The organism is Rhizobium sp. NXC24, assembly GCF_002944315.1.
GTDB lineage: Bacteria > Pseudomonadota > Alphaproteobacteria > Rhizobiales > Rhizobiaceae > Rhizobium.
Genome location: NZ_CP024311.1, coordinates 2,477,423 through 3,386,577, shown reverse-complemented (window position 1 = coordinate 3,386,577; position 909,155 = coordinate 2,477,423). Strand labels below are relative to the sequence as shown.

General features: G+C 59.7%; 873 protein-coding genes, 5 tRNA genes, 2 other RNA genes, 2 pseudogenes and 1 riboswitch (2 of these 883 running past the window's edge). Of the genes and pseudogenes, 469 read left to right on the top strand and 413 right to left on the bottom strand.

Features of this window, described 5'->3' with window-relative positions:
- From NXC24_RS16660 to NXC24_RS16640, 5 genes are all read right to left on the bottom strand, one after another.
- Positions 1 to 16, bottom strand: partial view of an alkaline phosphatase family protein gene (locus NXC24_RS16660; protein WP_104824307.1) — the start only. 1,610 nt of this gene lie to the left of the window's left edge; only the first 16 of its 1,626 coding nucleotides appear in the window; it begins with the start codon at positions 14 to 16; its stop codon lies beyond the left edge, outside the window.
- 447 nt (positions 17 to 463) lie between these two features.
- On the bottom strand, positions 464 to 1,279 hold the full coding sequence (cysE, locus tag NXC24_RS16655) for a serine O-acetyltransferase (protein WP_104824306.1): 816 nt from the start codon (positions 1,277 to 1,279) through the stop codon (positions 464 to 466).
- A 16-nt stretch (positions 1,280 to 1,295) separates the two neighbouring features.
- Entirely contained in the window at positions 1,296 to 2,285 is a 990-nt protein-coding gene (locus NXC24_RS16650; RefSeq protein ID WP_104824305.1) for a WD40 repeat domain-containing protein, read from the bottom strand.
- Positions 2,285 to 3,379 (bottom strand): GTP-binding protein, encoded by a 1,095-nt coding sequence (locus NXC24_RS16645; RefSeq protein ID WP_104824304.1) that lies wholly within the window; start codon positions 3,377 to 3,379, stop codon positions 2,285 to 2,287. Before NXC24_RS16645 ends, NXC24_RS16650 begins: the two co-directional genes overlap by 1 nt.
- A gap of 190 nt (positions 3,380 to 3,569) precedes the next feature.
- Positions 3,570 to 4,361: a creatininase family protein gene (locus NXC24_RS16640; protein WP_104824303.1), complete on the bottom strand. Its 792-nt coding sequence runs from the start codon at positions 4,359 to 4,361 to the stop codon at positions 3,570 to 3,572.
- Between the two features lie 86 nt (positions 4,362 to 4,447).
- Between NXC24_RS16640 and NXC24_RS16635 the strand changes: the two genes are divergently transcribed.
- From NXC24_RS16635 to NXC24_RS16625, 3 genes are all read left to right on the top strand, one after another.
- A complete protein-coding gene (locus NXC24_RS16635) occupies positions 4,448 to 4,960 on the top strand; it encodes a MarR family winged helix-turn-helix transcriptional regulator (RefSeq protein WP_104824302.1) in 513 nt (170 codons plus the stop codon).
- Positions 4,961 to 5,080: 120 nt separating this feature from the next.
- Positions 5,081 to 6,103, top strand: coding sequence for a LacI family DNA-binding transcriptional regulator (locus NXC24_RS16630; protein WP_104824301.1), 1,023 nt, complete (start codon positions 5,081 to 5,083; stop codon positions 6,101 to 6,103).
- 32 nt (positions 6,104 to 6,135) lie between these two features.
- Positions 6,136 to 7,104: a 2-hydroxyacid dehydrogenase gene (locus tag NXC24_RS16625; protein ID WP_104824300.1), complete on the top strand. Its 969-nt coding sequence runs from the start codon at positions 6,136 to 6,138 to the stop codon at positions 7,102 to 7,104.
- Here NXC24_RS16625 and NXC24_RS16620 read toward each other — a convergent pair whose 3' ends face one another.
- Positions 7,105 to 7,893, bottom strand: a complete 789-nt coding sequence (locus tag NXC24_RS16620; protein ID WP_104824299.1) for a gamma-glutamyl-gamma-aminobutyrate hydrolase family protein — start codon at positions 7,891 to 7,893, stop codon at positions 7,105 to 7,107. It abuts the gene before it with no gap.
- Between the two features lie 286 nt (positions 7,894 to 8,179).
- On the opposite strand from NXC24_RS16620, the gene NXC24_RS16615 reads away from it, so the two are divergent.
- From NXC24_RS16615 to NXC24_RS16585, 7 genes are all read left to right on the top strand, one after another.
- The gene (locus tag NXC24_RS16615; protein WP_104824298.1) at positions 8,180 to 9,286 is read left to right on the top strand and encodes a TRAP transporter substrate-binding protein; all 1,107 of its coding nucleotides are present in this window, start codon (positions 8,180 to 8,182) and stop codon (positions 9,284 to 9,286) included.
- A gap of 230 nt (positions 9,287 to 9,516) precedes the next feature.
- Entirely contained in the window at positions 9,517 to 11,820 is a 2,304-nt protein-coding gene (locus NXC24_RS16610) for an EAL domain-containing protein (RefSeq protein ID WP_104824297.1), read from the top strand.
- A 351-nt stretch (positions 11,821 to 12,171) separates the two neighbouring features.
- Complete coding sequence (locus tag NXC24_RS16605) at positions 12,172 to 12,927, top strand: hypothetical protein (RefSeq protein ID WP_104824296.1); 756 nt, start codon at positions 12,172 to 12,174, stop codon at positions 12,925 to 12,927.
- Positions 12,928 to 13,109: 182 nt separating this feature from the next.
- Complete coding sequence (locus tag NXC24_RS16600) at positions 13,110 to 13,334, top strand: aa3-type cytochrome c oxidase subunit IV (RefSeq protein ID WP_104824295.1); 225 nt, start codon at positions 13,110 to 13,112, stop codon at positions 13,332 to 13,334.
- A gap of 126 nt (positions 13,335 to 13,460) precedes the next feature.
- Positions 13,461 to 14,624, top strand: coding sequence for a Re/Si-specific NAD(P)(+) transhydrogenase subunit alpha (locus NXC24_RS16595; RefSeq protein WP_104824294.1), 1,164 nt, complete (start codon positions 13,461 to 13,463; stop codon positions 14,622 to 14,624).
- Positions 14,625 to 15,023: an NAD(P) transhydrogenase subunit alpha gene (locus NXC24_RS16590; protein WP_104824293.1), complete on the top strand. Its 399-nt coding sequence runs from the start codon at positions 14,625 to 14,627 to the stop codon at positions 15,021 to 15,023.
- Positions 15,024 to 15,033: 10 nt separating this feature from the next.
- Positions 15,034 to 16,428, top strand: a complete 1,395-nt coding sequence (locus NXC24_RS16585; RefSeq protein WP_104825211.1) for an NAD(P)(+) transhydrogenase (Re/Si-specific) subunit beta — start codon at positions 15,034 to 15,036, stop codon at positions 16,426 to 16,428.
- Between the two features lie 94 nt (positions 16,429 to 16,522).
- Here the strand turns inward: NXC24_RS16585 and NXC24_RS16580 are convergent, their stop codons facing one another.
- The 6 genes from NXC24_RS16580 to rpsU all read right to left on the bottom strand — a co-directional run bounded on the left by NXC24_RS16580 (position 16,523) and on the right by rpsU (position 21,450).
- Positions 16,523 to 17,005 (bottom strand): DUF992 domain-containing protein, encoded by a 483-nt coding sequence (locus NXC24_RS16580; RefSeq protein WP_104824292.1) that lies wholly within the window; start codon positions 17,003 to 17,005, stop codon positions 16,523 to 16,525.
- Positions 17,006 to 17,086: 81 nt separating this feature from the next.
- On the bottom strand, positions 17,087 to 18,751 hold the full coding sequence (locus tag NXC24_RS16575; RefSeq protein ID WP_104825210.1) for a sensor histidine kinase: 1,665 nt from the start codon (positions 18,749 to 18,751) through the stop codon (positions 17,087 to 17,089).
- A gap of 7 nt (positions 18,752 to 18,758) precedes the next feature.
- The gene (locus NXC24_RS35125) at positions 18,759 to 18,989 is read right to left on the bottom strand and encodes a hypothetical protein (protein WP_158704493.1); all 231 of its coding nucleotides are present in this window, start codon (positions 18,987 to 18,989) and stop codon (positions 18,759 to 18,761) included.
- 3 nt (positions 18,990 to 18,992) lie between these two features.
- Positions 18,993 to 20,072, bottom strand: coding sequence for an FAD-binding oxidoreductase (locus NXC24_RS16570; protein ID WP_104824291.1), 1,080 nt, complete (start codon positions 20,070 to 20,072; stop codon positions 18,993 to 18,995).
- Positions 20,073 to 20,224: 152 nt separating this feature from the next.
- A complete protein-coding gene (locus NXC24_RS16565; RefSeq protein WP_104824290.1) occupies positions 20,225 to 21,100 on the bottom strand; it encodes a tetratricopeptide repeat protein in 876 nt (291 codons plus the stop codon).
- Positions 21,101 to 21,237: 137 nt separating this feature from the next.
- The gene (gene rpsU / locus NXC24_RS16560) at positions 21,238 to 21,450 is read right to left on the bottom strand and encodes a 30S ribosomal protein S21 (RefSeq protein ID WP_003585885.1); all 213 of its coding nucleotides are present in this window, start codon (positions 21,448 to 21,450) and stop codon (positions 21,238 to 21,240) included.
- Between the two features lie 295 nt (positions 21,451 to 21,745).
- Between rpsU and NXC24_RS16555 the strand changes: the two genes are divergently transcribed.
- The 6 genes from NXC24_RS16555 to NXC24_RS16530 all read left to right on the top strand — a co-directional run bounded on the left by NXC24_RS16555 (position 21,746) and on the right by NXC24_RS16530 (position 27,909).
- Positions 21,746 to 22,024 carry a hypothetical protein gene (locus NXC24_RS16555; RefSeq protein ID WP_245463894.1) on the top strand — a complete coding sequence of 93 codons (279 nt, stop codon included), beginning with the start codon at positions 21,746 to 21,748 and terminating at the stop codon, positions 22,022 to 22,024.
- Positions 22,025 to 22,279: 255 nt separating this feature from the next.
- A complete protein-coding gene (locus NXC24_RS16550) occupies positions 22,280 to 23,533 on the top strand; it encodes a sarcosine oxidase subunit beta family protein (RefSeq protein ID WP_104824289.1) in 1,254 nt (417 codons plus the stop codon).
- Positions 23,534 to 23,637: 104 nt separating this feature from the next.
- Positions 23,638 to 23,952, top strand: a complete 315-nt coding sequence (locus NXC24_RS16545; protein WP_245463992.1) for a hypothetical protein — start codon at positions 23,638 to 23,640, stop codon at positions 23,950 to 23,952.
- A gap of 15 nt (positions 23,953 to 23,967) precedes the next feature.
- Positions 23,968 to 24,360, top strand: a complete 393-nt coding sequence (locus NXC24_RS16540; RefSeq protein ID WP_104824288.1) for a sarcosine oxidase subunit delta — start codon at positions 23,968 to 23,970, stop codon at positions 24,358 to 24,360.
- Positions 24,357 to 27,353, top strand: a complete 2,997-nt coding sequence (locus NXC24_RS16535; protein WP_104824287.1) for a sarcosine oxidase subunit alpha — start codon at positions 24,357 to 24,359, stop codon at positions 27,351 to 27,353. Before NXC24_RS16540 ends, NXC24_RS16535 begins: the two co-directional genes overlap by 4 nt.
- The gene (locus tag NXC24_RS16530; protein WP_104824286.1) at positions 27,346 to 27,909 is read left to right on the top strand and encodes a sarcosine oxidase subunit gamma; all 564 of its coding nucleotides are present in this window, start codon (positions 27,346 to 27,348) and stop codon (positions 27,907 to 27,909) included. Before NXC24_RS16535 ends, NXC24_RS16530 begins: the two co-directional genes overlap by 8 nt.
- A 109-nt stretch (positions 27,910 to 28,018) precedes the next feature.
- Here NXC24_RS16530 and NXC24_RS16525 read toward each other — a convergent pair whose 3' ends face one another.
- The 13 genes from NXC24_RS16525 to NXC24_RS16465 all read right to left on the bottom strand — a co-directional run bounded on the left by NXC24_RS16525 (position 28,019) and on the right by NXC24_RS16465 (position 51,106).
- Positions 28,019 to 28,507: a MaoC family dehydratase gene (locus tag NXC24_RS16525; protein ID WP_104824285.1), complete on the bottom strand. Its 489-nt coding sequence runs from the start codon at positions 28,505 to 28,507 to the stop codon at positions 28,019 to 28,021.
- 68 nt (positions 28,508 to 28,575) lie between these two features.
- Positions 28,576 to 30,549 carry a glycogen debranching protein GlgX gene (glgX, locus tag NXC24_RS16520; protein ID WP_104824284.1) on the bottom strand — a complete coding sequence of 658 codons (1,974 nt, stop codon included), beginning with the start codon at positions 30,547 to 30,549 and terminating at the stop codon, positions 28,576 to 28,578.
- Between the two features lie 213 nt (positions 30,550 to 30,762).
- The gene (locus NXC24_RS16515) at positions 30,763 to 32,391 is read right to left on the bottom strand and encodes an alpha-D-glucose phosphate-specific phosphoglucomutase (RefSeq protein WP_104824283.1); all 1,629 of its coding nucleotides are present in this window, start codon (positions 32,389 to 32,391) and stop codon (positions 30,763 to 30,765) included.
- A 4-nt stretch (positions 32,392 to 32,395) separates the two neighbouring features.
- Positions 32,396 to 33,838, bottom strand: a complete 1,443-nt coding sequence (gene glgA, locus NXC24_RS16510) for a glycogen synthase GlgA (protein WP_104824282.1) — start codon at positions 33,836 to 33,838, stop codon at positions 32,396 to 32,398.
- A gap of 3 nt (positions 33,839 to 33,841) precedes the next feature.
- The gene (gene glgC, locus NXC24_RS16505) at positions 33,842 to 35,104 is read right to left on the bottom strand and encodes a glucose-1-phosphate adenylyltransferase (protein ID WP_104824281.1); all 1,263 of its coding nucleotides are present in this window, start codon (positions 35,102 to 35,104) and stop codon (positions 33,842 to 33,844) included.
- Positions 35,105 to 35,130: 26 nt separating this feature from the next.
- Positions 35,131 to 37,338 carry a 1,4-alpha-glucan branching protein GlgB gene (gene glgB / locus NXC24_RS16500; RefSeq protein ID WP_104824280.1) on the bottom strand — a complete coding sequence of 736 codons (2,208 nt, stop codon included), beginning with the start codon at positions 37,336 to 37,338 and terminating at the stop codon, positions 35,131 to 35,133.
- The gene (locus NXC24_RS16495) at positions 37,335 to 39,797 is read right to left on the bottom strand and encodes a glycogen/starch/alpha-glucan phosphorylase (protein WP_104824279.1); all 2,463 of its coding nucleotides are present in this window, start codon (positions 39,795 to 39,797) and stop codon (positions 37,335 to 37,337) included. Before NXC24_RS16495 ends, glgB begins: the two co-directional genes overlap by 4 nt.
- Positions 39,798 to 40,094: 297 nt before the next feature.
- A complete protein-coding gene (locus NXC24_RS16490) occupies positions 40,095 to 41,339 on the bottom strand; it encodes a pilus assembly protein TadG-related protein (RefSeq protein ID WP_104824278.1) in 1,245 nt (414 codons plus the stop codon).
- 129 nt (positions 41,340 to 41,468) lie between these two features.
- Complete coding sequence (locus tag NXC24_RS16485; RefSeq protein ID WP_104824277.1) at positions 41,469 to 42,350, bottom strand: transglutaminase family protein; 882 nt, start codon at positions 42,348 to 42,350, stop codon at positions 41,469 to 41,471.
- A gap of 4 nt (positions 42,351 to 42,354) precedes the next feature.
- Positions 42,355 to 44,772 (bottom strand): circularly permuted type 2 ATP-grasp protein, encoded by a 2,418-nt coding sequence (locus tag NXC24_RS16480; protein ID WP_104825207.1) that lies wholly within the window; start codon positions 44,770 to 44,772, stop codon positions 42,355 to 42,357.
- Positions 44,773 to 44,788: 16 nt separating this feature from the next.
- Entirely contained in the window at positions 44,789 to 48,109 is a 3,321-nt protein-coding gene (locus NXC24_RS16475; protein ID WP_104824276.1) for a transglutaminase family protein, read from the bottom strand.
- A 180-nt stretch (positions 48,110 to 48,289) separates the two neighbouring features.
- A complete protein-coding gene (locus tag NXC24_RS16470) occupies positions 48,290 to 49,717 on the bottom strand; it encodes a mannose-1-phosphate guanylyltransferase/mannose-6-phosphate isomerase (protein WP_104824275.1) in 1,428 nt (475 codons plus the stop codon).
- A 291-nt stretch (positions 49,718 to 50,008) separates the two neighbouring features.
- Positions 50,009 to 51,106, bottom strand: a complete 1,098-nt coding sequence (locus NXC24_RS16465) for a DUF475 domain-containing protein (protein WP_104824274.1) — start codon at positions 51,104 to 51,106, stop codon at positions 50,009 to 50,011.
- A gap of 426 nt (positions 51,107 to 51,532) precedes the next feature.
- On the opposite strand from NXC24_RS16465, the gene NXC24_RS16460 reads away from it, so the two are divergent.
- Positions 51,533 to 51,778, top strand: coding sequence for a hypothetical protein (locus NXC24_RS16460; protein ID WP_104824273.1), 246 nt, complete (start codon positions 51,533 to 51,535; stop codon positions 51,776 to 51,778).
- Positions 51,779 to 51,838: 60 nt separating this feature from the next.
- Here the strand turns inward: NXC24_RS16460 and NXC24_RS16455 are convergent, their stop codons facing one another.
- Positions 51,839 to 52,309: a hypothetical protein gene (locus NXC24_RS16455; protein ID WP_104824272.1), complete on the bottom strand. Its 471-nt coding sequence runs from the start codon at positions 52,307 to 52,309 to the stop codon at positions 51,839 to 51,841.
- A gap of 91 nt (positions 52,310 to 52,400) precedes the next feature.
- Positions 52,401 to 52,631 (bottom strand): hypothetical protein, encoded by a 231-nt coding sequence (locus tag NXC24_RS16450; RefSeq protein ID WP_104824271.1) that lies wholly within the window; start codon positions 52,629 to 52,631, stop codon positions 52,401 to 52,403.
- A 217-nt stretch (positions 52,632 to 52,848) separates the two neighbouring features.
- On the opposite strand from NXC24_RS16450, the gene NXC24_RS35715 reads away from it, so the two are divergent.
- The gene (locus NXC24_RS35715) at positions 52,849 to 53,157 is read left to right on the top strand and encodes a hypothetical protein (protein ID WP_104825206.1); all 309 of its coding nucleotides are present in this window, start codon (positions 52,849 to 52,851) and stop codon (positions 53,155 to 53,157) included.
- A gap of 96 nt (positions 53,158 to 53,253) precedes the next feature.
- Here NXC24_RS35715 and NXC24_RS16440 read toward each other — a convergent pair whose 3' ends face one another.
- The 4 genes from NXC24_RS16440 to cpdR1 all read right to left on the bottom strand — a co-directional run bounded on the left by NXC24_RS16440 (position 53,254) and on the right by cpdR1 (position 54,433).
- Entirely contained in the window at positions 53,254 to 53,469 is a 216-nt protein-coding gene (locus NXC24_RS16440; RefSeq protein ID WP_104824270.1) for a hypothetical protein, read from the bottom strand.
- A 34-nt stretch (positions 53,470 to 53,503) separates the two neighbouring features.
- Positions 53,504 to 53,719, bottom strand: coding sequence for a hypothetical protein (locus NXC24_RS16435; RefSeq protein WP_104824269.1), 216 nt, complete (start codon positions 53,717 to 53,719; stop codon positions 53,504 to 53,506).
- Positions 53,720 to 53,911: 192 nt separating this feature from the next.
- Positions 53,912 to 53,986, bottom strand: a tRNA-Val gene (locus tag NXC24_RS16430).
- An 84-nt stretch (positions 53,987 to 54,070) separates the two neighbouring features.
- The gene (gene cpdR1, locus NXC24_RS16425) at positions 54,071 to 54,433 is read right to left on the bottom strand and encodes a response regulator CpdR1 (RefSeq protein ID WP_004117561.1); all 363 of its coding nucleotides are present in this window, start codon (positions 54,431 to 54,433) and stop codon (positions 54,071 to 54,073) included.
- A 288-nt stretch (positions 54,434 to 54,721) separates the two neighbouring features.
- Between cpdR1 and NXC24_RS16420 the strand changes: the two genes are divergently transcribed.
- Positions 54,722 to 55,606: an N-formylglutamate amidohydrolase gene (locus NXC24_RS16420; RefSeq protein WP_104825205.1), complete on the top strand. Its 885-nt coding sequence runs from the start codon at positions 54,722 to 54,724 to the stop codon at positions 55,604 to 55,606.
- Between the two features lie 551 nt (positions 55,607 to 56,157).
- Positions 56,158 to 56,931, top strand: coding sequence for a histidinol-phosphatase (gene hisN, locus NXC24_RS16415; protein ID WP_104824268.1), 774 nt, complete (start codon positions 56,158 to 56,160; stop codon positions 56,929 to 56,931).
- Positions 56,932 to 56,960: 29 nt separating this feature from the next.
- Here hisN and NXC24_RS16410 read toward each other — a convergent pair whose 3' ends face one another.
- Complete coding sequence (locus NXC24_RS16410) at positions 56,961 to 57,935, bottom strand: alpha/beta hydrolase (RefSeq protein ID WP_104825204.1); 975 nt, start codon at positions 57,933 to 57,935, stop codon at positions 56,961 to 56,963.
- Between the two features lie 192 nt (positions 57,936 to 58,127).
- Between NXC24_RS16410 and NXC24_RS16405 the strand changes: the two genes are divergently transcribed.
- The gene (locus NXC24_RS16405) at positions 58,128 to 58,862 is read left to right on the top strand and encodes an SDR family oxidoreductase (RefSeq protein ID WP_104824267.1); all 735 of its coding nucleotides are present in this window, start codon (positions 58,128 to 58,130) and stop codon (positions 58,860 to 58,862) included.
- Here NXC24_RS16405 and NXC24_RS16400 read toward each other — a convergent pair.
- The 3 genes and pseudogenes from NXC24_RS16400 to NXC24_RS16390 form a co-directional block, all read right to left on the bottom strand.
- Positions 58,813 to 59,735 (bottom strand): annotated as a pseudogene (locus tag NXC24_RS16400) (LysR family transcriptional regulator). The gene NXC24_RS16405 and the pseudogene NXC24_RS16400 sit on opposite strands and share 50 nt — an antisense overlap.
- Before the next feature lie 147 nt (positions 59,736 to 59,882).
- Complete coding sequence (locus tag NXC24_RS16395; protein ID WP_104824266.1) at positions 59,883 to 60,950, bottom strand: cyclic nucleotide-gated ion channel; 1,068 nt, start codon at positions 60,948 to 60,950, stop codon at positions 59,883 to 59,885.
- 130 nt (positions 60,951 to 61,080) lie between these two features.
- Positions 61,081 to 61,560 carry an Lrp/AsnC family transcriptional regulator gene (locus NXC24_RS16390; RefSeq protein ID WP_104824265.1) on the bottom strand — a complete coding sequence of 160 codons (480 nt, stop codon included), beginning with the start codon at positions 61,558 to 61,560 and terminating at the stop codon, positions 61,081 to 61,083.
- A 131-nt stretch (positions 61,561 to 61,691) separates the two neighbouring features.
- Between NXC24_RS16390 and NXC24_RS16385 the strand changes: the two genes are divergently transcribed.
- Positions 61,692 to 62,108 (top strand): DUF2000 domain-containing protein, encoded by a 417-nt coding sequence (locus NXC24_RS16385; RefSeq protein WP_104824264.1) that lies wholly within the window; start codon positions 61,692 to 61,694, stop codon positions 62,106 to 62,108.
- 353 nt (positions 62,109 to 62,461) lie between these two features.
- Positions 62,462 to 62,926, top strand: a complete 465-nt coding sequence (locus NXC24_RS16380; RefSeq protein WP_104824263.1) for an Hsp20 family protein — start codon at positions 62,462 to 62,464, stop codon at positions 62,924 to 62,926.
- A gap of 107 nt (positions 62,927 to 63,033) precedes the next feature.
- Here NXC24_RS16380 and NXC24_RS16375 read toward each other — a convergent pair whose 3' ends face one another.
- The gene (locus tag NXC24_RS16375) at positions 63,034 to 64,056 is read right to left on the bottom strand and encodes a bile acid:sodium symporter family protein (protein ID WP_104824262.1); all 1,023 of its coding nucleotides are present in this window, start codon (positions 64,054 to 64,056) and stop codon (positions 63,034 to 63,036) included.
- 105 nt (positions 64,057 to 64,161) lie between these two features.
- Between NXC24_RS16375 and NXC24_RS16370 the strand changes: the two genes are divergently transcribed.
- Complete coding sequence (locus tag NXC24_RS16370) at positions 64,162 to 65,019, top strand: LysR family transcriptional regulator (protein WP_104824261.1); 858 nt, start codon at positions 64,162 to 64,164, stop codon at positions 65,017 to 65,019.
- A gap of 141 nt (positions 65,020 to 65,160) precedes the next feature.
- Here the strand turns inward: NXC24_RS16370 and NXC24_RS36180 are convergent, their stop codons facing one another.
- A complete protein-coding gene (locus NXC24_RS36180) occupies positions 65,161 to 65,283 on the bottom strand; it encodes a hypothetical protein (RefSeq protein ID WP_260303136.1) in 123 nt (40 codons plus the stop codon).
- Positions 65,284 to 65,432: 149 nt separating this feature from the next.
- Entirely contained in the window at positions 65,433 to 66,479 is a 1,047-nt protein-coding gene (locus NXC24_RS16365) for a low specificity L-threonine aldolase (protein ID WP_104824260.1), read from the bottom strand.
- Positions 66,480 to 67,047: 568 nt separating this feature from the next.
- Between NXC24_RS16365 and gltB the strand changes: the two genes are divergently transcribed.
- The gene (gene gltB, locus NXC24_RS16360; RefSeq protein WP_104824259.1) at positions 67,048 to 71,787 is read left to right on the top strand and encodes a glutamate synthase large subunit; all 4,740 of its coding nucleotides are present in this window, start codon (positions 67,048 to 67,050) and stop codon (positions 71,785 to 71,787) included.
- A 162-nt stretch (positions 71,788 to 71,949) separates the two neighbouring features.
- A complete protein-coding gene (locus tag NXC24_RS16355; RefSeq protein WP_104824258.1) occupies positions 71,950 to 73,404 on the top strand; it encodes a glutamate synthase subunit beta in 1,455 nt (484 codons plus the stop codon).
- A gap of 66 nt (positions 73,405 to 73,470) precedes the next feature.
- Here the strand turns inward: NXC24_RS16355 and NXC24_RS16350 are convergent, their stop codons facing one another.
- From NXC24_RS16350 to NXC24_RS16335, 4 genes are all read right to left on the bottom strand, one after another.
- Complete coding sequence (locus NXC24_RS16350) at positions 73,471 to 74,220, bottom strand: aminoacyl--tRNA ligase-related protein (RefSeq protein ID WP_104824257.1); 750 nt, start codon at positions 74,218 to 74,220, stop codon at positions 73,471 to 73,473.
- A 247-nt stretch (positions 74,221 to 74,467) separates the two neighbouring features.
- Positions 74,468 to 75,553 carry a serine hydrolase gene (locus NXC24_RS16345; RefSeq protein WP_104824256.1) on the bottom strand — a complete coding sequence of 362 codons (1,086 nt, stop codon included), beginning with the start codon at positions 75,551 to 75,553 and terminating at the stop codon, positions 74,468 to 74,470.
- 35 nt (positions 75,554 to 75,588) lie between these two features.
- Positions 75,589 to 76,731: a DUF459 domain-containing protein gene (locus NXC24_RS16340; protein ID WP_245463991.1), complete on the bottom strand. Its 1,143-nt coding sequence runs from the start codon at positions 76,729 to 76,731 to the stop codon at positions 75,589 to 75,591.
- A 132-nt stretch (positions 76,732 to 76,863) separates the two neighbouring features.
- The gene (locus tag NXC24_RS16335) at positions 76,864 to 78,087 is read right to left on the bottom strand and encodes a lytic murein transglycosylase (protein WP_104824254.1); all 1,224 of its coding nucleotides are present in this window, start codon (positions 78,085 to 78,087) and stop codon (positions 76,864 to 76,866) included.
- A gap of 206 nt (positions 78,088 to 78,293) precedes the next feature.
- Here NXC24_RS16335 and galU point away from each other — a divergent pair, with 206 nt between their 5' ends.
- Complete coding sequence (gene galU / locus NXC24_RS16330) at positions 78,294 to 79,181, top strand: UTP--glucose-1-phosphate uridylyltransferase GalU (RefSeq protein ID WP_104824253.1); 888 nt, start codon at positions 78,294 to 78,296, stop codon at positions 79,179 to 79,181.
- 57 nt (positions 79,182 to 79,238) lie between these two features.
- Here the strand turns inward: galU and NXC24_RS16325 are convergent, their stop codons facing one another.
- Positions 79,239 to 80,768 carry an outer membrane beta-barrel protein gene (locus tag NXC24_RS16325; protein ID WP_104824252.1) on the bottom strand — a complete coding sequence of 510 codons (1,530 nt, stop codon included), beginning with the start codon at positions 80,766 to 80,768 and terminating at the stop codon, positions 79,239 to 79,241.
- Positions 80,769 to 80,964: 196 nt separating this feature from the next.
- Between NXC24_RS16325 and NXC24_RS16320 the strand changes: the two genes are divergently transcribed.
- Positions 80,965 to 81,960: a KpsF/GutQ family sugar-phosphate isomerase gene (locus NXC24_RS16320; RefSeq protein ID WP_104824251.1), complete on the top strand. Its 996-nt coding sequence runs from the start codon at positions 80,965 to 80,967 to the stop codon at positions 81,958 to 81,960.
- Here NXC24_RS16320 and NXC24_RS16315 read toward each other — a convergent pair whose 3' ends face one another.
- Together NXC24_RS16315 and NXC24_RS16310 are read right to left on the bottom strand one after the other, a co-directional pair.
- A complete protein-coding gene (locus NXC24_RS16315; protein WP_104824250.1) occupies positions 81,961 to 82,419 on the bottom strand; it encodes an NfeD family protein in 459 nt (152 codons plus the stop codon).
- A gap of 1 nt (position 82,420) precedes the next feature.
- Positions 82,421 to 83,437, bottom strand: a complete 1,017-nt coding sequence (locus tag NXC24_RS16310) for an SPFH domain-containing protein (RefSeq protein ID WP_104824249.1) — start codon at positions 83,435 to 83,437, stop codon at positions 82,421 to 82,423.
- Between the two features lie 363 nt (positions 83,438 to 83,800).
- Between NXC24_RS16310 and NXC24_RS16305 the strand changes: the two genes are divergently transcribed.
- Positions 83,801 to 84,709 (top strand): S1C family serine protease, encoded by a 909-nt coding sequence (locus NXC24_RS16305; protein ID WP_104824248.1) that lies wholly within the window; start codon positions 83,801 to 83,803, stop codon positions 84,707 to 84,709.
- A 60-nt stretch (positions 84,710 to 84,769) separates the two neighbouring features.
- On the opposite strand, the gene hemH is transcribed toward NXC24_RS16305, so the two are convergent.
- The 11 genes from hemH to NXC24_RS16250 form a co-directional block, all read right to left on the bottom strand.
- The gene (hemH, locus tag NXC24_RS16300) at positions 84,770 to 85,795 is read right to left on the bottom strand and encodes a ferrochelatase (RefSeq protein ID WP_104824247.1); all 1,026 of its coding nucleotides are present in this window, start codon (positions 85,793 to 85,795) and stop codon (positions 84,770 to 84,772) included.
- A 98-nt stretch (positions 85,796 to 85,893) separates the two neighbouring features.
- A complete protein-coding gene (locus NXC24_RS16295) occupies positions 85,894 to 88,113 on the bottom strand; it encodes a 5'-nucleotidase C-terminal domain-containing protein (protein ID WP_104824246.1) in 2,220 nt (739 codons plus the stop codon).
- 149 nt (positions 88,114 to 88,262) lie between these two features.
- Positions 88,263 to 88,583, bottom strand: coding sequence for a hypothetical protein (locus tag NXC24_RS16290; RefSeq protein ID WP_104824245.1), 321 nt, complete (start codon positions 88,581 to 88,583; stop codon positions 88,263 to 88,265).
- Positions 88,584 to 88,617: 34 nt separating this feature from the next.
- The gene (omp10, locus tag NXC24_RS16285; protein ID WP_104824244.1) at positions 88,618 to 88,992 is read right to left on the bottom strand and encodes an outer membrane lipoprotein Omp10; all 375 of its coding nucleotides are present in this window, start codon (positions 88,990 to 88,992) and stop codon (positions 88,618 to 88,620) included.
- 182 nt (positions 88,993 to 89,174) lie between these two features.
- The gene (locus tag NXC24_RS16280; protein WP_104824243.1) at positions 89,175 to 90,626 is read right to left on the bottom strand and encodes a homospermidine synthase; all 1,452 of its coding nucleotides are present in this window, start codon (positions 90,624 to 90,626) and stop codon (positions 89,175 to 89,177) included.
- Between the two features lie 136 nt (positions 90,627 to 90,762).
- Complete coding sequence (locus tag NXC24_RS16275) at positions 90,763 to 91,668, bottom strand: DUF3445 domain-containing protein (protein ID WP_104824242.1); 906 nt, start codon at positions 91,666 to 91,668, stop codon at positions 90,763 to 90,765.
- 9 nt (positions 91,669 to 91,677) lie between these two features.
- Complete coding sequence (locus tag NXC24_RS16270; RefSeq protein WP_104825203.1) at positions 91,678 to 92,046, bottom strand: DUF4440 domain-containing protein; 369 nt, start codon at positions 92,044 to 92,046, stop codon at positions 91,678 to 91,680.
- A gap of 41 nt (positions 92,047 to 92,087) precedes the next feature.
- The gene (locus NXC24_RS16265) at positions 92,088 to 92,372 is read right to left on the bottom strand and encodes a YciI family protein (protein ID WP_104824241.1); all 285 of its coding nucleotides are present in this window, start codon (positions 92,370 to 92,372) and stop codon (positions 92,088 to 92,090) included.
- Between the two features lie 4 nt (positions 92,373 to 92,376).
- On the bottom strand, positions 92,377 to 93,018 hold the full coding sequence (locus NXC24_RS16260; RefSeq protein WP_104824240.1) for an aminotransferase class IV family protein: 642 nt from the start codon (positions 93,016 to 93,018) through the stop codon (positions 92,377 to 92,379).
- Positions 93,003 to 94,163, bottom strand: a complete 1,161-nt coding sequence (locus NXC24_RS16255; protein ID WP_104825202.1) for an aminodeoxychorismate synthase component I — start codon at positions 94,161 to 94,163, stop codon at positions 93,003 to 93,005. The genes NXC24_RS16260 and NXC24_RS16255 overlap by 16 nt, the downstream gene beginning before the upstream one ends.
- Before the next feature lie 23 nt (positions 94,164 to 94,186).
- Positions 94,187 to 96,043: a M3 family oligoendopeptidase gene (locus tag NXC24_RS16250; protein ID WP_104824239.1), complete on the bottom strand. Its 1,857-nt coding sequence runs from the start codon at positions 96,041 to 96,043 to the stop codon at positions 94,187 to 94,189.
- Positions 96,044 to 96,265: 222 nt separating this feature from the next.
- Between NXC24_RS16250 and NXC24_RS16245 the strand changes: the two genes are divergently transcribed.
- The 6 genes from NXC24_RS16245 (at position 96,266) to NXC24_RS16215 (ending at position 103,432) form a co-directional block, all read left to right on the top strand.
- A complete protein-coding gene (locus NXC24_RS16245; RefSeq protein WP_104824238.1) occupies positions 96,266 to 97,849 on the top strand; it encodes a sigma-54 dependent transcriptional regulator in 1,584 nt (527 codons plus the stop codon).
- Positions 97,850 to 98,023: 174 nt separating this feature from the next.
- Positions 98,024 to 99,994 (top strand): DUF882 domain-containing protein, encoded by a 1,971-nt coding sequence (locus NXC24_RS16240; protein ID WP_104824237.1) that lies wholly within the window; start codon positions 98,024 to 98,026, stop codon positions 99,992 to 99,994.
- 305 nt (positions 99,995 to 100,299) lie between these two features.
- Positions 100,300 to 101,232, top strand: coding sequence for a LysR family transcriptional regulator (locus NXC24_RS16230; RefSeq protein WP_104824235.1), 933 nt, complete (start codon positions 100,300 to 100,302; stop codon positions 101,230 to 101,232).
- A 142-nt stretch (positions 101,233 to 101,374) separates the two neighbouring features.
- Complete coding sequence (locus NXC24_RS16225; RefSeq protein ID WP_104824234.1) at positions 101,375 to 102,088, top strand: SDR family oxidoreductase; 714 nt, start codon at positions 101,375 to 101,377, stop codon at positions 102,086 to 102,088.
- Positions 102,089 to 102,144: 56 nt separating this feature from the next.
- Positions 102,145 to 102,387 (top strand): 4-oxalocrotonate tautomerase family protein, encoded by a 243-nt coding sequence (locus tag NXC24_RS16220; RefSeq protein ID WP_104824233.1) that lies wholly within the window; start codon positions 102,145 to 102,147, stop codon positions 102,385 to 102,387.
- 370 nt (positions 102,388 to 102,757) lie between these two features.
- Positions 102,758 to 103,432 carry a type 1 glutamine amidotransferase domain-containing protein gene (locus NXC24_RS16215; RefSeq protein ID WP_104824232.1) on the top strand — a complete coding sequence of 225 codons (675 nt, stop codon included), beginning with the start codon at positions 102,758 to 102,760 and terminating at the stop codon, positions 103,430 to 103,432.
- Between the two features lie 95 nt (positions 103,433 to 103,527).
- Here NXC24_RS16215 and NXC24_RS16210 read toward each other — a convergent pair whose 3' ends face one another.
- From NXC24_RS16210 to NXC24_RS16170, 9 genes are all read right to left on the bottom strand, one after another.
- Positions 103,528 to 105,822 carry a cellulose synthase gene (locus NXC24_RS16210; protein WP_104824231.1) on the bottom strand — a complete coding sequence of 765 codons (2,295 nt, stop codon included), beginning with the start codon at positions 105,820 to 105,822 and terminating at the stop codon, positions 103,528 to 103,530.
- Complete coding sequence (locus NXC24_RS16205) at positions 105,819 to 106,868, bottom strand: glycosyl hydrolase family 8 (protein ID WP_104824230.1); 1,050 nt, start codon at positions 106,866 to 106,868, stop codon at positions 105,819 to 105,821. The genes NXC24_RS16210 and NXC24_RS16205 overlap by 4 nt, the downstream gene beginning before the upstream one ends.
- Positions 106,865 to 109,330: a cellulose biosynthesis cyclic di-GMP-binding regulatory protein BcsB gene (locus NXC24_RS16200; protein WP_199773486.1), complete on the bottom strand. Its 2,466-nt coding sequence runs from the start codon at positions 109,328 to 109,330 to the stop codon at positions 106,865 to 106,867. The genes NXC24_RS16205 and NXC24_RS16200 overlap by 4 nt, the downstream gene beginning before the upstream one ends.
- A complete protein-coding gene (gene bcsA / locus NXC24_RS16195; RefSeq protein ID WP_104824229.1) occupies positions 109,330 to 111,519 on the bottom strand; it encodes a UDP-forming cellulose synthase catalytic subunit in 2,190 nt (729 codons plus the stop codon). Before bcsA ends, NXC24_RS16200 begins: the two co-directional genes overlap by 1 nt.
- 52 nt (positions 111,520 to 111,571) lie before the next feature.
- Positions 111,572 to 112,561, bottom strand: coding sequence for a cellulose biosynthesis protein BcsN (gene bcsN / locus NXC24_RS16190; RefSeq protein ID WP_104824228.1), 990 nt, complete (start codon positions 112,559 to 112,561; stop codon positions 111,572 to 111,574).
- Positions 112,562 to 112,841: 280 nt separating this feature from the next.
- Positions 112,842 to 113,426 carry a hypothetical protein gene (locus NXC24_RS16185; protein ID WP_104824227.1) on the bottom strand — a complete coding sequence of 195 codons (585 nt, stop codon included), beginning with the start codon at positions 113,424 to 113,426 and terminating at the stop codon, positions 112,842 to 112,844.
- Between the two features lie 161 nt (positions 113,427 to 113,587).
- Positions 113,588 to 113,848, bottom strand: a complete 261-nt coding sequence (locus NXC24_RS16180; RefSeq protein ID WP_104824226.1) for a DUF2312 domain-containing protein — start codon at positions 113,846 to 113,848, stop codon at positions 113,588 to 113,590.
- A 99-nt stretch (positions 113,849 to 113,947) separates the two neighbouring features.
- Complete coding sequence (locus tag NXC24_RS16175; protein ID WP_104824225.1) at positions 113,948 to 114,253, bottom strand: DUF1244 domain-containing protein; 306 nt, start codon at positions 114,251 to 114,253, stop codon at positions 113,948 to 113,950.
- Between the two features lie 63 nt (positions 114,254 to 114,316).
- Positions 114,317 to 115,114, bottom strand: coding sequence for an N-formylglutamate amidohydrolase (locus tag NXC24_RS16170; protein WP_104824224.1), 798 nt, complete (start codon positions 115,112 to 115,114; stop codon positions 114,317 to 114,319).
- A 206-nt stretch (positions 115,115 to 115,320) separates the two neighbouring features.
- Between NXC24_RS16170 and NXC24_RS16165 the strand changes: the two genes are divergently transcribed.
- The 5 genes from NXC24_RS16165 (at position 115,321) to NXC24_RS16145 (ending at position 120,352) form a co-directional block, all read left to right on the top strand.
- Positions 115,321 to 115,809, top strand: a complete 489-nt coding sequence (locus NXC24_RS16165) for a DUF1036 domain-containing protein (protein ID WP_028752900.1) — start codon at positions 115,321 to 115,323, stop codon at positions 115,807 to 115,809.
- Positions 115,809 to 117,248, top strand: a complete 1,440-nt coding sequence (pyk, locus tag NXC24_RS16160) for a pyruvate kinase (protein ID WP_104824223.1) — start codon at positions 115,809 to 115,811, stop codon at positions 117,246 to 117,248. The genes NXC24_RS16165 and pyk overlap by 1 nt, the downstream gene beginning before the upstream one ends.
- Before the next feature lie 339 nt (positions 117,249 to 117,587).
- Positions 117,588 to 118,982, top strand: coding sequence for a selenium-binding family protein (locus NXC24_RS16155; RefSeq protein ID WP_104824222.1), 1,395 nt, complete (start codon positions 117,588 to 117,590; stop codon positions 118,980 to 118,982).
- 27 nt (positions 118,983 to 119,009) lie between these two features.
- A complete protein-coding gene (locus NXC24_RS16150) occupies positions 119,010 to 119,639 on the top strand; it encodes a hypothetical protein (protein WP_104824221.1) in 630 nt (209 codons plus the stop codon).
- 77 nt (positions 119,640 to 119,716) lie between these two features.
- A complete protein-coding gene (locus NXC24_RS16145) occupies positions 119,717 to 120,352 on the top strand; it encodes a LysE family translocator (RefSeq protein ID WP_104825200.1) in 636 nt (211 codons plus the stop codon).
- Between the two features lie 3 nt (positions 120,353 to 120,355).
- Here NXC24_RS16145 and NXC24_RS16140 read toward each other — a convergent pair whose 3' ends face one another.
- From NXC24_RS16140 to NXC24_RS16125, 4 genes are all read right to left on the bottom strand, one after another.
- Entirely contained in the window at positions 120,356 to 121,327 is a 972-nt protein-coding gene (locus NXC24_RS16140) for a threonine/serine dehydratase (RefSeq protein ID WP_104824220.1), read from the bottom strand.
- An 89-nt stretch (positions 121,328 to 121,416) separates the two neighbouring features.
- Entirely contained in the window at positions 121,417 to 121,989 is a 573-nt protein-coding gene (locus tag NXC24_RS16135; RefSeq protein WP_104824219.1) for a DUF4865 family protein, read from the bottom strand.
- A gap of 2 nt (positions 121,990 to 121,991) precedes the next feature.
- Positions 121,992 to 122,387, bottom strand: a complete 396-nt coding sequence (locus NXC24_RS16130) for a cupin domain-containing protein (RefSeq protein ID WP_104824218.1) — start codon at positions 122,385 to 122,387, stop codon at positions 121,992 to 121,994.
- A gap of 5 nt (positions 122,388 to 122,392) precedes the next feature.
- Positions 122,393 to 122,782: a tautomerase family protein gene (locus NXC24_RS16125; protein ID WP_104824217.1), complete on the bottom strand. Its 390-nt coding sequence runs from the start codon at positions 122,780 to 122,782 to the stop codon at positions 122,393 to 122,395.
- Between the two features lie 110 nt (positions 122,783 to 122,892).
- On the opposite strand from NXC24_RS16125, the gene NXC24_RS16120 reads away from it, so the two are divergent.
- A complete protein-coding gene (locus NXC24_RS16120) occupies positions 122,893 to 123,834 on the top strand; it encodes a LysR substrate-binding domain-containing protein (RefSeq protein ID WP_104824216.1) in 942 nt (313 codons plus the stop codon).
- Here the strand turns inward: NXC24_RS16120 and NXC24_RS16115 are convergent.
- The 6 genes from NXC24_RS16115 to NXC24_RS16090 form a co-directional block, all read right to left on the bottom strand.
- Positions 123,813 to 124,862, bottom strand: a complete 1,050-nt coding sequence (locus tag NXC24_RS16115; protein WP_104824215.1) for an alpha/beta hydrolase — start codon at positions 124,860 to 124,862, stop codon at positions 123,813 to 123,815. The genes NXC24_RS16120 and NXC24_RS16115 overlap by 22 nt on opposite strands.
- A 137-nt stretch (positions 124,863 to 124,999) precedes the next feature.
- The gene (locus NXC24_RS16110) at positions 125,000 to 125,629 is read right to left on the bottom strand and encodes a hypothetical protein (RefSeq protein WP_104824214.1); all 630 of its coding nucleotides are present in this window, start codon (positions 125,627 to 125,629) and stop codon (positions 125,000 to 125,002) included.
- 98 nt (positions 125,630 to 125,727) lie between these two features.
- Positions 125,728 to 125,853 carry a type B 50S ribosomal protein L36 gene (gene ykgO, locus NXC24_RS16105; RefSeq protein ID WP_003582204.1) on the bottom strand — a complete coding sequence of 42 codons (126 nt, stop codon included), beginning with the start codon at positions 125,851 to 125,853 and terminating at the stop codon, positions 125,728 to 125,730.
- 153 nt (positions 125,854 to 126,006) lie between these two features.
- A complete protein-coding gene (locus NXC24_RS16100) occupies positions 126,007 to 127,065 on the bottom strand; it encodes a 5-(carboxyamino)imidazole ribonucleotide synthase (RefSeq protein ID WP_104824213.1) in 1,059 nt (352 codons plus the stop codon).
- Positions 127,062 to 127,556: a 5-(carboxyamino)imidazole ribonucleotide mutase gene (gene purE, locus NXC24_RS16095; protein ID WP_028752912.1), complete on the bottom strand. Its 495-nt coding sequence runs from the start codon at positions 127,554 to 127,556 to the stop codon at positions 127,062 to 127,064. Before purE ends, NXC24_RS16100 begins: the two co-directional genes overlap by 4 nt.
- An 18-nt stretch (positions 127,557 to 127,574) precedes the next feature.
- Positions 127,575 to 127,778 (bottom strand): DUF465 domain-containing protein, encoded by a 204-nt coding sequence (locus NXC24_RS16090; protein WP_028752913.1) that lies wholly within the window; start codon positions 127,776 to 127,778, stop codon positions 127,575 to 127,577.
- A gap of 229 nt (positions 127,779 to 128,007) precedes the next feature.
- Between NXC24_RS16090 and NXC24_RS16085 the strand changes: the two genes are divergently transcribed.
- Entirely contained in the window at positions 128,008 to 128,181 is a 174-nt protein-coding gene (locus tag NXC24_RS16085) for a DUF465 domain-containing protein (RefSeq protein ID WP_081670329.1), read from the top strand.
- Positions 128,182 to 128,390: 209 nt separating this feature from the next.
- Here the strand turns inward: NXC24_RS16085 and NXC24_RS16080 are convergent, their stop codons facing one another.
- Positions 128,391 to 128,651, bottom strand: coding sequence for a metalloregulator ArsR/SmtB family transcription factor (locus NXC24_RS16080; protein ID WP_104824212.1), 261 nt, complete (start codon positions 128,649 to 128,651; stop codon positions 128,391 to 128,393).
- Positions 128,652 to 128,726: 75 nt separating this feature from the next.
- Positions 128,727 to 129,251, bottom strand: coding sequence for a tetratricopeptide repeat protein (locus NXC24_RS16075; protein WP_158704492.1), 525 nt, complete (start codon positions 129,249 to 129,251; stop codon positions 128,727 to 128,729).
- Between the two features lie 211 nt (positions 129,252 to 129,462).
- Here NXC24_RS16075 and NXC24_RS16070 point away from each other — a divergent pair, with 211 nt between their 5' ends.
- Both NXC24_RS16070 and NXC24_RS16065 read left to right on the top strand, forming a co-directional pair.
- On the top strand, positions 129,463 to 130,116 hold the full coding sequence (locus NXC24_RS16070; RefSeq protein ID WP_104824210.1) for a thiamine phosphate synthase: 654 nt from the start codon (positions 129,463 to 129,465) through the stop codon (positions 130,114 to 130,116).
- Between the two features lie 9 nt (positions 130,117 to 130,125).
- Entirely contained in the window at positions 130,126 to 131,367 is a 1,242-nt protein-coding gene (locus NXC24_RS16065; RefSeq protein ID WP_104824209.1) for a tetratricopeptide repeat protein, read from the top strand.
- 59 nt (positions 131,368 to 131,426) lie between these two features.
- Here the strand turns inward: NXC24_RS16065 and NXC24_RS16060 are convergent, their stop codons facing one another.
- Positions 131,427 to 133,118, bottom strand: coding sequence for a chemotaxis protein (locus NXC24_RS16060; protein WP_104825199.1), 1,692 nt, complete (start codon positions 133,116 to 133,118; stop codon positions 131,427 to 131,429).
- 403 nt (positions 133,119 to 133,521) lie between these two features.
- Between NXC24_RS16060 and NXC24_RS16055 the strand changes: the two genes are divergently transcribed.
- From NXC24_RS16055 to NXC24_RS16000, 12 genes are all read left to right on the top strand, one after another.
- A complete protein-coding gene (locus NXC24_RS16055) occupies positions 133,522 to 133,845 on the top strand; it encodes an STAS domain-containing protein (protein ID WP_104825198.1) in 324 nt (107 codons plus the stop codon).
- Entirely contained in the window at positions 133,842 to 134,210 is a 369-nt protein-coding gene (locus tag NXC24_RS16050; protein ID WP_104824208.1) for a response regulator, read from the top strand. The genes NXC24_RS16055 and NXC24_RS16050 overlap by 4 nt, the downstream gene beginning before the upstream one ends.
- A complete protein-coding gene (locus tag NXC24_RS16045) occupies positions 134,207 to 136,243 on the top strand; it encodes a chemotaxis protein CheA (RefSeq protein WP_104824207.1) in 2,037 nt (678 codons plus the stop codon). Before NXC24_RS16050 ends, NXC24_RS16045 begins: the two co-directional genes overlap by 4 nt.
- Positions 136,240 to 136,755, top strand: a complete 516-nt coding sequence (locus NXC24_RS16040) for a chemotaxis protein CheW (RefSeq protein WP_245463893.1) — start codon at positions 136,240 to 136,242, stop codon at positions 136,753 to 136,755. Before NXC24_RS16045 ends, NXC24_RS16040 begins: the two co-directional genes overlap by 4 nt.
- A gap of 37 nt (positions 136,756 to 136,792) precedes the next feature.
- Complete coding sequence (locus NXC24_RS16035; protein ID WP_104824206.1) at positions 136,793 to 138,493, top strand: methyl-accepting chemotaxis protein; 1,701 nt, start codon at positions 136,793 to 136,795, stop codon at positions 138,491 to 138,493.
- A gap of 219 nt (positions 138,494 to 138,712) precedes the next feature.
- Complete coding sequence (locus tag NXC24_RS16030; RefSeq protein WP_104824205.1) at positions 138,713 to 140,626, top strand: methyl-accepting chemotaxis protein; 1,914 nt, start codon at positions 138,713 to 138,715, stop codon at positions 140,624 to 140,626.
- Positions 140,623 to 141,120: a chemotaxis protein CheW gene (locus tag NXC24_RS16025; protein WP_199773485.1), complete on the top strand. Its 498-nt coding sequence runs from the start codon at positions 140,623 to 140,625 to the stop codon at positions 141,118 to 141,120. Before NXC24_RS16030 ends, NXC24_RS16025 begins: the two co-directional genes overlap by 4 nt.
- Positions 141,121 to 141,142: 22 nt before the next feature.
- A complete protein-coding gene (locus tag NXC24_RS16020) occupies positions 141,143 to 142,000 on the top strand; it encodes a CheR family methyltransferase (protein ID WP_104824204.1) in 858 nt (285 codons plus the stop codon).
- A 10-nt stretch (positions 142,001 to 142,010) separates the two neighbouring features.
- Complete coding sequence (locus NXC24_RS16015) at positions 142,011 to 143,102, top strand: chemotaxis response regulator protein-glutamate methylesterase (protein ID WP_104824203.1); 1,092 nt, start codon at positions 142,011 to 142,013, stop codon at positions 143,100 to 143,102.
- Between the two features lie 205 nt (positions 143,103 to 143,307).
- A complete protein-coding gene (locus NXC24_RS16010; protein ID WP_104824202.1) occupies positions 143,308 to 144,108 on the top strand; it encodes an inositol monophosphatase family protein in 801 nt (266 codons plus the stop codon).
- A 134-nt stretch (positions 144,109 to 144,242) separates the two neighbouring features.
- The gene (locus tag NXC24_RS16005; RefSeq protein ID WP_104824201.1) at positions 144,243 to 145,292 is read left to right on the top strand and encodes a flagellar motor protein MotA; all 1,050 of its coding nucleotides are present in this window, start codon (positions 144,243 to 144,245) and stop codon (positions 145,290 to 145,292) included.
- A 3-nt stretch (positions 145,293 to 145,295) separates the two neighbouring features.
- Positions 145,296 to 146,327, top strand: coding sequence for a peptidoglycan -binding protein (locus NXC24_RS16000; protein ID WP_104824200.1), 1,032 nt, complete (start codon positions 145,296 to 145,298; stop codon positions 146,325 to 146,327).
- A 3-nt stretch (positions 146,328 to 146,330) separates the two neighbouring features.
- Here the strand turns inward: NXC24_RS16000 and NXC24_RS15995 are convergent, their stop codons facing one another.
- From NXC24_RS15995 to NXC24_RS15980, 4 genes are all read right to left on the bottom strand, one after another.
- Positions 146,331 to 147,578, bottom strand: coding sequence for a DUF6596 domain-containing protein (locus NXC24_RS15995; protein ID WP_104825196.1), 1,248 nt, complete (start codon positions 147,576 to 147,578; stop codon positions 146,331 to 146,333).
- Between the two features lie 7 nt (positions 147,579 to 147,585).
- Entirely contained in the window at positions 147,586 to 147,924 is a 339-nt protein-coding gene (locus NXC24_RS15990; RefSeq protein WP_104824199.1) for a YciI family protein, read from the bottom strand.
- A gap of 251 nt (positions 147,925 to 148,175) precedes the next feature.
- On the bottom strand, positions 148,176 to 148,358 hold the full coding sequence (locus tag NXC24_RS15985) for a YegP family protein (RefSeq protein WP_104824198.1): 183 nt from the start codon (positions 148,356 to 148,358) through the stop codon (positions 148,176 to 148,178).
- A gap of 102 nt (positions 148,359 to 148,460) precedes the next feature.
- Positions 148,461 to 150,263 (bottom strand): ABC transporter transmembrane domain-containing protein, encoded by a 1,803-nt coding sequence (locus NXC24_RS15980; protein ID WP_104824197.1) that lies wholly within the window; start codon positions 150,261 to 150,263, stop codon positions 148,461 to 148,463.
- A 193-nt stretch (positions 150,264 to 150,456) separates the two neighbouring features.
- Here NXC24_RS15980 and rpmE point away from each other — a divergent pair, with 193 nt between their 5' ends.
- Positions 150,457 to 150,678, top strand: coding sequence for a 50S ribosomal protein L31 (gene rpmE, locus NXC24_RS15975; protein ID WP_104824196.1), 222 nt, complete (start codon positions 150,457 to 150,459; stop codon positions 150,676 to 150,678).
- 187 nt (positions 150,679 to 150,865) lie between these two features.
- Here rpmE and NXC24_RS15970 read toward each other — a convergent pair whose 3' ends face one another.
- From NXC24_RS15970 to NXC24_RS15960, 3 genes are all read right to left on the bottom strand, one after another.
- Positions 150,866 to 151,381, bottom strand: coding sequence for a DUF1465 family protein (locus NXC24_RS15970; RefSeq protein ID WP_104824195.1), 516 nt, complete (start codon positions 151,379 to 151,381; stop codon positions 150,866 to 150,868).
- A 366-nt stretch (positions 151,382 to 151,747) separates the two neighbouring features.
- Positions 151,748 to 151,939 carry a DUF1192 domain-containing protein gene (locus NXC24_RS15965; protein ID WP_104824194.1) on the bottom strand — a complete coding sequence of 64 codons (192 nt, stop codon included), beginning with the start codon at positions 151,937 to 151,939 and terminating at the stop codon, positions 151,748 to 151,750.
- Positions 151,940 to 151,966: 27 nt separating this feature from the next.
- Entirely contained in the window at positions 151,967 to 153,256 is a 1,290-nt protein-coding gene (locus tag NXC24_RS15960; RefSeq protein ID WP_104824193.1) for an MFS transporter, read from the bottom strand.
- A 224-nt stretch (positions 153,257 to 153,480) separates the two neighbouring features.
- Between NXC24_RS15960 and NXC24_RS35490 the strand changes: the two genes are divergently transcribed.
- Positions 153,481 to 153,642, top strand: coding sequence for a hypothetical protein (locus tag NXC24_RS35490; RefSeq protein WP_199773484.1), 162 nt, complete (start codon positions 153,481 to 153,483; stop codon positions 153,640 to 153,642).
- A gap of 48 nt (positions 153,643 to 153,690) precedes the next feature.
- Here the strand turns inward: NXC24_RS35490 and NXC24_RS15950 are convergent, their stop codons facing one another.
- The gene (locus NXC24_RS15950; RefSeq protein ID WP_104824191.1) at positions 153,691 to 154,611 is read right to left on the bottom strand and encodes a PhzF family phenazine biosynthesis protein; all 921 of its coding nucleotides are present in this window, start codon (positions 154,609 to 154,611) and stop codon (positions 153,691 to 153,693) included.
- Positions 154,612 to 154,870: 259 nt separating this feature from the next.
- Between NXC24_RS15950 and NXC24_RS15945 the strand changes: the two genes are divergently transcribed.
- Positions 154,871 to 155,503: a CatB-related O-acetyltransferase gene (locus NXC24_RS15945; protein ID WP_104824190.1), complete on the top strand. Its 633-nt coding sequence runs from the start codon at positions 154,871 to 154,873 to the stop codon at positions 155,501 to 155,503.
- Positions 155,504 to 155,593: 90 nt separating this feature from the next.
- On the opposite strand, the gene NXC24_RS15940 is transcribed toward NXC24_RS15945, so the two are convergent.
- From NXC24_RS15940 to tkt, 6 genes are all read right to left on the bottom strand, one after another.
- Entirely contained in the window at positions 155,594 to 156,616 is a 1,023-nt protein-coding gene (locus NXC24_RS15940; protein ID WP_104824189.1) for a class I fructose-bisphosphate aldolase, read from the bottom strand.
- A 206-nt stretch (positions 156,617 to 156,822) separates the two neighbouring features.
- Complete coding sequence (locus NXC24_RS15935) at positions 156,823 to 158,025, bottom strand: phosphoglycerate kinase (protein WP_104824188.1); 1,203 nt, start codon at positions 158,023 to 158,025, stop codon at positions 156,823 to 156,825.
- A gap of 72 nt (positions 158,026 to 158,097) precedes the next feature.
- Entirely contained in the window at positions 158,098 to 159,948 is a 1,851-nt protein-coding gene (locus tag NXC24_RS15930; RefSeq protein ID WP_104824187.1) for a potassium/proton antiporter, read from the bottom strand.
- A 330-nt stretch (positions 159,949 to 160,278) separates the two neighbouring features.
- Complete coding sequence (locus tag NXC24_RS15925) at positions 160,279 to 160,863, bottom strand: putative glycolipid-binding domain-containing protein (protein WP_104824186.1); 585 nt, start codon at positions 160,861 to 160,863, stop codon at positions 160,279 to 160,281.
- Positions 160,864 to 160,865: 2 nt separating this feature from the next.
- A complete protein-coding gene (gap, locus tag NXC24_RS15920; RefSeq protein ID WP_104824185.1) occupies positions 160,866 to 161,876 on the bottom strand; it encodes a type I glyceraldehyde-3-phosphate dehydrogenase in 1,011 nt (336 codons plus the stop codon).
- Positions 161,877 to 161,936: 60 nt separating this feature from the next.
- Entirely contained in the window at positions 161,937 to 163,919 is a 1,983-nt protein-coding gene (gene tkt / locus NXC24_RS15915) for a transketolase (RefSeq protein ID WP_104824184.1), read from the bottom strand.
- Between the two features lie 402 nt (positions 163,920 to 164,321).
- Between tkt and NXC24_RS15910 the strand changes: the two genes are divergently transcribed.
- The 4 genes from NXC24_RS15910 (at position 164,322) to NXC24_RS15895 (ending at position 167,122) form a co-directional block, all read left to right on the top strand.
- Positions 164,322 to 164,597 carry a DUF4164 domain-containing protein gene (locus tag NXC24_RS15910; RefSeq protein WP_104825195.1) on the top strand — a complete coding sequence of 92 codons (276 nt, stop codon included), beginning with the start codon at positions 164,322 to 164,324 and terminating at the stop codon, positions 164,595 to 164,597.
- A gap of 49 nt (positions 164,598 to 164,646) precedes the next feature.
- Positions 164,647 to 165,024: a cell division protein ZapA gene (locus tag NXC24_RS15905; protein ID WP_104824183.1), complete on the top strand. Its 378-nt coding sequence runs from the start codon at positions 164,647 to 164,649 to the stop codon at positions 165,022 to 165,024.
- Positions 165,025 to 165,098: 74 nt separating this feature from the next.
- Positions 165,099 to 165,257: non-coding RNA, 6S RNA (gene ssrS, locus NXC24_RS15900), on the top strand.
- An 89-nt stretch (positions 165,258 to 165,346) separates the two neighbouring features.
- The gene (locus NXC24_RS15895) at positions 165,347 to 167,122 is read left to right on the top strand and encodes a site-specific integrase (protein ID WP_104824182.1); all 1,776 of its coding nucleotides are present in this window, start codon (positions 165,347 to 165,349) and stop codon (positions 167,120 to 167,122) included.
- A 62-nt stretch (positions 167,123 to 167,184) separates the two neighbouring features.
- On the opposite strand, the gene NXC24_RS15890 is transcribed toward NXC24_RS15895, so the two are convergent.
- Positions 167,185 to 168,171 (bottom strand): DUF2971 domain-containing protein, encoded by a 987-nt coding sequence (locus tag NXC24_RS15890; RefSeq protein ID WP_104824181.1) that lies wholly within the window; start codon positions 168,169 to 168,171, stop codon positions 167,185 to 167,187.
- A gap of 354 nt (positions 168,172 to 168,525) precedes the next feature.
- Positions 168,526 to 169,122: a hypothetical protein gene (locus tag NXC24_RS15880; RefSeq protein ID WP_158704491.1), complete on the bottom strand. Its 597-nt coding sequence runs from the start codon at positions 169,120 to 169,122 to the stop codon at positions 168,526 to 168,528.
- Positions 169,123 to 169,980: 858 nt separating this feature from the next.
- Between NXC24_RS15880 and NXC24_RS15875 the strand changes: the two genes are divergently transcribed.
- Entirely contained in the window at positions 169,981 to 170,613 is a 633-nt protein-coding gene (locus NXC24_RS15875) for a hypothetical protein (protein WP_104824178.1), read from the top strand.
- Positions 170,614 to 170,629: 16 nt separating this feature from the next.
- Here the strand turns inward: NXC24_RS15875 and NXC24_RS15870 are convergent, their stop codons facing one another.
- From NXC24_RS15870 to NXC24_RS15855, 5 genes are all read right to left on the bottom strand, one after another.
- Positions 170,630 to 172,165: a hypothetical protein gene (locus NXC24_RS15870; RefSeq protein ID WP_104824177.1), complete on the bottom strand. Its 1,536-nt coding sequence runs from the start codon at positions 172,163 to 172,165 to the stop codon at positions 170,630 to 170,632.
- A gap of 1,390 nt (positions 172,166 to 173,555) precedes the next feature.
- On the bottom strand, positions 173,556 to 174,434 hold the full coding sequence (locus NXC24_RS15865) for a hypothetical protein (protein WP_104824176.1): 879 nt from the start codon (positions 174,432 to 174,434) through the stop codon (positions 173,556 to 173,558).
- Positions 174,435 to 174,543: 109 nt separating this feature from the next.
- The gene (locus NXC24_RS15860) at positions 174,544 to 175,173 is read right to left on the bottom strand and encodes a recombinase family protein (RefSeq protein WP_104824175.1); all 630 of its coding nucleotides are present in this window, start codon (positions 175,171 to 175,173) and stop codon (positions 174,544 to 174,546) included.
- 186 nt (positions 175,174 to 175,359) lie between these two features.
- Positions 175,360 to 175,698, bottom strand: a complete 339-nt coding sequence (locus tag NXC24_RS35120) for a hypothetical protein (protein WP_158704490.1) — start codon at positions 175,696 to 175,698, stop codon at positions 175,360 to 175,362.
- Between the two features lie 170 nt (positions 175,699 to 175,868).
- A complete protein-coding gene (locus tag NXC24_RS15855; RefSeq protein ID WP_104824174.1) occupies positions 175,869 to 176,609 on the bottom strand; it encodes a hypothetical protein in 741 nt (246 codons plus the stop codon).
- 200 nt (positions 176,610 to 176,809) lie between these two features.
- Here NXC24_RS15855 and NXC24_RS15850 point away from each other — a divergent pair, with 200 nt between their 5' ends.
- Complete coding sequence (locus NXC24_RS15850) at positions 176,810 to 177,820, top strand: hypothetical protein (protein WP_104824173.1); 1,011 nt, start codon at positions 176,810 to 176,812, stop codon at positions 177,818 to 177,820.
- A 118-nt stretch (positions 177,821 to 177,938) separates the two neighbouring features.
- Here the strand turns inward: NXC24_RS15850 and NXC24_RS15845 are convergent, their stop codons facing one another.
- Together NXC24_RS15845 and NXC24_RS15840 are read right to left on the bottom strand one after the other, a co-directional pair.
- A complete protein-coding gene (locus tag NXC24_RS15845) occupies positions 177,939 to 178,802 on the bottom strand; it encodes a hypothetical protein (RefSeq protein ID WP_104824172.1) in 864 nt (287 codons plus the stop codon).
- 755 nt (positions 178,803 to 179,557) lie between these two features.
- Positions 179,558 to 179,938, bottom strand: coding sequence for a TM2 domain-containing protein (locus NXC24_RS15840; protein ID WP_245463892.1), 381 nt, complete (start codon positions 179,936 to 179,938; stop codon positions 179,558 to 179,560).
- Positions 179,939 to 179,993: 55 nt separating this feature from the next.
- Here NXC24_RS15840 and NXC24_RS15835 point away from each other — a divergent pair, with 55 nt between their 5' ends.
- A complete protein-coding gene (locus tag NXC24_RS15835; RefSeq protein ID WP_104825194.1) occupies positions 179,994 to 180,242 on the top strand; it encodes a helix-turn-helix transcriptional regulator in 249 nt (82 codons plus the stop codon).
- A 265-nt stretch (positions 180,243 to 180,507) separates the two neighbouring features.
- Positions 180,508 to 180,762: a hypothetical protein gene (locus tag NXC24_RS15830; RefSeq protein WP_104824170.1), complete on the top strand. Its 255-nt coding sequence runs from the start codon at positions 180,508 to 180,510 to the stop codon at positions 180,760 to 180,762.
- Between the two features lie 429 nt (positions 180,763 to 181,191).
- Here NXC24_RS15830 and NXC24_RS15825 read toward each other — a convergent pair whose 3' ends face one another.
- Positions 181,192 to 182,991, bottom strand: coding sequence for a chloride channel protein (locus NXC24_RS15825; protein WP_104824169.1), 1,800 nt, complete (start codon positions 182,989 to 182,991; stop codon positions 181,192 to 181,194).
- 112 nt (positions 182,992 to 183,103) lie between these two features.
- On the opposite strand from NXC24_RS15825, the gene NXC24_RS15820 reads away from it, so the two are divergent.
- The gene (locus NXC24_RS15820) at positions 183,104 to 183,547 is read left to right on the top strand and encodes a helix-turn-helix domain-containing protein (protein ID WP_104824168.1); all 444 of its coding nucleotides are present in this window, start codon (positions 183,104 to 183,106) and stop codon (positions 183,545 to 183,547) included.
- 41 nt (positions 183,548 to 183,588) lie between these two features.
- Here the strand turns inward: NXC24_RS15820 and NXC24_RS15815 are convergent, their stop codons facing one another.
- On the bottom strand, positions 183,589 to 184,305 hold the full coding sequence (locus NXC24_RS15815; protein ID WP_104824167.1) for an SDR family oxidoreductase: 717 nt from the start codon (positions 184,303 to 184,305) through the stop codon (positions 183,589 to 183,591).
- Between the two features lie 40 nt (positions 184,306 to 184,345).
- A complete protein-coding gene (locus NXC24_RS15810; protein WP_104825193.1) occupies positions 184,346 to 185,164 on the bottom strand; it encodes an SDR family NAD(P)-dependent oxidoreductase in 819 nt (272 codons plus the stop codon).
- Positions 185,165 to 185,265: 101 nt separating this feature from the next.
- Here NXC24_RS15810 and NXC24_RS15805 point away from each other — a divergent pair, with 101 nt between their 5' ends.
- Positions 185,266 to 186,123 carry a helix-turn-helix transcriptional regulator gene (locus NXC24_RS15805; RefSeq protein ID WP_104824166.1) on the top strand — a complete coding sequence of 286 codons (858 nt, stop codon included), beginning with the start codon at positions 185,266 to 185,268 and terminating at the stop codon, positions 186,121 to 186,123.
- Between the two features lie 27 nt (positions 186,124 to 186,150).
- On the opposite strand, the gene NXC24_RS15800 is transcribed toward NXC24_RS15805, so the two are convergent.
- Positions 186,151 to 186,474, bottom strand: a complete 324-nt coding sequence (locus NXC24_RS15800; protein ID WP_104824165.1) for a helix-turn-helix domain-containing protein — start codon at positions 186,472 to 186,474, stop codon at positions 186,151 to 186,153.
- 73 nt (positions 186,475 to 186,547) lie between these two features.
- Here NXC24_RS15800 and NXC24_RS15795 point away from each other — a divergent pair, with 73 nt between their 5' ends.
- The 8 genes from NXC24_RS15795 to NXC24_RS15760 all read left to right on the top strand — a co-directional run bounded on the left by NXC24_RS15795 (position 186,548) and on the right by NXC24_RS15760 (position 195,798).
- A complete protein-coding gene (locus NXC24_RS15795; protein ID WP_104824164.1) occupies positions 186,548 to 187,030 on the top strand; it encodes an SRPBCC domain-containing protein in 483 nt (160 codons plus the stop codon).
- 455 nt (positions 187,031 to 187,485) lie between these two features.
- A complete protein-coding gene (gene mprF, locus NXC24_RS15790) occupies positions 187,486 to 190,095 on the top strand; it encodes a bifunctional lysylphosphatidylglycerol flippase/synthetase MprF (RefSeq protein WP_104824163.1) in 2,610 nt (869 codons plus the stop codon).
- Positions 190,096 to 190,130: 35 nt separating this feature from the next.
- Positions 190,131 to 191,489, top strand: a complete 1,359-nt coding sequence (locus NXC24_RS15785; RefSeq protein ID WP_245463891.1) for an AcvB/VirJ family lysyl-phosphatidylglycerol hydrolase — start codon at positions 190,131 to 190,133, stop codon at positions 191,487 to 191,489.
- Positions 191,490 to 191,711: 222 nt separating this feature from the next.
- A complete protein-coding gene (locus NXC24_RS15780) occupies positions 191,712 to 192,389 on the top strand; it encodes an HAD-IA family hydrolase (RefSeq protein ID WP_245463890.1) in 678 nt (225 codons plus the stop codon).
- 105 nt (positions 192,390 to 192,494) lie between these two features.
- The gene (locus tag NXC24_RS15775) at positions 192,495 to 193,082 is read left to right on the top strand and encodes a 5-formyltetrahydrofolate cyclo-ligase (protein ID WP_104824161.1); all 588 of its coding nucleotides are present in this window, start codon (positions 192,495 to 192,497) and stop codon (positions 193,080 to 193,082) included.
- 3 nt (positions 193,083 to 193,085) lie between these two features.
- Positions 193,086 to 193,910, top strand: coding sequence for a YmdB family metallophosphoesterase (locus NXC24_RS15770; protein WP_104824160.1), 825 nt, complete (start codon positions 193,086 to 193,088; stop codon positions 193,908 to 193,910).
- A gap of 125 nt (positions 193,911 to 194,035) precedes the next feature.
- Positions 194,036 to 194,878 carry an MBL fold metallo-hydrolase gene (locus NXC24_RS15765; protein ID WP_104824159.1) on the top strand — a complete coding sequence of 281 codons (843 nt, stop codon included), beginning with the start codon at positions 194,036 to 194,038 and terminating at the stop codon, positions 194,876 to 194,878.
- Positions 194,879 to 195,051: 173 nt separating this feature from the next.
- Positions 195,052 to 195,798, top strand: coding sequence for a YebC/PmpR family DNA-binding transcriptional regulator (locus NXC24_RS15760; RefSeq protein WP_104824158.1), 747 nt, complete (start codon positions 195,052 to 195,054; stop codon positions 195,796 to 195,798).
- Positions 195,799 to 195,865: 67 nt separating this feature from the next.
- Here NXC24_RS15760 and NXC24_RS15755 read toward each other — a convergent pair whose 3' ends face one another.
- Positions 195,866 to 196,864, bottom strand: a complete 999-nt coding sequence (locus NXC24_RS15755) for an LLM class flavin-dependent oxidoreductase (protein WP_104824157.1) — start codon at positions 196,862 to 196,864, stop codon at positions 195,866 to 195,868.
- 194 nt (positions 196,865 to 197,058) lie between these two features.
- Between NXC24_RS15755 and ruvC the strand changes: the two genes are divergently transcribed.
- From ruvC to NXC24_RS15725, 6 genes are all read left to right on the top strand, one after another.
- The gene (gene ruvC, locus NXC24_RS15750) at positions 197,059 to 197,571 is read left to right on the top strand and encodes a crossover junction endodeoxyribonuclease RuvC (protein WP_028754576.1); all 513 of its coding nucleotides are present in this window, start codon (positions 197,059 to 197,061) and stop codon (positions 197,569 to 197,571) included.
- Positions 197,572 to 197,648: 77 nt separating this feature from the next.
- On the top strand, positions 197,649 to 198,263 hold the full coding sequence (gene ruvA, locus NXC24_RS15745) for a Holliday junction branch migration protein RuvA (protein WP_104824156.1): 615 nt from the start codon (positions 197,649 to 197,651) through the stop codon (positions 198,261 to 198,263).
- A 161-nt stretch (positions 198,264 to 198,424) separates the two neighbouring features.
- Positions 198,425 to 199,468 carry a Holliday junction branch migration DNA helicase RuvB gene (gene ruvB, locus NXC24_RS15740; RefSeq protein WP_028754570.1) on the top strand — a complete coding sequence of 348 codons (1,044 nt, stop codon included), beginning with the start codon at positions 198,425 to 198,427 and terminating at the stop codon, positions 199,466 to 199,468.
- Positions 199,465 to 200,367, top strand: a complete 903-nt coding sequence (locus NXC24_RS15735) for a metallophosphoesterase (RefSeq protein ID WP_104824155.1) — start codon at positions 199,465 to 199,467, stop codon at positions 200,365 to 200,367. The genes ruvB and NXC24_RS15735 overlap by 4 nt, the downstream gene beginning before the upstream one ends.
- 4 nt (positions 200,368 to 200,371) lie before the next feature.
- Positions 200,372 to 200,881 (top strand): NUDIX hydrolase, encoded by a 510-nt coding sequence (locus tag NXC24_RS15730; RefSeq protein WP_104824154.1) that lies wholly within the window; start codon positions 200,372 to 200,374, stop codon positions 200,879 to 200,881.
- Positions 200,882 to 200,896: 15 nt separating this feature from the next.
- Entirely contained in the window at positions 200,897 to 201,460 is a 564-nt protein-coding gene (locus NXC24_RS15725; RefSeq protein WP_104824153.1) for a DinB family protein, read from the top strand.
- On the opposite strand, the gene NXC24_RS15720 is transcribed toward NXC24_RS15725, so the two are convergent.
- Genes NXC24_RS15720 through NXC24_RS15710 form a run of 3 tightly spaced genes read right to left on the bottom strand, consistent with a single transcriptional unit; the run spans position 201,429 to position 204,435 of the window.
- Positions 201,429 to 202,355 (bottom strand): NAD(P)-dependent oxidoreductase, encoded by a 927-nt coding sequence (locus NXC24_RS15720; RefSeq protein WP_104824152.1) that lies wholly within the window; start codon positions 202,353 to 202,355, stop codon positions 201,429 to 201,431. The genes NXC24_RS15725 and NXC24_RS15720 overlap by 32 nt on opposite strands.
- Entirely contained in the window at positions 202,352 to 203,215 is an 864-nt protein-coding gene (locus tag NXC24_RS15715) for a glycosyltransferase (protein WP_245463990.1), read from the bottom strand. Before NXC24_RS15715 ends, NXC24_RS15720 begins: the two co-directional genes overlap by 4 nt.
- Entirely contained in the window at positions 203,215 to 204,435 is a 1,221-nt protein-coding gene (locus NXC24_RS15710; protein WP_104824150.1) for an NAD-dependent epimerase/dehydratase family protein, read from the bottom strand. Before NXC24_RS15710 ends, NXC24_RS15715 begins: the two co-directional genes overlap by 1 nt.
- Before the next feature lie 137 nt (positions 204,436 to 204,572).
- Here NXC24_RS15710 and ybgC point away from each other — a divergent pair, with 137 nt between their 5' ends.
- The 12 genes from ybgC to glmM all read left to right on the top strand — a co-directional run bounded on the left by ybgC (position 204,573) and on the right by glmM (position 217,319).
- Positions 204,573 to 205,028: a tol-pal system-associated acyl-CoA thioesterase gene (ybgC, locus tag NXC24_RS15705; protein ID WP_104824149.1), complete on the top strand. Its 456-nt coding sequence runs from the start codon at positions 204,573 to 204,575 to the stop codon at positions 205,026 to 205,028.
- A gap of 424 nt (positions 205,029 to 205,452) precedes the next feature.
- Entirely contained in the window at positions 205,453 to 206,175 is a 723-nt protein-coding gene (gene tolQ, locus NXC24_RS15700; protein WP_104824148.1) for a protein TolQ, read from the top strand.
- A gap of 27 nt (positions 206,176 to 206,202) precedes the next feature.
- Positions 206,203 to 206,661, top strand: coding sequence for a protein TolR (tolR, locus tag NXC24_RS15695; RefSeq protein WP_028754561.1), 459 nt, complete (start codon positions 206,203 to 206,205; stop codon positions 206,659 to 206,661).
- Between the two features lie 9 nt (positions 206,662 to 206,670).
- Positions 206,671 to 207,990, top strand: a complete 1,320-nt coding sequence (locus tag NXC24_RS15690) for a hypothetical protein (RefSeq protein WP_104824147.1) — start codon at positions 206,671 to 206,673, stop codon at positions 207,988 to 207,990.
- Positions 207,990 to 208,406 carry a hypothetical protein gene (locus NXC24_RS15685; protein ID WP_104824146.1) on the top strand — a complete coding sequence of 139 codons (417 nt, stop codon included), beginning with the start codon at positions 207,990 to 207,992 and terminating at the stop codon, positions 208,404 to 208,406. The genes NXC24_RS15690 and NXC24_RS15685 overlap by 1 nt, the downstream gene beginning before the upstream one ends.
- Before the next feature lie 20 nt (positions 208,407 to 208,426).
- On the top strand, positions 208,427 to 209,731 hold the full coding sequence (tolB, locus tag NXC24_RS15680; protein ID WP_104824145.1) for a Tol-Pal system beta propeller repeat protein TolB: 1,305 nt from the start codon (positions 208,427 to 208,429) through the stop codon (positions 209,729 to 209,731).
- A 270-nt stretch (positions 209,732 to 210,001) separates the two neighbouring features.
- The gene (gene pal / locus NXC24_RS15675) at positions 210,002 to 210,535 is read left to right on the top strand and encodes a peptidoglycan-associated lipoprotein Pal (protein WP_104824144.1); all 534 of its coding nucleotides are present in this window, start codon (positions 210,002 to 210,004) and stop codon (positions 210,533 to 210,535) included.
- A gap of 160 nt (positions 210,536 to 210,695) precedes the next feature.
- Positions 210,696 to 211,739 (top strand): tol-pal system protein YbgF, encoded by a 1,044-nt coding sequence (gene ybgF / locus NXC24_RS15670; protein ID WP_104824143.1) that lies wholly within the window; start codon positions 210,696 to 210,698, stop codon positions 211,737 to 211,739.
- 5 nt (positions 211,740 to 211,744) lie between these two features.
- On the top strand, positions 211,745 to 213,067 hold the full coding sequence (gene tilS, locus NXC24_RS15665; protein WP_104824142.1) for a tRNA lysidine(34) synthetase TilS: 1,323 nt from the start codon (positions 211,745 to 211,747) through the stop codon (positions 213,065 to 213,067).
- Positions 213,068 to 213,191: 124 nt separating this feature from the next.
- Complete coding sequence (ftsH, locus tag NXC24_RS15660) at positions 213,192 to 215,135, top strand: ATP-dependent zinc metalloprotease FtsH (protein WP_104824141.1); 1,944 nt, start codon at positions 213,192 to 213,194, stop codon at positions 215,133 to 215,135.
- Positions 215,136 to 215,438: 303 nt separating this feature from the next.
- The gene (locus NXC24_RS35710; RefSeq protein ID WP_104824140.1) at positions 215,439 to 215,663 is read left to right on the top strand and encodes a GDCCVxC domain-containing (seleno)protein; all 225 of its coding nucleotides are present in this window, start codon (positions 215,439 to 215,441) and stop codon (positions 215,661 to 215,663) included.
- A 303-nt stretch (positions 215,664 to 215,966) separates the two neighbouring features.
- Entirely contained in the window at positions 215,967 to 217,319 is a 1,353-nt protein-coding gene (glmM, locus tag NXC24_RS15650; RefSeq protein WP_104824139.1) for a phosphoglucosamine mutase, read from the top strand.
- Between the two features lie 84 nt (positions 217,320 to 217,403).
- Here glmM and NXC24_RS15645 read toward each other — a convergent pair whose 3' ends face one another.
- On the bottom strand, positions 217,404 to 217,958 hold the full coding sequence (locus tag NXC24_RS15645) for an SH3 domain-containing protein (protein ID WP_104824138.1): 555 nt from the start codon (positions 217,956 to 217,958) through the stop codon (positions 217,404 to 217,406).
- A 104-nt stretch (positions 217,959 to 218,062) separates the two neighbouring features.
- Positions 218,063 to 218,527, bottom strand: a complete 465-nt coding sequence (locus NXC24_RS15640; RefSeq protein WP_104824137.1) for a cupin domain-containing protein — start codon at positions 218,525 to 218,527, stop codon at positions 218,063 to 218,065.
- Positions 218,528 to 218,983: 456 nt separating this feature from the next.
- On the opposite strand from NXC24_RS15640, the gene NXC24_RS15635 reads away from it, so the two are divergent.
- On the top strand, positions 218,984 to 219,838 hold the full coding sequence (locus NXC24_RS15635) for an outer membrane protein (RefSeq protein WP_104824136.1): 855 nt from the start codon (positions 218,984 to 218,986) through the stop codon (positions 219,836 to 219,838).
- Between the two features lie 249 nt (positions 219,839 to 220,087).
- Positions 220,088 to 220,918 (top strand): outer membrane protein, encoded by an 831-nt coding sequence (locus NXC24_RS15630; RefSeq protein ID WP_104824135.1) that lies wholly within the window; start codon positions 220,088 to 220,090, stop codon positions 220,916 to 220,918.
- Between the two features lie 9 nt (positions 220,919 to 220,927).
- Here the strand turns inward: NXC24_RS15630 and NXC24_RS15625 are convergent, their stop codons facing one another.
- On the bottom strand, positions 220,928 to 221,722 hold the full coding sequence (locus NXC24_RS15625; RefSeq protein WP_245463889.1) for a glycosyltransferase family 25 protein: 795 nt from the start codon (positions 221,720 to 221,722) through the stop codon (positions 220,928 to 220,930).
- 260 nt (positions 221,723 to 221,982) lie between these two features.
- Between NXC24_RS15625 and NXC24_RS15620 the strand changes: the two genes are divergently transcribed.
- The 8 genes from NXC24_RS15620 to NXC24_RS15585 all read left to right on the top strand — a co-directional run bounded on the left by NXC24_RS15620 (position 221,983) and on the right by NXC24_RS15585 (position 229,298).
- On the top strand, positions 221,983 to 223,161 hold the full coding sequence (locus NXC24_RS15620; RefSeq protein WP_104824133.1) for a phosphoserine transaminase: 1,179 nt from the start codon (positions 221,983 to 221,985) through the stop codon (positions 223,159 to 223,161).
- A gap of 84 nt (positions 223,162 to 223,245) precedes the next feature.
- Entirely contained in the window at positions 223,246 to 224,841 is a 1,596-nt protein-coding gene (gene serA / locus NXC24_RS15615) for a phosphoglycerate dehydrogenase (RefSeq protein WP_104824132.1), read from the top strand.
- 137 nt (positions 224,842 to 224,978) lie between these two features.
- Positions 224,979 to 225,671, top strand: coding sequence for a lysophospholipid acyltransferase family protein (locus NXC24_RS15610; protein WP_104824131.1), 693 nt, complete (start codon positions 224,979 to 224,981; stop codon positions 225,669 to 225,671).
- The gene (locus NXC24_RS15605; protein ID WP_104824130.1) at positions 225,668 to 226,618 is read left to right on the top strand and encodes a phosphatidate cytidylyltransferase; all 951 of its coding nucleotides are present in this window, start codon (positions 225,668 to 225,670) and stop codon (positions 226,616 to 226,618) included. The genes NXC24_RS15610 and NXC24_RS15605 overlap by 4 nt, the downstream gene beginning before the upstream one ends.
- Positions 226,615 to 227,001, top strand: coding sequence for a hypothetical protein (locus tag NXC24_RS15600; RefSeq protein WP_104825191.1), 387 nt, complete (start codon positions 226,615 to 226,617; stop codon positions 226,999 to 227,001). The genes NXC24_RS15605 and NXC24_RS15600 overlap by 4 nt, the downstream gene beginning before the upstream one ends.
- Before the next feature lie 4 nt (positions 227,002 to 227,005).
- Entirely contained in the window at positions 227,006 to 227,656 is a 651-nt protein-coding gene (locus tag NXC24_RS15595; protein WP_104824129.1) for a CDP-alcohol phosphatidyltransferase family protein, read from the top strand.
- Between the two features lie 200 nt (positions 227,657 to 227,856).
- Positions 227,857 to 229,056 (top strand): tRNA 2-thiouridine(34) synthase MnmA, encoded by a 1,200-nt coding sequence (gene mnmA, locus NXC24_RS15590; RefSeq protein ID WP_104825190.1) that lies wholly within the window; start codon positions 227,857 to 227,859, stop codon positions 229,054 to 229,056.
- A 165-nt stretch (positions 229,057 to 229,221) separates the two neighbouring features.
- Positions 229,222 to 229,298, top strand: a tRNA-Met gene (locus NXC24_RS15585).
- A gap of 1,274 nt (positions 229,299 to 230,572) precedes the next feature.
- Here NXC24_RS15585 and NXC24_RS15570 read toward each other — a convergent pair.
- The 7 genes from NXC24_RS15570 to NXC24_RS15540 form a co-directional block, all read right to left on the bottom strand.
- Complete coding sequence (locus tag NXC24_RS15570) at positions 230,573 to 230,803, bottom strand: hypothetical protein (RefSeq protein WP_158704489.1); 231 nt, start codon at positions 230,801 to 230,803, stop codon at positions 230,573 to 230,575.
- Positions 230,804 to 231,633: 830 nt separating this feature from the next.
- Complete coding sequence (locus NXC24_RS15565) at positions 231,634 to 232,884, bottom strand: hypothetical protein (protein WP_104824125.1); 1,251 nt, start codon at positions 232,882 to 232,884, stop codon at positions 231,634 to 231,636.
- A 39-nt stretch (positions 232,885 to 232,923) separates the two neighbouring features.
- Positions 232,924 to 234,972, bottom strand: coding sequence for a hypothetical protein (locus tag NXC24_RS15560; RefSeq protein WP_104824124.1), 2,049 nt, complete (start codon positions 234,970 to 234,972; stop codon positions 232,924 to 232,926).
- 335 nt (positions 234,973 to 235,307) lie between these two features.
- A complete protein-coding gene (locus tag NXC24_RS15555; RefSeq protein WP_245463888.1) occupies positions 235,308 to 240,881 on the bottom strand; it encodes a hypothetical protein in 5,574 nt (1,857 codons plus the stop codon).
- A gap of 547 nt (positions 240,882 to 241,428) precedes the next feature.
- Entirely contained in the window at positions 241,429 to 241,671 is a 243-nt protein-coding gene (locus NXC24_RS15550) for a DUF982 domain-containing protein (protein WP_104824123.1), read from the bottom strand.
- A 114-nt stretch (positions 241,672 to 241,785) separates the two neighbouring features.
- Positions 241,786 to 242,046, bottom strand: coding sequence for a DUF982 domain-containing protein (locus tag NXC24_RS15545; protein WP_104824122.1), 261 nt, complete (start codon positions 242,044 to 242,046; stop codon positions 241,786 to 241,788).
- A gap of 141 nt (positions 242,047 to 242,187) precedes the next feature.
- Positions 242,188 to 242,856 carry a TetR/AcrR family transcriptional regulator gene (locus NXC24_RS15540; protein ID WP_104825188.1) on the bottom strand — a complete coding sequence of 223 codons (669 nt, stop codon included), beginning with the start codon at positions 242,854 to 242,856 and terminating at the stop codon, positions 242,188 to 242,190.
- 321 nt (positions 242,857 to 243,177) lie between these two features.
- On the opposite strand from NXC24_RS15540, the gene NXC24_RS15535 reads away from it, so the two are divergent.
- The 3 genes from NXC24_RS15535 to NXC24_RS15525 all read left to right on the top strand — a co-directional run bounded on the left by NXC24_RS15535 (position 243,178) and on the right by NXC24_RS15525 (position 246,296).
- A complete protein-coding gene (locus NXC24_RS15535) occupies positions 243,178 to 244,380 on the top strand; it encodes a multidrug effflux MFS transporter (protein ID WP_104824121.1) in 1,203 nt (400 codons plus the stop codon).
- 132 nt (positions 244,381 to 244,512) lie between these two features.
- A complete protein-coding gene (locus tag NXC24_RS15530; protein WP_104824120.1) occupies positions 244,513 to 245,208 on the top strand; it encodes a DNA-3-methyladenine glycosylase I in 696 nt (231 codons plus the stop codon).
- 56 nt (positions 245,209 to 245,264) lie between these two features.
- Positions 245,265 to 246,296 carry a hydroxyacid dehydrogenase gene (locus NXC24_RS15525; RefSeq protein WP_104824119.1) on the top strand — a complete coding sequence of 344 codons (1,032 nt, stop codon included), beginning with the start codon at positions 245,265 to 245,267 and terminating at the stop codon, positions 246,294 to 246,296.
- A 155-nt stretch (positions 246,297 to 246,451) separates the two neighbouring features.
- Here NXC24_RS15525 and NXC24_RS15520 read toward each other — a convergent pair whose 3' ends face one another.
- From NXC24_RS15520 to NXC24_RS15505, 4 genes are all read right to left on the bottom strand, one after another.
- Positions 246,452 to 247,108 (bottom strand): methionine ABC transporter permease, encoded by a 657-nt coding sequence (locus tag NXC24_RS15520; RefSeq protein WP_104824118.1) that lies wholly within the window; start codon positions 247,106 to 247,108, stop codon positions 246,452 to 246,454.
- Positions 247,098 to 248,183 (bottom strand): methionine ABC transporter ATP-binding protein, encoded by a 1,086-nt coding sequence (locus NXC24_RS15515; protein ID WP_104824117.1) that lies wholly within the window; start codon positions 248,181 to 248,183, stop codon positions 247,098 to 247,100. The genes NXC24_RS15520 and NXC24_RS15515 overlap by 11 nt, the downstream gene beginning before the upstream one ends.
- 121 nt (positions 248,184 to 248,304) lie before the next feature.
- Positions 248,305 to 249,150 carry a MetQ/NlpA family lipoprotein gene (locus NXC24_RS15510; RefSeq protein WP_104824116.1) on the bottom strand — a complete coding sequence of 282 codons (846 nt, stop codon included), beginning with the start codon at positions 249,148 to 249,150 and terminating at the stop codon, positions 248,305 to 248,307.
- A gap of 213 nt (positions 249,151 to 249,363) precedes the next feature.
- Positions 249,364 to 249,855 (bottom strand): cupin domain-containing protein, encoded by a 492-nt coding sequence (locus NXC24_RS15505; protein WP_104824115.1) that lies wholly within the window; start codon positions 249,853 to 249,855, stop codon positions 249,364 to 249,366.
- Between the two features lie 343 nt (positions 249,856 to 250,198).
- On the opposite strand from NXC24_RS15505, the gene NXC24_RS15500 reads away from it, so the two are divergent.
- On the top strand, positions 250,199 to 250,591 hold the full coding sequence (locus NXC24_RS15500; RefSeq protein ID WP_104824114.1) for a hypothetical protein: 393 nt from the start codon (positions 250,199 to 250,201) through the stop codon (positions 250,589 to 250,591).
- 63 nt (positions 250,592 to 250,654) lie between these two features.
- On the opposite strand, the gene NXC24_RS15495 is transcribed toward NXC24_RS15500, so the two are convergent.
- The gene (locus NXC24_RS15495) at positions 250,655 to 251,068 is read right to left on the bottom strand and encodes a carboxymuconolactone decarboxylase family protein (protein ID WP_104824113.1); all 414 of its coding nucleotides are present in this window, start codon (positions 251,066 to 251,068) and stop codon (positions 250,655 to 250,657) included.
- Between the two features lie 242 nt (positions 251,069 to 251,310).
- On the opposite strand from NXC24_RS15495, the gene NXC24_RS15490 reads away from it, so the two are divergent.
- Positions 251,311 to 252,471, top strand: a complete 1,161-nt coding sequence (locus NXC24_RS15490; RefSeq protein WP_104824112.1) for a CaiB/BaiF CoA-transferase family protein — start codon at positions 251,311 to 251,313, stop codon at positions 252,469 to 252,471.
- A 42-nt stretch (positions 252,472 to 252,513) separates the two neighbouring features.
- Complete coding sequence (locus NXC24_RS15485; protein WP_104824111.1) at positions 252,514 to 253,791, top strand: L-fuconate dehydratase; 1,278 nt, start codon at positions 252,514 to 252,516, stop codon at positions 253,789 to 253,791.
- Positions 253,792 to 253,830: 39 nt separating this feature from the next.
- On the opposite strand, the gene NXC24_RS15480 is transcribed toward NXC24_RS15485, so the two are convergent.
- Together NXC24_RS15480 and NXC24_RS15475 are read right to left on the bottom strand one after the other, a co-directional pair.
- A complete protein-coding gene (locus NXC24_RS15480) occupies positions 253,831 to 255,384 on the bottom strand; it encodes a VOC family protein (RefSeq protein WP_104824110.1) in 1,554 nt (517 codons plus the stop codon).
- Between the two features lie 143 nt (positions 255,385 to 255,527).
- On the bottom strand, positions 255,528 to 255,755 hold the full coding sequence (locus tag NXC24_RS15475; RefSeq protein WP_199773483.1) for a hypothetical protein: 228 nt from the start codon (positions 255,753 to 255,755) through the stop codon (positions 255,528 to 255,530).
- 506 nt (positions 255,756 to 256,261) lie between these two features.
- Here NXC24_RS15475 and NXC24_RS15470 point away from each other — a divergent pair.
- On the top strand, positions 256,262 to 256,471 hold the full coding sequence (locus NXC24_RS15470) for a cold-shock protein (protein ID WP_104824108.1): 210 nt from the start codon (positions 256,262 to 256,264) through the stop codon (positions 256,469 to 256,471).
- 126 nt (positions 256,472 to 256,597) lie between these two features.
- Here NXC24_RS15470 and NXC24_RS15465 read toward each other — a convergent pair whose 3' ends face one another.
- Entirely contained in the window at positions 256,598 to 258,052 is a 1,455-nt protein-coding gene (locus NXC24_RS15465; RefSeq protein WP_104824107.1) for an MFS transporter, read from the bottom strand.
- Positions 258,053 to 258,538: 486 nt separating this feature from the next.
- Between NXC24_RS15465 and NXC24_RS15460 the strand changes: the two genes are divergently transcribed.
- Positions 258,539 to 259,408 carry an NmrA family NAD(P)-binding protein gene (locus NXC24_RS15460; RefSeq protein ID WP_104824106.1) on the top strand — a complete coding sequence of 290 codons (870 nt, stop codon included), beginning with the start codon at positions 258,539 to 258,541 and terminating at the stop codon, positions 259,406 to 259,408.
- Positions 259,409 to 259,411: 3 nt separating this feature from the next.
- Here NXC24_RS15460 and ggt read toward each other — a convergent pair whose 3' ends face one another.
- Together ggt and NXC24_RS15445 are read right to left on the bottom strand one after the other, a co-directional pair.
- Positions 259,412 to 261,157, bottom strand: a complete 1,746-nt coding sequence (gene ggt, locus NXC24_RS15455; RefSeq protein WP_104824105.1) for a gamma-glutamyltransferase — start codon at positions 261,155 to 261,157, stop codon at positions 259,412 to 259,414.
- A gap of 540 nt (positions 261,158 to 261,697) precedes the next feature.
- A complete protein-coding gene (locus NXC24_RS15445) occupies positions 261,698 to 262,963 on the bottom strand; it encodes a glycerate kinase (protein ID WP_104824104.1) in 1,266 nt (421 codons plus the stop codon).
- A 153-nt stretch (positions 262,964 to 263,116) separates the two neighbouring features.
- Between NXC24_RS15445 and NXC24_RS15440 the strand changes: the two genes are divergently transcribed.
- Positions 263,117 to 263,545, top strand: a complete 429-nt coding sequence (locus NXC24_RS15440; protein WP_104824103.1) for an OsmC family protein — start codon at positions 263,117 to 263,119, stop codon at positions 263,543 to 263,545.
- 22 nt (positions 263,546 to 263,567) lie between these two features.
- Here NXC24_RS15440 and NXC24_RS15435 read toward each other — a convergent pair whose 3' ends face one another.
- The 3 genes from NXC24_RS15435 to NXC24_RS15425 all read right to left on the bottom strand — a co-directional run bounded on the left by NXC24_RS15435 (position 263,568) and on the right by NXC24_RS15425 (position 266,505).
- Positions 263,568 to 264,110, bottom strand: coding sequence for a hypothetical protein (locus tag NXC24_RS15435; protein WP_104824102.1), 543 nt, complete (start codon positions 264,108 to 264,110; stop codon positions 263,568 to 263,570).
- A 13-nt stretch (positions 264,111 to 264,123) separates the two neighbouring features.
- On the bottom strand, positions 264,124 to 265,461 hold the full coding sequence (locus NXC24_RS15430) for an LLM class flavin-dependent oxidoreductase (RefSeq protein ID WP_104825186.1): 1,338 nt from the start codon (positions 265,459 to 265,461) through the stop codon (positions 264,124 to 264,126).
- Between the two features lie 132 nt (positions 265,462 to 265,593).
- Positions 265,594 to 266,505: a LysR family transcriptional regulator gene (locus NXC24_RS15425; protein WP_104824101.1), complete on the bottom strand. Its 912-nt coding sequence runs from the start codon at positions 266,503 to 266,505 to the stop codon at positions 265,594 to 265,596.
- Between the two features lie 124 nt (positions 266,506 to 266,629).
- On the opposite strand from NXC24_RS15425, the gene NXC24_RS15420 reads away from it, so the two are divergent.
- The 3 genes from NXC24_RS15420 (at position 266,630) to NXC24_RS15410 (ending at position 269,688) form a co-directional block, all read left to right on the top strand.
- Positions 266,630 to 267,370 carry an SDR family oxidoreductase gene (locus NXC24_RS15420; protein WP_104824100.1) on the top strand — a complete coding sequence of 247 codons (741 nt, stop codon included), beginning with the start codon at positions 266,630 to 266,632 and terminating at the stop codon, positions 267,368 to 267,370.
- A 44-nt stretch (positions 267,371 to 267,414) separates the two neighbouring features.
- Positions 267,415 to 268,317: an SDR family oxidoreductase gene (locus NXC24_RS15415; RefSeq protein ID WP_104824099.1), complete on the top strand. Its 903-nt coding sequence runs from the start codon at positions 267,415 to 267,417 to the stop codon at positions 268,315 to 268,317.
- Positions 268,318 to 268,476: 159 nt separating this feature from the next.
- The gene (locus NXC24_RS15410; protein ID WP_104824098.1) at positions 268,477 to 269,688 is read left to right on the top strand and encodes an adenylate/guanylate cyclase domain-containing protein; all 1,212 of its coding nucleotides are present in this window, start codon (positions 268,477 to 268,479) and stop codon (positions 269,686 to 269,688) included.
- Between the two features lie 6 nt (positions 269,689 to 269,694).
- On the opposite strand, the gene NXC24_RS15405 is transcribed toward NXC24_RS15410, so the two are convergent.
- The 8 genes from NXC24_RS15405 to NXC24_RS15370 are packed head-to-tail and all read right to left on the bottom strand — an operon-like array spanning position 269,695 to position 278,832.
- Complete coding sequence (locus NXC24_RS15405; protein ID WP_104824097.1) at positions 269,695 to 271,662, bottom strand: 3-hydroxyacyl-CoA dehydrogenase NAD-binding domain-containing protein; 1,968 nt, start codon at positions 271,660 to 271,662, stop codon at positions 269,695 to 269,697.
- Positions 271,663 to 271,674: 12 nt separating this feature from the next.
- Positions 271,675 to 272,070, bottom strand: coding sequence for a RidA family protein (locus NXC24_RS15400; RefSeq protein WP_104824096.1), 396 nt, complete (start codon positions 272,068 to 272,070; stop codon positions 271,675 to 271,677).
- Positions 272,048 to 272,479: a thioesterase family protein gene (locus tag NXC24_RS15395; RefSeq protein WP_104824095.1), complete on the bottom strand. Its 432-nt coding sequence runs from the start codon at positions 272,477 to 272,479 to the stop codon at positions 272,048 to 272,050. Before NXC24_RS15395 ends, NXC24_RS15400 begins: the two co-directional genes overlap by 23 nt.
- Before the next feature lie 8 nt (positions 272,480 to 272,487).
- The gene (locus NXC24_RS15390) at positions 272,488 to 273,669 is read right to left on the bottom strand and encodes an acyl-CoA dehydrogenase (protein WP_104825185.1); all 1,182 of its coding nucleotides are present in this window, start codon (positions 273,667 to 273,669) and stop codon (positions 272,488 to 272,490) included.
- A 14-nt stretch (positions 273,670 to 273,683) separates the two neighbouring features.
- Positions 273,684 to 274,865 (bottom strand): acyl-CoA dehydrogenase family protein, encoded by a 1,182-nt coding sequence (locus NXC24_RS15385; RefSeq protein WP_104824094.1) that lies wholly within the window; start codon positions 274,863 to 274,865, stop codon positions 273,684 to 273,686.
- A 4-nt stretch (positions 274,866 to 274,869) separates the two neighbouring features.
- On the bottom strand, positions 274,870 to 275,721 hold the full coding sequence (locus NXC24_RS15380; protein ID WP_104824093.1) for an enoyl-CoA hydratase family protein: 852 nt from the start codon (positions 275,719 to 275,721) through the stop codon (positions 274,870 to 274,872).
- Positions 275,718 to 276,506 (bottom strand): SDR family NAD(P)-dependent oxidoreductase, encoded by a 789-nt coding sequence (locus NXC24_RS15375; protein ID WP_104824092.1) that lies wholly within the window; start codon positions 276,504 to 276,506, stop codon positions 275,718 to 275,720. Before NXC24_RS15375 ends, NXC24_RS15380 begins: the two co-directional genes overlap by 4 nt.
- A 7-nt stretch (positions 276,507 to 276,513) precedes the next feature.
- Positions 276,514 to 278,832, bottom strand: coding sequence for a bifunctional salicylyl-CoA 5-hydroxylase/oxidoreductase (locus tag NXC24_RS15370; protein ID WP_104824091.1), 2,319 nt, complete (start codon positions 278,830 to 278,832; stop codon positions 276,514 to 276,516).
- A gap of 301 nt (positions 278,833 to 279,133) precedes the next feature.
- Here NXC24_RS15370 and NXC24_RS15365 point away from each other — a divergent pair, with 301 nt between their 5' ends.
- The gene (locus NXC24_RS15365; protein WP_104824090.1) at positions 279,134 to 280,744 is read left to right on the top strand and encodes an AMP-binding protein; all 1,611 of its coding nucleotides are present in this window, start codon (positions 279,134 to 279,136) and stop codon (positions 280,742 to 280,744) included.
- A 5-nt stretch (positions 280,745 to 280,749) separates the two neighbouring features.
- On the opposite strand, the gene NXC24_RS15360 is transcribed toward NXC24_RS15365, so the two are convergent.
- The 5 genes from NXC24_RS15360 to NXC24_RS15340 all read right to left on the bottom strand — a co-directional run bounded on the left by NXC24_RS15360 (position 280,750) and on the right by NXC24_RS15340 (position 286,118).
- On the bottom strand, positions 280,750 to 281,598 hold the full coding sequence (locus NXC24_RS15360; RefSeq protein ID WP_104824089.1) for an ATP-binding cassette domain-containing protein: 849 nt from the start codon (positions 281,596 to 281,598) through the stop codon (positions 280,750 to 280,752).
- Positions 281,595 to 282,467, bottom strand: a complete 873-nt coding sequence (locus NXC24_RS15355; RefSeq protein WP_104824088.1) for an ABC transporter ATP-binding protein — start codon at positions 282,465 to 282,467, stop codon at positions 281,595 to 281,597. Before NXC24_RS15355 ends, NXC24_RS15360 begins: the two co-directional genes overlap by 4 nt.
- Entirely contained in the window at positions 282,464 to 283,354 is an 891-nt protein-coding gene (locus tag NXC24_RS15350; RefSeq protein WP_104824087.1) for an ABC transporter permease, read from the bottom strand. The genes NXC24_RS15355 and NXC24_RS15350 overlap by 4 nt, the downstream gene beginning before the upstream one ends.
- Complete coding sequence (locus NXC24_RS15345) at positions 283,347 to 284,354, bottom strand: ABC transporter permease (RefSeq protein ID WP_104824086.1); 1,008 nt, start codon at positions 284,352 to 284,354, stop codon at positions 283,347 to 283,349. The genes NXC24_RS15350 and NXC24_RS15345 overlap by 8 nt, the downstream gene beginning before the upstream one ends.
- A 228-nt stretch (positions 284,355 to 284,582) precedes the next feature.
- A complete protein-coding gene (locus tag NXC24_RS15340; protein WP_104824085.1) occupies positions 284,583 to 286,118 on the bottom strand; it encodes an ABC transporter substrate-binding protein in 1,536 nt (511 codons plus the stop codon).
- Between the two features lie 378 nt (positions 286,119 to 286,496).
- Between NXC24_RS15340 and NXC24_RS15335 the strand changes: the two genes are divergently transcribed.
- The gene (locus tag NXC24_RS15335; protein WP_104824084.1) at positions 286,497 to 288,650 is read left to right on the top strand and encodes an indolepyruvate ferredoxin oxidoreductase subunit alpha; all 2,154 of its coding nucleotides are present in this window, start codon (positions 286,497 to 286,499) and stop codon (positions 288,648 to 288,650) included.
- 9 nt (positions 288,651 to 288,659) lie between these two features.
- Positions 288,660 to 290,219: an indolepyruvate oxidoreductase subunit beta family protein gene (locus tag NXC24_RS15330; RefSeq protein WP_104824083.1), complete on the top strand. Its 1,560-nt coding sequence runs from the start codon at positions 288,660 to 288,662 to the stop codon at positions 290,217 to 290,219.
- A 188-nt stretch (positions 290,220 to 290,407) separates the two neighbouring features.
- Here NXC24_RS15330 and NXC24_RS15325 read toward each other — a convergent pair whose 3' ends face one another.
- The 3 genes from NXC24_RS15325 to NXC24_RS15315 form a co-directional block, all read right to left on the bottom strand.
- Positions 290,408 to 290,914, bottom strand: coding sequence for a MarR family transcriptional regulator (locus tag NXC24_RS15325; RefSeq protein ID WP_104824082.1), 507 nt, complete (start codon positions 290,912 to 290,914; stop codon positions 290,408 to 290,410).
- Positions 290,915 to 290,941: 27 nt separating this feature from the next.
- Positions 290,942 to 292,531, bottom strand: coding sequence for an NAD(P)/FAD-dependent oxidoreductase (locus NXC24_RS15320; RefSeq protein ID WP_104824081.1), 1,590 nt, complete (start codon positions 292,529 to 292,531; stop codon positions 290,942 to 290,944).
- Between the two features lie 74 nt (positions 292,532 to 292,605).
- On the bottom strand, positions 292,606 to 293,388 hold the full coding sequence (locus NXC24_RS15315; protein WP_104824080.1) for a cyclase family protein: 783 nt from the start codon (positions 293,386 to 293,388) through the stop codon (positions 292,606 to 292,608).
- Positions 293,389 to 293,791: 403 nt separating this feature from the next.
- Here NXC24_RS15315 and NXC24_RS15310 point away from each other — a divergent pair, with 403 nt between their 5' ends.
- Together NXC24_RS15310 and NXC24_RS15305 are read left to right on the top strand one after the other, a co-directional pair.
- Positions 293,792 to 295,360, top strand: coding sequence for an NAD(P)/FAD-dependent oxidoreductase (locus tag NXC24_RS15310; protein ID WP_104824079.1), 1,569 nt, complete (start codon positions 293,792 to 293,794; stop codon positions 295,358 to 295,360).
- Between the two features lie 98 nt (positions 295,361 to 295,458).
- Positions 295,459 to 295,974 (top strand): MarR family transcriptional regulator, encoded by a 516-nt coding sequence (locus NXC24_RS15305; protein ID WP_104824078.1) that lies wholly within the window; start codon positions 295,459 to 295,461, stop codon positions 295,972 to 295,974.
- A 113-nt stretch (positions 295,975 to 296,087) separates the two neighbouring features.
- On the opposite strand, the gene NXC24_RS15300 is transcribed toward NXC24_RS15305, so the two are convergent.
- From NXC24_RS15300 to NXC24_RS35115, 7 genes are all read right to left on the bottom strand, one after another.
- Positions 296,088 to 296,762, bottom strand: coding sequence for an amino acid ABC transporter permease (locus NXC24_RS15300; RefSeq protein ID WP_104824077.1), 675 nt, complete (start codon positions 296,760 to 296,762; stop codon positions 296,088 to 296,090).
- 94 nt (positions 296,763 to 296,856) lie between these two features.
- Positions 296,857 to 297,654 carry an ABC transporter substrate-binding protein gene (locus NXC24_RS15295; RefSeq protein ID WP_104824076.1) on the bottom strand — a complete coding sequence of 266 codons (798 nt, stop codon included), beginning with the start codon at positions 297,652 to 297,654 and terminating at the stop codon, positions 296,857 to 296,859.
- 79 nt (positions 297,655 to 297,733) lie between these two features.
- The gene (locus tag NXC24_RS15290) at positions 297,734 to 298,942 is read right to left on the bottom strand and encodes a pyridoxal phosphate-dependent aminotransferase (protein ID WP_245463887.1); all 1,209 of its coding nucleotides are present in this window, start codon (positions 298,940 to 298,942) and stop codon (positions 297,734 to 297,736) included.
- A gap of 210 nt (positions 298,943 to 299,152) precedes the next feature.
- Positions 299,153 to 299,629 carry a DoxX family protein gene (locus NXC24_RS15285; protein WP_104824074.1) on the bottom strand — a complete coding sequence of 159 codons (477 nt, stop codon included), beginning with the start codon at positions 299,627 to 299,629 and terminating at the stop codon, positions 299,153 to 299,155.
- A gap of 63 nt (positions 299,630 to 299,692) precedes the next feature.
- Complete coding sequence (locus NXC24_RS15280; protein ID WP_104824073.1) at positions 299,693 to 300,154, bottom strand: tetratricopeptide repeat protein; 462 nt, start codon at positions 300,152 to 300,154, stop codon at positions 299,693 to 299,695.
- 19 nt (positions 300,155 to 300,173) lie between these two features.
- Positions 300,174 to 301,151, bottom strand: a complete 978-nt coding sequence (locus NXC24_RS15275; protein ID WP_104824072.1) for an MBL fold metallo-hydrolase — start codon at positions 301,149 to 301,151, stop codon at positions 300,174 to 300,176.
- Between the two features lie 51 nt (positions 301,152 to 301,202).
- A complete protein-coding gene (locus NXC24_RS35115; RefSeq protein ID WP_158704488.1) occupies positions 301,203 to 301,505 on the bottom strand; it encodes a hypothetical protein in 303 nt (100 codons plus the stop codon).
- A gap of 60 nt (positions 301,506 to 301,565) precedes the next feature.
- On the opposite strand from NXC24_RS35115, the gene NXC24_RS15270 reads away from it, so the two are divergent.
- Positions 301,566 to 302,261 carry a sigma-70 family RNA polymerase sigma factor gene (locus NXC24_RS15270; RefSeq protein ID WP_104825184.1) on the top strand — a complete coding sequence of 232 codons (696 nt, stop codon included), beginning with the start codon at positions 301,566 to 301,568 and terminating at the stop codon, positions 302,259 to 302,261.
- Positions 302,261 to 303,061 carry an anti-sigma factor gene (locus NXC24_RS15265; RefSeq protein ID WP_104825183.1) on the top strand — a complete coding sequence of 267 codons (801 nt, stop codon included), beginning with the start codon at positions 302,261 to 302,263 and terminating at the stop codon, positions 303,059 to 303,061. Before NXC24_RS15270 ends, NXC24_RS15265 begins: the two co-directional genes overlap by 1 nt.
- Before the next feature lie 14 nt (positions 303,062 to 303,075).
- Here NXC24_RS15265 and NXC24_RS15260 read toward each other — a convergent pair whose 3' ends face one another.
- The 4 genes from NXC24_RS15260 to NXC24_RS15245 all read right to left on the bottom strand — a co-directional run bounded on the left by NXC24_RS15260 (position 303,076) and on the right by NXC24_RS15245 (position 307,093).
- The gene (locus NXC24_RS15260) at positions 303,076 to 303,846 is read right to left on the bottom strand and encodes an aldolase/citrate lyase family protein (RefSeq protein ID WP_104824071.1); all 771 of its coding nucleotides are present in this window, start codon (positions 303,844 to 303,846) and stop codon (positions 303,076 to 303,078) included.
- A 67-nt stretch (positions 303,847 to 303,913) separates the two neighbouring features.
- Positions 303,914 to 305,194: a cysteine desulfurase-like protein gene (locus tag NXC24_RS15255; RefSeq protein WP_104824070.1), complete on the bottom strand. Its 1,281-nt coding sequence runs from the start codon at positions 305,192 to 305,194 to the stop codon at positions 303,914 to 303,916.
- Between the two features lie 101 nt (positions 305,195 to 305,295).
- Positions 305,296 to 306,024: a GntR family transcriptional regulator gene (locus NXC24_RS15250; RefSeq protein ID WP_104824069.1), complete on the bottom strand. Its 729-nt coding sequence runs from the start codon at positions 306,022 to 306,024 to the stop codon at positions 305,296 to 305,298.
- Positions 306,025 to 306,121: 97 nt separating this feature from the next.
- The gene (locus NXC24_RS15245; protein WP_104824068.1) at positions 306,122 to 307,093 is read right to left on the bottom strand and encodes a DMT family transporter; all 972 of its coding nucleotides are present in this window, start codon (positions 307,091 to 307,093) and stop codon (positions 306,122 to 306,124) included.
- A 123-nt stretch (positions 307,094 to 307,216) separates the two neighbouring features.
- On the opposite strand from NXC24_RS15245, the gene NXC24_RS15240 reads away from it, so the two are divergent.
- Positions 307,217 to 307,978: a helix-turn-helix transcriptional regulator gene (locus NXC24_RS15240; RefSeq protein ID WP_104824067.1), complete on the top strand. Its 762-nt coding sequence runs from the start codon at positions 307,217 to 307,219 to the stop codon at positions 307,976 to 307,978.
- Positions 307,979 to 307,983: 5 nt separating this feature from the next.
- Here the strand turns inward: NXC24_RS15240 and NXC24_RS15235 are convergent, their stop codons facing one another.
- A complete protein-coding gene (locus tag NXC24_RS15235; RefSeq protein ID WP_104824066.1) occupies positions 307,984 to 308,868 on the bottom strand; it encodes a sigma-70 family RNA polymerase sigma factor in 885 nt (294 codons plus the stop codon).
- 139 nt (positions 308,869 to 309,007) lie between these two features.
- On the opposite strand from NXC24_RS15235, the gene NXC24_RS15230 reads away from it, so the two are divergent.
- Positions 309,008 to 309,466 (top strand): carboxymuconolactone decarboxylase family protein, encoded by a 459-nt coding sequence (locus NXC24_RS15230; RefSeq protein ID WP_104824065.1) that lies wholly within the window; start codon positions 309,008 to 309,010, stop codon positions 309,464 to 309,466.
- Between the two features lie 40 nt (positions 309,467 to 309,506).
- Here NXC24_RS15230 and NXC24_RS15225 read toward each other — a convergent pair whose 3' ends face one another.
- A complete protein-coding gene (locus tag NXC24_RS15225; protein ID WP_104824064.1) occupies positions 309,507 to 310,418 on the bottom strand; it encodes a LysR family transcriptional regulator in 912 nt (303 codons plus the stop codon).
- A 231-nt stretch (positions 310,419 to 310,649) separates the two neighbouring features.
- Between NXC24_RS15225 and NXC24_RS15220 the strand changes: the two genes are divergently transcribed.
- From NXC24_RS15220 to NXC24_RS15195, 6 genes are all read left to right on the top strand, one after another.
- A complete protein-coding gene (locus tag NXC24_RS15220) occupies positions 310,650 to 311,462 on the top strand; it encodes an alpha/beta hydrolase (protein ID WP_104824063.1) in 813 nt (270 codons plus the stop codon).
- 79 nt (positions 311,463 to 311,541) lie between these two features.
- Positions 311,542 to 312,732: an efflux RND transporter periplasmic adaptor subunit gene (locus NXC24_RS15215; protein WP_104824062.1), complete on the top strand. Its 1,191-nt coding sequence runs from the start codon at positions 311,542 to 311,544 to the stop codon at positions 312,730 to 312,732.
- 126 nt (positions 312,733 to 312,858) lie between these two features.
- Positions 312,859 to 316,056: an efflux RND transporter permease subunit gene (locus NXC24_RS15210; RefSeq protein ID WP_104824061.1), complete on the top strand. Its 3,198-nt coding sequence runs from the start codon at positions 312,859 to 312,861 to the stop codon at positions 316,054 to 316,056.
- Between the two features lie 207 nt (positions 316,057 to 316,263).
- Positions 316,264 to 317,148 carry an NAD(P)-dependent oxidoreductase gene (locus NXC24_RS15205; protein WP_104824060.1) on the top strand — a complete coding sequence of 295 codons (885 nt, stop codon included), beginning with the start codon at positions 316,264 to 316,266 and terminating at the stop codon, positions 317,146 to 317,148.
- A 7-nt stretch (positions 317,149 to 317,155) separates the two neighbouring features.
- The gene (locus tag NXC24_RS15200) at positions 317,156 to 318,940 is read left to right on the top strand and encodes an IlvD/Edd family dehydratase (RefSeq protein WP_104825182.1); all 1,785 of its coding nucleotides are present in this window, start codon (positions 317,156 to 317,158) and stop codon (positions 318,938 to 318,940) included.
- 139 nt (positions 318,941 to 319,079) lie between these two features.
- Positions 319,080 to 320,918, top strand: a complete 1,839-nt coding sequence (locus tag NXC24_RS15195; RefSeq protein WP_104824059.1) for a GGDEF domain-containing phosphodiesterase — start codon at positions 319,080 to 319,082, stop codon at positions 320,916 to 320,918.
- Here NXC24_RS15195 and NXC24_RS15190 read toward each other — a convergent pair.
- Positions 320,881 to 321,903 (bottom strand): YeiH family protein, encoded by a 1,023-nt coding sequence (locus NXC24_RS15190; protein WP_104824058.1) that lies wholly within the window; start codon positions 321,901 to 321,903, stop codon positions 320,881 to 320,883. The genes NXC24_RS15195 and NXC24_RS15190 overlap by 38 nt on opposite strands.
- 116 nt (positions 321,904 to 322,019) lie before the next feature.
- Here NXC24_RS15190 and NXC24_RS15185 point away from each other — a divergent pair, with 116 nt between their 5' ends.
- The gene (locus tag NXC24_RS15185; protein WP_104824057.1) at positions 322,020 to 322,901 is read left to right on the top strand and encodes a LysR substrate-binding domain-containing protein; all 882 of its coding nucleotides are present in this window, start codon (positions 322,020 to 322,022) and stop codon (positions 322,899 to 322,901) included.
- A 63-nt stretch (positions 322,902 to 322,964) separates the two neighbouring features.
- Here NXC24_RS15185 and NXC24_RS15180 read toward each other — a convergent pair whose 3' ends face one another.
- Positions 322,965 to 323,774: a DeoR/GlpR family DNA-binding transcription regulator gene (locus tag NXC24_RS15180; protein ID WP_104824056.1), complete on the bottom strand. Its 810-nt coding sequence runs from the start codon at positions 323,772 to 323,774 to the stop codon at positions 322,965 to 322,967.
- Between the two features lie 333 nt (positions 323,775 to 324,107).
- Between NXC24_RS15180 and NXC24_RS15175 the strand changes: the two genes are divergently transcribed.
- The 4 genes from NXC24_RS15175 to ung all read left to right on the top strand — a co-directional run bounded on the left by NXC24_RS15175 (position 324,108) and on the right by ung (position 328,963).
- Positions 324,108 to 324,986, top strand: a complete 879-nt coding sequence (locus tag NXC24_RS15175) for a choline kinase family protein (RefSeq protein ID WP_104824055.1) — start codon at positions 324,108 to 324,110, stop codon at positions 324,984 to 324,986.
- A 9-nt stretch (positions 324,987 to 324,995) separates the two neighbouring features.
- Positions 324,996 to 327,443 (top strand): FAD-dependent oxidoreductase, encoded by a 2,448-nt coding sequence (locus NXC24_RS15170; RefSeq protein WP_104824054.1) that lies wholly within the window; start codon positions 324,996 to 324,998, stop codon positions 327,441 to 327,443.
- A gap of 15 nt (positions 327,444 to 327,458) precedes the next feature.
- Positions 327,459 to 328,172, top strand: coding sequence for a septation protein IspZ (locus NXC24_RS15165; protein ID WP_348632694.1), 714 nt, complete (start codon positions 327,459 to 327,461; stop codon positions 328,170 to 328,172).
- Between the two features lie 89 nt (positions 328,173 to 328,261).
- Entirely contained in the window at positions 328,262 to 328,963 is a 702-nt protein-coding gene (gene ung / locus NXC24_RS15160) for a uracil-DNA glycosylase (protein ID WP_104824052.1), read from the top strand.
- Here the strand turns inward: ung and NXC24_RS15155 are convergent.
- Together NXC24_RS15155 and NXC24_RS15150 are read right to left on the bottom strand one after the other, a co-directional pair.
- Positions 328,957 to 329,367 (bottom strand): type II toxin-antitoxin system VapC family toxin, encoded by a 411-nt coding sequence (locus NXC24_RS15155; RefSeq protein ID WP_104824051.1) that lies wholly within the window; start codon positions 329,365 to 329,367, stop codon positions 328,957 to 328,959. The two genes, ung and NXC24_RS15155, sit on opposite strands and share 7 nt — an antisense overlap.
- Positions 329,367 to 329,621: a type II toxin-antitoxin system Phd/YefM family antitoxin gene (locus tag NXC24_RS15150; RefSeq protein ID WP_104824050.1), complete on the bottom strand. Its 255-nt coding sequence runs from the start codon at positions 329,619 to 329,621 to the stop codon at positions 329,367 to 329,369. Before NXC24_RS15150 ends, NXC24_RS15155 begins: the two co-directional genes overlap by 1 nt.
- 232 nt (positions 329,622 to 329,853) lie before the next feature.
- On the opposite strand from NXC24_RS15150, the gene NXC24_RS15145 reads away from it, so the two are divergent.
- Together NXC24_RS15145 and NXC24_RS15140 are read left to right on the top strand one after the other, a co-directional pair.
- Positions 329,854 to 330,786 carry a VOC family protein gene (locus NXC24_RS15145; RefSeq protein ID WP_104824049.1) on the top strand — a complete coding sequence of 311 codons (933 nt, stop codon included), beginning with the start codon at positions 329,854 to 329,856 and terminating at the stop codon, positions 330,784 to 330,786.
- Positions 330,787 to 330,799: 13 nt separating this feature from the next.
- Positions 330,800 to 331,417, top strand: a complete 618-nt coding sequence (locus NXC24_RS15140; protein WP_104824048.1) for an alpha/beta hydrolase — start codon at positions 330,800 to 330,802, stop codon at positions 331,415 to 331,417.
- A 31-nt stretch (positions 331,418 to 331,448) separates the two neighbouring features.
- On the opposite strand, the gene NXC24_RS15135 is transcribed toward NXC24_RS15140, so the two are convergent.
- A complete protein-coding gene (locus NXC24_RS15135) occupies positions 331,449 to 331,886 on the bottom strand; it encodes a hypothetical protein (RefSeq protein WP_104824047.1) in 438 nt (145 codons plus the stop codon).
- Between the two features lie 199 nt (positions 331,887 to 332,085).
- Between NXC24_RS15135 and NXC24_RS15130 the strand changes: the two genes are divergently transcribed.
- Together NXC24_RS15130 and NXC24_RS15125 are read left to right on the top strand one after the other, a co-directional pair.
- The gene (locus NXC24_RS15130) at positions 332,086 to 332,982 is read left to right on the top strand and encodes a DMT family transporter (protein WP_104824046.1); all 897 of its coding nucleotides are present in this window, start codon (positions 332,086 to 332,088) and stop codon (positions 332,980 to 332,982) included.
- A 112-nt stretch (positions 332,983 to 333,094) separates the two neighbouring features.
- Entirely contained in the window at positions 333,095 to 333,484 is a 390-nt protein-coding gene (locus NXC24_RS15125; RefSeq protein ID WP_104825181.1) for a Rid family hydrolase, read from the top strand.
- Positions 333,485 to 333,527: 43 nt separating this feature from the next.
- Here the strand turns inward: NXC24_RS15125 and NXC24_RS15120 are convergent, their stop codons facing one another.
- The 6 genes from NXC24_RS15120 to NXC24_RS15095 all read right to left on the bottom strand — a co-directional run bounded on the left by NXC24_RS15120 (position 333,528) and on the right by NXC24_RS15095 (position 339,640).
- Positions 333,528 to 334,109 carry an NAD(P)H-dependent oxidoreductase gene (locus tag NXC24_RS15120; protein WP_104824045.1) on the bottom strand — a complete coding sequence of 194 codons (582 nt, stop codon included), beginning with the start codon at positions 334,107 to 334,109 and terminating at the stop codon, positions 333,528 to 333,530.
- Positions 334,106 to 335,515 carry an FAD-binding oxidoreductase gene (locus tag NXC24_RS15115; RefSeq protein WP_104824044.1) on the bottom strand — a complete coding sequence of 470 codons (1,410 nt, stop codon included), beginning with the start codon at positions 335,513 to 335,515 and terminating at the stop codon, positions 334,106 to 334,108. The genes NXC24_RS15120 and NXC24_RS15115 overlap by 4 nt, the downstream gene beginning before the upstream one ends.
- Before the next feature lies 1 nt (position 335,516).
- A complete protein-coding gene (locus tag NXC24_RS15110) occupies positions 335,517 to 336,830 on the bottom strand; it encodes a cytosine deaminase (RefSeq protein WP_104824043.1) in 1,314 nt (437 codons plus the stop codon).
- Positions 336,830 to 337,696: an ABC transporter permease gene (locus NXC24_RS15105; protein ID WP_104824042.1), complete on the bottom strand. Its 867-nt coding sequence runs from the start codon at positions 337,694 to 337,696 to the stop codon at positions 336,830 to 336,832. The genes NXC24_RS15110 and NXC24_RS15105 overlap by 1 nt, the downstream gene beginning before the upstream one ends.
- The gene (locus NXC24_RS15100; protein ID WP_104824041.1) at positions 337,696 to 338,520 is read right to left on the bottom strand and encodes an ABC transporter ATP-binding protein; all 825 of its coding nucleotides are present in this window, start codon (positions 338,518 to 338,520) and stop codon (positions 337,696 to 337,698) included. Before NXC24_RS15100 ends, NXC24_RS15105 begins: the two co-directional genes overlap by 1 nt.
- 103 nt (positions 338,521 to 338,623) lie before the next feature.
- Entirely contained in the window at positions 338,624 to 339,640 is a 1,017-nt protein-coding gene (locus tag NXC24_RS15095; protein WP_104824040.1) for an ABC transporter substrate-binding protein, read from the bottom strand.
- A 184-nt stretch (positions 339,641 to 339,824) separates the two neighbouring features.
- Here NXC24_RS15095 and NXC24_RS15090 point away from each other — a divergent pair, with 184 nt between their 5' ends.
- A complete protein-coding gene (locus NXC24_RS15090; protein WP_104824039.1) occupies positions 339,825 to 340,793 on the top strand; it encodes a LysR substrate-binding domain-containing protein in 969 nt (322 codons plus the stop codon).
- Here NXC24_RS15090 and NXC24_RS15085 read toward each other — a convergent pair.
- A complete protein-coding gene (locus tag NXC24_RS15085; protein ID WP_104824038.1) occupies positions 340,781 to 341,578 on the bottom strand; it encodes a creatininase family protein in 798 nt (265 codons plus the stop codon). The genes NXC24_RS15090 and NXC24_RS15085 overlap by 13 nt on opposite strands.
- Positions 341,579 to 341,897: 319 nt before the next feature.
- Between NXC24_RS15085 and NXC24_RS15080 the strand changes: the two genes are divergently transcribed.
- Complete coding sequence (locus tag NXC24_RS15080; RefSeq protein ID WP_104824037.1) at positions 341,898 to 342,428, top strand: flavin reductase; 531 nt, start codon at positions 341,898 to 341,900, stop codon at positions 342,426 to 342,428.
- Here the strand turns inward: NXC24_RS15080 and NXC24_RS15075 are convergent.
- From NXC24_RS15075 to NXC24_RS15065, 3 genes are read right to left on the bottom strand one after another with little or no spacing between them, the layout of a single operon-like run.
- Complete coding sequence (locus tag NXC24_RS15075) at positions 342,391 to 343,203, bottom strand: alpha/beta hydrolase (protein WP_104824036.1); 813 nt, start codon at positions 343,201 to 343,203, stop codon at positions 342,391 to 342,393. The genes NXC24_RS15080 and NXC24_RS15075 overlap by 38 nt on opposite strands.
- Positions 343,204 to 343,231: 28 nt before the next feature.
- Positions 343,232 to 343,531 (bottom strand): AzlD family protein, encoded by a 300-nt coding sequence (locus tag NXC24_RS15070; protein ID WP_104824035.1) that lies wholly within the window; start codon positions 343,529 to 343,531, stop codon positions 343,232 to 343,234.
- A complete protein-coding gene (locus NXC24_RS15065; RefSeq protein WP_104824034.1) occupies positions 343,524 to 344,369 on the bottom strand; it encodes an AzlC family ABC transporter permease in 846 nt (281 codons plus the stop codon). Before NXC24_RS15065 ends, NXC24_RS15070 begins: the two co-directional genes overlap by 8 nt.
- Positions 344,370 to 344,409: 40 nt before the next feature.
- On the opposite strand from NXC24_RS15065, the gene NXC24_RS15060 reads away from it, so the two are divergent.
- A complete protein-coding gene (locus tag NXC24_RS15060; RefSeq protein WP_104824033.1) occupies positions 344,410 to 344,868 on the top strand; it encodes an Lrp/AsnC family transcriptional regulator in 459 nt (152 codons plus the stop codon).
- 48 nt (positions 344,869 to 344,916) lie between these two features.
- Here the strand turns inward: NXC24_RS15060 and NXC24_RS15055 are convergent, their stop codons facing one another.
- Both NXC24_RS15055 and NXC24_RS15050 read right to left on the bottom strand, forming a co-directional pair.
- Positions 344,917 to 345,921 carry an NAD-dependent epimerase gene (locus NXC24_RS15055; protein ID WP_104824032.1) on the bottom strand — a complete coding sequence of 335 codons (1,005 nt, stop codon included), beginning with the start codon at positions 345,919 to 345,921 and terminating at the stop codon, positions 344,917 to 344,919.
- Positions 345,922 to 345,992: 71 nt separating this feature from the next.
- Positions 345,993 to 347,315: a UDP-glucose/GDP-mannose dehydrogenase family protein gene (locus NXC24_RS15050; protein WP_104824031.1), complete on the bottom strand. Its 1,323-nt coding sequence runs from the start codon at positions 347,313 to 347,315 to the stop codon at positions 345,993 to 345,995.
- A gap of 245 nt (positions 347,316 to 347,560) precedes the next feature.
- Here NXC24_RS15050 and NXC24_RS15045 point away from each other — a divergent pair, with 245 nt between their 5' ends.
- The 4 genes from NXC24_RS15045 to NXC24_RS15030 all read left to right on the top strand — a co-directional run bounded on the left by NXC24_RS15045 (position 347,561) and on the right by NXC24_RS15030 (position 353,765).
- Positions 347,561 to 348,859 carry an amidohydrolase family protein gene (locus NXC24_RS15045; RefSeq protein WP_104824030.1) on the top strand — a complete coding sequence of 433 codons (1,299 nt, stop codon included), beginning with the start codon at positions 347,561 to 347,563 and terminating at the stop codon, positions 348,857 to 348,859.
- A gap of 115 nt (positions 348,860 to 348,974) precedes the next feature.
- A complete protein-coding gene (locus tag NXC24_RS15040; RefSeq protein ID WP_104824029.1) occupies positions 348,975 to 349,814 on the top strand; it encodes a GNAT family N-acetyltransferase in 840 nt (279 codons plus the stop codon).
- 230 nt (positions 349,815 to 350,044) lie between these two features.
- A complete protein-coding gene (locus NXC24_RS15035) occupies positions 350,045 to 351,340 on the top strand; it encodes an adenylosuccinate synthase (protein ID WP_104824028.1) in 1,296 nt (431 codons plus the stop codon).
- Positions 351,341 to 351,401: 61 nt separating this feature from the next.
- Positions 351,402 to 353,765 carry a hypothetical protein gene (locus NXC24_RS15030; protein ID WP_104824027.1) on the top strand — a complete coding sequence of 788 codons (2,364 nt, stop codon included), beginning with the start codon at positions 351,402 to 351,404 and terminating at the stop codon, positions 353,763 to 353,765.
- Between the two features lie 89 nt (positions 353,766 to 353,854).
- On the opposite strand, the gene rpoH is transcribed toward NXC24_RS15030, so the two are convergent.
- Positions 353,855 to 354,763: an RNA polymerase sigma factor RpoH gene (gene rpoH, locus NXC24_RS15025; RefSeq protein WP_104824026.1), complete on the bottom strand. Its 909-nt coding sequence runs from the start codon at positions 354,761 to 354,763 to the stop codon at positions 353,855 to 353,857.
- Positions 354,764 to 355,256: 493 nt separating this feature from the next.
- Between rpoH and NXC24_RS15020 the strand changes: the two genes are divergently transcribed.
- The 4 genes from NXC24_RS15020 to NXC24_RS15005 all read left to right on the top strand — a co-directional run bounded on the left by NXC24_RS15020 (position 355,257) and on the right by NXC24_RS15005 (position 357,889).
- Positions 355,257 to 356,138 (top strand): NmrA family NAD(P)-binding protein, encoded by an 882-nt coding sequence (locus NXC24_RS15020; RefSeq protein ID WP_104824025.1) that lies wholly within the window; start codon positions 355,257 to 355,259, stop codon positions 356,136 to 356,138.
- A 30-nt stretch (positions 356,139 to 356,168) separates the two neighbouring features.
- Entirely contained in the window at positions 356,169 to 356,543 is a 375-nt protein-coding gene (locus tag NXC24_RS15015) for a hypothetical protein (RefSeq protein WP_104824024.1), read from the top strand.
- Between the two features lie 71 nt (positions 356,544 to 356,614).
- Complete coding sequence (locus NXC24_RS15010) at positions 356,615 to 357,331, top strand: SDR family oxidoreductase (RefSeq protein ID WP_104824023.1); 717 nt, start codon at positions 356,615 to 356,617, stop codon at positions 357,329 to 357,331.
- A gap of 96 nt (positions 357,332 to 357,427) precedes the next feature.
- A complete protein-coding gene (locus tag NXC24_RS15005; RefSeq protein WP_104824022.1) occupies positions 357,428 to 357,889 on the top strand; it encodes a MarR family transcriptional regulator in 462 nt (153 codons plus the stop codon).
- A 76-nt stretch (positions 357,890 to 357,965) separates the two neighbouring features.
- Here the strand turns inward: NXC24_RS15005 and NXC24_RS15000 are convergent, their stop codons facing one another.
- Entirely contained in the window at positions 357,966 to 358,991 is a 1,026-nt protein-coding gene (locus tag NXC24_RS15000) for an RluA family pseudouridine synthase (RefSeq protein WP_104824021.1), read from the bottom strand.
- Between the two features lie 48 nt (positions 358,992 to 359,039).
- On the opposite strand from NXC24_RS15000, the gene NXC24_RS14995 reads away from it, so the two are divergent.
- Together NXC24_RS14995 and NXC24_RS14990 are read left to right on the top strand one after the other, a co-directional pair.
- Positions 359,040 to 359,417, top strand: coding sequence for a hypothetical protein (locus NXC24_RS14995; protein ID WP_104824020.1), 378 nt, complete (start codon positions 359,040 to 359,042; stop codon positions 359,415 to 359,417).
- A gap of 10 nt (positions 359,418 to 359,427) precedes the next feature.
- The gene (locus NXC24_RS14990) at positions 359,428 to 360,258 is read left to right on the top strand and encodes an RNA methyltransferase (protein WP_104824019.1); all 831 of its coding nucleotides are present in this window, start codon (positions 359,428 to 359,430) and stop codon (positions 360,256 to 360,258) included.
- A gap of 24 nt (positions 360,259 to 360,282) precedes the next feature.
- On the opposite strand, the gene NXC24_RS14985 is transcribed toward NXC24_RS14990, so the two are convergent.
- Positions 360,283 to 361,476, bottom strand: coding sequence for a hypothetical protein (locus tag NXC24_RS14985; protein ID WP_104824018.1), 1,194 nt, complete (start codon positions 361,474 to 361,476; stop codon positions 360,283 to 360,285).
- Positions 361,477 to 361,668: 192 nt separating this feature from the next.
- On the bottom strand, positions 361,669 to 362,280 hold the full coding sequence (locus tag NXC24_RS14980; RefSeq protein ID WP_245463885.1) for an EipA family protein: 612 nt from the start codon (positions 362,278 to 362,280) through the stop codon (positions 361,669 to 361,671).
- A 307-nt stretch (positions 362,281 to 362,587) separates the two neighbouring features.
- Between NXC24_RS14980 and NXC24_RS14975 the strand changes: the two genes are divergently transcribed.
- Both NXC24_RS14975 and NXC24_RS14970 read left to right on the top strand, forming a co-directional pair.
- A complete protein-coding gene (locus NXC24_RS14975; RefSeq protein ID WP_104824016.1) occupies positions 362,588 to 363,235 on the top strand; it encodes a histidine phosphotransferase family protein in 648 nt (215 codons plus the stop codon).
- 208 nt (positions 363,236 to 363,443) lie between these two features.
- Positions 363,444 to 363,806 carry a response regulator gene (locus tag NXC24_RS14970; RefSeq protein ID WP_104824015.1) on the top strand — a complete coding sequence of 121 codons (363 nt, stop codon included), beginning with the start codon at positions 363,444 to 363,446 and terminating at the stop codon, positions 363,804 to 363,806.
- Between the two features lie 139 nt (positions 363,807 to 363,945).
- Here the strand turns inward: NXC24_RS14970 and ctrA are convergent, their stop codons facing one another.
- Complete coding sequence (gene ctrA, locus NXC24_RS14965; protein WP_069611718.1) at positions 363,946 to 364,647, bottom strand: cell cycle two-component system response regulator CtrA; 702 nt, start codon at positions 364,645 to 364,647, stop codon at positions 363,946 to 363,948.
- A gap of 441 nt (positions 364,648 to 365,088) precedes the next feature.
- On the opposite strand from ctrA, the gene NXC24_RS14960 reads away from it, so the two are divergent.
- A complete protein-coding gene (locus tag NXC24_RS14960; protein ID WP_104824014.1) occupies positions 365,089 to 365,445 on the top strand; it encodes a flagellar export protein FliJ in 357 nt (118 codons plus the stop codon).
- A 175-nt stretch (positions 365,446 to 365,620) separates the two neighbouring features.
- On the opposite strand, the gene NXC24_RS14955 is transcribed toward NXC24_RS14960, so the two are convergent.
- Positions 365,621 to 365,902, bottom strand: a complete 282-nt coding sequence (locus tag NXC24_RS14955; protein ID WP_104824013.1) for a GNAT family N-acetyltransferase — start codon at positions 365,900 to 365,902, stop codon at positions 365,621 to 365,623.
- Positions 365,903 to 366,105: 203 nt separating this feature from the next.
- Between NXC24_RS14955 and NXC24_RS14950 the strand changes: the two genes are divergently transcribed.
- The gene (locus NXC24_RS14950; RefSeq protein WP_104824012.1) at positions 366,106 to 366,567 is read left to right on the top strand and encodes a paraquat-inducible protein A; all 462 of its coding nucleotides are present in this window, start codon (positions 366,106 to 366,108) and stop codon (positions 366,565 to 366,567) included.
- 34 nt (positions 366,568 to 366,601) lie between these two features.
- Here NXC24_RS14950 and NXC24_RS14945 read toward each other — a convergent pair whose 3' ends face one another.
- Together NXC24_RS14945 and cysQ are read right to left on the bottom strand one after the other, a co-directional pair.
- A complete protein-coding gene (locus NXC24_RS14945; protein WP_004107124.1) occupies positions 366,602 to 366,877 on the bottom strand; it encodes a DUF1153 domain-containing protein in 276 nt (91 codons plus the stop codon).
- A gap of 229 nt (positions 366,878 to 367,106) precedes the next feature.
- Entirely contained in the window at positions 367,107 to 367,901 is a 795-nt protein-coding gene (gene cysQ, locus NXC24_RS14940) for a 3'(2'),5'-bisphosphate nucleotidase CysQ (protein WP_104824011.1), read from the bottom strand.
- A gap of 325 nt (positions 367,902 to 368,226) precedes the next feature.
- On the opposite strand from cysQ, the gene NXC24_RS14935 reads away from it, so the two are divergent.
- The 22 genes from NXC24_RS14935 (at position 368,227) to ureG (ending at position 390,581) form a co-directional block, all read left to right on the top strand.
- Positions 368,227 to 369,477 (top strand): sarcosine oxidase subunit beta family protein, encoded by a 1,251-nt coding sequence (locus NXC24_RS14935; RefSeq protein WP_104824010.1) that lies wholly within the window; start codon positions 368,227 to 368,229, stop codon positions 369,475 to 369,477.
- A gap of 13 nt (positions 369,478 to 369,490) precedes the next feature.
- Positions 369,491 to 369,769 carry a sarcosine oxidase subunit delta gene (locus NXC24_RS14930; RefSeq protein ID WP_104824009.1) on the top strand — a complete coding sequence of 93 codons (279 nt, stop codon included), beginning with the start codon at positions 369,491 to 369,493 and terminating at the stop codon, positions 369,767 to 369,769.
- Positions 369,766 to 372,723, top strand: coding sequence for a sarcosine oxidase subunit alpha family protein (locus NXC24_RS14925; protein ID WP_104824008.1), 2,958 nt, complete (start codon positions 369,766 to 369,768; stop codon positions 372,721 to 372,723). The genes NXC24_RS14930 and NXC24_RS14925 overlap by 4 nt, the downstream gene beginning before the upstream one ends.
- 7 nt (positions 372,724 to 372,730) lie before the next feature.
- Positions 372,731 to 373,285, top strand: coding sequence for a sarcosine oxidase subunit gamma family protein (locus NXC24_RS14920; RefSeq protein ID WP_104824007.1), 555 nt, complete (start codon positions 372,731 to 372,733; stop codon positions 373,283 to 373,285).
- 210 nt (positions 373,286 to 373,495) lie between these two features.
- The gene (locus NXC24_RS14915) at positions 373,496 to 375,922 is read left to right on the top strand and encodes an FAD-dependent oxidoreductase (RefSeq protein WP_104824006.1); all 2,427 of its coding nucleotides are present in this window, start codon (positions 373,496 to 373,498) and stop codon (positions 375,920 to 375,922) included.
- 305 nt (positions 375,923 to 376,227) lie between these two features.
- Entirely contained in the window at positions 376,228 to 377,130 is a 903-nt protein-coding gene (locus NXC24_RS14910; protein WP_104824005.1) for a branched-chain amino acid ABC transporter permease, read from the top strand.
- A gap of 4 nt (positions 377,131 to 377,134) precedes the next feature.
- Positions 377,135 to 378,526, top strand: coding sequence for a high-affinity branched-chain amino acid ABC transporter permease LivM (gene livM / locus NXC24_RS14905; RefSeq protein ID WP_104824004.1), 1,392 nt, complete (start codon positions 377,135 to 377,137; stop codon positions 378,524 to 378,526).
- Positions 378,526 to 379,401 (top strand): ABC transporter ATP-binding protein, encoded by an 876-nt coding sequence (locus NXC24_RS14900; protein WP_104824003.1) that lies wholly within the window; start codon positions 378,526 to 378,528, stop codon positions 379,399 to 379,401. The genes livM and NXC24_RS14900 overlap by 1 nt, the downstream gene beginning before the upstream one ends.
- Positions 379,398 to 380,126, top strand: a complete 729-nt coding sequence (locus NXC24_RS14895; RefSeq protein WP_028751911.1) for an ABC transporter ATP-binding protein — start codon at positions 379,398 to 379,400, stop codon at positions 380,124 to 380,126. The genes NXC24_RS14900 and NXC24_RS14895 overlap by 4 nt, the downstream gene beginning before the upstream one ends.
- A gap of 24 nt (positions 380,127 to 380,150) precedes the next feature.
- Complete coding sequence (locus tag NXC24_RS14890; protein WP_104824002.1) at positions 380,151 to 380,504, top strand: DUF6867 family protein; 354 nt, start codon at positions 380,151 to 380,153, stop codon at positions 380,502 to 380,504.
- Between the two features lie 183 nt (positions 380,505 to 380,687).
- Positions 380,688 to 381,809 (top strand): branched-chain amino acid ABC transporter substrate-binding protein, encoded by a 1,122-nt coding sequence (locus NXC24_RS14885; RefSeq protein WP_104824001.1) that lies wholly within the window; start codon positions 380,688 to 380,690, stop codon positions 381,807 to 381,809.
- A 151-nt stretch (positions 381,810 to 381,960) separates the two neighbouring features.
- Complete coding sequence (locus NXC24_RS14880; RefSeq protein WP_104824000.1) at positions 381,961 to 382,932, top strand: D-glycerate dehydrogenase; 972 nt, start codon at positions 381,961 to 381,963, stop codon at positions 382,930 to 382,932.
- A gap of 199 nt (positions 382,933 to 383,131) precedes the next feature.
- Complete coding sequence (locus tag NXC24_RS14875) at positions 383,132 to 383,953, top strand: urease accessory protein UreD (RefSeq protein WP_104823999.1); 822 nt, start codon at positions 383,132 to 383,134, stop codon at positions 383,951 to 383,953.
- Between the two features lie 31 nt (positions 383,954 to 383,984).
- Complete coding sequence (locus NXC24_RS14870) at positions 383,985 to 384,287, top strand: urease subunit gamma (protein ID WP_104823998.1); 303 nt, start codon at positions 383,985 to 383,987, stop codon at positions 384,285 to 384,287.
- A 20-nt stretch (positions 384,288 to 384,307) separates the two neighbouring features.
- Positions 384,308 to 384,613, top strand: a complete 306-nt coding sequence (locus NXC24_RS14865) for an urease subunit beta (protein ID WP_104823997.1) — start codon at positions 384,308 to 384,310, stop codon at positions 384,611 to 384,613.
- A 20-nt stretch (positions 384,614 to 384,633) separates the two neighbouring features.
- Positions 384,634 to 385,071 carry a lysozyme inhibitor LprI family protein gene (locus NXC24_RS14860; protein ID WP_104823996.1) on the top strand — a complete coding sequence of 146 codons (438 nt, stop codon included), beginning with the start codon at positions 384,634 to 384,636 and terminating at the stop codon, positions 385,069 to 385,071.
- Positions 385,072 to 385,088: 17 nt separating this feature from the next.
- Positions 385,089 to 385,712 (top strand): Urease operon accessory protein, encoded by a 624-nt coding sequence (locus NXC24_RS14855; RefSeq protein WP_104825180.1) that lies wholly within the window; start codon positions 385,089 to 385,091, stop codon positions 385,710 to 385,712.
- A 3-nt stretch (positions 385,713 to 385,715) separates the two neighbouring features.
- A complete protein-coding gene (ureC, locus tag NXC24_RS14850) occupies positions 385,716 to 387,428 on the top strand; it encodes an urease subunit alpha (RefSeq protein ID WP_104823995.1) in 1,713 nt (570 codons plus the stop codon).
- A gap of 278 nt (positions 387,429 to 387,706) precedes the next feature.
- Positions 387,707 to 388,567, top strand: a complete 861-nt coding sequence (locus NXC24_RS14845; protein WP_104823994.1) for a GGDEF domain-containing protein — start codon at positions 387,707 to 387,709, stop codon at positions 388,565 to 388,567.
- Between the two features lie 79 nt (positions 388,568 to 388,646).
- A complete protein-coding gene (ureE, locus tag NXC24_RS14840; RefSeq protein WP_104823993.1) occupies positions 388,647 to 389,171 on the top strand; it encodes an urease accessory protein UreE in 525 nt (174 codons plus the stop codon).
- 5 nt (positions 389,172 to 389,176) lie between these two features.
- Positions 389,177 to 389,863 (top strand): urease accessory protein UreF, encoded by a 687-nt coding sequence (locus NXC24_RS14835; RefSeq protein WP_104825179.1) that lies wholly within the window; start codon positions 389,177 to 389,179, stop codon positions 389,861 to 389,863.
- 106 nt (positions 389,864 to 389,969) lie between these two features.
- A complete protein-coding gene (gene ureG / locus NXC24_RS14830) occupies positions 389,970 to 390,581 on the top strand; it encodes an urease accessory protein UreG (RefSeq protein WP_104823992.1) in 612 nt (203 codons plus the stop codon).
- Positions 390,582 to 390,620: 39 nt separating this feature from the next.
- On the opposite strand, the gene NXC24_RS14825 is transcribed toward ureG, so the two are convergent.
- The 7 genes from NXC24_RS14825 to NXC24_RS14795 all read right to left on the bottom strand — a co-directional run bounded on the left by NXC24_RS14825 (position 390,621) and on the right by NXC24_RS14795 (position 399,734).
- Positions 390,621 to 393,947, bottom strand: a complete 3,327-nt coding sequence (locus tag NXC24_RS14825; RefSeq protein WP_104823991.1) for an efflux RND transporter permease subunit — start codon at positions 393,945 to 393,947, stop codon at positions 390,621 to 390,623.
- Between the two features lie 14 nt (positions 393,948 to 393,961).
- Entirely contained in the window at positions 393,962 to 395,113 is a 1,152-nt protein-coding gene (locus NXC24_RS14820) for an efflux RND transporter periplasmic adaptor subunit (RefSeq protein WP_245463884.1), read from the bottom strand.
- Between the two features lie 439 nt (positions 395,114 to 395,552).
- Positions 395,553 to 396,521, bottom strand: coding sequence for an ABC transporter substrate-binding protein (locus NXC24_RS14815; RefSeq protein WP_104823989.1), 969 nt, complete (start codon positions 396,519 to 396,521; stop codon positions 395,553 to 395,555).
- 56 nt (positions 396,522 to 396,577) lie between these two features.
- The gene (locus NXC24_RS14810; RefSeq protein ID WP_104823988.1) at positions 396,578 to 397,711 is read right to left on the bottom strand and encodes an ABC transporter permease; all 1,134 of its coding nucleotides are present in this window, start codon (positions 397,709 to 397,711) and stop codon (positions 396,578 to 396,580) included.
- Positions 397,708 to 398,595 carry an ABC transporter permease gene (locus NXC24_RS14805; protein ID WP_104823987.1) on the bottom strand — a complete coding sequence of 296 codons (888 nt, stop codon included), beginning with the start codon at positions 398,593 to 398,595 and terminating at the stop codon, positions 397,708 to 397,710. The genes NXC24_RS14810 and NXC24_RS14805 overlap by 4 nt, the downstream gene beginning before the upstream one ends.
- Positions 398,596 to 398,597: 2 nt before the next feature.
- Positions 398,598 to 398,933, bottom strand: a complete 336-nt coding sequence (locus NXC24_RS14800) for a hypothetical protein (RefSeq protein WP_104823986.1) — start codon at positions 398,931 to 398,933, stop codon at positions 398,598 to 398,600.
- 9 nt (positions 398,934 to 398,942) lie between these two features.
- Positions 398,943 to 399,734, bottom strand: coding sequence for an ABC transporter ATP-binding protein (locus NXC24_RS14795; RefSeq protein ID WP_104823985.1), 792 nt, complete (start codon positions 399,732 to 399,734; stop codon positions 398,943 to 398,945).
- Between the two features lie 124 nt (positions 399,735 to 399,858).
- On the opposite strand from NXC24_RS14795, the gene NXC24_RS14790 reads away from it, so the two are divergent.
- A complete protein-coding gene (locus NXC24_RS14790) occupies positions 399,859 to 400,272 on the top strand; it encodes a cupin domain-containing protein (RefSeq protein ID WP_104823984.1) in 414 nt (137 codons plus the stop codon).
- Between the two features lie 30 nt (positions 400,273 to 400,302).
- On the opposite strand, the gene hydA is transcribed toward NXC24_RS14790, so the two are convergent.
- Positions 400,303 to 401,757, bottom strand: a complete 1,455-nt coding sequence (gene hydA, locus NXC24_RS14785) for a dihydropyrimidinase (protein ID WP_104823983.1) — start codon at positions 401,755 to 401,757, stop codon at positions 400,303 to 400,305.
- Positions 401,758 to 401,806: 49 nt separating this feature from the next.
- Positions 401,807 to 403,060, bottom strand: coding sequence for a Zn-dependent hydrolase (locus NXC24_RS14780; protein WP_104823982.1), 1,254 nt, complete (start codon positions 403,058 to 403,060; stop codon positions 401,807 to 401,809).
- Between the two features lie 299 nt (positions 403,061 to 403,359).
- Between NXC24_RS14780 and NXC24_RS14775 the strand changes: the two genes are divergently transcribed.
- Positions 403,360 to 404,004, top strand: coding sequence for a TetR family transcriptional regulator C-terminal domain-containing protein (locus NXC24_RS14775; RefSeq protein WP_104823981.1), 645 nt, complete (start codon positions 403,360 to 403,362; stop codon positions 404,002 to 404,004).
- Positions 404,005 to 404,098: 94 nt separating this feature from the next.
- Here NXC24_RS14775 and NXC24_RS35705 read toward each other — a convergent pair whose 3' ends face one another.
- From NXC24_RS35705 to NXC24_RS14750, 5 genes are all read right to left on the bottom strand, one after another.
- A complete protein-coding gene (locus NXC24_RS35705; protein ID WP_245276515.1) occupies positions 404,099 to 404,185 on the bottom strand; it encodes an SEC-C metal-binding domain-containing protein in 87 nt (28 codons plus the stop codon).
- Between the two features lie 308 nt (positions 404,186 to 404,493).
- The gene (gene preA, locus NXC24_RS14765; RefSeq protein WP_104823980.1) at positions 404,494 to 405,807 is read right to left on the bottom strand and encodes an NAD-dependent dihydropyrimidine dehydrogenase subunit PreA; all 1,314 of its coding nucleotides are present in this window, start codon (positions 405,805 to 405,807) and stop codon (positions 404,494 to 404,496) included.
- Positions 405,808 to 405,820: 13 nt separating this feature from the next.
- Positions 405,821 to 407,179, bottom strand: a complete 1,359-nt coding sequence (locus NXC24_RS14760) for an NAD(P)-dependent oxidoreductase (RefSeq protein WP_104823979.1) — start codon at positions 407,177 to 407,179, stop codon at positions 405,821 to 405,823.
- A gap of 496 nt (positions 407,180 to 407,675) precedes the next feature.
- Positions 407,676 to 408,659 (bottom strand): PAS domain-containing sensor histidine kinase, encoded by a 984-nt coding sequence (locus NXC24_RS14755; RefSeq protein ID WP_199773581.1) that lies wholly within the window; start codon positions 408,657 to 408,659, stop codon positions 407,676 to 407,678.
- Between the two features lie 195 nt (positions 408,660 to 408,854).
- A complete protein-coding gene (locus NXC24_RS14750; protein ID WP_104823977.1) occupies positions 408,855 to 409,649 on the bottom strand; it encodes a response regulator in 795 nt (264 codons plus the stop codon).
- Positions 409,650 to 409,905: 256 nt separating this feature from the next.
- Here NXC24_RS14750 and NXC24_RS14745 point away from each other — a divergent pair, with 256 nt between their 5' ends.
- Both NXC24_RS14745 and NXC24_RS14740 read left to right on the top strand, forming a co-directional pair.
- The gene (locus NXC24_RS14745) at positions 409,906 to 410,112 is read left to right on the top strand and encodes a NepR family anti-sigma factor (protein WP_028751877.1); all 207 of its coding nucleotides are present in this window, start codon (positions 409,906 to 409,908) and stop codon (positions 410,110 to 410,112) included.
- 12 nt (positions 410,113 to 410,124) lie between these two features.
- Complete coding sequence (locus tag NXC24_RS14740) at positions 410,125 to 410,676, top strand: RNA polymerase sigma factor (RefSeq protein ID WP_104823976.1); 552 nt, start codon at positions 410,125 to 410,127, stop codon at positions 410,674 to 410,676.
- Between the two features lie 120 nt (positions 410,677 to 410,796).
- On the opposite strand, the gene NXC24_RS14735 is transcribed toward NXC24_RS14740, so the two are convergent.
- The 7 genes from NXC24_RS14735 to hemP all read right to left on the bottom strand — a co-directional run bounded on the left by NXC24_RS14735 (position 410,797) and on the right by hemP (position 415,842).
- Entirely contained in the window at positions 410,797 to 411,201 is a 405-nt protein-coding gene (locus NXC24_RS14735; protein ID WP_104823975.1) for a hypothetical protein, read from the bottom strand.
- A gap of 9 nt (positions 411,202 to 411,210) precedes the next feature.
- Positions 411,211 to 411,558, bottom strand: a complete 348-nt coding sequence (locus NXC24_RS14730) for a DUF883 family protein (RefSeq protein ID WP_104823974.1) — start codon at positions 411,556 to 411,558, stop codon at positions 411,211 to 411,213.
- Positions 411,559 to 411,735: 177 nt separating this feature from the next.
- Positions 411,736 to 412,527, bottom strand: a complete 792-nt coding sequence (locus NXC24_RS14725; RefSeq protein WP_104823973.1) for a heme ABC transporter ATP-binding protein — start codon at positions 412,525 to 412,527, stop codon at positions 411,736 to 411,738.
- Between the two features lie 7 nt (positions 412,528 to 412,534).
- Entirely contained in the window at positions 412,535 to 413,629 is a 1,095-nt protein-coding gene (locus NXC24_RS14720) for an iron ABC transporter permease (protein ID WP_104825178.1), read from the bottom strand.
- Between the two features lie 19 nt (positions 413,630 to 413,648).
- A complete protein-coding gene (locus NXC24_RS14715) occupies positions 413,649 to 414,581 on the bottom strand; it encodes a hemin ABC transporter substrate-binding protein (protein ID WP_104823972.1) in 933 nt (310 codons plus the stop codon).
- Positions 414,582 to 414,591: 10 nt separating this feature from the next.
- On the bottom strand, positions 414,592 to 415,659 hold the full coding sequence (locus tag NXC24_RS14710; RefSeq protein WP_104823971.1) for a ChuX/HutX family heme-like substrate-binding protein: 1,068 nt from the start codon (positions 415,657 to 415,659) through the stop codon (positions 414,592 to 414,594).
- 9 nt (positions 415,660 to 415,668) lie between these two features.
- Positions 415,669 to 415,842, bottom strand: coding sequence for a hemin uptake protein HemP (hemP, locus tag NXC24_RS14705; RefSeq protein WP_104823970.1), 174 nt, complete (start codon positions 415,840 to 415,842; stop codon positions 415,669 to 415,671).
- Between the two features lie 194 nt (positions 415,843 to 416,036).
- Between hemP and NXC24_RS14700 the strand changes: the two genes are divergently transcribed.
- From NXC24_RS14700 to NXC24_RS14680, 5 genes are all read left to right on the top strand, one after another.
- Positions 416,037 to 416,483, top strand: coding sequence for a hypothetical protein (locus NXC24_RS14700; RefSeq protein WP_104825177.1), 447 nt, complete (start codon positions 416,037 to 416,039; stop codon positions 416,481 to 416,483).
- Between the two features lie 4 nt (positions 416,484 to 416,487).
- On the top strand, positions 416,488 to 417,762 hold the full coding sequence (locus NXC24_RS14695; RefSeq protein WP_104823969.1) for a TonB family protein: 1,275 nt from the start codon (positions 416,488 to 416,490) through the stop codon (positions 417,760 to 417,762).
- Between the two features lie 122 nt (positions 417,763 to 417,884).
- The gene (locus NXC24_RS14690; protein WP_104823968.1) at positions 417,885 to 418,283 is read left to right on the top strand and encodes a DUF2325 domain-containing protein; all 399 of its coding nucleotides are present in this window, start codon (positions 417,885 to 417,887) and stop codon (positions 418,281 to 418,283) included.
- Positions 418,280 to 418,558 carry a hypothetical protein gene (locus tag NXC24_RS14685; protein ID WP_104823967.1) on the top strand — a complete coding sequence of 93 codons (279 nt, stop codon included), beginning with the start codon at positions 418,280 to 418,282 and terminating at the stop codon, positions 418,556 to 418,558. Before NXC24_RS14690 ends, NXC24_RS14685 begins: the two co-directional genes overlap by 4 nt.
- An 18-nt stretch (positions 418,559 to 418,576) precedes the next feature.
- Positions 418,577 to 418,891 carry an antibiotic biosynthesis monooxygenase gene (locus NXC24_RS14680; RefSeq protein WP_104823966.1) on the top strand — a complete coding sequence of 105 codons (315 nt, stop codon included), beginning with the start codon at positions 418,577 to 418,579 and terminating at the stop codon, positions 418,889 to 418,891.
- Positions 418,892 to 418,934: 43 nt separating this feature from the next.
- Here the strand turns inward: NXC24_RS14680 and NXC24_RS14675 are convergent, their stop codons facing one another.
- The 3 genes from NXC24_RS14675 to NXC24_RS14665 form a co-directional block, all read right to left on the bottom strand.
- Entirely contained in the window at positions 418,935 to 419,312 is a 378-nt protein-coding gene (locus NXC24_RS14675) for a DUF423 domain-containing protein (RefSeq protein ID WP_104823965.1), read from the bottom strand.
- A gap of 8 nt (positions 419,313 to 419,320) precedes the next feature.
- Positions 419,321 to 419,710, bottom strand: coding sequence for a group II truncated hemoglobin (locus NXC24_RS14670; RefSeq protein ID WP_104823964.1), 390 nt, complete (start codon positions 419,708 to 419,710; stop codon positions 419,321 to 419,323).
- 139 nt (positions 419,711 to 419,849) lie between these two features.
- Positions 419,850 to 420,893: a substrate-binding domain-containing protein gene (locus NXC24_RS14665; protein WP_104823963.1), complete on the bottom strand. Its 1,044-nt coding sequence runs from the start codon at positions 420,891 to 420,893 to the stop codon at positions 419,850 to 419,852.
- 135 nt (positions 420,894 to 421,028) lie between these two features.
- Between NXC24_RS14665 and NXC24_RS14660 the strand changes: the two genes are divergently transcribed.
- The 15 genes from NXC24_RS14660 (at position 421,029) to NXC24_RS14590 (ending at position 436,338) form a co-directional block, all read left to right on the top strand.
- Positions 421,029 to 422,072 (top strand): Gfo/Idh/MocA family oxidoreductase, encoded by a 1,044-nt coding sequence (locus NXC24_RS14660; RefSeq protein ID WP_104823962.1) that lies wholly within the window; start codon positions 421,029 to 421,031, stop codon positions 422,070 to 422,072.
- A 4-nt stretch (positions 422,073 to 422,076) separates the two neighbouring features.
- Entirely contained in the window at positions 422,077 to 422,970 is an 894-nt protein-coding gene (locus tag NXC24_RS14655; RefSeq protein ID WP_104823961.1) for a sugar phosphate isomerase/epimerase, read from the top strand.
- Between the two features lie 246 nt (positions 422,971 to 423,216).
- Complete coding sequence (locus NXC24_RS14650) at positions 423,217 to 424,485, top strand: extracellular solute-binding protein (RefSeq protein ID WP_104823960.1); 1,269 nt, start codon at positions 423,217 to 423,219, stop codon at positions 424,483 to 424,485.
- A gap of 72 nt (positions 424,486 to 424,557) precedes the next feature.
- Positions 424,558 to 425,460: a sugar ABC transporter permease gene (locus NXC24_RS14645; RefSeq protein ID WP_104823959.1), complete on the top strand. Its 903-nt coding sequence runs from the start codon at positions 424,558 to 424,560 to the stop codon at positions 425,458 to 425,460.
- Position 425,461: 1 nt separating this feature from the next.
- Positions 425,462 to 426,346 carry a carbohydrate ABC transporter permease gene (locus tag NXC24_RS14640; RefSeq protein WP_104823958.1) on the top strand — a complete coding sequence of 295 codons (885 nt, stop codon included), beginning with the start codon at positions 425,462 to 425,464 and terminating at the stop codon, positions 426,344 to 426,346.
- Between the two features lie 53 nt (positions 426,347 to 426,399).
- Positions 426,400 to 427,500 (top strand): sn-glycerol-3-phosphate ABC transporter ATP-binding protein UgpC, encoded by a 1,101-nt coding sequence (ugpC, locus tag NXC24_RS14635; protein WP_104823957.1) that lies wholly within the window; start codon positions 426,400 to 426,402, stop codon positions 427,498 to 427,500.
- Positions 427,501 to 427,582: 82 nt separating this feature from the next.
- Positions 427,583 to 428,146 carry a TetR/AcrR family transcriptional regulator gene (locus NXC24_RS14630; protein WP_104825176.1) on the top strand — a complete coding sequence of 188 codons (564 nt, stop codon included), beginning with the start codon at positions 427,583 to 427,585 and terminating at the stop codon, positions 428,144 to 428,146.
- A gap of 19 nt (positions 428,147 to 428,165) precedes the next feature.
- A complete protein-coding gene (locus tag NXC24_RS14625; protein WP_104823956.1) occupies positions 428,166 to 428,507 on the top strand; it encodes an SMR family transporter in 342 nt (113 codons plus the stop codon).
- A 204-nt stretch (positions 428,508 to 428,711) separates the two neighbouring features.
- On the top strand, positions 428,712 to 429,497 hold the full coding sequence (locus NXC24_RS14620) for a ThuA domain-containing protein (protein WP_104823955.1): 786 nt from the start codon (positions 428,712 to 428,714) through the stop codon (positions 429,495 to 429,497).
- 8 nt (positions 429,498 to 429,505) lie between these two features.
- Positions 429,506 to 430,549 carry a Gfo/Idh/MocA family oxidoreductase gene (locus tag NXC24_RS14615; RefSeq protein ID WP_104823954.1) on the top strand — a complete coding sequence of 348 codons (1,044 nt, stop codon included), beginning with the start codon at positions 429,506 to 429,508 and terminating at the stop codon, positions 430,547 to 430,549.
- A gap of 297 nt (positions 430,550 to 430,846) precedes the next feature.
- Positions 430,847 to 431,947, top strand: coding sequence for a helix-turn-helix transcriptional regulator (locus NXC24_RS14610; protein ID WP_104823953.1), 1,101 nt, complete (start codon positions 430,847 to 430,849; stop codon positions 431,945 to 431,947).
- A 260-nt stretch (positions 431,948 to 432,207) separates the two neighbouring features.
- On the top strand, positions 432,208 to 433,032 hold the full coding sequence (locus tag NXC24_RS14605; RefSeq protein ID WP_104823952.1) for a class I SAM-dependent methyltransferase: 825 nt from the start codon (positions 432,208 to 432,210) through the stop codon (positions 433,030 to 433,032).
- A gap of 257 nt (positions 433,033 to 433,289) precedes the next feature.
- The gene (locus NXC24_RS14600) at positions 433,290 to 434,693 is read left to right on the top strand and encodes a voltage-gated chloride channel family protein (RefSeq protein WP_245463883.1); all 1,404 of its coding nucleotides are present in this window, start codon (positions 433,290 to 433,292) and stop codon (positions 434,691 to 434,693) included.
- Positions 434,694 to 434,736: 43 nt separating this feature from the next.
- Positions 434,737 to 435,126, top strand: coding sequence for a fluoride efflux transporter CrcB (gene crcB / locus NXC24_RS14595; RefSeq protein WP_104823951.1), 390 nt, complete (start codon positions 434,737 to 434,739; stop codon positions 435,124 to 435,126).
- Between the two features lie 366 nt (positions 435,127 to 435,492).
- Complete coding sequence (locus tag NXC24_RS14590; RefSeq protein WP_104823950.1) at positions 435,493 to 436,338, top strand: aspartyl/asparaginyl beta-hydroxylase domain-containing protein; 846 nt, start codon at positions 435,493 to 435,495, stop codon at positions 436,336 to 436,338.
- Between the two features lie 87 nt (positions 436,339 to 436,425).
- Here NXC24_RS14590 and NXC24_RS14585 read toward each other — a convergent pair whose 3' ends face one another.
- The 4 genes from NXC24_RS14585 to NXC24_RS14570 form a co-directional block, all read right to left on the bottom strand.
- Positions 436,426 to 439,749: a thiamine pyrophosphate-dependent enzyme gene (locus tag NXC24_RS14585; protein WP_104823949.1), complete on the bottom strand. Its 3,324-nt coding sequence runs from the start codon at positions 439,747 to 439,749 to the stop codon at positions 436,426 to 436,428.
- Between the two features lie 226 nt (positions 439,750 to 439,975).
- Positions 439,976 to 440,980, bottom strand: coding sequence for a sterol desaturase family protein (locus tag NXC24_RS14580; RefSeq protein ID WP_104823948.1), 1,005 nt, complete (start codon positions 440,978 to 440,980; stop codon positions 439,976 to 439,978).
- Between the two features lie 213 nt (positions 440,981 to 441,193).
- Positions 441,194 to 441,859: a GNAT family protein gene (locus NXC24_RS14575; RefSeq protein WP_104823947.1), complete on the bottom strand. Its 666-nt coding sequence runs from the start codon at positions 441,857 to 441,859 to the stop codon at positions 441,194 to 441,196.
- Between the two features lie 34 nt (positions 441,860 to 441,893).
- Entirely contained in the window at positions 441,894 to 442,577 is a 684-nt protein-coding gene (locus NXC24_RS14570) for a pyridoxamine 5'-phosphate oxidase family protein (RefSeq protein WP_104823946.1), read from the bottom strand.
- Between the two features lie 95 nt (positions 442,578 to 442,672).
- Between NXC24_RS14570 and NXC24_RS14565 the strand changes: the two genes are divergently transcribed.
- A complete protein-coding gene (locus NXC24_RS14565; RefSeq protein ID WP_104823945.1) occupies positions 442,673 to 444,088 on the top strand; it encodes a PLP-dependent aminotransferase family protein in 1,416 nt (471 codons plus the stop codon).
- A gap of 1 nt (position 444,089) precedes the next feature.
- On the opposite strand, the gene NXC24_RS14560 is transcribed toward NXC24_RS14565, so the two are convergent.
- Positions 444,090 to 444,953, bottom strand: a complete 864-nt coding sequence (locus tag NXC24_RS14560) for an AraC family transcriptional regulator (RefSeq protein WP_104823944.1) — start codon at positions 444,951 to 444,953, stop codon at positions 444,090 to 444,092.
- 132 nt (positions 444,954 to 445,085) lie between these two features.
- Between NXC24_RS14560 and NXC24_RS14555 the strand changes: the two genes are divergently transcribed.
- A complete protein-coding gene (locus NXC24_RS14555) occupies positions 445,086 to 446,021 on the top strand; it encodes a phytanoyl-CoA dioxygenase family protein (RefSeq protein ID WP_104823943.1) in 936 nt (311 codons plus the stop codon).
- 65 nt (positions 446,022 to 446,086) lie between these two features.
- Here NXC24_RS14555 and NXC24_RS14550 read toward each other — a convergent pair whose 3' ends face one another.
- From NXC24_RS14550 to NXC24_RS14540, 3 genes are all read right to left on the bottom strand, one after another.
- Positions 446,087 to 446,668 (bottom strand): histidine phosphatase family protein, encoded by a 582-nt coding sequence (locus NXC24_RS14550; protein WP_104823942.1) that lies wholly within the window; start codon positions 446,666 to 446,668, stop codon positions 446,087 to 446,089.
- 99 nt (positions 446,669 to 446,767) lie between these two features.
- Positions 446,768 to 446,974 carry a hypothetical protein gene (locus tag NXC24_RS14545; RefSeq protein WP_104823941.1) on the bottom strand — a complete coding sequence of 69 codons (207 nt, stop codon included), beginning with the start codon at positions 446,972 to 446,974 and terminating at the stop codon, positions 446,768 to 446,770.
- A complete protein-coding gene (locus NXC24_RS14540) occupies positions 446,971 to 447,726 on the bottom strand; it encodes a COG4280 domain-containing protein (protein ID WP_104823940.1) in 756 nt (251 codons plus the stop codon). Before NXC24_RS14540 ends, NXC24_RS14545 begins: the two co-directional genes overlap by 4 nt.
- Before the next feature lie 202 nt (positions 447,727 to 447,928).
- On the opposite strand from NXC24_RS14540, the gene msrB reads away from it, so the two are divergent.
- Positions 447,929 to 448,417 carry a peptide-methionine (R)-S-oxide reductase MsrB gene (gene msrB / locus NXC24_RS14535; protein ID WP_104823939.1) on the top strand — a complete coding sequence of 163 codons (489 nt, stop codon included), beginning with the start codon at positions 447,929 to 447,931 and terminating at the stop codon, positions 448,415 to 448,417.
- 38 nt (positions 448,418 to 448,455) lie between these two features.
- Here the strand turns inward: msrB and NXC24_RS14530 are convergent, their stop codons facing one another.
- A complete protein-coding gene (locus NXC24_RS14530) occupies positions 448,456 to 449,499 on the bottom strand; it encodes an LLM class flavin-dependent oxidoreductase (RefSeq protein ID WP_104823938.1) in 1,044 nt (347 codons plus the stop codon).
- Positions 449,500 to 449,702: 203 nt separating this feature from the next.
- Between NXC24_RS14530 and NXC24_RS14525 the strand changes: the two genes are divergently transcribed.
- A complete protein-coding gene (locus tag NXC24_RS14525; protein WP_104823937.1) occupies positions 449,703 to 450,080 on the top strand; it encodes a cupin domain-containing protein in 378 nt (125 codons plus the stop codon).
- A 66-nt stretch (positions 450,081 to 450,146) separates the two neighbouring features.
- Here NXC24_RS14525 and NXC24_RS14520 read toward each other — a convergent pair whose 3' ends face one another.
- The gene (locus NXC24_RS14520; protein ID WP_104823936.1) at positions 450,147 to 451,811 is read right to left on the bottom strand and encodes a phosphoethanolamine--lipid A transferase; all 1,665 of its coding nucleotides are present in this window, start codon (positions 451,809 to 451,811) and stop codon (positions 450,147 to 450,149) included.
- A 255-nt stretch (positions 451,812 to 452,066) separates the two neighbouring features.
- Between NXC24_RS14520 and NXC24_RS14515 the strand changes: the two genes are divergently transcribed.
- Entirely contained in the window at positions 452,067 to 452,477 is a 411-nt protein-coding gene (locus NXC24_RS14515) for a response regulator (protein ID WP_104823935.1), read from the top strand.
- A 17-nt stretch (positions 452,478 to 452,494) separates the two neighbouring features.
- Here the strand turns inward: NXC24_RS14515 and NXC24_RS14510 are convergent, their stop codons facing one another.
- The 3 genes from NXC24_RS14510 to NXC24_RS14500 all read right to left on the bottom strand — a co-directional run bounded on the left by NXC24_RS14510 (position 452,495) and on the right by NXC24_RS14500 (position 454,486).
- A complete protein-coding gene (locus NXC24_RS14510) occupies positions 452,495 to 453,259 on the bottom strand; it encodes a phosphatase PAP2 family protein (RefSeq protein WP_104823934.1) in 765 nt (254 codons plus the stop codon).
- Between the two features lie 189 nt (positions 453,260 to 453,448).
- The gene (locus NXC24_RS14505; protein ID WP_104823933.1) at positions 453,449 to 453,937 is read right to left on the bottom strand and encodes a cupin domain-containing protein; all 489 of its coding nucleotides are present in this window, start codon (positions 453,935 to 453,937) and stop codon (positions 453,449 to 453,451) included.
- A 171-nt stretch (positions 453,938 to 454,108) separates the two neighbouring features.
- Positions 454,109 to 454,486 (bottom strand): VOC family protein, encoded by a 378-nt coding sequence (locus NXC24_RS14500; protein ID WP_104823932.1) that lies wholly within the window; start codon positions 454,484 to 454,486, stop codon positions 454,109 to 454,111.
- A 297-nt stretch (positions 454,487 to 454,783) separates the two neighbouring features.
- On the opposite strand from NXC24_RS14500, the gene NXC24_RS14495 reads away from it, so the two are divergent.
- Positions 454,784 to 455,179: a YciI family protein gene (locus NXC24_RS14495; protein ID WP_104823931.1), complete on the top strand. Its 396-nt coding sequence runs from the start codon at positions 454,784 to 454,786 to the stop codon at positions 455,177 to 455,179.
- 31 nt (positions 455,180 to 455,210) lie between these two features.
- The gene (locus NXC24_RS14490) at positions 455,211 to 456,482 is read left to right on the top strand and encodes an RNA polymerase sigma factor (protein WP_104823930.1); all 1,272 of its coding nucleotides are present in this window, start codon (positions 455,211 to 455,213) and stop codon (positions 456,480 to 456,482) included.
- A 109-nt stretch (positions 456,483 to 456,591) separates the two neighbouring features.
- Here NXC24_RS14490 and NXC24_RS14485 read toward each other — a convergent pair whose 3' ends face one another.
- Positions 456,592 to 457,992 (bottom strand): MFS transporter, encoded by a 1,401-nt coding sequence (locus NXC24_RS14485; RefSeq protein WP_104823929.1) that lies wholly within the window; start codon positions 457,990 to 457,992, stop codon positions 456,592 to 456,594.
- Between the two features lie 121 nt (positions 457,993 to 458,113).
- Between NXC24_RS14485 and NXC24_RS14480 the strand changes: the two genes are divergently transcribed.
- The 7 genes from NXC24_RS14480 (at position 458,114) to NXC24_RS14450 (ending at position 465,549) form a co-directional block, all read left to right on the top strand.
- Positions 458,114 to 459,109: a LysR family transcriptional regulator gene (locus NXC24_RS14480; protein WP_104823928.1), complete on the top strand. Its 996-nt coding sequence runs from the start codon at positions 458,114 to 458,116 to the stop codon at positions 459,107 to 459,109.
- Positions 459,110 to 459,128: 19 nt separating this feature from the next.
- Positions 459,129 to 459,647: a GNAT family N-acetyltransferase gene (locus NXC24_RS14475; RefSeq protein WP_104823927.1), complete on the top strand. Its 519-nt coding sequence runs from the start codon at positions 459,129 to 459,131 to the stop codon at positions 459,645 to 459,647.
- A gap of 128 nt (positions 459,648 to 459,775) precedes the next feature.
- Entirely contained in the window at positions 459,776 to 460,885 is a 1,110-nt protein-coding gene (locus NXC24_RS14470; RefSeq protein WP_104823926.1) for a hypothetical protein, read from the top strand.
- 396 nt (positions 460,886 to 461,281) lie between these two features.
- On the top strand, positions 461,282 to 461,854 hold the full coding sequence (locus NXC24_RS14465; protein ID WP_104823925.1) for a PE-PGRS family protein: 573 nt from the start codon (positions 461,282 to 461,284) through the stop codon (positions 461,852 to 461,854).
- 124 nt (positions 461,855 to 461,978) lie between these two features.
- Positions 461,979 to 463,718: a type I secretion system permease/ATPase gene (locus tag NXC24_RS14460; protein WP_104823924.1), complete on the top strand. Its 1,740-nt coding sequence runs from the start codon at positions 461,979 to 461,981 to the stop codon at positions 463,716 to 463,718.
- Positions 463,715 to 465,157, top strand: a complete 1,443-nt coding sequence (locus NXC24_RS14455) for an HlyD family type I secretion periplasmic adaptor subunit (RefSeq protein ID WP_104823923.1) — start codon at positions 463,715 to 463,717, stop codon at positions 465,155 to 465,157. Before NXC24_RS14460 ends, NXC24_RS14455 begins: the two co-directional genes overlap by 4 nt.
- Before the next feature lie 113 nt (positions 465,158 to 465,270).
- On the top strand, positions 465,271 to 465,549 hold the full coding sequence (locus NXC24_RS14450; protein WP_028751823.1) for a transposase: 279 nt from the start codon (positions 465,271 to 465,273) through the stop codon (positions 465,547 to 465,549).
- Between the two features lies 1 nt (position 465,550).
- Here the strand turns inward: NXC24_RS14450 and NXC24_RS14445 are convergent, their stop codons facing one another.
- From NXC24_RS14445 to NXC24_RS35485, 12 genes are all read right to left on the bottom strand, one after another.
- Positions 465,551 to 466,270: a response regulator transcription factor gene (locus NXC24_RS14445; protein WP_104823921.1), complete on the bottom strand. Its 720-nt coding sequence runs from the start codon at positions 466,268 to 466,270 to the stop codon at positions 465,551 to 465,553.
- Positions 466,271 to 466,896: 626 nt separating this feature from the next.
- Complete coding sequence (locus NXC24_RS14440) at positions 466,897 to 468,093, bottom strand: acetate/propionate family kinase (protein WP_104823920.1); 1,197 nt, start codon at positions 468,091 to 468,093, stop codon at positions 466,897 to 466,899.
- A 184-nt stretch (positions 468,094 to 468,277) separates the two neighbouring features.
- Positions 468,278 to 468,403 (bottom strand): cytochrome bd-I oxidase subunit CydX, encoded by a 126-nt coding sequence (cydX, locus tag NXC24_RS14435; RefSeq protein WP_104823919.1) that lies wholly within the window; start codon positions 468,401 to 468,403, stop codon positions 468,278 to 468,280.
- Positions 468,404 to 468,424: 21 nt separating this feature from the next.
- On the bottom strand, positions 468,425 to 469,579 hold the full coding sequence (gene cydB, locus NXC24_RS14430) for a cytochrome d ubiquinol oxidase subunit II (RefSeq protein ID WP_104823918.1): 1,155 nt from the start codon (positions 469,577 to 469,579) through the stop codon (positions 468,425 to 468,427).
- 5 nt (positions 469,580 to 469,584) lie between these two features.
- Positions 469,585 to 471,186: a cytochrome ubiquinol oxidase subunit I gene (locus NXC24_RS14425; RefSeq protein WP_104823917.1), complete on the bottom strand. Its 1,602-nt coding sequence runs from the start codon at positions 471,184 to 471,186 to the stop codon at positions 469,585 to 469,587.
- A gap of 80 nt (positions 471,187 to 471,266) precedes the next feature.
- The gene (cydC, locus tag NXC24_RS14420; RefSeq protein WP_104823916.1) at positions 471,267 to 472,958 is read right to left on the bottom strand and encodes a thiol reductant ABC exporter subunit CydC; all 1,692 of its coding nucleotides are present in this window, start codon (positions 472,956 to 472,958) and stop codon (positions 471,267 to 471,269) included.
- Entirely contained in the window at positions 472,955 to 474,709 is a 1,755-nt protein-coding gene (gene cydD, locus NXC24_RS14415) for a thiol reductant ABC exporter subunit CydD (RefSeq protein ID WP_104825175.1), read from the bottom strand. The genes cydC and cydD overlap by 4 nt, the downstream gene beginning before the upstream one ends.
- A 3-nt stretch (positions 474,710 to 474,712) precedes the next feature.
- Entirely contained in the window at positions 474,713 to 475,288 is a 576-nt protein-coding gene (locus tag NXC24_RS14410) for a GbsR/MarR family transcriptional regulator (protein ID WP_104823915.1), read from the bottom strand.
- Positions 475,289 to 475,683: 395 nt separating this feature from the next.
- Positions 475,684 to 476,205 (bottom strand): arsenate reductase ArsC, encoded by a 522-nt coding sequence (locus NXC24_RS14405; protein ID WP_104823914.1) that lies wholly within the window; start codon positions 476,203 to 476,205, stop codon positions 475,684 to 475,686.
- A gap of 178 nt (positions 476,206 to 476,383) precedes the next feature.
- Positions 476,384 to 476,797 carry a DoxX family protein gene (locus tag NXC24_RS14400; RefSeq protein ID WP_104823913.1) on the bottom strand — a complete coding sequence of 138 codons (414 nt, stop codon included), beginning with the start codon at positions 476,795 to 476,797 and terminating at the stop codon, positions 476,384 to 476,386.
- Positions 476,798 to 476,974: 177 nt separating this feature from the next.
- Positions 476,975 to 477,769 (bottom strand): polysaccharide deacetylase family protein, encoded by a 795-nt coding sequence (locus NXC24_RS14395; protein ID WP_245463882.1) that lies wholly within the window; start codon positions 477,767 to 477,769, stop codon positions 476,975 to 476,977.
- 147 nt (positions 477,770 to 477,916) lie between these two features.
- Positions 477,917 to 478,078, bottom strand: coding sequence for a hypothetical protein (locus NXC24_RS35485; RefSeq protein WP_199773482.1), 162 nt, complete (start codon positions 478,076 to 478,078; stop codon positions 477,917 to 477,919).
- A 249-nt stretch (positions 478,079 to 478,327) separates the two neighbouring features.
- Between NXC24_RS35485 and NXC24_RS14390 the strand changes: the two genes are divergently transcribed.
- Positions 478,328 to 479,143 (top strand): DUF2971 domain-containing protein, encoded by an 816-nt coding sequence (locus tag NXC24_RS14390; protein ID WP_158704487.1) that lies wholly within the window; start codon positions 478,328 to 478,330, stop codon positions 479,141 to 479,143.
- Between the two features lie 52 nt (positions 479,144 to 479,195).
- On the opposite strand, the gene NXC24_RS14385 is transcribed toward NXC24_RS14390, so the two are convergent.
- Positions 479,196 to 479,462 carry a hypothetical protein gene (locus NXC24_RS14385; protein WP_104823911.1) on the bottom strand — a complete coding sequence of 89 codons (267 nt, stop codon included), beginning with the start codon at positions 479,460 to 479,462 and terminating at the stop codon, positions 479,196 to 479,198.
- Positions 479,463 to 480,398: 936 nt separating this feature from the next.
- Between NXC24_RS14385 and NXC24_RS14380 the strand changes: the two genes are divergently transcribed.
- On the top strand, positions 480,399 to 481,664 hold the full coding sequence (locus NXC24_RS14380; protein ID WP_104823910.1) for a site-specific integrase: 1,266 nt from the start codon (positions 480,399 to 480,401) through the stop codon (positions 481,662 to 481,664).
- On the opposite strand, the gene NXC24_RS14375 is transcribed toward NXC24_RS14380, so the two are convergent.
- The gene (locus NXC24_RS14375; RefSeq protein WP_104823909.1) at positions 481,661 to 482,128 is read right to left on the bottom strand and encodes an Arc family DNA-binding protein; all 468 of its coding nucleotides are present in this window, start codon (positions 482,126 to 482,128) and stop codon (positions 481,661 to 481,663) included. The genes NXC24_RS14380 and NXC24_RS14375 overlap by 4 nt on opposite strands.
- Before the next feature lie 122 nt (positions 482,129 to 482,250).
- Between NXC24_RS14375 and NXC24_RS14370 the strand changes: the two genes are divergently transcribed.
- The 4 genes from NXC24_RS14370 to NXC24_RS35700 all read left to right on the top strand — a co-directional run bounded on the left by NXC24_RS14370 (position 482,251) and on the right by NXC24_RS35700 (position 484,172).
- Positions 482,251 to 482,484 carry a hypothetical protein gene (locus tag NXC24_RS14370; RefSeq protein WP_104823908.1) on the top strand — a complete coding sequence of 78 codons (234 nt, stop codon included), beginning with the start codon at positions 482,251 to 482,253 and terminating at the stop codon, positions 482,482 to 482,484.
- A gap of 190 nt (positions 482,485 to 482,674) precedes the next feature.
- Positions 482,675 to 483,058 carry a single-stranded DNA-binding protein gene (locus NXC24_RS14365; RefSeq protein ID WP_158704486.1) on the top strand — a complete coding sequence of 128 codons (384 nt, stop codon included), beginning with the start codon at positions 482,675 to 482,677 and terminating at the stop codon, positions 483,056 to 483,058.
- An 8-nt stretch (positions 483,059 to 483,066) separates the two neighbouring features.
- On the top strand, positions 483,067 to 483,906 hold the full coding sequence (locus NXC24_RS14360; protein WP_104823906.1) for a hypothetical protein: 840 nt from the start codon (positions 483,067 to 483,069) through the stop codon (positions 483,904 to 483,906).
- Positions 483,903 to 484,172 (top strand): DUF6074 family protein, encoded by a 270-nt coding sequence (locus NXC24_RS35700; protein ID WP_104823905.1) that lies wholly within the window; start codon positions 483,903 to 483,905, stop codon positions 484,170 to 484,172. The genes NXC24_RS14360 and NXC24_RS35700 overlap by 4 nt, the downstream gene beginning before the upstream one ends.
- Positions 484,173 to 484,174: 2 nt before the next feature.
- On the opposite strand, the gene NXC24_RS14350 is transcribed toward NXC24_RS35700, so the two are convergent.
- The gene (locus tag NXC24_RS14350) at positions 484,175 to 484,429 is read right to left on the bottom strand and encodes a DUF982 domain-containing protein (RefSeq protein WP_104823904.1); all 255 of its coding nucleotides are present in this window, start codon (positions 484,427 to 484,429) and stop codon (positions 484,175 to 484,177) included.
- A 127-nt stretch (positions 484,430 to 484,556) separates the two neighbouring features.
- On the opposite strand from NXC24_RS14350, the gene NXC24_RS14345 reads away from it, so the two are divergent.
- On the top strand, positions 484,557 to 484,985 hold the full coding sequence (locus NXC24_RS14345) for a hypothetical protein (RefSeq protein ID WP_158704485.1): 429 nt from the start codon (positions 484,557 to 484,559) through the stop codon (positions 484,983 to 484,985).
- A gap of 5 nt (positions 484,986 to 484,990) precedes the next feature.
- Here the strand turns inward: NXC24_RS14345 and NXC24_RS14340 are convergent, their stop codons facing one another.
- Entirely contained in the window at positions 484,991 to 485,713 is a 723-nt protein-coding gene (locus NXC24_RS14340) for a hypothetical protein (protein WP_158704484.1), read from the bottom strand.
- A gap of 74 nt (positions 485,714 to 485,787) precedes the next feature.
- Between NXC24_RS14340 and NXC24_RS14335 the strand changes: the two genes are divergently transcribed.
- From NXC24_RS14335 to NXC24_RS14325, 3 genes are all read left to right on the top strand, one after another.
- Positions 485,788 to 486,240 (top strand): hypothetical protein, encoded by a 453-nt coding sequence (locus NXC24_RS14335; protein WP_104823901.1) that lies wholly within the window; start codon positions 485,788 to 485,790, stop codon positions 486,238 to 486,240.
- Positions 486,237 to 486,857 carry a DUF6362 family protein gene (locus NXC24_RS14330; RefSeq protein WP_104823900.1) on the top strand — a complete coding sequence of 207 codons (621 nt, stop codon included), beginning with the start codon at positions 486,237 to 486,239 and terminating at the stop codon, positions 486,855 to 486,857. Before NXC24_RS14335 ends, NXC24_RS14330 begins: the two co-directional genes overlap by 4 nt.
- A gap of 330 nt (positions 486,858 to 487,187) precedes the next feature.
- Positions 487,188 to 487,263: transfer RNA gene (locus NXC24_RS14325), tRNA-Thr, on the top strand.
- A 152-nt stretch (positions 487,264 to 487,415) separates the two neighbouring features.
- Here NXC24_RS14325 and NXC24_RS14320 read toward each other — a convergent pair.
- The 3 genes from NXC24_RS14320 to NXC24_RS14310 all read right to left on the bottom strand — a co-directional run bounded on the left by NXC24_RS14320 (position 487,416) and on the right by NXC24_RS14310 (position 489,024).
- A complete protein-coding gene (locus tag NXC24_RS14320) occupies positions 487,416 to 487,640 on the bottom strand; it encodes a hypothetical protein (protein ID WP_104823899.1) in 225 nt (74 codons plus the stop codon).
- A 379-nt stretch (positions 487,641 to 488,019) separates the two neighbouring features.
- Positions 488,020 to 488,697 (bottom strand): hypothetical protein, encoded by a 678-nt coding sequence (locus NXC24_RS14315; protein WP_158704483.1) that lies wholly within the window; start codon positions 488,695 to 488,697, stop codon positions 488,020 to 488,022.
- A gap of 111 nt (positions 488,698 to 488,808) precedes the next feature.
- Positions 488,809 to 489,024 carry a hypothetical protein gene (locus NXC24_RS14310; RefSeq protein WP_104823897.1) on the bottom strand — a complete coding sequence of 72 codons (216 nt, stop codon included), beginning with the start codon at positions 489,022 to 489,024 and terminating at the stop codon, positions 488,809 to 488,811.
- Positions 489,025 to 489,148: 124 nt separating this feature from the next.
- On the opposite strand from NXC24_RS14310, the gene NXC24_RS14305 reads away from it, so the two are divergent.
- The 19 genes from NXC24_RS14305 to NXC24_RS14215 all read left to right on the top strand — a co-directional run bounded on the left by NXC24_RS14305 (position 489,149) and on the right by NXC24_RS14215 (position 508,001).
- The gene (locus NXC24_RS14305) at positions 489,149 to 489,622 is read left to right on the top strand and encodes a terminase small subunit protein (protein WP_199773481.1); all 474 of its coding nucleotides are present in this window, start codon (positions 489,149 to 489,151) and stop codon (positions 489,620 to 489,622) included.
- On the top strand, positions 489,603 to 491,060 hold the full coding sequence (locus NXC24_RS14300) for a terminase family protein (protein WP_104823896.1): 1,458 nt from the start codon (positions 489,603 to 489,605) through the stop codon (positions 491,058 to 491,060). Before NXC24_RS14305 ends, NXC24_RS14300 begins: the two co-directional genes overlap by 20 nt.
- On the top strand, positions 491,060 to 493,168 hold the full coding sequence (locus NXC24_RS14295) for a hypothetical protein (protein WP_104823895.1): 2,109 nt from the start codon (positions 491,060 to 491,062) through the stop codon (positions 493,166 to 493,168). The genes NXC24_RS14300 and NXC24_RS14295 overlap by 1 nt, the downstream gene beginning before the upstream one ends.
- A complete protein-coding gene (locus tag NXC24_RS14290; protein ID WP_104823894.1) occupies positions 493,165 to 493,476 on the top strand; it encodes a hypothetical protein in 312 nt (103 codons plus the stop codon). Before NXC24_RS14295 ends, NXC24_RS14290 begins: the two co-directional genes overlap by 4 nt.
- A 35-nt stretch (positions 493,477 to 493,511) precedes the next feature.
- The gene (locus tag NXC24_RS14285) at positions 493,512 to 494,591 is read left to right on the top strand and encodes a hypothetical protein (RefSeq protein WP_104823893.1); all 1,080 of its coding nucleotides are present in this window, start codon (positions 493,512 to 493,514) and stop codon (positions 494,589 to 494,591) included.
- Between the two features lie 17 nt (positions 494,592 to 494,608).
- Positions 494,609 to 495,583, top strand: coding sequence for a phage major capsid protein (locus tag NXC24_RS14280; protein WP_104823892.1), 975 nt, complete (start codon positions 494,609 to 494,611; stop codon positions 495,581 to 495,583).
- 24 nt (positions 495,584 to 495,607) lie between these two features.
- Positions 495,608 to 496,396, top strand: coding sequence for a hypothetical protein (locus tag NXC24_RS14275; protein WP_104823891.1), 789 nt, complete (start codon positions 495,608 to 495,610; stop codon positions 496,394 to 496,396).
- 1 nt (position 496,397) lies between these two features.
- Complete coding sequence (locus NXC24_RS35480; RefSeq protein WP_199773480.1) at positions 496,398 to 496,556, top strand: hypothetical protein; 159 nt, start codon at positions 496,398 to 496,400, stop codon at positions 496,554 to 496,556.
- A gap of 57 nt (positions 496,557 to 496,613) precedes the next feature.
- Positions 496,614 to 497,204 carry a hypothetical protein gene (locus NXC24_RS14270; protein WP_104823890.1) on the top strand — a complete coding sequence of 197 codons (591 nt, stop codon included), beginning with the start codon at positions 496,614 to 496,616 and terminating at the stop codon, positions 497,202 to 497,204.
- Positions 497,205 to 497,219: 15 nt separating this feature from the next.
- Positions 497,220 to 497,987, top strand: coding sequence for a hypothetical protein (locus NXC24_RS14265; protein WP_245463881.1), 768 nt, complete (start codon positions 497,220 to 497,222; stop codon positions 497,985 to 497,987).
- Positions 497,984 to 498,628, top strand: a complete 645-nt coding sequence (locus tag NXC24_RS14260) for a hypothetical protein (RefSeq protein WP_104823889.1) — start codon at positions 497,984 to 497,986, stop codon at positions 498,626 to 498,628. The genes NXC24_RS14265 and NXC24_RS14260 overlap by 4 nt, the downstream gene beginning before the upstream one ends.
- A 17-nt stretch (positions 498,629 to 498,645) precedes the next feature.
- Positions 498,646 to 498,948, top strand: a complete 303-nt coding sequence (locus tag NXC24_RS14255) for a hypothetical protein (RefSeq protein WP_104823888.1) — start codon at positions 498,646 to 498,648, stop codon at positions 498,946 to 498,948.
- Positions 498,949 to 498,955: 7 nt separating this feature from the next.
- Complete coding sequence (locus NXC24_RS14250; protein WP_104823887.1) at positions 498,956 to 500,518, top strand: hypothetical protein; 1,563 nt, start codon at positions 498,956 to 498,958, stop codon at positions 500,516 to 500,518.
- On the top strand, positions 500,515 to 500,913 hold the full coding sequence (locus tag NXC24_RS14245) for a GNAT family protein (RefSeq protein ID WP_104823886.1): 399 nt from the start codon (positions 500,515 to 500,517) through the stop codon (positions 500,911 to 500,913). Before NXC24_RS14250 ends, NXC24_RS14245 begins: the two co-directional genes overlap by 4 nt.
- A complete protein-coding gene (locus NXC24_RS14240) occupies positions 500,897 to 501,910 on the top strand; it encodes a hypothetical protein (protein ID WP_104823885.1) in 1,014 nt (337 codons plus the stop codon). The genes NXC24_RS14245 and NXC24_RS14240 overlap by 17 nt, the downstream gene beginning before the upstream one ends.
- 16 nt (positions 501,911 to 501,926) lie before the next feature.
- Positions 501,927 to 504,290: a hypothetical protein gene (locus NXC24_RS35110; RefSeq protein WP_158704482.1), complete on the top strand. Its 2,364-nt coding sequence runs from the start codon at positions 501,927 to 501,929 to the stop codon at positions 504,288 to 504,290.
- Complete coding sequence (locus NXC24_RS14230; RefSeq protein ID WP_104823884.1) at positions 504,290 to 506,275, top strand: hypothetical protein; 1,986 nt, start codon at positions 504,290 to 504,292, stop codon at positions 506,273 to 506,275. The genes NXC24_RS35110 and NXC24_RS14230 overlap by 1 nt, the downstream gene beginning before the upstream one ends.
- A 584-nt stretch (positions 506,276 to 506,859) precedes the next feature.
- Positions 506,860 to 507,687, top strand: a complete 828-nt coding sequence (locus NXC24_RS14220) for a hypothetical protein (RefSeq protein ID WP_158704481.1) — start codon at positions 506,860 to 506,862, stop codon at positions 507,685 to 507,687.
- The gene (locus NXC24_RS14215; protein WP_245463878.1) at positions 507,684 to 508,001 is read left to right on the top strand and encodes a hypothetical protein; all 318 of its coding nucleotides are present in this window, start codon (positions 507,684 to 507,686) and stop codon (positions 507,999 to 508,001) included. Before NXC24_RS14220 ends, NXC24_RS14215 begins: the two co-directional genes overlap by 4 nt.
- Before the next feature lie 8 nt (positions 508,002 to 508,009).
- Here NXC24_RS14215 and NXC24_RS14210 read toward each other — a convergent pair whose 3' ends face one another.
- Positions 508,010 to 508,699, bottom strand: coding sequence for a hypothetical protein (locus tag NXC24_RS14210; RefSeq protein WP_104823881.1), 690 nt, complete (start codon positions 508,697 to 508,699; stop codon positions 508,010 to 508,012).
- A 169-nt stretch (positions 508,700 to 508,868) separates the two neighbouring features.
- Here NXC24_RS14210 and NXC24_RS14205 point away from each other — a divergent pair, with 169 nt between their 5' ends.
- The 4 genes from NXC24_RS14205 to NXC24_RS14190 all read left to right on the top strand — a co-directional run bounded on the left by NXC24_RS14205 (position 508,869) and on the right by NXC24_RS14190 (position 510,681).
- Positions 508,869 to 509,519 carry a glycoside hydrolase family 19 protein gene (locus NXC24_RS14205; protein WP_104823880.1) on the top strand — a complete coding sequence of 217 codons (651 nt, stop codon included), beginning with the start codon at positions 508,869 to 508,871 and terminating at the stop codon, positions 509,517 to 509,519.
- 29 nt (positions 509,520 to 509,548) lie between these two features.
- The gene (locus NXC24_RS14200) at positions 509,549 to 509,884 is read left to right on the top strand and encodes a cell wall anchor protein (RefSeq protein ID WP_104823879.1); all 336 of its coding nucleotides are present in this window, start codon (positions 509,549 to 509,551) and stop codon (positions 509,882 to 509,884) included.
- Between the two features lie 12 nt (positions 509,885 to 509,896).
- A complete protein-coding gene (locus tag NXC24_RS14195) occupies positions 509,897 to 510,148 on the top strand; it encodes a hypothetical protein (RefSeq protein ID WP_104823878.1) in 252 nt (83 codons plus the stop codon).
- 137 nt (positions 510,149 to 510,285) lie between these two features.
- On the top strand, positions 510,286 to 510,681 hold the full coding sequence (locus NXC24_RS14190) for a hypothetical protein (protein WP_245463877.1): 396 nt from the start codon (positions 510,286 to 510,288) through the stop codon (positions 510,679 to 510,681).
- 207 nt (positions 510,682 to 510,888) lie between these two features.
- On the opposite strand, the gene NXC24_RS14185 is transcribed toward NXC24_RS14190, so the two are convergent.
- The 3 genes from NXC24_RS14185 to NXC24_RS14170 form a co-directional block, all read right to left on the bottom strand.
- On the bottom strand, positions 510,889 to 511,731 hold the full coding sequence (locus NXC24_RS14185; protein ID WP_158704480.1) for a hypothetical protein: 843 nt from the start codon (positions 511,729 to 511,731) through the stop codon (positions 510,889 to 510,891).
- Positions 511,732 to 512,046: 315 nt separating this feature from the next.
- The gene (locus tag NXC24_RS14175) at positions 512,047 to 512,319 is read right to left on the bottom strand and encodes a hypothetical protein (RefSeq protein ID WP_245463875.1); all 273 of its coding nucleotides are present in this window, start codon (positions 512,317 to 512,319) and stop codon (positions 512,047 to 512,049) included.
- A gap of 313 nt (positions 512,320 to 512,632) precedes the next feature.
- Positions 512,633 to 512,866 (bottom strand): helix-turn-helix transcriptional regulator, encoded by a 234-nt coding sequence (locus NXC24_RS14170; RefSeq protein WP_104823875.1) that lies wholly within the window; start codon positions 512,864 to 512,866, stop codon positions 512,633 to 512,635.
- 120 nt (positions 512,867 to 512,986) lie between these two features.
- On the opposite strand from NXC24_RS14170, the gene NXC24_RS14165 reads away from it, so the two are divergent.
- The 4 genes from NXC24_RS14165 (at position 512,987) to NXC24_RS14150 (ending at position 515,194) form a co-directional block, all read left to right on the top strand.
- Positions 512,987 to 513,346 (top strand): hypothetical protein, encoded by a 360-nt coding sequence (locus NXC24_RS14165; protein ID WP_104823874.1) that lies wholly within the window; start codon positions 512,987 to 512,989, stop codon positions 513,344 to 513,346.
- Complete coding sequence (locus NXC24_RS14160) at positions 513,336 to 514,205, top strand: hypothetical protein (protein WP_104823873.1); 870 nt, start codon at positions 513,336 to 513,338, stop codon at positions 514,203 to 514,205. Before NXC24_RS14165 ends, NXC24_RS14160 begins: the two co-directional genes overlap by 11 nt.
- Positions 514,202 to 514,576, top strand: a complete 375-nt coding sequence (locus tag NXC24_RS14155; RefSeq protein WP_104823872.1) for a S24/S26 family peptidase — start codon at positions 514,202 to 514,204, stop codon at positions 514,574 to 514,576. Before NXC24_RS14160 ends, NXC24_RS14155 begins: the two co-directional genes overlap by 4 nt.
- 102 nt (positions 514,577 to 514,678) lie before the next feature.
- Entirely contained in the window at positions 514,679 to 515,194 is a 516-nt protein-coding gene (locus NXC24_RS14150; protein ID WP_104823871.1) for a hypothetical protein, read from the top strand.
- A gap of 104 nt (positions 515,195 to 515,298) precedes the next feature.
- Here NXC24_RS14150 and NXC24_RS14145 read toward each other — a convergent pair.
- From NXC24_RS14145 to xylF, 4 genes are all read right to left on the bottom strand, one after another.
- Positions 515,299 to 515,375, bottom strand: a tRNA-Arg gene (locus tag NXC24_RS14145).
- A 166-nt stretch (positions 515,376 to 515,541) separates the two neighbouring features.
- Entirely contained in the window at positions 515,542 to 516,324 is a 783-nt protein-coding gene (locus NXC24_RS14140) for an ATP-binding cassette domain-containing protein (RefSeq protein WP_104823870.1), read from the bottom strand.
- Between the two features lie 15 nt (positions 516,325 to 516,339).
- On the bottom strand, positions 516,340 to 517,668 hold the full coding sequence (locus NXC24_RS14135) for a sugar ABC transporter permease (protein ID WP_104823869.1): 1,329 nt from the start codon (positions 517,666 to 517,668) through the stop codon (positions 516,340 to 516,342).
- Between the two features lie 292 nt (positions 517,669 to 517,960).
- Positions 517,961 to 519,001 (bottom strand): D-xylose ABC transporter substrate-binding protein, encoded by a 1,041-nt coding sequence (xylF, locus tag NXC24_RS14130; RefSeq protein ID WP_104823868.1) that lies wholly within the window; start codon positions 518,999 to 519,001, stop codon positions 517,961 to 517,963.
- Between the two features lie 221 nt (positions 519,002 to 519,222).
- On the opposite strand from xylF, the gene NXC24_RS14125 reads away from it, so the two are divergent.
- The 3 genes from NXC24_RS14125 to NXC24_RS14115 are packed head-to-tail and all read left to right on the top strand — an operon-like array spanning position 519,223 to position 523,647.
- Positions 519,223 to 520,464 (top strand): ROK family transcriptional regulator, encoded by a 1,242-nt coding sequence (locus NXC24_RS14125; RefSeq protein ID WP_104823867.1) that lies wholly within the window; start codon positions 519,223 to 519,225, stop codon positions 520,462 to 520,464.
- A gap of 10 nt (positions 520,465 to 520,474) precedes the next feature.
- Positions 520,475 to 521,899 carry a di-heme oxidoredictase family protein gene (locus NXC24_RS14120; protein WP_104823866.1) on the top strand — a complete coding sequence of 475 codons (1,425 nt, stop codon included), beginning with the start codon at positions 520,475 to 520,477 and terminating at the stop codon, positions 521,897 to 521,899.
- On the top strand, positions 521,896 to 523,647 hold the full coding sequence (locus NXC24_RS14115) for a CRTAC1 family protein (protein WP_104823865.1): 1,752 nt from the start codon (positions 521,896 to 521,898) through the stop codon (positions 523,645 to 523,647). The genes NXC24_RS14120 and NXC24_RS14115 overlap by 4 nt, the downstream gene beginning before the upstream one ends.
- An 83-nt stretch (positions 523,648 to 523,730) precedes the next feature.
- Here NXC24_RS14115 and NXC24_RS14110 read toward each other — a convergent pair whose 3' ends face one another.
- The 4 genes from NXC24_RS14110 to iolG all read right to left on the bottom strand — a co-directional run bounded on the left by NXC24_RS14110 (position 523,731) and on the right by iolG (position 526,283).
- The gene (locus tag NXC24_RS14110; protein ID WP_104823864.1) at positions 523,731 to 524,354 is read right to left on the bottom strand and encodes an ATP-dependent Clp protease proteolytic subunit; all 624 of its coding nucleotides are present in this window, start codon (positions 524,352 to 524,354) and stop codon (positions 523,731 to 523,733) included.
- 44 nt (positions 524,355 to 524,398) lie between these two features.
- Positions 524,399 to 524,758: an SRPBCC domain-containing protein gene (locus tag NXC24_RS14105; protein ID WP_104823863.1), complete on the bottom strand. Its 360-nt coding sequence runs from the start codon at positions 524,756 to 524,758 to the stop codon at positions 524,399 to 524,401.
- Positions 524,755 to 525,069 carry a metalloregulator ArsR/SmtB family transcription factor gene (locus NXC24_RS14100; protein ID WP_104823862.1) on the bottom strand — a complete coding sequence of 105 codons (315 nt, stop codon included), beginning with the start codon at positions 525,067 to 525,069 and terminating at the stop codon, positions 524,755 to 524,757. The genes NXC24_RS14105 and NXC24_RS14100 overlap by 4 nt, the downstream gene beginning before the upstream one ends.
- Before the next feature lie 221 nt (positions 525,070 to 525,290).
- Positions 525,291 to 526,283, bottom strand: coding sequence for an inositol 2-dehydrogenase (iolG, locus tag NXC24_RS14095; protein ID WP_104823861.1), 993 nt, complete (start codon positions 526,281 to 526,283; stop codon positions 525,291 to 525,293).
- Positions 526,284 to 526,528: 245 nt separating this feature from the next.
- Here iolG and NXC24_RS14090 point away from each other — a divergent pair, with 245 nt between their 5' ends.
- Positions 526,529 to 526,789, top strand: coding sequence for a hypothetical protein (locus tag NXC24_RS14090; RefSeq protein WP_104823860.1), 261 nt, complete (start codon positions 526,529 to 526,531; stop codon positions 526,787 to 526,789).
- Here NXC24_RS14090 and NXC24_RS14085 read toward each other — a convergent pair whose 3' ends face one another.
- Positions 526,790 to 527,260, bottom strand: coding sequence for a hypothetical protein (locus tag NXC24_RS14085; protein ID WP_104823859.1), 471 nt, complete (start codon positions 527,258 to 527,260; stop codon positions 526,790 to 526,792).
- A gap of 108 nt (positions 527,261 to 527,368) precedes the next feature.
- Positions 527,369 to 528,376 (bottom strand): LysR family transcriptional regulator, encoded by a 1,008-nt coding sequence (locus tag NXC24_RS14080; protein WP_104825171.1) that lies wholly within the window; start codon positions 528,374 to 528,376, stop codon positions 527,369 to 527,371.
- Between the two features lie 272 nt (positions 528,377 to 528,648).
- Between NXC24_RS14080 and chvE the strand changes: the two genes are divergently transcribed.
- The 7 genes from chvE to NXC24_RS14045 all read left to right on the top strand — a co-directional run bounded on the left by chvE (position 528,649) and on the right by NXC24_RS14045 (position 537,625).
- Positions 528,649 to 529,713, top strand: a complete 1,065-nt coding sequence (chvE, locus tag NXC24_RS14075; RefSeq protein WP_028751801.1) for a multiple monosaccharide ABC transporter substrate-binding protein — start codon at positions 528,649 to 528,651, stop codon at positions 529,711 to 529,713.
- Between the two features lie 105 nt (positions 529,714 to 529,818).
- Positions 529,819 to 531,354, top strand: coding sequence for a multiple monosaccharide ABC transporter ATP-binding protein (gene mmsA, locus NXC24_RS14070; protein WP_104823858.1), 1,536 nt, complete (start codon positions 529,819 to 529,821; stop codon positions 531,352 to 531,354).
- Positions 531,354 to 532,565 (top strand): multiple monosaccharide ABC transporter permease, encoded by a 1,212-nt coding sequence (gene mmsB / locus NXC24_RS14065; RefSeq protein ID WP_104823857.1) that lies wholly within the window; start codon positions 531,354 to 531,356, stop codon positions 532,563 to 532,565. The genes mmsA and mmsB overlap by 1 nt, the downstream gene beginning before the upstream one ends.
- Before the next feature lie 120 nt (positions 532,566 to 532,685).
- On the top strand, positions 532,686 to 533,684 hold the full coding sequence (araD1, locus tag NXC24_RS14060; RefSeq protein WP_104825170.1) for an AraD1 family protein: 999 nt from the start codon (positions 532,686 to 532,688) through the stop codon (positions 533,682 to 533,684).
- 66 nt (positions 533,685 to 533,750) lie between these two features.
- Complete coding sequence (locus tag NXC24_RS14055; RefSeq protein ID WP_104823856.1) at positions 533,751 to 535,184, top strand: aldehyde dehydrogenase family protein; 1,434 nt, start codon at positions 533,751 to 533,753, stop codon at positions 535,182 to 535,184.
- Between the two features lie 63 nt (positions 535,185 to 535,247).
- Positions 535,248 to 536,993 (top strand): L-arabinonate dehydratase, encoded by a 1,746-nt coding sequence (gene araD, locus NXC24_RS14050; protein WP_104823855.1) that lies wholly within the window; start codon positions 535,248 to 535,250, stop codon positions 536,991 to 536,993.
- 158 nt (positions 536,994 to 537,151) lie between these two features.
- Positions 537,152 to 537,625, top strand: a complete 474-nt coding sequence (locus NXC24_RS14045; RefSeq protein WP_104823854.1) for a cupin domain-containing protein — start codon at positions 537,152 to 537,154, stop codon at positions 537,623 to 537,625.
- Between the two features lie 98 nt (positions 537,626 to 537,723).
- On the opposite strand, the gene NXC24_RS14040 is transcribed toward NXC24_RS14045, so the two are convergent.
- Genes NXC24_RS14040 through NXC24_RS14030 form a run of 3 tightly spaced genes read right to left on the bottom strand, consistent with a single transcriptional unit; the run spans position 537,724 to position 540,919 of the window.
- Entirely contained in the window at positions 537,724 to 538,548 is an 825-nt protein-coding gene (locus tag NXC24_RS14040; protein ID WP_104823853.1) for a transglutaminase family protein, read from the bottom strand.
- Positions 538,549 to 538,560: 12 nt separating this feature from the next.
- Complete coding sequence (locus NXC24_RS14035; protein ID WP_104823852.1) at positions 538,561 to 539,502, bottom strand: alpha-E domain-containing protein; 942 nt, start codon at positions 539,500 to 539,502, stop codon at positions 538,561 to 538,563.
- A gap of 7 nt (positions 539,503 to 539,509) precedes the next feature.
- Positions 539,510 to 540,919 carry a circularly permuted type 2 ATP-grasp protein gene (locus NXC24_RS14030; protein WP_104823851.1) on the bottom strand — a complete coding sequence of 470 codons (1,410 nt, stop codon included), beginning with the start codon at positions 540,917 to 540,919 and terminating at the stop codon, positions 539,510 to 539,512.
- 393 nt (positions 540,920 to 541,312) lie between these two features.
- On the opposite strand from NXC24_RS14030, the gene NXC24_RS14025 reads away from it, so the two are divergent.
- A complete protein-coding gene (locus tag NXC24_RS14025; protein ID WP_104823850.1) occupies positions 541,313 to 542,206 on the top strand; it encodes a DMT family transporter in 894 nt (297 codons plus the stop codon).
- Positions 542,207 to 542,253: 47 nt separating this feature from the next.
- On the opposite strand, the gene NXC24_RS14020 is transcribed toward NXC24_RS14025, so the two are convergent.
- Complete coding sequence (locus NXC24_RS14020) at positions 542,254 to 542,631, bottom strand: nuclear transport factor 2 family protein (protein WP_104823849.1); 378 nt, start codon at positions 542,629 to 542,631, stop codon at positions 542,254 to 542,256.
- 126 nt (positions 542,632 to 542,757) lie between these two features.
- On the opposite strand from NXC24_RS14020, the gene NXC24_RS14015 reads away from it, so the two are divergent.
- A complete protein-coding gene (locus NXC24_RS14015) occupies positions 542,758 to 543,219 on the top strand; it encodes a MarR family winged helix-turn-helix transcriptional regulator (protein WP_104823848.1) in 462 nt (153 codons plus the stop codon).
- Positions 543,220 to 543,434: 215 nt separating this feature from the next.
- On the opposite strand, the gene NXC24_RS14010 is transcribed toward NXC24_RS14015, so the two are convergent.
- The 3 genes from NXC24_RS14010 to NXC24_RS14000 form a co-directional block, all read right to left on the bottom strand.
- Positions 543,435 to 545,138: a DEAD/DEAH box helicase gene (locus tag NXC24_RS14010; RefSeq protein WP_199773479.1), complete on the bottom strand. Its 1,704-nt coding sequence runs from the start codon at positions 545,136 to 545,138 to the stop codon at positions 543,435 to 543,437.
- Between the two features lie 299 nt (positions 545,139 to 545,437).
- The gene (locus tag NXC24_RS14005) at positions 545,438 to 545,746 is read right to left on the bottom strand and encodes a hypothetical protein (RefSeq protein ID WP_104823847.1); all 309 of its coding nucleotides are present in this window, start codon (positions 545,744 to 545,746) and stop codon (positions 545,438 to 545,440) included.
- A 146-nt stretch (positions 545,747 to 545,892) separates the two neighbouring features.
- Positions 545,893 to 547,473 carry a trimethylamine methyltransferase family protein gene (locus NXC24_RS14000; protein ID WP_104823846.1) on the bottom strand — a complete coding sequence of 527 codons (1,581 nt, stop codon included), beginning with the start codon at positions 547,471 to 547,473 and terminating at the stop codon, positions 545,893 to 545,895.
- A gap of 214 nt (positions 547,474 to 547,687) precedes the next feature.
- On the opposite strand from NXC24_RS14000, the gene NXC24_RS13995 reads away from it, so the two are divergent.
- Entirely contained in the window at positions 547,688 to 550,942 is a 3,255-nt protein-coding gene (locus tag NXC24_RS13995) for a response regulator (protein WP_104823845.1), read from the top strand.
- Here the strand turns inward: NXC24_RS13995 and mnmD are convergent.
- Positions 550,939 to 551,673, bottom strand: a complete 735-nt coding sequence (mnmD, locus tag NXC24_RS13990; RefSeq protein ID WP_104823844.1) for a tRNA (5-methylaminomethyl-2-thiouridine)(34)-methyltransferase MnmD — start codon at positions 551,671 to 551,673, stop codon at positions 550,939 to 550,941. The genes NXC24_RS13995 and mnmD overlap by 4 nt on opposite strands.
- On the opposite strand from mnmD, the gene NXC24_RS13985 reads away from it, so the two are divergent.
- From NXC24_RS13985 to NXC24_RS13950, 8 genes are all read left to right on the top strand, one after another.
- A complete protein-coding gene (locus NXC24_RS13985; protein WP_104823843.1) occupies positions 551,672 to 552,856 on the top strand; it encodes an FAD-binding oxidoreductase in 1,185 nt (394 codons plus the stop codon). The genes mnmD and NXC24_RS13985 overlap by 2 nt on opposite strands.
- Before the next feature lie 106 nt (positions 552,857 to 552,962).
- Positions 552,963 to 553,670 (top strand): DUF1045 domain-containing protein, encoded by a 708-nt coding sequence (locus NXC24_RS13980; protein WP_104823842.1) that lies wholly within the window; start codon positions 552,963 to 552,965, stop codon positions 553,668 to 553,670.
- A 93-nt stretch (positions 553,671 to 553,763) separates the two neighbouring features.
- Positions 553,764 to 554,690, top strand: a complete 927-nt coding sequence (gene puuE / locus NXC24_RS13975) for an allantoinase PuuE (protein ID WP_104823841.1) — start codon at positions 553,764 to 553,766, stop codon at positions 554,688 to 554,690.
- Position 554,691: 1 nt separating this feature from the next.
- Positions 554,692 to 555,189, top strand: a complete 498-nt coding sequence (gene uraD, locus NXC24_RS13970) for a 2-oxo-4-hydroxy-4-carboxy-5-ureidoimidazoline decarboxylase (protein ID WP_104823840.1) — start codon at positions 554,692 to 554,694, stop codon at positions 555,187 to 555,189.
- A 38-nt stretch (positions 555,190 to 555,227) separates the two neighbouring features.
- Positions 555,228 to 555,590 (top strand): HepT-like ribonuclease domain-containing protein, encoded by a 363-nt coding sequence (locus NXC24_RS13965; RefSeq protein WP_104823839.1) that lies wholly within the window; start codon positions 555,228 to 555,230, stop codon positions 555,588 to 555,590.
- A 7-nt stretch (positions 555,591 to 555,597) separates the two neighbouring features.
- Complete coding sequence (locus tag NXC24_RS13960; protein WP_104823838.1) at positions 555,598 to 556,098, top strand: ureidoglycolate lyase; 501 nt, start codon at positions 555,598 to 555,600, stop codon at positions 556,096 to 556,098.
- The gene (gene uraH, locus NXC24_RS13955) at positions 556,095 to 556,451 is read left to right on the top strand and encodes a hydroxyisourate hydrolase (protein WP_104823837.1); all 357 of its coding nucleotides are present in this window, start codon (positions 556,095 to 556,097) and stop codon (positions 556,449 to 556,451) included. Before NXC24_RS13960 ends, uraH begins: the two co-directional genes overlap by 4 nt.
- A 3-nt stretch (positions 556,452 to 556,454) precedes the next feature.
- The gene (locus NXC24_RS13950) at positions 556,455 to 557,195 is read left to right on the top strand and encodes a metallophosphoesterase family protein (RefSeq protein ID WP_104823836.1); all 741 of its coding nucleotides are present in this window, start codon (positions 556,455 to 556,457) and stop codon (positions 557,193 to 557,195) included.
- On the opposite strand, the gene NXC24_RS13945 is transcribed toward NXC24_RS13950, so the two are convergent.
- From NXC24_RS13945 to NXC24_RS13935, 3 genes are read right to left on the bottom strand one after another with little or no spacing between them, the layout of a single operon-like run.
- The gene (locus tag NXC24_RS13945; RefSeq protein WP_104823835.1) at positions 557,192 to 558,331 is read right to left on the bottom strand and encodes an alpha-hydroxy acid oxidase; all 1,140 of its coding nucleotides are present in this window, start codon (positions 558,329 to 558,331) and stop codon (positions 557,192 to 557,194) included. The two genes, NXC24_RS13950 and NXC24_RS13945, sit on opposite strands and share 4 nt — an antisense overlap.
- Before the next feature lie 47 nt (positions 558,332 to 558,378).
- Entirely contained in the window at positions 558,379 to 559,686 is a 1,308-nt protein-coding gene (guaD, locus tag NXC24_RS13940) for a guanine deaminase (RefSeq protein WP_104823834.1), read from the bottom strand.
- Entirely contained in the window at positions 559,683 to 560,921 is a 1,239-nt protein-coding gene (locus NXC24_RS13935) for a urate hydroxylase PuuD (protein WP_104823833.1), read from the bottom strand. Before NXC24_RS13935 ends, guaD begins: the two co-directional genes overlap by 4 nt.
- Before the next feature lie 239 nt (positions 560,922 to 561,160).
- Here NXC24_RS13935 and NXC24_RS13930 point away from each other — a divergent pair, with 239 nt between their 5' ends.
- Positions 561,161 to 561,493: a hypothetical protein gene (locus NXC24_RS13930; RefSeq protein WP_104825168.1), complete on the top strand. Its 333-nt coding sequence runs from the start codon at positions 561,161 to 561,163 to the stop codon at positions 561,491 to 561,493.
- Positions 561,494 to 561,500: 7 nt separating this feature from the next.
- Here NXC24_RS13930 and NXC24_RS13925 read toward each other — a convergent pair whose 3' ends face one another.
- Complete coding sequence (locus tag NXC24_RS13925; protein ID WP_104823832.1) at positions 561,501 to 562,418, bottom strand: LysR substrate-binding domain-containing protein; 918 nt, start codon at positions 562,416 to 562,418, stop codon at positions 561,501 to 561,503.
- 81 nt (positions 562,419 to 562,499) lie between these two features.
- Between NXC24_RS13925 and NXC24_RS13920 the strand changes: the two genes are divergently transcribed.
- The gene (locus tag NXC24_RS13920) at positions 562,500 to 562,700 is read left to right on the top strand and encodes a hypothetical protein (RefSeq protein WP_104823831.1); all 201 of its coding nucleotides are present in this window, start codon (positions 562,500 to 562,502) and stop codon (positions 562,698 to 562,700) included.
- Here NXC24_RS13920 and xdhC read toward each other — a convergent pair.
- From xdhC to NXC24_RS13900, 4 genes are all read right to left on the bottom strand, one after another.
- Positions 562,676 to 563,521, bottom strand: coding sequence for a xanthine dehydrogenase accessory protein XdhC (gene xdhC / locus NXC24_RS13915; RefSeq protein ID WP_104823830.1), 846 nt, complete (start codon positions 563,519 to 563,521; stop codon positions 562,676 to 562,678). The two genes, NXC24_RS13920 and xdhC, sit on opposite strands and share 25 nt — an antisense overlap.
- Positions 563,522 to 563,523: 2 nt before the next feature.
- Positions 563,524 to 565,860: a xanthine dehydrogenase molybdopterin binding subunit gene (xdhB, locus tag NXC24_RS13910; protein ID WP_104823829.1), complete on the bottom strand. Its 2,337-nt coding sequence runs from the start codon at positions 565,858 to 565,860 to the stop codon at positions 563,524 to 563,526.
- Between the two features lie 2 nt (positions 565,861 to 565,862).
- On the bottom strand, positions 565,863 to 567,332 hold the full coding sequence (gene xdhA, locus NXC24_RS13905; RefSeq protein ID WP_104823828.1) for a xanthine dehydrogenase small subunit: 1,470 nt from the start codon (positions 567,330 to 567,332) through the stop codon (positions 565,863 to 565,865).
- Between the two features lie 70 nt (positions 567,333 to 567,402).
- Positions 567,403 to 568,179: a 3-hydroxybutyrate dehydrogenase gene (locus NXC24_RS13900; RefSeq protein WP_104823827.1), complete on the bottom strand. Its 777-nt coding sequence runs from the start codon at positions 568,177 to 568,179 to the stop codon at positions 567,403 to 567,405.
- A gap of 236 nt (positions 568,180 to 568,415) precedes the next feature.
- Here NXC24_RS13900 and glpK point away from each other — a divergent pair, with 236 nt between their 5' ends.
- From glpK to map, 10 genes are all read left to right on the top strand, one after another.
- Positions 568,416 to 569,912, top strand: a complete 1,497-nt coding sequence (gene glpK / locus NXC24_RS13895; protein WP_104823826.1) for a glycerol kinase GlpK — start codon at positions 568,416 to 568,418, stop codon at positions 569,910 to 569,912.
- A 180-nt stretch (positions 569,913 to 570,092) separates the two neighbouring features.
- Positions 570,093 to 570,902: a membrane-anchored protein gene (locus tag NXC24_RS13890; RefSeq protein WP_104823825.1), complete on the top strand. Its 810-nt coding sequence runs from the start codon at positions 570,093 to 570,095 to the stop codon at positions 570,900 to 570,902.
- Positions 570,903 to 570,944: 42 nt separating this feature from the next.
- Complete coding sequence (locus NXC24_RS13885; RefSeq protein ID WP_104823824.1) at positions 570,945 to 571,352, top strand: OsmC family protein; 408 nt, start codon at positions 570,945 to 570,947, stop codon at positions 571,350 to 571,352.
- 51 nt (positions 571,353 to 571,403) lie between these two features.
- Positions 571,404 to 572,351 (top strand): LD-carboxypeptidase, encoded by a 948-nt coding sequence (locus tag NXC24_RS13880; protein ID WP_104823823.1) that lies wholly within the window; start codon positions 571,404 to 571,406, stop codon positions 572,349 to 572,351.
- A gap of 78 nt (positions 572,352 to 572,429) precedes the next feature.
- Entirely contained in the window at positions 572,430 to 572,804 is a 375-nt protein-coding gene (locus NXC24_RS13875; RefSeq protein WP_104823822.1) for a YciI family protein, read from the top strand.
- Positions 572,801 to 574,057, top strand: coding sequence for an RNA polymerase sigma factor (locus tag NXC24_RS13870; RefSeq protein ID WP_104823821.1), 1,257 nt, complete (start codon positions 572,801 to 572,803; stop codon positions 574,055 to 574,057). The genes NXC24_RS13875 and NXC24_RS13870 overlap by 4 nt, the downstream gene beginning before the upstream one ends.
- A gap of 157 nt (positions 574,058 to 574,214) precedes the next feature.
- On the top strand, positions 574,215 to 574,628 hold the full coding sequence (locus tag NXC24_RS13865) for a DoxX family protein (RefSeq protein WP_104823820.1): 414 nt from the start codon (positions 574,215 to 574,217) through the stop codon (positions 574,626 to 574,628).
- A gap of 62 nt (positions 574,629 to 574,690) precedes the next feature.
- Positions 574,691 to 575,203, top strand: coding sequence for a GNAT family protein (locus NXC24_RS13860; RefSeq protein WP_104823819.1), 513 nt, complete (start codon positions 574,691 to 574,693; stop codon positions 575,201 to 575,203).
- A gap of 175 nt (positions 575,204 to 575,378) precedes the next feature.
- Entirely contained in the window at positions 575,379 to 576,440 is a 1,062-nt protein-coding gene (locus NXC24_RS13855; RefSeq protein ID WP_104823818.1) for an LLM class flavin-dependent oxidoreductase, read from the top strand.
- A 40-nt stretch (positions 576,441 to 576,480) separates the two neighbouring features.
- Positions 576,481 to 577,233, top strand: a complete 753-nt coding sequence (gene map, locus NXC24_RS13850) for a type I methionyl aminopeptidase (RefSeq protein WP_104823817.1) — start codon at positions 576,481 to 576,483, stop codon at positions 577,231 to 577,233.
- 11 nt (positions 577,234 to 577,244) lie between these two features.
- Here map and NXC24_RS13845 read toward each other — a convergent pair whose 3' ends face one another.
- Positions 577,245 to 577,817 (bottom strand): PadR family transcriptional regulator, encoded by a 573-nt coding sequence (locus tag NXC24_RS13845; protein ID WP_104823816.1) that lies wholly within the window; start codon positions 577,815 to 577,817, stop codon positions 577,245 to 577,247.
- A gap of 420 nt (positions 577,818 to 578,237) precedes the next feature.
- Here NXC24_RS13845 and sbmA point away from each other — a divergent pair, with 420 nt between their 5' ends.
- Positions 578,238 to 579,503 (top strand): peptide antibiotic transporter SbmA, encoded by a 1,266-nt coding sequence (sbmA, locus tag NXC24_RS13840; RefSeq protein ID WP_104823815.1) that lies wholly within the window; start codon positions 578,238 to 578,240, stop codon positions 579,501 to 579,503.
- A gap of 188 nt (positions 579,504 to 579,691) precedes the next feature.
- Here the strand turns inward: sbmA and NXC24_RS13835 are convergent, their stop codons facing one another.
- A complete protein-coding gene (locus NXC24_RS13835; protein ID WP_104825167.1) occupies positions 579,692 to 580,672 on the bottom strand; it encodes a polysaccharide deacetylase in 981 nt (326 codons plus the stop codon).
- A 204-nt stretch (positions 580,673 to 580,876) separates the two neighbouring features.
- On the opposite strand from NXC24_RS13835, the gene NXC24_RS13830 reads away from it, so the two are divergent.
- The 3 genes from NXC24_RS13830 (at position 580,877) to der (ending at position 583,685) form a co-directional block, all read left to right on the top strand.
- Positions 580,877 to 581,458, top strand: a complete 582-nt coding sequence (locus NXC24_RS13830) for an NnrU family protein (protein WP_104823814.1) — start codon at positions 580,877 to 580,879, stop codon at positions 581,456 to 581,458.
- Between the two features lie 100 nt (positions 581,459 to 581,558).
- Positions 581,559 to 582,242, top strand: coding sequence for a tetratricopeptide repeat protein (locus tag NXC24_RS13825; protein WP_104823813.1), 684 nt, complete (start codon positions 581,559 to 581,561; stop codon positions 582,240 to 582,242).
- A gap of 15 nt (positions 582,243 to 582,257) precedes the next feature.
- On the top strand, positions 582,258 to 583,685 hold the full coding sequence (der, locus tag NXC24_RS13820; RefSeq protein ID WP_104823812.1) for a ribosome biogenesis GTPase Der: 1,428 nt from the start codon (positions 582,258 to 582,260) through the stop codon (positions 583,683 to 583,685).
- Between the two features lie 12 nt (positions 583,686 to 583,697).
- Here the strand turns inward: der and NXC24_RS13815 are convergent, their stop codons facing one another.
- The 8 genes from NXC24_RS13815 to NXC24_RS13780 form a co-directional block, all read right to left on the bottom strand.
- Positions 583,698 to 584,138, bottom strand: coding sequence for a MarR family transcriptional regulator (locus NXC24_RS13815; RefSeq protein WP_104823811.1), 441 nt, complete (start codon positions 584,136 to 584,138; stop codon positions 583,698 to 583,700).
- A 474-nt stretch (positions 584,139 to 584,612) separates the two neighbouring features.
- Positions 584,613 to 585,719: a glycosyltransferase family 1 protein gene (locus NXC24_RS13810; RefSeq protein WP_104823810.1), complete on the bottom strand. Its 1,107-nt coding sequence runs from the start codon at positions 585,717 to 585,719 to the stop codon at positions 584,613 to 584,615.
- A gap of 123 nt (positions 585,720 to 585,842) precedes the next feature.
- Positions 585,843 to 586,760 (bottom strand): sugar kinase, encoded by a 918-nt coding sequence (locus NXC24_RS13805; protein ID WP_104823809.1) that lies wholly within the window; start codon positions 586,758 to 586,760, stop codon positions 585,843 to 585,845.
- Between the two features lie 93 nt (positions 586,761 to 586,853).
- Positions 586,854 to 587,840, bottom strand: coding sequence for an oligopeptide/dipeptide ABC transporter ATP-binding protein (locus NXC24_RS13800; RefSeq protein ID WP_104823808.1), 987 nt, complete (start codon positions 587,838 to 587,840; stop codon positions 586,854 to 586,856).
- Positions 587,833 to 588,828 carry an ABC transporter ATP-binding protein gene (locus tag NXC24_RS13795; protein ID WP_104823807.1) on the bottom strand — a complete coding sequence of 332 codons (996 nt, stop codon included), beginning with the start codon at positions 588,826 to 588,828 and terminating at the stop codon, positions 587,833 to 587,835. The genes NXC24_RS13800 and NXC24_RS13795 overlap by 8 nt, the downstream gene beginning before the upstream one ends.
- A 1-nt stretch (position 588,829) precedes the next feature.
- Positions 588,830 to 589,747: an ABC transporter permease subunit gene (locus tag NXC24_RS13790; protein ID WP_104823806.1), complete on the bottom strand. Its 918-nt coding sequence runs from the start codon at positions 589,745 to 589,747 to the stop codon at positions 588,830 to 588,832.
- Positions 589,744 to 590,667, bottom strand: coding sequence for an ABC transporter permease subunit (locus tag NXC24_RS13785; RefSeq protein WP_104823805.1), 924 nt, complete (start codon positions 590,665 to 590,667; stop codon positions 589,744 to 589,746). The genes NXC24_RS13790 and NXC24_RS13785 overlap by 4 nt, the downstream gene beginning before the upstream one ends.
- 50 nt (positions 590,668 to 590,717) lie before the next feature.
- Complete coding sequence (locus NXC24_RS13780) at positions 590,718 to 592,298, bottom strand: peptide ABC transporter substrate-binding protein (RefSeq protein WP_104823804.1); 1,581 nt, start codon at positions 592,296 to 592,298, stop codon at positions 590,718 to 590,720.
- Between the two features lie 293 nt (positions 592,299 to 592,591).
- Here NXC24_RS13780 and NXC24_RS13775 point away from each other — a divergent pair, with 293 nt between their 5' ends.
- Positions 592,592 to 594,238 carry an alpha-glucosidase family protein gene (locus NXC24_RS13775; RefSeq protein ID WP_104823803.1) on the top strand — a complete coding sequence of 549 codons (1,647 nt, stop codon included), beginning with the start codon at positions 592,592 to 592,594 and terminating at the stop codon, positions 594,236 to 594,238.
- Here NXC24_RS13775 and ade read toward each other — a convergent pair whose 3' ends face one another.
- The 7 genes from ade to NXC24_RS13740 all read right to left on the bottom strand — a co-directional run bounded on the left by ade (position 594,239) and on the right by NXC24_RS13740 (position 601,953).
- Positions 594,239 to 595,936, bottom strand: coding sequence for an adenine deaminase (gene ade, locus NXC24_RS13770; RefSeq protein WP_104825166.1), 1,698 nt, complete (start codon positions 595,934 to 595,936; stop codon positions 594,239 to 594,241).
- A gap of 93 nt (positions 595,937 to 596,029) precedes the next feature.
- A complete protein-coding gene (locus NXC24_RS13765) occupies positions 596,030 to 597,358 on the bottom strand; it encodes an aspartate aminotransferase family protein (RefSeq protein WP_104823802.1) in 1,329 nt (442 codons plus the stop codon).
- 339 nt (positions 597,359 to 597,697) lie between these two features.
- The gene (locus NXC24_RS13760) at positions 597,698 to 598,015 is read right to left on the bottom strand and encodes a metalloregulator ArsR/SmtB family transcription factor (RefSeq protein ID WP_028751732.1); all 318 of its coding nucleotides are present in this window, start codon (positions 598,013 to 598,015) and stop codon (positions 597,698 to 597,700) included.
- A gap of 118 nt (positions 598,016 to 598,133) precedes the next feature.
- Positions 598,134 to 598,883: a pyridoxamine 5'-phosphate oxidase family protein gene (locus NXC24_RS13755; protein WP_104823801.1), complete on the bottom strand. Its 750-nt coding sequence runs from the start codon at positions 598,881 to 598,883 to the stop codon at positions 598,134 to 598,136.
- A 40-nt stretch (positions 598,884 to 598,923) separates the two neighbouring features.
- Positions 598,924 to 599,973 (bottom strand): choline ABC transporter ATP-binding protein, encoded by a 1,050-nt coding sequence (choV, locus tag NXC24_RS13750; RefSeq protein ID WP_104823800.1) that lies wholly within the window; start codon positions 599,971 to 599,973, stop codon positions 598,924 to 598,926.
- Entirely contained in the window at positions 599,970 to 600,830 is an 861-nt protein-coding gene (gene choW / locus NXC24_RS13745) for a choline ABC transporter permease subunit (RefSeq protein WP_245463873.1), read from the bottom strand. Before choW ends, choV begins: the two co-directional genes overlap by 4 nt.
- Before the next feature lie 166 nt (positions 600,831 to 600,996).
- Positions 600,997 to 601,953 carry a choline ABC transporter substrate-binding protein gene (locus tag NXC24_RS13740; protein WP_104823799.1) on the bottom strand — a complete coding sequence of 319 codons (957 nt, stop codon included), beginning with the start codon at positions 601,951 to 601,953 and terminating at the stop codon, positions 600,997 to 600,999.
- Positions 601,954 to 602,187: 234 nt separating this feature from the next.
- Between NXC24_RS13740 and NXC24_RS13735 the strand changes: the two genes are divergently transcribed.
- From NXC24_RS13735 to NXC24_RS13720, 4 genes are all read left to right on the top strand, one after another.
- Positions 602,188 to 602,769: a thymidine kinase gene (locus NXC24_RS13735; RefSeq protein WP_104823798.1), complete on the top strand. Its 582-nt coding sequence runs from the start codon at positions 602,188 to 602,190 to the stop codon at positions 602,767 to 602,769.
- Between the two features lie 97 nt (positions 602,770 to 602,866).
- A complete protein-coding gene (locus NXC24_RS13730) occupies positions 602,867 to 603,253 on the top strand; it encodes a cytochrome c family protein (protein WP_104825164.1) in 387 nt (128 codons plus the stop codon).
- An 82-nt stretch (positions 603,254 to 603,335) separates the two neighbouring features.
- A complete protein-coding gene (locus tag NXC24_RS13725; RefSeq protein ID WP_104823797.1) occupies positions 603,336 to 604,358 on the top strand; it encodes a hypothetical protein in 1,023 nt (340 codons plus the stop codon).
- A gap of 187 nt (positions 604,359 to 604,545) precedes the next feature.
- The gene (locus NXC24_RS13720) at positions 604,546 to 605,685 is read left to right on the top strand and encodes a DUF2333 family protein (RefSeq protein ID WP_104823796.1); all 1,140 of its coding nucleotides are present in this window, start codon (positions 604,546 to 604,548) and stop codon (positions 605,683 to 605,685) included.
- A gap of 37 nt (positions 605,686 to 605,722) precedes the next feature.
- On the opposite strand, the gene NXC24_RS13715 is transcribed toward NXC24_RS13720, so the two are convergent.
- On the bottom strand, positions 605,723 to 606,454 hold the full coding sequence (locus NXC24_RS13715; protein WP_104825163.1) for a LuxR C-terminal-related transcriptional regulator: 732 nt from the start codon (positions 606,452 to 606,454) through the stop codon (positions 605,723 to 605,725).
- Positions 606,455 to 606,885: 431 nt separating this feature from the next.
- On the opposite strand from NXC24_RS13715, the gene NXC24_RS13710 reads away from it, so the two are divergent.
- Positions 606,886 to 607,761: a hypothetical protein gene (locus tag NXC24_RS13710; protein WP_245463871.1), complete on the top strand. Its 876-nt coding sequence runs from the start codon at positions 606,886 to 606,888 to the stop codon at positions 607,759 to 607,761.
- Between the two features lie 15 nt (positions 607,762 to 607,776).
- Here the strand turns inward: NXC24_RS13710 and NXC24_RS13705 are convergent, their stop codons facing one another.
- Positions 607,777 to 608,286: a TIGR00645 family protein gene (locus tag NXC24_RS13705; protein ID WP_104823794.1), complete on the bottom strand. Its 510-nt coding sequence runs from the start codon at positions 608,284 to 608,286 to the stop codon at positions 607,777 to 607,779.
- A 176-nt stretch (positions 608,287 to 608,462) separates the two neighbouring features.
- On the opposite strand from NXC24_RS13705, the gene NXC24_RS13700 reads away from it, so the two are divergent.
- Positions 608,463 to 610,142: a formate--tetrahydrofolate ligase gene (locus NXC24_RS13700; protein WP_104823793.1), complete on the top strand. Its 1,680-nt coding sequence runs from the start codon at positions 608,463 to 608,465 to the stop codon at positions 610,140 to 610,142.
- Between the two features lie 56 nt (positions 610,143 to 610,198).
- Here the strand turns inward: NXC24_RS13700 and NXC24_RS13695 are convergent, their stop codons facing one another.
- Complete coding sequence (locus NXC24_RS13695) at positions 610,199 to 611,035, bottom strand: extensin family protein (RefSeq protein WP_104823792.1); 837 nt, start codon at positions 611,033 to 611,035, stop codon at positions 610,199 to 610,201.
- A gap of 279 nt (positions 611,036 to 611,314) precedes the next feature.
- Between NXC24_RS13695 and NXC24_RS13690 the strand changes: the two genes are divergently transcribed.
- The gene (locus NXC24_RS13690; RefSeq protein ID WP_104823791.1) at positions 611,315 to 613,537 is read left to right on the top strand and encodes a TonB-dependent hemoglobin/transferrin/lactoferrin family receptor; all 2,223 of its coding nucleotides are present in this window, start codon (positions 611,315 to 611,317) and stop codon (positions 613,535 to 613,537) included.
- Between the two features lie 95 nt (positions 613,538 to 613,632).
- Here NXC24_RS13690 and NXC24_RS13685 read toward each other — a convergent pair whose 3' ends face one another.
- A complete protein-coding gene (locus NXC24_RS13685) occupies positions 613,633 to 614,460 on the bottom strand; it encodes a helix-turn-helix transcriptional regulator (protein WP_104823790.1) in 828 nt (275 codons plus the stop codon).
- Between the two features lie 98 nt (positions 614,461 to 614,558).
- Between NXC24_RS13685 and NXC24_RS13680 the strand changes: the two genes are divergently transcribed.
- The 4 genes from NXC24_RS13680 to NXC24_RS13665 all read left to right on the top strand — a co-directional run bounded on the left by NXC24_RS13680 (position 614,559) and on the right by NXC24_RS13665 (position 620,628).
- Positions 614,559 to 615,455, top strand: coding sequence for an SDR family oxidoreductase (locus NXC24_RS13680; protein ID WP_104823789.1), 897 nt, complete (start codon positions 614,559 to 614,561; stop codon positions 615,453 to 615,455).
- Positions 615,456 to 615,829: 374 nt separating this feature from the next.
- Positions 615,830 to 617,353, top strand: a complete 1,524-nt coding sequence (locus tag NXC24_RS13675) for an ABC-F family ATP-binding cassette domain-containing protein (protein ID WP_104823788.1) — start codon at positions 615,830 to 615,832, stop codon at positions 617,351 to 617,353.
- Positions 617,354 to 617,605: 252 nt separating this feature from the next.
- A complete protein-coding gene (locus NXC24_RS13670; protein ID WP_104823787.1) occupies positions 617,606 to 619,795 on the top strand; it encodes an anthranilate synthase in 2,190 nt (729 codons plus the stop codon).
- Between the two features lie 128 nt (positions 619,796 to 619,923).
- Positions 619,924 to 620,628, top strand: a complete 705-nt coding sequence (locus NXC24_RS13665; RefSeq protein WP_311319432.1) for a TIGR02117 family protein — start codon at positions 619,924 to 619,926, stop codon at positions 620,626 to 620,628.
- A 6-nt stretch (positions 620,629 to 620,634) separates the two neighbouring features.
- Here the strand turns inward: NXC24_RS13665 and bluB are convergent, their stop codons facing one another.
- Positions 620,635 to 621,393 carry a 5,6-dimethylbenzimidazole synthase gene (bluB, locus tag NXC24_RS13660; RefSeq protein WP_245463869.1) on the bottom strand — a complete coding sequence of 253 codons (759 nt, stop codon included), beginning with the start codon at positions 621,391 to 621,393 and terminating at the stop codon, positions 620,635 to 620,637.
- 362 nt (positions 621,394 to 621,755) lie between these two features.
- Here bluB and NXC24_RS13655 point away from each other — a divergent pair, with 362 nt between their 5' ends.
- Positions 621,756 to 622,670 (top strand): cation diffusion facilitator family transporter, encoded by a 915-nt coding sequence (locus NXC24_RS13655; protein ID WP_104823785.1) that lies wholly within the window; start codon positions 621,756 to 621,758, stop codon positions 622,668 to 622,670.
- A gap of 1 nt (position 622,671) precedes the next feature.
- Positions 622,672 to 623,136, top strand: a complete 465-nt coding sequence (queF, locus tag NXC24_RS13650; protein WP_104823784.1) for a preQ(1) synthase — start codon at positions 622,672 to 622,674, stop codon at positions 623,134 to 623,136.
- 58 nt (positions 623,137 to 623,194) lie between these two features.
- Here the strand turns inward: queF and NXC24_RS13645 are convergent, their stop codons facing one another.
- Positions 623,195 to 623,977: a DUF2076 domain-containing protein gene (locus NXC24_RS13645; protein WP_104825161.1), complete on the bottom strand. Its 783-nt coding sequence runs from the start codon at positions 623,975 to 623,977 to the stop codon at positions 623,195 to 623,197.
- Between the two features lie 231 nt (positions 623,978 to 624,208).
- On the opposite strand from NXC24_RS13645, the gene NXC24_RS13640 reads away from it, so the two are divergent.
- Complete coding sequence (locus NXC24_RS13640) at positions 624,209 to 624,796, top strand: ATP-dependent Clp protease proteolytic subunit (protein ID WP_104823783.1); 588 nt, start codon at positions 624,209 to 624,211, stop codon at positions 624,794 to 624,796.
- A gap of 72 nt (positions 624,797 to 624,868) precedes the next feature.
- Here the strand turns inward: NXC24_RS13640 and NXC24_RS13635 are convergent, their stop codons facing one another.
- Positions 624,869 to 625,252 carry a YciI family protein gene (locus NXC24_RS13635; protein WP_104823782.1) on the bottom strand — a complete coding sequence of 128 codons (384 nt, stop codon included), beginning with the start codon at positions 625,250 to 625,252 and terminating at the stop codon, positions 624,869 to 624,871.
- A gap of 306 nt (positions 625,253 to 625,558) precedes the next feature.
- On the opposite strand from NXC24_RS13635, the gene NXC24_RS13625 reads away from it, so the two are divergent.
- The 4 genes from NXC24_RS13625 to NXC24_RS13610 all read left to right on the top strand — a co-directional run bounded on the left by NXC24_RS13625 (position 625,559) and on the right by NXC24_RS13610 (position 630,315).
- Complete coding sequence (locus NXC24_RS13625; protein ID WP_104823780.1) at positions 625,559 to 626,743, top strand: benzoate/H(+) symporter BenE family transporter; 1,185 nt, start codon at positions 625,559 to 625,561, stop codon at positions 626,741 to 626,743.
- A 329-nt stretch (positions 626,744 to 627,072) separates the two neighbouring features.
- Positions 627,073 to 628,785: a 2-isopropylmalate synthase gene (gene leuA / locus NXC24_RS13620; protein WP_104823779.1), complete on the top strand. Its 1,713-nt coding sequence runs from the start codon at positions 627,073 to 627,075 to the stop codon at positions 628,783 to 628,785.
- Positions 628,786 to 629,089: 304 nt separating this feature from the next.
- Entirely contained in the window at positions 629,090 to 629,806 is a 717-nt protein-coding gene (locus NXC24_RS13615) for a nitroreductase (protein WP_104823778.1), read from the top strand.
- 104 nt (positions 629,807 to 629,910) lie between these two features.
- Positions 629,911 to 630,315 (top strand): cupin domain-containing protein, encoded by a 405-nt coding sequence (locus NXC24_RS13610; protein ID WP_199773578.1) that lies wholly within the window; start codon positions 629,911 to 629,913, stop codon positions 630,313 to 630,315.
- A 143-nt stretch (positions 630,316 to 630,458) separates the two neighbouring features.
- Here the strand turns inward: NXC24_RS13610 and NXC24_RS13605 are convergent, their stop codons facing one another.
- On the bottom strand, positions 630,459 to 632,291 hold the full coding sequence (locus tag NXC24_RS13605; protein WP_104823777.1) for an ABC transporter ATP-binding protein: 1,833 nt from the start codon (positions 632,289 to 632,291) through the stop codon (positions 630,459 to 630,461).
- 309 nt (positions 632,292 to 632,600) lie between these two features.
- On the opposite strand from NXC24_RS13605, the gene NXC24_RS13600 reads away from it, so the two are divergent.
- The gene (locus NXC24_RS13600) at positions 632,601 to 633,005 is read left to right on the top strand and encodes a hypothetical protein (protein WP_104823776.1); all 405 of its coding nucleotides are present in this window, start codon (positions 632,601 to 632,603) and stop codon (positions 633,003 to 633,005) included.
- Positions 633,006 to 633,056: 51 nt separating this feature from the next.
- On the opposite strand, the gene NXC24_RS13595 is transcribed toward NXC24_RS13600, so the two are convergent.
- From NXC24_RS13595 to NXC24_RS13575, 5 genes are all read right to left on the bottom strand, one after another.
- Positions 633,057 to 633,260 (bottom strand): hypothetical protein, encoded by a 204-nt coding sequence (locus NXC24_RS13595; protein WP_104823775.1) that lies wholly within the window; start codon positions 633,258 to 633,260, stop codon positions 633,057 to 633,059.
- Between the two features lie 107 nt (positions 633,261 to 633,367).
- Positions 633,368 to 634,186 carry an anti-sigma factor gene (locus tag NXC24_RS13590; RefSeq protein ID WP_104823774.1) on the bottom strand — a complete coding sequence of 273 codons (819 nt, stop codon included), beginning with the start codon at positions 634,184 to 634,186 and terminating at the stop codon, positions 633,368 to 633,370.
- A gap of 20 nt (positions 634,187 to 634,206) precedes the next feature.
- The gene (locus NXC24_RS13585) at positions 634,207 to 634,722 is read right to left on the bottom strand and encodes an RNA polymerase sigma factor (RefSeq protein WP_104823773.1); all 516 of its coding nucleotides are present in this window, start codon (positions 634,720 to 634,722) and stop codon (positions 634,207 to 634,209) included.
- A gap of 209 nt (positions 634,723 to 634,931) precedes the next feature.
- Complete coding sequence (locus NXC24_RS13580; protein WP_245463987.1) at positions 634,932 to 635,480, bottom strand: hypothetical protein; 549 nt, start codon at positions 635,478 to 635,480, stop codon at positions 634,932 to 634,934.
- A 115-nt stretch (positions 635,481 to 635,595) separates the two neighbouring features.
- Positions 635,596 to 636,513, bottom strand: coding sequence for a metallophosphoesterase (locus NXC24_RS13575; protein WP_245463868.1), 918 nt, complete (start codon positions 636,511 to 636,513; stop codon positions 635,596 to 635,598).
- Between the two features lie 68 nt (positions 636,514 to 636,581).
- Here NXC24_RS13575 and NXC24_RS13570 point away from each other — a divergent pair, with 68 nt between their 5' ends.
- Positions 636,582 to 637,073 carry an NUDIX domain-containing protein gene (locus NXC24_RS13570; RefSeq protein ID WP_104823771.1) on the top strand — a complete coding sequence of 164 codons (492 nt, stop codon included), beginning with the start codon at positions 636,582 to 636,584 and terminating at the stop codon, positions 637,071 to 637,073.
- Positions 637,074 to 637,080: 7 nt separating this feature from the next.
- Here NXC24_RS13570 and NXC24_RS13565 read toward each other — a convergent pair whose 3' ends face one another.
- Positions 637,081 to 638,070: a glutathione S-transferase family protein gene (locus NXC24_RS13565; protein ID WP_104823770.1), complete on the bottom strand. Its 990-nt coding sequence runs from the start codon at positions 638,068 to 638,070 to the stop codon at positions 637,081 to 637,083.
- A 330-nt stretch (positions 638,071 to 638,400) separates the two neighbouring features.
- Between NXC24_RS13565 and NXC24_RS13560 the strand changes: the two genes are divergently transcribed.
- Entirely contained in the window at positions 638,401 to 638,973 is a 573-nt protein-coding gene (locus NXC24_RS13560) for an N-acetyltransferase (protein WP_104825158.1), read from the top strand.
- 36 nt (positions 638,974 to 639,009) lie between these two features.
- Here the strand turns inward: NXC24_RS13560 and NXC24_RS13555 are convergent, their stop codons facing one another.
- From NXC24_RS13555 to NXC24_RS13535, 5 genes are read right to left on the bottom strand one after another with little or no spacing between them, the layout of a single operon-like run.
- Positions 639,010 to 639,435 (bottom strand): GNAT family N-acetyltransferase, encoded by a 426-nt coding sequence (locus NXC24_RS13555; RefSeq protein ID WP_104823769.1) that lies wholly within the window; start codon positions 639,433 to 639,435, stop codon positions 639,010 to 639,012.
- A gap of 6 nt (positions 639,436 to 639,441) precedes the next feature.
- The gene (locus NXC24_RS13550) at positions 639,442 to 641,514 is read right to left on the bottom strand and encodes a hypothetical protein (protein WP_104823768.1); all 2,073 of its coding nucleotides are present in this window, start codon (positions 641,512 to 641,514) and stop codon (positions 639,442 to 639,444) included.
- Between the two features lies 1 nt (position 641,515).
- Positions 641,516 to 644,341 carry a DUF4159 domain-containing protein gene (locus tag NXC24_RS13545; RefSeq protein WP_104823767.1) on the bottom strand — a complete coding sequence of 942 codons (2,826 nt, stop codon included), beginning with the start codon at positions 644,339 to 644,341 and terminating at the stop codon, positions 641,516 to 641,518.
- Positions 644,338 to 645,258 carry a DUF58 domain-containing protein gene (locus NXC24_RS13540; RefSeq protein ID WP_104823766.1) on the bottom strand — a complete coding sequence of 307 codons (921 nt, stop codon included), beginning with the start codon at positions 645,256 to 645,258 and terminating at the stop codon, positions 644,338 to 644,340. Before NXC24_RS13540 ends, NXC24_RS13545 begins: the two co-directional genes overlap by 4 nt.
- Before the next feature lie 26 nt (positions 645,259 to 645,284).
- Complete coding sequence (locus NXC24_RS13535; protein ID WP_104823765.1) at positions 645,285 to 646,298, bottom strand: MoxR family ATPase; 1,014 nt, start codon at positions 646,296 to 646,298, stop codon at positions 645,285 to 645,287.
- A gap of 168 nt (positions 646,299 to 646,466) precedes the next feature.
- Here NXC24_RS13535 and NXC24_RS13530 point away from each other — a divergent pair, with 168 nt between their 5' ends.
- The 3 genes from NXC24_RS13530 to NXC24_RS13520 are packed head-to-tail and all read left to right on the top strand — an operon-like array spanning position 646,467 to position 648,975.
- Positions 646,467 to 647,090, top strand: a complete 624-nt coding sequence (locus NXC24_RS13530) for a DUF1285 domain-containing protein (protein ID WP_104823764.1) — start codon at positions 646,467 to 646,469, stop codon at positions 647,088 to 647,090.
- The gene (locus tag NXC24_RS13525) at positions 647,087 to 647,722 is read left to right on the top strand and encodes a CoA pyrophosphatase (protein ID WP_104823763.1); all 636 of its coding nucleotides are present in this window, start codon (positions 647,087 to 647,089) and stop codon (positions 647,720 to 647,722) included. The genes NXC24_RS13530 and NXC24_RS13525 overlap by 4 nt, the downstream gene beginning before the upstream one ends.
- Complete coding sequence (locus NXC24_RS13520; protein WP_104823762.1) at positions 647,719 to 648,975, top strand: CCA tRNA nucleotidyltransferase; 1,257 nt, start codon at positions 647,719 to 647,721, stop codon at positions 648,973 to 648,975. Before NXC24_RS13525 ends, NXC24_RS13520 begins: the two co-directional genes overlap by 4 nt.
- Before the next feature lie 10 nt (positions 648,976 to 648,985).
- Here the strand turns inward: NXC24_RS13520 and NXC24_RS13515 are convergent, their stop codons facing one another.
- The 3 genes from NXC24_RS13515 to hemF form a co-directional block, all read right to left on the bottom strand.
- Entirely contained in the window at positions 648,986 to 649,171 is a 186-nt protein-coding gene (locus NXC24_RS13515) for a DUF1059 domain-containing protein (RefSeq protein ID WP_104825157.1), read from the bottom strand.
- 136 nt (positions 649,172 to 649,307) lie between these two features.
- Positions 649,308 to 649,586 carry a hypothetical protein gene (locus NXC24_RS13510; RefSeq protein WP_104823761.1) on the bottom strand — a complete coding sequence of 93 codons (279 nt, stop codon included), beginning with the start codon at positions 649,584 to 649,586 and terminating at the stop codon, positions 649,308 to 649,310.
- An 89-nt stretch (positions 649,587 to 649,675) separates the two neighbouring features.
- Complete coding sequence (gene hemF / locus NXC24_RS13505) at positions 649,676 to 650,587, bottom strand: oxygen-dependent coproporphyrinogen oxidase (protein ID WP_104823760.1); 912 nt, start codon at positions 650,585 to 650,587, stop codon at positions 649,676 to 649,678.
- Positions 650,588 to 650,758: 171 nt separating this feature from the next.
- Here hemF and NXC24_RS13500 point away from each other — a divergent pair, with 171 nt between their 5' ends.
- Complete coding sequence (locus tag NXC24_RS13500) at positions 650,759 to 651,016, top strand: hypothetical protein (protein WP_104823759.1); 258 nt, start codon at positions 650,759 to 650,761, stop codon at positions 651,014 to 651,016.
- 2 nt (positions 651,017 to 651,018) lie between these two features.
- On the opposite strand, the gene NXC24_RS13495 is transcribed toward NXC24_RS13500, so the two are convergent.
- From NXC24_RS13495 to NXC24_RS13480, 4 genes are all read right to left on the bottom strand, one after another.
- Positions 651,019 to 651,429 (bottom strand): VOC family protein, encoded by a 411-nt coding sequence (locus tag NXC24_RS13495; RefSeq protein WP_104823758.1) that lies wholly within the window; start codon positions 651,427 to 651,429, stop codon positions 651,019 to 651,021.
- Between the two features lie 158 nt (positions 651,430 to 651,587).
- Positions 651,588 to 653,231: a Na/Pi cotransporter family protein gene (locus tag NXC24_RS13490; protein WP_104823757.1), complete on the bottom strand. Its 1,644-nt coding sequence runs from the start codon at positions 653,229 to 653,231 to the stop codon at positions 651,588 to 651,590.
- Between the two features lie 211 nt (positions 653,232 to 653,442).
- Positions 653,443 to 654,609 (bottom strand): hypothetical protein, encoded by a 1,167-nt coding sequence (locus NXC24_RS13485; RefSeq protein ID WP_104823756.1) that lies wholly within the window; start codon positions 654,607 to 654,609, stop codon positions 653,443 to 653,445.
- Between the two features lie 116 nt (positions 654,610 to 654,725).
- A complete protein-coding gene (locus tag NXC24_RS13480) occupies positions 654,726 to 655,187 on the bottom strand; it encodes a tRNA (cytidine(34)-2'-O)-methyltransferase (protein WP_104823755.1) in 462 nt (153 codons plus the stop codon).
- Between the two features lie 397 nt (positions 655,188 to 655,584).
- Here NXC24_RS13480 and NXC24_RS13475 point away from each other — a divergent pair, with 397 nt between their 5' ends.
- Together NXC24_RS13475 and NXC24_RS13470 are read left to right on the top strand one after the other, a co-directional pair.
- Positions 655,585 to 657,438: an ABC transporter ATP-binding protein gene (locus NXC24_RS13475; RefSeq protein ID WP_104823754.1), complete on the top strand. Its 1,854-nt coding sequence runs from the start codon at positions 655,585 to 655,587 to the stop codon at positions 657,436 to 657,438.
- Between the two features lie 453 nt (positions 657,439 to 657,891).
- Entirely contained in the window at positions 657,892 to 659,754 is a 1,863-nt protein-coding gene (locus NXC24_RS13470) for an ABC transporter ATP-binding protein (RefSeq protein ID WP_104823753.1), read from the top strand.
- Between the two features lie 55 nt (positions 659,755 to 659,809).
- Here the strand turns inward: NXC24_RS13470 and NXC24_RS13465 are convergent, their stop codons facing one another.
- The gene (locus tag NXC24_RS13465) at positions 659,810 to 660,757 is read right to left on the bottom strand and encodes an endonuclease/exonuclease/phosphatase family protein (protein WP_104825156.1); all 948 of its coding nucleotides are present in this window, start codon (positions 660,755 to 660,757) and stop codon (positions 659,810 to 659,812) included.
- Between the two features lie 469 nt (positions 660,758 to 661,226).
- Between NXC24_RS13465 and petA the strand changes: the two genes are divergently transcribed.
- The 4 genes from petA to NXC24_RS13445 all read left to right on the top strand — a co-directional run bounded on the left by petA (position 661,227) and on the right by NXC24_RS13445 (position 664,648).
- Positions 661,227 to 661,805: a ubiquinol-cytochrome c reductase iron-sulfur subunit gene (petA, locus tag NXC24_RS13460; protein WP_104823752.1), complete on the top strand. Its 579-nt coding sequence runs from the start codon at positions 661,227 to 661,229 to the stop codon at positions 661,803 to 661,805.
- A 14-nt stretch (positions 661,806 to 661,819) separates the two neighbouring features.
- A complete protein-coding gene (locus tag NXC24_RS13455; protein ID WP_104823751.1) occupies positions 661,820 to 663,094 on the top strand; it encodes a cytochrome b N-terminal domain-containing protein in 1,275 nt (424 codons plus the stop codon).
- A gap of 25 nt (positions 663,095 to 663,119) precedes the next feature.
- The gene (locus NXC24_RS13450; RefSeq protein ID WP_104823750.1) at positions 663,120 to 663,986 is read left to right on the top strand and encodes a cytochrome c1; all 867 of its coding nucleotides are present in this window, start codon (positions 663,120 to 663,122) and stop codon (positions 663,984 to 663,986) included.
- Positions 663,987 to 664,105: 119 nt separating this feature from the next.
- Positions 664,106 to 664,648, top strand: coding sequence for an adenine phosphoribosyltransferase (locus NXC24_RS13445; protein ID WP_104823749.1), 543 nt, complete (start codon positions 664,106 to 664,108; stop codon positions 664,646 to 664,648).
- A 40-nt stretch (positions 664,649 to 664,688) separates the two neighbouring features.
- On the opposite strand, the gene NXC24_RS13440 is transcribed toward NXC24_RS13445, so the two are convergent.
- Positions 664,689 to 665,156, bottom strand: a complete 468-nt coding sequence (locus NXC24_RS13440) for a MaoC family dehydratase (protein ID WP_104823748.1) — start codon at positions 665,154 to 665,156, stop codon at positions 664,689 to 664,691.
- Complete coding sequence (locus tag NXC24_RS13435) at positions 665,153 to 665,617, bottom strand: MaoC family dehydratase (protein WP_104825155.1); 465 nt, start codon at positions 665,615 to 665,617, stop codon at positions 665,153 to 665,155. Before NXC24_RS13435 ends, NXC24_RS13440 begins: the two co-directional genes overlap by 4 nt.
- A 179-nt stretch (positions 665,618 to 665,796) precedes the next feature.
- On the opposite strand from NXC24_RS13435, the gene NXC24_RS13430 reads away from it, so the two are divergent.
- Positions 665,797 to 666,918, top strand: a complete 1,122-nt coding sequence (locus tag NXC24_RS13430; protein WP_104823747.1) for a hypothetical protein — start codon at positions 665,797 to 665,799, stop codon at positions 666,916 to 666,918.
- A gap of 21 nt (positions 666,919 to 666,939) precedes the next feature.
- Here NXC24_RS13430 and ychF read toward each other — a convergent pair whose 3' ends face one another.
- The gene (gene ychF / locus NXC24_RS13425) at positions 666,940 to 668,043 is read right to left on the bottom strand and encodes a redox-regulated ATPase YchF (RefSeq protein WP_104823746.1); all 1,104 of its coding nucleotides are present in this window, start codon (positions 668,041 to 668,043) and stop codon (positions 666,940 to 666,942) included.
- Between the two features lie 292 nt (positions 668,044 to 668,335).
- On the opposite strand from ychF, the gene clpS reads away from it, so the two are divergent.
- Positions 668,336 to 668,647, top strand: a complete 312-nt coding sequence (clpS, locus tag NXC24_RS13420) for an ATP-dependent Clp protease adapter ClpS (protein ID WP_104823745.1) — start codon at positions 668,336 to 668,338, stop codon at positions 668,645 to 668,647.
- A 17-nt stretch (positions 668,648 to 668,664) separates the two neighbouring features.
- Here the strand turns inward: clpS and NXC24_RS13415 are convergent, their stop codons facing one another.
- From NXC24_RS13415 to NXC24_RS13395, 5 genes are all read right to left on the bottom strand, one after another.
- Entirely contained in the window at positions 668,665 to 669,144 is a 480-nt protein-coding gene (locus NXC24_RS13415; RefSeq protein WP_104823744.1) for a GNAT family N-acetyltransferase, read from the bottom strand.
- 1 nt (position 669,145) lies between these two features.
- Positions 669,146 to 669,862: an aminoacyl-tRNA hydrolase gene (gene pth, locus NXC24_RS13410; RefSeq protein WP_104823743.1), complete on the bottom strand. Its 717-nt coding sequence runs from the start codon at positions 669,860 to 669,862 to the stop codon at positions 669,146 to 669,148.
- Between the two features lie 75 nt (positions 669,863 to 669,937).
- Positions 669,938 to 670,669 carry an ABC transporter substrate-binding protein gene (locus tag NXC24_RS13405; protein WP_104823742.1) on the bottom strand — a complete coding sequence of 244 codons (732 nt, stop codon included), beginning with the start codon at positions 670,667 to 670,669 and terminating at the stop codon, positions 669,938 to 669,940.
- A gap of 15 nt (positions 670,670 to 670,684) precedes the next feature.
- Positions 670,685 to 673,051, bottom strand: coding sequence for an EAL domain-containing protein (locus NXC24_RS13400; protein ID WP_104823741.1), 2,367 nt, complete (start codon positions 673,049 to 673,051; stop codon positions 670,685 to 670,687).
- 246 nt (positions 673,052 to 673,297) lie between these two features.
- Positions 673,298 to 673,915, bottom strand: a complete 618-nt coding sequence (locus tag NXC24_RS13395; protein WP_104823740.1) for a 50S ribosomal protein L25/general stress protein Ctc — start codon at positions 673,913 to 673,915, stop codon at positions 673,298 to 673,300.
- Positions 673,916 to 674,210: 295 nt separating this feature from the next.
- Here NXC24_RS13395 and NXC24_RS13390 point away from each other — a divergent pair, with 295 nt between their 5' ends.
- From NXC24_RS13390 to NXC24_RS13380, 3 genes are all read left to right on the top strand, one after another.
- The gene (locus tag NXC24_RS13390; RefSeq protein WP_104823739.1) at positions 674,211 to 675,653 is read left to right on the top strand and encodes a hypothetical protein; all 1,443 of its coding nucleotides are present in this window, start codon (positions 674,211 to 674,213) and stop codon (positions 675,651 to 675,653) included.
- 113 nt (positions 675,654 to 675,766) lie between these two features.
- Positions 675,767 to 677,221, top strand: coding sequence for a hypothetical protein (locus NXC24_RS13385; protein ID WP_104823738.1), 1,455 nt, complete (start codon positions 675,767 to 675,769; stop codon positions 677,219 to 677,221).
- A 25-nt stretch (positions 677,222 to 677,246) separates the two neighbouring features.
- The gene (locus NXC24_RS13380) at positions 677,247 to 678,482 is read left to right on the top strand and encodes an MFS transporter (RefSeq protein ID WP_104823737.1); all 1,236 of its coding nucleotides are present in this window, start codon (positions 677,247 to 677,249) and stop codon (positions 678,480 to 678,482) included.
- A gap of 120 nt (positions 678,483 to 678,602) precedes the next feature.
- On the opposite strand, the gene NXC24_RS13375 is transcribed toward NXC24_RS13380, so the two are convergent.
- The 6 genes from NXC24_RS13375 to lgt form a co-directional block, all read right to left on the bottom strand.
- Positions 678,603 to 679,535, bottom strand: a complete 933-nt coding sequence (locus NXC24_RS13375) for a ribose-phosphate pyrophosphokinase (protein WP_104823736.1) — start codon at positions 679,533 to 679,535, stop codon at positions 678,603 to 678,605.
- A 105-nt stretch (positions 679,536 to 679,640) separates the two neighbouring features.
- Positions 679,641 to 680,537 (bottom strand): hypothetical protein, encoded by an 897-nt coding sequence (locus NXC24_RS13370; protein WP_104823735.1) that lies wholly within the window; start codon positions 680,535 to 680,537, stop codon positions 679,641 to 679,643.
- 55 nt (positions 680,538 to 680,592) lie between these two features.
- A complete protein-coding gene (locus tag NXC24_RS13365; RefSeq protein ID WP_104823734.1) occupies positions 680,593 to 681,744 on the bottom strand; it encodes a Xaa-Pro peptidase family protein in 1,152 nt (383 codons plus the stop codon).
- A gap of 1 nt (position 681,745) precedes the next feature.
- Positions 681,746 to 682,528 carry a peptidoglycan editing factor PgeF gene (gene pgeF / locus NXC24_RS13360; protein ID WP_199773478.1) on the bottom strand — a complete coding sequence of 261 codons (783 nt, stop codon included), beginning with the start codon at positions 682,526 to 682,528 and terminating at the stop codon, positions 681,746 to 681,748.
- A 126-nt stretch (positions 682,529 to 682,654) separates the two neighbouring features.
- Positions 682,655 to 683,752, bottom strand: coding sequence for a class I SAM-dependent methyltransferase (locus NXC24_RS13355; protein WP_104825154.1), 1,098 nt, complete (start codon positions 683,750 to 683,752; stop codon positions 682,655 to 682,657).
- A gap of 78 nt (positions 683,753 to 683,830) precedes the next feature.
- Complete coding sequence (lgt, locus tag NXC24_RS13350) at positions 683,831 to 684,718, bottom strand: prolipoprotein diacylglyceryl transferase (RefSeq protein WP_104823732.1); 888 nt, start codon at positions 684,716 to 684,718, stop codon at positions 683,831 to 683,833.
- Positions 684,719 to 684,982: 264 nt separating this feature from the next.
- Between lgt and NXC24_RS13345 the strand changes: the two genes are divergently transcribed.
- The 4 genes from NXC24_RS13345 (at position 684,983) to NXC24_RS13330 (ending at position 687,337) form a co-directional block, all read left to right on the top strand.
- Positions 684,983 to 685,243 (top strand): accessory factor UbiK family protein, encoded by a 261-nt coding sequence (locus NXC24_RS13345; protein ID WP_104825153.1) that lies wholly within the window; start codon positions 684,983 to 684,985, stop codon positions 685,241 to 685,243.
- 391 nt (positions 685,244 to 685,634) lie between these two features.
- The gene (locus NXC24_RS13340; RefSeq protein WP_104823731.1) at positions 685,635 to 686,135 is read left to right on the top strand and encodes a YbjN domain-containing protein; all 501 of its coding nucleotides are present in this window, start codon (positions 685,635 to 685,637) and stop codon (positions 686,133 to 686,135) included.
- Between the two features lies 1 nt (position 686,136).
- Positions 686,137 to 686,976 (top strand): pyrroline-5-carboxylate reductase, encoded by an 840-nt coding sequence (proC, locus tag NXC24_RS13335; protein ID WP_104823730.1) that lies wholly within the window; start codon positions 686,137 to 686,139, stop codon positions 686,974 to 686,976.
- Positions 686,977 to 686,995: 19 nt separating this feature from the next.
- The gene (locus tag NXC24_RS13330) at positions 686,996 to 687,337 is read left to right on the top strand and encodes a tRNA-binding protein (protein WP_028751650.1); all 342 of its coding nucleotides are present in this window, start codon (positions 686,996 to 686,998) and stop codon (positions 687,335 to 687,337) included.
- A gap of 32 nt (positions 687,338 to 687,369) precedes the next feature.
- Here the strand turns inward: NXC24_RS13330 and NXC24_RS13325 are convergent, their stop codons facing one another.
- The 4 genes from NXC24_RS13325 to NXC24_RS13310 all read right to left on the bottom strand — a co-directional run bounded on the left by NXC24_RS13325 (position 687,370) and on the right by NXC24_RS13310 (position 690,645).
- Positions 687,370 to 687,951: a DUF1349 domain-containing protein gene (locus NXC24_RS13325; RefSeq protein ID WP_104823729.1), complete on the bottom strand. Its 582-nt coding sequence runs from the start codon at positions 687,949 to 687,951 to the stop codon at positions 687,370 to 687,372.
- Positions 687,952 to 687,972: 21 nt separating this feature from the next.
- Positions 687,973 to 689,352, bottom strand: a complete 1,380-nt coding sequence (locus NXC24_RS13320) for an ATP-binding protein (protein WP_104823728.1) — start codon at positions 689,350 to 689,352, stop codon at positions 687,973 to 687,975.
- Positions 689,353 to 689,377: 25 nt separating this feature from the next.
- Entirely contained in the window at positions 689,378 to 690,079 is a 702-nt protein-coding gene (locus NXC24_RS13315; RefSeq protein WP_104823727.1) for a response regulator, read from the bottom strand.
- Between the two features lie 89 nt (positions 690,080 to 690,168).
- The gene (locus tag NXC24_RS13310; RefSeq protein ID WP_104823726.1) at positions 690,169 to 690,645 is read right to left on the bottom strand and encodes a MarR family transcriptional regulator; all 477 of its coding nucleotides are present in this window, start codon (positions 690,643 to 690,645) and stop codon (positions 690,169 to 690,171) included.
- 257 nt (positions 690,646 to 690,902) lie between these two features.
- Between NXC24_RS13310 and NXC24_RS13305 the strand changes: the two genes are divergently transcribed.
- A complete protein-coding gene (locus tag NXC24_RS13305) occupies positions 690,903 to 691,793 on the top strand; it encodes a branched-chain amino acid aminotransferase (RefSeq protein WP_104823725.1) in 891 nt (296 codons plus the stop codon).
- A gap of 71 nt (positions 691,794 to 691,864) precedes the next feature.
- On the opposite strand, the gene NXC24_RS13300 is transcribed toward NXC24_RS13305, so the two are convergent.
- Both NXC24_RS13300 and NXC24_RS13295 read right to left on the bottom strand, forming a co-directional pair.
- Positions 691,865 to 692,125 carry a hypothetical protein gene (locus tag NXC24_RS13300; RefSeq protein ID WP_104823724.1) on the bottom strand — a complete coding sequence of 87 codons (261 nt, stop codon included), beginning with the start codon at positions 692,123 to 692,125 and terminating at the stop codon, positions 691,865 to 691,867.
- Between the two features lie 245 nt (positions 692,126 to 692,370).
- Positions 692,371 to 692,988, bottom strand: coding sequence for a DUF1236 domain-containing protein (locus NXC24_RS13295; protein ID WP_104823723.1), 618 nt, complete (start codon positions 692,986 to 692,988; stop codon positions 692,371 to 692,373).
- A 174-nt stretch (positions 692,989 to 693,162) separates the two neighbouring features.
- Between NXC24_RS13295 and NXC24_RS13290 the strand changes: the two genes are divergently transcribed.
- Positions 693,163 to 693,801, top strand: coding sequence for an MBL fold metallo-hydrolase (locus NXC24_RS13290; protein ID WP_104825152.1), 639 nt, complete (start codon positions 693,163 to 693,165; stop codon positions 693,799 to 693,801).
- A gap of 63 nt (positions 693,802 to 693,864) precedes the next feature.
- Here the strand turns inward: NXC24_RS13290 and NXC24_RS13285 are convergent, their stop codons facing one another.
- The 6 genes from NXC24_RS13285 to NXC24_RS13260 all read right to left on the bottom strand — a co-directional run bounded on the left by NXC24_RS13285 (position 693,865) and on the right by NXC24_RS13260 (position 700,439).
- Complete coding sequence (locus NXC24_RS13285; protein ID WP_104823722.1) at positions 693,865 to 694,296, bottom strand: BA14K family protein; 432 nt, start codon at positions 694,294 to 694,296, stop codon at positions 693,865 to 693,867.
- Between the two features lie 146 nt (positions 694,297 to 694,442).
- The gene (locus NXC24_RS13280) at positions 694,443 to 694,658 is read right to left on the bottom strand and encodes a cold-shock protein (RefSeq protein ID WP_004116423.1); all 216 of its coding nucleotides are present in this window, start codon (positions 694,656 to 694,658) and stop codon (positions 694,443 to 694,445) included.
- A 499-nt stretch (positions 694,659 to 695,157) separates the two neighbouring features.
- Entirely contained in the window at positions 695,158 to 696,048 is an 891-nt protein-coding gene (locus tag NXC24_RS13275; protein ID WP_104823721.1) for a DMT family transporter, read from the bottom strand.
- Between the two features lie 94 nt (positions 696,049 to 696,142).
- Positions 696,143 to 697,234, bottom strand: coding sequence for a PQQ-dependent sugar dehydrogenase (locus tag NXC24_RS13270; protein ID WP_104825151.1), 1,092 nt, complete (start codon positions 697,232 to 697,234; stop codon positions 696,143 to 696,145).
- A 123-nt stretch (positions 697,235 to 697,357) separates the two neighbouring features.
- Entirely contained in the window at positions 697,358 to 698,032 is a 675-nt protein-coding gene (locus NXC24_RS13265) for a class GN sortase (protein ID WP_104823720.1), read from the bottom strand.
- A 4-nt stretch (positions 698,033 to 698,036) separates the two neighbouring features.
- Positions 698,037 to 700,439 (bottom strand): marine proteobacterial sortase target protein, encoded by a 2,403-nt coding sequence (locus NXC24_RS13260; protein ID WP_104823719.1) that lies wholly within the window; start codon positions 700,437 to 700,439, stop codon positions 698,037 to 698,039.
- Positions 700,440 to 700,896: 457 nt separating this feature from the next.
- On the opposite strand from NXC24_RS13260, the gene NXC24_RS13255 reads away from it, so the two are divergent.
- Positions 700,897 to 702,099 carry a pyridoxal phosphate-dependent aminotransferase gene (locus NXC24_RS13255; RefSeq protein ID WP_104823718.1) on the top strand — a complete coding sequence of 401 codons (1,203 nt, stop codon included), beginning with the start codon at positions 700,897 to 700,899 and terminating at the stop codon, positions 702,097 to 702,099.
- A 140-nt stretch (positions 702,100 to 702,239) separates the two neighbouring features.
- Here the strand turns inward: NXC24_RS13255 and NXC24_RS13250 are convergent, their stop codons facing one another.
- Positions 702,240 to 703,337, bottom strand: a complete 1,098-nt coding sequence (locus tag NXC24_RS13250; RefSeq protein WP_104823717.1) for a calcium:proton antiporter — start codon at positions 703,335 to 703,337, stop codon at positions 702,240 to 702,242.
- A gap of 231 nt (positions 703,338 to 703,568) precedes the next feature.
- Here NXC24_RS13250 and NXC24_RS13245 point away from each other — a divergent pair, with 231 nt between their 5' ends.
- The gene (locus NXC24_RS13245) at positions 703,569 to 703,850 is read left to right on the top strand and encodes a DUF2188 domain-containing protein (protein WP_104823716.1); all 282 of its coding nucleotides are present in this window, start codon (positions 703,569 to 703,571) and stop codon (positions 703,848 to 703,850) included.
- 71 nt (positions 703,851 to 703,921) lie between these two features.
- Here NXC24_RS13245 and NXC24_RS13240 read toward each other — a convergent pair whose 3' ends face one another.
- Complete coding sequence (locus NXC24_RS13240) at positions 703,922 to 704,833, bottom strand: LysR family transcriptional regulator (protein WP_104823715.1); 912 nt, start codon at positions 704,831 to 704,833, stop codon at positions 703,922 to 703,924.
- A 91-nt stretch (positions 704,834 to 704,924) separates the two neighbouring features.
- Here NXC24_RS13240 and NXC24_RS13235 point away from each other — a divergent pair, with 91 nt between their 5' ends.
- Entirely contained in the window at positions 704,925 to 705,899 is a 975-nt protein-coding gene (locus NXC24_RS13235) for an NAD-dependent epimerase/dehydratase family protein (protein ID WP_104823714.1), read from the top strand.
- Between the two features lie 9 nt (positions 705,900 to 705,908).
- On the opposite strand, the gene NXC24_RS13230 is transcribed toward NXC24_RS13235, so the two are convergent.
- The 6 genes from NXC24_RS13230 to trxB all read right to left on the bottom strand — a co-directional run bounded on the left by NXC24_RS13230 (position 705,909) and on the right by trxB (position 711,868).
- On the bottom strand, positions 705,909 to 706,709 hold the full coding sequence (locus NXC24_RS13230) for an aminoglycoside phosphotransferase family protein (protein WP_104823713.1): 801 nt from the start codon (positions 706,707 to 706,709) through the stop codon (positions 705,909 to 705,911).
- Positions 706,710 to 706,789: 80 nt separating this feature from the next.
- Entirely contained in the window at positions 706,790 to 707,902 is a 1,113-nt protein-coding gene (locus NXC24_RS13225) for an alkene reductase (RefSeq protein ID WP_104823712.1), read from the bottom strand.
- A gap of 46 nt (positions 707,903 to 707,948) precedes the next feature.
- Positions 707,949 to 709,115 carry an MFS transporter gene (locus NXC24_RS13220; RefSeq protein WP_104823711.1) on the bottom strand — a complete coding sequence of 389 codons (1,167 nt, stop codon included), beginning with the start codon at positions 709,113 to 709,115 and terminating at the stop codon, positions 707,949 to 707,951.
- 1 nt (position 709,116) lies between these two features.
- Positions 709,117 to 709,410 (bottom strand): metalloregulator ArsR/SmtB family transcription factor, encoded by a 294-nt coding sequence (locus tag NXC24_RS13215; RefSeq protein WP_104823710.1) that lies wholly within the window; start codon positions 709,408 to 709,410, stop codon positions 709,117 to 709,119.
- Between the two features lie 563 nt (positions 709,411 to 709,973).
- Positions 709,974 to 710,870 (bottom strand): LysR family transcriptional regulator VtlR, encoded by an 897-nt coding sequence (locus NXC24_RS13210; RefSeq protein WP_104823709.1) that lies wholly within the window; start codon positions 710,868 to 710,870, stop codon positions 709,974 to 709,976.
- Positions 710,871 to 710,893: 23 nt separating this feature from the next.
- Complete coding sequence (trxB, locus tag NXC24_RS13205) at positions 710,894 to 711,868, bottom strand: thioredoxin-disulfide reductase (protein WP_104823708.1); 975 nt, start codon at positions 711,866 to 711,868, stop codon at positions 710,894 to 710,896.
- A gap of 241 nt (positions 711,869 to 712,109) precedes the next feature.
- Between trxB and NXC24_RS13200 the strand changes: the two genes are divergently transcribed.
- From NXC24_RS13200 to NXC24_RS13190, 3 genes are read left to right on the top strand one after another with little or no spacing between them, the layout of a single operon-like run.
- Positions 712,110 to 712,577: an Lrp/AsnC family transcriptional regulator gene (locus tag NXC24_RS13200; protein ID WP_104823707.1), complete on the top strand. Its 468-nt coding sequence runs from the start codon at positions 712,110 to 712,112 to the stop codon at positions 712,575 to 712,577.
- Positions 712,578 to 712,580: 3 nt separating this feature from the next.
- Entirely contained in the window at positions 712,581 to 713,489 is a 909-nt protein-coding gene (locus NXC24_RS13195) for a glycosyl transferase (protein ID WP_104823706.1), read from the top strand.
- A gap of 18 nt (positions 713,490 to 713,507) precedes the next feature.
- The gene (locus NXC24_RS13190) at positions 713,508 to 714,422 is read left to right on the top strand and encodes a glycosyltransferase family 92 protein (protein WP_104823705.1); all 915 of its coding nucleotides are present in this window, start codon (positions 713,508 to 713,510) and stop codon (positions 714,420 to 714,422) included.
- Between the two features lie 9 nt (positions 714,423 to 714,431).
- Here the strand turns inward: NXC24_RS13190 and NXC24_RS13185 are convergent, their stop codons facing one another.
- From NXC24_RS13185 to NXC24_RS13165, 5 genes are all read right to left on the bottom strand, one after another.
- Positions 714,432 to 715,511: a glycosyltransferase family 4 protein gene (locus tag NXC24_RS13185; RefSeq protein ID WP_104823704.1), complete on the bottom strand. Its 1,080-nt coding sequence runs from the start codon at positions 715,509 to 715,511 to the stop codon at positions 714,432 to 714,434.
- A gap of 6 nt (positions 715,512 to 715,517) precedes the next feature.
- Complete coding sequence (greA, locus tag NXC24_RS13180; RefSeq protein ID WP_028751624.1) at positions 715,518 to 715,994, bottom strand: transcription elongation factor GreA; 477 nt, start codon at positions 715,992 to 715,994, stop codon at positions 715,518 to 715,520.
- Positions 715,995 to 716,411: 417 nt separating this feature from the next.
- A complete protein-coding gene (gene carB, locus NXC24_RS13175) occupies positions 716,412 to 719,897 on the bottom strand; it encodes a carbamoyl-phosphate synthase large subunit (RefSeq protein WP_104823703.1) in 3,486 nt (1,161 codons plus the stop codon).
- Positions 719,898 to 720,132: 235 nt separating this feature from the next.
- Positions 720,133 to 721,302 carry a glutathionylspermidine synthase family protein gene (locus NXC24_RS13170; protein ID WP_104823702.1) on the bottom strand — a complete coding sequence of 390 codons (1,170 nt, stop codon included), beginning with the start codon at positions 721,300 to 721,302 and terminating at the stop codon, positions 720,133 to 720,135.
- Positions 721,303 to 721,314: 12 nt separating this feature from the next.
- Positions 721,315 to 721,905, bottom strand: coding sequence for a DUF1190 domain-containing protein (locus NXC24_RS13165; RefSeq protein WP_158704479.1), 591 nt, complete (start codon positions 721,903 to 721,905; stop codon positions 721,315 to 721,317).
- 346 nt (positions 721,906 to 722,251) lie between these two features.
- Between NXC24_RS13165 and NXC24_RS13160 the strand changes: the two genes are divergently transcribed.
- Entirely contained in the window at positions 722,252 to 723,172 is a 921-nt protein-coding gene (locus tag NXC24_RS13160) for a neutral zinc metallopeptidase (protein WP_104823700.1), read from the top strand.
- A 40-nt stretch (positions 723,173 to 723,212) separates the two neighbouring features.
- On the opposite strand, the gene NXC24_RS13155 is transcribed toward NXC24_RS13160, so the two are convergent.
- Positions 723,213 to 724,205 (bottom strand): aldo/keto reductase, encoded by a 993-nt coding sequence (locus NXC24_RS13155; RefSeq protein WP_104823699.1) that lies wholly within the window; start codon positions 724,203 to 724,205, stop codon positions 723,213 to 723,215.
- 115 nt (positions 724,206 to 724,320) lie between these two features.
- On the opposite strand from NXC24_RS13155, the gene NXC24_RS13150 reads away from it, so the two are divergent.
- The 4 genes from NXC24_RS13150 to NXC24_RS13135 all read left to right on the top strand — a co-directional run bounded on the left by NXC24_RS13150 (position 724,321) and on the right by NXC24_RS13135 (position 728,865).
- Entirely contained in the window at positions 724,321 to 725,232 is a 912-nt protein-coding gene (locus NXC24_RS13150) for a LysR family transcriptional regulator (RefSeq protein ID WP_104823698.1), read from the top strand.
- Between the two features lie 164 nt (positions 725,233 to 725,396).
- Positions 725,397 to 726,653, top strand: coding sequence for a TCR/Tet family MFS transporter (locus NXC24_RS13145; protein WP_104823697.1), 1,257 nt, complete (start codon positions 725,397 to 725,399; stop codon positions 726,651 to 726,653).
- Positions 726,654 to 726,798: 145 nt separating this feature from the next.
- Positions 726,799 to 728,196, top strand: a complete 1,398-nt coding sequence (locus NXC24_RS13140) for an MATE family efflux transporter (RefSeq protein WP_104823696.1) — start codon at positions 726,799 to 726,801, stop codon at positions 728,194 to 728,196.
- Between the two features lie 96 nt (positions 728,197 to 728,292).
- A complete protein-coding gene (locus NXC24_RS13135) occupies positions 728,293 to 728,865 on the top strand; it encodes an EVE domain-containing protein (RefSeq protein ID WP_104823695.1) in 573 nt (190 codons plus the stop codon).
- Between the two features lie 102 nt (positions 728,866 to 728,967).
- On the opposite strand, the gene carA is transcribed toward NXC24_RS13135, so the two are convergent.
- Positions 728,968 to 730,176 (bottom strand): glutamine-hydrolyzing carbamoyl-phosphate synthase small subunit, encoded by a 1,209-nt coding sequence (gene carA, locus NXC24_RS13130; protein ID WP_104825150.1) that lies wholly within the window; start codon positions 730,174 to 730,176, stop codon positions 728,968 to 728,970.
- 55 nt (positions 730,177 to 730,231) lie between these two features.
- Between carA and NXC24_RS13125 the strand changes: the two genes are divergently transcribed.
- Positions 730,232 to 730,420: a hypothetical protein gene (locus NXC24_RS13125; protein ID WP_104823694.1), complete on the top strand. Its 189-nt coding sequence runs from the start codon at positions 730,232 to 730,234 to the stop codon at positions 730,418 to 730,420.
- 62 nt (positions 730,421 to 730,482) lie between these two features.
- On the top strand, positions 730,483 to 730,935 hold the full coding sequence (locus NXC24_RS13120) for a GatB/YqeY domain-containing protein (RefSeq protein ID WP_104823693.1): 453 nt from the start codon (positions 730,483 to 730,485) through the stop codon (positions 730,933 to 730,935).
- Here the strand turns inward: NXC24_RS13120 and NXC24_RS13115 are convergent.
- Positions 730,916 to 731,818, bottom strand: a complete 903-nt coding sequence (locus NXC24_RS13115; RefSeq protein WP_245463863.1) for a hypothetical protein — start codon at positions 731,816 to 731,818, stop codon at positions 730,916 to 730,918. The two genes, NXC24_RS13120 and NXC24_RS13115, sit on opposite strands and share 20 nt — an antisense overlap.
- Positions 731,819 to 732,165: 347 nt before the next feature.
- A complete protein-coding gene (locus NXC24_RS13110; RefSeq protein WP_104823692.1) occupies positions 732,166 to 732,408 on the bottom strand; it encodes a hypothetical protein in 243 nt (80 codons plus the stop codon).
- 570 nt (positions 732,409 to 732,978) lie between these two features.
- Here NXC24_RS13110 and dnaG point away from each other — a divergent pair.
- Both dnaG and recQ read left to right on the top strand, forming a co-directional pair.
- A complete protein-coding gene (gene dnaG / locus NXC24_RS13105; RefSeq protein WP_104823691.1) occupies positions 732,979 to 734,970 on the top strand; it encodes a DNA primase in 1,992 nt (663 codons plus the stop codon).
- Between the two features lie 7 nt (positions 734,971 to 734,977).
- Complete coding sequence (gene recQ, locus NXC24_RS13100) at positions 734,978 to 736,858, top strand: DNA helicase RecQ (protein WP_104823690.1); 1,881 nt, start codon at positions 734,978 to 734,980, stop codon at positions 736,856 to 736,858.
- 20 nt (positions 736,859 to 736,878) lie between these two features.
- On the opposite strand, the gene NXC24_RS13095 is transcribed toward recQ, so the two are convergent.
- On the bottom strand, positions 736,879 to 737,649 hold the full coding sequence (locus NXC24_RS13095; RefSeq protein ID WP_104823689.1) for an SDR family oxidoreductase: 771 nt from the start codon (positions 737,647 to 737,649) through the stop codon (positions 736,879 to 736,881).
- Between the two features lie 222 nt (positions 737,650 to 737,871).
- On the opposite strand from NXC24_RS13095, the gene NXC24_RS13090 reads away from it, so the two are divergent.
- The 11 genes from NXC24_RS13090 (at position 737,872) to NXC24_RS13035 (ending at position 751,319) form a co-directional block, all read left to right on the top strand.
- Positions 737,872 to 739,059 (top strand): glycine C-acetyltransferase, encoded by a 1,188-nt coding sequence (locus NXC24_RS13090; RefSeq protein ID WP_104823688.1) that lies wholly within the window; start codon positions 737,872 to 737,874, stop codon positions 739,057 to 739,059.
- A 21-nt stretch (positions 739,060 to 739,080) separates the two neighbouring features.
- Complete coding sequence (tdh, locus tag NXC24_RS13085) at positions 739,081 to 740,118, top strand: L-threonine 3-dehydrogenase (protein WP_104823687.1); 1,038 nt, start codon at positions 739,081 to 739,083, stop codon at positions 740,116 to 740,118.
- A gap of 446 nt (positions 740,119 to 740,564) precedes the next feature.
- Positions 740,565 to 742,628, top strand: a complete 2,064-nt coding sequence (rpoD, locus tag NXC24_RS13080) for an RNA polymerase sigma factor RpoD (protein WP_104823686.1) — start codon at positions 740,565 to 740,567, stop codon at positions 742,626 to 742,628.
- 338 nt (positions 742,629 to 742,966) lie between these two features.
- The gene (locus tag NXC24_RS13075) at positions 742,967 to 744,604 is read left to right on the top strand and encodes a DUF930 domain-containing protein (RefSeq protein WP_104823685.1); all 1,638 of its coding nucleotides are present in this window, start codon (positions 742,967 to 742,969) and stop codon (positions 744,602 to 744,604) included.
- Positions 744,605 to 744,737: 133 nt separating this feature from the next.
- Positions 744,738 to 745,721, top strand: coding sequence for a DMT family transporter (locus NXC24_RS13070; protein ID WP_104823684.1), 984 nt, complete (start codon positions 744,738 to 744,740; stop codon positions 745,719 to 745,721).
- A 256-nt stretch (positions 745,722 to 745,977) separates the two neighbouring features.
- The gene (locus NXC24_RS13065; protein WP_104823683.1) at positions 745,978 to 746,271 is read left to right on the top strand and encodes a GYD domain-containing protein; all 294 of its coding nucleotides are present in this window, start codon (positions 745,978 to 745,980) and stop codon (positions 746,269 to 746,271) included.
- A 167-nt stretch (positions 746,272 to 746,438) separates the two neighbouring features.
- Complete coding sequence (locus NXC24_RS13060; protein WP_104823682.1) at positions 746,439 to 747,095, top strand: glutathione S-transferase family protein; 657 nt, start codon at positions 746,439 to 746,441, stop codon at positions 747,093 to 747,095.
- A complete protein-coding gene (locus NXC24_RS13055) occupies positions 747,092 to 747,901 on the top strand; it encodes an AraC family transcriptional regulator (protein WP_104823681.1) in 810 nt (269 codons plus the stop codon). Before NXC24_RS13060 ends, NXC24_RS13055 begins: the two co-directional genes overlap by 4 nt.
- Before the next feature lie 84 nt (positions 747,902 to 747,985).
- Positions 747,986 to 748,678, top strand: coding sequence for a phenylalanine--tRNA ligase beta subunit-related protein (locus NXC24_RS13050; protein ID WP_104823680.1), 693 nt, complete (start codon positions 747,986 to 747,988; stop codon positions 748,676 to 748,678).
- Positions 748,679 to 748,825: 147 nt separating this feature from the next.
- On the top strand, positions 748,826 to 750,055 hold the full coding sequence (locus NXC24_RS13045) for an MFS transporter (RefSeq protein ID WP_104823679.1): 1,230 nt from the start codon (positions 748,826 to 748,828) through the stop codon (positions 750,053 to 750,055).
- A 337-nt stretch (positions 750,056 to 750,392) separates the two neighbouring features.
- Entirely contained in the window at positions 750,393 to 751,319 is a 927-nt protein-coding gene (locus NXC24_RS13035; protein ID WP_104823677.1) for a LysR substrate-binding domain-containing protein, read from the top strand.
- A 12-nt stretch (positions 751,320 to 751,331) separates the two neighbouring features.
- Here NXC24_RS13035 and NXC24_RS13030 read toward each other — a convergent pair whose 3' ends face one another.
- Positions 751,332 to 751,724 carry a GNAT family N-acetyltransferase gene (locus tag NXC24_RS13030; RefSeq protein ID WP_104825148.1) on the bottom strand — a complete coding sequence of 131 codons (393 nt, stop codon included), beginning with the start codon at positions 751,722 to 751,724 and terminating at the stop codon, positions 751,332 to 751,334.
- A gap of 180 nt (positions 751,725 to 751,904) precedes the next feature.
- On the opposite strand from NXC24_RS13030, the gene NXC24_RS13025 reads away from it, so the two are divergent.
- From NXC24_RS13025 to NXC24_RS13010, 4 genes and pseudogenes are all read left to right on the top strand, one after another.
- Positions 751,905 to 752,258 carry a DUF1428 family protein gene (locus NXC24_RS13025; protein WP_104823676.1) on the top strand — a complete coding sequence of 118 codons (354 nt, stop codon included), beginning with the start codon at positions 751,905 to 751,907 and terminating at the stop codon, positions 752,256 to 752,258.
- A gap of 87 nt (positions 752,259 to 752,345) precedes the next feature.
- Positions 752,346 to 752,783, top strand: a complete 438-nt coding sequence (locus NXC24_RS13020; protein ID WP_104825147.1) for a secondary thiamine-phosphate synthase enzyme YjbQ — start codon at positions 752,346 to 752,348, stop codon at positions 752,781 to 752,783.
- A gap of 165 nt (positions 752,784 to 752,948) precedes the next feature.
- Positions 752,949 to 753,253 (top strand): annotated as a pseudogene (locus NXC24_RS13015) (hypothetical protein).
- 264 nt (positions 753,254 to 753,517) lie between these two features.
- Positions 753,518 to 753,856, top strand: a complete 339-nt coding sequence (locus tag NXC24_RS13010; protein WP_104823675.1) for a hypothetical protein — start codon at positions 753,518 to 753,520, stop codon at positions 753,854 to 753,856.
- 126 nt (positions 753,857 to 753,982) lie between these two features.
- Here the strand turns inward: NXC24_RS13010 and NXC24_RS13005 are convergent, their stop codons facing one another.
- The gene (locus tag NXC24_RS13005; RefSeq protein ID WP_104823674.1) at positions 753,983 to 754,723 is read right to left on the bottom strand and encodes an SIMPL domain-containing protein; all 741 of its coding nucleotides are present in this window, start codon (positions 754,721 to 754,723) and stop codon (positions 753,983 to 753,985) included.
- Between the two features lie 165 nt (positions 754,724 to 754,888).
- On the opposite strand from NXC24_RS13005, the gene NXC24_RS13000 reads away from it, so the two are divergent.
- Positions 754,889 to 754,964: transfer RNA gene (locus NXC24_RS13000), tRNA-Ile, on the top strand.
- A 1,232-nt stretch (positions 754,965 to 756,196) separates the two neighbouring features.
- On the opposite strand, the gene NXC24_RS12985 is transcribed toward NXC24_RS13000, so the two are convergent.
- The 3 genes from NXC24_RS12985 to NXC24_RS12975 form a co-directional block, all read right to left on the bottom strand.
- Positions 756,197 to 757,102 (bottom strand): MBL fold metallo-hydrolase, encoded by a 906-nt coding sequence (locus NXC24_RS12985; RefSeq protein WP_104823671.1) that lies wholly within the window; start codon positions 757,100 to 757,102, stop codon positions 756,197 to 756,199.
- Positions 757,103 to 757,230: 128 nt separating this feature from the next.
- The gene (locus tag NXC24_RS12980; protein ID WP_104823670.1) at positions 757,231 to 757,839 is read right to left on the bottom strand and encodes an NAD(P)-dependent oxidoreductase; all 609 of its coding nucleotides are present in this window, start codon (positions 757,837 to 757,839) and stop codon (positions 757,231 to 757,233) included.
- 26 nt (positions 757,840 to 757,865) lie between these two features.
- Positions 757,866 to 758,534 (bottom strand): DsbA family protein, encoded by a 669-nt coding sequence (locus tag NXC24_RS12975; protein ID WP_104823669.1) that lies wholly within the window; start codon positions 758,532 to 758,534, stop codon positions 757,866 to 757,868.
- Between NXC24_RS12975 and NXC24_RS12970 the strand changes: the two genes are divergently transcribed.
- From NXC24_RS12970 to NXC24_RS12940, 5 genes are all read left to right on the top strand, one after another.
- Entirely contained in the window at positions 758,521 to 759,537 is a 1,017-nt protein-coding gene (locus tag NXC24_RS12970; RefSeq protein ID WP_245463861.1) for a LysR family transcriptional regulator, read from the top strand. The two genes, NXC24_RS12975 and NXC24_RS12970, sit on opposite strands and share 14 nt — an antisense overlap.
- 851 nt (positions 759,538 to 760,388) lie before the next feature.
- Positions 760,389 to 761,996 carry an alpha/beta hydrolase gene (locus tag NXC24_RS35690; RefSeq protein WP_245463859.1) on the top strand — a complete coding sequence of 536 codons (1,608 nt, stop codon included), beginning with the start codon at positions 760,389 to 760,391 and terminating at the stop codon, positions 761,994 to 761,996.
- A gap of 178 nt (positions 761,997 to 762,174) precedes the next feature.
- Positions 762,175 to 763,014 (top strand): alpha/beta hydrolase, encoded by an 840-nt coding sequence (locus tag NXC24_RS12950; protein WP_104823665.1) that lies wholly within the window; start codon positions 762,175 to 762,177, stop codon positions 763,012 to 763,014.
- A gap of 84 nt (positions 763,015 to 763,098) precedes the next feature.
- Positions 763,099 to 763,497 (top strand): hypothetical protein, encoded by a 399-nt coding sequence (locus NXC24_RS12945; protein ID WP_104823664.1) that lies wholly within the window; start codon positions 763,099 to 763,101, stop codon positions 763,495 to 763,497.
- Positions 763,498 to 763,709: 212 nt separating this feature from the next.
- Positions 763,710 to 764,180, top strand: a complete 471-nt coding sequence (locus NXC24_RS12940; RefSeq protein ID WP_104823663.1) for an MEKHLA domain-containing protein — start codon at positions 763,710 to 763,712, stop codon at positions 764,178 to 764,180.
- 18 nt (positions 764,181 to 764,198) lie between these two features.
- On the opposite strand, the gene NXC24_RS12935 is transcribed toward NXC24_RS12940, so the two are convergent.
- The 3 genes from NXC24_RS12935 to NXC24_RS12925 form a co-directional block, all read right to left on the bottom strand.
- Positions 764,199 to 764,612, bottom strand: a complete 414-nt coding sequence (locus NXC24_RS12935; protein WP_245463857.1) for a hypothetical protein — start codon at positions 764,610 to 764,612, stop codon at positions 764,199 to 764,201.
- A gap of 2 nt (positions 764,613 to 764,614) precedes the next feature.
- On the bottom strand, positions 764,615 to 764,947 hold the full coding sequence (locus tag NXC24_RS12930) for a hypothetical protein (protein WP_245463856.1): 333 nt from the start codon (positions 764,945 to 764,947) through the stop codon (positions 764,615 to 764,617).
- A gap of 290 nt (positions 764,948 to 765,237) precedes the next feature.
- The gene (locus tag NXC24_RS12925) at positions 765,238 to 766,029 is read right to left on the bottom strand and encodes a LexA family transcriptional regulator (RefSeq protein ID WP_104823660.1); all 792 of its coding nucleotides are present in this window, start codon (positions 766,027 to 766,029) and stop codon (positions 765,238 to 765,240) included.
- A gap of 159 nt (positions 766,030 to 766,188) precedes the next feature.
- Here NXC24_RS12925 and NXC24_RS36245 point away from each other — a divergent pair, with 159 nt between their 5' ends.
- The 5 genes from NXC24_RS36245 (at position 766,189) to NXC24_RS12900 (ending at position 768,134) form a co-directional block, all read left to right on the top strand.
- Positions 766,189 to 766,395 carry a hypothetical protein gene (locus NXC24_RS36245; protein ID WP_104823659.1) on the top strand — a complete coding sequence of 69 codons (207 nt, stop codon included), beginning with the start codon at positions 766,189 to 766,191 and terminating at the stop codon, positions 766,393 to 766,395.
- Complete coding sequence (locus NXC24_RS12915) at positions 766,392 to 766,640, top strand: hypothetical protein (RefSeq protein ID WP_104823658.1); 249 nt, start codon at positions 766,392 to 766,394, stop codon at positions 766,638 to 766,640. The genes NXC24_RS36245 and NXC24_RS12915 overlap by 4 nt, the downstream gene beginning before the upstream one ends.
- Positions 766,641 to 766,728: 88 nt before the next feature.
- Positions 766,729 to 767,019 (top strand): hypothetical protein, encoded by a 291-nt coding sequence (locus NXC24_RS12910; RefSeq protein ID WP_104823657.1) that lies wholly within the window; start codon positions 766,729 to 766,731, stop codon positions 767,017 to 767,019.
- A gap of 52 nt (positions 767,020 to 767,071) precedes the next feature.
- Positions 767,072 to 767,494: a hypothetical protein gene (locus tag NXC24_RS12905; RefSeq protein WP_245463854.1), complete on the top strand. Its 423-nt coding sequence runs from the start codon at positions 767,072 to 767,074 to the stop codon at positions 767,492 to 767,494.
- Positions 767,469 to 768,134: a DUF6362 family protein gene (locus tag NXC24_RS12900; RefSeq protein WP_104823656.1), complete on the top strand. Its 666-nt coding sequence runs from the start codon at positions 767,469 to 767,471 to the stop codon at positions 768,132 to 768,134. Before NXC24_RS12905 ends, NXC24_RS12900 begins: the two co-directional genes overlap by 26 nt.
- A 54-nt stretch (positions 768,135 to 768,188) precedes the next feature.
- Here NXC24_RS12900 and NXC24_RS12895 read toward each other — a convergent pair whose 3' ends face one another.
- A complete protein-coding gene (locus tag NXC24_RS12895) occupies positions 768,189 to 768,878 on the bottom strand; it encodes a 50S ribosomal protein L11 methyltransferase (RefSeq protein ID WP_245463986.1) in 690 nt (229 codons plus the stop codon).
- Positions 768,879 to 769,028: 150 nt separating this feature from the next.
- Positions 769,029 to 769,229: a hypothetical protein gene (locus tag NXC24_RS35105; protein WP_158704478.1), complete on the bottom strand. Its 201-nt coding sequence runs from the start codon at positions 769,227 to 769,229 to the stop codon at positions 769,029 to 769,031.
- On the opposite strand from NXC24_RS35105, the gene NXC24_RS12890 reads away from it, so the two are divergent.
- The 13 genes from NXC24_RS12890 to NXC24_RS12825 all read left to right on the top strand — a co-directional run bounded on the left by NXC24_RS12890 (position 769,228) and on the right by NXC24_RS12825 (position 778,471).
- Positions 769,228 to 769,575, top strand: a complete 348-nt coding sequence (locus tag NXC24_RS12890) for a hypothetical protein (RefSeq protein WP_104823654.1) — start codon at positions 769,228 to 769,230, stop codon at positions 769,573 to 769,575. The two genes, NXC24_RS35105 and NXC24_RS12890, sit on opposite strands and share 2 nt — an antisense overlap.
- Positions 769,532 to 771,016 (top strand): phage terminase large subunit, encoded by a 1,485-nt coding sequence (gene terL, locus NXC24_RS12885; RefSeq protein WP_199773477.1) that lies wholly within the window; start codon positions 769,532 to 769,534, stop codon positions 771,014 to 771,016. The genes NXC24_RS12890 and terL overlap by 44 nt, the downstream gene beginning before the upstream one ends.
- Positions 771,017 to 771,066: 50 nt before the next feature.
- A complete protein-coding gene (locus NXC24_RS12880; RefSeq protein WP_104823653.1) occupies positions 771,067 to 772,434 on the top strand; it encodes a phage portal protein in 1,368 nt (455 codons plus the stop codon).
- A gap of 94 nt (positions 772,435 to 772,528) precedes the next feature.
- A complete protein-coding gene (locus tag NXC24_RS12875) occupies positions 772,529 to 773,644 on the top strand; it encodes a DUF2213 domain-containing protein (RefSeq protein ID WP_104823652.1) in 1,116 nt (371 codons plus the stop codon).
- A gap of 27 nt (positions 773,645 to 773,671) precedes the next feature.
- Complete coding sequence (locus NXC24_RS12870; RefSeq protein WP_104823651.1) at positions 773,672 to 774,142, top strand: DUF2190 family protein; 471 nt, start codon at positions 773,672 to 773,674, stop codon at positions 774,140 to 774,142.
- Positions 774,143 to 774,145: 3 nt separating this feature from the next.
- Positions 774,146 to 775,114, top strand: a complete 969-nt coding sequence (locus NXC24_RS12865; RefSeq protein ID WP_104823650.1) for a DUF2184 domain-containing protein — start codon at positions 774,146 to 774,148, stop codon at positions 775,112 to 775,114.
- A gap of 71 nt (positions 775,115 to 775,185) precedes the next feature.
- Entirely contained in the window at positions 775,186 to 775,683 is a 498-nt protein-coding gene (locus NXC24_RS12860; protein WP_104823649.1) for a DnaT-like ssDNA-binding protein, read from the top strand.
- The gene (locus tag NXC24_RS12855) at positions 775,683 to 776,039 is read left to right on the top strand and encodes a hypothetical protein (protein ID WP_104823648.1); all 357 of its coding nucleotides are present in this window, start codon (positions 775,683 to 775,685) and stop codon (positions 776,037 to 776,039) included. The genes NXC24_RS12860 and NXC24_RS12855 overlap by 1 nt, the downstream gene beginning before the upstream one ends.
- Before the next feature lie 248 nt (positions 776,040 to 776,287).
- On the top strand, positions 776,288 to 776,698 hold the full coding sequence (locus tag NXC24_RS12845) for a hypothetical protein (RefSeq protein WP_104823646.1): 411 nt from the start codon (positions 776,288 to 776,290) through the stop codon (positions 776,696 to 776,698).
- Positions 776,699 to 776,736: 38 nt separating this feature from the next.
- Complete coding sequence (locus NXC24_RS12840) at positions 776,737 to 777,168, top strand: phage tail terminator-like protein (protein ID WP_104823645.1); 432 nt, start codon at positions 776,737 to 776,739, stop codon at positions 777,166 to 777,168.
- A 3-nt stretch (positions 777,169 to 777,171) separates the two neighbouring features.
- Entirely contained in the window at positions 777,172 to 777,657 is a 486-nt protein-coding gene (locus NXC24_RS12835) for a hypothetical protein (protein WP_104823644.1), read from the top strand.
- A gap of 83 nt (positions 777,658 to 777,740) precedes the next feature.
- The gene (locus tag NXC24_RS12830) at positions 777,741 to 778,142 is read left to right on the top strand and encodes a hypothetical protein (protein ID WP_104823643.1); all 402 of its coding nucleotides are present in this window, start codon (positions 777,741 to 777,743) and stop codon (positions 778,140 to 778,142) included.
- Positions 778,143 to 778,165: 23 nt separating this feature from the next.
- The gene (locus NXC24_RS12825) at positions 778,166 to 778,471 is read left to right on the top strand and encodes a hypothetical protein (protein WP_104823642.1); all 306 of its coding nucleotides are present in this window, start codon (positions 778,166 to 778,168) and stop codon (positions 778,469 to 778,471) included.
- Between the two features lie 19 nt (positions 778,472 to 778,490).
- On the opposite strand, the gene NXC24_RS12820 is transcribed toward NXC24_RS12825, so the two are convergent.
- Positions 778,491 to 779,297 (bottom strand): hypothetical protein, encoded by an 807-nt coding sequence (locus NXC24_RS12820; protein ID WP_104823641.1) that lies wholly within the window; start codon positions 779,295 to 779,297, stop codon positions 778,491 to 778,493.
- A 154-nt stretch (positions 779,298 to 779,451) separates the two neighbouring features.
- Positions 779,452 to 779,868 (bottom strand): hypothetical protein, encoded by a 417-nt coding sequence (locus NXC24_RS12815; protein ID WP_158704477.1) that lies wholly within the window; start codon positions 779,866 to 779,868, stop codon positions 779,452 to 779,454.
- Between the two features lie 84 nt (positions 779,869 to 779,952).
- Between NXC24_RS12815 and NXC24_RS12810 the strand changes: the two genes are divergently transcribed.
- Positions 779,953 to 780,156: a hypothetical protein gene (locus tag NXC24_RS12810; protein WP_158704476.1), complete on the top strand. Its 204-nt coding sequence runs from the start codon at positions 779,953 to 779,955 to the stop codon at positions 780,154 to 780,156.
- Here NXC24_RS12810 and NXC24_RS12805 read toward each other — a convergent pair.
- Positions 780,153 to 780,830 carry a transposase gene (locus NXC24_RS12805; protein ID WP_104823638.1) on the bottom strand — a complete coding sequence of 226 codons (678 nt, stop codon included), beginning with the start codon at positions 780,828 to 780,830 and terminating at the stop codon, positions 780,153 to 780,155. The two genes, NXC24_RS12810 and NXC24_RS12805, sit on opposite strands and share 4 nt — an antisense overlap.
- Before the next feature lie 83 nt (positions 780,831 to 780,913).
- Positions 780,914 to 781,204, bottom strand: a complete 291-nt coding sequence (locus tag NXC24_RS12800; protein WP_104823637.1) for a hypothetical protein — start codon at positions 781,202 to 781,204, stop codon at positions 780,914 to 780,916.
- A gap of 23 nt (positions 781,205 to 781,227) precedes the next feature.
- Between NXC24_RS12800 and NXC24_RS12795 the strand changes: the two genes are divergently transcribed.
- From NXC24_RS12795 to NXC24_RS12725, 15 genes are all read left to right on the top strand, one after another.
- Positions 781,228 to 783,615, top strand: coding sequence for a phage tail length tape measure family protein (locus NXC24_RS12795; protein WP_104823636.1), 2,388 nt, complete (start codon positions 781,228 to 781,230; stop codon positions 783,613 to 783,615).
- On the top strand, positions 783,615 to 784,259 hold the full coding sequence (locus tag NXC24_RS12790; RefSeq protein ID WP_104823635.1) for a hypothetical protein: 645 nt from the start codon (positions 783,615 to 783,617) through the stop codon (positions 784,257 to 784,259). Before NXC24_RS12795 ends, NXC24_RS12790 begins: the two co-directional genes overlap by 1 nt.
- 3 nt (positions 784,260 to 784,262) lie before the next feature.
- Positions 784,263 to 784,886, top strand: a complete 624-nt coding sequence (locus tag NXC24_RS12785) for a hypothetical protein (protein WP_104823634.1) — start codon at positions 784,263 to 784,265, stop codon at positions 784,884 to 784,886.
- Entirely contained in the window at positions 784,883 to 785,308 is a 426-nt protein-coding gene (locus NXC24_RS12780) for a hypothetical protein (RefSeq protein WP_104823633.1), read from the top strand. Before NXC24_RS12785 ends, NXC24_RS12780 begins: the two co-directional genes overlap by 4 nt.
- Before the next feature lie 106 nt (positions 785,309 to 785,414).
- Entirely contained in the window at positions 785,415 to 791,438 is a 6,024-nt protein-coding gene (locus tag NXC24_RS12775; protein ID WP_104823632.1) for a phage tail protein, read from the top strand.
- A 4-nt stretch (positions 791,439 to 791,442) separates the two neighbouring features.
- Positions 791,443 to 791,874: a hypothetical protein gene (locus tag NXC24_RS12770; RefSeq protein WP_158704475.1), complete on the top strand. Its 432-nt coding sequence runs from the start codon at positions 791,443 to 791,445 to the stop codon at positions 791,872 to 791,874.
- A complete protein-coding gene (locus NXC24_RS12765; protein ID WP_104823630.1) occupies positions 791,864 to 792,283 on the top strand; it encodes a hypothetical protein in 420 nt (139 codons plus the stop codon). Before NXC24_RS12770 ends, NXC24_RS12765 begins: the two co-directional genes overlap by 11 nt.
- An 18-nt stretch (positions 792,284 to 792,301) precedes the next feature.
- A complete protein-coding gene (locus NXC24_RS12760; protein ID WP_104823629.1) occupies positions 792,302 to 792,955 on the top strand; it encodes a DUF4376 domain-containing protein in 654 nt (217 codons plus the stop codon).
- Positions 792,956 to 792,967: 12 nt separating this feature from the next.
- Complete coding sequence (locus tag NXC24_RS12755) at positions 792,968 to 793,183, top strand: hypothetical protein (RefSeq protein WP_104823628.1); 216 nt, start codon at positions 792,968 to 792,970, stop codon at positions 793,181 to 793,183.
- Between the two features lie 156 nt (positions 793,184 to 793,339).
- Positions 793,340 to 793,972, top strand: a complete 633-nt coding sequence (locus NXC24_RS12750) for a hypothetical protein (RefSeq protein ID WP_104823627.1) — start codon at positions 793,340 to 793,342, stop codon at positions 793,970 to 793,972.
- Positions 793,973 to 794,034: 62 nt separating this feature from the next.
- The gene (locus NXC24_RS12745) at positions 794,035 to 794,352 is read left to right on the top strand and encodes a cell wall anchor protein (protein ID WP_104823626.1); all 318 of its coding nucleotides are present in this window, start codon (positions 794,035 to 794,037) and stop codon (positions 794,350 to 794,352) included.
- Positions 794,353 to 794,377: 25 nt separating this feature from the next.
- Positions 794,378 to 794,629 (top strand): hypothetical protein, encoded by a 252-nt coding sequence (locus NXC24_RS12740; protein WP_104823625.1) that lies wholly within the window; start codon positions 794,378 to 794,380, stop codon positions 794,627 to 794,629.
- Positions 794,630 to 794,697: 68 nt separating this feature from the next.
- The gene (locus tag NXC24_RS12735; RefSeq protein ID WP_104823624.1) at positions 794,698 to 795,027 is read left to right on the top strand and encodes a hypothetical protein; all 330 of its coding nucleotides are present in this window, start codon (positions 794,698 to 794,700) and stop codon (positions 795,025 to 795,027) included.
- 305 nt (positions 795,028 to 795,332) lie between these two features.
- On the top strand, positions 795,333 to 796,421 hold the full coding sequence (locus NXC24_RS12730; protein ID WP_104823623.1) for a nitronate monooxygenase: 1,089 nt from the start codon (positions 795,333 to 795,335) through the stop codon (positions 796,419 to 796,421).
- A gap of 76 nt (positions 796,422 to 796,497) precedes the next feature.
- Positions 796,498 to 797,358, top strand: coding sequence for a TIM barrel protein (locus NXC24_RS12725; RefSeq protein WP_104823622.1), 861 nt, complete (start codon positions 796,498 to 796,500; stop codon positions 797,356 to 797,358).
- A gap of 141 nt (positions 797,359 to 797,499) precedes the next feature.
- On the opposite strand, the gene NXC24_RS12720 is transcribed toward NXC24_RS12725, so the two are convergent.
- The 3 genes from NXC24_RS12720 to NXC24_RS12710 form a co-directional block, all read right to left on the bottom strand.
- Complete coding sequence (locus NXC24_RS12720) at positions 797,500 to 797,706, bottom strand: hypothetical protein (RefSeq protein ID WP_104823621.1); 207 nt, start codon at positions 797,704 to 797,706, stop codon at positions 797,500 to 797,502.
- Positions 797,707 to 798,008: 302 nt separating this feature from the next.
- Positions 798,009 to 798,305, bottom strand: a complete 297-nt coding sequence (locus NXC24_RS12715; RefSeq protein WP_104823620.1) for a hypothetical protein — start codon at positions 798,303 to 798,305, stop codon at positions 798,009 to 798,011.
- Between the two features lie 134 nt (positions 798,306 to 798,439).
- Positions 798,440 to 799,357 carry a polysaccharide lyase gene (locus NXC24_RS12710; protein ID WP_245463985.1) on the bottom strand — a complete coding sequence of 306 codons (918 nt, stop codon included), beginning with the start codon at positions 799,355 to 799,357 and terminating at the stop codon, positions 798,440 to 798,442.
- Between the two features lie 274 nt (positions 799,358 to 799,631).
- On the opposite strand from NXC24_RS12710, the gene NXC24_RS12705 reads away from it, so the two are divergent.
- Entirely contained in the window at positions 799,632 to 800,120 is a 489-nt protein-coding gene (locus tag NXC24_RS12705) for a heme-degrading domain-containing protein (RefSeq protein WP_104823618.1), read from the top strand.
- 43 nt (positions 800,121 to 800,163) lie between these two features.
- On the opposite strand, the gene NXC24_RS12700 is transcribed toward NXC24_RS12705, so the two are convergent.
- The gene (locus NXC24_RS12700; RefSeq protein ID WP_104823617.1) at positions 800,164 to 801,420 is read right to left on the bottom strand and encodes an AGE family epimerase/isomerase; all 1,257 of its coding nucleotides are present in this window, start codon (positions 801,418 to 801,420) and stop codon (positions 800,164 to 800,166) included.
- A gap of 267 nt (positions 801,421 to 801,687) precedes the next feature.
- On the opposite strand from NXC24_RS12700, the gene metH reads away from it, so the two are divergent.
- A complete protein-coding gene (metH, locus tag NXC24_RS12695; protein ID WP_104823616.1) occupies positions 801,688 to 805,464 on the top strand; it encodes a methionine synthase in 3,777 nt (1,258 codons plus the stop codon).
- Between the two features lie 55 nt (positions 805,465 to 805,519).
- Here the strand turns inward: metH and NXC24_RS12690 are convergent, their stop codons facing one another.
- From NXC24_RS12690 to NXC24_RS35100, 3 genes are read right to left on the bottom strand one after another with little or no spacing between them, the layout of a single operon-like run.
- Complete coding sequence (locus NXC24_RS12690) at positions 805,520 to 806,284, bottom strand: GntR family transcriptional regulator (RefSeq protein ID WP_104823615.1); 765 nt, start codon at positions 806,282 to 806,284, stop codon at positions 805,520 to 805,522.
- Positions 806,281 to 807,165: a BadF/BadG/BcrA/BcrD ATPase family protein gene (locus NXC24_RS12685; protein ID WP_104823614.1), complete on the bottom strand. Its 885-nt coding sequence runs from the start codon at positions 807,163 to 807,165 to the stop codon at positions 806,281 to 806,283. Before NXC24_RS12685 ends, NXC24_RS12690 begins: the two co-directional genes overlap by 4 nt.
- Positions 807,166 to 807,201: 36 nt before the next feature.
- On the bottom strand, positions 807,202 to 807,492 hold the full coding sequence (locus NXC24_RS35100; protein WP_158704474.1) for a hypothetical protein: 291 nt from the start codon (positions 807,490 to 807,492) through the stop codon (positions 807,202 to 807,204).
- Positions 807,493 to 807,715: 223 nt separating this feature from the next.
- Between NXC24_RS35100 and NXC24_RS12680 the strand changes: the two genes are divergently transcribed.
- The 7 genes from NXC24_RS12680 to phnF all read left to right on the top strand — a co-directional run bounded on the left by NXC24_RS12680 (position 807,716) and on the right by phnF (position 814,745).
- Positions 807,716 to 808,975: an ABC transporter substrate-binding protein gene (locus NXC24_RS12680; protein ID WP_104823613.1), complete on the top strand. Its 1,260-nt coding sequence runs from the start codon at positions 807,716 to 807,718 to the stop codon at positions 808,973 to 808,975.
- A 305-nt stretch (positions 808,976 to 809,280) separates the two neighbouring features.
- Positions 809,281 to 810,234, top strand: a complete 954-nt coding sequence (locus NXC24_RS12675; protein ID WP_104823612.1) for a sugar ABC transporter permease — start codon at positions 809,281 to 809,283, stop codon at positions 810,232 to 810,234.
- 12 nt (positions 810,235 to 810,246) lie between these two features.
- Positions 810,247 to 811,086 carry a carbohydrate ABC transporter permease gene (locus tag NXC24_RS12670; protein ID WP_104823611.1) on the top strand — a complete coding sequence of 280 codons (840 nt, stop codon included), beginning with the start codon at positions 810,247 to 810,249 and terminating at the stop codon, positions 811,084 to 811,086.
- Positions 811,083 to 812,147, top strand: a complete 1,065-nt coding sequence (locus NXC24_RS12665; RefSeq protein ID WP_104823610.1) for a Gfo/Idh/MocA family oxidoreductase — start codon at positions 811,083 to 811,085, stop codon at positions 812,145 to 812,147. Before NXC24_RS12670 ends, NXC24_RS12665 begins: the two co-directional genes overlap by 4 nt.
- Before the next feature lie 13 nt (positions 812,148 to 812,160).
- Positions 812,161 to 813,165 carry an ABC transporter ATP-binding protein gene (locus NXC24_RS12660; RefSeq protein WP_104823609.1) on the top strand — a complete coding sequence of 335 codons (1,005 nt, stop codon included), beginning with the start codon at positions 812,161 to 812,163 and terminating at the stop codon, positions 813,163 to 813,165.
- A 163-nt stretch (positions 813,166 to 813,328) separates the two neighbouring features.
- Positions 813,329 to 814,015 (top strand): methyltransferase domain-containing protein, encoded by a 687-nt coding sequence (locus tag NXC24_RS12655; RefSeq protein ID WP_104823608.1) that lies wholly within the window; start codon positions 813,329 to 813,331, stop codon positions 814,013 to 814,015.
- A 1-nt stretch (position 814,016) separates the two neighbouring features.
- Positions 814,017 to 814,745, top strand: a complete 729-nt coding sequence (gene phnF / locus NXC24_RS12650; protein ID WP_104823607.1) for a phosphonate metabolism transcriptional regulator PhnF — start codon at positions 814,017 to 814,019, stop codon at positions 814,743 to 814,745.
- A 5-nt stretch (positions 814,746 to 814,750) separates the two neighbouring features.
- Here phnF and NXC24_RS12645 read toward each other — a convergent pair whose 3' ends face one another.
- The 7 genes from NXC24_RS12645 to NXC24_RS12615 form a co-directional block, all read right to left on the bottom strand.
- A complete protein-coding gene (locus tag NXC24_RS12645) occupies positions 814,751 to 815,101 on the bottom strand; it encodes a VOC family protein (protein WP_104825143.1) in 351 nt (116 codons plus the stop codon).
- Positions 815,102 to 815,158: 57 nt separating this feature from the next.
- Positions 815,159 to 815,635: a 6,7-dimethyl-8-ribityllumazine synthase gene (locus NXC24_RS12640; protein WP_104823606.1), complete on the bottom strand. Its 477-nt coding sequence runs from the start codon at positions 815,633 to 815,635 to the stop codon at positions 815,159 to 815,161.
- 90 nt (positions 815,636 to 815,725) lie between these two features.
- A riboswitch (FMN riboswitch) is annotated at positions 815,726 to 815,873 on the bottom strand.
- Positions 815,874 to 815,963: 90 nt separating this feature from the next.
- On the bottom strand, positions 815,964 to 817,025 hold the full coding sequence (locus NXC24_RS12635; RefSeq protein ID WP_104823605.1) for an ABC transporter ATP-binding protein: 1,062 nt from the start codon (positions 817,023 to 817,025) through the stop codon (positions 815,964 to 815,966).
- A gap of 11 nt (positions 817,026 to 817,036) precedes the next feature.
- Positions 817,037 to 817,825 carry an ABC transporter permease gene (locus tag NXC24_RS12630; RefSeq protein ID WP_104823604.1) on the bottom strand — a complete coding sequence of 263 codons (789 nt, stop codon included), beginning with the start codon at positions 817,823 to 817,825 and terminating at the stop codon, positions 817,037 to 817,039.
- A complete protein-coding gene (locus tag NXC24_RS12625) occupies positions 817,822 to 818,715 on the bottom strand; it encodes an ABC transporter permease subunit (protein WP_104823603.1) in 894 nt (297 codons plus the stop codon). Before NXC24_RS12625 ends, NXC24_RS12630 begins: the two co-directional genes overlap by 4 nt.
- A gap of 71 nt (positions 818,716 to 818,786) precedes the next feature.
- Complete coding sequence (locus NXC24_RS12620) at positions 818,787 to 819,890, bottom strand: ABC transporter substrate-binding protein (RefSeq protein ID WP_104823602.1); 1,104 nt, start codon at positions 819,888 to 819,890, stop codon at positions 818,787 to 818,789.
- 184 nt (positions 819,891 to 820,074) lie between these two features.
- Positions 820,075 to 820,947, bottom strand: a complete 873-nt coding sequence (locus tag NXC24_RS12615) for a MurR/RpiR family transcriptional regulator (RefSeq protein ID WP_104823601.1) — start codon at positions 820,945 to 820,947, stop codon at positions 820,075 to 820,077.
- Positions 820,948 to 821,126: 179 nt separating this feature from the next.
- Between NXC24_RS12615 and NXC24_RS12610 the strand changes: the two genes are divergently transcribed.
- The 6 genes from NXC24_RS12610 to NXC24_RS12585 all read left to right on the top strand — a co-directional run bounded on the left by NXC24_RS12610 (position 821,127) and on the right by NXC24_RS12585 (position 828,800).
- Complete coding sequence (locus NXC24_RS12610) at positions 821,127 to 821,894, top strand: N-formylglutamate amidohydrolase (protein WP_104823600.1); 768 nt, start codon at positions 821,127 to 821,129, stop codon at positions 821,892 to 821,894.
- 130 nt (positions 821,895 to 822,024) lie between these two features.
- Entirely contained in the window at positions 822,025 to 823,596 is a 1,572-nt protein-coding gene (locus tag NXC24_RS12605) for an amino acid permease (RefSeq protein WP_104823599.1), read from the top strand.
- A gap of 149 nt (positions 823,597 to 823,745) precedes the next feature.
- Positions 823,746 to 825,116, top strand: a complete 1,371-nt coding sequence (locus tag NXC24_RS12600; RefSeq protein ID WP_104823598.1) for a glutamine synthetase family protein — start codon at positions 823,746 to 823,748, stop codon at positions 825,114 to 825,116.
- A 161-nt stretch (positions 825,117 to 825,277) separates the two neighbouring features.
- Positions 825,278 to 826,663 carry an aldehyde dehydrogenase family protein gene (locus NXC24_RS12595; RefSeq protein WP_104823597.1) on the top strand — a complete coding sequence of 462 codons (1,386 nt, stop codon included), beginning with the start codon at positions 825,278 to 825,280 and terminating at the stop codon, positions 826,661 to 826,663.
- Positions 826,660 to 827,808 carry an iron-containing alcohol dehydrogenase gene (locus NXC24_RS12590; protein ID WP_104823596.1) on the top strand — a complete coding sequence of 383 codons (1,149 nt, stop codon included), beginning with the start codon at positions 826,660 to 826,662 and terminating at the stop codon, positions 827,806 to 827,808. The genes NXC24_RS12595 and NXC24_RS12590 overlap by 4 nt, the downstream gene beginning before the upstream one ends.
- Positions 827,809 to 828,086: 278 nt before the next feature.
- Positions 828,087 to 828,800 carry a ParA family protein gene (locus NXC24_RS12585; RefSeq protein WP_104823595.1) on the top strand — a complete coding sequence of 238 codons (714 nt, stop codon included), beginning with the start codon at positions 828,087 to 828,089 and terminating at the stop codon, positions 828,798 to 828,800.
- Between the two features lie 67 nt (positions 828,801 to 828,867).
- Here NXC24_RS12585 and NXC24_RS12580 read toward each other — a convergent pair whose 3' ends face one another.
- Complete coding sequence (locus tag NXC24_RS12580; protein ID WP_245463852.1) at positions 828,868 to 830,319, bottom strand: L,D-transpeptidase; 1,452 nt, start codon at positions 830,317 to 830,319, stop codon at positions 828,868 to 828,870.
- 223 nt (positions 830,320 to 830,542) lie between these two features.
- Here NXC24_RS12580 and NXC24_RS12575 point away from each other — a divergent pair, with 223 nt between their 5' ends.
- From NXC24_RS12575 to NXC24_RS12565, 3 genes are all read left to right on the top strand, one after another.
- Positions 830,543 to 831,382: a DUF4432 family protein gene (locus tag NXC24_RS12575; RefSeq protein WP_104823593.1), complete on the top strand. Its 840-nt coding sequence runs from the start codon at positions 830,543 to 830,545 to the stop codon at positions 831,380 to 831,382.
- 73 nt (positions 831,383 to 831,455) lie between these two features.
- Positions 831,456 to 831,794: a TIGR01244 family sulfur transferase gene (locus tag NXC24_RS12570; RefSeq protein WP_028752425.1), complete on the top strand. Its 339-nt coding sequence runs from the start codon at positions 831,456 to 831,458 to the stop codon at positions 831,792 to 831,794.
- A 93-nt stretch (positions 831,795 to 831,887) separates the two neighbouring features.
- Entirely contained in the window at positions 831,888 to 832,232 is a 345-nt protein-coding gene (locus NXC24_RS12565; protein WP_104823592.1) for a RidA family protein, read from the top strand.
- Between the two features lie 42 nt (positions 832,233 to 832,274).
- On the opposite strand, the gene NXC24_RS12560 is transcribed toward NXC24_RS12565, so the two are convergent.
- From NXC24_RS12560 to NXC24_RS12550, 3 genes are all read right to left on the bottom strand, one after another.
- Positions 832,275 to 833,933 carry a thiamine pyrophosphate-binding protein gene (locus NXC24_RS12560; protein ID WP_104823591.1) on the bottom strand — a complete coding sequence of 553 codons (1,659 nt, stop codon included), beginning with the start codon at positions 833,931 to 833,933 and terminating at the stop codon, positions 832,275 to 832,277.
- Positions 833,930 to 835,132, bottom strand: a complete 1,203-nt coding sequence (locus NXC24_RS12555) for a CaiB/BaiF CoA-transferase family protein (protein ID WP_104823590.1) — start codon at positions 835,130 to 835,132, stop codon at positions 833,930 to 833,932. Before NXC24_RS12555 ends, NXC24_RS12560 begins: the two co-directional genes overlap by 4 nt.
- Before the next feature lie 161 nt (positions 835,133 to 835,293).
- Positions 835,294 to 836,226: an alpha/beta hydrolase gene (locus NXC24_RS12550; RefSeq protein WP_104825142.1), complete on the bottom strand. Its 933-nt coding sequence runs from the start codon at positions 836,224 to 836,226 to the stop codon at positions 835,294 to 835,296.
- Positions 836,227 to 836,396: 170 nt separating this feature from the next.
- Here NXC24_RS12550 and NXC24_RS12545 point away from each other — a divergent pair, with 170 nt between their 5' ends.
- The 5 genes from NXC24_RS12545 (at position 836,397) to NXC24_RS12525 (ending at position 842,408) form a co-directional block, all read left to right on the top strand.
- The gene (locus tag NXC24_RS12545; RefSeq protein ID WP_104823589.1) at positions 836,397 to 837,146 is read left to right on the top strand and encodes a ribonuclease; all 750 of its coding nucleotides are present in this window, start codon (positions 836,397 to 836,399) and stop codon (positions 837,144 to 837,146) included.
- 124 nt (positions 837,147 to 837,270) lie between these two features.
- Entirely contained in the window at positions 837,271 to 838,920 is a 1,650-nt protein-coding gene (ettA, locus tag NXC24_RS12540) for an energy-dependent translational throttle protein EttA (protein WP_104823588.1), read from the top strand.
- A 193-nt stretch (positions 838,921 to 839,113) separates the two neighbouring features.
- The gene (locus NXC24_RS12535; protein WP_104823587.1) at positions 839,114 to 840,139 is read left to right on the top strand and encodes a metalloregulator ArsR/SmtB family transcription factor; all 1,026 of its coding nucleotides are present in this window, start codon (positions 839,114 to 839,116) and stop codon (positions 840,137 to 840,139) included.
- A 1-nt stretch (position 840,140) separates the two neighbouring features.
- Positions 840,141 to 841,043 (top strand): methylenetetrahydrofolate reductase [NAD(P)H], encoded by a 903-nt coding sequence (gene metF / locus NXC24_RS12530; RefSeq protein WP_104823586.1) that lies wholly within the window; start codon positions 840,141 to 840,143, stop codon positions 841,041 to 841,043.
- 474 nt (positions 841,044 to 841,517) lie between these two features.
- Positions 841,518 to 842,408 (top strand): hypothetical protein, encoded by an 891-nt coding sequence (locus NXC24_RS12525; protein ID WP_158704473.1) that lies wholly within the window; start codon positions 841,518 to 841,520, stop codon positions 842,406 to 842,408.
- On the opposite strand, the gene NXC24_RS12520 is transcribed toward NXC24_RS12525, so the two are convergent.
- The 5 genes from NXC24_RS12520 to NXC24_RS12500 form a co-directional block, all read right to left on the bottom strand.
- Entirely contained in the window at positions 842,403 to 843,329 is a 927-nt protein-coding gene (locus tag NXC24_RS12520) for a DMT family transporter (protein WP_104825141.1), read from the bottom strand. The two genes, NXC24_RS12525 and NXC24_RS12520, sit on opposite strands and share 6 nt — an antisense overlap.
- 165 nt (positions 843,330 to 843,494) lie before the next feature.
- Positions 843,495 to 844,739 carry a lytic murein transglycosylase gene (locus NXC24_RS12515; protein WP_104823584.1) on the bottom strand — a complete coding sequence of 415 codons (1,245 nt, stop codon included), beginning with the start codon at positions 844,737 to 844,739 and terminating at the stop codon, positions 843,495 to 843,497.
- 79 nt (positions 844,740 to 844,818) lie between these two features.
- Positions 844,819 to 845,610, bottom strand: coding sequence for a GH25 family lysozyme (locus NXC24_RS12510; protein WP_104823583.1), 792 nt, complete (start codon positions 845,608 to 845,610; stop codon positions 844,819 to 844,821).
- Between the two features lie 219 nt (positions 845,611 to 845,829).
- Complete coding sequence (locus tag NXC24_RS12505) at positions 845,830 to 846,450, bottom strand: class I SAM-dependent methyltransferase (RefSeq protein ID WP_199773577.1); 621 nt, start codon at positions 846,448 to 846,450, stop codon at positions 845,830 to 845,832.
- A 50-nt stretch (positions 846,451 to 846,500) separates the two neighbouring features.
- Positions 846,501 to 847,748: a DUF3419 family protein gene (locus tag NXC24_RS12500; RefSeq protein ID WP_104823581.1), complete on the bottom strand. Its 1,248-nt coding sequence runs from the start codon at positions 847,746 to 847,748 to the stop codon at positions 846,501 to 846,503.
- Between the two features lie 191 nt (positions 847,749 to 847,939).
- On the opposite strand from NXC24_RS12500, the gene NXC24_RS12495 reads away from it, so the two are divergent.
- Entirely contained in the window at positions 847,940 to 849,352 is a 1,413-nt protein-coding gene (locus tag NXC24_RS12495; protein ID WP_104823580.1) for a serine hydrolase, read from the top strand.
- Between the two features lie 10 nt (positions 849,353 to 849,362).
- On the opposite strand, the gene NXC24_RS12490 is transcribed toward NXC24_RS12495, so the two are convergent.
- The 3 genes from NXC24_RS12490 to NXC24_RS12480 all read right to left on the bottom strand — a co-directional run bounded on the left by NXC24_RS12490 (position 849,363) and on the right by NXC24_RS12480 (position 852,541).
- Positions 849,363 to 850,520: a transglycosylase SLT domain-containing protein gene (locus NXC24_RS12490; RefSeq protein WP_104823579.1), complete on the bottom strand. Its 1,158-nt coding sequence runs from the start codon at positions 850,518 to 850,520 to the stop codon at positions 849,363 to 849,365.
- A 114-nt stretch (positions 850,521 to 850,634) separates the two neighbouring features.
- Positions 850,635 to 851,270, bottom strand: coding sequence for a LysE family translocator (locus tag NXC24_RS12485; protein ID WP_104823578.1), 636 nt, complete (start codon positions 851,268 to 851,270; stop codon positions 850,635 to 850,637).
- A gap of 59 nt (positions 851,271 to 851,329) precedes the next feature.
- Complete coding sequence (locus tag NXC24_RS12480) at positions 851,330 to 852,541, bottom strand: pyrophosphate--fructose-6-phosphate 1-phosphotransferase (protein WP_104823577.1); 1,212 nt, start codon at positions 852,539 to 852,541, stop codon at positions 851,330 to 851,332.
- Positions 852,542 to 852,825: 284 nt separating this feature from the next.
- Here NXC24_RS12480 and NXC24_RS12475 point away from each other — a divergent pair, with 284 nt between their 5' ends.
- The 17 genes from NXC24_RS12475 (at position 852,826) to murB (ending at position 871,451) form a co-directional block, all read left to right on the top strand.
- Positions 852,826 to 853,536, top strand: a complete 711-nt coding sequence (locus NXC24_RS12475) for a DnaJ family molecular chaperone (protein WP_104823576.1) — start codon at positions 852,826 to 852,828, stop codon at positions 853,534 to 853,536.
- Positions 853,533 to 854,294 carry an N-acetylmuramoyl-L-alanine amidase gene (locus NXC24_RS12470; RefSeq protein ID WP_104823575.1) on the top strand — a complete coding sequence of 254 codons (762 nt, stop codon included), beginning with the start codon at positions 853,533 to 853,535 and terminating at the stop codon, positions 854,292 to 854,294. The genes NXC24_RS12475 and NXC24_RS12470 overlap by 4 nt, the downstream gene beginning before the upstream one ends.
- 266 nt (positions 854,295 to 854,560) lie before the next feature.
- Positions 854,561 to 855,118, top strand: coding sequence for a transglycosylase SLT domain-containing protein (locus NXC24_RS12465; protein ID WP_104823574.1), 558 nt, complete (start codon positions 854,561 to 854,563; stop codon positions 855,116 to 855,118).
- An 82-nt stretch (positions 855,119 to 855,200) separates the two neighbouring features.
- The gene (locus tag NXC24_RS12460; RefSeq protein WP_104823573.1) at positions 855,201 to 856,394 is read left to right on the top strand and encodes an FAD-binding oxidoreductase; all 1,194 of its coding nucleotides are present in this window, start codon (positions 855,201 to 855,203) and stop codon (positions 856,392 to 856,394) included.
- Positions 856,395 to 856,461: 67 nt separating this feature from the next.
- An RNA gene (gene rnpB / locus NXC24_RS12455) (RNase P RNA component class A) lies at positions 856,462 to 856,861 on the top strand.
- 431 nt (positions 856,862 to 857,292) lie between these two features.
- The gene (gene mraZ / locus NXC24_RS12450; protein ID WP_104823572.1) at positions 857,293 to 857,733 is read left to right on the top strand and encodes a division/cell wall cluster transcriptional repressor MraZ; all 441 of its coding nucleotides are present in this window, start codon (positions 857,293 to 857,295) and stop codon (positions 857,731 to 857,733) included.
- Between the two features lie 14 nt (positions 857,734 to 857,747).
- On the top strand, positions 857,748 to 858,773 hold the full coding sequence (rsmH, locus tag NXC24_RS12445) for a 16S rRNA (cytosine(1402)-N(4))-methyltransferase RsmH (RefSeq protein WP_104823571.1): 1,026 nt from the start codon (positions 857,748 to 857,750) through the stop codon (positions 858,771 to 858,773).
- Between the two features lies 1 nt (position 858,774).
- On the top strand, positions 858,775 to 859,320 hold the full coding sequence (locus tag NXC24_RS12440; RefSeq protein ID WP_104823570.1) for a hypothetical protein: 546 nt from the start codon (positions 858,775 to 858,777) through the stop codon (positions 859,318 to 859,320).
- Positions 859,320 to 861,071 carry a penicillin-binding protein 2 gene (locus NXC24_RS12435; RefSeq protein WP_104823569.1) on the top strand — a complete coding sequence of 584 codons (1,752 nt, stop codon included), beginning with the start codon at positions 859,320 to 859,322 and terminating at the stop codon, positions 861,069 to 861,071. The genes NXC24_RS12440 and NXC24_RS12435 overlap by 1 nt, the downstream gene beginning before the upstream one ends.
- 64 nt (positions 861,072 to 861,135) lie before the next feature.
- Positions 861,136 to 862,599 (top strand): UDP-N-acetylmuramoyl-L-alanyl-D-glutamate--2,6-diaminopimelate ligase, encoded by a 1,464-nt coding sequence (locus tag NXC24_RS12430; protein WP_104823568.1) that lies wholly within the window; start codon positions 861,136 to 861,138, stop codon positions 862,597 to 862,599.
- Positions 862,596 to 864,056, top strand: coding sequence for a UDP-N-acetylmuramoylalanyl-D-glutamyl-2,6-diaminopimelate--D-alanyl-D-alanine ligase (locus NXC24_RS12425; protein ID WP_104823567.1), 1,461 nt, complete (start codon positions 862,596 to 862,598; stop codon positions 864,054 to 864,056). The genes NXC24_RS12430 and NXC24_RS12425 overlap by 4 nt, the downstream gene beginning before the upstream one ends.
- A gap of 11 nt (positions 864,057 to 864,067) precedes the next feature.
- A complete protein-coding gene (gene mraY, locus NXC24_RS12420) occupies positions 864,068 to 865,189 on the top strand; it encodes a phospho-N-acetylmuramoyl-pentapeptide-transferase (RefSeq protein ID WP_104823566.1) in 1,122 nt (373 codons plus the stop codon).
- A 7-nt stretch (positions 865,190 to 865,196) separates the two neighbouring features.
- Complete coding sequence (gene murD, locus NXC24_RS12415) at positions 865,197 to 866,609, top strand: UDP-N-acetylmuramoyl-L-alanine--D-glutamate ligase (RefSeq protein ID WP_104823565.1); 1,413 nt, start codon at positions 865,197 to 865,199, stop codon at positions 866,607 to 866,609.
- Between the two features lies 1 nt (position 866,610).
- On the top strand, positions 866,611 to 867,765 hold the full coding sequence (gene ftsW / locus NXC24_RS12410) for a putative lipid II flippase FtsW (RefSeq protein ID WP_104823564.1): 1,155 nt from the start codon (positions 866,611 to 866,613) through the stop codon (positions 867,763 to 867,765).
- A gap of 178 nt (positions 867,766 to 867,943) precedes the next feature.
- A complete protein-coding gene (murG, locus tag NXC24_RS12405; protein ID WP_104823563.1) occupies positions 867,944 to 869,068 on the top strand; it encodes an undecaprenyldiphospho-muramoylpentapeptide beta-N-acetylglucosaminyltransferase in 1,125 nt (374 codons plus the stop codon).
- Positions 869,065 to 870,480 carry a UDP-N-acetylmuramate--L-alanine ligase gene (murC, locus tag NXC24_RS12400; protein WP_104823562.1) on the top strand — a complete coding sequence of 472 codons (1,416 nt, stop codon included), beginning with the start codon at positions 869,065 to 869,067 and terminating at the stop codon, positions 870,478 to 870,480. The genes murG and murC overlap by 4 nt, the downstream gene beginning before the upstream one ends.
- Positions 870,477 to 871,451: a UDP-N-acetylmuramate dehydrogenase gene (gene murB, locus NXC24_RS12395; RefSeq protein WP_104823561.1), complete on the top strand. Its 975-nt coding sequence runs from the start codon at positions 870,477 to 870,479 to the stop codon at positions 871,449 to 871,451. Before murC ends, murB begins: the two co-directional genes overlap by 4 nt.
- A gap of 89 nt (positions 871,452 to 871,540) precedes the next feature.
- Here the strand turns inward: murB and NXC24_RS12390 are convergent, their stop codons facing one another.
- Positions 871,541 to 872,866, bottom strand: coding sequence for an MFS transporter (locus tag NXC24_RS12390; protein WP_104823560.1), 1,326 nt, complete (start codon positions 872,864 to 872,866; stop codon positions 871,541 to 871,543).
- A 247-nt stretch (positions 872,867 to 873,113) separates the two neighbouring features.
- On the opposite strand from NXC24_RS12390, the gene aqpZ reads away from it, so the two are divergent.
- The 8 genes from aqpZ (at position 873,114) to recN (ending at position 883,270) form a co-directional block, all read left to right on the top strand.
- Entirely contained in the window at positions 873,114 to 873,800 is a 687-nt protein-coding gene (gene aqpZ, locus NXC24_RS12385; protein WP_104823559.1) for an aquaporin Z, read from the top strand.
- 298 nt (positions 873,801 to 874,098) lie between these two features.
- Entirely contained in the window at positions 874,099 to 875,025 is a 927-nt protein-coding gene (locus tag NXC24_RS12380) for a D-alanine--D-alanine ligase (RefSeq protein WP_104823558.1), read from the top strand.
- An 11-nt stretch (positions 875,026 to 875,036) separates the two neighbouring features.
- Positions 875,037 to 875,945, top strand: coding sequence for a cell division protein FtsQ/DivIB (locus tag NXC24_RS12375; protein WP_199773576.1), 909 nt, complete (start codon positions 875,037 to 875,039; stop codon positions 875,943 to 875,945).
- Positions 875,942 to 877,273: a cell division protein FtsA gene (ftsA, locus tag NXC24_RS12370; RefSeq protein ID WP_104823556.1), complete on the top strand. Its 1,332-nt coding sequence runs from the start codon at positions 875,942 to 875,944 to the stop codon at positions 877,271 to 877,273. Before NXC24_RS12375 ends, ftsA begins: the two co-directional genes overlap by 4 nt.
- A gap of 110 nt (positions 877,274 to 877,383) precedes the next feature.
- Positions 877,384 to 879,138 (top strand): cell division protein FtsZ, encoded by a 1,755-nt coding sequence (gene ftsZ / locus NXC24_RS12365; RefSeq protein WP_104823555.1) that lies wholly within the window; start codon positions 877,384 to 877,386, stop codon positions 879,136 to 879,138.
- Positions 879,139 to 879,467: 329 nt separating this feature from the next.
- Positions 879,468 to 880,424, top strand: a complete 957-nt coding sequence (gene lpxC, locus NXC24_RS12360; RefSeq protein ID WP_104823554.1) for a UDP-3-O-acyl-N-acetylglucosamine deacetylase — start codon at positions 879,468 to 879,470, stop codon at positions 880,422 to 880,424.
- A gap of 290 nt (positions 880,425 to 880,714) precedes the next feature.
- Positions 880,715 to 881,584, top strand: coding sequence for an outer membrane protein assembly factor BamD (locus tag NXC24_RS12355; RefSeq protein WP_199773476.1), 870 nt, complete (start codon positions 880,715 to 880,717; stop codon positions 881,582 to 881,584).
- Positions 881,585 to 881,596: 12 nt separating this feature from the next.
- On the top strand, positions 881,597 to 883,270 hold the full coding sequence (gene recN, locus NXC24_RS12350) for a DNA repair protein RecN (protein ID WP_104823552.1): 1,674 nt from the start codon (positions 881,597 to 881,599) through the stop codon (positions 883,268 to 883,270).
- A 105-nt stretch (positions 883,271 to 883,375) separates the two neighbouring features.
- On the opposite strand, the gene NXC24_RS12345 is transcribed toward recN, so the two are convergent.
- Positions 883,376 to 884,143, bottom strand: coding sequence for a CDP-diacylglycerol diphosphatase (locus NXC24_RS12345; RefSeq protein ID WP_245463850.1), 768 nt, complete (start codon positions 884,141 to 884,143; stop codon positions 883,376 to 883,378).
- Between the two features lie 362 nt (positions 884,144 to 884,505).
- Here NXC24_RS12345 and ligA point away from each other — a divergent pair, with 362 nt between their 5' ends.
- On the top strand, positions 884,506 to 886,659 hold the full coding sequence (ligA, locus tag NXC24_RS12340; protein ID WP_104823551.1) for an NAD-dependent DNA ligase LigA: 2,154 nt from the start codon (positions 884,506 to 884,508) through the stop codon (positions 886,657 to 886,659).
- Between the two features lie 39 nt (positions 886,660 to 886,698).
- On the opposite strand, the gene NXC24_RS12335 is transcribed toward ligA, so the two are convergent.
- Positions 886,699 to 887,235: a GNAT family N-acetyltransferase gene (locus NXC24_RS12335; protein WP_104823550.1), complete on the bottom strand. Its 537-nt coding sequence runs from the start codon at positions 887,233 to 887,235 to the stop codon at positions 886,699 to 886,701.
- A gap of 387 nt (positions 887,236 to 887,622) precedes the next feature.
- On the opposite strand from NXC24_RS12335, the gene NXC24_RS12330 reads away from it, so the two are divergent.
- From NXC24_RS12330 to NXC24_RS12310, 5 genes are all read left to right on the top strand, one after another.
- Positions 887,623 to 888,834, top strand: coding sequence for a glycosyltransferase family 4 protein (locus NXC24_RS12330; RefSeq protein WP_104823549.1), 1,212 nt, complete (start codon positions 887,623 to 887,625; stop codon positions 888,832 to 888,834).
- A 15-nt stretch (positions 888,835 to 888,849) separates the two neighbouring features.
- Entirely contained in the window at positions 888,850 to 889,839 is a 990-nt protein-coding gene (locus NXC24_RS12325) for an NAD-dependent epimerase/dehydratase family protein (RefSeq protein WP_104823548.1), read from the top strand.
- Between the two features lie 120 nt (positions 889,840 to 889,959).
- The gene (locus NXC24_RS12320) at positions 889,960 to 890,283 is read left to right on the top strand and encodes a metalloregulator ArsR/SmtB family transcription factor (protein WP_104823547.1); all 324 of its coding nucleotides are present in this window, start codon (positions 889,960 to 889,962) and stop codon (positions 890,281 to 890,283) included.
- A 52-nt stretch (positions 890,284 to 890,335) separates the two neighbouring features.
- Entirely contained in the window at positions 890,336 to 890,779 is a 444-nt protein-coding gene (locus NXC24_RS12315) for an SRPBCC family protein (RefSeq protein WP_104823546.1), read from the top strand.
- 107 nt (positions 890,780 to 890,886) lie between these two features.
- On the top strand, positions 890,887 to 891,378 hold the full coding sequence (locus NXC24_RS12310; protein WP_104823545.1) for a CreA family protein: 492 nt from the start codon (positions 890,887 to 890,889) through the stop codon (positions 891,376 to 891,378).
- Between the two features lie 435 nt (positions 891,379 to 891,813).
- Here the strand turns inward: NXC24_RS12310 and NXC24_RS12305 are convergent, their stop codons facing one another.
- A complete protein-coding gene (locus tag NXC24_RS12305) occupies positions 891,814 to 892,278 on the bottom strand; it encodes a chemotaxis protein CheW (RefSeq protein WP_104823544.1) in 465 nt (154 codons plus the stop codon).
- A 423-nt stretch (positions 892,279 to 892,701) separates the two neighbouring features.
- Here NXC24_RS12305 and NXC24_RS12300 point away from each other — a divergent pair, with 423 nt between their 5' ends.
- From NXC24_RS12300 to NXC24_RS12290, 3 genes are read left to right on the top strand one after another with little or no spacing between them, the layout of a single operon-like run.
- Positions 892,702 to 893,304: an SCO family protein gene (locus NXC24_RS12300; RefSeq protein WP_104823543.1), complete on the top strand. Its 603-nt coding sequence runs from the start codon at positions 892,702 to 892,704 to the stop codon at positions 893,302 to 893,304.
- Positions 893,305 to 893,312: 8 nt separating this feature from the next.
- Positions 893,313 to 894,461 (top strand): FAD-dependent monooxygenase, encoded by a 1,149-nt coding sequence (locus NXC24_RS12295; RefSeq protein ID WP_104823542.1) that lies wholly within the window; start codon positions 893,313 to 893,315, stop codon positions 894,459 to 894,461.
- A 20-nt stretch (positions 894,462 to 894,481) separates the two neighbouring features.
- Positions 894,482 to 895,360 carry a 50S ribosomal protein L11 methyltransferase gene (locus tag NXC24_RS12290; RefSeq protein ID WP_104823541.1) on the top strand — a complete coding sequence of 293 codons (879 nt, stop codon included), beginning with the start codon at positions 894,482 to 894,484 and terminating at the stop codon, positions 895,358 to 895,360.
- A 233-nt stretch (positions 895,361 to 895,593) separates the two neighbouring features.
- Here NXC24_RS12290 and NXC24_RS35475 read toward each other — a convergent pair whose 3' ends face one another.
- Complete coding sequence (locus tag NXC24_RS35475) at positions 895,594 to 895,734, bottom strand: hypothetical protein (RefSeq protein WP_181316075.1); 141 nt, start codon at positions 895,732 to 895,734, stop codon at positions 895,594 to 895,596.
- A gap of 341 nt (positions 895,735 to 896,075) precedes the next feature.
- On the opposite strand from NXC24_RS35475, the gene NXC24_RS12285 reads away from it, so the two are divergent.
- Positions 896,076 to 897,911, top strand: a complete 1,836-nt coding sequence (locus tag NXC24_RS12285; protein WP_104823540.1) for an aminopeptidase P family protein — start codon at positions 896,076 to 896,078, stop codon at positions 897,909 to 897,911.
- Between the two features lie 53 nt (positions 897,912 to 897,964).
- On the opposite strand, the gene NXC24_RS12280 is transcribed toward NXC24_RS12285, so the two are convergent.
- Positions 897,965 to 898,276, bottom strand: coding sequence for an AzlD family protein (locus tag NXC24_RS12280; protein WP_104823539.1), 312 nt, complete (start codon positions 898,274 to 898,276; stop codon positions 897,965 to 897,967).
- 2 nt (positions 898,277 to 898,278) lie between these two features.
- Positions 898,279 to 899,001, bottom strand: coding sequence for an AzlC family ABC transporter permease (locus NXC24_RS12275; protein ID WP_104823538.1), 723 nt, complete (start codon positions 898,999 to 899,001; stop codon positions 898,279 to 898,281).
- A gap of 140 nt (positions 899,002 to 899,141) precedes the next feature.
- On the opposite strand from NXC24_RS12275, the gene NXC24_RS12270 reads away from it, so the two are divergent.
- Positions 899,142 to 899,411 carry a DUF2164 domain-containing protein gene (locus NXC24_RS12270; protein ID WP_104823537.1) on the top strand — a complete coding sequence of 90 codons (270 nt, stop codon included), beginning with the start codon at positions 899,142 to 899,144 and terminating at the stop codon, positions 899,409 to 899,411.
- 58 nt (positions 899,412 to 899,469) lie between these two features.
- On the opposite strand, the gene panB is transcribed toward NXC24_RS12270, so the two are convergent.
- A complete protein-coding gene (gene panB, locus NXC24_RS12265) occupies positions 899,470 to 900,291 on the bottom strand; it encodes a 3-methyl-2-oxobutanoate hydroxymethyltransferase (protein WP_104823536.1) in 822 nt (273 codons plus the stop codon).
- A gap of 1 nt (position 900,292) precedes the next feature.
- Positions 900,293 to 901,168, bottom strand: a complete 876-nt coding sequence (panC, locus tag NXC24_RS12260) for a pantoate--beta-alanine ligase (RefSeq protein ID WP_104823535.1) — start codon at positions 901,166 to 901,168, stop codon at positions 900,293 to 900,295.
- A gap of 219 nt (positions 901,169 to 901,387) precedes the next feature.
- Between panC and NXC24_RS12255 the strand changes: the two genes are divergently transcribed.
- Both NXC24_RS12255 and NXC24_RS12250 read left to right on the top strand, forming a co-directional pair.
- Positions 901,388 to 901,930, top strand: a complete 543-nt coding sequence (locus NXC24_RS12255) for a hypothetical protein (RefSeq protein ID WP_158704472.1) — start codon at positions 901,388 to 901,390, stop codon at positions 901,928 to 901,930.
- A 174-nt stretch (positions 901,931 to 902,104) separates the two neighbouring features.
- Entirely contained in the window at positions 902,105 to 903,502 is a 1,398-nt protein-coding gene (locus NXC24_RS12250) for a hypothetical protein (RefSeq protein WP_104825139.1), read from the top strand.
- Between the two features lie 104 nt (positions 903,503 to 903,606).
- Here NXC24_RS12250 and NXC24_RS12245 read toward each other — a convergent pair whose 3' ends face one another.
- A complete protein-coding gene (locus tag NXC24_RS12245) occupies positions 903,607 to 904,692 on the bottom strand; it encodes a glycosyltransferase family 1 protein (protein WP_104823533.1) in 1,086 nt (361 codons plus the stop codon).
- A gap of 81 nt (positions 904,693 to 904,773) precedes the next feature.
- Positions 904,774 to 905,397: a bifunctional nicotinamidase/pyrazinamidase gene (gene pncA, locus NXC24_RS12240; protein WP_104823532.1), complete on the bottom strand. Its 624-nt coding sequence runs from the start codon at positions 905,395 to 905,397 to the stop codon at positions 904,774 to 904,776.
- 409 nt (positions 905,398 to 905,806) lie between these two features.
- Here pncA and NXC24_RS12235 point away from each other — a divergent pair, with 409 nt between their 5' ends.
- Complete coding sequence (locus NXC24_RS12235) at positions 905,807 to 906,676, top strand: amino acid ABC transporter substrate-binding protein (RefSeq protein ID WP_104823531.1); 870 nt, start codon at positions 905,807 to 905,809, stop codon at positions 906,674 to 906,676.
- 66 nt (positions 906,677 to 906,742) lie between these two features.
- Here NXC24_RS12235 and NXC24_RS12230 read toward each other — a convergent pair whose 3' ends face one another.
- Positions 906,743 to 909,155, bottom strand: partial view of a UvrD-helicase domain-containing protein gene (locus NXC24_RS12230; RefSeq protein WP_104825138.1) — the 3' portion only. 50 nt of this gene lie beyond the right edge of the window; 2,413 of the gene's 2,463 nt are visible here — the last part of the coding sequence; the start codon falls outside the window, past its right edge; its stop codon occupies positions 906,743 to 906,745.

Here is a 909,155-nt window from a genome sequence, read left to right as displayed (position 1 = left end):
GCGAAAGACAGATCATTGCCATATCCTCTCGAGTGGGGGCTTTGCCCCGACGCTTAAGGTGCGCCGCGCCGAGGCGGAAGGAACCATGCCGGGCTAGCAAGCGCATATGACAGTTCCGTGAAGGGGGCGGCGGGAGAGGGAGGCGTTGCCCATGAAGGACGTAACTAAAGGGTTGTTTTTGCTGACATGAAAAAGGAGGTCGCGGACAGGTGTTGCGGATGCCCGTATCCTGCTACCTTATGTCACGGCTGACATTGATGCGATCCACCCGCCCCCGCCCTTCGAGGGTCGCTTCGCTCCCGCCTCAGGGTGAGGGCTGATCTTTTGGCTCCGGCCGCAACGGGCTATCGTTCGGTCTCTACTTTACTGTGACGACGAGCCCACTCCGCCTCATCCTGAGGCGCGTAGCCCGTCGGGCGCAGCCTCGAAGGACGAGGCGGCCACTGACGTTCAGGGACTAAAGCTAGATATTCTGATCCATCGTCTCGGCCGGTATCTCATCGGCGCGATGGATGCGAACGACGGTCGCGGGAACGCCGGCGACGGTGCAGTGGGCCGGTACCGGCTTTACCACGACGCTACCGGCCGCGACCTTGCTGAAGGCGCCGACTTCGATGTTGCCGAGGATCTTTGCGCCGGCGCCGATCATCACGCCATGGCGGATTTTCGGGTGCCGGTCGCCGGTTTCCTTGCCGGTGCCGCCGAGCGTGACGTTCTGCAGGATCGAGACTTCATCCTCGATAACGGCAGTCTCGCCGATGACAATGCCGGAGCCGTGATCGAGCATGATGGACGAGCCGATCCTCGCCGCCGGATGAATATCCGGGCCGAAGACGAGCGAGGCCAGGTTGGAAAGCCAACTGGCGATTTCCGGCCGGCCCTCCGTCCAGAGGGCGTGGGCGATGCGGTGGGTCTGAAGGGCGTGGAAGCCCTTGAGATTCAGGAGCGCATGCAGATAGGTCGTACAGGCGGGATCGCGGGTGCGGACCGCGACGAGATCGGCCTCCGTCGCCTGGAGGATTGCGGCATGCCGCGTCAGCACATCATGAAACAGGGCGAAAAGAGCGTCGGTTTCGATGCCGGCGACGGAAAGCCGGGCGACCAGGACATTGGCGAGGCTTTCGGCATCCGACTGCGTCGCGATGATCTGCGCTGCGAGCAGCGGGCGCAAGGTCGGCTCGCGGCCGGCGAGGTCGGCCGCTTCATGGCGGATTACGTCCCAGACGCTGCCGGCTGCGGCAGGGGAATGTCCGGCGATTGCCGTTCCTGTCTGGGACATAACCATATCTTTCTGATCAAGCGGAAACGTCAACCACGCCGCAATCGCCGGTTTCGGAGGCAAAGGCGAGCAGCTTGCCGGATTTGCTCCAGCTCATCGAGGTGATCGCACCTTTGCCTGGACGGCGCAAGAGCGCTTCCTTGGAGTCGCCAATGCGCACCGCCAGGATCATGCCATCAATGAAGCCGATCGCCAGGATGTCTTCCACCGGATGAAACTTGACCGAGGTCGCCATGATGTTGCCGCGTGTGCCGAGTTCCAGCGGCGCTTTGCCCATCGGGCCATCCTTGCCCTGAAACGGCCAGACGATCGCCGCCGGTGCGCCGGAGGAGGCAAGCCACTTGCCTTTGTTGGACCAGGAGAGCGATTTCACCTTGGCGGGATAGCCGGTCATGCGCATGTGCCTGGCCTCGGCGCCGGGCTTCGTATCCATCTTCCAGCCGTGCAAGGCGTTTTCCTGCATGGTGGTGACGACAAACTGACCGTCGGGCGAGAAGGTGACCCCGGTATGGGCGCCCTTCCATTCGAGATTGATCGGCTGCCCTGCCATCCCGACCCAATGCAGCGACACGCCGTTATAGCGCGCGACCGCGATGCGCAGGCCCTTCGGCGCGAAGGCGATGCCTTCGACGGTGCGCTCCTCGGCAAATTCCTTGATCGAGCCGTCTGCCAGCCGCACGAAGCTGCTTTTCCCGTAGGCATAAGCAACCGCGCCCTGCGGGCCGGCGGCGAGCTGGGTGATCCATTTGCGCGGCGCCTCGGCAAGCACGGTAACGCCGCCGTCAGCGGCAATCCGGAGAACCTTCCCGTCCTCGCCGCCGGAAATCAAGCTGTCGTTGTAGGGATCGCGAACGCAGGTGAGCATGCCCTGATGGGCTTCGGTCACCTTCTCGCCGCCTTCCAGCCGATGAATCGCGCCGGCAGCACTGGCGAAGAAGGGGGTATCACCTAAAAATTCGACGGCCAGAACGTGGCCGTCGATATCAAGCGGAGCAACAGTCGGCATCAGGCGGCCGCCTCGCAGGCCTTGAAGCTCTTTTCCAGCTTTTCGCGGTCGAGTTCGCGGCCGATAAAGACCAAGCGGCTCTCATGCTTTTCGCCGTCTTTCCAGGGGCGCTGGTGATCGCCCTCGATGATCATGTGGACGCCCTGGACGACGTAGCGCTCAGCGTCGCCCTTGAAGGCAATGATGCCCTTGAGGCGCAGAATGTTCGGGCCGTCGGTCTGCGTGACCTTCTGGATCCACGGGAAGAAGCGCTCCGGATTCATCTCGCCGCCACGCAGCGAGACCGACTGCACCGTTACGTCATGAATGGCCGACAGGCTATGGTGATGGTGGTCGTGATCATGATCATGGTGGTGATGGTCGTGATCATGATCATGATTATGGTCATGATGGTGGTGATCGCAATCCGGGCCGCAGACATGATCTTCATGGCCGTGCTCGAGGAAATGCGGATCGTTTTCCAAGGCGCGCTCGAGGTTGAAAGCACCCTGGTTCAGAACGCGGGCGAGATCGACGCCGGAGCGGGTGGTCTTGTAGACGCGGGCGGCAGGATTGATGGCGCGGACGATATCTTCGATCTGAGCCAGCTCTTCCGCAGAGACGAGATCGGACTTGTTGATGACGACGACGTCGGCGAAGGCGATCTGGTCTTCGGCTTCGCGGCTGTCCTTCAGTCGCAGCGGCAGGTGCTTGGCATCGACGAGCGCGACGACGGCGTCGAGTTCGGTCTTGGCGCGGACATCGTCATCCATGAAGAAGGTCTGCGCGACGGGAACCGGATCGGCGAGGCCGGTGGTCTCGACGATAATGCCGTCGAAGCGGCCCGGACGGCGCATCAGACCTTCGACGACGCGGATGAGGTCGCCGCGCACCGTGCAGCAAACGCAGCCATTGTTCATCTCATAGATTTCCTCGTCCGATTCGACGATCAGATCGTTGTCGATGCCGATCTCGCCGAACTCATTGACGATGACTGCGTATTTCTTGCCGTGGTTTTCGGAGAGGATACGGTTCAGCAGCGTCGTCTTGCCGGCGCCGAGGTAGCCGGTGAGAACGGTGACGGGAATGGGCTTCTGCGTGGCTGTTTCGGTCATGGGAGCCTCGAAATATCGGAGTTTTCTCCGGAGAGCGGAAAATGATCGGCTTCCATATAAGGAGTTGGCGGCGTCAGTTCAAAGGCTTTTGTATGTTATAAGATCACATCAGGTTTGGAGTGGCGGGTTCGATGTCGGTCTGAGAGAAATCGTTTCCGACGAAGAGGAGAGGGCAGCCACAAGTGATCGGCTATCTCAACGCCTCCACATCAAACTCATCGACATCCCGCAAAAGCTCCACCAATCCCTGCACCGCATGGCCGATCAGCCGCTCACCCTTCTCCGCAGTCGCAGCACTGGCGTTGCCGGCTACGCCCTCTTTGCTCAGATCAGACATCCTCCAGCCGAAGGCGTGCTGGCCATAGGCTCGCAGGTGCTTGAAGCGCCTGATGAAATCGGATTGCTGCGAAGGGAAATCGGCAGCCTTGGTCATGTCGACCCTCTCCGGGTTGAGTGCCAGCATTGCCGATGTTTCGATATCGCCACCGTGGATATCGATGGCCTTGTTCTCCGGCGCGATCAGCCCTTCAGGTACGCCAAAGCGTGTCCAACTGGTCGCGACGGCCAGCATGTCGAAGCGAACGCGTGCTTCCGTCGCGACGATGGTCATCAAGGGCGAGTTGCCGCCGTGAGCGTTCAGCATGACGAATTTGCGGATGCCGAGATGGTGCATGTTTTCGGCGATATCAAGCCATCGATTGACAGCGTCGTCGAAGGCGAGTGTTTTGGTACCGGCGATATCCATATGCTCGATGGAATAGCCGACCGGCTCGACGGGCAGGAAAGTGACGGGCAAATCAGATGGTAGGGCAGTCTTCAGGCGGGCGACGATGCCCTCCGCAATCAAGGTGTCGGTCTCGAAAGGCAGATGGGGCCCGTGTTGTTCATGGGCGCCAAGCGGCAGGACGACGATCCAATTTGCCCGTTCTGTTGGCGTCAGCGTCCTATCATTGTCATCGAAACGCGGCATAGGCTGTGCCATCTGCGGATGTGCCTCTTGTTTATGTCAATAACCTGCGCAATGTCATACCGTGATGCTGCAGCGGCGGAAAGATCAACGGAATCACGATGGGTAAGAAGAACAAGGACGGAAAAAAAGGTAAGTCGGGTAAGAAGAAGGATCACGGCGACTACACGCTTGCCGATTTGTCGCCGGCATTGACGCAGGCGGCGCGGTCGATGCGCACGGTTCTGACCCGCAACCTGACTGCAAGTGGCCTTTACGCGGGCCAGGATGGCGTCATCCTCGCGCTGGCGGAGAGCGATGGCCTGCCGGCGGGGACGCTGGCGCAGAAGCTCGGCGTCAAGGCGCCGACCATGACCCGCACGATCGGGCGCATGGAGGCGCAGGGCTTCGTCGAGCGGCGGCCCGATGCCGCGGACGCCCGGTTGACAAAGGTCTATCTCACCGAGATCGGGCGCAACAGCGTCACCGAAATTACAAGTTCGGCCGCGGCTTGCGACGAACTCGCCACTCGCGGTTTTTCGGAGAAGGATGTCCGTTCGCTCGTGCGTCTGTTGAAGGCGATCGACGGCAATCTTCAGGCCGGCGACCATGACGAAGATGATGGGGAATTCTGAGCTCCCTTGAGGATTCAAGTTGCACGGCGCGATTTAAGCTTTTAATTAAAGTTTTTAAATTCCGGATTCGTGAGGCGCCGGGATCATATATTTGGCTGCGTTTCACGAGGAGGGGAGCGCATGGCGCAAAAGATAAAGCTTTCGACCATTGCGGAAACGCTGGGTATTTCAACGGCGACCGTATCCCTTGCCTTACGCGACAGTCCGCTGGTGGCGGTGAATACGCGCGAGAAGATCAAGGACCAGGCGCGCACGCTCGGCTATATCTACAACCGCCGTGCGGCGAGCCTCAGGACATCGCGTTCCGGAATTATCGGCGTCGTCGTGCATGACATCATGAATCCGTTCTACGGCGAGATTCTGAAGGCGATCGAAAGCGAGCTCGACCGCAGCCGTCATACATTCATTCTCTCCAACCACTATGATTCGGTCGAGAAGCAGCGGACCTTCCTCGAAACCCTGCTGCAGCTCGGCGGCGACGGCATCATCATGTCGCCGGCAATCGGCACGCCGCCGGAGGATTTCGATCTGGCGGAGGAAAACGGCATGCCGGCCATCCTCGTCGCCCGTTCGATGGAGGGGCTGGACCTGCCGACCTTTCGCGGTGACGACAGCTATGGCATTTCGCTCGCGACGAACCATCTGATCAGCCTCGGTCACCGCACCATCGCGATGATCGGCGGCACGGACCAGACCTCAACCGGCCGTGATCGTTACCAGGGCTATGTGAACGCTCTGCGCAAGGCGGGCATCGAGGTCGATCCCAATCTGCGCATTCCCGGCGCTCGTTCCAAGCAGGGCGGTTTCGAGGCGGCGGTACATCTCCTGTCACTGCCGCAGAAGCCGACGGCCGCCGTCTGCTGGAACGATCTGGTGGCGATCGGTTTGATGAACGGCATTTCCCGCGCCGGCCTTGTGCCGGGCAAGGATATTTCTGTGACCGGCTATGACGATCTGGAAGAGGCGGCGATCGCGACTCCGGCGCTGACGACGGTGTGGAACGGTCAGGCCGAGGTCGGAAGGCTTGCGGCGCGCGCGCTTTTGGATAGGCTTGCCGGCAGCCATGAGCCGGATGGAATTCATCTCATCAAGCCGGAAATGCGCATCCGTCAGTCGACATCTCCCTATCAGGCGCGCCAATAGCGTCGAACCCGCATCTTCAAGAGGAAAGATCATTGTCCGATAATCGCATTGCCGTCCTCGTTCCGGGGAAGATACACCCGCGTGTTCTCGAAACGCTCAAAGGCCGCTTCGATATCATTGCGCTGGACTCCGGCGAGAGCCCGAAGGTCGATGCTGAGACGGCGGCGCGTGTGCGTGGCGTGGCGGTGTCCGGCGGTTTCAATGCCGTCTGGATGGATGCCTTCCCCAATATCGAAGTCATCGCCAATCTCGGTGTTGGCTATGACGGCGTCGATGTCGGGCATGCGGCCTCGAAAGGCATCGTGGTTACGAACACGCCCGATGTGCTGAACGATGAGGTGGCCGATACGGCCATCGCGCTGTTGCTGAATACGATACGACAATTTCCAAATGCGGAAACCTGGCTGCGCGAGGGACGCTGGGTGAAGGAAGGAGCCTTTCCGCTCTCGCCTTTCTCCCTGAAGGGACGTCGCGTCGGCATCTACGGCCTCGGCCGCATCGGCCTGGAGATTGCCAGACGGCTGGAGCCGTTCAAGGTGAAGATCGGCTATCACACGCGCTCGCCGCGCGACTCGTTGCCTTACGATTACTATCCGACCCTGAAGGAGATGGCACAATCGGTGGACACGTTGATTTCCATCGTTCCGAAGACGCCGGAGACGCATAAGGTGATCAATGCTGAGGTACTATCGGCACTTGGGCCGCAGGGCGTGTTCATCAATGTTGGACGCGGCTGGTCGGTGGATGACGACGCGCTGATCGCCGCCCTTCGGAACGGCACGCTTGGTGCTGCCGGCCTCGATGTTTTCTACGACGAGCCGAACGTTCCCTCAGCTTACCTCTCTCTGCCGAATGTCTCGCTGCTGCCGCATGTAGCATCTGCCTCGGTGCCGACGCGCAACGCCATGGCCGATCTCGTGGCGGACAATATCATCGCGTGGTTCGGCAACGGCAACCCGTTGACGCCGGTGCCGGAAACACCAGTAAAATCAAAAGCTTGATCAAACGGCCTGCTGGTGGCGAGGGGTTGCCAAAGGCTGCTCCTTGCTCGCCGCATAATCGCGCACCGCATCGCCGAAGGCGGCAAACAGCTTGCGCGAAGGCGAATCCGTTTCCGCCCAATATTCCGGGTGCCACTGCACGCCGACGGCGAAAGCCTTGGCGTCGATGACCGAGACGGCTTCGATCGTGCCGTCTTCGGCGATCGCTTCCACTTGCAGCCGCGGCGCCGTTTCGGCGATTGCCTGGCGGTGCAGCGAGTTGACCCGCACTTCGCCTGGGCCGATGACGCGGGCGATGCAGGAGCCTTCCTTGACGAACACGCTCTGGCGGATCGAATACATCGTGTCGCGATCGACATTCGGCGGTTTGCGGTGATCCCATATGCCCGGCTGTTCCTGGATTTCGCTGGCGAGCGTGCCGCCCAATGCGACGTTCAGCTCCTGAATGCCGCGACAGATGGCGAGCATTGGGATGGCACGATCGATGGCGCGGCGAATGAGCGGCAGCGACGTCGCGTCGCGGGCCGGATCGAAGGGGCCGTCGCTTTCGAGCGCTTCCTTGCCGTAGAGCGAGGGATGTACGTTGCTGGCGGAACCGGAGACGAGCAGGCCGTCGACGCGATCGAGAATGGCGTCGATATCGTTGCCGTCTTCCAGCGCGGGGACGATCAGTGCCGTCAGGCCGGCGGCATTGACGGCTGCCCGGATATATTGCTGCTGCACCGCATGCCAGGTCACACCATCGAATTCGCGGAGATCGGCAGGAATGGCGATGATCGGTCTGGGCATGCAAGGCTCCGGAGAATTGCGAGACAATCGGGGATCGGTTGGGACCCCGGAACGAATATGGTGTCGATGCCGAGGCCCGTCAAATCTAAGCGAAGAGCGGGACTTCGGCAACGCGGAATGGTTGCGGGCGAGCTTTGTCTCTATTCGTCATAACGATGTACAGGAATCGCCATAATGCAGTGCAAAAGCAACCTTGAAAGACAATGCATGGCGTGGTTAGCTCCAGCGCTTGCGCCATGAGCGGGAGAGCATGTTTCCCGCAATGCCATATATACGGGAGGTTTCGATGGATCGCCGTTCGTTCATCAGGCGGGCCGGAGCGGTTGGCGCGGGCGTGGCCGCCTCGGCGCTCGCCAGTCCCGCTCTGGCTCAGGACTATCCGAAGATCAACTGGAAGATGACTTCCTCCTTTCCCAAGAGCCTGGATACGATCTATGGCGGTGCAGAAGACATCGCGACGCATGTTTCGGACGCGACGGGCGGTAATTTCGTCATCCAGACCTTTGAAGCCGGTGAGATCGTGCCAGGCGCGCAGGCGGTCGACGCGGTGAGCGCCGGCACCGTCGATGCGGCTCACACCTGTTCCTATTATTTCTGGAACAAGGACCCGACTTATGCCATCGGCACAGCTCTGCCTTTCGGCCTCAATGCCCGGCTTACCAATGCCTGGTTCTACCAGGGCAATGGCAACAAGCTGATGAACGAGTTTTATGCCACGCAGGGCATGTTCGGTCTGCCGGCGGGCAATACCGGCGCGCAGATGGGCGGCTGGTTCCGCAAGGAAATCAATACGCTGGACGATCTCAAGGGCTTGAAGATGCGCATTGCCGGCCTCGCCGGAAAGATCATCGAAAAGATCGGCATCGTGCCGCAACAGGATATTCCCATCAATGACGTCTACGCTGCGCTCGACAAAGGTACGATCGACGCCGTGGAGTGGGTCGGCCCTTATGACGATCTGAAACTCGGTTTCGAGAAGATCGCCAAATATTATTACTATCCCGGATGGTGGGAGGGCGGTGCCGTCGTGCACGCCTTCTTCAATTTGGAAAAATGGAACGCGCTGCCGAAGACCTATCAGACGATCCTCGCGGACGCCTGCGCTTTCGCCAACACCAATATGCTGGCGAAATATGATCTGAAAAATCCGCAGGCGCTGAAGGAGATCGTGCACCAGGGCGTAACGCTGCGCCCGTTCAGCCAGGAAATTCTCGAGGCCTGTTTCCAAGCGGCTACCGTAATTTATGCCGATCTCTCGAAATCCAACAATTATTTCAAGCGGATCTACGACGATCAAGTTGCTTACAAGAAGGACTCCTATCTCTGGATGCAACTTTCCGAATACACCTTCGATACTTTCATGATGATCCAGCAGCGGGCAGGTAAACTCTGAGCGATCGCCCCTCTATTTTCATTAGTTTATGTTTTAGTAATTGATGATTTAATAAGTATAGCCTGAGTAGAATCAGTTTTAACTGATTGCACGAATACGATGCAAAATATCACTCAAAATTAGTGTAAGTGACCGAGATGATTAGAAAATCCGTCCAGATACCCCCTATTTGGGCAATCAAATTTTAAAAAGTTTCAACTAGAGTGCCTGCCGCATCAGGGGAACTCTGAATGAAGCCTCAAAGCCCGGACACCGTGCCGACAGATGTTTATCTGTCGTTCGTAAGTTCGCTTTTCGGAAACCGTAAAACGTTGTTTACGGGTGTGTTTGTTCACATCCTGACATATGTCATCGTGTTTCTGAGCACGGACGCCGGCATCTATCTCGGTCTCTGTCTCGCTTTCGCCGCCGTTTTCGCTTTCCGCATGTATTCCTTCTGGCAGTTCGACGCTGCCGATAAACATGCCTTTTCGCGCGCCGATATTGCTCATTGGGAAACGCGCTACGTGCTTGGCGCCGCAGGGACAGCGGCTATCCTCGGCATCGGCAGCGGCTATGCGATCCTGATCGTCCAGGATCCGTTGGCGGAGTTCATCTGCATCGCCGTGACCATGGCCTCGATGGTGTCGATCGTCGGCCGCAACTATGGTTCGCAGAAAGCGATCGACCTCCAGACCATGGCCTGCTGCCTGCCGATTATCGTCGCCTGCCTGATGTCGGAACAGCTTTACAAGTCCATCGTCTCCATCATGCTCGTGCCCTTCGGGTTGACGACGCGCTCGATGGCCAATGGCGTGCGCGAATTTCTCTACAAGAACGTCATCGCGTCACGCGAAATATCGTTGATTGCCGACCGGTTCGATACGGCGCTCAACAATATGACGCACGGCCTGTTCATGCTGGATGCCGACAATCGGATCCTGGTGGTGAACCGCAAAGCCTGCGAGCTGTTGAACCTGGCGCATCAGGAGCAGCTCAGGGATTGCGAGTTCGATGTCGTGCTGCGCTACGGTGCCCGCCATGCCTTCATCGACGGTTCGCTGCCCGGCCTGATCCAGCGGCAGATGGCGCAGCTCGTCAGCGGCTCGCTATCGCGCACCCTCATTCAGTTCAATGAGGATCTGTTTCTGGAATTTTCGGCAAGCCGTCGTGCCGATGGCATTGTCATTCTGATTTTCGAGGATGTGACGCCACGCATTCGCGCCGAGCGCAAGATCCTGCATATGGTGCGCTTCGATCCGCTGACGGGTCTGCCGAACCGCGAATATTTCGTCCAGATGGTCAAGGAAAAGCTCGCCGCTCGCGCCCAGGAAGGCCAAATTGGCCTTCTGGTTCTCGATGTGGACGACTTCAAGCACGTCAACGATACTAAGGGGCATTTCATCGGCGATCGGCTGCTGGTCGCCATAGCAGCGCGACTGAAGGAGAGGGCGGGAGACATGGCGCTTTGTGCGCGCCTCGTCGGGGATCAATTCGTCTTGTTTTTTCCGAACGAGGATGGCGAGCCGGATTTGGATAGCCGCGTGCATGCGCTGCACGCCGCCATGTCGGGCATCTACGAGGTGGACCGCAATAGTTTCCGCGTTTCCTTCAGCGGCGGCTATGTGACCATGTCGAGCCGCGAGTTCCGTCCGGAGGAATGGCAGATCAAGGCTGATCTGGCGCTGTTCGAAACCAAGTCGCGGATGAAGGGCGGATGCTCCGCCTTCGAGCAGGAAATGGATGCCCGTTACGTCGAGCGGCAGAAACTGAAAGAGGATCTGCGCGAGGCAATCGAAGGCGGTAAGCTGCATGCCGTCTATCAGCCGATGTTTACGCCGGATGGCAGCCGCATCGATTGCTGCGAGGCGCTGTCGCGCTGGGTGCATCCGGAAAAGGGCTCGATCCCGCCCAACGTCTTCGTGCAGATCGCCGAGGAAATGGGCATCGTGACCGGCATCACCCGCTTCGTGCTCAATCAGGCCTGCCGGGACTGTGCCAACTGGCCGGAGCCGATCTCGGTCTCGGTCAATCTCTCGGCGCAGGATCTGCGCAGCAACGATATCGTCACCATGGTCATGGAAGCGCTCGATGCATCGGGGCTGGACCCATCGCGGCTGCATCTGGAAGTAACCGAAAGCTGCCTGATGGACGAAATCGCGATCACGCGATCCGTTCTCACCGATCTGCGCGCCAGAGGCATCACCATCGCCATCGATGATTTCGGCACCGGCTTCTCCAGCCTCAGCTATCTCGACACGCTGCCTGTGGATATCGTCAAAATCGACCGCTCCTTCGTGCGCGACATCACCACGGACAGCCGCCGTTTCAAGCTCCTGTGCGGTATCGCCGATCTTTCCCGGGCTCTCAGCCTGGAAATCGTCATCGAGGGCGTGGAGACGCCGGAACAACTATCGCTCATTGAACAATATGATTTGGCCGACATCGTCCAGGGCTATGTCTTTTCGGTTCCCGTGCCGCGGGATAGCGTCATTGAGATGGTGGACAATCTCGGTCGCCACCAGCCGGCCATCCGGCAGGATAATGTGGCTTAGACCTCGCCGGGGAGGTCGGTTACAAAGCGTCCTTTACGACTGCCTCGGACACCAAGCCGGACTCAAGCCGCTCAGTGCAAGCCCCTTCATTTTCGATGGCAGACAGGCATTTCCGCCGCCGATACTTCCTAGCCTGCCGTTACGTTAGGTTCTTCCCAGCAAAGCCGGTAGCGCGGTCAGTTTATCCCCAATAATCTGTAGATGAGAATTTGTTAATATTCGAATCTATACCGGTATTTTTAATCAAAAATTAACCTTAACGAAAAGATAATTAATAAAAATTAAAACGATTATTGATCAATTTTTCTATTAATACCAATAATGGTCCGTTAACGTTTTGGAATAACGACCATGTCTTATATAAGTACTTTGAAAAATAGCTTCGCCGGCAAGCTAATGGAGGTGCTTGATCATATCGAATATCGCCGGATCGAGAGCAGCGAGGACATGGAGGATGTCGCTCGGTTGCGTTACAAGGCCTATAAAGCGCGTGCGGTTTTGCCGGTTGCGGCCCAGACCATGATCGACGATATCGATTTCGACGAGCAGGCCTATATTTTCGGCGTCTATTATTACGAAGAGCTGGTGAGTACGGTGCGGGTGCACCATGTCACGCCGGACCATCGTGTCTGCCAGTCAACAGGCATTTTTCCCGATGAAATCCATGCCTTTCTCGATGCCGGCATGACGCTGATCGATCCGGCGCGCTTCGCCATCGATCCCGATTTCGAACTTGAAATGCCGGCGCTGCCTTATTTGACGCTGAGACCGGCAATTGTCGGCGCTGTCTATTTCGATACCGACCGAGTCATGCAGCATATCCGCCCGGCGCATGCCGCCTTCTACAAACGTGTCTTTTATGCAGATACGATCGTGCCGCCGCGCATGACGGAGACCTATGGTTTCGAACTGACGCTGCTGGCTTCGCGGTCGAAGGAGATTCGCGGCAAGTTGATGCAGCGATACCCCTTTTTCGATTCGGAACCCTATGAGCGGCGGATGATGTTCTCGCGCGGCGCTGACGGCGGCACGCATCCGCTGACCATTCTGCCGACGGCGCGAATGGCTGCTGGCGGCCGCGCTGCTGGTCGGCAGCAGTTCAGCTAAGCCTTCTCAAGCCGCTGCGGCGTTCTCGTGCATTGCATTTTTCGTCGCTTTGTGTAACCCCTCGATTGAGGAAATTTGGCCGCGGTGTCTCTTCGGGATCTACCGCGGCTTTCGAGGCTGAACTCCAGCCGACACGCGATTTGCAAAGCCGGTCGGGGAGTGCATAGAGGGGAGATTTTTGCATGGCCGAACATCAAGCCGGACCGGTCGAAACCGGTGCTCCTATGGACTACAAAGAGCACGACAAGACCTATCACGGGTTCCTTTTCGTCGCCAGGGCCGGATCGGCGATCATCGCCGCGTTGATGATAGCGATGGCGGCTGGCTTCTTCGGTCATGCCGGCTTCCTTGGCGGTCTGCTTATTTTCTTCGTTCTTTCAATCGTTGGCACCATGCTCGTGCGCTGATATTTCAAGCGCGCTAATCGATGCAGGGCCGTCCGGCCCGCGCCTTCCATGGAATCTCAGCCCTGGGTCTGCAGGCTATGCGCTGCTGTATCCAGTGGCGCTGTCGTTTGACGTGAGGTGGTGTCGTTGGGCAATCTGGTTTTTGTCGCCAAGGAGACCGTGGCGGATGAGACGCGTGTCGCAGCGTCCATCGAAACGGTGAAGAAAATGAAAAGCCTTGGCTTTGACATTGTGGTCGAAGCCGGCGCCGGTGCTCTGTCGCGCATCCCGGATGATGAATATGAAGCCATCGGCGCGCGTATCGGCTCCGCTCGGGATGCTGCGCGCGCCGATGTCATTCTCAAAGTGCGCCGGCCGACGAGCGAAGAGATTGCCGGTTACAAGAGCGGCGCGATCGTTATCGCCATCATGGATCCCTATGGCAATGAAGCAGCGCTCGCTGACATGGCGCGGGCCGGGCTCACAAGCTTCTCCATGGAGCTGATGCCGCGCATCACCCGTGCGCAGTCGATGGACGTGCTGTCATCGCAAGCCAATCTTGCCGGCTATCAGGCCGTGATCGAGGCAGCCGCGGTCTATGACCGGGCCTTGCCAATGATGATGACGGCGGCCGGCACCGTGCCGGCGGCGAAGGTCTTCGTCATGGGTGCCGGCGTCGCAGGCCTGCAGGCGATCGCGACAGCGAGGCGATTGGGCGCGCAGGTGTCGGCAACGGATGTTCGTCCTGCGGCCAAGGAACAGGTCGCCTCGCTCGGCGCGAGATTCGTGGCCGTCGAGGACGAAGAGTTCAAGGCGGCGGAAACCGCCGGCGGCTATGCCAAGGAGATGTCCAAGGACTATCAGGTCAAGCAGGCGGCGTTGGTTGCCGAACATATCTCCAAGCAGGATATCGTCATCACCACGGCGTTGATCCCCGGCCGTCCGGCGCCGCGGCTTGTCAGCCGCGAAATGCTGAAGGCCATGCGCCCCGGTGCGGTCGCCGTCGACCTCGCCGTCGAACGCGGCGGCAATATCGAGGGTGTCGAATTCGGGACCGTGGCGGATGTCGAGGGCGTCAAGGTGATCGGATATCCCAATCTGGCCGGCCGCATCCCGGCAAGTGCCTCCGCGCTCTATGCCAAGAACCTCGTCACCTTCCTGGAAACGATGGTCGACAAGAATAGCAAGAACCTCGGGCTCAACCGGGCCGATGAGCTGATCAAGGCGACGATGCTGACCGATGGCGGCGAGGTCGTGCATCCGAATTTCGTCGACCCGGATCAGCCGACGGTCAACAAGGGAGATCTGTAGATGGCCAGCCAAGCGATGGATCAGGCGCTCCAGAAATTGAACGACGCCGTTGCCGCTGTGACGACCGCTGCCGCGCAGGCTCCGGAATCCGTCAGCGCCATCTCCGGCGGCGCGATTGATCCCTTCGTGTTCCAACTGGCGATCTTCGTATTGGCGATCTTCGTCGGTTATTACGTGGTGTGGTCGGTGACTCCCGCCCTGCATACGCCGCTGATGGCCGTAACGAACGCGATTTCCTCGGTCATCGTCGTCGGTGCGCTTCTGGCGGTCGGCATTTCCGCCAGCGGGCTTGCCACCGGTTTCGGCTTCGTGGCGCTGGTGCTCGTCTCGGTCAATATCGTCGGCGGCTTCCTTGTCACCCAGCGCATGCTGGCGATGTACAAGAAGAAAGACAAGTGAGGGCGGCATGCTGAGCAATATCGCGGCCTTCCTCTATCTCGTCTCCGGCGTGCTGTTCATCCTGGCGCTGCGCGGCCTGTCGCATCCGGCCACCAGCCGCCGCGGTAATCTCTACGGCATGGTCGGCATGGGCATCGCCATCGCCACGACGCTGGTTCTCGCCACACCCTCCTTCGGCGGCTTCGTGCTGATCGTTCTCGGCCTTGCCATCGGCGGCGGGGCAGGGGCCTATATCGCCCGCGTCATTCCGATGACGTCGATGCCGCAACTCGTTGCCGGTTTCCATTCGCTGGTCGGTCTGGCCGCTGTGCTCGTCGCCGCCGCGGCACTCTATACGCCGTCGTCCTTTGGCATAGGCGAAATCGGGCATATCCATACGGAAGCGCGCATCGAAATGGCGATCGGCGTCGCTATCGGTGCGCTGACCTTCACCGGCTCGATCATCGCCTTCCTGAAGCTCGACGGCCGCATGTCCGGCAAGCCGATCCTGTTGCCCAACCGGCATATCATCAACGCCGTGCTGCTGGCGCTTATCCTGTTTTTCATCTTCGGCCTGGCGGTCAGCGAAAGCCACTTCAATTTCTGGGCGATCGTCGCCCTGGCTCTGGCGCTCGGCGTGTTGCTGATCGTGCCGATCGGCGGCGCCGACATGCCCGTCGTCGTATCGATGCTGAACTCCTATTCCGGCTGGGCGGCGGCCGGCATCGGTTTCACGCTCGGCAATCTGGCGCTGATCATCACCGGTGCTCTGGTCGGCTCCTCGGGTGCCATCCTCAGCTATATCATGTGCAAGGGCATGAACCGTTCCTTCATCTCCGTCATCCTCGGAGGATTCGGCGGCGAAACGGCGTCCAGCGGCGCCGACAATAGTGACAAGACGGTGAAGCTCGGCTCGGCTGAGGATGCCGCCTACCTGATGGCCAACGCCTCGAAGGTCATCATCGTGCCGGGCTATGGCATGGCGGTTGCGCAGGCCCAACATGCGCTGCGCGAAATGGCCGACAAGCTGAAGGCGAACGGCGTCGACGTGAAATACGCCATTCATCCCGTCGCCGGCCGCATGCCGGGACACATGAATGTGCTGCTTGCCGAGGCCAATGTTCCTTATGACGAGGTCTTTGAGCTGGAAGATATCAATTCGGAATTTGCCCAGGCCGATGTCGCCTATGTCATCGGCGCCAACGACGTCACCAATCCGGCTGCACGTGACGACAAGACGTCGCCGATCTACGGCATGCCGATCCTTGACGTCGACAAGGCTAAGACCTGCCTCTTCGTCAAACGTTCTCTTGGTTCCGGCTATGCTGGTATCGACAACACGCTGTTCTACAAGGACGGCACGATGATGCTGCTCGGGGACGCCAAAAAGGTCACCGAGGAGATCGTCAAGGCGATGAACGAGTGAGCTTCCATCTTCCCGGTGGGAAGATTTCAGGATCTGAGAGACTTGAAGGTCCGGCATAGGGGCGATTTGCGAGAATCGCCCCAACTTGTCTTTCTCAAATCGAAGCGGGTGCCAGCGTCATTTTCTCGACGCCAATGGCGACGTTGACGCCTTCCTGGGCCTGGACGTTGAGAGGTTGCAGCATGAAAGCCCGGTTGGTGCCGCCAGCGATGACCTTGGCGCCGCCTCCGGCTGCAACGCTGGCATCGGCGCCGACGCCGTAATATTCGCCGGCCAGCGCGATATCGCTGAATGGTGTGCCGGTTTTAGCAAGCACAACCCAGACCATGACGCTGCGGCCGGTAATGCCGAGATCGACGCCATATTTCTGGATCATGCCGGCGTAACGTGCAGGCGCCCCGCCGCCGCTCGGCTCAAAAATGCACATCAGGTTCTTCTGCGACATGATGATCATGCCCGTCGACCCCTTCGACGTGCAGGTGAGCCTGCCGAGAGTAGCGTAGTCGGCGGACGTTGCGGGCGCAGCCCATACAGCAAAGGACAGTGCTGCGGATGCCAGGAGAATGTGTTTCAGCATGGTCTTTCTCCTCTGGATTGACCAATGATGAAATTGGAACGGCTCCTGCGGTGGAATGTTCCGGGCGGAGTCGGGGGCCAGCTAGTTTCGTTCGCGCTCACGCTCCATGGTGCTGCGCACAGCATTCAGCACCCAAACGAGGCCTGTCGGACGGAAGTCGATCTCGACTGTGCCGCTGAAGGCGGCGGCGGCATGCGCCTTGGTGACGGTTGTGCCAAAGCCCGTAATGGTCGGCGCTTTGACGATCGGGCCGCCGCTTTCCGTCCAGATGAGCCTGATCATCTGCCCGATCTCGCCGTCGGCGCTCGTCCATTCGATGGTGATCTTCCCTTCGGGAGCGGACAGAGCGCCGTATTTCACCGAATTCGTCGCCAGCTCGTGCAGAATCAAGCCGAGATTCTGCACCGCCTCCGGCTTGAGCAGGAAATCCCTGCCCTTGATATCGAGTTGTTGCGGTCCTTGCAGGAAGGTGGCCAGATGAATGTCGATCACCCGCCGCAGCGACACGCCGGACCATTGTTCGCTGGTCAGGACTTCGATCGAGCGCGCCAGGCCTTCCAGCCGGTCGGCGACCGCGCGCTGAAAGGTGTCGACGCTGTCGGTCTGCCGGGCGAGCTGACGGGTCATTGCCTGGGCAAGCGCGAGCAGGTTCTTGGTGCGATGAACGAGCTCATGCATGACGAAATGCAGCCTGTCCTCCGTTTCGCTGCGATCGAAGGATGCGTTGGAAAGCGCCATGGCCATCTGATTGGCCTCGATCACACTGGTCTCGATCGGCGAAACAATCTCGCCCCGGCCCATGCGGTCCGCCATGTCGGCGATGCTCTGGATGGTAGTGCGCACCTGTCGGGCCAGCGCATAAACCGCAATCACCGCGATCAGCAACAGGGTGACGCCACCATAGATCAGGAAGCGCCAGGTGCTCATCAGCGAAGCCTGCGCGGATGCGATAGGCCCCCAGACCACGGCTTTCCACGACCAGCCCGGAATTTGCGCATAGCCGAGCAGCGAGTGTGGCAGGACCTTCTCATCCTGATAGACGCCGCTCGAGGCAATCAGTTTCGGCAGGATATCCTTGTTGAACGCGTCGCCAGGGGAATGATTGGCAGGGCCGCTGGCGGCAACGATATGGCCGGAGCTGTCGATGACCGCAGCCGACCAGCCGGGCGCAAGGGCATCGGTCGTCACGAGCTTGGCGAGTTCATCGGCATCCTGCGTCATGGCAAGGGCCGCACCGGCCGGCGAATGATCGAGCGGCAGGGTGACATTATAGACCCAGCGGTGGATGACTGATCCGATAAAGACGTCCGAAGCCTCGATGCGGCCCGAATTGAGTGCCGATTGCAAGGCGGCCAGATTGCCAGTCTTGCCGAGCGGCTTGCTCAGCGGCCAGCGCGTGTTCAGCCGCATCTGACCGTCCTTGTCCAAAAGCAGGACGAAAAGCGAATCGGTGCGCAGCACCGTCTCTGTCCGGTCGAAGAAGGTGGCGATGTCGTTGCGCTCCAGTTCCGGCGAGGAGGAAAGCAGTCGCAGGGTCGTCGCCATGTCCTGCAGTTGCCGGTCGATGGTGCGCGCCAATGCCTGGGCGTCTTGAACCGTATCGCGCTTCAGCACATCGCGTTCGTTGCTTTCGAGCTGAACCAGCAGCAATGCCACGAAAGCCAGAATCGGCAAAGCGATCGCCAATGCTATGGCGATCAGATAGGCCCCAATCGAAGCCTTTGGGAAACGCGGCGGCTTTCTCATGACGCGATCAACCGATCGGACCACCATTAAAATAAAAAGCGTCTACCAAAGCGGGAATATCGGTCTTGATCACCATGTCGAGCGCCCCCATGCTTTTACCCGAGCAGCATGCTCTCGAAAGGGCCATGTTAGGGCCCGGTAAATTGCGTTGCAACATATGAAAAGTCATCGCAGTTAAATCGTAAGTGATACCAGACACTTTGGACGCGAGTGGCATAGGCTTAAAGTTGAGATCCATGAGTCAGTCACTTGTCGGCGCGAATCGCGACAGGCGAAATGGCGCGAGCTGAGGATCGGGATCGCCACTGAGGATCTCTGCTGCCGCAACCGATCCGACGAGCGGCGCCAGCGTCACACCGGAATGCAACACGGCAAGATAGAGGCCCGGAGCTGCATCGACACCGCCGATGATCGGGAAACCGTCTTTCGGGGTCGGACGATAGCCAACCGTATAAAAATCGAGTTCGAGCTCGTCGCCGCCACGCAGCATGGTTTTGACCTTGGCGAAGAGTTCGTCAGCCGCCTGCTGCGGTTTCTCGCCCGGATCGGTACCGCCGAAATCGGTGCCGGCAATGATCCTGCCTTCCATCGTCTGGCGCATGTGCAGCTCCGGCGCCATGACGAGGCCGTTCAGCAGCCGGGGAGCAGGGCGGGAATGAACGATGAGGCCCGGCGGCGTTTCGATCGGCACATCGATGCCGACGGACGCAGCAAGTGCTGCGGTGCCGGCACCGGCGGCGAGAACCACATGATCGGCAAGCAGCACTCCATCCGCCGTTTCAACGCCCGTGATCCTGCCGTTCTCCCGCAGGAGCCGTCTGGCTTCCATGCCATAGGACAGCGTTGCGCCATGACGGGCGGCATCTTCCAACAGCAAATTGGCGGCGGCAACCGGCTCGACAGCGCCTTCTTCGGCGACATGCAGCGCAAAAGTGGGCGGATCGGCGAGGTGAGGTTCGAGGGCGGCGCTTGTTTCGCGATCGACCTGCCGCAGGCCGTAGCCCCAGCCGCCCTGCCGCGCGGCATAGGCCTCCAATTCGGCTTCCGGCAGATCCCAGCAGAGCCCGCCGCACCAGGAAAGCGGCAGGTCGGGAAGGTCAGCCGCCAGCCGCGACCATTCCGCCATCGAGCGGCGACGGAAATGGAAGTAGAATTCGGGATTGCCCCAGCTCGCGTTGATCCAGGCGAAAGAGCTGGGCGTCGCCTCGCCTCCGGGCTTTGCCGCGATCACGGTCACGCGTGCACCCTTGCGCGCCAAATGCCAGGCGATGGAGGCGCCGATAATGCCGGCGCCGATGACGATGATTTCTTGAGAAGGCATGCCGCGTCTCTTATCCGAATGTGGGGTCGGGGGGAGACTATGCGTTCAACAGCGCAAAGAAAAGCCGCCGGGCGGATGATCGCACGGCGGCCCACTGTTGTTCTCAGGCACTTGTGGCAAGAAAAGCGCCATGCGCTTTTCTTGCAACTATTTTAGGCGCCTGCCCCGACGCGTGCCAGGCCGTCCTTGGCCGGCTGGTAGGACGGGTCGAGGTTGACGGCGTGCTGGTAGGAACGGCGGGCTTTGGCCTTATCGCCACGGCGCTCATAAACGAAAGCCTGGTTGGCCCAGGATTCGGCGACCTTATTGTTGAGGTCGATCGCGTGGTTGAAATCGGCAAACGCGTTGTCGTCGTCGTTCTGCGCGAGATAGGAGATGCCGCGGCTGTTATAGGGCTCGGGCGAATTCGGCGACAGCGAGATCGCCTTGGAGAAGTCGTCGATCGCCTTATCCTGCTGATTACGCTTCTGGTAGATCACACCACGGCCGTTATAGGCGCGGCCATCCGTCGTGCCGAGGCTGATCGCCTTGGAATAATCGTTGAAAGCGTCGTTGTCGCGGCCGGACTGACGATAGAGGTTGCCGCGGCCGATATAGGCGACGTCATAATTGGAGTTGATCTGCAGCGCGGCGTTATAGTCGGCGACCGCTTCCGGCAGCTTGCCCATGTTGCGATAGATGAGCGCGCGATTGGCGTAGGCCTGATAGAACTTCGGATTGAGCTGGATCGCCTGGTTGAAGTCTGCAAGGGCGCGGCTGAATTCGCCGCCGCGGCCATAGGCCGTGCCGCGGACGTTATAGCCTTCCGGATCCTGCGGATTGGCATTGATGACCGAGGTCAGCGAGGCAATGTTTTCCGAAGAACCCTGCGCCTTGTCGATGCGGATCACCGTATCGGTGGAGGCGGTCTGGCAGCCGGAAAGGCCGATTGCAGTGAGAAGAGCCAAAGCGGGTACGGCAGCAGCGCGCTTCGAAACAAAAAAAGACAGTTTCGAAGTGCGGAACTGTTTGGACGTCGTGATTGCCATTATCGGGTTCGCTTTCCCCATGCGTTATATCAGGCTGTTTTGATAAATTCCGTTTGCCCGGAGAATAAATCAAAAAGGCGGCGGCGAACGACTCGCCCCCGCCAGACATGCATCTGAAAACGTCGAAAAAACGACGATTAGCGTGCGACCAGACCTTCGCGCTGTGCGCGCTTGCGTGCCAGCTTGCGAACGCGACGAACAGCTTCAGCCTTCTCGCGAGCACGCTTCTGCGACGGCTTTTCGTAATAGTCGCGCATCTTCATTTCGCGGAAAATGCCTTCGCGCTGCATCTTCTTCTTGAGAGCGCGGAGAGCCTGATCGACATTGTTATCGCGGACAAGTACCTGCACGAGAATCACGTTCCTTTGGTTTGGTTGATGCCAGCGGCGACTGCAGCACCAGGAGGCAAAACAATAACGTTCGCGCGGCCGCAGCCTTGCGATTGGTAAGGCGAGATAGCAGATCGGTTTGTCAAAGTCTAGCCAGATCGTGAGTTTGCAGAGGAAAAAGCGCTTTGTCGAGCCTGAAGTGAGCCCGCGATGTCGCCTCGGGCGTGCTTATGTGAGATTTGAGGCCCTGGTCATTTCCACCCGCTGCCGAACCGCCTGGTTTCGGTGGTTATCCGGCGTTAAGGGGAATCGCTTTATGAAATCGTTCGATCTCGCTGTCGCCGTCAGGTCATATGGTGCGTCTATCCTGGCCGCCACCCTTCTTGTCGCAACGCTGGTGCCTGCCGCCGCCGGCGAGGTGCGACTCGGCAAAAATGTCCACATAGGCGGCCATGACTTTTCCAACCAGACCTTCGACAGCAAACATCGGGCAAGAATCTATCTTTACGACCGCAAACCACAGAAGGAAGGATGCGCGTGGCGCAGCGACGGCCATGGTGGTCGAGTGAAGATCTGTCATCTTCAGCGCAAGTAGGAAGGGTGAACTATGTGCGATCAGACCATGTCGCACAGTGTTCATTGTCCGAGCGGCTTAGTGTATGCCTCAATGGCAGTCAGTCAGATATGTCGATCCTGGCCGTTCACAAGGTCGGGCCTTGCTGTAGCATTCTTTTTAACCGTGTCGAAAGCCGGTCGTGATTGCGTCGCAAAAGAGCCGTTGTGTCGGTTTTTGATCTGCGATTTGTATGGCCCATCGAAAGGGCTTGATCCCTGAAGGAGTTGAGGGCGAATGCGTAAATACTCTGTCTTTGCCGTGGCACGGGAAGCAATGCGGGCTCACAAGGGCTGGGAGGCCCAGTGGAGTTCGCCGGAGCCGCGCAAGGAGTATGACGTCATCATCATCGGCGCTGGCGGCCATGGCTTGGGCGCCGCCTATTATCTCGCCAAGGAACACGGCATCACCAATGTCGCCGTGATTGAGAAGGGCTGGCTCGGCGGCGGCAATACCGGCCGCAATACGACCATCATCCGCTCGAACTATCTCTATGAAGAGAGCATGCATATCTACGAGCATTCGATGAAGCTCTGGGAGGGGCTTTCTCAGGATCTCAATTACAATGTCATGTACTCGCCGCGCGGCGTGATGATGCTGTCGCACAATATTCACGATCAGCAGTCCTTCAAGCGGCATATCCATGCCAATAGGCTCTATGGCATCGACAATGAATGGCTGACGCCGGAGCAGGCCAAGGCTTACTGTCCGCCGCTCGATATTTCGAAGACGGCGCGCTACCCGATCAATGGCGCTGCGCTCCAGCGCCGCGGCGGCACGGCCCGTCACGATGCCGTGGCCTGGGGCTTTGCCCGCGCGGCTTCGGATCGCGGCGTGCACATCATCCAGAATTGCGAAGTGACCGGTATCCAGCGCGGGCCGGACGGTCGCGTGGCCGGCGTCGACACCACCAAGGGCTTCATCGGCGCCAAGAAGATCGGCGTTTCGGCGGCAGGTCACACGACCGTCGTCATGCAGATGGCCGGCGTGCGCGTGCCGCTGCAGTCGAGCCCGTTGCAGGCGCTGGTTTCCGAGCCGTTGAAGCCGATCTTCCCCTGCGTCGTCATGTCGAACACGGTGCATGCCTATATTTCGCAATCCGACAAGGGCGAACTCGTCATCGGCGCGGGTACGGACCAGTACAATTCCTATAGCCAGACCGGTGGCCTGCAGATCATCACCCATACGCTGGATGCGATCTGTGAACTCTTCCCGATGTTCCGCCGCGTGAAGATGATGCGCTCCTGGGGCGGCATCGTCGACAACACGCCGGATCGTTCGGCGATCCAGTCGAAGACGCCGGTGCCGGGCCTCTATGTCAATTGCGGCTGGGGCACGGGCGGTTTCAAGGCGACGCCGGGTTCGGCCAATCTGTTTGCGCATCTCATCGCCCGCGACGAGCCGCATCGGTTCAATGCCGGCCTGACGCTGGATCGCTTCCGCACTGGCCGCTTGATCGACGAGGCGGCTGCCGCCGCCGTGGCGCATTGATGCTGACGGCGGTCGGGATCGTTCTTGCGGCAAGGTTTTCGTTGTCGGCAGGAACGATCGTGACCGAAGTCAGTGATCTCTTTCCGGGGGTCGAGGATGTTCGCATGCAGGTGATCCATAAGGCGAAGGCCGAGGCCGAATGGCCCTTCGTGGCCGAAAGCGGCGTGCTTGCCTGCGTCAAGGTGTTGAAAAAGCCGGCGGTCTATTTTGTGCCGGAGCAGACGCCTGAGGCGACAAGGGCTTTTGCCATCGACACGGATCTGCTGGGAATGAGCTTGGTCAATCTGGGAATGACCAATGTGCTGAAACCCTACGGATCGCTGGAGGCGCTCGTGAAGCGCATAACACCTTTCGTCACAATGGGACGCCAGCTCTGCGCACAGCCTCCCGGCACAAGCCTTACGGGCTCCGAGCTTTAACATAGGTAGAAAACGATGCTGCTGATTTACTGCCCCTATTGCGAGGAAGAGCGTTCGGAACTGGAATTCCGCAACGCGGGCGACGCGCATATCGTGAGGCCGGAAAATATCGCCGGAATTTCCGATGAGGAATTCGAGGAATATTTCTTCCTGCGTGACAATCCGAAGGGCCTGATCTTCGAGCGCTGGCGGCATATGCATGGCTGCGGCCGCTTCTTCAACGCTGCGCGCGATACGGTGAGCGACCGCTTCTACCGGACCTACAAGGCCGGCGAGCCGAAGCCGGATATTTCGACGCTGCTGCCCGCGGCCCCCGAGCCGGTCCATGAGCCGGTGGCGCAAGACAACAACGTGCAAGAACAACGTGCACAAGAACAAGCACACCAAGAAGAGGGATTTGCGAAATGAGCGGCGCCAATCGTATTGCAGGCAAGGGCCGCCTGACGCCGGCCAGAACCGCCCGCTTCACCTTTGATGGCAAGAGTTATACGGCACTCGAAGGCGACACCGTCGCCTCGGCGCTGCTTGCCAACGGTATTCATCTCGTCGGCCGCTCGTTCAAATATCATCGCCCGCGCGGCATCCTGTCGGCCGGCGCGGAAGAGCCCAACGCGTTGCTCGACATCTCCCGCGATTCGGCCCGCCGCCAGCCCAATGTGCGCGCCAGCGTGCAGGAGGTCTTCGATGGCATGAAGGCGGAGTCGCAGAATCGTTGGCCGTCTCTCGCCTTCGATGTCGGCGGCGTCAACAATCTCATGTCGCCCTTCTTCGCCGCCGGCTTCTACTACAAGACCTTCATGTGGCCGAAGGCGGCCTGGAAGAATATTTACGAACCCTTCATTCGCCGCGCCGCCGGTCTCGGCGTCGCGCCGACTGAGGAGGATCCGGATCACTATGCCAGCCGTTATGCCCATTGCGACGTGCTGGTGGTCGGCGCCGGCATTGCCGGTCTTTCCGCCGCACTGGCGGCCGCAGAAACCGGCGCCAAGGTCATTCTCTGCGACGAACAGGCGGAAGCGGGCGGCTCGCTGCGTTTCGATGCCAGCGTCAAGATCGACGGTGTTGAGGGCTATGTCTGGGCACAGGATGTCGTCGCCAAGCTCAAGTCGATGGACAATGTGGAAGTGCTGACCCGCACGACGGCTTTCGGCTATTACAACCACAATTTCATCGGCCTTGCCGAACGCGTCACCGATCATCTCGCAAAGCCGGGCCGTCATCTGCCGCGCGAGCGTCTGTGGCAGGTCCGCGCCAAGCGCGTCATCATGGCGACGGGCGCGATCGAGCGGCATATGGTGTTCCCGAACAACGACCGCCCGGGCATCATGCTGGCATCCGCGGCGCGCACTTATCTCAACCATTACGGTGTTGCCGTCGGCGCCAAGGTTGGCGTTTATACGGCGCATGACTCGGCTTACGAGGCTGCCTTCGACCTGAAGCGCGCCGGCGTCTCCGTCGCGGCGATCATCGACAGCCGCGCACGGCCCGGCGAGGCCGTGCTTGCCGAGGCGAAGCGGCTCGGGATTGAGGTGCTGAGCGACTATGCCGTCATCGATACCGCCGGCAAGCTGCGCATTTCCTCCATGACCGTGGCGCGCAATGGCAGCCGCGGTGCCCGCAAGATTGCTATCGATGCGCTGCTGGTTTCGGCCGGCTGGACGCCTTCTGTGCATCTATTCTCGCAGTCGCGCGGCAAGCTGAAATTCGATGCCGAGAAGCAGCGCTTCCTGCCGGGCACCTATGTGCAGGATTGTCTCTCCGTCGGTGCCTGCAACGGCACGGACGGGCTGCAGGCGGCGATTGAGGAATCGCTTGCCGCCGGTGAATTGATGGCGCGAGCTGCGGGCGCAGGTGGCGCGGGCGGCAAGATCCTGCTGCAGGCCGAACAGGCCTTCGAATGGACGGGCGGCATGATCGGCGCAGCCGAGGGTGCCGGGCCTAATACCAATGCCAAGGCTTTCGTCGACTTCCAGCACGATGTCTGCGCGAAGGATATCCGCCTCGCCGTGCGCGAAGGCATGCATTCGATCGAGCATATCAAGCGGTTCACCACCAACGGCATGGCGTCCGACCAGGGCAAGCTCTCCAATATGCATGGCCTGGCGATCGCCGCGGAAATGCTTGGCAAGGATATTCCGAAGGTCGGTCTTACCACCTTCCGCGCGCCCTATACGCCGGTGACCTATGGCACGCTGATCAGCCATTCGCGCGGGTCGCTCTTCGATCCCGCGCGCAAGACGCCGATGCATGCCTGGGAAGAGGCGCATGGCGCCATCTTCGAAGATGTCGGCAACTGGAAGCGCGCCTGGTTCTATCCGCGACCCGGCGAGACGATGCATCAGGCTGTCAACCGCGAATGCCAAACGGCACGCGAAGTGGCTGGTGTGTTCGACGCCTCGACGCTCGGCAAGATCGAAGTGGTCGGGCCGGATGCGGCGCAGTTCCTGAACCTGCTCTACACCAACGCCTGGGACACGCTGAAGCCCGGTCGCTGCCGTTACGGCATCATGACCCGCGAGGACGGCTTTGTTTATGACGACGGCGTCGTCGGGCGCTTGGCCGAAGATCGCTTCCATGTGACGACCACAACCGGCGGTGCGCCGCGCGTGCTGCACCACATGGAAGATTATCTGCAAACCGAATTCCCGCATCTGAAGGTTTGGCTGACGTCGACTACGGAACAGTGGGCCGTCATCGCCGTGCAAGGGCCGAAGGCGCGCGAGATCATCGAGCCGCTCGTCGAGGGGCAGGATCTGTCCAATGAAGCCTTCCCGCATATGAGCGTGGCCGAGTGCAAGGTCTGCGGTGTACCGGCGCGGCTGTTCCGCGTCTCCTTCACCGGTGAGGCGGGCTACGAAATCAACGTGCCGGCGGACTACGGGCAGTCGGTTTTGGAAGCCGTCTGGGCGCGGGCCGAGCCGTTGGGCGCTTGCGCGTACGGCACCGAGACCATGCACGTTCTTCGCGCCGAGAAGGGCTATATCATCGTCGGCCAGGATACCGACGGTACGGTGACGCCCGATGACGCCGGACTTTCCTGGGCCGTGTCCAAGAAGAAGACCGATTTCGTCGGTATTCGTGGCCTGAAGCGGCCGGACCTTGTCAAGGAAGGGCGCAAGCAGCTCGTCGGTCTCGTCACCCGCGACCCGAAGGTGGTGCTGGAAGAAGGCGCGCAGATCGTCGCCGATCCGAATGAGCCGAAGCCGATGACCATGCTCGGCCATGTCACCTCTTCCTATTGGTCCGAAAATCTCGGCCGCTCGATTGCCTTCGCACTTGTTGCCGGTGGCCGCGAGCGCATGGGCAAGACGCTCTATGTGCCGATGCCGGACAAGACGATTGCCGTCGAGGTGACGGATCTGGTGTTCTTTGACAAGGAAGGAGGCCGGATCAATGGCTGATCTCGCTGTTCGCAAATTGCCGCTCGCCGGCCGCCACGGTGGCTCGGCCACTGTTCGCCTGACACCCGCAGCACCTGCAAGCCGCATTGCGCTGCGGGCACCGGCCGACTCTCTTGGCGGTCTTTCGCAGGCGCTCGGCCTGCAACTGCCTACCCGGCCGAAGACATCTGCCAGTGCAAATGGGCGTCATGCTCTGTGGATCGGCCCGGACGAATGGCTCGTTATCGACGAGAATGGCGCCGAGCTGGTCGGCATTGCCGCTTCCGCCGGCGTTGTGCATTCGGCCGCCGATGTCTCCCATCGAAACACGGCGATCATCGCTTCCGGCCCCGGCGCGGAAGCGACTCTCGCCGGCGGTTGCCCGCAGGACCTGTCGCTGCAGGCTTTTCCTGTCGGGGCCTGCTCGCGCACGCTGTTGGGTAAGGTGGAAGTCGTGCTGCTGCGCCTCGATGACGAGACATTCCGCGTCGAAGTCTGGCGCTCCTTTTCCGAGTATGCTTTCGGACTGTTGGCCGAGGCGGCTGAGGATGCGCAAAATACGTTTTCTCCTCGCTGACACGGCGCCTAATAGGGGAGGGGCGGGAAGCAGTTCTTTGCTGTAACGCCCCTTCATCCCGCGCGATGCGCGACCTTCTCGCCGCTGAGGCGAAGGTGGAAAAGCGGCCCTAAGCCCCTTCCGGCCGATCCTTTGGATCGAACTGCGATATAGTCGTCCATGTTGCGGTCAGCGCCGGCTTACGCTCGTTTTCGATTTCCACGGTCACATCATAAGTGAGCATCAGCATACTTGCACCGCGCAGCCGAGTTTCGGCGAGCTTGAAGTGGCCGCGCACGCGCGCCCCGCATTTGACCGGCGACATGAAGCGGATCTGCTCGAAGCCGTAGTTGATGCCCATCGTCTGCTCGCGGATCTTCGGCAGGCCGCTGTAGTTCATCGCCGAAAGCAGCGACAGCGTCAGGAAGCCGTGTGCGATGGTGCCGCCATAGGGCGTTTCCGCTTTGGCGCGCTCGGGATCGACATGGATGAACTGATGGTCGAGCGTCGCGTCGGCGAAAGTGTCGATTATCGTCTGGTCGACCGTGATCCAGTCGGAAATGCCGATCTCGGTTCCTACCAGCTTCATGATCTCAACAAGCGAAATATCGCCGGGCATTCCATCCTCGTCAGGTTTTGCTGCTTTCTGCGATCTTTCTGGCGATTAAAACCGGAAAGTCAACGGGCTCAGTTTTCGAGGAGGAAGCTGACCGAGCGCGCCGGCACGATGGTCTCGCCTTGAACCGGCGTTGCTCCCTCAGGCTTCAGCAGCGACCAGCCGGCCCCGCTCGAGGCCGGCAGCTTGACGTGTTGTTCCTCGTTCGCGCGGTTCAGCAACACGGCGAGACGGGTCTTCTTGCCACTATCACGATCCTCAGTCCCGATCGCCATGCCGAGCACGCGGGCAACCGGCGTCTCCCAATCAGGCACCGTCATGGCCGTGCCGTTGGCGGAGAACCAGAGGACATCGCCTTTGCCGTTGAAAAATTCCATCTCGCTGAAGGCTGTAAATCGACGGCGGAGACTGGCGAGCCAGGCGGTATGGCCAATCAACTCCTCGTCTGGCGTCGTCCAGTCCATCCAGGTGATATCGTTGTCCTGGCAATAGGCATTGTTGTTGCCCCGCTGGGTGCGCCCACATTCGTCGCCGGCGGTCAGGATGATCGTGCCGCGTGTGGCGAAAAGCGTAGAGAGCAGGGCTTCGATGTCGGTGCGGCGTTTGCGAAGGATCACTGGATCATCCGTCTTGCCCTCGACGCCATTGTTCCAGGAGAAATTTTCGTTATGGCCATCGCGATTGTTCTCGCCGTTCGCCTCATTGTGCTTGTGCGCATAGGAGACGATGTCCATGAGCGTGAAGCCATCATGGGCGGCGAGGAAGTTGACGCTGCGGGTCTGGGTGCGGCCGTCGCGGCCGAAGAAGGAAGACGAGCCGGCGAGGATGGTGGCGATGTCCCCGATCTTGTTGTCGTCGCCGCGCCAGAAGCAACGCAGATCGTCACGGGCGCGATCGTTCCATTCGAGAAAGGGAGCCGGAAAATTGCCGAGCTGGTAGCCACCGGGACCGATGTCCCAGGGTTCGGCAATCATGATCCGGTCCTGAAGCACGTCATCGGCGAAGAGGGACCGCAGCGTCAGGCTTTCGGGATCGAAGCCCTTGGCGGTACGGCCGAGGACGGTGGCAAGGTCGAAACGGAAGCCGTCGACGCCAGCGTGGAGCACGAAATGGCGCAGGCTGTCGATGATGAGCTGGCGCGTCGCCGGCTGATCGCAGGCCACCGTATTGCCGGTGCCGGTGTCGTTGATCAGCACACCGGGCTGGTTCGGGTCATGGTGGAAATAGGTGGGATTGTCGAGGCCACGCAATGACAGCGTCGAGCCTTGGCGATCGCTCTCGCCGGTGTGATTGAAAACGAGATCAAGGATGACAGCGATGCCCTCGGCGTGCAGTGCCGCCACCGTCCCGCGCAATTCCACGACGCCACCGGGTACGATACGGGGGTCGAGCGCCATGAAGGCGACGGGATTATAGCCCCAGCCATTGCCGAGGCCGAGCGGCGGCAGATGCCGTTCATCGATCCATGCGGTGATCGGCATCAACTCGACGGCATCGACATGCAGTCGCTTGAGATGGGCGATAACCGCGGGATGGGCGAGGGCGGCCAGCGTGCCGCGCTTCTCCGCCGGCACGCCCGGATGCAGCATGGTGAAAGGCTTGACGGCGATTTCGTAGATCAGGCCGCCCGGCTTGAACAACGGCTTGGCCGGCTTGACCACTATATCGCGGGAGACGATCGCCCTCGGTATCAGATCCTGCGTATCCTCGCCGAACGTGCCGAGGCGAGGATCGTAGCGGAAGGGCCGGTCGATTTCCTTGGCATAGGGATCGACAAGCAGCTTCGACGGATCGAACCACAGACCCTGGTTCGGGTCGTATGTACCATGGGCGCGGAAACCGTAGCGCGTGCCTTCCTTGATGCCATCGACTGCCAGACGATGCTCCTCGCCTTCGCGCTTCATCGGCAGACGCGCAATCTCTTCTCCGCCCTCGGCATCGAACAGGCAAAGCTCGATCTTCTCGGCATGTTTGGACGCGACGGCAAATTCGACACCCGAGTTGGTGAGGATCGCGCCAAGGCTGCGGATTGTCGGCTCGGACATGTCTTCGCGGGCTTTCCGGATGGCTAGAGGTGGTCCTCTCTCCCCGCATGCGGGAGAAGGCTAGGGTGAGGGGGGCGGAGCGTCCGGCAAACTGCGCAGTCGCGGTGAATTTTGAGAAGGCCCCTCATCCGACCAGTCGCCGCTTCACTACGTTCGGCGGCGTCTGGCCACCTTCTCCCCGCAATGCGGGGAGAAGGGCTTAGATCGTAGGGATCAGGTAATCACCGTCGGTGCATCGCGGCCGGTGCGGCCCTTGATATCGGCGATATCCTGAGCGGCGGCGATGAGGTCGGCAAGCGCTTCCTGCGTCTCGATGTTGTGGCGAGTCGGATCGGGCTCGTAGCGCTCGATGTAGACGCGCAGCGTCGCACCCGTCGTGCCGGTGCCCGAAAGGCGGAAGACGACGCGGGAGCCGCCCTCGAACAGGATGCGGATGCCCTGGTGCTGGCTGACCGACTTGTCGATCGGATCGTGATAGGCAAAGTCGTCGGCGGCGGAAACGGTGAGATCGCCAAACTGCGTGCCCGGCAGGGTCGGCAGCTTTTCGCGCAAGGCGTCGATCAGGCCATTGGCGGCATCGGTATCGACGCCTTCGTAGTCATGCCGCGAATAATAGTTGCGGCCATAGGTCGCCCAATGCTGGGTGACGATATCGATGACGCTTTCGCCGCGCACCGCAAGAATGTTGAGCCAGAGCAGCACGGCCCAGAGGCCGTCCTTTTCGCGGACATGGTTGGAACCGGTGCCGGAGCTTTCCTCGCCGCAGATCGTCGCCATGCCGGCGTCAAGCAGATTGCCGAAGAATTTCCAGCCGGTCGGGGTCTCGTAGATACCGATGCCGCGCTTTTCCGCGACGCGGTCGGCGGCGCCGCTTGTCGGCATGGAGCGGGCGATACCGGCGATGCCATGCGAATAGCCTGGCGCCAGATTGGCATTGGCGGCGAGGATCGCGAGGCTGTCCGACGGCGTGACATAGATGCCCTTGCCGATAATCAGGTTGCGGTCGCCGTCGCCGTCGGATGCCGCGCCGAAATCGGGCGCATCATCGCCCATCATCTCGTCATAGAGCTCTTTGCAATAGACGAGATTCGGATCGGGGTGATGGCCGCCGAAATCCGGCAGCGGCAGGAAATTGCGGACCGAGCCGCCCGGTGCGCCGAGGCGGATTTCGAAGATTTCCTTGGCATAGGGGCCGGTCACCGCGCTCATTGCGTCGAAGCAGAGGCGGAAGCCGAGGCTGATGAGGTTGCGGATGGCGCCGAAATCGAACAGCTCTTCCATCAAAGCAGCATAGTCTTCGACCGGGTCGATGACCGAGACGATCATCCCGCCAACGTCTTCACGGCCGATGCGGTCGAGATTGATGTCGGCGAAATCGGCGATCTTATAGCTTTCGATGATCTTGGTGCGCTCATAGATCGCATCGGTGATCTTTTCCGGCGCCGGGCCGCCATTGCCAATATTGTACTTGATGCCGAAATCCTCGGTCGGGCCGCCGGGATTGTGGCTCGCCGACAGCACGATGCCGCCGAACGCCTTGTATTTGCGGATGATGTTTGAGGCGGCGGGCGTGGAGAGAATGCCGCCCTTGCCGACCATCACCTTGCCGAAGCCATTGGCGGCGGCCATCTTGATGGCCTTCTGGATGACTTCGCGATTGTAGTAGCGGCCGTCGCCGCCGATGACCAGGCATTTGCCCTGGTAGCCTTCCAGCGAATCGAAAATCGACTGGATGAAGTTCTCAGCGTAATTCGGCTGCTGGAATACGGGAACTTTCTTCCGGAGGCCTGACGTGCCAGGCTTCTGATCCGCATAGGGTTTGGTGGGAATGGTTTTAATCATCTGATTAAGCGCCTCTCGAGACAAGGCTGGAGTAGAGGGCTGCATAGCGTTCTGCGCTCTTGCCCCAGGATACGTCGGATTTCATGCCCTGCTTTTGCATCTGCGTCCAGACCTTTCGATCCTGGAAAAGGTGCATGGCGCGGCGTACGGCTTGCAGCAGCCCATCGGCAGTGATGGGCGAAAACTGAATGCCGGTCGCGACTTTTGCCTGCAGCGCGGCGTGGTTGGCATCTATGATGGTGTCGTTGAGGCCACCCGTACGCGCAACGATCGGCAGGCAGCCATAGCGTAAGCCATAAAGCTGCGTGAGGCCACAGGGTTCGAAGCGGGACGGAATGATGATGGCGTCGCAGCCGGCCTGCATCAGATGCGACATCGGTTCATTATAGCCGGCGGAAACGCCGACGCGGCCGCGATGACGGCCGGCGGCGGCGAAAAGTGCGCCTTCGAGGGCGGCATCGCCGGCGCCGAGGATGGCGAGCTTGCCGCCCATCCGGACGATATCGCTGGAAATGCGGGCAAGCAGATCCATGCCCTTCTGCCAGGTCAGACGGCTGACGACGCAGAAAATCGGGCCGTCATCATCGTCCAGACCAAAATGCTCGACCACGAGCTTGCGGTTCGCGGCGCGGTCTTTCAGCGTCGTGGCGCCATAGGTCTGCGCGATCATCGGATCGGTTTCCGGGTTCCAGATACCGTCGTCGATGCCATTCACAATTCCGTGCAGGCTATTTGCCCGGCTGGCGATGACGCCTTCCAGGCCCATGCCGAATTCCGGCGTCAGGATTTCCTCCGCATAGGAAGGGCTGACGGTGGTCAGTGCAAGAGCGGTCTGAAGGCCGCCCTTCAGGAAGCCGACGTCGCCGTAATACTCGACACCTTCGATCGAAAAGGCATGCGCAGGCAGGCGCAGGCCGGGGAAGATGTCGGCGCCGAACTGGCCTTGAAAGGCGATGTTGTGGACGGTGAGGACGCTCGGCAGTTCCGGTGTCGGATAGTAACGCATGTAGACGGGCACCATGGCCGACTGCCAGTCATGGACATGCACCAAGTCCGGCCGCCAGCCGGGCAGCAGACCGGCGGCGATTTCCGCGCCGGCGAGCGACAGGGCAGCGAAACGCTGCCAGTTGTCGGGATAATCCTTGCCGGCAGCGTCGACATAGGGGCCGCCGGTGCGGTTATAGTAGGCCGGTGCGTCGAGGACGAGGAGGGAAATTCCGTCATGCTCGGCTTCGAAGACCGTCGCTTTTTCACCGAGCAGGTCGGAAAACTCGAGACGGGCCACCGGATTGCGAATGGCCTTCATAACGGCGGGATAGCCCGGGATCAGGGTCTTCGTTTCGACGCCGTAGGGCTTGAGAGCGATAGGCAGGGCGCCGGCCACATCGGCCAGGCCCCCTGTCTTGATCAAAGGGAAGACTTCGGACGAAACCGAAAGAACTTTCATATGTCAGATATCCAGCTTGTCGATCATCGTCTGGGTGATCAGGCAGATACCACTTTCCGTGCGGCGGAAGCGTTTGCCGTCCAGTTCCGGATCTTCGCCGACCACCAGGCCTTCCGGAATGGTGACGCCATGGTCGATGACGACATTCTTTAGCTGGGCGCGACGGCCGATCTTGACGCTCGGCAGCACGACGGCCCCTTCCAGCTTGGAATAGGAGTTGGCGCGCACGCCGGTAAACAGCAGGCTGTTCGACAGGCTTGCGCCGGAGATGATGCAGTCGCCGGCAACGACGGAGGAGACGGCCGAACCGCGGCGGTCCTCGTCGTCATGGACGAACTTGGCCGGCGGGGTGATTTCGGCATAGGTCCAGATCGGCCAGGACTTGTCGTAGATGTCGAGTTCCGGCACCACGGCGGTGAGGTCGATATTGGCCTGCCAGTAGGCGTCGACCGTACCGACATCGCGCCAATAGGCTTCGCGCTCGAAATCGGAGCGCACGCAGGACTGCGTGAAGCGATGGGCGACGGCTTTGCCGTTCTTGACGATGTAGGGGATGATATCCTTGCCGAAGTCGCGGCTGGAATTCGGATCGGCAGCATCGCGGCGCAGGCACTCGATCAGGAACTTCGTGTGGAAGACGTAGATGCCCATCGACGCCAGCGCGAAATCGGGATTGCCGGGAATGCCCGGCGGGTCCGCCGGCTTCTCGACGAAGTCGATGATCCGGTCCTTCTCGTCGACATGCATGACGCCGAAGCCGACGGCATCCATGCGCGGCACTTCGAGGCAGCCGATGGTGACATCGGCGCCGGAATCGACGTGCTGCTGCAGCATCCACTCATAGTCCATCTTGTAAATATGGTCGCCGGCGAGGATGACCATGTATTCCGGACCATAGGGCTCGATGATGTCGATGTTCTGATAGACAGCGTCGGCCGTGCCTTCGTACCACTGCGTTTCGGAAACGCGCTGGCTGGCCGGCAGGATGTCGAAGCTTTCGTTACGCTCTGGACGCAGGAAGTTCCAGCCGCGCTGCAGGTGGCGAATAAGGGAGTGCGCCTTGTATTGGGTGGCGACGCCGATGCGGCGGATACCGGAGTTCAGCGCGTTGGATAGCGCGAAATCAATGATACGAGCCTTGCCGCCGAAGTAGACGGCAGGTTTGGCACGGCGGTCGGTTAGCTCTTTCAGGCGGCTGCCCCGGCCACCGGCAAGAACGTAGGCCATGGCGTCGCGGGCCAGTGGCTGGATACGTTTTTCTACCATTTCAGTCCTCCCTGTCTGTGATGATTTCAAGATTCCGGTTCAAGCATGATCGTCGCCAGGGGAGGTAGCGTTATCGTCGCTTGTATGCCTCCGCCCGCACTGACGGCCTGCACGCGCCCGCCATTGCCCTTGCCGCTGCCGCCGTAAATATCGGCATCGGTGTTCAATATTTCGCGCCACCGCCCCTCAGCCGGCAGGCGCAAAGTGTAATTCTCGCGGTAGACCGGCGTGAAATTGGTGATGACCGCGACCGGCTTTTCGCCCGGCGCCTTGCGCAGCCAGGCAAAGACCGAATTCTCAAAGTCATCGACGATCAACCACTCGAAACCTTCGCCCTCGCAGTCCCGGGCATGCAGTGCTGCTTTGCTGCGATAGGTGAAGTTGAGATCACGCACCAGGCGTCGCATGCCTTCATGCATGCGGTACTGCAGAAGATTCCAATCCAGCGCACGGGCTTCGCTCCACTCGCTCCATTGCGCGAATTCCTGGCCCATGAACAACAGCTTCTTGCCCGGATAGCCCCACATGAAAGCGTAATAGGCGCGCAGGTTGGCAAATTTCTGCCAGTCGTCGCCTGCCATCTTGGCAATCAGCGACCCCTTTCCGTGTACCACTTCGTCATGGGAGAGCGGCAGAACGAAATTTTCCGAGAAAGCATAGATCAGGCCGAAGGTCAGTTCGTTGTGGTGATATCTGCGATGCACGGGCTCGCGGGCGAGATAGCTCAGCGTGTCGTGCATGAAGCCCATATTCCACTTGAAGCCGAAGCCGAGGCCGCCTTCGTGGACCGGCTGCGAGACTTTCGGCCAGGAGGTCGATTCCTCCGCGATGGTCATCACGCCCGGGTGCGAACCATAAAGCCTGGTGTTCATCGATTGCAGGAAGCGAACCGCTTCCAGGTTCTCGTTGCCGCCATATTCGTTGGGGATCCATTCGCCGTGCTTGCGGGAATAGTCGAGGTAGAGCATCGAGGCGACGGCATCGACGCGCACGCCGTCGAGATGAAATTTCTCGGCCCAATAGAGCGCGTTGTTCTGCAGGTAGGCGAGAACTTCGGTGCGACCGAAATTGTAGATCGCCGTGTTCCAGTCGGGATGGAAGCCCTTGCGCGGATCTTCATGCTCGTAGAGCGCGGTACCGTCGAACCAGCCGAGGCCGTGTTCGTCGGTCGGGAAGTGCGCCGGCACCCAATCGAGGATGACGCCGATGCCGACCTTGTGGCAGCCGTTGACAAAGCGCGCCAGGCCTTCCGGTTCGCCAAAGCGGGCCGTCGGCGCATAGAGGCCGGTGGTCTGATAGCCCCAGGACGGATCGTAAGGATGTTCGGTGATCGGCAGGAATTCGATATGGGTGAAGCCCATGTCGACGCAATAGGGAATGAGGCGCGAGGCAAGCTCGTCCCAGGAGAGCATGGAACCATCGTCGCGGCGCTGCCACGAGGCGGCATGCACCTCGTAGATCGAGATCGGCTGGCGGCGCTTATCGACACTGGCCCAATGTTCGAGATGGGCCTCGTCTTCCCAGACCTGCGTCATTTCGGTGGCGGTGACCGAAGCGGTCTTCGGCCGGAGTTCGCTGCGACGGGCGAAGGGATCGGCCTTCAACGGCAGGAGCACGCCGTCATGGCCGCGGATTTCGAACTTGTAGGCGACGCCGGCTGGAACGTCCGGCGCGAAGATTTCCCAGATGCCGGAGTCCGAGCGAAAGCGCATGACATGCCGGCGGCCGTCCCAATTGTTGAAGTCGCCGACCACCGAAACGCGCTGCGCATTCGGCGCCCAGACGGCGAAGTGAAAGCCCTGTACGCCTTCGTGCTTCAAGAGGTGAGCGCCCATCTTGTCGAACAGGCGCAGATGGGTACCTTCCCGGACGAAATAATCGTCCATCGGACCGAGGACCGGGCCGAAGCTGTAAGGATCGGTCACCGCCCATTCGGAATCGCCGCGCCGGGCGCGATAGCGCACCGGCTGCTGCTTGGTGACCGTGATATTACCGGAAAAGAACCCGGCTGGATCGAGACGATCCAGCTCGCCGATGACGGAGCCGTCCAACGCCGTGGCGGTGACGGCTTCTGCGCCGAGAATGAAGCAACGGGCGATGAACCCATTATCCGTCCGATGTACGCCGAGGACGGCGAATGGATCGGAATGTGTGCCTGCGAGAATTGCAGCAATCTCGTCTGCCGAAATGTCCCTCAAGGCGGTGCCGTCAGCGGGTCTTTTCGGCTTTTTCATCCGGCTCTCCAGATTTCCTTGGCGTATTGGCGGATCGTGCGATCGGAGGAGAACCAGCCCATCCGAGCGGTGTTGTTGATCGTCTTCGCGTACCACTCGGAGGGATTGGCCCAGAGGGTGTCGACCTGGCGCTGAGCGGCGGCGTAGGCGTCGAAATCGGCCGCGACCATGAACCAGTCATGGGCGTAGATGCCGTCGATCAGGCCGGCATAACGGCTGCGGTCGTCCGGGGAGAAGACACCAGACGCGATGGCCGAAAGGGCCTGCGCCAATTCGCGCGAACGTTCGATGACGGCGCGGGGATCGTGGCCGTCGCTGCGCAGATTGGCGACCTCGTCGGCTTTCAGGCCGAAGATCACGATATTGTCCTCACCGACATTGTCGCGCATTTCGACATTGGCGCCGTCCAGCGTGCCGATGGTCAGGGCGCCGTTGAGGCCGAACTTCATATTGCCGGTGCCGGATGCCTCCATGCCGGCGGTCGAAATCTGCTCGGAAAGGTCCGCAGCAGGAACCATAACCTCGGCGAGCGAAACGTTGTAGTTCGGCACGAAGACGACCTTCAGCAGGCCACGCACCGAAGGGTCGTGGTTGATGACGCGGGCGACATCGTTGATCAGCTTGATGATCAGCTTGGCGTTGTGATAGCTCGGCGCTGCCTTGCCGGCGAACAGCTTTACGCGCGGCTGCCAGTCCAGTTCCGGATGCGAGCGGATCTGATCATAAAGCGCGATGGCTTCGATGATGTTCAGAAGCTGGCGCTTGTATTCATGGATGCGCTTGATCTGGATGTCGAACATCGCATTGGGATCGAGCTTGATACCCATGCGGCTGGCGACGAGATTGGAAAGCTGCACCTTGTTGGCCCGTTTGACGGCGGCGAACTTCTCCTGGAAGGCGCTGTCGCGGGCGAATTGGTCGAGCGGCTTCAGCTTTTCCGCATCGTCGAGGAACGCGTCGCCGATGGTTTCGCGCACGAGGTTGGTCAGGCCCGGATTGCATTGCATCAGCCAGCGGCGTGGCGTGATGCCGTTGGTCTTGTTGTTGATGCGATCCGGGTAAAGCTTGTGGAGATCAGAGAAGACCGTGACCTTCATCAGATCTGTGTGAAGCGCCGAGACGCCATTGATCGAGTGCGAGCCGACGAAAGCGAGATTGCCCATGCGCAGGCGGCGGTCGCCATTTTCATCGATCAGCGAGATCGAGCGGATTTCTGCGTCGCTGAAATTGCGTGCCTTGCGGGCTTCGACCAGGATCTTGGCATTGATCGCATAGACGATCTGCATGTGGCGGGGCAGCAGCCGTTCGAACAGCGGCACCGGCCAGCTTTCCAGCGCTTCCGGAAGAAGCGTGTGGTTGGTGTAGCCGAAGGTGTTGCGGGTGATATCCCAGGCGGCGTCGAACTCCATGCCGTGAACATCGACCAGAAGGCGCATCATTTCGGCGACGGAAACGGCCGGATGGGTGTCGTTCAGTTGGATCGCGACCTTGTCGGCGAGGTTGGTGAGATCGTCATACTGCTGCAGATGGCGGCGCAGGATGTCCTGCAGCGAGGCCGACGAGAAGAAGAATTCCTGGCGCAGACGCAGTTCCTGGCCGGCAGGCGTCGCGTCGGCTGGGTAGAGAACGCGGGTCAGGCTTTCCGCCTTGTTGCTTTCACGCAGCGCGCCGATATGGTCGCCGGCATTGAAGGCGTCGAGCAGGATCGGGTCGATCGGCTGTGCCGACCAGAGGCGCAGCGTGTTGACGCGCTTGGCGCGCCAGCCGACGACGGGCGTATCGAAGGCGGCGGCGATGACGCGTTCGGCCGGCTTCCAGACATAGCGCGGCTGGTCGTCATGGCCGCTGACGAATTCGACGGCGCCGCCGAAACCGATTTCATAGGCGCTTTCCTGACGCTCGAATTCCCATGGATTGCCGTGGGCAAGCCAGGTTTCCGGCAGTTCCACCTGCCAGCCGTCGGCCATCTGCTGGCGGAACAGGCCGTGGACATAACGAATGCCGTAGCCATAGGCCGGCACATCGACGGTCGCCATCGATTCCATGAAGCAGGCGGCGAGACGGCCAAGGCCGCCGTTGCCAAGCGCCGCGTCGGGTTCGAGGCCGGCGATGACGCGGATGTCGACGCCGAGCGAGGAGAGCGCATTGGTGATCTCCTCCATCAGGCCGAGGTTCGACACAGCGTCGCGCATCAGGCGGCCGATGAGGAATTCGAGGGATAGATAGTAGACGCGCTTGGCACCGGTCTCGTACACCTTGCGGGTCGATTCCATCCATTTGTCGATGACACGGTCGCGAATGACAAGGATCGTCGCCGTCAACCAATCGTGCGGCTTGGCCACTTTTGCATCCTTGCCGATGCGATAGGTCAGGCGCTCGATGATTTCTTCCGCAAGGATTTCGGGGTGGGAACTGCGCGGAGCAGGAACGGGGAGATTGGCCTTGGTCAAGTTATTCATACTATCAAGTCTCGCCATTTGTGATTTATATTCAGGGCGTTACGCCTGATAAATCAAATTGCCATCGCCTTTACCTAGCAGTTTATGCACCGATGTAAAGCCGTTGCAACAAGTGAATTCGGCAGATGCGAAAATACCGGGCAAATGCTCTCAAAGCGCTAAAAAGACTTGATTCCGATTGTTTTTCCGGCTCTTATCGCCGGATTAGCTAACGCGCGAAAGCCGCCCCGGATTATTCTGGAGCGGCTTTCGTTTTTACGATCTATTCATAGTTTCCGGTGCGTCGCGCTCCGGTTGTTATTTGGTCAGGAGCGTCATTTTCTTTGACGCCTGCGTTGCAATCGACGAAAAGGCGCTGAACAGGTCTGCTGCATTCTGCGGCGTGAAGTAGTCGGAGGCCGACGTTGCGCAGTACTTCAGCAGAGCCTGGCCGTTTGCGGGCGCCATGAAGGCGATCGTGTAGACATGGATGCCGGCAGTGCGTGCCGCATCGCACTGGATCTTGGTGTTTGCGTCGGCGCTTGCCACGTTGTTGTCGCCGTCGGTCATGAAGACGATATACGTACTCGGGTTCGTTGAGCCGTTCTTGTTCTTGTGCTGCAACTGTTCGTTCGTGAGCCCCGGCGTCGTGGATGCCATCGTGAGGGCGGTCACTGCAGCCGTGAATGCAGGCGCCGAGTTTGTCGTGCCGCTTGCTGTCAGGTTGTTGACGTAGCTGGTGACGCCGCTGGTGCCCCAGGCGAGCGCCGTCGGCGTCTGGGCGCTGGAATTGTAGGAGTCGGCGCCAGTGCGAACATACATGCTGTTGGGGTCGGCCGTGTTCAATTGTGCCGCCAAGTTCGCGGTAGCGATCTTCAGCGATTGAAGCTTGGTGTAATAATTGGTTTGCGTACCCGTGCAGGTACTATTGACGGTCTTGCCTTTCGAGTTGGTCGTCGTGCAGGCATATGTGTACGTCGTCGTCGGCTGCTCGGTGTTGACCGTGTCCGTTGGTTCGTCCATCGAGCCAGAACGGTCGAGAACGAAATACATGGACAGCGGATTCTTTTGCGTGGATGTATTGTTGCCACTGACCGACGTGCTCGATGCGCCGACATTCATCGTGGTGAGGCCTAGCATGCGGGTCATGCCGTTCACCGGCATCGCATAGGACGCGTTCACAACGACGGAATAGCTGGCATTGCCTGACGAATCGGTCGTTTTCGTCACCGTTGCGGTCGTGCCGGCCCTGAGTGCGCTGGTGGCACTCGCATCGCCGGCAAGATAATTCGACATCTGCCCGGTCACGAAGTCAGCGGCCAGTTGCTGGGCGTTGGATGTCGTCGCACTGCCATTGGCAAGTGCCGTTGCCGTGGCAAGGGCCGCCGCATCGGTCGCTTCCTGCAGTTGGCTGTCCGTTACAGCCATATTGGAAACATCGACCGCAACGCCAGCCGCGGCCGCGAGGACGGGAATGGCTAGCGCGGTCAATATGCCGAAATTGCCGGCGCGATCGCGCAAAAGATTTTGAATGCCACGGAATTTGCTCGAACAAGTGATCATCACGTCCGCCCAAAAAGTATATGCCCCAGAACCGCGACTATCGGCGAAAACTCTAAGGACGGCGTTGAGATGATCATTCGACTTTTAGCAAATGACGCGAATATTTCCGATTTAGGGTTGTATTCGAAACTACTGCTTTAATGGAATGACGTCGACGGCCTGCACCGTCTTCTGGGTTCCATAGCTCTTCAGCACACCGATAACAGGGGCGACGTCGGAATAGTCGCGGCCGTAGGCGACGACGATATGGTCGGTTCCGGCCGGGATATTGTTGGTCGGATCGAGCTCGATCCAGCCTGCCGTTTCGCCGCACCAGATGCGCACCCAGGCATGCATGGCATCGGCGCCTTCCAGCCGCTCCTTGCCGGGCGGCGGGATGGTGCGCAGGAAGCCGCTGACATAGCCGGCCGGAATGCCGAGGCTACGCAACGCGATGATCATGACATGCGCGAAATCCTGGCAGACGCCGCGTTTCAGGCGGAATGCCTCTTTCGGCGCGGTGTCGACCGTCGTCGCCTTGGGGTCGTAGAGGAAATCCTTGTGGATCTGGGCGCAGACGGCGTGGGCGATCTGCATCACCGTCAGATTGGTCGTCGCCCATTGCCGGGCATAGTCGGCGATCTCCGTCGTCTCCGGCAGACGCGGGCTTGTGCCGATGAAATGATGCGGCGAGGATGGCTCGATCGACCAGCAGTCGCTGATTTCATCCGGCAGTTTGGCAAGTACGGGCGAGAAGTCGGCGGAGACCGGCTGGCTCTCGACCTGCACCCGCGCCTGCATGCGGATGTCGAGCTTTTCATGGGGGTTGCGCACCAGGATCGAAGTCGCTGGATGCTGGAAAAAATCGGTGAAGTTCGACTGCTCGTCCGGATGGGGCGTGACTTTCAGCGAGCCGGCAATCAAGCGCTGGCGGTTGGCGAGCGACAGCGGTAGCACGCGCACGATATGACGCGCGCCGCTGGCCGGCACGTCGTAGATATAGCCCATGTGCAGCGAGAGGTCGTAAAGCATCACATCATCCGAGATAGGTCTGGGCCAGGAGATCGGAGAGATGCTCCAGCTCCCGTTCCAGCTTTTTGTAGACCTCGTCGTTCATGGCCTCCGGCGTCATAACGGCCAGGCCCGAATGCAGCCGCATGGCTTCGCGGTAGAAGGGCGACATCTGGCCGTTGACGAAGGCGTTCGGCAATTGCTCCACTTCCCGATGGATTTCGTTCATCTGGAAGAGAATCGAGCGCGGGTTAAGTGGATCGAGCGCCAGCAGATCGGTCACCGTCAACCGAGCGGTATTGACGTTGTAGCGGCGGCGATGGGTCATCACGCTGTCGCCGATTTCGAGCAGCATGTCGAGCGCGCCGTCGGGCGCCTCCGGGCCGGACATGTAGCCGAGCAGGCGCGTCATATGCAGTCCGCGCTCGATATAGCGGCCGAGCGACAGGAAGCGCCAGCCGGTGAAACGATACATGTTTTCATGCACGAGACCGGCAAAGCCCGCGAGCTTGCGCAGGAGGATCGTCATCGCGTGACTGGCGTCGTCGCCGGATTTGACCTTTTCCTTGAAGCGGCGGGCGGTCTTGGCGAGATCGTTCAGCGCCAGCCAGCCGTCCGGCGAGAAGCGGTCGCGGATGTTGCTGGCGGAATAGACGGCGCTGTCGATATTGCGCAGCAGGCTTTCCGGCACGGCTTCCTTGGTATCGATATCGACGGCGGCGAGATAGGCGCTGACAGCGGCAAGCAGCGGCTGAGTGGGGTCGGCGGCTTCGGCAAAGCGGCCGTGCCAGGCGCGCAGGATGCGCAAGGCCCCTTCGGCGCGTTCGATATAACGGCCGAGCCAGAAGAGGTTGTCAGCGGCGCGGCTCGGCAGGCTGCCGGGCATGTTGCGGGTGAAGGTCTCTTCGGCCGGCAGCAGCGTGTGGCGCTCAACCGGTTTGTCGGAAACGATCCAGACATCGGCGGCCGAGCCGCCGGACTGCATGGCGATGGCGGCAACATCGTCGCCGCTGCCGATACGGGCAAAGCCGCCCGGCATGATCTGCCAGCCGTTTTCGGTGCGGGCGGCAAAGACGCGCAGGCTCATCGGCCGCGGTAGCAGTTTGCCGTTTACCCAGGCAGGAGTCGTCGAGAGGGTGACGACCTCCTGGCCAACCAGCTTGTGGCCGTCCGTCCGCAGCCAGTCGGTAATCGATTCCTTGGCGGTGGTGCGCAGCGTCGAGCCTAGCACTGACTGGCCATTGTCGTCGAAGAAGGGCATGCAGGAATAGGCCGGGCCGATCACCATTTTTTCGATATGCGCGGCGACATGTTCGCGCTCGGTCTTTTGTCCGCACCACCAGGTAGCGATCGACGGCAGCTTCAGGTCCTCGCCACGCAGATGCCGGCAGATGGTGGGCATGAAGGCGAGCAGGGCGCGGGTTTCCAGAATGCCCGAACCGAGCGCGTTGACGATGGTGACGGTTTGCGCCCTCAGCGCCTCGACCATGCCAGGCGTGCCGATATGGGATTGCTGATTGAGCTCCAGCGGGTCGGCATAGGATGCATCGAGGCGGCGCCACAGCACGCTGATCGGCCTCAAGCCCGCGACGGTACGCACCATCAGTTGATCGTTGACGACGGTAATGTCCTCGCCTTCGAGCAGCATGAAGCCGAGGTAGCGAGCAATATAGGCGTGTTCGTAGTAGGTCTCGTTGGCGGGCCCCGGCGTCAAGACGGCAATGCGGTCGGTCGTGCCGCGCTTTGCACCCTGCAACGCGTCGCGGAAGGCGCCGAAGAAGGATGCGAGACGATGCACTTTTGTCTCTGCATAGATATCGGAGAAAGCGCGCGTGGTGGCGACGCGGGTCTCCAGCGCGAAACCGGCACCCGACGGAGCCTGGGCACGATCGGCCAGCACCCACCAATTGCCGTCCGGACCACGGCCGATCTCGAAGGCCAGGAAGTGGAGATAGTGCCCGTTCGCGGGTTTGACACCGGCGAGCGGCCGCAGGAATTCCGGGTTGGCGGCGATCAGCGCCGGCGGCAGCAAGCCTTCGTTGACCAGCCGGTTATCGCCATAGATATCGGCGATGACCTCCTCCAGCAGATCGGCGCGTTGCTGCAGGCCGGCCGACAGCGTCTGCCATTCGCGCTCGTCGATCAGAACGGGAATGTGCGAAATCGGCCAGTTGCGTTCGCTGACGCCGGCTGCTCCATAGGCGCGGTAGAAAACGCCAGCGTCGCGCAGATAGCGGTCGGCACGGGCGAAACGTTCCAGGAGTTCCCTTTCCGGCATGCGCGCGAGCGCGGCCAGCAGATTTTGCCAGACCGGCCGTACCGCTCCGGTATTGTCGACCATTTCGTCGGCGACGCCGGGCATGGCGGAATAGGCAAACGCCGGATCGTTGCCGATGCCAGCCCTTACCTCGTCCCGCCGTTCCGTCGCTGGTTTCTTCCCCACCATGCGTATGCCCGTTTCAAACTCCTATCGGCCGCCTCAGATCGAGCGTCAGCGGAAATTCTCCCGACACTGATTCTGTGCGCAGATTATAACCGCCCGCCGTATGTCCCCAAGGTTCGAATCGCGCCAAACGCCGCGCTTCGGCCTCATTGCCATTGACAGGGAAGGTGTCATAGTTCCGGCCGCCGGGATGGGCAACATGATAGATACAGCCGCCGATCGAACGCTTCGACCATGTATCATAAATGTCGAAGGTCAGAGGTGTATCGATCGGCAGAACCGGGTGCAGGCCCGAGGCCGGATGCCAGGCCTTATAACGGACGCCGGCGATGGAAACGCCCGAGGCGCCCGTGGGCGTCAGCGGCACGGCGCGGCCGTTGCAGGCGACGACATAACGCGAGGGATTGTTGGTTTCGAACCGCACCTGCAGCCGCTCCACCGACGAATCGACATAACGGACGGTGCCGCCGATCGCGCCTTCCTCACCCATGACATGCCAGGGCTCCAAGGCCTGGCGCAGTTCCAGCTTGCTGCCTTCGTATTCGACTTCGCCGCAGAAGGGGAAACGGAATTCGAGCTGCGCCTGGAACCATTCGGGACGAAGGTCGAAGCCGTTTTCCCGAAGATCCGTCAGCACATCGAGGAAATCCTGCCAGATATGATGCGGCAGCATGAAGCGGTCGTGCAGCGCGGTGCCCCAGCGGACGAACTTGCCGTCGATCGGATTGCGCCAGAAACGGGCGATGAGGGCGCGGACCAGCAATTGCTGGGCAAGGCTCATGCGGGCGTTCGGCGGCATTTCGAAGCCACGGAGTTCCACCAGGCCAAGGCGGCCGGTCGGTCCATCCGGGGAAAACAGCTTGTCGATGCAGATTTCCGAGCGGTGCGTGTTGCCGCTGACGTCGGTCAGAAGGTTGCGGAACAGGCGGTCGACGAGCCAGGGCAGCGGCGGGATGCCGCGACCGGGTGCCGGCACCTGCGCCAGCGCGATCTCCAGTTCGTAGAGGCTGTCGTGACGTGCCTCGTCGATGCGCGGCGCCTGGCTGGTTGGGCCGATGAACAGGCCGGAGAAGAGATAGGAGAGCGAGGGGTGGCGCTGCCAATGCAGCACCAGGCTCTTCAAAAGGTCCGGCCGGCGCAGGAACGGGCTGTCGTTCGGATTGGCGCCGCCGACGACGACGTGGTTGCCGCCGCCGGTGCCGGTGTGGCGGCCGTCGATCATGAATTTGTCGGTGCCGAGGCGCGTTTGCCGGGCCTCTTCATAGACCGCGGTGGTGATATCGACACATTCCTGCCAGCTCGAAGCCGGATGAATGTTGACTTCGATCACGCCGGGATCGGGAGCGACGCGGATCACGTTGATGCGCTCGTCCTGGGGTGGCGGATAGCCTTCGATGTGAACAGGCAGGTTCAGGGCCGCGGCCGCGCGTTCGGCGGAGGCGACGAGGTCGAGGTAATCCTCCACGCTGACCGTCGGCGGCATGAAGATGCAGAGGCGCCCGTCGCGCGGCTCGACCGAGATCGCGGTGCGGACATAGCCGCCGATCTCGTCGATCGATTGCGGCATGGTCGGCTGCTGGCCGGCAAAGGGCTGGAAATGGGCGGCTTGCAGCGGCCGGCCCTTGTCCTGACCGTAATCCGGCAGTGCCTCGCGCGGGATCGTCGGGTCCATCGGGTTGATGTAGGGATATTGCGATGCCGGTATCCAGTCGAGCGAATTCAGCGGCAGGCGATAGCCGACCGGGCTGTCGCCGGGCATGAGGAAGATGCGGCCGCGGCGGGTGCGCCATTTCTCACTGACCCAGCGACGACCGCTGGCGCGCGCATTCCAGGCCTGTACCGGCAGAATATAGCCCGTCGGTCGCGTCAGCCCGCGCTCGAAGACGCGGGCCATGCGTGAGCGTTCCTCCGGATCCTTCAGCTTCGAGTTGGACGGGTCGACATTGTCGGGCAGGTTCGCTTCCTTGACCAGCCATTCGGCCGGGTCTTCGAAAGCCGGCGCCACGTAGTCGGGCTCGATATCGAGCTCGCCGGCGATCGCCGTCAGGAGGCGACCGGCATCGTCCTCGGTAACGCTGTAGTTGCGGCCCTCGTTGGCGATCAGGTCGGGGTTCGACCAGATCGGCAGGCCGTCGCGCCGCCAGTAGAGCGAGAAGGTCCAGCGCGGCAGGCTTTCGCCAGGATACCATTTGCCCTGGCCGTAATGCAGAAAGCCATTCGGTGCGAAGTGTTCGCGCAGGCGTCGGATCAGATTATCGGCCTTTTCGCGCTTGGTCGGGCCGACCGCGGCTGTGTTCCATTCATCGGACTGGAAGTCGTCGATCGAGACGAAGGTCGGCTCGCCGCCCATGGTCAGGCGCACGTCGTCTTGCCTGAGGATGGTGTCGACCTTTTCGCCGAGCGCGTTCAGAGCTTCCCAGCTTTCATCGGAGAAGGGCTTGGTGATGCGCGGATGCTCGGCAACGCGGGCAACCGTCATGTCGAAATCGAATTCGGTCTTGGCCTCACCGAAATAACCGCCGGAGATCGGTGCCGCGTTGCGGTAATGCGGTGTGGCGGCGAGCGGAATATGGCTCTCGCCGGTCAGCAGGCCTGAGGTCGGGTCGAGACCCACCCAGCCGGCGCCGGGAAGATAGACCTCCGCCCAGGCATGCAGGTCGGTAAAGTCGTGTTCCGTACCCGAGGGCCCATCGAGCGCCTTCAGATCCGGCGTGAGCTGAATGAGATAGCCGGAAACGAAGCGTGCGGCGAGGCCGAGATGGCGGAGAATCTGGACGAGCAGCCAGCTCGTATCGCGACAGGAGCCCTTTGCCTTTTCCAGCGTCTCTTCCGGCGTTTGTACGCCGGTTTCCAGGCGGATGACGTAGCCGATTTCATGCTGCAGCCGCGCATTGAGGCCGACGATCATGTCGACGGTGCGCTGTTCGGAGCGGTCGAGGGTTGAAAGGAAAGCGGCAAGGCGCGGCCCCGGCTCCTCCGGCTTCATGTAGATCGACAGATCTTCGCTGATAGTCTCGGGATAGTCGAAAGGCCACTTAGTCGCTTCCTCTTCGACGAAGAAGTCGAAGGGATTGTAGACCGTCATATCGGCAACGAGATCGACCTCGATCTTCAACTCGGTCACCGGATCGGGAAAGACGAAGCGGGCGAGATAATTGCCGTAGGGGTCCTGCTGCAAATTCACGAAATGATTTGATGGCGTCACCTTCAGCGAATGACTGAGGACGCGTGTCTTGGAATGCGGAGCGGGTTTCAGGCGAATGATTTGAGGGCCGAGGCGGACCGGGTTGTCGTATTTATAATGGGTGAGATGATAAATGCTTGCTTTGATCGCCATATTTTCTCTTTGCCTAGCTCGCAACGTTGTGCGGCATTTGCTGTTCCCACCGGCAGTGTGTGCAATGCAGCGGAAGAATGCAAGGCGTCTCGGCAGTCAATCAGGGCCGTTCCATAGGGTGTCAAAAATAAAAGCGGCGGGCTTTCGCCCACCGCTTTGAAATCGATGCCGTCGAAAACCTCAGCTTCTGCCGAATTCATCGACCAGGCGGATGATGTCGTCTTCGCCGAGATAGGAGCCCGTCTGAACTTCGATCAATTCCAGCAGGATCTTGCCGGGGTTGGAAAGGCGGTGCACTTCGCCGAGCGGGATATAGACCGACTCGTTTTCGCGCAGCATCTGCACGTGCTCGCCGACCGTCACCTCCGCCGTGCCCTTGACGACGATCCAGTGTTCCGAACGGTGATGATGTTTCTGCAGCGACAGCTTCTTGCCGGGCAGAACGAAGATGCGCTTCACCTGGAAACGTTCGCCGTTCAGCACCGAGGTATAACCGCCCCAGGGGCGATAGGACGTCGGATGGGTCTCGGTGAGCTTGGCCGTCGTCTTCTGGCTGGCGAGCAGCTTCACCAGCTTGCCGACTTCCTGGCTGTCCTTGAGATGGCCGACATAGACGGCGTCTTCGCTGGCGATGACGGCGACGTCTTCCATCCCCTGCACGGCGAGATGGACACCATGCGTCATGACGAGCGAATTCTTGGTGTTGATCAGCGTCGTGTCGCCGGCAGCCACGTTGCCGTTATCGTCGCGCTTGCCGGTCTTCCAGACCGAATCCCAGCTTCCGAGATCCGACCAGGTGAAGGGCGAGGGAACGACGGCGGCATTCTCCGTCTTTTCCATCAGTGCATAGTCAATGGAAATATCGGGGCTTTTGACGAAGGCTTCTGCGTCGAGGCGGGTGAAATCGAGGTCGCGCGTCGACTTGGCAATAGCCTTGGCGGCGGCCTTTTCGACTTCCGGTGCGTATTCGTGCATCTCGGCGAGAAGCTGGCCGGCGGAGAACATGAACATGCCGGAATTCCAGTAGAACCCGCCGCTGGCGACCATCGCCTCCGCCTTTTCCAGGGCAGGCTTTTCGACGAAACGCTTGACGGCATGCGCACCGGTCGAAAGCTCCTTGCCGCTCTCGATATAGCCGTAGCCGGTCGCCGGCTCGGTCGGTGTAATGCCGAAGGTCACGAGCTTGCCTTCCAGCGCCGTATCGCGGGCAGTTCGAACGCAATCGAAATAGGTGCCGTTGGCGTCGATCTCGTAATCGGAGCCGAGGACGTGCATCGTGGCGTCCTGGCCGAAAAGTTCGCTGACGAGCGTGGCGGCGGCGGCAACGGCGGCAGCCGTGTTGCGGGCAACCGGCTCCAGCAGGACGGCAGCCAGCTTCAGCCCGAGTTCACGCGCCTGTTCGGCAACGAGGAAGCGAAATTCTTCGTTGGTGAGGACGATCGGGGCTTCGTAAAGTTCGGGATCGGAGACGCGCGTCAACGTGCTCTGAAAGAGCGTCTTGTCGCCGATGAACTGGATGAACTGCTTTGGCGCAGAGGCACGCGACAGCGGCCATAACCGTGTTCCCTTGCCGCCGGCCATGATCACTGGGACGATTTTGGCTGCCATATCTGCCTCTCTCCTACACACTTTACTGAAGAACGCTTCGCGGACATCTGCAATATATGCGATCGCCACCTGCGTCCCTTGAACAATTGGCTTTCGCCATTGCGATATTTTTCAGGAAAACACCAGCGCGAATTTACCATCAACTCCGAACATTCCCCGATCTTAGTGAGGAAATTCTAACAATCAAAGTTATGCTTCGGTTGAGAGACCAGATACGTGTTGTGGGATTTTCCGCCGAAAGATGTAGGCGTTGCCGCGATTTCTATGCGGCAACGCCAGGGAATCATCTTGTCAGGCCTTGGCTCTGTCGCGGGGCTCTTCATCGGCCGGATCATGCGTGGTGCCGTTGCGCTTGTTGTAGCGGATCGACGACCAGAGCGAGACGCCGATCAAAGCCGCGCCGCCAAGGCCAGTGACGACCTCGGGAATATGCATAAGCGTTTGCACATACATGATCACCGAGAGAATCAGGATGGCGTAGAAGGCGCCATGCTCGAGGTAACGATAGTGGGCGAGCGTACCCTTTTCTACAAGCATGACCGTCATCGAGCGAACATACATGGCGCCGATACCGAGGCCGATAGCGATGATGAAGAGGTTTTGGGTGAGTGCGAAAGCGCCGATGACACCGTCGAATGAGAAGCTGGCGTCGAGGATTTCCAGATAGAGGAATGCTCCGAAGCCACCCCTGGCGGCAGCGCTCATCGTCTTTTGCGAGGCATCCAGAAAGCCACTGAGGACCTCGACCAGAAGGAAGGTCAGGAGACCGTAGACGGAGGCATAGAGGAATGTGGTCGCATCCTCGCCACCGAGCAGGGAGGAAAAGACTAGGACGAGGATCAGCACGAAGGCGATTTCGATGCCCTTGATGGTGGCGAAATGCGCCATCGCCTTCTCGACAAAGGCGATCCAGTGCACATCCTTCTCGCGATCGAAGAAATAGGTGAGGCCGACCATCATCAGGAAGGTGCCGCCGAAAGCGGCGATGGGCAGATGCGCGTCATGCATGATCGCGGCATATTGCTCCGGTTCGGCAGCCGCGAGCTTCAGCGCCTCCCAGGGATTGATATGGGCGGCGATGGCGACGATCGCCAGCGGAAAGACGATTCGCATGCCGAAAACGGCGATGACGATGCCCCAGGTCAAAAAGCGGTGCTGCCAGACCGGCGTCATCTCTTTCAGCTTGTTGGCATTGACGATGGCGTTGTCGAACGAGAGCGATATCTCCAGCACGGCCAGCACCAGGCAGATGAAAAAGGCCGTTGCCAGGCCGCCGAAGGTGCCGGTCATGTTCCAGCCGAGCACTCCGCCCAGGATGAGACCTGCGATGGTGACGATGAAGGCCCAGCCGAAATAGCCGAGCATGGATTTGGAGGAAGAGGACGTCATGGGCGTACCTCCTCAAAAGCGGAAAAAATGTATCCGGACGCGAGGCATAGTCGCATGCCAGAGACGGCATGCCTGCGAGGCATGGTCAGTGTATTCATGAAAAGAAATCCGCCGGCTCATCTGCAGGCGGTACCGACATCGCGAGAGCGCCGTTAAAACTCTCGCCAGAGGGGCCCGGCACCAAAGTTCAATCCGCAGCCGATGTCAGAAGGCGCGGAGATACCACCATTAGTTAGTGAAATTGCGGTTCCCGTCAAGAGGCGCGGCGGATCGACGCTGCCGCATTCCCCAGGATAGAAATTTCCGGAACCAAACGGGAAAGAGGAGCGTTTGGGCTTGAGGCGGGCAGGGCGATGTCCGTTGCAGGACTGATCCCAGAAGCGGATTGATTGTCGGATAGAGAGCAGCGGACAAGGAGGACCTCTCATGAGCCCCCATCCTATTCATCATAGACCGAAAGAAGCAAAGCCGGAGCCGAGCCGGCAGAAACGGACGCGTTCGAACGTCCTTCGTCAGGCGCAGGTATTGCCGCCGCACAATGTCGATTTGACGCTGCAACCTGCAACGCATGAAGATGTTCATGTGCCGGCCCATGTCAGCGGCGCTGACCTGTCGCGGGAGGCACCTGGCGACGCCAATCACGGCGGGAAACACAAAGGCCGCTCAAAATAAAAGCTGGAAGCCGGATATTTTTTGAGGCTCCGGGTCTCATGGCCCGGGGCGCGGCTTTGCTTATTTGCCGTGCGGCGGTTTGCCGTTCGACAGGAAGCTGGCGGCAAAGCTCAGCTCGGTCGATTTCGCCGAACATTCGATGGCGACGGGTTTGCCCGAATACGGATTGGCGAAGGTGCAGGTGCCCTTGGCGCCGACCTGGCCGGTCATCTTGTTGCCGGCGCCCGTGGAGATGACTTCGATCGGCAATTGCGCGGTTCCCTTCGTCGCGCCGGGCTTGATACCGCGGCCGTTGCCCTGGAAGCCAAGCATCTTGCCGCCGGATGAAAAGATGAACGTCACCGAGCCATCCGGCCCCGTGACGCTGGCGATCTCACCCTTGCAGCCTTTCGAGGCATCGAGCTTGCCCACGACGAGCTTGGAACAGGTGCCGCTGACCACCACCGCGCCGGGCGCCGGAAAATTTTGTGCGGCGGCGTCAGCCGCAACGGTCATCACTGTCAGTCCAATAGCAAGGCCTGCGAATCGCATGAATGGGTCCTTTCGAAGCCCTCGCAGTTTGCCGATCGAAATGTGGCAGTCAATCCCGAAGCACTAATGTGCCGACGTAGGAAGGCGCCGGTCACTCCGGCACGAGCGTGCCGATCAGTTGCAGCAGTGCATTCTGCCGGTTGCCGCCGCCGGCCAGGAATTCATAGAGCGTCATCTTCTTTTCGCTGCCACCGTCGACGAGATAGTCGGACTGGCGGATGACGAAGACCTCGCCGCTGTCGGTGTCCCGGGCGAGGTGGAACAGATATTCGTCGCCGTTGGGCTTGTGGTTTTTATAGAACTGCTTCTTCACGATCGCCATTCTCGTCCTCCCGTACGATCAATGCTTTGGCGTGACAGTAGTGTGACAGCGCGACCGGAAGTCAAGCGATTTGCGGGTGAAACTTCTGCTTGCCTGCCCGACGGTGACGCGTTCAAGCGCCGAACATCAGCATGTGATTGGATATCAACGAAAAGACGATTATCCTCAACCCTCGCGATCGAGAATTCGATGCGCCATGAGCGAGAGGTCAAAGCAAATGAGAATGATGTTAGCGTTAGGGGCCATGTTAAGCCTCGCTTGCGTCTCTGCAGGCGAAGCACCCTCGAACTACCAGTCATACCAGGGCATTCGCGCCGATAGCGATCCCGTGCTTCTAGCGCGATATGACAGGGCTCTGCACTATTGTGAACCCGAAGCCTACTCCTGGTATCGGGGCTCCCCCGATCCCAACAGCAGCATGTACATCCTGGCATTGAGAAGTTGCTTGTATCGGCACAGCTTTATAGACCGCGGCGCCTACGCCTATCCGAACACGGCGGTATTCCAGCATTTCCTGGATCGCTAAACGGTCAAGACTTTTTCGCACGCGGAAGCGCCTTTCCCTCACCGGGAGGGCGCTTTTTTCATAGAGGCGTCTTTGCTTCTCGCGCTGCGATCGACCTCAGGCGCCCAAAATCGCATTAATCTCAGCGATCAGCGTCGCGTAAGTTTCGATATGCCGCTGGTATTCCGCCCTGATCTCGTCGGTTATTTCCTTCAGCGGCCCGTCACCTTCCTGACGGAAATGGCGTATGTCCTTATCCTCCAGCGAGCGAAGCTGCTCTTCATGCTCCTCGATTTTGCGCTCATAGTTGTTTCGAAGCTTGGTGAGATCCATTGCATCCTCCATAAGTCATGCTGATGCAGCTAAATCAATCGTGTCCGCGCCCGCGGTACTTCGTCGGAATGCCTGCCGTCTCATGGCATTGCGCCAGGGTTTCAAGCCATGCTGCCAAGCCTTCGGGCACTTCAGCGTTTCCAGCCTCCATCGCTTCCACCCAAGACAAGTCGCATTGCAGAGCGCTCGCCAGGTTGAGCGGCGTCCAGCGGATATGCAGAAGGCATTCGGTGAACCGGGCTGGGGTCATAGCAGACATCCATTCTATTCTGTTCAGAGGGTGACACGACCAATCAGCAAGTCAAGCGCTCTCCAAGGTCAAGCATAGCAGCGGAATGCGCGCTTCTGGTGGCAGAACTCTGAACGCTATTGAGGTGCGATGTACCTTGGGGCCTTTATGCGAAAAGGGCTCAGCGATTTCTCGCTAAGCCCTTGAAAAGGATGGTGGGCGTGACAAGGATCGAACTTGTGACCCCTACGATGTCAACGTAGTGCTCTCCCGCTGAGCTACACGCCCATCCGATGGCGGCGCATAGATCACAAAACCTTGGTAGCCGTCAATAGGCTTTTTTTCGGTTTTGTGACGTTGCCGCCGGAAGCCTTAGGCGGCAAGGAGTTTGTTGACTTCGTCGACCAGCTCGCGCAGGTGGAAAGGCTTGGAAAGTACCTTGGCATCCTTCGGCGCTTTCGAATCGGGGTTCAGCGCGACAGCGGCGAAGCCGGTGATGAACATCACCTTCAGATCCGGATCGAGCTCGGTGGCGCGGCGCGCCAGTTCGATGCCATCCATCTCCGGCATGACAATGTCGGTAAGCAGCAGCGAAAAGGGCTCCTCGCGCAGCCGGTCGTAGGCGCTTGCTCCATTGTCAAAGGACAAGACCTTGTAGCCGGCCTTTTCCAGCGCCTTCACAAGGAACCGACGCATGTCGTTGTCATCTTCGGCAAGGAGTATCTTCTGGGTCATCATCTGTTCGCTAATCAACTTCTGTCTTGTTGGACTTGTCCAGCGTCCAACTTAGTCGTTGGCCGTAAACAAGCGGTGAATGGTCGGGTCAGGACAAAGCCATTCGCGTTCGTCCGTTGCAGCATAATCGCCTCCCAAGACCGCTTCGCTGTCTTAAGGATCGTGCTTTCGGGCATTTCCGTAGCGGCCCTTTGTATAAGGCCATTTTGCTTAAGTTAGTATGGACTTGCGGGCGAGCAACTGGCAACATGGATGCTGCGACAAGTTGTTGACATGGTAAAGACGTTGATGTCCGCAGAAATGCGTAATTTCGAGATTTTTGAGGTATCGGAGCCCGTCTCTCAGACAATTCCCTTTGTCTACAGCTCGCCCCATAGCGGCCGCATCTATCCACCGGATTTTATCGCCCAGTCCCGCCTGCAGGGCATCGCCATTCGCCGCTCGGAAGATCATTATGTCGATGAGCTGTTTTCGGCGGCAAGCGCTCTCGGCGCGCCGCTGCTGCTCGCCAATTTCCCGCGCGCCTATATAGATGTCAACCGCGAGCCCTATGAGCTCGACCCGCGTATGTTCGACGGCGTGTTGCCGCCCTATGCCAACATCAATTCGCTGCGAGTCGCCGGCGGTCTCGGCACCATTCCGCGCATCGTTGCCGAAAACATGGAAATCTACGCCCGCCGGGTGCCGGTCGAGGATGCGCTGAGGCGCATCGATACGATCTACAAGCCTTACCATGCGACGCTGCGCCGGTTGATTGCCCGCACCCATGTCAAATTCGGCTTCGGCGTTCTGGTCGACTGCCATTCCATGCCGGGCAATATCCGCATCGCCGGCAGCAATGTGCGACCCGATTTCATCCTTGGCGACCGCTACGGAACGAGCGCCTCGGCGGACCTGTCGCGCGCCGCCATGCAGATTCTCGACGAGCTCGGCTTTAACGCCGTGCGCAACAAGCCCTATGCCGGCGGCTTCATCACCGAGCATTATGGCCGCCCCTCCCGTGGACTTCATGCCCTGCAGATCGAGGTTAACCGCTCACTCTACGTCGATGAAACGACGCTGGAGAAACGGTCGGATTTTGGTGCCGTCGCCGCAGCCATCACCCTGTTCATGAAGCGCATGGCCGAGCATGTGGAATCCTACGCAGGCGATCCGGCGCTGGCGGCGGAGTAGGGGGTATCTCGCCCCTTGCGGGCGAGAAAGCAAAATCAGCATTTAGCTTTAGCTAAGTGCTGATTTTGCAAGAGAGGGGGTAGGTCAGGGCGCGCTTAGTCTCTGAATAGAGTCAGCAAGAAACGGACCCCCGCTCTGGCAATTTCAATGGCTTAGAAATTGCGCTAGGCTGTTGAATATGCAGCGCGTCCGGTATCGCAATTCCTAAACCAATGAAATTGCTTTCTCGCCCGCCAAGGCTGAGATCGAGCGCATCTGCCGCGCCATTCCCATGAAACAAATAGGCCGGACAAAAAAGAACCGCGCTTGTGGCGCGGCTAAGTCTAGGGAGGAAACACCCAAGGAGGGTATTTACAGTCAGAAGACTGTAAGGGGATATTGCTGTTGCATTGCACAAATGTCAAGCAGATTATTGCGGTGCAAAATATTTAGGCAATCGCTGGATTTCTGCCTGATCTCCGGGCAATCCGCCTCTCGCAACGGCATTTGGTTTGCTTCGCCGCGTTTATGCGCTATGACTTCGCCCGTCCCGTCATTTATCCGGATCGACCATGCTTCCTGATCGTGCCTTCTTCTATCGTCTGGCCGAGGCGGCCAAGGCTGAGACCCTGCCGCGCTTTCGCGCCGGCGTCGACGTGGTTAACAAGGAGGCTCAGGGGTTCGACCCGGTAACCGAGGGCGACCGCGCCGCCGAAGTGGCGATTCGCACCTTGATCGAGGCGGAGTTTCCCGACCACGGCATCCTGGGCGAAGAGCACGGCGATGTCGGTCTGGATAGGGAACATGTCTGGGTGATCGATCCGATCGATGGTACCCGGGCCTTCATTTCCGGTGTGCCTGTCTGGGGGACGCTGATCGGCCTGCAGAAAAACGGACGCGCCGTCATGGGCATGATCGACCAGCCGTTTACGGGCGAGCGCTATTTCGCCGACGGCAACGGCTCGACCTATTCCGGCCCGGAAGGCGAAAGGCGGCTGCTGGTTCGTGATTGCGGCAGCCTGTCGAATGCCATTCTCTTCACCACTTCGCCGCATCTTTTCGTCGGCAAGGAGTTGGCAAAATATCGCGAGATTGAGAGCCAGGTGCGCCTGTTCCGCTACGGCACGGATTGCTATGCCTATGCGCTGCTCGCCGCCGGTCACGTCGATCTCGTCATCGAAAATTCGCTGAAGCCCTACGATGTCGGCGGCATTATCCCCGTCATCGAGCAGGCGGGCGGCATCATCACCACCTGGGACGGCGGTCGGCCGGAAAAGGGCGGCACGATCATCGCCGCCGGCAGCCGCGCGGTCTATGATCAGGCAATGGCGATCCTGTCGCGCTAGCTATACGTTTTCGGGTTCGCGATCCCGCTCTAAATCCCCACTCCCGCCATATCCGTATTCGCCTCGGCATCGCTGCCGGGGATGAAGGCGTTGATGGCGGCGAGGGCGGCGTTGCGATAGACGTCCCGCTCCTGAAGAATCTCGTGTTTGGCGCCGTGAATAGGCACGAGCTGCGCTGCGCGGAAATAGCGCGACAATCGTTCCTGGTCGGCATAGGGCACGACGCCGTCGCGGGTCGGCGCGATCAACACGGTCGGAATGGTGATGGAAAAGAGATGTTCGGGCGTGTTGACGCGATCGATCGCGCGGAATGCTTCCAGCAGCCAGCGCGCCGTCGGCGGTCCCAAGGTGAGCTGCGGGTAGGCCGTTGCGATGGCGATATTGCGCCGATAACGCAGCTCGTCCGTCGTCAACGGATTTTCCGGAAACGGCTTTTCCTTGATAGTTTTGCTGAACTGCATCCGGCCAAGACCAAGAGCGCAGACTATGCCGGAGAGAGAGCGGATGAGGCCGGGCGAGACGCCGTGGCCGGTGAGGCCAACGAAGGGCGCCGACAGCACCATGCGCTCGATCCGGGTCGCAAGCCGCGGCGCCGCCGACAATGCGATCAGTCCACCGGTCGAGTGCGCCAGCAGGAAGAACGGCAGGCGCGTATCCGGCAGCACGATCTTGTCGAGAAAGGCGGTCAGGTCACGCTCATAGTCCGAGAAGCGTCTGACATGTCCGCGCAGCGGGTCCTTCAACAGCCGCTCGGAGCCGCCTTGGCCGCGCAGATCGAAGGTTGCGACCCAGAGACCCTTTTTGGTCAAGTCGCGGATCGTTTCGAAATATTTCTCGATGAACTCGTTGCGACCCTGCATCAGCACCACGGTGCCCTTGGCGACCGGCTGCTCGCAGCGGAAGACGACGTAGCGCAGCTTTCGCCCGTCAAATGACTCGAAGAACCCCTCGGTGCGGTTTTCCGGCACCGGATTGTCTGGAGTGGAATAGAGGATCGAATCCATGACGATGTCGCGCCCCGCTGAAGGGATGTCCTCCTCAAGGGGATAACGCAGGTGTAGGGAATTGCAACTGCTTTGTTGGCGGCGGTATGCCTCCATCTGCGTCTCCGATAGCACTATCGTTTTTCTCCGTTTCCCCTCCTTGCGCGTCTCTGCGAGTTCTCGGCCGTGGTCATCCGTATGGGAATGAAAGACATGGCAATTGCTGAAATCGTGAATTCAAGAATTCTTATTGTTGGCGGCAGCTCTGGAATGGGCTTGGCGCTGGCGAAACGCTCGCTCGCCGTCGGTGCCGAGGTCATCATCGTTGGGCGGAACGCGGACAAACTGAAGCGCACCGGCGCGGAATTCCAAAATCCGGCACTTTCCACGATCGCGACCGATATCACGCAGGAAGGCCAGGTTGCCGATCTATTCGAGCGGGTCGGTCGGCTCGACCATATCGTGAGCACAGCCGCCGATATCGAAGGTGCTTATGAGCTGCTGCCCTCGCTGGATCTCAAAGCTGCGCAAAAGGTTGTGGAAAGCAAATTCTACGGACCGCTATTGCTGGCGAAATATGGCGCGCCAGCACTCTCTCCAACTGGCTCCATCACCTTCACATCCGGTATCGCGGCCTATCGTCCAGCGGCGCGAGGGTCGGTTGTTGCCGCCGTCAATGCGGGCTTGGAAGGGCTGGTCCGGGCGCTCGCGGTCGAGTTGGCGCCAATCCGTGTGAATGCCGTTTCGCCCGGCTGGGTCGACACACCGATCTGGACGCTCGTTGCCGGCGACAAGAAGGACGAGACGCTGAACGCCATGGCAAAACGGCTGCCGGTTGGGCGCGTAGGACAACCGGAAGATATCGCCGACGCCATCAGTTTCCTGATGGGCAATGCTTTCACAACGGGAACGATACTGCATGTCGAGGGCGGGCACCGGTTGGTTTAGCGGGTACGAAACCGTTGCTTTCGGCTGCCAGCAACAATTTCAAGGCTGGGGGCTGAACACGCCTGCGCCGCCAAATCATCACAAGCGACGCTGTCCGGGTTGGGCCGGGCCAGGGCAGCTCGTTGATTTCGCCGCGATCGAGGGCGTCGGCGACCGCAAGCCGCGGAACCAGGCTCATCCCTGTACCGGCTGCCACGAGCCGGGCAATTGTACCGATGCTGCCGACTTCGGCGGCGAGTTTCGGTGCCGCTATCCCAGCCTCGTCGAAGACCTTGTCGAACAGGTGTCGATAGATGCAACCGGCCTCGGTTGCGACGAAGCTCGTAGAAGCAAGCGCAGCCAAATCGCCTCCTTTCGATAAGGATTCCTGCCCAGGAGGCGCGATAAGAACCAATGGCTCCGCCGATATCATCCGCTTCGCCAGGCGTTGTCAAAACAGAAGGCGACATCGATCTCGCCGTCTTCGACCTTCCGCAATAGATCGCCGCTGCCTGCAACTTTCAGCCGCAGATTGACATCAGGATGATTGCTTTGAAAAGCCGCCAGCCATTGCGGAAGCCTCACGGAAGCAATCGTCTCCAGTGCGCCGATCGTCACCGTTCCCGCGGTGCGCCCCGAGGCTGCCTCGACGGCCGCACGCGCCTCGTCCGCCATCATCAGAATTTCTTCGGCATAGGGTCTCAGTGCTTCGCCCGCTGCCGTGAGTTCCAAGCCCGATCTCAACCGAATAAAGAGCTTAGTGCCCAGTTCGGTTTCGAGCGACTGGATTTGATCGCTCACGCTCGATTGCGCGAGATTCACCTCCTCGGCCGCACGAGTGAAATTCCGATTTCGGGCAACCGCCAGGAATGTCTTGAGTAGTCTCGGATGCATTGAGCCGTGCCGAAGTGGGATCAGAACAAGCGTCACCAAATGAGGAGGCAGCGCCGAGGCGACGCAACGATATCGATTTTGTCACCGCCAACAGATTACGAAACGGTCGTATAGAAGGTCAACGGGGCCGAGCCATCGGCGTCGCCCTCAAGTCTTCGGTGTCGTACCGCGGCGCTCGAGTGCTGTTTTGCGAATGATGTCGGCGATCTCCGGGCTGCTGCTGGACAGCATCTGGAAGTCGGCGGAATAGAGCGAGAGGAGCGAGACCTCGGTGACGGCGCTGACGGTTGCCGAGCGGGGTTCGCCGCTGATCAGCGCCATCTCGCCGAAGAAGCTGCCGGAGCCGAGCTCCACCGGATGTGGTGTCGCGACGCTGACGCGGCCTTCGACGATGAAAAACATCTGATCGCCCGTGTCGCCCTTGCGGCAGATTGCGGTGCCCGCCGGTACGACGCGCGGCCTCAGCGCCCGTACGATCTCGATCAGTGCGGCAGAACCAAGTTTTTGGAACAGCGGCACGGCCGCAACCAACTGCCAATTGCGCACGAAGTCCTGGCGGCGGACCTCTTCGTAGAAGCCGGTGGCGAGGATGCCGGCCCAAAGGGCAAAGATGCCGATGCCGCTCATCATAACCAGTCCGGCGAGAACGCGGCCGGCGAAGCTTTGCGGAATCTCGTCGCCGTAGCCGGTGGTCGATAAGGTCACTACCGCCCACCACATCGCCAGGGGTATGCTGCCGAACTTGTCGGGCTGGACATCGCGCTCGATGACATAGGCTGCGAGTGCCGCGCCGAATAGAACAATGCCGAAGATCGAAGTGACGCCGATCAGGTTGGGCGCCTCTTTAGTGAGGACCCTGCCCAATAGTCGGAAGAAGTTCGAGCCGCGCAGGGGTTTCAGCAGCCAGATGGCACAATAGAGGCTTTGGTCGCGGCCGCCGACGAACAGGAACGCAGCCATGGGGATGAGAACGGCGAGCACATCGACGACTATTTCCGGCCCCTTGTCGCGAACTTTTTTTGTCCGACGGACGATCAGCGTTTCGATCAATTGCAGGACATAGGCAGCCCAGATGCCGGCAAGCAGGACTTCCAGAATGAGCCTAGTCTGTCCGGTCATGTCCGGCATGGTGAGCGCAGCAACGGTCACGAGACCGATTGCAGCAAGCAGCGCGCTCAGCGGCTCAGAAATCTTCGAGAAAGGGAGTGCCGACATTCAACAACCTCCCCGACCGGCCTGCCACTCACCTAAGCATAGGATGCCTTCGGCCCAAACGTAAAGGGCTGTCGAGGCATGCGCAGCAGCCAAGTGTTGACCAGTGAACGAGCAAATTCGTCTTGGGCCGTTATCGCTGCCCGACACCCAGCGGAAACCCCTTGAAAGGCTTGATTTCCTTGAGCACGAACGTCGTCTGCATTTCCTTGATACGGGGCAATCGGCGAACGGCCGCCATCGCGAAATCCGCGTAGCTGTCGAGGTCCGCTGCAACGACCTGCAGCAGGAAATCCGAGTCTCCGGCGATGCTGTAGCATGCTACGACTTCGCTCAGCTTTAGCAGGTCGCGCGAGAATTCCTCGGCTTCGGCCTCGCTGTGGCTATCGATCTTCACCCTGATAAAAGCCAGGACGCCGAGGCCGATCTGGCGCCTGTCGAGGCTTGCCGTATAGCCCTGGATGACCCCTGTTTCTTCCAATTGACGCACACGCCGCCAGCATGGGGAGGTGGAGAGTCCGACTTCGGACGAAAGTGCCTGATTGGTCAGGCGTCCGTCCTTTTGGAGTGCTTCGAGGATTCTCAGGTCGATCGGTTCAAGTGCGGAGGGCATATGTCGCCTTATTATGGGTCGATATGGGTAGAGTCTGCCATATATAGCCAAGTATTGGCAATAAAAGGTAAGAATCTCCGCGACGCCCAGGATATTCTTTTGGGAACATCGACACCAGCAACAGGTTTCCCATGCTTCCCGATATCCGCCTCGCCATCGTCATCAATCCGGATCTGCCGCTCGGGCTGATCGCCAATACCGCCAGCGCTATTGCGATCGGGCTGGGCGCGCGATTTCCTACGCTTGCGGCGCAGCAATTGATCGACAGCGAAGGGCGGGCCATCGACATCAGTTCGAACATGCCGGTTCCGATGCTGCAGGCGGATGCCGATACCATCCGGTCGCTGCTGCTGAAGGCATTGCCGCCGCAGGGCGAACGGGCGGTCGTCGCCTTTCCGGCATTTGCACGCTCTCTGCACGATTACAGGGAGTATGAGGCAATGTTTCCCGACCGAGACCTCCAAATGGAAGCGATTGACGGTCTGGGGATAGCGGGTCCGTCGAAATGGGTGAAATCGCTGACGGGCTCGCTGAAGCTGTTGCGCTGACGGAAGGAAAGAAAAGGGCCGGCTTGCGGAGATAGAGAGATCCGCGTCGCCGGCCTAGCAAGGACTGAAGAAGAAGGGACGATACACTTCAGTCATCGGACAGTGAATGTATCCGATGGTTCCATTGGTAGGCCCGCCAGCCTGAACGGGTGCCGAACCGGCCGTTCATCTGTGGTTCACGCGGCGTTATGTCTGAAATTCGGGAGATGTCTTCAGGGGTCTTGAACTCCCGAAAAGCGATCACCATCTCCACTCTGCGGGTGCCAAAAGGGCTCGCATAACCGTCCCGAGACCGCCCAGAGCGGGGTCATGGGGCACAACCGAATCGCAATCGTCGCTCACAGGAGGACACCATGCGTCACGTAGATTTCTCTCCCCTTTATCGTTCCACCGTCGGTTTCGACCGTCTCTTCACCATGCTTGACAGCCTTGCGCAGCCGGATCAGGCCCAGACCTATCCGCCCTACAACATCGAGCGTACCGGTGAGAACACCTATCGCATCACCATGGCCGTTGCCGGTTTCGATGAAAAGGAACTGAGCATCGAGGCTCATGCCCATGTTCTCCAGGTCAAGGGTGAAAAGAGCGAGGAGCCGGCTGAGGCCAGCGAATATCTCTATCGCGGTATCGCCAAGCGCGCCTTCGAGCGCCGCTTCCAGCTCGCCGATCATGTCGAGGTCCAGGCGGCTTCGCTGAAGAATGGTCTGCTGCACATCGATCTGTTGCGCAACATTCCGGAAGCCATGAAGCCCCGCCGTATCTCCATCGCCGCCGAGCCGGTCGAGACCCCGAAGGCAATCGAGGCCCGTATCAACTAACGGCCTTCAATCAATAGACCAAAGACCGATCCTCCCAAGGTCACAAAAGCAAGGCGGCGCTCCGTTGGGGCGCCGCCTTTTGTATTCGATCGTGGCTGGAATGGTCCTCACGCGGCGTTCGGGGCTCCGTTCGCCTTGGAGGCCACGCCCGCCTTGGCCGCTTCCCGCCTCTTGGCGGCATCCGCATATTTTTGGGCGATGACGGCGCAGGCCATCAACTGGATTTGGTGAAACAGCATCAGTGGCAGGACAATGGCGCCGATGCCCTGGCCGGCGAAGATGACGTTGGCCATCGGAACGCCGCTCGCAAGCGATTTTTTCGAACCGCAGAAGGTGATGGTGATCTCGTCGGCGCGGGAGAAGCCGAGCGCGCGACTGCCGAACATGGTGATGCAGAGCACCAGCGCCAGAAGCACGATGTTGGCGACGATGACCGTGGCGATATCGACGAGCGAGAAGGCATGCCACAGGCCCTCGACGACGGCCTCGCTGAAGGCCGAATAGACGACCATCAGGATCGAGCCACGGTCAACCGGCATCAGGATCGTCTTCTTCGAGCGTATCCAATTGCCGATCCACGGCTGCAGGACCTGGCCGGCGATGAAGGGCGCGAGCAGTTGCAGCATGATCTGCTCCAGCACGTCCCAGGAGAATCCACCGCCATGGCCGCCAACAGAGAAGAGCACGCCGACGAGCAGGGGCGTCAGGAACATGCCGAAAATATTGGAGGCCGACGCGGCGCAGATCGCGGCCGGCACATTGCCGCCGGCAATCGAGGTGAAGGCGATCGAGGACTGCACCGTTGAGGGCAGCACGCTGAGGAACAGGATGCCGGTGTAAAGCGCTTGCGGCAGAAGGGCCGGTACCAGCACGCCCATGGCGAGAGCCAGGAGCGGGAAAATGCCGAAGGTGGTCAGCAGGATGACCAGGTGCAGCCGCCAATGCAGCAGACCGGCAATGACCACATCCCGCGACAGGCGCGCGCCGTGCAGGAAGAACAGCAGGCCGATGGCAAAATTGGTGGCGGTGCCGAAGTAGCTGGCGCTGGTCCCTTGCACGGGGAAGAAGGATGCCGTCAACACGGTGAGCACGAGGAGGATGGTGAAAGTGTCTGGAAGAAAGCGGCGCATGATGCCAACCCCGATTTGCAATTCCGTAAGATTAGTTCTAGCACATAGACCTATCGTGATCCGCGATGCAAGGAATAACAGTTATCGTGATTCAGGATGAGTGTCATGCTTGATCTCACGCAATTGCGCAGCTTCGTTGCCGTCGAGCAGATGGGCAGCTTCACGCTCGCGGCCGAGCGGCTTGGCCTCGGCCAGCCCACGGTCAGCCAGCATATCCAGCGGCTGGAAACTACGCTTGGCCGCAAGCTTCTGGCCCGCGACACGCATCGAGTGGTGTTGACGGGCGACGGCGAGGCGCTGCTCGGCCATGCCCGGCAGATGCTGTCGATCGAGGGGGAGGTGCAGCAGCTCTTTGCCGGCAACAGTCTGCGCGGCACCCTGCGGCTCGGTGTCTCCGAGGATTTCGTCACCAGCCAGTTGCCGGATGTGCTGGAAGAATTCGTTCGCTCGCATCCTTCCGTCGATCTCGAATTGACGGTCGCGCTCAGCGGCACGCTCTATGAAATGCAGGACAATGGCGACCTCGACCTCGTTCTTGCCAAGCGCCGCCTCGGCGACGCCAGGGGGAGGCTCGTCTATCGTGAGCCGCTGGTCTGGCTGGCGCGCGATCCGGAGCGCATTCGCAAGCTCGCGGCGCCTTTACCGCTGATCGCCTTTCCCGCCCCAAGCGTTACCCGGGCCGTAGCGCTTGAGGCGCTGCGCCGTCAACAGGTGCCCTGGCGCATCGTCTGTACCTGCGGCAGCCTCAGCGGCCTGACGGCGGCGGCGCGTGCCGGCATGGGCGTCCTCGTTCAGCCCCGCAGCATGGCGCCAACAGGACTGTCGGAAATTGCGCCCGGTTGGCTGCCGATGCTGGAGGACGTCGAATTCGTGTTGGTGCCACGCAAGGGAGCGGATCAGTTGCTGGTCAGCGCCTTGTCGGAGGATATTCTGGCGAAGGTGAGAGGGCTGAGATCCATCTGACGTATCAGAGCGGCGATGCCATCCATAAAAAATATTTAGAATCATATGGATAATATTCTGAACTTCGCTGAAGTTCCTTCGCCGGCTTCCGACACGCCTTCCGCGTGTCCTACCTTTTTGATTCACCTATTCAGGTTCATGTCAGTTTTCGTTGGTACCCTTGAAGCCAACTAAACGAGCTGAGTCGAGGAAAATCAGCCCGATGAAATATGGTGCGATGTTTATTTGCGGGCTGGTCGCCTGCGTGATGGCGATGACGGTCATAACCCGCCATATGCCAGGCCAATCGGGCCAAGACGTTTCACATTCCGCACTGTTCATGCACCCAAGTGAGAATTTAACCTCCAAATGAGGTGCTGAGCGCCGCGTGCGTCCCAATGGGACAGCTACGGCGCTCCTTTTTTACCCGAAAATCAGGCGAGGCAAGCCAGGAAGCCGGCGACATCGTCATCTGTCGTGGCGAAGCTGGTGACGAGGCGGATCAGTGTCTCGTTCGCGTTTACCAGCTCGGGGCGCGATTCCGGGATCGGCCATTCGTAGAACTTTGCACCCCTGTCCTCGGCGGTCTTGGCGGCCGATTTCGAAATGATCGCAAAGACTTCGTTCGAGGCGGTCGGCCAGGCGAGGCGTGCGGTGGCGACCTGCTCGATGCCAGCGCGCAGGCGATCGGCCATACGGTTGGAATGGCGGGCAAGGTCGAGCCAGAGGCCATCTTCGAAATAGCCGTCGAACTGGGCGGCGATGAAACGCGACTTGGAGAAAAGCTGGGCGGCGCGTTTGCGGATGAAGTGCATCTCCTTCGCCTGCTCCGGATTGAAGAAGACGATCGCCTCCGCGCACCAGCAGCCGTTTTTGGTGCCGCCGAAGGAAAGGATGTCGACGCCGCGCTTCCAGGTCATTTCCGCCGGGCTGACGCCGAGCGCGACCAGCGCATTGGCGAAGCGGGCGCCATCCATGTGCAGTGGCAGGCTGTTTGCCTTGCAGACGGAGGCGATGGCGTCGATTTCAGCGAGTGAATAGACCGTGCCGATCTCCGTTGCCTGGGTGATGGTCACTGCCGCGGCGCGGCCATGATGGAGGTCATCCTGCGGAAAGCGGGCGACCTTGGTGACGAGCGCCTTCACGTCGATTTTACCGGCCGCACCATCGACCGTCGCCAGCCGCGCCCCGCTGAAGAAATCCGGCGCCCCGCATTCGTCCTCGGCGACATGTGCTTCTGGATGGCAGAAGCTGACGCCGCCCGGCTTCTGGACGCTGGCGAGCGACAGCGAATTGGCGGCCGTGCCGGTTGCGACGAAGAAGACGGCGACCTCACGCTCGAAGATCTCGGCGAACTTAGCTTCAATCTTCTGGTCGAGATCGCTGGTGCCGTAGGCTGCGGCGAAACCGCCGGATTCGGCAAGGAGGCGTTCGGCGATCTTGGCATGGGCGCCGGCCCAATTATCGGAAGCAAAAAACATGGATATGCACCAACTGAATCAACGGGATTACGGGAGGGTTAGCTGAGGTCCGACGGACATTAATCCAATGCCGCAGGGGATCAAGAGTGCCATGCTGAAGGACACATCACAGAAATTGATCTACGCAATCAACAAACAAAATGATGCGGTGCGGTGAAACTTTCTTGCTCGAATTTTGAAGCATCGGCAATCTTCCGTCGCGGGTTAACGTTATTTTGCCGTTTTGCTCTTGCGAAGCCGATCACTTTCTGGCATAGAGCTGATGAATTAGGACAGGGTTGCTGTCCTATTTTGGCCGCCAAGGCCGAAGATGCGCTAGAGGGTCCTGACGATATCGGGATTTCGAGCTATAGTTACCGCGAGCATGTCCTATCGAGCCGTGAGGCGATCAGGCGGAGCGGCGGTGGAATAAGCAAGGCGCGGAACGCTGACGACGGGCTCCACCAAGGAGTCATGGTCTGCGGCCCGATCTTCACAATGCAACAGCGCTGTCGCGCGTCGGACCCGATAACGGGGCGGCGCGGGACGAAGGATCGCCCGCGATGCGGGCCTTACCGGAGGGAAAACGATGACGAACAGGACGCCGTCCATGACTTTTGACCATATCGCAGCAGCAGAGGCTGCCGCCACGGTCAATACGTCGAAACGTGCCGATCGTTTGGCCTCGGGAGGCCTCCCGCCGAAGCAGGGCCTCTATGATCCGCGCAATGAACATGATGCCTGCGGCGTTGGTTTTGTCGCGCATATGAAGGGCCAGAAGTCGCACCAGATCGTGCGCGACGGCCTGTTCATTCTGGAAAACCTGACGCATCGCGGCGCTGTCGGCGCCGATCCGCTGATGGGCGATGGCGCCGGCATTCTCGTGCAGATTCCGGACCGCTTCTTCCGCGAGGAAATGGCCTTGCAGGGCGTTACCCTGCCGAAGGCCGGCGAATATGGCGTCGGCCATTTCTTCCTGCCGCGCGACGAGGCGCTGATCGAGCATTTCAAGACCGCCATCAAGCAGGTCGTCGCCGAAGAGGGCCAGGTTCTGCTCGGCTTCCGCGATGTGCCGGTCGACAACTCCTCGCTCTCGAAGGCGCCTGACATCGCCGCTACAGAGCCGCATCATGTGCAGGTCTTCATCGGCGCCGGCCGCGATGCCGGCACGCATGAGGAATTCGAGCGCCGCCTGTTCACTCTGCGCAAGGTGATCTCCAACCGCATCTATGCGGAATATGAGGGCGAAGAGAGCAATTTCTACCCGGTCTCGCTGTCGAGCTCGACCGTGGTCTACAAGGGCATGTTCCTCGCCTATCAGGTCGGCGCCTATTACAAGGATCTAGCCGATCCGCGTTTCGAATCGGCCGTCGCTCTCGTGCACCAGCGCTTTTCCACCAACACCTTCCCGTCGTGGAAGCTGGCGCACCCCTATCGCATGGTCGCCCATAACGGAGAAATCAACACGCTGCGCGGCAACGTCAACTGGATGGCGGCGCGCCAGGCTTCGGTCTCTTCGCCGCTCTTCGGCGACGACATCTCCAAGCTCTGGCCGATTTCCTACGAAGGACAGTCGGACACCGCCTGCTTCGACAACGCGCTCGAATTCCTCGTGCGCGGTGGTTATTCCATGGCGCATGCCGTGATGATGCTGATCCCGGAAGCCTGGGCCGGCAACCAGTTGATGGCGGCGGAACGCAAGGCGTTCTACGAATATCATGCCGCCCTGATGGAGCCGTGGGATGGTCCGGCCGCTGTCGCCTTCACCGATGGCAAGCAGATCGGCGCGACGCTCGACCGCAACGGCCTGCGTCCGGCCCGCTATCTCGTCACCAACGACGATCGCGTCATCATGGCGTCCGAAGCCGGCGTTTTGCCGGTTGAGGAAGAAAAGATCATTCAGAAGTGGCGCCTGCAGCCGGGCAAGATGCTGCTCATCGATATGGAAAAGGGCCGGATCATCTCCGACGACGAGGTGAAGTCGGAGCTTGCGACCAAGCATCCCTATCGGAGCTGGCTCAACCGCACGCAGTTGATCCTCGAAGACTTGAAGCCGGTGGAGCCGCGGGCGCTGCGCCGCGACGTGTCGCTGCTCGATCGCCAGCAGGCTTTCGGCTACACGCTGGAAGACACCAAGATCCTGATGTCGCCGATGGCGACGACGGGGCAGGAGGCGATTGGCTCCATGGGCACGGACACGCCGATCTCGGCCATGTCCGACAAGCCGAAGCTGCTCTATACCTATTTCAAGCAGAACTTCGCGCAGGTCACCAACCCGCCGATCGACCCGATCCGCGAAGAGCTGGTGATGAGCCTCGTTTCCTTCATCGGTCCGCGCCCGAACCTGCTCGACCATACCGGCATGGCCAATGCCAAGCGGCTGGAAGTGCGTCAGCCGATCCTGACCAATGGCGATCTGGAAAAGATCCGCTCGATCGGTCATACGGAAGACCGTTTCGACACCAAGACGCTGGACTTCACCTATGATGTCGAGCGCGGTGCCGAAGGCATGCCGGAAATGCTGGACCGTCTCTGCGAGCGTGCGGAAGCGGCCGTTCGCGGCGGCTACAACATCATCGTGCTGTCCGACCGCCAGATCGGGCCGGACCGCATCGCGATCCCGGCGCTGCTGGCGACGGCGGCCGTTCACCATCACCTAATCCGCAAGGGGCTGCGCACGTCGGTCGGTATCGTCGTTGAAACCGGCGAGCCGCGCGAAGTGCACCATTTCTGCCTGCTCGCCGGCTATGGCGCCGAGGCAATCAACCCCTATCTCGCCTTCGACACGCTGCTCGACATGCATCAGCGCGGTGACTTCCCGAAGGAAGTCGATGCGAGCGAAGTCGTCTATCGCTATATCAAGGCGGTCGGCAAAGGCATCCTCAAGGTCATGTCGAAGATGGGCATTTCGACCTATCAGTCCTATTGCGGCGCGCAGATCTTCGATGCGATCGGCCTGCAGCAGGAACTGGTCGACAAGTACTTCTTCGGCACGGCGACGATGATCGAAGGCATCGGCCTCGAAACCATTGCCGAGGAAACCGTTGCCCGTCACAAGTCGGCTTTTGGCCGTGATCCGATCCTGGCAAGCACGCTCGATATCGGCGGCGAATATGCCTACCGTATGCGCGGTGAAAGCCATGCCTGGACGCCGGATGCTGTCGCCGCCCTTCAGCATGCCGTGCGCGGTAATGCTGCGGACCGCTATCGCGAGTTCTCGGAGATGGTCAACCAGTCGGCGCTCCGGATGAACACCATCCGCGGTCTCTTCAAGATCAAGGGTGCGGAAACACTCGGCCGCAAGCCGATCTCGGTCGACGAGGTCGAGCCCGCCGTCGATATCGTCAAGCGCTTCTCGACAGGCGCCATGTCCTTCGGCTCGATCAGCCGTGAGGCGCATACGACGCTGGCGATCGCCATGAACCGCATCGGCGGCAAGTCGAACACCGGCGAAGGCGGAGAAGAATCCGACCGCTACATGCCGCTCTTCGACGGTTCGCCGAACCCGGAACGCTCCGCCATCAAGCAGATCGCCTCCGGCCGCTTCGGTGTGACCACCGAATATCTGGTCAATGCCGACGTGCTGCAGATCAAGGTGGCGCAGGGTGCCAAGCCCGGCGAAGGCGGCCAGTTGCCCGGCCATAAGGTCGACGCCACCGTCGCCAAGACCCGCCATTCGACGCCGGGTGTGGGCCTGATCTCGCCGCCGCCGCACCATGATATCTACTCGATCGAAGATCTGGCGCAGCTCATCTTCGACCTGAAGAACGTCAACCCGACGTCTGATGTGTCGGTCAAGCTCGTCTCGGAAGTCGGTGTCGGCACCGTCGCCGCCGGCGTTGCCAAGGCGCGCGCCGATCACATCACCGTTGCCGGCTTCGACGGTGGTACGGGCGCTTCGCCGCTCACCTCGCTGAAGCATGCGGGTTCGCCCTGGGAAATCGGCCTTGCTGAGACACAGCAGACGCTGGTGCTGAACGGGTTGCGCTCACGCGTCGCCCTGCAGGTGGATGGCGGTCTGAAGACCGGCCGCGACGTCATCGTCGGCGCGCTGCTCGGCGCAGACGAATTCGGTTTCGCCACCGCGCCGTTGATTGCGGCCGGCTGCATCATGATGCGCAAGTGCCACCTCAACACCTGTCCAGTCGGCGTTGCGACGCAGGACCCGGTTCTGCGCAAGCGCTTCAAGGGCACGCCGGAGCATGTCATCAACTACTTCTTCTTCGTTGCGGAGGAAGTGCGCGAAATTCTCGCCTCGCTTGGCGCTACCAAGCTGGACGACATCATCGGCGCTTCGGAACTGCTGGAGAAGGATGATATGCTCGCCCATTGGAAGGCCAAGGGGCTCGACTTCAGCCGCATCTTCCACAAGGTCGATGCGCCGAAGGAAGACACCTATTGGACGACCGTGCAGAAGCACCCGATCGTCGACATTCTCGACCGCAAGCTGATCGAGAAGGCAGAGCCGGCGCTTGCCAGCAAGACGCCGGTCGCCTTCGAAGTCGACATCAAGAACGTCGACCGTTCGGCCGGTGCGATGCTGTCGGGCGCCGTCGCCAAGCGCTATGGTCACCGCGGCCTGAAGGATGACACGATCAACGTCACGCTGAGAGGCACGGCCGGCCAGTCCTTCGGCGCGTTCCTGGCGCGCGGCGTCACCTTCAACCTCATCGGTGACGGTAACGACTACGTCGGCAAGGGTCTTTCGGGTGGCCGCATCATCATCCGTCCGCCGGAAAACTCGCAGATCTCAGCCGAACATTCGATCATCGTCGGCAACACCGTGCTTTACGGCGCGACCGAAGGCGAATGCTACTTCCGTGGCGTCGCCGGTGAGCGTTTTGCGGTGCGCAACTCCGGCGCCATCACCGTCGTCGAAGGCGTGGGTGACCATGGCTGCGAATATATGACCGGCGGTGTCGTCGTCGTGCTCGGCGAAACCGGCCGCAACTTCGCAGCCGGTATGTCGGGCGGCGTCGCTTATGTGCTCGACGAGAAGGGCGATTTCGCCCGTCGCTGCAACATGGCGATGGTCGAGCTGGAACCGGTTCCGGAAGAGGATGAATTGCTGGAGAAGCTGCATCATCACGGCGGCGACCTCATGCACAAGGGACGCGTCGACGTCTCCGGTGACATGACCCGCCACGACGAAGAGCGCCTCTACCAGTTGATTTCGAACCATTTCCACTACACCGGCTCGACGCGGGCAAAGGAAATCCTCGATCACTGGGCCGACTACCGCCCGAAATTCCGCAAGGTCATGCCGGTTGAATACCGTCGTGCGCTGGAAGAGATGGAGCGTAGCCGGATGGGTGTGGCGGCGGAGTGATCCGCTGCACCTCCTCTTCCTTCGAGGATTTCGCGTCCAGTTGCGATCGCAACTGTCGAAAAGCGGAATCGGTTTTGAATTACAGTGCCGGACAAGGCAGCGGGATTTGCCTTCAGGCACGGGAGCCATCGGCTCCTCTATTTAGCGTGAGGAAACGAAAGCATGGGCAAGGTAACAGGCTTCTTGGAAATCGACCGACAGGTTGGCAAGTATCAGCCGGCGTCGGACCGCATCCGGCATTTCCGCGAATTCACGATCCCCATGTCGGACCAGGAAGTGCAGAAACAGGCAGCACGCTGCATGGACTGTGGCATTCCCTATTGCCACGGCCCGACCGGCTGCCCGGTCCACAACCAGATTCCGGATTGGAACGACCTCGTTTACAACAACAATTGGGAAGAGGCGATCCGCAACCTGCATTCGACCAACAACTTCCCGGAATTCACCGGTCGCGTCTGCCCCGCACCTTGCGAGGAAGCCTGCACGCTGAACCTCGAGGATGCCCCGGTCGCGATCAAGACGGTCGAGCAGGCCATTGCCGACAAGGCCTATGAACTCGGCTTCATCCGTCCGGAACCGGCAACCGTCCATACGGGCAAGAAGGTCGCCGTCATCGGCTCCGGCCCCGCCGGCATGGCGGCGGCTCAGCAGCTTGGCCGCGCGGGTCACGAAGTCCATGTTTACGAGCGCGAAACGAAGCCCGGTGGGCTGCTGCGCTACGGCATTCCGGACTTCAAGATGGAGAAGAACTTCATCGACCGCCGCGTCGAACAGATGAAGGGCGAAGGCGTGACCTTCCATTGCGGCGTCAATGTCGGGGTCGACGTCAATGTCGAGCAGCTTCTGGCTGACTATGATGCGGTTCTTTATTGCGGCGGCTCGGAAACCCCGCGCGAAGCCGGCATTCCTGGCACGACGCTAGCAGGCGTCCATGACGCCATGCCCTATCTCGTGCAGCAGAACCGCCGCATCGGCCGCGAAAACATCGACAGCATCGGCTGGCCGTCCGACCCGATCCTTGCCGGCGGCAAGCATATCGTGGTCGTCGGTGGCGGCGATACTGCGTCCGACTGCGTCGGCACCGCGTTCCGCCAGGGTGCCGTCAAGGTGACCCAGCTCGATATCCGCCCGCAGCCGCCGGAAAAGGAAGACAAGCTCGCCGTCTGGCCCTTCTGGGCGACGAAGATGCGTACCTCCTCCTCGCAGGCCGAGGGCGCCGTGCGCGAATTCCAGGTGGCAACGCTGGAATTCATCGGCGAAGACGGCGTACTGACCGGCGTGAAGTGCTGCGAAGTGGATGAGCGCCGCAAGCCGATTGCCGGCACGGAGTTCGTCATCCGCGCCGATCTCGCCTTCATCGCCATCGGCTTCCGCGGTCCGTTCACCGACAGCGTGCTGAAGGAGCTCGACGGCAAGCTGACGCTCAACACCGACAAGCGCGGCTCGACTAATGTCGTCGCCGACGACAAGGACTATAAGACCTCGGTCGACAAGCTCTGGACCGCCGGCGACGTCCGCCGCGGCCAGTCCCTGGTCGTCTGGGCCATCCGCGAAGGCCGCCAGGCCGCCCGCGCGATCGACGAAGCCCTGATGGGCTCGACGGTGCTGCCGCGGTAAACTTCGCCGCCACCTTCATGCAGGTTATCGGAGGGCCGGGTTCGTGATGAGCCCGGCCCTTTCTCTTTATCTGTTTGCTGCGATGTTCCAGTTATAGATGCAGCGATCGAGACCGATCGCGATTTCCAGCACTGCGACGTCGTGGTCCATTGCCGGCCGTTTCTTGGACTGACTGCGATAGCGTTGAGGAAAGTCCGTGCGTTTCGAGATCGAGCAGATCTCCATCCATTTGTCGCCGTTATCGACCTCAATATCCATGGTGACCTCAGAATAGGCCGGAAGGCGATCGGATGGCACGATCCTTGTCGGCAGATGGATCACCGAGGCGATCATTCGGCGGACCGGTTCCAGGGCGGCGGCGTGGTAGTCATTGCCGCTGTCGGCGGTGAAGGCGCATTGGAATTCAAGCTGCCAGAATTCCTTGAGACGAACATGCTTGGTCGATTGGTCCTGTTCCCGGCGATAGGATTTTCCAGCCTGCCAAATACACAATGGCAGCCGCGTTCTGGAATGATTTCCGAGAAGATGCTGCATATAGGCATAGGTTGATGGCGTCGTTTCGGGCCGCAGCACAAGTTCGGCTTCCGTCTTTGATAGCCGCTCCTGTACCCATATGTCCGAATTGGAATAGGCATCCGAGACGAGGCTTCGAGGCATCAAGACCGGAGCTTCGACCCTTCGGATATCCCAGGCGGGGTTTGCGGATCGTAGAACGCTGCCGACTTCATCGGAAAAGAACCGGATGAGATCGTCGCGGAGCCGGATATCCCGCTCTTCCCAATGAACGAGCGAATTGACGTGATAGATATTGAGCACGTGCCTTTCTCCATGGGCAACGTTGATGTCTTGAGGTGAGGGCTTTACGTCCAGCAGCCGCCGGACACGCCAATCGCTCCGGCTGTCACGACTGGACGCGGAGACCTCGGCCGGAGAAAGCGCGCAAAACCACAGCCTGCAGGCAGGTGCGGTTGCGATCGATATGATCTGCGCTGTTCAAGCTCATGCAGTGCTTGTATTGGCGGGTTGCGGCGTTGTCAAACAACCGATTGCCCTGCGTGGACAGCTATCCGCGTAGCGCCGCCGGAAGCACAAATCGCCTAAGCACCGTATCACCGACGGCCGGCTGGAGCGTGGGATTATGGTATAATCCTGCCAACACGACGGCCGTTATGTTCAAGCTGGGAATGACATAGAGTCTTTGTCCACCCCAACCAACGGCGGCGGTCCAGCTAATCTCCTGCCGATCGATCAGCGATCGTCCCAGCCACCATTGGAACCCGTAGAAATACAAGCCTTCACCCTGGACCTGCGGTGACGTAACCTGATCGATCCAGGCTGGTGAAAGGATCCTGGCGTTGTTCCAGGCGCCTTTATTCAACACCAATTGACCGATCTTGGCCACGTCGCGGGGCCGCATGCGCAAGCCGGACGCGACATTGGGCGTTCCGTCCCAGTAGCGAATCCATTCCACCTCTTCGATGCCAAGGGGCTCGAAGAGATATTCCTTCGCAAGCTGATCCGGCCGCCGACTCGATGCCCTATGCAGAATGGCGCCGAGCAGAGCGGTCAAGCCACCATTATAGGTATAGACAGCGCCGGCCGGCCTGGCGACGTTCTGTTCCAGAACGTAGCGGTGAGGGTCAGCAGCCTCCATCATGCGGCGCTCGCTGTTGGCTGGATCGCTGTAGGGCAACTCCTCGCTCCAGGCTAAGCCGGCGGACATGGTGAGCAGATGGCGGAGCGTTATCCTATCTTTTTCCGGCGTGCGGAGATCGGCATGATCAGGAAAAAAGGAGAAAACCGGCGTATCGAGGTCGTCGATCCAGCCGTTTTCGATGGCGATGCCGACGAGCAGAGAGGTGATGCTTTTGGTGATAGAGCGAAGATCGTGTTTGAGGCCTGCATGGAAGGCCACGCGGCCTAGCGGAGTCCCCCATGTCCTGTCCTCGCCGGTGAAATATCGCTCGTAGACCAGTTTGCCATGGCGGGCGATCAAGATGGCATGGGCATTTGCCTCTGTCCACGCTTCGAAATGCGGACCGATCCCTCGCAATCTGTCCGCATCGAAGCCGTGCTCCTCAGGGATTGATGATATCCATCCATCCGCTGATACTTCCGGTAGACCAAGGTCTGCGTGCGATTCCAGCATGCGATTGCCCTTGTTTTGTTAGTAGCCGGTGGTGGTTACGGTGCAGTCGTAGCCGCCGGCAGTCGGTAGTCGTCGACGCGTCCGGTCGGCGCCGGGGCCATCTGGCCTTTCTCGACCAGGAGGTCGCGAGGAGATTGGGTGACGGAATTGTGGGCGGGAGCGCCGCCGAGAAGCTGTGCGCCGCCGTCGAGATTGGGGTCGGAAAGGCTTACCGGCTGTGTGCGGGTGATCATTTCCATCTCCGTCGGCGGCAGGTTGACTTGTTCGGCCGGCAGTTGATTGCCGGTGTCCAGGCGGATGATATCCGGGCTCGCCTGGTCACCGAGCAGCCGGCGCGTCGGTTTTTCGACGTAAAAGGCGACCTTGCGTTTTCCCGCTGCCGTGAGATTGACACCGTCGGAGGTTCGGAGCCGCACCTGCTGGCCGTTGATATCCGAGCCAGTGACGATGAACTCGCCGTTCTCGTCGGTGAAGCCGTCCCAGATATCGATGAATTCGCCGCCGACGCTTTCGACCTTGCTTTGGTAGAGTTGGTTGAGCTTCACCGCATCGGCCGTCATCTGGTCGGAGCCGAAGGGTGGCAGGCCGACCCAGAGGAGGGGGATATGGTGGTTCGTCACCAGCCTGCCGAACTGCTGCACGCGCTCCTCATAGGCAAGGTACCAGGGGTCGGTGCCGAATTTTTCGTTGAGCCCGTCACCCGTCATCTGCTGGCGATCGTTGGCGCCGATCATGACGACGACCATGGCGGGTTTCAATTGATCCAGCATGGCCGGCAACTGTTGCGGCCAGTTGTAATAGTCCTGGCGCACCAGGCCGGAGGCGACAGTGCTGCGTGTCTGTACGACGACGCCGGGCGAGGTGGAAAAGGCATCTTCCAGCCCATCGCCCAGGCCGCCCGCCAGAAAATCGCCGACGACGAGGATCGTCTTGGCATCCGGCAGTTTCTGGATCTCCGGCGGCGGCTCCGGCTGAGCCACCACTACCTGGCGCGGCGGTGGAGCGATCCGTTTGCGCGGCGGCCGAATCGTGCGTCTCGGCGGAGGTTGATAGGGAATATCGGGCTCCGAACGGCCGAACAACATTTCAAGCAATGTCCTGCGCGGCCGCTCCTGCGCCTCGGCTGCCGTCAGCAGACAGGCAAACGCCAAAAGGCCTGCAAGAAGTGCCGTGAACATCGTTCTTGCAGCAGTCATGGTCGCGCGGGCAGGTCGGTTTTTCATCGGGCTCTTTTCCGCTCGCGGCGCCATGGTTGCATGAAGGCGGTGCCGCCGTCCAGCCAATCCAAGGCTCATCTCGACCGCGGCGACCTATTTGCGCAGGGCGTTCAACAGGTTCATCGACGGCTCGCCGTCGGCGCTCATGCCGAAACGCTGCTGAACGGCGGTAATGGCGGCCTTGGAGCCGGAGCCAAAATTGCCGTCGACGACGCCGTCGTAATAGCCGAGCTCCTTCAGGCGGGTTTGCAGCTCGAATTTCTGCTTTACATCCAGCGTGCCGCTCGGGCGCGGCCAGGATTGCTGCACGCCGCCATAGCCGGCGATCTGATCGGCCAGCAGGCCAACGGCGAGCGCGTAGCTGTCGGAGGCATTGTAACGCTTGATGGTGAAGAAGTTGCCGGCCATCAGGAAACCGGGGCCGTCAGCTCCGCCCGGCATCTTCAGTTGCGCGCGGTCGGATGTCAGGCGGAAGCTCTTGCCGTTCGGGCGTACGAAGCCCATGGCAGCCCATTGTGCGATCGTGTGGGTCTTGCCGACCTGCGCTGCGCCGCCCGGCGGTACGGTCACTTCGTAGCCCCAGGTGCGGCTGGTGCTCCAGCCGTTCTTTGCCAGCAGATTGGCGGTCGTTGCCAGCGCGTCGGGAATGGAGTTCCAGATATCGGCATGGCCGTTGCCGTCAGCGTCGACCGCATAGAGCAGGTAGCTGGTCGGGATGAACTGCGTGTGGCCCATGGCGCCGGCCCAGGAGCCGTTCAGCTCGTCGCGCGGCACATCGCCGCTCTGCAGGATCTTCAGTGCCGCGATCAATTGCTTTTTGGCGTAGCCGGCGCGCTTCGGATCGGCATAGGCAAGCGTCGCCAGAGCGCGCGGCACGTAATGCAGCTTCTCGTCCTTGGCGAGCACGGCACCGTAATTTGATTCCATCGACCAGATGGCGAGGATAATATTGCGATCCACGCCGAAATGCTGTTCAAGGGAACGGAGTGTGGAACCGTATTTGGCCGCCATCTTCCGGCCAACATCGACGGTATAGGGATTGACGCGGGAATCCAGATAATCCCAGATCTGGGATTTGAATTCCGGTTGATACTGCGCTTTTTCGAGGACCGTGGGGTCGGGGTCCGTTACGCCGGCAAATGCTTTGCGATAGGTTGACTGCGTGATGCCGCTTTTGGCTGCGGTATCGTAGAAGCCCGCGATCCATTTCTGGAACCCGGGGTCCGCATTGGCGTTAATGGGAGTTAGTCCCGCAAAGGCACCGAACGCGAGCGCCAGAGCGAGACCACGAAGGGAGTGTTTGCGGTTTGGGGTCATCAACAGCCGTGTCCATCAATACTTGGATTTCGGTGCGGCGATGCCGGTGGCATTCGCCCAAGCGTGACACTACAGGAACGAAGTCAACAAATTCTTTACCATGGAAGCCAGGGTCAGTCATCATTTGCAAAACAGTAGCAAATTTATACTACTGACCCTTCGATTAGCTTTGGCGCAAAAGCGACGTAATTCCCCAGGAGGTATGCGTGGGACAGCATAAAAAGGTGCGTAAGGCAGTATTTCCGGTCGCCGGACTAGGGACGCGGTTCTTGCCGGCGACCAAGGCGGTGCCGAAGGAGATGCTGACCGTCGTCGACAAGCCGGTGATTCAGTACGTCGTCGACGAGGCGATGGAAGCGGGCATCGAGCATTTCGTGTTCGTGACCGGCCGCAGCAAGCATGTCATCGAGGACTATTTCGACATTCAGTTCGAACTCGAGCACACGCTGCGCCAGCGCAACAAGAATGCCGAACTGTCGCTGCTGAACGGCCTGCTGCCGAAGGCCGGCACGGCGAGCTTCACGCGCCAGCAGGAGCCGCTTGGCCTTGGCCATGCCGTCTGGTGCGCCCGCGAGATCGTCGGCGACGAACCGTTCGCGCTGCTTTTGCCCGACATGGTCATGCGTGCCGAAAAGGGCTGCATGAAGGGTATGATCGAGCTTTATGAGCATAGCGGCGGCAACGTCATCGCCGTCGAGGAATGCGCTCCGGATCAGACGCATAAATACGGCATCGTCGGCGTCGGCGAGACGATCGGCAGCGGCTTCCGCATCACCGAAATGGTGGAGAAGCCGGCCAAGGGCACGGCTCCGTCGAACTTCTTCATCAACGGCCGCTACATCCTGCAGCCGGAGATTTTCCATATCCTGGAACGCCAGGAGCGCGGTGCGGGCAATGAGATCCAGTTGACCGACGGCATGCTGAAGCTTGCGCAAGAGCAGGATTTCGCCGGCTATCACTTCCAGGGCCAGACTTTCGACTGTGGCGCCAAGGATGGCTTCATCCTCGCCAACGTCGCCTTCGCGCTCGCCCGCGCGGACATCCGCCCGACCATCGAGGATGGGTTCAAGGCGCTGGTCGACGCGCTGAAATAGTAGAAAGATCAAAGCACCCTCTCCCCGCTCATGCGGGGCGAGGGAGTGACCGGGGCTTTACTTCTTCACCGTCAAGCCCACGCCCGCCTGGAGCTGCCGCGTATCGTCGCCCGTCTTTCGTGACGTGAGCTGATAGCCGACGTTACTGGTCAGATCGAGATAGCGATTGATGCCCCAGGTCAGGCCGAGGGCCGCATCATATTCGGTTTCGTCGGAGATGGTGCTGCCGGACGGATAGTCGCGCCAGATCGTGCCGCCGGTCAGCTTGGCCGTGAGATCGTCGCGTAGTTCCTGGCTCAATGTGCTCGTCAACTGATAGGCGGTGTAGCCGCTTTCGCCCGCCGTCGTGGAGGGTTGGACCGTTGTCGAAAGGCCGATGCTGACGTCGGTGCCGCGCTGGGGCGACCAGGCGAGATTGCCGTCGACAGTCGGCGAATCGATCGAAGCCAGGCGCGAATCATCGAATTCCGTATGCTGGTAGCCGAAACCGAGCTCGCCTTTCATCTTGTCGCCAAGATCGAGCTCGATACCCGCCTTGCCGCCATAGCTTTGGTTCGAGCGGGCGTAGCCGTTGCTGTCGTGGGACTGGTCGTAGAAGGTGCGGCCGAGATCGGCCTCCAGGAAGGGAATGAGGACAGGCGACAATTCGTAGCCGATGCGCCCGCGCCAGGTGCCGGCCGTCTGATTGCGGTCGCTAAGCGTCACCTGTGTTCCGTCCGACAGGGTGGCATCGGAATAGATTGTGCGGGTTAGCGCCACGGCCGTCGTGCCGCGTAGCAGGCCGAAATCGCGCTCCAGCGATGTACCGGCGTTGAATTGATTGACGGCCGACTGCTTCGAGGCGCCGGCGATGGCGTTCGGGTCGCTCGTATCTTCGCGGAAGAACTGATAGCCGGCGGTGATATGCGCCGTGGTATCGGTGGGAAGATCAAGGCGCAGATCGGCGTTGATATTGACATTCGGCTGTTCGGCGCCGCTGCCGCTCAGGTTTTTCTGCCAGACGCCCTCACCGGTGACGATCAGCGCATGGCGGTCCCAATCCGATGTCAGGGTGCTGCGCAGATCGGTCTGCAGGAAGCTCCGATCGTCATTGGTCGAGCCGGTGCGGTTGCGCTCGAAGTTGATGGACTGGTTGACGGAAGGCCGCAGAGTGAAGGTGCCGAGCGGTATGCCTTGCACATCCTCGCGATCCGGATGCTGCCGCGCTTTCAGATCATCGACACTGGTCTCGCGCAGATTGACGCGGCGCAGATCGTCATCCAGCGTCGAGCCCGTCGTGGTCGGATCGATGCCAAGTCGCAGGGCTGAACTGGACGACGTGTCCGAATCCGTCGTCGTCTGTTTCGCGGCTTTGGTCGTCTTGGATTTGGAGGATGTCGTGCCCGTCGTGTCCGAACCGGGAAGATCGAAACTATCTGTGTCGGTCGATGTTGCCGTCAGATTGGTGCTGGAACTCTGGCTCGCGTCGAGCGATTGCGCCTGAACCGGCATCGGCATGGCGAATGCAGCCCAGCCCAGCAGAGCGGATGCAGCGCATGCCGTCAGCCGGAGGGAGCCACCACCCGCCTTGTTCTTGCCGATGTCCATTTGATCTATGTCTGGCCTTACTGGAAATGCTTTAAATCGTTACCCAAGCGTAAAGGCCCATGGTTAACGCTTCCTTGCCAGCCGACTACAAGGAGTCATGGTGACGGAACTGGCTTTGGTGGCGCGACGGCCGATCTCCGCTGCACAAAATCGATCTCCGGTGGACAGATTTGCAGAAAAGCGTTAGGCCTCCGTCATGAATAAGAGAGCTGTAAGACTCATCGAGAACGGTGCGATCGAATCCGCGATGCGGACGATCGAGACCGAGAGACGGGGCATGGAGGCGCTGGAACGCGCCCTGACCAATGGTCTGGCCGAGCCCTTCAGCCGCGCGGTCGAGATCATCGGCGATATCACCGGCCGCGTCATCATCACCGGTGTCGGCAAGAGCGGTCATATCGGCAACAAGCTTGCCGCCAGCCTGGCCTCCACCGGAACTCCGGCCTTTTTCGTGCATCCGGTCGAGGCCAATCACGGCGATCTCGGCATGATCACGCAGGACGACGTCATCATCGCGATGTCCTGGAGCGGCGAAAGTGCGGAGTTGCGCGGCATCATCAGCTATTCCCGCCGCTTCTCGATCCCGATGATCGCCATTACATCGGGCGAGACCTCTACGCTGGCGCGCGAATCGGATGTCGTTCTATTGCTGCCTAAGGAACAGGAAGCCTGCCCGCACGGGCTGGCGCCCACCACATCGACGCTGCTGCAGCTCGCGATCGGCGATGCGCTCACCGTGGCTCTGCTGGAGGCGCGCGGCTTCACCGCCGAGGATTTCCGCACCTTCCATCCGGGTGGCAAGCTGGGCGCCAGCCTCTCGCATGTCGCCGATATCATGCACAAGGGCGATCGCGTACCCTTGGTCAAGCTTGGCACGGGCATGCGCGAAGCGGTCATGACGCTAGCGCAAATGCGCTTTGGTTGCGTCGGCGTCGTCGATGATGACGGTTGCCTTTGCGGCATTGTGACCGATGGCGACATTGCCCGCAATCTCGGCAACAACCTTGCGGAGATGCGCGTGGACGAGGTGATGACGCGCAATCCGAAGACGGTGAAGGAAACGACGCTGGCGACCGGCGCAATGGCCGTACTCAATCGTCACAACATCTCGGCGCTGATCGTCGTCGACGATGCCCGGCGGCCTGTCGGCATCGTCCACTTCCACGATCTGCTGCGGATCGGCGTCGCCTGATCAGACGGGTTCGACCGTGAGGTCGCGGCCGCTGCTGGCAACGACCTTGACGCGGGTGCCGACTGGCAGATCCGGTCCGTTGACCGTCCAATAGGTATCGTTCAGGCGAATGCGCCCCCGGCCTTCGGTGATCGGTTGGTCGAGCGTCGCCGTGCGTCCGACCAAGCTGGCGCTGCGCTGGTTGAGGAACGGCTCGTCGGTGGCCTGGCTGTTGTTATAGAGATAGTGGCGGCCGATGAGGGTGACGATCACGGCCGTCGCGGCGAAGACAAGTCCCTGCAGTTGCCAGACCCAGAAGGCGCTATCCCAGAAAAGCAGCGACAAAGCGCCGACGATGATGCCGGCCAAGCCGATCCATACCAGGAAGAAGCCCGGCAGGATCAGTTCGGCCGCGAGCAGAATCAGACCTACCAGCCACCAGCTCCAGGGGCCGAGTTCGACGACGAGATTGTCGAACATTTCAGCTCTCCTTTGATGTCAGCGGATTGATCGTCGGCGTGGTGCGTGCAGGGCCTGTCCGGGGACGAGGAGGTTGTGGCGCGCCGCTGCCATCGCCATTGTCGCCGAAGACTTCGCGGGCGATAGCGCCGATGCCGCCGAGCGAGCCTATGATGGAGCTGGCCTCCATCGGCATGAGCACGATCTTCGAATTGCCGGCAGAGCCGATTGCGCTCAGGGCTTCGGTGTATTTCTGCGCAATGAAGTAGTTGATCGCCTGGACATTGCCCTCGGCAATCGCTTCGGACACCACGCGCGTCGCCTTGGCTTCGGCCTCGGCCAGGCGCTCTCGGGCCTCGGCATTGCGGAATGCAGCCTCCCGCTGGCCTTCGGCCTGTAGGACAGCCGCCTGCTTGGCTCCTTCGGCGCGCAGGATCTGCGCATTGCGCAAGCCTTCCGCTTCGAGAACCTGTGCACGCTTTTCACGCTCGGCCTTCATCTGCCGCGCCATGGCATCGACAAGATCCTTCGGCGGCTGGATGTCCTTGATTTCCACGCGCGTCACCTTGATGCCCCAGGGCTCGGCTGCTTCGTCGACCACGCGTAGCAGCCGCTCGTTGATGGCGTCGCGGTTCGACAGCAATTCATCGAGGTCCATCGAGCCCATGACGGAGCGGATGTTGGTTTTGGTGAGATTGAGGATCGCGGTTTCGAGATTGGTAATCTGATAGGCGGCCTGCGCCGCATTCAGCACCTGGAAGAAGGCGACCGCATCTGCTGAGATGCTGGCGTTGTCCTTGGTGATGACCTCCTGCGTCGGCACGGCGAGGACCTGTTCCATCACGTTCATGCGTGCGCCGACCGTTTCGATGAAGGGCACGATCAGATTGAGCCCCGGCTCCAGCGTGCGCATATAGCGGCCGAAGCGCTGGACCGTGTAGCGATATCCCTGCGGCACCGTCTTGATACCCGCAAACAGCACCAGGATGACCAAAACAACCAAGGCAACCGCAAAGATGCTGAACCCACCGATTACCATAAAATCCTCCATGGACGCCCCACACGATGCAGGGTTTGCGTCACTTCAAAGCACTGCCGCGATCTCTGCGTATTCGGGCGAACAAGCGACGCAGCAGGTCAATCAGATGTGGTGGGTTAGCATGTTCTCGGCAAGGGCGGAATGGGCGGTGCCATCCGACTCCTTGCCCTATTTCACGTACGAAAGGGCGGGGGGAAATCTCGTTGTTTGCGGCTGGAACAGACGGTTCCGTCACCCTCCCAATTTCACTCAGGCCTTGCACCTGACCGCACATGTTCATACCTTAAGGGGAGGAAAAGTATCCGGTTTCTGCCGCCGCGCGACCCTCCGAGCCGCGGCATGGCACATCACCAGGGTGAGACGATGAATATCGACAGGACTTTGCGGTCAATCGTGGCCGTGCACGCTTCAATTCCGGACGATGCCTTTACGGCTGGGGCGCTGGGAACCCGGCGGGAAGGCAGCGGTGTGGTCATCAGGGATAACGGACTGGTTCTCACGATCGGCTATCTCATCACCGAGGCCGAGGAGGTTTGGCTTACGACCAATGAAGGCCGCGTGGTGCCCGCCCATGCGCTTGCCTATGATCAGGAGACCGGTTTCGGTCTGGTCCAGGCACTCGGGTCGCTTGGTGTCCCCGCTTTGGAATTCGGCAACGTGGCCAAGGCCGCGATCGGCGATCCCGTGGTGATTGCCGATGGGGTCGGTCAATTCGTCCGGGCAAGCATCGTGGCCAAGCAGGAATTCGCCGGCTATTGGGAATATCTGCTGGAGGAGGCGATCTTCGTCGCGCCCGCCCATCCTTCATGGGGAGGTGCCGCGCTTCTCGACGCGCACGGCAAGCTATTGGGCATCGGCTCGCTTCACCTGCAGATGGCCTCACAAAATAATGAGGCTGCCGATATCAATATGGTCGTGCCGATCGATTTGTTGCCGCCCATTCTTGATGATCTGCTCAACCGCGGTCAGGTCAATAAGCCGCCGAGACCTTGGCTCGGGGCTTTCTCCGCCGAAAGCAATGGGGAGGTTGTGGTCATGAGCGTGGCAGAAGGAGGTCCGGCCGCCCAGGCGGGCCTGCGCCGCGGCGACGTCATCTCCGAGATCCGGGACGGCGAAGTGGACAGCCTCGCCGATTTTTACCGCAAGGTCTGGGAAAGCGGCCCCGCCGGCGCAGAAATCCCCATGAGGATATTGCGCAACGGCCGCGAAGCATGGCTACGCGTCAAGTCGGCCGACCGCAGCAGCTTTCTGAGGAAGCCGCAGTTGCAATGAGGCAGGGCGATCGTGGCGGCGGCTGGAACAGCATCCGACGCCACGGGCGCATGGCAGGCATCAAATCCAGCCAAGCAACTCCCGCCTGACCACTTTTTCCAGCACCCGCATGCCGTCTTCGCCGTCGTTCAGGCAGGGAATATGCGTGAACTTCTCGCCGCCATTGTGGTGGAAGGATTCGGCAGCCTGTTCGGCGATTTCTTCGAGCGTTTCCAAGCAATCCGAGACGAAACCGGGGTTGAGGACGGCGATGCGTTTGGTGCCCTCCCTGGCAAGGTGCTCCACCGTCTTGTCAGTGTAGGGTTGCAGCCATTCCTCCGGTCCGAAGCGGGACTGGAAGGTGAGCATGAATTGGTCTTCGGAGAGCCCAAGCTTTTCGCGCAGCAACCGGCTGGTCTCGACGCATTGCCGATAATAGGGATCGCCTTTCTCGGAATAGGAAAGCGGAATGCCGTGGAAGGAGGCCAGGATCTTCTCCGGTTGCCAGTCGAGCGTGGCGAGGTGCCGGGTGACGGAGTTGGCGAGCGCCTCGATATAGGTGGGATCGGCATGATAATCCGGCACGGTGCGCAGTGCCGGCTGCCAGCGCATGGCCATCAGCTTTTCGAAAGCCTTGTCATTGACGGTGGCAGTGGTCGCAGCCGCATATTGCGGATAGAGCGGAAACAGCAAGATACGGTCGCAACCCTGATCCTTCAGCACCTGGATGCGCTCGCCGATCGACGGCTTGCCGTAGCGCATCGCCCAATCGACGATAACGTCCGGTAAGTCCATCAGCCGCGCCGCCATCAAATCCGATTGGTTGCGGGTATAGGTGCGCAGGAAACTTTCGTTCTTTTCCTTGTTCCAGATCGTCTCATACGCCTTGCCGACCTTGCCGGGGCGGGTGTTGAGGACGATGCCGAACAGGATCGGATACCACTTCCATGGCGACCACTCGATGACGCGCTTGTCCGTCAGGAATTCGCGCAGATAGCGCCGCATCGACGTGTAGTCGGTGCCGTCGGGTGTGCCGAGATTGACGAGAAGGACGCCGATCTTGCCGGATTTTTGCTGCGATTGGCCAGTCGGGGCTTCTGCGATCATCAATTGTGGTCCTCTCAACGAAACGGAGCACCTCACATAGGAACAAAAACCGGCCCGGGAAAGCCCGGACCGGCTGACTTTTACGAGACAAATCGTCCTTACTTGGCCGGAATCTTCAATTCACGGCCGATGGTAAGGTGGCGCGCTCTGAGATTGCGGTTGGCGGCCACGAGTTTGCGCCATTCGCCGGCATCGCCGTAGTAGGTCTTCGCGAGATCCCAGAGTGTGTCGCCGGCGGCGATGACATGGGTGGTCGGCGTTTTCGGAGGCTCGCTTGCCTGGGGTGCCGGTGCGGGAGTCTCCGGCGTTGATGTGGCAGGCGTGGTGGTCTCGGGCGCTGTGGTCGTCGCCGGAGCGGTGGTAGCTGGGGCTGTTGTTGCGGGAGCGGTCGTCGTTGGAGGCGTCGCGGCGGGGGCCGTGGTCTCAGGTGTTGACGTGGCAGGTGTGGTGGTGCTGGGTGTCGACGCAGCGGGCGCGGTCGTGGTTGCCGGAGCGGTAGTAGCTGGGGCTGCTGTTTCCGGAGTGGTGGTCGTAGCCGGAGGCGTCGCGGCGGGTGCTGCCGTCTGAGATGTTGACGTCGAAGCAGCGGGAGCCGTCGTGGAGGGGGCTGCGCTGGTTTCGGCCGCAGCCGGGACGGGCTTCTGATCCGATGATGCTGCCTGTTGCGTCTCCGCCGGCTTGCCTGCCTCCGGTTGGGCAACGGTTGCGGTGCCGCCGAGCTGTGCGATGCGGCCATCGGTGTAGGGCTTGTAGGGATTATGCGACGCCAGATAATCGGCGACCACTGCTTCGAGGTCGGGGCCGAAGTCATAGGCGTTCTTGCCGTTCTGCGCGAAGACGACGTAACCGTCTCCGCCGGCGCGCATGTAATTATTGCTGACGACGCCATAGGTCTTGTTGGGATCGAGCGGCACGAACTCCGTGCCTTCCTGCACAACGACGGAGACGACGCGGCTGCCGGGCGGCTTTGATTTATCGAAGGTATATTTGAGGCCAGCGACCTGCGGGAAGCGGCCGGCGCCATCGTCGATCTGGCTGAGGCCGTTTTCCAATGCCGTCTTCACATCAGCGCCCGTCAACTGGAAAGTGGCGATGGTGTTTTGGAACGGCAGCACGGTCAGCACGTCACCCATGGTGACGTCACCGGCGCCGATCGAGGCGCGCAGGCCGCCGCCGTTCTGGATGGCGATGGCGATGTTCTGATTTTTTGTGCGGTCCAGCATAGCGTCGGCGACGAGATCGCCCATGGAGCATTCCTGAACGCGGCAAATCTCACGTGCGCCTTCGATCGGGGCCTGCGTGGCGCCAATGACCTTATGGCGCAGTTCCTCGATCGGCTTGGCCATCTCCTGGACACGGGCGGCAATGGCGGGGTCCTGTTTGATCGAAGAATCGAGCAGGATCGGATCGCCCTTGGCTTCCTTGACGACGCCGTTGTCATCGAAGGTGATGACGATATCGCCGAGATATTTGCTGTAGGAGGCGGCCTGAACGACCGGGACTTTATAACCTGCAGGGTTGTCGACCATGGTCGGATAGGGGCCAGCGGCTTTCGGGTCCGTATTCGACAGCAGCGTGTGCGAATGACCGCCGACGACGACATCCACGCCGGCGATTCTGGCGATCTGGGCGACGTCGCGCGGATAGCCGACATGGGTAAGCGCGATGATCTTGTTGACGCCCTGCGACTTCAGCGCGTCCACTTCGGCACTGATGGCGGCCGCATCGTCGGTGATCTTGACGTGTGGGCCGGGGGAGGAGAGCTCCGGCGTCTCGGTCGTGACCGCGCCGACGATGCCGATCTTCTGGCCGCCAATATCGAGCACGATCGATTTCTTGATGCGGTCGCCGATTTTCGATTCGCCGTCGATGACCAGATTGGCGGTGACCACGGGGAATTGCGCCTTGTCGAGGAAGGCTGCGAGCGGGCCTTCGCCGTCATCGAATTCATGGTTGCCGACGGTCATGGCGTCGATCTTCATATCGTTGAGGAATTCGACCTCGGCAGCTCCCTTGTAGGTCGTGTAGAAAAGCGAACCCTGAAAATTGTCGCCGGCATCGAGCAGCAGGACATTTTGGCCGGCAAGTGCGGCGCGACGCTGGTCGATCGCGGTCTTCAGCCGCGCTGCGCCGCCGAAGCATTCATTCTTGCTTTCTTCGGCGGCAGAGCAGGTGGCGTCGAACTTGTTGATCGGTTCCACGCGCGAATGGAAATCGTTGAAGTGCAGAATGTTGAGCTGGTAATCCGCGAAAGCGGTGCTGGCGCTGAGCGCCAAGGCCGCAACGGCCAAAAGACCCATACCCAAGGGCTTCGTCATCTCTCTCTCCTGTTACTCACCATATCCGGCCCGCCATGTCCCGTAGCGGTACCCCCGGGCCGAATCTTTCCATCCCGGCGAAAAGAGCGCAAGCAAAAGCTGTTGGCTTTATTAGGATTTTGCAAATCAACGGAAAAGAAGCCGCTGTATCAGGCGCAAGCCTCAATGGAGGCATCGCCATAGGATTCCCGCAGGGCGGCGAGGACATTCCAGCCGATGGCAAGGGTGAGAAGCAGGCAGCAAAGTGCCGCGATGCGATGAAAGCGCCGGCTGCCATCGCGGTAAAGCAGGATCGTGCCGGCGCCATAGATCAGTAAAGCAGGCAGGGCGATGATGAAGACGCTTATCGGTCCGTCACAATCGAGCGCCGCGATGCCTTGTGCCTTATAGCTGTTGGCAGGCAAAGCCGCCGCCAGGATAGCGACCGGCAATGCGGCGACCAAAACGAGATAGAGCACCAATCTGCGCATGGCGATCTATCCGTCCGCGGCGCCCGTTTCAGCCCTATCGGCGATTGAGGGAAAACTGTTTCCCGGCATCGGACGTGCAATTGAGCTGGGCGGGGCTGATCATGGCGCAGTTGATCTTGGACTGAGTCTTTCGCACCAGCGAGGTCATGTTGATCTCGATCAGGCTGGGAGAAACGCTGGTATAGGTGCCGGAGGCCAGAACCGAATTGCTGTCGGTGGTGTGGGTCGTGAATGTGCCGGCCTGGAAGGTCGAAATGAGGCCGTTTGCATCGCTCCAGTTGCCTTCTACCCCTGTCTGCGGCTGGACGCTGGCGCGCATGGCCGGCGGAGGCCTCGATCCGCCGAAATCGACGCAGGCGGACAAGGCTGCTGCGGCGGCGAGAAGGGCAATGCTGGTTCTGATCTTCATAAATGTCTCCCGCGATTGAAGGCGGACTAATGTCATGTTGGTTGCGGGAAACCATGCCGTGGCCATCTGTTGAAAGCAAGGCTTCAGAACCCGTCAGGTCGATTTATCCGGCGAGCGTAACAAAAATGCCCGCACGACCAGTGCGGGCATTTGAATTTCTGACTGTTCGGATGATCCGTCGATCAGCGAACCAGGATGTTCTTGAACTGCCAAGGATCCTTGGTGTCGATGTCTTCAGGGAACAGGCCCGGACGGCCGTCAAGCGGAGTCCAGTCGGTGTAGTGGCCTTCAACCGGACCGAGATACGGCAACTGCACTTCGAGGCAGCGCTTGTAGTCGATCTCGTCAGCTTCGACGATGCCGGCGGTCGGATTTTCCAGGGCCCAGACCATGCCGGCGAGCACGGCGGAGGTTACCTGCAGGCCGGTTGCATTCTGGTAAGGAGCGATGCGGCGGGTCTCTTCGAGCGACAGACGCGAACCGTACCAATAGGCGTTCTTGTCGTGGCCATAGAGCAGCACGCCGAGTTCGTCGATGCCGTCCTCAAGCTCGTCCTCGTCCAGAACGTGATGGACCGGCTGCGCCGTGCCGCCGTTGCCGAACATTTCGTGCAGCGACAGCACGGCGTCGTTGGCCGGATGATAGGCGTAGTGGCAGGTTGGGCGGAAGGTGACGTCGCCATCCTTGTCGCGGACCGTGAAGAAATCGGCGATCGAGATTGACTCATTGTGCGTGACGAGGAAGCCGTATTGCGGGCCGGGGGTCGGGCACCAGGTACGAACGCGGGTGTTGGCGCCCGGCTGCTCGAGATAGATGGCGGCCTGGCAGCCCTTCTTGTGCTTCTTGGCGTTCTTCGGCATCCACGCTTCATGGGTGCCCCAGCCGAGTTCAGCCGGCTGCATGCCTTCGGAGATGAAGCCTTCGACGGACCAGGTGTTCCAGAATACGTTCAGCGGCTTCGGATGCTTGGTGCGCTGAGTGTCACGCTCGGCGATGTGGATGCCCTTGACGCCGACCTTCTTCATCAGCTTTGCCCAGCCTTCGCGGTCATGCTGATCCGGCTCGTCGAACTTGATGCCGATATCGTTGGCGAGATTGACGAGCGCCTGCTTGACGAACCAGGAAACCATGCCCGGGTTTGCGCCGCAGGTGGAAACAGCCGTCGCACCACCGGGGTTCTTTGCCTTTTCTTTGCGCACGGTTTCACGCAGCGCGTAGTTGGTGCGGTCGGCGTTTTTCATGTTCTTGTCGAAATAGAAGCCGAGCCAGGGCTCGACGACGGTATCGACATAGAGCACGTCGAGCTTGCGGCACAGCTTGATCAGGTCGAGCGAAGAGGTGTCGACCGAGAGGTTGACGCAGAAGCCCTGGCCGCCGCCTTCCGTCAGGAGGGGCTTCAAGAGGTCCTTGTAATTGTCCTTGGTGACATATTCCTCGATATAGCGGACGCCATGCTTTTCCAGGATCGCCTTGTGGTCGGCGTCCAATTGCGGGTCGATGACGACCATCCGGCTTTTGTCGAATTTGAAATGGCGTTCGATCAGGGGCAAGGTGCCGCGGCCGATGGAGCCAAAGCCGATCATTACGATCGGACCGGTAATTTCGGCATATACCGGATAGTTCTGTTCCGTCATTCTTGTCTCCTTCGAAGGGCAGGACGCCGTTCGGCCTGTGAAATTCAATCAATATGTGCGCGAAAATGCGAGGTGAACGGCTCTAACCATAAATTGATGTCACAATAAAGAGCCGTCCCGGCTTATCGGGCAAATGTCAAGCCGGTGAAGCAACGTCCGCAAGCGCTCGCAATTGTCTCGCCAGCTCGCTTTTCTGGTGCGTGAGGCCCTTATAGGCCGTCTGCTGCTCATCCAAAGCATCCAATTGCGCGGCAAAACTCAATGCCAGTTCCGAAGCTTTGGGATGGTTCGCGATCGCGGCGATCGGGTCGACATAAACGCGGATGGTAAAGAGGATATCGCCCGATACCGGCAGCTTGCGCAGCGTCTGGCGCTCGACGCGGGCGAAGCGGGTCTCAAGCGTGGGAGGCGTGGCGGCCGGCGGACGGCTATGCTTCGACGTCCGGAGAGACAGCTCCTTCGTCGTGCTCACCGACCAGTTCATCCGCTCGACAGGCTGCGCCACCTGCAGATTGTCGAAGATGCGGTTGATGAGGACAGCATTGCGGGTGCCCTCGCCAAAGCCGGGCACGTCTCCATGAATCGCCTGCATCGGCCGGCCGAATTTTTCCTGAAGCGACCAGGAGGAGGGGAAGGCGACATGGCCGGCGACGAGATGCCAGCCATTCTCCTTGCGCCGCATGATGACGAGATCGTCGGCAACGAGCGAACCGGCCTTCAGGAGCGGCGGCAGGCCGGGATCGGCAAGATCGATCGAGTGACCGGCGGCGGAGATGGTATCGCCGTCGCGGCGATAGATTGCCGGATGCTGTTCGCAAAGATAGGTCGTCAGGAGGTCAAGACATTCCCGCTGCGCATGTTTCGAACCGGCTTCGGAAACGAAAACATCATTGCGGCGGTCGTAAAGAAGCCTTTGCTTTTCATCGAGATAGCGCCCGAGATCGGCGTCCGGCTCGATCCATCGTGCCGGATCGAGCGGCATCAGGCCGATCGTGAAGGGTTTTGTGGAGCCGTCATAGGGTGTGTAGGTCAACAAGGTCATGGATGGAGCTTACTGCGTCAGCGTTCCCTGATGGAAGAGCATTCGCCAGCGCTCCTTCGCCTCCAGCCGCCAGATCGAGCTGCGAAGCGTTCTGACCTCACGACCATCCGGATAACGGCGAGCCGCACGATAGGTCGCCAGCGCGAGCGTACCGGAGAGCATCTTCAATTCGAAGTCGGTCAGCGTTTGCCAAATACCGTCGGGCTCACCCTCGACAAGCCGATCGACGATGTCGTGGAACGTATAGAGAGCGCCCGAACTGCCGATCTCGCGAAACTCGGCAGACAACAGGTCCGCCAACGCCTGTTTCGATGTGCGCATCGCCGGATCGAAAAGCCGTTCTTCCAATTCTTTCAGATGTCGACTGAAATCATCCATCGCGGCGACGGACAGCATGGGCGAACCCTTCCCGTTTCAAATCAGACCTTCAGGGCCTCCAATCCTTCCCTGACGGTCGTTAGGGCGATTTCCGCGACGTCATAGGCGGCAACGCCGTGGATGGTGAAGGGATCGGTTGCGACATAGGCTTCCAGTTCGGCGCGATCGCCGCGGGCAAAGATGATACCGCCAGTGCGCGGCACCTTGCGGCCGGACGCGAGAAACCAGCCCTTCGCATAGCCTTCCTTCACCCAGGCCATATGCGGCTCCATGTGCTTGTCGGCTTCGTCATTGCCCTTGAGATAGGTCAGCGAGAGGATGAACATTGCGTCAATTCCATATGAGTTGTGCGCGGATCAGCCCGCGCAGGGAGTTCCCGACATAAAGCGCACCTTTTTCCAGATCGTCCAGCCTTATCCGACCGACTCGGGCTTTGCGCTGGCAGATGAGTTCGGTGCGCAACACGCCGGCGAGCAGGCCGGAAGAGATCGGCGGCGTTCGCAACGGTCCGGAACCCTCGTCGAGGAAGATCGAGGTAATGGTGCCCTCGCAGACCTCGTCCTTTTCATTGAGCAACAGCACTTCGTCCGCCTCTGCCGACGAATATTCGGCGCGGGCAGCCTCATAGACGGACCGAAGGGTGGTTTTGATGCGCAGCAGCTTGTCGGCAGAATCAAGACGGGTTTTGGCAATGCGGACGCGCCAGACGGTATCGGGAGCAAGGGGCGTGAAGGCGGCAGTCGTAACGTCCGTCTGCCCGGTGCGATCGAATGTCAGGCGCACCCGCAATGGAGCGTTCGCATCCGCAACGGCAGCATCGAGTTTCGCCAGCGCATCCTTCGGCGCGGGAAAACCCAATCGGCGGGCGGACCGTTGCAGTCGGGCAAGATGGAGGCGCAGGCGCACGAAGCCCGTCTGCGGCTCGTAGCGCAACGTCTCGATCAGCGAAAAATCCTCTAGCGCTTGATCCATCGATCCCCCACGGCGAAGCGCGCCTTCAACAGGCATTCTTCATATTCCGCCTCCGCCGTCGAATCGAAAACGATGCCGCCGCCGACATTGAAGACGGCACGGCCGTCATCGAACAGCGTGATGGTGCGGATCGCCACGGAAAAGCGCATGGCGCCGGATGGTGAAATCATGCCGATCGCCCCGCAATAGGCGTCGCGCGGGCCATCTTCGAGTTCGTGCAGAATTTCCATCGCCCGCATTTTCGGCGCGCCGGTGATCGAGCCGCAGGGGAAGAGCGCTGCGAAGATATCGCGAATGGTCATGTTAGGGAGTAGCTTCGCCTGCACATGGCTGACCATCTGATGCACAGTCGGATAGGTCTCGATCTCGAAGAGTTTCGGCACGTCGAGCGTGCCGACTTCGGTGATGCGTGAGATGTCGTTGCGCAGGAGGTCGACGATCATGCGGTTCTCGGCCTGCGTCTTCTCGTCGGCCAGCATGGCGTCGATGATCTCGGCATCCTCGACGGCGTCGGCGCCGCGCTTGGCTGTGCCCTTCATCGGATGCGTCTCGATCCAGCCGTCGTCGTCGGTCCGGAAGAAGAGTTCGGGCGAGCGCGACAGGATGATCGGGCCGCCGAGATCGACCAGCGCGCCATATTTTACCGGCTGAAGCTCGATCAGCGACCAGAAGGCGGCGCGGGCGTCGCCATTCCAACGGGCCGTGATGGGCATGGTCAGGTTTGCCTGGTAGCAATCGCCCCGGCGCAAATGCCAATGCAGCCGGTCGAATCTCTCTTTATATATAGGGAAGTCCCACCCGGCTGTGGCGTCGGTCAGAAACGCCTCGTTTTCAAGGCGTTGCAACGGCTGGGCGAGGGCATGGCCATCCGCCGCCGGAGCGTCGAAAACGCCGAAAGAGAGCAGCGGCGTCTCGCGGTTTTCTTCAGCGAAAGGCGCAAGCTTTTCCTCGAAGAGGTGACCGGCCTCATAGGCCATATAGCCCGCCAGCCACTTTCCCCCGGCCCTTGCCTTTTGCACCCGATCAAGGGCGTTGAAGAATTCCGCACGTGTTCGAGCTGTGATGATCTCCGCCGGTTCGGCGAAGAGCATCACCTGTCCTGTGCTGTCGTCCCGGAAGAGGACGTAGGGTTGCGTATCGGCCACGTGCGATTCTTTATCAGTGTGCATCAAGCACTCTTATCAAGCGCCTCCAGCTCATCGATGAGCCCTTCGATCATCGACAGTCCCTTGCTCCAGAACGACGGATCGGTGGCGTCGAGGCCGAAGGGTTTCAGGAGTTCGGAATGATGCTTGGTGCCGCCGGCCTTCAGCAGCTCGAAATATTTCGCCTGGAAGCCCTCTTCGGCATTCTGATAGACGGCATAGAGCGAATTCACCAGGCAGTCCCCGAAGGCATAGGCATAGACGTAGAAAGGCGAGTGGATGAAGTGGGGGATATAGGCCCAATAGGTCTCGTAGCCCTCTGAGATCTTGATCGCCGGCCCGAGGCTTTCCGACTGGACGGAGAGCCACAGCTCGCCGATATCGTCTGAAGTCAGCTCGCCGTTCTTGCGCGCGGTGTGAACCTTACGTTCGAATTCGTAGAAGGCGATCTGGCGGACGACCGTATTGATCATGTCCTCGACTTTCTGCGCGAGCATCGCCTTGCGCTCGCGCTTGTCGGTGGTCTTGTCGAGCAAGGCGCGGAAGGTCAACATTTCGCCGAAGACTGAGGCGGTTTCGGCCAAGGTCAGCGGCGTCTGGCACATCAGCGCGCCTTGGCCGCCGGCAAGCACCTGATGCACGCCATGGCCGAGCTCGTGCGCCAGCGTCATGACATCGCGCGGCTTGCCCATATAGTTGACGAGCACATAGGGATGTGCGGAAGGAACGGTCGGATGCGCGAAGGCGCCCGGCGCCTTGCCGGGACGCACCGGCGCATCGATCCATTCCTCATCGAAGAAACGCTTGGCGATATCAGCCATTTCCGGTGCGAAATCGCCATAGGCGGAGAGAACGGTCTGCTTCGCCTCGGTCCAGGGGATCAGCGCGTTGGAGGTCTCGGGCAGCGGCGCGTTGCGGTCCCAGAAATTCATCTGTTCCATGCCGAGCCACTTCGCCTTCATCTGATAATAGCGATGCGACAGGCGAGGATAGGCGTCGCGCACGGCGGCGGCCAATGCATCGACCACCTCGCGCTCGACGCGGTTGGCCAGATGTCGGCTGTCGGCGATATCCTCGAAACCGCGCCAGCGGTCGGCGATGTCCTTATCCTTGGCAAGCGTATTGGTGATCAGCGTGAAGACGCGCAAATTGGCCTTGAAGGTCTCGGCGAGCGCCATTGCCGCCTTGCGGCGCAGCTCGGGGTCTTTCTCCTGAAGCATGTTCAACGTGACTTCCAGCGGCAGCTTCTCGCCGTCCACCTCGAAGCGCAACTCCGCCATGGTCTCGTCGAACAGGCGATTGAAGGCGGCGGCGCTGGTCATGGATTTTTCCAGGAATAGCTGCTCCAGCTTGTCCTCGAGCTGGTAGGGCTTGTCCTTGCGCAGGTCGACGATCCAGGGACGGTAATGGCCGGCGGCTGGGTCGTTTGCCATGCAGGCGTCCATCACGGCATCGTCGATGCGATTGAGTTCCAGCGGAAAGAACAGCAGATGGGCGGAATAGTCGGTCAGCCGCGCCTGCACGTCGCCGTAGAGCTTGCCGTTGGCCGGATCGCTGGTGTTGGAGAAATAGGTAAGGCCGGCGAAGGAGCCGAGGCGGCCCATGATATCGTCCAGGGCTTCATAGTCCTTCAGCGCTGCACCGATGCCGGCGTCACCGGTCTTGGTGGCAGCGTCCGCAAGTTTGCCTTTCCACTTTTCCTCAAACGCGATCGCCGCCTTTCCGGCCTTTTCCATATCACTGACAAAGGCGGTGGAGGTGGCGGACGGATAGAGGTCGCTGAGCTTCCAGGCGGGCAGATCGCCGAGGGCGGGATTGGTTGCGGCGGCCGCCGGGCCGGTGGAAAAATTAAAGGATGAATGGAGCGAGGTCGGGCTCATGGGCGGTATTTCCTCTGCTTTTCTTTGCGGAACAGTCCGGTCTCTCCGTGTCTATTCGGCTGAAAAGGCCGCGGCAAGGGCGATTTCCTCGAGATCGGACAACCGAATTCATAGGCACCGTTACATTCGTCATAATGATTAAAATACGATGCTTTGGCAAAACTTCGTGTTCAAGCCTTTCTGCGAAGGTCCTCATCAGGTTTCGCATGAAGTGAGGCACCAATGACCGTATTTAATAGCGCCAAGGGGGGCGCGCAGATTCTCGTTGTTGAGGATGATCCGATTCAACGCCGTCTGCTGAAAAACGCTATCGAGCGGCACGGACACGTTGCTCATCTGGCGGAGAATGGCCGTTTTGGCCTTGAGATACTGAAGCGCAACAGCGATCAGATCAATGTGATCGTACTCGATCTCATGATGCCGGAGATGAACGGCATCGAGTTTCTGAGCGCACTGCGCGATATGGGCACCGAGGTGCCCGTCATCGTGCAGACCGGGCAGGGCGGTATCGAGACCGTGGTGCAGGCCATGCGGGCCGGCGCCTTCGATTTCGTCGTCAAACCGGTATCGCCGGAGCGGATAGCGGCTTCGATCGCCAATGCGCTGAAGCTCGATCAACGCGAGGCCAGGGCTCGCGCCGGACGCAGGTCGCGCACCAGCGCGATCAGTTTCGACGACATCGTTTCTGCAAGTCCGGCGATGATGCGGGTGATCGATCTTGCCCAGCGAGCAGCGCAATCGAACATCCCCGTGGTGCTCGAGGGCGAATCCGGCGTCGGCAAGGAGCTGGTGGCGCGTGCCATCCAGGCCGCCAGCGACCGCGCTGGCAAGCCCTTCGTGACGGTCAACTGCGGTGCCATTCCGCACAACCTCGTGGAGAGCATTCTCTTCGGCCATGAGAAGGGCGCCTTCACGGGCGCTGCCGAGCGGCATGTCGGCAAGTTTATGGAGGCGGACGGCGGCACGCTGTTCCTCGACGAAGTCGGCGATCTGCCGCTGGAGGTGCAGGTCAAGCTCCTGCGCGCTGTACAGCAAGGGGAGATCGAGACGGTCGGCGCCCGCGTTGCGCAGAAGGTCAATGTCCGGCTGATCTCGGCCACCAACAAGGACCTGATCGAGGAGGTGAAGGCCGGCCGGTTCCGTGAAGACCTCTACTATCGCCTCAACGTTTTCCCAATCACCATGCCGGCGCTGCGTCGTCGCAAGGAAGATATTCCGTATCTTGCTCGTGCCTTTGCCGACCGATTTGCGCTCGAACAGAAACTCGGCCATTCGCTTTCGATCAGTCCGGGCGCCTTGGCGTTGCTGACGGCCTATGACTGGCCGGGCAATATTCGCCAGCTCGAAAACGCGATCTTCCGCGCTGTCGTGCTGTCCGAGGGTTCGGAATTGGTCGAAGCCGATTTTCCGCAGATTGCGGCACAGTTGCCCGGCTATTTCACTGCCGAGCATCCGACCTTAGTTGTGGATAATTCCGAGGCTTTCAGCATCGGCGTGGAGACCGGCGAGAGGTTTGAGCGCGGGATGCGTGTCAGTTCCTCGGATGCGGTTACAACCCCGCCGCTATCGGTCGTCGAAACACCGTCTGTTTCGGCGGCAGACAATGTCATCGTCAGTACGGACCCATCCGGTGACGTCAGAAAGCTCGCAGATGTTGAGGAAGAGCTCATTCGATTCGCTCTCAAATTCTATCGAGGACAAATGAGTCAAGTGGCAAGGAAGCTCGGAATCGGGCGGTCGACTCTCTATCGCAAGTTGAAGGACTATGGAATAGACCCGGATGACCCGCAGAAACATGCGGCCTGAGCGTATATTAACGTTTAGGCAAGCATATTTTGTTACCTGTCGTAAAGCACTTGTTAGTGCATCGTTCACCATGTATGAAGAGGGCGACCATGTGTGGCATTTTTGCCATCGTGTCACCGCAATTGACAGCCATTTGGAACACGATGCGACATTGTCTGTCGGACGGGGATCGAATTGCCGAATCTGATTGGAAATACCAAGCTTAATAGCTTGAGCAGGCTCTTTGCGTGCTCTGAGATATTTCGTAAGGTGGCCAAGGTCGTAGCCGTTGGTCTTCTTGCGATGGCTGTTTCCACTCCGGTTTTCGTTGGAACCCCCTCCCAGGCAGGCGGCGAAACCCGCAGCCTCAAGATCTATTACGTCCATACAGGCGAAAAGGCTGTTATCACCTACAAGCGCAATGGAAAATTCGATCCGGACGGTTTGGAGAAACTGAACCGCATCCTGCGCGACTGGCGTAAAAACCAGCCGACCAAGATGAACCCGCGCTTGTTCGACCTGATCTGGGAAGTCTACCGCGAAAGCGGTTCGCATGAATTCATCTATGTCGTCTGCGGCTTCCGCTCGCCGGGAACCAACGAGATGCTGCGCACGCGTTCGGCCCATACGGGCGTCGCGAAGAAGAGCCAGCATATGCTCGGCAACGCGATGGATTTCTATATTCCGGACGTCAAGCTCACCAAGCTGCGCGAGATCGGCATGAAGCTGCAGGTCGGCGGCGTCGGCTATTATCCGACATCCGGCTCGCCCTTCGTTCACATGGACGTCGGCGGCGTGCGCGCCTGGCCGCGCATGGATCGCCAGGATCTCGTCCGTCTCTTCCCCGATGGCAAGACGATGCATATTCCGGCCGACGGTCGGCCGTTGCCGGGCTATCAGGAAGCGGTTGCCGACTATAAGCGCCGCATGTCTTCCGACGATATCCAGATCGCCAGTGCTTCGTCTCCGCGTCGTGGCTTCTTCGCCAGACTGTTTGGCGGCGGTGCCGACGAGGAAGAGGACAATGCGGATGAAGGCGCACCGGCAACGGCAGCGCCGACCACGGTCGTTGCCAAGAAGGGCCAATCCGCTCCTGCGGCGACGGATGACGGCGGCGATGACAGCCAGCCCGAAACCCAGGTTGCAAGCATAAACGCGCCCGTTCCGCAGGTTCGGCCAGCCTTCGGCAATCAGCCGGCGGGCAGCGAAGTGGCTTCGGCTCTGATGTCGCCGCCGCATAACGCCGCTCAGGATGCGCTTGCCGCAGCCATGCCGGATGCGAACGACCAGCAGCAATATGCGGATCTTCGCACCTATCACGTTCCGGTTCCGTCGCTACTTGACCGTCGTTCGCCCGGTGATGCCGAGCTAGCTTCGGCAGAGTCAGACCAGACCGCGGGCGTGCCGGTTCCGGTTGAGCGTCCGGAAATCGCCGAAAACCTGCTTGCTTCCGCCGATGCCGATCCGGACGCGATCGATGATGCGGCCGATGAAGGCACGCTCTCGCCGTCGATCGTGGCAGCTCTCGAACAGCATCGCGTCGATCAAGCGGATGTAAATGCTGGCGTTCCGGTTAATGCTGATGTTCCGGTCAATGTGGCCGCCAACAATGCCGCATCCAAGGATGAGATGCCGGTGAAGACTGCTGCGGATACCGCGGCGCCGGCCAATGCCGTTGGCGACAGTGACGCCGTCCGGGCGATCGCTGCGGTCTCGCCGCAGAAGCGGCCGGGACAGCAGATGCCGATGCAGGTCGCGGCACTTGCGCCGACCACCAATGAGATCAAGGTCAGCAGTGGCCGCTTCAATGATAGCTTCGAACCGGCGCTGTCGCAGGAGCGTCCGATTGCTGCCGGTATCGCGACCAAGGGCGGCCGGCCGAATAGGCAGGATGCCGCAGTGGCCGATGCCGGCCGTGCGACCGTGACCACCGAGCCGAAGCTGACCGAGAAGATGATTTCGCAGTGGGCGATCGCCAATGCCCGTGTCGAAATCGTCAACCGCCCGGTCAAGGCACCGCGCTTCGTCAGCCCGACGCTGCGCGCGCAGCCGACCGCCGTCTATACCGAAGGCTTCAAGGTGCAGACGGCATCGATCGATCCGGAACGCTTCAGCGGTTCGGCCGTGAACTTCCTCCAGGTAAAGAAGTTCAATTCGGTCGAATAGCCTCACCTCCGCCGATCCAAAAGAAGAGCGCCGAAGCGGTCGGTTCCGCTTCGATGGAACCGGCCGCTGATCTTCTCTGGGTTTGAATGGGACCAAACGCCGTTCTGAGTTTGGCCGAAAACACTTTTTCCATCGAACACCCGCGCCATCATCAGCTCGACCCAGGCACGGGCGATGCGGGTCGGTACGATGGCGTCGCCGATACTTTGGATTGCTTTCGGGCGCTCCGGAAGGTGCATATTTACGCCAGGCGAAAATCCGACGAAAAGTGTCCGTCACGAACCACAATTCCGCGGAGCCTTAGAATGGATCGGATCGACGCAATGAGGGTCTTCGTCACGGCGATCGACGAGGGCAGCCTTGCCGGCGCGGCGCGCAAGCTGAAACGATCGCCGACCGCGATCAGTAGGGCCCTGAGTTCGCTGGAGGCCCATGTCGGCGTCGAGCTGCTCCATCGGACAACTCGCACGCTCAAGCTGAGCGAGGCCGGTCAACGCTATGTGGCCGCATGCCGGCGGGTACTCGTCGAGCTGGAGGAAGCCGACATGGTGGCGGGAGGCGAGCGTTCGTCACCGCGCGGCACTCTGACCATCTCGGCGCCGCCAATCCTTGGCGAAGAGGTGCTGAGGCCGATTCTGGATGATTTCCTCGAGCTTCACCCCAGCGTCTCCGTTCGGTTTCTGATGCTGGATCGCTTCGTCAATCTTGTCGACGAGGGCGTCGATCTTGCGCTCCGCATCGGCAATTTGACGGATTCGTCTCATATCTCGACCCGCATCGGCGGCGATGTGAGGCGCGTCGTCGTCGCATCTCCACGCTATCTTGCCGGCAATCCGGATATCGTCGAGCCGTCCGATCTCGCTAAACATCAGATCGTGGCCTTCAGCAATTTCGGCCTCGATTCCTGGAGCTTCACGCCGGCGAAAGGATCGCCAGTTCCGCGGACGGTTCATTTCACGCCTCGGTATATCGTCAACAGCGTTCGCGCCGCGGCGGCATCGGCGGTAGCCGGCATTGGATTGACGCGGCTTTATTCCTATCACGTCGCAGAATATGTCCGGGACGGCCGGCTCAAGATTGTGCTCCCCGACGCCGAGCATCCCGCGCTTCCGGTCCATTTGCTCGCGCCACCGGGCCGCATGTCCGTGCCAAAGGTTCGCGCCTTTGTCGATCACGCCGTCCCTCGTCTGCGCGTCGAGCTCAATCGCATAGCGACGGAAGCAGGCTCTTTGCCTTGATTGTGCCGATATACGGAGGAGTGTCTGTCAAAGGTCGGCAATTCTCCCGAATGACGGATGCATCTAAATCAATAGCACCGACGCCGACGGCGTTGGGCGGCCCGAAACCCCGGCCGCTGCACTTGAAAAGGATGCACACATCATGAGCAGTCAACAGAAGGTCGCCATCATCACCGGAGCCTCGCAAGGGATCGGCGAGGGGCTCGTTCGAGCCTACCGTGATCGCAACTATCGTGTCGTCGCAACCTCCCGGTCGATCAAGGCCAACTCTGACGCAGGTGTACATACCGTGGCTGGCGATATCGCCGACCCGGAAACCGCGGAACGGGTAGTTCGCGAAGCACTTGAGCACTTCGGCCGCATCGATACGCTGGTCAACAACGCCGGCGTCTTCCTTGCCAAGCCGTTCATCGAGTTCACTCAGCAGGACTTCGATCATAACATGAGCGTGAACGTCGCCGGCTTCTTTCACATCACGCAGCGCGTTGCTGCGGAGATGCTGAAGCAACGCTCGGGCCATATCGTCAACATCACCACGAGCATAGTCAATCAGCCGATCGCCGGCGTGCCGGCAGCGCTCGCCTCCTTGACCAAGGGCGGCCTCAACTCGGTCACTCAGGAACTGGCGATAGAATTCGCGAAAACCGGCGTCCGCGTGAACGCGGTATCGCCAGGGATCATCAAAACGCCGATGCATGCGCCGGAAACGCACGAGGCGCTTTCGAGTCTTCATCCCGTCGGCCGGATGGGCGAGATCCGCGATATCGTCGATGCGGTTCTCTATCTTGAGACGGCGAATTTTGTAACCGGTGAAATCCTCCACGTCGATGGCGGCCAAAACGCTGGCCGCTGGTGAAATTGCAGCGCCAAGGCAATTAAGTCCTCGAATCCAAATCTTGAAAGGAAACAGTCATGCCGATCGTTACCGTACAGGTTACTCGTGAGGGAACGAACCCCGACCGGAATTCGGTCACCGCGGAAGAGAAAGCCGCCATCATTGCCGGTGTCAGCCAAGTGTTGCTTGATGTGCTGAACAAACCTCTGGAATCCACCTATGTGGTGATCGAGGAGGTGGATCTGGACAATTGGGGCTGGGGCGGCCTTCCGACGGTCCAATATCGAAAGCAGCGCGCCGCAGCGGCGGCAAAAGCCTGAGCTTCAGGCTTGCATCGTTGACGGCGGATGGTTGATGGCAACAACGGCTGAGATGACGGGCGACGCTCTCTGTGTCGCCCGTCTCAATGTCTCTTGAGCGCAAGAATCTGAATTTTCAGGAAGCACGGAAGCGCTTTGCTTGGTAAAGTGCAGGTGCTTGTCGGGCAAGGCGGTAGAAACCCGTGCCTGGCGGTGACATCAGAATCCGGCCGAGATCGACGCTCGTGGCCGTCCTTTCGCAGTTGGCCGTCTTGATGATTCTACAGTTCCGGCGGCTGTCGACATATCGAACCGATGCATATTACGCATGCTTTCGCACGCCGGCGGAATGCTGGGGTGTCCGGTAAAATCCAATTCAGGAGTAATGCCGATGAGCAAGATTTTGATTGTGCTGACCTCCCATGATCAGCTTGGCAATACGGGAAGAAAGACCGGCTTCTGGCTGGAAGAGTTTGCGGCCCCTTATTACGTCTTCAAGGACGCCGGGGCTGAGATCACGGTCGCATCCCCCAAGGGTGGACAGCCGCCGATCGATCCCAAAAGCGACGAGCCTGAAAATCAAACTCCAGCGATGACACGCTTTAAGTCCGATAAGGACGCGCAAGCCGTGCTGGCCAATACCGTAAAGCTCGCGACCGTCAACGCTGCCGACTTCGATACCGTTTTTTATCCCGGCGGTCACGGTCCCATGTGGGATCTGGCGGAAGACAGGAAATCCATTTCCCTGATCGAGGATTTTTACAATTCGGGCAAGCCGGTTGCCGCCGTCTGCCACGCACCCGGAGTCCTCCATCACGTACAATATCAGGGGCAGCCTCTGGTCAAGGGCAAGCGCGTCACGGGGTTTGCGAACAGCGAAGAGGAGGCAGTCCATCTTACCTCCGTTGTTCCTTTCCTCGTGGAGGATGAACTGAAGCGCCTTGGCGGCAGGTATGAGAAGGTCGCCGACTGGCAGAGCTTTGCCATCACCGATGGCAGGCTGGTAACCGGTCAGAATCCGGCATCATCAACGGCTGCCGCTCAAGCGCTGTTGAAGCTGCTTTGACCGCAGACTGAACCGACGAGGCAAACAGGAGGGGTTCAGCTTTCCACGGAAATGCTGAACCCCTCTATCGTTTGGCCAAACTTGTGCTGCCAAAATCAGTCTCCGGGCTTCGCATGCGTGGCGAGCCTCAGATCGTTAAGCCCGCGATTTCCGTCCTTGTTGCCGGTCGCAGCCACGGCGGTGAATATGCGCTCGGCATCGTCGTACATTTTGAGATTGAGATAGCAGTAGCCGCGCAGAACCATGAGATCGACGCGTTCCTGCTGCAGTTGCGCGCGTTGATCGAGATAGATCAGGGTTTCCTGATAGCGTTTGCCGGAAAATGCCGTAAGCGCGCGATCGGCGAGGATGGCAACCTGCAATTCGGCAGCACGCTGGCGGCTGAGAGGAGCCTTGGCTGCAGCAACAGCCGCATTGTTGGCGAGCCCCACGCGCAGATAGGCGAGGCTTTGCCCATAGGCCGCGTCTTCGCGCGCCTTGCCGGCGGGGCTATTCAACGCGACCTCGAAGGCTTCGATCGCCTCCATCGGGCGGTTGAGGTCCATGAGGCACCAGCCGCGGTTCAAAGCATCCGCCGGATCGAGGCGCTGGGCATTGATCGTCGCGGAGCAACCTCGCAGTCCGCGGGCGCCGCGGCGAACCGTCGTGACTTGTGTCTCAGGCCCGCTATATACCACGCGCGCTGTCGTGCGCTGGCGTGTGTTGACATTGGTTTCGGACGGCGCAGGGGTTGCGAGCGGCTGTGCGTTGGTTGGAGCAGCCCCCATTTGCGGCGTGGTTTGATTTGGTGAAGGCAGCGGTGCATAGCCTATGGGCGCTTGAGGCGTGACCTCGCCGAGCCTGGCGATGCGCTCCGAACGGCCCGCCCATAGCCGTTGAATTTCAGCGACACCCTGCCGGTCATTCAACTGATTGCGGGTGATGGCCAGGCCATAGGCGGACGGCTCATCGTCGGGTTTCCAGCGCAATGCGGTCTCGAACCAGCGTATCGCGGTTTGCGGTTGGTTCAGTGAACGCGCATACCAGCCGAATTCCTGTGCAGTCGGCACGTATTTTTGCTCGATGACTTCGGCGGCCATGCGGCTCAGCACGTCTTCGCTGAGATTGGCTGGCGGTTGCAGCGCCATCAGATTGGCTGTGGCCGCGAGATAGGTTGCTGTCGCATCCTTGGACTCGTTCCGCCATCTGTACATGACGTCTTCGGCTTCCTGCGGCTTATGATCGTCGATCAGGATCAAGGCCAATCCCTGCGATGCCGAAGCGGAATCATCCTTTGCGCGGGCCATGCGAAACCATTTTTCCGCTTCGCCATTGTTTTGGTGGCGCAGATGATACCAACCGAGCAGCAGGGCGTCGGACGCGAGACCCTGGGTCTCAGCCGCACGTTCCACTTGAGAAATATAGTCCGGCGCCACGGACAGTTTCGGATCATCATTGCCCTCGGCGACGAAGCGCCGCGCAAGGTCCGTGCGGATGCTGTCAAATTCCCGCCCGCCATTGCCGTCGGGTTTCTCCAGAGCAAGAAGATCCTGCATGGGCTGATAGGGCTGCAGTGCCGACGCCTTTTGAACGGTTGCGAGCCTCTCCTGAGGATTGACGCAATTCTTCAGGATGTAGACGTAAGCGTCCTGGCCGCGGGTAGACCTGTTGGTCTTGATGAAAGCCTCTGCGACACGCCATAAAATGTCGATGTCACTGCAAGTAAGCAGGCTTGGCGTGTTGGCGCCGATGTCGACCACGGTTGCATATTGTTTGAGATCGGAGGCGTTGACCAGACGCGCCCGCGCTTCGGCAACATCCAGACGTTCCAGCAAGTCGGCGGGCGGTTGCCAGCCGGTTTCCGCCGCCTGGCGATCCGCGATGGCCTTGCGCAGCTCGGCATAGCGCCCTTCGGAATAGAGCTGCCACATGGCTTCGAGCTGCTTGTCGCTGTTTTGCGGGATGGCCAGCGGATCGGCTGGCGGCACCCAATCCGGATAAAGCGCCTGAAGTCGGGAAATTTCTGCCTGAAGCCTCGCCTTGTCGCCGTGGCTTGCGAAATAGCGAAGTGCGCTTTCGTCGACTTTGGGCGGCGGTGTGGCTGATTGAGGCGTCGCTTGCGCAACGGCGTCCGGTGTGTCGGATGCCGCTTGGACAGGGGGCGAAGTATCGGACAGAACTGCGGAAGGTGCTGTCGCCTGGATACGATCGGAGACGGTTTTCATATCCAGCGGCGGGGAGTTGAAGGCCATATCGACCGGCTTGATGCTTCCGGTCTGGGAAACTTGGCTGTCCTGACGATTTTGCGCGGCCAGCCCCAATCCCTCTTCGAGGTTCCCACGGCCTTTCGTCGCGATGACCAATCCCGCCACCACGACTGCCGCCGAAACCGTAAGTAGGGAGGATTTCATAAACACTCCGGATGTTTCTCCTCAACGAAAGCCAGACCCAACAATTGAAGGGTCGACGGATAGTAGAGTGACGGCACGAATTGCCGAACCGAAGCGGGCAACTTCGCCCCGCTTGTTACACACGCCACAACATCGTTAACAATTCGATAACCGGGGTCCGTAAGTGGCTGTTTTGGCTTGCCAGTTTCCAGATCGATCGTGGCTGGTTCATCGCCTTCGACCGTCATGCCCGCCTGCAGCCGCGTCAACAGCGCCTTGTCGGAAATCCCCGCCCGCACAAGGTAAAGCGGGATGCGAATCGCATTGTAACCGAATTCGGCGTCGAAACCGTCAGCGGGTTTCGGCTTGGCGCGCAGGCTCACCCAGTCGGCCGGCAATTTTCGCGGTCCCAACTGTATCGACTGCAGCAGGGACAGGCCGTCGTCCGCAAGCTTTTGCCATTCGTCCGATGGTGCCAGCAAAGCCATGACGGGAATGGCCTCATAAACCCAGTAGGAGGGATTGACGACCGGCCCGTCATCGCGTTCCGAGGCCGCATAGCCTTTGATGCCCGGGAGAAGCAGTGTTCGTCCGCCTGCGTGGACCACGGCATGCGATAGAAGCGCCTGCGCTATCGTCGCTGCCGCCTCCAGATAGTCCTTCTTGTTCCATGCCGATCCCGCCAGCGCCAGGGCGTAAGCAATCAGTATGTCGCCGTCGGAGGCATTGTTCGTGTCCGTGACGTGTGGAGTGACGGCCGGGTCCCATTTCCAGGCGGCGAGACCATCGTCGCGCAGCAGCAGCTCGGTTCGCGTGAAATACCATATTTGCTCGAAATCGGCGGGACTGTTCGAAAGATAGGCAAGCAACAAGCCGTAGCCTTGTCCCTCGCTGTGGCTGATATTGTCGTTTCCGTTGTCGACGATGCGGCCGCTTGCATCGAGGAATTTCGCCTTGTAGGCGGCCCATGCCTGGGGATCGATTGCAGCGCGTTGCGCCGCAAGTGGCTGGCACATCGTCAAAAGAGCGACGCCGCCGGCAACGACCATGGTTTGCCAGCGCCTCATCCGCGCCTGCCGATCTTTGCGAGGATTCCGGACGTCGCGACGCCGAGCAGCAAGAAGAGGATGATAAGCAGGAATGCGTAGGACAGAATATTGGTCGAAAGCCAGTTCGCGGCAATCAGGCGGTAGTTGGTAAACGACCAGGGCTGAGTCATGACGAAGTCGAAGCGGCTGACGGGTACCGTGTCGACCTTTCCGGTCTTGCTGGAATAAACGGTGATATGACCGGCAATCTGCGGCCAATCGGCCTGGGATGTCATGGCTTCGACTCCGGCTCTCAAGTCCTTTGCCGAAGGCGCGGTGACGATCGTCCAAGAGGATTCGCCCGTGGCGCTCGCTCCCTGCGCAATCATGAAGCTGTTGAGATTCGAGGGCGTGAAGACACGCTCGGCACTGGGAATGAATTGTAGTGAACTGAGCGAGATATCAAAATTGCGGCGCATCCAATCCTGAAACAGCGAAATTTGGCGCTGCAATGCGCCGCCGCCGATTCTGGAGCGCCATTCGTCGAATGTGACAGTCGTTTCCGATTGGCCATTTTGCCCGGCTGTGGGGGGACGCCAGGATGCTTGGCTGGCCGTCGCGATATTCATCTGCGACAACGTCGTCGTCGGCATCTGCGAAATCGAGCCGACGAAGATCGCATCGCGGTTTCCAACGCCGCTCGGCGAGGCGATAAGATCCACATCGATTGGATGTCCTGCAACAACCGCCATTTGTCCCAGCAATGTTGCCGTTGCGGATACGGTGTCGGGATCGGCACGGTCGATGAAGAGGGCGACCGGCGCGAGACCACGATTGTAAGGATAGCTCGTGCCTGCCAGTGCTGCCAGATTCGGACGCTGGGCGACCCTGGCGAAATCCGGCATATGAAATTGGCTTGTATCGAACAGTGCGAAACGTGGCGTCGTGTTGGAGGTCGTGCCGGGCGCGCAGGCTTGGTCCTCGTTGGTCAGCAACATCGCTTCCAGCGTCACCGTATTGAGACCAGGTTTGAAATGGCGCATCGTCACGCGAATGGGCAGATGCCTGAAAATGCCGCCGCCTGTCGCAGTAATCGGCTTCGTCGTCGCGATGCTTCCATTGACATAAACGTCGACATGGCTTCCCGGCAGAACGTTCTTCGCATAGGCGGCGTCAAGAAGGATGGTCGCTTCGCCATAAGCATTGGCATAGAAGTCCGACGGGATTGCCACATTGAAGCTGGTGTGGAAGCGGCGGCCCGAAAATTCCGTCGTGTCGATGCCCAATTGCGAGAATGAGAGGCTCGTGTCCGAAAACAGGAATGGTGCATCCGGCGCGGTCCAGCGCTGGGTGACCAAGATATCCCTGCGGACGGTCGGATCTCTGTCGGTCGGCGAGACGATGGTATCGATGGCGCCGGAAACCGCCTGCCAGGACGGCCCGCTGACGAGAAGGATCGTCGAGCCCGTGCGCGGATCCTTGACGAAAGTTGCCAGTGCGGCGGTCTGTGCTGCCGCCGGTGCCGAAAACAAAGGCTGCAGCTCGGCGGGCGTCCCAACGAGCACCGTCATCTTTCCGGGACCGGGCGGAGGTAGCGTGTCCGTGCTGAAAGAGAAAGTCTCATTTGGCATTCCGCTCAGCAGCGAAAGGCCCTGGGCCAGCCGCATCAGCGGTTTTGTAGTGCCCGGTTGCGCCAGAGCCGGCACGACGAGGTTGAATTCGGTTTTGCCGGCACCATCGACACCGATTGCGCGGATTGCATCCGTGCTCGACAGTCTTTGTGCATCCTGTTCGCTAAAGCTTAGATAGGTCTTTGCCGGATCGATATCGGACCAAAGCTCGTAGGTTGATTGGATGTTGCAATCGGTGCGATGACGTTGTGTCGCTTCAAAGGTCACCAGATTGGCGCCCGGCTGCAGCAGACCGCGCGGGATGTCGAAACTTATCGAGGAGGCGCTATCCGGCGAGCCGATCTGCTGCTGGCCGATAGGGCGATTGTTGAGAAAGATGGTCAGTTGCGAAGCCTCGGGGGCAACGACGACCGCATTCTGATAGGCGAAATTGAACTTGGCCGGAGCGGCGGCCTGTTCGGGAGTGAGGAAAATCGACCACGATTTCCGATCATATTCGCCTTGCAGTCGGAAGTCTGTGAACGGCACGACATACCGCCGGAAATCAGCGGCCGCCGGCGTTGCTGCCGCCTGCTTCACCACCGGAACATTTTGCGCCGGTAGGACAGGCGCGACCTGTGGCGTGCTTGTTTTGGGTGCGGTCGCCTGCGGAGCCGCTACTTGCGGAACTGCCGCTTGCGGAGTGACCACCTTTGGACTCGTCACCTGCGGGGTGGTCGTTTGCGGTGCAGTGACCCGCGGCATCAATGTTTCCGGCATGATCGGCTTCGCACCCTTCGGCCGTTCACCGGACATGTCGAAAGGCGCCGTCTGAGCATGGGCGATCGTGGCGCCAAGCAGGAAAATCAGCGCTGAAAGGACGCTCTTCATCAATTGCTCGCCTTTACCCCTTGCTGCTCCGCCTCGCTTTCGGATCGCATGCTGCGGAAAAGATAAAGTAAACCGCGGCTTGTCTGATAAAGCGACAGACCCACAAACCATATGGTTCCGCGAATGATACCGGGATTGCGGCGGCGGGCCTGCTGGAACTGCGTCCATTGATCGGAGTTTGCAAACACCAGATCCGCGATCAGACGATGGTCCAGGGCACCTTTCGGAACATATTGGCAGCCGATTGTCGTTATCTCACCGGTTCGCTGGACGTTGCGGACGACAACCGGCAGCGTTTCCATCTCCGCGCCGCTATATGGCTGAAAGCGGAGGACCCCTTCCGCACCCACGACGATCGGATCAAGCTCCTTGTTGAAGACATTCAATCGCGCGCCGTGGACGGAAACGTCCTCGATCGAGGCGGAATTCCACCGGCCGTTGACGCCGAATTCGCTGCGACGATTGACCCTGACGCGGCGCGAGGACGACCGCTCGCCACGCTCTGAAACAACGCCAAGCGCACAACCGGACAGGACCAGGTTGATCATATTCCATCCGCCGACGACGAGCGTCACATCCGCTTTATAGGGTTCGGCATAGATGCGGTATATCGTTACCGCGACTGCGAGGATCTGCACAGCGAAAATCACGAAGAAGGGGCGGCTGATTTCGGAAAGACGGCTGGTAGAAATCGACTCATCCTTGGCCGTGACCTTGAACGTCGGTTTTCGCGGATTGAGCATGACCGAGATGACGGCGGGCAGCAAATGCACCGTCTGGACATATTCATAGAGCTCCGAAATCCACGGCCAGCGGAAGGAGCCGTAGAGATAGTTCTGCATCATGAGGTTCACGAGCATGTAGGCAAGCGTGTAGGCGAGGAATTCGCCGCCGGACGCCGTGAAGATCTCGAGATCGAAGAAAAGATAAAAGAGCGGCGCGAACAGGAAAATGGTGCGAGGAAAGGGAAAGAGCCAGAAAAGCGTGGACGACATGTAGCAAAGCCGTTGCGGCAACGAGAGGCCTCGCTTCAGCAGCGGGAAGCGGAAGCGCAGGATTTGCATCATGCCCTGAGCCCAGCGGCTGCGCTGGCCGATGAAGCTTGCAAACGTCGCGGGCTGCAGACCGGCAATCAGCGGCTTGTCGACATAGATGCTGTTCCAGCCGCTGCCATGAAGGGCCAATGCCGTTTCGCAGTCCTCGGTGATGCTGATGCCGCTGAAGCCCTTTTGCGATTCCAGTGCGGTGCGGCTCAATACAGCCGCCGAACCGCAGAAAAAGGCGGCATTCCACTTGTCCAGACCGCGCTGAATGATGCCGTAGAACATCTCGTTCTCACTCGGCATGTTGTCAAAAGTCTTAAGATTGCGCTCCAGCGGATCGGGATTGATGAAGAAATGCGGCGTTTGGACGAGAAAGAGCTTCGGATCGTCTTCGAAATAACCGACGGTTTCGAGCAAGAAATCGCGGGCCGGCGCATGGTCGGCATCGAAGACGGCGATCAGGTCGCCGCTCGAATGCTTCAAGCCGTTGTTGAGGTTGCCGGCCTTGGCGTGCTCATTGCGGTCGCGCGTCAGATATTCGACATCGAGATCGTCGCAAAGCTGCTTGAGTTCGTTGTGACGCGCAATTGCCGTCTGCGATTCCAAAAGTTTGGTGGAATTGCGCTTCTGTAAAGTGCCGCCGTCGTCGAGCAGCCAAACCTTGAGTTTGTCGGCCGGATAATCCATCGCCTTGGCGGAGGCGAGTGTGTTGGCGAGAAGCTTTGTGTCCTCATTGTAGGACGGAACGAAAACGTCGACGGATGGAAATTGCTGTACCTTCGATGCGCGGGCGGTGCGTGGAGGCAGGGGCGTCGCAACGATGAAAAGGCTGAGCATCAGCATGGCGACGTTGTACATTTCTGCAAGATAGAGCAGCAGGCCAGGGATGAAATTTTCCGGCTGATTGACGGGTGGCAGGGTGTTGGTCGTGCGCCAATAGACATAGCGCAGCACGATCGACGTACCGAAAGCGAGCGCAATCAGCCGCCAGGTTCCCTGAGCCTTGAGGATCTTGATGATCGCCATGATGGCAACGACAGCGGTGCTCGCGATGAGCTGAGTCTGCAGGTTGACCGGCAATGTGATCAGGACGATCCCGCATAGCGAAACCACCATCCACATCAAGATGCTTCGCGCTGTTTGCATCGATGTCCCTTCAATGGCGCTGAGCCGCACGCGTGTCGGCGCTCTAGGTTGTTTATCTCCGGCAGGCCGCGGTCGCGGCCGCGTCGCCGATACAGTCTGGGGATGGTACGATTGTACCGTTGGTTCCCATCGTTCTGGGCTGAACCTGTGCCGGTATCTGCGCCGGCGCGGTCGTGACGCCTGTCTGGGGCATGCTGCCTTGCGGATCGGGCAATGGTACGCGAGGACCGACTGCTTGAGGCGGAGCCACAGTGACGGCTTGCGGCTGGACCGTGACCTGGCGACGGACGACGGCGGGACGAACGGCAACAGGGCGGGCTTCATAGCCGCTGGTGATCGCACCGTTTCGGTAGCCGCCCGCATCCGGGTAAATCGGATCGCCAGGATGGCCGAGCAAAGCATCGGCTCCTCGCGGGGCACCATAGGGGTTCAAGGTCTCGCCTTCGAAGCCGCCGGCGATCGTGTAGCCGTAAACGGTGCTTAGGAGCTGCCGCTCGTTTGCCTGCGCATCGCAGAGCCGGAGCCTGACCTGAACCATGCTGAAATTACGCTGCTCCACCGGCGGGGAATGACCGGCACGGATTTGCTGCCAGGCATAAATGCAGGTATCGCCCGCCCGGCTCTGGCCAGAAGCATAACCGAAGGGGCCGTAGCTGTTCTGCACGAAGTTTGCGGAGCGAGCGAGGCGAACGCCGGGTATCGTCGCAGCCATCTCGCGCGAGATCGCGCCTTCGCTGATCATTTGATAAGGCGTGCTGCCAAGTCCCGGGTTCGAGCCGGACGCGCCGAGAAACTGCACTTTGAGAAAGTTCTGACCGGCAACCGACGATGTCGTGGAGAGCGATATCGTTTGCTCTACATCGTCTTTATGCTTGCGCTCGACCACGCTGACGATGGCAGGGCCGCCGGGCGGCGGGAATGCCAAAGCTTTTTCATTAGGCACGGTTTCCGCATCAGCCGATTGCCGCACTCCGCCCGTTGTCGTGCAACTGGTCGCTACAACGGCCAATGTTACGAGGGCTATTATTCTGACTAAGTGCATCTTTGATCGCGGCAATCATTTGTCGTTATATTCACGGGCAAATTACGCGATGAATTTTGAAATCAAGCCCCTGAGTTCAATATTTAGGTTAAGCGCAATTATGGTTAATTATCAATTAACAATGAAAGGATTGGTCAAATCTTAGGGCGGAAACGACGGTTTTCCGTTATTTCGGCGCGCTCGCCGCACTGCTGCATAAGATGATCGAGGCCACATCGCTTTCGCGGTCGCGACCGAGCAACCGTCGTCGTGAGGATTGTCCTGGCACTTGGCCGTAATATCATCGCAGAGGGTCCACCACGACCCTCAACGCTGACTCGCTCTTCCGATATGCTCCCAGCGAGGCAGCCCCGACGTTGGCAATGAAGTCTTCGCCACCGTCCACGATCGACGCCATGATCGTCCTGCGTGGCTCAACGACGACTTCGGAAACGTCGTAGTCGGAGTCATCAGAGGGCTCGGCGTACGAAACCTTGCTAGGAGACGCGACCAGGGGATCACGGGTTTCGCATTCGGGGAGGCACGATTCAAAAGTGCGTGTCGCATCGTACCGTTTCGAAGTTGCTTTCGTCGCAACTTCGGAGGACGTCCTGATGATGGTGGGGATCGGAAGGTTTGCCGGCGTTGACGCTACCGTTGCCGTGGAGACGTCCGATTGCGTCTGCTGCGGAAGTGATGCGAGGAGATCGTCCTTTGCAGGCCGGCTGTTTTGCGTGTCGGCAGCGAAGACGGTTGCTACTTGCGGCAAAGGGCGGGACGCTTCTATGTCTCCCCCGCCGATCCACCAGGACACACCCAATCCTGCACCGGCGAAGGCCAGATACAGAATCTTACTCTCGATGAACCTCGAAATTGATACAGCCATCTCTCGAACTCTTTCTCACCGTTGAAACCGGTCTGAGAAGAACCCCAAATCAGGGCGCAATTTTCGCCCAATGATGACGGGAAAGCGGCTGATTGTTCAAAAATATTTCGGCGGAAGCAGCGGAATGAACGCGCTCCTCGCGCTTCCATTCCGCCGAAAGCTTATTCCATTCCGAGCGCGGCCATGTAGGTCTGAAGGATGGATTCTTCCTCGAGGCGCTCATTGGCGTCCTTTTTGCGCAGGCGGATGATCGTCTTCATCGCCTTCGTGTCGTAGCCCCGGCCTTTCGCTTCCCCGAACACGTCCTTGATGTCGTCGGCGATCGTCTGCTTTTCTTCTTCCAGTCGCTCGATGCGCTCGATGAACTGGCGGAGTTCCGCCGCCGCTACGTTGATATCGCCGGTCGTGGCCACTTCTTCCATGTGTCATATCCTCTCTTGCTGCCTTGAGGCCTGAATTCGATGGGCCGTTGACCTGCCGTGAATGGAGCGCGAGGTCAAGCCGTCTCGATGAACGTCGCCCTATTCCTTCGGCCTGTTCTGCTCAAAAGCGGCTTTTTGCACAGCGGAAGCCTCCGTCTGGTGCAGATTTTTCCAGTCCTCGTAAGGCATGCCGTAGACCATTTCGCGCGATTCGTCCTTGGTCACCGGCAGGCCCGCTTCCTCTGCCGCCTCGCGATACCAGTTGGACAGGCAGTTGCGGCAGAAACCGGCAAGATTCATCAGGTCGATGTTCTGCACGTCGCTCCGCTCGCGCAGATGCGCGACAAGGCGACGGAAGGCGGCTGCCTCCAGTTCGGTCTGCTGTTCCTTGGTGAGCTCAGTCATCTCTGTTTCCTCACGTCATTTTTCCGGCACGATTTCGTCCGAGGCCGCTTTGCTTGTTTGGCGTCAAGCCTCGTCATACGGGCCGGTACGCGACGGATAGCGCTTATATTCGTGTAGCGCCGGGTCGTCGTTCATCGCCGCAAAGATCGGCGCCAGCCGCGCGGCCCACTCGCTGATGCCCGCCTCATCACCGATCAAATCCTGGCGGACTTCGAGCAGCGCGTGTGCGATGCCCTTGGCCATGCAGTGGCGGTACATGGTGTCGTTCCTCAGCGCCCCGTCATAGGGTTCGTTGTCGCCTATAACGAGATTGGTGTCGGCGCTGAGCTTTGCAAGAAGCGGCAGCACGGCGCGATCGTCGCTGTCCCAGAGCACGCTTGCATGCCAAGGGCGAGGGACGCCCTTCCAGGCCGGTGTGAAGGAATGCAGCGACAGCACCAGCGGCGCCTTGCCCGTCGCGTCGGCGACCGATGTGATCGTCTCATCCACGGCGCGGTGATAGGGGCGGTGGAAGGCCTCGATGCGGTAGTTCCACTCTTCCTCGGTGATCGGATGATTGCCTGGGATGATCGCCCCGTCGGAGATTTTCATGATCAGGGTCGGGTCGTCTTCGCCGCGGTTCGGGTCGATCAGCAGGCGGGAAAAGCCGCCCAGCACGGCGGGCACGCCGAGCCGCGCCGAAAGTTGGCGGCAAAGCCCCTCGATGCCGATGTCATAGGCGATATGCCGCGAAAAGGCAGTTTCGGGCAGGCCTAGCCGGCCATAGCGTTCGGGGAGGTGCCGCATCGCATGATCGCCGAGGATGACCATGCCTTTGTCACGATTGCCGGTTATGATTTCGAAAGATTTGAAGTCATTCATGTGGATTGTCGATTATCGCATTTTTCAGCCCGTTGTTTGATTGCATGCGCGGGCAGAAGGTGCAAGGCTCGGCCTCTTGATCGGGCGAGAGCGAGGCCGCAGGGCACTGCTACCATCCCGTGAAGAAAATATAATCGATTAGAGTTGCGTTGACATTCGTGGGATGGCAGCGCAAGAAGACGCAACAACGAATAACCGGGAGCCCATTGGAAGCCGTGTCCAGCCAAGTCGCGCCAAGTTTCGTTACGCGGTCAGGGCCGCTTGCCCGATTCGCATTTTTCATCCTTGCCGCCGCCGCGCCATTTTTCTTCATGCCAAATGCAGCCCATGCCGATTTCCGCGTCTGCAACGGTACGCAGAATCTCGTGGGTGTGGCGATCGGCTATCGTGCGAAGGAAGGCTGGGTGACCGAGGGATGGTGGCAGGTTCCGGCCACCACCTGCGCGACTTTGATCGAAGGGCCGCTTCAATCCCGCTATTATTACCTCTACGCAGAAGATGCAGCTCGCGGCGGCCGCTGGACGGGCGATATCGAAATGTGCGTGGCGGAAAATGAATTCAAAATCCCAGGCGTGAAGGATTGCTACGCGCGCGGTTACCAGAAAATGGGATTCAAGGAATACGACACGGGGCGTCAGGCGAGTTGGATGGTTCAGCTCTCCGATACCCCGGGCAGCCAAGAAAGCCAGAATTGATGAAACGCAACCGAAAAGTCAAAATCCTAGCGACGCTCGGCCCAGCTTCCTCCGAAGAGGAGATGATTCAGAAGCTGCATGAGGCCGGTGCCGACCTCTTCCGCATCAACATGAGCCATGCCAGCCATGACCTGATGCGCACGCTCATCCAGCGTATCCGCGCCGTCGAGGCCCGCTGTGGCCGTCCGATCGGCATTCTCGCCGACTTGCAGGGTCCCAAGCTGCGTGTCGGTAAGTTTGCCCAGGGCAAGGTCGATCTCAAGCCCGGCCAGACCTTCACGCTCGACAACAACGATACGCCCGGCGACAATACCCGCGTGTTCCTGCCGCATCCGGAAATCCTGGAGTCGGTTCAGCCCGGTCACCGGCTGTTGATCGACGACGGCAAGCTCGCGCTTCGCGCTGAAAAGTGCGACGGCAAGAGCATTGTCACGACCGTCATTTCCGGTACGAAGATTTCCGACCGCAAAGGCGTCAGCCTGCCGGATACGCTGCTTGGCGTCGGCGCGCTGACCGACAAGGATCGCACCGACCTTGACGCCGTTCTCGCCACCAACGAAGTCGACTGGGTTGCGCTCTCCTTCATCCAGCGTCCGGAAGACCTGTCCGAAGTCCGCAAGATTTCGCGCGGCCGCGTCGGCCTGATGTCGAAGATCGAGAAGCCGCAAGCTGTCGAGCGCATCGAGGAAATCATCGAGCTTTCCGACGCGCTCATGGTCGCCCGCGGCGATCTTGGTGTCGAAATGCCACTCGAAGCGGTTCCCGGCATCCAGAAGCAATTGATCCGCGCCTGCCGCCGTTCCGGTAAGCCGGTGGTCGTCGCCACGCAGATGCTGGAATCGATGATCTCGGCGCCGGTTCCGACCCGTGCCGAAGTCTCCGACGTCGCCACCGCCGTCTTCGAAGGCGCTGACGCCGTCATGCTGTCGGCCGAATCCGCTTCGGGCGACTATCCGGTCGAGGCCGTATCGACAATGGCTTCGATCGCCAGCACCATCGAGCGCGAGCCGCACTATCCGGGCATTATCTACGCTCAGCGCGCGCAGCCGGAAGCAACTGGCGCCGACGCTATCTCGCTCGCTGCCCGTCAGATCGCCGAGACGCTGAAGCTTGCCGCCATCGTCTGCTACACCTCGTCGGGCACGACCGGTCTGCGCGCTTCGCGCGAGCGCCCGCAGGTTCCGATCCTGGCGCTGTCGCCGATCATCCAGACGGCTCGCCGTCTGTCGGTGGTTTGGGGTATGCACTGTGTCGTCACGCATGACGCCACGGACCTCGACGATATGGTCAACAATGCCTGCCGCATCGTCGCCGAGGAAGGCTTCGGCAAGCCCGGCGACCGCATCATCATCTCCGCCGGCGTGCCGCTCGGCACTCCCGGTGCGACCAACATGCTCCGCATCGCCTATATAGGCTCTGACGGCCAATCAGGCGTCTGATTGCCGGTATTTACAAGTATCGAAGCCCGCTGCCTGAGAAGGCGGCGGGCTTTTGCGTTATGGGAAAGGCCAGGGCCTTCGCGCCAACCTTCATCTTGAAAAGATAACCGGTCGCTGTGGTGAGAATGGCGGCGAAAAAGGCTGCCCAAACCCGCCTTTATCTGAGATAATCGCGCGGGGAGGATTGCCTCTGCTGCATGTTCAGCGGAGAGGACAGTCGCAAATCAGTATCCCATTGAAGCATTTGATCCTGCCCCGTCCGCAGCGATGAGCCTGCTGTCGGCAAGCATCTAGCGAACATCTTCACTGTTCAGCAATCGCGAGCCAGGAGCACTTCACATGGTAACGTGGAAACCCGATCCGAGCTTTTATCCGTCACCGCGCATGGCCATGAAGGCGGCGCCGGAGACGCTTGCCTATGTCGTTGCCTTCGATCCGACGCGAGCGGTTCCCGACGAGCTCGCGGTCGTCGATGTCGATCCCAATTCAGCCTCTTACGGTCAGATCGTCACCTCCGTCGCGATGCCCAATGTCGGTGACGAGTTGCATCATTTCGGCTGGAATGCCTGCTCGTCCTGCCTTTGCCCGAATGCGCCGCATCCGCATGCGGAGCGCCGTTATCTGGTCGTGCCGGGATTGAGGTCTTCGCGCATCCACATCATCGATACCAAGCCCGATGGCCGCAAACCATCGATCGTCAAGGTCATCGAGCCCGGCGAAGTCGCCGAGCGCGCCGGATATTCCCGGCCCCACACCATTCACTGCGGACCGGAAGGGATCTATGTCGCCGCTCTTGGCAATGCCGAGGGGAAGGGACCGGGCGGGGTGTTCCTCATGGATCACGAGACCTTCGAGGTGCGCGGCCAATGGGAAATGGATCGCGGACCGCAGCAGCTTTCCTATGATGTCTGGTGGCACCTTGGTCACGATACGCTCGTCACCAGCGAGTGGGGTACGCCGGATACATTCGAAAATGGCCTGATTCCGGAAGTCCTGCTCGGCGCAAAATATGGCCGCCGTCTGCATTTCTGGGATCTGCACAAGCGCAAGCATCTGCAGACGATCGATTTCGGAGACAAGTATCAGCTCGTATTCGAACTCAGACCCGCGCATGACCCGACCAAGGCCTATGGTTTCGTCAACTGCGTTCTCAGTCTTGAGGACCTCTCCTCCTCGATATGGGTCTGGCATCGCGACGGCGAGAAGTGGGCGGTGACGAAGGTGATCGACATTCCAGCGGAGCCTGCCGATCCGGAGCAGTTACCGCCGATGCTCAAGGGTTTCGGTGCCGTGCCGCCGCTCGTTACCGACATCGATCTTTCGATGGATGACAGATTTCTCTACGTCTCCTGCTGGGGGACCGGCGATCTGCATCAGTATGATGTCTCCGATCCCTTCAAGCCGAAGCTGACGGGGAAGGTCAGGATCGGCGGCATCGTTTCGCGCGCGTCGCACCCGAAAGCGAAGAATGGCGCGCTGAATGGCGGCCCGCAAATGGTCGAGATCAGCCGCGATGGTCGCCGCGTCTATTTCACCAACTCGCTCTATGGCGCGATCGACGAGCAGTTCTATCCCGATGGCCTTTCCGGCTGGATGGTAAAGCTCGACGCGGGCGCGGACGGCGGCATTGCCTTCGACGAGAAATTCTTCGTCGAGTGGCCGAAATCGCATCGTCCGCACCAGGTCCGCTTGCAGGGTGGGGATTGCTCGTCGGATTCCTATTGCTATCCGTGAGCATAGGTCAGCCGGACGAGGCGCCCCATGAACGAACTCTGGCCCTGGATGCTGCTGGCGGGATTGGGCGCCTTTCATGGCCTCAACCCCGCGATGGGATGGTTGTTTGCCGTGGCGCTTGGCGTTCATCGGCAGAGTTCCGCAGCCGTGGTCAAGGCGGTGCCCGCCATTGCCCTTGGCCACGCCGTATCCATCGCGCTTGTTGCCGGAGCGGTGGTCGCTGTCGGTCTTTTTGTGGATCAGGGCGCCGTACGCACGGTCACGGGGCTGGGTCTCATCGCATGGGCTATCTGGCATCACTTTTATGGATACCGGCACCGCGTTCGCATCGGCATGCGTACTGGGCTTACGGGCCTCGTGCTCTGGTCGTTTTTGATGGCGACGGCCCACGGCGCCGGGCTCATGCTCCTGCCGGCCTTGATGCCGCTCTGCCTTGCGGGGTCACCATTGCATGACATCGGCGGGGATGCGTCCGCGGCGATGACGATTGCGGCCGTCGGTGTCCACACCCTTGCGATGTTAGTGGTCACAAGCCTCGTTGCCCTCGCGGTCTATCGCTGGGTCGGGCTCGAAATATTGCGCAGCGCCTGGATCAATGTGGATCTCGTATGGACGCTGGTTCTGCTTGGCACCGGTACTGTGCTGTTGGTCGTCTAGAGGTTGTGGAGATCCATCCCCATGCTTGCAAAGCGCAGCGGTGCATGCAAGTTTCCGACAGTCATGGGGAGGAAATCATGCACACTGCCACGCTGCTTGCCTTTGCCACTGTCTCCTTCATCGGCATCGCGACGCCGGGGCCGACCGTGCTCCTGGCATTGACCAACGGCTCGCGCTACGGCGTGCGCCGCGCCCTGGCGGGCATGGTCGGCGCCGTGCTGTCGGATTTCGTGCTGATCGGCGCGGTTGCCATCGGGCTCGGCGCGTTGCTGGCCGCCTCGGAATTCTGGTTTTCAGTGCTGAAATGGGCGGGTGCTGCCTATCTTGCCTTTCTCGGCATCATGATGCTGCGCTCCAAGGGAACGATCGACGGCATGCTCAAGGCCAGTGCCGGGCAGGCGAAAGGGACGATGCTGTCCATTGGAATGAAGAGCTTCATGGTCGCGGTGACCAATCCCAAGGGTTATCTGTTCTTCTCGGCCTTTTTGCCGCAGTTCATCGATCCTGCCGCACCGCAAATGCCGCAATATGCCATCCTCGCGGTGCTTTTCGCTTCGCTCGATTTCGCGATCATGTTCGGATACGCCGCTTTCGGCTCGCAAGCCGTGCGTTTCCTCAAGACGGAAGGTACGAAATGGCTGGAACGCGCCTGCGGTGGCGCGCTCCTCGCCTTGGCCGGCTCGCTGGCGCTTTATCGTCGCGCGACGAATTGACGGTTAGTGGCGGCGCAGCGCCGTTTCGAAGACATCGGTATCGACATTGCCGCCGGAGGTGACCGCAATGACCGTGTCGCCGTCGATCTCATTGCCATGGAAAAGGGCGGCCGCCAGCGCAACGGCGCCACCAGGCTCGACCACGATCTTGAGGCGCGTGAAGGCGAGTGCCATGGCGTCCAGCGCTTCCTCGTCGGTCACGACAAGGCCGGGGCCGCAGAGGCGCTTCAGGATCGGAAAAGTAATATTGCCAGGCTGTGGAGTGATGATGGCGTCGCAGATCGAGCCCTGCAGAGCGGCGTTGCGTTCGATTTTGCCGGAGGCAAGAGAGCGGGTGGTGTCGTCAAAGTCCTTGGGTTCGCAGGGGCGGGCCTTGAAGCCGGGCGCGCGGGCTTCCAGTGCCAGTGCAATGCCCGAGGTGAGGCCACCACCGCCGCAGGGGGCGAGCACAGTCGCGGCATCGATGCCCTCTTCGGCTGCCTGTTCGGCGATTTCCAGCCCTGTCGTTCCCTGGCCGGCGATCACCAGCGGCTCGTCGAAGGGCTTGATCAGGGTGAGGCCGCGCTCCTTGGAGAGCCGCGCACCGATCTCGTCGCGATCCTCCTTGATGCGATCGTAGAGTACGACCTCGGCGCCCAAGGCGCGGGTATTGGCGATCTTCAGCTTCGGTGCGTCCGTCGGCATGACGATGACGGCAGGGATGCCATGCAGTTGCGCGGCAAGCGCCACACCTTGGGCGTGATTGCCGGAGGAGAAGGCGATGACGCCCTTGGCACGTAGGGAGCGTTCCAGCCCGGAAACCGCCGACCAGCCGCCACGAAACTTGAAGGAACCGGTATGCTGCAGGCATTCCGCTTTCACGAACAGCCGCCGCCCGGCGATCTCATCCAGGAATGGGGAGGAGAGAAGGGGAGTGCGTCGCGCGCGACCGTCGAGGCGATCGCGAGCGGCTTCAATCATTGCAATATCGACCATGGAGGGAACACTCTTCTGCTGCGGAAAGGCCGTTCATCAATAAGACGCCGTGGTTCTCTTTAAAACAACGACTTTGTCCCGGTGACACTTCAACCGGCATCCGACAAAGAAAGGTGGCCGACATCGTAGATCTGGACACCAGGCCTCAAAACGTCTTTTGGCAGATCGGCAAGCAGACGGAAACGCACCTGCGTCCAACCGGTCGGCTCGAAGGCGGCGACGGAAGCAAGCGCTTCGCCGCGCGCGACCTCGCCAGCGGCTGCATCGCTTTCGCGCTGACGAATCTCGGCAAGCGGTGCGTAGGGCTCCATCTGAACGATCTCGCGGATGGCGAACCGGGCGTCGCGAATATCTGGCGAAATTGCAGTGTGCCAGACGACCCAGGTCTTCACCTGCGGCCAGCCGAAACTTTCCGTCACCCCGGCAAAACCAGGACCGCAGATGAAATTGCTCAAGCCCTCATCCTTTTCCCAGACATAGAAGGGCGAATAGAGGTTCTCGCGACTTCCTGTCCTGGCATCGCTTTTCCGGGCCGTGAGATAGGCCTTGAACTTCAGACCGGGAAAATTGTCGAGCATAGGCCCCTTGTCGTGGATGCGGCGATCGATAATCGCCATGTCATAGTCGGCAGGCAGGGTGAAGCTGTATTGCATGGCAATCATAGTCAATCCTCCAGCCAGGTCACGGCGGCGCCGTTCTGTGCGGCCTGAATGCTGATATAGGCGAAGGTGCTGTCCAGCGTTGCGCCATGTCTGTGACGCTCGCCGGGTGCGAAGGTGATGCAGTCGCCGGCGCGCAGTTCCTCAGTCGGTTCGTCGTTACGTTGGGCAAGGCCGACACCCGACAGGACGTAGAGAATCTGGCCATGTGGATGGGTGTGCCAACGGGTCATGATGCCGGGTTCCAGCGTGCAGCGCATGGCAGTGAGCCCACCATCCTTGTTGTTTTCGACCAACATTTCGACCCAGAAGGGCGCATTGGCGATGCCCTCTGGCGAATGCTGCGTGGCGGTTCCGGCGCGATGGATCGGAAATGGCTGTCGAATGCTTGTCTGGTTCATCGTCGTCAGGCCTGTTCGATCATCTGCGCGATGCCGTCTGCGAAGGACCAGTCCTCGCGCGTCGTCGTGATGATGTTGATCATGATATCTTCGGGCCGAATGCCCGGCGCATCCGCAAGCAGGGTGACGAGGCGGCGATAGAAGGCCTTCTTGACTTCGGTCGAGCGCGGTTTGCCGATGGTGATCTGGAAGAAAACGTAATTGTCCGAGCGCGGGCCGCCGAGATAGGTGCGGTCGAAGATCAGCTCGTTCGGCTCCAACTGATGGATTTCCTGAAAGCGATCCGTGGGCGGCACATCGAACGTTTCGACCATGGCGCGGTGGAAATTATCCGAGAGCGTCTGCAGATATTCCGGCGACTTGCCGCGGAGAAGGGAAATGCGGGTGAACGGCATGGGAAGCTCCTGTCATCTGTCCACTTGACGGGGCCACAATGCCACGGGATAATCATTCGGAAAATCAGATAATATTGGATCGATAGTCCCAAAAATGTGAATAGTTGATCATGCGGAAAGTTATCTTCGATCTCGACGTTCTGCGCAGCTTCGTGACAGGCATGGAACTTGGCAGCTTCGCCAAGGCGGCGGATCGGCTCGGGCGTTCGACGTCTGCGATCAGCGCGCAGCTCAAGAAACTGGAGGAACAGGCGGGCACGCCGATCTTCCGCAAGGCTGGGCGCGGGCTGGCGCTGACGGAAGCCGGCGAAACCATGCTCGCCTATGCGCGGCGGTTGCTGGATCTCAACGACGAGGCGGCGACTGCGCTTCAAGGCGCGGATCTGGAGGGATGGGTGCGGCTCGGCCTGCAGGAGGACTTCGGCGAGACACTCTTGCCGGAGGTGCTCGGCCGCTTTGCGCGCGCGCATCCGAAGGTGCGGATCGAGGCGCGTGTGGTGCGCAATGCCGAGCTGGTCGAGCGCGTGACCTCCGGCAAGCTCGATCTGGCCCTTGCCTGGAGCGACGGGTTTCGCACTGCCCATACCGATCGGATCGCGGAGGTTCCGATGTGCTGGGTCGGGCCGGCGCATGGTGCCACCCATTGGCGTGCCGATAGCGGCGAACCGCTGCCGCTCGCGTCATTGGAAGCTCCCTGCCTGCTGCGGTCGATCGCGACCAAGGTGCTGGACCATGCAGGCATCGGCTGGCGCATTTCCTTCGTCAGCCCCAGCCTTGGCGGGCTCTGGGCTGCAACGGCCGCTGGGTTGGGCCTGACGGTGCGTACGCCGTTGGGTTTGCCGGACAAAGTGCGGCTTATGGCGCCAGGCGAAGCCGGTCTCCCGCCGCTGCCGAAGCTCGATCTGGTCCTGCATCGCGCCGAAGCGGAAGCGAACCCGGCGACGGAGCGGCTGGCGTCGATCATGCTGCAAGCCGTGCGGCAAACGGTGGACGCGACGCCACAGGGGCGGGTGTTTGTCGATGCGCCGGACTACGAACTCGTGACCGCCTGAGCGGCGGCGGCTTCGCTCGGCAGCACGGTCTTCAGGCGGGCGAGGCGGGCTTCCGCCTCCTGAGCGAAAGCCTGGAGATCGCGTGACTGGCCGGCGAGGTGCTCCATCGCGGCGATGGCCACGTCGGTCGCGAGATAGTCCGGCTTGTGGCCGAGATGGCGGATGGTGATGAGCTCGGCGCCCGCAATGTCGCGCGCAAGGCCTCGCGAATGCAGCTCTTCCATGACGATATCGTCACTATCGCCGGTGATGATGACGGTCGGCGCCGTGATCTCGCGGTAGCGTGGTGCTTGGGCGGAAACATAGGCGAGGAGATTGGCAACGTCGGCTGCGTTGTTGCGAAAGGCCCTTGGCCGCAACACCAGCTCCGGCGCGGTCTTCGCTATGTAATCGGCAGGCCGCTGATTGGGGCGGAAGACGCCGAGCGTACCGCTTTCGACACGGTGCAGGCCGAGCGGGATCACCAGCAGATGGGCAAAGAGCCAGCCGAAGACGGGAAAGGCGGCAAGCGTATAATACCAGTCGATTCCGCCCGGCCACGGGTGGGTCGCCGGTGCTAGGAAGAGCAGGCCAGCCGTCTTGTCGGGATGGCGCATGCCGAAGGCGGCGGCGATGGCGCCGCCGAAGGAATGGCCGACGATGATGGCGTTTTCGATGCCGCGTTTCTCCATCAATCTGGCGATCGCGTCGGCCTGGCCGGAGGGCAGGGCATTTTCCGGGCCGCCGCGCTCGGAATAGCCATGGCCGGGCCGATCAACGAAGAGCATTTCCGCCCGACCCGCGAGCGGGCCGGCAAAGGCCTCGAATTGGTCGCGCAGATTGCCGCTGGCGCCATGGATGAAGACCAGCGGTGGCAGATCGGCCGTGGCCGGGCGCGGCAAGTGCAGGGCGTTCATGCGGAATTCGCCGATATCGGTCAGCTCGCCGATATTGGGATAGGCCTGCTCGATCGCGCGTGTCTTATACGCCGAGAAACCGGCTGCGGCGGCAAGAAGCAGGACAAGAGCACAAAATAGAACATCGATCATTGCAGTATGAAGTAGAGAATTGGACCACCAGCCTATCCGACGTTCATGACCTCTCGTCCGCCGTAGGCCTGCCCGTTGTTGTAAAACCCCAGACCATGCCGCTTACAGGTGGAATCACCAGCAAGCAGACAGATGCTCTAGGTGCGGCTGCCGGCGATTTTTTCAGAGAGGGTATTAAACTGGTCCTGGGCGGCGCGATTCGCTGGATAGATCTCAAGGAAGCGCTCCCAGGCCTTCAACGTCAGCTCGTCATTGCCGGTTTCGCTTAGGATCGCGGCCATGCCGGCAAGCGCGCCGAAGTGGCGCGGCTCTATCCGCAGCACCTGATTGATGTCTTCCATTGATTTGCGATAGTCGCCGATGGCGTAATTCAGCGTCGCGCGGCGATTCCAGCCCTCGACATAGTCCGGCTTCAGCGAGATCACCTGGTCAAGGAAATCCATGGCAGCGGCATTGCGCTTTTCCTGGATGGCCTTATCGGCCCACTGCATCAGGAGATTGATGGTGGCGCTGCCGGAATCGCTCCATTCCATGCGAATCTGGTCGGCGATGAGGCTCGCCTGGTCGGGATTGCGCTGGCGCTTCAACGCCGTGAAGAGATTATCGATCTGCTGCTTCGACGACAGGCTGCCGGACGCGGCGTTCGGATCTTTTTTCTCAACGATATTAGAATCATCCGCCATAGCGACATGCGGTGCGGCGGCGGTCAGAGCGAGGAGAATCGGCAAGGCCAGATATGACAAAGCAAAAATGCGCATGGCGGGCATAGTAGCCCGCCAATGTCGAAGATCAAAATAATTTTGATGTGATCATCTCAAGCGACCGCGAACGGTCCGCCTGGCCCAGGGCCAGGCGCCACGCACAATCAGCCCTGACGAGCCTTGTAGCGCGGGTTCAGCTTGTTGATGATGTAAATGCGGCCCTTGCGGCGGACCAGACGGTTGTCACGGTGACGCGCCTTGAGCGACTTGAGCGAATTCTTGATCTTCATTTTTCTGATCCGCGATGTTTGAGGGGGAATGTCACATTCGCCCGGTATCTTTAACAATCAAAAGCGCGCTCGGGGCGCGCTCTTTAGGGTGGGCAGCAAATACCCTGTCGCCTGGGCCCTGTCAACCATGTCAGGGGTTTTTTCCCAGGGCTGTTAGCGGCGAAGCTGCGTGACGTGGCCCATCTTGCGGCCGGGACGCGACTCCGTCTTGCCGTAGAGATGCACCAGCACGTCATCCTGGCTCAGCCAATCGGGAACCGAAAGGATATCGTCGCCGATCAGATTCTGCATCACGCAGTCGGAATGACGCGCCGGATTGCCGAGGGGCAGGCCGGCGACGGCGCGGATATGCTGCTCGAATTGCGAGACGACGCAGGCAGCTTCCGTCCAGTGGCCGGAATTGTGCACGCGCGGGGCCATTTCGTTGGCAATCAAGCTACCGTCGGCAAGCGCGAAGAACTCGATGCCGATGACGCCGACATAGCCGAGCGCGGTCAAAATCTTCTCCGCCGCCACGCGTGCCGCCCCCGCCGTCTCCGCGGAGATGCTGGCGGGAAGGGTGGAGGTGTGGAGAATGCCGTTGCGATGGATATTTTCCGCCGGATCGTAGCAGGCGACGCTGCCGTCCAGGCCGCGGGCGGCAATGATGGAAATCTCCCGCTCGAACGCCACGAAGCTTTCGAGAATCAGCGGCACGCTACCGAGCGCGGCATAGCCGCCTTCGGCGCTGTCGGCGGACGAGCGATAGACGCGCTGCCCCTTTCCGTCGTAGCCGAGACGGCGAGTCTTGAGCACGCCCTGGCCGCCGAAGTCGGCAAGCGCCGTTTCGAGATCGGCCTGGCTGTCGACGGCATGGAAGCGGGCGGTCGGAATGCCGCAATCGTTGATGAAGCGCTTTTCGGTCAGCCTGTCCTGCGCCATCTCCAGCGCCTTCGGCGGCGGGTAGACGGCAATATCCTTGGCAAGCCTTTCGGCGGCGGCGACCGGCACGTTTTCGAATTCATAGGTGACGACGTCGCAGCGCTTCGCCAGTTCGGCAAGCGCAATGGGATCGTCATAGGCGGCCACGATCTGGTCGTCCGCCACCTGCACGGCCGGGCAATCGGCTTGCGGCTCCAGGATGATCGTGCGGAAGTTCAAACGAGCCGCCGCCATGGCCAGCATGCGGCCGAGCTGGCCGCCGCCGATGATGCCGATCGTTTTCTCGGTCATAGGTCGTCCATCGGATACTCAGCAACGGCAGCGCTCTGCCGGGCGCGCCATTCGTCCAGCCGCTCGGCGATATCCTCGTCGCCAAGCGCCAGGACGGCGGCGGCGAGAAGGGCGGCATTGATCGCGCCGGCCTTGCCGATCGCCAATGTGCCGACGGGAATGCCTGCAGGCATCTGCACGATGGAAAGAAGACTGTCCTGGCCGGACAAGGCGCGGGACTGCACCGGTACACCAAAGACCGGCAGCGGCGTCATCGAGGCGGCCATGCCCGGAAGATGGGCGGCGCCACCGGCACCCGCGATGATGACTTTAAAGCCCTCGTCGCGTGCGCCCTTGGCGAAGCTCACCAGCCGGTCCGGCGTGCGATGTGCGGAGATGATGCGCGCGTCATAGGTGATTTCCAGCGCTTCCAACGTGTCAGCGGCGTTCTTCATGGTTTCCCAGTCGGACTGGCTACCCATGATGATGGCGACGGGCGGTCTTTCTGTCATCATCGTCGCGTCTGCTCCTCAGGCGATAATGTCGGGAATGATCTGGTCTTCCAGCTTGGTGAGCTTGTCCTTGATGACGAGCTTCTTCTTTTTCATGCGCTGGATGCGGAGCGCGTCGCAGCCCGTCTGGATCATGGCGTCGATTGCGGCGTCGTAATCCTCATGTTCCTGACGCAACCGCGCCACGATCAGCCTGATTTCCGCCTGTTCCTGATCGGCCATTCCTATTTCCCCAATGCCCTGCGGACTCGTGCTCGTTCCGCTTCGTGAATTCCGCAAGCTCCTATCACCAAATGACGGTAACGGGAAGTTATCCTTCATCACGAATTTGCCGCTCATAAGCCACGTTTTGGCCTTCGACAAGGGTCCAATATTATGGCACAGTAGTAGGGTTGACACCTAGAGCTTTGGCGATGGATGGCCAAGGTTCGTAAGAGGAAGGAAGGGTCATATGACTGTTCAAGCTCATCTTGAATCGCTCGAAAAGAAACATGTCGCTCTCGAGGAGGAGCTACATTCTGCACTGACATCTCCCTCTATCAATGATACCGAAATAGCCGACATCAAGCGCAGAAAGCTGCGCCTCAAAGACGAAATCCAACGTCTGCGATCGTCAGTTCACTGACACAACGTCTTCCTGAGGACAGAAAGCCGCCGATCGTGGCAAGGAAGACAGGCGGGCCAAGAGGCCCTGAAACAATTCCTTTGTAATAGACGGTGACTACTCCAGTCGATATGGATGCGCCAACTTCAAAACGTGAGGAGTGGGAGTTGGCGCAACTTTCCTGACAAAGATCGGGAAATTGCTGCAGAGCGCGCGCAAGAGAGCCAGTCTCAGGCCCAGAACTGATCCAGCCACAAATTGAGCTTATCGAAACCGCGGCTGTTGACCGCGTAGATGCGTTTCGTGCCTTCGGTGGTGACGGAAACGAGATTGCTGTCGAGCAACGCCTTGAGATGCTGCGATACGGCAGGGCGGCTGATCGGCAGGCCCTGCGCCAGTTCGTTGACCGTTTTCGGTGCGCGGCGGAGCTCCTCCAGCAGGTGGCGCCGGTTCGGATCCGCGATGGCTGCGAAGGGGTCCATGATCGACATGGCGAGAAGCTACGTCAAACGCCAAAGAGCGGCAAGTCAATTGTGCGCCGCATGATGAATCATGTTGGTCGCGCCCTACTTTTGCTGTTGCGGAAGCAAAAGATTGGAAAAGTCGGGCATGTTCTCGTCGGATTTCTTCTTCCAGTAGGCCGCCTGCTGTGGGTCCTTGGGGACTCCTTGGCCCTGTTCGTACAGCATACTCAGCCAAAATGCGGAGAAAGGTTCGCCCTGTTCCGCGGCTTTGCGAAATAATTCGGCCGCCTTGGAATAATCCTGATGTACGCCGCGGCCTGCGAGATACATCTCTCCCAATGCGAATTGTCCCTTAGCAATGCCCTGTTCGGCTAGCTTTTGAAACCAGAAGGCTGCCTGAGTGTCGTCCTGCTTAACGCCTCGTCCGTAAGCGTAGAGAGTGCCGACCATGCCTTGAGCCGCCACGTCCCCTTTCAGCGCTCTTTCATGATAAAGCTTGAAGGCGGTGGCATAATCCGACTTCTGATAGGCTATGAAGGCTTCATCTGGATCGGCCAGGGCGACCGTGCGAACCGCGCAAAGCGCTAAGCTCAATATTAATGCGAATATTATGCGCACTAGTTTCATATGATTTATCATGAATCCCAACCAGTCGGCGATCAGTCCCCTAGCTTTATTTTGGTACTGCGGCAAATATCAACTTGAGTCTTCAGTTGTCGGGCGGGCAATGCGCAGATCAGCGTCTGTTTCCCCTTGTCAGCAAGTTCTAACGGATTTACTCACAAGCATCGAATGGGTGCGCCATCCCTGATAAATGAACGCAAATATGGAAGCTTGCATGACCGTGCCCGAAGATCGCTGCCGCCTTGTTCTCATCGTTCCCGATATCGCCGATATAGAGGAGCAGGCGAAGGCGGTGGCTGACGCGTTGCGAGGCGGGGATGTGGCGTCGGTCATCATTCCGCAATATGGGCTCGACGACAGCACCTTTCAGAAGCATGCGGAAAAGCTGGTGCCGATGGTGCAGGCGGCGGGTGCTGCGGCGTTGATTGCCGGAGATAGCCGTGTCGCGGGCCGCGCCAAGGCCGACGGGCTGCACATTACCGGCAATCTTGCCGAATTCACCGAGGCGGTCGAGAAATTCGTGCCGAAGCTGATCGTCGGCGGTGGCAGCGCCACGGACAGGCACAATGCGCTGGAGATCGGCGAACTGCGTCCCGACTATATCTTCTTCGGCAAGCTCGACGGCGACATCAAGCCGGAGGCGCATCCGAAAAACGTCGCACTCGGCGAATGGTGGGCCTCGATGATCGAGATTCCCTGCATCGTCATGGGTGGCACCGATCCAAAATCGGCGCTGGAGGTGGCTTTGTCGGGCGCCGAATTCGTGGCGCTGCGCACGGCCGTTTTTGCCGACCCTTCGGCGGCGCCGTCCATCATTGCGGAAGTGAATGCGCTTCTCGACGAAAAAGCGCCACGGTTTGAAGATTGATAGCAATCCATGTCGCTCACGCCTCGATTCCGTCACCGTTTCTTTGTTGCTGCGCTCGCCGTTGGGCTGACGGCATTGCCGCCGCTGGCGGTGGCCCAATCGAACAACAGCGATACGTCGCTGCCGGGCATTACGACACAGCCGGAAAAGGGCAGCCGGCCCACCGATAGCGGCCAATCCGACGATGCCGCTCAGTCGGATGAGACTGCGGCGCCGGACGATAGCGCGCCGGCACAAAATGATAGCGTGGTGACGCGGCCATTGAATGCCACCGTCGGCACTTTCAAGACGGAGAAGGTCGGGCCCGGTGCCGAGCCGAAAGCCGACGATGCCATCAAGCCTTCCCAGGGTGTCGGCGTTTTTGATCGCATGGGCGCGAAGCTGCCCGACCTGCCACCGGAAAAGCCCTTTACCGGCAAGGTCGACGAAGCCTATGGCGCCTTCCAGCGCGGCTATTACCTGACCGCGTTCCAGAAAGCCTTGCCGCGGGCACAGCTCGGTGATCCCGCGGCGCAGACCCTGCTTGCCGAACTGATGTCGCAGGGCCTGGGCGTCAAGCGCGACACCAAGGATGCTGCCTTCTGGTATGGCAAGGCAGCCGAGGGCGGCGATGCGACGTCGATGTTCAAATACGCGTTGCTCCTGATGGAGGGGCGCGACGTGCCGCGCGACGAGAAGAAGGCGGACGAATGGATGAAGAAGGCGGCCGATGCCGGCCAGGCATCCGCCGAATTCAACTGGGGGCAGAGCCTGACGGCGGACAATCCAGGCATCAAGGGCCTGCAGATGGCTCTCCCATATTATGAAAAGGCGGCGCAGCAGGGCATTGCCGATGCGCAATATGCCGTCTCTCAGCTCTATCTCAATCTGCCCGACCTGCCGCAGGAGAAGAAGGAGCAGGCCCGTGAATGGCTGTCGCGCGCCGCCAATGCGGGCTTCGACACCGCCCAGCTCGACATGGGCATTTGGCTGATCAACGGGATCGGCGGCAAGCAGGATTTGGAGAACGGTTTCAACTGGATGAAGGTCGCCGCCTATCGCGGCAATGTCGTTGCGCAAAACAAGCTGGCGCATCTCTATATTAACGCGCTCGGCACGAAGCAGGACCCGGTCGCTGCGGCTACCTGGTATGTCATCTCGCGTCGCGCCGGCCTGAAAGATCCGGAGCTCGAGGATTTTTACCAGGGCATCGAGGATTATCAGCAGAAGGCTGCGATCGACGCCGCGAACAAATTTCGCAGGTCGCAGTAATGCTTAAAGCGCGCAGCGTTTATTTGAACGTATGGCGCTCTACGTGAAAGCCAATCCCGCTAGAACAAAGCATCCGCGAAAAGATCTTCGTCGTCTGATTTGACCGGCGCTGCCGCAATCGGTGCCGCTCTAACGTCCATGGCGATGATATCGCGATGGACGTTGCGTTCCTGCGCCATCGTGTAGGTCTTAAAGATGCGGGCGCTGAGCGGCGCGATGATTTCTTCCAAATCGCTGGCATCGGCCATATCGCTGCCGGCCATGTCTTCGAGCGTATCGGCACAATTTGCCAAGGTTTCGCCGAGGTCGCGCTGGAAGTCGAGCTTGCCGATAGACAGCATAATCTTGTTTGCCACTTCACGGCCATGCGCCGAGAGGGTTTCCAACTCGCCATCCATGATGTTGGCGGCGGCGCGGATGGTGTCGACGGCCGAGATCAGCCTCTCGTCCAATCGATAGTCTGAGGCCTCCTGGCCCGAGGCGACGTGGCCGGCTGCTGTTTCGAGAGATGCGAGGCCGGAGACGATCGCGTCAGCGGATTCATCGAGCTTTGCCGCAAAGATACGTAGTTCGGCGGTGACGACGTTGATCGAACGACCTTCTTCGCCCATGCGGCTGCAGCGCAGATTGGTGTTGAGCGCCATGTAGTGGATGTCGGTCTTGACGGCGCGGATGGTCTCGATGCGGTGCAACAGGTTCGAGGCCGTGCCGAGCGTCGACTGGCTGATGCCGTCGGCCTGAATGCGGGCTGTTTCGACCTGTTTGACGATCGTGTGGGCGGCGGAGACGCTCTGTTCCAGTGCGCGCAGCACATTGCCGTCGCCGCTTCTGCCGTCGGGCTTCATGGCGTCGCGCAGCTTCAGGATTTCCTGCGTGTCATGGCTGAAGCTGGCGATCGTCTTGACGACGCTACCGGACTCCCGCTGGAAGTCCGTGACCATGTCGCGCATTTGTGCCGCCGTCAGGTGATGAATGACATTTTCGAGCCGCTGGCGGGCATCGGTATCGAGCTTGCTGCCCTCGCCGCTTGCGAGAAATTCTTCCAGAAAAGCAAAGGCGCTTTGTATGTGCTCGATGCGCTGGCGGGTAATGTCGCCGATTTGCAGAGCCGAAAGGGTGGTCGCGACCTTGCTTTGCACGCCGCGGGCGATAGCGCCAACTTCAGCGGCGATCACAGCGAGTTCTTTACGGTGAGCAGCGATGGTGCGGGCATCCTTTTCCAGTGCTGCCACCACTTGCGGAACGTTGCGGTCATAGGCCTTCGCGGTGGTGGCGCCAAAGCCCATGGCGACCTTCAACTCGCGTTCGAGGGCGCCGAGCTGCTGGGCGAAGGTGTTGACTTCATCGGTGCCGGAGTGAATGCGCTCCAGAATTTCCTCGGCAAAACCGGCAAATTCGGCAATGCCCGCACCGGTGATCTTCACCGTGACGGCGAAGGTACGCAGGTAACGCATGGTCTCCTGCATATCGGTGACATGGGCATGCAGCTTGGTGCCGGCCTCAGCCAGAACGGCGAAATTCTGCTGACGCCTGACCTCAAGTCCGGGCAGGTCGGACAGGCCGCTCACCGTCTGCAACAGATCGGTGGTGGTGTCGCTGGCGCCATCGCTGTCGAGCGCCTTGGTCAACCTGTCGAGGGATGACAGGAGTTGGTTCAGAACCTCCATGACAGACAGGAGAACAGCGCCGCCGTCGAGAAAGCGTTTCTCAACCTCGCTGCGCGCCGCTTCCAGGGTGCGGCTGACATCCATGGCCTGCGGGAATCCCCGTTGGCGATCGATGCGGCGTGCCAGCGCTGTTGCGTATGTCATGTCTGTCCCTTTACTTGGAAAAAGGCCTGTTTGACTCAACTCTTAAATGTGGGATGGAAAATTCCGGTAAATTCTCCGGACTCGTGGGCGTTGCATGCCAGACTTTCCCCGGCAGCGTTAATATTCACTCACCGGAAAGTGCGTGTTTTGATCTATTCGATTTAACCGCCTGAATCCCAATCATATTTTCATCGTAAAATTTGAGTGGTCATTTATGCCAGGTGAGAATTCACATCCCCTGAAACGACGAATTATACAACCTGTGTTTACTCCCTCTTAAGGCTGACATGAGATTCAATAGTTATTGCTCAAGTATTCGTTTGGTAGCGGGGCCAGATTTGAAATGGATGATAAATATTCCGAATCTATTTCCCTGCCGAATATCCTAAGCATCAGGAACATTTCCGAAATTTATCAAAGTATGACTTTGAAGCTTCGGGACGGCAAAATGCTTGTCCTCGAAGTCGCCGACGATGCGGAAGCCGATTTGAGCTTCGTGCAATTGGTCGAGTCGGCAAGGATGGAGGCGAAGGCCTCCGACAAAACACTTCGTCTTTCTTCGCCGGCTAGCGGTTCTGTTTTGAAAGTCTTGCAGAGGGGCGGGTTCGTCGACGCCTTTACGGCGGAGGATGCGCAATTCTGGCTCCATAAAGAGGTACATTCATGAGTGCGAAGATTTTGACTGTCGATGATTCCGCCAGCATCCGTCTGACGACCAAGGTGACGCTGACCAATGCCGGTTACGAGGTCACCGAGGCGGAGAATGGTGCCGAAGGCCTGGATAAGGCCAAGGCCGGGCACTTCGATCTCATCGTGACCGATCTCAACATGCCCGTCATGGACGGACTGACCATGATCGAGGAGCTGCGCAAGCTGCCGGCTCACATGGGCGTTCCGATCATCTTCCTGACGACGGAATCCGATGCTGATCTCAAGGCGCGCGCCAAGGCCGCCGGCGCCACCGGCTGGCTGACCAAGCCTTTCGATCCGGAAAATCTCGTCAAAATCACCAAGAAAGTGCTGGGCAGATGAACTCGCTCGATCCAATTGCTGTCTTCCGTACCGAGGCTGCAGAATGCCTGGAGCAGATCGAGGCAGGCCTTTTGGATCTCACGCATCAGCTCGATGACAAGGCTTTGATCGATGCCGTGTTCCGGGGCCTTCATACACTGAAGGGTTCGGGCTCCATGTTCGGCTTCGATGCGCTCGCCGGCTTCACCCATCATTGCGAAACCGCCTTCGACCGCGTCCGTAAGGGCCAGGCGCCGGCAACGGCCGAGCTCGTCGCCGCCGTTCTCGACGCGCAGGACCATATGCGCGCCCTCGTCGACGATCCCAACGGCAATCACGAAGCCACCAGCCAACGTCTTCTGGCGCAATTGCATGCAGCAGTCGGCGGCGCCGGCGATGCTGCAAAGCCGGTTCAGGCCGTCGCCGTGACTGCGCCTGTTGTGACGGACAAGCGAAAGACCTGGCGCATTCGTTTCAGCCTGCCACAGAACGCGATGATCAACGGCACCAATCCGCTAGGGTTGCTGGATGAGCTGCGCGATCTCGGCGAATGCCGCATCCTCGCCAACACCTCGGCCATTCCGCCGCTGAGCGCGCTGGTGCCTACGGAATTGCATCTTTCCTGGGATGTCACTGTTACGACCGAGCAGCCGCGGTCGGCCATCGACGATGTTTTCATCTTCGTCATGGACGACATGCAGCTTGATGTCGAGGAAATCGATGGCCATGCAGTTGCTGCAACGCCGGATGAGCCCGCCGTTTCGGCTGCCCCGCAGGCGGTCGTTGCTCCTGCCGCGCCGGCCGCTGCCGAAATTGTCCCGGTCAAACGGGAAGTGGCGGCACCTGCGGCGCCGGTTGCCGACCAGCGACAGGCAAAGGCTGCCGAAAGCGTTCGCGTTCCGGCTTTGCGTCTCGATGAACTTATGGACCGTGTCGGCGAACTGGTCATCGCACAATCGCGCCTAAGCCAGTTGGCCAGTGCCAGCGCCGATATCGGGCTGAGATCGGTATCGGAAGAGATTGAGCGCTTGTCCGGCGAGTTGCGCGATACGATGATGGTGCTGCGCATGGTGCCGGTCGCAAGCCTCTTCAACCGTTTCCGCCGCCTGGTGCATGATCTGGCGCGAGAGACTGGCAAGGTCATCGAGCTCGTCACCGAAGGCGAGACGACGGAGGTCGACAAGACCGTAATCGAGCGGCTTGCCGACCCGCTGGTGCATCTGGTGCGCAATTCCATCGATCATGGCCTTGAGCCGCCGGAAGAGCGTCTTGCTGCCGGTAAGGCCGAAGCTGGAACTATTATATTGTCGGCCCGGCAATCGGGCGGCGAGGTTATCATCTCGATCAAGGACGACGGCCGTGGCATCAATCGTGGGCGCGTTCGCGCCAAGGCGGAATCGTCCGGGTTGATCCAGCCGGGTCAGCAGCTCAGCGATGCCGAGCTCCTGCAGCTCATCTTCGCGCCCGGATTTTCGACGGCGGCGCAGATCACCAATCTTTCCGGCCGCGGCGTCGGCATGGATGTGGTGAAGCAGACGGTGGAAACGCTACGCGGCACCATCGATATCGTCAGCCTGCCGGGGCAGGGGTCCGATGTATCGTTGCGCATTCCGCTGACGCTCGCCATCATCGACGGTCTGCTCGTGCGCGTCGGCGCCGGGCGCTACGTCATTCCGCTGTCGGCGGTTGAGGAATGCCTGGAATTGTCGCTGGAAGAGGACCTGCGCTCGCGTGGCCGCAGTTTCATTTCGCTGCGCGACAGCCTGGTGCCTTTCCTGCGGTTGCGGGACGTATTCCGCACCGGCACCAAGCCGGATGTGCATCAGAAGGTCGTCGTTATCTCGACCGGGACTGAGCGGGTTGGCCTGGTGGTCGATCAGATCATCGGCGACCACCAGACGGTGATCAAATCTATGTCGAAGCTGCACAATGACGTCGCGCATTTCTCCGGGGCTACGATCCTTGGTGACGGCAGCGTCGCCCTCATTCTCGATGTCGTGCATCTGGTCGCGGCCGGCCAGCAACAGGAGGCGCATCTGCGTGCAGCGGGATGAGCGGAAAAGCCAGGAAATCCGACAATCTCTGGAATGGCACTCATTGGAATGAAAACGGCGAGGTCGAAGTTCTGACCTTCGATCTTGCCGGTGAAACCTTCGCCCTCGAGGCGGTCATGGTTCAGGAAATCCTGGACATTCTGCCGGAAACCGCCGTTCCCGGCAGCCAGCCCTTCGTGGGCAGCGTCATCAACTTTCGCGGCAAGGTGATCCCCCTTGCCGATCTCCGTCTCGCTTTCGGCATGGAAGCGGCGGAAGCGACTATCGATAGCCGTATCATCGTTATCGAACTTGACCTGCAGGATGAACCCACGCTCGTGGGTCTGCGGACCGACAAGGTGAATGAAGTCACCACACTTGCAAAAGCTTCCAGTGAAGCACCGCCTAGCGTGGGGATGCGTTGGCGTCCCGACTACATCAACTGCCTGGTCAAGCGCGGAGGGGAATTCATCATTCTCCCCAATCTGCAGGCGATTTTTTCCGCCCGGCGAAACAAGGCGCTTTCCGCCTGAACATTGCCGCGGCCGAATTTTCGAGGGAAGCAAGACTATGCGTCTAACGATAAAAGCCAAGCTGGTGGGGGCGTTCGCCTTCATCATCCTCATGCTGATAGGCACGGCCGGCTACGGCCTCATGAGCCTTAGCGCTTTCAACGACACCATCAGCAACGTGCTCGAAGGCCCCGTGGAGCGACTGGAGTTGACACAGCAGGTCAACATCTCCCAGCTCCAGGTCATCCGTCAGCAGAAGAACCTTCTTGCGGCCCACAGCGACGATGAAGCCAAGGCTGCGCTCGCTACCGGCGACGTGGCACGCAAGCAGCTTGCCGACACTTTGGCGGCCGTGGACAAGGTCGCTACCGAAGAAAGCCGCGCTCATTGGGACTCCGTCGAAGCCATCGCAGCGAAGTTCATCCAGGCCGACGACCAGATTCGGCAACTGCTGAAGGCAGGCGACAAGGAAGGCGCAAGCAACATCTCCGTTACCGATGCCCGCCGGGCCGCCAACGAGATCGACAAGGCTCTCGAAGCTCTGCTCGCCACCGAGAAGCAGAAAATGAAGGAAGCGGACGACGGCGCCGATGTGCAATATGCCGGCACCCGCCTGACGATGCTCGTTGCCGCAGGTGTAGCGCTGCTGATTGCAGCCGTGACCGCGTTTTGGATCGCAAACACGATCAGCAAGGGTCTCGCCCGCGCCAATACCGTCGTTCGAGAAGTTGCCGAGGGCGATCTGACCAAGACGGCGGAAATCACCAATCACGACGAAATCGGCGCATTGCTCGGCAACGTCAATGTCATGATCGAACGTCTGCGCGGCGTGGTTGCCGATGCGCTGGGTGCGGCGGACAACGTCTCCTCGGGCAGCCAGCAGCTTTCGGCAAGCTCGGAGCAGGTGTCTCAAGGCGCAACCGAGCAGGCGGCCTCGGCCGAAGAGGCCTCAGCTTCGATGGAGCAGATGGCGGCCAACATCAAGCAGAACGCCGACAATGCCGCCCAAACGGAAAAGATTGCCCGTCAGTCGGCCAGGGATGCGGAAGCAAGCGGCGATGCCGTCACTCGCGCCGTCAGCGCCATGCGGACGATCGCCGAGAAGATCGGCATCGTGCAGGAGATCGCCCGCCAGACCGATCTGCTCGCTTTGAACGCGGCCGTCGAAGCGGCTCGTGCCGGCGAACATGGCAAGGGCTTTGCGGTTGTCGCCTCGGAAGTGCGCAAGCTTGCCGAACGCAGCCAATCGGCTGCTGCCGAGATCAGCTCGATGTCGAGCGATACCGTCAAGGCTGCCGCGGAAGCCGGCGAGATGCTCGGCCGTCTGGTGCCGGATATCCGCAAGACCGCCGAACTCGTCTCCGAGATCAGCGCCGCCTGCCGCGAGCAGGACATCGGTGCCGCCCAGATCAACGAAGCGATCCAGCAGCTCGACAAGGTGACGCAGCAGAATGCCGGTGCCTCGGAAGAGATGTCGGCCACTTCGGAAGAGCTGGCAGCGCAGGCTGAAGAGCTGCAGGCCTCTATTGCCTTCTTCAAGGTCGATACGGCAGGCAGCAAAGTCACGGCCAGGAAGTTGCCCACCAAGGTCGGTCACAAGGCTGCCGCTGCGCCGGCTGCCAACCGCCGTGCCACGTCTGCCGCGGTAAATTCCGTGCAGACCGTCGCTGCCCAGCAGGCCCGGGCCAAGGGTTTTGCCCTCGATCTTTCCATGGGCGGCCCGGATGCCGGCGACGCGGATTTCCGCGAAAGCGCCTGAGCGCTTCCCGATGACTCCCGCCAGGACCGTCATGGTCCCGGCGTTCTGATATCCCCAACGTGTGTATGCGTTGGCGTCGTGGTTCTTGAGATGTCCGGTGACGGGGAGGTGAATGGATCGCTTTCCCCGGTTCGACGGCTCTCTTTATCGGTACGACGCTGTCAAACGGTGACGCCGTTCCGCAATACTCATTTGCCTCTTTATCTCTGGGGATAGGACATGCGCTTTTCCATCAAACTGAAATTAGGCCTCGCCTTCGGCACCATGACGCTGCTTTTGATTGGCATAGCGGTCTACGGCAGCATCAGTCTCGGTCACCTCAACGACGCCAGCAACGAGATGACCGAGGGACCGGTCAAACGGTTGCAACTGGCGCTCGACGCCAACATTGCCGCAGTTGAAGCCGTTCGTGCGCAGAAAGATGCGCTCATATCCAGCGGTGAGGCGGAAACCGCCTTTTATAAGGAGTCCAGCACTCATCTGGACACCATGTTCTCACAAGCCCAGGAGGGTCTCGCTGCCTCGGCGGCGGAAGGCAAGCCGCTTTGGGAGAAATTGATATCGCTTGGCCAGACCTTCCGCCAGCGTTCCACCGACTTGCAGGCCCTCGAGGCCAAGGGCGATCACGCCGGCGCCGAGGCGCTTTCGGACGGCGAGCTGAGCGACCTGAACAATCAGATGACCGACGTGATCAACAAGCTGGTCGACATCCAGAAAAAGGAGTTGGCGGCCACGGACGCGGGCGGCGACCTTCTCTATGAAGACACGCTGATGATCCTGGCGATCGCCTCCGCCGTCGCGTTGATCATTGCATTAAGCGCCGCCTTCTGGATTACGCTCGGGATCAATCGCGGCCTGACCAAGGTGTCCAACATCGCCAAGGCGGTGGCGCTCGGCGACCTTGATCAGAAGGTCGAAGTCAAGACGAATGATGAGATCAAGGATCTGATCGATACCGTCAATGTCATGACATCGAACTTGCGCATCACCGCAGGCGTGGCGGACCGCATCGCCATGGGCGATCTTTCCGTTGCCGTGAAGCCGCTCTCCGACAAGGACGTTCTCGGTCTGGCAATGCAGAGCATGGTCGCCAACCTGCGCACCACCTCCGATATTGCCACGCAGATTTCCGACGGAGACCTGACGGTGACGCCGAAACCGCTTTCCGACAAGGATGTGCTCGGCCTGGCGCTGGAGCAGATGGTTGAACGTCTGCGCGGCGTGGTTGCCGATGCGCTGGGTGCGGCTGACAACGTCTCCTCGGGCAGCCAGCAGCTTTCGGCAAGCTCGGAGCAGGTGTCGCAGGGTGCTACCGAGCAGGCGGCTTCGGCTGAAGAGGCTTCGGCTTCGATGGAGCAGATGGCGGCCAACATCAAGCAGAACGCCGACAATGCCGCCCAAACGGAAAAGATTGCCCGCCAGTCGGCCAGGGATGCGGAAGCAAGCGGCGATGCCGTCACTCGCGCCGTCAGCGCCATGCGCACGATCGCCGAAAAGATCGGCATCGTGCAGGAGATCGCCCGCCAGACTGATCTGCTCGCTTTGAACGCGGCCGTCGAAGCGGCTCGTGCCGGCGAACATGGCAAGGGCTTTGCGGTCGTTGCCTCGGAAGTGCGAAAGCTTGCCGAACGCAGCCAATCGGCTGCTGCCGAGATCAGCTCGATGTCGAGCGATACCGTCAAGGCTGCCGCCGAGGCTGGCGAGATGCTCGGCCGTCTGGTGCCGGATATCCGCAAGACCGCCGAACTCGTCTCCGAGATCAGCGCCGCCTGCCGCGAGCAGGACATCGGTGCCGCCCAGATCAATGAAGCGATCCAGCAGCTCGACAAGGTCACGCAGCAGAATGCCGGTGCCTCGGAAGAAATGTCGGCCACTTCGGAAGAACTGGCCGCCCAGGCTGAAGAGCTGCAAGCTTCGATCGCCTTCTTCAAGGTCGATACATCGGCCAATCGCCAGCGCAGTGTTGTTGCGGCCAAGACGACCGACCGGGCTCCGGCTGCGGTCGCTCGTCAGGCGAAAGCGCCGAAACCCGCCTCCGTTCAGGCGCAGCAAGCGCGTCTCAAGGGCTTTGCCCTCGATCTCTCCATGGGCGGCCCGGATGATGCCGACGCCGAATTCAAGGAAAGTGCATGACCATGGCTTCACCTGCTCTGGAAGCGCAATTCGTCACCTTCAGCCTCGGCGAGGAAGTCTTCGCCGTAGCGGTCGAAGTGGTCCGCGAAATCCTCGATTATGCCGAGGCTTTCAAGATCCCCAACGGACCGGATTACCTGCTCGGCCTGCGCGATGTGCGTGGGCAGGGTGTGCCGACCATCGATCTCCGGCTGAAGCTCGGTCTTACCAAGACCGTTCCGACCCCGCATACCCGTGTGCTGGTGCTGGATATTCCGATGGAGGCCAAGGTGCTGACGCTCGGCCTGGTCGCCGACCGCGTCTTCGAGGTGACGCCCTTTCGGCATGGCCAGATCGAAGCGGCCCCCGATATCGGCGTACGCTGGCGTTCCGACTACATCGCCGGCGTCGTGCGCCGGGAGAATGGTTTCGTCGTCATCGTCGATCTCGCCCGCTTGCTGTCGCGGGAAGACACCGTCGCGCTCGATCCGCATCGCGCCGGCCATGCCGCATAAGAATTCGTAAGGGGGTGGGTGAATGGGAACGGTTGCCGTTCAGGAGAGCCAAATCATCGGTGACCGCATCAGCACGCGGAATTTCGAGAAGCTGGCGCGTTTCATCTATGACTACAGCGGCATCAAGATGCCGTCGACGAAACTGACGATGCTGGAGGGGCGGCTGCGGCGGCGCCTGCGCGCCACCAACATCACGTCGTTCGACGATTATTGCGATTTCTTGTTCAACCATGGCGGCTTGGAACAGGAGACTGTCTATCTCATCGATGCAGTGACGACCAACAAGACCGATTTCTTCCGCGAGGCCAAACATTTCGAGTTCATGCAGACTGTGGCCTTGCCGGCGCTGATGCGCGCCGGCCATCGCCGCCTGCGCGCGTGGAGTGCTGCCTGCTCGACAGGGGCGGAGCCCTATTCGATGGCGATGGTGATGGAGGAATTTTCCGAAAGCGAAGGTCGCATCGACTATGCAATCCTGGCGACCGATCTCAGCACCGACGTGCTGCAATCGGCCAGGAGCGGCATCTACGCGGACGACATGGTGTTGCCGGTTCCGGCGGAACTGAAGCGCAAATATGTGATGACCGCCAAAGTGCCGGGTAGGCGGGAGGTGCGCATCACGCCGCGTTTGCGTTCGAAGATCGGCTTCGGCCGGTTGAACCTCATGGATGAGAAATACCAGGTGGGGGATGCCATGCACATCATCTTCTGCCGTAATGTTCTCATCTATTTCGACAAGCAGACGCAGGCCGGCGTCCTTTCGCGTCTCTGCGATTGTCTCGTGCCCGGCGGCTATATGTTCATCGGCCATTCGGAATCGATCACCGGCTTTGACCTGCCGCTGAAACAGGTTTCCAACACGGCCTTCCAGCGAATTTAGGCAGGCCTTCATGCCAAAGAAAATCCGCGTCCTGATCATCGATGACTCCGCCAGCGTACGCCAAACGCTGGCGGCGCTTTTGTCTGAGGACCCCGAGATCGAGGTGATGGGGGTGGCGAACGATCCCTTCATGGCCGCCCGCCGGATCCAGGAGGAGGTGCCAGATGTCATTACGCTGGATGTCGAGATGCCGCGCATGGATGGCATCACCTTCCTGCGCAAGTTGATGTCGCAGCGGCCGATCCCGGTCGTCATGTGCTCCTCGCTGACGGAGGCGGGTTCGGAAACTTTGCTGCAGGCCCTGGAAGCGGGCGCGGTGGATATCATCCTGAAACCGCGGATTGGCGCTGCCGATTATCTGGCCGACGAGGCGATGCGCATCCGCGAGGTGGTCAAGAGCGCTTCGCATGCCAGGATGCCGAATGTCCGCCGCGCTGAGGCGCGTTCGGCATCCGCTTCGGGACCGACGAAGAAGCTGACGGCCGACGCCATGCTGCCGCCGCCGACCGGCCGCGCCATGGCGAAGACGACCGAGATGGTCGTCTGTGTCGGCGCTTCGACAGGCGGCACCGAGGCATTGCGGCAAATGTTGGAGGCGCTGCCCGCCAATGCGCCGGGCATGGTCATCGTGCAGCACATGCCGGAGAGGTTTACCGCCGCCTTCGCCAAGCGGCTGAACAGCCTCTGCGAAGTGGAAGTGAAGGAAGCGGCCGATGGCGATCCGGTTCTGCGCGGCCATGTGCTGATCGCCCCCGGCGACAACCACATGATGCTGGAGCGGCAGGGTGCGCGTTATCATGTGGCTATCAAGACCGGACCGCTGGTCTCGCGCCACCGTCCGTCAGTCGATGTCCTCTTCCGCTCGGCGGCGCGGGCGGCCGGATCGAATGCCATGGGCATCATCATGACCGGCATGGGCGACGACGGTGCGCGCGGCATGTTCGAGATGAAACAGGCAGGCGCCTATACCGTTGCCCAGGACGAGGCGACCTCCGTCGTTTTCGGCATGCCGAAGGAGGCGATCGCCCGCGGCGGTGTCGACCGAGTCGTGCCGCTCGAGCAGATCGCCCGCGAGATCCTGATGGCGCAGCAGAAATTCTAGGCTGGATAATCGTCGATTTGATCGGCGCGGACTATGTCGCGAAGTCGGCTCGACGAGAAAACCAGGCCTTCCGCCTCGCTGTACTTGAAATTCCCCCGATTTTGTGGTCTTGAGGCCGCCAATCTTTATTGCGCTGCCGATCCCGCTCCGCCGGGGCCTGCTTTCGGGTCCGGTTAGTGCCTTCTATTTTACCCAAGGAAGCCCGATGGCCCGTTCTGCTCTTCTCAATGTCATGGTTCAGGCCGCCCTCAAGGCAGGCAAGTCGCTCAGCCGCGATTTCGGTGAAGTGCAGAACCTGCAGGTTTCGGTGAAGGGACCGGGCGATTTCGTCAGCCAGGCAGATCTCAAGGCGCAGAAGATCATCCATGACGAGCTGCTGAAGGCGCGGCCGACCTATGGCTTCCTCGGCGAGGAAAGCGAAGAGATCAAGGGCACGGACGGCGCGCATCGCTGGATCGTCGATCCGCTCGACGGCACGACCAATTTCCTGCACGGCATTCCGATGTTCTCCATCTCGATCGCGCTGGAGCGCAATGGCGAGATCGTCGCCGGCGTTGTCTTCAATCCGGCGACGGACGAGCTTTACACCGCCGAGCGCGGCGGTGGCGCCTTCCTCAACGATCGCCGCCTGCGCGTCGCCTCGCGTCGCGTGCTGTCGGACAGCGTCATTGGCTGCGGCGTTCCGCATCTCGGCCGTGGCAATCACGGCAAGTTCCTAGTCGAGCTGCGCCATGTGATGGGCGAAGTCGCCGGCATCCGCCGTCTCGGTTCGGCAGCACTCGATCTCGCCTATGTCGCAGCCGGCCGTTTCGACGGCTTCTGGGAATTGGGCCTGTCGCCCTGGGACATGGCGGCCGGTATCCTGCTGGTGCGCGAAGCCGGCGGTTTCGTCTTGGATTACGACGGCGGCACCGATATGCTCGGTACCGGCACGATCATCTGCGGCAACGAGCATATTCAAAAGGCGCTGGCCGAGGTCGTCAAGCGGCCTATCCCGACAAAATAAAGCTGATCTTTCAGCAACTGCCCTTCAGCAAAACAGCCTGTTGCCAATGGCTTGTTTTGTGTTTTCCGTCTCTTCAATTCGGCACAATGTTGCTCTAGTCTCCGCGGGCGGAGTATGCGGAGGCAAAGCGTGCGATGGAAAATGTGAATCTGGGGGATCTGGGGTCGACCGACAATGTGTCGGGCAGCTATACCTACAAGCTCTCCAGCCCGATGGCCTTCTTTTGGACGATGATCCTTTTCCTGGTCATCGTCGGTTTTATTGTGGCGATCCTGTTTCGCCAGGCTCAAGTCGCCTTCCTGCATAATCCCGGTCTCAACGGATTGATCCTTGGCGTGCTGGCCGTCGGCATTCTGCTGGTCTTCAATCATGTCCTGATGCTGAGGCCCGAAGTTCGCTGGTTCAATCATTTCCGCGCCGTCGGCAATGCTGCCGACAAGGTCGGCCGCAATCCGCGGCTTCTGGCGCCCATGCGGGCGCTCATCGGCAACCGTCGCGGCATGCAGTTGTCGACGGCGACGCTGCGCTCAATCCTTGATTCCATCGCCACCCGTCTCGATGAATCGCGCGACACTTCGCGCTATCTTATCGGTCTGCTCGTCTTCCTCGGCCTGCTCGGCACCTTCTGGGGTCTGATCGGCACGATCGGCTCGATCAACGATGTCATCCAGAGCCTCGATGTCGGCTCCGGCGACACCGGCGATATCCTTGGCGCCCTCAAGACCGGCCTTTCCGGCCCGCTGGTCGGCATGGGCACGGCGTTCTCGTCCTCGCTGCTCGGCCTTTCCGGCTCGCTTATCCTCGGTTTTCTCGACCTTCAGGCCGGCCGCGCGCAGAACCGCTTCTACACCGAACTGGAAAACTGGCTTTCCTCGGTTACCGATGTCGGCTCGGACATCTCTCCCGTGATCGAAGGCGCCAATGGCGCATCCTCCGAGGATGTGCGGGTGCTTTCGGAATACCTGCGCAAGATCGCGGAAGAAGGCGGCGGTGGCCAACGCTCGGTGACGGCGATGGCGAACCTTGCTGAGGGCATCCAGGGCCTGGTGAAAAACATGCGCAACGAGCAGCAGATGTTGCGCGACTGGATCGAGGCACAGCAGGAAGAAGCGAAATCGATGCGACGCACGCTCGACCGTCTCGCCGACCGGATCAGCCATACCGAAAAGACCGGGAGCAAGTAAATCATGGCGCTCGCGCGAAACAGTCGCCACAAGAGAACGGTCGACTATTGGCCGGGATTCGTCGATGCGCTCTCCACGCTGCTGATGGCGATCATGTTCCTGCTGACGGTGTTCGTCGTTGGCCAGTTCATTCTAAGTCGCGAGATTTCCGGCCGCGACGAGGTGCTGAATCGCCTCAATAGCCAGATTAACGAATTGACGCAGGCATTGGCGCTCGAAAAGAGCGGCAAGCAGGATCTCGAGGATTCCATCGCCAATCTGCAGGCGTCGCTTTCGGTGGCAGAGGGCGACCGCTCGCGTCTGCAGGCGCTGCTGGATGCCGGTTCCGGCAATAGCCAGGCCGCGCAGCAGAGGGTCGGCACGCTGACGCAGCAGCTTGACGACCAGAAGCAGGCGAGCGCCCGCGCTCTCAGCCAGGTCGATCTTCTCAACCAGCAGATTGCCGCGCTGCGCAGCCAAATTGCCGCTGTCGAGGCGGCCTTGCAGGCGTCGGAGGAGAAGGATCAGACATCGCAGGTGAAGATCGCCGATCTCGGCCGGCGGCTGAATGTGGCGCTGGCGCAGCGCGTGCAGGAGCTCAACCGTTATCGTTCCGACTTCTTTGGGCGCTTGCGCGAAATTCTCTCCGACCGCGACAATATTCGCATCGTTGGCGACCGCTTCGTCTTCCAGTCGGAAGTGCTGTTCCCTTCCGGTGCGGCTGATCTCAACCCGGACGGCCAGGCGGAGATGGCCAAGCTTGCGGCCGCGCTGATCGATCTTTCCAAGGAAATTCCGCCCGAGATCAACTGGGTGCTGCGCGTCGATGGGCATACGGACAATGTGCCGCTCTCCGGCAGCGGCCGCTATCCCGACAACTGGGCGCTGTCGTCGGCGCGCGCCATCGCTGTCGTCAAGTTCCTGATTGCCCATGGCGTTCCTGCGGACCGGCTCGTCGCCGCCGGCTTCGGCGAATTCCAGCCGATCGCTCCCGGCGATACGCCGGAAGCCCGCGCCACCAATCGCCGTATCGAGCTGAAGCTGACGGAGAAATAGTCGTCAATTCCTCTCGACCAGAATGGTATCGAGGCTTGCCTGCAGGAATTCTCGGACGGCAGAGCTGTGGCTCAGCCCAATCGCCGTGCGATAGGCCGTAACCGCGCTCTCCGTTTCTCCGGCTTCCGCAAGCAGATGGGCACGGACGGCCCAATAGGGCTGGTAGCTCAGGATATCGCTCTCAACCAACTGGTTCAGCTTCTGCAATCCCGCCATAGCCCCCTGCGCCCGGCCGATCACGGCGGCTTGACTCACGCGGGCGCCGACGGTCGGTTTCATCAGCACGAGTGCGTCATAGAGCTTTGCGAGCGCCGTCCAGTCGGTGACACCGGAGCGACGGCGTTCGGAATGGATGGACTGGATTGCCGCCTGGCATTGGAATGGGCCGAAGCGATCGAAAGTTCCCGCCTGCCACAGCAGGCTGTCGGCTTCGGCCATCATGATGGCGTTCCAGCGTGCGGTGTCCTGTTCGCCGAGCGGTACATAGCAGCCATCCGCATCCCGGCGGGCGGCACGGCGGGCTTCGCAGTAAAGCATCAGAGACAATAATCCGATCGCCTCCGGCTCCTGCGGTAGGGTGGCAAGCAGGGCGCGGCCGAGCCAGATGGCTTCGTCTGCCAGAGCATGCAGCTTGCCGTCTTCGCCATCGAGCCCGTCCCAGCCGAGGCCGGAGGCAGCATAGATCGCCGAGAGCACGCCCGTCAGCCGCTCCGGCAGCACGGAACGATCGGGCACGCTGAATGGAATATGCGCTTCGCGGATCTTGGTCTTGGCCCGAACTAGCCGCTGGCTCATCGTTTCCGGCGAGACGATGAAAGCCTGCGCTATGGTTCTGGCATCGATGCCGAGAACCGTCTGTAGCATCAGCGGTGTATGCACGGACCGGTCGATCGCCGGATGGGTGCAGGTAAACAGCAGCTTCAGCCGCTCGTCGGGGAAGGTGGGGCCATCCGCATTCATGCGCTCCTCCGCTTCCTCGAAAGCCAGAGTGATCGTATCGCGGGCGGCGGCCTTGACGTTTGCATGTCTTGCGGCGCCATAAAGATTGCGCCGCGCCGCGACCAATAGCCAGGCCTCGGGATTTTCGGGAATGCCGCGCGCCGGCCAAGCGCGCAATGCGGCTGCGAGAGCCTCGGACAGCGCATCCTCCGCCGCCGGCACATCGCCCGAGCGCGCCGCCAGGAAAGCGATCAACTTGCCGTAGGATTGGCGCGCCACCCGTTCCGTGGCGCGTCCAACGTCATGGTCCATGGCCATGTCACATTTGCAGACGCGGCCGCACTTCGACGGATCCCTTCTGGGAGATTGGCACGCGCACGGCCCATTCCAGGGCTGCGTCGAGGTTCGGCACATCGATCAGATAGAAACCGCCGAGCTGTTCCTTGCCTTCCGGGAAAGGACCGTCCTGCACATCATGGTCTTCGCCGCGGCGGCGGATGACCGTTGCGGTTTCCGGCTCGGTCAGCCCGGCACCGCCGGTCATGATGCCGGCCTGGACAAGCGCCTGGGTATAGGCGATCCAGCCGTTCTTATAGGCGGGATCCTCGCGCCGCTTAAAATCCTCGGCCGATTCACGGATGATCAAAGCATATTGCATGGGGAAACTCCTGCTCGCTGTGTTGGCGGTAAGCCGGACTGGACGCTGCATCTAAAGAGCAAATGCCAAGATGTGCAACGCCGCCGGCGAAACGGCTTCATGCCCGTTCCGATACTATGAGACGCGAGCGAGGCTGATTTCGACAGGCCGAGCAGATTTTTTCGAAATTTTTTGATGGGCAAACGAAAACGGCCGGCGCGCCCGAAGGCAGCCGGCCGTAGAGGCTGTATAGCAGCGCTCGACGCGAAGTCTTAGGCGGCGGTCTGGTCGTCGATAGCGGCGGCGCCGACATGGGACTTGATCGATTCAATAGCGTGGAGGGCCGAAGCCTTCGCCTTATAGCCTTCGGAGGCAAACATGGTTTCGCCGTTCGAGGCCTTGAAGCGGAAGCGGAATTCGCCAGCCTTGTCCTTGTAGACTTCAAATTTATACATGGTTCCCGTCTCCTAGAATCGCGTCAGCGCGAGATAACGGGAAAAATCTAGCGCAACTTTAAAGCTATTTCCACCTGTTGTATTCGGCTTGCCCGATCCCCGTTATTTGACTGCGAGCATGCGGTCGTCGATGCCGGCGTCGAATTGCAGCCGCGCCAGCTTGGCGTAGATGCCGCCGTGATGGATCAGGCTTTGGTGCGTGCCTTCTTCGACGATGCGGCCTTGATCGAGCACAAGGATGCGGTCGGCCTTCAGAACCGTCGCCAGGCGATGCGCGATGACGAGGGTGGTGCGCGTTTCCATCAGGCCATCGAGGGCCCTTTGCACCAGCGTCTCGCTCTCCGCATCGAGCGCCGATGTCGCTTCGTCGAGCAGCAGGATCGGCGCATTCTTCAGGATGGCGCGGGCAATGGCGATGCGCTGGCGCTGTCCGCCGGAAAGGGTAATGCCGCGCTCGCCTACCTGTGTGTCGTAACCCTTGTCCAGGCGCGAGATGAATTCATCCGCCTGGGCGGCGATCGCGGCGGCGCGGACCTCGTCGCGCAAGGCTTCGGGGCGGCCGAAGGCAATATTGTCGTGAATCGAGGCGGCGAAAATGGTCGTGTCCTGCGGCACGATGGCGATGCGGTCGCGCAGGGCGTCGGGCAAAACGCGACGAGCGTCAATGCCGTCGATGGCGATGCTACCCTGCTGCGGATCGTAGAAGCGCAGCAACAGCGAGAAGACCGTGCTCTTGCCGGCACCGGAAGGACCGACGATCGCCACCGTTTCGCCCGGCTGAACGGAAAGCGACAGGCCATGCAGCGCTGATTTGCCCGGTCGGGACGGATAGGAGAAATGCACGTCGGAGAATTCCACCCGACCCTGCGGCGGCTGGGGAAGGGGCAATGGATTGGAGGGGGCGGCGATCGGCGAGACTTCGGCGAGAAGTTCGCCCAGGCGATCGGCTGCGCCTGCGGCCTGCGATAGCTCGCCCCAGACTTCCGACAGCGAGCCGAGCGACGTGCCGGCAATGACGGAGTAAAGGAGGAACTGACCGAGCGTACCCGCCGACATCGTTCCGGCGAGAACATTTTGCGCACCGACCCAAAGCACGGCGACGATGCTGCCAAAGACCATGGTGATGGCAAATCCGGTCAGCAGCGAGCGGGATTTGATCGCGGCGCGCGCCGCCTGATAGGCATCCTCGACCGCGGCGCCATAACGCTGCGCTGCCGCCGCCTCGCCGTTAAAGGCCTGGATGGTGCGGCTGGCGGCGATGGTCTCGTTGGCATAGGCGGATGCATCGGCAAGCGTATCCTGCGCGGCGCGCGAGCGCTTGCGCACGGAGCGGCCGAAGCTGACAAGCGGCAGCACGATGATCGGGATGGCAATCAGCACGATGCTCGACAGCTTCGGGCTGGTGATGATCATCATGCCCACGGCGCCAAGACAGAGAATGAGATTGCGCAGCGCCACCGAAGCCGTTGCGCCGACGGCGGACTTGATCTGCGTCGTGTCGGCCGTCAGCCGCGAGACGATCTCGCCGGATTGATTGACATCGAAGAAGGAGGGCGACAGCCGCGTCACATGATCGAAGACCTCGCGGCGCATATCCGAGACGATGCGCTCGCCGATGGTGATGACAAAATAATAGCGCAACGCGCTTGCGATCGCGAGAATGACGGCCATCGCCATGATCGCGGCGAAATAGCTGTCGATGAGACCGCGATCGGACTGATCGAAGCCATGGTCGATCATGCGCCGGACGGCTAGCGGCAGGGCGAGAGAGGTGACGGCAGCAACGACCAAGGCGATCAGCGCCCCCAGCACCATGCCGCGATAGCGCCTGAGATAGGGTGCCAGCCGTCCAAGCGGCCGAATGGATTTGCGCTTTTTGTCGTCTGCCTGGCCCGTCTCTGACAAGTCGTCTCCAATCCCCATATCAGCAAGGGACTTCGCTCTTTCGCCCCTTGTTATCCTTGCCGCCTTCATGTATAGGCACGCCATCTTAATTGGAAGCCGTGGCCTCAATCGGACTGCGGCTTCATTTATTCAATCGGTTCGGTTGCCGCAATGGCTTGCGACAAATGGACCCTGGCATGACAGGAAGATTGTTATGAAGGCCAACATCCATCCCGACTACCACACCATCAAGGTGGTCATGACCGACGGCACCGAATACGAAACCCGCTCGACCTGGGGTTCGGAAGGCGCTGTCATGAACCTCGAAATCGACAGCAAGTCTCATCCGGCTTGGACGGGCGGCAACCAGCAGCTCATGGACCGCGGCGGCCGCGTTTCCAAGTTCAACAAGCGTTTCGGCGGTCTCGGCATCTAATCGCTTCGCGATCTGGTGTTTTGAAAAGAGCCCGGCTTTGCTGGGCTTTTTTGTTGTCTTGATGCGATGCTCTTCGTAGAGCGGTCGCTTCTCAGGCTCATCGCCGCTATCATCTCAGACCGAACAAAATAAAACCGGCCGTGCGAAACACGGCCGGTTTTATTCGTCAGCTATAAGCTATCGAAACTCAGTTCGTCCCAAAAGCCGTCTGCAGCAGGGTGAGCTGCGCTTTGACGCTGTTCTGGTTGTCCGGAACGATCGGAGCTTCCGTCGGGCGATAGATTTCGCGGTCGAGCAGGGCGACGCGGTTCTGAAGGCGCAGCGAGCGCTCGACGAGATCGCGGAAGGATTCCGGAAGGTCGTTCCAGCCCGGAGCATTGCGGTCGACGTTGAAGCCGTCGAGGCGAACCTTGTTTTTTTCGGCCAGCACCTGATCGCGCGACATTTCGCCGTTGTTGACGGCGCGCTGCAGCAGCAGCCACGAGGCCATCTGCATCAGGCGGGTGGTCAGCCGCATGGATTCGGCGGCGTAGAGCACGGAGGCCATGCGCGGCAGAACCTTGGAGGCTGCCCGACCCTGGCCGTCGAGATAAGCGGCGGTTTCTTCGACCAGCGACATGCCTTCCGAATACAGCGTCCTGAACTGCGCCGACGAAGCTGCGTGGCCAGCAAAGCTGATCGTGTTCAAACCAAGTTCCGACATCGAAGAAATCCCTGCTAACGCAACACTTTTGTTCAGGAAAAGCCGGTGAAGTTCAGAAGAACTCTCGGCGTCCGTTCTTATGACTTCAAGATGGTGGTTTTAACTGAAATTCGCAAGGCGATTCTTAAGAAAGGGTTAATCTCCACAGTTTCCTCGGGAGCGCCGTGTCAAGGCGAAAAAGAAGAGCCGCAAACGCGGCTCTCAAGGTAAAACAGGGAGAAAAATCAGACCAATTCGCCAAGTGGAGGAACTGTCTGAGTCCAGAGCAAATCTGGATGGTCATAGTAATATGTCGTAAAGCTTAATATTCCGTTGAGCATGCCTCTATCTGTACTTCAATCACACAGGTTTGCGCCGATGGCAGGCTTACGAGCGGAACAGGTTTTCGGCCGCCTGACGGCCGGATGCCTTAGTGGCAATCTCCGCTTCCAGCCGGGCGATCTCCGCCTGCATCAGCGCGACGCGTGCCTTGAGCTCGTCGACGGAAAGCAGCGACAAATCGCTGCCGATTTCATGGGCGGACGGCTTTTTCGGGCGGTCATCATCGAAGATGCTCATTCTGTTTCCTCCTCGTCACTCCCCGGCTCATGTGCCGTAATTTACCGTCATATCGTCCTTTTTCGAAGCCTCACTTTTCGAAGCCTCGCTGCGCGCCAACGACATGCTTTCCGGCGTGATCATCTGCGCATTCGCCGAAGGCATGTTGGTGTAGGCGTCGCGATCGCTCGCGGGCTTGGCGGCGCGCATGCGGCTGCGGAAGATCGCGTAGCTGGTGATCAGCACATGCGCGACCGCGGTGACGAAGAACAGTGCGTAGGGACCGATGGAGGACATGACCGGGCCACTCAGCGTCGGGCCGATGATCGTGCCGATGCCGTAGAGCAGCAGCAGGCCGCCGGAGACTTTGACAAAATCCTCGGGCGCGGCGAAGTCGTTAGCATGAGCGACGGTGATCGGATAGAGCGTGTTGGCGACGGCGCCATAGATGACCACCATGCCGATCAGGAAATAAGGACCGGCTGGCTGCAGCAGGAAGAGCAGCAGCCCGTCGATGGCGGCGACAGCGGCCATGCCGGCCAGCACGTAGCGGCGGTCGATGCGGTCGGAAAGGCGCCCGGCCGGAAACTGCATCACGGCACCAGCGAAGATGGTCGAGCTCATCATCAGCGCGATATTGCTGTCCGAGAGACCGGCATTGGCGCCGAAGACGGCGCCGAGCGTGCCATAGGCACCATTGGCAATGCCGACCAAGAGGATGCCGATGGAGGCGACCGGCGAGTTGCGGTAGAGCGCCTTCAAATCCAGGCTGACGGCCTTCAGCGGCTGCGGCGAGGCAGCGGTCGAGAGCGTCGTCGGCAGCATGGCGATGCAATAGCAGATGCCGCAGCACATGAAGAGGATCGGCGTGTGGATATCTGCAAAGGGGATCATCATCTGGCCGGCAACGGCGCCGATCAAGGTAATGCCGATGTAAAGCGAGAAGATCGCGCCACGGCTTTCATTGGTGGCACGTTCATTGAGCCAGCTTTCGATGATCATCGAGGTGCCGGCGGTGCAGAAACCGGTGACGGCCCGCAGCAGCACCCACCAGGTCGCGTCGACGATGATGCCGGTCAGCAGCGCGATGATGGCGATGACGGAGATGAAGCCGGAAAAGGCGCGGACATGACCGATGCGCCGAACGAGTTTCGGCGCGGTCAGACAGCCGAGCACGAAGCCTGTCGCCCAGGTCGTGCCGAGCAGACCGAGCGTCGTGGTGGCGTAGCCCTCGGCCGTGCCACGCACCGGTAGAAGCAGGCTGTGCAGGCCATTGCCGGTGAATAGGAAGAGCGTACCGAAAAGCAGGGCAAGAACGGGTAAAATATTTCTCTTCATGTTCCTACTTTCATGCGGCTCCACTTAGAGAACCGATAAGGCAGAACCAAGCCCTGCCAGTTTTCACTATTGATTGTGCCCCGGATTGCCGCTATCGGCGTTAAGAAACAGTCTGTTGGCGCGGAAAAATGTCCGTCCTATGACGATTAGAGCATGATCATGAAAACTGCGCAGTGGTTTTTGATGAGGCTATGCTCACTCTTGCGCAAACGGGGAAAAATACCGTGACAAAAGTGATCGCGGTGCTGCTGTTGCTTGCCATGGCGGTGCAAATCATCAAGCCGCTCGGGCTGCCCGGCCTCAAACGGCGTGCCGATTTCTGGAAGATCGCCGTGATAGCCTTTGCAGCCTGGACGATCGCCTTGGTCATCAACGAGACGTTTTAAGGCATTGCAGGCCGGGATTGAGGCCTTCGGAGGATCGTGCGGGGCGCCTTAAAGCAGGATTTCGCCGCGCATGACATGGACGCTGCTACCCGACAGCAAGACTTCGTTTACCGTGCCGGAAGATTTCCGGACTTCGACACCGATGACGCTGCGTCTTCCCATTTCCACGCCCTGCTCGATGGTGATTTTCACCTCCGCATCCTGTGCCGGCAACAGGGAGGTCAGGTAGGCGCCGAGTGCAGCGGAGGCGCTGCCGGTCGCCGGGTCTTCCGTCACGTTGTCCATGGGCGCAAACATGCGCGCGCGGATATGCCACGGGTTTTCGGCCGAGCGCACGTAGAGAAAGAGCGAGAAGCCGGTCTTGTCCAGCTTGTGCCGGGCAGCCGCTTCGACAAAGATCGCCGCATTCGGCCACGCTTTTCCAAGCGTTTCCAGGCTGTCCAGTTCTGCGAAGGCGAAAGGCAGGCCAACGGAGGCGAAGGTCGGGGCGTGCGTTATCGTGCGGATCGATTGCGGACCGACCTGCACGCAGCGGGCAATCAGTTCGGGGGCAATCGTGTCGCCGACCGTCAGCTTTCCCGGCGCACGGATGCTGGCGCCTGTGATGTTACCGCCCTTGCGCAACAGCGTCACCTCAACCAGCCCGGCATCCTCTTCGAAGATCAGCCTGTCGCCCGCGGGCTTTCCGAAGATTTCCTGTTGTTGTCCGAGAACGAAAGCGGTGCCGACATTGGGATGGCCGGCAAAGGGGATTTCGGCCGTTGGCGTGAAGATGCGGACGCGCGCGGTATGATCCGGGTTCTCCGGTGGCAGCACGAAGGTCGTTTCCGAATAGCCGAACTCGGCTGCGATCTTCTGCATGGCGTCGCTGCTCAGGCCGCCGCGGGCATCGGGAATGACGGCCAGCGGATTGCCGACGAAACGTTCCAATGTGAAGACGTCGACAGTGACATAAGCGACGGTGTTCATGGCGGCTCCCAGAGTATTGATCGAACTGCGAGGATTTAGCCGCGGCTCGGGCGAGCCTGAAAGCGGGAACTTGTGCCGGTGACAAGTTCTTCGCCGTGGAGCGGGCCTCAGCCATCATTTACATTATTCATGAAGGCTTTCGAGCGGCGTGATGGATTCCATCGATATGCGGGATTAGCTTCGTCTGTATAAAATCACATAGCTAGGATGAAGCGGGATCTACTTCTGCGAAGTTACCGGCAATTTGAAAAGGTTTTCCATGCCTCTTCTTGACCCTAATGCAGTCCATCCAATTACTTTGCCTGATGGCACCCTCTATCGCGATACTGTCTACCTGAAGAACGTAATTGACCATCCGCGCATGGAAATCGGCGAGTTCAGCTATTATACCCATTCCGGAAGGCCGGAAGATACTGCCCAGATACTGGCGCCCTATCTCGGTGGTAGCGTTCGTGAGCGCCTAGTGATCGGCAAGTTTGTCCAAATTGCTCGGGGAAGCTACTTCATCACCAGTTCGGCTAATCATCCGATGACTGGCTTCACCACCTATCCATTTCGCATCTTTAAGCCTGAGACCTTCGGCTACACCGACCTGCCGGTGAAGGATACCATCGTCGGTCACGATGTCTGGATTGGTCATAACGCGGCCATCATGCCGGGCGTGCAGATTGGGGCGGGCGCGATCGTCGGCGCTGCTTCGGTCGTCGCAAGTCATGTACCGCCTTATGCAGTTGTTGGCGGGAATCCGGCAACTATCATTCGGATGCGCTATCCGAGTGAGGTCATCAACGAACTTCTTGATATAGCCTGGTGGGATTGGCCGATAGACAAAATCGAAGCCAACTTAGCGTCTCTCAGTAGCGGTGATCTCGCTGCCCTCAAAACAGCTTGAGCGTGCTGCAAACTCATCTACCGCACAAAAGCAAAAAGCCCCGACCGCATCGCGATCGGGGCTTTCATCCATTCGAAGCGTCACCTTAGATCAGGCGGCCTTTTCGCTGTCCTTGGTCCAGCTACCCTTGGCGGCGAGGTAGTTCATCTCGGCGCGGTGGGCGAAGGCGCGCTGGCCGGCGGCGACGTTTTCCGCCTTGCCGCCCCATGCCTTCAGCGCGGCGTCCTGCAGGGCGCGGCCGTAGGAGAAGGTAACGTGCCAAGGCAGGTCATAGCCGTTGATGGCGGAGAGATGCGCGGTTGCTTCTTCCGGCGTCTGGCCGCCGGAGAGGAAGGCGATGCCGGGGACGGCGGAGGGAACGGTTTCCTTCAGCACCTTGACGGTGCGTTCGGCGACTTGCTCGACCGATGCCTTGCGCGCCTTCTTGCCGTCGATGACCATGCTCGGCTTGAGGATCATGCCTTCGAGGTTGATGCGGGCTTCTGCGAGCTCCTGGAAAACGATCTGCAGCGTCCAGCGGGTGACTTCCTCGCTGCGGGCGAGATCGTGGGTGCCGGGTTCGCCGTCCATCAAGACTTCCGGCTCGACGATCGGCACGATCTTTGCCTGCTGGCAAAGCGCGGCGTAGCGGGCGAGCGCATGGGCATTGGCCTTGATCGAGCCATGGGTCGGCAGCGTATCGGAAACGGCGATCACGCCACGCCACTTGGCGAAGCGGGCGCCGGCGTCATAATATTTCGCCAGGCGGTCAGCGAGGCCGTCCAGGCCTTCGGTGATGGTTTCGCCCGGGAAGCCGGCCATCGGCTTGGCGCCGGTATCGACCTTGATGCCGGGAATGCTGTCGGCAGCGCGGATGATGTCGACGAAAGGCGTGCCGTCGGCGGCCTTCTGAAAGAGAGTTTCCTCATAGAGGATGACCCCGGAGACGTACTTCTTCATCGCCTCTTCCGAGCGGAAGAGCATTTCGCGATAATCGCGGCGGCTCTCTTCGGTGGAAGCGAGAGCGATCGTGTCGAGACGTTTCTTGATCGTGGCGGTGGATTCGTCAGCCGCCAGCAGGCCCTTGCCACCGGCTACCATCTTTACGGCAATGTCTTCAAGTCGTTCGCTCATTTTCGTTCTCCAAGTCGATTTCAGTCAGCGACGGGGTCATATAGGTCGGCGATAACAGAAGTGTATAAAGAGGGAAATGGGCAGCTAAATTATTGAAACGATTGAAATGATTTCAACCGTTTGAAAGTTCGGACTATCATTTTAGCATCCTGTGGAAAGCTGCGAAAGTCCGGGTCGCAGCTCTCCTTTTTGTGTGAGATGCCGGTCTATTTTTCAGTATGGAGAACGGCGACGCCCGGCAGGACCTTGCCTTCCATCCATTCGAGGAAAGCGCCGCCTGCCGTCGAGACATAGGTGAAATCATCGGCGACGCCGGCATGGTTCAACGCGGAGACGGTATCGCCGCCGCCGGCAACCGAGGTCAGTTTGCCGGCTTTGGTGCATTCAGCGGCATATTTGGCAGCAGCCACGGTGGCGGCGTCGAAAGGCGTGATTTCGAAAGCGCCGAGGGGGCCGTTCCAGACCAGCGTCGTTGCGCGTCCGATCCAGGCCTTGACCGCTTCGACCGATTTCGGGCCGACATCGAGGACCATGGCATCGGCCGGAATGGCTTCGATCGAAACAACTTCATTGTCCGCGCCAGCCTTGAATTCGCGGGCGACAACGCCGTCTTCCGGCAGCACGATGGCGCAGCCCGACGTCGCGGCTTCGATCATGATCTGCTTGGCGGTGTCGGCCAGATCATGCTCGCACAGCGATTTGCCGACATTGGTGCCGCGGGCGGCGAGGAAGGTGTTGGCCATGCCGCCGCCGATCACCAGCGCATCGACCTTCTTCACCAGGTTCATCAGCAGGTCGATCTTGGTCGAGACCTTGGCGCCGCCGACGATGGCAACAACCGGGCGGGCCGGGTTGCCAAGACCTTTTTCCAGCGCTTCCAGCTCGGCCTGCATGGTGCGGCCGGCATAGGCGGGGAGGTGATTGGCAAGGCCCTCGGTCGAGGAATGGGCGCGGTGGGCGGCGGAGAAGGCGTCGTTGACGTAGATATCGCCGTTGGCTGCCAGCGCCTGAGTAAAGGCGGCGTCGTTTTTCTCTTCTTCCTTATGGAAGCGAGTGTTTTCGAGCAGCAGAATATCGCCGTTGTTCATCTTGGCGATGGCGTCGGCTGCCGGTGCGCCGACGCAATCGGAGGCGAAGAGGACGGCGTGATCGAGCACTTCTTCGATCGCGGGAATGATCAAGGAAAGCGACAGATCCGGCGACGGCCCATCCTTCGGGCGGCCGAAGTGGGCAAGCAGGATGACCTTGGCACCCTTCTTGGACAATTCCAGAATCGTCGGCGCCACGCGCTCGATACGGGTCGCGTCGGTGACTTTGCCGTCCTTGACCGGCACATTGAGGTCGACGCGCACGAGCACGCGCTTGCCGGTGATATCGGTGAGATTGTCGAGGGTTTTGAAGGCTGCCATAGGGAGGATCCAATGTTGTTGGTGCCGCGAAGTGCGCCGACCATACTACGGATGATGCGAGACGCAAGGCGGTCAGGCGTCGTTTTTGCCGGTATTTGAATCGGTTGAAACGACCTCTTCGGCGTGCTCGCGACGCTTGCGCAGGAAGCCGCGAATACCGTTCAAAATGTCGTGGAGATTGATGAAAATCGGCAGGATCGCCGGTGGTTCCAACGCTTCCAGCGACATGCCGACCGACTGGATATGGTCGTTTTCGTCGAGATCGCGGACGATCAGGATGATCTCGCCGAGACGGACGCGATCGGCATAATCGGCCTTGCCGCCGAGGCGCTGGCGCATCAGCTCGGCGATCGTCAGGCCTTTTTCCGCATCGCTGAGAAGCCCTGGACCATAGGCGGCGTCGAGATCGGCGGCGGGACGCAGCGGCGAGATCGAAAAGGCGCCGAAGAAATCCGCATCATCCGGATCGACCGGCGCGCGGCTGGCAAACAGGCGGTCGAGAAGGCGTGAATAGCTGGGCGAAATGAAGAGATAGACGAGATCGTGTTCGCGCAGGCGCCCAGCATATTGGTAGCGCATCGACTTGCCGTCCCTGACGACGAGCGATGGCATCGCCCAGCGCGGGATGCGTTCGCCGCGCAGAACCGGGCTATCCTTGACGACGCGATAGGAGAGCAGCTCGTGATTGACTGTGCCCGGCAGATCGACCTCGACTTTGTCGACGGCGCCCATGCGCGGCGGCACGATGAGGCTGAGCCGACGCGCCATCGGCTTGATCGTCCAGCCCTGAACGAGCAACGACACCAGCACGACGATGAAGGCGACATTGAAATAGGTCTGGCTGCTCGGGAGATTGCCAAGGATCGGCATGATGGCGAGCAGGATGGAGACGGCACCGCGCAGGCCCACCCAGGCGACGAAACCCGTTTCGCGCTGCGTGTAGTCGAAAGGCAACAGACAGAGCCAGACGGCAATTGGCCGGGCGATGAAGATCAGGAACAGCGCCAACGCCACGGCGGGGATGGCGATCGCCGGAAATTGCGACGGCGTGGCGAGTAGCCCGAGGACGAGGAACATGATGATTTGCGCCAGCCACGTCATGCCGTCCTGAAAGCGTTTGATGCTGGCCGAGGCGGGCATCTTGCGATTTCCGGCGTAAATGCCTGCCACATAGACGGCGAGAAAGCCGCTGCCACCGACAGCGCCGGTAAAGGAGAAGACGAGCAGGGCGAGCGCCAGCACGAAGATCGGCGTCAGGCCGCGATCGGTCTCCAGATGGCTGACGATCAGCACGATCATCATGCCGCCGAGCAGGCCGAGAATGACGCCCAGGCCCATCTGCTGGATGAAGGTGGCGAGCATAACAAGGTTGAAACCGTGATAGCCGTCGCCGCTCGCAAGCAGCTCGACCAGCGCCAGCGTCAGGAAAATCGCCATCGGATCATTGGTGCCGGATTCGACTTCCAGCGTCGAGCGCACCTTGTCGCGGATGTTGATGCCGCCGATGCGCAGCAGGAAGAAGACAGCAGCCGCATCCGTCGACGCGACGATCGAGCCGAGGAGCAGGCCTTGCAGCCAGGTAAAGCCAAGGAGCCAGGTGGCGGCGAGGCCGAACAGTGCCGCTGTCACGAGAACGCCGATGGACGCAATGGTCAGGGCCGGGGCGGCGGCCAGTTTGAAGGCCTGGATCGGCGTGCCATAGCCGGAATCGAAGAGGATGACGGCGAGGGCGAGCGAGCCGAGGATATAGGCAAGATAGTTATTGCTGAATTCGATGCCGAGCCCGTCCGTGCCGGCCATCAGCCCGATCATCAGAAAAAGCAGCAGCAGCGGTGCGCCGAAACGAAAGGCAAGCAGACTCGAGAAGGCCGCCATCAGAATGAGGACCGTGCACACCAATACGACGACGTAAAATGCCTCCACGCCCTTCTTCCCCTTTCCCGCGCGCTCTTGCCCCGGCCGCAGCCGGGATCCTTCGCAATTCTCCCGCCACTCACTATGCTGCCGCATGCTTAAAATTAGTACATACAAATATTCTTCGGAGAAGGCGCTGGTTCGATGCCCGCTCCGACGATAGCGACTTCATGCTGTGATGCGTTTCGCCAGAACAGCGAAACGGCCCCGGAACGCTTTGGGAGAATTCCTGTCAAAAATTTATTTGTAAATCTGGACCATAGCAGGGCAGGGAGAGGAAAGATTTGAGGCGAATGGGAGGAATAATGCGGACCGCAGGCTGTTGTCCGCGCGGCCGTATTAAACATCCACACGCTTGAAATAGATTGGATAGTCGATCACCAGCCCATCCTCGTCGACGGGCAGGTCTACGGTAAAGGTCCTGTCTTCGGCAGCATAGCGATAGAGTTTCTGCGGCGTGATGCAAGTGTAGCGCTGGCCGTCGCGCAGCGGCACGAAGCTGTCGAATGGAATATAGAGCATGGAAAGCTTTGCCGTTCCAGCGTCCGGCGTCAGCTCAAGCCGGCGGATCGGCAGGCTGTTTGTGAAAGGCGAGCCGGAGAGATCGATATCGATGCAGCCGTCGAATTGCGGCAAGGCAATGCCGTCTTCGGCGCGCCAATGTCCTTTGCCGTCGGAAAGCAAGGCAAGGCGCCGGCCATCGGTGGTATCGATCGAAAAGGAGAGAACGGTCCAGTCGGCTGCGCAATTGATGCGGTAGAAGACGCCGTAGGGCGAGCCGTCGCGGCTGCCGATGATGGTGCCACAGGCGCGAATGGCTGCGCCCGTGGCGGTGTCGATGGGAGCGATCGTCAGATGCTCCAGCCCGTCTCCTTCCAGCGGACGCCAGCGAACTGTCGTCGGAAGGAGAGGGCGGAAGGCCATGATCAGATCAGCTTGGCAAATGCAACGGCCGTATCGGACATGCGGCTGGAGAAGCCCCATTCGTTGTCGTACCAGGACAGGACGCGCACGAAGTTGCCTTCCATGACCTTGGTCTGGTCGGTCGCGAAGATCGACGAGTGGCTGTCATGGTTGAAGTCACGGGAAACCAGCGGCTCGTCGGTGTAGCCGAGGATGCCCTTCAGCTTGCCGTTCGATGCAGCCTTGATGGCTTCGTTGATTTCGCCGACCGTCGTTGCCTTCTTGGACACGAACTTGAAGTCGACAACCGAGACGTTCGGGGTCGGAACGCGGATCGACGTGCCGTCGAGCTTGCCCTTCAGGTGCGGCAGAACGAGACCAACAGCCTTTGCGGCGCCCGTCGAGGTCGGGATCATGGACAGGGCTGCGGCACGGGCGCGGTACAGGTCCTTGTGCATGGTGTCGAGCGTCGGCTGGTCACCGGTGTAGGAGTGGATGGTCGTCATGAAGCCGTGGTCGATGCCGACGGCGTCGTCGAGAACCTTCACGACCGGCACCAGGCAGTTCGTGGTGCAGGAAGCGTTGGAGATGACCATGTGCTCCTTGGTGAGCTGGTCGTGGTTGACGCCGAAAACGACGGTCAGGTCGGCACCGTCGGCAGGAGCCGAAACGATAACGCGCTTGGCACCGGCCGTCAGGTGAGCGGCGGCCTTGTCGCGGGCAGTGAAGATGCCCGTGCATTCCATGGCGATGTCGACGCCAAGGTCCTTGTGCGGCAGCGTTGCCGGATCCTTGATCGCCGTGACCTTGATCGGTTTGCCGCCGCCAACGATGATCGTGTCGCCTTCGACCTTCACTTCGGCAGGGAACTTGCCGTGGATGGAATCGTAACGCAGCAGGTGGGCATTGGTCTCGACCGGGCCGAGGTCGTTGATAGCAACAACTTCGATGTCGGTGCGGCCGGATTCGACGATCGCGCGCAGAACGTTACGGCCGATGCGGCCGAAACCGTTGATGGCAACTTTTACAGTCATGTGTTCACTCCCGTTCACTCAGGGTATTTCTATTGAAATGGAGAGCGCCTTTCGACGCCCTCAGGAAAGCTTTGCCTCAGCGGCAGCGACAACCGCCTCGGCGGTAATGCCGAAATGCTTATAAACGTCCTTGTAAGGTGCGGAAGCACCAAAGCTCTTCATGCCGATGAAGGCGCCTTCCGGACCGATGAATGCGTCCCAGCCTTCGCGAACGGCGGCTTCGACGGCGATCTTGACCGGCGAATTGCCGAGCACTTCCGTGCGGTAGGCTTCCGGCTGCTCGAAGAAGAGCTCCGTGCAGGGTACGGAAACGACGCGGGTGGAAATACCCTTGCCTTCCAGCGCCGCGCGGGCGGCGACGGCGATTTCGACTTCGGAACCCGAAGCGAAGATCGTCACCTTGGCGTCGGCATTGCCGGCGAGCGTGTAGGCGCCCTGCTCGCAGAGGTTCTTCTCGCTGTATTCGGTACGTGCAGCGAGCAGGTTCTGGCGGGTCAGCGCGAGGCCGGACGGACGATTGTGCGTCTTGACCGCGATCTGCCAGCATTCCGCCGTTTCGGTGGCATCAGCCGGACGGAACAACAGGAAATTTGGAATGGCCCGCAGGCCGGCGATCTGTTCGACCGGCTGGTGCGTCGGGCCGTCTTCGCCGACGCCGATCGAGTCATGCGTCAGAACGTGGATGGCGCGGATGCCCATCAGCGCAGCGAGACGGAGCGGCGGACGGCAATAGTCCGAGAAGATCAGGAAGCCGCCGGAATAGGGGATCAGGCCGCCATGCAGCGAAATGCCGTTCATGGCAGAGGCCATGCCGTGCTCGCGGATGCCCCAGTGGACGTACCGGCCGGAGAAATCGGTCGGGGTGATCGACTTCATCTGGCTGGTCTTGGTGTTGTTCGACGGCGTCAGGTCCGCGGAACCGCCCAGTGTTTCCGGCAGGAAGCCATTGATGACTTCGAGCGCATCTTCCGATGCCTTGCGGGTTGCGAGCGTCGGCTTGGTTTCAGCGAGCTTCTTCTTGTATTCGCTGATGGCGGCATCGAAGCCAGCCGGCAGCTCGCCGGCAAAGCGGCGATTGAATTCGGCCTTCTTGCCGGCTTCCGCAACAGCGACGCGGCCTTCCCAGGCTTCGCGGGTGCTGACGGAGCGCTCGCCGGCGGCGCGCCATTCGGTAAGAATGTCGTCCGGAATGACGAAAGCTTCGTAGGGCCAGTTCAACGCAACGCGCGTCGCTGCAATTTCCTCGGCGCCGAGCGGCGAGCCGTGAACCTTGTGGGTGCCCTGCTTGTTCGGAGCGCCGAAGCCGATAATCGTCTTGCAGGCGATCAGCGTCGGGCGGTCGGATTGGTGCGCGGCTTCGATGGCAGCGCCGATGGCGGCCTGGTCGTGGCCGTCTACTTCGATCGTGTTCCAGTGAACGGCCTTGAAGCGGGCAACCTGGTCGGTCGAATCCGACAGCGAAACGGCGCCGTCGATGGTGATCGAGTTGTTGTCCCAGAAGAGGATGAGCTTGTTCAGCTTCAGGTGGCCGGCCAGCGCGATCGCTTCATGGCTGATGCCTTCCATGAGGCAGCCGTCGCCGCACATGACATAGGTATAGTGATCCATCAGCTCGGCGCCGAATTCTTCACGCAGCTTGCGTTCGGCGATCGCCATGCCGACCGAATTGGCAATACCCTGGCCGAGCGGGCCGGTGGTGGTTTCGATGCCGGTGGCGTGACCATATTCCGGATGGCCGGCAGTCTTGGAGCCGAGCTGACGGAATTGCTTGAGGTCCTCGACCCCCATGTCAGGGTAGCCGGTCAAGTACAGCAGCGAATAGAGCAGCATGGAGCCATGGCCAGCCGAGAGCACGAAGCGGTCACGGTTCGGCCAATGCGGATGCTTCGGGTCGAAGCGTAGATATTTGCCAAAGAGAACGGTGGCGACATCCGCCATCCCCATCGGCAAACCGGGGTGACCGGAATTGGCCTTCTCGACAGCATCCATGGCAAGGAAACGGATCGCATTCGCCATCCGGTCGTGTTGTTCGCGAGAGATCATGGTTTTTCCGCAGGGTTCCGGGTTCGGGGGATGGCCACACGCTTGGGAGGCTGGGCCACCGGTTGAAAGGCGGCCGAAACGGAGGAGTACCTTACAAACTCCGTTTTCACTGCTGCCTCAGGCGGCTGAGACATAGCAGTTGGGGCGAGCAAGTCAATAAATCCGCGGGGCGATCAGGGGGTGGTGCGGCAATTTTTCGACATTTGCCCGCCGACTTATACAAAAGACGACAAGGGTAAGACAAAGGCCGCTTAAGCCATAAAGGCGGCCTTCATCCACAGATTAGGTCCCCTGCCGTATGGCGGCCTTTATTGACGTTCAGTTGCCGAGTTGAATATTGTTGGGAAATCAGTCGAGTGGCCGGATATTTTGATTCGGGCCTTGCGCGGGGAATCGAAAGGCATGACGCCCTCAGGCAAAACGGTGGATGTGGCGCTCGCTCAGTTGCGCCAGGCGCTTTCGACTTTGGAGAGCGCCGTCGATGTGCGGTTCGAACGTGAACGCGCGCAAAGCGATGTCGAAGGCGAGGTTCGCCGGGTGCATGCGGATCGTTCGCGGCTCGCCCAGGAACTCGACCAGGCGGAGTTCCGAGCGAACCGGCTTGAAGAGGTCAATCGCGAAGTGTCGCGCCGGCTTGTGACGGCGATGGAAACCATAAGAGCCGTGCTCGACCGCTGATCCCTCGGGACGCAGCCGTCGCGATCAGCGGCAATGATCGGAAAGTCTCATGGCGCAGGTAACGGTAACGATCGATGGCAAGGCCTATCGCATGGCCTGCGAAGAGGGGCAGGAAGAGCATCTGACGGATCTCGCCACCCGCTTCGACCGCTATGTCATGCATCTGAAGAGCCAGTTCGGCGAAATCGGCGATCTGCGCGTCACCGTCATGGCCGGCATCATGATCATGGACGAGGTGGCGGAGCTGACACGTCGCGTTTCGGGGCTGGAGGCCGAGCTCGAAAACTTGCGCAACAACCGTGACACCGTGCTTGCGGCCAATGCCCGCAGCGAAGAGACGCTCGCAACCGTCATCGACGAAGTGACGACGCGCATTCGCGGCATCACCGAGAAGCTGACGGTTCGCCCAGGCGCCGAGCCGAACTGAGGCGTTCTTTTATTTCTCGGGACTGCACCGTAGCACCCTCTGGTGCAAGGCGAGAATTCTCTTTATATAGGACTTGCGGTCTGCGCTTCCCGACAGGAACCACAATCCCTGGGGCCATACTCGATCCAAAGGGAGCTGTCCCTGACCAGGCTCGTGGGCCTGGACACACGGCGCCCACCTACGTTTGTAGGCGCCCAGGATCGTAAACATCCATCGGTCGTCGTGGATCGCTCTTATATCTCATTGATTTTCAACATTTTTGGCTCTCGACTGAAACTTTGACACCGACTTTGACACCGGTGTGAAAATCGAGTTGCCGACTATGGCTGACCGCTATCGACTCTATCGTCATCCCAACGGTATCTACTATCACCGGGTCAAAGTTCCTGCCGAGATACGATCTTTCTATGGCAAGCAAATCGAGCAACGATCACTGAGAACGCGCGACTTGCGGACGGCACTTCGGCTGCTGTCTGCTGTGATCGTTGAGGTGGACCACGCGTTCGCCCTGATAAGGGCTAAGCATTTCAATCAACTGGTTGATGCGACTTCCGGATGGCGACGAAATCCAACGATCCCTGTTAGTTCAGAAATGATGCTACGGGCGCGCGACGAGTTCCGCTGTCTTCTTCAATCGAAGGAAGACGATGAAAGGGCGCTCGCGCTGAGAGCGTTTGGTTCAGGGGGCGCTCAACGAGAGGAAATCATCGACACTCTCTTTGTCGAGCATCGGCAGCGACTTGAGCATCGCCTCGCATCTGTTGAGCGCGCTTATGCCGTTCGCGACCTATCGCGCTGGCAACGAGCGTACGATCATTTCGATCTTGCAGATGCCGATCCGACTGCTGCGATAGGTATGTTGTATGATTGCGAGCGGACCATGATCACCGCTTGGCTACGAGAGTTCAGTGGCCCTTGTTCAGGCATGTCGCTGCGCCAATCCTCATCAGACGTGCGAAGTTCGAAAGCTCCTGAGGCGACGGCGAGGGAAACAGAGCTGCCATTGCTCTCAGTGATCGCAGTCGAATGCTTTGAATCGCTTGCGAAATCCAAGGGATGGAGCGCGAAAACTCAGTCGGCACGCGCGAACCAGATTAAGCAGGTCATTGCTATCTGTGGTGACAAGCCACTCAATCAATACGTTCAGTCAGACATCAGGTTGCTAAAGTCTACGTTATTTGAGCTGCCTCCTCAGGCCCATGGTCGGTCCGAGTTAAAGGGGCTCTCCAAATTAGAGATTGCTGCTCGTGCAAAAATAGACGGCTCGTCCAAAGGTCTATCGGTCGAAAGCGTTCGGCAGGTGATGACGGCGATGAACTTAGTGTTTGGGTGGGCTCGCGCTGAATTCGACATAAATCTGAAGAACATTGTTCAGCCGATGATACCAAAACTCGGGAGCGCCGGCGACCGGCGCGATAAAAGGCACGGCTTCAGCATCCTCGAATTACAGAAGCTCTTTCACAGCCCGGTCTTCACTGGGGTAAAGAGCGCGCGGGAGTGGTTCGTGAAGGGGGATGTGCCCATGCAAGCCACAGGGCGCTTCTGGGTACCTCTTCTATCGTTGTATGCAGGGACGAGGTTGATGGAAGCCGTACAACTGTTTCGCGAGGACGTTCGGTTAGAGGGTGGGATTTGGTTTCTGGATGTTAATGCTGACGACACGGACGGCAGCTTTGTCGGGAAGACGCTCAAGACGATGTTTGCCGCTCGTAAAATCCCGGTCCATGCGAAATTGATTGAACTCGGATTTGTTAAATTTGTTCAGTCTGTGCAGCCCGGACAACGGTTATTTCCCGATATCGGGATCGGACCTGCCAACCAGCGTCACCGCCATGCCTCGAAGTTGTTCAACAAACTGCTCTCAAAGGCGGGGATCAAGGCAGAAAAGAAGGTTTGGCATTCTCTGCGGCATTCATTCGAGCAAGCCTGTCGCGATAGCCGAGTGGATAGTGCCGTTATGGACCAAATTCAGGGCCATTCACAGGGTATCCGCGAGGTCTACGGAAGCTCGTATGGGTTGCCGGTTTTGAACGAAGGCATTCAATCCATCGCCTACAAAGGCTTAGACCTCACTCATGTTCGAGGGTTTCCTTCCTGACCTTAAAGAGGGACTCCAATTGCGATAAACCGTTAGGTCACCACCGTGATATGGCTGCGACATTATAAACGTAATGGCACGTCGGATATTTCAACTTTAGTCGCGGCGTTTGGAACGTTCTGATCTTCCAAAAGGGCAACAAATTCGCGCTTGAGCTGCACAGACATTGTGCCGGGGCCGATCAAAAGCCTTTGGAAGAGTTCAGGCAGCGTGGCTCCATAGAAACCTTCATCTGGTACATCAATCAGAGGGATTTTATAGATGCGCTGCGGGGCCTGCGAGATGATAACCCGGTCTGGCACGAGCCTTTGGGACTTTTGAAACGTAGGTTGATATACAATTCGCCATTCACGCTCTTCGTGAAAGCTGGGATGTTTCGTGCAGATGATAGCATATCGGTAGGCTGCAAATAGATTTGCAAGTATATGCTCGCGTCCGAGCCGTTCCAGGAATTCAAAGTTAACAATGATGTTCTTTACGACTTGCTCGTATTGCTCAAGAAATTGTGCGGGGGATAGATAGGCAACCGGGCTGGTGTAGGCGCCAAGTGCGTCTGATGGACGAAGAAAAGGACCGCTATTTAACACGAATGCAACCGGGTTTGCGCCTGCACCGTAGGCGCGCCACATGGAAAGTCTGCCCATCTGCTCTTCGTTTGGCAACTGCTCCGTCAAACAAGTGATGTAGGTCTCCTGTTCAAAGTGCGGCATCCACGAGTTGATTAACCCGATAAGATGCTCAGTAAACCCTGGAAATTTTCCGTCTAGTACCCTCGCCAATTCGTGTGCTGAATCGCTCGTCAGAGCATTAGCAAGACAAGCCTTTCCGTGCTGTATCTCGGAGCTGTCGTTCATCCACGTGACATTCCTCATCCATACAGACCCGTTCCGGATCATGGATTCGGCGGCTGCACTGCTGCAATAATGGACAAATGAATGCCGTGTAGTCAGCGCCTCAATAGTTTTGTTGAAGGCATACGGATAAAATATCTGGAAGTTACGAATATCTTCCGCCGTAAACGATAGCTCTTCTGTCAAGGATTGAAGCATCAAATATCTCAATTGCCGCGCTTTGTCGTGGCAATTTAGCCGAGCGGTTCGAAAAGTACGAGAGGCTTACAGATTTGTGCACAAGCCTCGATGCAGCGCCACCATCCGGTCGCCCTGCCTCGTCTGTGTAGTCCACTTCGGGCACACCCTGATTTGCGCGCTGAGCCCGCTCTCCTTCTTTGTTCCTTTTGGGCTTCTGGCGTGGAAAGCCCAGGCGATTGCCGACTACTTCACCAAAGGCAAGGGTGTCGCCCCCTCCACAGTGGCGAGTCCCGGGACTTCCACGTCAAATAAAAACAGGGGCTTAATCGCGGTCAAATTGACCATTTCACGGGATATGATCGTGATAGCGACTTAAATGTCCTGATCCCGTATTGTGAAGAAAGGAATCGAGACATCGTTCATGTTGGGAACACCGGAGATGGAGATGCCCGTTCCGGGCATCGGAGATAGCATTTCAGCTCCAAAATGGCGGGTGACTATCGCCCTCATCACGTATGCTAGGAAGTCGAGAAGGTTCTCTGCTACCGGCACGACCTCATCCATCAGCTTCCCAAACGCCAATTCTGGATTGCGCTCGCCCATGACTTCGAGGATGTGGGACGAGATGACCAAATCCGACAAGTAGTAGTAGCCATTGGTCACCGCGTGGGAGACATACCACGCCCAATCCTCGTCGTCCGGAACCTCACTGAAAGCTTTTTCGAGCGCTGCAAGATCAGGATAGTGATAAACGACACTGTTTCTGAGCCGATGTAGCACATTGTTGTTCCCAAAATGACGCTTCAACAGCCGATGGGCTTCCTTTCCATCAGCTTCAACATCACCATTAATCTCCAAAAGTAGTCTCTGGATATTTGGTCGTCTGATCATCTCCCAAGTCTCAGCCATGGAGGCGAGCATAAACCGCAAAATCATTTGAGTTTGCGCAGCGCTGAGGATGTTTTCCACTTCGTGCTTCGACTCGAAATTCATTGAGAATATGAGCAAACGGCGGAGCACTGTGATCTGATTAATTGCGTAACTCGCTAGCAAGAGGAGTGCGCGCTCCTCGGGGGCACTGCTTCCAATTGGGATTTCGAGATATGAAGTCGAAAGATTTCGATCTTGGAATCGCGTTCCATCGATTCACGTCCACCTACTGAGCCACTTTTGTTTCTAGCTTATTTGAGAAGGAATAACTATCCGGGCTTCATCAGCAAGCGACTTCGTATTTGGCAACATTGGCATGTAGCGTGGCAAGCTCGGCAATGGTGGAATGGTGATAAACCAGAATACCCCGTTCACGATCAGGAGAAGCATGACAAGCCCGATTAGGATGTATGGGTGGATTTGGGCTTCATCGATCAATTGACCCCGATTCGTTTTGAAATCGGTCGATTTTCGAGTGGAAAGCCAGATGGTCCACGATGAATTTTACACAAGGTTCCTGCCAACTATTTGATTTCATTAGAGGCCCTGTGAATGGCGGGCGCACCCACTTGTAACGACAACCATTCGTGCTCACACTGCGAAGCAGAAGCAGACACCAAATTCTTTTTTTCTTTTGGTGAAAGGTGCCTGCTGTGGAAAACCCCCCGGAATTCAAGTTTAAGCTCTTCGGCTTGTTTGAGCTATCAGGCACCGGCACGCTTGGCATTGTCGTTGCCGCGATTATAGCCGTGCTCATGACCGGGATGTTCCTCCTTCATGTCGGATGATGTCGGAAACGCTTCCGATCCGAAAAATTCTCCAAGTGTCTGCTTTTAGAATCTGCGACAAACCTTCTGGTTCGGGTAGAGTGCCGACATCTTTTACATCGGAGGATGTATGCACACGACGACGAAGCCACGCCCAAGAAGCCAGTTGATCAGCCCGAACTACACTGCACAGAATTGGCAAGACCTGAATCTTGATCCGGACAACGCCGATGAAGCGCAGTGGCAGAAAGCGGGCGAGATTATAAAAGACCGGATTGAAGGACGATTTTTGAAACCGGCTGATGCGCTGATAGAGGCAGAAGCAGACAAAACTCAGGGCACATTCGGCTTTGCAATTCTCGCCTTGGATTTCCTTGTAATAGAGACAGTTCAAGGGTTCCGGGAGGGCAGGATCAACCATACCGGACAGAGCGAAACCCTTTTCAAAAACTTTCTCAAGGAATGGTCCCTATTCAAAGAGAGCGTCTCGGTTGAGGCTGAGCAAGAAGACAAAGCTCGAAAGCTCTATTTAAGCGGGCGATGCGCCCTTCATCACAGCGGTAGCACTGACTTCCTGAAGGTCGGCATTTCAGGCACGGCGCTGGAATTTTCCGCAGATGGTCTAATCCGGATCAATAGGACCCTGTTTCATCAGAGCCTATCGCAAGAGTTCACGAGCTTCATAGAGGCTATCGAAACCCCAGGCGATCCGATCTTGCGGCGCAACGTCAAGACCAAGATGAACGAGATTTGTCAGAAATGAGCGTTCGGCTCCGCTGTTACAGCGTCGTTTCGACAGCGGCTTCGGCTTTCCTCGCTGCTCTACTCTTGCGCTTCCGTTCAGTAGCTTCGACGCGCTTCTGATCTTCGCTCTTCTCAACACGCGGACGACCCCGCTTAGGCTGCTCGCCAAAGTCAATCGGAAGCGGAGTGGATGCGGCACATCCAAGCATCTCTTGAACGGCTTCCGCCGCACCTTCGTCAGGAAGCACGAGAACAACTTTCAGGAGCTTGCCGTTTTCGTCTGGCTTGCCAATGTTCTCCTTGTCCCTGATCATTGTGCGCCCCATGAACTGATAAACCATCTGATAGCATAGCGCGTCTTTCGCCTGTTTCTGCGTGATCCCGTAGAAGGCGTAAAGCCGCTCATTGGTATCCGGATCGTAGTTGATGGCGGCAAGGAAGACAGCCATATTACAGTGCTGGAAACTGTTCCAACCAAACGGGTTGGTGATGACACGTTGACCGCCTTTCTCACCATCCAACAACCACCTGAAGTCCTTGTCGTTTGAACGCTTGTTCGAACAGTGAATGTGTTCGCGTCCTGGGAACATCTCATCCAAACAAAGGGCAACCATGTCCAAAAACTGTTGCGTGCCGGTTTCCTCATCACCTTTGCCAAGCCGCGTTAAAAACGTCTTGGACAGGTTCTTGACCGGGGCATGATAGAGTTCAACGTGGTCGGCAACATGCTTCATATCCTGATAGCGCAGCCCCGTTTGAATCTCTTTGTTCGTCTGAAATTCAACGTCCTTCGACCACATCAGCGACAACAAGGTTTTGTCGAAATTCGCGCTGATCATCAGAACATCTTTGTACGCATCAACGATGGACGGCAGCATGAAAATAGTGAATTGAAGCCAGACACGACTTTCCCCAATCACCTTGCCGGTCTTGTCGCGCTTCAGGAACGCGTTGCCAGACGAAGCCTTGTCAAAGCTGTCCTGATCGATGACGACGCGGTATTGATCGTTGTGGATGTATGCCGCTAGCTTCTTCGCATGCTCGCCATAACCCTTGAAACGTCGTTCAGTGTCATAGGGGTCTTTTAGAGCGTTGTTCATCGGAGTGGACGGAACCACCTCATACATGGGCGCCGCTTTTGGTTGGGTGTCTGTCGCCTCAATGACGTACAGTTCACGAACGTCTTCCGGACTCTCGAATTCAATCCGGATCGTATCGAGAGGCGAAAAAGCTTCATCAATAGCAAGTAGCCGATTTGACGTGTTCGCCCGGGCGTTCAGGGCAATCATGTTGTTTGGGATCAGGACGCCTTCATAGCCTTCGTCGCAGTAGCGAACGTACGCTTCGGTAGAACTGCGAAAACCCGCATCTTGCGAGATGACAAGCGAAGAGATTCCGAGTTTGCTTAGTTCCTCGTGATGCTCATTGCTCAATCCGTTGGTAGGAGTGGCAAAGGTTGCCGGAACTGGATTGCCGCCGTTTTCGGCGATTAGCTTAGCGTACCATTCTCGCGTTCTGTAGGATTTGCCCGAACCGATATGACCATCTACTTTCTGAATGATTTTCTTCATCAAATTTTCCTCAAATTAACATGCGCAATGAAAAAAGGTCTCTGTGCGTCGGGCGAGGAACACAGAGACCTTTAGAGATTCGTTTGCACTTGTCTTGAGGATGTGATGCCGAAGCCTTTCGAATGACCTATTGAAACTAAGTCATTCGCCCGACTTCGATCTCAACAATAGTATCTAGTAATCTTCTCCCTTAATATCGTGTCTTTTGATGCAAAACTTTCGTGTTATTAGCACTGAATACGCTGAATTTTGCGTTCCTCATGAGGCGACAATAAAACTGATAAAGGACACGGTTTCGCATCACATTGGATAAGGCTTAAATTTTCGGGAATTGTCGCATTATAGCGAATATATACGTATATATCAAGTAAGATTCTGAACTATTATTCAAAATCAAAACGAATTACAGTGTATATGTCACGTTTGCGGCACTCAATCGTAGCAGTGTCACACTTAATTCCTTAAAACAGATTCTCTCTTCTTATAGGATTAAAATGTGACATGAATCTAAGGGATATGAATCAATAAAGGAATCTAAAAACACTAGCCGCTGGATGACCACGAGCGTAGCGAGTGGGCAATCCAGCTCACGAGCGAAGCGAAGTGAGCTTCTTAAATCCATTGCAATCAGTAAGGTTTCATTTCCAAATGGATTTCCTACCAATTGTCATTCCGACCGATAGAAGACCCTATAGATTCCTTTATCGATTCATTATCAGATGGATTTACTTCCAATGGCTATTGTTGGCATGGACACTCGCTTCGCTCGCGTGTTCGCTTCGCTCACGTAACTGGCAAGACAAAGTTTTTTTTCGATCAACCTTTGCCATCATTGTTCGCCTGATGAACCCTGTTGGAAAACTGACTTTACCCTGTGGCTATCCTGCCAACACCTGTAGTTCATTAGCTTCAACTGTATCCAACTGGTTTCGACTGAATTCAATCTGTGTTCCGCTGGTGTATCTCTGCTGACATCTGGAAAGGCAAATGACGTAATCAACCTATACCGTGGGGTTTCGATCCGACATCGGTAGGGCGACTATGACCTTATGGAGTGCCGCAAACGTGACATGGTGAAGTGCCGCGACAAGACAGCAGTGTTACATTGTAACATCAGAACTGAGTAAGAGCATACGTATAATCATATTGGCGAGACTTCTTGCGGGGACCATGTTTTGCGCCCCGCGCCACCAGCCTCCCGGGATTTCTCGCCCAAATCGGTCAGGGATGAGCAAATGTTTGCTTGAATAGACAAATGCAAAGAAGCTCGGAGTCGCACGATTCCGGGCTTTGATGAAAATAACAATTTAGGCTGTCAGGCGGCTTCTTTGATCCGCTTGGCGAAGGAAGGCGGCGCGTGTTACCCCGATCTAACAAGCCGGGGTTTCGTTTACTCCGCAGCATCTTTTTTGGCGGGTGCACCCTTCGGAGACTTCGCTAAAGCTTCCTCGTTTAGCACGATCTGCAATCGTATCGGAGTTTTCGGGTCTCGTTCCTCGACTGGGATTTCAGCAATCTGCAAGGCCTTGCTCATGCCCTTTTGTTCAACAGCGTGTGCCACTATATCTTCACCCAACGTCAGCATGTTTTCTCGTGTAGCTAAAATATCGCTGAGTATGTCGGAAGGTGTTGGATTCTTGCTTCCATCTCGATACCAAGATGGTGCCACAACACGACCGCCCTTCAACTTGAAGTTCTCGATAATCAGTGTTCCGTTCTTACCACCTGGATGCTCCACCGCATTCCTTTTTTTGACGAGTTCGGCAATCCAGTCATGGTCATCAGAGAACATTTTCGTGATGGAATGATCTTTTCCGAATTCTGCGGTAGCCCATTTCACGATTTGGCTATTGCCCGCACCCGTCTTGTCCCAAAAGATACTAGCTTCAATGGGCAGGTTTGCGCCGAACAGAAGGTTGAGCGGTTTCACCAAATCTCGAAGGTACTGCTTTGCTGCGAGCAAGAAGCTCTCCGCATTCACCTGAAGGTCGATGATAAAAGGAACGCTGGTATTTCCCTTGCGCAGTTCCAAGAGGAACGCATTAAGGGTGCGCTCGCGTTCATCAAATATGCGGTCGGCTAAGTCGTAGCAATGCAGCAGACGAGTTTGCAGGCCCATATAGACCTCCATAATGGCTTCCCTCGTCTCTTTCTCGATATGAACCGCGTTCAGTAGTTCAAAGGTTTGCAGCGTCAGTCGTGCGACAACCGGATGAGACGCCCCGTGGTTTGAGACTTGCTGAAATACAAACGTCGGCTTCTTGACCATCACTCACACCAATTATTATAGAACAACTGCTCGCTGTACTGGTCTAACACCTTGTCCGTCAGGTAAAAGTGCTCGTGGATGTTGATGTTTCCCGCAACCACGACAGCCGTCAAGCGGCTTCTGTAGCGCGTTCCTTCAGTCGCTTGGCGATCTTCGCCACTGTTGCCCGGGAAGCCTTGGTCACGTCCTGAATTTGGGTGTAGGACTTGCCTTCCTTTAGCATGGCTTCAATGCCCTTATTGCGCTTCACGTCTTCTTGTTTGCCTTTATAGCGACCTTCAGCCTTGGCGCGTGCCTGTCCTTGTGCCTGTCGCCGGCGACGGTCTTCGTAGTCCTTGCGGGCGACGGCAGCGAGCATGTCAAGAAGCATTCCGTTGATGGCTTTGAACATGCGCCCGGTGAATTCGTCTGTTGGGCTGGCAAGCATCCACGATGTAGGAAGATCGCGCGCTACAATCCGGACCTGCTTTGTCTCAATTTCGGCAAGAAGCTTTTGCCAATCGGCTTCGGTAAGACGAGACAGGCGGTCAACCTGTTCAATCAGCAGGATTTCGCCCGGACGGCTGTCGCGAAGCAGGCGGAACAGTTCCGGACGCTGCAACTTCGCCCCGCTTTCGTTCTCGATATACGTCGCCGCAATGGTCAAGCCGCGTTCGGCAGCAAAATCTTCAAGCTCCTGTAGCGCCCGTGTTGCGTCCTGTTCGTCGGTTGATGCTCTGAGATACATCCTTGCCAGCATGGAAACTCTTTCGGTTTACTTCAGATTGGTTTACTTGAGATTTTATGTAAACCATCCTTACTGAACCGTCAAGGCTGCTGGAAATCCGGGCGATGTTGATCCATGCCGATTGGTTTAGCGGAGGCACACCAAAATTGAACCGCAATCAGACGACCAATCATTGCAGCCCACACGCGATGCAGCTCATCAATGCAATCTGTCGATTTCTCGCCGCCTATCGTCAATAGCTTTTGCCATGGCTTCCTCGCGCCCACACTCATGCTTCTCTTGATAGAAGCGGATAAGACCTTGCCGTCGATCTTCGGTCATAATTGCATAGACATTACGAAAGCTTCTTTCCGTCGCGCTGATCGTTGACGGTGGTTCGTGCGACAGATGGCGGCGAAATATCCTTGATAGAGCGAAATAACATCCAAAGCCGACGGCTAATGACGATGCAAGCACCGCGAGCATCAAGCCCCAATTGAATGCGGTCGGGTTAGCCGTCACTATGGTGATGATCGATCCGTTTTCATTCGCCTGCACTGAGGACTCCCAAGGTCGCCACACGGAATATGTCACGGCAGGGAGCGTAGCGCACTCAGGGTTGATCTGGATGGTAAACACTCAATTCATGCCGGGGCACACTCAAGCTGCAAAAGGGCGATACGACGCGGATTATACTTTTCGAGGCGTGGAGGGAATCTAATTGGGCACTACACGACGCACAATCGAAACGACGAATTACAGAAGTTATTGGCTGCTCCGGCGTAGGGAGCGTAGCGAGAAATTCGATGGTGCAAAACTGATGCCAGTCCATTCACGTTTTGCTGTTTCTCCTGCGAAAGACACGCCCTACTTATTGCCGTGAACCAATAGCTGTCTTCTTCGTCTATCGTGCAACGTGGGTCCTTCACATAGAATGTTGCATCGATAGCCTTCACCTGATCATCGCCAGCGTCGAGCGCTCCCATCTTTCGTCCGATGAAATATTCGACGGCAGCAGTTCCCTGTCTGATTTCGGTGTTGTCAGAGATAATCAAGACGCGCGCTTGCCCTTCCTGTGGAACAAATTGTGCGTATTCTTCAAACTTCTTTTGGCTTTTCCGCATTGTTTTCATGACTTGATTCATCATAAAATCAGTCATCTTTTGGGAGGCGTCTTTCGAGTCGGGCAGTTGGTTTATTATCGCTTTGAAATTCAATCTTCCGACGCCCCAAAACGGCGCCCCTTGCTGCGCGGCGATTTCTTGTAGTTTCTTATAAAATTGGGATTGATCAATCGCGTTGCGAGATTTGCGCTCGATGGCAATCTTACCATTGAGGATCAAATGGTCGGGCGCCTTATGTTGCCTGCCCTTGCCAATGCTGTTGTTTTGATCCGGTATCGATTGGTCTGGAAATAGGTCTTCAATCGCCATACGGACTACGTCGTCAACTGTGATTGCATCAACCATCAATTTGCCTCCAAACCCAATAGTCCCAGGGCATATCCGCTTCGCTGCACTCGGCTATCCCTACGATATTGTAGGGACAAGCTGGATATGGGCGTCGGAGCCGACAGCCGTAAGCTTATTCTCTACGTTTGCGCGAAATGATTCAGCAACATCTGATCACCTATGATTGAGACTTACCTCGACTTTAGGATTTGAACAGAATGATTTTGACGAACGAAGCCGGATTGCCACTCAACGCAAAGATTGAGATTAACGACCTAGGAATAGTCCTTCATAGCCGCAGTCTGGACAACGCCGATGTTGATTTCGAAATTTATCGAGACAGCAACCGCGTCCAAGATGAACCTCTTCCTGAGCGCCGACTTTCTTTTGATAAACAGGCGCCAATTGCAAGGCGGTTCGATCTCATTGTGCAAGCGATGAATGAGGGGAGCTCTAGCCACGGAGCGTGGCGGCGTCTGCTTATCACGACACCGGGGATAGACCCACAAAGCCTGCTCTCCATTGTCGGAGCCAAAGAGGCTAAACCCGGTGCATCCCGCTTGCCATCTACCGAGCTGCGCAAGGTTCACCGTGAACACATTGAGCGTGCTGTAGAGTTCCTATTGAACGGAGGCGACGCGCCCAATTTCTCCCCCTCCCGTGACTATGACGCGATGACTGCCGATGGCAAACCCCTTGTGCCAAAGAAAGTCTTCGGTCTCGCCCTTCAGGAGGCGCTTGGCATCGAAGTGTTTCCGGCGCATTTCAGCTCTGGATGGGGGCAAGTCAGTTTCGATTTATTAGAAGAAGCTGGTTTATGGATAGTACCGAAAGTTGCTGACGCTGTCCGAAGACCAAAAGCAAAACCGTCGAAAACGCAGGCAGAACTCAAGCGCTTTATACCGACAGAGGAAGAGAAAGCGTGGATCGAGGGTAATCCTAAGATCGTATCGCATCTTGTCCGCGAACGACAGCCGGGTTTGGCGAAGCAGAAACGCGAGGAGTTCCTGTCGAAGCATGGGCGGCTTTTCTGTGAAGACTGCCGGCTCGATCCAGTGGAACGATATGGAAAAGATGCGGGAACCGCCTGCATAGAAGTTCATCATCATCGCACGCATGTTGCGGAGATGCAGCCGGGGCATGTATCTGTCACGGATGACTTAAAATGCCTTTGCGCTAATTGCCACCGTGTCTTGCATCGAAAGCTTACGTTGGGGCTTTCTGCATAGGGGAACTCGCAATATAGTCCAGCCTCGCTTCCGACGAGGCATTGACTTCCGGAGAGGCGATTCGATTTCAGGCTGAAACACAGCGTAGCAGCTTTTCACTTGGCATCAGGACCATGTCTTATGGGTGAAGCGGTGAGGGCAACCTTACGAAGATACCGTCTCTCACAGGATCGTACGACCACTTGGAGGCTCGTCTTTCAAAGTCTTCGTCACGCTCTTCGAGGCTGCTACCTCGCCTCTTCGGAGCCAACCACAGGTCCAAAGGACGGCGTGCCCATCGGAATTGCAGGTCATCAAGCTTCAATACGTAGTCGAGCTTGTTTGACTGCGAATCGCGGAACCACGCAGCAAGTGTTTTAGGTAGAGAAGTGCACATCACCTGCGCTGCTGTTATATTCTCAAGTACATCACGCGCGCTTAATTCTTGCCGCATCACGGAATATCCAAGATCAGCAAAGTCTTTGAACGGCGCGGAAATGTCGATAGCTGCTGCATCTTTCGCTTCCGCTTCTGTGAGATAGAGTTCTACTAATTCGTAGCGGCGCATCAGGTCGGAGCCTGAATTTAATAAAGCACGGGCATCTGCTAGAATTTCGGGTCGGTTTGGGTCGGGAAACTCCATCGGTCCGGAAAGAAGGATAGCCCAAGGATTGTTATCGCGCGGTGGCCCCGGGTGGCTCATGTCGAAGTCAGTTTTGTAAATGAAGTTGGCGTTTGCGAAGAAATGCGAATTGATGGATTCAACGTTGTCGCAAGCAATTCGCAATGCCGTTAGAAGTCCTGCGACCTCGGTGTTGCGATTAGCCGCTTTAAGTGATCGTTCAGAGATTTCAGCCTGCTTTATCGACTGCTGGTAGCTTCCGTAGGACACGCATGTTGCAACTACCGCAGCGGCGGCGCTCGTTACAGTTGTGAATGGAATGACCCACTCTGCAAATGACTTGCTTTTACCATTGCGAGCTTTTCTTGAGCGCCTAATCATGTCTACCCGTCAGATCGATACGGCTCCATAGCTAACCGATTCTCACCAGTAAGACGCGTAAGAAAATAATCGCGGACCTTCGCGTCAGGTTTTCTTGCCGATCTCATCCTTGATCGTGTCTATCTGAAGGGTGCGCAGATTATCGTCAATGATGCCGTCGCCTTTGAGACATTCGATCCCAATGATGACTTTGACAATTTCATCAAGCTCATTGATGCTGCGTGAGCACGCCCAGACTGGCTATTCTTCGTCTCGCCAAGCGTGGGTAACAAGTGCACCGACAACGCAAGCAAAAATCAATGTCAATGCGTACACGAGATACTTCGGGTCAATCCCAAACCAATTATAGATGAACAAAAAGAGGCTTACAACGAGTGCTAATATTATGATATTCTTCATAAAATTCCATCCAAGCAACGCCGAGTATTTGCCTTAGTTGCACGGGCGCTAGCTGAGAACGTGCCAAGACATATTTCGCTTATTTCTATTTTTGATTGTATGTTGCGGGCTGGCAACAGTGCCTCGTGTTAGCGGGAGACGATATGGTCGGACGCACCTACCTGAATTTTCAGACAAGGCTCTTGGACGTTGAAGCGCGGGGTGCGAACCGTCTTTGAGATGGCCCCCGAACATCAACAACGTCCAATCAGCTATAGGCGACAGATTGAATGCTTCGTTCAAAGCCGCCAAGCGTTCCGGCAACACCAGCAACCGAACGAACTTGAGCAATTCGGCTCTCAAAAAGGGGGGAATTGTCACTTAGAAGCCGGCTCTTCCGCCACAGCTTGCGCAGTCGCGGGAAGCCCAATCTGAATGTTGAAAACTGGCGCAACGGCGTTTGTATTGGTGTTTGTGTTGACGCCCGCACCGGCTTTGAGCCCGTTCAGGATATTCGCCTGTCGCACCATCGATCCAAGAAAGAACAGATCGAACAACGTGCCAAAGCCGATCAACCCAAACGTGAAAAGCCATAGAAGCCCGGTCCAAGTCCGCCCCAGATAAAAGCGGTGAAGCCCACAAATTCCAATCGCCCAAAACGCCCACAACAAGAATGCTGTCAGCCCCTTCTTTTCCATCAACACCTCCAAAGCAAGCTCATCTTTAAATTTTGAATATCTAATATGGAATTTTTCCATATTTGGTTTGTACCTATACTTGCTTAGCCCGGTCAACAGGACGGGGCGCCGGATCGTGGAAAAAACTATTGGATCAAACGGACACAAGGCGCTCGTGGAACTAATCTGTCAAAAGCGGAAGGCGGCAGGCCTTAAGCAAGAAGACCTCGCCATTGTCCTAAACGAGACGCAGCCATGGGTCGCTCATTTGGAAAGCGGGCAGCGACGTATCGACGTTATCGAGTTTGTGAAGTTGGCAAACGCCATTGGGTTTAACGCCGTGGAAGAACTGGAAAAGCTTATTCCGACGATTCTGAAGCCATAGCTGCCATATGGCGGCAGTATATCAAGAGCTGACGCCATTTGGTGTCGAGAACGGGCGACGGCGTATCGACGTGATCGATTAGATTGCTTTATCTGAAGCAATCGGCTTTGATGGCGCTGATGCGTTGCGCCTCTTGATTTCCGACATAGGCGACTCGAAAAGCTGACGAAATGTACGGCTTCGAGGGAAGGTGTCGCGCAACGTTCGGCTGTATGTGCCGCTCTCGACACCGCCAATCCCCACAATCCAAGCATATTGGCTTCAAATGAAAATTACACTGAACATTGAAAGAACCGACAGAGGCGTTCGCGTTCATCTGTCAGCGGACGACGGTTACAAAGACGTCATCGAAACGACACTCGTCCCGCGTGAGCGCATCGGCAGATTCGTTGCCGATCTGATCCTTGACCGCGTTTATCTGAGAGGCGCGCAGGTCACCATCAACGGGGCCGCAGCCTTCGAAGCATTCGATGCAGACGGTGATTTCGACGCCTTTGTCCAGTTCATTGATGCCGCGTGAGGCAGGCTAAAAATAGAACCGGCAATATCACTGTGAACATCGACAGCGAGCGGAACACTTCTGCCGCCCTCTGTGAACAAGCATCTCAAATCGAGTGCAAATTTTGACACCGGGTGTTACACTGCCTGTCAATTAACCGGAGCTGGAAGCGGAAAAAGATTAGAGATCAGCGTCTCAGGTGAGCTTGTTTTGAGTTCATTTTATGACGTGAAAACAAAGAGTTGAATCCCTGGGGCCATACTCGATCCAAAGGGAGCTGTCCCTGACCAGGCTCGTGGGCCTGGACACACGGCGCCCACCTACGTTTGTAGGCGCCCAGGATCGTAAACATCCATCGGTCGTCGTGGATCGCTCTTCCTTTCCTGATTTTGCAAAGAAAGGCAGCGTTGCGGGATTCTTATTGTCTCGCTGACGCCGTTCCTCCTCCTCTTAACGTTTCGCGCCGAGATAGGCGCCGCGCTCGAATTCCGAGCGGTTGGCTGCGCTGCGCAGGCGCAACAGGTCCTTGCGGGCGATGAGACCGACAAGGACACCGGTCCGTTCGTCGACAACGGGAACACGGCCGGTATCGGCATGGATCATGATATCGGCGACGCGGCCAACCGTGTCTTCAGGATGTGCGACCGGAATGGACGTATCAGAGATCAAATCATAGAGCGTCTGACCGGCGAGATCGGGCTCATTCTGCCATCGTAGCGCATCCGCGCGCGAGATCATGCCGACCAAGCGGCCATCGGCCTGGACAACGGGATAGAAGCGATGGGCATCCGGCTGTTCGGTCAATTGCGCCAATGCCTCTGCGACCGGCATGGTGGCGGGAAGCGTATTCACCTTCGCAATCATGATGTCGGCAGCGCGGGTCAATTCGAACGGATCGATGCCATATTCGCGGGTGATGTGCTGGCCGCGGCGCGCGATCTTTTCCGTCAGGATCGACCGCTTCAACAGCAACACGGTGACCGCATAAGCGGCGACGGTGGCGGCAAGCAGCGGCACGAGCGCATGCATGTCGCCGGTCAATTCAATGGCGAAGAAGGTGCCGGTCAGCGGCGCGCGCATCGTGCCGCCCATCATCGCGGCCATGCCGAGCAGCGCCCAAAAGCCGGGATCTCCGGGCAGAACGAGGCCGACAAGCCAACCGAGCGTGCCGCCGAGGATGAGCAGCGGCGCAAGCACGCCGCCCGACGTTCCCGATGACAATGCTACCAGCCAGATGCCAGCCTTGACCAAGAGAATGGCGACCACCGCAACTGCGACGACGTGGTCGTTCAGCAGATCGGAGATGATATCATAGCCGACGCCGAGCGCGCGCGGCTCGATCAGTCCGCCGAGGCCGACAACGAGGCCGCCGAGAGCGGGCCACCACATCCAGTGAATGGGGAGTTTCTCGAAGGCGTCTTCGATGCGGTAGAGCAGCGTCGTCAAGAGGCCGGATTGCAGGCCGGACACGATGCCGAGGCCGGCGGCCAGCAGGATGCTCCACCAGTTGAGCGCCATGTCGAAATGGGCCGGGAAAAGCGGGCCGCTGCCGATCAGCAGGGGCCGCCAGGTGATGGAGACGCAGGATGCGATCACGACCGGAATGAAGCTGCGCGGCTTCCATTCGAACAGCAGCAATTCGACGGCGAGCATGACGGCGGCGATGGGCGAGCCGAAGATCGCGGTCATGCCGGCGGCGGCACCTGCGACCAGCAGCGTCTTGCGCTCGGCGGCGCTCAGATGAAAGAACTGTGCGAACAGCGACCCGATGGCGCCGCCGGTCATGATGATCGGCCCTTCAGCGCCGAACGGGCCGCCCGTGCCGATCGAGATGGCGGAAGAGAGCGGCTTCAGGACCGCCACTTTCGGCGACATTCGGCTGCCGCCGATCAAGATCGCCTCGATTGCCTCCGGAATGCCGTGGCCGCGGATCTTTTCCGAACCGTAGCGTGCCATGAGGCCGATGACGAGGCCGCCGATGATGGGCGCGGCCACCATCCAGGGGGAGCGCGCGACGGTGTCCAGCGACAGCGGTTCGACGCTGATCTTGAACAGCCAGACCGCGTTGGTGACGAGCGCAATGAGGTTGATCAGCGCCCAGGCCGACAGGGCGCCGCCCGTGCCCACGACCAACGCCATGGCCGCAAGCACTAGTACGCGCTTGTCCGTTGTAAAATCCCCATTGTCTTTCCGCGAAGCGCCACCCGAGAAATCATGGGCGGGCCGATGATGTACGTTGATATCCTGCATGGAAGGCTTTCTGTGCTAAAGCGCGGCGGCAAACTAGCCGAAACTGCAATGGCAATTATATCGTAATGCGATATAAATCAACGGCTGAAAACAGAATGTATTTGTGAGGAAGATGGGATTGGCGCGGGAATTGGATGAGATGCTATCGCAGGCGGACTACGAGGCTCTGGCGACACTGCGCTACACGCTGCGGAAATTCATGGATTTCAGCACCTCCGCAGCCCATCAGGAGGGACTGCCGCCGCAGCAGCATCAGGCGCTGCTGGCGATCAAGGGCAATCCACAGAGCGAGACGATGACCATCGGCATGTTGGCGGAACGCCTGCTGATCGCGCCGCATACGGCGACTGAATTGGTCGGCCGGCTGATCGATGCCGGCTATGTCACCCGCCATCCCGATCCGGCTGACAAACGCCGGCAAACGCTGCAGCTGACGGAAAAATCGGAAGAGATACTGCGCCGGCTGACGGCCATTCACCTCAGGGAGATCCGGGACATGGCGCCGGAACTCATCGACATCCTGACGCATCTGCAGGCGGATGTCGGCGGCAAATGAAGCGCCATTGCCGACGATGACCGGCAATGGCGCGTTGCCGGTTATTGGCCGAGCCGGATGCCACCGTCGCAGATCAACGTGTGGCCGCTAACGAAGCCGTTGCCGATCAGGAAGGCGATGGCTTCGGCGATCTCTTGCGGCCGGCCGACGCGTCCGACCGGCGTGCGTGCGGCGAAGCTTGTAAAGGCCGGCGCCTTCTGTTCCTCGCCGAGGAAATCCCACCAGGGCGTGTCGACGACGCCGGGCGAGATGCAGTTCACCCGGATTGGCTTCAGCTCGACGGCAAGAACTGGCGCAAGGGCAGCGATGGCGGCGTTGACGGCTGCAAGCCCTGCTGTTCCCGGCAAGGCTGCCTGTGCCGAGACAGCGGAGACGAAGGTGATGCTGCCTTCTTTCGAGAGATAGGGAAGACAAGCCTGGGCGCAGGCAAAATGTGCCATCGTCTTCTGGTCGAAACCCTTCTTGAGATCGGCAAGGTCGACGGTTGCGAAGGGGCCACCGCCATTGCCGCCGCCGAGTGCCAGGACGAGATGATCCAAAGGCCCGATCGTCTGGAAAATCTTGGCAAGACCGGTGAGGTCGGCGGCGTCCATGGCGATCGTAGCGACATCGCCACCGAGGCTTTGTGCCGCCGCCCGGAGCTTTGTCTCATCGCGACCGGTGATCGTCACCCGATATTCTTTTTCGAGAAGATGGGCGGCGGTCGCAAGGCCAATACCGGACGAGCCGCCAATGATGACGGTGTGTTGGGACGACATGGTTGTCTCCTTGTTGGATGGCGAAGATGGAGAGGTCTGTTCAGGCGAGACCTGTGAGCTCGTCGCTGAGACTGCGCAGCCGCTTGCGCGCGGCTGCGTCATAGGCCTGGGCATTGGCGCGGGATGGGTACTGCCCGTCGTAATAGAGGCCAGAGCGTCCTTCGAGGTCGGCGCCCGCAACCAGATTAAGAATGGCGTCGGCGCCCTGATCGACTGTGCTCATGGGTGACACGCCGGCCTGGCGCACCATGGTGGTGTCCATGTAGGTTGCGGGGTGCAGGCAATTGACGATGACACCACAGCCCGCCAATTCCTTGGCGAGATCGAACGTGAACATGATCTGCGCCAGCTTGCTCTGGCAATAGGCGCGCACGCCGCTATAGCCGTGCGTCAGCATGACATCGGAGAAGTCGATCGGCTGTTGACCAACCGAGGAAACATTGACGATGCGGGCGAGGCTGCTCGCCTTCAACAGCGGCAGCAGGCAGCGTGTCAGCAGGAAGCCGGCAAGATAGTTCACCGCAAAGCGCAGTTCGTGCCCGTCGCGGCTGACCTGACGTCCCGCATCGCCGCCGCCGGTGCCGATGCCGGCATTGTTGACCAGAATGTTGAGGCGCTCATGATCGCGCTTGATAGCGTCGGCCAGGGCACGGACCTCATCCAGCGATGAAAGATCGGCGGGATAAAAGGTGGCTTTTCCGCCCGCGCCGCGAATGCTGGAAAGCAGGCTTGCAGCGCGTGCCTTGTCGCGCCCATGCAACAGCACCATGGCGCCGGACGCAGCGAGCCTTTCGGCAACCCGGCGGCCAACGCCATCGGTCGAGCCGGTGATGAGGATCGTCTTGTCGCTCATGTCCATCGCAATCACCTCTATTTTGTACATGCGGTGATATTTGGCAGTTTGCGAAAGCGACAAACAGTTCCGGTTTTATCCTAGTATTCATCCTGCTATGATGAGCGATGACCATCAATCAAAACCAAACTATTCTGGACGCCAGGCGCCGCGAGTTCGGTGCTTTCCTGCGCTCCCGCCGCGAGAAGCTGACGCCGGCAAGCGTCGGTCTGCCGGATGGATTTCGCCGGCGGACGCCGGGGTTGCGGCGCGAAGAGGTAGCGCTGCTCGCCGGAGTCGGGGCCACCTGGTACACCTGGCTGGAGCAGGGGCGGGATGTGCGTGCCTCGGCGGAAGTGCTGTCGGCGCTTGCCGATGCGTTGCGGCTCGATCCGGCGGAACGACGGCATCTCTTCACCTTGAGCGATCGGCCATCAACAGAAGTTCCCTCGCGTGGTCCGGAAGAGGTGCCTGAATCGCTGCGACGGATGCTCGCGAGCCTCACTGGGCAACCCGCCTATGTCCTCGGCCGGCGCTGGGATGTGCTTGCCTGGAACCCGGCGGCGGTGGCTCTTTTCGGCGATTACGGCTTGTTGCAGGGCGACGCGCGCAATAGCGTCCATCGGGTGTTCACCGATCCCGCGCATCGTGTGCTATTGGTCGATTGGGAGATCGTAGCGGCAAATTCGCTCGCCATGTTCCGTGCTGATAGCGCCCGCTACGCCGGCGATCCCGATTTCGAACGGCTGATCGCCACGTTGACGCAGACAAGCCCGGAATTTCGCGCCTGGTGGCCGAGACAGGAAGTGCTGCGGCCGCTCGCAGGCTGCAAGCGATTGCGCCATCCCCAAGGTGGGCTGATGACGTTCGAATATACCGCGCTTGCCGTCATCGACCGGCCGGATATGAAGCTCGTTGTCTATACGCCCCTGGAGGAGGACGGGACCGGCGGGAAACTGAAAACACTCCTGGGCGCGAAAACCTGATTGCGGTTCATACGACCGCATAGGGCCTCAGCCCTCCAGATCGCTTTTTAGCCGGTCAAGGATCGACAAGGCGTGGCCGGCATAGGCGCTGATCCAACGGTCGTGAATCTGCTTGATCGGCAGGCTGTTGAGATGGTTCCAGCGCTCCCGGCCTTCCTTCTTGGCGATCACTAGATCGGCCTCCTCCAGCACCTTCAGATGCTGCATCACCGTGCAACGGTCCATATCCGCAAAGGTCTCGCAGAGCATGCCGGTCGTCCTCGGGGCTTCCTTGAGCAAGTCGAGGATTTCGCGTCGGCGACGGTGCGCCAGGGCTTTGAAAATGAGGTCGCTATCCGATTCGCTTGACATGTTATGTTTTTATAACATAAAATCCCTGATCGCAATGGAAAAGCAACCACACTCGGAAAGCGGAGGAGAAGTCATGACCTTGAATGTTCGTATTTCGGGACGCATCGGCCGCAAAGTGGATGAGGTCTTCGATGCCGTCGTCAATCCGAAGAAGCTCTCGAGCTATTTCACCACCGTCGGCGGTGCCAGCGCGCCGCTCGTGGCGGGGACGACCGTGATCTGGTGGAAGAACGCGCCGGTCGAGGTCAACGAGGTGGAAACTGACCGGCGTATCGTCTTTCATTGGGATGGTGGTACCGGCGAAGACGGCGCGCGCTACAGGACAAAAGTGGAGATGACGTTCGAACCGCTCGACGACGGCGGCACCTTGGTAACGATCGAGGAATCCGGCTGGCGTGAGGACGCAGCCGGCCGACGCGGCACCTATCTGAACTGCGAGGGCTGGACGCAGATGCTCTGCTGCATGAAGGCCTTCGTCGAATACGGCATCAATCTGCGCGAGGGTTTCTTCCTGAGTGAAATGCACGGCGAGCCGGCGGAAGCGCCGGATCGGTAAAGTGGCGGCAGCGCTCATGCGCTGCAATCGGACATTCTTCTCGGCGGCGCGTGTCGCCCAGAAGCAGCGCTGACCTGACGCCAGGTACGACGGTTGTCGCGTCGACCTGCTGATCACCATTTTTCTGGCAACCAAATTGGCGGATGTCGCCAAAAGGTGTGACCTGGCCAGAATTTCCTGATAAAGGGCTGCGTTGATCGCAGGCCACACAGTTCACTTTTCTGTGTGGAAAAGCTCAAAATCCGGGTGAATGACAAATTCCTTTAAATAATAACAGATTCATTGCTGGCGGAACGGGTCCTGCGCCAAAATTGCCCAAATTCAGAATGATGGGAGCGCTCGAGAAAAAGAGCCCGTCGAAAGAAGTGCTGGCGGTAACACACACAGACGCAGATTGCCGTTACTGCATATCCGAGCAAACGGGACCGGCGAAAGCCATTTCAAACAGGTAGAGCATGTCGACCCCAATCGATCTGGAAAAAGCCGATGAGGACCTAGAGACGCGCGGCGGCATAAGTGGGTTCTTGAACCGCAATCGCACGCTGATTGTCGCTATCCTTACCGTCGCCGTCTTCGGTATCGCTGCCTATGCGATCTTCGATCTGACGAACGAGGTGCGCTATGACGATGTCGTGCACGCGCTGGCGACGACGAAAGTCTCGTCCATCGTGCTTGCCCTGTTCTTCACGGGTCTCAGTTTCTTTTCGCTGATCTTTTATGATCAGAACGCGCTGGAATATATCGGCAAGCGGCTGCCGTTCCCGCATGTGGCGCTGACCTCCTTCAGCGCCTATGCCGTCGGCAATACCGCCGGCTTCGGCGCGCTCAGTGCCGGCGCCATCCGCTATCGCGCCTATACCCGGCTCGGCCTGTCCCCGGACGATATTACCCGCGTTATCGCCTTTGTGACGCTGGCCTTCGGCCTTGGCCTTGCCGCCGTCGGCGCCATCGCGCTGCTGATCATCGCCGACGAGATCGGCCCGCTGATCAATGTCGACGGCCTTTGGCTGCGCTTGATTGCCGGCGCCATCATCGCTGCGCTTGCCTTCGTTATCATCGTCGGCCGCAATGGCCGAGAGGTGCGGATCGGGCCGATCGCCATTCGCCTGCCGGATTCGCTGACCTGGTCGCGGCAATTCCTGGTGACCGCGGTCGACATCGCCGCTTCCGCCTCCGTACTCTATGTCTTGCTCCCGGATTCGGCCATCGGCTGGCCGGGCTTCTTTGCCATCTACGCCATCGCCGTCGGCCTCGGTGTGCTGAGCCACGTTCCGGCCGGCTTCGGCGTTTTCGAGACGATCATCATCGCCTGGCTCGGCAGCTCCGTGAACGCCGACGCCGTTCTCGGCTCGCTGGTTCTCTACCGCGTCATCTACAACGTGATCCCGCTGGCGATCGCGATCCTTGCGGTCTCGGCGGCGGAACTGCGACGTTTCGTGGACCACCCGGCCGCCTCGAGCATGAGGCGTATCGGCGGCCGGCTGATGCCGCAGTTGCTGTCGACCTTCGCGCTTCTGCTGGGCATGATGCTGGTATTTTCGAGCGTGACGCCGACGCCGGACAGGAACCTGGAATTTCTTTCCAGTTTTCTGCCGCTGTCACTTGTCGAAAGCGCGCATTTTATCTCCAGCCTTCTCGGTTTGGCGATGATCGTTGCCGCCCGCGGCCTCGGCCAACGTCTCGATGGTGCCTGGTGGGTTTCGATCATCTCGGCGGTTTTTGCGCTGTTGTTCTCGCTGCTGAAGGCCATCGCAGTGGTCGAGGCTGCGCTGCTCGCCTTCCTCGTTTTCGGCCTCGTCGTCAGCCGCCGATTGTTCACGCGTCCGGCTTCGCTGCTCAATCAAGCCCTGACCGGGGGATGGCTGACGGCAATCGCGGTGATCTGCATCGGCGCCGTCGTCATCCTGTTTTTCGTCTATCGCGATGTCGAATATAGCAACCAACTCTGGTGGCAGTTCGAATTCACCGAAGAAGCGCCGCGCGGACTTCGTGCAGTGCTCGGCATCTCCATCGTCTCGTCGGCGATCGCGATCTTCAGCCTGCTGCGCCCGGCGACCGCGCGCCTGGAGCCGGTTTCCGACCATGCCGTCGAACGGGCCGTTGAAATCGTTCGCAAGCAAGGCATTGCCGACGCCAATCTCGTGCGCATGGGCGACAAAAGCATCATGTTCTCCGAAAAGGGCGATGCCTTCATCATGTATGGCAAGCAGGGCCGTTCCTGGATCGCCCTGTTCGATCCGATCGGGCCGCGGCACGCCCTTCCCGAGCTGGTCTGGCGCTTCGTCGAAACCGCCCGTTCGGCCGGCTGCCGTTCGGTCTTCTATCAGATATCGCCGATGCTTTTGTCCTATTGCGCCGATGCGGGTTTACGTGCTTTCAAGCTCGGCGAACTGGCGGTGGTCAACCTTTCCAATTTCGAGCTGAAGGGCGGCAAATGGGCCAATCTTCGCCAGACGGCGAGCCGCGCTGTGCGGGACGGACTAGAATTTGCCGTTATCGAGCCGCAGCATGTGCCTGATGTCATCGATCAGCTTGCCGAGGTTTCGGAAACATGGCTCGCCGATCACAACGCCAAGGAAAAGGGTTTTTCGCTCGGCGCTTTCGATCCCGACTACGTGGTGTCGCAGCCGGTTGGCGTGTTGAAAAAGGATGGTAAGATCGTTGCTTTCGCTAACATCCTGATGACGGAGACCAAGGAGGAGGGGTCCGTCGATCTGATGCGCTTTTCACCCGATGCGCCGAAGGGATCGATGGATTTTCTGTTCGTGCAGATCCTCGAGTATCTGAAGCAGCAGGGCTTCCAGCGCTTCAACCTTGGCATGGCGCCGCTATCAGGCATGTCGAGACGGGAATCGGCACCGGTTTGGGACAGGGTCGGCGGAACCGTCTTCGAACACGGCGAGCGCTACTATAATTTCAAAGGGCTTCGTGCCTTCAAATCCAAATTTCATCCCGAATGGCAGCCTCGTTACTTGGCCGTTTCGGGAGGTGTCAGTCCAATGATCGCGTTGATGGATGCCACATTCCTCATCGGGGGCGGACTTAAGGGGGTCGTGAGGAAATGATCTTGAAATACGCAATGTCATTGGCTTTCGCATTCATGTTGACAACGGGCCTACTGGCATCAGGCGCGGCGAGAGCGGACGAGGACGATACCAAATACGATCTCGGCATGATCTCTCCGCCACACATCATGCGTCCGCAGGGTAAGGTGACGAGCGAGGTCGTGCTGATCTCCGACGCTGCCGGCTGGGGCGACAAGGAAAAGGGCGTCGCCGAAAAGCTCGTTGCCAACGGCACTCTGGTCATCGGTATCGATTACCCGTCCTTCCTGGCATCGCTCAATAAGTATGACGTCAATCAGAATGACGGCTGCATCTACATGGTCTCCGATCTGGAGTCGCTGAGCCAGCAGGTGCAGCGCTCTTTTGCCGACAGCACCTATCAATTGCCGGTCATCGCCGGTGTCGGCGCCGGCGGCGCTATGGCGCTGACTATCGCCGCGCAGACTCCGGACGCCACCGTTGCCGGCACGCTCGCCGTCAATCCGACCTTCGGCATCGCGCTGAAGCAGGAGCTTTGCACGCCGGCCGAAAAGAAGACCGATGGCGACATGGTGTCCTTCGGCCTGCAAGATGGCGCGCTGCCGAACCCGATCCTTGCGACCTTCACCTCGAACGCGCCCAAGGATGGACGCGAACACGTCGAGGAGATCCAGAAAGAACATCCTGATGTTCAGGTCACCGATTCCGACGAGGATGACACCTATGCGGCGCTGAGCGCCGGGCTGGTGGATCTGATGAAGACGATCGACAGCGAAAAGTCGCCGCTCGGTCTTCCGGTCGATGTCATGAACACCAAGCCGACGGAAGACACGCTGGCGATCGTCTATTCCGGCGACGGCGGCTGGCGAGATATCGACAAGGAAGTTGGCAGCTATCTGCAGGACCAGGGCATCCCGGTCGTCGGTGTCGATTCGCTGCATTACTTCTGGTCGGAGCGCGATCCACAGCAGACCGCCGACGATCTCGCCCGCATGATCCAGTACTATACCAAGCGCTTCAAGGTGAAGCATGTGGTGTTGATCGGCTATTCCTTCGGCGCCGACGTGCTGCCGGCGAGCTATAACCGGCTGAAGCAGCCGGACAAGGACAGAATCGTGCAGATGTCGCTGCTGTCGCTGTCGCGCAAGGTCGACTATGTGATCTCGGTCATGGGTTGGCTTGGCGCCGAAAGCGAAGGCAAGGGCGGCGATCCCCTCAGCGACCTGAAGTCGATCAATCCGAAGACGGTTCAATGCATCTACGGCAAGGATGACGACGAGGATGTCGCCTGTCCATCGCTGAAGGGCACGGGCGCCGAAGTCATCGCCATGGAGGGTGGCCATCATTTCGACGATGACTACGAGGCGCTGGCCAATCATATCATAGACGGCCTGAAGAGCCGGCTTGGCGAGTAATGTACCGATATGCGCGGCGGCCCGATCGTCGCGCATATCCGGCAATTGAGCTTCATGCCACGCGGAGCTCAGCGAGCGGAGCTTTTACCCGCCTGCCGCCCAGCATTCATTTGCTTCTAGCCGCCGCTATCGCTAGTCGGAGGAAGGACTACGCGAGTCAGACATGGCTTGCACCGACCGATCCCGCCAAAATGATCCCGCCAAACCGAAAGGGACTAAATCTTGTCCGCCGCATCGTCTCTCGCCTTCGATAAAAGCTATTCCGGATTCCTGTTCGATATGGACGGCACGATCATCAACTCGATCGCTGCCGCCGAGCGTGTCTGGGGCGATTGGGCGCGCAGCAAGGGGCTGGATGTCGCGGCATTCATGCCGACTATGCACGGTTCGCGCGGCGTCGATACGATCGGCCGCTTGAACCTGCCGGGTGTCGATCCGGTTGCGGAATCGCTGCTGATCATGGAAGCGGAAATCGCCGATGTCGAGGGCGTGGTGCCGCTCCCCGGCGCCATCGAATTCCTGGCCTCGCTGCCGCCGGAGCGCTGGGCGATCGTCACCTCCTCGCCGCATCGGCTGGCCCAGGCGCGCCTTGCCGCCGCGGGCATTCCGGTCCCACGCTTCATCGTCACCGCCGAAGACGTCAAGATCGGCAAACCCGATCCGCAATGCTACATCCTCGGCGCCGAGCGTCTCGGTCTGCGGACGTCCGATTGTCTGGTCTTCGAAGACGTGATGGCCGGCATCAAGGCCGGCGAAACCGCGGGCGCCGACGTCATGGTGATTACGGCGACGCATTCCCATCCGGTCAACACCAATCATTCGACGCTGCTGAACTACGAGAATGTTCGCGCGCATATCGATGATGATGGTCGGATTTCGGTGATGCGCAGGGACGGTTGACGTCCACCCGACCAGCATGCAATCACGGCATGTCGCTTTCACGCATTGCAATGGGCCGCCGGCTCATTATGTTTTGGTGATATTGTCGAACTCCGCGAAAGCCTGATGAACCCCAAAGAGCTGAAAACCCTATATCGCAACGAGCGCCTGGCAGCGCGTGACGCCATTCCCCCAGACGAGCGGATCGAGAAAGGGTTGGCGATGCTTGCGCATGCCGGCAATGCGATCGAGCTTCAGCCTGGTGAGATCGTGTCCGGCTTCCTGCCGATCCGGTCCGAAGTGGACATACGGCCGCTGATGGCGCGGCTGCGTGAGCGGGGTGCGCGGCTTTGCGTGCCGGTCATTCTCGATAAACGCACCATCGTCTTTCGCGAACTCGTTCCCGGCGCAGAGCTGGTTTCCAGTGGTTTCGGCACGGCGGGGCCCGGACCAGAGGCTCCAGTGTTGGACCCGCATATCATGCTGGTGCCGCTTTCGGCTTTCGACAGCACTGGCCATCGTATTGGCTACGGCGCCGGCTACTATGATCGCGCCATTGATCATCTGCAGCAAAAAGGGCTGAATCCGCGGCTGATCGGCATTGCATTTGATTGCCAAGAAGTGCCATCAGTACCGGCTGAGCCGCATGATGTCCGTCTTGACGCGATTTTGACCGAGAGCGGCCTCAATTTCGTTTCCGTAGAGATTGGATAGGAAATGCGGCTGCTATTTTTAGGTGACATGGTCGGCAAGACCGGACGGGTTGCGGTATGGGATCGCCTGCCGGGCCTCATTTCCGATCTGAAGCTCGACTTCGTCATCGTCAACGGCGAGAACGCCGCCGGCGGCTTCGGCATCACCGAGGACATCTTTCTGGAAACGATCAATGCCGGCGCCGATGTGGTGACGACGGGTAATCACGTCTGGGATCAGAAGGAAGCGGTGGTGTTCTGCGGGCGCCACGACCAGTTCCTGCGCCCCGCCAATTATCCGGCCGGCACGCCCGGTCGCGGCTCCAGTATCTATTATGCCCGCAACGGCGCCCGGGTGCTCGTCGCCAACATCATGGGCCGTGTCTTCATGCATCCGGAGCTGGACGATCCTTTCAAGGCGGCGGAAGCGATCCTCGATGCCTGCCCGCTGAAAGAGCAGGCAGACGCCATCGTGTTCGATTTCCATGCGGAAGCGACAAGCGAAAAACAATGTTTCGGCCATTTCGTGGATGGTCGCGCCAGCTTTGTTGTCGGCACGCATACGCATGTGCCGACCGCGGACGCGCAGATCCTGAACGGCGGCACCGCCTACATGTCGGATGCCGGCATGTGCGGCGACTATGACTCGTCGCTCGGCATGGAGAAGGAAGAGCCGCTCAACCGCTTCATTTCGAAGATGCCGAAGGGCCGTTTCGAGGCGGCTTCCGGGCCGGCCACCATCTGCGGCGTCGGCGTCGAGATATCGGATGCGACGGGGCTTGCCGAAAAGATCGCGCCGCTCAGGATCGGGCCGCGTCTGGCCGAAACCATTCCGGAATTCTGGCGTTAGCTATTGTCCTGCCGTTGATCACGCGGCAGCGATGACGCGATTGTGAGCAATCTGATCGGATTGCGGCTGGACGCACCTCAGCTCATACCGCATCCTTCGCGGCTCTGTGGAGCTGAAGGGATGGCATGATGCTGCGATTTCCCGTCTTCGCTGTGATCTTCCTGCTGGCCGTGGCTGGTTGGAGTGCCGCAGGCGCCCAGCAGAGACCGTCCCGCCCACATGTCAGCCAATGTCAGGCGATCGCGCAGTCGCTGCCGAAAGCGACATTCGCCAGCTTTTCCGGTTCAGCCCCGCTTCCGGCCAACGATCCCGTCGGCGGCGATGTAAAAATCACCTTCCTCGGTCATGCCACCCTCTTCATAGAGACACCCGGCGGTGTGTCGATCGCGACCGATTTCAGCGGCGCCTTTGTCCCGCCTTATACGCCGACCGTCGTGACGATGAACAAGGCGCATCCAAGCCATTACACGCTGACCCCGGATCCGGCGATCAAATATGTGCTGCACGGCTGGAGCGATACGCCCGGCGAGCCGGCGAAGATCAATCTGACTGTCGGCGATACGCTGATCCGCAACGTGGTGACCGATATTCGTGGATGGTCGGGAGGTGTCGAGGCGAACGGCAATTCGATCTTCATCTTCGAAGTGGCCGGGCTCTGCATCGGCCATCTTGGGCACCTGCATTTCGAGCTCAACGACAAGCAATATGCCGAAATCGGCCGGCTCGATGTCGTCATGGTGCCGGTCGATGGCGGCCTTACCATGGGCGCGGACAGCATGAGCCGGGTGGTGAAACGGCTGCGTTCGTCGCTCATTCTGCCAATGCACCGCTGGGGGCCGCCGATACAGCAATTCCTGGCGATGTTCGGCCCGGATTTCGACATCGCCTATGCGCCCACCGCAAGCACCACCGTTTCGCTGAAAACCCTGCCGCGCAAGCCGCTGATTTACGTGCTGAGGGGGCTTTGAGCCGATCAGCACGATGCCCGGGCGGCCCTCTCCCTCCGCCCGGGCACACCTTCGAAGGATATCGCTACCGGGCGCCCTGTCGTGGGCGTCCTTGCGGGCTTTTTGCTTGAATGAAAGCCACTTCGCTCTTATAAGGCGGCCCATTCCCAACAAAAGACGTGAACAGGGGTGCCATGGCTGGCCATTCACAGTTTAAAAACATCATGCATCGCAAGGGCCGTCAGGACTCGGTGCGTTCGAAAATGTTCTCGAAGCTGGCACGTGAAATCACTGTTGCCGCCAAGTCGGGTCTGCCTGATCCGAGCATGAACGCAAGTTTGCGCCTGGCGATCCAGAACGCCAAGGCGCAGTCGATGCCCAAGGACAATATCGATCGCGCCATCAAGAAAGCCTCCGGCGCAGATACCGAGAATTACGATGCGGTCCGCTATGAGGGCTACGGCCCCGGCGGCACGGCGATCATCGTCGAGGCTCTGACCGACAATCGCAACCGCACCGCGTCGAACGTCCGCTCGATCTTCACGAAGGCCGGCGGCGCGCTTGGTGAAACCGGCTCGGTCTCCTTCTCCTTCGACCATGTCGGTGAAATCACCTACAAGCCCGAGGTCGGTGATGCGGATAAGGTGATGGAAGCCGCGATCGAAGCCGGCGCCGACGATGTCGAGAGCGATGAGGAAGGCCACACCATCATCTGCGGTTTCGAAGCGATGAACGAGGTTGCCAAGGCACTCGAAGCAACGCTCGGCGAAGCCGAAACCGTCAAGGCGATCTGGCGTGCCCAGAACAATGTGCCGGTCGACGAAGAAAAGGCGCAGTCGCTGATGAAGCTAATCGACAGCCTGGAAGACGACGACGACGTGCAGAACGTCTATTCGAACTTCGAAGTCTCCGAAGAGATTCTGGCCAAGCTCTCGGCCTGATTTTTTCCTCTAAAAATAAGCCCCAGTCTCCCAGGTTTTGCCAAGGGAGACTGGGGCTTTTCTATTATTAGGCAGCCTTCTTGAATGACGGCAATTGCGCGAATAGCTCCACCGATCTCAGCCGCGCCTCGATGTCGTGGATCGGCATCGAAATGATCACTTCGTCCGCTTCCGTATCCTTGATGAACTGCGAAAGCTTGGCCTCCGCAGTCGCGGGTGAGCCGACAATGGCGTAACGCAGGGTGTGTTCGACATTCAGTTTTTCCATAGGCGTCCAGAAATCGTCCATGTCCCTGCGGGGGCGAGGGAAGGGGCCGCGGACATTGCGGCGCAGGTTGACGAATTGCTGCTGTGCCGAGGTGAAGTGATAATCCGCCTCTTCGTCGGTCTCCGCGGCCGAGCCCATGACGCCGACCATGACATAGGGTTTGTCGAGTGTTGCCGACGGCGTGAAGCGGTCGCGATAGATGGCGACGGCATCGAGCAAAGCTTCCGGCGCAAAATGCGAGGCGAAAGCATAGGGCAGGCCGAGCATGGCGGCGAGATGGGCGCTGTAGAGGCTCGATCCGAGCAGCCAGATCGGCACTTTGGCGCCGTTGCCGGGTACGGCAAGGATCGATTGGTTCTCGTCGGCCGGGCTGAACAGATGCTGCAGCTCGACAATATCATTGGGGAAGCTCTGGGCGCCGGCATCGAGGTTGCGACGCAGGGCCTGCGCCGTGCGCATATCCGTGCCCGGCGCACGACCGAGACCGAGATCGACGCGGCCGGGAAACAGGGCTTCGAGCGTGCCGAATTGCTCCGCTATCACCAGCGGCGAATGGTTCGGCAGCATGACGCCGCCCGAGCCGATGCGGATGCGCGAAGTGGCTGCTCCGACATGGCCGATAACAACCGCGGTCGCGGCGCTGGCGACGCCTGGCATGCCATGATGCTCCGCCAGCCAGAACCTGGTGTAGCCAAGCGCTTCCGCCTTCTGCGCCATGCGCTTCGAGCCTTCGAAGGATTGGCTGACTGTGCTGCCCTCGGCAACGGGCGAAAGATCGAGGATGGAAAAGGGGACCATGGCAAGAGACCTGCGTGGTGAAAGGGGAGGAGCAATTGTCTCCATGTAGGAGCGCCGACACTCCATTCCAAACCCTGCCCGGCAATTTCGTCACCCTAATTTCAAAGCTGCAGAAAGAGGCTGGGTTTGGGAGTTTGTTTTTGTTTTGTTCACATTTTGCTGGCACATCTGCAGCTCCAAAGATAGGTTGACGCATGCAGAATACGATTCGAATCATCGGCATCGATCCCGGCCTGCGCCGCACCGGCTGGGGCATTATCGACACATTGGGCAATTCCCTGCGTTTCGTGGCCTCGGGGACGGTGACGTCGGACGGCGAGATGGATCTCGCGTCGCGCCTCTGCCAGCTTCACGATGGGCTTGCCGATATCGTCCACAGCTACAAGCCGGATGAAGCCGCTGTCGAACAGACCTTCGTCAATAAGGATGCGGTGGCGACGCTGAAGCTCGGCCAGGCGCGCGGTATCGCCATGCTCGTGCCGGCGCGCGCCGGGCTGCAGGTTGCCGAATATGCGCCGAATGCCGTCAAGAAGGCAGTGATCGGTGTGGGTCATGGCGAGAAGCAGCAGATCCACATGATGCTGAAGATCCTGATGCCGAAGGTGGAGTTCAAAGGCAACGACGCCGCCGATGCACTCGCCATCGCCATCTGCCATGCCCATAATCGCGGCGCCAGCCGGATGCGCCAGGCGGCGCTGGCGGGGTAGTTTGTTTTCGTTATCGCTCTTACTTTCCTTCACTTGACCTTATCTCTCCCGAAACCCATCCCTGACGGACATCATTCATGATCGGCAAGTTGAAAGGCACAATCGAAGAGATCGGCGAGGACTATGCGCTCGTGGATGTGCACGGCGTCTGCTACGTCGCCTATTGTTCGGCGCGTACGCTGTCGAAACTCGGCTCGGTCGGCGAAGCCTGTGTTCTCTTCATCGAGACATATGTCCGCGAGGACCAGATCCGTCTTTTCGGGTTCACGACGGTGCTTGAACGGGAGTGGTTCAATCTTCTGCAGACGGTGCAGGGTATCGGCGCGAAGGTGGCGCTGGCACTGTTGTCGACGCTGACGCCGTCGGAGCTCGCCAATGCGATCGCGCTGCAGGACCGCGGCGCCGTATCCCGGGCGCCGGGTGTCGGGCCGAAAGTGGCGATGCGCATCGTCACCGAGCTGAAGAACAAGGCGCCGGCGTTTGCGGGCGAGGCGATCAATATCGGCCTAAAGCAGGAATTGGGCGATGGCGTCGCTTCCGCCCCGGTCGCGGATGCCGTTTCTGCGCTCACCAATCTCGGCTATTCCCGCGACCAGGCCGCAAATGCGGTTGCGGCTGCGATGAAATCGGCGGGTGAGGAAGCAGACAGCGCCAAGCTGATCCGGCTGGGCTTGAAGGAGCTCGCACGGTGATCCTTTGCACCTTTTTCTATTCCTTACTATTGTCTCAAGGTAAGGAGATCGACTCATGGCGCTCCTCCACGAAATGGTGATCTAAGGGAGGGAGCCATGGTGACCGCCATGGTCTTCAGCATCGAAGCCGCAAAACGCATACCGGGAATGGAACGTCTGACATGAGCGAAGCCGCACGCTTGATATCGCCGGAAAAGCGGGGCGAAGACCTGGATGTGACGCTTAGGCCGCAGTCGCTGGACGAGTTCACCGGCCAGGCGGAGGCTCGCGCCAATCTCAAGGTGTTCATCGAGGCCGCGAAAGGACGCGGCGAGGCGCTGGACCATGTGCTGTTCGTCGGCCCCCCGGGTCTCGGCAAGACGACGCTGGCGCAGATCATGGCGAAGGAACTCGGCGTCAATTTCCGCTCGACGTCCGGCCCTGTCATCGCCAAGGCCGGCGATCTTGCCGCGCTTCTGACCAATCTCGAAGAGCGGGACGTGCTCTTCATCGACGAAATCCATCGCCTCAATCCGGCCGTCGAAGAAATTCTCTATCCGGCCATGGAGGATTTTCAGCTTGACCTGATTATCGGCGAAGGCCCGGCCGCGCGTTCGGTGAAGATCGATCTCGCAAAGTTCACGCTGGTCGCCGCCACCACGCGTCTCGGCCTGCTGACGACGCCGCTGCGTGACCGTTTCGGCATTCCTGTTCGCCTAAGCTTCTATACGGTCGAGGAACTGGAGCTGATCGTCCGCCGAGGAGCGCGGCTGATGGGGCTCGGGATAACCGAAGAGGGCGCGCGCGAGATTGCCAGGCGCGCCCGCGGCACGCCACGCATCGCCGGCCGCCTGCTGCGCAGGGTGCGTGATTTCGCCGAAGTGGCAAAGGCGGAGGCGGTAACCCGCGAGATCGCCGATGAGGCATTGACGCGGCTGCTGGTCGACAATGTCGGTTTCGATCAGCTCGACAAGCGCTATCTCAACATGATCGCCGTCAATTTCGGCGGCGGCCCGGTCGGCATCGAAACCATCGCCGCGGGCCTCTCCGAACCGCGCGACGCGATCGAGGATATCATCGAGCCCTATATGATCCAGCAGGGTTTCATTCAGCGCACGCCGCGAGGCCGCGTGCTGACGGCGATCGCCTGGAGGCATCTCGGGATGCAGCCGCCAAAGGACCTGGAGGCAGCACAGTTCAGGCTGTTCCAGGAGGAAGGCGAGTGATCGGCCGTCGCGGTTTCCTGAAGCTCTTCGGCAGCAGTATCGTCGGATTGATGGCGCTCGGTGGCTATGCCTTTGGATACGAGCCCGTCTTGCGCCTCAACGTGGCCCGCTACCAGTTGACGCCGCCTGGTTGGACGCCGGGGCTGAAACTGAGGGTCGTGGCACTGGCCGATTTTCATGCGTGCAGACCGTGGATGACGGCCGATCGCATCGCCTCCATTTGCACCCGTGCCAACGATCTCGGTGGCGATATCATCGTTCTGCTCGGCGATTACACGTCGGGGACGGATTTCGTAACTGGACGCGTCGATCATCGGGTGTGGGCGGCGGAGCTCGCGGCCCTGAAGGCGCCGCTCGGCGTTCACGCGATCGTCGGCAATCATGATTGGTGGCACGATGCGGCGGCGCAGAAGCGCGGCTCAGGCCCGACCTTCAGTCATAAGGCATTGGCGGATGTCGGAATTCCGGTCTATTCCAATCGTTCGGCTCGTCTCGAAAAGGATGGACACGGCTTTTGGCTGGCAGGCGTCGAGGATCAGCTTGCTTTGCGCCGGAGCGTCCGCTGGAAGCGCCAGTTCACGACGGGACTCGATGATCTCGACGGCACGCTGGCGCAGGTGAATGACTCGGCGCCGGTTATCCTGCTCGCCCATGAGCCCGATATCTTTCCGACCGTGCCGTCGCGCGTGTCGCTGACCTTGTCCGGTCATACGCATGGCGGGCAGGTCAGGGTTTTCGGCTGGTCGCCCTATCTGCCGTCGCGCTATGGCGACCGGTATGTCTATGGCCATATTGTCGAAGAGGATCGGCATATCATCGTCTCCGGCGGCCTGGGCTGTTCGGTGGCGCCGGTTCGCGTCGGCGTCCCGCCGGAAATCGTTGTGATCGATCTGGGATAGGGCGATGTCGAAACGCAGGGTCATCAGGGTGAACGCCGGTTATGCGCGATACCAGATGCGCGTAGCGGGCCTTGGTTTTCGCGAGGGGCATGTGCTCGTCCACCGCGCTGTGCATGAGCCGTTCTGGACCTTTCCGGGCGGCCGGGCGGAAATCGGCGAGACGTCGCAGGAGACGTTGCGGCGAGAGATGATCGAAGAGCTGGGCGTCGACGTTGTGGTTGGCCGGCTGCTTTGGATGGTGGAGAACTTCTTTCACTACGAGCGCCGTGATTGGCATGAGCTGGGACTCTACTATGTGATGGATATCCCCCGGGGTTTCCCGTTTCGGCCCGAGGAAATCGTTCATCGCATCCAAGACGGCGACAATCATCTCGAATTCAAATGGGTGCCGGCCACGCGCGAGGCGCTGGTTGCACTCGATATTCCGCCCTATTTCATTGCCGACGAAATCGAAAGCCTGCCGATAACCGCGCGCCATCTGGTTTGGCGGGACGGCGATCTCGACAAAGCGTAGAGGAGGGAGTGCAGCATGTCCGGTTTCGATCCGATCCGCGTGTTCCGCAAGCTCGCTTACAACAACGCCTTGGCGAATACTCGATTGCATCGGGCCTGTGCGGCGCTTCGGCCTGGTGAGTTCGAGGCCAGGCGGGTGAGTTTCTTTCCCTCGATCAAGTCGACCCTTAGTCACATCCTGACCGTCGACTGGTTTTATGTCGATGCGCTGGAGGGCGGCACGCTCGGTCTTAAAGCTTTCGACATCGAAGAGCCGTTCGATACGCTCGATGCTTTGACGGTGGAGCAAGGCAAAGTCGACCAGCGGCTCGTGGTTCTGTGTGAATATCTGAATCCCGAGGGGCTGGTGCGGGTGATCGACCTGCATCGCGGCGACCGCATCCAGAGGGAGCGAGCGGAAGACGTGCTGAGCCATCTTTTCCAGCATCAGACCCATCATCGCGGGCAGGTGCATGCCATGCTCGCCGGCAGCAGCGTCGCCCCGCCGCAACTGGATGAATTCATCGTTGCCGACGATGCGAGATTTCGGGGTGAGGACTTGGCGGCGCTTAGCTGGGACGAGATGATGTTGATGCGCTGAAACCCGCATGGCGCAGCGGCACCGCCAATCTGGCAACGGTCTCTTCCAGCAATCTCGCGCCACCGGCGCGCCAGCCGAGCGCGCGGATTTTCGATGTATCCATCGCGCTAACGACGCCCTGTGGCGCGGGTGCGGGCAGGGGGTTCGGACAGCCGGTTGCCCGCTGCAAATGCGCAAGGATATTGTGCGTATCGGTGAGAATATCCGAGAGGTTGAAAGCCTCGCCGCTGATGCGGCTGGTCTCGGTTTCCAAGAGCAGGCGGACGGCGCGGCCGAGGTCACGGCCGTGGACTTCGGTTCCGGCGCGGGACGGAACCGGCTTTCCCGCGAGGTAATCGGCGAAAAGATCATCCCATTTGTTCGGGCGGAGATCGCCGTAGACGCCCGTCGCTCTTAGGCTCGCCGTCAGGAAGCTGGGCGCGGACAAGGAGAAGAGGGCGTGTTCGGCATCGCGCTTCACTTCGCCATAGAGCGTGTTCGGCGTCGGGATGATGTCTTCCGTCAGCGTCTCGCCGGCCAGCCGATCACCATAGATGGCGCGCGACGAGAGAAAGATGCAGCGGCGGATGCCCGCGCGTTTTGCCGTCTCGAATAGCTTTATCGTGCCATCCCGATTGAGCCGGCGGAAGCTCTCGGGATCGTCGCCTTCGCCGCCGCGATATTTGCCGGGGACATGCGCGAAGGCCGCGTGCACGAAGAAATAGGCATCGTCGAAGACGTCGCTCTGATCTTCAGAAGGGTCGAGGCTAAATGGCACGAGGGTGACGGGCTGGGAGAAGAGGCTGGATTCCGGTGCGTTGCGGCCGCCGACGGCAACCTGATATCCAGCAGCAAGCAGCTCCTCGACGATATAGCGGCCGACGAGACCTGTCCCGCCCGAGACCAGAACTTTCATGCCGCCTCTTTCGGATTGGCGAATGCGGTGATGTCTGGCACGTCACGCCCGGCATGGAAATGGTGCCACAAATCGATCAGCGGTTTCAGTTGATCGGCCTTCGGGTGGTTCTTCTCCCAAGGCTTTTCATATTGGTAATGCAGGATCGAAATGCTGTTCCAGTCCCAAAGCGTGGGCATGGTGAACCATACATATTGCAGCATATTCATGAAGACCGGCAGGCCGTGCCAATCCGGGAAGAATGTCTCCAGAAAGGTTTGGTCGGTGCGCCGCCAGAAAACGTCGGGACGATCGAGCAGCTTCAGCATGTCCTTGAAGGTCGCGAGCGACGGCTTGGCGACGAAGACGCCGGAATTCATTCGATGAAAGTCCGCAAGGCTTTCATACACGTTGGGTGCGGCGGAAAATTCCGGATAGTCGAAGAGCCTGTCGACATTCTTCAGCACCAATGCATCCGCATCGATGAAGACACAGGTGTCATAGTCGATGAGCTGCCAGAGCCTGAGCTTGCAGAAATTATCGAGCGGCGAGTGGAAGGAAGGCTTACGACCCTTGGTGAAAGGAGCGTTGGCATGCAGATTGCCGCGCGCGTGGCGCTCGTTGAATTCGTCGGAGAGCGCCAGATGTTCCACCTCCACCAGCCGGCAGCCGAGCCCTTCCAGCGGCGCAAGATCCCTTTCGTCGACGCCTGCCGTGTGTAGAACCACCATATCGGCTCTGGTGCTGGTGCGCGAAATCGAATGCATCAATGCCAACGCGCCCATGGCGTAGTCGGCATTGGTGACGAGCGTGACGAAGGCTTGCCGCGCTTGCGGGGTGGAGCGCGGCCGTATCCCCTGCAGGATTTCGCTTCCGAACATCATGAGACCGACTTCAATCGCTTGCCTTCGGGATCGTGGTTGACCGTCGCCGCGAGATCCTTGGTCCAGGCGGAAACGGCCGGAACGCGCGAGCGATCGACGCGATAGGCATATTTCCTGGCGACATCGACGATTTCGCTCAGAAGACCCGCTTGCAGGGTGATCGGCGCTAGGCCGAGATCGAGGAACTTGTCGTTCTTGACGATCAGGTCGTTCTCAGGCGCTTCCTTTCGTGGGTTGGGCAGCCGGACGATTTCCGCACCGCTCAACTTGGCGATCATCTCGGCGAGATCGCGGACCCGATGCGTCTCCGTCATCTGGTTGAAGATCTCGACACGGGCATTGCGCGGCGGTGGGTTCTTCAACGCCAGCTCGATGCAGCGCACCGAATCCTGGATGTGAATGAAGGCGCGGGTCTGGCCGCCGGTGCCGTGCACGGTCAAGGGATAGCCGATCGCCGCCTGGATGAGGAAGCGGTTCAGTACTGTGCCGTAATCGCCGTCATAGTCGAAGCGGTTGATCAATTGTTCGTGACGGCGCGTCTGCTCCGTATGCGTGCCCCAGACGATGCCTTGATGCAGGTCGGTAATCCTGAGACCGTCGTTCTTGGCATAGAACTGGAAGAGGAGTTGATCCAGGCATTTGGTCATGTGGTAGATCGAACCCGGATTGGCCGGATAGAGAATATCCTGATTGACGGTCCGGCCATCGACGGTCTCGATGCCGACGGGCAGGTAGCCTTCCGGAATGGCGGCGCCGACCGTGGAATAGCCATAGACACCCATGGTGCCGAGATGGACGAGATGGGCGTCAAGGTTGAGTTCGACCAGCGCGTTCAGGAGATTATGCGTGGCGCTGACATTGTTGTTGACCGTGTAATTCTTGTGGCGGTCGCTCTTCATCGAATAGGGCGCGGCGCGCTGTTCGGCAAAGTGGACGATGGCGTCGGGGCGATGCTCGGCGAGCCACTTTTTCAGAAGCTCATAGTCTTTTGCGAGATCGATGAGGTGGAAGTGGATGCGGCGGCCGGTCTCCGCATGCCAGATGCGGGTGCGTTCCTGGATCGAATCCATCGGCGTCAGCGATTGCACACCGAGCTCCGTGTCGATCCAGCGGCGGGAGAGATTGTCGAGAATATGGATCTCATGACCGGCATCGGAGAGATGCAGCGAGGTTGGCCAACCAATGAAACCGTCGCCGCCCATAACCGCTATTTTCATGAGATCGTATCCTTCTGCGTCGATCGCTATCCGGCACCATTCCGGATAGTCAGTATTTATGACAATCGTTCAAAGCTTGCTTGATGGCAGAAGTTCGGCCAAAGAGGGTCCCCAGATTTTTTGGAGATGCGGCGACGATGAACAGCCCCTTTCTGATTGCCGGGGAACTGGAAGCCGGTAGCCACCGGCTGGTGCAGCGAGTCTATTATGAGGATACGGATTTTTCCGGCCTCGTCTATCATGCGCGCTACCTCCACTTCCTCGAACGCGGCCGCACGGACTATCTGCGCTGCCTCGGCGTGGAACAGCGCGAGCTCCTGAATGCCGACGAGGAGGGGCTGGTTTTTGTCGTTCACCGTATGGAGATCGACTTCAGGGGGCCGGCGCGAATGGACGACCTGTTGGTGATTCGCACAACGACCGAGAAGGCCGGTGGCGCCAAGATGGTGCTGTCCCAGGAAATCCGCCGCGGTGAGACGCTGCTGATCGCGGCCAAGGTCATTATCGCGGTAATCAACGCCAAGGGAAAACCGCGGCGGTTACCGGAAAAGCTGGCTGCGCAGATGCTGGTGGCGTCCGAGGCTGTGGTTTAGTGCCATAAGGGAGGCTGCTTAGAGCCAGCAGGCAGCCGTGTGTGGCGATGTCGGAGGCCTCGAAAAGTCTCCTTGCTAAAACTTGAGTTTTGTGTGAAGGAATTCCCGCGCGCAAGAACTGTTTTGTGCCTGCCGCCGGTTTCGTCCGGTCCGTTCTTTCCAGGAGACAGAATAACCTTCGTCACCGTCAAATCTTTCATGCTCCGACGCTAACATTCTTTTAACCATAATAGTGTCTTACTGCCGTTGTCGGAGTTTGTGCGGCGCACGCCTTCCTTTGACCAAATTTGACGGCAAGAAGGCAGTTGTAAGCTTGGAAGGCTTTGACCAGGGCGTTCAGCGGCGGCTGCCAAACATTTCTTGTGAGATCACTTTTAGCCGCCCGGTCTAGCGCCGGGCGTTTGGATTCGGGGATTTTGGATCAATGGAACAAGTAGCATTGGCAGCGGCCACCACACCGGACATCACCCTCTGGTCGCTTTTCATGCAGGCAGGCTTGGTGGTCAAGCTTGTCATGCTCGGACTGCTCGCGGCCTCCGTATGGACCTGGGCGATCGTCATCGACAAGTATCTGAGCTATGCCCGGGCCCGCCGGCAGTTCGATCATTTCGAGCAGGTCTTCTGGTCGGGCCAGTCGCTCGAGGAACTCTATCGCACGCTTTCGGAGCGTACCAATACGGGACTGGGCGCCATCTTCGTCGCCGCCATGCGCGAATGGAAGAAGTCGTTCGAGCGCGGCGCGCGTTCGCCGATCGGCCTGCAGATGCGTATCGATCGCGCCATGGACGTGACGTTGGCGCGTGAATCGGAACATCTGGTCGCCCGCCTCGGATCGCTTGCGACCATCGGTTCGGCCGGCCCGTTCATCGGTCTCTTCGGCACCGTCGTCGGTATCATGACCTCGTTCCAGGCGATCGCCGGTTCGAAGTCGACCAATCTCGCGGTCGTCGCCCCCGGTATCGCAGAAGCCTTGCTCGCGACCGCGATCGGCCTCGTCGCCGCTATTCCCGCAGTTATCGCCTACAACAAGTTCTCGGCCGACGCCGGCAAGCTCTCGGCGCGCATGGAAGGCTTCGCGGACGAATTCTCCGCCATCCTGTCGCGCCAGATCGATGAGAAGCTGCAGCCGCGCCAGGCTGCGCAGTAAATCGCAGACGGAACCGGAGTAAATCACATGGCAATGTCTGTTGGAGGCAAGGGTGGCGGCGGTGGCCGCCGGGGCGGGCGTCGCGGCGGTGGCCGAGGCGGTCCGATCGCCGATATCAACGTGACGCCGCTGGTCGACGTCATGCTCGTGCTGCTGATCATCTTCATGGTGGCCGCGCCGATGATGACATCCGGCGTGCCGATCGACCTGCCGCAAACGCAGGCCGGCGCATTGAACGCCCAGACCCAGCCGATCACCATTTCCATCAAGCAGGACGGCCAGGTCTTCCTGCAGGAAACGCAGATCGAAGCGGCCGACATTGCCGCCAAGCTGAAGGCGATCGCCACCACCGGCTACAATGAACGCATTTTCGTACGCGGCGACGGAAAAGCGCCCTATGGCGTCATCGCCGACGTCATGTCGCGCATCCAGGAGGCCGGCTACAAGAATATCGGCCTGGTTACGCAGCAGATAACGGACCATTGACGGATCGACATGAAGCGCAGCATCGCCACATCTGCCGTCATTCACATCTTGGTGCTGATCGGCGCCATGCTGACGCTGAGTGCGCCTGCGCCTCTGGAGACGCCGGAGAGCACGGCGATGGACGTCGATATCGTCCCCGCCGATCAGCTTCAGCAGGGTGAGAAGCATGCGCCGGTGACGGATCATGCGGCGCCGAAGCAGACCAAGAAGCAGACCCAGGTCGCGAACGCGCAGAATGCCGGCGAAAACGATATCGACCTGAAGAACCCGGCCGTGCCGACGCAGCGTCCGCAAGATGAGAACGCCGCCCTCGCGCCGAAGAAGACCGACGTTCCGGTGCCGCAGAACGATCCGCGGCCGAACGATGTCAAGACGATCGAGCAGCAGGATACAGAGGCTGCGCCGAAGGAAGTGGCTGCTGTTCCGCAGCAGAAGCCGGATGTGACCCCCACACCGACACCGACGCCCACCCCCACGCCACAGAAGACGGAGCCGACGCCGCAGAAGAGCGAGGTCACGCCTGCGCCAACACCCACGCCGACCCCGACACCGACTCCGCAAAAGGCTGATCCGAAGCCGGTGACCGAAAACCCGACCGAGGAGGCTGCGCAGCCGCCGGCGGACAAGGTTCCTGTTCCGGACGTGAAGCCGCAGCCAGTCCAGCCGCCGAAGACTGCCGAGGCGAAGCCCGACCCGAAGCCGGAGCAAAAGCCTGTGGTGAAGCCACAACAGGTGGCGGAAGCCAAACCAACAGCCAAGCCAACGGACAAGACGACCACTCAAAGCACGAGCAAGAACACCTCGACCGATAACGGGCAGGGCGACAGCGACAAGAAGCGCGAGACGGCAAAAGGCTCGAATGCCGGTCTGGATAATGGCCTCGCCGATGAGATCAACAAGGTGCTCAATAACACCTCGTCCGGCGGCGGTGCCAAGCGCTCGGCGAAGTCAACTTCTGCGGGTGCACAGACCAATGTCGCCTCGACCGGTGGCATGAAGTCGCTGAGTAGCGGCAAGCTCAGCCAGAGCCAACAGGACGGCCTGCGCGACCTGATCGCCAAGAACTGGAATATCATTCCTGGCCTGGAAGGCGCGGGCGATGTGAAGATCAAAGTGCATTTCAAGCTCGACAAGTCCGGCCAGATCGTCGGTGAACCGGAAGTCTCCGCGAGCGGCGGACCGGCGTCGACACAGGCTGCCTTGCAGGGCGGCGCCGTTCGCGCGGTGTTGCGGTCGCAGGTGGATTTCATGAAGATCCTGCCGCCGGACAAATACGACGATTGGCAAGAAGTTGTCGTCAACTTCAGCGCAGCGGACCTGGGGCTGTGATGGTGAGCATAGCCAATATGAATCGATGTCGTTTCGCTTTCGTTTCCTTATTGGTCTCGCTCGCGGCCACGCTCTCCACATCGGCTGAAGCTAAGCACTTGATGCCCCAGTCGGATCAAGCTGCAGAGGCCGAGATAGAGAATCGCATCGCTAGCAACTGGTCCATGGTGCCCGGTTTGGATGGGGCGGATAAGGTTCGAGCGAAGGTACGCATAAAGGTAGGTCAGTCGGGCAAAATTATTGGTGAACCAAAGATCACCATGATTGGCGGACCCGCTGCCACGCGCACGGCAATTGCCGCGAGCATCTATAGAGCAATTCTAAGATCAGTTCCGTTCAAAGATCTCCCAATGAATAAAAATGACGCCTGGAGAGAAGTAGTCATTGACTTCAAAGCCGACGACTTCGGGCATTAATGCTGAAAGGCTTGATACATATGATCAGAAAATCCCTCGTTCGTCTCCTGCTGGTGCTGGCAGCCTTGACGGCAGCCCTCGCCACTCCGGCTTATGCTGTGGTCGAGATCAACATCAACAAGGGCAACGTCCAGCCGATGCCGATCGCCATCACCGACCTTCTGTCGAATGATGGCCTGGGCGCACAGATTTCGGGCGTCATTGCTGCCGACCTGCAGCGCTCCGGCCTGTTTGCGCCTGTCAACAAGCAGGCCTTCATCGAGAAGATCAGCAATCCGGATGCCACGCCGCGCTTCCAGGACTGGACGGCGATCAACGCTCAGGCGCTGGTAACCGGCCGAGTGACGCAAGAGGGCGGTCGCCTTCGCGCCGAGTTCCGCCTGTGGGACACCTATGGCAGCCAGCAGATGATCGGCCAGCAGTTCTATGCGCAGCCGGACAACTGGCGTCGCGTCGCCCACATCATTGCTGACGCGATCTATGAAAAGATCACCGGCGAGAAGGGCTATTTCGACACCCGCGTCGTTTTCGTTGCCGAGAGCGGCCCAAAGACGGCCCGCAAGACGCAGCTCGGCATCATGGACCAGGACGGCTTCAATGCCCGCATGCTGACCGACGGCAGCGACCTCGTGCTGACGCCGCGCTTCTCGCCGAACCGGCAGGAAGTCACTTACATGTCCTTCGCCAACCAGCAGCCGCGCGTCTATCTGCTGCAACTGCAGACGGGCCAGCGTGAACTGGTGGGCAACTTCCCGGGCATGACGTTTTCGCCGCGCTTCTCGCCGGATGGCCAGCGGGTGATCATGAGCCTGCAGCAGGAAGGCAATGCCAACATCTATACGATGGACCTGCGCTCGCGCACCACGACCCGCCTGACCTCGACGGCCGCCATCGACACATCGCCCTCCTATTCGCCTGATGGCACGCAGATCGCCTTCGAAAGCGACCGCGGCGGCAAGCAGCAGATCTATGTGATGAATGCGGATGGCTCCAACCAGCACCGCATCTCCTTCGGCGACGGCTCCTATTCGACACCGGTGTGGTCGCCGCGCGGCGATCTCATCGCCTTCACCAAGCAGTCTGGTCAGACATTCTCGATCGGCGTCATGAAGACGGATGGTTCGGGCGAGCGGCTGCTGACCACGGGCTTCCACAATGAAGGCCCGACCTGGGCGCCGAACGGACGCGTCATCATGTTCTTCCGCGAACCGCAGGGCTCCAGTGGCCCGCAGCTCTATTCGATCGATCTGACGGGCTACAACGAGCAGAAGATTCCGACCCCGGGCTTCGCTTCCGACCCGGCTTGGTCGCCGCTCCTCGAATAGGGGTGGGCCAGGCATGGTCGCAAACCGACGCTTCACGCAGTCAAAAGTGCGAAGCGATATCGAGTAAGATCATGCAAGAAAACAGCTTGAGCGGGCGGCGGCTCGAAAAGTCGCTGATCCGGTCGAGCGTCACTTTGTCGCCGCAAAGTCCTGTGAGTGGACCACTTCGGGACAACTTTAGGACATCATTAACCATATTTGTTGGAATCGGATTAACCGAACCCGGTTACAGTCTGGCAACCCTGATAGAGACTTAAGGAGAGACCGGCAATGAGCCGCATCGCAACCCCGGCCGTTGGCCATATGCAGAACCTCGCCCGCAACCCGATCATGATCGCGCTTTTCGTCGGCCTTTCGCTTGCCGGCTGCGCCTCCAAGAAGGGCTTGCCGAACGATGCAAACGGCCTTGGCCTCAATGGCGCCGGCAATGCCGCTCCGGGTTCGCCGCAGGATTTCACGGTCAACGTTGGCGATCGCATCTTCTTCGATACCGATAGCTCGTCGATTCGCGCCGACGCTTCCCAGACGCTCGACCGTCAGGCTCAGTGGCTCGCTCGTTATCCGAACTACGCAATCACCGTCGAAGGCCACGCCGACGAACGCGGCACGCGCGAATACAACCTGGCTCTCGGCGCCCGTCGTGCTGCCGCCACCAAGGACTACCTCGCTTCGCGCGGCGTTCCGGCTCAGCGCATGAAGACGATTTCCTACGGTAAGGAACGCCCGGTCGCGACCTGCGACGATATTTCCTGCTGGTCGCAGAACCGTCGTGCCGTCACCGTGCTCAACGGCGCCGGCTCCTGATAGGCCGAAATTCCGGCTGAAATGCACAAAGGCGGTCCGCGTGGCCGCCTTTACTTTTTTGACCACACTTTGGCCGAACTCCGTTGCTTTTTGAGATTAATTGTAAAAATCTCCTGTTCGCGCCCTGGGGCGCGAAGAATCAATGGGCAGGATGATCCGTATGAGAAAACTTGTCGTGGCGAGCTTACTTTGTCTCGCCGCCGTCGCCGGTAGTGAGCGTGACGCCTCTGCCTTGTCGCTTTTCGGACTTCACTTAGGTGGCCGCAGTGCACCGGAACAGGCCGTTCCGAACAATGCGGCTCCCCAGAGGCAGTTCGGGCAGGCACCCGTCATCAACGTTCAAAACAGCGATGCCGAAGTCCGTTTGCAGCAGCTTGAAGACCAGATGCGCCAATTGAACGGCCGCGTCGAAGAGATGAGCTATCAGTTGCTGCAGATGCAGGAGCAGATCCGCAAGACGCAAGAGGACAATGAATTCCGCTTCCAGCAGCTTGAAAAGCGTGGCGGTGGGGGCACTGGCGGTGCGGCTGGGACTGGCGGCGGCGCGGCCCCGATGAAGAAGAGCGAAGCGGATGCCCCGGCGCAGGGCGCAGGCGGCGGTCAGCAACAGGACGACATTGCCGGTGTAATCAGCGATTCGCAAGGTGGCGACGCGCCGAATACGGCGCAACAGGGCGGCGGTTCTGGCAAGCCGCCGACGCAGCTCGGCTCGATCCAGTTCGATCAGAGCGGCAAGCAGGTCGGCGCAACGGCGACGCGCGCCAACAACGGTTCGGGTGCTGCGCCGGCCGCCGGCTCAGGCACGCAGACGGCCTCGCTCGGCAGCGAAAACGATCAGTATAAATCGGCCTATGGCCACGTCCTGTCCGGCGACTACAGTGTCGCCGAACAGGAGTTCCGTCAGTATATCGACAGCTACCCGAATAGCGCCCGGGCGCCCGATGCCAACTTCTGGCTTGGCGAAGCGCTTTATTCGCAAGGCAAATATAATGATGCGGCCAAGACTTTCCTGAATGCGCATCAGAAATACGGCACCTCCGAAAAGGCACCGGAAATGCTGTTAAAGCTTGGCATGTCGCTCGCTGCCCTCGATAACAAGGATACGGCCTGCGCAACGCTGCGCGAAGTGACCAAACGCTATCCGAAGGCTTCGAAGGCGGTTACCAACAAGGTAGCCAGCGAACAAAAGCGTCTTGCCTGCTGATTGCGATGTCCGGTGACGCTGTGACTGCTGCTGCCACAGCCCAGATGCCAGATGCCGCAGCGGCCGATTTTATTCATTCCCTTTTCAAGCCTGCCCATATTCTAGTCGCCATTTCCGGCGGCAGCGATTCCACCGGCCTGCTGGTTGCCCTTTCCGAACAGTTGAAGTCCTTCCCGGATTCAAACATCACCCTTTCCGCCGCCACGATTGATCATGGTTTGCGGTCGGAGTCTGCCGATGAAGCAAGCGATGTCGCCGCTCTCCGTGCATCGCTTGGCGTGCCCCACATCATTCGTCGCTGGGAGGGCGAGAAGCCGAAGAGCGGTATCATGGCTGCAGCCCGCGAGGCGCGCTATGGGCTGCTTGCCGATATTGCGGCGGATATTTCTGCCAACGTGGTCGTTACCGCGCATACGCTCGATGACCAGCGCGAGACCTTGGCCATGCGCGCGGAACGTTTAAGCGAAGGTGAGGGCGTTGCCGGCACCGGCATTGCCGACGCCATGCTCTTCGATCGGCGCCTCTGGATCGTCAGGCCGTTTCTCGCCTGCCGGCGGGCCGATATCCGCGCCTATCTCACGCGGCGGGGCATGTCCTGGTTGGATGATCCGAGCAATGAGGATGTCCGCTATGAGCGCGTACGCATGCGCAAACGCCTGGCGGAGGATGTCGTGCCGCTCTCTGTGCTTGATGATGGCGCGGCTCGCGCGGCGCTCTCGAAGGAAGCCGCCGCCTGGCTGGATAGATATGTGACTGTTCATGCGAGCGTGCTTTGCGTCGTCAGCCGCGATGCGCTGGCCGCCGATGAGGTCGTGCTCTCCTATGCGCTCTCCTATCTCGCCGCCGCATTCGGCGGTGAGCCCTATGGTCCGGGCCGCGAGCGGATGCGTCGTATCCTGGATTTCATCGGCGAGGGGAAGCCGGGGCGGCGCACGGCGGGCGGCGTCGTCTTCGACCTGCGCCGGGACGGGCTTTATCTCATGCGCGAAAGCCGCGACATCCAGCCGCTTGTGCTTGCGCCGGGAGCCGATGGCATATGGGACGGCCGCTTCCGGATCGTCAATCACGATCCGGCCACTATCCGCATCGAAGCGGCGGGGGAGAGGGGTGCGGCGGAGTTTCCGGAGAGGCTGCCGAAGGGCGCTGTGCAGCGTGCTCGGGCCGTGTTGCCACGGGTGACCGCCGGCGCTGGCCGGAGCACCGTGTCGGCCACAATTACACCCCATCTTGCGCCTTTCGACCGCTTTTTGACACGATTCGATCTCACATTTGCGGATCGGTTGGCGACTTGCTTTGGCCGTGAACCCTATACTCGGCCGCCACTTTGAGAGTTATTGACGGAAAAAACATGTGGCGATGCGGTTTGCCTTGGCAAGGGCTTGGCGCAACCCTATGTTAGGGATCAAGTAATGCCGCCGCTCAGCGGCGGAAGTTTCAGTGCTGGGGAGTTCGATGAACCCTAATTTTCGTAATTTCGCTCTGTGGGCAATCATAGCTTTGCTGCTGATTGCTCTGTTCAGTATGTTCCAGAACGCGCCGGCACAAACAGGCTCCAGGGAAATTCCGTATTCGCAGTTCCTTCGGGAAGTTGATTCAGGCCGCGTCCGTGACGTCACCGTCACTGGCAATCGCGTGGTCGGCAGCTATGTCGAAAACGGTACAACCTTCCAGACCTATGCCCCGGTCGTGGACGACAGCCTGCTTGATCGCCTGCAAAGCAAGAACGTCAACATTGTCGGCCGTCCGGAATCGGATGGCTCCTCGAGCTTCCTGAGCTATCTCGGCACGCTGTTGCCGATGCTCCTGATCCTCGGTGTCTGGCTGTTCTTCATGCGGCAGATGCAGGGTGGCTCGCGCGGTGCAATGGGCTTCGGCAAATCCAAGGCAAAGCTTTTGACGGAGGCGCATGGTCGCGTCACCTTCGATGATGTCGCCGGTGTCGACGAAGCCAAGCAGGATCTTGAAGAAATCGTGGAATTCCTGCGCGATCCGCAGAAGTTCCAGCGTCTGGGTGGCCGTATTCCGCGCGGCGTTCTGCTTGTCGGCCCTCCCGGCACGGGTAAGACGCTTCTGGCGCGCGCCATTGCCGGCGAGGCCAATGTGCCGTTCTTCACCATTTCCGGTTCCGACTTCGTTGAAATGTTCGTCGGCGTCGGCGCAAGCCGCGTCCGCGACATGTTCGAACAGGCGAAGAAGAATGCGCCCTGCATCATCTTCATCGACGAAATCGACGCCGTTGGCCGCCATCGTGGCGCCGGTCTCGGCGGCGGTAACGACGAACGCGAGCAGACGCTGAACCAGTTGCTGGTCGAAATGGACGGTTTCGAAGCCAATGAGGGCATCATCCTCATCGCCGCTACCAACCGCCCCGACGTTCTCGATCCGGCGCTGCTGCGTCCCGGCCGCTTCGACCGCCAGGTCGTTGTGCCGAACCCGGACATTGTCGGCCGTGAACGTATCCTGAAGGTACACGCCCGCAACGTTCCGCTGGCTCCGAACGTCGATCTGAAGACGCTTGCCCGCGGCACGCCCGGCTTCTCCGGTGCCGACCTGATGAACCTCGTCAACGAAGCCGCCCTGATGGCCGCCCGCCGCAACAAGCGCCTGGTCACTATGCAGGAATTCGAAGACGCCAAGGACAAGATCATGATGGGCGCCGAGCGCCGCTCTTCGGCGATGACCGAGGCGGAAAAGAAGCTTACGGCCTATCACGAAGCCGGCCATGCGATTACGGCGCTCAATGTCGCGATTGCCGATCCGCTGCACAAGGCGACCATCATTCCGCGCGGTCGTGCGCTCGGCATGGTCATGCAGCTTCCCGAGGGCGACCGCTACTCGATGAGCTACAAGTGGATGGTGTCGCGCCTCTGCATCATGATGGGCGGCCGCGTTGCAGAAGAGCTGACCTTCGGCAAGGAGAATATCACCTCCGGCGCGTCCTCGGACATCGAGCAGGCGACCAAGCTTGCCCGCGCCATGGTCACGCAATGGGGCTTCTCCGATGAGCTCGGCCAGGTTGCCTATGGTGAAAACCAGCAGGAGGTTTTCCTCGGCCACTCCGTTTCGCAATCGAAGAATGTCTCCGAGGCGACCGCTCAGAAGATCGACAACGAAGTGCGCCGCCTGATCGACCAGGCTTACAAACAGGCTATGGACATCATCACCACCAAGCACGACGAGTTCGTGGCACTGGCCGAAGGCCTGCTCGAATACGAAACGCTGACCGGCGAAGAGATCAAGGCGCTCATTCGCGGCGAAAAGCCCGCCCGCGATCTCGGTGACGATACGCCTCCGAGTCGCGGCTCGGCGGTCCCGAAGACCGGTGCAAAGAAGGACGGCCCGCTTGGCACCAAGGGCGATGAGCCCGAGGGCGGTTTCGAACCGCAGCCACGCTGACGCACAGAGCCGATTGAACATGTAGACGAAGAGGCCAGTTCCTTTTTTAACAGGGAGCTGGCCTTTTTCTTGATAGCCGGGGTGACGAACGGAGACGGTTCGATACCGGTGATGACCCGAACGTCGAAATTCAAGCGGGAAAGCGGGTTGCTGGGTGTGACTCGAGGTGTCGACAGCGAACAGCGCATCGCCCTGCCTGCATTCATGTCGCGGAGGCATCGATGCTGAGCGTGCGCCAGGTGTGTAACCCGTACCCTGGCGGTCTCATCACTGGTGTTGTCCTAATGACGATTGGATATCTTTATGCGTGAAGTATCCGTGATCCTCAGCTCAACGATTACCTGTCCAATCTGCGGCTTCAAAGCGTCAGAAACAATGCCAACTGACGCGTGCCAATATTTCTACGAGTGCAAAAGCTGCAGTGCCGTTCTTCGACCGAGGGCGGGCGATTGTTGCGTGTTCTGTTCGTTTGGAACAGTTCCTTGCCCGCCTGTTCAGGCTCAAGGCAAACAGGGCCGTTGCTGTTGATCGGTGTGACGTCGGGCTGCCAGTGCGGTTCAGTCGTCTGGCTTCCAACCGCTGCCGTCCCAACGGCCACCCGATTTACGCCGATAGACTAGGAGGCCGGTCTGTTTCAGTGGAGAACTGACCTTTTTTAGTGCTTATTAACAGTAACGCGTTGTAATACGTTTTCTTGGTAATTTAAGTGCCGAGGTTTGCAATCTATGGCATGAGCCTCAAGCATCGATGTTCGCGCCGCCCATGGAATTCCGGGGAGGAGAACGGGATGCCGCAGTCCCTCAAAGGGACGCTGCAATCACGGGAGTGCATATGAAACGTCGCTATTTCGGAACGGACGGAATCCGCGGACAATCCAATATCTATCCGATGACGCCGGATCTCGCCATGCGCGTGGGTATCGCCGCCGGCACGATTTTCCATCGGGGCAGTCATCGCCATCGAGTGGTCATCGGCAAGGATACGCGTCTCTCCGGCTACATGCTGGAAAACGCCATGGTGGCGGGTTTCACCGCAGCCGGTGTCGACGCCTTCGTTCTCGGTCCGATTCCGACGCCTGCCGTCGCCATGCTGACGCGGTCACTGCGCGCCGATATCGGTGTGATGATCTCTGCTTCGCACAATCCTTACGAAGACAACGGCATCAAGCTTTTCGGCCCCGATGGCTACAAGCTGTCCGACGATCTCGAAACGAAGATCGAGGATCTGCTGGAAAAGGACATGACGGCGCATCTCGCCAAGTCGGAAAACATCGGCCGCGCCAAACGCGTCGACGGCGTGCATGACCGTTATATCGAGCATGCCAAGCGCACGCTACCGCGCGATGTGACGCTGCAGGGCCTGCGCATCGCCATTGATTGCGCCAATGGCGCCGCCTACAAGGTCGCGCCCGCCGTACTGTGGGAACTCGGCGCCGATGTCGTTACCATCGGTAACGAGCCGAACGGCACCAATATCAATCTCAATTGCGGCTCCACCAGCCCGGTCGCGCTGCAGAAGAAGGTGGACGAAGTGCGTGCCGATATCGGCATCGCGCTTGATGGCGACGCCGATCGCGTCATCATCGTCGACGAAACCGGCACGATTGTTGACGGTGACCAACTGATGGCCGTCATCGCCGAGAGCTGGGCCGAGAGCCAGTTGCTGCGCGGCAATGGCATCGTCGCGACCGTCATGTCTAATCTCGGTCTGGAACGCTTCCTGGAAGACAAGGGCATGGCGCTTGCCCGCACCGCGGTCGGCGACCGTTATGTCGTCGAGCATATGCGCCAGCACAATTACAATGTCGGCGGCGAGCAGTCCGGCCATATCGTGCTCTCCGACTATGGCACGACCGGCGATGGCCTTGTGGCGGCGTTGCAGATCCTGGCTGCGGTCAAGCGCACCGGCAAGCCGGTCAGCGAAGTCTGCCGCCGCTTCGAACCGGTGCCGCAGCTTCTGCGCAATGTCCGCATTTCCGGCGGCAAGCCGCTGGAAGACATGCAGGTGCGCAAGGCGATCGCCGATGCCGAAAGTGAGCTTGCCCGCAACGGCCGCCTCGTTATCCGCCCCTCCGGCACCGAGCCGCTGATCCGCGTCATGGCGGAAGGCGACGACCGTGGTCAGATCGAGCGCATCGTCGGCGGTCTGATCGATGTGATCTCGAGCGTTCGCAACGCTGCCTGATTAAGCTGTCGGTTATTCAGATATCGGCAAGAAATCCGCGGCCGCCTGATGGGGCGGCCGTTGATATTGCTCGCGGCAAGAGGATCACCGGAACATTTCGCCGGGATAAGCACCCCAGAGCATGTTCTGCCTGACATAGCCGCTCGCGGAATGCTTCCGCACGGAGACGCTACACCAAGCGCCGGTACAGGAGCGTAGCGACAGCAAGACGCCGGGCTGCAGTTCAGCGATGAGTGTGGCCGTCGTTTCCGGGCTTCCGCGCAGCATCGCGTTTGTCTTCAGCCATGGCCCGACGACCGCCGTGCGCAGCCCCGAAAGAAGGGCGCTATGCATCCATCCGGTCGTGCCGATATCATCGCGCACCTGTCGCCAATGGCCGTATTCGTCGATGATCTCCAGCGGCAGGCCGGGTTTCATATAGATCCATTTGGTTGGATAAATCGTCGATGGCCCAGCGCGCATACGCGCCTTGTATGCTTTCAGCGACACATAGCGAGGGATGGGTAATCCCGTCTCTCGTCCCTTGTTCCAGCTCGTCGCTGCGGCCGGCAGTGTGGGAACCGGGCCGGCGAGGGCGGCGGTCGTCAGAAAGCTAAATGCGAGGCATAGGCCGGCACCCAGATTGCGAAAGCAAGTCAACGACTTCCTCCATATTTTACGCCCCGGCTGCGGTCATGGTATCGGACCGATTATTGCCAATTGGTTTAAGAGTTGGGAAACATCTTGATGCCTGGGACACTGCGTCACTTGGGCGAGGGCCAATCCGGAAGCAAAATGATGCCGAACTTTGCCGCGGCCTCGCGGAGACGCTCGATCTCCTCGGGTGTCGGCGGTCCGACGACTTCATCCGGTTGAAGTTCGTGGCCACCTTCTTCGAGAAACCCGTCGAACCGAGCGGGGGTTCCGATCAAGATGTATCTGCTGGGATCGCCGGTCATATTCATAAGCTGGTGCGGAATGCCGCGCGGCAGGAAGAGGCTTTCGCCTGCAGCCAAGCGTAGAGGCTGGCCGTCGAGCACTGCTGTCAGCTCGCCTTCAAGGACGTAAACCGTCTCGTCGTCCTTGGCGTGGACGTGGATCGGCGTCCTCGTATTTCCGTTGCTTTTGTTCTCGAAGAGACAGAACTGCCCTCCGGTCTGGTCGCCGGACAACAAGCGTTTCATGACGACGCCTGCAAGAACGAATTCTTTGCTGTCGATATCACTCATTGTCGCTTCCTTTCCACGGATCGTGCAGGTGAAGGGTGGCGGGGGCCCCGATCATTTAATGGGAGTGTGATCGCCAAAGACGATCGATGCCGTGATGCGCCGGGTCCGTATCATCCACGGATTGCGTTTCGCATCTCCATGGAGCAAGTCCTGGGCGAATAATTCTGAACCAGATATGCGATATAAGAATGGCCGGGTGCGCGCTCTCTGGCTTTTCCTGCGGCGCGAGGTGTCCTATTCCTGTAACGGGAAAAGCCAAGTCAATCAAAGACATTGCGGGTTCGTACGCTTAGTTTTACGAATCGCTAATGTACAGGGCCAAGTATATCCATCGACCGAACAGAGTAAATATTCGTAGTTAATTGGGTTTTAACCCTTATCATTCACTATCCATATCATGTCTTTCGGTTGGCAGGCTTTTGCCGTGCCAATGGCAATAAATTTGGAGCCAAAGCCATGATGAAAACTTTGATTGGGGCCGCTGCTGCTCTCTTTGTCGGCACATCCGCTTTTTCGGCCGATCTCTATACGCCGGAACCGGCTCAGCCGGCGCCGGAAGTTGCCGTCAGCCAATCGAGCGGCTGGTATCTGCGCGGCGATGTCGGTTATGCCTTCACCGATCTGCGTGGCGCCAATTATTTCCAGGGCTCCAATTCCAGCCTTGTCGATTTCGACAGCGCAAAGCTTGATGACAATTTCACGCTAGGTGGCGGTGTCGGTTACCAGATCAACAACTACCTGCGCACGGACGTGACGCTGGATTATCTCTTCAAGTCCGATTTCAAGGGTTCGACAAGCGGCGATTGCGGAGCCTGCGGCCCTGGTTTCACTGCCGTGCCCGCGACCTCCCGAGATGTGGCGTCGCTGACGGCCTATAGCTTGCTTGCCAACGCCTATGTCGATATCGGCACCTACGGCATCTTCACCCCCTATGTGGGCGGTGGTCTCGGCGGCACTTACGTTAAATGGAGCAACCTGAAGAATACCTCCTGCTCCAACGCCGATTCGAGTTCCTGCGACGAAACCGTTACCCACAATGGTCGCGGTAGCTGGCGCTTCACCTATGCGCTGATGGCCGGTACTTCGATCGATCTCTCGTGCAATCTCAAGGCCGATGTCGGCTATCGTTACCGCCACATCGAAGGCGGCGATATGTTCGGCTATGCGGAAAACGGCGGTCCGGGGTACGACAAGGGCCTCAACCTGCATGAAGCCCGCCTCGGTGCCCGCTATACGTTTGGCGGCTGCCAGACAGCCAGCTACATGCCGCCGGCTGATATCCCTGTCCAGCCGCAGCCGGTCTACAAGTAAGCCTTTCTACGGCCAAGCCTTTGAAAAGCCGTCCGGTTCGTCCGGGCGGCTTTTTACTTTTTTCTGTCGCCGTTAAGCAATTCAACCGCGTTTTAAACCTTCGTTAACCATGAATTCCCTATGGTTAATGAAATGACAATGGCTGCGGCTCGGCCCGGTCTCTCCTCTCGGAGAGCCAGAATGGCGGGTACGACAAGGGCGGGCCGGCTTGAAAGCGGGTACCGGCCCGAGGTTGGAAGGCGAGGGGTAATGATCCGTTTCGACGCTTTTGCGCTGGCCGCGATGATGGCGAGCGCGGTTGCGGGCACTGCTTTTGCGGGTGATCTGCCGCCGGAGATCAAGATGCCCGAGGTCAGCGTCAAGGATGCTAGGGGCTGGTATGTGCGGGGCGATCTCGGCTATGCGGTCAACGCCAGCCACGACGACACAACCTTCCGCGCTTATGACTCCACCAGCGGCGATTACAGCTCCAGCCGCTTTGATTCCGACCGCTTCAGCGGCGATTTTTCGGGTGGCCTCGGCGTTGGTTATCAATTCAACGACTTGCTTCGTGCCGATATCACCGGCGACTATTTCAGCGGCGATTTCGATGGCCGGATTTCGAGCGCGTCGCCCTGCGCAGGCGGCGCAGCCGGTACGGGTTGCTCCACCAAAGCGCGCTCTTCTTTCAAGGCGGGTAGCCTGATGGTGAACGGCTATGTCGATCTCGGCACGCTGGCCGGCTTTACGCCCTATGTCGGTGCCGGTCTCGGCGCGACGAGGGTTTCCTGGAACAGCGTCAATGCTGTCGGCTCCTGTGTCGACGGTGTCTCCGGCTGCGGTGGTGCTGCTTCGGTCAGCGCGCGTTATCCCGGCGAAAGCGATTGGCGCATGACCTATGCATTGATGGCCGGAGTCGCCTATGAAGTGGCCCCGAATGTGAAACTCGATCTCGGCTATCGCTTCTCGCATATCGCCGGCGGCGATATGTTCGGTTATTCGGCAGCGGACGCGTCAGCCGGCGCCGGCGGTACGATGGGCCGCGATGGCGCTTTGTCGCGACACGAGATTCGTATCGGGTTGCGAATCACCACCTGGTAGGGTCGCTGCCTACGGCGTTGTGAGCACGTAGGCGATGCGGCGGAAGAAATCCAACGTGCGGAAGAGATGCGCGGGAACGCGCCGCCAGGCAGCGGATTTCGCGGCACGATAGTCACGACGCCAGCCAATCATCGTGCTCCGCTGCAACGGGCTGAAGCCGACGATGTTGGCGCGCGTCGTGAAGATGGATGTGTGCATATCCCAGCCGCGTTCCACGGCGACATCCCAGGGCAGGGACATGACCGCGAGCGCCTTGACGATCTTTTCAGCGCCACTGCGCGTTACAAGGTAGCAGGCCGTCGAGCCTTGCGGGCCGAAGAGGCAGCGGCCGATCACATCTCCCGCACGGCTGCGGGTCGCGGCACGGAAGCCGCCCCAGCGATGGTTCACGAGCTTGATGACCTCGGCGTTCGGGATAGCTTCCTTTGCCGCCATGGCACGGGCGAGGAAATCGCCGTCCAGCGCTATGTCGTCTTCAATGATGACAGCCGCTTCGCTGCCGTCGGCAAGAAATTGGCGCAATGCCATCAGATGACTGCGGTAGCAGCCATATTCGCCGGGCAGAATGACCCTGCCGTGCCGACGTCGGAAACGGTCGTGATCGACGTCGATCCATTGCTCCCGCGGCAAAAGAGCGCCGTCGACGCAGTCGACGCGCTCGATCCTGATGCCGAATTCATCGCTCTGCCGCTTAATTTCCGCCAGTCTGTCCGTCGCTCGATCAATATTGATGAGGTAAACGGGTAGCGGCTGCGCGGGCGTGCGAGGGCTTTCGGACAGTGCGGCTTGGTACATTAAAGACATTTGTTCTTCATCTGTTGGCGCAGAGCCATTCAACGCCGATACATATGGGTGTGTCTCCGCAAAGAAGCCAGCTTTTCTGTGACTAACCTAGCGTGATTTTGCTGTGCGAAGCTTATCCCATCGGCATCATTGCTGCACGAATGCGTGAAGCATTGTCCATCCGCCCAATTTACCTATTGCACCGGCAGGCCGCTTCCAATATATCCGACGGCGGGACACTCCTCCCCAACGAGGAGCTTTCTATCTGAGAGGATAGCATCATGACTAAGCTCGCCAAGCCGGACATCCGTCCGAACAATACCCATTTCTCTTCTGGCCCCTGCTCGAAGCGCCCTGGTTGGACGCTCGATGCTCTTTCCGACGCGGCTCTTGGCCGTTCGCACCGCGCGAAAGTCGGCAAGGCCAAGCTAAAGCAGGCCATCGATCTTACCCGTGACATTCTGGAAGTGCCCGCGGACTACCGCATCGGCATCGTTCCGGCTTCCGATACCGGCGCCGTCGAAATGGCGCTCTGGTCGCTGCTCGGAGAACGTGGTGTCGACATGCTCGCCTGGGAAAGCTTTGGCGCTGGCTGGGTCACCGACGTCGTCAAGCAGCTTAAGCTCAAGGATGTCCGCAAGCTTGAGGCCGGTTACGGCGAGCTGCCCGATCTTTCCGCCGTCGATTTCGACCGCGACGTGGTCTTCACCTGGAACGGCACCACTTCTGGTGTCCGCGTTCCGAATGCCGATTTCATTCCGGCCGATCGTAAGGGCCTGACGATCTGCGACGCCACCTCGGCGGCTTTCGCTCAGAACCTCGATTTTGCCAAGCTCGACGTCGTCACCTTCTCCTGGCAGAAGGTGCTGGGCGGCGAGGGCGCGCATGGCGTCATTATCCTTAGCCCCCGCGCTGTCGAGCGCCTGACGACCTATGTACCGGCGTGGCCGCTGCCGAAAATTTTCCGCATGACCAGCGGCGGCAAGCTGATCGAAGGCATCTTCACCGGCGAGACGATTAACACGCCGTCGATGCTTTGCGTCGAGGACTATATCGACGCTCTCCTCTGGGCCAAGGAGCTCGGCGGTCTCAAGGCGCTGATCGGCCGTGCCGATGCCAACGCCAAGGTCATCCATGACTTCGTTGCCGCTAACGACTGGATCGCCAATCTCGCCGTCAAGGCCGAGACGGAGTCCAACACCTCCGTCTGCCTGAAGATCGTCGACAAGGACGTTACGGCTCTCGATGAGGACGGCCAGGCGAATTTTGCCAAGGGCCTCGTCGCGCTGCTCGAAAAGGAAGGCGTCGCCTATGACGTCGGCCATTACCGCGACGCGCCTTCGGGCCTGCGCATATGGGCGGGTGCGACGATCGAAGCTGCCGACATGCAGAAGCTGATGCCCTGGCTCTCCTGGGCTTTCGAAACGCAGAAGGCGACGCTCTCCCAGGCTGCTGCCTGAGATCATGGCGTCCACAGGCTCCGCCAGGAAGGCGGAGCCCAGCATTCGCATTTCAATCACAGTTGACCCTTTCAGGAGGCCTCCATGGCACCCCGCGTTCTCGTATCCGACGAACTGTCGGAAACCGCCGTCCAGATCTTTCGCGATCGCGGCGTCGAAGTCGATTTCCAGCCGCAGCTCGGCAAGGACAAAGACAAGCTGCTCGAAATCATCGGCAATTATGATGGCCTCGCCATCCGCTCCGCCACCAAGGTGACAGAGAAGATCATCGAAGCGGCGAAGAACCTCAAGGTCGTCGGCCGCGCCGGCATCGGCGTCGACAATGTCGATATCCCGGCCGCTTCGCGCCGCGGTATCATCGTCATGAACACGCCCTTCGGCAATTCGATCACGACCGCAGAGCACGCTATCGCGCTGATGTTCGCCGTTGCCCGACAGCTTCCTTCCGCCGATGCCTCGACCCAGGCCGGCAAGTGGGAAAAGTCGAAATTCATGGGTGTCGAAATCACCGGCAAGACGCTCGGCGTCATCGGCGCCGGCAATATCGGTTCCATCGTCATCGCCCGCGCCATCGGCCTGAAGATGCATGTCGTTGCCTATGACCCGTTCCTTTCCAAGGAACGCGCCGAGGAAATGGGCGTCGTCAAGGTCGAGCTCGACGAACTCTTCGCTCGCGCCGATTTCATCACGCTGCACGTGCCGCTCACCGACAAGACGCGCAACATCATTGACGCTGACGCACTCGGCAAGACGAAGCCGGGCGTGCGTATCATCAACTGCGCTCGCGGCGGTCTGGTGGATGAGGCAGCCCTTGCCGCCGCCATCAAGTCTGGCCATGTCGCCGGTGCCGCCTTCGACGTCTTCGAAGTCGAGCCCGCCAAGGAAAGCCCGCTGTTCGGCCTGCCGAACGTCGTCTGCACGCCGCATCTTGGCGCATCGACCACCGAAGCGCAGGAGAATGTCGCTCTGCAGGTCGCCGAGCAGATGTCGGATTATCTCGTCAAGGGCGCGGTTTCCAACGCCATCAACATGCCCTCGATCACCGCTGAGGAAGCGCCGATCCTAAAGCCGTTCATCAAGCTTGCCGACGTTCTCGGCGCTTTCGTCGGCCAGGTGACGGACGATCCGATCAAGGAAATCGAGATCCTCTATGACGGCGTTACCGCGGGCATGAACACCAAGGCGCTGACGAGTGCGCTGCTGGCCGGCCTCATCCGCAATCAGGTTGCCGACGTCAACATGGTTTCGGCGCCGATCATGATCAAGGAAAAGGGCATCGTGCTCGCCGAAGTCAAGCGCGACAAGACCGGCGTCTATGACGGCTACATCAAGCTGACCGTCACCACCGACAGCATGACGCGCTCGATCGCCGGCACCGTCTTCTCCGACGGCAAGCCGCGCTTCATCCAGATCAAGGGCATCAATCTCGACGCCGATGTAGGCAACCACATGATCTATATCGCCAACACCGACGTTCCCGGCATGATCGGCTTCATCGGCACGACGCTCGGCGCGGCCAATGTCAACATCGCCAACTTCCAGCTCGGCCGCGACAAGCAGGGCGGCGATGCCATCGCGCTGCTTTATGTCGACGGCGCGATCAACGATGAGGTTCTGGCCAAGCTGGCCGCCCATCAGGCGATCCGTCAGGCAAAGCCGTTGGTGTTCAACGTCGACTAAGTCAAGCTCCTCCCAAGAGCGACACGAAGGCCCGGCGCAACGTGAGTTGCACCGGGTTTTTCATGATTGCAAACGGGTTGTGGATAAGTTTGCGCAAGAGACTATCGGCACCCGTGGAACGCGCCTATCTCTTAGTCATGGGGGCGTCACAACGGAATATTTTCGAAAATATCACGGGTAGGCCGGCGACGGCCTGGCTTGCGAAACCGGCCGCGGTAGCGATCGTGCTATTTGCGCGCGCTATTACTGCCGTGCGGGCGATCTGGTCGGAAAGTGGCGTGCCCACAGGCCGCTGCGTCTATTTCGCCAATCACTCCAGCCATGGCGATTTCATCCTCATCTGGGCGGTGCTGCCGCCGCGGCTCAGGCGGCGAACACGCCCAGTCGCCGGCGCCGATTACTGGCTGAAATCGAAGCTGAACAGCTTCATTGGCCGCGACGTCTTCAATGCCGTGCTGATCGAACGGGACCGCGAGGCGCGGACGGAAGATCCGATCGAGCAGATGGCTGCCGCTATCGACGCGGGCTCTTCGCTGATCCTGTTTCCCGAGGGCACGCGAAACCTGACGGACGCACCGCTGCAACCCTTCAAGAGTGGGCTATTTCATCTGGCGAGGATGCGCCCCGATATCGATCTCGTTCCCGTCTGGATCAACAATCTCAATCGTGTCATGCCCAAGGGCGAGTTCGTGCCCATTCCGTTGATCTGCACCGTGACCTTTGGCGAGGCGCTGCGCATCGGCGCAGACGAAGAGAAGGCGGATTTTCTGGCGCGTGCGCAAGCGGCGCTACTGGCCCTCTCGCCCAAACAAATGGGGAGTGGTGAATGAGCGCAGCAAGCTCCGATCTCATCCACCTTATCCTCGGTATCCTCGGCGTTCTGATCGTCGCATCCGTCGTCGGCTATGTGCTGCAGCGGCGCCTGTCGCCCGATGGTTCCAACGCGGCGATCGAAAACCTCAATGCCCGCATCAAGGCCTGGTGGGCGATGGTGATCCTGATCGGCATCGCCTTTCTGGCGGGGCGCGCCGGCGTCATCCTGCTCTTTGCCTTCTGCTCCTTCGCGGCGCTGCGCGAATTCATCACGCTGATCAACACCAGGCGCGCCGACCATTGGGCGCTGGCGGCAGCCTTTTTTGTTGCGCTGCCTGTGCAATATTATCTGCTCTGGGCCGAGCAATACGGCATCTTTTCCATCTTCATCCCGGTCTATGCCTTTCTCTTCATGCCTATTATCGCGGTCTTGCGCGGCGATACCGAGCGCTTCCTGATCCGCATTGCCGAGGTGCAATGGGCACTGATGATCTGCGTCTTCTGCGCGTCGCATGTGCCGGCATTGCTGACCCTGCACATACCGGGCTATGAGGGCCGCAATGTGCTTTTGATCGCGTTCCTCGTCATCGTCGTGCAGCTCAGCGATGTCCTGCAATATGTCTGGGGCAAGCTGTTCGGTCGCCGTAAGATCGCGCCGAAACTATCGCCATCCAAAACGGTCGAAGGCTTTGTCGGTGGTGTCGTCAGCGCGACCTTGATCGGGGCTGCGCTCTGGTGGATCACGCCGTTCACGCCGCTGCAGGCAGGCTTGCTTGCCTTCGTGATTACCCTGATGGGCTTCTTCGGCGGGCTGGTGATGTCGGCGATCAAGAGGGATCGCGGCGTCAAGGACTGGGGGCATCTGATCGAAGGCCATGGCGGGCTGATCGACCGGCTCGATTCCGTCGTCTTCTCAGCACCGATCTTTTTTCATCTCGTGCGCTATTGGTGGTCGGTGTCATGACGGCGCGGGTGAGGGCGCTGGCCGGTAGCAGCATCGTGCACGTGCTTTTCGCTTTCCTTGCCATGGGTGGATGGGCCGTCTTTGCCAACCGTCTGCATCCAATGCCGCAGCCGGTGATCTCCGGTCTCGTCCAGGGCATTCTTTCCGGCTGCCTGACGCTGTTTTTGAAATCGGTGGTGGAAGCCCTGTCCAAACGGTTCCGTGGCTTCACTGTTCTATGGGCGCCGCCATTGATCGCCTGTCTCGGGTCAACGGCCATATTGGTGACGATCCACGCGCTCAGCGGCACGCCGGAGATATTGAAGACCACCGCGGTGCCGCTGCTGGTTTCGACCAGCTATGCGGCGATCTACAATTATTCGATTTCCGGCGGGAGGCGTTAGGTCCATGGCGGGCGAGGGAATGGGCGACAGGCGGCCATTGGCAAGCCGCAACACGCGCTGGGCGCAGGGGCTGGCGCGGCGGATGACGAATTTGTCGGTGACACCGAACCAGATATCGCAGGCGAGCATCGTCATGGCGGCACTGGCCGGCGGTTCTTTCTGGCTGTCGGGGCAGGGCAGTGGCGGGCTGCGCGCCCTATTCCTGATCCTTGCGGCACTCTTCTGCCAACTTCGCCTGCTCTGCAATTTGCTGGATGGCATGGTCGCCGTCGAGGGCGGCAAGGGCGCGGCGGATGGGCCGTTCTGGAATGAATTCCCGGATCGCGTCGCCGATATCCTGATCTTCGCTGGCGTTGGCTATGGCATTGGCGCTTCCGGCCTTGGCTGGGCTGCCGCCGCCTTCGCCGTTCTCACCGCCTATGTCCGCGAGCTTGGCCGCGCTACCGGCAATCCCAGCGATTTCGGCGGGCCGATGGCCAAACAGCATCGCATGGCAACGATGACCGCGGCCGCTCTGCTCTCGGTCGTCGAAGTGCTCTGGAGCGGCGGCTCCTGGATACTGACCATCGCGCTCTGGATCGTCGCCGTCGGCGCAGCCGTGACGGCTCTTCGCCGCAGTCTCTATCTTATCGAGCGGCTAAAAGCCAAGGGTTGATTGGCGGCCTCGTCCGCTGTCGCGAAGCCGGTGATTCGCCGCCCCTTGCGCCGGGCAGCAATCCTTTCTATATCCCTGATCCATCAAGGCCGGGCGGCCAAGCCGCCGCGTGCCGCAGACGATACAAATCCGCCGCTTTTGCATGGCAACCGGTGGACAGAAGACAGCACCGAAGATCGACTGAGATTGGCGGCAAGACCGTGAACACACTGGATTTTGACAAGAGGCCGGAAGATACGCGCGTTGTCGTCGCCATGTCTGGCGGCGTCGATAGTTCCGTCGTCGCCGGCATTCTGAAGCGTCAGGGCTATGATGTGCTTGGGATCACGTTGCAGCTCTACGATCACGGCGCCGCCGTGCACCGCGCCGGCTCCTGCTGTGCGGGCCAGGATATCGATGATGCCCGCCGCGTCTGCGAGACGCTTGGCATCCCGCATTATGTGCTCGACTACGAAAAGCGCTTCCGCGAAACGGTGATCAATCCCTTCGCCGAAAGCTATGTTGCTGGCGAGACCCCGATCCCCTGCGTAGCCTGCAACCAGACCGTCAAATTCGCCGATCTCCTGGCGACGGCCAAGGAACTCGGCGCCGATGCGCTGGCGACCGGCCACTATATCCGCTCCCGCCCGAACCCGTCGGCCGATCATCCCGGCCGCCGCGCACTCTATCGCCCGGCCGATGCAGATCGCGACCAGAGCTATTTCCTCTTCGCCACCACGCAGGAGCAGATCGACTATCTGCGCTTTCCGCTCGGCGGTATGCCGAAATCGGAGACGCGGGCGCTTGCCGGGGAAATGGGCCTCGTCGTTGCCAAGAAGGCCGACAGCCAGGACATCTGTTTCGTGCCGCAGGGCAAATATTCTGACGTGATCGCCAAGCTGAAGCCGAATGCGGCGCTCGCCGGCGAGATCGTCCATCTCGACGGCCGCGTGCTCGGCCATCACGAGGGCATCCTGCACTATACGATTGGCCAGCGCCGCGGCATCGGCATCGCGACCGGCGAGCCGCTTTATGTCGTCTATCTCGACGCCCGCTCGCGCCGCGTCATCGTCGGCCCGAAGGAGGCGCTGGAAACGCACCGCGTCTATCTCCGTGACGTCAACTGGCTGGGCGACGAACCGTTGGCGCAGGCGGCTTCCGGCGAGGGTTTTGCCTGCTACGCCAAGGTCCGCTCGACCCGCGCGCCGGCCCCTGCCGTGCTGCATGCCGATGCGACTGGCATCTATGTCGACCTGACGATCGGCGAGGCAGGTGTCGCTCCGGGCCAGGCCTGCGCTCTCTATTCCGCCCCGGGTGATGACGCCCGCGTCTACGGCGGCGGCTTCATCGAACGCTCAGAGCGCGAACCGACGGCAGAAGCCTCGCTGAAGGCATTGCTGGCCAGCCCCGTCGCGGCCTGAAGGCGGCGGTGCGGGGCGTGGGGGAAAGCATTGATTTTTCCAAATCATCCGCTTGACACAAAGCCGAACCGCACCTTATAAGCCGCTCAACCGACGAGCCAACGCTCCTCGAGCGGCGGTTTCGTTTGGCCCTTGTGTATAGTCCAGGGGACTATGCGCTGAAGTGGCGGAGTAGCTCAGTAGGTCAGAGCAGAGGAATCATAATCCTTGTGTCGGGGGTTCAAATCCCTCCTCCGCTACCAAAATTTCTCCAATGAAATCAGTAGGTTGGCCGGTCAGCGTTGGAAGATGGCTGATACGCTCGGCTTCTACGCAAATTTAGTCTGCGGACACTGCCTTCAAATACCCGAAATCGCAGCAATCTGAGCAATCAGGGTGGCATAGGTTTCGATATGTCGGCGGTACTCCGCCTCGGTTACCTCCCAGCTCCATTATCCTCTTTGCGAAAATGGCTGATGTCTGGCTCTTCCATCGACTGAAGATGTTCTTGATGCTCTGCAATCTTCTGCTCTTAGCTTTTCAGAGATTCATGCAAACCCATCGCATTTGCGAAGATAGCTCTTTCGGCCGTCATCGGTAAGACAATAGTGGCCGCCACGGGAGCCGACGCAATACGATCCGCCTCGGCAGGAGCAATCTGTTGAAGTCGTCGGTTCCATTTCTTCAGGTGCTGATCCGAAAAGGGATGCGCCGCCCATATAAGACTCGCACGATTGCTTGCTCGCGCTGACAGATCCGTCACTGCAGATGAAAGTTGACCCCTGGCAGTGATCAATGCCGCCTTTTTGGCCACTGCAGGGAGTGTTTGCCGCCACGCAATAAGCCGGCAGCAAGATCAAAGTCGCTCCGCAAATTGCAATCCATGCTCGCATCAAGTCCCCTATGTGCGAGAACTATCCGATCGCTGCAGTGAGACGCGAAGATGGAGCCGCCGCCTATAAGAGGCCACTTCGCCCTAAACTATGACGACTTTATCCGGAATGGCGCGAAAATCGAGTGCGAGAATTCGCCGACAAGTCGCGAACGTCGGCGCAACGTCTTAGAAGTCAATGAAGAAGCTGCACCACCATGAGCGCTATCGTGGTTATGCCTGCACATACCGTCATGGCCGTCAAAATTGAAGTCGACATCATCTCGCTCCTCAATCGAATTTTCGGAATTGATTACAGAAGTGAGAGCGGGATGTCGCGTGACAGATCGCGTGACGGTAGCGAGAGGAACGAGAAGACTTCGCAGCCTTCATTTGTTCAGCCCCGCACGAAACCAAGCGGGAACGACGGCACTTTAAAAAAAGCCCCCGCCTACTTGCGTTTCGGCGGGGGGAGGAAATATGGCAGAACTCTTATATTAGAATGATCGAATTCTATATCAAAGGCGAAAGCGGATTCAAAAAACCCCATTCGACCAGTTTGGGTAACTTTTTGTTTCTGCAATGGCCCAAGAGACTGGCTGCGATCGCAACAGCGCAGCGAGCGACGCCTACTTAGATCTTCGATGCCGACGAGACGAGGCCAACTCAGCTTTCACCCTTATCGATGCGGCGTCTCAAATCCTCGGCGAAATATTTGTAGTTCTCCAGCATATCCTCATAGTGAGTGAGGACTATTGCCGTAATATCCTCCCAGGGGCCGTCACCGAATTTGGCTTGATGCTGGATCTCTCCTGCCTGAATACGAGAGATGCGCTGCGAGAACTCCTCGATCTGCCCGACGCAGTCGGCCAAACGTTCGACAAGCGATTTATCCATCTTCCCCTCCATCGTGCTGGCATCATGATTGTTTGGAAGTCAACAATGATAGACGTGGAAAGACAAGCTCTCCAAGAGGGCATAAGCCCGTCAGCCAGCCTTTGGGCAACGACGACGGGACGCTGATAGGTCTTGCGCGGCGTCATTGGCAGCGGTCAGCGAGTCTCGCGTGTCCTCACATATTGCCGCGATTGTGCCGTCCCCCGAACGCAATGTCGCCTTGAAGCTATGAGACGTCCCGCGGCGACGGTTGCCGGAGCCCGGCCGCTTTTATCAGGAATTATGAGGCCAGCGATGCTTTGGGATCTAATAACAATCGCAGCAATTTTTGCTCTATTTGCCGCCGTCCGCGAGGGTCGACTGATTATTGCCAAGGCAAAAGCTTCGCATTGGAATAACTTCCAACTTCGGTAGAGCGGTTCAGCTTTTCACGGAATCGCACAACCGTTCTATCTCTTTATTCTCGTAATTTCCGGACCGAAAGCCGCTGCGCATTTTCCTGGAATTGCTTTAGGCGATGACGATCTCCGAAACGCTTCACGATAACGGCATGAGTCCAGGCGACAGAAAAAGTGCGCGAAGCGTTCTTTCTTGCGTCTTTTTTGTGACCATTATGACTCCTTGACCGCGTTGGTGCGGAAAGGGGGTGCAATATGGATTACTACGTGACACTCGCAGTCTGCGTTACCGCTGGGTCGTTCGTCTTTGCCGTTATGAATATTCGCTAGACTGGTGCGCAGAAGCACGGCCGACACCGTACGGGCGCGAGTCAAGACGAAACGCGCACCTGTATCGGTCGAGGGATGCCTGAGCTTCCAGCGTCGGGCGGACTAAAGTCGGGAAGAGCTCAGGGCATCATAGGCGTTGATCAAGCGATCCACGTCCAGCCCGTGTTCCTGCGGTCCGAAGCTGAGGTGGCTGACGGTAAAATCCGCATAGATCGCGGTGGGCCGATCGAGGAAAGTCGGCAGGTCGACCGTCAGCGCATATTCATCGTCGCCTTTCGGAAGAGCCATATGCAGGAGGTCTTTTCCGAGCCAGGATATGAAGTTAATCGACTGGCGCTCCGTCCATTCGATGACCTTGTTCGGCAAAGGCAGATGCTTCTCGTCCTTTTCCAGGAAGTAATCGTGAAGCCGGGTTGCGCGCTCGGCGCTTTGCCACAGGCTTCCACCGAACCCTCCAGGCGGGCGCTCGAAATGACCGAGGTCATCGGGAAGTCCGCCCCCTTGTTGCTGCCAATAGGCGCATACGCCGTTGTTCACGACATTTGCGGAGACGACGAAGTAATTCGGGTTGGCCCTTCTAAACTCGATGAATTCATTGAGTTTTTCTATGTCCAGATAGACGATGTCATCGTCACACTTCAGAAATACCGCGCTGGAAAACCTCTCCAGCCGCTTCGCGTAGTAGTCATAGGCCTGCCAATAGGGCAGTTTTTCATTTGGGTTCCCGACGTAGCGTCGTACGGGGGCATTTATATCGCAAAGTTCCAAATCGGCGCCCCATCCGCCGCGCACCATCACCGATGCGCCGGAGCCCAGGTTCAGCTCAGGCCACTTGCCGATCGTCACGCCATTGACCTGAAGTGAGGGAGCACCCGCCGAGTCGATGCTGAGCACGACCTGGTTCGGCAGGCTTGGCGAAAGAACGCTGGGTGTCGATTTGCTCCAGATGGTCGTTGTTTCACCCCGGCTCCCAAAGTTATTCAGTTCGCTGCGCTTGACGCTGCGAAGAGCGGAATGCGTGTTCTGCCAGCCACCGACGACAATTTCGAAGCAATTATCATCGTCACCATTCGGAAGAACGGCGATATGTAGATCGTGGTCTATCTTGGCATTCGCACGGAAGGAGGAGCGGGGCGTGACCGCTCCCTTCAACTGGTACGGCGCTTCGGACCCCATATATCGCGCCGGGCCGAATTCGCGCGTGACCCACTCGTTATCTTCAGAGGAGCGCGTGAAATCCCATATGTGCCATTCATCAATGATGCCATCATTGATGGCCTTGCGGATGTATTTGGTCAGAATCTCCATTCGCTTTTGCCGCCCGGCGAATGTCACAAGAATAACAGGAGTCATAATATCCTCTTCGCTTGCAGCCGTTGCCGCAATTCAACTTCAAAGTGATTCCGGCTCTCTCAGTAGACGGCTGTCGTGCGCAAGCGGCGCGTAATCGTTCCATTGGGCCAGTTTCTCGAGATAGCGGCGCCGGTAGGCTTGATCGTCCTCGAATTCGATATTCTCCAGAACGATTTCGGCGCCGACCTCGTAGTAGACATCAAGATTGCGCATGTCCGGCGCCGGCGTTTCTCCGCGCTCGATTTCGCCCTGCATCTGCCAAAACAGGTATTCGAGGCGCCGTGCGAGGCCTGGAATATCACGTAGCGCGCTGGTCTCGCGCTGGCGCTGCAAGGAGTCCCTGATCGCGGTCAGGCTCTCGCGGTCCTGCGCGAAGGCGATGGCCCGGCTTACATAATCCTCCGGCCCGCTGCAGATCAGTTCCGGAACGCCGGCGGCTGCGACGATGCTGCTGCAGAAACGCGAGGCAAAGCTTTTTCCGGGCATAGTCAGGACCGGCAGCCCGACGGTGATCGCGTCCGCCGCGGTGGAGTGTGCCCCATAGGGGAAGGTGTCCAGGAAGAGATCGGCCAATGCCATTCGCGCAAGATGGTTCGGATTGGCCGCCTTGGACGCGAAAATGAGGCGCTCGGGCGCCACGCCGGCTTGCGCGGCCAACTGGCGCAGGCGCTCGTTGACATCCGGGGCCTCCGCAAGCAGCCACAGCACGCTGCCGGGTGTCGCAGAAAGGATCTGCATCCAGCGCGCAAAGCAGTTGGCGGTGATCTTCTGCATCCCGTTGAGGCAAGCGTAGACGAAGGCGTCCGCCGGCAGGCCGGCTTCCGCGCGGGTCGGCCGTGCGGCGATCAGCCGTTTGCGGTCGATGGGCTGGTTGCAGGCAATCCGCAGCACCTTTTCCGTATAGTAGATTTCATTCTCCGGCGGGATGATGTGCTCGTCCGCGATGACGTATTGATGAAACGGGCTGGCTGTCGTGCCGGGATAGCCGCAGAAATTGACGATGACCGGCGCAGGCCGGTAGGCGAAGATCTTCGCCCGCGCATGCTTGGTGTAGCCGTTGACGTCGACGAGAATGTCGATCTCGTCAGCACGGATTTGCTTTGCTGCGTCGATATCGCTGAGCGTGGAGATTTCCCGCCAGCAATCCACCGCGTTCTTGATCCGCGTTTGCGTCGCGTCGTTAGAGCGCGGCTCGCCGCAGTAATAGGCGAAAACCTCGACGCTGCTCTTGTCATGCAGCTCCAGCACTTCCCTGAGCGCAAAACCGACCGCATGGTCGCGCAGATCCGATGAGACGTAGCCGACGCGCAAACGCTCTCCGGTCCCCGATTTCTGTTTCGGCGGAAGGCGTGGGAAGTCACGGAGATCGGGCCGGCCGATCAGCGATTTGTGATAGCGATAGGCCTTGCCGAGCTGGAATAGGGGATCGTCGCTATAGCAGCCGAGGATCAAGGGCGACATTGCATCCAGCAAGTGCCGGGCCGAGACATGTTCGGACGTGATCAGAGTCGGCCACTTGCACTGGTGCTGGCGCAACGACGTCCAATGCTGGCCTGCCTCGGTCTTGCTGGGCTGCAGCTCGATCGCTTGCCATAAAGCTGCTTCCGCCTCTTCCAGCAAGCCGCCGGCTTCGAGAACGCGGCCAATGTGCTGGAGCGCCATCAGGCGATAGCCAATCTTGTCGGCCGTGATCTCGGCGGTCGCTTTTGCGAAGTCTCGCCATTGTTCGACGGCCCGGCCGGTCAGGCCGCTGTCTTCCAGAAGGCGGCCGAGGTTGATGTGCGCTGGTCCGAACTCTGGAGACAGCTTTAAACAGGCGCGAAGCGCGTGGATCGCCGCGGCGGCATCGCCAGTTTGGTTGGCGGCGACCGCATAATTGAAATAAGCGAGATGCAGCAGGGGGTTAGCGTCGTTGAATGCGATCCAGGTCTTGTAGAGTTCGACCGCCTGCGACTGTTTGCCTATGCGACCTAAAACTTCAGCGATCTGAAATAGCTCGGCAAGCGGCAATTGCTGATTCCGAGCCCTCTCCGATGCGCTGACGAGCGGCGAGGCTTGGGTCGAGACAGGTGCAATATTGACGGTCATGGACATCCTGCGGCAAGGCGGCCTTGCGGCCGAGGGAAACTGACGAGCGAAAGCGTCATCCCTTCTAGTGCAGCTAGCTTGCGTCGGACTGATTGTTTTCTGAAGGAGGCACAGGGCAGGGAGCGTAGTGTTTTCCGGCCATGAGAGTGGCGAACGGTTAAAAAATGGGGAGTGGCGGCCGCTGTGCCGCTCTGCCGCTCGCCGTCATGACGGTCGAATCGCAAACGAACCCGGATTCTCGGAGTGTCTCGCAAAAGAATAGCGCCGCGCAATTTCTCGCGCGGCGCCGAGGTCTTTTGCGGCGCGGGTGAAACCGCGCCGCAATCCGTCAGATTTTAGTTGTAGGCCGCGTAGGCAGAGATGACCGCCGCGACTTGTCCTTCATCTAGTGCCTGCACCTGTGTCGTGGTGAGGGCATAGAGCTGGGCGCTGGAGAGCGAAGCGATGTCATCGGTGGACAGTCCGCCCAGACCCGCCGTGCTGATCGCCGCAATCTCGTCGGTGGAGAAGGTTGCGATGTCGGCGGTGGAGAGAGCGCCGACTTCGGTTGCCGTCAGAGCACCGATCTGCGAGCTCGTCAGAGCGGCGACCTGATCGGTGGAGAGCGCTTCGATCTGCGAAGAGCTCAAGGCGGCGACCTGCGTGGTCTTCAGGACACCGATCTGAGTGGTGGACAGAGCGGCGACGTCATCGGTGGAGAGCGCACCGATCTGGGTCGAGGACAGAGCCGCAACTTGGTCGGTGGTCAGAACCTTAGCCTGATCGGTGGAGAGCGCGCCGATCTGGCTGGTGCTCAACTTGGCGATCTGGCTGGTCTTCAGAGCGGCCACCTGATCCGTGGAGAGCGCTGCAACCTTTTCGGAGGAGAGACCGGAGAGGGCTGCAGTGCTGATCGCTGCGATCTCGTCCGTCGAGAAGGTCGCGAGGTCGGCGGTAGAGAGCGCGCCGACTTCGGTTGCCGACAGGGCACCGATTTGCGTCGAGCTCAGAGCGGCAGCCTGATCCGTGGAGAGGGCTTCGATCTGCGAGGAGCTCAGGGCGGCGACCTGGCCAGTCTTCAGCACACCGATTTGAGCGGTGGAGAGAGCGGCGACGTCGTCGGTGGAGAGCGCACCGATCTGCGAGCTTGTCAGAGCGCTGACCTGGTCGGTGGTCAGAACCTTGGCCTGGTCGGTCGAAAGAGCGCCGATCTGGCTGGTGCTCAGCTTGGCGATCTGACCGGTGGTCAGAGCGGCCACTTGGTCAGTCGAGAGCGCTGCAACCTTATCGGATGTCAGGCCCGACAGAGCCGAGGTGCTGATCGCTGCAATCTCGTCGGTGGAGAAGGTTGCGAGGTCGGCGGTGGAGAGGGCGCCGACTTCGGAGGCCGTCAGGGCACCGATCTGCGAGCTCGTCAGAGCGGCAGCCTGATCCGTGGAGAGGGCTGCGATCTGCGAGGACTTCAGAGCGGCGACCTGTGCAGTCTTCAGGACACCGATCTGAGTGGTGGACAGAGCCGCAACATCGTCGGTGGACAAGGCTGCGATCTGGGTCGAGCTCAGAGCGGCAACCTGATCGGTGGTCAGAACCTTGGCCTGGTCGGTGGAGAGCGCGCCGATCTGGCTGGTGCTCAACTTGGCGATCTGGCTGGTCTTCAGAGCGGCAACCTGATCCGTGGAGAGCGCTGCAACCTTTTCGGAGGAGAGACCGGAGAGGGCTGCAGTGCTGATCGCTGCGATCTCGTCGGTCGAGAAGGTTGCGAGGTCGGCGGTGGAAAGGGCGCCAACTTCGGTTGCCGACAGGGCTGCGACCTGGGTCGAGCTCAGAGCGGCAGCCTGATCCGTGGAGAGGGCGGCGATCTGCGAAGAGCTCAGCGCGGCGACCTGGCCAGTCTTCAGCACACCAATCTGAGCGGTGGAGAGGACGGCGACGTCGTCGGTCGAGAGCGCACCGATCTGGGTCGAGGACAGAGCCGCGACCTGGTCGGTGGTCAGAACCTTAGCCTGGTCGGTGGAGAGAGCGCCGATCTGGCTGGTGCTCAGCTTGGCGATCTGGGTGGTCTTGAGAGCAGCAACCTGATCCGTGGAGAGAGCAGCAACCTTTTCAGAGGACAGGCCGGAGAGGGCTGCAGTCGAGAGGGCTGCAATCTCGTCGGTGGAGAAGGTTGCGAGGTCGGCGGTGGAGAGAGCGCCAACTTCGGTCGCTGTCAGGGCACCGATCTGCGAGCTCGTCAGAGCGGCAGCCTGATCAGTAGACAGGGCTGCGATCTGCGAAGACTTCAGGGCGGCGACTTGGCCGGTCGTCAGGACACCGATCTGAGCGGTGGAGAGGACGGCGACGTCGTCGGTGGAGAGTGCACCGATCTGCGAGCTTGTCAGAGCCGCGACCTGTTCGGTGGTCAGAACCTTGGCCTGGTCGGTCGAAAGAGCGCCGATCTGAGTGGTGCTAAGCTTAGCGATCTGGCTGGTCTTCAGAGCCGCAACCTGATCGGTGGAGAGCGCTGCGACCTTTTCAGAAGTCAGGCCCGACAGAGCTGCGGTCGAGAGAGCTGCGATCTCATCTGTGGAGAAGGTCGCCAGGTCAGCGGTGGAAAGTGCACCAACTTCGGTTGCCGTCAGGGCTGCGACCTGCGTCGAGCTCAGAGCGGCAGCCTGATCGGTGGAGAGAGCTGCGATCTGCGAGGACTTCAGAGCGGCGACCTGTGCAGTCTTCAGCGCACCAATCTGGGCAGTGGAGAGGACCGCGACGTCGTCGGTGGAGAGCGCACCAATCTGGGTCGAGCTCAGAGCGGCGACCTGGTCAGTGGTCAGGACCTTCGCCTGGTCAGTGGAGAGTGCGCCGATCTGGCTCGTGCTGAGCTTGGCGATCTGGCTGGTCTTGAGAGCGGCCACCTGATCCGTGGACAGCGCTGCAACCTTTTCGGAGGACAGGCCGGAGAGGGCTGCGGTCGAGAGGGCTGCAATCTCGTCGGTCGAGAAGGTTGCGAGGTCAGCGGTGGAAAGGGCGCCAACTTCGGTTGCCGACAGGGCTGCGATCTGGGTCGAGCTCAGAGCGGCAGCCTGGTCGGTCGAGAGGGCGGCGATCTGCGAAGAGCTCAGCGCGGCGACCTGGCCAGTCTTCAGGACACCGATCTGAGCGGTGGAGAGAGCGGCGACGTCGTCGGTGGAGAGCGCACCGATCTGGGTCGAGGACAGAGCCGCGACCTGGTCGGTGGTCAGAACCTTAGCCTGATCGGTGGAGAGTGCGCCGATCTGGCTGGTGCTGAGCTTGGCGATCTGGCTGGTCTTCAGAGCGGCAACCTGATCCGTGGAGAGTGCTGCAACCTTTTCGGACGTCAGGCCGGAGATGGCCGCGGTGCTGATTGCTGCGATTTCGTCGGTGGAGAAGGTTGCGAGGTCGGCGGTGGAAAGTGCGCCAACTTCGGAGGCCGTCAGGGCACCGATTTGCGAACTCGTCAGAGCGGCGGCCTGGTCGGTGGAGAGTGCTGCGATCTGCGAGGACTTGAGAGCTGCGACCTGTGCGGTCTTCAGCGCACCAATCTGGGCGGTGGTGAGGACAGCCACGTCGTCGGTGGAGAGCGCACCAATCTGGGTCGAGCTCAGAGCGGCGACCTGGTCGGTGGTGAGAACCTTGGCCTGGTCGGTCGAAAGCGCGCCGATCTGGCTGGTGCTGAGCTTGGCGATCTGGCTGGTCTTCAGAGCAGCAACCTGGTCGGTGGAGAGCGCTGCAACCTTTTCAGAGGACAGGCCGGAGAGGGCTGCGGTCGAGAGAGCTGCGATCTCGTCGGTGGAGAAGGTTGCGAGGTCAGCGGTGGAAAGTGCGCCAACTTCGGAGGCCGTCAGGGCACCGATCTGCGAGCTCGTCAGAGCAGCAGCCTGGTCCGTGGAGAGAGCTGCGATCTGCGAGGACTTGAGGGCTGCGACCTGAGCGGTCTTCAGCGCACCGATCTGGGCGGTGGAGAGGACAGCGACGTCGTCGGTGGAGAGAGCGGCGATCTGGGTCGAGGACAGAGCCGCGACCTGGTCGGTGGTCAGAACCTTAGCCTGGTCGGTCGAAAGAGCGCCGATCTGGGTGGTGCTCAGCTTGGCGATCTGGCTGGTCTTCAGAGCGGCCACCTGATCGGTGGAGAGGGCGGCAACCTTTTCAGAGGACAGGCCGGAGAGGGCTGCGGTCGAGAGGGCTGCGATCTCGTCGGTGGAGAAGGTTGCGAGGTCAGCGGTGGAGAGGGCGCCAACTTCAGTAGCTGTCAGGGCAGCGACTTGCGAGCTCGTCAGAGCGGCAGCTTGGTCTGTAGACAGGGCTGCGATCTGCGAGGACTTGAGAGCGGCGACCTGAGCGGTCTTCAGCGCACCGATCTGAGCGGTAGAGAGGACGGCGACGTCGTCGGTGGAGAGCGCACCGATCTGCGTCGAGCTCAGAGAGGCAACCTGGTCAGTGGTCAGAGCCTTGGCCTGGTCGGTCGAAAGAGCGCCGATCTGGGTGGTGCTCAGCTTAGCGATCTGGCTGGTCTTCAGAGCAGCCACCTGATCGGTGGAGAGCGCTGCGACCTTATCGGACGTCAGGCCGGAGATGGCCGCGGTGCTGATTGCTGCGATTTCGTCGGTGGAGAAGGTTGCGAGATCAGCTGTGGAGAGGGCGCCAACTTCGGAGGCCGTCAGGGCTGCGACCTGGGTCGAGCTCAGAGCGGCAGCCTGGTCGGTGGAGAGAGCTGCGATCTGCGAGGACTTGAGAGCAGCGATCTGTGCAGTCTTCAGGACACCGATCTGAGCGGTGGAGAGAGCGGCAACATCGTCAGTGGAGAGGGCGCCGATCTGCGAGCTTGTCAGAGCGCCGATCTGGTCGGTGGTCAGGACCTTCGCCTGGTCAGTGGAGAGCGCAGCGATCTGGCTGGTGCTGAGCTTAGCGATCTGGCTGGTCTTCAGAGCGGCAACCTGATCGGTGGAGAGCGCTGCGACCTTATCGGAGGACAGGCCCGACAGAGCTGCGGTGTTGATTGCCGCGATCTCGTCAGTGGAGAAGGTTGCGAGGTCAGCCGTGGAAAGGGCGCCAACTTCGGAGGCCGTCAGGGCTGCGACCTGGGTCGAGCTCAGAGCGGCCGCCTGATCCGTGGAGAGGGCTGCGATCTGCGAGGACTTGAGGGCTGCGATCTGCGCGGTCTTCAGCGCACCAATCTGAGTGGTGGAGAGGACGGCGACGTCATCGGTGGAAAGCGCACCAATCTGGGTCGAGCTCAGAGAGGCAACCTGGTCAGTGGTCAGAACCTTGGCCTGGTCGGTGGAGAGTGCGCCAATCTGGCTGGTGCTGAGCTTGGCGATCTGGGTGGTCTTGAGAGCAGCAACCTGATCCGTAGAGAGCGCTGCGACCTGATCGGTGGTCAGGCCGGAGAGGGCTGCGGTGGAGAGGGCTGCGACTTCGTCGGTGGAGAAGGTTGCGAGGTCAGCAGTGGAAAGGGCGCCAACTTCGGAGGCCGTCAGGGCTGCGATCTGGGTCGAGCTCAGCGCGGCAGCCTGATCCGTGGAGAGGGCTGCGATCTGCGTGGACTTGAGGGCTGCGACCTGTGCGGTCTTCAGGACACCGATCTGATCGGTGGAGAGAGCAGCAACGTCGTCAGTGGAGAGGACTGCAACCTGCTTCGAGGTGAGAGCCGCAACTTGGGTGGTGGTCAGACCCTTGGTCTGATCGGTGGAGAGGCCTGCAACATCGGCTGTGGTAAGCGCGGCGACCTGCTCGCCGGAAAGGCCACCCAACTGGGTCGTGGAGAGAACTGCCAGTTGGTCTAGGCTCAAACCGAGAATGGCGCTCGTCGATACGGCGCCCATCTGCGTGGAGGTGAAGGTGGAGATATCCTGCGTTTCAAAAGCGGAAATCTGCGTCGAGCTTAGCGCCTTGATCTGGGTGGTGCTCAGTGCCGCGACGTCGTCGGTCGTCAACTGCTTAATCGTTGAGGTGGTAAGAGCTTTAATCTGATTGATGCTCAGAGAAGAAATAACTGAAGTCATGGACGCGCCCCTAGTGTGTTAGCTGACTGCGAGTATCATTCCTCTGCCGTCGGCCGCGCGCGAAGACCAGCAAAGTCCTTTTACGGCGCCCCCGGGCGCACGTTTGCTGGCAGCTTACCCTCGTAATCAGACACCAATACCGGCGTCGACAATTCGGGCGTCCTGTCGGAAGAGAATGAAGTTACACGGAACATGGCTCGGACGAGCCGGCGCGTTGGAAGGGCATCATGCTTCCAGAGCCATGCATGGCCCTGATCCCTACGCCATTGGACGCTGACGTCCTGCCTGCAAATTCCGGTTCGCCCAGATCTGTCGTTTACTCATGGGCGAATCGCGTTTTTCAGCAGAATTCTAGCGACCCAAGAACGCTTTTATTCGGTTGCTTTTAATTTTGAATTAACGACCGGCAAGCTCAGGTTTTTTCCAGCAACGGATTTAGCCCAATACTTGTTCGCACCTCGAAGGCGGCCTTTCGGTATCACGCGCTTATCAGAGCATTCGCCTCGCGACAGGCGGCGACGAAAGCCACGCGGGTTTCGTTCGCGGTCGTATAGCCTTCGAAACAATCAATGCAGGCGCGCAAGGCCGCCTCGTAGGCGTTTCCGTGGCGTACCGGCCAATCCGCGGTCAAGCAATCCGTGGCCTCGGCTGCCGTCCGGATGATGCGGATATTTTTCGGCAGGCGTACGACGACAGGCTTTCTCCAGGCGGTTTGAAACATCGCGCTCCTCGTTTGGCATTTTAAAACGGGATAGCGACGGTTTCGTTCCAAGCATTGTTGCGGACAGCGGCACGAAGCCAAGGCGCGAGAGGAGGATCGGGGGACGCAGGCGACTTATTCGACCATTGTGGCTTCGATCGGTACGCCAGCTTCCCTGGCCGCGGCGACGAAGCTGTTGCGCGCGTCCAGCGGCTGCCTGATCCCGCTTTCAACATCCGCACATATCTGCAGGGCCATCATGAACGCCTTGCCTTCGGCAACGGGCCATGCATTCAGCAGCATGTCCAATGCCTCTTTCGTGGTGCCAACGGTATAGATTTTCCCCGTTCGCTTGCAGATGACCATCACCGGGAAATTCCAATGTCTATTGCTCATCGTACAAGCTCCGACCCCACGCACTCACGTTAACGCTGCGGATGGCAAGGGCACAAGCAAAATTAGATAAGGTGTCTGGCGCGCGTTTGAGGCGCTGCGATCGTTGTAAAAAGGGCTTGAGAAACGCTGTAGACTCAGGGCTCAGAGTCCGGCTTCTGCCCGAACTCCGTACCCCCGCAAAAACATATCTACGGCTTGTTCCGCCGATCCCCGAATCTCTGCCTCCGTCGGCGTTTGACCAAAGAGTGTGGTCATCTGCAGGTCGGCGTTGATCAGCGCGCTGAATTGGCGAGCGGCGAGGTCGCAGTCGGGAATGTTAAGGAGGCCCTGGTGGTGGAGGCGGGCGAAGATGGCGCCCAATGCCTTGCCGATCCTGCAAGGGCCGTGTTCGCGCCAGGCTTCGAAAAGGTGCGGATAGCGGGGGCCTTCGGACTGGACGAGCTTACGCAAGAATTTTCCGTCCTGATTATAAAGACAATTATTGTTGATATCGACAGCGAAGGCGATCAGATCCTCCCGAAGGTTTTCCGGTCTGTCAGGGAAGGCGGCCAGCGCGGAGAACAGAGCCGTATTGGCGCGCCCGCTCACGTCAGCGATGACGGCGATGAACAATGCCTCTTTCTCACGGTAGTGATTGTAAATGGTCTGCCGGGAGACGCAGGCTTCCTCGGCGATCTCGTCGATGCTCGCGCCGGAAAAACCCTCGCGACAAAAAACTTCCGCCGCAGCGTCGAGGATGGAAATACGCTTCAGGCATTGGGTGGGTCTTACGGTCTTTGCCTGCGAGGCGGCGGTGCTTCGGCTTTTCATGGGATCAAGATAATCCGTATTGACGATTTGGACAATAGTGTCTATTTTTACAATAATGTCCAAAACGATGGACATGATTGTTAAGCGTATCTCAGGCCCGCGCTTTCCTCCCAAGACCGTGCGGCGTTCTTAAAACCCAACCCAAGAATTCGTTGAGCATTCCGTCGATTTTCGGGTGGTTTGCTCTTCGAAGAAAAGGCAGTTGAGCCTTTGTCGGGCTCGATTGGCGGATGCAGCATTTTGTTTTCAACGTCTCCTGCGGGAGACGCGGCGCGAAGGCAATCCGGTCTTCACGCTCAAATTTTCTGAAAGATCATCATCATGACGACGTCTTTCCTTCGCTATGCGATCATCCTTGGCCTGCTTTCGGCCATCGGTCCCTTCGCGATCGACATGTATCTTCCCGCTTTGCCATCGATCGGCAAGGATCTTGCGGCGGAGAACAGTGTCGTTCAGTTGAGCCTGTTGTTCTTCTTCATTCCCTTCGCCGTCTTTCAATTGCTCTATGGGCCGCTTTCGGACATGTGGGGACGCAAGGCGCCACTTTATCTCGGCATCGGCCTGTTCGCAGTGGCGAGCATAGGTGCGGCCACGGCGGGCAATATCGAGACGCTGATCGCTTTCCGCTTCCTGCAGGGCATCGGCGGCGCGGCCGGCATGGTGGTGCCGCGCGCCGTCGTGCGCGACATGCATACTGGCGTTCAGGCGGCGCGGCTGATGTCGCTGCTGATGCTCGTCTTCAGCATTTCGCCGATCCTCGCGCCGCTGACGGGCAGTGCCGTCATCGCCTTCTACGGTTGGCGCGGCGTGTTCTGGGCGGTGACGATCGCGGCGGTGATGGGGCTGATCCTGCTGTCTACCCAACTCGAGGAGACCCGGGCGAAAGCAGAGCGCTCGCAAAGCGGCCTTCGCAGCGCGATGGCGGCCTATCGCCTGTTGCTCGGTGACCGCAATTTCCTGACGCTCACCTTTATTGGCGGCCTCGGCATATCGAGCTTTCTCGTCTACCTCGCCAATTCGCCCTTCGTGCTGATCGACCATTACGGCCTGACGCCGACGCAATACAGCTTTGCTTTCTCGATCAACGCCGTCTCCTTCTTCTCGGTGTCGCAGCTCACCGGCTGGCTCGGCGAGCGTTTCGGTCTGGTGCGGGTGATGCGCGTCGCGGTTACCGCTTTTGCCACGACCACGGCACTGCTGGCGGTGGTCATGAGCCTCGGCTTCAACCAGTTGCCGGTTCTCATCGTGTTTCTCTTTATCGGTTTCGGTTTTCTGGGTCTGGTCATTCCCACGACGGGCGTGCTGGCGTTGGAAGATCATGGCGAGATTGCCGGTACGGCCTCGGCGCTGATGGGCACGCTGCAGTTTGCTGCCGCCGCCGTCGCGATGATCATTGCCGGACTGTTTTTCGATGGCTCGGCGCTGCCCATGGTCGGCTGCGTCGCACTCTGCGCCGTCGCCGCACTCCTGCTGACGCAGGCGACTATCGCCCGCCGGCCGGCTGCGGAAGCGGCCGCGGAATAGCGACTATCTCCCACGTGGGTTCAAAAGGCCGGGCTTTGCCCCGGCCTTTTGCGTTCCGGCTGTCGCGCATCATCTTGCGCGCAAGCACAAGATCGTAAAAGACTTTGAGCGGTCATCGAAGGGGAGAGAAAGGTGGGCAGCTTCACGGAAATTCTGGAGCGGGCGCAAAAGCGCAAGGGTGGGGCGGAAGCTCTGAAGGCACTCATGCCAAAAGTGCCCGATCACGATGCCTTGCGCGCCATGCCGGACGACAGGTTGCTGTCGGAAATGACGCGCTACGTCTTCTATGCCGGCTTCGTGCGCAATGTCATTGATTCCAAATGGCCGGGTTTCGAGGCGGCTTTCTCCGGCTTCGACCCGGCTTTCCTCAACCTCGCACCCGACGACTACTGGCATGATCTGACCTCCGACGCGCGCATCGTGCGCAACGGCGCCAAGATCATGTCCGTGCGGGACAATGCCCATTTCATTCGCCAACTTGCCGAGGAGCATGGCAGCGCCGGGCGCTTCTTTGCCGATTGGCCGGTGGAAGATCATATCGGCTTGCTCGCCGTGCTCGATAAGCGCGCCAACCGGCTTGGGGGCATGAGCGGCCAATATTTCCTGCGCGCCATCGGGCGCGATAGTTTCGTCATGAGCCACGATGTACTCGTCTGCCTGCGTCTTTCCGGCCTGCCGATCTCGGAGCCGAAGCCGGCCAAGAAGGAGCTGCGCCTGATCCAGGATCAGTTCAATGCCTGGGGCGCCGAAACGGGCCTGCCGCAAACCTATCTCTCGCGCATCTGCGCCTTCTCTGTGGGCATGCCGGGGGAAGAGGAAGAGCTCTGATTGATTTGGCTGGTCGGATGATATTGGATCGTCTTTAGGAATAGGGAGAGACTTCTATGTCGACCGACAACAGGCCTTTGGCCATCAGTGCGCCTGAGCCGCGTTCGCTTGAGCTCATCTTCACCAAGGATGCGCTGTCGCTCCTTCATTCGAAATACCGGATCGTCGAGGCTGATCCGGAGAATATTGCTGGGCTTGGCGACGACGTACTCGGCGAGGCGCGCTATATCATCGGCCAGCCGCCGCTTTCGAAGGATACGCTCGACCGCATGCCGCGCCTGCGCTGCATTTTGAATGTCGAAAGCAATCTCATCAACAACATGCCCTATGATGTGCTGTTCGAGCGCGGCATCCATGTCGTTACCACCGGACAAGTCTTCGCCGAGCCGGTGGCGGAGATCGGGCTTGGATTTGCGCTCAGCCTGGCGCGCGGCATCGTCGACGCCGATCTCGATTTTCGCGAGGGCAGAGAGCTTTGGGGCGGTGACGGCAATGCCAAGGCCCGTCTGCTCTCTGGCAGCGATATCGGTATCGTCGGGTTCGGTGATCTCGGCAAGGCGCTGAACCGGGTGCTGTCGGGCTTTCGCGCGACGATCAGGGTGTTCGATCCCTGGATGCCGCCGTCGATCCTCAGGGAACACGGCGTCCAGCCGGCCAGCCTCGACGAGGTGCTTTCGGGCAGCGATTTCGTTTTCGTCGTCGCCTCCGTCACCAGCGAAAACAAGGGCTTCCTCGGCGCAGAAGCTTTTGCACGTATGCGCAAGGGCGCGGCCTTCATCCTGCTTAGCCGCGCCGATGTCGTGGATTTCGACGCATTGATGGCTGCGGTCGCCTCCGGCCATATCGTTGCGGCGAGCGATGTCTATCCGGAGGAGCCGCTTGGCAAGGATCATCCGGTGCGCGGCCTCAAAGGCTTCATCCGCTCGGCGCATCGCGCCGGTGCCCTCGACAGCGCCTTCAAGAAAATGGGCGACATGGTGCTGGAAGATATGGACCTGATGGACCGGGGCCTGCCGCCGATGCGCTGCAAGCGGGCGGAGCGCGAAACGGTGTCACGGATGCGCTCGAAGCCGGTCACTCGAAACTGAAGTTGCAGGTTGCCATGCAGACGGCAGCGGGTGAATTTGCGCCGACGCCTATGAGCCGGCGACGTTGCAGGAGAAGTTGTTCATCCAAGCTGATGGGCGGCTGCCGTCGAACCATCCGGCAGCCGCATTCCGTCATCGGATTTGACCGATGAGTATCAACGATGATCGAGCTTTGCGATCAGGCGGTCGCCGAGCCATTGCATGCCGCAGACGAGGATGATCAGCACGATGACGACGGCGATCATTACGCCGGTCTCAAAGCGCTGGTAGCCGTAGCGGATCGCGAGGTCGCCGAGGCCGCCGCCGCCGATGGTGCCGGCCATGGCCGAGGCGCCGATTAGGGTGACCAGCGTCACCGTAAAGCCTGCGACAATCCCGGGCAGTGCTTCCGGCACCAGCACTTCCCGGATGATGGTCCAGCGGTTGCCACCCATGGCGCGTACGGCATCGATCAGGCCGCGATCGACCTCGCGCAGCGAAACTTCGGCGATGCGGGCGTAATAGGGTATCGCCGCGATGGTAAGCGGCACGATTGCCGCAGTCGTGCCAAGCGCGGTGCCGACGAGCAGCCGCGTCAGAGGGATCAATGCGATCAACAGGATGATGAAAGGCACGGCGCGGAAGCCGTTGACCAACGCCGCGAGGATGCGGTTGACGGTGAGCTGTTCGGCGATGCCGTCATGGCCCGTGACGACCAGCGCGAGGCCGAGCGGCAGGCCGATGACGAGCGAGATCAGGCCGGATGCTCCGGTCATCCAGATCGTTTCCCAGAAGGAGCGCCAGAGCAGGCCGAGGATGATGTCAGTTGTCATAGCCTAAAACCTCCACCCGGGCGGACCGAGCCGTCAGAAAATCAGTCACCTGCGCCGGCAGCGTTGCGTCGCGGGTCGGCACGGCGATGAAGAAGCGGGCGACGGGCTGGTTCTGAATATGGTCGATGCCGCCATGCACCAGGCGGAAGGAATGCGGCAGCGCTGCCGAAAGCTCGGCGAAGAGCGCGCCCTGCGCGGCCGGGCCGGCGAGATCGACGCTTAAAATCGCCTCGGTGCCCGGTGCCTGCGACAGTCGCTCGGCGATATGTTCCGGAAGCTGCGGGCGGATGGTGCTGAGCAGGCTTGCGGTGATCTCAGTCTGCGGATTGGCGAAAATCTGCCAGACCGGGCCTTTCTCAACGATGCGGCCCGCATCGATGACGGCCACACGATCGGCAATCGCGCGCACCACTTCCATCTCGTGGGTGATGAGCAGGATCGTCAGGCCAAGCTTGCGGTTGATATCCTTCAGCAGCGTCAGGATCGAGCGTGTCGTCTCGGGATCGAGGGCGGAGGTCGCTTCGTCGGAAAGGAGAAGGGCGGGGCGGGCGGCCAGTGCCCGGGCGATGCCGACGCGCTGCTTCTGCCCGCCAGAGAGAGCCGAGGGATAGGCCTTCGCCTTGTCGGCAAGACCGACGAGTTCGAGCAACTCGCGGGCACGCGCCAGCCGCTCCGCCTTGGCGATACCTTCGATCTTCAGTGGAAGGGCGACATTGTCTTCGACGGTCTTTGCCGAAAGCAGATTGAAATGCTGGAAAATCATGCCGATGCGGCGGCGCAGCGGCTGCAGTTCGTTTTCCGACAGGCCGACGATATTGCGTCCTTCGATATGGATTTCGCCGCTGTCGGCACGTTCCAGCCCGTTCAGGCAGCGGATCAGCGTTGACTTGCCGGCACCGCTGCGGCCGATGATGCCGACGATCTCGCCACGGCGGGCCGTGAGCGAAATACCGTCGAGCGCAGGGTTCGTGCCAAACCGGCGCCTGACATCAACGAGGCGGACGATCTCATCGCCCTGCGACGTGCCGGGCGGGGCATGTCCTTTGATGGCAGTGGCGGAAACGAAGGAATTCATATCAATCTTCTTTCGGCTTTGCGTCGTCGGGCATTGATATCCTGGAACACCGAAGGCGGCCCGAGCAAAAAATGCCCCAGCCGCCTTGGTGCTCAGCGCTGCCCCCGGCGCCGAATTGGTGTTAGTAGGCGCTGAGGCCGGTGCCTTTGTAGACCTTGTCGAACTCGGTCTTGACCGTATCGTTCTGATAGGAGGCGACCAGCGTCTTCACCCAGGCCTCGCTTTCGCTACCCTGCTTGACGGCGATGAAGTTGCGATAGGGATTGCCGTCGATCGGCTCTTGTGCAATGCGGTCCTTCGGCGAAAGCCCGCTCTTCAGCGCCCAGTCGGTGTTGACGACGGCGGCGTCGAGATCGTCGATCGAGCGACCGACGATGCCGGCGTCGAGCTCCTTGATTTCGACATTTTTCGGGTTCTCGACGATGTCGGCGGTGGTGGCGAGAATGCCGGTGCCGTCCTTGAGCTTGATGACGCCCTCATTCTGCAGCACGCGCAAAGCGCGGCCCTCGTTGGACGGATCGTTCGGCACGCCGATGACCGCGCCCTTCGGCAGGTCGGCAACCGCCTTGTATTTCTTGGTGTAGAGGCCGATGGGCCAGACGCCGGTATAGCCGACGCGGACGATATGATAGCCGTGTTGCTTGATCTGGTTGTCGAGATAAGGCTTGTGCTGGAAGGCATTGGCATCGACCTCGCCGCGCTCCAGCGCTTCGTTTGGCTGGGTATAGTCGTTGAAGGCCACGGTTTCGATCTTCAGGCCCTTCTTGGCGGCTTCCGCAGTGACCACGCGCCAGACATCTTCATCTTCGCCGCTCATGATGCCGACCTTGATCGTCTTGTCGGCGGCAAAGGAGGGGGCGGCTGCCGTCAGGCCGAAAACGGCGACAGCGGAGGCAATGAGAGCCGCAAGGCCGGTCCGGCGCGAGAAGCGCAAGGCAGCGAGACCTTCAGAAGACTTTTTCGTCATGGGAAATCCTGTTCCATGTGATTGAGACGCCATTGTCTCGTTGACCGTATGGATCATCTCAGACGGTTGTGGGTCACGCGAAGCAGGATCATTTGTTGTGCGCCGCACTTCTGAAAAACTCTTTTTGGCGCACCGCAGATCTAGAACTAATTTTCTATAGAGATAGTCGATTTTTGTGCCACGACGATTCCAACTGCATCGAAATTGTGCAAATCAGCGGTGGATTGGATCTTTCCAGAGCACTTCTTCCGGCTTTTCCACCGGTTCGATATCGAGATTGACGACGACGGGCTCCTGTCCGGAGCGGACAAGCACGCATTCCAGCGTTTCGTCGCGGCTGGCGTTGATCTCCTGATGCGGCACGAAGGGCGGCACGTAGATGAAGTCGCCGGGGCCGGCTTCGGCGACGAATTCCAGGTTTTCGCCCCAACGCATCCGCGCCTTGCCCTTGACGACATAGATGATGCTTTCGAGATCGCCGTGATGATGGGCGCCGGTCTTGGCGTTGGCGTGGATCGTCACCGTTCCGGCCCAGATCTTCTCGGCGCCCGCGCGGGCATGATTGATAGCGGTGGCCCGGTTCATGCCCGGCGTCTGCGCCGTATTCGGATCGAGCGCATTTCCGGGGATGATCTTGACACCATGTTCGCGCCAATCGACAGGTTCGTGGTGGTGGCCGTGATCGTGTCCATGATCGTTGCTCATGGCTGTCCTTTCGCTACGGAAGAGGCGAGTCGAGCCTCTTCCAAAGGTGAAGTATTCTGCCAGCCTATGGCGAAACCCTTCAAAAATATAGGGAATCACAGAAACTTTCGAAAGAGGCTTTTCAAGTCGAGATTAATCTATAGACTCTATCAAGTTAAATGACCGGTGGGAACATTTCGTGTTATCCCGCGTTGCGCCGGTCGGAAAATGGTTTGCCGCGCCGCTCGTCCGATCAAATGCGTTCGGGGCGCGCCAGATTCAGAAGCAGCGCGTAGGCCTCTCCGCGAGAGACCGGATAGTTTTTCAAATTATGCGCCGGACTTCCACTTGAAAGGAGACAGACATGAGCAATGCCTTGCCGCCCCTTCATGAGGGTCATGCCCCCATTACTTTGCAGCAGCTCTTCAGGGAAGCGCTCTATGCTTTCGAGGAATGGGACACAGAAGTCACTGAACCGATCGTGATGTTCGAAGGGAAGGTCGTTCCCGTGAGCGTCGTTTTCGAAGCCATGCGTGAATGCACCGATATCGTGCCCAACAACATCGTTTCGGCCGTCACCGAACGGTTGACCAAGCCCTGGGAGGGCGAAGGTCCTCTCGATACAATGACCTTTTCGACCGCTGCCCGGGTCATGGGCGTTCTCGTTCGCAAGCGTCTTCTGGTCGTCAACAATGGTGTCGATGTCGCCGCCGTTGTTGCTGCCGAGACTCAGGCGGCGGAACAGTCAGACCGGTAAGAAACGGCGCATGATTTATTGGGGAACCCGCTGGTTCGCGCCAGCGGGTTCTTTTATGCGATATCAGCGGCGGCTGACGTCAAATTCCGGATCGACGGGGATCTGCATTGCCGTCACCAGATGGTTCGTCTGTCCGGCAAGGCCGATGACGGCCAGCAATTCGCCATGCTGTGCGTCTGTCATGCCCTTTGCCCTGGCGGCGGCGGTATGGGAATGAACGCAGTAGGTGCAGCCGTTGGCGGTGGACACGGCGATATAGATCATCTCGCGAACCAGCGGATCGAGTGCGCCGTCCGCCATCATCACCGCCTTAAGCCCCTCCCAGGTACGCTTCAATAATGCCGGATCATTGGCGAGGCCACGCCAGAAATTATTGACGAAATCGGATTTTCTGACGGCGCGGATGTCATCGAAAACGGCCTTCACCGCCGGGATCGCCTCGGCTTCCGCATCGTCGAGCAATTTGACTGTCGTCATTCCCAAATCTCCTTCCAACAATCCGCATGGATGCGAACGCTATAGCGCATTTTCGCGTGGGCTTCGCTGAAGGATCGCGTGATCGCGGCAACTCTTTTCATTTGCAAAAATCATCCATATGTGAAAATACTATTCACATAAGAAAAATGCGGTGCGGGACGCAGGGGATTCGGCGGGGGAAATCTCTGTCGAAGCGGAGGTTGGCGACCTGCCGGATTGATGCGAGGGAAGCGGAAATAGTCATGGTGGTGGAGAAGGAATTGCCGCTGGCCGGCCTGGTGGTCGTGGATATGAGCCAGTTCCTGTCCGGCCCCTATTGCACCCTGAGACTGATGGATCTCGGCGCCCGGGTCATCAAGATCGAGCGGCCGGAGGGGGGCGATCTCTCGCGGCGGCTTTATCTGAGCGATAGTGAGAGCGGCGATTCGACCATTTTCCACGCGATCAACCGTTCGAAGGAAAGCCTGGCGATCGACTTGAAAAACGAGCGCGACATACAGGCGCTGCGCAAGCTGATCTCCAAGGCCGACGTCCTGGTACAGAATTTTCGGCCGGGGGTCATCGAGCGGCTTGGGCTGGACTATGAGGCTGCGCAGAAGATCAATCCGCGGCTCGTCTATTGCTCGATCAGCGGCTATGGCGGCGAAGGTCCTTGGGTGTCGCGTCCGGGGCAGGATTTGCTGGCGCAATCGCGCTCTGGTGTCATGTGGCTGAATGGCGATGAGGGGCAGGGGCCGGTGCCGTTCGGCTTGGCGATCGGCGATATGCTGGCGGGTGCGGCCGCCGCCCAGGGTATTCTGGCGGCGCTGGTGCGCCGCGGCGTCACCGGCGAGGGCGGGCTGGTGGAGACGAGCCTGCTGGAGGCACTGGTCGATCTGCAGGTGGAGGTGCTGACTGTCCACATGAACAGCGGCAACAAGCTGCCCCAGCGCTCCGGGTTCCGCAGTGCGCATGCCTATCTTTCCGCGCCATATGGCGTTTATCCCGCCACCGACGGCTATCTCGCCATCGCTATGACGCCGATTTCGAAGCTCGCCGACCTGCTCGGCATGGAGGAGCTCGCGCCCTACCGCGACGATCCGAAAAGCTGGTTTACGGCGCGCGACGATATAAAAGCGCTGATCTCGGCGCGCATAGCCACCCGCACCGTGGATGAATGGCTGGCCATTCTGGAACCGGCAGACATTTGGTGTGCCAAGGTGCTGAACTGGCCGGAACTGTTGCAGAGCGAGGGATTTGGCGTGCTGGACATGCTGCAGACGGTTGCCCGCGACGACGGCGTTTCTGTACGCACCACGCGCTCGCCGGTTCGTATTGACGGGCAGCGGCCAAAATTCGAACGTGCAGCCCCGCATGTCGGCGAGCATAATGCGGCGATCTGGGAAGAGTTCGGCCTCGGGTGAGTGTCGGAGAGATCGCCCGACGGAATTAGAAGGAGTTTTCCCATGACGCGCATCACCAACCTCCGCGTATTCGATCTGCGCTTTCCGACTTCGCAGAGCCTCGACGGCTCCGATGCGATGAATCCCGATCCGGATTATTCGGCTGCCTACGTGATCCTCGATACCGACAAGCCGGGCCTCGAAGGTCACGGCCTTACCTTTACCATCGGTCGCGGCAACGACATCTGCTGCATGGCGATCGAGGCGATGCGCCATCTGGTCGTCGGCACGGAGCTTGCCGGCGTGTTGGAAAATCCCGGCAAATACTGGCGGCATCTGACCAGCGACAGCCAGCTTCGCTGGATCGGCCCGGAGAAGGGCGCGATGCATCTGGCCACCGGCGCCGTCGTAAACGCTGTCTGGGACCTGCTCGCCAAGGAGGCTGGCAAGCCGGTCTGGCGGCTGGTGGCGGAGATGGATGCGGAGCACATTGCCGATATCGTCGATTACCGCTACCTGACCGACGTTTTAACCCGCGACGAAGCCGTCGCTATCCTGAAGAAGGCCGAGGCCGGCAAGGCGGAGCGTATCGCCACCCTGGAGCGTGAAGGTTATGCCTGCTACACGACCTCGGCCGGCTGGCTCGGCTATGATGACGCCAAGCTGCGCCGTCTTTGCCAGGAGGCAATCGATGCCGGTTTCAATCATGTGAAGATGAAGGTCGGCCGCGATCTTGCGGACGATATCCGGCGTCTCACCATCGCCCGCGAAGTGATCGGTCCCGATCGCTATTTGATGATCGATGCCAACCAGGTCTGGGAAGTGGGCCAGGCGATTGATTGGGTGCAAAAGCTCGCCTTTGCGAAGCCCTTCTTCATCGAGGAGCCGACCAGCCCCGATGATGTTGCCGGCCATCGCAAGATCCGCCAGGCGATCGGGCCGGTAAAGGTCGCGACCGGCGAGATGTGCCAGAACCGCATCATGTTCAAGCAGTTCATCGCCGAAGGCGCCATCGACATCGTGCAGATCGATTCTTGCCGCATGGGCGGGCTGAACGAAGTCCTGTCCGTGCTTCTCGTTGCCGCGAAATACGGCCTGCCTGTCTGGCCGCATGCCGGCGGCGTCGGCCTCTGCGAATATGTGCAGCACCTGTCGATGATCGACTACGTCGCCGTCTCCGGCACCAAGGATGGTCGCGTGATCGAATATGTCGACCACCTGCATGAACATTTCATCGACCCTTGCGTGATCCGCGACGCCGCCTACATGCCGCCAAGTCTGCCTGGCTTCTCGATCGAGATGAAGCCTGAGTCGATCGCCGCCTATACGTTCAAGGGGTGATCCGTCACCTGAAGGTTCCAATTACAAGAGTTGAAGCGCTCAGTTCGAGCGCTTCAACCATGCCTGGATGATCGGCACATCCGCGTCTGTCAATTCGTGGCCGTAGGGGATCGTTTGCTGGTTCATCGTCGCGCCGCCGGCATTAAGCCGTTCGGCGAGCGGTTGCGCGTGGTGTCCATAGTCGTCCTTCTCGCCAGCGATGATCAGTACATCGGCGTTCGACATGTCCGCCGGCGGCGGATCGGTCAGCGCGGCCATGGAGCGTAGCAGCACAGCGCGGCGGATGAGATGCGGCTGCAGCGACAGCATGGCATTGATGAGGTTCGCGCCGTTCGAATAGCCGATATAGACGATACGCTCGGGATCGAGGTCGTAGGCGCGGATCGCGCCATCGATGAAGGCGGCGAAGGCTTCGGCTTCGCTGGCGATGTCGGCCTGATCGAAGGAGAAGGGCGTGATGCGGCGGAACCAGCGCGGCGAGCCTTCCTCGAGCGCGCGGCCACGCACGCCGAGCAACGTTGCCCGCGGGTCGATCTTATGGGCAATCGGCATCAGTGACGTTTCGCTGGCGCCCGAGCCATGCAGCAAGATGAAGACGGTACCGTCCGGCTCCTCCGGCGTGAAGAAGCGATGCACGAACGGCAGATCGCGATAGATGACGCGCGGCTCGCCGGGCATTGAGAATTGCGGCAGGATCACGCTCAGCTCCGCCAGCCGTTCCGGTTTGTCATCGGGGGCGAACAGGCGCGTGCCGAGTGTTGCCTCGTCTTCGTCGATCAGCATGCCCGGCGCATCGGTTGCGAGTTCGAACAGGATGCGGCCGGGTTCCCGGACATAGAGCGAGCGGAAATATTTGCGATCATGCATCGCTGTCGGCCAGGAATTGATCGCCTGCAGCGCCGTACGCACCGCTTGCAGTTCGGCATCGTCGGAGGCACGAAACGCCACGTGGTCGACCGTGCCGGTTCCCGGCGCACTTGCCCAGAAACCACGGGCATCGCGGATGTCGATGATATCACCGGGTTCGGAAATGAGGCGGCTGATCGCCCCATCGACCGCTTGCAGCCGGTAGCCGAAATGCTCCAAGAGAAGCTTTTGCGTCTCCTCGGGCGTCTCGCTGAATAGCGTCGCGCCGCGAATGCGCCGGATGGCATGTTCTGGCGGGATTTTGTCGCTTGCCCAAGGTGCGGCCGATTGTAATTCACCTACGCCGACAAGTTTGATGACAACGCCATCCGGGTCTTTCAGCCGTAGAACCGGTTCGCCGAATTCCTCGGAAGGGCCTTCGGGTTTCAGCCCTGCGCTCAAGGCGCGCGTCAGCCAGAAACCGATGCTCATGGGATCGATGGCCAGCGAGATTTCGCCGACTTGTCCGACGCCGGGACGTCCCGGAGAGCCGTCCTCCCAGACAAGGAAGGTCACCAGCGAGCCCGGCGATCCGATCGCGTCGCCATAGATGAGGTGCAACTGCGTGGCGTCTTCGAAGCCGCCGGTGCGTTTGACCAGCCGTAGGCCGAGAAAGCCGGCGTAGAAATCGACATTCGCCTGCACCTTGCGAGTGATGAGCGTGATGTGGTGAATGCCGGCGACCATGACGATGCTCCAGATGGATTGTGCAATTGGTCGCTATTTAGGGCGGAAGCCTCCGCCAGTTCAATGCGCAGTCCGTGGAGGCTGTGTTCACCAAAAGCGCAACGTCCGCCTCTGAACCGTGCCAGGCACGGATCAAGTTTTGCCTATTTGGCTGCCTTGGCCGTCTTTCGTTTGGCCTTTGTCTTCGGCTCCGGTGGCGGCTGAAGCGCCTCTTTCTCGAGGCGCAGTTCCCTCAGGCGTGCCGTTTTGCGTTCGCGGGTCATCTGTTCGCTGGCGATGATTTCCTTGACGGTGGAGTCGAGCTGGCTGGACTTGACCAGCGCTGCCTCTCTCTTGGACCCGAAAAGATTGTCTTTATTGGGCGGCGCCATCTTGGCCTCCAGGGTTTGTGTCGGCGTTGGCGTTTCCTGTGGGTTTGAGCGGGTAAGCATCCGCGCCCACAAGGAGGGAGATCCATCCTGTATCGGGTGGCATTCGTATTGCTGGGAATTCCAGCGCTCCCCGGAAATAAGGCGGAATTGCCGCAATGAAGCCGGGGGGACGTAAAAAGAAAAGTGCCGATGAATCTTATATAGGACGACGCAAAAAACTCGGAAATAGCTACAAAAAGACTATTCGAATTTGATCCTCGATAAACGATAGTTTTATGTCACGCGAGTCGATTTATGCGAAATATCTAGTCATTTTCGATATTTCTGATATTTCGCCTTGTGGGGTATCCAGCCCTCAGCTATAAGCTGTGCATCGATATTGGTGAACGAACTTTGCCTCGACGCACTCTGCGCGACATTGACGAACTTCCCTCTCAAAATCGGTCTACTGCACCAGACGGTTGTCTGGATGCGATCTCTACATGAGTGATTGAAAGGTCATTGTTATGAGCACAGGTACTGTAAAGTGGTTCAATGCTACCAAGGGTTTTGGTTTCATTCAGCCTGATGACGGCGCGACGGACGTCTTCGTGCATATTTCCGCGGTTGAACGCGCTGGAATGAGCACTCTTCGTGACGGCCAGAAGATTTCCTACGAGCTTGTCAAGGACAAGCGCTCGGGCAAGATGTCGGCTGACCAGCTCGAATCCCTGTAAGGCATTGCTTTCGGTCTTTGACCATGGATGTACTGGCAAAGATCGTTGAGGCGATGAAGGAAGAGGTCGGGTTAGCCCGGCCTTTTTTGTATCTTGTTCCTGGCGAGCTTTTCGACACTCGGGGAATCAGTGTCCCCCGAGTGAATCCTCGGGCGATTTCTTGCGGTGGCCACTGATCTCCGTGCCGGCGGTGCGCGAAAAGCTGGCGTTCCAGATCACCGCGAGCAGCGCAATGGCCGTGACGACGATGAAGGCGACGGAGAAGTCGATCATCTCGGCCTTCGCATGGCCGCCGAACTGCATCGAGCCATGCAGGGCAAGAGCGGCGACGCAGATGCCGAGCGAGAGCATCAACTGCTGGAAGGTCGAATAAAAGCTGGTCGCGATGCTCATCCGGTCACGTTCGATCTCGTCATAAGCGATCGTGTTGTAGGCCGTGAACTGGAACGACATGAAGAAGCCGCAGAAGAACAGGATCACGAAGATGACAGGCAACGGCCAATTCGGCTGGAAAATGGCGCACATTCCATAGCCGAGCGTGCCAATCAGACCGAAGACGATAAGGGCGGTGCGGAAGCCGAGCGTGCGCAGGATGCGGACCTGAAAAGGCTTCATGGCCATGGAGCCGAGCGCGGTCGCAATGGCGATCTGGCCGGCTGTAGCGGCCGAAAGACCGAAGCCGAGCTGCAGCATCAGCGGGATAAGGAAGGGATGGGCGCCCTGGCTGATGCGCGTCAGCGAGCCGGCGATGACCGAGGTGCGGAAAGTCGGCACCTTCATCAGCGAGAAATCCATGATCGGCGACGGATGCTTGCGGGCATGTCGCAGATAGGCGATGCCGAACAGTAGGCCAATCGAGATCAGGAAGACGGCCAGAAAGCCTTCGCCTTCGCGGCTCGACATTTCGAAACCGAAGAGCAGCGAGCCAAGCGAGATGCCTGACAGGATGAAGCCGGAAAGGTCGAAGCGGCCATTGCGCGGCCCTTTTACCTCTTCGATGAACATCGACACCAGGATAAAGCCGATAACGCCGATCGGCACGTTGATGTAGAAGATCCAGCGCCAGTCGAGATAGGTCACGAACATGCCGCCGACGGGCGGGCCGAGAATTGGACCGACAAGCGCCGGGATTAGCAGCCAGGACATGGCGTTGACCATGTCCTTGCGAGCGACGCTGCGCATCAATACGAGACGTCCGACCGGGAGCATCATCGCGCCGCCGAGACCCTGCAGCAATCGCGCGATCACGAGGAAGAACAGGTTCGGCGCCTGCGCGCACAGAAGCGAGCCGACAACGAAAACCGCGATGGCGGATCGGAAGACGGTGCGCGATCCGAAGCGGTCTGCAATGGCGCCGCTGGCGGGAATGAAGATCGCGAGGCTGAGCAGATAGGACGTGAGCGAAATACTCATCGCTGGCGCGCTGACGCCGAAGTCTCTCGCCATGGTCGGCAGCGCTGTGGCGAGCACGGTCGCGTCAAGCTGCTCCATGAACATGGCGCTTGCTACGATAAGCGCGATTACACGAAAATTAGGTACGGCCCGCCGGGTTGGGGCGGCCTGGAAAATCTGGTCCGACATTGTCGGGGATCGCTCTCGATGGCGCGGTGGGGTCCAAAGACAGAACCGCAAGTCTGGTGACGGCGCAAAGGCCGATTGGAACGGGGCCCGGTATACTCCCGCTCACGCGGGATGACTATATCCGAATTTGCAAATCTTATTGATCGAAATGGAAAAAACGTCGCAGCCGGGCAGGAATGTCACAGCCGATGAATGCCAGATGAACAGGTGATGGCGGCAGCGGCGGTTGCATCGATCACAGTCTGTTTTCCCGCGTAAGATGGTGTGTCTCGATTGTTGATTCTACGTCATGAATAAGCTGACATAACGGCACTTAAGTCATGAGCTATCCTATTGCATGATGTTTACGAAGCCAAAGCGGGGCCTGCCATGAACATTCTCAGGAAGTGTTGCATTCGTCGCCGCGCCGCGTGATGCGGGCGATTTTTGACGGCGTACCGGCCCGCCTGACTTCCAAAACCTAACAACATCTTCAAGGAGAAGATCATGTTTGCAATCACTGCCGTCACTGGCAAGGTCGGTGGTACGACCGCACGCGCGCTCATTAGCGCTGGGCATAGGGTCCGGGCCGTCCTTCGCGATCGGGCGAAGGGCGCGGAATGGGAAAAGCTCGGCGCTGAAGTCGCCGTCGCCACCTTCGATGATGCCGATGCGCTGGCGCGAGCTTTCGACGGTACCGAAGGCGTCTTCGTCATGGCCTCGCCGAATTTCGCGCCCGATCCGGGCTTCCCGAGCGCCCGCAGGGATGCGGCGGCGCAGGCGGCCGCCATCCAGCGCGCGCAGCCGGGCAAGGTCGTGATGTTGTCGTCGATCGGTGGCCAGCGTACCTCCGGCCTCGGGCTCATCACTCAGGTTCACATGCTGGAAGAGGCGCTGGCGCCACTGACCATGCCGGTTGCCACTCTGCGGCCGACCTGGTTCATGGAGAATTCATTGTGGGATATAGCGCCGGCGCGCGCGACCGGTGAAATGCCGAGCTATCTGGCACCGCTCGACAAGCCCTATCCGATGATCGCCACCGCCGATATCGGCGCCATCGCCGCCAGGACGATGGCCGAGAACTGGACCGACCGCCGGGTGATCGAGATCGAAGGGCCGAAGCGCTATAGCCAGATCGAAATCGCAACCCTGATCGGCCAGGCCATCGGTCGTCCGGTCGTTGCCAAGCCTGTCCCGCGCGCCGAGTGGGAAGAGCGTTTCAGGGCACAGGGGGCTGCCTGGCCGGAGCCGCGCATCGAGATGATCGAAAACTTCAACTCCGGCTGGATCGATTTCGAGCCAGCAGGCGTCAACGAACATGTGGTTGCGCCGAGGCCCTTTGAAACTGTCCTGGCCGAACTCGCCAAGATCGCCTGAAGATCAGTACCCTTCAGCCAAGCCCGAGCCGGCGCGGCTATCCATTGCGCCGTTATAGCGCGCGCCGCCTCCCTCGGCGATTTGACCGAGGCTCTTGCCGCCGACGAGGATGCCGGCGGCCTGACCCCAGACCGGCCAATCGCCGCCGACCTGGACATTATAGCCCATGCCGGTCAGCAGTTTGATCGTGTCGGGAGACAGCGTGTAGGGCTCGGTATAGACCTTATCCGGCAGCCACTGATGATGTATCCGCGGTGCGTCGATCGCCTGCTGAATATCCATGCCGAAATCGATGACGTTGACGATCGCTTCGAGCGTAATGGTGATGATGCGCGCGCCGCCGGGGCTGCCGATCACCATGAAGGGCTTGCCGTCCTTGGCGACAATCGTCGGGCTCATGGAGGAAAGCGGTGTCTTCTTCGGCTGGACGGCGTTGGCCTCGCCTTGAACCAGACCGTAGAGGTTCGGTACACCCGGCTTGGCGGTGAAGTCGTCCATCTCGTTGTTGAGCAGGATGCCGGTGCCGGGTGCGACCACGCCGGCCCCGAAGGAGCCGTTCAGCGTATAGGTGACGGCAACCGCATTGCCGTCATTGTCGATGATCGAATAATGCGTCGTCTCATGGCTCTCGCCGAGGCCCTTCGGCATCAGATCCTTGGAGACGCCGGCGCGATAGGGATCGATGCTGTCGCGGATCTTCTTTGCGTAGTCCTTATCCAGCAGCTTGCTGACGGGATTGTCGACGAAATCGGGATCGCCGAGCGCGGAATTGCGATCGACGTAGGCATGGCGCATGGCCTCGACCATGAGATGCACGGTGTCAGCCGAAGCGTAGCCGGTAAAGGAAAGCGGATAGCCTTCCAGCACGTTGAGGATCTCGCAGATGATCACGCCGCCGGAAGAGGGCGGTGGTGAGGAGATGATCTCATAGCCCCGGTAATTGCATTTCACCGGGTCGAGTTCGCGGACCTTGTATTGCTCGAAATCCTCCTTGGCCAGGATGCCACCCTTATCGTGGCTGGCCTTGACGATCGCATCGGCGGTCGAGCCCTTATAGAAGCCATCAGGACCTTGTTCCGAAATGCTGGAGAGGGCCGCGCCAAGCTCCGGCTGGATCAATGTATCGCCGGTGGCGAAGGGTTTGCCGTCCCCTTTGACGAAGATTGCGGCGGTGGCCGGATCGCGCGCCAGCCATTTCTTGCCGTGGTTGAGCTCCGCGGCATCGGCCTGGTTCAGGGTAAAACCTTCCTTGGCATACCGGATTGCGGGCGCCATCAGTTCCTGGCGGGATTTCGTGCCATATTTCTCACGCGCGGTCTCGAAGCCCATGACGGAACCCGGCACGCCGACGGCGAGATAGCCGTCCGTGCTTGCGCCTTTGACGACATTGCCTTTGTCATCGAGATACATGGTCTTGGTCGCGGCGAGTGGCGCGCGCTCGCGGAAATCGAGGAAGGCTGTCTTGCCGTCCTTCAGCCGGATGGTCATGAAGCCACCGCCGCCGATATTGCCTGCGACCGGATAGACCACAGCCAAGGCATAGCCGACCGCAACTGCAGCATCCACGGCGTTGCCGCCGCTCTTCAGTACGTTGACGCCGACATCGGTCGCGAGATGCTGGGCAGTCACCACCATCCCATGCTCGGCTTCGACCGGCTGCGGTGCTGCGGCTTGAACGGTAGTAATGGAAAAGAGCCCGAAGGCAAAGATAGTGGCCGCGGATATTATCCGCTGGCGGAAATGGTACATGATGGTCCCTCCAAAATCATATTTTAGGTAAGAGAGCCTTTCGCTGCGTCTAGTGCCGCAGAGATAATTTCTGCTGCCGAATCCCGACTGGGTCGCGGCTCCGAAATCCGAACCGGGCGAAAGAAGGCAATCCGTATCGGGACGAGCAACTCGTGCTTCAGTCGATCCGGGCTAATCCGAAAGGATTAGAGTGAAGCTGTTTGTTCGATCTTTCGTATTAGCGCTTTGAAAATGTGCGGGATAAGTGCCTTCTCACGCTCGCAATAATTCTTTCATAAGGGCAGTCTACTTTAGGTAAGTCATAATCGAGGCGGAAAGTAATGAGTTGGGGGAAAATGATGGCCGTCACGAAGCTTGAGCAATGGAAGAACGAGCGCAACAGCAAACCTAAGCCGTTCGTCATTGCCCAAAAAACGCATGTCGTCGAAATCGAATGCGTCCATTGTCATCGCCATTTCTTTCGGTGGACATCGACAGCGCCGGCCTACTGGCGCTGCGAGGATTGCCCCACCAATCACTGATATCGTCCGGTCCTTTCGATCAAGCGATCAGGATGGCTCGGAAATCATTGACATTCGTTCCCGTCGGTCCGGGTACGAAGAGGTCACCGATCGCGTTGAACGCCGACCAGGCGTCGTTGTTTCTCAGCATTTCGGCGGGTACCAGCCCAGCCTTGCGCAGCCGCGCCACCGTGCTTGCATCAGCAAAGGCGCCGGCATTGTCCTCGCTGCCGTCGATGCCATCGGTATCGGCCGCCATGGCGTGGATGCCGGCGTGACTGTCGATGTCGATCGCGAGCGATAGCAGAAATTCAGAGTTTCGGCCGCCCTTGCCCTTGCCGGTCAGCGTTACCGTCGTCTCACCACCCGACAGCAACACGATCGGCTTGGTGAAAGGCCGGTTGCGATGCAGGATCTCGCGGGCGACGGCGGCATGTACATGCGCTGCCTCCCGCGCTTCACCTTCGATCGCATCGGACAGGATCGCTGCCTCGATGCCGGCCTCGCGCGCCGCTTTGGCCGCGGCTTCCAGCGAGACACCGGCCGAGGCGATGACATGCACCTCGTTGGCTGCAAAGCGCGGGTCATCTGGCCGCGGTGCATCAGCTTCCGGCTTTTCGATATGTGCCAGAACGGCGGCGGGCAGCTCGATGCGGTAGAGGCGGATGAGGTCGAGCGCTTCGGCGCGCGTGCCGGCGCCGGGAACGGTCGGACCGGAGGCGACGAGGGCCGGATCGTCGCCCGGAATGTCTGAGACCACCAGCGAGACGACCTTTGCCGGATAGGCCGATGCCGCGAGGCGGCCGCCCTTGATGGTCGATAGATGCTTGCGGATGACGTTCATCGCCGAAATCGGCGCGCCGGAGGCGAGCAGTGCCTTGTTGACGGCGATCTCGTCGGCAAGGGTAAGGGCGCCCGCCGGAGAGGGCAGCAGCGCCGAACCGCCGCCGGAGATCAGCGCAATCACCAGGTCATCCTCGGTCAATCCCTCAACCAGTTTCAACAGTCGACCGGAGGCGACGAGGCCGGCCTCGTCAGGCACGGGATGAGCGGCTTCGATGATTTCGATGTGGCGGCATGGGGTGGCGAAGCCATAACGCGTCACCACCAGCCCTTCCAGCGGTCCGTCCCAGCATTGCTCCAGGGCGGCTGCCATCTGCGCCGAGCCCTTGCCGGCACCGATGACGATCGTCCGCCCTTTCGGTTTTGCCGGTAGATGGGCGCGGATGCCGGTCAAGGGATCGGCGGCGCGGACGGCGGCATCGAAGAGGGAGGTGAGGAAGGCGCGGGGATCGGAAACGGTCATGTCGAAATCTGCCTGTCTGCGATGGGCTAGTAACCATTTGGTGACTCAACTGACGCGAACGCGCAAGGGCAGGGAACGCCAATTGTGTCCTGTGAGGGGAATCCCTATGTTTTGGGGAGCAGTTTCAACGATTATATCCGAGGGATTTTCAAGATGGCCGAACTGAAGGTGAAGACGAGACAGACCGGCGCGACGGCGACGGTCGGCCGCACCGGCCTTCCGCATGTGACGACGGTGACAGGCGGTGAGATCGATATCGTCACCTCGCCGTCGCAGCCGGGCTTCAATCCGCTCGACCTGCTTTATTCCTCTTTGTCCGCCTGCCTCGTGCTCAGCGCCCGTATGGCTGCGAGCAGCCTCGGCGTGCTCGACAAGCTGACGGAGGTCACCGCCGTCGTGACTGGCGAAAAGGCGACGGAAGGGCTGACGCGCGTCGAAAAATTCAACATCGCCTTCACCATCAAGGGCGATTTCGGCGACGAGATTCGTAACGCCATCGCGCATGCCGCCGAGGACGAGATCTGCACGGTCAGCAATACGATCCGGGGGAATCCCAAGTTCGAGACGGTGATTTCGGGGTGAGATTGGATTGAATGGCTTTTCGTTACTTCGAGGGTAGCTCAAATCCCTCCAAATACGGCCCAAGCTCCGGATCGATATCCACCTTCACCACATTGTTGTAGATCGCGGTGGCGATCATGATGCCGGCGAAAGCGACGAGGTTTGCGAGCGTGGGTTCGTCATAACGCGCCTTCAGCCGGTCCCATAATTCTTCCGGCACGGCGTTGGAATCCCTGACGATGGCCTTGCCGAAATCGATCAATAATGCCTCGTCTTCGGTGGGTACGATGGTTTCCGGCGCCAGGCCGGCATTGATCAGCGCACGGCGGAAAAAGCCGACCGGGATGATCGAGCGGCTTTCCAGCGAAATCGCATGGCAGAAAAGCCAGACCGCGCGGTCGTCCAGCGCCGGGCGGAGCTCTTCGCGCAGCGTGAACCATTCGGCATAGATGCGGTGTGCCACCGGCGAATGCAGCAGCGTCCGCTTCATATTGGTCATGCGGCCGCGCAGTTGCACTTCGCGGTCATGTTCGGCGCGGACGGCGTCGGAGGCGGTATCGTAATCGATTGGTGTGATATGGCTCATCGGCTGTTGTCTTTCACTGCGCCGCTTTGGAGAAGAACCGGTTCTGCGGGCGCGGCAAGCCGAGATGATCACGCAATGTCGTGCCCTCGTATTCGCGACGGAAGATACCGCGGCGCTGCAGTTCCGGAACGACACGCGTGGTTACGTCCTGCAGGCCCTGCGGCAGGAAGGGGAAGACGACATTGAAGCCGTCGGAGCCTTCCTCGTGCAGCCATTGTTCCATCTCGTCGGCGATCGCCTGCGGCGTGCCGATGAAGGCGAGGCCGGCATAGCCGCCAAGGCGCTGGGCAAGCTGGCGCACGGTCAGCTTCTCCTCCTCCGCCAATGCAATGACGCGCTCGCGGCCACTCTTGCTGGCATTGGTTTCCGAGATTTTTGGCAGCGGGCCGTCAGGGTCGAAACCAGAGGCGTCGTGGCCCAGAGCGATCGACAGCGAGGCGATGGCGCTTTCGTAATGGACGAGGCTGTCGAGCTTGGCACGCTTGGCCTTCGCCTCCTCGACGGTATCGCCGACGACGATGAAGGCGGCAGGAAGGATTTTCAGGTGATCCGGGTTGCGGCCGATGCGCCGCATCCGGCCCTTGATGTCGGCGAAGATCGCCTTGCCGTCGGCGAGATTGCGAGGAGCGGCGAAAACCGCTTCCGCCGTTTCGGCGGCAAGCTGGCGGCCGGCATCCGATTGTCCGGCCTGGACGATCACCGGCCAGCCCTGCGGCGGGCGGGCAATGTTGAGCGGCCCGCGGACGCTCAGCTCCTCGCCCTTGTGGGCAAGCACATGCATCTTTTGCGGGTCGAAGAAGATGCCGCTTTCGGCATCACGGAGGAAAGCGTCGTCGGCGAAGCTGTCCCAGAGGCCGGTGACGACATCGTAGAATTCGCGGGCGCGGTGATAGCGCTCGCCATGCTCCATGTGCTCTTCAAGGCCGAAATTCAGCGCCGCGTCCGGATTGGATGTGGTGACGATATTCCAGCCGGCGCGACCGCCGCTGATATGGTCGAGAGAGGCGAAACGGCGGGCGATGTGATAGGGCTGGTCGAAGGTGGTGGAGGCCGTGGCGACAAGGCCGATCTTTTCGGTGACGGCGGCAAGCGCCGACAGCAGCGTGAAGGGCTCGAAGGAGGTCACGGTATGGCTGCGCTTCAACGCCTCGACGGGCATGTTCAGCACGGCGAGGTGATCGGCCATGAAGAAGGCATCGAATTTTGCCTGTTCCAGCGCCTGCGCAAAACTCTTGATGTGCTTGAAATTGAAATTCGCATCCGGATAGGAGCCGGGATAGCGCCATGCGCCCGTATGCAGGCTGACGGGGCGCATGAAGGCCCCAAGCTTCAGTTGCTTCTGTTCAGTCATGGGGTCCATCCCTCTCGAACATCACTGGTTCCTGGCGGCCTGGCGCCGGCGAGAATATCCCTTTCGACGTAGGAGCCCTGTCGGCGCATTCAAAGAGCCGATTTCATTTATTTGATCGGTTCGAGGGAATATTCATCCGACCCCGCTTTCCGTGTCGCTCTGTCTGGCAAAAACCTTGACGAGCCAGTCGATGAAGACGCGTACGCGTGGGGAGAGTTGGCGGCTGCGGGGATAGAGCATGGAGACGGGTGTCTTCGTGAGTGGAAAGTCCTTGAGGACATGAACCAGCTCGCCGGATTTCAAGGCATGTTCGGCGTGATAGCGCGGCACCTGGATCAGGCCCAGGCCGAGCTTGGCCGCTGAAAAATAACTTTCGGCGGCATTGACCGAGACCGTCGCGGGCAGGGTAATGCCGCGCACCGCCCCGTCGACGATGAATTCCAGCGGCAGCAATCCACCCGTCGCCGAGGAGCGGAAGCCGACCATGCGGTGGCCGTCGAGAGCTTCTGGATGCAGAGGCATGCCGAAGCGCTCGATATAGGCAGGCGCGGCCAGGGTGATTTCCTCCAGCAGGGCGACGCGGCGGGCGATCATGTCGCTGTCCTGTGGCGTGCCGACGCGCAGCACGCAATCGATGCCTTCGCGAACGAGGTCAACGAAGCGGTCGCCCTCGGTCATATAGAGCTCGATTTCCGGATAGGTCGCAAGGAAAGACGGCAGGTTCGGCAATACGAAATGCCGAGCCAGCGTGCCGTGCACATCGACGCGCAGGAGGCCCTTCGGCTTGGCGCCCGCAAAGGCACCCTCGGCATCTTCAATGTCGGATAGAATGCGCAGACAGCGTTGATAATAGGCCTCGCCATCCAGTGTCGGGCTGACATGCCGTGTCGTTCGCTGCAGCAGGCGAACGCCGAGCCGCGCCTCCAGTTGTTTGACGGCATCCGTAACGGTGGAGCGCGGCAGACCGGTGTCTTCGGCCGCCAGAGTGAAGCTGCGCCGCTCTACGACGCGGGAAAACACCCGCATGGCATCGAATCTGTCCATTTTTCTTTGTTCGGCAATTTCGGATAGTGATGCCGAATAATGGCTGATTATCCGTCGACTGAAAAGAGGCATCTTCCTCTCATCGAAACGCGCTGCGGCGCACTCACAGCAAAGGATGAAGACAATGACCAATAATTCCAACAAGGTAGCGATCGTTACCGGCGCGTCACGCGGCATCGGCGCCGCGATTGCGGAACGCCTCGCAAAGGACGGCTTCACCGTCGTCATCAACTACTCCGGCAGCGAAGCCGCCGCCGAGGAGCTGGCCCGCAAAATCGAGGAGAAGGGCGGTAAGGCGCTGACCGTCAAGGCCGATGTTTCCGATGCCGAAGCCGTGCGTCGCATGTTCGATGCCGCCGAAGCCGCTTTTGGTGGTGTCGACGTCCTCGTCAACAACGCCGGCATCATGCAGCTCGCCAAGATCGCCGATGCCGACGATGGCCATTTCGACCGGCATATCGCCATCAATCTGAAGGGCACGTTCAACACGCTGCGGGAAGCCGGCAAGCGTCTGCGCGACGGCGGCCGCATCATCAATCTTTCCACCAGCATCGTCGGGCTCAAGCTTGAGACTTACGGCGTCTACGCCGCCACCAAAGCCGCCGTCGAAACGCTGACCGGCATCATGTCCAAGGAAATGCGCGGCCGCTCGATCACCGTCAACGCCGTCGCCCCTGGCCCGACAGCTACCGACCTCTTCCTCAACGGCAAGAGCGATGAACTGATCGACCGCATGGCCAAGATGAACCCGCTGGAACGGTTGGGCACGCCGGAAGACATCGCCGCTGCCGTCTCCTTCCTCGCCGGTCCCGATGGCGCATGGATCAACGGCCAGACGTTGCGCGCCAACGGCGGCATGATCTGAGCCTCCCCCAGTCGCAGCATAGCCACCTCGAAAGGAACAGGATCATGAGCAAGCAAGTTATCGTCATCACCGGTGCATCGAGCGGCTTCGGCGCGCTCACTGCCCGTGCCCTCGCCAAGGCTGGCCACACCGTCTATGCCAGTATGCGCGAAACAGAAGGGCGCAATTCGCCGCGAGTGGCCGAGGTCGCCGCCTTCGCCAAGGAGAATGGCATGGACCTCAAGGCGGTCGAACTCGACGTCGCCTCGGATGCCTCCGTCGAAGCTGGTATCGCTAGGGTTATTGAGCAAGAAGGCCGTATCGACGTCATCATTCACAATGCCGGCCATATGTCCTTCGGTCCAGCGGAAGCCTTCACGCCGGAACAGTTCGCCCAGCTCTACGACATCAATGTCCTGAGCACTCAGCGCGTCAATCGTGCGGCACTTCCCCATCTGCGCAAGCAGGGCAAGGGCCTGGTGGTTTGGGTATCATCGTCCAGCGCCCGCGGCGGCACTCCGCCGTATCTTTCGCCCTATTTCGCCGCCAAGGCCGCCATGGATTCGCTTGCCGTCTCCTACGCCTCCGAACTGACCCGCTGGGGCATCGAGACCGCCATCATCGTACCCGGCGCCTTTACCAAGGGCACCAATCACTTTGCCCATTCCGGCGCCCCCGCCGACAAGGCTCGCGCAGCCGAATACGACAATGGTCCCTATGCCGGCGTTCCGGACCGCGCGCTGAGGGGTCTGGCTTCGCTGGAGCCCGCCGATGCGGATGCCGCCTCGGTCGCCACCGCCATCGTCGATGTCGTCAACATGCCCTTCGGGACGCGTCCGTTCCGCACCCATATCGATCCCTCTGAAGACGGCGCGGAAATCGTCAACGGCGTCGCCGACCGCGTCCGCGCCGAACTCTTCCGCCACATCGGATTGGAAGATCTGTTGAAGCCGCATGTGAAAGATTGAATCGGTCGTCCTGCTACACCATCTCAATGAGTCGAATCGCCGCCTCTGTGCCACAGGAGCGGCGATCGTTTGTTTTCTATTGGCCTATTTGCGTTGTGCGGCGTTCCAAGGCTGCCTATTTCGTATTAAACCGAATCTATTCTGGGTCGGGAGATATCCATGAACGATAAGGACATTGGCGAAATCGCCTCCTGGCTCATGCAGAGCGGCCTTAAGGGCATGGGGGAAGCCGACATCCTGGCAGGTTTCTGCGAGGGATGCCGCGAGCGTGGCCTCAATGTCGACCGAGCCATGGCGCTGATGGATACGCTGCACCCGGTCTATGAAGGCCGCGCCTTCCGCTGGGACGGCAACCAGGTGGTCGAACGCGAGTTCGAATATGGCCCGTCGCATCAGGGGATCGCCGCCGAGAACTGGCAGCGTTCCTCCTTCTATCATTTGCTGACGACAGGCGGGGACGAGGTGCGTCGCCGCATCGGCTTCGGCGACCCGATCGATTTCTTCGGACTCGATACGCTGAAGACCGATGGTCATACCGACTACCTCGCTCTGGTGCACCGGTTCGAGGAAGGGGGCACCATCGGCGAGATGGATTGTTTCTATTCTCATTTCGCCACCACCGCCGGAGTGGGTTTCCCTGACGAGGACCTGCGCGTTCTGCGCAAGCTTACACCCGCGCTGGCCTTGGCGATCAAATGCACCGCCATGGGACGCATTGCCCGCACCATCGCCGAGGTCTATCTGGGCGAAGATGCCGCTCGGCATGTCCTCGAAGGCAAGATCACACGCGGTAAGGCCGAGCGCATCTCGGCGGCGCTATGGTTCTCCGACCTCGCGAACTATACCCGCATTTCGGACACGGCCGAGCCCGACGAAATTATTCCGATGCTGAACGCGTATGCTGACGCCGTGATTTCCTCGATCCACGAAGCGGGCGGCAACGTGCTGAAACTGATCGGCGATGGCACGCTGGCGATCTTCAAGGCGCGCGATTCAGGCGATGCCTGCGCTGCGGCGCTGATGGCGGAATCGCTGCTGCGCCAGCGGCTGCGTGATCTCAATGCCCAGCGGCAGATTGAGGGCAGGCCGGTAACCGACGTCTATCTCGGCCTGCATATCGGCGATGTCTTCTACGGCAATATCGGCAGCATGGACCGGCTGGATTTCACCGTCATCGGCCCCGCCGTCAACGAGGTCAGCCGCATCGCCTCCATGTGCCGTTCGGCCGACCGCAACATCCTGATGTCGTCGAATTTCGTTGAGGCGCTGTCATCCAGCCAGAGCAACGATCTTGTCTCCGTCGGCCGCTATGCGCTACGCGGCGTCAACCGGCCGCAGGAGCTGTTCACGCTGCTCTCATCGGCGGCTTGATGATTTTCAGCGACGCCCAGCCGCGAACATCGGGCCGCCCTTGTGAGGCGGAAAGCCGTAGCCGTTGATCATCACCAGATCGATATCGCTGGCGCGGGCGGCGATCCCCTCGGCCAGGAGTGCATCGCCTTCATCCGCCATGGCCTTCAACAGCCGGGTGACGATCTCATCTGCGGTAAAGCTCTTTGGTGTTATGTCCTTTTCCGCGCGGGCGGCTTTGATCAGCGCCGTGACTTCGGCGTCCACCGTGCGCTTGCCATCCGGATAGCTGTACCAGCCGCGCCCAACCTTTTGGCCGAAGCGACCGGCTTCGCAGAGGCGATCGGCGATGACGACATAGCGGGCGGCGGGATCGCGCGTTGCCGCCTGGCGTTTGCGCCGCGCCCAGGCGATTTCGAGGCCGGCCATATCGTAGACGGCAAAGAGGCCCATGGGGAAGCCATAGACCTCCAGCGCCGCATCGATTTCATGCGGCAGCGCGCCGTCTTCGACCATGAATTCGGCCTCTCGGCGATAGGCGGAAAAAATGCGATTGCCGATGAAGCCTTCGGTGACGCCGCAGACGATGGGAAGTTTGCCAAGCCGCTTGGCGAAGGCCAGCGCGCTGGCGAGCACATCCGGCGCAGTCCTTTTGCAGTTCACGACCTCCAGCAGCCGCATGATGTTGGCGGGCGAGAAGAAGTGCAGGCCGACGACCCGCTCGGGATGGGCGGTTGCGGTGGCAATGGCATCAGGGTCGAGATAGCTTGTGTTGGTTGCAAGGATGGCGTCGGTGCGAAGGATACCGTCGAGGCGTTGGAAAAGCTCGGTCTTGACGGTCAGATCATCGAAGACGGCCTCGATGACCAGATCGGCTTGCGCGAGTTCTGCCGCATCGGCGGCGACCGTCAGCCGGCTCAGGCGATCGTCCCGGCCTGCGGTATCGAGGCGGCCTGATTGCACGGCCTTGTCGAGGATGCCGGCTATGCGCTCACGGCCCTTGTCTGCAGCTTCGCGGGTTTGCTCGATACCGATGACGCCATAGCCGGCGTTCAGCGCGGCCACCGCAATGCCGGACCCCATCAGGCCGGTACCGACGATACCTACGGTTTTGATTTTGCGCGGCGAGACCTTTTCCAGGCCGTCGACCTTGCCGGCGGCGCGTTCCGCAAAGAAGACGTGGCGTAGCGCCGCTGCCTCATCGCTATCGCGAAGGGTGACGAACGTGCGGCGTTCCTCGGCGAGCCCTTCCGCCAGCGATGTCGTCGCGGCTATGCGAATAAGACGGACGGCTTCGGCGGGCGCTCGCTGACCACGCGCCTTGCGAAGCGCTTCCGCGGCCGCTTTGTCGATGGCTTCCTGAGAGCCTGGCGGGACGGGCAATGTACCGGTACGTCTCAAAGGGACATCGGCTGCGCTTCTGGCGCTGACAATAGCTGAGTCGATCAGCGAGTTTTCGATCAGGCTATCGATGATACCGAGCTTGTCCGCTTCATTGGCCAAGACAATGCGGCCGTTGGCGATCAGTTCGATGGCTGCGACGGTGCCGATCAGGCGTGGCAGGCGTTGCGTACCGCCGGCACCGGGAACGATGCCGAGCTTGACTTCCGGCAGGCCGATTTTCGCGGAAGGGCTGGCAATACGCTCATGGCAGGCAAGCGCCACTTCCAGGCCGCCCCCCAAGGCTGCACCGTTGATGGCGGCGACAACGGGTTTGGCAAACTTTTCGACGCGGGCGATAACCAGCGGCAGCAGCGGCTCGATCGGCGGCTTGCCGAACTCCTTGATGTCGGCGCCGCCGATGAAGGTGTTTCCGGTCCCCGTCAATATGACGGCAACGACTGCACTATCCTTTTCGGCATGATCGAGTGCCGCCATCAAACCGGCGCGGACATCGGCCGAGAGCGCGTTGACGGGCGGATTGTCGATGGTGACGACGAGAACGTCATCGGTCAGCGTCGCCGAAACAGTATCCGAAAAGCGCGATGCCGACATGGTGAGCCCACCCTATTCCGGAATAACGGCGGTCGCCTGGATCTCGATCTTGGCGCGGTCCTCTACGAGGGCGACGACCTGCACGGCGGCCATGGCCGGAAAATGCCGGCCGATGATCTCGCGATAGACCTGGCCGATGCCCTTGAGATTGGCGAGATATTCGCTCTTGTCCGTGAAATACCAGGTCATCGAGGTGATGTGCTGCGGCTTGGCGCCGCCCTCGGCGAGAATGGCGACGACATTCTTCAGCGTCTGGCGCACCTGCTCGACGAAATCGTCGCTCTCGAATTCGCAAGCGGCGTTCCAGCCGACCTGTCCGCCGACGAACACCATGCGACCGGTCGCCGCCATGCCATTGGCATAGCCGATCGGCTTGGCCCAGCCTTCAGGTTGCAGGATGGTGTGCATCGGTCATCTCCAGATGAGAGGTCAGCGCAGCGCGGATATCGTCCGGCCACGCAAGCGATTGATGAGTGTCGAGGGAGGTGGAAACGACACGATGGCGGGCGGTCCATAGGACTTGACCATTCGCCGAAACCTGATGTTCCAGATCGAGCGAGGAACGACCGATGCCGCGCACCGCCACCATGAAATCAAGCTCATCGCCCTGAAAGCCAGGGCGCACGAAGGTCAAGTCGAGCCGTACGGTCGGCACGCCGATGCGGCGGTCGTTGACCAGCGCCTTCCAGGGAAAACCCAACGAGCCGAAAAAATCCTCCAGCACCCCGACGAGGATGTTCAGATACGACGGGAAATAGGCGATCCCCGAGGGATCGCAGTCTCCGAAGCGCAGGGGTCTGGTGGTTTTGAATGCCAAGGCCGGCCTCAGTTCGAAAAAGCGGCGATGCCGGTGATGGCACGGCCGAGGATGAGGGCGTGGATGTCGTGCGTGCCTTCGTAGGTGTTGACGACTTCGAGGTTGACGAGATGGCGGGCGATACCGAACTCGTCGGAAATGCCGTTGCCGCCGAGCATGTCGCGGGCGGCGCGGGCGATCTCGAGCGCCTTGCCACAGCTATTGCGCTTCAGGATCGAGGTTAGCTCCACCGGCGGATGGCCGTCTTCCTTCAAGCGGCCGAGCCTCAGGCAACCCTGCAGGCCGAGGGTGATCTCGGTCACCATGTCGGCAAGCTTCTTCTGGATGAGCTGGTTGGCAGCGAGCGGCCGGCCGAACTGTTTGCGGTCGAGCACATATTGCCGCGCCTTGGCGTAGCAATCCTCGGCCGCGCCGAGAGCGCCCCACGCAATGCCGAAGCGGGCCGAGTTCAGGCAGGTGAAGGGGCCTTTGAGGCCGGAAACGTTCGGCAGCAGGTTTTCTTCCGGCACGAAGACGTTGTCCATGACGACTTCGCCGGTGATGGAGGCGCGCAGGCCCACCTTGCCGTGGATTGCGGGGGCTGACAGGCCCTTCCAGCTCTTTTCCAGGATGAAGCCTCTGATAACGCCGTCTTCAGTCTTGGCCCAGACGACGAAGACGTCGGCGATCGGTGCATTAGAAATCCAGGTCTTGGCACCGGTCAGGCTATAGCCGCCATCGACCTTTTTGGCGCGGGTCACCATCGAGCCGGGATCGGAGCCGTGGTTAGGTTCCGTGAGGCCGAAGCAGCCGATCCATTCGCCGGTGGCGAGCTTCGGCAGATACTTCTGCTTCTGTTCTTCTGAACCGAAGGCATTGATCGGCACCATGACGAGCGAGGATTGCACGCTCATCATCGAGCGGTAGCCGCTGTCGACGCGCTCGACCTCACGGGCGATCAGGCCATAGGCGACATAGCCAAGGCCGGCGCCGCCGTGCTCCGGCGCGATCGTCGGACCGAGCAGGCCGAGTTCGCCCATTTCACGGAAGATCGACGGGTCGGTCTTCTCATGGCGGAAGGCTTCGAGGACGCGGGGCGCCAGTTTCTCCTGCGCGTAGGAATGTGCGGTATCAAGCACCATGCGTTCATCGTCGCTCAACTGCTCCGTCAGCCGGAACGGGTCGGCCCAGTCGAAAATCTCGCGGCTCATGCTCTCAATCTCCATCAATTTGTCTTCAGAAGTTCGCGCGCAACGATCAGTTTCTGAACCTCCGTCGCACCTTCGTAAATACGAAGTGCGCGTATCTCCCGATAGAGTTTTTCCGTTATTTCTCCTGCCTTGACGCCGCGTCCGCCGAAAAGCTGGACGGCGCGGTCGATGACGGCTTGCGCGGTTTCCGTGGCCGCCATCTTGGCCATGGCCGCCTCGCGCGTCGTCGGCAGATGCTGCACGTCGCGACGCCAGGCCGCCCGATAGGTGAGCAAGGCCGCCGCGTCGATGCCGGTCGCCATATCGCCGAGGGCTGCTTGCGTCAACTGAAGGTCGCCGAGCGTCGCGCCGAACATCGGTCGCGTGCGGACATGCGCCAGCGATTCATCCAGCGCCCGCCGCGCAAAGCCAAGGCTGGCGGCGGCAACGGAGGCGCGAAAGATATCGAGCGTGCGCATGGCAATCTTGAAGCCTTCGCCCGGCGCGCCGAGACGCCGCGAGGCGGGAATGCGGCAATTCTCGAACCGGATCGTCGCCAGCGGATGCGGCGCGATCACTTCGATGCGTTCGGCGATCGAGAAGCCCGGATCGTCAGCGAAGATAACGAAGGCGGAAATGCCGCGCGTGCCCGGCGCCTCGCCGGTGCGGGCAAACACGGTGTAGACGTCGGCGATGCCACCATTGGAGATCCAGGTCTTTTCACCGTCGAGGACATAGTGATCGCCATCGACGCGGGCCGCACAGCTCATCGCCGCAACATCCGAGCCGGCATCCTTTTCCGACAATGCGAAGGCGGAAAGCCAGTCGCCGGCGCGAACTTTCGGGAGCACGGCGGCACGCAGTTCCGGTGAGCCGGAAAGGCCGATTGCGCTGGTGCCGAGGCCCTGCATGGCGAAGGCGAAATCGGCAAGACCATCGTGCCATGCGAGCGTTTCGCGGGCGAGGCAGACGAGGCGGCAATCGATCAGCGGATCACTATCTGAGGTGCCGGTTGCTGCCGCGAGGAGGCCGGCACTGCCAAGCGCCTTGACCAGCTTGCGGCAAGCGCCGTCGACATCCCTGTGGTCGATGGCGGCCATAACCGGAGATTTGGCGAAAGCGTCCACTTCAGCCGCGAATTCACCGTGGCGTTCATCGAAGAACGGCCAATCCAGATGATCCCGGTTCGGACCGGAGAGGCTTGATATCGCGGACATCGCCTCAATTCCCCTGGAATTCAGGCTTGCGCTTGGCGGCGAAGGCCTCGAAGGCGCGGCGGAAATCCTGAGTTGCCATGCAAACCGCTTGGGCTTGCGCCTCGGATTCGATCATCTCGTCGATACCCATTGCCCATTCCTGGTTCAGCATGGTCTTGGTCATGCCATGGGCGAACCATGGCCCATCGGCCAGCGAGCGGGCGCGCTTGACGGCTTCCTGCTCCAGATCGGCGCTCACATGCAGGCTGTTGTAAAAACCCCAGGCATGGCCCTCAGCCGATGTCATCGAGCGGCCGGTGAACAGCAGTTCGGCGGCACGGCCTTGGCCGATGATGCGGGGAAGGATGCCGCATGCGCCCATATCGGCGCCGGCGAGGCCGACGCGGGTGAAGAGGAAAGCCGTCTTGGCTTCGAACGTCGCCAAGCGCAAGTCGGAGGCCATGGCGAGGATGGCACCGGCACCGGCGCAGATACCGTCGACGGCGGAAATGATCGGCTGAGGGCACTTGCGCATGGCCTTCACCAGATCGCCGGTCATGCGGGTGAAGGCGAGAAGCTCGGGCATCGCCATGCGGGTCAGCGGCTCGATGATCTCGAAGACATCGCCGCCGGAAGAGAAATTGCCGCCCGCTCCGGTCAACACCACGGCGCGTATATCCGATGCATAGGTGAGATCACGGAAGAGATCGCGCAGCTCGGCATAGCTGTCGAAGGTCAGCGGGTTTTTACGTTCCGGCCGGTTCAGCCGGATCGTAGCGACGCGGCCGTCATCGCTGACCTCCCAGAGGAAATGTTGCGGCTTGTAATCTTTGAAGGGCTTGAGATGGCCCTGCATCGTCATGTCCCGATCGCTCATCCCGCTAAAACCTCCCCACCGGCAACCGCGATTGCCTGTCCATTGATCGATGCCGCCGCCGGCGATGCCAGCCATAGAACGGTGTCCGCAACCTCCTCGGGTTTGACGAGCCGTCCCTGCGGATTGGATTTGGTGAATTCCGTAAGCGCCTGTTCCGCCGTGCGTCCCGTCTTGGCGGCGATGGTGGCGATCGAGCGTTCGATGATCGGTGTATCGGTGAAACCGGGGCAGACGGCATTGACGGTGATGCCAGTCTTTGCAAGCTCCAGCGCCAGTGACCGCGTCAGGCCGACGACGCCGTGCTTGGCGGCAACATAGGCGGATACGTAGCCGTAGCCGGTCAGGCCCGCCGTCGAGGCAATGTTGATGATGCGCGCGCCGGCGCCATGCGCTTTGAGGTCCGGTAGGGCGGCCTGCGTCACCAGGAAAACGCCGGTGAGATCGACCGTCAGGACGTGGTTCCACATATCCAGGCTGGTTTTTTCGAAAGGCGCAGTCGGTGCTTCGCCGGCATTGTTGACGAGAATATCGACAGGACCGAATTTTTCGCGCGCAATGTTCAGCCCACTCGCGATCGCTTCGACGCTGGTGACGTCGAAACCGTCGACGACGATGGCATTCGCGCCGATCTCGGCGGCGACGACCTCCAGCGGTTCCTTTCTTCGCCCAGCAAGCGTCACGCGTGCGCCCTCCGCCGCGAGCGCCCGCGCGATCGCCGCGCCGATGCCGCTCCCGGCGCCGGTGACGAGGGCGTGACGGTTCGCGAGTTTGCCAGACGTCGTCATGCGTGCCTCACTTCGCCGGCGCGGTGGCGGCCGCGCGGGCAAGATTGGTTTCGTATTGCGTCTTGCCGGAGAGATATTGCTTCGGCCAGGGGATCGAGGTCAGGCCGATCTTGGCGGCTTCGTGCAGCGACCAGGCGGGATCGGCCAGATGCGCACGGGCGACGGCGCAGAGATCGGCGCGGCCGGCCGCGATGATCGAATTTGCGTGGTCGGCCTCCGAGATCGCGCCGACGGCAATGGTCGGAATGCCGATTTCATTGCGGATCTTGTCGGAGAACGGCGTCTGGAACAGGCGGCCATAGACCGGCTTTTCCTCCTTCGACACCTGACCGGATGAGCAATCGATCAGGTCGGCACCGGCATTCTTGAACATGGCCGCAAAAATTGCCGCATCTTCCGGCGTGTTGCCGCCATCGGTCCAGTCATGGCAGGAAAGACGGACGGACATGGGCTTGTCCTCCGGCCAAATTGCACGCATGGCCCGGAAGATTTCGAGGGGGTAACGGGCGCGGTTTTCATGGCTGCCGCCATATTCATCTTCCCGCAGATTGGTGAGCGGCGACAGGAAGCTCGACAGGAGATAGCCGTGGGCGCAGTGCAGCTCCAGCCAGTCAGCGCCGGTGGTGATCGCTAGCTCCGTCGCGCGGACGAAATCGGCCTTGACGCGATCCATGTCGGCACGGTCCATGGCCTTCGGTGTCTGACTGTTCTTGAGGTAGGGGACAGCGGAGGCTGAGATCAGCGGCCATTCGCCTTCGGCGACCGGCTGATCGATCCCTTCCCAAGCCACTTTCGTTGCGCCTTTACGGCCGGCATGGCCGAGCTGGATGCCGATTTTGGCGGCGCTGTTTGAATGCACGAAATCGACAAGCCGCTTCCATTGTGCCGCCTGTTCTTCGTTCCAGAGGCCAAGGCAGCCGGGGGTGATGCGGGCATCCGGCGTGACGCAGGTCATTTCCGCAAAAACGAGGCCGGCGCCGCCGAGCGCCCGCGAACCGAGATGGATGATGTGAAAATCGTTCATGACGCCGTTTTCCGCCGAATACATCGCCATCGGCGAGACGACGATACGGTTGATGAGCGTCACGTCGCGTAGCTGATAGGGCGTGAACATCGGTGGCAGGCAGCGGTCGTTGCCGACGGCAAGGCCCGATTTCCTGGCGAACCAACGCTCGTAGCCCTCCAGCCAGCTCTTATCCCGCAGTCGCAGATTCTCGTGGCTGATGCGCTGGGAGCGGGTCAGCATCGAATACATGAACTGCTCGGGTTCGAGCGTGTCGGCATAGCGCCGTCCGACCACTTCGAACCATTCCATCGCGTTGCGCGCCGCATTCTGGATGCGGGCGACGTCGACGTGGCGGATCTCCTCATAGGTTTCGAGAACAGCCGGTATCTTGTCCCTGCTGTGCCCGTGAATCTGGAATTGCCGGGTCAGCTCGATGGCGTCGTCAATCGCAAGTTTGGTGCCGGAGCCGATGGCGAAATGGGCGGTGTGGGCGGCGTCGCCCATTAGCACGACATGCGAATTGCCGTTGAAATGACTCCACTTGCCGCAGATCAGCCGGCTGAAGTTCAGCCAGGCCGAGCCGCGGATATGGCGGGCATTGGTCATCAGCGACGCGCCGTCGAGCACTTCGGAAAACAGATTTTCGCAGAAGGCGATCGAGCCGTCCTGCTCCATCTTGTCGAGACCGTGGGCGAGATAGGCTTCCTCGGTGGTTTCGACGATGAAGGTCGAGGTCTTGTCGTCGAATTTGTAGATATGCGCCTGGAACCAGCCATGCTCGCTCTTGCGGAAATCGAAGGTGAAGGCGTCGAAGAGCTTGTTGGTGCCGAGCCAGATATAGCGGTTCGGACGGGTGATCATGTCCGGCTGGAAAACGTCGGGATAGTGGTTGCGGATCTTCGAGTTCAGGCCGTCCGAACCAATGATCAGATCGGCGTCGGGGAAATCGAGGTCGGAGGTGACCTCCGTTTCGAAGATCAGCTCGACGCCCAGCGCTTCGCAGCGTTTCTGCAGGATATTCAACAGCTTCTTGCGGCCGATGCCGACGAAGCCGTGGCCGGAGGTGCGCTGGCGCGTGCCCTTGAACCAGACCTCGATATCGTCCCAATGATTGAAGGCGTCCTCGATTTCGGTGGCGCTTTCCGGATCCCATTCGCGCATCGACACCATGGTGGCATCGGAGAAGACGACGCCCCAGCCAAAGGTGTCGTAAGGACGGTTGCGCTCGACGACCTTGATCGAATGTTCGGGATGCAGCTTCTTCATCAGAAGCCCGAAATAGAGCCCCGCGGGTCCGCCGCCGATACAGACGATTTGCATCGCTTATCCCTCCTGTGACGCCGAAGTCGGGTCACTCGAATTATTTAAGTTTAAAATATCTTGTCGCCATCATTCGTCAAGAGTTGTCTTGCGGGATTTCCCGCACGAAATCCGATCCCGACGGTGCAATAAGATCGAAATATGCTTTGGAATCAATGCTCATTAGAAATTATTTTAGGCTTAAAATTTCTTGCTTGAACATTTGTGTCTTCGGTGCAATCATTTTCGACAATGCCGCACGCGCTGCCGGGAGATTGGGTGTTGGGTGGCAATTGGGTCGAGAGGAATGCGGGAGCGAACCATGCTTGGACCGACCGGTCATGCCGATACATTCACGCGGGACAACCTGCCGCCGGCGGGGGAATGGCCGGAGCTGTTGCTGGATGGTTTCGACTATCCCGACTGGTTGAATGCGGGTGTCGAGCTCAGCGACCGCATGGTCGAGCGCGGCTTCGGCGATCACGTCGCGCTGATCGGCAACGGCCGCCGGCGTACCTACAAGGAACTGGCGGACTGGACCAATCGCATCGCTCATGCGCTCGTCGAGAATTTCGGTATCAAGCCCGGCAATCGCGTTCTGATCCGCTCGGGCAACAATCCGGCGATGATTGCCTGCTGGCTGGCGGTGACTAAGGTCGGCGCTGTCGCGGTCAACACCATGCCGATGCTGAGAGCAGGCGAACTCTCGAAGATCATCGATAAGGCGGAAATCTTCTTCGCTCTCTGCGACACGAGGTTGCTGGAAGAACTCGTTGCGGCGGCGAAGGATAGCCGGTTTCTGAAGCAGGTCGTCGGCTTCGACGGCACCGCCAATCACGATGCCGAGCTTGACCGTATCGCGCTCAACAAACCGGTGCGTTTCGAGGCGGCAAGGACAGGGCGGGACGATGTCGCACTGCTCGGTTTCACCTCGGGGTCGACGGGCGTTCCCAAGGCCACCATGCATTTCCATCGGGACATCCTTATCATCGCCGATGCCTATGCCAAAGAAGTCCTGCAGGTCACGCCAGAGGATGTTTTCATCGGCTCGCCGCCGATCGCCTTTACCTTCGGGCTTGGGGGTCTCGTCGTGTTCCCGTTGCGGTTCGGAGCGTCGACGGCGCTTCTCGAAAACGCCTCGCCGAAGAATATGATCGAGATTATTCAGGAATATGGCGCGACGATCAGCTTTACCGCGCCGACCGCCTATCGCGCCATGCTGACGGCGATGGAGGACGGGGCGGACCTTTCCTCCCTCCGCATTGCGGTTTCCGCCGGCGAGACGCTGCCGGGGCCGATCTTCGAAGAATGGACGCGAAAGACCGGAAAGCCGATCCTCGACGGTATCGGCTCGACCGAGTTGCTGCATATTTTCATTTCCAACCGGGTCGACGACGCCAAGCCCAACTGCACCGGCAAGCCGCTTGCCGGCTATGAGACGCGCGTCGTCGATGATGACATGAACGAAGTTCCGCGCGGCACGATCGGCAAGCTCGCGGTTCGCGGCCCGATCGGGTGCCGCTATCTCGCCGACGACCGGCAGGCCAATTATGTCAGGGATGGCTGGAACCTGACCGGCGACAGCTTCATCGAGGATGAAGACGGCTATTTCCATTTCGCCGCACGCTCCGACGATATTATTCTTTCCGCCGGCTATAATATCGCCGGGCCGGAAGTGGAGGCGGCACTTCTATCGCATGCCGACGTGCTGGAATGCGCCGTCATCGGTAAGCCGGACGAAGATCGTGGCCATATCGTTCAGGCACATGTGGTATTGATGCCCGGCATCGCCGGCTCGGATTTGCTGGTGAAGACGCTGCAGAATCACGTCAAAGCAGTGATCGCGCCCTACAAATATCCACGGTCGATCGTCTTCGTGGACGCTTTACCGAAAACGGAATCGGGCAAGATCCAGCGCTTCCGACTTAAATAGCTGGCTTACGCCGCATCCTCCTGCGCGGTTGCGCGGCCGAGCCAGGTCGGGTCGATCTCCGGCAATGGTATGGCGTCGAGCAGCATGCGGGTGTAGCCAGAGGCTGGCGCCGCAAAGACACGTTCGCAATCTCCTTCCTCTACGACGCGGCCGCGGCGCATCACATAGACGCGATCGCAAACAGCGCGAATGACGGAGAGGTCGTGGCTGATAAAGGCCATGGACAGGCCGAGGTCGCGGGAAAGCTCCTTCAGCAAATTCAGCACCTGCGCCTGCGTCGAGACATCGAGGCCTGAGACGATTTCGTCGGCAAGCACGAAATCCGGCTCGAGCAGGGCGGCGCGGGCGATCCCGATGCGCTGACGCTGGCCCCCGGAAAGTTCATGCGGATTGCGGTCGAGACAGGCATGCGGCAGCGTCACCCGGTCGAGGATCGCCGCGACGCGGCGTTCGGCGGCCTGCCGGTCGGTTGCCAGTCCATGCAGCAGCAGCGGTTCAACCAGGATACGGCGGATCGTATGGCGCGGATTGAGCGACGCCATCGGGTCCTGGAAGATCATCTGCATGCGCCGGCGCAGCGGCCGCATCTCGGCATCCGGCATATGGGTGATGTCCTTGCCGTCGAAATGGATCCTGCCGGCGGAGGGGTCGACCAGCCGCAGCAGCGCCCGACCGAGCGTCGTCTTGCCGGAACCGCTTTCGCCGACGATACCGACGGTCTCGCCGCGGCGGATATCGATATCGACGCTGTGCAGCACCTTGTTGCCGCTGTCACCCGGGCCGAACAGATGGCGTTTGGCGCCGTAGATGACGTCGAGGCCTTTTGCGGAAAGGAGGATGTCGGATTGACTCATCTTCCGCCCTCCCGAATGCCGATCTCACGGCGCAATTGTTCGAAGACCGCTTGCGGCACCGGCGTCAGCCCGGCATCGGGCCGATCATAGCGCGGGCCGGCGGCGATGAGGGATTTCGTATAGACGTGTTGCGGATTGCCGAGCACATCGGCGGTGCGGCCTTCCTCGATGACCTTGCCGGCATAGAGCAAGGTGACAGTATCGCAGATCTGTGCGACGACACCGAGATCATGGGTGACGAAGATGACGGCGGTGCCGTGTGCCTCCTGCAGGCCACGGATCAGCCGCAGGATCTGTTTCTGCACCGTGACATCGAGGGCCGTAGTCGGCTCGTCGGCGACCACCAATTTCGGCTCCAGCGCGAAGGCGGCGGCGATCAATATGCGCTGGCGCATGCCGCCGGAAAGTTCGTGCGGATAGGCGCGCAACACGCGTTCGGGATCGCGGATATGCACCTCCTCCAGCAACTTTAGAGCCTTCAGCCTGGCATCGCGCGAAGACAGGCCGCGCTTCAGCCGCAAGCCGTCGGTCAGTTGTGCCTCGATGCGGCGGCCGGGATTGAGGGCGGTTTGCGGGTCCTGCGGGATCAGGGAAATCTCGTTGCCCATGATGTCGCGAAGGTCCCTCGCTGGCAGCTTCAGCAGATCGCGGCTTTCGAACAGAATGGAGCCATGGGTAACGCGCACGGTGCGCGGCAGGATGCCGAGCAGGGCCTTGGCGATCGTGGATTTGCCGGCACCGCTTTCGCCGACGAGGCCGCGGACTTCGCCGCGCTCCAATGTCAGCGAGACATTGCGCAGGATCGGTGCGCCGCCGTCGCGGTCGGAGATGGCGTTCAAGCCGGTGATGGAGAGGAGCGGTTCGGTCATCGGCGCATGACCGGATCAAGGGCGCGGCGCAGGCCGTCGCCGAGCTGGTTGAAGGCCAGCACCGTGGCAAAGAGGGCAATGAGCGGCACGACGAGCACCCACCAGCCGTCATAGATGATCTGCCTCCCTTGGGCGATCATGCCACCCCAGGTAGGCGTGTCTGACGAAACCGACAGGCCGACGAAGGAAAGGATGGCCTCGACGATGACGGCGATGCCCATCTCCAGGCTGACGAGGGCGATCAGCACCGGCGCGACATTCGGCAGGATTTCGCTGAACAGGATTTTTGCGCGCGAGAAGCCGATCGTGCGAGCGGCGGTGACATAGTCCATCTGTGCCTGAGCCTGGGTTTCTGAGCGTATGACGCGGCAGAAGCGCGTCCAGTCGATGATGACGATGGCAGCGATGACCGAATGCACGCCGGAGCCGAAGACCGCGACCAAGAGGATCGATAGCAACACCGGCGGAAAGGCCATCCAGATATCGACGAGGCGGGAAATCACCTTGTCGATCCAGCCGCCATACCAGCCGGCGACGAGGCCGAGCAGCGTGCCGATTAGGGCTGCCAAGCCCGCCGCAACGAAAGCGACGGTAAGGGCGACGCGCGAACCGAAGATGGCACGAGACAGCACGTCGCGGCCGAGATCGTCCGTGCCAAGGAGAAAGCCCGGATCGGAGCCATTGAGCCAAACGGGCGGCAGGGTGCCGGACATCAGATCCTGCTCCAGCGGGTCTTTCGGCGCGATATAGGGCGCGAAGATCGCAAGGATGATCAGGATCAGGATGAAGCCGCCGCCGAAGATCACCTTCGGTTCCGACAGCAGCGCGCGCAGCCGCATGGCGGTGCGCGACGGTTTGGGGGAGGCAGTCGCGGCGACATCAGCCATGGGCGAGCCTCGGATTGAACGCAGCCACCAACAGGTCGACGGCCAGATTGATGAGAATGAAGAGGGCGCCGAAGACCAGCACAAGACCTTGGATCAGCGGCAGGTCGCGATTGATGACGGCGTCGATCGCCATATTGCCGATGCCGGGATAGGCGAAGATGCGCTCGACGATGACGGTGCCGCCGATCAGGAAGGTGAATTGCACGCCGGTGAGTGCGATCGTCGGGCCAACAGCGTTGCGGAGCGCTTCTTGCAGCACCAGGCGCAGGTTCGACATGCCTTTGAGTTTGGCGAGCAGGATATAGTCCTGCACCATTGCCTCCGAGAGCGTTGCCTTCAGCACGCGGGCGATAATGGCGGCGAGCGGCAGGCCGAGCGCCAGCACCGGCATGACCATATGGGACGCGATATCGGCTGATATCTGGAAGCGGAAAGTCACCAGGCTTTCGATGAGATAGAAAGGTGTCGCGAATTGCGCATCGATACTCGGATCGATGCGGCCGGAGAGCGGGAAAAGCGGAAAGAGGACGCCGAGGACCAGCACGAGGGCGAGTGCCCAGACGAAATCCGGCACGGCGAGAAAGAGCCCGTTGAGGCTGTCGATGACGGGTTCCAGCGGCGTGCGCCGGACAAGTGTGCCTGTTATCGCCACGGCGCCGCCCAAGAGAACAGCAAGGATGAGGGCTGCAAAAGCAAGTTCCAGCGTCGCCGGCAGGCGTTCGCCGAGCAAGGAGAGAACGTCACGCTTCAAGGAGATCGAGGTGCCGAAATCGCCCGTCAGAACCGATTTCAGCCAGATGCCGAATTGCACCGGTAGGCTGGCGTCGAGGCCGTAATGGGCACGCAGGGCGGCGATATCGGCGGGACTTGCCCCCGGCGATATCATCATCGCAATCGGATCGCCCGGAACGACGCGCAGCAGTACGAAGACGATCAACGCCACGCCAAATAGCGTAGCTGCGGCCATGAGCAGGCGATTGAGAATGGAGACTGCTATCATGTGTTCAGGATTCCGATGGCATCCGCTGGTGGTGATGAGAGCCCCAAGCCCCTCATCCGCCCTGTCGGGCACCTTCTCCCCGTTCTGACGGGGAGAAGGGGAAGGAGGCACCCGCAGCCTAGCCCTAACGACGTGTTCACGCGAGGGAACCGGGGGTCGTTCCCTCTCCCAGTCATAACGGGGAGAGGGCTAGGGTGAGGGGCAGCGCCGCAAAAGCGGAGCCAAACATCAAGCCTTTGATACCAGCGTCGGCTGCAAGGCGCCGGAAACATTCGGCGTCACCTTCAGGCTCGACTTGTAGACGATCGGCTGGACATATTGCAGCAGCGGGATCACATAGCCCTGTTCGGCGATGTATTTGATCGCGGCCTTCCAGCCGGCGATGCGTTTGGCCTCATCCTTTTCCACCCAGAGCGGCCCCAGCATGTCGTCGACATCCTTGGTCTTCCAGGCCGAGTGCGGCGAGGGACCGAACATGGCGAAACCGGTCGAGGTCGTGGGATCGCCGATGGCATTGCCCCAATTATAGAAGGCGGCCGGGCCGAGCTTGTGGGCGGCACGTAGCTCGTAGTGCTTGGCGATTTCGTAGACTTCGATGTCGGCTTCGATGCCGACCTTGCGCCACATGCCGACGATCGCCTGGATCATCTCGTAATCCTTCGGCTTGAAGCCACGGGTGGTCTTGATGCCAAATTTGACGGGCTTTTCCGGCGAATAGCCGCTGGCTGCCAAGAGTTTCTTGGCCTGCGCAGGGTCATAGGGGATTTTGATGGAAGGATCGTAGGCGTCATATTCCGGCGCTTCCAGCGTCGAGAGCGGCTTGCCGTAGCCGCGCAGTAGTCGTTTGATGATCGCTTCCTTGTCGATCGCCATGTTGGCGGCAAGGCGGACATTTTTGTCCAACATCGGATCGACATTGCTGATGAAGATCATGCCGATATCGGAGATCGGCGTGGCGACGCCGGCAAGGCCGGATTTCTTTTTCAGGCGATCGAAATCCTCATAGGGGATTTCGAGCGTCACGTCGGAGGAGCCGGACTCGATCTCGGCGACCCGGCTAGTCGTATCGGGCACGAATTTAAAGATGACGGTATCGAAGGCCGGCTTGCCGCCGAAATAGTTCGGGTTTGCCTTCAGCCGCAGGTAGGAATTGCCTTCATAGGCGTCGACCATGTAGGGGCCGGTGCCGACAGGCTTCTTTTCGAAGCCTTCCGCGCCAACTTTGCTGTAGTAGTCCTTGGGCAGGACATAGCCAGTCAGGAAGGCCATCCATTTGAAATAGGTCGGCTCGAAACGGACGACATCGCCGGTGATGCGATTGCCCTCCACCTTGTAATTGTTGGCCGTCGACCAGATGAACTGGATCGGATTGCCGGTTTCCTGTTTGGCGGCGCGCTCCAGCGACCAGACGATGTCGTCGGGCGTGAATTTAGAGCCGTCGTGCCAGGTGACGCCTTCGCGAACATCCATCCAGACCTTGGTCTTGTCGTCGTTCCAGCCCCAGGCGGTGAGCAAGCCCGGCTGGAATTTCAGATCCGGGCCCTGGCCGATATATTGGTCGAAGACCGAGCGATAGATCGCCTGGATTGTGGGGTTGACCGCCGATGGACCGGTGGTCGGGTCGAAAGAGGGCAAATTGACGTTGAAGGCAATGGTCAGCGTGCCGGCTTCGGCGGCTTCCACGCTCGTCCTGCCCGCGAGAATTCCAGCAATAAAAGCGGCCGCGCCGAGGCTCAATGCCTCGCGCCGAGTAAGCGTTGTCATGGTCACTCCGTTCCCCTGTTAAGCGGCAGAAAAGCGTGACGCCCGCCTGCCGCTGGCGATTTATTTTCGGAATGTTTTAATCTTAAAATAAGCCTCCCGAACCGGCAAGCGCTTTCTCTGGGCATTCCGCAGATTCCGGCTTAGCTTTTTGAGCGATGATTTAGGCGGTGAAGCTCATAATTTATGCATACACATATATGTACGTTCGTCATTTATGACTCAAAATAGTATTTTTCCGAACCTCAACCCTATGTATGGCTCTGGCAATTAGGCGGGTTTTGGGGTTTCCCATTTGTTCATTGACAGCCAGACGGCGTTCAAAATATGATTTTGCAAATGATTTAAGAGCAAGCCCGATAGGGCAAAGGGGTAGCTTCGATGGCCGAACGGTCGTTTGTGCGCGAAGTCGAGGATCTGAAGCTCGGAGAAGGCGATATTTTCCGCGGCGAAGGCATTCTCGCGATCACCAAGGCGCTGTTGCAATCCGGTGTTTCCTATGTTGGTGGCTACCAGGGATCACCGATTTCCCATCTCATGGATGTGCTGGCGGATGCCAAGGACGTGATGGAGGACCTGGGTGTCCATTTCGAGACGTCCGCTTCGGAAGCTGCTGCCGCCGCTATGCTGTCGGCTTCGGTCATGTATCCGGTGCGCGGCGCCGTTACCTGGAAATCGACGGCGGGCACCAACGTAGCCTCCGATGCGCTCTCCAACCTCTCATCCGGCGGTGTCACCGGCGGCGCGCTGATCATCATCGGCGAAGACTATGGCGAAGGCTCCTCGATCATGCAGGAGCGCAGCCATGCCTACGCCATGAAGTCGCAGATGTGGCTGCTCAATCCACGCCCGAACCTGCCGTCGATCGTACAGGCGGTCGAAGAGGGCTTCGAATTGTCGGAAGCCTCCAACACGCCGGTCATGCTGCAGGTCGGCATCCGTAGCTGCCATGTTCACGGCCAGTTTGAAGCCAAGGACAACAAGCGGCCGAACTATACGCTCAAGCAGGCGCTGGAAAATCCCGTGCGTGATGTCAACCGCATCGTGCTGCCACCGGCTTCCTTCCTGCATGAGAAGGAGAAGCTGGAGAAGCGCTGGCCGGCGGCTGTCGACTTCATCAAGAAGCGCCAGCTCAACGAGTATTTCGGCCCGTCCGAAGGCGAAGTCGGCATCATCCTGCTTGGCGGCATGTATAATGGTGTCATGCGCGCGCTGCAGCAGCTCGGCCTCGCTGATGTCTACGGCAACTCCTCGGTGCCGCTTTATGTCCTCAATGTCGCCTATCCGCTGGTTGACGATCAGATGGCCGAATTCTGCGCGAACAAGAAGGCCGTGTTGATGGTCGAGGAGGGCGCGCCGGAATATATCGAGCAATCGCTCAACACCATCCTGCGCCGTCGCGACATTCAGACCAAGGTCTCTGGAAAGGATGTGTTGCCGATGGGCGGTGAATATACCCCGCCTGTGCTGGTGAAAGGCATCAAGAATTTCCTGGAAACGCATCAGCGCATCTTGCTCGGCAACCAGCCGCCATTGCCGGACCCGACGCCTGTTCTCAACGACCCGAAGGTCAAGGCGCTAACCGAAGTCGTGCCGCCGCGCCCGCCGGGTTTCTGCATCGGCTGTCCCGAGCGGCCGATTTTCGCGGCGATGAAGCTGGTCGAGAACGAACTCGGCCAACATCACATCTCCGGCGATATCGGTTGCCACCTGTTCTCGATCCTGCCGCCGTTCAATATCGGCAGCACCACAATGGGTTACGGCCTCGGCCCGGCGGCCGCCTCCGCCTTCAATGTCGCCGCCGATAAGCGCGCCATTTCCGTGATGGGCGACGGCGGTTTCTGGCATAACGGCCTGGCGACGTCGGTCGGCAATGCCGTTTTCAACAAACAGGATGGCGTCATCCTCGTCGTTGACAACTATTATTCGGCGGCGACCGGTGGCCAGGACATTCCATCTTCGCGCGCGCTGAACCCGCGCCGCAAGACCAACAATTCGATCGTCAACGCCGTCAAGGGCATCGGCGCCACCTGGGTCCGCCAAATCGACCGGACCTATGACGTCGGCAAGATGCGCGACACGTTGCGCGAGGCGCTGACGTCGAAGGAGCCAGGACCGAAGATCATCGTCGCCTCGTCGGAATGCATGCTGAATAAGCAGCGGCGCGTAAAGCCGCAATTCGCCAAGGCGGTGAAGGACGGCAAGCGTATGGTCAAGGAGCGCTTTGGCGTCGATGAGGATGTGTGCACGGGCGATCACGCTTGCATCCGTCTTTCCGGCTGTCCGTCACTGTCGGTCAAGCATACCGACGATCCACTGAAGGACGATCCGGTGGCGGCAGTCGACAATAATTGCGTCGGCTGTGGCAATTGCGGCGAAGTGGCGGAGGCGGCGGTGCTCTGTCCCTCCTTCTACCGCGCCGATATCATCCATAATCCAACCGGCTGGGATCGCTTCCTCGCCCGCATGCGTGCCGCCGTCATCGGCTGGCTGCAGGCCCGCCGCCAGGCCGGCCGCATCGTCTTTGCGGATTGAGGGATCGATATGAACGAGCATGTCAGCATGACCGACATAGGCACCCAACGTCTGTCGACCGACAAGCCGCTGTCGCTGGCCGTCCTTGCCATGGGCGGGCAGGGCGGCGGGGTCTTGGCCGACTGGATCGTCGGGCTTGCCGAAGCCGAAGGCTGGATGGCGCAGACCACCTCCGTTCCCGGCGTGGCGCAGCGCACGGGCGCGACGATCTACTATATCGAGATGTTGCCGGCCCGCGATGGTCACGCGCCGATCTTTTCGCTGATGCCGACGCCGGGCGATGTCGATGTCGTTATGGCTGCCGAGCTGATGGAAGCCGGCCGGTCCGTGCTGCGGGGTCTCGTCACGCCCGACAAGACCGTGCTGATCGCCTCGACGCATCGTTCCTTCGCCGTCGGCGAAAAGGAAAAGCCGGGCGATGGCATCGGCAATCCGGAAGTGGTAGTCGACGCCACGGATTTTGCTGCCAAGCGCACTATCGCCTTCGATATGGAGACGCTGGCGGTTAAGAACGGCAGCGTGATTTCCGCCTCGATGTTCGGTGCACTCGCAGCTTCCGGAGCATTGCCTTTCGCCAAGCAGGCTTTCGAGGCGATGATCCGCGCCGGGGGCAAAGGTATCGAACCCAGCCTGAAGGCCTTCAACGCCGCTTTCGATCGCGCCAAGGACAAGCCGCGCGATGCTGTTTCCGCGACGCCAACAAAGCATTTCGATGCCTTGCCGGAAACGGCCGGTCACCCGGCGCTCGACGGTCTGGTGCATCGCATCCGTTCCGAGTTTCCGGAGGAAGCCTGGCCGCTGTTGTTTGCCGGCATCAAGAAACTCACAGACTATCAGGACCCGGCCTATGCCGATGAATATCTGACCCGGGTCGCAGCGCTCTACGCGTTCGATCGTAAAGCCGGCGGTGAGGCGAAGGGTTTCGCTTTCACGGTGCAGGCGGCGAAATACACCGCGGTCGCCATGGCCTATGACGATGTCATCCGCGTCGCCGATTTGAAGGTGCGCGCTTCGCGCTTCGATCGCGTGCGCAAGGAAGTGGGCGCCAAGGACGACCAGATCGTCTATATGACCGAATATATGCATCCGCGCATGGAAGAGGTCTGCGGCACCCTGCCGAAACGTCTCGGCCTCTGGATCGAGAGCCGGCCCAAGCTTTTCGGTCGTCTCGATCGCATCGTCAACAAGGGCCGCCGTGTGCAGACGGGCACGCTGTTTTGGTTCCTCGGACTTTATGTCGTTTCAGCGCTGCGCCGCACGCGTCGAGGTACGCTTCGGCATGCGCGCGAAGTCGAGCATCGGGAGGCCTGGCTTTCCGTTGCCACCAATCTCCTCGGCACCAACTATGATCTCGCGGTCGAAGTGCTGAACAATCGCCGTCTGGTAAAGGGCTATTCGGACACGCATGCGCGCGGTCTGTCGAAATTCGATCGCGTGATGTCGGCGCTATCGATGCTGCGCGATCGTGACGACGGAGCTGCGTGGATGCGTCGGCTGAGACAGGCGGCGCTGATGGACGAGAAGGGGATTGCGTTGGACGGTGCGCTGAAGACGGTGGCGACGCTGTGATAGGTGTGTTTCAGCCACCCGCCCTCGTGTCGAGGCTCCGAGCCTTCGGTCCTCCGCACCTCACCATGAGGGCTAGCCTTCGCGCCAATTGCGAATTTCGCTCCGCCTCATCCTGAGGTGCATCTTAACGTGTAGCGGAAAGATGCCTCGAAGGACGGGGCGGCCACAGGCGTCACCCCTGCCTTGCCTCAAATCTCATGCTTGCGGATATTGTGCAGCACCTTATGCAGCGTCGAGATGAACGCCCGGTATTCCGTTTCCTCCACGCCATCGAACATCTGCAGAAACAGGTCATACATGGTCGGCCACACCTTTTCGAAGGCGGTGCGGCCTTCTTCGGTGATGGAGACGTCACGGATGCGCATGTCCTCGGTGCGGGGCTGGCGGCGAATGAAACCCTGTTGCTCCAGGGAGTCCAGCGTGCGGCTCATTGTCGATTGTTCGGTGACGGCAAAGACGGAGAGTTCGTTGATGGTGACCGAGGAAGAGACGCTGAGAACGGCGAGCGCCCGCATTTTTGCGGTCGTCATGTCGTATTCGCGCAGCTCTTCCGACATGTTGATGTTCCAGCGGGCCATCAGCCGGTTCATCAGATAGGGGGCGAAATGATTGAGCCCTATTTCGCCCATGGTCGGACGCTTCTCGGTATTCTCTCGGCTACGCCGCAAAACGGTGCCTGAAAACCGCTCCTCCATTAGACGATATCTCCCTGTGGAATCCTGCTATTTTAATGATGACGCGAGCAGGAAACCGGAGCCGCCGCCAAGACCCGGGCCGGGATGCGTCGAAGCACCAATGTGGTATAAACCTGCTACGTGCGTGCGGTGGTTAACAGACGACTTGAAGGGGCGCCAGAGGAAAAACTGGTCGATGCCGCAGTAGCCGCCATAGGGGTCGCCGCCAACGAGATTCATGTTCATGGCTTCGAGATCGGCGGGCGAATAGCTGCGCCGCGCGAGCTTTATGCCGGAGAATTTTTCGATATGGCTTTCGAGCAAGGACTCGATGCGGTCGGCATAGCGCTCTCGTACTTCCTCTGTCCAGCGGCCGTCCGGCGGTATGGCGATCTCGCCAGCCGCATCGCCCTTGATGTGCCGCGGCGCTTCGGGAAGCTGCAGCCAGAGGATCGATTTACCCTCCGGCGCACGGCTGGGATCAAAGGAAACCGGCTGGCCGATGCAGACGGTTGGTTCAGCCGGCAGCAGCCCGCGTTCGCATTCGTTGGCGGCGCGCGAAACGCCGTCGAGGCCGGGTGTCAAATGAAGAAGAGCGACCTTGCCAAGTTCGTCATCAGCCTTCCAGCGTGGCGGTTCGGATAGGGCGTAGTGTATCTGCATATTGCCTTTGCCGTAACGATAGCGGGCAACGCTGGTTTTGACGTCCGGAGGGAGGGGCGACGGCCAGTCCTTTATCAGCCGCTCGTAGAGCTGGTTTGGTGTCACGGAGCAGATGACGCCGGCATTGGCGTTCAGGGTTTCGCCACTGGCAAGCTTGACGCCGCCGGCGCGTCCGCCAGGACCGGGGGTGACACTTTCGACATCGGCGCCGGTACGGATCTCGCCACCATTGTCCGTGATCAGCCGTTCGAAGGCCGTCAGCAGCGCGTCCGCGCCGCCTTTGACGACGGGAGTGCCCGCGAGCTCTATGGCAAAGCCGATGACCTTCAGCATCTCGGCCGAATAGGCGCTTTCCGGCCCGAGGCCGCAATGCAGCACCCAGGGCGCCCAGAGCGCATGAATATCTTCCGAGCGATAGGTGGTTTCCAGATAGCTGCGGGCCGGCATCAGGGCGTTGCCGAACCAGGCGGCGAGTTTGCGCAAACCGCGGCCCCAGCCTTGTTTTACGACAGTCCTTAACGTGGAGCCTGACCAAAGTGCTCCACCGAGCAGCGCAAACAGGAAGGGAGCGTCGGCGGCAAGCGCATCCATCTCGCGCAAGAAAGTCTGGCCATCGCCGAGCGACAGCTCGTCGAAGGTGGCGATGTTGCGGCGTCGGTCCTTCGAGAAGATGACGTGCGAACCATCCGGCCTCAGCACGCCGGTGGGCAGATCGGCGTGGGCGAATTCGAGGCCGCGGGCCTCCAGATCCTTTCCGATGGCGCCATAGGCCGGCGACGTCAGGAACAGCACCATCGTCGTTGCCATGACATCATGGATGAAGCCCGGTTCGGTGATTTCCTCGCTGCGCAGGCAACCGCCGATGCGATCGTTGCGCTCGAGGACGAGCACCTTGCGTCCCTTCTTGCCGAGTATGGCGGCCGCGACCAGCGCGTTGATGCCGCTGCCGACGATAATGTAGTCATGGTCGCTCATGCCGCCGCCCCAGGCAAAGAGGAGTTTCGAAGAAGAGGGTCAAAGCATCCCCACGCTTCGACCCTCCCAGTCCATCAGGCTATCAAGGCCAGCGCGCGCACCGGAGAGCCCGTGCCCTTGACGAATTTCAGCGGTGCGGCGATCAGCACGGCGCCCTTGGGCGGAAGCTGATCGAGGTTGGAGAGGCTGGCGAGGCCGTAGCGATTGTTCTTGTGCATCAGGTTATGGGCCGGGAAAGGCGGGTTCATGCCGCCCGCGGAGCCGGCGTCGGTGCCTATCGTTTCCGAACCCCAGCCGATGATGCCCTTCGTCAGTAGATATTCGATCGCCTCGGCGGTCGGGCCCGGCGAATGCGGGCCGTTTTCATCGGCATTGAGAAAGGCTTCGGTTGAGCCGTTGCGCTTGTACCAATCGGTGCGCAGGACCACCCAGGTGCCGGCTTCGATAGCGCCATGCTCGGCTTCCCATTCCTTGATGCTGTCGACCGTCAGCAGATAGTCCGGATTGGCCGCGGCTTCCTTCGAACGGTCGATGACGTTGACTGGAGCGACGAAGTTCTGCGGCGGGATGGTGTCGGTCGTATTGTTCGGATTGTCCTTGCCGGTGATCCAGTGGCAGGGCGCGTCGAAATGCGTGCCGGTGTGTTCGCCGAGTTCCAGCCAGTTCCAGGCCCAGAACGGACCGTCCTGATTATATTCGGAAATCTTGTGTACTTTGACCGACGGCGTGTTCTTGCCGAACTGCGGCGGCAGGTAAAGCACCGGGGTTTCGGGGCCGAGCGGCGCGGTCAGATCGACGACCTTGATAGAGCCCGAAACAAGGGCCGTGGCTAAGCTGGCAAGAGTATTGGTGGTCATGTTGGGTTCCCCGTGGTTTGGTATGGTCTTGTTCCGAAAACCCTGCTGGAGCCTTCGGTTCAGGACCAAGCTCGAAAGCCGTTGCCGCCGAGAGCGCGGCCGCGTTCCTCACATCGCAAAGGGCCCGTCCAGCGGCGGCTGGATGATGGCGAGCCTATGTTACAATATATGATATTGCAAGCATTCCGCCGGTGGTTCAAGGACCAAAAACGGCACAGGTGGGCCGTCACCTGCAACGCACGCAATCGCCGGAAAATAAAGGCTATTTATGCGCTATTTTCCTGCGGAAACGACATTTGGTTGTGGTTGTTCACGGCAATTTTCCGTCGCCGGTACTTGAAGCTTAAAGCTCAAAATGTATGCATATGCCAATAATAATCACGACATAAGAGGGATCAAATCAATGAGCTATGATGCGATCATTGTAGGCGCCGGTCATAATGGCTTGGCGGCGGCGGTGCATCTGGCGGCGAAAGGCTGGAAGGTTGCCGTCATCGAGGGCAATGCCGAGCCGGGCGGTGCCGTGAAAACCCGCGAGGTGACGCTGCCGGGCTTTCGGCATGACCTTTGCGCCATGAATCTCTCGATGTTCGCCGGCTCCGCCTTTTTCGCGCAGTACAAGAACGAATTGATCGCCGAGGGCCTCGGCTTTGTGCCGGCGGTCGATTGTTTTGCCAGCGTCTTCCGCGACGGCACCTATCTCGGTGTCAGCACCGATCTGGAAAAGACCACGGGTGCGATCGCCGATATTTCGCCGCAGGATGCTGCTGCCTGGCGGGCCATGCTGTCGGAATTTGGTTCGGATGCGCCCCATATTTTCGGCCTGCTCGGTGCACCGATGCCGTCGGTGGCTGCGGCAGGAGTCGTCTGGAAGGCGTGGCGGGCAAAGGGGGCCGGCTGGCTCTATGACACCGCGCGGATGCTGTTTGCCTCGCCACGCGATTTTCTCGATGCGCGATTCCAGAATGCCAAGCTCAAGACGATGATGGCCGCCTGGGGGCTGCATCTCGATTTCGCTCCCGATGTCGCCGGCGGCGCGCTTTTTCCCTATCTTGAATCGATGGCCAACCAGGCATTCGGCATGGTGATCGGCAAAGGGGGTGCAGATACGATCGTGAAGGCGATGGTCGGCGTGCTCAAGGCCAAAGGTGGCGAGCTGATGTTAGGCACGCGCGTCGACAAGATCGTCACCAGCGGCGGCAAGGCGACTGGTGTCGTGCTTGCCGATGGGCGCCGTTATGAAGCCAAGCGCGCTGTCATCGCCAATGTCCATCCGCAGATCCTGTTCGGAAAGCTTCTCGATCAGGATGCTTCGCGCCAGGAGTTCGACCGCAGGCTTGCCCGCTTCCGCGCCGGACCCGGTACGATGATGATCCATCTGGCGCTCTCTGGTCTGCCGGATTGGACGGCCGGCAAGGAGCTCAAGACATTCGCCTATATCCACATTGCGCCGGATCTGGAGATGATGTCGCGTGTCTATGCCGAGGCAATGGGCGGGCTTTTGCCGGTCGAGCCGGCATTGGTGGTGGGCCAGCCGACGGCGATCGACCCGTCGCGTGCGCCGGATGGACAGCATGTGCTCTGGATACAGGTTCGTGTTCTGCCGGCGGAGTTCAGTCGCGATGCGGCTGGTGAGATCAATGGAGGAAGTTGGGACGAGGTGAAAGACGCCTATGCCGAGCGTGTGCTCGACATCATCGAGCGCTATGCGCCGGGTTTGCGGACGAAGATATTGGGCCGGTCGGTGTTTTCGCCCCTCGATCTCGAACGTGAAAATCCCAATCTGATCGGCGGCGATAATCTTTCCGGCAGCCACCACCTCGACCAGAATTTCCTGTTTCGCCCGGTCGCCGGCTATTCGCGCTATAAGACGCCTGTCGGCTCGCTCTATATGTGCGGCGCGTCTACCTGGCCGGGCGCGGGTACGGGCGCCGGCTCCGGCTTCATGCTGGGGAAAATGCTGGCGAAATGACTGTCTTCGAGCTTGACGCGTAAACCTTTGACATTTGAAATATTGCTCCGTAGACCGTTCGTGTATGAAATTGCAACGCGGTGATTTGAGCTGACATCATGGCTGAGTCCGAAAGTGAAACCGTCGATCTGGAAATCATCGTCCAGGGGACACAAGAGGGCAAAAAGCAGGAGCTGCGGCTCTGGCTGCGCATGCTGTCGACCACAAAGCTGATATCGCAGGAAATCCGCCGCCGCCTTCGCAACGAGTTCGGCGCGACCTTGCCGCAATTCGACCTGATGGCCCAGCTCTATCGTGAGCGCGAGGGCCTGCGGCTTGGCGAACTTTCCAAGCGTACGATGGTCACCAACGGCAATGTGACGGGATTGGTCGAGCGGCTGGAAACGGATGGCCTGGTTCTGCGTGCGACGCCCGACGGTGACCGGCGCGTGACGGTCGCCAGGCTGACGAAGAAGGGCGAGGAGCTGTTCACCGCCATGGCCGCCGCCCATGAGGGCTGGTTGCGGGACATGATGGCCGATGTCGATCCCGCCATAATCGCCGAAGTCTGGAAGGATATTGGCGGAGTGAAGGCGTCCGTTAACAATCACCTTTCCGGTGCTGCCTTCGATTGATGGCTATTACCGCCTACCGGTTCAGCTTTTCACGGAATTGCAGAACCGCTCTATCTCTTTGTTCTTTCGCAATTCCGGACGGAAAACCGCTACGCACTTTTCCTGGAATTGCTCTACCGCGCCTTCTCGCTCTTGAATCTCTTTTCGAGCACACTCACAAGCCGCACCATCGGCCAGAGCAGGATGATATAGATCAGCGCGGCCATGATCAGCGGCGAGGGGTTAGCATAGAAGCCCTGCGCATTCTGTCCCTCCTTCAAGAGTTCCGGCAAAGCCACGGTCGAAGCGAGCGACGTATCCTTGAACATCGAGACGCAATTGCTCGTGGTCGGCGGAATGACGATGCGGATCGCCTGCGGCAGCACGACCTTATAGAGCGTTACCAGGAAGGGAATGCCGAGAGCGGCGGCGGCTTCGAACTGACCGCGCGGTACGCTCTCAATGCCGGACCGGAAGACTTCCGCGGAATAGGCGGCCAGCACGATCGAGAAGCCCAGGATCGCAGACCACCAGGCCGAGAAGCTGATGCCGACAAAGGGCAGGGCGTAGTAGATCAGGATCAGCACCACGAGCATCGGCATGGCGCGCATGATGTCGATATAGGCGACCGTCAGCAGCCGGAAGGGCTTCGGCGCATAAAGGCGGATCAGGCTGACGACGAGCCCGCCGGAAACGCCGATGAGGATGCTGACCACGCCGAGCGCCAGCGTCATCCAGAGACCGCGCAGCAATTGGGGGAAGGCCGAAATCATGACGTCGGAATTGAAGAAAGTATCGACGAGCGACATTGGCACTCCCATCAGGCGAACAGAATGAAGGTCTAGCACAATTACGCCGGCCGAGAGGGCCGGCGTAGAGATTTCAACGAAAATGATCTTTTGATCACGCCTTGGGGATAGGCATTTCGGTGACGGTGGAGGAGCCGGCGGGCGCCTTGCTGCCAAACCACTTTTCGTGGATCTTTTCGAGCGTACCGTCCTTCTTCATCGCAGTGATGGCGTCGTTGATCTTGGCGACGAGCGGCGAATCCTTGGCCATCATCAGGCCGTATTGTTCGCCGGTCTTGATGCGATCCTTGATGGCAAAGCCCTTGGTCTTGACGAAGAGATATTGCATGCCGGGAATGTCGCTGACGACGGCATCGATGCGGCCGGCGCCGAGATCGAGGAACATATCTTGCTGGGCGTTGTAACCCTTGACGTCGGCAAAACCGTTGGCGGCCTTGTTGTCGTTGACCCACTTCTCGCCGGTCGAGCCGGAAAGGACGCCGATGGTCTTGCTCTTGAGATCGGCGAGCCCTTTGATCGCGCTACCGTCCTTGGTGGCGATACCCATGTCGGAATCGTAATAGGGCTGGGTGAAGGACTGCGATTTCAGACGCTCCGGCGTGATGGTGATCGAGGAGATCGCCACATCGATGCGCTTGGAGCTGGTGGCGGCAAACAGGGCCTGGAAGCCATAGTCGGCTATGTTGGTCGTCATGCCGGCGCGCTTGGCAGCCTCGTTGACGATATCGACCTCGAAGCCTTCGAAGGTACCGCTGTCGGTCTTGTATTCAAATGGCGGATTGTTCGGATAGGAGCCGACATTCAGCACGTCGGCGGCATAGGCGAAGTGGCTGCCGCCGGCCATGCCGACGACGGTCGCAAGGACCAGTAGATTACGACGGGTAAAATTCATTTGATTGTCTCCCTCTGGTTATGACCGCCGGCGCCATCTGCCCGCGGGTATTGCCGGTCCGCCGCTATGGGCGGGGCCGTCATTTCATCGCGTCGACCATGCGATCGAGTGCGACACGCATCTGTTCGGTGTCCCGGAATGTGCACATGCGCAGGAATGCGCGCGCGGATTCCCCGAAGTGATAGCCGGGCGCGAGGCCAACGCGCGCTGTTTCGAGAATGCGCTCGCAGACTGCCGTCGCATCGGCTTCGCCTTCAAGCGCGAAGAAAGCATACATGCCGCCGCGCGGCTTTTCCGGCAGGATGATGCCAGGTATCTGCGGCAGCTTTTCATAGGCGAGATCGAGGCCGGCTTTGATCCTGGCGCGGATTTCGGCGATCAGCGGCTCGCCCTCGCGGATCGCCGCGACGCCGCCCGCCTGGACCATCGCCGAGGTGCCGCTGTTTACGTATTGCGTCATGGCGCCGAGCTGATCGGCAATGGCCGAGGGGTGTGTAAGCCAGCCGATGCGCCAGCCGGTCATCGCCCAGGCCTTGGAGAAACTGTTGACGGCGATCACCCGGTCGCCATCGTCGGCCACCTGAAGGATCGACGGTGCGATCTCTCCGTGGAAATAGAGGCGGGCATAGACTTCATCGGAGATGATCCAGATGCCGGTACGGCGGCTGAAATCGAGCAGCGCCTGCATCTCCTCGCGTGTTGCCGTCCATCCGGTTGGATTGGCAGGCGTCGACAGAAAGATGGCGCGGGTGCGGGCATCGCAGCGCGCGAAGAGCTTGTCGATGTCGAGCCGCCAATCTGTGTCGAAATCGAGCGACACCGGGCGTGGCTCACCGCCGATTAGATGGATGGCATTGTGGATATTCGGCCATTGCGGCGCGACATAGACGACATTGGTGCCGACATCGACCAGCAGCTCCAGGGCCATGTAGAGCGCCTGCATGCCGCCGGGCGCGACGGTGGTGCGCTCGATCGGGATGGGGCGGCCATGCCATTGGGTCTGATAGTCGCAGAGGGCTTCGTTCAGGGCCGGAAGGCCGCGCATGTTCGGCACGTAGAAGGTCTGGCCCTCGTCCAGCGCCTTCTTGGCTGCGTCGCGGATGAAGGCTGGTGTCACCATGTCGCCTTCGCCGAACCATAGCGGAATAACACCGCCGAGCTCGCGAGCGCGCTTGGCAAGCACGGCGATATTGTCGGTTCGCAGATCACGGATCTGGGCGCGAATGCCTTCGAAGGCGTTTCGGTTGCGTGCGGTTTCGGACAAGCTGTGCGATGGCGGAGGAGACAAAGAACTTTTCCTGAAATCCTGATGTCAACGGGTCGTTCCGTCGCGAATGACGGCGCTCGGATTTGCCCTTCATCGTGGGATGGTTATCCAAAACGAGACGTATTTCAAGGAAAAAGTTTTAAGCTTAAAAAATCTGTCAGAATGTCGAAAACAGCTCGTGACAGGCTGTTTTCGACAAGGATTTCACGTCGATGGATATTTCTGAGGCATTCAAAGAATGCCTCTCTCGACCGCGCGGCGCAGCGGTTTGCGGGACTTGTCATCCGAAGCCATGATGCGGCGCTCGAGGAAGCGATCCGCGGAGAGTGTGCCGGCACCCGTCGTGACCAGAACGAACATGCCGCCGGCGATGGCTAGGTCCTTTTCGAAATGCAGGATTTCGTTGTGGTTGGCGAAATCCGTATGGAACATCAGCGCTGTCGACAGGCAGAACAGCCCGAGCGACAAGGCGCCGAGGCGAGTCAGCAAGCCGAGCGCGATCGAAAGGCCCGCGCCAAGCTGCAACGCGATTACGGCAACCACCAGCAGCTCGAAAACACCAAGCTTCGCCATGGCGATGACAGCGGCGTCGAAATTGAGCGCCAACGCCATGCCCTCATGTAGGAATATCCAGGCCATCAACAGCCGTCCGGCCAGCAGCGTCATGTCCATTGGATGTATGACATTTGCATTTTCCAAATGGTCCATCTCATCACCTCCAAATAGGCCTGCGAGGCATCGTTCGGCTTCGCAGGCACTGTTTTCTCGGGGTTAGTTGACAGTCTTGGTGTCGATCGCCTTTTGCAGGTCCTCGAGCTCTTCGCAGCCGCTTGGGCAAAGCTGCTTCAGCGTCGCCAGTTGTTCTTTTGCTTTGTCCATATTGCCGGTCTCGACATAGAGTTCGCCGAGATATTCGCGGGCGCCCTTGTGATTGGGCTGCAGTTCCAGCGCCTTAGTGTAGTAGGTCAGCGACGTCTGGAAATCGCCGGTCTTTCTGAGCGTGAAGCCCAGAAGATTGTAGACGTCCGCCTGCTGATGATCCTCGGCCAAGCCGCGGAGTTCGGCCAATGCGCCGGTATAGTCCTTCGCGTCGATCTTGGCGCGAACGGAGGTCAGGTCAGGTGCATCCGTGGTTTCCATGTTGTCGACGGCGAAAGCCGGAAGCGCGATGGCCGCGGGAAGGATGGTGGCGGCGCAAAGGCTGGCAGCGCCAAAAATTGCGTATTTGAACATGATAGATCTCCTTGAGTGTTCAGGCCTGTGTTGTCGGGGTAAAGCCGTAGGCGTTGCCGTCCTTCACGAAGGTGCCGGAGCCCGGGAAGGGGAAATGCGAGCCGCAGATCTTGATATTGTCGGCGATGACGCGATCGACCAGCTTGCGGCGCGTGACGACGGCTGCCGGCCCGTCCTGATCGTAGCTACCCTCCCATTCCGGGTGGGGAGCGAGCAGCGCCGGCACGTACATGACGTCGGCGGAGACGAGTAGCTGTTCCTTGCCCGAGGCGACAAGGAAGGTGGAATGGCCGGGCGTATGGCCGGGTGCGGCGACGAGGTGGACGCCGGGAGCCACTTCTGCGCCATCGCCGACCAATTTCCAGTTGTTCCATTTCGGAAAGACGGCGCCGATGCGTTTTCCGGCGTCCTTGCGGCCCGGGGCTAGCTTGTCGACACGGTCGGGCGCAGTCCACCAATTGAATTCGTCGGCATTGGTAACGAGTTCGGCGTGGGCGAAAACCGGTTCATTCGTGCCTTTTTCCATCAGGCCCCAGACATGATCGGGATGGAAATGCGAGATGATCACCGTATCGATGTTCTTGTAGTCGATACCGGCCGCGGCCATGTTGGCGGGCAGATGGGTCGCATTGGCCTGCCATTGGCCGACGCCGGAGCCCGCATCCATCATGACCAGCCGGTCGCCGATCTTCAGGACGACGACTGTGAGTGGGATAGGCATGAATTCTGTCGTTTGGCCGGCGGCGGCCAGTGCTTGCTTGGTATCCTCGACCGAGGCGTTCTTGATGAAGGCGGGATCATGAGGCTTGCGCCATATGCCGTCATAAATGGCGGTGACTTCGACATCCCCGACCTTGTAGCGATAGAAACCGACCTCCGGTTCAAGCGGTGTTGCGGCCTTGGCCAGCGACGGGATGAATTCCAGCTTCGCCGACAGGCCGAAAGCGGCTGCTGCCGCGGCCGAGCTCAAAACAGTGCGGCGCGTCATGTTGAACATTGTCTTGTCTCCTCTTTGAGTGGCATCGCCACGCGAAGCGGAGGACAAGGGTCAATCAATGCCTCCGCTGTCGAAGGAGATCGCCGGTCTTGGCGGATTATTCTCGGCTAATGGCATCTTTCTGATAAGGTTTTGATATGATTTATCTAATTCTGCTGGTGCGGCGGAATAGGCGGGTGCAGAGTGGGGCAGGCTGCTGCAGGGCATTGTCGCCGACGAAAAATATTTGCGAGCGGCGAGAATAAAATGCCGCCCGAAACGATCTGGAGAGTGAAGAGCAATATTCGCATCAGGGACTAGCCCGACCGAAACCGACGCTGGAGCAATGCAGGGATCATGACGACGGATATCCATTTTGCCTTCTTCGCATTCGGCGACCGGCCCCCGTCGGGTTTCGTTTCTGTATTGACCCGGATGCGTGCCGTTGCCGCCTTTGTCGGCCAATCCCTGGTGTCATTCGCGAAATTGCGCCCAGCCGTCGCCATCGATGCGGTTGGTCCGATGCTGCAATCGATGCACCGCGAGAATGTCGGGAGCCTTTCGCCGGCATCGCGCGATCTGATGTTACGGTTTCAGAATACGATCGTTCCGCATCTGGATGCCGCCTATAATTTCGCACGCTTTCTCAGCCGGGATGCCGATGCGGCGCAGGACATCGTGCAGGAAGCGTTCCTGCGTGCCTATCGCAATTTCGAGAGCTACCGGGGCGGCGAGCCTCGGGCCTGGATGTTTGCCATCGTCCGGAACTGTTACTACGTCTGGCTGAGCGAAGGCCGGCGCCAGGCGCGTTTCGAGACGCCGATGGCGGCAAACGATGTGGGGGACGAAGATCTGCCACACGGCGGTGCCCACGACGTTGCCTCTGAGGAGGACTCGCCCGAGGCCGCCTTGATCCGCAAGTCGGAGTCGCAGCGGGTCCGGCAAGTCATCAACTCTCTTGCAGACCTGTCGCGGGAAGTGCTGGTGCTTCGGGAGCTGGAAAATCTGTCTTATCGCCAGATCGCCGATATAACCGACGTGCCGATTGGAACCGTGATGTCGCGGCTTGCCAGGGCGAGGCGTGAATTCTGCGAGGCATGGCAATTGGGCGAGAAAGGCGGGGCCGCATGATGAGCGAGAAAACCCCGGAAAGCTGCCCCGAATGGGAATCGATCCTTCATTGCTACGTGGATGATGAACTCGATGCGGTTCACACGATACAATTCGAACAGCATCTTGCGACATGCCCGCAATGCACCGCCGCCTTGGAAGGGCTCAAAGACATGAAGCGGGTCGTCGGCCGGGATGGTGTCAAATGGAAAGCGCCCGATGAGGTTCGCGCACGTATTATGACGGCCATTTCTCTTGAGGAATCCCGGCGCCAGGTGCAGGCTCCGGGGACACGCCGCGAAAATGTGTGGTGGCGCGGCCTGCAGTTGTTTGGACAATGGAGCTTCATACCGTCGCTGGCTGCCCTAGCCGCCACCCTCATGCTTGTGCTTGGCAATCCGCAGGTGAATGCGCCTATCCAAAATGAATTGCTCGCCAGTCATGTGCGTTCGATGCTCGCCAACCATTTGGTCGACGTGCAGACATCCGACCAGCATACGGTCAAGCCGTGGTTCAACGGCAAGATCGATTTCTCGCCGCCGGTGGTCGATCTTGCCGCGGACGGTTTTCCGCTGATCGGCGGCCGGGTGGATTATATCAATGGCCGGGTCGTAGCGGCGCTCGTCTACCGCCGCCACGGCCATGTCATCAATCTCTTCGTCTGGCCGGGCGCAAAGGTCGCGCAGAGCGCGACGATGCATGATGGCTATAACCTCACCGAATGGTCCGGCGGCGGGCTGGTCTTCTGGGCGGTTTCGGATGTCAGCGCGCCCGACCTTGCTGCTTTCCGCGATAATTTTTCACGAGCAGCCGGTCTCTAGAGCCCTTGGCACTTCTATGATTTGGCCGCGCCCTGTTGACGTGCCTGGGCAACCCCATCAGCAATGCCAGCGCCCAGAAACATGGTGTCGCTGGCGAGTAGGAAGAAGCTAATGCCGGCGGAAAGCCAGGCGCCGATATCGTCTGGAGACGGTCGGAAGATGCCGACCGTGCGGTCGGCGGCGAGCGCGGTTTTCGTGATGGTTTCGATCGCGGCGTTGAGCTTGTCTTTCCCTGCAGGACCCATGGCATCGATCGAGACGGAGAGGTCGCCGGGGCCGATGAAGATGACGTCGACGCCATCGACGGCGGCGATCTCCGCAATATTGGCGAGCCCTTCCGCCGTCTCCACCTGAACGGCAAGCACGAGTTCGGCATTGGCCTTGGCGAGATAATCCGGAATGCGATAGCCGTAAGCGGCCGCCCGACCGGGACCAACGCCGCGTTCGCCGATCGGCGGATACCGGGTCGCCAGCACGGCAGCTTTTGCCTGCGCCGCCGTTGACACGCGCGGCACGAGAACGCCCGCCGCGCCTGCATCCAGCGCCGAGGCGATAGACTCCGGCGTATGGCCGGGCACGCGGACCATGGCGGGAACACGATGGACATCGGCGGCGCGGATCAGGTCCTCGATGCGCTCGCGGCCGATCTGCGAATGTTCCCAATCGATGCAGAGGAAATCGACGCCGGCCGCTGCCGTAACCTCGATGGCGACGGGATGCGGAATGGCGGCGAAGGTGCCGATGAGCAGGTTTTTCTCGATGCAGTTCTTGCGGAAATTGCCCATGGTTTTTCTGCCTCTCCAACGATCTCTGCGAAGAGGGATAGCCTCAAATCAAATCTCTGCGAAGCGACTATTTGTACCGCGCCATGACCTCTGTAAGCACTTTCTCGAACCGGGCGATTTCCTCGACCTTATTGTAATGCACGAGAGATACGCGGATGGCACCGGTTTCCATGGAGAGGCCGAGGCGTTTCATCAGGCGCGGGGCAAACATATGGCCGTCGCGCAGCCCGATACCCGCTTCGCCCATGTCCGCAGCGAATTCCTGCGGCGTGATCCCCGGCATGTTGAAGCAGATGGTCGGCACGCGCTGTTCGAGGCGGGCGTCGTCGGAAATACCATAGATGACGGCGCCGTGACGCTTCAGAACGGCGATCATCTCGCGCGAAAGCATCAGCTCGTATTCGCGGATGGCACCCATGGCAGCGGCGAGCGCCTCGCGGCGGGTGTGTTGGCCCGCCGGCAGGAAGCGGAGGCCGAGGGCTTCGAGATATTTGACGGCGGCATTCATGCCGGCGACGTTTTCATAGGTGAAGGTGCCGACCTCGATTTTGTAGGGCGGCACGTCCGGTATGAAATCTTCCTTGAAGGTCGGCAGCTTGACCAGCGCGTCGTAGCGGCCCCAGAGGAAGCCCATGTGCGGCGAGAAATTCTTGTAGCCCGAGCAGACGAGATAGTCGCAATTCCAGGCTTGCACGTCCATCAGGCCATGCGGGCCATAGTGGACGCAATCGAGGAAGACTTCGGCGCCGGCCGCATGCGTCAGCTTGCCCACTGTGGCGACATCGACGATCGTGCCGATGGAGTGGGCAGTCACGGTGCAGGCGACGAGGCGGGTCTTGTCGTTCAGCAGCGGCTTCAGGTCTTCGGTGTGCAGCGTGCCGTCTTCGCGCATGCGCCACCAGACGATTTTGGCGCCATCGGCCTCCAGCGCCAGCCAGGTGGCGATGTTGGCGTCATGGTCCATATCGGTAATGACGATCTCGTTGCGCTCGCCGAGCAGCTTGGCGATGCCGAGGCTTACCAGGCGGATGAATGACGTGGCATTTTGGCCGAAGGAGATTTCTTCGGGACGATAGGCGTTGATCAACATGGCAACGCTCTCGCGCGCCTCATCCAGATTGCGGTCAACGCCCTGGCTGTGCTGGTATTTCGCCATGCGCTGGACATTGTAGTCGATCAGATGATTGGCCACCGCATCGACCACCGTCTGCGGCACTTGCGAGCCACCGGCATTGTCGAGAAACACGAAATCGCCGGCCTTCTGAATAGCCGGAAACATGGCGCGGATTTCATCGACCGGAAAGCTGTTATGGCCGGAAAATTTCGATGGCGAAGGGGAAGCGCTCATGAGGATCTCGCTCACAGAAAGGGATTGAAAATGTCGTTATGATCATTTGATCACAAAATATTTGAGGGTTCAACTAAATTCCTCGCCCTATATCGGACGGTTCACCGCCGCAGCACTGAGGCCGGTCTCTTGGCGTGGGGTTCATCTTCCGTCGCAGGGCAATAATCGCGCAGGATCTCATGGGTGCGACGGATATCAGAGACGACGCCATCCCGGGCGCGGGCGAAATCGCCGGCCTTTAGCGCTTCGATGATCGGGAAATGCGGACCTGCGGGATCGATCTCGCCGCTGCGCATCAGCGGCTCGACGGAGGTCGACAACATTCGCATGTAGGGGCCGAAACGCAGCCACAGGGTTTCGATCAGTAGCAGCAGCACCTCCGAACCGGAGGCGCGGTAGATGGTGAAATGGAACTGCTGGTTCCTCGCCATGAGTTCGTAGACATTGCTGCTGCGGCCGATGGCGTGCTGTTCGGCGGCGATGCGCTCCAATGTCTCAATGTCGGTGGTCGTCAACCTGGGAATGCCAAGCTCGGCGGCCAGTCCTTCGACGGCGATGCGGGCGCGGCAGAGATCATCGAGGCGGGCAAGCGTCACGATTGGTATACGGGCAGAGCCATTCGGCGCGACCTCCAGCGCATTTTCCGCCGCAAGCCTCCGCAAGGCTTCGCGCACGGGCATGTTGCTGGTGCCGAATGTTTCGGCCAGCGAGGCGATGGTCAGCGTCTGGCCGGGATCGAAATTGCCGGCCATCAGCGCGTTGCGCAACTGTTGATAAACGCCCTCCTGGATGGTCGTTCTCGAAGACACCGGTTCCAAGGCTATGCGCACACTCGTTTCCTTCTTGCTCGGGCGACTCCAGTCGTAGCAGTCATGGTAGAACGAAGGCGGGCCGGATGGAAAGAGTTTCGACGCGACGACCGGACCGTCAGACTTCTTCCGTCTCCCAAGCAGCCTGATCCGCGCCCGGCTCTGTCTCGCCCTTGGCGATCTTCGCCTGCCGGAGGCCAAGTCCGACGCCGATGAGAGCGAGCGCGCCGCCAATAGCATGATAGGCGTATAGCTGCTCGTGCAGGATCGCCCAGGCGAGGACCGCCACGATGATCGGCAGGAGATTGATGAGCAGTGAGGTGCGGGCGGCTCCAAGTTTCTGGATGCCGATCATCCAGCAGAGCGGTGCGACCAGCGATGTCGGAATGGCCGCATAGAGGACCAGCGGCAGATTGGCCGAGTTGATCGGCGAGATGTCGCCCATCAGGAAAACCGGAATCAACAGAATGGTCGAAAAGCCGATCTGCCAGAATAATTGCTGCCACATGGAAATTGGCATCGCCCAGCGTTTCAACATCACGCCATAGAGCGAATTTGACAGTACAGCAACGATCATGAGGCCGTCGCCGATATGGAAGCCGCCACTCAGTAGGGTCGCCGGATGCCCCTGGGATGTCAGATAAATCAAGCCGATCAGTGAGATGGCTCCGCCTGCGAGGTTGGCAGCCGTCAGCTTTTCGCCGGCGAGTGCACTGGCAAGCAGCGTCGACAGCAGCGGCATCAGTGCCAGCATGACGCCCATGTTGACCGCCGAGGTGGTCTTGGCGGCCTCATAGGCAAGGCTCTGATAGATGACCATCCCGAGTGCGCCAAGGGTGGCGAGCTTCAGCCAATATTGCTTGAGGACGGTACGGTTCTGCCACGCGGCCCGGCCAACGAAGGGCAGGAGAACGAGAAAGGCCAACAGCCAGCGATAGAAGGAGATCGAGCCGGGCGAGATGACGCCGGATGCTGCCTTGGTGACGATGGTATTGCCGGACCAGATGAGGACGGTGCAAAGCGGCGCGAGCGCGGCGCTCGTCATGATGGAGGTCGTGCTATTGGCCGGAGGGGTCGTGCTGCTGCTCATGGCGGTCCTCCTGTCGGATGGTCGGCCTGGCCGGATCGGTCGAGATTATGGTGAAGCCACTTTTATGCTCTGTCTGATTACTGGTATATAGCGAGTTTCAGACATCGGTAGCGGATTACGGACATGAGTGCGCGCGAACCACGTATCCAGGGAGACCCGCCGCAGCCGGTCTCCTTCCGGACGGAGAATTACAAGGGCGGCACGATCTTTCCCGCCAAACGCCAGACCTGGGGCGAGCTGAATTATGCGCTCGCCGGCGTCGTCGATTTCGATATTCAGGGCGTGCGCTATCTGTCGCCGCCGCATTATGCCATCTGGATTCCGCCTGATGTGCTGCATGAGGCATGGAACCAGTACGATGTTCGCTATGTCACCGTTTATGTCGAGCGCTCGCTCTGCGCCAATCTTCCGGCGGCACCGGCAACGCTTGGCCTCAGCCCGCTTCTGAAGGCAATCCTTGCCGACTTCGCCACTCGTGACATCACCGTGCCGAAGAGCGAGGAGGACCTGCGGCTGGCCGAGGTGCTGGTCGATCAGATACGCCTGGCGCCGCGCAGCGAGAGCTATTTGCCGCTATCAGACGACGCGTTGCTCGGACCGGTTCTGAGCGCACTGCAGGCCGATCCTGGCGACCGCCATTCCCTGGCGGAATGGGCGCATCGGATGAAAACGACCGAGCGGACGCTTTCCCGTCGCTGCCACGATCAACTCGGCATTTCCTTCAACGAGTGGCGCCAGCGGCTGAAGCTGGTTGCGGCGCTGGCGATGATCGAAGCCGGCCAGCCGGTACAGCGGATTGCGGCGCAACTGGGTTACGGCAACGCCTCCGCTTTCATCGCGATGTTCCGCCGGCTGACGGGGACGAGCCCGACGCAGATGCGCTGACACCGTCACCGATCGATGACCAGCACATCAAGATTACGCAGTTGCTCGGGATCGGCCATCGCCTCGATGCTGACAATACGGCCGCCATCGTCAACGGCAAAACGAAGCGCGATGCGCAATTTTCCGCCGAGGACGACGACGGCGCCAACGGCGCCATCGATGACGGCGGGCAGGGCCCCTTGGGCTCGGCCGCGGAAGGTTTCGGCCACCGCCGTCCGACCACGGATTTCCGCCAGCGAGCCCATTTTCGTTGCCACGGCATCGGCGCGGAAGATGACGTCGGGATCGAGAGCGGCAAGAAGTGCATTCAGGTCGCCGCTGCGCGAGGCCGTCAGGAAGGCGTCGACCACATGGCGCTGGCGGCTGAGATCTGCTTCCGCAGCGACCGGCGCTCCCTGCACCCGACGGCGGGCGCGACTGGCGAGCTGGCGTGTTGCGATCGTCGTGCGACCAACGATCGGGGCGATGTCGTCGAAGGGCATGTCGAACATGTCGTGCAGCACAAAGGCCAGCCGCTCGGCTGGGGTCAGCTTTTCCAGTACCACCAGCAGTGCCAGGCCGACAGAATCGGCGAGCAGCGCGTCCTGCTCCGGGTCGCTCCCTGTACCGGCTTCATGGCTGACGACCGGTTCGGGGACGCGGATGGTCAGCGGCTCTTCACGCCGGGATTTACGGGAGCGCAGCCAGTCGAGACAGATGCGGGCGGTCACCGTCGTCAGCCAGCCGCTGAGATTTTCGACGTCAGAAATATCTGCACGGCTGAGTCGCAGCCAAGCCTCCTGCACCGCGTCCTCCGCCTCTGCCCGCGAGCCGAGCATGCGGTAGGCGACCGCACGCAAATGCGGCCGGTTGGCCTCGAATTTTTCTGCCTGCCACTTTTTTTCGTCCATCGGTCACATTCCTTGTGTGTGCTCCGTCATGCCCATGACGAACGAAACCCAGCCGACGTGACAAAGGATCGACATGGAGCCGTGTCGTCAAGATCAGGCCCATGTTGGGTTCACCTGAAAACACCTCAAGGAGAGAATGATGCAAGCCCGCATGAAGAACCCCGCCGTCATCCTGCCTGAAACCCTGCAAGCTCTCTTGGCGGTCAGCGCCTCGATCAAGGATCGCGGCGTGTCTGAGAACACCATGGATCTCGTGCATCTGCGTGTCAGCCAGATCAATGGTTGCAGCGTCTGCACCGACATGGGTTTCCGTAAGCTGCAGAAGGAAGGCGAAAAGATCGAGCGCATCGTCGGCGTTTCTGCTTGGCGCGAAATGCCCTATTTCACCGATGCCGAACGTGCCGCCCTTGCGCTTGGCGAAGCGATGACCCGGCTTGCCGACCGGCCGGACGCGGTGAGCGATGAAGTCTGGAATGAAGCAGCCAAATATTATGACGAAAAAGCGCTATCCGCTTTGATCATCTCGGTTGCCGTGGACAATGTTTGGAACCGGCTGAACGCGACGGTCCGGCATCCGGCAGGAGCCTCCTGGAGCTGATAGCACCAGCATCACCTTCTCCCCGCCGGGGAGAAGGTCGTTAAACCGCTCCAACCTTCGACGTCACCAGCAGTTTTGCCAGCCAGTCGACGAACACGCGCACCTTGTTGCTGAGATGCCGGTTCGGAGGATAGACGATGTGCAACGGCACAGGGGCGTGGGTCCAGCCGGGGAGGATGGGGATGAGATCGCCCTTGGCGAGCGCGTCACGAACCATGAAGGCCGGCGCCTGGGCGATGCCGAGACCGGTCAGTGCGGCGTTGATGTAGCTGCGGCTATCATTGACCGAGAGGATGTAGCGCGGGCTGATCTCCAGCGATTCATTGCCGCGTTGGAATTCGAACGGAACCGTTCGACCGGTCTGTGCACGGAAATAGCTGACGGCATAGTGGTTGCTTTCCAGCTCTTCCGGCCGTTCGGGCATGCCGAATTTTGCGATGTAGCGAGGAGCAGCACAGGTGATGAGATGTATCTCTCCGACGCGCCGGGCAATCAGCGACTGATCGCTCGGCATGCCTGCACGCAGGGCACAGTCCACATTCTCCGCCAGATAATCCACCAGCCGGTCGCCGACGCCGAGGTCGATGCGGATGTCCGGATAGCGCTGATGAAAATCGCAAAGCGCCGGCATGACGATGTTGTCAGCGAAAGCCCCCGCCATTTCGACGCGCAGGCGGCCGCTCGGCAGGCTTTGCGAATTGCTGATGCTGCCATCCAGCTCCTCGATTTCGGAGAGGATCTGAATGGCGCGCTCGTAATAGAGTGCTCCGTCTGTCGTCACCATCACGCGGCGAGTCGTGCGGTTCAGCAACTTGGTGTGCAAATGCGCCTCGAGCGACTGGATGAGCGTCGTTACCGTCGCCTTCGGCATAGAGAGGGTCGTGGCGGCGCGGGTGAAATTGCCCGTCTCCACCACGCGTGCGAAAGCCCGCATCGCTGATAGCTGGTCCATCTTAAGGCGCCCTTCGACCAAAAACGAAAAAGGTCGATTGTTTGTTCTGGTGAATAGTCTGATCGAATATAGGCCACTTATTCTCAGAACGGAATAACAATATGTTGTGGATGTGATTGTTGCAACGCGGCATGGGGCGCTTGGGCCGCGTAACTCAGAACGTGATCCTGGAACGTGTGACACGGTTTTCGGAAAAATCATGTTCAATCGAACAGATGAGGATATGGGTCCATGAGCGCGCCGTGGAAAGATGTGATGCTGGAAAACGTGCCCACCGGGCCGGTCGCAGCGCGGATCTACAACGGCGAAGGTATGAAGAAGGCGGCACCCATCGTGCTTTACCTGCATGGTGGCGCCTTTATCGATACCGAGCATGCGATTGACCGACCGGTGGCTGCAAGTCTTGCTGAAGCCGGTGCGATCGTGGTTGCTGCCGATTACACCAGCGGCAATCAAAATGCCTTTCCGCAGGTGCTGGAGTGCGCCTACGGGATTCTCGCCTATCTCGGCAATAAGCGGAACATGCTTGCGCTGGGCGGGGCGAAAAAATCGCTGCTCTTTGTCGCCGGTGAAGAATCGGGTGGCAATGTTGCAGCGGGAGTGGCTTTAAAGGCGCGCGACCAGATGCCCGGTTCGCTGGACGGACAGGTGTTGATATCGCCGCTGCTTGATCCCTTCATGGGATCGAAATCTTTCCTCCAGGCGGAGGAAAGCGGCATGCGCGAGCGTTGGACTGAGGGTTGGAACCGTTACCTGGGTTTTCTGGGCGGCGTCTGTCACCCCTATGCGGCGCCTCGATACTGTTCGCGGCTTTCGGGCCTCGCGCCGGCATTGGTGCTCACGGCCGAGGACGACCCGCTCCGCGACGAGGGCATGGAATACGGCAGCCGCCTGAAAGGGGCCGGCGTCCGTGTTCGCCAGCAAGTCCTTCCCGCCGGGACGGGCTGGCCCACCATCTATGGCGGGCAGTCTAAGGATAAGCCGTCATGGCAGCAGGATGTTTGCTGTAGTTTCAGGCAGTTTGTCGAGGATGTGCAGACTTGATCGGCTAAGTCTGATGATGTCGAGCCGATAGGCATTTTCGATCCCGTGCCCCAAGCCGGGATCAACAGGAGAGACTAACATGAAGTCCAACGGTAAGCGCTGGGCCCTATGGGGCGCTGGCATGGGTATTGCTGCGGCCGTTGCAGGCGCGGCGTTCTATCTGGATTTGCCCCGCGGCGCTCAGGCGACCGAGACGGCCGCCCCGGCTGCAAAGCCTGCGATCCCCGTCACCGTCGCCGCCGTCGAGGCACGCGACATCACGACCTGGCAGGAGTTTTCCGGCCGGCTCGAAGCTATCGACCGTGTGGAAGTCCGTCCGCGTGTGGCCGGCGCCATCGAGTCGGTGCACTTCCGCGAAGGCGCGCTGGTCAAGCAGGGCGACCTGCTGGTGACGATCGACCAGGCACCCTATGAGGCGGCCGTCGCCCAGGCGCAGGCGGAAGTTGGCGCAGCCAAGGCCAAGCTGGATCTCGCCAAGGTCGAAGTCGACCGTGGCCAGAAGCTCTCCGATAACAAGACGATTTCGCAGAGCGACATGGACACGCGCGCCAGCAACTACGCCGAGGCCGATGCCAATCTGAAGGCGGCGCAAGCCGCGCTGCAGACTGCGCAGTTGAACCTCGACTATACCGAGGTTCGCGCCCCGATCGCCGGTCGCGTCGGTAAGATCGAAGTGACCGTCGGCAACCTCGTTGCTGCCGGCTCCGCTTCGCCGGCGCTGACGACGCTCGTCTCTGTCGATCCGATCTACGCCAGCTTCAATGCGAGCGAACAGACTGTTACCCAGGCGCTTGCTCAACTCCCGACGACGAATGGCGCGGTTCCGCCGGTCGAACAGATCCCCGTGCAGATCGGCACCGCCAATGACAGCGGCACGCCGATCAACGGCAAGCTGCAACTGATCGACAATGAAGTCGATGCGGCAAGCGGCACTGTCACCGTACGCGCTGTCTTCGACAATCCCGGCGGGCGTCTCATCCCGGGTCAGTTCGTGCGCGTGCGCATGGGCCAGCCGAAGGCCGAGAGCAAGCTGGTCGTCAGCGAGCGGGCGATCGGCACCGATCAGGACAAGAAGTTCGTCTTCGTGGTCGATGGCGACAACAAGGTGGTCTATCGCCAGATCAGCCTCGGCGACACGGCCGATGGCCAGCGCATCGTCGAATCTGGGCTGAATGCCGGTGATCGGGTCATCGTCAACGGCCTGCAACGGGTTCGCCCGGGCGCCGTGGTCGATCCGAAGCCGGAAGAAAAAGTCGCCGCCGCTCAGTAATCGATTTCGCCGGGAGGCCGAGTCTCCCGGCGATCATGCAATGCCCTGATTTTGAAATGCTCGCGGCATATCGCCGACGGGCCTGGACTTCGTGTCCTTGCGTTTACCCCTGGAGAGGGTTCTGCCATGAACATCTCAAGATTTTTCGTCGACCGTCCGGTGTTTGCCGGAGTTCTGTCGGTCCTTATTCTGGTCGCCGGCCTGATCGGCATGAAGCTGCTGCCGATTTCGGAATATCCGGAAGTCGTGCCGCCGTCGATCGTCGTCACCGCGCAATATCCGGGCGCCAACCCGAAGGTCATTGCCGAAACCGTGGCAACGCCATTGGAAGAGCAGATCAACGGCGTCGACGGCATGCTCTATATGAACAGCCAGGCGACATCGGACGGTCTTCTGACGCTGACCGTCACCTTCAAGCTCGGCACCGATCCGGACAAGGCGCAGCAACTGGTGCAAAACCGCGTCTCGCAGGCCGAGCCACGATTGCCGCAGGACGTTCGCGACCTCGGCATCACTACTGTCAAAAGTTCGCCGGATTTGATGATGGTGGTCAACCTCATCTCACCGGACAATCGCTATGACATCACTTATCTGCGTAACTACGCCACGCTGAACATCAAGGACCGGCTTGCCCGTATCGAAGGCGTCGGTCAGGTTCAGGTGTTCGGTTCGGGCGACTATTCGATGCGCGTCTGGGTCGATCCGCAAAAGGCCGCCGAACGTGGTCTGGCTGCGAGCGACATCGCCACCGCCATCCGCCAGCAGAACGTCCAGGCCGCAGCCGGCATCATCGGTGCTTCGCCCAGCGTTCCCGGTCTCGACGTCCAGCTCTCCGTCAACGCCCAGGGCCGCCTGACGACGCCGGAAGAATTCGGCAACATCATCGTCAAGAGCGGCACCAACGGTGAAATTACGCGTCTGCGCGACGTCGCTCGCGTCGAGCTCGGTGCATCGGATTATTCGCTGCGCTCGCTGCTCGACGGCAAGCCCGCAGTTGCCGTGCCGGTCTTCCAGGCTCCGGGTTCGAACGCCATCACCATCTCGGACGAGGTCATCAAGACCATGAACGAGCTGCAGACGGCGATGCCCGATGGCGTCAAGTATGAGATCGTCTACGATACCACACAGTTCGTACGCGCTTCGATCGACAAGGTCGTTCATACGCTGCTCGAAGCCATCGCGCTCGTCGTGGTCGTCGTCATCCTGTTCCTGCAGACCTGGCGCGCGTCGATCATTCCGTTGATCGCCGTTCCTGTCTCGATCATCGGCACTTTCGCGGTGATGTATGTCTTCGGCTTTTCGATCAACGCGCTCAGCCTCTTCGGGTTGGTGCTGGCGATCGGTATTGTCGTGGACGACGCCATCGTGGTCGTCGAAAACGTCGAGCGAAATATCGAAAACGGCCTCAGTCCACGCGATGCGACCTATCGTGCCATGAAGGAAGTCTCCGGCCCGATCATTGCGATTGCCTTGGTGCTGGTCGCCGTCTTCGTGCCGCTCGCCTTCATCTCCGGTCTGTCGGGCCAGTTCTATCGCCAGTTCGCGCTGACGATCGCCATCTCGACCGTGATTTCCGCCTTCAACTCGCTGACGCTGTCTCCGGCGTTGGCGGCCATGCTGTTGAAGGATCATCATGCGCCGAAGGATCTGCTGACGCGCGTGATGGATGTGTTGTTCGGCTGGTTCTTCCGCGGCTTCAATAAGGTGTTCCACCGCGGATCGAATGCCTACGGCAAGGGCGTCGGCGGCATCCTGTCGCTGAAGAGCCTGGTGATGGTGGTCTATATCGCGCTGATCGGCGCGACCTACTATCTGTTCCAGGCCGTTCCCGGCGGCTTCGTGCCACAGCAGGACAAGCAGTACCTCATCGGCTTTGCGCAGTTGCCTGACGGTGCCACCCTCGACCGCACGGATGACGTCATTCACCGGATGAGCGACATCGCCATGCAGCAGCCGGGCGTCGAACATGCGATCGCCTTCCCGGGCCTGTCGATCAACGGCTTCACCAACTCGTCCAACGCCGGCATCGTCTTCGTGACCTTGAAAGCGTTTGAGGAGCGCACGACGCCGAACCTGTCAGGCGGCGCCATCGCCATGCAGTTGAACCAGAAGTTCGGCGCGATCCAGGATGCCTTCATCGCCATGTTCCCGCCGCCGCCCGTCCAGGGCCTCGGCACGACCGGCGGTTTCAAGATGCAGATCGAGGATCGAGCGGGTCTCGGCTACCAGGCGCTCGATGAGGCCAACAAGGCGTTCCTCGCCAAGGCCTATCAGGCGCCGGAACTTACCGGGCTGTTCTCCAGCTACCAGATCAACGTGCCGCAGCTCTTTGCCGATCTCGATCGCGCCAAGGCTGAGCAACTGGGTGTCTCGGTGACCGATGTCTTCGACACGCTGCAGATCTATCTGGGTTCGCTCTATGTCAACGACTTCAATGCTTTCGGCCGTACTTATAGCGTGCGCGTCCAGGCGGACGCCAAGTTCCGCGCTCACGCAAGCGATATCGGCCAGTTGAAGGTTCGTTCGGCATCGGGCCAGATGATCCCGCTGTCGGCGCTGTTGAAGGTCGAGGCCAGCACCGGTCCGGAGCGGACGACGCGTTACAACGGCTTCCTTGCCGCCGATATCAACGGCGGTCCGGCGCCGGGCTTCTCGTCAGGCCAGGCCCAGGCTGCCGTGGAGCGCATCGCCAACGAAACGCTGCCCAAGGGCATTGGCTTCGAATGGACGGACCTGACCTACCAGCAGATCCTGGCCGGCAGCTCGGGCGTCATCATCTTCCCGCTGGCTCTGTTGCTCGTTTATCTCGTGCTGGCAGCCCAGTATGAAAGCGTCAGCCTGCCGCTCGCGATCGTCATGATCGTGCCGATGGGTGTGCTCGCCGCGTTGACGGGTGTCTGGCTGATCGGGGGCGACAATAACATCTTCACGCAGATCGGCTTGATGGTGTTGGTGGGCTTGTCGGCGAAGAACGCGATCCTGATCGTGGAATTCGCCCGCGAGCTGGAATTCGAGGGCCGCACCCCGGTTCAGGCCGCTGTCGAAGCCAGCCGTCTGCGTCTGCGCCCGATCCTGATGACCTCCATGGCCTTCATCATGGGTGTCGTGCCGTTGGTCACCTCGACGGGCGCCGGCGCCGAGATGCGCGCTGCTATGGGGGTTGCGGTGTTCTCAGGCATGATCGGCGTCACGTTCTTCGGCATCTTCATGACGCCGGTGTTTTACGTGCTGATCCGCAGGCTGACGGGCAACCGTCCGCTGAAGCAGCATCACCATAACGACAACAACCATTCGGCAGAGGTTCTCCCGATCGCCGCCGAATAGGAATATCGTGTCGGACAGTACCCCCAGTGCCCGATATGTCGTGGGCGAGACCGCAAGGTCTCGCCCCTTTTTTTATTTCACGTCGGTTCGATATTTTCCATTTCGGCCAATTTGTTTTTCGAAGATTTAGTTCCGGCCTGCCAATTTCGTTTGCATGCGGATGCCATGGGTCTATCAAACAGTCAGGCAAAGTGAAGGACGCCTTGCATGACCGATCGGAAGATAGCTTTTCTCGGGACCGGATTGATGGGAGCCCCGATGGCGCGACGGCTGCTCGCTGCCGGTTTTGCCGTCACCGTCTGGAACCGTGACCGAAGCAAGGCGGACGCATTGGCGGCCGATGGTGCGACAGTCGCCGCGACGGCGGTGGAGGCGGCCAAGGGCGCCACTGTCTTGTTCACCATGCTGACCAATGCCGGCGCGGTCAGTGAGGTCCTGTTCGGAAGCGGTGTCGCTGAAGCATTGGAGCCCGGTGCCGTCGTGGTCGACAATAGCTCCATCCCGCCGCCGCTCGCCCGCGAGAATGCCGAAAAGTTGGCTGAGCGTGGCGTTCATCATATCGACGCCCCGGTCTCCGGCGGCGTGGTCGGCGCGGCCGCCGGGACGCTGGCGATCATGGCGGGCGGTGACGCCGACGTCATCGATAGCGTCCGCGATGTGCTGGCCCCGCTCGGCCGCGTCACCCGTGTGGGACCCAGCGGCGCCGGCCAGCTTGCCAAGCTCGGGAACCAGCAGATCGTTGCGGTCACCATCGGCGCGATTGCGGAAGCCATGCTGCTGGTCGAAGCCGGCGGCGGTTCGCCCGAGGCGTTTCGCACCGCCATTCGCGGCGGCTTTGCCGAAAGCCGGATTCTGGAGCTGCACGGCCAGCGCATGATCGAGCGTAATTTCATACCCGGCGGCACGTCGCGCAACCAACTGAAAGACCTCGATGCCGTTCTCGCCGCCGCTCAAAGCCTGTCGCTGCATCTGCCGTTGACCGAAGCCGTCAGGGCGGAGTTTGCCGAATTCGTGGAGCAGGGCGGCGGTGAAAGCGATCACAGCGGCTTGCTGCAGTATCTCGAAGACAAGAATGCTCGAGGAAAGACTTGAGGAAGACATGACCGACAAGGGTATCTCCAAACGCCGCCTGCGTTCGCAGGACTGGTTCGACAATCCGGATCATATCGACATGACCGCGCTCTATCTCGAGCGCTTCATGAATTATGGCATCACGCCCGAGGAGCTACGCTCCGGCAAGCCGATCATCGGCATCGCCCAGAGCGGTAGCGACTTGACGCCTTGCAACCGTCATCACCTCGATCTCGCCAAGCGTGTCCGCGACGGCATTCGCGATGCCGGCGGCATTCCGATCGAATTCCCGACCCATCCGATCTTCGAGAATTGCAAGCGCCCGACCGCGGCGCTTGACCGCAATCTTGCCTATCTCGGCCTTGTCGAGGTGCTTTATGGCTATCCGCTCGATGGCGTTGTGCTGACGACCGGTTGCGACAAGACCACGCCATCGGCGCTGATGGCGGCTTCGACCGTCAATATTCCGGCTATCGTCCTGTCCGGCGGCCCCATGCTCGACGGCTGGCATGAGGGCGAGCTTGCGGGCTCCGGCACGGTGATCTGGCGGTCGCGCCGCAAGCTGGCGGCGGGCGAGATCGACGAAGAGGAATTCATGGAGGCGTCGCTCGCCTCGGCGCCCTCGATCGGCCATTGCAATACCATGGGAACTGCTTCGACCATGAATGCCATGGCGGAAGCGCTTGGGATGTCGCTGACCGGCTGTGCCGCCATTCCCGGCGCCTACCGCGAGCGCGGCCAGATGGCTTACCGCACCGGAAGGCGTGCGGTCGAGCTGGTTCTCGCCGACATCAAGCCTTCGGACGTGCTGACGCGTCAGGCCTTCCTCAATGCCATCCGCGTGAATTCTGCCATCGGCGGTTCGACCAATGCGCAACCGCATCTTGCGGCCATGGCGAAGCATGCGGGCGTCGAGCTTCATCCCGAGGACTGGCAGGTGCACGGCTTCGACATTCCGCTGCTGGCCAATGTGCAGCCCGCAGGCGCCTACCTGGGCGAGCGTTTTCATCGCGCCGGCGGCGTGCCGGCGATCATGTGGGAGCTGCTGCAGGCGGGCAAGCTCGATGGCGACTGTCCGACCGTCACCGGTAAGACCATGGCGGAGAACCTGAAGGGGAGGGAAGCGACGGACCGCGAGGTTATCCGTCCTTTCGCTGAGCCACTGAAGGAGCGGGCGGGATTCCTGGTGCTGAAGGGCAATCTCTTCGATTTTGCTATCATGAAGATGAGCGTCGTTTCGGAGGATTTCCGCAGCCGCTATCTGCAGGAGCCGGGCAGGAAGGGCGTATTCGAAGGCAGGGCGGTAGTGTTCGACGGATCAGAGGACTATCACAAGCGCATCAACGATGCGGATCTCGGTATCGATGAGAATACGATCCTCGTCATTCGCGGGGCAGGGCCGATCGGTTGGCCGGGCTCTGCCGAGGTGGTCAACATGCAGCCGCCGGATGCGTTGCTGAAGCGGGGCATCCGCAGCCTGCCGACGATCGGTGACGGCCGCCAATCTGGGACCGCCGACAGCCCGTCGATCCTCAACGCCTCACCGGAAAGTGCCGCTGGCGGTGGCCTGGCATGGCTCAGGACTGGCGACACCATTCGCATTGATTTCAATCAGGGCCGCTGTGACATGCTTGTCGACGAGGCGGAAATCGAGCGGCGCAAGGGTGACGGCATTCCGGCGGTTCCGCCGGACGCGACGCCGTGGCAGCGCATCTATCGCCGTTCGGTCACGCAACTTTCCGATGGCGCGGTGCTCGATGGCGCTGCCGATTTCCGTGACCTCGCGGCCAATCCGCCGCGCCACAATCATTAACCACAAATGGATTGCGACGGGAGTTGCGGGCAAAAGCCCGCAACTATTGAGGGCCTATTAAATATCGCTAAAGGCACTGGTGCAAAGATGCCGCCGAAATCTTGCAAACTTTCCATATATCAGGAGGGGTTCGAACTCGGTGGAAGAGACGGTGTCAGGGCGATCCGAACAGGAGTTCCAAGACCTCTTGAGGAGGTTGGAATTGGCACTGGAGACGTCTCAAATCGGCGTCTGGGAGCATAGCCTGAACCAGGAGGAAATCCTCTGGGATCTGCAGATGCACAAGCTCTACCAGACCGGCGCCACCGATCGCAAAGTGTCCTCGGCGGTCTGGCTGAACGCTCTTCATCCCGACGATGTCGAGCGGGCAATCGCCGAGTTCGAGGCAGCCACTGCGGAAAAGGGTTTCTACAACTCGCAATTTCGCATCATCCTGCCCGAAGGAGAGATACGTTATCTGCGCTCGCGCGCCCATTTCTATGAGGGGCCTGACGGCGAGCCGTCCTTCATCGGCGCGGAGTGGGATGTCACGGCCGATGTCCTGCTTAACCGCGAGCTTACCAATCAGAAGGCGGTCGCGGAAGCCCGCGCAATCGCGCTGGAGCAGAGCCGCGCCCGCATCGAACATGCCGCCGACCACGACTATCTTACCGGCCTCCCCAACCGTCGCTACTTCGATCGCCGCTTGGCGGAGCTGCGCGCCGATCCGGCGGTCAAGACGCTGGCCGTCCTCCACATCGATCTCGACTGCTTCAAGCAGATCAATGACAAATGGGGGCACGCAGCCGGTGACGTGACGCTGCAGAATGCGGCGGTACGGATTTCCGGGTCGATTACGGCTAAAGACATGGTCGCCCGCATTGGCGGCGATGAATTCGTCGTGGTGCTGGTCGACATCGATGGTGCCGACGACCTCAAAACCATTGCCGAGGATATTTTATGGCGGCTGCGGCGCGACATCCGCTTCCATCATGAGATGCTGCCGGTGGGCGCCTCGATAGGCGCAGCCTGGAGCGTCGTTGGCGAGGCCGGCAATCTACTGGCGGAATCCGACATCGCCCTCTATCAGGCAAAGAAATTCGGCCGAAACCGCGTCGAATTCTTCACGCCGAAACTGCAATCCGATCTGCAGGCCGAACGGCAATTGGCAGAGGAATTGCGACTGGCGCTGATACGGCACGAAATCGTGCCCTTCTATCAAATCCAGGTGGACGCGCGCAGCCGACGGATCGTGGGGCTGGAAGCTCTGGCCCGATGGTGGCACCCGGAGAAGGGGCTGCTGGCGCCGGCAGGTTTCCTCAAAGTGGCCGAGGAATATGGGCTGACGGCCGAGATCGATGCGGCCATCCTGAACCGCGTATTGTTCGACCGCGCCAACTGGGCCATGCAGAGCCTGACGCCGCCGCGCATTGCCGTTAACATCTCGGGGAGCCGCCTGGCCGATCCAAACCTGATCGAACGGCTGCGGGCTCTGAACATACCGCCTCACACCATCACCTTCGAGCTGATCGAAACGATCTTCCTCGACGATCCCGACGACAAAACGCTCGCCAATATCGACGCGATCAAACAGATGGGCATCGAGATCGAGATCGACGATTTCGGCTCTGGCCATGCTTCACTGATTGGCCTCGTGAAGCTGAAACCGAAGCGGCTGAAGATCGACCGGCAGTTGGTGACCGCAATTACCGTCTCGGACGAACAGCGCCGCCTTGTTGGCTCGATCGTGGAAATTGCGAGGGCGCTCAGCGTCGAAGTCATCGCCGAGGGTGTCGAAACCGAGGACCATGCGCGGCTCCTGGCGCGCGCCGGTTGTGACGGACTTCAGGGGTATGCGATCGGTTATCCCTCGCCGGGCAACGAGATCGCGGTGCTGTTGACATCGGTACAGAGGCCAGATCAGCACCCGGCTTCGGGCAATTCCCAAGGCGATGCCGGGCCTACTGGATTTGCAGGGCGGCAATCAGCCCATAGCTGACGACGCCGAGCGTCAGTAGCGACAGCGTAGCAGCCGTAATCACCCGGCCGCCGGCATGCGCAACGGAGCGGATGTTCACCGACAGGCCAAGTGCGGCCATCGCAATCACCGTCAGGATGTTGGAGGTCAGGGCCATCGGCGCGACCAGTGCGTCCGGGATCAGGCCGAAAGAGCGTAGGGCCATCAGTCCCAGAAAGCCGCAGATGAACCAGGGAACCAGCGAGTGGCGGTGGCCCGTGCGGCCGTCCATCCCCGCCGTTTCGGTCTTGGTGATGATCCCGAGCAGGAAGATGACGGGCCCGAGCATCAATACGCGCACCAGCTTGACCAGGGTGCCGGTCTGCACAGCAAGCATGCTGACAGGTGCGGTGGCGGCAAGCACCTGGGGCACGGCATAGACGGTCAATCCCGCCAGCACGCCATATTGCGGCACGCTCATGCCGGCGTGGAAATAGAGAAGCGGCAGCAGGAAGACGGCGGCGATGCCGAGCACGGCAGTAAAGGCGAGGGCGGCGGCGATCTCTTCAGAGCCGGCCTCGATGACCGGGGCAACGGCAACGATGGCCGAGTTGCCGCAGATGGAGTTGCCGCAGGCAATCAGCGTCGCCAGTTTCGGCGGCAGGCCAAGCAGCCGGCCGATCGCATAGGTCGCTACGATCGACAGCACGACGACGATGGCGATGCCGGCGATCAACCAGACACCGGCGCCGCTGATCGCCGAGAGGCTGATCGAGGCGCCGAGCAGGACAATGGCGATTTCCAGCAGGATCTTGGCGCTGAAATCGATCCCGGGGCGCAAGGTGGGTTTCAGTGGCTTTACGGTGCAGACGACGATACCGAGCGCAATGGCGAGCACCAGGCTCTCGATCCATCTGCCGCCGAGAATACCGATCTCGATGCGCTCGCCGGCATAGGCGAGAAGGGCGACGGTACTCGTCAGGGCAAGGCCCGGGAGGATCATATTGGCTCGGTGGAAAAGGGGCATGCAGAACCGCCATTCGGATAAAGAGACTTTGCTATGACGAGAAAGTCTCACCTCCTGACGTCGACATCCATCGAATATTATCCTATGTTTCATTCGATAAATTAGAATGATTTCCTATGACTTTCGAGCAACTCGCTATCTTCGTCGCCGTCGCCGAGCGGGAGCATCTGACCCATGCGGCAGAGGCTATTCATCTGACGCCGTCTGCCGTCAGTGCGGCCATCAAGAACCTCGAAGCCTATTACGGCGTCGAGCTGTTTCATCGTGTCGGCCGGCGGATCGAGCTTACGGAAACCGGCCGGACCTTTCTCGGCGAAGCGAAGGCGACGCTGGCCCGCGTGCGTTCGGCAGAGCTCATGCTTTCCGAACTCGGCGGACTGCAGCGCGGCCGGCTCAGCCTGCGCGCCAGCCAGACCATCGCTAGCTATTGGCTGCCGCCCGTGCTGATGCGCTTTCACCGCGACTATCCCGGCATCGAGCTCGATTTGACCATCGGCAACACGCGTACGGTCACCGAGGCGGTCATCGAAGGCACTGCTGAATTAGGTTTTGTCGAAGGGGAGGTGGATGCGCCGGTTCTGTCGATGAAAGTCGTGGCGCAGGATGCGCTTGTCATCGTCGTGCCGCCAAGTCATCGCTGGGCCGATGGCCGGAGGCTGACTGTTGCCGACCTTGACACCGGTACATCGTGGGTGATGCGGGAGGAAGGTTCGGGTACGCGGTCCGAATTTGAAAACGCCATCATCAAGCTCGGCACTTCACCGCATGATCTCAGTGTGGCGCTGGTGCTGCCGTCGAACGAGGCCGTGCTGTCGGCGGTCTGCTCCGGGCAGAGCGCGGCGGCGATTTCCAGCGCGGCGGCCATGGCTTATCTACAGCAGGGATTGCTGGTGCGCGCGGCCTTCGACCTGCCGGTCCGCAGCTTCCGTCTGCTGCGCCACAAAGAGCGCCATGCCAGCAAGGCGGCGCTGACCCTGGAGGCCATGTGCCGGAGCTGAAGCAATAACACGAATAGTGGAAGCGCTTTTCCATTGGGAATCGCGAAGGCTGAACCGCTCTCGTCAGAACTGCTCCATCCGGCGCTGGCTGGCGACGACGAGGTCGATCTCGTTGCGGTCGAGCATGGCACGGATATCGGGAGGCGGCAGCTCGTCGGTGACCATCATGTCATAGATGCCGGGATCATCAATGACGATTGGGGCGCTGCGCCCAAATTTGGCGCTGTCGGCGACGATGATGCGGTTTTCGGCCCGTCGCGCTGCTTCGCGGGAATATTCCGCCTCCTCCAGATCATGCAGCATGAAGCCGGAGACGGCGTTGACGGCGCCCACGGACAATATGGCATGGCGAACATTGAAGCGGCGCAGGAAGTTGGTCGCTTCCATGCCAAAGGCGCCGCCGTCGTGGCTGCGCAGTTCGCCGCCGGCAAAGAAAACGCGATTGCCGTTGCGGGTCGCAAGCGCATGGGCGACCGAGACGGCATTGGTGACGATGAACAGGTTTTGATGCTTCTGCAGCGCAACGGCGATGAAGGCCGTCGTGGAACCTATGTCGAGGAAGAGCGTATCGCCGTTCTGGATCATTGCCGCGACGCGGGCCGCGATCATGCGTTTGGCCTCGGCATTCTCGTTCATCCGGAAATGCAGCGGCTGCTCGATGATGGAGTCCTTGATATGGACACCGCCATGAACCTTGGTGACGAGACCATTGGCCTCCAGGCTGCGGATATTGCGGCGGATGGTCTCCTCCGAAACCGCCAGCCGCTCGGCGAGAAACTGAATGCGGCTTGCGCCGCCGGCGAGCCGAAGCTCCTCCAGGATCTCGCGTTCCCGATGGTTCGAATGAAGCGGCACCTGCGAGATGTCCGACATGGTATCGATCCTATCTAAGGCATGGTCCCAAAACGTGCGAAGCGGCTTGCGGATAAGACCATACCTGATCAAACATCTAGAGCGGGATAACGACTCAAACGCAAGTCATCTCGTTCCAATCACCTCGAGATTGAATTTTTAAGTCAAATCTCACTTACGGTGAAGCTTTCTGTTGCAAATATCCATAGCCCAATACGGATTAGACCTTATTCCCCGCATAATCCAACAAAAAACCAAATGGGCGTTTCATTTTGTGGGTAGTTCTTGACAGTTCTCCTTTTGTGAGGAACCTTTTGCATCTAAAAGACGCGCGATTATTGCGCTGGAGGAGGGATGGTCGTCACGCCCGAAGACAAGATCCAGGCTCTTGGTATCTGGCGCGGATCGATCGAGATCGCTCCGCTCGTGGGCGGCATCACCAATCGTAATTATCTGGTCACCGATAGCGGCCGACGTTTCGTCGTCCGGCTCGGGACGGACATTCCGGTGCACCATATCAGCCGCGCCAACGAACTGGCCGCGAGCAAGGCCGCGCATGCGGCGGGGTTGTCGCCTGCTGTCATTCACCATGAACCAGGCATCCTTGTGCTGGACTACATCGATGGAAAACCGCTTGCAGCGGAGGATATTCGCGGCCCTTTGATGCTGGAGCGCATTGTACCGCTTGTCCGTTCCTGCCACCAGAATGTCGCGAAACATTTTCGTGGCGCCGCGATGATCTTCTGGGTTTTTCATGTCGTGCGCGACTATGCCGCCGTTCTCAAAGAAGGCGGCAGCCGGCATGAAGCATTGCTGCCTTCCTTCCTCGAAATTGCCGAGCGATTGGAGCAGGCTGCTGGGCCTTTTGACATCGCTTTCGGCCACAATGATCTGCTGGCCGGCAATTTTCTCGACGATGGGACAAGGCTCTGGCTGATCGATTGGGATTATGCGGGATTCAACACGCCGCTCTTCGATCTCGGGGGGCTTGCCTCCAACAATGAATTCTCCGAACGCCAGGAAACGGCGATGTTGGAGGCCTATTTCGAGGCGCCGGTGAGCGAGGATCTGTGTCGGCGCTACCAGGCGATGAAATGCGCTTCGCTGTTGCGCGAGACGATGTGGAGCATGGTTTCCGAAATCCATTCCCATATCGATTTCGATTATTCAGCCTATACGAGCGAAAATCTGGCGCGATTTCAACGTGCCTATCAATCATTCCGGAATTCTTGAGGTGATGCGATGAGGGAACTGCCACATACAGCAAAGGCGGTCGTCATCGGCGGAGGGATCGTCGGCTGTTCAACAGCCTATCACCTTGCCAAGCTCGGCTTGACAGACACGGTCTTGCTGGAGCGAAAGAAGCTGACCTCGGGAACTACGTTCCATGCGGCCGGTCTTGTCGGACAATTGCGGACCAGCGCCAATATCACGCAGATGCTCGGCTATTCCGTCGATCTTTACAGGAGGCTGGAGGCCGAGACCGGGCTTGCTACCGGCTGGAAGATGAACGGCGGCCTGCGCCTCGCCTGCAATGAGGAACGCTGGACGGAGGTGAAGCGGCAGGCAACGACGGCGCAATCCTTCGGGCTGCAGATGCATCTGCTGACGCCTAAGGAGGCCTTCGATCTCTGGCCGCTGATGGATACAGACGATCTCGTCGGTGCCGCCTATCTGCCGACCGACGGGCAGGCCAATCCCTCCGATATCACCCAGGCGCTGGCGAAGGGCGCCCGCATGGCCGGCGTTTCGATTTTCGAGGATACCGAAGTTCTCGATCTGGAGATCGACAAGGGCAGGATTCGTGCCGTTATCACCGACAAGGGCCGCATCGAATGTGAGCGTGTCGTGGTCTGCGCCGGGCAGTGGACACGGAGCTTTGCGGCGCGCTTCGGTGTCAACGTGCCGCTCGTCTCCGTCGAGCACCAGTATCTCATCACCGAATCCTTCGGGGTCCCCTCCAACCTGCCGACGCTGCGCGATCCCGACAGGTTGACCTATTACAAGGAAGAGGTCGGCGGGTTGGTGATGGGCGGTTATGAACCCAATCCGATCCCCTGGGCGGTCGACGGCATTCCCAAGGAGTTTCACTACACGCTGCTCGACAGCAACTTCAATCACTTCGAGCAGATCATGGAGCAGGCCCTGATGCGTGTGCCGGCGCTGCAGACGGCGGGCATCAAGCAGCTTCTGAACGGGCCTGAGAGCTTTACGCCCGACGGCAATTTCATCCTCGGCGAGGCGCCGGAACTCCGGAACTTTTTCGTCGGCGCCGGCTTCAACGCCTTCGGCATCGCGTCGGCCGGCGGGGCCGGCATGGCGCTCGCCGAGTGGGTGGCGAAGGGCGAGCCGCCCTACGATCTCTGGCCCGTCGACATCAGACGCTTCGGCCGCCCGCATTTCGACACGGATTGGGTGCGCACCCGCACGCTCGAGGCTTATGGCAAACATTACACCATGGCCTGGCCGTTCGAAGAGCATTCAAGCGGCCGCCCCTGCCGCAAGTCGCCGCTTTACGACCGGCTGAAGGCGCAAGGCGCCTGTTTCGGCGAAAAGCTCGGCTGGGAGCGTCCAAACTGGTTCGCCGATCTTTTTGCCGGCGAGGAGCCGAAGGATATCTATACCTATGGCCGCCAGAACTGGTTCGATGCGGTCGGTCGCGAGCACCGAGCGGTGCGCGAGGCAGCCGTGATCTTCGATCAGACGTCTTTTGCAAAATTCGTGCTGAAGGGACGAGACGCCGAAGCGGCGATCTCGTGGATCGCCTCCAACGACGTCGCCAAGCCGGTCGGCGCCCTGACCTATACGCAGATGCTGAATGACAGGGGCGGCATCGAATGCGATGTCACCGTGGCGCGCGTCGCCGAGAACGAATTCTACATCACGACAGGCACAGGCTTTGCCACGCATGATTTCGACTGGATCGCCCGGAATATTCCGGCCGACATGCATGCCGAACTGGTGGATGTCACCTCTGCCTATTCCGTGCTGTCGTTGATGGGACCGCATTCGCGCAGAGTGCTGGAATCCGTCACCTCGAACGATGTTTCGAACGCCGCGTTTCCTTTCCTGCGGGTGAAGACCATCGGCATTGCCGGCTGCCCGGTGCGAGCGCTGCGCATGACCTATGTCGGCGAGCTTGGCTACGAGCTGCATGTGCCGGTGGAATATGCGGCCACGGTCTACGATACGCTGATGGCCGCCGGTCGCAACCATGGGCTCGTCAATGCCGGCTACCGCGCGATCGAAAGTTGCCGGCTGGAAAAGGGCTATCGCGCCTGGGGCTCCGACATCGGCCCCGACCACACACCGGTCGAGGCCGGGTTGAGCTGGGCGGTGAAGATGAAAAAGAATATCGCCTTCCGCGGCCGGGAGGCCATCGAGCGGCAGTTGGTTTCTGGGGTGAAGAAGCTGTTTGCCTGCTTCGTGCCTGATGATCCGGAAATCGTGCTGCTTGGCCGCGAAACGATCTATCGTGACGGCCAACGTGTCGGTTGGTTGTCGAGCGGCGGCTATGGCCACACGATCGGCAAGCCGATCGGCTACGGCTATATCCGCGATCCCGATGGCGTGACCGAGGATTTCGTGCTTGGCGGCCGATATGAGCTGGACGTTGCCCAACGCCGTGTGCCTTGCCAGGTCTCATTGGAGCCGCTCTATGATCCGCAGATGGCGCGGGTTAAGGGGTGATTACGGAAAGATTGAGTGCCATCTCTTGATGGCGATAGCTGGTGGCTTTATGACCCTTACAGAAGTCGCGACAAGGGCCGAAGTGCGGTGAAAAGCTTTTTCGATGCGGTCAGGCTGCTGCTCGCCGATTTGGCCTCCAGCCTATTTTTCGTCGTTCTGCTTTCCCTCACGCATAATGCGGCCCTTTCGGCTTGCTCGGCGATAGCGTTTGGCCTTGTCCAAATCGGGATTCAATACCTCCGACGGAAGCCAATCGATACCATGGAGTGGCTGAGCCTCCTTCTGGTCATTGCTGCAGGCGCGGCAACGCTGCTGACGGGCGATCCGCGTTTCGCGCTATTCAAGCCGAGCATTATCTACTCGATTGTCGGCGTGGTGATGCTTAAGCCGGGCTGGATGAATCGGTATCTGCCGGCTATCGCCCGCACAGTCGCGCCCGATGTCGCTATTTATGTGGGCTTTGCCTGGGCTGGCCTGATGTTCCTGTCCGCTGCGCTCAATGTGTTCGTTGCCATCGCCTTTGATCTATCCATATGGGCGGTCGTCATGCCGGCCTTCGGTATCGGCAGCAAAGTGGTGCTGATGCTGGCCGGATTTGCTGCGATCCGCCTCACGGTGAGGCGACGAGTACGTGCCATGCCTGAGGCCGAACGCGAAGCCTTGCTGATCTCGACGGGGGAGAGAATGCAATCGCCGTCTCTGGCGACGTCCACCGCCGGAAAGCTGTGATCTGCCTGCCGTAATGGAAGTCCTTTCCTTGACACGCCGTCCCTTTCATCCTCAATCGACATGCTGACAAAGGATGGAGGCAAGGGACGATGGCGGAAGCGGGCATCAAGCTGGAGGAAAGCTGGAAAGAGGCGCTGTCGCAGGAATTTGTCAGCCCCTATATGCAGCAGCTCAAATCCTTTCTCGTCGAAGAGAAACAGCGCGGCAAGGTGATCTTTCCGCGGGGCAGCGAATATTTTCGAGCCTTAGACCTGACACCGCTCGATGAAGTGCAGGTCGTGATCCTTGGGCAGGACCCCTATCATGGCATCGGCCAGGCGCATGGGCTTTGCTTCAGCGTTCGCCCCGGCGTACGTATCCCGCCGTCGCTGGTCAATATCTACAAGGAACTGGAGACCGATCTCGGCATCCCGCCGGCGCGTCATGGCTTTCTCGAAAGCTGGGCGAAGCAGGGCGTGCTTCTGCTCAACAGCGTGCTCACGGTCGAGGAATCCCAAGCCGCCTCACATCAGGGCAAGGGCTGGGAGCGCTTCACCGATGCCGTCATCCGCCGCGTCAACGACGAATGCGACGGCGTGGTCTTCATGCTTTGGGGCTCCTATGCGCAGAAGAAGGCTGCCTTCGTCGATACAGAGCGGCATCTCGTGCTGAAAGCCGCGCATCCATCGCCGCTTTCGGCCCATAACGGCTTCCTCGGCTGCCAGCATTTCTCCAAGGCGAATGCCTATCTTGCCGAACATGGCAAGGATCCGATCGACTGGTCCCTGCCGAGTGATCCGGGCCGTCAGTAAGATGCCTGATCCCAAGGATTGATCACCGACACGCCGGTATCGTCAAAATCGCTGACATTGCGCGTAACGACAATCAGATCATGGACGATTGCAGTGGCCGCGATCAGCCCGTCGGCATCGCCGCGAGGACGTAGCGCGGCGATGCGGCCCCATTCGACGGCGATTTGGTCCGTGATGGGCAGGATGCGGCCGCTGTGATCGTGGCGAAGCTTGCGCAGCCATTCTTCCAGATGTGCGGCGGCGCGTGGATCGGTCCTTCGCTTAAGGGCGATCCCGCGCATGACTTCGCCGAGTGTGATGACGCTGAGATAGACGGTCGATGGGTCGGCTGTGCGCAGCCAGGATATCGCTTCGATAGTGCCGCGACGCGCTTCAGAAATGATATTGGTATCGATCAGATACATCAGAAGGCGACATCCCGGCTTGGGGTCTTGTCTCGCGTTGTCACCGCGTCGGCCAGCTCATCATCCCAGGCTGGCCCCGATAGCAGATCGTCCACTAGGCTCGGCTTTCCCGCGCGCAAGGCGTCATAGTCTTCCGCGGAGAGAACAACGACCGCGCGCTCGCCGCGCAGTGTCACAGTTTGCGGACCTTCGCTGCGTGCCTTCTGCACGACTTTCGAGAATTGATTCTTGGCGTCTTGCAATGGCCAATCCATCGACCGATCTCCTGGCTAGACTGTCTAGATTAAGTTAGTATGCGTGCTCGCCTTAGGCAATAGGCTACAGGCTGGACATTGAGCAAAGCGGCTTCATTGAACGATCGCAATTTATCGTTCAACAATCGGAGACAATCCGTTTGGCTATTGGGGGCTATCGAAAAGCGGCCTCTGGGACCATCTTCTGCTCATGAGAAACGCCTGCCGTTGCGGGCGAGACAAGGGGTTAGAGATGCTCAATCAGATCAAGGGTCTTCACCACGTTACCTCGATGGCGGAAGATGCCCGAACCAACAACAAGTTCTTCACGGATACGCTCGGCCTGCGCCGCGTCAAGAAGACGGTCAATTTCGACGCACCCGATGTCTATCACCTGTATTACGGTGACGAGATCGGCACGCCCGGTACGATCATGACCTATTTCCCGTTCCCGAAGATGGCTCGCGGCCGTCCGGGCACCGGCGAAGTCGGCAATACCGTTTTCTCCGTTCCGGAAGGCGCGATCGGCTATTGGACGGACCGGCTTGGCAAGCAGGGCGTCGAGGCTCTGAAGGCCGATGAGTCCTTCGGCCAGAAGCGCCTCCATTTCGCCGGCCCGGATGGCGACGGTTTCGCGCTCGTCGAGGTCAAGGACGATCGTCGTGAGCCCTGGACGCATGGCGGCGTCGATGCCGAGCATGCCATCAGGGGCTTTCATTCCGTCGCCATGCGGCTGCGGGACGAGGGCGCCACGGCTGAGCTGTTGAAATATATGGGCTATGAAGTGGTCGACACGCATGAAGGCGTCAAGCGGCTCGCCATTCCCGGCGGCAATGGTGCCGATTTTGTCGATCTTGAAACCATGCCGAACATCGGCCGCGCGCTTCCCGGCGCGGGTTCGGTCCACCACGTCGCCTTTGCCGTCGAAAACCGCGCAAAGCAGCTCGAAGTGCGTAAGGCGCTGTTGGACACGGGATATCAGGTGACGCCCGTCATCGATCGTGACTACTTCTGGGCGATCTATTTTCGCACGCCAGGCGGCGTGCTATTCGAGGTCGCCACGAACGAACCTGGTTTCAATCGTGACGAAGATACGGCCCATCTTGGCGAGGCACTGAAGCTGCCGGAACAGCACGCTCATCTGCGGGCGCTGCTCGAGCAGCATCTCGAACCGTTGGATGCTTAATGCGGGGGGAATCATGACGGATACGACTTATGTGCACCGGGTAAAGCCCGGTGCACCTGGCAAACCTATTCTATTCACCTTCCACGGTACGGGCGGTGACGAGAACCAGTTCTTCGATTTCGGCAGCCGCCTGCTGCCGGAAGCGACCATCGTCTCGCCGCGTGGCGATGTTTCGGAACATGGTGCGGCGCGCTTTTTCCGGCGCACGGGCGAGGGCGTCTACGACATGGCGGACCTTGCCCGCGCAACGGAAAAGATGGCGGCCTATGTCAAAAGCCTGGCGGTCGACCACGGCGCTTCGCAGGTGCTTGGCCTCGGTTTCTCCAATGGCGCGAATATTCTCGCCAATGTGCTGATCGAGCATGGCGATCTCTTCGACGCCGCCGTGCTGATGCATCCGCTCATTCCGTTCCAGCCGCGCGACAATGCCAGGCTCGACGGCCGCCGGGTGTTGATCACCGCCGGTGAACGCGACCCGATCTCGCCGGCGCCGGTGACCAAAGCGCTGGCGGATTATTTCACGCGGCAGAAGGCCGTGGTGACACTCGATTGGCATCTAGGCGGCCATGATATCCGCCAGAACGAGATCGAGGCGATCCGAGGTTTCTTCGCGCCATATGCTGAAATGTGAAGGAAATCGGGCGCGTGGCGACTATCGGCCGCTACGCGCCCAGTCCTTTTCCGATGAGTTCCAGCATTGTCTGCGCCTGAGCTTCGGCTGCTTGCCGTCCGGCGTGATCGACATAAGCGGGCCCGCAGAACTGCTTGAGATTCACGGTGTCGGTGTTGTCCAGTTCCGCGTGTCTCGAATTCATGATGACGATGCGCCAGGCGCAGCCGAGCACCTTATCGGGCTGGATGGCATTGTCACAGCCTGTGCTCAGGCAGAACGCGACATTTCGCTGGTCCTGATATTGTCCGGTGGTCGCGGCGTCATATTCGGTCTTCCACGTATCCCGCGTGTGCCGGCAATTGCCTGGATCGGCGCTTTGACTGCATACCATCGCCGTATCGATGTAGCTTTCGGCACGCGGCCATAGCGGGCCGTCGACCAAGCTCACGCAGCCGCATGCAAACAGGCCTGCCAGCAGTAGCTGCATTGATTCTCCCTCTGCCGAATATTTGGTACCCTAAACGCATCCGGAATATCTGCAAGACTGGGAAGCTGGTTTGGGCTGGGCAGGCGTGGCGGTTCTGCAACTTCTTGCACCAACGACATCATGCGCCGCTGGCTTCGCTTGTAGGCTCTCCCAGCGCTCGCTAATAGTCGAAGCCTAAAAGGTTGGGGGAGGATTCGTCGTGACGCTGGCGGAGCAGCAGCAATATCGGCTGGGTGTGATCTATGTGGCGTTTTCGGCGCTGGCCTGGTCGACGTCCGGTCTGTTCGTGCGCTTGATTCACGCCGATCTGATGACCATCCTCTTCTGTCGGGGCATCGTCTCCGGCCTCGGCGTCTTTACGCTGTTTTTCTATATCGAGCGCGGCAGGGCCTGGCGCATTCTTCGCTCCATGCGTTGGCCGTCGCTGGCAGCAACGGTGTTTTCCACCGCCTCCATGATCAGCGGCATCGGCTCGATCTATTACACCTCCGTCGCCGATGCGATGGTCATCTATGCGACGGTGCCCTTCGTTACCGCCGGCGTCGCCTATGTCTTCATCAAGGAGCGTCCAAGCATGGCGACGCTCGTCGCCAGCGCCGTGGCACTCCTCGGCGTGATCGTCATGCTCTCCGGTGAGGCGGTTGGCAGCGGTGGTTGGCTCGGCAAGGTCCTGGCCGGCGTCATGACGTTCACAGTTGCCGGTCTCGCCGTCGTCATGCGCCAGCACCGGGACGTGCCAATGCTGCCGGCGATGGCCTTGTCTGCCTGGCTCTGCTCCTTCATCACCTTCTGGTTCGCGTCGCCGACGATGGTGTCGGGACATGATCTCGGCCTGATCATCGCCTTCGGCATCGTCCAGAACGCGATGGGTCTTAGCCTTTATACCTTCGGTTCGCGGTTGATACCGGCAGCCGATGCCAGCCTGCTGACATCGCTCGAAGTGCCGCTGACGCCGCTGTGGGTCTGGATGTTCCTCGCCGAGCGGCCGTCGCAGGCGACGCTGATCGGCGGCCCGATCGTGCTTGCCGCGCTCTTCGGACATATCCTGCTGGAAGTGCGGCGAAACCGGGCGGTAGAGCCGGCGCAAGCGCTCTAAAGCGCGTGTCGTTATCGCAGCCGCTGCACACTTTTGCGCGACATGCTCTAAGCGGCTTGCCCGGCTGACGGTGAAATGCTGAAATCGGCGTGACCATAGGGAACCGATGCCGATGAAGAAAACATTCAACCCGCCCTCCGTTCGCGGCCCCTTCGGCAACTATAATCACGGGCTGCTCGTACCGCCGGGCGCAAGCCTGCTGGTCACCTCCGGCCAACTCGGAATTGCCCTCGACGACAGCATTCCACCAGACATCACCAGCCAGGCGGAACTCTGCTTCGAGGCGATCAAGGCGATCCTCGAGGAGGCGGGCATGAGCTTCGCCGACGTCATCCGCATTTCCGGCTTCGTCACCAAACGCGAGGATTTCCCAGCCTATATGGCCGTGCGCGACCGCTACACGCTTGATCCGAAGCCGGCCTCGACGCTGATCATCGTCAACGGGTTTACGCGGCCGGAGTTTCTGGTGGAGGTCGAGGTGACCGCGGCGAAGGTGATGTGAGTGGTGTCTTCGCTGCGAAGCGTGGCTCTGTCGACTGCGCCGGTCAGAACCGCTCCATTTCCCGTTTCACCCTTTCCAGAAACCGCTTTCTCGTCTCGTCGGTGGAGCGGTTCATGTCGTAATGGGCGAGGAAGACTACCGGAGCGAAAGGTTTGATCATGGCGCGGAGCATGCGCTTGATAATCTTCTTCGGCGGGTTGCCGACGATGAAGGCGCGGAAGGGATCGGCGCCGTAGGTCATCACAGCTCCGAGCTTGCGGATATGCCGCAGTTTCGAGGTCACCTTGCCATTCACCAGCTCAAACGTGACACCCGGCAGCCAGACGCGGTCGAAATAGCCTTTTAGGATCGCCGGAAAGCCGAAGTTCCAGACCGGCGTGACGATGACAAGCGCTTCTGCCCATTGCAGGCGATCGACATAGGGTTTCACGGCCTCGGTGTTCTCCGGATAGTCGTGATAGATCATCCTATCGTGGCGCGACATTACGGGGTCGAAGCCCTCTGCGTAGAGATTGCAGTCGTCGACCTCATGGCCGGCCGCTTTCAGGCTCTCGATCGTCTGCCGATGTAGGGCTGCGCCGTAGCTTTCCTCGACCGGATGCGAATGGAGGACGAGAACCCTCATGAGGCCTCCATCAGCGCCGCAAGACCGGGGAAGAGATAGTTCTGGCCGGCCGTGAAATCGAAGTCGGGATTGTCCCAGGCGATCATCTTGCCGGGGTTCAGCAGGCCTTTCGGATCGGTCTCCTTCTTGAAGGCGAGCTGGACGGTATCCGTCTGCTTCATGCCGCCTTCTTCCAGCGTGTAGCGATGCGGATTGAAGATCGGGCAGCCGTGATCCTGATGGATGCGGATGATCTCTTCCAGCCGCGCCTCCGACGTGTAGCGCACCAGCGGCAGGCCGGAGCACTGGATCTGGCCGTCGAACTTGATGAATTCGAGATGGCCCGGCACTTCGTCGCCGAAGATCTCGACCATCTTCTGGACCTTGGCGACGTGATCCGGGCTGGGATACTGTACCTGTAGATAGGTTATGGTCGGGTCGATCTTGATGGCGCGCAACGTCGTGTGGTTCCAGGCGAGTTCATAGGCATGCGGAATGCCCTTCATGCTCTCGACTTTGTCGGAGCGGAAGGTGATCTCGCCCTTCTGCTGGCTAGCGAAGGCCAGGAACGGGTCCATGGAATGCGGCGCGATCATCAGCGCCACGATCGATTGGCCCTGGCGGATATAGGGCTTGTGGCGGGCGAAATATTCGTAAGGGATGGGTGCCGCAATCGGCGCGATCTCCTTGACCAGGATGCCGTTGCATTTGGCGAGCGCGTCCGAGAAGCGCACGGCATCCATGAAATCGTCGTAGCCGACCAGCACGTCCACCCAGTCATAGGCCGGGGCGAGCGGCATTTCGATCTCGGTGATGATGCCGTTGGTGCCGTAGGCGTGGCTGACCTTGGTCAGGTCCCAGCCGGTGAGGTCGAGGACGCGCGGCTCGGATTCCATGGTGACGACGCGTAGTCGCAGGATATTGCCGATATCGCGCAAGCCACCCCAGGTGATCGAGCCGACGCCGCCGGAGCCGCCGGCGATGAAGCCGCCGATGGTCGCCGTCTGCGCGGTGGAGGGGTGGAAGCGCAGCTCCTGGCCGGAATGCGCTTTGGTCTGGCGGTCGAGCTCGGCAATGACGATGCCCGGCTCGCAGATGACGCGGCCGGGGTGGATTTCCTTGACCTTGTTCATGGCCGCAAGGTTCAGCACGATGCCGCCGGAGAGCGGCATGGCCTGGCCGTAATTGCCAGTGCCGGCGCCGCGCGGGGTGACCGGCACATCATGGGCATAGGCCACCTTCAGCGTTCGGATAACCTCTTCCTCGGTCTTCGGTGTGACAACGAGGTCGGCGATGACATTGTCGAGCTGTGCCTTCAGGATTGGCGAATACCAGTAGAAATCGCGGCTCTTCTGGCGCACCAGCGCCGGATTGTCTTCGACGGCGATGCCTTCGAGTTCTTTCTTGATGAGCTGATAATCCGGCATGTCAGGCTCCAATAACGGTATCTAGTTCGCGGTAATCCGGCAGGCTGCGGTCGATCACTTTGCCTTTGCGAAGGACGACGCGGTCGGACTGCGGACGGGAGAGGAATTCGCTCCAGCGTCTGGCGCTGAAGAGGACGAGATCGGCAGGGCCGCCCACGACGATACGGCCAATATCGGGGCGGCCGAGAATATCGGCAGGCGAGGTGGTGACGACGCGGGCAGCCGTATCCAGCGGATGATCGAGATGCAGGATGCGGACTGCCTCGCGGAAGACTTCGACGGGGTCGAGGTCGCCGTAGGCGTAGAAGGGATCGCGTGTGTTGTCGGAGGCAACGGCGGTTGGCACGCCGGCGGCTGCCAGCTCATGGAATAGGGTGACTCCGCGCCAGCGGGGCGTCCGGCCCGCATGGCGGTCCTGCAAATACATGTTGCACATCGGCAAGGAAACGACGGAGATCCCGGCTTTGGCGACAAGGTCGATAGTGGCGGCGGCAACATCCTCATCCTGGCGGGAAAGCGAGCAGCAATGGCCGGCGGTGACCTTGCCGGTGAAGCCGTTGCGCAGTACGGCCTCGGCAATCGCCTTCAGCGTCAGCACCTGCTTGTCTTCTGTTTCATCGACATGCAGGTCGATATCGAGGCCGTTGTCCATCGCGGCTCGGATCAGCTTGTCAAGCTGACGATCGATATCGGGGGTCATCTGCGTGACGCCGCCGATGAGGCCGCCGGCATCGCGGATGACCATCAGGAGATCGGCGAAGAACGCGTCCTCCGCCATGGCATCGAGTGGGAAAAGGGCGACGGCCTGCAGCGCGATCTTGTCTTTCCAGGCCTCGCGCACCTCCGAGAACACCTCGAAGGAAATGCGGTGCTGCGGCGCCAGCGAGTCGAGATGCGTGCGGATCAAGCTGGTGCCGTGGGCATAGGCCGAGCGCAGCGAAAATTCCATGCGCTTCCTGACATCGGCAGCCGACCAGTTGGCTTCGCGGTCGGCGCGCACGGCGTCGAGAGCGCCCACGAAACTGCCGTCCGGATTGGCGCGGCGCTCCCAAATATGGCCCTTGTCGATATGGGTATGCATATCGGCGAAGGTCGGCCAGACCATGCCGTCCCTCACGTCGGCCTTGGCGAATTCTGCCGGCGCGCTGTCCGCCGGCAGGATATCCTTGATGAGGCCGTCCGCAACGACGATGTCGGCCTTGACAAGACCTTCGCTTGCCTGACCGGTAAACCCGACGAGCGTCACGGCGGGGACGGTGGCGTTGCTCAGCACGAAGCGCGCGGCGTTCGGCGGGGACATGAAGGAATAGGACATCAGTTTTCCCGCTTGAGGCTGCTTTCGTGCCAGCGATGCAGGCTCAGCCATGAGATGAACGAGGTGAGGGCGAAGATGGCGACGCCGAGTGCCGAGAGCAGCAGCAGGGCGGCGAACAGGCGCGGCATGTTCTGACGATATTGCGCTTCGAGCAGGCGGAAGGCGAGGCCGGAATTGGGACCGCCGGAGCCTGCGGCGAATTCCGCGACCACGGAGGCGATCAGCGACAGGCCGCCGCCAATCCTGAGGCCCGTCATGAAATAGGGCTGGGCTGCCGGTAGCTTCAGATGCCACAGCGTCTGCCAGCGCGAGGCGCCATAGAGATCGAAGAGATTCAGGAGGTTATGGTCGACGCTCTTCAGTCCCTGCACCATGTTGGAGAGGATTGGAAAGAAGGCGACGAGGAAGCCGCAGATCAGCAGCGCGGCTTCGCGGGTCGGCGCATAGATCAGGATCAGCGGCGCGATCGCCACGATCGGCGTTACCTGTAGGATGACGGCCAGCGGATAGAAGGCGAGTTCGATCCAGCGCGATTGCACGAGGAAGATCGCAATGCCGACGCCGCCGATCAGCGCCAGCGCCAGCGAGATGAAGGTGATCTCGGTCGTTACCCAGAGCGCCGGCGAGAGGATGCCCCAATCGGACACCAGCGCTTTCGCGACGGCGAGAGGGCTTGGCAGAATATATTGCGGAATGCTGGCGCCGACGACGAGAAGCTGCCAGAGGACGACCAAGACGAAGACGGTCAGCAGCGGTACGAAAATTCCGAGGAGTCGCTCGGTAATTCCCGCGCGCACGGCCGATTCCGCCGGCTTTTCGGTCGTCTCTGCGGAGAGGTTGGCGGGCAGGCTGGTGCTGTCGCTCATCAATGGGCCTCCAGCCAACCAATGGCCTCGATCAGGGAGCGAGACACTTTTTCACAAACCTGTCGGTATTCCTCGGAAGACCGGTAGAGAATGTCGCGTTCGCTGCGGGTATCCAGTGGAAAGTCGGCGTGGACACGGCCAGGGCGCGCCTTCATCACGACGATGCGGTTTGAGAGATAGGCGGACTCGTAGACGGAATGGGTGACGAAGATCACCGTGATACCGGTGGACTTCCACAGCCGCAGCACATCGTCGTTGAGCTTTTGGCGAGTGATCTCGTCGAGGGCCGCAAAGGGCTCGTCCATCAGCAGCAGCTTCGGCTTGGTGACCAGCGCGCGGGCAATGGAGACACGCATCTTCATGCCGCCGGACAATTCGCGCGGATAGGCGTCGGCGAAATCCTGCAGGCCGACGGTCGCCAGTGTTCCCATGATCTGGTCGTAGGCGGCCACTTTGGAAACGCCGCGCAGTTTCAATGGCAGGTGGACATTGCCGAAGACCGTCTTCCAGGGCAGCAGTGTCGGCTCCTGGAAGACGAAACCGATATCGCCCTCCGGCAAGCCCTTGGAGTTGATGCGTGAACTCGGCCAGTCGATCGTGCCGCTGGAAGTGCCGCCGAGACCGGCGATGATGCGCAGCGCCGTCGACTTGCCGCAGCCGGAGGGGCCGAGCAGGCTGATGAACTCGCCGCTTTGAACGTTCATCGACATGCCGGAGAGCGCCAGCGTGCCGTTGGAAAAGACTTTGGAGACCTGCTCCATGACGACCAGCGGCCGCTTATGCGCTTCTGTCGAGGAGACAGCGGTTGCATTGGGTATGCTCATAGTTCGGCTCTCTGTCGATGTCAGCAATCGGCTTTGGAGCAAGAATTGCCCCTCACCCTAACCCTCTCCCCGCAAGCGGGGAGAGGGGCTGCTCTGCTTGCCGTCACTTCTTCAGCGTCATCCCGACGCCCTTGCAGGCGAATTGCGGGTCAAAAGCTTTCTTGTAGTCCGTATCGGCGGTAAACACCTTGATCTGCACCATTTCGTCGAAGAATTTCTTATAGTGCGCGTCGGTGATGCAGCCGATGCCCTTGTCCAGCGCGTCGCCGGATTCGACGATGCCGTATTCCTTCATCTTGGCGATGGAATAGGCGATCTGGCCATCCGTCATATCGGGATTGTCTTTCTTGATCAGATCGTTGGCCGCTTTGTTGTCGCCGTAGAGATAGTTGTACCAGCCTTCGATCGAGGCGCTGACGAAACGCTGCACGAGGTCGGGGTTCTTTTGAACGAGCGATGTCTGCGTGGTGATCATCGTCGAATAGGGCGAATAGCCGTTGTCAGCGAGGAGGAAGACCTTCGGTTCCCAGCCGGTCTGCTTCTGGATTTCATAGGGTTCCGAGGTCAAATAGCCTTGCTGCGCCGATTGCTTGTCGGCCAGGAACGGCGCCGGGCTGAAATTGTAAGGCTTGTATTGCTCGTCCTTGAAGCCCGGGAAATTCGCTTTCATCCATTCGAAGAACGTGACGTAACCGTCCTTGCCGAGGAAGATCGTCGGCAGCTTGGCGAGGTCCTCGAATTTGTCGACGCCGGCGTCCGGATGGGCGATCAGCACCTGCGGGTCCTTCTGGAAGATGGCGGCAACGTCGACAATCGGGATGCCTTGTTTGACCGCATCGATTTCCTGCTGCGGGCTGCCCATATAGAAGTCGATCTTGCCGGAAATCAGCAGCGCCTGGTTGGCAGCGTTCGGGCCACCCTGGACGATTTCAACATCCAGGCCGTATTTTTTGTAGGTTCCGTCGGCGATCGCCTGATAGAAGCCGCCATGTTCCGCCTCGGCCAGCCAGTTGGTTCCATAGGTCACTTTGTCGAGGGCGTTTGCCGGCTGAGCAGCGGCGACGGCGGCCACCAAGCCCATGACGGCGAGAAATGCTTTGGTCTTCAATGCATTGGACATGGCCGGTTGTTCCCCTTATCTGCCATGGGACGCCACCAGCGACGCCCATTTTCCGCATTTGAGCGATTGCGTTGCGCTTTGAAAAGCATCAAAATTCGTGCGCATTGATGCCTTTTAGGCATCTCAGCCTGCGCCCGTGCCTAAATTGTGCGGCCTGGGCAAAATTTATGCAATGGGGATGCGAATGCTGCACTCGAGGCGACTTCTTTATATCAACGAGATCGCCCGCTGCGGTTCGATCCGCAAGGCGGCGGCGAGGCTCAATGTGGCATCCTCGGCGATCAACAGGCAGATCCTGGCGCTGGAAGAAGAGATGGGAGCGCCGCTGTTCGAACGGTTGCCGCGCGGGCTCAGGCTGACGGCGGCAGGCGAGCTCTGCATCGAGCATATCCGCGAGGTGCTGAAGAACTACGACCGGCTGGAGGGGCGCATCCGCAGTCTCAAGATGCAGCAGGCCGGCAAGGTCAGGATCGTCACGACGGTCGGGCTCGCCTCCGGACCTTTGCCGGAGATCATCGCGCGTTTCCTGTCGGAACATCCACGCGTCTTCATCCAATTGCGCAATGATGCCGGTTCCACGACCATGGCGCCGGTGCTGTCAGGCGAAGTCGATATCGGCCTGGGTTTCAACATCCCGGCGACACCCGGCATCCGTTCGCTCGGCAATTTCGACATTCCGATCGGCGTCGTGCTGCCGCCGGGGCATCCGCTGATCGGATCTGGGCCGATCAATCTCGCCGATGTCGTGGAAGAGCGGCTGCTGCTGGCGCAGCCGGGCACCAGCCTGCGCGAGATCATCAATCTGACGCTGGCGCGGCTATCGGTGCAGGTCGAGCCGGTGCTGGAAAGCAACGCGTCGGAGATGCTGAAGCAATTGGTCAAATGCGGGGCAGGGCTGACGCTGTTGAACCCGCTCGACGTCATCGCCGAATGCCGGCGCGGCGAACTGGTGTTCCGGCCGATCGCCGAGCCGCATTCGCGGCATCAGCCAATGAAGCTCTTTGCCCGCACGCGGGCGCCGCTCGATGCAGCGACCAGCCTGTTCGTGGAATATCTGCTCGCCGAACTGGCCGGCTTGGTGGAGGAACTGCAGGCCAAGGGACATATTCTGGCGGTGCCGGAACGCCGCCGGCCGGACGCCTATTTCGAATAGAGGTTCGACAGGGGATAGTCCCGGAGATCGCGCAGCAATTCAATGAAGCCCTGCACCTGATGACGGCAGATGAGGGAGCCCTTTTCCGCCGTGCCGTTGGCGGCATTGCCCACGACGCCGTTCGGATTGAGATCGTGGGCGATCCAGGCGAGCGAATGCGGCGGCAGCGGCTGCAGATAGTTGGACTGCTCCTTCATCCATTCCGCCTTGGAGACGAAATTCTCGGCCTTGTCCATGCGGACCAGTTCGGGGCGGAAATGCAGCATCAGCGAGGTCTCTACGTCGCCGCCATGGATGCCATAGCGCTGTTCATGGTCGCTGATCATGCCGTCCGGCGTGCCGAAGCGCGTCCATTGCGTGGCAACGACCGCCATCTGGTGGCGTACGCGCAATTCGCGCGCAACGATGCCCATGATATCGAGATTGCCGCCATGGGAATTGACGATAACCATCTTGCGGAGGCCGGCTTCGGCAACCTTGGCGCCGATCGCCGTCCAGACGGGGATCAGCAGTTCCGCGCCGAGTGAGAGCGTGCCGGGGCCGTAGATATGTTCGTTGGCCTTGCCGATTTCCTGGGTCGGCAACACCAGGAAGTCGAGATCGTCAGGACGCTGCGCCTTCAGTTCGGCCAGCATGCCGTTGGCAATAGCCACGTCTGTGGCGATCGGCAGATGCGGGCCGTGCTGCTCGGTCGAGGCGATCGGCAGAACGGCAATGGTGGTGTCGGGCGAAAGACCGGCGAAATCGTAGGTCGTCAGTTCGTTCCAGTAGAAGGGCTTCGCCATCGCCATTTCCTCTCATGCGCTTCTCTTCCGTAACGGATAAGGCAAGGACGATAGCGGGGGAAAGCATCAATTTGCGGGCGTGCCGCTGCCTTTTTGTGTGCACCTACGATGTTGGCCGCTGTGCGTGGCGAACTTGGCGTGCGGTAGGAGGAGAGAGGCGCGAAACGCAGGGAGGAAATTGTTTTTCTTTTTGTATATAGATTTTATAGAGAACTTATTGCTCCTTAGGTACGGTTTGCGAGCAACATCGTTGCTTGAGACAGAGGTCTCGACCCACTAAGTTTGCCAGGGTCCGGCACAAACGGTGGGGATGATGGGAATGAACATGAAGACATCCGTGGCGATCGAGAAGGCGGTACCCGTCGCCGATCCCGATGTGGTCAAATCCGAGTTCCGCAACGCCATGGCGCGGATGGCGGCGGCCGTCAGCATCGTGACGACCGATGGGCCGGCGGGACTTGCCGGTTTTGCCGCGACCGCCGTCTGCAGCGTCTCCGACAGTCCGCCGACGCTGCTTGTCTGCCTCAATCGCACCGCTTCGGTTCATCCTGCTGTCACGCAAAACGGCGTGCTTTGCGTCAATGTGCTTTCCGAGGGGCATCAGGACCTGTCGCGTCTCTTCGGCGGCAAGACGCCGGTAGCGGAGCGTTTTGCCGCCGCCGCATGGTCGGAACTATCGACCGGCTCGCCGGCATTGGAGGATGCGCTCGTCTCGTTCGACTGCCGCATCGTGCACCGCGCCAATGGCGGCACGCACGATATTCTGATGTGCGAAGTCGATGCCATCCGTCTGCGCGACGGAGGGCAGGGGCTCATTTATTTCGACCGGGCCTATCATCCGGCCGGATAGGCCGGATCAGCAAGAGGTCTTCGATTACCTTGATGACCAGGGCGGGATGTTCACGATGCGGCGAATGTCCGGTGTCCGGCAAAATATGGAATGATCCGCGCCCAGCCGCGATCCGACGTGGATGGGCAAGTGAACCATATTCATCCCGGTCGCCGTGAATGGCAATCACCGGACAACCCAGTTTCTCAAGTGCGGCATCGAGGTTCCATTCGGCGAATTCCGGAGCCAACCAGGTTTCGATCCACGCGCGCAGCACCCAATCAGCTTTCTCACCGTGATATTTGGCGAGCCGGGCAATATTGTCGACCGACGCAAATTCCTGTTGCGAGGTCCTAATACCCTGCACGGTTCTATCTTCCACGAAAGCCTGGGCGGCGATGGTAATCACGGCATTGCAGCCGGCAAACCTGGCCCCCGTTTCCACCGCCATGCCGCCACCCACGCTATGCCCACAGGCGATAAATTCCCCAACCGCCAATTGCTCGCACAGGAGGGGAACGAAGTGTTCCGCTTCCTGGGCAATGAAGTCTCGCTCCAAAATGTCCGTACGAGCATCGGAACGACCAAAGCCCAATCGATCATAGGCGATCACACGTCGGCCGAGAGAACGAGCCAACAACTGCGGGAAATCTTTCCAGAGTGCGACGCATCCGAGAGAGTCGTGAAACAGGATGATCGGAGATTTGGAATTCAGATCGCGCGGCGCCCATGATTTGGCATAGAGGCGCCCGGCGGGGCTCTCTATCCAGTACTCTGCTTCCACGATTTCTGTCATTTTTCCAGCCTACCTGGAGAGTGGGGATTCACGCCAGAATGTGGCGCAGAATACCAGCCGAAGCGATTGCGATCAGCACCGTGGGAAGCACCGGTAGTCGGGTCGCCGCCAACATGGTGAGCGCGAGGGTGATGAGATCGGCTGGCCGTCCGGTGGCGAAGCCTGGCGCGATGACCGTGATCAATACGCAACCCGGGGCGTTCTCCATTACAGTCCGCAAACGGGGACTTAGCGTGCGGTTGCGCAAGAAGACGTATCCTCCGATACGCGTCAGATAGGTGGCCGCCGCCATGCAGATGATGGCAATAACAAATGAAGGATCAAACATCGGTCCGTGCCAGCAGGAATGCAGAGAATACACCGGAGACAGCCCCGGCGGGAACATACCAAGCCCCAGGAAACACCAGGTATGTGGTTGCTGCGACGAGCAAACTGACCAGCCAGGGAAGTGCCGCCTTTGCGCCTTTCCACATTCCGGCCAGCATTACGAAAAATACCGCGGGGAATGCCATGTCAAAGCCATATCGTGTGACATCGCCAAGAACAGGTCCGACGAATGCTCCTATCGTCGTGAAGATGACCCAACTGAAATAGAGGCCGAGAGCGACGCCGAAGAAATAACCGAGACTCAAGGTCGTATTCGACTTCTTTGCGTCGGCGAGACCTATTGCCCAGCTTTCATCACACATGAAGAACAGCGCCATGAACGCCTTTTTCTTCGACAGATGCAGAATAAAGGGAGCTAGCGCCGCGCCCATCAGGAGGTGGCGGCTGTTGACCAGAAACGTGATGGCGACAATGAGGAGAACGTGCGGAGGAGACGTCCAAAGCTCGACAGCCGCGAACTCCGATCCGCCACCGAAGTTCAGCCCCGTCATCAAGGGCACTTCCCCGAGACTGAATCCTTTAGCGGTCGCCCTTGCCCCGAGCACCAGTGCAAAAGGCACGAAGCCCAACATCACCGGTATCGAATCCTTGAGGCCTCGCCATCCTTCCGAGCGTGCCTGCGACCGGACGCTGACATCACCTGAAACGCAGTCCGTCACCTGCACAACCTCTTCTCGTCTTAAATTGCCAACACCTTGCGCGACATAGGAGTGAGATAATAGCGCAGTCGTCTGCGATTTTGGTTGCGTTTTGCGGCTGAAATCTTCAAAAATTGGCATGCTATGCCAAATATTGTGTACTTCCCGGCGGAAAACTCCAATGAAACTTGATTCCTTAGATCGCGCGATACTCCGCGTCCTGCAGCAGGATGGGAAAATCCAGAACACCGAGTTGGCTGCAAAGGTGGGACTGTCTCCGTCTCCATGTCTAAGGCGAGTCAAATTGTTGGAAGAGGCCGGTATCATCAAGCAATATGTCGCCATCCTGGACCCCGCAAAGCTCGATATGGGCTTTACGGTTTTTGTGCGAATATGGCTTTCAAGTCAGGACGAAGAGACAACGACAGCTTTCTATGAGGCGGCCGAAAAGCTTCCGCAGGTGGTCGAGTGCCACCTCATGGCGGGCGACTGCGATTTCCTCCTTCGGGTCGTAGCATCGGATTTGGAGGGATACAGACGGTTCCAGATGGAGCATCTTGGCCGCATCAAGGGGGTCAGAAACATCAAGACCGAAATTCCGATGCAGAAAATCAAGCAGTCGTGGCAAGTGCCAATCTGATGCCGCAGTATCGATTTCCGGCAAGGAGCCGCCTTTGGCGGCATCGGCTCAATAGTTTTCCTGATACCATTCGACGAAACGGCGCACGCCTTCTTCGACTTCGATCTGCGGCTTGAAGCCGGTCAGCGCCACCAGCAGGTCCGGCACGGCATAGGTATTGTGCACGTCGCCGGGCTGCATCGGCAGCATGTGCCGGATCGCCTTCTTGCCGAGCATCGCTTCGATGGTCTCAACAAAGGTCATCAGCCCGACCGGCTGGCCGCCACCGATATTGACGACGCGGAAGGGCGCGTGTTTCGACAGCGTATCGGTGACCGTTTCGGAAACGACGCGGTTTTCCTCTAAGGGTACGACGCCGATAAGGCGGACAATGCCTTCGACGAGATCGTCAATATAGGTGAAATCGCGGCTCATCTTGCCTTCGCCGTAGATCTCGATAGGCCGGTCGTTCCTGATGGCATCGACGAACTTGAACAATGCCATATCGGGACGGCCCCAGGGACCGTAGACGGTGAAGAAACGGAAGGCGGTCGTCGGAATGCGGAAGAGGTGGGCATAGCTATGCGCCATCAGCTCCATGCTCTTCTTCGTCGCCGCGTAGATCGTCATCTGCTCGTCGGCCTTGTCGCTTTCCGCAAAGGGGATCTTCTCGTTGGCGCCGTAGACCGAGGAGGTGGAGGCAAGCAGCAGGTGTTTCGGCTGCAGGCTTTTCGCCAGCTCCAACACATTGAACGAACCGGTGACGTTGGAATCCACGTAGGATCGCGGATTTTCCAGGCTGTAACGCACGCCTGCCTGGGCGGCGAGATGGACGATGACGTCAGGTTCCGCCAGTTCCGCCGCGTGATCCAGCGCCGCCTTGTCTTCCAGCATGCCCGTGACCGCCTTGAAGCCATTGGAGCGGGCGAGAATCGCGGTGCGCTTCTCCTTGAGCTTGACGTCGTAATAGGGCGTCATGCCGTCGAAGCCGACGACGAAATGACCTTCGTCGAGCAGGCGCTTGGCAAGATGGAATCCGATGAAGCCGGCGGTGCCGGTGATGAGATAACGCATTGATCGGCCTTTGCTTAAAGCATTTCCAGGAAAAGTGCGTAGCGGTTTTCCGTTCGGAATGCGTAAACGCTCTAAAGTGTGTCGTCGCTGGAGGGTCTGCCGACGCTTGTATAGGCAAAGCCGTGCTTTGTGACCTCGTCATGGCGATAGATGTTTCTGAGGTCGACGAGAACCGGGGCATTCATAACGGATTTGAGCCGGCCGAAATCGAGTGCGCGGAACTGGTTCCATTCCGTGATGATAACGAGCGCGTCGGCGCCGCGTGCGGCGCTATAGGCATCGTCTGCATAGGTGATGTTTTCGATCAACTGGCGAGCATTATCCATACCCTCCGGATCGTAGCCCGCTACCGAGGCACCGGCATCCTGCAGCGCCTGGATGATCGAGATCGAAGGGCTGTCGCGCATGTCGTCGGTATTCGGCTTGAAGGTCAGGCCGAGGACGGCAATGGTCTTGCCCCTGATATCGCCGCCCATGGCCGCGATCACCTTGCGGCCCATGGCGCGCTTGCGGTTGTCGTTGATCGAAACCGTCGTCTCGATCAGGCGCACGGGGCTGTCGTAATCCTGTGCGGTTTTGGCGAGCGCCAGCGTGTCCTTCGGGAAGCAGGAGCCGCCATAGCCGGGGCCGGCATGCAGGAATTTCGAGCCGATGCGGCCGTCGAGACCGATACCGCGCGAGACTTCCTGCACATTGGCGCCGACCTTCTCGCAGAGATCGGCCATCTCGTTGATGAAAGTGATCTTCATCGCAAGGAAGGCATTGGCGGCGTATTTGATCAGCTCCGACGTGCGGCGGGAGGTAAAGAGCAGCGGCGCCTGGTTGAGGTAGAGCGGCCGATAGACTTCGGTCATGACGCCGCGGGCGCGCTCGTCGTTGAGGCCGATGACGATGCGGTCGGGACGCTTGAAGTCTTCGATGGCAGCGCCTTCGCGCAGGAATTCTGGATTGGAGACGACTGCGACATCGGCATCCGGATTGGTCTCACGCACGATTCGCTCGACTTCGTCGCCGGTGCCGACGGGCACGGTCGATTTGGTGACGATGACGGTAAAGCCCTTGACGTGCTGGGCGATTTCGCGGGCGGCGGCATAGACGTAGGAGAGATCGGCGTGGCCGTCACCGCGACGCGACGGCGTGCCGACGGCGATAAAGACGACGTCACTTGCGGCAACGCTGCTTTCAACCTCGGTCGAAAAGGAGAGGCGACCGGCGCGGACATTGTCGGCAACCAATTGTTCAAGGCCGGGTTCGAAGATCGGGATTTCACCCTTGCGCAACGCCTCGATCTTGCCGGCGTCCTTGTCGACACAAATCACGTCATGACCGAAATCGGCAAAGCAGACGCCGGACACCAAACCCACATAACCGGAACCGATCATCGTGATGTGCATGAAACTTCAATCCTTTTGCTAGCGCAGGACTCAGCGTCGGAACGCACGCCCGTCTTTGGCGGCCATCTGCGCTTATATACACAGGATCGTCGGTGACTCCTATACGTTGCGGTGCTTATCCAGGCGGTTGAGACAGAAGTGTCATAAAGACGGGTACCCCGCCGGCGCACCGGACGAGCGGCTTGCCTGCCCACCGCGTCGTGCTAGACATTCCGCATAGACCTTCCAATCCAAAGGCAACTCCCATGGTGCTCGATCTCATCGTCCGCAATGCCAGCCTTCCCGATGGCCGCGAGGGGCAGGATATCGCCATTGCCGGCGGCAAGATCGTGGCTGTTCAGCCGGGCATGGAAGGGGAGGCGGAGCGCGTGATCGATGCCGATGGGCAACTGGTTTCGCCGCCGTTCATCGACTGCCATTTTCACATGGATGCGACGCTGTCGCTTGGCCTGCCGCGGCTGAATACATCGGGGACGCTGCTCGAAGGTATCGGGCTCTGGGGGGAGTTGAAGCCGCTGCTGACGCATGAGGCGGTGGCAGAGCGGGCATTGCGTTATTGCGATCTTGCCGTGTCGCAAGGGTTGCTCGCCGTGCGGACCCACGTCGATATCTGCGACGACCGGTTGCTTGCCGTCGAAGCGCTGCTGGATGTGAAGAGAAAAGTCGCACCTTATCTCGATCTGCAGCTCGTCGCCTTTCCGCAGGACGGCTATTACCGCTCGCCGACGGCGGCGCAGAACCTGGAACGCGCGCTGGATCTCGGTGTCGATATTGTTGGCGGTATCCCGCATTTCGAGCGGACGATGGACGAGGGCGCGCATTCGGTGCGTGCGCTCTGCGAGATCGCCGAAAAGCGCGGTTTGATGGTCGACATGCATTGCGACGAGACCGACGATCCGCTGTCGCGCCACATCGAGACGCTGGTCGCCGAGACGGTGAGGCTCGGCCTTCAGGGCAGGGTGGCCGGCTCGCATCTGACGTCGATGCATTCGATGGACAATTATTATGTCTCCAAGCTCCTGCCGCTGATTGCTGAGGCGGGCGTGCACGCGATCCCCAATCCGTTGATCAACATCGTGCTTCAGGGCCGGCACGATACCTATCCGAAGCGGCGCGGACTGACCCGGGTCAAGGAGATGCGCGAATTCGGCATCAATATCGCCTTCGGTCAGGATTGCTGCATGGACCCATGGTATTCGCTCGGCGGCGCCGACATGCTGGATGTCGCCCATATGGGACTGCATGTCGGTCAATTGACGTCGCGCGAAGCGATGCGGTTCTGTTTCGACGCGGTCACCGTCAATCCGGCCAAAGTGATGGGGCTCGACGGTTACGGGCTGGAGGTCGGCTGCAACGGCGATCTCGTCGTGCTGCAGGCGCGCGATCCGATCGAAGCGGTGCGATTGCGTGCGGCGAGGCTTTTTGTTGTTCGGCACGGCAAGGTGATCAGCGAGACGCCGGCGCGGATCGCGAAACTGTCGCTCGAAGGCCGGCCGCAATCGGTCGATCCAGCCGCCTACGCGCCAATGCCACCAAGAATTTAACCCATTAGGCATAGCATCGCTTATCGCTTGTGATTGCTATCGCGTTGCAGCATGATGAATTGGGTGCAATCGTTCCGGCGGGGATGATGCATAAGGGGCGGTTCAGGGCTGGTGCATGAAGTCAAATTTTGCCGTGCGTACAATGCGGGCTGGGGAATTGGAGCTCGCTCTCGAATGGGCGCGGCAGGAGGGATGGAATCCCGGTGTCGATGATGCCCTGGCATTTTGGGAGGCGGATCCTTCCGGCTTCTTTATAGGCGCGATCGGCGAAGTGCCGGTCGGCTGTATTTCCGTCGTGCGTTATGGCGAAAGCTTCGCCTTTCTCGGCCTCTACATCGTCCACCCCGAATTTCGCGGCAAGGGTTATGGCAAGGCGCTGTGGAAGAAGGGCATGGCGTTTGCGGGCAATCGTACCATCGGTCTCGACGGCGTCGTTGCGCAGCAGGAAAACTACCGCAGCAGCGGCTTTGAAATGGCCTATGGCGGTGTCCCGAGAATGCCTGATATAGGCGAAGCAAAGGTGGACGTCGTTCCGGTCACGCAGGACAAGCTCGAAGGCTTGCTGCGATATGATGCCGCCATCTTTCCAGGGCTGCGCTACTCCTTCCTCACGGCCTGGTGCGGCGCGCCGGAAAAACGAAAATCCGTCATGGTCGGCAGCGGCAGCAAGATTCGCGGCTACGGCACGATCCGGCGCTGTTTCGAGGGGTACAAGGTCGGTCCGCTGTTTGCAAACAGTTCCGATGTGGCATCGGCCTTGCTGGCCAAGTTGCTGCCGGAGGCCAAGGGCCGGCCTGTATATATGGACGTGCCTACGGACAACATCGACGCGATCAGGCTTGCCGAAGCGGCCGGACTGTCGCCGGTGTTCGAAACGGCGCGAATGTATCGTGGCGAACCGCCCAAAATGCCACTCGACCGCGTCTTTGCCGTCACCACGCTTGAGCTTGGCTAGTTCCATGTCCTCTCGCGTAGGGTGGGCGAGCGATTTTCTTCGCTTACCCAGCTCCAATATTTCGCATGTGGATATGCGCCGACGGGAAAAATCCTGTTAGGCGCGCTGATTCGTCACGTAAAAAGCCGAATCTCCTGAGACAACAGGGTCGCTTTCCCAAAAACAAAGTTTTATAGATGCGCGGGTTTGAGCAAGGCGCACCGCTGTGCGCAGGAAGCGGGAATGGATAAATGACGAACGTTGTAGTGATCGGCTCGCAATGGGGTGACGAAGGCAAGGGCAAGATTGTCGACTGGCTTTCGGAACGCGCAGATGTGATTGTACGCTTTCAGGGCGGTCATAATGCCGGTCATACGCTTGTTGTCGACGGTGTCAGCTACAAGCTTGCGCTGCTGCCTTCGGGCCTCGTGCGCGGCAAGCTCAGCGTCATCGGCAACGGCGTCGTCGTTGATCCCCATCATTTCGTCGCTGAAGTCGAAAAGCTGCGCGCCCAGGGCATCGCGGTTACGCCCGACGTTCTGCGTATTGCCGAGAACGCCCCGCTGATTCTGTCGCTGCACCGCGATCTCGACGCTCTGCGCGAAGATGCCGCTTCCAACAGCGGCACGAAGATCGGCACGACCCGTCGCGGCATCGGCCCGGCCTATGAAGACAAGGTCGGCCGCCGTGCGATCCGCGTCATCGATCTTGCCGAACCGGATACGCTGCCGGGCAAGATCGATCGGCTGCTGACGCATCACAATGCGCTCCGCCGCGGCATGGGCCTCGATGAAATCTCGTTCGATGCTTTGCACAACGAACTCACCTCTGTTGCAGAGCATATTCTTCCCTATATTGATCAGGTCTGGCGGTTGCTCGACGAGCAGCGCAAGGCTGGCGCCCGTATCCTTTTCGAGGGTGCGCAGGGCGCTTTGTTGGATAATGACCACGGCACCTATCCGTTCGTGACGTCGTCCAACACGGTCGCGGGCCAGGCAGCAGCCGGTTCCGGCCTCGGCCCGACGGCGCTCGGCTATGTGCTCGGCATCACCAAGGCCTATACGACGCGCGTCGGCGAAGGGCCGTTCCCGTGTGAACTGCATGACGAGATCGGCAAACACCTGTCGACGGTTGGCCGAGAGGTTGGCGTCAACACCGGCCGTCCGCGCCGCTGCGGCTGGTTCGATGCCGTGCTGGTTCGCCAGACGGTGAAGACTTCCGGCATTACCGGCATTGCCTTGACCAAGCTTGACGTGCTCGACGGTCTCGACGAACTGAAGATCTGCGTCGGCTACAAACTGGATGGCAAGGAGATCGACTATCTGCCGGCCAGCCAGGCGGCGCAAGCCCGCGTCGAGCCGATCTACATCACGCTCGAAGGCTGGAAGGAATCGACCGTCGGCGCCCGCAAATGGGCCGATTTGCCGGCACAGGCGATCAAATATGTCCGGCAGGTGGAGGAGCTAATCGGCGCTCCGGTGGCGCTGCTTTCGACCAGCCCGGAGCGCGAAGACACTATACTTGTGACCGATCCGTTTGAGGGCTAATGTCGCGGATCAATGACGAATCCCGGTTCGGCCACGTGCCGGGCATCATGAGAAAGTACTGATGGCGGATTTTGTAGCAGTCATTCGACGGGCCGTGGACGGCTTGGCCGATAATACTCCCGAGATGCGGGTCAAGGTTTACGAGCGGGCTCGTGGTGCCGTTCAGCGGCAGCTTGAGAGCATGAAGCCGCGCCCGCCGGAGGAGATGCTGCGCCGTCAGCTCGACAAGCTGGAAGCCGCGATCGTCGAGGTGGAAGCCGAGCATGCCGAGGCGCTGCCGCTGGCTGAAGAGCCAGTCGCGGAAACGCCTTTGGTGCAGGAGGAGCCGCAGCAGGAGCCTGCTGAAGAGCATCATGTTGCGCAAGAACACCATGTCGAGGAACCGGAGCCGGCCCATCCGGAGGTCGCTGCGCACGAGGAGCCCGCCGCTCACGAGCCGGTGCACGAAGAGCCGACCCATGAAGAGCCGACCCATGAAGAGCCGGCTTATGAAGAGCCTGTCTATGAGGAGCCCGCGCATGCTCAGCATCAGTCCGCTGAGCACCATGAGCCGGTAGAGGAATGGGCCGAGGCGCCGCAGGAGCAGGCGCCCGCGGCTGTTCACCACGTCGAGGCCTATGCGGAGCCGGTCCAAGAGCAGGTGCATGAGGAAGCGCCGGAGCACTATGCGGAGGAGGTGCCGGCCGTTGCCGCCGAGCCCGCGCATGCCGCTCCGCAGACGCATACTGCTCATCAGGCGCCTGCCGATGATGTTATGAGCCAAGTCGAGGAAATTTGGGCCGAGGTGGATGCGCCTGCGAAGCGGGCCGAATCCGAGCCGGTGGCGGTACCCGTCATGCCCGCCGCCGCCTTTGCGCCTGCCGTCTTCGGCCATCCCGTGGAGCCGCCCGCCCCGACGAAAGCGCCGGCGAGCGACAAGGCTTTTGCCTGGGATGCGGATGTTTTCGAAGAGCTGCAGTCGGTGCCGGCGCCAGCCGCCAAGCCGGCACAGCCCGCCCGGCAGCAAATGCCGGATAATGCCTTTGACGATGTCGATCTCTTCGCCGATGTGCATTCTCCGTCCAAGTCAGCGCCGAAGAACGATGCTGGCGAGGATGGCTGGCGCGAGCTCAAGGAGCTTGCCGGCTTTGACAAAATCGCCGAGGGGGACCGCGGCGGCGGCTCTTCCATTCCGCCGGATCTCAACCGGGCCATGGCGGCGAAGCTGCAGGGCAAGAGCTTCCGTATGGAGCCGAAGCGCCGCCGCTTCAGCGTGACCAGTATTATCGTGGCCCTCGTTGGCCTCGCGATCGTCGCCGGCGGTGGCTATGCCGCCTGGCTGAACCGTGAAGCGCTCAACAAGATGGTCGCCGACCTCATCAGCTCGGCACCGAAGACTGCGACCACTCCGGCTACCGAGACGGCCAAGAACAACAATACGGCCGCTCCAGCCACAAATGCGCCTGCCGCTTCGACACCGGGCGCGACCGCTCCGGCGCAAAACAATAATGCCGCCACGCAGCCGCCGGCAGCGGGCAACACCAATGTCGCCTCGCTCGACAACGACGCCAACACGGTCAACAGCAAGTTCACGCAGCGCTTGTTGGCGAATGGCACGGAAGAGGATCAAGGTCCGGCAGCGGGCGCTCAGCCGGGTGTCGCTGAAGGCAAGTCCGTGGCCGAGCAGAATGTAGCCTCCGCTGCCCCGGCAAGAGCGGCAACGCCGCCCGCCAACAATGCGAATGGCGCGCAGGCGCCCGCCGCGACCGCGCCGACCACGACGCAGCCTTCAGCCGATCAGCAATCCTCCGCTCCCACCCAGCAATCGCCTGCCGCTCAGCAGCAGCCACAAGCTAATCAACAGCAGACGGCGCCGGCCACGGATGGGCAGAAGGTGTTCCTCTATGAGGAGCGTCTCGGCCAGACATCGCCCACGGCTTTCGAAGGCACCGTCACGTGGTCTCTGCAGGAGGGCAAAGGTGAAGATGGCCGGCCGGAGCCTTCCGTCCAGGGCCTCATCAACGTGCCCGAGCGCGGCCTGACGGCGACGATCACCGTGTCGCGCAATACCGATGCCTCGTTGCCGGCAAGCCATCTCGTAGAGCTTGCCTTCCAGGTTCCGCCGAATTTCGAAGGCGGCGCCATCGACAACGTGCAGCGGATCGCGCTCAAGTCGACCGAACAGGATCGCGGCGACGCCCTGATCGCCGTACCGGCCAAGGTTACCGACGACGTCTACATGGTCGCGCTCAACGATTTTCCGGATGCGCGTAAGACCAATCTCGATCTCCTGAAAACCCGCAACTGGATGGACATTCCCGTGGTCTACCGCAATGGCCGTCGTGCATTGCTGACCATGGAGAAGGGGCCGGCCGGCACCGACGCCTTCAACAAGGCGATTACCGAGTGGCAGGCGCTTGGCGGTGTCGCTTCGAGCGGCCAATAAGCGGTCTCAAATCATTGGAATCAAAAAAGGCGGGCCTTACGGTCCGCCTTTTGTTTGAATTCGTACTGTAATGTCTGAAATCGGAAGCGTTAAGCGGTGGCTTCGACCACCCGCAGAGCCTTGGCGCGTTCCAGCGCATCCTTCTGCACGGCTTCCTGCACCTTCTCGAAGGCGCGGACTTCGATCTGGCGGACGCGTTCGCGGCTGATATCGAACTCGGCCGAGAGGTCCTCCAGCGTCACCGGCTCTTCCGCAAGGCGGCGAGCCTCGAAGATGCGGCGCTCGCGATCGTTCAAGACGCTCATGGCGCGAGCCAACATGCGGCGGCGCGTATCAAGTTCGTCCTGCTCGATCAGCACGTCTTCCTGGCTGTCATGATCGTCCACCAGCCAGTCCTGCCACTGACCCGAATCGCCCTCGGCGGCCTTGATCGGCGCGTTCAGCGAGGCGTCGCCCGAGAGGCGGCGGTTCATCGAAACGACCTCTTCCTCGGAGACGTTCAGCTTGGTGGCGATCTCGGCGACATGCTCCGGCTTCAGGTCGCCGTCATCGATGGCCTGGATGCGGCCCTTCAGGCGACGCAGATTGAAGAACAGACGCTTCTGATTGGCGGTCGTGCCCATCTTCACCAGCGACCACGAGCGCAGAATATATTCCTGGATCGAGGCCTTGATCCACCACATGGCATAGGTTGCCAGGCGGAAGCCACGTTCCGGGTCAAACTTCTTGACGGCCTGCATCAGGCCGACATTGCCTTCCGACACCACTTCGCCGATCGGCAGGCCATAACCGCGATAGCCCATGGCAATCTTCGCCACGAGGCGCAGATGGCTGGTGACGAGCTTATGGGCAGCCTGACGGTCGGCATGTTCCGCGTAGCGCTTGGCGAGCATGTACTCTTCCTGCGGCTCCAACATCGGGAACTTGCGAATCTCGTCGAGATAGCGGTTGAGGCCGGCTTCACCGGCGGTAATGGACGGCAAGGTATTACGGGTCATGAATGCACCCTCCTATTCGAGATCTGGCCCCTTCTGGAGACGTATTGCGCGCCCTTTGCGAAGCAGACCAAGGCGTGCAGGTCGTGAAGACCCCGCACTAAACCAATGTGTAGATAAGTACGGCAAAACAGTGATTCAAGAACGTAGTCACGCAAGAGTTACCCCGGCGCGACAGCTATGCCCGCCGTAACGTTTGTCTCTGAGACTATCTTCCCGAATACTCCGGTCCTGTGAGATTTGGCGACTTCAGCATCAAAACGCTTCGCGTTTTGGATAACTGCGTGACGCACGCCGGAGATCGGCTCCCCCCAATTATAGGCGGCGAAGGGGCCCGCGTCCAGTCGCGCATTTGTGGAGCTCGGTAGCAGTCTTTTCTTTCGATCCATCAGGGCGAGCCATGCATACGAATAAAAATACTTGAATATAAGAGCATATGCTCCTATATCGACCTAATTAAGAGCATATGCTCTCATTTAACGACAGAGAAGCGATCATGAGCGAAGCTGAGATACTTGTAACCGGTGCGACGGGACGGACTGGAGGCGCCGCCATCGGCGAACTCTTGAAGATAGGCAAGAGCGTGCGTGCCTATATGCGCTCGTACGACGAGCGGGCAGCGGCGCTGAGGCAGCGCGGTGTCGATATAGCCGTTGGAGATTTCACCGACATCGATCACATTCGGGCGGCCATGGAAGGCATCCGGTCGGCGTATTTTCTTCACCCGATCGCACCAGGCATCCTTGGCGCTGCGACCTATTTCGCACAGGCTGCAAAGGAAGCGGGTGTTAGCGCGATCGTCAACATGTCGCAGATTTCGGCGCGCCGAGAGGCGGTAAGCCATGCGGCGCAGGACCATTGGATCTCGGAGCGGGTCTTCGACTGGTCAGGCGTTTCGACGACGCATCTTCGCCCTACGTTTTTTGCGGACTGGCTCGCTTATCCCCATTTCGCAAAGGAAATCTGGGCGACGAAGAAGATCTCGTTCCCCTTCGAGAACGGGCGGCATGCGCCTATCGCCTCCGATGATCAGGGCCGGGTGATCGCCCATGTCCTGGCTAATCCGAAGGGCCACGAAGGCAAGATCTATCCGCTCCACGGTCCAGTCGAGATGGACTACACAGAAATCGCTGCCGTCGTGAGCGACGTGCTTGGCGCGAAGATCGAATATGCGCCGTCCTCGATAGAGGCGTTCAAGGATAGGATAGAAAATTTCTACAAGTTCCCGCCGTTCCTTGTGCAGCACCTCGTCGAAGTCGCCCAGAACTATCGTGACGGCATCTTCTCGGGCACTAACGATTTGGTCGAGGCGATTACCGGAACGCCGGCGCTCTCGGTCCAGCAGTTCGTCTCCAACAATCGCGCCGCCTTCGCGTGAATGCCGCGAAGACAAATCGGGGATTTTACAATGTCACATGCTCAAGAAGAACGTCATCCCTTTCTGGACGATCTGACCGCCGACGCGGAGCTTACCAGCTCCGTGTTGCGAGGTTCCGTCATCGGACGCGACGAAATCAGGCTCGCCGTGAACGCCGTCGGAACTTTCTATGCATCACAGACGCCGACGTTCCTTCAGACCGTCGGCTCCCGGCTCTTCCTTGAATATGAGGCCGTTCTGACGAACGGAGAGAAGCTGACCGCCGTCGTGGTCGTCGATCGCGCCTCCGACGGTTCGGTACCGCGGGTCAGCGTGCGGATGAGTCCGCTCGGCGCTGTTCTGTCGCTCGGCGCCCATTTGCGCGGGGCGCTCTCCGGGCAGTTGCCCGAAGAGCTTTTTCTTTGAACCCAACCGACCGCCGGGCCAGCGACAGAGATCGTTTGCCCCGAGGTGCTGCCCCAGAAAGGAAATTCGTTATGGACGTCGCCAACAACACAGTCTTCATCACCGGTGCCAATCGCGGTCTGGGCCTGGCATTTGCACGCGAGGCGCTCCGCCGCGGAGCATCGAAGGTCTATGCAGGCATGCGCAACACGAGCGGCTTCGATGAGCCGGGCATCGTTCCGGTCAGGATCGATGTCACGGATAAGGCATCGATTGCTGCAGCGGCAGAACTGGCAGCGGATACCACGCTATTGATCAACAATGCGGGGATCGCCGCCCTGATCGACGGGCCTCTGGCAGACGATGTCGAAGCGCAGTCGCAACGTCTTTTCGATACCAACTATTATGGTGTGGTGCGCGTCTCGCAGGCCTTCGAGCAGATCCTTTCAGCCAAGCCCCATGCCGCCATCATCAACGTGCTGTCCGACATCGTCTGGCTTCCACGGCCCTATCTGACATCTTATGCCGCTTCCAAGGCGGCGGCATGGAGCTATACGAACCAGCTTCGCTTCCATCTTCGCGATAGCGGCATCGAGGTCCTTGGCTTGCATGTCGGATTCGTGGATACCGATCTGACCAACGGCATCGATGTGCCGAAGGCGAGCCCAGGGGACGTGGTGCGCCAAACCTATGACGCGCTCGCCGCTGGCAAGAGCGAGATCATGGCCGATCAGGGCACTGCGTTACTGAAGAGCACGCTTGCGGCCGACGTGCCCGGCTATATCACTCCGCCGGAAGGGGTATTCTAACTTCGGCGGTGGCAGAAGTTGCTGTGGAGCGCGGAGATTCTTCGGCTTCGCGCCTGCGGCGCTTTGGTTAGGAATGGGATTCGAAAGGAACATAGAATGCTGTCGGCCAACCAACCACTCGGAATCGATCAGTGCAACTGCTCCGCCATGAGAAAGGCGAGCCGACAGATCACGCGGTTTTATGATGATCATCTTGAGCCGGTCGGGCTGCGCATCACGCAGTTTCTGATTCTGGCGGCTCTCGGGGAGGCTGGCGGCGCCACGGTCAACGTTCTCGCCGAACGGCTCGATATCGAGCGGACGGCGATGGGAAAGATGGTCGGATTCCTGGAGCGAGATGGGTTTGTTACCATCAAGCCGTCTCCCGCAGACGGAAGGGTTCGTGTCGTTGAACTCACCAAGGAGGGTCGCCTCCTGCACAAGAGGGCCGAGCCTCTCTGGGAGAGGGCTCAGCAAGAATTCGAGCAATTGAACGGGGCCGCAAACGTCGCAACTCTGCGCCGGGGACTGAGAGAAATCGCCGTCGGCGATTCTGCGAAGGTCTCACCCGAAGACTAAAGCTTCGGACTGATTACTGGGCAGGGGCCAATCACCAATCTGCTGTTGGCCCCTTCAAGCAATTCGGAGGCGCTTCTCAAGCACGCAACACTGCCACCAGTTCTTCCATATCATCCGGCAGCGGCGCTTCGAAGTGCATGACTTCGCCGGTGCGAGGGTGTTCGAATTGCAGGAGATAGGCGTGGAGCGCCTGACGGGGGAAGCGATTGACGACCTGCTTGGCGGCATCCGGCAGCAGGTTGGCCTTGGTCTTGAAGCCGCCGCCATAGACGGCGTCGCCGAGCAGGGGATGGCCGATATGGGCCATGTGAACGCGGATCTGGTGGGTGCGGCCGGTTTCGAGGTGGCAGTCGACCAAGGAGGCGAGGGCGGTGGCGTCCGGAGCCTCGTGAAAACGTTCAATCACTTCATAATGCGTGATCGCCTCGTCGGCATCCTGATTGTTCGGGCGCTTGACAGCGCGGCGGGTACGGTCGCCGGTGGAGCGGCCAAGCGGCGCGTCGATGGTGCCGATCAGTTGCCGGGGGCGGCCCCAGACGATCGCCTGATAGGCGCGTTCCAGCGACCGCGTGCGGCCGTGGTCGGCGAATTGCAGGGACAGGTGGCGGTGGGCGATATCGTTCTTGGCGACGACCATGACGCCGGTGGTGTCCTTGTCCAGCCGATGGACGATGCCCGGCCGGCGCACACCGCCAATACCAGAGAGACTTTCGCCGCAATGATGGATCAGCGCGTTGACCAGCGTGCCCGTCCAGTTGCCGGCGGCGGGGTGAACGACGAGGCCGGCGGGCTTGGAGATGACAATGACGTCGTCATCCTCGTAAAGCACATCAAGCGGAATGTCTTCGCCGAGTGGCGTCGGGTCTTCGGGCTCGGGCAGGGTGATCTCGTAGGTATCGCCAGGGCGCACCTTGCGTTTGGCATCGGTAACCGGGGTCCCGTTGAGCAGGACGGCGCTATCCTTGATCAAGGCCTGGATGCGGCTGCGGGAAAATTCCTCGCCGACCTGCGCAGTCAGCCATGCATCGAGGCGGCCTTCGGCTGTTTCATCGGCGGTTAGGACTTTTCTAATGCCCGCGGCTTCTTTAAAGGGGTCGCTCAAACGCATTCTCCGGCGCACTGGGCGCTCTCTAGGAAATAGGACGCATCGATGACGAATCTCGAGCCAGACGATCAAGAGGAAAAGCCCCTCGATCCGGCCCTGGAAAATGTCCGACGCAAGATGGTTCGCCTGCAGATCGTCTCGGTCGCCATCATGGTGGTGAGCCTTATGGCGGTGTTCGGCGCCGTTGTCTACAAGACGATGCGGCCTGCACCGAAGGCAGCGGGTCAAGCCGCCTCGAATATTCCCGCCGACGCACCCGTTGCGGTGAGCGCAGCGCTGCCGCAGGGCTTTACCGTGCTGTCCACGGCACTCTCCGGAAACCAGGTGCTGTTTTATGGCACGCTCGCCAGCGGCCAGCGCCAGGCCGTTGTTTTCGACTACGGTATCGGCCGCATCGTCGCGACCATATCGCTTTCCAACTGACGGTTTCGCGATGACGGGCGACCGGTTGATCGAGATCACCCATCCCGACGATCCGCGCATCGCCGAATTCCGTAATATCCGCGAGCGTGATCTCGTGGGCCGCGAGAACCGCTTCATTGCCGAGGGCACGGTGGTGCTGCGGCTTCTTGCCGAGGCGCATGCGGCTCAAGGAGACTTCGTCGGCGAAAAAGTGCTGCTGTTGCGCAACCGCGCCGCGGGATTGGAAGAAATCATCGCCGCCTTTCCGCCTGACGTGCCAGTCTATGTTGCGGAGGCTTCGGTGCTGGACGGCATTGTCGGTTTCCATCTGCATCGCGGCGTGCTGGCGCTCGGCCGGCGCAGGGCGGAGCCGGATATCGGCGCCTTTTTAGACCGCTTGCCGGAGCGGGCGCTCGTCCTTGTGGGCTGCGGCATTTCCAATCACGATAATGTCGGTTCAATGTTCCGCAATGCTGCCGCCTTCGGGGCAGATGCGGTGCTGCTCGACGAAACTTGCTGCGATCCGTTGTATCGCAAGGCGCTGCGCGTCTCGGTCGGCTCGGCGCTGACGGTGCCCTATTGCCGTCAATTGAGCGATGTCGATCTGCTGACCGCGCTGGCGGAGCGCGGCTTTGCCATCTGGAGCCTTTCTCCGCGCGGCAACACCGATATCCGCGCCGTTCCGCCGGCCGATAGGATGGCGCTGGTGGTCGGCACCGAAGGGGCGGGGTTGCCGCAGAAAATTCTGTCGACCTTTGGCAGCCTGCGGATACCGCAGGCGCCGAGCCTCGACAGCCTGAACGTGGCAACGGCGAGCGGCATCGCACTCTTCGCCATGGCGTCGTTGACTAAACGCGTCTGAAATTTCCGTCTTTGTAGAGAGCACTTATTGCTGCTTGGGCAGCAGGGCCGCGGCGCGGTCGGCAAGGCTGATACGCGCGCCTTGCTCGGCGGCGCTCGTCTCCTTCGGCAGGAGATCGAAGATCGGCGATTTTTCGCCCTCTTTGAGGGCGGTCATTGCCACCATGTTGGCGGCGATGTTGGCGATCTCTTCCCGCATGGCCTGATCATGCGAGGGCGAGCGCGATTTGAGCAGGCGGTCGGAAAGGGCCGCAGCACGGTTGCGCACTTCCTCCGTCATTTGAGCGATATCGTCTTCCACGTTGCGCTCCGGTTCTGCTGCGTTGGTATCATGATCGGCAATATCCACGATCCTCGGTTTGGTCGAGGGCTTCGAGCCGTTCATCGGCTTGGCTTGAGGGGCAAGACCCGCGGCCTGCAGCGCGCGGCCGGCTTCCTCCGCCTCGGCATGGGCCGTTTCCAGTTTTTCCTTCAAGCGGGCCACGTCCTGAACGTGGCGTTCGATAGCGGTTTCCTTGTCGGCATTGCCCGCGATCTCGCGATCCAGCCGCTCCTCGAGGTGCTGGGCTTTGTCGCTTTCCTGACCCAGGCGTAATTCTGCATCCTTAGCGCGGAGACTTGCAAGGTTCAGATCCTGGCGCAGCGTGTCGCGCTCGTCCCGCAGCGTTTTGATGCGAAACTTCAGGCTCTCGATCTCGGTCTCGCGAGTTGCCAGATCGATCTTCAGATTGTCCGCGTCGGCGGCCATTTTCGTCATCCGCTTGCGCAAGCCGTCGATATCGGCATCCTTCTCCGCGCCGACTTGTTCAGCCGTATGAATACCGGATTTGAGCTGGCTGATATAGCTTTCCTCGCGGCGCAGGCGAGAGCGCAGTTCACCGGCTTCGACTTCGAGATCGTCGATCCGGGTTCGCAATTCGCTGTTTTCAGAGGCGAAGCGGCCGGCCTCCTGCTGGAGCTTGCCGTTGTGAATCTGCAGGGCGACGCTCTTATCGCGCTCCTGCGTCAGCGCCTGCTCGGTCCTGGCGTTTTCGGCCGCGAAAAGGGCGCGCGCCATGTCCTTCTGCGCGCGTACTTCTTGCGGGCTCAGCGGCATGGTCGCTTTCAGCCGCTTTTCCGTGAACCAGACGATGCGGCGGTGCACTGCGGGCGCGATAAGGAAGACCAGAAAGGCGGCGGTCAGAAAGCCCAATCCAAACAGTAGAGCGAATTCAATCACGGCGCAGCCAGCATCTAAGAGGTGTTTTCAATCTCAATAAAGTGATTAAGCAAATGATTAAGCATGAGGCCGGCGCGCGGGCAAGCATTTAAATCGGATATGGTTTACCGGCGTATCGGGAGTTCGCGACAAGAAAAGGCCCGCGAACTGCGCGGGCCAGGCGGCGAAATATGGGGGAATATCGCCAAAAGATCAGAAGGGATTCCAGGTCGGGTTCGGCGTGACCTTGAGGTAGCCGAGGTTGACGCCGAGACGAGCGCCGAGGCCGGTGCGGATCGGCACCAGCACGATGTCGTTGTTCTTCAGCACGGTCATTCCGACGCCGGCGACAACGAAGGCCTGCCCGCTGACGCCGCCAAAGCGGGTGTAGACGCTGTTGATGTTCGGCAGGTCATAGACCAGCATCATGACGCGGGTGCCCTGGCCGCCGTAGTCGAGGCCAAGCGACGGGCCCTGCCAATAGAGCGGGTGCTCGCCGGCGTTCTTGGTGTTGAGCTGGCCTTCGCCATAGGTCAGCCCTGCGATGAAGGCGCCGGAGCCTTCCTGCCCGAGGATATAGCCGTTCGGCAGGCCGTATTGCTGAAAGGCCCGCTCGACTACCTTTGCGAGGCCGCCGCTGGTCGAGCCGAAGAAGGAATGGCCGGCGTCGACGATTTCCTGCATCGAATATTGGTTGTTGGCCGCAGCCGCCGCCTGACGAACCGGCAGCGCGAAGCTTACGAACGCAACGATGGCTAAGATCAAGCCGAGGCCGACCGTTCTCGAGCCGAGGCTGGGCATTCTCTTCAGGAGTTGATAGCGCATGACATTCATCCGTTCATCATGGTCGGTGCAATCGGGAACGGATGCGCCGCGCATTCGCACGAACGCGCCAAGTACACCTCGCCCCTCAGTCCAGACCGTTCCGCCCATGTTCGGCATCGCGAATCGTGCGCGAAAGGGTCTGGTGGTGATGAATGCATTTTGCGGCGATCATCTTAACAATCGGTTTACCAAATATGGTGTCTTTATGGCGTGCGGTACGCCCGCCTGCGGCAATCCTCGGGCAATCTTGCCGTGGCAACGTAGAATCATACTGCGTTCCGCCTTGTCAGCATTCAGGAGACAATGAATGTCGAAGAATCCGAACCTCACCTTGACCGGACCGGATCTGGCCGCGCTGCTATGCAGCCGCGTTTGCCATGATGTGATCTCTCCGGTCGGTGCGATCAATAACGGTCTGGAGCTGCTCGATGAGGGCGGTGCCGATGCCGATGCGATGGAGTTGATCCGCACCAGCGCTCTCAACGCGTCTGTTCGCCTCAAATTCGCACGCCTCGCCTTCGGTGCGTCCGGCTCGGTCGGCGCCTCGATCGATACGGGCGAAGCCGAGCGTGCCGCCAAGGATTTCGCCGCTGCCGAAAAGAAGACAGAGGTCAGTTGGATCGGCCCGCGCGCCATTGTTGCCAAGAACCGCGTGAAGCTGCTGCTCAATCTCTTCCTGGTCGCTTACGGCTCGATTCCGCGCGGCGGCAATATCGAGGTGACGCTGGAAAATCCAGATCTCGACGCCAAGTTCACGATTATTGCCAAGGGCCGGATGATGCGCGTGCCGCCGAAATTCGCGGAGATTTGCTCGGGTGCATTGGAAGAAGCGGTCGATGCCCATTCCATCCAGCCCTACTACACCGTGCTTCTGGCGGACGAGAGCGGCATGGAACTCTCCTACAACGCCACGCCGGAGGAGCTTACTTTCAGCGCTTCCATGCGCAGCGAATAAACGCCGGTCGCACGATTTATACCGATAATCCCGCCACCGGACGTCCGGCGGCGGGATTATCTTTAGGTGTATCGTCGTTCCTGCGCATTCTTTTGGTTGTCGGCACAATTATGAACACAACGGTAACGATTCCTTAGCCTCGTGCGCCTATCGTCCCAATTTGATGATGGCGCCAGACAGATGGCGACCGGGCGCGAAGGAGTTGGTGATGCAGCGATTCATGATTACGGACGCGTCGGATGTCGTGCGTAAGGTCGGCAAGCGGATTCTCTCCGAACTCGATTTTCTCGTCAGTGAAGCCGCCGATGCCCGTGAAGCGCTGACGCGGTGCCAGGCTGAACTCCCGGACTACCTGATCGTCGACGCCGGCATGGAAGGCGCTCTCGATCTCATCGCCAGTATCCGCGCCATGCCGAACGGCAAAGAGGTCAAGATCTATTACTGCGTCGTCGAGGCGGATTTGCGCAAGCTGATGGCCGGTAAACGCGCCGGCGCCACCGATTTCCTGCTGAAGCCTTTCGATCGCAAGATACTGACGGCGGTTTTCGGTAATCGAGCCATCGCAGCCTGATCTTTATCCCATAGACTGTTGAATGCGTCTGGGCCGCCTGTTTGGGCGGCCTTTGTTTTTGATGTTTGAAAATGCAACACAAAAAATCCCGCCTGAAGAGGCGGGATTTTATGTATCGGCGGTGATCGGGGAGGGCGTCTTAGGCGCTTTCGGCGAAATCGCTGCTGTCGGGCTCGCGCAGCACATAGCCACGGCCCCAGACGGTTTCGATATAGTTGGCGCCGCCGGCGGCGTTGGCGAGCTTCTTGCGCAGCTTGCAGATGAAGACGTCAATGATCTTCAGTTCCGGCTCGTCCATGCCGCCATAGAGGTGGTTAAGGAACATTTCCTTGGTGAGCGTGGTGCCCTTGCGGAGCGAAAGCAGCTCCAGCATCTGGTATTCCTTGCCGGTCAGGTGCACGCGCTGGCCGCCGACTTCGACGGTCTTGGCGTCGAGATTGACGATCAGTTCGCCAGTCATGATCACCGACTGGGCGTGGCCCTTGGAACGGCGGACGATGGCGTGGATGCGGGCGACCAGCTCGTCCTTGTGGAAAGGCTTGGTCATGTAGTCGTCGGCACCGAAGCCGAGACCGCGAACCTTGTCTTCAATGCCGGCCATGCCGGAGAGGATGAGGATCGGTGTCTTGACCTTGGACAGTCGCAGCGTGCGAAGCACTTCGTAGCCGGACATGTCGGGAAGGTTAAGATCGAGAAGAATGATGTCGTAGTCGTAGAGCTTGCCGAGATCGACGCCTTCTTCACCGAGATCGGTGGTGTAAACGTTGAAACTTTCGGATTTGAGCATCAGTTCGATGCTCTGCGCTGTCGCGCTATCGTCTTCAATAAGTAGAACCCGCATAATTATCCCCTTTACCGCCGCCGAAAGGTCGTCAGCCCCCTTACGCGATACCGATCAAATCACTGCCTGATTTGGAAGCTGCCACGGAATGGTTAACAAATTCTGATTCACTCTGGCAAGACGTATCGAATTTATTAAATAATTTTTCCATTGCACTGTTTTCCAATGACAATCAGCAAATATCTTTCCTAAAGTGTTGCATTAAGAAGACACGCCAAGTGATTCATTCGACTCGCCAATGTCAACATCTCGAATTCTGAGCGCGACATTTACTGACCCTTAAATGATCGTCCCTATCATTAACGATGCCCGTAAACGAAAGGTTACCAGCGGTAGGTTTTTATTAAGATCGCTGGAAATTTTTTTAACCAAGCCGTTTCAAAGCGGTGCGGCGGGTCAAAATATCGAGAGCCGGGGTCTCGCATCACGGGAGTAATGCGTATGAAGTCACGTGAGAGCCTAACGCGCCTGAAGGAGTTTCAGGTGAACGAAAAACGCCGTCAACTGCAGCAACTGCAGATGATGATGGCGGAATTCGACCGTATGACAAAGGATCTGGAGAGCCAGATCGTGCTGGAAGAGAAAAAGTCCGGCATTTCCGATCCGAACCACTTTGCCTACCCGACCTTTGCCAAAGCCGCACGGCAGCGCGCGGACAACTTGCAGGTGTCGATCCGGGAATTGCAGGTGCAGGAAGAGGCGCTGGAAACATCGCTGGAAGAAATGCAGGCCGAATATGCCAAGGCCGCAGCGCTGGAAGAGCGCGACGGTTCGGGGCCGGTGAGGGCACGCGCCTAATTAACTATTCCGTCGCCATTTCTTGATCTTCGCATCGGACCGATGTTCGGGATTATGCGAGAAGCGGCGGAAGCGGCTCGAAAGCCGTGCATGACTGGCCATGGTGGGTGGCCGGCCATGCACGGCTTTTGGTGTTTTCAAATGAAGATGCTCGATTATCTCCAGCGCGGTGGGGCTACATATTCACCACATCGCGCCATTCCTCATGACGCTGGGCTTGCGCTTTGAAAAATGGGCAAAGTGGAATGATCTTCCAGCCGCCATTGCGGGCCTCTTCGACGGCATGAAGGGCGAGCGCCTGGCCGACGCCCTTGCCGCGAAGTGCATCCGGGACGGCGGTATGATCGATGATGATCAGCTTGGGAGAGGCGCGGGAAAAGGTCATCTCGGCCTCATGGCCTTCGATCGTTGCAGCGTAGCGTCCACCCGATGCGTTGTCTTCGTTGCGGATGTCCATGATTGTCCTCGGATTTCAAATATTTTTGGATCGACGTCGGTTAACGTCTCTTGTCTCAGATCGATGCTAACAAACCTGTCGCCGGTGGCAAGCAGCGCTCGCGGACAGCGTCCACCGTTCGAAAAACGGTTTGGATTTCCGATCTTCTGCGCTATGCGGCTGTGATAAGGGTGATGCAGCCATTTGGGAGGTTTCCGGCACCGATGCGCAATCTGCAAGCCGTGCTTCTGGTCACTGTCCCGTTCCTGCTGGCCTTTGGCCTCGTATTGCCGCTGGTTCGTTTCGAAAAGCTTTATTTCTTCAGCGACACGCCGTCCCTGCTCGGCATCATCGCTTCTCTTTGGGGAGCGGAAAACTATCTTCTCGCCACTATCGTGGCGCTCGTCTCGGTGGCGCTGCCAATCTTGAAGACCGTGAGCCTGGCAATTGAAGCGATGGGGACGCGGAGAAAAAGCGAACGCGGGTTTTTCTTCGAGCATATCGTGCCGCAACTGGCGCGCTGGTCGATGGCGGACGTGCTGCTGGTGGCGATCGTCATCGCCGCCGCCAAAACCAGCGGGCTTGCGACTGCATTTACGCAGCCGGGCCTCTGGTTCTATGCGGGTTCTACCATGATTTCGGGCCTTCTTCATATCCTGTTGAGGAAGGAAAAAGGCCCGAACTGAAGATCAAACGAATGTCGCGTCTGTATGGCAGCCGTCAGTGACGATACTGCTGTATGCGGGTCGTCCGGAGGCCGGCGAGGCCATGGGTATTGATGGACGACTGCCAGGAGAGGAATTCTTCCACAGTGAGCGTATAACGCTCGCAAGCTTCTTCCAAGCTCAGCAAACCACCGCGTACCGCGGCGACAACCTCGGCCTTACGACGGATAACCCAGCGGCGCGTGTTCGGCGGCGGCAGGTCGGCAATCGTAAGCGGGCTGCCATCGGGGCCGATGACATACTTCACTCGGGGACGTATCATTTCGGTCATTGGACTCTCTACACATACTCAAGACCACGGGAGCCACTCTAACTTGCCACATTTAAAAATTGCCTAAGCGCTTGGTAACACTTTGATAATAATTTTAGGGAAAGCCGGAGCGAGCTGATTTGCGCGATGATGGCGACGCAGAAAATCCGGCAATCCGCTGTTATCGCAGCGGAAAAGCCGGTTGTTGCATGAGTTTTCGTCAGTGAAAACTTACGCTTTTGATATGATGTTAGGCGTGGGCGAGGCTTTTCCCGCCGCCCCAGCAGATGAAATTGGGGTTGGCGAAATCGCTGTCATCGCTCTGATCGGTCTTGCCGTAAGAAAGCGGGCGGCCATCGAGCGTAAGGGTTGAGCCGCCTGCGGCGCGCAATACTGCATCACCGGCCGCGGTGTCCCATTCCATCGTGCGCGTGAAGCGCGGATAGACGTCGGCCTTGCCTTCGGCGAGGAGGCAGAATTTCAGTGAAGAGCCGATCGACGTGCAGGCGGTGACGGCATTTTCCGCCAGGAAACTATCCGTCTTCGGGCTGCTGTTGCAGCGGCTGGCAAGCGCCAGCAAATGCTCGGGGCGTGCGCGCACCGCGATTGCGGAACGGTCGGCAACGGTGAACTGGTCGGTGATGGCGAGCTTGCGCGCCTTGCCGGCCTCGCCGGTGAAGGCTATGCCGAGCGCCGGCGCAAAGACGATGCCGGTGACCGGGACGCCGTTCTGAATATAGGCGATATTGACGGTGAACTCGTCGCGATGCTCGATGAATTCGCGCGTGCCGTCCAGCGGATCGACCAGGAAGAAGGGGCGGCCGCGGACGTCGGGAATCTTGCCGGCAGCGACCGATTCCTCGGCAATTGCGGGAATGTCCGGAAAGTCGCGCGTCAGATGTTCGAGAATAATGTGCTCGGCGCGTTCATCGGCAATCGTGACGGGACTCATATCCTGCTTCAAAGCGACGGCATAACCGGCACGGTAGACCTCCAATATGGCCTTACCCGCCTCAAGGGCCGCTTTTTCAAATGTCGCGAGCATTCGCCTGCCGTCTTTCCGCAGCTCGTCCGTGGTCGAGCTTAGAGATACAATAATTAAGAAGCCTTCACTGTAAAGTTTAGACCCCGCGCCAATCACGTTTTCACCGCCTAGCGCTTGGATCGTTATTCCGCAACGGGACTTCGCATCCATGCGCCGTTGTCAGCAACATCTCCGCTACCCCCGTGTTCTTTGAGATACAGTGCCTCGCTTTGCTACGCATTCGGGAAAGAACATGTTCTGTTTGCGAAGGTTTTCCGTCCTTTCCGGACTTGTCGTTTTTATTGCTTATGCGAATGTGTGACCGCATAGAGACCGGGATTTATACATGCGTTATTCGGCATATCAGGTTCTGAAGCAGGCGCTTTTAGGAAACCGTCATTGGCAGCCTGTCTGGCGAACTCCGGAGCCGAAACCGCATTATGACGTCATCATCGTCGGCGGTGGCGGGCATGGGCTGGCGACGGCCTACTATCTCGCCAAGGAGTTCGGCATCACCAATATCGCGGTGCTGGAAAAGAACTATCTCGGCTCCGGCAATGTGGGCCGCAACACCACTATCATCCGCTCCAATTATCTCCTCCCCGGCAACGAGCCGTTCTACGAATTCTCGATGCGGCTTTGGGAAGGGCTGGAGCAGGATTTCAATTACAATGCCATGGTCTCCCAACGCGGCATCATCAATCTCTTCCATTCCGATGGGCAACGCGACGCCTATGCCCGGCGCGGAAATGCCATGCGCATGCACGGGGTCGATGCGGAGCTGCTGAACCGCGATCAGGTCCGCAAGATGATGCCCTATCTCAATTTTGACCATGCGCGCTTTCCGATCCTTGGCGGGCTGCTGCAGGCGCGCGGCGGCACGGCAAGGCACGATGCCGTCGCCTGGGGTTATGCGCGCGGTGCCGACAGTCGCGGCGTCGATCTCATCCAGCAATGCGAGGTGATCGGCATTCGCCGCGAAGGTGGTGCCGTGACCGGTGTCGAAACGACGCGCGGCTTCATCGGCTGCAACAAGCTGGCGCTGGCGGCGGCCGGCCATACCTCGATCCTTGGGCGCATGGCGGATCTGGAACTGCCGATCGAAACCCATGTGCTGCAGGCGTTCGTCACGGAGGGGCTGAAGCCGGTGATCGATCACGTCATCACCTACGGCGCCGGCCATTTCTATATATCGCAGTCGGACAAAGGCGGTTTGGTCTTCGGAGCCGATCTCGATTATTACAGCTCCTATGCCCAGCGCGGCAATCTCGCCACCGTCGAACATACGATGGAGGAGGGGGTGTCGCTGATCCCAGGCCTGTCGCGTGTCCGTGTGCTGCGGAGCTGGGGTGGGGTGATGGATATGAGCATGGACGGCTCACCGATCATCGACCGCACGCCGATCGACAATCTCTATCTGAACTGCGGCTGGAACTATGGCGGCTTCAAAGCGACGCCGGCCTCCGGCTTCTGCTTCGCGCACCTGATCGCCAAGGGCGAAAGCCATGAGGTCAGCCGCCTCCTGCGCCTCGATCGCTTCGAGCGCGGTTTTGCGATCGACGAAGGCGGCAAGGGTCCGCAGCCGAATCTGCATTGAGGGCACGAAACCAATGGCAAGCTTGATCACCTGCCCGCATTGCGGCACGCGCCCGAAAGAAGAGTTCACCATTCGGGGGTCTGCATCCGCCACCCGTCCGGCTCCATCCGCGCCGGATGAAGATTGGAATCGCTATGTCTATATCCGCGACAACGAGCGCGGGCGCATTCTCGAATATTGGCACCATGCGGCCGGTTGCCGCCGCTGGCTAGTCGTCGACCGCAGCAATGTCACCCATGAGGTCTTCTCCGTCACCGATGCTGCGGACAAGGCGCGGGAGGCGGCGCAATGACGGCCTATCGTCTTTCCTCCGGCGGGCTCGTCAATCGCAGCCGACCGCTTTCGTTCAAGTTCGATGGCAGAGATATGAAAGGGATGGAGGGTGATACGCTCGCCGCCGCCCTGCTTGCCAATGACCAATTGCTTGTCGGCCGCAGCTTCAAATATCACCGTCCGCGCGGCATCCTGACGGCTGGCTCCGCCGAGCCAAACGCGCTGGTGACGATCGGCAGGGACGGACGCACGGAGCCGAATACGCGCGCCACCGTCGCTGAGCTCTATCAGGGCATGACCGCTGTCAGCCAGAACCGTTGGCCGTCGCTGAAATTTGACATTGCCTCGATCAACGGTCTGTTCTCGCCCTTCCTCAGCGCGGGCTTCTACTACAAGACCTTCATGTGGCCGGCGGCTTTTTGGGAGAAGCTCTATGAGCCGCTGATCCGCCGCGCCGCCGGTCTCGGCAAAGCGGCGATGCGGGCCGATCCCGATCGTTATGAGAAGGCCTGGGCGCATTGTGATCTGCTGGTGATCGGCTCCGGCCCGGCCGGGCTGATGGCGGCGCTAACGGCGGCGCGCGCGGGGCTCCGCATCATTCTTGCAGACGAAGGATTTCGCCTGGGCGGATCGCTGCTGTCGGAGAGATTGTCGATCGGCGGCGCCACCGCGGATGCCTTCGTGCATGCGGCGCTCGACGAACTCCAGAATTTCGAGAATGTCACTTTGATGCCGCGCACCACGGTGTTCGGCTGGTATGACGACAATGTCTTTGGCGCGGTCGAAAAAGTGCAGAAGCATGTGGCGATGCCTTCGCCCGATCTGCCGGTCGAGCGTCTTTGGCGTATCGCCGCCAAACGCGCCATCCTCGCCACCGGTGCGGAAGAGCGACCGCTGGTATGCGGCGGCAATGACAGGCCAGGCGTCATGATGGCTGGCGCGATGCGCAGCTATCTCAATCGATATGGCGTCGTGGCGGGGCAGAAGGTGGCGGTGTTCACCAATGGCGGGTCCGGCTATCGCACGGCGCTGGATCTCGCGGCTGAAGGCGTCGAGATAGCGGCCATCATCGATACGCGCAGTGCCTCTTCCGATCCTGCGCCTCCGGGCGTTCGCATCATTCACGCCGGCACCGTGCAGGCCACGAAGGGCCGGCATCGTATCAGCGGCGTGATTGCCGATCGTGGCGGCCTGGACGAGGTTATTGCGTGTGACGCGCTTGCCATGTCCGGCGGTTGGTCGCCGATCATTCATCTTGCCTGTCAGCGCGGCGCAAAGCCTGTGTGGTCGGAGGAAAAACAGGGCTTCATAGCGCCGACGGTCGGCGGCGAAATGGAGATTGCCGGATCGGCTGCAGGCATCGACAGTGTTTCGGGCTGTCTTGCCGATGGCGCGGAAAAGGCGCGGTTGATTATTGAAAGCCTGGGGCGCACCGCACATGAGGCGGAGATACCGGAGGTCGAAGGCGATTACGATCCGTCCTTTGCAGCCATCTGGCATGTGCCGGGCGCCAAGGACAAGGCCTTCGTCGACTTCCAGAACGACGTCCATGCGAAAGACCTGGGCCTGGCCCTGCGCGAAGGCTATGGTCACGCGGAGCACGCCAAGCGCTATACGACGAGCGGCATGGCGACGGATCAGGGCAAGCTTGGCAATGTCAATGCCGCCGGCCTCATCGCCGGCATGCGCGGCGTCAGCCCCGCTGCTGTCGGCACGACGACCTTCCGGCCTTTCTATACGCCCGTCTCCTTCGGCGCCCTGGCGGGTACGGCGCGCGACAAGCATGCGCAGCCGGTGCGGGAATCGCCGCTTCATGGCTGGGCGAAGAAGAATGGCGCTACATTCGTCGAAGCCGGCCTTTGGTTTCGCTCGGCCTGGTTTGCACGCGCGGGCGAGAAAACCTGGCGCGACAGCGTCGACCGCGAGGTGCTGAACGTCCGCAACAATGTCGGTCTTTGCGACGTCTCGACGCTCGGCAAGATCGAAGTGTTCGGCAAGGATGCGGCGGAGTTTCTCAACCGGATCTATTCGAACGCCTTCTTGAAACTGCCGATCGGCAAGGCACGCTATGGGCTGATGCTGCGCGAGGACAGTATGGTGTTCGACGACGGGACGACGAGCCGACTGTCACCGAATCATTTCTTCCTCACCACGACGACCGCGATGGCCGGCGAGGTGATGGCGCATATGGAATTCTGCGCCCAGACCCTATGGCCACAGCTCGACGTCCGTTTCGTCTCCTCGTCGGATCAATGGGCGCAGATGGCAATTGCCGGTCCGAGGGCGCGTGAGGTTCTGGAACAGATTGTCGAGGACGATATTTCCGACGCGTTCTTCCCATTCCTCGCCGCCGCAGAGGTGATGTTGAAAGGCGGTCTGAAGGCCAGACTGTTCCGCATCTCCTTTTCCGGCGAACTGGCCTATGAGCTCGCCGTTCCCGCCGGCTATGGCGAGGCGGTGGCGGATGCGATCATGGAGGCGGGCAAGGCGCACGGTATCTGCGCTTACGGGGTCGAGGCGCTGAATGTGCTCCGCATCGAGAAAGGACATGTCACCCATAACGAACTGGATGGCCGCACTACGCCGGATGATGTCGGGCTCGGCCGGATGATGGCGACGCAGAAGCCGGATTTCATCGGCAAGCGGCTTTCGACCCGCTTCGGCCTGACCGCTGCCGATCGTGTTCAGCTTGTCGGGCTGAAGCCGGTCGATGCCACCAAGGAAATCCGGGCAGGTGCGCACCTGCTGAGGGAAGGTGCCAAGCCTTCGACGGCGAATGATCAGGGCCATGTTTCTTCCGCCTGCTTCTCCCCGGTTCTCGGCCATTTTATCGCATTGGCCTTCCTGAAATCCGGGCGCGAGCGGATCGGTGAACATGTGATCGTCTGGGATGGGTTGCGTGGCGAGGAAGTGGTTGCCGAGGTCTGCAATCCGGTCTTCGTCGATCCCGCCAACAAGAAACTTCTGGGGTGAGGGATCGATGAGCGTCGCATATCTAAACCGGCACGTGCTGGAAGATCACATCTCCGGCTTCGAGGCGGAGCCCAATCCGAACCATCTCGTCGTCATCGGCCGCCCCGCCATATTCTCCGTGCTCGCCCATGCCAGCCAGGAAGCCTGGACGTTGGCGGCGTTGAAGGCGATGTCGGATATTTCCGTGCGCCATGCGGGGCCGGGCGAGTGGCTGTTGGTATCGGAAGTGTTGGGGGCCGAGAGCCTGGCGCGTGACCTCGCCATGTTGGATGCCGGCCGCATCTCCTTCTTCGAACAGAGCGACGGCCGTGTAGTGCTGCGCCTTTCGGGGCCGAGTGTCCGGCGCATTCTGGCAAAATGCGTCGCCGTCGACTTGCATTCGCAGGTATTTGCCGAAGGGCAATCGGCCAACATGCTCATCTGCCACGTCAGCGCCAACCTCGCCCGCACCGGTCCTGACCATTTCGAGATCATCGTTCCCCGCTCCTATGCCGGGAGCGTGTTCGAGGAGTTGATGGAGATGGGACGGGAATTCGCGCTGACGGCGGGATTTGGCGATTGAGCACATGAGCCGGAAAAGCGCAAAGCGATTTCCGGTTTGTGCTAGGAAGAAATGGCGCGATCCGAACAATTGCGATGGCGCAAACAGACAGATCGGTTTCGCAGTTCGGGCTATTTGGCCTTCTGGATAGTCTCTAGGCTGCCCTGCAAATACGGCCGGTCGGCTGGGAAAATTCCCGCCGACTTCGCGCCGAACACAGGGGATTTTTAGATGAAAAGCCATGCCAGGGTCGTCGTCATCGGCGGCGGTGTCGTCGGATGTTCGGTGCTTTATCACCTGACGAAATTCGGCTGGACGGACGTCGTGCTGCTCGAGCGCTCGGAGCTGACATCGGGTTCGACCTGGCATGCGGCCGGCGGCATGCACACGATCAATGGCGACCCTAACGTTGCCAAGCTGCAGAAATACACGGTCGAGCTCTATAAGGAGATCCAAGACTATTCCGGCCAGGATATCGGCCTGCACATGACATCAGGCCTGATGCTGGCGGCAACGCCGCAGCGCTTCGACTGGCTGAAATCGATCCTCGCCAAGGGCCGGTATAACGGCCTGGAGGCGACGTTGCTGACGCAGAAAGAAGCGCATGCAATGATGCCGCTCCTCGATCCCGACCAATTCGTCGGCGCACTCTACGATCCTGTCGAAGGTCACCTCGACCCCTATGGCACCACCCATGCCTATGCCCGCTCGGCAAAGAAGAACGGTGCTGAGATTTACCTGCACACCAAGGTCGAGGAGCTGGTGCAGCGCGAGGACGGCTCGTGGCGGGTGATTACCAATCAGGGCGAGATCGTTGCCGAGCATGTCGTCAATGCCGCCGGTCTCTGGGCACGCGAGGTCGGACGCATGGTTGGGCTGGAGCTGCCGGTGCTCGCCATGGAGCACATGTACTTGATCACCGAAGACATGCCGGAAGTCGCGGACTTCAACAAGGCGACTGGCAAGGAGCTGATGCACTGCGTCGATTTCGACGGCGAGATCTATCTGCGCCAGGAGCGGCAGGGCATGCTGATGGGCACATACGAAAAGGCCTGCCGCCCCTGGTCGCCGGTGACGACGCCCTGGGATTTCGGCCATGAGTTGCTGGCCGAGGATATCGAGCGCATCACGCCGGAGCTGGAAGTCGGCTTCCGCCATTTCCCCGCCTTCAACAATGCCGGCATCAAGAAGATCATCAACGGCCCGTTCACCTTCTCGCCCGACGGAAATCCGCTGGTCGGACCGGTGCGGGGGCTGATGAACTACTGGTCGGCTTGCGCGGTCATGGCCGGTTTCAGCCAGGGCGGCGGCGTGGGGCTGGCGCTCGCCAACTGGATGATCCATGGCGACCCCGGCTTCGACGTCTTCGCCATGGACGTCTCACGTTACGGCGACTACGCGACGCTTGCGTATACCAACGCCAAGGTGCGCGAGAACTATGCGCGGCGCTTCTCCATCCGCTATCCCAACGAGGAATTGCCGGCGGCGCGGCCGCTGCTGACGACGCCGATCTACGATAAGCTTAAGGCTGCGGGCGGCGTCTTCGGCGCGTCCTACGGGCTGGAGCAGGCGCTGTGGTTCGCACCCGCGGGCGAAATGGACGAGTTCTCCTGGCGGCGCTCCAACGATTTCGATGTGGTGGCGAAGGAGACGAAGGCGGTGCGCGACAGCGTCGGCCTGATGGAAACCTCCGGCTTTGCCAAATATTCGGTTAGGGGACCGGGCGCGGAAGCCTTTCTCGACGGGCTGCTCGCCTGCCGTATTCCAGCCGTCGGCCGCATGACGCTGGCGCCGATGCTGAAGCATGACGGCAAGCTGATCGGGGACTTCACACTCGCCAAACTGGGCGAGGGGGATTTCCTCGTCATCGGCTCCGGCGTTGCCGAAGCCTATCATATGCGCTGGTTCGAAAGCCATCTGCCGAAGGATGGATCGGTGGAGCTGAAAGCGCTCGGCCTGTCGCTGCTTGGACTTTCGATCGCCGGACCGAATGCGCGCAAGCTCCTGGAAAAGCTGACGCATCAGGATGTTTCCGCTGCCGCGTTCCCCTTCATGTCCATTCGCCGAATGGATCTCGGCATGGCGCCTGCCATCGTCGGCCGCGTCTCCTACACCGGCGATCTCGGTTATGAGATCTGGATGAAGCCGGAATATCAGCGCTACCTCTTCGATCTCCTGATGGAGGCCGGCGCCGAATTCGGCATTACGCTTTTCGGCCTCAGGGCATTGAACGCCCTGCGCCTCGACAAGTCCTACGGCAGTTGGGCGCGCGAATACCGTCCGCTCTATGGGCCGCTGGAAGCCGGGCTCGGCCGGTTCGTTGCGCTCTTCAAGGAGGCTGATTTCATCGGCAAATCAGCGGCGGCCAAGGAGAAGGTGGAGGGTGGAGCCTTGCGGCTACGCTCCTTTATTCTCGCGGCTGACGATGCCGATGTCATTGGTGATGAGCCGATCTATCACAACGGCGCCGTCTGTGGCTGGGTGACCTCGGGCGGTTATGCGCATGCCTCCGGTGTCTCGGTTGCCGTCGGTTATGTGCCGAAAGAGATTGCCGACGAAACGCAGGGATGGTCGATCGAACTGCTCGGCGACATATTGCCAGCGACATTGCAGCCGCAACCTTTGTTTGATGCCGATGGTGCGCGCATGCGCTCGTAAGCGTCGGGCTCGGAAGGAAGGGAACGGGCTTTTCGGGAGCCCGTTTCTGAAGAGATTTTTTTCAGCGAACCAAGTATGCGGATTGTCTGGCTATTTTTGAGCCAGAGAATGCCGTTTTTCTATTTTTTGTGGCTCGAATTGCGTCATTGCGCGAAGATTTGAAAAGATTTTGTCAATTTCCTGCCTTTTTGGCTTCACATTTCCTTCGAAAACAGTATGGAATCGCCCCTACGGGCCCTCTCAAAGGAAAACCCTAACCAATAAGAGATGCGGTCGACGAACTGCGCATCCAGGGGAAATGACATATGGATTATTTTATCCAGCAGCTCCTTAACGGGCTGACTCTCGGGTCTATCTACGGCCTGATCGCCATTGGCTATACCATGGTTTACGGCATCATCGGCATGATCAACTTTGCCCATGGCGACGTGTTTATGCTTGGTGGCTTCGCCGCTCTTATCACCTACCTGGTTCTCGTATCGCTCGTCGCCGGCCTGCCGGTGGCGATCATGCTCCTGGTGATGCTCATCGTCGCCATGCTGATGACGAGCCTGTGGAATTGGGTGATCGAGCGTATCGCTTACCGGCCTCTGCGCGGTTCGTTCCGTCTGGCGCCGCTGATCACCGCAATCGGCATGTCGATCGTGCTGTCGAACTTCATCCAGGTCGCACAGGGCCCGCGCAACAAGCCGATCCCGACGCTGGTGGGTGATGTCTACAATATCGGTGGCGTATCGCTGTCGCTGAAGCAGATCATCATCTTCATCTGCACGGTCGTTCTCCTCGCGGCATTCTGGTATCTGGTCAACAAGACCGCGCTTGGCCGCGCCCAGCGCGCCACCGAGCAGGATCGCAAGATGGCGGCGCTGCTCGGTATCAATGTCGACCGCACCATTTCCGTCACCTTCATCATGGGCGCGGCGCTCGCCGCTGTCGCCGGCACGATGTACCTGATGTATTATGGCGTCGCCAACTTTACCGATGGCTTCGTCCCCGGTGTCAAGGCGTTCACCGCTGCCGTTCTCGGAGGCATCGGCTCGTTGCCGGGTGCCGTTCTCGGCGGACTGATGATTGGTTTCATCGAGTCGTTCTGGTCGGGCAATTTCGCTATCGCGTACAAGGATGTCGCGACCTACGGCATCTTGGCCTACGTGTTGATCTTCAAGCCGACGGGTATTCTCGGACGGCCGGAAGTCGAGAAGGTATAACGCCATGGCAAGTTCAAATTTCGTTCCAGGCAAGACCGCGCCCGGCCTTGTCCAGAAAGGCATTACCGACGCCCTTTGGACAGCGGTCATCGCATTCGGCATGTTCGTGCTCTATATCGGCCTTAAGACCGATCAGAACATCGACAACCAGCTCATCATCGTTCAACGCTGGGGCCTCTTGGCATCCATCGTCGCGATTGCCGCCGCAGGGCGGTTCGTCATGACGGTGTTCGTGCAGCCCAGGCTGGCGGCCATGAAGGCGGCCAAGGCGAAGGCTCCGCCCGTCGAAGCCGAACCCGGCTTCATTTCGAAGAACTTCAACGCGATAGCGCTGGGTTTCCTGCTGATCTATCCGCTATTGGCGCTGGCGATTTTCGGTGCTCAGGGATCGCTGACCTATGTCGATAATTTCGGCATCCAGATCCTGATCTACGTGATGCTTGCCTGGGGTCTGAACATCGTCGTCGGACTCGCCGGCCTACTCGACCTCGGCTATGTCGCCTTCTATGCCGTCGGAGCTTATTCCTACGCGCTGCTGTCGACGCATTTCGGCCTATCCTTCTGGATCCTGCTGCCCTTGTCCGGCATCTTCGCCGGGTTGTGGGGCATGATCCTTGGCTTCCCGGTGCTGCGTCTGCGCGGCGACTATCTGGCCATCGTGACGCTGGCTTTCGGCGAAATCATCCGCATCGTCATCACCAACTGGACGGATGTCACCCGCGGTAGTTTCGGCATTTCCAACATAACGAAGGCCTCGCTGTTCGGCCTTTATACGTTCGATATGAAGGATCCGCACAATTTCGTTCGGACCTTCGGCCTGTCGATCTCGTCGGCTTGGTACAAGATCTTCCTGTTCTACGTCATCCTGGCGCTCTGCATGCTGACCGCCTATGTGACGATCCGGCTGCGCCGGATGCCGATCGGCCGTGCGTGGGAAGCCTTGCGCGAAGATGAAATCGCCTGCCGCTCGCTCGGCATCAACACGGTGACGACCAAGCTGACTGCATTCGCGACCGGCGCGATGTTCGGCGGCTTCGCCGGCTCGTTCTTTGCAGCCCGTCAGGGTTTCGTCTCGCCGGAATCCTTCGTCTTCCTCGAGTCCGCGGTCATCCTCGCCATCGTCGTTCTCGGCGGCATGGGCTCGTTGAAGGGCATCGCCATCGCCGCAATCGCCATGGTCGGCGGCACGGAATTGCTGCGCGACATGGGCTTCCTGAAGATAATTTTCGGTGCCGATTTCACTCCGGAACTCTACCGCATGCTGATTTTCGGCCTGGCGATGGTCGTCGTCATGATCGTGAAACCGCGCGGCTTCGTCGGCACTCGTGAGCCGACCGCCTTCCTCAAGGAGCGGAAAGCGGTCTCCGGCAGCTTTACAAAGGAGGGCCACGGCTGATGAACGCTGTGACCACAACCCCCGACGACGTCCTGCTGAAAGTCGATCATCTTTCGATGAAGTTCGGCGGCCTGATGGCGATCAACGACTTCTCCTTCGAGGCCAAGCGCGGCGATATCACTGCGCTGATCGGCCCGAACGGCGCCGGCAAGACCACCGTCTTCAATTGCATCACCGGTTTCTACAAGCCGACGATGGGCATGATCACGCTCAACCAGAAAAGCGGCAAGCAATTCCTCCTGGAGCGGCTGCCGGATTTCCGGATCACGCGTGAAGCCAAGGTGGCGCGCACGTTCCAGAACATCCGCCTGTTCTCGGGCCTGACCGTGCTTGAAAACCTGCTGGTTGCTCAACACAATAAGCTCATGCGCGCGTCTGGCTTTACCGTGCTTGGTCTGCTCGGCATCGGCAAATATCGCGCCGAGGCCAAGAATGCCATCGAACTGGCGCGCTTCTGGCTGGAGAAGGCGGATCTCGTCGATCGCGCCGACGACCCGGCCGGCGATCTTCCTTACGGCGCGCAACGCCGTCTCGAAATCGCCCGCGCCATGTGCACCGGGCCTGAGCTTCTGTGCCTGGACGAGCCGGCCGCCGGTCTCAACCCGCGCGAGTCGCTGGTGCTCAACGAATTCCTGCGCAGCATCCGCAAGGATGCCGACACGTCGATCCTTCTGATCGAACACGACATGTCGGTGGTCATGGAAATCTCCGACCACGTCGTCGTGCTCGAATACGGGCAGAAGATTGCCGATGGTACGCCGGACGAGGTCAAGAACGATCCGAGGGTGATCGCGGCCTATCTGGGTGTGGAAGATGAAGAAGTGGAAGAGGTGATTGCCGAAGTCGAGCACCTCCAAGAGGGCGAACAGCGATGACGGGGCAACCGCTTCTGAAAGTTGAAGGCGTCGAAACCTATTACGGCAATATCCGCGCCCTTGCCGGCGTCAATGTCGAAGTCAACAGCGGCGAAATCGTCAGTCTGATCGGCGCCAACGGTGCCGGCAAGTCGACATTAATGATGACGATCTGCGGCAGCCCGCAGGCCCGCAATGGTTCGGTGACCTTCGATGGCCGCGACATTACCCATATGCCGACCCACGAGATCGCCCGGCTGCGTATTGCGCAGTCGCCCGAAGGGCGGCGCATCTTCCCGCGCATGACGGTCTACGAGAACCTACAAATGGGCGCAAGCCTCGACAAACTCAAATATTTCAATGAGGACGTCGAGAAGATCTTCACCCTGTTTCCGCGCCTGAAGGAACGTCAGTCGCAGCGCGGCGGTACGCTGTCGGGCGGCGAACAGCAGATGCTGTCGATCGGCCGCGCGTTGATGGCCCGCCCGAAGCTGCTTCTGCTCGACGAGCCCTCGCTTGGCCTTGCGCCGCTGATCGTCAAGGGGATTTTCGAAGCCATCAAGGTTCTGAACAAGAGCCAGGGGCTCACCGTCTTCCTGGTCGAGCAGAACGCGTTTGCGGCCCTGAAGCTCTCCGACCGCGCCTATGTCATGGTCAACGGCCGGGTGACGATGAGCGGCTCCGGCAAGGAACTGCTTGCCAATCCGGAAGTGCGCTCCGCCTATCTCGAAGGCGGCCACCATTGAGCCTCGTTTTGCGGAGAATTTGATATGCAGGGACTTTTCTTCGAAAGCGATACCGGCGGGCGCCTCGTCATTCGTGTGGTTATCGTTCTTTTGGGTTTCTGGACGGCGTGGCGCGCCGGCCGCGCCGTGGCGAGCAACTGGAACTCCTACCCGCTGGCGGTCATCTATACTTTCCTGATCGGCCTCGGGCTGCAATTCCTGCATCACGCGCTGTTCAACGGCCCGGTATTCGACCTCGGCAACTATATTCTCGACGTGGTCCTTCTCCTCATCTTCTCGACGGCCAGCTATCGCTACCGCCGCACCTACCAGATGGTGAACAACTACTACTGGCTCTACGAAAAGACCTCGGCCTTTTCGTGGAAGAAGAAGAATTGACAGTGCGCCGAAACTAGGCTCAGTCTGAATACAAGGTGGGCTTGATCCTATCCGAAAACCGCTCGACATTTTTCGGGATCCTGTCCTCCCTACTTCGAAATACAAGCTTACCGGCGCGATGATTGGTGGGTATTGCGCAGGGCAACTCAAACGGAACCCGCTCAAAAAATTGGGAGTAACAATATGAAGAAGTATCTTCTGTCGGCCGTGGCTCTGTCGGCGATGATCGCGCTCAGCGGCGTTGCGAAGGCTGACATCATCGTTGGCGTTGCAGGCCCGCTGACGGGTGCAAATGCTGCGTTCGGCTCTCAGCTCCAAAAGGGTGCCGAGCAGGCCGTAGCGGACATCAACGCTGCCGGTGGCATCAACGGTGAAAAGATCAAGCTCGAACTCGGCGACGACGTTTCCGACGCCAAGCAGGGCGTTTCGGTCGCCAACAAGTTCGTCGCTGACGGCGTCAAGTTCGTTGTCGGCCACTTCAACTCGGGCGTTTCCATCCCGGCTTCGGAAGTTTATGCCGAAAACGGCATCCTTCAGATCACCCCGGCTTCCACCAACCCGGTATTCACCGAACGTGGCCTGTGGAACACCTTCCGTACCTGCGGTCGTGATGACCAGCAGGGTGCCGTTGCCGGCAAGTACATCGCCGACAACTTCAAGGGTGCCAAGGTTGCCGTCGTTCACGACAAGACCCCCTATGGCCAGGGCCTTGCCGACGAAACCAAGAAGAACCTCAACGCTGCCGGCGTGAAGGAAGTTCTCTACGAAGGCATCACCCCCGGCGACAAGGACTATTCGGCCCTCATCGCCAAGATGAAGCAAGCTGGTGTCGACTTCGTCTACTACGGCGGTCTGCACACCGAAGCCGGCCTGATCATGCGCCAGATGGCCGACCAGGGCGTCAAGGCTCACTTCATGTCCGGTGACGGTATCGTCTCGAACGAGCTGGCTTCGATCGCCGGCGACGCCGTTGACGGCACGCTGATGACCTTCGCGCCGGATCCGCGCAAGAACCCGGCTTCCAAGGATCTGGTCGCCAAGTTCCGCGCTGCGGGCTATGAGCCGGAAGGCTACACGCTCTATGCGTATGCTGCCATGCAGGTCATCGCCGACGCCGCAAAGGCTGCCGGCTCCAACGACCCGATGGCCGTTGCCGACGCGCTGAAGGCAAAGGGTCCGTACAAGACCGCCATCGGCGAACTCGGCTTCAACGAAAAGGGCGACATCACCCGTCCGGACTACGTGATGTACAAGTGGTCGAAGGGTTCCGACGGCAAGTACAACTACGCCGAAATGGAAAAATAAGCATCTGCATCGCCGGCTTTCCGGTGATGCGTTCGATCTGGAAGCCCGGTCATTGGCCGGGCTTCTTTGCATTCAAGCTGTGATGACAGCATTTCCTTTGCGGCGATCGTGCTCTAAGTCTGAGCCTATCTCGGCAGGAGGAAGATGCAGCATGACCAGACCCCGTATTCTCGTCACCCGGCGCTGGCCGGCCGCGGTGGAGGCCGTACTTTCCGAGCGCTTCGAAGCGACGTTCAATTCGGATGATATAGCGCTCGATGCCCGGCAGTTGCGCGAGGCCCTGCTATCTTATGATGCGGTGCTGCCGACCGTTTCCGATAGACTGCCGGCCGCGCTTTTCGAAGGCGATGCCATCAGGACAAAAATCGTCGGCAATTTCGGCGTGGGCTTCAATCATATCGACGTCGCTTCCGCCAAGGCCAAGGGCATCGTCGTCACCAACACGCCGGGGGTGCTGACCGATTGTACCGCCGATATCGCCATTCTGCTGCTGCTGTCCGTGGCGCGCCGCGCCGGGGAAGGGGAACGCGAGCTGCGTGCCGGCGAATGGAGCGGCTGGCGGCCGACGCACTTGATCGGCACGAAGGTCACCGGCAAAACCGTCGGCATCATCGGTTTCGGCCGCATCGGCAAGGCTTTCGCGCAGCGCTGTCATTTCGGTTTCGGCATGGAGGTCGTCTTCTATAATCGCTCTGCGGTCGATCCGATGGAAGCAACGCGGTACGGCGCGGTGCAATTGCCGACGATCGAGGATGTGCTTGCAGCCTCCGATTTCGTGTCGTTGCATTGCCCTGGCGGCGCCGAGAACCGTCACCTGATGAATGCTGCCCGTTTCGCCGCCATGAAGCCTGGCGCCTTCCTGATCAACACCGCCCGCGGCGATGTCGTCGACGAGGCAGCGCTGATTTCAGCCCTGGAGCAAGGCACCATCCGTGGCGCCGGCCTCGACGTCTATGAAGCGGAGCCGAATGTGCCGGAGAAATTGAAGGCGATGGAGAATGTCGTGCTGCTGCCGCATCTTGGCAGCGCGACCGAAGAGACGCGCACGGCCATGGGAATGAAGGTGGTGGACAATATCACCGCTTTTTTCGAAGGGCGCGAGCCGCCGGATCGGGTGGCTTGATTCCGTCGGCGCTGCCTTTACCGCCGTAGAAGCGCAGCCATTGCCACTCTTTTCATCGTCTGGCGAAAAATGCAGCGGATGCCAGCCGCAGCAGACCGGTGTTCTAGGGCGTTGCATAAGGCACAGAAATTGCTTGCCTTTACTCCTTGACGGGTTTCAAAGACCGGCGATGGCATGATGTGAGGAGCGCAGAGGCAGGATGGCGATGGCAGCGGCGAGCACAAGACCGCAGAGGGCGCGCGGGCGCGGCCATCTGGCGGCCAAGGCGCTTGATGGGCGCACGCGCCTTGCCGAACTTTTCCAAGAAGGTGCGGCGAAGATTCGCCTGCCTGACACGTTCGACAATTCCATGGAAGCCGTCATCATCAACACCGCCGGCGGGTTGACCGGCGGCGACCGGATGGATTGGAGCATCGTCGCGGGACCCGGCACACGCATCGATGTGACCACCCAGGCCTGCGAGAAAATCTATAAAGCATCCGCAGGCACCGCTGAAGTCGTGACTTCGATCAAGGTCGATACTGACGCGCGTGTCGATTGGTTGCCGCAGGAAACCATTCTGTTCGATCGCGCCTCGCTGTCGCGCAGGCTCGATGTCGATCTTGACGAGACCGCCGAATTTCTGGCCGTCGAGGCAATTTTGCTGGGCCGCAAGGCGATGGGCGAGGCGATGGTGCGGGGGCTGTTTCGCGACCGCTGGCGCATCCGCCGCGCCGACCGGTTGATCCATGCCGAGGAGCTGAGGCTCGATGGCGATGTCGCAGCGTTGACGGCCGAACATGCCGTTCTGAGCGGCCAGGTTGCCTTTGCGACTCTGCTCTATGCCGGGCCGCTGGCGGAGACCTATCTCGCCAAGGTGCGGCCGCTCGTTGGGGAGCATATGGGCGGTGCCAGCCAATGGCGCGACAAGCTGGTGGTACGGCTGGCGGCGTCCGACGGCTTCGCACTTAGAAAAATCCTGATCCCGGTCATTTCCGCCTTGCGTAACGGAACGCCAGTGCCGAAAGTCTGGAATCTGTAGTTCGAGCAAATAGCAATTACATAGGTAGGCGATGAACCTCACTCCGAGAGAAAAAGATAAGCTGTTGATTTCCATGGCGGCAATGGTGGCACGGCGGCGGCTGGAGCGCGGCGTCAAGCTCAACCATCCGGAAGCCATCGCGCTGATCACCGACTTCGTCGTCGAAGGTGCCCGCGACGGCCGCCCGGTCGCCGAACTGATGGAAGCGGGCGCCCATGTCATCACCCGCGAGCAGGTGATGGAGGGAATTGCCGAGATGATCCATGACGTACAGGTCGAGGCGACGTTTCCGGATGGAACGAAGCTCGTGACCGTGCACGAGCCGATCCGCTGAACGACGGCAGAGGAAAAACCATGATTCCAGGCGAAATTCTTGCCGCAAGCGGCGATATCGAACTGAACGCCGGCGCGCCGACGATAACGCTGGAGGTCTCCAATACCGGCGACCGGCCGGTGCAGGTGGGCAGCCACTATCATTTTGCCGAAACGAACGGTGGTCTTGCCTTTGACCGCGACAAAGCCAAGGGCATGCGTCTCGATATCCCCGCAGGGACCGCAGTGCGTTTCGAGCCGGGCCAGACGCGCTCGGTGACGCTGATCCCGCTCTCCGGCAAGCGCGAGGTCTACGGCTTCCGCCAGCAGATCATGGGCAAACTCTGAGGCTAACGGGGAGAGGCGGTATGTCTTTGAGAATGCTTGCGTCCGGTGCATGTGTTGCGATGGTTTTGATGTGCGGCTCGGCCCATGCGCAAAACGATACGGACCAGCCGGAGGTCGATTGCAATAATGCAGAGACGCAGATGGACATGAACATCTGCTCGCAGCGCGACTACGACAAGGCCGACAAGGCTTTGAACGAGCAATACAAAAAGACGCGTGCGGCCATGGTTGCCACCGATGCCGATCTCGATGCCGACCAAAAAGGCGCCGAAAAGGCATTGGTCAAGGCGCAACGCGCCTGGGTCGACTATCGCGATGGCCAATGCGAAGCGGAGGGCTTCGAGGCGAGAGGCGGTTCTATGGAGCCCATGCTCGTTTCCGGATGCAAGGCGACCTTGACGAAGCAGCGGACCAAAGAGCTAAAGGCACTGGCCGATGGGCCGGAGGGTGCGCAGTGAGCGCAAAACGCAGGATCATGATCGTCGGCAACGGCGAGATCGCAGAAGCGGCGGCGAAAGAGATCGCCGCCGCCGATCTGGTCGTGCGTTTCAACGATTGCCGTTCCGTTGCGTTGAGCGGCAGCCGCACCGATATCGTCGCGGTCTGCAACACCGGCCGACCGGCGCGAGCGATGCTCGGTTCTGCCGAATGGCGCAACAGTCCGCCGATCGCCGCCGCGTCGGAAATCTGGAGCGTCCGTGACCCTCGCAAGTTTGCTGCGCTACGCGCGCCACTGGCGTTGTCGCATCCGGAACTCAACGATTTCTGCGATGACTACACGGATCAATTCACCGCTTTCTGTAATGCCACACGCAAACGTCATGTGGTTATCGACCAATCGGTTCATGAGAGCGTCGATGAAGCGCTCGCGGCGCACGAACCGGGTGCCTATATCGTGCCGAGCAGCGGCATGGTTGTCATTGCCGATCTGCTTTTGCGCTATCCAGATGATGACATCGCCATCACCGGCTTCAGCCATACCGGATGGGATGGCCATCCGTTTGCGGCGGAGAAACGGCTGGTCGACTTTTATATTTCCCTCGGTCGCCTGAGGCGCATCGCCAACAAGACTCCCATTCTTTCCTCCCAAGGAGCCTGATTTATGCCCTATAAGATTTCCCGCGCGGCCTATGCCAACATGTTCGGGCCGACCACCGGCGATAAGGTGCGGCTTGCCGATACGGAACTTTTCATCGAGGTGGAGAAGGATTTCACCACCTATGGCGAGGAGGTGAAGTTCGGCGGCGGCAAGGTCATTCGTGACGGCATGGGGCAGAGCCAGGTGACGCGGGCGAACGGTGCTGTCGACACCGTCATCACCAACGCGCTGATCGTCGATACCTGGGGGATCGTTAAGGCTGATATCGGCCTCAAGGACGGCAGGATCGTCGCGATCGGCAAGGCCGGCAATCCGGACATGCAGCCGGGCGTCAACATCATCGTGGGTCCGGGCACGGAGGCGATCGCAGGTGAGGGCAAGATCGTCACGGCTGGCGGTATGGACAGCCATATCCACTTCATCTGCCCGCAGCAGATCGAAGAGGCGCTGATGAGCGGGCTGACGACCATGCTGGGCGGCGGCACGGGACCGGCGCACGGAACGCTCGCCACCACCTGCACGCCCGGCCCATGGCATATTGCCCGCATGATCGAGGCTGCCGACGCCTTTCCGATGAACCTCGCCTTTGCCGGCAAGGGCAATGCCTCGCTGCCCGGCGCGCTCGAGGAGATGGTGCTTGCCGGCGCCACCTCGTTGAAGCTGCACGAGGATTGGGGGACGACGCCCGGCGCGATCGACTGCTGCCTCACGGTCGCCGATGCATATGATGTGCAGGTGATGATCCACACGGATACGTTGAACGAAAGTGGCTTCGTCGAAGACACGATCGGCGCCATCAAGGGCCGTACCATCCATGCGTTTCATACCGAAGGGGCAGGCGGCGGCCATGCGCCCGACATCATCAAGATCTGCGGCCAGTCGAATGTCATACCGTCGTCGACCAATCCGACGCGTCCCTATACGGTTAACACGATTGCCGAGCATCTCGACATGTTGATGGTCTGCCATCACCTGTCGCCGTCGATCCCGGAAGACATTGCTTTCGCCGAAAGCCGCATCCGCAAGGAGACGATTGCGGCGGAAGACATTCTTCACGATATCGGTGCCTTCTCGATCATTTCGTCCGACAGCCAGGCCATGGGCCGCGTCGGCGAAGTGGCGATCCGAACCTGGCAGACCGCCGACAAGATGAAGCGCCAGCGCGGCCGCCTTGCCCAGGAAACCGGCGACAACGACAATTTCCGCGTCAAACGCTATATCGCCAAATACACGATCAATCCGGCGATCGCCCATGGCCTCAGCCATGAGATCGGCTCGATCGAAGCCGGCAAGCGCGCCGATCTGGTGATCTGGAACCCGGCCTTCTTCGGAGTGAAGCCGGATATGGTCCTGCTCGGCGGCTCGATCGCAGCCGCTCCCATGGGCGATCCGAACGCCTCCATCCCGACGCCGCAGCCGGTGCATTACCGCCCGATGTTTGCCTCTTTTGGCAAGAGCCTGACAAACTCCTCGGTTACTTTCGTGTCGCAGGCTTCGCTCGACGCCGGACTTGCCGGAAGGCTCGGCGTCGCCAAGAGCCTTGTTGCCGTCAAGAATACCCGCGGGGGGATTTCCAAGGCGTCGATGGTTCACAACAGCCTGACGCCGCATATCGAAGTGGATCCGGAGACCTATGAAGTGCGCGCCGATGGCGAGCTTCTGACCTGCGAGCCGGCGACGGTGCTGCCGATGGCGCAACGTTATTTCCTGTTTTAACGGGAACTGCGACGTTTCATCGCCTGTGGATTACGAGAGCCCCTGGATTTCAGGGGTTTTTCGTGAAGACCCCAAACTATTGCAGCATAATCAGAGACTTGTATCGGCGCTCGTTCGCGTCGCAACCTCACGTAAGGGCACGCGTGAGTTTGATGCCAAATCTCAGCAGTTCATAAGTTGAGAAATGTCCAGCATTTTAACGATCGCGTTAAAGACCTGGAAGAGCGTTCGCCCCTATCTCAAATCATCGAATTGATGGGCTGAGGAAGGTGATTCGCATGAAACGGTGGATTTCGCTGCAGGCCGAACTCGGTAATTTCCAGCAGCGTCGCACGATATATATTTTCGCGCTAAAGATGAGTTTTCTAGCGGTCATCCTGTCCGTCGCCATCATTCTCGTGATGCTGCCAGTCGTCGAATGGCTTGGCCTGTTGCCGTTGCCGATACTGGAGGCGATCCGCCTCTGCCTGCTGCTCGCCTGGCTCATCGGCGGAACGGTCTCCGGCGTATTGGCGCTGCTGGCCGGCTATGCCATTCACAAGCTCGCGGTCTCACGCGCCGAATTCGAACGGCTGAGCCGAACCGACATGTTGTCGGGATTGCTGAACCGTCGCGCTTTTACCGATGCGCTGGAGGAGGCGAAAGACGATGCCTCGCTGGTGATCTTCGATGTCGATCGATTCAAGACGATCAATGACCGCTACGGGCATGCTTCGGGCGATGCCGTCATCATCGCCGTGTCGCAAATCTTTTCTGGCATCTTCAAGGGCAGGGATGTGATTGCCCGCCTCGGCGGCGAGGAGTTTGGCGCCATCGTCCATGGCCGCGACATGGCCGAACGCATCGCCCGCATCGAGGGCGTGAAAACGCGGATTGCCGATCACGCCATCGCCGTCGAAGGCGGCGCAGTGAAGATCACTATTTCCGCAGGGATTGCGGATATGTGGGGCGAGCGCAAGAAGGAACTCGTCTATGCCGCCGCGGACAAGGCGCTGTATCTCGCCAAGGCGCTTGGCCGCAATCGTGTCGTTCATGAAAGCGAATGGCTGAACCATGTCTGGCAACGCCGGTCGGTCGAGGAGGGACAAGAAACGGCGCCCGACCATGTGGAGCCGCATCGATACGGCCATGGAATATAGATCTGCGAAACCGGTACTGGTCCTTGCGCGGAAAGCGGCTATTTTGCATGGTCTGATAAAGTTTTGAACTGGACAGGTCATGCTACGCGTCACTTCCTATCTGCCGGCCGGCACCCCATCCTCCAATCCGATCGATCGTGTCGTGCTGCCGCATGATCTCCGGCATCTGCGCCGCAAACTGCTGCATCTCGAAAATGGCGAGATGGTCATGCTCGATCTGAAGGAGCCGGTTCTGTTTGCCAACGGTGATCTTTTGGTGCGCGAAGACGGCGAATTGATCGAAATCGTCGCCGCGGCGGAAAAGCTGTTCGAGATCAAGCCGCGCGATCGCCGGCATCTGATCGAGCTCGCCTGGCATCTCGGCAATCGGCATCTTTCGGCACAGATCGAGGAAGACCGTATCCTCATCCTGCGCGATCATGTCATTCGCTCCATGCTCGAAGGCCTCGGCGCAACGGTAACCGAGGTCAGCGAAGCCTTCCAGCCGGCGCGTGGCGCCTATCATGCTCATGGCGGCCATTCGCACGGTCACGATCACGGGCATCATGATCATGCCCATAATCATGATCACGGGCATGACCATCACGATCATTCGCGCGACTGAACATGATGGGCGGGATTTCAGCGGCGGAGGATGGCGATCTGCAGGCGCTTTTGCGGCTGATGGCTTGGCTGTCGCCGGCTTTCCCCGTCGGTTCCTTCGCCTATTCGGGCGGGCTGGAACGCGCTGTCCATGATGGTCTGGTGCGGGACACGGCGAGCCTTCGGGATTGGATCGTCGCATTGATCCGCCATGGCTCGGTCTGGAACGATGCTGTCTTGCTTGCTGAGGCGCATGGCGCGGCCGAGGATGCGGCGCGGCTGGCCGCGGCGGCCGAGCTTGCCGAAGCACTGGCCGGCTCGAAGGAGCGCCATCAGGAGACCATGCTGCTCGGCGAAGCTTTTCTTTCCGCCGCCAGCGCCTGGCCGCATCCGGTCTTTTCCATGCTGCCGGCGAAAACGGCTTATCCGGTGGCGGTCGGTGCTGTGGCTGGCGCGCATGACATCGCAAGGGAAAAGGCACTCGCGGCTTTCCTGCATGCGCTGGCGTCGCAGATGCTGTCGGCCGGTATTCGCCTCGGGGTGACTGGACAGAAGGACGGTGTCGCGATCCTGGCGGCGCTGGGAGACGTCATCGCCGAGGTCGCAAAGCGGGCGGCGCAATCGAGCCTAGACGATCTCGGTGCCGCGACCGTGCAGGCTGACATTGCCAGCCTTCGTCATGAGACGCAGGGCACCCGGCTCTTTCGATCCTGAGGGAAGGGCGCAGGCAAATATTACGATCGAAGCAGAGCCTACGTCATTCGCCGCTGTGCGAGACGCGTTTGCCTCGCTATTCTATGTTTTTATCGGAGTTTCGAGCATGAAATCGAGAAATGGACCCTTACGCGTCGGCATCGGCGGGCCTGTCGGCTCGGGCAAGACGGCGTTGACCGAAAAGCTTTGTAAGGCAATGCGCGACGATTATTCCGTCGCGGTGGTGACCAACGATATCTACACGACCGAGGATGCCGAGGCCCTGGTGCGCATGCAGGCGCTGACCTCGGATCGGATCGTCGGCGTCGAAACCGGCGGTTGCCCGCACACCGCCATTCGCGAAGACGCGACGATCAACCTGCAGGCCATCGCCGGCCTCAACGAGCGGCTTCCCGATCTCGACGTCGTCTTCATCGAATCCGGCGGCGATAATCTGGCGGCGACCTTTTCGCCGGATCTCGCCGATATCACCATTTATGTGATCTCGGTCTGCCAGGGCGAGGAAATTCCGCGCAAGGGCGGTCCCGGCATTACCAAATCCGACCTTCTCGTCATCAACAAGAAGGACCTCGCGCCCTTCGTCGACGTCAATCTCGACGTCATGGACCGCGATGCGACTCGCATGCGCCAGGCCCGTCCCTTCGTGTTCTCCGATATGAAACGCGGCGATGGCGTCGGAACGATCGTCGACTTCCTAAAGGAACAGGGCGGCCTGTAAGCCGCCCCGCCATTGTCTTCCGTTTCCCGATTTGCCGCTCTATTCGGCGGCGAACGGTGGCAGCTTCAGGATATTCGTCTTGGCGGACGCACCGCGCTGCGGGACGTCCTTGTTTTCCATGGCGTCGAAACGTTCTTCCAACGCTGTGAGCGACTTGCGGTTTTCGTCGACGGCTGCTGCCAGTTTTTCCTTGGTCAGAACCTCGTCATTCACATCCTTCTTGCCGACGAGGCGGCCGAAAAGCCAGGCAAGCAGGCGCGACAGGTCGTCCATGATCAGGAAGAAGGACGGCACGACCACCAGGCTGAGGACGGTCGAGACGATGATGCCGCCGATCACCGCGATCGCCATCGGCGCGCGGAACGTGCCGCCTTCGCCGACGCCGAGCGCCGACGGCAACATGCCGGCGGACATGGCGATCGAGGTCATGATGATCGGCCGTGCGCGCTTGCGGCCGGCCTCGACCACGGCCTCCAGTCGCGGCATGCCATGGTGCATCATTTCGATGGCGAAATCGACGAGCAGAATGGCGTTCTTGGTGACGATACCCATCAGCATCAGGATGCCGATCATGACGGGCATGGAGAGAGCATTGCCGGTCACGATCAGCGCCAGCGCCACGCCACCGATCGCCAGAGGCAGCGACAGCAGGATGGTGAAAGGCTGGATCACGTCCTTGAACAGCAGCACCAGCACGGTCAGAACGAGCAGAAGGCCGAGCAGCATGGCGTTGCCGAAGCTCTGCTGCATTTCCTTCTGGACCTTGGTGTCACCGCTTTCCGCCAGATGGACGCTGGCCGGGATCTTGGCGCTGTTGACGGTGGCGAGGAAATGGCTTGAAGCCGTGTCTAGCGCCACGCCCTGCGGCAGGTCGGCGCCGATCGCGACGACGCGATAGCGGTTGTTGCGCTTGATCGAAGAGAGGCCTTCCGAATAGTCGCTATCGGCCACGCTCGACATCGGCACAGACGCGCCGGTGGCGGTCTTGATGCGCAATGCCCGGATCGCGGCAAGATCGCGGCGCATGCCGATTGCAGCCTGCACGCGGATGGGGATCTGGCGGTCATCGAGCGAAATCTTGGCAAGCGACGCGTCGATATCGCCGATGGTCGCAACGCGCACCGTGTCGGAAATCATCTGCGGCGTAATGCCAAGACGGGCAGCCTCGTCCTTGCGCGGATAGACTTGCAGCTCCGGCCGGGGCAGGGCGCCGTCGGCGCTGACATTGGCAAGCGCCGGATCGGTGCGCAACTTGGCTTCGAGGATGCCGACTGCTTCGTTCAGATCCTTCTCGTTGCGGGAGAGGAAGTTGTAGGTCAGGTCACGGTCGCCGCGGTCATTAAGCTTGGTGATGCGGACGTCGGGGATCGAGCGCAGCTTGGCGAAGACTTCCTTCTCGACCTCCCACTGCGGCTTCACGCGCCCATGGACGGCAACCTTCGGCAGGTAGGGGCCGATCACGGGCAGCGAACCCGCCACATCGTTGACCAGCTTCTTGACGAGCGATTGGTCGAGCTTGCCGAGCGTCAGCGTTACCGTGGCGCGGCGCAGCTCCAGATCGCCCTTCGGCGAGGCGCCGCCAAGGACGAACACATTCTCGACGCCATCGATATCCTTGACGCGCCTGTAAATCTCGTTGGTTGCCTGCTCTGTGTCGTCGAGCCGGGCATTCGGCGGCAGTTCGGCCGACAGCACGATGCGGGAGGAATCATCCGGCGGGATGAAGCTGCCGGGCACGAACATGATCAGAGCGAAGACGGAGGCAACGGAGAATGCAAAGGCCGCAAGCAATGTCGGATAGCGCGTATACCATCTCTTGGTCGTTATCCGAACCAGCCAGCTATAGCCGCGCATGAACCGGCCGTCATTGTCGTGATGGTCCTCGACGGCATCTTCGGCGCGCATGAAATAGGCGGCCATCATCGGCGTGATGAGGCGCGCGACCAGCAGCGAGAAGAATACCGAGAAGGCGACCGTCAGGCCGAACTGGATGAAATATTGGCCGGGAATGCCCGGCATGAAGGAGACGGGCACGAAGACGGCGATGATGGTAAAGGTCGTCGCAATGACCGCGAGGCCGATTTCATCAGCGGCGTCGATCGCAGCGCGATAGGGCGTCTTGCCCATCTTGATATGGCGGGCAATGTTCTCGATCTCGACGATGGCGTCGTCGACGAGAATACCGGTCGCCAGCGTCAGCGCCAGGAAGCTGACCAGGTTCAGCGAGAAGCCGATCTGGTTCATGACCCAGAAGGTGGGGATCGCCGAAAGCGGCAGGGCAACGGCCGAAATCAACGTCGCTCGCCAATTCTTGAGGAACAGGAAGACGACGATGACCGCCAGCAACGCGCCTTCCAGCAGCGTGTGCATTGCCGCTTCGTAGTTGCCGTAGGTGTAATAGACCGCGTCGTCGATCATCTCGATCGAGACATTCGGATTTTCGGCCCGCACCTTGGTCAGGGTGTCGTCCACGGTCTTGGCGACGGATACTTCGCTGGCACCCTTGGCGCGGAACACGCCGAAGGTCACGACGGGCGCGCTGTTGAAGCGCGAGAAGGACTTCGGCTCCTGATAGGTATCCTTGATGACGCCGAGATCGGAGAGCTTGACGAAACGGCCGTTGGTCAAGGCTATGGTGGTGTCGGCGAGCTGGGCGACATCGCGGGCATCGCCAAGGACGCGGATTGCCTGCTCGCTGCCGGCCACCTGGCCGCGACCGGAGCCGAGATCGATGTTGGTGCCGCGCAACTGCTGGCTCACCGAAAGCGCGGTGATGCCATAGGCATTCAGCTTGTTCGGATCGAGTTCGATGCGCACTTCGCGGTCGGCGCCGCCATAGCGGTCGACGCGGCCGATACCGGTCTGACCTTGCAGCGCGCGCTTGACCGTATCGTCAACAAACCAGGACAGTTCTTCGAGCGACATATTCGGCGAGGAAACGGCAAAGCTCTGGATCGCCTGGCCTTCGACATCCACCTTGGAGACAATCGGCTCGTCGATGGTCGACGGCAGATTACCGCGAATGCGGTCGATCGCGTCCTTGGTATCCTGAACGGCCTGCTGCGTCGGCACTTCCAGGCGGAAGATGACCACGGTCTGCGACTGTCCGTCGGTCACCGTCGATTGGATCTCGTCGATACCGTTAATGCTGGCGACGGCGTCTTCGACTTCCTTCGTCACCTGCATTTCGAGTTCGGCAGGCGAGGCACCGCTCTGCGTCACGGTCACGTTGACGACTGGCACGTCGATATTCGGAAAACGGGTGATCGGCAGATTGAAGAAGGCGTGCGCGCCCACCACCATCAGCAGGAAAAAGGCCAGAAGCGACGCGATCGGATTTCGGATGGACCAGGCGGAAAAGTTCATCTTGCCGTTCTCGTTCAGTTGGACGCTTGCGGAGCTTCTTTGACAGGCGTGATGTGATCACCGTCGCGGACATAGGCGCCGGCTTTGGCGACGACTTCGTCACCATCCTTCAGGCCCTTGACGATCTCGACGTAAGCGCCATCCTGAATGCCGGTCTGGACATTGACGAATTTGACGACGCCACTCTCTACCTTGCGGGCGGAAGAGCCATTTTCGTCGCTGTTGACCGCCGTCAGCGGCAGGGAGACGCCCTGTGTCTCGCGGATGATGATCTCGGCGCTGCCATACATGCCCGCGCGCGCCTTTTCGTCGTCATCGATGGAGATGTGGACGGCGCCGAGGCGGGTAACGGCATCGACGATCGGCGCCACCAGGCGGACGGAGCCGGTGAGTTTTTCGCGGCTGCCGGAAAGCGAAATCAACGCCTTCTGGCCAAGGGTAATTTTGGTGATGTCGCTTTCGGAGACATCGACCACCAGCTCCAGATCGCTGTCGCGGATGATGGTAAACAGCGGGTCCCCACTGCCGTTGGCGATGGCTCCCATGCGGGCGTTACGCGAGGCGACCGTGCCGGCGACCGGGGTTTTGACGCCCGTGCGGGCGAGCTTCAGATCGGTATCGGCGATCTGGCTGTCGATGACCTTGAGATCGGCTTCGGCAACTGCGATCGCCTGTTCGGCGGAGGCCACGCGCGCCTTGTTGGCGGCGGCCGTCGCATTCGCCTGCTCGACCGAGGACGTCGAGACGGTGCCCTTGGCACCCATGGCGACCGCGCGGACGCGCTGTAATTCCGCCTCCTCGGCATTGGCATGGGCCTCGGTGAGCTGCGCGCGAAGCTGGGCGAGCGTTGCTTCGCCCTTGGCCTTCGTTGCTTCCATCTGGCTCTTCTGCAGGACCAGCGCATCGTCGTTCAGCGTGGCGAGCGTGCTGTTCGCCTCGACCTTGTCGCCGACATCGGCATTGAGCGAACGGATCGACAGGCCGTCCACCTGCGGCTGGATATAGACCTCGTCCACGGCTTTCACCGTGCCGGTTGCGACGACCTTGTCGGTCAATTTGCGCGTCACAGCCTGTGTAACGACGATTGCAGGCAGGTTCTGCTTCGGCGTGGTGACGGTGGGCTCTTCGGCAAAGGCCGCCGGCGCCGTCAGGAGAACAAGCAACATCGCAGTCGTGCTCAGAAATCTATGCGGCTTAAAGGCCATGCGTCCAATTCCAGTTCGGTACTTCGTGTAAAAGGGATCTCGCTGTTTTCCGTCGCGAGCACGGGGGATTAATGCGTGCGGGCCGGCTCTTTCCGGCGGATCAATATCCGTCTGTCATGCCTGCAAGTCCCTCATCCTCAATTTGCCCCATTAGGTGGGAACGATTTCCAAATCTTGCAAGATCACGAGAAAATGATTTCTGGCGCGCGCGTAATTCTAATGGGCGTTGCATCGCGAATCAATCACGCGCTCGTGATATTTGCATTCAGATGCTTGATCGACGCATGGCTTTTCAGGCAAATGCGGCGACAAAGCCAGCCTTTTATCATCCCTGTTACAAAATGAAAAAAACGCGCGTGGCATAGGCCCCGCGCGTTTCTCCCGTTTTTTGAAGCCAGCCCTATTTCAGCGCGGCGTCGGTGATCTCATGCGTATAAGCACCGGTCGGCTTCTTGCTGATGATCTTCTGGTCGAGAAGGGCGGCGACCGTGCGGTCGTAGAGTTTCTCGTCGAGCTTGCCGTTGCCGATCAGCTTGGCGACTTCGCCCATCATGCGCTTCTGATGGTTTTCGTCCTGACCGCCATTGTCCATGACGATTTCGGCGGCTTCATCCGGATGTTCGACGGCGTATTTCCAGCCCTTCATCGAAGCACGAACGAACTTGACCATGTTGGCCTTGAACTTAGCGTCCTTCAGCTTGGTCTCGTTGACATAGAGGCCGTCTTCCAGAAGGTCGTTGCCGAGCTTGCTATAGTTGAAGACGATCAGATCTTCCGGCTTGAAGCCGGCATCGACCGCCTGCCAGTATTCGTTATAGGTCATGACCGAGATGCAGTCGGCCTGCTTCTGGACGAGCGGCTGAACGTCGAAGCTCTGCTTCAGGACAGTGACGCCATCCTTGCCGCCGTCGGTTTTCAGGCCGATCTTGTGCATCCAGGCGAAGAAGGGATATTCGTTGCCGAAGAACCAGACGCCGAGCGTATGGCCCTTGAAATCGGCTTCGGTCTTCACCGGACCGTCCTTCGGGCAGATCAGCTCAAGGCCGGACTTGTCGTAGGGCTGGGCGATGTTGATCAGCGGCACGCCCTTTTCGCGGGCAACCAGAGCGCCGCCCATCCAGTCGACGATGACATCGGCGCCGCCGCCGGCGATCACCTGCTCCGGCGCGATATCCGGGCCGCCCGGCTTGATGTCAACGTCGAGGCCTTCCTCCTTGTAGAAGCCCTTGTCCTTGGCGACGAAGTAGCCGCCGAACTGACCCTGCGCCACCCATTTCAACTGGAGCGTCACCTTGTCGGCAGCCATCGCCGCCTGCGCTGCGGCCAACGCCATCGCGCTTGCCATCAATGCGACCATCAGTTTTTTCATATTTTTTGTCCTTTTCCCTCTGAAGTTATGCCCTGATCCCTTGGCAGGATCCTGAACTACGTCTTTCCACCACGGATAGACGGATGCCAGAACGTCGTCATCCGTTCGAGAACGGCGACGATACCGTAGAAGACGGAACCCGCAACCGCGGCAACCGCGATCTCGGCCCAGACCATGTCGAGGTTCAACCGACCGTTTTCGGTCGAGATGCGAAAGCCCATGCCCGACATGGGTGTACCAAAGAACTCTGCCACGATGGCACCGATAAGGGCCAACGTCGAGTTGATCTTTAGCGCATTGAAAATAAAGGGAGCCGCGGCGGGCAGGCGAAGCTTGAACAGCGTCTGCCAATAGTTCGATGCATAGGTGCGCATGAGATCGCGCTCCATATGACCGGCGGCGGCGAGGCCGGCAACCGTGTTCACCAGCATCGGGAAGAAGGTCATGATGACGACGACGGCCGCTTTCGACTGCCAATCGAAGCCGAACCACATGACCATGATCGGCGCGACGCCGATGATTGGCAGAGCGGAGACCAGATTGCCGATCGGCAGCAGGCCGCGACGCAGGAAGGCGAAGCGATCGGCAAGGATGGCGACGATAAAGCCGCTGGAGCAACCGATGATGTAGCCGATCAGAACCGATCGGAAGATCGTCTGTTGAACATCCGTCCAGAGAATCGACATGGAGCCGGCAATCCGCGCGCCGATGGCGCTTGGCGGCGGCAGGAGGATGAAAGGAATACCGGCCCCGCGTGTCACCGCTTCCCAGATGACGATGATCCACACGCCGAAGATCACGGGAATCAGCAACCGTAACGTATAGCCGTCGGCAGTCGAGGGAGACTGGATGATAGAAAGGATGGAAACGCAACGCCAGGCGAGCAGCCAGGCCGCGGCCAGCAGGAAGAAAAACGATGCAAGAGCGTTGCCTTCGTTGCCCGATATTCCAGCCAGCAACAGCCAGGCGGCTGCGTGCGCGGCAAAGAAGAGGATCGCCGCGCAGAGCGTTGCTGACAGGTTCATGAAGGAACTAATGGCCGCGGCACCAATGAGAATGAAAATGACAAAAGTGGTCCCGCTACTGAAGGGCGTGGCGGTATCGGTGGTAAGCAGCGGCAGAGCTGGGAGTGCCGCAAGGCAAAGAAGAAGGGAGAGCGTGCTTTGCCACGACAAATGAAGATTTTTCATGCCGCGCGACCTCCCATGGCGTGATCGACGATACGCGCTGCGATACTGACGACGGCAATCAACGCGGCCGCTAGTATCGAGCCGGCGACAAGCGTCGCCCATATATCGATCGTCAGGCTTTGGTAGGAGCCTGCGAGCAGCTTGGCACCGATGCCGGCGACGGCGCCCGTTGGCAGTTCACCAACGATGGTACCGGTGAGGCTCGCAGCGATTGCAACTTTCATCGAGGTGAAGAGGAAGGGGACCGAGGCGGGCACGCGCAGCTTCCAAAATGTCTGCGCGGCACTGGCATTGTAGGTGCGCATGAGATCGAGGTGCATGACCTCCGGCGACCGCAATCCCTTCACCATGCCGACGGCGACGGGGAAGAAGGAGAGGTAGGTCGACACCAGCGCCTTGGGAATAAGGCCGGTAATGCCGATCGAACCCAATACAACAACGACCATTGGCGCGATGGCGAGGATCGGCACGGTTTGCGAGGCGATGATCCAGGGCATCAGGCTGCGGTCGAGCGCGACGACATGCACGATACCGACGGCGATCAGAATACCGAGAAACGTACCGAAGGCGAAACCGACCGCAGTGGAGGACAATGTCACCCAGGCATTGTAGACGAGACTGCGGTTGCTTGTCGGCGCGCGAAGGAAGGTGTTTTCAAAGACATTTTGCGCCACCTGATGCGGCGCCGGCAGGATCGGCTTCGGTTGTGACAGCGTTTTGCCGATGAATTCCATCGTCGTCGGGGTGACGTTGGCGCGCCGGTCGAGATCGCGCTGGAAGGGCGTGTTGAGAATAACGGCAAAAGCGTACCACAACAGGATGATTGCCAGTATGATGGTCGTAACCGGCACGAATTTGTGCTTGAAGAATTGCTCCTTCTCCATGGTCACGCCCCTCTTTCCGTCGGAAACAGCATCAGCGCCATCGCGACGATGCCGAGCCCAACGCCGGCAAGCTGCGGCATGCTGAGCCGCTCGCCAAAGACGACGAAGGCAACGATATTGACGACCACGAGCTGGGCGATGGCGGAGGCGGAAATCGCCAGGCCCAGTCCGCCCTCGCGCATTAGCCGGACCATCATCAGATTGCCCACACAATAGAGAATGAGGGCCAGGATGAGGATCAATATGTTGTTGTTGGCGATATAAGCCCGCGAAGCGGTCGCGCCACCGATGAAAATCGCCATGGCGCCGGTGAGCCAGAGGAGGAATTGCGGGTTCATTGTGTGATCCTATTCCCCATAGCTGTGTCCTGCCCTCAGCCCTTCGCGGACACGATGGGCGATCTCCAGGAATTCAGGGGTTTCACGAATGTCCAGCGGGCGTTCGAGCGGAAGGGTGGAGTCGATGACATCGGTGACGCGGCCGGGACGGGGCGACATGACGACGATCTTCGTGGAGAGATAAACCGCCTCCGGGATCGAGTGCGTCACGAAACAGATGGTCTTGTTCGTTCGCTTCCAGAGCTTCAGCAGCTCCTCGTTGAGGTGGTCACGGACGATTTCGTCGAGGGCGCCGAAGGGCTCGTCCATCAGCAGCAGGTCGGCGTCGAAGGCGAGCGCACGGGCGATCGAGGCGCGCTGCTGCATGCCGCCGGAGAGCTGCCAGGGGTATTTGTGCGCGAAACCGGTGAGATTGACCAGATCCAGCGTCTGCGCGATGCGCTTGGCATGATCACTTCTGGGATAGCCCATAATTTCCAGCGGCAGAGCGATATTCTTTTCGATCGTGCGCCAGGGATAAAGGGCGGGCGCCTGAAAGACATACCCGTAGGCGCGGTTGGTGCGCGCCTCTTCCGGCGTCATGCCATTGACGGTGATGTCGCCGGAGGTCTTGCGCTCGAGATCCGCGATGACCCGCAGAAACGTGGTCTTGCCACAGCCGGACGGGCCGATGAAGGAGACGAAATCGCCCTTGCGCACGTCGAGATCGACATTGCTCAGCGCATGCACCGGCCCGTCATTTGTCTCGTAGGTGAGGCAGAGGTTCCGCGCGGAGACGACGGAGGGAGCGGATGACGTCATTAACACCTACCAGTCATGTTTTCGCCGCGCAGTCGGGGCGGATTGCGTGTTATTCTACGTGGCATCGCGGTGGTTTTAGAACCTAAGGACGCCGAAGATCTATCGAATTTTATGGAGGAATGGCATGAGCGTTTCATCGAAGCCCACCTGCCGCATCGTGCAGCCCGGCAGTACCTATGCCGGGAAACAGGGCTTCAACTACTTCGAAGGGATCGCCGCCGAGACAGTGGGCTCGACCGGCATCTGCATGCATCTCCTGACGATCCCGCCGGGCGGACGCGCCAAGGCGCATCTGCATGCCGCGCATGAGACAGCGATCTACGCGCTGTCCGGCGAGACGCATTGCTGGTTCGGCGATGAGCTGGAAGAGCATGTTGTCGTTCACGCCGGCGAGATGTTCTATATTCCGGCCGGTGTTCCGCATCTGCCCGCCAATCTCAGCGACCGGCCGGCGACAGCCATCATCGCCCGCACCGATCCGAACGAGCAGGAAAGTGTCGTCCTGCTGCCGGATCTGGAGCGGTATGTGCCGTTGTGAGCTGATGGAGCGGAACGCCGTCGCCAAGCGTCACACTCCGCTTGCCGGAATGCCGCTGCGCTGAACCTTGCGCGGCGCCGTGACGTCTTTCCAGGTCGAGAGTGCGCGGTTGACGGCGGTGAAAGGCTCGCGCTTGACGAACTCGCCATGGCCCTGCTGCGTTTTGACCGTGCTTTCCTCGATGGCAACCACGCCGCGGGTCAGCGTATAGCGCGGCAGGCCCGTCACTTGCTTGCCTTCGAAGACATTGTAGTCGATCGCCGATTGCTGCGTCTTGGCGGTGATAGTCTTCGAACGCTTCGGATCCCAGACGACGATGTCGGCATCGGCACCGACGAGGATTGCGCCCTTCTTCGGATAGATGTTGAGGATCTTGGCGATGTTGGTCGATGTCACCGCCACGAACTCGTTCATGGTCAGGCGACCGGTGTTGACGCCATTGGTCCAGAGCATGGGCATGCGATCCTCGAGACCGCCGGTGCCGTTCGGGATCTTGGTGAAATCGCCGAGGCCGAAACGCTTCTGTTCGGTCGTAAACGCGCAATGGTCGGTGGCGACCACCTGCAGCGAGCCGGAGGCGAGGCCGGCCCAGAGGCTGTCCTGATGCTGCTTGTTGCGGAAGGGCGGCGACATGACGCGGCGGGCGGCATGGTCCCAATCGGCATTGGCATATTCGCTCTCATCAAGCGTCAAGTGCTGGATCAGCGGCTCGCCATAGACGCGCATGCCCTTCTGGCGGGCGCGGCGGATGGCTTCGTGCGCCTGTTCGCAGGAGGTATGAACGATATAGACCGGGCTGCCGGCCATGTCGGCGATCATGATGGCGCGGTTCGTCGCTTCGCCTTCGACCTCGGCGGGGCGGGAATAGGCATGCGCTTCCGGGCCGTTATTACCCTCGGCAAGCAGTTTCGCCTGCATCTGCGCGACCACGTCGCCGTTCTCGGCATGAACGAGTGGCAGGGCGCCGAGCTCGGCGCAGCGTTGGAAGGAGGAGAACATCTCGTCGTCATCCACCATCAGCGCGCCCTTATAGGCCATGAAGTGCTTGAACGTGTTGATGCCCTTCTCGCGGACGACGGCTTCCATCTCGTTGAAGACCTGCTCGCTCCACCAGGTAATCGCCATGTGGAAGGAGTAATCGCAGTTTGCCCGCGTCGACTTGTTGTCCCACATGGTCAGCGCCTCGAGCAGCGACTGGCCGGGCGAGGGCAGGGCGAAATCCACCACCATAGTCGTGCCGCCGGCAAGGGCAGCCCGCGTACCGCTCTCGAAATCGTCAGAGGAATAGGTACCCATGAATGGCATTTCGAGATGCGTATGCGGATCGATGCCGCCCGGCAGGACATAACAGCCCGAAGCATCGAGCACTTCATTGCCGGACAGGTTCTGCCCGATCTCGACAATCTTGCCGCCTTCGACCTTGACGTCGGCCTTATAGGTCAAATCGGCCGTGACGATGGTTCCACCCTTGATGACTGTGCTCATGGTGTCTGCTCCCGATATGTGAAATTCTGGTGCTGCGCGAGTAGGGCTGTCACGCCACAATCTCCGCAGTCTCCAAGACCGCGTGGAACAGCACATCCGCGCCCGCGGTCGCCCATTCCTTGGAAATCTCCTCTGCCTCGTTGTGCGACAGGCCACCGACGCAGGGGCACATGACCATGGTGGCGGGCGCTACCTTGGCGGCCCAGCAGGCGTCGTGACCGGCGCCGGAGATGAGGTTCATGTGGCTGTAGCCCAGCTTCTCCGCGGCATCGCGCACGGCGGTGACGAGCTTCGGATCGAAGGTCACGGGCTCGAAATGACCGATGGCTTCGACCGAGCAGCCGACGCCAAGGGCGTCGCAGATAACCGGCGCCTCAGCCTCGATCCTGGCGCGCATGCGGTCGAGCTTCACCTTGTCGGGCGAGCGGATGTCGACGGTGAAGACGACCTTGCCCGGCAGCACGTTGCGCGAATTCGGCGAGAAGAAAACCTGGCCGACGCCGCCGACGGCACCCGGCTGGCTGTCCATCGCGACGCCCTGCACCATTTCGATGATCCGCGACATGGCAAGCCCGGCATTGACGCGCATGTTCATCGGCGTCGAGCCGGTATGCGCTTCCTTGCCGGTGAGCGTGAATTCCAGCCACCACAGTCCCTGACAGTGCGTGACGACACCGATGGTCTTGTCCTCGGCCTCAAGGATCGGTCCCTGCTCGATGTGGTATTCGAAATAGGCATGCATCTTGCGGCTTCCGACTTCTTCCTCGCCGAGCCAGCCGATGCGCTTCAGCTCCTCGCCGTAGGTTTTGCCCTCCGGGTCCTTGCGGCCGTAGGCGTAGTCCAGCGAATGCACTCCAGCGAAGACGCCGGAGGCGAGCATGGCGGGGGCGAAGCGCGCACCTTCTTCATTGGCCCAGTTGGTGACCACGATCGGATGCTTGGTCTTGATGCCGAGATCGTTCATCGTGCGAACAACTTCCAGCGCGCCGAGCACGCCGAGCACGCCGTCATATTTGCCGCCGGTCGGCTGGGTGTCGAGATGCGAACCGACATAGACCGGTAGCGCATCCGGATCCGTGCCGGGGCGGGTCGCGAACATCGTGCCCATCTTGTCGACGCCCACCGTCAAGCCGGCTTCGTCGCACCACGTCTTGAAAAGGCTGCGGCCTTCAGCGTCGGCGTCGGTCAGCGTCTGGCGATTGTTGCCGCCGGCGATGCCGGGGCCGATCTTCGCCATGTCCATCAGTGCGTCCCAAAGGCGATCGCCATTGATACGCATGTTTTCCCCTGGCGCTGCCACCATGATGCAATCCTCACCTGTTTGTCCCGGGTCATGCAAGGCGCATGCCCAATTGTTCCCGATGGTCGCTTCCGGTGCGCTTGCTTGTTTTTCTCGCCCCGGAAAATCGCCGGTTGCCTTTAAAAGACATCTGGCAGATAATTTGACCGATTGGTAAACATTACAACTTCCGTGGCGGCGCTCAAGACGAAAAGCACGAAAATTCCCGACAAAATTAAAGGCAATTGCCCAAAATCAGAGCATGGGCAGGGGAATGAGGGCTTGGCCGAAGGGCTTGGATTTCAAGGAGAAACAAAGCAGACATGGCCATCCCCAGAGCCGCCAAGACGCAACGCCGCACTCGCATCCAAGAAGAAAAAGAGGAAGTGATACTCGAAGCCGCGCTGGACGTATTTTCAGTACACGGCTTTCGCGGCTCTACCATCGACCAAATCGCCGAAGTCGCCGGCATGTCGAAACCCAATCTGCTTTATTATTTCCGCACGAAGGAAGCCATGCATAGGGCGCTGATCGACCGCGTGCTGTTTACCTGGCTGGAGCCCCTGCGCGCCTTCAACGCCAATGGCAATCCCGAAAGCGAGATCCGCTCCTATATCCGCCGCAAATTGGAGATGGCCCGCGATTTTCCGCGGGAAAGCCGCCTGTTCGCGAACGAGATGCTGCAGGGGGCGCCGCATGTCGAGGACGAACTCCGAGGTCCGCTGAAGAGCCTTGTCGATGAAAAGGCCGAGGTCATCCGCGCCTGGGCGAAGGCCGGAAAGATCGCCAAATGCGATCCCTATCACCTGATCTTCTCCATCTGGTCCACGACGCAGCATTATGCGGATTTCGATGTGCAGGTGCGTGCCGTGCTCGGGCAGGAACATTCCGGCGAGGGGCGTTTCGAGGACGCGGCCCGCTATCTGGAGAAGCTCTTCGTCGATGGTCTCGGTATACGGCGGTCGTGAGCGGCGGCGCAATTCCGCGAAAAGATTGCGCCGCACTTGGGGGCTGATGGAGCTCAGCTCCGCTCTCTAAAAATAGTAATCCCGTTCGATGCCGTCATAGCGGCCTGATTTCAGGCAGCAGCTCTTGAAACCTCCTCCGGGAACCGCAGGGGCAGGGATCGTTACGGCCGAGTTTTTCGATCAGCTCGACATCACCATGGATGAATTGCGAGCCGGTCTTTACCCGAGTTTCCGATGGGAATGACTTGCGTCGTTTGGACGTGACCTCAAAAGCTCACGTCATGGAGGGTTCTGGATTTGCGTGACATAGCCGCCTCCTCTGTGTTGCTGCTGCTGCGATTGTCTGCAGCGCGCGTCCTATAGCTCGATTTTCGTGCTTCCGCGAGCCGCAAGACACATTTTCTGAGCAAGGCTAATACGGCTATGAAAAAGACGGCCGCAGCAAGCTGCGACCGCCTCATTTTACTTCCCGCCGATATTTGGGCGCTGTTACTCCGCCGCCTGCCGAGCCATCGGATTGTTCGGATGGGTCGTCCAGTTGGCGTAGTTCGGGTCGACGGCCTTACCGGTGCGCTTGTCGAGCGCGCCTGCCGGCAAGGCTTCCATGGTGATGCAGTTTTCGACCGGACAGACGCTGACGCAGAGATTGCAGCCGACGCATTCCTCGTCCATCACCTCAAAATGCCTGACGCCGTCGACCATGTTGGTGATCGCCTGGTGCGAAGTGTCTTCGCAGGCGATGTAGCAGCGACCGCATTTGATGCAGGCGTCCTGGTCGATCTTTGCCTTGGCGATGTAGTTGAGGTTGAGATACTGCCAGTCGGAAACATTCGGCACGGCGCGGCCGATGATGTCGTCCAGATTGCGGTGACCCTTTTCGTCCATCCAGTCGGAGAGGCCCGATATCATTTCCTGGACGATCTTGAAGCCGTAGGTCATCGCTGCGGTGCAGACCTGTACGTTGCCGGCGCCGAGCGCCAGGAATTCGGCTGCGTCACGCCAGGTGGTGATGCCGCCGATGCCGGAGATCGGCAGGCCGTAGGTTTCGGGATCGCGGGCGATCTCGGCCACCATGTTGAGCGCGATCGGCTTGACGGCCGGGCCGCAATAGCCGCCGTGGCTGCCCTTGCCGCCGACAGTGGGGTTCGGCGCGAAATTGTCGAGATCGACGGAGACGATCGAGTTGATCGTATTGATCAGCGACACGGCGTCCGTACCGCCGGCCTTGGCGGCGCGGGCGGGCTTGCGGATGTCGGTGATATTCGGCGTCAGCTTGGTGATGACGGGCATGCGGGTATATTGCTTGCACCAGCGCACGACCATTTCGATATATTCCGGCACCTGTCCGACCGCGGAGCCCATGCCGCGCTCGGACATGCCGTGCGGACAGCCGAAATTGAGCTCGATGCCATCGGCACCGGTTTCTTCCACCAGTGGCAGGATGGCCTTCCAGGCCTGCTCCTCGCAGGGCACCATGATCGAGGCGATCAGGGCGCGGTCCGGCCAGTTCATCTTCACCTGCTTCATCTCGCGCAGGTTGGTATAGAGGTCGCGGTCGGTGATCAGCTCGATATTGTTGAGGCCGAGCAGGCGGCGATCGGCGCCCCAGATCGCACCATAGCGCGGGCCGTTGACGTTGACGACCGGCGGGCCTTCCTCGCCCAGCGTCTTCCAGACCACGCCGCCCCAGCCCGCCTTGAAGGCGCGTTCGACGTTGTAGGCCTTATCGGTCGGCGGCGCCGAGGCGAGCCAGAACGGGTTCGGGGATTTGATGCCGATGAAATTATTGCGGAGATCAGCCATTTTGGTTCTCCTTTCAGGCGACTGCAGCGGCCGGCTTGGCGGCAGCGAGCGCACGATTGATGGATTCGGCCGCGTCGCGACCCTGTGCAACGGCGGAGACCGTCAGGTCGTCGCCGCCGAGCACGCAGTCGCCGCCGGCCCAGACGCCGTCAAGCGAGGTCCGGCCTTCGCCGTCGATGGAAATGCGGCCGGATTCCATGCGCAATGCGCCGAGCCCGGAGGCCTCGAAGGTCTGGCCGATCGCCTTGAAGATCTGATCGGCGGCGATGACGCCAGTATCGCCGGTGCCGGTCAACTTGCCGTCGCGTAGTTCCGTATATTCGACTTCGATGCCGGCGACTTTGCCGTCCTTGTCGAGGATACGCTTCGGCGCCAGCCAGTGGCGAATGATGACACCCTTTGAAGCGGCAAGGTCCTGCTCGTATTCCGAGGCGTTCATATGCTCCTTGCCGCGGCGATAACAGATCGTCACCTCTTCGGCGCCGAGCAGCTTTGCCTGCACGGCAGCGTCGATCGCGGTCATGCCGCCGCCGAGGACGACGACACGGCGACCGATGGCGATATCGGCCTTGTCCTTGGCCTGGCGCAGATCGGCGATATAGGCGACGGCATCGGCGACGCCGTCGAGATCTTCGCCTTCGGCACGCAGCGCGTTGACGCCGGCGAGGCCGAGGCCGAGGAAGACGGCGTCATACTGCGACGAAAGATCGGCAAGGCTGAAATCCCGGCCGAGCGCTTGGCCGTGCTTTACTTCGATGCCGCCGATCGACAGAACATAGTCAACTTCCTTCTGGGCGAAATCGTCGACCGTCTTGTAGGTGGCGATGCCGTATTCGTTGAGGCCGCCGGCCTTTTCGCGGGCGTCGAAGATGGTGACGTCATGGCCATTCACCGCCAGGCGGTGGGCGCAGGCAAGGCCGGCCGGACCGGCGCCGACGACGGCGATCTTCTTGCCGGTCGAAGCGGCACGGGCATAGAACTGCTTGTTCTCGGCCATTGCCGTGTCGGTAGCATAGCGCTGCAGGCGGCCGATTTCGACGGGGCGCTCTTCGGCAGTATTGCGCACGCAGGCCTGCTCGCAGAGCTGTTCGGTGGGACAGACTCGGGCGCACATACCGCCCAGAATGTTCTGGTCGAAGATAGTCTTGGCCGAGCCGATGGGGTTGCCGGTCGAGATCTGCCGGATGAATAGCGGAATGTCGATGGAGGTCGGACAGGCCGTCATGCACGGCGCGTCATAGCAGAAATAACAGCGGTCGGCAGCGACCAAAGCCTCGTGACGGTCAAGGCGCGGATGCAGATCGGAAAAGTTCTGATCATATTCGGCCGGCGTCAGCCTGCCTTTATGAATCCCAGTTTCCAGTCGTCCCATTGAAGTTCCCTCATTATAGTAAACGGCCAGTGGAATGAACGGTAACTCAGGTTAAAAAATTTATCAAACGGTAAAATTTTGGAGAGTTCCGGCATTGCAAGCACAGGGATAGCTGTCATGGCCGCCTAGCCCGGAGGGCGGCGGAGGGGCCTCCGCTAAACATATGTTTTAGTTTATTTTCGAGGATCGATTGCTGGCTGACTGGAGGGTAAGCCGGACGCTTCCAAGTCCAGCGTGGCTATAAACATTCGTTGGCGCCCATTTTTGAAGTTCGCGATGGACGCTCGGGAAAAAATCAAAATTTTTTTTAGAAAGATGGAACCAAGGTTGGGCGCGGTCGTTAAGAAGGTGTCTTGGTGATGATCGCATCAACCGATGCACGCCCCCAAAACTCATCACCGGGCATCTACTCACGGTCCCCTCCCGATGAGTGAAAAGCAGCCAGTGCGCCGCCCTCGCGCTGGCTGTTTTCTTTTGCAGTCTGCGTTTCGGATTGTCAGCGGCGCTTCAGGATTTCGTATTCGGTTTCGGGTATCGTCAGGCGATAGCCGATGCTGTCATCGTCGATCGCGAACTGGGCGCGCCCGTTCATCGATGTGGGCACGACCCGCTCCAGCACGGTGCGGCTGAAGCTGTTGTCCTCGAACTCATGGTCGGCGGGGAAATAGAAGCGCTCTGACCAGGCCACTTCGATCGCCTTCTTGCCATCGAGTTCGGACTCCTTGCAGTTCAGCGTGATGCTGGTGGCGCCGGCGGAAATGGCGCCGTGTGAGGCGGAATTGACGATCAGCTCGTGCAGGGCAAGGCCGAGATGGACGGCCGCATTCGGCGTGAGATGCGCATTGATCCCGTAGATCGGCATCGGCACGCCGGCATCGGGCCAATAGGGGGCGAATTGCTTTTCGGCAAGTTCGAACAGATAGGCGCCGCGCCAGCTTGAATCGGTGATCAGGTCCTGCGAATTCGACAGGGATTGCAGGCGGCCGCGGAACTTGATCAGAAAATTGTCGAGCGACAGCGTATGACGCGCCGTCTGCGTCGCTATGCCCTGGATGATCGCCAGGAGGTTCTTGGAGCGATGCGACAGCTCGCGCAGCAGCGATTTCAGCACCTTTTCGCGGTGACGGGTCTCCGTGACCTCGGTAATGACGGAAAGCAGGCCCTGCGGCTTGCGGCCACCGATGCGTTCGATCTTCAGCTCGTAGATGCGCACGCCGTCGCCGGTCACGAACTCCACTTCCGCGCTGACGGGCTTGCCGCTTTCGAGCACTCCGCGTTTCAATTGAGTGAGGTGCTCACCATCCTTCTCGCCGAAAAGATGGCGGTCCGTGCCGCCGATGATGAGGGACGGTTTCAGGTGGTCAGGCAGGTTTTCGGCATAGCGGATCGCGAGGCTTGTATCCTGAAAGAGGATCGAGACGCCGGCGCTGCCCAGCGCCCGCTCCATCATAGCGGCCTTGCCTTCAAAACTTAGAGGCATGCCGGGTAATGGTTCAGTCGTATTCACCGGCTTGCCTTTCACTCCAATTTCGAGAACCCCGCCGACAGGGTATTCTCAGCCGGAAGAACTCAATCCGGTTTATACAATCACTCGCTATAACAGTCGGTAAAGCGTCCCTAAGCTCCCGGAACGTCCGGTTGCTTTCTTTGTTCCGCGACAAAGTGTCGATTCGGGTCAGGCGGCCACCTTTGTGGTTTCATTAAAGAAAAGGGCCTGACTGATCAGAGCTTTCACCATATCGGGATTGAATGGTTTGGTTACGAGGAAGGTCGGCTCCGGCCGCTCGCCGGTCAACAAGCGCTCGGGGAAAGCGGTAATGAAAATGACCGGAATGCTCGACGTCTTGAGGATGTCATTGACGGCGTCGATGCCTGAGCTGCCGTCGGCAAGTTGGATGTCGGCGAGCACCATGCTGGGATTGGTGGCATTATGCAGGGCAACCGCTTCCGCATGGGTGCGGGCGATGCCGGTGACGCGATGTCCGAGGCTTTCCACCATCTGCTCGATATCCATCGCAATCAGCGGTTCGTCCTCGATGATCATGATGTCGGTGGCGACTTGGCGTGAAATCTCTTGGGATGCCTTGTCCAGCAGATTCATGGCCTCGGTCTCGGTCACCTCGAGAATGTCGGCGATCTCGCCGAGACGGAAGTTTTCGACGGAGGCGAGGAGGAAGGCCTGGCGGGCGACCGGAGAAACCTTGGCAAGATTGACCGAGGCGCGCTGTTCCCAAGCATAGGGAGAGGTTGGCTCGGGAATCTGGATCGCCGTGGAACCGAAGAGTTGAGTGAAGAGTTTATAGAGTGCAACGCGGTCGTTGGACGTGTCCGGGAATATGGAAAGATCAGCAATGATCGCTTCCAAAACCGCCGCGACATAGGCGTCACCCGATGTCTGTGTCCCGGTCAGAGCACGGGAGTAGCGGCGCAAATAAGGAAGATGCGGCGCAATGCGTGTGGAAAGTGTCATCAATGGCTCCCGCCCTTTATTAATTCCTAATTGAAACACAGCCTCCAAGACTGCAATGACAAACAAACGCAAATTCAGTAAAAAAGTTCCTCGGCACCGGAACTTTTTTTGGAGAAGTACATTACCCCTGCCGACGAACACTAGGTTCAACTTCTCCGATTCGGGCCGAAGCGGACGTGAGGACCTTCCAAACTGGGGTGCATAGAGGTACACCCCGCATCCATGAACGCAAGAAATGCGGAAGCGAGCAGGCTAAATGACCACCCAAAATCAAGAGGACGCGGACCGTAAACGGCCTGACGTGCGTGCCGCCGATATCCTCGATCCTAACAATCAAATCGGCAATCGGCTGCGCTCATTCTATGCCGCGGTGCAGGATGAGGCTATCCCGGATCGCTTGCTCGACCTGCTCGAGAAGCTGGATCAGGCCGAACGTTTGGCTTCCGCAAAAGTCTCCGATTAAGGAGGAAGCGTCATGGAACCGCAACCGAGCTTCAAGCGCGAACTCCTGGCTGCTCTGCCGAGCTTACGCGCCTTCGCCATCTCGTTGACCGGCCGCCACGACCGTGCCGATGATCTCGTGCAGGACACGATCATGAAGGCTTGGGCCAAGCAGGACCATTTCGAGATGGGCACGAATATGAAGGCCTGGCTCTTCACCATCCTGCGCAACGAACTCTATAGCCAGATGCGCAAGAGCGGCCGCGAGGTGCAGGACAGTGATGGCCTGTTCACGGAATCGATGGCAACGCATCCCTCGCAGTACGGTGCGCTCGACCTGCAGGATTTCCGCAAGGCGCTGGATCAATTGCCGCCCGATCAGCGCGAAGCCATCATCTTGGTCGGCGCGTCCGGTTTTTCCTATGAGGAAGCCGCCGAAATCTGCGGCTGCGCCGTGGGCACCATCAAGAGCCGGGTCAACCGCGCCCGGCAGCGCCTGCAGGAATTGCTGCAGATTTCCGGAGAAGCCGACTTTGGCCCGGACGCCACCTCAGCGCCTTTGACGTCCAAGGCGTTTGCCTTCTAAATCATGCGATCTGTCCTCGCCTGCTGGCGCGGACGGATTCTGTTGCGCCCATGAGGCTTTAGCGCGCCTGTTTGCCGTGATGTGCGGACTTGTGATGCAGCATGAGCCGATCAAGTCGCCCTAATCATCCCGCCTCTTTGTGCTCATCAAGTTGCCGAACACCAGGGCGGTCGCAATGGCGGCGGTCAGCAGCGGTTGCGACTTTGCAAGGCCGATTGCTGCGACGGCCATGGTTTCCAAGGCGGCGCGGCGTTCGCGGGCACGGCGTTCTTCCTGCTTGTTGATGATCATCATGATGACGAGAACGATCACGGCGAGCACCAGGGCGCCGGCGGCAATCAGCAGCGCCGAAACGGCTGCGCCGTAAATGGTTGCCAGCCAGATGGCGGCCGCTATGAGGGCAAAGGCATAGGCCGTCAGAAAGAGGATAGCGGCGATGCCAATGAAAACACCGCTGCGTTTCGTGCGCGCAACGGTGCGATGCAATGTGCCCGAGAGAAGCAGGCCGAGTAACGGAGCTAGCATTGCGGCTCCTTAACGGCGCGACAGAAGCAGGGCAAACGCCAATCCGAAAGCTGCAGCAGCCCCGATGGTGGCAATGGGGTGTTGGCGCACGGTCCTTCGCATTTCGCGCGTGCCCTTCGCATAGCCGTGCTGCAATTCACGCAGCAGGTCTTCGCCGCGAGCTGTCAAATCCTCAAGCCCGGTTTCGGCGCGCGCGCGCATCGTCTTGCTCTGGATCGCGCTGTTTTCACCGACGATCTTGGCGAAAGCGGCAATTTCGTTGCGCAGATGTTCGATCTGCTCCTCAATGCTGGCTTCGAGGTCATGTAGGCTGCCGCCATTACGCTTAGCTCGCGCCGAATGGAGGATGGTTGCCATGGTCTTGCTCCCTTACGTCGTTAGCGTCTGTGGCCTGGCGCCGCAAAGCTGCGCCGACTTTTGCGATGAGCGAATGCTGCCAGACATGTTGCTGCTGATTGCGCAGAACATTGATCTGGATCACCGATCATCAACGCGGCGATGCAACGAAAAGTTCCGGATTTGACGAAAGGAAGGTCAGTGCGTCAGTGCACTGTGGGCGAGAACGAATGGGACGCCGTCGATGGGTACGCGATTGACCCTGAGCGCACAGCCGAAGACATCCTGCAAATGCTGGTCGGTCAGAACGTCCCCCACGGGGCCTGCTGCTCGCAGCCGTCCGTTCTTGAGCAGGACTATCTGGTCGGCGAAGAGAGCCGTGAGGTTCAGATCATGCATGACGGCGATGACGCCGCCGCCGCGCCGACAGAATTGCCGGGCGAGCGTCATGATGGTCAGTTGATGGCTGATATCGAGGCTGGAGACGGGTTCATCGAGAAGCAGCCAGCAGGGCTTGCCGTCGACGATGGGTTCGGAGATCTGGCATAGCACCCGGGCGAGCTGGACGCGCTGTTGCTCGCCGCCGGAAAGCTCCTGATAAAAGCGCCCTTCGAAGCCGGCGAGATCGACGGAGGAGAGCGCCTCCGCGGCGATGCGATCGGCCTGCTCGGGACGGCTGTTGCGGCCGCTCGTCAGCCCCATGCGGACGATTTCGCGAACGGTGAAGGGAAAAGAGATGGTGCTCGCCTGCGGCAGCACGCCACGCATTTCCGCCAGTTGCCAGGCTTGAAGGCTGCCGATCTCCGATGCGTTGAGGCGCACCGAACCTTGATAGGCGAGCTCCCCCGAAATGGCCTTCATGGTCGTCGTCTTGCCCGAACCGTTCGGCCCGCAGATCGCCGTCAGCGCGCCGGCTTCGGCGGTAAAGCAAACGTCGTGCACGACTGTCTTGCCGGAGAACCGGACGGAAAGGTCAGAGACGTCGATCATCGAAAACTCACAGGCTGAGGCGCGAACGCTGCCGAAGCAGCATCCACAGGAAGAAAGGCCCGCCGACACCAGCGGTGATAATGCCGATCGGCAGTTCGGCAGGCGAGACGACGGTGCGGGCCACCACGTCGGCGATCATGAGCAGCGAGCCGCCGAGCAGGGCGGAGGCCGGCAGCAGAAAGCGATGATCCGGGCCGATCGCCATGCGCAGGATGTGCGGCACGATGATGCCGACGAAGCCAATGCCGCCGCTGACCGCGACGGAGGCGCCGGTTGCGGCCGCAACGCTGACGATAGCAATATTCTTTAGCCGCTGCACGGCGACTCCCATGTGGAAGGCTGCCGCTTCGCCGAGCGTCAGTGCATTGAGACCGCGTGCCATGAAGGGCAGTGGCAGCATGGAGAGGACGATGATCGGTCCGGCGGCGGCGATCTTGGTCCAGGTCGCACCGGCGAGCGACCCCATGCTCCAGAAGGTGAGATCACGCAATTGCCGATCATCTGCCATGTAGATCAGCAGGCCGGTCGCCGCCAGCGCCAGCGCGCCGAGCGCAATACCGGCCAGGAGCATGGTCGCTATGGATGTCTGTCCGTGCCGCGTCGCCACTCTGTAGAGAAGCACGGTCGTGACGAGGCCGCCGATGAAAGCGGCGATCGGCAGGGAAAAGATGCCGAAGAGATGCGCGACGGGGGCAAGGATGCCGCCGCCGAGGACGATCATCCCGACCGCGCCGAGACTGGAACCGGCCGAAATGCCGATCAGGCCGGGATCGGCCAGCGGATTGCGGAACAGGCCCTGCATGACCGCGCCGGAGACTGCGAGACCGCCACCGATCAGGAATCCGAGAATGGCGCGGGGGAGGCGGATGTCGAAGATGATGATACGGTCGCGGCTGCTCAATGCGCTGTCCGCACCGCCGCTTATCATGCTGCCGATGACGTCGACGATCGAGGCATCGGAGGCGCCGGTCGTGATCGAAAACGAGAACGCAAGGAAGGCGGAGATCACGAGGCCAGCCAAAACGAAGAGGGAGAGCGCAGTACGGTCGCCCTCGTGATGACGGCGGTCCCTTCTGTGCGACATGCGCTTCAGCCCCGGCATGACCTCGTTGAGCGCCACCTCAGCCTCCGTAGATCGCGGCGTTCAGCTCGCGCACGGCGCTGGCGGTACGCGGCCCGAAGCCGAGCAGGTGCAGGCCGTCCATGCGGATGATCGCCTTGTGGCTCGCCGCGGGCGTCAGCGAAATCGCCGGCTGCTTCAAGAGGTCGTCCTCTTTTATCGACAGCGGACCTTCGCGATCCATGATCAGGATGACGTCCGGCTTGGCCTCGATGATCGCTTCGTCGGTCAGTGGCTTGTAGCCCGAAAAACTGTCGACGGCATTGATGGCGCCGGCAAGCTTGATGATGCCGTCGGCGGCGGTGGCGCCGCCGGAAGCGAGGATCTTGCCGTTCTGGTTGCTCAGGATGAATAGCACGCGTTTGCGTTCGGCTTCAGGGCGTTTCCCGGAGTCTGTAATCGCAGCGTCGAGATCGGCGGCAACCTTGTCTTCGAGCGCCTTCGCCTTATCCGGCACGCCGAGCAGCGAGCCGACGACGTCGATCTTCTTCAAGATGCCGTCGCGGTCATAAGTTTGCGGTACGGTTTCGAAAGGCACGCTGGCATTGCGCAGCACCGTAAGAGCCTCCGGCGGGCCGGAGCCGTCCACCGCGATGATGGCAGTCGGATTGACGGCTAGGATGCCCTCCGGCGATAGCGCGCGCATATAGCCGACATCAGGCAGCTTGGCTGCCGATTCCGGATACATGCTGGTGGAGTCGCGGGCGATCAGCCTGCCTTCCTCGCCGAGTGCGTAGACGATCTCGGTGACATCGCCGCCAATCGAGACCAGGCGAGACGTGTCGATCTTCGGCGCTTCCGCGGCATGGGCACGCTCGACCAGGCTATAGCCGCCCTTGACCGGGCTTGCGGGGACCAGTGGTAGAGTCATCACCAGCGCCGTCAGCGCGATTTCCCACGGCTTGATGCGCTTGAGGTTCTTCAACATCGTCATGGCCCGATCCTTACGCGGCGACGCTGGCGTCGGCCTTCGGCAGGTTCTCGATGATGGCGCGCCAGTCGGGACGCTCGTCGAAGCCTTCCTTCCGCTTGCCGAAGAACTGGATGATCATCTCGCCTTTGGCGTTGTAGGCTTCGAGCGAGGTGACGTGACCGTCCTTCGTCGGCTTGCGCACGGCCCAGGCCTCGGCAATGTGATCCTGGCGCAGATGCAGATGGAAGGTAGGGTCCATGATGTTGATCCAGGGCCCCATGGCCTGGACGTTGAAAATCGGCCCGGAATGGATCTGCACGATGCCGTCATTGGCGACGAAGCACATGATAGGCAGACCTTCGCGAACGGAAGCATGCATCATCTCAGCGACCGCGTTCGTCTCCAACTTCCAGGCATAATCGTCGCCGACCGTGCGGATCGCCGCCTGGCGGCCGATCTTCAGCTTTTTCAGCATGCCGAAGAATTCATGCGTGTCCGTCATGCGGCTCCAGTGGTCGCGCAGTTCGTCCCGGCTGACATCGCCGTCGATCTCGCCGTTATCGTAGCCCGAGCGATCCTCTAAAAAATCCTGCGACTGATCTTCGAGCCGCAGTTCGGCGACGATGGCGTGATAGGCCTCGACATTCGAGGCGGGGCGCAAATGCACCTTATGAACGGCGTCGCCGGCCTTATCGAAGAATTGCAGGCTGAGCCGCTGCTGGTCGCCATCCGTCTTGGTGACGGCGAAGGCATGCGCCCAGCGCTTCGGGAAGATGCGCAGATCGATGTTTTCGCCGAGCACGATGGCCGCCTGCACGCCTGATTTGATGTTTTCGTAAGCCCCGATCTTTTCATGCACGGCGCTTTCGTTGCGCGACAGCGCCAGGACTTCGCCGAGGGAAGCGACGTGGGCAAGGAACCGGTGGGCATCGGCATCGATACGAATAGCGGAAATGCCGACTTCCGCGGCAACTAGCGCCGCTTCGGAAACGCCCAATCGAGCGGCGATATCGCGCTCGCGCATTTTCGAATTTTCGGCGCGGAAGGCGCGGATATCGGCTGGGGCCAATCGGATCGTTTCTCTAGTCGTCTCAGTCATCTGCAATGCCTATTTGTTGAGAATGAGTTTGCCTTGGCGCGTGATTTTCATCCGGTAGATGATGCCCTCGTGCCTGATCATGATTTCAGTCTGGCCACGAAAAATATCCGTGCTCTCGACAATTCTAATGTGCGGTGCGGCTGTTGGCGGCACCGGCTGTATTGGTGTTTTCTCAGCAATCATCCTGCTTGGTTTGGCCTGAAAATTCATAGGAAGCCGGGTTCTGGTCCGGCCAGATTTATCTTGACTCACATACTCAATGTTTTCTAAAGACGCAATAGAAGACTGTAAGAGTCAAGTTTAAATTTTGGGCGATGCGCGCAGGAGCATCGATGTTCGATTCGCGTCCGCCAGCAGATATTCAGGAGAGATTGCCGATGCCGACGAAAACGATTTTGGCGCTGGCTGCCGGCGGGCTGTTCACCATTGCCTCCTGCCTCCCGGCCTTCGCGCAAGATGCGACCGCGGCTTCGGCGAATGCGCCGAAGCTCAGTGTCGAACTTAATGCGCTCGTGCCGTCTCAGAAGGGCTGCATGATGACCTTCGTCGCGGAAAACGATCTGGCAACACCGATCGGCAAGATCTCCTTCGAGCTTGCCTTCTTCAACGACAAGAATGCGGTCGACCGCGTGACCGTTCTTGATTTTCGCGACCTGCCGGTCGGCAAGAAGCGGGTGCGGCAATTTGATATGCCCGGTGTGAAGTGCGAGAGTGTCAGCCGCATCATCATCAACGATACGCCGGTGTGCGATGGTCCGGCGGCGGGGCAGTGTAAGGCCGCGCTCACGACGCGTTCACAGCTTTCCGTTCCTTTCGAAGGCTGAGACTATGGCCTCGCGCTCGGTCAAGGTTTCCATCGAGCGTCGCCGCGCCGGCGGTGACATGAATGACAACAATCCGAGTGTGCTTCCCGGCCACGAGCTAGCCGGCCTTGACGGCCTGCCGAGCCCGCCGGCCGCCGAGGCGGTTGTTCATTACAGCCGCTTTGCCCAGATTGGTTCGTTTCCTGCCCATCCGAGTGAGCCCGTGGCGGATGCGTCGGGGCCGCCCAGCATGGATCTGTCGGCGGAGAGACCGGATCGCGTCCTCGCGCTGGGTAAGAGAACAGTCACCTTCGCCTGCGTAGGCTCCTTCCTCTTTCACGCTGCCATTGTCGCCGCTTTGTTGGTGACGATGGTTGCAACGCCCGAAGATGCTGTGGAAGAGGCAGGCGATACCGTCAGCGTCATCATGCTCGGCAGCTCCGATATGGACCAGATGTCGGCAGGCGAGGAAAGCAAGGACCCGCAGCCCGAAGAGATAACGGCAGATGCCGTGCAGCCGGAGACGGTGCAGCCAGCCGATGTAACGCCCGCAGAAACGGAAGCTGTTCAGCCGATGCCTCAAACCATGGAGGCCGCACAGCCGTCGCAACAGGTGTCCCCGGAAACGGTCGTCAGCCCGGAGCCGGAGGTGCTGGCGACGCAGGCGCCGGCCGAGACGACAGTGGTTCAGCCGATGACGGCATCTGTCCAGCCGACAGATGCTGAGTCTACCGAAGTCCGACCCGCGGAACCGGTTGAAGTGCAGCCGACGGAAACTGCACAAGCGGCCATACCGCCCACTGAAGTGGTGACCCCGGTCGAAAAACCGGCTCAACAAGCCAAGCCTGTCGAGAAGCCGAAAGACGTCGTCAAGAAGCCGGTGCCGAAGGCCGTAAAGAAGGCCGGCTCGGGCGGTGAGAGCGAGCAGGATTCGAAGAAGGGTTCTGCAGAAGGCACCGAAACCGCGCAGTCGAATACCAATTCGCTAACCGATGGCCAGCGCAGCGGCTCAGGCAGTGCGGCCGTTGCCAATTATCCAGGCAAAGTGCAGTCCCGCATTCGCCGCGCTGTCCGCCTGTCGTCGAAATACGAAAAGGGCATAACGGTTCGTGTGCGTCTGACGATCGGTTCGGGCGGTGAGCTCAGTTCCCTCTCCGTAGCGCGGAGTTCCGGCATTCCTGAACTGGATGAAGCCGTTACCGATGGTGTTCGCCGCGCCGCGCCGTTTCCGCCGCTGCCACCGGAATGGGGCAAGCCTAGCTGGTCCTTCACGCAAGAGGTTCAGGTGACAGGGCGATAGCCAGCAATAAAATATGACATAAATTATCAACTTTATACTTTACTGCAAAAATCAACTTTAATATGGTCCGCTTGCGCTCGCCGGAATCGAGCGCGCAAGAGCAACCAGCAAACGGGTGATGCATGGCGCGTAAGGGGAAAAAGGATTTTGGCCGCGATAGCAGCGAGGCGCAAACGCCGGCGCAGGTATCGGCAAGATCCAGTCTCGACGGGCGCAGTTTCCTTTATGTCGGCGGCCGGGATTGCCAGGTGGCGCATCTTCGTCAGATCGCCAGCAGTTTTGGCGCTGAGCTGATCCACCACGACGGCGGCTTGCGCGAGGCCGTGTCGCGCATCGACACCGTGCTGCCCTCCGTCGACTGCGTCTTCTGCCCGATCGACTGTATCAGTCACGATGCCTGCCTGCGGGTGAAGACCGGCTGCAAGAAATTCGGCAAGGCTTTCATACCCTTGCGCAACGGCAGCAAGTCGAGCCTCGAGCGGGCGCTACAGACGATGAACGAACGAGACAATTCCCGATGACTGACAAAGGCCCTGACGGGTTCATGATGATCGGCCTGCACAGGCTGGCCTCGCAGAAGGGCGACGGCTTGGTGCCGGAACTCTACGAGCTGCTGATGCGCCGCGCCGAAGAGCGACGGCAGGCTCCGAACGTGACGGCTTTTCCCTTTTGGCAAACGCGGCTTCCAGGCGAAGAACCGGAGACGCCGCTCGGCATTTCTGCGCGCGACGGCACGAATGTCATTGCCTTTACACAGCAGCCGGGCAAAACTGCCGAGCGCCGCAAGAAGGTCTGACTGTCGGGAGATCCAGCCATGTATATTGCGATGAACCGCTTCAAGGTCGTCATCGGTTCCGAGAGCGCTTTTGAAGCCGTCTGGAAAGGTCGCGATTCACGGTTGGAAGAGGTCCCGGGTTTCGTAGAATTCCGCCTGCTGCGCGGCGGCACAAATGTGGAAGAGGGCTTTACGCTGTTTTCCTCGCATACGATCTGGCGCACCGAAGAGGATTTCCTCAACTGGACCAAATCCGAGAATTTCCGCATGGCGCACCGCAACGCCGGAGATAACAAGGCGCTCTATTGGGGACCGCCTCGCTTCGAGGGATTCAATGTGGTCGCCGGGGTTTGACGGCGTCGCTACATATCAGTCAGGCGAGATAATCGGCGGTTCTTCAAGCTTCCGTCACGGCTCTTTTAAAGAACGCTCCCAGAGCCACCACAGCCCAACCCGCTATCATGCCGAGCCCTCCTGTTGGTGCGGCCAATGGGAAAAGCGAGTCACCGCCGAAATGGCGGCTGATGAGATCGCCGGCAAAGATCAGTGTTCCCAACCCAAGCAGCACCGCCGCCACCGGCGCGGTGCGGATGCGATCGTATCCGGCATAGAGGGCAAGCAGGGCAGGGGCATGGGCCAGGCACATGGTTGCGGCAGAGCCGAGAAAATGCGCATCGCCGCCATGGGATGCTGCCGCCGCAAGCGCGACACCGGCGCCGCCGAGAATGCCGGCGACAAACAGGGTGAGCGGACGGATTGTGGCGCTGAAGCTCATGTCTTTTCTCATTCCCGGTTCTGCATATGAAAGGCGAGGCGCTCGATCGGCTCCCAGATGATGGCCCGAAGCTTCTCGTTCTCGATGGTTTCGTCCATGGCGCGGCGGAAGCAGAGGAGCCATTCGTCGCGTTCGCTAGGCCCAATCGCGGCAACGAAATGGCGGCTGCGCAGGCGCGGATGACCGCGCTTTTCGATATAGAGCTGCGGTCCGCCAAGATAGCCGGTCAGATATTCGTAGAGCTTTTCTTCGGAGCCTTCGAGGCTTGGCGGATGCACGGCGCGGCAGTTTGCTGCTTCCGGCAACGTATCCATTAGTTCGTAGAAGCGCGCCGTCAGCGCCCGCACGGTCCGGTCGCCGCCGATTGCCTGGTAAAGTGTGATGGTCTCTTCGCTCAAATGCCGGCCCCCATTCGCTGCGCTCTACATGGCAACTCGTGAGGCTGGCTGCAACTGTCGATAGCCTGCATGCGGCGTTTCGGCGCTGCGGTGGCATGATCTTGTTTAAAAGCTGCTCCGCATCTTCCGAGATCGTGCGTTATTCGGCCGCCATCAGATGGAAACTGTCGCTTTCCCCGGGGATGAGTTCGAGCGGCCAGATCGTCTGGCGCGTCTTCCTGGGATATTCCTGGCTGTAGGCGGGCATGCCGGAAAGCAGGATTTCGGCCAGTTCGACGCCAAGGTCGTGCAGTGAGGTGCGAAAGCAGGTCAGCGCCGGCTGCAGGAATTTGGCGCGCGGCGCCTCGCGGAAGCTGACGACGGCAATATCGCGTCCCGGAATGATGCCGGCTTCCATCATGCGCCGATAGAGGCCGATAGCCATCAGTTCGTAGATCAGGATCACGGCCGTTGGCCTTTGTTCGAGCCGCAACAGCTCGTCGGCGACTTGATACCCACCCTGTTCGCTCGATTTGGCGCGAATGACCAAGGCCGGGTCGTAGGCGATGCGATGCCGCTCCAGCGCGCGGCGATAGCCTTCCACGAAAACGAAGCCGAGATTGATGTCGCTAGCGGGGGCGCTGATGGCGATGCGGCGATGTCCATGCGCCACGAGCCGGTCGACTGCGCAGTTGACGACGCCGTCGAAATCGAGGTCTGCCCATGGATGCTGCGTGCCCGAAAGGCTGCGCCCGAGTGCTACGAAAGGGATCTTCGCCTTGGCGAGCAAGTCGAAACGCTTGTCGACGCGATGCGTCTCCGAAATGATGAGCGCATCGGCGATGCGTCTCGCCACCATGCGCTTCAGATATTCATAGGGGTCTTCGTCATGCGGACAGGGCAACATGATCAGATCGAGCTTGTGGCGCGACAATACGCTCTGCAGCCCGCCTGTTACGGTCAAAAAGAAATTATCGCTGTTTTCAACAGTCTCCCTGCTGGATTGGATCATCAGCCCAATGACGTTCGTCGTGCCTTGCCGCAGGCTGCGCCCTGATTGGTTCGCCACATAGCCAAGCTGTTCTGCGGCGGCGAGTACGCGCTTGCGGGTCTCCTCGTTGACATCAGGCTTGCCGTTCAACGCGCGTGATACTGTGCCGATCGAGATATCGAGATGCTCGGCAAGCTGACGAATTCCCTTCATCGGCTGCGGTCTTCCTCCATGCGCCATTTTCCATAGTCCTCCTCTATTGACACAGGAAAATCTTTTCGCATAGTATCGTAAACGTTTACGGAGCGCGTGTCATGAGGGGTTACGCACCGCCCGCTGGAGGACATCGTGAAATTTAATGCCATTTTGTGCGGGTGCGGAGCTATGTCCAAGGGCTGGCTCAGGGCCATCACCTTGACGCCGGCGCTTGCCGAATCCATTCAGATCGTCGGCCTGGTCGACCTCAATCGGGCGACGGCGGAAGGTCTTGCGAAGGAATTTGGTCTTGAACATGCCGTCATCGGCTCGGACCTTGCCGAGGTTATCGCCGCGACCAAGGCCGATCTGGTGTTCGACGTCGTCATCCCCGCCGCCCGTTTCGGTGTCGTATCGACGGCCCTGAAGGCCGGTTGCCATGTCCTGAGTGAAAAACCGATGGCAACCTCGCTCGCCGAGGGCGCCGCCCTTATCGATCTCGCCGCCGAGACCGGCAGGGTGCATGCCATCATCCAGAACCGCCGCTTCATCTCCGGCGTGCGCCGCATGCGACGCTTTGTGGAGGAGGGGGCGATCGGCGAACTTACGGGCGTCCATTGCGATTTCTTCCTCGGCCCCCATTTCGGCGGGTTTCGTGAGGAGATGGACAATGTGCTGCTGCTCGACATGGCGATCCATACTTTCGATGCCGCCCGCTTCGTTTCCGGCAAGGTGCCTGTCTCGGTCTACTGCGTAGAAAAGAACCCGGTGGGGTCCTGGTACAAGCATGGCGCATCGGCCCATGCTCTCTTCGATTTTTCCGACGATGTCGTCTTCAGCTATCGCGGCTCCTGGTGTGCCGAAGGTAAGCGTACGAGCTGGGAGAGCCAATGGCGCCTCACCGGCAGCAAGGGCATGCTGACCTGGGACGGCGAGGAGCATTTCGAAGCCAGTGTCGCCGGCAACGAACCGGGGCTGTTGCATGGCTTCACCCCGATCGAGGTTCTCGGCCCGAAGCATGAAGAAGAGACGCATGGCCATGCCAGCGTTATCGCCTCCTTCATCGAAGCGATCAAAACCGGCAAGCCGCCCGAGACCGTAAGCAGTGACAACATTCGCAGCCTCGCCATGGTTCTCGGCGCGATCGAGAGCGCCCAGACGGGCCGGCGCGTCGATATTTCAGCACAAGGACAGTGACATCATGACAAATCCGGCAAAGGCCATCCGCATCGGCACGATGATCAGGGCGACGAACGAGGATGCCGCCAAGGGCATCGCCAAGATCGCCGATCTGGGCTTCGAAAGCTTTGAACCCTTCTTCTGGCAGACGACCAACGGCCAGAACCTTGCGGAACTCGGCAAACGCTGCATCGCCGCCATCGGCGACCGCGACATCACCATTTCGACGATCGGCATGTTCGGCAATCCGCTCGAAAGCACCGAGCTCGACCAGCAGACGCTGCAGGGCTGGAAGGATTGCATCGACAACGCCCATCATTTCGGCGCCACCTGCGTTGCAGGTTTTACCGGCCGCATCCGCAACAAGCCGCTCACCGACAGCCTGCCGCGCTACAAGCAGGTGTGGAGCGAACTTGCCAAGCGCGCCGCTGACAAAGGCATCAAGATCGCCTTTGAAAATTGCGCCATGGATGGCAACTGGGCCACCGGCGACTGGAACATCGCGCATAACCCCGATGCCTGGGAATTGATGTTCAACGAGACGCCCGACGACAATCTCGGCCTGGAGTGGGAGCCGTGCCATCAGATGGTCTATCTGATCGAGCCGCTGCCGCAGATCCGTAAATGGGCAAAGAAGATCTTCCACGTCCATGGCAAGGATGCGACGATCCGCTGGGACGTCATCCGCGAACACGGCATTTTCGGCAAGGAGAAGTTCGTCTTCATGCGCACGCCGGGCTTTGGCGACAGCAATTGGACGGACATCATCTCCGAGCTGCGCCTGGCCGGCTGGTCCGGTTCGATCGACATCGAAGGCTGGCATGATCCGGTTTATCGCGATGCGCTGGAAATGACTGGCCAGATCCACGGTCTGAACTATCTGAAGAAGAGTCGCGGTGGCGAATTCGTCGAATAGGACGCGACCGTTTGGATCGGGATCGATTTAAGAAAAGAGTTGTGCGTTAATCGAGGGGCTGGAGCGGCGCTTTGTAACGCTCCAGACCGGCCCGGACATCGAAACGGAGGAGCGTTGAGAGGTCTGAAGACTGTTTGCCGGGCTAGGTTGGCGGACAGACGTAAAGTCGAGAGGAACGCGCCGACAGGCATCGCGAGCCATGCCGTCGGACGGGTACCGTCAGGTTCGCGAAGTGGAGGAGAATATATGAACATGTTTTCGAAGCTGGCGCTCACCGCCGGCATGTCGCTCCTGTTGGCTGCCGGTGTGGCGCAAGCCCAGGGCAAGACATTTAACGTCTGGTGGTACGAGCTGCCGGATACTGCCCAGGCCAAGGCATGGACGCAGGCGCTGGGCGAACTGAAAGCCAAGCATCCCGACATCACTATCAATTTCGAACAGAAGACCTTCGAGCAGCTACAGAAGGCTGGCAGCCTCATCCTTAATTCGGATCAGGCGCCGGACGTGCTCGAATATAACAAGGGTAACGCCACGGCCGGCCTCGTCGCTTCGCAGGGGCTGCTGACGCCGCTCGACGATGAATTCAAGTCGCGCGGTTGGGACAAGATCCTCAACGAAACCAATACGCAGCTCAGCAAATATGATGAGAACGGCATCTATGGCTCCGGCCCGATGATCGGCATTCCTGCCTACGCCGAATTCGTCTCGGTATTCTATAATATCGACATGTTCCAGGCCAATGGCGTGAAGGTGCCCACCACCCTGGACGAGTTCGAGGCCGCTCTCGATACTTTCAAGAAGAAGGGCATTACGCCGCTCGCCTATGGCACGGTCGATTCCAACGCGCAGCATCTGCTTTACACGCTGGCGCTGACGCAGGCGGATGACACCTGGGTCAAGAACTACCAGGGCCTCAAGGCGCCGCTCGACACCAAGCCCTTCCTGTTTGCTGCTCAGAAGATCGTCGACTGGGTCAGCAAGGGTTACATCTCCAAGGATTCGACCGGTCTCAAGGGCACCGGCGGTGCCGATAACCTGTTCTCGTCCGGTAAATCGCCGATGTTTGTCAGCGGCACCTGGAACAACGGCAATTTCGCGACCAATATCAAGAACTTCAAGTGGAGCCAGTTCATCTTCCCGACGCCGAAATACAGCACCGGCTCCACGGGCAGCATGTTCATGGTGCCGAAGAGCGCCAAGAACAAGGATCTTTCCTATGAGTTCATCGATCTGGTGTTGAGCAAGACAAACCAGAACGCGCAGGCAAATCTTGGCGGTGTCGCCATTGCCGCCGATCCGGCCGCCATCACCGATGAAGTCGGCAAGCGCAACGTGGAGCTTTTCAACCAGATTTCCAGCAAGGGTGGCCTCGGCTTCTATCCGGACTGGCCGGTGCCTGGCTATTACGAGCTTCTCATCCAGGCAACCACCGGTCTGGTGAATGGCTCGGCGACGCCCGATCAGTTCGTCGCGCGCCTGAAGAAGGCCTACGACGACGTGCAGGCGGCTCAATAAAACCATCGGCGGCAATTCATGGCGGCGGGACGGCTTCAATGCCGCCTCGCCGTATCGAACTGGAGGAATTCGATGGAGAAGTCGCAGAACGCGGGGAGAGCAGGATACTACCTTTATATGATCCCGGGCATGCTGGGATTTATCCTGGTGGTGCTCGTGCCGCTGATCGCCAACTTCGCGATCAGCTTTACCACCTGGAAAGGCGGAAACATCGCACCGCGCTATGTCGGGTTCGAGAACTACCAAAGGCTGCTCGCTGATGCGGCGTTCTGGGGTTCGATTCAGCACACGCTCCTGTTCATCATTTCGATGACGATCGTGCCCATTCTTCTTGGGTTGGTTCTGGCGGCGGTCCTGTTCGACTATATCAGCGCCCAATTCAGCGAGGCTTGGTCGAGTTTCTTCCGGGCCGGCTTCTATCTGCCGCAGATTTTGCCGCTGACGGCAGCGGGCGTTCTCTGGGCGTGGATTCTCAATCCGATCGGCATCATCAATGCGGTGCTGAAAGGGATTGGCCTCGATTTCATGGCGCAGAACTGGCTGGGGGATGCAAGCTATGCCCTCTGGGCCGTTTCCGCCGTCATCGTGTGGGTCCAGGTCGGCTATTGCCTGGTGGTGTTCATGTCAGGATTGGCGCGCGTGGATCCTTCGCTTTATGAAGCTGCCGAACTCGACAATGCGAGCTGGTTCGGGCGTTTCCGTTACATCACGATCCCTATGCTCATGCCGGAGATTTTTGTCGTCGCGCTTACGACGCTGATTGCGGCACTGAAGGTCTTCGCGCCGATCTACGTTCTGACGTCCGGCGGCCCGGACAATGCGACGACGGTGCCTTCCTACCTGTCTTACTATCATTTCTTCACGACAAACCGCGTCGGCTATGCAGCGGCGATCGCGACCTTGCAGACTGCAATGACGATCGTCCTCGGCATCGTCTTCCTGCGCATGCAGTCGAAACAAGAGGGAGGACGCTGACATGACGACCACGGCTTCGCTTTCGACCGAGGTTGCATCGGAAATGCATGTGCATCACGGCCAGAAGAAGGGCCTTGCCCGCTGGATCGTCCTCGCTATCCTGCTCGTCTTCCTAGCTGCTACGCTCTTTCCGTTCCTGCTGGCGGCTTTGAACGCGATCAAGACGCCGACGGACTATGCAGCCAATGGTCCGCTTGCCTTGCCGCATAGTTTCGACCTGACGGCGCTCAAGAACTTCTGGACGACGGTCGATTTCACCCGCAAGCTCTTCAACAGCATTCTGATCAGCGGGTGCACGGCCATACTGGCTGTCGTCCTCAGCCTGCTCAATGCCTATGCCATCGGCATCGGGCGCGTGCGGGGCGGAAAGGCATTGCTGGTGGTCCTGCTGATTTCCATCATGGCCCCGCAGGAAGCACTGGTTTATCCGCTTTACTACATGGCCAAGCAGGTCGGTCTGTTCGACTCGATGCTTTCCGTGATCCTGATCATCGGCGTCTTGCACACCGCATTCGGCACTTATCTTCTGTCATCGGTCCTGACGACGTTCCCACGGGAGATCATCGAGGCGGCGCAGATCGACAATGCCAGCCGCTGGCAGATCCTTTGGATGGTGATCGTACCGGTGCTGCGGCCGACGCTTGCCGTGCTGGCAACCTTCTTCTTCATCTGGACCTGGAACGAGTTCCTGATCCCCCTGGTTTTCCTGGTCTCCAACAATAACCAAACGGTCTCCGTCGCCATGGGCGTGTTGTCCGGCGCCAATACCCAGGATCCGACCGCGATTGCGGCGGCATCCTTGCTCGGCGTCACACCGACGGTGATCTTCTTCCTGATTTTCCAACGCACGCTGACGCGTGGCGTAGCGGTCGGCGCTGTCAAGTAGGCCGAGGGACAAGGCAGGTCTGACGAAGTTCAATTCTCCTGGAGGAGGAAAAAGTGGCTGGTATCAACATCAAATCCCTCACCAAGCATTTCGGTGCGGTGCAGGTTCTCAACGACATAGACCTGACCATTCAGCGCGGAGAGTTTGTCGTGTTCCTGGGTGGGTCCGGCTGCGGCAAGTCGACTTTGCTGCGGATGATTGCGGGGCTTGAATCGATCACGAGCGGCGAGATCTGGATCGGGGGCAAGCGCGTCGACCAGCTCCCGCCTGGCGAGCGCGGCGTGTCGATGGTGTTCCAGTCTTATGCGCTTTATCCGCATATGACGGTTCGCGACAACATGTCGTTCGGCCTCAGGAACATCAAGACGCCGAAGGCGGAGATCGCAAAGCGCATCGATGCCGCCGCCAAGATATTGGAGATGCCGCATCTGCTGGATCGCAAGCCGTCCGAACTCTCCGGCGGCCAGCGCCAACGTGTCGCCATCGGTCGTGCCATCGTGCGCGAGCCCGAGGTTTTCCTGTTCGACGAGCCGCTGTCCAACCTCGATGCCGGCCTGCGCACCCGCACCCGTGTCGAGCTCGCTCAATTGCATGAACGACTGGGCGCAACGATGGTCTTCGTCACCCACGACCAGGTGGAGGCGATGACGCTTGCCGACCGGATCGTGTTGCTGAACAACAAGAAGATCGAACAGGTGGCGACGCCGGTGGAGATCTATACGCGGCCCGCGACGCGCTATGTCGCTCAATTCGTCGGCTCTCCGGGCATGAACTTCGTCAATGTAGCCAATGTCGGCGAAGCCGGCGGCTTTGCGACGGCGACCTTGCCCGATGGATCTGTTATCAAGACGTCGGTTCCGCTGAACGGTATAACGCGGTCCGAACTGACGCTCGGCATCCGGCCCGAATATCTGGTGGTCGCGACGGCGGAGAAGGGCGACATTGCCGGCACTGTCGAGACGGTGGAGCGATTGGGCGACCGCTCACTCGTCCATGTCAGGCTGAAGGACGGCTCGAAGATCATCGGGACCGACCCGGGCATGACGACCATCGCCACGGGGGCGCCGATCGCCTTTACGGTCAACAGTGCGAAGTTGACAATCTTCGACCAGAACGACGTCGCCCATCATTCCGCGATCGAGAGTACGCACTAGCAGCCGAGAATAATTGCTGCCGCCGGCGCAGAGTGTCAAACCTGCCATTGACGAAACCGTCTATTTGGTATGTTATGTTGGCATGTCTGACGCGCACCACAGAAAGAAGCAGCCTTTGCTCGTCCGCCAGCAGTTGCTGGAGGTGGCGGCGCGGCTTGCATCGGAGAAGGGGATGACGGCGGTGACGCTGGATGCCGTTTCCGGTGCCTCCGGTGTGAGCAAGGGCGGGCTGCTGCATCATTTTCCCAACAAGAATACCCTCTTGGAGGCGTTATTCGACAGCCTGCTCGAGCGCCTAGACCGGGCCATCGAAGAGGCGATGCGGGCCGATCCGTTGCCGCATGGGCGTTTTACCCGCGGCTACCTCCGCGCCTGCCTCGCGCTTCGCGACCAGCCACAGGAAACAAAGGACTGGGCGCAGGTGACGATGGTGCTGCTCAGCGAACCGCAGTTGCGGCAACGCTGGCGGAACTGGGTGCGCGAGCGCAGCGAGGAATATGTCGGCACGGACTCCTCGGCGGATGCCGCGATCGTGCGGCTTGCGACCGATGGGCTCTGGCTCGCCGACCTTCTCGGCAGCCATGAGATGGATGAGAGCGCCCGTGAAAAACTGATCGACCGGCTGATCGAACTCACGCAGCTTTAGAAATCAAGGGAAGACCGTAATGGCGAATGCATCTGTCTATGCGATGCTGCTGGTGGCGATTGTACTGGAAGTGATCGGTACGACGGCTCTGCAGATGTCGCAGCAGTTCACCCGCCTCGGTCCCTCGATCGTGCTTGTGCTGTGTTACGTTGCCGCCTTCTATTTCCTGTCGCTGACCCTGCGTGTCATTCCGGTCGGCATTGCCTATGCCATCTGGAGCGCGCTCGGCATCGTGCTGATCTCTGTTGTCGGCCTGGTATTTTTCCGCCAGAAACTCGATCTGGCTGCCATTATCGGCTTGGGGCTGATCATCGCCGGTGTGCTCGTGGTCAATCTTTTTTCGAAATCCGTGTCGCATTAGAGCGCGTTACACACCTTACATTCACGGTTTATATCATATGACCGAAAACGTTTTCGGTTGCGGCGATTTTGCCTTTGTCAAATCGCTAATGAGCGGCTATGTCTTTGGCTCAGGAGGCCGAGAGGAGAGTTGAGCGGCTATTTCTCAAAGCGCTTTGGATCGGCTAACCTATTCCATTAAGTGTGTTTTTAGAGGAGCACCGAAATGACCATTCGCACCGTCGTTTGGGGGGAGAATATCCATGAGCAAACCAACAAGGTCGTCGCTGAGATCTATCCGGAAGGCATGCATACGACGATTGCCAAGGCGCTGAATAGGGATGCCGGCATAGAGGCGACGACTGCGACGCTGCAGGAGCCCGAGCATGGTCTGAGCGAGGCACGGCTGAAGGACACGGATGTCCTCGTCTGGTGGGGGCATAAGGACCACGGCGCCGTAAAGGACGAAATCGTCGAGCGTGTCGCCAAGCGCGTCTGGGAAGGCATGGGCCTTCTCGTGCTGCATTCCGGCCATTTCTCGAAAATCTTCAAGCGGCTAATGGGCACGCCCTGCGCATTGAAGTGGCGCGAGGCCGGCGAGCGCGAGCGTCTTTGGGTCATTAATCCGCGCCATCCGATCGCCGCCGGCCTTGGCGAGCATTTCGAGCTGGAAAACGAGGAAATGTATGGCGAACAGTTCTCCGTTCCGGAGCCGCTGGAAACGGTGTTCATTTCCTGGTTCCAGGGCGGCGAAGTTTTCCGCTCCGGCATGACCTGGCGTCGCGGCGCGGGCAATATCTTCTATTTCCGCCCCGGCCACGAGACCTATCCGACCTATCACAATGAGACCGTGCAGAAGGTGCTGATCAACGGCGTCAAGTGGGCGCACAATCCGCTCGGCACGCAGGCGAGCATCCATGATGCGCCGAATGTCCCGGTCGAAAAGGCGCTGGAGCCGATCGTCGAACGTGGCCCGAAACTCCACCAGGCCGGCGAAGCCGGTTATCGCTGAGGTACAATATGCGTCTCATAGTTGTTGGCACGGGCGGCATGGCGAAGAACCATGTGGAGCATTTCGCCCGTATTCCAGGTGTCGAGGTCGTTGGTGCCGTGGATACGGATGCGACGAGGCTCACGGCCTTCACCGATATGTTCGATATCAAGAAGCGCTTTTCGTCGCTGGACGAAGCGCTCGCCTGGGGCGAGTTCGACGCGGCGACCAACGTCACGCCGGATCGGGCGCATAATCCGACCACCTTGCCGCTGCTTGCCGCCGGCAAGCATGTGCTCTGCGAGAAACCGCTTGCGGAGAATTACGACAAGGCGCTGGAAATGACGGAGGCGGCCGAACGCGCCGGCGTCGTCAATATGGTGAACCTTACCTATCGCAATGTCGCGCCGCTGCAGAGGGCACGCGAGATGGTGATATCGGGCGAGATCGGCACGGTGAAGCACGTGGAGGCCTCCTACCTGCAAAGCTGGCTCGTCTCGAGGGCCTGGGGCGATTGGCGCAGCGAATCCAAGTGGTTGTGGCGGCTGTCGACCGGTCATGGTTCGAACGGCGTGCTTGGCGATATCGGCATCCATATCCTCGATTTCGCCGCCTATGGCGCGGCGACGGATATCGACCATGTCTTTGCCCGGCTGAAGACCTTCAACAAGGCGCCGGATGAGCGCATCGGCGAATACACGCTCGACGCGAACGACAGCTTTTCGATGACAGTCGATTTCGCCAATGGTGCGCTCGGTGTCGTGCATGCCAGCCGCTGGGCAACGGGGCATCTCAACGAGCTGAAGCTGCGTATCTATGGCGAGAGGGGCGGGCTGGAAATTTCCCATAGTCCGGTTGGCTCCGAACTGCGTGCCTGCCTCGGCGATGATACCGAAACGGCGACGTGGAAGGTTATCGAGGTTCCGCCGGTGCCGACCAATTATCAGCGTTTCGCCGATGCCGTCATGACCGGCAGCCATCAGGACCCGACCTTCCGCCATGCCGCCAACCTGCAGCGGGTGCTGGATCTTGCGATGGTCACGGAAGTGGAGAGACGCGAACTAAAGGTTTGACGGCACCTCTTTTTTACCTTCGACGTTCACGCGGTCGCCTTCGGGCGGCCGTTTCTTTTGAAGACAGTACAATTCCAAGGTATATTTTGTTTTTATTATTAAAACGATGATATCGTTGATTATTTTCTATATATTAGACATATCATATATTGAGAATATTCTATAAAATATCGCTAATACCAAAAATGTTTCTTGAATTATTTAGAATTTATATCAATAAACTGATTCGCACATAATACTTATGGGTATGGTGGGTGAAGTGCTTGGATCGGCCGATCAGGCCGAGGTGAGGGGACAATGCGGTTTGATCTCCATGCGCTAGACCGGGCAACGGACGGATTTTTCGGCGCTGCGCTGGATCCGACGCTGTGGCCGGTCGTGCTGGAGAAGGTCTCGGCCGCGACCGGATCCTACGGCGTCAACATCGCGCCGATCGAAGGTCGGTTGCTGAATACCTTCATCGTCACCGAAAGTCTTATTCCCGCGATGGAGAATTATTTCGCGGAAGAGTGGTACAAGCAGGACTTTCGCAGACAGAACGTGCCGATCATGAGACGTGCGGGAGTGATGGTCGAGCAGGATTTTGCGGGGGAGGACGAGTTCAAAACACTCGACTTCTACCATTCCCAAGAACGTTTCGGCCTGCGTTGGTCGGCAATAATAGGTTTTTCGTCAGGTGACGATCTCCTGGCTTTTGCCTTGCAGCGGCGGATCAAGGACGGTCCCTACAGCCGAGAAGAAGCAAGAAATTTATATCGCATTCGTCAGAAACTTATGATCACGGCGAGAATTATGCGCGACATATCCGCAAGTGAAGTGAAGGGCATGGCGGCCGCCTTCGAAATGGCCAACGTCGCCTGCGTGTTTTTCGATCGGATGGGCCTTGTGACCACCGTCAACGAGAAGATGCGCCGATTGCTCGGCCCCGATCTGCAGATCACCCAGGGGCAAATGCGTCCGACCCGCAAGGATGACGCAAACGCATTCGACCGGCAGCTCAAGGTCGTATTGGGCGAAGACAACCTGCTGACAACGGGGGAGCCCGATATCCTGCTGCTCAGCCGCAAAGGCAGGCGGCCGCTTATCGTGCGCATGCAGCGTCTCGATGGCGGCATGCAGGATATTTTCTGTCATTCCTGTGCCTTTGCGACCATTGAGGACCCTGAGGAGAAAGTCCACCAGCGCCCGGCAACCCTGACCAAGCTTTTTGGATTGACCCGCGCCGAGGCGGAAATTGCCCTGCTGCTTGCCCAGGGTATGACACTGCACGACATCGCCGCCCAGCGTACCGTCAGCTATCAGACTGCCCGCGCCCATTTGAAATCGATCTATCGCAAGACGGACACCAACCGGCAACCGGAACTCTCCCTACTGCTTGCAGGGATCAGGATGGCGTGAGGAGCAGTCGGCATAGCCGACGAACGCCCTGAGCCTTAACGAAGGGCCGGGTGGCGCGGTCAATGTCGTGTCTGAAGGCGATGGGATTTCTGCCCAGTTACATCGAACTGCGCAAACCCTTGCTCGATCCCGATCTTGCCCTATGCACCATTTGCCGGGCCACCAGATACGTCGTGTCGCTGCAACCGCTTGACGGAGCGGGGGCGGGGGCGCAGCATTCTTCCATGATCGTGTGAATGCGGGTCATGGGAGAAGGGGTCATGTCCACCGAAGAACAGGTTGCAAGCCACTATACGCGTGGATCACTGGAGGCGACGATTCTCGGCGGGCTCACGGCCAGCGGCAAGGATATCGAGCATCTCAGCATCGACGATCTCGCCGGTGTCGATGAATTCCATCTCGGGCGGCGCGAGGCTACGGTGGAATTCGCCAAAGATCTCGATTTGCTCGATGGCATGCGGCTTATCGACATCGGATCAGGGATTGGCGGTTCGGCGCGCTATATAGCCAGCGAGTATGGTTGTATCGTCACCGGTGTCGATCTGACCGAGGAATTCGTCAACGTCGCCAATGCCCTGACCGCGCGATGCGGCATGACCATGCAGGTGTCGTTCCACCAGGCGAGCGCGCTGGCGTTGCCTTTTGCCGATGAAAGCTTCGAGCGCGCAACGCTGATCCACGTCGGCATGAACATCGAAGACAAGGCGTCGTTGTTTGCTGAAATACGGCGGGTGCTGAAGCGTGGCGGCCGGTTCGGCCTTTACGAGATCATGCAGGTTCGCGACGGCGCGGTGCCTTATCCTATGCCCTGGGCAATGACGCCGGAAACAAGTTTCGTGTGCAGTCCCATGACCTATCGTCAATTGCTCAAAGGGGCCGGCTTCACGGTGGAGTTCGAACAGGATCGCAGCGCATTGGCAATCCGGATGGCGCAGGAGATGCGCGCCAGCGCCGCAAACGGCGGGCAGGGGCTGAGCCTCGGCGCGCTGATGGGGCCGAGGGCGGCGGAGCGGATGGGCAATGTCAGCACATCGGTCGGAGGCGGCTTGCTCGCTCCTATCGAAATGGTTGCCAAAGCCGATTGATGAAGACCGTGCTTGCGACGCCGGATTGACAGGGGCATTCGCCTATCTGTATGGAAAATCGAACGGTAATGGATTCTGCCGGGCCATGGTGGCCGAACCGCTGCTCTGAATTTTCAGGGTCGCTAATGACTCCTACTCAATACGCCTGACGGGCGATGGAGTAGAGTCATGTCCGCAATCCTGTTGTCACCGCTTTCTTGTTCAATGATCATTGTCCCCGACAGGCCCACCGCCGGTCTTCCGGGAGAGGCGAACTGATGTCCGCATTCTCATTTTTTCATTATCGCTTTCAGCAACTGCGCAGCATATTCAAATGGATCATCCTGGTAGTGCCGATGGCTGCCGTGGTCGGGTCGCTCTGTGCATTGTTTCTGTGGAGCCTCGACCGGGCGACGGCGGCGCGCTTCGATCATCCCTGGTTGATCTTTCTGATGCCTGTCGCGGGCTTTCTGATGGTGCTGGTCTACCAGCGCTTTGGCCGGGGCTCGGAGGGCGGCAATAATCTGATCGTCGAGCAGATCCATGAGCCCGGCGGCGGCGTGCCGCTGCGTATGGCGCCGTTTATCCTCGTCTCGACCGTATTGACGCATCTGGTCGGCGGTTCGGCGGGGCGCGAGGGAACGGCAGTACAGCTCGGCGGCAGTATTGCCAGCGCCTTTGCCAAGCTTTTCCGATTAAGCCACGCCGAGGTTCGTATCCTGCTGATGGCCGGCATTGCCGCCGGTTTCGGTGCGGTGTTCGGTACGCCGATTGCCGGCGCGGTCTTTGCGTTGGAAGTGCTGACGATCGGGCGCATGCAGTATGAAGCTTTGATCCCTTCTCTTATGGCGGCGATTGCGGCCGACTGGACATGCCATGCCTGGGGTATCGAACATGTTCAGTATCATATCGTCTATCTTGCCGGCACTCCGGCGAGCACGTTTCATCTCGACACGCTGTTACTGGCGAAAGTCGGCATCGCCGGCGTGCTCTTCGGGCTGATGGCGCGCTGCTTCAGCGAACTTTCCCACGGGATGTCGGCTGCCTTCAAGAGCATCTGCGCCTACGCGCCGCTCAGGCCCGTCATCGCCAGCGCAATCCTGATCGGCCTCGTCTATGTGCTCGGCACCCGCGAATATTTGGGCCTCGGTGTCTGGTCGCCCAATGCCAACGATGCAACCATTCTCGGCTTCTTCGATCCGGCGCGCATCGACTATTGGAGCTGGTTTTGGAAGGCGGTCTTTACGATTGTGACGCTCAGCTCCGGTTTCAAAGGCGGAGAGGTGACGCCGCTGTTCTTCATCGGTGCTGCGCTCGGCAACGCCGTTGCCGCCGTTCTCGGTGCGCCGGTCGATCTCTTCGCGGCTCTCGGCTTTATTGCGGTTTTCGCAGGCGCTACGAATACGCCGCTCGCCTGCATGATCATGGGCATTGAGCTCTTCGGCGCGACGCATACGGTCTATTTCGCCGTCGCCTGCTTTCTTGCCTATATCTGCAGCGGTCACACCAGTATCTACCTGTCGCAGCGTATCGGTATCGCGAAGAGTGCCGCCGCCAATCCCATTCCCCCCGACGTCAGCCTTCGCCATCTTCGCGATCTCGGCGTCAATTCACTCGGCGACATGATCGGCAAAGTTCGCCAGACGTCATTGCAATCCCAAGGGAAAGGTTCGGAGCCATGATCAGCGACAAGCTTGCCGTTCTAATTTTTACCAGGGGAGTTTCATGAACTATCTGATCGTCTTCCTTGGCGCTGGATTGGGCGGCGCCTTTCGTCTCGGTGTCAATCAGGCGACCATCCGTTTGTTTGGCCTTGGCTTTCCATTCGGAACTCTCGCGGTCAATGTTGTCGGCTCGTTGATCATGGGCCTGCTGACCGAATATTTCGTTCTCCGCAGCGGCCTGTCGCAGGAGTTTCGGCTCTTTCTGACCACAGGTATCCTTGGCGGCTTCACGACATTCTCGACCTTTTCATTGGATGCGGTCGCGCTCTGGGACCGGGGCCAATGGGCGACGTCATTGATCTATGTCACGCTTTCGGTCGCCTTGTCATTGGGCGCATTGGTGGCCGGGCTCATGATTATTCGGCTGCTCGCGCAAAGCCAGACGGCATAAACTATTCGCTTAGGGGTGAACGCTCGATAAGGCGCGGCTATCGAAAATGTGAAGTTGCCTGCGGCAAAAGGCGTCGCTGCCGGCCGTATTTTTGCCGATTCCGCAGCGCAGCATTTCGGAGAATTCGTTGGGATTTCATCGCACGACAAGACGCCGCTCTCACGAACGGTTTCCCTTGCGGAATTCGACTAACGAACTCATATAATCGCCTATTATGATCGTTGCATAACAAAGGAGTCGCGCGCCGATCAAGGATGGGCCAGACAAAGGCTGCAATTGTCGGACCTATCGCCCTCCCAAGATTTCCACGCAACTTCCTCTGAGACAAGATTTCCTCCCTCCCAATATAGCCCCTATTAGACAGACATGACGGAGAGCACTTTGAGCGTACCAGCTCCCACAACCACTGAGCCGCGTGCTCCGGAGCAAACCTTCGGCACGGCCGGCATCGCGCCGATGGATCGCCCCAGCGCAATGACGCGCTTTTTCATGAGCATCGTCGCCTGGGCCGAAAGCCTCAATCTAAAATACGCCAAACTCGGCAATCCGCCGGTCTATGACAATGCGACCTTTCCCTGGGCGGCCGAGATCGAGAAGGATTATCCCGCGATCCGCGCCGAGCTGGAAAAAGTGCTGCAGCGACAGAGCGAACTGCCGACCTTTCAGGACATCTCCACCGATGTGAAGACCATTTCGACGGATAGCCGCTGGAAGACTTTCTTCCTTCTTGGTTTCGGCGTGAAATCCGAGCAGAACATCAAGGCCTGCCCAAATACCTGGGCGGCCGTGCAGAAAATTCCGGGCCTGAAAACGGCGATGTTCTCGATCTTCGAGCCAGGCAAGCATCTTCCAGCTCATCGCGGCCCTTACAATGGTGTGCTGCGCCTGCATGTCGGCCTCATCGTGCCGGAGCCGAACGACAAACTTGCCATCCGTGTCGACAAGCAGGTTTGCCACTGGCAGGAAGGCAAGGCGCTGATCTTCGACGATGCCTATGAGCACGAGGCCTGGAACCACACCGACAAGACCCGCGTGGTGCTCTTCGTCGATTTCGTCAAGCCGCTGAAATTCCCGGCCCGCATTGTCAACTGGGCGCTGATGAACCTGGCGATCTTCACGCCCTTCATCCGCGAAGGCCTCGACAATCACAAAGAATGGGAAAAGAAGTTCTATGCCGAAGCCGAGGCGCTGAGAAATCGCCCGAAGGCATAGGGTACAGCGCGTATAGATCTTACAGAAAACCCCGGATCCTAAGAGGATTCCGGAGTTTTGTTTTGGTCGGTCTGAAGCCGGTTACAGTTATTTTATCGTGCGCACGATGGCTGCGCCCGACGTCATGCCGCCGCCGAAGGCGACGAGGCCGAGGTTGAGCGGCTCAGAGCGTTCATTGGCCACATGCATCATGGCGAGCGGGATGCTCGACGAGCTGGTGTTGCCGTAGGTCTCGATGACGCTGAGTGCCGGCCGGCCACTGCGCTTGGCAATGGTGTCGATGATGCGTTGGTTCGCCTGATGCGGCACCAGAAGATCGAGATTGGCGAGCTCAAGCCCGGCATCGACGCAAGCGTCCTCGATCGAGCGCGACATGGAATGCACGGCCTCGGTGAAGACCGAGCGGCCGTTCATCGAAATGACGCCTTCGTCCGGCAACGGCACGTAGAGAAGGTCACCCGGCTCCGGACGGCCGCTGATGACCGGACGGCTCGCGGCAAACAGCGGATTGCGGGCCATGTCGCGGCTGGTGACCAGACAAGCCGTAGCGGCGTCGCCGAACAGGATGGCGGTGGAAAAATCGTTCATGTCGAGCAGCGGCGACAGCACTTCCGAGGTGACGATCAGCACCTTGGCATCGTTCTGCTGGGCGATGAAATCGTAGGCCTGCTGCAAAGCGTAGAGATAGCCGGAGCAGGCGGCTCCCATGTCATAAGCGGCAAGCGACGGCCGCACGCCGTCTTCGGCAACGGCAACCGCAACGCGGCTTGCGAGCGACGGCGTGGCGATATCGGGTGTGCCGGTGGCGGCAATGACGAGATCCATATCGTGGATCGTCATATTGGTCTGGCGCAGGAGATCGCGGACAGCCTTGGTCGCGAGGCTCAACGTGCCTTCGTCGGGGCCGACCCAGAAGCGGCTCTTGATGCCGGTCAGGGCAAAGATTTCCTCGGCGCGCCGGTTCGGCCAATTGTGGATGATATCTTCATTGCTGACGCGGCGGGCGCCGGTCGCAAAGCCCATGCCGCTGACGGCAATTTCGGTGAAATTGCCGGAATGGCGGCGTAGCGCCGGGATCGAATGCGACTTCAACCGACGCAGCACGAATTTATTGTGGGTCTCAGAGGCCAGCGCGAAGTTGCGTTCGCTCAGGTCACGGTTGGCATCGACAGTCAAAAGCGCGCTGTCGGTGGCGATCTGATCGCCGATCTTGGCGAAAACCTCCTGAACAACGCCGCCGATATTAGCGCAGATTTCAACCGAAGCCTTGGTCGCCTCGACCACGGCGACGAGCTGGCCAACCTCGATCGTATCGCCGGGCTTGACCAGCATATCGGTCACCAGCACGCTTTCATCGGCCGGGCCGGAGCCGATAGCCTTGATGGCTGCGGTCGGGCCGGACTTGTCCTCTTCATGCCAGGTGACCTCGCATTCGAGAACCTCGGCCATCAGATCGACCAGCTTGCTGTAGGACGGCAGCGTTTCCAACTGATTGCGGAAATTGAAGGGTACATGCGCATCCGAGCGGGCAAGCCGACGGACGATGACGGGCACGTCGGTTTTCTCGGTGACGGTCGCGACGATTTCGGCGCCCATGCCGACCGTGCGATTGTCTTCGTGCACCACGATCAGGCGACGGGTGCGCTTGGCGCTAGCGAGCACTTCCTTCTCGTCCCAGGGCGAGATCGAACGAAGGTCGATGACTTCCACCGAAAAACCCTGGGCTTCGAAGGCGCTCGCCGCCTTGGCACAGAGCGAAACCGTATTGCCGTAGGTGACCAGCGTCAGGTCGCGGCCGCGGGCGACATAGCGCGACAGGCCGGGGCGGACGAAATGCGTGTCGAGATCGGTGGATGTGCGGCCGTCGGAGTTGTTGAGCACCGCCTTGGGGTAAAGGAAGACGGTCGGGCGGCGTGACTCGAAGGCGGCGTTGAGCAGGCCAGCGGCATCGCCGGCGCTGGAGGGCATGACGACGTCGATGCCGGGCGTATGCGCCAGCATGCTTTCGAAGCTCTGCGCATGGAACGGTCCGAGGCCCGGCTTATAGCCGCCGCAGCTCACCATCAGGATGACGGGCGATTCCCAGGCGCCTTGGGTGCGCCAGAACATGCTGCCCATCTCCGAGACAATCTGGTTATAGGCGAGCGGCAGGAAATCGGCGAACTGGAGGAAAGCTACCGGGCGCTGGCCGGCAAGCGCCCGGCCGACCGCGGTGCCGACAATGGTAGATTCGCTGAGCGCGGCGTTGCGTACCCGCTCGGGATATTTCGTGCTAAGGCCGCGGGTGACGCCGAAGACGTCGCCCTTGGGATCTTCGATATCCTGGCCGAAGAGGACGACATCGGGATTGTCGGCAAGCTGCTTGTCGAGCACGCCGTTCAGCGCTTCGCGCATGGTCAGGGTGACCGCGCTCTTGCCGCCGCGGTATTCGGGGGTTTTGTCGAACGAAGCCGGGTACGGCGCTTTCGCCTCCGGCTCGACATGCGGCGCATCTTCCTTGCGGGCAAGGGCTGCTTCGGCCTGCACCTCGGCAGTCAGGTCCCTCTCGATCTTTTCCAGCGCATCGGCATCGACACCTGCCTTCAGCAGGGCGGCACGCAGATTGACCAGCGGATCGCGGACGGAGCCGGTCTCGATCTCATCCTGGGTGCGATAGGTTTTCTGGTCGTCGGCGTTGGTATGGTCGGATAGGCGCTCGACGTTGAGGATCACCAGGCTCGGCGTGCGGTTGTTGCGGCTGTGGCGGACGGCTTTGCGGAAAGCTTCGCGCGATGCCTGCAGATCGTCGCCATCGGCACGGATGATATCGAGGCCGTAGAAAGAAGAGGCGGGCCCGGTCGGTAGGTCGAAGAAGGTCTGCTTGGTGGTGCGCGTCGAGATGGAGAAACTATTGTCTTCGATGATGAAGACGACGGGATATTGGCTGCGTACGGCTTCGGCCACGGCTTCGACGAATTCGCCCTGCTGCGTGGTGCCGTCACCGACGCAGCAAACGGCAATCGGCATGCCGGACTTGTGCTTCAGCGCGGCGCCAACGCCGACGGCATGCAGTGCATTATTGCCAACGGGGCCGACGATGGAGGTGATGTTGAGAGCGCGGGAGGAAAGATGCGCGCTCATCTGCCGGCCGGCGGAATGGGAATTGGCCGTGGCGAGAAGGCTGGAGAAAAACTCACGAATGGGCATGCCGCGCGCCAGCATCAAGGCTTTGTCGCGATAATGCAGATGCAACCAATCGTCATCATGGAGGAATTCGTTGAGCAGCGCCGTCGACTCATGTCCGGCACCGGAAACGTGAAAATGTGCTATGCCTTGCTTGATGAATTCTCGTTCAAGCCGGTCTATTTCACGCGATGTGAAAAATATTCTATGAAGTTGCTTGAGATGATCTGGGGTAAATCTCCCTTCCATTTCAATGATTTTCCTAATCTGTCATGACCATCAATTTGCGTCGGATAGGTAACGCCGTGGGGTATCTTTTTCAATACACGTTAGATGACAATATCTTCTCGGTTTGAAATAGGTTTCCGAGCACTGGTTGCATCCTCGCATTTGGCGGCGCCGGTTTCGATGAAAAAAGTCTATGCCTTCCGGCCATTGCCAGCGCGCTTCGACACCAACCGATGGATGCCGTTCATCATCTTCCTTCAGCCCGTTTTCGGATCGGCTCGTCGGCTTGCTTACGAACGGAGGCCTTCCTTGCTGCCAGCTTTTCCTTGGCCACCAGCTCCTTCGGCTTTTTCCCGATGATCTGCCTGCGTCCCTTGGTGGAGAAGGGCTGCACGAGCTGGGCAAGGAAGCCCTTGGCAACCTTGCCGCTGATGCCGATGTCGGTGGAGGAGGGGCGCGGCGGATTGTAGTAGGTTCCGAGAATCTGGTCCCAGATCACGAGGTTTTCGCCGTAATTGGTGTTGCCCTCGGAAAGCAGTTTCGAGTGATGCCAGCGGTGCAGGCGCGGCGTCGAGAGGAACCAGTCGAGCGGGCCGGTGCGCACGTCGATGTTGCAATGGGTGAGGAGGCCGATAAACGCCGTCACCGCGCCAATCCACAGGAAAACCGGCAGCGGCGCACCAAGGAGATAGAGCGGGATCTGGCCAAGCGCGATCTTGAACAGCGAATCAATGATGTGGAAACGCCCGGTATTGATGACCCACAAGCGCTCGACGCTGTGATGCAGGGCATGGAAACGCCAAAGCGTCAGGTACTCATGCGCAAGGCGATGGGCGGCATAGAGGCCGAATTCGGCGATGATCAACCCCAGCACGACCTGCAAGGCCAGCGGCCATTGCTCCGGCCATATATGGGCCTGGTGGCTCAGGAGAGGCTGCGCCACGGTCGCCACCGCCATCGGAAATGACGTGCCAATGGCTGCTGCGATCTGCACGCTGCCTTTGCTCAAAAGCGTGTGCGCGATATTGCTGATCGTCTCGCCGTCGCGTTCCAGCCAGGTCTCCTCATAGGGCATAAGCCGCTCGAAAAGCGCAATCGTCGCGACGATGGAGAGGTAGACGACATTGAACCAAAGGAGCCGCATCGGCGACTGAAACGCGAAATAGGAGCCTGTCAGTCCGGCGCAAAAGATCACCGGCCACAACAAGGATGAAACAGCAGCGTAGAGACGCGAACTGTTTTGAAATGTCATGCCATTATCCTCGGATTCTAATCGATCGGGGTGGGGTGGCGCTTAAAATATGCGCGATATGTACCGCGATGATTGTGGGCGAGGAAGCGAAATCTTGAGTTCGTCGGAAGCGTTTGCGTTTCTCTCATGTTGCAGAACGCGTTCCGGGCGGTCTGACAAGGCCGATGTGGCCGGCGGTCATCTCTCGAATCGGAGCGACCGCCGGGTGCGCGATCAGCGGTCGAACGTCAGCCTGATCTTCTGCTGCCCGGCCTCGTCGAAATTCTCAGGAGACAGCCATCTCTCGTAACCGGCCTTCAGGCGCGGCCAATCGGCGTCGATCATCGCGTACCAGGCGGTGTCGCGGTTCTTGCCCTTGGCGACCATGTGCTGGCGGAAGATGCCTTCGAAGGTGAAGCCGAAACGCTCCGCAGCGCGCTTCGATGGCTCGTTGAGATTGTTGCATTTCCACTCGAAACGGCGATAGCCGAGCGTATCGAAGACATAGGAAGCGAAGAGATAGAGCGTTTCGGTGGTGACGCGGCTGCGCGCGATCGCCGGCCCCCAGAGGATGCTGCCAATCTCGATGACGCCATGCACGGGATCGATGCGCATCAGCGCCTGGCGGCCTTCGGCCTTGCCGGTCCGCTTGTCGATCGTAGCGAAAAACAGCGGGTCGGTGCCGGAAGCGGCCTTTTCGAGCCATGGCGTGAAGGCGGCGAGATCGGCCGGTGCATTCTCGAACAGATAGCGGAAGCGATCTTCGGCACCGGGCGCTTGCGCCGAGGCGTAGAGATCAGCGCCATGGCGCGCCGGGTCGAGCGGCTCCAGCCGGACATAGCGGCCTTCCAAAGTGATCCGTTCCGGGCGCGGCACGCCATTCCAATTCGCAAGGTCCATATCGAAGTCCTTTGGTATCAAATCAAAAAATAATCTATCTAATCCGGCCCGATTGTATCAGTGCCGCCAGCGGTTCGGGTAGCTCTATCCCATGCGGCAATCCCGGTGCCGCTTCCGCCGGAGCCAGATGGCTTCGCACCGGCAGGACGCCCGCCCAGACGGGGAAATCCGCCTCGTCAATATCGCCTGGCGGGCCGTTACGGACCTTGGCCGTCGCCTCGTCTATTTCCATCCTCAGGACCGATGTCGCTTTCACCTCCTGGCGGGTCATCGGTCGCAGGCCGTCCCAGCGGCCGGGGAACAGATTTTCGATGAAGCGGCGGAGCGCATCGGCCTTCTCCTCGACATCCTCGAGAAGGCGGGCCGTGCCGAAAACCATGGCGGAACGGTAGTTGACCGAGTGGTTGAAGGCGGAACGGGCAAGCACATAACCATCCATGAGGCTGCAGGTGAGGCAGACAGGCATATCCTCAGCCGCGCGCAGAAAGCGGCTTGCCGCCGAACCGTGCCAATAGACATGGTCGCCCTCGCGCCAATGCAGCGTCGGCGTCACATAGGGCGCACCATTGATGACATAGCCGACGTGACAGAGGGGTGATGCATCCAGAATGGCATGGACATTCGTGCGAGCATGGCTGCCGCGATGATGTTCGCGCCGCACGCGCGAGCGTTCGGTGGTCGGATAGTCGTCAGCTTGGGGCGGGTAAAGGTCAGCCATCGTTTCCTCACTGGTATCATTTTGATCTATGCCGCCAAAGAGGTAGGTTATAAATAGCCAGTTTTTGTATTTCTAGCAGACCAGTTGGAGATGTCATGGCAGCGATTGCACAATGGCCGGCGCTCGATCGCGTGGCGGGCGACCTAGAAGGCCAAGTGTATCGCGTGATGCGCGATCGCATACTCCAGGGGCAGATGCCGCCGGGACAGCGGCTGCCGTCGACACGAATGCTCGCGATTTCGCTTGGTGTTGCGCGCTCCACCGTGGTCAACGCCTATGAGCGGCTGAAAGCGGAGGGCTATCTGCAATCGGCGACGGGTGCCGCGACCCGCGTCGCCGCATTCACGACACCGCCTCTGCAAGGGCAAGCTGCGTCGACGCCGCTCAGTCCGATGCCGATGACCGAGAGTGCCGCAGGCGGCCTGTTCGAGCCGGGCGTGCCGGATGTTTCAGCTTTTCCGCACGCCGCCTGGGCGCGATGCCTCGGCGCTCGCGGCCGTTCGCTGCGGGTGCATGATCTCGGCTACGGCGCGCATAGCGGCATTCGCGAGTTGCGCGAGGCTATCCTCGATCATATCTCCGCCACGCGCGGCGTGACTGCCCGCCCCGAACAACTCCTCATCGTTCCCTCCACCGGAGCCGCCATCGATCTGCTGGCGCGCGTCCTGTTGCAGCCTGATCGCCCAGATGGGAGGATCGCCTGGATGGAGGAACCGGGTTATGCCACGGCGCAGGCGTTGCTGCGGATGGCAGGCGCGGACCTCGCGCCGGTGCCATGCGACCAGGCGGGCATCGATGTCGCAAGAGCCGCCGGTCCGCCGCCACGGCTGATCTATGTCACGCCCTCGCATCAATATCCGACCGGCGTGACGATGAGCCTGCCGCGCCGTCTGGCACTGCTGGAATTTGCCCGCGCCAACGGCTCGGTGGTGTTGGAAGACGATTATGACAGCGAATTCCAGTATGCCTCCCGCCCGATCGCCGCGCTGCAGGGCATCGATCGCGGCGAAGTGGTTGCCTATCTCGGAACTTTCTCGAAGACGCTCGCCCCCGGCCTGCGCGTCGCCTACGCAGTCGTGCCGTCCTGGCTCGTGTCCGAGGCCGCGGCCGCGCAGCGGCTGAGAGGGGCTGTCGTGCCGATCCACATCCAGGCGGCGCTTGCCGATTTTATCCGCGAAGGCCGTTTTCGCGCGCATCTGAGGCACATGAACGCGATCTATGCCGCGCGTATGGCAGCGGCTGTTTCCGCGTTGCGCCGTCATTGCGGAGATTGGCTCGATATCGGCGAGGGCACCGGCGGGCTGCAACTGGCGACATGGTTCCGCAACGCCAGCACGGATGACCGGGCGGCCTTACAAAGGATCAACGCTCAGGGCTTTGCGCTTCGCTCCATGTCCGCGCTGCATCTTGGCCCTCCGCGGTCGGGACTGCTGTTCGGCATAGCACGCATGGCGCCCGAGGCTGCGGACGCCGCGGCGGCAAGGATTGCCGCGCTGCTTCGAGTTCCCTGAGTCACCGTCTGACGAACAATCTTCTGTACTCCCGTGGCGTCATGCCTTTCAGGGTTTTGAACTGCCTGTTGAAATTGGCGATTGAATTATAGCCGACGGCATCGCTGATATGATGGACCGCTTGATTGGTGGAGGAGAGGCGAGCACAGGCGTCGCCAATGCGCATACGCATGAGGTAGTCGGAAATGGCGGTGCCGGTGTGGCGGCGAAACATCCGATGCAGACCGGAAACGCTGAGCGCGGCGATATCGGCCAATTCGTCCAGGCTGACGGCGCGCGCATAGTTGAGATGCATGTGTGTCAGAACACGGTCGATGCGTTCCCGGCTCTCCCTCAGTTCCTGCGATTGGCCTGGTGCGCTCGCAAGCGGCATCGCCTGCCTGTCGCCGGCAATGGTGACAAGGATGCTCAACAGCGACAGCAGCCGTTCGACGGGCGGTTTTTCAAAGACTGCTTCGAATTCCAGCCGTACCGCCGCGGCGATCTCTTTCGAAAATTGCAAGCCGTTATCGGCTCGCATCACCATCGCCTCGATCGGCCGAAATTCGACAGCACCGCCTGATATCTGCAACAGCCATTCGCGATGGAACCAAAAGACAAGGGCGACATGCGGCTTATGCTCATCGATCTTTGCGCGTGAGGCCCATGTATGCGGCAGGTTGGGTCCGACGAGCACGAGATCGCCGTCGCCGTAATCGCCGCTATGGTCACCGATGAAACGCTGACCGATCGAGTTCAGCGTGAGCGTGAGTTCGAATTCGGGATGATGATGCCATTGAAAGGGGATGACATCGTCGAGCCGCCGGTTGAGCATGCTCCACGACGTTTCCGGCGACTGCGGCAATATCTCAAGATAGGGTCTCATCGGGCGTCAACTAGAGTACAGAAGCCAGAATAGTATCAGAAAAAGCCAGGACCAAGCAACACGGACTGCCGACATCCCATTATTGCTCGAGCATCGCCTGACGTGACAGGGATAACCAGATGGGAGACTCATATGCAGCAAAGTTTGAAACGGGACGCGCATCCAACCGCTTCTTCGGCCGTGACGCAGTTGAAGGACATAAGGAAGACATTGCCGCTGCGGGTTCTCTCGCAACAAGACTGGCAGCATTGGATCACCAAGGGTTATGTGATCGTGCGGCAGGCTGTCCCCCCGGCAAATGTCGAGCGGCTTGCAGAGGTGCTTTGGACCTTCGACGAGAAGGACCCGAATGATCCATCGACTTGGTATGCGCCACAGCGCCGCGAGCACAAGATGAAGGAGCTCAACAACACCGGCATGCTGGAGATCTACAATCACCAGTACCTTTGGGACAATCGCATGGAGCCGCGCATCTATGGCGCCTTCGTTGATATTTGGGACCGCGAAGACCTGTGGGTGACGATCGATCGCGCCAATCTCAATCCCCCGAAGAAGATCAAGGGCAATCCGAACGGCTTCATTCACTGGGACGTCGACACGTCCCTTCGCCCCCTGCCGATAGGCGTGCAGGGCGTCTTGAGCCTGAAGAAGCAGGACGGGGATGTCGGGGGTTTTCAGTGCGTGCCGGAGCTGTTCGAGCACTTTGAGGAATGGGAAAAAACCCAGCCCGCGGATCGGGACCCCATGCACCCCGACATGGCCGGCCTCTCGGTCGTCAACATCGACATGGAGCCGGGCGATCTGATGATCTTCAATTCATTGCTTGCTCACGGAGTCCGCCCAAACCACGCGGAAAACCGCGTCCGCATGGCGCAGTATATTTCGATGCATCCGGCCGAGTTCGGCAATGTTGCCGAGCGTGAAGAACGCATCCGCTTGTGGCGCGAGCGCGATCATCCGATGCGTGACGCGTTTCCCGGTGATCCCCGGAAGTGGGAAAAACACAATGCCGAGACGGCGGTGTTGACACCGCTGGGCGAAAAACTGCTGGGGCTGACTGCCTGGTAAAGGTGGTCGCGGAGCTTTGATCGAGCGGCCCTATTGCCGCTCGATGTCTATCGATCGACGTCCCGTTAAACCTGGTTCCAGCGGCGGATGACCGGTTCGCTCAGATCGTGTTCATAGCCGAGAATGCTGATGCTGGTGGTGTCGAGCACGAAATGTGCGCCGCCTTGCGGCTGAAGGCCGAGCCAGCGGGCGGCGAAGACCCTCAGGAAATGCGCGCTGGAGAAGATCAGGACGTTGCCGTTCACCTGCCGTAGCTCGCTGATAATCCTGTCGGCTCTTGCGCCGACATCGGCTGCGGTTTCGCCATCAGGGCATCCGTCGCGAAAGAGTTGCCAGCCGGGGCGCTGAGCAAGGATTTCCTTGGTGGTGATGCCCTCATAGGCGCCATAATTCCACTCCGCCAGATCGTCCTTGACGGCACGGGCATCGCCGAAGCCGGCGAGCGTGCTGGTGCTTTTGGCGCGCTCAGACGGGCTCGACCAAACAGTAGCGAAATCGATGGCGGGCAGGCGGCCAGCCACCTTGCGGGCGGCTTCTTCACCGGCGGGGGTAAGGGGGATATCGGCTCGCCCAGTGTGCCGGCCGGACAGGCTCCATTCCGTCTGTCCATGCCGAACCAGATAGATTTCCGGATACGCGCTGCTCATCTGAACGCCTCTCGATCGCGCTGAAATTCCCGTAATTCTTCGCATCTGCGAGACCCTCTGTCGAGGGAGCATGCCGGTGCCCGCAGAGGAATAGTCATGTCATCGTTTCACGGCGCGGCGAACGCTGTATAGGAGGATGGCGAGGCAGCCCAGTAGCAGAAGCAGGCCGCCGATGAGCGGCGGCAATGCGAGAAGCTTGACCGCGACAGCGACCGCGATCACCAGGATCAGGGAAAAGGCCGCTAGGCTGCCGTCGTCGATGAACATGCCGATAAGTTCGGATAGGGCGATGCGGATAATGTTCATTGGACTGCCTTTGCTGTGGATTTGCCGATAGAGCCGCGCAGGCTGCGGATGATGGCGAAGGACGCCAGGGCAACGATTGCGAAGATGGCGATAAGCGCAAGGTCTTCGCCTGGCCAATCCGCGCCGATGCCTTCGCCGGTCCAGAAAATGCCGAAGCTGGTCAGCATCAGCCCGACGATGAATTTGAGCGTGTTTTCCGGCACTGTCGCGAGCGGGCGATGGACCAGCAGACCGATCAGCATCACCAGGATGAACGCAGCCAGAGCGCCGAGGCCGGCAAAGAGCGTCAGGCCATGGGCACCGCCGACGGCGATGACGATGAAGACCACCTCGACGCCTTCCAACAGCACCGCCTTGAACGAAGCAAGGCCGGCGAGATAATCAGCGCGCAGGTCCTCGGATTGTTGCCGGAGCGCCGCTGTTTCCTTGGAGAAGGCTGCTTCCTCATCATGCAGGGCTATTACGCCGAGTGAGCGCAGAATGGCTTTGCGCAGCCAGCGCATGCCGAACAGGATCAGGAGAACGCCGACAACGAATTGCAGTGTGGTAATCGGCACCAGCGCCAACAGCGGCCCGAAGATGAGGACGAGGGCTGCAAGCACCGCAAGCGCGAGAGCGGCACCGGTCAGCGCCGGACGCCAGCTCCGTGTGACGCCGACGGCAAGGACGATAGTGAAAGCTTCCACGACCTCGACGAAAGAGCCAAGGAAGGACGCCGTTATGGTGGAAAGGATCGGTGTGAGACTGTTCATGCAGTGAATCCTGGGCAACGGATAGCTGTCGATTTTGCATGATCTTATCCGAAAGCCGCTCGAATTTTTCGGGTAAGACCATGCCGAAAGTCACATTCATGATCACGTTTCGGTGCTTCACGCGCAGATATGTAACAAAATCCGCGCCAGCGCCGTATATTTTGCGGGACAGGTGATCGTCCCTTCGATGGGAGTTCCAGACATGTTGAACAGACGACTTCTCCTCATCGCCGCTGGCCTCGGGGCGGTTGCGGCCCGACTTGGTTTGGCTTCAGGCCCGGTCGTTGCGGCCGAGAAATTTCCCGTTACCCACACCGACGAAGAATGGCACAAGCTGCTGACGCCGGACCAATATGCCGTGCTGCGCGAGGAGGGGACGGAATATCCTTTTTCCAGCCCGCTGCTGCATGAGGAGCGCAAGGGCAATTTCGCCTGTGCCGGCTGCCAGCAGGATGTTTTCTCTTCAAGCACGAAGTTTGACAGCGGCACCGGCTGGCCGAGCTTTTGGGCGCCGATCGACGGTGCAGTCGGAACGACTGAGGACCATTCCTTCGGCATGGCGCGTACGGCTGTGCATTGCAGCCGCTGCGGCGGCCATCTCGGCCATGTCTTTCCGGACGGGCCAAAGCCGACAGGCTTGCGCTACTGCATGAACGGCGTTGCCATGACATTCCACGAGATTTCGGCCTGATCGCCGAAGGGCGAGCCTTCCGCTGAAAAAGCTGGATCTCAGCTCTCGTTGCTTATCGCCGCTCGCACCGCGGGGATAACTTTCTGGCCATAAAGTTCGATGCAATGCATCAGTTTGCTGTGGCTGAGCATGCCGGCGCTGTATTTCAACTGGAAGCGGCTGATGCCGAGCGTCTTGATGACCGGTGCGAGCTTGGCGGCGACGGTTTCGGGCGAGCCGACATAGAGCGAACCGCTTTCGATCTCGCTATCGAATTCGTTGCGCGTCATCGGCGGCCAGCCGCGCTCGCGGCCGATGCGATCGCGCATCGCCTTGTAGCTCGGCCACAGTTCTTCGCGGGCCAGATCGTCCGTATCGGCAATATAGCCCGGCGAATGGATGCCGATCGGCTGAACCGTACCGCCCAATTGCGCGAACGCCCTGTGATAGAGATCAATATAGGGCTGGAAGCGGTAAGGGCTGCCACCGATGATCGCCAGCATCAGCGGCAGGTTATATTGTGCGGCGCGGACGACCGAAGCCGGGCTGCCGCCAACGCCAATCCATGTCTTTAGGCTACCCTTCTCGATCGTCGGGAAGACGCGCTGATTGCTGAGCGGCGGGCGTGTCGTTCCCTTCCAGTTGACCGGTTCGTTGGAAAGCAGGGCGGCGAAAAGATCGAGCTTTTCCTCGAACAGTTTTTCATATTGCGACAGCTCGAAACCGAAGAGCGGGAAGGATTCGGTGAACGAACCGCGGCCGAGGATCACCTCGGCGCGCCCGCTCGAGGCCGCATCCAGGCTGGAAAAACGCTGGAAGACGCGGATAGGATCGTCTGAGCTCAAAACCGTGACTGCGGAGCCAAGGCGGATACGCGATGTACGGCCGGCAATCGCGGCAAGCACCGTTTCCGGCGAGGAGACGGCGAAATCCTGACGATGATGCTCGCCGATGCCGAAGAAATCGACCCCGAGCTGGTCCGCGAACACGCCTTCCTCGATCACATTACGGATGACCTGTGCGTGGGATTCCAGTGTTCCACCTTCGTCTTGGGTCACGTCGCCGAAGGTATCGAGCCCGAATTCGACAGTGTTTGCCGTCATGATTTTTCCGTCGCCTATAGCAATTCCATTAGGGGGAGGCCTTTACCCCCGTTCCCCCGCGCGAACCATCCGCAAAGTTTCGGCGATTCCGTTCGAAGAATTCGATATGGTCCCGGTGTGGTAATGTGGTGGCGTTGCGTTTGACGCGGCCGCCATCAATAGCGTCCCGGCATTCGATCGTTGGAGGGAAAAGGAGGAGGCGCATGTCAGAGCTGAAGAAAATCAATCTCACGAAAGCCTTTGCGGCGTTCAACGAGCCTTGGATCCCGCGGATCGGCGGCGACATCAACGACTTTCAGATCAAACTCGTCAAACTCGAAGGCGCCTTTCATTGGCATCATCACGAGGAGGAGGACGAGTTGTTCCTCGTTATCAGAGGCACGCTTCGCATGAAGCTGCGCGAGGAGAATGGCGGCGATATCATCCTCGGCCCTGGCGAATACATCATCGTGCCGCACGGCGTCGAACATTGCCCCACGGCGGAGCCGACATGCGAGGTTCTGCTGCTGGAGCGGAACACGACGCTCAATACCGGCAATGTGGAGAATGAGCGCACGGTGCGTCAGCCGGCGCGGCTTTGAACGGTGCGGGAGGACTTGCGATCGCGGCTTAGCGGGACCGCAAGTCGGGTTCGAGGCTGCTCGCCGTCAATTCAATTGCGCCAGCTTGTTCGGCGAACGGCGGCATTCGGCGAAGACATCCAGGCTGCGGTCGTAGACCTTCGTCGCGACATCCATCAGGCCGAGGACGCTGTGGAAGATATTGTCGTGAGAATAGGTGCCGTCAGCGGCGCGTTTTCCGAGGCAGGCCATGTCATAGCCGCCCGTCTTTGCCAGATCGTCGGCCACCCAGACCAGGAACGGCACATGGGTCTGTTCCGAAGGGGCGATGATATAGGGCGTACCGTGCAGGTAGATCCCGTTTTCGCCAAGCGACTCGCCGTGATCGGAGAAATACACGACTGCGCCGGACAGCGAATTTGAGCGCTGCTTCAATTTATCGATCACCGTCGAAACGATATGGTCCGTATAGAGGATCGTATTGTCGTAGGCGTTGGTGATCTCTTCCGGCGTGCAACTGCCGAAATCATTGGCGCGGCAGTCGGGCTGGAAGCGGCGGAACTCTTCGGGATAGCGCTGGTAGTAGGCAGGGCCGTGGCTGCCGAGTTGATGCAGCACGAGGACGCTGTCTCCTTTGACATGGTCCAGCCAGTTATCGACCTTGTCCACCAGGATAGCATCCAGGCATTCGCCATCCTTGCAGAAGCGGGGATCGGCCGATGTCGGCAGATAGGTGTAGGGAACGCGGTCGGTGACGTGATAGCTGCCCGTATCGTTGTCCAGCCAGCTCACGTCGACCTTCGCATGGGTCAGCACGTCAAGAAGATTCTGCGTCTCTAGGCCCTTCAGGTGGGTATATTGCTCCCGCGTATAAACGGAGAACAGACAAGGGATCGAGGTTGCTGTCGCCGTCCCGCAACTGCTGGTCTTGGGGAAGTAGACCACATTCTGTTTCGCCAGTTCCGGATTGGTCATCTTGCCATAGCCGCCGAGTGAAAAGTTTTTGGCACGCGCGGTTTCGCCGGCGACGATGATCGTCACGCGCGGCTTGCCGTTATCTGTCGTGCCAACCCTGTGGGCATCCGTCCCCAGAGGCTGTGCGACAATGCTTGAATCCTTGCGCGAGTTGATGGCGTAGCGCACGGCGCTGGTGATCGGCATTACTGGATTGAGCATATCCACGAGATCGGGGTGCGCACGGCCGACACCTGCGAACGTCTTGTAGAAGCTGGTGCCTACGATCACGAAGACGGTGAGGCAGGAGAGGATGACAGCGGTATTATAGGCAAGCTTCTTGAGAAGGGGGCGATGCGCGATGCGTACCCATGCAATCACCAGAGATGGCAAAACACCCGTCAGCAGCACATGCATCGCAAAGCGCAGCGTGATCAGATGGCCAGCCTCGGCGCCAGTCGATACCGCGGCATTACGGATCATCTCCTTGTCGATGATGACCCCGAATTGATCGTTGAACCAGGAGGACACCGCCGCCACGAGAACGAAGAAAATCAGGATCGGCTTCGTGAGGTATTTGGCGGAGAAAGACGTGAAGAGCGCCATGATGGCCGCGGAGATGCCAATGGCGAAGGCGGCAAAGGCAACAGGCTCCGCAATAAAATAACCATAAGCCTTGGTCCAAAATGCCTGGTTCGTCACAAGAAGGATATAAATCGTGGTTAAAAGGCAAAGTGTAACGCTGCCGATTGCTGGCCGGATGCTTCGTCGGCCAGGCTGGATGTTTTTATCGTCCAATGTTTTTCTCCAAGGCGTTTCCTGCGAAGCGAGTCGGAAACCGCAGACCGCAGCGCATAGGGCGCAACTTTGACTATTTTAAAGCGCGCGACCGTGCCCGCCGTTCCTGACATTTACCTGAACGGCATTCGTTTGTGCACAACTGATTGACGATCGTTGCCGTTTTCCCGCTCTTTTCGGCGCTTGGGCACGCGAATTTCAGGTCGCCGTCAGCAATCCCGATCATAGCTTCATGTCTCGAACAAGGGAGAAGTCGTGCGGATTTTGCTGGTCGAAGACAATGCCATTATCGGCAATGCGGTGCAGGATCATTTGCTTGCAGAGGGCTGGACAGTCGATTGGTCGACGGACCTTAAGTCCGCGATGACGGCGGCCGCCGCCGGAGCTTATAGCGTCGTTCTCCTCGACCTTCGCCTGCCGGACGGAAGCGGCCTGGAACTGCTGAGATATATGGGGACGAAGGTCGATTCGACGCCGGTGATCATCATGTCCGCTTATGATCAGCTCTCGGACCAAATGACTGGAATGAGCATTGGTGCGGTGGACTATCTTATAAAGCCGTTCGGGCTTGGCGAGCTCACCGCTCGCATCCGCAGAGCTACAGCATCTTCAAGCGCCGGAAAATCGGGACATCACCGGTCGAGCGTTCTTCCGAAAGCCGGCTGAACGCGGCAACATTGCGCTCAAGGCCGCTGCGATCTGGGGCCGAAAATCTCGAAAACGGTCAACATGGCTGCGAAGATGACCAGCGACAAAAGCCAACCGAGGACTGCATCGGAGAGATAGTGGGCACCGGTCAGAACACGCATCGTCGGCATTATGATCGACGCGACGGCGAGCGGCACTCCGAGAGGAAGACGCCAGCGCGGCGGCAGCAGCAGGACGAGACAGAGAAGCCATCCGGCCGATGATGACTCTCCGGAAATGAAAGAACAATTCTTCAGGCATTGGCCGGCAAACGAGCCCGCCTCAACGAAATTGAACACTCCACCGAAGAGATCGGTATCGCGGGGGCGCGGCCGGCCGGAGAACGCTTTCAGGATCAGATTGACGATGACGCCGCAGCCGAGGGCAAGTGACAGGAGTGCCGCTACGCACTGGTTGACTTTTGGTGTGCGCCAATGGGGTCCGAGTTTCCTCCAGGACAAGTAAATGACGGCGAGCAGCACGACCACTGCGATATAGGGTAAAACGAGCGTGATGGAGCGCAGATTGACGAAGAGCCGATCCCTGTCATAGCCAAACATGCCGCAGACATCGCCGACCGGGTCTGCCGAAGCGCAAGGCCCATTCGTAAAGACGCTACCGGCGACGGAAAGATCGATCTGGGGAAATCTGTTGAAGAGAAGAAGCAGCAAACACCAAAGTGCGGATAGTGCTAGGAACGAGGCGAGCGGCCTTCCGAACGACGCCGCACGTTTGGGGTAGGCAACATAATCTTCATACATCAGGAAACGCCGTCTTCCGTCATCGCATACAGGAATGGGACGAGGGTCCGTCGGCCTCGAAACGCACTGATGATCTTCGCCCATCATTCCCTACGGCAGAAGCCTGACAGTAGCCTGAAACATCAAATGCTTACGACCCACGGTTTCTCCTTTTGGTGAATGAACAGTAGATTTCCGCGATTGCGGCGATTACCGAGCGCGATCATTTGCGGAGCGAGCGGAGAGGGCCTCGGTTTCGTCGTTGACGATTCCCAGCCTTGCCTCGATGACAGCAATCTCTTCGGGCGTATCCGCGCCTGTCGCTTCGATGTCTATGAAAAGTTGTTCACATCCGCCGGGCGTAACAGTGACGAACATCTGGCCGGTTTCGTCGCTGATGTTGCGCCAGCTATGGCGCACATGTGGGGGCAGCGCGACGACGGTGCCGGGAGCGGCATCGAACCCCTCTTCGCCGCACTGGAAGCGGTATGTGCCACGAATGATGCGAAATACCTCCATCTCGCGCGTATGGGTGTGCGGCGCGGGTCCTTGGCCGGGCGCGGTGAATGTTTCCCACATGCCCATGGCGCCATTTGTATCCGCGGCGGTTGCGTGAATGACGACGGGGGCGCCGAAGGGCGTGCGGGCGATCCGTTCAGCGCCCGGCCGAGAGATAACTGCCTTGCTGAATATCGTCATGTCTGCCTCCAAGGTGAAGGTTACAATAGGATAGCACTGATATTCTCGGACGAAGGCGAGGAGATTAGCACGGGACAGCTCAGGATTGAAGGCGGGCTTGTTTTGTATCCGGCGGAAAATCCTAGCCGAGGCCCGCCTGACCGGCGCTTCTATTGTATTTCTATCCGCAGATTATTCGCCGGTCTGGAAGTAAGCTTCGAGGCGATAACCGTCGGGATCGATGATGAAGGCTGCGTAATAGAATTGGCTGTAGTCAGGCCGGATGCCAGGCTTGCCGTTGTCCTCGCCGCCGTTGGCAAGCGCGGCGGCGTAGAAGGCGTCGACCGCCGCCTGGCTCGGCGCGACGAAGCAGAAATGCAGCCCGGAGCCGCGATCGGCCGGAACCGGCCGCTCCACTTCCATGACCCAAAATTGCGCCCGCTCCGCGCCATATCCGATCGTGCCTTCGAAATTCGACAGCCGCTCGTAGCCGAGCGGTGCCAGTGCCGCGTCGTAGAATTGCCGCGCTCTGTCCAGGCTTTTGACACCAATCGAGATGTGATCGAACATAAAACAGGCTCCTGTTGTCGGCTTTCGCGGCTTCATGCTTGCCAGGGCTGAAGGTATTATCATCCCTTCAAATCCAATGGCTTCGGCGTTGGCTCCAACCATCTTTCAACGACCGTTCGAAGTCAATGAAGAGTGCGGGGAAGAGCGCGGCGCCTGTTTGGGATCTTGAGCCAGAGGCGCCTTCGATGCATTTTTTCAAATCGTCTGTCGATTTTCGAAGGACTGCTTCGTCGTTGTATTGAGCGAGACAATTCAGCGGCACTGGCGCCAGCGGCTCGCCTCGAAAGGAATGGTCAAATGCGTTTCATGTCTATCATCACCTCCGCTCAAATCGGCATGCCGACGCCGGAGCTCATGGAAGCCATCAGCAAGCTCGCCGATCGCGAGACCAAGGCCGGCCGCATGATCGACACCGCCGGGCTTATGCCGATGGAAACCGGGGCTCGCGTCAGCATCAAGGACGGCAAACTCGTCATCGTCGATGGCCCGTTCGTTGAGGCAAAGGAAGTGGTTGGCGGCTATGCGATCTTCGAATTTCAGAACAAGGAGGAAGCGTTGGCGCTGACGGTCGAATTCATGCAGCTCCACATAGATCACATGCCGGGCTGGGAGGGCACGTGCGAGGTTCGTCCGTTCTTCACGCCGGATATGTACCCATGCAGCGCGCACTCGGTCGCGGCCGAGGTCGCGTGAGGCGAGCGGCCGAAAGAGGGAATAGGCGGCCATGACGGCCGCCAACGCCCATCGCACGATCCTCGCCGTCTGGCGGATCGAGCAGCCCCGGCTGATCACCAGCCTGGCAAGGATGTTGCGCGACGTGCCTTTGGCCGAAGACCTGACGCAGGAAGCGCTGTTGGCGGCTCTGGAACGGTGGCCGGAGACGGGTGTTCCGGAAAGACCCGGTGCATGGCTGATGGCGACCGCCAAGCGCCGCGCGCTGGATCATATGCGCCGCCGCGAGATGCTTGGGCGCAAGCACGACATGATCGCCCGGGATATGGACGAGGAGCAGCAGGCCATGCCCGATTTAGACGCTGCCCTCGACGACGACATAGGCGACGAACTGCTCCGTCTCGTTTTCACCGCCTGCCATCCATTGATATCGCGGGAGGCCCGGGTCGCCTTGGCGTTGCGGATGATCTGCGGCTTGACGACAGAGGAGATCGCGCGGGCTTTTCTGTTGCCGGAGGCGACGATCGCACAGCGTATCGTCCGCGCCAAACGAACCCTTTCGGAATCAGGTCTCGCCTATGAGACGCCCCGCGGCGAGGAGCTCGCGCAGCGGCTCGCCTCCGTGCTGGAGGTCGTCTATCTCATTTTTAACGAAGGCTATACGGCGGCGCGCGGCGAGGACTGGCTGCGGCCTCAGCTCTGCAACGAAGCACTGCGCATGGGCCGCGTGCTCACCTCGGTCTCTCCAAACGAACCCGAGGCACATGGGCTGCTGGCGCTGATGGAGCTGAACGCCTCGCGCGCTGCGGCGCGCACCGACGCAGCGGGCGAGCCGATCCTTCTGCTGGAACAGAACCGTGCCCTTTGGGATCAGCTCCAGATCCGGCGAGGGCTGCGAGCACTTGCGCGGGCACGGGATCTCGGCGGTGCAAGCGGTGCTTACGCTCTGCAGGCGGCCATTGTCGCCTGCCACGCGGAGGCCAGGACAGCCGAGGCGACCGATTGGGCGCGCATAGCCGGGCTCTATGCGAAACTGGCGGCGGTTGTGCCTTCGCCGATCATCGAACTCAATCGCGCCGTCGCGGTTGGCATGGCGGAAGGGCCGGAGGCTGGGCTGGCGATCGTGGATCAGCTTGCAGACGAGCCGGCGCTCAGGGGATATCACCTGTTACCGAGCGTTCGCGGCGATCTGCTGCAGAAGCTTGCTCGCCATGAGGAGGCGAAAGCCGCTTTTGAAGCGGCGGCAGCCCTGGCCGGAAACCAGCGGGAACGCGACCTGCTGATGCGGCGTGCCGCCGAGGCGGCGGCACTGTCGTCATCATAATATTTGCCGGGGCAATGGCCATTTCCTTCGACAATCAGCTTCGGGATAGTCGACGCTGGCTGATTGCAAATACCCGCACTCAAGACGGTGCGGGTATTTGCGACACCAACTATTCCGCCGCCTGATAGACATTCGAACGCGACGTCGATGTCCTCGGGCCGACCGCCGCCAGCAATGTCACCGTAGCGGCCAATATCGCGACGAAGGCGGTGCCGGCGATATAGGGATTCCAGCCGAAGCTTGGTGCCGCGCCGAAGGTGGCGGATGCGGCTGCCAATACGATGCCGCCGCCGATCTGGAAGGAGGCGAACAGCAGCCCGGAGGCCAGGCCCGACTTATCGTCTTCGACATCGGAGAGGGCGGCCACCTGCACCGACGGATAGGTCATGGCATAGCCGACGCCGAGCAATAGCTGAGAGACGGCGACGAGCAGGATCGGATTGATGTTTCCGACCGAGAGGACCCAGAAGACATAGCTGATGGCTTGCAGCCCGACGCCAAGCGTCATCAGGCCGGTCGTGCCGCGATTTTGCCCGATCGCCGCAAATCGTGGTGCTAGGAACATGACACAGACGCCGCCGAAGGCGAAGGAAAAGCCAGTAGCGAAGGCCGACCAGCCGACGACGTCCTGGTAGTAGAGCGTCGCGATGAACTGGAAGCCGACATAGGAGCCCTGGAAAAGAGCGGCAATGGCGTTGGCATGGCTGAGCTTTGCCCGCCGGAAGATGGCAAGCGGCACCATCGGATCCCTATGCCGGGCCTCGACCAGCAGGAAGAGCAGGATGAGGACCACCGCCGCGACCAATGCTCCCCAGGTCGGAAATGCCTGCCAGCCCGCGGCTGCGGCGTTGGTAATGCCGAAGACGAAGAGCAGCAATCCGGGCGTGATCGTCAGCGCACCGGCCCAGTCGAAGTGCGGCCGCGGCCCAGTGCGCCGATGATCGGTAGGCAGGACGAAGGGCGCAAGCATCAGTGCGAGGATGGCAACGGGCGCGCCCATGACCAGCGTCGCCCGCCAGCTAATGATGGTTGCGGCGCCGCCCAGCACCATGCCGAGCACAAATCCGGCAGCGCCGGTGGAGGAGAATACGCCGAGCGCCTTGGCGCGGGCGCTTCCTTCCCCAAATACGGACAGCAGCAGAGCGAGTGCCGCCGGCGCGGTGAAGGCTGCGGCTATGCCCTTGACCAGACGTGCGGCGATCAAGGTCGGCGCGCTGTCGACGAAACCGCCGGCGATGCTGGCGGCGGCGAAGACGCCGAGCGACCAGAGGAAGACGCGGCGATGGCCGAAAAGATCGGCAACGCGGCCGCCGAGCAGCAGAAAGCCGCCATAGCCGAGCACATAGGCACTGACGGCCCATTGCAGCGATGTCGCCGGAATGCCGAGCTCTGTCTGGATTGCGGGCAGGGCTACGCCGATGGTGGAGACATCCATGGCGTCCAGGAAGTTGGCGGCGCAAAGCAGCAGCAATGCCAGCCCGGCTCCGCTTCGTGGTTTGGAATAAATCATCGGGATCGTTCCTTCGTATGCTGCCGCCTCTCGGGAGGTTGGCGGGCGGCAGGGAACGAGAAAATGTACAGCTTCCAACCCTATTGCAAATTGATAGTAACCATGTCAGGTATTACTGGTGATGATGAATGACGCCACGCTTCGAAAGATCGACCTCAATCTGCTGCTCGCCTTTTCCGTGCTCATGCAGGAACGGAATGTGAGCCGTGCCGCCGAGCGCCTGCTGCTTGGCCAGCCCGGCCTGTCCGCTGCTCTGCGCCGGCTGCGCGAGACGCTCGATGACGAATTGTTCGTGCGCGTCGGACGCGGCTTGCAGCCGACGCCTCGCGCTCTTTCCATTGCTCCGGCCATCGAGGATGCGCTTTCGGGCATCGAGCGCGCCATCCGCCCTCCGGCGGCCTTCGATCCCGGAAGCTGGGAGGGTGAGTTCCGCGTCGGGCTATGCGACAATTTGGAATCGGCTTTCTTCGGGCCACTGGCGGCGCGGTTGCGGAAGCTGGCGCCCGGCGTTCGATTGGTCAGCGTGGCGTTCGACAGGCGCGATGCCGCGCGTCTGCTGGACGAGGGAGCCTATGAGTTCAGCATCTCCGTGCATGACGAACCCGCCTCCTGGCATATTCGCGCGCCTTTGTTCGAACAGGCCTCGTTGTGCATCTACGATGCCCGGCATTTGAAATGCACGATGCCGCTGAGCCTGAAGCAGTTCGCGAATGCGCCGCATGTGACGGTGTCACTCGAGGGCGCCATATCGACCAATGTCGATGTCGCTCTTGCACGCCTCGGCCATCGCCGCCAGGTGGTGGCGACAGTGCCGCGTTTTTCCGCTTTGCCGCCGACATTGCGCGCCATTCCGGCCATTGCGACCGTTCCGGAGTCCATTGCCCGCTGCATGGCGCAGCTTCACGATCTGACGATTTCAGCGCCGCCGTTCGAATTGCCGGCGGACCCGGTGACGATGCTCTATCGCCGCGTCGATCAGGCCGACAGCCGGTCGGTCTGGCTGCGTCGCTTGTTCGTGGAAGTCGTGGCGGAAGCGCTGAAGGCGAGTGGCTGCAGCATGGGCGTTTCCACGGCTGCCTGCTGCTTCGACAAGGTTCCTTTGGACGAGGCAGTGTGAATTTCGAGAGAGTGGTCCAATGCCATTACCTTTGGTTCGACGCACGAAGCGCTTGCTGTTGCGCATGCCGGTTGAGGCCGACCTCGACTTCGTGACGGCCCTCTTTGCCCGGCCGGAACTCGTCGCGCACCGGCCCGATCCGAGGCCGGATACGCCGGACGCAAGTGCGCGACGGCTCTCTCGTGACATGGATCACTGGCCTCACCACGGGTTCGGTCGCTGGGCTGTCGAGGCGGACGGCAGGCTGATCGGCTTCGGCGGCGTGACCGTGTCGAAGGAATTCGATGGCCTCAATCTGTCCTATCATCTGCATCCGGATAGCTGGGGACACGGCTATGCGACCGAGCTGGTGAGGGAGGCTTTAGCGTTTTCATTCAATGACTTGCATGCCGAGAGAGTCATCGGCCTGGTCCGCTCGGTCAATGTCGCTTCCAGACATGTTCTGGAAAAATGCGGCTTCGCCTTCGAGCGTGAAGTCATGCTGCACAATGCGCCGACCAATCTCTTCGTGCTCACCGCCTACGGCCAAAAAGTATGACCGCCAAATGGCTGTTATCCTGCCCATATGGGCGTAGACGAATTGCAGGCTCTTCTTTTTGTCCGTCCCATTCCACAATGGGGTTCGACAATCCGCGCCATGCGCGAGAGTGCAAGGGGGAGACCGCGATGACGGAAACTCGTCTGACAGGGGAAGACGCGTCCAACGCGAGCATGAGTCAAAACGTGCTCTCCGGTTCCGGTGCAGGACATCTGGCGCTGGTTCCCACATGGATGCCGTTGGATCTTGCATCGAACCAGAACGTCAATTCCGCAGGAAGCGGCGGCGACGGAATCGCGACCGGCATTATCAGCAGCAATCCCCTCGCTATCTTCACCCCATCCAACATGGCGATAGCCGGCCCTCATTCGACAGCGGACGCCTTTCAGGGCAATGGTGCGCTTATCAATCAACACTCCACCGAAATGGCCGGCCTTGGCGGCGATGGCGGCAGCGGCAATATCGCGCTCGGCGGTATCGGCAGCACCTCCGTCAACCATGCCGGAACCGGCGGCAACGGCCTGTTTTTCGGCGGTATCGTGAGCTCTGATGTTGCCGTCTTCGCGCCGGTGAATACCGCCGTTGCTGGCGGTGAGGGATCCGTGGCGCATTCGGAACAGACGAACAACGCAGCGTTTCTGCAAGGCGCAACCCAGATCGGCGGCGTCGGCGGCTCGGGCGGCGACCATAATCTGGCCGCTGGTGGCGGAGGGACGGAGAGTGCCGCCTCAAGTGCCGCAAACACCCTCATTTTCAATGGTGACAACTATGCTGGCCATGGTGGCGACGGCCACTTCATCGGCAGCATGATCGATGTGAACGTCGCCATCTTTTCGCCAATCAACATCGCGGTCGGCGCTGCTGGCGGCTCGGCGGAAGCTCATCAGACGAACGATGTGATTTTTGACCAGGGCGGTATCCAGATGGCGGGTATCGGCGGCAACGGCGGCGGTTTCAACCTGTCGTCGGACACGATCTTCACCGGAAACAGTATGGGCGGCGGTGGCGGAGCGGGTTCTGCGAACGGAAGTTTCGTCGATGTCAGCATCGGGTACTTCCATCCCATCAACATTGCCGTTCCCGCCGGCGGCACGGCCGACGCCCAGCAGATCGACCATATCCTCACCGATCAGCATACGCTGCAACTGGCGGGCATTGGCGGTCATGGCGGTGAGGGTAACCTGACGGATGCCCATTCGGCTCTCGTCGATGACATCCTCAATTTCATGCATAGCTAGGTCGGCTGAGCCGTTCAGAGACTGCTTTATCTTTTGTTTTTTCGCAGTTGCGGATGGAAAAGCCGCTCAGCATTTTTGTCGAAATTGCGTCAGAAGCGCGTGTTCGCTGGAACACGCGCAGATCATTTCAGTTCCGCGTTCCAACTCTCAACGGAAGTGTTCGTGGAGAGCATCGCCCCCTTTTGCGAGCCCCGTGCCTGCTGTTATTTCGGCATAACCATTTGGGATACATCCTCTTTCCCGGCCATACCCCACCCAAAGGGACATCTCCGAATATCCGGCTGGTTCACCGGTTGAATTGCGAGCACTGTCTGCAAGCGGTTTTCTTGCCTGGTAATGACGTACCGGCATCGGGCCGTGGGAGACTTTCGGACCGAATAGGAGAGGAGTTAAACTATGCCTATTCCACAGATAACTGATACGATCAATCTCACCGATCCCACTGCAGGCAACGCCAATGCCGGCAATGGCGGCGACGGATACGGCAACGGGAATATTCACTACGATCCCACTGCCTATGTCAATAACTACCAGGACGTCTACGGGGCCTCAACTGATCTCCATAATGGCGATCACGTTCACCAGATGGCTGACTGGGATGCCGGCGGCGGCGGAGCTGGCGGATTGGCCCAAGCTTATAACGCCGCGCTTTCCGCACTCACCGCAACCGGTGGAGCTGGCGGGAGCGCCACTTCGAACGGTAGCCAAGGCTCTGTGAGCGGCGGCGACGTAGCAGCGGTTTCTGCAGCCACGACAGCCACGCAAGACACTACATCGTTGATCGACCAGCATGCCACCATCATATCCGGCATGGGTGGCAATGGCGGTAACGGCAACACGGCACTAGGCGGTAGTGTATCGACTGCGTTGGTTCATACGGACACCATCAGCACGGCCGTATCGAATGCCTTCGATCATTTCGACAATTCTTTTGGCGGCAGCATCGACGTGCACCACCTCGGTACGTGATCGATTATGCCAACCGGCCCGTGAATTCGGGTCCTGAGGATCGCAGGTTCCGGCCAGCGATCCTCGTATTTATGACAGTTCGACCAAGCATTCGCCTTGTCATAATCCGGAGCTGCGAGATCTGATGACGCCAACAAATCTTGCACAAGCCCAGCGCCAGCAGACACAACTGGTCATAGCCCTTCGGGCCTGCGCCGGAGCCTTCGGCTTGGTTTTTCTTTATAGCTGCGGCTACAATCTCTTTCTTCTCGCCCCTTCCATCTATCTCTTGCAGATATACGATCGGGTGATGTCGAGCCGCAGCATCGATACGCTGATAATGCTGACGCTCATCATCTCGGTTGCGGTAGTGGTCGGCTCCACTCTTGATATTGTGCGCAGAGCAGCACTTTCGCGCATCGGCAGTTGGCTGGACCATCGATTGCGTCCGGATGTCCTGAACGCTTCATTCGAATATGCGTCCCGTGCAGATAGCAGCGTTGCGGCCGATTGTTACCGCGACCTTGCCTCGCTGCGCCAGTTCCTCGATTCGCCGGCAAGTGCGCTTCTCTTCGATATTCCCTGGGCGCCGATTTTCCTGCTGCTGCTCTTTCTCGTTCATCCCCTGCTGGGTGCGATCGGTCTTCTAAGTGCAGTCGCTCTCCTGTCGCTTGCCCTCCTGACGGAACTGGCGACACAGCAGCCGATCGCGCAGGCCAATCTCGCGCTGTCCCGAAGCTATGGGCGGCTTGCGACCGCTCTCCGATATATTCAGGTGATCCGCGCCATGGGGATGCAGGACGGTGCGGCGCAAATCGTCTATCGCGATGCCGAGGCGGCCAGAAAAGCGCAAGACACCGCCATGCACCGCACTGAGATCATTCTGGGATTCTCGAAGTCCATCAGGACATTAACGCAGATTCTGGTCATGGGGGCAGCCACATGGCTGGTGCTCGAGGATAACAGCAGCCCCGGCATCATCTTTGTCGCAAGCCTGTTGCTCGGCCGCGGTCTTGCGCCGGTCGAGGGCGCGATCGGCGCGTGGCGCTCGTTCGCGTTTGCACGTAACTCCTTCAATCGTCTCAACAAGATGCTGATCGTGGTTTCTTCGCAGGATGATCTCCGCACGATACCTGTCCCCGATCCCAGCGGTCTCATCCTCGACAATGTCGGCTACGCCCTGCCGTTTGCCGCCCGACCCATATTGAAAGGCGTCACGCTGCACCTGATGCCAGGTGACTGTGTTGCGCTCATCGGCCCGTCCGGGTCCGGGAAGTCGACACTCGGCCGGATCATGGCCGGCGTCCTGCATCCGACAAGCGGATGCACGCTCCTGGGCGGCGTCGACATTTCTGCGCTGCGCCTCTGCGCCAACACGCGTCATGTCGGCTATCTGCCGCAGGATATCGAACTTTTCGGTGGAGCCATCAAGGATGTCATCGGACGCCTGGATGGCGCAGATCCCACCAGGGCCATCGAAGCGGCAAAGCTGGTCGGGCTGCATGAGACCATCATGCGGCTGCCGCAGGGCTACGAGACCGACATAGGCGAAGGGGGAAACCTGTTGCTGCGCGCTCAGCGGCAGCAGCTCGGATTGGCGCGCGCCGCCTACGGCAATCCCTCGCTGGTAGTGCTCGACGATCCGAATTCCAGTCTGGACTATGAAGGCGAACGCATCCTCTTCAACGCGATCGAACGCATGAGATCCAGGCGAATGATCGTGGTCATCATTACCCACCGAATGGGAGTTCTTCCCGTCACCAACAAGATCGCGATCATGCGCAATGGCATGGTCAATGCGTTTGGAGAAAGCGAGCATATCTACGACACCTATCTTCGCCCGCCATCGCCGACGCAGACACTGGAAGGAAAGGCCGCGTCATGACCACCATCCTTCCTTCCAGCGCCCCAGCTAAATTCATAAACGCGTCAAACCCAAGCAGCCGGTCTGCCCAGAGATTGGAAGCCGCCAAGAAGTTCCTGAGCTATGCCCCGGTCCTCGATGCGGATTTCATGAGGCTGGCGCCGCCGTCACCGATGCCGGTACTGCGGTCGGTGAAGCGGACTGGCAACCTGCTGATCTGCATCTTCATCCTGGGGTTCGGGATATGGTCGCTTCTCGCTCCGCTGAAGAGCGCAGCGGTCGCGTCCGGTGTCGTGGAGCCGGAGTTCAGCCGCAAGACCATCCAACATCTGGAGGGCGGAATCATCAGGCAGATTCTCGTCAAGAACGGCGATGCCGTCACCTCGGGGCAGGTGCTCATCCAACTCGACGATACGAAGTCGCGGTCGGAGCGCGACAGTGTTCAGGGGCAACTCTGGGACGCCGAGGGCATGCATGCGCGCCTGGTTGCCGAAGAGAGCGGTACCGACCAGATCACCTTTCCACCGGACCTTGTCGCGTTGATGAACGACACTCCGTCGGTCAGAGCCATCATGGTTGGGCAGCAAAGGATATTCGAGACGCGCCGCCAGGTGATGCTGTCCGAGATAGGGATCACGCAGGAGAAGATGAGGCAGGTCCAGCAGGAGATCATCGGGCTCGGCGCGCAGAAGGCATCGCTCGCCGACAGGGCCGAAATCTCGCGGCAGGAGATGGAGTCGGCTACCAGCCTCGTTTCCAAAGGAGCTGAGAGAAAGAGCAGGATTTTCAACCTCGGACGCGAGAAGGCGGATATCGACGGTCAAACCGGCGAGGTGGACGCCCAGATATCGCGCGCCTATCAGGTGATCAGCGAGGCACAGGCCAATTTGGTGAAACTGCAGAGCGATCGGCTGAATGAAGTCGCCCAGGGTCTGCGAGATAGCGAAAGCCAGATCCTGCAGTTGAGCGAACGTTTGCGGGCGATCGACGATCAGCTTGCCAGAACCGAAGTCCGGGCGCCTGAGGACGGGGTAGTCATGGACCTGCGTTTCCATACGGCAGGCGGCGTGGTCGGCGCGGGCGAACCGCTCGTCGATCTGGTGCCGCGCGAAGCCCATCTCGTGATATCGGCACATGTACGGCCGGAGGATATTAATTTGGTGCATCCGGGGTTGGAAGCACAAGTTCATCTTCTACCTTATAATCAGAGGCGTGTTCCGCTGCTGAAAGGTATAGTGGATTATGTCTCGGCAGATCGCCTTGTCGATAAGCAGACCGGTCAGGCCTACTATGCGGCGACGATCCGCGTAACAGACGAACGATTGGCGAAGATGCACGATGTCGCGATGGTTCCGGGCATGCCCGCCCAGACATTGATTGAAACGGGCAAGAGCAGTGTCGCGTTTTATGCAATCAGACCGCTTCTGGATAGCTTCAACAGAGCGTTTCGTGAGGACTGAAGCGAAACCCGGAGCAGGGCTCGGAAATGCGACGCGAATATGGATTGGTACTCCCACCATTCCTTCCTGGCGCCTCTGAATTTCTAGCATGTCGCCGTCGAAGGGACGCAGTGATGGGTAAACGAAAATTCAATGATGACAGGATCATGGACATTCTGAAGGAGCATCAGGGTGGCATGACGGTGACGGACGTGTGCAGCAAATACGGGATCAGCGAACCGACCTTCTATCGGTGGCAATCCCTGCAGCTCAAGAATGTCGGCTTCGACGTCAAAAGGCTGAAGGCTTTGGAGGAGGAAAACCGGAAGCTCAAGAAGCTCTTGGCTGAAACCATGCTCGCAGCGGCAACGTTAAGCGAAATGCTTGAAAAGACATCCAAGGAAAGCGCTTAGTTTACGATGCCGCCGCATCATGTCCGTTGGTTAGCCTGTAACCCAAACGGGCGACGACTTCGGTCCGGTTCTGGACCTGCAGCTTGCGCATGATGTGCTGCACGTGCATTTTTACCGTGTGGCCCGAAAGGTTGAGCTTTCCTGCAATCACCTTATTCGAACAGCCACGTTGCAGTTCGGCGAGCACATCCGCTTCGCGCGGCGTGAAGTCGGCAAGATCGGGACTATGCGCCCGCGCCTCTATCATCCTTTGACTATCATCATGAGAGTCGGCGTGCCTGGCTAAACCGTTCGTCAGCGCATCCAACGGCTGCGGGTAGAATATGCCGCCCGCGAGAACCAGCCGCAGCCCGGCAAGCGCGATCTCTATGGGAATGGAGGTGGTGAAAAAGCCACGAATGCCCATTTTCAGCGCCTGGGACGCGATAGAGGCGTCATCCGTACTCGACAACAGTGCGACCGGCGCTTCGGAAAAGCGTTCTGCGATAGCCGTGAGATCGTCCAGCAGTCCCGCGCTTTCTACGCTCCTGCCCTCCAAGCCCAAAGCAATCAGACGGACGTCCATTCCGAGAGCCCTATCAAGACTCTCAGTAGAGACCATATCAACAAACTCCCAGCCGACGAGTTCGTGCTCGAGAAGCTTCACGATAGTCGTACGGGCAAGTGTATGGTGGTCTATGATGATGACCGTCGGAGCATTGCGCCCGATCCGGCGTTTCATTCCTGAACTGATGGACACGTGTTGCCCCCCAAGGATAAATGCGTTCCATCTAGGCCCGCGAATATTATACCGCTTGTTGTGTCATGTCATGATAAAATGGGGATTAATCCGCCTGCAACCCAGCGTGACGCAATATAAGCATCTTCTAATCACAACCTTTGGACGTATTTCTATGATCCTGGGGGACGCTCTCGCAAGGCCGTTTTCAGGTGCTGTTTTTTGAATATCCGCCGCCCGAAAAGCTTGACTACAGTAGCGCGACAATAGTCACCATCAGTTGATAGAGAGGCGAGAGCTATTGAAAAATAAGGAACGTTAGGGTCGTTCGGCGCTATCCCAGCGAACGGGCAAGGCGGGATCACCCAATCCCGTATCTGCGTTCGGCCCGAATGTCGATGCTTGCGGAGGCTGCGATTCAACGTTGGATGGAAGGTTATCAGAGTTCGCTATCTTGCTCCTGTTACCGGCCGTCTTCTGCGGACGGTTCGGGGTGTGCAACGCAATGTAAGATTCCGCACATATCCTATCAACAAACTTGCTAGACTTTGATCGGTATCCGATAAATTTGTGGGTCGAGGCTTCGAAGGTCTTTCGAATACGAAACTATCGCCGATCGAGCGCGATACTTATGATCTGGATCGCTCGCCCGCAAAAATCGACAGGGCCTCATCGGCAATGATCTGCTCTTCGTCCGTCGGAATGACGAAAGCTGTAATAGAACTTGATGATGTGCTGACGATAGGCGCGTTGGCGGCGTTCGCGTCCTCGTCGATCTCAAGGCCCAGCCATCGCAGGCGGTCGCAGATATCAGTGCGAATTTCCGGCTGGTGCTCGCCGATGCCGGCGGTGAAGACAAGACTGTCCAGGCCGCCGAGCGTCGCCGCCATTCGCGCGACCTCGCCGGCAATGCGCAGACAAAACAGATCGATCGCCTCTCGCGCTTCCAGCTTCGAGCTTTTCAATAGGTCGCGCGTGTCGGCGCTGATGCCGGAGACACCGAGCAGACCGGATTTGTGATAGAGCATGTCTTCCACATCTTTCGGCGTCCTGCCTTCCGGCCCAAGAAGATGCAGCAGCACGCCGGGATCGAGATTGCCGCAGCGCGTCGCCATGGGAATGCCGTCCAGCGTCGAGAACCCCATGCTGCAGTCCCGGCTTTCGCCCTTGTCGAGGGCGCACAGGCTGGCTCCGCTGCCAAGATGGGCGACGATGACCCTGCCGGCCGCGGCCTGGGGTGCCCGCCGCCGCAGTTCGGCGGCGATGAAGGCATAGGAAAGGCCGTGAAAGCCGTAACGTTTGATCCCTTGATCGTGCAGCGTGCGCGGAAGGGCGAAACGGCGAACGAGATCGTTCTGCGTAGCGTGGAAGGCAGTGTCGAAGGAGGCAGTCTGTGCGAGCGCCGGTCGCAAATGCTTGACGGCGCGGATCAGGCGCAGCGCCTGTGGCTGGTGCAGGGGCGCGAGCACGGTCAGATCCTCGATGTCGCGGATGCGGTCTTCGTCGAGGCGCACCGGGCCGGTGAACATATCGCCCCCATGGACCACGCGATGGCCGATGGCGTTTATCGCGGACATGTCGAAATGCTCGCCGAGGATGCCGAAAGTTTCCTCCACGACTTCGTGTAAGTGCTCGACCGCATCCGTTTGCAGAGAGCGATCGAAGGTGGCCCGGCCTGCCGTCAAATGGAAGGCGAGGGGTTGAAGGCGAAAGTCGATCTGGCCCTTGCCGACGCGGCAGGCTTTGTCTTCCCGGACCTCGAACACGCCGATTTTGACGGTCGAGGAGCCGGCATTGAAAGTCAGAAGCAGGTTTCCGCTCGTCATGGGCCGGTCTCGTCGTGAGAGTGAGAGACTTAAATTTGCCGCCATATGCAAAGCGAAGACTGGAACGCCACCAAACCGCAGGATTCATAGCGGCAAAAGATAATTTCGGCTGCTGTTTGTTCCATTGGAACCGAAATGTCGGGCCAGGCGCGACGAACCCGCGCCTGGCAAATCGGCAAAATCTTCAGGGAGCCTTCTTCGGCCCCCCTTGTGTCTTTGCATTGTCGTCGACGAGTTCATACCACATTGCATTGAGGACGGCGAAGGCGGCGGCTAGGGGGAAGCCGAGGAGCCAGGCGAAATACCACATGTTCTTTCTCCTTCTTTGAGATCAGTAGGCGTGGCCGCCCTTGTCGTTGACCGTCTCGGCGTCGATCTTGCCCCAGAGAACCCGGTAGACCCAGGCCGTATAGAGAAAGATGATCGGCAGGAAGATCAGCGACACGACCAGCATGATGAACAGTGTCATATGGCTGGACGACGCATCCCAGACCGTGAGGCTGGAGCGCGGGTCGAGCGAGGAAGGCAGGATGAAGGGAAACATCGAGACGCCGACCGTCGAAATGATGCCGAAGATGGCGAGTTTGCTGAAGAGCAGCGGTGTCACTTCACGGCGGGCAAGCATCGACAGAAGGGCTGCGATCGCGCCGAGGAAGCCGATGATTGGAGCGACCAGCATCCAGGAATGGCTGGCATAATTGCCGAGCCAGGCACCGGCCGCGTGATCGACGGTTTTCAAAAGCGGATTGGACGGCCCGATCGGGCTGATCTCGCTGGTGATGCGGTAGCCATCGACGCCGTACCACAGGGCGAGGCCGCCGAGGGCAAAGAGCACGATCGTTGCGAGCGCCGCCAGGCTGCCATAGCTGCGGGCCCGCTCCGCTACGATGCCATTCGTCTTCAACTGCAGCCATGCCGCGCCGTGCATGACAAGCATGGCGACGGAGAGCAGACCGCAAAGCAGGGCGTAAGGATTGAGCAGGCCGAAGAAGGAGCCTTCGTAATAGATCCTCATATCGTCGGCGAAGCGGAACGGCACACCCTGCAGCACATTGCCGACAGCGACACCGAAGATCAGCGAGGGGACGAAACCGCCGATGAACAGCGCCCAGTCCCAACCGGCCTTCCAGCGAGCGCTGTCCCGCTTGGCGCGATATTTGAAAGCCACCGGCCTGAGGATTAGTGCGAAGAGGATCGCGAACATCGCCAGATAAAAGCCGGAGAAGGAGACCGCATAAAGCGGCGGCCAGGCGGCGAAGATGGCGCCGCCGCCGAGGATCAGCCAGACCTGATTGCCTTCCCAGGTCGCGCCGATCGAATTGATGGCGATGCGCCGTTCGGTATCTGTCCTGGCAACGAAGGGCAGGAGCGTGCCGACGCCGAGGTCGAAGCCGTCGGTCACCGCAAAGGCGATCAGCAGAACGCCGAGCAGCAGCCACCAGATGACACGCAGGGTTTCGTAGTCGATCAATTCATGAAGGATCATGGTGGTTACTCCGCAGCGGGAACGAGGGTTTCGGAAATGAGGTCGGCTTCCGGCTCGTCATCCGGTTCCGGGCCCTTGCGAATGGCCTTCACCATCAGCGTCATCTCGATGACGATCAGCACGGTGTAGAGCGCAGCGAAGCCGAGCAGGGTGAGAAGCACGCTACCGGCTCCGAGATTGGAGACGGCGGCGGCGGTTGGCAGCACGCCTTCGATAACCCAGGGCTGGCGGCCGAACTCGGCGACGACCCAGCCAAATTCGATGGCAACCCAAGGCAGCGGAATGGCAAGAACGGCGATCCTCAGCAACAGGGGGTAACGGTCGAGCTGGCGGCGGGCCGAGAGCCAGAAGAAGGTTACCGTCAGCAGGATGAAGAACATGCCGAGGCCGACCATGATGCGGAAGGACCAGAAAAGGGTCGGCACGTTCGGAATGGTATCGCGGGCGGCCTGATCGATCTGGGCGTCGGTCGCCTGACGGGGATCGTCGACATAGCGCTTCAGAAGCAGGGCGTAGCCGAGCTCATGACCGATATCCTCGAAGGAGGCGCGCGCCTGCTCAGTGGAGGTGTCCTGCGCCGTCGTACCGGCGGCGGCCGGTTGGGCGGCGCGGATCTTCATCAGCGCGTCATAGGCCTTGATGCCGTCGCGGATGCGGATCTTCGCCTGCTCCTCAAGCTGGGTGATGCCGGGGATTTCGGTGGTCAGCGAACGGGTGCCGATCAGGCCCATGACCCACGGAATGTGCACGGCATAATGGGTCTCGCGCGCCTGCTGGTCCGGAAAGCCGAAAGCCGTAAAGGCGGCGGGCGCCGGCTCGGTTTCCCACATGGCTTCGATCGCAGCGAGCTTCATCTTCTGATGCTCGGTGGACAAATAGCCGCTTTCGTCGCCGAGGACGACGACCGAAAGAGCCGAAGCCAGGCCGAAGGAAGCGGCAACCGTCATCGAGCGCTTGGCAATCTCGATGTGGCGTCCCTTCAGCATGTACCAGGCCGAAACGCCGAGCACGAAGATCGAGGCGCAGACATAGCCGGCCGATACGGTGTGAACGAACTTCGCCTGGGCGACCGGGTTGAAGACGACATCGAAGAAGCTGGTGATCTCCATACGCATCGTCTGCGGATTGAGTGCCGAACCGACCGGGTTCTGCATCCAGCCATTGGCGATGAGGATCCAGAGGGCGGAGAAGTTGGAGCCGAGCGCAACCGCCCAGGTTGCTACGAGATGCCCGACCTTGGAGAGCTTCTCCCAACCGAAGAAGAACAGGCCGACGAAAGTTGCCTCTAGGAAAAAGGCCATCAGCCCTTCGATCGCCAGCGGCGCGCCGAAGATATCGCCCACATAGTAGCTGTAATAACTCCAGTTCATGCCGAACTGGAATTCCATGACGATGCCGGTGGCGACGCCGAGCACGAAGTTGATACCGAATAGCGTGCCCCAGAATTTGGTCATCTGGCGCCAGATCTGCCGCCCGGTCATGACATAGGTCGTCTCCATGATGGCAAGCAACACGGAGAGGCCGAGCGTCAGCGGCACAAACAGGAAGTGATAGAGCGCCGTCATGGCGAACTGCAGGCGCGATAGCGCCACGATGTCGAGTTCCATAATTTTTCTCCCACGGTCCCACGGGGTTTGGTCGATACGGCGTTATTCGACACGCCGTATTTATACGTTCAGTTTGCGCCTCAGTCCGGCCGCAGCCGGTTCAGGATGGCGTCGAATTCTGGTTCGCCGCGCCGCGCCGTTGCCGTGACCCGGCCGCGTTCGAGCATGACGATGCGGTCGGCGATCGCGGCTTCGCGGCGTATGTGCGTGGCAATGACGAGGCTGCGGCCAGTGGCATTGCCGGCGATCTCACGCAAAACGGCGCGCGCGGTGTCGCCATCGAGCCCTTCCGTCGGTTCGTCGAACAGCCAGAGCGGCGTGTCGCGCAGGAAAAGCCGGGCAAGTGCCAGCCGGCGCGATTGACCGCCCGAGAGGCCGATGCCGCCTTCGCCGAGGCGGGCCGAAAGCCCTTTTGGCAAAGCCTTGATGTCGGCAAGCAGGCCTGCGGCCTCCAGCACCTGAAGAAGCCGTTCGTCGCTTGCATGCGGGTCGGCGAGCAACAGGTTGCCGCGGATCGTATCGTCGAAGAGCTCGGTGCGTTGCGTCAGTGTCGTCGCCTCAACGCTGGTGATCGTGCCGGACGCTGGAGCGATTTCGCCGGCAAGCAGCGCCAATATCGTGGATTTTCCGGCGCCGCTGGCGCCCACAAGCGCAATCCGCTCGCCGGTGGCCAGCGACAGGGAAAGGGCCTCGATTGCCCGATGCCGGGCGCTTTCGTACCTGGCGCTAACGGCCTCTAACTGGAATGCATAACCTTCGTGCGGTAGTGCGGTCTGAGAGGCTGCCTTTTCCGGGGCGAGGCGCGGGGCAATACGCTTGACGGCAAGCAGCGTGCGGCCGAGCTCCAACGCGCCACGACGCAATGCCGCGAAAGGTTCCGTGGCGGCAAAGGCGACAAGCAAACCGAAGGCGGCGGCCGGAGCGCCGATGACTCCCTGTTTTGCCAGAATGGCGACAGTCAGAAGTGTGGCTGTCAGCAGAAGCGTCGAGGCAAGCGAGAAGCCGACGCCCACGGCGTTTTCGATCCTGTTCAACGCATGGTCTGCTTCCGCGAGCCGCCGGTCGGCATTGCCGACGGCGATGCGTTGCGCCTGCAGGCGGCCAGTCATGGCGAGATCCGTCTGGCCGGCGATCAGATCGATGATACGCGCGCGGAGCGCTTCCATCGCGTGGGCACGGCGGCGTCCGGGCTTCATTGCCATCCGACCGGCGATCAAGGGGATGCCGAGGCCGGTGGTGACGAGCCAAAGGCCGACCAAGGTCCCGAAGAGCGGCTGCATTAGACCCAGCGCAATGCCAACGGCGAGCGCCGACAGCAGAGCGACGCCTGCCGGCAGCAGCACCCGCAGGTAAAGCGAATCCAGCGCATCGATGTCGGCCGTGAGCCGGAACAGCAGCTTGGCCGGTCGGCGCATCATGGCCGCGGCGCTGCCGGGCGTTGCCCAGCCGCGAAAGAGCCTTTCGCGCAATGCCGCGAGAACGCGCAGGGTTACGTCATGGGTCACCAGCCGCTCGCCATAGCGTGCCGCCGTGCGGCCGATCGCGAGCAGGCGGATGCCGGCCGATGGCGCGAAGACGTCGAAGACGATGGCAGTTGCAGCCGAACCACCCGCAAGCGCGGTCGCGGTGATGAACCAGCCGGAGAGGCCAAGCAAACCGACGCCAGCCAATACGGCGAATGCCGACAGCGCCGCGCCGAGACAGAGACCGCGTCCGCGTTCGGCATGGAACAGGCGGATAACCGGGAGAAGCATTGAGAGGCTCCGTCTCATGCCGCAATCTCCTTGTGATGGGGTTCAAGCCCAATGGTGCGGTCGAGGCGTGATGCAAGCAGCGGATCGTGTGTCGCGACGATCAGTGTCCGTCCCTTCGCCAGGGCCAATAAAGCTTCGGTCACCTCGGCGGCGGTGGCGGCGTCGAGATGGGCGGTCGGTTCGTCCGCGAGAATGATGCCGGCCGCACGGTTGGCGGCCACGCGGGCCAGTGCCAGCCGGAGCGCTTCGCCGCCGGAAAGGCCAAGGCCGCTTTCGCCGACCGCGGCGATCTCGTTTGCAGCAATCACGGTGTCCAGGCGCACGGCACGCAGCGCATCGTCTATGGCGCCGTCGTCGATATCGGGACGTCCAAGGCCGATATTTCTCTTCAGGCTACCGGAGAAAATATGCGGCCGTTGTCCGATCCAGGCCATGCGCTGGCGAAGGGGAGCGGCACTGTTCTTCGTCAGCGGGACGCCGCCGATCCTGATCACACCGGCTTCCTGTGGCGCAAGTCCCGCGATCAAGGAGAGGATAGTGGTCTTGCCGGAGCCACTCGCACCCCAAAGGGCAACATGTTCTCCGGCCGCAACGTTGAGACCGAGTTTGTCGATCACGGCCGGAAGATCCGGCGCATAGCGGAAGATGAGCCTGTCGATCTGCACGGAGGGAGCAGCAAGCACCATCCGGTCGTCGCTGGCGTCTTGTTCATCGGCATCGAGAATAGCAGTTCCTTGCGAGGACAGAGCGTCGAGTGCTGCGAGCGCCGCTTCGCCATTGGCGCGATCATGCCAAACGGCCGAAAGTTCGCGTAAGGGTTCGAAAAAGGCCGGTGCGAGCAGAAGGATGAAAAGCCCTTGCGCCAGGCTCAGCCGGCCATGCCACGTACCGACATCGATCGAGCCCAGCAGGCTGAAGCCGATGTAAACGGCTGTTGCTGCGACGCCTAGGGCGGCGAAAAGCTCGAGAACGGCGGAGGACAGAAAGGCGATCTTCAATACCGCCATCGTGCGCTTTCGCAGAGAGTCCGCATCGGCGCGCAACCGTGTGGCCGTAATATCGACGGCACCGAGCGCCCGGATCGTCGCAAGCCCACGCAGGCGATCGAGCAGAAAGGCGTTGAGGCCACCGGTTTCGGCCAGTTGCTTTTCACTGGCAGCCTTGGCGCGCCAGCCGATCAAAGCCATGAAAATCGGAATGAGCGGTGCTGTGACAAGCAGAATGAGCCCCGCGATCCAGGAAACGGGAAAGACGCAAGCGAGGATGACGAGGGGTACCGCGCTCGCCTTCATGCGCACCGGCCGGAAACGGGCGAGATAGGGAACGATCGCCTCGGCCTGTTCGCCGACGACGCTCGCGGCGAGACCGGAGGCCGGCTTGCCGATATCAAGGGGCGAGCGGGCAGCGAGTGCCGCAACGGCGCGATTACGCCGCGATGTCAGCTCGTCTCTCGCTGTGCGGAAGGCGACACGTGCGCCGGCGGCATCAAGAGCGGCGCGAACAAAGCCAAACGCCAGTACCGCCAGCGCTGCCCACACCACGTCCATCGTGCTGCCGCCGTCGCTTATGACGCCGATGCTGAAGGCGAGGAGGGTTGCCTGCGGAATCCAGATCAGCGCCGCCGCGGTTTGCAGGCCTGCAGCTAGCAAAAGCCCCGCGGGCTTTCGGCTCCGGGCGGCCTGACTTCGTCTCGCAGCCGGCGCGGCTTCGGGCACCGCCTTCTGGGTTTCTTCCGGAGTGAGATCAGGATCGAAGAAAGCCGCAGTCATCATTCAATCCTCTTTTGTCGTTTTGGAACGGCGGCGGCCGAGCGAGACGACGCGGTCCTTGGCCTCCAGCAGCTTCGTTACCTTCGAGCCGAGCAGCAGGAGGGTCGCGAGCCGCTCGGTCTCCAACTGCTTGACGTCCTCGTACCAGTTGGTCAGGCGCTCGATCAGGCCGTACATCTCGCTCATCCGCCCCTGCGCATAGCGTTCGGTGTCGCTTGCCGGCTGCTGCATCAGGATTTCGCGCAGCATCGAGAGCGTCGGATCGACCTCGCGCTTCTTGCGCTCTTCAGCGAGCGTGCGCAGGATCTGCCAGACATCATCCGGCGTCGTGAAGAAGTCGCGGCGGTCGTCGGGCTTGTGCTTGAGGAGCACGAGGTTCCAAGTCTGCAATTCGCGCAAGCTCATGGAGACGTTCGAACGGGAAATGCCGAGGGCTTCGACGATTTCCTCCGCGCAAAGCGGTGCCGGGGAGACGAAGAGCAGGGCATAGATCTGTCCGACCGTGCGGTTGATGCCCCAGCGCGAACCCATTTCCCCAAAATGAAGCACAAAGGATTGTACGAGAGGCGGAAGATTCATGGTGATACCTCGTTGTCAGTGATTTCAGAAATTTCTGAAATCACTGTAACTATAAGCCGGCCTGCTTTTCAATCAGTATGTCACCCATGCGTCAATCTGCGCGAGCAAACCGATTGCCGGTTTCATTGCTTCCAGACGAATTCTTTGCTCGTCGCTGACCCATGCCGCTGCCCGCTTCCGGAGCCGCGGCTCGCCGGTCTGCAATTGATCTATGTCAAGGGCACACATAAGTCTGCGATACATGTAACCTCCTGGTGCAGAGCCAAGCTCACCGGATTTTTCATGCCTCGGTTATGCAGGTTTGGAACGCGACAGCTTTGACCGAAGTCAAAGCCTTCGCTCGTCAACTACCCCGTCTGCGCAACGTGATCATGCGCAGCAAAATATCGTGCCGTTTAGGCCCGCAACGATGTCGAGCCTTCCATCTGGCCGATCTCCTGTAGATGCGCTGCCACCGCCAGCCGGTCGATCGTTGCAATCGGCAGGTTGACCAGAAGCATGATCCGATTTTTAAGGTAGCGAGCGGCCTGCGCAAAGGCGCGGCCTTTGTCCAATTCGGAGCCTTCCACCTTGGAGGGATCCTCGATGCCCCAATGCGCGGAAGCGGGATGGCCGGGCCATATCGGGCAGACTTCGCCTGCTGCGTCATCGCAGACGGTGATGATGAAATCCATGTGTGGCGCGCCCGGCCCGGCAAAGACATCCCAGCTCTTCGAACTGAAGCCGGAAGAGGGATAGCCCAAGGCTTCGAGTGTTTTTACGGCCCAAGGATTTATCTGGCCTTTGGGAAAGCTGCCGGCCGAAAAGGCTCGAAAGCGACCCTTGCCTTCAGTGTTCAAGATCGATTCAGCAAGGATTGAACGGGCCGAATTGCCCGTGCAAAGAAATAGAACATTATAGACGTGATCATTGCTCATTGCGCTTTCTCCCCCCAGGTCCCGAGTAAAGCAGATGATAGTCACAGCAGCCGATATGCGGATTTCCCGATGGTAGGCGGCGCCCCTCATTCAGGAAGCGCGCCAACCTTCGGAAGCATCGCGGCAACTATACACTATAAGGCGAGAGATGCGTCACTCTTGAAGAAAACGGTTGCGATCAGATGCCGGTCTCAGACCGCAATATGCCGACGCGAACGGCCAATTTTTCTCCGGGACCGTGAACTGCCGCAAAGAGCAGGCCGGCGAGAAAGGTGAAATGATCGATGAAGAAGCCAAATTCCGCTTGAGCGCCGGTCCAGCGGTTTGGCCCGTGGAAGCTGAAGGCAAGGAAGATGACGTAGATGCCGGCAAGCAGCGCGGCTTCGGAGAAGAAGGCTCCCGTCAGCAGGCAGATCGCCAGCGCACTTTCGAAGAAGGCGGCGATCCAGGCGAGGAACAGCGGCAGCGGAAAACCGGCCGATGCGATATAATCCGCCGTCGATTGCATGCCCGCGAATTTGAAGGCGGCCGCCATCACGAAGACGGCTCCGAAGATCAATCTGGCTAGGCAGATTGCGATTGTCTTGCCCATGTCTATATCCTCCGTTGTTCGACTCTTCGGCGATCCATATTACGGTATCGCCGATCTCATCCCAGGACGGAAGACAGGCCGTGTTTCCGACACGCTGCGGGAAATGTTTTTGCGTTGGCGGTTGGATCGCGTGATCCGAACATCTCATGATGCCCGGTTGGCGTTGCGTAACCAAAATTACTTTGACGATGAACGGATGAAGGTTCCGGTATAGGGGTTCGGGTCATATTGCTTTATGTCGCCAAACGTGTAGCCCCTTTGCTTCAATTGCCGGATGAGGGCTCTAAGCTTTTCCTTGCCGTCGAACCGATCCTGAAACATCTCATCATGCATCAAGAGGATCATCTCATTGCGTTTCATGAACCGGCCATAGGCGAAGAGGTGATCGATTTCGCTGAGCAGGAGATCGACGGATTGCACAGGTTTTCCGTCTCCCGAATGCGCCCATTCGAAGTCCCAGCCATAGATCAGGAATTTCATTGCGGCCACATAGTCATAATCGACCACCTCGCGCTCGTAGCGGGCGGGATCCATTGAAAGATCGTCCTTGGAATAGTCGATCAGGCGAAAGACATCGCGTCCGGGCAGGCGGGCATAGACCCAGGGCGTCAGGCCAAGCACGGTATTGGCCTTGAGCATATCCGCGACGACGGCGTCGGTGTTGGAATAATAGTCTCTATAGTGATTGTTGGCGTGGCTGTAGCTGTGGTTTCCAACTGTGACCAAAGGCAGGGTCTTGGCGCGCATCAGCAGCGCCCTTTGTTCGGCGCTGGATTCGACATGAAGCCCGACCATGAACATCGCCGCCGGAACCTGCTCTTCGGCGAGGACATCCAGAACATTCGCCGTCCCCGACAATGGCCCGTCATCGAAGGTCAGATAGACAACCCGCCCGGCCGCATCGGCCGACAAGGGGCTACAAAGCAAGGCGAGCGCGGACAGCATCGTGCGAAGGTAATTCCCAATGGACATGGATAGCGCCCCTCGTTTCCCGGCTCGTTATCGCATGTCTACGGCGGCAGTTCCATTGGGACTGCTTTATCGTCTCCTCATCGGGGGAGGCGCCGGCACGAAGATGTCGAAGTTCGAACCGGCGAAGCTGATGGATGCGGGGTCCAGTTACGACTTCCGATTGGCTGAAGCTGGATGAGGAGCGATCGCCTGCGCGGCGTCCATGCTGTTGAAGAGTTCCTGAACGAGCTGCGTTATCCGCTCCGGGGGTGTCCCCTTGGCGCGTTCTTCTTCGATCCGGCGTCTGACGAGCATTTCCAAATTCGACATATCTATCATCTCCGTTATCCGGCGCGACAGAAGTGTCATCCTCAACGGGCGGAGAGGCAAGTTACGGTTTGTTCATGGATGTTGGGGGATTACGCTTGCCACGCTGGCCGGCCCACCAAGCGGCCTGAACGTGATATCGGAATGCGCCACGTTCAAGAGAAACGTCGCCGCCAGTGCTATTCTCAACTCTGGATATACCACTGTGAAGAAGCCAGCCAACCGCCGGCATTTCGAGGACGAGGACAAGAGATGAAGCTGTATCACTACACGACGTTTCCTGGTGCTCTTGGGATACTCGGGTCGAGGTCGATGTGGGCGTCCTGCATTCATTTTCTGAACGACAAGGAAGAGTTCCGGCACGGAATTATCCTTGCTTCAGGGATTGCGGAAAGCCTGATCGAGACGCAAGGACCAAATGGAAAGCGATTGCTGGAGAAGATTATTCAAATCCTTCCAGCACTTGCGCGAAACTTCGTCTGCGTTGCCTCCTTTGCCGAGGATGGCGACTTGCTTAGCCAATGGAGGGGATATGCCGTGCCGGGTGGCGTTTCCCTGGGCTTTCAAAAGTCCGCACTGGAAGCAGCGGCGGAACTGCACGGCTTCAAGCTCCTGAAATGCATTTACGGCGATCGTGACAAAGTCGATCTCATCACTGACTACCTGAACATGTTCCTGCAGAACATCGAGACCCTCGAAAACGCAGAGAGTAAAGACATTTGGAACCTTGCCGAGGGCTGGGTCGCGGCTTTCCATGTCTATGCCTCAAGCTTCAAAGATCAGAGCTTCGCGGAGGAGAATGAATGGCGGCTGATCTCAGATCCCATCCCGATAGACCATTCTCAGGTCGCCGTCCGGCCGGGACCTGGCCTTCCCATCCCCTATTTCGATCTCCCGCTGCAGCAAGCGACTGTCGATCGGCAAATCGACCTGGGTTTGGACTCAATTGTGATCGGGCCTCATCGCGAACAGGAATTGGCGGAGAATGCCCTTCGTATCGCTGCCGCAACCAAAAATATCCGCGTCGAGAAATTCACGCGTTCGGCTATTCCATATCGGAGTGTTTAGGTGGGGCGTGAGAAACCTATCCACCATTTCGCTGTGCCAAAGTTAGCGCCGATCATCGCAACGCGTCGATCACCTTCGCTTCTGGTTTGGCAGTGCAGGCTTTGTCGAGAGTATCCCCGAACTTGCTTTCTTTGAGCGCGCCAAGCTTTGGGTCGCTTCTCGTGGCATCGTACAAAGCCGAGATTATATCGAGCATGCCCTGGCGGCTGCTCGAATTATACTCTTTGCAGGTCACAGTGGCTGGGTCGACAGTAGCCGCGCGAAGGGGCGACAGCGCGAGCGTGACGAAGACGAACGATAATGCAAGGATGCGAACCATCTGCCTCTCCATCGTAAGGTGACCGATCCAGGCGACAAACGCTACCCTACCAGATTTCGCGGCAGATGTCCGTGGGGGCTAACCGACATATCCGCGAGATTATGCAGGCACCCGAGCGTTGCGAGCCACCGCCGTCCGCCTCGCTTTCTGCTGCAGATCGACCTGCCAGGACCCATGTCCATCACACGGAAATCCGAATAGCCTCTAGTTTTCACTCGATACGAAATCGAATAACATCTCCGTCTATTACAGATGGTCAAAGAGCATAAGGGATGTCTATGCAGCCGATCCACAACGGGCTCACGAGGGCAGTTGCCCTGGGCATTCTGATTATTTTTCCCGCTGTTTTCTTTGTTTCCTGCTCGACGGTCGGCGGAACCGGCGGCTCATCTCGTCCGGTAACCGCGAGCAAATCGGCAGATCCCGCCAACGCCAAAGACAAAGCGGCCGAACGTCGGCGATGGGAAGAGAGAGTCCAAAGAGATAATCAGCTAGATCCAAGCGGGTCAACACCCGGTTCCTATGGCTCTTTCGGTCCTCGTCTCAGTTGGTGAGTGATGGATTTTCAAATTGCTCTGTTCATGTCCGAACCCGATTGAACGGATTTTCATTCAACAATGAGCGGCTACTGGTACCGTGGCGGATAGATTTCGAGCAGCACGGGCGAAGAACCGTAAGCTGACTACTACCGAAAATATTGCAGATGAATCAATACGTTAGAAATGGCGCACCCGACAGGATTCGAACCTGTGACCTTTGGAATCGGAATGCAGAGCTAAGTCACTTTCCCACGCTTCCTGTTGTTTACTCAAATTCGATTATGTGATCAATATCAGCCGGTAAGCGTTTTCTGCGATTACAACGGTTGCGATCGAATTTACCCCAATTTGCTTCCTGCCGCTTCCTATATGCTTCCTGTAAAACCTGGGTGCGAGCATGACGAAACTTACTAAGCGCGTTATCGACAGCTTGGACGCGCGCGAGAAAGACTATTTCGAGTGGGATGACGAATTGTCCGGCTTCGGCGTGCGCGTATGGCCGACCGGCAAAAAGACCTACGTCGCCCAATACAGAGTCGGGAAGCAAACGAAGCGTTTCAAGGTCGGTTCCCATGGTGCCTTAACGGTTGAGGAAGCCCGGAAACAGGCCAAGATTGTGCTTGGCGACGTAGCCCGCGGGGAGGATCCTCAGCTCGATCGAGCCACGCGGAGGAAATCACTCACCATCAAAGAGTTGTGCGAGACGTATTTTGCCGCCGCTGACAAAGGGCTCATCTTTGGCAAGCGAGGCCAACCGAAGAAGGCCTCCACGCTGTACGTCGACAAGGGCAGGGCGAACCGGCACATCACGCCGTTACTTGGCGCCAAGCTCGTCCAAGATGTTACCACTGCCGACGTTGTGAAGATGATGAGGGATGTAACCGTTGGCAAAACGGCAATGACTGAGAAGACGGGCAAGCTCCGGGGGCGGTCGATCGTCGAGGGAGGGGCGGGCACCGCATCACAGGCGGTAACGCTCTTGAGCGCTATCCTGACCTATGCGGTATCCGAAGGCATCATCCAGCATAACCCGGCGCGAGGCATCAAGAAGCCGGCTGTTGGCAAGCGTACGCGCCGACTCGATGCAAAAGAGTATCGGGCGCTGGGCAACGCACTGGAAGCTGCCGATACCGAAATCTGGCAGGGTGTCGTCGGAATTAAGCTTTTCTTGCTCACGGGCTTTCGTCTAAGCGAGATCGCCGGTCTGAAGTGGGCCGAGGTTGATGAAGGGGGAAACTGCTTCCGCCTCGGCGATTCGAAAGAGGGCGCATCAGTCCGGCCGATTGGAAAACCTGTCTTTGAGTTGCTCGCGACTGTCAGCAAGCAAGGAGACAACCCACATGTTCTGCCAGGACCTCGCAGCGAAGGCGGTTTTTATAGCTCGCTCGACGAAGCAATCGAACGCCTCACCAAGAAGGCCGGCTTGGCCGGTGTGACATCGCACACGCTGCGCCACTCCTACGCCAGTGTGGCCGGCGATCTCGGCTTCACCGAAATAACGATTGCGGCCCTTCTGGGTCATTCGGCCGGCAATGTCACGCAACGCTATGTGCATCATCTCGACAGTGTGTTGATAGCCGCAGCCAACAAGGTTTCGGGCGAGGTGCACCGTATGATGACCGGGCAAACTGCCAAGGTCCTCAAGATGCCGCGCCGGGCCTAATCCTTTTTTTTCTCTGAGGGATGATCCTCGGCGAAGGGGTCATCGCCGCTATATGATGGCCAGTTTTCATCATCGAACGGGCTTTCGTGCTTGTCGCGCCAGTTATCAAGCTCCAATTCCCGCCAATATGTCAGCCGGTCATAGACCATTCGTGAAAAACGCTGATCTGTTGGAATTTTATCCGAGGCGATCTTATCTACCGTTTCTTCGATTTCAGCGATTAGTGCTTCGACGCCTTCATAAGGGTCCTTCGAGTCCTTCAGCATCGACACTAAATTCGCTAGATCGTGAAGCCGCTCTTCCAGCGTCACGGGGGCCGGAAATTCCCTTTCAAGGACCCATACGATTGCCTCGTTCATAGACATTCCTGCGCGATCTGCCTTCGCCTTAATTCGCTCGCGCATCCCATCAGGAAGTCGAACGATGAATTTGTCCTGATCTTTTACTAGCTGCTTTTTTGCCACTTCAGTCCCCGTTCAGAAGATATGGCACTTATGCCATATATTTTTCTTGACTTAACCACCATTATCTCGATTATGCCATGTATGGCACAAATGCCATATGGAAAATCGGGAAATGGTTAACGATGAATAGTTCTGAAAAACCCAGACTAAGACGATCTGAGGTGCCGGGATATCTCCTCGAAAAGCACGGCATCCCTATCGCCCTAGCTACCTTGAACAAGATGGCCACTACTGGCGGCGGCCCGGCGATGCGCTATGCAGGCCGCATTCCGCTCTATGATCTCGATGATCTTGATCGATGGGCAATAGATCGCCTATCTCAGCCGGTTACATCAACGTCGGGCAGGGCAGCATGACGGCCGCCTCCGAAAATTTATCAACCCCATCAAACATAACCCGCGCCGCCCAATGGCTCGCCGATCGTAAAGGTGACCAGTTCGGCGCCGTAATCCCCGTCCTCAAGCAGCGTTTCGGTCTGACGAGCGTCCAGGCTGCAGAGGCCTGCACGTTGGCGAAGTCCTTCAAGATATGCCGGAGGGCTTTCTCATGATGCACGCCGCCGCATATGGCCGCTTGGGCCAAGATCCCCGCTCGATCTCCACCCAATCAGGAAAGCCGATGGCAGCCGCCTCCATGGCTGTTGCCGTTGGCGAACAGGATGCTCCGCCGCTGTGGATCAGCATCCTTGCGTTCGGTCGTGTCGCCGAAGACCTCCTTCGCCTTCAGAAGGGCGACATGGTCAGCGCATCGGGACGCGTCCAACGCAGCACATGGACCACGAACGATGGCGAGAAGCGCGAGCAGCTTCAGATCGTTGCTGATTCCCTCGTCTCCAGCCGCACAGTCCGTCCTAATGGTGGCGGTCGCAAGCAGTCGGATCGTCCTCGTCAGGAACAGCTTCCTGAACTCAATGACCAGATTCCGTTCTGAGGTATCGCTTGAAACAGGTTCTCAAATCAAACCGCGATGGCTCCGAGCAGATACTGATCGGGAAAGTCATCTGGAAGGAAAAGCCGGCGCGCAAGCGTGATCGGCGGGTGGAGTGGAAATTCTCAATCGAAGTGATGCGGCTGCGGGAAATCGAAAGAGTGATCCGTCATCGCCACAACCGTGGAATACCGGACCCCGCTGGGACAGATGACTACGATAGTTGTGTCGCATACATCTATGCGGTCGCGACGACACCTAGATCTCAGTCGGTCGTCGATTGGTGCAAAACGTGGGCACCATGGATCTCCGACGATGAACTACTCGATCTCGTCTGCACTGTGGGCCGGCGGAAGTACATGCTCGGTGCAGAGGCCACCGCCAAGCTGCTGCATGTCACGATGAAGGAACGCAATGCGCTTGGCCTAAAAACCATTGGTGCCTGCGATCTGTCATCAGAAGACCGAAAGGCAGTAGCAAAAGAGCTTAAGCGCGAACGGGATAGAAGCCGGCAGGAGCGCAAACGGCGTGAACAGGGCATGCTAAATCGCTCATCCCAGGAGGCAACCACGCTGGCAGCTACAAAGCCTTGGGAAGCCGAGGGGATATCCCGGCGTACCTGGTTTTACCGCCAGAAGCGACCTTGCACCGAAGTGTCGCGAGTAGAAGTACATACGAATGGCGACACTCCAGTGCAAACAATCATCGCTTCGGTGCCGAACCCTCAGATGAAGATAGGCCAAAGCCGCGCAGCGGGTTTGGTTGCGGGTCTGGGGGATCATCCCCCAGCGGGGTTCCAAGGGGCAGGGCCCCATGGGAGTGGCGAGAAAATGGAAGGGGAAGCGGCATGACGGCTGAGATTATCCCATTCCCAATCGACCGAAATATCTACTTCGTTCGCGAGACCGCGCGAGTGCTTGAGCGCAGGCACGGCGAGGCGGCTGACCGATTTTGGAAACTGACTTGTAGGCGGCTTTACGCCCGACTGCAGGTTCAGGGACACGCGGACGCAGCTATCAGAAAGGAAATCGAAGCTTTCTCCGACGCTGTGCAGATGGAAATGCAGCGTGCCGCCTATGCGGCTCGGGAAGCCAACACCCCGAAAGGCGCGGCATGACCTCACTCTTTGAAAACGAAAATACCCGCTTCCCGCGCCGCGGTGATGAAAGCTTCACGAGCCTGGTCAGTCGTTGCTCTGCCTTCGTGGGCGTCGATAAGGACCTGAGCTGCAACGGTATAGGATTTGGCCTCGACGTCGCCCGGCCATTCATTCAGCAGGAATTCAGCGGCTCGTTCGGTGCTGTTGATTGTGATGAACCGCCCGACGTGAGCGGTTTCGATCGTGACCGGATGATCCCACCATTGGCGTGGCATGACAGTGATCCTTCGAAATCAAAACCGGCGATCATGAGGTTTGTTCCGGGGAGGGAAATCCGATGATCATCCTCGAAATATTCTGGCTTCGGATTCGGCTGTCGCTCCGCACATGGAGGGTTCGGCTGTGACCCAGATCCTCAACGTCACGAGAAACGATGGCGGTCAGTACGAGGTTACCGATCAGCGCGGCAATGTCGTCGAAGGACCGTTTGAGACCAACGCCGCGGCCTGGAAGGCGCTTGATCGGCTCGATACCCAAGCCGCCGACATTCCCGATCGTCGCCGCAGCAATAAGCGCGTGTTGTGGGGCAAGCCGGATAAGGCCCCGAAGCAGAGCAAGAAGGGAAGGAAGCGAGCGGCAAAGCAGGAAAAGCAGATGAAGCGCAATGCCGCGAAGGCGGTGGGCTGGGTCCGCAATATTGCCGCGGTTAAGTTTGATCCCGCTGGCAATCGCGCCTATCGCGATCATCGGCTTGGCACGTTCGGCGCAGCGTCCGAAGTCAAGCGCATCGATCCAGCGGCGTATCTTGCCGAGAAGGGCGGAAAGCTATGAAAGCGTCAGCCACCGGCGCGGTCCTGATCAATGTCTTTCAATGCGAGTTTAGCGGCGACGCGCATACTTTCTTCGAAAGATACCAGCACATTATAGCTGTCTTTGTAGGAATCGACGATCTCATCGGCTGTGACCGATGGTTCGCTCTCCGCCAAATTTTCTTCTACGAACCGCAGATGCCTGCTCAATTCTCTGCGGATTTCACCGGCATCTACCTGATCACCGCTTTCCAAAGGAAACCAAGACTCAAACAGGTCAATTGCTGGGTCATTGACGAGTTCTATGAAGTGCTCAAGCATATACCTAAGGTCCCTGGCCTGCTCCAACAACTTGCTTTCAGGATTGGGAACCAAAAGCTCATTCGCGGGATCCAAATTCTTCTCTATCCGGCCGCAAATCCGGAGGACGCTGCGACAAGCCGCAAGTTGCCGCCGTCTTTCGCTTTCCGCCAGTCGAAAGGTTGCATGTTCTGCCATCCGCACTTGCTTAGCCAAATAAAGGATGCTGGGGATGCCCACTACGAGACCCGCCCAGCCACTGAGAGCGCCCAGCCACTCTCTCAGGCAATGTTCCTCTGGTCGCGCCCACGGAAGCCAAGTCTGCGCGGAACCCCCGCAAACGTTATCGAACTGGCCTTCCCATATTACGCCAAGAAAGATCAGTCCCAAGATCGCATAGGCCGCATACCAACCCAGCCAATACGTCCAGTTTTTGTCGTCCGGTGTCATGTAGGCGCCCCACCACATTTCTCTGGCAATATAGGCGAGGCATCGAATGGGCTGCAACCGCTAAGGAGCGCGGCTTGACCTCTCTCCAGCGGCGGCCATGTGACATCTACAAAGTAGCGCGCCAGTGCGGCGTGAAGCTCTTTGACGGCCATTTGCACAGCCCCACCAGCCGAAAGCCATACGAGTGCTATTGCAAACCCACGGTTCGCGAGATCGGTAGGGAGTATGGTGAGGATCATCTGCGGCTCGTCTTCATGCTGATGACCGGCACGCCGACGAATGCTCGGGAACTCTACAGCGACATGCTCAAGGCCGTTTCCTCCATCCTCGTGCAGCACCCATCGCTGGTGAAGTCGCCTACGCTGGTCGGTGACTTCAACACCATCGATCTTGGCAGCCTGCGCCAGAAGGCCAGGGCGATGAACTGCGGAATACCGACATCCCATGTTCTCCGCGTGTTGATCGGCGTGAAATTCTTTCAGCCCGTGCAGGGCGATCTTTTGGACATGATAGGAGACGCGGCGTGAACTTTGTCGACTGGACAGCGAAAGCGGTTGAGGCGCGGATTTTGGAGATGGCGGATACGCTCCGCATATCGCCATCAGTACGCGGTCCGAAGATGTTCGGAAACGCCATGCCTGAGTCCGTCAGGCGCTATGACGAGTCTTATGGCGTGCAGCCTGCCCGATACAGGGAAAACGCGTCTGCGGCCTCCCTCGGGCGAATGGAGCAGGTATGGAACTGGATCAATGCGCTTCCGAGTGAGGCAGACCGCAAGCTAATCTACGCCTGGAGCTGGGTTAAAGTCAGGAGGGGCATGACGATCTCCGCCTTTGCAGTAGAAAATGACCTGAACGACCGAACTTTGCGACGCCAAATTGATCGGATTTGTCAGCGTATTGCTGATAATCTCAACCGTATTATGCTGGTTCGGCTTAACAATGCGGATTGCCTGCTGTCCGAAAATCAGCCAGATATCGCTTCACAAACGGTAACGTCCGAGATTTGCGTCACACACTGGCGAGCATCGGACGCTAAGCCGCAAATTGACCCTGCACTGGCGAAATCCAGAGTAATCAAACCCCGAGACATTCGGGCGCGGCATTCAGCTCAGAACCGCAGTCTTGGTGTGCGCAGCCGATAACCGCCGCAAAGCTGACTTGCGCAGACGGCAGGCGGCATAGAGATCGCGCAAGCGCTGGAACACCTCAGATCAGGTAATAGCCTGTAGGCCGGAAACGGCAATCATGAGCCAGGGGCGCGAAACAGATCGGGAAGCTCATGGCGATATGTCATGAGGAATTCAGTGGTAGGAGTTGATCGTCCCGCCCCCCCCCGAAAGGGAGATAGCCACGCCGGACGCTGTTACCGGCCTTCTCGATACCAATTCCTCTCACGAGGATAAGAGCAGCGACGATCCACGAATTGACGTGGTATCCCCGGGGGAGCGAAGGCCGTCCTGACCTGAATATTCGCCAGCATAGCTCAGTAGGTAGAGCGCCGTCTTTGTAATTCGGATGCCCGGGGTTCGAATCCTCGTGCTGGCTCCATAAAGCGCTCCGGCGCCCAGACGGTAGCCTTCGGGCCGGTCAAGCAAGATGCCGCGCTGGTGCACACAGCGGCATAACCGTGGCGAGCGATATCGCTGGAGCCGTCAATCATTCGCAGCCCGATCGGCTTAACTGCTGGTCGGGCTTTTGTCCTAAGCTCGCCCTGATGAGGCGACAGAAGCATTGGTCGTCAGGAGCCGTACGACCTCCGCAGCCAGCTCTGTCACATCGTAGACAATCGCGGCACCATGGTTGCCAGTTGCAGTCGTCACTATTTGCGTACGGTCAGGAAGCGCTACCAGCGATACCACCTGGTTCGGGTTTACAAAAACAGGCATTGCAGCCTGTCCAATCAGAGTCAATTGCACGAAGCTCATCTCATTCCTCCCGCATGAAAAGCGATCTTCGCGCTTTAAAACGCAAGAGATTGAATAGAGTTCAGCAGGCATTCGAAAGCAAGCCGCACCGCAGCCGGCAACACTGGTAGGCAGGAAGAGCAGCGGCCTCTGTGACCTCGCGGGGAGGACAGGACGGCGGATAGTCATTCGTGAAGATCGGGGTTCGAGCCTGGTCGTTCCGTCCTGAAGAGAAGCACCGGGAGCGCTATACCCGGAGAGGCGTGAAAGTCGTCTCGTAGCCCTGATCGGGAAGAGCGCGAATAAGGGTTCCAAGTAGCGCCGCCCAGAGAGAAACCCTGAAAGACCCACAGGCGCAAGCCAGTTGAAGATCTTAGGGGTGGAGGAATGGAGGTGAAATTTAAAATGGAGGAGGCTTCTCGCCCACGAGAATCCAAGTGTCCCCACCCTGATAGGCAACAGTTTGTATCTGGATATTCGCTGCCCTTAGGCCAGTAGTCAGGGGAGACGGATCGGGTGAATTCACAGAAACGCCATATGGCTTCGGAACGATCATTCCTGCTCCGTCCGGAATGACTTGTACATTGGCTCGTGCGAGAGCATTGGCAATGTCTTGTGCAAAGGCAAGCGATTCTGCGTCGCTGGTATATTTAAGAACTACACGTTGGAGCTTTCCGTTCACCGCCGCTGTCAAATTATCTGACTCTTCTGGTGAAAGGTGCCTTGATGAAAGAGCGGCTTGAAGCTGGAGCCGGCTTGCTCTCTCGGCCTCCAACCTTTCTTGTAACTTGATGGCTTCTAGCTTTAGTTGATCACTTGAATTTCTGAGTTGTTCGGTTTTCTCATTGGCTTTCGCTTGGAAGCGCGCCAATTCACGGTCTTTGTCGGCCGATATCTCGTTTGACGAACGCCACATGAAAAAGCTGGCAAGGAGAGCAATACCCGCAAAAGAGATGGAACAGATCGTAGCGATCAAATAGATTCGGTTGGACCAATCGTTTATGGCATCCCATGAAAATCCGAACATTCCTCCCCCTTGGTTGTTTTGGGGGGCTGTTATGTGGCTGCTTTTTGTCATCATCGCCCTCCCGATCGCGCTTACATTGCTTTTCTTGATTTTAACGTGATGTGCAGCATTCGACTATGAACTGAACATGGGCAGCGAGAGATGCACTTGCCCATGTTCTCGTTATTTGGCCTGATACCATCCATCACGGACGGTAGTAATGCATTCTCCATAAGTTTTGAGAATGTAATCCTTATCTGCCGGAGCCCATCCGGTTGAAAGATCTCCCATCGATGCGTAGGTTGCTTTCTTTTCGACCTCCGCAATCATTTTGAATAGCTTGAAAGCAACTTCCTCCGGTGAATTCTCACCGATGTGAACAACTGATTTATCCGACATTGCTAGCTCCTTTCTGAGTTGCAGAAGCAGCAGACGACTGTCGCCTCTGAGTCGCAAGCCAGCGGTCAAGTTATCCCCGTTATCCTCTTATTCCACGCAGCCGCTCAGACCGGCGAGGTAATCAATGACAGGCAGACCATCAGACTTTACGCAGGCAATAGCCGACACGATCTGTGAACGGCTTTCGGGAGGTGAAAGCCTCAAGTCGATCTGCCTTGCAGAGGATATGCCTCATAGGGCGACTGTGTTCAGATGGCTTGGTGTACACGACAGCTTTCGCGACATGTACGCGCGCGCTCGCGAAGCTCAGGCGGATGCCCTCTTTGATGAGATCCTGGACATCGCGAACACACCGGTGACTGGCGAGAAAACCAAGCTCGATGCGGATGGCAAAGTGGTCGAGATCAGCAAGGCCGACATGATCGAGCATCGCCGGCTTCAGATCGACGCCAGGAAATGGGTTGCTGCAAAGCTCCGTCCGAAAGTTTACGGCGACAAGCTCGACGTCGATTTGACGGGCGCCCTTGATTTCGTCGTCAGCGCCAAGCCTGTGACCGAGGAGCAATGGCTCAAAGAGCATGGTGGATCTGACACGTAGGGTCGTCTGGGCACCGCAGGAAGGTCCGCAGAAGGCACTCGTTGATTGTCCGTTCCGTGAAATCTTCTTCGGAGGAGCCCGAGGCGGCGGCAAGACTGATGGCGTTCTGGGGAAATATGCCATCAAGGCAGCGATGTATGGTTCGGCCTTCAATGCGCTGTTCTGCCGGCGTGAACTGCCGATGCTTGATGACGCGATCGAGCGCAGCAAGGAGATTTACGGCAAGATCGGCGCCGGATGGAACGACCAGAAGAAGACATGGACGTTTCCAGGCGGTGGCCGCCTTCGCTTCAGACCATTGGAGCGGGTGCAGGACGCCGACAAATATCAGGGCCAGAACGTCAGCGACGCATGCGTGGAAGAGGCGGGGCTTTATCCGGACTCCAAGCCTATCGATCGGCTGTTCGCTGTTCTGCGCTCTGCCAAGGGTGTCCCGACGCAATTGATCCTCACTGGCAATCCTGGCGGCGCTGGCCAGCACTGGATCAAGCAGCGGTACATCGACCCCGCGCCAATGGGAATGAAGTCGCTGGTCAGGCAATTGCCGAATGGCAAGCAGCATCGTTTCGTCTTCATCCCGAGCCGGATCGAAGACAATAAGCTGCTGATGCAGAACGACCCGGATTATGTGAACAACCTCTATCTGGTCGGGTCCGATCAGCTCGTGAAAGCGTGGCTGTCCGGTGACTGGAATGCCATCGAGGGCGCATTCTTCGATTGCTGGGATACTGCCAAGCACATCATTCGGCCGTTTGCGATTCCGTCCGATTGGACGCGTTTCCGCTCAATGGATTGGGGCTCTGCTCGTCCGTTCTCTGTAGGATGGTGGGCAATCGCCTCCGATGATCACCAGACTGAAAACGGTATCATCCCGCGTGGTGCGATCGTCCGTTATCGCGAGTGGTACGGCTGCAAGGTGGGCGAGACGAACGTCGGCTTAAAGCTCACGGCCGAAGAGGTGGGTCGTGGCATTCAGGAGCGCGACGGCAGAGACAAGATTGCATACGGCGTGCTCGACCCTGCGGCTTTCGCCGAAGATGGCGGTCCGTCCATTGCCGAGCGCATGGCGCGTGCCACCGGCTATAAGGTCCATTTCAAACCGGCCGATAATGCTCGCGTCTCTCAGCGTGGCGCCATGGGTGGCTGGGATCAGATGCGGGCACGCATGAAGGGTGATGGCGAACGGCCAGGAATGTTCGTGTTCTCAACCTGCAAGGACTTCATCCGCACCGTGCCGTTGTTGCAGCACGATCCGGACCGCCCTGAGGACTTGGACACCAACGCTGAGGATCACGTTGCCGACGAGGCGCGCTACGGCTGCATGTCGCGTCCTTACGTGAGGCCGAAGGAAGAACAGCCGCAAAAGGTGAAGACGATCCACAACATGACCTTCAACGACCTTCTGGAATCCACTCCGTCCCGCAGCGAGAGAGTTTGATGACAGCATACGACGCGACGGAAGAGCAGGATGCGCAGAGCTTCGACCTGAACAAGGTCGGCGCGCATTGGCAGCAGGAGCTTGAGCGAGCCAAGCGTTATTTCCAGAAATGGCGCGACCGCTGCGAGAAGATCGAGAAGATCTATCTTCAACAGCAGAATGATAGCGGTAGCCAGGCCAAGCGCAATTTCCCGATGCTGTGGGCGAACATCTCGGTTCTCCAGCCGGCAGTCTATGCCAGGGTGCCGCAGCCGGCCGTGGAGCGTCGGTTCAAGGACTCCGATCCGGTCGCGCGGTCGGGTTCTGAGATAGTCGAGCGCAATCTGTCCTGCCTGATGGAGTTCGCCGATATCGACGCCACGATGCGCGAGTCACGAGACGACTTCCTGCTCTGTGGTCGTGGAACGGCATGGCTGCGCTATGAAGCGGATATCGAGGCAGAGGATCTTGGCGTCGAGCCATCAGAAACGGCAGCCTACGAGGCCCAGGAAGCGCAACAGCTCCAGCCGTTGGAGCGCATCACCGATGAGCGCGTCTGCATCGACTATGTGCATTGGTCCGACTTCCTGCATTCGCCGGCCAGGCGCTGGAAGGATGTGACATGGGTAGCCCGTCGCGTTCCGATGACGGACGAGGAGTTGAAAGAGCGATTTGGCGAAGAGGCCGTCGCACGCATCGCCAGCCAGGGAATCGGGTCGGATCAAGGCAAGACCGATACTGACCGCGCCCAGAATGAAGGCAAGACCTATGTCTGGGAGATCTGGTGCAAGACCGAGAATTACACCGTCTGGATTGCCGAGGGATCGCCGACCGCGCTGGAGGTATCTGAGCCGCCGCTCGATCTTGAAGGCTTCTGGCCTTGCCCTCGGCCGGCCTATGGAACGCTCTCGACGGGCTCGCTAATCCCTGTGCCGGACTATGTGTACTATCAGGGCCAATGCGAAGAAATCGACATCCTGACGAAGCGCATCAACAAGCTTTCCGATCAGTTGCGGTTGAAGATCTTCTATCCTTCGGGGGATGGTTCGGTGTCGCCGGCGATCGAAAAGGCTATGCGGCCCGAAAACGACACTGTGATGGTGCCGATCCCTGAATGGGCTGCGTTCACCGATAAAGGCGGTTCGAACGCAATTGTCACGTTGCCGATCGACGAAGTGCAGAAGGTGATCACCGCCTGCATCGAGAACCGCAAGCAGTTGATAGAGGATGTCTATCAAATCACCGGCATTTCGGACATCGTGCGCGGTGACACGCAGGCATCTGAGACTGCGACGGCACAGCGCATCAAAAGCCAATGGGGATCGATCCGCATCCGTGATCGTCAGGGCGAACTTGCCCGTTTCGCCCGTGACATCGTTCGTATCGCTGGTGAGATCGTCTGCAATCAGTTCCAGCCTGAAACGCTGATGATGATGAGCGGTATTCAGCTTCCGACGATGCAACAGAAGCAGGCCGTTCAGTTGCAAGCCCAGCAGGCGCAGCAGCAATATCAGGCCGTTGCATCTCGTGCGCAGCAAATGGGTCAGCAGCCGCCGCCACCGCCTCAGCCGCCGCAGGGCATGGATCAGATGATGCAGCAGCCGACGATTGACGAGGTTGTCCAGTTGCTTCGCAATGACAGTGTGCGGGGCTTCAGGATCGATATCGAGACAGATTCCACCATCGAGCCCGACGAGGACGCCGAAAAGCAGCGCCGCATGGAATTCGTGCAGATGATCGGCGGCTTCATCCAGCAAGCCGGCCCGGTTGCCCAGACCCAGCCTCTCCTCGTGCCGGTAATGGTCGAGACCCTCCTCTTTGCCGCCCGCGGCTTCAGGGCAGGGCGCCAGCTCGAAAGCACACTTGAACAAACTGGTGCTCAGCTTTCACAGCAGGCGACGACTCCGAAGCCGCCACCGCCGCCGTCGCCGGATGAGCAGATCAAGCTGCAGACGACCCGGGTCAAAGCCCAGGCCGAGCAGCAGAAAGCGCAAATGGGCGTTGCCCAAGCCGAAGCAGAGCATCGCATGGGCATGGAACGGATGCGCGGTGAGGCGGCGCTGAACGTCATGCAGCATCAGCAGAAGATGCAGCAGGCGGCGGCCCAGCCAGTGAGGACCGTACAATGAAACAGCGTTATTGCCGCGTCTGCGGTGGCTGGCACGAACTGGACCGCTGGCCCCATAATTGCCTCCCCGAGCGCAATCTCGCAGCGTCCGATCTGCCTGCCCCGCATTTCGTCAGCGACACCATCGAAATCCAATCGATGCATGACGGGAAATTCTACACCTCGAAGTCAAAGCTCCGGGGTGAATATCGCGCCCATGGCGTGGAAGAGATCGGCAACGAGAAGCCCCAGCCGATCGAGAAACCGAAAGCGGACCGCAAGGGCATCCGTAAGGCTCTGAAAGAAGCCTATCAGCAGCATACCGCCTGAACGGGCATCAATCCCCGAAAAAGGACCAATCGAACATGGAAGATCTGAATAACGAGGCCCAAACGGGCAGCGAAGACGTTGTCGTATCCGAAAAGCCGGTCAGTATCCGCGACAGCCTCGTTGCTGCGATGAAGGAAGCTCCGGCTGACACGACGGAACAGAAGCCGGACAGCCGGAGCCGTGATGAAGCGGGGCGATTTGCTGCAAAGCAGGTAGAACAGAAGACTACGGCCGCCGCCACCCAGCAGCCCGTACAGCAGCAGGCAGCCCCTCAGGCCTCGCAGCCTGAAGCAACCGCTGCAACGCAGCCAGTGGCTCAGCCTGTGGCGCAGCCAATCCACAAAGCTCCTCCCGGCTGGTCAGCAGATGCCAAGGCCGCATTCGACACGCTGCCGGAAAATGTAAAGGTCGCGATCAGCAACAGAGAGCAAGAAGTCGATAAGGGCTTTAAGGTTCTCCAAGACTACAAGGGCCTCGAAGAATTCACCCCGCTCATCAAGCAGGGCAACACCACCCATGCCGAAGTCATGCGCAAGGCGCTCGATTACGAGAAGTTCCTGCAGCGCGATCCGATCGGCACCGTTTTCCACGTCGCACAGATCGGCGGCGTCAATATTCGGGCGCTGGCCCAGGCAATCGTTGAGGGGAAAATCAACCTTCCCGCTCAACAGCCTGCACCGCAGCCCCAACGCCAACAGCCGCAGCCTCAACCCATCAACGTTGAAGCGACGGTCGAAGAAGTTCTCCGGAAACGTGACACGCAAAATCAAGTCGATGCGTTCCTTTCCGACAAGGCCAACACGCATGCAGAAGCAGTTCTTGACGATATGGTCGCCCTCATCAGCGCGGGTCGAGCAGGATCGCTCAAGGATGCCTACGACATGGCATGTTGGATGCGTCCTGACATCCGCCAGCAGTTGATCAATCAGACTGCGGCGCCGGTTCAGGACGAGCAAGCAAGGCGAGCCGCTGCGGCAGATCAAGCCCGCAGGGCCTCCAAATCCATCACCGGCTCTTCCGCCCCCGGCCCGAGTGCGAACGCCGGCGCCGGAAAGCCATCCTCAATTCGCGACACGCTCAAAGAGGCCATGGCAGCCCAGGGCGGTCGCGTCTGATCACAGGGTAAAACCACATGACAATTTCTCCGAACCTTTCGGAAATCGTCACCACGACTCTGCGCAATCGCAGCGGCGTGATTGCTGACGATGTGACGAAGAACAACGGGCTTTTGTCCCGTCTCAATAGCCGCGGCCGCAAGAAGCCCATTTCCGGCGGCCGCACCATCGTTCAGGAACTGCAGTACCAGGAAAACAGCACATTCAAGCGCTATTCCGGCTATGACCTCCTGAACGTCCAGCCCTCCGACGTCATCACTGCGGCGGAATACGACTATAAGCAGGCCGCTGTTGCGGTTTCCATCTCCGGTCTGGAGCAGCTCCAGAATTCCGGCGAAGACGCAGTTCTCGACCTGCTGGAAGGCCGTATTGAGAATGCGGAAATCACGCTGAAGAACAATATCGCGCTCGATTGCTATTCCGATGGCACGGCCGATGGTGGGCGCCAGATTGGAGGCCTTCAGCTTCTCATTTCGACGGCTCCGACCTCGGGCACCATTGGCGGCATCAACCGCGCCACATGGGCCTTCTGGCGTAACCAGAAGTTCTCTGCGACCTCGGATGGCGGCGGCGCTGCGTCGACCTCCAACATCCAGTCCTACATGAACCGGCTCTACCTGTCGTGCTCGCGCGGACCGGATCAACCGGACCTCATCATCGCCGACAACAACTATTTCCGGCTTTATTGGGAATCGTTGCAGGCGATCCAGCGCATCACCTCATCGGACAAGGGCATGGCGGGTTTCAACACCCTGCAATACATGGGCTCCGACGTCGTGTTTGACGGTGGCTTCGGCGGCGGTGCGCCTTCGAACCAGATGTACATGCTGAACACCAAGTACCTGTTCTACCGGCCGCATCGCGACCGCGACATGTCGCCGATTGGCGATGATCGCATGAACCCCAACCAGGATGCGCTTGTTCGTCTCTGGGGTTGGGCCGGCAACATGACGATGAACAACGCCTTCCTCCAGGGCGTCTTGTTCGCCTAAGCCGAAACAGAAAGGATCAACCACATGTCTGTTGCAACGTCTCAGACCGAGCGTTTCGGCGCGAACCCGTTCGTTGTCGAAGGCCCGATCGTCGCTGGCTCCGGAATTCCTGGGCCGAATTTCTCCCTCGGCTCCGTTTCCTGGGGGCCGAGTGAAGCGGAATGGGTTTATTGCAAACTCACGCTCGCTTCCACGACCACGATGCAGCCCGGTCAGTGGCTTCAGTGGGACAAGGATTACAATGCATCCTTGCTCACCACCACCGCTGCCGTCGTCGGCAATCGTTGTGGCGTATTTTCCGGAGCTGCACAGCCGCCGACCATCTCCGGCGGTCCTGTGGGCACCATCACGCTTGCCGCAGGTGTTTATTACATCTGGGTCCAACGCTCCGGCCAGGCACCGGCACTCACCAGCGGCACGGTTACGGCGAACATCGTCGTTGCCGAAACTACAGCGACCGCCGGCATGCTTGCCGTACCTGCATCGCCGACCGCGACCACGAAGCAGATCACGCCTGTATCGTTCGCCGCTGCGAACTTCACGTTCACGGCGACCGATACCAGCGGCTCCCCCACACTGACTGCTCTTTCGGGCGTAAGCACGGGTTCTGGTCCGTTCATCGGCGCCACGGTCTCCGGTACCGGCATTCCTGCTTCCACGACCATCACCGGGATCACTTACAGCCCATCCGGTGCGATCCAGAGCATCACCATGTCGGCTAACGCCACGTCGAGCAATGCCGGCATTACGGTGACGGCGACCAACGTAACCGAAGTCGGCCTGCAGTGGCCGTATATCGCCAAGGTCAACTAAGATGGCCCTGCGTGATGATCTCACTGAAAAGATCACGGCTGCTCGCGAGGCTGGCCGTGACGTGCCGTTGGTGATCGAAGAGCTTCTGCTTTTCGTCGCCGACGCGATCGATCCTCCCAAGGACGAACCAGCGCCTCCCGAGGCGGAAGCTCAGCAATAATTTGGGGCTCTTCGGAGCCCTTTCCTTTCCCCGCCATCAACAGCGAGAGCAAATCCCATGGCCGAATCAACCGGTATTTATGCAGCATTCAGTCTCGAGCCCGTCGAGCAGTCTTTCAAGTCGCAGCAAGCGGGCCGCCCGATCTTCGAGGATCGTGAATTCGTTCGCATCGTCATTGCAGGCGACAAAAACACCGAAGTCTATCGCGAAGCCACGGAAGCCGACAAAGAGCGGTTTCATGAGCCCTATGCGCGCTTTAAGCGTGGTCTTGGCGAACGTGAGCAGATCGTCGGCACTCCCCTTGCTCAATGGCCGCTTCTGAAGCCCAGCCAGATCAAGGAATTCGAGGCGGTCAACATCTACACCGTCGAGCAGATGGCGGCGCTTTCTGACACGATGAAGCAGAACATCGGCATGGGCGCACATGAGCTGGTTGCCGCGGCAAAAGCATTCCTCGAAAGCGCCAAGGACAGCTCGGTAGCCTCAGCGCTTGCCGCTGAAAACGAACGCCTGCGCTCGGATATGGAAGTGCTTCGCGAACAACTGAAGGTCCTCGCCGATCGCCTGGAAGACAGCGAACGCGGCGAGATTCGCCGCAGTCCGGGGCGGCCGCCGAAGGCTTCCCGCGAGACCACCCTTGAACTCTAAAACCGAGATCCGCGCATGAGTTTGCTGACTATTATCCAGAACGTATGCGCGGAACTCTCGCTTGCCATTCCGGGCCTCGTAATGGGGTCGCCGGACCCGATGACCACACAATTGCGGATTCTATGCCAGAGGGCAGGGGACGATCTGGCCCGAGATCATGACTGGTCGATCCTCCTCATTCAGCGAACATTTACCGCGACGGGCGCAATGCCCGAACCGGCCGAGCCGCCTGCAGATTGGGAACGCTTCACCGACAATTCTGTAATCTGGAACAATTCACGGCTATGGCAGCTCAACGGTCCCGTGGATCCGTGGACTTGGCAGCGGAATCTCATCATCAACAGCAATCCGGTTCCGCAGTTGTGGCGCATGATCGGCGGCAAGCTCGCGATCTACCCCAATGTTTCCGGCGAGACGATGAGTTACGAGTACATCTCGAAAAACTGGATCGCAGTGAGCGGCGGCCCGAGCACGGCGGCAACGTGGGCAAACGACAACGACACGGCGCTCATTCCGGAGCGCTTGGTGGAGCTTTCGCTCATGTGGCGCTGGAAGCGCGCCAAGGGGCTCGATTACGCCCAGGAGATGGACAACTTCGAGCGGTCCAAGGAATCCGAGGTGGGCTCCGATCGTGCCGCGTCCGCCGTTTCGCTCTCGCTCCCGAACCGCGGCGATATGCCAGACAATTTCTTCGGCGGGTATGTCGGTGGCGGCATTCCCGATAATGCGCTTGCCGGCGACGCCGATAATGGCGTGGTGATCCTGACGGGGGATGTTTCGTGACGCAGGTCAACAACATCAATACACTGACGTCCGATACCCTGGTTGCGGTCATTGGGTTCAATACGTTCGGGAAAGCTCATTCTTCCCCTCTGACCTCGTTCGCTCTCGCGGCGAACAATCTGAGCGATCTAGCCGACAAGCCCACGGCGCGAGGCAACCTCGGACTTGGGACGGCAGCCACCCAGAATACCGGCACATCTGGAGCAACTGTCCCGCTGCTGAATGGGGCAAACACTTGGTCTGCAGCTCAGACAATTCAGGCCGGCCCCGGTCTTGCGATTGATGGAACAGCGGCGCAGACGCGACAGCTTAGGTTCTCCACATCACTATCATTTCGCTGGATCGCCGGCGTAACGGCCGGGACCGAATCCGGAAGCAACGTTAGCTCTGATTTTTTTCTCAATCGCTATGCCGATGACGGAGTTACGCTTCTTGGCACAGCCATATTGATAACTCGTTCAACCGGAGTCGTTGCCTTTTCGGCGGCTCCAAAATTGCCTTCCTTCACGGTGGCTACCGCTCCATCAGCCGCAGCAAATCCGCAAGGCGTCATCTATGTTTCCAATGGCACTTCGAACAAGCGCTTCGCGATCTCGGACGGCACCAATTGGCGCTTCCCAGACGGCGCAATCATTTCATAATCGAAAAGGTCTCTTCCGTGGCTGATATCCAAGACAACACCATTCCCTACGAGCTGCTGGTTCGCTTCGGTCCTGACGGTGCTCCGATCGGCGCTCATGTCCAATACCTGCGCCGTATTACCCTCGATGGCGAGATCATCAAGGATGACATTCTGCCGGCGCAGCCGATCGATCTTGCCGGTTTCCCGACGAGCGCCATCATGACCGATGCAACGCGCGATGCTCTCGCCAACGCCGCAACTCAACAGAAGCAGATCGAGGAACTGAAGGCGCAGCTAGAGACGGCGAATGCGGCAATTGCCGAGCTTCAGCAGGGCTGAAAACGCCATGGTTCGTCAGCCCGCATTGGTGACGCCAAAGACGCGCCGCGTTTCCGCGCCGGGAGATTGGGTTGCTCCTACCGCCGGATGGCGCACGGACGTTGCGGTTGCCGACATGCCGAAGGACGCTGCCTATCAGCTCGACAATTTCTTTCCGGAGTCGAACCGGGTGCGGGCGCGATATGGCTCTAATATCTTCGCCTCGATGCTCGGCGCGACCGTGCAGACGATCATCCCGTATTCCGGCGCCACGAACAAGCTGTTCGCATCCGCGGGCTCGCAGATCTTCGACATCACCTCCGGTGGGATTGCCGCATCTGTTGTCTCTGGCCAGATCGGTGCTCGTTGGTCGGTTCAGCAATACACGAATTCAGCCGGTAGTTTTCTCCGCCTGGTCAATGGCCTTGATACGCCCTTGCTCTATGATGGCTCGACGTGGGCCACGACAGCAATCACCGGAACCGGTCTGACGGCGAGCAATCTATCGGTTGTGGTCGCATATCGGTCGCGGCTGTGGTTCATCGAAAAGAACACGGCAAAGATCTGGTATCTGGCCACGGACGCGGTAAGCGGCGCTGCAACAGCATTTCCGTGTGGTGGCAGCATGAAATACGGCGCCGTCCTCGTCGCGATGGGCGTCTGGACCATTCCGGTATCGACAGGCGTTGAGCAATGCTTGGTGCTCATGTCATCGGAAGGCGAGATTTTGGTCTATCAGGGCTCTGATCCGTCCACCGCGTCGGGTTTCTCGCTGCTTGGCACATTCAAGGTGGGACGCCCGCTCGGGCAAGACCGGTGCATGATCAATGTCGGCGCCGATCTGGCGATCATGACGACAGACGGTATTGTTCCGATCACCAAGGCTGTGCAGCTTGACCGCGGCGCGACTGATCTCGGTTCCATTACTGCGAAAATCGCGCCGACCTGGCTTCAAACCGTTGCGGACGCTGGCGTGACGTCAGATCAGTGGCAGTTAACAGCATTCCCACGTCGTCGCATGGCGATCGTGAATCTGCCGGCCGCCTATGGTCCATACCAGTATGTCATGAACACCGAGACAGGCGGCTGGTGCCGGTTTGTAGGCCTCTCCTCGACGTGCTGGGGAGCATGGAATGATCGCCTGTTCTTCGGCGCCGCAAATGGCAACGTCTACGAGGCTGAAGTCGGTTCGAATGACGCCGGCAACCCGATCGACGCATTGATGGTCGGCGCCTGGCAGCGGTTCGGAGACTCCATATCCCCGAAGTTTGAAACGTTGATCGGTGCGACCGTTCAAGCCGGTGCATCGACGAATTTCTATCTCGGTGTTTCCGCCGACTATCAGGTGACGGTCCCGCAAGCTCTCCTTGCACTGGCGGCAGCCGTCAGGCCGTTCACATGGGATGTTTCGCTCTGGGATCAGGCTTATTGGCCCGGCACGACGGTTAGCACCAAGTTTGCATCGTCGAACGCAATCGGTGTTGCTCTTGCCCCTACAGTTCGCGCGCAAATCTCCGGTGACAGCACCTCGATATCGGAGGCCGGCGTGATCGGTGGAACAGTTCTCTATCAAAAGGGAACGCCGATTTGATCGTCTCTGAACCGAGGCAGGATATCGCCGCATGGGTCGGGCAGAGGATCGGCGTCGAGTTTCGGCCACCTTACACGACGATTGCAGAGGTTCGGGGCGGCAAGATCATCGCTGGCTACGTCTTCAACGTCTGGACAGAGCATGACGTCGAGGTATCGCTTGCCGCGGATCGGCTGTCTCGAGCGTTGATCAAGTCGGCCTTCGCTTATGTGGTGGAAAATCTCGGTTGCCGCCGAGCGACGTTCAGGACGCGCGCGGATAACGTGAATGCTCAAAGATGTCTCGAACGCCTCGGTGGGCACCTGGAAGGGCGTCAGAGAGCTTATTTCGGCGACTGCGATGGCCTGCTCTACGGAATTTTGAGAGAGGATTTCCCCATTGGTCAGCACACCTAAGGCACCAACGGCGCCCGATCCGCAACAGACTGCGTCGGCGCAGACGGCCACCAATCTTGCGACCGCGCAGGCCAATGCTGCGATGAACAACGTCAATCAGGTCACCCCGTATGGAAACCTGACCTATTCGCAGACGGGACAAAACTTCATCGCTGATCCGAACGGGCAGCAATATTGGGTAGATGGCAGCGGGCAATATCACAGCAGCTTGCCGACGCACTCGGTCACCGTCCCCGGATCTGCTGGCACCCAGAGCAGCGTTGTCCATTACGATAAGAACGGGCAGCCGATCTATTCGACCACTGGCGCGACGGCTGCATCGACACAGCAGCAGGCCTATACGCCGGATGGCTGGACTTCGACCAAGGGCTATTACGTCCCGACCTACACGGCCACCCAGACGCTTTCTCCGCAGCAGCAGCAAATTCTCGACCAGACGCAGGCGGCAAATCTCAATCTGGGCAAGCTCGCCAATGAGCAATCCGCTAAGATGGCGGATTACCTCAATACGCCGCTCGATCTCAGTTCCGCTAATGTCGAGAAATATATCAACGACAATTGGCAGGGACAGTTCAACAATCAGTGGGACCGAGACTCTGCGAGCCTCGACCAAAAGCTGGCTGATCAAGGAATTAAGATCGGCTCTGAAGCCTATACGAATGCGATGCGCGATTTCAGCACGAACAAGCAGGCCGCTTCCGATCAGTATACCGGCGACATGTACAACAATGCGCTCTCAGCGATCCTTACCCAGCGCAACCAGCCGATTAATGAGATCGGCGCCCTGTTGAGCGGATCGCAGGTCACCCAACCGACCTATGCAGGCAACACGTCGAGCAGCCAGATTCCGACCGTCGATTATGCCGGGCTCGTGAACCAGAATTATCAGGATCAGGTGGGGATTTATAACCAGCAGGTCGCCAAATCCAATGCGGCTATGGGCGGCTTGTTCGGTCTCGGCTCGTCGTTGCTCGGCGGCTGGGCCATGGGCATGTAAGGCGGGGAGCGGCTAAATGTCTTTCATCTTCGGCGGAAATACCGGCGAGAGCCAGGCCGATATCACGGATGCCCGCAAGCGGCTCGCTCTTGCAATGCTGCAGCAGGGAACGGATTCCAGCCCAATTCAGTCGCCGTGGCAGGGCGTGGCGCGTCTTGGTGAGGCTCTTATGGGCGGCTTGGCTGCACGGCGCCAGGCACAGCAGCAGCAGACAGCTGATGCGCAGCTCATGTCGGCAATCACCGGGCAGCCCTATACGCCTCCGGCGCAGTCTCCGGGCTTCCTGTCGTCGCTCTTCGGCGGCTCCAAGGTTCCTGCGTCTGGCGCTCAAGGGGAGGTGGCAGCGACCAATCCCGGTGTTTCTGGCCACGCGTCCGACATATCTGGTCTAGACAGCAACCAGATCTATTCTGGTTTCATGGACACCGTGAAGGGTGGCGTGACTAACCCTTATGCACTCGCTGCGATCGCTTCCACAGGAAAGGCCGAGAGCGGGTTCTCTCCCGGGAATGCAGCGGGGACATGGAACGACGGCGCCAATAACGCTGGCGGCATCATGTCTTGGAACGGGCCGCGCCTAGCGGCGCTGCAGAAGTTCGCCGGCGGTGGCAATGGCACTCCGCAGCAGCAGGGACAGTTCTTCCTTCAGGAAAACCCGGCGCTTATCACGGCTCTGAACAACGCCAAGAGCGTCGATGAAGCTCAGCACCTGATGAACAACGCATGGGCCTTCAAGGGCTACAACGTGCCCGGAAACGCCAACGCTGCGAACCGTCTGGCAACCGCTCAAGCGCTATTGCCGCAGTTCGCGCAGTCTGGCGCCCCGATGCCCGTTGCGCCACCGCAGACACAGGTCGCGAGCCTCGACCCGTCCGCGGGTATGTCTGCCATGCCGCAATCGCGCCCGGCTGCTCCTCCTCCATCGCCGACGATGCAGCCCGACAACATGGCAAACGTGACGCCTGATCAGATGCGGGCAATCCTCGGTCCGCAGCCCACGCCCGGCTATGTCGATCCGATGGTTACGACTGCCTATCGTCAATCTCCACCTCAGATGCCAGCCACACAGGCAATCCAGCAGCAGGCACCTTTGCCCGATCAGCAGCAGACGGCTTCGATCGATCCGAACTCGACCGGCGTTCCCGTTCCAACTGGCGAGATTAGCCAGTTGCCCGCGCAGGCCGCCTCTTCCGCTGCGGCTCCTGCTATTCGGCTAGCTCAAGCCATGCAGAACGCTCCAGCGCCCCAGAACGCCTCTCCGCTCGCCAACAATCCGCGTGCGCAGGCGCTTGTCGGAGCCATGATGAACCCGAACGCATCGCCGCAGGTCCGCTCGCTGGCCGGCGTTATGCTCCAGCAGGTCATGAGACCGAATGACTACGGTTTTCAGACGTTGCCGGACGGCACGATCATGCGCACCGATCCGCGCACGGGGACTGTCGCACCAGTCTATCAGGCCACGCCAAAACCGGTCGAGGTCAATGGGCGCTTGGTTGATCCCGTGACCGGCCGCGTCATTGCCGACTACAGCAATCCGCAGGTCAGCACCGTCGATGGTGCCGTTGTCGACAACCGGACGGGTCAGCCGATCTATCAGAGCCATAAGCCCATGGATGTGAATGGCCATCTCGTGGATCCTGTAAGCGGCCAGCAGGTCGGTGATTACAGCAATCCGAACGTTTCGGAAGTCGATGGCGCTCTCGTCGACCAGCGCACCGGCAAGGTGCTTTACCAGGGCACGCCGAAGGGCGTTACGGTCGATCCTGGCCAAAGCCTCGTCAATCCGCAGACCGGGCAAGTCCTTGTTCAGGGCAGCGGCTACAAGCCTTCGGATGTGACGGATCTACGGAAGGAAATCCAGCAGCTTCCGTCCTATAAGAGCTATCAGCAGGCTTCGCCGGTCTACCAGTCGATGATCGACACGGCCAAGACTGACTCCAAGGCTTCCGACCTCAACCTCGTCTATGGCCTCGGCAAGATCATGGATCCGAACTCGGTTGTTCGTGAAGGCGAGATGGTGATGGTCAACAACACCTCAAGTCTTCCCGACTGGCTGATGGGTGCGATCAACAGCGTCAACGGCGGCTCAAAGCTCGAACCCGGTACCCGCAAGGCCATCCTGACGGAAGCCAAAAGCCGCATGAACTCCTATCAAGGAATGCTGGACAACGATCTGAACCAGTATCGGGGGATCGTCAGCCGGCGAGGTATGAATCAGGCTGACGTGCTGCCGGTGCTCAATTCGATTGCAGACGTTCCCGATCTGACCGGGAATGCGGCAAGTGCGCCGGTAAAGGTCAACTCGGTGGATGATTATCAGAAGCTTCCATCCGGCGCACAGTACATCGACCCGAATGGCAACACGAGGACGAAGCCCTGATGGCAAACCCATGGGATAACGACCCGATCGTCAAGCCTGCGGCCGCAACCGCTGCGACGGCCGCGCCCTGGGCGAATGATCCGATCGTTGCCAACTCTCAGAGCGGTAATCTCAGCACCGACAACGCTGTCCGCGCCGTTGCGACCGGTGTCCCGATCATCGGCGGGGCGTTGAACCGGATTGATGCCGCGACCAACGCCATGCTTGCGCCGATCATCGATCCTTTACTGCCTGACAGCTTCCAGAAACTTCCCGGCAAGACATGGGACGAGCGCTATCAGCAGGCCATGGATATCCAACAGGGCAAGGATCAGGCCTTTCATGAAGAGCATCCTTACGTCGACACGGGGCTGCAGGTAACCGGCGGCGTTGCCGGGACGATTCCTGCAATCATGGCTGCACCTGCGGCATTCGGCGCGGGCGGGGGTGGCCTTCTACTGCGATCCGGAATTGCCGGGGCGACAGGAGCAGGTATTGGGGCGACCGACAGCGCCGTGCGCAGCGATGGTGATCTAAGGGACACAGCTATTGGCGGGGGAGTAGGCTTGGTTACGGGGGCGGCCGGCCCCACGGTAGGGCGTCTTGTCGGTAAGGGCGTGTCAGCGCTCGTTACCGCGCTCCGCACCCGCGCTGCAGCCCAGGCCGCGGGTATGGAGCCGCAGGCGCTAACCTATCTTGGCCGCGCGATCACCGATGATGGACTCAACTCTTCGACGTTGCCGCAGCGTCTTGCCGATTTGGGTCCTGACGCCATGCTTGCCGACGTCGGTCCGAATCTTCAGAAGCAAGCCGGTGCATTGGCTGCTACCCCGGGCAGGGCACAGGAAATCGTCCGCAGCGCACTTGCTGATCGACAGGCCGGAGCAAACCAGCGTCTGGCAGCGGCCATCGACGAAAATCTCGGCCCCAATGTCGTGCCGTCCGAGGTGCAGGCCGGCATTTCGGAAAATCAGCAGGCGCTTTCTCCGACCTATCGGGAAGCATTTAACAGCGCGCGGCCCTACGACGTCCAGCCGATCGCGGATGCCATCGATACCGATATCACCCGTCTGCGCGGGCGCGCTCAAGGTGCACTTCGGCAGGTTCGTGGCATGCTGAACGTGGCGGACTCCAACGTGCTGTCGAGCGATCCGAACGTCATGTTCCAGACCCGCCAGGCGATCGACGGGATGCTTTCCACGGAAACCGATCCGAAAGTTATTTCCGCGCTGGTGGAAACGCGACAGATGCTCGATGACGGCCTCACGCGAGCAGTTCCCCGGATCAAGGAAGCCGACGCATCCTATGCCGAGCTTGCCCGTCAGAATGAGGCCGTAGGACGCGGTCAGCAGGTACTTGACAGCGGCAGGACTGCTCCTCGGCCTTCTGAGTTGGCGCAGGAGGTCCAACAGGGCGCGCAGCCGCAGGGAATGCAGATCGGACCGTCCGCAGTCCCGTTTCGCCTCTCACAGGGCGCCAGAGCCGAAATTGATCGCATCGTCGGCACGAATAGCAACGACATCAACGCCATGAACAAGCTCATCAAAGGGGAGGGCGATTGGAACCGCGATCGGTTGGCCACTCTGTTCGGCCAGGAAAAGGCGGATCGGCTCTTTCAGGTGCTGGAAAATGAAAGGGCCTTCGCAGATACCGCCAATACCGTCACCCGCAACAGCGAGACCGCAGCGCGTCAGGCCGCTCAGACCGAACTCGGCGGCGCTGAGGGATCAGGCTTTGGTACCAAGGAAGCCTTCAAGGCAGGCGGTGTGAAGGGTATTCTCCGCTCCTACGCCGTCGATAAAGCCGATGGTATCGTCAAGGCGCTGATGTCTCAGGATACCGGCAATTCTACGCGGGAAAGCTTGGCGCGCGCTCTGGTTGGCAATGAGAGGGACAAGCTTGTCCAAGCTCTCGCACAGGTAGGCGGCAATCGTCAGGCACCAGCCTTAGTCGACCCGCTTGTCAAATCGCTGTTGCTGAACGCCGGAGCCGCGCGGACGCGATGATGGGTCGATCCAGCAGATCAGTAAGTAAAGTGCCGCGGCAAAAGCAAATCCGGCGATGAACCCAATCGGGAAATCGGCGCTGAAATAACTGCTGGCGAATCTGAACATCTGCCCGACGCCATAAAGGATCGCGGCCGTGATGACGATGCAGACGATTTGCAGAAGTCGGATCATTCCGCAAACATAAGAGCGATATCCGCTGAATGCAACTGGCGGTCTAATAGGTCGTGCAGGTCACGTTATTGCCGAGTCTGTTGCAATTTGTCGTTCTCATCGTCGGTGCGGCAGGCTGGGTCAAGACGACGGGCGGCGGCGTGTATTGTGACCCTCTGAACGGGAATGCCGGCATTCTTCCATCGGTTTTTCCGCATTGGTAGCTCATTCGATACCACGTGACGGGACCGGGCAGGATATCCGCAACCAAGCCGCCTGCATTGCTGGAACTGTCGACCACTTGATAGGTCCCGTGGCAAATCTTGGCTGCCGTTTTCAGGCAACCATTGGGTGAGCCGTTGCATTTGGCTTGGTGGACGGTCTGACCTCCAGGGGTCGGCACGTCTTCGTCGGACGAGGAAACGCATGACGTGAGACAGGCTGCGACGGCGGCAGCAAACAATATTTTCTTCATCGATGATCCCATCCCGAACAGGCGACCGCCCAAAGCGAAGGGATCACACTCGTTAGTTGTCGTCAAGGCGCTCTCCGGGGCGCCTTTTTCTTTGGAAGGAATTCTGATGCCTCGCAACGGAAGTGGCGTCTACAGCCTGCCGGCCGGCAGCACATTCACGCCGAACACGCTGGCCCAAAGCTCAGTCGTCAACGGGATCAACAATGATATCGCTACGGATCTGAACACCCCGCGTCCTATCGTTGCGGGCGGGACTGGCGCACCCGACGTCGTGACGGCTCGAACAAATCTGGGCATCGCCTGGGAGATAATCGGGGCATATTCGCCATCCGGTGTCACCACCGTCGTCGTTACCGGCCTCAGTGCATTCCGCCGTCTGCGACTCACAGGATACGTTATTCCATCCTCGACTGCTTCCGTCTTCATTCAGACAAGCACGGACAATGGCTCAAGCTATGCCGGCGGTGCAACGGACTACACCTATCAGGATTTGATTGCTGCAAACACGACGATTGCTGCAGGCAGATCTTCAGCGTCGGCCATGGCGATTACCGCAAATTCTGTTTCCGAATGCGTCTTTGTCTCGACGATCGAGAATTTCAACGTCTCCGGAATCAATGCTGTGATGAATACGATGTCCACCATTCTTCAGAGCGGTGTTCGAAATGTCGATTTCTCCGGTGCCGCCCGTGCCGACAATACCGCGCGCAATGCCTTGCGGATGCTGATGGGCGGATCCGTGGCATTCAGCGGCAATTTCTTGTTGGAAGGAGTCAGAGGATGAAACAGCTTCTCAACGGTGTCGAAGTTGAACTCACTCCCGATGAAGAAGCGGCATTTTTGGCTGAGGCTCCAACGATAGCCGCCCCGGCAATCGAGAGCGTTTCAGCTCGCCAGTTCAAGCTTCAGCTCTTGGCGGCCGGTATCCTCGATCAAGTCGATGGCTGGGTAAAGCAGCAGAGCAGGGACGTGCAAATCGCCTATGAATATTCGGGCTCTTTCGTCAAATCGTCACCGATGATGCAGCAAGGCTTCGCTGCGATGGGCTTCACGTCCCAGCAGATCGACGAGTTCTTCGCCGCAGCTTCAAAATTGTAAGGTCTCGACTAGTTACCCTTGGGGTCAAATCTCATGGCCTCGACTTTGAAGCCATTGACCCCGCAAGCTTCAAGAATGGCATTTGCTATTTCGACTTTCGATGTTGGTTCTGCCAGAAATCCTTGTCGGAGTGCTTCGATCTCATGCAAAATATCGGCCTCTTCAAGGAATTTCGCCGCCCCCATGCTGGTAGATGGATCTTGAAAGACGGTCTTTGACACAAGATAACTCATGGCAAAATTAAAAACGTCAAGTTCGTTCTTGTATTCTTTGGTCTCGCAATAAGCCAAGTAATTCTTCTGCGACCAATTCCAGTATCCAGCAGCTTCGGGGAACTGCTCGAACTCTTTGGGAATGATCAGCAGGTGCTCCAAATCGTTGTTTAACCGGTAGGCGAGTTCCTCGCTGGCAGCGTTAAATGGGGCTGGGCGCAGCAGTGGCGCACCTTCGATTTTGATACGATGAAGATGTAGTATCTCATGATAAAGGAGGTGGTCTGGAGCATTTTCGAAGGCAACAATATGCGGATGGCGGGTGAGAATAGTTGTTCTCCACCCCAGCCAAATTTTCCATTCGTGTATCGTGCTAGGTCCTCGAATTGGAATTGTCTGCGGAAAATATGCGTCAATCACCTGCTGCACGACGGCGTCTACGGTCTCGCCATAGAGACCCAATAGCTCTGCAATCGTCGTCCTCATCTTTGCCCTCACTCTTGCAATCGCCAATGTGGTCGGGACTTCGGATATGCCGCGGTGTCAAACTTTCTGACCACTGCGTCAGGATTTCGATCGTGCCTGAGTCGACGGACCCAGCCTAGAGGCAACCAAAGCAAGAAGATTTTTATCCAGGAAAATCGGGAGACGATTGATGGACCGAGCGAAACTTTTCGCGGCGGTGCGTTCCACTGTGTTCAGTGGCCACTTATCCGAGGCACAGGTAAACGGCATCGAGGCCATTCTCGATGGATGCGAGGGGGGCGGCGTTACTGATCTCCGGCAGATCGCCTACATCCTGGCAACGCCCATGATCGAGACTGGCGGCAGCTTCGTGCCGGTCTCGGAAAACCTGAATTACAGCGCCGCAGGGCTTCGAGAGACCTTCCCCAAGTATTTCACCCCCGCGCAGGCTCAAAGCTATGCCAGACAGCCACAGAGGATCGCCAATCGAGCCTATGCGAACCGGATGGGCAACGGCCCTGAGACGTCTGGAGACGGTTGGAAATATCGTGGCCGTGGTTTTAGCCAGTGTACGGGTCATGACAACTACGGCAAGTTCTCGAAGTTGCTTGGCGTCGACCTCGTGTCCAATCCCGATCTCGCGATGAGCGACGACATTGCCGCGAAGATCATCGTCATCGGCATGCGCGATGGCATCTTCACCGGCCACAAGCTTTCCAACTACTTCGAACCGGATTCTGCCGATTGGATAGGCGCTCGCCGCATCATCAATGGGCAGGATAAGGCGCAACAGATCGCGTCTTACGCCAAGCAGTTCTACGCGGCACTGAAAGCCGCCTGATCCTCCCCACTAACCAAAGGAACATCCTCATGCGCATCCTCCATCTAGCGATGGCGGCTAGCCTCGTGCTGTCCGCTGTTTCTCTCTCCGCATGCAAGACCACCAGCCAGGTCGACACAGCCATTGAGCAGAACCTTCCGAAGGTCTGTTCGGCGCTCGAAATCGCCCACGTGGCGTTCTCTGCCGTTGCAGCCACCGGCAAGCTGAAGGCCGGTACGGTTTCCAAGGAAGCTGCAGCCTATGCCGGCGTCGAGACGATTTGCGCCGATCCGTCCCACACCTCTGTCGTAGATGCCGTCGTGAAGGTCGCGCAGGCCTATGCCGTCGTCAGCAGCGCTCTCCAGCAGGCCAAGGCCGCTCAGTAAAGGATCTCCTCCATGTTCAATACGAACGCCATCCATAACCTTCTCAATATCCTGATCGCCGTTCTCGCGGCCGTCACGGCATTCCTGATCGCCACGGGCTGCACAACGACCGCGGCCGGGTTGCTGGAATGCTCGCAGTCCTGGATCAGCCCGACCTATACCGCCGCTATCGTCGCTGTCCTTGGTGCGTCCAAGACCCTGATCAACGTCGTTCGCGATGGGTTTGTCGGCCTCATCAAACCCCAGCCGCCGGTCGAGAGATGAACAGCGCCGTTCTGCTGACGCTATTCTTCCTCACGGCCGGCACCCTTGCGCTTGGCATCGGTGCCGGCCTCGTCTCCATACCGCATTGAAAGACGTGAAAGACAGTGGCTGACGAAACCGGAGATGAAGAGATGCAAATGCCGGAGCGCGCGAAGAGGATGGGGGCGAACATCAATACCCTTGTCGGAATTCTGTCGATCGCTTCTTCGGTCGGCATGGGTGTTTGGGTCACGGCGAACAAAAGCCGCGATATCGAGGACCTGCAAGGCTGGCGCAAGGACTTCATCGTCCAGACGGAAGCGAATTCAGCCCGCGTGGATCAGCGCCTGCAGGCGATCGAAACGAGACAGTCGACGGCCGAAGGCGATATCAAGACGCTCGGCTATCGAATGTCAGCAAGCGAGCAGTCGGTCGGGTCCGTGCTTGCCTCGATCAAGGATCTGACGTCCTCGGTCAACGAGCTGAACGGGGACGTGAAGGTCGTGCGCGAAATTCTGCAACGACAGGATCGGCAAAGCGGCAATCAGCGGTGAGTTCTCACGCCCTTCGCCCGTCGTCAGCGCAATGGGCTCTGTGAGCGCCAGCAAGCGTTCGAGAGAAGGACGCTTTCCCGCCTGTCAGTTGTCTCTTTCGGGAACGGCGATTTAAATTCTCGTATCAGGCGCTGTTCCGTCTCACGCGGTAATTTGAAGGCGGAATCATCGGGCTTGCCAACGATTTCCTTCTCTTTGCGAATTTGATCAGACATGATCCACCTGTTGGTTGAGTGCTTGTGGATAATAATACTTTCTCTTTATCCAGCGAAAGTTCTCATATTTGGTTACAGTCGCTACGTCTATGTCACCTGACACATATTCTGGTACAGCGCGGAAGCGAAACACCTTTTTCGTCATATCTGCCAAGAATTCTGTCAGATCGATTGCGTCTTGAATCGGCATAACGGGTGAGACCAGCGGTAGAAGAAGCTCGGGGGCGACCGACTCATAGAGTTTCGGGAACTTGTCTTGCGTAACCCCATGGTCGTTTAAAATCTTCTCCAGCTTCCAGCCGAATCCGCCGATCAAACGTTGAATGGGGTCACGCTGTCCCCCGCAAAAGATCCCTATGTCCGATGTTTCCGCCACCAACGCGGGCGGTAGAACATTCCCGTTGAACACCGACAATTTCCAAAGCTCTGGTAGTTTCTCTCCGGAAGAGTACCCACCAATCCAAAACTCGAAACCGACACCCGAGGCATCGGGCACATTTTTGAACTCTTCCTCCAGAAAAAACTTCTGCGCCAGGGCGACTACATCTTCCATCTTATAATCGCTGCCAAGCGGGTTCGTTCCCTTGGCTCCAATCATGTGCCGAAACTGCTTCGCCATCATAGCTATCGAAGCTTGCCCGAAATTGCCGAGCCCAGCCGTCATGCCCATGATAGGATATTGCCGATGTAGCTGAAAAAGCTTGTTGCCGTGTCGATATACTTGCTGAATAGGATCGCCATTGCTGTCTTTTGCGCCACCCGCATCAAAGCTTGATGCGCTATCGGCGGCAAAAACCATGCATTCATTCACTTTTACGCAAACACATACAGTCATGCCATGTCCCCTCCCATGACTTATGCATATGTAGGTTGCGCCGATTCCCGACGATCAGTCAACGAAGAATAGGTCGTCCCTCATAAAAGTGTCGGCTCCGGATCTCCTTAAGCAAATCGAACCGGCAAAGCCGGGGCCGAAACCAGAGATAAGGTACGGGCACCTATACCCAATTGGGCCGTCAAGCAGCCGGCGAAGGGCGGAGACAGAAAGTCCGAGGAATATCAAAGAGTAGGCACCCATACGTTGATATCCAGAGAAGAAGCTGCCCGCGAGGCTGGGATGTCGAAGCATCAGAGCGGCGCGGCGCCAATATCACTGATCGTCTATATCGTTGCCATCATCGTCTGTGTCCGCGCCACGGGTAGGCTCCTGTACAAATGTTTTGCATCCTTCTTCGAAGGAGGTCGAATTTCCTCCGCAGTCACTTTCGTCTGTAACGGCGTTCCGCTCGGCCCACTCATAACCTGCCTTGTGCCCCGAACAATCCTCGGTGCAATCATTCCCGCCGAATGTCTGGGCATCAGCAATGTGTACGCCGACGCATAAGAATCCCACCGCGAAGACTGCTGCCAACCAATTTTGCATAAGTCTCTCCCCCATAAAAACAATAGCCCTTAATGCAGAACCTGCACCACCATAAGCGCCGCCGTGGTTAGGCCCGCGCACACTGTCAAAGCAGTCAAAATCGAAGTCGACATCATATCGCTCCTCAAACCGGATTTTGCGAGCTAACTACTGCAGAGGTGCGGGCGTGTCGCGTGACAGATGGCGTGACATTATCTGCAGTCTGCGTATCGGCGCGATGTTTTCCACTATTTGATCCAGATCGGGGCGGACGCTTGTGGATGTTAGCCGTTCGGAAAGACTGAGCGCGCGGCTTTGAAGATTTGGCGAGGGTTCATTTCCGGAGCCTTACGCCTGGTTGCCCGTGATTTAGAAACTCGATGCCTGCTTCTTCGAGCACCCGCTGCACCATTTGAACGTTTTGTGCACGTCCGGCGATCTGGCCAGCCCCTGCCGCCTCCATGTTCCGGATGGTGTTGACGTTCACTCCAGCCCTTTCAGCGACGTCCTTCTGCTCCACTCCCGCGAGCGCACGAGCCGCCTTCAGTTGATTGCCAGTGGTGAGCATTTGATTTCCTTCGTTATCACGAAATTAGTTATCAGAACTAGATATGTGTTGACAAGAGTGAAGAAGTCGTTAAGTTCTAAAAATAGTTATCTGGTTCTCATACCTAAATGGAGATGAAAAATGCCGAACACTGCAGTTCAGGCGGCCGGCGAAGCTGTGCCTGCCGAGAAAATGTTGGGACGACTAAAAAGAATGCTGGAATCCGGAGACGTTCAGGCGGCCATTACTCTTTTGAATGCTGACAGCACAGGAGCGGGCCGACCCGCGGACGCAATCGACGACGTCCATAGCGCGCTGTCGATCGTACAGACCTGCTGGCTTGCCATGACAAGCGACTGCTACTCTGCGGAAGACGACGGATCTGCAGTGGCGGATGCGCTCTACCAGGGCATGGCGAAGCTTCAGAACGCCCATAGAATATTCATGAAACAGAATGAACGCGAAACTCAGAAGCTTATGGGAGGAAACCATGAGAAATAAATCTGATCAGATAGTCGCCGAAGGTTTGCCCACGGCCAGACGTACCCTTCTCGGCCTCTTCTCCAGTCTCGCAGCGGCTGTGGCCGTCCCAGCAGCACTTGTCGGCCCTGATGTCGCACAAGCGCGTTCTGAGCGTTCGTTGGCCTCAGTCACGCGGCACGAGAACCCAGAGCTGCTTCATGCATATGAAAGTCTCATTGCTGCCCAGACCGAACTGGCAGAGGCACAAAAGGCTCGGGAATGGCTTGCGGATGAATGGCGCCATTTGTGGCCGCTCGCCCCTGAAGAACTTCTTGGCGGTGCCAATGCCCATTTGAATGGTAGTTGCCGCTACCCCGCAGAGCGGGATATCATCGGTCGTTTCATGATGAGGGATACAAGTGTTCTTTCCAGGCGGTTAGCTCCCGAATTCCGGGAGAAGATGGAGAGAACGTGTTTTCACGTCCACTCGTCGGAGGAAGCCCGCCGGTGGATCGACGACCTCTCGCGGCATGTTCCGAAAGGACGTACCGAAAAAGCCTTGGCCCGCAACAGGGAATGGAGGGATCAAGCTCTTGCGCAATGGAGACGGAGGCTTGAGCTTGCTGTTGCCTATGAGGCCGAAACAGCCCGCCTGACTGAGGCCTCAGGCGTGATGCAGGCGGCGCAGCGGATCCACGATGCCGATGTCGCCGTGAAGGAAGCCAGCGCGAAGATTTCTATGATTCCGGCATTTACCCATGAAGGATTGCGGATCAAAGCGTATGCCATCCAGGCGTCTGGCTTGTTCGACGGTGATCCGAATACGTCTGGCCGTTGGGGCGAGTTTTGCCGCTTCATTCATGCTGTTATCGGCATGAGAGAGGAGATGCAGGCATGACCGAATTCTTCGCGCCAACCATCCAGACCGAAAAAACCGCCTTCGACAAGCTCCGCGTTCACATGGTCGATGGGGACACTATGGAGCCAGAGTTGAAAAGCCGTCGCGATTATGTGCTCGTCGCTCCGGTAGCGGATTATTGCGGCGAAGGGATCTACCTCGTGGATAACGGCCTTGGCGCTGTCCTGTGTCGCTGCGCAGCTCTTCCGGGCAAAGAACGAATGATCCGCGTTTCGTACGACAATCCAGTCTACCGACATGGGCCAAATGGTGGCCATTACTGGAGCTCCCAGGAGTTCAGTGAATGCGTTCTGGCCATTGTCGTCGCTGACGTGAAAGTGAGAGACAGTCGCTTTCTCAAGGCTGCTTGATTCTGTGGAGGAAGTGAATTGCGGTAACAACTGCCACCGCTACTTGCTAAGCGATATCAGACATTCAATCCTGCCGGCTCTCATGAACTGGCAGGATTTTTCATGGCCGATGAACCCGAAAAGCCAAAGCTCTCCGTCGTAGCTCAGAATTCACAAAAGGAGATCGACAGCCAATATGCCAAAGAGGAGATCAACTGGGCTCTCCTGGCATTAGCTGCGAATATCATACGCGTCGCTCGCGGCGCGGGAAAAGCCTCCGAGCTGGGCCGGCAGTGTGCCCGAGTCGTTGAAAGTTACCAACATTTTCATGAGACTGCAGGCAGATGGCCGCGGCCAGATGAGATCGAGGATATGCTGTCCCTACGCTACCGCGAGCCGGGAGGCCTCACCGAGCGGGCGCAGGAATGGAGCGGCGCGATCCAAACGATGGTTCAAGGAAGCCTTCAGGTCGCAGCATCTCAATTGCTCCAGCAAACGACACAGGAGCGAGCTGGCGAAAGCGAGATGTTCAGGGGTCTGGAAATTATTGAGCGGCAGCGTGACGAAAACAGGAGGGCGCGGGAAGCCTCGGCAAGGACCGGCAGACGTCGGCGCAAAACGGAGATCGATGCGCTATAAGTTGCCGAGCGCATTTGGATGCTACAAGAGGGTGCTTTGCTTCCTATGTGCTTCCTGTGGATTATTTCCGTGAAGCTGGATCGCGCTAAAACCCCTGTGGAATATGGCGCACCCGACAGGATTCGAACCTGTGACCTTTGGAATCGGAATCCAACACTCTATCCAGCTGAGCTACGGGTGCATGCCTTAGGCGGTTTGACTCGCCTGTCCGATGAGGTGGTTCTTAGCCCAGGAAGCGTTTGGCTTCAATGCGGAAAATGCGGGAAACCACATATCGGTTTGTGTGAATGAAACAAGGCCGCGATTGTTAGGGCTCGCGGCCTTGTTGTTTGCTTAGGATATCGGGCTCAGCTCTTCATCGCGCCGGGGCCGGGGATGGCTTTGGGGGGGACCTTGCCGAGGATGATCATGCCGAGGACTTCGTCCTTGGTGACATCCTCTGTGCGGGCGTGGCCGACGACCTGGCCGTTCTTCATCACCGAGACGCGGTCGGCTAGGTCGAAGACATCGTGGATGTCGTGGCTGATGAGGAAGATGCCGATGCCGTCCTTCTTCAGTTGCTTGATCAGGTCGCCCACCTGCGCGGTTTCCTGAGGGCCGAGCGCAGCCGTCGGCTCGTCCATGATCAGGATGCGGGCGTTGAAGAGGATGGCGCGGGCGATCGCCACCGACTGGCGCTGGCCGCCGGAGAGCGCCTTCACCGGCTCCTTGAAGCGCTTGAAGTTGGGATTCAGGCGACCCATCACCTTGCGGGCCGAAGCCTCCATGGCGACGTCGTCGAGCGTGCCCCAGCGCGTCTGCAGCTCGCGGCCAAGATAAAGATTGGCGGCGGCGTCGACATTGTCGGCGACGGCGAGCGTCTGGTAGATCGTCTCGATGCCGTATTTCTTGGCGTCGCGGGGCGTGCGGATATCGGCCGGTTCGCCGTTGATCAGAATATCGCCGCTGTCGCGCTTGTAGGCGCCGGACAGAATCTTGATCAGCGTCGACTTGCCGGCGCCATTATGGCCGAGCAGCGCCACGACTTCGCCGGGGTAGAGATCCACCGAGGCATTGTCGACGGCGTGAATACCGCCGAAGGAGATGGAAATGTTCCTCATTTCCACAAGCGGAGTGGTTTGATCCGTCATGGTTCAGAATTCCTTTTACTTGGCGCGCGAGCGGTAGACGATGTCAAGCCAAACGGCGACCACCAGGACAATGCCCACGACGACGTTCTGAATTGGCGTATCGACATTGGCGAGACCCATGCCCGATTGCAGCGATTGCATGACCAGGGCGCCGATCATGGCGCCGGCGACGGTGCCGCTGCCGCCGGCAAGCGAGGTGCCGCCGATAACGGCCGCGGCGATGGTGAAGAGCTCGTAGGTCGTGCCCTGCGAGTTGACGGCCGAGTTGAGGCGCGCCGTGGAAATCGCGGCCGAGACGGCGGCGAGGAAGCCCATCAGCGCGAAGATCTTCACGATGACCCAGCGGGTCTTGATGCCGGCGAGTTCGGCGGCTTCCGGATTGCCGCCGATCGCGAAGACATAGCGGCCGAAGCGCAGGCGCGTGGCGATGAAGGTCATCACGATGCCGATGGAGACGGCGATGAGGACGGGGACGGCGATGCCGTAGGGAATGTTCAATCCCGTTTCCGGCCAGGCAATATTATGGTCCGTGGCGTAGCGCTTGGCGATGCCGATCGGCCAATAATAGCTGTTGAAGAGATAGACCGTGCCGAGGACGAGCAGGGAGCCGAGGGCAGCAAGGAAATATTCCGCCCAAAGCGGACGGCGCGGAAAGTGAAAGCGCTTTCTTTGCTGGCGCGAGCTGATGATGCCGACGATGATCAGCAGGCAGGAGATCACACCCACCACCCAGCTCCAGGTCGCGCCGATCGAACCGGTGGCGCCGCCGCCGCCCATGACGACGAAGGTGGAGTCCATCGGTGCCACGGTCTGGCCGCTGGTGACATACCAGGCAAGGCCGCGCCAGACGAGAAGCCCGCCGAGCGTGACGATGAAGGAGGGGACATTCATGAAGGCGGTGATCGCGCCCTGGAAGGCGCCGATGGCCGTGCCGATCGCCAGGCCGCAGATCAGCGTGATGATCCAGGTCCAGGAACTGTCGAAGCCGAGATATTGCGGCAGCCACTTGGCCTGGATGACGCCCATGATCATGGCGACGAAGCCAAGCAGCGAGCCGACCGAAAGATCGATGTTGCGCGTGACGATGACCAGCACCATGCCGGTTGCGAGGACCGCGATTTCGCAGGTCTGCACCGAAAGGTTCCAAAGGTTTCTGGCGGTGAGGAATTCCCGGCCGTCGAATATCCGAAGATAAAGATCGAAGCCGATCCAGATGATCAGCAGCGCTCCGATCATGCCGAGCAGGCGGGTATCGATTTCGGTGGCACGCAGGAACCGGGTGATTGCTCCGGCTTCTGCATTGCGGGGACCGCTCGATGTTGTGGACTGTGTCATGTCGGCCATCGCTTTGCCGTTCTCCCACTGTTGGGCGCGGCCAGCGATGCATTCTAGGCTATCGCCGGCAGGACTGCGCCAATCTCAAAAATGCGTCATCGCCTCTGTGGCCGGTCTTCACCCGGTCCCGATGACCGCCATCCGGCAGGTCAATGGGATATGCGATGGCGCAGCACGATGCGGGAAGCCTGGTCTCCGACTGCAAGGGAGAGTTGTCCGCTCCTGATCCGCATTCGACGCCGCAACGGAGTGTGCCGCTGCGGCGTCGCTATTATGATCGGGTCAACCGTTCACGGGCAGCTTATTTGCAGGCTGCAACGGTGCCGGCCTTGACGCCCTGGCAAGCTTCAGCCTTGCTGATCCAGCCGGCGTCGATGACGACGTTCAGATTGTCCTTGGTGATTGGCTGCGGGGTCAGGAATACCGACTTCATGGCAACGTGCTTCGAGCCGCCGCTGAAGGTCTGGACGCCGTTGATCTGGTCCATGGACTTGCCGTTGGCGAGATCGATGGCGATTTCGGCAGCGCGCTTGCCGAGCTCACGGGAGTCCTTCCAGATGGAGACGGTCTGCGTGCCGAGCGCGATGCGGTTCAGAGCTGCCTTGTCGGCGTCCTGGCCGGAAACCGGAACGGAACCTGCGAGGCCCTGTGCGTCGAGAGCAGCAACGGCGCCGCCGGCGGTGCCGTCGTTGGAGGCGACGACTGCATCAACCTTGTTGTTGTTGGCGGTCAGGAACTGCTCCATGTTGCGCTGCGCGTTCTGCGGCAGCCAGCCGTCCGTGTAGGCTTCACCGACGTTCTTGATCTTGCCGGCGTCGATGGCGGGCTTCAGCACTTCCATCTGGCCGGAGAACAGGAAGTCGGCGTTCGGGTCGGACGACGAGCCCTTGATGAAGACGTAGTTGCCTTCCGGCTTGGCCTTGAGGATTTCGCGAGCCTGCATGCGGCCCACTTCCTTGTTGTCGAAGGTGATGTAGAAGGCGGCCGGATTTTCGATCAGGCGGTCGTAGCCGACAACCGGAATGCCTTCGTCGGCGGCCTTTTCAACGGCCGGGCCGATGGCGTCGGAATCTTGAGCGAGAATGATGAGAGCGTTGGCGCCCTGGGAAATCAGGGATTCAACGTCGGTCAACTGCTTGGAAGCGGACGACTGGGCGTCAGCGGAAATGTACTTGGCGCCAACCGCAGCAAGGGCCTTCTTGATGGCCGCTTCGTCGGTCTTCCAACGCTCTTCCTGAAAGTTCGACCAGGAAACGCCGACGACGAGATCCTTCGCGAAGGCCGCCGTCTGCATGGTCAAAACGATGGCCGCACCGGCAGCCAGCTTAATAAAAGCTCTCATATTATCCTCCCGAGTGAATGCGACCGCACGTGCCCTGAGCTCCCGCCGGCCGCCGCGATAACGCTGACGAGAAAGGTTCGGATTTTTTTCTCGACAGTCGAGAAATTTAGTGTCAGAGATTTTTTCACCTGTCAACACCCGCATCCCCAGGTTTAATCGACCGTTGAAAGGGGCCGGGTGGAGATGGGGAGAGGAGGGTGGAATGAGCGGGAGGCTTGATAATGCTGGCCAAATCGAGCACCGAATTGGTCCGCCAGAAAAACAGTGTTCTGGTGCTGACGGCGCTGCGCCGTCACGGTCCGCTCGCCCATACGGAACTTTCTGATTTCACCAAGCTTTCCTCGGCGACGATATCGGTCATCACCACCGATCTGGAGCGGGCGCAGATCATCGAGAAGGCGGAGCAACAGGCCGCCGGAGGACGCGGCCGGCCGCGCGTGCTTTTTTCGCAGCGGCGCGATTGCGGCTATCTGATCGTCGTCATCATTTCATCGGATGCGGTGCAATATTCGCTTGTGGATTATGCCGGCCGGCTGATCGACCGCTTCACGGAGGCGAGACAGCAGAACGTCTCGGGTGCCGGCTCTTTCGTCATCGGTCTGCGCGATGCCTTGAACCGGATCGTCGCCCGCTCGCGATTGCCGCGCGACAAGGTCCTGATGATTTCGATCAGCAGCAAGGGTCTCGTCGAGAGCTCGGAGCCGGTGCTGCGCTGGTCGCCGATCTTCGGGCGCGAGCAGATCGATTTTGCCGCAGTGCTGCGCGACGAATGGTCAGCGAAAATCATCCTCGGCAACGAGACTCAGCTCGTCGCCGCTGCCGTCGGCCGCCAGGAGGAGAATAAAAAAGGGCGCGACTTCCGGGCGCTTGCCGCGCTCTCGCTCGGCCACAGCATCGGTCTCGGCATCGTGCGCCGCGGCGAGGAAGGAAAGCACGAAATATCGGCGCCGAATTTCGGCCATATGCTGCATATGTCGGGCGGCGGTCTCTGTCGCTGCGGCTCGCGCGGCTGCATCGAAGCCTATGCCGGCTTCTATGCCATTCTGCGCGCGGCTTTCGATGTGCCGCTGGATACCATCCCGGCGAAATTCGTGCCGATCGCCGAACTCGACAAGATCGCAGCCAGCGCCCGGCAAGGCAGCCGCCGCAACATCCACGCCTTCCGGCAGGCGGGATTGGCGCTCGGCAACGGCTTGTCGCGCGTGCTCAGCCTGCATGAAAGCATGCCGATCGCGATCACCGGGCCGGGGACGCGCTATTATGACCTATTGTTGGAGGGCATTTCCGAGGGGCTGGCGGAATCGCATGTCGTGCGAATGGAGGGCATGCCGGAGCTGCGGGTGGTGGCGGACGAGCCGACGCTGGTGTTCGAAGGGCATCTCAACCGCGCGCTGGCGATGATGGACGACGACATCGTCAGATCTGGGGTTGCCGTTACGGAATTGCATGGCCAAACTGGTTGAGGAGGGGACTATGAAACGAATGGCACTCGTGTGCCTCTGTCTTGCCGCGACGGGATTGCCGGCGATCGCGTCGCAGCCTTGGGAGGAAAAAACGGAGGCGCTGGGCCAGGCCGGCGCCGAGGTTTCCGGCCACCAGACGGTCGAGCAACTCAAAAATCTCATCAAGATCGGCGAAGCGCTGTTTACGGCACGCTTCACAGTCGAGGACGGGGCAGGGCGTCCCGGCGCTACGCAGGCGATCGTGCCGACCAAGCGCAAGCATCCGGTGATGAACGAATTCAGCCGCACGGCCGGTGTCGACGCCAATGCCTGTTCCTCCTGCCATAACATGCCGTTTCCCGGTGGCGCCGGCGATTTCACCACCAATGTTTTCGTGTCCGAAGGTTTCGAGAGCGCGGATTTCGACACGACCGATCCGCAATTCTCCAATGAGCGCGGCACCAACAGCCTGTTCGGCGATGGTCTGATCGAGCTTCTGGCGCGGGAGATGACCGTTGATCTGCAGCGCCAGCGCGCCAACGCCATTACGCTTGCGGCGAAAACTGGCCAGCCGCAGCGCATCGCACTCGAGACCAAGGGCGTGAAGTTCGGCTGGTTGACCGCGCAACCCAATGGCTTGGTCGATATGCAGGAGCTGGAGGGTATCGACATGGATCTTGTCATCCGCCCCTTCAGCCAGAAAGGCGTGATGACCTCGCTGCGGCAGTTCACCGTCAACGCGTTGAACCAGCATCACGGCATGGAGCCGGTGGAGCGCTTCGGCGGCCGATGGACGGGGACCCGGGATTTCGATGGCGACGGACATGCCGATGAGATCAGCAACGGCGATGTTTCGGCGATGGTTGCCTGGCAGGCGACCTTGCCGGCGCCGGTGCGGAAGGTGCCGGATAATGCCCAATGGCCCGATATGGCGGCGGCGGGCGAAAAGCTGTTCGACGGCATGGGCTGCACGGCCTGCCACAGAACAAGCCTGCCGCTCGACAGTCTCTCCTTCTCCGATCCCGGGCCGAACGATGTTGCCGGCACGCTGAGCGTCTCGCAGGTGAAAGACCCGGCAATCTACGACCTGTCGCAGCTCGACTGGACGAAGAAGCTGAAGCGCAATGACAAGGGGCAGGTGCTGGTGCCGCTGTTTGGCGATCTCAAGCGCCACACCATGACCGACAGCAGCGTCGACCAGCTCGGCAACGAGCTTTTGGCGCAGCGCTTTGTCGATCGCAATATCTTCATGACGGCGGAGCTTTGGGGCGTGGCCTCGACGCCGCCCTATGGCCATCGCAACGACATCACCACGCTCGACGGCGTGATCCGCGCCCATGGCGGCGACGGTCGCACCGCCCGCGACACCTATGTCGGCGCGTCCGACGAGGATCGCGCCCGCATCATCGCTTTCCTCAAGACGCTGGTCATCGAGCAGGCAGGGGTGAACCAATGAAGAAGATTGCAACCTTGCTGGCCATAGCCAGCTTGATTTCCTTCTCGTTCGCGCCCGGCAGCTTTGCCGAGGACACGGCCGCGCCGGCACCCTTCCTGATGGATGTCCCGCATTTCCAGGAGGAAGCGGTCGCCGCCGGCATTGACCATCAATATACCGGCGGCTGGGAGTATTTCGTCGGCGGCGGCGTCGCCAGCTTCGATTGCAACGGCGATCGCAAGCCCGACCTGATGATGGCCGGCGGCACCAGTCCGCTGGCGCTTTATGTCAATGAAAGCGAGACGGGCGGCGCACTGAAATTCAAAGCGAAGCCGATCAATCTTTCCGACAAGGATATCCGGTCCGTTCTCGGCGTCTATCCGATCGATATCGACAATGACGGCTATACGGATGTCGTTCTGTTGCGGCTCGGTGAAAATATCATCCTCAAGGGCGGTCCGGACTGTACCTTCGAAAAGGCCAATCGCACCTTCGCCTTTGACGGCGGCAAGGACTGGACGGTCGCGTTTGCGGCCACGTGGGAAGCCGGCAATAAATATCCTACTCTTGCTTTCGGCAATTATGTCGATCGCTACGCGCCAGGGACGCCCTTCGGCACCTGCAGCGACAATGTTTTCGATCGTCCTACCAGCAACGACAAGGTCGACTATTCCAATCCGTTGCCGCTGAAGCCGAGCTATTGCACGTTGTCGATGCTGTTTACCGATTGGAATCATTCGGGCCAGGATTCGCTGCGCGTTGCCAATGACCGGCAATATTATCGCGGCGGACAGGAGCAGCTCTGGGACATCGCGCCCGGACGGCCGCCGCGGCAATATACGACCGCAGAAGGCTGGGCCTCATTGAAGATCTGGGGCATGGGCCTTGCGGAAGCCGATCCGAAGGCAGACGGCAGGCCGGAATATTTCATCACCTCGATGGGCGATAACAAGCTGCAGGAGCTTGATGACGAGGCGGATAACGACAGCCCGACCTATCGCGACACCGCCTATGAAAAGGGGGTAGCCGCCTATCGGCCCTATACCGGCAAGGACCACAGGCCTTCGACGGCCTGGCACGCGCAGTTTGCCGATATCAACAACGATACCAACATGGATCTATTCCTGACCAAGGGCAATGTCGAGGCCATGCCGGATTTTGCCAGCAGCGATCCGGACAATCTCCTGCTCGGCGGCTTCGATGGCAAGTTCACCGAAAAGGGGGACGAGGCCGGCATTGCGCTTCCCGGCAAGGGGCGCGGGGCGGTGGTCGAGGATTTCAATAATGACGGCATGCTCGACATCCTCGTCGTCAACCGCATGCAGCGGGCCTTCCTGTTCCGCAATCTCGGTGCAAAGACAGAGTGGGGCTATCGCCCGCTCGGCAATTGGACCGAAATCGAATTAGACAACGGCCCGATCAACCATGTGGGCATCGGCGCCACCATCAATGTCCGGGCGGGCACACAAACGCAGGTGCAGCGCGTGCAGATTGGCGGCGGTCATGCGTCGGGCCATGTCGGCTTCACGCATTTCGGTCTTGGCACCAATGAACGCGCCGTGGTGCGTGTGCAGTGGCCGGACGGGGAGTGGAGCCAGCCTTATCGCATCTTCGCCAACCAGCATGTCGTTATCAAGCGGGGCGCCACATCGGCCAAATACTGGTTTGCGCCGCCGGGAAACGGGAATGAGACTGCCGCGGCTGAGCCAGCTATTGCAGCGCCGATACCTGCTGGGCAGCAGGTAGGCGATCAACCGGTGACGAAGTAGATAATCAGAAGAGAAGGCCGGGCAACCGGCCTTCAATCAAATGTGCAACCTCATTCATTAGGGGTCGTAGCGCCGTTTTTAAATCAATCCGCCAAACCCATATGCTGATCCTCTTTGCGAACATGGAGAATGCGGTCGATCAATCCCCATTCCAAAGCTTCTTCCGCCGTCATGAAGTGGTCGCGGTCCATGCCGCGTTCAAATTCGTCATAGGAACGGCCGCAATGCTCGGCGTAGAGCCGCGTCATGCGATGCTTGGTACGTTTGATTTCCTCGGCGTGGATGAGCATGTCGGAGGCCTGACCCTGGAAGCCGCCCAAAGGTTGGTGGATATGGATGCTAGCATTGGGCAGGGCGGTGCGCTGGCCGGGCTCTCCCGCCATCAGCAGGAACGATCCCATCGAACGAGCCGTCCCCATGCAAAGGGTCTGCACTGGCGCGCGGATGTAGCGCATCGTGTCGTACATGGCGAGGCCGCTGGTCACGACGCCACCCGGCGAATTGATGTAGAGGCTGATCGGCTTCTTCGGATTTTCCGCCTCGAGAAACAGTAGTTGCGCGCAGACCAGGGCCGAAACGGCATCGTTCACCTCACCATTCAGGAAGATGATCCTCTCGCGCAGCAGGCGGGAATAGATGTCGAAAGACCGCTCTCCCATGCTGGATTGTTCAACGACCATAGGGACGAGTTGCATCGCTTCGCGCATCGGCAATCTCCAATATCACTGAAATTGTTGGTGGATTTGGCGTGTCAGGCGGCGCGCATAACGGAGAAGCCGTTGTTGTTTGCCGCAGCTTTTGCAGTCCTTCGAAGCCTCACATCATCAAGTTCGTGGATGATCCGCAGACTCGTACCGCCGCTTGCGTTCGGGGTTATCCTGAACGTCACGGTGCTTTCGAGGAATGGTGGCGCGTCATCGCGCAGCCTGTAGCGGACTTCTTCGCCCGGTGTGACGGAAATCGCGTCGGGATTGGCCAAAGCTTCCCTCGGCAGCCAGTTTTCACGAAGTTCAGGGGTGCTGACCGCGCGCCAGACCTTTTGCGGTGGCTCGTTGAGGTCGTATTCGAGTTCGATGCCGTTTTCCCGCACGAGGGGCTTCAGGTCGTTCATTGGTCCATATCCTTCAGCAAGACCTTGAGAGCTTCGATCCGGGCAGGCCAGTAGGCGCGGTATTTCGCCAGCCATTGGGCGATGAGGGCCAGCCCTTCCGGATCGACTTCGTAGTTCACGAAACGCCCCTGGCGCTCTTCTCTGACCAACCCGGCGCTCCGCAGGACCGCAAGGTGCTGGGACATCGCCGGCTGGCTGATTTCCATGCCTTCGCGCAGACCGCTGGCGTTCATGCTGCCGACAGCAAGCTTTTCAAAAATGGCGCGACGGGTCGGATCGGCCAAAGCCCGGAATATCTCGTTCTCTATCATGGCAACAGATAAGCATGGACTTATGTGATTCGCAAGGGCTTTCGGTGGCGGCTCATGGCTGATGAGTTTCCGTTGCCGATTGCCGGCGACAGACTGTCGAGCGCTTGCGACAAATCATGATCATGCGCTGCGGCGGGGCGGGCCAAAGAAAAATCCGCCGCGAAGTGCTTCGCGGCGGACTTATTGGAAGAGCCTTAGCCCTTGGGGAATCGGGCGGCTGCTCAGTCGACCTTAACCAACTTCCCGTCCTTCACGGATTGAACCGCGGCGTCAGCAAGCTTCAGCGCCGCAAGGCCGTCAGCGCCGGATGGCGTGATCGCGGCGCCCTTTTCTACGGCGGCGATGAAGCTCGCGATCTCGTTGGCATAGGCTTCGGTATAGCGGGTCATGAAGAAGTCGTGCAGGGGCGGGCGGGTATAGCCGTCGCCGTTGGCGACTTCGATGGAGAAGGGGCGCTGGTTTTCGGCCGCGACCATGCCCTTCGAGCCATGGATCTCGATGCGCTGATCGTAGCCATAGGTGGCGCGGCGGGAATTGGAGATGATCGCCTGCTTGCCCGAAGCCGTCTGCAGGATGACGGAGACGCTGTCGTAATCGCCGGCTTCGCCGATCGCCTTGTCGACGAGGACTGCAGCGGTTGCGGTGACGGCGACCGGCTCTTCGCCGAGCAGGAAGCGGGCCATGTCGAAATCATGGATGGTCATGTCGCGGAAAATGCCGCCGGAGCGCTTGATATAGTCGACCGGCGGGGCGCCGGGATCGCGCGAGGTGATCGTCACCATCTCGACCGCGCCGATGCGGCCGTCATCGATGGCCTTCTTGACCGCCATGAAATGCGGGTCGAAGCGACGATTGAAGCCGACCATCAGCTTGCCCTTCGCCTCTTCAACCACCTTGATACAGGCCTTTACGCGGGCAACATCGAGATCGATAGGCTTTTCGCAGAAAATTGCCTTGCCGGCACGGGCGAAGCGCTCGATAAGATCGGCGTGCGTGTCGGTCGGCGTGCAGATCACGACGGCGTCTATGTCCTTGGCGGCTTCGATCGCTTCGATGGTGCGGACTTCGCAGCCATAGGCGGAGGAAATTGCTTCGGCAGCGGCTGGAAACGCATCCGCCACTGCAACGAGCTTGGCGTTTGCATCGCCACTCACGGCCTTTGCGTGCACTTTACCGATGCGCCCGGCGCCGAGCAGACCAAATCTGACAGTCATCTTCACCTCCCTAATTCGGAACAAATAAACCGAATAATGATCCGTATGGAATTTTCATTCCATTTTCCAATGGCGGCGTCAAGCCGCCGTCATTTCACAATTCCGAAATTCATGTCGCGAAAATGGCTTTTCCTCAAATCGCCGCCTCGTGCCAATTTGATCAACAGGATCTCTCGCAAAACCACTTCGCACTTTTCGGGATCATGCGCTAAAGACAGGATCTCTCCAACAGGCGAACGTGACTCATGAAACTGATCGATCCCAACCATCCCGCCTATAAGCCGCTTTGGGTGCGGGTTCTGATCGTTGCCGTCTGCTTCGGCTGGGCGATCGTCGAGGCTTTGGGGCCGCAGCCCTTTTGGGCCGTCCTCGCGGGCGGCCTTGGTGTCTACGCCGCCTGGATGCTGCTTTTCAGCTTCAATCCGCAGCCGCCCAAGGCCGAGGCTGAAAGCGCTGCTGCGAGTGATGAGGCGGATGATGACGAGCCGACGGACGAGAAGAAGTAGCTAGCGCGCGAGACGCCGGATGGCCTCGTCGATCAATTGATTGGCAATCATCATGCGTGTCGTTGCCTGCTCTCGAAAGGCTGGAGCGACGCTGTCCGGATGATTGGACTTGGCGAAAGCGCGGCGTTTTTCGTGGAGAGACTGAAGGGTGGTCTGCGAAGAGATCGCCAGTTCGGCCGCTACCTCCTCCCGCGAAGTTCGTGCGAGATAGTCCGGCATTGCCGGCGGCTCTGGCTCCTTCGCTTCGGGCTCCGGTGGCATTGGCTCCTGCGAAGGGATGTCGTTGCCGAGATTATCGACATAGGCATCGTCCGGACGGGAGGACGCCGCTGGCTCGCCACCGAAAACGGTTGCGGCAAAGCTCACGTTGAGGCCGCGGATGCGATGCGCCGCCTCATCCTTCTCAGTGTTTTCTTCTTCCGCATCGAGACGATCGAGGACGGATTGAAACAGCGATTGCCCGAACAACATGTCTGCCTCCAACGAGGTCCGGGATAGCCGCGCAAGTTGGTGTGGAGCTTATGACAGTGAGCTGATCGCGAGCCGGAGGGCCACCGGACGGAAACCGTTACGCGGTTTTCAGGCCGGATCGAGGGTCCTGCTTTCCTCCAGGATCATGTCGTGCAGCAGCCGGGCGCTCGGCGGCATGGCGCGCTCTCGGGCGGTAATCAGGCTGTAGGGTTTCACGTCGATCTCGAAATCGATCGGCAGGATGCAGGATTCGCCGGCTTGCGATGACTGCCCGCACATGAACTGCGCCATATCGAGCGCGACGGGTGTTATCGCGTCCGTCTTGCAGACGATGGCAAGCGTCAGCAGCAGCGAAGAGGTGTTGATGATGTTTTCCGGCAAGGGCACGCCAGCCCGGATGAAGATGTCTTCCACCTTGCGCCGCAACAATGTACCCGGCGGCTGGAAGACCCAGTCATAGGCCGGCAGGTCCTCGAGGCTGGCAACGCCCTTCTCCAGCAGCGGATGGCCGTTGCGGACCACGAGACAGGCTTTCTCCACGCCGATTTCATGGGCGGCAAACAGGCGCGGATCGAGCTCGTCGGGAATGCGGCTGATGATGAAGTCATGCCGGGCGGCGAGCAGTTCACGCGCCAGCACGTTGCTGGTCTCCACTTCGATATTGATCTCGATGCCGGGATAGGCGCGCGTCACACGCTGGATCGCCGGCACGACGAGGCTGATCGCAGGTGCGGTGACGGCGCCGAGAAAGACCGAGCCGCCTTTGCCGGTTCTAAGCTCGCCGATCTCGCGGTTCACCTCGCGCAGTTCGAGCAGGATCTTGCGTGCCCGCTTCGCCAGCGCCAAGCCGAAGGGGGTCAGCACGACGCCGCGTGCAACACGTTCGTAGAGCGGACTTTTGACGATCGACTCCATTTCTGACAGCATGCGCGAAGCCGCAGGTTGCGAGATGTTCATCGACTCAGCGGCGGCCGAAATCTGCCCATGGTCCTCGATTGTGACGATCATGCGCAGGTGATTGAGCTTCAAACCCGCTTTGAGCAGCGTATCGTCGCGAAAACTGTCGGAATGAATCTCGATGCTTTCGCTCGGATAATCGCTATATATTTTCTCCATCATGGCCAAATTTCCCATTCGTCGGCAAAAAAGTACTATTTTTTAACATTATACCAAATTAGGTATATGTTGTGCCAGTTATTCTATTTGACAGTTATACGAAATCGTACGAGTTTGCCGGTCGTGCGCTGGGTGCAGCTCATGCACGTGAGAGCGTGGAGGAGACCTACTTCGTTTCTCACAATTGGAAGTAACCATTCCTTCTACGGAACCTGCCGCAGTTTCGGGCGGGCGTTTTTTCGTCCGCCGCATTATTAACAAGGGAGAGAGTAATGAAATCCATTATCTCATTGATGGCGGCCGCTGCGTTCAGCGTCGCTACTCTGGTGGCGCCTGCCTTCGCGGCGGACAAGGGCACCGTCGGTATTTCCATGCCGACCAAGGCTTCGGCTCGCTGGATCGATGATGGCAACAACATCGTCAAGCAGCTCCAGGCTGCCGGCTACGGCACCGACCTGCAGTACGGCGACGACGACATTCCGAACCAGCTCTCGCAGATCGAGAACATGGTCACCAAGGGCGTCAAGGTTCTGGTCATCGCCGCAATCGACGGCACGACCCTGTCCGACGTTCTGCAGAAGGCTCATGACGCCGGCATCAAGGTCATCGCCTATGACCGCCTGATCCGCGACAGCGGCAACGTCGACTACTACGCCACCTTCGACAACTTCAAGGTCGGTGTTCTCCAGGCTAACTCGATCGTCGACGGCCTCGGCCTCAAGGACGGCAAGGGCCCGTTCAACATCGAGCTCTTCGGCGGTTCGCCGGACGACAACAACGCCTTCTTCTTCTATGACGGCGCAATGTCCGTCCTGAAGCCGTACATCGACAGCGGCAAGCTGGTCGTTAAGTCCGGTCAGATGGGCATGGACAAGGTTGGCACGCTGCGTTGGGATCCGGCAACGGCTCAGGCTCGCATGGACAACCTGCTGTCGGCCAACTACACCGACGCTCACGTCAACGCCGTTCTGTCTCCGTACGACGGTCTGTCCATCGGCATCATCTCCTCGCTCAAGGGCGTAGGCTATGGCACTGCCGACCTGCCGCTGCCGATCGTTACCGGTCAGGACTCCGAAATTCCGTCGGTTAAGTCCATCATCGCTGGCCAGCAGCACTCCACGATCTTCAAGGACACCCGTGACCTCGCAAAGGTCACCGTCAACATGGTCAACGCTCTGATGGAAGGCAAGACGCCGGAAGTCAACGACACGAAGACCTACGACAACGGTGTCAAGGTCGTTCCGTCCTACCTGCTGACCCCGGTTGCTGTTGACAAGACCAACTACGAGAAGGTTCTCGTCGAGAGCGGCTATTACAAGGCTGATCAGCTGAAGTAATCTTCCGACATACCGGCCAGGGCTCGCCGAAAGGTGGGCCCTGGCTCTGATATTTATGACGATCGCCCGGTCTGCTATGTTCGGGCGTGGCGTTGGATACGGACAATGGACAATACCATCCTCGAAATGCGGAGCATCACCAAGTCGTTCCCCGGTGTGAACGCTTTGGAAAATGTCAATCTGAAAGTCCGGCAGGGCGAAATCCACGCTTTGGTGGGCGAAAACGGGGCCGGCAAGTCCACCCTGATGAAGGTACTCTCGGGTGTTTATCCGGCCGGCAGCTATGACGGCGACATCTTCTATGATGGCGCGGTCCGCCAGTTCAAGACCATCAAGGACTCCGAAGAAGTCGGCATCATCATCATCCATCAGGAGCTGGCGCTTGTGCCGCTTCTGTCGATTGCGGAAAACATCTTCCTGGGCAACGAAGTCGGCGCCAAGGGCGTGATCAACTGGCAGGAAACGTTCAACCGCACCAAGCAGCTCCTCGCCAAGGTTGGCCTGAAGGAATCTCCGAACACGCTCGTGACCGACATCGGTGTCGGCAAGCAGCAGCTCGTCGAGATCGCCAAGGCCCTGTCGAAGAGCGTGAAGCTTCTTATTCTCGACGAGCCGACCGCATCGCTCAACGAAAACGATTCGGATGCGCTCCTCAATCTCCTCATGGAATTCCGCAACCAGGGAATCACCTCGATCATCATCACGCACAAGCTCAACGAAGTGCGCAAGGTGGCCGATCAGATCACGGTATTGCGCGACGGCATGACGGTAAAGGCACTGAACTGTCACGAGGAAGAGATCAGCGAAGACATCATCATTCGCAACATGGTCGGACGCGAGCTCGCCGACCGCTATCCGCCGCGCTCGGTGCCGATCGGCGAGACCATCTTCGAAGTCAAGAACTGGAATGCCTTCCACCAGCAGCATCGCGACCGCCAGGTTCTGCACAATATCAACATCAATGTGCGCAAGGGCGAAGTGGTCGGCATTGCCGGCCTGATGGGCGCCGGCCGCACCGAATTCGCCATGAGCGTCTTCGGCAAGTCCTATGGCCATAAGGTCAGCGGCGAGGTGTTGGTCGAAGGCAAGCCGGTGGATGTCAGCACGGTGCGCAGGGCGATCGACGCGGGTCTTGCCTATGTCACCGAGGACCGCAAGCAGCTCGGCCTCGTCCTCAACGAAAGCATCCTGCACAACACGACGCTCGCCAACCTCTTCGGCATCTCCAAGGCGACCGTAATCGACGACATCCGCGAACTGCAGGTCGCGACAAACTACCGTTCCAAGCTGCGTATCCGCAGCTCCGGTGTGTTCCAGGAAGCGGTCAATCTTTCCGGCGGCAACCAGCAGAAGGTGGTGCTGTCGAAGTGGCTGTTCTCCGATCCCGAGGTGCTCATCCTCGACGAGCCGACGCGAGGCATCGACGTCGGCGCCAAATACGAAATCTATTCCATCATCAACCAGCTTGCCGCCGACGGGAAGGGCGTTCTGATGATCTCATCGGAAATGCCTGAACTTCTCGGCACTTGCGACCGCATCTACGTCATGAACGAAGGACGGATCGTCGCCGAACTGCCGAAGGGAGAGGCGAGCCAGGAAACTATCATGCGCGCTATCATGCGCTCAGGGGAGAAGCACTAATGACTACGGCCAGCCCAGCCACAGAAGATACCAGCCACGTGGTTTCCATTGGCGAATACATCCGCAACAACATCCGGGAATACGGCATGTTGATCGCACTGATCGCGATCATGCTGTTTTTCCAGATTTCGACCGGCGGCGTTCTCTTCAGACCCCTGAACCTGACCAACCTTATCCTGCAGAATTCGTTTATCGTCATCGTGGCGCTCGGCATGCTGCTGGTGATCGTCGCAGGCCATATCGACCTGTCGGTCGGCTCGATAGTCGGCTTCATCGGCGCCGTTGCGGCCATTCTCATTGCCGAGTGGCACATGAATTATGTGCTGGCGACGGTGATCTGCCTTGCGCTCGGCGGCGCGGTCGGTGCTGCCCAGGGCTATTTCATCGCCTATCACCGCATCCCGTCCTTCATCGTGACGCTAGCGGGCATGCTGATCTTTCGCGGCTTGACCCTTTCGGTCATGACGGCCGCGGGTAGCGGTACCAGCATCGGTCCGTTCCCGCCGGATTATCAGTTGATCAGCACCGGCTTCATTCCCGACTTCATCGACATGGGGACGGTTCACTCCACCTCGCTGCTGCTGTCGGTCATCATCCCGGTCGTTCTCTTCGTTCTCGCCTGGCGTCGCCGTCAGGTCAATGAAAGCCACGGCATCGATGTCGAGCCTTTCAGCTTCTTCATCGTGCAGAACCTGCTCGTCAGCGTCGCGATCCTGGTCCTCGGCTACCTCCTCTCGTCTTATAAGGGCCTGCCGAACGTCTTGATCCTCATGCTGGTGCTGATTGCGGGCTACGCCTTCGTCACGCGCCGCACGACCATCGGCCGCCGCATCTACGCCATGGGCGGCAATGAAAAAGCGACCAAGCTGTCGGGTATCAATACCCAGCGCCTGAGCTTCTACACTTTCGTCAACATCGGCGTGCTTGCCGGTCTGGCCGGCATTATCGTTGCCACGCGTCTGAACTCGGCAACTGCCAAGGGCGGCACGGGTCTCGAACTCGACGTCATCGCGGCCTGCTTCATCGGCGGCGCCTCCGCCTCTGGCGGCGTTGGCAAGATCACCGGTGCCGTCATCGGCGCCTTCATCATGGGCGTCATGAACAACGGCATGTCGCTGCACGGTCTGGGTACGGACTACCAGCAGATGGTCAAGGGTGCGGTGCTCCTCGCTGCCGTCTTCCTCGACGTCTACAATAAGAACCGGGGCTGATCGCGGCTCACGCGACCAGCCAACGATCTAAAATCAAATCCACGACAGAGTCCGGCTCTCGCTGAGAGCCGGAGCGGTAGACTGCATCCGGCCTCTGTCTATTAGGAAAGGATGAAAAACATGCTCATTTCCCAGATCAAGGGTTCGAACGGCGGGATCGTCGTCGCCGTGCGCAATGGGCCGGGCACTCCCGCCAAGGCTGTTGTGAATGCCGAAAGCGTCTATGCGCTCGCCATGGAAGCCGCTGATAACGACAAATCTCTCGTCTCCGTCATCGAGGCGCATGGGCTTGGCGAAGCGATCGATCTGGAAAAAGCATATGCCGAAGGCCGTTTCCTGCCGCCGATCACCCATCCCGATGCCGCTCACTTGCATCTGACCGGTACCGGCCTGACGCATCTCGGCTCCGCTGCGACCCGCGATTCCATGCACAAGAAGACCGCGGAAGCTGCTGAGGAAACGCTGACCGATTCCATGAAGATGTTCAAGATGGGCATCGAAGGCGGCAAGCCGAAGGATGGCGAAAAGGGCGTGCAGCCGGAATGGTTCTACAAGGGTAACGGCTATGGCGCGGCGGCACCGGGCTCAGCACTCATCTCTCCGTCTTTCGCGCTCGACGGCGGCGAAGAGCCGGAAATGGCCGGCATCTATGTCATCGCCAAGGACGGCACGCCGTTCCGCATCGGGTTTGCGCTCTCGAACGAATTTTCCGATCACGTCACCGAGCGGATCAACTATCTCTATCTCGCCCATTCCAAGCTGCGCCCGGCAAGCTTCGGCCCGGAAATCCGCATCGGCGCCGCACCGGAAGATATCCGGGGCACTTCGCGCATAAAGCGCGGCGACAAGGTGATCTTCGAAAAGCCCTTCCTCTCGGGCGAGGCGAACATGTCGCATACTTTCGCCAATCTCGAATACCATCATTTCAAGTATGGCCTGTTCCGCATTCCCGGCGACGTCCATGTCCATATGTTCGGCACGGCGACGCTCTCCTTCGCGGAAGGCATCAAAACGGAAGTGGGCGATGTCTTCGAAATCGAAGTGGCCGAATTCGGCCTGCCGCTGCGCAATCGACTTGCCATTGCCGCCGAGGACAAGGTGGCGATCCGCCAGCTCTAACACGTCGAAGCCGGCTGCCTCCGTGTGGCCGGCCGTTTCCGAGAAGATCCAGAGAGGCATGAAGCCATGACCATTCATCAGAATCTGATCGCCGGCGAATGGACCGGTACGACCGGCGCCGAGAATATCAATCCGTCTGATACCAACGAAGTCGTCGGCCTCTATGCCAGCGCCAGCGTGCAGGACGTTGCCGACGCCATTGCTGCGGCCAAAGCCGCTTTTCCGGCCTGGTCGCGTTCGGGCATTCTCGAGCGCCATACCATCCTGAAGAAGGCCGGCGAAGAGATCCTGGCGCGCAAGGATGAGCTCGGCGCACTGCTCGCCCGCGAGGAAGGCAAGACGCTTCCAGAGGCGATCGGCGAAACGATCCGTGCCGCGCAGATCTTCGAATTCTTCGCCGGCGAGGCCCTGCGCCTTGCAGGGGAAGTGGTTCCTTCGGTGCGCCCGAACATCGGTGTCGAAATCACCCGCGAGCCGCTCGGCGTTATCGGCATCATCACGCCTTGGAACTTCCCGATCGCCATTCCAGCCTGGAAGATTGCCCCGGCGCTCTGCTACGGCAATACCGTCGTCTTCAAGCCGGCTGATCTCGTGCCTGGCTGTTCCTGGGCGATCGTCGATATTCTCCACCGCGCCGGCCTGCCGAAGGGTGTCTTGAACCTCGTTATGGGCAAGGGCTCGGTCGTCGGTCAGGCGATGCTCGACAGCCCGGTTCTTTCCGGCATCACCTTCACCGGTTCGGTCGGCACGGGCAAGCGCGTGGCGCTTTCCTCCGTCGAGCATGGCCGCAAGTATCAGCTCGAAATGGGCGGCAAGAACCCGATGATCGTGCTTGACGATGCCGATCTGACGGTTGCCGTCGAAGCGGCGGCAAATTCCGCCTTCTTCTCGACCGGCCAGCGCTGCACGGCTTCTTCGCGCCTGATCGTCACCGAAGGCATTCACGACCGGTTCGTGGCGGCGCTGACGGAGAAGCTGAAGACGCTGAATGTCGACAATGCCATCAAGGCCGGCACGCATATCGGTCCTGTGGTCGATGCCAAGCAGTTGAAGACCGACACGGATTATATCGAGATCGGCAAGCAGGAAGGCGCCGAGCTCGCCTTTGGCGGCGAACTCGTCAGCCGCGACACACCCGGCTTCTACCTGCAGCCGACGCTGTTTACCGAAGCGACGAACCAGATGCGCATCAGCCGCGAAGAGATCTTCGGGCCGGTCGCCTCGGTCATCCGGGTGAAGGACTACGACGAGGCGCTGGCAACAGCCAACGATACGCCGTTCGGCCTGTCCTCCGGCATTGCCACGACCAGCCTGAAGTATGCGACGCATTTCAAGCGCAATGCGGAAGCCGGCATGGTGATGGTGAACCTGCCGACCGCTGGCGTCGATTTCCACGTGCCGTTCGGCGGCCGCAAGGGCTCGTCCTTCGGTCCGCGCGAACAGGGCAAATATGCCGCCGAATTCTTCACAACCGTCAAAACCGCTTACACGCTCGCCTGACGATCGAATCCAAAGCCCGGGCGCGAACGAGGCGGCCTGGGCGACGCAAAGGGTACTGAGACAATGAAAAAGAAAGCTGAATGGCCGCGCAAGCTGCGCTCCTATGATTGGTTCGGCGGCACCGGCAAGAACGCGATCATGCATCGCTCCTGGATGAAGAACCAGGGCCTGCCTGCCGATACGTTCGACGGCCGTCCGATCATCGGCATCTGTAATACCTGGTCGGAGCTGACGCCCTGCAACGCGCATCTGCGCGATCTTGCAGAGCGCGTGAAGCGCGGTGTTTACGAGGCGGGTGGTTTCCCCGTCGAATTCCCGGTCTTTTCCGTCGGCGAAAGCACGCTGCGCCCGACGGCGATGATGTTCCGCAACCTAGCGGCCATGGACGTGGAAGAAGCGATCCGCGGCAATCCGGTCGATGGCGTCGTGCTGCTCGGCGGCTGCGACAAGACTACGCCGAGCCTGCTGATGGGGGCTGCATCGGTCGATATTCCGGTTATTCTCGTTTCCGGCGGTCCGATGCTGAACGGCAAGTGGCGTGGCAAGGATGTCGGTTCCGGCACGGCGATCTGGCAGTTCTCGGAAATGGTGAAGTCCGGTGAGATGTCGCTGGACGAATTCATGGATGCGGAGCAGGGCATGGCCCGCTCGGCCGGTAGCTGTATGACCATGGGTACGGCCTCGACCATGGCGTCGATGGCCGAAGCGCTCGGAATGACGCTGCCCGGCAATGCCGCCATCCCGGCTGTCGATGCGCGTCGCCGCGTCATCTCGCAGCTTTCCGGTCGCCGCATCGTCGACATGGTCAAGGAAGATCTGAAGCCTTCCGACATTCTGACCAAGGAAGCGTTCGAAAACGCGATCCGCGTCAATGGCGCCGTCGGCGGTTCGACCAATGCCGTTCTGCATCTGTTGGCGCTTGCCGGCCGCGTCGGCGTCGACCTGTCGCTGGACGATTGGGATCGCCTCGGCCGCGAAGTGCCGACGATCGTCAACCTGCAGCCGTCGGGCAAGCACCTGATGGAAGAATTCTACTATGCTGGCGGCCTGCCGGTGGTCATCAAGGCGGTTGGCGAGATGGGCCTGCTGCATAAGGACGCCATCACGGTCACCGGCGACACGATCTGGGCTGGCGTCAAGGATGTGGTCAACTACAATGACGACGTCATTGTTCCGCGGGAGAAGGCGCTGACGCAGTCGGGCGGCATCGCCGTTCTGCGCGGCAACCTCGCGCCGAAGGGCGCTGTTCTGAAGCCTTCGGCCGCTTCGCCGCACCTGATGCAGCACAAGGGCCGCGCCGTCGTCTTCGAAAGCATCGAAGACTACCACGCCCGCATCAATCGCGACGATCTCGACATCGACGAGAACTGCGTCATGGTGCTGAAGTACTGCGGCCCGAAGGGTTATCCGGGCATGGCCGAAGTCGGCAACATGGGCTTGCCGCCGAAGGTGCTGAAGAAGGGCATCACCGACATGATCCGCATCTCCGATGCGCGCATGTCCGGTACGGCCTACGGCACCGTCATCCTGCACACTGCTCCGGAAGCTGCCGATGGTGGCCCGCTGGCGCTTGTTCAGAACGGCGACATCATCGCCGTCGATGTTCCGGCCCGCACCATCCAGCTTGAGGTGTCGGACGAGGAACTGGCGAAGCGCCGCGCCGCCTGGGTATCCCCGGTCAAGCCGCTCGCCGGCGGCTACGGCGGTCTCTATGTGAAGTCGGTCATGCAGGCCGATACGGGCGCCGACCTCGACTTCCTCGTCGGTCCGCGCGGCTCGGAAATCCCGAACAACCGCGACAGCCACTAAGAGTGATGCTTGAAATTGGAAAGGGGCGGGATGGAAGTTCCGCCCCTTTCGTGCGTTGCTGTCGTAGGGTAAGTGCGCGCTGCATGTCCCCGACCGCACTGCTTTGATCAGCAGTCCATGATATAGTGCCCTCTTGATTGCTTCTTTGGGGGATCATTATGACAACCCTGCAGACCGATACCTATTATCTCTTTGGCAATCTTCTTCGCTTTCATGCTCACAGCCCCGATACGGGGGGAGCTTATTGTCTTGTCGAGACATTGACGGCCCCGGGGGCCGGGGCGCCGCCAAACAGGCATCCCGATGACGACGAGGCGTTTTATATTCTCGAGGGCTTGTTCGAATTCATGGTCGACGGCGAGACCGTCCAGGCGCAGGTTGGTAGTTTCGTCAAGATACCGACGGGCGCCATTCACGCGTTCCGCAATATCGGTCCGGCGCCGGGACGGCTTCTGATCATCAATTCACCCGGCCGCGTTCACGATGGTTTCTTCACCGAAGCAGGCGAGCCGATGCCGGTCGGGATGCGTGACCTGCCGCCGCCGAGCGGAGGACCGCTGGATATTCAGCGCGTGATTGAGATCGGACGGCGCAACGGACTGGAGTTTTTGCCCGTGGACCATCCTCACTAATTAAATCCTCGGTCCGGCATTGATCCATTGCTAGATATGACCATCTCCGCAAGTTAGAGCGAGTCAGCTTTTCACGGAACGCTCCAAATTCGCATCGACTAGCTTTGGCTTTGGCTCTGGCTTTGCCCCTGGCTCGCCACCGTCACCTTGACCGTAAGGGTTTCGCCCGGTGTGCCGACCCGCATGCCGGAGACGGGAGCAGCGTCGCGATAGCAGAGGCCAGTCGCGATCCGGACGTAGCGGGCGTCCGGGCAGACGTCGTTGGCAGGGTCGAAGCCGACCCAGCCGAGGCCTGGAATATGCGCTTCCGCCCAGGCATGTGTGGCCGCCTGCTCGTTCTTGCCTTCCATCATCAGGTAGCCGGAGACGTAGCGCGCCGGGATATGCAATGCACGAGCGCCGGCAATAAAGATGTGAGCATGGTCCTGACAGACACCGCTCTTCTTTTCCAGAGCCTGTTCCGCGGTCGTTTCCGTGTCGCTAGTGCCGGGCTTGTATTCCACCGTCTGATGGATTGCGCCCATCAGTGCATGCATCTTGCCGAGTTCGTTGTCGCCGGAAAGGTTGCGCAACAATTCCTTCGTCAGCTTGCCGGGCTTGGTGCGCGGCGTTTCCCGCAGGAAGAGCCAGAGCGGGCTGAAGCCGCTATGCTGGCCGATCACGCCATTCAGGTCCCGGGTTTCGACCTCGCCGGTGGCGACGATCCGGGTTGTGTCCTGTGCGCCGTCGAGCGAGACGAGCGTGACGCGATTGGCGAACTGGTCCTCATATTCCACTTCCGGATGGGCGCCCTCGACCGTCAACTTCCAATCGAGGACGGTCTGGCCGGGACCGGTGAGCGGCGTGAGCCTCAGGCGCTGCAAGGAAAATTGCGCCGGTTCGTCGTAGCGGTATTCGGTGGTATGGCTGATCGTCAGTCTCATAGTGTGATCCGCTTACTGATAGAACCGGTAGCCGTCGGAGATTTCCGCGCTGAGCTTGTTGTTGCGCGAAACGAAATCCTCCAGGAATTCATGCAGTCCCTGATCCATGATGTTCTTGATGCTAAGCGTCTGCAGCATCTTGCGGATGGTATCGGCTGTCTCATGTGCCGGCAGCCGCTCTTCGTACTCAGCACCGAGATAGCCGATATTGCTGACGATCTTTTCGTAGCAATAGGCGAGCGACCGCGGCATCTGGCCATTGAGGATCAGGAAGTCGGCAATATTGGCTGGCTTGTATTCCGGATCGTAGGCCCATTTATAGGCGCGGTGGGCGGAAACCGAACGCAGGATCGATTCCCATTGCGCGTTGTCGAGCGAGGACCCGACATGCGAGATCGACGGCAGCAGGACGTAATATTTCACGTCGAGAATGCGCGCTGTGTTGTCGGCGCGCTCGATGAAAGTGCCGATGCGGGCAAAGTTGTACAGTTCGTTGCGCAGCATCGAACCGTGGAACGCGCCACGGATCAATCCGGCCCGGCGCTTGATGACCTCGATCATCTCCGGCACTTCGGCGGTCTTCAGGCGCTTGCCGAGCAATGTCTTCAGCTCGATCCAGCATTCATTGGTCGCTTCCCAGGTGTCCCGGGTCAGCGCCGTGCGGACCATGCGGGCATTGTTGCGGCCATAATCGATGCAGGACATCACGCTCGACGGATTGGAGCGGTCGCGTATCAGATAGTCGATCGCGTCGGCGCCGGTCAGCTTGCCATGCACCTCGTTATAGGCTTCGCGCACGCCTGCGCTCTGCAGGACGCCATCCCAATCTTCTTCCGCCGCACCGCTGCGGGTCAGCGACATGCGCTGGCCGGCATCAACCAGACGGGCTATGTTTTCGGCACGCTCGATGTAACGGAACATCCAGTAGAGGCCATTCGCGGTTCTTCCAAGCATGTCCGTCTCAGTCCTCCAGAACCCAGGTATCTTTGGTGCCGCCGCCCTGGCTGGAATTGACCACCAGCGAGCCTTCTTTCAGCGCCACGCGGGTGAGCCCGCCGGGGATGATCTGTACCTTGTCGGAAACGAGGACATAGGGGCGCAGGTCGACGTGGCGCGGCGCGATGCCTTTGTTGACCAGGATCGGCACGGTCGACAGCGAGAGGGTCGGCTGGGCGATATAATTGTTCGGCTTGGCCTTCAGCTTCTCGGCAAACTCCGTCCGCTCTTTCTTCGAGGCGGTCGGGCCGACGAGCATGCCGTAGCCGCCCGAACCATGCACTTCCTTGACGACGAGGTCGGCGAGGTTCTCCAGCACGTATTTCAGGCTGTCGGGCTCCGAACAGCGCCAGGTCGGCACGTTTTCGAGGATCGGCTTGCGACCGGTGTAGAATTCGACGATCTCCGGCATGTAGGAATAGATCGCCTTGTCGTCGGAGATGCCGGTGCCGGGCGCATTGGCGATGGTGATATGGCCGGCGCGATAGACATCCATGATGCCGGGAATGCCGAGGGCCGAATCCGCGCGGAAGGTGAGGGGGTCGAGGAAGTCGTCGTCCACGCGGCGATAGAGAACGTCGATCGCCTCATAGCCGCGCGTGGTGCGCATTTTCACCTTGCCGTCGATGACACGCAGATCCGAGCCTTCGACCAGCTCCACGCCCATCATGTCGGCCAGGAAGGAATGCTCGTAATAGGCGGAATTATAGATGCCGGGGGTCAGAACGGCGACGCGCGGCTTGCCGTTGCAGCCGCGAGGGGCGAGTGAGGCGAGGCTCTGGCGCAGCAGCAGCGGATAGTCCTCGACGCGCTGCACCTTGTTCTGGTGAAACAGCTCCGGGAACATCTGCATCATAGTTTCCCGGTTTTCCAGCATGTAGCTGACGCCGGAGGGGGTGCGGGCATTGTCTTCCAGCACGTAGAACTGGTCTTCGGCCGTCCGCACGATGTCGGTGCCGACGATGTGGGTATAAACACCGCCCGGCGGACGGAAGCCGATCATCTCCGGCAGGAAGGCGTCGTTCTTCTCGATCAATTCGCGCGGGATGCGTCCGGCGCGGATGATCTCTTGCTTGTGGTAGATATCGTCGAGGAAAGCGTTGAGCGCGATGACGCGCTGTTCAATGCCCTGGGCGAGCTTGCGCCATTCTCGGCCGGAAATGATGCGGGGGATGATGTCGAAGGGGATGAGTTTTTCGGCGGAGTCCGCGTGCCCGTAGACTGCGAAGGTGATACCCGTTTTTCGGAAGATGTTTTCCGCATCGCGGGATTTGGCAATTAGATGGCCTCTGTCCTGGCCGGAGTACCACTCGAAATATTTTTCGTAAGGCGTGCGCGGACTTTCATCCGCAGTAATCATTTCATCAAATGCCAAAGGCGCGGTCCCCGTGTTTTTTCCCATTTGAATACAACAGTTTTGACAATGCAAGAAGTATGCGCATTTGCATGTACGAATTTCGAAACCGGCGGAAACGCCGGGATTCCGGGCGTTTCGGGTCAACGCGCCCGTAAATGAAAGTTTACGGCCGCGGCGCTGCGATCAAAATCTAAGCACGTGCTTATTTTGTCGTCGGTGCAGAGAGCGGCGTGAAATCCCTCAAGCAAGAGTAGAGAAGCGGATGTGAAGAAAAATTGATGATTGGTTTCAGCGGTTCGATTTTGACGCCTTGACTGTCTTCGGCTATCAGCGGCTACCTTGTATAGCGACGATCCGGTTTCAGTTCGGGCCCGATTCGAGTCTGCAACATCAATTTCAGTCTGAGCCTCCATGTCCCTCGACACATTCGCGCCGGCGATCTTCGTCTTTCTTTGGTCCACAGGCTGGATCGTTGCGAAATATGCGGCGATGCACTCGGGTCCATTCACTTTTCTTATGATCCGGTACAGCCTCTCGGCGCTCGCCTTCGTTTTGTTTTGCGCTTTTACGGGCGCGAAGTGGCCGCGTGATTGGTCGAGCGTCTTCCGCGCCATTTATTCCGGCATCTTTCTACATGGGTTTTATCTCGGCGGTCTTTGGTGGGCGATCGCCAGTGGCGTGCCTGCGGGGATTTCGGGCATTATCGCTGCCCTGCAGCCGCTCATGACGGCGATGGCTGCGCCCTATCTGGTCGGGGAGCGCCTGCAGCCGGCGCAGCGGCTTGGCTTGCTGCTTGGTTTCGCGGGCATCGCGATCGCCATCTCGCCGAAGCTTCTATCATCGGATACCGCCAATCTCTGGAATTCGGCTATCCCGCTCGGCGTCAATCTGCTCGCGATGGTCTCCGTGACGTATGGGACGCTTTATCAAAAGCGGCATCTGCAGACCGGCGACCTTAGGACCATCGCGACGCTGCAATATGTCGGTGCACTCATCGTTGCCGCGCCTTTGGCGCTGACGTTCGAAAATTTGCATTTCGACGGCACGCACGAGGCGTTCCTTGCTCTTGCTTGGTCTGTTTTCGGCCTGTCGATGGGTGCCGTCGGTCTGCTGCTCTACCTCATCCGTCGCGGGCAAGTGTCGCGCGCCGCTTCGCTGATCTATCTGATGCCGCCCGCCGTCGCCATCGAGGCGGCGATCGCCTTCGGCGAACCGCTGACTTTGCCGATCATCATCGGCACGGTGATAGTGGTGATTGGCGTTTATTTGACCAATCGGCGCACCGCTGACGTAGTGCCGGAATAGGGCAGGCGGGATTCCGCCTGCTTTGATGGCATGGTCCCACGAGATGCCTATGGGGTGTCCTTAATATCAAAGCGCACGATCTTACCACTCTCCATGCGAAAGATGTGCATCACTGTCTTGTCCTTCAGCCCATGGGTCTGCCCCGTCAGCGGCCGGCCGTCGAGATCGAACACGGACTGAATCACCTCGACAGCGACCACACCGTCATCGGTTGTCTGAATTGCCATCGGCTCGACATGTGGACTGACGACCGCCCATTGCCGTGTCCAATAATCGCGCACAGCCTCACGTCCATGGACGTGGCCTCCATCCATACCGTTTGCCCAAACAACATCATCGGCAAGCTCGGTGAGTACAGCGTCGATATCTCTCGCGTTGAAGCGGTCGTAGATGCGCTTGATAAGTTGCGTATGAGTGTCCGACATATCGTTTCCTCACAGTGGTTTAAGGGGAGAGTGGGGCGGTTCGAGCCGAACTTGCCAGCTCGCTCGTCGATATATATACGTACATATGTAGTTTGCGGTCAACCATAGACAGGGGATAAGCGAGAGATGGAAAACGACGTGCTTTCTACGCCAGGACATCTCATCAGTCTTGCTGCGCGAGGGTTCGCGCGTCTAAGCGAGGCACGTCTGAAGCCGCTTGGGTTCGGCGTCGGTCATTTGCCAGTGCTGGTCGCGTTGCAGAATGGGAAAGCAAGCACGCAACGCGATCTAGCCCGCTTTGCCAAGATCGAGCAGCCGCCGATGGCCCAGATGCTCGCTCGCATGGAGCGAGATGGTTTGATCCAGCGAACACCCGACCCGGAAGACGGACGAAGTAGCCGCATCGTTCTCACGAAGGCTGCGCAGGCCCGTATGCCGGCCGCGATTGAAACCCTGTTCAAAGGAAATTGCGACGCATTGGATGGGTTTACAGAAGGAGAAGCGGTGCAACTTGTCGCCTTACTTACCCGGTTGATCGCAAATCTGGATCAAATCACGAGCGCGGAGCCAACATCACACACGTCCTGAGCTTCAGGCGGAGCTAGCGATGATTTGGCGACCAAGTTTTAAGACGTCGCAAAACGAGCATTCCGCGGCAACTGACTACGCAGGGTGCTTGATCGATATTTCCGGCGAGAAAAACCGCTTGCAGTGTCTGTGCTGCAAGCGGTCCGATATCAGTATCTACTTTAGTTGGAGATTTCGAGAGGGGGCTTGGCCATTCAGCCCCCTCTGTTCATTCATCAAGCGCGTTCGCGGCGCTGGCCGTTGCCGTTGCGCGGCCCGCGGCGCTTCATGCCGCCGTTGCCGCCTTCGCGGTGTTCGCCGTGAGCGTGGCCTTGGCCGCGCTCCTCATTGTGACGGCCTGAGGGCCGACCATGGGCGTGGCGCTGGTTGCGATGGGCGCCGGCTTCGTGGGCGGCGTTGGCGTTTGCCGGGCCGTTATGATGCGGCTTCTTGGCCGGACGGAAATCGGACGTCGAAACAAGATCATTGTCCGCTTCCGGGCGCGGCGTGCGCTCATCGCGGCGCTGGCCGCGGAAGTCGGCATTGCGATGGTTCTCGCGCTGCGGACGATCGTCGCGCGGCCGGCGCTCCTGGCGTTCGCCTGTGCGGGCGCGGGCCTCGCCGCTCTCACCGTCACGCTGCGGACGTCCGCCCGGGCGACCCGAACGGCCTTCCGGACGTCCCTGGCCTGCGCCGCCGCGGCCCTGGTTGCCACGACCACCACGGTTGTTGTTGCCGCGAGCCGGACGGGCGCGGTCGGCAGGGGCTTCGCCGCTGGCAACGGCGATTTCGATGCCCATCAGGCGCTCGATGTCGCGCAGCAGGCGAATCTCGTCCGGTGAGCAGAAAGCGATGGCGATGCCGTCACGGCCGGCGCGCGCTGTGCGGCCGATGCGGTGAACATAGGCATCCGGCACTTCCGGCAGGTCGTAATTGTAGACATGCGAAACACCAGGGATATCGATGCCGCGAGCGGCAACGTCGGTTGCGACGAGCACGCGAACTTCACCATCTCGGAAGCCCTTGAGCGCGCGCTCGCGCTGACCCTGGCTCTTGTTGCCGTGAATGGAGGCGGCGGCATAGCCGACATGGTCGAGATGCTTCGTCAGCTTTTCGGCACCGTGCTTGGTGCGCAGGAAGACGATCGAGCGGCCATCCGGGTTGGCGTTCAGCGTTTCCTTCAAGATTTCGGTCTTGTGGTTCTGACCGGCGACGAAGTGGACATACTGTTCCACCTTGTCGGCCGCTTTGCCCGGAGGCGAGACTTCGACCTTCAGCGGATTGGTCAGATAGTCGGAAGCGAGATCGGCAATCGCCTTCGGCATGGTCGCCGAGAACAACAGGGTCTGGCGCTTGGCCGGGACGAGCTTGGCGATCTTGCGCAGGTCGTGGATGAAGCCGAGGTCGAGCATCTGGTCGGCCTCGTCGAGGACGAGATAGCTGACATGGCCGAGCGACAGGGCGCGGCGGTTGATGAGGTCGAGCAGGCGGCCAGGGGTGGCGACGAGAATGTCGGTGCCGCGCTCGAGTTGAAGCTGCTGCTTGTTGATGGAGGCGCCACCGACCACGACATTGATCCGCAGCGGCGTCTTGCGGACGAACAGCTTAAGATTGTCGGCGATCTGGTTCACCAGTTCGCGGGTGGGGGCGAGGATCAGCGTGCGGACGGTGCGGTTGTCGGGACGCTTGGCGTCCTTCAGCAGCATTTCGATGATCGGCAGGCCGAAGGCGGCCGTTTTGCCGGTGCCGGTCTGGGCGAGGCCGATGAGATCGCGGCCCTGGAGAACAAGCGGGATAGCCTGTGCCTGAATGGGCGTCGGAGTCGCGAAGTTGTTCTGCGACAGCGTATCGACGATCTGCTTGGAAAGACCAAGCGAGTGAAAATCGGTCAATTCAATACCTTTCGGGGCGCCAAAGCAGAAAAGGCCGGGTCGCACCATGCGGTCCGGTCTGTCTCTGGCGTCAAGAACCCCGCGTGAAGTGGGAACTTGTAAGTTGGAAAAAGCTTTCCAGCGCGTTCGACCGCCTTGGGTGCGGTCTCATTTCAAAAGCGCTTTTGTCCTTCTCTTGCGTACGTCTAGTCCCGCAGGGCACGCTCACGCGGCGGCCGGAAGGTGAAAGCTGACGCGCATTTGGTCTTATTCGCCGCCGAAGTCAAGAGGTGAGGCTAAAAGCTTTTCGGAAGGCAGGCGAAAGTGCCACCGGAAATCCGGCGGCATCCGCGCTCGATCTTCATAGGTCAGCGGCAAACCTCGACGCGGTAGGGCCTGCCCCAACCGTCGTGACGCCATGCCCAGTAGCAGTCGGGATAGGCGCGTACATAGGCCGGAGCATAATAGCTTCGATAGGCAGGATAATAAGCCGGATAGACCGGGTAGGCCGGTCGCACCGCCTCGGCAGCTAGGGCGCCGCCGACGACACCGGCGGCAAGACCGCCGAAAAAGGCGCCGCGTTCGGAGGCGCCGGCGGTCGTTGTGGTTACGGCGGCGGCGCTGCCAAGCGTCAGCGCGATCAAACCGGCCGTCGTTAAAGTGCGAAGCTCAGGCATTGACATCCCTTTCCCAAAAACTAGAGGCCTCCGTGCCGAAGCCGAATTTGAAGGTGCGTAGAAAAGGGGGCGAAGTCGCGGCTAAAAAGAGGGCTGCGATATTAAATTTTGTTCATGATGAATGGGTGAAAACCTTTGATTTTCAACTAGAAATCGGTGGGTACGCCACCTTCCGCCTTACGCTTGGCGACGAAGGCGTCAAGCTCCTCTTCGATGGCCGGATCGAGTGGGGGGCGCTCGTAGTGGGCGAGCGTTTCCTTGAACGCGCGGTTGGCGTGATCGTAGGTCGTCGGCCGGCCAGCCTCCGTCCAGGTCTCGTAATTTCGCCAGTCCGAGAGGATCGGTGAATAGAAAGCGGTTTCGTAGCGCGCCAGTGTATGCGCCGTGCCGAAATAGTGGCCGCCGGGGCCGACATCGCGCACGGCATCAAGCGCCAGCGCTTCGCTACTGACATCCAGCGGTGTCAGGAATTCGGCGACCATCTGCAGCATGTCGACATCGAGGATGAATTTCTCGAAGGAGGCAGTGAGGCCGCCCTCGCTCCAGCCGGCCGCATGCAGCACGAAATTGCCGCCACCTTGGGTCAGCGCCCAGAGCGACAACGCCGATTCATAGGCTGCCTGGGCGTCCAGCGTATTGGAGGCATTGGTGTTGGAGGTGCGGTAGGGGATGCCATAGCGGCGGGCGAGCTGGCCGCCGGCGATCACGGCCTTCATATATTCGGGCGTGCCGAAAGCCGGCGCCCCGGTCTTCATGTCGACATTCGAGGTGAAGCCGCCATACATGACCGGCGCGCCCTTGCGCACCATCTGGCTGAAGGCGATGCCGCAGAGCGCCTCGGCATTCTGCTGCACCAGCGCACCGGCAATGGTCACCGGCGCCATGGCGCCCGCCAGCGTGAAGGGCGTCACGATCACCACCTGACCCCGCGACGACATCTCGATGATGCCCTGCAACATCGGCCCATCGAGGCGCAGCGGAGAGGAGGAATTGATGACGGTAAAGAGCGACGGCTCCCGCTCCATTTGCTCCATGCTGATGCCGCGGCCGATGCGGGCGATCTCGATAGCATCAAGATTGCGCTGCTTGCCGAGCGAGTAGCAATGAAACGCCTTATCGGTGAGCTTGACGATGTCGGAGAGGCAGTCGAGATGGCGGACTGAAGCGTGGATATCGATGGGCTCGACCGGATAGCCGCCAGTCATGTGGATGACGTCGTAGGATTGGGCGAGCTTGATCAGCTTACGGAAATCCTCCTGATTGCCTGCCCGTCTGCCACCCTCGCGGTCCGCGACGAAAGGTGCGGAGGCGACCTGGGCGAAGACGAGATTCTTCCCGCCGATCTGAACGTTTCGCAGCGGATTGCGGGCGTGCAGGGTGAAGGTCGAGGGGACGGAGGCGATCAGCTCCGTGATCATGCCACGGTCGAACCGGACACGCTCTGTGCCGGGCGTGACGTCGGCGCCGGCGGCTTTCATGCGCTCGCGCGCTTCCGGCAAAATGATGTCCATGCCGATCTCTTCGAGAACGGTCAGCGACGCCTCGTGAATGTCGTCGAGCGCTTCGGGCGACAGAAGCTCGGTGCGGGCGAGATTGTTGACGAGATTGAGGTATTTCGCGCCGCTTGGCTTGCGGCTGCGCTCGGCCCCGCGCCCTCCGGCCCGGCGGCGACGCTCGACCGGCATGGTATCAGTCTCGTGCAAGGCCGGGTTTCTATCGTCGCTCATGCTCTCGCTCCACCATTGTGCTGATAGGATTCTTGGCAGAGTTCGGCGTCCGATGCCGCCGTCGTTTGCGACCTGGCGATGACTGTTCTGGGATAGTCAGTGGTCTGAACGCGACGTTCAGTGGATTGGTAAATATGGTTAACGGCTTGTTAAAGCGATTTGTGATAAAGCGTTTGTTGAGTAACTATTGTAAGCGTTGGGAAGAGGGGTCCTGTTGAACTCGGACGGTGAACTGCTGGAGATGGCCTGCCGCCGGATCGCAGATCTGGATCAGCCGGCCTATGTCAAGAACAGCGATCTGCGTTATGTCGCCGTCAATGAAGCCTATGCGCGGTTTTTTCGGCGCGATACCGCCGATTTCATCGGCAATCGCAGCCGTGATCTCTTCGACAGCGGCGAGGAAGTTGATCGCGAAGACAAGGAGCGGCGGGCGCTGGTTTTTGGCTCGGAAGAGATGGCGCTATGCTTCGACCCGACAGGCCGTGAGCGTTCTCGCGTGCAGATCGAAAGTTTTTCGCCGTCCGAAGACCGCCTCTATGTCTTCGGCATGTTCCTCGATGCGCCTGCTGTGCTTTCGCGTTCGTCTTCCGATCGCGAAAGCGGCCATATTGCGAGTGACGTCGATGAGATCGGGCTTTACCGCACGATTCTCGAGGACCTGCCGGTCGCCGTCTTCGCGCGCGATGCGAGCCATCGGCTGATTTATTCCAACGAGGCTTATGGGGCCATCACGGGGCTCAGCCGCGCCGAGGCACTGGGCAAGACCGAACATGAGATGTTCGAAACCGGCGCCGACGAGTACTTTGCGGAAAACGAGCAGGTGCTGAACGAGGGCCACGCATTCGAATTCGAAGGCACGGTGGTTGATCGGGAGCGTGTGACACACCCGCTCATGACGCGCGTCAACCGGGTCGTCACTGCCGACGGCAGGCGCTATGCCGTCGGCTCGATGACCGATATTTCCGTGTTGAAGCTGCGCGAGACTGAGCTGATCGAGGCACAGGCGCGCGCCGAGGCCTTGCATCAGGATCTGGGGAACATCCTGCGCTCGATGCCGATCGGTGTCATGATCCATGACAGCAATTACGTCGTGGAATATACCAATGATGCCTTCTACGACATCTGGGATTTCCCGAAGAACGAACATTTCGAAGGCCTGTCTTATCGCGATCTCGTCGCCAAGCATTTCGAACTCGGCCGCTATGATGCCGATGCTGGCAGTATCGACGATATCTATCAGGCGCGCCTGGAGTCCTTCCGCAATGCCGGGCCGCATTTCCAGACCGAGATGAATTTTGCCGACGGCAAATCCGTCATCATGGATGCTCGCCGCATTTCGAACGGCCGCACGCTGATTGCCTATGCGGATATCTCTTCCGTGCGCCAGCAAGCCCGCGAGATCACCGAGGCGCGCCTTGCCCTAGAGCGTCTCGGCGAACTGATGACCGACGCGACGCATGCCATGTCGCAGGGCCTGCTCATCGTGGAAGACGGCATCATCATGCTGGCAAACGATGCATTGACGGACATGCTGCGCATTCCCGCCGATCATCTGGAGATCGGCAAGCATTGGTCCATCGCGTATAACTATTGCGCCGCGCGGGGCGATTTCGGCGACGATCCGAAGGCGGTTCTGCGTGGATGGGGCAGGAGCATGGCGGCGAACAGGCCGGTTTCCGCGGTGTTCCAGATTGCGGGCGATCGCTGGATGCAGCTCGAAGCCACGATCAGCGAAAGCCGCCGTTGGACCGTGGTGCTGACCGATGTCACCGAGATGAAAGACCGCGAGGCCGAGCTGCAACTGCTGCTTTCGCGCAGCGAAGCCGCCGATCGCGCCAAATCCGAATTCCTCGCCAATATGAGCCATGAAATCCGCACGCCGATGAACGGCGTTCTCGGCATGGCGGAGCTCCTGGCTAAGACCGATCTCGATGCCCGGCAGAAGACCTTCATCGACATCATCGTCAAGTCGGGCAATGCACTGTTGACGATCATCAACGACATCCTGGACTTCTCGAAGATCGATGCCGGGCAGATGCGTCTGCGCAAGGCCGCCTTCGATCCCGCCGAGGCGGTGGAGGATGTCGCGACGCTGCTGTCGTCGCCGGCGGCGGAAAAAGATATCGAGCTGCTGGTGCGCACGGCGCCTGATGTGCCGGCCATGGTGCTCGGAGACGCAGGCCGCTTTCGCCAGATCGTCACCAATCTCGTCGGCAATGCGGTTAAATTCACCGAGCGCGGTCACGTGTTGGTCGAGGTGGAGAGCCGGCCGATCGACAACGGCGAGATCATGTTGACGCTCCGCATCGAGGACACCGGCATCGGTATTTCCGAGGAGAAGCTGGATTCCATTTTCGAGAAGTTCTCGCAGGTGGACGCTTCCTCGACGCGCCGTCATGAAGGCACGGGTCTTGGCCTTGCCATTACCGCGGGGCTCGTCGACCTCTTCGGTGGCTATCTCGAAGTCGAGAGCGAATGGGGCAAGGGTTCGGTCTTCACCGTGCATCTGCCCGTGCCGCCGGCCGCCACGCGCAGCGAACCGCGTCCGGTGCCGGTCAATGTCAAGGGCGCCGGCATCCTGGTCATCGACGACAACGAGATCAACAGGCGGATATTGACCGAGCAGTTGGAGCAATGGAGCTTTGACGGCTACGCTGCCGAAGACGGCAAGACGGGGCTAGCCATCCTCCATGCCGCTTTCGATATGGGCGTGCAGGTCGATGCCGTGATCCTCGACTACCACATGCCGGACATGAACGGCGATGAAGTCGCGCGTGCCATTCGCGCCGATTCGCGCTTCGACGGCGTTTCGCTGATCTTCCTGACCTCCATGGATGTCGCCGGCAGCGACAAGGAATTCGCGGCGCTGAATGGTCAGGCGCATCTGATGAAGCCCGTGCGCGCCAATGTGCTGCGCAGCACCATCATCGATGTCGTGCGCACGGCGCGCCGGCAGCGGATGAGCAGCGATGAAACGGCTGTCGCTTCGCAGTCGATCGAAGCCGAAGCAGTTGCCGCGATCGATACCGTCGAACGCGAAGTGGCGGCGAAACCGGTTAGCGCCATCGATGTCCTCGTTGCGGAGGACAACGAGGTCAACCAGATCGTCTTCACGCAGATTCTGCAGGTCACCGGCCTGCGCTTTCTCGTGGTCCAGAACGGCCAGGAGGCGGTCGAGGCCTGGCGCAAGCTTCGGCCATCGCTGATCATGATGGATGTCTCCATGCCGATCATGAACGGCCATCAGGCGACGCGCATGATCCGGCAACTGGAAACGGAGGCAGGGCAGGGCTGGCATGTGCCGATCGTCGGCGTCACCGCGCATGCGCTCGATGTCGACCGCGATATGTGCCTGGAGGCGGGCATGGACGACTATATGTCGAAGCCGATCAGCCCCGAACTCCTGGAAGCCAAGGCCCGCCGCTGGCTCGGCGATGCTGCGCTCCAGATCGGGCGTTCCAGCAACTAAGCCTGTTTGGTTCCGCAGAGCATTTCGCGTTTTCCCGCAAATCCCTTGCGTCGCTCGACCGAGAAGCCTGCTGCCTGCAGATTACGACGCACGAAACCGGCGGCGGCGTAGGTGGCGAAGGTGCCGCCGGCGACGGTCTTGTCGTGGAGATGCTGCATCAGTTCCGGCGACCACATATCGGCGTTTCGGGAAGGGGCAAAGCCATCGAGATACCAAGCGTCGAAGCCAGTTGCCGCTCGGCGCACGCCGTCGATCGCCGACCCGCAGACGACACTAAGGCGCGTTTGGGTGTCGAGGGCGAGCGCAACGGTGCCGCGCGGTTCTTTCGGCCAGGCAGCCACCAGCGCCTTACGCTCAGCATCGATTTCCGGCCAGTGCGATAACGCGCGATCGATCTCCTCGGCACGCATCGGATAGAGCTCGAAGGACATGAAATGAAGTTCCGAATCTGGTTTGCGGTGCTGGCGCCATTGCCGCCAGGTTTCGCAGAAATTCAGGCCGGTGCCGAAGCCAAGCTCGCCGATGAGGAAGTTTCTTTGCTCATTCCAGCGCGCAGGCAGGCCGTTGCCGGCGAGGAAGACATGGCCGCATTCCAGCCGGCCGTCGGTCTGGCAATAAAAATGGTCGCCAAAAGCCGTCGAATAGGGCATATCGCCGTCGCGCCATTCGAGCGCCTGGCTTGCCACATTGGTCTTCGCCTCGGGCGTTTGATCGGAAACTGGATCTGTCATGGGAAGAGCCGATAATCCTCCGGGGCTTGCCGGTCAATCATCCGCCGAACTGTTGATCGTCGGCGGCGGCATCATGGGCCTTTGGGCGGCGGTGCATGCGGAGCGGCAAGGCGTCGAGACGCTGCTCGTCGATGCCGGCCGTTTGGGGCAGGGGGCAAGCGGCGGCCTGCTCGGCGCGCTGATGCCGCATATGCCGGACAAGTGGTCTGAGAAGAAGCAGTTCCAGTTCGATGCGCTCGTATCTTTGGAGGACGAGATTGCGGCACTGGAAGCGGCAACCGGGCTTTCCGCCGGATACCGTCGATCCGGCCGGTTGATCCCGTTGCCGAAGCCGCATCTGCGCAAGATCGCGCTGGGCCACTCGCAGGATGCCGAAACGCATTGGCATCACGGCGAACGAAGGTTTCATTGGCATGTGCTCCATGCCGCGCCGGTGGAAGGCTGGATCGATCCGGCGGCCGGCGAAAGCGGATTTGTTTTCGACACGCTTGCCGCCCGCGTTGCGCCCCGAGCCTTCCTGAAGGTTCTGGCCAGCTTTCTTGATAAGGCGAAACATGTTCGGCTTGCCGAAGGTCTGGAAATCCAGAGCATCGATCCGGATCGCGGCACCGCAGCGACCCAAGAAGGCACGATCCGTTTCCGCCGCTGCATCCTTTCTGCCGGGCATCGCTCCTTTCCGATGCTGGACGGATTGACGCCCGGACGTCATTCTCCCCTTGGCCAGCCGGTCAAGGGACAGGCTGCTTTGCTGAAAGCGGATTTCGAGGCCGGCCTGCCGGTGATTTTCCGCGACGGGCTCTATATCGTTCCGCATGAGGGCGGATTGGTCGCGGTCGGCAGTACGAGCGAGAACCGCTTCGACAATCCGATGTCGACGGATGGTCAGTTGGACGATCTGCTAACTGCTGCGCGGATGATGGCGCCGGCGGTTGCGGGTGCCGAAGTGATCGAACGCTGGGCCGGCTTGCGGCCGAAGGCGATCGATCGGGATCCTATGGTGGGAGCACATCCGGATCATCCGCGGCTCATCGCGCTGACCGGCGGTTTCAAGGTCAGCTTCGGCCTGGCGCACCGTCTTGCCGAAGCGGCGGTCCGCGAGGCCCTGGAAATTTCCTGTTCTTTCAAGCTGCCCGAAGGTTTTACCCTTTCGAACCACATTACGGTAGCATCCCATAAAACGTGAATATAAAGGCCGTTCAGGTCGTCAATCTGTCACGCAAATCACCTATCTCCTTGCGCATCGGCCGCCGGTTGGGTCAGCCGGCTTTTCGCCTTCTGGAGGAGATTTTATGCGTTACGCCATTTGCTTCACGCCGTCTGCGAGCGATCCGCTGACGCTCGTGGCCGCAAATTGGCTCGGCCGCAATGTCTATTCCGGCGAGATGGTCGATCCGCCCGCCATTCGTGGGCTCGGCATTCATGAAGTCGCCTTCCACACCGCCGTGCCGCGCCGCTACGGTTTCAACGGCATCCTGAAAGCGCCATTTCGCCTGGCCGAGGACATGACGGAGGCGTCGCTGCTGCGCGATCTCATGCGCTTTTCCGGTACGGTGACGCCGTTCGAGATTCCGAAGATGGAAGTCGCGCGCCTCGGCGGCGCGTTCGGCCTGGTGTCGTCCGAGCCCTCCCAGCAAATGCAGTTCCTTGCGGCGTCGCTGGTCCAGGCCTTCGACCACTATCGCGCGCCGCTGACGGAAGCGGAGATCGAGCGTAGCGATCCGGACAGCCTGTCGGCAGCGCAATTCGCCAATCTGCATCGCTGGGGCCATCCGCATGTCATGGACGAATTCCGCTTCCAGATGATGTTGACCGGCACGGTCAGTCCCGCCGATCTGCCGCGGATGGAGCGCGTATTGCGCGATTTCTTCGAGCCGGTGCTTGCCGAGCCAGTGCCGGTGTCGAACATCGCGCTGATGATGGAAGAGGGCGCAGGCGGGCCATTCCGGGTGCACTCGCTGCATCCCATGGGCAAGGTTAGCGCCCGAAAGATCGCCTAACCGCTTACAGGTAAAAGGAAAGTGCGTTTCGCACTTTCCGTCTCGACATTCCGGCCGTGAATGCTACCGTCTTCGCATATTCGAGAAGGTGCTTTGATGTCCGATACATATCCCCGCAATCTCATCGGCTATGGCCGCCATACGCCCGATCCAAAATGGCCGGGCGATGCCCGCGTCGCGGTGCAGTTTGTGATCAATTACGAAGAGGGTGGAGAAAGCTGCATTCTGGATGGCGATCCAGCATCGGAGAACCTGCTGTCGGAAATCGTTGGTGCGGCGCCATGGCCGAACCAGCGCAGTCTCAACATGGAATCGATCTATGAATATGGTTCGCGCGCCGGTTTCTGGCGGCTATGGCGCATGTTCACCGAACTCAAGGTTCAGGCCACCGTCTATGGCGTGACGCTCGCCATGGCGCGCAATCCGGAAGCGGTTGCCGCCATGAAGGAAGCTGGTTGGGAAATTGCGAGTCACGGCTATCGCTGGCTGGAATATAAGGATTTTTCGGAGGATCTGGAGCGCAAGCACATCCTCGAAGCCGTGCGCCTGCATACCGAACTGACCGGTGAGCGGCCCTACGGCATGTATCAGGGTAAGCCTTCCGACAATACGCTGCGGCTGGTGATGGAAGAAGGAGGCTTCCTCTATTCGTCGGATTCCTATGCCGACGATCTGCCCTATTGGGTCGATGGCATTCAGGGTAAGCCGTTCCTGATCATACCTTATACGCTCGAAACCAATGATATGCGCTTCGCCACGCCGCAGGGCTTCAATTCCGGCGATCAGTTCTTCACCTATCTCAAGGATGCCTTCGATACGCTCTATGAAGAGGGCAAGCAGGGCAGCCCGAAGATGATGTCGGTCGGCCTGCATTGCCGCCTGGTTGGCAGGCCAGGTCGCGCGGCGGCGCTCAGGCGCTTCATCGAATATGTGCTGAAGCACGACAAGGTCTGGATACCCAAGCGCATCGAGATCGCCAACCATTGGCACCAGCATCACCTTCCTGCGGGCGCGCCCTGAGATGATATCGCGTGACGATTTCGTGAGCCGTTTCGGCGGTGTCTTCGAGCACTCTCCCTTCATTGCCGAGCGGGCCTTTGACGCGGGTGCCATTGCCGAGCCGCTGACCTCAGGCGACGTTCACGCCGCATTGGTGCGGTTCTTCCGTGCAGCCAGCGAAGAGGAGCGACTTGGCGTATTGCGGGCCCATCCAGATCTGGCGGGCCGGCTGGCGATTGCCGGAGAGTTGACCGAGGATAGTAGGAAGGAACAGGCCGGCGCCGGGCTGGATCGGCTAAGCCCTGGGGAGCATGCCCGGTTCACCGAACTCAATGCCGCCTATGTGACGAAATTCGGCTTTCCCTTCATCATCGCGGTCAAGGGGCTGGGCAAGGAGGATATCCTGGCCGCCTTCGAAACGCGGATCGACAATGACAGGGATGCGGAGTTCGCGACTGCAACGGCACAGGTGGAAAAGATTGCCTTGCTGCGTCTGCAATCCATGCTTCCGGAGAGCTGATAAGGGCTTCTGGTATCTGGCTGAAGGGGCCGCGCGACATGAGCTTGGATCGGCTGATCTCTCACCTTAATCGCATGCAGCGGGCTATGTCTGAAATTGGGCGGTTTCTTCAAGGGACTGATAGAGACGTCTTTTTCGGTGATATCGAGAAGCAGCGGGCCGTCGGCATGAACCTCATGATGATCGGCGAGGCAGCGGCACGTATTGCGGAAGAGTATCCGGAGTTTGTCGTTGACCATCCGGAGCTGCCTTGGCATGAAATGCGCGACTTCAGAGACAGAATTGCTGAGGGCTATTTCGACATCGAGCTGGCGACCCTGTGGGACATCGCGCAAAAATCTCTTCCGGAGTCGCTCTCACAACTGGATTCCATTCGCCATTGGCGAGCGGAAGGCGAATGATCATAGAATGACACAGCATCTTGAAATTCACCCACTGACGAAGGCTGCATTCGTGCCGTTCGGCGATGTGATCGAGGCCGATCCGGCAACGATGCGATACATCAATGGCGGCACGACGGAGCGCTTCCATGCACTGTCCGGCGCCGAGGCCATTGGAGACGGGGCGCGGGTTATCCTCAATCTCTTTCGCGGCCAGCCGCGAGACTTTCCCTTTACGATCGAGATGATGGAGCGCCATCCTTTCGGCAGCCAGAGTTTCATGCCGCTCAACGGCCGACCATTCCTCGTCGTCGTCGCGCAGGATGAGGGCGGCAAGCCCGGCAGACCGCAGGTCTTTCTGGCGCGAGGTGACCAGGGTGTGAACTATCGGATCAATGCCTGGCATTATCCCCTGATGGCGCTCGGCGAGCAGAGCGATTTCCTCATCGTGGATCGTGATGGGCCGGGAAACAATCTGGAAGAATATTTCTTCGACACGCCCTTCATCATCGGAGCACCGACGCTATGACCGGACTGACTACCCATGTGCTCGATACCGCACTCGGCAAGCCGGCCGAAGGCCTGGTGATCGATCTCTTCAGGATCGAGGGCGATGCCCGCACGCATCTGAAGACGGTTACGACCAATGCCGACGGGCGCGTGGATGGCGGTCCCATCCTGATCGGCGACGGTTTTGTCGCCGGTACCTATGAATTGCTATTCCGGGCCGGAGATTATCTTCGCGCAAGCGGCGCCAAGCTGCCGGAGCCGGCCTTCCTCGATCTCGTGCCCATCCGTTTCGGTATCGCCGATACGACAGCGCATTACCATGTGCCGTTGCTGATTTCGCCCTACGGCTATTCTACCTATCGCGGGAGTTGAGACTTGCGTTTTGCTGCCATCGCGGACATTCACGGCAATCATCTGGCGCTTGAAGCGGTGCTTGAGGATATCTGGAAGCAGGGCATTACTGAGATCGTCAATCTGGGCGATTGCTTCAGCGGGCCACTGACGGCTGGTAAGACGGCCGATATGCTGCTGGAACTGAATGCGGTGACGGTGCGTGGCAATCACGATCGGTACCTGATCGACCAGGCGCCGGAGGCGATGCATGTGTCTGACCGGGCCGCGCATTCGGAACTGAGCGAGCATCATCTCAATTGGCTGCGCGGTTTGCCCTTTAGCGCCGTCTATCAAGACGCGGTGTATCTTTGCCACGCGACCCCAGCGGACGATAACGTCTACTGGCTGGAATCGGTCTCGGCGGACGGCAACGTCTATTTGAAGCCGCTCGAAGAAATCGAGGCACTGGCTGCCGGCATCGATTTTCAGCTGATCCTGTGCGGGCATACCCACATTCCGCGTGTCGTCAGGCTTTCCGATGGCCGCCTGATCGTTAATCCAGGCAGCGTCGGCTGCCCCGCCTATGACGACGATCTGCCCTATTTTCATAAGGTAGAAGCCGGCCACCCCTTCGCCTCCTACGTCATTCTGGAAAGGACAGGCGATCATTGGCTGCCTGTCTTCCGGCAGGTCGCCTATGATCACATGGCGATGGCGAAGCTGGCGGCGCAGAATGGCCGCGCGGAATGGGCGAGTGGCCTGGCGACCGGCTGGTTGCGCTAGAGATCGGCCAGGATCGACCGATCCACGGCTTTGATATCCCGCCTGCCGCAGAGCGCCATGGAAATATCCAGCTCTTTGCGGATGATCTCAAGCGCAAGCGTCACGCCCTCCTTGCCCATGGCGCCGAGGCCATAAAGGAAGGGACGGCCGATGTAGGTGCCCTTGGCGCCGAGCGCGATGGCCTTGAGCACGTCCTGGCCGGAGCGGATGCCGCCATCCATATGCACCTCGATCTTGTCGCCGACGGCATCGACGATCCGCGGCAGCATGCTGATGGAGGAGTGGGCGCCGTCGAGCTGCCGGCCGCCATGGTTGGAGACGATGATGGCGTCGGCGCCGGTGTCGATGGCCGCCTTCGCGTCCTCGACGTCGAGAATGCCCTTGATGATCAGCGGGCCGCCCCATTGCTCCTTGATCCAGGCGACATCGCTCCAGGAGAGCTTGGGATCGAACTGCGAATGGGTCCAGTGCGACAGCGTCGTCATGTCGGAAATATCCTTGGCATGACCGATGATATTGCCGAAGAAATGGCGCTTGGTCTTCAGCATGCCCATGCACCAGCCCGGTCGCATCGCCATCTGCCAGATGTTCTTTGCCGTCATTTTCGGCGGCACCGAAAGCCCGTTACGAATGTCGTTATGGCGCTGGCCGAGGATCTGCAGGTCGGCGGTCAGCACCAGCGCCGAGCATTTCGCCACCTTGGCGCGATGGATCAGGTTCAGGACGAAATCGCGGTCCTTCATCACGTAGAGCTGGAACCAGAAGGGCTGCTTCGTCACCGAAGCGATGTCCTCGATCGAGCAGATGCTCATGGTCGAGAGCGTGAAGGGAATGCCGAATTCCTCCGCCGCGCGTGCCGCCAGCATCTCGCCATCGGCGTACTGCATGCCGGTGAGGCCTGTCGGCGCCAGTGCCACCGGCATGGAGGCTTTCTGGCCGACCATGGTGGTTGCGAGCGACCTGTTCGCCATGTCGACAAGAACGCGCTGACGCAGTTTGATTTTGGCGAAGTCTGCCTGGTTCGCCTGATAGGTCGACTCCGTCCACGAACCGGAATCGGCATATTGGTAGAACATTTTCGGGACGCGCCGCTGAGCGAGCTTCTTCAGTTCTGCGATGGTAAGCGGCGCGGTCATGGCTGTCTGCCCTCTAAAAGGTTATCGTGCGGCGGGGTCGGATTGCCTCATTGCAGGATCGATTTCATCGGCTTTCCGGCGACATAGGTTTCGACGACGGCGCGGTCGTCGCCCATGGTCTGCAGCAGGAACAGCTCTTCGGTAAGCCTCTTCGTCACTTCCATCTTCAGCGCCATGGCCGGCGTAGCGGCGGCATTGAGGACGATGAGGTCGGCTTCGGTGCCGGTGTCGAGCGTGCCGATCTTGTCGACGAGAGAGAGCGCTTCGGCGTTGCCGCGCGTCATGTAATAATAGCTTTCCAGCGGGTTCAGCCGTTCGCCGAGAAGCTGCTGGATCTTGTAGGCCTCGTCCATGGTGCGCAGCATGGAATAGCTGGAGCCGCCGCCGATATCGGTGGCGACGCCGATGCGGACGGGCTTTTCGCGTCGCGCCAGTGCTTTCAGCGGGAAGAGGCCGGAGCCGAGGAAGAGGTTCGACGTCGGGCAATGCACGGCCACCGCGCCGGCTTCGCTCATGGCGTCGGCTTCGCGCTCCGAAAGGTGGATCGCGTGGCCGAACAGGCTTTTGGGACCGAGTAACCCATAGTGGGCGTAAATGTCCGTGTAGTCGATCGCGTCGGGATAGAGCTCGCAGGTGAACTTGATCTCGTCGTGGTTCTCGGAGAGGTGCGTCTGAATGTGCAGATCGGGAAATTCGCGTGCGAGCGCAGCCGTCGCCTCCATCTGCTCAGGCGTTGACGTGATGGCGAAGCGCGGGGTGATGGCGACATGATTGCGGCCTTTGCCGTGCCAGTCTGATATCACCTGGCGGGTCTCGTCGTAGCCCATCTGCGGTGTGTCAAGCAGGCCTTGCGGGGCGTTGCGGTCCATCATCACCTTGCCCCCGACCATGCGCATGTTGCGCCGCATGGCTTCGGCAAAATAGGCATCCGCAGAGGTCTTGTGCACGGAGCAATAGGCAACGGCCGTCGTCGTCCCATGGCGGATCAGCTCGTCGTAGAAATGCGTGGCGATACGCTCCGCATGCGCGCTTTCGACGAAGCGGCATTCCTCGGGGAAGGTATAGGTGTTCAGCCATTCCAGAAGATTTGCGGCATAGGAGGCGATCACCTGCATCTGCGGAAAATGCAGGTGCATGTCGATGAAGCCCGGCAGGATCAGATGCGGGCGGTGGTCGACTTCGGTGACATGTGCCGGCGCTTTCGCCTTGACCTCTGTATAGGGGCCGACGTCGGCAATGATGCCATTTTCGATCAGCAGGCCGCCATCGCTTTCATACGAGTAGCTGTCCGTGTCATCGAGGCTCTGTGGCGCGCGCTTGAAGGAGAGCAGGCGGCCGCGCAAAAGGGTAGTCATTGGTCTTTTTCTCCGACGGAGCTTTCGAACCAGGCAACCAGCAGCTTGCGTTCCTCCGACGTCACATCGGTGACGTTGCCGGGCGGCATGGCGTGGCTGCGGCCTGCCTGAATATAGATCTCGCGGGCATGCATAGCGATTTCCGCGTCGTTTTCCAGCATCACTTCCTTCGGTGCGCGGGCAATGCCTTCAAAAGCCGGCTCGGCGGCGTGGCACATCGAACAGCGCGTCGAGATCATCTGCTTCACCGCCGGGAAGTGCGCATCCGATGCGAATTGCTGGAATGCGGGTGCGACGACGTTGGCATCCTTCTCGCCGGTGAGCATCTTCGGCACCGTCGAAAGCCATATGATGACAATGAAGAGGACAACGGTGACGATCCAGGTCCAGGTCGGCCGGCCCTTGCGGGCATGGATCGTGTTGAACCAGTGGCGGATGGTGACGCCCATCAGAAACACCAGAGCGGCGATGATCCAATTATAAGCGGTGCCGAAGGCCAGCGGATAGTGGTTCGACAGCATGAAGAAGATGACGGGCAGCGTCAGGTAGTTGTTGTGCAGCGAGCGCTGCTTGGCGATGCGGCCGTATTTCGGATCCGGCGTGCGTCCGGCGATCAGGTCGGCAACGACGATTTTCTGGTTGGGAATGATGATCATGAAGACATTGGCCGACATGATCGTCGCCGTGAAGGCGCCGAGATGGAGGAAGGCGGCGCGGCCGGTGAACAGATGCGTATAGCCCCAGGCCATGAAGACGAGGACCGCATAGAGCACGACCATCAGCCCCCAGGTATTATTGCCGAGTGGCGACTTGCAGAGCAGGTCGTAAACGATCCAGCCGCCGGCCAGCGAAGCCAGCGAGATCAGGATCGCGACGGGAACGCTGACGTCGAGCACGTGCCTGTCGATGAGGAAGAGATTGGCGCCGCCGTAATAGACGATGCAGAGCATCAGGAAACCGGAGAGCCAGGTGAAATAGCTCTCATATTTGAACCAGGTCAGATGCTCCGGCATCTGCGCGGGAGCCACGAGATACTTCTGGATATGGTAGAAACCGCCGCCATGCACCTGCCATTCCTCGCCATAGGCGCCGGGCGGAAGATGCGGACGCTTCACCAGCCCGAGATCGAGCGCGATGAAGTAGAAAGACGAACCGATCCAGGCAATGGCGGTTATGACGTGGAACCAGCGGGCAGCAAAGGCCAGCCATTCCCACGCTATGGCGTATTCATACATTCAGGTCCCCTTTTCTTCCTCCGACTCGACACCTTGCAAAATGTTGGGCGCAGAGGGAAGGGGAGTTTGGTCGAGGGACCGCTTTTCGTGCTAGGATCACACACTTCCGTGACCGACATGCCGTCGCTCTTGCCGAGCGCCGACTTCGCGATAGATCAAAATTGGACGCTTTTTTCAGCGTCGTCGGCGATCGGTGGGCAGCGGAGCCCCTGGTTCGCCGCATCGTCGGAGATTTGCCCATGCGTGGTATACTGGCGTTTGCACTATTCCTTCTTGCAACTTCCGCCATGGCGCATGATGCGCCCTCCGGCTGGTCCTACGATCCTTATTGTTGCAACGGCGACAGCAAGACCGGTGATTGCGAGATGATCCCCTCGCGCACGGTTACCGTTATCCCGGGCGGCTATCGGATTACGCTCTATCCCGGCGATCATCGCTATGTGACGCATGCGCATATCTTCACGCTGCCACAGCGCAAGACGATGCGTTCGCCGGATGGGGCCTACCACCTCTGTCTTTTCCCAGACGAGAACACGCCGCGCTGCTTCTATGCGCCAGATATGGCCTATTGAGCAGCACTCACTCCAACGGCATGCCGAACTCGCCGAGTATCCAATTCCGGAAAACCCGGATTCTTGGCGTATGCCGTCTGTTTTCGGGATAGGCAAGCCAGTAGTTCGAGCCGTCGTTGCAAAGGATATCGAAGGGCTGGACAAGCCGGCCGGCTGCTAGGTCGTCGGCATAGAATTCAGGGGTCAGCACGGCGACGCCTTGTCCCGCGATGGCGGCGCTTGCCTCGAAGGATTGCGCCCCAAGCCTGCTTCTCGGTCGGCCTTGCAGGCCGGGATCTGGAACTCCAGCCGCTTCGAACCATTGTGCCCACCAGGGATCACCGGCATCGATAATCCGAAGTTTGAGAAGATCGGCCGGCGTGTGGACGCCGCCGATGCTGGCTGCCAGCGCTGGGCTCAGCATCGGCGTGAAGTTCATTTTCATCAACAAATGCGCCCGCAGCCCCGGCCAAGTTCCCCGCCCGTTGCGAATGGCGATGTCGGAAGGCTCACGGGAAAAATCGATGAGCGCGTCCGATGTGGCGAGCCGTACCGCGACATTTGGATGTTGCAGTTGAAATGAGCCGATATGGCGTGCAAGCCATTGCGAGGCGAAGGTCGGTGTCGAATGAATGAGGAGAGTGGTTTCGGCATCGCCGCTGACCGAAGCCATGGCCTCCTGCAGCATGCTGAAGGCTTCGGTCACCTTCGGCGCCAATCGCCCGCCGGCTTCAGTCAACTCGATCTGGCGCGTCCGCCGCAGGAACAGCGGCTCGCCGACATTCTCTTCCAGAAGCTTGATCTGATAACTGACGGCCGTCTGCGTCATGCCGAGTTCAGCGCCGGCGCGCGTGAAACTGCCGTGCCGGGCGGCGGCCTCGAAGACGCGCAGTGCATTCAGCGGAAACCGTTTCGACAGTTTCATGGATAAGTTCTCTTGATGCATACAGACGGTTGTTCGATTGGAATTTCAGCATTTTCGGCGGCAAACTGCAATCCACATCATCGATTGATTTGAGGTATCGTCATGGATTGCTATGCCGTCGAAGAGATGAATGCCCGGCCGTCAGCCTTGGCCCGTATGTTGGAAACATTGGCGCAGGTCTTCACAGGGGGCATGGAGCCTTCGTCCCGGCTGGATCTGGACGAGATGCCCGATCGGCTCAAGCGCGACCTCGGGTTTCTCGACGGGCGCGAGCCGCGTTACGAAGATGATCGGATGGCGTAGGCCGCGAAGGCCGTCAGCAGCTCGGCGGCCGTCATGGCGGCGATAACCTCCGGGCGCTTGTCCTTCACGGCAGCGCCGCCGATCGGCAGCGTCAGCCGATCGAGCAAGGCCTTGTCGCCGCCCTCGCGAGTCAGCCAGTGGGAGAAGGTCGCGCGCTTGGTCGCCGAGCCGATCATGCCGACATAGGCGAGATCGGTGCGGGCGAGCGCTTCCTTGGCGATCAGGAAATCGAGAGCGTGATCATGGGTCAGGATGACGATGGCTGAGCCTGCGGGAATCTCCTGCACCAGCGCTTCCGGCATTGGTGAAAGCACGGTCTTCGTCTCCGCCGGCAGGTTTGTCAGTTCCTCCTTACGGGTCTCGATCACCGTTACGGAAAGGGGCAGGGGGGCGAGCGCGGCGGCCAGAGCGTGCCCGACATGGCCTGCACCAAACAAATAGGTCTCCGGTCGGTGTTCCGCTTCGGTCGCCCGCTTGGCTTCAAGCTCTTCGAGCAATCGCGTCGTCATCTTCTGAAAGCGCAGTTGCGTGCGACCGCCGCAGCATTGGCCGATTTCCGGCCCGAGCGGTATGTCCATCACCTCCGCGCCATTGCCGGCCAGTAAATCCCGGGCGTTCTGGATCGCCAGAAATTCGAACTGCCCGCCACCGATCGTGCCCCAGATGGCGTTTTCGGAAACGAGCATGAAGGTTCCGGCCTCGCGTGGCGTTGAGCCCTGCGTTCCGATGATCTCGATGAGTATGGAGGAGGGGCGTGTCGCGAGAAATGCGCGGAAGTCGCTCCTGGGTATGACACCGGAAAGCACTTCGCGGACAGCCATCGTCACATCCCTTTCAGCCGCTCGACCGCCATCAGCACCCGTTCCGGCGTTGCCGGCGCGTCGAGCCGCGGGCAGACGCGGTAGTCCGCGACGCTTGCGACGGCCATGGACAGGGCCTCGAGTACCGAGATGCTGAGCATGAAGGGCGGCTCGCCGACCGCCTTGGAGCGGCCGATGGTTGCCTCGGCATTTTCGGACCATTCGGCAAGGTGGACGTTGAAGATCTTCGGCCGGTCGGAGGCGAGCGGGATCTTGTAGGTCGAAGGCGCATGCGTGCGCAGCCGTCCCTTATTGTCCCACCAAAGTTCTTCGGTCGTCAGCCAGCCCATGCCCTGCACGAAGGCGCCTTCGACCTGACCGATATCGATCGCCGGGTTTAGCGACCGGCCGACATCATGGAGGATATCGGTGCGGTCGATCAGATATTCGCCGGTCAGCGTGTCGATCGAGACTTCCGAGCAGGCGGCGCCATAGGAGAAGTAATAGAATGGCGTGCCGCGTCCTGCCTTGCGGTCCCAATGGATTTTCGGCGTCTTGTAGAAGCCGGCGGCGGAAAGCTGCACCCGAGCAAAATAGGCTTGTTTGATGAAATCCGGGAAAGGAATTTCCATGTCGCCGACCCGCACCCGGTTCGGCAGGAACTGTATTTCTTCGGCAGCGACGCCCCATTTTTCGGCAGCGAAGGCAACAAGCCGCTCCTTGATCTGGCGAGCGGCGTCGAAGGCTGCCATGCCGTTGAGATCGGAGCCGGAAGAGGCCGCGGTCGCCGACGTATTCGGTACCTTACCCGTGGTGGTGGCCGTGATCTTCACCCGGTCGATATCGACCTGGAAACTGTCGGCCAGCACCTGCGCCACTTTGGTGTAGAGGCCCTGGCCCATCTCGGTGCCGCCATGGTTCAGGTGGATCGAGCCGTCCTGGTAGATGTGCACCAGCGCGCCGGCCTGGTTGAAGGCGGTCATGGTGAAGGAGATGCCGAATTTCACCGGTGTCAGCGCAATGCCTTTGCGGATAAAGCGGCTGGAGCGGTTAAATTCGATGATGCCATTGCGCCGCGCCTGGTAGTCGGAGGATTCTTCCAATTCGTCGACGATGCGGTGGATGATGTTGTCCTCCACCTCCTGGTGATAGGGCGTCAACGTCCGGCCGGAGCCCGGCTGGCCATAGAAATTCTGACGGCGGATTTCCAGCGGGTCCTTGCCCAGCGCATAGGCGATCTCTTCGATGAAGCGCTCGCCGCCGACCATACCCTGCGGGCCGCCGAAGCCGCGGAAGGCGGTATTGGAAACAGTGTGCGTCTTCAGCGGTTTCGATACGAGATGCACATGCGGGTAGAAATAGCTCGAATCCGCATGGAACAACGCGCGGTCGGTGACCGGCCCGGAGAGGTCGGAGGAGAAGCCACAGCGGGCGGCATAGGTCGCGTCGACAGCGTGGATGCGGCCGTCATCGTCGAAGCCGATTTCGTAATCGACCAGGAAGTCATGGCGCTTGCCGGTGGCGGCCATGTCTTCGTCGCGATCGGGGCGGAATTTGATGGCGCGGCCAAGCTTCTTGGCGGCGACGGCGGCGAGCGCGGCAAATTGGTTGCCCTGTGTCTCCTTGCCGCCGAAGCCGCCGCCCATGCGACGCACATTGACGGTGACGGCATTGGACGGAATGTTGAGCACATGGCCGACGATGTGCTGGATCTCGCTCGGATGCTGGGTGGACGACCAGACGGCGACTTCGTCGTCTTCGCCGGGGATCGCCATGGCGATGTGGCTTTCGAGATAGAAATGCTCTTGGCCGCCGATGCGCATCTGCGCCTTGATGCGGTGCTTGGCGTTCGCCATCTCGGTTTCCGGCTCGCCGCGCTTCAGCGTCATCGGTTCGTAGACCAACGGCGCGCCATTGGCGAGCGCGCCGTCGATGTCACTCCAATGGGGCAGATCGCGATAGTCGATCTTGGCAAGGCGCGCGGCGCGGCGGGCCGCATCGCGGGTTTCGGCGATGACAGCGAAGATCGGCTGGCCGTGAAACTCGACCTTGGTGTCGGCGAGCAGCGGCTCGTCATGCATGCCGTTGGAGCTCGTGTCGTTCACGCCGGGAATATCCTTGGCGGTGAATACCCAGACGACGCCCGGATAGGCTTTCACGGCGGAGAGATCAATGCCGGCGATGTCCGCATGGGCGCGGTCGGAAAGGCCGAGTGCGCCATGCAGCAGACCCGCAGGTTCCGGCAGGTCGTCGATATAGTCGGCGGCGCCCGTCACGTGCTTGTGCGCCGAGTCGTGCTTCAGGGAAGCATGCATCGAGCCGTTGATGACCTTGCGTTCTTCAAAGGTGGATTTGTCCATGGTTAAGCCTCCACCGTTACGAAACGCTTCAATTCCTGCGGCGCACCGGCCGTTTCGAGATAGAAGCGGATGAGCAGGTTCTTGGCAGTCAACTGCCGGTATTCGGCGGTGGCGCGCCAATCGGTGAGCGGAGTGTAGTCAGCATCGAAGGCGGCGCGGGCGGATTCGACCGTCGTCTCCGTCCAAGGCTTGCCAATCAGTTCGGCTTCGACCGTGCGGGCGCGCTTCGGTGTGCCGGCCATGCCGCCGAAGGCAATGCGGATATCGGCGACGTTGCCGCCCGCATCCAACGCCAAATGGAAAGCGCCACAGAGGGCAGAAATATCCTCATCGCGGCGTTTGGAGATCTTGTAGACGGCGAAATGAGTGCCTTCGGCTGGGTAAGGCACGAAGACGCTTTCGACGAATTCACCGGGATTGCGGTCCTGCTTACCGTAATCGATGAAAAAGTCTTCCAGCGGCAAGGTGCGGGCGCCGGTAATGGAACGCAGTTTCACGGTCGCGCCGAGCGCGATCAGCGGTGGCGGCGTGTCGCCGATGGGAGAGCCGTTGGCGATGTTACCGCCGATCGTGCCCATGTTGCGTACCTGCTCGCCGCCGATGCGGTCGATCAGGCTCGCGACTGCCGGGATCTTTTCGGCCATGGCTGCAAACGCCTGGCTGTAGGTGACGCCGGCACCGATAGTCAGGCCGGTGTCTTCCACGATAATCTTCTGCAAGTCGGTCAGATGGTTGATGAAGACGACGGGGTCGAGCTTGCGCATCAGCTTGGTGACCCAGAGGCCGACATCGGTAGAGCCGGCAACGACGGTCGCTTTCGGCTCGTCGGCCAACACTTGCGCAAGCGCTGCGACTGAGCCCGGCACGATCAGGCGATCCTCGCCCGAGGTAACGGTGATGGTATCGCCGCCCTGCATGGCCCAGAGACGGGCGATGATGTCGGCTCTGGTCTTTTCAAGAGGATCGAACAGGGCGCTCGGGCGCGTCTGGCTCACCTGTTCGGCGGCCTTGACGATCGGCTCGTAACCGGTGCAGCGACAGAGATTGCCCTGCAGGGCTTTTTCGATCTGTGCCCGGCTCGGATTTTCGGTTGAAAGCCACAGGCCGTAAAGCGACATGACGAAACCCGGCGTGCAGAAACCGCATTGCGAGCCATGACAGTCGACCATGGCCTGTTGCACCGGATGCAGCGTGCCATCCTTGGCGGCCAGATGTTCGACCGTGACCACATGGGTGGCATGCAGCGATCCGACGAAACGGATGCAGGCATTGACCGACTCGTAGCGCAATCCGCCGTCGATCAGCCGACCGACCAGTACGGTGCAGGCGCCGCAATCGCCTTCCGCGCATCCCTCTTTCGTGCCCGTCAAGTGCCGGTTGAGACGCAGGAAGTCGAGGAGCGTCTCAGTCGGGCGCAGGCTGGAAAGTGAAATATCCTCGCCGTTGAGGATAAAGCGGATGCTGTCGTTCATGTCGTTCCCAATTATTTTGGTCTTCTAGAGCCGGACACGCCCCAGCGCATCCGGCCCTAACCTTGTATGGTTATTCCGCAGTCCAGCCACCGTCAATCGAGACGTGCGTGCCGGTGACCTGACGTGCATCGTCGCTGGCAAGATAGATCGACAATGACGCGATCTCTTCGGCCTTGACGAATTCATGCGTGGGCTGCGCCTTGAGGATGACCTCGTTCTTGACCTGCTCTTCAGTCATGCCGCGCGCCTTGGCCGTATCCGGGATCTGCTTTTCGACAAGAGGGGTCAGGACATAGCCGGGGCAGATGGCGTTGACGGTGACGCCGAATTCGGCAAGCTCCAGTGCCGCAGTCTTGGTCAAACCCATAATACCATGTTTTGCCGCGACATAGGCGGACTTGAAGGGTGAGGCGACGAGGGCGTGGGCCGAGGCGATGTTGATGATGCGGCCGTATTTCTTTCCCTTCATCAGCGGAATGGCGGCGCGCATCGTGTGGAACGAGCTCGACAGGTTGATTGCAATGATCTGGTCCCACTTCTCGAGCGGAAAGTCCTCGATCTTTTCCACATGCTGGACGCCGGCATTGTTGACGAGGACGTCGACGCTGCCGAAGGTCGAATTGGCGGTCGCGATCAGGTCGGCGATTTCGGCGGGCTTGGTCATGTCGGCCGGATGATAGATTACCTTGCCGCCGCCCGAGACTTCGAGCCTGTTTCTGATCGCGTCGATCTCTTCGGGCTTTCCGAAGCCGTTGAGGACGATGTTTTCACCTTTCGCAGCGAAAGCGGTCGCGATGGCGAGGCCGATACCGCTTGTAGAACCGGTGACAACGACTGTTCTTGCCATGATTTTCTCCTTGGACGGCGCGGCTGTTGTTGCAGCGCAATAGCGGCTTTGAGGTTAGTCCCAAATCGCCGGACATGGCAATCGCACCGCAGCAAGACTCTTTTGCGACAGTTCGCTTCATATATTCGCGAGCTGGAATAAAGAATTTTCGGCAAAAATTTCGTTTTGCTTTCTTTTCACATTCGTTTTGCTGCCGTATCTGTTGTTTCGAGATGGGAACAATCCGGGAGGAATGCATGAGCGGTTATGTCTTGGCGATCGACCAGGGGACAACGTCGACGCGGGCTATCGTTTTTGACGGTGACATGAAGATTGCCGGTGTCGACCAGAAGGAGTTCACGCAGCACTATCCGCAACCGGGTTGGGTCGAGCATGATCCGGAGGAAATCTGGGCTTCCGTCGTTTCGACTGTCAAGAAGGCGATCGAGGCTGCCGGCATCACCGCGAAGGACATCGCCGCTCTCGGCATCACCAACCAGCGCGAAACCGTCGTGGTGTGGGACCGTGCGACCGGCAAGCCGATCCACAATGCCATCGTCTGGCAAGACCGCCGTACCGCGAGCTATTGCGAGAAGCTGAAGCGGCAGGATCTGGAAAAGCTCTTCACCCGCCATACCGGACTGCTGCTCGATCCCTATTTCTCCGGCACGAAGCTTTCGTGGATGCTTGCCAATGTGAAGGGCGCCCGCGCGCGCGCCGCCAAGGGCGAACTCTGCTTCGGCACCATCGACACCTTCCTGATCTGGCGCCTGACCGGCGGCAAGAGTTTCGTCACCGATGCGACGAATGCCTCGCGGACGTTGATGTACAATATCGGCAAAAATGAATGGGACGAGGACCTGCTTGAGATCCTGCGCGTTCCCGCGGCGATGCTGCCGGAGGTGAAAGACTGCGCGGCCGATTTCGGCGTCACCGATCAAGCGCTCTTCGGAGCGGCAATCCCCATTCTCGGCGTCGCCGGCGATCAGCAGGCGGCGACCATCGGCCAGGCCTGCTTCGAGCGCGGCATGATGAAATCCACTTACGGCACCGGCTGCTTCGCGCTGCTCAATACCGGCACGGACATGGTGCGTTCGAAAAACCGCCTGCTGACCACCATCGCCTATCGCTTGAACGGTGAAACGACCTATGCGCTGGAAGGCTCGATCTTCATCGCGGGAGCGGCCGTGCAATGGCTGCGCGACGGACTGAAGGCGATCAAGCACGCCGCCGATTCCGATGGTTGGGCGGAAAAGGCCGATCCGATGCAGGAGGTCTATCTCGTGCCGGCCTTCACCGGTCTCGGCGCGCCGCATTGGGATCCGGATGCTCGCGGCGCGATCTTTGGGTTGACGCGCAATACCGGCCCGGCGGAAATCGTCCGCGCCGCGCTGGAGGCGGTCTGCTACCAGTCGCGCGACCTGCTGGACGCCATGCACAAGGATTGGCGCAATGGCAGTGGCCGGGAGACGGTGCTGCGAGTCGACGGTGGCATGGTCGCTTCTAACTGGACGATGCAACGGCTCGCCGACCTGCTCGACGCGCCGGTCGACCGTCCCATCATCCTGGAAACCACCGCACTTGGCGCCGCCTGGCTTGCCGGCAGCCGCGCCGGCGTCTGGCCGGACCGTCAGAGCTTTGCCAAGGCCTGGGCCCGCGACCGGCGCTTCGAGCCGGATATGGACGAGAAAACGCGAAGCGCAAAGCTCAAGGGATGGAAAGACGCGGTGGCGCGCACATTGAGTACGAGGTGAGCGCTGTAAAAGCGGCCGATGGATCACCTAAGGTTTGATTATGTAAGATATTTTTATTTTCCTAATGTAAGTCGAAGCAGCGATAGTGCACCGCGCGAATGGGTCGGCAGTCCGCTGCCGAAATGGGGTTGGATTCGACTGTTTTTCGATGAAAGCCCTTTGGGAACATCAAGGCGAGGCATGACTGTTAATCCTACGGAATTGAAGCGACATTTTTATCGAAGCGTCAAATACTGGCTTTGCCGGCCGAAACCTCCGACGCTTATCGAGCCGTTTTCCGGACCCGTTCTCGTGGTCGGATCGGCGCCGGTGTCGCATAAGCCCGCGGATTTCGACGGGACCTTCAAGGTCATCACCATCAATGGCTCGCAGGTCGTCACAAGGGCATGGGGCATCGACGTGCCAGACGTTACCTTCGTTCAATTCAACCAGATCGAGGGAACGAATACGAATGCCGTCGAAGTCCGCCGCGTCCTCAACGGCCAGCGGACAAAGAAGCTTTACATTCTGCTTTGGCGAAAGGGCCTCGAGCGGCTGGAGAAAGGGCTGAAGGCCTTCGACTATCGCTACGACAATCTTGAAATCGTCGATCGCTACAAGCGCATGGCGCTTCTCGACCGCGTCGGCGGGGTCAAATGCAGCGAACTGGGTGCGGACGATAAATGTTCGAACGGCATCAATGCGGTACTTTTCGCCCTCTATAACGGCGCTACCGCGGTGATTATTACCGGCATCAACCCGGATTCCGGCGGGCACATCTACAACCAGGCAAATCTGGCCCGGCTGCACATTCAAAGGGATCGGGAAATTTTGCTGCGGTTGATGGAGCGGGGTTATCCGGTCTTTACTGCCGATCCAACCGTATCGGCGTCCCTCGGATTGCCATTATGGGAAGGCAAGGCGTCGGCCCGGCAGCATGCGCAGGCATCCGCGAATGCCGCGGAGCAGGCCTCCAAAGGGGTTAATCTCTTGACTCCATCGCTGCGTTAATCGCGCAATCATTCGTCTTACTGACGAATGAGGAGATCGGCCATGGTGTCCGTGACCGTTGAATTGCGCAATGTGGAGGATACGCAGGCGGCATTGGGCTGGGCCGGCGGCCATACCGTCGTCGTCGACCGTCCGCCAGGTCGTGCCGGCGGGCAGGGGCTCGGCTTCAACGGCGCCCAATTATTGGGATTGGCGATCGGCGGGTGTTTCTACAACGACCTGCAGTACATCGCCGCCGATATGGGTGTCGAGTTGAGAAAAATCGCGATCTCCGTGCGTGTCGACTTGGAAAGCGATCTGTCATTTACCAAAGCTGCGACACTGACGGTGTCATGCGAGATGCTTGACGGTTCCAATCCGCAGCCGGTTATCGACGAGGCCAAGGCCCGGTGCATGGTCAGCAATTCGCTGAAGAGGGGAATTCCGGTCGCAATCGAGGCGGCTGCGTAAACGCGGGACCGAAGGCTGACGCCGGTCATCGTTCCGTGGCAAAATCCAGGCATGGAATCACCTAATCGCGCCGAAATCGATCACGTTCTGACGCCGCCGCTACTCCGGCCCGGCGATAAAATCCGTTTTGTTTCGCCCGCAAGCCCGCCCGACAGGGATCTCGTTTTGAGGCAGGCCGAGACGCTGAGGGGCTGCGGGCTCGAAGTCGATTTCGGCGAGCATGCATTTTGTAAGCGCGACTATCTTGCCGGAACGGATGAGGAGCGGCTCACGGATTTCAATGCGGCGCTCCGTGATCCCGAGGTCCGGGCGATCTTTACCACGCGCGGCGGCAAGGGCTCTTACCGCATCGCCGACCGCCTGGATTTCGACGCAGCGCGGCGTGATCCGAAGTTTCTCGTCGGTTTCAGCGATATCACCATACTGCATCTCAGCCTGTGGAAGCACTGCCGGCAGGTTGGTGTGCATGGTGCGCTTTTCATTCATGGCGACGAGCAGGATGTCAGCGTCGAAACCAGCGATTCCCTTCGCCTGTTGGTGATGACTTCAGAGGATATCGTCATCCGCTCGCGCCCGCACGAACCCACGTCGGCCTTGACGACCGAGGGAGCGGTCACCGGACGATTGATCGGCGGCAATCTCGATATGGTCGCAACTGCGGCCGGCTGGGCCTTGCCGGATTTGCACGGCGCCATCCTGTTGCTCGAAGCTGTCAACATGCACCGCGGACAGGTGGACCGACAACTGACGATGTTGCGCAAGGCAGGGCATTTGAACGACCTGGCAGGCATCGCGATCGGTCAGTTCACCGGCTTCGAATTCGATCGCCGCTTCTCCGTCATCGATATCCTGCGCGAGCATCTCGATACGCTCGGCGTGCCGGTCCTCGGCGGCCTGCCGCTTGGGCACGGGCATAGCCCGCTGAACGTACCGATCGGCGCAGCGGCCATTCTCGATGCACAAGCGGGGACGCTGACGATCCGGCGCGGCGATGCATAGTTTTTTGCCGCGATAATTTTTGACGCGGCTTGTCGGCGCGGGCGATACTCCCTCGTCTTACATGAGAAGGAGGTCCTCATGCTCTATGCGATCCTATGCTACAACGACGAAGACGCCGTGTTTTCCTGGACCAAGGAAGAAGAACAGGCGACGATGGACCGGTTGCGGGCGGTGCAGGCGCCGCTTGGCGAAGCCGGCAAGCTCGGTCCGGTCGCCCGTCTGATGCCGACGACGGCGGCAACGACACTGCGCAAGGGCAAGAACGAGCCGCTCGTCATCGATGGGCCCTTCGCGGAAACGAAGGAACAATTGCTCGGCTTTTATGTCATCGACTTTGAGACACTCGACGAGGCGATTGAATTTTCAAAGAAACTCGCCGTCGCCAACCCGGGCGCCGGCTCTTATGAAATTCGTCCGCTTTATGTCTTTAAACCGGGGACGATCGCAACATGACGGACCTCGCCTGGATCGATATCGCATTCACCAACGCCCGGCCGCAGGTGCTCGGTGCGCTGCTGCGATACTTCCGCAATCTCGATATTGCCGAAGAGGCGTTTCAGGAAGCTTGCCTCAGAGCATTGAAGACATGGCCGGATAAGGGGCCGCCGCGTGATCCCGTCGCCTGGCTGATCTTCGTCGGCCGCAATAGCGGCATCGACGCGGTGCGCAAACAGTCGAAGACGCAAGGCTTGCCGGACGAGGAGGTGATCTCTGATACCGGTGACGCCGAAAGCGATCTCGCTGAGCGGCTAGACGGCTCCAACTATCGTGACGATATTCTGCGGTTGCTGTTCATCTGCTGTCATCCGGATCTGCCGGCGACGCAACAGATCGCGCTGGCGCTGCGCGTCGTCTCCGGTCTTACGGTGGCCCAGATCGCCCGTGCCTTTCTCGTCAGCGAAAGTGCGATGGAGCAGCGTATTACCCGCGCCAAAGCGCGTGTTGCGGCCGCCGGTGTACCTTTCGAGACGCCGGGTGCGGTCGAGCGGGCCGAGCGCGTGGCGCTCGTCAGCGCCATGATCTATCTCATCTACAACGAGGGTTACTCCGCCGGTGGGCCGGGCCGCGAAGCGTCTGCCTTTGCCGATGAGGCGATCCGGTTGGGGCGGCTGTTGCTGCGCATCTTTCCGGCGGAACCCGAGATCATGGGTCTGCTGGCGCTGATGCTGCTGCAACAATCGCGGAATGCCGCCCGTTTCGATGCAGACGGCCAGATCATCCTGCTGGAGGATCAGGACCGGTCGCTCTGGAGCCGCACATTGATCGACGAGGCGCTTGCCTTGCTCGACAAGGCAATCCGCCATCGCCGACCCGGCCCCTATCAGGTTCAGGCCGCCATTGCCGCGCTGCATTCGCGCGCCAAGCGGGCCGAGGATACGGATTGGGCGGAGATCGATCTGCTCTATCAGACGCTGGAGCGGTTGAATCCGTCGCCGGTTGTCTCGCTGAACCGCGCAGTCGCCATCGCCAAGCTTAAAGGGCCAGAGGAGGCGTTGGCACTGGTCGAGGCACTGGCGGACAAACTCGATTGCTATTTTTACTTTCACGGGCTTCGGGGCGGTCTGCTTGCGCAGTTGGGCCGGTCGCACGAGGCGCATTTGGCCTTCGACCGTGCAATCGCGCTTGCCCGATCGCCCGCAGAAGCCGCCCATATCCGTCATCAGCTCGACCGCCTGGCCGTGCCTGCTCCGGCAACTGCAAAATAATCAGAAAAATCCGCTCTTCCATGTCGGAAGGAGGCTGCTGTCAGCGTCCTTGAGGCACAGGCCGATCAGGCTGTTTCAAACGGGCTAGTGCACCGATCAACAGACGGCGCTGGCGGCGAAGATCTGAATTCCTGATTCAATTCCGGGGGATAGAGTAATGTTCTATGAAATGGAATCACCATCCAGCTCGCGGGTGCAGCGTGTGGCCGGCATGATCCTCAGCGGCTTGGTTATCGCCTTTCTTGTTTTCGACGGCGCGATCAAGCTCATTCCTTTGCCTGTGGTTACGGAGACCATGGCGGCGCTCGGCTATTCCGCCGATCCGGCTTTGGCGCGGCTGCTTGGCGCGATCACGCTCCTCTGCGCTGTGCTCTATGCCATTCCGGCGACATCTGTCCTCGGGGCGATCCTCCTCACCGGCCTGCTTGGTGGGGCGATGGTGACGCATCTGAGAGTGGGCAGCCCCGTGTTCACGCACCTGCTGTTCGGTCTTTATCTCGGCATCATCGCCTGGGGTGGGCTTTATCTTCGTTATGAAGCGGTTCGGAAAATGATTCCGTTTATGCGTTGAAGCTGTTGAATTTAGGATAGATTTGATATGCCTCGCTGCCTTATCCGTTCGGGGAGCGAGCCATGCCGCAAGTCACTATCGCACCAGTCAGGCAGTCCGACGCCGGCGAACTGATCGCGGCGAATGTCGAGAGCCGCGCATACCATGCACCATGGGCCTATCCCTTTGTGGATCGCGATGGCTTCGATGCCTGGTTCGGGCAGACCGTTACGGGATCCAATATCGGCCTCGTCGCGCGCGATGCCGGTTCGGGCGGTATCATCGGCGTGGTCAATATCAGCCAGATGGTATGGGGCGGTTTCCGCAGCGCCTTTCTCGGCTATCACGGCATGGTGGCCTTTGCCGGCCAGGGTTTCATGACCGAGGCATTGCGGCTGGCGGTCGCCCATGGTTTCGACGATATCGGCTTGCATCGGCTGGAGGCCAATATTCAGCCCGCGAACCATGCCTCTATTGCGTTGGTGCAAAGGCTTGGCTTCCGTAAGGAAGGATTCTCACCCAAATATCTGAGGATCGGCGGCGTCTGGTGCGATCATGAACGCTGGGCTTTGCTGGCCGACGATCCGCGCCTTTGATGTTCAACATCAAAGGCTTTCGAGGTCGATTCCGAAGCGACAGGCAAGCTGTTGAATTCAGATTCGAATTAGAGGTTGGTATCAACATTCTCGAACAAACCGTTCGACAATTCATATTTGCGGTATCAGCCTCGTCTTCCTATTTCGTCCGTCAACGACAGATGGGATTTTTATCATGGAACTTGGTCTCTATACCTTCGCGGACGTCGATACCAATCCTGCTCTCAACAAGGGTGCGGAGGCGGCGCGTCGCCTGAAGAATTTGATCGAGGAGATCGAGCTGGCCGATCAGGTCGGTCTCGATGTCTTCGGGCTCGGCGAGCATCATCGGCCGGATTATGCAGCATCGGCTCCGGCCGTCGCCCTTGCGGCGGCTGCGGTAAAGACGAACAATATCCGGTTGACCAGCACCGTGACGGTGCTGAGTTCGGACGATCCGGTGCGCGTATTCCAGCAGTTCTCGACGCTCGACCTCATTTCGAACGGTCGTGCCGAGATCATGGCGGGGCGGGGCTCGTTCATCGAGTCATTTCCGCTCTTTGGTTATAATCTCGAAGATTACGACCAGCTTTTCGAGGAAAAGCTCGATCTGCTGTTGGCGATCCGCGAGAGCGAGCAGGTGAACTGGACGGGCAAACTCCGCGCGCCGATTCATGGGCGAGGGGTCTATCCCCGACCGCTGCAGGATCCGTTGCCAATCTGGGTGGCGGTCGGCGGCACGCCGCAGTCGGTCGCGCGCGCCGGGGCTCTTGGCCTGCCGATGGCGCTCGCCATCATCGGCGGCGAGCCGCGCCGGTTTGCGCCGCTCATCGATCTCTACCACGAGGCTGCCCGCCGCGCTGGGCAGGATGCAGCCAAGCTCAAAACCAGCATCAATGTTCACGGTTTCGTAGCCGATACGACCGAGGCCGCCGCCGATCAGTTCTACGGCCCGCAGGCCGAGGTGATGAACCGGATTGGCCGCGAGCGCGGCTGGGGACCGACAAGCCGGGCGCATTTCGACCAATCGCGCGGGCCGCATGGTGCGCTCTTCGTCGGCGATCCCGAAGTCGTTGCCGAGAAGATCATCGCTCATCACAAGCTGTTCAAGAATGACCGCTTCCTGCTGCAGATGGCGATCGGCACGATGCCGCATGAGCAGATCATGCGCGGCATCGAACTTTACGGCACGAAAGTCGCACCGCTGGTCAGAAAGGCATTGACTGCAGAAAGCGAAGAGGCGAAAGCGACGGCTTGAGTGCTTGTCTCAACGGACGCATGCCAGCCGGAAGCTTTGAATGATCATCTCGAACGACGACGAACTGACCAAGCTGAAAGAGATCGGCCGCATCTGCGCTAACGCCATACAGGCGATGGCGGCGGCGCTGGAGCCGGGCATCACCACGCTGGAACTCGATAATATTGGCCGCAAGGTGCTGGACGATGCCGGCGCCCGCTCGGCGCCGGAACTTGTTTACAAATTTCCCGGCGCCACCTGCATCAGCGTCAATGAGGAAGTGGCGCATGGCATTCCCGGTGCGCGGGTGATTCAGGCAGGCGATCTCGTCAATCTCGATGTTTCCGCGGAGAAGGATGGTTTCTTCTCCGATACCGGCTCGTCCTTTGCTGTGCCGCCTGTCAAGCCGAAGATCGAGCGCCTTTGCCGCGATGGCAAACGGGCGCTTTGGGTCGGGCTGAACCAGGTGCGCAGCGGCGCGCCGTTCTCGAAGATCGGCCACGCCGTCGGCGCTTTCGCCCAGAAGAACCGCTATACGCTGGTCGCCAATCTCGCCAGCCACGGCATCGGCCGTTCGCTGCATGAGGAGCCGGCGGAGGTGTCTACCTGGGCCGATCCCGACGAGACCCGCATCATGCAGGACGGTCTCGTCTTCACCGTCGAGCCATTCCTGTCGCTCGGCGCAAGTTGGGCGGAGGGCGGCGACGATGCCTGGACGCTCTATGCCGATCCGCGCGCGCCCACGGTTCAGTTCGAGCACACCGTCGTCGCCACCCGCAACGGACCGATGATCCTGACCTTGGCGGACAACTGAGGGATTAGACCTCAGTCTTCCGACTTCGTCTCGCCGCGGATGATATCGGCGGCGGCGCGTTCGAGAATGGCCGCGATGCGCGCGCCTTCAGCCTTGCTCCATGGATATTTCGAGCGAAGTGCCGAGCGCAGAAGCTGACGTGCGAGGTGAACATCACCGGCATCCCGACCGAACGGGCCTTCACGACCTTCATCGTCGCCGGGTTCCTCGCCGCCAAAGACGCGCCGGACATGCGCCATCTTCTCGCCGATCGCGCTGAGCTTGGCGAGCGTCGCCTCGACCAGCGCCTGGTTTTCCTCGACGCGCTTCTGACCGCTTTCGGTGATGCGGTAAAGCTTCTTCGTGCCGGTCGCTTCGACTTCGGCAAGGCCCGTCTCTTCCAGATAGGTGAGGGCGGGGTAGATGACGCCGGGGCTCGGCACATAGAAGCCGCCGGAGCGTTCTTCCAGGGTCTTGATCAGTTCATAGCCATGGCGCGGCTGCTCGGAAAGCAGGGCGAGAATGATGAGCTGCAGATCAGCGGCATCGAATTTCCGGCCGGTGCGAAAACCGCCGCCGAACATGCCGCCCTTGAAGCCTCTCATGAAGTCTCTCCTGTGCCTCCCGTGTGAATCACGGCTTTCGCCATGTCGTAGGATATATGCCTCGATGGTGTCAAAGCTATCGCCGCACATGCGATCTCTAAAGCCTCTCATTATGTTTCTCCTTCGATGATGAGGGTTTATATCGTTCGTCATGTCGTAAGATATATATCGTAAGATAGAATTCTGCAAGAGGGCGCGGGATTTTTGCTGTGAAGGGGTTGCCGGATCTCTGAACGGCGACAGGTTGGCCTTCCTAAAATGGGAAACCGCGGCTGAACAATCGCATCACGATCATGGGATAAGCGATTACATCTATGTAAGAATAGCCAAGGCCGGTTGCCGCCTCTAGCGAAGTGCCTTAGGTTCGCCGCGAATAAACGTCATTGCGGTCGCTGACCCAATCAAGAAAGCTTGCCTCCCGTGTTTCACTCTTTCTTCCCCCAGCCAAAGCTGTTCTTCACCTCGATGGTGGTCTGGACGATCCTCTGCATAGCAGTCTGGTATGCGTCTCTTTCCGATTTGGGGACACATCTGGGTTTCGTCATGCCCCCAGAAGGGCAGGAGCCCTATGACCTCAGCTATTTCGTGTTGTGGGGGAATCTCTGGTTCTACGGGTTTTTCTTTTTATGCACCGCGATTTTCTGTGGGGCATGGCACATCAAAGCCTGGGATCATCCCTGGAAGCTCTGGTCGATCTGGGGCTCGGCGCTGATTATTCTGGTCACCTATTTCGGTGTCCAAGTGTCCGTCGTCGTCAATAACTTCCGCCGTCCGTTCGGGGACCTCTTGCAGGCTGCGCTTACGAAGCAGCCTGGGGTGACGGTCGAGAGTTTCTACACGTTGATGATAATCTTCGCGCAGATCGCCTTCCTCAGCATGTTTGTTTCCATCCTGACGGACTTCTACACCAGCCATTATATCTTCCGCTGGCGTACGGCGATGAACAGCTTCTACATGTCGAAATGGGAAAAGCTGCGTCACATCGAAGGCGCTTCGCAGCGTGTGCAGGAAGATACGATGCGCTTTTCCAGCACCCTGGAAGGATTGGGCATCAGCCTGATCAACTCGGTGATGACGCTGATCGTCTTTCTGCCGATTCTGCTTGCGCTTTCGAGCTATGTCACCGAACTGCCGATCATCGGCAAGATTTCCCATTCGCTCTTCTGGTTGGCGCTCTTCTGGTCGGCTTTCGGCACAGTGTTGCTGGCGGTTGCCGGCATCAAGCTGCCCGGCCTGAATTTTAAGAACCAGCGTGTGGAAGCAGCTTACCGCAAGGAGCTCGTCTACGGCGAAGATAACGGCGAGCGTGCGCAGCCGGCGACAGTCGGAGAACTCTTCGCGAACGTCAGGCGGAACTATTACCGCATTTACTTCCACTACGTCTATTTCAACGTCGCCCGCTATTTCTATCTGCAGGCCGACTCGATGTTCGTGTTGTTCATGCTGGTTCCGACTTTTGTCGCCGGGGCGATCACCTACGGCATATACCAACAGATCGCGACCGCCTTCGGTCAGGTCAGCAACTCGTTCCAGTATCTCGTCAATTCCTGGACGACGATCATCGAGCTCCTGTCAATCCACAAGCGCCTCAAGGCCTTCGAAGCGGCGATCGATGACGAGCCGCTGCCGAAGATCGACCAGAGCTATCTGGAGCGCGAGACCGGCATCGTGCATGTTGACGGCTGACGAAAAAAAAGGCTCCGGAAACGGGGCCTTTTCAATGACGACTGTGGTGGGGAAGTGAGGGCGTCAGGCTGAAAGGATAATCGAGGAGCTTCCGTTTGCCGCGCCGCCGGCCCTTCGCTTCGGCTCAGGGCGTTCATCGCTGCAATCGACTCACAGAGTCGATTGCTCGGGCTTCGCACAATCGCTCCTCACCCCTGCTGCAGCTTGCCGCGCGCCGCGATCAATGGGATTGCCTCGGAATAGCTGACGCAAGCGACTCCGTCCTTATGGCAGACGTCGCTGACGAAGCGGTCCAGCGCCCGCCAATAGGCGCCGTCGTTCATTTCCACAAAATGGAAGCCGAACTGCACCGGAATGCGGTCGCCTTCATATTGTTTGGCGAAGGCGGCTTCGAAAGCATCGAAAGTGCGGTCTTCGAAGGCCTTGGAATCCGCCTTGTCTTCGACGCCCTTGGAATGGTGGACATAGAGATTATAGTCCATGCCGATCACCAGATGGTGGTCGGAACCTTCGGGGATCAGCGGCAGGCCGAAGCGGTAGATGCCGTCGACTACCTGCGGCAAAGCCGGGCCCTTGGTCACGAGGCTGGCGTCGTACTGGAACCCCATGGCTTTTTCGGCCGGCACCAGGCCGTCGCTGGTCGAAAGATAGGGCGCGCGGAAGCCCTTGACGTCTTTCGTCGCAAATTCCTGCCAGCCCGGCGGCTCCTTGTCCGCTTCGCCGACGTTCTTCCACGCGTCGCGCAGCGCGATGCGTGCGTTCATGAATTCCTGCTGCCAGTCCGCCGATGTCCACTTCTTGCCGTCGAAGTGGCCGCAGGCGTGGCTGGAAATATCATGGCCTTCGAGATGCGCGCCCCAGATATTGGCGATACGCGTGCGCACGTCGTCGTCGCTCTTGGCGAAGCCGACGTTCGATTTGCCGGCTTTCTGTCCCGGCGCCTGATAAGCCTTGGCCTGATCGTGGTTCATCAGGAAGGTGCAGGAGAGGAAATAGGTGAAATGCGCGCCGTTGCGCGACGCGATCTCGCGGCTCTTCGTCCACAGCGCATTGTCATGCGCGCCGTCGAACGAGATCATCACCAATTGCTTCGGCTTTTCCTGGGCCTCGGCGATCGCGGGCAGGGCAAGGGAAAGGGCGAGGGAGGCGAAAGAGACAAAACGAAACATGGGCACCGCGAAAATTGTTGAAGTGGGCACGAGTTCATCCGCAATCCTTTTCACGCTTTTCACTGCGCAAACCTGCGGTTCGGAGGTCATGCCGGGCTTTCTCGTCTCCGTGCCGATCAAATGCGGCAAAGCTGCGGTCCCGCTGGCAATTTTTCGCCATAGTCGATACTGGTGTCTTCATAAGACACGAACGGGATTTCACTCATGTCACTGCTGATCCTTGGCATCATTCTTTTCCTTGGCATTCATCTGATCCGCGTCGTGATACCCGGTTTCCGTCGCTCGATGATTTCGAGCATCGGCGAGGGCGGCTGGAAGATCGGCTATTCGATCGCCAGCATCGTCACGCTGATTCTGTTGATCTACGGCTTCGGGCAAGCGCGCGACTCGACCCCGATCTGGTCTCCGCCCTTCTGGATGAGCCATATCACTATTTTGCTAATGCTTTTTGCACTGATCTGTCTCGTCGCTTCGCTGCTGCCAGCCGGGTATATCGCCGTCAGGACGAAGCATCCGATGGTGCTGTCGGTGAAGATCTGGGCCTTTGCGCATCTGCTTTCCAATGGCGATGGCGCAGCCATGCTGTTGTTTGCCGCCTTCCTGGCTTGGGGCGTCATCATGCGGATCTCGCTGAAGCGGCGCGAACGTGCGGGCGAGATCTCGCTGCGGCCCTTCGTTTCGGCGAAATACGATCTTTATGCCGTTGTCATCGGTATCGTGGTCTGGGGATTGATCATTTGGAAGCTGCACGAGTGGATTATCGGGGTTTCGCCGCTCGTTATGTGATGATTTCTGCCATTCCCCCTTACAACGGCCGCAAAATGGAGTAGAAGGCCCCACTACCCATAAGCTCTTTGCAATATTTTGGCCTGGGCCGGAGACGAGAATGGCATTCAACGACGATAGCTTCATCCGCGAGGTGAACGAAGAACTGCGTTCGGACCAGTTGCGGTTCGTATGGCGCCGTTTTGGCCGGCTTATCATCGGTGGCGCCGTGCTTATCGTTCTCGGCACGGCCGCCTTTAGCGGCTATCGCTACTGGTCAGGACGCCAGGCCGGCAGCAGCGGTGATCAGTTCATCTCCGCGCTGACGCTGGCGGATCAGAACAAGACGGACGAAGCGCTGGCCGCGTTGGCGACCATCGAGAAGAGCGGCAGCGGTTCCTATCCGCTGCTGGCGCGCATGCGCGCTGCCACACTGCAGGCGCAGAAGGGCGATACGGCCGGTGCGATTGCTGCCTTCTCGGCGATCGGCAAGGAGTCCGGTGTTCCGGCCGTAATCCGGGATGCGGCTCGCCTGCGTGCGGCCTATCTGCTTGTCGATACGGGCACGTATGACCAGGTTGCCGCCGAGGCCCAGGAGTTGGCCGTGCCGGCAAACGCTTTCCGGCATTCCGCACGTGACGTGTTGGGTCTTGCCGCCTACAAGGCCGGCGATTTCGCCAAGGCGCGTCAATGGTTCCAGGCGATCGTCGACGATCCCCAGAGCCCGCGCAATGTCGGCAACCGCGCCCAGATGCTGCTCGATCTCATCACCGCATCCGGCAAGGCACCGGTCGCTAAAGGCTGAAGGGTAAATCACTAAATGAGTTTCACGGTCGCGATCGTCGGTCGCCCGAATGTCGGCAAGTCCACTCTTTTCAACCGTTTGGTTGGCAAGAAGCTGGCGCTCGTCGATGACACGCCGGGTGTAACGCGCGACCGCCGTCCTGGCGATGCGCGCCTCGTCGATCTTCGTTTTCGCATTGTCGATACCGCTGGTCTCGAAGAAGCCGACGAAGAGACGCTGGAAGGCCGCATGCGTGCCCAGACGGAGGCTGCGATCGATGAAGCAGACCTGACGCTGTTCGTCGTCGACGCCAAGATGGGTTTGACCCATGTCGACAAGACGCTCGCAGAAATGCTGCGCAAGCGCGGACGTCCGGTGGTTCTCGTCGCCAACAAATCGGAAGCGCGAGGCTCTGACAGCGGCTTCTATGACGCTTTCACGCTCGGCCTTGGCGAGCCTTGCCCGATCTCTGCCGAACATGGCCAGGGTATGATGGATCTGCGCGACGCTATCGTCGAGGCGCTCGGCCATGAGCGTGCCTTTCCGCCGAGAGAGGATGAGGCGGAGACGAATGTCAGCATTCCGCGCCCTGCCATGGGTGAGGACGGTGAAGAGATCGACGAAGAGCCGGCCTATGACGACACGCGGCCGTTGCGTGTCGCCATCGTCGGCCGCCCGAATGCCGGCAAGTCGACGCTGATCAATCGTTTCCTCGGCGAGGACAGGCTGCTGACCGGTCCGGAAGCCGGAATTACCCGCGACTCGATCTCGGTCGATTGGAGCTGGCGCGGCCGTACCGTGAAAATGTTCGATACCGCCGGCATGCGCCGCAAGGCCAAGGTGATTGAAAAGCTCGAAAAGCTCTCCGTCGCCGATGCACTGCGCGCCATTCGTTTCGCCGAGACCGTAGTCATCGTCTTCGACGCCACCATTCCCTTCGAGAAGCAGGATCTTCAGATCGTCGATCTCGTCGTCCGCGAGGGCCGGGCCGCCGTGCTTGCCTTCAACAAGTGGGACATGATCGAGGATCGCCAGGCAGTGCTTGCCGACCTGCGCGAAAAGACCGACCGGCTGCTGCCGCAGGCGCGCGGTATTCGCGCCGTTCCGATTTCCGGTCAGACGGGCGAGGGATTGGACCGGTTGATGCAAGCGGTCGTCGATACCGACAAGGTCTGGAACAAGCGCGTGTCCACCGCCAAGCTCAATCGCTGGCTGGAGACACAGCAGGTTCAGCATCCGCCACCGGCGGTTTCCGGCCGGCGTATCAAGCTGAAATACATGACCCAGGTGAAGGCGCGCCCGCCGGCCTTCATGATTTCCTGCACCCGCTCGGATGCGCTGCCGGAATCCTATGTGCGCTACCTGATCAACGGCCTGCGGGAAGATTTCGCCATGCCGGGCGTGCCGATCCGCATCCATTTCCGCTCGTCGGACAATCCTTACGAGACCAAAAAGAAGCGATGACGGCCTGAGGGATCAGGCCGCGTTCTTACTGAGCGCTTCGCGCAGCTTGATGATTTCCGCTTTCAACCGTGTCAGCTCGTTCGCCGTGGTATCCGATGCATCCAGGATACAAGCGGGGATGCCGGTGGCCTTCTTCTTCAAACCGACGCCTTCGCTGGTCAGGCTGATCAGCACCTGACGCTCATCTTCCTTGCTGCGGGTGCGCTGAATGAAGCCGGCGGCTTCCAGGCGCTTCAGCAGCGGCGTTAGTGTACTTGATTCCAGGAAAAGCTTTTCGCCGATACCGCCGACGGTCTGGCCATCCTCCTCCCACAACGTCACCATGACGAGATATTGCGGATAGGTGAGGTTCAACTCATCGAGCATGGGCTTGTATAGCCGGTTCATCGCATGGTTCGCCGAATAGAGGGCGAAGCATATGAAGGTGTCCAGTTTCAGTGGGTCGTCTGTCATTTCCAGCACTCCGTAAGCGACCTTACTTAAATCGTGCAATAAATAATCGTATACATAAAAGCGCATGGGAGCCATGCATTTCTTGGTATTGCAATGCAAAGCCCCATCTGAGAACCGCGGCTGGGTATTTAGCGCCAATACGCCAAGCCCGGCCCGTTCGCGGATGGCCAATAGCACCTGCGCCGCTCCCAGGTATGTGGCGGAACATCCAAGGAATTCAATTTTGACGTTTGCTGCTGGTCATATCGACTAGAACATGAAGGCAGAGCGTCGCTGTGCGTGCCAGTGAACGCGGTGGACCGGCCAACTGTTCCCGCATGCCATAGTGCGCAGACAATATCGCCGCTGCGCCGGCGAGAGCCGGTCGTGATGTGACGCTCGTTCTTTGTCGTCTACGGGATGGAAGAGAATATTGAACGCATGCGTGCTTCGCACGAAACGGCGGCCGTCGGCGGCCGGCGAATAGCCCGCACTTTAGTGGTTTTGCGTCAACATCCGGCCGCGATGATTGGCGAGGCGGACGTTGCCGATGAATTGCGTGGTGGCAGCTTCCCAGGAATAGTTGAGCGCCAGAGCACGAGCCGCCTCGCGGGAAGAGGAGAATGCGGCAAAGCAGGCTTTCGCCAGATCTTCGTCGACGACGCCGGCCGCATCATTGCCGCCAAGGATATCGGCAGGGCCGGTGACGGGATAAGCGGCGACGGGAACGCCGCTCGCCAGCGCCTCCAAGATGGTATTGCCGAATGTATCGGTCTTTGACGGGAAGACAAAAACGTCAGCTTGCGAATAGGCATGCGCCAGCGCTTCGCCGAACTTCGAGCCGAGGAAGAGCACTTTTGGATAAAGTTTCTGCAACTCGGCCCGCGCCGGTCCGTCGCCGACGACGACCTTCGAGCCAGGCAGGTCCAGATCGAGGAAGGCCGGCAGGTTCTTTTCGAGCGCCACCCGGCCGACGGTCATGAAGATAGGGCGGGGCAGGCCGAAGGGGTTGTCTTCCAGCGGCTGCGGGCGGAAAAGCGTCGAGTCGATGCCGCGGCTCCAGGGCAGCAGATTGTGAATGCCCTTCTGCTTGAGCTCATTGGCAAGGCTCGGTGTCGCCACCATGCAGCCGGAACCGGCATTGTGAAACCATTTGACGAAGGCGTAGAGCCAGCTTTGCGGGATCGGCAGCCTGGCCGCGACATATTCGGGAAAGCGAGTGTGATAGCTCGTCGAAAACGGCATGCCGTTTTTCAGGCACCAGCGCCGCGCCGTCAGCCCGAGCGGGCCTTCTGTCGCGATATGCACATAGGTCGGCCGGACTGCTTCGATCCTGGCGGCGACCTTGCGGTAACTTGCGATCGACAGGCGGATTTCCGGGTAGGTCGGGCAAGGGACGTTGCGAAAACCTTCCGGCGTGATCATGGCGACATCGACGCCGATGCGCGCCAGTTCGCGGTTGGTATTTTCGATGGAGCGGACGACGCCATTCACCTGCGGATGCCAGGCATCGCTGACGATGAGCAGGCGCTCCGGGTTTGCGACCGGGGTTGCCCCTTCAGCCCATGCTCTGTGATCGATGTCCGACAAGCGCTGCAACATATCCAAAAACGTTCCATCCGCACCGCACCCTCATGGTGTCGGTACAACCCAATCCGGTGCAGCAAAGATGATTCCCGCGCCTGTCCTATTGTGCGGGGTGTCCATGATGGAAATATTACAGCCTTAGCCGGCGGCTTGCAGCTTTTCCGGCGGCACCAAGGCACCGTGTTCCTGAATGACCCTTGCGGCGATTTCTGCGGCAAAATGGGCGGCGGCGACGGGGTCGTCATGTTCCAGATAATGGGCAAGGAACGCGCCATTGAAGCTGTCGCCGGCGCTGGTGGTGTCGATGACCTTCGCGACCTTGACGGCTGGAACGAGCGTTTCGCCGGCATCGGTTCCGACGGTCGCGCCATCGGCACCGTTCTTGACGACGACCATATTGGCGCCGTGCAGCCGGTAACGGCGGATGGTGCCGGCGATCGAATCGTCGCCGAAATGCGAGACCTCGTCGTCGAAGCTCGGCATAACCAGCGTCGAGGCACGGGCGCCTTCACCGATCATGGTGTGCATGGCATCGAAGCTCGACCAGAGGCGCGGGCGCAGGTTGGGGTCGAAGACCACCAGCTTGCCGACCGCCTTGGCGCGGCGGAGCTCGGCGAGCAATGTCTCGGCGTCTTCATGCGAGAGGATCGCCAAGGTAATGCCGGAAAAATAGAGGACGTTGGCCCCCTCGATCGCGGTGCGAAGCTGATCGCCATCGGCGGCAAGCTGGCGGGCGGCCGAACTGTCGCGCCAATAGCTGAAAGAGCGCTCGCCATCCTTCAGGTTAATCATGTAGAGGCCGGGCGTCTTGCCACGGAGGCGGCGAATGCTCGACGTGCCGATGTCATGCGCTTTCATGAAATGCAGCATTTCGTCCGACATCGCATCATCGCCGAGGGCGGTGAAATAATCGACGGACCAATCGGCCGGCAGGCAGGCGCGGGCGTACCAGGCCGTGTTGAAGGTGTCGCCGGCAAAGCCCTTGCGCAGATATCCGTCCTCGGCCTGCGACAGCTCCACCATGCATTCGCCGATCGATAGAAAATGCCCGCCCAAGACGTCCTCCTGCCTTTTCCTTCGCTGCTGCATACGCGGATGCGGCTGCTTGAGCAAGGTGGACGGCGGGCTGCGCCGTCCACCTTTTGAGCCTTATGGCCTGTCCATATGATAGCACGCCGCGGTCTGGCCGGGGCGAACTTGCTCAGTCGGCGGCATCTTGGTCCTGCAAATATCCGTCGCCTTCCAGCAGCGTGGCGAGAAGACGCAGCCGGCTGGTGGATTGAGCGGCGAGGGCGGGTCGCCCTGCAGGCGGATACGCTCGCGCCCGCGCGCCCGCTTCGGGTCGGGGATGGGTGCGGCGGAGAACAAGGCCTGTGTATAGGGATGGGCTGGATGGTCGAAGACGGTGGCGGCGTCGCCCGCTTCCACCACCTTGCCAAGGTAAAGCACCAGCACGTCGTCTGAGATCAGCCGCACGACGGAGAGGTCATGGCTGATGAAGATCAGCGTCAGGCCGAACTCCTTGCGCAGCTTGCGCAACAGCGTGATCACCTGACCCTGGATCGATACGTCGAGGGCCGAGACCGGTTCATCGCAGACGATCAGCTTCGGCCGCGTCACGACTGCGCGGGCAATGCCGATGCGCTGCGCTTGGCCGCCGGAGAACTCATGCGGGTAGCGATTGATCATTTCCGGCACGAGCCCGACCGCCGCCATGATCTCGCGGACGCGCTCCTGCCGCTGCGCCTTTGTCAGCTTCGGCTCGAATACGGTCAGCGGCTCGGCGATGATGTCGCCGACCGTCATGCGCGGGTCGAGGGAGGCGATCGGATCCTGGAAGATGATTTGCATGTCGCGGCGGGCGGCACGCATTTCCTCTTCGGAAAGATCCAGCAGGTTTCCGCCTTGCCACATGATGCGGCCCTTCTGCGCCTTGATCAGCCGCAGGATGGAACGGCCGAGTGTCGACTTGCCGCACCCGGATTCGCCGACGATGCCAAGCGTGCGCCCGGTCTTCAGCTCGAAGCTGACATCATTGACCGCCGTCAGGACCAACGGCGGTTTGAAGAGAGATTTCGATGGCAGCTCGAATTCGGTGGTCAGGTGCTCGACCTTCAGAAGCGTGTGTTCAGCCATGGATGAGGCTCCGTTCCTGCTGGGCAGAGAGGGGATGGAAGCAGGCGGCGCAGCGTTGCGGCGCAAGCCGGTCGAGCGGCGGCGGCGCGTCCAGGCAGTCGTCCTGCACATGGGCGCAGCGCGGCGAGAAAGAACAGCCGCGCGGCAGATGCATCAGGTTCGGCGGCCGGCCGGGTATGACGGCGAGATCGTCGACATCCTGATCCGGCCGCGGGATGGAGGCGTGCAGCGCCGCGGTATAGGGATGGGCTGGATTTTCGAAGAGCTCTTCGACCGGTGCCTCCTCGACGATACGGCCGGCATACATGACGGCGACGCGATCGGCGAGGCCAGCCACGACGCCGAGATCGTGGGTGATCATCACCAGCGCCGTGTTCATTTCCGCGGTCAGCTCGTTGAAGAGATCGAGGATCTGCGCCTGGATGGTGACGTCGAGCGCCGTCGTCGGCTCGTCGGCGATCAGGAGCTTCGGCTTGGTGAGCAGCGCCATGGCGATGACGATGCGCTGGCGCATGCCGCCCGAGAGTTCGTGCGGATAGAGATTGAAGCGTCGCGTCGGGTCAGGGATGCCGACGCGCTTCAGCATGTCCAGTGCTGCGGCAGACGCCGCGCGCGCCGAAAGCCCGCCATGGACTTCGAGCTGCTCGGTCAATTGCCGTGAGATCCGTAGCGAGGGGTTGAGGGCGGTCATCGGGTCCTGGAAGACCATGGCCATGTCCTTGCCGCGCACATGGTCGAGTTCGCGTGGCTTCAGCGTCAGGAGGTCCTTGCCATCCAAAAGCGCTTGGCCGCTGGTGCGGCCGTTCTTGGCGAGTAGGCCCATCAGGCCGAGGAAGGTCTGGCTCTTGCCGGAGCCGGATTCGCCGACGATGGCGATGCGCTCGCCACGGCCGATCGTCAGGTTCATCTTCGAGACGGCGGCCACTTCGCCTTCCGGTGTACGGAAGGTGATGGAGTAGTCTTTGAGTTCGAGAAGCGTATCTGTCATGTCAGCGATCCTTCGGATCGAAAGCGTCGCGTAGGCCATCGCCGATGAAGAGCAGGCTCATCAGCAGGGCGACAAGAAAGCCGGCGGGGAAGAACAATAGCCAGGGCGTGGTCTCCATGCCGGCGGAGCCCTCGGCGATCAGCGTGCCGAGCGAGGTCAGCGGTTCCTGCACGCCGAAGCCCAGATAGGACAGGAAGCTCTCCGTGGCGATGATCTCGGGAATGGTGAGCGTCGCGTAGATGACGACCGGCCCGACGAGGTTCGGAACGATGTGCTTGAGAATGATCTTGAACGATCGCTGGCCGGAGGCCCGCGCCGCTTCGATGAATTCCCGCTGCTTGATGGAGAGCGTCTGACCACGCACGATGCGAGCCATAGTGAGCCATTCGAGCGCCCCGATCGCCGCAAACAGCAGATAGACGTTGCGGCCGAAGATCACCATCAGCAGGATGACGAAGAGGACGTAGGGGAGGGCGTACATGATGTCGACGAAGCGCATCATGATCGCATCGACACGACCGCCGAAATAGCCGGCGACGGCGCCATAAAGCACACCGATAACAACCGAGACGAGGGTTGCCACCAGGGCGACGGTCAGCGAGACGCGCGTGCCGTAGAGCGTGCGGGCAAGCAGGTCGCGGCCGTTGCCGTCGGTGCCGAAATAGTGGCCGGCGGCGAAGTCCGGAGGGCCGCGGAAGGAGGTCCAATCCGGATCTTCATAGTTGAAGGGCAGGAAATACGGGCCGAATATGGCAACCAGAACCAGCACTGCCAGCACGATCAGCGACAGCGCGGCAGCCTTGTTGCGGAGCAGGCGACGCATCGCATCGCCGGTGAGGGAGCGCCCCTTGGGTGCAAGCCCCTCTGCCGAAAGCAATTCCGCTTCCAGCAATTCTCTCTTGGCGGAATTGAGGATCATCGCATTCTCACTTTCGGGTCGAGCCAGGCATAGGCGATATCGACCAGCAGATTGAGGACCACGATCAGGACCATGTAGAAAATGACCGTGCCAAGAACCATGCCGTAGTCGCGGTTCAGCGCCGCGCCGACGAAGTAGCGGCCGACGCCGGGAAGGCCGAAAATGCTTTCTACCACCAGCGAGCCGGTAAGCAGATAGCTTGCTGCGGGTCCGAGATAGGACACGACGGGCATCAAGGCGGGCTTCAAGGCGTGCCGCATAACGGTGAGCCGTGGGCCTATGCCCTTAGCCTTGGCGGTACGGATAAAGTTCTGGCTCATCACCTCGATCATCGAGCCGCGCATTAGGCGCGAAATGCGTGCCGCATGCGGCAATGTCAGAACGATGACCGGAAGGATCAGGAACCTGATCGAGCCATTGCCCCAACCGCCGACCGGCAGCCAGCCAAGCGTATTGCCGAAGACGAGCTGCAGGATCGGGGCGATGAGGAAGCTTGGCATCACAAGGCCGATGAGCAGTCCTCCGCCCAGCCAGTAGTCGGCGCTCCGGTTCTGATAGAGCGCCCCAAGACAGCCGACAACCACGCCGATGATCGTTGCAAGAACGAAGGCGGCGCCGCCGATTGTCAGCGTATAGGGAAAGCCGGACATGATCTGCTGGGTGACGGTGAAGTCCTGGTTAGCGAAAGAGGGGCCTAGATCGCCCTTCATGACGTCGCCGACATAGATCAGATATTGCTCAACCAGAGGCTTGTCGAGGTTGTAGTGAGCCGCGAGGTTGGCTTTGACTTCCGGCGGCAATGGCCTTTCGCCATCGAAGGGGCCGCCGGGAGCGAGGCGCAGAATGAAAAAACACACTGTCACGGCAATCCACAGGACGGGGATTGTCGACAGCAAACGACGGAGAGCGTAGCCAAACATGGTCTTAGACGGCCCCCTCCCGGTTTATCTGGGAAGGGGCCTGTTCCCAATTATTCTTTGATCGACAGCCAGCGAGTGCGATGGATGTCCTGGATATTATCGACGAAGCCCTGGACCTTCGGGGCGACGATGTTTTGGGAGACGTAGTAGTAGATCGGGATGGCAGCGCTGTCGTCGAGCGCGAGCTGCTCGGCCTTCTTGTAGATTTCGGCGCGCTTCTTCAGGTCGGTCTGTTCGTTGCCCCGCTTGATCAGCGCATCGTAATCCGGATTGCTCCAGCGGCCATAGTTCATTTCGACACCGGTTGAGAGCAGGTTCAGGAAGTTGATGGGATCGTTGTAGTCGGCGAGCCAGCCGGCGCGGCCGATTTCCACCTGACCGCGCTGCATTTCATCATAATGCACCTTGGTTTCGGTGTTGTAGAGCTCGATATCGACGCCGAGCGGCTTCCACATGGCGGCGATCGCAACGGCGATGCGCTTGTGGTTATCATTGGTGTTGTAGCGAAGCTGCGCTTTCAGCGGATGGTCAGGGCCGAAGCCGGCGTCCTTGAGCAGCTTCTTGGCCTCTTCGACCTTCTGCTTGTAAGGCTCATCCTTCCAGCTCACATAGGCCGGCTCGCCGTAATTGGCCGTGCCCGGCGGTACCCAGGAATACATCGGCAGCTCGCCGGTGCCGAGAATCTTCGGGCCGATGACTTCGCGGTTGACGGCCATGGAGAGGGCCTGGCGGACGCGCTTGTCGTTGAAAGGCGGCTTGGTGGCGTTCAGCACGTAATAGTAGGTGCCGAGGAACGGAACCACATGCGCCTGGCCAGGAAGGTTCTTCTGGATCCAATCAAACTGGTCGGCGGGGAAAGAGGTGAGGATATCGAATTCGCCGGCGCGATAGCGCTTCAGGGCAGCGGCCTGATCTTCCAGCGTGTAATAGTTGACGTTGTCGATCTTGATGTCCTTGGCGTCGTAATACTGGTCACTCTTGACCATGCTGACATGCGAACCGGGCACCCATTCGGTGGGCTTGTAGGGGCCGTTGGTGACGATGTTGCCGATCTTGACCCATTCGTCGCCCTTGGATTCCACGACATGCTTCGGCAGCGGATAGGCCGTGTAGTGCATCAACGCGTTGAGGAAGTAAGGCGTCGGATTTTCAAGAGTGATTTCCAGTGTCTTGTCATCGATTGCCTTGACGCCGAGCTGGCTGAGATCCTTGATTTCACCCTTGTTGATCTTTTCCGCATTCAGGATCGTATATTGCAGGTAGGCATATTGGGCGGCGGTTTTCGGGTCCATCAGGCGCTGGAAGGCAAAGACGAAGTCCTGAGCCGTTACCGGCTGGCCATCGGACCATTTGATGCCGTCACGCAGCTTGAAGGTATAGACCTTCTGATCGGGGGAAATGGTCCAGCTTGCTGCCTGGCCGGGGATCGGGTTGTCCTTAGGATCTTCCGTCACCAGGCCTTCGAAAATATCGCCATCGATACGGTTTTCCCAGTCGCCGGAAATTTTTTGCGGGTCGAGCGACGTCGGGTCGCCGCCGTTGTGGATATTTAGGGTCGCCGCATGTGCAGAGACGCTTAACAACGTGCCGACGAACGCCGACACGATGAACTTCTTGCTGAAATGAGTCATATCTTTCCCCACCTTTCTGGAGCTATGGGCCTTGTTTTTAAGGCTATTTTTATCCCGCAGGTGACCTGTACGTGCAGGTCAATGTCGCAAGTTATCCGATGCAACGTCGCTTTCAAGTCCTAAAGCGAGCGGCGGCTTGAGGCTGTGAATATCTACACTGGCAATTTTCCGAAATCACTTCACGAATTTTTGCGCGTTCAATCCCCGGTTCATCCTTCATCTGGTTTGCCGCTTGCCGCCCAAGGCTTAGTGTGCAATCTGAAGGGTGAGCGGAAATCGAGGCGGATTGTTTCATGAAATCAACGGACAAAGCGGCGGGAGCCGATTGGTGGCGTGGTGCGGTGATCTATCAGGTCTATCCGCGGTCGTTTCAGGATACCGACGCTAATGGGCTCGGTGATATCAAGGGCATCACTCGCCGCCTGCCGCATATTGCCTCACTCGGCGTCGACGCCATTTGGCTGGCTCCCTTCTTCACCTCTCCGATGGCCGATATGGGTTACGACGTCGCCGACTATTGCGACGTCGATCCGATCTTCGGCACGCTCGCCGACTTCGACGAGATGATGACATCAGCGCATGCGCTCGGCCTCAAGGTCATCATCGATCAGGTCATCTCGCATACGTCGGATCGCCATCCCTGGTTCGTCGAGAGCCGGGCAAGCCGCAACAATCCCAAAGCCGACTGGTATGTCTGGGCCGATCCGAAGCCGGATGGCACGGCGCCGAACAACTGGCTGTCGATCTTCGGCGGGCCTGGTTGGGAATGGGACGGCGTGCGTCGGCAATACTACCAGCACAATTTTCTGACCTCGCAGCCGGACTTGAATTTCCACAATAGCGAAGTCCAGGATGCCGTGCTTGCGGCGGTCAAGTTCTGGCTCGATCGCGGTGTTGACGGCTTCCGGTTGGATACGGTGAACTACTATTTCTGCGACAAGAAGCTGCGGGACAACCCGCCGGCCGCGGTTGCCATTGGCGGACTGGATGCGCCGGAAAGCAATCCCTATGGCATGCAGAACCATCTCCATGACAAGACGCAGCCGGAAAACATCGGCTTCCTGAAGCGCTTCCGCAAGCTGCTTGATCAGTATGAAGGGCGCACGACCGTCGGTGAAGTCGGCGACGGCGCCCGCTCGCTGCAGACGGTCGCCGCCTATACCAGCGGCGGCGACAAGCTGCACATGTGCTATACTTTCGATCTGCTCGGACCGGATTTCACACCGGAACATTTCCGCCGCTGCGTCGGCGATTTCCAGGAAAACGTCGCCGACGGCTGGGTTTGTTGGGCTTTCTCCAACCACGACGTAAACCGTCATGTCAGCCGGTTTGCCGAAACGGAGGCCGAGCAACCGCGTGTCGCCAAATTGGCGATTTCCTTGCTGTCCACCTTGCGTGGCTCGATCTGCCTCTATCAGGGTGAGGAATTGGGCCTGCCCGAGGCGGAACTCGCGTTCGAGGATCTTCGGGACCCCTACGGCATTCGCTTCTGGCCGGCCTTCAAGGGCCGCGACGGATGCCGCACGCCGATGCCCTGGGAGGCGGGCCGGGCGCACACAGGCTTTACCACGGCAGACAAATCATGGCTGCCGGTGCCTTATCAGCACGCAGCACTTGCCGTCGACAAGCAGGAGGCGGATGCGCAGTCCGTTCTTCACCACTATCGCGAGACCCTGGCCTTCCGAAAGCGGCATGCAGCGCTGGTCGATGGCGACATGGTCTTCCTCGATACCAAGGAGGACGTCTTCGCTTTTACGCGCAAGAAGGGCGACGAAACACTGCTTTTTGTCTTCAACCTGTCTCGCAAGCCCGTAAAGGTTGCTCTGCCAAAGGGGATCAAGGTGGCGAAAGCTGTGCCGATGCCGGGCTTTGCGACCGCCAACGCCAGCGAGGTGGTGACACTCGCGGCGTTGGATGTGTTCTGCTGCCAGGTGGGGTGATCACCCAATCAGCATAAACTTGTCGACATCGACAAGGCCCCGGTCCGAGATCTTCAGATGCGGGATGACCGGCAGCGGCAGAAAGGCGAGCTGTAGGAAGGGCTCTTCCAGCGTCGCGCCGAGGGCGTAAGCTGCCTGACGCAAGTGATGCAAGGTGTCGCGAACGCTTTCATAGGGTTCAAGGCTCATCAGGCCGGCGACGGGCAGGGCGATTTCGCCGGTGACGACGCCATTTTCGACGACGACGAAGCCGCCGTTGATCTCGCTAAGACGATTAGCGGCGCGGGCCATATCGTCTTCATTGACGCCGACGACACAAATATTGTGGCTGTCGTGACCGACCGTCGAGGCGATGGCACCCTTCTTCAGGCCGAAGCCCTGAACGAAACCATTGGCATGATTGCCGTTCTTGCCATGCCGCTCGATGACGGCGACCTTGATCACATCATTGCCGAGGTCGAGGTCGGTCTGGTTGCCTTTGACTGGCAGGCGATACCGGCGATGCTGCGTGATGATCTTTCCTGGGGTGACGCCGATCACGGAACTTTCGCCCTCGGTCACCGGCACGCCGAAATCGGCGGCATTGATCGGGGGCGCTTTGACGCTATCGAGGCCGACCGGGGCGATGGGCTTGCGGTGGGCGAAAAGCTCCGCGGTGACGCGCCGGCCCGCGGAGAAGACGATCTCCGCCTTGCAGTTCTCCAGACTGTCGATGACGACCAGATCGGCGCGCCAACCGGGCGCCACCAGGCCGCGGTCGCGCAGGCCGAAGGCGCGGGCAGCCGAGATGGAGGCTGCGCGATAAATCGCCAGCGGCTCGACGCCGTGGGCAATGGCGGTGCGGATCATATAATCGAGATGGCCCTGTTCGGCGATGTCGAGCGGATTGCGGTCATCGGTGCAAAGCGCAAGGTAAGGCGACAGGCGTTCGGTCAGGATCGGCATCAGGGCATGCAGGTCCTTGGAGACCGAACCCTCGCGCACGAGGATATGCATGCCTTTGCGGATCTTTTCGAGCGCTTCCTCGGCGGTGGTGCATTCATGCTCGGTGCGGATGCCGGCGGCGAGATAGCCATTGAGGTCGTTGCCGCGCAGCAGCGGCGCATGGCCGTCGATATGGCCGCCCTGGAAAGCCTCGAGCTTGGCCATGCAGACGGGGTCCTTATGCACGACACCGGGGAAGTTCATGAATTCCGCTAGGCCGATGACCTTCGGATGGTCGCGGAAGGGCAGGAGCTTCTCGATCGGCAGGTCGGCGCCTGACGTTTCCAGATGCGTCGCCGGCACGCAGGAGGAGAGCTGGACGCGGATGTCCATGATGGTCTCCAGCGAGGACTCCAGAAAATACTGGATGCCTTCCGTGCCGAGCACATTGGCGATCTCATGCGGATCGCAGATGGCGGTAGTCACGCCATAGGGCAGGACACAGCGATCGTACTCATGCGGCGTCACCAGCGAGGATTCGATATGCAGATGCGTATCGATGAAGCCCGGAACGACGATCCGGCCGGAGATGTCGATCTCCTCGCGGCCCTGATAGCCGCCGCAGGTGCCGACGATACGATCGCCGCAGATGGCGATGTCCGAGGCAACCAGCTCGCCCGTCACCAAGTCGAAGAACCGGCCGTTTTTTAGCACGATGTCGGCAGGCTGCCGGCCGACGCCCTGGTCGATATAGCGTTCGAGTTTGGTGGTCATGGTCATCCCTCGCATATGGATCGCCCCTCATGCCGGCTCTTCTGCTGAAGCAAAAGGAGGCGTGAGGGGCGCAGTTTTGTTCGAGCTTATGCCTCAGATATTATTCTGCAAGATATCCCTGAGCTTGCCGAAGAGTTCGTCGATATGGTGCTTTTCGATGATCAGTGGTGGGGAGAGTGCGATGATGTCGCCGGTGGTGCGGATCAGCAGGCCTTTTTCGTAGGCCTTCAGGAAGGCGGTGAAGGCACGCTTGGTGGGTTCGCCGGCGATGGGGTCGAGCTCGATGGCGCCGATGAGGCCGGTGTTTCTGATGTCGATGACACCAGGGCAGTCCTTCAGGGAGTGCAGGGCGTCAGCCCAGTAGTCCGAAAGTTCGGCAGCGCGTGTCAGCAGGCCCTCTTCTTTGTAGGTATCGAGCGTCGCAAGAGCCGCGGCAGAGGCGATCGGGTTGCCGGAATAGGTGTAGCCATGGAAGAACTCGATCATGTGCTCGGGTCCCTGCATGAAGGCGTCGTGGATTTCCGAGGTCACGAAGACTGCGCCCATCGGGATAACGCCATTCGTCAGGCCCTTTGCGGTCGTGATCATGTCCGGCTTCACGTCGTAATATTGCGCGGCGAAGGGGGTGCCGAGGCGGCCGAAACCGGTGATGACTTCATCGAAGATCAGCAGGATGCCGTGCTTGGTGCAGATTTCACGCAGCTTCTGCAGATAACCCTTCGGCGGGATCAGCACGCCGGTGGAGCCGGCGACCGGCTCAACGATGACGGCGGCGATCGTGGAGGCGTCGTGCAGGGTGACGATGCGCTCCAGCTCGCTGGCGATATCGCCGCCATGCTCGGGCTCGCCGCGGGTGAAGGCATTCTTGCCGGGAAGATGCGTGTGGGGCATGTGGTCGACGCCGGTTAGCAGCGTGCCAAACATCTTGCGGTTGGAGACGATGCCGCCCACGGAGATGCCACCGAAATTGACGCCATGATAGCCGCGCTCGCGGCCGATGAGGCGGAAACGGGAGCCGTTGCCCTTCACGCGATGGTAGGCGAGCGCCACCTTGAGCGCGGTTTCGACGGATTCAGAACCTGAATTGGTATAGAGAACATGGTTCATGCCCTCCGGCGCAATGTCCACCAGCCGGTTTGCCAGCTCGAAAGCCTTGGGATGGCCGAGCTGGAAGGCCGGCGCATAGTCGAGTTCGCCCGCCTGCTGGCGAATGGCTTCGGTGATCTTCGGCCGGCAGTGGCCGGCATTCACGCACCACAGACCCGCAGTTCCGTCCAGCACCTGCCGACCGTCATGGGTCGTATAGTACATATCCTTGGCGCTAACGAAGAGGCGCGGCTCCTTCTTGAACTGACGATTGGCCGTAAACGGCATCCAGAAGGCGCGCAAATCGTTGGGGGTGGCATTCAAACGGTCGGACATGCTGTTCTCCAATGGCCATTCGGGGGCCATTTCCCGATCGCGGTGCGAAACCGCGTGATTATTTACTGCCCGGTCAAATTATCAGTCGGCCCCCTGACGTCAAGACAAAGGTAGGGGACAGGGGATGACGAGGGGCGGTTTCGCTTTGGCCCGGTCTCCTCCACTGTGTCGCGAACCGCCGAGGATAAGCCGCTAAACGCGAAAAGGCTGGCAAATTGGGAAATTTGCCAGCCAAATCAGTTATATATGTGGTGATGAAAGGGGGCTTGATCTTAAGGGTCGGAAATTATCTTTTCCTTAGAGATCTTGCCTCGACATACCTAGAGCCAGTTTTGGCTATTAAGCAGCCGATCTACTTTTTTCCGGTTCACAATAAATGTCTTCCAGCGTTTCCAGAACCCGAATGACCGAGTCTGAAGTACTGGAGTAGTAAATCGTTTGAGCATCGCGGCGGGTCTTCACCAGCTTCTGGGCGCGCAGCTTCGAAAGATGCTGGGAGAGTGCAGATTGGCTGAGCCCCACCTGATTGGCCAATACGCCAACCGGAACTTCCCCTTTGACCAGGCTGCAAAGAATCATAAGGCGCTTCGGGTTCGCCATAGCAGATAATAATGCTGCCGCCACGTTGGAGTGTTCGGCCAAATTTCTTGTCTTCATCTTTTAATCTTCCTAATGCGGAGCGTACATCAGAAATTGCGGGGGTATTTTTCTAATCGGGGAATTAATCCGATAAGTAACAATACCAATATAGGCCAAAGATTGTATATACCTAAATTTAAGGTATCGAGTATGCTATTTTAGATATGTATGTATGAGTGCCCTGCAACTCCGACAATGGTGGGTCAAATTCCCATCTTAGCGTCTCATCTCCCCGAATTAGGTCGATTCCTGCCATATCTAAGCCACAAATACGCCAATTTTTACCGCCCGATCCTCTCAACCTCTCCACTATAGTTGTAATGATACAAGGGTAGTGGGCTAGTAATTCTCGCACTATCGCATCTGCCTGTTCAGCAATCATCTCGCTAGCCGTCGAGAGAATCATCAGATCGTTCCCGGGCAGGACATATGCTTTTCCAAAACCGCCATTAAGACTGGCGGTAAGCGGTATGAGGCGGAAAAAGCAGAAATCGGCAAAATCGGCATAAAGCTTTGCCTTGGGGTACCGGGCGAGAAAGCGCGAACGAATGCGTCCGTACAGACGGTTTTCGCGATCGACGCGTTCGGCGTTGCATTGAACGCTGAGGCGCGGATGGGCGAGCGGGTCGCCTTTGCCTGGTTCCCCGAAGAGAAGCGAGGCGCGGGGATCTCTCGCCAGCGCCTTGGTATGGGCTGAAAGGCCGGAGACGAGAATGACGGGCACGCCGTCGATATCCGTGCCGGTCAGTACGCGGCTGACGGAAGGGAAGCCTGTTTCCGGATCGATGACGGCCATGGCCGCATAACGAGCGGCGCGCAGCAGGATACGTGCCTGCTTGCGCGCCTCGTCATCGGTTTCCCGCAATACGGACGGTTTATCGTTCATAGTCGCTCTCTCGCAGGGCAGGAGAGAGCATGAGGATAGACTACTCTCTCCGCCGGTGGCTGGTGAGGCCAGCCACGACATCCTGGGCGGAAATCGTCCCGATAATCACGCCGTTGTCAACGACGCCGATATTGCCGGGCTGATGCGTCAGCGCGTCGAGGATATCGACGAGCGGCGTTGTGGCCGTTGCGGTGGCAGTGACCGAGCCGCCTGCTGCGGAGTGGCCGAGACCCTGTTGCATGACGTCGCGGGCGGTCAACATGCTGATCGGGTTCATGTGCTGCACGAAGTCAGCGACATATTGATCGGCGGGGTTCTTGACGATTTCCTGCGGCGTGCCGCACTGGATGATCCGTCCGCTCTCCATGATGGCGATGCGGTTGCCGATGCGGAAGGCCTCGTCGAGATCGTGGCTGACGAAGAGGATCGTCCGCTTCAGACGGCGCTGGAATTCCAGAAGTTCGTCCTGCAGGCGGGTGCGGATCAGCGGATCGAGCGCAGAGAACGGCTCGTCCATGAGCAGGATCGGCGCGCCGGTTGCAAACGCACGGGCGAGGCCGACGCGCTGCTGCATGCCGCCAGAGAGCTCGTTGACCTTGCGGTTTGCCCATTGAGTCAGGTTGACGAGTTGCAACTGCTCGTCGACGCGCTTCTTGCGCTCAGCCTCGGGCACACCGGCCAGCTCCAGTCCGAAGCCGACATTATCGGCGACGGTACGCCAGGGCAGCAACGCGAACTGCTGGAACACCATCGAAACGGTATGCATGCGCAGGTCGCGCAGCGCCTTGGGGTTACAGCTATACGGATTGACCGGTCCGGTCTTGCTATTGACAATGACATCGCCGCGCACGACCGGCGCCAGGCCGTTGACCGCGCGCAGGAGCGTCGACTTGCCTGAGCCGGAGAGGCCCATGAGCACGAGGATTTCGCCTTCCTCGATCTCGAGCGAGGCGTTGGCGACGCCGAGCACCAGGCCGGTCGCCTTGCCGATCTCGTCGCGCGACTTGCCGGCATCGGCAAGTTTCAGCGCTGTCTCGGGACGATCGCCGAAGATGATGCTGACATTTTTGAAGCCGACGGCGGTGGTCATGATTTTTCTCCTTCGCCGGGGGCACGGAACATGCGGTCGAGAATGATCGCCAGGATGACGATGCAGGAGCCGGAATCAAAGCTCTTGGCGACGTTGACGCTGTTCAATGCGCGCAGTACCGGGACGCCGAGGCCAGGCGCGCCGACGAGGGCAGCGATGGAGACCATCGAGAGCGAGAGCATGATCGTCTGCGTCAAGCCGGCCATGATCTGTGGCGTGGCAAAGGGCACCTCGACCTTGCGCAGCACCTGTCGCGGTGTCGCACCGAAGGCTTCGGCTGCTTCGACGAGAGAGGGCGGCGTCGAGATGATGCCGAGGCGGGTCATACGGATCGATGCGGGAATGGCGAAGACGACGGTGGCGATCAGGCCCGGTACCATGCCGAGGCCGAGCAGAATCATCGCCGGCACCAGATAGACGAAGGTCGGGATAGTCTGCATCAGGTCGAGGACCGGTCGCATGAAGGCGTAGAGCCATGGACGGCGAGCGGCGGCGATGCCGAGGGGGACGCCGACGAGCATACAGACGAAAGTGGAGGCCAGCACCAGCGCAAGCGTCTCGGTCGTCTCCTTCCAGTAACCCTGGTTGATGGTGATCAACAGGCCGACCAGGGTCAGGATCGTGACCGGAATGCTCCGGCGCAGCCAGTAGGCAACGGCCGCGAAAATGATCACAACGACCAGCGGATGCGGTGCCTGCAAGAGGAACAAAAGTCCTTTGATCCCATGCGAGGCAACGAAGGAAAGGCCGTCGAAGAACCATATGAAATTGCTCGTCAGCCAATCCACGAAGGCCTTGGCCCATGGACCGATAGGGATGCGGTAATCGTTTAACCAGTTCACGTCTTTGCCCACCATTGGGGCGGCGATTCCGGGCGTCTCAAATAATTCCGGATAGGGCCGCCGGAGAATAACGGCCTATGGCGCCATGCGGGTCGCTGCCCGATGTGTGACGCAATAGGAGGGAAGCAGTCTCGTTCACGGAAGAGAAAGGGGCGGTTGAGCCGCCCCTTGTCCCCGGATGTCAAAGGCCGAGCTTGGACTTGATTGCCGCCTGCCCATCACTGCCGTCCTTGGCGGTGACGCCAGCGAGCCAGGGAGTAACCGCGGTCGGATTAGCCTTCAGCCATTCCGTGGCAGCCGCCTCCGGCTCCTTGCCGTCATTCAGGATCTTGCCCATGATCTCGTTTTCCATCGGCAGCGAGAAGACGAGGTTTTTAACGAAGGTGCCGACATTCGGGCATTCCTGCAGATAGCCTGCGCGGACGTTGGTATAGACGGTTGCGCCGCCGAAGTTCGGTCCGAAGATGTCGTCACCGCCCGTGAGGTAGGTCATTTTGTAGGTCGTGTTCATCGGGTGGGGAGCCCAGCCGAGGAAGACGATCGGCTTGCCTTCCTTGTCGGCCCGCGAAACCTGGGCAAGCATGCCCTGTTCGGAGGACTCGACCACTTCGAAGCCCTTGAGGCCGAAGGTGTTCTTGTCGACCATGTCGATAACCAGGCGATTGCCGTCATTGCCCGGCTCGATGCCGTAGATCTTGCCGTCGAGATCATCCTTGTGCGTGGCGATATCCTTGAAATCCTTGATACCGAGCTCCGCGCCCTTTGCGTTCGTCGCAAGCGTGTATTTCGCACCTTCGAGATTGGGGCGAACGGTTTCGACCGACTTGTCGGCGGCAAACGGTTTGATGTTCTCGGCCATGGAGGGCATCCAGTTGCCGAGGAACACGTCGATGTCCTTGTTCTTCAACGACTGATAGGTCACCGGCACGGCGAGCACTTTGACGTCGGTGTCGTAGCCGAGCGCCTTCAGGAGGACGGAGGCCGTCGCCGTGGTGGAGGTGATGTCGGTCCAGCCCACATCGGCGAAATGTACGGTGCCACAGCTTGCCGGCTCAGCGGCGGATGCGGTGGTTGCACCCAGCGTCAGCGCGGAAAGAGCTGAGGCGAAGGCAAATGCGGTTAAAGTCATTTTTATCATTGTGTGACTCCCAGTCTAACGTTCCCAAGCAACCACCAATAACTGACATTTTCAAGCGACCTCATTGTATTTGCGCCGGTTTGCGGGGGCTGATTGCGACTCCCTTACGTTTTTTTCAGCCGTGTGTTGCCGAGGCGATCTTGTTCCACCTAAGCCCGCAATTCCTGTGGTTTTCGCCAAAGGCGTCTTTCCTTCCGGCGATGGAAAACCCATGAGACGCTCAAGGAGAATATCATGGCCAAGCTTTACTTCCACTATTCAACGATGAACGCCGGCAAGTCGACCATGCTGCTGCAGGCGGCCTATAATTATCAAGAACGCGGCATGCGGACCGTTGCCTTTATCGCCGCCCTGGATGACCGCGCCGGTCGCGGCAAGATCGCCTCGCGCATCGGCCTGGAGATGGCCGCCACACCTTTCGATCAAACGGACGATCTCTTTGCGATGGCGGACAATCTGCACGCCGAGGAAGCGCTTGCCTGCGTCTTCGTCGACGAGGCGCAGTTCCTCTCGCGCGAGCAGGTTTGGCAGCTTGCCCACATCGTCGATCGCCTCGGCGTGCCCGTCATGGCTTACGGGCTGCGCACGGATTTCCAAGGCAAGCTGTTTCCGGGCTCGCAGGAACTTTTGACGATTGCCGACGAGATGCGCGAGGTGCGGACGATCTGCCACTGCAGCCGCAAGGCGACGATGCTGGTGCGCCTCGACGGACAGGGCAGGGTGGTGCATGAGGGGGCGCAGATCGAGATCGGCGGCAGCGACAAATATGTTTCTCTCTGCCGCCGTCACTGGGAAGAGGCCATGGCCGGGGAGTGAAGTGCCCGCGGCATTGCGTCATCCGGCAGGCGGCGGCGAATTTCTCTATGGTCGCGGCTGTCGGGAATACGTCCAGACATCCGATGGTGGAGGAATCATGAAGTTGCGCTGTCTGACGGCCGTGGCCGCCGTTCTTTTTTCCGCTTCGGCCGCGCTTGCCGATGGGGATGCAGTTGCCGGTGCGGCAGTCTTCAAGAAGTGCGCCGTCTGCCACACGGCAACCGAACATGAGAACCATGTCGGGCCGTCGCTGATGGGCGTCGTCGGTCGTCCCGTCGCCACCATCCCCGATTACAGCTATTCGCCGGCGATGAAGGCGTTCGGTGCCGACGGCAAGGTCTGGGACGAGGCGCTGCTCAGAAAATATCTGCCCAGTCCGCAATTCCTGGTGAAGGGCACGAAGATGACTTTCCCCGGTTTGAAGAGTGACAAGGATCTGGACAATCTGATCGCCTATTTGAAGAGCCCGGCTGTCGCACACTGAGGCTGGCTTGCACGCTCGGGGCATTTTCTTTGCGCATATAAGCGGTTAGTCTCGCTGGCAACGGCAATTGAGAGACGCTTTCATGGTCAAGGCCCACTCCTTCGACGGCGAAATCGACAAGGCCCGCGCGATGCTTGAGGACGCGATCAAGGGCATGGATGCGGCCAATGCCGGGCTCGGCCGCAATGCCAAGGGCAATGGACGTTTCGATGCCATCAATTTCCCGGTGGAAGAGGCGCTGGTACGCGAGACGATCGAGTTGCTCGATCGCTGGAAAACCCTGGCGCTGTCGCTGGTGAAGCAACTCGATTTATTGACCGCGGCCGCGGATTTGCAACACCGGCGGCTGTTCGATGAGAAGGCCGGGATCGATACGTCGGGGCTGCTCGGGCGCCGGATGGGCCAGGGCCGTGCCGAGCCGGCGTCGATCGCGGCCGATCTCGATGCGGCCCTTGCAGCGTCAGCGTCGCTCGATACGCAGTTCAAGACCGCCCGACCGGCGCTGGTTCGGTCCTTCCGCGATTGCGAGGCGCATCTCGTGCGGATCATCGAGCGGCGGCAGCATATTGATTTCGAGATAGAAGAAGTGCAGCGCCAAGCGGATGCTTTTATTCCAAGAATTTTCGACCGGCGCAGCAGCATTTCCAGCGCTCGCGATGTCGCTTCACGATCGGAATTGGAGGCGGAGTATAGCAGGTTGGTCGCCGAGCAGGATGCTCTTCATGAGCAGGAGCGGGCATTGCAGCCGGGGCGGACAGCGCTACAGCGGCTGATCGATATCTACGAGGAACTGGCGAATGTCCTCAACGTAAAAATCGCCGCCGTCAATGCGATGGCGGGCAAGCTTGCCATCGACATCGAGCAGCGGATTGCCTTGCTGAACGCGGTGATATCGGAAGCTGTGCCGCCGTTGCCGGCCACCGAAAGGCCAGCCAGGGTTGCCGCTCTGATCGCGGCCTTCGAGGCGAACGTGCTTGCGGGGCATGATCTCGCTGCGCGCAAGGCTCGCGCCGATGACGTCTTTACGCGGCGGCTGGAGCCGCATCTGCTGGCCGCCCCTGCGGCTGTCGTCGAGTCGTCGGCTGAGACCGAGCCGGAGACCTGATCATTGATTGAAAAATGACAACAGCCGGTTGCTGTCTCCCTTGGGAACACATATCTGCTTGAGCGAGAATAGCGACATGCCTCCACATGCATGAAAATCCAGAGCGATTTTCATGCACGTGCAGGCTCAAGGTGTCCTGCGTCCCATGCTTGTCCAAGGGACGCGCGGCGCAGCAAAGGAGAGGTTCATGCTTGATTCGATCGCCGCGTTCTTCAAGCGGATCGGCCGCGCCATTGCACGCGGCCTGGGGCTTCTCGTCGTTTGGATACTCTGGCCTTTCCTCGCCGCTCACGGCTGGTACCGGCAGCGCAATTGGCTGATCAAGCTGCCGATTGCCGTCTTCCTGGCGCTGATCGGGACGCTCTACATCTATTTTATCTGGCAGACGCAGGCCTGGAGCGGCTTCGATGCCAATTATCCTGACGTCTACAAGTTTTCAGACCGCAAGGTCGGGGCAGGGCAGGAACTGCCGGCCGTGAATGGACAGCAGGCCGTCGCGAATACGCCGAAGACCTGCCAGACCTCCGCGATCGTCGACGTTACCGCTGACCTCACCGATTTCAACGTCAACCAGAATGCCTGGATCTCCTCGATGCTGCTCTACAAGCTGGGGTTCTTCGGCATGAGCTGGGATGACACGCCTTTCCTCGACAACAAGGCGGCGTTTCAGCGCGGCGTGAACCAGGCGGTGCGGCGCACTTCGGTAGAACTGGTCGATACGCTCGGCCGCGTGCGCGGCACATCCGGCATCAACAGCGATCTGCAGAGCGCGCGTGGCAATCTGCAATTCGACGAAACGAGCTGGTATTTCGGCATGCGTCCCTTTGGTCCGAAGACGCCCACACCGAGCTATTATCGCGCGGCAATCGGCAGCCTGCGCAAGTTCAACAACGATCTCGGTACCTGTAATGCCGTGTTCGACAGCCGCGCCGACAACCTCCTGCAATTCATCGATCGCGTCGCCAACGATCTCGGCAGTACCTCGGACATTCTGGCGGAGCGATCGGAGAACCACAATTACGGCTGGTTTGACATGCGCGCCGATGACCGTTTCTGGTTCGCCTACGGTCAGCTCTATGGCTATTACGGCATCCTGAGCGCCGTTGGCGCCGATTTCCAGCAGGTCATCGCCGAGCGCAATCTTGGTACGCTCTGGACCGGCACCATGAAGCAGTTGCAAGCCGCCTTGCGGATCCAGCCGGCGATCATTTCGAACGGGCGCGAAGACGGCTGGATCATGCCGAGCCATCTCGCGACCATGGGATTCTACATCCTGCGTGTGCGCTCGAATCTGGTGGAGATGCGCACCGTTCTCGGTGGCCGTTAAAGGGCAAGGCGGTCGTTAGTGGAATTTGGTAAAACGACTAGCTAATGAGCTTTAATCGGATGGCCTTGGCGACCAGCTGCGTGCGATTAACGCAATCGAGCTTCCGGATCGCATTGGTCATATAGGCGTTGACCGTGTGATCGGAGAGGGAAAGAATTTGGCCGATCTCGACTGAAGTTTTGCCCTGCGCCGTCCAGCGAACCACTTCCAGCTCCCTGGCGGAAAGCATATGCGGCACGGAACCGTCGTTGCGCTTGATGCAATTGTAGGTGTCGAGCCCTTGCAGCATGATCATGGTGAGCTCGTTGAGCTCGCTCTGCCCAAGACTGCTGCGATTGCCCATGAACCAGAAGACGAGGCGCTGTCCGTCAGAGGAATTGATGGGAATAACGATGCCCATCGTACAATTGTGGTTGGTGAAGAGTGTGCGCAGCTCGCGCGGCAGGTCCATGTCCTGGACGGCGCCCTTTTCCAGCAGGTGCCACGGGCGCGGCATGACAGAGTCCCGCGCACGCATCAACATGGAGCAGCGGCGGAGCAACTGGTAACGATCGAAATCACGCAGAAACTGCGGCGGCAGCGAGCCTTCGACGACAAGCGGCGCCAGCATGGAATCTTCCGAAGCCGGAGCGTTCATGAGGGCTACGTGGCTGAAACCGAAAGCGGAACTCGCACGCTCCAAAGCCTGTGCAAAAGCCGTCTGTGTGCGGGCCGTTGCCAACTCGGCGGAAAGCAATAATTGTCTCTCGGCGGTGATGATATAGGACATTTGGATATAGGCGCCCATAGCGTGTTATCGGTATCAAATACCGGATTTCCGGGCGAATGCTAGAGACAAATTTGCGACACCATTCAGAAATAATTCCATTTTCATATGTCTTAATATGGTAAAGTTCTGATTTGTATTACTTTTCCGAAAAGTGACATTTTCGAGCAAAAATCTTGCTGCCTTGACTTCTCCACTGCTGCACAGGTGTGAGCGTCGCTCACGTCCGGAAATGACAGGCGGCAATGTCGGCCGATCGGCCATGGGCGAGGGCCGACGGACGGCCATCAAGGCTTGCCTTGCGAAGGTCAAAAGCGATTGCTATCGGTCTTTCATAGCAATCGCTTCCAGGCTTCTAGTTTATGATCTTCCGTTTGTTCCCGCAGCATGTCGCTCGGCGTTGCCAAAGGGCCTTGTGGCTCCTGGCAACCGTTTTGCTTCTGTTGCCTTCCTTCACGCCTGCTGAGGCTGCCGGCGCTGGCGCCGGGCAATCCATGGACTTCATTCTGGTGCATGGTGACATGGCCTGGTGCCGCGCCAATAATAACTGCCCGGACTGGATCTCCGCCGAAGGGCAGATCATGGCGGATTCGCCGAAGAAATTGCAAAGGCTGCTGAAACGCCTCGGCGGCAGGAAATTGCCGATCATCGTCAGCTCGCCGGGCGGTGATGTTCGGGCGGCCATGGAGATGGCCTACGTCATTCGTAAGCAGAAACTTGCGATTGCTGTCGGCAGGACGCGTTCGCGCGATTGCTCCTATGCCGAGCCGATCTGTTCGGCTGCCCGCGCAAAGGATGGCTCCATCAGGGGCGAGACTTTTTCCCTCGGCGCCATCTGCTTTTCGGCGTGCCCGCTGTTTTTTGCCGGCGGCACCGAGCGTGTCTCCAGCCCCTTCGCGCTCCTTGGCGTTCATCAGATCACCACCACCTACAGCGAGGTGCGCGTCCAATACCGCACGGAATATGAATTGGTGAATGGCAAGCGAAAGGTCCTGTCCACACGGGAGGTGGGGCGCAAATTCGTCGGCAAGCACGATACGACCAAGCTCGATCGGAAACAGACGGCGAGGCTCGTCGGTTTTCTGAATGAGATGGGCGTTGATAAATCGCTTGTCGGCCTGATGCTCGGCACTCGGCCGAGTTCGATCCATCTCATCGCGCAGATGGATGCACTGAAGCTGCGATTGACGACGGAGCTTGCCGCTGCCGACCAACTCGTTGCCGCAAGGGACTGTAAGAGCAACCAATCGATTGCGGAGTGTGCTGTCCCGCCGGCCGCCTCGAGTGCCCCGGCAGCAGTCGGCGAATAACCGCGCTTTTAGGCCTCAGGCGTCCTTGCCTTTGGCCTTTGCCATGATCTTTTCGAGATAGCCGAGCAGAAGCGCCGAGACGACGAAGGCGAGGTGCATGATCGTCAGCCACATCAGCTTGCCGTTTTCATATTGGGTGGCGTTGAGAAATATCTGCAAGAGGTGGATCGACGAAATGGCGACGATGGAAGAAGCGACCTTGATCTTCAGGCTGCCGGAATCGAGCTTGCCGAGGAAAGAGACTTCGTCGTCGGCCTCGTCGAAGCGGCTGACGAAATTTTCGTAGCCGGAAATCATCACCATGACGATGAGGCTGGCCACCAGTGCGGCATCGATCAGGCCGAGAATGGCGAGAATCATATCCGCCTCGTCATACTCAAAGACGCCGGCGGCGACCTTCAGGAATTTGTAGCCGAACGAGACGCCATAGATGGCGAGCGCAGCCGCAAGGCCGAGATAGAAGACCACCAGAATCCAACGGCTGGAGAGAATGATGCGCTCGACCAGTAGTTCCAGGGACTTCATGCCTTATCCTTTTCCATTCGCTTTACAGCTCGCCCGCGAAAATAGGTCTGTCAGTGCTTTGCTGCAAGGCAGCATGGTTTCGGAAAGGACTGCAATCTGCGGCTATTCACAGTCGATATTTATTGGGCTATCCCGGCAGGGTGAATGCCTCCATGTTCAGGGCGGGAACGGGTGTTATGACAGCGGTGAAATCCGATATAGAAATCGCGCGCGCCGCGAAGAAATTGCCGATCGTCGAGATCGGCGCCAAGCTCGGCATTCCCGCTGAAGATCTCGCGCCTTACGGGCATGACAAGGCGAAGATCGGAGCGAAGTTCATCGCTTCGAAGGCGGGCAACAAGGACGGCAAGCTGATCCTCGTCACCGCCATCAATCCGACGCCGGCCGGCGAGGGGAAGACGACGACGACCGTTGGCCTCGGCGACGGCCTCAACCGTATCGGCAAGAAGGCGATCGTCTGCGTGCGTGAGGCCTCGCTCGGACCTTGCTTCGGCGTGAAGGGCGGCGCGGCGGGCGGCGGTTATGCGCAGGTCATCCCGATGGAAGACATCAACCTGCATTTCACCGGCGATTTCCACGCCGTCACTGCGGCGCACAATCTTTTGGCGGCGCTGATCGACAATCATATCTATTGGGGCAACGAACAGAATATCGATGTCCGCCGCATCACCTGGCGCCGCGCCATGGACATGAACGACCGGGCGCTGCGCGATGTCGTCACCTCGCTCGGTGGCGTGGCCAATGGTTTCCCGCGCGAGAGCGGTTTCGATATCACCGTCGCATCCGAAGTCATGGCGATCCTCTGCCTGGCTTCCGACCTGACAGATCTGGAAAAGCGGCTCGGCAACATCATCATCGGGTATCGTCGCGACCGTACGCCGGTCTACGCCCGCGACCTCAAGGCGGATGGGGCAATGTCGGTGCTGCTCAAGGATGCGATGCAGCCGAACCTGGTACAGACGCTGGAAAACAATCCGGCTTTGGTGCATGGCGGCCCCTTCGCCAACATCGCCCATGGCTGCAATTCGGTAATCGCCACGCGCACGGCGCTGAAGCTCGGTGACTATGTCGTGACCGAAGCGGGCTTCGGCGCCGATCTCGGCGCGGAAAAATTCTTCGATATCAAGTGCCGCAAGGCCGGCCTTTTTCCGGATGCTGCCGTTATCGTCGCAACGGTGCGGGCACTGAAAATGAATGGCGGTGTCAAGAGGGACGATCTCGGGCAGGAGAATGTCGCAGCCCTGGTGAAGGGCTGCGCCAATCTCGGCCGGCACGTCGCCAATGTCCGCAAATTCGGCGTGCCGGTCGTTGTTGCCATCAATCACTTCATCTCGGATACGGATGCGGAGATCGAGGCGCTGAAGAATTATGTGGCGCGTCTCGGCGCCGAGGCTATCCTCTGCCGCCACTGGGCCGAGGGATCGGCGGGGATCGAAGAGCTTGCCTATAAGGTGGTCGAGCTTGCCGAATCCGGCCAGGCGAAATTCCAGCCCCTCTATCCCGACAATCTCTCCCTGCTTGAAAAGATCGAGATCGTCGCCTCGAAGATCTATCACGCCGGCGAGGTGACCGCCGACAAGGCCGTGCGCGACCAACTGCGCTCCTGGGAGGATCAGGGCTACGGCCATCTGCCCGTCTGTATGGCGAAGACGCAATATTCCTTCTCCACGGACCCGAACGTCCGCGGCGCGCCGGAAGGTCATATTGTGCCCGTCCGCGAAGTGCGTCTCTCCGCCGGCGCCGGCTTCGTCGTCGTTATCACCGGCGAGATCATGACGATGCCGGGCCTGCCGAAATCACCGGCAGCAGAACGGATTTTCCTCAATGATCAGGGGTATATCGAGGGATTGTTTTAAGTTCTGATTCCAGTGCAACTGCGTCTGCGAATCCGCGGCCGGCTCAAGTCTGAGATTTAGTGGCAATATCTGAACTCGCCGTTCCTTTTCAGCACGTCCAGATGGAAATGCGTCTCGTGCGCGGCATCGCTGTCCGGGTCGAGGACGGTTCTGAAGTAAAGGCAGGCAGAGGCGCTGGCGCTGCGCTGGAACGCACCTGTCAGCGTCGGGTCTTCGTGGCGAGGCTCGATGCCGACGATCTTGCCGTTTTCGAAGGTGAAGCTGGCAATGTCGATGGCATTGCCGCGTGCATGTTCCGAAATCTTGCCGGTGGTGGCGTTGTTGCGCAGGCGGCAGATATAGGTCGAGGCCTGGTTGATCTCTGTAATCCGGCCATTGTCCTTCAGCGCGATTGCGGCGGCGGGGATCACGCTTTCCTTCATCCAGTGGGCTAGTGCCAGGGCGGCCTCGCAGCGCAGTGTGCCTTCCGGTTTCATCTTGATGCCCGGCAATGGTTCGGAGAGGGCAATCGGCTTGTCGATGCCGCAGCCGTTGCCATCATCGATGCGGGGAATGTCCTTGAATACCGCACCCATGGCACTCAATTCTCCAAGACAGGCCTGATGCTCTTCGTCCGATTCCGCTGCGATGGTCAGCGGTGGCTTTGGCGGCCCCTGCATTTCCTTGGCGGGTGGTTCGGTCTCGGAAGCCTCTGGTTTCGGTGCCGGCACCGGAAGATCGCTGGGCGGTTCAGTCTCGGAGGCCTCCGGTTTTTGAGCCGGTATCGGCAGGTCGCTGGGCGCCTGGGTTTGTTCGCTATCCGGCTTGGGCTGCGGCATCGGGCCGGTCTCGGGGAGGGAGGCGGCCGTCAACATGGCGACGGCGGTGGTGACGGAGATGATCCGGAACAGCATCAAGTATTTCACCCATTTCTAATAGCAACGCCGGGAGAAACGCTCGATGCAGCGATTTCGTTGCAATTCAGCAACTTTATTGGTTTGCATTAAAACATGATAATTTTATTCATGATTATTCTGGCTAAATATATTGACAATTATAGTCATGTTTTTTATGCGGCAGAAAGAAGGCGGAAATTGCTCCGCTTCGTTAACTAAAATGAACCCAGCCAGCCCCTTGCGTGCGTCAGAAGCACCAACCAGCCAGCCCGGTGAAGCAATTCGAAAGGAATGGTTATGGTTGTCCGGCGATCCCGCTCGGTTCTCTTGGCATGCACGGCGTTTCTGGCCTTTGGGCTCGGCACAGCCTCTTATGCGCAGACGGCAAATCAAAATGATACGACCACGGGCGAAGCGGCGGCGAAGAGCGATCGCGGAACGGAGCTGAAGCCGATCGTAGTCAAGGGGAAAGCGTCGAAAGACGTGCTCGCAGACTCGCCGACGACCACCGAGACGACAGCTCAGGAGATCGACGACAATCAGATCACCCGTATCGAGGACCTCGGCCGCAGTACTGAGGTCGGCGTCGGCTTCGATCGCACCAGCGGCAGCATCAATATTCGCGGCCTGGAAGACGACCGCGTGTTGACGACGATCGACGGTATCGAGGTCCCGTTCCTGCTCGACGGCGCGCGTGATGCGGATGGCGGCGTCAACAGTTTCGACTTCAACACGCTTTCGACAGTCGACATCGTACGGGGCTCCGATTCCAGCCGCGCTGGTTCCGGTGCCCTTGGCGGCGCTTTCGTGCTGCGCACGCTGGAGCCGGAAGACCTGATCGGCGCCAACGCCACCTGGGGCGGCGTCTTCAAACTCGGCTATAATGGCGACGACCGCAGCCTCGGCGGGTCAGCCGCCGTTGCCAAGCGCATCGACAATACCGCTGTCCTTTTCGAGGCCGGATATACGCACGGACATGAGCTGGAAAACAACGGCGACGTTGGCGGCTATTCCACCAAGCGCACTGAAGCCGATCCGGCCGACTACAACCAGCGCAACGGCCTCTTCAAGATCCGCCAATACACCGATGTCGGCACCTTCGGCATCACGGCGGAGCACTTCAACAAGGATACGGATACCGATTGGCGCAGCAAGCAGAGCCCGACCGGCAACTTCCGCCCCGGCAACTATGATGAGACCGACAATATCGAACGCAACCGCGTTTCGCTCGACTACAAATACGAAGCTGACAGCAAGGATTCTCTGATCGATACCGCCAATGCGGTTTTCTACTGGCAGAATTTGCTGCGCGAAAACGGCGCCGAAGGATATCGCTATACCTCCGTCATCGGCGATTATTGGCGCCGCAACGAGGTCGAAGATCGCAGCATCGGCTTCAACGGCAATGCTTCGAAGGCTTTCGACACCGGCAGCCTGCATCACAACGTCACCTTCGGCCTCGACGTTGCCTTCACCAAGACGCATCAATATTCAGCCGGCGGAGATAGCTGCAATCTTCCCCGTTGGCGCGCTACTTGCGCATTCCTGCACACCAACCAGTCTGATATGCCGGATGTTGACGGCAAGCGCGTCGGCGCCTTCGTCGACGACAAGATCGAGATCGGTTCCAGCGGCTTCTCTTTGACGCCGGGCCTGCGCTTCGACTGGTATGACTATTCGCCAAAGAATACCGACGCCTATCGCGACAGCGCCAACTATACCAGCCTGCCATCCGGACAGTCCGATACCCGCTTCTCGCCGAAGCTGCGCGCCGCGTATCAGCCGCAGGATAATGTCGAGCTTTATGCGCAATGGGCCATGGGTTTCCGTGCGCCGAATGTTAGCGAACTCTACCTGAACTATGGCGTCCCCGGCGGCTATGTCAGCTACGGTAATCCCGATCTGAAGCCGGAAACCAGCAATGGCGTCGAAATCGGCGCGAATCTCGGCGACGACGATTTCGGCGGCCATATCGGCGGGTTCTATAACAAGTACAAGAACTTCATCGACAGCGAGACTTCCGTTGATCCGACGGGCACTTATCCGCTGGGGATCACCGAGTATTTCAACCGCGCCAATGTCCGCATCTTCGGCATCGAGGTCAATGCGCACAAGAAGTTCGACAACGGCATCCATATCAAGGGTGCGCTCGCCTATGCCAATGGCAAGGACTCCGACACTGGCGAATGGCTCGACTCCGTCGCTCCGGCGAAGGCTGCCTTCACCCTCGGCTATGCCACGGAGATCTGGGGAACCGACCTGACCTTCATCACGGCGACGAGCGAACCGAAGAAGGATGGCGACAGCTTCCGCACGCCGGGCTACGGCATCTTCGATCTGACGGGATGGTGGGAGCCGGAGCAGGTGAAGGGTCTGACGCTGCGCGCCGGCGTCTACAACATCTTCAACAAGACCTATTACGACGCACTCAATGTCGCTTCGACCAGCCTGACCCAGCCGCACGAATTCTATTCGGAACCGGGCCGGACCTTCAAGCTGACGCTGACGCAGAAGTTCTAAGCGATCTCATCGTTATGGCAGAAAGGGCGGTGCTTCGGCATCGCCCTTTTTCTATTTTCTGGCCTTCGTGCTGTCTGTATTGCCGGGTCGACTGGTCAGGCCTGCTTCGCGAGCAGCGATCTCACCTTGTCTACATCCGACGATGTCGCGGGATTATAGACCACCATGCCGAGATCGGGCCTGCCGTCGACCGTAAAACTCGAATATTCAAGGGCGATCGGACCGGCGGTCGGATGATGCAGGTGTTTGGTGCCCTCGCCATAGCTGCGCACGTCATTGTCGCGCCACATCGCCTCGAATTCCGGGCTTCGGCGGCTGAGATCCTCGACCAGACCTTTGACGTTTTCGGCGGCTCCGGCCCGGGCCACCTCAGTGCGGAACGCTGCCACGATGAAGCGGGCATCGGCCTCCCATTCCGGCATGGCGTTGCGCACACGGGAACTGGAGAAAACGAGACGCAGAATGTTGCGTTCTTCCGGCGGGATATCGCCATAGTTGGCGAGCACGACCGAAGCGGCACGGTTCCAGGCGATGATGTCCCAGGTGGAATTCTTCACAAGCGCCGGGCTGAGCTCCAGCGAGTCCAGCACGCGTTGAAGCCGTGGCGTCACACCTTCTGCCGGCTGGTAACGGACCTCGGGCGGCCGGCCCAAGGCGAGCAGGAAGAGGTGCTCGCGCTCGACATTTGTCAGCATCAGGGCGCGGGTGATCCGGTCCAGTACATCGGCCGAGGGCGCGCCGCCGCGGCCTTGTTCGAGCCATGTGTACCATGTCGCGCTGATATTGGCGCGCTGTGCCACTTCCTCGCGCCTCAGCCCGGCCGTTCGCCTGCGCCCCGGCGGAAGGCCAAAAGCGGTCGGATCGAGCTTGGTGCGGCGATCCCGGAGGTAGGTTCCAAGCGGGTTGTGGTCTGCGGCCGGCATGTTCGTCCTGTTAGTCATTATAACCGTATAAGGTCACTACTTTACCCTGATAATTGATCCGTGGATAGTGTTCTCAGTTTGAACCTGGAGAATTTCCCATGCGTGTTTTTGTTACCGGCGCGACCGGTTTCGTAGGGTCCGCTGTTGTTGCTGAATTGATCGATGCCGGCCATCGGGTACTCGGTCTCACCCGCTCTGAGGCCGGTGCCAAATCTCTTGTCGCCGCAGGTGCCGAAGTGCATCGAGGCGATCTTGAAGATCTGGAAAGCCTGCGCAACGGCGCGGCCGCTTCGGATGGCGTGATCCATACTGGTTTCAATCACGACTTCTCGAAAATTGCGGAAAATTGCGAGATGGACAGGCGCGTTATTGAGGCACTCGGCTCGGCGCTGGCGGGTTCCGACCGCCGCCTGATCGTTACCTCCGGGACCGGGCTGCTTTCGCCGGGTCGTCTCGCGACCGAAGACCAGATTCCGGAATTCGGTCCCGCTTCGTTTCCTCGCGTCGCTTCCGAACAGGCGGTTTTGTCGATTGCCGCGAAAGGGGTGCGCGCATCGGCGATGCGGCTTCCTCCCTCGGTCCACGGCGTCGGCGATCATGGTTTCGTTCCGATCCTCATCCGCATCGCCCGCGAGAAAGGTGTTTCCGCCTATATCGGCGAAGGGCAGAACCTCTGGCCGGCAGTGCATCGGCTCGACGCCGCCCGTCTCTACCGGCTTGCGCTTGAGACGGAGGCCGGGGCCGCCCGATACCACGGCATCGCCGAAGAGGGCGTGCCGTTCCGGGAGATCGCCGGCGTGATCGGCCGCCGCCTGAACCTGCCGGTCGTCAGCAAGACGCAGGTGGAGGCCGCAGAGCACTTCGGTTGGTTCGCACATTTTGCCGGACTCGATTGCCCGGCCTCCAGCCAAAGGACGCGGGAATTGCTGGGATGGCTGCCGGAGCAGCCCGGCCTCCTTCAGGACATCGATCGAGACGAATATTTCGCAGCCTGAGCAATTGGACGAAGCCGGGCGCATGCTCAGCTTCGTCGTCCCGAACATCGGATTGCCCGTAAACGCCGCGCGATTGTCTATCACAGCGTTCAATGCTATCAAGGCAGCGCAACCTATTGAGAGAGGAGGACCGCATGATGACGTTTGTCTGGCGTAATCGCCAGTTCGGTCCGACTCATGCCCTGCAAATGCGTTTGCAGGGCTGATCAGAGGCTGTCTCTCACTCATTTCCTCCTGGTCTGCCCCTGTTGGGTAATGCGGCGCTGAATTTTTGCGTTCAAGCGGCCGTATCACGACATCTACCGAGCAACTTCAGCATCACATGGCGATAAGGCGCCTGTTGCTGGCTTGCTTGGTCGGACCGGAAGAAAACCATGACTCTGATCAATCTCCGCAATTTCGGCATCACCCTGGGTGTGCCGCTTATCTCCAATCTGAATTTCACCGTCAGCGCCGGCGACCGCATCGGCCTCGTTGCCGCAAATGGCCGGGGGAAATCCACGCTGCTCAATTGCATCGCCGGCAGGCTGGAGCCAACGGTGGGCGACATTACCCGTTCGCGCGGCCTTCGGGTTGGATATGTCGAACAGAATGTGCCCGCCGCTCTGGCTGACATGTCTTTCCACGATGCGGTACTTCGCGCTCTGCCGGCCGAACAAGCCGAGAGCGAGGGCTGGCGCGTCGACGTCGTTCTGGATTCGCTCGACGTCCCGCAGGCGCTGCGGGAGAGGGCGCTTGCCAATCTCAGCGGTGGTTGGCAGCGGCTTGCCATGCTCGCCCGTGTCTGGGTAACCGAGCCGGACGTCCTGCTGCTGGATGAGCCGACCAACCATCTCGATCTCGCCAAGATCGCGCTGCTCGAAGATTGGTTGAACGCTCTGCCACGCGATGTGCCGGTTCTGATATCGAGCCACGACCGCGCCTTTCTCGATGCCGTCACCAACCGCACACTGTTCCTGCGTCAGGAACAATCGGCGGCCTACGCCTTGCCCTATGGCCCGGCACGGGCAGTGTTGGACGAGGCCGACGCCTCGGATGAGCGGCGTTACCAGAAGGACATGAAGACGGCGCAGCAACTGCGCAAGCAGGCGGCCAAGCTTAACAATCTCGGCATCAATTCCGGCAGCGACCTGCTGACGGTGAAGACGAAGCAGCTCAAGGCACGCGCCGAGCGGCTGGAGGATGCGGCACGGCCGGGCCACCAAGAGCGTTCGTCCGGCGCAATCAAGCTCGCCAATCGCGGCATTCAGGCCAAGATATTGGTGACGCTGGACGATGCGTCCGTCGAGACGCCGGATGGCACATTGTTGTTCAAGACCGGCAAACGCTGGATCTGCCAGGGCGATCGCATCGTCCTGCTTGGCCATAATGGGGCGGGCAAGACCCGGCTTATCGAGATGATCCGCAAGGCTATTGCCGATCAGAGCGCACCGGGGGCGATCAAGGCAACACCTTCGCTGGCGCTAGGCTATAGCGATCAGGCGCTCTCCAATCTCGATCCGGACGATATGCCGCTCGGGGTCATTACGCGGCTGTTCGAACTCGGCGAACAGCGGGCGCGCACGCTGCTCGCTGGTGCGGGCATGGGTGTCGACATGCAAGGCCGTGCCATCGGCAGGCTTTCGGGCGGCCAGAAGGCGCGCTTGTCCATACTGGTGCTCCGGCTAACCAATCCGAACTTCTACCTGCTCGATGAGCCGACCAACCATCTCGATATCGATGGGCAGGAAGCGCTGGAAGGTGAGCTGATGGCGCAGGAGGCAAGTTGCCTGCTTGTTTCTCACGATCGCAGCTTCGTGCGCGCCGTCGGCAATCGCTTTTGGCTTATAGACCGAAAACGGTTGATCGAAGTCGATGGACCGGAGGAGTTTTTCGCAGCGGCTGGGCGGCAGATTTAAAAGGCGAGGGCAGAGGCGAACATCGTTTCTGCCCGTTCCCTGAGATTGCGGCTTGCGCATCACCTCATCTCACGCTAACAATTCCCGCCATGAACATGTCCTTGAACAACATTGCAGTTTGGTGGTGGGCACGCTGAAGCGGCCTCGACCAATCGTGTTCAAAGACGACGAGTGAGCCGCCCGAAAATTCGAGGCGGCTTTTTTGTTATAAAGGCCGCCTGTCATCCGGGCCCGACAACGGAGTGAGGAACAATGGTAACGATCCTTCGGGATGATGGTGCGGAAATCTACGAGACGAAGGGCGGGATCACCGTCACCCGGCAGCGCCGGCCGACGCCTTATGCGGATGCGGTTTCGTCCTATATCGACAAGCTCGACGAGCGCCGCGGCGCGGTGTTTTCGTCGAACTACGAATATCCCGGCCGCTACACCCGTTGGGATACCGCCATCGTCGATCCGCCGCTTGGTCTTTCCTGCAATGGACGCAATGTCTGGATCGAAGCTTATAACGAGCGTGGCGAGGTCATTCTCGGCTTCATCGCGGAGAAGCTGAAGACCGTTTCCGAGGTCGTGCTTGGTGCCTCAACGCCGCGCCGGCTCGATCTGGCGGTAAAGATGCCGGATCGTGTCTTCACTGAGGAAGAGCGCTCGAAGATGCCGACCGTCTTCACGGTGCTGCGCGCCGTGACCGATCTCTTCTACTCGCAGGCCGACGCCAGCATCGGCTTCTACGGTGCCTTCGGCTACGATCTCGCTTTCCAGTTTGATGCGATCGATCTGAAGCTCAAGCGTCCCGACGATCAGCGCGACATGGTGCTTTATCTGCCGGACGAAATCCTGGTGGTCGACAACTACTCCGCTAAGGCCTGGATCGATCGTTACGATTTCGCCAAGGGCGGCGTCTCCACCGAAGGCAAGTCCGGCGACATCGCTGCCGAGCCGTTCCGTCAGACGAGCACCATTCCCCCGAAGAGCGATCATCGCCCCGGCGAATATGCCGAGCTGGTGGTCAAGGCGAAGGAAAGTTTCCGCAAGGGCGATCTCTTCGAAGTCGTTCCGGGCCAGAAGTTCATGGAACGCTGCGAGAGCAAGCCCTCCGATATCTCCAAGCGGCTGAAAGCGATCAATCCGTCTCCCTATTCCTTCTTCATCAATCTCGGCAATCAGGAATATCTCGTCGGCGCTTCGCCGGAAATGTTCGTTCGCGTCTCGGGCCGCCGCATCGAAACCTGCCCGATCTCCGGCACGATCAAGCGCGGCGACGATCCGATCGCCGACAGCGAGCAGATCCTGAAGCTTTTGAATTCCAAGAAGGACGAGTCCGAGCTGACCATGTGCTCGGACGTCGACCGTAACGACAAGAGCCGCGTCTGCGAGCCAGGCTCGGTGAAGGTCATCGGCCGCCGGCAGATCGAGATGTATTCGCGGTTGATCCACACGGTCGACCATATCGAGGGCCGCCTGCGCGACGATATGGATGCTTTTGACGGGTTCCTCAGCCACGCTTGGGCCGTCACCGTCACCGGCGCACCGAAGCTATGGGCAATGCGCTTTATCGAGAACCATGAAAAGAGCCCGCGCGCATGGTATGGCGGCGCGATCGGCATGGTCGGCTTCAACGGCGACATGAATACCGGCCTGACACTGCGCACCGTGCGCATCAAGGACGGCATTGCCGAGGTTCGTGCTGGCGCTACATTGCTGAACGACTCCATCCCAGAAGAAGAAGAAGCAGAAACCGAATTGAAGGCATCCGCCATGTTGTCCGCTATCCGTGATGCCAAGGCTGCGAATTCCGGCAAGCAGCAGCGCGACGTCGCCTCGGTCGGCAAGGGCGTGAAGATCCTGCTCGTAGACCATGAAGACAGTTTCGTGCACACGCTGGCGAATTACTTCCGCCAGACCGGTGCGACGGTTTCGACCGTGCGTACGCCCGTGCCGGAAGAGGTTTTCGACCGGCTGGATCCGGATTTGGTCGTGCTGTCGCCAGGTCCCGGCAACCCGAAAGATTTCGATTGCAAGGCGACCATCAAAAAGACGAGGGCGCGCAATCTGCCGATCTTCGGCGTCTGCCTGGGCTTGCAGGCGCTTGCCGAAGCCTATGGCGGCGAGCTACGCCATCTGGCGATCCCGATGCATGGCAAGCCCTCACGCATCCGCGTGTTGGAGCCCGGTCTGGTTTTCTCTGGCCTCGGCCGTGAGGTGACCGTCGGGCGCTATCATTCGATCTTTGCCGATCCGTCCAGCTTGCCGCGTGACTTCATGATCACGGCCGAAAGCGAGGACGGCACGATCATGGGCATCGAGCATGTGAAGGAGCCGATCGCGGCCGTGCAGTTCCATCCGGAATCGATCATGACGCTCGGCGGCGATGCCGGCATGCGGATGATCGAGAACGTCGTCGCTCATCTGGCGCGGCGGGCAAAAACCAAGGCTGCGTGACGCAAAATCGCAGCCACTGATGCTTGAACAAACCCGTGCACACGAAAAAAGTGCATGGGGATGTTTTTTGCCTTGAAAGAGGCCAACAAGCCCTGAAGACATTCAATGTCGGTAGGGGCTTACGGTCGGTGATTTCAAAGATATTCAAACGCGTTCTGATCGCGATACTTGCGCTTGTCGTGATCGTCGTCCTCGGCATCGTGGTGCCGCGTCCGCTCTGGCATGATGGGCCGGCGGTGCCGGAGCGCTCGCGTCGCATCCTCGTGCTCAGCAATCCCATCCACACGGATATCGCCATTCCCGTCGATGCCGATCTCTTGAGCCGCTTTGCGTTCCTGCGGACAGCCGGGCTCGATCTCGACAACCCGAACCTGCACTACCTCATTTTCGGCTGGGGCGGCAGGAGTTTCTATACCGAGACGCGGACCTGGGCGGATCTGAAGACAGGGCCGGTGCTGAAGAGCTTTACCTTGGATCGGTCTGTCATTCATGCGGAACTGGCCGGTGAGATACCCGAAAGTGCGCCCGGTGTGACCGTGCTCAACATCGATGACGGCGGGCTTAAGCGATTGCAGCAATTCATCCTGGGCAGTCTCGTGCAGGCGGATAGCGGGCCGGTGTCCTTGCCGGGTAGCAACTACAGCGAGAATGATGCATTCTTCGAGGCGCGGGGATATTTCAATGCGCTGATGGGGTGCAATACGTGGACGGCGGCGGGGTTGAGGCAAGCGGGATTGACTTCGGGCCTATGGACGGCGCTGCCCTGGATGTTGCGGCTGTCGCTCAGCCTGCATAATGATCGCGATCGTTTCGCGTCCACTAAGATGGATTAGCGCTGATCAAGGCTGCTCGGAAGTGTCCTGATCGTTCCGCCAGCACTCCTCGAAAATCAACTTGTCGAGCGGCAGGCGGTCGCGCCATCCCTTCACTGCCAGCTCGGGCATGTCGTAGAGTTCGTCGACGTAACCGATGCACAGCCATGCGACGATTTTGACGTGCTCCGGTATGTTCAGGATGCCCTTGATAGCGTCCTCATGAAAAATGCTCACCCAGCCGACCCCGACACCTTCGGCGCGGGCGGCAAGCCAGAGATTTTGAACGGCGCAGACCGTCGAATAGACGTCCGTTGCGGGATTGTGCGTTCGCCCGAGCACAACAGGTCCGCCGCGCCGGGTATCGCAGGTGATGCAGATACTGAGCGGCGCCTTGCGGATGCCTTCGAGTTTCAGCCGCTGATATTGCGCGCGGCGATCGCCTTCGAACATCCGGCAGGCTTCTTCGTTCGCCTGGTTGAAAGCCTGCCACACGCGGTCCCGCGTCTCCGGTTGCCGGATCAGAATGAAGTTCCACGGCTGCATGAAACCGACGGACGGCGCGCGATGGGCTGCCTCGAGCAGCCGTCTCACGAGATCTTCGGGCAGGGGATCAGACCGGAACTGATCGCGGACGTCGCGGCGGGTTTCGATGGCGCGGTAGACGGCGGCGCGTTCCTCCTCCGAAAACGCACAGGCTGCTATCAGATGATCCGCTTCCTTTGGCGACACATCGGCGAGCGAAGCGGTGTCGTACGAATGAGAGGGTTCATCAAGAGCGGGCATGTTCCACCGTGGATTTGGAGGGAGCGGCGACGTTTCGTGGCGGAATGCCGTTCGCTGGGGCTTAATGGGTTGCTGTATAGCTCAGTGCGCGCTCGCACGGGAAGGTGCCATCATGATTTTCACAGGCAAGCATAGGATCGGCCGGCAATCGCCCTTGCCGCTCGACTTTGTTTAAGCGGGCCATTTGGGATAAATTGTGATGCGCTAGGCCCGAGCCGTCCTTTGACAAATGGTGTATTCTGCATCATATGAGCCTCAATAAGCCGCCTGCGCGATTTTCGCGCGGGCGGTTTTGCATTTGAATGGCGCGGTTCTTGCAATTCGTTCGCATATGCAGGCGCGCATCCGCATTGGAGAAACGCATGAACGGACAGGGCAACCAGACGATACGGCGGCTGGCCCTCTGGGGCATTCCGCTATCGCTAGGCGTCATGGCGCTGAAGATGGTCGCTTGGTGGGTCACGGGCTCCGTCGCGCTGTTGTCGGACGGTCTGGAGTCCTTCGTCAATGTCGTGGCCGCTTTCATCGCTTTCTTCGTCATCCGCTATGCGCAGAAGCCGGCGGATCATGACCATCCCTTCGGCCACCATAAGGCGGAATATCTCTCGGCCGTCACCGAGGGTGCGATGATCGTCGTCGCTGCGCTGATGATCGTACAGGAGGCGGTGGGGCATTTGAGCAATCCGCAACCGCTGCAGGCGCCTGCCCTCGGTCTTGCCATCAACTTTGCCGCCGGTATCATCAATGCCCTGTGGGCACTGACTTTGATCCGCGCCGGGCACGAACACCGCTCGCCGGCGCTGACGGCGGATGGGCAGCACATCATGTCCGATGTCTATACGTCGGTTGGTGTGCTCATCGGCCTGCTGCTGGCGCTTGGCACCGGCTACCCGATCTTCGACCCGGTGCTTGCAATTCTCGTCGCCGTCAACATTCTCTATCAAGGCTGGAAAGTCATCTCCAATTCCATCGACGGGCTGATGGACAAGGCCGTCCTGCCCGAAGAGGAAGCGGTGATCAAGGAGGCGATCGCGACGCATGCCAACGGCTCTCTCGGCGTGCATGATCTGAAGACGCGCCGGGCGGGTGCCGTCACTTTCGTCGACTTCCACCTAGTCGTGCCAGCGGCGATGCCGGTCCGCGAGGCCCATCGCATTTGCGACCGCCTTGAAGACGCCATACGGGCGATCCATGCGGGCGCAGAAATAACCATTCACGTGGAGCCCGAGGGCGAGAAGGCCCATGGCATCCGCGTTAAAGTGATCAAGGAGACCTAAGATGCCTACAACGGATGTTTCCGGCCTGTCGATGCTCGGCAGCCAGACCGAAACGGCCGCGAACCCCGAAGCTGCCGTTCTCGAAAAAGTGCCGTCCGGCCATGCCGGCACGGACTATGTCGTGCGTTTCACCGCACCGGAATTCACCTCGCTCTGCCCGATGACCGGACAGCCGGATTTTGCTCATATCGTCATCGACTATGTGCCCAACGAATGGCTGGTGGAATCGAAGTCGCTGAAGCTCTTCCTGCATTCCTTCCGCAACCACGGCGCCTTCCATGAGGATTGCTCGATCTACATCGCCAAGCGGCTGGTCGAATTGCTGGAGCCGAAGTGGCTGCGCATCGGTGCCTACTGGTATCCCCGAGGCGGTATCCCGATCGATGTATTCTGGCAGACGGGCAAGCCGCCCGAGGGCGTGTGGCTACCGGATCAGGGCGTGCAACCCTATCGCGGGCGTGGCTGAAATTGAAAAAGCCCCCCTCCGAAGGGAGGGCGGCTTTTGTCATTAGAGGCGATCGGTATTACGCGAACGAGCTGTCGTCGCCGCCATTGTCCGACGAATCATCGTAGTCGTCGTCCTGATCGTTCGAGGCGTAGTCGACATTGGTCTGATCATTGTCGTTCTGATCGTTCTTGTCGTCGTTGCCGAAATAGTTGTTGTTGATGATCGTTTCCTGAACCGGCTGTTCGGCTGCGTTGGCGGAAGTCCCGCCGAAAAGGCCGCCAAGGCCCGAGCCTGCCGCGGTGCCGCCGAGATGCGGGCTGAACAGGCTGGAGAGCGATTCCGCCAGCATCACGCCGCCGGCAACGCCTGCCGCCGTGCCAAGGGCGCCGCGCAGGAAGCTGCCGCCCGCGGAGGGAGCGCCGGCCTGCGGGTTCCAGGGACCGGTCGGCTGTTGCTGGCCGCCCCATGGGCCCGGTTGCGGAGCGTTGCGGGCATAATCGTCATAGAGACGGCCCTGCTGCTGCGGGGCTTGTGGAGCAGGGACGCGCTGCTGCTGGTTGCCGCCGAACAGCGAGCCGAGGCCGCCGAGGAAGCTGCCGCTCTGGGCCTGCGGGTGAGTGTCGGCGCCCTGCTGTTCCAGCTCGTGCACGCGTGCTTCGAGCTGCTGGATACGGTCGGCCGCAGCCTTCATGCCCTGTTCCTGTATGAGCACGGCTTGCGCAAGGAAATAGGGCGCATAGGGCTGCTCGCGAACCGATTGATTGATGAAGGCTTCCGCATCGGCATCGCGCTGGGTGCTCGCCGTAGTGCGGACGCGATCGAAGAGGGAAGCGAGCATTTGACGTTCTTCAGGCGACATGATGGCCTCCTTGGCGATCTGTTGCTGCAAATTCCGGGCGCGATTCTCGTCGCGCCCACCTGACGTAGGATGGAATTCCGGCTTTTCAAAGCCTCTTCAAGTTACAATTCGGTAATCCGCAACCATAACGCCATGCTTTCCCTGGCTATTCACGCCTTGCCTTTTTCCGGCATTGTTTTACGCATGGAGTCGCATTATGTGCGGTAGGATACATCTGCTGGAGACTTGCGAATGAACGACGAAGACGAACAGGAAGAAAAGACGAAAGAGCTGCCCTTGGGCAAGGACGCGGAGGCGAATCTTTTCAAATCGCGCTCGATCTTCATCTATGGCGGCATTACGCAGGAACTGGCGCAGAAGGTCTGCTCGCAGCTCGTGGCACTCGCGGCCGCCAGCGATGAGGATATCCGGATCTACGTGAATTCGCCCGGCGGCCACGTCGAATCCGGCGATTCCATTCACGATATGATCAAGTTCATCAAGCCGAAGGTCTGGATGATCGGTTCCGGCTGGGTCGCTTCCGCGGGTGCACTGATTTACGTCGCCGCCCCCAAGGAGCGCCGCATCTGCCTGCCGAACACCCGCTTCCTGCTGCACCAACCGTCCGGCGGTACCCGCGGCATGGCCTCCGATATCGAAATTCAGGCTCGCGAGATCATCAAGATGAACGAACGCCTGAACAAGATCTTCTCGGAAGCCACCGGCCAGCCGGTCGAGCGCATCGCCAAGGACACGGACCGCGACTACTGGCTGTCTGCGGAAGAGGCTAAGGCTTACGGCCTGGTTTCGCGGATCGTGACGTCGCAGGCCGAGATTTGATCTGACGGCTCTTTGCTCAGTCAAAGCGCCCTCGTTTGCCCAAAGGCAGGCGAGGGCGCTTTTGTGTTGGCGCTATTCCTCATCCCGCGATACCAGCGGCGCGCCGGGCAGATAAAGCGAAATCGGCCTGATCTCATAGACTGCCGTCGGATTGACGCGTCGGAGGTCGCGCGCGGCTGCGACCGCTGCCTCTAGCGTTGGAAAATCCACGACATAGAAGCCCAGCAATTGCTCCTTGGTTTCAGCAAAGGGGCCGTCCGTGACGATGCCGGCACCCTTGCCCCGCAGCGTCACCGCGCGTTCGGTCGGGCCAAGCCGCGCGGCCGGCCCCAGAGACTTTTCCTGAACGAGGCGATCATTCACCTGCAGGAGTTCGGTCATCAACGCCGCATCCTCCTCCTTGGTCCAGGATTCGACCACTCCCTCTTCGTGGTAGGCCAGGATAGCGTAATACATGGATCGTTCCCCCCTTTACGCACCTATCGATTTCAGCCGACTGAAATTCAGAAACCTAGATGCGTTTGACTACACAAGTTTGATGTTTCGTGCGCAATACCTATTCAAGCTCTTCTGCCAATCGAGGGGCGCTCTCTGGCCCGGATTGCCCTGGCGAAAATCGCCGCAGTCCGTCCGCTCGAAATGCGGCTGACCCCGTGCGTTGCCTGATACCGCTGCATTCTTTCGTCAAACTGCACTTGCACGACCGCCGCTTGTGATGCTCCATGCGCTTTCCACCGGATCCACGAGTCTCCAGCCGCCGCCATGCTCAAAGATTTTTCCGTCCAAAGCCTGTTCATGGGCTGCCTTACCGCCTTTGTCGGCTTTGCCAGTTCCTTCGCGGTCGTGCTGCATGGGTTGCAGGCGGTCGGCGCCACGGATGCGCAGGCCGCGTCCGGGTTGACGGCCCTGTCGATCGCGATGGGGCTCTGCGCCATCGTGCTCAGCCTGGCAACAAGGCTGCCGGTCAGCATTGCCTGGTCGACGCCGGGGGCAGCACTTCTGGCGAGTGCGGGCGCCATCGAGGGCGGCTTTCCGGTGGCGGTCGGCGCCTTTTTGATCTGTGCGGTGCTGATCGTGATTGCCGGCCTGTTCCGGCCGCTCGGACGCGCCGTCGCAGCTATTCCGGCGGCGCTGGCAAACGCCATGCTTGCCGGCGTCCTGCTCGGGCTTTGCTTTGCGCCTGTGAAGGCCATCGCCTTCGATCCATTGCTTGGCCTGCCCATTATCATCGCCTGGATCGTGGTTGGGGCCTTCAAACGGCTTTGGGCCGTTCCGGCGGCGCTTGCCGCTTTTGCGCTGGTGCTGGCTTTCGGCGTGAAGGTGCCCGATGGAGCGCTGGCATCGCTTGAGCATTCGCTGATGCCGAGCCTCGAACTGGTGAAGCCGACCTTCACGGTCGCCGGCCTCGTCTCCATCGCGCTGCCGCTTTTCATCGTCACCATGGCGTCGCAGAATATTCCGGGCATCGCGGTGCTGAAGGTCCACCACTATGATCCGAAGCCCGGCCCGCTCTTTGCCGTGACCGGCCTGTTTTCGCTGTTGAGCGCACCCTTCGGCGGCCATGCCGTCAATCTTGCCGCGATCACCGCCGCCATGTGCGCCGGGCAGGACGCCCATGCCGATCCAAAGCGGCGCTATTGGGCGGCAATCACCGCGGGGGTCGTCTACATCATCCTCGGATTGCTGGCAGGCGCCGTTACCGCCTTCGTGGCACTGGCGCCGCCGATCCTGATCGAAGCTGTCGCCGGCCTGGCGCTGGTCGGCGCTTTGTCCAACTCTGCCATGAATGCTTTTCAAAAGGCGGAATCGCGCGAGGCGGCCGCGATCACCTTCCTCGTCACGGCATCAGGCGTTTCCTTCGGTGGCATCTCGGGCGCCTTCTGGGGGCTGATCGCCGGCGGATTGATGATGGCGCTGTCGCATGGGGTGCAAGTGCTCAAACGGTGAGCAAGGGGTTGCTTCTTTTTTATGGCGCGGCTATAAGCGCGACCATGAAGACGACTGGCGCAAAGATTTCCGAACAGATTGCACGCGGGCGCGTTGCCCTGCGTGACAATACGCGCGCCCTTACTTCGCTTCTTCTTCTCGGCCTTACGCGCGGTTGCCGGGTCCTTTGAGGAGCGCTCGGCGGCCGTAGAGCCCGCCCGGCCATCGCTCCTCGCGACATATCCCCAAAATCGACAGTATACCCCGTAGCGGGTCCGTATTTGTCATCGCCAAGCCGCGTACGATCGGCTAAGACGCGGGGCAAATGACGGGAAAGGAAGAGACGAAACATGGACGCGAACAGCCATTCCCCCAAAGGCATGCCCGAGGCAGCGGTGAAATACCGCGCTTACCCGCAGATCAATATTCCCGATCGAACCTGGCCTTCGAAAACCATCACCAAGGCGCCGATCTGGTGCTCCGTCGATTTGCGCGATGGCAACCAGGCGCTGGTCGACCCGATGGGCCACGACCGCAAGGCGCGCATGTTCCATCTGTTGCTGGAGATGGGATTCAAGGAAATCGAGATCGGTTTCCCGTCGGCATCGCAGACCGATTTTGATTTCGCCCGCTGGTGCATCGAGCACGGCAATGTGCCGGCCGACGTGTCGCTGCAGGTTCTCGTGCAGTGCCGCCCTGAGCTGATCACCCGCACCTTCGAGGCCCTCGAAGGCGCGAACAAGCCGATCGTGCATTTCTACAATTCCACCAGCGAATTGCAGCGCCGCGTGGTGTTCGCCAAGGATGTGAAGGGCATCAAGGAGATCGCGGTCGATGCGGCCAAGATGATCACCGACATGGCGGCCAAAGCGGGCGGGGGCTATCGCTTCGAATATTCACCGGAAAGCTTTACCGGCACCGAACTGGAAGTGGCGCTGGAAATCTGCAACGCCGTCATCGAGGTGGTGAAGCCGACGCCGGACAACAAACTGATTATCAACCTGCCGTCGACCGTCGAAATGGCAACACCGAACATCTATGCCGACCAGATCGAGTGGATGTGCCGCAATCTCGACAACCGCGAAAATCTGATCATCTCGTTGCATCCGCACAATGACCGCGGCACCGGTATTGCCGCTGCCGAACTGGCCCTGATGGCCGGCGCCGACCGTGTTGAAGGTACGCTGTTCGGCAATGGCGAGCGCACCGGCAATGTCGATGTCGTCACCATGGCGCTGAACATGTTCACGCAGGGCGTCGATCCCGAGCTCGATTGCTCGAACATCGAGCGCATGAAGGAAGTCTTCGAATATTCCAATCAGATGGCGATCAGCGAGCGTCACCCTTATGTCGGCGAGCTGGTCTACACCGCCTTTTCCGGCTCGCACCAGGATGCGATCAACAAGGGCATGAAGGCGGCGAAGGTCGCCAACCATCCGGTTTGGGAAGTGCCGTATCTGCCGATTGATCCGCAGGATGTCGGCCGTACCTACGAGGCGATTATCCGCATCAACTCGCAGTCGGGCAAGGGCGGCATCGCCTATATCCTGCAACAGGATTACGGGCTCAACCTGCCGCGCAATCTGCAGGTGGAATATCGCGAGGAGATCCAGCGCATCACCGATGAAGAGGGCAAGGAGCTGCCGTCGAGGCGCATCTACGATCACTTCATCGAACGTTACGTGACGCAGTCCGACGCTCGCATCCGCTTCGTCGATCACCACACCTTCGCCGATCCCGCGCATAAGGGCGAGCGTATCGTCGCGGCGGAGATCACCGACAATGGCGAGGTGAAGCGCATCGAAGGCCGCGGCAACGGCCCGATCGACGGCTTCATCAATGCCCTCTCGATCTATCTCGGCATTCCGATGTCGGTCGAGGATTATTCCGAGCATTCGCTGCAGCACGGCTCCAATGCCGCGGCAATCTCCTATGTCGAGACCTCCTATCCCGGCGGCAAGCTCTTCGGTGCAGGGATCAATACCAACATCGTCGCCGCTTCTCTCGAGGCGATCGTCTCGGCGGCGAACCGCGTGCTCGATATTCAGGCGAAAAAGGGCTGACTTTCAGCCGTTAGTAAGCGCCGTGAAGACAAAATCCCCTCGATATGGTCGAGGGGATTTTTTGTTTTGTCGTTCAGCGGGCTGGCCGCTGCAAACGCCGAGCTGGCCGCTATCCAGGCGCGCGCCCGAACCTAGCCACTGAGTACGAAATAGTCAGAGCGTCGATAGGACTTAGCCTAGCCATTGGTATGGCTTCGTCTAACCAAATGCAGTGCGCGGACAAACACTGCGCAGAATTGGCCGGCTCATCTCGAATTGGTACCTCTTGGTTATTGGGAACCTGACAACTAGAAGGTGAACGATCATGGACGTATATGAGGCGGTCAAGAGTCGACGGGCGGTGCGCAAGTTCACCGACCGGGATATCCCGAAGGCGGTGCTGGAGCGTGTGCTGCTTGCCGCGGCTTGGGCCCCTTCCGGATCGAACATCCAGCCATGGAACACCTACGTAATGACCGGAGAGCCGCTTGCCGAGCTCAAGAAGCGCGCGGGGAAACGCGTGGCGGCAGGCGACCCCTGGGACGAGCGGGAATACGAAATGTACCCGCACACACTGAAGTCTCCGTACCGCGAGCGTCGCTCTGCCTTCGGCCATGAACGCTACCATGCGCTCGGCATTGCGGACGGCGACTGGGAGGCAAGTCAGAGAGCTGCTTCCGCAAATTGGAATTGTTTCGGCGCGCCCGCCGCCCTGTTCTGCTATATCGACCGCGACTTGGGTGTACCCCAATGGGCCGATGTCGGCATGTACCTTCAGACCGTCATGCTGCTGCTGCGCGGCGAGGGGTTGCACAGTTGCACCCAAATGGCGTGGTCGGTGTACCGCAAGACCGTCGCGGAGATCCTGTCACCGCGCGAAGGGCTCATCCTGTTCTGCGGCATGTCGATTGGGTACGAGGACGTCACTGAGCCTTACGCCCGCACCGGCCGGGCGCCGCTCGATGAAACCGTCACGTTCGTCGATTCGACTTCGCAACGATGGGCGCAAACAGTGCGAGACGATGCATTGCTGGGTGTATGAAACGATGCCCGCACTCTGCGAAGGCTTTTGCCCGAAGCATTCGAAGTCGAAACGAAATCATGCCAACGCGCATCTATGCTTCAACAACCAAGGGGATTACGACAATGAAGTCAATTTTTCTAGGACTATTTGTGTCGGCTACGGTTTGCCTCCTCGGCACGATGTCGGTTGCCGCTGACAACACTGCGCACGTCACATCGCTCATGAAAAAGGACCTTCCAAATTATCCTGGCAAGGAGGGGCTGATGATATCGGTCGAGTATGGGCCAGGAGGTTCCGATCCTATTCACAAACATGACGCAAATGCATTCGTCTATGTTCTGGAAGGCTCGATCGTGATGCAGGTCAAGGGGGAAAAAGAAGTCACCCTGTCGCCTGGCGAGACCTTCTATGAAGGTCCGTCCGACATTCACGTGGTCAGCCGCAACGCAAGCAAGACCAAACCCGCAAAATTCATCGTTGTGCTGCTCAAGAACAAGGATGCTCCGACTGTCATACCCGTGAAATGACATCGGGTACCAGAGAGAAGCTCCAATGCCACCTTATTGTGCTGAGGAGTTGGCGTGAGGCGACCATTGATGATGGTCGCCTTCGTATTCTGGGTGCCGGACGGAGGCTACGGTGCGTCGACCGGCTACCCGGCATGATCCAATTAGACATCGTCGCCGATGAAGCCGCCGGATTGGTGTGCCCACAATGCGGCATAGATGCCGTTTTGCGCGAGCAGATCGTCGTGGCTACCGTCTTCGACGATCCGCCCTTCATCGAGGACGACGATGCGATCCATGCGGGCGATGGTCGACAGGCGGTGGGCGATCGCGATGACAGTTTTGCCATCCATGACACCATAGAGCGTATCCTGGATGGCGGCCTCCACCTCCGAGTCGAGAGCCGACGTCGCCTCGTCGAGCACCAGGATCGGCGCGTCCTTCAGGATGGCGCGGGCAAGCGCGATGCGTTGCCTCTGTCCGCCCGATAGCTGGACGCCACGCTCGCCGACATGGGCGTCGTAGCCGGTGTGGCCTTCATGATCCCGGAGAGCTGCGATGAAGCCGCTTGCGGCTGCCTTGTCCGCCGCCGCTGCGATCGCGCTGTCGGAGAAGCGGGGGTCGCCATGGGTGATGTTGTCGCGAACCGGGCGGTGGAGCAGGGCAGCGTCCTGGGTCACCATGCCGATCTGTCTGCGCAGGCTCTCCTGGGCGATCCCGCGGATATTCTGTCCGTCGATCTCGATGGAGCCTGCTTCCGGATCGAAGAACCGCAGCAGCAGATTGACAAGTGTCGACTTGCCGGTGCCGGAGCGGCCAACAAGGCCGACCTTTTCGCCGGGTGCGATCTGCAGCGAAACGCCGTCCAGACCGCCATTGCCCTTGCCGTAATGATGCGTCACGGAGTTGAAGGTGATGGCGCCGCCGTTGACTATGAGCTGGCGGGCATCGGGTTCATCCGTAATGGCGAGCGGCTGTGCCACAGTCAGCAGCGATTGCCGCATAGCGCCGAGATGGCCGAACAGCGACGAGACGGCGTCGAGCATCCATTCCGCCATGCCGGTGATGCGGAAGCTCAAGGCGAGCGAAGCAGCAATCAGGCCGAGCGGCGCGCTGCCGGCCTGCCAAAGGATGACGGCATAGCCGACCAGGCCGACGATAAGAAAGCTGCCCAGGAACAGCATGCTCGAATTCACCATGACTTCGAGCTTTTGCACGCGCACAAACTTCCTGCGGGCAGCGGCGAAGCGCTCCCGCTCTTCACGGTCTTCTTCGGCCGCATTGGCAAAGAGCTTTATGACATCGATATTGGCGTAGGTATCGACCAGCATGCCCGTCAGGGAGGCATAGGCGCCTTGAAACTCCTCGGACGCCCGGCGGAGCCGCGGTATGACAAATGCCATCAGACCCAGGTAGCAGCAGATCCAGACGAGCAACGGCCAGATGAGACGCAGATCGATCGAAGCCATGAGCCATAGCGAGCCGGCGACATAGATCGTGACGAAGGATAGCGTGTGCAGCACCGCATAGGCTGCTCCGGTCGCGGAATTGCCGATGTCGCGCACCTGGCTGGCGATGCGTCCGGAAAAGTCCTGGCGGAACCAGCCGACGGATTGCCGCAGGACGTGGCGATGAGCCCGCCAGCGGAACAGGGTCTCAGCATTCGGCCGAAACGCGATGTCGTCGAGGCTTTCCCTGATATAGCCGGCGAGCGGCCGCCCGATCAGCACAAGGGCGGCGGCGGCCAGCAATTCGGCGCCGTGGGACGCCCAAAGTTGATCCGGGCGAGCGGCCGCGAGAATGTCCACGAGCTGGCTGGTATAGCCGATGAGCCAGATCTCGATCGCCGCACCGATGACGGTCAGGGCAAGGCTCATTCCCATGACGAAGCGGAACGGGCGCAGGTTGCTTTTAAGATACCGCCATGAATCCGACGGCGGGTTCAGATCATCATAATACTGGAATGGATCGACGAGCTTTTCAAAGCGACGAAACATGAGTGCCCTCCAGGGGCGGGAGACAACAATTTGATGGATGGGCCGAATAAGCAGCCCTTCACGGCACTGCTTTTCAGCGGTGGTTTCCTGTGCCGTGAGTTCTCATCAAACGCTCTCCTTTGAAGTCGCTTGGCGGTTCTATAACGCATGATGGTGCTGATGTCAGCAGAAATGGCGGAGAAATCCATACGGGCGCCTCTCCGTGAAACTCGCGAAGCAGTTGACCCGCTATTGTCCATTAAGCTGAATTTCGGGGAGGCTGAGTGACGTGATATTTTAGACGACCGGCAATCCTATCGGGGGGAAGTCATGCCACGTCTTGCCAATCTCTATTTCAAGACAGCCATCATCTTTCTGATCATCGGAATTGGAATAGGCCTGAAAATGGCAATCACCGAGGATCACAGCGTCATCGGCGCTCATGCGCATGCCAACCTTCTCGGCTGGGTGACCATGGCGCTCTTCGGCGGCTACCACGCACTGAACCCGCAAAAGGCGGAAAGACGGCTGGCGATGATCCAATATTACATCTACACGGCCGGCGTCGCAGTCCTTGTGCCGGCACTGTATCTCATGCTTCTCGGCAATATGGCGATGGAGCCGATCGTTGCAGCAGCGTCGATCGTGATCTTCATTGGCGTTCTGTTGTTCGCCTTCATCATCTTTTCAAGCGAGCAAGCCACCAGGACGATTTCGCCGGCGTCGTCTCGCTGATCTTGCGAACGAGAGACGGCAGGGGAAATCAGCACCGCCGTCTTTTTGCCATCAGGATTTTTGCCCGGAAAGCTCCTCGCGCCGCTTCAACAGGCGTTCGAGTTCTTCTTCCTGTTCGGCAATGCGCTCCGATGCGAGCTCCTCGTCCGCTGCGCCGGAATATGCGGCGGCCTGTTCGATCAACTCGCGAAGATTTTCTCTTATTGCCGCGATGCGCTCGTCAATCTCCGGGATGGTCAGCAGAATGTCGGACATGATCGATCTCCAGAATGCGCCCCATCGGACGAAGCCTCCGGGTACGATTGGCGGATGGATTGTATTCCCGGCTGAACGGAAGTCGCAAGCAGCGCCAGCGGATCAGCTCAAATTTCCGACGATACCCGGTCAGCGATCTGGTCGAGCATCGCGTCGGAGGAGGGGCTCACGACGGCATAAGCGGTACCGCTGCGATGCCAGGATACGATGCTCACGTCATCCTTGATGGTCTCGTCAAAATTGCCGTCGCCGGCGGCGCCTTCATCCTTCATGAAACAGATGGCGACGACATCGCCGTCGAGGTCTTTATAGATCAACTGGCCGACCGGTTTGCCGTTGGCAATGAACATGCGTGCGCCTTGGAAGACCAACCCGTCGGCGGCAAGATCCGGTATATTGAATTTCACGCCCACAGTGCCCGTCAGCCATTTGCTGATCTCGTCGACCTCGGTTGCCTGTACTTCGACGATATGGCGGGGTTGATGCGCATAGATGCGGTGATAGGCGGCGATATCGTCGAGCCATGTGCGGTTCGGCGCCGGTGAGGCCGGGGCCGCAGCGGGTGCGCCGGACGGCTGCATGCCGACGAGATAGCCGATGCCGCCGCCGACCACGAAGAGGATAAGGGCTGCGGCGAGCGCCTGGCGACCGGTCGGAGCAAGCTTCAGGGATGGCCGGGAAAGGCGAGGGGCGGGCTCACGCGCCTTCGGTGCCTGCGCGCTTTTGATGGAGCGTACCAGCGCCAGCGGCACCGGTTCCTTCAGCACCTCGTCAAAAGCCTTGCGGCCGACATCGGAACCGTGCTTCAGCTCATCGAAAATCCGCCGCGCTTCCGGATCGGAGGCTATGAGCCGTTCCAGCTCCTCCTTCTCCTCGCGACTCGTCTCGCCGTCCATAAAGGCGGACAGGCGAGTTTCGAGCGGCATTTTTTTCATATCCTGCAATGCTAAAACCTTCGCGGCGAGCGGCTGTGACCTTGAGTAGCGAGGCGAAGGCGGGCACCGGAAAGCCGGGACGCTACCGTCGACACGGAAATGCCAAGAATGTCGGCCGTCTGCTTGTAGCTATGCCCTTCGACATCGACGAGCAGGAAGACACTGGCAAGTCCTTCGGGCAAAGATGTGACCATCTGATGCGCTTCGCTTGCTTCGACCGGATTGGCGCGCATGCCCGGCGCTGCCAGTTCGCCTTGTTCCAGCGCGCCACCCTTGGTGGCAGACCGCAGCCGATGGCGTCGGGCCTCATCCACCCATTGATGGCGGGCCATGGTGTAGAGCCAGCTTTCGAGCCGGCCGTCATTGTTCCACAGATGGAATTTCGCAATGCCGCGTTGGCAAACGCTCTGCACGAGTTCGTCGGCGTCGGTCAGATCGCCGGCCAGTGTCAAGGCGAAGCGCCGGAGCTTCGGCAGAAGGCCGACCAGATCTCGTCTGATGTCGATGGCGGCTACCGGCGTAGGCATTGTCTTTCCACGGAGACGTTGGGGGTTGGAGAGCTGCAGGCGTCATCCGGCAAAAGACGGCTTTTCTTTCGAAAAAAGCTAACTGAGCCGAAGGATCGTTCTGTGTTGGTATGAACCATTTTCGTGCCGTTTCGCAAGTCTTCAAAAAGTGGTTGTGCGCTTCATCTCCACTTCTCACGCGATCTTGAGGAATGGAGTGCGCGCACCTCTCAATAGCTGATTTGACCATTCAGCGATTGCAGCAGCGAGCGATAGGCCCAGGTGTTCTCACCGCCGCGATCGCGGATTTCAACAAGTTGCACGCGCGCCGCCTGAACATCGCCCTGCTCGAGCAGCGCCTGGCCCATGTAGGAGCGCGCGAGGATGTAATTCTCATCGCGCTGCAGGGCCTTGCGATAATACGTCATGCCGAGCTCCATGCGGCCGGCCTTGCGGTTGGAATAACCGAGATAGTTGAGAATGCGGGGATCGTCCTGGTTCTTGGCAAGCTTCAGGACGGTGATGGCGTTGTCATACTGGCCGGCATAGGCGAACTCGCGTGCTGCCTGGAAAAGCTGATCGTCGTTAAAACCGCTTTTCTGCGGTTTCACGCATTCCTTTTTATCCTTGTCCCAGACTTTGCCATCCGTGCATTTGGTCGTGGTTTTGGTCTTCGGCGGCGGTGCTGTCTCGTCGCTCTCTGAGCCGGCGGCGAGGGCCTGCAGGCTGGCGCCAAACAGAAATCCCACGGCAAGCGCGGTCACGGCGGAACTCTTCATCGCTACACCAAAGCCCATCATATCCCTCCCGAAATTCGATGAGAGAATTGTAGCTCCGGATATTCGAAAACGCCACCGAAACGACAAAGTGGCATTCACAAAATGCCACAGATTATCACGCCAGGATATTGACGCCTTGGTCCTCTACATCGTCACCCCGGCCATTGAGACTGAAGCGCTCGGCCTTGAGCTCCCAGGCGCCAGGATGGCCATCAATGGTGAAGAGATTGTAGGCAGCGGCCGGCTTCAGCCCGCCGGGACCTTGCGAGGCCGATGCAATACCGACGACCGGCACCGGGCCGGTTTGCCCCCTCAGCCAATGCAGCGTGTTGAGATGCGTGTGGCCATGCAGGACCAGTTCGGCGCCGCCTGTCGAGACGACGGCGGCAAAACGGCGTATGCCGATCATGCGCTTATAGAAGCTGGTGGCGCCGCGGATCGGCGGGTGGTGGATCATCACCACGCGAAAAAGGCCGGCCTCGCCGGCGGCGCGCAGCATATTCACCGTTTCGCGCGCCTGCCGGGCCGAATAGAAGCCGCTGGCCGCAAAGGGAGGCGTTGCCACTGCCGTCGAGCAGCCGATCAACGCGACACGGTCGCGAATACGCAAATAGGGGAAAATGCGCCGGTCTTCCTGCCATTCGGCAGGCGCATGGTCGCCCTGGACATAAGGATACCAGGCGCGCATGGCCTTTTCGTAGGAGCCGGGCACATAGGCATCGTGGTTGCCGGGCACGACGGAGGTGAAGGCAGGATCACCAAGCGTCTTCAGCCATTCCGCGGCGGTGCGGATCTCGATGCCGCTGGCGAGATTGACGAGATCGCCGGTCACGGCAAGATGATCGGCCTGCTTCGACTTGATGTCCTCGAGCAGAAGATCGAGCGTCCCGCCAAAAAGATGCTTGCGCCGGTTCCGGTGCCAGTTCACAAATCCGGTAATGCGTTTGGAGGCCAGTTCTCTGATCGAAAGCCGTGGCAAGGGGCCCAGGTGAACGTCGGAAATATGCGCGAGCTTGAACATGAGATGAGACATAGCTCAGTCTATTGTCAAAACAAATACATCGGTTTTTCGGTGGTGGATCACAACGCCGGAGCCGGGGCATGAAGGACAGCAATGCTCCCGACGAAGCCCGCAATTGGCGGGCCAAGCTGTTCGGCAGAATGCTGCACAGCTATTTCGTGCTCACCCGCAGCATGACCATGGGCGTGCGTGCGGCCTGTTTCGACAGGGAGGGACGGATTTTCCTGGTGCGGCATTCCTATGTCGCCGGCTGGCACATGCCGGGCGGCGGTGTCGAGCGCCACGAGACAGTGGAGCAGGCGCTGGCGAAGGAATTGCGGGAAGAGGGCAATCTGGTGATATCGGGCCGGCCCCAGCTCTTCCACGTCTATTTCAACAACCACATCAGCAAGCGCGATCACGTCGTCTTCTACCGTGTAGAGGTCGAGCAGACCGTGCCGCGCAAGCCGAATCTCGAGATCGTCGAAAGCGGCTTCTTCTCGCTCGACGCCTTGCCGCCGGGGACGACCAAGGCAACCTATCGGCGGCTGAAGGAGCTGGAGGGCGACGCGCCGCCCTCGAACTATTGGTAGCCTTGCCTCAAGCTGCCTTTGCCAGCCGTTCGCGTGCATGCGGGCGGTCGAGATCGAGGTCGGGACCTACGGGGACGATTCCGGTGGGGTTGATCGCCCTGTGGCTGCGATAATAGTGGGTCTTGATGTGCGCAAGATTGGTCGTCTCGGCGACGCCGGGGACCTGGTAGAGGTCACGCAGATAGCCCGAGAGATTGCGATAATCCTCGATGCGGCGAATATTGCATTTGAAGTGGCCGACATAGACGGCGTCGAAGCGGGCGAGCGTGGTGAACAGCCGCCAGTCGGCCTCGGTCGGCCGGTCGCCGAAGAGGTAGCGGCTTCCTTCTAAGCGCTTGTCGAGCATGTCGAGGGTTTCGAACAGGCGTCGGACATTTTCCTCGTAGGCTTCCTGTGTGGTGGCGAAACCAGATTTGTAGACGCCGTTGTTGACCGTGTCGTAGACGATATCGTTCAAAGCATCGATGTCGCTGCGAAGATCCATCGGATAGAAATCACTCTTCGAGCCCGTCAATCCATCGAAGGCGCTGTTGAACATGCGGATGATTTCGGCGGATTCGTTGTTGACGATCGTGCCGGTCTGCTTATCCCAAAGGACGGGAACGGTAACACGGCCGGAATAATGCGGATCGGCCTTGACGTAGACTTCCCAGAGCGCCTTTGCGCCGAGGAGGTGATCGACAGTCCCACCATCCCGGCCTTTGAACTCCCAGCCGTTTTCCAGCATTAGCGGGTCGACGATGGAAACAGAGATCAGGTTTTCGAGCTTCTTCAGCTTGCGGAAGATCAAGGTGCGGTGCGCCCATGGGCAGGCGAGCGACACATAGAGATGATAGCGGCTCGCTTCGGCCTTGAAGCCGCCCGTGCCGCTCGGACCGGGCGCGCCATCTGCGGTGACCCAGTTGCGAAACTGCGAAGCTGCGCGCTTGAAATGACCCTTGGTTTCCTTGGTGTCGTACCAGATGTCATGCCAGACGCCGTCAACCAACATGCCCATTTACTCTATCCTTTCGGAGATCCTGTCGAAGAACTTGATCCGGAAGATACGGTATGGCCGCGGAATTTCGAGACGGCAAACGATGAACAGTGCGTTACAGACATGATGCGGAGAGTGCGAAGCGGCTTTCGGATAAGATCATGCGTCAATATCCAGGCGCTCGCATTTTGCATTGGACGAGGCGGGCATTTCCTGCTATCGGGCTTGTCACACTTTGAGGACCACTTGCCATGGAAGCAATCAGAAGCCTGCGACGACGCCGATGATCCCGAACGCTCGACAAGCGTTTTCGAGAACCATCCCGTATGTCCATCTGGTTTCTTTGGTCTAATGCACAAGCACGAACTGGTCTACCTCACTGAGGACGCGTCGCATGACGCTGTCATCGAACACATCAACGAAGAAGCATTCGGCCCCGGCCGGTTCACCCGCGCCGCAGCGCGGATTCGCGAGCAGGGGCCGCATGACCGCTCGCTCTCCTTCATCTGCGCCGATGACGGCGAGACGATCGCTTCCGTCCGGATGACGCCGGTGCTGGCCGGTTCGGTCAAGGGGCATCTGCTCGGACCGCTCGCCGTCCGGCCCTCGCACAAGAACCAGGGTATCGGCCGCGAACTCGTGCGGATCGCCGTCGAAGCCGCCAAACGCAAGGGGTCGGAAGCCGTGATCCTGGTGGGCGATCCGCCCTATTACGGTCCGCTCGGCTTCGAGAAGGTCGCTTACAATGCGCTCGCCTTTCCGGGGCCGGTCGATCCCAACCGGGTTCTCGTCGTGCCGATCGCCGCCGATACGCATGCGCGACTGGCGGGCACGATCGCCTGGCGTGAGGCGGATATCCCGGTTGCTGTCTCCGATGAGATGGATGACGACGAAGATTTGCCGCTGACGGCAATCGCGGTTTAAGCTTCTACAAAAACAAAGCCTACCGCCTCGTTTCCATCAGCGGGGCGATAGCTTTTTCTGCAAAAAGTAACGGCTGCGGCCGATAGGAAATTCCGGCAGTTCGCCGAAGATGGTGTAGCCCTGCCGCTGATAAGCCCGTAGCGCTTGCGGATTGAAGGTGTCGATCCAGGCGCCTTGGCACCCGCGGGCGATCGCCTCCGTCTCCGCTGCTTCCAGCAGCTTTCCCGCCATGCCTTGACCGCGCAGCGTTTCCGGCACGAACAGCCAGGCCGTGAACAGCCAGCCCCAGGCCGTATAGCCCGAGATGCCGCCTATGGTCTTGCCGCTTTCGTCGCGGATCAGGACGGCGAGCGCGCGGCGCCTGGAAGGGCCGACATCGGCGGCGTTGAAGGCCGTCAATCCTTCGCCGATTGCCGCAAGTTCGCTTTCTGACGGGGTATCGGTCACATCGAGTTGCGGCATCTATATTCACCGTCCTTCGCGCCACCACATGGCGGAGAAGGCGAAGAGGAGGGCGGAAAGACCAGCGAAGCCCGCAAAGAGCGGCAGGTTATTGACGCCCTTCAAGACGGTTTCATCGGTCATGCGGATGGTCAGGCGTTGGTTATCGGCGATGCGGACGGCGCCGCGCACCGGCAGAATCGGCGGCACCGTGACGCCGCCTCCGGTGCTCGCAACCCGGGCGACAAGCCCCTTGGTCTTTTCCGCCAAGGGCTTCAACGTTTCCGTGGTCGAGATCATCGCCTTGAATTCCGGCGCGTCGACAGCGCCGACATGCACCAGCGTGGAGAGATTGCCGCTGGTGATCTGATAGAGGCCGATTTCGTCCATGTGCTTCTGGGCCTGGTAAAGACCCGGCTGTGCCTGTTTCAACTGCAGGGTCTGCGTCTTGCCGGAGGGTGCTTTGACGGTGACGGGGCCGGGATCGTCGCCGATCGTCTGGCGGGTAACTTCCAGCGCGCGGCCGGCGGCGCTTGCCGTCAGGGCCTCCTCCTCCAGAGCCGGTTCTTTCAGCAGCCAATGGGCGATGCGGCGATAGAGCGACACATGCGGTCCGCCACCTTCGTAGCCGCGGGCCCAGAGCCAGCCTTCATCGGAGAGCAGCATGGCGACGCGGCCCTGGCCGACGCGGTTCAGAACCAGCAGCGGATGGTTATCGGCGCCGACCATCACGGTCTGGCCCTGCGGCTTCTCGACATCGACGCTGCGGAACCAGCGTCCCCAATGCGGCGGCTCGGTGTCCGATCCATCCAGACCGCGCGTGACCGGGTGCTTGCGGCCCTGTTCCGACAGGCGCGGATAGAAAGGCTTCTCGATCATCTGGCCGGTCGGCTCGGCCGGAAGCACGGAGGACAGCGGTGTGAGCGCGATCGAATTGCCGGCTGCGTGCTCGGGGCCGGCAGCAACCAGCAACGCGCCGCCGTTTTCGACATATTGGGCCATGTAGTCGTAATAGATCGTCGGCAGGACGTTGGGGCGGTCCTGGTAACGGTCGAAGATGATCAGGTCGAAAGAGGTGATCTTGTCGACGAAGAGTTCACGCGTCGGGAAAGCAATCAGCGACAACTCGTTGATCGGCGTGCCATCCTGCTTATCCGGCGGACGCAGAATGGTGAAATGGACGAGGTCGACGGAGGCATCCGACTTCAGAAGATTGCGCCAGGCGCGCTCGCCGGCATGCGGTTCGCCGGAGACGAGCAGCACGCGCATGTTCTGGCGGATGCCCTCGATCAGTTGAACGGTGCGGTTGTTGATGGGCGTCACTTCGCCCGGCACTTCGGCGACAGCGAATTCGAGCACGTTGTTACCGGCGCGCGGCACCTTGAAGCTAAAGGGCGTGTCCTGGCCGGGCGTCGCCTGCAGCGTGGCGATCTCGTCGCCGTTCATTCTCACGGTGACGGCCGCGGTGCCGCCGGGGCTCTTGCCATCATCGACGACACGCAGCACGAGCTGCTGCTCGTCGTTGACGATGCCGAAGCGAGGCGCGCGCACCACCTCTATGCGCCGATCGAACTCATCCGGCTTGCCGGTGATCAGCCCGTGGATCGGCGCGTCGAAGCCGAGTGCCTGATTGACGCCGGGGATATCGTGGATCTGACCGTCGGTCAGGAAAATAGCGCCGCCCACGCGTGCGGGTGGCACATCGGCGATTGCCGAGGAGAGCGCCGCGAAGAGCCGTGTTGAAGGTGACTCGGATTCGGCCGGTTCACGCACCTCGACAATACGAGGCTCGATGCGCGGGAATTGCGCCAGCCGGTCTTTCAGTGCCTCCAGAGCATCGTCGGTCATCTTGATGCGTTCCGGCGTTTCCTGGCTCGGACTGCGGTCCACGATGACGGGGACGATGGTGGAGAGCTGGTCGCGATCCTCCTGCATCAGCACGGGATTGGCAAGGGCGGCCAGCAAGGCGAATGCCGCCAGCGCACGGATCCAACTGCCGCGCATGCGCCGGTAGATCGCGAGTGCGGCGATGCCAAGCGTCAGCACCGCAAGGGCGGCGAGAACGGGCCAGGGCAGGAAAGGGGCGAAACCAATATTCATCTTACTGCCCCAACCGTTCCAAAATGTCCGGGATGTGCACCTGATCAGACTTATAGTTGCCGGTCAGCATGTACATCATGATGTTGACGCCGGTGCGGTAGGCATATTCGCGCTGTGTCTCGTCCGGCGGCACGGTCGGCAGCAATGGAATGCCGTTGTCGTCGGTCGCCCAGGCGCCGGCAAAGTCGTTGCCGGTGATCATGATCGGGGTCACTCCGTCCGAGGAGGAGACCGCATTGCCGTCGCCGCGCGTATCCTGCCGCGCCTCGATCCAGAGCGGGCTGTCGGCATAGCGGCCGGGAAAGCTGGACAGCAGATAGAAGGATTTGGTGAGCACGTGACCTGCGGGCACCGGCTCCAGCGCCGGAATGTCGAGATTGGCGAGGATCGCCTGCAGCCGCTGGCCATTCGGGCTCGGCGTCGTGTTGTCGCCCATCGTGTCGATGGCGTCGCGCGTGTCGAAAAGCACGGTGCCGCCATTGCGCATATAGGCGTCGATACGATTGATGGCATCGTTGGACGGCATCGGCGCGGTGGCGGAAATCGGCCAATAGATGATGGGATAGAAGGCGAGCTCGTCCTTGGCGAGATCCAGGCCGACAGGCGGTCCCGGCTCCAGAGTCGTGCGGTAGGTGAGGAAATCGGAGAGGCCGGCAAGTCCGCGCTCGGACGTATGATCGACGTCGGATTCGCCCGTGACGACATAGGCAAGATGGGTCTTGTCGAGCCGCGAATAGATGGTGTCGTCCCCGGGTTTGGAATCGTCGGCCCAGGAATTCGTCGGATGCAGGAAGGCGGCGGTCGAGATTGCCAGCAATAGGACTGCTGCACCGCCGGCGATCGTCTTCGGTGATTTCCGAAGGCGCGGGAAGGCACCGTTCATGAAGAGCACGATGAGGCTGTCAGCCAGAAGCACCAGGAAAGCGATGGTGAAGAGGATCGGCTTGGCCGACCAAGCCTCGCCGCCAATCAGCCCCTCACGCGCCACGGATACGCTCGGGCCGGAGGCATCCAGCGGCCGGAGTTCTGCGCCGTCGGGCAGGACGTTGAGCGCGGTAAAGCCTTCCTCCGAACCGTAGAGGCCGGGCGGGTTGTCGAAGTTGGCAGCGATTGCGCCTTTGTTGTTCGGATCGAGCGGGCGGGCGTTGCCGGTCTCGCTGGTCAGAACGCCCTTGGCGGTCAGCAGCCGGAATGGCGGCAGGGCTTCGCTGGTCTTCGGCGCGCTTTCGGTCGAGGTGACGCCGCCGGAGCGCGAAAGCTGCACGATGCGACGCAGCATCTCGACGAAATCGCCGGAGATCGGCAGATCGGACCATTGCGGTTCGGCGCTGACATGGAAGAGGACGACGCGGCCGGCCTGCATCTGCTTTTCGGTCACCAGCGGCGTACCGTCGGCGAGGCTAGCCCAGGTGCGTTCGGCAAGATCGGGTGTCGGCTCGGCCAGCACCTGCCGCTTGATGAGGACGTTGGTCGGCTTCGGCATGCCGGCGAAGGGGCCGAAGGAGGGGAAGTCGGCAAGCGGCTGCGGTTCGGCCCAGGAGAGTGCGCCGCCGAAGGTGCGTTCGCCCTGGCGCAACGTCACCGGCACCAGCGGGTCCTCGGCGGGAGCGGCGGCAAGGCGCGGTCCGGCGAAGCGCACCAGCGTGCCGCCATTCTGGATCCATCGCTGCAATGGCGCGTAGCTTTCCTGAGGCAGGCGGCCGACATCGGCCATGATCATGACGGAGGGATTGCCGGCAAGCAGCTCGGGGATCGATTTTGCCACATCCGCGCTGTTCGGCTGGATCAGATCGGCATAGGGCTGCAGGGCGCGCTGGATGTAATAAAGCGGCGACAGGATCGGCTGGAATTCGTCGGCGGCCTGCCCGGACAGAAGCGCCACGCGGCGGCGCTTGAAACCATCGTCGAGCAGATGCACAGCGCCGGCGCTTGCGTGGCGGTCGATACTAATACGGGCAAAATCGTTGCGCATTTCGAATGGGGCGGCGATGGTGCCTGTTGCGACCGTCTGGCCGCCGGCGAAATTCAGCGAACCGGCCGCGATCGGCCGTCCCTGATTGTCGAGTGCGCTGAGCCCCAGCCGGAGCGGGCTGCTGCCGTTCAGCCGCGTTGCGGTGATGGTCATATTGTCGGCGGCGTTGGTGGCGCCGGTGATGGCCAGCACTTCGCTGCCATCGCCTTCGATGAGGCGCAATTCGCTGGGCTCCAGGGCGGCGAGCTGGTTGACAATATCGTCCTTGTTCTTGCTTTCGGCGCCGTCGGAAAGGAAGGCGATCGTGCCCGGCTTGGTGCCGTTCAAAGCGGCTTTGATCGCCTGGGCGACGCGTTGGCGATCCGGCACCAGCGGCCTTGCATTGGCCGCGTGCAGCTTGTCACGGGCGGCGCCAGCAGCGCCGGGCGTCGTGTCGTTGCTCTTGTCTGCGGTGAAGGCGATGGAGACGGGGATGCCTTTGGCGTCGGCGTCGTCGATCAACGCGTCGGCCGTCTGCACACGGCGCTCCCAATCGGCAGCGCTCGCCCAGCTATTGTCGATGACCAATACCAACGGTCCGTCGCTCGACAGCGTATTGGTGCGCGGATTGAACATCGGATTGGCGATGGCGAGGATGACCAGAGTGGCAAGCACCATACGCAGCAGGGTCAACCACCAGGGGCTACGCGCCGGCGTTTCCTCGCGCTTCAGGATCGTTGCCAGAATACGCAGCGGCGGAAAGACTTCCGCTCTCGGATGCGGCGGCGTCAGGCGCAGCAGCCACCAGATCGCCGGAAGCAGGATCAAAGCGCCAAGGATAGCCGGGGAGGCAAAGGCAAAGGAGAGCGCGCTCATGGCTGCCCCCCAAGCGTCGCCTTGGCGGGCATGCCGGAGAGATACATATGCACGGCGACCAGCGCTTCCGATGTCAGTCGGTCGGTGCGGTGGCTGACGAAAGTCCAACCGAGATGGCGCAGTGATTGGCCGAGATTTTCGCGGCGAGCGAGATAGGCGCGCTGGTAATCTTCCCGCAGGTTTTCCGCCCGGCCCGCCACTAGCTTCGTGCCGTTTTCCGGGTCGGTGAATTCGGTGCGGCCGCTATAGGGGAAGACCTCTTCGGCCGGGTCGGCGACCTCGACCACATGGCCGCGCAATCCGCGGCGAGCCAGAGGCCCGATCCGGCCCATGACGGTGTCGGCATCGTCCAGAAAATCGCCGATCAGGACGATATCGCTCCAGCCACGGATCATGCTGGTCTGCGGCAGACCGCCTTCGAGCGGGGTGTGCATCAGGGCCGCTGCCAGGCGCTCGGCGGCGTTGCGGGTCGCAACCGGCTCCATGATGCCGGGGCAGCCGATGCGTTCGCCGGAACGGGAAAGAATTTCCGCCAGCGCCAGCATGAGGACGAGCGCACGGCCTTCCTTCGAGACATGGCCGTAGGTCGATTTATACATCATGGAAGGCGAGAGATCGGCCCAGAGCCAGATCGTGTGAGCGGCCTCCCATTCATGATCGCGGATATAGGTATGATCGTCGCGGGCCGAGCGGCGCCAGTCGATACGAGACAGGCTCTCGCCCTCGGTATAGGGGCGGAACTGCCAGAAATTTTCGCCGATGCCGCGCTTGCGCCGGCCATGCCAGCCGGCAATCACGGTATTGGCGATGCGCTTGGCTTCGACAAGGCAATCCGGCACGAGGGCAGCACGGCTGCGGGCTCGGGAGAGGGCATCATTGCCTGGGGTCGGGCTGACGATCTGTCCGATGGATGCCACGCGCTATACTCTCCTCGACACCCTGGTTACGATCTCGACCGCTTGACCAGGCCTGCAATCACATCCCGCACCGACATGCCTTCCGCACGGGCGGCGAAGGTCAGAGCCATGCGATGTTCCAGCACAGGCTCGGCCAGGGCATGCACGTCGTCGAGCGACGGCGCAAGCCGGCCTTCATACAGCGCGCGGGCGCGGGCGCAGAGCATCATTGCCTGGCCGGCGCGCGGGCCAGGGCCCCAGGCGACGTGCTTGTCAGTCGTTTCATTGCCTTGGCCGGGGCGCGCGGAACGCACCAGCGACAGGATGGCATCGACGACGCCGTCGCTGACCGGCATCTGGCGGATCAATTTCTGGATTTCCATCAAGCGCGTGGCATCGATCACGGCACGCGGCGTCGCTTCGCTGAGGCCGGTGGTTTCCAGCAGGATCTTGCGTTCGTCGGCAAGCTCCGGATAATCGACATCGACCTGCAGCAGGAAGCGGTCGAGCTGTGCTTCCGGCAGCGGATAGGTGCCTTCCTGCTCCAGCGGGTTCTGGGTTGCGAGAACGTGGAACGGCGCAGGCAAATCGTAACGCTGCCCGGCGATGGTGACATGATACTCCTGCATCGACTGCAGCAGCGCCGATTGCGTGCGCGGCGAAGCGCGATTGATCTCGTCAGCCATCAGCAATTGCGCGAAAACCGGGCCCTTGACGAAGCGGAAGGAGCGGCGGCCGGTCTCATCCTGGTCCATGACTTCCGAACCGAGAATATCCGATGGCATCAGGTCCGGCGTAAACTGGACGCGATTGGCGGCAAGGCCGAGAACGGCACCGAGCGTGGTCACCAGCTTGGTCTTGGCGAGGCCCGGCACGCCGACGAGCAGCGCATGGCCGCCGGCCAGCACGGCAAGCAGCGTATTCTCCACAACGCTCTCCTGGCCGAAGATGACCTTGGAGACTTCGGCACGGATGGAGGCGATATCTTTCAGCGCCTGTTCGGCGGATGCGATGATGGCCTGGTCGTCGAGGCTCGTTTCGGTCGATTTGATCATGCCCATTTGCATCTCCAACGGCAGAAAAACGGTACGCGCGATTCGCAGACCTTACACATTTGCCCCATAATCAATAGAACCTATCGTTATGAAGACGGCTGACAAGCGCGTTTCGAATGACTATCTCGTGAGAGAGGGCCGTATTCGTAACTAAGCACAAACCGGGACGGAAGAATGGCAACCGAGGAAATCAGAGGGGCGAGCGATGCGGCAAGTCTGGCTGCGCTGATTTCGCGCGCGGCCGGCGATGCCGGCGCACGCAAGAAGAGCCTGCCGCCCGTCGATCGCTGGGAGCCCCCGTTTTGCGGCGATATCGACATGGAAATCCGTGGCGACGGCACCTGGTTCTATATGGGAACGCCGATCGGCCGTGCACCGCTGGTCCGGCTGTTTTCAACAGTGTTGCGCAAGGATGCGGATGAAAAGACCTATCTCGTCACACCTGTGGAAAAGGTGGGTATCCGCGTCGTCGATGCGCCGTTCATCGCTGTCGAAATGAGCGTGACCGAGCGCGAAGGCAAGCGGGTACTGACATTCCGCACCAATGTCGGCGACGTTGTCGAGGCGGGCAGGGAACATCCAATCCGTTTCGTCATCCGTGGCGAGAACGACGAGTTGAAACCCTATCTTCACGTCCGCGGGCGGCTGGAGGCGCTGGTGACGCGCGCGGTGATGTATGATCTCGTCGAACTCGGCGAGACCGTTGTGATCGCCGGGCGCGAGATGTTCTGCGTGCGCTCGGGCGGTACGATCTTCCCGGTCATGCCGGTTGCCGAACTGGATGCCTTAACGCGATGAGCGAATTTCCGCTTTATTCCGCCGCCGAATTCCGCCGCCGCGCGCTCAATCAGAGCGGCGGTCCGGTCGAGCTTGCCTGGCGCGACCATGGCGACCACGCCCTCAATCCGGATACTACCTTGCAAGTCGAAGGCCTGAAGCTGCGCGACGCTGCGGTGTTGGTGCCCGTGGTGGACGATGGCGACGACGCCAGCGTCATCTTCACGCTGCGCACCTCGACATTGCGCAAACATTCCGGTCAGATCGCCTTTCCCGGTGGTACTATCGATCCGGAGGATGCGTCGCCGGAAATGGCGGCGGTTCGTGAGGCAGGTGAAGAGATCGGATTGGCGGACGTCTTCATCGAGCCCGTCGCCCGATTGCCGCATTATCTGGCTGCGACCGGTTTCCGCATCACGCCAATCCTCGCCGTGGTCAAGCCTGGCTTCGAACTGGCGCTCAATCCTACAGAGGTGGAGGACGCTTTCGAAGTCCCGCTCTCCTTCCTCATGAATCCCGGCCATCACGTGACCGACAGCATGGTCTGGCAGGGGATGGAGCGGCATTTCTATCGCATGCCCTATGGTCCGCGCATGATCTGGGGCATTACCGCCGGCATCGTCCGCACGCTTTACGAAAGGCTTTATTCATGACCTCCATTGCCGGCGAGGCCTGGTTCCAGGACGGAGCGCTGCAGCGGGTGCTGGCGTTGTTGAACGGCGATGGCGGCGAGGGGCGTGTCGTCGGTGGGGCAGTGCGCAACAGCCTGCTCGGGCTGCCTGTTGCCGATATCGATATCGCCACGACGCTGCTGCCCGAGGCTGTCGTCGGGAGGGCCGTTGCCGCCGGCATCAAGGCAGTGCCGACGGGCATCGCGCATGGGACGGTGACGCTGGTCGTCGATGGAAAGCCTTTCGAAACCACGACCTTGCGGCGCGATATTGAAACCGACGGCCGGCGTGCCCTGGTGGCATTCAGCGATGATTGGCAGGCCGATGCCGAGCGGCGCGATCTCACGATCAACGCGCTCTATGCTTCGGCCGATGGCGAAGTCGTCGATATGGTCGGCGGGCTCGCCGATCTGGAGCGCCGCAATATCCGCTTCATCGGTGATGCGGCGACGCGGATTGCCGAGGATCATTTGCGGATCCTGCGTTTCTTCCGCTTTTTCGCGCATTACGGCAGTGGAAGACCGGATGCGGGCGGACTTCGCGCCTGCGCGGCCGCGCGGTCGAAGATCGCGACGCTTTCTGCCGAGCGTGTCTGGTCGGAGATGAAAAAGCTGCTTGCAGCCAAGGATCCAGGCCGAGCGCTGCTCTGGATGCGGCAGGTCGGAGTTTTGACCGAGGTGCTGCCGGAGACCGAGAAGTGGGGCATCGACGCCATTCCCGCACTCGTCGCCACGGAACAGGCACTCGGCTGGGCGCTCGATCCGCTGCTGCGGTTGGCAGCCATCGTGCCGCCGGATGCCGCGCGGCTGGCAAAGCTTGGCGAACGACTGCGGCTGTCGAAGGCGGAAGCGGCCTATTTGCAGGACTGGGCGAATGCGCCCGGCATCAAGGACGATGTGTCCGAAGCGGCCTTCGATCGCCTGCTCTACCGCCACGATGCATCCGGCATTGCCACCCGGCTGAAGCTGGCGCTTGCAGTTGCACGGGGCAAGGCGGAAGGCGATTTCGGGGAGATGGCGCGCGCCGCACGGCTCGGCAAGTTGCTGGAGCGGACGGCCCGGTGGAAGAAGCCGGTCTTTCCGGTCAATGGCGGGGATGCGCTGGCCGCAGGCGTGAGCGCAGGGCCTCGGGTCGGCGAGATCCTGGGTAAACTTGAGCAACAATGGCTCGACGGCAATTTCGCCATGAACCGGGCGGCTCTTCTCGCCCGGCTCAAGGAATTGACCGAGTCCTGATGTCTGTTGATCAGGCGGCGCTCGCCTCGTCGCGAATGCGGGCCTTGATGTTGTCGACCATATTTTCGCGGATGATCGTCTCGCCATGGGCGTTGCGCATGTGCTCGACAGCGCGGCGAACCACTTCGGCATCGTCATTGGCGCGCGTGTGCCAGTCGCAGCCAGGTACAAGTGTACCACATTCGAACAGTCGCATATCTGCCTCCTGATATTTTGACGCCATGAAAGACTTCCAGCCGAACGGCGGCTTGAAGGTCAAAACGCAAAAGGTGGGGAAAGGTTTCGGACGTCCGGCAGGGCCTCCACCCTGCCGGACGATTACTTCCCGGATATCAATCCGGCATGGCCCAGGATTTGAAGCAATCCGAAGATTGATACTTCGGAACGGGCGCTTGCTTTGCTGGGCGGTCGGATACGATGCGTGCCACATCGCTCGGCGACTTGCCAGCCAACTGCATTCTGACCTGCTCGATGAAGCAGGAGAGTGGCAGATCCGACCCGCTTCTAACCCTCATGTCCTCAGCCAGCCGGACGACGAAATCCGGCGTATCGACTGTGCGCGAAAGCTTTTGTTCCTTCGCGGCTTCTGCCACTTGATTCTGTACTGCCATTACAACCTCCTCCGATTGAAACGAGCATTACCTAACCTCGGTACTCCTCCGAACTAATTCAAGATTTTTCTGATTTAGCATTTGCCATTCTATGGCCAGCGCACGACGGGTGGCAAGGACGATAAGATCGACTCCACGTTGCCTCCTGTCTTTAGCCCGAATATTGTACCCCTATCGTAAAGTAAATTGAACTCCACATAGCGCCCGCGACGAATTAATTGTTCGTCACGATCTTCTTCGGACCACACGTCATTGAAATTCGAGCGCACGATCCGTGGGTAGACCATGGAAAATGCGCGCCCGACATCCCGCGTGAAGGCGAAATCCGCGTCCCAACCGCCTGCCTCCTCCCCAGAGTGCAGCCAGTCAAAGAAAATGCCGCCGATGCCGCGCGGTTCATTGCGATGCTTCAAATAGAAGTAATCGTCGCACCAAGTCTTGTATCGCGGGTAGTCTGCAACCGTATGACGGTCGCAAACAATCTGCATGGCGCGATGGAAGAGGACGCTGTCGGGGTCTTCCTGTGTGCGCCGCCGGTTGAGCACGGGCGTCAGGTCGGCGCCGCCGCCAAACCAATGGCTGGTCGTCACCACCATGCGCGTGTTCATGTGCACGGTCGGTACGTTCGGGTTGACGGGGTGGGCGATCAGCGACAGGCCGGAGGCCCAGAAGCGCGGATCTTCCTCTGCACCCGGAATCTGGCTGCGGAAATCGGGCGAGAATTCGCCATAGACGGTGGACGTATGAATGCCGACCTTTTCGAAGACGCGGCCCTCCATGATCGACATACGTCCGCCGCCGCCTTCGCCGTTCTCTCTCAGCCAGTCCTTGGCGACGAAACGCCCCGGCTCCTGGTCCGAGAGGGGGCCGGCAAGCTCGTCCTCCAACTGTTCGAATTGCGCGCAGATCGTGTCCCGCAGGCTTTCAAACCAGCCCTTGGCCGCTTCTTTCTTCTCTTCGATATCTTCGGGTAGTCCCTTGGGAAGTTCGGGTCGTTCCATGCTGTTCTCCGGCGGGGCGGGCCGCCAGGAGCCCGCGATTCACGTAATGTCGATTCCCGGTCTGAATATCAGCATCATCGCATCGTCACCAGCGCACCGGGCTCGCCGGAGAATCGACTCGCAAATTGCCAAATGCGGTATTATCTTCCCTCTCAAAGGCGAGGTTTCACGATGAAAATACCCGGACCGCCGCCCCTTGACGGGTTGAGACGCAGGATTTCACGTTACCGGCAGGAAAAGCCTACCGGCGGAAAAGGTGATTTTGTCCGCGAGACTTTTTGTCTCAGTCGCCCGGAAGCGCGGGCCAAGGCCCGCGAGTGGTTCGATGAATTTCCGAAAGCCGCCTATTGGACCGAAGTCGAAAGCTGGCGGCAGGTGGAAGGCGATCGCATCGAATTCACCATGCGGCGCCTCCCGTCAGCCGATTGATATCAGGCAGTCGAACGCTGGCAATTGATCATCCACGGCACGCCGAACTTGTCGACCAGCATGCCGAAACGCTCCGCCCAGAAGGTTTCATCGATCGGCATGGTAACCGTGCCACCCTCCTGCAAAGCCGCAAACAGCTTCTCCGCTTCTTCCGGCCTGTCGATTTGAACGGAGACCGAGAAACCGTATTTCTTGCCGGTTTCACCTGGCCTGCCGTCCGAAGCCATCAAGACAGCGTCGCCGACCGTCAGCCGCGCATGCATGACTTTGTCGCGCCAGTGCTCCGGCGTTTGGCTCGCCACATTCGGATGGCTGTAGTCCATGACGGTGAGCTCGCCGCCAAGGCATCGATGGTAGAATTCGAGAGCTTGCCGGCAATCGCCGTCAAAGATCAGATAGGCATCCAGACGCATGACGTTTCCTCCATGTGTCATTTGCGAATGTTTTACAGCATAGGCTTCTAAAGTGGCGATAATGCAATGACGAGAAATTTTCTGTATTGTTGAACGAAATCAAAGCATAAGGGACGGATTTTTCTTCCGTTTTCGATCTTCGCGTTCGCCGCAACCGGCTACTGCGTATTTCGCAACCGGCTCTCGATCAGCAGCCCGCTCTCATCCAGGATCGGATGCGCTACCGAGACGATGTGGGCATTGATGCGCTTCAGGTCGCGCAGCATGTCGAGATGCAGCGAGCTGGTCTGCAGGCTGTCAACGCGGCCGTCGCGCAGGCGTTCGAGATGCCGCTCGGAGGATTGTTTCTCCAGCCGGCGGACGTCGACCTTCACCTCCATGAGCTGGCGGGCGAGGTTGAAATCGCGGGTGACGAAGATCGTCTGGGCGATACGCAGGTTATCGATCGTCAGGTTGAGGAGGCTCTGCAGCTCCTGATAGCCATCGCCAGAGAAGGTCAGGCCCTTGCCAATCTTCTTGGCAACCTGTTCGGCGAGACCCTTCTCGATGATGTCGCCGATATGTTCGAGGTTGATGGCATAGTCGATAATGACGATCGAGCGGCGGCCGTTTTCGTCGTCCAATCCCTCGCGCCCGAGCTTGGAGAGGTAGATCTTTACCTCTTGCTGGATCCGGTCGACGCGCTTCTCCAGAACCGCGATTTCCTTCAGCGGAGCAAGATCGTTGTTGTTGAGCGCGTTTTCCGTCCGGATCAGCATGCGCTCGATGAGGTCGCCGACACCCAGAACCTCGCGCGTTGCGCTGGCGAGCGCGATGACCGGCGTGTTCAGGGCGTGCTGATCGAGAAATTTCGGGCCGTCGTCGGCTCGCGGATCGTCGGCCACAATCCGCCGCATCATCTTCGACAAGAAGGACGAGAAAGGCCAGGCGCAGATCGCGAGGGCGATGTTGAAGAGCAGGTGAATGTCGACCGGTAGCTTGGCCGGCGAAAAATGCAGGGCCTGCATCCACGCGCCGATATAGCCAGCAAAGGGCAGGACGAGGAGGCAGCCGACGGTGCGCACGATCAGATTGCCGAGCGTCACCCGCCGCGCAGTGGCGGGACCGGAGAGGGTGGCCATGACCGGAGGGACCGCGCCGCCGAGATTGGCGCCGAGTACGAGCGCGACGGTCAGGGCCGGGGAGAGAATGCCGGTCGAAGCGAGAGACAGGATCAGCACGACCACGGCAAGACTAGACGACGAGAGGAAGGCGAGCACGGCCGAAAAGATCAATGCCACGGGCAGAGCGCCGTCCAGCAGGCCGATAAAGGCGCCAAGCGCCGGCGATTGCCGCATCGGTGCCGTGGCGAGGCTCAGCAATTGCAGCGACAGAAGCATCAAGCCGATGCCGATCAGTGCCGCACCCGCGCCCTGCTTGGTGGTGGACGAGCGGCGATAAAGCACGATGCCGATGAGAATGATCAGCGGCGACAGCCATTCGATGCCGGTCGCGACGATCCAGGCAGTCACCGCGGTACCGACATTGGCGCCGAGCAGCACGATCTGCGCCATGCTCGGCAAGACGAGTTCGCGCTCAACGAAAGAGGCAATCATCAGCGCCGTTGCGGTCGAGCTCTGCAGCGCGACCGTTGCCACGAAGCCGGCGGTGAAGGAACGAAGCCCGCCGCGCGTGCTGCTGGCAAGGCCGGTTCTGAGCTTGGCGCCAAAGGCGCGTGAAACACCATCCTTCACCTGTGCGAGGCCGAACAGCAGCAAAGCAACGGCCCCGAACAAATTGATCATCACGACGGTGGATTCCATTTCGCCTTTTTATGTCTTTCTCATGCCGTCATGTTTTCAATGATTGTCGGAAGTCGGACGGAAGCTACTGAAAAGGCATGAATTTCAGTGCTTGGAAACGACTGGTGAGCAGCAGCAATTTTGCTCGCCGGCTAATGATTATATGTCTCCGGTGGCTCGCGGTTCAACACTGCGAACGACATATCTGACAATATTTGCGGGGCGCCTGATTTTAATGCGGCTTCGGCGGCTGCATTTCACCGGATCGGTCGGCTTGCCTCGGCGGGATGTCGGGCAACGTTCTTTCAGAGAAGGCTTCCTTCACCTTCTTGATCGTTGCTGGCTTCCGTGCCGGGCGCTCCGACGGCCGTGGGACGGCGGTTTCGGTTGTCGAGGCATTCGATGCCTCCCGCTCGGCCACGACATGCAGCGCCGGCGCCGCTTGAGTCTCTTCCGAAATTGAGGCCGTGGCCAAAATCTCTTTGAGCACTGCGGTGACAGGCAAATGGCCGGCCAAATCCGTGTTGGTGTGGTGCCAGGCATGCGGAATGCGCTGATCGGCCGGAATGAATGGCCTGGAGTTCATCTCGCCGAACCAGTCCCATTCGCCGATGACATCGACGACATCGGAAAAAATCGGCGGCATGGCGATGCGGGCGCCGATGGTGACGATCTTCAATATCTTCGCCAATGTCGCGGCCCTGGCCTCATCCTGCTTGCAGAGATCGTGAAGGGCGGCCGAAATGACCAGATTGCCTTTCGAGTGGCCGGCCAGGAGGCGGAAGGAGAAGCGAGGATCGGCAAGAAGCGCCCGCACGGTCCTGGTGTCGAGGCTGGTGCGCGAGGCTGTTTCGTCGTCATTCTTGTCGGCGACTCCGAATTTGGGTCGTCCGGCAAAATCGTCCAGCATTTGGAAGACGGGCCGCAGACCTTTCATATGGCCAAAGAAGAAGTGGCCGCCAAAGGCCTCTGTGACGAAGTCAGCCAGACCATATCCTGAAACGACGATGGCGACCGGCGCGCCGATGGCGTCGGCGACATTGCGGGCGAAGGCAGCAGCACCAAGGGCGGAGCCGCCGATGCCCGCGACGGCCAGCGCCTGGGCATCGCCACCGCCGCGAAGTGCGAACTCCTCAAGCGTTTCGCAGAGAGTTATCGCAGCACCGCCGCTCGGCGGCACGATCATGATCGAGCCTTCGGCTGCAAGCGAACCGCTGATGTAGAAGGCCTCTTCCGGGGTGATGACCTTGACGTCATAAAACAGGGCATCGAGCGCAGTGTTGCGCTGGCGCAAAGCTTCCAGAGTGAGATTGCGTAGCGGCGAGCGCTGCAGCCGTTCAGGGAGACTGAGAGTGCGCGCGAATTGAGTAAGGGTGAGGGTGAATGCCGTCTGGAACATGGGTCACCTCGCCAGAGCTGCCGTTAGGTAAAGCACTTCCAGGAGAAAGCTTCTCACACTTTACCCGACGTGCCAACGGCAATTGGCCACTGCAGCGTTCAGATTTGCCGCGACATTTATGACCAGTTTGTCTGCCGCAGTGCCTCGCCCGAAATCATCGCTGCAGACATGGCGACATTGATGGAGCGCTGTCCAGCGACCATCGGGATCAGGATGCGACCATCGGCCTTTTCGTGCACATGATCGGGCACACCGGCGCTCTCGCGGCCGAAGAGCAGGATGTCGTCTGCCCGAAAGGTGAAATCCGTATAGCGTTCGGCCGCCTTGGTGGAGGCGAGCACCAGACGCCGCCCGCTTTCCGCCCGCCAATCCTCGAAACGTTCCCAATTGACATGTCGCGTCAGCGTGACGGTGGCGAGGTAATCCATGCCGGCGCGCTTGAGATTGCGATCCGATATGTCGAAACCGGCTGGCTCGATGATATCGACGCCAAGGCCGAGGCAAGCGGCGAGTCGAAGGATCGTGCCGGTGTTGCCGGGAATGTCGGGCTGGTAGAGGGCGATGCGCAGCGAAGTCATAATCTGCAACTAACGAAATTGCCGGGCGTTGTCTTCGCCTTTTGTCGAATCCCTTGTTTCTGTGATGTCTTCATCAGCAGAATTGAAGATTTCAGGCGCGTTTTTGGGCACATTTCGCTTTCCAAAGCGATTAATGCACGGTAAAAGAGAACCGCTCTACAACTTGCGACATAGGAGGCTCAGATGAATATTTTGTTTGTGATGATGCGCCTCCGAGCCGTGGCCGCGCGGCCATGATGCGGGCGCTTTAAAGCGCGTTTTTGCAAGTTTCCCCTTTTTTGATTCATTGCGCGGCCGATATGGCCTCGTTCTTTCATCACCCGGCCACCATATCAGTCCGCGATCCCTTTTAGACGCGGAAGCGGTGGCCGAAGGGCCTGAGTCTTTGGAGCATTTCATGTTTGGCTGGTTCGAACAGCGACTAAACCCTTTTCCAAGCGAAGTGCCGCACGTTCCGCCGCGGGGTCTTTTTGCCTTCTGCTGGCATTATACCAAGCCGGCCGCGCCCTGGCTGATCGCCATGGCCGTTCTCACCATGCTGATCGCGGTCGGCGAAGTGGCTTTGTTCCAATTCCTGGGCGATATCGTCGACTGGCTGTCGCATGCGGACAAGGCGACATTCCTGCAGACGGAGTGGCATAAGCTCTTCTGGATGGGCGCGATGGTGCTGGTCGGTCTGCCGCTCGCGGCGGTGCTCGACTCCATCATCATGCATCAGGTGCTGCTCGGAAACTATCCGATGATCGCCCGCTGGCAGATGCATCGCTTCCTGCTGCGCCACAGCATGACCTTCTTCGCCAACGAGTTCGCCGGCCGCGTCGCCACCAAAGTGATGCAGACCTCGCTTGCCGTGCGCGAAGCGGTGATGAAGATCCTCGATGTCTTCGTCTATGTCGTCACCTATTTCCTGTCGATGATCTTGGTCATCGCTGCGGCGGACTGGCGGCTGATGCTGCCGATCCTCGCATGGCTCCTGATCTATATCGGCATCGTCAGCTATTTCGTGCCGCGACTGCGCAAGATCGCAGCCGCTCAGGCGGATGCACGCTCGACGATGACGGGACGGGTGGTCGACAGCTATACGAACATCGCGACGGTGAAGCTGTTTTCGCATGCAGGCCGCGAAGAGGGCTACGCCAAAGCAGGCATGAGCGAATTCCTGCAGACCGTCTACGGGCAGATGCGCAAGGTGACGCTGTTCTACATCGCGGTCTACGTCAACAACTGCGTGGCCTTGTTCGTCATTTCGGCGCTGTCGATCTGGTTCTGGCTGAGCGGCTCGATCTCGATCGGCGCGATCGCCATCGCCATCGGGCTTGCCATGCGCGTCAACGGCATGTCGCAATGGATCATGTGGGAAGTCTCGGCACTGTTCGAGAACATCGGCACGATCTATGACGGCATCGAGATGCTGACGAAGCCGCATGACATCGTCGACGTGCCGGCCGCACCCGCGATCACGGCCAAGCAGGGCGCGATCCATTTCGATCATGTCCGCTTCCACTACGGCAAGGCCAATGGTGTCATCGAAAACCTGACCTTCGATATCCATGCGGGTGAGAAGGTGGGTCTCGTCGGCCGCTCCGGCGCCGGCAAGACGACGCTGATGAACCTGCTGCTTCGTTTCTACGATCTCGAAAGCGGGCGCATCACCATCGATGGCCAGGATATCGCCAAGGTGAGCCAGGACAGCCTGCGTTCGCTGATCGGTGTGGTGACGCAGGATACGTCGCTGCTGCACCGCTCGATCCGCGACAACATCGCCTATGGTCAACCGGAGGCGACCGATGCGGAGGTGATCGAGGCGGCCAAGCGCGCCAATGCCTGGGAGTTCATCGAAGGGCTGACGGATATGCAGGGTCGCAAGGGGCTCGACGCTCAGGTCGGTGAGCGCGGCGTCAAGCTCTCCGGCGGCCAGCGGCAGCGCATCGCGATTGCCCGCGTCTTCCTGAAGGACGCGCCGATCCTGGTGTTGGACGAAGCGACCTCGGCGCTCGATTCCGAAGTGGAAGCGGCGATCCAGGAAAACCTCTTCGCGCTGATGCAGGGCAAGACGGTGATCGCCATCGCGCACCGTCTGTCGACATTGACCGAGATGGACCGCCTCATCGTCCTCGACAAGGGCCGCATCATCGAGACGGGCACGCATCACGATCTGGTCCAGCACGGCGGCATCTACGCTGACCTCTGGAGCCGGCAGTCCGGTGGGTTCCTGGCGGACCACGAAGAGGCCGAGGCGGCGGCGGAATGAAAAGAGGGCGGGCTTCGGGCTCGCCCTTTTTGTTTCGGCTAGCTCATGTCGCTGCGTGGAACTGCCTTATTCGATCTTTGTTGTTTCTTATCTATTGAGAACAATTAGGAGGTTATGATGGCCTTATCCAGCGGTCCGCGAATGCTTATCAGTTGCTGCACAATCGCCATTGACTGGATCGCCTCGCCATTTCGACAACCCGGATATCGATGGTCTGAGATCGCGTACAGTATTGGGTTTCGAGACAATTCGCGTTTATTACCTTGTCCGAGGTGAAACCCTCGTCGTCGTACGCGTCTTGAATGGGCGGCGTGACTTGCAAAGCATTCTGGATGTCGACGACAGGGCGCCGTGAATCGTAGCGCTTTCCCTACGTCAAACATGACAAAAATATAAGATTCCATCACGCCTACTTTCCTTTGCACCCCAGGCGAAACCACCTATATCGCTGGGATGCTGATCCGTTCCGTCTATCGCCTGTTCGAAACCTGGATTGATCCCTATTACCGCACTGGCGACCTGCGTCCGCCGCGGTCGCTTTGGGCTTTCATCTGGTACTATGTCGGTCAGGCGAAGGGGCCGTTTCTGGCGATGGCGGCGCTCGGTGGTGCAGTGGCGGTGCTGGAGGCGGCGCTGTTCTGGTTCGTTGGCCATCTGGTCGATATCCTAGACAAGGTGCAGCCGGGAGCGGGCTGGGCAGGGTTGCTTTCCGGCCATGGCGGCGCGCTGCTTGGCATGGTTTTCGTCGTGCTGGTCGTCCGCTTCGTGGTGGTCAGCCTCGGGGCGCTGGTCGAGGAGCAGGTCGTCGTACCCGGCTTCCTCAATCTCGTGCGCTGGCAGGCCTATGTGCATGTCGCGCGCCAGTCGGTGAGTTTCTTCCAGAATGATTTTTCCGGCCGCATCGTCACCAAGGTCTGGTCGGCGGGGCAATCGACCGGCGATCTCGTCGTCTCGCTGCTGCAGGTGGTCTGGTTCATCATCATCTATGCCGCCTCGACCATAGCGCTGGTCGGCGGGCTTGATTGGCGCCTGGCGCTGGTGATCGCGATCTGGATCTGCATATTTTCGCTGCTTGCCCGCTATTTCGTGCCGCGCATCCGGCGACACGCGCGCAACGCTGCCGAGGCATCTTCGATGCTGAACGGCCGCATGGTCGATGCCTATGCCAATATCCAGACGTTGAAGCTCTTCGGCCGCGAAGAGCAGAACGATGATTATATTCGCAACGGCTTCGATCGCTTCCTGGCCGCCGTCATGCCTTTCACGCGGCTTCTGACCGGCGTGCGCTCGTCGCTGGCCCTCCTGTCAGGCGTGATGATCACGACGATCGCGGCGCTTGCCATCCATCTTTGGCTTGCGGGCGAGATTTCCACCGGCGGCGTCGCCTTCACGCTCAGCATGGTATTGCGGCTCAACATGCTCTTCGGCCGCATGATGGCGCAGTTCAATGCGATCATGCGCAATCTCGGCACGATCCAGAATTCCGCCGAGATGGTCTCGGAGCCGATCGGCCTGGTCGATCGGCCGGGCGCCAGGGATCTGCAGATCGTCCATCCGGAAATTCGCTTCGAGCACGTGACCTTCCACTACGGTCGCGGCAGTGGCGTCATAGACAATTTTTCATTGACCGTTCGTGCCGGCGAGAAAGTCGGCATCGTTGGTCGCTCCGGTGCCGGCAAGACGACACTCGTCAATCTGCTGCTGCGCTTCTACGATCTCGAAGGCGGACGCATCCTGATCGATGGACAGGACATCGCCGCGGTCCGGCAGGAATCGCTGCGCGGCGAGATTGGCATGGTGACGCAGGATACCGCGCTGCTCAATCGTTCCATCCGCGACAATATCCTCTTTGGTCGTCCGGAGGCGAGCGAGGAGCAGATGGCGCAGGCGACACGGCGGGCGGAGGCGGATACGTTCATCGCGACGCTGGAGGACCAGAAGGGCCGCACGGGCTATGCCGCCCATGTCGGTGAGCGCGGCGTCAAATTGTCAGGCGGCCAGCGCCAGCGTATCGCGATTGCCCGCGTCATGCTGAAGGACGCGCCGATCCTGGTGTTGGATGAGGCGACCTCGGCGCTGGATTCCGAGGTCGAGGCCGCGCTGCAGTCCAATCTGGAAGCATTGATGGAAGGCAAGACGGTGCTTGCGATCGCGCATCGCCTGTCCACCATTGCCAAGCTCGACCGGCTGATCGTCGTCGACAAAGGCAGGATCATCGAAGAGGGTACCCATGACGAGCTGATTGCCCGCGGCGGCCTCTATTCCGAACTCTGGGCGCGCCAGTCGGGCGGCTTCATAGCAGCCGAGGCCGAGTAGGCTGTCACCAAAATGTCAGACAGCTTTCCGGATAAGCTTGAGCAAAATCAAAGAGCTATTTTGAAACGCTGAACTCCGTCATCAAACCGAAATGGTTCGATCCCATGGCGTCTGTTATCTGTTGCACGGATTTCAGCCGCAGCGGCGGGCGCGCGAAGACATGGTCGATGGAAATGCCATAGGCGCCGGCCATGATCGGCCAGGTGGCGGGTTCTGGAAAGGTGTGACGCAGACCGGTGTCGTTCAGGAAGCCTCGCATATCGGGCGCAATGACCGAAGCGTTGAAATCGCCGGCGACGATCAACGGCCCTTGAATATCTTTCAGGATCGGGCCGAGTATATCCAACTCTATTCCATGAAACTCGTCGAAATAGGGTTTGCTGAGGTGGGCTGAGACAAAGTTAACCGGCTGACCATCCATGTCGATGGTCGCGAGAACGAAGCGATTGTCCCAAAGGCTGCCGAGGCTGTGCATGACCTGCGTCTGGAATGGGCGCTTCGATAGCAGCAGGGAATCGCAATCGCTCGTCATGATGCCGCAGCCGATGCGGTTGGGATAGACGGCGGTTATTCGCTTCATCTCCGATTGGATCGGGCCTGCTTCGAAAATCTCCACGACATCAGCCTTCGAATTGACAATGAGGTCAGCGATCCGTGTGCCGTTTTCGAAATTGCTGTCTTCGATGTTGAAGGAGAGCAGGGTGAAGCTCTTGCTCGCATCGGCCGCTGCCGGCGGGTTGAGCGGAGGGGAGGCAGCATATTCGCGCAGCATCACCACTGAATGAACCGCAAGCCCGGCACCGACAGCCACCAGGAAAACCGCATACCAATGCCGCTTGAAGAGGAGGGCGAGGAGGGCGAGCCCGATGCCGAAAAGGCTGATATGGGTCTGAAGGCTTTCGAAAAAGGCGAGCAGCCATACATCGGTAACATAACGCGCCGCAAGGATGGCCAGTGCCAGTGTAGCAAGGACGCATAGAACGCAGTAGATCGTGTGTCTCATGGTCATGTCCTCAGCCATATCTCCAATGGCTCATAGAGCGGCGGCGCAGCATAAAGGCGCATAAGTCGCTCCTTAAATCCATTCGGATTTAAGGAGTAGGAAGTAGAGCTTAGTATAGATCGGCGGTCAGCCTCATGCTGACCGGGGTGCATTGCAGCATTAAAATCACTGTTTATTTTGCGCTGCGATACGAAAATCTATAGGGCGAATCTCGCGATTTTTCATGCGCTTACGTCTATTTGACCGGCGGTGGGGATTTTAAGCTCGGCACTCACGGCCAAATAGCGCAGTTTTCCCGCGACATTGTGCCCGCACCCCTTGCCAAGACTGGACATAATTTGCGATCAAGCTTAGAACGCGGCGGGTTACGGAGGAATCTATGGCGGAATTATGGTCGCGTTGATTCGCCGGCAGTGAGGGGGTACCGCAGCGTCAAGCTGCGGGTTTTGCGGATGAGGATGGTCCAGCCTTGAGCGAGCACATTACGACGAATGAAACTACGGGCGAGCCTACTCGCCGAGATTTCCTTTATCTGACGACGGGCATGGCCGGCGCAGTGGGCGCAGTCGCCGTTGCCTGGCCGTTTATCGATCAGATGCGGCCGGATGCCTCGGCGCTCGCTCTTGCTTCTATCGAAGTCGATGTCTCGAGCCTGGAGCCCGGCATGTCGATGACGGTGAAATGGCGTGGTAAGCCGGTTTTCATCCGCAACCGCACGCAGAAGGAAATCGATGACGCGAAGGGTGCGCAGATCTCCGATCTGAAGGATCCGAACGCCCGCAATGCCAATTTGCCGGCGGATGCGCAAGCGACCGATGTCGCGCGTTCGGCCGGTGATGGGAAGGAAAACTGGCTTGTCATGATCGGCGTCTGCACGCATCTCGGCTGCATACCGCTTGGTCAGGCGGGAGAATACGGCGGTTGGTTCTGTCCCTGCCATGGTTCGGTCTATGATACCGCTGGTCGCATCCGCCATGGGCCCGCGCCGCAGAACCTCGCTATTCCGGTATATGCGTTTACCGCAGAAAAAAAGATCAAGGTCGGTTGAGGGGGAGCTGAATCATGAGTGGTCATTCGTCTTACGAGCCATCAACGGGGCTCGAAAAATGGGTCGACGCGCGGCTGCCGCTGCCGCGTATGGTCTATGACAGTTTCATCGCCTATCCGGTCCCGCGCAATCTGAACTATGCCTACACGTTCGGCGCCATGCTGGCCGTCATGCTCGTTCTGCAAATCCTGACCGGCGTCGTTCTTGCCATGCACTATGCGGCGGATACGACAATCGCCTTCAATTCGGTCGAAAAGATCGTTCGCGACGTCAATCATGGCTGGCTGCTGCGCTACATGCATGCCAACGGCGCGTCCTTCTTCTTCGTGGCGGTCTATCTCCACATTGCCCGCGGCCTTTACTACGGTTCCTATAAGGCGCCTCGCGAAATCCTCTGGATCCTCGGCGTGATCATCTATCTCCTGATGATGGCGACGGCTTTCATGGGCTACGTTCTGCCCTGGGGTCAGATGTCCTTCTGGGGCGCGACCGTTATCACCGGCTTCTTCTCGGCCTTTCCCTGGGTCGGCGACTGGATCCAGACCTTCCTGCTCGGCGGCTTCGCCGTTGACGATCCGACGCTCAACCGCTTCTTCTCGCTGCACTACCTGCTGCCGTTCATGATCGCGGGCGTGGTTGTCCTGCACATCTGGGCGCTGCATGTGACCGGCCAGACGAACCCGACCGGCGTCGAAGTCAAGTCGAAGACCGACACCGTGGCCTTCACACCCTATGCGACGCTGAAGGATGCGCTCGGCGTGTCTATCTTCCTGCTGGTGTTCGCCTATTTCGTCTTCTACCTGCCGAACTTCCTCGGCCATGCCGACAACTACATTCCGGCCAATCCGCTGAAGACGCCGGCCCACATCGTTCCGGAGTGGTACTTCCTGCCGTTCTACGCGATGCTGCGTTCGATCACCTTCAACATCGGCCCGATCGACTCCAAGCTGGGCGGCGTTCTGACGATGTTCGGCGCGATCATCGTGCTGTTCTTTCTGCCTTGGCTCGATACCTCCAAGATTCGCTCGGCGGTCTATCGTCCTTGGTACAAGCTGTTCTTCTGGCTGTTCATCGCTGATGCCATCCTGCTCGGCTGGCTCGGCTCGCAGCCGGCGGAAGGCATCTACACGACGGCTGCGCAGTTCGCGACGCTGTTCTACTTCCTGTTCTTCCTCGTCGCCATGCCGGTCCTCGGCCTGGTGGAAACACCGAGACGCATTCCGAATTCGATTACGGAAGCGGTTCTTGAAAAGCAGAACGGCAAAACAGCCGCTCCGGTTGAAGCATAACCGGCGACGATAGAGGAAGAGAACAATGAAAAAGCTTGTTGCCGGCCTTCTGTCGATCGCCCTCATCGGTGGCTTCGCGACCGTTGCCGCCGTTGCCGCGGAGACCAAGCCCGCCGCCGAAGCTGCGACGCCGCACTATCCGCTCAAGGAGCCGAGGGAGCAGCACTGGACCTTCTCCGGTCCCTTCGGCTACTACGACAAGGGGCAGCTTCAGCGCGGCCTGAAGGTCTATACGGAAGTCTGCTCCGCCTGTCATTCGATGAAGCTGGTTCCTTTCCGCACGCTGGAAGAACTCGGCTATTCGGAAGCGCAGGTCAAAACCTTCGCGGCCAATTATGAAGTACAGGACGGTCCGAACGCCCAGGGTGAGATGTTTACCCGCAAGGCGGTTCCATCTGACCACTTCCCGCCGCCGTTCCCGAACGATGAAGCGGCTGCGGCCTCGAACAATGGCGCGGTGCCGCCGGACATGTCGCTGCTTGCCAAGGCGCGTGAAGTCGAACGCGGTTTCCCGCAGTTCATCTTCGATATCTTCACGCAGTATCAGGAAGGCGGGCCGGATTATATCTACTCGCTGCTGACGGGTTATGAAGAGCCTCCGGCTGGCTTCACGGTTCCGCAGAACTCGCACTACAACCCGTATTTCGATGCTGCCGCGACCTTCGCCATGCCGAAGCCGCTCTCCGACGGCCAGGTCACCTATGACGATGGCTCGCCGCAGACGGTCGATCAATATGCAAGGGACGTCTCATCGTTCCTGATGTGGGCTTCGGAACCGCATCTCGAAGCCCGCAAGCAAACCGGCTTCATGGTCATCGTATTCCTGCTGATCTTCTCGGTGCTGATCTATCTCACCAAGCGGTCGGTCTACGCCAAGGCCGGCGCCCACTAAGCGGCTCGGCCGTATAATCAGAGAAGGGCGGTCGTCAGAGGCCGCCTTTTTTGTTGGTATCGTGCACGGGTCTTGATAGGGTGCGGCCGGCCCCATCATAGCCTGAGAGTACATATTTCATGAACACTATCGCTTCGGAGCTTGCCGCCAGCATCCGCTCCATTCCGGATTATCCAAAACCCGGCATCATCTTCCGTGACATCACCACGATGCTCGGCGATGCCAGGGCGTTTCGCCGTGCCGTGGATGCTCTCGTGCATCCCTATGCCGGCACCAAGATCGACAAGGTCGCCGGCATGGAAGCACGCGGTTTCATTCTGGGCGGCGCGGTGGCGCATCAGTTGTCGGCCGGCTTCGTGCCGATCCGCAAGAAGGGCAAGCTGCCGCACGATATCGTGCGCATCGCCTATAGCCTCGAATATGGGGTCGACGAGATGGAGATGCACCGCGATGCGGTCAATCCCGGCGAGAAGGTGATCCTGGTCGACGACCTCATCGCCACTGGCGGCACCGCCGTCGGCGCCACCCAATTGTTGCGCCAGATCGGCGCCCAGGTCGTTGCCGCCTGCTTCGTCATCGACCTCCCGGATCTCGGTGGCCGCAAGAAGCTGGAAGCGCTCGATGTGCCAGTTCACACCCTGGTGGAATTCGCCGGACATTGAGGAACAGCATGCCTTCGCCTCTAAAAGAGGGCGAGGGCATTTATTCGAACTCCAGCACGGTGCTCTCGAACCGTAACACCGCCGTGCCGTGCTGGTTGGTTCCGTCGCAAAGGATGGTGTTGAGCGTCCAGCCGGGGCGTGAGCTCAGTGGGCGGCTGGCGAGCAAGGTCACTCCGTAGGTGACAGTGTCGCCGGCAAAGACCGGGCGAAGCCATTGCAGCTTCTGGAAACCGGGCGAAGGGCCGAGATTCGGCGGTTTTCTGCCTTCGGCGTGGAGGCGGGCGGTTTCGCTTTTCCAATAGTCGACGAAGGTGCGCATCCAGACCGAGCAGGTGTGCCAACCGGATGCGCAAAGCCCGCCGAACAGCGTGTGTCTGGCCGCTTCTGCATCCATGTGGAAAATCTGCGGATCGAAGCGCGAGGCGAAACGGACGATATTTTCGACCGTGAACGTATGGCTGCCGATCTCGGCGCGCGCACCGATCGGATAAAGCTCCGTCATCTTCATGCTGAAGCCTCCGCGGGCAAGCGCATGCGGATCATCGTCGCATTTTCGCCGAGGCAAACCAGCTCACCGCGCTGGTTTTCTACCTCATGGCGGAACTTGACGATGCCGATGCCGGGGCGAGAACGCATGGCGCGGGATTCGAGCACGATCGACCGGCCCGACAGCGTATCGCCCGCCAGCACCGGCTTCTTCCAGTCCATGAAGTCGATACCCGGCGCGCCTTCGGCCTCGGTGTTGAGCAGATAGCTGTCGGTCATCATGCGCATGAACATTGCCGAGGTGTGCCAGCCGGAGGCGGCGAGCCCGCCCAGGATGCTGGCGCGGCCGGCAGCTTCGTCGAGATGCATCGGTTGCGGATCGAATTCGCGCGCAAACTCGACGATCTCTTCGGCAGTCACATGTTTCGGGCCGAGCGGAAACATTTGTCCGGCCTGAAAATCCTCATATGTCAGTTTTGCCATATTCGTCACCGACTTCTTCATTCCGTCCGTGCGCAATCGCACGGCAACCGGCAATGGCGCAAGCATTTTCATGGTCGCGACAGGAAAAGGGGTGCGGCGAATGGTGTGCTTCGCAGCCCTTGATTGTGCAGCGACGATGTGGTGAGGCTTGGCGACCGCAACACCACGCAGGAACAGACATGAGCGATCTCAAGACCGCGCTGGAAGGCGCCGCCGGCGAGGGGATCATCTCCTCGGATCAGGCCAGCAGGCTTTTGCCTTATCTGGCCGAGCGAAATATCGGCATCAAAGCGGCTGCCGTCAGGAACGATCTTTCGCAGCCTCGCGAGGACGATATTGCGAATCCGCTGGAGGACAGCGAAGCGCCGCGTTTCATCCGCGGCTTTCATGACGTGCTGATCACCATCGGCATCATCGTCCTGCTTTCCGGCTTGTGGGGGCTCGCCGGCTACTACGCGACGCTGCCGGCCATCATCATCCTGGCCGAAATCCTGGTCCGTCGCCAGCGTCTGGCGCTTCCCGCCGTCGTGCTGACGATCGCGCTGGTTTGCTTGACCTTCTGGGCAGCCGTGACGTATTTCGGCACCCGAAATGCCGCCAGCCCGGGCCTCATGACCTCTTGGATCATGATGGCCTTGCCATTGCCGCCGCTGCTGGCGCTGTATTATTGGCGCTATCGCGTACCGCTGTCGCTGGCGATGCTGCTCTTCTCGCTGTTCGTGCTCATGCTCGCCGGCGTCTTCTATCTGATCGGTCTTGCCTCCGGCGCATCGAATGTCGTCTTGAGTTATCCGCTGCAGTCGTTCGTCATCATGTTTACGGCTGCGCTCGGGGCATTTGCCGTGGCGATGCGCTTCGATCTTAGCGATCCCGACCGCAGGACGCGTCGCTCGGATGTGGCTTTCTGGCTGCATCTCGTGACGGCACCAGCTCTGCTTTACACGGCGTTCTTGCTGGTATTTCAGCTTGAGGCAGACAGGAGCGGCGCGTTCTTTGCCGGCACCGAGCATGGTACCTACGTGCAGGCGCTGACCATCGTCGCCATTGTGGTGGTCATGATGCTGATCGGCCTGATCATCGATAGACGTGCTTTCGTGACCGCAGGGTTGATGTCACTCGGCGTCGCGATCGGCGCCATTCTGCGGCAGAATAATGCCGGGCTCGACAAGGTCAGCTTCATCGTGCTGATGATCGTCGGCTTGATCGTGCTGGTGATCGGCGTCGGCTGGCCGCATCTGCGCCGCGCTGTCGTCCGGCTGCTGCCGGCATCGGTCCAGGGAAAATTGCCGGCGCTCCGGTGAGGCCGGCAATCCCGTCATGCCTTACGTGTTGAAGCGGAAATGGATGACGTCGCCGTCCTGGACGACGTATTCCTTGCCTTCGTCGCGCGCCTTGCCGGCTTCCTTGGCGCCTGTTTCGCCGTTGTAGGCGATGTAGTCGTCAAAGGCGATGGTATTGGCACGGATGAAGCCGCGTTCGAAATCCGAATGGATAACGCCGGCGGCCTGTGGAGCCTTGGTGCCCACTTCGATCGTCCAGGCGCGCGTTTCCTTGGGGCCGACAGTGAAATAGGTGATGAGGTGCAGCAGCTTGTAGCCGGCGCGGATCAGCCGGTCGAGGCCGGCTTCGTCGAGGCCGAGGGCGGAGAGGAATTCCTTGGATTCGTCTTCCGGCAACTGCGCGACTTCCGCTTCGATGGCGGCGGAAATGATCACCACTTCGGAATTCTGTTCCTTCGCCATGGCGGCGACGGCAGCCGTATGCTCGTTGCCGGTCGCTGCATCGGCCTCTGCGACATTGCAGACATAGAGGACCGGGTGAGAGGTCAGAAGGTTCAAGCCCTTGAGGATGCGGGTTTCTTCAGCGTCGAGCTTCGACAGCAGGGTGCGCACCGGCTTGCCTTCGTTCAGCAGTTGGAGCGAGGCTTCCATGATCGGCAGCATCGCCATGGATTCCTTGTCCTTGCCGGTGGCGCGCTTGCGCGTTTGCTCGGTGCGGCGCTCCAGGCTATCGAGGTCGGCAAGCATCAGCTCCGTCTCGATCGTCTCGGCGTCGGCGACCGGATTGATGCGGCCTTCGACGTGGGTGATGTCGCTGTCTTCGAAGCAGCGCAGCACGTGCACGATGGCGTCAACTTCGCGGATATTGGCGAGGAACTGGTTGCCCAGGCCTTCGCCTTTCGACGCACCACGCACCAGGCCGGCGATGTCGACGAAAGAGATGCGCGTCGGGATCAGCTCTTTCGACTTGGCAATGTCGGCAAGCTTGCGCATGCGCGGATCGGGAACCGCCACTTCACCCGTGTTCGGTTCGATCGTGCAGAAGGGATAATTCGCTGCCTGCGCCGCCGCGGTCTTGGTCAGCGCATTGAACAGAGTGGACTTGCCGACATTTGGCAATCCGACGATACCGCATTTGAAACCCATGGCACCTTGTCCATATCTTGAAAAACTTTGCTGTGCGTATGGGCGAAGGGCCGTTGCGGGTCAAGCCTTGCACGGCGGATGCGCCGTTTTTCTGTAGAGAAGGATGGTCGGAGGAATCCAGCGATTGTGATGGAGTCATGATGTTGCGGGCGGTGAGCGAAGCTGCTGTTCACGGTCGATTGATCTGACCGCCCTTCCGAAAACGTTGTTTTCCTTGAATGCTTGGTTGCGGTGCAGTATAAATTGCCCATCAGCCACAAATTTCTTTTCCCTGTCATCAACGGTGAGCCCGATGAGTGACAATGATGTCATCCTAAAACCCAAGACTAAGACGAAGCCGAAGCTCGATCGGCCGAAGCTTTATAAGATCATTCTCGTCAATGACGACTACACCCCGCGTGAATTCGTCATCATGGTGCTGAAGGCCGTGTTCCGTATGAGCGAGGAGACCGGCTATCGCGTCATGATGACCGCGCATAAGCTTGGCACCTGCGTCGTCATGGTCTGCGCCAGGGATATTGCTGAGACAAAGGCGCAGGAAGCGATCGATCTGGCGAAAAGCGCCGGCTTCCCATTGATGTTCACCACCGAACCGGAAGAATAGGCGCGGGCGGCGATATATCAGCCGGCGGCAGAACGCCGGATCTGGAAGCCTGTCTTGTCCTGTGAAAAGCCGCAATTGGCGTAGAAGCGCAGCGTCGCCGGATCCTTGGAGCCCGTGAGCAACATTACCTTATAGCAATTCTTCTCCCAGGCCGTCGCGACCGCCGTTTCGATCAACGCCCGAGCATGGCCGCGTTGGCGGTGATCGGCATGGGTGACGACGTTTTCGATCAGCGCATAGGAAGCGCCGCTACGCGTCAGGTTGGGGATAACGACCAGGGTGACCGAGGAAATGGCGAGTTCGCCTTCGAAGCCGACGAAAATTGTCATGCCCGGATGGGCAGAGATCGCGGCGAACCGATCCTCCGCAAATCCGGAATCCATATCGGGATCGTCGTGGTTGAGATGGCGGTAGAGAGCTAGCAGCGGCGGCAGGTCGCCGGCTGTGGCCGGGCGGATGACAATACCCGCGGCCCCGTCTCCCGCTGCCTCAGCCATTTCAATCGTCCTTCTTGCCGAACATTCTCTTCAGCATCTCGGCCATCGGGCCGCTCTCAGGCATTCGTGGCTGGTTGTGACTGCGGGCCTGATGGATGTGCGATTTGGCCACGGCCTTCTTTTCCGGCTTCGGCGTCTCTTCTTCCGCCTTACCGCCGAGGGCAAGAGCGATCTTGTTCATAAGCTGCGAATCTTCGCCGCGCACGAGCATGTCGGCATTGTCGGCGAGCGCGTCGAATAGAGGTTCCAGCCAGCTCCGGTCCGCCTTGGCGAAATCGCCGAGCACATGATTGTGCACCAGCTCCTTGATGCCGGGATGACCGATGCCGAGACGCAGCCGCCGGTATTCCCGGCCGCAATGGGCATCGATCGATTTGATGCCGTTATGGCCGCCATGGCCGCCGCCGGTCTTCAGCCGCGCCTTGCCGGCCGGCAGATCGAGTTCGTCATAGATCGCCACTAGGTCGGAAGGCTCCAGCTTGTAGAAGCGCATGGCCTCGCCGACGGATTCGCCGGAAAGGTTCATGAAGGTCTGCGGCTTGATCAGCAGAACTTTCTGGCCGCCGAGCTCGCCTTCCGAAATCTCAGCCCTGAATTTTTTCGACCAGGGCGAAAAGCTGTGGCGGCGGTGGATCGCGTCCACGGCCATGAAGCCGATATTGTGACGATTGCCTTGATATTTGGCGCCGGGATTGCCGAGACCCGCGATAAGAAGCATTGCGCTTCACCCCTTGGAAAATGCTGATGCCCTTCACCACAGGGAATTAGCGGCAAAGTCAAGGCGGCAACCTCGTCAGTTGCCGAGGTTCAGGCCGTACTTCAGGAATATCTGCTTCTGCGTTCCGCCGGCGATCAGCTTGTCGAGCGCAGCCTGCATCTTCTTCAGAATATCGTCCGGGAAATCCTTCTGGCAGGCGATGCCCATCGCCTGTTCGGAGAGGACGGTGACCTGTTCGACGGCATCGCCTTCCTTTTTCAGCTTGTCAAAATAGAGGACCGAGATCGGCATGAGGTCGATACGGTCACTCATCAGCTTTTTCAGCGTCGCCCGGAAATCGGCGCCGACATCGATCCGCGGAAAGTTGGCTTGCCGCAACACAGTCTCGGTATAATCGCCCCGCCATGTGCCGACGAGATAGTTCCGAGCTTCGTCGAGCGTGTCGGCGGTTACGGGGGACCCGGTATGCTTGATCAGAACATTGCGATCGATCAGCAACGGTTGAACCCATTTGAACAGCTTGTCGCGCGCGTCATTGTGAGCGGTGACAAAAACGCAGGTCATCGGTACGGTCAGTGCCTGATTGTAGGCGCGCGCCCAGGGCAACACATCGATCGAATAGTCGACGCCGATGTCGGTCATAATCTTCTCCACCTGCTCGACGGCCGCGCCCATGGGAGTCTTGCCTTCGCGATAGTTGAAAGGCGGATATTCCTCGGTGGTAAAATTGACGGTTGCGGCTTTAGCCGTGTGATGAAGGCTGAGAGAGGACAGGCTGAAAAATACCAGAAGAAGCAGTTTTCGCATGTAGTTCCTCTTTCTCTATGATGCTTGCGCTACGGGGGTGAGGTAGTCAGCCTGCGGTCCCGCAAGCGCCTTCATGAGATCGTTCGGATGCTGCGGCCGGTGGAACAGGTAGCCCTGGCCATAGTCGAGCCCCATGGCGCGCAGGGTTGCGCACTCTTCCTCGGTCTCGATGCCTTCCGCAATAACGGTGCAGTTCATCTTGTGCGACAACGTCGTGATGCTTTCGACCAGCATGCGGCTCTTAAGGCTGACATCGGAGGCAGTATCGTTGATTGCGCGGACGAAGGATTGGTCAATCTTGATGATGTCGACCGGGAAGCGGTTGATATAGCTCAGCGACGAGTAGCCAGTGCCGAAGTCGTCGAGAGCGATGCGGCAGCCATAACGGCAGATCTCGTTGATGACCGTGCGTGTCTCCGGATTGTCGTCCATCAGCACGGCTTCGGTGATTTCGACGACGATACGTTCCGGGCGGATATCGTGGCGGGAGAGCAGGGCCGCGATGCGCATCGGCAGGCCAGACTCGAATTGCAGCGGCGAGAAATTGATGGCGAGGTAGGTATTCTGCATGCCGTCGAGGCGTGAGAGACGGGCGAAGTGGGAAATTGCCTTTTCCATGATGCGGTTGCCGATGCGTATGATCGAGCCGGTCTCCTCGGCAACGTCGATGATCCGGGCCGGCGGCAGGATACCCTTCTGCGGATGATGCAGCCGCATCAGCGCCTCGAAGCCAGCGATGGAGCGGTCATCGATATTGACGATCGGCTGCAGGTGCGCTTCGAACCAGTCGTCGCTCAGGCCACTTTCGATATGGCTCTCCAGCTCAGCCCGGCGGCGGGAATCGTCCAGCATGCTGTTATCGAAGATCTGCGCGCCGTTCTTGCCGTCGCGCTTTTTGGCATACATTGCTATATCGGATTTCAACAGCAGTTCTGCGGCGTTGGCGGCCTGGCGTGGGTAGATGGCAATCCCGATGCTGGCGCTGAGGCGGGCATCGCCGCCGAAAGGCGTCTCGAAGACTTCGGCGATGCGGGCCGCCATATCGAATGCTCTTTTCTCGGCATCTTCGGCAAGCAGCAGGATGGCGAATTCATCGCCGCCGAGACGGGCGGCGATGTCGCCTGGGGTCAATCGTGCCTGCATGCGCGAAACCAGTTCGCGCAGCGCCGCGTCACCGGCGGCATGGCCCATGTTGTCGTTGATCCATTTGAAGCGGTCGAGATCGACGAAGAGGCAGGCGAGCTCGCGCTTGCGCAGATCCGCCTCGTTGATCTTCGCATCGAGTGCCGTCTCGAAACCTTGACGGTTCAAAAGGCCGGTCAGATGGTCGGTGATTGCCTGGCGCAGGTTGCGGTCTTCGGACTGCTTGAGGTCGGTGACGTCGGTCATGACCGAAAGCGTAAGGCCATCCTGGATGGCCGTCGTTTCGAGGATCAGCACGTCCATGACCCGGTCATCCCGGCACTGGAACTTCACCGTGACGTCGAGACGGGCAGCGCTGTCGAGACGGCTGCTCTTGCGTTCGGTGTATTCCTCGCGCGATTCCGGCAGGACCAGGCTCGCAAATTTACGTCCCAGCACATCGGCCCGACCATAGCCTGTGGCGGCGAGCCAATAATCGCTGACGGCGGCAATGCAATCGTCATCGTCGAGCGAAAACAGCATGGCCGGCGTCAGATTGTAGGTGTCGGTGGCGCGGCGGTGGGCAAGCTTCAGTTCGGTTTCTTCGCGCTCCAGCTTGCTCTGCATGTCGTTGAAGCTGCGGGCGAGGCGTCCCATCTCGTCGTTAGACTGCCAATCTACGTGATGGCGCGAGCCGAGTCGCCGGGTCGCCTCGACCGCGTGGGTCAGCCGCATCAGCGGCTGGATGATGAAGATGCGGTTGCCGATGAGGGCGGCGCCGAAGACGGTCAGGACGGCGAAGATGAAGATCGAGATGAAAACGATCTCCTCGTTCTTCAAGCCGTCGAAGAGACCGAGAGCTGGGTAGTAGACGGTGATGGTGCCGAGATTTTTCGCGCCGTCCACGCCGTTGTAGATGATCGGGCGGGCGATGGATTCCAAGAGGCCCTTGTAGGACCTCGGGATGGTGGATTGGGTAACATCGAGCTGGCCGGAGACGTCGCGGACATTGACCTTGACGACCGCGCCCTCGGCGACCGTCGTCGCGCTGATCTGGGTCACGCTGTCTTCATCGAGGTCCCATAGTGGCTTGGCCAGCGCCTGGGCATTGGCGACGAGCAGGACGGAAATATGGTCTTTGATTTCCTTTTCGGCGCGTTCGGACGAAAGGAAAAGGAACAACACGAAGAGCGGCGCGACGAAAACCAGCAGCGCGCCGCAGACGATCGCGAAAAACCTGTTCTCGACGGAATGGCTCATAGTTCCGCTTGCTCCCCAGTCGTAGACCGGCTGATCTTAGGGCTGGGCCTTTCTCTACAACTCTTTCGCGTAAACTTTCACGAATTTGTTAAATGTTGCTGAAACCGCGGGGTTAATGGATTTAAATAGAGTATTGATTTCAAAAATTATTAGATTTCTTATTTCTTTTATTAGAATCTATACATGAAAAACCCGCCGTCCCCTGAAGGGGAGGCGGGTCTGAATGTGTCGCGATAAAGAGGCCGATTAAGCGTTGGCTTCTTCTTCGCCGCCTTCTTCTTCGTCGGCAAGACCGGCAGCCGGAGCGGCGATCGTTGCGATCGTGAAGTCGCGGTCGGTGATGACCGGGGATACATTCTTCGGCAGGGTGATATCCGAGATGTGGATGCTGGCACCAGCCTTGTGACCGGACAGATCAACAGTGAAGAATTCCGGGATCGCATCGGCCGGGCAGTGGACTTCGACTTCGTGGCGAACGATGTTCAGCACGCCGCCAGCCTTGAGGCCCGGGGACTTTTCGTGGTTTTCGAAGTGAACCGGGATTTCAACGGTCACCTGGGTGTTGCCGGAGACGCGCAGGAAATCGACGTGGATCGTGAAGTCGCGGACCGGATCGAGCTGGTAGTCCTTCGGCAGAACCTTGATCTTCTTGCCGTCGACGTCGATCGTCGCGATCGTGGTGAGGAAACCACCGGCATGAATGCGCTTCGTCACCTCATTGGTGTTGAGAGCGATCGAAATGGGGGCCTGCTTGTCACCATAGATGACAGCGGGAATGAAACCGTTGCGGCGAAGTTCACGGGCGGACCCCTTACCAACCCGTTCGCGCGCCTCGGCCTTGAGCTCGTAGCTTTCCTGGCTCATGGCTATTCCTTTCGAGGTTATTTGGAGAGTTCATCCGTTCATCGGAATCGGGTGAACTGGAGGAGGGCGAGCCCTGCCTCATCCGCGTTGCCTCCAAGGGTGTCTACGCGGACGCGTGGCGTATAATACAAAGAGGCCGGCGGTGCAAGCATCTCTGGAGAAAGCGCATCTGTGATGACATTGCAACTCATGATAAAGAGCCGACGATGCTATTTCTATCAATGGCTTGACATATACCCTCGGCCTCTTCAACAGTCGAATCCAATCGATCAGCGTCAAAGGGAAAGGTCGGGTTATGCGCCCCAAGGCTATCGCCGCCGCCGCAGTTTTTTCCATCGGTCTCGCGGCCGTTTCGCAGGCGGCCGACGTCAATGAGCAGGGCGCGAAGGAGCTGCGCAATATCCTGACGCATTCGCTCTCGCGCGATCTCGCCCGCAGCGGTTTTGTCGCGGTCAAACCGGCCGGCGATCAATACGAGATTACCTACGATCTCGCGAAATTCTTCGACAAGGTCAATTCCAGCGCGTTTTCCGTCACCGGCTTGAAGCCGCTCTCGCTGTTCGCGCAGTCGCTCGATCAGGGCAGATGGCATCTGAAGGGCGACAACAGCGTTGATATCTCGGTTCATTCGCCTGCGTCCGACCTCACCTATTCGGTCGCATCCAGCTCCGTCGAAGGCATTTTCGATCCGGCGATCGAGATGATGCGCTCGATGCAGGTGAAGAGCAGCGGCGCCAAGTTCTCCAGTATCGGCAGCGGCAAAGATGCCGGACGTAAGGTGGATGCCACCATCGAGAGCGCATCCTTCACCCATGCGGTGACCGACAGTACCGAGGCCGGCAAAGTGGACCTGCAATCGCAGGGTATGCTGCAGCATTTCAGCGAACAAACTGCTGCACCCGGCGCGCCATCCGTTAACCTCAGCGCTGACAGCATCGACGTCAAAGTGACCGCGACGAGCTTGCCGGTGAAGGAGTTGCGTGAGCTCATTCGCTTCTTCGTCCAGCACATCAAGGCGAAACAGTTATCGGAGAGCGGCAGCAAGAAGTTCGAGGAACTGGTGCGCCGCGCCTTGCCGGTATTCGGCTCGCTGAATGAGACGGTGACGCTGAACAATGCGCTGTTTGCGACCGATAAAGGGAAGGTCGGCGTTAAGAGCTTAGACTATAGTTTCAAGATGGATGGTCTGACAAAGGCCTCCAACATCAATTTCGGTGTGCGGGCGGAACATTTCACGCCGGACGCCGATCTTATTCCGCCAGCTTATGCGGCTTTCCTGCCCGAGACGGTCGATGTGCAGCTCGGAATTCCCAACATCAACTTCGATGGTCTCGTCGACACGGTTCTGGAAGCCGTGGCGGAACGCGCCACGCCGATCTCGGGCGAAGCATTGAAGCGCACCATGTTCCCGAGCGGCTATGGGACCCTCGAATTCCCGAGGATCAGCGCGACTTCCAGTGTTTATGACGTTGAGGTTTCCGGCGCGTTGAAGGGTTCCACGAAGCACCATGCAAGCTATTCGCTGCAGGCGACCATTCTTGCACGCAATTTCGACGGGACCGTTGCCGCCATTCAAAATGCTGCAAAGACGGACCCGCAACTAAACAGCGTTTCCTTCAGCCTGCTGGCCGCCAAGGGCTTTGCCAAGACCGATCCGGATGGCCGTCTGCGCTGGGACGTCACGATGGATGAAAATCGGACCGTCACGGTGAACGGGCAGGTGATGAAGGCTCCCTGAGGCCACGTCCAGCTTGCAAGCCGGGGGGCGGGCAGCGTCATCATTCAATTGAGAATCACGTTTAGGGTTTTCCCGCTTTCAAATTGTTTTTCCTAGCATCACGGGGGTGAATTATGCGTTTTAAAACAGTTGCCGCTGCGGCAGTTTTCGCCGTTGGTCTGGCCGGCGCCTCGCAGGCAGCCGACGTCAATGAGCAGGGAGCAAAGGACCTGCTCGGCAACCTGACGCATTTCCTGCCCGACGATCTCGTTAAGAGCGGCTTTATTGCTGTGACGCCGACGAGCGGTCACTATGAAATCACCTATGACCTGCAGAAATTCTTCGACAAATTGAACGTCACCGGTTTCGACATTACCGGGCTGAAGCCGTTGATCGCCCTTGCGACACCGCTGGACAGCGGCCTGTGGAACATCGAGGGGAACAATGCGATCGACGTGACGGCGCGTTCGAAGCCGGGCAGCAGCCCGGATGCAGAATTCCGTTATGGGGTGGCATCGTCCAGTTTCACGGGCGTCTTCGACCCTGCTATCCACTATGTTCGCTCGATGGACGTGAAAGGCAACGGCATCACGCTCGCCACCAAGATGACTGACAATGGTGTGGAGAAAAACGATATCACGATCGATGGTATCAACTACGCGCTCTCGTCATCCAGCAGCGGCGAGCCGGATAAGCTCGACCTCCAGATGATCGGAGGCCTGCAATCCTTCCAAGACAAGGTTTCTTCCGATTCTGCGACGCTTGGCGAATTCAAAATCGGAGCGATCGATTTCAAGGCCAGTGCGACCAAGCTGCCGCTGAAGGCGCTGAACGAGATTTTGCGCTTCGTCTCCGACCACAAGGACACAAAAACCCTGTCCGACAGCGAAAGCGCGGCGCTCAAGGCATTGCTGCGGAACGCGATGCCGATTGCCGACTCGTTCGAAGAGTCGGTCTCCGCCAAGGATATTTCCGTGACGACTCCGCTCGGCAATGGCGGGCTGCAGCAGGTGGGTTACTCATTCAAGATGGCCGGGCCGGCCAACGCAGTGAATGCCGATTTCGGCATGCGTGCCGAAAAGCTGACCCTGGCCTCCGGCCTGGTGCCTGAGGACTATATCGCCTTCATTCCCGATGCCGCCGAACTGCAGATGCAACTTCCCAACCTGAATTTTACCGCCCTGTTGGATGTCCTGCAGCAGGCCGATTTCAGCAATCCCGAGGGCACGCCCTCCGTGGATGAAAAGTTGCAGCAGGCCATGTTCCCGGACGGAACGATGACGATCAATTTTCCGAAAATCAGCGCGGCTTCGGGCCTTTACGACATTGAGGCTTCCGGCAGCATGCGCGGTTGGTTGAACGAAAAGGACCGTGTCGCCTTGAAGATGACGGTGCTTGCCCGCGATCTCGACAAGACCATTTCTGCCGTTCAAGACGCCGCGAAGACGGAACCGGACCTCAATCAATTGTCCTTCGGTCTGATGATGGCCAAGGGGTTTGCAAAGACCGATCCCGACGGTCGCTCGCGTTGGGAGGTCAACATCGCCGAAGACGAGTCCGTGACGATCAACGGACAAGTCATCAAATAAGCCGCCCGAATTTCAGAATGCGACCATGTTTGTCTTAAAGCCGCTGGCCCAACGCTCGATTTCGCTTCTGTGGGCCGGTCAGGTGTTGGCGGCAACCGGCTCCGAGTTCTACATGGTTGCCATCGTCTGGATTGCGGCGGATTTCATCGGTCGTGACGCGGGTTATGTTTCTGCCTTGCAGTCAGGCGCGCTTCTCTTCGGCAGCCTGTTTGGTGGCATTCTGACGGATCGCTGGCGGCACAGCACGACGATGATCTCGGCCGACGTCCTGCGTGCGGTTCTCTTGTTGGTGCTGTCCGTTGCCGGTCTCATGCATTTCATGAGCCTGCCGTTGTTAATGGTGCTCGCCGGATGCATTGCCTTGCTGACCTCCGCCTTCGATCCGTCGTTGCAGGCAACGCTTCCGACCATCGCGGTCGATCCGGATATTCGTCATGCGACCAACGGATTGTTCGACGCGACGAGGCGCATGGCCCGGATCCTCGGACCCAGCATGATTGCGTTGGTCAATGGTTTTCTGCCGAAATCGCAGTTCTTCACGGTGACGGCGGCGACCTTCCTGCTTTCGGCTTTCGCCGTTTGGATGGCCGTCGCCAAATTACCGGCGGCGCCGCGGCGGCGCGAATTCTCGGGGGCGGCGGCGGTCATCGACGGCGTCTTGGGCGGGTGGCGGATGGCGCGCGGCCATGCCGCCATACTCTATGGCCTGTTCACGAACCTGATGGGCAATATCGCCTGGGCGATGGGCATTCTGCTCGGAATGATCCTGCATCTGCGCGAGACCAGCGCCGATCCCTTGACTGATTACAGCCTGATGATGACGGCCTACGGCGTCGGCAACGTGACGACCAATCTCATCCTCAGCAACATAAAGCCGCGCAGACCGGTCGTTTGGATCATCGCGGCAAAGCTGATTTTTGGCGCCGGTGTGTTCCTGCTGCCGCTGATGCATGATCGTCTATGGCTCATGGTCGTCGCATGCCTCGCTGCCATCAACGGCCCCTTCGAGAATCTTGCCATGCTGCACCTGATGCAGACGCGCAGCGAACCCCATCGCCTGGCGCAGGCCTACCGCTTGCTGATGTGCGCGATCTTCCTCGGTCTTTTCCTGGCCTATCTCATGTCGCCCAGCCTATTTGCCTGGTTCGGCATCGGCCCATCGATCATGGGCGCCGGTGCGGCTGTCTTTGTCGCCGGGCTTGTTGGCATAGGGCTGCTTGTCTGGAGGCAAAGCCATCCGGTCGATGCGAAACCCGCATGAGAAGAGCCGGCCGGCCTTAGACCGGCGTGCGTTCATTTGAGCGCACAAAGGTCGCTCTAGTCTTTTGAATCCAGAGCATCCTATCCGCCCCAAGGTGATTCCACCTGAAAGCGGGATGCGCTAGTCGAACAGGCTCGAAACCGATTCTTCCTGGCTGGTGCGATTGATCGCTTCGCCGATGAGGCCCGCCGTGGAGACCACGCGGATATTGTGGGCCGAGAGAACGGCCGTCGTCGGCTGGATCGAGTCGGTGATGACAAGCTCGCGCAGTTTCGACGAGGTGATGCGGGTGACGGCGCCGCCGGAGAGGACACCATGGGTGATATAGGCGGTGACGCTTGCCGCTCCGCGTGCGAGCAGGGCATCGGCCGCATTGCAGAGCGTGCCGCCGGAATCGACGATATCGTCGATCAGCAGGCAGTCTTTTCCTTCCACGTCGCCGATGATGTTCATCACTTCGGACTCACCTGGGCGATCACGGCGCTTGTCCACGATCGCCAGCAGACAGTCGAGACGTTTAGCGAGTGCACGGGCGCGCACGACACCACCGACGTCGGGGGAGACGACCATGACGTTGCCGATATCATAGTTCGCCTTGATATCGCGCGTCAGGATCGGCAGTGCATAGAGATTGTCTGTGGGTATATCGAAGAAACCCTGGATCTGGCCGGCATGGAGATCGAGCGTGAGAACGCGGTCTGCGCCAGACTCGGTGATCAGATTTGCCACCAACTTGGCCGAGATCGGCGTGCGCCCGGAGGCGCGACGATCCTGGCGGGCATAGCCGAAATAGGGAAGAACGGCCGTGATGCGCCGCGCCGACGAGCGGCGCATCGCATCGATCATGATCAGCAGTTCCATCAGATGATCGTTTGTCGGAAACGAGGTAGGCTGGACGACGAAAACATCCTCGCCGCGCACGTTTTCCTGGATTTCAACGAAGATTTCCTGGTCCGCGAAACGCCGGACGCTGGCCTTGCCCAAGGGAACGTTGAGATAATTGCAGATCGCTTCGGCGAGATGCCGGTTCGAATTGCCTGCGAAAACCTTCATTGTGGCCCGCCTGTTACCAACCTGATAGCCGCGCTTTTAACCGCCTCGCTCTCGAATGCAAGGGGCTACAGCGCAATAGCTTTCATATTTCTGAAAAGCTTGTGGCTATCCACCGCGGGAGTCGCGCCAGGAATTGAAATCCGACATGGTTTCCGTGGCGATTTTTTGCATGACGGAGGGCGGGATGGCGGCCCACGGATCACCGCGTTTCAGTGGCGCACTTTCCGATCCCTGGATTCGGTGCAGGCGGGCGCCGCTGTTGTCGAGAACATCCCAGACATAGGTGACGGAAATCTGCGGTCCGTCCTCGAAGGCGGATAGATAGCCCTTCAGGATATAGCTGGCACTGGAATCGCTGGAGCTCTTGATCGTCAGGCCGAGCGCGCGGGCCTCGGCCCCGAGTTGACGCGACAGTGGTGTTACGGCCTGAACCGGCGCGCCAATGATCGGCAGGAAGCGGACGCTGTTTCTATCCGTGGCTACGGCAGGGGGAAGGGAGGCTTGCTGTTGTTGCTGTTGTTCAGGCTGCTGCTGATCATCCTGCGGGTCTTCAGCCGCTTGTTGCCGCTGCGGCTGCGGTTGTGGATCGTCGGAGAGGCGGCGATCGGCCTCGCGCTGCTCGTCTGCGTCCGAAGCCTGCGAATCCTGTGACTGGATGGAGGCGGTCCGCGAGCCGTCGAGCGGGCGGGAGGCATAGGGATTGCGACCGCCACTTCTTAGCGCGGCCGCCTGATCGTCGAGCGAGCCACCACCGCCATAGTTTTGCGACTGATATCCCTGCTGCTGATAGCCCTGCCGCTGGTAGCTGTAGCTGTCCTGCGCGGTCTCATAATTCTGCTGGCGTTGCGGCGCGGAAGCCATGCGCTCGACGTCGCGTTGGGTGACGGGGCTGGAGCCGGCATCGCCGATGCTTTCGGGCGGGGTCAGGGCATCCGTCGTGTTGCAGGCGGCGAGCGCGAAGCAGAAGCCAACGGAAATAAACGCTGTCCTGACCAGTCCCATTTGCGCGATCCTTTCCCTCGACGGTCACCCCGTTCAGGATCGCTATTTTACGCTGCTAACGGTTAAGAAATTCGAGCTGGTGACGCGACAAAGATTTTGGAGCCTGAGAGGTCGTCAGATAGGTCTGGCCGAGCGTCATCGCGGTGCCGGTGTCGGAGTCCATGATGATCATGTGCACGAAGAGCGACATGCCTTCTTCGATCTCCTGCGGATTGCCGATATGGAACATCTGATGCTCCATCCAAGAGGGCGAGAAGCGGGCGCCGAGCGAGTAGCCGCAGGCGTTCAGCCGGTGTCGGGCAAGGCCGCGCTCGTCCATGATCTTGGCATGCATGTCGAAGACGTCGCCAAAGGTGTGGCCGGGCTTCAGCACGGTTTCGATCGCCTGGATGGTCTCGAGGCACGCATTGTAGAGTTCGCGGTGGCGATGAGTCGGATCGCCGATGACGACCGTACGCATCATGGCGGCGTGGTAATGCGCATAGGTGCCGGCCCATTCGAGGGTCAATTGGTCGTTGGCATCCAGCTTGCGGCGGCCAGCCTTGTAGCGGCAAAGCAGGGCCTCGGCGCCGGAGCCGATGATGAACTCATTGGCGGGATAATCGCCGCCGCCGGAAAAGATCGCGCCCTGCATGGCGGCAAGGATGTCAGCTTCGTCGGCACCGGGCTTGATCAGGGCAAGTGCTGCGTCCAGCGCATCGTCGGCAAGCGCAGCGGCGCGCTCGACATAGGCGATTTCCGTCGGGCTTTTGACGAGGCGCAGACGACTGACGAGATAGGAAGCGTCGATGATCTGGCCGAAGGTGGCTATCTGGTTGTCGAGCAGGCGCGCGACGCGGCCGGTCATGCCATGGGTATCGTATTCCACGCCGATACGGGCGCCGAGGAGATCGAGCTCCACCAGCAATTCCTTGAGATCGAGAGTCGGATCGGCGTTCACGCGGTCGACCCAGATGCGGATGTCGGAGATGACCGATGTGAGCTGCGCCTGGCGAAGATCGGCCGAGCGGGTGAGCAGCACCATCGTACCATCAGCCTTGACCACCAGCGTCTGGAAGAAGCAGTAGCCGAAGGTGTCGTAACCCGTCAGCCAGAACATGCTCTCTTGCGCGAAGAGCAGCATGGCGTCGATCTTCTCTTCCTGCATTTTCGCGAGAAGGCGGGCACGGCGGGCGTCGAATTCACTGCGTTCGAAATGCAGGGCCATTTTAGAACGTCTCCTCGATGGCAATAGCGGAAATCTGTCGACCGTAATCCGGTTCCTTCGCATGCGTGGTGCGGCGATAGGAGAAGAAGCGGTCGGGATCGGGATAGGTGCAGAGATTGAGGTTTTCGGCGGTCACGCCGGCCTTGCGCAGGCGGTCGATCGTCAGACCCGGCAGGTCGAACATCGCGTGACCGGCCTGCTCGGACGGAATGAAGTATTTGGCATAGCCCGGGTCGTAAGCGATGAAGCGATCCACGAATTCCGGGCCGACTTCGTAGCTTGCCTGGCTGATCGAGGGGCCGAGGCAGGCGGTGATCATCCCCCGCTTGGCGCCGAGCGCGACCATGGCTTCGATGGTGTTTTCCAGAACGCCGGTCAGTGCGCCCTTCCAGCCGGCATGGGCAGCTCCAATCACCCGGTTTTCAGGATCAGCGAAGAGGATTGGGCCGCAATCGGCGGCGAGCACGCCGAGCACGATCCCTGGCGTCGCCGTCACCATGGCATCGGCTTGCGGGCGCGTGCCGTCGTAGTTTGCGTCGACGGCGATCACGTCGGGCGAATGGATCTGATGAACGGTCGCGAGCCGTTCCAGCGGCAGGCCGAACCAGGCAGCGACGCGACGGCGATTTTCCTGGACATGCTCCCGATTGTCGTTGGAGCCGAGGCCGACATTCAATCCGCGATAAAGGCCCTCAGAAACGCCGCCGTCACGGGTGAAATAGCCGTGGCGGATGCCGGCGCTCTTGGCGGCGCTCAGCAGCGTGCTTTCGATCGGAGTCGGCAATGCGGCGTCCCTTGATATGTTCTTTCGTGCTGGAAATAACGCTTCCGTGGCGAAGCGGTTCGATTTGAGCGGGATGTTGGCCCAGCGATGCGCGTTCTGTCAATCCGCAGAGATCACTAGCGTTGATCAGCGGACTGGACGAAAGGGCAAAAGATCGATCGCCGGACTGGAGACGGCCAGTACCTTGAAAAGCTCGCCCATCTTGCCTTCGCCGGCGCCGGCGAGCCGTTCCACGGCGGTACGGATATTGTCTTGCGTCGCGGCATCGTGGTCGCGGCCAAGCGCCGCAGCCCGCTCCAAAAGCCCAAGGCCGATGAGAAAATCACCCTGATGGCAGCATCCATTGATATGCAGGCCGGAAGCAAGAGCGGTTTCGGCCAGATGTTGGAAATCGACATGGCTGGTGAGGTCCGCTTCGCCGGGATGATCCAGCGGCGGGTCGTATTCATGCATGCGCACGGCCTGCAGCGTATCGCCGAAGCCCGTCGCCATATGGCCGTAATCGATGGCGAGCGCAGTGCCGCCATGGGCGGCGAGCCGGTCGCAGATCGTCGTCATAACCGCTTGGCGGGCAGGGGCGATTTCGAAGATCGTGCCGACCGGCGGAAGCGGCCCCGCGGGAAGAAGCGCGGGGTCGAGGCTGGCGACGCCGGCCGTGAAACTCAGCTCGTCATTGACGTCGAGCCCGACCGTGCGCTCACGAAAACCGTTGGCGGTGCGGACGAACTGGCGAATGGGAATGGCGTCGAACAGTTCGTTGGCGGCTAGAAGGGTGAAACCCGCCGGCACCTCGTCAAAGTCCGAATGCCAGGAAACCTTGTCACCATGAGCGTCGAGCGTCTGGCGCTGAAACCCCTGCAGCCGCTCGCTGGTTTCGACCAGATGCACGCTCATCGCATCGAAGAGCGGCGGCGCAAGCTTGGCGATGACGCGCAGCATGTCGGCCATCATCGTGCCGCGGCCAGGGCCAATTTCGACGAGGCGGACATTGGCCGGCGTGCCGTGGCGCTGCCAGGCGTGCACCATGAAGACGCCGATCATCTCGCCGAAGAGCTGGCTGACCTCGGGTGCCGTGACGAAATCGCCGATGCGGCCGAAGGGCTCGCGCGTCTTATAGTAGCCGTGCTGCGGGTCAGCGAGGCAAAGCGAGAAATAGTCGGTGATGCTGACCGGTCCGTTGGCACGGATAATGGCCTTGATTTTTTCCCCGAGCGCGGTCGTCATCGTTTGGTCTCGCAAAAGCATGGTCCCGAAAAATATGAAGCGGCTTTCGGGCGGATCATGCGACATTAAACCCAGAGTTCAAGCCGTCTGCCTGGCTGCAACGTGGCGGGCGCGGATAACGGCCCACAGGCCGATCGCGACCATTGGCAGGGAGAGCACCATGCCCATGGTCAGCCAGTTCGTGCCAAGCAGATAGCCGAGCTGCTCATCAGGCTGGCGGAAGAATTCGACGAAAATGCGCGAGAAGGCGTAACCGATGACGAAGACGCCGCTGACGGTGCCGGGCTTCTTCAGCGCCAACACCCAGCGCGTGAGGATGAAGAGGACGGTGAAGAGCACGATGCCCTCGATGCCGGCTTCATAGAGCTGGCTGGGGTGGCGCGGATCAGGGCCGGCAGGGCAGACGCCCTGGTGAGCGGCTATGATATGCGGGCTGCAGAAAACCATCGCCCAGGGCACATCGGTGGTCCGGCCCCAGAGCTCGCCGTTGATGAAATTGGCGATACGGCCGAAGAAAAGACCGATCGGGGCAACGGCGGCGACGATATCGAACAGGCTCCAAACCGGAATCTTGTTGCGATTGGCAAACAAAATCATGGCGATGGTCGTGCCAATCAATCCACCGTGGAAAGACATGCCGCCATTCCAGACCTCGATGGCGCGGATCGGATTGGCGAGCACCGGATCGAGGTCGTAGAACAGGATATAGCCGATGCGTCCGCCGAGCACGATGCCGAAGGCGACCCACAGGATGAAGTCGTCCAGATGCGCACGCGTCATCGGCGCTGTGTCGTTCAGCCAGAGTTTGCCGTTGTCGACCAGCCGTCTCGCATAAAACCAGCCGAGCAGGATGCCAGCGACATAGGCGAGGCCGTACCAGTGGATCGACAGCGGCCCGAGCGAAAAAGCGATCGGATCGATATCCGGAAACGGCAGGATGGCGGCGAGGTAGGCGGATGTCAGCAAGATTGTCGGGTCCGTTAGAGCATGATTCCCAAAGCTATGACGCAGCTATTGGATAAGAGCATGCTAAATCCAATGTGCGCGGAACATGGCGTTCGCTAATGAAACGGTCAAGTCGATTATTCGTGTGTCCCGCACCACGGCACCGGTTGTCCCGCTCTATCTCAATTTGCTTGCATCGAACCCTCGGAAATCTTACCTCAGATCTATCTGGCCCCATCTATGATGCCGTCCATTTTCGGGGCCGACGGCCGTAAGGAGATCACTATGAGCACTGGACCGAACCGTATCTTGGATGAATTCGCCAAGCTGATGACCGATGCCGCCGGTGCTGCCCAGGGCGTGCGCCGCGAGATCGAAACGGCGTTCAATGCCCAGGCCGAACGCTGGTTGAACAGCCTGGATATCGTCAAGCGCGAGGAGTTCGAAGCCGTTCGCGAAATGGCGATCAAGGCGCGCGACGAAAACGAAGCGCTGCTTGCAAGAATCGAAGCGCTGGAAGCGCGTCTTTCCTCCGAAGGCAAGTAATCGCAATTAATTTTGCGAGAAATCGGCGCGGCACGCGTCTGCCGCGCATTTTTCCTCTAAAATTTTCGACAGTTTTTCCACCTGTGGACACAGGCAAAAAAGCCAATCGTCAGAGTCAGTTATGACTCCCTTCTGAATAGACATCGGAAGAGCTGTCCACAGCACCCTTCGCCAAAATCTCCGATGAGGGGCTGGCATGCCGGGCATGCCGTTATACACTGATTTTAAATGATGATTCGAAACGGACTTGGTAAGCTCCGGGCAGGGTGGATGCGTTAGTCTGGCGGCCGTTCAACATCATCCCGAGTATGTTTCCGGAGTAAAACTGTTTGCGTTTTTTCAGTGTTCGAGCACGGGGAAACTGCATTCATTCCGGTCAAGAAGGTGCTGCATGAGCCTTATGGAAATGGAAGTCGAACGACAGTCGAATCCGGTCGACATGATCGAATTCGTGGCCGCCAATAATGACTGGTCGTTCGAGCGGTCCGGCGAGGATGAAATCGCCATGACCGTCGAAGGCCGGTGGACCGATTATCATGTCTCCTTCTCCTGGATGGAGGAGTTCGAGGCGCTGCACATCGCCTGCGCCTTCGACATCAAAGTTCCTGATCCGCGTGTCAACGAGGTCATCAAGCTGCTGTCCTGCATCAATGGTCAGGTGCTGATGGGGCATTTCGATCTGTGGCGGCAGGAAGATATCGTGATCTTCCGGCAGTCGCTGCTGCTTTCCGGCGGCGCCGAGCCGACCAACAGGCAGGTGGAAGTGTTGCTGTCCAATGCTCTTGACACCTGCGAAGCTTACTATCAGGCTTTCCAATTTGTAGTGTGGTCCGGCCTTGACGCAAACCGCGCCATGGAAGCCGTACTTTTCGAAACCGTGGGCGAAGCCTGATATGGCAACTGAGGCATCCTCGAGCGCTTTCGCATCCTCCGATCCGATCATCCTGATCGGGGCCGGCAACATGGGCGGCGCCCTGTTGACGGGTTGGCTGAAGAACGGCGTGCCGGGTTCCTCGGTGACCGTCGTGGATCCCAAGCCGTCCGAGGCGATGCTGAAGTTGATCGCCGATGCCGGTGCGAGCCATGTTACCAGCGTTCCCGCAGGTGTGACCGCCGGCGTTCTCTTCATCGCCGTCAAGCCGCAGGTCATGGAAGATGTATTGCCGCCATTCAAGGCGTCGATCGGGCCGAATACGGTGGTGGTGTCGATTGCTGCCGGTAAGACATTGGCTTTTCTTGAAAATCATCTCGGTGAAGCGGCGATGGTGCGCGCAATGCCGAACACGCCGGCCATGGTCGGCCGCGGCGTTACCGGTGCGTTTGCCAATGCCAAAGTCGGCGAGCGCCAGCGCCAGTTGGTGCAAAATCTCTTGAAGGTGTCCGGTCCGGTCGAGTGGGTGCCAGCGGAGGCCGATATCGATTCGGTAACGGCCGTTTCCGGCAGCGGACCGGCTTATGTCTTTTATCTCGTCGAGTGCATGGCGGAGGCGGGCCGGAAGCTCGGCCTGCAGGCGGACCTCGCCATGCGTCTCGCACGGGAAACTGTCGCGGGGGCTGGTGAATTGTTGCATCAGTCCCCCGATGACGCTTCGCGACTGCGTCAGAACGTGACGTCTCCCGGCGGAACGACTGCCGCAGCCCTTGCCGTTCTGATGGCGGAAGATGGCATGCAGCCTCTGTTCGATGAGGCGCTGGAGGCAGCGCGTAAGCGCGCGCAGGAACTGGCCGGTTAAATTTCCAGAGGGTGTGCCTATGGCGGAAGAGATCACCTATGGCGATTTCGAGCGGGTGGATATCCGTGTCGGGACGATCATCGAGGCGGAGCCTTTTCCAGAAGCACGCAAGCCCGCCTTCAAATTGAAGATCGATTTCGGACCGGAGATCGGCATCAAGCGCTCCTCGGCGCAGATCACCGTGCATTACACGCCGGAATCCCTCATCGGCCGCCAGGTCCTCGGCGTCGTCAACTTTCCGCCGCGCCAGATCGGTCCCGTCCGCTCCGAAGTGCTGACCCTCGGCTTCGAGGACGAATCCGGCGCGATCGTGCTTGCTGCCGTGACCCAGCCTGTGCCGAATGGCAGGAAGATGATGTGAGTTTTACCTTCTCCCCCGGAGAAGGTCTTACGTTAATGAATATCCCGCGACACCGGCTCCGATACAATGAAATCCAGAAACTCCGCTTCGAAACCATCGCGTTGCGGTGAGCAGAAGACGGGGCCGATGGCGACGTCTTCCAGCGTAGGGTCGAACCAGGCGAGGCGGGCCATGCGCCACTCGTTCATCTTGTCGGTGCGGTATTGAACGAAAAGCGCGTCGCCGTTGCGCGTCACCCGCGCCGACATGGCGTCAAACTCATGATCGAGCCGGAAGGCAGACCAATCGGAATTGCCGTCTGTGACCACAACGCTGAAATGCTTGGCGTCGTCGGTATATTCGATCCCGCATTTCATCCAGTGCATGTCGTCATGGCGGACCATGAGGCCGGCCTGGTCATAGAGTTCGCGATAGTGACCGATGAAAGTGATCTCGGCGGTGAAGTCGCCATGCCAATGTCGACCGAGGAAATGGCCGTCGTCGCGGTGGAAGCCGTAATAGGTTCCCTGCCAGAAATCCGTCTTGTCGCCGGAGCGGACGATGAGCCGGCCGTTATTCATTTCCCAGGCCGGCGGCAGATTGAGCCAATGCATGTCGTTGATGTCGATCGGCATGCAATGTCCTCTCTTGGGTCCTCAAGCGGGAATGCGGATGGTGGCGCGCAGGCCACCCAACGGGCTGTCGCCGAGCGTGACATTGCCGCCGTGGCTGCGAGCGATATCGCGGGCAATGGCAAGGCCGAGGCCGGTGCCGGAATTGTCGAGATTGCGCGCCTCGTCCAGCCGGAAGAACGGCTTGAACACATCCTCTCGCGCATTGACGGGAATGCCGGGGCCGTCGTCGTCGAAATTAATCGTCAGCCATTTGGGGCTGTGCTTAGCTTCGATACGTAGCGTATGTGCATAGCGACGCGCATTGGAGGCGAGGTTTGTCACCAGCCGTGTGAAGGCATTCGGACGGACGGAGATTTCATTGTCGCCATCGATGGAAAAGCTCATGGATTTGCCGTGCAGCGAGAAGTCCTGTTCGACCTTGTCGAGGATATCGCTGAGCCGCAGCTTGCCGACATCCTCTTCCGCCTCGCCCCGGGCGAAGGCCATATAGCCCTCCAGCATGCTCTGCATGTCCTCGACGTCCTCGCTGAGGCCGACAAGATCGGGATTATCACCGACAAGGGCGAGCTGCAGTTTGAAGCGCGTGAGCACGGTGCGCAGGTCATGGCTGACGCCGGAAAGCATCGCGGTGCGCTGTTCGATCTGCCGTTCGATGCGCTCGCGCATCAGGATGAAAGCGAGACCGGCGCGGCGCACTTCGTCGGCGCCGCGCGGCGAATAGTTCTCCAGCCGCTGGCCCTTGCCGAAACTCTCGGCGGCCTGCGTCAGCGCCAGGATCGGCCGTATCTGGCCGCGCAGGAACAAGACGGCAATGCCGATCAGCACCAGCGATGTGCCGACCATCCAAAGAATGAAGATATGTGTATTCGAGGCGTAGGTCTGGCTCCGCTTGGCAAAGACGCGCAGCACCTTGTCCGGCAGTTTGATGCGGATTTCGACGAGGCTCGAATTTCCGACCGTGTCGACCCAGTAGGGGAGATTGATCTGGTCGCGGATTTCGTCGCTCAAGATGCCATCGAGAATCGAAAAGAACGGCTTCTCGCGCGGCGGTGGCAGTTCGCCGCCCGGCTCGATGGAGATGGCGAGGTCGAGCTTTTGCCGAGCCATCTGCGCGACCTGGGAATAGTCGGCATCCTGCGGATAGGTTTGAATGATGTCGATGACGGCGGCGATGTCGCGGGTGGTGGCCATCGACAGGCGTTGCGTCACCATCTGCCAGTGGCGCTCCATGAAGACGATGGTGACGACCGCCTGCAGGATGATCATGGGCAGGATGAAGATCAGCAGCGTACGCGCATAAAGGCCGGTCGGCAGCCGTCGCCGCCACCAGCGCGAAAGCCAGCGCATGCCATTGGAGGGCATGTGCTCCTGATCGCGTCTGATCGAGTCGAATGTCACCATCGCCGCTGATCCCAGGGAATTGAAATTAATCTATGCTCAGCCGATAGCCGATGCCGCGCACCGTCTGCAGCCAGATGGGGTTGGCCGGATCGTCCTCGATCTTGCGGCGCAGGCGGTTGATCTGCACGTCTATGGTGCGCTCGCCGACTTCGGCGTCGCTGCCGATCAGTTCGTGGCGGGGAATCGTGTCGCCGGCGCGCTTGGCAAAAAGCAGCATGATTTCCTGCTCCCGGTCGGTCAGGCGGATGAGCTCGGAGGCCTTCTTCAGCTCCTTGCGGGTCAGCGAGAAGGTATAGGGGCCGAACATTACCTGTTCGATCTTCGGCGCGTCGGCCGGCGCGTTGCGGCGCAGGATATTGTTGATGCGCAGCACGAGTTCGCGCGGATCGAAAGGCTTCGGCAGATAATCGTCGGCGCCGGCTTCCAGTCCGGCGATCCGGGCTTCGGACTCGGCAAGGGCGGTGAGCATGATGATCGGAATGCTCTTGATGGCGCGCAGGCTTGCCGTCAGCGAGATTCCGGATTCGCCGGGCATCATCACGTCCATGATGATCAGGTCGAAATCGAGCCCTTCGAGCTTACGGCGGGCCTCGGCGCCATCGGCGGCGGCCGTCACCCGGAATCCCTTTTCCATGAGATAACGGTTGAGAAGGGCGCGGATACGCGTGTCGTCATCCACGACCAGGAGGTGCGCTGCATCGTCCGAAATTGCTGTTTTTGTTGTCATTCAATCCGTCTCGATCTTGTTCTATCCGTTTGATTGAGATGGTCTTGTCCAAAACCCCGCTTTGCGGCTCTTCGGTTCGAGACCATGGCTCAGTCCTGCATTCCCCTCAGGAACCTTTTGACGCTTTCGCGCGTCGCATCGGACGCGCCTTCGAATGCCCGTTCAATACGGCGCGATTGCGGCTCGGCCAGCGCCAGTGCCAAATCTCGGCCGGCTTGTGTCGGATAGAGCTTGCGCTGCCGACGATCCTCAGGTCCGGCCACCTGATGAATATACCCTGAATCGATCAATTGTTTGAGAACCCGCGCCAAACTCTGTTTGGTGATCTTCAATGTTTCCAACAGGTCCGCAACCGTCATACCGGGTTCGCGGTTAACGAAATGGACGACGCGGTGATGGGCGCGGCCGAATCCGCTCTTGTCCAGAATTTGGTCGGGATCGGACACGAAGTCCCGATAGGCAAAGAAAAGCAGCTCGATAATCTCGAAATCGATGATCCCCGCATTCTCCATCGGCGTCGCCAGCAGCTCCGGTTTTACTGCTTTTGGGCTCGTCAGTCGTGGCACCTTGGCATTTCCTTTCCTATTTTGGGGCAATCGGGAAACTTATGCAAAAATATGTCAGCTTTATTGACGTATTTTTGCGCCGCTGCTAGTTTTCGCCGATCTTGCGCCGCCCGGACGGATATGGCCATATTTGGAAACTAAGCCCGGCTGCGCAAAACTCCAACACGTCTCATATTTTCCCCACTTCCATCGTGGATAATGCGTAATGGGGACAACAATCAACAGTCATGGCGTCCGGGCGCCGGAGGAGAAGCAAGATGGCATCGGTTCCTTTTGATCAACTGGATGGGGAGATCTGGTTCAACGGCGCATTCGTGCCCTGGAAGGACGCTAAGATTCATGTGCTGACCCATGGTCTGCATTATGCGAGCGCAGTTTTCGAAGGCGAGCGCGCCTATGGCGGCCGGGTCTTCAAGCTGACGGAGCACAATCAGCGTCTTCACAAGTCCGCCGACATTCTCGGTTTCAAAATTCCCTACAGCGTCGCCGAGCTGGATGCGGCGACAATCGAACTGCTGAAACGCCAGGGCTTTTCCGAGGCCTATGTGCGGCCGATCGCCTGGCGCGGCAGCGAGATGATGGGCGTGTCCGCCCAGAACAACCGCATCAATGTCGCGATCGCGATCTGGCAGTGGGGCAGCTATTTCAATCCGGCCGAAAAGCTGAAGGGTATCCGCCTCGACATCGCCGAGTATCGCCGCCCCGATCCGAAGACAGCACCTTGCGCTTCCAAGGCCGCCGGCCTCTACATGATCTGCACCATCTCCAAACATGCGGCCGAAGCCAAGGGTTATGCCGACGCGATGATGCTCGATTACCGCGGCCAAGTGGCGGAAGCGACGGGCGCCAATATCTTCTTCGTCAAGGACGGTGTAATCCATACGCCGACGCCGGATTGCTTCCTGAACGGCATTACGCGCCAGACGGTGATCGAACTTGCCAAACGTCGTGGATTGCAGGTTATCGAAAGGGCGATCATGCCGGAAGAATTGCCTGATTTCAGCGAATGTTTCCTGACAGGCTCGGCAGCGGAAGTGACGCCGGTCTCGGAAATCGGCCCCTATCGCTTCACGCCGGCATCGATCAGCGAAACGCTGATGAACGATTATATGAAGGAAGTGTATCCGACTGCGGCTGCCGCCGCATAAGACCTCAGAATAGCCCATAAAAGCCGGGCGGGGTTGGTCCCCCCGGCTCTTATTCTATCCGACACCTCGTCTTATTTCCGGCCGAGAACTGCGCCGACGATCGCCGAGAGCACACCACCGGCGATGAGCGCGGAGATGCCCTGTGCGATAATGCCCGTCAGCGCTTCGCTGCCGATCAGGTTGAGGATGAGGCCGCCGCCCAGACCGCCGACGGCGCCGGCAATCGTCCTGGCGACGAGATTGATCCCTTCCTGCTTCAGGGCGGCGCTGGCCGCGTTACCGCCGATTGCGCCGGCGATCAGTTGTGTGATGATTGGCCCCAGACTTTCCATGATTACCTTCTCCCCCTTGTTCCGGAAGCCCTTTCCGGAATGCCCTCTGCCACATCCCTGCTCATGCCTGGGGAGTGGCGGTAATCCTCGTCGATATTAGGAATACATCATGTATCGGCCGGTGAAAACAGGAAGGCAACTCATACGGGAGAATTCTGCAATAATCGGCGGGAAAGTCCGCGCAAAAAGAGCGGCGGCCCTTTGGCCGCCGGCGATTTTGAGGAATGTCGATTAGTGGCCGTGAATCATTGATACACGTAGACGATGCGGCGGGTATTCGGATCGACCAGCACTGGCTGGCGGTTCACTTCCACGTAGCTGTATTGATAATCCGGGATACGGTGGATGACGACGCTTTGCGGCAAGGTGGCGCCGACCACGACGTTGCCGCGCAGGCGCACGGTGTTGACCCGGTTCTGGGTAATGTAGGTGCGGACTTCCGCCGGCGGGGCGACGGCATCGACCTCACTGACCGGGCCGATCAGCTCGTCGTCCGGTGAGGGGGAAACACTGCCCGTCGTCCCCTGATCGGTTTCGGTATAGGTAATCGTCGGTACGCCGAGCTGGCTGTAATGCTCCTCTACCACCACCGGATTGCCGTTCTGCTCAACGCTCAGGGCCTCAGCATCCACCCAGCCGCGCATGCCATTGACATCGATGCGGCACCAGCTACTGCCTTGGATGCAGCCGTCGAGGGTCGCTTCAGAGCCGCGGGTTGCCATGCCGACACTCGGGTACTGCGGACCAGGGCCGGTGCGGACGTTGAGATCGGTCGCAGTTGTCGCCGACATCTGCGCTTGCGCGAGCCCGGCACTGCCCAGGAGCACAAGGCCCGTCAGCAGCAAGTTTCTCTTTGCGAACATTGGTTTTCTCCTCTGCTTTGGCAGCCTACCTGTGCAAACGCTCGCAGGGGCGGAGGGTTCCGCTGCGCTGTTTCGCAGTCTCGGCATTTTCCGGGGAGGAGGGGCTGTTTTGCCCGGTGTTTGGGATTATATCGGCGGGATATGCATTCAACAGACGAGGCGCTTCCCATGGGCATGCTCCAGGCCGGCATCATTCCGGTGACACCCTTCGAACAGAACTGCACCATCTTGTTCGATCCGGAAACGAAGGAGGGAGTCGTGGTGGATCCCGGCGGTGACGTCGATGTTATCCTGCAGACGGTGCGCGAAAATGGCATCGTGCTGAAGGCGATCTGGCTGACGCATGGTCACATCGACCACGCCGGCGGCGCCGACGAACTTCGGGAAGCGCTGGGTCTGGAGGTCATCGGCCCGCATGAGGATGATCGCCCGCTGCTGCAGGATATCGAGGCGAAGAGCAAGATGTTCAACATCGAGGGCGTTCGCAACGTCGTGCCGGATCGTTTCCTGAAGGACGGTGACAAGGTTTCCTTCGGCGAACATGAGTTTGAGGTCTTCCATTGTCCCGGCCATGCCCCGGGTCATGTCATCTATTTCAACAGAACGCAGAAATTCGCCCATGTCGGCGACGTGCTGTTTCACGGCTCGATCGGCCGTACCGACTTGCCGGGCGGCAATCACCAGCAGCTCTTGGAGTCGATCCGCGACAAAGTGTTTCCGCTGGGTGACGATGTTGGCTTCATCTGCGGCCATGGCCCCGGCGGCCAGATCGGCGAAGAGCGGCGCACCAATCCCTTCCTGCGGGGGCTTTGACGCCAAAACAAAAGCGCCGCTCGATGGCGGCGCTTCCTTTCGAGACATCAGCTTGCACAGGGATTAATTGGCTGTGCAGAAATGGCGCATGCCGTCATAGCCGAGATAGGTACCGCTGCGGCCGTCGAAGCTGCTGTAGCGGTCGTAGCAATAACGCATCCATTGGGACGACCAGGGGCGCAGGCCGACGGGCTGCGGTGCGTAATAGCCGACATCACGCTCGACATAGACGCGGCGCGGTGGCGCGCGATAGTAATAAGGCGCGGGCGCCGCATAGTCGGGATCGACGTAGACCGGATCAGGTTCGACATAACGTGGTTGGCTGGCAATTGCGGAGCCGACGATGAGGCCGGTGGCGAGGCCTGCCGCGCCAATTGCCCAACCTTCCCCGTTGTGATGATGCCAACGGTCATCGGCCGAAGCGGTAGACATGGATGTCAGCGTCAGGGCTGCAGCCATGGCGGACATAAGGAGGGATTTGCCGAGCATGTTCATGAGTCTGTCCTCTAAGGGGAACCGGAAGACCGTAGTTCCCAATCTTTATGGAGGACACACTAGACACGGCAAGCTGAATGCAGACTGAATGATAAAACCCGGCATCACTGCCGGGCTTCAACTCGAATGACAGCCGTAAGGCGCTCTCAGCCGGCAATCTGAAGATTGACAGCCTTCGGTCCCTTGCCGCGGCGATCCGGTTCCGTGTCGAAGCTTACCTTCTGGTTTTCTGACAGTCCTGCCAGACCAGAAGCCTGTACTGCGGAAATGTGCACAAAGATGTCCGCGCCACCCTTGTCCGGTTTAATGAAACCGAAGCCCTTATCGGTATTGAAAAACTTTACAGTGCCAGTCTCGGCCATGCCTCAGGTCCTTTTCTCTCTGCCCACCATCCACACGGGCAGCATTGCTGTATTGCCCTTGCGGGCGCTTGCAGGCAGTTCTCGCAATTTGAAGGAAAAGGTCCCCTATACCTCGGCGTGGTTTCGAAGCGAATTCGCGCATCGTTTCTCAACCAAGCTGACCGGAATAATTTAGCGTTTCCGGCGCGCAACTTTATTAAGGACTTCCCATGCTCTAAAAATGCCCGAACAGCGCTGAGAGTGCTGTGTTTATCGGGAATTGGCAAGCAAAAGTTTTTTAACGTGTTCCGGAGAGCACACTGCCGTAATGCAAGTGTGTTAGCGCGAATCGCAAATTTTCCCACGCCGACAACTAGTTTCTAAGGTTTTTGTATCGTTTGCGATATAATTTTGGCGAAATTTTCCCAAATGATATAGCCAAAATCCATCTTTCGGATCATTCGAAAAAAATTCATTAAGGCCGGCGTAGAACAGCCATAACGCGTATTTTCAACAATTTTCACGCTGCGATGCTACGCCGCCGGACGAGTTCCGGCACCAACTCCACCGCAAGCATGGCGATGAACATCAGGGTGCAGCCGGCATAGCCCGGGGGGCCCATGGTTTCACCGAGCAGCAGGCTGCCCAGCGAGGCGCCGAACAGAGCCTCGGAGGAGAGGAAGATCGCAGCCTGGGGCGCGGTTGTATAACGCTGGCCGATAACCTGAAGCACGAAGGCAAGACCGGACGAGAAGATGCCGACATAGAGGATTTCGCCCAGTGCTGCTTGGATGGCGGCGAAGCTGATCGGCTCGGCAATCACGGCGACCGCAAGGGCTGCGATCGCGGTAACCGCAAATTGCATGGCGGAGATTCCGAGCGGGCGGCCGGTTTCGCTGACGGAGGAGCCGGCGAGGGTGATCTGCGCTGCCCAGAAGAGGGCGCAGATGACGGTCAGGAAATCGCCGACCGTCAGCCGTGAAAAGGAGCCGCCGGACAACAGATATATCCCGCCGAGCGCTGTCAGCGCCGCCGGCCAGACGATCCAATGCGGCGGCCGGCGCAGGAAGACGACGGCGATCAGCGGCACGAAAACGACGTAGAGGCCGGTGATGAAGCTGGAATTGGTGACGGTCGTCGTCAAAAGCCCGATCTGCTGCGTTGCCGCTCCGCCGAAGAGCGCAACGCCGATGAGGAAGAAGGAAAGCCAGTTCCGGCGCGTCAGCGGTTTTTTGGCCTTGCGGTTTTCCATCCAGACAAAGGGCAGGACAACGATGGTGGCAACGGCGAAGCGCAGGCCGATGAACCAGAACGGCCCGATGGCTTTCATCGCCGTCGACTGCGCGACGAAGCCGCCGCCCCAGATGGCGGCAGCCAACAACAACACCAAATTCGCCTGTATGCGAGTCATCTGCATCCTACGGGAGGGGGAGGAAAGGGGAGACCGACCGTTAGCAGTTGCTTTTCCTCAGGGCAAGCGCGAAGGCCATTAGCGGCGGCCTGCATTATTCCGCGGCCCTGGAAACACGCAGCAACGCGCCATCGTCTTCGTCCGTCGTGAGCAACAGCGCTCCGTCCGGCGCGACCACGACATCGCGCAACCGACCGAATTCTCCATCGAACATGCGCTCGCGTTCGGTCACCTTGCCGCTATCGTTGCGATCGAGGCGCGATAACAGCTCGAATTTCAGCGCGGCGACGAGGAAATCGCCTTTCCATTCCGGGAACATTTTGCCGCGGTAAACGGCGATGGCGCCGGGCGCGATCGACGGGTCCCAATAGAAAAGCGGCTGTTCCATGCCTTTCTTTGCCGTACCGACGCCGATCTTGGTGCCGGTATAGTTGCGTCCATAGGAGATGACCGGCCAGCCATAATTCTTGCCCGCCTCCGGTGTGTTGATTTCATCGCCGCCTCTGGCGCCGTGTTCAGCCGTATAGAGCTTGCCGTCAGCAGCGTCGAAGGTAATGCCTTCGGGATTGCGATGCCCCTTGGACCAGATTTCCGGCAGGGCCTTTGCGCCATCCTTGAACGGATTGTCGGCGGGAATGCTGCCGTCAGTCCCGATATGGATGATCGAACCGGCATCGTCTTGGAAATCCTGGGCTCGGTCCTGTTCACCGCGGTCGCCGAGGCTGACGAACAGGCTGCCATCCTTAGCGACCGCAATACGCGAGCCATATTGGATGCTGCCGCGCGACATCTTGTTCATCACGAAAATGCGTTTCACGTCGGTCAGGCGCCGTTCGTCCGGCGATAAGACCGCGCGGAAGACTGCCGTGCCGCTGCCGCCACCGGCGGCGATGGAAGCGGTGAAATAGATGGTACGGTTGCCGGCGAATTTTGGATCGAGGGCGACGTCAAGCAAGCCGCCTTGGCCGCGGGCATAGACATCCGGCACACCGGCGATCGGAGCCGACGTCTGGCCATCACGGATGACGCGCATCCGGCCCGGTCGCTCCGTCACGAGGTAGGCGCCATCCGGCAGCACTTCGACGGCCCAAGGATGGTCGAGGCCGCTCGCGATCGTCTCGATCTTCACCTTGACCTTCTGCGTGCCGATCGTCTTGACCGGATCGGCAAGGGCGGCGTTCGCCATCAGCAGCGCGGAAGCCGCAAGGACAGTGCAATATCCCGTTCTGTGAAGGCGCTTCAATCCGTCTCCTCCCTTCGATGAACTGTTTATGCAACGTGGGACGAGCGGATTGCTGTTCAAGGCGCGTTACGGCGAGGGTAACGTCTTTGTGTCCAGTAAAGCCGTTTGTTTGGCGGTGTCCACTAACTCGGCATCAAGGATATAACGCAGCGGCCCGCGCGTGACGGCGCCGAATGGCCAGCAGGTGGCGAGTGCCAGGTGACGACCGGGCGTGGCGGGATCGATGCCGTTCCGGTCCCATGGTGCGACACGGCCCTGACCGGCCCGGAAGGTGAGTATCCTACCGTCGCGGCGGGTGACTTCGATCAGATCGCCCGGTTTGATATCCTGCAGCCAGCGGAAATGTGTATCGCGATGGGCGGCAATGACGGCGGTGCCTTCTTCGCCCGGCTGTGGCGTATTCGTCAGCCATCCAGGCCCGAAAGCCAGCGCTTGGCCGCTGGCGCCGGCAAGCACGATCGCTTCCGCACCGATCCGGGGTGCGCGGACCTCGGCCTCGGTGGTGAAATCCGCCCAGGGCCACGGCTTTGCATCCTCGCCACGAGGCTCGGCGGCGAAGGCGCGTTTCAGCAGGATCTGCGCAAGCTCGGCCTTGGCTTTCATATAGAGGCCGTTGCCGAGGAAGGTCAGGCCTGTCACGGCAAGGGCGGCGATGCAGGCGAGGGCGAGCTTTTCGAGGCGTGTAAATGCCTTCTTCCCGAGGGGAGAAGAAGGGGAAAATGCAGTGCTTTCCCCTCCCATCACATCACCATCCAAAGACTCGGCGGCGCAGCAGCATCAGCCCCGCCGCGATCGCCGCGAAAACAAGTAAGGTCAGGCCGATCAGGATGTTCCGCTCGGCCGGTGTCGCAGTTTGCGGCAGGTTGACACTCGATGTGGCCTGGCGGGCGATCATGCCGGCGGTTGCGGGTGTCGGCGCGGCGGCAATCTGGCTTGCCAGCGCGGACTGTCGCCTTGCTGAGCCGTTCTTGGGAAGCATGGCGCCGTTAATATCGGCCTGATCTGCTTCAGCCTGTTCATCGGTCGTGCCGATCGGCTCGACCGAGGCCTTGCGTTCGCCGCTGGGCGCAGTGACCGGAGCTTCGCCTTCGCCGAAGACCTTGTCGAAATCCCAGCCGGCGGGCAAGTTGAGCGGCAGCTTGGCGGAACCAAGCGGCTGGTCGGTGGGGCGGGAGGGCGTGACGTCGACGGCGACCAAGCTGGTGACGCGTGAGACGAGGTGGTGGGCGAGTGCCACCGCTTCGACCTGCTTGTCCAGCGCTCCTTGATCCTGAATCTCATAGGCGCGAGCCTCGATATCGTCGATCTTGCGGCGCGCCCAAAGCTGCGAAATGCCTTTGCCTTCGGCGGCATTGGCGATGTCCATTTCGACGCGCCAGGGCTGGGCGCCGGTCTTGCCTGATATCTGCAGCTTGCCGTTCGGCTGTGCGTCGGAGAGCTCGGCTGTCAGCACCACCGGTTCACCGGTATAGAGGTCGGGCATCGGATTGGGTGTGATATCGTCAGCCTTGGCATTGTCGAAGCTGGCAGCAATGTCGGTCATCGCCGGATTTTCGAGCTTGGTGAACAATGCGCCCATGCGCTCGGCCACCTGATCCTGCGAACCGATTGCGGTATAGGTGCCGCGACCGACTTCGGCGGCCTTGGTCATGAAGTAGGTGTTCGGTGCGGAGCCGATGCCGACGGTGAAGACGCGGGCTTCGGCGCGGTTCTGGCTGATCTCCTGAAAGAGTTGCTGCTCGTTGCCGATCGCGCCATCGGTCAGAAAGACGACCTGGCGGAGCGCGCCATTGGCGATCGGTCCCTGATTGCGGAGTGCATCCGACAGGGCCGGGAGCATTTCCGTGCCACCAGCGGCGGTCAGGCCATCGACATAGGCGATCGCCTTTTCCCGGTTATCCGGTATGGCGGCGACGAGACCGTGGAAATAGTCGGTCATCGTATCGTCGAAGCGGATGACATTGAAGCGGTCGCCGGGTTGCAGCTTGGAGATCGCAAGCGCCAGGCTGGCGCGGGCTTGTTCGATCGACTGGCCGGACATGGAGCCTGAATTGTCGATGACGAAGACTATCTCGCGTTTCGGCTGCTCCGTCGTCGCATCCGGTGCCGTCGGGGGCGTGACGAAGGCGAGCAGATAGGTCTTGCCGTCCTTCATTTCCCGGAAGAGGCCGGCGCTCGGCGTCTTGCCTGGAGCCGCCTTCCAGCTCAGCTCGAAATCGCGATCGGCAGGCACGGAGTCGCCTTTCAGCGAAATCGCACGGTTCTGTTCGCCGTTCTCAGTGATATTGATCTCGTGGAAGGCGGACTTTACCTCGCCGAGCGGGAAGCCGGCCTTGAGGTTGACGGTCAGCGATACCGGATTGATCTTGGCATTTTCACGCGGATCGAGAACTGGAGCTTCGATCTTCTCTCTGTTCGGCACCGGGTCCTGCGGCACGGCAAAGCCGGTGCCATTGTTGAACTCGACGCTCTGAACGATCGGCTGCGGGTTATAGCGCGGCGCGACGACCATCGGGAAGCGCAGCGAGAATTCGCCGGACGACTGATGGACGCTCTGTTGGTACTCGATCTGCATGACGACGGTTTCGCCGGGGCCGATATTGGCAACCTGATTGGTGAAGATGTTCGGCCGCTGCTGTTCGAGCAGGGCCGTCTTCTTGCCCTGGGCTTTGGCATCCTCATAAATCTGCCGGGCCTCCTGGCGCGGCTTGATCTGGCCTTCGATGAAGCGGTCGCCGATCTGCATGCGCAGCGTGTCGACGGCTGCATTGTCCGGCAGCGGGAAAACATAGGTGCCTTCGACCCAGCCCTTGCTCGGGTTCTGGAACCGCTGCGTAACCTTGACGCGGGAAACCGGGCCGGTGACGTCGATTTCGACATCCGTCTTCAGGCGCGGTGCCTCGACATAATAGCCAGGCTCCTTGGATGGGAAGAGCAGCGAGCCGCTGTTGACGTCGTTCGGGCGAACGAGGCCGGCGAGCTGCCGGCCGGATTGGCCGGCCTGGTCGGCGATTTCGGCGCGTGCGGTGGTGATGAGACTCAGCATCATGACCGCCAATGCGGCCAATGTTGTTATTGCGATCGAGAAGGAAGAGATGAGATTGTGCGCCCTAAGGCGCTCGGTTGTGCATTCGTCACCCAGAAACATGGCTACCCCCTGCGTTACTGGTTCCGATTGCACGATAAAAGTGTGAGAGGTGGGCTCCTTCAGGACCGAATTGCGGCGCCGTAAAGCATTTGTTAAGGCTAATTTGTGGCAATCAAGATGTATGACGATCTATATGATTTTCGTGAAGAATTTCCGGTGACTTGAGAGCTTGAATCAGCCGCCCCACAAAATGATTCAACCGTCGGGCAGAGCGTTCGCATCTGTCCGCCTTTCATTCGCTCCATTCAGCCGGAGCGTGTGGGTGAGCTTCGTTTCGGAAAATGGCGGGCGTATGGCAGCCCAACGATGACGTGTGGCGCGCCGTCTACGGCTTTCGAAATAACGTCACTGTGACGCCTTTGTGCTTGAAACAGCGGGCTACATTCGACATAGAGCTTAGCGCAGAAATCTGGTCCACAGGCTTTCTGCCCACTTCAACCGATTAGGACCGATCATCATGGCCTTTCTTGCCGACGCTCTTTCCCGTGTAAAGCCTTCTGCCACCATCGCCGTTTCCCAAAAAGCGCGCGAGCTGAAAGCAAAAGGCCGCGACGTGATCGGCCTCGGCGCCGGCGAGCCGGATTTTGATACGCCGGACAATATCAAGAAAGCCGCCATCGACGCGATCAACCGCGGCGAGACGAAGTACACGCCGGTCTCCGGCATCCCCGAGCTGCGCAAGGCGATCGCCGCCAAGTTCAAGCGCGAGAACAATCTCGACTATACCTGGGAGCAGACGATCGTCGGCACCGGCGGCAAGCAGATCCTGTTCAACGCCTTCATGGCGACGCTGAACGCCGGCGATGAGGTCATCATCCCGACGCCTTACTGGGTATCCTACCCGGAAATGGTGGCGCTTTGCGGCGGCACTCCGGTTTTCGTCGCAACGACGCAGGCGAACAACTTCAAGCTTCAGCCTGCCGACCTTGAGAAGGCGATCACGCCGAAGACCAAGTGGTTCATGTTCAACTCACCGTCCAACCCGTCGGGTGCTGCCTATACGCATGCCGAGCTGAAGGCGCTGACGGACGTGCTGGTCAAGCATCCGCATGTCTGGATTCTGACCGACGACATGTATGAGCACCTGACCTATGGCGAGTTCAAGTTCGCCACGCCGGTCGAGGTCGAACCCAGCCTCTACGACCGCACGCTGACGATGAACGGCGTCTCGAAGGCCTATGCGATGACCGGCTGGCGTATCGGCTATGCTGCCGGCCCGCTGCAGCTCATCAAGGCGATGGACATGATCCAGGGTCAGCAGACCTCGGGTGCGACCTCGATTGCGCAGTGGGCTGCCGTCGAAGCGCTGAACGGTCCGCAGGATTTCATTCCGCGCAACAAGAAGATCTTCGAAGGCCGCCGCGATCTCGTCGTGTCGATGCTGAACCAGGCGAAGGGCATTTCGTGCCCGGTTCCGGAAGGCGCATTCTACGTCTATCCGTCCTGCGCCGGCCTGATCGGCAAGACCGCGCCGACCGGCAAGGTCATGGAAACCGACGAAGACTTCGTCTCGGAACTCCTGGAATCGGAAGGCGTCGCCGTCGTCCACGGTTCGGCCTTCGGCCTCGGCCCGAACTTCCGCATTTCCTACGCGACTTCGGAAGATCTTCTCGAGGAAGCTTGCCGCCGCATCCAGCGCTTCTGCGCGGCTTGCAAGTAAGCAGTCGAAGATAAGTCAAATGAAAGCCCGCCAGAGATGGCGGGCTTTTTGCGTTCAGGCCGATGGCTTCGGGTTCATCAACTGATTCAAGCGCTTCGCAATTTGAGTCCGCCTGTCGGTGCAAGTCATTGAAATCAGGCTCAAAGCCCCAATCCCGTCAGCATGATGAAGGTGGCGAAGAGGATGAAGTGGGTCATCCCTTCAATGGCATTGGTCTCGCCGTCGTTGAGATTGATCGCGGCGGCAATCAAGGTGATCATGATCATCACGGTCTGTACCGGCGACATGGCCATGATGAAGGGCTGGCCGGTATAGAGCGCGATCGCCTCCATGACCGGCACGGTCAGGATGACAGTCGAGAGCGAGGCGCCCATGGCGATGTTGATAGTCGCCTGCATGCGGTTTCGTAGTGCCGCGCGCAGTGCGGTCAGGATTTCGGGGGCGGCGGAAATGGCGGCGACCACAATGGCCGCGATCGCGGGCGGCGCGCCGCTATCCCTTAGACCGACATCCATGAAGGCTGACATGAACTCGGCAAGCCCGCCGATCAGCACGACGCCGATCAGGATCGTGACGATGGAGATCGCAGTGGCATCTTCGCCATGATGATCCTCATGCGCGCCATGTTTCTTCTCGGCGCGCGGATAGCTGTAGCTGAAGAAATAGCTGTGCTGACCGACCTGCATGCGCAGGAAGAGGCCGTAGAGCGCGATCATCGCCACGATGGTGAAGGCGGAGTAATAGTGCCATTTCACATCGGGGATGAACTCCGGCACGATCATCGAAATGCCCATGGCCGTTAGGATCATGACACCGTAAGTCTTGCCGGAATCGTCGTTATAGGGCTGCTCGCCGTGCTTCAGGCCGCCGATCAGCGCCGCAAGGCCAAGGATGCCGTTGATGTCGAGCATGACGGCGGAATAGATCGTATCGCGCACCAGCGTCGGCGAGCTTTCGCCGCCCATCAGGATTGCCAGCATGATCACTTCGACGGCGACGGCCGACAGCGTCAGGATCATCGTGCCATAAGGATCGCCGACTTTCGTCGCCAGAATCTCGGCGTGGTGGGCAACGCGCATCGAGACAAGTACGATGGTTGCAATCAATGCGACGGCGGCCAACAGGGATGCGATCCGCCCCATTTCTAGCAACGTATGCTCACCGAGATAGGCGATTACAGCGATTGCAAACGCGATGATCAGGAACTTTTCCTGCTTCAGCCAGCTCGATATTGCCAAGTCCTCACCTTTCGCACGGATTCACTTTCTCAGTCTAAATCAATGATTTCGCACATCAAGCATGCGCGGAGATGACAAGATTTGCAGTCCGCGCCGTTTAATGGAATACTATCTCGATCGGTCTGCCCAACCCAATATCGCGGCATCCTTGCAAATCGTCTCAGATGGACCGCGGTCCTGCCGGGTAGTACTCGGATCCGAAGGTCTTGGCAGATGAGAAGGAGGCTGTGAATGGTCAAGGTCACTTACGAAATTGTGCCACATGATGGAGGATGGGCATATCGTTTCGGCGACGTCTATTCCGAGGCATTTCCGACTCATTCCGAAGCAGTGGAGGCGGCCAGGATCGTGGCGGCCGAGCAGCAGGTCGGCGGCGATTCGGCCGAGATCAGTTGGCAGGACGAGCGTGGAAAATGGCACGAAGAATATACCGATGGCGGCGACCGACCGGAAACTGAGGTTGTCGACGGTAAGGTCCGTTTCCCGCCTGTCGATACGGCTCCCGGCGCCTAAACGTTATGGCCTGCGTAAAGCTGCCGGCCAATCGGGATCACACAGCACGAGTTCAACCGGATTGCTCGTCGTCATGATCTTTTCTGCTCTGTGTCGGTTTTGACGTAGTCCAGCAATCCGCTCACCAGTGCATCGAACGTCACGCGGCAGCGCGGTGACGCCTTCAGATTCTCATGCATGGCGACCCAGGTGTCGAGCGGTAACTCGATTTCGGGCAGCAGCCGGACAAGATCCTCATCCCTTTTCGCAAGCGGCATTTGGTAGAAGCTGATGCCGATGCCAGCGCGCAACGCGTTGTGCAGAGCGATGCTGTTATCCGACTTGAAGGCAAAAGAGATGCCGTCCAGCATGGGATAGCGCTTCAACATCGTGCGGATGTAAGCGGTCTGTCGGTCGAAACCGATCAGCTTGTGATGGCGCAACTCACCGATGCTTTTGGGCTCGCCGTATAGCTCCAGATAATTGCGATGGGCGAACAAGCCGAGGGAGATGGTGCCGATACGGCGGGCCAACAGGGCATCCTGCGTGGGCGCGACCATGCGCACCGCGATATCCGCTTCTCGCAGCAACAAGTCCTCCACCGCATCCGAGGCGGAGAGTTCGATGACAAGATCGGGATGCGCGGCCTGCAGCCCAGCCAGGATCGGCGGCAATACTTCCACGCCGATGACCTCGCTGGCGCTGATGCGCACGGTGCCGCTGACCCTATCGTGTGCACCGGAAGCGACGCGGAGTAGGGCGGCGGTCGTGCTGGCCAACGTTTCCGCATAGGGTCGGAGGGCGAGGGCAGCGTCCGTCGGAAGAAGGCCTTGTTGCGAGCGCGTGAAAAGCTCGGCGCCGACGGTTTCTTCCAGCGCGTCGATATGACGGCCGATGGTCGGCTGGGTCAGACCGAGATCCCGGGCGGCAGCCGAAAGCGAGCCGTGGCGGAGTACGGCGAGGAAGGTGCGATAGAAATCCCAGCTTGGTTCCGATGTCGTCATATATTTTTGTATATCATATCCAGATTTTTCGGCAATTTCGTTTATCGAAGTTGCGCGGCATAGTCACACCATCAAATCGATGGAGATGACGATGACCGAGCAGATGAACAATGGAAAGACGGCTCTGATATTGGGTGCCACTGGCGGCATCGGCGGCGCCGTTGCCCGCGGCCTTGCCGCCCGCGGCTGGCGCATCCGGGCGCTGAACCGCAACGCAGCCGCGGCTGCACGCCGGGAGCCCGGCTTCGATTGGGTGCAAGGCGATGCGATGCAGGCGAGCGATGTGTTGAAGGCGGCGACGGGTGTCGAGCTGATCGTGCATGCCGTCAACCCGCCCGGCTATCGCAATTGGGGGCAACTGGTCCTGCCGATGCTCGATGGCACGATCGCAGCGGCGAAGGCAGTCGGCGCGCGGATCGTCCTGCCGGGCACGGTCTACAATTTTGGGCCGGATGTCCTTCCCGATGTGACCGAGGACAGCCCGCAGCATCCGCAGACACGCAAGGGTGCGATCCGCGTCGAAATGGAGCGGCGGCTGAAGGTCGCGGCGGAGGCCGGCACGCCGATCATCATTCTCCGCGCCGGGGATTTCTTCGGTGGGCATGGCACCAATAGCTGGTTCTCGCAGGGCATTGTCAAACCCGGCAAACCAGTGACATCGGTGACCAACCCGGGAAGGGCGGGCATCGGCCATCAATGGGCCTATCTGCCCGATGTCGCGGAAACGATGATCCGCCTGATCGAGAGAGGCGATGCGCTTCCGGCCTTCGCTGTCTATCACATGCGCGGCCATTGGGATGGTGACGGCCGGCAGATGATCGGCTCGGTCGAGCGGGCAGTCGGACATAAAGTGAAAGCGAAATCCTTTCCTTGGTGGATACTGCCGCTTGCCGCTCCTTTCGTGCCGCTGATGAAGGAGTTGCGTGAAATGCGCTATCTCTGGAAAGTGCCGCTGCAGATGAGGAATGACAGGCTGCTGGCTGTGCTCGGCGAGGAGCCGCATACTCCGATCGACGAGGCGGTGAAGACGAGCCTCATGGCACTCGGCTGTCTGCCGGCACGATGAGAAACGTTGTCAGGTCCGGAGTTCGGCCAACGCTATCCTGGCGACGATAAAATCCGACTCGGCATTCCTGCTATCGCCGTCGCTGAGGAACCAGGCGGCGGAGAGGCCGGCATAGGCGACGATCCATTGCAGCATCCGCTTCGGTTCCAGTCTTGCTTCGGTGCAGACGATCGGCAATTGCCGCTGCAGGCGACCGGGAGCGGTGACGATGGGGAGTTCCGGATTGCAGAAGGTATTGGCGAAATCGTAACCGCGTTCGCCATGAACACGCTTCGGGTCGATGGCGAGCCAGCCGCGAGGACCGAAATCCATGATATTCTCGTGGTGGATGTCGCCGTGCAGCACGGTGAGATCGCGTTGATCGGCAAGCAGGTGACGGGCAATCTCGGCGCAGGTGGCAAGAAGACCGCCATGGGCACGGGCCGCCGGCTCCAACTCGCGGAACCAGAGATCCAGCGGGACAAGATCCGGCAACGGTGTCGCGCGCGGTGCGTGAAGCTTTGCGGCCGTGCGGCAGATGATCCGGCTTGCTTCGTCATCACCGCCTTCCATTGCCATCGTCAGCAGCGAGCCCGGTCCGGTCGACCGTTCCAAAAGCGCAGCGTCGCTGTCGTGTTCATAGACATGCGCGGCGCCGTCGCCGTCCCACCAGCGCAGGACCTGGCTGCCGAGCTTCTCGTCAATATCGAGGGCGACCTTCAGCATGGCGGGCAGGCCGCGCCAGAGGACCGGCAGGAGATGGCTGGAACGGGTGATGATCGCGTTGCCATCCGGCGTGAGCGACCAACGGTTGAGATAGGGATCAAACATACGGGTACTCTAACGGCTGTCGCCAAAAAGAAAATCCCGCCTCGCAGCGGGATTTTCCGTCATGATCGGAGCGGCGGAAGTTAAGCCACTTCGTCCAGCGTCGGGTAGTCGGCGTAGCCGTTTGCGCCGCCGCCATAGAGCGTTGCCTGGTTCAGCGCGGTGAGGGAGGCGTTTTCCTTCAGCCGGCGAACGAGGTCCGGGTTGGAGATGAACGGCTTGCCGAAGGCAACGACGTCGGCCTTGCCGCTTTCGACCGCTTCGATCGCCATGTCGCGATTGTAGCCGTTGTTGAGCATCCAGGCAGACTTGCCGCCTGCAGCCTTATAGGCAGCGTGCAGCGCGTCATAGTCGAAGGGCAGGAAGTCGCGCGCGCCGCCGGTCTGGCCTTCGACGATGTGGACATAGGCGAGACCATATTTCGCCAGACCTTCGACGACGTAGGTAAAGAGGGCCTGCGGGTGAGGATCGCTGGAATCGCCCGACGGCGTTACCGGCGAGACGCGGATCGCAGTGCGTCCGGCGCCGACTTCCTTGGTCACGGCATCCACGACTTCGAAGAGGAAACGGGCGCGGTTTTCGATCGAGCCGCCATACTGGTCGGTACGATCGTTCACATCGGCGCGCAGGAACTGGTCGATGAGATAGCCGTTGGCGCCGTGGATTTCGACACCGTCAAAACCGGCTTCGATCGCGGCGCGGGCGGCCTTGCGATAATCCTCGATGATTCCCGGAATTTCCGAGGTCTCAAGGGCGCGGGGTTCGGAGACATCGGTAAATCCGTCGCTACCGTCGCTGTTGACCAGATAGGTCTTGGCATTGTTGGCGCGCTTGGAGGTGGAGGAGACGGGCTTGCCGCCGTTCGGCTGCAGCGTCGTATGGGAGATACGGCCGACGTGCCACATCTGCACGACGATCTTGCCGCCGTTTGCATGCACGGCGTCGGTCACTTTCTTCCAGCCGTCGAGGGCTTCCCGGGTGTAGAGACCGGGCACGTCGGCATAACCCTGGCCCTGATGGGTGATGGCGGTCGCTTCGGTGATGATGAGGCCGGCTGTGGCGCGCTGGGCGTAGTATTTGACGTTCAAATCGTTCGGCACCGCATTCGGAGAACGATTGCGCGTTAGCGGCGCCATGACGATGCGGTTGGCGAGGGAGATATCGCCAAGCTTAGTCGGTTCAAAGAGTTTGGCCATGGGAGGTCCTTTCTTGTTGTCCGGGGTGAAGTGTTGAAAGAAAAGCTTAGGAGGAGGCGGGTGCGGCGCTCTTCGCTCTGACCGTCGCGAAGATCAACGCCACGGTGGCAAGGCCGAGGAGAGCCATCGCGGCACCGGCCAGCGGCACATGCGACAGCGAGAAGCCGGTATCGATGACGACGCCACCGACCCAAGCCCCGAGTGCATTGCCGGTATTGAAGGCGCCGATATTGATGGTCGACACCAGGTTCGGCGCATCCTTGCCGAAACCGACGACGTTGATCTGCAGCGCCGGCACTGCGGCGAAGTTTGCCGCAGCCCAGAGGAAGAGGGTGATCTCGGCTGGGACGAAGGAATGGCTGGTGATGCTGAATATGGCCGAGGTCAGCGCGATTGCCGCGAAGGTGCTGGCAAGCGTGGTGCCCAGACGCCAGTCCGCAGGCTTGCCGCCGATGAGATTGCCGATGGTCAGGCCGATGCCCATCCATAGCAGCGTCAAAGATACCCATCGCGGCGAAACGCCGGTGATTTGGCGCAGCAGCGGCGCAATATACGTGAACAGGGTGAACATGGCTGCGGCGAAAAACACCGTTGTCAGCAGCGACAGCCATAGGCCGAGACCGCGTAGCGCCAAGAGTTCGCGGGCAAGACTGTCCTGGCGGACTTCTTCTCCTTTTGGCAGGACAAGCACCAGGCCGATAAGCGAGGCGACGCCCAGCAGGGTGATTATCCAGAAGGGCGCATGCCAGCCGAAAGCGTGGCCCAATGCGGTGCCGAGCGGCACACCGAGCACATTGGCAAGCGTCAGACCGGTGAACATCAATGCGAGGGCGCGAGCCTTGCGGTCCTCAGTGACGAGGCTTGCGGCGACAACCGAACCGATGCCGAAGAAGGCACCATGACAAAGCGCGGTGACGATGCGGGCGATCATCAGGACCCAATAGCCGGGTGCGATGGCACAGAGCAGGTTGCCGAGGATGAAGAAGCCCATCAACATGATCAACGTTGAGCGGCGGCGCAGATGCGCCGTGGCGATGGCCATGATCGGCGCACCGATCGCCACCGCCAGCGCATAGCCGGTCACCAGCCAGCCGGCTTGCGGGATGCTGATGGACAGATCAGTGGCAACTTCGGGCAGCAGGCCCATGATGACGAATTCAGTCGTTCCGATGGCAAAGGAGCTCAACGCCAGGACAAGGAGGGCGAGCGGCATCTCAAAGTTCCTTCTGAAGAGTGGCAAGGAATTCGGCGATGGTTTCTTCGTTGCGCTTATAAAAAATCCACTGGCCGAGGCGCTTGGTGGTCACCAAGCCAGCGCGATGCAATGTGCCGAGATGGGCGGAAACGGTGGATTGCGATAGGCCGCAGCGCTCGAACTGGCTGGCGCAGACACCCAGCTCCAGCGGATGTTCCTGGGTCGGAAAATGGGCGTGCGGATCTTTGAGCTGATTGAGGATTTCGAGCCTGGCGGGATGGGCCAAGGCCTTTAGTATCTCAGTTCTATCCATGACGTCACCGGCTGAATATCGAAAATTAACGATTCATGTATCGTCGATTTTCGATATATCAAGATGCGGCGCAGCAAATTATTTTATGCAATGCGCTTCGTGGGCATGCTTAGAATTTGGGCAAAAAAAGAGGGCCACCGGAATAACCAGGGCCCTATAGGTGTGAAGGTCAAAAACCTCCAGAGGGGAACAGCTGCTGCGGTGGAACTGGGAGGAAAAGCCACCATGTGCATCAGCTATGTGCGGTATGATGCTAATTTGTGCAGTGCGCAATGCTTTTTTGTGCATGGCAGTTATGCGTTTGCGGCCTCTGCTGAAAAAGGGCAAAAAAAAGGGCCACCGGTAACAACCAGGGCCCTATAGGTATGAAGGTTAAAAACCTCCAGAGGGGAACAGCCAATGCGGTGGAACTGGGAGGAAAAGCCACCATATGCATCAGCTATGTGCGATATGGTAGTTAATTGGGCAGGCTTCAACTCTGTTTTGTGCATATCAGCCATGCGTCATACGCGTGACAGATATATTACGGCAAAAAACGCTTGTAACACAGAGTCTTAGCTCAACTAAAAGTTCCAGTTCCGTGCCTTGGCGACGATGAAATCCCGAAAAACCTTGAGCTTGGCGGCGTTTTTCATTTCGTCGGGATAGCAGAAATAGGTGTCGAAGGACGGCACGTCGGCATTGATCGCAAGCTGAATAAGGCCCGGATCGCGGCCGACGATGTAGTCCGGCAGTACGGCGATGCCGATACCGAGCAGGCAGGCGCGCTTGATCGACGTCTGGCTGTTGATCTGCAGATGTGGAACGCGCTTGTTGTCCGACGAGCGGCCGGCAATCTCCAGCCAATTGACGTCGAGCAAATAGTTCGGCGCCGGTTCGCCGAAACTGATGATGCGATGCTCGTCCAGAGCCTCCACCGACTGCGGTTCGCCATAGCGGTTGATGTAGGAGGGGGCGGCGTAGACATGCATATGGACGGTGAAGAGCTTGCGCTGGATCAAGTCCGATTGCTGCGGCTGGCGCAGTCGGATGGCGCAGTCCGCATGGCGCATGTTCACGTCCAGCTCCTCATTGTCGAGGATGAGCTGGATCGACATGTCGGGATAAAGCTGTAGGAATTCCTGGATCTTGTCGGTCAGCCAGCCCTGGCCGAGGCCGACGGTCGTCGTCACGCGCAGCTTGCCGCTCGGCTTATCGGTCGTTTCGGTCAATTGCATCTTGACCGTTTCGAGCTTCAAGAGAACGTCATGCGCGGTGCGATACAGCAATTCGCCCTGTTCGGTCAGGATCAGGCCGCGTGCGTGGCGGTGGAACAGCTTGATGCCGACGTCCTGCTCGAGCGCGCTGACCTGGCGGCTGATGGCGGATTGGGACAGATGCAATTTATCCGCCGCGTGCGTGAACGAGCCCGCTTCGGCAGCCGCGTGAAAGATACGCAGCTTGTCCCAATCCAATGGCATGCCGTTTCCCCTCATCGGCTGCATCACTCCGCAGCTACGGCGACGGGCATATGCCCGGTCAAGTAGCGTTCCGCCTCAAGCGCCGCCATGCAGCCCATCCCTGCTGCCGTGATCGCCTGCCGGAACGTATCGTCGGTCACATCACCGGCGGCATAGATGCCTTCGACGTTGGTCGCAGTCGAATCGGGTGCAGTCCAGAGATAGCCATTGTCCTTGAGCTTCAATTTGCCCTTGAAGAGTTCCGTTGCCGGTGCGTGGCCGATGGCGACAAACACGCCGTCTATCGTTACGTCGGTGACGACGCCCGTGCGGGTGTCGCGCAGGCGTGCGCCGGAAACCGACGGCGGCATCGGCGGCTTGGCCGGCGTGCCGGTGATTTCGGCAACCTCGGTATTCCAGAGAACCTTGACGTTTGCCTTGGCGAACAGGCGCTCCTGCAGGATCTTTTCGGCGCGGAACGAATCGCGGCGATGCACGACGGTGACCGACTTGGCGATATTGGAGAGATAGAGCGCTTCCTCGACGGCGCTGTTGCCGCCGCCGACCACGATCACATCCTTATTACGATAGAAGAAGCCGTCGCAGGTGGCGCAGGCGGAAACGCCAAAGCCCTGGAAATGCTGTTCGCTCTCGATGCCCAGCCATTTGGCCTTGGCGCCGGTCGCGATGATCAGCGTGTCGGCGGTCCAGACCTGACCGCTGTCGGTGCGCGCGACAAAGGGGCGCTTGGTGGTATCGACTTCGGTGACGAGATCGTTGACGATTTCCGCGCCGACATGCTGGGCCTGCAGCAGCATCTGTTCCATCAGCCACGGGCCCTGGATCGGATCGGCAAAGCCCGGATAGTTTTCGACATCCGTGGTGATCATAAGCTGGCCGCCCTGTTCGAGGCCGGCGATCAGAACCGGCTTCAGCATGGCTCTCGCGGCATAAACGGCGGCCGTATAGCCGGCGGGGCCGGAACCGATGATGAGCACCTTGGTATGGCGGGCAGGCATGTGTAGTCCTTTCAATCTAAGCGCTTCGGGAAGCCGCGGCTTCAAACGGGCAAAAGCAGGCGATTTCACGATCCGCCGCCTCATTTATGATTGTCGCATGCATTTATTCAAGGGCAGCCTTGCATTACTAACAGAGCAAATCTGCTTTGTGTAAGATTCGGTCACGCGCGGGAAACTTTCTTGCGTATTTTCGCGCTTTATATAGAAGCTGCCGGTTGGGAATTAAAGAAAGGCAAGAAAAGTGCTGCGGGCTGAACTCGACGCCATCGATATCAAGATCTTGCGGGAACTCCAGCGCGACGGGCGCATGACCAATGTCGAACTCGCCGATCGCGTCGGCATCTCCGCGCCGCCCTGTCTGCGCCGGGTGCGCAAGCTGGAGGAGGCCGGCGTCATCGAGGGCTACCATGCGATGCTGAACAGCCCAAAGCTCGGCTTCGATCTCGTTGCCTTCTGCATGGTCGGTCTCAAGCATCAGTCGGAGGCCAATCTCAAAGCCTTCGCCGCTGTGACAGCCGAGTGGCCGCTCGTGCGGCAGGCATGGATGGTTTCCGGCGACAGCGATTTCCTGCTGCATTGCGTCGCCGAAAACCTCACCCGGTTCCAGGATTTCGTCATCGAGGTGCTGACGGCGAACGAGCATGTCGATACGGTGCGCACCATGCTGACCATCCGGCAGGTGAAGAAACTCGGGCTGGTGGAGCTCTAGGATATGGCGGACCGCCCCTGGCACCGATCGTTGATCAAGACGGGTGCGCGCTTGCTGCTCGGCGGTTCGCGCGCCCATGCGCAGGACTGGTTTCCAGGGCTCAACATCGTGCGGGCAAACGGGGTAGGCGAGGTCTATTACCGACGTGCCAAGGTCGCGGCCCTTTCTCCCATCGACCGGCTGCGCAAACAGTCCGGTCAAATCATCCATATCGTCGGCTCCGGCCCATCGATCCGCGACTGCGATCTGACCGGACTTGAGAAGGGCAGCGCGATCCTGCTGAACGGCGCTATCGGGTTGATCGATGAGCAGATTGCCGCGCCGCTTGCCATCGCCGTTGAGGACGAGCGTTTCGTCTGGCGGCATTCCGAGATGATGCGGCGCAGGATCACGTCCGATACGATTTGCCTGTTTTCGGTCGCCGTGCTGCGGGCGATCTCGGAATTTGACAGCCGTTGGCTGGCGGATAAGACGATCATCCTGATCGACGATATCCGCAAGCCTTACGGCGTGCGCCGCCGCTCCATCGATGACATCAGAAGGCTCGATTTCGTGCGGCTCAACGCAACGGGCTCCGCCGGATTTTCCTTCGCGCCGGATCGCGGTGTTTTCCAGGGTGGCTCGGTCGCGGTATCGGCGCTGCAGTTCGCGCTTTATTGCTCGCCCCGAACGATCGGCTTTCTCGGTATCGATATTTCCAATGCCGGTGAGCCCCGGTTTTATGAGACCAGCGACGAGACCGCCTTTTCTGGCATTGCCCAGGCCGAAGACCGCATTCTTGAGCATTTTGTTCTGGCAAAGGAAATCGCGTCGGAGCGAGGCGTGACGTTTGTCAATTATTCGCCGGTTTCGGCGCTATTGAAGCACGGATTTGGCTACGATGCGCGGTTTGCCGCGGTATCGACGATCTGAGTTGCGGGGAACGGACGCATGGGTTGGTTGAAGCCCAAGATATCGGATGCGAAGCGGCTTACAATCGATCCGCCGAAGCCGCAGGCGGGCCGACACGGCATCGCGATTGCCGTTTGCGTCAAGGATGAGGCGCGCTATATCGAGGAATGGATACGCTTCCACCAAGCTGTCGGCATTCGTCACTTCTATATCTATGACAATGGCTCGACGGACGAGACCCTCGCTATTCTACGTGGCCTCCTCGATGCCGACACGCTGACGATCATCCCTTGGATCGGACGTATGACCGATGCAACCACGGGGGCGCCCCTGAACGGTCAGGTCATCGTCTTCGCCCACGCCATCCTCAATTTCGGCGGCGCATATCGCTGGATGGCCTTCATCGATGTCGACGAATTCCTGTTGCCGAAGGAAGGGCGAACGGTCGAGGAGGCGCTAGCGGCAGTCGGCGATTTTCCAAATGTCTCGTTGCCATGGCATATGTTCGCGACGAGCGGTCACGAGAAGCGGCCCGACGGTCCGCTGGCGCTGAACTACACGATGCGCGGTGCCGATCCGATGACGAACAAGGAAAATGTCAGCAATTTCAAATGCATCGTTGATCCCTGCGAGGTGACGGAAGTCACGGTGCATCAGTTTCAGACGCGATCATTCGGCGATCTGACGGCGAATGATGCCGGAAAGCGTTTCACGCGCCGCGCACGGAAATCGCCGGATTTCTATTCGAACCGGTTCCTGCAACTCAATCACTACTACACCAAATCCCGTGAAGAGCTGATGGCCAAGCTGGCGCGCGGATGGACCTACGATGCCTCGCCGACCAAGTACCGGGACAAGGTCTTGTCGATCGTCAAAAGCATTGAGAAAGATCTGGTCGAGGACCGGGCGATGATCGATTTCGTCGAGCGCAACCGCATCGATCTCGGCCAATAGGCCCTCGCTTCAGCGGGCGCCGCCGAGCAATTGCCGATAGATGTCGCCGATCGCTGTCGCTTCCTTTTCCAAGGCGAACTCGCTACGTACGTGACGCACTGCGTTTTCCCCTTGGCTGAGCGCTTCTTCGGGATTGGCGAGATAGAAGTCGATCGCTTTCGTCAGCGCTTCGCCATCGCCGGCGGGTACGATCGCGCCGGTTTCTCCGGGTACGATCAATTCGGCATAAGCGCCCGCGTCGGAGGCGACGACGGCGGTGCGTGAGGCCATGGCCTCCAGCGGCGTCAGGCCGAAGCCTTCATTGCGGGAAGGGGCGACATACAGCGTCGCGCGTCGATACCAGGGCCTGATATCGTCGACTTCACCGAGAAAGCGGATGCGATCGGTGAGGCCGGCGGCGGCTACCATCTTCACCAATTCGTCGCCGAAGCCGCGATGCTCCGCAGTTACCCGGCCACAGACGACGGCGGTCCAGTCCGGATAGCGCGGCAGAAGCTCGATCATCGCCTTGACGAAGAGATCCGTCCCCTTCTGGTGGCGAACGCGGCCGAAGCAGCCGATCAGATAGGTGCCGGGCAGACCGGTGGAGGCCATGCGATCATGCGGCACTTCCGGCGGATGAAACATCTTCAGGTCGATGCCGTGCTGGATGACCGTGTGCGGCACCTGCAAAAAGCTGCCGGAGCGCGCGCTGGTGGCGATCACGGCGTCCATGCGGCGGATCAGCCAGCGCGTGTAGGCAGTGTGCCGGCGCTGAGCTGCCGAGGTGAAGACCAGCTTCAGCGGCATGCGCAGCACGGAGCGCAACAACAGCCCGACCAGCATCTCGTTGTTGCGGCGGGCATGCCAGACACGAACACGGTGGCGGCGCGGCTTCATCCAGAGGCCGGGTATCCGCGCCCAGCCAAGCTTCGGCAGGTCTTCCGGCAGCCCTGGCCCGAGCGTGGCGATATGGCAGCCGAGTTCGAGCTGTTTCGGGATCAATTGCACGATCGTCGAGGTAACGCCGGAGAGCCGGCGTTTGAAGTTCGTCGCGATGACCTCGATTTCGCTGAGATCGCTTGAATGCGATGCGTCGCGATCGCGCACGGGCGATCAACCCCAGGAGACGGAGAGGATTTCGTAGGCCTTGGCGCCGCCGGGCGCGTTAACCTCGATCGAATCGCCAACCTCCTTACCGATCAGCGCACGGGCGATCGGGGAGGAGATGGAGATGCGGCCGGCCTTCACATCGGCTTCCTGGTCGCCGACGATCTGGTAGATCTTCTCTTCTTCGGTGTCCTCGTCGACGAGCTTCACCTTGGCGCCGAACTTGATCTTCGAACCGGACATCTTGGTGAGGTCGATGACTTCGGCGCGCGCCGTCAGGTCTTCAAGCTCGGTGATGCGGCCCTCGTTGTGGCTTTGGGCCTCCTTGGCGGCATGGTACTCGGCATTTTCGGAGAGGTCGCCATGGGCGCGGGCTTCCGAAATTGCCTCGATGATTCGCGGGCGCTCTTCCTGCTGACGCCAGCGCAGTTCTTCCTGCAGCTTGACGAACCCGTTCTGCGTCATCGGTACCTTTTCAACCATTTTTCTTGTCCTTCACTCCCTGCGTTGCTCTGTCGCAGACACAAAAAGAAAACAGGTCCCGAAGCGGTACTTCGGAACCATACAGAGCCATTATTCTGTCATCTATAGCAGATTGCGAAGGCCGATTTCCAGAAAATTCGGTGACTTATGGCAAGGCTGGTCTTGGCCGATACTTGCGGAAGCCTGATTTCAGGCACCCATCGACCGGCAGTTTGGCGGCGACGGACGACGCCAACCGCAGCCGTGGATTTAGGTTGTACCGTTGGAAATAATAGGCGGTTGTCCCAACGCCTGGCTCGGCGCGGCAGTCTTTCTTGAAGCTAAAGCCATAGCGTGCGTCTCCTCACTGACGAGGGGAGCGTGCGTTAAACAAAGATGACGAAGCCGTTATTCTGGCTCCGTCATCCCGAGCAGTTCTCAGAAATAATTCTGCAGAGGCCGGACTTCGAGGTTGCCGGCCTTCAGTGCCTTGATCGCCATGGCGGCGGCTTCCGCACCGGCCATGGTGGTGTAATAGGGCACCTTCTGCATCAGCGTCGCGCGGCGAAGCGACTTCGAGTCCGAGATCGCCTTGTTGCTGTCGGTCGTGTTGATGACGAGCTGGACCTGGCGGTTGCGGATGGCATCCTCGATATGCGGACGGCCTTCCAGAACCTTGTTGATCTTCGTCGCCTCGATGCCGTTTTCGGCCAGGTAACGCTGCGTGCCGCCGGTTGCGAGCACCTTGAAGCCCAGCTCGGTCAACATGCGGATGGCTGGCAGGACACGCGGCTTGTCGTCGTCGCGGACAGAAACGAAGACCGTTCCGTCGCGCGGCAACTCGACACCGGCGCCAAGCTGCGACTTGGCGAAAGCCAGCGCGAAATCCGTATCCAGGCCGATGACTTCGCCGGTCGAGCGCATTTCCGGGCCCAGCAGGGTGTCGACGCCCGGGAAGCGGGCAAAGGGGAAGACGGCTTCCTTGACGGCGATGTGCTTCAGCTTGCGCGGATCGGGCTTTTCGCCATAGGCGGCGAAGGTCGCATCCAGCTTTTCGCCGGCCATGACGCGGGCGGCGATCTTGGCGATCGGCGCGCCGATGGTCTTGGCGACGAAAGGCACGGTGCGCGAAGCGCGCGGGTTGACTTCGAGTACGTAGACGGTGTCGTCCTTGATGGCGAACTGCACGTTCATCAAGCCGCCGACGTTCAGCGCCTTGGCCATGGCCTTCGCCTGGCGCTCCAGCTCATCAATCATGGCGGGTGACAGTGTGCGCGGCGGCAGCGAGCAGGCCGAGTCGCCGGAGTGAATGCCGGCCTCTTCGATATGCTCCATGATCCCGGCAATGTAGGCGTCGGTGCCGTCGGAGAGGCAGTCGACGTCGACTTCGATGGCGTTGGTGAGATAACTGTCGAACAGCAGCGGGTTCTTGCCAAGCAGGGTGTTGATCTGGCCGGTCTTGTCGTTCGGATAGCGCGCCTTGATATCTTCCGGCACCAGTTCCGGCACGGTGTCGAGAAGATAGGTCTGCAGCATGCTTTCGGAATGAATGATCTGCATGGCGCGGCCGCCGAGCACGTAGGACGGGCGCACAACGAGCGGGAAGCCGATTTCGCCGGCAACGAGGCGAGCCTGCTCGACGGAATAGGCTATGCCATTGTTCGGCTGGTTGAGATCGAGCTTCATCAGCAGCTTCTGGAAGCGGTCGCGGTCTTCGGCAAGGTCGATCGCGTCCGGCGCGGTGCCGAGGATCGGGATGCCGTTCTTTTCCAGCGCTTCGGCGAGCTTCAGCGGCGTCTGGCCGCCGAACTGGACGATGACGCCGACCAGCTCGCCATTCTCCTGTTCCGCCTTGAGGATCTCGATCACGTCTTCGGCGGTCAGCGGCTCGAAATAGAGCCGGTCCGAAGTATCGTAGTCGGTCGAGACGGTTTCCGGGTTGCAATTGATCATGATCGCTTCATAGCCGGCATCCTTCAGGGCGAAGGCGGCGTGGCAGCAGCAATAGTCGAATTCGATCCCCTGGCCGATGCGGTTCGGACCGCCGCCGAGGATGACGACCTTCTTGCGATCGGAAACCTGCGCTTCCGTGCGGGCAGCACCGACGAAGGGCGTCTCATAGGTCGAATACATATAAGCGGTCGGCGAGGCGAACTCGGCGGCGCAGGTGTCGATGCGCTTGAAGACCGGACGGACGTTCAAGCCGTTGCGCAGTTCGGCAACTTCCTTCGGGCGTTTGCCTGTCAGCGTGGCGAGGCGCGCATCCGAGAAGCCCATGGCCTTCAGCATGCGCAGGTTGGCAGCATCTTCCGGCAGGCCATGTTCGCGGATGCGGGCTTCCATGTCGACGATCGCCTTGAATTGGGCGATGAACCACGGGTCGATCTTGCAACCTTCATGCACCTCTTCGGGCGACATGCCGAGGCGCAGTGCCTGGGCGACCATGCGAAGGCGGTCGGGAGTGGGGGTGCCGATGGCGGCGCGGATGGCGTTCTGGCTGCCTTCGCCCTCTTCGGTGCCGGGAATTTCGATCTCATCGAGACCGGTGAGGCCTGTTTCCAGGCCGCGAAGCGCCTTCTGCAGCGATTCCGCGAAGGTGCGGCCGATCGCCATGACTTCGCCGACCGATTTCATCGCGGTGGTCAGCACCGGCGAGGCACCGGGGAATTTCTCGAAGGCGAAGCGCGGAATTTTCGTGACGACGTAATCGATCGAGGGTTCGAAGGATGCCGGCGTCGCGCCGCCGGTGATGTCGTTTTCAAGTTCGTCCAGCGTATAGCCGATCGCCAGCTTGGCCGCGACCTTGGCGATCGGGAAACCGGTGGCTTTCGAGGCGAGGGCGGAGGAGCGCGACACGCGCGGGTTCATTTCGATGACGACGAGGCGGCCATCCTTCGGATTGACTGCGAACTGCACGTTCGAGCCGCCGGTCTCGACGCCGATCTCGCGCAGCACCGCGATCGAGGCGTTGCGCATGATCTGGTATTCTTTGTCCGTCAGCGTCAGTGCCGGAGCGACGGTGATCGAATCGCCGGTATGAACGCCCATCGGGTCGATGTTTTCGATCGAGCAGATGATGATGCAGTTGTCCGCCTTGTCGCGGACCACTTCCATCTCGAATTCTTTCCATCCGAGCACCGATTCTTCGATCAGCACTTCCGTGGTCGGCGAAGCATCGAGACCACCGCCGACGATCTCGAAGAATTCCGAGCGGTTATAGGCAATGCCGCCGCCGGTGCCGCCGAGGGTGAAGGAAGGGCGGATGATGGCGGGCAGGCCGACATGATCAAGCGCCTGGGCGGCGACCGCCATGGCGTGGTTCATATAGCGCTGCTTGCGGTCGCTTTCGCCGAGGTTCCACTGGTTTTCCAGCTCGTCCAGCGCTTTGTCGAGCTCACCGCCGGAAAGCTGCGCCTTCAGCTTGGTGCGCTCAGCCTCATGCGTCTTGCGGTCAGCATCCTTGATGTCGGTGGCATTCGCCAGCATCGAGCGCGGGGTTTCGAGGCCGATGCGGGCCATGGCTTCGCGGAAGAGGGCGCGGTCTTCGGCCATATCGATGGCGGCGGGCTTGGCGCCGATCATCTCGACATTGTAGCGGTCGAGCACGCCCATGCGCTTCAGCGAAAGCGCCGTATTGAGCGCCGTCTGGCCGCCCATGGTCGGCAGCAGCGCATCCGGGCGCTCCTTGGCGATGATCTTGGCAACCACTTCCGGCGTGATCGGCTCGACATAGGTCGCGTCCGCCAGGCCCGGATCGGTCATGATCGTTGCCGGGTTGGAGTTGACGAGGATGACGCGGTAGCCTTCCTCCCTAAGCGCCTTGCAGGCCTGTGTGCCGGAATAATCGAACTCACAAGCCTGGCCAATGACAATCGGTCCTGCGCCGATAATGAGGATCGATTTGATATCTTGGCGCTTCGGCATGGGCTCACATCCGTTTTTTTGTTGCGCGAAAAACCGGCCAGGGTGGGAGATCACCGGCCGGGGCGCATGGGCATGTCTTTTCAGGCTAGAAGCGGCTTATAGGCAAATGTATTTGTAAACGGAACCCCATAAATCGCGGAATCGACAGGAATCGCGAGGAGAGGGTCGTTGCAGTGTTTGGCGCTATCGATGCGGGTCTTAACCGCCGGAACTCCGTCGCCCTCGCGAATATCCATCAATCCAATATATAGTGTGGCACAAAGCGCGAGGTGTCGCGTGTGACCGGCGTGTCGTCTTCGCGGATGCCGATGCCGGCCGGTTGTCCGGCGATGATCCAGGAGCCGATGACGGTCCAGTCGTCGCCGAAGCGGGGAAGGAGCCGCAGCGCCTGCCTGATATAGCCTTCCGCGCCATAGGGGCCGTCGACCCGATAATTGCCTCCATCCGCCTGATGGTTGACCAGCGTTACATTCGCGCCCTCGCGGGAGAGCAGCGGCTTGCGGACATATGTCTCGCCAAGGGTTTCGGCGCGGGGATCGTCATCGAAATAGGCGGGAAGCAGATTTTCATGATTGGGGAACATGTCCCATAGAACCGGCAACAGTCCCTTGTTCGAAAGCGTCAATTTCCACAGGGGCTCGATCACCCTGGTCGGCGTCGCCGGCAGATGGCGACCGAAGGGCTCGCGCACCATGTCTTCCAGCGGATAAAGCTTGAACAGGCAATCGACGCGCCGATCCTGCAAGTCGGTCAGCCAATGTTTGGCATCGACGCCGATATCGGCCATGCCGAGCAGCGTCGTCTCGCACCCTGCCTGGGCGGCGCAGTCGACGAGGTAGTTCAGTGTCACCAAATCCTCTTCCGATTCCAGAACGCCGGCGAAATGCATTCGTCTGGATGGGCCGGCGAGAAACCGCAGGGCATCGATCAGTCGCTCATGGATCGAGTTGAATTGGTCGGCGGTCCGCGGGATTTCCCCGCGCGCCTTCATGTCCTCCAGCCATTGCCACTGGAAGACGGCGCTTTCGAACAGGCTCGTGGGGGTATCGGCATTGAATTCCAAAAGTTTCGCTGGTCCGTCGCCGCCGTAAGCGAGGTCGAAGCGGCCATAGAGATCGTGCTCCCGGTTGCGCCACGACCGGACGACTGCGTCGTGATATTCCGGCGGGATCGCCATGCGGGACATCAGACCGGCATCGGCAACGATCCGGTCGACCGCGCCGTAGCACATTTGCAAGAGCGTGGCGGACGGGTCCTCGAGCCTGGTTTCGATCTCGTCCAGTGTGAAGACGTAGGCATGGCGCTCGTCCCAATAGCGCTCGCCGTACATGGAGTGGATGGAAAAGCCGCAGGCCTCGGCATCGGCCTGCCAATCTGGTCTTTCGCTGACGACCACACGTTTCATTGACGGATTTCCTCAACTCGAAAGGTGAAAACCGCGGAAGCCCCAGCCGCCGCGTTCCGCCGTTGTCGTCGAACTGGCCGAACGTTCAGAAAACCAGCGTCCGGATCCACCGCCGCCGCCCCCGCCACCGCCGGATGACGAAGAATAGGAGGGCTGGGTGTCGTCATCCTTCTTTCTCGGCGCATAATCGCGATTTGTGATCGGCGTGCTGTTGGCGAGGCTTCGCCCGGCGGCGGTTCTGAAATCGCTACTGCCGCGCGGTTGGTATAGTGCATTGGCATTGTAGGTCTGTGCGGTGTTGCCGACGACGTAGCCGGCCATGAAAGGAATAAAATGGCCCAAGCCGGCACGGTGAGCGTCTGTCGTAGGCTGGCAATCGTTGACGCCATAGTCCTTTTCACATGCGGCGGCCGTCTCGTAGGCCGGCGCATTCTGAAGACGCTCTTTTTCCGCTGCGGCAAAATCGGATCGACATCTCTCCGCCGTAAAGATGTCGTCGGCGATGCAGGCATCGACGTCCTTGTAAATCTTGGCGGTGTTACTGTCCTTCTGGCCACAGCCCGTCAGCGCCGCCGTTCCCATCAGCAGCAGTGACACACTCATCGATCGTTTCATCAAACCCTCGGCGCATAGCGCATATGTTCACGCGCCTTTACACTTCAATTATGACGTGCATGTACTTACTCAACCGCAATGTACCGCGAAACGCGGAATTGCGGTTGTCCACATGGTTATAAAATGCAACGTAAAGAATATTGGCGCGTCCAAAGACGTAGGTGGGCGCCTGAGATATTTAAAGAATATCCGCCCAGTTTTTGTTGCTGTCTAAGGCCCGAAAGACACGATGGTGAAAATTTTCTTTCCGCTTTTCATAATTTAAAGTGGCACGATATATCTCAGAATGCGTTAGAGTCTTTTGTTAGGGACCTGCATCGCCGGGAGGTGCAATATGGATTGGAAGGGGCGTCGGCAATCCGACAATATCGAGGATGAGCGTGGCTCATCGCCGATGAGCGGCGGCACGGGTGGCGGCGGCTTCCGATTCCCCGGCGGAGGTATCGGCGGCGGCGGTTTGAGTTTCCGCACCATTATCGTACTCGTCGTGATTTTCCTGATCCTGAGGGCGATGGGCGTCGACGTTATCGGCCTGCTACAGCAAAGCGGCATGTTGGAAGGTGGTGGATCTGGTTACGAGCAGAGCGATTCCCGTGGCGGCAATGCTCCGCCCGCCAATGACGAGATGAAGCAGTTCGTCGCAACGGTGCTCGCCGACACAGAAGACACCTGGACCGGCATCTTCAAGTCGATGGGCCAGACCTATACGGATCCGAAGCTGGTGCTGTTCTCCGGCAGTTTCCCCTCGGCTTGCGGGCAAGCTTCGGCGGCCACCGGCCCCTTCTATTGCCCGAGCGATCAGAAGGTCTATCTCGACATGGCCTTCTTCAAGCAGATGAAGGACCAGTTCGGCGCAGCCGGCGATTTCGCCCAGGCCTATGTCATTGCGCATGAAGTCGGCCATCATGTTCAGGACCAGCTCGGCATTCTGCCGAAGTTCAATCAGGCCCGCCAAACCATGAGCGAGGCAGATGCCAACAAGTTGTCAGTGCGGATCGAGCTTCAAGCCGATTGCCTTGCCGGCATCTGGGGCAAGTTCACGCAGCAGAAAGGCATTCTGCAGGAAGGCGACCTCGAAGAGGCGCTGAATGCCGCGCAGCAGATCGGCGACGATACGCTGCAGAAGCGCAGCCAGGGTTATGTTGTTCCGGATAGTTTCAACCACGGCACCTCGGCCCAGCGTGTGAAATGGTTCAAGCAGGGCTTCGACTCCGGCAAGCTCAGCAACTGCGATACGCTGAACAATCCGGTTTAAACGGAAATACCTTCTCCCGGCGGGGAGAAGGTGACGTTTCCTACTTCTCGCTATCCATATGCGCCAACTGCGCTTCCGGATAGCGACCGCCGGCGGCGGCGTCCTTCGGGACTGCGCGTTCGATCGCTGAGAAATCCGCTTCGGACAATTGGACGGATAACGAGCCGAGAGCCTCGGTCAGGCGATCGCGGCGGCGGGCACCAATGAGCGGGATGATGTCCGCGCCTTGGGCGTCGACCCAGGCGATGGCGATCTGGGCGACGCTAACGCCCTTGGCATCTGCGATCTGGCGCAGTGCTTCCACCAATTCCAGGTTCTTATCGACATTGCCCGCCTGGAAGCGCGGGCTCAAGGCGCGGAAGTCGCCTTTCTGCACCGCATCCTTCTGCCAGTGACCGCTGATCAGGCCGCGGGAGAGGACGCCGTAGGCGGTGATGCCGATGCCGAGTTCGCGGCAGGTGGGCAGGATCTGATCCTCGATGCCGCGCGAGATCAGCGAATATTCGATTTGCAGATCTGCGATCGGATGCACGGCCGCAGCACGGCGGATCGTATCGGCGCCGACCTCGGAGAGGCCGATATGCCTGATATAACCGGCCTTGATCAGATCGGCCATGGCGCCGACCTGCTCTTCGATCGGGACGTTCGGATCGAGGCGGGCAGGGCGGTAGATATCGATATGGTCAACGCCGAGGCGCTGCAGCGTATAGGCGAGAAAGTTGCGGATTGCGGCCGGACGGGCATCATAACCCAACCAGGCACCGGCGGGATCGCGCAAGGCGCCGAACTTGACGCTGAGCAGGAAATTGTCGCGCTTCAGACCTTTGATCGCTTCGCCGATCAACATTTCATTGTGGCCCATCCCATAGAAATCGCCGGTATCGAGTAGGTTGATGCCGGCGTCGAGGGCGGCGTGGATGGTGGCAATGCTCTCGGCGCGATCGGATGGTCCGTACATGCCGTACATGCCCATGCAGCCGAGGCCGATGGCGGACACTTCGGGGCCGGTCTTACCCAATTGACGCATCTGCATTTCAGGTCTCCTTCATCAGCGGCGCTCCAAGGGCGTCTTCGAGATTGGTTTTACTGCATTGGCTGTTGTGCGATAATCCGTGTAAATCGAAACAGGTTGTTTGGAATTTTGCATAATGAACGATTTGCCGCTTGCCGATCTCGATGCCTTTGCCGCTGTCACGCGCGAACGCAGTTTTCGTGAGGCGGCGCGGAAACGCCGTGTCTCCGCATCATCATTGAGCGAGGCGCTGCGGCGGCTCGAGGAGCGGCTCGGCGTGCGTCTGCTCAACCGTACCACCCGCAGCGTCACACCAACAGAGGCCGGCGAACGGCTCATCGAGCGGCTGGGACCGGCGATGGGCGAGATCGCCACCGCGCTTGACGATATCAACACATTTCGTGACAGTCCTGGCGGCACTCTGCGGCTCAATGTGCCGACCGTGGCAGCCATGGTCATCATGCCGGGCATCATCAACCGTTTCCTGAAAGCCTATCCGGGTATCTCGGTAGAAATCGTCGCCGAGGACAGTTTTATCGACGTGCTGGCGGCGGGCTATGATGCCGGTATTCGTTACGATGAGCGGCTGGAGCGCGACATGATCGCCGTTCCGATCGGGCCACGGGAGCAATGCTATGTCACCGCCGCGTCGCCGGCCTACCTTGCGGCAAATGGTACGCCCCAGCACCCGCGCGACATTCTCGACCATCGCTGTATCCGCCACCGTTTCCTCGGCAGCTCTGCCTTTCCCTGGGAGTTTGAAAGGAAGGACGAGAGGATCGTCATTTCGCCGCCCATGGTTCTCGCCACCAATTCCGTCGATATCGAGCGCAACGCCGCCTTGGAGGGACTTGGTATCATCCGAACCTTCAGGGAGTTCGTCGCGCCGCAGATTGCAAGCGGTGACCTCATACCGATTCTCGAAGACTGGGATACTGCTTTTCCCGGGCCATTTCTCTATTATGCCAGCCGCCGCCATATGCCGGCACCGCTTCGAGCCTTCGTCGATTTTCTCAAATTGGAGCAGCGGCGGATGAACGAGGGGTAGGGCGTCATCCTCATGTCAAAGATCAAAAAAATCGGTCGGTGAATCAGGAAGATTGAAGCGTTCACGCATTGTTTCCGGCAAAATCTTTAGGTAAGGGGGACGCTGCGGTTTTTCGTTCACGTTCTGTCTCTTCATGGAGATGGGGCCACCAATAGGCAAACTCCATGATCGATCAGAAATTCGTCCGTCGCGGCCTTTTCCTCGTCTTCGTCACCCTCTTCCTCGACGTCATCGGCATCGCCATCATCATGCCGGTCATGCCGAAATATCTGGAGGAACTGACGGGCGCTTCAGTCAGCGAGGCGGCAACCGATGGCGGCTGGCTATTGCTTGCCTATGCGGCCATGCAATTCCTGTTTTCGCCGCTGATCGGCAATTTGAGCGATCGTTTCGGTCGCCGCCCGATCTTGCTTGCCTCCGTGTTGACCTTCGCGATCGACAATTTCATCTGCGCCATTGCCGGCAGCTACTGGATATTGTTCGCCGGTCGCATCCTGGCCGGTGTCAGCGGAGCGAGTTTCTCGACATGCTCCGCCTATATCGCCGACATCAGCAATGACGAGAACCGGGCTAAGAATTTCGGCCTGATCGGCATGGCCTTCGGCGTGGGTTTTGTCCTTGGACCTGTGATCGGCGGTTTCCTTGGGGAATTCGGCCCGCGCGCGCCCTTTTACGGTGCAGCGGCGGTGGCCTTCATAAACTTTATCGGTGCCTATTTCCTCCTGCCGGAAACGCTGGAAGCGAGGAACCGCCGCCGTTTCGAATTTTGGCGCGCCAGTCCGCTCGGCGCATTGCGGCAAGTGGGCCGCTATCAGGGCCTTGGCTGGGTCTTCGTTGTCATGTTCTTCAACTGGCTGGCGCATGGCGTGTTTCCGGCGGTCTGGTCCTTCGTCAGCTCCTATCGTTATGAATGGACCTCGTTGGAAATCGGCCTTTCGCTCGGCACCTACGGCATCGGCATGGCGCTGGTGATGGGGCTGGCTCTGCCTCGCATCGTTTCGGTGCTCGGCGAATGGAAGACTGTGGTGTTCGGGCTTACCTTTTCCGGCATCGGCTTGCTGGGATATGCTTTCGCCTGGCAGGGCTGGATGGTCTATGCCGTGATCGTCGTCACCGTGATCGAAAACGTCTCGGACGCGCCGCTGCGCTCCATTGCGGCAAGCAAGGTGCCACCATCGGCGCAGGGCGAACTGCAAGGCGCTCTCGGCAGCTTGACCAGCATCACCGCCATCATAGGGCCGGTGCTGTTTCCCTACCTGTTCCGTTATTTTACCGACCCGTCCGCGCCCGTCGTTTTCGCCGGCGCCCCGTTCATCATGTCGGCGATCCTGATTGCAGCTGCGGTGATCGTCTTTGTCGCCAAGGTGCAGAAGAGTGAACCGAAAGCCGCGGCAGAGCCGGCTGTTCAGGAAGTGGCCTAAATATTCATCAGATATTTTGATGATACGATGAATTCTTCAGCATCGAGGCCCTGCCGGCTGGCTTTTCACGCAAAGTTGCGCTAAGCCGACGATCTTGCGCACCCTTGGGTAGGTGGTCTGCGCGTTCTTAAACCGAGTTTTCGAGATGGATATGCCGGTAGCTGCGCGCCCCTTCGCGCACGACAACAATAATTCGTGGTTTGCGCATCTCCGCGCCACCCTGGCGCTCGGCATCCCGCTGATCGGCGCGCAACTGGCGCAGCTTGGCATCAATACGACGGATGTGATGATCATCGGTCGTCTCGGTGCCGAGCAATTGGCCGCCATGGTTCTTGCCGGCCAGTTCCTGTTTACGATTCTGCTTTTCGGTTCCGGTTTTGCCATTGCCGTCGTGCCGTTGGTGGCGCAGGCCTATGGTCAGGGTGATGTCACCTCGGTTCGGCGGGCGCTGCGCATGGGCCTCTGGGCCGTTACCGTCTATTGGCTGATTGCGCAGCCGGCCTTTCTTTATTCCGAACAGATCCTATTGGCCGCCGGACAGAAGCCCGACGTGGCGAAGCTTGCCAGCGATTATATCGCCATCGGCCATTTCGCGGTGCTGCCGGGCTTGCTCTACAACGTCATCCGGGCCCTGGTCAGCGCCATGGGTCGGGCAGGCGTCATCCTTTATGTCACCCTCACTATGCTGGTGATGAACGCCGTGCTTGCCTATTGCCTGGTGCTCGGCCATTTCGGCATGCCGGCGCTCGGGCTGCGTGGTGCTGCCATGGTATCCGTTGCAGTGCAGACGGCGGGCTTTCTGTTCATCGTCGGCTATGTGCAGAGCCGCCAGGACACACGACGCTATGAAATCTTCGTCCGTCTTTGGCGGCCGGATTGGCATGCGTTGTGGGAAGTCGTTCGCCTTGGTTTTCCGATCAGCATCACGGTTTTGGCTGAAGTCAGCCTGTTCACGGCCGCTTCGCTGCTGATGGGTCAAATCGGCACGATCGAGCTTGCCGCGCATGGTATCGCACTGCAATGGGCGTCGATCGCCTTCATGATCCCGCTCGGCCTCAGCCAGGCGGCGACCGTGCGGGTCGGTGTCGCGCATGGACAGGGCGATCACTTCGGGCTGAAGCGGGCAGCCATCGTGGTGCTCATCGTTTCGAGTTGTATTGCGTTCTGCGGCAGCATCCTGTTCGCGACAGCGCCATCCTGGCTCGGAAGCTGGTTCCTTGACGTCAAGTCGGTCGATGCGCCGCAGGTGCTTGCCTATGCGGCGCCGCTGATCGTCGTGGCTGGCCTGTTCCAACTCGTCGACGGCCTGCAGGTGGTCGCCAGTGGTCTGCTGCGTGGCCTGAAGGATGCGCGCGTGCCGATGATCATGGCGCTGATCGCCTATTGGCCGATCGGTTTCTTCCTGGCCTGGCTGCTGGCCTTCCCGCTTGGCTTCGGCGGGATCGGCATCTGGATCGGCTTTTTGCTCGGCCTTGGCTCGGCCGCGACCATGCTCTGCGCGCGATTCTATATCCTGATGCGCTCCGAGAAATTGGCCGGCTGAAGCCCGGCCAATTTTGATATCTGGCGACGAGACTGCTGACAAAAATTGACAGCATGTTCGTCTATAGTCATCTCATACCAACGACGGGAGATGACCATGACATTCAAAGCAAGCGATCATATTGATGCCGCGCTTTTCCCGCGGGAAGATTCCTCTGATCAGGGCAAGATGGTTCGCCTCTTCCCGCACGCCAATGCGTCCGGCCGGCGGCCCGAGCCTGTGCAGAAATCCTATTGGCTGGCCGTTGCCAGCGCGGAACATGTTCGCCATGGGAAAGAGCAGGGCTTCATGCAGGTTTGCCACGGCAAACCGGGGCCGCTGAAGCGCATCAAGCCCGGTGACGGTATCATCTATTATTCTCCATCGATAACGATGGGAGGCAAGGACGGTTTCCAGAGCTTCACGGCCATTGGCTATGTCCGTGAGGGCGAGCCGTATCCGGCGCAGATGGATTGTGGAAAGGCCTATCGCCGCGATGTCGACTGGCTCGATGCGCCCGAACAGCCGCTCCGTCCATTGCTGGGCTGGCTGGATTTTACCCAAGACAAGAACTGGGGCTACAAACTGAGGTTCGGGCTTGTTGCCTTTGGCGCGTCCGATTTTGAATTCCTGCAGGAGATCATGACGAGCGAGTTGGAAGTCGTGAAGCAGCGTCGCCTGCAGGCGTAAGCCGATGTGAAGACATATTCCTCCCAAGTCGACACACAAAAAAAGCCTCGGATTGTTTGCCAATCCGAGGCTTCTTTTTATGGATTCGGGCAGTCGGTGTGCTCAGGCGCGCTCGGCCAAAGCCGGTTCGCCCTTCTTCTCGCGCACGAGATTGACGAAGCGGCGGAAGAGGTAATGGCTGTCCTGCGGGCCCGGGGAAGCTTCCGGGTGGTGCTGCACGGAGAAGACCGGCTTGCCGGCAACGCGCAGGCCGCAATTGCTGCCGTCGAAAAGAGAAATGTGAGTCTCTTCAACGCCTTCCGGAAGGCTGTTCGAGTCGACTGCGAAGCCGTGATTCATCGAGACGATCTCGACCTTGCCCGTGGTGTGATCCTTGACCGGGTGGTTGGCGCCATGATGGCCCTGATGCATCTTCGCCGTCTTGGCGCCGAGCGCGAGGCCGAGCATCTGGTGACCGAGGCAGATGCCGAACAACGGGATTTCCGTCTTCAGCAGGTCCTTGATGACAGGCACGGCATATTCGCCGGTTGCCGCGGGGTCGCCGGGACCGTTCGACAGGAAAATGCCGTCGGGCTTCAGCGCCAGCACGTCATCGGTGGATGCGGTTGCCGGCAATACGGTGACCTTGCAGTCGAGGCCGGAGAAGAGGCGCAGGATGTTGCGCTTGACGCCGTAGTCGAGGCAGACGACGTGATATTTGGCGTCGTCGGCATTGAGTGCGCCATAGCCTTCGTTCCAGATCCAGGGCGTCTGCGCCCATTGCGACGATTGGCCTGAAGTGGCGACCTTTGCGAGATCTAGGCCTTCCAAGCCGCTCCAAGCCTTCGCATCCGCCTTCAACTGCTCGATGTCGAAGACGCCGTTCGGGTCATGGGCGATGACGCCGTTCGGCATGCCGTTTTCGCGGATCCAGGCGGTCAGCGCGCGGGTGTCGATGCCGCACATGCCGATGATACCGCGAGCCTTCAGCCACTGGTCGAGATGCTTTGCGGCGCGATAGTTCGAAGGATCGGTGATATCGGCCTTGAAGATGACGCCGACGGCGCCGTGGCGGGCGGCAGGCGTCAAGTCTTCGATGTCTTCGTCGTTGGTGCCGACATTGCCGATGTGGGGGAAGGTGAAGGTAACGATCTGACCGAGATAGGAGGGATCGGTCAGGATTTCCTCGTAGCCGGTCAGCGCCGTGTTGAAGCAGACTTCGGCCTGGACCTTGCCGGTCGCGCCGATACCCTTGCCTTCGATTACGGTGCCGTCGGCGAGGACGAGCAGGGCACTCGGCTTTTCAGTTGTCCATGGGGCTGTCGCGGTCATTCTCATCCCGTTTCCGGCGTCGTGCGCGGCCTTGAAAAGACCGGGGGCTTCCGCCATGTTTGTGCAGATTGCAGCCGGCGACGTGCGTCGCGGCTTGAGACCTTCATATCGATCTAATGTGCAGGTGCTGGACATAGCCAAACAAGGCGTGTCGGTCAATGCGCCCCGTTCGTTTCCTGCCAAGGAATCGCCAGCTTTCGATCGCCCGGACGTAATTGCATTGATCGCCGCTCATGGTCTATGAGACTGGCAACATGAAATGAGAGGCTGGGCGATCGTCGCCGGCCTGCTTAGGGAGTTTAAGACATGATCCGCGAAACGCTTTCCACCGCCCAGAAGGATGCCATGAAGGCCAAGGACGCGGCGAGGCTTTCGACCGTGCGCCTCATCCTCGCCGCGATCAAGGACAAGGACATCGCCAATCGTGGTCTCGGCAAGGAACAGGCGAGTGACGACGAGATTTTGCAGTTGCTCGCCAAGATGATCAAGCAGCGCGAAGAGTCGGTGAAGATCTACATCGATGGTGGCCGCCCGGAACTGGCCGACAAGGAGCGCGAGGAAATCGCTGTTATCCAGGGCTTCATGCCCGAGCAGCTTTCCGACGAGAAGGTGCGCGAGATCTGCGTCGCTGTCGTCGCCGAGCTCGGTGCGCAAGGCCTGAAGGACATGGGCAAGTGCGTCGCTGCCCTGCGCGAGCGCTATGCCGGGCAGATGGATTTCGCCAAGGCTTCGGGGATTCTCAAAGAGCTGCTGAAGTAAGTATTGGTGGCTCCGTCGGCGCTGGCTCGGGCTGCGCGCCGAAGGCCTCTTCCCAGACGGCGCCGATGATGGCGAATTTTTCCGCCTGGTAATCCCAATATTCCTGAATGAAGCCGCGCGAGAGCCAGAAGTGGCTCTTGCCCGGACTACCGGTCCAGCCCACGCTTCCCATACTCGATGCCTTGCTCATCAGCCGCTTCACATGCGTTCTTGAGATTAGGAATCGGTCGCAGATTTCGGTGAACGAAATCGGGCCAATGACCATTCTTGCCGCTGTCGGATCGATCGTTGCGATGCGGGACATCAGGTAATCCATCACCACGCCGCCGGAATTTGCCCAAGTGAAGAGATCGAAGGTCTCGCCGGGATGACGCACCCGGTCGTTGGCAATGATTCTTGCTGCGATTGCCGGCTGCAGCGCCGCAATGATCTCCGGTCGCTCGACAAAAGTTGCTATCCGCTTGCCGTCATCCAGGCTGTCGAGCACCATCAGATGGATATAAATCCATTTCGATAGATGTTCCACCGCCGCTTCGGTCGGCTCTATTGGTCGCAGACGCTTGATTGGTGGATCGGCCAGATAACGCAAAAAGCGGTAGGTCAGCATTTCCTGGATGAAGCTCAGCGCCGTATTGTGGCTGGCGATCTCATGTTTGAGAACGTAATCGACAAAGCGGCGGGCATATAAGCCCGGCTGCTCTCCATCGATTCCGCCGTAATACAGTCCGAGGCCGGCTTGGGCCATCAGCCAGCGCTGCTGCGAAGCAAAAATTGAGCTTGCGCGTGGATTGTCAGCGTAGGCGGCAACCATCTCCCGCGCGCAGCCGAGAACAGCCGTGAAGAAACCAAGGTCAGAGGTAAGCTCTTCCGCAGCGAACGACATATAGTGATTTCCGATGAATTAGGGAATTCATTGGCATCGCAGTATCAATTGTCAATTGAATTTGGATGCTGTGGTGTAAAATTGACAGTTTCTAATATACTTGCGGCGGCTACAGATTTGACGAGCTGACGGCGGCGGACGAAAGCGACACCAAGCTTTGCGCGTCTCTCATCAGCCTTGACGGCAAATAAAGAAGGCAGGAGCTGGGGGAGCTCCTGCCTTCTTGCGCTTTGCAGCCGTTTGATAACGCAGGGTGGGGCCCAAAAATCAAACGTCTATTGCAAAGGCACCCAGGTGAGGCGGCGCCGGGGGTAGGGATGGTGCCTCACCTGGGTATGGGGTGAACTTTACCTGATGATCCTGACTTGCTGGGGCAAATCCATGCCTTGCGACTCCAGCCAGGATACCTGAATTTTGATGCCGGCCTTGAGAGCCGGAACTTTCATATCAACAGGTAGCTGGTAGCCGGTATCGGTATAAAGCACGTTGCCAGTAGCCGCAGGAGCCACACCATCCGTCATCGTAGCCGAGCCATAGGTGGCCGTGGCGAAGAGGGCGGCGGCAGCAAAGGGTACGAGCAAAACGCGCATTTGAATTCTCCTAAACAGAAAACCTGTACCTTAGGTTTCCAGTCCAGCGGGACGTCTAGGCATGTCGTGTCGCGAAGCATTTTCTTCGCCGGCTTGTCTCGCCCCGTGAGAAGAACGCTATTGCGGCGCACACCAACAATCAAATTACAAAAAAATAATGTTTGGCTTACGAACTATGCCCCAAATGCGCCACCAGCGCGCAGGATCGCGCGCCTTTCGATCTTCGATAATGATTGCGCCTGCGTCGTCGTACGCTCTTGGTTATTCACCCTGATAATCAGTAACTCTTTGCTTTTTCAGATTTTTTTGCGCGGCCAGGCTGTGTAGCCGCGTTTCCGTGATGCACATACAAGCTGCAAAGCTTTCCTTGGGCCCTGCCTCAGACGATGCCAAAACCGCCATCCAAGCAAGCGCGCGAACATGAATTGAGCCGAGGTTTTCACGGAGTTGTGATCGGAAAGGTTGAATTCGATCGCCGCATGAGGAGGGCTGTGAATAGCGGGCGTGGCGGAGGGTTCTCGTGGCAATGCGCTCCGTTCCTGATTATATGGGAGCAGGCCAGAGGTAGTCATGCGATTTTCCAATACGTTTCTCGATGAGATTCGCGACCGCGTTCCCATTTCGGACGTGATCGGTCGACGTGTGACCTGGGACCGGCGCAAGACCAATGTGCCGCGGGGTGACTATTGGGCCTGCTGCCCGTTCCATGGCGAAAAATCACCGAGCTTTCACTGTGAAGACCGCAAGGGCCGTTACCATTGCTTCGGCTGCGGCGTCACGGGCGATCATTTCCGTTTCCTGACCGAACTCGAGGGGCTTAGTTTTCCCGAAGCGGTGCAGCAGATCGCCGACATGGCGGGCGTTGCCATGCCGGTCGCCGATCCCATGGAAGCAAAGCGCGAAAAGGAACGCACGTCGCTGCTCGACGTCATGGAAATGGCGACGCAGTTCTTTCAGGATCAGCTCCAGACGGCAAACGGTGCGAGGGCACGAGCCTATCTGCGCGACCGCGGCCTGACCGGTCGCACCATTGAGACCTTCCGCCTTGGCTACTCGCCGGACAGCCGCAATGCGCTCAAGGAGTTTTTAGCCGGCAAAGGCGTATTGAAAGAACAGATGGAAGCCTGTGGCTTGGTCGTGCATGAGAATGTGCCGGTCTCCTACGACCGTTTTCGCGATCGCATCATGTTCCCGATCCTGTCTTCGCGCGAAAAGGTGATCGCCTTCGGCGGCCGCGCCATGTCGCCGGATGCGCCGGCCAAATATCTCAATTCCAATGAGACGGAACTCTTTCACAAGGGCAATGTACTCTACAATTTTACGCGCGCGCGCCGTGCCGCCCAGGGGAATGACGGCGCGGGTACGATCATCGCCGTCGAAGGCTATATGGACGTCATTGCGCTACATCAGGCTGGCGTTGAAAATGCAGTCGCCCCGCTCGGCACGGCGCTGACGGAAAACCAGCTCGAACTTCTATGGAAGATGACGCCCCAGCCGGTGCTCTGCTTCGATGGAGACGGAGCCGGCATTCGTGCCGCCAATCGCGCTGCCGATCTGGCGCTGCCGCATATCAAACCAGGCCGCACCGTCCGTTTCGCGCTTTTGCCGGATGGAAAGGACCCGGATGATCTTGTCCGCCATGAAGGCCGCGCGCCTTTCGACAAGGTGATGGCACAGGCAAAGCCGCTGGCGGAAATGATCTGGAGCCGCGAAGCAGGCAGCGGCACCTTCGATACGCCGGAGGCGCGCGCCGAACTTGAGGCGCGACTGAAACAGATGGTTTCGGTCATATCAGACGAGAACGTCCGCCGGCACTATCAGCAGGACATGCGCGATCGGCTGAACGGCCTGTTTCAGCCGCAGTTTAAGCGCGGCGGCAATCAGCAGGGACGCGGCTTTTCCCGCGACGGCAATGGCCGCAATTTCGGCGGTCGCGGCGGGCCGGGCTGGGATCGGCAGCCGGCCGCCAATGTGACGGCGTCGGATCGCTTGACGCGTTCGGGCATGATCAAGGGTCATCAGGACATTCCAGGGCTGCGCGAGAGCGTATTGGCGTTGACCATCGTCAATCATCCGCTGCTGCTGCAGGACGAATATGATGAGATCGCCGCGATCGACTACGAAAGTCGCGAATTGCAGCGTCTGTGGTCCGCCTTGTTGGGTACGGCAGCAGCCATGGCCGGCCCGCAGCTCAATCGCGAACGGCTGCTCGAACAGTTGGAAGAGCAGGGTTTTGCGGCATTGCTGAAGAGCCTCGACCAGCAGGTGCGCAATGCTCGCCTCTGGACGGCGACTGAGGAAGCCGCGACGGAAGATGCGCGGGAGGGCTATCGTCAGGCGCTTGCGCTTCACAAGCGCTCGAAAGCATTGCGTTGGCACAAGATCGAGCTGCAAAGCGCAATCGCCGAGGCAACGGAAGACGGCGATGGCGACCTCATCGAACAGCTCATGCGCGCTTTGCAGGAAGTGCAGCTCGAAGCTTTGCGCCTGGAAAACCAGGAAGCAATCATCGATGGGTTTGGCGTGCTTTCCGGCCGCATCAAAGGGTCCGCGGGGAAATAGGGGATAGATGTCACAGCCAGATCGACAGGAGCCGCGATTTTCCGCCGACGATGCGCTGTTCGGTGACCGTAGCTCCGGCGCAACGCCGCTCGACATCCTCAAGAGGGTCTATGGCTATTCCGCCTTTCGCGGCAAGCAGCAGCAGGTGGTCGACCATGTGGTTTCCGGCGGCGACGCGGTCGTGCTGTTTCCGACTGGCGCCGGCAAATCGCTGTGTTTCCAGATTCCGGCCTTGTGCCGCCAAGGCGTCGGCATCGTCGTTTCGCCGTTGATCGCCCTGATGCGTGACCAGGTCGAGGCAATGAAGCAGCTCGGTATCCGCGCGGCGGCGTTGAACTCGTCCTTGTCGCGGGAAGAGGCAAGCGATGTCTATCGCGCTATCTCCAGCGGAACGCTCGATCTGCTCTATGTCACGCCGGAACGCATTTTGACGGATGGCTTCAGCCAGATGATCGCCAAGGCGAAGATTGCCTTGTTCGCGATCGACGAGGCGCATTGCGTCTCGCAATGGGGACATGATTTCCGGCCGGAATACCGTGATCTCGGCAGGCTTGCGGAGCTCTTTCCCGATGTGCCGCGCATCGCGTTGACGGCGACGGCCGATCCGCATACGCGCGACGACATCATCGAGAGGCTGGCGCTCGATAATGCCAAGGTTTTCACCACCAGCTTCGACCGGCCGAACATCACCTATGAGCTCGTCGAGCGCGATCAGCCGCGCCAACAATTGCTGCGTTTCCTCGATGGTCATCGCGGCGATAGCGGCATCGTCTATTGCCTGTCACGGGCCAAGGTCGAGGATATCGCGGAGTGGCTGAACGGGCAGGGCATTCGTGCGCTTGCCTATCACGCCGGCATGGATCGATCGGTCCGCGACGCCAACCAGGATGCCTTCCTGAAGGAAGAGGATCTTTGCCTGGTGGCGACGGTCGCCTTCGGCATGGGCATCGACAAGCCGAATGTCCGCTATGTCGCCCATCTCGATCTTCCCGGCTCCGTCGAGGCCTATTATCAGGAGACGGGACGCGCGGGACGCGACAGCTTACCGTCCGAAGTCTGGATGGCCTATGGCATGGCCGACGTGATCCAGCGGCGGCGGATGATCGACGAGGGCAATGCAGCGGAAGAGATCAAGCGCGTCGAGCGCGCGAAGCTGAACGCATTGCTTGCGATCTGCGAGACGGCCGGCTGCCGACGCCAAGCGATCCTTGCGCATTTCGGCGAACCTCACGCCGGCGGTTGCGGCAATTGTGATACCTGCCTGAAACCGGTCGAAACCTGGGACGGCACCGAGGCGGCGATCAAGGCGCTCGCTGCCGTCTACCGGACCGGCGAACGTTTCGGCACCGGCCATGTCATCGATGTGTTGATGGGGACGGTCAATGAGAAGACCGAGCGTTTCGGCCATGTGAACATGCCGGTCTTCGGGGCGGGTAAGGATATTCCCTCGCGCATCTGGCAGTCCGTCTTCCGACAACTGCTGGCGAGTGGCTTTGTCAGCATCGATCATACTGCTTTCGGCGCGATGAAGCTGGAGCCGGAGGCGCGGGCGGTCTTCAAACGCGAGCGTCAGGTTTTCTTCCGCAAGGATCGGCCGGAGACAGGCCGGCGCACCAAGAAGGCAGGGCGGATCGAGAAGCGGCAGTCAAGCCTGTCGAGCGAGGCGCAGCCATTGTTCGAAGCGTTGAGAAGCGAGCGCGCGAGCATCGCTAAGGCACTCGGCGTGCCGCCCTATGTCGTCTTCCCGGATACGACACTGATTGCTTTTGCCATGGAGCGACCGACGAGCCGCGATGCGCTCCTGGGCATTTCGGGCGTGGGGCAGGCGAAGTTGGAGCGCTATGGAGATGCGTTCTTGAAGGCGATAGAGAATTTCACCGATCGGTGACACCTTCTCGCCAGGCGCACTCACATCCTGACGGTCATGCCGCCGTCGACGGTCAGCACATGACCGTTGACAAAGGAGGCGGCGTCGCTGGCGAGAAATAGTGCCGCGCCGGCGATCTCGTCAGGACGGCCCCAGCGTTGAACGGGAATGCGCTGGCGCACGAAGGGCATAAGCTCTTCGTTTGCCGCCATCGCGGCGTTCGTTTCCGTCGCGAACCAACCCGGTGCGATGGCATTGCTTGTGATGCCGTGCGGGCCAAATTCCACGGCCATGCCGCGCATAAGGCCAGTGAGCCCTTGTTTGGCCGCAGGGTAGACGCAGTCTCCCGGCATGGCGACATGGCCGCTGATCGAGGTTACCGAGATCAACCGTCCATGACCATGACGTTTCATCAGGCGTGCAGCGTTGCGCGAGAGCGCAATCGAGGCAGCCAGATCCGTGTTGAGGAGAGCAAGGATCGCTTCGTCGTCGAAGTCGGCCAGCGGGCGTCTGTCACGGGCGCCGACATTGTTGATCAGTATGTCGAGCCGGCCGTGGTTCCTTTCGATATCCGCCATTGTCGCACGCTGCGCCTCGTGATCGGCGATGTCGAAAGCGGCAGCTTCGGCGGTGCCGCCTGCCGCGCGGATGGTTTCCACGGCGCTGTCTAACGTCGCGGCCGTACGCCCATTGATGACGACATGCGCTCCTGCGCCGGCAAGCGCCTTCGCCATCTCCAGACCGAGACCGCGACCACTACCGGTGACGAGCGCGACCCGACCCTTGAGCGAAAATCTATGGAATATGCTCATCACATCCTCACCATACGGGAACCGCATTATGTTTGCAGGCAGATAGTGGACTCAGTCAAATAAATTTTGCAATAAGGACGAGCAATATCGATGTCGTTCATTGCCATATCGCATGAGCGTCAATGCCTCGCGCATTTTTGCCGCTGCTGAATGCAGCAAGAAACCAAATCCTGTGTTATTTCTCGGGCCGTCTCCGCCCACGACCAACATCGGAATGCGACGATGACCTCTGAATTCATATCCCATTTGCGTACAGAACTCGCCGGTCTGAAAGATGCGGGCCTCTATAAATCCGAGCGCGTCATCACCTCCAAGCAGGCGGGCGAGATTGCCGTCGTGGGCGGCGAGCGAGTTCTGAATTTCTGCGCCAACAACTATCTCGGCCTCGCCGATAATGAGGAACTGGCAGAAGCGGCAAAGAAAGCGCTCGATCGCTATGGCTACGGCATGGCCTCGGTGCGCTTCATCTGCGGGACTCAGGAAGAGCACAAGCAGCTTGAGGCGCGGATATCGGCCTTTCTCGGCATGGAGGACACGATCCTTTATTCCTCCTGTTTCGATGCCAATGGCGGGTTGTTCGAGACGCTGCTGTCGGAGGAGGATGCGATCATCTCCGATGCGCTCAACCACGCCTCGATCATCGACGGTGTGCGTCTCTCCAAGGCGAAGCGCTTCCGCTACGCCAATAACGACATGGCGGCCCTAGAAGAGGAGCTGAAGAAGGCCGAGGGCAGCCGTTTCAAGCTGATTGCCACCGACGGCGTTTTCTCCATGGATGGCATCATCGCCAATCTCGAGGGCGTCTGCGATCTTGCCGAACAATATGGTGCGATGGTGATGGTCGATGACAGCCATGCCGTCGGTTTTGTCGGCGATCATGGCCGCGGCTCGCCGGAACATTGCGGCGTCGAGGGCAGGGTCGACATCATCACCGGTACGCTTGGCAAGGCGCTCGGTGGGGCATCGGGCGGCTATACTTCGGCCAAAGCCGAGATCGTTGATTGGCTGCGGCAGCGCTCGCGCCCCTATCTCTTCTCAAACACGCTGGCTCCGGTCATCGCGGCTGCTTCGCTGAAAGTCTTTGATCTGATCGAAAACGGCAGCGATCTGCGCGACCGGCTCCGTGGCAATGCCGAGTTCTTCCGCAGCGAAATGACCAAGCTCGGTTTCACGCTGGCCGGCGCCGATCATCCGATCATCCCCGTCATGCTCGGCGATGCCAAGCTAGCGCAGGAGATGGCAGCGCTGATGCTGAAAAAGGGCGTCTACGTCATCGGCTTCTCCTTCCCGGTGGTGCCGAAGGGTCAGGCGCGCATCCGCACGCAAATGTCGGCGGCGCATTCGAAGGCCGATGTCGAGCGCGCGATTGCAGCTTTTGCCGAGGCGGGACGCGAACTCGGAATCATTTGAATCGGATGGAGACGGCAGCTCATGTCGAACATGATGAAGGCATTGGTCAAATCGAAGCCGGAAGTCGGGCTGTGGATGGAGCAAGTTCCGGTTCCCGAGGTTGGGCCGAACGATGTGCTGATCCGGGTCAGGAAATCGGCGATCTGCGGCACGGATGTGCATATTTGGAACTGGGACCAGTGGGCGCAGAAGACCATTCCGGTGCCGATGGTCGTCGGTCACGAATTCTGCGGCGAGATCGCGGAGATCGGCTCGGCGGTCACCAAATATCATGTCGGCGAGCGTGTCTCCGGCGAAGGACATATCGTTTGCGGCAAGTGCCGCAACTGCCGGGCGGGCAGGGGACATCTTTGCCGCAATACGCTGGGCGTCGGCGTCAACCGCCCGGGCTCGTTCGGCGAATTCGTCTGCATTCCGGAAAGCAACGTTGTCCCGATCCCTGACGATATCCCGGATGAAGTGGCGGCGATCTTCGATCCCTTCGGCAATGCCGTGCACACCGCGCTTTCCTTCGATCTGGTGGGCGAGGATGTGCTGGTTACCGGCGCGGGGCCGATCGGCATCATGGGCGCCATGGTCGCCAGGCGTTCGGGCGCACGCAAGGTGGTCATCACCGATATCAATCCGAATCGGCTGGCGCTCGCCCGCAAGCTCGGTATCGAGCATGTCGTCGACGCCTCGAAGGAAAACTTGGCCGATGTAATGAAGTCTATCGGTATGACCGAAGGTTTCGATGTCGGTCTGGAAATGTCGGGTGCCGCGCCCGCTTTCCGCGACATGATCGACAAGATGAACAATGGCGGCAAGATCGCTATTCTCGGCATCGCGCCGGCCGGCTTCGAGATCGACTGGAACAAGGTGATTTTCAAGATGCTCAATCTGAAGGGCATCTATGGCCGCGAGATGTTCGAGACCTGGTACAAGATGATCGCCTTCGTTCAAGGCGGGCTCGACGTCTCGCCGGTCATTACCCATCGCATCCACATCGATGATTTCCGCGATGGCTTTGAAGCCATGCGTTCTGGTAATTCCGGCAAGGTGGTAATGGACTGGATTTGACCAAATTCGTGGCCCGGCCGCATCAGCATTGCCGCGAACTGCGGAAATGCGGGTGGTTTCATGGGCCTGCCCTTGTCAACGCGCGGGGACTTCCTAAATACGGGAAGCAATTGTTTCTGGGCGTGTTGGGCCTGTGGATAAGGCTTTTTCACGATTTTAACAGGCTTTTTTGCTGGAAAAGCTTGACGAGAGCAAAAATTGTAGGAATCACCGTTTGTCCTCGGAAAAACGGTGAAGTGGGTCAGGCGGATCACGTATACCATGGCCGGAATTCCAAACGCAATCCAGCTTTGCTGTTGGGAGCCGGTGATCGTGGTTAATCAGGCATTAAAGGTCATTCCGTTAGGTGTTTGTCGGTGATTCGGGGCTGGCGCGAGGCGTGCCGGGCCAGAGCGGTCAGTCACCGCGTGTAAGTTTCAAGCGTCAGGGAAAGCGACGATATAGAGATGGCAACCAAGGTCAAAGAGAACGAAGAAGCTGAAGTCGAACGCGACGGCGCCTCGGATGGCCCGCTTCTCGATCTTTCCGACGACGCGGTCAAGAAGATGATCAAGGCCGCGAAAAAACGCGGCTACGTGACGATGGACGAGCTCAACGCCGTTCTGCCGTCCGAAGAAGTGACGTCCGAGCAGATCGAAGATACGATGGCTATGCTCTCCGATATGGGCATCAACGTCATTGAAGACGAGGATGTCGAAGAGGCGGGCGCGGCAGCCAGTGGCGGCGACGACGACGATTCCAGCGGCGACGAGGATGGTGAAGGCGGCGAGCTTGCGCCTTCCGGCGGCTCGGCGCTTGCAACCACCAAGAAGAAAGAGCCGACCGATCGCACCGACGATCCGGTGCGCATGTATCTGCGCGAAATGGGCTCTGTCGAGCTGCTGTCGCGCGAAGGCGAAATCGCGATCGCCAAGCGCATCGAGGCCGGCCGCGAAACCATGATCGGTGGCCTCTGTGAGAGCCCGTTGACGTTCCAGGCGTTGATCATCTGGCGCGACGAACTCAACGAAGGCACCACGCTGCTGCGCGAGATCATCGATCTCGAAACGACCTATTCCGGTCCAGAGGCCAAGGCTGCGCCGCAGTTCCAGAGCCCGGAAAAGATCGAGGCCGACCGCAAAGCGGCCGAAGAGAAGGAAAAGGCCCGCGGCCGCCGTTCCTCCGGCGATGACGACATCACCGACGTCGGCGGCGAAGGCATGCCGATCGAGGAGGAGGAAGAGGACGAGGACGAATCCAGCCTCTCGCTCGCCGCGATGGAAGCAGAGCTTCGCCCGCAGGTCATGCTGACGCTCGACACGATCGCCGAAACCTACAAGAAGCTGCGCAAGCTGCAGGACCAGCAGGTCGAGCAGCGCCTGTCGGCTTCGGGTACGCTGTCGTCCGCACAGGAGCGCCGCTACAAGGAGCTGAAGGACGAGCTGGTCAAGTCGGTCAAGTCGCTGTCGCTGAACCAGAACCGCATCGACGCTCTGGTCGAGCAGCTCTACGACATCAACAAGCGCCTCGTGCAGAACGAAGGCCGCCTGCTGCGTCTTGCCGAATCCTATGGCGTCAAGCGCGATAGCTTCCTGGAACAGTATCAGGGCGCTGAGCTCGATCCGAACTGGATGAAGTCGATCGGCAACCTCGCCGCCCGCGGCTGGAAGGAATTCGCCAAGAGCGAAAACACCACGATCCGCGACATCCGCCAGGAAATTCAGAACCTTGCGACCGAAACCGGCATTTCGATCTCGGAATTCCGCCGCATCGTTCATATGGTGCAGAAGGGCGAGCGCGAAGCGCGTATCGCCAAGAAGGAAATGGTCGAAGCGAACCTGCGCCTCGTCATCTCCATCGCCAAGAAATACACCAATCGCGGCCTGCAGTTCCTCGATCTCATTCAGGAAGGCAATATCGGCCTGATGAAGGCGGTCGATAAGTTCGAATATCGCCGCGGCTACAAGTTCTCGACTTACGCTACATGGTGGATCCGGCAGGCGATCACCCGTTCGATCGCCGACCAGGCCCGCACCATCCGCATTCCGGTGCACATGATCGAAACGATCAACAAGATCGTTCGTACGTCGCGCCAGATGCTGCATGAAATCGGCCGTGAGCCGACGCCGGAAGAATTGGCCGAAAAGCTCGCCATGCCGCTCGAAAAAGTGCGCAAGGTGCTGAAGATCGCCAAGGAGCCGATCTCGCTGGAAACCCCGGTGGGTGACGAAGAGGATTCGCATCTCGGCGATTTCATCGAGGACAAGAATGCGCTGCTGCCGATCGATGCCGCCATTCAGGCCAACCTGCGCGAGACGACGACCCGCGTTTTGGCATCGCTGACGCCGCGCGAAGAGCGCGTGCTGCGCATGCGCTTCGGCATCGGCATGAACACCGACCACACGCTCGAAGAAGTCGGCCAGCAGTTCTCGGTTACCCGCGAACGTATCCGTCAGATCGAAGCCAAGGCATTGCGCAAGCTGAAGCATCCGAGCCGCTCCAGAAAGCTGCGCTCGTTCCTCGATAGCTGAGCAGGTTGCTTTGTTGCTATGAAATTAGAACCCGGTTCGTACAAGCGAGCCGGGTTTTTCGTTTTGTCAGATGTGCCTGCACTGCACGCTTCGCGACAGGTCCTTCTAACGGTGCAACGTTATGTGCTACGGTGTTGGTGAGGGTTTTCCGCGCACCGCGGAGCTGTGATCAGACTAACAGTCTGCAATTTTCCGGCTGCCTCTTTCTGGCCTTGATGTTTAACACCATATGTCGGGAATCTAGGCGTCGTCGGATGTCGTTTGTCGGTAAGGTTTGGATGAAATTGTTGAGCGCTTTTCCGTCTGTCCTGCGTCGTCAGCCTTGCGGCCGCTGACCGATGGAGCGCGTCGCCGAACAGCGGAAACCGGATGAGCGTCGATGGGGACTGATCCCTTCCATTCTGGTGCACATCCTGTTTTTCGCTGCGCTTTTCCTGCTGCCGGTGGTGGCTATGCCGATACCGCAGCCGGAAGACAGCATCAATGTCGAGATGGTGCCGCAGCCCAAGGAGGAGGCAAAGAACGCCGCAAAGCCGTCGGAGCGCGCCGGCCGCGTGCCGACGCCGACACCCAGGCCCGATGAAAAGCAGCCTTCGAAGGAACCGAAGGCGGCGTCCACCGACAAGACTGAGGGCGAGCAGACCGCTGACAAGCTGAGCGACGAGAGCAAGACGAAGGCTGAGAAGGGGCCTGACCCGAACTCTAAGGATCAGGATGCGAAATCGCAGGAACCCGCGCAGGCCGATAAGCCTGCCGATGTGAAGGCCGATCAGCCAGCACCGACCACCGAGCAGGCCGACGCGCAGCCGCAGCCGGGTGATGCGCCGTCGCCGACGCCGGCCGATGATCAAGCCAAGCCGCAAGATCAGACGCCGACGACCGACGATCCGGCACAAGCAAAGCAGGACCAGCCACCTAGTTCCGATCCGGCGACACAGCCGCAGCAGCAAACTGCGGATCAATCGACGCCATCTGCCGATAATCCACCACAACAGACATCCGCCCAGCAGGCTGCGGCAGAGGCCCACACGCAGCCGCAGGCGAACCCGACGCCGCCGGCAAGCGATGACACTGCGCAGCAGCAACAGGCGAAGGCGGAGGAGGCAGCGAAGACCGACGCGGAAGCCAAGGCCGCCAAGCCGGACGCCGCAGCGTCTGCAACCGATCCGAATTCCAGTGATCCCGCATCGACGCCGACGCCGGAAGAGCTGGCGACGGACCAGCCGTCTGACACCCAGATCGTCGAGCCGAACACGCCGTCTATGGATGCAGCAGGCACGCAGGCGGATCAAAAGGACGGAGCGGCGTCCGATCCCATAGCGGGACTAGCGAAGACTGCCGAAGGGCAGGTAGATCAGCAGCAGGCCGCGGCTGATCCCAAGGTCGTGCCGGATGTTGCCGTGCCGACGACCGGAGGAGCGCAGCCACAGCAACAATCGCAGGATCAGCCGGTCTCCGGCGACCCTAGTGACCCGACGGCCGGAACCACCTTCGTCCCCGCGCCTCAACCTCGGCCGCAGCAGCAGGCGTCAGCGGACAGCACGCAAGACGCATCGAAAACCGATCCGTCGCAGGCTCAGCAAAAGTCCGGCGGCCAGCAGGGAAAATTCATCCAGGCCAAGCGCTTCTACTCCGGTACAGAGATGGCGCGTATGTCGAAGGACGAATTGGACGCCTGGAAAAAGTTGCCGCGACGTACACGAGTGCAGCAGCTTTGCAATAGCGAGGAAAAGCTGCAGTTCGGGTATGAACTAAAAGCGAGCGGCTTTTATAACTCACTGATTACACCGGCCATGCTGTCGGATATTGATCTCGTCGGCGATGGAGCTGGCGTGCTCACACCGAAAGGTTGGGTAAGGGTGGCATTTAAATGTAACGTTGACGATGCGGCCTTGAAGGTGGTTGCCTTCTCCTATTCGGTTAGAGGTCACGTCTCCGCAAAACAGTTGGAGAGGATCGGCGCTGCTGGCAATTGACGGACAGCACTCGTCTCATCAGCTTGAAACAATAGTTTATTCCGACGCCCGATAGAAATTCTGCCCATTTCATCATACGATTGCGGCTGACAACGTCTGATTCAATTCCCTCCCTTCGCATCGCCCAATTCCAATGACATCGATCACAGCCGATTCCAATTCGATGGCCGCCGGCCATTCCACGCTTCGTGGCGTCCTCTTGGCATTCACATCCTATGCCGTCTTCGCGTTCAGTGACGCGTCAATCAAGATATTGCATGGGACGCTGCCGTCCTATCAGGTGGCCTTCGTCGGCTCGCTGTTCGGTTTTGCGGCGATCCCGTTTCTGAAGACGCGCGGAGATGGGTGGCTGGATATCGTCAGGACGACGAACCGGCCGCTGTGGATGCTGCGTTTCGCGTGTGGCGCGATCGGCGCCATCTGTTCGATCGTGGCTTTCACCGAGCTGACGATGGCAGAGGCTTTCGCGCTGCTCTTTCTGCTGCCATCCTTCGTCACCATTCTGTCCGTCGTGTTCCTCAAGGAGGACGTGCGCTGGCAGCGTTGGACGGCGGTGATCGTCGGTTTCGTCGGCGTGCTGGTCGTGCTGCGGCCGGGATTTCGTGAGCTTTCGATCGGCCACCTCTGCGCGGCGATAGGCGGCTTAAGCGGGGCCGTCTCGATCGTCATCAATCGCGCACTTGGCTCGAAGGAGAAGCGCATCTCGCTTTATGGTGCGGTGTTGTTCGGCACGCTGATCGTCAGCGGTTTGCTGATGCTGCCGGAGATGACATGGCCGACGGCTTGGCAATGGATGTTCCTCGCCAGCTACGGTCTTCTCGGCGCTGCCGGCACCGTCCTCTTGATGAGCGCAGCGAAGTTGGCGCCCGCCAATCTCGTTGCGCCACCGCAATATAGCCAAATGATTTGGGCGATCGGTTTCGGCTATCTGCTGTTCAATGACAGCATAGATCTGCCGATGGCGCTCGGCATCGTCCTTATTGTCTTTTCCGGCCTGCTGACGCTGGCACGCGAGCGCAAACGCGGCACACCCTTGCCGGCGGCGGTTGTGGCTGCGGACACACGGGCATCGTTCGCGACAGCGCAGGAGACGCAGGCCAAGACACCAAATCGGTGAAATGCTTCGCCGGCGGTCCCTTTATCTCGTCACCCGAATGAATGGGGATTAGGTTTATTGTCGCCGCAAGGTGACAAGCCTATTGTGTTACTCGGGGCGAACCCATCTTCACGGGAAGGGACCCCAAGCACTGGATGGCGGCGCGTAGTTCCGAAAACCATGATGGTTTTCGAGGGGCTTACGCGTGGATCAACCGTTACTGCGTCATCTGCCTGCCCGTCTCAACGGGCGTGCGGCGCAGCGGAGGAGGTGTGAGATGACCACTTATATCGTTCTGCTCAATTGGACCGACCAGGGTGTGCGTAGCGTAAAGGAGTCTCCGCGGCGGCTGGATGTCGCCAAGAAGCAGTTGGAAGAGATGGGCGGTTCCTTCAAACAATTTTTCCTGACTATGGGCGAACACGACATGGTCGCTGTCTGCGAGGCACCCGATGATGCGGTGATGGCTCGCTTTGCCTTGGCGCTTGGTTCGAACGGCAATGTGCGCTCGCGCACGCTGAAGGCCTTCCCCGAGGCCGCTTATCGCGAGATCATCGCCTCCCTGGGATAATATTGGGGCGACCTTGCTACGTTGACTGTTGATTCCCCGGCCAGTGGCGCTTGGCCGGGAGATGGAACGCCATGATGTGGGCGCGGGAAGCTCAGGCGATGAAGCTCACCATTGACCGCAACGGCCGACTTCGAAAAGATGTCGGATGAACGAAATGGCGTTGAGATATGGAACAGCCTTGCCTTTTTGGCGCGGACTATAGCGTCTACGTGCGAATTGCGCGCCTTGCGCTCATCGAGAAAGGCGTCGAGCACCAGAGGGTGCCGATCGACATTTTCGCTGAGGGCGGGCCGCCGGCATCCTATCTGGAGCGGCATCCATTCGGCCGGATTCCGGCTTTCGAACACGGCGATTTTCGGCTCTACGAGACGGCTGCGATCACGCGCTATGTCGACGAGGCATTCGAGGGGCCGCGCCTGCAGCCTGTGGCGCCTCGGCAGCGCGCGCGGATGAACCAGATCGTCAGCATTGCCGACGGATATCTCTATCCGCATCTGGTGTGGGGTATCTACGTGGAGCGGGTCTCAAAGCCGGCAGAGGGCATTGCCGCCGACGAGGAACGAATAGCCACGAGCCTTTCCAAGGCCGCAATCGGCCTTGCCGCTCTTTCAGATCTTATGGAAGATACGCAGTGGCTCTGCAGTCCGGACCTGACCCTGGCCGATCTCTACGTCGCGCCGATGTTTGACTACTTTCTCATGGCGCCGGAGGGGCGGGAGATGATCGAGCATCATCCCAAGCTTGCGTCGTGGTGGTCGCGTATTGCAGCCCGGCCAAGTGTCGAGATGACGGCTTTCAGCAAACTGGAAGAGCCGGGCGCATGAAGCCAGGCCAGTTCAGGATGTTTCGCTCCTCCATTGCCGGCGTCGAAGCCGTGGCGGCGGAAACCGGATATAGCTTTCCCAAGCATACCCATGATCAGTTCGGCATCGGCGTCATCGAGCGCGGCGCGCAGGTGTCGCTGAGCGGGCGTGGCGTGGTGCGGGCTGAGACCGGCGACGTCATCACTCTCAATCCGAACGAAGTGCATGATGGTATGCCAATTGGGGAGAGCCGTGTTTGGTCGATGCTCTATTTCGATCCACGGCTGATGACGGATCTTCTGGGCGATATCGGTGAGGGCGGCGCCGGCGAGGGGGAACTTCCTTCTCCCGTCATTCGAAACGGACAGATCGCCGCGCGATTCAGAACACTGTTTTCGACGGTAACTCGTCAGGATGGTCAGGACGCTGCGCTGCGGCGAGACGGACTGTTGTTATCACTTGTTGCGGACGTGATGCGTGAGCAGGGGCAGGCGGATGAGGGCACCAATGCGCCCGCCGCGATCATGCGTGCTCGCGATCTCATCGATGATGATCCGGCAGCATCGGTGACGCTCGCCGATCTCGCCGGAGTGAGCGGGCTCAGCCGTTTCCAGCTCCTACGCGGTTTCGCCAAGGTGACCGGATTGACACCGCACGCCTATCTGCTTCAGCGTCGCATCCAGCGAGCGCGGCGGCTGATTGCCGGCGGCATGCCGCTGGCCGAGGCGGCTTTTGCCAGCGGCTTTGCCGATCAAAGCCATATGACTCGGATTTTCGTGCGCAATTTTGGTGTGTCGCCGCGCATCTATGCCGACACGACGCGCTGAGGCATCTGCAATTTCATTCAAGACCGGCTGCCTGCATCAAGGTTTTCTGCTGTTCCAAGTCAGAACCGCGCAGAAGGAAAAGCCATGTATTTCCGCCATTCGAATGAGATGTGGAGCGAATTCCCCGATCTGGTCCCCGGCGTCCTCTTCGTGGAAGGAATCACCGCCGATGTGGCCGTCAGCGATCGTCTCGCGAAGTTCCATGCAATCGCCGAGGAGCGGCTGGCGGGTAGTGCGGAAGGCGAGATGCCGGAGATCCAGGCCTGGCGGCGGACCTTTTCGAAAATGGGGCTGAAGCCGACGCAATATCGCTGCGCTTCCGAGGCTTTGCTCAGACGATTCCGCCAGGAAAAATCGCTGCCGCAACTGCATCCGCTCGTCGATCTGTGCAACGCCATCTCGATCGCCTTCGCCATTCCCGTCGCCGTCTTCGATCTTGCGAAGATTTCCGGCGATCTCGAAGTCAGGCACGCGACCGGCAGAGAGAGCTATCTCACCTTCGCTGGCGAAACGGAGCATCCGGAGCCGCGCGAAGTGATCTTTGCCGATAGTGCCGACCGGGCGCATGCGCGGCGCTGGACCAATCGTCAAAGCGGCCTTTCCGCCGTTCGCGAGGATACGCGATCGCTGCTGATCGTCGCCGAGGCCATGCATGAGGCGGCCGGAAATGATGTGCCGAGATTGATCGCAACCCTTGCCGCTGAACTTGCCGGCGTGTGGTCGGTCGACACAAAGACTGGGATGCTCAGTCGCTCTTCACCACGATTTGATCTCTAGGTTCGCGCTTTGGCGGCAATTTGCCGATCTATCCAAAAAATGCAGTTGACAAGTGCGGCGTTCGGGCAGAGCAGGGGACTTAGATAAATATTTCATATTGCTCATAAAGTTTGTTCCGTGCACGGCGCGCGGACAGAAGAAAGACATATGGACACCCTGCACAGTCACGATCGGGTCAGCGCGCTCGGTCATCCCGGATATCGTTCCTTCGCCGCCTCCCGCGTCTTTTCCTCCATCGGTTTCCAGTCGGTCACCGTTGCCATGGGCTGGATGATCTACGATCAGACCCATAGCGCCTTCTTCCTTGGCCTAGTCGGCTTCTGCCAGTTCCTGCCGATGGTGATCCTGACCTTCATTGTCGGTCATGTTGCCGACCAATTCGATCGCCGGCGCATCGGCCTGGTCTGCCAGTTGATCGAAGCCTTGACAGCGCTAGCCCTTGCCGTCGCAGTCTGGCAGCACTGGATCGGCCCGGCCGGCATCCTCGCCGCAGTCGCCGTCATGGGGGCGGCCACTGCCTTCGAGCGTCCTACCATGGCCGCGCTGTTACCGAATATCGTGCCGCCGTCGATGTTGCAGATAGCGATCGCTACCTCCACATCGATGATGCAGACCGCTTTCATCATCGGTCCGTCGCTCGGCGGCCTGCTCTATGGCGTCAGTCCGATTGCGCCTTTCGCGGTGTCTGCCGTGCTGTATGTCATCGCGAGCCTCAATGTCATTTCGATCCGCGTCGAGCGACAGCGGCCGTCGTCGCGGGAGCCGGTGACTCTGAGCTCGGTCTTTGCCGGCGTCTCCTTCATCAGGAGCAGACCGGTGATGATGGGGACGATCTCGCTCGATCTCTTTGCCGTGCTGCTCGGCGGCGCCACCGCGCTGCTGCCGATGTTCGCGCGCGATATCCTGCATGCCGGCCCCTGGGGCCTCGGACTGCTGCGCGCTGCGCCCGCAATCGGTGCTTTGGTCATGTCGATCTGGCTGGCGCGGCGGCCCCTGCAGACCGGCGTTGGCAAGAAGATGCTGCTTGCCGTTTTCGTGTTCGGCATCGCCACAGTCGTCTTCGCGCTCTCGAGCAACATCATCCTCTCCGTTACGGCACTGCTTGTCGTCGGGGCGTCGGATACGGTCAGCGTTGTCGTGCGCAGTTCGTTGGTGCAGCTCTTGACACCGGACAACATGCGCGGCCGCGTCAATGCCGTGAACTCGCTGTTCATAGGCACGTCCAACCAGCTCGGCGAATTCGAATCCGGCATGCTCGCCAGCGCGCTTGGCCCGGTTCTCACCGGCATCGTCGGCGGCGTCGGCACCATCGCCGTCGTGCTGCTTTGGATGCGGATCTTTCCGGATTTGACCAAGGTCAAGACGCTCAGGGGATAAGGTGGCCTCGGCCAGACCGGCAAAACGATCCAGCACATGGCTTCGCGCTGTAGGCTCATGGATGGTGCGGAATATTGTCCAGCCCGGCATCTCGCCTAAGGTGGCCGTTGACTGAGAAGATATTTTCGCGTCTCGCCTTCTTTTCGGCACGCTGTTTTTGGACGCAAGCAAACGCACGGAGCAGCCGGTTGATCCGCTTTTCGATGCTACGCCGCAGAATGAATCCATGAATGTTTCTCATCTGTCATAAGCCTGATGGTCTTATGACTTAGAGGAATGCGCCCGTATACTTCTCATGTATAATGAAGCTTTCATCGCCTATGCATGAAGGATTTTCATGGGGAAAAGACCGCTTCCACCACTGGCCGTCTTGCAAGCATTTTGCGCTATCGTCGAAACCGGCGGTTTTGGCCGTGCGGCTGAGAGGATGGGGCTGACGCAGACTGCCGTCAGTCATCAGCTTTCGCAGCTTGAAGGCTGGATCGGCGGCAGGCTTTTCGATCGCGGCCGGTCGGGCGCAAGATTGACGCCGCTCGGCGCGCGGCTCCACCCGGCGATTGTGGAGACGATTTCTCAATTGGAGACGGCGTTGTATCACGCGCGGGCGAGTGTGTCGGTTCGCACGCTGACGCTGTCGGTGACGCCGGAATTTTCCAGCCAATGGCTGGCGTCTCGACTTGGTGATTTCTGCCAGCGCCACCCCGACATCGAGCTGAAGATGATTGTCGGCTATCAGCGACCCGATTTCGGGCCTGAGGGCGTCGATCTTGCAATCTGGCTCGGGCGAGCCGAAGCCGGCCTCGTCCAGGAAGAGTTGCTGACGGACGAGGAGTTTGTCGTCAGTTCACCGACGCTGTCCGAGCGGTTGCCGAAGCGCAATGCCATAAAGGAAGCGCCGCTGCTGCGTTACACCGGCATGCGCCATACCGTACTGGATTGGCAGCGCTGGTACGAACAGGTGATTGGCCATGGCAATGACGGCGGAATGGCCGATTTCAATATTGGCCAGGCGGCGGAGAACGGACCTCTATTCGAATCCTTTGCCGACATGCTCGGAGCATGTCGGGACGGTCTCGGCTTTGCGCTGGTTCGCAGCTCCCTTGTCGCGAAGGATCTCGCGGAGGGGCAGTTGGTGCGTTGTTTCGTCGAAGTTCAGCCGGCAGCCGTCAGTTACAATCTGATCTATCCGTCGAATGCCTTGCAAAACCCATCGGCTGCGTTGTTCCGCACCTGGTTGATATCTCGGGTCAATGCCGTTGCTTGATCAGGCTCGCTGTCAATCGCCCAGCCTGATCAAGCCGGCCTCTGTCGCCGCAAAGCCCAGGTTCCGATAGAGGCCGGCGAGATGAGGTTCGAAATCGACATGCAGCCACTCTGCGCCGCGTTCGCGCGCAACGTTCGTTGCCATTTCGACAAGCTTGGTTGCTATTCCCTGTCGACGGAATTCGGGTGCGACGGTGGTATCAAGGATAAAGGCATGTATGCCACCATCCCAGGCAATGTTGACGAATCCTATCAGGCGCACTCCATGGAAGGCGCCGATATGGGCGAGGCTTCTCGGCAGGATAGATGAGAAATCGCGTGGGGTACTCTCGTTCCAAGCCGTTGCCCATAGGGCGTTGAGTGCTTGGTTGTCAGGATAGGGATCGATCCTGAATTCGATCGTCATGACCATCATCTCGTCATTGATGAAACCGCAATGGCAAGCTTATCCGCAGGGAGAATGGATGCAACGGGCGCGTAGGGCAGGCCGATATCAAGGCGATTGGAATGGAAAAGTGCATCCCATCTCGGATCGCGCTATGATCGATCTTCCTTTGCGTGTGGAAACAGAACAGAGGAGGTTGTTATGGCCTATGTGGATGGTTTTGTTATTGCCGTTCCGAAAGACAAGCTGGAGATTTACAAGACGTTGGCGGGGAAGTCCGGCGATATCTGGAAGGAATATGGTGCGCTTAGCTACGTGGAGTCTGTTGGGGACGATGTGCCCTATGGCCAGTTGACGTCCTTTCCGCGCTCCGTTCAGGCGAAGGAAGACGAGGTGGTGATCTTTTCCTGGATCACTTACGAATCTCGCCAGCATCGCGATACCGTGATGGAAAAGGTCATGGCCGATCCGCGGCTGAAAGACGAGATGGCAAATATGCCTTTTGATGGCAAACGCATGATCTATGGCGGCTTCGAGATTTTCTTGCAGCTCTGATCGGCCTTGGCGGCAGCGGCTGGGCTTGACTTTCCGCCCGTTGCGACCGACCTCAAGCGGATCGCTGCGATCAATACCGGAGATGCCATGCCGCAGACCGTCATCACACTGTCGACCCATGGCCAAGGACTTTATGAGTTCACAGACCAGGCAGCGGAATTCGTCCGTGCAGGGACTTCGGCAGGCTCCACATCGAGCGACGGGCTGCTGACGATCTTCGTCCGCCATACCTCCTGTTCGCTGCTGATCCAGGAGAACGCCGATCCTGACGTGCAGACGGATCTCAACGCCTTCTTCCGCCGGCTCGTGCCACCGTCTTCCGACCCTTCGATGCGCTGGATCGTCCATACGACCGAGGGGCCGGACGATATGCCGGCGCATATCAAGACAGCGCTCACGCAGGTGTCGATCGGCATCCCCGTGATGCGCGGACGCCTGACACTTGGCACATGGCAGGGCATCTATCTTTTCGAGCACCGCGACCGCCCGCACCGGCGCGAAATCGTGCTGCATCTTTCGGTCTGATTCAGGAAAATTCGCGTCAACCGATCGTCCATTGCGCTGAATACAATCTGAATGAGTAATTCGTCTTCAGTTCAGCTTGGCTGGCCTAATGTTGCTTCAATCCTGAGGCATTTGGCCAAATCAGGATTGCAACGATCCGTAGCAGGACTTGAAGGAGAAATACCCATGATCGGCATTTTCGCCAAGGCTGGCATTGCAGCTCTCATCACGCTCGGCGCCGCTTCCGCCACCGTTTCTGCCGCCTCGGCCAACGACCTTTCACCGAGCATTCATCAGGTGCGCCACGATCCCATCGCGGCAGCATCTGCTCGCCGATAACAGCCGTTCAGAAGGCTCGCGCCATGGGCCTGCGCCGCGCTCGAATCCAGAATATCACGCCGCGCCGTGTCGTCGTTGAAGGCTTTGGCCGGCACGGTCCGGATCGTGTCGTTTTCGCCAACGTGCCGGGTTGCCCGTTGATCCGCCGCTGATATCGCGTGGCCGTTTATGGCCATGATCGCGCTGCCGCAGCGATGTTTTAAGATGAGTGAAGTCGTCCTCATAAAGGAGGGCGGCTTTTATTTTCTGCTGTGCAGTGAGTCCGCCTCTGGTCTCGCTTTTGCTTTCATTGTACCTGAATGGCGTATGAACGGTTGATTCTGGACTTGTTCAGTATCGCGCCGTTACTCCCGAGGCATTCGCATCAGGAGATGCGGTAAGCACATGAGAGAAGCCTTTCGCTCCATGGAGGACAGATGAGAGCATTACTGGCAAAGTTGGGGATCGCAGCCGCGATCACCGTTACTGCGCTGTCGGGCACCGCGGAATATGCTTCCGCCCAGGGCGTCGACATTTATATTGGCCCGGGCCGGCATCGGCCGCCACCGCCGGATTACGATATCCCGCCGCCGCGCTACGAACGTCGTGGCTGTGATCCGCGCGAGGCCATGGATGTTGCTCGCGGCTACGGCCTGCACCGCGCTCGCGTGGTCGACGTGACGCCGCGCCGCGTTATCGTCGATGGTTTCGGCCGCCGTGGTCCGGATACGATGATGTTTGCCAATGTTCGCGGTTGCCCGTTGATCGGCCGCTAATATCATCTGCGGACGCGCATTGCGTCCGATGGCCACCGCTTGCCGCTTTCGCTTTATGGCGGGGGCCATGAACCGCCCTTTGCTCGGTCCTACCGGACTTGAGCGAAGGGCGGTTTTGTTTTGTGGCTATTGCTGGATCGCGTAGGTGATGCTGACCGAGGCGTTATAGGTGTTTTCGCCGCTCGCCACCGGTACCGCCTTGTCGGCAGCCATGGCCATGGATTGACGCATATATGGCTGCGGCGGCGTGACGATGGCGCCCTCGTTGATCGAAATGACATGGCCAAGCTTGACGCCCGCCGCATCGGTCAAGGTTTTTGCTTTTGCCGCAGCATCGGCGACGGCGTTCTTTCGGGCCTCTTCCAGCGCGGCATCCGGCTTGTCGTTGGTAAACTGAATATCGCCACCCTGGTTGATGCCGAGATTGACCGCCTGATCGAGGAGGACGCCGAGCTTGGAGAGATCCCGCACGCGCACCGTCAGCCCGTTGGTCACCTGATAGCCGGTGAGGGTCGGCGGCACCGGATGGCCATCTTTGTCGTTCTGATAGTCATATTGCGGCTGGATAGAAAAGCCGGACGTCTGAAGATCGCGCTCCGCAATGCCTCTGTCCTTTAGCGTCGCCAGCACCGCGCCCATCGCCTTATTGTTCTGATCGAGCGCGTCTTGCGCGGCTTTTGCCTGCTTGACGACCGAGAGCGTGACAACCGCCATATCCGGCGCGATTGCGGAATGTCCCTCTCCAGTGACCGTGATGATCGCCTCGCGCGGTTTTGCATCCTCGGCGAAACTATGGGTGGCGGGCACGAGAAGAGTCGCGCCGAGAAGAGTAGCAAAAACAAAATCTCTGGTTTTCATCTGTGGCATGGCTCATTCCTTGGTTGGTGTTTCCTTGGGATTCGCTTTTGCGGATTGATTGTGAAGGTATTGCGGCAGTCCCTTGTGGGAAAAGACGAATTGGGCTAGAGCCAAATCGGCTCCCGGGGAACCATTGCCCCGGCGCTGCGTGCACGCTGATTTTTTAGTCGTGCCGGGCCTGTAGCTCAATGGTTAGAGCCGGCGGCTCATAACCGCTTGGTTGGGGGTTCGAGTCCCTCCGGGCCCACCAATTTTTTGTATTCCAATAACTTAGCTGCTGGTTTTATGTACCAGTCCATGGGCAGCCACAATGCCGACGCCGATAGAGTCGGGTCCGCTTTCGCCCCATCGCGGACGGGTCGTGAGGGATATCAGTAAATTTAACGGCTGCGGCAACCGTTTCGAATAAGTTTTATAATATTAGCGGCGGCAGTTTAGGTTGCTCGGAACCCGAAACGATATTTGGACGACCTGCAGATGCGAGACCAACAACGACACGACGAAGCTTGGAAGGTCGAACGGCCATCGCGGGCACGTGCGGCGCTAAAATTTGTCAAAGAAAATAAATTGGTATCCTTGGTAACCGCAATGATTGTCTATGCGGCTGTTTTCGATAGCGGACATCGGCCTCTCCGCATGCAGGGGTTATATGACTTATTGGGTCCTACCGCCTTCGCTTGGGTCTCGCGCGCGATAGCCGCGCTATGGGTCCTCGCCGTCTACCTCCTGATGCGCGATAGATATAGAACCGATCGGCGCATAGAGCGCTTTGTCGACGCCAGAGCGATGTTGGAACCCGAGAGAAAAGTTTTAAAACCCGAGGAGCGGTGAGAACGCTACTGAGGCGGAAAAGTGGACGGCTGACAAATGATGATTAGCCAACGCCTCTCGTCTATTCTCGGTCCCAGCTTCGGCTGAAATGGAACGGTGAATAGTTTGTAGTTCGAATCTCATGCCTTCCCCCTCAAGCAGACTGGCGGCAAATCGAAGACGCTCCTCCATCGCCGACGTCTCTCTCCACAGCATCAACACCTCCCGCCAAAGCGGAAAGTGTTACCCATGTCTCCGATACAATACGTCACCTATCTCTCAGGTCGTGCATTCAACGATCATTGAAAAGATTGACTTATTTCGCGATAATTGGCCCACTTTTTTCCGACCACCGAATGCGGTGGGACAATCTTGTCCTGTTTCTGTTCCAGAACGAGGTGCTTGATGCCTGCCTCCGCGGGGCGCCTATGATTGGCTCTCGCCGTGTAGACTGTGGTCTACTGCTTTGTCGTCCGCGATGTCCTGGTGGCACTTTGACCAAGATCCTTCATGCAGTTTCGAAGGCTGCCGTCATAACGGGGACGGCAACTTCGCGCCATTGGTGGGCGTTCGGATGATCAGTGAATCTCGATAACGCGATGAAAGATCTTGTCCGCTTGCAATTATCTATGCGCATGGAAGGGCGCGGCGAATACGCCGCGCTCAGCCTCTTCAGTTTCCCCAGGTCATTTCGCCCTTCGCGACCTTCGCTCCAATTTCCAGCGAAATCGGTATCGCATCGTTCGGATAGAGCTTCTTCATCACCTCGATGAGTGCCTTGGAATCCTTGGCCTTCGCGGCTTCGGCCTCGAACGCGACGAGGTAGTCGCGGGTGTAGGTCACGCTGGAAGCATCAGTCGGCCACGCTTGAGTGGTGTGACCAGGCACGACGATCTTGGGGTGGCGGGCGAGGATGCCTTCAAGCGCGGCCTTCCATGCCGTGCGTTCTTCGGCAGTCGGCATGTCCGCGACCCAGGGGTACATGCCCCCGAACACCGTCACGCCCCCGAACACGGCGCTCAGCGAGGGAACCCAGATGTAGCGGCCACGGTCTTTGACGCCCGGCGCAGTGACGATTTCCAGCTTTTCGCCGTCGACCGACAGGGAGGTGATGTCGCTGACCTCAGGGAAGATGAGGTCCGCAACGGCCTTAGGACCATTATCACCCAGAACCGGCGACCATGCCTTAATCTTGCCTTCAGCCTTCTTGCGCATCAAGGCTACGGTATCAGCGGCAGCAAGAATGCGGGCGTCCGGAAACGCCTGGTGAACAGGTGCGAGGCCGAAGTAGTAGTCGGGATCGTTGGTCGTGATGTAGATCGTGGTCAGGCGCTTGCCGCTAGCCTTGATGGCATCCGCAACGGCCTTGCCGTCCGAGAAGCTGAAGCTCGAGTCGATAAGAACTGCTTCGCTCTTTCCGGTGATGAGAACCGGGGCGCGCAGAAAGCCGGCTTCGGTGGTCTTGAAAGCCTTCCACGACAGAGCAGGCTGCTCCTGCGCGGTTGCGAACGAGGCGATAGCGATCATTACAGCGGCGGCGGCCGCGATCGACTTGAGGGTATTGCGACGGTTGGGCATTGATTTAGTTCCTGATGGAGGTGGAAGAGAGATCCGGAGCCTACCAAGGAGGCAAGCGGATCCGGGCGCAGCCGCCACCCCATTGATGAGCGGCTGCGCTAAAGGCGAATGGTGCTGAAAACTGGCGGTTAGTAGCCGACGGTGAAGCGCTGCTTCACGTGCGTTGGTGCTTCGATTTCGTTGACGAGCGCGACGGCGAAGTCTTCAAACGAAATGCTGCTGCCGTTTTCGTTGGCCAGGAGCCGGTCCTTGCCGAGGCGGAAGTTACCTGTACGCTCGCCCGGCACGAAGGCAGCGGAGGGCGACAGGAAGGTCCAGTCGAGGCCGTCCTCGGCCTTGAGCTGTTTGAGATAGTCAACGCCACCCTGGGCTTCGGCCTTGTACATCGCCGGGAATTCGGGTGTGTTGACGAGAAGGACGCCCGGTGCGACTTCAAGGCTGCCGGCGCCGCCGACCACATAGTAGCGGCGAACGCCTGAGGCCTTGACGGCGCCGATCAGCTTGTCGGGATTGGCGGCGGAAAAATGGACCGAGCTGATGACGGCGTCATGTCCGGCCAGGACGTTTGCTAGAGCGTCCGGAACGTCAATGTCACCCGCCGCGGCGGTGACGTTCGGCAGGGTGTCGACCTTAGAGGGGTCGCGGGCGATGGCGGTAACGATATGGCCGCGTGAGGACAGTTCGGCGAGAATGCGAGAACCGGCTTGGCCGGAAGCGCCGATGAGTGCGATTTTCATGATGATCTTCCTTTTGGGTGTGGTTTTCAGGCTGCTACTGGCAGCCTGGAGAGTGCTGCGACGAGATGCTGCGGGCCGCGGTAGAGGGCTTCGCCGCTCAGAACGTGCGACGTCCCGTTGACGACTGCGACGAGCTGCGGAACGCCGCGAATGCCGAGGGTGTTCATCCGAACATGTGTTTCTTCCATTCGCTCCATAGTCCGCTCACGCAGATCCACATCATTCCGGAGTCGGTCGGCGAAAGCCTCGATCGCCAGTTCGGAGCCGTGGTCGGCGGCCACCCGGACGGCAACCTCGGTCACCTCGTCGATGCTGGATGTGTCGCGCCCCTCGACATACCGGGCGATCTGCACGGCATGTAGGAAGTGGGGTTCAAGGCGGGCATCCTGCTCGCCAAGAGCGGTCAGGGCCAGCGTTGCCGACCGGGAATCGAAGACGCCGTTCGGCGCCAGCAGGACGTTTTGGCGGTAGGCTTCCGAAAATGGCTGGCCCGTCAGGCTCTGGATACGCTGGTCGTTGCGCCAGGCATGGTCAGCGATGGACGAGATCGGCCGTCCGCCTACGAAAAGGCCGGAGGGCAGCATCTTGAGCTTGTCGCCGTATTTGTCGGCCAGGCCCGCCAGCGCCGGCGCACTTGCATAGCACCAGCCGCAGAGTGGGTCGAAGAAGTATTGAAGTTCGATGTCGGCGGTCACGTCGATCTCCTTTGTTGGGAGACAATGTAGTGTTGCAAAAATCAAAGATATACAGCACTATGCGATACAGAATGTTGCATGGATCGAGCAAATAATGGATCGCATCACCGCGGCGGTAGTCCTGTTGAAAACAGTCGAACGTGGCAGTGCGTCGGCTGCCGCTGAAGAACTCGGGATGTCGCGTGCGATGGCCTCGCGGTATATTGCGTCGATCGAGGAATGGTCGGGAACAAGGCTTCTTCATCGCACGACACGGCGGCTCAGTCTGACTTCAGCCGGCGAGCGCGTTCTGGAGCTGTGTAGGGAGATGGTTCGCGTCGCAGACGCCGTGACCGAGGTGGCGGTTCATTCCGATACTCCACATGGTCTTCTGAGAGTAACCGCCCCAAGTATCCTCGCTGAGGCGCAGCTCATACCTCACTTCTCGGAATTCGCGACAAGATATCCCAGAATCAAGATCGATCTGCAGATCTCGGACAGATCTGTCGACCTCGTTCAGGACCGTATCGATATTGCAATCCGTATCGCGAACCATCTCGATCCATCCCTGACGGCGAAACGTCTGGGGCATTGCCCATCGCGCCTGTATGCCTCCAAGGACTACCTGGCAGCGTGCGGCGAGCCTGCTTCACCGGAAAACCTAATAGCCCATCGGTGCCTGACCTATGCACATCTGGGTGGCTCAGAATGGGTGCTGAACAAGGACGAGGGTGAGGTTACAGTAGCTGTGTCAGGAGGGTTTCAGACGAACGACGCTCTGGCTTTGCAACGTGCCGCTCTTTCAGGTCTCGGCATCGCCATGCTGCCGTGCTTCGCGGCGGATGAAGAAGTCCGCGCCGGGAAACTCGCGGTCGTCCTGCCGGACTGGAAGCCGCGGTCTCTCGGCATTCATGCTCTCTACGTTTCCCGCAAGCATCTCCCGACGGCTGCGCGGGCTTTGATCGACTTCCTTTCCGAAAAGCTCGGCAGTTCCCCCCGTCTGGGATCGGCAATCACCTCGTAAGGTCCGGGGCGTCCGCCGCCTTCACACCAATAAAGGAATTGAGCAAACGTCGAACCAACCTTTTGCGCTTCATCAGGCCAAAGTCCGGATTTGATCGGGACTTAGGTCCGTGTTCAGAAGCAGCGCTCATGACGTATTAACATCCCAGTTGTGAGACACAGCCTTGCAAATGAGGGTGTGCAAATCGGGATGGGAAGAACACATGAAAATGATCGCAATCGCAGCACTGGCGTTTGCAACGGCGTTACCAGCGTCGCCGGCATTCTCTCAGATCTACTTTGAGTACGGGACCGGTCCTCGCTACTACGATGATCGGCCACCACCGCGATACTATCACCGGCCACGCTATGCATACGATGGCTACTATGACGGCCCGAGATATGACTATGGTCGCCGGTGCTGGACAGAAAAATACTACAGGTACAGCTATCACCATCGGGTGAAGCTATACAGGACCGTTTGCGACTAGCGCTCGACACCCCCGGGCGTACTGCATCACTGTGGGTGGGCAAATTTGCCTACCCACAGTGATCGACGATCATTGCGGCATATCACCTTGTCCTCCGGATGGCTTGCCTCATTGTGCAGTATCCTAAAGGCCCCCTACATGGGAACGGCAAAAGCCAAAATCCGAAGTAACAGGCGTAGTAGACGTTAAAAACGGGCCATATACTCCCTCATCATTTCGCCATTCATCCACCTTCTTGCATGGGTCAACGCAACGAAGGGTCGCTAGCCAAGCGAATGGGCCGATCACCCAAGGTGTTAGCCTCACGGTAACCGCAGCCGATTTCATCTTGGGCTACATTGCTTTAAGCTGTCGGCTGAACACTTCCGCGAGTCAGTGTGCCATGGTCGGCCAGCTAACCATCAAGCTATTGGGCGAACTCGAGGTCAAGCAGCAGGGAATACTTCTGTCTCTGCCGCAGTCGAAGAAAACCCGCGCTCTTCTTGCCTATTTGGCCGTCATTGGAAGACCCCAGCGTCGCGATCATCTTTGCAAGATGTTCTGGGAAGTTCCAGACGACCCTCGGGCTTCGTTGAGGTGGAGCCTCCATAAACTCAGGCCGATCGTGAATACTGACGGTCATGTGCGTTTGCATGCTGACCACAATTCCGTTCTCCTCAGCCCGCAGATGATCGACGTGGATTTCAAGCGCATGTCGTCTCTCCGACCTGCTGACGTCGACGCCTTGGATACGGAGACATTGGAGTTGCTTGCCACAACGTTTCGCGGCGAATTTCTTGAAGACCTCTGCCTGCCGCACTGCCCAAACTTTGAAGCGTGGCGGCTATGTCACCGGGATATGGCGCTTCGGTTGCACATGGCAATTCTGCGCGTCCTCCTTCGACGCCTTCAAGACAGTCCTGAGCGAGTAAACGTTTATTCTCTGGTGCTTGACCGTCTTACCAAAGAGATTGCCACTGTCGATCTCCCCGAGCAATGGTCGGAGCTTTCAGTCTCCGGGGCTGGGCTGGGCAAGGGGGCTCGCGATGCCCTTAACCAATCACCGCGACTTTCACGGCCTGGATCAGGTCTCGTCTCCCGGACTTTTGAAACGGATGTTCCGTCGCCACCGGTAACACCGAGCAAGAGATCGCAGGACATTCGCTTCTGCAAAACCGCAGACGGGGTAACAATTGCTTACGCGGTGTGTGGACAGGGATCGCCGATCGTGCGAGCCGCACATTGGATGTCGCATCTCCAGTATGATTGGGAAAGTCCGGTGTGGAGGCATTGGATCGATGCCCTTTCGGAGAAGGCGAAGCTGATACGCTATGACGAACGCGGCAATGGCCTTTCGGACTGGATTGCCGAGGATATTTCGTTTGCGGCGATGATTGCGGACCTGGAGAGTGTGGTCGACGCGGCAAGCCTCGACCGGTTCACGCTTCTGGGTGTATCGCAAAGCTGCGCCGTCTCCGTTGCCTATGCCGTCCGACACCCTGAACGGGTTTCGGGGCTCATCCTATATGGCGGATTTGTAAAAGGCTGGCGCAAGCGAGGTGACAGCCATGAGGTCGCCACGCATGAGGCGATGACCGCATTGATCCGGGAAGGGTGGGGCCAGAACAATCCGGTTTTTCGGCATCTGTTCACTGCGATGTTCATTCCAGGGGCAGACCACGTGCAAATGGATTGGTTTGACGAACTGCAGCGCATTTCTGTGTCGCCCAGCAACGCGGGTCGCCTGCACGAAGCATTCGGAGAGATCGACGTTTCGGATGCCCTGTCGCAGGTGACGATTCCGACCCTCGTCTTGCACGCAAGAAAAGATGCAGTCGTTCCCTTTCAGTCCGGAAGAGAGTTTGCAGCCGGCATCCCCGGGGCTCGATTTGTCGATCTCGACAGCGCCAATCACATTCTCCTCGCCGACGAACCCGCCTTTGAGCAGTTCGTTCGTGAAGTCACGCGCTTCGTCGCCGAAACAACGCAGCCTCGAGTTATCGCGCCTTGACGCGGACCTGACCGCCTTAGAGAAGCCATCAACTGAGCGGGATGTGCTCGCGCCTCGACTGCGGCGGCAATTTTCAACGATTGGCCCGGCACTTTCAACGGTTTCTCCTACATTCTTTCTCATGCGCGCGGAATAGAATGCCTGCTGCGGTTTTGGAGGATGACAAGGAGGCACGGCGATGAAGGTTCACACCGTAACTGGCGGCGCGGGATTGCGATTGCATGTTCGCGAGTGGGGAAGAGAAGACGCGCCGTCGATCCTCTTCATCCATGGGTGGTCACAGAACCATCTCTGCTGGAAAAACCAGTATGAAAGCACGCTTGCGGAGGATTTTCGTCTTGTGGCCCTGGACCTGCGCGGTCACGGCATGTCGGACGCTCCCCTTGAAGCGGAGTATTACAATGAACCGCAGCTTTGGGCAGACGATATCGCCGCCGTAATAGATCAACTGAACCTCGGCAAGCCGGTTCTTGTGGGCTGGTCCTATGCCGGCTTCATTATTTGCGACTATCTGCGCGCCCATGGAACTGCCCATGTTGCGGGCATCAACTTTGTGGGCGCGGCGACCACGCTAAACAAGGCGGCGCTCGGCACTTTGATTGGCCCGGGCTTCCTCGACCATGTCATTGGCGCCACGAGCGACGATTTGCCTGGGAACATCGCAGCGATCCGCAATTTCGTGCGCGCTTGCACTTATTCGCAGCTACCTTCCGAGATATTCGAAACGGCCATTTGCTGGAATATGACCGTGCCAGCGAAGGTCCGGGCTGCGTTGCTGGCCCGTGAGATCGATTCCGACGACGTACTGACAGCACTTGCTGTGCCTGTCCTTGTAACCCACGGCCAAGAGGACACTGTGGTCCTGCCGGCGATGGGGCGGCATCTTCTAGCATTGTGCCCGGGAGCGACCGCATCGTGGTATGCCGCAACAGGGCACGCACCTTTTCTGGAGAACCCTGGTCGGTTCAACAATGAGCTATACCGCTTTGCACATCACGGTGATCTTCGGAGTATCTAGCTATGTGAGCTCAAATTTTCGTACATCCTGGCAACCATCCTCAAGTTCGCGTGTTCTTTACACAGTCTCGAGGAGGACCAGGGAATGAAAACGATTCTATCTATCGCCGCGCTGACCCTATCGCTTTCTGCTGGCGTCAGTTTCGCCCAGCAAGCTCCGAATACAACGGCGCCGACGCCGCCGGCCCAACAGCCCACCCAGACAGAAACAGCGCCGCCGGCAAACTCGCCGCAACCACCAGCAATGGGCCTGCACCGACCTGATGACGATGCAATGCGAGGCGGTTGGCATAGGGGTTCAATGAACCGTCGTCCGTTCTTTTCCAAGGCGGCTCGTTTCCGCATCGAGAACGGCGATGTCAAAATAGACATCAAATGTGCCGAAGACGAACCCATGAAGGCATGTGCGGACGAGCTAAACCAAATTCTGGACAGGCTTGAGGGGCGGCGGTCCTCGTCGCGTTACGACGATGATGATCAATAGCCGAATGGGCGATCGGGATTGATTGTGGAAGGTTTTCCGATCCCGCTTTGGTCTAAATCATTGATTTTTGGTGGCTATGGCTTGCCCTCCCGGCACGCCACCTTTGAATTTATGCGCAGGACTAATTACAAGTGCCAGCGAGATGTTCTATTTGGTTTCCGGCATTTCCGGCCTTAAAGAAAAAACCGGAGATGCTCGCAGGAAAGATATCCATGGCCATTAGTTCAGAACGCAACAGCTCCGATTTGTCGGTTGATCGCGAGTTTTTCGATCTGCTCACCGGAAGTTATGCCCGTATCGTCGGAACGCCTCTTGTCGACGAGGGGCCCGGACCGAGTTGGCTCTATAACGATGCTCCGTTCGTGGTCGTCGCGCATAATACAGACGCCGATCCGCGCTTTATTTATGCCAACAAGGCTGGCCAGGCTTGTTTCGAATATCCCTGGGACGAATTCATCACTTTGCCGTCGCGTCTCTCGGCGGAGCTTCCGAACCGTGCCGAACGTCAGCAATTGTTGGATGCGGTTACACGCGACGGCTTTATCTCGGGTTATCGCGGGTTGCGGATCACGAAGTCGGGACGGCGCTTCTGGATGGAAGACGGCATCGTCTGGCAACTCATCGACCGCGACGGAAATCGGCGTGGGCAGGCGGCGACTTTTTCGAAGTGGAAAGACGTGTAGATCGGATCGGCCATAGCCTCAGTCTGTCGCAATCTGATGCTGGAGGATAATCACGCCACCGGCCCCCAATATCGTTTCCCGTTCGATTTCGCGAAATAAGTCGTAATCGGTCTCCTTAGACTGTTCATACTCGATGGCGAACAGCTCGGCGGCGTGGCGGCCGGCCGACGTCCTGTCGTTTTCGATCACGGCGGCAATGCGGCGGAACAGTTCGGCCTCAAAGCTGCCTATGCTGCTGATCGTGTTCGGCCGTACCAATCGCGATCCCCCATCCAGTTTGATCGCCGAGACGTAAAATTCGCCGTCATAACCATCTCCTGCCGATGTCAGTTCGGCGCGGCCGTAGAGCAGCAGGCCCGTTTCCCAACGGTCGCAGAGGCTTATGGCGAGTTCATCGAAGGAATATTCGCAGGAGAAAACTTCGCTGGGCATCATCACGCGGCCATTTGTGCAACCGACACGAGCGATGTGGTTGACAGGTGATGGATCTCTTCCATCAACATTGCCCGATCCCTGGCAATCGACATTCCGAATGGCCGGGCATCGATGCGCAGCAATTCCAGTCTCAGATTTGCAATTCGCTCGGCGCGGCTCTGGTCTTCGGTTTTGGTCGCATCGGTTGCTTGCTGGCGTGCCCATGTCCAAGCCGTCGAGAGTGCACGGGCGAACCATTGGCGCCTGGCGGCCGCGGTCGAAGGCCGGCGCAGCCGCGTGTCACGGCGATAAAGCGTCCAAGCGGTGGTCATGACTTCGGATCTTGCATGCATGGATGGCGTTTTCCCTTCTGCATCCGGCGGGCTGCATTCAGCCGATTGCCGATCCGGTTTCGCTGGCTTCACGCAAGATCTCTGGACTTGCGCGGGCTCATTCCGTCTCGGCCTACCGGCTCGTGAAAGGCAAACTTTCATATGGCACGATATGTGTCAACATATTTTGTGTCTATTGACTGCAAAAAACACGATAGATGTTTATGGCTTATCTAGGAATAAGCGTCCGGCTCCGCTTCTAGTTAGTCGGAAGCGGATGACTGATGGGGCAGGGGAGAATCGGTTACGACCTACTTCCTGGCAATATGTCCGCAGATGCGCCCGATGATCGTCAGCCGCGCCAATTCCACCGTAAAGGTTTCCAGTGCGGGATTGTCGGAGATGATCTTCACCTGGCTTGGCTGGGTGAAAGGAACGCGCTGGAGGCGTTTGATCTGCGGTTCGGAATAGCCGTCGCTGATGGCATAGACCGTATCGGTTGCCATCTGATTCTGCGAGAGATCAACGACGACGCGGTCGCCGGGCATGTAGGTGGGCTGCATGGAATCGCCGATCACTTCCATGATGATGGTGTGGTTCGGCGATGCCTTTGCCTCGTTGCGCAAATAGCCTGAGGGAATCAGCCATTCCGCCACGATCTTATGGCCGGCGACATTGCCTGCGCCGACCGGCAGATTGATAACCTCGCCGACAGTGCCGCTGCCGGCGCCGAGTTTGACGTCCACCTCCGGCGTCGCGCCTTCGATCTTCGGCTGCCAATGTTCCCGACTGTAACTGAGGTCATCGCCGCCTTCGGCAAATCCTTCATTGTATTGCTCATCGGGATCGAAGGAGGTGACCACCATGCGTGGTCCTGGCCGCTCCACCTTCCTTGGCCCTTCGCCCGTCAAAAGATAGCCGGCGGTGGTGCCGAACTTCTTGGCGTAGCGATCGGCGATCTCGGGGCCGAATTCGTTCTGGCCGTTTTCATGCGCTCGATAGGTCGAGAGGCCAATGCCGAGCGCCTCCGCCGCCTTCGTCGCCGAGGGATAGTTTGCGGCTTCGCGCGCCGCCTTTAGTCGTTCGCCCATGGATTTTTGCATGATCCAACACTCGCAAAATAATTAACATAAATAATGTTGACATCGACATTAATAACAACATATTTTGTGTCCATCAAGATGCCGGCGGTTAAATTCGCTGCAGGCCGAAGTGCTGAGGCGAACGGCGCCTAGCGGAGGATGGTTTTGGGGAGTGATCGGATGATCTCAATTAGGAGGGACACAAAGGTGGGTTCGAGCTCACGCTATTTCGACTTCTTCTGGGGTTGCCCTGGCTGTGGCCGGGCATTGTCGATCGCGGAGGTGATCGAGCGGCACTGTGAAACTTGCGACGAGCATGTCGAGCCAACGGAAATGTCTGATCCCGGTTCGGTCGGGAGCGAGCCGGCTACGGAGAAAGCGATATGAGCGAGATCATTCAGGGTTTTCTCGCCTGCGTCGGCGCTGCTCTTTTCTTCCTTTGTGTTCTTGCCGCTCTGGAGCCGATTGTTTCGTCTTCGAGGTCTGCTGGTCAGGATGATGCCAGCGGCGCGCCGGAGGGAGATCTGGTCCATTTTCGCATGATTGATGATGAGTTTCAGTCAGAGGCCAATCGAAGCGAGCTTCGAGGGCTTTGGTCACTCTGGTGGCGCTCCAGAATCCGCCCCCGATGACATGGCGCTGACAGCCTGCCGCTCGGCATTTGAACCACTTTCAAAACTTAATTCGAAGACCTGGTCTAGGCGACCAGAGGAGGTTTCCATGAATGAATTTCAAATCGGAACTGAAGCTGTTGCCGGCGGTCATCTCGGCTGGATCCGCAAGGTCCACCGCGCCACGAACGAGGTCCTCAAGGACAAGCGCGGCGAGCCCATAGTCTTCTCGACCGAGGATGCGGCAAAGGCGGCCGCTGGTGAGGCGATGGTTGCCTATCTCAACACGCCGATGCTGCGTGATGGCGCAAGGGTAGAGGCGATCTCAAAGGCGGAAGCCCTGTTCAAGCCGAAGCATCCTTTTGCCGACGCCGGAGCTGGAAACGGGAAGGTGGCATGACCGAGAGGTTGCCGTTGATTGCATTCATTTTTTCTTCCGGAAGGGAGGCGATATGCCCATGAGCAAAGGCAGGCTTGATATTCTTCTTGACGGCCTCGGCATCAAGCTCGTGCCCGTCCATCGCCGTCGCGCGCCGGCGCAAAGCCATGCGCGTGGCACCATGCAGGAAATTCGGGGGCAGCATGGCGATGGGCATCTGGTCTTCGTCTTGCGCTGTATTCGCCAGACCGGCAACAACCGCGATGAATTATGGTCGGACACGATCGGAGCCGTCTCCGACATCCTCGTTCAGCGCCAGGATTGGGCGTTGCAACGGCCTGGCGATCTGCTGGCCGCCTTCGATGATATCGCGCTTGGCACTTTGCGCGCTGACGCCGTGGCGCGACGGCCATGGCCGGTGCGCGCCACGCTTCGGATTTTGATCTATCGGGAATTGGAGAAGCGACTTGATGCACCACAACGCCTTGCAGTTTGACGATCTTTCCGACCGCGCCGCCGAGCTCGCCGATCTGAGCCTCATCGTTCGTGCCCGTTTCGTCGAGGCTGCCGACACGATGATCCATCTCGACGTGCGCGGTGTTCGCCCGGATCGGATGCGCACGCTTTGGCCGGAGGTTCTTCCTGAGCCCACTGACCACGCCGATATCCGCGTTCGCTATCGTCCAAATGCAGCGGCTATCAGCCGTGCCGAAGAAGTGCTGCAGGACTGGTTGCTGACCCATGTCAGAGGCGAGGAGCGTCGCATCCTGCTTTCGCGATGGTCGGTCTGCCTTGCTGCGCCCCACATTGTCGGCTCCTTCCGTGATTTCTGTGGGAGGACCGGCCGGGTGAGGCGAACAGCGGAACGGCGCATCCAGAGCGAATTTCAAAACGTCGCCAATGCGCTGCTTGCGATTTCGCCGTCATTGCAGGAGCCCGATTGGTCACGCATATCGCCGATGATGCCCAATTCGGCTGGCGGTATCGAGCGGGTGAAGACCCCGCCTGTAAAGCATGAGACGCATTGGCTGCCGGAAGATTCAAAGCCGGTATTCGATGCGGCGAGCCCGGAATTGGCGGCATTGGCGAAACGGCTGGAACGAGAGAATCGACGGCGTGCGAAAATAAGAGCTTAAATTCGCACTATCGGCCCTGGTCCAAACCCAAGGCTTTTGTCTAAGGATTACTGTTCAGCGCCCCGGCTTTGCTGGGGCGTTTTGTATTTCAAACGCAAAGACCCCGCTCGGCTTTGAGCCTGCACCGGTGGCACCAAAATCCGATACAACGTATTCAGCCAGCAATCGCAGCCGCGAATGCGGCAGATGGGCGCGCCAGGGATCGCCGATCAGCACTTCGATGCCTCGCGCCAGGCAACGGTCAAGAAATGCAGTGACGCGCTCGGCAAGCGCGGCCTCGTAGAAGAGATCGCCGACGCAGACAATGTCAGCCGCGGGAGGTTCTCCTTTCGTCAGATCGGTGAGAACAGTTAGAATTGTCACCCCATTGATGGTGGCATTCAGCCCTATCGCGGCGACGGCATAGGGGTCCACGTCGGCTGCGATCACCTCTGCCGCGCCCGCCTTTGCCGCTGCGATGCCGACGATGCCGGAGCCCGCGCCGAGATCGAGTACGCGCCGGCCCGCGACGGCGTCAGGCCGATCGAGAAGATACCGCGCCAGCACCAAGCCTCCACCCCAGTAATGTGCCCAATAAGGTGAACCAAACTCCTGATCCTGCTCGGCAAGCCGCCATAGGCCGCTTTGCGGGCCGGCCTTATGCAGGCTGATCTCTGGGATCGAAGGAACAGGCAAGATGGGGAGATTGGCATAGATGAAATTCCGCGCCACGCCGATCTTCGAATCCAATTCGCTCATAGGCATCGTGTGGACCTGCGAGAGATTTTGATCGGGCAGATGTCGATCTTGTTCGTTGGTCATTCGCTTTATCTGGCGCTGAAGCCATTTGAAGGGAAAATGGGAGCAGTCCTGCTCTGATCGTCGGACGACAGAGTGCGATATTTTAATGTGATTTCAAATGATTATCTGCGGCACCGTCAAAGATTTCGCAATCCTTGCCGCTGTTTCGTCGATCAAGGGTGTCGCCAACTGCGCCGAATTGGGGTATTGATTTTGGCATGATGAGAACAGTTGCAGCGACGCACTGTTGACCGCAAGCGGCTCATTATCAGCCGCTTGTTTCCTTTCAACGTTCCATCGGAAATTCCAAAGCATGTCCACTGCCGACAAGCCTGTCGTGCCGCGCAAGCCGCGTACACGCCGGCGAAAAACCGCGTCCGCCGGCGATACGCCGCTCGACTATATGCTGAAAGTCATGCGCGACGACGGGGCGGATCAGAAACGGCGGGATGAAATGGCGAAGATCGCCGCATCCTACGTTCATCAGAAACCGAGTGAACGCCAGAGTGGCGGGGCCAAGGGCGGCCAGAGTTTTACGATCGACTTAACCAATGCCACGGATGAGCAGCTTGCGACACTCGAGTCCCTCTTCGGTCCGCTTGCCGGATCCGGCGGCGATGATGGCCGCGATCCGCGAGGAGAGGACGAGACGGAAGGCTGAGGCGGAGCGGGCGGAAATCGCCCGGCAGATTGCTGCAGATGCGGAGGATATTCGGGCACGGTGTCAGTCGCTTGTCGGTTTCGTCCGTGAGGCCTGGCATGCGGTCGAGCCTTCCGTTGATTACGTTCACGGTTGGCATATCGACGCCATCTGCCGGCATCTCGAGGCGGTGACATCAGGCGAGATCACACGGCTGTTGATCAACGTGCCGCCTGGGACGATGAAGTCGCTGCTCTGCGGCGTCTTTTGGCCCGCCTGGGAATGGGGGCCGAAGAACATGCCGGAGATGCGCTATCTCGGCTCGTCCTACTCGGAACACTACGCCAAACGCGACAACAGGCGTATGCGCGATCTCGTCGCCTCGGAATGGTATCGGACCCTCTGGGGTGACCGGGTGAAGCTGACGCGAACGGGCGAGATGGCCTTTGCCAATACGCGCACCGGTTTTCGCCAGGGTGTGCCGTTTTCAAGGCTGACCGGTGGACGCGGCGACCGGGTGATCATCGACGATCCGCATTCGGTCGATGGCGCGGAATCCGAAGCGGAACGATTGTCGACAATCCGTACGTTCCGCGAATCCGTGCCGACGCGGCTCAACGATCCGCAGCGCTCGGCGATTGTCGTGATCATGCAGCGACTGCACGAGGCGGATGTCTCGGGCACGATCCTGGCGCTCGGGCTTGGTTACGAGCATCTGATGCTGCCTATGGAGTTCGAGCCGGAGCGTCGCTGCCAAACATCGATCGGTTTCGAAGATCCGCGAACGGAGGAGGGCGAGTTGCTCTTTCCCGAGCGGTTTCCGCGTGCGGTGGTCGAACGGGACAAGGTGCCGCTCGGCTCCTATGCTGTTGCCGGCCAGTTTCAGCAGCGGCCGTCGCCGCGCTCGGGCGGCTTGTTCCAGCGTGGCGATTTCGAAATCGTCGATGCGGTGCCGGCGGGTGCGAAGCGCTGCCGCGCCTGGGATTTTGCCGCCTCGAAGGACCGCCCCGGTCGCCAGCCGGATTGGACTGTCGGCCTACGCATGGCGCTAGCCAACGGCATTTTCTATGTCGAGGCTGTTGCACGGGGCCGCTGGTCGCCGGCGGAGGTCGAGCGCAACCTGAAGAACATGGCGACCCAGGATGGGCCGACGGTGACGATCCGCATGCCGCAGGATCCTGGTGCTGCCGGCAAAGCCGACGCGGAGACCAAGATCAAGCTGCTGGCCGGCTTTCCGATAAAAGTCTTGTCTATAACTGGTGACAAGGCGACGCGCGCCAAGCCGGCTTCCGCGCAGGCGGAGGCTGGAAATGTCAAATTGCTGCGCGGCGATTGGAATGAGGCGTTTCTCGATGAGGTCTGCGCATTTCCGAATGCGCAGTTCGACGATCAGGTGGATGCCTTTGCCGATGCGCTGAACGAGTTGGCATTGGGCTCTTCCTTCAGCTTCAAGAACTTCTAAGCCCTTCGGAACAAGGGCCTCTCCCTCACACAGATGCCAAAGGATAATCCATGGGACACGTACTCTCGATGGTTCGCGACGGGCTGATGAGCCTTGCGTCTCGCATGGGGACGGAGCGGGACAAGGCGGCATCGGTCTTCTATGCCCAGCCGATCCTGACCGACGAACAGATCATTGCCGCCTATCGCGGCTCTTGGCTGCCGCGCAAGATCGCCGATATCCCGGCCCTGGATAGTTGCCGCAAATGGCGCAACTGGCAGGCCGAGAGCGATCAGATCGGGGCGATCGAGGCCGAAGAGCGCCGGCTGAACCTGCGCGGCAAAGTGCTGGAAGCGTCTAAGAAGGGGCGGCTCTTCGGCGGTGCGGCTTTGTTCATCGGCAATGGTGATGCCGATCCGTCTCGGCCGCTCGATTTCGAGCGTATCGGCAAAGGCGGGCTGAAACATCTGACCGTATTGACGCGTCGTCAACTTGCCGCGGGCGAGATCGATCGCGACCCGGCGTCGGAATGGTATGGCAGGCCGAAACTCTACACGCTGACCGGCACAAACGGAGCGCAAGTCGTCATCCATCCGTCGCGGCTGGTGATCTTCAACGGCGCGATGGCGCCGGACGAGGATTTTGGCGGGACGCTGGGGCAGGCCGGTCACGGCTGGGGCGAAAGTGTGCTCACGGCGACCTTCGATGCCATCAAGAATGCCGACAGCACGGCGGCCAATATCGCCAGCCTCGTTTTCGAGGCGAAGATCGACATTATCAAGGTGCCGCAATTCTCCGCCAATATCGGCAATCAAGCCTACGAGGATGCTGTGCTGCGCCGCTATACGCTGGCCAACACCATCAAAGGCGTCAACGGAACGCTGATCCTCGACAGTGAGGAAGAGTACGACAGCAAGAGTGCGCCGCTGGCAGGACTGACGGACATCCTCATGGCCTTCATGCAGATCGTCTCCGGGGCCGCCGATATTCCGGTCACCCGATTGCTCGGCCAATCTCCCGCCGGCCTCAACGCCACCGGCGACAGTGACATGAGGAACTATCACGATCGCATCCAGGCAATTCAGGAACTTGACTTCACGCCCGCCATGTCGCGGCTGGACGAATGCCTCATTCGCTCCGCCACTGGCGCTCGCGATCCGGACGTCTATGCCACCTGGGCGCCGCTGGAGCAGATGAGCGAGAAGGAGAAGGCCGATATCTTCAAGACCAAGGCCGATGCGGCTCGGGCCTTGTTTGGCTCGTCTTCCGGCCAAGAAATCATCTCGCGGCAGGCCTTGTCGGAGGCACTGGTGAACACCTTCGTCGAAGACGGTTCATTGCCGGGGTTGGAAGCGGCGATCGGGGCATTTGGTGACGTAGATCAAATCGGCCTGCACGAAGGTGTCCCCGAGGAAACCACGCGTCAGAGCGAAGAATAAAGCCCGGCATTTGCCGCATCTGCAGCGAATACCGCCTCGTCATAGCGGCGGCACCATCCGCTAAAGTCGACTTCCGACCAAGGAACATCCAATCATGAATTTTACAGACACTGTCACCGTCGCCGGAACGCGACGGACTGCAGACGGCTATCTTGTGGCCGACGCCCGGATCGCTCGTACAGGCATTCAGAACTATCTCGGCGCGGAGATCGGCAGGCCGGAAATGCGCACCGTGCGGGTCTATCGGCCGGGGGCGGAAGTCTTTTCCGAAGATACGCTGAAGAGTGCCGCTCACCGGCCGGTGACAAATGAGCATCCGCCGGAAATGGTCACGTCGGCAAACTGGAAGACGTATTCCGTCGGCCAGACCGGCGATGAGATCGCCGGCGAGGGCATCTTCATTCGGGTGCCGCTGATGGTCAGCGACGAGGCGACCATTCAGGACATCGAGAGCGGCAAGCAGGAGCTATCCGCCGGCTATGTCTGCGATCTCGATTTCACTGCAGGCGTGACGCCTGCCGGCGAAGCCTATGACGCCGTCCAGAAGAATATTCGCATCAATCATATCGCCATTGTGCGCCGTGGCCGTGCGGGACCGAAAGTCCGCATCGGCGATGTTGCAGCACCGTGGGGCTGCGCTCCTCTCGCAGCCCCACGCTCCATTTCCGATGACCATCAAAATAAGGAAGGAACGATGCTCACGAAGACAGTTACCGTCGATGGGGTCGGGATCGAAGTCAGCGACCAGGCTGCCGAAATTATCGCGACATTGCAGCAACGGCTCGCCGACGCTGACGTCGCTTACCAGAAGGCGATCGCCGTTCGCGATGCAGAGCTGGATGCCATCAAGACAAGACTCCTGTCCGATGTCGAGATCGAGCGGCGAGCCGAGGCCCGCGCCGACCTCATCGGGCTCGCCAAGGCGATCACGGGCAATGTGAAAACAGCAGGTCTTTCCGATGCTGCGATCCGCAAAGCGGTCGTCGTCGCGAAGGTCGGCGAAGGGGCGGTTGAGGGGCGGTCGGAGGCTTATATCGACGCGCGCTTCGACATGCTGGCCGAGGCCGCTAGCGAGACACCGGATCTTTTTGCCGCGGCGGTCAAGGACGGCATTAACACAGAGCAGACGTCGATGGCTTCGGCGTTCACTGCCTATGCCGCCATGGTGCGCGACCTGCAGTCCGCCCACCTGCCGGCCAATCCCATTTAACCAGGTCAACGAAAAGGAGACGCTTCAATGGCGACTTATCAGACCACCTATGGAAACGCTCCTCAGAAGGGCCTGCACGGGCAGATCGCTTCGGAGGAAAAATCCAACAAGATCAGCCGCACGGTGGAAAATGCCGCCGGTATCAAGTTCGGCCAGCCTGCCCAACGCGGTCTCGCCGATCACGGCGTTACGCCCTATGCCGCCGGCGGCAAGTTTCTCGGCATCGCCGCGCTGACGCCGACCGTGCTGCCCAGCGCCACGCAGGTGGACGGTTATGCGCAGTTCATCACCGGCGCCTTTCTGACCTCGGGCCAGATGTATGTGCGAGCAGGCGGCACGGTCGCCGACGGCGACGCCGTCTACTACAACCCGGCCGCCAACGCCTATGTCAACGCGGCCGGCACCGGCATCGTCGGCCCCATTCCCGATTGTTTCTTCGACACGAGCGGCGGCAACGGCGATATCGTCGAAATCTCGCTCAAGCACAGGAGCGCCTAATCCATGAATCAATTCGTTCGACAGCATTTCGCCGACGCCCAGGCAGCCTATTCCTTCGTCATCGCGCAGGGCCGCAACATCGAGACGCGCATCTATCAGCGCCGCTATCCGACTTTCAATTACGGCCTGCATGTGCCTGTCGTTACTGAAGGCAACGAATGGGCAGCCGGTACGACCTTCTTCACGGTCGACAGCGCGGGCGAGGCGAAATTCCTCTCCGGCGCCGGCACGGACATGCCTTTCAACCAATCGACGCGCGACAGCGCCAGCCATGATTTCGCGATGGTCGGCTCCGGCTGGGAATGGAATCTGGAGGAGGTCAATCAGGCGGCGCTCTACAATCTCGATCTCAACGCCTCCAACGCCATCTTTGCCGCGGACAAGATCGAGCGTCTGCTGAATTCCGTCGCCATGATCGGCTCGGCGGAAAAGGGCTGGACCGGCTTCGTCAACGATCCCAATGTCTCGCGCGTCGATGTCGCCGCGGATGGCACGGGCTCATCGACCTTCTGGTCCGCCAAGACCGCCGATCAGATCCTGCGCGATGTCAACGATCTCATCGGCGGCGTGCGCGAAAGCACCGGCGAAGTCGAGTGGGTGGACAGTCTGCGCCTGCCGCCGGAAGCCTTCCGGCTGATTGCCACCAAGCGGCTTGCCGACGGCGACGGCTACATCACCGTGTTGGAATTCCTGCGCCAGGGCAACGTTTATACCGCCGAAACCGGCCAGCCGCTGGATATCCAGCCGCTGCGCGAGCTTGCGACCGCATCCCAGGATGGCGGCGGCCGCATGGTCGTCTATCGCCGCGATCCGGAAGTGCTGCGCTTCCACCTGCCGATGCCGCGGCGCGTGCTGCAGCCGCGTCAGAAATCGATCATGAGCTTCGAAACGGGGATCATCGCCCGCACCGGCGGCACGGAAGTCCGCCTGCCGGCCGCCATGGCCTATGGCGACGAGATCACGGCAGCCTGAGCCTGACTTCCCTCTCTCCGCCTTGGCGGGGAGAGGGCCCCGCGCCATCTTCCTTCACTGCCGGAGTTCTCATGTCCGCAGCTTTTTACGGCACGCTCGATGCTGCCAATACCTATTTTGCCGATCGGGGCAATGCGGCCTGGGCCGTAGCCGGCGAAGATGATCGCGCGGCGGCGCTGGTGCGCGGGTCGCAGGTCGTCGACGGCCTTTACGAGCCGCGTTTTCCCGGGCTTCGTGCCGGGGGCTATGACCAGGCTCTATCCTGGCCGCGCAGGGCGGCGGCGACGGCCAATGGCGAGGTCATTCCCGAGGATGCAGTGCCGTTGCCGATAACTTGTGCGGCCTATGAGGCGGCGGCTGCCGAACTCGCTGCCCCCGGTAGCTTGAGCCCCATGGTCACCGTTGCACAGACTGTCAGACGCGAAAAGGTGGGGCCGTTGGAGACGGAATATATCGCCGCCGGTTCCCTTGACGACACCGTTGCCGCTGCAAGGCCGGTGCTGACGATACTGGACGGTCTGCTTTATCCATTCCTGCGCCCGGTTCTGCCGGGCATTCTGGTGGTGTGATGACAGGTTTTGACTATGCCAAAACTCGTGCCACGGCCGAGCGGCTGATTGCCAAGTTCGGCCAGCAAGCTCAGCTTCGGCGTATCACCAGCACCGGCCCTGATTACGACCCGGCGCAGACGAGCCAAGACTTTGCCTGCATGCTGGTCGATCTCGACCATACGCAGGCGCATATCGGCGATACGCTGATCCAGCGTGGCGACCGGATGGTCTATCTCTCGACGGCGGGCCTTTCGATCGCGCCGACGCTTGCCGACAGGCTGGTGATTGCCGGCGTCGAGCATGCGATCGTCGATATCGCGCCCCTATCGCCGGGTGGGACCACCGTGCTCTGGCAGTTGCAGGTGCGGCAGTGAGCGCCTTTGCCCGCTTCGGGGCCGCGTTGGCTCTATGGCTGTTGGTGCGGTTGTTGTTGATTCTGGATCGGCTGTCGCTGCCGCAAAAGGTCGAGCCGTCATCGACGGCGAGGGCGGACGATACGCGCGGCATGTCCAGGGTTCGCGCACGCTACGGGACTTCGACCTTGCTGAACTTCGAGCGGTCGGCTCGCGGAGCGGACTCCTGACAGCGGCGGCCTTGCAATCATGTCAAAAGGTTCCTTGAAATGGCTTCTTCCGATTTCTCCGCCACCATCGCCGCCTGGGCTGAAAAGACCAAGCAGCGCATGGAGGATGTCGTCGAAACCTCCGTCCGGCTGCTGGCGGAGGCTGTTGTGGAGAGGACGCCGGATACCGGCGGGGCGCTGGTGAATTCATTCCAGGTTTCCGGTTCGGCGATGCCGGTCATGCATGCCGGAGTATCTGCCGCCGATGCGCCTGATGGTTCCAATGCCGAGCCGGTCAATCTGGCTGCTCTCAGCGCACCGCTGGGCGGCAAGATCTATATGGGCTTCACCGCACCCTATGCGGCCGAGATCGAATATGGCCGTGACGGCAAGGCAGGCGCCGGCATGGTGCGGCTTGCGGCGCAGGAATGGCAAGACATTGTCGAGCGCGCCGTTCGCGAGACGGACTGATCCTTTCGAAATTTCAACATCATAGAGACGGGTGACTGATGGCGACTGGAACGGACGCACTCATTCTGGCTGCGCTGCTGGACTATCTGGCGGTGCTGAGCTTCAGCCCGCCGCTGCCGGTGGCGCAGCCGGGCATTGCCTTTCCGCCGGCGGGGCAAGCTAAGCCGGATAATTATTTGGCCGTCAGCTTTCTGCCCAACCGCCCCCGGCAGGTGACGCTTGGCGACGATCCGCAGCAGAAGCTCGGGCTTTTGCAGGTTTCCGTCTATTGGAAGGCCGGCGGCGGGCTGATCAAGCCACTCGATGCTGCCGGCCAAGTCATCGACCATTTCAACAACAAGACGCTGTTCGCCTCTGGCGTGAAGATCACGATTAGCGGCGAGCCGTGGGCCGCAGGCCCGATCCAAGAGGATGACCGCGTGCAGATACCGGTCACCATTCCCTACACCGCCTTTGAACCGGAGACATGATCCATGGCGAACAAAAGCACGAAGAAGGGCTCGAAAGTCTACGTATGCGAGACGCCCCAGAATACCGATCTCACGGCCACCGCCTATGCCGCGCTGACCTGGGTGCAGGTGGGCAAGGTTGGCAAGGTCGGCGATTTCGGCTCGGAATCCACCATCAACAACTACAACACGCTGGATGAGCCGGTGCAGCAGAAGCAGAAGGGCGTTTCCAACGCCGGCGATCCGGAGCTCGAAGTCGCCTCCATCGCCGACGATCCCGGCCAGGACATTCTGCGCACCTTCGGCGACCCCCTCAACGTCAACAACATGGCGATCAAGGTCGAGCGCAACGACGCGCCGCAGGGCAAGACCAACACGGTGTTCTATTCGCGCGGCGTCGTTTCCGGCCCGCTCTATCCCGGCGGCGGCTCCGACGATTTCGATCTGGAGAAGTTCAAGGTCGGCCTCAACCAGTTGCCGATCCGCGTCGATCCCGTCACCACGCCGTAAGCGCGATCTTACGGAACCTTGCGCGCGTCGCTCTCCTGCGGCGCGCGGCCACTTTCAAATGTCCCAACCGATAAGGTGTTTCCTTGGATATCTCCAGTCTCGTCAATTCCGAAGATCTCTTCGAGCTGCAGCTCCTGCATCCGGCAACCGAGGAGCCGCTCGGCATCTCCTTCATGATCCGCTCGGCCGAGAGCAACGAGGTGAAGAAGATCGTTCGCCAGCATAGCGACCGCTTCCTCGCCAGCCGCAAGAAGAAGCTGACCACCAGCAAGGTCGAGGCCGAATATCTCGACAAGGCAGCCGCCGCCATCGCCTCCTGGAGCTGGGGCGAGCAGCAGTGGAAGGGCGAGCAGCCGATACTCTCCTTCGAGAGGGCCCGTGAAGTCGTCGAGGAAGCCGGCTGGATCTACGATCAGGTGGCCGGCGCCTCGGAGGACCGCGCAAATTTTATGAAGAGCTTGCCGAAGGGCTTTCAGAAGCCGTAAGGGTCGTTGCACGCTATGATTGCGTGCGCGATACAAACGGTGAGACCCGGCGCGAGCGCAACGAGGCCTTCGAGCTTTTAAGCCCGGAGGCCGAGGTGCCGGAGGCCGGCCATGCGCTCTGGGACTGGTTCTGGGACCTGCGCTCGGCGCGGGCCCCCGGCTTTTCCGGCCCGGCGCCGCTCTCCCATCAGGAAATGCTCGCCTGGCTGCATCTGACCGGCAACCTCCTGCGCCGCGAGGACATCGCCGTGCTGAAGGCCATGGACGGGCGCTATTGCCAGGCGGTGGAGGAGGAGACGGAGGCGATCAGGGCGCGGGAGGCGGGGTAGAGGGTCTCGCTATAGAATTTCAGTAGGTGAGTCTCACATTGTCTACAGCAGCGCCGGCGTCAGTACCTTGTATGCCGACGTAGCTGCAGGCCGCTTCAATCCGCTGATATCGGCTTTGGACGATGGCGTTTGTGCTCAAGTAGACATAAAATTCTACCGGCTTCAGAACGCCTTGATCGAATTGCTTCAGCTTCTCTTCCCGCATCGAAATGCTGTCGTCGGTCTTTTCAAGGTAGCTTGCGAACGCACTGCGACCCATTGGAAATTGGGCTTTGGAATGGTCAACTTGCGTATAGGTAGCTGATGAACCGAGGCGGAATTTCAGTGCAGCTTCGCAGGTTGCCACCATTGTCAGCGCCGCCGCAGGTTTTGATGGTGTGGCCGCTTTCCACTCACTCGTGTTTTGAGGGAGAGGCCTCTTTTCTGGCTCAGTATAGCCAAACTCTTGGTTGCACGCGTCAACCTCTTTGACCGCTGCAGAGGTCATTTTGTCGAAGAAGTCGGTAGTTTCTCCTGCGTTGAATAGCTTCACGTCTTTCCAGAGACGAAAGCAGAACGAGGCTCGAATATCAGGAAACTCCGCTCGGCAATCATCCGCTTCGGCAACCATGAGAGCTAATGAACCATATGTCTTTTCTCCTGCTTTCGCACGGACTTCTTCTCTTAGTGCATCGGTGCATTTGAATTTTCGTTCGGCAAGCTTGGCAGCCTTCTCCTCCTGCCATGCCTGGTAGTATTGCCAACCAGCAATACCGCCGACAATCGCGGCGCTCGCGATTACCACTGCGCATGCGGTTGCGATCAAAGCCTTTAGCCAAACGTCCATAAGTGTCTCTCAGAAATTTTAAGGAGTACAAGTGCGGATGCCGTGACTTCAGCTGAACAGCCGCCTGAATGTGTCGCGAATCCATCCCGTATAAGGAAGCGCACGCGGAGAATGCAGCCAGAAGTAGTTGAAGCCTCATAGTCGCCCGCTTTTCTTAGCGTTGCGTCTCTAACCAGTCCGCGTTCGTTTTGCCGTCGACCATTACGTAGAGACGGTCCGCTCTGGAGGTGTCTTCATTGTCAGTTGGATATTGACATCTGGAGGTGCCGCGAATTGGTGTGCCATAAGCGTTAGGAGCATCGTAAGTTATAAGAACCTCAAACATCAGAGGTTTTACCCGGCCTTGGTCAAAATCCTTCATCCTGGCTCCCTGGATGAGCGGCCCATATTCGTCTCCCGCCAAATAGCGTTTGTAGTCGGCGCGGTTGAGAGGCTCGTTGGATTCTTTGATTTCGACCCGCTTGTATCCTGCCGGTGCTAAAAGTCTCAATTTCAAAACTTCTTCGCACACGGTCACTAATTTCGAATCAGAAGAGCTACAGCCGCCAATGGCTGGCAGCAAAAAAGCCACGCTGACTAATCTCCACAATCTAATCACGAAATCCCCCATTCAAAGCGCAGGGTTGTATTTCGCATGTTTTGAAAAGGTATGCCAGTGACAGATATTGCAACTTTGGGCGTGAAATTCACAATCGTTGGTGCCGATCAGGTCGCCACGGGGATGAATCGTGTTGCCGTTGCGGCAAACAAAGTGGAGTCGGAAGTTGGGGCTGCGGCGCGCGCGATTGGTACGCTAGGCGGCAAGGCGGCCGCAAGTACAGGAGCCATCGGCAAGGGAATTACGGTGACAGTGCATTAATTCTCTCCAATGACGGCTTTGGGTTTGCGGCCACGACGAGCCGGCTTGAGGGTGGCGTCGGTGAGGTCTTCGAGCCGATCGAAAAAGTCGGTATTGCCGATGGGGCGACCGATGCTTTCGGCATGGCGAAGCGCGGCAAACGCCATCTCTTCCTCTCCCGCAGTGAGGAGGGCGGCGAAATCGGGAAAGCGAGCGCGAACCGGTGTTGTGGTCGTGACGCCGTCATCCTCAATCAGTCCAAGTTGGGCCGCGACACTCGACCATCGCCAATCGGCAGCCCGTTCGACAAGGCGTGCACGCACGGGATTGAGGGCGACGTAGCGGAGCGCTGCTGCCAGATGTTCTTCATCCATGGGGACACAACCGAAGCGGCCCTGCCAGAAATGGCCGGTCCGGCGCAGTCTTGCATGGATATGGCCGGCATAGGCGCGATGTACGCGAGATAGAGCCCGGCGAATGCCGTCGGCATCCGCCGGCACGAGAATGAGGTGAACATGGTTCGGCATCAACACCCAGCCCCAGACCTCGACGTCGGCGGCACGGCAATGATGAGCCAGCAGATCGCGATAGAGCGCATAGTCATCATCGCAGAAGAAGGTTTGCGCCCGCCCGTTGCCGCGTTGGGTGACGTGATGTGGAATATCAGGGACAACGATACGAGCGAGACGGGCCATTGGTTGTGTTGATCAGATATGAAATCTTATTTGAGTGCACTGTCACCGTAATTCTATGTCACCGTAATTCTAGACGTAGCCCCTTAGAGATAACCTAGTGCTCGGCAGTTTCTTAGAATATTGCGAGAATAATCGTTATCGGTGATACGTTTACCAAGTTCATCATTGATAAGGCTGCAATAGGTTCGCACTCGCTCAGGCTCATTGTCATTTGCTGAGGCAAGATCAAAAAGCTCTTTTCTGGCTTCTTCTGTCGAGGCCGCAGTTCTGTTTGTCGCCTGATTTTTTTCGAAAGCGTTCCATCCGAAGTAAGCGCCTCCCGCGATGATCACTATACACGTGGCTGCGATTAGACCCTTCAACCCACTAGCCATAACACGTTCTCCGCGAATTCGTTATGCGTATCTCTTGCACCTTTTCGAAAGGTTTACCAGTGATCGATATTGCAACTCTTGGCTTAAAAGTTATTTTTCTTGGCGGTGATGAAGCCGCCGCCGAGATGACGCGTATAGGTTCAGCTTCAGACCGGGCCGGAACAGCGATAGGGGCGGCAGGGCGTGCGTTGGAAGTGATGACTGGTAAAGCAGCAGGCTCTCTTGGGCCTCTTTCCAGTTCTCGCGCCCGCGTTGCCATGCTGGGTGACAGCTACCGTGGGCTCGCTGCTGCTATCGACAAAAGCAAAAGTTCTGCTGGTGCGGCAGATTCTCAGAATGCTTCTAGCATAGTCTCTGCAGATGCGCTTGCGGCAGCAAACAAAAACGTCGGCAAGTCCCTCGTGGATATTGCTACTCAAATTGCAAGTGGGCAGTCACCATTCCTTGTCGCTCTTCAGCAAGGTAGAGAACTGGGAGCGTTGCTCGGCGCCTCGGGCGGTGGCCTGAAAGGTGCGTTCGACGTACTAAGCAACGCAATAGGAAGTATGCTAAACCCGACAACGCTATTGGTTTCAGGTTTGGTGGGGGGCGCAGCGGCGCTCATCCAGTATTTCGCAAGTGCTGCAGATAGCGGTAAAAAGGCGAATGAGCAGCTACAAAACGAAGTGCGTCTTATCCAAAGTATAGCTGAAAAATGGGGGGACGCGCTTCCTCAATTAAAGAGGTACGCAGATGAGCGCGAGCGAATTGCGAGCGACAAAGATATAGTAAGTGCCTCTGCCGCCGCCGCAGAAGCTCAGTGGTCGAGCCTGCGCGCAACTGCAGGCGATCTAAGAATCAACTTCGCCGACCTCGTATCTCTATTGCAGGCTGCTGGAGCGGAAGTCGAGGATATTTCTGCGCTCCAGCGTTCCTTTAACGAGCTGGCCGAAGGAATTGAGAAGGGAACAGCGACAGCAGAGAATGCAAAACGCGTACAACGCGAACTTGCTGATTTAGCATTGGCAACGGGTATTCCGGCGGTCGCTGCCTTCGCCGAACAATTTAGTACGCTATCAAGTCAAATTGCTGAGGCATCAGATAAAGCCTCCGCTTTTCGACAAGAGGCAGCAGTTTTGACAAAACTAATACCTAACTTGCCGCCTCTGGGTCAGTTAAATCCAATTATTTCTGGTGATGGTCGTTTCATAACTGATGCGAATGAACAGCAAAATTATCGAGCTGAGGAATTCGACAGGCAAAATCCGCGGGTTCTTAGCAGTAGTGTTTACGTTCCTGTGCCATTGCCCGAGAAGCGTCCAAACGTTGAGGCTGAGCGCTTGCCGGGAGAACATTCCGGTCGAAGCGCATTTGCTCGAACTGGTGGCGTTGAAAAAAGCAACGACTATCAAAGTGAACTTCGATCAATCGTAGAGCGGACAAACGCAATCAAATCTGAAACTGCTGTGCAAGCGAATTTGAATCCAGTGCTTGATGACTATGGTAACGCACAGACCAAGGCTAAAGCAGCAGCCGATCTTCTTGCCGCGGCGGAAAAGCAGAAACTGGCAATAACGCCAGCCCTCAACGCACAGATTAACGAAACTGCTGCTGCGTATGCCAATGCCGTGGCGGAACAGAATCGTCAGACTGAGGCTACAAAAAGGGCCCAAGAGGCGATGAGCTTCGCTAAGGATTTAACCAAGGGCTTCATCACCGATCTCAAAACCGGGTTGCAGAATGGTGAATCCTTCTGGAAATCCTTCGGCAATGCGGCAGTAAATGTGCTCAACAAGATATCAGATAAGCTTCTTAACGATGTTCTGGACAGCCTCTTCAAGGTCAACAGTGCCGCGAGTGGCGGCGGTGGTATTGGCGGCTTCTTCTCAAGCCTGCTCGGATTTGGCGGCGGCGGCGGTTTCAACATCGGCTCGAATGCAACCGTGCCCATCTCCGGCTTCGATCCCTTCAGCGTTCTACCCGCTGGATGGGCCGATGGCGGCTATACCGGCTCTGGCGGCAAGCATGAGCCGGCCGGCATCGTTCATGCCGGCGAGGTCGTCTGGAGCCAGAAGGATATCGCCCGGGCGGGCGGCGTCGGCGTTGTCGAGGCGATGCGGCTTGGCCGGCGCGGCTATGCCGATGGCGGCGTCGTCGGCGAGGGCGGGCCGCAATTTGTGAGAGCGCAGCCGGATGCCGCCGTTCCCAATCGCCGCCTCAAGGCCGTCAATCAGAACAGTGCCTCGGGCGCCAATTCCGATGTGCATGTCACGGTCGGAGTTTCCGTCGATGAGAACGGCAATCTGAAGGCCTATGTGAAGAATGTCGCCCAGAGCGAAGCGCAGACTTCGACACGGCAGGGGCTGAATGATTTCAATCAGCAGCTTCCCGATCGCGTCGCGCAGATCAACCGCAATCCCCGGAGGCGTTGATGGCCGTTTCCTATCCCTACAGCCTGCCGGATTTCGCCGATCTCCTGAAGATCTCCAGCGTCGTTTGGGACATCCAGCGCAATGACGAGCTTTCCGGCTCCGGCGATGGCCGGGTCTGGCAGGCGGAGCTGGCGCCGCCGCTCTGGATCGGAACGGTGACGCTGGCCGACATGTACAATGCGGAGGCGAAACAGATCGCCGCCCGCATCCGCAAACTTCACGGCGCCCAGGAGGCGCTTTTTCTTTATGATCCGCTGTCGAAATATCCGCAGGCCGACCCCGACGGGACGAAACTCGGCGCCGCGAGCGTTAGCGTGGCGGCACTCGGCGCCGACAATGCGTCGGTCAGTCTCAACGGTCTGCCGGGAGGCTATCGGCTGACTGTCGGCGACAAGATGCAGGTTGCCTATGGCGACCGCTATGCCTTTCTCGAAGTGTCGGAGACGGTGACGGCGAATGGCGCGGGCGCAACCCCCGTCTTCGGCGTCTTCCCGCATCTGCCGGCGGGCTTTGCCGCCGGTCTCGGTGTGGCGCTGCTGCGCCCGGCCTGCAAATGCCTGATCGCGCCCGGTAGCCATAATCCCGGCACCGCGAGCGGCCCGATCACCTCCGGCGCCACCTTCAAGGTCATTCAGAAGAAATAGACGATGAAGAACATCACCTCCGCCTTCTTCGCGGCGCTGACCGGCGCGCGCGACAAGGGGCTTGTGCCCCGTCGTTTCGTATGGATCACCGGCAAGGACCTCGCCAGCGGCGCACCCGCTTCGATCGGTCTTTGGACCGGCGACGACGACATCAACATCACCGTCACCTCCGGCGTCACCGGTCTGCCGGAGGCGCGGACCTATTATGGCGGCCTCAATCTCACGGTCAGCCCGATCCCGCGCACGGCGGATCTGACGATCCAGACCGTGACCATCACCATCGGCCAGATCGCGCCCGCCGTGCAGCAGCTCGTGCGCGGCTACGATCTGCGGCTGGCGCCGATCGAAATCCACGACATGTCGTTCGATACCGGCACGCGCCTGCCGAGCGCGGCGCCGGAGATAGCCTTTCTCGGCATTGCCGATGGCGCGCCGATGAAGACGCCGGCGGTCGGTCAGGACGGCGATATCGAGATTTCCGCCATCTCCGCCGCCATCGCCATGCTGGAGCGGACCAATCCGGCCAAATCCTCCTATGAAGGCCAGAAGCGCCGCAGCGGCGATGAATTTGGTCTCTATTCCAGCACCGTCGCCAACTGGCAGATTCCCTGGGGGCAGAAGTCATGACCGAGCTTGTGAGGGTCAAGAACTGGCGCGCGCGTTTCGTCGCCGAGATCGATAGGTTGAAGCGCACGCCCTTTGTCTGGGGCAGCCATGATTGCGGGCCGGGCCTTGCCGGCAATCTGGTGCTGGCGATCACCGGCGTCGATTGCGCCGCGCAGTTTCGCGGCGAGTATTCCACTGCGGCCGGCGCGCTGAAGACCATGAAGGCGGCCGGCTTCGACAATCTCGCCGATCTCGTCGCCACCATGCTGCCGGAGATCCATCCGAGCCAGGCCCATATCGGCGATATCGCCGCCATTCCGCATGAAGGTCCCTTTGGCTACGCCCTCGGTGTCGTCAATGGCGAGCGCATCTTCGTGCTGCGCGAGACCGGGCTTGGCACGGTCGATCTGCTCGACGCTACACGGGCCTTCAAGGTCGGCTGAGCCGGCCAGGACATCCCGTTTTTGTTATCACCTGTCGGTGACTTGTTGCTGCCGCTCCAGTCGGCGGCGCACCTTTTTCCATGCGCCATTCGAGGTTGCCAGATCCATGAAAATTCTGATTTTGCTCCTGAACGTTGTCGGCTTCTGGCTGATGGCGGATGCCGCGCATGCCGATCCGATCACTGCGGCGATCGCCGCGATTTCCCAATTCATCGGCTCGATCGGCGTCATCGGCAAGCTGGTACTGACCGTTGCGATTAACGTCGGCCTGTCGCTGGTCGAAAAGGCGCTGGCGAAGAAGGACCAGCCGCAGCAGGCAGGCGCCAAGCTCGAAATCAGCATGGGGGACGACCACCCCATGTCGTTCATCATCGGCAGCTACGCCACGGCTGGCCGGCGCAAATATGCCGGCTCCTGGGGCGAAGACGGCAAGACGCCGAACGCCTATTTCACCGATGTCATCGAAGTCGGCAGCCTGCCCAACTATGCCGGCGAGCGCGGCCTCACCAGCGTCTGGATCGACGATCAGCAGGTCGGCGTGCTCTGGGAAGAGCCGCATCCTGATGGGCGCGGCTTCCCGGTGCTGCAATATCGTGTGAAAGGCAAGGATTATCTCTGGATAAAATTTCTCGACGGCACCCAGTCGGGCACCGACGCATTCCTGTCCGCGAAATTCGGCGCCAATCCTGATCGCCCTTGGAAGACGACGATGATCGGCCTTGGCTGTCAGGTCGTCATTTTGACGGCACGCTACAATACCGATCTGTTCTCCGGCATCCCCGCCGGCCTCTACCAGCCGCATCCGGTGCCTCTTTACGATATCCGCAAGGATTCGTCTGTTGGCGGCAATGGCGCCCATCGCTGGGACAATCCCGCCACCTGGGAGCCGACGAGCAACCCGGCCACGATGATCTACAATCTGGCGCGTGGCGTCTACCGTGGGTCGGAATGGGTCTATGGCGGCCAGAATATCGCTGCTTTCTGCCTACCCGCCGCAAACTGGATGGCGGCGGCAAACGCTTGCGACGCCGCTGTTGCGCTCGATGGCGGCGGCAGCGAACCAGCCTTCCGCGCCGGCTACGAAGTGCAGTGCGATCAACAACCGCTCGACGTGGTCTCCGAGCTCTTGAAGGGCTGCAACGGCCGAATGGCCGAAGTTGGCGGCATCTTCAAGGTGCTGATCAGCACGCCCGGCGGCGCTGTCTATTCCTTCTCCGACGACGATATCGTCGTTACGGAGGAACAGGATTTCCAGCCGTTTCCCTCGCTTTCCGACACCTACAACGCCATTGAAGCGACCTATCCAGAACCCAGCGAGAAGTGGGCGACGAAGGATGCGCCGGGCCGCTACAATGCCGATCTGGAAGCTCAGGACGGCAATCGCCGCCTGCCGGCGCAGATCCAGTTGCCGGCCGTTCCCTTTGCCAATCAGGTGCAGAGTGTCGGCCTGGCGATGATCCAGGACTACCGGCGCTTCCGCGTGCACCAGATATCGCTACCGCCCGACGCCTATCCGCTGGAGCCGAACGATGTCGTTTCCTGGACCTCGGCACGCAACGGCTATGACGAAAAGAAATTCCTTGTCGTCAAGGTCGAGCCGCAGCCGAATTTCCTGATCGTCGTCACGCTGAAGGAAGTCGATCCTGCCGACTACGATTGGCACAGCGGTTTGCAATTGCCCTCCGCCACCGGCTGGATCGGCCCGATTACACCGCCGTCCCAGCCAATGGTCGGCTGGACCGTCGAGCCGGTAACTGTGAAAGACGCCGGCGGCATCGATCGTCGGCCGGCGATCAAGATCAGTTGCGCGGCGGACATGGACGATGTTGAGCGCGTGTGGGTGCAAGTCCGGCTAAAGGACACCGGCGATATCGTCTTCGACAGCGACAGCACTCGCTACGCTTCGCCATTCTCCTGGGTGATTTCGGGCCAGTGGATGCTGTCGAACACCGACTACGAGGCGAGGGGCCGTTATATTCCCAAATCCAATCGCGCCACGGATTGGTCGGCCTGGCTGAGCGTGAAGACGCCGAATGTCCTGATTCAAACGGGCGACGTTCTCGATGGCGCGATCATCGCCTCTAAGATCGCCGATGCGGCTGTGACCGCCGCCAAGATCATGGACGAGGCGGTTACCAATCTGAAGCTCGCCGACGAGGCGGTTTCGACGGCGAAGCTGCAGGTGGCTGCTGTTACGGCCGACGTGTTGGCGAGCGGCGCGGTGATCTCCGCCAAGCTCGCAGACGGTGCCGTGACCGCTGCAAAGCTTGCGCAGAGTGCGGTTGATGCGACCAGCCTCGCGAGTAGCATCAAGGCTGTTGAGGTCGTCTCTTCCCTTCCAACCACCGACAATGTCGAAGGCCGGCAGGTTTTTCTGACGACAGATGGGAAGCTTTATCGCTACTACGGCGGCACATGGACGGCCGCCGTCGCGGCTGGCGATGTCAACGGGACGCTGAACGCTTCACAAATCGCGGATGGCGCGATCACGAATAATAAGCTGGCGGCTCTGGCGGTCGATGCGAGTAAACTTGCCGATGGTTCAGTGAGTGCCGCAAAGCTTGCGGCAAATGCGGTCGATACGACCAAGTTCGCTTCCGATATTCGGCCGGTGGAAATTGTTTCGAGCTTACCGACGACGGGCAATGTCGAGGGCCGAACAGTCTATCTGACGACGGATGACAAGCTCTACCGGCATACCGGCAGTGCCTGGACGGCAGCGACAGCGGCTGCTGACATCGCTGGTCAGATCGTCGGAACACAGATTTCCGACGGCGCTGTCTCCACGCCGAAGCTCGCGGCCGGTTCGGTCACGGCCAATGCGCTCGCCGCCGGCGCCGTCACTGCCGACAAGATCGCCGCCAACAGCATCACGGCCGGACAGATTGCTGCCGGCGCGATCGGGGCGATGCAACTCGCCGCAAGCGCGGTGACGGCCAAGTCGGTCGCAATCGGTGACTTCGCCAACATGATCACCAACCCGTTCTTTGACCAGGGAGCGGCGGGCACGGACGGTTGGCTGCTGGGCGGCACGATCGCACCCAGCCGGATTGTGGGAGCATCCGGAGATCCCGCGCCAAATTATATCCGCATTCCGGACGCGAATGGCGGGATTGACTACGCCATCTTCGACCCTGGACAGGCCACTACGGGTTCAATGCCCTGCTCGGCCGGGGACAGTTACTATGTCGAGTTCTATATCCGGAAAAACGGTGCACCCACAGCGTCATTCGGCTCGTACCTGTCGGTCTCTGATCGCACGAGCGCGAACACTGTATGGCCACAGGTGTATTTTGCTCTCGCTGCCAACGTTCCCACGGTTTGGACGAAGGTGCAGGCGCTGGTGAACATCCCCGCCACCGTGGCGAACAATGGTATCCCGGCAAGGTTCAACCTTCAGCTCACCGCGCGCCCCGGCACGGCCGACAACAGTGGGTCCTACGACATCGCTAAGCCGGTTTTGCGCAAGGCCACCGGCGCGGTCATGATCGAAGATGGCGCGGTGACGGCCTCTAAGGTTGCCGCCAACGCCATCACGGCCGACAAGATCGCGGCGAATGCCATCACAGCGCGCAGTCTCGTTCTACAGGATTGGGAAAACCTCATTCCTGATAACCAGATGCAAAGTTCCGATTCTTGGTTCTCCAGACCCGCCAATGCGGTCATCAACCCGGTGGCGACACAGCCATTCAACAGCAAGGGTTCGCTTGATTACACCTATGTTGTGGGTCCCGGCTACCAACTAATCGTCCAGTCGGATGCGTTTCCGATCGTCGCGGGGCAGCAGTATCTTGTGTCGTGCCAAGCGATCCGAACGTCCGGTACGAAGATGGGAGTGTGGGCGCGCGTTCACTGGACAGACACCACAGGTCAGCTCCTGAACCCTGATGTTTATCCCGCCATTTTCGACACCTCGGGAGGCACGACAGTTTCCGGGCTTCAGGCCTATACGGTTACGATGACCCCACCCGTGAACGCTTTTGGAGCTATATTCCGTATCTACGTTCAGCGGGATTTCACAGACGGCAACATCTCGTTCGGGGGTGTTAGCTTCTTGCGCAAGGCGTCGGCTAATCTGCTGGTCGATGGCTCTGTGGTTACCGGCAAGATCGCCGCTGGGGCAGTGACGGCCGGGACCATTGCCGCGAATGCGGTCACGGCGGGCACCATCGCGGCCGGCGCAGTCTCGGCCTCGCAAATCGCAGCCGATGCGGTGACCGCAGACAAGATCGCTTCCAATGCCGTCACCACGGATGCGCTTGCGGTTGGCTCCGGCAAAAATCTACTGCAGAACGCAAGTTTCTCTATGGGTATGGATTGCTGGACCTATTTGCCGAACGGCACGATCCCCAATCAAACCTTCCGCATCCGTGCTGTCACCGAATCATGGGCTGGGCCGAACTGCCCGACTTTGATGTTGTGGCAGAACGGCGCTAATACCGGAAACAACTACTGGAGTGACATTCGTTGGGGGCGGCCCGACGCGCCGACGTTGCCGAACAACCTCAAATATGGCGTGCCCTGCGCTCCCGGTGACTGGTTCGAGGTATCAGCCTATGTCTCTGCCCATCGCTGCTTGGTTGAGCTGCGGATACAGTGGATTGCTTCAGATGGCGTAGCTGTTGGCTATACTACGACCGATCAGAACAACGGTATCGCGGGAAGTGCGACCAATCCGGACCTCTGGACACGTCTCAGGTGTGTCGGTGCGGCTCCCGCTAATACGGTCGCGGTATCAATTTATATCCGCAAATATGAAACGAGCGCCGGCCAAACCGACAGCTATATGTTCCTCAACAAGCCAATGCTGTGCCGCTGCCCCCCGAATGCAGCAGAGTTTACGCCTTGGAGTGATGGCGGCGTGGTGATGATCATGAACGGCGGTATCGTCGCCAGCGCCGTGACAGCTGACAAGATCGCCACCAATGCCGTAACCGCAGACGCGATCGCGGCCAATGCGGTCACAGCCGGCAAGATCGCGGCCGGTGCAGTCACTGCCACGACGATCGTTGCCGGCACGATCACCGGCGACAAGCTTGCCGCGAACACGATCGGCGCATCTCAGATAGCGGCAGGCGCGATCACTGCCAAGCAGCTCGTGCTGACCGACTTCTCCAACATGGCGGACAACGGCTGGCAGGCGGGCAGCATCACCGGCTGGACGACGCAGAACCTGCAGAATTTTTACAATGACAATAGCGGTGGAGATGCGGCCGGCTATTTCCTCCAGTCGCTCGGGCGAGATTGTGCCTATTCTAACTTCGTCGCGGTCTCAGCCGGAGAAACCTATGCGTTTGACGTTTGGGTCAACAACACTGATCCGAATCAGGCCAATATATATGCCTTCCCGCGCGCGCCTTCGGGGACGATCTCGCCTGTAGTGATCACCGGCACGAGCACAAAGAATGCATGGGTTCGTCTGCAAGGAAAATACACTGTTCCTTCCGGAATAACCGCTCTTGCCATGGATTTGCAGGTGAACAGGACGGCCGGCACCGGCAGCTCCTGCTTCTGGTCCAAGCCCGTTATGCGGCGTGCCATGTCGGCCGAACTGATCGTGGATGGCGCCGTTACCGCCAACAAAATCTCGGTCAACAGCCTGGATGCGCTGACCGCCAATCTCGGTGCGGTCAATATCAGCTCGGCCGTTATCGGCACGCTGCAGGTTGGCACGTCCAACATCTCCGCAGGTGCGGTCACCGGGGTTGGCGTTGGACGTATCGCCGGCACCCAGAACATCGCGGCTAACGCCACGGTCAATCTGGTGAGCTGCGTCGTCAATGTTGCCGGCGACGGTCGCGTCGTGATCGACGCCATGACGCTCGGTCAGTACAACCAGAATGGCGGCAGCCAGAACTCTCAGCCGATCGGCGTCAACATCTTCCGTGACGGGACAGCGATCTTTAGCCAGACCTACTATCTCGGTGTCGTTCAGACCGTCGTCTCCGGCACAGGCGGCAGCAATGGCAGCACCACACAGACGACCTATACGGCCGGTCTTGTGGCTGTCTCGGGCCTCTATGACGCCCCCGGCGCTGGCAACCACACCTACATCCTGCAGATCTATTGCCCCGGCAACACCATCGGCTGGAACGAAAGCAACATCACCGCAACAGCTCTCAAGAGGTAGCTCCGTGACTGCGTTAGAAGATAGAACGATCCACTACATCGTCTATGGTCCTGATGGAGCCATTCGGCAGAGCGGCGACTGTGCCTTGAGCCTGCTGCCGCACTATGCGCCGATCTATGGCCAGGGCTTCAAGGCGATCGAAGTGCCGGCCGACCAATACCGTCGTGATATCGATGCGCACTGCTATGTGCTGGATGGCGTCATCACTGCCAAGGGCACAGCGCTCGATGTCAGCGAATACACAGTCAACGCTGACGGCGTGGACGCGGTGCGCTTTGCCGTGCCGGCCGGCACGTCGGTTCTTCATGCCGGCGAGATCGTCGCGATCGAGGACAATGCCTTTGAATTCACCACCGACGTTCTTGGCGACCATCGATTTTCCTTTATCGCACCCGCCGCCTTCCATCACTTCGAGGTGACGATTCATGCTGCTTAACGTGACCGCCGATCTCACTTCGGAGCGCGTCCAGGCGCAAGCTTACATTGACAAACAGATCGGCCATGCGCGCGCTCTGTTCATCACGCTCACACCCGGTCAGGAGGCGGTCTATGCGCTGAAGCTTCGCGAGGCGCAGTTGATCGCCGCCGATCGCCAGCAAGGTGCAAATGTTGCCGAAAGCGAAACGCCACATATCTCGGCCGAGGCCGCCGAACATGGCGTTAGCCGCTTCGAAAAGGCCGTCGAAATCCTAACGCGTGACCAACATTGGGCTGTCGGCTCCCAGATGATCGAAGCCGTCCGCCGATCGGCAAACGCCGCACTTGCCGCCGCTAAAACGGCTCCCGAAATCCGCACCGCCTACGAGATCGATTGGCAGGCCGTGCGCGCCTATGCCCAAGCCTAAACAGCAGAAAGGACTGCCATGTACCGCATAGACAGCATGTATGAACCGATGGTCGAGGCGCTGCTTGCCGCTCGATCGGAAAACAAGGCCGATCGCTGGATGGCTTGCGTTGCCTTCTGGCTCGGCCGGCAGCAGATCTACAACGTGCCCGATTATTGGCTAGCGCTCGCTGCCAAGATCACGTCCGGACTGGATGCTACCGACAAGAATGCGATCCTCGATCAACTGAGCAACAAGGAAGCTAACTTGGTCAGCTCTGCCGGCGATTGGCCGGAAATGCCAGAAGGCCTCGCGGCGGTCGTCGCCGGCTGGTCTCCGGAGCCGGCTCCGGTCGATCTTTACGTCTATGCTGCGACCAAGCGGTATGCCATCGAAACGGGCGGCATCGTCTTTAACGGCACGAAGATTGCTACGGATCGGCAGAGCCAGGCACTCATCACCGGAGCCTATGCTTATGTGCAGGCTAACCCCACGGTCACCGTAAATTTCAAGACTGCAAATGGCTTCGTCATTCTGACCGTCGAGCAGGTGACGGCGATCGCCAATGCAGTCGGTGCTCACGTGCAGGCCAGCTTTGCGGCTGAGGACGCGGTAGCTCAGGCCATCGCTGCAGGCACGATCAAGACAACGGCGGATGTCGACGCCTTCGCTTGGCCGGCAATAGCGGCGTAAAAGGAGGACTTGATGTCTACCTTCGTGAACTCTCTCAAGAAGCAGAATGAGTTTCTACAAGGTGAGGTGGAGCGTTTTGCCAGCGCCGTAGACGATCTCGCCGGACAGCTCGCACAGGCGCGAGCGCAGTTGGAAGCAAAACAGCGAGTTGGAGTAGCGTCTGAAAGGTCAGAAATGGAACCTGCCGATGACACGACGATGATCGCGCCGCCCGATGAAACCGCATAGGAAGAACTTTGCCGCTCGCAGAGAGAGGCCCTTGCGAGCGTAAAAATTTCTGGTCAGCTATGAAGAAAAATGGGCGGCTAAATTGGCCGCCTGGAAGCAAATTCTAGCGATCTTCAAGGTTCGACGCCAAATTTAATATTAGTCAAAGGATCATTCATGCATCGTGCGAAATTCTTCGCGGCGGTGCGCACATCGCTGTTCAGCGGGCGGCTGTCGCAAAATCAGGTGAACGGCACGGAGGCCATCCTCGATGCCTGGGAGACGAGCCCGTTCGACGTACGCTGGCTCTCCTACATGCTAGCGACGGCTTATCACGAAAGTGACAATACGATGTGCGCCATTGTGGAAAACCTCAATTACTCGGCCGCGGGTCTCAAGGCTACATTTCCGAAATACTTTACGGCAGCGCAAGCGGCGATCTATGCCCGACAGCCACAACGTATCGCCAATCGCGCATATGCGAGCCGCATGGGCAATGGCGACGAAACGAGTGGCGACGGATGGCGCTATCGTGGACGAGGTTTGGTACAGATTACTGGTTACGAAAATTACGTGAAATACAGTATTTCTGATGAGCCCGACAAAGCACTCGATCCTGCCAAGGCTGTCGAAATCTTGTTCGACGGCATGATCAACGGCCGGTTTACAGGCAAGAAGCTGGCCGATTACTTCAGCGCTGAGGTTACCGACTGGATCGGTGCCCGCAAAGTCATCAACGGCACCGATCGAGCCGCAGGCGTTGCGGACTATGCCAAGTCCTTTGCCGCTGCGATCGAAGTGGCGCGGTAGTCTGCGTCACAAGACTGTGGCGGCTCAACACAATCATTTTTCCCCCAGAAAAGGATTGCTACATGCGTGCTCCGCTTTTAGCGGCGGCAGTCGGATTTGCTTTGTCCGGTTGTCAAACGGCGTCGCTCGATATCGCGATCCAGAAAAATCTCCCGAAGGCTTGTCAAGCGTTGGAAACTGCACATGCCGCTTTCATGTCCATTGTCGCGATTGGTACGGTCAAGCGATCGGTGATCAACAAGGAAGCGGCTGCTTATATCGGCGTGCGGAGCCTTTGCGTCGACCTCGAGCGCGAGACGGCCGCCGATGTTTTGGCACAGGTAGTGCAGGCCTACGCAACAATCGATACCGCTCTCAATATCGCCCGACAAGCGCGGTAATTTCATGCCTTCACAAAGGAGCCTTATGTTGAATACCAATGCTCTGCACAATGTTTTGAACATACTAATCACGCTGTCCGCGCTGTTGGTTGCCATTCTTCTGGCGACGGGCTGCACACAGCTAGGCGATGGCACGCTAGAATGTTCACGATCCTTTATCGGACCGAGCTACACAGCCTACGCTATCGCGGGTCTCGGCGCACTTAAGATCGTGGTCAATATTACCCGCGACGGGCTTTCCGGTTTGATCAAGCCCCAGCCGCCTGTCGGTAAATAACAGCCCTTTTTAGTTATTTTGGCGGGACGCGGTAGATTCTTGTTGCAAGGGTTTTGCGGAGATAGATCATGACGGTGAACGAATTTCTCGATGCGTTAGGCATCAAGGTCGGCGTCGTCATCGCTGGCCTCTCCGGGGGCATTTTGCGTGGCTTATCCCGCCGGCGCTATACCACCCGAGAAATTGTCGCGTCGCCCATTTGCGGGGCGCTGGCGGCGGCTTATCTGACAGAGCCAGCGCTTTATTATCTGCGCGCCATCAATTGGCCGCTACCGGAAAAGGACGCCGCGGCCATGAATGCGACGGCGTTCGTGGTTGGTGTCTGCGCCATGTGGATCGCTGACCTGATTTTCGATTCGATTTCCCGATGGATAGGAGGTGGAAGGGCCGCACCCTGACTGCCACCGCTATATGCCGTATTGTCGCGTTGATTTCAGTTTTCTCCAATGCATTCGTCGGTTTTACTGTGCCGACCATTTCCCTATCTCGCCCTCTCCTTAACGGGAGAGGCCCCCTTTTGCGTTTGTGGTTTTTGTAATCGTTCCAGGCATTGCTTTTGCTGAGGCAAGTTTATTCCGGTCGTCAGCATGAGATCTTCATTCCATCGACAACCGCTATGGATACATCTGCACTAATCATTACCGCCACCGTTACTAGGCTGATAATGATGGCAGGCGGACTTTGGAGATGAAAGGCGCTTGTGATGAGCCAATGGCCAGATACCCGGATCCTTGACCTATTCGATATCGACATTCCCATTATCCAGGCTCCCATGGCAGGCGCGACGACGCCAGAAATGGTAATTGCAGTAAGCGAGGCTGGCGGTCTCGGATCCCTGCCAAGCGCTCAATACAATCCGGAGCAACTCCGCGCGGCTCTGGATATGATAAGAGCGGCAACGAAAAAGCCAATCAATGTGAACTTCTTCGCTCACACCATGCCTGAAGACGATCCTGCGCGGCACATGGCATGGCGAGCACGGCTTGCCCTCTACTATGTCGAAGCAGGGCTTGATCCTGCCGCACCGGTTCCGGCTGGCGGACGCGCGCCATTCGATACCTCCTTCTGTGAAATCGTAGAGGCCTACCGGCCTGAGGTCGTCAGCTTTCATTTTGGACTACCGGATGCGGATCTGGTCCGACGAGTGCGGGCAACCGGAGTAAAGATAATTTCGTCAGCGACTACGGTAGCGGAGGCGCGGTGGCTTGCCGAACGTGATGTCGACGCCATCATCGCCATGGGTTTCGAGGCTGGCGGCCATCGCGGCAATTTCCTGACGCAAGATATGGCGACGCAGGTCGGCACGATGGCGCTGGTGCCGCAGATTGCCGATGCTGTCACGGTCCCCGTCATTGCCGCCGGCGGAATTGCAGATGGGCGGGGGATTGCGGCAGCTTTCGCACTTGGCGCCTCCGCCGCGCAGATCGGCACGAGCTATCTGTTTACGCCCGAGGCGAAAATTCCCGCGGTCCATCGCGCGGCACTGGAGCATGCAGGCGACGATAATACGGCGTTGACCAATGTCTTCACCGGACGGCCGGCGAGGGGTGTGATGAACCGCATCATGCGAGAGGTGGGGCCACTCTCTCATCTGGTGCCCGCGTTTCCGACGGCCGGCGGTGCCTTGGCGCCACTGCGCGCCAAGGCCGAAGCGGCTGGTTCCGGTGATTTCACCAATCTTTGGTCCGGCCAAGCCGCCAAACTGGCGCAGTCACTCCCGTCGGCTGAGTTAACCGCGGTTTTGGCGAATGATGCGATCACCGTTATGAGACGGTTGGCAGGGCGTGGCTAACCAAGTAAATAAGGCTGGCCGCTAAACTCGCTGGGCGCGCTTTTGCTCGTCGCGGGCAAAAGAGGGGGAGATATCAATGGCTTTCTCGGCTGATCTGGCAGATCGTTTTGCCGTTTCTACATGGTCGCTGCACCGCGCGCTCGGCAGCACTTATCCTTACAAGCCCGGCGGCACGGATGCCCCAGCGCGGCAACCGACTTATGGGGAAGGCTCGATCGCTCTGATCGATCTCCCGAGACAGTTTGCCGAACGCGGCATCTTCCGGATGGAAATCTGCTCGTTTCATTTGCCGAGCCGTTTGACTGCTTACATCGCCGATCTGCGGAATGCCTTCGACAAGGCAGGCGTCAAAGTGCAGACGCTGTTGGTTGAAGACGGCGATCTCAGTAATCCTGAGACGGCGGAGCGTGACGCTGAATGGATGGCGAGCTGGATCGAGGTCGCCATGGCGCTCGGCGCCGAGAATATGCGCGTGATTGCCGGTAAGGCGCAGCCGACTGACGAAGCGCTGAGCCGGGCAGAAAAACATCTTCGTTGGCTGGCCGAGCGGATTGCCGGAACCGGTATCCGACTTGTTATCGAAAACTGGTTCTCGCTGCTGCCGGGGCCGGTCGAGGTCAACCGTGTGCTTGACGCGCTTGACGGCAAGCTTGGTCTCAACGGCGATTTCGGCAATTGGAGCGGCGCGGGCAAATATGGCGATCTCGCCAAGATCATCGGTCGCGCCGAACTCTGCCATGCCAAAGCGCATTATTCGGAAACAGGCCTCGATACCGAGGATTATGTTCGCTGCGTCGAACTCTCCAATGCTGCGGGCTACAAAGGCCCGTTCACGCTGATCTACGACTCCTCGTTTTATGGGGACGAATGGTCGGGGATTTTGGAGGAGCGGGATTGTATCGCGGGCGTGTTGCGGAAGGCCACAACGGCGGCATGACGGCGCCATGATTGCTGCGGAGATCCAGCTCTGCCGCGATTATGCTTCGCGCATGGGCAAATCCCGCGCTTCCGATTTATCCACGAATTGCGGCGAGGCGCGCCTTCTGCCGATGAGGCCGCAGCACAGGCGCTATGAATTTCAGTGAAATTCGTAATCGTGAAGGGCGCCGAGCAGTCGATCCTGTGTCTGATAGCCAGCGTCATAGAGGCTGATCGCGACGTTGGCCGCGGACAGGCCTTCCTGGCTTTGCAGTTTGATGCTGCGTTCGGCACACCAGGCGTAGAGCGCGCCAGCAAGGATATCGACATCATCGGGATATAGGGGCGAGTTGACCATCATAGACATTCGCTACACCGTGGTTGGAAGCTCGAACTTGAGCGGAAGCGGAGCAAAGACTGCTTTGATTCCAAAAGTTTGCAATCGGCTTCTCTTGCCGGCGTTAACGCCTGCCTGATTTGATACAGATACAGTTTCGTATCGGCACAGGTGCTTGCTCGAAGGAGACTATTGCGGTGTCTGGTCCGGCGCGTGCGGTGCTGGATTTTCGATCTGTTCCCTGCCGTTATGCGGTACAACGAACAGCAGGACACCCAGCGCAAGGGCGAGTGCCACCATGATCAAAAGGATAAGTCTCGGCCGCGAAGGCATCATTGATGAACCGGCTGCGACGCCTCGACCGCTGCTTCGATCAATTCCTCGGCATAAGATAGGGCAGAGGCTGTGTCCTCGCCATCGAGTTTCAGTTCCCGGCATTTGCGGTGCATGGCCCTGCGAATGTCTGCAAGCAGGGTCGCGTCGACATCGACATGCCCCTCGAAGAAAACATGAGTCAGAGCAGATTGGGCTACGACTTCGAGTACTGCGACACGTCCCTCGATTTCGCCAAGCGAAGGAATGGCGTTTTTCTCCACATGGTGTTTGCAATCGCGATGAGTGGTGAGCATTTCAGTGGTCTCCTCTGCTGAGGCAGATAACCAATGAGAGGCAAAAAGGTTCACTGAGATTTTACGAAAATCTGGGCCGGTGGCAACTGGCTTTTCGCCGCGATGTCATTGCCGGGAAGGCGTACGGAAACGGGTCATTTCATAGGGCAGAGGTTCGCATCCGACAGGACATCGGCGCAGCGAGGCGAGCGGCGAAAATCGTCGTAATAGAGTGTCCATTCCGTCGTGTCGGCGGCGCGATAGGGGCCGAACTTGAAATACTGATTTTTGCCTAAACCCTTGTCGGCATGACCGATATGTCCCTTGACGGTGACAATCCATTTATCGTTGGCGAAGATCTCGATATGGCCGGTACCGTCAGGGCCAGGCTTGCTGTAGATCGCAAAGTCGATCCAGCCGGATTCCGGTGTCGGTAATTTATTGCCATGGTCGGTGATGGTGATGGCACTGGTGCAGCCGGTGAATTCCTTGCCATCCTCCTTACCCCAACTGCTGTCGGTGGCGACAAGGGCTCGCATCTGATTGGTGTCCGAGCGGAACCAGACCGGCGTCTGATTGTCAGCACACTTCTTTGTTGCGTCGCTGACCTCGGTTGTCGGTGGAGCGACATAGTTGGTCTCGACTGTGGCGAAGAGCTTGCCGTTGTTCAGTCGCAGCGCCAGGAAAGGGCTGAAATCTCCCTTTGCCTTCGGTCCGATCTCGCGCTTCCACTGCGCAATGAGATAGCGATGATCACCGGAGGGAATAGGGTCGGCGAATTTGACCGCAAAGCCATACCAGACGCCTTGGTTATAGGGGACGCGATATTTGGTGCGTTCCCAGATTTCTGCTCGTTCACTGCAGTTCGTCTTGTCCGGTTGGCAGAGCGGCTTGACGCTGAGCTTCAGCGCGCCGGTGCCGGTGCGCTTTACTTCCGATTGGAATTCGATCTTGCCAGCTTTCTGTTCGGAATTGTCACGATAATAGAGATGGCCTGAAGGGGAGAAGTCGGTACCATCGAAACCATCGCGCAGAACCAATTGAGCTGGATTCTCGGCCATAGCGGGAGTCATGGCGCAGGTGCAAGTGCAGGCCAGGATAGCGGGCAGTGCATATTTTGCGTTCATGACAGCAGGCTCCTTCAGCGGATGATCGTGGAATACTATCAATGACCTGTTCGTCTTCGAGGGGCAAGAGGAGGCGACTTTGGGTAAGTGATCAGCGGCAGATGTCGATCTTGTGCTCGGCCAGAAGTGGCGGCTCGGTTTCGACATACCGAAGAGATAAGTAGACAAATCATCTCGTTCGCGTTTGATAAGCCGGCCAATTCTGGAGGAAGGATTTTCCATGACGATCGAACACGACCTCAGCCGCATCGCCCTGCAAGAGGAGACGCTGCGCTTCGATGCTTTCGATCTTTCGACCGCATGGGTGCTTGGCAAGTTGCTGCATGACCTTGCCAGCGAACGCAATTTGGGTGTCGCGATCGATATCACATTGCATTCCATGCCGGTCTTCTACATCGCGCTGCCTGGCTCGACGCCGGACAATTCCAACTGGATCCGCCGTAAGCGCAATATGGTGTTGCGCTATTTCCGCAGCAGTTATGCCAGCACTCTGCGACTGGAGCAGCAGGGCAAGACGATCGAGCACAACGGGCTTTCAAGCGCCGACTATGCTGCATCCGGCGGCAGCTTTCCGATCTTCGTTCTCGGCACGGGTTGCATCGGCGCAGTCACCGTATCGGGACTTCCGCAGCGTGAAGACCACAATCTCGTCGTTGAGGCTCTGGCGCTCACGCTTGGCCACGAACTGCATAATCTCAGCCTGTCATAAAAGAGGATAGCGGCGTCCGACTTAGCGGACGCCGCCCTTCATCTCAGATTTTGCCGCCAGCCTCGGCGATGACTTTGGTCAGGCTGCCTGTTGCCGGGAAGAGGGGGATGAGGCAGGCCTGGAGGGCGTGATAAATATCGCCCTTGCCGGGGAAAATCGTATGGGCGGGAACCAAGTCTTCCGTGAGTTCCTCATGCCACCCACCATTCTTATTGTCGATGAAGAAGCGGCCGATGGTGCCCCAGATCTTTCGATAGCTCTCCTCGTGGAAATCGCTCGGCACATGTTCGTTGAGATAGTGCGCGGCACCGGCGCCTTCGCATGCCGGCCACCAGAGCTTGTTGCGTTTGGCCGGCGTATCAGCCCAATCGAGCGTATAGAAGAAGCCGCCTTTGTTGCTGTCCCAACCTAGTGACATTGATTGAGAGAACAGACCCTTGGCGGCATCCGGCATCCAGTCGTGCTGCTTGCCGCCGAGAGACCAGAGCTGCAGGACGAGGCGCGCCCATTCCAACCAATGGCCGGGCGTCGTGCCCGAGGGGCGGAACATTTCGTTGCCGCGATAATCCTTGTCGAGTTCCCAGTCGGTATTGAAATGTTCGGCGACGCGCCAGCCGACGGAACCGGCGGAGCGGCGAATGACGAGATCGGCGATGCTTTCGGCTTTGTCGAGGTATGTTTTATTTTCGGTCGCTTCGAAGGCTGCCATCAGCGCTTCCGTCAGGTGCATATTGGAATTCTGGCCGCGATAGGCGCCACCATCGATCGGCGACCAATCCTGGTTGAACTCCTCGGCGATGGCGCCGTGTTTTTCCTCCCAGAATTTCGTGTTCAGAATTTCGGTGACATCGGCAAGCATGCCGTCAGCAAGCGGATGACCGATGGTCTTGGCGGAGGAGGCGGCGAGCAGCACAAAAGCGTGGCCATAGCCTTGCTTGCTGGCATCGACGGGGCCATCATTGTTGAGCGACCAAACATATCCGCCATGGGTGGCATCACGGTGATGCTTCCAGAGATAGTTCATGCCGTGATCGACAATATCCTCGGAGCCGGGGCGGCCGAGCAGCGAACCGATCGAAAAGCAATGAACCATACGCGCGGTCGAATGAATGCCCCGCACAGGGTTGGCTGCATCGAGCGGCCTGCCGGCATCATCCATATCGTAGAATCCACCCTTAGGATTGATGCAGCGATATTGGAAGAAATCGAAAAGCCCGCTTGCCTGATCAAGCAACCAACGGCGGTGATAGGCCCGCGAGCTCCAATTGCCGAGTGCTGCCGTTTCACGCTGTATGCCCATGCTATCCTCCCAAGACTCTTTTGCCACAAGCCGTATAGCGCTGCCTGAAAGCACTGTCATGGCTTTAACCAATCAAACTGTGTCGGCTGCCTCGCGTTGTCCATGCCTATAGGGGTTGGCGGGCGATCGCATCGATATTTTTTGGACACGCGGCAAACTAGAGCAGCATTATTCTTGCGCCGCGCTTCTCCAAGGCATAGATATGTTGACATAAAGATATCTTTATGTGATCTGGATGCGTCGCAATCAGGCCAGTGGAGTTCGCATATGTTTGACAATCTTTTTGGCTCGGAAACAGCGAAACGCGATGGCAGTGAAGTCTTCTCGGCCCTGAAGCAGGCAGCGAGCGAGCGAATCCTTGTGCTTGACGGCGCCATGGGGACACAAATCCAAGGGCTCGGCTTTGAAGAGGATCATTTCTGCGGCGATCGCTTCATCGGCTGCGCCTGTCATCAAAAGGGCAATAACGACCTTCTGATTCTCACTCAGCCTGACGCCATCGAGGAAATCCATTACCGCTATGCCAAGGCCGGCGCGGATATTCTGGAGACCAACACATTCTCTTCGACCCGCATTGCCCAGGCCGATTATCAGATGGAAGGTGCGGTTTACGATCTCAACAAGGAGGGTGCGGCAGTTGCCCGCCGGGCGGCGGTCCGCGCCGAACGCGAGGATGGCAGGCGCCGTTTTGTCGCTGGCGCTATCGGCCCGACCAACCGCACCGCTTCGATTTCCCCCGATGTCAACAATCCCGGCTATCGCGCGGTGAGCTTCGACGATCTGCGACTGGCGTATGGCGAGCAGATCGACGGCCTAATCGATGGCGGCGCCGATATCATCCTGATCGAAACAATCTTCGATACGCTGAACGCCAAGGCGGCGATTTTTGCCTGCGAGGAGCGGTTCGAGGCTAAGGGCGTCCGCTTGCCGGTGATGATCTCGGGGACGATCACCGATCTTTCCGGCCGGACGCTCTCCGGCCAGACGCCGTCGGCCTTCTGGAATTCGGTGCGCCATGCCAGCCCCTTCACCATCGGCCTCAATTGTGCACTTGGCGCGAATGCCATGCGGCCGCATCTGCAGGAACTTTCGGCCATTGCCGATACCTTCGTCTGCGCCTATCCCAATGCCGGCCTGCCGAACGAATTCGGCCAATATGACGAAACGCCTGAGATGATGGCGGCGCAGGTCGAAGCTTTTGCACACGACGGCCTCGTCAACATCGTCGGCGGCTGCTGCGGCTCGACGCCGGAACATATCGCCGCAATCGCTCAGGCAGTTTCGAAATACCCGCCGCGCCAGCTTGCGGTGCACCGACCCTTCATGTCGCTCTCCGGCCTGGAGCCCTTCGAGCTGACCAAAGACATTCCGTTCGTCAATGTCGGCGAGCGGACCAACGTTACCGGCTCGGCAAAATTCCGCAAACTGATCACCAATGCCGACTACACGGCAGCGTTGGCCGTTGCTCGCGACCAGGTCGAAAACGGTGCGCAGGTCATCGACATCAATATGGACGAGGGCTTGATCGATTCCGAAAAGGCGATGGTCGAGTTCCTCAACCTGATCGCCGCCGAGCCGGATATCGCCCGCGTGCCCGTCATGATCGACAGCTCGAAATTCTCGATCATCGAAGCCGGTCTGAAATGTGTGCAGGGCAAACCGATCGTCAACTCTATCTCCTTGAAAGAGGGCGAGGAGAATTTCCTCAAACAAGCCCGGCTGCTGCGCAATTATGGCGCTGCCGTCGTCGTCATGGCGTTCGACGAGCAGGGGCAGGCCGACAGCTATCAGCGCAAGGTCGAGATCTGCGCGCGCGCCTACAAGCTTCTGACTGAAGAGGCGGGGTTGCCGCCGGAAGACATTATCTTCGATCCGAATATCTTCGCGGTCGCGACCGGCATCGAGGAGCACAACAATTACGGCGTCGATTTCATCGAGGCGACGCGAACAATCCGCCAGACCATGCCTTTGGTCCATATCTCAGGCGGCGTTTCGAATCTTTCCTTCTCCTTCCGCGGCAACGAGCCGGTGCGCGAGGCGATGCATGCCGTATTTCTCTACCATGCCATTCAGGCCGGCATGGACATGGGCATCGTCAATGCCGGCCAGCTCGCAGTTTATGACAACATCGATCCCGAGCTGCGCGAGGCCTGCGAGGATGTCGTTCTTAACCGCCGGCCCGACGGCACAGAGCGGCTGCTCGAAATAGCCGAGCGTTTTCGTGGTGCCGGTAACCGGGAAGCCAAGGTACAGGATCTCGCCTGGCGGGACTGGTCAGTCGAGAAGCGGCTCGAGCACGCATTGGTCAACGGCATCACCGAATATATCGAAGCGGATACCGAAGAGGCGCGGCAAAAGGCCGAGCGACCGCTGCACGTCATCGAAGGTCCGTTAATGGCTGGCATGAATGTCGTCGGCGACCTCTTCGGTTCAGGTAAGATGTTCCTGCCGCAGGTAGTAAAGTCGGCCCGTGTCATGAAGCAGGCCGTTGCCGTGCTGCTGCCTTATATGGAGGCGGAAAAGCTCGCCAATGGCGGCAACGGCGAACGCCAGGCGGCAGGCAAGGTGCTGATGGCGACCGTCAAGGGCGATGTGCATGATATCGGCAAGAACATCGTCGGCGTCGTGCTTGCCTGCAACAATTACGAAATCATCGATCTCGGCGTCATGGTGCCGGCGACGAAGATCCTGGAAACGGCAATCGCCGAGAAGGTCGATATCATCGGCCTCTCCGGCCTGATCACCCCGTCCCTGGACGAGATGGTGCATGTTGCTTCGGAAATGGAGCGGCAGGGGTTCGATATTCCACTGCTGATCGGCGGTGCAACCACCAGCCGCGTGCACACTGCCGTGAAGATCCATCCACGCTATGAGAAGGGCCAAACGGTCTATGTCACCGATGCCAGCCGTGCCGTAGGTGTCGTCTCGGCGCTGTTGTCGCCGGAGGCTAAGCAGGGCTATGTCGATACGGTTCGCACGGAATATGCCAAGGTCGCCGCGGCACATGCCCGCAGCGAGGCGGAGAAGGTACGGCTGCCGCTCGCAAGGGCGCGCGAGAATGCCGAGAAGGTTGATTGGGCGAATTACAAGCCTGTGACGCCGCAGTTCTTTGGAACGAAGGTGTTCGAGAATTACGATCTGGCAGAGCTTGCCACATACATTGACTGGACGCCGTTCTTCCAGACCTGGGAGTTGAAGGGCCGTTTCCCGGCCATCCTCGAAGACGAGAAACAGGGTGAGGCGGCGCGGCAGCTTTATGCCGATGCACAGGCCATGCTCGAAAAGATCATCGCGGAGAACTGGTTCCGCCCGCGCGCCGTTGTAGGCTTCTGGCCGGCAGGCACGGTCGGCGATGATATCAGATTGTTCACCGATGAGGGCCGCACCGACGAACTCGCGACCTTCTATACACTGCGCCAGCAATTGTCGAAGCGGGATGGCCGCCCGAACGTGGCGTTATCAGATTTCGTAGCGCCCGTTTCGAGTGGCGTCGGCGACTATGTCGGCGGTTTTGTCGTCACGGCCGGTATAGAGGAAATTGCCATCGCCGAGCGTTTTGAGCGCGCCAATGACGATTACTCTTCGATCCTCGTCAAGGCGCTCGCCGATCGCTTCGCCGAGGCTTTTGCCGAGCGGATGCATGAGCGGGTGCGGCGCGAGTTCTGGGGCTATGCCAAGGACGAAAACCTCGATGGCGACGAGTTGCTGGCGGAGGCCTATGCCGGCATCCGCCCGGCGCCGGGCTATCCTGCCCAGCCCGACCACACCGAAAAAGAGACCCTGTTCCGTCTGCTCGATGCGGAAGCGGCGACCGGGGTGAAGCTCACCGAAAACTACGCCATGTGGCCCGGTTCCTCCGTCTCCGGACTCTATATCGGCCATCCCGACTCCTATTATTTCGGTGTAGCAAAGGTCGAGCGAGATCAGGTGGAAGACTATGCGGCCCGCAAGGGCATGCCCGTTGCGGAGGTGGAGCGCTGGCTGGGACCGGTGCTCAACTATGTGCCGGAAAGCCGCGATACCGCAGTGGATGACGCGGCATGATGATCTGATTTGACGGTGTGGAAAAAGCGAGTGAGGGATGCTCGTTAACTCAACCCTAAGTCGCTCCAATCGTCAGCTCCGCAACAAAGTCATAAGCGTCCCCTCGATAGAGCGAGCGGGTAAATTCCACGGCGCGACCGGAGCCGAGGTAGGAGATGCGTTCGATCGATAGGCCCGCAGCCCCGACGGGGACGCCTAGCAGGCCGGCGTCGGCCTCTTTCATGTTGGTCGCAGAGATGCGTTGGACGGCACGGACCGGGCGGACCTGGCGCTTTTCGAGCTCGGCATAAAGCGACGCGGTCACTGTGGATGGGTCCGGCAGGAACTCGCCGGAGACGCTGGCATGTTCGATGGCCAGCGGCTGGTCGTCGGCGATGCGCAGACGGCTGAGGCGGGAAACCTTGGTGCCGGCGGCAAGGCCGAGGATCATCATTTCATCGGGCGAGGGGGTGTGCACGCCCTTATGCAGCCATTCGGAGCGTGCTGTCATGCCCCGCCGTGCCATGTCTTCAGTGAAGGACGTTAGCTGCGATAGGCGCTGTTCGACCTTGGAGACCGGCTTGGCGACGAAAGTGCCGGAGCCATGGCGACGGACAAGGATGCCCTCTGCCACGAGATCGTCGATCGCCTTGCGTACCGTCACGCGGCTGACGGCTGCATATTCGGCTATGTCGCGTTCCGGCGGCAAGGCATCACCATGTTTCAGCGTGCCAACCTTGACGGCGTCTTCGAGCGTGCGGCGCAGCTTGACATAAAGCGGGCCGGTGCCGCCGGCGAGCAGGCGTTCCGGCGAGAAGATATGGCTCAAATCCTCGGTCATGGCGTGCTCCCCATGTCTTTTTGCAGGAGCTTTGCCGCCAGTTCGACCGCGCCGCGCAATACGTCGCCTTTCGGTTCCGCGAGAAGCGCCTTGTGTCGCGAAGCGAGCCAGGGATGATATGCCTTCGAGAGACCGCCCAGTAGGCAGACCGCCGGGCATTCGGGCCAAAGCAGCGTGTCGAGGCTTTCGGCGATAGCGTTCACCGCTGTCTTGACGATGCCGACAGCGACCACATCGTCCCTTTCGGCATGTTCGAAGACCATCGGCGCGTAACGCGCAAAATCTTTCGGTTTGGAAGCATGGGCGAATTCGACGATGCGTTCGGGATCGCCGTCGAATTCAGCCATGATCTTTTCGGTGATTGGCGAGGGTGGCTGCACCTTGTCGTGCGCCAGAAGTGAGCGCTCCAGCAGATCGCGGCCGAGACGCGCACCACTTGCTTGGTCGCCAATGACAAAGCCCCAACCACCGATGCCCCAAATCTTGCCGTCGCGTCGAGCATTGTAGACGGAACCGGTGCCGAATGCGCCGATTATCCCATCGGCATCGCCGAGCGCACCCTGAAGCGCTATCGTCGCGTCGGTGACGACATGGCTGTTTGCAAAGGGCAGCGCTTTTTCGATGCGCTTGCCATAGTCACCGACGTTGGCGCCGGCCGTGCCGACAACGGCGGGCAGTGTATGGACCAACTCCGGATCGAGTCCGGCGTCGCTGAGGGCTTCTTGGGCGGATGCGACGATGTTGACCAAAGAGTTTTCGAGATCGGAAAGGATATTGGCTGCCCCCGCCTTGCCGTTACCAAGGACTTTACCCAGCCTGTCTGTCACAGCAGCGCGGCAGCTTGTTCCCCCGCCGTCGATACCGATCGCAAACTCCGTCATCACACCCTCCGGATAACCACCCGTTCCCCATTTTTCCTACAATACCAAAAAAATACCATTTACCAATAGGCAATGCGTCGCTTTTTGCGTTTCTGTATCATATTGAAAAATATCAATAAAATTTTTTATCTGTTTTTCCGACTCAGAAAAGTTAAATTTCGGCTGGACAATTGGTATTTTTTTGGCCTTAATTCTTCCAAGGGAACAGTTCGAACAGGCATCGGCAGAACCGGCAAGATAACAATAGCCGGAACGCCAAGCAGAAGGTGACGGACCTCTGCCGTTGTCAGGAGCCGCGTAGATCAAACAGGGTCTGCGCGACAGCATTCGTCATGAAATTCCCGTGTGTTGAGTTTCTGGTGTCCTTGTCCGGTCGTCCGGCGGGTCACGATTGATCGGGCCGATCAGGCACAGTGCCTTGCGCCCTTGTGCATTTGGGGCCGGCAATGTTGGCGGTCCTTGTGGAGCGTTGGCTGTTTCCTCGGATATGCCAACGGATTTTCAGATCGAGAACGGTGCCTTTTTCCGGGCGCTTAAACAGGAGAGGGAAATGAAAAACAATGTTCTGAAAGGCTTACTCCTCGCATCCAGCCTGCTGACCTCGGTCGGCTTCGCGCATGCGGCGGACGTGACGCTGACGGTTGAAAGCTGGCGCAACGACGACCTGCAGATTTGGCAGGAAAAGATCATCCCGGCATTCGAAGCCAAGAACCCTGGCATCAAGATCGTCTTCTCGCCGACGGCTCCGACCGAGTACAACGCATCGCTGAACGCCAAGCTTGAAGCTGGTTCCGCCGGCGACATCATCACTTGCCGTCCGTTCGACGCTTCGCTGGACCTCTTCAACAAGAAGCAGTTGTCCGACCTGACATCGCTGAAGGGTATGGATAACTTCTCGCCGGTCGCCAAGGCTGCCTGGACCACGGACGACGGCAAGTCGACCTTCTGCGTGCCGATGGCTTCGGTCATCCACGGCTTCATCTACAACAAGGATGCCTTCGACAAGCTCGGCCTCAAGGTTCCGGCGACTCGCGACGAATTCTTCGCAGTGCTGGACAAGCTCAAGGCCGACGGCACCTACATTCCGATGGCCATGGGCACAAAGGATCTGTGGGAAGCTGCAACCATGGGCTACCAGAACATCGGCCCGAACTACTGGAAGGGTGAAGACGGTCGCCTGGCTCTGATCTCTGGTAAGGAAAAACTGACGGATGCTCCGTGGGTCGATCCTTACAAGGAACTCGCCAAGTGGAAACCTTACCTCGGCGACGGCTTCGAAGCCCAGAGCTATTCTGACAGCCAGAACCTCTTTACGCTCGGCAAGGCTGCCATCTACCCGGCCGGTTCGTGGGAAATCGCGCTGTTCAACACGCAGGCTCAGTTCAAGATGGGTGCCTTCCCGCCGCCGGTCGCAAAGGCTGGCGACACGGCTTACATCTCCGACCATCCGGATATCGGCGTCGGTCTGAATGCCAAGAGCAAGCATGCGGAAGAGGCCAAGAAGTTCCTGAGCTGGGTCGCCTCGGACGAGTTCGCCAACATCTACGCCAACGCGCTGCCGGGCTTCTTCAGCCTGAACTCGCATCCGGTGAAGATGACCGATCCGCTCGCTCAGGAATTCGTTTCCTGGCGTGACAATCACAAGTCGACGGTTCGTTCGACGTACCAGATCCTGTCGCGCGGCACGCCGAACCTGGAAAACGAAACCTGGACGGAATCCGCCAACGTGATCAACGGCACGGACGCGCCGGACGCTGCTGCCAAGAAGCTGCAAGCCGGCCTCGACAAGTGGTACAAGCCGGCCAAGTAAGCCTGCTTTGACGTAAGTCGGGTGAGGGGCCTCGTGCTCCTCACCTTGTTCTACCGCCGGTGCATGCGGATAGAAGGACAGAGGTCATCGGTTGCTGCTTTCCCGCTTTTGATGGGTAAGTGCATGACGCGCCTTCATTATCTTGTATGCCGATATGAGCCGCCGGACCCGCGGCTGTCGCGACACCACATCGAGCCGCGCCCGATATTGTTTCTCCATGTTTGGCCGGAGAGCCGGAACAGCGGGCGAATTGAACGTTTGCGCTGCCGTCCCGATGCGTAGCCAATAAAAGCAGGCAGAAAGCCATGAGCAAAGCCAGTATATCAGCCGCTTTTGATGCGGTCCCGATCAAGCGCCAGAAGCGTTGGCATATCTTCGTTTTCCTTCTTCCGGCCTTCATCGTCTACACGGCGGTGATGATCCTGCCTCTGATCGAGACATTGCGGCTGTCGCTGTACAACGTCGTCGACAACCAATCGACCTTCGTGGGTCTCAACAATTTCAAAGTGTTGTTCGGGGATGATCGCTGGTCGCATGATTTCTGGAATGCGCTGCGCAACAATTTGATCTTCTTTGCCATCCACATGTGCGTGCAGAACCCGATCGGTGTCGCGCTCGCGGCGCTGCTGTCGCTGCCGAAGCTGCGGTTCGTCGCCTTCTATCGCACCGCCATGTTTCTGCCGACGCTGCTTTCCTTCGTCATCGTCGGTTTCATCTGGAAGCTCATTCTGTCGCCGCTCTGGGGTGTGGCGCCCGATTTGATGGGCATGGTCGGCCTTAAGTCGTTCTTTGCTCCCTGGCTCGGCAAGCCGGGCACGGCTCTCGTCACCGTCGCGCTGATCTCGGTCTGGCAATATGTCGGCATCCCGATGATGCTGATCTATGCCGCGCTACTGAACATCCCTGAAGAGGTGATCGAGGCGGCCGAGTGCGATGGCATCACCGGTTGGAGCCAGTTCTGGAAGATCAAGCTGCCACTGGTGCTGCCGGCGATCGGCATTATCTCGATCCTGACCTTCGTCGGCAATTTCAACGCTTTCGACCTTGTCTACACCGTGCAGGGCGCGCTGGCGGGGCCGGATGGTTCCACCGATATTCTTGGCACGTTGCTCTACCGCGTCTTCTTCGGCTTCCAGCTACAGCTCGGCGACCGCTCGATGGGCGCGACCATCGCGACGGTAATGTTCCTGATCATTCTCGCCGGCGTCTCATTCTATCTTTTCATCGTCCAGCGGCGCATCCGCCGCTACCAGTTCTGAGGAGAGGCGACGATGTCCAAGGCACGCACTTCCCTTGTCCGCTCCGGCCTCGTGCATCTGGCGTTGATCGCCTACACGTTGCTTGCCATCTTTCCGGTGTTTCTGACCATCATCAATTCCTTCAAGGACCGCGCCTCGATCTTCCGCGCGCCCCTGAGCATCCCAACGCCATCCAGCTTTAGTCTGATCGGTTATCAGACCGTTCTAAAGCAGGGGGATTTCCTGACCTATTTCGAGAACAGCTTCATCGTGACGATCGTCTCGATCGTCTTGACCCTGCTGTTCGGCGCCATGGCCGCCTTCGCGCTGTCGGAATACCGCTTCCGCGGCAATACCATCATGGGGCTTTATCTCGCGATCGGCATCATGATCCCGATCCGCCTCGGCACGGTCGCCATCCTGCAGGGTATGGTCGCAGCCGGCTTGGTCAATACGCTGACTTCACTGATCCTCGTCTACACGGCGCAGGGCCTGCCGCTCGCTATCTTCATCCTGTCCGAATTCATGCGAACCGTCTCGGATGACTTGAAGAATGCGGGCCGCATCGATGGGCTCAGCGAATATGCGATCTTCTTCCGCCTTGTGCTGCCGCTGGTTCGTCCGGCCATGGCGACGGTCGCCGTCTTCACCATGATCCCGATCTGGAATGACCTGTGGTTCCCGCTGATCCTGGCGCCGAGCGAGGCGACCAAGACGGTGACGCTGGGCTCGCAGATCTTCATCGGCCAATTCGTTACCAACTGGAACGCGGTCCTGGCGGCGCTGACGCTCGCCATCCTGCCCATCCTCATCCTCTACGTCCTCTTCTCACGCCAACTCATTCGCGGCATTACATCCGGAGCAGTCAAGTGAGCTCATCTCATAAGCCGATCCGCGTGTTGGTCGCCGGCCTTGGCAATATGGGCCGCAGCCATGCGCTTGCCTACCACAACAATCCCGGTTTCGAGATTGTTGGCCTCGTCAATCGCTCGAAGCCGAAGCTGGCTGATGAGCTGCAGGGTTACACGATCCATCCGGATTTCGAGACGGCGCTGAAGGCGTTGAAGCCCGATCTTTGCTCGATCAATACCTATTCCGACAGCCACGCGGATTATGCCGTCATGGCTTTCGAGGCGGGCTGCGACGTATTCGTGGAAAAGCCGCTGGCGACGACCGTTGAGGATGCGGAGCGCGTTGTGGCCGCAGCCGAGAAAGCCGGCCGCAAGTTGGTGATCGGCTATATCCTGCGTCACCATCCGTCCTGGATGCGATTGATTGCCGAGGCGCGCAAGCTCGGCGGTCCTTATGTCTTCCGCATGAACCTGAACCAACAGTCGAGCGGACCGACCTGGGAGACGCATAAGGCGCTGATGCGCACCACGTCGCCGATCGTCGACTGCGGCGTGCATTATGTCGACGTCATGTGCCAGATCACGGACGCCAAGCCGGTCGAGGTGCGCGGCATGGGTCTGCGCATGTCGGACGAGATCGCGCCGGATATGTACAATTACGGCCATCTGCAGGTGATCTACGAAGACGGTTCGGTCGGTTGGTACGAGGCCGGCTGGGGGCCGATGATTTCCGAAACGGCTTTCTTCGTGAAGGATGTGATGTCGCCGAATGGCGCGGTCTCGATCGTCATGGACCCCAACGCCAAGTCGGACGACATCGACACGCACACCAAGACCTCCGTCATCCGGCTGCATACGGCCGAGACCGGTCCGAACGGCAAGTTCATCCGTCCCGATCAGGATCTGCGCATGGACGGAGAGCCGGGTCACCAGGAGCTGTGCGATCGCGAACAGGCCTTCATGCTGAAGGCCATCCGCGAGGATATCGACCTTAGCCGCCATATGGCCGACGCTGTTCAATCGCTACGCATCTGCCTCGCCGCCGACGAGAGCGTGCGCACCGGCAAGCCCGTTTATTTGTAAGGGATAAGAGACTGTGGGATCGCTTCAACTGAAATCCATTCGCAAGGCCTATGGTACGCATGATGTGCTGAAGGGCATCGACCTCGAGGTGAAGGATGGCGAGTTCGTCATTTTCGTCGGCCCTTCCGGTTGCGGTAAGTCGACTCTTCTGCGCAGCATCGCCGGCCTGGAGGACGTAACCTCGGGCGCGGTTTTGATCAATGGCAAGGATGTGACGGTTACGCCGCCCGCCAAGCGCGGCATTTCCATGGTGTTCCAGTCCTATGCGCTCTATCCGCATCTGACGGTGAAAGATAATATGGGCCTCGGCCTGAAGCAGGCTGGCACCGCCAAGGATGAGATCGAAGGTCGTGTGGAGAAGGCGTCGAGCATGCTTTCTCTCGCCCCCTATCTCGCCCGTCGTCCCGCCGAACTCTCCGGCGGCCAACGTCAGCGCGTCGCCATTGGCCGCGCCATCGTGCGCGAACCGGAGCTTTTTCTATTCGACGAGCCGCTGTCGAACCTCGATGCGGCATTGCGCGTTCAGACCCGGCTTGAAATCGCCCGCCTGCATCGCAGCCTGAAGGCAACGATGATCTATGTCACCCACGATCAGGTCGAAGCCATGACGCTGGCCGACAAGATCGTCGTGATGAACGCCGGCGCGATCGAGCAGATCGGTTCGCCGATGGAGCTCTATAACCGGCCCGCGAACATCTTCGTCGCCGGCTTCATCGGTTCGCCGCAGATGAACTTCATTCCGGCGGAGAAGCTCGAGCAGAGCGGTGCCAAGACCATCGGCATCCGTCCGGAGCATATCACTTTGTCGCGCGACCACGGCACCTGGGCCGCCAAGGTCATCCATGTCGAACATCTCGGCGCCGATACGATCATCTATCTCGAATCCGAGCAAACCGGCCTTCTGACCGCGCGCCTCTTCGGCGAACACAAATACGAGCCGGACGAAACGGTCTATGCGACGCCGGAGACCAGACATATGCATCGCTTCGACGCAAACGATCAGGCCATTCGCGCTTAGGCGTCGGCATTTGGCATATTGAAGAGGGCTCTGCTTTGGCAGGGCCTTCTTTTTATTTGTCCAGCGATTGGCCCTAAAGTGATCCAGTCGTCCGGACGAATTCATGTGCCTGTCACAGAGGTGCGCTATCACTCGCTCAGTCAACACCAACAGCGAGCGCATCATGACAAATGCAGCAACCACTTATGCAACTTGGCATACCGAACCGAATGGTGACATTGCGATGGCGGAATCGCACAGCCCCTATTGGCGGCATTTCATCGAGAGCGTGCCAGAGCGGGATTTTTCGTCGAAAACGGTGCTGGATTTTGGCTGCAATCGCGGCGGCTTTCTGCGGCTGCTTCATGCGATGCGGCCGTTCCGTCGCGGCGTCGGCATCGACATTGCTTCGGAATCGGTTGCGGCGGCTGTGGCGGCCAAGGGCAACATGCCGCTGCAGTTTCAAGTCACCACCGATCTTTCGCCTTTTGCCGATAGCTTCGATGTCGCATTCAGCTATGAGGTCGTTTACCTGCTGCCGGAGTTGAAGCGGCATGCCGAGCAGATGTTCGAGGTCATGCGCAATGGCGGTGTCTATTACGCCGTCACCGGTTGCCACAACGAAATGCCGCTTTGGCCGAAGTGGCGCGAATTGATCGGCGGCAACAGCAATGCGCCGGTGCAGGATCGCTCTCCGCAGGACTATATCGATGCCTTCGCAGCCGCCGGCTTCGATGTTTCCGTTCGGCGTTTCGGCTATAGCGGCTTCGTCAGCGGATCGAAGGATCGCAAATATTATCCGAGCATTCTCGACGCGCTGAGCTATCCTGCTGAATACAAGCTCCTGTTCCGGCTCGAAAAGCGCATCTGATATGGAAACGATCGATCGCAAGAGCGGCAGTGCTCTCTGGCATCAGATCGGCGAAATCCTGGCGGCGGATATCGCCACCGGGACCTTTGCTCCGGGCGCCAAATTGCCGACCGAACCTGAACTCATGCAACGTTTCGGTGTTAGCCGTTTCACTGTCCGCCAGGCGCTCGGCCATTTGGAGCAGCGGGGATTGGTGCGCGCGGAGCAGGGGCGAGGGACCTTCGTTCACAGAGGGGCTCTCGACTATAGGCTCTCGAAGAAGACGCGGTTCTCCCAGAATTTGATCGAGCAAGGTTTCGAGCCTGGCGGCGAATTATTGATCCACGAGGTCGTCCCGGCATCCGAGCTTGTCGCGGCGCGGCTGAGGCTTGCGCTTGGCGCGCCGGTCATCCATCGCCGCGGTGTCATGACGGCGGATGGAGTGCCCGTCGAACTTGGCGACACCTACTATCCGGCTGACCGATTTCCGGATTTCGACAAGGCGAGGCTGCAATATCAGACCATTACCGCAGCACTCGCGAGCTACGGCGTCCACGACTATGTGCGCCTATCGACCGAGATTGAGGCGCGCATGCCGAATGCCGAGGAGGCGCGGTTGTTGCGGCAGCCGAAGTCAACACCGGTATTGGTCGTTCTCAAAGTGGATGTCGATAACGATGGTGCGCCCATTACCTATTCCGAGACTTTATGGTCGGCGGAGCGGGTGACCTTCAACGTCGATTTGGGATGAACGGCCTATCGATGGGACAGAATATTCACGATCTTGCCGAAGGGATCGCGGACGTAGAAACGCCGGACTCCCCAGGGTTCGTCGTTCAGATCGTAGACGATGTCGAGCTGCATCGACCGGGCGCGCTGATAGACCTGATCGACATCGTCGACCTCAATCGAAAGATCGGGCACGGTCGCGCCTGAGCCGCCTTCGCTGGCTATGCTGATCTGCGGCACAGTCTGCGCCTTCGAGGCAAAGGTGATGATCCAGCCGTGGTCCATAACGATATCCAAGCCGAGCAGGTCGCCATAGAAGGCGCGAGCGCTGGCGGGATCGGCCGCATGCAGATTGGGGACAATTCGCAGGACGGTCATGCGATGCTCCTTGCCGGAGGAATGGAGGCGGGCCTTTGCCGCCTCCACCATCTTAACTCAGACAGTCACCGATGGCAGCAGCTTGGCGCGTTCGCTGAGGATCTGCCGGCAGGCATTTGCCACTTCCTGACCCTTGATGACGAAATGCTGCTTGAAGAAATGAATATGCGCTTCCGTCTCCTGGAAATGATGCGGCGTCAGCACGGTCGAAAGAATCGGAACGCCGGTATCCAATTGCACGCGCATCATTGCATCGAGAACGGTGTCGGCAACGAAGTCGTGGCGATAGATGCCGCCGTCGACGACGAAAGCGGTCGCGATGATGGCGCTATAGCGGCCGTTGCGGGCGAGCGTCTGCGCATGCAACGGGATTTCCAGGGCGCCGGGTACATCGAAAATGTCGATGGGGGAGGCGCCTTCGGTCTTCTGCCATTCGGCGATGAAGGCATCGACGCACTGATCGACGATATCGGCATGCCAGCGTGCCCGGATCAACGCTATGCGGCCCGGCTGCGTAGAAATGGAAATGGTCATGAACTCTGCCTTTCAAGGGTTTAACTCAATATCCCTTGGGCGAACACGCAAGGCCGCAGAAGCCCCTTGCGCGAAGGAGCCGTCGACCCGGCTTGCTCTCTTCCATCCGGACTATACCGTCGGCTCCGGCCTCTCACCGGATCTGCTGACCCTTCCAGCGAACCGGAAGGCGCTCGCGGGCTCGGAGATCAGCCTCCATACCGCCGGTGGGGAATTGCACCCCGCCCTGAGAACGCCTGGACTATAATTGCGGTGCAACAGAAATCAAAGAAAAACGCCGGGCGATTTGCCCGGCGCGTGCGAAAAATCTGTCCAATTGCGCTGCTTATCAATCCTGGATGACCAGCAGATCGGAGGAGGCGAAGCGTAGCGTGACTTTCTCGCCGACGCTCGGAGGCATCATTCCGGGGCTGTTGAACATGTCGAAGGAAATGGTGTTGCCGCCGACATTCATGCGCGTGCGGATGACCGAACCCAGGAAGTGGGCCGAGGAGACTTCGCCGGTCAGAGCAGTGTCGCCCTTCGCCGATTCTGCCAGCGAGCCGGCTTCTGGGCGCAGCGCCAGCGATACGGTGTCGCCGGGCTTGTAGGCGGTGACCGACTGCTTCAGTGTCACACCCTGATCGCCGATCATGATGCGGTTGCTGTCCGGATCGACGACCTTGCCTTCGATGAGGTTCAGCGTGCCGACGAAGGAGGCGACGAAGCGGGTGGCCGGCGTGTTGTAGATTTCGAAGGGCGTGCCGATCTGGTCGGCGCGGCCGGCGTTCATGACGACGATGCGATCGGAGATCGACAGAGCTTCTTCCTGGTCATGCGTCACGAAAACGGTGGTGATGCCGAGCTGCTGCTGGATGGCGCGAATTTCTTCACGCAGCGATACGCGGATCTTGGCATCAAGCGCCGAGAGCGGTTCGTCGAGCAGGAGGACCTGCGGCTTCACGGCGATGGCGCGGGCGAGCGCCACGCGCTGCTGCTGGCCGCCGGACATTTGGAACGGATAACGACCGGCAAGATGATCAAGCTTGATCAGGCCGAGCATTTCCTTGACGCGCTTGTCGATGTCAGGCTTGGCAACGCCGGCGACCTTGAGGCCGAAGGCGACGTTGTCATGCACGGTCATGTTCGGAAACAGTGCGTAAGCCTGGAACACCATGCCGATGTTGCGCTGGTTCGGCTTCAGGGGACGCTGATCTTTGCCGTTGATCGTCAGCATGCCGGCGGTCGGCGTTTCGAAACCGGCGATCATGCGCAGAACGGTCGTCTTGCCGCAGCCGGACGGTCCGAGGAAGGAGACGAATTCTCCTTTCTCGATATGCATGGTGAAGTCATGAACGACCTTGGTTTCGCCGAAGGACTTCTTGATGTTGGTAAGTTCGAGAAAAGCCATGGTGTGAAGCCTCACGCCTTAATCGGAGCGGATCTGGAGAAACGGGAAACGAGCTGGAGAAGGCCCATGCTGAGCCAGGTCACAGCGAGTGCGATGATCGCCAGCGCCGAAGACTGATAGGCCTGATTGGCGCCGACGAGCTGCATATAGGGGCCGAAGGCCGGACGATTGAGCAGCGAAGCCATGGTGAATTCGCCCATGACGATCGCCAGCGTGATGAAGGCGCCAGACAGAACGCCGCTCATGACATTGGGAAAAATGCAGCGGAACATGATGGTGGTCCACTTCGCGCCGAGGCTTTCTGCGGCTTCCGTCAGGGTACCTACATCGATCGTGCGCATCGCCGTATCCACCGAACGATACATATAGGGGAGCGCCAAGACAATATAGGAGCAGACGAGCAGAAAGTTCGTCGATTGCTCGAAGCCCGTCAGCGGCAGGATCGACGATGAATTGTAGAGACGCAGGTAGCCGAAGACGATCACGATCGCAGGAATGACCAGCGGCATCAGCGTAATGAATTCGACGACCGGGCGTAACTGTGGCAAGCGAAGCCGCACCCAATAGGCCGTCGGGACAACGAGCAGCATGCCGACGACAATGGTCAGCGCGGCCATGAGCATGGAATAGCCGAACGCATAAAGGAAGTGCGCATCGGAAAAGACCGATGCATAGGCATCGAAACTATAGGCATCGCGGCGCATGCGCAGCGAGAATTCCAGCGTGCCGATAAGCGGAACGATGAAATAGAAGGCGCCGATGACGACCGCGATCCAGGCGAAGAATTTTTGCAGCTTCATTTCTGCCACCGTTCTGCGCGCATGCGCATGATGATGTAGATGACGTTGGAAATGCCGGTGATGACGATCATGCCGAGAGCCATCGCATAGCCGAGGTTGGCGTTGTGCAGCACGTCGCCGCGGATCTGGGCATAGAGCTGGATCGGTATGATGTTCAGCGAGCTGCCAGTCAGGGCGATTGCGGTCGCAATGGCGCCGAAGGCATTGGCGAACAGCAGCAGCGTCGTGCCAAGCAGGCTCGGCCACAGGATGGGGAGTGCCACCATCAGCCAATACTGCCCATTGGTCGCCCCAAGGATCGAGGCCGCCTCGCGCCATTCCTTCTTCATACCGTCCAGGGCTGGCGTGATGATCAGAACCATCAGCGGAATCTGGAAGTACATGTAGGTGATCGTCAGGCCGACGAAGCTGTAGAGATTGAAGCCTGCATGAAAAATGTCGAAGCCAAGCCAGTTTTTCAGCAGCAGCGTGACGAGGCCCAGGCGACCGATCGTGGCGATGAATGCAAAAGCCAGAGGCACACCGGCGAAATTTGAAGCGACGCCGGAAAAAGTCAGGAAGGCATGGCGCACCCAGGCCGGAAGTCCACCCATGACCAGGGCCCAGGCCAGATAAAAGCCGATTAGTGCGCCGCCGAGCGCCGAGGCGACAGACACTCTGATGCTGATCCAGTACGAGTCCAAGATGGATTTTGTGAAAAGATCGCCGATGTTCTTCAACGTTAGGCTGCCGTCGGGCGTCAGAAACGCACCTGCGACCAGATAGATCGTTGGGAGTATGAGAAACAGAAGCGCGAAGATCAGGAAGGGCGCAATGCCCAGCCAATCGACAACCACGCGCTTATTGATCATGGGGGCGGTACTGATCGTTGATGTCGTGACGATGCTCATGATTGGCCCATTCCGCGGCGTCAAAAAAGGAAAACCTCCCCGCCGAAGCGGGGAGGTCATATTAGCTGAAATTACTGTACGTTCGAACCGACGACAGAATCCCACTTGGTAGTGATGGCGGTCTTGCCGGCAGCCTGTTCATCGAGCGTCGGGAAAACGGCCTTTTCATAGGCTGCTGCCGGCGGCAGCTTGTCGAGAAGTTCCTGCGGAACCTTCTTGTTCTTCGCCAGGTCGTTGAAGCGGATCGGGTGGCAATAGCCCTTCAGCCAGCCGATCTGGCCTTCGTCGGAATAGAGGAATTCCATCCAGAGCTTGGCAGCGTTCGGGTGCGGAGCGAAAGCCGAGATCGCCTGAACGTAAACGCCAGCGACAACGCCCGAAGCCGGAACTGTAACGTCAACCGGCGGGTTGCCGTTCAGGCTGTCGCGCCATGCGAGGCCGTTGTAGTCCCAGGCGACGACGATCGGGGTTGCGCCCTGAGCGAGCGAAGCGGACTTGCCGATGACCGGAACGAAGTTGCCAGCCTTGTTCAGCTTTGCGAAGTAGTCGAGACCAGCAGCGCCGACCTTGGCGGCATCCTTTTCGCCGGCAGCCAGGCCAGCGGCGTAAACGGCCTGTACGGCCTGGTTGGAGGTGCGCGGGTCGCCAGCGAGCGATACGGTGTTGGCGTATTCCGGCTTCTGCAGGTCAGCCCAGTCCTTCGGCGGGTTCTTCACGACGTCTTTGTTGGTGACGAAGGAGAGAACGCCGTAGTAGTCGCCATACCAGAAGCCGTCGGCATCCTTGGCGCTGTCCGGAATCGAGTCCCAGGTGGAGACCTTGTAAGGCTGCAGCAGGCCGTCCTTCTTGGCGGTCGGGCCGAAGGAGAGACCAACGTCGATTACGTCGGGAGCCTGCGGGCCGGTGTTGCCCTTGTTGGCGCGGATTGCTTCAACTTCATCGCCCGACCCGGCGTCCGGGTTCAGTTCGTTGACATCGATGCTGTACTTCGCCTTGAAAGCAGCGATGAGGTCGCCATAACCGCACCAGTTGTGGGGCAGGGCGATGGTGGTCAGCGTGCCTTCCTTCTTGGCGGCAGCGATAAGGTCTGCGCTCGGTTCAGCAGCAGCAATGGCGGTCGTGGCGACGAGCATTGCAGTGGAGAGCGTCAGAAGACGATGAATTTTCGAGGTCACTGGTATTCCTCCTTTTGGGTTTTCAGTGTCTGGCGTTGCTGTTAATGACGTTGCATGAAGGTTGTGTGACGGATTTCAATGGGTTGCGCTTCCTGAACATCGGAGATTTACTTTTATTCGCTAACGATGACAGGCCTGTCTTGCTAGCCGATCCTTAGGTTGTAACTTTATACTTTCCTCCCTGCTAACCTAGCTTGCGGAACAGCCTTGTTTGTTCGAACAGGCCTTCAAGCGTTTTCATGCGCTCACTCGTCTCGTCCCAGGTCGAGCTTTGTATGGCTTCGATCAGCGCTTCGACGATGAAAAGGGTGACGACGGAGGAATCCCAGGCCGAAGGCGCTTCGATCTGCACGCGGAATGTGTGCTTTGCATATTTGACGGCAGGGGTCGCCCATTGGTCGGTGAAGACGATGATCTCGGCTCCGCAACGCCGGGCGGCGGCGGCGAGGCTGACTATTTCCTGCTCGTAACGTCTGATATCGAAGATCACCAGCAGATCGCCGGGATTCATGTTCAAAACATATTGCGGCCAGGAACTGGAGTTGGAGGAGAGCAAGGTCGTGTTCGGGCGGATGACCTGCATATGGGTAAAGAAATATTCGGCAAGCGCGCCGGTGATGCGTCCACCGACGAAATAAAGCCCGCGTTTGTGCTCTGACAGCAGCGCAGCGACGTTATCGAAGGTGGCTGCATCGATATCCGTCAGGGTCTGGCGGAGATTGCCCATAATGGCGTCAGCAAAGCGGTTAAGGATGTGCGTGCCGGGAGCATTGGACGCCCAGCGGTCGTGTTTGGTGAGCGGATTCGAGATGGTCGCCTCGACTTCCTGATGGAGGCGGGACTGAAAGTCCGGGTAACCCTTGAAGCCGAGTTTCTGCACCATGCGCGCCACTGTCGGCGTGGAAACCCGCGCATTTTCGGCAACTGTCGTAATGCTGCCCAACCCCGAAACCGGGTAGTTGTCGAGCAGGCTCTTGGCGAGCTGCTTTTCGGCGCGCGTCAGCGCGTCGAATTGGGCATTGATTACGTCCGAAACTGTTTTCGACGCATTGCTCACTCTATTTTTGCTCCCCGGGACGGTCTTATGCCGGTCTCCTGGAAGGAATATAACTACGCTGTCACATTTCGAGTCAATGTCACAAATGAAGAAATAATTTCAGTTTCCAGTTGACAGTCGCCGAAACCTGAAGAATTCTTTTCTTATAAAGATTTTATTAAGAGGGTAGGGCGCCTTTGATGCATGCCGCGCAAGGCATTCTGACGGAAGCGGATGGCGATTGCGTCGCGGTCGAACGGCCGGACGGAAAAAGCGCGGTTTTCATCATCTGCGAACATGCTTCACGCACGTTGCCCAAATATTTCGGCGATCTGGGCCTTTCGACCGAAGCGCTGTCCAGCCACATCGCCTGGGATCCGGGTGCGCTAGCGGTCGCCACGAAGATGTCCGGCAGCCTCGATGCTACGCTGGTTTATCAACGCTTCTCGCGGCTGATTTACGACTGCAACCGTCCGCCCGAAAGCGCGGGCGCGATGCCGGAGGTTAGCGAGATCTACACGATCCCCGGTAACCAGGACCTGCAAACCTCCGACCGGCAAGCGCGCACGAACGCTCTTTATATACCGTTCCATGACCGCATTCGCGCGCTCCTGAAAGAGAGGGCGGCGAGGGAACAAAACACCGTGATCGTCACGGTTCACAGCTTCACGCCTGTTTACAATGGCAGGCAGCGGGCGGTGGAGCTCGGCATTCTGCACGATGAAGACCGCTGGCTGGCGGATCGCATGCTCGATGCTGCTGCAGAGGCGCCGCTCTACCGCACCGAGCGCAACGAGCCTTACGGGCCAGAAGATGGCGTCACCCATACGCTTAAACTGCATGGGCTCGCCAACGGTTTGCATAACGTTATGATCGAGGTCCGCAACGACCTCATCCGAGATGACGTCGGCCAAGGGGTCGTGGCCGACTATCTAACAGGGCTTATCCAGAGCAGTCTGGAAGCCTGAGCATAGAAGAAAAGACCCCGGGGAGCAGTTCAACTGCGATCGGGCCGTATGGCAAAAAGCCAGCGGCGCAAGTGGCACAATGGTGGCCCGCAATTCCGTGGGCGACCGGGTTTTAGGGGGAATGACATACATGTCTGATTACACAGAGTTGGACAAGAAGCAGGACGTGCATATTCTGCACTCCATGGGCTATGCCCAGGAGTTGGAACGGCGCATGAGTTCGTTCTCGAACTTTGCCGTATCCTTTTCCATCATTTGCATTCTTTCGGGCGGCATCAATTCGCTCGCCCAGGCGACTTCTGGCGCAGGCGGTGCCGCGATCGGCATCGGCTGGCCGGTCGGATGCTTCATTTCGCTGGTCTTTGCCGTGGCGATGGCGCAGATCAGCTCCGCTTATCCGACTGCGGGCGGGCTCTATCACTGGGGCTCGATCCTCGGCAACCGTTTCACCGGCTGGCTGACTGCATGGTTTAACCTGCTCGGCCTCGTCACCGTTCTCGGCGCGATCAATGTCGGCACCTATTATTTCTTCATCGGTGCTTTCGGCGGCTATTTCGGCATGGTCGATACGACATTGGTCCGTATCGTGTTCCTGGTGGTCATCACCGGCCTTCAGGCGCTCGTGAACCATATGGGTATCGGGCTGACCGCGAAGCTCACCGACTTCTCCGGCTATCTGATCTTCGCAACCTCGATCGCACTTGCGGTCGTGTGCCTGATCGCCGCACCATCCTATGATTTCGCGCGGCTGTTCACCTTCACGAACTACTCGGGTGTGGCAACGATTGCCGCCGATGGTTCGGCAACCGGAGCACCGGTCTGGCCGCAGGTTTCCACCTTCTGGGTCTTTGCGCTCGGCCTCCTGCTGCCGATCTACACGATCACCGGCTACGACGCCTCGGCGCATACATCGGAGGAAACGGTCAAGGCAGCGCATTCCGTTCCGCGCGGCATGGTAGCCTCCGTGCTTTGGTCGGCCTTGTTCGGCTATATCATGCTGTGTGCATTCGTTCTGATGATCCCGAATATGGACGACGCCGCAAAGCAGGGCTGGAACGTGTTCTTCTGGGCGATGGATGCTCAAGTGAACCCCATCGTCAAGGATATCCTGTATCTCCTGATCTTCATCAGCCAGTGGCTGTGCGGCCTTGCAACGGTCACCTCTGTATCGCGCATGATCTTTGCGTTCTCGCGTGACGGCGGTCTTCCTGCATCGAAGGCACTTTCCAAGGTCAGCCCGACACACCGCACGCCGGTTTCCGCGATCTGGACCGGCTCGATTCTTTCGGTGCTGTTCGTCTGGGGTTCGTCGCTGGTGTCGATCGGCGATACACCGGTTTACACCATCGTCGTTTCGTGCACCGTCATCTTCCTCTTCTTCTCCTTCGCGATCCCGATCACGCTCGGTCTGTTTGCCTGGGGTACGTCGAAGTGGGACAAGATGGGCCCGTGGAACCTCGGTGAAGGGTTGTTCAAGCTTTTTGCCGTGCTGTCGATCATCGCGATGATCGTGATCTTTGTTCTCGGCATTCAGCCGCCGAATGACTGGGCAGGCATCATCACCGTCGGCTTCTTTGTCCTGACTGCGATCGTCTGGTTCGGCTTCGAGCGGCGGCGCTTCAAGGGACCGCCGATCGGCGACGCGATCGCCAAGCGCAAGGCCGAAATCGCAGCGGCAGAAGCGGCCGTCGGCGAAAGCTAAGCATCGGAGCTGCATTTCTCGAACGGCGGGGCCGCCTGCGTGCGGCCCCTTCACCGGTATAAACGAAACGCACGGCGCCGGGTTGCTCCCAGCTACGAGCCGGCGTTCCGTTGTCTGACACCCCAATTCATTGTTCAGGCGGATCACTCATGAGCACTAGCTATACGTTCGACGACCTCAAGAAAGATGTGGCCGAGGGGCGCATCGATACGGTTCTGGCATGTCAGGTGGACATGCAGGGTCGCTTGATGGGCAAACGTTTCCAGGCGGAATTCTTCGTGGAGAGCGCCTGGAAGGAAACGCATAGCTGCAACTATCTCCAGGCGACCGACCTCGAGATGGAGACCGTCTCGGGTTACAAGTCGACGAGCTGGGAAAAGGGCTACGGCGACTATACGATGAAGCCCGATCTCGCCACGCTTCGCCGCATTCCCTGGCTTGAGGGCACGGCGCTGGTGCTTTGCGACGTGCTCGATCATCACACCCATGAAGAGGTGGCGCATTCGCCGCGCGCCATCCTGAAGAAGCAGGTCAGGCGGCTTGAAGCAATGGGCATGAAGGCCTTCATGGCCTCCGAACTGGAATTCTTCCTGTTCGATCAGAGCTATGACAGCGCCCGTGAATCCGGCTATCGCAACCTGCATCTCGCCAGTGGCTATAATGAAGACTACCACATCTTCCAGACCACCAAGGAAGAAGGGGTGATGCGGGCGATCCGCACTGGCCTGCAGGGAGCCGACATTCCGGTCGAAAATTCCAAGGGGGAGGCTTCGGCGGGGCAGGAGGAAATCAATGTCCGCTATGCCGATGCGCTGACCATGGCGGACCGCCATACGATCATCAAAAATGGCTGCAAGGAGATCGCCTGGTCGAAGGGCAAGGCCATCACATTCCTGGCGAAGTGGAACTATAATTCCGCCGGCAGCTCGTCGCATATTCATCAGTCGCTGTGGAGCGCTGACGGCAAGACGCCGCTGTTCTTCGACAAGGAACAAGAACATGGCATGACGCCGCTGATGAAGCATTATGTCGCCGGTCTTTTGACGCATGCCAGCGAGATCACCTATTTCCTCGCGCCCTACATCAATTCCTACAAGCGTTTCGTGGCAGGCACTTTCGCGCCGACCAAGGCGATCTGGAGCACCGACAACCGTACCGCGGGCTATCGTCTCTGCGGCGCCGAGACCAAGGGAATCCGCATCGAATGCCGCGTCGGCGGCTCCGATCTCAATCCCTATCTCGCTTTTGCGGCGCTGATTGCCGCCGGCCTAGATGGCATCGAGAACAAGCTTGAACTGGAGGCACCCTTCGTGGGGGACGCCTATGGTGCCCGCGAGGTTCGCGAAATTCCGCGCACGCTGCGAGACGCTGCGGTGGCGCTGAGCGGCTCTCAGATGCTGCGCGCCGCTTTCGGCGACGATGTCATCGATCACTACACCCGTGCTGCCGAATGGGAGCAGGAGGAATATGATCGCCGCATCACCGACTGGGAGGTGGCGAGAGGATTCGAAAGAGCGTAAGCCTTCCTGTGATTTTTGATTTCCGCCCGATTTTCGTCGTCAGGCGCGGGCAGGGAAGGTGGCTGCGGTAAATCGCTTCTTTCGGCGATGTAAGCTCTTGGGGTAGTTTTTCGGTGATCAGCCGAGACCATATTCGTGACTATAGAAACAGGATTTCGATCATGACCATGATCACATGCGTGTCCCCGGTAAATGGGGAGATTTATGCGGAGCGTCCGGCGCTGTCGCTGGATGCGGCCAAGGAAGCGGTCGCCCGCGCCCGCAAGGCTCAGAAGGACTGGGCGCGCCGCCCGCTGGAAGACCGCGTTCAACTGGTGCTGAAGGGTGCTGCGCGCCTCAACGAAATGGCCGATGTCGTCGTGCCGGAGCTCGCATGGCAGATGGGCCGCCCGATCAAATACGGCGGCGAATATCGCGGCTTCAACGAGCGCTCGAATTATGTGGCGTCGATCGCAGCCGATGCGCTGTCGCCGATGGTGGTGGAAGACAGCGCGAATTTCGCCCGTCGTATCGAGCGCGAACCGCATGGCGTCGTGTTCGTCATCGCGCCATGGAACTATCCCTACATGACCGCGATCAACACGATCGCCCCAGCGCTGATGGCCGGCAATACCGTTGTTCTGAAACATGCCAGCCAGACGCTGCTGGTCGGCGAACGGCTGGTTCAGGCTTTCGTCGAGGCCGGCGTTCCTGCTGATGTCTTCCAGAACGTCTTCCTCGATCATGAAACGACGTCGGCGCTGATCGCCGCCGGCAGCTTCAACTTTGTCAACTTCACCGGTTCGGTCGAAGGCGGGCGGTCGATCGAACGCGCTGCCGCCGGCACCTTCACCAGCCTTGGCCTCGAACTTGGCGGCAAGGATCCGGGCTATGTCATGGAAGATGCCGACCTCGAGGCGGCCGTCGACACGCTGATGGATGGTGCCACCTACAATTCCGGCCAATGCTGCTGCGGCATCGAGCGAATCTATGTGCATGAATCGCTTTACGACGCCTTCGTCGAGAAGTCGGTCGCCTGGGTGTCGAACTACAAGCTCGGCAATCCGCTGGAGCCGGAAACTACGCTTGGCCCGATGGCGAACAAGCGTTTCGCCAAGGTGGTCCGCGAGCAGATCGCCGATGCCGTCGCCAAGGGCGCCAGGGCGCTGGTCGACCCCAAGCTTTTCCCGGCCGATGACGGCGGCGCCTATCTCGCGCCGCAGATACTCGTCGATGTCAATCATTCCATGGCCTTTATGCGCGAAGAGACCTTCGGCCCCGCCGTCGGCATCATGAAGGTGAAGAGCGATGCGGAAGCGCTGGAATTGATGAATGACAGCCCTTATGGCTTGACGGCGTCGCTCTGGACCAAGGATGTCGAGCGCGCTTCGCGCATCGGCCGCGATATCGAAACCGGCACCGTCTTCATGAACCGCGCAGACTATCTCGATCCGGCACTGTGCTGGACCGGCGTCAAGGAAACGGGCCGTGGCGGCTCGCTTTCCGTGCTTGGTTTTCATAACCTGACGCGCCCGAAATCCTACCATTTGAAGAAGGTAACAGCATGAGCAATATCTCAGCCAATTGGAGCTATCCCACCGCCGTCAAGCTCGGCCGCGGCCGGATCACGGAACTGGCGGATGCCTGCAAAAGCCTGGGGATCAAGAAGCCGCTCCTGATCACCGACCGAGGGCTCGCCTCGATGGCGATCACCAAGACGGCGCTGGATATTCTCGAAGACGCCGGCCTCGGCCGTGCCATCTTCGCCGACGTCGATCCGAACCCGAACGAGAAGAACCTCGAGGCCGGCGTCAAGGCCTTCAAGGATGGCGGTCATGACGGCGTCGTCGCCTTCGGTGGCGGCTCGGGCCTCGATCTCGGCAAATGCGTTGCCTTCATGGCTGGCCAGACACGACCGGTCTGGGATTTTGAGGACATCGGCGACTGGTGGACTCGCGCCAATGTCGAGGGCATTGCTCCGATCGTCGCTGTTCCAACGACCGCCGGCACCGGCTCCGAGGTCGGCCGCGCCAGCGTCATCACCAATTCTGTAACGCATGTGAAGAAGATCATCTTCCATCCGAAGTTCCTGCCGGGCGTCGTGATCTCCGATCCTGAACTGACCGTCGGCATGCCGAAGATCATCACCGCCGGCACCGGCATGGATGCCTTCGCCCATTGCCTGGAAGCCTATTCCTCGCCGTTCTATCATCCGATGTCGGCCGGCATCGCGCTGGAAGGCATGCGGCTCGTCAAGGAATTCCTGCCGCGCGCCTATCGGGAAGGTACCGACCTCGAAGCCCGCGCCAATATGATGAGCGCCGCCGCCATGGGTGCTGTCGCCTTCCAGAAAGGGCTGGGCGCCATTCACGCGCTGTCGCATCCGATCGGCGCCGTCTACAACACGCATCACGGCATGACCAATGCCGTCGTCATGCCGGCCGTCCTGCGCTTTAACCGCAAGGCAATCGAAGAAAAGATCGCCCGTGCTGCCGCCTATCTCGGCATTTCCGGTGGTTTCGACGGTTTCTATGACTATGTGTTGAAGCTGCGGGCCGAACTCGGCGTTCCGGAAAGCCTCTCGGCTATGGGCATTGCGCCCGATCGCATCGACGAGCTTTCGGCCATGGCGATCGAAGATCCAAGCGCCGGTGGCAATCCGGTGCCGATGACGCTGGAGAACACCAAGGCGCTGTTCCACGACTGCTTCTAAGGCAATGTCGGCTTTAATTTTCAGTCGTGCCGCGAGATGATTGCGGCACGATTTTTTGTGCCTATCTGGCAGGTTGACGATCGCAATCTTCACCGGCAAGTGGCGTGCCGATGGTGTAGCCTGCTAGGCCCTCGCCGACGCGATATCTTAATGCGCGACAAGCGCCATTAGGGCTTTGTTAACCATATTTCGAAACAATACGTTAATCGCACCAATGACTCAGATGGTGCTGAAATGAGCGATGTTCGTGCTCACCGCCATCTTGCCGGAGACCGACAATGCCAGTTATCACATTTGCAAATACGAAGGGTGGCGCAGGGAAGACGACGGCGGTTTTGCTGTTGTCCACGGAACTGGCGCGACGCGGTTATCGCGTTACCATTCTTGACGCTGATCCGCAGCACTGGATTTCGCACTGGTATGAAATCTCCAGCCGTGTTCCCAATATTTCCGTCATCGATTTCGTGACGAGCGCGTCCCTGCCGATACATCTTTCCGAGAACAGTGCGACGGATTACTTCATCCTGGATCTGCCGGGTGCCCGCACGCCGCTGTTGGCAACGGCGCTCGGTCTCTCCGATCATGTGCTCATTCCGATCCAAGGCTGTGCGATGGATGCGCGGGGCGGCGCGCAGGTGCTGGAGCTACTGCAATATATGGAACAGAAAGCCGGCATTCACATCAATCATTCGGTCGTTCTGACCCGCGTGAATTCGATGGTGACGACCAGAGCGCTGCAGGTGGTGAAAGCGTTGTTGTCTCAGCGCAGTGTCACGGTTTTAGAAACGCCGATCATCGAACGCTCCGCTTTCCGCGATATCTTCGATTGCGGCGGCACGCTCTATACCATGGATCCGAACCGGGTCAGCAATCTCGACAAGGCTCAGGAAAATGCCCGCGCCTTCGCCGAGGAAATGATGCGGCTCTTGCCGGCGCGGCTGACGGCTTCGGCCCGCAGCGCTGTTCATGAGGCGATCCGCACCGCGGCCTAGCAAGCTTTCACAATAAAAAGGCCGCCGGATGGCTCATCCGGCGGCCTTATCATTTGCTCAAATGCGATCAATCGACGAATTCGACGACTACGCCGGGCTTGACCATCTTGGCAAGTTCGGTCGCATCCCAGTTGGTCAGGCGCACGCAGCCGTGGCTCTGCGACTTACCAATCTTGGAAGGGTCCGGGGTGCCGTGAATGCCGTAGGTCGGTTTCGATAGCGCCATCCAAACAAGACCGACCGGGCCATTCGGGCCGGGCGGAATGTCGAGGATCTTGTCGTTGGCGCCCTGCTTGAAGTTGATCTTCGGATTGTACGTGTAGCCCGGATTGAAAGCGACGCGCTCGACCGTGACCGTGCCGGAGGGCGACGGCGTGTCGGTCGAGCCAATGCTGGCGGGGTAGGCGGCAATCAGAGCGCCGCTGGCGTCATAGGCGAAAACCTGCTTGCGGCCCTTGTCGGCCAGAATCTTGGCAACGGTGCCGGTCTTGCCCGGGCCGGTGTTGACCACTTTGATCGTGGTGCCGGGGACCGTGAAATCGACGCCGGGATTGAGTTCCTTCAGATAGCCTTCATCCATATGGAAACGTTCGGCCAGCATTTCCGTGGTCGAGGTATAGCCGAGCGACGGCATCTGTGCCTTCTCGGCATAGTCTTCAGGGATCGATGCGACATAGGGGCCAGCGGCATCGGCAGGCGTGATCGTATAGTTGATGATCGGCATGCCGCCCGATAAGCGCAGTTGTTCGAGGATCGAATCCGTGTCGTTCGGGTTCAGCGTCTGACCAGTCATCTGCTGGTAGGCGTAGACCGCCTTGGTGACATTGGCGCCCATGCGGCCATCGATCGCGCCCGGCGAAATGCCCTGGCGAGAGAGGAAGACCTCCAGCGCGGTGATCTCCACCTTCGACTTGCCCTTCAGCGTGATGACGGGCTCAGCAGGCGGCTTGCGTTCGATAGCAGGTGCCTGTTCCTGCGGATCGATCGACGCGTAGTCGGCGCCATTCGGATTCTGTGTGGCTTGTCCGCCCGGCAGCGATTGATTGTCGAGCGGCTCGCTCTGGATTTCGCCGTCGCGCGGAATGCCGCTGGTGACGACACCGCGATCCTGCTGATCATAGCCATTGTCGACATAGCCACCATCATCGCCGCGATACTGGCGATAGTCGCGGTAGCCGCCATTGTTGGAAAGCTGCGTGTCGCCATATCGGTTGCCGTCGCCATAGCCATCGTCATTGTAGGCGTCGCGGCGAGGCGCGCGGGGGTAATAAGTGCTGGCGCGCATCTCGGTAGCGACGACGTTGCCGTAGCGATCGATCAGCACGCGATGGCCGCGCCCGTCGCGGGCGACGGTTACGCTGCCTTGGTTCGGATATTGATCAAGGATTCGTCCGTCAGGGGTCACAAGAACCACGTCGTTCCCGCCGTGATAATATTGTGCCTGCGCATTGTTCAGCGCGAGGGCAGAGGTCGCGGCAGTCAGAGCCAAAGTAAGGCTGAATTTCAGGAACCGGTTCACGTCTGTCGAATCCTCGGGTGATGGCTGAGCCGACACACACATGGCAATTTTGACGCCAGTGTGGAATTTAAGATTATCATGCTGAATAAAAGATAAAAATTTGTGTGATCAAGGCGTCAAGTTAACGTTCGGTAAGACAAACCACCACTAAATCTGGATTTGTCCCATTTTGGAGCCATTTTTGATGGGATGGCCGGGGAGCCGCTAGGGAGGATTGCAGGAGATGATGGATTTCGCCGCAGCCAAGGGACCGAAGCTGACGCTGGATGAGAACTCCGTGCTGGACATCGGCGCCTGCATCGTCGACGGCAACAATCTTGCGCCCGGCCGCGCCATTCCGGATGATGGCGACCCGCGCATCGATCATTCGCTGGAGGGCTTTCTCTTTACCTGCGGTCCGGATCATATCCGCCATCCGGAGCCAATGTCTGACGCTTTCGAGGGCAAGCGCTATCCGCTGCACGGCTCTGTCTCCTCGCATCCCGCCAAGATCCTATGGACCCGATCCGAGAACGGCAATGCGGAGTGCCGCGCCGATATCGATATCGTCACCGCCGAACGCCGCACGGCACGGCTGGAGCGTCATTGGCGCATCGACGGCGCGACCGGCGAGGTTTCGCTTAACGACCGTGTCGTCAACACCAGCATCGAGGCGATGCCGGTCTTCCTGATGTATCACATGAATATTGGTGGCAAATGGTTCGATGACGGCGTGCGCCTCTCTGGCCAGATGCTGGAGAACGGCGGTTTCCCATGGACCTTCGGCGAGGAAAAGGGCGGTCTTTTCTGCGTGCCGGCGACGGCGAAGGGCGAGGATTGGTCCGAAGTGTGCCTCGGGCCGATCGCCGCCATTGGCGGCAAATCGCTGCGGGTTCGATTCGGCACGGATACGCTGCCGTTCCTGCAGGTCTGGCGCAACCAGCGCGCGCCGGCGCACGTCCTCGGAATCGAGCCCGTTTCGCATCGCCTGGCATCGCGCGGCGAGCTGGAGGAGGCGGGTGAATTCAATATTCTTCAGCCCGGGGAAGCCAGGAGTTTCGCACTCAACTTTGCCTTCGTCTGAAGGGCTTGAGCGGTTGACGCTTGCCCTATGGCGGCGTAGACCATGGCCCTCGGTTTCACAGAGGAAATGAACCATGGATATCCGCCCGATCGATGACGAATACTCGGTTTCCGGCCAGATCACCCTGGAGGATCTCGATCAGATCAAGGCCATGGGTTTCAACTCAATCGTCTGCCATCGTCCGGACAATGAGAGCCCGGATCAGACGCCGTTTTCTGTCATTGAAGCCCGCGCCAAGGAGCTTGGCCTTGAAATCGCGCATGTGCCCGTTGGGCCGATGGGTGTAACCGAAGAAGCCGTGCAGGGCATGGTCGACGCGCTCGACGAATTCCCGCGGCCGATGCTCGGCTATTGCCGTTCCGGCGCGCGCTCGACCGCGATCTATCAGAAGACGCATCATATCCGCGGCTGAGCGACTACCGCCAAACACGCAAGAGATTGAGGGCGCTGCCGATGGGTGGCGCCCGGTTTGTTACCCGTCACTGAACAACATCAGGAGAGAAGCATGAGCATCAAGCGTATCGACGCCGGAGCCCGCATGAGCGGCGCTGTTATTCACGGCAACACCGTTTACCTCGCCGGCCAGGTTGGTGAAGGCGAAAGCGTCACGGATCAGTGCAAGTCGGCGCTGGCCGAAGTCGACCGCCTGCTGGCCGCCGCCGGAAGCAACAAGTCGAAGATTCTGCAGACGATCATCTACCTCTCCGACATCGCCTATTTCGCCGAAATGAACGCCGCCTGGGAAGCCTGGGTCGATCCGGCAAACACGCCAGCCCGCGCCACCAGCGAAGCTAAGCTCGCTGCGCCGAAATACAAGGTCGAGTTCATCGTCACCGCTGCGATCGACTGATCTGAGCTTCGATGCATTTTTGAAAAGCCGGTGAGTTCGCACTCATCGGCTTTTCGATTGCGAAATTTCCGTCAGGGTCCGTGAGGGCGTGATGGCCTCGGGATCGAGGACGATTTCGATGATCGCCGGCCTGCCGCTGGCGCGGGCGCGTTCAAAGGCTGGGCCGAATTCCTCGGTAGTCTTCACCGTTTCGCCATGGCCGCCGTAGGCGCGGGCAAAGGCTGCGAAATCCGGATTGTTCAATGCTGTAGCGCTGACGCGGCCGGGATATTCCCGCTCCTGGTGCATGCGGATGGTGCCATACATGCCGTTGTTGATGACCAGCGCAATCAAAGGCAGATGATATTGCACGGCGGTTGCGAATTCCTGTCCGTGCATCATGAAGCAGCCGTCACCTGCAAAGCAGATCACCTCGCGCTCAGGAAAGAGCTGCTTGGCGGCAACCGCGGCCGGCAAGCCATAACCCATCGAGCCCGAAGTCGGGGCCGCCTGAGTGTTGAAGCGGCGAAAACGATGGAAGCGGTGCAGCCAGGTGGCGTAATTGCCGGCACCATTGGTGAAGACCGTATCGGGCGCGGTATTGGCCTCGATCCAATCCATGATCCGGCCCATATGCACGGCACCAGGGCTCTTTTCCGGCGTTTTCGACCAGGCGAGATAGGCCGCGTGCATGCGCTCCGTCCGCTCTGCCCAACGCGGTTCCGCCGGTGCTTCGAGATCGGCGATTGCCACCACGAAGTCGGCGGGGCTTGCGCAGATCGCCAGATCCGGACGATAGACCCGGCCGAGCTCCGACGGATCGGGATGGATGTGGACGAGTTGTTGGTGCGGGTAGGGGATATCGACCAGTGTGTAGCCGGACGATGGCATCTCGGAAAGGCGTCCGCCGAGAAGGATCAGCAGGTCGGCTTCCTTGATCTCCTTCGCCAGCGCGGGGTTGATACCGATACCGACATCGCCGGCATAATTCGGATGCAGATGATCGAACAGCATTTGCCGACGGAAGGAGCAGCCGACGGGCAGCTTGAAGCGTTCGGCGAAGCTCCGGAGGTTAGCGACCGCGTCCTCGTCCCAGCGCGTGCCGCCGAGGATAACCATTGGCCGTTCCGCTGCGATCAGGCGCAAATGGAGATCATCGATCTGGCTGCGGCCGGGATGGGCAGCGACCGGCATGTAGCGCTTGGCATGTGGGGCTTCGACCTCGTCGCGCAGCATGTCCTCGGGTAGTGTCAGCACGACGGGGCCGGGCCGGCCCGAAGTGGCCACCGCGAAGGCGCGGGTGACGAATTCCGGAATGCGGGCGGCATCGTCGATCTCGCCGACCCATTTGGCGAATTCGGTGAAGGCGCGGCGGAACTCCACCTCCTGGAAGGCCTCGCGCTCGCGGGCATCGCGCTGTACCTGGCCGATGAAGAGGATTAGCGGGATCGAATCCTGTCGGGCAATATGCAGGCCGGCCGAGGCATTGGTCGCCCCCGGCCCGCGGGTGACCATGCAGATGCCGGGCTCACCCGTCAGCCGACCCCAGGCGTCCGCCATCATCGCCGCGCCGCCCTCCTGGCGGCAGACCAGCACATCGATGTCGCTGTCATGCAGCGCATCGAGCACGGCCAGAAAGCTTTCGCCGGGAACGCAGGAGATGCGCTGCACGCCATTTGCCTTGAGGGCTTCGACGATAAGCTGGCCGCCGGTGCGTTTCATGGTTTCGCCCTTCCTTCCAGTTCCGCCAATTCGGCGAGAACCTCCTCCTGATGTTCACCAAGGCGCGGGCTTGGCCGCGTATAGGTCAGCGGCGTTTCCGACAAGACGACCGGCGTCCGTACGCTCGGGATGACGGTGCCTGCGGCATCCTCGAGGTCGATCCGCAGGCCGCGAGCCTCAATCTGCGGGTCGGCGAACATGTCTTCGATCGTATTGATCGCGCCGGCCGGCACGGCATTGTCCTCGCAGGCTTTCAGCAGATCCGCCTTTTTCCAGGAAAGCGTTTTCGCCGAGATGAAAGCGCGGACGTCGTGGCGATGGGCGACGCGCGCCTTGTTGGTTGCGTAGCGCTCATCATTTGCCTGCTCGTCGATGCCGAGAATCGTGCAGAGGCGGCGGAACTGCCCGTCATTGCCGACAGCAAGGATCAGGTAGCCATCGGCCGTCGGCACGACCTCATAGGGCGAGATATTGGGATGCGCATTGCCAAGGCGAGTGGGAGCCTTGCCGGAGATCAGGTAGTTCATGTTCTGATTGGCAAGCACGGCGGATTGCACGTCGAGCAGCGCCATGTCGACAAGCTGACCTTCGCCGGTCTTCAGCGCATGGATGAGGGCTGCTTCGATCGCGGAGACGGCATAGATTCCGGTAAAGATATCGGCGATCGCGACACCCGCCTTCATCGGCTGCCCATCTGGCTCGCCGGTAATCGACATGAAGCCGGACATGCCCTGGACGATATAGTCATAGCCTGCGAGACCGGCATAGGGACCGGTCTGGCCGAAGCCGGTGATCGAGCAATAGACCAGTTTTGGATTGATCTTCCGCAGGCTCCCGTAGTCGAGTCCATATTTGACGAGGCCGCCCAGCTTGAAATTCTCGATCAGCACATCGGCGGTTATGACCAGCCGCCGAACAAGGGCCTGGCCCTCTTCGGTCTTCAGATCAGCGACAACGGAACGTTTGCCGCGATTGGCGGAGTGGTAATAGGCGGCGGACAGGTTTTTCCCATCCTTGCCTTCGACGAAAGGCGGACCCCATTGGCGCGTATCGTCGCCTCCATCCGGGTTCTCGACCTTAATGACATCGGCGCCGAGATCGGCCAGCATCTGCCCTGCCCAGGGGCCGGCAAGAACGCGGGCGAGTTCGATGACACGAATGCCGGAAAGGGGTGGTTTCTTGGTTTTATTATCGGTCATATCGGTCCCGATGGGCGGCTACGGCACGAAAGTGTTCTCAGATGTATCGGATACCGGCCCGGAAGCAAAGCGCCGCTCGCGCCAGAGAATATGGAGGCTTCGGTTGATGCAAACGGGGCAGGGAACCGCCGGTGGCATTTATTCAAACATTCCTTTGGGAATCAGTCCTTTGCCGTCACTTGCTGACACCAGTCGGCAAAATCCGAAATGGTTGTGGCCGCACCGATCTCGTTCAGAGTCTCATGCCGCATGTCCTGATAGATGGTCATGGTGGTATGCGAGAAGCCGGCCTTTTTCAAATGATCTGACAGCCAGGAAATTGCTTTTCCATTGTTCGTCGCCGGGTCATGCCTGCCGCCGATAAGATGGATCGGCATGTCGCGCCGAAGCCGATCGAGGTGATCCCTTTGTGGTGCACGGAAGGTCAGTTCGAAAATATCCAGCCACAGCGACACCGAGGCATCGAAGCCGCAGAGCGGGTCGGCAATGTACTTATCCACCTCTTCGGGAATACGGGATAGCCAATCGAATTCGGTGCGGCGGTTGGCGATCGATTGGCCCCAGGCGCCGAAGGTCAGCTTCGGCAACAGCCCGCTCGGGACATCGGACCCCTTCAGCATGCGTTCTGCCTTCAGGATGATCTGCGCCGCGCGCCCGGCGAGACCAGGGTTGAAATTCGAGTTCCAAACGGTGACGGCATCGAACTTGTCGGGATGCGTCACGGCTACGTTGAGGCTGATCAGCCCGCCCATGGAGTGGCCGAAGAGAATGATCGGCAGGCCGGGATGGGCGGTTGCGGCAAGCTCGCGCATCGCCAGCACATCGGCAATGACCGCATCGACACCATTGCGCCTTGCGAAGCGGCCGAGTGGCGCATCGACAGCTTTTGTCTCGCCGTGGCCGCGATGATCGTGAGCATAGACATGAAAGCCGCGCGCTGCCATCGCTGCGGCGAAGCGTTCATAGCGACGGGAATGTTCGGCAAGACCGTGGCTGACGAGAAGCATGCCACGCGCGGCGCCATCTGCCGGCGCATGATGATAGGCGAGCGTCGCGCCCGTCGGACTATCCAAATGCCTCGTTTCGGCAAACATCATGCGTGTTTCCTCCCCATGTGGGACGAAAGGTCATCGCCGGCGGGATTGCAATGGACGGCGAGGGAAGCTCACAGAAATAAATCTTCGTGGTTTTTGCGATTCAGGGTTGCGTGCGGCAAATCAAACTGCTTATTTGTTCTCATATTGTTCTATTTTGGAGGTATGAAATGAAGCCTTGGCTTCAAAGGTTTGCAGTTGCGGTTCTGACTGCGGTGGTGATGGCGACGAGTGCCGTGGCTGAGGAGAATAGCCATGGACGGACGCGCTTTATTCTGGCGGCGAGTTGGGAACCCGCGTTCTGCGCGACGAACCAAAAGAAGGCGGAATGCCGAAATCAATCAGCGAATAATTTTGACGCCAAGAACTTTTCACTACACGGCCTCTGGCCGATGCGGCAGGAATATTGCGACGTTTCCGATGATCTGAAGCAGTCCGATCGCGGCCGGGACTGGAAAGACCTGCCGGCTGTTCAACTCTCGGCGGAAACCAAGGCCGCGCTGGACAAAGTCATGCCCGGCACGCAATCCGGTCTGGAGCGGCATGAGTGGATCAAACACGGCAGTTGCACCAAGCTCAGCGCCGATGATTATTTCGGGACTGCGGTGGGGTTGATCAATGAACTCAATGCGTCCGCTGTGCGCGATCTTTTCGCGCAGAATATCGGCAAGACGCTCGATGCCGAAACCATCAAGGCTGCTTTCGACAAAAGTTTTGGCGAGGGCGCCAGTGGCCGCGTGAAGATGAGCTGCCGCCAAGTCGGCAAGGTGCGGGTGATCTCGGAACTGACGATCGGCTTGTCGGAAGACGCTATTCAGCCGTCGGAAGGAAACGAGCCGCGACTCGAGCAATTGATCCAGGGCGCCGGCAGCACATCGTTCGGCTGCGATCAGGGCGTGGTGGACGCAGCGGGTTTCTGACACCCAGCAGGCGGCTCGGCGCGATAAATGCCCTCGGACAAGGTTTCTCCGTTGCCCGAGGGCGGGGTTTCGCCTACATAGCGGCACAATTCGCAATGTATCCGCCCGTGGAGTAACCCAAGCTATGGCACGTCAGTTCATCTATCATATGGCCGGTCTAAATAAGGCCTATGGCGCCAAGAAGATCCTCGAAAATATTCATCTCTCTTTTTATCCCGACGCCAAGATCGGCATTCTCGGCCCGAACGGTGCCGGTAAGTCGACCGTGCTGCGCATCATGGCCGGCCTCGACAAGGAATATACTGGCGAAGCCTGGTTGGCCGAAGGCGCCACTATCGGCTACCTGGCGCAGGAGCCTCAGCTCGATCCCAACAAGACGGTGTTCGAAAACGTCATGGAAGGCGTTGCCAAGAAAACCGAAATCCTCAATCGCTACAACGAATTGATGATGAACTATTCCGACGAGACGGCGGACGAGGGCGCCAAACTCCAGGATATCATCGACAGCCAGAATCTCTGGGATCTGGAAAGCCAGGTCGAGATGGCGATGGAAGCATTGTGCTGCCCGCCGCGCGATGCCGAAGTCACCAGCCTTTCCGGCGGTGAGCGCCGCCGTATCGCGCTTTGCCGCTTGCTTCTCTCGCAGCCGGACCTGCTGCTGCTCGACGAACCGACCAACCATCTCGACGCCGAGACCATCGCCTGGCTGGAAAAGCACCTGCGCGACTATCCGGGTGCCGTGATGATGATCACCCACGACCGTTACTTCCTCGACAATGTTACCGGCTGGATTCTCGAACTCGACCGCGGTCGTGGCATTCCCTACGAAGGCAATTATTCCGCTTATCTGCAGGCCAAAGCCAAGCGCATGCTGCAGGAAGCCCGGGAAGAAGCTGGCCGTCAGAAGGCAATCAGCCGCGAACAGGAATGGATCGCCTCCAGCCCCAAGGCCCGTCAAGCCAAGTCCAAGGCGCGTATCAACGCTTACGAACAGCTAGTCGATGCTGCCGAAAATCAGCGCCCCGGTGATGCGCAGATCATCATTCCGGTCAGCGAGCGTCTCGGCCAGGTGGTGATCGAGATGGAGGGCATCACCAAGGGCTTCGAAGGTCGCACGCTGGTCAACGATCTGTCGATCAAGCTGCCGCCGGGCGGCATCGTCGGCATCATCGGCCCGAACGGCGCCGGCAAGACGACCCTGTTCAAGATGATTACCGGGCAGGAAAAGCCGGATTCCGGCTCGATCCGCATCGGCGAGACAGTGCATCTCAGCTATGTCGACCAGAGCCGCGACGCGCTTGACGGCAATAAGACCGTATGGGAGGAAATCTCCGGCGGCGCCGAAATCATCAAGCTCGGCAAGTTCGACATGAACTCGCGCGCCTATTGCGGTGCCTTCAACTTCAAGGGCGGCGACCAGCAGCAGAAGGTCGGCAATCTCTCCGGCGGTCAGCGCAACCGCGTTCACTTGGCCAAGATGCTGAAGGCTGGCGGCAACGTGCTTCTGCTCGACGAACCGACCAACGACCTCGATACGGAAACGCTGGGGGCGCTGGAAAGCGCGCTCGAAAACTTCGCTGGCTGCGCCATCATCATCAGCCATGATCGCATGTTCCTCGACCGCCTGGCCACGCATATTCTGGCCTTTGAAGGCGAAGGCCATGTTGAATGGTTCGAAGGCAATTTCGAAGATTACGAGCAAGACAAGATCCGCCGCCTCGGCCCCGATGCTCTCAATCCGGGCAGCCAGGCGCACAAGCGCCTGACACGATAAGTTTGCTGTCTTTCTGTCATGGAGAGCCCCGGCAAGTCCGGGGTTTTTCTTTGCCGTAGGTCAGGAAGCGCATATTCCCCGGTCGACAAAACCTAACAGATTTCCGACGTCGAATTCTCCCAGCCAGCAATTGGGTCTTGCAGATCGAATGCAAATCACATAAAGATATCTTTATATCTTGATTGGGTGCTGGATGACGGATCTCGTGAAATTCGGTTTGGATGATCTGGTGGACATACTGAAGGCGGCCGGCGAGCCGACGCGGTTACGTCTGCTGGCGCTTCTTGCGGCTGGCGATCTCACCGTGACGGATCTTACCGAAATTCTCGGCCAGTCGCAGCCCCGCATTTCCCGCCATCTGAAGCTGCTCGGCGAGGCCGGCCTGATCGACCGCTATCAGGAGGGTGCCTGGGCCTATTTCCGTCTGAAGCAGGAAGGCAAGGCGGTCGTCCTCGTGCGCACGCTTCTCCGCCACACGGCTGAAAACGATCCGGTGTTGCTGCGGGATGGCGAGCGGCTTTCTGCCGTCAAGCGTGTCCGTGCGGAACGGGCACAGGCCTATTTCAGCCGCAACGCTGCGGAATGGGACGAGCTTCGCCGACTGCATGTGGCCGACGAGGATGTCGACAAGGCGCTGATCGACTTGATTGGTCCGCAGCAGATCGACTCTTTCCTGGATCTAGGCACCGGCACGGGCCGTATGCTGCAATTGTTGGCGGGTCATTATCGCCGCGCGGTCGGCATCGACGCCAGCCGTGACATGTTGGCCGTGGCGCGCGCCAATCTCGACCGCTCAAACATCACCGCCGCTTCCGTGCGGCATGGCGACATTTTCAACCTGCCGCTCGAGGCGCAGGATTTCGACCTGATTACCATCCATCAGGTGCTGCATTTCCTCGACCAGCCGGAGATTGCCATTAACGAGGCGGCGCGAATGCTCAGGCCCGGCGGCCGGCTGGTGATCATCGATCTTGCGCCGCACGGGCTGGAATATCTACGCGACGAACATGCGCATCTGAGACTCGGTTTCTCGCATCAGACCATATCGGAATGGTTGAAAATGGCAGGGCTTGATGTCGAACAGGTGCAGGACCTTCATTCGGGGAAGGAAGGCGGTCAAGCGCTGACGGTCACGATCTGGCTGGCGCGCGACCCGCGGCTGCTGATCGCCGCCGGGCAGGATCGCCAATCGTCCCCCATTCTTGCCGGGAGAGCTTGATATGCCTTCAAAGACTGAAAACGGCCAGCGTGGCATTCGTATTTCCTTCGAATTCTTCCCGCCGAAATCGGACGAAGCCGAGACGCAATTGTGGAACACGGTGGCTGATCTGGCCGAATGGGACGCGGATTTTGTCTCGGTTACCTATGGCGCGGGTGGTTCGACCAAGGCGCCGACATTGTCTGCCGTGCGTCGGATGATCCACGAGACGCCGTTCTCGACTGCTTCGCATCTGACCTGCGTGGGGGCAACGCGCGAGGAAACGCATCGTGTCATCGACGATTTGCTCGCCGCCGGCACCCGCCGTTTCGTGGCGTTGCGTGGCGACCCGCCGGGCGGGGTCGGCTCCGCCTACCAGCCGCATCCGGGCGGCTACGCCAATGCGGCCGAGCTGGTATTGGCACTACGCGAGCGCGGCGATTTCGATATTTCCGTCTCCGCCTATCCGGAGAAACATCCGGAGAGCCGTGATACAGCAGCCGATATCGACATGCTGAAGCGCAAGGCCGATAACGGCGCCAACAGGGCGCTGACCCAGTTCTTCTTCGACAATGACGCGTTTGAACGTTATCACGACCGCGTCCGTGCCGCCGGTATCAAGATTCCCGTCGTGCCGGGTATCATGCCGATCCAGAACTTGACGCAATTAAAGCGGTTTGCCGGCGCCTGCGGCACCAACATTCCTTCCTGGCTGGACGAGCGTTTTGACGGCTTGGACGAGCAGGCCGACAAGCGGGCCAATGTCGCTGCGGATGTCGCCGCGGAGCAGATCGAGGACCTGGTTCGTCGCGGCATTCATGAGTTTCATCTCTATACGATGAACCGCTCGCCGCTGGTCTCGGCCGTTCTTGAGCGATTGGGCATACAGCGCAGGGCAGATGCGCGTGCCGGCGCCGCCGCCTGACAAGATCTGGGGTGTGAACATGAAAAAGCGCATGTCGGTTTCCGGCATGCGCTTTTTAAATGGAATAGGTGTTTTGTTCGCTTTCAGGAGTTCGGTTTCCTGCACTGTCGCTATTTCGTCAGATGAAAAGCATCGTCAAAACGAATAGGAACGCTGCACTGACCACTAGGACGTTGATGGATCGCGTCAATCCCATGTCTTCCTCCTTAGTCAACTGTTAGAGCCTATGTCAAAAATGTGTCGCTTGGAAAGCGAATTCGATGCTGCGACGCGGTAGGTTGCGCAGGTTTTGAATCGAGATATCGTGGCAAGTGATTGTTTTTAATGCGAAAACTATAAAGGTGTGGCGTTCACGAAATTTAATGCATCGTTAATTTAGCTGTGAACAAGATTAAGGCGGATGTCTTTTGCTGAGGCATGAATCGGTTAATCTGGGATATTCGCCGGCAGTGGAAAGGGTGGGTGAAGTGCGTCATGAGCGATGAGATAAATCGGTCGCGAGCGCACGATATCGGTCTTTTCCTCGTTCTTGTCGTATTGGCCGGCTTGCTTCTTCCGGCGCGAAACGGCGCGCTGAGCTTGACCGGCACATTTTATCTGGCGCTGTTCATCCATATCGGTTTTTCGATCTATATCGGCGATTTCTCAGCCTGGCGGAAAGTGCCGTGGGTCCTGCTGATCGGCGTTTGGGTGATGTCGGAACTGGTACCCTTCCTCTCCTTTCTGGTGCCTTGGGGACAGTTGGAGTTCTGGCTGGCGCAATTCCCGTTGATTGGCAACATCATGGCTGCCTGGTCCGTGACGGGCTATGATTGCAAGATCGTGCTGTCGCTTGCGCTCCTGATCGTCGATCTGGGCGTCATGCATCATGCGACCTGGCAAAGGCACTCCTGGCGTCGGATCATGATTTTCCTTGCCGTGGTTGGCGTCGCGGCGGTGGTCTCCGGCATTGCTTTCGGTCTGACGATGAACCGTCTGTTCAGCCTTCCCGATTTGCCGACGGAAGATACGTTTCAGATCGTGTCGCCCTGGTATCTTCTCCCGTTCTATGCGTTGTTGCGCGCGACGGAGAATAAGCTTGGTGGTTTGCTGTTGATGTTTGGCGCCATGCTCGCTCCGGCAATCGCGCCCTTCATGCGCGCCGAAAGGCTGCGACAGGGGCATCTGTGGCGTCTCTGGCTGTTCGCTTGTCTGGCTCTGGCCATCATCTGGGCCGCCCTCGGCTATCTCGGCAGTCTTTCTCCAGACGAGAGTGCCGTCGTCTATTTGGTGCCGGTGCTGACCACCCTTTATTTCGCGTTTTTCCTGATCGTGCCGTCAGTGCTTGGCAGATTGGTCCGGCGGGCCGTTGCGGCCGAATTATAGGTCACCCGTTCCCGCGTTCGGTCGCAGGCGTGCGAAAAGCCGCCCGTCGAGAATGAGCAGGCCTGTGCCGATCAGCAGCATGCCGGCAATTTCCGTCAGTCCCAGGCGTTCGCCGAGGAAGAGAAAGCCGAGGAGAATGGCGCTTGGCGGTACGAGCAGGGTCACCAGCGAGGCGTTGGTGGCGCCGGCGAGCGCCATGATGCGGAAATAGAGGATATAGGCGAAGGCCGTCGACAACAGCGCCATGCCGAGAATGGCGGCGAGGGCGCTGGCTGGTGGCGTGGCCAATGTCCAAGGTTGATCCAGCAAAAGAGCCATCGGCAGTATGAGCGCCGCGGAGCAGGTCAGTTGACCTGCTGCGATAACGGGCGGCGCCATGCCTTTGAAACGCTTGGCATAGATCGCGGCGAAACCGTAGGAGATCGCGGCAAGGATTGGCAGCAGCAGCGCCCAGAGCGGAACTTCGGCTCCACTCGCCACGCTTGGGCCGAGCAGCACGATCGTGCCGGCGAGCCCTGTCAAGCAGCCGGCGAGCTTGGCGGAGGTCAGCCGCTCGTCGGTGGTGAAGTGATTGCCGATCAATACGGTCCAGATCGGCGTCGTTGCGTTCAGAATGGATGCGAGCCCCGCACCCATCTGGGTTTGACCGACGAAGATCAGCGCATGCGGCACGGCGTTGTTGATCAAGCCCAGCAATAGGAACTGCCGCCAATGGGTTCGCAGCAAATCATAGATTGCGAAACGACCGGCAATGTAGGCATGCAGCGCTATTGCCGCGAGCGACAAGCGAAGGAAGACCAGCGTAAACGGCGGCACATAATGGACGGCGATGCGGGCGAAGAAGAATGAACCGCCCCAGATCAAGCCGAGCGCCAACAGCAGGCTCCAGGTCAGTGCGTTCATGCCATTGCTGGTGTTCATCCGCTGCACCTCCGCCATTTTGAGTTTATTTTGACGAAATCAGAGGCGCTTTCCACCCGTTTCTTGCCGAGCCTCGATCGGATACCCGGAAAATCATCTGATAGTTGCAGGTGCAAAAACGAAAAAGGCGGCCAGCGGCCGCCTTCCATGGCAAGGCAATCGCCCTTAAAGCGCGTTCAGCAATGATTGTGTCGCCCAGCCGTCAGCGGGAAGGCCGAGGCGAAACTGTTCTTTTTGAACGGCGACGCGCGTGCCCGAGCCGAGAATACCGTCTATCTTGCCGACATCGTAGCCGCGTGCCGAAAGCTTGGTTTGAAGCGCTTTCATATCGACATCGTTCAGCCCCGCTTCCGGTGTGCCTTTGTTATAGGTTGGAGCGCCAGCAAAACGTGTGGCGAAATAGGCTGCGGACGTCGTGTAGATGAACGACTGGTTCCATTCCAGATAGGCGTTGTAGTTCGGATAGGTCAGGAAAGCCGGGCCTTTGCGGCCCTGCGGCAGGATGAGGGCGGCCGCCAGGGAACCGAAATTGGTGTTACCGTCGCGCGGCTTGACGCCTAGCTGGAACCAGTCGGCGGCCGTGAGTGGGCCGCCCAGGCCGGATTTCTCCCAAGGCAGATTATCCGGCACCGTGACTTCCTGCAGCCAGGGTTGGCCGCGCTGGAAGCCCAGGCTTTGGATGTATCGGGCCGTCGTCAGAATGACGTCGGGCGCGCTTGTCTTCAAATTGACGTGGCCGTCGCCATCGCCATCAACACCGAAAGCAATGATCGAGGGCGGCAGCATCTGCGTCTGGCCGATTTCGCCAGCCCATGCACCGGTCGTGGTTTCCGGATCGGCATCGCCATGCTGCACCATTTCAATGAATGCGATCAGACGAGGGCGGAAAAACTCGGGGCGCCGGCAGTCGTGCGAGAGAGTAACGAGCGCGTTGCGGGTGTTGAAATTGCCCTGAACGGCGCCAAAATCGGTTTCCATCGCCCAATAGGCGGTGATGACGCCGGGCGGCACGCCGTAGTCCTGCTCGGCCTTGGCGAAGACGTCGGCATACTGCTTTATCTTCTGGCGGCCGATGTCGAGGCGGGCCTGGCTGACAGTGCGCTGCGAGAATTCGAGGAAGGTCTGGCGGAATACGCCCTGGCTACGATCCATAGCGAGGACCTTCTGGTCGATCTGCGCGCCGGCCAGTGTCTTGTCCGCGGCCGCAGCATCCGCGCCAGCCGCGGTGGCCTCGGCCTTGACGCCGGCCAGGAAGGAAGAGAGATCACCGCCGCAAGCCACCTGCGGGGCATTGGTTCCACCTGCATTCGCCGCCGCGGTCGGGGTCGCGTTCTGCGCCATTGCCACACTTGCCATGGCTGAAGCGAAGACAAACGCGAGTGCGCTGCGTCGAATGGTATAGGGGTCCATAGGCGATCCTCTTTGCTGATAGAATAGGGTCGCTTTCACAGAAGATTGTGACAGAAGCAAGAGAGAAATTCAGGTAGTCTCAAGAATTTCCTTGCTTCTCTACTGCCGCCACCCAGTTGTGCCAATTCTGTTCGGAACCGGCAAAAACATTGATGTCCGTTGGCCCCTTGATGCCTGGAATTACGCCTGTCGACGTGTATTGCCAGAATGCCCAGGAGCGATCGGCATAGGTCGCCGTCGGATGCTTTGCGACCGAGCGGACCCAGAAGTGATAATCCTTGAAATAGCCGGCAAGATTGTCGCGATGGAAGTCGACCGACGTATAGATGATCGGGCGCTTGCCGTAATAAGCCTCCAGGCGGTCCATGAACCGCTTGATCTCTGTGCGCACCGTCTGCGGATCCGGCCGGGTGCGGCAGGTCTTGGATTCGGCGTTCCACTCGACGTCGAGCACCGGCGGCAGCATCATTGCATTCTTCGGCACATTGTTGATGAACCAGTCGGCCTGGTCGTCCGCTGTCGAGCAGAAATAGTAGAAGTGATAGGGGGCGTACGGAATGCCGGCGCTATTGGCTTCCTGCCAATATTCGTTGAAGCGGGGATCGACCCTATCCTTGCCTTCGGTCGCCTTGATGAAGGCGAAGGCGACGCCGGAACTCTTCACCGTCCGCCAGTCGATATCGCCTTGCCATTTCGAGATGTCGATGCCGTGAATGGGGTGGCGCTCCGGATGGTCGCGACCGAAATCCTGCGGCTTCGTATCCTTGAAACGCGTCTTCGGTATCGACGCGGTCTGGAAGCTGTCATAACCCATGGTGCAGCTATTCAGCAGGAGGGCGAGCGGCAGTAAGCATGACAGAAGCCTGCGCATGGATATCCCGTTATGGCGCGAGTAATCTTGCTGCCCCAAGACTTGGCTTCCGTGATGTGTGGTCCCCAAAATCCAAAAGAGGCAAAGGACCAAGCTGTTTGTCAGCCGGCCCTTGCCACTTTTTCACCATATCAACGTAAAAAATGCGTTATCTTCAAGTAAATTCTTATACTTGGAATGCCGCATGAGCGGATTTCGTGCCGAATTCCACTTTTTTTGCTAGGCGGCCGGCTTAATGACGACAGCTCTCCATGCATAACCCCGGCCGATTTCTTCGAATACCAGCTTCGCGCCGCGCGCCGCGACTCGCTCTTCGAGCACGGCGCGGAGGTCGGCGCGGGGGGTGACGTGGAACTTTGTCAGCCAGCCTTTCAGCATGGTGCGGAACCAACCAGGCAGGCGCTCCTGTTGGCCGAAATCGACGATGTGCAGTTCGCCGCCGGGAATGACCGCGTTCAGCGAAGCATCGATCGCGCTCTTCCAGTCCGGGATCATCGAGAGTGCGTAGGAAATCATGACACGATCGAAACCGTCGACACCGAAATCACCAGCCGAGAAGGCAGTGGCGTCGGCGACGCGGAAATCCGGTACTTGTTTCAGCCCGCGAAAATTATTGCGGGCCGAAATCAGCATCTCTTGGGAGATGTCGAGGCCATAGAGTCTCGCCGAGGGAAAGCGACGATGAGCCAGCAACATGTTGCGGCCGGTGCCGCAACCCACTTCCAGTAGGGAGCCGCTCAAAGGCACGTTGAGGTGCGCAATGGTGCGATCGCGGCCGAAGAGGTAATATTTGCGGGTCAGGTCGTAGATGTGCCGCTGGTAACGGTACATGCCGTCCATCAGTCCGGCATGGTTCTTCGAGCTTGTCTGAAGACCTGTATCCGCCTGGCTCACGCTTTTTTCCCGTAGATGTGGAAGCCGCCGTAGATCGCCGAGCGGTCGCGGACGTTAAGCTCCTGCGAGCGCTCTTCGAAATAGACCCACTGATCGCGAATGGCGGGGGAGAGGCGACCTTCGATGATGCTCTTTTCGGCGGCGGTGCGGAAAATGACGCGGGCGCCTTCGCGGGCCGTGCGGGTAATTTCAGCCCAGAGGTCGTTGAGCTGTTCGTCGGTCATCCAGTCCTGGGCGTCGAGCAGGATATAGCGGTCGCGCGAAGCGGCGGGCTTGGAGGCCAGAAGCTCCGTGAAGTTGGCATGATGCACATCGACGCGGTCGGCATTGGCGCGGATTGCGGCGTAGTGCTCAGGCCGCAGATAGGTCGGCAACGGGCCTTGGTGTTGGGAGGCATAGCGCCGCGCAAAGGCCTGCCAGGCGAAATAATTGTCCCGCATCGGGAAGTGGCAGGCCAGCTTTTCCAGGCGGTGCTTCAGGACGCCAGATATGGAATCGTCACCTGCGAGGCTCGCAAGTTCGTCATATTGTTGCGGCGGGATGCCGAGGCCGAAAAGCGAGCTCTTACGGCCGAGTAGCCAGCGGACCATCGGCTTGTCGAAGATCGGCGCAATTTCGTTGTCGAAGAACTGCCGCTGTTCGCGGACCGTGCGGGCTTCCGTCATCTTGCCGAGGCGGACGCCGTGCAGGCGGGCCAGCACATGGGCGGCGCCGATGAAGCGGCCGAGCAGGCCGGTCTTATAGATGTTGCGGTTGAACACCGTGACGCGGCGGCGGCCATACATGTCGCGGCCATCCCAGTGAGCGGCGGTCGCCGGATCGAGACGCGGCGCGATGAACTGATCGTATGCCTGGCTATTGGCGCTAACGTCCGGCGTGCCGAAGAAGCGCACGAGATCGGCATGTCCGGGTAGCAGCCGGAAGGCGGCGAGCTTGAGCTTGTTCAGCGCGATGTGGTGACGATTGAGGTCGACGACATCGATGGAAGCCGGGTTCTGCGAAAGATAGGCGAGCATGTTGCAGCCGCCCGAGCCGATTGTGACGATGCGGTGGTGCGGCTGCAGCTCCATCGCCTCCATGTCGATATCCGGATCCTCCCAGATCTGCGGATAGACAAGGCCGGAAAACAACATGCCGAACAGGCGCTCCGAAAAGCCGGCCTTCGACAGAGCCTTGTGTTGCAGCAGAGCGTCCTTGAGTTTCCGATTCTTGTGGAGACCGGCATCCGGGGCAAATTCCGTCATCTGAGTCTTGTCACCGATTTGTCAGGTTCAGCGCGTGTAACCCGGCAATGCTACAGTCTGATGACGTGGACTGTTGGCAGACCCGGCCGGTAGGGCCGTCACGGTGATATTTGCAAGGCTGTGGCGACGATAGGTCTTTCACATTCCTGCATTTCCTGATTGTCTCCGCATTCCTTCGGAGGGTGTGTGATATGCGTTTAATATCGAGAGTGGTCGGGGCTCTTGTTTTTTTGCTGCTGATCATTGTCGCGGGCGGTGCGGTCTGGCTTTCGGTCTGGCCACCGGAATTGTTGAGGGTCGGGGACGGCTATGCCGCCAAGATCGTCTGCTCGAATACCTTTATCGCCAAGCGCGATCCCGAGCGGATATTGGCGGATGACGTGCAGGCGCCGGGCAATCCGGCGCTGAAGCTCGTTCGGGTTTCGGTCAATCGAGAGGAAGGCGTGGTAACCGCCCGCTTTCTCGGCATGTTTGCACCAAACTATGCGCTCTACCGCGGCGCGCTCGGCTGCACGACGGTGCCGGACGGCGATCTGCCGGCGGCGCGCAGCGCGGCGTTCCTCAATAAGATCAAAGCGGCCAAAAGCGATTCTCCTTGGCCGGATGGCGATAAGGCCGTGCTGGGCCAAGACGACACCGGCCTCGCGCTCTCCAAGCTCCTTGCCAATCCGGACTTTGCCGGTCCCGCCATGCGCGCCATCGTCGTCGTCAAGAACGGCCGCATCATCGCGGAGACCTATGGCGAGGGATTCGACAAGGGCACGCCTTTGATCGGCTGGTCGATGACGAAGACCGTCAATGCCGCCATCATCGGCCGCCTCATGCTTTCCGGCCGCATGTCCTTCGACGATCAGAATCTTTTGCCGCAATGGAGTGCCGACGCGCGCAAGAACATCAAGCTCAGCGATCTCCTTAGCATGGAGAGCGGTTTGGCCTTCAATGAGGGATATGGCGCAGTCTCAGACGTGACGCGCATGCTCTATCTCGATCCGGATTCGACCAGGGTTGCCTCGAGTGCGCCTCAAGAGGCGGCGGCAGGCGAACGATTCAGCTATTCCAGCGGCACGGCGACGCTGCTCTCTCGGATTTGGATGAACAAGCTTCCCAATGAGAGTGCGGCGATCACCTATCCGCGTGAAGCGTTGTTTGCGCCGCTCGGCATGTTCAGCGCTGTGTTGGAAGCCGATGAGCGCGGTACTTATGTCGGCAGTTCCTATCTTTATGCGACGCCGCGCGACTGGGCGCGCTTTGGCCAATTCCTGCTGCAGGATGGTGTCTGGAAGGGCCAGCGCCTGTTGCCGGAAGGCTTTGTTGGCGCGATGCGCACTCCGACGACGGCATCCGAAGGCATCTATACGCAGGTTCAAGCCTGGCTTGCCGGTCCCGGTGGTTCGGATGCGCAGTTCGGCCTGCCGACGGATACGTTCTGGATGCTCGGACATGATGGCCAGAGCGTCGCCATTGTGCCGTCAGCCAATCTCGTGCTGGTGCGCATGGGGCTGACGCCGGGCTGGCTGGACTATAAGCCGCAAATTCTACTGAAGAGGATACTGGATATAATCAACGCCGGTCAGGACATGGCCCAACCGGCGCTGGCGAAATGATCCGGGATAATCAGTAATTGCCTTGCGCGACGTCCGGCAGGCCCTTGCGCTTGGCATCATAATAATAGCCGCGCGCATAGAGCTGAACGGCATTGGCTTCTTTGGCCTCGGCCTTGTTGTCGGCCACCATCCATGCGCCGCGCAGATATTTCGCGGCATATTTGATGTTGGTCTCGGCATCGAGTAGGCCTGCAGGCGGACCGTCGTAGCCCATGGACTTGGCCGTGTTGTATCTAATCTGCATCAGGCCAAAGTAACCGCCGCGGTTATATGCCTTCGGATTGTAGCGGCTCTCGCGATGAACGACGCGATGGATCAAAGATTCCGGAATTTCATAAAGCTTGGCATATTTCTGGATGAGCTTCGAAACGTAGCTCTTCTCCTCCGCCGGCACGTCGGAATCGTAATTCTGAGGGGTCAGTACCGCCGAAACGACCGTCGGGCCGCTGGCATCGAAGTTGAAATCATAATGCATGCGGGTGTCCGCATAACCCATGCCGGCGATCTGCATCGGCGCGGCATAGGCGACTTCGGCAGGCGCCATGATCGGTGCATCTTCGCCCGGGCGGGGCGTCGGAACGACGGACTGAATGGCCGCCACGTCCGACGTCATCGGAATGGTCGCCTGACCCTGGGTCGCGGAACCTGACACCGGCAGCAGCGCGGTATCGCCTGGACGTGCCGGGTTCGGGATCGGGATGGCGACGACGGTGGGAACCACGGGTTCGTCGGAGGCCGCATAAGCGGCGGCTGCGGATGTGCCCGCTGCGGGCGCGCCGGTTACGGCCGCTATCGCGACAGTACCCTGGTTCGCTGCATTCGGTGCATTTGCCACCGGACCAACCATGCGGTCCTGGGCTGCCTGAATCTGATTCGGAGCCACCGAACCGGCGCCAACCCGGTCCGACTTCATCAATGCTGCCTGCTGCTGAGGCTGAATCTGCTGGCCTGTAGCTGGTGTGGTGGAAGCCACCGCTACGCCGCCTGTGGTCGACGCAGCACCGACCGGAGCCGGGTTTGTATTCGGATGCGGCACGTTGGTTTGTGCCGACGGGAGTTCTGCCTGGGACGTCTGCTGCTGAGTGCTTGCACACCCTGCGAGGACGCCGCACATCATTGCCGAAAAGGCAACGCTGCGCTTTAGGCTGGGAAATCCGATCGCTACCATTCTGTCACTTTCGAAAAAACCAAACCGCCCTGCGGTGCAAATCAGCCACAGGGTTGATAAATTTATGAATCCCCCATTAACCTATCCGTGATCGCCCCGCAACCCTGGACAGCATCAAGCGGCCAACCGGCGATATCCGGCGGTCACTGCGCCGGCGGCTATCAACAGGGTTCCGCCCGTCCGGTTAACGGCGCGTTGCACGCTTGCCTTGCGAATAAAACCGCGCGCCATATCGGCGATGAAAACGTAGAGCAGGGAGTTCAGTGCTGCCAGAGTGAGGAATGTCGCCTCCAAAATAACGGTTTGCTGAAGGAAGGGCTTCGACAGGTCGAGAAACTGCGGCACGAAGGCGATGAAGAAGACAATGCTCTTCGGGTTCAAGGCGGTCACAACGTAAGCGTGCAGTAAAATCTTGAGCGGCTTTTCCTCGGGAAGATTGTCATTGTCGCCCATCGGGCCGGTCACAATCGGGGCGCGCCAGAGCTTGATTCCCAGAAACATCAGGTAGGCTGCGCCGATCAGCTTGAGAATCGTGAACAGAGTGGCCGAGGTGGCGAGAAGGGCGCCGAGACCAGCGAGCGAGGCAGTCATCGCCGTGAAATCGCCAAGCGTTACGCCGGTCACCGTTGCCAGCGCCGTCTTACGACCGTGGCCGAGTGCATATGAGATCACAAGGAGAATGGTCGGACCGGGTATTGCCAGCATAATGCAGGATGCGGCGGCGAACGCGAGCCAGGTTTCGATGGACATGGAATCCTCCTCTATTCCTATTCGCCGCCAGCAAAGACATTGGATTTGCGATCCGTCAATTAGGATTGCGCGTATTTTTGCCCGATGTGATCCATGACTTCGGCGAACCACGGCAGGGACAGATCAAAGGGCTTGCCGCCCTTGATGCGCGGGAATTCGATGGTGCGCAGCTTGCCGCCCTGGCCTTCGTCATGGCCGGTGACGCCCGAGATCTTATTCAATGCGCTTTCGACCGCGAGGTCGACCATGCCCTGGATCAGGCGCAGGTCGTCGCCGTTAGCGGGCGCCGAGCGGGCAAAATAGCCCGACTTTTGCACCAGGGAGCGCTCTGCGCCGAGCAGGGTGGCGAATTGCTTCTGGAACCAGTTGCCGACATTGATAGTGTCGATCTTCACATGACCGAAGGCATCGCGCTTGATGGTTTCACCGGCAGCTTCCCGCTCGGCCACGATGGCCTCGAGGCCGGCGCCTTCCGAAACGAACAGCGTCACCTGGCCAGTCTTGTCCATAACGGCCTTCAGGCGCTCGGCTTCTGCTTCGATGTCGAAGGCCATTTCCGGGAGATAGAGGCCGTCGATGCTCTTCATGGCGGCATTCATCATGAAGCCATCCACATATTCATTGGCACTGGTCTTCTGAATATAGGCGCGGGCTGTCGCCGCCGTCAGCCAGCCGCAGCTTCTGCCCATGACTTCATGGATGACGAGGGTGCGCGGAGCGGCGGTCTGTTCGTTGCTGACATTGTCGAAGAAATGCGCGCCGACTTCGGCCGCCGTCCAGGCGCCGAGGGACTGGCGGATCGGCACGACATCGTTGTCGACCGTCTTCGGCAGGCCGACCACGGTCAAGTTATAGCCGTTGGCGCCGAGGTAGGCGGCAAGATCGGCTGCGGTCGTGTTGGTGTCGTCACCGCCAATTGTATGGAGAATGGTGACGCCGTCGGAGGCGAGGCGCTCGGCGGCCACGCGCAGCGGATTTTCGCCTTCCTTGACGAGACCGCGTTTGACGCAGTCGGCGGCGTTGGTGAGCTTGACGCGGCTGTTGCCGATCGGCGAGCCGCCGTAGCGGTGCAATAGATGTGCACGCTCGCGCATGCCAGGCGTCACCTCGATGCGGTCACCCAGCAGAACGCCCTGATAGCCGGAGCGATAGGCTATAATGTCGAGATCGGGCGCAACGTCGCTGTAGCGCTGGATCAGGCCGCCGACCGCAGAGGAGAGACAGGGCGCCAATCCGCCGGCGGTGAGCATTGCGACTTTCTGTTTGGCCATGGGTATCCTCCTCGCAGCCGGGCTGCCTCATTTCGGTGATTGCCTCGGAATGGATGCGACAGGCGGGCATGGCTGTAAAGTAAAGAATTTAAGAAATGCGTGCTTGCTTTTTCATCCGGGCAATGAGTTGCCCGATCCGGCGGAATCGCAAATCACAGCTTCGAACACGCCATCATTACCGAATTGTGAAAAGTGTTTTCGTCTGTGCGACCAATGGACTCCTTGCAATCGCAACCATTATTTGATCAACGTGTTTCTATTCAGAAGGGGTAATTGAGACCATCATGTCGTTTTGGGAAAAATTGCTGAATGCTGTTGGTGGCACCGCTGGCAATGCCCTGTCGGCAGTGGTCGAAGCCATTCGTACGCTGTTCGAAGGCGATCCGGAGACCCGCCGCAAGGTGGCCTTTTCCGTCGCTATCATCGCGCTTTCCGCCAAGATGGCGAAGGCCGATGGCGTGGTGACCGAAAACGAGGTCAACGCCTTCCGTGAGATTTTCGAATTTCCGCCGGATCAGGCGAAGAACGTCGCACGTCTTTATAATCTGGCACGCCAGGACGTTGCGGGCTACGAGGCCTATGCAGAAAAGCTGTCGTCGCTCTGCGTCACCTGCGCGAAGAATTGCCCGGTGCTGGAAGACGTGCTCGATGGTCTCTTCCATATCGCCAAGGCTGATGGTCTGATCCACGAGAAGGAAATGGCCTTCCTGCAGCATATTGCTCAGATCTTCCATATGAGCGAGCAGCGTTTCGAACAGATCATGGCGCGCCATGTCAGCGCCGGCGGCCGCGATCCCTACAAGGTGCTCGGCGTATCGCCCCAGGACGATTTCACGACCATCCGTCGCCGCTATCATGGCCTGGTCTATGAGAATCACCCTGACCGCCTCGTCTCGCGCGGTGTGCCGGAGGAATTCCACCTCATCGCCAATGAGCGCATGGCGGCGCTCAATGCAGCCTACGCGGAAATCGAGAAAGAACGCCGCGCTGCATGAGTTCCTTTGCGGCAGATTTTTCCGGTGCCAGCGTGCAGCCGTCGCCGAACCATGGCGAGCGGCGGGACGGGCGCAAGCCAGACATGATCCTGCTGCACTATACCGGCATGGGCACGGCCGAAGGCGCGCTTGATTGGCTCTGTCGCGACGAGAGCCAGGTGTCGAGCCATTACTTCGTCTTCGAGGATGGGCGGGTGATCCAGCTCGTACCGGAGGAACGTCGTGCCTGGCATGCCGGCAAGAGCGTCTGGCATAACGAGGCCGACATCAATTCGCTGTCGATCGGCATCGAAATCGCCAATGCCGGTCATCCCGGCGGGCTGCCGGATTTTCCCGATGCACAGATCGAGGCGGTCATCGAACTGTGTCGTGATTGCGGCCATCGCTGGGCGATTTCACCTGAGCGTGTGCTTGCACACTCCGATGTCGCTCCTGTTCGCAAGGTCGATCCGGGCGAAAAATTTCCGTGGGCGCGACTGGCCGAAGCGGGCGTCGGCCACTGGGTCGAACCGACGCCGATCACCGGCGGGCGGTTCTTTCAGAGGGGCGATGTCGGGCAGCCGATCGAGGCTTTGCAATCCATGCTCTCGCTCTATGGTTATGAAACGGAAATTACAGGCGAATTCTCCACAAAACTGGCGGGAGACGTCGAGGCTTTCCAGCGCCATTTTCGCCAGGAGCGAGTGGATGGGATCGCCGATTTTTCGACCATCGATACACTTCATCGTTTGCTGTCCGCGCTGCCTCGCTTCTCCTAAGGGTAGGTGGGCCTCGTTTTTACGGTGGAATAGACGCCGTAACGCTCAAAATGCGTAACGTGCTTCAGCGCCACATCATTTCCCTATTATCTCCGCATTGGGCTGGTCTAACGGCGCCCGCTTGAACGGCGGTCGCGCAAGTTAGTTTGTGTGTCGCGCGGCCGTAAAGAATAACGGGGACCGTGAACTCCGGCGGCTCTTTTTGCCTCCCGCCGGACTGATGGCTTGTGCTGTCCACGGTTCCGCGCTCGGAGACAAAAGACTAAATGAAAAATCTGATTGTTGCGGCGGCAGCGTGCGTGAGCGTACTGCTGACAGGATATGATTGCGCCTATGCCGACCCCCACGGCGAGAAAACCCAGACCGTCCCCCTGCAGATCATTACGCGTACGGTCGGCTATCCAATGCCGAGTGTCCCCGCCGAATTGAGAGATGCGGAAAACTCCTTCACGACGCAAAATCCCTATTCGGCGCTGATTACCAAATACGCTAAGCAGAACGGCGTGCCGGTCGAATTGGCGACCGCGGTCATTCAGATCGAAAGCAATTTCAATCCAAAACGGCGCGGTAGTGCCGGCGAGATCGGCCTGATGCAGATCAAGCCCACGACCGCAAAGCTGATGGGCTATTCGGGCAGTGCCAAGGGACTTTACGATCCCGAGACGAACATCAAGTTCGGCATGAAATACCTCGCCGCGGCACAGCAACTTGGCGGTGGACCAACCTGCAACACCATCCTCAAATACAATGCCGGTCATGCAGCAACGCGCATGAATCCGGTCTCGCAGAAATATTGCGGTAAGGTGCTGGCGCTCCTCGATTAATCGCCGCTTTTAAGAGGATTGCGGGTGGGGCGGACTCGCTTTCCATGTTATCGAATTTGCGATCATTTGCGAGGGACATAACATGGCAGCGGATTTCAGGTTCATCGTCGTCGGTCGAGGAATGATGGGGGCTGCTGCCGCGCGCCATCTGGCCAAACAGACAGACGGCATAGCCGTCATCGGCCCGGACGAGCCCGAAGACCGTGTGAACCACCAGGGCGTTTTCGGCAGTCACTATGACGAAGGCCGGATCACCCGCACCATCGATCCCGACGCCGACTGGGCGCGGCTCGCCAACCGTTCGATCGGCCGCTATGCGGAGATCGAGCGCGACAGCGGCATTCAATTCTACGCCCCGGTCGGCTGCCTTGTGGTCGGGTCCAAGCGTGGCGGCGCCCATGACTACGTCAGCAATGTCGTCGATGCGGCAGCTCGGCTCGGTGTCCGGACGGAGCTTCTGGACGACGCTGCGCTGAAGGCGAAATTCCCCTTCTTCTCCTTTGCTGAAGGCAGCGAGGGCGTCTACGAGCCGAAAGGCGCGGGACATATCAGCCCGCGGCGGCTGGTGAAGGCACAGTCGTTGCTGGCGGAGAAGGCGGGGGCTCGCGTCATCAAGCAGACGGTTGTCTCGATCCGCGACGAGGACCGTCTGGCGGTCGTCACAACGGCGGAAGGCGAGACGTTCCGGGCGGAGAGAGTCCTGCTTGCCGCCGGCAGTTTCTCCATTGCCGAGAATCTGTTGCCGCAGCCGGTTGAAGTGAAGGTTTATGGTCGCACTGTGGCTTTCTTCGAGGTGGGCGAGGCGGAGGCCGAGGCGCTCTCGGCCATGCCGTCGCTGATATCTTCGAGGCCTGACCATACCGACAGCATCTACCTGCTGCCGCCGATCCGCTATCCTGACGGGAAATACTACATCAAGATCGGCGGCGATCCAGACGATCTCCAGTTCGAAAACGAGCCGGATTTGCGTAAGTGGTTTCGAACCGCCGGTCGCGACAAGGCACGCGATCACCTGACGCGGATCATCCACGACCTGGTTCCGAGCCTGACAGGGCCATCGACGTTCACCAATTCCTGTGCCGTTTCCTATTCGCCGACTGGCTATCCCATGATCGGTTACACGTCGTCACCACGCGTAGCGGTGCTAACGGGTGGCTGCGGCACGGCGGCGAAGAGTTCGGACGAGATCGGCAGGCTCGGCGCCGAACTGCTGCTCGAAGGCCGAATCAAGGACGACGGCTACCGCACGGATTTCTCTGCACATTTCCGTACTTAGGTCCGAACGGAAATAAAGCTGCATATTTCGATGGCAATTGCCGGCGCTCTCGGCTAATGGAGCCCTGCCAGTTGGCCGGGCAGCCGCGCCTCACCAATGCCGAAAGGCGGTGGGGTGAGGAAAGTCCGGGCTCCACGGAAACACGGTGCCGGATAACGTCCGGCGGGGGCAACCTCAGGGAAAGTGCCACAGAAAGCAAACCGCCTGGTCTTCGGATCGGGTAAGGGTGAAAGGGTGGGGTAAGAGCCCACCGCGTCTCTGGCAACAGCGGCGGCACGGTAAACCCCACCGGGAGCAAAACCGAATAGGGATGACGCGGATCGCGAAAGCGGTCCAGCCCGTTTCCGGGCCGGTCATCCGGGTGGGTTGCAAGAGGCGGCGCGCAAGCGTCGTCCCAGATGAATGGCTGCCACGTTCCGGCCTCGGCCGGAGCCATACAGAACCCGGCTTACAGGCCAACTGGCAAATCATATTTTCGACCGGCGTCGATGCTCGTCATTGCCCTGTGGAAACAATTTCTCAGACCGCCAAAAGCCTTGGTTTTTCGGTCTTCCGACCGTGTCGGCGGAGGGGTTTTCGTCTGTGAAAACAATCCGTTTTGGATCGGCGGTTCAGGGCGATCATAACCTTTCGTTAAACTTAACGGGTTATGAATATTCAGGCTGTGGCCACGTCTCTGTGGCTTCATCCCATTGACGCCCATATGGTCCCATGGTATCCCAAAAGCACACTGCACAAGGGCAAATCATCGCCCATTCATCGCAAAGCCATGATCCCTCCTTTCTTGGGGGTGTCGGAAGAGTATTCTCTCTTTCGGCTTGCGAAGCTGTGTCCGATTTTGGCTATGTCTGCGGGCGAATGATCGCCCGTAAGTCATGGGAAACGGGTGTTTCGCGTCATGAACCGCTTCCTATCGAATGCGACCAACAGGATCGATGCCAAGGGCCGGGTATCCGTGCCGGCGGCATTTCGTTCCGTGCTGGCGGAGCGCAATATCCAGGAGCTGTATTGTTTCCAGGATTTTGTGTTTCCGGCGATCAGCGTCGGCGGTCTCGATCTGCTCGATCGGTTCGAGCGGCAGATTGCGGCGGACGATCCTTTTTCGCCGGCGGCGAACCAGATGTCGCTCCTCATTCACGGGGGCGGGGTCTTTATGAGGCTCGATGCGGAAGGGCGGCTGATGGTCACGGATTTTATCCGCGGTTTCACCGGTATCGCCAACGAGGTGACCTTCGTTGGTCGGGCGGATCATTTTCAACTGTGGCAGCCGGAGGCTTTTCAGGTCTTGCAGGCGCAGGCACGAGAGGAGCGCAAGCTGGCGGGCAGGCGCTCAGAATAGAACGGGGAAACGGAATGGCGGCGAATCCTGGCGGAGGCTCGACTGATGCTGGTGGCGGACCGGTTCGTCACATTCCGGTTCTTCTTGCTGAGGTGCTTGAGGCGCTGGCACCGGCCGCCGGCAAGGTCATTCTCGACGGCACGTTCGGTGCTGGTGGCTATACCTCTGCTATTCTGTCTGGTGGTGCCGATGTGATCGCGCTCGATCGTGATCCGACGGCGATCGCGGCGGGGCAGGCGATGGTTGCCGCTCATGCGGGTCATCTTTCACTTATTCGTTCGCAGTTTTCGCAGCTTGCCGATCATGCGCCGCAGGGTGGGCTCGATGGTGTCGTGCTCGATATCGGTGTCTCTTCCATGCAACTCGACGAGGCCGAGCGCGGTTTCTCGTTCAATAAGAACGGCCCGCTCGACATGCGCATGTCGGCAAGTGGCGTATCGGCCGCCGATGTCGTCAACCGCGCCAAGCTCGCCGATCTCATCCGTATCTTCGCCTTCCTCGGGGAAGAAAAGCAGGCGCCGCGCATTGCCCATGCGATCGAAAAGCGTCGGGCGGAAGCGCCGTTCGTTACGACCCGCGATCTCGCTGGTCTGATCGAGATCGTCACGCCGCGAAAGGCCAAGGACAAGATCCATCCGGCGACCCGTGTTTTCCAGGCGCTGCGCATTTTCGTCAACGACGAGCTTGGCGAATTGGCGCAGGCGCTGTTTGCGGCCGAGCGCGTGCTGAAGCCCGGCGGGCGTCTGGTTGTCGTTACCTTTCATTCACTGGAAGACCGGATCGTCAAGAAGTTCTTCGCCGATCGCTCCGGCCGTGCCACCGGTTCTCGTCATATGCCCATGGTTCATGAGCGGCTCGCGACCTTCGATCCGATCGGCAAGTCGATGGTTTCGGCAAGCGATGCGGAAGCGGAGGCCAATCCGCGGGCGCGTTCGGCCAAGCTGCGCGCGGGTCTTCGCACCGCTGCGCCCGCCGAGGCTGCCGATCTCTCGATCTTCGATCTGCCCAATCTCGCCAGTCTCGGAAAGCTCGGAGGTTGATATGCTGAAGACTTTTGACATCGTCCTGATTGGCGTCATGACAGCGATGGCCACCGTGACCTACACGATCAAGCATCGTGCCGAACTGAAGCTCGAAGAGGTTCACCGCCTCGAATCGGAAATCAAGCTGGAGAAGGACACGATCGAGCTTCTGAAGGCGGATTGGGCGCTGGTCGTGCAGCCAAACCGCCTGGAGCGATTGGTCAACAACTACAGCAGCGAACTCAAATTGCAGCCGACGCTGTCGACGGCGATTGTTCAGCCGAGCGAATTGCCGATGCTCCGCTCGCAGGTTCCGCCGGAAACCGTCGCCGATGCCAAGGATGCCGCCACGCCTGACAAGACGACCAAGGCCGGAAATGCGAAACCCCACTCGAGCGCCAGCGCGGCATCGAAGAGTGGCGACACGACGGATGCCGAGATCAGGAAGGCGATCGCCGATGTCGCCGCCGCTCCCGCGCCGCGTCCGGTCGCCAAGGCGCCGTCGCTGCTGAAGCGCAAAAAACAAGAAGTCGACAATATCGCAACGGGATCGGTGGACGAGTGATGTCTTTTCTTTCGCGCATCATGGTCTTGAAAAGCAAGGCACATTTCTCCACCGACGGCAATAACCGCCCGAATGACGGCTTTGGCCGTTCGACCTTCGAAGGTGCCCGTAAGCGCAAGTCTAATCAGGCCAAAAGCCGCGTCATTCTGTTGGTTGCGAGCTTTGCCGTTGTCTACTGCATCATCGGCGGTCGTCTTGCTCAGTTCGCCATGACGCCGCCGGATACGACGTCGAGCATCCTGCCGCCGGACCGGCTGATGGCATCGCGCCCCGATATCGTCGACCGCAACGGCGCACTGCTTGCGACCGATATCCGCACGGTGTCGCTGTTTGCCGAACCGAACAAGATCATCGATCCCGATGAAGCGGTCGAGCAATTGCGCACCGTGCTGCCCGATCTCGACACCAAGGGCACCTATAAAAAGCTGGCCGTCAAAACCTCGCATTTCGCCTGGCTTCGCCGCCAGTTGACGCCGAAACAGCAGAGCCAGATCCTGGCGCTCGGCATTCCCGGCATCGGTTTCCGTCCGGAAAAACGCCGCTTCTATCCCGGCGGTTCGACCGCTGCCCATATTCTCGGCTACGTCAATATCGACAACCGCGGCGTCACCGGTATGGAGAAATATATCGACGACCAGGGGCTTGCCGATCTCGCGGCTGCCGGCATGACCACCGACCAGCCGCTGCAGCCGGTGAAGCTGTCGATCGATCTTCGCGTGCAGGACATCGTGCATGACGCCGTCGTCAATGCCGTCAATAATTTCCAGGCAAAGGGTGCCGGTGCCGCGGTGCTCGACGCCCGCACCGGCGAAGTGCTGGCCATGGCGTCGGCACCCGATTTCGATCCGAATTATCCGAACGAAGGCGCTGCAGAAGGCTGGCTGAACCGTATGACGAACGGCACGTTCGAAATGGGATCGACGTTCAAGACCTTCACCATGGCGATGGCGCTTGATGCTGGCAAGGTGACGCTGCGCGATGCCTTCGACGCCACCAATCCGATCCGCATCGGCGGCTTCACCATTCACGACTTCCACGGTCAGCATCGTGTGCTGACGGTTCCGGAAATCTTCCAGTATTCGTCCAACATCGGCACGGCAAAGATTGCCGACATAGTCGGTATCGACGCGCACAAGGAATTCCTGACGCGGATGGGGCTGCTCACCAAGTTGAACACCGAGCTGCCGGAAGTGAAGATGCCGACGCAGCCGCGCGTGTGGAAGAAGATCAACTCGATTACCATCTCCTTCGGCCACGGCGTCTCCACCACGCCGCTGCAGACAGCGGTTGCCGGTGCGGCTCTCGTCAATGGCGGCAAGCTGATCGAGCCGACCTTCCTGCCGCGGACCCGCGAACAGGCCGACGCGATCGCCAAGACTGTCGTCAAGAAGAGCACGAGCGACGACATCCGCTTCCTGCTCGATTTCAACGGCTCCAAGGGTTCCGGCCGCGCCGCTCGCGTGCCCGGCTACGATGTTGGCAGTAAAACCGGCACGGCCGACAAGGTCGTCAACGGCCACTATTCGCATACGCTGAACTTCAACACCTTCCTGGCTGCCTTCCCGATCGACAATCCGCAATATGTCATCATGACCTTCTGCGACGAGCCGAAGACCGGTGAACATGGCGGCACGATCTCGGCATACACGGCGGCGCCGATCGCTCGCGATATCATCGCCCGGGCAGCGCCGATCCTCGGAATCCAACCGAGTTTCGGAAACGGTAACTCCGCCTTGCTGGTGTCTTATTAAGCGTGAAAGAATAAACGGGTCGATTCGCGAGGGGCGGACTGATCAAGAACGAAAAGTATATTCGATGAACTTGCGGGATATTGCCGGAAATGCGTTTCCGGAACTCAATGAACAAATTGGCGGGACACTTGGCGATCTTGAGATAACAGGCCTTTCCGCCGATAGCCGTAAGGTTGCGCCCGGCATGGCTTTCATAGCTGTCGCCGGCACGAAGGCCGATGGCGCAAGTTTCATTGCTGATGCCGTTTTGCGTGGTGCATCTGTCATTGTTGCCGGCCAGGGTGCGGTCGCCGCTGGTGCGCCGCTGTTGACCGTTGCGGAGCCGCGGCGTTTCCTCGCCGTTGCTGCTTCCCGCTTTTACGACAGGCAACCGGAGACGATGGTCGCCGTTACCGGCACCGCCGGCAAGACCTCCGTCGCTTCTTTCACTCGGCAGATATGGGCGCATGCGGGCCATCCGGCGGCAATGATTGGAACGACCGGTGTTATATCACCGACGCGTAACGATTACGGTTCGCTGACGACACCCGATCCGGTGTCGCTGCATCAGTTGCTTGCCGAGCTTTCGGATGAGGGCGTCACCCATGCGGCGATGGAAGCCTCCAGCCATGGCCTCGACCAATTCCGCCTCGATGGCGTCAGGCTTGCTGCTGCCGCCTTCACCAATCTCGGCCGCGACCATATGGACTATCACCCGACCGTCGAGGATTACCTGGCCGCCAAGATGCGGCTGTTCAGGGATCTGCTGCCGAAAGGCTCGCCGGCCGTGATCTTTGCCGACGATGCGTGGTCGGAACAGGCGATTGCCGCTGCGCGCAACGCGGGGCAGGATATACGCACTGTCGGCCGCAAGGGCGATTTCCTGGCGTTGAAGCGTGTCGAGCATTTCCGTCATAAGCAGATCGCGGAAGTGCATCTGGGTGACGATATTTTCGAGGTTCACATCCCGCTTGCCGGCGATTTCCAAGTGGCCAATACGCTCGTTGCCGCCGGTCTTGCCATTTCCACCGGCGTTGCCGCGCCGGTTGCCATGGCGGCGCTGGAAAAGCTCTCCGGCGCTTCCGGGCGATTGGAGCTTGTCGGTCATACCCATGATGGCGCACTTGCCTATGTTGACTATGCGCACAAGCCGGATGCCTTGGAAAATGTGCTGAATTCGGTGCGGCCGTTCACCACCGGCCGTGTCATCGTCGTCTTCGGCTGCGGCGGCGACCGCGATCGCGGCAAGCGGCCGATCATGGGCGAAATCGCCTGCCGTCTAGCCGATGTGGTTGTGGTCACCGACGACAATCCGCGCTCCGAAGAGCCGGCGGCGATCCGCGCCGAGATCATGGCCGCGGCACCCTGCGCCACCGAGATCGGCGATCGCGCCAAGGCGATCCGCGAGGCAGTCGGCATGCTGAAATCCGGCGATACGCTGATCGTCGCGGGCAAGGGGCATGAGGAAGGTCAGACGATCGGCAGCGTGACGCTGCCTTTCTCCGACCATGCCGAACTGCGCAAAGCACTGGAGGAGGTAAAGTCTTGAGCTGGCTATGGACAACTGAAGACATGATCGCCGCCATTGCGGGCCGCTCCTTCGGAGTGCTGCCTGAGGGCGTTACGGGGATTTCCATCGACAGCCGTTCGATCAAGCCGGGCGAAGCTTTCTTCGCCATCAAGGGCGATCGCGTCGATGGCCATGACTACGCCAACTTGGCGATGGCGAACGGCGCGGCGTTGATCGTGATCAGCGAGGCGCGGTTGCCGGCGATGGGCCGGCTGACCGTGCCAAAGATCGTTGTCGACGACGTATTGGCTGGGCTCGCCAGGCTTGGCGTTGCCGCCCGTCAGCGTACGCAGGCGAGCATCATCGCTGTGACTGGCTCGGTCGGCAAAACCACCACAAAGGAGATGCTGCGCCGGACATTGTCGCCCTCGGGCAAGGTGCATGCCTCCGTCGCCTCCTTCAACAATCATTGGGGCGTGCCGCTGAGTTTGGCGCGCATGCCTCAAGATACGGATTTCGGTGTTTTCGAGATCGGCATGAACCATCCGGAGGAGATCCGGCCGCTGACGAGAATGGTGCAGCCGCATGTGGCGATCATCACCACGATTGCGCCGGCCCATCTCGGCAATTTCAAGAACATCACCGAGATTGCCGCTGCCAAGGCGGAGATTTTCGACGGCGTCGTGCCGGGCGGTCACGTCATCCTCAACCGGGACAACGATCAGTTCGATTTCCTGGAGCGCGCTGCGTTGGCCGCCGGCGTCGAGCATGTGCACAGTTTCGGCCAGCATGCCAAGGCGGATGTGCGGCTCGCGGAATTTAACGCCTCGGAAGAGAATTCGACGCTGTGGCTGACAATTGGCGGCGAGACGATGGAAGTGGCGATCGGAGCGCCAGGCCGGCATATCGCGGAAAACGCGCTGGCTGTCCTCGGTGCAGTGATGCTCGTCGAGGCCGATCTCGACAAGGCGGTCGATGCGCTGGCGACGCTGCAGGCGGAAAAGGGCAGGGGGCAGCGCCATAAGCGCGCAATCGCCAATGGCTACTTCACGCTGATTGATGAAAGCTACAACGCCAACCCTGCATCCATGCGCGCGGCCATCGCGCTGCTGGCGACATCTTCGCCGGATGCCAATGTCGGCGCTAGAGCGGGCAGGCGGATCGCCATCCTCGGCGATATGCTGGAAATGGGGGATTATGCCCAGAGAGTGCATGCCAATCTTGCCGGTCCGCTGCTGGCGGCAGGCATCGAGCATGTCTGGCTGGCAGGTCCGGAGATGGCGGCGTTGAGGGATGCGCTGCCGGAAAGTGTTCATGTCGAATATCGTGAGACGACGGAGGAGCTCTCGGAATTCGTGATCAACTCGGTCGCCCCTGGCGACGTTTTGATGGTGAAATCGTCGCTGGGGATAGGATTCGGGAAGATCGTGGCAGCTTTGCTTGACAAGTTTCCAGCATTTGCCGACACGGAGCCCCACTCCCATCAGGGGCTTTAGAAAGGGCTCTTATGCTGATCTGGCTTGCCGAACTGTCGGACCACGTTCATTTTTTCAGTACTCATTTCAGATTTCTCAATCTGTTCAGATACATCACGTTCCGCACCGGCGGCGCTTTGTTCACTTCGGCGTTGATCGTCTTCCTCTTCGGGCCGCGAATCATCTCTTCCCTGCGTGTACGCCAGGGTAAGGGCCAGCCGATTCGCGCCGACGGTCCGCAGACTCATTTCAAGAAGGCAGGTACGCCGACCATGGGCGGGCTGATGATTTTGGCCGGCATCGTCGTGTCGTCAATGCTTTGGGCCGATCTTGCCAACGTCTATGTGGTCGCGACGCTGCTGGTGACATTGGGCTTCGGTGCCATCGGCTTCTATGACGATTATCTCAAGGTAACGAAGCAGAGCGATAAGGGCTTTTCCGGCCGCGCCCGCCTCGGCATCGAATTCGTCATCGCCGCCATTGCCGTCTATTTTATGATGAGTACGGCATTGTCCTCCGGTACCGCCGGTTCGACCTTCGGTTCGTCGATCGCGTTCCCGTTCTTCAAGAATTTCATGCTCAATCTCGGCATGTTCTTCGTGCTGTTCGGTGCTTTCGTCATCGTTTCCGCCGGTAACGCTGTCAACCTGACCGACGGTCTCGACGGGCTTGCCATCGTGCCGGTCATGATTGCCGCCGCCTCCTTCGGCGTTATCGCCTATCTCGCCGGCAACTATGTCTTCGCCGACTATCTGGCGATCAACTTCGTGCCCGGTACCGGCGAATTGGCCGTGGTGTTGGGCGCTGTTATCGGCGCCGGCCTCGGCTTTCTCTGGTTCAATGCGCCGCCGGCGGCCATTTTCATGGGCGACACCGGTTCTCTTGCGCTGGGCGGCATGATCGGTTCGGTGGCAGTTGCTACCAAGCATGAGATCGTCATGGCGATCATCGGCGGTCTCTTCGTGCTGGAGGCGCTTTCGGTCATCATCCAGGTCGGTTTCTTCAAGATGACCGGCCGGCGCGTCTTCCTGATGGCGCCGATCCACCATCACTTCGAGAAGAAGGGCTGGACGGAAAGCCAAGTGGTCGTGCGCTTCTGGATCGTTGCGGTCATCCTGGCGATGATCGGCCTCTCGACCTTGAAGCTTCGGTGAGGCGGCGATGATCCCTGTCACCACGCTCAAGGGGAAAAAGGTCGCATTGTTCGGCCTCGGTGGCTCGGGTTTTGCCACCGCGCGGGCGCTTGTCGCCGGTGGTGCCGAGGTGACTGCCTGGGACGACAATCCCGACAGCGTGGCGAAGGCTGCGGCCGAAGGTATCCCGGCCGCCGATCTCAGAACGATCGACTGGAGCGGCCTCTCGGCATTCGTGCTGTCGCCCGGCGTGCCGCTGACGCATCCGAGGCCGCACTGGACCGTCGATCTCGCTCACGCAGCCGGTGTCGAGATCATCGGCGATGTCGAGCTCTTCGTCCGCGAGCGGCGGGCGCATGCGCCGGAGTGCCCCTTCATCGCCATCACCGGCACCAACGGCAAGTCGACCACGACGGCATTGATTGCCCATATCCTGCACTCGAGCGGCCGCGATACGCAGCTCGGTGGCAATATCGGTACGGCCATCCTGACGTTGGAGCCGCCGAAGGCGGAGCGCTACTACGTCGTCGAATGCTCTTCCTATCAGATCGATCTCGCCCCGACCCTCAATCCTTCCGCCGGCATTCTACTCAATCTGACGCCCGATCATCTCGACCGGCACGGCACGATGCAGCATTATGCCGATATCAAGGAACGGCTGGTGGCCGGCAGCGGCGTTGCCGTCATCGGCGTCGACGACAGCTATTCTTCGCTGATTGCCGATCGCGTCGAACGGGCGGGCGGCAAGGTTACCCGCATCTCGCGCCGGCATGCGTTGGCTGACGGGCTTTATGCCGAAGGCAGCCGCATCGTCCAGGCATCGACTGGGGCAACCTCGGACATTGCCGATCTCGACGGCATCCAGACGCTGCGCGGCGGTCACAATGCGCAGAATGCCGCGGCGGCGATAGCCGCATGTCTGGCTGTCGGTGTTTCCGCTGACGATATCCGCGCCGGGCTCAAATCCTTTCCTGGCCTCAAGCATCGCATGCAGCCGGTCGGCCGGCGTGGCCGCGTCGTGTTCGTCAATGATTCCAAGGCGACCAATGCGGATGCCGCCGCACCTGCGCTCTCGAGCTACGATCATATCTACTGGATCGCCGGCGGCCTGCCGAAAGAAGGCGGTATCACGACGCTGGCGCCGCTCTTCCCGCGCATAGCCAAGGCCTACCTGATCGGTGAAGCGGCACCGGCCTTCGCGGCGACGCTCGGCGAGCAGGTGCCCTACGAAATATCCGGCACTTTGGAGCGCGCTGTCGCCCATGCCGCAGCCGACGCCGACAGGGACGAACACGAGACGGCGGCGGTGATGTTGTCACCGGCTTGCGCAAGCTTCGATCAGTACAAGAATTTCGAGGTCAGGGGTGATGCCTTCGTCAGCCACGTGGCTGCGGTCGAAGGTGTCACCATGCTGGTCGGGTCAGCAACAGGAGGCGATTGATATGGTAAGCCGCGTTGAGCGTGGGGCCTTGGCCGAATGGTTCTGGACCATCGACCGTATTTTCCTGGCATTGTTCATCCTGCTGATCGGCATCGGCTTCATGCTCTCGTTCGCGGCGTCGCCCGCCGTCGCCGAGCGCATCGGGCTCGAACCCTTCCATTTCGTCAAGCGTCACGCCTTGTTTCTGGTTCCGGCGATCGCGACGATGATTGGCATCTCCTTCATGACGCCCCGGCAGGTGCGCCGTACGGCGGTCATTCTGCTGATCGTCTCGCTGGCGATGATGCTGTTCGCCTTGTTCTTCGGTATCGAGGTCAAGGGATCGCGGCGCTGGGTCAACATCGCGGCGCTCTCCATCCAGCCATCAGAATTCATGAAGCCGGCCTTCGTCGTCGTCTGTGCCTGGCTGTTTGCGGAGCATGCGCGCCAGCCGGAAATTCCGGGCAATCTCTTCGCCATCATCCTCTTCGGCATCGTTGCTGCACTCCTAGTTGCCCAGCCCGACCTTGGGCAGACGATTCTCACTACCGCCGTCTGGGGCGGCATGTTTTTCATGGCCGGCATGCCCTGGCTGTGGATCGGAGTGCTCGGCGGCCTCGGCGTCGGTGGCTTCGTGGCGGCCTATTATGTCTTTCCCCACGTGGCGCTCCGCGTCGACAAGTTCATGACCGGCGAGGGCGATACGTTCCAGGTCGATACCGCCAAGGAAGCAATCATTCACGGCAATTGGTTCGGCGTCGGGCCGGGTGAAGGCATCGTCAAGCGCATCATTCCGGACGCCCATACCGACTTCATCTTCTCGGTGGCTGCCGAGGAATTCGGTGTCGTCTTCTGCATGGTGCTCGTCTGCATCTTCGCCTTTCTGGTGCTGCGCGGCCTGTCGCATGCTTATAAGGAAAAGAATGATTTCAACCGCTTTGCCGTTGCAGGCCTGGTGCTGCAGATCGGTATCCAGTCTATCATCAATGTCGGCGTGAACCTGCAATTGCTGCCCGCCAAGGGCATGACCCTGCCGCTGATCTCCTATGGCGGCTCGTCGATGACCGCCATCTGTGTGACGGCGGGCTTCATCCTGGCCCTGACGCGCCATCGGCCGGAAAAGAGGGCGCAGGATCGCAGCCTCTTTCGTGTGACGCATGGATTGCCGGCGGAGTGATCGCATTGGCCCCATCTGCGCTTTATCCCCATCTCCCGGACAACGCCTATTCTTCGGTCGCTTTCGCGAAGATGGGAGTCTATGAAGGAGGTTTGAAGCGCTTCAGTGACGCGGGCATGGCGGCTTCCTATATTAGGGAGATGCCCTCGCGCAGGGGGTATTCGCGGGAGCGAAGATCATGAGTAAAGGTATTATCCTGCTTGCCGCCGGCGGAACCGGCGGCCACGTCTTTCCGGCCGAGGCATTGGCCCACAAGCTGAAGGAGCGCGGTTATTCCGTGCACCTCGTCACCGACAGTCGCGCGGAACGCTATGCCGGCAAGTTTCCGGCTGATGAGATTCATGTGGTGCCGTCGGCAACGATCGGTTCGAAGAATCCCATCAAGGTCGCAAAGTCGCTTTGGACGCTGTGGACCGGCATGCGCGCCGCACGCAAGCTGATCCGCAATATCAGGCCGCTCTGCGTTGTCGGCTTCGGCGGTTATCCGACCATACCGCCGTTGCTTGCTGCGACCCGCATGGGCGTGCCGGCGATGATTCATGAGCAAAACGCTGTGATGGGACGCGCGAACAAGGCGCTCGCCGCCCGTGTCCAGGCGATTGCTGGCGGCTTCCTGCCGGAAAAGGGCGGCGCGTTTCCGGAGAAGACGGTGACGACAGGCAATCCCGTGCGGCCGGCCGTGATCGAAGCGGCGAAGCAGCCCTATGTGCCGTCCGGCCCGGATGATCCTTTCAATCTGGTCGTCTTCGGCGGCAGCCAGGGTGCGCAATACTTCTCCAAGGCAATGCCGACGGCGATCAGCCTGTTGGAGGAGCCGCTGCGCAAGCGCCTGCGCATCACGCAGCAGGTGCGTCCCGAGGATATGGAGACGGTCAATAGCTGCACCAGGCGGCTGGAGATGGGCGCCGAAGTCGCGCCGTTCTTCACCGATATGGCTGAGCGCATCGGCGCCGCCCATCTCGTCATCTGCCGGTCCGGCGCTTCCACTGTATCGGAACTCGCCGTCATCGGTCGTCCGGCGATCCTTGTGCCCTATCCCTATGCTCTGGACCACGACCAGGCAGCCAATGCGGCTGCGCTTGCGGCCACGGGTGGCGTGAAGGTCATTGCGCAAGCCGAGCTGACGCCGGAGAAGCTCTCGACGATCCTGCGCGGCGCGATGACGATGCCGGAGAAACTTGCGAAGATGGCGGCTGCGGCCAAACAGGCCGGCAAACCGGCTGCGGCGAGCTTGCTCGCCGATATGGTTGAGGCTATTGCCGCAAAACGTTCAATTCAGGAATTCAAGGGGGCGGGCGTATGAAGCTGCCGAAGGCTATCGGCCTTGTGCATTTTATCGGTATCGGCGGTATCGGGATGAGCGGGATTGCGGAAGTGCTGCATAATCTCGGCCATCGCGTGCAGGGGTCAGACCAGTCGGAAAGCGCCAACGTGCAGCGGCTGCGCGACAAGGGCATCACGGTCCATATCGGTCACAAGGCGGAGAATCTCGGCGACGCGGAAGTCGTGGTCGTCTCCACCGCCATCAAGAAGAGCAATCCCGAACTCACCGCCGCGCGCGAAAAGTTGCTGCCGGTCGTGCGCCGCGCTGAGATGCTGGCCGAGCTGATGCGCTTCCGCAACTCCATCGCCATCGGCGGCACGCACGGCAAGACGACGACCACCTCGCTGGTCGCGACCCTGCTCGAAGCCGGCGGACTTGACCCGACGGTCATCAATGGCGGCATCATCAATGCCTATGGCACCAATGCTCGCATGGGCGAGGGCGAATGGATGGTGGTGGAGGCCGATGAATCGGATGGAACCTTCCTGAAGCTGCCGGCCGATGTCGCCGTCGTCACCAATATCGATCCGGAGCATCTGGATCACTACGGCAATTTCGACGCCGTGCGTGCCGCGTTCCGGCAGTTCGTCGAGAATGTGCCGTTCTACGGCTTCGGCGTCATGTGTCTCGACCATCCGGAAGTGCAGTCGCTGGTCGGCCGCATCGAGGACCGCAAGGTCATCACCTACGGCGAAAATCCTCAGGCCGATGTGCGCTTCATGAATGTGCGCATCGACGGGACGCGCTCGCTGTTCGACATCGAAATTCGCCGGCGCCGCACGGGGAAGGTCATCGAGATCAAGGATCTCGTCATGCCGATGCCCGGCCGTCACAACATTTCCAATGCCACCGCGGCGATCGCAGTCGCCAACCGGCTCGGCATCTCCAATGTGGCGATCGCCAAGGGGCTGGCCTCCTTCGGCGGCGTCAAGCGTCGCTTCACGCTGACGGGCGAATGGAACGGCGTGAAGATTTTCGACGATTACGGCCATCATCCGGTCGAGATCAAGGCCGTGCTGAAGGCGGCGCGCGAAGCCTGCAAGGGCCGCATCATCGCTGTTCACCAGCCGCATCGCTATACGCGCCTGTCGAGCCTGTTCGAAGAGTTTGCCGCCTGTTTCAACGATGCTGACAGCATTTTCCTGGCACCCGTCTATGCCGCCGGCGAAGACCTGATCGAAGGTGCGGATTCGCAAGCTCTGGTGTCGCGCATCAAGGCAGGCGGCCATCGCGATGCGCGCTATCTGCCGTCCCAGGAAGAGCTTGCCCGCATGGTCGCGGAGATTGCGCGACCGGGTGATTTTGTGGTTCTCTTGGGGGCTGGTAGCATCACTTATTGGGCAGCTTCATTGCCAAAGGAATTGGAAGGCCTCTCGGGTAAGTCCGCATGAAACAGGTAAATGGGGAAAAGCTTCTGGCGTCGCTCGGCGACAGCGTAAAGGATATTCGCGGCCGGTTGACGCCGGACGCGCCGATGGATCGCGTCACATGGTTTCGCGCCGGCGGGCTGGCGGAGCTAATGTTCCAGCCGCATGATACGGACGATCTGATCGCTTTCCTGAAGGTGCTGCCGGCCGAAGTGCCGTTGACGGTGGTCGGCGTCGGTTCGAACATCCTGGTGCGCGACGGGGGTATACCGGGTGTCGTTCTGCGCCTCTCGGCGAAGGGCTTCGGTTCGGTCGAGCTCGCCGGTGAGAACCGCATCCTGGCCGGCGCTATTTGCCCGGATAAGCACGTTGCCGCCATGGCCATGGACAACGGTATCGGCGGCTTTCATTTCTATTACGGCATTCCAGGCGGCATCGGTGGCGCAGCGCGTATGAATGCCGGCGCCAACGGCTCCGAGACGCGCGATCGCGTCGTCGAGGTGCATGCAGTTGACCGCAAGGGCAAGAAGCATGTGCTAACCAATGCCGAGATGGGCTACACCTATCGCCATTCGACGGCATCGGACGATCTGATCTTTACGCATGTTCTTTTCGAGGGGTATCCCGAGGATCGGGCCAAGATTCGAGCCGAGATGGATGCTGTGCGGGCGCATCGCGAGACCGTGCAGCCGATTCGGGAAAAGACGGGTGGCTCGACATTCAAGAACCCGGAGGGACATTCTGCCTGGAAGCTGATCGACGAAGCCGGCTGCCGTGGCCTCGTCATCGGCGGCGCGCAGATGTCATCGCTGCACTGCAATTTCATGATCAACATGGGGCAGGCGACCGGCTATGACCTCGAATATCTCGGTGAGCAGGTCCGTCGCGAGGTCTTCGAAAATTCCGGTATCAAGCTGGAATGGGAAATCAAGCGTCTCGGCTGCTTCATGCCCGGCCGCGAGGTCCGGCCGTTCCAGGGTGTGACGACGGAATAACGGGCTCAGATCTGTCTGCAGTTCATAAACTGATTCAATAAAAAGGCCGGGTTTTTGCCCGGCCTTTTCAATTGGTTATGGCGAAGTTCTCAGACTTCGTCGTTGCCTGACAGCAGAATGCCGATCAGCGAAAGAACGGCTGCAATCGTCAGATAGTAACCGACATAGGCGAGGCTGTAATTCGAGGCCAGCCAGGTGGCGATGAAGGGCGCCAGCGAGGCGCCAATAATGCCGCCAAGATTGAAGGTCATCGACGCGCCGGTGTAGCGAACGGCTGTCGGGAACGGAGCAGCAAGCGCAGCACCGATCGGGCCGTAAGTGAAGCCCATCAAGCCGAGACCGATGATCGAGCAAGCGAATGCGCCGCCGAGACCGGCGGTCAGAAGCGTCGAGTAGAACAGGCCGAAGATCAGGATGCCGATCGTCGTCAGGATCAGAACTAGCCGGCGCGAATAGCGATCGGACAACAGGCCAGAAAGCGGGATCATCAGGCCGAAGAAGACCACGCCGACGAGCTGGACGACCAAGAACTGCTGCTGCGAATAACCGAGACCTGCCGGTGTGGCCGTGAGCGGCCTGGTACCCCAGCTCAGCGTGAATGCCGTCATCAGATAGAACAGCACGAAAGTCGCGACCGCGATGATCGTGCCGAGGATGAGACTGCGCAGATGCGAACGGAAAATAACGGCGATCGGAACGGAAACGCGCTCTTCCTTATCGATTGCGCGCTGGAATTCCGGGGTTTCAGTGATCTTCAGGCGCACATAGAGGCCGACTGCAACAAGCGCCAGGCTGATGAGGAACGGAATGCGCCAGCCATAATTCAGGAAGTCCACATCACTCATGCTTTCGCGCAGGATGAGAAAAAGGCCGGCCGAGAAGATGAAGCCGATGGGAGCACCGAGTTGCGGGAACATCGCGTACCAGCTCCGCTTGCCTTCCGGAGCGTTTTCGGTTGCGAGCAACACCGCGCCGCCCCATTCGCCGCCGAGGCCGAGGCCCTGGCCGAGGCGGCAAAGCGCCAGCAGTACCGGCGCGAGAACGCCGATCGACTCATAGGTCGGCAGCATACCGATCACAACTGTCGAGAGGCCCATGGTCATCAGCGCTGCGACAAGCGTCGCCTTGCGGCCGACCCTGTCACCAAAATGCCCGAAGATCATCGCGCCGATCGGACGGGCGAAGAAGGCGATCGAGAATGTTGCGAAAGACTGTAAAGTCGCCGCAGTCGGATCGGCAGCCGGGAAAAACAGCTTTGGGAAGACGATTACCGCCGCCGTCGCATAAACGTAAAAGTCGAAAAATTCTATCGTCGTGCCGATAAGACTCGCGATCAGAACGCGTGCCTTGGAATTCGCAACAACGCTGTTCGATGACGAGGGGGTCGGCGATAAAGGAGATATCGCGTCTGTCATGGTCCCACCAATTTAGATGATGCTAAGGTTATCTTAGCGGTAAGACGTGTCCTTAGCGCAATTTTTGTTCAGCGCAAACGTCTAAGACGCAAGAAACCGGCAACCCTGCCGCAATCGCTGATTTGAGGGCGAATGAGGTCGCATTTGCAATTTAAGCTAGCGTTTATCCAGCAAAGTCTTGACCAGAATCTCGTTCTCGTAAATGTCTTACTTTCGCTCTGGTTGAGGGCTGGGGAGAATAGATTTCATGCAGAAAAAATTAATTGCGGAGTTTCTTGGAACATTTTGGCTGGTGTTTGGTGGCTGCGGAAGCGCAATCTTTGCGGCAGCTTTTCCGAGCCTCGGTATTGGCTTTCTCGGTGTTTCTTTCGCCTTTGGGTTGACCGTGCTCACCATGGCCTTTGCGGTCGGCGGTATATCGGGCGGCCATTTCAATCCGGCGGTGTCGGTCGGTCTTACCGTTGCCGGCCGCTTGCCCGGTTCGCAGCTCATTCCCTACATCATCGCTCAGGTCGTCGGCGCGATCGCTGCCGCGGCTGTGCTTTACCTGATCGCAAGCGGCAAGGTTGATTTCCAGCTCGGCGGTTTTGCGGCCAATGGTTATGGCGAGCATTCTCCGGGCGGCTATTCGCTGGTATCGGCGCTGGTTGCCGAAATCGTGCTGACTCTCTTCTTCCTGATCGTGATTCTCGGTTCGACCAGCAGCAGGGTGCCGGCTGGGTTCGCACCGATTGCCATTGGCCTTGCACTGACGCTGATCCATCTGATCTCGATCCCGATCACCAATACGTCGGTCAATCCGGCCCGTTCCACCGGTCAGGCTCTGTTCGTCGGCGGCTGGGCGCTGCAGCAGCTTTGGCTGTTCTGGGTGGCCCCGATCGTCGGTGGCGCGCTGGGCGGACTCATCTGGAAACTGATCGACGATCGTGACTGATTCAGGGTTGCAATAAGCCTTATGAAGGCCCGCGCCGGAGACCTCGGCGCGGGCCTATTTGTTTAAAAATTTCTAAAAGTGGATATTCAAACATAGCAACTCCATGATTCTAATGGCAGAATTCTTCAACTCGATTTGATTCGGAAAAATTGACTTCGGCGAAAGCGGTCGAAAGTTAACGAAAGTAAACGCTTCATTAACCTTAATGTTGTTCTAATGGAGCATGCAAAGACGTCGCGAGAATCGCTGCTCGGCGCATCGAGCAAACGTCGATTGAAGGTGTGAATTGGGGGTATTGATGGGTGGCAAGCATGTGGCTGTCCTTTTGGGCGGATTTTCCTCGGAGAGGCCGGTTAGCCTGTCTTCGGGAAAAGCATGTGCTGACGCCCTCGAGTTGGAAGGCTTTCAAATCACGCGTGTCGATGTGGAGCGCGATGTGTCCGCGCGCCTTGCAGATCTGAAGCCCGATGTCGTTTTCAATGCTTTGCATGGCCCGTTCGGCGAGGACGGCACCATTCAGGGTATCCTTGAATATCTGCAGATCCCTTACACGCATTCCGGCGTGCTGGCCTCGGCGCTCGCCATGGACAAGTCGCGCGCCAAGAAGGTGGCTGATGGCGCCGGCATTCCTGTGGCCGATTCGCGTGTGATGAACCGTTTCGCCATTACCGGCGAGCATCCGATGAGGCCGCCCTACGTTGTGAAGCCGGTGCGTGAAGGTTCGAGCTTCGGTGTCGTGATCGTCAAGGAAGATCAAACGCATCCACCGCAGATCATTACCTCTTCCGAGTGGCGTTACGGCGACGAAGTGTTGGTCGAGCGCTACATCTACGGCCGGGAGCTGACGTGCGGCGTCATGGGCGATACGGCGCTCGGCGTCACTGAGATCGTGCCGCAGGGCCATAGCTTCTACGACTACGATTCCAAGTATGCGGAGGGTGGATCAAAACACGTCATCCCCGCCAGAATTTCACCGAATCTTTACCAAAAGATACAAACATTATCGTTAAGGGCGCATCAAGCTATCGGCTGCCGTGGCGTCAGTCGATCTGACTTCCGTTATGACGATCGCTTTTCCGAAGAGGGCGAGCTTATCTGGCTGGAAATCAATACCCAGCCGGGCATGACGCCTACCTCGCTGGTGCCCGAAATGGCCGCTCACGCCGGCTACTCTTTTGGTGAATTTCTCCGGTGGATGGTGGAGGACGCGTCTTGTTTGCGCTGACGGTCAAAAATATGAGGCGGTCCCGCCATCGCGTCCCGCTCGCGATCGACGATGTCGAGGATGCGTTTGTGTTGCCGCGCCCGCTGCGTCGTGCCGTGCGTTTCCTCGTGAGCCTTGGTTCCGGACGCGTCAATATTCCGGCTCATACGGGCACGGTTTCCGCTCTCGCTCTGTTCGCTGCGACCGGCCTCTATGGCATGTCGATCGGTGGCCATACGCAGGATGTTGCCCAGGCGACGACGTCGGCTGCTGGCTTTGCCATCGAAGATGTGAAGGTTTCCGGCAACGATCAGACTTCGGAAATCGAAATCCTGCAGCTTCTCGGTCTCGACGGCACGACGTCGCTGGTGGCGCTCAATGTCGATGCGGCTCGTCAGAAGATTGCGAGCCTGCCTTGGGTGCAGGGCGTCGAAGTCCGTAAGGTCTATCCGAAGACGGTCGAAGTGAAGCTCACGGAGCGCAAGGCTTATGCCATCTGGCAGCACGGCTCCGAACTCTCGCTGATCCAGAAGGACGGCAGCGTGATTGCCCCGTTGCGCGACAACAAGTTCGCCAAGCTACCGCTTTTCGTCGGTCGCGATGCCGAAACGGCTGCGGCGTCCATCGATGACGAGTTTGCCAACTGGCCGGATGTTCGCAGCCATGTGAAGGCATTCGTGCGCGTCGCCGGTCGCCGTTGGGATCTCTACCTCGACAATGGCGTGATCATCAAATTGCCGGAAGACAATATCGATGGTGCGCTCGCTCGGCTCACCAAGCTCGACAAGGACGAAAGCCTTCTGCAGCGTGATATCGCAGCCGTCGACCTTCGCCTTGACGACCGTACCGCCATTGAATTGACCCCGGACGCAGCACTTCGCCGCCAGGCGGCGTTGGATGTCAGAACCAAGGCTTTGAAGAAAGCAGGGCAGGATACATGAGCTTATTCAGTTCGTCCCATTTCGGTCTGCCGCGCCTGAAGCCGCTGTCCTCCAAGCGGTCGCACATCGTATCCGTCCTCGACATCGGCTCGACGAAGGTCGTCTGCATGATCGGCCGGCTGACGCCGCGTGAGGAAAGCCAGGTTCTGCCGAACCGCACGCATAATATCGAGATCATTGGCATCGGCCATCAGCGTTCGCGCGGCATCAAGACCGGTGTCATCGCCGATCTCGATGCGCTGGAAAATGTCGTCCGTCTCTCGGTCGACGCCGCCGAACGCATGGCCGGGCTAACCGTAGACAGCCTGATCGTCAATGTTTCGGCCGGTCGCCTTGGCAGCGACATCTACACCGCCACCATCGATCTGGGCGGCCAGGAAGTCGAAGCAAACGATCTGAAGAAGGTGCTTGCCGCCGCCTGCCAGCAGTCGCTCCGTCAGGAACGCGCCGTGCTGCATTCGCTGGCAACCGGCTACTCGCTCGACGGCGAACGCGGTATCCGCGATCCGCTCGCAATGTTCGGTGATGCCTTGGGTGTCGACATGCATGTGGTCACGGCGGAGCGCGCTGCGCTTCGCAACCTCGAACTCTGCATCAACCGGGCGCATCTTTCTGTCGAGGGCATGGTGGCAACACCCTATGCCAGCGGTCTTGCCGCTCTCGTCGATGATGAAGTCGAGCTCGGTTGCGCCGCGATCGACATGGGCGGCGGCACGACGACGATCTCGGTCTTTGCCGAAGGCAAGCTGGTGCACACCGACGCCGTCAGCCTCGGCGGCCATCATGTCACCACCGACCTTGCCCGCGGTCTTTCGACCCGTATCGAGGATGCCGAGCGGCTGAAGGTGGTTCATGCTTCCGCGCTCGCGAATTCTTCGGAAGAGCGCGAACTGATTTCCATCCCGCCGATCGGCGAGGATGAACGCGACCAGCCGACGCAGGTGCCGAAGGCGCTGGTGTCGCGCATCGTCAAGGCGCGCATCGAGGAGACGCTGGAACTGATCCGCGATCGTATCCAGCGCTCCGGTTTCAGCCCGATCGTTGGCAAGCGTGTCGTACTCACGGGCGGAGCCAGCCAGTTGACCGGCTTGCCGGATGTGGCGCGCCGCATTCTTGCCCGCAATGTCCGCATCGGCCGCCCGATGGGCGTATCCGGCTTGCCGACAGCGGCCAAGGGGCCTGCCTTTTCGACGGCGGTCGGACTGATGATCTATCCGCAGGTTGCGGACATGGAGACACATGCGGCGGGCAGCGGTCTGCTCTCGTCGCTTGGGGGTAACAACAGCCGTATCGGCCGCGTTGGCCAATGGCTGAAGGAGAGTTTTTGAGTGCCTGATCCCGGATCGCGGCAAGCGCTTTCCGGGCAGGGGTCAGGCAAGTGAAATATAGTGAATTGGCCGGCGTGGCGATGCGGCCATAAAGAGAAGGAACGGGTACCATGACTATCAAGCTGCATAAGCCAGATATCACCGAGCTGAAGCCGCGGATCACCGTGTTCGGTGTCGGTGGTGGTGGCGGCAATGCCGTCAACAACATGATCACGGCAGGTTTGCAGGGCGTCGATTTCGTCGTCGCCAATACGGACGCGCAGGCTTTGACGATGACGAAGGCGGAGCGGATCATCCAGCTCGGCGTCAATGTCACCGAAGGCCTCGGCGCCGGTTCGCAGCCGGAAGTTGGCCGCGCGGCTGCTGAAGAGTGCATCGACGAGATCATCGATCACCTGAACGGTACCCACATGTGCTTCGTCACCGCCGGCATGGGCGGCGGCACTGGCACGGGTGCTGCGCCGGTCGTCGCACAGGCCGCCCGCAACAAGGGCATTCTGACCGTCGGCGTCGTCACCAAGCCGTTCCATTTCGAAGGCGGCCGCCGCATGCGGCTTGCTGAAATGGGCATCCAGGAACTGCAGAAGTCGGTCGACACGCTGATCGTCATTCCGAACCAGAACCTGTTCCGTATCGCCAACGACAAGACGACCTTCGCGGACGCGTTCTCGATGGCCGACCAGGTTCTCTATTCGGGCGTTGCCTGCATCACCGACCTGATGGTGAAGGAAGGTCTCATCAACCTCGACTTCGCTGACGTCCGTTCGGTCATGCGCGAAATGGGCCGCGCCATGATGGGCACCGGCGAGGCTTCCGGCCAGGGCCGCGCAATGCAGGCTGCAGAAGCTGCCATTGCCAACCCGCTGCTCGACGAAACCTCGATGAAGGGTGCGCAGGGCCTGCTGATCTCCATCACTGGCGGCCGCGACCTTACCCTGTTCGAAGTCGACGAAGCTGCGACCCGCATCCGCGAAGAAGTCGATCCGGACGCCAACATCATCCTCGGCGCCACGTTCGATGAATCGCTGGAAGGCATCATCCGCGTTTCCGTCGTTGCGACCGGCATCGATCGCGCGATGAACGAAGCCGCCGACAAGGCCATGGAATTCCGTCCGGTCGCAAAGCCGGCTGTCCGTCCCTCCGCGGCCGTTGCTCCGGCAGCGGCCGCAGCTCAGCCTGCCCATGTCGCGCAGGCACCGAAGGCCGCCGTCGATCCGATCGCGCAGACCATCCGTATGGCGGAAGCCGAAATGGAGCGTGAACTGGAAATCCAGATGAGCCGCCAGCAGCAGCCGGTAATGCAGCAGCAGCCGGTCGCTCAGGAGGAGAGCTTCCGTCCTCAGAGCCGCATCTTCGCAGCACCGGAGGCACAGCCCGTCCGTCAGGCTCCGCTTCAGCAGCAGCCGGCCCCGGCCATGCATCAGCAGCCTGCGATGCAGCATCAGCCGGCCCCCATGCAGATGCAGCAGCCGGTACGCCAGGAGCCGATCATCCGGCAGGCTCCGGAGCAGGTCCGCATGCCGAAAGTCGAGGATTTCCCTCCGGTCGTTAAGGCCGAGATGGAGCATCGTGCTCAGCCGGTCGCCGCTCAGGCTACCGAGGAGCGCGGCCCGATGGGCTTGCTGAAGCGAATCACCAATTCGCTCGGCCGCCGCGACGAGGACCCGGCTTTCAACGATATGACGGCTTCGGCTCCGAGTGCCGCTTCGCAGCAGCGCCGTCCTCTGTCGCCGGAAGCAAGCCTCTATGCTCCGCGCCGTGGCCAGCTCGACGAACAGGGCCGCCAGGTTCCGCAGGCGCGGATGGCAAGCCAGGAAGACGACCAGCTCGAAATCCCGGCCTTCCTGCGCCGGCAATCGAACTGATCCGGTGTAGGGCATCCTTTTAATAGGATACTAACCATGTTTATCGAATCCGGGGCTCACGAGCCCCGGATTTCTTTATTTTCGGCCTCTCTTTAATTCTAAAATTACCTAGCAAATTCAATCGTCTGGTTTCGTAACAAAGCGAAAGAAACAGTGATTTGGAATGCGGTGCCCTCGCGCGTATTTAGGTAGCAAGCGAGCCAGCGGAATCGCATCCAGCAATGATTGCATGTGAATTCGCGGAATAGGTAACAGACTGAACCAGCGATGAGGGCAGGATCCAAAGATGACCGCCCGGTCTGGGACAGATAGACGAAGGCAGATTTTATATGGCAATCGGATTGCTGGGTTTTCAGACCACCATTGCAAGCCCTGTGACACTTTCGGGTATCGGCGTTCATTCTGGCGCCAATGTGTCGATTACGCTCTATCCAGCCGAAGCCGGTACCGGCGTCATCTTCCAGCGCATGCATGACAATGGCGATGTGACAGAGCTGCGCGCCGTTTCCTCGCAGGTTGGCAACACCGATCTTTGCACAGTTCTCGGCTTCTCGCCGGCGCGTTCCGTCGCGACGGTCGAGCACGTCATGGCGGCGATCTATGCGATCGGCCTCGACAATGTCATCGTCGAAGTTTCCGGTGCGGAAATGCCGATCATGGATGGCAGCTCCTATCCCTTCATCGAAGCGATCGAGCAGGTTGGTATCGTCTCGCTCGGCGTCAAGCGCCGCTATATTCGTGTGACCAAGCCGGTGCGAATCGAAGCCGGCGGTTCCTGGTGCGAGTTCCGGCCTTATGACGGCACGCGCTTCGAAGTCGAGATCGATTTCGAATGCCCGTTGATCGGCCGGCAGAAGTGGGAAGGCGATCTGACAGCCAAGACCTTCAAGGCCGAGCTGTCGCGTGCGCGCACCTTCGGCTTCATGCGCGATGTCGAGCGTCTCTGGGCTTCGGGCCATGCGCTCGGCTCCTCGCTGGAAAATTCTGTCGTCATCTCCGACGACAACACGGTGATCAATGTCGAAGGCTTGCGCTATGCCAAGGACGAATTCGTCCGTCACAAGGCGCTGGATGCCGTCGGCGATCTGGCGCTGGCTGGCGCGCAGTTCATCGGCTGCTACCGCTCCTATCGCGGCGGCCATCGCATGAATGCCAATGCGCTGAAGGCATTGCTCAGCGATCCCACGGCTTACGATGTCGTCGAGACTTCCGCACCGCGCCAGCGCGCGCATAGCCGCGAGTTCGTCGCCGTCAATGCTCCCGAATTCGCCCCCTGGTCTGCGTGACCTCCAGGAACCCAGGTGGCAGAGTCGCCGCTCCCGAAAGGGGGCGGCTCTTTTTTTGACGCGAGATTCGTCAGGGATGCTTTCAAAGCCGGTCAAAGCGTTGCGTTCGGACAATCAGAAAGCGGAATCTCTTGTCAATACAGCAGTTAAAGCCTGCCATCGCGCAGTCTTTGCCACAAAAATGCGTTAATGCATCATCATTGCGTTGCCCTGATGGTGCTTTTGCGGCTAGAAACGCCAGCGAGAGAGAACGCCGTTTCCGCAACAACGGCTAGTGGGACAGTCATCCGATGGGTTTTGCAGGGTCTGAAAGCATGAAGATTACAGCACGGGCTCTGCTCGTATCGCTTCTCCTGGCCGGTACCGGTGCGGTGGTAACGGGTTGTAACACGGACAAGGACATCGACATCACCAAGCTCGGTGTCGAGAGCGATCCGCCGGAAGCTCTCTACAATCAGGGCCTGGCCAATATCAAAGCCGGCAATATGACGGAAGCCGGCAAGAAATTCGACGCCATCAACAAGCAGCAGCCCTTCTCCGAATGGGCGCGCAAGGCGCTGGTAATGAGCACCTTCGTCAAATATCGCACCGGCCAATATGATGACGCCGTCCAGACGGGCAACAGCTACCTAAAGCAGTATCCCGGCTCCGAGGATGCCGACTATGTTCAGTATCTCGTCGGTGCGTCCTATGCCAAGCAGATCGTCGACGTGACGCAGGATCAGCGCGCCGCGCAGCAGACGATCGAGGCGATGTCCAAGCTCGTCAGCACCTATCCCAACTCGCAATATGTCAGCGACGCACAGGCGAAGATCCGCTTTGCCCGTGACCAGCTCGCCGGCAAGGAAATGCAGGTCGGCCGCTACTATCTCGAGCGTAAGGACTACCTCGCAGCCATCGCGCGCTTCCGTATCGTCGTTGAGCAATATCCGACGACGAACCAGATCGAAGAGGCGTTGGCGCGCCTGGTCGAAGCCTACTACGCCATGGGCATCGTTCCGGAAGCGCAGACAGCAGCCGCCGTTCTCGGCCACAACTATCCGGACAGCCGCTGGTACGCAGATTCCTACAAGCTTCTGAAGACCAGTGGCGTCGAGCCGCGTGAAAGCGAAGGCTCCTGGATTTCAAGGGCCGGCAAGAAACTTCTTCTTGGGACGTGAGATTGAGCGCACATGCTGGTCCAGCTTTCGATCCGCGATATCGTTCTGATCGAGCGGCTGGATCTCGCCTTCGAGACCGGGCTTTCGGTGTTAACCGGCGAGACGGGCGCGGGCAAATCCATTCTGCTTGACAGTCTGTCGCTGGCCCTTGGCGGGCGCGGCGATGGCGATCTCGTGCGTCATGGCGAGGATCGCGGCCAGGTGACTGCGGTATTCGACGTCGGCATGCAGCACGCTGCCCGCAAGCTTTTGCGCGAAAATGGCATCGACGATGATGGCGACCTGATTTTCCGCCGTGTCCAGTCCGCCGACGGCCGCACCAAGGCCTTCGTCAACGACCAGGCGCTTAGCGTTCAGTTGATGCGCCAAGTGGGTCAGCTTCTTGTCGAAATTCATGGACAGCATGACGATCGCGCTCTGGTCGATACCGACGCGCATCGCATGCTGCTCGACGCCTTCGCGGGCATTGCCGAGGAAACCCAAGCTGTGGGGCGGCTCTACAAGATCTGGCGCGATACCGAGCGGACGCTGAGGAAACAGCGGGAGCAGGTGGAAAATGCGGCACGCGAAGCCGATTATCTGCGTGCTTCCGTCGAGGAGCTGGAGAAGCTGGCGCCTCAGGATGGTGAAGAGGACGAGCTGGCTGAGCGTCGCTCGCGGATGATGAAGGCGGAGCGCATCGCCGGCGACATTTCGGAAGCTTCCGAGTTCCTGAACGGCAATGCCTCACCCGTGCCGCATATCGCCTCGCTGGTGCGACGGTTGGAACGCAAGAGCCACGAGGCGCCAGGCTTGTTGGAAGACACGGTGGCGCTGCTCGACGCGGCGCTGGATCAGCTCTCCAATGCGCAGATGGAAGTGGAAGCAGCACTCCGCAAGACCGAGTACGATCCAAGGGAGCTGGAGCGCGTCGAAGAGCGGCTGTTTGCGCTGCGTGCTGCCTCGCGCAAATATTCCGTGCCGGTGACCGGCTTGCCGGCGCTGGCTGAGAAGATGATCGCCGAGCTTGCCGATCTTGATGCCGGCGAAGAGAGACTGGCGCGGCTGGATGCGGAGCTTGCCGCTGCCAAGGCTGATTATGATGCTGCCGCGCTCAGCCTTTCGGCCAGGCGCCATCACGCCGGCGAGGCGCTTGCCGCGGCTGTCATGGCTGAGCTGCCGGCGCTCAAGCTGGAGCGGGCGCGCTTCATGGTGGAAATCACCACCGATGCCGATGAGGCGACGGCCGAGGGCATCGATATCATCGAATTCCATGTGCAGACCAATCCGGGGACGCGGCCGGGACCGATCATGAAGGTGGCCTCCGGTGGCGAGCTTTCTCGTTTTCTGCTCGCGCTGAAGGTGGCGCTTGCCGATCGCGGCTCGGCGCCGACCCTAGTCTTCGACGAAATCGACACCGGTGTCGGCGGCGCAGTGGCGGATGCCATCGGTCAGCGGCTGAAGCGCCTTTCCGAGCGTGTGCAGGTGCTCTCCGTCACCCATGCGCCTCAGGTCGCGGCGCGCGCCGCAACGCATCTGCTGATCTCCAAGGGGCCGGTCTCCGACGGTTCGGAGAAGATCTCCACCCGTGTCGCCACCATGGCTCCCAAGGACCGCACCGAGGAAATCGCCCGTATGCTCGCCGGCGCTTCGGTGACGGAGGAGGCGAGGGCGGCCGCCAAGCGGTTGTTGGCGGGCAATGGCTGATCGCTGAACGCAAACCGTCGTCGGGTTTTCCGGTCTTATCTATCAGATGCCCGGGATGCCCTTTTTGGCCTGAAGCGAACGATGGGGAGCACGAGGCTCAATCAGCTAGCCCGTGCCATTGCGCAAAAGCGGGACTTGGCATTTAGGATCAATCATATCCTCTGCGGATCCGAGGGATTTGTTTGCTCCGATTATTCTCGCCAGAATATAGAAGCCATGTTGCCCGTCCGGTAATGTGGCGCCAAAGACGCCAACGACCACATTTTTCATATTCGAGCGGGCTCCCTCAACACCGTCTGCGACAAGCTTCAACGGGTTCAAATTTGAGAGGTCATCGGCCGTATGGAACGTTGCCCACCAACCGGCGTTGGTCCTCAATTTTGTAAACCGGCCGCTTCCAATCTCTGCGGTGTGGGTCTTCAGCAGGGCACGAAAGCGCGGTGTCTCGCACCCCATGTGGATATGAAACCGATCTTGCGTGCGCCAACTGGCAGCGTTTATCGCTAGCGCAAAATCCTGTGGCGAAACCTTTGATGTGCGCAGGCCGATCGCGGCTGATCGCTCTCTCCATGCCGCGTCGAAATAGTTCGGCGCTCCCGCGGTCAGAAGGCGGGGGTCTTCGATGCCGGGCACATCGGCGAGGGGCGCAAGAATGGTTCGCTCTTTTTCGGTCGGCTCGCGAAGAACGGCGTAGGAAGATAGCGGATCCTGCGCCTGGACTATTTTAAGGCACGGATACGGCGATCCTGTCAGGACGGAGTTAACTTCGCAGGCTCTAACGACCAACCCCAAAGCAGAGCGGCTGACGAATGAGCTCATGATGATGACTGCGATAATGAGAGAAATAGAGAGAGCGACAGGACGAAGGTTCACGCGTGATTCCGAATATTTGCTAACGAGCCCATCATTTCCGAAGATCTGGCTCTCATAATTCCTTACCTTAAATCGCCTGCGACAGACGCGGAAGAACCACTTACCTCAATAATTCGGCGCAGATTTCCGTTACGGCTGTCGGACACTGATATTTTCAGAATCTTTGTCTGGCAAAGCCGGAAATAGGGAATTTGTAACACCGCGAATGACCGCTTGTCGCGGAAAGTTGTCGTGAACGCCACTTTCGCGGTTGTCGGCTTCCAGATTTTTCTCTTTGTTCTTACGTGTTCCGAACGGAAAACCGCTTCGCACTTTTCCGGGAAGTGCTCTAAAACATCTCCGAAATCGGGGAGTGCGAATCCATGAGCAGCGAACAAAAGCCCGTCGAAGATTTGACCGAAGAAGAGGCGGCCGCTGCGCTTGCCTATCTGGCTGCCGAAATAGCGCGCAATGACGCGCTTTACCACGGCCAGGATGCGCCGGAGATTTCGGATGCGGAATATGATGGGCTGAAGCGGCGCAACGATGCCATCGAAATACGTTTCCCAGCACTAATTCGCGCTGACAGCCCATCGCGGCGGGTGGGTGCTGCGCCATCGGAAACCTTTGCGCCTGTCGTGCATGCAAGACCGATGCTCTCGCTCGACAACACCTTCTCTCAGGAAGACGTGCAGGATTTCGTCGCCGGCGTCTATCGCTTCCTCGGCAGGCTGCCCGATCAGTCGATCGCCTTTACCGCCGAGCCGAAGATCGACGGGCTTTCCATGTCGATTCGCTATGAGAACGGCCGGATGGTGAACGCTGCGACGCGTGGCGACGGGACGACCGGCGAAAATGTCACCGCCAATATCCGCACCATCAAGGAAATCCCGCAAACCTTGCCGGCCGGCTCGCCCGCGATCGTCGAAGTGCGCGGCGAAGTCTATATGGCCAAGAGCGATTTCCTGGCGCTGAACGCGCAGATGGAAGCGGAGGGGAAACAGACCTATGTCAATCCGCGCAATACCGCCGCCGGCTCGCTGCGCCAGCTCGACCCGAAGATCACGGCCAGCCGCAAGCTGAAATTCTTCGCCTATGCCTGGGGAGAGATATCGGACATGCCGGCCGATACGCAATTCGGCATGGTGCAGACATTCGCGAAATGGGGTTTTCCGGTCAATCCGCTGATGAAGCGGCTGAATTCGGTCGCCGATATCCTCATGCATTATGATGAGATCGGCCTTCAGCGTCCGGACCTCGATTATGATATTGACGGCGTTGTCTATAAGGTTGACAGCCTGGAGTTGCAGGCTCGCCTCGGATTCCGCTCGCGCTCGCCACGTTGGGCGACGGCGCATAAGTTCCCGGCGGAGCAGGCCTTCACCCGACTGATGGGCATCGACATACAGGTCGGCCGCACGGGAGCATTGACGCCAGTTGCGCGACTGGAGCCCATCACCGTCGGCGGCGTCGTGGTGACCAATGCGACGCTGCACAATGCCGATTACATCAAGGGCATCGGCAACAAGGGCGAGCCGATTCGCGATGGCCGCGACATCCGCGTCGGCGACATGGTGATCGTGCAGCGCGCCGGCGATGTCATTCCGCAGATCGTCGACGTCGTGATGGAGAAGCGGGAAGCGTCGAGCGCTCCTTACGAATTTCCCAAAGTGTGTCCGGTCTGCGGCAGCCATGCGGTGCGCGACATCAATGAGAAAACCGGCAAGGTCGATGCGGTGACGCGCTGCACCGGCGGCTTCATCTGCCGGGCTCAGGCCACGGAGCATTTGAAGCATTTCGTGTCGCGCAATGCCTTCGACATCGAGGGCTTGGGTTCGAAGCAGATCGATTTCTTCTTCGAGAACGAGGATCCGGCGCTGCAGGTGCGCACTGCGCCCGATATCTTCACCTTGGAAAAGCGCCAGCAGTCTTCGCTTGCCAAGCTGGAGAATATCGAAGGCTTCGGTAAGGTCAGCGTTTCCAAGCTCTATGCAGCCATCAACGAGCGGCGGGATATCGCTCTGCACCGCTTCATCTTCGCGCTCGGCATTCGCCATGTCGGCGAAACGACGGCGAAGCTTCTGGCACGCTCCTATGGCACCTACGAAGCCTTCGAGGTGGCGATGAAGGAGGCGGCGCCCCTTGCGGGAGACGCCTGGAACGACCTCAACAATATCGAGGGGATCGGCGAAGTTTTGGCCCGCGCCATCGTCGAATTCTACAAGGAACCGCGCAACATCGCGGTGATATCGCGGCTGCTTGAAGAGGTGCGGCCGCAAGAGGCGGAACGGCCGACCACATCGGGCAGCCCCGTCGTCGGCAAGACGGTGGTCTTTACCGGTTCTCTCGAGAAGTTCACCCGCGACGAAGCCAAGGCCAAGGCTGAAAGTCTCGGCGCCAAGGTTTCCGGCTCGGTTTCGAAAAAGACCGACATCGTCGTCGCCGGACCGGGCGCTGGTTCGAAGCTGGACAAGGCGCGAGAATTCAATGTGCAGGTCATGACCGAGGATGAGTGGCTGGGGTTGATCGGGGGGTGATCGACGGCGGCGGATCAAAGGATCGCCGCCCGTCGCCATCTATATCCTCACACGCGCCATCGTGAATGCATCCACATATTCGCCGTTACGAAACGCAAAGGCCCTGAGCCGCCCCTCGGTCTCGAAACCGAATTTCTCGTAAAGCCGAATAGCCGGTCCGTTGTCGATATAGACCGTTAATTCCAGGCGTTTGATCGCCAGCCAATTATCGGCGGCGTCGACGAGGGCGGCGAGCAGCGCCGAACCGATGCCCCGGCCGGTAAAATCGTCATGGACGCCCATGCCGAGATGGCCGGTGTGAATCTGCCGGCCGGAATGGCGGCGCATGCCGGCGTTGCCGACGACCTGCCCGTCGAGCACGGCGACGAGATTGATCGATGCGGGCGCGGGCTTTTCCAGCCATTGCCGCGTTTCTTCCACGCTCTGAAAGGGCAGGCGTAGCGTACCGGCGCGATAGCCGGGCAGATTGGCGATGAAGGCTACGGCTTCGGCGTCGGATGGCCGCGCGGCGCGGATTTCCACTCCGCCTGGTTCTCGGCGTCGTCGCTCGTCTGGATCTTGCTGTCCGGAATTCATGTTGCTCTCCTTGAGGTTCAAGAGGGAGCAAAGCTTTCGAACCCTGCTCGCCTCGGCAGGGTTGAAAGGGATCGCAGTCAGCTTAACGCAACGCTGCTCCCACTCTCCCTGCAAGGGGTGAGGTGGTGAGAATATGCATCACGGTTGTGCGATTTGCGATCATGCGCGCAGCTTCCAGCGGTTTTTTCCAGAAGTCAACTCCCCCAGCAAAAGCAACCGCGTTGTTAAATTTACTCGCGCATACCGTGCGGCCACTCGCCTTAGTACCAAAGGATGAATTGAACTAACCACGGAACAGGCCGCTGAATACCGTCGGGGGCATGATGTAAAAGGCGAATCCCTTTCGTCCGGTCCCAATCAATATGGGTGGGGTGAGTGCCGGGTTCCATGCGTCTCATACTTGTCAATGACGTCTCAATCATTCGCGGCGGTGCGACTAAAGTGGCGCTGCAATGCGTCGATGCGAGCAGGCAAGCAGGGCTGAATTGCGCCATCCTGGTCGGCGATGACGGCGAAGGACTGAAGCCGCGCTTTGCGGGCATCCGCACGGTTGCGCTTGGCGAACGCCCCCTTCGCGACGGCCCCACGTTCACCGACGTCTTCGAAAAGCATTATAACAAGCGGGCCTACGAGGCGTTGGACGGTCTGTTGAAGGAAACGGACGAGGAGACCGTCGTGCATGTGCATGGCTGGTCGCAGATTCTCTCGCCGTCGATCTTCTACGCGCTCGCCAAACACAAGGCCAAGGTCATCATCACAGCGCATGATTTCTTTCTGAGTTGTCCCAACGGAGGGTTGATCAATTTCCAGAGCGGAACGGTCTGCGATGTCCGCCCGCTGTCGGCAGCATGTCTTGCGACCAATTGCGACAAGCGAAACTATCTCCACAAGCTCTGGCGCTTTCGCCGCACGCTGACACAACGCGGCGTCGGCGAGGAGTTCTGGAGCCGCGTCGGCATCGTACTGGCGCATGAAAGCATGGAGGCCTATCTGCACTCGGGGCCGCTGCAGCATTTTCTGACCTTGCGCACGCCGACCGAGCCGTTGACGCCGACGCCCGTGGAGGCTTGGCGCAATCACCGCACCGTCTTCTTGGGACGGATGTGTTGGGAAAAGGGCGTCCGAACGCTCGCCGACGCGTTGAACAAGACCGGGCGAACGGCGACGCTGATTGGCCGCGGACCGCTGCTCGATGAGATGCAACGGGCATTGCCGCATTGTTGGGTTCCGGGCTGGCTGGCCGACGAGGAGGTGACGGCGCTCGCGGGTGAGGCGCGCGTCTTCATCATGCCCTCCCGCATGCCCGAACCCTATGGACTAGTAGCCGCCGAGGCGCTGATGTCCGGCATTCCTGTCATCGTCAGCAGCAATGCGCTGATAGCCGCCGAGGTAGAGCGGAACGGCGCGGGGCTGGTCTTCAAAAGCGGCGATGCCGGTTCACTGGCGGAACGCTTGGCGAGCACCGATGACGACCGGCTGATGCGGAGCCTTTGCGAAGGCGCGCGTGCGCTTGGCCAGCGGATTGCGCCCAGCAAGGCGGAATGGGGACGGCGCATGGTCGATATTTATACAGGCAGGAGCGGCTTCTTCGCTCAATAAAAAAGGATCAGTCACATGACGCGGGCTTTGGTAACGGGAGGCTGTGGTTTTGTCGGAAGGCATCTCATCAGGCGGCTTTTGGCCGAAGGGTTGGATGTCGTCTGCGTCGATCAACTGGTGGAAGGGACTGGGGCACGGCATCCCGATCTCTGGCAGCGCTTTCCCGGATCGCGCTTTACCTTTTTCGAGGAGGATTGCCGGACCTTCTTTTTCCGTCCGCTGGAACGCTTCGACTATGTTTTCCACCTGGCCGCATTGGTTGGCGGCCGCGTGACGCTGGAGGCGCGCTCGCTCGACGTTGCCGAGGATTTGGCGGTGGATACGGAATTGTGGAAATGGGCGGCACGCGCCAAACCCGGCTGTGTCGTGTTCTTTAGCTCCAGCGCAGCTTATCCCGTCTCGCTGCAGACGGCCGCCAACCATCGGCTGCTTTCGGAGGATATGATTTCCTTCGAGGCCGCCATCGGCGTGCCCGATCTCAGCTATGGTTGGGCGAAACTGACCGGCGAATATCTGATGAAGCTCTATGTCGAGCGTTACGGCAGCCGCGCGGTCGCTTACCGGCCGTTCAGCGGCTACGGCGAGGATCAGGATCTTGCCTATCCGTTCCCTGCCATCTGCCGGCGCCTGCTTGACGAAAGAGGCGCTGCGGAAGTTTTCGTCTGGGGTTCCGGCCGGCAATGCCGGGACTTCATCCATATTGATGATTGCGTCGATTTCATCTGGCAAACCAAGGAATTATTGCCGGATGGCGCCAGCCTCAACCTTTCGACCGGCAGGGCTACCTCCTTTATGGAGCTGGCGGAAACCATCGCCCGGCAAATCGGCTGGAATCCTGTCGTAAAAGGCCTCTGCGATCGCCCTGAAGGCGTTTTTTATCGCTGCGGCGATACGGCCCTTCAGCGCTCCTACGGGCTTGCACCGCACATCAGCCTGGAGGAGGGAATTGCGCGGATGCTCGATCATCTACGCATGGAGCAGGAGCAATACGCCATCGCCATCTGACGCGCGACGTTTTCCCTTCCTCGGACTTTCTGCCGTACCCTCCGCTCATGTCACTTGACATGCAACCAAATAGTTGCCTATAAGATCATTAATAGGCAACTAAATGGTTCCGTGTTTGGTATGAACGACGATGCGGTTTTTCGAGCTCTGGCGGACGCAAGCCGGCGGCAATTGCTGGACCGTCTATATGAGCAGAACGGCCAGACGCTCGGCGAACTCTGCCAGGGGCTGGAGATGACGCGCCAGGCGGTGGCGAAACACCTTGCCATCCTGGAAGAGGCGAACCTGGTATCCGCACAGCGGCAGGGCCGGGAGAAGCTGCATTTCATCAATCCCGTTCCGATCAATCACATCGCCGAACGTTGGATAAACAAATTCGAGCGCCGCCAATTGAGCGCTCTTTCCGCTCTCAAGAAGGCTTTGGAGGGCGATGGCGGCCAATAGTTGCCGCCAGATCACCGTGCGCAGCAAATCACCTTACGCGAGGAGAAATGTCATGACCGGAAGCAGCTTCGTTTATGTCACCTACATCCGCACCACGCCCGACAAGCTCTGGACGGCGCTGACGACGCCGGAGTTCATCAAGAAATATTGGTTCAACATCCAGCATGAGACCGATTGGAAGGTCGGCTCGCCATGGAAGATGACTTACCCCGACGGGCGGGTCACCGACACCGGCGAGATCGAGGCCTTCGATCCGCCGAAGCGACTGGCCATCAAATGGCGAAACGAATTCATGCCCGAATTGAAGGCCGAAGGCTGGTCGCTATGCGTGATGGACATCGAGCCCATGGGGGATTCGGTCAAGTTCACCGTCACCCATACGATGGAACTGGAAAACGCCAAGTTCATCGGCGCCGTTTCCGGCGGTTGGCCGAAGATTCTCTCCAACCTCAAATCGCTTCTGGAGACCGGCGAGGTCGTGTTGAAAGAAAAATGAGGAACAACAGGCGCTTCTATGGCGCCCGGCGTCCCTTGCATCCACAGACCGCCACCTTACCTTAGCGGGGCCGCGGTTCGACCGGCGGCGATGTTGGAGGATGTTCGATGACGTCACTGAAATTGCATGCCGCTATTGCCGCGTCGTTCCTGGCTCTGGCGCCCGTTTCCGCTTCGGCTGAAATTGTCGGCAAGGTTGGGGTGGATTGGACCGGCAATGACATTCTGGTCGATGCCGTGCCGGATCCGGAAGTGTCCGGCGTCACCTGCCACGTCACCTATTTCGACCGCAGCGTCATCGACCGGCTGAGGAAGGGCAATTGGTTTGAGGATCCTTCCAACAACTCCATCGCCTGCCGCCAGACGGGGCCGATCGAGATCGGCAACATCAGCCTGTCGGAGGGCGGCGAGGAGGTCTTTCGCGCCGGCTTGTCGCTGATCTGGAAGAAGCTAGTGGTCGACCGGATCTACGACAAGAAGAACGACACGCTGATCTATCTCGTCCATTCGCGCGAATTGACCAACGGGTCGGCGAAAATGGCGATCTCGACCATTCCGCTGTTCGGCCAGAATGTCACCTGGAAGAACGGCAAACCCTAAAGCATCCCGTTTTCATGTGGTATAGGGCTGCCAGGGAGAGACCGGTTTGCATCGGGCGAGCTTTCTTAGTGATGCCCATTCGGCATCCCAAGAATCACTGAAATATCGATAAGCTCAGCGTTTCGCGCGGCGACGGAATGAGCAAGCTGTTGAAAGTTCACGGCTAGTAAGATTACCGGGATACCGCATAAACAACCGTCAAGGGGTTTGTACCAAAAAAAGTCCTGCTCTTTGGTCACTGAGGACGTCTCGGTCGCTTTCGGATTGCGCCGTTTTGGTGCAGTTCTAGGGCGAACGTGGAAGTGCCACTTCCATCTGTTCACGGCCTGCGCGACCGGCGCACCGGCAACACCCCTGCCGACGACGGTCCCACAAACACAATCGCCCTGAAGCTTTTGCTCCAGGGCGATTTTCTTTTGCGGTTTTGTCTGGAAATTAAGCGGCCTGGGCCAGCTCGTCGGCAATCACCGTGTCGAGGTTCAGGAAGCAGACCATGGTCTTTTCCAGCGCGACGATGCCGCGGCAGAAGGCGCGCTGCATTTCCGGAATGATTTCCGGCGCCGGCTGCAGATCTTCGCTCTTGATGCTCATCATGTCGGAGACCTGTTCGACGAGCAGGCCGACGAGCTTGCCGGCGATATCGGTGACGATGATGGCGGAGCGTTCTGACGGTTCCGTCATCTTCATGCCGAGGCGGCAGGCCATGTCGATGACCGGGATCACTGCGCCACGCAAGTTGATCAGGCCAAGTACATAGGGTGGCGTGTGTGGCATCGGCGTCACCGGCGCCCAGCCGCGGATTTCGCGGATGGCCATGATGTCAATGCAGAATTCCTGATCGCCGAGGTGGAAGGAGACGATCTCCAGATAGGCGCCCGATTGTTTGATGGCATTCGTCATGGTTGAGAACTTCCCGTTTTGCGCCGGCGGCAGGCGGCGGTAGCGATTGAAAAGGGATCGGCTGGAGCGGCTGAAGGCTGCGGCAGCATCCGGTGGCTTTGGCGCTTAAAAAACGCTTGGCTGCTCCGGCGGGCGTCATGCCCTTCTAAAAGAAGATCGGTTTGCCGCGTATCCGGCGGCTGGCGAGTCGGACTTCGCCTCTTTTTCGATGTTGGCGCGGAGTGGTTAGAATTGGTTTAACGGCAGGGTGGATTCTGCATCTTTGCGCCGATACAGAACTGTAAGGCCGTGAGGCCTTGATCTCCGAACGCCCGAAAACATCTTGTTGAATTGCGTCCTCCACTTCAACCCGCTAAACCCTCGAAATGATCGCCTGCGCGTCCCACATATCGAGCCGCGGATGGCGTGGTGAGGAAAACAGCGATGAAGACGATGCGGATTGTTGTCTGGGTAGCCGTGGTGATTGTGGCCGGGCTTTTGGGCTGGTTGAGCTTTGGCATCACCAAGTCCCCGGAAGCTGCGGGTGAGGGGCCGTACGGGGTGCCGTTCACGCTGGTTGCGCAGAATGGTCAATCGATCAGCGATCAGGCGTTTCGCGGAAAGCCGACGGCGCTTTTCTTCGGCTATACGCATTGCCCCGATGTCTGCCCGACAACCTTGTTCGAGCTGGATGGTTGGATGAAGCAGGTCGATCCGGATGGGACGAAGCTCAACGCCTATTTCGTGACCGTTGATCCAGAGCGCGATACGCCGGCGATCATGAACCAGTATGTGTCCAACGTCTCGACCCGCATCACCGGCATCTCGGGTGACGCCGACAAGGTGATGGACATGGTCAAGGGCTTCAGGGTCTTTGCCAAGAAAGTGCCGCTCGACGCGAAAGATCCAAATGGCGATTATACCATGGATCATACCGCTTCGGTCTTCCTGCTCGATTCCGCCGGCCGCTTTGCAGGCACGATCTCCTATAACGAAAACGCGGATATAGCCGTCAAGAAGCTGCAGAACCTGATCAAGAAAGGGTAGGAGCGCCGATGGCGGACGGAGCCGGGGGAGACAGGAAATCCAGATCCGTCCTGATTGCGGGCGCAGGTCCGGTCGGCCTGACTGCGGCCCTGGAGCTTGCCCGCCGCGGCTTCGTCCCGCGCATCATCGATGACGGCCAAGGGCCGGCGCCTCTGGAAGAGAGCCGGGCTCTCGGCATCAATGCCCGCACGCTGACACTGCTTTCGCCCTCCGGCCTCACCGAACGCATCCTTGCGACCGCGCAGCACATTGCGCATTTCCGTATCCGCTCTGGAGCCAAGATCCTTGCCGATGTCGATACCAGGCGCTTGCCGGGTCGTTTCGGTGCGGTTCATGCTCTGGCGCAAGGGGTGACCGAGCGGTTGCTGATCGAGGCGCTGGCTGCGCACGGCATTGCGCCGGAGTGGCAAACGGCGGTCGTGGCGGGAAAGATCGCCGATCTTCAGAAGCCGGAGGTGACGCTGCGGCACGCGGATGGGGCCACGGAGACGGTTCGTCCCGACATCCTGATTGGTGCCGACGGCGCGCATTCGGCCGTTCGCAAGGCGCTTGGCGCGGGCTTTCCTGGCGAGGCGCTGGAGGCTTATTTCTATCTCGCCGATTTTCGGTATGCGAGACCGGTGGATGCGCATTTCGCCGAGATCACGCTTTGCGATCCCGGCATGGTCGGGCGTTTGCCCGTCTCCGCCGATGTGCTGCGCTACATCTCGACATTGGAGGATTTCGAAAGCCGCATCGTTCATCCCGAGGCGGTTGCCGAAAAGACCTGGGTCTCGCAATTCCGTATCAATTTCCGCCATGTCGAGCCGATGGCCAAGGGTAACGTGTTCCTGGCGGGCGATGCTGCCCATATTCACTCGCCCGCTGGCGCTCGCGGTATGAATCTCGGCATAGAGGATGCCTGCTGGCTTGCCTGGCTCATTGCGGAAGGCCGCGAAGAGGAGTATTCGGCGCTCAGAATTCCAGCCGTGAAACAGGTGCTGAAGCAGACTTATGGTCTGACCCGCCTGATCACTATGAAAAATCCGCTGGCGATTGCCGCACGCAATCTGCTCGCGCCGCTGCTTCTGCGTTTCGGACCGGCGCGGCGTGGACTGCTTCATAGTGTGGCCGGCTATGACACGCCGAAGCCGCCGTGGATCGACTGGGCCGAATAAGAGCAAGAGAGAACGAAGACTTGAGTGAAATCCGCCTTTACGTAACGACGACCGAAAAAAAGGCCGAACAGATTCTCGATCTGATGACGCCGGTATTCGAAGACGAAGAATTGCCGATCGCCACCACCGAGATCGATGAGAAAAAGGATATTTGGGAAGCTTCGATCTATCTCTATGCAGACGACGAAGAAGAGGTCCACGCCCGTTTTGCGAGCGTGCTGAAGCCGGCGTTTCCGGAACTCGTCATTGAAAGGGAAGTCATTCCCGATGTCGATTGGATCGCAAAGTCGCTGGAGGGGCTTAAGCCGGTTCGGGCAGGGCGCTTCCTAGTGCACGGTTCGCATGATCGCGACAAGGTGGGGTCAGGCGATATCGCCATCGAGATCGATGCCGGCCAGGCCTTTGGTACGGGGCATCACGGCACGACAGCCGGCTGTCTGGAGACGATCGAAAAAGTGCTCGCCAGCCGGCGGGTGCGCAATGCGCTCGATCTCGGCACGGGCAGCGGGGTGCTGGCGATCGGCGTGCGCAAGCTGCGCAATATTCCGGTTCTCGCCACCGATATTGATCCGGTTGCGGTTCGTGTTGCCCGCGAAAACGTTCGCCGCAACGGTATAGCCTCCGGTATCGCGCTGGAGACGGCGCCGGGCTTTCATTCCACGGCCTTTTCCCGCCATGGGCCTTTCGACCTGATCATCGCCAATATTCTCGCGCGGCCGCTGATCAGAATGGCGCCGCAACTGGTTGCCCATCTTGCGCCCGGCGGTTCGGTGATTCTTTCGGGTATCCTTGCCGAGCAACGCTGGAAGGTACTGGCCGCCTACAACGGGGCAAGGATGCGCCATGTGCGCACGATCTGGCGCAACGGCTGGGTCACCATCCATCTCGACCGGCCTTAGAATCCTTCGCCCCTTGCCCAAATCCATTCCCGCGCGGGGAGTGGGACCTTACCGTGGAGCTAAAATGCAAAAGGCGGTGCCGAGGCACCGCCTTGCAGATCGGTATTTGACCGATCTTGCCCGCGAGCGTGTGGAGGAGTGCTCAAGCAGGCTCTACCGTTCTGGTCTCGATCCGAGTAGGGAGGAGGAGTTCCGGACCGCGATCCAAATACGAACGCGTAGTCTTATAACTGTTAGTGGCGACCGCCACGGTTTGCGCCGATTGCCTTCGACGTTTCGACTTCGAGCTGACGAAGCGCGCCGATGGAGTGGCGTACGGTGCGACGCTCGCCTGCCAGCGCCGGGCTAACATATACGGAGCGAGAGATTGGCATTTTCATAGTCCTTGTTTGAGTGGGTTCCTCGTGAACCCCGTTTGATGCGCTCCATATAATGACTCGCCCTTTCGCGCGGCAGTGGGGGTCCTTCATGGGAGCTATGCAGTCTCTGCATATTGCTCGTCGCGATGATGTCACAATCTATTCGCTTTGCTCACGAAATGGGCGGATTCGTTAACGCACGACTTCCCTTGTTTGAGTGTCCATCAGTCGGGAGTTTCTGCCTGTTCAACAGCACGCGATCTGGCCCGAAAATCGTTTCGCACTTCCTGGGATCATGCTCTAACATGCTGGCACCACTCAGTTTCGCGGATTCTCGATCAATTTCGGATTAAGCCATGTTCCAGTCTTTCGACGTCACCTCCACCCCGCAATTCGGCCGCGAGCGCGTCACCGGTCTGCGGGCCGCCTTCAGCGATCTTGGTATTGACGGCTTCCTCGTACCCCGTGCCGATGAGTATCAGGGTGAGTATGTGCCCAGATGTTCAGAGCGTCTGGCCTGGCTGACGGGCTTCACTGGCTCGGCGGGTGTTGCGCTGGTGACACAGTCACAGGCCGTGGTTTTCGTCGACGGCCGCTATGTGACGCAGCTTGCCGAGCAGGTGGACAGATCGGTCTTCACCGGCGGCGATCTGGTGGACGAGCCGCCGCATGTCTGGCTGCCCCGCAACGCGCCGAAGGGTTTCCGGCTCGGCATCGATCCGTGGCTGCACACCGGCGCGGAGGTTCGGCGGCTGGAAAAGGCGCTGGCGGGGATAGGAGGCAAGCTTGTCTTCCTGCCGCATAATCCGCTCGACAAGCTTTGGAGCGACCGGCCGGCCGAGCCGCTCGGCGGCGTCATTATCCAGGATATCGCGCAGGCTGGTGTCCTTGCCAAAGACAAGCTGACGGCCATTGCGGCCGATCTGAAGGCCAAGAATCTCAAGGCGGCGCTTATCACCGATCCGTCTTCGGTCGCCTGGATCTTCAATATTCGCGGCAACGACGTGCCGCATACGCCGCACCCTTTGGCCCGCGCCATCATCTATGCCGAGGGTGAAGCGGAGCTTTTCCTCGACAAGCGCAAGACTAAGGTCGAGGCAGAGGCCTATCTAGCGCAGATCTGCAAACAATTGCCGCCGGCCGATCTCGTCGAGCATCTGGCTGCCGCCTCTGCTAATGGCCGCCGCATTCTCGTCGATCCCGATCTCGCCTCCTATGCGCTGACCGACATCATCCGCCGTGAGGGCGGCGAGGTGGTGGAAGGCACCGATCCGGCCCGGCTGCCGCGAGCGCGCAAGAATTCCGCGGAAATCAACGGCTCGGCCGCTGCTCATCTGCAGGACGGGGCCGCCATGGTGGAATTCCTTTATTGGCTGGACAATAGCAAGCCCGGCACGGTGACGGAAATCGCCGCCGCCGAGCGGCTGGAGGCAAGCCGTGCGCGCGTCGGCCAGAGCATGCAGAACCCGCTGAAGGATATCTCCTTCGACACTATTGCCGGTGCGGGCGAACACGCGGCGATCATGCATTATCGCGTTACGACGGCTAGCGATCGGCTGATCCAGGCCGGCGAGCTGTTTCTGATTGATTCCGGCGCGCAATATATCAATGGCACAACCGACATCACCCGTACGGTGGGCATCGGTACCGTTTCCGAGGAGCAGAAGCGTCTGTTTACGCTGGTGTTGAAAGGTATGATCGCCATCAGCACGGCGCGCTTCCCCAAAGGCTCGCGCGGCTGCGATCTCGATCCGCTGGCGCGCATTGCTCTCTGGAAGGCGGGCGTGGATTTCGCTCACGGTACCGGCCATGGCGTCGGCTCGTATCTTTCCGTGCACGAGGGACCGCAGCGTATCTCGCGGCTATCGACGCAGGAGCTGCTGCCCGGCATGATCCTGTCAAACGAGCCCGGTTACTACCGTCCCGGCCATTTCGGCATCCGCATCGAAAACCTTATCTATATTCGCGATTCCGAGGAGATCGAGGGCGGTGACATGCCGATGCTCGGCTTTGAAACGCTGACCTTCTGCCCGATCGACCGCAGCCTCGTTCTGCCGGAACTGCTGACTCGCGATGAATTGCACTGGCTGAACGACTATCACGCCAGAACCCGTGAAGCGCTGATGCCGCTGATCCATGACAAGGATATCCGCGTCTGGCTGGAGAAAGCGACTTTGGCTCTAAGTCACTGAGGGGTGGCCTATTCCGCCCGTCAAGGGCAGGGCAGGCATCGCATTTGTCGGTGCTAGACGCCGGCGAGATGTCTCCAAATCATCACGACGATCCAGCCGGCGATCAGCATGAACGTCGGCGAGAAGCGCAAGCCCACCACGAGCGCCGCTGCCATCGCCACCTTCGTATCCCAGCCGCCGATGAAGAAGGCTGGTGCAACAAGCGTGGTGAGGACGGCGGCCGGCACTGCATTTAACGCCGCCTCGACGCGCGGAGGAATGCGGGTCATCTTGGTAATGAGGATGTAGCCGCCGATGCGTGTGAGGTAGGTCACGACGGCGGCGGCGAGGATCAGCAGAACCATATGCGGATCGAAATCGGTCATGGTCAAACCTCGTGATTTTCAGTCGCGAGGTCGGGCTTGCGGTTCGACCGGACCGGCGGAAGCATGGCTGCTAGGGCCACGCCGGCAAAGGCGCCGATGCTGACGTGCCAGGGCGAACCGACATAGCGATAGGCGATGGCCGAGGCGGCGGTGCTTGCAATCACCACGGGCAGGAAATTGTCGCGTTTGCGGAAACCGATGACGATGCCGAGGAAATAGATCGGCAGCAAAATATCGAGGCCGATCGTCTTGGGATCGCCGACGAGGCTGCCAAGCATGCCGCCGATGAGGCTGATCACCACCCAGGGAACGTAGATCATCGCTGCGAAACCGAAGTACCAGGCAAAGGTGACCGGCTTGCCGCTCTCGGCGCGCTTGATCGTTTCGGCAAATTGCGGATCGACCAGCAGGAAGAAAGTTAAGAATTTTTCAATTGGCGAGAAACGCCTGATGTAACGGGCGATCGCGGCCGAGTAGAGCACATGGCGGAAATTGACCGCCAGGATCGACAGAACGATCAGCCACGCCTGGACATTGTGGCCGAATAGCTCAATGCCCACCATCTGGCTGGCGCCGGCATAGACGGTGCCGCTCATCAGGGTGAGTTCACCGAGCGACATGCCCTGATCGCGCGCCAAGGCCCCGAACAACGCGCCGAACGGCGCCGCAGCAAGGCCGATGGGAATACCACCCTTCAACCCCTCAAAAAAATCCGCGCGACCCATCGCCCGCTTTGTCCTTTATGGAAAACTTTTCGAGCTGTAAGCTGCGGGGGGAGCCTCGGCAATTCAATTTCCTTGATGGGACAATTGATTTCTTTGAACTAGCCGATTGGATTTGCTTCTAAAACGCCGGAGCGCAATGAATGAAAAAGATTACCTTCCCGAAAGAGGAAAAAGCCGCGATCGTCGCCCGCCTTCAGCAATATTTCGCCGATGAGCTCGACCAGACGATCGGCGCATTGCCGGCAGAATTCCTGCTGGATTTCTTCGCCACGGAAATCGGTCCGCATTTCTACAATCAGGGCCTGCGCGACGCCCATGCGGCGCTGATGACCAAGATGGAGGATTTTGGCGAGGCGATCTATCTGCTGGAGAGGGAAGCGGAAAACCATTCACGTCAGGCGAAGCGCTAAGCGACATCGGCGCAATCAAGCGCTTTACCTTCAGTCATTCGCAGCAAACCATCGTCCGCTACTTTTTCACTTGGAATGTATGTTCCTGCCCCGGGAATGTCCGTGCCTTCACCTCTTCCGCATAGGCTTCCGCCGCCTTTGAAACCACTGGCGCCAGCTCCGCAAAATGCTTTACGAAGCGAGGCTTGAAGTCGCTGAAGAGGCCAAACATATCGTCGGAGACGAGGATCTGGCCATCGCAGGCTGGCGAGGCGCCGATGCCGATGGTCGGGATGCTGATCGAGGCGGTAATTTCGCGGGCGAGCGGTTCGACCGTGCCCTCTATGAGAAGCGCGAAAGCACCGGCTTCGGTGATCACCCTGGCGTCGTGCCGGATCTTTTCCGCTTCCTTGTCAGAGCGGCCGAGCGAGCGATAGCCGCCACTCGTGTTGATCTTTTGCGGCATCAGGCCGACATGTCCGAAGACCGGGACGCCGCGATTGGTCAGGAATGCGACGGTCTCGGCCATCTCCTCGCCGCCCTCCAGCTTGACGCCGTTACAGCCAGTTTCTTTCAAAATGCGGGCCGCATTGCGGAAGGCCTGTTCCTTCGATTCCTGATAGGAGCCGAAGGGCAGGTCGACGATGACGCAGGCCTTTTGGGCACCGCGCATGACGCCTTGGCCATGGGCGATCATCATTTCCAGCGTCACGCCAACCGTCGATTCCATACCGTAGAGCACCATGCCGAGGGAGTCGCCGACCAGAAGCAGGTCGCAATGCGGATCGAGCAGGCGGGCGATCGGCGTCGTATAGGCCGTCAGGCTGACGATCGGGCGCGTGCCCTTCATCGCCTCGATCTGGGCGGGCGTGGTGCGTTTGATTTGTCCGATCGTGCTCATCTCAGGCGGCCTTGTTATTGGTGGCCTGCTTGAGGCCAATGACGCGGTTGTCGAGCAGGCGGGTGGTGCCGATGCGGACAAAAAGGGCGACGAGGATAGGCTGGCCCTGCAGTTTCGTCAGCGGCTCCAAGGTGTCGGGATGGCGAACAGCGGCGACTTCGGGCGTTGCCAGCGGCTCGTTGGCGATGAATGCGCGCAGTGCCGCCTCGAAAGTGGCGGGATCGTCGGCGCCCTCTGCATAGAGCCGTTCGGCTTCGGCCAGTGCCTTCGGTACGATGATTGCGGCGGCGCGTTCTTCTTTCGAGAGGTAGACATTGCGCGACGACAGCGCCAGGCCATCGGCATCGCGTACGGTCGGCACCGGCACGACGCGAACGGGCTGGGCCAGATCGTCCACCATGCGGCGGATGATCGCCACCTGCTGATAGTCTTTTTCGCCGAAATAGGCGCTGTCGGGCTGGACGATGTTGAAAAGCTTGGTGACGACGGTGGCAACACCAGAGAAATGGCCGGGGCGAACCGCGCCCTCCAGCTCCATCGCGAGCTTCGGCACGTCGACGAGCGTCTCCATCGGCCGCGGATACATGTCGGCGACACCGGGCGCGAAGAGGATATCAACCTTGCCATCGTGCAGCATGGCGCTGTCGCGCTCGAGATCGCGCGGATACTTCGCAAGGTCCTCGTTGGCGCCGAATTGCAGCGGATTGACGAAGATCGACACGACAACGATATCGTTTTCCGCCCTGGCGCGGGCAATTAGTTCCATGTGGCCGGCGTGCAGATAACCCATGGTCGGCACCAGGCCGATGCTTTTGCCAGCCTTGCGATGTTCGCCGAGCTGCACACGCAGGGTGGCAATCGTGGTGATGGTTTCCATAATGGCGCTCCTCCGCTGACAACGCCTTCCCACGTCGCCTGCTTCCATCCCTAAAATTGCGGGGTCTTCTAACGTGTGCAGTGCAAAAAAGCAATTCAACGAGATTGGTCTGTTGCAATCCGGAGGGCGTTCGTCCGCTAAAATTTGAGAAGTATCTTTCAGGGAGGCGAAGGATCTCCGTGCTGTATTGCCGTCGGTCAACGCTTCGTGGGGGATCGCGTGATTGATATTCTTTTCGGCTTCCGGGGAACCTTGGGGAGACGGCAGTATTTTTGGTGGCATTTTGGCGTCGGTTGCCTGGCTGGTATCTTACTTGCTCTCCTGCTCGACGTTATGGCTTTCACCGGCAACGGCAAACCAACGATCCTTAGTCCCTGGGCATTGCTGCCCTTCGGACTCTTCCTTGCTCCGTTTATCTGGATGGATTTGAGTATCCAGTCGGCAAGAATGCGCGACATAGGAGTGCCGCCGCTCCGTGTCTTTCTGGCGTTTGTTTTGATTTTTCTTGTCACGACCGCTGTCTCGATTTTTATGCATGATGGGTCGATAGAGAAGATATTCAATATACTGTATCGCGGCATTGGAGTGGTCTATTCTGCCCTGCTTCTATTCGCTCCTAGTGGATGCCTCTCACATTGGATGTCGCCCGATCCCGAAGACACGGATCAAAATGGACGACCAGCACCGGTCGCCTATGTTGCTCCGAACAATCCTACGACGGGTAGGACCAGTTTTGGTCAGCGTGGCTTGAACCGGAGCTAGTCTCATACACCGCCCTGGCACGGCCGGAAGCGTCTCCCGACGCGCCTGCGAAGATGCTGTCGCTGGTTTTGATGCAGTCTGATAGCAAAGTGCATCGCGATAGGCTCGATTTACGTACAGAATTGCTCGGTCCGAATTAGCGCTTTTCTCAGCTTTTTGCTGTTAGCTGCCGCCATGGCAAAGATCATAGCATTGGCTGCATATTTCTATCAGGCGGCGGTGGCTTTCGGGCTGCTGATCGCGGTCGCGCATCTGCTGTCGCCGGCGGATTATGCGGCCTATTCGCTGTTCATCTCCATCAGCCAGTTCGCGGCGATCTTCTGCTTCGAATGGGTGCGCTTTGCGTGCAGCCGCTTCTATCCGGGGCAGGTGCCAGGCAGCGAGGCAGCGGAGCGTACGGCATTGAGCGTCGAATTCGCCGCCTGCTCCGTGATCTGCATTCTGGCCGCGGTTGCGTCGACCTTCTTCGCCGTGCCGAAGGAGATCGCGGTGCTTGGCGGTCTGGTGGCGATTTTTCAGGGAGGCAGCGATCTGCATCTGACGATGCTGCGCTTCCGCCAGGAGTTCCGCGCCTTCTCGCGGCTGCAGGGTTCGCGGGCCACCATTCTGGCGGTCGGCACGCTGGGCGGCGCGGCGATGATGCCGAGCTTCGCGTATACGGTCGCCGGTCTGCTTGCCGGTTACGTCGCCTATAGTGCGCTGGCAATGTTCCTGACCCGCAACAGCCTGCGGGAGGCCGCCGGTCTCCAACTGCCGCTGGTGCGAAAGCATTTTATCTATGGCAGCGTCGCGGCGGGTGCCTCGGTCATCGGGCTTTTGGCACCGCTTGGGTTGAAATCGATCCTGACGGCGGCATTGGGGGCAGGCGGGGCCGCGGGCGCGCTACTGGCACTCGACCTGCTGCAGCGGCCTTTCGTGCTGATTGTCTCGGCTCTTCAGGCCATTCAATATCCCGATGTGGTCGCAACATATGACCGCGAGGGCGCCACCGCAGCATTCCGGCGGCAGCTCGGCGGCTATTATTCGCTGCTCACGGGTTTCACCTTGATGACGGCGGCAGGGATTTTTGCGCTGCTGCAACCGGTCGGCCATTTCGTCATCGCTCAGGGCCTGCGCGATGGCTTTTTGAGTGCGGCGCCGTTCGTCACCGGCCTGTCGGTCTGCCGTGCCTTGACGCTCAACATGCTGCCGACGCCGGCGCATCTGCGCCATCGGCTGCTGGCGATCTTTTTGCTGGCGGTCGTAGATTGCGCCCTGCTCAATGCAGGAGCTTTGGCGGGCGGCTATCTCGCTTCCTTCAGCGACGGCGCGCTGATGGCCGGAGCCATGGTCGGGGCGCTGATCGCGATGGTGATCGGCGTGAAAGTGCTGATGGCGCTGCCCTTCGATTTCGTATGGCAGCCGGTGGTGCTCTCCGCTGCCGGGCTTACGGTGCCGGTGCTGGCGACGGCCGGATTCGACTATTCGCTCTGGATATCGGTCGGCACAGGAATGGCCGGCGGCGCGGCCTTCTGTCTGCTGGGTCTCTACAGTTATTTCGTCAAGATGATCCGCCGGCAGGCTATATCCTAAAGCATGTCGCGCAAAAGTGCGCTGCGGTTTTGCGATAACGACACGCGCAAAATCGAGGGCTAAAGCGCAAGAAGCGAATCTGAAAGATCGCGACGCGCTTTAGATCAGAGATCTTCCAGCATGGTCAGCACCCGATCGGCGCTGCGGTCCCAGGAGAAACGGGCGACATTCTCGCGGCCCCTTTGGCGCAGGTCCGCGCGCAATGTTTCATCGCCGGCAATCCGGCGCATGGCGGCAACCAATTCATCCTGCCTTGTTGGATCGAAATAGATCGCGGCGGTGCCGGAGGCTTCGCGTACCGCGGGGATATCGGCGGCGAGCACCGGGCAGCCCTGCGTCATCGCTTCCAGGGGCGGAATGCCGAAACCTTCGTAGAGGCTCGGGAAGACGAAAGCGGTGGCGTGACGTTCGAGAGCGGCAACTTCCGCATCGCTCAGCCGGCCGGGAAAGAGCATGTGATCGTTTGATTCGGGACCATCCGACTTGAACACTGTCGGCGCGGTGCCGCCGACGACCACCAGCTTTTGATCGGGATCGCCCAGAGCTTCGAAAGCCCGGATGGCGAAATCGAGGTTCTTGTTCGGCTTCATCGTGCCGACCAGCAGGAAGAATCCGTTCGTTTTGAGGTCCAGGCGCTCAATGATCGTCTCATCCGGCTCGATGGCGGCGAAATGATCGACGGCGTTGTAGACGACGTCGATATTGTCGGAGGGGACATGGAAGACGGAGGCCAGTTCCTTGCGCGAGAATTCCGATACGGTGCCGATCTTCGCGGTGCGGGTCAGCACCGAGCCGAGCGCGCCGTGCAGCAGGCGATAGCTGCGCTTGAAGGATTGGGGATGACGGAAGATCGTCACGTCATGGATGACCACGGCCTGGCGGCGATGCAATAGGGGACCGCTGCCGCCGAAGCCGATCAGCCGGCCGCCGCGGGAATGGGCAAGCAGCGCCGTCTGTTCCCAGACATGGCCCGGACCGGAGCTGAAGGCATTGACCGATATGGCCGAGAGGCCGATATCAACCGGCGTATCGCGCGGCACGGCCAGCCGCCAGTTGATGCCCTTCAAGGCCGCTGGCACGGCGCCTGCGGCGATCTTGCGGTCTAGCGCCAGCGTCAGTTCGCGGGCGAAACGTTGCACGCCCGACAAAGGCTGGCTGAGGAAACGGCCGTTGATGGTGATCGACTGCACGCGAAATGTCCCAATATCTTCAATACCGGGAACAGCTTGCGCTATTTTCTTTAGGGAAGGTTTAGCCTGATAGGAGGAATTTTAGGCAAGCGCTTCTTTGCTGTCGATAATGGCGACGCCACGCGCCCGCATTTCGTTGATCGCGGCCTCGACGCCGTTCGGATCGATGCCGCGGCTGGCGTCCTCGATGAAGCGGACCTTTACACCCGGCAGCATCTCCACGGCGTCCAGAGCCGAGAATTTCACGCAGTAATCCGTCGCCAGCCCGCAGAGGTCGAGTTGGGTAATACCCTCGGCGCGCAAATGCTCGGCAAGACCGGTAAGGGCTGCATGATCATTGTCGCGGAAGGCGGAATAGCTGTCGACAGTCGGATTCTGACCCTTCTGCTGGATGAAATCGATACCGTCGAGGTTCAGTTCAGGGTGAAGCATGGCGTCTTCGGTATTCTGCACGCAATGATCCGGCCACATCATCTGCGGCTTGCCGGAGAGCATGCCCATTTCGAAGGGCTTCTTGCCGGGATGGGCGGAAGCGAAGCTGCCGTGGCCGGGGGGATGCCAATCCTGGGAGGCAAGAACCAGATCGTATTTGCCACTGTCGATCAGCCTGTTGGCGACAGGCGCCACCTGATCCCCATCCGGCACCGGCAGATTGCCGCCGGGGCAGAAGCCATTCTGGATATCGATCAGCAGCAGCGCTTTCATGGCTTGTCCTTCATCTCTGTTGCACTGCACGATGCCAAGCGTTGCGCGTTGGATCAAGCTTTTAATGCTCAGACTGAATATAAGGTGGAGCGCGATGGTTTTCGAGGGGCTATGCGGGCTTGTGGCTTGGGGGCCAGGGAATGCTTGAAGTGCACCGGACAATTGGGGCGGCATGTGGCAACGCACGCTGTTGAGATTGCTGACGGGTCGCGGTGACGTGCCGGACATTGAAGATACCTGGTGAATCTCAGGAAACTGAGGTGTCTTGCCAACCAGCGTCGCCGAGGTGTCCGCGATTGACAAATGAACGCGAAGCCATAATCTGCTTTTCAGCCCTTGCGATCATCCGTTTTTCGGAGACGAGGATAATGCTGGTGCCGTTGCCCCGCATACAGGTCTGGCCAAGCGCATGAGACGGTTGCTGCTGACGGGCCTTGCCGTTTTCTTTTCGATCTGCGGAGCGAGCGCCGGGACGCTCGACACGCTTCACCAGCATACAACCCTGCGCATCGGCTACATCGCCGACGAGGCACCGTTTTCATCCAGCAAGCCGAAGGAAAAACCGACGGGATATGCCATCGACCTCTGCGGGAAGGTCGCGGACGAAATCGAGCATGCGGTTCCGCAGTTGAAGCGCGAATATGTAGAAATGACGCTGGCCAATGGTTTCGACGCTGTCAAGAACGGTCAGATCGACCTGCTTTGTGGGGCTATCACCGTCAATCTGGAGAGGCGGAAACTTGTCGATTTCTCACAGCCGATCTTCCTGACCGGAGCGAGCGCCCTGCTGCGCAAGGATTCGCCCGACTATCTGCACGCGCTTTTTCTCGACACGCCCGCCGTTCGTTCCGTTAGCCAGCGTGCTCCATCCACCAGCGTCATCGGCGTGCGCGCAAACACCACGACGGACGCAATATTGCGCGAGGCGCGCAGCATCGAGACGTCGAAAACCCGGATCGCCGATTTCGACACGCACGAAGACGGACTTAAGGCGCTGGAGGAACATAAGATCGACGCCTATTTTGCCGATCGGGTGATACTCATGAGCTTGGCCCAGCGCGCGCACGATCCGTCCTTGCTTGAAGTCGGCGATCGCCTGTTCACGCATGAACCATATGCAATCGCCCTGAGGCGCGACGATGCCGACTTCCGCCTAGTGGTCGACCGCGCGCTCACGGATTTTTATCTATCGGACGATTTTCTGCCGCTACTGAAGACTTACTTCGGAAGCGAAGCGCCGATGCTGCACACGCAAATCATGATGGAGCATGTGCCCTAGCTCCGGGGCAAAGGGCATTGCGTTGGCAAAGCAGATGATCGATGCGGCAGATGCCCACCGCAACCGTCAAACCCTCTCCACAAACCCATCCAGCACCCTTTTCTGCCCAGCCCGATCGAAATCGATCGTCAGCTTGTTCCCTTCGATCTCGGAAACATTGCCGTTCCCAAACTTTATGTGGAAGACGCGGTCGCCGATCGCAAATTTAGAGGGTTCGGTGGAGGTGGATTTGGCGACGAGTTCGCCGTCGATGGTGCGGGTTTTGGGGCCGCTTTCGCCGTAGCCGATGCGTTCGACGGCGTGGCCGGAGCGGGAGCCCCAATTGTCGCGGGTGGCGTCGGTCTTGTTGGCCTGGGCGCGTTTCCAGCCGGGAGTGGAATAGGAGTTGGCGAAAGGGTCGGCCTTGTCGAAGCGCGACTGGCCATAGCCGCCGCGGCCGTAACCGCCGTAAGATTGCTCCATCTCGGCCACTTCGACATGGGTTTCCGGCAGTTCGTCGAGAAAGCGGGAAGGGATGGTCGATTGCCAGAGGCCGTGGATGCGGCGGTTGGAGACGAACCAAATGTGGCAGCGGCGCTTGGCGCGGGTGAGGCCGACATAGGCGAGGCGGCGTTCTTCCTCCAGGCCGGCGCGGCCGCTTTCGTCGAGCGAGCGCTGGTGTGGAAACAGGCCTTCCTCCCAGCCAGGCAGGAAGACGGTGTCGAATTCCAAGCCCTTGGCGGAGTGCAGCGTCATGATCGAGACTGCGTCCAGATCCTCGTTCTGCTCGGCGTCCATGACGAGGGCTACGTGTTCGAGGAAGCCGCGCATGGATTCGAAGCTTTCCATCGAGCGGATGAGTTCCTTCAGGTTTTCCAGCCGTCCGGGTGCTTCCGCCGATTTGTCATTCTTCCACATGTCGGTATAGCCGGACTCTTCGAGAATCTGCTCGGCAAGCTCGGTATGCGGGGTGTTTTCAAGCAGTCCCTGCCAGCGGCGGAAGGATTGCACGACGTCGAACAGCGCCTTGCGCGCCTTCGGCTTCATTTCGTCCGTTTCGATGATATCGGCCGCTGCCGCCAGCATCGGAATGTCGCGGACACGGGCGTAATCGTGCAGCGCGCGCACGGTGGTGTCGCCGAGGCCGCGCTTCGGCGTATTGATGATGCGTTCGAAGGCGAGGTCGTCGGCCGGCTGGCAGACGAGGCGGAAATAGGCCATGGCATCGCGGATTTCGAGGCGTTCGTAGAAGCGAGGGCCGCCAACGACGCGGTAGTTCAGGCCGAGCGTAACGAAGCGGTCTTCGAATTCACGCATCTGGAATGAGGCGCGCACGAGGATCGCCATGTCGTTGAGATTGTGCTTGTTGCGCTGAAGCTGCTCGATCTCCTCGCCGATCGCGCGGGCTTCCTCCTCGGAATCCCAGGAGGCGTGCACCTGCACCTTGATGTCGTCGGGATCGGAGCGGTCAGTGAATAGTGTCTTGCCAAGTCGGCCCTCATTATGGGCGATGAGATGTGCGGCCGCGCCGAGAATATGCTCGGTAGAGCGGTAATTGCGCTCCAGTTTGATGACCTTGGCGCCGGGAAAATCCTTTTCGAAACGCAGGATGTTGTCCACCTCAGCGCCGCGCCAGCCGTAGATCGACTGGTCGTCGTCACCGACGCAGCAGACATTCTGCAGCTCGCCCTTTTGCCGCTGCGCCAGTAAACGCAGCCACATATATTGAGCGGTGTTGGTGTCCTGATATTCGTCGACGAGGATGTAGCGGAACCGCTGGTGATAATCCTTCAATATATCAGGATTCTGACGGAACATATTGATCGGATGCAGCAAAAGGTCGCCGAAGTCGCAGGCGTTCAGCGTCTTCAAGCGGGCCTGATACGCGGTATAGAGGTCGCGTCCCTTGCCATTGGCAAAGGCGCGCGCATCGCCTTCCGGAATATCGGCCGGGCCAAGGCCCTTGTTCTTCCAGGTGTCGATCATCCCGGCAAATTGCTTGGCGGGCCAACGCTTGTCGTCCAGCCCCTCCGCCTGGATCAATTGCTTGATCAGGCGCACGACATCGTCAGTGTCGAGAATGGTGAAGCTCGAGGAGAGGCCGACCAGCTCGGAATGACGGCGCAGCAGCTTGACGCCTATCGAATGGAAAGTGCCGAGCCAGGGCATGCCTTCGACCGCGCCGCCGACGAGGAGGGCGATACGCTCCTTCATCTCGCGCGCGGCCTTGTTGGTGAAGGTAACGGCGAGGATCTGAGAGGGGAAGGCACGGTTGGTGGAAAGGATATGGGCGATGCGGGTCGTCAGCACCCGCGTCTTGCCGGTGCCGGCGCCGGCGAGCACCAGCACGGGCCCATCCAGCGTCTCGACCGCTTCCGCCTGTTCCGGATTGAGGCCAGCGAGATAGTCAGGGCGGCGGCCGCTGTCGCGCGCCGCCATGGCGCGGGCCGCAATACCGCCACCGGCGCTGGGGGCAGGGGCAGGCCGACGCGGCGCCGCG

Coding starts and splice junctions, on each gene's coding strand:
- cysE (WP_104824306.1), bottom strand. CDS start 1,279: ATGTCCCAGACAGGAACGGCAATCGCCGGACATTCCCCTGCCGCAGCC.
- NXC24_RS16650 (WP_104824305.1), bottom strand. CDS start 2,285: ATGCCGACTGTTGCTCCGCTTGATATCGACGGCCACGTTCTGGCCGTC.
- NXC24_RS16645 (WP_104824304.1), bottom strand. CDS start 3,379: ATGACCGAAACAGCCACGCAGAAGCCCATTCCCGTCACCGTTCTCACC.
- NXC24_RS16640 (WP_104824303.1), bottom strand. CDS start 4,361: ATGGCACAGCCTATGCCGCGTTTCGATGACAATGATAGGACGCTGACG.
- NXC24_RS16635 (WP_104824302.1), top strand. CDS start 4,448: ATGGGTAAGAAGAACAAGGACGGAAAAAAAGGTAAGTCGGGTAAGAAG.
- NXC24_RS16630 (WP_104824301.1), top strand. CDS start 5,081: ATGGCGCAAAAGATAAAGCTTTCGACCATTGCGGAAACGCTGGGTATT.
- NXC24_RS16620 (WP_104824299.1), bottom strand. CDS start 7,893: ATGCCCAGACCGATCATCGCCATTCCTGCCGATCTCCGCGAATTCGAT.
- NXC24_RS16615 (WP_104824298.1), top strand. CDS start 8,180: ATGGATCGCCGTTCGTTCATCAGGCGGGCCGGAGCGGTTGGCGCGGGC.
- NXC24_RS16610 (WP_104824297.1), top strand. CDS start 9,517: ATGAAGCCTCAAAGCCCGGACACCGTGCCGACAGATGTTTATCTGTCG.
- NXC24_RS16605 (WP_104824296.1), top strand. CDS start 12,172: ATGTCTTATATAAGTACTTTGAAAAATAGCTTCGCCGGCAAGCTAATG.
- NXC24_RS16600 (WP_104824295.1), top strand. CDS start 13,110: ATGGCCGAACATCAAGCCGGACCGGTCGAAACCGGTGCTCCTATGGAC.
- NXC24_RS16590 (WP_104824293.1), top strand. CDS start 14,625: ATGGCCAGCCAAGCGATGGATCAGGCGCTCCAGAAATTGAACGACGCC.
- NXC24_RS16580 (WP_104824292.1), bottom strand. CDS start 17,005: ATGCTGAAACACATTCTCCTGGCATCCGCAGCACTGTCCTTTGCTGTA.
- NXC24_RS16575 (WP_104825210.1), bottom strand. CDS start 18,751: ATGAGAAAGCCGCCGCGTTTCCCAAAGGCTTCGATTGGGGCCTATCTG.
- NXC24_RS35125 (WP_158704493.1), bottom strand. CDS start 18,989: ATGGATCTCAACTTTAAGCCTATGCCACTCGCGTCCAAAGTGTCTGGT.
- NXC24_RS16570 (WP_104824291.1), bottom strand. CDS start 20,072: ATGCCTTCTCAAGAAATCATCGTCATCGGCGCCGGCATTATCGGCGCC.
- NXC24_RS16565 (WP_104824290.1), bottom strand. CDS start 21,100: ATGGCAATCACGACGTCCAAACAGTTCCGCACTTCGAAACTGTCTTTT.
- NXC24_RS16555 (WP_245463894.1), top strand. CDS start 21,746: ATGAAATCGTTCGATCTCGCTGTCGCCGTCAGGTCATATGGTGCGTCT.
- NXC24_RS16550 (WP_104824289.1), top strand. CDS start 22,280: ATGCGTAAATACTCTGTCTTTGCCGTGGCACGGGAAGCAATGCGGGCT.
- NXC24_RS16545 (WP_245463992.1), top strand. CDS start 23,638: ATGCAGGTGATCCATAAGGCGAAGGCCGAGGCCGAATGGCCCTTCGTG.
- NXC24_RS16540 (WP_104824288.1), top strand. CDS start 23,968: ATGCTGCTGATTTACTGCCCCTATTGCGAGGAAGAGCGTTCGGAACTG.
- NXC24_RS16535 (WP_104824287.1), top strand. CDS start 24,357: ATGAGCGGCGCCAATCGTATTGCAGGCAAGGGCCGCCTGACGCCGGCC.
- NXC24_RS16530 (WP_104824286.1), top strand. CDS start 27,346: ATGGCTGATCTCGCTGTTCGCAAATTGCCGCTCGCCGGCCGCCACGGT.
- NXC24_RS16525 (WP_104824285.1), bottom strand. CDS start 28,507: ATGCCCGGCGATATTTCGCTTGTTGAGATCATGAAGCTGGTAGGAACC.
- glgX (WP_104824284.1), bottom strand. CDS start 30,549: ATGTCCGAGCCGACAATCCGCAGCCTTGGCGCGATCCTCACCAACTCG.
- NXC24_RS16515 (WP_104824283.1), bottom strand. CDS start 32,391: ATGATTAAAACCATTCCCACCAAACCCTATGCGGATCAGAAGCCTGGC.
- glgA (WP_104824282.1), bottom strand. CDS start 33,838: ATGAAAGTTCTTTCGGTTTCGTCCGAAGTCTTCCCTTTGATCAAGACA.
- glgC (WP_104824281.1), bottom strand. CDS start 35,104: ATGGTAGAAAAACGTATCCAGCCACTGGCCCGCGACGCCATGGCCTAC.
- glgB (WP_104824280.1), bottom strand. CDS start 37,338: ATGAAAAAGCCGAAAAGACCCGCTGACGGCACCGCCTTGAGGGACATT.
- NXC24_RS16495 (WP_104824279.1), bottom strand. CDS start 39,797: ATGAATAACTTGACCAAGGCCAATCTCCCCGTTCCTGCTCCGCGCAGT.
- NXC24_RS16490 (WP_104824278.1), bottom strand. CDS start 41,339: ATGATCACTTGTTCGAGCAAATTCCGTGGCATTCAAAATCTTTTGCGC.
- NXC24_RS16485 (WP_104824277.1), bottom strand. CDS start 42,350: ATGCTTTACGACCTCTCGCTGCACATGGGCTATATCTACGACGTGCCG.
- NXC24_RS16475 (WP_104824276.1), bottom strand. CDS start 48,109: ATGGCGATCAAAGCAAGCATTTATCATCTCACCCATTATAAATACGAC.
- NXC24_RS16470 (WP_104824275.1), bottom strand. CDS start 49,717: ATGGCAGCCAAAATCGTCCCAGTGATCATGGCCGGCGGCAAGGGAACA.
- NXC24_RS16465 (WP_104824274.1), bottom strand. CDS start 51,106: ATGACGTCCTCTTCCTCCAAATCCATGCTCGGCTATTTCGGCTGGGCC.
- NXC24_RS16460 (WP_104824273.1), top strand. CDS start 51,533: ATGAGCCCCCATCCTATTCATCATAGACCGAAAGAAGCAAAGCCGGAG.
- NXC24_RS16455 (WP_104824272.1), bottom strand. CDS start 52,309: ATGCGATTCGCAGGCCTTGCTATTGGACTGACAGTGATGACCGTTGCG.
- NXC24_RS16450 (WP_104824271.1), bottom strand. CDS start 52,631: ATGGCGATCGTGAAGAAGCAGTTCTATAAAAACCACAAGCCCAACGGC.
- NXC24_RS35715 (WP_104825206.1), top strand. CDS start 52,849: ATGAGAATGATGTTAGCGTTAGGGGCCATGTTAAGCCTCGCTTGCGTC.
- NXC24_RS16440 (WP_104824270.1), bottom strand. CDS start 53,469: ATGGATCTCACCAAGCTTCGAAACAACTATGAGCGCAAAATCGAGGAG.
- NXC24_RS16435 (WP_104824269.1), bottom strand. CDS start 53,719: ATGACCCCAGCCCGGTTCACCGAATGCCTTCTGCATATCCGCTGGACG.
- cpdR1 (WP_004117561.1), bottom strand. CDS start 54,433: ATGACCCAGAAGATACTCCTTGCCGAAGATGACAACGACATGCGTCGG.
- NXC24_RS16420 (WP_104825205.1), top strand. CDS start 54,722: ATGTCCGCAGAAATGCGTAATTTCGAGATTTTTGAGGTATCGGAGCCC.
- hisN (WP_104824268.1), top strand. CDS start 56,158: ATGCTTCCTGATCGTGCCTTCTTCTATCGTCTGGCCGAGGCGGCCAAG.
- NXC24_RS16410 (WP_104825204.1), bottom strand. CDS start 57,935: ATGGATTCGATCCTCTATTCCACTCCAGACAATCCGGTGCCGGAAAAC.
- NXC24_RS16405 (WP_104824267.1), top strand. CDS start 58,128: ATGGCAATTGCTGAAATCGTGAATTCAAGAATTCTTATTGTTGGCGGC.
- NXC24_RS16395 (WP_104824266.1), bottom strand. CDS start 60,950: ATGTCGGCACTCCCTTTCTCGAAGATTTCTGAGCCGCTGAGCGCGCTG.
- NXC24_RS16390 (WP_104824265.1), bottom strand. CDS start 61,560: ATGCCCTCCGCACTTGAACCGATCGACCTGAGAATCCTCGAAGCACTC.
- NXC24_RS16385 (WP_104824264.1), top strand. CDS start 61,692: ATGCTTCCCGATATCCGCCTCGCCATCGTCATCAATCCGGATCTGCCG.
- NXC24_RS16380 (WP_104824263.1), top strand. CDS start 62,462: ATGCGTCACGTAGATTTCTCTCCCCTTTATCGTTCCACCGTCGGTTTC.
- NXC24_RS16375 (WP_104824262.1), bottom strand. CDS start 64,056: ATGCGCCGCTTTCTTCCAGACACTTTCACCATCCTCCTCGTGCTCACC.
- NXC24_RS16370 (WP_104824261.1), top strand. CDS start 64,162: ATGCTTGATCTCACGCAATTGCGCAGCTTCGTTGCCGTCGAGCAGATG.
- NXC24_RS36180 (WP_260303136.1), bottom strand. CDS start 65,283: ATGACCGTCATCGCCATCACGCAGGCGACCAGCCCGCAAATAAACATC.
- NXC24_RS16365 (WP_104824260.1), bottom strand. CDS start 66,479: ATGTTTTTTGCTTCCGATAATTGGGCCGGCGCCCATGCCAAGATCGCC.
- gltB (WP_104824259.1), top strand. CDS start 67,048: ATGACGAACAGGACGCCGTCCATGACTTTTGACCATATCGCAGCAGCA.
- NXC24_RS16355 (WP_104824258.1), top strand. CDS start 71,950: ATGGGCAAGGTAACAGGCTTCTTGGAAATCGACCGACAGGTTGGCAAG.
- NXC24_RS16345 (WP_104824256.1), bottom strand. CDS start 75,553: ATGCTGGAATCGCACGCAGACCTTGGTCTACCGGAAGTATCAGCGGAT.
- NXC24_RS16340 (WP_245463991.1), bottom strand. CDS start 76,731: ATGTTCACGGCACTTCTTGCAGGCCTTTTGGCGTTTGCCTGTCTGCTG.
- NXC24_RS16335 (WP_104824254.1), bottom strand. CDS start 78,087: ATGACCCCAAACCGCAAACACTCCCTTCGTGGTCTCGCTCTGGCGCTC.
- NXC24_RS16325 (WP_104824252.1), bottom strand. CDS start 80,768: ATGGACATCGGCAAGAACAAGGCGGGTGGTGGCTCCCTCCGGCTGACG.
- NXC24_RS16320 (WP_104824251.1), top strand. CDS start 80,965: ATGAATAAGAGAGCTGTAAGACTCATCGAGAACGGTGCGATCGAATCC.
- NXC24_RS16315 (WP_104824250.1), bottom strand. CDS start 82,419: ATGTTCGACAATCTCGTCGTCGAACTCGGCCCCTGGAGCTGGTGGCTG.
- NXC24_RS16310 (WP_104824249.1), bottom strand. CDS start 83,437: ATGGTAATCGGTGGGTTCAGCATCTTTGCGGTTGCCTTGGTTGTTTTG.
- NXC24_RS16305 (WP_104824248.1), top strand. CDS start 83,801: ATGAATATCGACAGGACTTTGCGGTCAATCGTGGCCGTGCACGCTTCA.
- hemH (WP_104824247.1), bottom strand. CDS start 85,795: ATGATCGCAGAAGCCCCGACTGGCCAATCGCAGCAAAAATCCGGCAAG.
- NXC24_RS16295 (WP_104824246.1), bottom strand. CDS start 88,113: ATGACGAAGCCCTTGGGTATGGGTCTTTTGGCCGTTGCGGCCTTGGCG.
- NXC24_RS16290 (WP_104824245.1), bottom strand. CDS start 88,583: ATGCGCAGATTGGTGCTCTATCTCGTTTTGGTCGCCGCATTGCCGGTC.
- omp10 (WP_104824244.1), bottom strand. CDS start 88,992: ATGAAGATCAGAACCAGCATTGCCCTTCTCGCCGCCGCAGCAGCCTTG.
- NXC24_RS16280 (WP_104824243.1), bottom strand. CDS start 90,626: ATGACGGAACAGAACTATCCGGTATATGCCGAAATTACCGGTCCGATC.
- NXC24_RS16275 (WP_104824242.1), bottom strand. CDS start 91,668: ATGACCTTGTTGACCTACACACCCTATGACGGCTCCACAAAACCCTTC.
- NXC24_RS16270 (WP_104825203.1), bottom strand. CDS start 92,046: ATGGATGATTTCAGTCGACATCTGAAAGAATTGGAAGAACGGCTTTTC.
- NXC24_RS16265 (WP_104824241.1), bottom strand. CDS start 92,372: ATGTTCATCCTCTCGCTGACCTATCTCAAGGGCAATGACGAAGCCGAC.
- NXC24_RS16260 (WP_104824240.1), bottom strand. CDS start 93,018: ATGGATCAAGCGCTAGAGGATTTTTCGCTGATCGAGACGTTGCGCTAC.
- NXC24_RS16250 (WP_104824239.1), bottom strand. CDS start 96,043: ATGAGCCCGACCTCGCTCCATTCATCCTTTAATTTTTCCACCGGCCCG.
- NXC24_RS16245 (WP_104824238.1), top strand. CDS start 96,266: ATGACCGTATTTAATAGCGCCAAGGGGGGCGCGCAGATTCTCGTTGTT.
- NXC24_RS16230 (WP_104824235.1), top strand. CDS start 100,300: ATGGATCGGATCGACGCAATGAGGGTCTTCGTCACGGCGATCGACGAG.
- NXC24_RS16225 (WP_104824234.1), top strand. CDS start 101,375: ATGAGCAGTCAACAGAAGGTCGCCATCATCACCGGAGCCTCGCAAGGG.
- NXC24_RS16220 (WP_104824233.1), top strand. CDS start 102,145: ATGCCGATCGTTACCGTACAGGTTACTCGTGAGGGAACGAACCCCGAC.
- NXC24_RS16215 (WP_104824232.1), top strand. CDS start 102,758: ATGAGCAAGATTTTGATTGTGCTGACCTCCCATGATCAGCTTGGCAAT.
- NXC24_RS16210 (WP_104824231.1), bottom strand. CDS start 105,822: ATGAAATCCTCCCTACTTACGGTTTCGGCGGCAGTCGTGGTGGCGGGA.
- NXC24_RS16205 (WP_104824230.1), bottom strand. CDS start 106,868: ATGAGGCGCTGGCAAACCATGGTCGTTGCCGGCGGCGTCGCTCTTTTG.
- NXC24_RS16200 (WP_199773486.1), bottom strand. CDS start 109,330: ATGAAGAGCGTCCTTTCAGCGCTGATTTTCCTGCTTGGCGCCACGATC.
- bcsA (WP_104824229.1), bottom strand. CDS start 111,519: ATGCAAACAGCGCGAAGCATCTTGATGTGGATGGTGGTTTCGCTATGC.
- bcsN (WP_104824228.1), bottom strand. CDS start 112,561: ATGCACTTAGTCAGAATAATAGCCCTCGTAACATTGGCCGTTGTAGCG.
- NXC24_RS16185 (WP_104824227.1), bottom strand. CDS start 113,426: ATGGCTGTATCAATTTCGAGGTTCATCGAGAGTAAGATTCTGTATCTG.
- NXC24_RS16180 (WP_104824226.1), bottom strand. CDS start 113,848: ATGGAAGAAGTGGCCACGACCGGCGATATCAACGTAGCGGCGGCGGAA.
- NXC24_RS16175 (WP_104824225.1), bottom strand. CDS start 114,253: ATGACTGAGCTCACCAAGGAACAGCAGACCGAACTGGAGGCAGCCGCC.
- NXC24_RS16170 (WP_104824224.1), bottom strand. CDS start 115,114: ATGAATGACTTCAAATCTTTCGAAATCATAACCGGCAATCGTGACAAA.
- pyk (WP_104824223.1), top strand. CDS start 115,809: ATGAAACGCAACCGAAAAGTCAAAATCCTAGCGACGCTCGGCCCAGCT.
- NXC24_RS16155 (WP_104824222.1), top strand. CDS start 117,588: ATGGTAACGTGGAAACCCGATCCGAGCTTTTATCCGTCACCGCGCATG.
- NXC24_RS16150 (WP_104824221.1), top strand. CDS start 119,010: ATGAACGAACTCTGGCCCTGGATGCTGCTGGCGGGATTGGGCGCCTTT.
- NXC24_RS16145 (WP_104825200.1), top strand. CDS start 119,717: ATGCACACTGCCACGCTGCTTGCCTTTGCCACTGTCTCCTTCATCGGC.
- NXC24_RS16140 (WP_104824220.1), bottom strand. CDS start 121,327: ATGGTCGATATTGCAATGATTGAAGCCGCTCGCGATCGCCTCGACGGT.
- NXC24_RS16135 (WP_104824219.1), bottom strand. CDS start 121,989: ATGATTGCCATGCAATACAGCTTCACCCTGCCTGCCGACTATGACATG.
- NXC24_RS16130 (WP_104824218.1), bottom strand. CDS start 122,387: ATGAACCAGACAAGCATTCGACAGCCATTTCCGATCCATCGCGCCGGA.
- NXC24_RS16125 (WP_104824217.1), bottom strand. CDS start 122,782: ATGCCGTTCACCCGCATTTCCCTTCTCCGCGGCAAGTCGCCGGAATAT.
- NXC24_RS16120 (WP_104824216.1), top strand. CDS start 122,893: ATGCGGAAAGTTATCTTCGATCTCGACGTTCTGCGCAGCTTCGTGACA.
- NXC24_RS16115 (WP_104824215.1), bottom strand. CDS start 124,862: ATGATCGATGTTCTATTTTGTGCTCTTGTCCTGCTTCTTGCCGCCGCA.
- NXC24_RS16110 (WP_104824214.1), bottom strand. CDS start 125,629: ATGCCCGCCATGCGCATTTTTGCTTTGTCATATCTGGCCTTGCCGATT.
- ykgO (WP_003582204.1), bottom strand. CDS start 125,853: ATGAAGATCAAGAATTCGCTCAAGTCGCTCAAGGCGCGTCACCGTGAC.
- NXC24_RS16100 (WP_104824213.1), bottom strand. CDS start 127,065: ATGACCGAGAAAACGATCGGCATCATCGGCGGCGGCCAGCTCGGCCGC.
- purE (WP_028752912.1), bottom strand. CDS start 127,556: ATGACAGAAAGACCGCCCGTCGCCATCATCATGGGTAGCCAGTCCGAC.
- NXC24_RS16090 (WP_028752913.1), bottom strand. CDS start 127,778: ATGGCCGATCAGGAACAGGCGGAAATCAGGCTGATCGTGGCGCGGTTG.
- NXC24_RS16085 (WP_081670329.1), top strand. CDS start 128,008: ATGACTGTTCAAGCTCATCTTGAATCGCTCGAAAAGAAACATGTCGCT.
- NXC24_RS16080 (WP_104824212.1), bottom strand. CDS start 128,651: ATGTCGATCATGGACCCCTTCGCAGCCATCGCGGATCCGAACCGGCGC.
- NXC24_RS16075 (WP_158704492.1), bottom strand. CDS start 129,251: ATGAAACTAGTGCGCATAATATTCGCATTAATATTGAGCTTAGCGCTT.
- NXC24_RS16070 (WP_104824210.1), top strand. CDS start 129,463: ATGACCGTGCCCGAAGATCGCTGCCGCCTTGTTCTCATCGTTCCCGAT.
- NXC24_RS16065 (WP_104824209.1), top strand. CDS start 130,126: ATGTCGCTCACGCCTCGATTCCGTCACCGTTTCTTTGTTGCTGCGCTC.
- NXC24_RS16060 (WP_104825199.1), bottom strand. CDS start 133,118: ATGGATGTCAGCCGCACCCTGGAAGCGGCGCGCAGCGAGGTTGAGAAA.
- NXC24_RS16055 (WP_104825198.1), top strand. CDS start 133,522: ATGGATGATAAATATTCCGAATCTATTTCCCTGCCGAATATCCTAAGC.
- NXC24_RS16050 (WP_104824208.1), top strand. CDS start 133,842: ATGAGTGCGAAGATTTTGACTGTCGATGATTCCGCCAGCATCCGTCTG.
- NXC24_RS16045 (WP_104824207.1), top strand. CDS start 134,207: ATGAACTCGCTCGATCCAATTGCTGTCTTCCGTACCGAGGCTGCAGAA.
- NXC24_RS16040 (WP_245463893.1), top strand. CDS start 136,240: ATGAGCGGAAAAGCCAGGAAATCCGACAATCTCTGGAATGGCACTCAT.
- NXC24_RS16035 (WP_104824206.1), top strand. CDS start 136,793: ATGCGTCTAACGATAAAAGCCAAGCTGGTGGGGGCGTTCGCCTTCATC.
- NXC24_RS16030 (WP_104824205.1), top strand. CDS start 138,713: ATGCGCTTTTCCATCAAACTGAAATTAGGCCTCGCCTTCGGCACCATG.
- NXC24_RS16025 (WP_199773485.1), top strand. CDS start 140,623: ATGACCATGGCTTCACCTGCTCTGGAAGCGCAATTCGTCACCTTCAGC.
- NXC24_RS16020 (WP_104824204.1), top strand. CDS start 141,143: ATGGGAACGGTTGCCGTTCAGGAGAGCCAAATCATCGGTGACCGCATC.
- NXC24_RS16015 (WP_104824203.1), top strand. CDS start 142,011: ATGCCAAAGAAAATCCGCGTCCTGATCATCGATGACTCCGCCAGCGTA.
- NXC24_RS16010 (WP_104824202.1), top strand. CDS start 143,308: ATGGCCCGTTCTGCTCTTCTCAATGTCATGGTTCAGGCCGCCCTCAAG.
- NXC24_RS16005 (WP_104824201.1), top strand. CDS start 144,243: ATGGAAAATGTGAATCTGGGGGATCTGGGGTCGACCGACAATGTGTCG.
- NXC24_RS16000 (WP_104824200.1), top strand. CDS start 145,296: ATGGCGCTCGCGCGAAACAGTCGCCACAAGAGAACGGTCGACTATTGG.
- NXC24_RS15995 (WP_104825196.1), bottom strand. CDS start 147,578: ATGGACCATGACGTTGGACGCGCCACGGAACGGGTGGCGCGCCAATCC.
- NXC24_RS15990 (WP_104824199.1), bottom strand. CDS start 147,924: ATGCAATATGCTTTGATCATCCGTGAATCGGCCGAGGATTTTAAGCGG.
- NXC24_RS15985 (WP_104824198.1), bottom strand. CDS start 148,358: ATGTATAAATTTGAAGTCTACAAGGACAAGGCTGGCGAATTCCGCTTC.
- rpmE (WP_104824196.1), top strand. CDS start 150,457: ATGAAGGCCAACATCCATCCCGACTACCACACCATCAAGGTGGTCATG.
- NXC24_RS15970 (WP_104824195.1), bottom strand. CDS start 151,381: ATGTCGGAACTTGGTTTGAACACGATCAGCTTTGCTGGCCACGCAGCT.
- NXC24_RS15965 (WP_104824194.1), bottom strand. CDS start 151,939: ATGAGCATCTTCGATGATGACCGCCCGAAAAAGCCGTCCGCCCATGAA.
- NXC24_RS15960 (WP_104824193.1), bottom strand. CDS start 153,256: ATGAAGAGAAATATTTTACCCGTTCTTGCCCTGCTTTTCGGTACGCTC.
- NXC24_RS15950 (WP_104824191.1), bottom strand. CDS start 154,611: ATGAACACCGTCGCTTATGTCACTGTCGACGTCTTCACATTGGAACGT.
- NXC24_RS15945 (WP_104824190.1), top strand. CDS start 154,871: ATGCCTCTTCTTGACCCTAATGCAGTCCATCCAATTACTTTGCCTGAT.
- NXC24_RS15940 (WP_104824189.1), bottom strand. CDS start 156,616: ATGAGCGAACGACTTGAAGACATTGCCGTAAAGATGGTAGCCGGTGGC.
- NXC24_RS15935 (WP_104824188.1), bottom strand. CDS start 158,025: ATGGCAGCCTTCAAAACCCTCGACAATCTCACCGATATCACCGGCAAG.
- NXC24_RS15925 (WP_104824186.1), bottom strand. CDS start 160,863: ATGGCCTTCCGCCCTCTCCTTCCGACGACAGTTCGCTGGCGTCCGCTG.
- gap (WP_104824185.1), bottom strand. CDS start 161,876: ATGACTGTAAAAGTTGCCATCAACGGTTTCGGCCGCATCGGCCGTAAC.
- tkt (WP_104824184.1), bottom strand. CDS start 163,919: ATGATCTCTCGCGAACAACACGACCGGATGGCGAATGCGATCCGTTTC.
- NXC24_RS15910 (WP_104825195.1), top strand. CDS start 164,322: ATGACGCCCTCAGGCAAAACGGTGGATGTGGCGCTCGCTCAGTTGCGC.
- NXC24_RS15905 (WP_104824183.1), top strand. CDS start 164,647: ATGGCGCAGGTAACGGTAACGATCGATGGCAAGGCCTATCGCATGGCC.
- NXC24_RS15895 (WP_104824182.1), top strand. CDS start 165,347: ATGGCTGACCGCTATCGACTCTATCGTCATCCCAACGGTATCTACTAT.
- NXC24_RS15890 (WP_104824181.1), bottom strand. CDS start 168,171: ATGCTTCAATCCTTGACAGAAGAGCTATCGTTTACGGCGGAAGATATT.
- NXC24_RS15875 (WP_104824178.1), top strand. CDS start 169,981: ATGCACACGACGACGAAGCCACGCCCAAGAAGCCAGTTGATCAGCCCG.
- NXC24_RS15870 (WP_104824177.1), bottom strand. CDS start 172,165: ATGAAGAAAATCATTCAGAAAGTAGATGGTCATATCGGTTCGGGCAAA.
- NXC24_RS15865 (WP_104824176.1), bottom strand. CDS start 174,434: ATGGTCAAGAAGCCGACGTTTGTATTTCAGCAAGTCTCAAACCACGGG.
- NXC24_RS15860 (WP_104824175.1), bottom strand. CDS start 175,173: ATGCTGGCAAGGATGTATCTCAGAGCATCAACCGACGAACAGGACGCA.
- NXC24_RS15855 (WP_104824174.1), bottom strand. CDS start 176,609: ATGGTTGATGCAATCACAGTTGACGACGTAGTCCGTATGGCGATTGAA.
- NXC24_RS15850 (WP_104824173.1), top strand. CDS start 176,810: ATGATTTTGACGAACGAAGCCGGATTGCCACTCAACGCAAAGATTGAG.
- NXC24_RS15845 (WP_104824172.1), bottom strand. CDS start 178,802: ATGATTAGGCGCTCAAGAAAAGCTCGCAATGGTAAAAGCAAGTCATTT.
- NXC24_RS15840 (WP_245463892.1), bottom strand. CDS start 179,938: ATGGAAAAATTCCATATTAGATATTCAAAATTTAAAGATGAGCTTGCT.
- NXC24_RS15830 (WP_104824170.1), top strand. CDS start 180,508: ATGAAAATTACACTGAACATTGAAAGAACCGACAGAGGCGTTCGCGTT.
- NXC24_RS15825 (WP_104824169.1), bottom strand. CDS start 182,991: ATGCAGGATATCAACGTACATCATCGGCCCGCCCATGATTTCTCGGGT.
- NXC24_RS15820 (WP_104824168.1), top strand. CDS start 183,104: ATGGGATTGGCGCGGGAATTGGATGAGATGCTATCGCAGGCGGACTAC.
- NXC24_RS15815 (WP_104824167.1), bottom strand. CDS start 184,305: ATGTCGTCCCAACACACCGTCATCATTGGCGGCTCGTCCGGTATTGGC.
- NXC24_RS15810 (WP_104825193.1), bottom strand. CDS start 185,164: ATGGACATGAGCGACAAGACGATCCTCATCACCGGCTCGACCGATGGC.
- NXC24_RS15805 (WP_104824166.1), top strand. CDS start 185,266: ATGACCATCAATCAAAACCAAACTATTCTGGACGCCAGGCGCCGCGAG.
- NXC24_RS15800 (WP_104824165.1), bottom strand. CDS start 186,474: ATGTCAAGCGAATCGGATAGCGACCTCATTTTCAAAGCCCTGGCGCAC.
- NXC24_RS15795 (WP_104824164.1), top strand. CDS start 186,548: ATGACCTTGAATGTTCGTATTTCGGGACGCATCGGCCGCAAAGTGGAT.
- mprF (WP_104824163.1), top strand. CDS start 187,486: ATGTCGACCCCAATCGATCTGGAAAAAGCCGATGAGGACCTAGAGACG.
- NXC24_RS15785 (WP_245463891.1), top strand. CDS start 190,131: ATGTTGACAACGGGCCTACTGGCATCAGGCGCGGCGAGAGCGGACGAG.
- NXC24_RS15775 (WP_104824161.1), top strand. CDS start 192,495: ATGAACCCCAAAGAGCTGAAAACCCTATATCGCAACGAGCGCCTGGCA.
- NXC24_RS15770 (WP_104824160.1), top strand. CDS start 193,086: ATGCGGCTGCTATTTTTAGGTGACATGGTCGGCAAGACCGGACGGGTT.
- NXC24_RS15765 (WP_104824159.1), top strand. CDS start 194,036: ATGATGCTGCGATTTCCCGTCTTCGCTGTGATCTTCCTGCTGGCCGTG.
- NXC24_RS15760 (WP_104824158.1), top strand. CDS start 195,052: ATGGCTGGCCATTCACAGTTTAAAAACATCATGCATCGCAAGGGCCGT.
- NXC24_RS15755 (WP_104824157.1), bottom strand. CDS start 196,864: ATGGTCCCCTTTTCCATCCTCGATCTTTCGCCCGTTGCCGAGGGCAGC.
- ruvC (WP_028754576.1), top strand. CDS start 197,059: ATGCAGAATACGATTCGAATCATCGGCATCGATCCCGGCCTGCGCCGC.
- ruvA (WP_104824156.1), top strand. CDS start 197,649: ATGATCGGCAAGTTGAAAGGCACAATCGAAGAGATCGGCGAGGACTAT.
- ruvB (WP_028754570.1), top strand. CDS start 198,425: ATGAGCGAAGCCGCACGCTTGATATCGCCGGAAAAGCGGGGCGAAGAC.
- NXC24_RS15730 (WP_104824154.1), top strand. CDS start 200,372: ATGTCGAAACGCAGGGTCATCAGGGTGAACGCCGGTTATGCGCGATAC.
- NXC24_RS15725 (WP_104824153.1), top strand. CDS start 200,897: ATGTCCGGTTTCGATCCGATCCGCGTGTTCCGCAAGCTCGCTTACAAC.
- NXC24_RS15720 (WP_104824152.1), bottom strand. CDS start 202,355: ATGAAAGTTCTGGTCTCGGGCGGGACAGGTCTCGTCGGCCGCTATATC.
- NXC24_RS15715 (WP_245463990.1), bottom strand. CDS start 203,215: ATGTTCGGAAGCGAAATCCTGCAGGGGATACGGCCGCGCTCCACCCCG.
- NXC24_RS15710 (WP_104824150.1), bottom strand. CDS start 204,435: ATGAAAATAGCGGTTATGGGCGGCGACGGTTTCATTGGTTGGCCAACC.
- ybgC (WP_104824149.1), top strand. CDS start 204,573: ATGAACAGCCCCTTTCTGATTGCCGGGGAACTGGAAGCCGGTAGCCAC.
- tolQ (WP_104824148.1), top strand. CDS start 205,453: ATGGAACAAGTAGCATTGGCAGCGGCCACCACACCGGACATCACCCTC.
- tolR (WP_028754561.1), top strand. CDS start 206,203: ATGGCAATGTCTGTTGGAGGCAAGGGTGGCGGCGGTGGCCGCCGGGGC.
- NXC24_RS15690 (WP_104824147.1), top strand. CDS start 206,671: ATGAAGCGCAGCATCGCCACATCTGCCGTCATTCACATCTTGGTGCTG.
- NXC24_RS15685 (WP_104824146.1), top strand. CDS start 207,990: ATGGTGAGCATAGCCAATATGAATCGATGTCGTTTCGCTTTCGTTTCC.
- tolB (WP_104824145.1), top strand. CDS start 208,427: ATGATCAGAAAATCCCTCGTTCGTCTCCTGCTGGTGCTGGCAGCCTTG.
- pal (WP_104824144.1), top strand. CDS start 210,002: ATGAGCCGCATCGCAACCCCGGCCGTTGGCCATATGCAGAACCTCGCC.
- ybgF (WP_104824143.1), top strand. CDS start 210,696: ATGAGAAAACTTGTCGTGGCGAGCTTACTTTGTCTCGCCGCCGTCGCC.
- tilS (WP_104824142.1), top strand. CDS start 211,745: ATGTCCGGTGACGCTGTGACTGCTGCTGCCACAGCCCAGATGCCAGAT.
- ftsH (WP_104824141.1), top strand. CDS start 213,192: ATGAACCCTAATTTTCGTAATTTCGCTCTGTGGGCAATCATAGCTTTG.
- NXC24_RS35710 (WP_104824140.1), top strand. CDS start 215,439: ATGCGTGAAGTATCCGTGATCCTCAGCTCAACGATTACCTGTCCAATC.
- glmM (WP_104824139.1), top strand. CDS start 215,967: ATGAAACGTCGCTATTTCGGAACGGACGGAATCCGCGGACAATCCAAT.
- NXC24_RS15640 (WP_104824137.1), bottom strand. CDS start 218,527: ATGAGTGATATCGACAGCAAAGAATTCGTTCTTGCAGGCGTCGTCATG.
- NXC24_RS15635 (WP_104824136.1), top strand. CDS start 218,984: ATGATGAAAACTTTGATTGGGGCCGCTGCTGCTCTCTTTGTCGGCACA.
- NXC24_RS15630 (WP_104824135.1), top strand. CDS start 220,088: ATGATCCGTTTCGACGCTTTTGCGCTGGCCGCGATGATGGCGAGCGCG.
- NXC24_RS15625 (WP_245463889.1), bottom strand. CDS start 221,722: ATGTCTTTAATGTACCAAGCCGCACTGTCCGAAAGCCCTCGCACGCCC.
- NXC24_RS15620 (WP_104824133.1), top strand. CDS start 221,983: ATGACTAAGCTCGCCAAGCCGGACATCCGTCCGAACAATACCCATTTC.
- serA (WP_104824132.1), top strand. CDS start 223,246: ATGGCACCCCGCGTTCTCGTATCCGACGAACTGTCGGAAACCGCCGTC.
- NXC24_RS15610 (WP_104824131.1), top strand. CDS start 224,979: ATGGGGGCGTCACAACGGAATATTTTCGAAAATATCACGGGTAGGCCG.
- NXC24_RS15605 (WP_104824130.1), top strand. CDS start 225,668: ATGAGCGCAGCAAGCTCCGATCTCATCCACCTTATCCTCGGTATCCTC.
- NXC24_RS15600 (WP_104825191.1), top strand. CDS start 226,615: ATGACGGCGCGGGTGAGGGCGCTGGCCGGTAGCAGCATCGTGCACGTG.
- NXC24_RS15595 (WP_104824129.1), top strand. CDS start 227,006: ATGGCGGGCGAGGGAATGGGCGACAGGCGGCCATTGGCAAGCCGCAAC.
- NXC24_RS15570 (WP_158704489.1), bottom strand. CDS start 230,803: ATGGATAAATCGCTTGTCGAACGTTTGGCCGACTGCGTCGGGCAGATC.
- NXC24_RS15565 (WP_104824125.1), bottom strand. CDS start 232,884: ATGACTCCTGTTATTCTTGTGACATTCGCCGGGCGGCAAAAGCGAATG.
- NXC24_RS15560 (WP_104824124.1), bottom strand. CDS start 234,972: ATGACCGTCAATATTGCACCTGTCTCGACCCAAGCCTCGCCGCTCGTC.
- NXC24_RS15550 (WP_104824123.1), bottom strand. CDS start 241,671: ATGTTTCAAACCGCCTGGAGAAAGCCTGTCGTCGTACGCCTGCCGAAA.
- NXC24_RS15545 (WP_104824122.1), bottom strand. CDS start 242,046: ATGAGCAATAGACATTGGAATTTCCCGGTGATGGTCATCTGCAAGCGA.
- NXC24_RS15540 (WP_104825188.1), bottom strand. CDS start 242,856: ATGAAAAGCCGAAGCACCGCCGCCTCGCAGGCAAAGACCGTAAGACCC.
- NXC24_RS15535 (WP_104824121.1), top strand. CDS start 243,178: ATGACGACGTCTTTCCTTCGCTATGCGATCATCCTTGGCCTGCTTTCG.
- NXC24_RS15525 (WP_104824119.1), top strand. CDS start 245,265: ATGTCGACCGACAACAGGCCTTTGGCCATCAGTGCGCCTGAGCCGCGT.
- NXC24_RS15520 (WP_104824118.1), bottom strand. CDS start 247,108: ATGACAACTGACATCATCCTCGGCCTGCTCTGGCGCTCCTTCTGGGAA.
- NXC24_RS15515 (WP_104824117.1), bottom strand. CDS start 248,183: ATGAATTCCTTCGTTTCCGCCACTGCCATCAAAGGACATGCCCCGCCC.
- NXC24_RS15510 (WP_104824116.1), bottom strand. CDS start 249,150: ATGACGAAAAAGTCTTCTGAAGGTCTCGCTGCCTTGCGCTTCTCGCGC.
- NXC24_RS15505 (WP_104824115.1), bottom strand. CDS start 249,855: ATGAGCAACGATCATGGACACGATCACGGCCACCACCACGAACCTGTC.
- NXC24_RS15500 (WP_104824114.1), top strand. CDS start 250,199: ATGAGCAATGCCTTGCCGCCCCTTCATGAGGGTCATGCCCCCATTACT.
- NXC24_RS15495 (WP_104824113.1), bottom strand. CDS start 251,068: ATGACGACAGTCAAATTGCTCGACGATGCGGAAGCCGAGGCGATCCCG.
- NXC24_RS15490 (WP_104824112.1), top strand. CDS start 251,311: ATGGTGGTGGAGAAGGAATTGCCGCTGGCCGGCCTGGTGGTCGTGGAT.
- NXC24_RS15485 (WP_104824111.1), top strand. CDS start 252,514: ATGACGCGCATCACCAACCTCCGCGTATTCGATCTGCGCTTTCCGACT.
- NXC24_RS15480 (WP_104824110.1), bottom strand. CDS start 255,384: ATGGTCGCCGGCATTCACCACATCACGCTCATCACTCGCAAGGTGCAG.
- NXC24_RS15475 (WP_199773483.1), bottom strand. CDS start 255,755: ATGGCGCCGCCCAATAAAGACAATCTTTTCGGGTCCAAGAGAGAGGCA.
- NXC24_RS15470 (WP_104824108.1), top strand. CDS start 256,262: ATGAGCACAGGTACTGTAAAGTGGTTCAATGCTACCAAGGGTTTTGGT.
- NXC24_RS15465 (WP_104824107.1), bottom strand. CDS start 258,052: ATGTCGGACCAGATTTTCCAGGCCGCCCCAACCCGGCGGGCCGTACCT.
- NXC24_RS15460 (WP_104824106.1), top strand. CDS start 258,539: ATGTTTGCAATCACTGCCGTCACTGGCAAGGTCGGTGGTACGACCGCA.
- ggt (WP_104824105.1), bottom strand. CDS start 261,157: ATGTACCATTTCCGCCAGCGGATAATATCCGCGGCCACTATCTTTGCC.
- NXC24_RS15445 (WP_104824104.1), bottom strand. CDS start 262,963: ATGACCGTTTCCGATCCCCGCGCCTTCCTCACCTCCCTCTTCGATGCC.
- NXC24_RS15440 (WP_104824103.1), top strand. CDS start 263,117: ATGGCCGAACTGAAGGTGAAGACGAGACAGACCGGCGCGACGGCGACG.
- NXC24_RS15435 (WP_104824102.1), bottom strand. CDS start 264,110: ATGAGCCATATCACACCAATCGATTACGATACCGCCTCCGACGCCGTC.
- NXC24_RS15430 (WP_104825186.1), bottom strand. CDS start 265,461: ATGACTGAACAGAAGCAACTGAAGCTTGGGGCCTTCATGCGCCCCGTC.
- NXC24_RS15425 (WP_104824101.1), bottom strand. CDS start 266,505: ATGGACAGATTCGATGCCATGCGGGTGTTTTCCCGCGTCGTAGAGCGG.
- NXC24_RS15420 (WP_104824100.1), top strand. CDS start 266,630: ATGACCAATAATTCCAACAAGGTAGCGATCGTTACCGGCGCGTCACGC.
- NXC24_RS15415 (WP_104824099.1), top strand. CDS start 267,415: ATGAGCAAGCAAGTTATCGTCATCACCGGTGCATCGAGCGGCTTCGGC.
- NXC24_RS15410 (WP_104824098.1), top strand. CDS start 268,477: ATGAACGATAAGGACATTGGCGAAATCGCCTCCTGGCTCATGCAGAGC.
- NXC24_RS15405 (WP_104824097.1), bottom strand. CDS start 271,662: ATGTCGGCATCGCGCTTTTCGGATACTGTTTCGGCGACGCTGACCGAT.
- NXC24_RS15400 (WP_104824096.1), bottom strand. CDS start 272,070: ATGCACACCATCCTGCAACCTGAAGGCTGGGCCAAGCCGATCGGCTAT.
- NXC24_RS15390 (WP_104825185.1), bottom strand. CDS start 273,669: ATGAGCCGCGAGATTTTCGACTGGGCCGACCCGTTCCGGCTGACGGAG.
- NXC24_RS15385 (WP_104824094.1), bottom strand. CDS start 274,865: ATGTCCGCGATATCAAGCCTCTCCGGTCCGAACCGGGATCATCTGGAT.
- NXC24_RS15380 (WP_104824093.1), bottom strand. CDS start 275,721: ATGAGCGATCGGGACATGACGATGCAGGGCCATCTCAAGCCCTTCAAA.
- NXC24_RS15375 (WP_104824092.1), bottom strand. CDS start 276,506: ATGACGACGTCTGGCAAACTCGCGAACCGTCACGCCCTCGTCACCGGC.
- NXC24_RS15370 (WP_104824091.1), bottom strand. CDS start 278,832: ATGCAAATCGTCTGTATCGGCGGCGGACCCGCGGGGCTCTATTTCGGG.
- NXC24_RS15365 (WP_104824090.1), top strand. CDS start 279,134: ATGCTTGGACCGACCGGTCATGCCGATACATTCACGCGGGACAACCTG.
- NXC24_RS15360 (WP_104824089.1), bottom strand. CDS start 281,598: ATGAGTCAATCCGACATCCTCCTTTCCGCAAAAGGCCTCGACGTCATC.
- NXC24_RS15355 (WP_104824088.1), bottom strand. CDS start 282,467: ATGACCGAACCGCTCCTCTCCATCACCGGCTTGAACGCCATCTCCGAC.
- NXC24_RS15350 (WP_104824087.1), bottom strand. CDS start 283,354: ATGGCTGATGTCGCCGCGACTGCCTCCCCCAAACCGTCGCGCACCGCC.
- NXC24_RS15345 (WP_104824086.1), bottom strand. CDS start 284,354: ATGATAGCAGTCTCCATTCTCAATCGCCTGCTCATGGCCGCAGCTACG.
- NXC24_RS15340 (WP_104824085.1), bottom strand. CDS start 286,118: ATGACAACGCTTACTCGGCGCGAGGCATTGAGCCTCGGCGCGGCCGCT.
- NXC24_RS15335 (WP_104824084.1), top strand. CDS start 286,497: ATGGCCGAACGGTCGTTTGTGCGCGAAGTCGAGGATCTGAAGCTCGGA.
- NXC24_RS15330 (WP_104824083.1), top strand. CDS start 288,660: ATGAACGAGCATGTCAGCATGACCGACATAGGCACCCAACGTCTGTCG.
- NXC24_RS15325 (WP_104824082.1), bottom strand. CDS start 290,914: ATGGAGGAGCGGTTTTCAGGCACCGTTTTGCGGCGTAGCCGAGAGAAT.
- NXC24_RS15320 (WP_104824081.1), bottom strand. CDS start 292,531: ATGAGCGACCATGACTACATTATCGTCGGCAGCGGCATCAACGCGCTG.
- NXC24_RS15315 (WP_104824080.1), bottom strand. CDS start 293,388: ATGACCACCAATACTCTTGCCAGCTTAGCCACGGCCCTTGTTTCGGGC.
- NXC24_RS15310 (WP_104824079.1), top strand. CDS start 293,792: ATGAGCTATGATGCGATCATTGTAGGCGCCGGTCATAATGGCTTGGCG.
- NXC24_RS15305 (WP_104824078.1), top strand. CDS start 295,459: ATGGCTGAGTCCGAAAGTGAAACCGTCGATCTGGAAATCATCGTCCAG.
- NXC24_RS15300 (WP_104824077.1), bottom strand. CDS start 296,762: ATGTCGCTCGTCGATACTTTCTTCAATTCCGACGTCATGATTTCGGCC.
- NXC24_RS15295 (WP_104824076.1), bottom strand. CDS start 297,654: ATGAATTTTACCCGTCGTAATCTACTGGTCCTTGCGACCGTCGTCGGC.
- NXC24_RS15285 (WP_104824074.1), bottom strand. CDS start 299,629: ATGGACCATTTGGAAAATGCAAATGTCATACATCCAATGGACATGACG.
- NXC24_RS15280 (WP_104824073.1), bottom strand. CDS start 300,154: ATGTTCAAATACGCAATTTTTGGCGCTGCCAGCCTTTGCGCCGCCACC.
- NXC24_RS15275 (WP_104824072.1), bottom strand. CDS start 301,151: ATGTTCAACATGACGCGCCGCACTGTTTTGAGCTCGGCCGCGGCAGCA.
- NXC24_RS35115 (WP_158704488.1), bottom strand. CDS start 301,505: ATGGATATCCGTCGTCATGATCCCTGCATTGCTCCAGCGTCGGTTTCG.
- NXC24_RS15270 (WP_104825184.1), top strand. CDS start 301,566: ATGCGTGCCGTTGCCGCCTTTGTCGGCCAATCCCTGGTGTCATTCGCG.
- NXC24_RS15265 (WP_104825183.1), top strand. CDS start 302,261: ATGAGCGAGAAAACCCCGGAAAGCTGCCCCGAATGGGAATCGATCCTT.
- NXC24_RS15260 (WP_104824071.1), bottom strand. CDS start 303,846: ATGGGCAATTTCCGCAAGAACTGCATCGAGAAAAACCTGCTCATCGGC.
- NXC24_RS15255 (WP_104824070.1), bottom strand. CDS start 305,194: ATGAGCGCTTCCCCTTCGCCATCGAAATTTTCCGGCCATAACAGCTTT.
- NXC24_RS15245 (WP_104824068.1), bottom strand. CDS start 307,093: ATGAGCAGCAGCACGACCCCTCCGGCCAATAGCACGACCTCCATCATG.
- NXC24_RS15240 (WP_104824067.1), top strand. CDS start 307,217: ATGAGTGCGCGCGAACCACGTATCCAGGGAGACCCGCCGCAGCCGGTC.
- NXC24_RS15235 (WP_104824066.1), bottom strand. CDS start 308,868: ATGGACGAAAAAAAGTGGCAGGCAGAAAAATTCGAGGCCAACCGGCCG.
- NXC24_RS15230 (WP_104824065.1), top strand. CDS start 309,008: ATGCAAGCCCGCATGAAGAACCCCGCCGTCATCCTGCCTGAAACCCTG.
- NXC24_RS15225 (WP_104824064.1), bottom strand. CDS start 310,418: ATGGACCAGCTATCAGCGATGCGGGCTTTCGCACGCGTGGTGGAGACG.
- NXC24_RS15220 (WP_104824063.1), top strand. CDS start 310,650: ATGAGCGCGCCGTGGAAAGATGTGATGCTGGAAAACGTGCCCACCGGG.
- NXC24_RS15215 (WP_104824062.1), top strand. CDS start 311,542: ATGAAGTCCAACGGTAAGCGCTGGGCCCTATGGGGCGCTGGCATGGGT.
- NXC24_RS15210 (WP_104824061.1), top strand. CDS start 312,859: ATGAACATCTCAAGATTTTTCGTCGACCGTCCGGTGTTTGCCGGAGTT.
- NXC24_RS15205 (WP_104824060.1), top strand. CDS start 316,264: ATGACCGATCGGAAGATAGCTTTTCTCGGGACCGGATTGATGGGAGCC.
- NXC24_RS15200 (WP_104825182.1), top strand. CDS start 317,156: ATGACCGACAAGGGTATCTCCAAACGCCGCCTGCGTTCGCAGGACTGG.
- NXC24_RS15190 (WP_104824058.1), bottom strand. CDS start 321,903: ATGCCCCTTTTCCACCGAGCCAATATGATCCTCCCGGGCCTTGCCCTG.
- NXC24_RS15185 (WP_104824057.1), top strand. CDS start 322,020: ATGACTTTCGAGCAACTCGCTATCTTCGTCGCCGTCGCCGAGCGGGAG.
- NXC24_RS15180 (WP_104824056.1), bottom strand. CDS start 323,774: ATGTCGGACATCTCGCAGGTGCCGCTTCATTCGAACCATCGGGAACGC.
- NXC24_RS15175 (WP_104824055.1), top strand. CDS start 324,108: ATGGTCGTCACGCCCGAAGACAAGATCCAGGCTCTTGGTATCTGGCGC.
- NXC24_RS15170 (WP_104824054.1), top strand. CDS start 324,996: ATGAGGGAACTGCCACATACAGCAAAGGCGGTCGTCATCGGCGGAGGG.
- ung (WP_104824052.1), top strand. CDS start 328,262: ATGGCGGAAGCGGGCATCAAGCTGGAGGAAAGCTGGAAAGAGGCGCTG.
- NXC24_RS15155 (WP_104824051.1), bottom strand. CDS start 329,367: ATGTATCTGATCGATACCAATATCATTTCTGAAGCGCGTCGCGGCACT.
- NXC24_RS15150 (WP_104824050.1), bottom strand. CDS start 329,621: ATGGATTGGCCATTGCAAGACGCCAAGAATCAATTCTCGAAAGTCGTG.
- NXC24_RS15145 (WP_104824049.1), top strand. CDS start 329,854: ATGCTCAATCAGATCAAGGGTCTTCACCACGTTACCTCGATGGCGGAA.
- NXC24_RS15140 (WP_104824048.1), top strand. CDS start 330,800: ATGACGGATACGACTTATGTGCACCGGGTAAAGCCCGGTGCACCTGGC.
- NXC24_RS15135 (WP_104824047.1), bottom strand. CDS start 331,886: ATGCAGCTACTGCTGGCAGGCCTGTTTGCATGCGGCTGCGTGAGCTTG.
- NXC24_RS15125 (WP_104825181.1), top strand. CDS start 333,095: ATGAAGAAAACATTCAACCCGCCCTCCGTTCGCGGCCCCTTCGGCAAC.
- NXC24_RS15120 (WP_104824045.1), bottom strand. CDS start 334,109: ATGAGGGTTCTCGTCCTCCATTCGCATCCGGTCGAGGAAAGCTACGGC.
- NXC24_RS15115 (WP_104824044.1), bottom strand. CDS start 335,515: ATGCCGGATTATCAGCTCATCAAGAAAGAACTCGAAGGCATCGCCGTC.
- NXC24_RS15110 (WP_104824043.1), bottom strand. CDS start 336,830: ATGTCCTATTCCTTCATGTCCCCGCCGAACGCCGCGCGCTTCGTGCTG.
- NXC24_RS15105 (WP_104824042.1), bottom strand. CDS start 337,696: ATGAGCGACAGCACCAGCCTGCCCGCCAACCTCTCCGCAGAGACGACC.
- NXC24_RS15100 (WP_104824041.1), bottom strand. CDS start 338,520: ATGAGCATACCCAATGCAACCGCTGTCTCCTCGACAGAAGCGCATAAG.
- NXC24_RS15095 (WP_104824040.1), bottom strand. CDS start 339,640: ATGTCCAATGCATTGAAGACCAAAGCATTTCTCGCCGTCATGGGCTTG.
- NXC24_RS15090 (WP_104824039.1), top strand. CDS start 339,825: ATGCTGCACTCGAGGCGACTTCTTTATATCAACGAGATCGCCCGCTGC.
- NXC24_RS15085 (WP_104824038.1), bottom strand. CDS start 341,578: ATGGCGAAGCCCTTCTACTGGAACGAACTGACGACCTACGATTTCGCC.
- NXC24_RS15080 (WP_104824037.1), top strand. CDS start 341,898: ATGAACATGAAGACATCCGTGGCGATCGAGAAGGCGGTACCCGTCGCC.
- NXC24_RS15075 (WP_104824036.1), bottom strand. CDS start 343,203: ATGACAGAAATCGTGGAAGCAGAGTACTGGATAGAGAGCCCCGCCGGG.
- NXC24_RS15070 (WP_104824035.1), bottom strand. CDS start 343,531: ATGTTTGATCCTTCATTTGTTATTGCCATCATCTGCATGGCGGCGGCC.
- NXC24_RS15065 (WP_104824034.1), bottom strand. CDS start 344,369: ATGCCAATTTTTGAAGATTTCAGCCGCAAAACGCAACCAAAATCGCAG.
- NXC24_RS15060 (WP_104824033.1), top strand. CDS start 344,410: ATGAAACTTGATTCCTTAGATCGCGCGATACTCCGCGTCCTGCAGCAG.
- NXC24_RS15055 (WP_104824032.1), bottom strand. CDS start 345,921: ATGCGTTATCTCATCACCGGCACCGCCGGCTTCATCGGATTCCATCTT.
- NXC24_RS15050 (WP_104824031.1), bottom strand. CDS start 347,315: ATGCACATCACGATGATCGGTTCCGGTTATGTGGGTTTGGTGTCCGGC.
- NXC24_RS15045 (WP_104824030.1), top strand. CDS start 347,561: ATGGTGCTCGATCTCATCGTCCGCAATGCCAGCCTTCCCGATGGCCGC.
- NXC24_RS15040 (WP_104824029.1), top strand. CDS start 348,975: ATGAAGTCAAATTTTGCCGTGCGTACAATGCGGGCTGGGGAATTGGAG.
- NXC24_RS15035 (WP_104824028.1), top strand. CDS start 350,045: ATGACGAACGTTGTAGTGATCGGCTCGCAATGGGGTGACGAAGGCAAG.
- NXC24_RS15030 (WP_104824027.1), top strand. CDS start 351,402: ATGGCGGATTTTGTAGCAGTCATTCGACGGGCCGTGGACGGCTTGGCC.
- rpoH (WP_104824026.1), bottom strand. CDS start 354,763: ATGACCCGTAATACCTTGCCGTCCATTACCGCCGGTGAAGCCGGCCTC.
- NXC24_RS15020 (WP_104824025.1), top strand. CDS start 355,257: ATGAGCGAAGCTGAGATACTTGTAACCGGTGCGACGGGACGGACTGGA.
- NXC24_RS15015 (WP_104824024.1), top strand. CDS start 356,169: ATGTCACATGCTCAAGAAGAACGTCATCCCTTTCTGGACGATCTGACC.
- NXC24_RS15010 (WP_104824023.1), top strand. CDS start 356,615: ATGGACGTCGCCAACAACACAGTCTTCATCACCGGTGCCAATCGCGGT.
- NXC24_RS15005 (WP_104824022.1), top strand. CDS start 357,428: ATGCTGTCGGCCAACCAACCACTCGGAATCGATCAGTGCAACTGCTCC.
- NXC24_RS14995 (WP_104824020.1), top strand. CDS start 359,040: ATGACGAATCTCGAGCCAGACGATCAAGAGGAAAAGCCCCTCGATCCG.
- NXC24_RS14990 (WP_104824019.1), top strand. CDS start 359,428: ATGACGGGCGACCGGTTGATCGAGATCACCCATCCCGACGATCCGCGC.
- NXC24_RS14980 (WP_245463885.1), bottom strand. CDS start 362,280: ATGCGCTATCAACTCCTGAAGAGAATGCCCAGCCTCGGCTCGAGAACG.
- NXC24_RS14975 (WP_104824016.1), top strand. CDS start 362,588: ATGTCGAAGAATCCGAACCTCACCTTGACCGGACCGGATCTGGCCGCG.
- NXC24_RS14970 (WP_104824015.1), top strand. CDS start 363,444: ATGCAGCGATTCATGATTACGGACGCGTCGGATGTCGTGCGTAAGGTC.
- ctrA (WP_069611718.1), bottom strand. CDS start 364,647: ATGCGGGTTCTACTTATTGAAGACGATAGCGCGACAGCGCAGAGCATC.
- NXC24_RS14960 (WP_104824014.1), top strand. CDS start 365,089: ATGAAGTCACGTGAGAGCCTAACGCGCCTGAAGGAGTTTCAGGTGAAC.
- NXC24_RS14955 (WP_104824013.1), bottom strand. CDS start 365,902: ATGGACATCCGCAACGAAGACAACGCATCGGGTGGACGCTACGCTGCA.
- NXC24_RS14950 (WP_104824012.1), top strand. CDS start 366,106: ATGCGCAATCTGCAAGCCGTGCTTCTGGTCACTGTCCCGTTCCTGCTG.
- NXC24_RS14945 (WP_004107124.1), bottom strand. CDS start 366,877: ATGACCGAAATGATACGTCCCCGAGTGAAGTATGTCATCGGCCCCGAT.
- cysQ (WP_104824011.1), bottom strand. CDS start 367,901: ATGCTCGCGACATTTGAAAAAGCGGCCCTTGAGGCGGGTAAGGCCATA.
- NXC24_RS14935 (WP_104824010.1), top strand. CDS start 368,227: ATGCGTTATTCGGCATATCAGGTTCTGAAGCAGGCGCTTTTAGGAAAC.
- NXC24_RS14930 (WP_104824009.1), top strand. CDS start 369,491: ATGGCAAGCTTGATCACCTGCCCGCATTGCGGCACGCGCCCGAAAGAA.
- NXC24_RS14925 (WP_104824008.1), top strand. CDS start 369,766: ATGACGGCCTATCGTCTTTCCTCCGGCGGGCTCGTCAATCGCAGCCGA.
- NXC24_RS14920 (WP_104824007.1), top strand. CDS start 372,731: ATGAGCGTCGCATATCTAAACCGGCACGTGCTGGAAGATCACATCTCC.
- NXC24_RS14915 (WP_104824006.1), top strand. CDS start 373,496: ATGAAAAGCCATGCCAGGGTCGTCGTCATCGGCGGCGGTGTCGTCGGA.
- NXC24_RS14910 (WP_104824005.1), top strand. CDS start 376,228: ATGGATTATTTTATCCAGCAGCTCCTTAACGGGCTGACTCTCGGGTCT.
- livM (WP_104824004.1), top strand. CDS start 377,135: ATGGCAAGTTCAAATTTCGTTCCAGGCAAGACCGCGCCCGGCCTTGTC.
- NXC24_RS14900 (WP_104824003.1), top strand. CDS start 378,526: ATGAACGCTGTGACCACAACCCCCGACGACGTCCTGCTGAAAGTCGAT.
- NXC24_RS14895 (WP_028751911.1), top strand. CDS start 379,398: ATGACGGGGCAACCGCTTCTGAAAGTTGAAGGCGTCGAAACCTATTAC.
- NXC24_RS14890 (WP_104824002.1), top strand. CDS start 380,151: ATGCAGGGACTTTTCTTCGAAAGCGATACCGGCGGGCGCCTCGTCATT.
- NXC24_RS14885 (WP_104824001.1), top strand. CDS start 380,688: ATGAAGAAGTATCTTCTGTCGGCCGTGGCTCTGTCGGCGATGATCGCG.
- NXC24_RS14880 (WP_104824000.1), top strand. CDS start 381,961: ATGACCAGACCCCGTATTCTCGTCACCCGGCGCTGGCCGGCCGCGGTG.
- NXC24_RS14875 (WP_104823999.1), top strand. CDS start 383,132: ATGGCGATGGCAGCGGCGAGCACAAGACCGCAGAGGGCGCGCGGGCGC.
- NXC24_RS14870 (WP_104823998.1), top strand. CDS start 383,985: ATGAACCTCACTCCGAGAGAAAAAGATAAGCTGTTGATTTCCATGGCG.
- NXC24_RS14865 (WP_104823997.1), top strand. CDS start 384,308: ATGATTCCAGGCGAAATTCTTGCCGCAAGCGGCGATATCGAACTGAAC.
- NXC24_RS14860 (WP_104823996.1), top strand. CDS start 384,634: ATGTCTTTGAGAATGCTTGCGTCCGGTGCATGTGTTGCGATGGTTTTG.
- NXC24_RS14855 (WP_104825180.1), top strand. CDS start 385,089: ATGATCGTCGGCAACGGCGAGATCGCAGAAGCGGCGGCGAAAGAGATC.
- ureC (WP_104823995.1), top strand. CDS start 385,716: ATGCCCTATAAGATTTCCCGCGCGGCCTATGCCAACATGTTCGGGCCG.
- NXC24_RS14845 (WP_104823994.1), top strand. CDS start 387,707: ATGAAACGGTGGATTTCGCTGCAGGCCGAACTCGGTAATTTCCAGCAG.
- ureE (WP_104823993.1), top strand. CDS start 388,647: ATGCTACGCGTCACTTCCTATCTGCCGGCCGGCACCCCATCCTCCAAT.
- NXC24_RS14835 (WP_104825179.1), top strand. CDS start 389,177: ATGGGCGGGATTTCAGCGGCGGAGGATGGCGATCTGCAGGCGCTTTTG.
- ureG (WP_104823992.1), top strand. CDS start 389,970: ATGAAATCGAGAAATGGACCCTTACGCGTCGGCATCGGCGGGCCTGTC.
- NXC24_RS14825 (WP_104823991.1), bottom strand. CDS start 393,947: ATGAACTTTTCCGCCTGGTCCATCCGAAATCCGATCGCGTCGCTTCTG.
- NXC24_RS14820 (WP_245463884.1), bottom strand. CDS start 395,113: ATGTTGCTTGTTCTCCTGACGGCGCCGGCGGCCTTTGCCGAAGAGCCC.
- NXC24_RS14815 (WP_104823989.1), bottom strand. CDS start 396,521: ATGAAAAAACTGATGGTCGCATTGATGGCAAGCGCGATGGCGTTGGCC.
- NXC24_RS14810 (WP_104823988.1), bottom strand. CDS start 397,711: ATGAAAAATCTTCATTTGTCGTGGCAAAGCACGCTCTCCCTTCTTCTT.
- NXC24_RS14805 (WP_104823987.1), bottom strand. CDS start 398,595: ATGGAGAAGGAGCAATTCTTCAAGCACAAATTCGTGCCGGTTACGACC.
- NXC24_RS14800 (WP_104823986.1), bottom strand. CDS start 398,933: ATGAACCCGCAATTCCTCCTCTGGCTCACCGGCGCCATGGCGATTTTC.
- NXC24_RS14795 (WP_104823985.1), bottom strand. CDS start 399,734: ATGACGTCATCCGCTCCCTCCGTCGTCTCCGCGCGGAACCTCTGCCTC.
- NXC24_RS14790 (WP_104823984.1), top strand. CDS start 399,859: ATGAGCGTTTCATCGAAGCCCACCTGCCGCATCGTGCAGCCCGGCAGT.
- hydA (WP_104823983.1), bottom strand. CDS start 401,757: ATGAGCACAGTCATCAAGGGTGGAACCATCGTCACGGCCGATTTGACC.
- NXC24_RS14780 (WP_104823982.1), bottom strand. CDS start 403,060: ATGGTGGCAGCGCCAGGGGAAAACATGCGTATCAATGGCGATCGCCTT.
- NXC24_RS14775 (WP_104823981.1), top strand. CDS start 403,360: ATGGCCATCCCCAGAGCCGCCAAGACGCAACGCCGCACTCGCATCCAA.
- preA (WP_104823980.1), bottom strand. CDS start 405,807: ATGGCTGATCTCCGCAATAATTTCATCGGCATCAAATCCCCGAACCCG.
- NXC24_RS14760 (WP_104823979.1), bottom strand. CDS start 407,179: ATGGGACGACTGGAAACTGGGATTCATAAAGGCAGGCTGACGCCGGCC.
- NXC24_RS14755 (WP_199773581.1), bottom strand. CDS start 408,659: ATGCCTCTAAGTTTTGAAGGCAAGGCCGCTATGATGGAGCGGGCGCTG.
- NXC24_RS14750 (WP_104823977.1), bottom strand. CDS start 409,649: ATGACACTTTCCACACGCATTGCGCCGCATCTTCCTTATTTGCGCCGC.
- NXC24_RS14745 (WP_028751877.1), top strand. CDS start 409,906: ATGACCACCCAAAATCAAGAGGACGCGGACCGTAAACGGCCTGACGTG.
- NXC24_RS14740 (WP_104823976.1), top strand. CDS start 410,125: ATGGAACCGCAACCGAGCTTCAAGCGCGAACTCCTGGCTGCTCTGCCG.
- NXC24_RS14735 (WP_104823975.1), bottom strand. CDS start 411,201: ATGCTAGCTCCGTTACTCGGCCTGCTTCTCTCGGGCACATTGCATCGC.
- NXC24_RS14730 (WP_104823974.1), bottom strand. CDS start 411,558: ATGGCAACCATCCTCCATTCGGCGCGAGCTAAGCGTAATGGCGGCAGC.
- NXC24_RS14725 (WP_104823973.1), bottom strand. CDS start 412,527: ATGATCGACGTCTCTGACCTTTCCGTCCGGTTCTCCGGCAAGACAGTC.
- NXC24_RS14720 (WP_104825178.1), bottom strand. CDS start 413,629: ATGCCGGGGCTGAAGCGCATGTCGCACAGAAGGGACCGCCGTCATCAC.
- NXC24_RS14715 (WP_104823972.1), bottom strand. CDS start 414,581: ATGACGATGTTGAAGAACCTCAAGCGCATCAAGCCGTGGGAAATCGCG.
- NXC24_RS14710 (WP_104823971.1), bottom strand. CDS start 415,659: ATGACTGAGACGACTAGAGAAACGATCCGATTGGCCCCAGCCGATATC.
- hemP (WP_104823970.1), bottom strand. CDS start 415,842: ATGATTGCTGAGAAAACACCAATACAGCCGGTGCCGCCAACAGCCGCA.
- NXC24_RS14700 (WP_104825177.1), top strand. CDS start 416,037: ATGCCGACGAAAACGATTTTGGCGCTGGCTGCCGGCGGGCTGTTCACC.
- NXC24_RS14695 (WP_104823969.1), top strand. CDS start 416,488: ATGGCCTCGCGCTCGGTCAAGGTTTCCATCGAGCGTCGCCGCGCCGGC.
- NXC24_RS14690 (WP_104823968.1), top strand. CDS start 417,885: ATGGCGCGTAAGGGGAAAAAGGATTTTGGCCGCGATAGCAGCGAGGCG.
- NXC24_RS14685 (WP_104823967.1), top strand. CDS start 418,280: ATGACTGACAAAGGCCCTGACGGGTTCATGATGATCGGCCTGCACAGG.
- NXC24_RS14680 (WP_104823966.1), top strand. CDS start 418,577: ATGTATATTGCGATGAACCGCTTCAAGGTCGTCATCGGTTCCGAGAGC.
- NXC24_RS14675 (WP_104823965.1), bottom strand. CDS start 419,312: ATGAGCTTCAGCGCCACAATCCGTCCGCTCACCCTGTTTGTCGCCGGC.
- NXC24_RS14665 (WP_104823963.1), bottom strand. CDS start 420,893: ATGAAGGGAATTCGTCAGCTTGCCGAGCATCTCGATATCTCGATCGGC.
- NXC24_RS14655 (WP_104823961.1), top strand. CDS start 422,077: ATGACAAATCCGGCAAAGGCCATCCGCATCGGCACGATGATCAGGGCG.
- NXC24_RS14650 (WP_104823960.1), top strand. CDS start 423,217: ATGAACATGTTTTCGAAGCTGGCGCTCACCGCCGGCATGTCGCTCCTG.
- NXC24_RS14645 (WP_104823959.1), top strand. CDS start 424,558: ATGGAGAAGTCGCAGAACGCGGGGAGAGCAGGATACTACCTTTATATG.
- NXC24_RS14640 (WP_104823958.1), top strand. CDS start 425,462: ATGACGACCACGGCTTCGCTTTCGACCGAGGTTGCATCGGAAATGCAT.
- NXC24_RS14630 (WP_104825176.1), top strand. CDS start 427,583: ATGTCTGACGCGCACCACAGAAAGAAGCAGCCTTTGCTCGTCCGCCAG.
- NXC24_RS14625 (WP_104823956.1), top strand. CDS start 428,166: ATGGCGAATGCATCTGTCTATGCGATGCTGCTGGTGGCGATTGTACTG.
- NXC24_RS14620 (WP_104823955.1), top strand. CDS start 428,712: ATGACCATTCGCACCGTCGTTTGGGGGGAGAATATCCATGAGCAAACC.
- NXC24_RS14615 (WP_104823954.1), top strand. CDS start 429,506: ATGCGTCTCATAGTTGTTGGCACGGGCGGCATGGCGAAGAACCATGTG.
- NXC24_RS14610 (WP_104823953.1), top strand. CDS start 430,847: ATGCGGTTTGATCTCCATGCGCTAGACCGGGCAACGGACGGATTTTTC.
- NXC24_RS14605 (WP_104823952.1), top strand. CDS start 432,208: ATGTCCACCGAAGAACAGGTTGCAAGCCACTATACGCGTGGATCACTG.
- NXC24_RS14600 (WP_245463883.1), top strand. CDS start 433,290: ATGTCCGCATTCTCATTTTTTCATTATCGCTTTCAGCAACTGCGCAGC.
- crcB (WP_104823951.1), top strand. CDS start 434,737: ATGAACTATCTGATCGTCTTCCTTGGCGCTGGATTGGGCGGCGCCTTT.
- NXC24_RS14590 (WP_104823950.1), top strand. CDS start 435,493: ATGACGGAGAGCACTTTGAGCGTACCAGCTCCCACAACCACTGAGCCG.
- NXC24_RS14585 (WP_104823949.1), bottom strand. CDS start 439,749: ATGGAAGGGAGATTTACCCCAGATCATCTCAAGCAACTTCATAGAATA.
- NXC24_RS14580 (WP_104823948.1), bottom strand. CDS start 440,980: ATGACATTTCAAAACAGTTCGCGTCTCTACGCTGCTGTTTCATCCTTG.
- NXC24_RS14575 (WP_104823947.1), bottom strand. CDS start 441,859: ATGGACCTTGCGAATTGGAATGGCGTGCCGCGCCCGGAACGGATCACT.
- NXC24_RS14570 (WP_104823946.1), bottom strand. CDS start 442,577: ATGGCTGACCTTTACCCGCCCCAAGCTGACGACTATCCGACCACCGAA.
- NXC24_RS14565 (WP_104823945.1), top strand. CDS start 442,673: ATGGCAGCGATTGCACAATGGCCGGCGCTCGATCGCGTGGCGGGCGAC.
- NXC24_RS14560 (WP_104823944.1), bottom strand. CDS start 444,953: ATGAGACCCTATCTTGAGATATTGCCGCAGTCGCCGGAAACGTCGTGG.
- NXC24_RS14555 (WP_104823943.1), top strand. CDS start 445,086: ATGCAGCAAAGTTTGAAACGGGACGCGCATCCAACCGCTTCTTCGGCC.
- NXC24_RS14550 (WP_104823942.1), bottom strand. CDS start 446,668: ATGAGCAGCGCGTATCCGGAAATCTATCTGGTTCGGCATGGACAGACG.
- NXC24_RS14545 (WP_104823941.1), bottom strand. CDS start 446,974: ATGAACATTATCCGCATCGCCCTATCCGAACTTATCGGCATGTTCATC.
- NXC24_RS14540 (WP_104823940.1), bottom strand. CDS start 447,726: ATGAACAGTCTCACACCGATCCTTTCCACCATAACGGCGTCCTTCCTT.
- msrB (WP_104823939.1), top strand. CDS start 447,929: ATGTTGAACAGACGACTTCTCCTCATCGCCGCTGGCCTCGGGGCGGTT.
- NXC24_RS14530 (WP_104823938.1), bottom strand. CDS start 449,499: ATGACGGCAAACACTGTCGAATTCGGGCTCGATACCTTCGGCGACGTG.
- NXC24_RS14525 (WP_104823937.1), top strand. CDS start 449,703: ATGTCAGAGCTGAAGAAAATCAATCTCACGAAAGCCTTTGCGGCGTTC.
- NXC24_RS14510 (WP_104823934.1), bottom strand. CDS start 453,259: ATGTATGAAGATTATGTTGCCTACCCCAAACGTGCGGCGTCGTTCGGA.
- NXC24_RS14505 (WP_104823933.1), bottom strand. CDS start 453,937: ATGACGATATTCAGCAAGGCAGTTATCTCTCGGCCGGGCGCTGAACGG.
- NXC24_RS14500 (WP_104823932.1), bottom strand. CDS start 454,486: ATGTTCGATCACATCTCGATTGGTGTCAAAAGCCTGGACAGAGCGCGG.
- NXC24_RS14495 (WP_104823931.1), top strand. CDS start 454,784: ATGCGTTTCATGTCTATCATCACCTCCGCTCAAATCGGCATGCCGACG.
- NXC24_RS14490 (WP_104823930.1), top strand. CDS start 455,211: ATGACGGCCGCCAACGCCCATCGCACGATCCTCGCCGTCTGGCGGATC.
- NXC24_RS14485 (WP_104823929.1), bottom strand. CDS start 457,992: ATGATTTATTCCAAACCACGAAGCGGAGCCGGGCTGGCATTGCTGCTG.
- NXC24_RS14480 (WP_104823928.1), top strand. CDS start 458,114: ATGATGAATGACGCCACGCTTCGAAAGATCGACCTCAATCTGCTGCTC.
- NXC24_RS14475 (WP_104823927.1), top strand. CDS start 459,129: ATGCCATTACCTTTGGTTCGACGCACGAAGCGCTTGCTGTTGCGCATG.
- NXC24_RS14470 (WP_104823926.1), top strand. CDS start 459,776: ATGACGGAAACTCGTCTGACAGGGGAAGACGCGTCCAACGCGAGCATG.
- NXC24_RS14465 (WP_104823925.1), top strand. CDS start 461,282: ATGCCTATTCCACAGATAACTGATACGATCAATCTCACCGATCCCACT.
- NXC24_RS14460 (WP_104823924.1), top strand. CDS start 461,979: ATGACGCCAACAAATCTTGCACAAGCCCAGCGCCAGCAGACACAACTG.
- NXC24_RS14455 (WP_104823923.1), top strand. CDS start 463,715: ATGACCACCATCCTTCCTTCCAGCGCCCCAGCTAAATTCATAAACGCG.
- NXC24_RS14450 (WP_028751823.1), top strand. CDS start 465,271: ATGGGTAAACGAAAATTCAATGATGACAGGATCATGGACATTCTGAAG.
- NXC24_RS14445 (WP_104823921.1), bottom strand. CDS start 466,270: ATGAAACGCCGGATCGGGCGCAATGCTCCGACGGTCATCATCATAGAC.
- NXC24_RS14440 (WP_104823920.1), bottom strand. CDS start 468,093: ATGACGAGCGGAAACCTGCTTCTGACTTTCAATGCCGGCTCCTCGACC.
- cydX (WP_104823919.1), bottom strand. CDS start 468,403: ATGTGGTATTTCGCCTGGCTCCTCGGCTTCCCCCTAGCCGCCGCCTTC.
- cydB (WP_104823918.1), bottom strand. CDS start 469,579: ATGATCCTTCATGAATTGATCGACTACGAAACCCTGCGTGTCATCTGG.
- NXC24_RS14425 (WP_104823917.1), bottom strand. CDS start 471,186: ATGGAACTCGACATCGTGGCGCTATCGCGCCTGCAGTTCGCCATGACG.
- cydC (WP_104823916.1), bottom strand. CDS start 472,958: ATGAGACGGAGCCTCTCAATGCTTCTCCCGGTTATCCGCCTGTTCCAT.
- cydD (WP_104825175.1), bottom strand. CDS start 474,709: ATGACTGCGGCTTTCTTCGATCCTGATCTCACTCCGGAAGAAACCCAG.
- NXC24_RS14410 (WP_104823915.1), bottom strand. CDS start 475,288: ATGAATCTTCCGCCTCTCGTACAATCCTTTGTGCTTCATTTTGGGGAA.
- NXC24_RS14405 (WP_104823914.1), bottom strand. CDS start 476,205: ATGAGCAATGATCACGTCTATAATGTTCTATTTCTTTGCACGGGCAAT.
- NXC24_RS14400 (WP_104823913.1), bottom strand. CDS start 476,797: ATGGGCAAGACAATCGCAATCTGCCTAGCCAGATTGATCTTCGGAGCC.
- NXC24_RS14395 (WP_245463882.1), bottom strand. CDS start 477,769: ATGTCCATTGGGAATTACCTTCGCACGATGCTGTCCGCGCTCGCCTTG.
- NXC24_RS35485 (WP_199773482.1), bottom strand. CDS start 478,078: ATGTCGAATTTGGAAATGCTCGTCAGACGCCGGATCGAAGAAGAACGC.
- NXC24_RS14390 (WP_158704487.1), top strand. CDS start 478,328: ATGAAGCTGTATCACTACACGACGTTTCCTGGTGCTCTTGGGATACTC.
- NXC24_RS14385 (WP_104823911.1), bottom strand. CDS start 479,462: ATGGTTCGCATCCTTGCATTATCGTTCGTCTTCGTCACGCTCGCGCTG.
- NXC24_RS14380 (WP_104823910.1), top strand. CDS start 480,399: ATGACGAAACTTACTAAGCGCGTTATCGACAGCTTGGACGCGCGCGAG.
- NXC24_RS14370 (WP_104823908.1), top strand. CDS start 482,251: ATGAATAGTTCTGAAAAACCCAGACTAAGACGATCTGAGGTGCCGGGA.
- NXC24_RS14365 (WP_158704486.1), top strand. CDS start 482,675: ATGATGCACGCCGCCGCATATGGCCGCTTGGGCCAAGATCCCCGCTCG.
- NXC24_RS35700 (WP_104823905.1), top strand. CDS start 483,903: ATGACGGCTGAGATTATCCCATTCCCAATCGACCGAAATATCTACTTC.
- NXC24_RS14350 (WP_104823904.1), bottom strand. CDS start 484,429: ATGCCACGCCAATGGTGGGATCATCCGGTCACGATCGAAACCGCTCAC.
- NXC24_RS14340 (WP_158704484.1), bottom strand. CDS start 485,713: ATGACACCGGACGACAAAAACTGGACGTATTGGCTGGGTTGGTATGCG.
- NXC24_RS14320 (WP_104823899.1), bottom strand. CDS start 487,640: ATGAGCTTCGTGCAATTGACTCTGATTGGACAGGCTGCAATGCCTGTT.
- NXC24_RS14315 (WP_158704483.1), bottom strand. CDS start 488,697: ATGACAAAAAGCAGCCACATAACAGCCCCCCAAAACAACCAAGGGGGA.
- NXC24_RS14310 (WP_104823897.1), bottom strand. CDS start 489,024: ATGTCGGATAAATCAGTTGTTCACATCGGTGAGAATTCACCGGAGGAA.
- NXC24_RS14305 (WP_199773481.1), top strand. CDS start 489,149: ATGACAGGCAGACCATCAGACTTTACGCAGGCAATAGCCGACACGATC.
- NXC24_RS14300 (WP_104823896.1), top strand. CDS start 489,603: ATGGTGGATCTGACACGTAGGGTCGTCTGGGCACCGCAGGAAGGTCCG.
- NXC24_RS14295 (WP_104823895.1), top strand. CDS start 491,060: ATGACAGCATACGACGCGACGGAAGAGCAGGATGCGCAGAGCTTCGAC.
- NXC24_RS14290 (WP_104823894.1), top strand. CDS start 493,165: ATGAAACAGCGTTATTGCCGCGTCTGCGGTGGCTGGCACGAACTGGAC.
- NXC24_RS14285 (WP_104823893.1), top strand. CDS start 493,512: ATGGAAGATCTGAATAACGAGGCCCAAACGGGCAGCGAAGACGTTGTC.
- NXC24_RS14280 (WP_104823892.1), top strand. CDS start 494,609: ATGACAATTTCTCCGAACCTTTCGGAAATCGTCACCACGACTCTGCGC.
- NXC24_RS14275 (WP_104823891.1), top strand. CDS start 495,608: ATGTCTGTTGCAACGTCTCAGACCGAGCGTTTCGGCGCGAACCCGTTC.
- NXC24_RS35480 (WP_199773480.1), top strand. CDS start 496,398: ATGGCCCTGCGTGATGATCTCACTGAAAAGATCACGGCTGCTCGCGAG.
- NXC24_RS14270 (WP_104823890.1), top strand. CDS start 496,614: ATGGCCGAATCAACCGGTATTTATGCAGCATTCAGTCTCGAGCCCGTC.
- NXC24_RS14265 (WP_245463881.1), top strand. CDS start 497,220: ATGAGTTTGCTGACTATTATCCAGAACGTATGCGCGGAACTCTCGCTT.
- NXC24_RS14250 (WP_104823887.1), top strand. CDS start 498,956: ATGGTTCGTCAGCCCGCATTGGTGACGCCAAAGACGCGCCGCGTTTCC.
- NXC24_RS35110 (WP_158704482.1), top strand. CDS start 501,927: ATGTCTTTCATCTTCGGCGGAAATACCGGCGAGAGCCAGGCCGATATC.
- NXC24_RS14230 (WP_104823884.1), top strand. CDS start 504,290: ATGGCAAACCCATGGGATAACGACCCGATCGTCAAGCCTGCGGCCGCA.
- NXC24_RS14215 (WP_245463878.1), top strand. CDS start 507,684: ATGAAACAGCTTCTCAACGGTGTCGAAGTTGAACTCACTCCCGATGAA.
- NXC24_RS14210 (WP_104823881.1), bottom strand. CDS start 508,699: ATGAGGACGACGATTGCAGAGCTATTGGGTCTCTATGGCGAGACCGTA.
- NXC24_RS14205 (WP_104823880.1), top strand. CDS start 508,869: ATGGACCGAGCGAAACTTTTCGCGGCGGTGCGTTCCACTGTGTTCAGT.
- NXC24_RS14200 (WP_104823879.1), top strand. CDS start 509,549: ATGCGCATCCTCCATCTAGCGATGGCGGCTAGCCTCGTGCTGTCCGCT.
- NXC24_RS14195 (WP_104823878.1), top strand. CDS start 509,897: ATGTTCAATACGAACGCCATCCATAACCTTCTCAATATCCTGATCGCC.
- NXC24_RS14190 (WP_245463877.1), top strand. CDS start 510,286: ATGCCGGAGCGCGCGAAGAGGATGGGGGCGAACATCAATACCCTTGTC.
- NXC24_RS14185 (WP_158704480.1), bottom strand. CDS start 511,731: ATGACTGTATGTGTTTGCGTAAAAGTGAATGAATGCATGGTTTTTGCC.
- NXC24_RS14175 (WP_245463875.1), bottom strand. CDS start 512,319: ATGCAAAATTGGTTGGCAGCAGTCTTCGCGGTGGGATTCTTATGCGTC.
- NXC24_RS14170 (WP_104823875.1), bottom strand. CDS start 512,866: ATGCTCACCACTGGCAATCAACTGAAGGCGGCTCGTGCGCTCGCGGGA.
- NXC24_RS14165 (WP_104823874.1), top strand. CDS start 512,987: ATGCCGAACACTGCAGTTCAGGCGGCCGGCGAAGCTGTGCCTGCCGAG.
- NXC24_RS14160 (WP_104823873.1), top strand. CDS start 513,336: ATGAGAAATAAATCTGATCAGATAGTCGCCGAAGGTTTGCCCACGGCC.
- NXC24_RS14155 (WP_104823872.1), top strand. CDS start 514,202: ATGACCGAATTCTTCGCGCCAACCATCCAGACCGAAAAAACCGCCTTC.
- NXC24_RS14150 (WP_104823871.1), top strand. CDS start 514,679: ATGGCCGATGAACCCGAAAAGCCAAAGCTCTCCGTCGTAGCTCAGAAT.
- NXC24_RS14140 (WP_104823870.1), bottom strand. CDS start 516,324: ATGACGGATCAAACCACTCCGCTTGTGGAAATGAGGAACATTTCCATC.
- NXC24_RS14135 (WP_104823869.1), bottom strand. CDS start 517,668: ATGGCCGACATGACACAGTCCACAACATCGAGCGGTCCCCGCAATGCA.
- xylF (WP_104823868.1), bottom strand. CDS start 519,001: ATGAGAGCTTTTATTAAGCTGGCTGCCGGTGCGGCCATCGTTTTGACC.
- NXC24_RS14125 (WP_104823867.1), top strand. CDS start 519,223: ATGCTGGCCAAATCGAGCACCGAATTGGTCCGCCAGAAAAACAGTGTT.
- NXC24_RS14120 (WP_104823866.1), top strand. CDS start 520,475: ATGAAACGAATGGCACTCGTGTGCCTCTGTCTTGCCGCGACGGGATTG.
- NXC24_RS14115 (WP_104823865.1), top strand. CDS start 521,896: ATGAAGAAGATTGCAACCTTGCTGGCCATAGCCAGCTTGATTTCCTTC.
- NXC24_RS14110 (WP_104823864.1), bottom strand. CDS start 524,354: ATGCGCGAAGCGATGCAACTCGTCCCTATGGTCGTTGAACAATCCAGC.
- NXC24_RS14105 (WP_104823863.1), bottom strand. CDS start 524,758: ATGAACGACCTGAAGCCCCTCGTGCGGGAAAACGGCATCGAACTCGAA.
- NXC24_RS14100 (WP_104823862.1), bottom strand. CDS start 525,069: ATGATAGAGAACGAGATATTCCGGGCTTTGGCCGATCCGACCCGTCGC.
- iolG (WP_104823861.1), bottom strand. CDS start 526,283: ATGACTGTCAGATTTGGTCTGCTCGGCGCCGGGCGCATCGGTAAAGTG.
- NXC24_RS14090 (WP_104823860.1), top strand. CDS start 526,529: ATGAAACTGATCGATCCCAACCATCCCGCCTATAAGCCGCTTTGGGTG.
- NXC24_RS14085 (WP_104823859.1), bottom strand. CDS start 527,260: ATGTTGTTCGGGCAATCGCTGTTTCAATCCGTCCTCGATCGTCTCGAT.
- NXC24_RS14080 (WP_104825171.1), bottom strand. CDS start 528,376: ATGGAGAAAATATATAGCGATTATCCGAGCGAAAGCATCGAGATTCAT.
- chvE (WP_028751801.1), top strand. CDS start 528,649: ATGAAATCCATTATCTCATTGATGGCGGCCGCTGCGTTCAGCGTCGCT.
- mmsA (WP_104823858.1), top strand. CDS start 529,819: ATGGACAATACCATCCTCGAAATGCGGAGCATCACCAAGTCGTTCCCC.
- mmsB (WP_104823857.1), top strand. CDS start 531,354: ATGACTACGGCCAGCCCAGCCACAGAAGATACCAGCCACGTGGTTTCC.
- araD1 (WP_104825170.1), top strand. CDS start 532,686: ATGCTCATTTCCCAGATCAAGGGTTCGAACGGCGGGATCGTCGTCGCC.
- NXC24_RS14055 (WP_104823856.1), top strand. CDS start 533,751: ATGACCATTCATCAGAATCTGATCGCCGGCGAATGGACCGGTACGACC.
- araD (WP_104823855.1), top strand. CDS start 535,248: ATGAAAAAGAAAGCTGAATGGCCGCGCAAGCTGCGCTCCTATGATTGG.
- NXC24_RS14045 (WP_104823854.1), top strand. CDS start 537,152: ATGACAACCCTGCAGACCGATACCTATTATCTCTTTGGCAATCTTCTT.
- NXC24_RS14040 (WP_104823853.1), bottom strand. CDS start 538,548: ATGAGACTGACGATCAGCCATACCACCGAATACCGCTACGACGAACCG.
- NXC24_RS14035 (WP_104823852.1), bottom strand. CDS start 539,502: ATGCTTGGAAGAACCGCGAATGGCCTCTACTGGATGTTCCGTTACATC.
- NXC24_RS14025 (WP_104823850.1), top strand. CDS start 541,313: ATGTCCCTCGACACATTCGCGCCGGCGATCTTCGTCTTTCTTTGGTCC.
- NXC24_RS14020 (WP_104823849.1), bottom strand. CDS start 542,631: ATGTCGGACACTCATACGCAACTTATCAAGCGCATCTACGACCGCTTC.
- NXC24_RS14015 (WP_104823848.1), top strand. CDS start 542,758: ATGGAAAACGACGTGCTTTCTACGCCAGGACATCTCATCAGTCTTGCT.
- NXC24_RS14010 (WP_199773479.1), bottom strand. CDS start 545,138: ATGGTGCGACCCGGCCTTTTCTGCTTTGGCGCCCCGAAAGGTATTGAA.
- NXC24_RS14005 (WP_104823847.1), bottom strand. CDS start 545,746: ATGCCTGAGCTTCGCACTTTAACGACGGCCGGTTTGATCGCGCTGACG.
- NXC24_RS14000 (WP_104823846.1), bottom strand. CDS start 547,473: ATGAGCGACGATAGAAACCCGGCCTTGCACGAGACTGATACCATGCCG.
- NXC24_RS13985 (WP_104823843.1), top strand. CDS start 551,672: ATGGGAAGAGCCGATAATCCTCCGGGGCTTGCCGGTCAATCATCCGCC.
- mnmD (WP_104823844.1), bottom strand. CDS start 551,673: ATGACAGATCCAGTTTCCGATCAAACGCCCGAGGCGAAGACCAATGTG.
- NXC24_RS13980 (WP_104823842.1), top strand. CDS start 552,963: ATGCGTTACGCCATTTGCTTCACGCCGTCTGCGAGCGATCCGCTGACG.
- uraD (WP_104823840.1), top strand. CDS start 554,692: ATGATATCGCGTGACGATTTCGTGAGCCGTTTCGGCGGTGTCTTCGAG.
- NXC24_RS13965 (WP_104823839.1), top strand. CDS start 555,228: ATGAGCTTGGATCGGCTGATCTCTCACCTTAATCGCATGCAGCGGGCT.
- NXC24_RS13960 (WP_104823838.1), top strand. CDS start 555,598: ATGACACAGCATCTTGAAATTCACCCACTGACGAAGGCTGCATTCGTG.
- uraH (WP_104823837.1), top strand. CDS start 556,095: ATGACCGGACTGACTACCCATGTGCTCGATACCGCACTCGGCAAGCCG.
- NXC24_RS13945 (WP_104823835.1), bottom strand. CDS start 558,331: ATGACCGCGCCGCTTACCATCGCAGAACTGAAGAAGCTCGCTCAGCGG.
- guaD (WP_104823834.1), bottom strand. CDS start 559,686: ATGACTACCCTTTTGCGCGGCCGCCTGCTCTCCTTCAAGCGCGCGCCA.
- NXC24_RS13935 (WP_104823833.1), bottom strand. CDS start 560,921: ATGTATGAATACGCCATAGCGTGGGAATGGCTGGCCTTTGCTGCCCGC.
- NXC24_RS13930 (WP_104825168.1), top strand. CDS start 561,161: ATGCGTGGTATACTGGCGTTTGCACTATTCCTTCTTGCAACTTCCGCC.
- NXC24_RS13925 (WP_104823832.1), bottom strand. CDS start 562,418: ATGCATCAAGAGAACTTATCCATGAAACTGTCGAAACGGTTTCCGCTG.
- NXC24_RS13920 (WP_104823831.1), top strand. CDS start 562,500: ATGGATTGCTATGCCGTCGAAGAGATGAATGCCCGGCCGTCAGCCTTG.
- xdhC (WP_104823830.1), bottom strand. CDS start 563,521: ATGGCTGTCCGCGAAGTGCTTTCCGGTGTCATACCCAGGAGCGACTTC.
- xdhB (WP_104823829.1), bottom strand. CDS start 565,860: ATGGACAAATCCACCTTTGAAGAACGCAAGGTCATCAACGGCTCGATG.
- xdhA (WP_104823828.1), bottom strand. CDS start 567,332: ATGAACGACAGCATCCGCTTTATCCTCAACGGCGAGGATATTTCACTT.
- NXC24_RS13900 (WP_104823827.1), bottom strand. CDS start 568,179: ATGGCAAGAACAGTCGTTGTCACCGGTTCTACAAGCGGTATCGGCCTC.
- glpK (WP_104823826.1), top strand. CDS start 568,416: ATGAGCGGTTATGTCTTGGCGATCGACCAGGGGACAACGTCGACGCGG.
- NXC24_RS13890 (WP_104823825.1), top strand. CDS start 570,093: ATGACTGTTAATCCTACGGAATTGAAGCGACATTTTTATCGAAGCGTC.
- NXC24_RS13885 (WP_104823824.1), top strand. CDS start 570,945: ATGGTGTCCGTGACCGTTGAATTGCGCAATGTGGAGGATACGCAGGCG.
- NXC24_RS13880 (WP_104823823.1), top strand. CDS start 571,404: ATGGAATCACCTAATCGCGCCGAAATCGATCACGTTCTGACGCCGCCG.
- NXC24_RS13875 (WP_104823822.1), top strand. CDS start 572,430: ATGCTCTATGCGATCCTATGCTACAACGACGAAGACGCCGTGTTTTCC.
- NXC24_RS13870 (WP_104823821.1), top strand. CDS start 572,801: ATGACGGACCTCGCCTGGATCGATATCGCATTCACCAACGCCCGGCCG.
- NXC24_RS13865 (WP_104823820.1), top strand. CDS start 574,215: ATGTTCTATGAAATGGAATCACCATCCAGCTCGCGGGTGCAGCGTGTG.
- NXC24_RS13860 (WP_104823819.1), top strand. CDS start 574,691: ATGCCGCAAGTCACTATCGCACCAGTCAGGCAGTCCGACGCCGGCGAA.
- NXC24_RS13855 (WP_104823818.1), top strand. CDS start 575,379: ATGGAACTTGGTCTCTATACCTTCGCGGACGTCGATACCAATCCTGCT.
- map (WP_104823817.1), top strand. CDS start 576,481: ATGATCATCTCGAACGACGACGAACTGACCAAGCTGAAAGAGATCGGC.
- NXC24_RS13845 (WP_104823816.1), bottom strand. CDS start 577,817: ATGAGAGGCTTCAAGGGCGGCATGTTCGGCGGCGGTTTTCGCACCGGC.
- NXC24_RS13835 (WP_104825167.1), bottom strand. CDS start 580,672: ATGTTTCGTTTTGTCTCTTTCGCCTCCCTCGCCCTTTCCCTTGCCCTG.
- NXC24_RS13830 (WP_104823814.1), top strand. CDS start 580,877: ATGTCACTGCTGATCCTTGGCATCATTCTTTTCCTTGGCATTCATCTG.
- NXC24_RS13825 (WP_104823813.1), top strand. CDS start 581,559: ATGGCATTCAACGACGATAGCTTCATCCGCGAGGTGAACGAAGAACTG.
- der (WP_104823812.1), top strand. CDS start 582,258: ATGAGTTTCACGGTCGCGATCGTCGGTCGCCCGAATGTCGGCAAGTCC.
- NXC24_RS13815 (WP_104823811.1), bottom strand. CDS start 584,138: ATGACAGACGACCCACTGAAACTGGACACCTTCATATGCTTCGCCCTC.
- NXC24_RS13810 (WP_104823810.1), bottom strand. CDS start 585,719: ATGTTGCAGCGCTTGTCGGACATCGATCACAGAGCATGGGCTGAAGGG.
- NXC24_RS13800 (WP_104823808.1), bottom strand. CDS start 587,840: ATGGCTGAACACACGCTTCTGAAGGTCGAGCACCTGACCACCGAATTC.
- NXC24_RS13795 (WP_104823807.1), bottom strand. CDS start 588,828: ATGACAGATACGCTTCTCGAACTCAAAGACTACTCCATCACCTTCCGT.
- NXC24_RS13790 (WP_104823806.1), bottom strand. CDS start 589,747: ATGATCCTCAATTCCGCCAAGAGAGAATTGCTGGAAGCGGAATTGCTT.
- NXC24_RS13785 (WP_104823805.1), bottom strand. CDS start 590,667: ATGTTTGGCTACGCTCTCCGTCGTTTGCTGTCGACAATCCCCGTCCTG.
- NXC24_RS13780 (WP_104823804.1), bottom strand. CDS start 592,298: ATGACTCATTTCAGCAAGAAGTTCATCGTGTCGGCGTTCGTCGGCACG.
- NXC24_RS13775 (WP_104823803.1), top strand. CDS start 592,592: ATGAAATCAACGGACAAAGCGGCGGGAGCCGATTGGTGGCGTGGTGCG.
- ade (WP_104825166.1), bottom strand. CDS start 595,936: ATGACCACCAAACTCGAACGCTATATCGACCAGGGCGTCGGCCGGCAG.
- NXC24_RS13765 (WP_104823802.1), bottom strand. CDS start 597,358: ATGTCCGACCGTTTGAATGCCACCCCCAACGATTTGCGCGCCTTCTGG.
- NXC24_RS13760 (WP_028751732.1), bottom strand. CDS start 598,015: ATGAAGACAAGAAATTTGGCCGAACACTCCAACGTGGCGGCAGCATTA.
- NXC24_RS13755 (WP_104823801.1), bottom strand. CDS start 598,883: ATGAACGATAAACCGTCCGTATTGCGGGAAACCGATGACGAGGCGCGC.
- choV (WP_104823800.1), bottom strand. CDS start 599,973: ATGACCACCGCCGTCGGCTTCAAAAATGTCAGCATCATCTTCGGCGAT.
- choW (WP_245463873.1), bottom strand. CDS start 600,830: ATGGTGGGCAAAGACGTGAACTGGTTAAACGATTACCGCATCCCTATC.
- NXC24_RS13740 (WP_104823799.1), bottom strand. CDS start 601,953: ATGATAAAAATGACTTTAACCGCATTTGCCTTCGCCTCAGCTCTTTCC.
- NXC24_RS13735 (WP_104823798.1), top strand. CDS start 602,188: ATGGCCAAGCTTTACTTCCACTATTCAACGATGAACGCCGGCAAGTCG.
- NXC24_RS13730 (WP_104825164.1), top strand. CDS start 602,867: ATGAAGTTGCGCTGTCTGACGGCCGTGGCCGCCGTTCTTTTTTCCGCT.
- NXC24_RS13725 (WP_104823797.1), top strand. CDS start 603,336: ATGGTCAAGGCCCACTCCTTCGACGGCGAAATCGACAAGGCCCGCGCG.
- NXC24_RS13720 (WP_104823796.1), top strand. CDS start 604,546: ATGCTTGATTCGATCGCCGCGTTCTTCAAGCGGATCGGCCGCGCCATT.
- NXC24_RS13715 (WP_104825163.1), bottom strand. CDS start 606,454: ATGTCCTATATCATCACCGCCGAGAGACAATTATTGCTTTCCGCCGAG.
- NXC24_RS13705 (WP_104823794.1), bottom strand. CDS start 608,286: ATGAAGTCCCTGGAACTACTGGTCGAGCGCATCATTCTCTCCAGCCGT.
- NXC24_RS13700 (WP_104823793.1), top strand. CDS start 608,463: ATGACAGCGGTGAAATCCGATATAGAAATCGCGCGCGCCGCGAAGAAA.
- NXC24_RS13695 (WP_104823792.1), bottom strand. CDS start 611,035: ATGCTGTTCCGGATCATCTCCGTCACCACCGCCGTCGCCATGTTGACG.
- NXC24_RS13690 (WP_104823791.1), top strand. CDS start 611,315: ATGGTTGTCCGGCGATCCCGCTCGGTTCTCTTGGCATGCACGGCGTTT.
- NXC24_RS13685 (WP_104823790.1), bottom strand. CDS start 614,460: ATGCCGGCCGCAGACCACAACCCGCTTGGAACCTACCTCCGGGATCGC.
- NXC24_RS13680 (WP_104823789.1), top strand. CDS start 614,559: ATGCGTGTTTTTGTTACCGGCGCGACCGGTTTCGTAGGGTCCGCTGTT.
- NXC24_RS13675 (WP_104823788.1), top strand. CDS start 615,830: ATGACTCTGATCAATCTCCGCAATTTCGGCATCACCCTGGGTGTGCCG.
- NXC24_RS13670 (WP_104823787.1), top strand. CDS start 617,606: ATGGTAACGATCCTTCGGGATGATGGTGCGGAAATCTACGAGACGAAG.
- bluB (WP_245463869.1), bottom strand. CDS start 621,393: ATGCCCGCTCTTGATGAACCCTCTCATTCGTACGACACCGCTTCGCTC.
- NXC24_RS13655 (WP_104823785.1), top strand. CDS start 621,756: ATGAACGGACAGGGCAACCAGACGATACGGCGGCTGGCCCTCTGGGGC.
- queF (WP_104823784.1), top strand. CDS start 622,672: ATGCCTACAACGGATGTTTCCGGCCTGTCGATGCTCGGCAGCCAGACC.
- NXC24_RS13645 (WP_104825161.1), bottom strand. CDS start 623,977: ATGTCGCCTGAAGAACGTCAAATGCTCGCTTCCCTCTTCGATCGCGTC.
- NXC24_RS13640 (WP_104823783.1), top strand. CDS start 624,209: ATGAACGACGAAGACGAACAGGAAGAAAAGACGAAAGAGCTGCCCTTG.
- NXC24_RS13635 (WP_104823782.1), bottom strand. CDS start 625,252: ATGTATTACGCTATCCTGGCCTACCACGAAGAGGGAGTGGTCGAATCC.
- NXC24_RS13625 (WP_104823780.1), top strand. CDS start 625,559: ATGCTCAAAGATTTTTCCGTCCAAAGCCTGTTCATGGGCTGCCTTACC.
- leuA (WP_104823779.1), top strand. CDS start 627,073: ATGGACGCGAACAGCCATTCCCCCAAAGGCATGCCCGAGGCAGCGGTG.
- NXC24_RS13615 (WP_104823778.1), top strand. CDS start 629,090: ATGGACGTATATGAGGCGGTCAAGAGTCGACGGGCGGTGCGCAAGTTC.
- NXC24_RS13610 (WP_199773578.1), top strand. CDS start 629,911: ATGAAGTCAATTTTTCTAGGACTATTTGTGTCGGCTACGGTTTGCCTC.
- NXC24_RS13605 (WP_104823777.1), bottom strand. CDS start 632,291: ATGTTTCGTCGCTTTGAAAAGCTCGTCGATCCATTCCAGTATTATGAT.
- NXC24_RS13600 (WP_104823776.1), top strand. CDS start 632,601: ATGCCACGTCTTGCCAATCTCTATTTCAAGACAGCCATCATCTTTCTG.
- NXC24_RS13595 (WP_104823775.1), bottom strand. CDS start 633,260: ATGTCCGACATTCTGCTGACCATCCCGGAGATTGACGAGCGCATCGCG.
- NXC24_RS13590 (WP_104823774.1), bottom strand. CDS start 634,186: ATGCCGCTCGAAACTCGCCTGTCCGCCTTTATGGACGGCGAGACGAGT.
- NXC24_RS13585 (WP_104823773.1), bottom strand. CDS start 634,722: ATGCCTACGCCGGTAGCCGCCATCGACATCAGACGAGATCTGGTCGGC.
- NXC24_RS13580 (WP_245463987.1), bottom strand. CDS start 635,480: ATGAAGAGTTCCGCCGTGACCGCGCTTGCCGTGGGATTTCTGTTTGGC.
- NXC24_RS13575 (WP_245463868.1), bottom strand. CDS start 636,513: ATGTCTCATCTCATGTTCAAGCTCGCGCATATTTCCGACGTTCACCTG.
- NXC24_RS13570 (WP_104823771.1), top strand. CDS start 636,582: ATGAAGGACAGCAATGCTCCCGACGAAGCCCGCAATTGGCGGGCCAAG.
- NXC24_RS13565 (WP_104823770.1), bottom strand. CDS start 638,070: ATGGGCATGTTGGTTGACGGCGTCTGGCATGACATCTGGTACGACACC.
- NXC24_RS13560 (WP_104825158.1), top strand. CDS start 638,401: ATGCACAAGCACGAACTGGTCTACCTCACTGAGGACGCGTCGCATGAC.
- NXC24_RS13555 (WP_104823769.1), bottom strand. CDS start 639,435: ATGCCGCAACTCGATGTGACCGATACCCCGTCAGAAAGCGAACTTGCG.
- NXC24_RS13550 (WP_104823768.1), bottom strand. CDS start 641,514: ATGAATATTGGTTTCGCCCCTTTCCTGCCCTGGCCCGTTCTCGCCGCC.
- NXC24_RS13545 (WP_104823767.1), bottom strand. CDS start 644,341: ATGAGCGCGCTCTCCTTTGCCTTTGCCTCCCCGGCTATCCTTGGCGCT.
- NXC24_RS13535 (WP_104823765.1), bottom strand. CDS start 646,298: ATGGGCATGATCAAATCGACCGAAACGAGCCTCGACGACCAGGCCATC.
- NXC24_RS13530 (WP_104823764.1), top strand. CDS start 646,467: ATGGCAACCGAGGAAATCAGAGGGGCGAGCGATGCGGCAAGTCTGGCT.
- NXC24_RS13525 (WP_104823763.1), top strand. CDS start 647,087: ATGAGCGAATTTCCGCTTTATTCCGCCGCCGAATTCCGCCGCCGCGCG.
- NXC24_RS13520 (WP_104823762.1), top strand. CDS start 647,719: ATGACCTCCATTGCCGGCGAGGCCTGGTTCCAGGACGGAGCGCTGCAG.
- NXC24_RS13515 (WP_104825157.1), bottom strand. CDS start 649,171: ATGCGACTGTTCGAATGTGGTACACTTGTACCTGGCTGCGACTGGCAC.
- NXC24_RS13510 (WP_104823761.1), bottom strand. CDS start 649,586: ATGGCAGTACAGAATCAAGTGGCAGAAGCCGCGAAGGAACAAAAGCTT.
- hemF (WP_104823760.1), bottom strand. CDS start 650,587: ATGGAACGACCCGAACTTCCCAAGGGACTACCCGAAGATATCGAAGAG.
- NXC24_RS13500 (WP_104823759.1), top strand. CDS start 650,759: ATGAAAATACCCGGACCGCCGCCCCTTGACGGGTTGAGACGCAGGATT.
- NXC24_RS13495 (WP_104823758.1), bottom strand. CDS start 651,429: ATGCGTCTGGATGCCTATCTGATCTTTGACGGCGATTGCCGGCAAGCT.
- NXC24_RS13490 (WP_104823757.1), bottom strand. CDS start 653,231: ATGGAATCCACCGTCGTGATGATCAATTTGTTCGGGGCCGTTGCTTTG.
- NXC24_RS13485 (WP_104823756.1), bottom strand. CDS start 654,609: ATGTTCCAGACGGCATTCACCCTCACCCTTACTCAATTCGCGCGCACT.
- NXC24_RS13480 (WP_104823755.1), bottom strand. CDS start 655,187: ATGACTTCGCTGCGCATCGCCCTCTACCAGCCCGACATTCCCGGCAAC.
- NXC24_RS13475 (WP_104823754.1), top strand. CDS start 655,585: ATGTTTGGCTGGTTCGAACAGCGACTAAACCCTTTTCCAAGCGAAGTG.
- NXC24_RS13470 (WP_104823753.1), top strand. CDS start 657,892: ATGCTGATCCGTTCCGTCTATCGCCTGTTCGAAACCTGGATTGATCCC.
- NXC24_RS13465 (WP_104825156.1), bottom strand. CDS start 660,757: ATGAGACACACGATCTACTGCGTTCTATGCGTCCTTGCTACACTGGCA.
- NXC24_RS13455 (WP_104823751.1), top strand. CDS start 661,820: ATGAGTGGTCATTCGTCTTACGAGCCATCAACGGGGCTCGAAAAATGG.
- NXC24_RS13450 (WP_104823750.1), top strand. CDS start 663,120: ATGAAAAAGCTTGTTGCCGGCCTTCTGTCGATCGCCCTCATCGGTGGC.
- NXC24_RS13445 (WP_104823749.1), top strand. CDS start 664,106: ATGAACACTATCGCTTCGGAGCTTGCCGCCAGCATCCGCTCCATTCCG.
- NXC24_RS13440 (WP_104823748.1), bottom strand. CDS start 665,156: ATGAAGATGACGGAGCTTTATCCGATCGGTGCGCGCGCCGAGATCGGC.
- NXC24_RS13435 (WP_104825155.1), bottom strand. CDS start 665,617: ATGGCAAAACTGACATATGAGGATTTTCAGGCCGGACAAATGTTTCCG.
- NXC24_RS13430 (WP_104823747.1), top strand. CDS start 665,797: ATGAGCGATCTCAAGACCGCGCTGGAAGGCGCCGCCGGCGAGGGGATC.
- ychF (WP_104823746.1), bottom strand. CDS start 668,043: ATGGGTTTCAAATGCGGTATCGTCGGATTGCCAAATGTCGGCAAGTCC.
- clpS (WP_104823745.1), top strand. CDS start 668,336: ATGAGTGACAATGATGTCATCCTAAAACCCAAGACTAAGACGAAGCCG.
- NXC24_RS13415 (WP_104823744.1), bottom strand. CDS start 669,144: ATGGCTGAGGCAGCGGGAGACGGGGCCGCGGGTATTGTCATCCGCCCG.
- pth (WP_104823743.1), bottom strand. CDS start 669,862: ATGCTTCTTATCGCGGGTCTCGGCAATCCCGGCGCCAAATATCAAGGC.
- NXC24_RS13405 (WP_104823742.1), bottom strand. CDS start 670,669: ATGCGAAAACTGCTTCTTCTGGTATTTTTCAGCCTGTCCTCTCTCAGC.
- NXC24_RS13400 (WP_104823741.1), bottom strand. CDS start 673,051: ATGAGCCATTCCGTCGAGAACAGGTTTTTCGCGATCGTCTGCGGCGCG.
- NXC24_RS13395 (WP_104823740.1), bottom strand. CDS start 673,915: ATGAGCCAGGAAAGCTACGAGCTCAAGGCCGAGGCGCGCGAACGGGTT.
- NXC24_RS13390 (WP_104823739.1), top strand. CDS start 674,211: ATGCGCCCCAAGGCTATCGCCGCCGCCGCAGTTTTTTCCATCGGTCTC.
- NXC24_RS13385 (WP_104823738.1), top strand. CDS start 675,767: ATGCGTTTTAAAACAGTTGCCGCTGCGGCAGTTTTCGCCGTTGGTCTG.
- NXC24_RS13380 (WP_104823737.1), top strand. CDS start 677,247: ATGTTTGTCTTAAAGCCGCTGGCCCAACGCTCGATTTCGCTTCTGTGG.
- NXC24_RS13375 (WP_104823736.1), bottom strand. CDS start 679,535: ATGAAGGTTTTCGCAGGCAATTCGAACCGGCATCTCGCCGAAGCGATC.
- NXC24_RS13370 (WP_104823735.1), bottom strand. CDS start 680,537: ATGGGACTGGTCAGGACAGCGTTTATTTCCGTTGGCTTCTGCTTCGCG.
- NXC24_RS13365 (WP_104823734.1), bottom strand. CDS start 681,744: ATGGCCCTGCATTTCGAACGCAGTGAATTCGACGCCCGCCGTGCCCGC.
- NXC24_RS13355 (WP_104825154.1), bottom strand. CDS start 683,752: ATGACGACCGCGCTCGGGGAAAAAATCAAGGCCATTATCCGTGCCAAC.
- NXC24_RS13345 (WP_104825153.1), top strand. CDS start 684,983: ATGAGCACTGGACCGAACCGTATCTTGGATGAATTCGCCAAGCTGATG.
- NXC24_RS13340 (WP_104823731.1), top strand. CDS start 685,635: ATGAGCCTTATGGAAATGGAAGTCGAACGACAGTCGAATCCGGTCGAC.
- proC (WP_104823730.1), top strand. CDS start 686,137: ATGGCAACTGAGGCATCCTCGAGCGCTTTCGCATCCTCCGATCCGATC.
- NXC24_RS13330 (WP_028751650.1), top strand. CDS start 686,996: ATGGCGGAAGAGATCACCTATGGCGATTTCGAGCGGGTGGATATCCGT.
- NXC24_RS13325 (WP_104823729.1), bottom strand. CDS start 687,951: ATGCCGATCGACATCAACGACATGCATTGGCTCAATCTGCCGCCGGCC.
- NXC24_RS13320 (WP_104823728.1), bottom strand. CDS start 689,352: ATGGTGACATTCGACTCGATCAGACGCGATCAGGAGCACATGCCCTCC.
- NXC24_RS13315 (WP_104823727.1), bottom strand. CDS start 690,079: ATGACAACAAAAACAGCAATTTCGGACGATGCAGCGCACCTCCTGGTC.
- NXC24_RS13305 (WP_104823725.1), top strand. CDS start 690,903: ATGGCATCGGTTCCTTTTGATCAACTGGATGGGGAGATCTGGTTCAAC.
- NXC24_RS13300 (WP_104823724.1), bottom strand. CDS start 692,125: ATGGAAAGTCTGGGGCCAATCATCACACAACTGATCGCCGGCGCAATC.
- NXC24_RS13295 (WP_104823723.1), bottom strand. CDS start 692,988: ATGTTCGCAAAGAGAAACTTGCTGCTGACGGGCCTTGTGCTCCTGGGC.
- NXC24_RS13290 (WP_104825152.1), top strand. CDS start 693,163: ATGCTCCAGGCCGGCATCATTCCGGTGACACCCTTCGAACAGAACTGC.
- NXC24_RS13285 (WP_104823722.1), bottom strand. CDS start 694,296: ATGAACATGCTCGGCAAATCCCTCCTTATGTCCGCCATGGCTGCAGCC.
- NXC24_RS13280 (WP_004116423.1), bottom strand. CDS start 694,658: ATGGCCGAGACTGGCACTGTAAAGTTTTTCAATACCGATAAGGGCTTC.
- NXC24_RS13275 (WP_104823721.1), bottom strand. CDS start 696,048: ATGACTCGCATACAGGCGAATTTGGTGTTGTTGTTGGCTGCCGCCATC.
- NXC24_RS13270 (WP_104825151.1), bottom strand. CDS start 697,234: ATGGCGAACGCCGCCCTTGCCGATCCGGTCAAGACGATCGGCACGCAG.
- NXC24_RS13265 (WP_104823720.1), bottom strand. CDS start 698,032: ATGGGAGGGGAAAGCACTGCATTTTCCCCTTCTTCTCCCCTCGGGAAG.
- NXC24_RS13260 (WP_104823719.1), bottom strand. CDS start 700,439: ATGTTTCTGGGTGACGAATGCACAACCGAGCGCCTTAGGGCGCACAAT.
- NXC24_RS13255 (WP_104823718.1), top strand. CDS start 700,897: ATGGCCTTTCTTGCCGACGCTCTTTCCCGTGTAAAGCCTTCTGCCACC.
- NXC24_RS13245 (WP_104823716.1), top strand. CDS start 703,569: ATGGTCAAGGTCACTTACGAAATTGTGCCACATGATGGAGGATGGGCA.
- NXC24_RS13240 (WP_104823715.1), bottom strand. CDS start 704,833: ATGACGACATCGGAACCAAGCTGGGATTTCTATCGCACCTTCCTCGCC.
- NXC24_RS13235 (WP_104823714.1), top strand. CDS start 704,925: ATGACCGAGCAGATGAACAATGGAAAGACGGCTCTGATATTGGGTGCC.
- NXC24_RS13230 (WP_104823713.1), bottom strand. CDS start 706,709: ATGTTTGATCCCTATCTCAACCGTTGGTCGCTCACGCCGGATGGCAAC.
- NXC24_RS13225 (WP_104823712.1), bottom strand. CDS start 707,902: ATGGCCAAACTCTTTGAACCGACTAAGCTTGGCGATATCTCCCTCGCC.
- NXC24_RS13220 (WP_104823711.1), bottom strand. CDS start 709,115: ATGCCGCTCGCCCTCCTTGTCCTGGCGTTGAGCTCCTTTGCCATCGGA.
- NXC24_RS13215 (WP_104823710.1), bottom strand. CDS start 709,410: ATGGATAGAACTGAGATACTAAAGGCCTTGGCCCATCCCGCCAGGCTC.
- NXC24_RS13210 (WP_104823709.1), bottom strand. CDS start 710,870: ATGCCATTGGATTGGGACAAGCTGCGTATCTTTCACGCGGCTGCCGAA.
- trxB (WP_104823708.1), bottom strand. CDS start 711,868: ATGCCTGCCCGCCATACCAAGGTGCTCATCATCGGTTCCGGCCCCGCC.
- NXC24_RS13195 (WP_104823706.1), top strand. CDS start 712,581: ATGGCGGACCGCCCCTGGCACCGATCGTTGATCAAGACGGGTGCGCGC.
- NXC24_RS13190 (WP_104823705.1), top strand. CDS start 713,508: ATGGGTTGGTTGAAGCCCAAGATATCGGATGCGAAGCGGCTTACAATC.
- greA (WP_028751624.1), bottom strand. CDS start 715,994: ATGGTTGAAAAGGTACCGATGACGCAGAACGGGTTCGTCAAGCTGCAG.
- carB (WP_104823703.1), bottom strand. CDS start 719,897: ATGCCGAAGCGCCAAGATATCAAATCGATCCTCATTATCGGCGCAGGA.
- NXC24_RS13170 (WP_104823702.1), bottom strand. CDS start 721,302: ATGAAACGTGTGGTCGTCAGCGAAAGACCAGATTGGCAGGCCGATGCC.
- NXC24_RS13165 (WP_158704479.1), bottom strand. CDS start 721,905: ATGAGTGTGTCACTGCTGCTGATGGGAACGGCGGCGCTGACGGGCTGT.
- NXC24_RS13160 (WP_104823700.1), top strand. CDS start 722,252: ATGGATTGGAAGGGGCGTCGGCAATCCGACAATATCGAGGATGAGCGT.
- NXC24_RS13155 (WP_104823699.1), bottom strand. CDS start 724,205: ATGCAGATGCGTCAATTGGGTAAGACCGGCCCCGAAGTGTCCGCCATC.
- NXC24_RS13150 (WP_104823698.1), top strand. CDS start 724,321: ATGAACGATTTGCCGCTTGCCGATCTCGATGCCTTTGCCGCTGTCACG.
- NXC24_RS13145 (WP_104823697.1), top strand. CDS start 725,397: ATGATCGATCAGAAATTCGTCCGTCGCGGCCTTTTCCTCGTCTTCGTC.
- NXC24_RS13140 (WP_104823696.1), top strand. CDS start 726,799: ATGGATATGCCGGTAGCTGCGCGCCCCTTCGCGCACGACAACAATAAT.
- NXC24_RS13135 (WP_104823695.1), top strand. CDS start 728,293: ATGACATTCAAAGCAAGCGATCATATTGATGCCGCGCTTTTCCCGCGG.
- carA (WP_104825150.1), bottom strand. CDS start 730,176: ATGACCGCGACAGCCCCATGGACAACTGAAAAGCCGAGTGCCCTGCTC.
- NXC24_RS13125 (WP_104823694.1), top strand. CDS start 730,232: ATGTTTGTGCAGATTGCAGCCGGCGACGTGCGTCGCGGCTTGAGACCT.
- NXC24_RS13120 (WP_104823693.1), top strand. CDS start 730,483: ATGATCCGCGAAACGCTTTCCACCGCCCAGAAGGATGCCATGAAGGCC.
- NXC24_RS13115 (WP_245463863.1), bottom strand. CDS start 731,818: ATGTCGTTCGCTGCGGAAGAGCTTACCTCTGACCTTGGTTTCTTCACG.
- NXC24_RS13110 (WP_104823692.1), bottom strand. CDS start 732,408: ATGCGCGTTTTGCTCGTACCCTTTGCTGCCGCCGCCCTCTTCGCCACG.
- dnaG (WP_104823691.1), top strand. CDS start 732,979: ATGCGATTTTCCAATACGTTTCTCGATGAGATTCGCGACCGCGTTCCC.
- recQ (WP_104823690.1), top strand. CDS start 734,978: ATGTCACAGCCAGATCGACAGGAGCCGCGATTTTCCGCCGACGATGCG.
- NXC24_RS13095 (WP_104823689.1), bottom strand. CDS start 737,649: ATGAGCATATTCCATAGATTTTCGCTCAAGGGTCGGGTCGCGCTCGTC.
- NXC24_RS13090 (WP_104823688.1), top strand. CDS start 737,872: ATGACCTCTGAATTCATATCCCATTTGCGTACAGAACTCGCCGGTCTG.
- tdh (WP_104823687.1), top strand. CDS start 739,081: ATGTCGAACATGATGAAGGCATTGGTCAAATCGAAGCCGGAAGTCGGG.
- rpoD (WP_104823686.1), top strand. CDS start 740,565: ATGGCAACCAAGGTCAAAGAGAACGAAGAAGCTGAAGTCGAACGCGAC.
- NXC24_RS13075 (WP_104823685.1), top strand. CDS start 742,967: ATGGAGCGCGTCGCCGAACAGCGGAAACCGGATGAGCGTCGATGGGGA.
- NXC24_RS13070 (WP_104823684.1), top strand. CDS start 744,738: ATGACATCGATCACAGCCGATTCCAATTCGATGGCCGCCGGCCATTCC.
- NXC24_RS13065 (WP_104823683.1), top strand. CDS start 745,978: ATGACCACTTATATCGTTCTGCTCAATTGGACCGACCAGGGTGTGCGT.
- NXC24_RS13060 (WP_104823682.1), top strand. CDS start 746,439: ATGGAACAGCCTTGCCTTTTTGGCGCGGACTATAGCGTCTACGTGCGA.
- NXC24_RS13055 (WP_104823681.1), top strand. CDS start 747,092: ATGAAGCCAGGCCAGTTCAGGATGTTTCGCTCCTCCATTGCCGGCGTC.
- NXC24_RS13050 (WP_104823680.1), top strand. CDS start 747,986: ATGTATTTCCGCCATTCGAATGAGATGTGGAGCGAATTCCCCGATCTG.
- NXC24_RS13045 (WP_104823679.1), top strand. CDS start 748,826: ATGGACACCCTGCACAGTCACGATCGGGTCAGCGCGCTCGGTCATCCC.
- NXC24_RS13035 (WP_104823677.1), top strand. CDS start 750,393: ATGGGGAAAAGACCGCTTCCACCACTGGCCGTCTTGCAAGCATTTTGC.
- NXC24_RS13030 (WP_104825148.1), bottom strand. CDS start 751,724: ATGACGATCGAATTCAGGATCGATCCCTATCCTGACAACCAAGCACTC.
- NXC24_RS13025 (WP_104823676.1), top strand. CDS start 751,905: ATGGCCTATGTGGATGGTTTTGTTATTGCCGTTCCGAAAGACAAGCTG.
- NXC24_RS13020 (WP_104825147.1), top strand. CDS start 752,346: ATGCCGCAGACCGTCATCACACTGTCGACCCATGGCCAAGGACTTTAT.
- NXC24_RS13010 (WP_104823675.1), top strand. CDS start 753,518: ATGAGAGCATTACTGGCAAAGTTGGGGATCGCAGCCGCGATCACCGTT.
- NXC24_RS13005 (WP_104823674.1), bottom strand. CDS start 754,723: ATGCCACAGATGAAAACCAGAGATTTTGTTTTTGCTACTCTTCTCGGC.
- NXC24_RS12985 (WP_104823671.1), bottom strand. CDS start 757,102: ATGCCCAACCGTCGCAATACCCTCAAGTCGATCGCGGCCGCCGCCGCT.
- NXC24_RS12980 (WP_104823670.1), bottom strand. CDS start 757,839: ATGAAAATCGCACTCATCGGCGCTTCCGGCCAAGCCGGTTCTCGCATT.
- NXC24_RS12970 (WP_245463861.1), top strand. CDS start 758,521: ATGTCGGCGGTCACGTCGATCTCCTTTGTTGGGAGACAATGTAGTGTT.
- NXC24_RS35690 (WP_245463859.1), top strand. CDS start 760,389: ATGGTCGGCCAGCTAACCATCAAGCTATTGGGCGAACTCGAGGTCAAG.
- NXC24_RS12950 (WP_104823665.1), top strand. CDS start 762,175: ATGAAGGTTCACACCGTAACTGGCGGCGCGGGATTGCGATTGCATGTT.
- NXC24_RS12945 (WP_104823664.1), top strand. CDS start 763,099: ATGAAAACGATTCTATCTATCGCCGCGCTGACCCTATCGCTTTCTGCT.
- NXC24_RS12940 (WP_104823663.1), top strand. CDS start 763,710: ATGGCCATTAGTTCAGAACGCAACAGCTCCGATTTGTCGGTTGATCGC.
- NXC24_RS12935 (WP_245463857.1), bottom strand. CDS start 764,612: ATGCCCAGCGAAGTTTTCTCCTGCGAATATTCCTTCGATGAACTCGCC.
- NXC24_RS12930 (WP_245463856.1), bottom strand. CDS start 764,947: ATGCATGCAAGATCCGAAGTCATGACCACCGCTTGGACGCTTTATCGC.
- NXC24_RS12925 (WP_104823660.1), bottom strand. CDS start 766,029: ATGCAAAAATCCATGGGCGAACGACTAAAGGCGGCGCGCGAAGCCGCA.
- NXC24_RS36245 (WP_104823659.1), top strand. CDS start 766,189: ATGATCTCAATTAGGAGGGACACAAAGGTGGGTTCGAGCTCACGCTAT.
- NXC24_RS12915 (WP_104823658.1), top strand. CDS start 766,392: ATGAGCGAGATCATTCAGGGTTTTCTCGCCTGCGTCGGCGCTGCTCTT.
- NXC24_RS12910 (WP_104823657.1), top strand. CDS start 766,729: ATGAATGAATTTCAAATCGGAACTGAAGCTGTTGCCGGCGGTCATCTC.
- NXC24_RS12905 (WP_245463854.1), top strand. CDS start 767,072: ATGCCCATGAGCAAAGGCAGGCTTGATATTCTTCTTGACGGCCTCGGC.
- NXC24_RS12900 (WP_104823656.1), top strand. CDS start 767,469: ATGCACCACAACGCCTTGCAGTTTGACGATCTTTCCGACCGCGCCGCC.
- NXC24_RS12895 (WP_245463986.1), bottom strand. CDS start 768,878: ATGCCTATGAGCGAATTGGATTCGAAGATCGGCGTGGCGCGGAATTTC.
- NXC24_RS12890 (WP_104823654.1), top strand. CDS start 769,228: ATGTCCACTGCCGACAAGCCTGTCGTGCCGCGCAAGCCGCGTACACGC.
- NXC24_RS35105 (WP_158704478.1), bottom strand. CDS start 769,229: ATGCTTTGGAATTTCCGATGGAACGTTGAAAGGAAACAAGCGGCTGAT.
- terL (WP_199773477.1), top strand. CDS start 769,532: ATGATGGCCGCGATCCGCGAGGAGAGGACGAGACGGAAGGCTGAGGCG.
- NXC24_RS12880 (WP_104823653.1), top strand. CDS start 771,067: ATGGGACACGTACTCTCGATGGTTCGCGACGGGCTGATGAGCCTTGCG.
- NXC24_RS12875 (WP_104823652.1), top strand. CDS start 772,529: ATGAATTTTACAGACACTGTCACCGTCGCCGGAACGCGACGGACTGCA.
- NXC24_RS12870 (WP_104823651.1), top strand. CDS start 773,672: ATGGCGACTTATCAGACCACCTATGGAAACGCTCCTCAGAAGGGCCTG.
- NXC24_RS12865 (WP_104823650.1), top strand. CDS start 774,146: ATGAATCAATTCGTTCGACAGCATTTCGCCGACGCCCAGGCAGCCTAT.
- NXC24_RS12860 (WP_104823649.1), top strand. CDS start 775,186: ATGTCCGCAGCTTTTTACGGCACGCTCGATGCTGCCAATACCTATTTT.
- NXC24_RS12855 (WP_104823648.1), top strand. CDS start 775,683: ATGACAGGTTTTGACTATGCCAAAACTCGTGCCACGGCCGAGCGGCTG.
- NXC24_RS12845 (WP_104823646.1), top strand. CDS start 776,288: ATGGCTTCTTCCGATTTCTCCGCCACCATCGCCGCCTGGGCTGAAAAG.
- NXC24_RS12840 (WP_104823645.1), top strand. CDS start 776,737: ATGGCGACTGGAACGGACGCACTCATTCTGGCTGCGCTGCTGGACTAT.
- NXC24_RS12835 (WP_104823644.1), top strand. CDS start 777,172: ATGGCGAACAAAAGCACGAAGAAGGGCTCGAAAGTCTACGTATGCGAG.
- NXC24_RS12820 (WP_104823641.1), bottom strand. CDS start 779,297: ATGGACGTTTGGCTAAAGGCTTTGATCGCAACCGCATGCGCAGTGGTA.
- NXC24_RS12805 (WP_104823638.1), bottom strand. CDS start 780,830: ATGGCCCGTCTCGCTCGTATCGTTGTCCCTGATATTCCACATCACGTC.
- NXC24_RS12800 (WP_104823637.1), bottom strand. CDS start 781,204: ATGGCTAGTGGGTTGAAGGGTCTAATCGCAGCCACGTGTATAGTGATC.
- NXC24_RS12795 (WP_104823636.1), top strand. CDS start 781,228: ATGCGTATCTCTTGCACCTTTTCGAAAGGTTTACCAGTGATCGATATT.
- NXC24_RS12790 (WP_104823635.1), top strand. CDS start 783,615: ATGGCCGTTTCCTATCCCTACAGCCTGCCGGATTTCGCCGATCTCCTG.
- NXC24_RS12785 (WP_104823634.1), top strand. CDS start 784,263: ATGAAGAACATCACCTCCGCCTTCTTCGCGGCGCTGACCGGCGCGCGC.
- NXC24_RS12780 (WP_104823633.1), top strand. CDS start 784,883: ATGACCGAGCTTGTGAGGGTCAAGAACTGGCGCGCGCGTTTCGTCGCC.
- NXC24_RS12775 (WP_104823632.1), top strand. CDS start 785,415: ATGAAAATTCTGATTTTGCTCCTGAACGTTGTCGGCTTCTGGCTGATG.
- NXC24_RS12765 (WP_104823630.1), top strand. CDS start 791,864: ATGCTGCTTAACGTGACCGCCGATCTCACTTCGGAGCGCGTCCAGGCG.
- NXC24_RS12760 (WP_104823629.1), top strand. CDS start 792,302: ATGTACCGCATAGACAGCATGTATGAACCGATGGTCGAGGCGCTGCTT.
- NXC24_RS12755 (WP_104823628.1), top strand. CDS start 792,968: ATGTCTACCTTCGTGAACTCTCTCAAGAAGCAGAATGAGTTTCTACAA.
- NXC24_RS12750 (WP_104823627.1), top strand. CDS start 793,340: ATGCATCGTGCGAAATTCTTCGCGGCGGTGCGCACATCGCTGTTCAGC.
- NXC24_RS12745 (WP_104823626.1), top strand. CDS start 794,035: ATGCGTGCTCCGCTTTTAGCGGCGGCAGTCGGATTTGCTTTGTCCGGT.
- NXC24_RS12740 (WP_104823625.1), top strand. CDS start 794,378: ATGTTGAATACCAATGCTCTGCACAATGTTTTGAACATACTAATCACG.
- NXC24_RS12735 (WP_104823624.1), top strand. CDS start 794,698: ATGACGGTGAACGAATTTCTCGATGCGTTAGGCATCAAGGTCGGCGTC.
- NXC24_RS12730 (WP_104823623.1), top strand. CDS start 795,333: ATGAGCCAATGGCCAGATACCCGGATCCTTGACCTATTCGATATCGAC.
- NXC24_RS12725 (WP_104823622.1), top strand. CDS start 796,498: ATGGCTTTCTCGGCTGATCTGGCAGATCGTTTTGCCGTTTCTACATGG.
- NXC24_RS12720 (WP_104823621.1), bottom strand. CDS start 797,706: ATGTCTATGATGGTCAACTCGCCCCTATATCCCGATGATGTCGATATC.
- NXC24_RS12715 (WP_104823620.1), bottom strand. CDS start 798,305: ATGCTCACCACTCATCGCGATTGCAAACACCATGTGGAGAAAAACGCC.
- NXC24_RS12710 (WP_245463985.1), bottom strand. CDS start 799,357: ATGACTCCCGCTATGGCCGAGAATCCAGCTCAATTGGTTCTGCGCGAT.
- NXC24_RS12705 (WP_104823618.1), top strand. CDS start 799,632: ATGACGATCGAACACGACCTCAGCCGCATCGCCCTGCAAGAGGAGACG.
- NXC24_RS12700 (WP_104823617.1), bottom strand. CDS start 801,420: ATGGGCATACAGCGTGAAACGGCAGCACTCGGCAATTGGAGCTCGCGG.
- metH (WP_104823616.1), top strand. CDS start 801,688: ATGTTTGACAATCTTTTTGGCTCGGAAACAGCGAAACGCGATGGCAGT.
- NXC24_RS12690 (WP_104823615.1), bottom strand. CDS start 806,284: ATGACCGAGGATTTGAGCCATATCTTCTCGCCGGAACGCCTGCTCGCC.
- NXC24_RS12685 (WP_104823614.1), bottom strand. CDS start 807,165: ATGACGGAGTTTGCGATCGGTATCGACGGCGGGGGAACAAGCTGCCGC.
- NXC24_RS35100 (WP_158704474.1), bottom strand. CDS start 807,492: ATGCTGTCGCGCAGACCCTGTTTGATCTACGCGGCTCCTGACAACGGC.
- NXC24_RS12680 (WP_104823613.1), top strand. CDS start 807,716: ATGAAAAACAATGTTCTGAAAGGCTTACTCCTCGCATCCAGCCTGCTG.
- NXC24_RS12675 (WP_104823612.1), top strand. CDS start 809,281: ATGAGCAAAGCCAGTATATCAGCCGCTTTTGATGCGGTCCCGATCAAG.
- NXC24_RS12670 (WP_104823611.1), top strand. CDS start 810,247: ATGTCCAAGGCACGCACTTCCCTTGTCCGCTCCGGCCTCGTGCATCTG.
- NXC24_RS12655 (WP_104823608.1), top strand. CDS start 813,329: ATGACAAATGCAGCAACCACTTATGCAACTTGGCATACCGAACCGAAT.
- phnF (WP_104823607.1), top strand. CDS start 814,017: ATGGAAACGATCGATCGCAAGAGCGGCAGTGCTCTCTGGCATCAGATC.
- NXC24_RS12645 (WP_104825143.1), bottom strand. CDS start 815,101: ATGACCGTCCTGCGAATTGTCCCCAATCTGCATGCGGCCGATCCCGCC.
- NXC24_RS12640 (WP_104823606.1), bottom strand. CDS start 815,635: ATGACCATTTCCATTTCTACGCAGCCGGGCCGCATAGCGTTGATCCGG.
- NXC24_RS12635 (WP_104823605.1), bottom strand. CDS start 817,025: ATGGCTTTTCTCGAACTTACCAACATCAAGAAGTCCTTCGGCGAAACC.
- NXC24_RS12630 (WP_104823604.1), bottom strand. CDS start 817,825: ATGAAGCTGCAAAAATTCTTCGCCTGGATCGCGGTCGTCATCGGCGCC.
- NXC24_RS12625 (WP_104823603.1), bottom strand. CDS start 818,715: ATGAGCATCGTCACGACATCAACGATCAGTACCGCCCCCATGATCAAT.
- NXC24_RS12610 (WP_104823600.1), top strand. CDS start 821,127: ATGCATGCCGCGCAAGGCATTCTGACGGAAGCGGATGGCGATTGCGTC.
- NXC24_RS12605 (WP_104823599.1), top strand. CDS start 822,025: ATGTCTGATTACACAGAGTTGGACAAGAAGCAGGACGTGCATATTCTG.
- NXC24_RS12600 (WP_104823598.1), top strand. CDS start 823,746: ATGAGCACTAGCTATACGTTCGACGACCTCAAGAAAGATGTGGCCGAG.
- NXC24_RS12595 (WP_104823597.1), top strand. CDS start 825,278: ATGACCATGATCACATGCGTGTCCCCGGTAAATGGGGAGATTTATGCG.
- NXC24_RS12590 (WP_104823596.1), top strand. CDS start 826,660: ATGAGCAATATCTCAGCCAATTGGAGCTATCCCACCGCCGTCAAGCTC.
- NXC24_RS12585 (WP_104823595.1), top strand. CDS start 828,087: ATGCCAGTTATCACATTTGCAAATACGAAGGGTGGCGCAGGGAAGACG.
- NXC24_RS12575 (WP_104823593.1), top strand. CDS start 830,543: ATGATGGATTTCGCCGCAGCCAAGGGACCGAAGCTGACGCTGGATGAG.
- NXC24_RS12570 (WP_028752425.1), top strand. CDS start 831,456: ATGGATATCCGCCCGATCGATGACGAATACTCGGTTTCCGGCCAGATC.
- NXC24_RS12565 (WP_104823592.1), top strand. CDS start 831,888: ATGAGCATCAAGCGTATCGACGCCGGAGCCCGCATGAGCGGCGCTGTT.
- NXC24_RS12560 (WP_104823591.1), bottom strand. CDS start 833,933: ATGAAACGCACCGGCGGCCAGCTTATCGTCGAAGCCCTCAAGGCAAAT.
- NXC24_RS12555 (WP_104823590.1), bottom strand. CDS start 835,132: ATGACCGATAATAAAACCAAGAAACCACCCCTTTCCGGCATTCGTGTC.
- NXC24_RS12550 (WP_104825142.1), bottom strand. CDS start 836,226: ATGTTTGCCGAAACGAGGCATTTGGATAGTCCGACGGGCGCGACGCTC.
- NXC24_RS12545 (WP_104823589.1), top strand. CDS start 836,397: ATGAAGCCTTGGCTTCAAAGGTTTGCAGTTGCGGTTCTGACTGCGGTG.
- ettA (WP_104823588.1), top strand. CDS start 837,271: ATGGCACGTCAGTTCATCTATCATATGGCCGGTCTAAATAAGGCCTAT.
- NXC24_RS12535 (WP_104823587.1), top strand. CDS start 839,114: ATGACGGATCTCGTGAAATTCGGTTTGGATGATCTGGTGGACATACTG.
- metF (WP_104823586.1), top strand. CDS start 840,141: ATGCCTTCAAAGACTGAAAACGGCCAGCGTGGCATTCGTATTTCCTTC.
- NXC24_RS12525 (WP_158704473.1), top strand. CDS start 841,518: ATGAGCGATGAGATAAATCGGTCGCGAGCGCACGATATCGGTCTTTTC.
- NXC24_RS12520 (WP_104825141.1), bottom strand. CDS start 843,329: ATGAACACCAGCAATGGCATGAACGCACTGACCTGGAGCCTGCTGTTG.
- NXC24_RS12515 (WP_104823584.1), bottom strand. CDS start 844,739: ATGGACCCCTATACCATTCGACGCAGCGCACTCGCGTTTGTCTTCGCT.
- NXC24_RS12510 (WP_104823583.1), bottom strand. CDS start 845,610: ATGCGCAGGCTTCTGTCATGCTTACTGCCGCTCGCCCTCCTGCTGAAT.
- NXC24_RS12505 (WP_199773577.1), bottom strand. CDS start 846,450: ATGGACGGCATGTACCGTTACCAGCGGCACATCTACGACCTGACCCGC.
- NXC24_RS12500 (WP_104823581.1), bottom strand. CDS start 847,748: ATGACGGAATTTGCCCCGGATGCCGGTCTCCACAAGAATCGGAAACTC.
- NXC24_RS12495 (WP_104823580.1), top strand. CDS start 847,940: ATGCGTTTAATATCGAGAGTGGTCGGGGCTCTTGTTTTTTTGCTGCTG.
- NXC24_RS12490 (WP_104823579.1), bottom strand. CDS start 850,520: ATGGTAGCGATCGGATTTCCCAGCCTAAAGCGCAGCGTTGCCTTTTCG.
- NXC24_RS12485 (WP_104823578.1), bottom strand. CDS start 851,270: ATGTCCATCGAAACCTGGCTCGCGTTCGCCGCCGCATCCTGCATTATG.
- NXC24_RS12480 (WP_104823577.1), bottom strand. CDS start 852,541: ATGGCCAAACAGAAAGTCGCAATGCTCACCGCCGGCGGATTGGCGCCC.
- NXC24_RS12475 (WP_104823576.1), top strand. CDS start 852,826: ATGTCGTTTTGGGAAAAATTGCTGAATGCTGTTGGTGGCACCGCTGGC.
- NXC24_RS12470 (WP_104823575.1), top strand. CDS start 853,533: ATGAGTTCCTTTGCGGCAGATTTTTCCGGTGCCAGCGTGCAGCCGTCG.
- NXC24_RS12465 (WP_104823574.1), top strand. CDS start 854,561: ATGAAAAATCTGATTGTTGCGGCGGCAGCGTGCGTGAGCGTACTGCTG.
- NXC24_RS12460 (WP_104823573.1), top strand. CDS start 855,201: ATGGCAGCGGATTTCAGGTTCATCGTCGTCGGTCGAGGAATGATGGGG.
- mraZ (WP_104823572.1), top strand. CDS start 857,293: ATGAACCGCTTCCTATCGAATGCGACCAACAGGATCGATGCCAAGGGC.
- rsmH (WP_104823571.1), top strand. CDS start 857,748: ATGGCGGCGAATCCTGGCGGAGGCTCGACTGATGCTGGTGGCGGACCG.
- NXC24_RS12440 (WP_104823570.1), top strand. CDS start 858,775: ATGCTGAAGACTTTTGACATCGTCCTGATTGGCGTCATGACAGCGATG.
- NXC24_RS12435 (WP_104823569.1), top strand. CDS start 859,320: ATGTCTTTTCTTTCGCGCATCATGGTCTTGAAAAGCAAGGCACATTTC.
- NXC24_RS12430 (WP_104823568.1), top strand. CDS start 861,136: ATGAACTTGCGGGATATTGCCGGAAATGCGTTTCCGGAACTCAATGAA.
- mraY (WP_104823566.1), top strand. CDS start 864,068: ATGCTGATCTGGCTTGCCGAACTGTCGGACCACGTTCATTTTTTCAGT.
- murD (WP_104823565.1), top strand. CDS start 865,197: ATGATCCCTGTCACCACGCTCAAGGGGAAAAAGGTCGCATTGTTCGGC.
- ftsW (WP_104823564.1), top strand. CDS start 866,611: ATGGTAAGCCGCGTTGAGCGTGGGGCCTTGGCCGAATGGTTCTGGACC.
- murG (WP_104823563.1), top strand. CDS start 867,944: ATGAGTAAAGGTATTATCCTGCTTGCCGCCGGCGGAACCGGCGGCCAC.
- murC (WP_104823562.1), top strand. CDS start 869,065: ATGAAGCTGCCGAAGGCTATCGGCCTTGTGCATTTTATCGGTATCGGC.
- murB (WP_104823561.1), top strand. CDS start 870,477: ATGAAACAGGTAAATGGGGAAAAGCTTCTGGCGTCGCTCGGCGACAGC.
- NXC24_RS12390 (WP_104823560.1), bottom strand. CDS start 872,866: ATGACAGACGCGATATCTCCTTTATCGCCGACCCCCTCGTCATCGAAC.
- aqpZ (WP_104823559.1), top strand. CDS start 873,114: ATGCAGAAAAAATTAATTGCGGAGTTTCTTGGAACATTTTGGCTGGTG.
- NXC24_RS12380 (WP_104823558.1), top strand. CDS start 874,099: ATGGGTGGCAAGCATGTGGCTGTCCTTTTGGGCGGATTTTCCTCGGAG.
- NXC24_RS12375 (WP_199773576.1), top strand. CDS start 875,037: ATGAGGCGGTCCCGCCATCGCGTCCCGCTCGCGATCGACGATGTCGAG.
- ftsA (WP_104823556.1), top strand. CDS start 875,942: ATGAGCTTATTCAGTTCGTCCCATTTCGGTCTGCCGCGCCTGAAGCCG.
- ftsZ (WP_104823555.1), top strand. CDS start 877,384: ATGACTATCAAGCTGCATAAGCCAGATATCACCGAGCTGAAGCCGCGG.
- lpxC (WP_104823554.1), top strand. CDS start 879,468: ATGGCAATCGGATTGCTGGGTTTTCAGACCACCATTGCAAGCCCTGTG.
- NXC24_RS12355 (WP_199773476.1), top strand. CDS start 880,715: ATGGGTTTTGCAGGGTCTGAAAGCATGAAGATTACAGCACGGGCTCTG.
- recN (WP_104823552.1), top strand. CDS start 881,597: ATGCTGGTCCAGCTTTCGATCCGCGATATCGTTCTGATCGAGCGGCTG.
- ligA (WP_104823551.1), top strand. CDS start 884,506: ATGAGCAGCGAACAAAAGCCCGTCGAAGATTTGACCGAAGAAGAGGCG.
- NXC24_RS12335 (WP_104823550.1), bottom strand. CDS start 887,235: ATGAATTCCGGACAGCAAGATCCAGACGAGCGACGACGCCGAGAACCA.
- NXC24_RS12330 (WP_104823549.1), top strand. CDS start 887,623: ATGCGTCTCATACTTGTCAATGACGTCTCAATCATTCGCGGCGGTGCG.
- NXC24_RS12325 (WP_104823548.1), top strand. CDS start 888,850: ATGACGCGGGCTTTGGTAACGGGAGGCTGTGGTTTTGTCGGAAGGCAT.
- NXC24_RS12320 (WP_104823547.1), top strand. CDS start 889,960: ATGAACGACGATGCGGTTTTTCGAGCTCTGGCGGACGCAAGCCGGCGG.
- NXC24_RS12315 (WP_104823546.1), top strand. CDS start 890,336: ATGACCGGAAGCAGCTTCGTTTATGTCACCTACATCCGCACCACGCCC.
- NXC24_RS12310 (WP_104823545.1), top strand. CDS start 890,887: ATGACGTCACTGAAATTGCATGCCGCTATTGCCGCGTCGTTCCTGGCT.
- NXC24_RS12305 (WP_104823544.1), bottom strand. CDS start 892,278: ATGACGAATGCCATCAAACAATCGGGCGCCTATCTGGAGATCGTCTCC.
- NXC24_RS12300 (WP_104823543.1), top strand. CDS start 892,702: ATGAAGACGATGCGGATTGTTGTCTGGGTAGCCGTGGTGATTGTGGCC.
- NXC24_RS12295 (WP_104823542.1), top strand. CDS start 893,313: ATGGCGGACGGAGCCGGGGGAGACAGGAAATCCAGATCCGTCCTGATT.
- NXC24_RS35475 (WP_181316075.1), bottom strand. CDS start 895,734: ATGCCAATCTCTCGCTCCGTATATGTTAGCCCGGCGCTGGCAGGCGAG.
- NXC24_RS12285 (WP_104823540.1), top strand. CDS start 896,076: ATGTTCCAGTCTTTCGACGTCACCTCCACCCCGCAATTCGGCCGCGAG.
- NXC24_RS12280 (WP_104823539.1), bottom strand. CDS start 898,276: ATGACCGATTTCGATCCGCATATGGTTCTGCTGATCCTCGCCGCCGCC.
- NXC24_RS12275 (WP_104823538.1), bottom strand. CDS start 899,001: ATGGGTCGCGCGGATTTTTTTGAGGGGTTGAAGGGTGGTATTCCCATC.
- NXC24_RS12270 (WP_104823537.1), top strand. CDS start 899,142: ATGAAAAAGATTACCTTCCCGAAAGAGGAAAAAGCCGCGATCGTCGCC.
- panB (WP_104823536.1), bottom strand. CDS start 900,291: ATGAGCACGATCGGACAAATCAAACGCACCACGCCCGCCCAGATCGAG.
- panC (WP_104823535.1), bottom strand. CDS start 901,168: ATGGAAACCATCACCACGATTGCCACCCTGCGTGTGCAGCTCGGCGAA.
- NXC24_RS12250 (WP_104825139.1), top strand. CDS start 902,105: ATGGCAAAGATCATAGCATTGGCTGCATATTTCTATCAGGCGGCGGTG.
- pncA (WP_104823532.1), bottom strand. CDS start 905,397: ATGAAAGCGCTGCTGCTGATCGATATCCAGAATGGCTTCTGCCCCGGC.
- NXC24_RS12235 (WP_104823531.1), top strand. CDS start 905,807: ATGAGACGGTTGCTGCTGACGGGCCTTGCCGTTTTCTTTTCGATCTGC.